Below are 901369 nucleotides of genomic sequence, written 5' to 3'. Positions count from 1 at the left end.
CCACCAGCTCCGCCCACGCCGCGTCGATGTCCGGGACGACCAGGTGCAGGCCGCTCACCGAGCCCGCGGCGTCCGGCTTGCGCATCAGCGCGATCGAGCAGGCGGAGCCGGGCGGGGTGAGCTGCACGACGCGGAAGTCCTCGCCGGCGGAGTGGTCCACGTCCAGCCGGAACCCGGTCTGGTCCAGGTAGAACGCCTTGGCCCGGTCCACGTCCGAGACGGGCACCACGACGAGTTCGAGCTTCCAGTCCATGATCGGCCTCCCTGGCCTTCGGTGACGGCTGTCGTGACGTACAACGTCGGGGCGGACGGGGACTCATCGGTGTTCCGATGAGAATGTCACCAGTTCCCGACCGGGGTGGTGCTCGACGGCGAGCGGCGGCGCACGCTGATCCGCCGGGCGGAACGGGGCGGCCTGGTCATCGAGGACGACTACGACGCCGAACACCGCTACGACCGCCCGCCGGTGCGTGGCCCTGCGGGGCCGCCCCGGCACCACGCGGCGCTGGTGCGCCGCCAACGCCCCCGGCGACCTCGAGCGGGGGGTCGCGACCCTCGGCGCCGCCCTGCGCGGGCTGCGCTGAGGTCGCGGCGGGCACGCCCGCGCCGCCCGCCGCCGGCCGGTCAGTCCACGACGGGTACGGGCTGCGCCGGCGCGTAGAGCGCGGCGAGCGCGGCGGCCGTGTCGGCGAGGTGGGCGCGCAGTTCGGCGGGGGAGAGCACCTCCACGTCCGCGCCGAGCCGGAGGAGGTCGCCGTGGGCGTGGGTGAGCGACTCGATCGGCACCACCGCCCGCACCCAGCCGGCGTCGTCCGGTGGGCCGGCGCTGCGGTCGACGGCGGCGACCACCGCGTCGCTGCCGATCTCCCGAAGTCGGTCCCGCCCGCGGGGGGAGAGCCGGATGGCCGCCTCGTCGCGGTGCAGCCGGGCCCGGAACTCCACCACGTGCGCCCGCCACCAGTCCGGCAGGTCGAAGTCGGCGGGCCGGTCGAAGGGCTCGTCCAGGGTGGTCAGTTCGAGGATCTGGTTCACCCGGTAGGTGGCCGGCTCGGCGCGTTCCGGCCGGGCGGCCACCACGTACCAGCGGCCGCCCTTGAGCACCAGGCCGTACGGCTCCAGGATGCGGGTCACCTCGCCCCGCCAGCTCCGGTAGCGGACCCGGATCCGGTGCTGCCGCCAGACCGCGTCGGCGGTGGGGGCCAGGTGCGGCGACGGGTCGCCGTCGGAGTACCAGCCGGGGGTGTCCAGGTGGAACCGCTGCTGGAGCTGGGCGGCCCGGTCCGCCAGCGGCGGCGGCAGCGCGGCCTGCAGCTTGAGCTGGAGGGTGGCGACGACCGGCTCGTAGCCCAGCTCGGCGGCCGGCCCGGGCAGCCCGGCGAAGAGCAGCCGGTCCGCCTCCTCGGCGGTGAGCCCGGTCAGCCGGGTCCGCCAGCCGTCGACCAGCCGGTAGCCACCGGCGTGCCCGGCCTCGCCGTAGAGCGGGATCCCGCCGGCGTGCAGCGACTCGACGTCCCGGTAGATGGTCCGGACGGAGACCTCCAGCCGCTGCGCCAGCTCGGCGGCGGTGAGCCGCCCGTGGGTCTGGAGCAGCAGCAGGATCGACAGGAGACGACTGGCCCGCATCCACTGACAGTAGCTGTCAGGGGAGCCGTTGTACCGTCCCGGCATGGCATTTCGCGACAAGGAGTTGACCGTGCCGGGGACCGTCGAGGTCGCCGGCCGGCACGTCAAGCGTTACCACATCGACCAGCCCGACCGCCGGCTCGAACCCGAGGTGGTGGAGGCCGCGTACGCCTTCCTGCCCAAGTTGCTGCCCCAGCCCGACGGAGGCACCCCGCCGGCGAGCTGGGTGGTGCTGCACCGGGGCGCGGACACCGGCGCCTACCTGCTGGCGTACAGCTGGTTCTGGGACAACGTGGTGGAGTGCCGGATCGCGGTCGCCGGGCAGGCTGCCCTGGACTGCCCGGACGACGACCCCGCGCACTTCGTGCCGATGCCCCGCCCCGGCGTGGGCTGCGTCTGGGAACTGGGCGTGCTGGAGCACGAGCGCGCCGCCTGGATCCGCCACGTCCTCGCCCCCGACCGGCCCGACCTGGCCGGCTACCTGGCCGACACCCGCGCCGAGGGGCCGGTGGGCTTCTGATGGGCGACTTCGACTTCCTGGTCGGGACCTGGGACGTGACCAACCATCGCCTGATGAAGCGGCACGTCGGTAGCGACGAGTGGGACGAATTCCCGGCCACCTCGGTGGCGCACCGGTTCTTCGACGGCGCCGGCAGCTTCGACGAGATGCGCTGCCCCACCCGGGGCTTCTCCGGCTCGACCGTGCGGATCCTCGACCCCGAGTCCGGGCTCTGGTCGATCTACTGGATGAACAGCCGTCGGGGTGTCCTCGAACTGCCGCCGGTGGTGGGCCGGTTCGTCGACGGCGTCGGCACCTTCTTCGCCGACGACCTCGACGAGGGGCGGCCCGTCCGGTGCCGGTTCATCTGGTCGGGGATCACGCCGACCTCGTGCCGCTGGGAACAGGCGTTCTCCACCGACGGCGAGCGCACCTGGGAGACAAACTGGATCATGGACTTCACGCGGACCGGCTGAGCCGGGTCAGGCCGGCGGTGGGGTGGTCGTGCGGTAGATCGCGGTCAGCCAGACGTCGAGCAGGACGTCGACCACGTCCCGCTCGGCCACGGCCGGGCCGTCGCCGGCGAAGGTGGCGTACCAGACCCGCTCGTTCATCGAGTTCAGCGCGATCGCGAGGTCCCGGGCGGGCAGCCCGTCCGGGGCCGCGCCGCGCCGGCGTTCCCCCTCGATGGCGGTCTCGACCGCGTGCACCCAGCGTTCCAGCACGGCGGCCCAGAGCTGGCGCACCTCGGCGTTGGTGCCGCGCACCTGGGCGCAGGCCAGTACCACCGCGCGGTGGCCGCCGAAGGTGGCGTGGAACCGGCCGATCAGCTCCCGCCAGCGGGCCCGGGGGTCCTCGGCGAGCCGGTCCAGCACGTCCCCCGCGGCCGCGTCGGCCTCCTCGATGACCCGGTCGAGCAGGGTGAGCAGCACCGCGTCCTTGGACCGGAAGTAGAAGTAGAAGGTGGGCCGGGAGATCCCGGCCCCCTTCGCCAGGTCGTCGATGGAGATGTCGCCGAAGGCGCGCTGCGTCAGCAGCCGTTCGGCGGTGGCGAGGATGGCCAGCTCCCGGTCGTCGCCCGTCGAGCGGCCCGGTCGTCGCCCGCGCGTCGGCGCGGCTCCGGTGGGCGTACGGGCGGCGGTCATGACGGCTGATGCTACACCCCCTCGACACTGTGTCGACTTAACTCGACAGGGTGTTGACTGGCGTCGACAGCGGTGGATAGTGTCCGGTCCACTGCCCCGCGAACGGGAGATGCGATGGCCTCCGACCACGTCGACGTCCTCATCGTCGGTGCCGGGCTCTCCGGCATCGGCGCCGCCGTGCACCTGCGGCGCAACTGCCCGGAGAAGACCTACGCGGTGCTCGAGGCCCGCGGGGCGATCGGCGGGACCTGGGACCTGTTCCGCTACCCCGGCATCCGCTCGGACTCCGACATGTACACCCTCGGCTACTCCTTCAAGCCGTGGACGAACCCGAAGGCGATCGCCGACGGCGACTCGATCCGCGCGTACGTCCGGGACACCGCCCGCGAGTACGGCGTCGAGCAGCACATCCGCTTCCACCACCAGGTGGTCCGCGCCGAGTGGGACAGCGGCCAGGCCCGCTGGACCGTGCACGCCCGCCGCGACGACACCGGCGAGGAGACCGTGCTCACCTGCGCGTTCCTCTTCACCTGCTCCGGCTACTACCGCTACGACGAGGGCTACACCCCCGAGTTCCCCGGCGTCGACCGGTACGCCGGCCAGCTCGTGCACCCGCAGCACTGGCCCGAGGACCTGGACTACACCGGCAAGCGGGTGGTGGTCATCGGCAGCGGCGCGACCGCGGTCACCCTGGTGCCGGCGATGGCCGAGCGGGCCGGGCACGTCACCATGCTCCAGCGCTCACCGACGTACGTCATCTCGCTGCCCTCCCGCGACGTGCTGGCCGACGCGCTGCGGCGCTGGCTCCCCGCGAAGGCCGCGTATCCGGTGGTGCGGTGGAAGAACGTGCTGCTCGGGGTCGCCAACTTCCAGCTCAGCCGGCGCGCCCCCAACGTGGTCAAAAAGCTGCTGCGCCGCGCCGCCAAGGGCCGGCTGCCGGTCGGCTACGACGTCGACCGGCACTTCTCCCCCCGCTACAACCCCTGGGACCAGCGGCTCTGCGTCGTCCCCGACGGCGACCTCTTCCACTCGGTGAGGGCCGGGCGGGCAGCCGTGGTCACCGACACCATCGACACCTTCACCGAGCAGGGCATCCGGCTCACCTCCGGGGAGGAGCTGCCCGCCGACGTCGTGGTCACCGCCACCGGCCTCAACCTGCTCGCCTTCGGCGGGATGACCCTGGCGGTGGACGGGCGGGAGCTCAACCTCGCGGAGACCGTCGCCTACAAGGGCATGATGCTCTCCGGCGTGCCGAACTTCGCCATGACGATCGGCTACACCAACGCCTCCTGGACGCTCAAGGCCGACCTGGTCGCCACGTACGTCTGCCGGCTGCTGCGCCACCTCGACGCCACCGGCCAGCAGATCGTCACCCCGGTCGCCCCCGCCTCCGACGAGCTGGAACCGATCATCGACCTGAAGTCCGGCTACGTGCTGCGCGCGGTCGACCAGCTGCCCAAGCAGGGCGCGACGGCGCCCTGGCGGCTGCACCAGAACTACCCCCGCGACGTGCTGCTGATGCGGCACGGCCGGCTCACCGACGAGGGCGTCCGCTTCTCCCGCGCCGGCGCCCCGACCGACGGCTCCCCGGCCGAGCCCACCGTGCGCGGGGCGGGCACGCCCGCCGACACCCCCGTCGCCTGACCGAGAGGAGCACCCCATGCGTGACTTCGTCTTCCCCGGCGGCACCGCGGTGGTCACCGGCGCCGCCAGCGGCATCGGCGAGGCCCTGGCGCACGCCCTCGCCCGGCGCGGCGCCGACCTCGTCCTGCTCGACCGGGACGCCGAACGGCTCGACGCGGTGGTCGCCGCGATCCGCGCCGCCCACCCCGACCGGCGGATCGACACCCACCTGGTCGACCTCGCCGACGCCGACGCGACCGACCGGGTGGCCGCGGAGATCCGCCGGGCGCACCCCCGAATCCGGCTGCTGGTCAACAACGCCGGCGTCGCGCTGGGCGGCCGGTTCGACCAGGTCACCTTGGACGAGTTCCTCTGGGTCGTCGACATCAACTTCCGGGCCGTGGTCCGGCTGACCCACACGCTGCTGCCCGCGCTCAAGGCCGAGCCCGGCGCCCACCTGGCCAACGTCTCCAGCCTCTTCGGGCTGATCGCGCCCGCCGGGCAGGCCGCCTACTCGGCCAGCAAGTTCGCCGTCCGCGGCTTCACCGAGGCGCTGCGCCACGAGCTGGCCGACGACGGCGTCGGGGTCACCTCCGTGCACCCCGGCGGCATCCGGACCCGGATCGCGCAGAGCGCCCGGGTGGGCAGCGGCGTCTCCCGGGAGGAGTACGAGGCCGGCCGCAGACAGTTCGAGAAGCTGCTCTCCATCGACCCGGCGAAGGCCGCCGAGGTGATCCTGCGCGGGGTGCAACGCCGCCGCGGGCGGGTGCTGATCGGCTGGTCGGCGAAGCTGCCCGACCTGCTGGCCCGGCTCGCCCCCGCCTCCTACCACCGGGTCCTGGTCACCGGCCTCAACCGGGGCGCGGGCGGCCCGGCAGCCCGGTCGACGTCCCGGCTGGAGCCCGCCCCGGCGGCGGATTCGGTGCCCACGCCCCGGCCGGCGGTCGACCCGCTGACCCCCGAGGCCACCCCCGGGCAGTCGGCGTGACCGTCTCCCTCCCGCCCGCCGACGAGCTGACGGTGGCCGGGCGGCGGATCCGCTGCCGGATCTCCGGCAGCGGCCCGGCCGTGGTGCTACTGCACGGCATCGGGCGCACCCTCGACGACTTCACCGGCCAGCACGAGCTGCTCGCCGCCGACCACCGGGTGGTCAGCGTCGACCTGCCCGGCCACGGCGGCTCCGCGCCGCTGGACGTCCCGCACACCCTGCCGGCGCTCGCCGCCGCCGTCGCGGAGTTCCTCGACGCGGCCGGGGCCGACCGGCCGGCGCACCTGGTCGGCAACTCCCTCGGCGGCGCGGTGGCGATGCGGCTCGCCGCCGACGAGCCGTCCCGGGCGGCCAGCCTGGCGCTGGTCAACAGCGCCGGGTTCGGCCGGGAGGTGACCGTCGCGCTGCGGCTGCTCGCCCTGCGCCCGCTCGGCCGGCTGCTGCTGCGCCCCCACCCGGCCGTCGCTCGCCGCACCGAGCTGGCGATCTTCCGCGACCCGGCGTACGCCACCGAGGAGCGGGTGGCGACCGCACTCGCGGTGGCCCGCCAGCCGCACGCCGCCCGGGTGATGCTGGAGCTGGTCCGCAGCCTCGGCACCTGGCGGGGCGTCCGACCACAGTGGCGCGCCGAGCTGCTCGACGCGGTCGCCGCGCTCGACGTCCCCACGCTGGTGGTCTGGGGCGACCGGGACCTGATCCTCCCCGCCACCCACCTGACCGCCGCCCGGTCCCGGCTGCCCCGGGCACGGACGCACCTGTTCGCCGACACCGGGCACATGCCGCAGATCGAGCGGGCCGAGGAGTTCCACGCGCTGCTCCGCGACTTCTGGGCGGACGCCGACCTGGCCTGACCCGGCCAGGGCGGGGTGCTGCCCCGCTTCTCCTCCTGGCCGGGTCAGACGGTGCGGTCGGCCGCCCCCTGGTGCCGCAGCACGAGTGTCACCGCCACCAGGACGAACAGCAGGCCGGCGAGCGCCGGCACCGGCGCCGGCAGCCACGGCGTGACCAGGGCCAGCACGGCCGCCGCCGGGAACAGCACCAGGCCGAGGCCCCGCTTCCAGCGCAGGTGCAGGACCCAGAGGGCGAGCAGGTAGACCGCGACGGGCACCGCCACGGTGTACCCGGCGGTCCGGCCGGAGACGTGGGCGACGTGCAGGTCGTGGTCGACCGCGACGGCGAGGCCGGCGCCCACCGCGGCGATCGCGGCGAATATCAGGTAGTGGCCGTACCCCCAGAACAGGGAGCCCCGCAGGGAGCCGGGTGGCAGCTGGCCCGGCCGGTCGAAGTAGAGCCACCAGAGCGCGAAGACGATCACCGCGCCGGCCGCGGCGAGCGACCACAACCGCGGGTTCCCGGCGTCCACCCCACTCTGGATCGCCACCGAGATGGCGAGGATCGCCTCACCGAGCACGATCAGGGTGAACAGCTGATACCGCTCGGCGATGTGGTGCGGATGCCAGCTGGTCTTCCCGAGCCGCTCGGCCACCACCGGCACCAGCACGTCGGCGAGGGCCAGTACCAGGAACGCCGGCAGGCCCCAGCCGTCCGGCAGGGCGAGCCGCAGCAGCCAGCCGAGCTGCACGACGAGGACCCCGGCCGCGTAGGTCGTCGCGGTGGCCCGTCGGTCCGGGTTGCCGGCGGCCGCGCGCAGCCAGTTGACGATCGTGGCGAGCCGCATCACCACGTAGCCGTAGGTGATGGTGGTGAAGTCCGCGTCGGTGAACGCCCGTGGCACGCCGGCGGCGAGGATCAGTGCCCCGGCGATCTGCACCAGGGTGGTGATCCGGTAGACGTCGTCGTCGGTGTCGTAGGCCGAGGCGAACCAGGTGAAGTTCATCCAGGCCCACCAGATCGCGAAGAAGACCGTCAGGTAGCTGGTGACCGCGTGCCCGAGGTGGTTCTCCGACAGGTCGTGGTGCAGGCTGCCGGAGGCCTGGGCCACCGCCACCACGAAGCAGAGGTCGAAGAAGAGCTCGAGCGGGGTGGCGACCCGGTGCACCTCGTCGGGCCGGCGGCCCCGCATCGGCCGGTACCAGGAGCGGACGGGTGTGTTGCCGGTGGTCACGAGAGTGCTCCTCGCCGCAGGCCCGCCAGTTGCGCCCACGATAGCCGGGCGATCGCCCGGCCGCGCGGAACCGGTCAGCCCGGCAGCGCGCCGGCGGCGGCCAGGTCCATCGCCAGCAGCGCCTCCTCGCCGTACGTCCCCAGCCGTTCGGCGAAGCCGCCGACCTGCCGGTATGCGGCGCGGGCAGCACCACCGCGCAGGCCAGGAAGTCGAGCCCGGTCGGGCCGGGCGCGTCCGGGGCGGTGCCGAGCGGGGCCTGGGCCATCGCCGCGGAGATCGGGTCGGGCCGGCCCTCCCGGCCGACGAGCCCCCGCCCGGTCAGCAGCGCGGTCCGGGGTGGGGTGCGCAGCAGCTCCCCGGCTCGCTCCAGCGACCCGGGCGCCCAGTACGGGTCGTCGTCGGCGTACGCCACGAACGGGGTGTCGGCCAGCGCCACGCCGACGTTGCGGGCCGCCCCGGCGCCGGCGTTGCGGCCCAGCTCGACCACGCGTACGTGCGGAAAGGCCCGCGCGGCCGCGGCCGGGGCGCCGTCGTCCGACCCGTTGTCCACCACGATCGCCGGTGCGGCGCGCCGGGGGCAGGGCCAGGAGCTGGTCCCGGCGGTTGCGGGTGGCGACCAACGATCGGCAAATCCGGCGTCATGGCCGCCCAGGTGCCCGGGGACGCCGGCCCTCACTCGACCGGGGCCGGCGCGATTCCCGGGTCCGATCAGGTGCGGGACCCGCCCGGGCGGGGAAGACGGCCGGCGTGGCCGAGGTGACCCTGCTGCTCGCCGGCGACGTGATGACCGGTCGCGGCGTCGACCAGATCCTGCCCCGGCCGGGCCTGCCCGCGTTGCGGGAGGCGGCGGTCACCGACGCCCGTCGCTACGTCGAGCTGGCCGAGTCCGTCGCCGGACCGGTTCCGCGCCCGGCCCCGCCGGAGTGGCCGTGGGGCGCGGTGTTGGGCCTCCTCGACGAGCTGCGCCCGGACGTGCGGATCGTCAACCTGGAGACGGCGGTGACCGGGCGCGGCGAGTACGCCCCGGGCAAGGGCATCCACTACCGGATGCACCCGGACAACCTCGCCTGCCTCACCGCGGCCCGGCTCGACGTCTGCGCGCTGGCCAACAACCACGTCCTCGACTTCGGCGCGGAGGGGCTCACCGACACCCTGGACGGCCTGCGCCGGGCCGGCATCACGCCGGTCGGCGCGGGCCGGGACGAGGACGAGGCGTGGCGGCCCGCGCGGGTGCCCCTCGACGGCGGCCGGCGGCTGCTGGTCTGGTCGGTGAGCGCCCCGTCCAGCGGGGTCCCGCCGCAGTGGGCGGCGACCGGCGGGCGACCCGGCGTGGCGTACCTGCCCGAGGTCTCCGAGGCGACGGCCGAGGCGCTCGTCGACCGGATCGGCCGGGAGGCGGGGCCGCGGGACCTGGTGGTGGTCTCCGTGCACTGGGGGTCGAACTGGGGCTACCAGGTGCCGGACGAGCACGTCCGGTTCGCGCACCGCCTCCTGGAGTCCGGCGTGCACCTCGTCCACGGGCACTCGTCGCACCACCCCCGTCCGGTCGAGCGGTACCGGGACCGGCTCGTCCTCTACGGCTGCGGCGACCTGATCGACGACTACGAGGGGATCGGCGGGGAGGAGTCGTACCGGCCGGAGCTGCGGCTGCTGCACCTGGCCACGCTGGACGCCGACACCGGGGAGCTGCGCCGGTTGCGGCTCGCCCCGGTGCGGATGCGACGCATGCGCCTGGAGCCGGCCGGGCCGGCGGAGGCCCGCTGGCTGGCGGAGCTGCTGGACGGGCTGGGCGCGCCGTACCGGACCCGGTTCGTCCTCGGCGACGACGGCCTCATCACGCTGCGACCCGACTGACGCGGCGGCGCGTGGCGTGGGCCACCTTCGGGGGCCCGGCGGAACCACCAGGCTGGACTGGGACGCATCATAGATACATGACGCATCCCACGGCCTCGCCGCGTGCGACCGCGCCGTCCGCCGCCGAGCGGGCCTACCGGCACCTCAAGCGCGCGATCCTGGAACAGGTCTACCCGGGTGGCTCGCTGATCAGCGAGGGCGAGATCGCCGAGGCGGCCGGGGTCTCCCGCACCCCGGTCCGGGAGGCGCTGCTCCGCCTGGAGGCGGAGGGGCTGGTCGCCCTCTACCCCAAGCGCGGCGCGCTGATCCGGCCGGTCTCCGCCCGCGAGATCGCCGACGTCATCGAGGCCCGCCGGCTGGTCGAGCTGCACGCCGCCGAGCGGGTGTGGCCGCGCCGCGCCGAGCTGAAGGCCGACCTGGCCCGCTGGCTCACCGAGATGCGTCGGGCGCACGCCGCCGGCGACGTGACCGCGCTGATGGCCGCCGACCGGGCCTTCCACGCCACCGTCGTCGAGGCCGCCGGCAACGAGATCCTCGCCGAGCTGTACCACCGGCTGCGCGACCGGCAGCTGCGCATGGGCGAGGCCAGCTTCCGGCTCTCGCCCGGCTGGGCGGAGGTGGCCCTCACCGAGCACGCCGGCCAGCTCGCCGCCCTCGACGGCGAGGACCCGGAGGCCTGGCTCGACGCCGTGCGCGCGCACATCGACAACGCCGCGACCGTGCTGCGGACCCTGCGGTGAGCGCCGCCGCCGCGCGCCGCCCCGCCGTCCTGGTCTACGCGGTCGCGCTCACCGCGTACGTGGCCGCGGTCTTCCACCGCAGCTCGCTCGGCGTGACCGGGGTGGACGCGGCCGACCGCTTCCACATCAACGCGTCGGCGCTGGCCACCTTCTCCGTCGCCCAGCTCGCCGTGTACGCGGCCATGCAGGTCCCCGTCGGGGTGCTGCTCGACCGGTTCGGCTCCCGCCGGCTGCTGCTCACCGGCGGGGCGCTGATGGTGGCCGGGCAGCTCTGCTTCGCCGTCGCCACCGACGTCCGGCTCGCCGTCGCCGCCCGGGTCCTGGTCGGCCTCGGCGACGCGATGACCTTCATCAGCGTGCTGCGGATCGTCGCGTTCTGGTTCCCCGGGCGGCGCAACCCGCTGCTGGTGCAGCTCACCGGCACCGTCGGGCAGCTCGGCGCGGTCCTCGGCGCCGTACCCCTGGTGGCACTGCTGCACCACGCCGGCTGGACCCCCGCCTTCCTCACCGCCGCCGCGCTCGGCGCCACCGTGCTGCTGCTGGTGCTCGTGGCGGTACGGGACACCCCGCACGCCGAACACGCCGCCGGCGTCGCCCCGGACCTGGCCACCGTGCGCCGGCAGCTCGCCGCGGCCTGGGCCCAGCCGGGCACCCGCCTCGGCCTCTGGACCCACTTCGTCACCCAGTTCTCCGGCTCGGTCTTCGCGCTGCTCTGGGGCTACCCGTTCCTGGTGCAGGGCCAGGGCCTCTCACCCACCGCCGCCGCCTCCCTGCTCACCCTGATGACCGTCGCGACGCTGGTCTGCGGTCCGGTCGTCGCGCACCTGTGCGCCCGGCACCCGTTCCGCCGCTCGGTGGTGGTCTTCGCCATCACCGCGGCCACCGCCGGCGTCTGGGCCGTGGTGCTCGCGTGGCCGGGACGCGCGCCGCAGTGGCTGCTGGTGACCCTGGTGGTCGTCCTGGCGGTGAACGGACCCGGCTCGGTCATCGGCTTCGACTACGCGCGCACGTCGAACCCGGTGCACCGCATCGGCAGCGCCACCGGGATCGTCAACGTGGGCGGCTTCGTCGCCTCGATCGCCCTGGTGCTCGCCGTCGGCGTGGTCCTCGACCTGGCCACCCCGGCCGGGCGGTCCACCCCGCCACTGGACGCGTTCCGCTGGGCCTTCGCCGTGCAGTACCTGCTCTGGGGCCTCGGCGCGGTGCAGGTGCTGCGCTACCGCAACGCCGCCCGCCGCCGGTACGCCGCCGACCGGGCCGCGGTGGCGGTGCCGGCGGCCGCCTGACCCCTGGCCACCGGGCCGGCGGTCCGGTCAGCTGCGGAGGCGTCGGTGGGTGAGCGAGTCCAGCACCAGGGTCAGCCCCGCGCCGACCAACCAGACGTCCTTCGCGATGGGGATGCCCGCCTGCGTGGGCTTCAGGCTGCGTGGCTCCCGCAGCCCCGGCGTCTTCAGGTAGAGCTGCATCAGCCCGGCGCCGAACGCGGCCAGCCCCAGCCCGACCAGGAACGACGGTGCGAACGGAGTGAGCAGCGCGGCACCCAGGGCGATCTCGCTCCTGGACAGCAGCTTCGCGAACCGGGCAGGGTCCAGCTGCCGGAGCTGCGGGACCGCCCCCACGGCCATGCCGTGCATCGCCTCGGCGGCCTGGCCCTCCAGGCTGCGCTTGCTGAGCCCGGAATTCAGGAAAAACGCGCCGATGCTGAGCCGCAGCGGCGCATGCGTCAGCTTCATGACCACTCCCGTCGGTGCCGGAGAACCGTGCCCCGGCCTACCCGGTACGGGCGGTGCTAACCCGCCGAACGGCGCTGGGCCGACGGCGGCGCCCGGCGGTAGGTTCGCGGGGGAGCGTGATCGCAGTCGCAGGCAGGAGGGCACCGTGAGCCAGGAAGTCCGGGGAGTCGTGTCGCGGCGCAAGGGCGCGCCGGTGGAGGTCACCACGATCGTGGTGCCGGACCCGGGGCCGGGTGAGGCGGTCGTCCGCGTCCAGTCCTGCGGGGTCTGCCACACCGACCTGCACTACCGGGAGGGCGGCATCAACGACGAGTACCCGTTCCTGCTCGGTCACGAGGCCGCCGGCATCGTCGAGCAGGTGGGGGAGGGGGTCACCGGAGTGGCGCCCGGCGACTTCGTGGTGCTCAACTGGCGCGCCGTCTGCGGGGTGTGTCGGGCCTGCCGCCGGGGCCGCCTCTGGTACTGCTTCAACACCCACAACGCCGCCCGGAAGATGACCCTGACCGACGGCACCGAGCTGTCGCCCGCGCTGGGCATCGGCGCCTTCGCCGAGAAGACCCTCGTGCACGCCGGGCAGTGCACCAAGGTCGACCCGGCGGCCCGGCCGGCCGCCGTGGGCCTGCTCGGCTGCGGGGTGATGGCCGGTCTCGGCGCGGCGATGAACACCGGCCAGGTCACCCGGGGCGACTCGGTCGCGGTGATCGGCTGCGGCGGCGTCGGGGACGCCGCGGTCGCCGGCGCCGCCCTCGCCGGGGCGACCACGATCGTCGCGGTGGACACCGACTCCCGCAAGCTCGACTGGGCGCGCAGGTTCGGCGCCACGCACACCGTCAACGCCTCCGACGACGACCCGGTCGAGGCGATCCGCGCGGCCACCGGCGGCTTCGGCGCCGACGTGGTGATCGACGCGGTCGGCCGCCCGGAGACCTGGAAGCAGGCCTTCTACGCCCGCGACCTGGCCGGCACGGTGGTGCTGGTCGGCGTGCCCACCCCGGAGATGAAGGTGGAGCTGCCGCTGCTGGACGTCTTCGGCCGGGGCGGCGCCCTCAGGTCCAGCTGGTACGGCGACTGCCTGCCCAGCCGGGACTTCCCGCTGCTCACCGAGCTCTACCTGCAGGGCCGCCTGGACCTGGACGCCTTCGTCACCGAGGAGATCGCCCTGGACCAGGTCGAGGAGGCGTTCACCCGGATGCACCACGGCGACGTGCTCCGGTCGGTGGTGGTCTTCCCGTGACCGCCCGCGTCGACCACACGGTCACCTCCGGCACCTTCTCCCTCGACGGGCAGACCTTCGACGTCGACAACAACGTCTGGGTGGTCGGCGACGACGCCGAGTGCGTCGTCGTCGACGCGCCGCACGACGTGGCGGCCGTCCTGCGCGTCGTCGGCGACCGCCGGGTGGTCGCCGTCCTGGCCACCCACGCCCACGACGACCACGTACGCGTGGCGCCGGAGCTGGCCCGGGCCACCGGCGCGCCGGTGCTGCTGCACCCGGCGGACCGGGTGCTCTGGGACCTGGTCCACCCGGGCACGCCGCCCGACGGCGAACTGGCCGACGGCGCGGCCGTCGAGGTGGCCGGCACCGCACTGCGGGTCCTGCACACCCCCGGCCACAGCCCCGGCGCGTGCAGCTTCCACGCCCCGGCCCTCGGCGCGGTCTTCACCGGCGACACCCTCTTCGCCGGCGGGCCGGGCGCCACCGGCCGCTCCTACAGCGACTTCGGCACCATCATCGAGTCGATCCGGACCCGGCTGCTGACCCTGCCGCGGGAGACCGTCGTGCACACCGGCCACGGCGACAGCACCACGATCGGCGCGGAGGCGCCCCACCTGGCGGAGTGGCTGGCCCGCGGCCACTGACCGCGCACCGCCGCGACCGCGCCGCCGGTCCTTGTCGACATCAGGAGCGGCGCGGGAGGGTCAGCGTTCGCCGTCGAGGACCGGCTTGACGTCCAGCACCGGGGTGCCGTGCAGCGCTTCCAGGTCCGCCACCCGGATCCGGAGCCCGTCGAGTTCGAGGACCCGGACCCGGTGCAGGCCGATCGGGTTCGGCCGGTGCGGCGAGCGGGTGCTGAACACGCCGGTCTCCGGGCGGGAGCGGTCCCCGCGCGGATGCACCGCCAGCACGTCCCGCCGGGCCCGGTCCAGCCAGGTCAGCACCAGCAGGTCGGCGCCGGCACGCAGGTCGCGCAGCGCCGGGCCGACGCGCTCGTCGAAGACCAGCCAGGCCTCCGGCGCACCCTCGTCGCCCTGCTTCGGGGCCAGGGCCGGGTCGGTCAGCGGCGACTCCACCCGGCCGACCGGGTGCAGCGCGTACCCGTCGTCGTTCACGCCGTGGCCTCCTCCCGCAGCATGTGCAGCCGGACGGTGGTGCCGGCGGCGGTGGTGTGCACCCGGACCAGGTCGCAGAGGGCGTGCACGATGACCAGGCCCCGACCGCCGATGCCGTCGAGCGCCGGGGCCAGCCGGCCGGCGAGCGGGTCGGCCAGCCAGCCGTCGTCGTGGATCTCGCAGACCAGGTGCGTACCGGTCAGCCACACCTGGAGGGTGTCGGTGCCGCCGGCGTGCGCGACGCTGTTGGTGGCCAACTCGGTCACCGCGATCGGCAGGTCGGCGATCCGGTCGCCGTCCAGGCCGGCGCCCGTCGCGTGGTCCGCGACGACCCGGCGCACCCGCGGTAACGTCTCCAGGTCGTACCGCAGGGTGGCGACCACCTCGTCCGGGGCGGGCAGCGACTTGTTGTGCCGGGACACCACGTCCCCCGGGGCGTAGCCCCCGCTGGGCCGCCGCCCGGCGCGGTCCACCAGCACGGGGTGGGTGCAGCGGGCCTCCGCGAGCACCCCCGGTTCGAGCCGGCCCGCATCGTACGGGCACAGCACGGTGACCTCGCGACCGGCGAGCGCCCAGTTGATCGACGCCTCGTGCTGCGCGCAGGCCGGGTACTCCTGGTCGGTGCGGCCCGCCCAGATCGGCTCGCCGATGATCCGCACCCGCCGACCGGCGTGCTTGTCGGCGAAGGCCTGGAGCACCCAGGGGATGATCCGTCCCGGGTTGCGGCCGGCCTCGGTCATGTCGGCGTACCGGACGGCGTCCCCGCTCGGCCCGACCGCGGCGCGGATCAGCGCCAGCTGGGCCCCGGGCGTCGCCACCAGCACCGGCTCGCCGGCGGCGAGCCCGTCCTGGATGAACGGCACCGTCGTCTCCAGGAGGCTGGCGGCGTCGGTGTAGAAGAGTCCCTCGTGAACGAGGCCGCCCGCCGGGGGCCCGGTCCGCGCGCTCATTCCGGCCGCTCCGCAGGTTCCCGCTCCCGGACCAGTCCGAGCAGTCGCCTCAACCCCGGGCGGCACCCCACCAGCCGGACGCCCGCCGCCGCGGCCCGATCGGCTTGGACGAGGGCGGTGGCGGCGCGTACGTCGGCGAAGCTCAGCCCGGAGAGGTCGAGCACCGCCGGCCGGCTCTGCGCGGCCGGCCCGGTCACGGCCGCGAGCACGGCGGCGAACGCCTCCTGGTTGCTGCGGTCCACCTGCCCGACCAGGCGCAGCCCCGGCGGGTCGGCCGTCCGGTACGCCCGCAGCAGCGGGGTCCAGCCCCGGTCGGCGTGCGGCCCGACGGTCGCCGGATGCGCGGCGGCCACCGCGTGCAGCCGCTCCGGCGGGAAGAGCCGCCGGTCGTAGAGGCACATCCCCGCCACCTGCCGGTCGAGGAACACCCGGTTGACCTGTGCCTCGTACCGGGACAGGTCGAGCAGCGTGGTGCCGGTCCGGACGGTCCAGCCCATGTCGCCGGCCAACCGGAGCCCGGGGTAGCCCTCCCGATGGGCACGGTCGATCTCGCCGACCAGGGTTTCGATCATCGACTCGGTGGCCAGCCGGCCACCCGACAGCAGGCCCACGTAGCTCTCCACCGCGGGCACGATGCGCAGCTGGCCGACAGCGACCGCCGTCTCGGTCGGCACTCCCGCGTCCTCGAGGTGCGTTCGCAGCGTCCGGGGGGTGAAGGTGTCGGTGAAGCAGATGACCTTGTGGCCGAGGCGGAGTCCGGTGGCGGTGAAGCGCGTGACGGCGTCGAGCGCGTCCCGCTCGTCGTCGTGCGCCCAGCAGACGTGGTCTCCGAGGTGGACCCGGTCGACCACGGCGGTAGCAGTCACTGTCATCGCCTTCCGGTCCGCGCGCCTCACTGTAACGCCGGCTCCGGTATCGGCCTAACGGGCCACCGTCGGGCCGCCCGCTTGCCGGACGGGGGTGCGCCCGGCTACCCTGCGGAGGGACCCGGATGCCGGCGGACGACGCCGCCCGGAGTGCCACTCATCCCGCTCCGCTCGGTCCAGCGCCGTCCCGGGGCTTCGATTCACCTCCCGCCTCACCGTGACGCGCCTTTTCACCGTCACGCGGCTTTCACCCTTACCCGGCTCCGTCGCCGCTGTCGCCGCCCCCGGGCCGAGCACCGGTCGCCGCTGTGGCCGATCGCGGTAAGGCGCGCCTATCCCGGCGCGGCTCACCAGGACGGCGCCGCCCGCCGGTCTAGCCCACGGCCGCGGCGCCCTGTCACCGCACGGTCCGCCGGTGACGGCGCCGCCTCCCGGCCGGGCGCTGCGCACGCCAACCCCTGACCCCGGGACTCGCCCGTTCACCATCCGCTCCCCGCCGCCGGGCATCAGGCACCCGCGGGGGCGGTCACCTCATCCGAAAGGCACCCGATGACCACCGAATCCACCGCCCTGACCCCGGTCAGCGGCATCGTCGACACCGACGACGACCACGCCTACGTCCGGGCCCACGGCTACCTGCCCTCCCCGGACGACATCCACGTCTCCCTGTCCCAGCTCAAGAGGTACGGCCTGCGCCGCGGCGACCTGGTCACCGGGACGGTACGCGCCGGCGAGCCGCGCCGGGGCCGGCACGCCGCGCTGGCGCGGCTGGACACCGTCAACGGGATGGAGCCGGAGGAGGCGCGGCGGCGGCCGGAGTTCTACAGGCTGACCCCGGTGTACCCGCAGGAGCGGCTGCGGCTGGAGACCGAGCCGCACATCCTGACCACCCGGGTGATCGACCTGGTGATGCCGATCGGCAAGGGCCAGCGGGCGCTGATCGTCTCGCCGCCGAAGGCGGGTAAGACGATGGTGCTGCAGGCGATCGCGAACGCGATCACCCGCAACAACCCGGAGTGCCACCTGATGGTGGTGCTGGTCGACGAGCGGCCGGAAGAGGTCACCGACATGTCTCGGTCGGTGAAGGGCGAGGTCATCGCGGCCACGTTCGACCGTCCGCCGCAGGACCACACCACGGTGGCGGAGCTGGCGATCGAGCGGGCGAAGCGCCTGGTCGAGCTGGGGCACGACGTCGTCGTGCTGCTCGACTCGCTGACCCGGCTGGGCCGCGCCTACAACCTCGCCGCCCGCTCGGGCGGCCGTACGCTCTCCGGCGGCGTCGACGTGGCCGCGCTCAACCCGCCGAAGCGGCTGCTCGCCGCGGCCCGCAACGTGGAGGAGGGCGGCTCGCTGACCGTCGTCGCCTCGGCCCTGGTGGAGACCGGATCAGCGGCCGACACGCTGATCTACGAGGAGTTCAAGAGCACCGGCAACGCCGAGCTGCGGCTGGACCGGTCACTGGCCGACCGGCGTACCTTCCCGGCCGTCGACATCCGACCGTCCGGCACCCGCCGGGAGGAGCTGCTCGCCACCGGCGCCGAGTTGCACCGGTTGCGCGGCCTGCGCGCGGCTCTGTCCGGACTGGACCGGCACCACGCCCTCGACCAGCTTCTCCGCCAGCTCGCCGGCACGCCGGACAACCACCGCTTCCTCGCCCGGCTGGACCCGCCGACCCGCGACTAGCATCGGGTCGCATGACCGATGATCCAGCTGACCGTCCGCCCACCGTCCGCCAGCTGCGTCTGGTCGTGGAGGCCGACGACTACGAGGCCGCGGTCGCCTTCTTCCGCGACGCCCTCGGCCTGCCCGAACAGGCTGCGTTCTCCGGTGGGGACGGCGCCCGGGTGGTGATCCTCGAGGCGGGCCGGGCCACCCTGGAGATCGCCAACCCGGCGCAGAAGCGGATGATCGACGAGGTGGAGGTCGGTCGCCAGGTCGCCCCACGGATCCGGGTCGCGTTCGAAGTGGACGACGGTCGGGCCGTCACCGACCGGCTGGTCGCGGCGGGCGCCGCCGAGGTGGCCCCGCCCACGGTCACCCCGTGGCAGTCGCTCAACGCCCGGCTCGACGCCCCGGCGGGCCTGCACATCACCGTCTTCCAGGAGCTTCGCCCGCTGGACGAGCGGGCCACTCTCCAGGGTTTCGGCACCGACCGCGAGGCCTGACCGCGCTCGGCGCCCCCGGGCGGCTGGAATTGAGGTGCGCCCGGCGGGGACCGTGCCGATACTCGGGCCGTGTCCGTCCCGCGCACCGCCACGGCCGAACCCCGCGCGCTCACGCCGGCGCAGACCGCCGCCCTGCGGCACGTCCGGCAGGTCGCCCTGCGGGACCGGCCGGCCGCGCTCGCCGTCATCGCGCGGCACCTGGCCGGGTCGGGCGCCGCGTACTTACCGGAGGACGTCATCGCCGCCGTCGCCGCGCACGGCCGGCTGACACTCAACTTCCACCCGGACCGCCTGCTGCGCGACGGCCGTACGGTGGCGACCGCCTTCGACGAGGAGGGCGTCTACCGCAGCCAGTTCGAGACGGGCATCTCCAACGGCGGCCTGACCGCCTTCCCCGGCGGGGACCGGGACCGCTGGGAGGAGACCCTGTTCGGCGGGGCGTACCAGAGCGCCGACGTCCTCCCCGCCGACCGCCCCAAGTACGGCGGCCTGAACCTGCTCGACCACCCGGACGGCGCATGCCCTCGGTTCGGCTCCTGTCACCTGCGGCTGCGTCCCGAGGTCCTCGGCCGGGCCACCCTCTGCTTCGGCGACAGCCACCTCGGCCCGAAGGACCTGGGCACGGTCGACGTCGTCGAGCCGGTGCTCGCGGCGCTGCTCGAGGCCACCGCCGGGACGGGCGTCAGCCTCGGAGTGGCGGGCATGGACACGGCCACGCTGCTGCGTACGCTGGTCCGTCGCCGGGAGCGCGAGTCCGCGCGGCCCGGAGCTGCCGGGCGGGCGCTCGACGACTACGTCGAGGCGCAGATCCACGGCGAGCTGAGCCTGGCGAGGGACGTGGAGGCGCTGGTGGCCGATCCGTCGTTCCGGGACACCGACACGGGGCGGACGCTGGCGGGCATCGCCCGGCGGCACGGATTCCCGCTGCTCTGGCACGCCGGCTTCGAGCTGCCGGTGGACGGGATCGACGCGGAGTTCCGGGGACCGGCCATCCCACCGCTGGCCGCCCGCGTGCACGCGGAGTTCGCCCGGCCCGGGGAGCCGGTGCACGCCGCCCTGATCGGCCGGGCCGCCGCGTCGGTCGTCGCGGAGCCCGGGCGCTGGGCCGACCGCGGCCCGACGGAGGACACCCTCCAGCACCTCAAGCAGCTCTGGCACGTTCTCGTCCGGTTCGGTACGCCCGCCGGCCGCTGACCGCGTCCCGGAAAAATCCACCCGCTCGTGGGCAGCCGGCCGGTTCGCCGCCGTGCGTCCGGAAAGCGGGCTTCATGCCCACGGCAGCCGGCGGTCAGCTCGTCGGATACCCCTCGTGACCTGGGTCGCAGCTTCTGCTGCGCCTGGCATTTCCGGAATGACCGACACGCGTAGCTGGTTGTGTCCCCCGTGGCGCCGGACCGCAAACCCGTACCGGCCGGTAGTTCCCCCCGAGGTGCGCTCACCCCGGAGCGCGTCGTAACGATCGAAAGGGCAACCATCGTGAAGCAGCACTTCACTCGATGGCTCCCCGCCATCGCCAAGACCAGGCAGGACTTCTCCCGACGGCTGCCCGCCATCGCGGAGGCAACGCGGAGCAAGATCGCGAATGTCCCGCAGAGCAAGGCCGCGCTGAGCGTCGCCGGCGTGGCCGCCATCGGCGCCCTGGCGTTCGGCCCCACCGCCATCGCCGCGCCGGTGACCGGCGGACCCCATGCGGGCGCCGTGGCCGCCATCGACCTGGCAACGGGCAAGAAGACCGAAACCGCCGTGCCCGCGCAGACCACCGGCGCCCACAAGGTGAACCAGCCGGCCTCCGAGAAGCCGAGCCGGGACAAGCTCATTCCGCACGGCGTCGAGGGCGCCCAGTCGCGCGTCCCGCTCGACGACGCGCAGATCGCCAACGCCAAGGCCATCGTCAAGGCGGCCAAGGAGACCGACGTGGGCGAGCGCGGCGCCGTCATCGGCGTGGCCACCTCGCTGCAGGAGTCGAAGCTGTACAACCTCGGCCACCTCGGCGAGAACAACGACCACGACTCGCAGGGCCTGTTCCAGCAGCGCCCGTCGTCCGGTTGGGGTTCGCCCGAGCAGATCACCGACCCGGACTACTCCGCCAAGGCGTTCTTCAACGCGCTGAAGAACGTGGGTGGGTGGCAGCAGTTGCCGCTGACCGCGGCGGCGCAGACCGTCCAGGTGTCCGCCTTCCCGTACGCGTACGCGCAGTGGGAGGAGCAGGCGGCGGACATCGTCCAGCAGCTCTGGTGAGCTGAGCTCTCTTTCACCGGTCGGTCCCTTCTCCTGGGGGCCGGCCGGTTCCTCTTGGCCGCACCCCCGTTGCGAGCGGGCTCCGCCGCGCCGGCCCCGGGTCGGGGTCGGTTCTTTCCCCGGGGTACGCGGTGCCGCCCCCTGGTTGGGTCGACCCTGAGTCGGCTCCGGGGCGGGTCACCGTCGCTCGGTGCCCCGGCGGCTCGCGCCCGCCCGCTTGGCTCGCGCCCGCCGCCCTGGCTCGTGCCAGGTTGCGCAGTCGTGCGCGGGGGCGGCGTGATCGACTCCGTGTCCCCGATGTAACGGTGTCCGACAGGCGCGGATACCGCCACATCGGGAATGTGGTGCCCGGGTGTCCGGTCCGCCCCGCCAGGCGACGTGCGGTCTGGGCCGGGTGTCCGTTTCCGGGTGTGACCGGCGGCATCCCGGGGCCGGAATGATGCCCAGGCGGGGGTCGTTACATCTGGCGTACGACCGAGTACCTGGCCCGCTCGACCGGGCCGATGGTCGGGCCCCGGAATGATGGTGGCCTGCCGGTCGTTACACATGGTCCCGGCGCCGCGAAGAGGCCCCCGCCCCGCGGTCGGACCGGGCGAAGACTTTCCCCCTGTACTTGTCAGCGCCTGACGGTGCTTGCGCACGTCCCGGCCCCCACCGGACGTGCGCCAACCCCCGAATGGAGCTTTCCCATGAACACGATCATTCGTAAGAGCGTGCTGGGTGTTGCTGGTCTGGCGTTTGCCGGTGGTGTGTTCGCCGGTCCGGTCGCCGCTCACGCCGACACCACCCCGGTGGCTGGCAAGCCCGTCGCGGTCGCGGTGCAGGCTGACAAGCCGGGCGTCGACAAGAAGAAGCTGATCCCGCACGGTGTGCAGGGCGCCCAGTCGAAGATCACCCTGAACGACGAGCAGACCGGCAACGCGAAGGCGATCATCGCCGCGACGAAGAAGGCCGGCCTGCCGGAGCGCGCCGCGGTCATCTCGATCGCCACGTCGCTGCAGGAGTCGAAGCTGGAGAACCTGGGTCACCTGGGTGACCGCAACGACCATGACTCGCTGGGCCTGTTCCAGCAGCGCCCGTCGAGTGGTTGGGGTACGCCGGAGCAGATCACCGACCCGGAGTACGCGACCCTGGCGTTCGAGAAGGGTCTGAAGCAGGTCGACGGGTGGCAGGACATGCCGCTGACCGAGGCCGCCCAGACGGTGCAGGTGTCGGCCTACCCGGACGCCTACGCCCAGTGGGAGAAGCAGGCCGCCGACCTGGTCGCCCAGCACTGGAACAGCTGACCCACGTACTGAAAGGGCCCTCTCCCCGCTCGGGGAGGGGGCCTTTAGCGCGATCCGCGGCGACCACCGGCGATGTCGACCACCGCCGCCGCCAGCGCGAGCGTGACGATGCCGCTGGCCAGCAGCAGCGAGTGCCGGAAGGCCGTCGACCAGTCGCCCCGGCTGCTGGCCAGCGAGGAGAAGAACAACGACCCGACGGCCGCGATGCCGGCGGCCGAGCCGATCCGCTGGCCGGTCTGGAGCATGCCGGCCCCGCTGCCCGCCTGCGGTACCGGCACCTCCGACAGGGTGAGCGTCTGGTTCGGGGCGATGACCAGGCCGCTGCCCAGCCCGGCGAGGAGCAGCGGCACCGCGGTCAGCAGCGGCACGGAGCCGGACGGCGAGCCGCGCAGCACCCAGACGGTGGCCCCGAGCCCGATCACCACGACGAGCAGGCCGATGGCGACCAGCGGTCGGCCGTACCGGGTGACGACCCGGCCGCCGAGGGCCGACGCCACCGCGGAGCCCAGCGCGAACGGGGTGATCGCCAGGCCGGCGATGAGGGCGCTGTAGCCGAGTCCATTCTGCAGGTAGAGGGTGAAGATGAAGAAGATGGCGGTGAACCCGCCGAAGTAGAGCAGCGCGATCAGCGCCCCGAGGCTGTACGAGCGCAGCGCGAACAGCCGCAGGTCGAACAATGGCGGCCGGTGTCGGGCGTACCACCGTTCCCAGAGGCCGAAGCCGATCAGGACGGCCAGGCCGGCCGGGATGAGCGCCCACTTCCACTGGGTGTGCCACTGCTCGCGCTGCACCAGCGGCAGCAGCACCAGGGTCACCCCGATCCCGAGGAGCAGCACCCCGATCGGGTCGAGGCGGTGCCGGTCCTGCTGGCCGGTGGGGCGGGCCGGGAGCAGCCGCCAGCCGAGCAGCACCGCGACGATGCCCACCGGGACGTTGACGAAGAACACCCAGCGCCAGCCGTGCTCCTCGCCGCCGAGCTGGATGAGCAGCCCGCCGAGCAGCGGCCCGACGGCGGTGGAGATGCCGATGGTGGCACCCAGCAGGCCGAACGCCCGACCGCGTTCCGCGCCCCGGAACAGCTGCTGGATCAGGCCGCTTACCTGTGGGTTCACGATGCCGGCCGCGGCGCCCTGCAACAGTCGGGCCGCGACCAGCCACTCGGGCGAGCGGGCCAGTCCGGCCAGCGCGCTGGTCAGGGTGAACAGCGCCACCCCGAGGACGAAGGCGTTGCGCCGGCCGCGGGCGTCGCCGAAGCGTCCGGCGGGCACCAGCACCAGCCCGAAGGTGAGCGCGTACCCGGAGAGCACCCACTGCAGGTCGCTGGGGGTCGCGCCGAGCGCGCGGTCCATCGAGGGCACGGCGACGTTGACGATGCTGACGTCGAGCAGCGTCATGAAGGCGGCGACCAGGCCGACGCCGAGCGCCTGCCAGCGCTTCCGCTCGTCGTACCCGCCGGTGTCGGCCGGTGCCGACGACCGGTCCGTGCTCATGGTGCCCCCCGAAGACCGCCGATCATGCATTCCTGATCGCTACCCGGGCCCTCGAGGGGCAAACGGGACGTCACGCCATCTGGCGAGCGCACCACCGCGGCCCGAAGTCCAGCCCTGCCATCGGGGAGTCCTCCCGGTGCAGCAGGCCCTTCTCGGTGAGCAGGTGCAGCGGCGCGTTCAGCTCCTCCTCGCTCATCCCGGTCTCCTGCGCGATCAGGTCGGGGTAGGGGACGTGTCCCCGGGTCTCCAGCGCGGTTACCGCCTGGTAGACCCGTTCCTCGACCTCCGACAGTCGTACCTGCTGCATGGCTTTCCTCCTCGGCGTGACCCGCCCGGCCCGCGGGCGGCCTGCTCCCGGCGGTTACCCGTCGGGTGTCCGTTGATGCCCACCCGATCGGGGAGTCACACCGGGCGTTCCGGCCCGGGGGTGGCCTAGGCTGCAACCGTGATCGTCTGGGATCTCGCCGTCGTCGGAGCCGGCCCCGCCGGGCTCTCCGCGGCGCACGCCGCGGCCCGCGCCGGGGTGCGCACGCTGGTCGTCGAGCGCGCCACCCATCCCCGCTACAAGACCTGTGGGGGAGGGCTGATCGGCACGTCGCTGGCGGAGGTCACCGACCGGATCGAGGTGCCGGTGCACGACCGGGTCGACCGGGTGACGTTCACCCGGGACGGGCGACGCGGCTTCACCCGCCGGCACGCCGCCGGGCCGCTGGTGGCCATGGTCCGTCGGGAGGAGTTCGACGACCGGCTGCGGGCCGCCGCGGTCGCCGCCGGGGCCGAGGTCCGCGAGGGCGTCGCCGTCCGCGCGGTCGAGCAGGACCCCGACGAGGTACGCCTTCGGCTGGCCGACGGCGGGATGGTGCGGGCCCGGGCCGTGGTCGGCGCGGACGGCTCCTCCGGGGTCACCGCCCGGCACGTGGGCGTCCGCCATCGGCAGGTCGACCTCGGGCTGGAGCTGGAACTGCCGGTGTCACCGGAGGAGCAGGACCGCTGGCGGGGCCGGCTGCTGCTGGACTGGGGGCCGGTCCCCGGGTCGTACGCCTGGGTCTTCCCGAAGGGCGACCGGATCACCGTCGGGGTGATCGCCGCCAGGGGCGAGGGGGAGCGGACCCGGGCCTACCTGCGCGACTTCGTCGACCGGCTGGGCCTGTCCGGGGTGACCCCGGAGCATGACTCGGGTCACCTGACCCGCTGCCGGGCGGAGGACTCGCCGGTGCGCCGCGGCCGGGTGCTGGTCGCCGGGGACGCGGCGGGGCTGCTGGAGCCGTGGAGTCGGGAGGGGATCAGCTACGCACTGCGGTCCGGGCGGCTGGCCGGCGCGGCGGTCGCCGGGGGTGACCTGGCCGGCTACGAGCGGGAGGTGGAGCGGCTCCTGGCGCCGTCGATGCGGGCCGGGCACCGGCTGCTGGAGGTCTTCGAGCGGCGGCCGGACGTCTTCCACGGGCTCCTGGCCACCCCGGCGGGCTGGCGGATGTTCGTCCGGTTCTGCCAGGGCCGGGCCAGCTTCGACGAGACCCTCGCCCGCCGGCCGGTCCGGGCGGCCCTGGCCCTGCTGGACCGCCTTCCCCCGGCCCGGTCGGGGCCCCTCGCCGGGGCGGGGGCGACGCGGTGAAGGCCCGGCTCGCCGACGTGCTGGCCATGGTCCTCCAGCACTCCTGACCGGTCAGGGCACGATCACCGCCCGTCCGTGGATCTCGCCCCGCCGCAGCAGCTCGTACGCCTCCGGCGCCCGTTCCAACGGGAAGAGCTGCACGTCGGCCTGGAGCAGCCCGGCGCGGCCCAGCGCGATCACCTCCTGCAGCTCGGCCCGGGTGCCCCAGAACGGGACCTCCACGCTGGTCTCCAACGGCAGGGTGGGCGGCTCGTCGGCGACGGGCCGGACGGGCAGCGTCCCGCCGGCGAGACCGACCAGCATCACCCGACCGCCGGTGGCGACGACCTGGCGGGCGGTGGTCAGGGTGGGGTCCGCCCCGACGAAGTCGAGCACTACGTCCGCCCCGTCCGGCGGGGGGCCGACGGTCGCCCGGATCCTCTCGACCGTGTCGGGGCCGGCATGCACCACCTCGTGGGCGCCCAGCCGGGTGGCCAGGTCCAGCGCGGCCACGCTGGTGTCCACCGCGATGACCCGTACCGCCGTGGTGGCGACCAGGATCTGCACCGCCATGTGGCCGAGCCCGCCGATCCCGATGACCACGCAGGACGTGCCGGGGCGCAGGTTCGGCCGGGCCAGCTCCACCGCGTGGTACGGGGTCAGCGCGGCGTCGGTGAGCGGGGCGACCTGCTCCAACTCCATGTCGCCGACGTGCAGCAGCCGGGACGCCGGCACCACCACGTACTCGGCCAGCCCGCCGTCGCGGCTGAGCCCGATGCCACCCACGGCGACGACCCGGCACTGGTTCTCCAGGCCACGGAGGCACGCGCGGCAGCGGCCGCAGCCGATGATCCCGTACACGGCGGCGCGGTCCCCGGGTGACCAGCCGGTCACGCCGGCGCCGACGGTGTCGACCGTGCCGGCGATCTCGTGGCCGAGGGTGATCGGGGTGGGGAACATCCCGGCCGGCGCGTCGAGGATGTGCAGGTCGGAGTGGCAGGCGCCGACCGCGCCCACGCGCAGCAGCACCTCACCCGGCCCGGCGTCCGGCGCTGGCACCTCCACCTGTTCCAGCACCCCGGGAGCGGTCATCCGTACCGCGCGCATGTCTGTCCTCCGCCTCGTCGCCGACGACCGCCGCCGGCGCGGCTTACCCACGACCGTCAGGTTGATGCGGCGGTCGACGGGCGGACGCACAATGCGGGTATGAGCGAGCCGGTCGAGTCGTTCACCGACGAGGAGTACGCGTTCCTGCGGCACGTGCGCTTCGGTGAGCTGCCGCCGCGGGTTGGCCCCGAAGAGCGGGTCGAGTTCACCGAGACCGAAGCCCGGCGGGACCGCCCGGAGCCGGCCGGCAGCCCCGATGAGTGGAACCTCCGCCTCGGCCCGGGCGGCTGAGACGCGGACGGGCCGTGGGTGCGAACCCACGGCCCGTCGCACGGTACGGATCAGAAGCCCGGCACGCCCTCGCGGACCACCCTCCAGTTCGGCACGAAGAAGTCGGCCGGGTCGATGACGCCCTTGGCCTGCGCCCAGTCGATCAGCAGCTGGCGGATCTCCTGCTGCTGGTTGTAGACCTGGGTCTTCACGATGCCCGGGAAGTTGCCACCACCGCTGCGGCGGTAGTTGTTCACCGCGATGACGAACTGGGCGTCCGCGGCGACCGGGGTGTCGGTGCCCGGCAGGACCAGGCGGGTGATCCGCTGGCCGACCGGCTTCGAGATGTCGATGTCGTAGTCGACACCCGAGATCACGTCGTAGTTGTAGTCCGGCACCAGCGGGTCGCTGATGTTCGCCGGGTCGACGGTGTCGCCGGCCGCGAACGTCTGGAAGTACTTCGCCGAGTACTCCAGGTAGGCCTTCACCTCGGCGCCGGTCAGCACGACCGCCTCCAGGGTGTTGTCGTACACGTACAGGCCCGCGACGTCGCGGATCCGCACGTCGCCCTGCGGGAAGATCGCGGTACGGCTGAACGGCGCCGCGATCGACAGCACCGGCAGGCCCGCGTACGCGGTGCCGGCGAGTGCCCCGGTGACCACCTCGGTCTGGACGTGGTTGATGAAGTCCAGGATCGGGGTGTCCTTGTACCGGGACTCGGCGGCCGACAGCTCCACGCTGGACCGGGCGACGACCGTGTTGACGTACGAGACGGTCTTGGTGTGCTGGCCGCGCACGGCCGCGAGCACCGCCGGGTCCTCGACCACCGTGTTGGTGTTCAGCATGGTGGCGGACTTGCTGAGCACCGTCCACCGGCCGTTCTGCTTGGCGACGGTGAAGTCCATCCGGGTGAGGCGCTGGCCCCACTTGGACGGCTCGGAGGTGAGCACCTGCTCGCCGGAGGCGGTGTTGGTGACGAACTTCTGCACGACCTCGTTGTGCGCGTGGCCGAACAGGATCGCGTCGATGCCCGGGACCTGCTCGGCGATCAGCGCGACCGGGTTCTCGTTCGGCAGCTCCGGGCCGTAGCTGGAGGTGCCGCTGTCGCCGCCGTGGGCGGAGATGATGACGACATCGGCCCCGCGCTCGCGCATGATCGGCACCCACTTGGCGGCGGTGGCGATCATGTCGGCGAAGACCAGCTTGCCCTCGACGTTGGCCTTGTCCCAGATCGCCACGCCCGGGTTGGTCAGGCCCAGGATGCCGACCTTGATGGTCGGGGAGTCGTAGCCGCCGAGGGCCACCTTCTTGATCACGTACGGCAGGAAGGCGGGCTTGCCGGTGGCCTCGTTGATCGCGTTCGCGGCCAGGGCCGGGAAGCCGAGCTGACCGATCCACTGCGCCAGCAGCGGCAGGCCGTAGTTGAACTCGTGGTTGCCCAGCGTGACGGCGTCGTACTTCAGCACGTTCATCGCGTTGGCCATCGGGTGCGTCTCACCGGTGGTGGTGATCGGCTCCTGCTTGGCGTAGTAGGTGGCCAGCGGGGTGCCCTGGATGGTGTCGCCGGCGTCGAGGACCAGCGTCGGCTTGCTGCCGCGCTCGGCGCGGATCTGGTTGACGAGGGTGGCCAGCTTGGCGACGCCGACGTCGTTGTGCTTGCTGTCGTCGAACTCGGCGTCCTTGTAGTAGTCCCAGTTGTAGACGTTGCCGTGGGTGTCCGAGGTGCCCAGGACGGTCAGGTCCCAGGTCTTCGGGCCCTTCGACTCGGCCGCCCGGGCCGGGGCGCCGGCGATCAGGGGGGCGGTCGCGGCGGCGGCCGCAACGGCGAGCACCTGGCGGCGCGAGGCGCCGGAGGAGGAGGTCATGCCGTGCCTTTCCATGGGGGTGGACGCGCCTCGTGGGCGCAGTTGCGCACCATAGCCAGCCGCTGTCACTCCTGTCACAGCGGCCCGAGGTGTTTCACCACACCAGCGCCACCGGCCGCGGGCGCGTAACACGCCGGCCATCCGGGGTCTTCTTCGCGTCCCAGGAGTCCGGCTACGTCACCGGGGCCAGGCGGCCATCCGGCGGCGCACCCGGGCCACCTGGGCCGCGTCGAGCCCGTAGCGCGCGAACCGACGGTCCGGCACCCGGTCCAGGTAGCGCCCCGCGGCGCGGACGTCGGCCAGGTCCAGCGCCGGGTCGACCTGGCGGGCCAGCTCCAGCAGCTCCGCGACGTCGTAGTGCTCCAGCGCCGAGGACACGTCGATGTAGTCGCGCACCTCGCGCCGGTTGACCAGCGCGGCGGTCTTGTTCGCCACCAGGTCGCGCACGTCCATCACCGGGCCGAGGTCCATCACCACCGGACTGCGGTACCGGTCGAGGCGGGCCAGGCTCAACCGGATCTGCCGGCCGTCCCGGCTCACCACGAAGTCCCGCAGGTCCCGGTCGAACCCGTCGAACAGCTCACCGAGCTCGCTGTCCGGGTCGGCGTCCACCACCTCGTAGCCGGCCCGCTCCAGCGCCGCGCGCACCCCGGCCGCCGCCGCGGCGGCCGCCCCCTCCACGTCCGCGAACAGGTCCACGTCCTCCGTCGGGCGGGTGACCAGCCCGTGCGCCGCCCACGCCACCCCGCCGCCCAGCACGAACCGGTGCGGCCCGGCGGCCGCGAGGGCCACCCGGGCCACCTCCCGGTAGAAGTCGTGCAGGTGGGTCACGCGGTACGCAGGCCGCGATGCCGGCTCTCCCACGCCACGCGTACGCCCCGCGGCAGGTTCAGCCGCCGCCACACCCGACGCAGCGTCCGGCCGTTGATCAGCGCCCGCAGGTCGTCGGTGCGGGTCGTCTCGCGCAGCACGTTCTCGTACATCCAGAGCAGGTCGTCCGGGTCACCCAGGTCGAAGACGCGCTCACTGCTCCACATCAGCCGTACCGGTAGCTCGACGATGCCCCGGGTGGGGCCGGTCAGCTCGGCGAGGGTGCGGGCCACCACGGCGGGGCGACCCGGTCGGGCCAGCGGGGCCACCGGGGTCGACGTGGGGGAGAGCGCCTGCATGGTGTCAGGGTAACGCCAACTCTGCTTCGCGCTGTTCTCCAGTTGTGGGGTTTCCCTGGCGATGCCTCTTCTTTTGCGTGGTCGACTCCGTGTCCCCGATGTAACGGTGTCCGACAGGCGCGGATACCGCCACATCGGGGATGTGGTGCCGGGTGTCCGGTCCGGCCCGCCAGGCGACGTGCGGTCTGGGCCGGGTGTCCGTTTCCGGGTGTGACCGGCGGCATCCCGGGGCCGGAATGATGGCCTGGCCGGGGTCGTTACATCTGGCGTACGACCGAGTACCTGGCCCGCTCGACCGGGCCGATGGTCGGGCCCCGGAATGATGGCGGGCCGCCGGTCGTTACATATGGTCCCGGCGCCGCGAAGAGGCCCCCGCCCCGCGGTCGGACCGGGCAGAGACTTCCCCCCTTGTGCTTGTGAGCGCCTGACGGTGCTTGCGTCTGCCGCTGACCCCCATCGGCGCTGACGCCAACCCCCCGAGGAGCTTCATCATGACTTCGATGATTCGTAAGAGCGTGCTGGGTGTTGCTGGTCTGGCTTTCGCCGGTGGTGTGTTCGCCGGTCCGGTCGCCGCTCACGCCGACACCACCCCGGTGGCTGGCAAGCCCGTCGCGGTCCAGGCTGACAAGCCGGGCGTCGACAAGAAGAAGCTGATCCCGCACGGTGTGCAGGGCGCGCAGTCGAAGATCACCCTGAACGACGAGCAGACCGCCAACGCGAAGGCGATCATCGCCGCCACGAAGAAGGCGGGTCTGCCGGAGCGCGCCGCGGTCATCTCGATCGCGACCAGCCTGCAGGAGTCGAAGCTGGAGAACCTGGGTCACCTGGGTGACCGCAACGACCACGATTCGCTGGGCCTGTTCCAGCAGCGCCCGTCGAGTGGTTGGGGTACGCCGGAGCAGATCACCGACCCGGAGTACGCGACCCTGGCGTTCGAGAAGGGTCTGAAGCAGGTCGACGGGTGGCGGGACATGCCGCTGACCGAGGCCGCGCAGACGGTGCAGGTGTCGGCCTACCCGGACGCCTACGCCCAGTGGGAGAAGCAGGCCGCCGACCTGGTCGCCCAGCACTGGAACAGCTGACCTGTAGAGCACGCCGCTGGCCGGCACCCCGAGACAGGGGTGCCGGCCAGCGGCGTATCCACGCACTCACGAAAAGGCCGTGACCGCCGCCAGTGACGGCGCTCACCGGGGGTGCCGGAACACCGGACCGGGTGGCATCGTTGTGCAGAGCGTCGGTGTGTCCAGTGTCCCCGGGCCTCACCTAAATTGCCTTCGCGGAATACCGTTCGGCTGGAGCCGCGTCGTGCCACTCGCCGAGAGGCGACCTGCACACCGACGCCCAGCGGCGCCCCGGCCGGATGGCCGGGGCGCCGCTGTCTGTGCACCCAGATGAGGATGCCGGCCGGGACGGGCCGGTGCCGCGAGATGATCTGCCACTCGGGTCGCGGGCGCCCGATCACTGGCCTATGTTCAGAAGGTCAGCTTCCGCCAGCGGGAGGGGGTGTTCCGGTTGGGTCTCCGGACCTTCATCGAAGGCTGGCCGGTCTACCGGCAGCTCACCGGCACCGACCCGCTCGGCCGGGGCGCCGCGGCGCAGTCCGCCCGGTCGGCCGGCCTGACCGCCCGCACCGACACCGCCGACAGCATGGCCCGCTCGGTCTGCCCGTACTGCGCGGTGGGCTGCGGGCAGCGGGTGTTCGTCAAGGACGGGCAGGTCTCCCAGATCGAGGGCGACCCGGACAGCCCGATCTCCCGCGGTCGGCTCTGCCCGAAGGGGTCGGCCAGCAAGAGCCTGGTCACCAGCCCCCTGCGGCAGACCAAGGTCCGCTACCGCCGGCCGTACGGCACGGAGTGGGAGGACCTGGAGCTCGACGTCGCGCTCGACATGATCGCCGACCGGGTCCTCGCCGCCCGTGACGAGACCTGGGAGGACGTCGACGACTCCGGCCGGCCGCTGAACCGGACGCTGGGCATCTCCAGCCTGGGCGGGGCGACGCTGGACAACGAGGAGAACTACCTCATCAAGAAGCTGTTCACGGCGATGGGGGCGCTCCAGATCGAGAACCAGGCCCGCATTTGACACTCCGCCACCGTCCCCGGTCTGGGGACCAGCTTCGGTCGCGGCGGCGCGACGGACTTCCAGCAGGACCTGATCAACTCGGACTGCGTCATCATCCAGGGCTCCAACATGGCCGAGGCCCACCCGGTGGGCTTCCAGTGGGTGATGGAGGCCAAGGCCCGTGGCGCCAAGGTCTTCCACGTCGACCCGCGGTTCACCCGGACCAGCGCGGTCGCCGACACGTACCTGCCGATCCGGGCGGGCACCGACATCGCGCTGCTCGGCGGCGTGGTGCGGTACATCCTGGACAACGAGCTGGACTTCCGGGAGTACGTGCTGGCGTACACCAACGCGGCCACCATCGTCGACGAGCGGTTCGCCGACACCGAGGACCTGGACGGGCTCTTCTCCGGCTACAACCCGGAGACCGGCTCGTACGACCAGAGCAGCTGGCAGTACGAGGGGCACGGGAATCGCACCCGGGCCAGGGGGACGGGCAAGGAGCGGGAGACCGCGGCCGGGATGGAGCACGAGTCGCACGGCGCGCCGGTGGCGGCGGAGACGCACCGGGACGAGACCCTGCGGCACCCCCGCTGCGTCTACCAGATCCTCAAGCGGCACTTCGCCCGCTACACCCCGGAGATGGTCGAGCGGGTCTGCGGCATCCCCCAGGAGAAGTTCCTGGAACTCGCCCGGGCCTGGACGGAGAACTCCGGCCGGGAGCGGACCGGGGTGCTCGTCTACTCGGTGGGCTGGACCCAGCACAGCGTCGGCGTGCAGTACATCCGCACCGGCGCGATCATCCAGACCCTGCTGGGCAACATCGGGCGGCCGGGCGGTGGCATCCTGGCGCTGCGCGGGCACGCCAGCATCCAGGGCTCCACCGACATCCCGACGCTGTTCAACCTGCTGCCCGGCTACCTGCCGATGCCGCACCACGCCGACCACCCGACCTTCGCCAGGTGGGTGGACAGCATCCGCCACCCCGGCCAGAAGGGCTTCTGGGGCAACTCGCGGGCCTTCGCGGCCAGCCTGCTCAAGGCTTACTGGGGTGACGCGGCCACGCCGGAGAACGACTTCTGCTACGGCTATATGCCCCGGATGACCGGCGACCACGGGACGTATCAGCAGGTGCTGAACATGATCGACGGCCACGTGAAGGGCTACTTTCTGCTCGGCCAGAACCCGGCGGTCGGCTCGGCGCACGGCAAGGCCCAGCGCCTGGGCATGGCCAACCTCGACTGGCTGGTCGTCCGCGACCTGTTCATGATCGAGAGTGCCACGTTCTGGAAGAACAGCCCGGAGATCGCCACCGGCGAGATCGTGCCGGAGGAGTGCCGCACCGAGGTGTTCTTCCTGCCCGCCGCCTCGCACGTGGAGAAGGAGGGCACCTTCACCCAGACCCAGCGGCTGCTGCAGTGGCGGGAGAAAGCCCTCGACCCGCCGGGTGACTGCCGCTCCGAGCTGTGGTTCTTCTACCACCTCGGCCGGGTGCTGCGGGAGAAGCTGGCCGCCTCCACCAAGCCCCGCGACCGGGCGCTGCTCGACCTCGCCTGGGACTACCCGACCCACGGCGAGTACGCCGAGCCGAGCGCCGAGGCGGTGCTCAAGGAGATCAACGGGTACGAGGTGGCCACCGGCCGTCCGCTGTCGGCGTTCGCCGAGGCGAAGGACGACGGTTCCACCGTGGTCGGCTGCTGGATCTACAGCGGCGTCTACGCCGACGGGGTCAACCAGGCCGCCCGCCGCAAGCCCGGCCACGAGCAGAGCTGGGTCGCCCCCGAATGGGGCTGGGCCTGGCCGGCCAACCGGCGCACCCTCTACAACCGCGCCTCCGCCGACCCGCAGGGCCGGCCGTGGAGCGAGCGGAAGAAGTACGTCTGGTGGGACGCGGACAAGGGCGAGTGGACCGGCCACGACGTGCCGGACTTCGAGAAGACCAAGCCGCCGACGTACCGGCCGGCGGACGACGCCTCGGGGCCGGAGGCGCTCGCCGGGGACGACCCGTTCGTGATGCAGGGCGACGGCAAGGCCTGGCTTTACGCGCCGCGCGGGGTGCTCGACGGGCCGTTGCCGACGCACTACGAGCCGGCCGAGTCGCCGATGCGCAACCCGCTGTACGGGCAGCAGGCCAACCCGACCCGCAAGATCTACGAGCACCCGCTGAACCGGATCAACCCGAGCCCGCCGGAGCCGCACAGCCAGGTCTTCCCGTACGTGTTCACGGTCAGCCGGCTCACCGAGCACCACACCGCGGGCGGGATGAGCCGCACGGTACGGCCGCTCGCCGAGCTGCAGCCGGAGATGTTCGTGGAGGTGTCCCCGGAACTGGCCGCCGAGGTGGGGCTGGAGCACCTCGGTTGGGCGCACCTGATCAGCGGCCGCGCGGTGATCGAGGCCAAGGTGTTGGTGACCGACCGGCTCACCCCGCTGCGGGTGGACGGCCGGGTGATCCACCAGCTCTGGCTGCCGTACCACTTCGGCAGCGAGGGCCTGGTCACCGGCGACTCGGCCAACGACCTGATCGGCATCACCCTCGACCCGAACGTGCTGATCCAGGAGAGCAAGGTCGGCACCTGTGACGTCCGGCCCGGCCGGCGACCCACCGGCCCGGCCCTGCTCGACCTGGTCGGTGACTACCAGCGGCGGGCCGGGATGACCGCCGACCGGAAGGTGCCGATCGTCACCACCGACGTGCTCGGTGGGGAGGACGCGGCCGGCAGCACCGACGAGCAGTCCCCCGAGGCGGCGGCGCAGGACGGAGACGGGGATGCCTGACGCGAACAGCCTCTACGGCCCGCTCGACCCGGCGCCCGACGCCGGCTGGGTCGAGGCCGGCCCCCGGATGGGCTTCTTCACCGACACCAGCGTCTGCATCGGCTGCAAGGCGTGCGAGGTGGCCTGCAAGGAGTGGAACGCCGTCCCGGCGTCCGGCTTCGACCTGCTCGGCATGTCGTACGACAACACCGGCGCGCTGACCGCCAACTCCTGGCGGCATGTGGCCTTCATCGAGCAGCCCCGCCCGGCGGGGCACCGCACCCCGCCGTTCGAGGGCGACCCGACCGGGCCGGCGGCGAGCCCGGCCACCGCGGCGATCGCCGCCGAGGTGGGCAACGACAGCGGCACCGATCCGGGTGTGCCCCCGGGGCAGCCGCAGGCCGCCGCCCGGATGGCCGCCGGGCCGGAGCTCCTCGGCATGCCGGGCGCCCAGCCGCCCGGCCGGGGCACCGGCGCCGAGTCGCGCACCGACTTCCGCTGGCTGATGATGTCGGACGTCTGCAAGCACTGCACCCATGCCGCCTGCCTGGACGTCTGCCCGACCGGGTCGCTGTTCCGCACCGAGTTCGGCACCGTCGTGGTGCAGGAGGACATCTGCAACGGCTGCGGCTACTGCATCTCCGCCTGCCCGTACGGCGTCATCGACCAGCGCAAGGACGACGGCCGGGCGTGGAAGTGCACGCTCTGCTACGACCGGCTCGGCGCCGGCATGACCCCGGCCTGCGCGCAGGCCTGCCCGACCGAGTCGATCCAGTACGGGTCGCTCGACGAGCTGCGGGAGCGGGCCGCCCAGCGGGTCGCCACGCTGCACGAGCGGGGCGTGCCGGAGGCCCGGCTCTACGGCCACGACCCGACCGACGGCGTCGGCGGCGACGGCGCGTTCTTCCTGCTCCTCGACGAGCCGGAGGTGTACGGCCTGCCCCCGGACCCGGTGGTCACCACCCGCGACCTGCCGAAGATGTACAAGCGGGCCGGCCTGGCCGCGCTGGCCATGGTGGCGGCGGCCGTCGCCGCGTTCGTCGGAGGTTCATCGTGAGTCCGGACCGCGCCCCCGTGGGCGCCCTGTTCCGCCGCTTCCGCGAGCGTCTCGCCGCCGAGGGCCCCGAGCGCCTCGGCGGGCCGGGCCCGCGCGCCGGACACGCGCCGAAGGTGAGCCCCGTGTCCGGCGGAGGCGCGAACGGCAGCCAGTTGGTCCCGACCCGGGCGGGCGAGGGCGTCAAGGGCAGCCGGGCCACCGGGACCGGGGAGGGCGTGGCGCGCACCGACGTCGGCGCCGCCGAGGCCGGCCTGGCGCCGCATCCGCCCCGCGACGTCGAGCCCATCGAGCGGTCGCGTCGGCGGGGCCGCAAGGGCGGCGGCGGGGAGCAGCTGAACGTGCCACCCGCCGAGTTCACCTCCTACTACGGCCGGCCCATCCTCAAGGCGCCGGTGTGGAAGTGGGACATCGCCGCGTACCTGTTCGCCGGGGGGCTGGCCGCCGGTTCGTCGCTGCTGGCCGCCGGCGGGCAGCTCACCGGGCGGCCGGCGTTGCGCCGGGCCGGCCGGGTCACGTCCCTGGCCGCGGTCAGCGCCAGCGCGTACTTCCTCGTCAACGACCTGGGCAGGCCGAGCCGGTTCCACCACATGCTGCGGGTGGCGAAGCTGACCTCGCCGATGTCGGTGGGCACCTGGATCCTCAGCGTCTTCGGCCCGGCCGCCGGGGTCGCCGCGGTCGCCGAGGCCGCACCCTGGCTGCCCGAACGCGGGCTGCTCGGCCTCGGCCGGCGGCTGCTGCCCCCGGTCGGGCACGCCGCCGGGCTGGTCGCCGCGGTCACCGCGCCGGCCCTCGCGACGTACACCGGGGTGCTGCTCGCCGACACGGCCGTGCCGTCCTGGCATGAGGCGTACCCGGAACTGCCGACCATCTTCGCGGGCAGCGCCCTGGCCAGCGGCGCCGGTGTGGGGCTGATCGCCGCGCCGCCGGCGCAGGCGGGCCCGGCCCGGCGCATGGCGGTGGCCGGCGCGGCCCTGGAGCTGTGGGGCTCGCACCGGGTGGAGACCCGGCTCGGGCTGCTCAGCGAGCCCTACGCGGTCGGCAGCGCCGGCCGGCTGCTGCGGGCCGGGCGGGTGCTGACCGCCGCCGGGGTGGCGGGCGCGCTGGTCGGCCGGCGCAGCCGGGCGCTCTCCGCGCTCTCCGGCGGCGCGCTGCTGGCCGCCGCCGTGTGCACCCGGTTCGGCATCTTCCACGGCGGAGTCGCCTCCGCGAAGGACCCGAAGTACACCGTGGTGCCGCAGCGGGAGCGCGCACGGCAGCGCGACGGGCGGACACCAGACGACAGCGGGCCGGGCGCCGGCCCGAATCCGGGGTAGCCACGGATCAGGCGCGAGGCCCATGAGCCGACACGGGGGTTCAGCTCATGGCCACAACAACCGCGGGTCCGCGGGGAAATCGACAACCGACACGGGGCCGGTGGGGTCTCGTGGTGGCGGCCGTGCTCGCCGGCGCGGCCTGATCACCGGCATCGCCGTGGCGGGCTTCGGCTTCGGGGCGGTGATCACCGCCCCGGTGCGGTCGGGCCGTCGCCGTCGTCCGCTGGCCTGCACCGGCTCGCTCCGGCCGCGCCTGGGTTTGATCCGACCCGGTTCGGGTAGGCCGCCGCACACCTCAGTGGGACACGTGCCCACAGCTGTCGCACTGCGGATTCCCAATGATTCGCAGGAGGGGGAACATACCCATGTTGTCGGTGCTCGACCCCCGCCATACCGTCGCCCCTCCCGGATACAGTCGCTGGCTCATTCCGCCGGCGGCGCTGGCGGTGCATCTGTGCATCGGGCAGGTCTACGCGACCAGCGTCTACAAGAACTCCCTCATCGCGTATTTCGGGGCCAGCCAGACGGCTATCGGGGTCATCTTCAGCATCGCCATCGTCATGTTGGGGCTTTCCGCGGCGGTCGGCGGCACGTGGGCGGAGCGCAGCGGACCCCGCAAGACGATGTTCACCTCCGCGTGTTTCTGGGCAGCGGGTTTCCTGGTCGGGGCGCTCGGCATCGCCACCAAACAGCTCTGGCTGCTTTACCTCGGCTACGGGGTGATCGGCGGCATCGGACTCGGCCTCGGCTACATCTCGCCGGTCTCCACCCTGATCAAGTGGTTCCCGGACCGGCCCGGCCTCGCCACCGGCATGGCCATCATGGGCTTCGGCGGCGGCGCGCTGCTTGCCAGCCCGGTCTCCCGTCAGCTGCTTTCGCTCTACGATCCTGGCTTCCACCCCACCAAAGCCGGTGCGGTGGCCTCGGGCAGCGCGCTGGTAGGACTCTTTCTCACGCTCGGCGTCGGCTACTTCCTGATCATGATGCTCGGCGTGCTGAACGTGCGGGTTCCCCCACCCGGCTGGCGCCCGGCCGGGTTCGATCCCGCCTCGGTCCGGGCCAAGCCACTGGTCACCACGGCGAGCGTGTCCGCGGCGAACGCGATCCGCACGCGCTCGTTCTGGCTGCTCTGGATCGTGCTGTTCACCAACGTGACAGCCGGCATCGGCATCCTGGAGCAGGGCGCCCCGATGATCCAGGACTTCTTCCGCGACAACGGCGTGTCGGCCGTCTCGATCGCGGCGGCGTCGGGTTTCGTGGGCGTGTTGTCGCTATTCAACATGGCCGGGCGGTTCGTGTGGTCGTCGACGTCCGACATCATCGGCCGCAAGCCGATCTACGTGGTCTACCTCGGCCTCGGCATGGTGCTCTACACCCTGCTCGCGCTGGTCGGACACACCGCCACGGTGCTGTTCGTGCTGCTGGCCGGCATCATCATCTCCTTCTACGGCGGCGGCTTCGCCACCATCCCCGCCTACCTGCGCGACCTGTTCGGCACTCTCCAGGTGGGCGCCATTCACGGCCGGCTGCTCACCGCCTGGTCCGCCGCCGGCGTGGCCGGGCCGCTGATCGTCAACGGCGTCCTCGACGCCCAGGGCAAACCGGGCACGCTCACCGCTTCGGCGTACCGGCCGGCGCTGGTCACCATGGTCGCCGTGCTGGCCGTCGGATTCATCGCCAACCTGCTGGTCCGTCCCGTCCCGGAACATTTCCACGAACCGGACACCGGCGGAGCGGTTCCCGTAGCGCCCGCCGAACGGACCGACCCCGTCGCCCTGCGGCCGGAGAGCCGGCCCGCGGCCAACGCCGTGGCCCCGCAGCAGGCCCGGCTCTGGATATCGTGGGCGCTGGTCACCGTGCTGCTCGGCTACGGCGTGGTACAGACCGGCATCACCGCCGCGAAGCTGATCACCGAGTGATCGCCGCTCCCGTCACGCGACCCGTCCGCTCCAGCAGCTACCGCCCACACACCCGCCTCCGCCGCCGGGGAAGAGCAGGAACGCCTTAGGTAGTGCGCGCGTCGTACCGCCGGGCGTAGGCACGATCCGGCTTGTGCGGCGCCCATCGGCTTGCCGTGACCACGCCGCAGCGGCATCGGTGAGCGGCGTGGTCTCGTATTCGAGGACTAACCGCCCGGCGGCGGCATGGTCGGCGACGACTCGCAAGGCCCGCGCCTTCTGCTCGATGCTCAACTCGTTGTTCGTGTAGCCCAGTACACAAAGTGTCCGGCTGCGCAGGGTCGCTGGCGTACCTGCCGACCAGCCCGGGCAAGCCGCGGCCGCCCTTCGAGACGTCGGGGCCCTGAGCCGGGCCGGCGCGGTCACTCCCTTCGCCCGGCGGATGGAGATCATATGTGGTTGACTGCTGGGCGGAGGCGTTCAGGCGGCTGGTGCCCCTCCCGGTCTTCAAAACCGGTGTGGTCCGGGACCCGGGCCAGGCGGGTTCGATTCCCGTCCGTCTCCGCCAAGCAGGCGCAGGGAGATGACGCATGCCCGACGGCACGGCCGATCCGCGTCGGCGGGTGCCGCGCACCGACGCGCTCCTCGCCGACCCGGCGTTCGCCGCCGCCGCCGGCACGCTCGGCCGCGACCGGGTCAAGGCCGCGATCGTCCGCGCGCAGCAGCGCGCCCGCCGCGGCGACATCACCCCCGAAGAGGTACGCGACGCCGCGCTGGCCGACCTGCCGGCGCCGGCGCCCCGGGCGGTGCTGAACGCCACCGGCGTCGTGCTGCACACCAACCTCGGCCGGGCGCCGCTGTCGGCCGCCGCGGTCGAGGCGATGGCCGCCGCCGCCGGGCACACCGACGTGGAGCTGGACCTGCGCACCGGCCGGCGGGCCCGCCGCGGCCGGGACACCCTCGACGCGCTCGCCGCCGCCGTGCCCGACGCGGCGGCCGTGCACGTGGTCAACAACGGCGCCGCCGCGTTGGTGCTCGCCGCCACCGCGCTCGCCGCCGACGCGGAGATCGTGGTCAGCCGCGGCGAGCTGGTCGAGATCGGCGACGGGTTCCGCCTGCCCGACCTGTTGGCGAGCACCGGCGCGCGGCTGCGCGAGGTGGGCACCACCAACCGCACCACCCGGGCCGACTACGCCGCCGCGATCGGCCCGCGCACCGGCTTCGTGCTCAAGGTCCACCCGTCGAACTTCCTGGTCACCGGCTTCACCTCGGCGGTGCCGATGCGCGAGCTCGCCACCCTCGGCGTGCCGGTGGTGGCCGACATCGGCTCCGGGCTGCTCGCCCCCGACCCGCTGCTGCCCGACGAGCCGGACGCCGCGAGCACCCTGCGCGCCGGCGCGGCGCTGGTCACCGCCAGCGGCGACAAGCTCCTCGGCGGTCCGCAGGCCGGGCTGCTGCTCGGCGACGCCGACCTGGTCGAGCGGCTGCGCCGGCACCCGCTGGCCCGGGCCCTGCGGGTGGACAAGCTCACCCTGGCCGCCCTCGCCGCCACCCTGCACGCCCCGACCACTCCGACCCGGGACGCGCTGCACGCCGACCCGGCCGTGCTGCGCGACCGGGCGGAGCGGCTGCGGGACCGGCTCGGGGAGGACGGCCGCAAGGCCGAGGTGGTGCCCTGCGTCTCGGTGGTCGGTGGCGGCGGCGCCCCCGGGGTGGAGCTCGACTCGTGGGCGCTGAGCCTGCCCGAGCGGTACGCCGAGCCGCTGCGCACCGGCGAGCCGCCCGTGCTCGGCCGGGTGGTGCACGGCCGCCTCCTGCTCGACCTGCGCTGCGTACCGGCCGAGGCCGACGGGGCGGTACGGGAGGCGATCCTGCGGGTGGGTGAGTAGGCATGTGGGTCGTGGCCACCGCCGGACACGTCGACCACGGCAAGTCCACCCTGGTCCGGGCGCTCACCGGGATGGAGCCCGACCGCTGGGCCGAGGAGCGCCGCCGGGGGATGACCATCGACCTCGGCTTCGCCTGGACCACGCTGCCCTCCGGCGGCACCGTCGCCCTCGTCGACGTGCCCGGGCACGAGCGGTTCGTGCCGAACATGCTCGCCGGGGTCGGGCCGGCGCCGGCCGCGCTGATCGTGGTCGCCGCGGACGAGGGCTGGATGCCGCAGTCCGCCGAGCACCTGGCCGCCCTGCACGCGCTCGGGGTGTCGTACGGCCTGCTGGCGGTGACCCGCGCGGACCTCGCCGACCCGGGGCCGGCGCTGGCGCAGGCCCGGGCGGAGCTCGCGGCCACCTCCCTGGGTGCGGTGGAGGCGGTCGCGGTCAGCGGCGCGACCGGCGCCGGGCTGCCCGAGCTGCGGGCCGCCCTGGACCGGCTCGCCGCCCGGCTGCCCGCCCCGGCGCTCGACGCCCCGGTCCGGCTCTGGGTGGACCGCTCGTTCACGATCAGGGGCAGCGGCACGGTGGTCACCGGCACCCTGGGCGGCGGCCGGCTGCACGTCGGCGACCAACTCGAGCTCGCCGCCACCGGCGAACCGGTCCGGGTCCGCGGCCTGCACTCGCTGAACGCCGCGCACCAGCGGGTGGACGCGGTGGCCCGGGTGGCGGTGAACCTGCGCGGGGTGTCCCGGGACCGGGTCGCCCGCGGCGACGCGCTGCTCAGCCCCGGCCGCTTCCGGCTGACCGACCTGCTGGACGTGCGACTCGCCGGCGACCCGGCCGCCGACCTGCCGGCCACCCTCACCCTGCACGTCGGCTCGGCCGCGGTGGCCGCCCGGGTCCGGCCGCTAGGCCCCGACACGGTACGGCTGCGACTGGCCCGCCCGCTGCCGCTGCTGATCGGCGACCGGGCGCTGCTGCGCGACCCGGGCCGGCACCACGTCGCCGGCGGGGTGACCGTCCTGGACGTGGCCCCGCCGCCGCTGCGCCGCCGCGGCGCGGCGACCGCCCGCGCGGTGGCGCTGGCCGGGCTGGACGGCCGGCCCGACCTCGCCGGGGAGCTGCGCCGCCGGGCCCTGGTCCGGGGCGGCGAGCTGACCCGGATGGGCGTGCCGGTCACCGTCGTGCCGGTGGCCGGGGACTGGCTGGCCGACCCGGAGCACTGGCGCCGCCTCGGCGTCCGGCTCACCGAGGAGGTCACCCGGTACGCGAGGGAGCATCCCCTCGAACCCGGGGTGCCGGTGGAGGTGCTGCGCCAGCGCCTCGCCCTGCCCGACCGGGCGCTGGTGGAGGCGCTGCTGCGGCCGCCGCTGCGGCTGCGCGCCGGCCGGGTCACCGCGGCGGCGGTCGACGCGCTGCCGGAGCCGGTGGCCCGGGCCGTCGACCGGGTCCGCGCCGAGTACGGCGACCGCCCCTTCCAGGCCCCCGAGGCGCACCGCCTCGGCGACCTGGGGCTCGGTCCCCGGGAGATCGGCGCGGCGGTGCGGGCCGGCGCCCTGCTCAAGCTCGCCGACAACGTGGTGCTGCTCCCGGGCGCGCTCGACGACGCGGTACGGGTCCTCGCGCGCCTGCCGCAGCCGTTCACCCTCAGCGCCGCCCGGCAGGCCCTGGAGACCACCCGCCGGGTCGCCGTGCCGCTGCTGGAGCTGCTCGACCGGCGGGGCGCCACCCGCCGGCTGCCCGACGACGCCCGTGAGGTGGTCGCCCCGCCGGGTTGACCGGCGCGGACGAAGGCGACCCGCCCGGCCGGCGCGGTCGCCTACCGTGACGCCATGGACCCATCGGCGATCTGGCGGGACAAGCAGCACCGGTGGCGCATCGAGGCGTACCGGGCGCCGGACCTGCGCTTCGCCATCTTCGCCACCAACGGCACCACCGAGTCGGCGCCGCTGTGGCTGTTCGGGATGGCCGCGCTGGCCCGGTGGCTGATGACCCACGCCATCTCCCTGGACGACCTGGAGAACGACTGACCGGGTGCCCGGCGGGCGTGCGGTGGAGCGGGAGGGGGTGTGATGGCCGGTCAGCTCGCCCTGGTGGCCGTCCTGGTCCTGGTGAACGCGGCGCTCTCCGGCAGCGAGATGGCGCTGGTGACGCTCCGCGAGGGGCAGCTGCGGCGGCTGGGCCGCGCCGGTCGTAGCGGCGGGCGGCTGGTCCGCCTGGCCCGGGAGCCGAACCGCTACCTGGCCACCATCCAGCTCGGCATCACCCTGGCCGGCTTCCTCGCCTCGGCGGCGGCCGCGGTGTCGCTGGCCGAGCCGCTGGTCGGGCCGCTGGCCTTCCTCGGCCGGGCTGCCCGCCCGGTCGCGGTGGTGCTGGTGACGGTGGTGCTGACCTTCGTCACCCTCGTCGTGGGCGAGCTCGCGCCGAAGCGGTTGGCGATGCAGTGGGCGGAGCGCTGGGCGCTGCTCAGCGCCGCCCCGCTGGACCTGCTGGGCCGGCTGTCCCGGCCGGCGGTGTGGCTGCTCAGCCGCAGCACCGACCTGCTGGTCCGGCTCGCCGGTGGGGACCCGCGGGCCAGCCGCGAGGAGGTGACCGAGGAGGAGTTGCGCGAGATGCTGGTCAGCCAGCGGGGTCTGTCCGCGCAGCAGCGGGAGATCCTGTCCGGGGCGTTCGACATCGCCGGCCGGACGCTGCGGGAGATCCTGGTCCCGCGCCGGGACGTGACGGTCGTGCCGGCGTCGGCGCCGGCCCCGGAGGCGATGCGGCGACTGGCGGCCGCCGGCCGGTCCCGGGCCCCTGTGGTGGGGCCGGGCGGCCTGGACGACGTGTGCGGCGTACTGCACATCCGCGACCTGGTCGATGCCGGTGACGCCACCGCCGGCGAGCGGGCCCGGCCGCCGTTGCTGCTGCCCGGGACTCTTCCCGTCGCCGACGCGATGCGCCAGTTCCGCCAGCGTCACGAGCAGATCGCCCTGGTGGTCGACGAGCACGGCGGGGTCGACGGCCTGGTGACCATGGAGGACCTGCTCGAGGAGGTGGTCGGCGAGCTGTACGACGAGACCGACCGGGACGTGCGCGGGGTGGTCCGGGAGCCGGACGGCGCGCTGCTGCTCTCCGGCGACTTCCCGCTGCACGACCTGCCGGACGTCGGGGTGCGGCTGACCTTCCCGCTGTCCCGGGACTACACCACGGTCGCCGGCCTGGTGCTGGCCCGGTTGGGGCGGGTGCCCGACGGGCCGGGGGAGACGGTGCGCCTGCCCGGGCTCACCGTCACGGTGGTCGAGGTGGCCGACCGGGCGGTCCGCCGGGTGCGGCTGCGCGGTCCGGCCGCCGGCTGCCGGCCGGACTGACCCGGACGGGGGAATCAGCCGGAAAAGCCGCAGAACCCAGGCGGACCGGCCGTACCGTCCGGAATGTGAAGGACCGAGGCATGCGGACGTTCGTCGCCGTGCTCGCCGGGCTCGCGGTGATCTATTTCGGCGCCACCGGGCACCGGAGCAGCGGCGAGGAGGGCGGCGGGATCTCCGGCGGGGTGGTGCTGCTCGCCCTCGGCGCGGCGCTGCTGGCGTGGCACCTCACCAAGCCGCCGGCGGGGCCCGTCAAGTGAGCCTCAGCGGGCCGTCGCGCTCCGGCTGACCTCGCCCGCCGACTCCTCGCCCAGCGCGACCCGCACCAGCGCCGAGGCGAGCCGCCCGAAGTCCGCGTCGCCGACCAGGCCGGCCAGCCCGCCCGGGTTCGCCGGCAGCCCCAGCCGCTTCGCGCCGGCCAGGGCCCGCCGGTCGGCGTACGGGCGCACGTCCGGCCAGACCGTCTGCGCCTCGCGTAGGAAGATGTCCGCCCCGATGGGGCCGATGCCCGGGAACTCGGTGAGCAGCCGGCGCAGCACCGGCCGGTCGCCATCGGCCTCCCGGTGCATCCGGCGCAGGTCCCCGTGCCAGCGGTCCAGACAGAGTCGGGCGCCGGTGCCCAGCATGGTGGCGGTCCGTTCGTCGTAGCGGCGGTAGTGCCCGCGGCCGAGCGCGTCGACCCGGTCCTGCCAGCTCGCCGCCTCCATCGCCTGCGGGGTCCGGTAGCCGGCCGCGAAGAGCTCCCGCGCGGCGGCGAGGGCCACCCCGGCCCGGATCCGGGTGCTCAGCAGCGTGGTGAGCACCAGCAGCTGGTACAGCGGCCCGGGGCGGTCGGCCAGCCGGATCCCCGCCTCCTCGGCGTACGTCCGGCCCTGCCGGTCCAGCAGCACCCGCGCCACGTTCCGATCGTCCCGCATCCCGAGTGTGTACCCGTCCCGCGTCGGCCCAGACCTTCGGCCGTGCCCGGGACCCGGAATGCGCCCGACCGCGACGGGTAACCCGCACAGGTGCGCGGCCTACGCCGTGTGCGTCCACCGGAAGGAGCAACCCGTGACGAACGTGCAGCAACCCGAGATGCGCCGCAACGGGCACAACCCGACCGTCCAGGACAGCAAGGAGCCCGGCCCCGCCGGCGCACCGCGCAACCGCGGGACGTCCCAGGGAGACCGGGGACGACCGACGCCGAAGGGCCAGGTCTCGCCGTACGGTCCGGCCGGTACGCCGGTGGCCGACGACGAGAGCGACGCCCGGGGCTAACGCCCGCGCCGCGATGGCGGCCGCAGCCGCTTCCAGGTGGCTGCGGCCGCCATTCCGTACGCCAGGTGCGGAATGGCGTCGGCCACCCAGTCGGTGCGCCGCCAGGTCCGGGGGTCGCTAAGCCTCAACGCGGTGATCGAGCTGTCCGTGGTGGCCATCACGCCCCCGCCGAGCAGGCCCGCCGCCACCGGCAGCGGGATCCGCCGACGGGCCAGGAGCAGCCCGAAGGCCGCCCCGGCCGCGATTCCCGTGGCGTACCCGAGCAGGGGCCCGAGGCCCGAGCGGCGGTTGGCCGCCCGGTCCTCGGGCCCGAGGTCGACGTGTGCCACGCTGGCCAGCCGGCGCGCCGTCTCCTCCGGGATGCTGCTCGCCGGGCGCGCCCGGGCCACGATGTCGAGGTAGCTGACGACGTTCAACGCGACGCTGCCCACCGCACCGGCGATGGCGCCGTCGACCAGTTCCCTCGGGTTCACTTCGGATCGCCGGGTTCGCGTTCGCCCTTGGGGCCGAACGTCCGTTCCCCCCGTACGACGCCCCGCTGGCCGCGGTCGTCCTGCAGGATCCGGTTGGCGACCTGGTTCGCCTCCTGGTCCGCCGCCCGCCCGGACTGCTCGATCAGATCGCGCAGCCGTGCCCGTTCCTTGTCGTACGCGCTGCTGCCCGGCCGTGGTCCTGGCATCGCTGCCTCCTCCTGTAGGCGTGCCCGGGTCGTCTACCCGGCGCCGTCGGGGTCATTCGTGCCCGCGACGCTCAGGCGGGGGCGCGGACCACGGCGACCGGACACGCGGCGTGATGCAGCGCGCCGTGGCTGACCGATCCGAGGATCAGCCCGGTCAGCTCGCCCCGGCCCTGACTGCCGACCACCAGCAGCTGGGCGTCGCCGCTGGCCTCGGTGAGCGCGGCGACCGGCCGGGCCTCCACCACCGCGCGGGTGACCGGCACCTCCGGGTACCGCTCGGTGAGCCCGGTGACGGACTCGGCGAGCACCCGCTCCTCCTCGCCGCGCAGCTGGTGCTCCTCGTAGACCAGGGGCTGCATGTCGCCCGGGCCGCCGGAGACCGGATGGGTGTAGGCGTGCACCGCGTGCAGCCGGGTGCCGCGCACCGCCGCCTCCTCCGCGGCGAACTCGACCGCGGCCCGGGACAGCGCCGAGCCGTCCACCCCGACCACCACCGGCCCGCCCGCGTGCTCCTCGCCCCGGGCCACCAGCACCGGGCAGTCCGCGTAGGCGGCGACCTGGATCGCCACCGAGCCCACCACCAGCGCGGCGAAGCCGCCCAGGCCCCGATCGCCGAGCACGATCATCGTGGCGGTGGGGGACTCGCCGACCAGCACGGCGGAGGCCTCGCCGTCGATGATCTCCCCGGACACCCGCAGCCCCGGCGCCGCCGCCTCCGCCTCGGCCACCGCCGCGGCGACCAGCTCCTGCGCCTGGTGCCGCAGGCCGCCGCCGGGCGGCCCCTCGGCGGGCGGATTCACCGGTACGCGCAGCAGCGGCCAGATGAAGCCGTGCACCACCCGCAGCGGGCGGTGCCGGCGGGCCGCCTCGGCCGCGGCGAGGCGGACGGCCCGCAGCGACGGCTCCGAGCCGTCCACGCCGACCACCACCGCCGCGCCGTTCGCCGAGTTCACCGCTGCACCTCCTGGCCGCCGGACGCCCGCGGCCAGTATCGCGGCCGGCGACCGGTCCACGGGGCGATACCGCCGGAGCCGGCCCCTGGGTACGCTGTCGACCATCGCCCGAGGAAGGGAGCCTCGTCGATGGTCGAGCCCGACCAGCCGAGCACCGCTCGCATGATCGACTTCTGGCTCGGCGGCGAGCACCACTTCCCGGTGGACGTGGCCGCGGCCCGCGCGTTCGAGGAGGCGTACCGTCCCGGCGCGCTGATCTTCCGGTCCCTGCGCGAGTTCCTCGGCCGGGCCGTCCGGTCGATCGCCGACGCGGGGGTGGACAGCTTCCTGGTCTTCGGGGCCGGCGTGCCGACCCGGGGCAACGTGCACGAGGTCGTCCCCGAGGCGACCGTCCTCTACACCGACGTCGACCCGGTGACCATCCGGCTCGGCCAGCGCATCCTCGCCGGCAGCGACCGCGCCGGCTACGGCTTCGGCGACGCCACCGACATCGGCACGATCGACCCGGCCCAGCTGCACCGGTTCGTCCCGGGCTGGGGGAGGAGGCCGGTCGGGGTGGTCTTCCTCGGGTTGGCCGCGCTCCTGGACGACGAGACGCTCTCCCGGACCCTGGACGAGCTCTACGTGGCGGTCGCGCCGGGCAGCTTCCTCGCCGTCGACTTCGACGGGGAGGAGCTGGCGGCGTATCCGCAGGCCCTGGCGCTGCTGGGGCCGGCGTTCCGGATGCGCCCGCCCGCCGCGTTCGGCCCGCTGCTGGGCCGCTGGGAGCCGACCGCCGACGGCGTCGTGCCGGTCGCCCGGTGGCGGCCGGACGGCGAGCCGGCCGCGGTGCCGGACGCCTTCTACGGCGCGGTGGCGACGAAGCCGGCCGCCTGACGGTCCCTCTCTTCCCCGCCTCGACCGGGGTCCCGCCAAGGGGGCGGGCCGCCGGGCGGGGCGCTGCGGTGCGCCGGTCGGAACCGGGCGTCCGGCACGTCCGCGGACCTCCGTATGATGCTTGCCCCAGAGCAATAATCGTCCCGGAGGATGCACATGCCGGATGTGGCCGGACAGGTGTCGCGTGCCCTGCGCCTGGCCCCGCCCGACCAGTTGGCCGAGGCCGCCGACCGGGCGATCCGCGCGGCGCTGGAGGCGTCGCGCAGCGAGGTGTTCATCGCCGACTACCGGTTCAGCGGGCTCTGGCCGGTGCTCGACCCGGAGCTGCCGGACGCCGGCTTCCTCGCCTGCCACGGCGTGGCCCAGCGCTGCTTCAGCAGCCAGCAGCCGGTGCTGGACGCCGGCGAGAACGGCCGGTGCCGGGTCTACCTGCCGCTGTCGGTCTGGGGCGAGCGGCTCGGGGTGCTGCTGGTCGAGCTGACCGGGCAGCCGGACCCGGCGACGGTGCGGGTGGCCCAGGACATCGCGGGCGAGCTGGCGGTGGCGCTGCGCGCGGCCGACCGGGAGACCGACCGCTACCGCCGGGCCCGGCGCCGGGAACGGCTGAGCATGGCCGCCGAGATGCAGTGGGACCTGCTGCCCGGGCGCAGCGTCGCGCACGGCGCGTTCCTGCTGGCCGGGCAGCTCGAACCGGCGTACACGGTCGGCGGTGACCACTTCGACTGGTCGATCGACGGCGACCGGCTCACCGTCACCGTGCTCAACGGCACCGGCAACGGTCTGGCGGCCTCGCTGCTCACCGCGGTCACCGTGAACGCGATGCGCAACGCCCGCCGGTCCGGCGGGAGCCTGGTCGAGCAGGCCGAGCTGGCCTCGGACACCATCTTCTACCAGCACCGCGGCAGCCGGCACGTGGCGACGCTCCTCTTGGAGCTGGACACCAGGCGCGGCGTGGTCAAGGCGGTGGACGCCGGCTCGCCGCACGTGCTGCGGCTGCGCGGGGGCACGGTCACCCCGATCGCCCTGGAGCAGCAGCTGCCGCTGGGCATGTTCGCCGAGACCCGGTACGACGTGCAGGAGTTCGCGGTGGAGCCGGGGGACCGGCTCTTCGTGGTCAGCGACGGCGTGTACGCCGCCGAGCCGGCTGGCCAGGAGCCTTACGGGGAAAGGGCCATGGCGCGGTCGATGCGGGCGACTCGGCTGCAGCCGGCGACGGAGGCAGTTGGTACGGTGATGCGCGAACTGCACGCGTACCACGTCGACGCGGACCTCCGTGACGATGCGGTCGTCGTCTGCCTGGACTGGCGCGGTTCCGGCCGTGCGGGCGACGGGTGCGAGCGGTAACCGGACCGGCGGAGCGAACACGAGCGGGACGATCGCAGGGGACAGCGGGTGGAGCGACCTCCGAATCTTGCCGCGGCCATCGATGCGGCTGCTGAGGCGCTCGTCGGCGTGCTCGATTCGGCGACCTCCCGGCACAACGTCGGCGTCTCGCCGACCCAGCTGCGGGTGCTCTCGCTGATCATGGCGCACCCGGAGACCAACGTGAACCGGCTGGCCGAGCTGCTGGACGTGGTGCCGTCATCGGCGAGCCGGCTCTGTGACCGGCTGGAGGCGGTCGGTCTGGTCCGTCGGGTGGCGGACCCCCGCGACCGGCGCGAGGTCCGGTTGATCCCGACCGCGGCGGCCGAAACGCTGCTGCGGGAGCTGAAGGACCGCCGGCACCAGGCCGTGCAGGCCGTCCTCGACCGGATGCCCAACCGGGTGCAGCACGAGCTGCTGCTAGCCCTCGCCGCGTTCAGCCAGGCCGCGGCGACGGTGGCCGTGCCGCAGACCGGCACCGATTCCACCTCCACCGCCCGCACCGCCTGACCGCTCCGGCCGGGCCGACCAGGAGTTCCACCTGCCCCCCGGCCGCTCAACTAGTGTCCTAGGATGCCTTACGGGTTGTGCGGGGCCCCACCGGAACCGAAACCTGAGCGGCGACGCGAGCTGGGCCCCGGGGCAACGGCAGCGGGCCCGATATAGTGGCAGCGCAACTCACCGGCCCACGATCAATCCGATCGTGGGCCGCATCGGGGGAGGTCCCAGCCCGGGATCGCAGAGGGCGCGGCGCTGACCGGCCGGCAACGCGCACGTTCCTCCGCAGCGGCCGACCACGGTCGGCCGCCGGATCGTGCTGCGAAGGGAGGGTTCGGTGTCGCGTCGCCCGGCTCGCGCGGAGCGTTCGGCTTCCGGCGGTACGGCGGGCGTGGGGGACCGCGTCCTCACCCTGCCGAACGTGATCAGTTTCGTGCGCCTGGTCGGCGTACCGCTCTTCCTCTACCTCTTCCTGGTCGTCCGCGCGGACGTGGCGGCGATCGTGGTGCTCGCCATCGGCGGCACCAGCGACTGGGTCGACGGCTGGATCGCCCGCCGCCTGCACCAGGTCAGCCGGCTGGGGGAGCTGCTCGACCCGCTCGCCGACCGGCTCTACATCCTGGCCACGCTGCTGGCGTTCACCGCGCGGGAGGTGGTGCCGTGGCAGTTCACCGGGGCACTGCTCGCCCGCGAGCTGCTCCTGCTCGGCTCGCTGGCCGTGCTGCGCCGGTACGGCTACGGGCCACCACCGGTGCACTACGTGGGCAAGACCGCCACCTTCCTGCTGCTGGCCGCGTTCCCGATCCTGCTGCTCGCCGCGGCGGCGCCGGGCGCGGCGACCGCCGCCGGCGCGATCGGTTGGGGGCTGGCCTGGTGGGGGCTGGTGCTCTACTGGGTGGCCGGCGCGATGTACGTGGTGCAGGCCAGCCGCCTGGTCCGGGCGATGCGCGCCCGCTCCGGGGGTGCGCCGGCATGAGTTCGACCCCCCGCGACGGCCGGGACCCCTCGGCCCGGGTGTACGCGCCGGACTTCCTCACCGACCTGTTCCGCAACCCCCTCGATCCCGGGTACGGGGATGCGGCGGCGCGCCGTCGGGAGGTCCCGCCGTCCCGCCTGCGCCGGTTGGCGGCCCGCCCGGTGACCGTGGTGGTCGTGGTGGCGATCGGGTTCCTCTTCTCCGTGGCCTACCGGGAGACGATGGCGGAGGAGCCGGGCCGGGCGAAGGCCCGCGCCGGGCTGATCGCCGAGATCAAGCAGCGGGAGAGCGAAACCGACCGGTTGACCGCGCGCGCGGACCAGTTGCGCGAGGAGGTGAGCCGGCAGCGGGACGCGGCGCTGAGTGGCTCGCAGGCGTCCCGGTTGCGCAACCTGGAGGCCGGCACCGGTCTGGCCCGGGTGCGGGGTGACGGTGTGGTGGTGCGGCTGGCCGACGCGGCCGAGGACAAGGACGCGGTGACGGGCGCGGACGCGGGTCCGTCCCGGGTGTTGTACTCCGACCTGCAGAAGGTGGCCAACGCGTTGTGGGCGGCGGGCGCGGAGGCGGTCGCGGTCAACGGTCAGCGGTTGACGGCGACGTCGACGATCCGGTCGGCGGGGGAGGCGATCCTCGTCGACTACCGGCCGGTGACGGGCCCGTACGAGGTGGCGGCGATCGGTCCGGGTTCGATGCGGGACCGGTTCGACGACAGCCGGGCGGCGAGCCTGATGCGGGAGGTCGCGCGGAGCACGGGCCTGTCGTTCGGGGTGAAGGAGGCCGAGGACCTCACCCTGCCGGCCGCGCCGCAGCCACGGCTACGCTACGCCGAGCCCTCGGTCAGTCCGAGCCCGTCGCCGTCGGGCTCGGACGTTGCGGGTTCGACCAGTCCCGGGCCGACCGGCTCGGGAACCTCTCCCAGCCCCTCCGGAGGTGGCCGATGATCGCGGTGCTGGCGTTGCTCGCCGGTGTGGTCCTCGGGGTGTACCTCGACCCCACCGTGCCCGCTGCGTTGCAGCCGTATCTGCCGATCGCCGTGGTGGCCGCGCTCGACGCGGTGTTCGGCGGGGTCCGGGCGAAGCTCGACCGGATCTTCGACGACAAGCAGTTCGTGGTGTCGTTCATCTCGAACGTGCTGGTGGCGGGTCTGATCGTGTACCTGGGCGACCAGCTGGGGGTGGGCGGTCAGCTCTCCACCGGCGTGGTGGTCGTGCTCGGGGTGCGCATCTTCGGAAACGTGGCGGCGATCCGTCGCCACCTGTTCCGGGCGTAGGTTTATGGCGATGAGCGACGAGCACAGGGAGACCGGGACCGGTTGGCCGGCGGGTGAGCCGAGCCGGCCGGAGGGGCCGGCGGGTGCGCCGGATCCGCGGCCGGACGCGCCGGATCCCGACGAGCTGAGTCCGCTGGCGCCGGACGAGCCGGCGGAGCGCGAGCCGGACGAGCCGGCGGAGCGCGAGCCGGACGAGCCGGCGGAGCGCGAGCCGGAACAGTCGGCGGAGCCGGCAGAGCGCGAGCCGGCGGAGCGGGAGGCCGAGGCCGAGCCGGAGGCGTCCGCGCCCGCCGCGGGATCGGTGGCGGCGGGATCGGTGCGGCGGCGGTTGACGTCGGCGGGGGCGATGATCGCCGTGTTGCTGGCGTTGCTGGGGTTCACCCTGGTGGTGCAGTTGAAGACGACCTCGGCTGATCCGACCCTGGCGGCGACCCGGGAGGAGGACCTGGTCCGGATCTCGTCGGACCTGGATTCCCGGGAGCGGCGGCTGCGGCAGGAGATCGAGGCGTTGGAGGAGAGCCAGCGGCAGCTGCGCTCGGGTGAGCAGGGTCGGCAGGCGGCGCTGGAGGAGGCGACGCGGCGGGCCGACGAGCTGGGCATCCTGGCGGGTACGTTGCCGGCGGTGGGGCCGGGGCTGTCGGTGCGCTTCGTGGGCAGCGACAAGGCGATCTCGTCGACGCGGATCCTGGACGCGGTGGAGGAGTTGCGGGGCGCGGGCGCGGAGGCGATGCAGATCGCCGGTGCGGACGGGACGGCGGTGCGGATCATCGCGTCGACGTATTTCGTGGACGCGGAGGGCGGCGGCCTGGTGGTGGACGGGCGGCGGTTGAGTGCCCCGTACACGATCCTGGTGATCGGTGATCCGGCGACGATGCGTACGGCGTTGAACATTCCCGGCGGGGTGGTCGCATCGGTCTACGATGCCGGCGGTAGCGTGACCCCCGTGGATCGTGAGGTTGTGGAGGTTTCGCAGCTGCACGCGCCGATCAAGCTGGATCACGCCCGTCCGGTCGCCTGACCGGGCGCGGCCTGCACCGGTTCCCCCCGGTGCACCGATGGATGAAGGACGCAGCTGGTGATTCCTGAGGATCTGCGGTACACCGCCGAGCACGAGTGGGTGGTTGGTGCGGACGGCGGCGCCGTCCGGGTCGGCATCACGCACTTCGCGCAGGACGCCCTGGGTGACATCGTGTTCGTCCAGTTGCCGGACGAGGGTGCGGTGGTGGCGGCGGGTGAGCCGCTTGGTGAGATCGAGTCGACGAAGAGCGTGTCGGAGATCTACGCGCCGATCAGCGGTACGGTGGCGGCCCGTAACGAGGCGCTCGGCGACACCCCTGAGGCGATCAACACTGACCCGTACGGTGCGGGGTGGTTGTTGGAGATCACTCCGGATGATCCGGCGGCGGTCGAGGGTCTGCTGACCGCTGACGCGTACCGCGAGCTCACTGAGAGCTGAGTGTGTGCCGGGCGGCGGGGCTTGTCTCCGCGCGTCCGGGTTGCCCTGCATTTCGGCGCTGGCTAGGCTCGCCCAGTCGACCGAGAACCCAATAGTTGAGCGTTTGTGGAGTGCGCCTTCCCGGGCACGGGGAGCCAGCCGCCGGGTGTGACTGCCCGGCGGCCAGACCCACCATTACCCGACGCCGACCGAACAGATCCGTGAGGTGGTCCCCATGACGCGCCCAGACGACGAGTTCCCCCCACTCGACGTCACTTCGACGCTCAATCTCGGCTCGCTCGACGAAGTGCTGGAGGGTCCGGACACCGATGTGGTGCCGAGCCGGATGGCCGGTTCGTTGCCGCCGGGGATGGCGCTGCTGGTGGTTCGCCGGGGTCCGAACGCGGGCGCCCGGTTCCTGTTGGACCACGATGTGACGACGAGCGGCCGGCACCCGGACAGTGACATCTTCTTGGACGACGTGACGGTGTCGCGGCGGCACGCGGAGTTCCACCGGGACGGTGGCACGTTCACGGTGCGGGACGTGGGCAGCCTGAACGGCACGTACGTGAACCGGGAGCGGGTCGAGGCGGCCACGTTGAGCAATGGTGACGAGGTGCAGATCGGCAAGTTCCGGGTGGTGTTCATCGCCGGTCCGCGCCCGGAGGAGGAGGCCGGCCGGGGGTGAACGAGCCTGCGGCTTCGACGCCGCCCGGGGCGGCCCGGTCCCACCCGCTGATGAGTATCGGTGAGGTGCTGGGGCAGTTGCGGGTGGAGTTCCCGGACGTCACCATCTCGAAGTTGCGGTTCCTGGAGACCGAGGGTCTGGTGGAGCCGCAGCGGACGTCGGCGGGGTATCGGAAGTACAGCTGGGACGATGTGGCGCGGTTGCGGTTCGTGCTGACCGCGCAGCGGGACCAGTACCTGCCGTTGCGGGTGATCCGTGACCAGTTGGCGGAGTGGGACGCGTCGGGTGGGGCGTCGGGTCGGCAGCGGCCGACGTTGGTGGCGGTCGGTCCCGGTGGTGAGGTGCCGGGTCAGCGTGAGCAGGAGCCGGTCGAGTCGTCGGAGCTGCGCCTGGGGCGGGCGGAGCTGATCTCCCGTAGTGGGATCGACGAGTCGACGTTGGGTGAGTTGGAGCGGCTCGGTGTGCTGGTGTCCGATCCGGCGGGTTGGTTCGACGCGGACGATCTGATCATCGCGCGGGCGGTGGCGGGGTTGGCGGCGTACGGGCTGGAGCCGCGGCATCTGCGGGGTTACCGGACGGCGGCGGATCGGGAGGTCGGTCTGTTCGCGCAGTTGGTGGCGCCGTTGGCGCGGCAGAGTGATCCGGCGGCGCGGTCCCGGGCGGCGGAGACCGCTCGGGAGTTGGTGGTGTTGTCGCAGCAGTTGCACGCGGCCCTGGTGCGGGTGGGGTTGCGGTCGACGTTGGGTCGGTGACGGTGGGGCCGGGTGTCGATGACGCCCGGCCCTTCGTTGCGTGAGAGCGGAAAGATCTGCCCCGGGAAGCGTGTCGTAGGCTTGCCGGGGTAACCCCTTTCTGGCGAGACGCGTGGTGCACGTAGCGCATGGGACGCCCGTGTCGCGGTCCGTGTACCGTGCAGGGAAGGGCGCGGTGCGGGCGTAGGTGACAACGACACGGAGGCGGCGGTGCGCGAGCTGAGCGTGGTCGGAGTTCGGGTGGAGCTGCCCAGCAACCAGCCGATCGTCCTGCTGCGGGAGGTCGAGGGTGACCGCTATCTGCCGATCTGGATCGGCGCGGTCGAGGCGACGGCGATCGCCTACGAGCAGCAGGGGGTCAAGCCGGCCCGGCCGTTGACGCATGATCTGTTGCGGGATGTGCTGGCGGCGTTGCAGGCGCCGTTGCGGGCGGTGGAGATCACCGAGTTGAAGGAGAACGTCTTCTACGCCGATCTGCTGATCGGGGACGGTGTGCGGGTGTCCGCGCGGCCGAGCGATGCCATCGCGTTGGCGTTGCGGGTCGGGGCTCCGATTCGTTGTGCCGAGCAGGTTCTCAGCGAGGCGGGGATCGTGATCCCGGACGAGCAGGAGGACGAGGTGGAGAAGTTCCGCGAGTTCCTGGATCAGGTGCGGCCGGAGGACTTCGCGGGCTGAGTCCCGTCCCGGTCGGGTGTCGTCGGCCGACGACCTGTCGTCACGGTGGGTGACGGTGTGGTGTCGTTGGTGATCTTCCGGGTGGCTGCGCGGCGTGTCGCGTCGGTTCGTCCGTGGTAACTCCTGAGGGCCGCTATAGGGTTGCGGTGTCGAGGGGCGCACGTCCGGAAAACGGCGTGTCGCCGCACGGGCGGGGAGGTTGTCCGGATGCACGAGCCGCGAGATCCTGATCCAGGTACGCCGCAGCAGTCGGCCGGGCCGTCGCCCGGCCCGGGCACCGAGGGTGATGGTGCGGTGGGCTACCGGGGTGTGACCGCCTGCCAGGCGGTGGGTATCAGCTATCGGCAGTTGGACTACTGGGCCCGGACGGGGCTGGTGGTGCCGAGCGTGCGGGACGCGTCGGGTTCGGGGACGTCCCGGTTGTACTCGTTCCGCGACCTGGTGGTGTTGAAGGTCGTGAAGCGGCTGCTGGACGCCGGGGTTTCTCTGCAGAACATCCGCAAGGCGATCGAGGCGTTGCGGTCGCGTGGGGTGGAGGATCTGGCGGGGATCACGCTGATCTCGGACGGGACGACGGTGTACGAGTGCCGGTCGCCGGAGGAGGTGGTCGACCTGTTGCAGGGCGGCCAGGGCGTGTTCGGCATCGCGATCGGCGGGGCGTTCAAGGAGATCCAGGGGTCGCTGTCGCACCTGCCGGCGGAGCCGGCCGGGCAGGAGCCGACGGCGTCGGCACCGACGCCGCCGGAGGCCTCGGAGCCGGTGGGGGACGAGTTGGCGGCGCGGCGGGCGCGGCGTCGGGCGGGTTGACCCGCCGGGGGTGCTTGTCGGATCGCGTCGTGGCGGGTGCCCGGCGCGATTCGTTTTTTGGTTACGGGCTGTGTTCGGTGGTGGGTTGCGCCGGTGGGGTCGGCCCGGTTGACGGGCGGAACCCCGGGGGCGGGTCGCCGGGTTGGTGAGGTCGCCGCTGGTCAGGCGGCCGGAGAGCGGTTTCGGGGTGGCTCGCCCGGGTCCTGTCCGATATGGATCCTTGTGTGAGGTGACCGGCGCAGGGAGCTTAGCCCAAGGTGACCGTCCCGTCGCCGCAAGTGGACCATAGTGGGTGCAATTCTGACTGTCCGTAGTCGATTGTTGTCGGGAATCCGATAGGGCGGCCGTGACCCGATCCGCCCGACACGCTATGGTCCGACACGGTCGCTGCCGCATGGACGTCACCGCACACCCGGTGACGCACACGTCGGCTGCCGGTACCCCTCCGCGGCGAAGCCCGCGTGACCCACCCGGAAGGAACGACATGACGGTCACGGAAGAGATCACTCCCAGCTCCCACTACGAGCGCATCGGCGGTGCCGGTTCGGTCAAGGCTGCGGTCGAGCTGTTCTACGACAGGGTGCTCGTCGACCCGGACCTGGCCGGCTACTTCACCGAGGTGAACATGGTGGAGCAGCGGCGGCACCTGGCGCTGATGCTGACCGTGGTGCTCGGCGGGCCGAACGAGTACTCCGGTCGGGGGCTGGCCGAGGCGCACCAGCCGCTGAACATCCCGGTGGAGCACTACGTCAAGGTCGGTGAGCACCTGACCGCGACGCTGACCGAGCTGGGGGTGCCGGCGGACATCCTCGCCGACGTGCAGGTCGTGCTGGGGCAGGTGCAGGACCAGGTGGTGGCCTCCGAAAGCCGGCAGGGCGCCTGAGCGTGGACACGGCACGGCTCAAGCAGAGCTGGTCCCTGGTCGCCGCGCACGGCGACCAGGTGCCGCTCTACTTCTATTCCACGCTGTTCCTGACGCATCCGGAAACCCGGCAGATGTTCCCCACGAACATGGCCGGGCAGCGGGATCGGCTGGTCACCGCGTTAGGACACATCGTGTCCAACGTGGACCAGGTGGACCGCCTGGTCGGGTTCCTGCAGGATCTCGGCGCCGACCACCGCAAGTTCGCGGTGCAGGCCGAGCACTACCCGGCGGTCGGTGAGGCGCTGCTGGCGACGTTGCAGCACTTCCTGGGCGAGGCGTGGACCGGGGAGCTGGCCCAGGACTGGGCGGGCGCGTACGGGCTGGTCTCGCAGGTGATGATCGAGGCCGCGGAGGCTGCCGAGGCGGTGAACCCGCCGTGGTGGGTGGCCGAGATCGTCGGGCACGAGCGCCGGACGTTCGACGTGGCGGTGCTGACATTGCGGCCGCAGTACCTGCTGCCGTTCACGCCGGGCCAGTCGATCGGGGTGTCCCACCCGGCGGCGCGGACGTGGCGGTACTACTCGCCGGCCAACGCGCCGCGCGCGGACGGCACCCTGGAGCTGCACGTGCGGGCGGCGCCGGGTGGCGCGGTCTCGTCACGGCTGGTGTACGGGTGCGCGGTGGGCGACCAGATCCACCTGGCGGCGCCGGTGGGGGATCGGATGCTGCTGTGGTCGGCGGGTCCGAGTGACCTGCTGCTGCTGGCCAGCGGCACCGGCTGGGCGCCGGTGAAGTCGTTGGTGGAGCAGATCGCCGCGGAGGGCTCCCGCCGCAAGGTGGACCTGTACGTGGGTGCCCGCTCGCACCACGAGTTCTACGACAACGACACGATCGACAAGTTGGCGTCGTCGTATCCGTGGTTGACCGTCACCTACGTGGTGGGCATGGATCTGCGCCGGCCGGGTGAGTTCACGCAACCGGCGGACCGGGCGTTGGCCGACGGGGACTGGCGGTCCCGGCACGTCTACATCTGCGGTTCCGACGAGATGGTCTCCCACTCGGTGACCACGTTGACCGAGGCCGGCTACCACGCCGGGCAGTTGCACCACGAGGGTTTCGGCAAGCACTGGTACGGCCCGGCGTGGCGGACGGCGGTGGACCAGTCCGCCCCTGACAGTTCCGGAGGTGTCCGGTGAGCGCGACCCCGATCAGCAGGTACGACGGAGTGCACATCTCCGGTGGTGTGCAGGTGCGGATGACCTCCGACCGGGTGCGTCGCTGGGAGTTCGGCACCGCGTCGTTCACCCGGCGCGGCTACGACCACGCCGACGTGGACCGGTTCCGGATGCAGGTGGCCGACGAGCTCGATCTGCTGTCCGCGCAGATCGACAACCTGCGGGCGGAGAACGAGCGGCTCAACGATCACGTGGAGCTGCACCGCCACGGGGTGATCCCGAGCACCGACGCGTCGGTGAAGCTGCCCGCGGCGAAGGAGGTCAACCTGCTGTCGGCGGCGCAGCGGGAGGCCGAGCAGATCATCGCGCAGGCCCACGACTACGCCCGGCGGGTCGCCGAGTACGCCCGGATGCAGTACGAGAGCTACCTGCGGGCGGCGGAGGAGGAGGCGAGGCAGGAGGCCGAGCGGGCGGTGGCGGAGTACCGCAGCAGCGCCGGCGCGAACTTCGACGACTCGGTGGCGGCGCGGGAGGCGTTGCGGATCTTCGGCGAGATGATGATCTCGCACATGCAGGCGGCGGCCCGGCATCTCGACGACGGCAGTGAGCAGCTGGCCCGGACGATGGACCGGATCGTCCGGGAGACCGGGGGCGCGGCGCCGGTGAGCGGCGGGCAGCCGCAGGTGGCCCTGCCCCGCCACCACCGCTGAGCCGGGGTCGGCCCGCCGTCCGCCATCGGCGGGCTGGCCCCGCTCACCAGGGCAGCGGACGGCCGTCGCGGAAGAACCCGCCGGTGGGTCCGTCGTCGGGGATCCGCACCGCCCACAGCACGCTGGCGGCGCCTTCGGCGACGGTGCGGGGCGCGGCGGGTCCGCCCATGTCGGTGGCGACCCAGCCGGGGCAGACCGAGTTGACCAGGACGCCGTCGCCGGCGAGCTGCGCGGCGAGCAGCCGGGTCAGCGCGTTCAGGGCCGCCTTCGACATCGCGTACGCGGGGGCGGCGGCGCCCATGCCGGTCAGCGAGCCGCTCTCGCTGGAGACGTTGACGATCCGCCGGCCGGGTGAGCGGTGGCGCATCAGCGGGGCGAGCGCCTGCGCGACCCGCCAGGCGCCGAGGGCGTTGACGTCGAGGGTGTCGCGGACCAGGTCGAGGTCCGCCGAGAGCGGGTCCTGCCAGGTGTCGTAGGTGACGGCGGCGTTGTTGACCAGCACGTCGAGGCGGCCGTGGTGCTGGCGCAGCCAGCCGGCGAAGCGGGTGACGCTGGCGGGGTCGGCGACGTCGAGTGCGGCGACGGTGACGTCGCCGGTCATGCCGCGGGCGGCGGCGCGCCCCTTGTCGACGTCGCGGACGCCCAGCACGGTGCGGTGGCCGTCGGCGGCGAGCTGGGCGGCGACCTCGCGGCCGATGCCCCGGTTGGCGCCGGTCACCACGGCGACCGGGCCCGTCTGGTCTCCCACGGTTGGGCAGTCTGGCACGCCGGGGCGGCGGTGTCAGCCGGTCGGCGGGAAGCCCCCGGGCTGGTGGCCGGGGACGGGTGGGCGGGATTGCGCCTCCGGGTCCTTGCACAGGGACCGGTCAGCCGGGGCGGGTCAGCGGGCGGTGACCGCCCGGACGGCCTCGCCGATCGGGGTGTCCCCGCCGACGAGTTCCAGGGTCAGCCCGGTCGTGGCCGGGTCGTCGAGGAGGGCGAGCAGCACGTGGGCGACGTCGGCGCGGCTGACCGCGCCGGGTTCGACGTGCCGGTCCAGCCGGATCCGGCCGGCGGGTCCGTCGTCGGTGAGCCGGCCCGGGCGCAGCACGGTCACGTCGAGGTCCCGGCCGGTCACCTCCGCCTCGGCGGCCTTCTTGGCCCGCAGGTACGCCGCCCACACCTCGTCGGTGCCCGGCGCGGGCGGCTGCTCCACGCCCATCGAGGAGACCAGCAGGTAGCGGCGGACCCCGGCGCGGGCGGCGGCGTCGGCGAGCAGCACCGCGGCGGCCCGGTCGACGGTGTCCTTGCGGGCGGCGCCGCTGCCCGGGCCGGCGCCGGCGGCGAAGACCACCGCGTCGGCGCCGGTCAGGTGCCCGGCGACGGTGTCGACGTCGCTGTGTTCCAGGTCGCAGACGACCGGTTCCGCGCCGGCGGCGCGCAGCACCGCGGCGTGGTCGGGGTTGCGGATCAGGCCGACGGCGCTGTCACCGCGCCCGGCCAGGTCCCGTTCCAGCAGCTTGGCGATCTTGCCGTGGCCTCCGGCGATGACGACGCGCATGCCCCCAACCTAATCGCCGGGCCCGCCGCCCGCCGCGCTCCCGGTGAGGGCCGGCACCGCCGGCCGGGGCCGGACCTGGGCGGGCGGTCGAGCGCACGGTGGTGAGGCCGGTCACCGGCCCGTCCGGGCGGCCGGTCGTCGTTGCCCGCCGGGTGAGGCAGCATGGACGGGTGACGGAGACGTGGGACGCGTTGGCCGGGCTGGTGGGCGCCGGTGACGTCGTGGTGCTCAGCGGGGCCGGGTTGTCCACCGAGTCGGGGATCCCGGACTACCGGGGCCCCAGCGGCGTGGCCCGCCGGCACACCCCGATGACCTACCAGGCGTTCACCCGCGACCCCGACGCGCGGCGGCGCTACTGGGCGCGCAGCCACCTGGGCTGGCGCACCATCGCCTGGGCGGCGCCGAACGCCGGGCACCGGGCGGTGGCGCGGCTGCAACGCGCCGGCCTGGTCACCGATGTGATCACCCAGAACGTGGACGGGCTGCACACCGCCGCCGGCAGCGGCGCGGTGGTGGAGCTGCACGGCCGGCTCGACGAGGTGGTCTGCCTCGACTGCGGCAACCTGACCTCCCGGGAGGAGCTGGACCGGCGGCTGCGGGAGGCCAACCCGGGCTTCGACGGGCACGTCGCCGCGGTCAACCCCGACGGCGACGTGGAGCTGCCCGACGAGGCGGTGACCGGGTTCCGCACGGTCGACTGCGGCATCTGCGGCACCGGCATGCTCAAGCCGGACGTGGTGTTCTTCGGCGAGACCGTGCCCGCCGCCCGGGTCGCCGACTGCTTCTCCCGGGTCGAGCGGGCCCGCGCGCTGCTGGTGCTCGGCTCGTCGTTGACGGTGATGTCGGGCCGGCGGTTCGTGATCCGGGCGGCGAAGCTCGGCATCCCGGTGGCCATCGCCAACCAGGGCCCCACCCGCGGTGACGACTACGCGGCGTTGACCGTCGACGCGCCGCTGGGGCGGCTGCTGCCCGCGCTGGCCGACCGGCTGGGCGCCGGCCCCGCCGGGGACGCCACCTCGGGCGCGGTGCCGGCGGGGGTGGCCCCGGCCGCCCGCTGAACCCCAGCGGCCGGGCCGGCGGGTCGCCGGCCCGGGCACGGGGCACCTTCGACGTGCCCTTGATGCTGTGGCGGGGGTACGACATCCGCCGGCAACACCGGCGCTGGTAGCGTTGACCATGCCGGTACCACCCACGCGGGAGAGACCGCCCAGCAGCACCGGGCGGCGCCGAAGGGGCAGATTCCTCCCCGGAACCTCTCAGGCAAAAGGACCTCGTGGGCAGGCGCTGTGGAGCGCTTCGCGCGTGACTCAGGGGGAGGCCGACCTGTCGACCTCGCCCCCACAAGGAGCGCAGCGAACATGACCGCTGAGCAGTTCGCCGACCGTCACATCGGCCCGGACCCGGACGACGAACGCCGCATGCTGGAGACCGTCGGCTACGACTCGGTCGACGAGCTGATGGACGCGGCGATCCCCGAGGTGATCCGCTGGCACGGCACCCTCGACCTGCCCGCCCCGGCCAGCGAGCGGGAGGCTATCGCCGAGCTGCGCGCCCTGGCCGACCGCAACACCGTCGCCGTCTCGATGATCGGGCTGGGCTACCACGGCACCCACACCCCGGCGGTGATCCGCCGCAACGTGCTGGAGAGCCCGGCCTGGTACACCGCGTACACGCCGTACCAGCCGGAGATCAGCCAGGGCCGGCTGGAGGCGCTGCTGAACTTCCAGACCATGGTCACCGACCTGACCGGGCTGGCCACCGCGAACGCCTCCATGCTCGACGAGGGCACCGCGGCGGCCGAGGCGATGACCCTCGCCCGCCGCGCCGGCAAGAGCAAGAGCCCGGTGTACGTCGTGGACGCCGACACCCTGCCGCAGACCCTCGCGGTGATCACCAGCCGGGCGGAGCCGCTCGGCATCGACGTGCGGGTGCTCGACCTGGGCGTCGACGAGCTGCCGGCCGAGTTCTTCGGCCTGCACCTGCAGTACCCGGGCGCGTCCGGGGCGGTGCGCGACCACGCCGGGCTGGTCGAGGCCGCGCACGCGGTCGGGGCGCTGGTCACCGTGGCCGCGGACCTGCTGGCGCTGACGCTGCTGCGCCCGCCGGGGGAGATCGGCGTCGACATCGCCGCCGGCACCACCCAGCGGTTCGGCGTTCCGATGGGCTTCGGTGGGCCGCACGCCGGCTACCTGGCGGTACGGGCGGGCCTGGAGCGGATGCTGCCCGGCCGCCTGGTCGGGGTGTCCCGCGACGCGGACGGCAACCCGGCCTACCGGCTGGCGTTGCAGACCCGCGAGCAGCACATCCGGCGGGAGAAGGCGACCAGCAACATCTGCACCGCCCAGGTGCTCCTCGCGGTGATGGCCGGCATGTACGCCGTCTACCACGGCCCGGACGGGCTGCGGGTCATCGCCCGGCGGACCCACGACATGGCGGTGCGGCTCGCCGCCGGGCTGCGGGGCGTCGACGGCGTCGAGGTCGTGCACGACGCGTTCTTCGACACCGTCCTGGCGCGGGTCCCCGGCCGCGCGGAGGCGGTCGTCGCCGACGCCGCCCGGCGTGGGGTGAACCTGCGGCTGGTCGACGCCGACCACGTCGGCGTCTCCTGCGACGAGACCACCACCGCGGCGCACCTGCGGAAGGTGTGGGACGCGTTCGGGGCGCCCGCCTTCGACGGCGCCGCCGGTGACGCGCTGCCGGACGATCTTCGTCGCACCTCGGACTTCCTCACCCACCCGGTGTTCCGCAGCCACCACTCGGAGACGGCGATGCTGCGCTACCTGCGGCGGCTGTCGGACTTCGACTACGCCCTGGACCGGGGCATGATCCCGCTCGGGTCGTGCACGATGAAGCTCAACGCCACCACCGAGATGGAGGCGATCACCTGGCCGGAGTTCGCGCACCTGCATCCGTTCGCGCCGGAGTCGCAGACCGTCGGGTACCGGGAGCTGATCGGGCAGCTGGAGGCGTGGCTGGCGGAGGTGACCGGCTACGACGCGGTCAGCGTGCAGCCCAACGCCGGGTCGCAGGGTGAGCTGGCCGGGCTGCTGGCCATCCGGTCCTACCACGCTTCCCGGGGTGCGGGGCACCGCGACGTGTGCCTGATCCCGTCGTCGGCGCACGGCACCAACGCGGCGTCCGCGGTGATGGCCGGCATGCGGGTGGTCGTGGTGGCCTGCGACGCCGACGGCAACGTCGACCTGGTCGACCTCGACGCGAAGATCGACAAGCACCGCGACGCCCTCGCGGCGATCATGGTGACGTACCCGTCCACGCACGGGGTGTACGAGACGGGCATCGCGCAGCTCTGCGCGAAGGTCCACGACGCCGGCGGCCAGGTGTACGTCGACGGCGCGAACCTCAACGCGCTGGTCGGGTTCGCCAAGCCCGGCAAGTTCGGCGCGGACGTGTCGCACCTGAACCTGCACAAGACGTTCTGCATCCCGCACGGCGGCGGCGGCCCGGGTGTCGGCCCGGTCGCGGTCCGCGCGCACCTGGCGCCGTTCCTGCCCGGTGACCCGCTGGGCGTCCACGTCGACGGCAAGCCGGCCATCTCGGCGGCGAAGTACGGGTCGGCGGGGATCCTGCCGATCCCGTGGGCGTACCTGCGGATGATGGGCGCCGAGGGGTTGACCCGGGCGACCGGGGTGGCGGTGCTGGCCGCGAACTACGTGGCGGCGCGGCTGCGCAACCACTTCCCGGTGCTGTACGCCGGCAACAAGGGCCTGGTGGCGCACGAGTGCATCCTCGACCTGCGGCCGCTGACCAAGGCGACCGGGGTCAGCGTCGACGACGTGGCCAAGCGGCTCATCGACTACGGCTTCCACGCCCCGACGATGTCGTTCCCGGTGGCGGGGACGCTGATGGTGGAGCCGACCGAGAGCGAGGACCTGGCCGAGCTGGACCGGTTCTGCGACGCGATGATCGCCATCCGGGCGGAGATCGACAAGGTCGGCTCGGGGGAGTGGCCGGCGGGGGACAACCCCCTGGCGAACGCGCCGCACACCGCGGCGATGGTCTCCGGCGACGAGTGGCCGCACCCGTACCCGCGGTCGGTGGGCGCGTACCCGGGGACGGTCGACCGGATGGCGAAGTACTGGCCGCCGGTCCGGCGGATCGACGGGGCGTACGGCGACCGGAACCTGGTCTGCTCGTGCCCGGCGCCGGAGGCGTTCGAGAGCTGAGCCGGGCTGCGCCGGGGCGGTGGTCGTGCCGCCCCGGCCGGCGCGCCGACCTGGGGAGGGCGGTCCCCCCGCGGGGGACTAGCCTGGGTCGGCGGAAACGCTCGGTTACGTTGAGTGATCAGTTAGGCGACGAGGGCGTGCCGGGCGGGACCGCGGTGAGGGGCGATGGTGCTGCCGTCGGGGAGCAGTTCACCGGTGTCCTCGAAGACGATGACACCGTTGCAGAGCAGGCTCCAGCCCTGTTCACGGAAGCAGGCGATGACCCGGGCGGCTTCACGGTCGGTCGCCTCGGCGGAGGGGCAGGTGGGTTGGTGCTGGCACATCGGGTTCTCCGGACTGTGGGGGCACTGTGTCATGGTTCACATGACCAGTGACGCACAGTACCAAGCGAAACTGCGCGGTATCGAGCAGCCATCCGTCTTGTTCACCGGAAATCCACTGAACGGATGAGGAAGAATGAGCCAACCGGTGTGGAAACGCTCCCACAGGCGTTGATAGACGTACCCGGAACGCCGGACGACTGCCGCGGCCGGCTCCTCGAGCGGGCCCGGCTGGAATGGCGCTGCGGGGACGGCGGCGACCCGGCCGCGCTGGCGCAGGAGTTCCTCACCGGCCACGGCGTCGCCGTCGCCGACCTGGGCCGCCCGGCCCGCCACGACCCTGACCGGGTGTGCGGCGCCGCCCTGTACCTCTCCGCCGCCGCCGGTGCGCTGCTGGCCGGCGGCGCGCCCGCGGCGGTCACCCCCGTGCCGGCACTGCCCGACCTGGTGGTCGTCGTCTACGGCCACACCGACCGGCACCGGCCGGCCACGCGCGCCGCGGGCCCCGGCACGCCGGCGACCGCCGCCCGGCGGCCCGACCCGGCAGAGCGGTGGTGGCTGGGGCGGTGGCGGGAGAGCTGGACCCCGGCCCAGCACGCCGACGCCGTCGAGGCGGTCCGCGCCGCCATCGGCCGGGGCGACGTCTACCAGGTCAACCTGGTCGGGCACGCCGCCGCGCCGTACGCCGGCGACCCGCTGCCCGCCCTGGCCCGCCTCGGCGCGCTGCCCGGCGCCCGCTACGGCGGCACGCTGTCGGGCCTGGACTGGGCGATCGGCTGCGCCTCCCCGGAGACCCTGGTCGAGGTCGACGGCGGACGACTGGTGACCCGGCCGATCAAGGGCACCCGGCCGGCCACCGCCGCCGGCCGGCGGGAGCTGCTCGCCTCGGTTAAGGAACGCGCCGAGCACGTGATGATCGTCGACCTGGAGCGCAACGACCTGGCCCGGGTGGCCCGTACCGGGTCGGTGCGGGTCGACGAGCTGTTCGCCGTACGGCGGTGGTGCGACCTGTGGCAGGCCGAGTCGACGGTGTCGGCGGCGGCCGCCGACGGCCTGGGCCTGGCGGAGCTGCTGCGGGCGGTCTGCCCGGGCGGGTCGGTGACCGGGGCGCCGAAGCTCGCCGCGCTGGACCGGATCGCGGCCTTGGAGCCGGTCGGTCGGGGGGCCAGCATGGGCGCGTTCGGCTGGGTGGGCTCCGGCCGGATCGACCTGGGCCTGACCATCCGCACCGCCGCCGCGGACGCCGACCGGCTGCACGTGTGGGCCGGCGGCGGCATCACCTGGGGCAGCGACCCGGCGGCGGAGGTCGCCGAGGCGGCGGCGAAGGCCGCCCCGGTGCGCGCCCTGCTCGCCGCCGGCTGACCGGCCCGCGTCTCCCCGGAACGCGGTCAGCGGTGCCGGAACTCGTCCAGCGCCGCCACGACGGTCTCGGTCATGCCGTGGCCGGTGCCGTGCCCACCGCTCTCCACGATCTCCAGCCGGGCGTCGGGCCAGGCCCGGGTGAGCTGCCAGGCGATGTCCGGCGGGCCGCTGACGTCGAGCCGGCCCTGCACCAGCACGCCCGGGATGCCGGCGAGCTTGCCGGCGTCGCGCAGCAGCGACCCGTCCGGCATGAACCCGCCGTTGGAGAAGTAGTGGGTGACCAGCCGGGCGAACCCCATCCGGAACACCGGGTCGGCGTAGCGGGGGCTGGGCCGGTAGCCGCCGGCCAGGGAGACGTGCACGTCCTCCCAGGCGCACCAGTCGCGCGCCGCCCGGTCGCGCACCTCGGGGTCCGGGTCGGCGAGCAGCCGGGCGTACGCGGCGGACAGGTCGCCGTCGCGGTCGGCCTCCGGCACCCCGTCGCGGAAGCGGGCCCACTCCTCGGGGAAGATCCGGCCCATGTCGCGGGTGACCCACTCGATCTCGCGGCGGGTGTTGGCCACCACGCTGAACAGCGCCAGCGCGGTGACCCGCTCGGGGTGGCGCTGGGCGTACGCCAGGGCGAGCGAGGAGCCCCAGGAGGCGCCGTGCAGCAGCCAGCGGTCGATCCCGAGGTGGACGCGCAGCCGCTCCATGTCGGCCAGCAGGTGGGGCGTGGTGTTGACCGACAGGTCCACGGCCGGGTCGCTGGCGTGCGGGGTGCTGCGCCCGCAGCCGCGCTGGTCGAACAGGACGATCCGGTAGGCGGCCGGGTCGAACATCCGGCGCCAGCCGGGGGTGGCGCCGGAGCCGGGCCCGCCGTGCACGACCAGCGCGGGGCGGCCGTCGGGGTTGCCGCAGGTCTCCCAGTACACGCGCTGGCCGTCGCCGACGTCGAGCATGCCGTGGGCGTACGGCTCGGTCGGTGGATACATCCCGGTTCCCTCCCGCGGACAAATACAACAGCGCTGTTACATTAGCGGACGTGACCGCAGCCCCCGACCGCGAGGCGCTGGGCACCCTGCTGCGCCACGTGCTGGAGCTGCTCGACGGCGACGTCGCCGCCGTCTACGCCGACCTGGGCCTGGCCGACTACCGGCCGCGCTTCTCACCGCTGGTGCGGGTGCTGGTGACCGACGGCCCCCTCGCCATCCGCGACCTCGCCGCCCGGGTCGGGGTCACCCACTCCGCGGCCAGCCAGACCGTGGCCCAGATGAGCCGCGCCGGACTGGTCACCCTCGCCCCCGGCGCGGACGCCCGGCAGCGCATCGTCACGCTCACCGACCGGGCGTACGCGCTGCTGCCGGCGGTCGAGGCCGAGTGGGCGGCGACCACGACCGCGATGCGGCACCTCGACGCCGAGCTGCCGGTGCCCCTGGCCGACGAGCTGTACGCGGTCCTCGCCGCGCTGCGCCGCCGGCCGCTGCGCGACCGGATCGCCGACACCGGCCTGGCACCGGCCGGCCCGGGCGATGACGGGGCAGCGGCCGCCACCGGCACCAACTAACCTGCCTGGCTGCCCTTGCGCCTCCATACGTCCACCACCAGAAGGGCACCGCGGCCGGCGAGCCGGGCAGCGACCAGGTCCGGTTCCAGGTGCACCCGCCGCCCGGCCACGTCGAGGCCGAGTCATGATCAGCCAGGATAGGCGGTGGTCGCCGCGGTGGCGCGGCTCGCGCGCCGAGTCCGGCGTCCGTCGGGCGGCTCGTGTCAGCCGACCGGGATCCCCTCGGTCGCCTCGCGCCGCAGGGCGGCACCGCGCCGGACCAGCACCGCAACCGTCACGGCGGCGACCGGCGCCACCCAGGCCATCGACCAGAGCGCCGTCCGTAACCGCAGGGCCGCTCGGTCGGGGTGGAGATCACATGACCGGCAGCGGACCCGCCAGCCGGTTGCGGGGTGCGTGGCTACCGGCCGGCGGAGCGGTTCCAGGGGGGAGCGGGGCAGGGCGGTGCCGGCGAGCGGCCGGCGGCGGCGCGGACGACGGCGCCCGGGCGCGCAGGGCGGCCGGGAGACGGTGTGTACGGGTGCCGGCGGGGGCACGACCGGTTGCCGGCCGATCAGCCAGCAGAGGAAGCGGGCCATTGCCGCTCAGCCCATCGGGAGGCGCTGACCGCCACCGAGTGGGACGCGACCGGCCGCGCCGACTGCGCGCTGGCCGACAAGGACCTGGTCACCCTCGGGTTCGACGGCTCCCGGGACTTCGATGCGACCGCGCTGGTCGCCTGCCGGGTGTCCGACGGGCACCTGGAGCTGCTCGAGTGCTGGCAGCCGCCGGAGCAGCTGCCCGGCGCCACTGCCAAGGTGTCGAAGCAGGCCCGGGCGGCCAAGCGCCGCCGCGAGGAGGGCGGCGTGGACGTCGCCGTCGACGACATCGTCAACGACGCGCCCGCCTGGCAGGTCGACCGGGTCGCCGTGGACGCCGCGGTGGCCGAGGCGATGAAGCGCTTCGTCGGCGTCTACTGCGACCCCGCGCACTGGCAGGAGTACGTCGACAAGTGGACCGCCGAGTACGGCGACAAGATGCCGGTCAAGGCCAGCGTCGCGGGGCCGCTGGAGTGGTGGACGAACCGGCCGCGGTTCATGGTTCTCGCCCTCGAGCGCTTCCACGAGGCGTACGCCGCGAAGCGGGTCCGCTGAAAGACACCGCGCGCCGCCCTCGGCGGGGTGGGCGGCGCGCGGCTCACGTTGGACGGAAGGGCCGGGGTCGTTGCCCTCGGCGGTTCACGCCTGGGGCGGCCGGGTGCAGACGTCCTTCGGACCCCGACCTTCCGCGCGGTGAACAGTACGGGCGCCCACTGACACTCGGGCGCCGGCTATGGCGGATTTAAGCCGCCACTAAGCCGTCGATTAGCCATGGCCGTTAGCTCACCGAGGAGGTGCGCGGCGTGCCGCCCCGCTCTGTTGAGCCATGCCAGCCCGGATGGGACGGGCGGGACCTCCACCGCTCCCGGCCGCCTTCGATGATCCGGGGTTGCCTCTTTTGTCAAGCCGACGCGACGTCGGTTACCAAAGGGGTATGTTAAAGGCATTCCGGGCAGATCGCTATGCCCTGGCACGTCGGCGAACCAGTGAGCTCGGACGCTGCGGTTGAAGGAGACTCACGGTGGTCGTCGCCATGCGTCCGACGGTCGGCTCGAAACCCGCCCAACCACGCCCCAGGACGAGCGGGAAGTTCTTGTCGGTGGGCGATCAGAGGCTGTACGTCTGCGGCCGAAGATCATCGTGGGTCGACCCTCGAGCAGGGTCGAGGCGAAGATGGACACGACTCCCGCCTCCCCGTGCGGATCCTGGCGCGGTCCGTAGACGTTTCCGAGAGCCAGCGCCGTCGTCTGCAGACGGTGCAGGTGGCGGTACACGCGCAGGTAGGTCTCGCCGCATACCTTGGCGGCGCCGTACGGAGAAACCGGATCGACGAGCGCGGACTCGTGGACGGGGTACCTCGGTTGATCCCCGTAGATGGTGCCGCCCGATGAGGCGAAGACGAGCTTGCGGGCACCGCTTGCCCGGGCACTCTCCAGCACGGCCAGGGAGCCGAGCACGTTGCGGCGGGCGTCCCCGACCGGGTCCGCCACGCTGTGGCGTACGTCCATCTGGGCGGCCAGGTGGAAGAACACCTCCGCCCGGTACGACGTCATCTCCCGACGCGCCATGTCGGCGACCACGTCGGTCTCGAGGAAGGTGAGGCGTGGGTCATCGACCGATCCGGCAAGGTTGTCGAGATGGCCAGTGGAGAGGTCATCCACGGCGAGCACGCTGTGGCCGTCGCGCAACAGGCGGTCCACCAGGGTCGAGCCGATGAACCCGGCCGCTCCCGTCGTCACGACGCGCACGGCACACCCCGCCCCTGACCGGTTCGTCCACGCCCGTTGCCGGTGGCGGCAAGTGGCCAGCCTGGAGTTTCCTGTCCGGGGAACGGCTGGTGCGCGCGGGACGTGGTCAACGGTCCCGGTCGACAGGTTCGGGCACACGGGGAGGGGAAGAACTACTCACCGGCGGATTGGCGCCTTCCGGCCAACCCGGACGTTATCACCCGTTAGGGCGGTATACATCCGGAATCCACCACATCAGCAGTCGCTACAGTGACCGGGGTGACCACCGAGTACAGCGGCACCGGCGATCCCGCCCGCAGCCTCGCCCTGCTCTGGCGCACCCGGGAGAAGTCCAGCCGCCGCGGCGGTGACCTGAGCGTCGACCGGATAGTCCGGGCGGCCATCGAGGTCGCCGACGCGGAGGGGCTGGCCGCGCTGTCCATGCGCCGCGTCGCCGAGCGCCTCGGTGTGGGCACGATGTCGCTCTACACGCACGTGCCCGGCAAGGGTGAGCTGCTCGACGTCATGCTCGACACCGTCTACGGCGAGACAGCCCGACCGCAGGACGTCCCCGGCGGCTGGCGCGGCCGGCTGGAGCAGATCGCCCGGGAGAACTGGGCGCTCTACCTGCGCCACCCGTGGCTGCTCCAGGTCGCCACCACCCGCCCCCCGCTCGGCCCGAACATCACCGCCAGGTACGAGTACGAGTTGCGCGCGGTCGACGGCATCGGCCTGACTGACCTGGAGATGGACTCCGTCATCACCCTCGTGGGCGGCTACGTCCACGGCGCGGTACGCGGCGCGGTGGAGGCCGCCCAGGCCGCCCAGCGCACCGGGATGACCGAGCAGCAGTGGTGGCATGCCCACGCCCCCTACCTGGAGAAGGTGCTGGACCCGCGGCGGTTCCCCCTGGCCGCCCGGGTCGGCACCGCCGCCGGGCAGGAGTACCAGGCCGCGAGCGACCCGGCCCGGGCCTTCGAGTTCGGCCTGGCGCGCATCCTCGACGGCATCGAGGTCCTCGTCCGCGACCGGCCCGCCGACGCCTGACCGGCGGGTGCACGCGCCGGCGGCCGTAACGGACGGCTAGCCTTCCGGGCATGACTATGCGCCCGATCCGGATCATCGGCGACCCTGTGCTGCGCACCCCGTGCGAGCCGGTGACCAGCTTCGACGCCGACCTGCGCGCCCTCGTCGCCGACCTGATGGACACCCTGCTCGGCGCGCCCGGCCGGGCCGGCGTGGCCGCCCCGCAGATCGGGGTGAGCGCGCAGGTGTTCGTCTACGACGCCGACGGCCACCGCGGGCACATGATCAACCCGACGCTGGAGCTCTCCGAGGAGCCGCAGGACGACGACGAGGGCTGCCTGTCCATCCCCGGGCTGTACTTCCCGACCACGCGGGCGATGCACGCCACCGCGCACGGCTTCGACCAGCATGGGCAGCCGCTGACCATCGCCGGCAGCGGCTTCCTGGCCCGCGCCCTGCAGCACGAGACCGACCACCTGCGGGGCCGCCTCTACGTCGACACGCTGCGCGGCGACACCCGCCGCAAGGCGCTGCGGGAGATCCGCGCCGGCCGCTTCGACTCACCCAGCCGGCGCCGCTGACCTGGCGTGGCGGCGGGACGTGACAGACCGTCACACCCGACCGAGGGCGGTCAGCTCGTACTCGCCGTAGTCGGCGACCCGGGTGAAGCCCAGCCGCTCGTACAGCCGCACCGCCGTGGCGTTGTCCACCTTCACGTTCAACGTGACGTGGTCGACGCTCGCGCGCAGCCGCCCGCACAACGCCGCCACCGCCGCGCCGGCCAACCCCCGCCCCCGTACCCGGGGGTGGGTGGTGACGTTGCCCAGCGCCGCCACCCGCCAGGTGGGGGACCAGACGTGCACGCCGGCCACCGCGACAAGGTCACCGCCCTGCCGGATCCCCACGTACTGGCCGGTGTCCAGCATCCGCGGATCGAACCAGTTGCCCGGATACGCCGCGGCGTACAGCTCGTGCAGCTGCGGTAGGTCCGCCGCCGACAGCGGCTCACCGGCCGGCTGGACCGCCGCAAGGCGCGCCGGATCGGTCAGTGCCATCTTGAGGTGCGCCGTGGCCGCGTCGACCCGGAACCAGGGCGCCAGCACCGGGCCCAGGCCGGGGGACAGGTGCGCGTACAGGCGGGCCGGCAGCAGCGGCGCCAGCTCGGTCAGCAGCTCCGCCAGCTCCGCGGTCCGTTCCGGTGGCGCGAACGCCAGCAGCGTCGGCGGGTCGACACCGTGGTAGAGCAGCGCCACCTGCTCCCCGCGGCGGAACCACGAGGTGTACGGCCAGAAGAAGTCGTCCAGGTCGCCCAGCTGGTACGCGTGCAGCACCGGGTCCCGGCCCAGCAGGTCGGCCAGGACGGCCCGGTCGTGTTCGGCGCGTACGGGCATCGGATGATGATCACACAGGCGCCGGTCAGCAGCCCGGGCGGCGTCCCGGTTCGACGGGCAGGTTCTCGTGGGCCCAGCGCGCCAGGGCGTCCAGGGCGGGCAGCAGCGCCGCGCCCCGCTCGGTGAGCTGGTAGCTCACCCCCAGCGGCGGCCCCTCCCGCACGGTGCGGGAGACCAGCCCGACCCGGGCCAGTTCGCCGAGGCGGTCGGAGAGCACGGACTCGCTGATCCCGGGCAGCGCGCGGGTCAGCTCGGCGAAGCCGGCCGGACCGTTGGCCAGGGTGCCCAGCAGCACGCCGTTCCACCGCTTGCCGAGGAACGCGAACGCGGTGGCGAGCCCCCCGTCGCACATGCGCGCCGTACCGCCGGCGTCCGGCCTGACCGTCATCCCCACAGAATACCGGCGACCCCCACACGGGAAGGGGCTACTAAAAAGCTAGCTGCTACCGTTGCGGGAGTTACCCCTCCTGTCAGAGCGAGGACCCTGATGAGCGACCTGATCACCCTGCACCCCGAGGCGCAGGCGCAGCTGTTCACCGACGCCCGCACCGCCAACACCTTCACCGACGAGCCCGTCACCGACGAGCAGCTGCGGGCCATCTTCGAACTCGCCAAGTACCCGCCCACCGCCGCGAACACCCAGCCGCTGCGGGTGCTCTACGTCCGCGACGGCGAGCCCCGCGAACGGCTGCTCACCCACATGAACGAGGGCAACCGGGCCAAGACCGCCAGCGCCCCCGTCGTCGCGGTGCTGGCCGCCGACACCGACTTCCACGAGTTCATCCCGCGGGTCTTCCCGATCCGCGCGCAGATGCGCGACGCCCTCGCCGGCGACGTGCAGGGCCGCGAGCGGATGGCGCGGTTCAACGCCACCCTGCAGATCGGCTACTGGCTGCTCGCCGTCCGGGCCGCCGGGCTGGCCGCGGGACCGATGGGCGGCTTCGACGCCGAGGGCCTCGACAAGGAGTTCTTCGCCGACAACGGCTGGAAGTCCGTGCTCGTGGTCAACATCGGCAAGCCCGGCCCGGACGCCTGGTTCCCCCGCCTGCCCCGCCTCGACTACGACGACGTCGTCAAGCACGCCTGACCCGCCGCCGCGCCGGTCAGCGCGACCGCCGGCCCAGCAGCCGCCTCAGCCGGCCAGCCACTGGTCGTAGCCCAGCTTCCCGACCAGGGCCAGCACCACCACCAGCAACACCACCCGCACGAAGCCGGAGCCGCGCCGCAGCGCCATCCGCGCGCCCAGCGCGGCTCCGGCGACGTTGCACACCGCCATCGCCGCGCCCAGCAGCCACCACACGTGCCCGGTGCACGCGAACACCACCAGCGCACCCAGGTTCGTCCCGGCGTTGACCACCTTCGCCATCGCCGAACCGTGCACGAAGTCCGCCCCGATCAGCGCGGTGAACGCCAACACCAGGAACGTTCCCGTACCCGGGCCGATCAACCCGTCGTACAGGGCGATGCCCAGCCCGGCCACCGCCACCGCCGCGACCACCCGCCGCGGAGTACGTCGCGCCGGCTGCGCCACGACCCCCAACCGGGGCCGCGCCAGCACGAACAGCGCCACCGACACCAGCACGACCAGCACCACCGGCCGGTACGCCCCGGCCGGCACCGCCCCCGCCAGGGCCGCGCCGAGCCCGGCCGTCACCACCGCCAACGCCGCCGCCGGCCCCGCCACCGCCCAGTCCAGCTTCGTCCGCCGCGCGTACGTCACCGCCGCCGTCGACGTGCCGAAGATCGCGGCCAGCTTGTTCGTGCCCAACGCGGTCGCCACCGGCACCCCCGGCGCGGCCACCAGCAGCGCCGGCAGCAGCAACAGGCCACCCCCGCCGACCACCGCGTCCACCCAGCCCGCCATGGCGGCCGCGGTCAGCAGGGTGGTCAGCGACAAGGGGTCCACGGGCGGCCATTCTGCCCACCCCGGCGGACCGGCGAGACCACCTGTGGCCAGGCTCACCGCCCCGCCGCGAGCCTCACCGGCCCCGCCGCCGCCGCAACCACAGACCGGCCGACGCCACCGCCACGAACACCAGCACCGAACACACCAACGCCTTGAGCACCCGGCAACCCTGGCATGGAGACGTAGGGTGTGCACGTGCGCCTGGCCACCTTCAACCTGCTGCACGGGCGATCCCTTACCGACGGACTCGTCGACCCCGACCGGCTCACCGCCGCCGTCACCGCCCTCGACGCCGACATCCTCGCCCTGCAGGAGGTCGACCGCGACCAGTCCCGCAGCGGCAACCTGGACCTCACCGCCATCGCCGCCCGCGCCCTCGGCGCCCCCGAACACCGCTTCGCCGCCGCCGTCGTCGGCACCCCCGGCGAACAGTTCCGGCCCCTGACCCACGACGACGACGGCCACGGCGAACCCTGCTACGGCATCGGCCTGGTCAGCCGCCACCCCGTCCGCTCCTGGCAGGTCACCCGGCTACGCCCCGCCCCCGTACGGTCCCCGATCTACGTCCCCGGCCCCGGCGGCGGGCTCATCCTGCTGCGCGACGAACCCCGCGTCGTCCTCGCCGCCGTCCTGGACACCCCGCACGGCCCGGTCACCGTCGCCGCCACCCACCTGTCCTTCGTCCCCGGCTGGAACATCCTCCAACTGCGCCGCGTCGTGCGCGCCCTGCGCGCCCTGCCCGCCCCGCGGATCCTCCTCGGCGACCTCAACCTCCCCGCCGGACCCGCCGCGCTGCTGTCCCGGTGGCGCCCCCTCGGCCGGCGCCCCACCTACCCGGCCGGGCAACCCCGCGTCCAGCTCGACCACATCCTCGCCGACCGGCAGGGCCTCGACCGGCTCCCAGCCGTCACCGCCGTCGACACCCCGCTGTCGGCGATCTCCGACCACCGGCCCCTCGTCGTCGACCTCGGCTGAGTCGACCTCGTACCCTGCGAGGGTCGGACCACGGCCAGCGCGGCGGAGAGCGTCGCGGATCAGCCCATCCCGGCGGCCCGCTGCGCCGCCCGCACCGCGTTGCGGAACAACATCGCCACCGTCGTCGGACCCACCCCACCGACCCGCGGGGTGATCGCCCCCGCCACCTCGGCGCACGATTCGTCCACGTCCGGCAGCAACCGCCGCCCCTCGTACCGGACCCCGCCGCCGACCACCACCGCGCCGGGGCGCACATGCTCCGGCTGGATGATCCCCGGCACCCCCGCCGCCGCCACCAGGATCTCCGCCCGCCGCGTGTACCGCGGCCAGTCCGCCACCCCGGTGTGCACCACCGTCACCGCCGCGTTCGCCGTCGGCCGCTTCTGCGCCAACAGCATCGCCAACGGTCGACCCAACGTGGCGCCCCGACCCAGGATCACCACCTCCCGGCCCGACACCGGCACCCCGTGGAACGCCAGCAACGCCTCGATCCCCGCCGGCGTACACGGCAACGGCCCCGGCAGCCCCAACGCCAACCGGCCCATGTTCACCGGGTGCATCCCGTCCACGTCCTTGTCCGGATCCAGGACCTGCAACGCCCGGTCGTAGTCCAGGTGCGCTGGGATCGGATGCTGCACCAGCACCCCGTGCACGTCCTTGTCGGCGTTGAAGTCCTCCAACACCCGGTGCAGATCCGCCTGCGACGCCGACGCCGGCAGATGCACGTGCGGGGAGGAGAACCCCAGCTCCGCCGCCTGCCGCTGCTTGATCCGGATGTACCCGGCACTCGCGTCGTCGTCGCCCACCAGCACCGTCGCCAGCGCCGGCGTCACCCCCGCCGCGCGCAGCGCCAGCACACCCTCGGCGACCTCCGCCAACACCTGCTCCGCCACCGGCTTACCGGCCAGAATCCGGGCCGTCGAACCCGTAGAAGACATGGCTCACCCCGCCCGCGGAGGCCCAGGCGGTCGACCCCCGCGACGAGCTCCCCGATGGTTACTGCCATCCCCGGTGCCGCCAGTCGCGTCAGCGGTCAGCCTGCCACATCCCACCCGCCGACCGCACCCGACACCGCCCACCAGCCCGGCAGCGCCGCCAACAACTCGTCCGCCCGCCGCCGCCGGTCCGCCGCCGACAACACCCCCAGATCCGCCACCGCCGCCTCGAACGCCGGCCGCAACGCCACCTCCCGCTCCGGGGCGTCCGCCGCCAGGATCGCGTGGCAGCGGGCGTACGTCACCACGATCCAGAACATCGCCTCCCGGTGCCGCCCCGCCGCGATCAACTCCGCGCCGCCGTCCACCACCACCGCCCGCGCCGCCGGGCTCACGTCCGCGCTGAAGGCGAACCGGGTCCGCGCCACCCGCGCCGCCTCGTCGAACGTCGCCGCCAACCCGGCCAGCTGCCCCCGCACCCGCTCCGGACCCACCCCGCCACCGTCCAACGACGCCAACAGCTCCGGATACCGGTCGGCCAACCCGTGCGCCGCCAGCACCTCCCCGGCCAGCACGTACCGCCGCCGCACCGTCGGGTTCCGCAACCCCGCCACCACCGGCAGCAGCGCCACCACCGACGTCGGAAACAACCACGCCAGCACCTGCTCGTGCAGCGGCGCCGCCGCGTCCAGCACCCGCAGCCCGTCCTCCACCCGGCGGCGCACCCCCGCACACCGCCGCCGCACCCACACCGGATCGGCGAACCCCGCCGCCACCCGGTCCCGCACCGCCGCCAACCGCCCCGTCGGATCCAGCACCACCGTGTCCGTACGGAAACACGGCGCGAACACCCACGACCCCAGCACGTCCTCCGGCGACCCCAGGTCATCCCAGGTCAGCGCCGTGACCTCCAGCAGCACCCCGGCGCGGCGGAACTTGCCCACCTTCGCTGCCGGCTCGTCACGCACCACCACCACGTCCACGTCCGACGACACTGGCAGCACCGCCTCGTCCGGCAACCCCACCGTCGACCCGCTGAAGAACGCACCCCGCACACCCGGATCCCGCCGCGCGTGCTCCCGTACCCAGTCGACCGCCACCGCCCGCGCCTCGCCCACCCGCATCCAGCGATCCTGCCACCGGCCGGAACCAGTCAAAGTCCGGCCGTCTCGAGGTAGTCGGCGAGGCGGCCGGAGGCGACCAGCATCGCGTGTCCCCGGGCGGCCAGCCGCTGCCGCCAGGCGTCCACGGACGCAGCCAGGGGCCCGGTGCCGTCGGCAGCACGCACCTGCTGCATGACGGTCGCTATGTGTTCCAGCAGGTAGCCGCCCCGGCGCAGCAGGTTGGCCAGCTCGGCATCACGGACGTCGTCCGGGCCGTACAGGCGTTGCCGCGTTGTGGAGCTGCAGGCCGAAAGCCGCCATCAGCACCTGGCCAGCCTCGGGCACTACGTACGCCTCGGCGAGGAGACCTCCGCCCGCGTCACCGCCGAGCACTACCCCGCCGCCCGCCGCCGACGCTGAGGAGGACCGCGGGCCGGGGGCCGAGCCTCGACCGATTGCCGGGTTCCGGTTTGAGGGCGGCTCCAACTCAGCCCGCAGAGCCGTACGCCCGCAGGAACGCGCGTACTCCGGCGGCGGTCAGCCGGTCGGCCTCCTCCGGCGGGAGCGGGCTGACCCCCCAGTAGGACCGTTGCGTGATCTCGGTTGAGATCAACGCCATGAAATGGGCGGCGGCCTGGGCCGGGCTGCCGTGGACGTCGATCAGGCCACGATCGCCCAACGCGGCCATGGCAGACGCCACCTCGCGGTCCACCACGCGCGGTCCGGCCTCCTGCCAGGCATCCAAGACCTCGGCCGGGATGTGCCCGGCTTCCGCGTAGATGTGCCGCACCAGCGAGAAGTGGTCGCGGCAGTCCGTTATCAGGCCGACCCAGGCGCGGGCCAGAGCGAGCAGGTCACGTTCAAGGTCGTCAGGATGCGGCGGACGCTCCGGGTCCAGGTACCTCCGCAGCTGCGCGAGCTGCTCGTCCCTGACCCGCTCTGCGCTCATATGCATGATGGAGCGGAACAACTCCTCCTTCCCACCCGGGAAGTGGTTGTAGATGGTGCGAGTCGAGGCGCTGGCCTCGGCGGCGATCGTGTCGATGCTGGCCCGGGAGTAGCCGTCCCGTCCGAAGACCTCGCACGCGGCCTGCATGATCGCTGTCGCCTTGTCCACCCGGCCCCGCCGCGGCTGGGCCGTCCTTGTCTTGTCCTCTGAGCCCGTGCCGGTCATCGCTTCATCTCCCACATGTCGATCAAGGCCGATTACAATGATCGTTTTATCTTTTGCAATACCCGTTGTATGCTACCTGAGGTGCAGCGAATCGTGGCAATGAAACGAGAGGGGAGACCGCGATGTCTGACTTCGCACCTTCGAACGACCCCGCGCTCCGGGTCGCCGTCATCATCGGAAGTGCTCGTGGCGGCGGCGCCGGCCTGTCGGTCGCCGAGTGGTTCACCGGCCATGTGGGCCACCGCCCCGACATCGATCTGGACGTTGTCGATGTCGCCGGCCTGGATCTTCCCGTGTCCATGCCCGGGTGGGACGGCCTTCCCGCCCCCGCGCCGGGGACTCAGGCCGCTCTCGCCGACGTCAGCCCACGGCTGGCCGCCGCCGAGGCGTTCGTCGTCGTCACGCCCGAGTACAACCACAGCTTTCCGGCCTCGTTGAAGAACCTCATCGACTGGCACTACACCCAGTGGCAGGCCAAGCCGATCGGCTTCGTCTCCTACGGCGGGTTGAGCGGCGGGCTTCGCGCCGTCGAGCAGCTTCGTCAGGTCTTCGCCGAGCTGCACGCCATGACTGTGCGCGACTCCGTCAGCCTGCACGGGCCCTGGTCCGGGCTGGGCGAGGACGGCAGACCGCTCGACCCGGTGGTCCTCGAGAGCGCCGCCAAGAACATGGTCGACCAGCTGTTGTGGTGGGGCCGCGCGCTGCGCACCGCTCGCGCCGAGCACCCGTACGGTATGTGACGGGGGGCTGAGCACCGTCCCCGGACCGGCACGAACCGCCGGATCCGCCGCCACTCCCGTCCGTACCCTAGTGGTCGTCGTCATCGGCTCGATCATGGCCGTGCTCGACGTGACCATCGTCAACGTCGCTCTCCATCCGCTGGCGACGGAGTTCGACGCGCCACTCGCCACCGTGCAGTGGGTCGCCACCGGCTACACGCTCGCTCTTTACGCCGTGATCCCGCTGACTGCTGGGCCATGAGCCGCTTCGGCGCCAAGCGCGCCTACCTCACCGCGTTGGCCCTGTTCACCGGCGGCTCCGCCGCTAGCCACCCGGGCCGGAGTCCGGTTTAGACCATCCCGCCACACGACAAACCCACCACCAAAGGAATGATCTTGTGATTGACGTACCTCTCTCTGTCCTCGATGTCGCTCCGGTCGACGCCACCGGATCCTCCGCCGAGGCCCTCCGGCACACCACGGCGCTCGCGGTCCGCGCCGAGGAGCTGGGTTACCGCCGGTTCTGGGTGGCCGAGCACCACAACACGCCGTGGGTCGCCAGTTCGTCCCCGGCTGTGCTGATCGCGCATTTGGCGGCGTCGACCTCGACGATCCGGGTCGGCTCGGGCGGCGTGCAGCTGCCCAACCATGCCCCGCTGGCGGTGGCCGAGCAGTTCGGCACCCTGGAGGCGCTGCACCCGGGCCGGGTCGACCTGGGCATCGGCCGGACGTCCGGCACCGACCAGGTCACCGCGCTGGCCCTGCGCCGGACGACGAAGGGCCTGTCCGCCGAGGCGTTCCCGCAGGAGTTCGACGATCTCATCGGGTACTTCACCAGGCGCGAGCCCCGGATGGGGATCACCGCGATCCCTGCGCTGGGCAACATGCCGAAGATCTGGCTGCTCGGATCGGGCGGGTTCAGCGCACAGCTGGCCGGCACGCTGGGCCTGCCGTTCAGCTTCGCGCACCACTTCAGCTCCGCCAACACGCTGCCGGCGCTGGCCCTGTACCGGCAGCACTTCCGCCCGTCGGAGTACCTCGACAAGCCGTACGCGATGGTCTCGGTCAACGCGATCTGCGCGGATACCGACGAGCGCGCGGAGTACCTGGCCGGCCCGGCCATGCTGTCCTTCCTGCGCATGCATACCGGCCAGGCGCAGCTGCTGGCCAGCCCCGAGGAAGCGGCCCGGTACCCGTACACGCCGCAGGAGCTGGAGCTGGCGCGGTCGCGGTTCGAGGGGCAGGCGCTCGGCTCCCCGGAGACCGTGGCCCGCCAGCTCGCCGAGCTGCGCGAGCGCACGGGTGCGGACGAGCTGATGCTGACCACCCAGGTCTACGACATCGAGGACCGGATCCGCTCGTTCGAGCTGATCGCCAAGCAGGCGGCCACCCCCTGACCCAACGGCCGGCCGCGGGCGAGGCCGTGGGCGTGCGCGCTCAACCCCGGCGTCCGGAGCATGGCCGACGTCGACCGGCTGCTCGCGTACGCCCACCACAGGGCGCTGCAGCGGCACCGCCGTCCCTCGACAGGCAGCACCGGCCGGACTGACCCGTGCGCCAACCGGGGACTTCTGCTAGCCGCGCACGTGCTCGACCTCCCTCAGATCCAGCCACGACGCCAACGCCTCCAGCTCGGCGCGCACCGCCTCGGCCAACTCGGCGCCGAACGGGACGTCCTCGTGCACCGCATGCACCCGCAACACCGACGCCTTCCGGTCCGCCGTCGCGTCCACCTTGCCCACCAGCGCGTGGTGGTGCAGCACCGGCAACGCGAAATACCCCCACCGCCGCTTCGCCCTCGGCACGTACATCTCCAGGCGGTACTCGAACCCGAACAGCTCCAACACCCGCGCCCGGTCGTGCACCAGCCGATCGAACGGCGACAGCAACGCCGTGCGACCGGCGAACGACCCGCCGATCGCCGCCGGGTCCACCCGCCACAACCCGGACGTGCCCTCCACCACCGCCGGCTCACCGGCCTCGCCGACCACCGACGCCCGGGCGATCCCCAGCGACCGCAGCCGCCGCTCGTCACGCCGGCGCAGCGCCTCCGCCGCCGCAACCACCGGCGTACCCGCCGGATACACCCGCTCCGCCAGATCCCACAACCGCTGCCGACCCACCCGGCCGGAGATCGCGATCTCCCCACGCGCCACCAGGAACTCCAGCATCTGCGTCACGTTGCGGTTGTTCGTCCACCCGGTCGACGGCCACGACACCTCGCTGCGATCCGGCACGTCCCGCGACAGCAACGGCCCAGCGTCCCGCAACAGATCCAGCACGTACCGGCGGAACGACTCGTTGGCCCGCAACCACTCCCGCCGCCGCTCATCCTGCGGCCACGCCACCATCTCCGCCAGGTACAACCCCAGGTCCGCCATCGGCCGCACCATCGCCCGATGCTCGAACAACGTTCGCTCCCGCTCCACCGCCCGCAGCAGATGCGCCGGCTCGTACGCCGCACCCAGCCGACTCCACGCCACCAGATCAGCGCTCGGCGCCACCGCGGCCGTCGGATCCAACTGCAGGAACGTCAACCGGTCCACCAGGGCCAGCAGCCCGGTCGGCCGAGACGCATCCAGCAACTGCGCCCGGACCGCGATCCGCCGGGCCTCGTTTCGATCAAGCCGCAGAGGAGACATCCTCCGACGCTAAACCTCCGGTCCGACAGCGCGCCCACCCACGAGACCCGCCAACGCCCGGTTCGTACGGTTCGACCGCACCGCCGCCCGCTGCTGACCCGCCGTCACCTCGATGTACGTCTGCGACGACGCCAACGACGCGTGCCCCAGCAGGCGCATGATCTCCGCCGCGCTCGCCCCGTCCTCCGCCAACCGGGTCGCGAACGTGTGCCGCAGCGCGTGCAGCCGCGCCCCACGCGGCACCCGGTCGCCGATCCCCGCCCGCCGGTAACAGGACTCCACCAGATACTGCAACCCACCCCGGCGCAGCGGCTCACCCCGCCGGTCCACCAGCAGCGCGGAATCCGGCCGCACGCTGCGCGCGCCGAAGCGGCGGGCGCGACTGTCCAGATACTCCGCCAGCACCCCGTCCAGGTCGTCCTCGATCGGCACCACCCGCGGCCGACCGCCCTTGCCGGCCACGTCGACCCGCCGTTCCCCGGGCCGGCCGGTCACCGACGCCACCCGCAGCGCCAGCAGCTCGGACAGGCGCAGCCCGGCGCACAGGGCCAACGCCAGCACGGCCACGTCCCGCTCCGGCCACGGGTCGCGCTGCCGGCCGTCCTCGCGGGCCACCGCGGCGAGCAGCTCCTCCGGGGTGTCCTCGCCCCGCAGCGGCTTGGGCTGGGGGAGCGGGGCGCGGGGCCGTCCCACCGCCGGCATCGGATTTCCCGGTACGACCCCCTCGGCGACCAGGAAGGTGAAGAAGCTGTTCCACGTCGACCAGGCCCGGTGCACCGAGGCGGCGGCGCGGGGAGCGGCGAACCGGGCGAAGGCGGCCCGCATGACCCGGGGGGAGAGGGCGCCGATCATGAGCCGGTCGAGGGGGAGGGGAGGGATGCTCTCCTCGCCCATCAGCGCGGTGACACTGTTCAGGTCGCGTCGGTACGCCGCCAGGGTGTGGGGGGAGGGCTTGCGGGTGGCCCGCGCGGTCAGGAACTCCTCGATCAGCGGTCCCACCGATTCGTCCCGTTTGTCATGCATAAGGGATATTATGCAGGATTTTCGGGTTTCCGGCCATCCCGGGAAGAGGGGACGGTGTCGACCGCGCGGCCCACGATGAGCCAGTCGGACCTGCCGAGGTTGCCATCGAGGATGCGCAGGCTACGGTCGCCAGCTCCGCGACGACCGCCTCGCGGCTCAGAGGCCACGCGCGGAAGGTCTACGGCCAGGTCTCCGCCGCCAGCCGGTAGGTGACCGGCGCCTCGAACCACTCCGGGCCGCACCCCGGACGGTGACTTCGCCGGCGCGTCGTCGGCAACCGGCCCCTGAGTTCGTCGTGGCGGAGGAGGCCCTCGAGCGGCCTACTTGACATAATGTACATTATCGAACCAGCGGAGACAGAGCGTCCATCAGGGACCGCGCGGCGCCTTGTTCGTTCTCTTTCATCCTGCTGGGTATGGCAGCCTCGTCGGCCCACCGGGGAGATTGTTGACGGAAGGCCCAGGGGCCGGCGCCGACGAAACCTAGCCTGCCGTTCCAGCGTCCCGCTGGCTGATCAACACCTTCATCATCCGCCGGATCCGCGACCTCGCCACCGTTTGCACCCATCACGCTGGGCGACGCGCGGCAATCGGATTGCGCGCTCGCTATACCTAGAACTACCATGCATTGCAGTCCTAGGGTTAGGCGGTCACATGCGTATCACCAAAGACCTCGTCGCGGCCTCGGCGACGCCGCTCGTGCTAGGGATCCTCGCCGAAGGCGAGAACTACGGCTACGCCATCCTCAAGCAGGTCAACGAACTGTCGGGCGGGCGGCTGGAGTGGACCGACGGCCTGCTCTACCCGCTGCTGCACCGCTTGGAGCGGCTTGGCCACGTCGAGTCGGCCTGGGAGACCCCGCCCGGGGGACGCCGCCGCAAGTACTACCGCATCACCGACCAGGGCCGGGCCGAGCTCGCCGAGCAGCGCCGCCAGTGGGCCGCGGTCGTCGACGCCCTGCGGGGCGTCTGGAGCACGACACAGTCCATCAAACCGATCACGGCACCGGCATGGGGGGCGGGACTATGACCGTCGACCGCGACAACGATCTGGAGGGCCAGATCGCCGAGTGGCGGGCCTACATGCACCGCCGCCGGGAGCTGCACCACACCGATGCCGAGGAGCTGGAAGACCATCTTCGCAGCCGGATCACCGAGCTGACCGAGGCGGGCCTGCGAGCCGATGAGGCGTTCCTCATCGCTGTCAAACGCATGGGCAGCCTCGATGAGCTGTCGCGGGAGTTCGCTTGCGAGCATTCCGAGCGGCTGTGGAAGCAGCTCGTGCTGCCCGGGGAGCCGGACGCGCCCGCTGCCGCCCGTTCCCGTCGCGAGCTGCCTGTCATGGTGCTCTGTGCGGCGATCGCGGCGCTCGCGATCAAGGTGCCGGGCTGGTTCGGGCTTGACATGTCAGGGGACGATGCCGGCTTCTACGCGCGAAACGTCAGCCTTTTCGCGCTGCCAGCGCTGGCCGCTTACTTCGCTTGGCAACGCCGGGTCGGTCTTCGCGTCATCGGGGTGCTCGCGTTGCTGTTCATTCTCGGCGCGGTCGCCGCGAACGCGTATCCGCTGGCCGGTGACTCGCAGACCAGTGTGCTCACGGCGATCCACCTGCCGCTCGCGCTGTGGCTGGTTGTCGGCGTCGCCTATGTGGGCGGTGACTGGCGTTCAGACCGGCGGCGGATGGACTTCATCCGGTTCACCGGGGAGTGGCTGATCTACTTCAGCCTCATTGGACTGGGTGGCGGCGTGCTCATGGCCTTCACGATGGGCACCTTCGATGCCATCGGCCTTGACGCCGAGGGATTCGTCGAATCGTGGCTGCTGCCGTGCGGTGCCATGGCCGCGGTCATCGTGTCGGCATGGCTGGTGGAGGCCAAGCAGAGCGTCATCGAGAACATGGCGCCGGTGCTGACCCGCGTCTTCACGCCGCTTTTCGCGGCCACCCTGCTGGCCTTCCTGGTCGCCATCATCTGGACCAACAACGGCATCGACGTCGAGCGCGATGCGCTCATCCTCTTCGACCTGCTGCTCGTCATCGTGCTGGGCCTGCTGTTGTATGCCATCTCCGCCCGTGAGCTCGCGGCCCGGCCCGGTCTCTTTGACCGCTTGCAGCTCGCGCTCGTCGTCAGCGCTTTGATCATCGACGTCATGGTGCTGCTGGCGATCACCGGCCGGATCACCGAGTGGGGTTTCAGCCCCAACAAGACCGCGGCACTGGGCGAGAACGTCATCCTGCTCACCAACCTGGCGTGGTCGGCATGGCTGTTCCTCGGCTTCGTGCGTGGCCGCATGCCCTTCGCCCGCCTGGAACACTGGCAGACCCGTTACATGGTCGTGTATGCCGTCTGGGCCTGGACAGTCGTCCTCGCTTTCCCGCTCGTGTTCGACTTCGCCTGAGCCGAATCCGGCCCGCTCATCCTGTCCGGTACAGGACAGGATGAGCGGGCCAGCCAGGAGCGTCCGATCAGGACGTTCCACTACCCTGCCGGGACCGTGCATCAGCCCCGCCCGGAGTGGGTCTGCCCGTTCACGGGGTTGCAGTCCGCTCAGTTCCGCTGGCTGGTCCGCCTGTTCGCCGCCGGGAGCATAGCTGGACAGCCCGGGGCGGCCGCATCCCTTGCCAGCGCGGGTCGGAGGATCAGCGGTAGTAGCCCTCGACCGGCTTGCGTGCCTCGTCGAGCAGAGCCGGACCGTCCTGGCGTACGGGCCGCGGGCCGGCGGTGGAGGTGGGCGACTTGAGGCTGTTGAGCTGTTTGGTTGCCAGCGCGAACACGACGCGGCCGAGGCCGGACCGTTCGAGCGCGCCCGTACACATTCCGCAGGGTTGGCAGCTGGTGTACATCGTGGTGGCCTCCGCCACGTCCGGGGCCAGGTTCGCGGCCGCCCACCGGGCCAGCTTCAGCTCGGGGTGCGCGGTGATGTCGTTGTCGGCGATCGAGGTGTTCTGTTCTTCGGCGATCACCTTGCCGTCCGGGTCCACCAGCAGTGATCCGAACGGCGGGTTGCCCGCCTCCCGTGCCGCGCCGGCCAGCTCGATGGCCCTGCGGAGATGACGTTCGTCGTCGAGGTTCACGCTTGCTCCGTCCATGTGTGGTGTTCGCGCGGGTCCCAGCAGGCAGCTACGGTCGCGAGCGCCTGCCACGCGGTCTGCGGCCGGCAGGTTTCGCGTGGGTCTCCGTGGAACGGGTCGAGCACGACCGTGTCCGAGCCGAGGAGACGCAGCTGTTCGAGGTCGTCGACGATCTGCTCGATGGTGCCCTCGCCGGCGAGCCGTCCGGCGCCGGTGACCGGCGCCGTGGTCAGTCGCAGCGCGATGCGGGGAGCCAGGGTGGGAGCAGGTCTTTGCTGCTCGTCCGCTACGGCCTTCATCCGATCCAGCGCCTCGCGCAACCAGGGGAGGGTGAACCGCAGCGGATGCCAGGCGGCGCCGAGGCGTACGGCTCGGCGCAGGCCGGCGTCGCTGTTGCCGCCGATCCAGATCGGTATCTGCCCGCTGCGGTAGTCGTTGTCGTTCCCCCAGGCCTCGCGTACCGCCGAGAGGTGATCGTCGGTCAGCCTTCCGCGGCGCTGAAACGGAATTCCGAGCGCTTCGAACTCCTGCCTGGCCCAGCCGACGCCGACGCCGAGGACCAGCCGGCCGCCACTGAGCTGCTGAAGGTTGGCGGCCATGCGTGCGGTGAGCAGTGGGTGTCGGTACGGCGCGATGAGCACGGTGGTGCCCAGCCGGACCCGGTCGGTGAGGCCGGCCAGCCAGGCGAGGGTGGTGAAGGGTTCGTAGAACGGCGCCGGGTACTGCTCGGCCACGTCGGCTGTCACGGCGATGTGGTCGGACACCATCAGCAGGTCGAAACCCAGGCCCTCCACGGTCTGCGCCCAGCGGCGCAGCACCTCGGGGCCGGTGCCGGGCCCGAAGTTGGGGACGTTCACGCCGATCTTCACCGGTCCAGGCTATCCGTCCGCCCAACGTGATAGAAGAGAGTCCTGCCGGCGAGGTGTCGCTTCGACCGTGGATCTGCCGGTAGTTTGCACGGATGACCGAGAGTCTCGACGCGACCGACTGGGCGATCCTGAGCGAACTCCAACGAGACGGCCGCGTCCCGCTCACCGAGTTGGGACGACGGGTGAACTTGAGCGCCTCCGCGACGACCGAGCGGGTCAAGCGGTTGGAGGCGACGGGCGTCATCGCCGGTTATCGCGCCGATGTCGACCTGGTGAAGGTCGGTTACCCGGTCCTCGCCGTCGTGCGCCTGAAATACCCCGGCAGCCGGCACCAGCCACTGCACCGGCTGCTTGGGGAGCGCTTCGAGATCCTGGAGTGCCTGCGCACCACCGGCGAGGACTGCTACTCGCTCAAGTTGGCGGCCACCTCGATGGCCCACCTGGAACAGCTCATCAACGAACTGGCCCAGTTCGGCAGTACCACCACCAACATCGTCTACAGCCAGACGTTGCCCTACCGTGGTCCGCGGGGCCCGCAGCCCACGTGATCCTGACCGGCTCGGGGCGTACCGGCGCTGCAACATCTGACAGAACGACGAGACCTTCGGCTGCCCGGAGTCGCAGCGACGGACTTGTGCTGGCTGCGCAGAGGTAAGCCACGTGTCAGGCCGGCGGAAGTGGTGGCCATCGGTGGTGGCGGGGCTGGAAGGCCGGTTGCAAGGGTCCGCACAGCGGGTTTGTGGTGTGCCCACGCGCCGCTACGTTGACCCCGTCGGCGTCCGCCGGGACAGCGGTACCGACTGACGGGAGTTGGGCATGATCGCCAGAGTCGCGGTGTGGGAGCCCATGCCGACGGACGACCGGGACTGGCTTGTCGACGCGATGGCAGACGTTCCCGGCGTACACGCGGTCTACCACCTTCTCGACCCCGAGACCGGCAACGGGCTGTCCGTCGCCGTCTTCGAGGACGAGGCAGCCGCAGAGCATGCCGGCGCAGCGATCCGGCATCGTGCTGAGGAAGTCGGCTGGCACGACGGGCAGCGTCCGGCCCGCGTCTCGGAGACCTTCTACCAGGTGCTCCGGGGTCGCCCCTAGACCCCGAATCGCCCTGATGTAGTCACTCTGGGTCCCGCCGTGGTCCGCCTGGAGATGGCTGCTCCCCCGGTCATGATCCACGGTCGGCCGGGCCGTCGCCGTTGCGCTGCGTCCACTGTGGTGGGCATCATCGATCTACCTGCGTCAGTGGGGAGGACGCGTGGGCAAACGGATCGCGGGGGTTCTCCGTCGGCGCCTGCGGTGGCGCGCCCGTCGAGCGGCCGGTTTCCTCGGCCTGCTGTCGTTGTCGGCGGCGCTGTTGGCCTGGGGTCGGACGGTCACCGGCTACAACCAGGAGCTGCTGCTCAACATCGGTGCGAGCATCGTCATCGTGGCGTTCTCGTACGCGATCGTGGATCCGCTGTTCGAGGAGTTGCGCCGGTCGCGGGTGGAGGAGCATCCGCACTTCGACGACGAGGAGTTCAGCGCGCACGTGGCGGCCGCCTCCTCGATGGTCTCGATCATGGATACCGGAAGTCACCTGCTGGAGCGCTCCGGGCGGGACCGGTTCCTGCGCGCCCTGCGGACGGCGCTGGGCAACGGGGTGCTGGTGCGGGTGCTGCTGCTGGATCCGGATTCGGCGGCGGCGTCGCAGCGGGCGGAGGAGATCCGGCCGGTGAACGTGCGCGAGGTGATCGTGGACAATCTGCGCCGGCTCAACGAGTTCGCCGAGTCGCTGGACGCCGAGATGCGGGCCCGTTTTCAGGTGCGGATCTACGACGCCTCGCCGACGGCGCACATGTTCCGGTGGGACGACAAGGCGCTGATCTCGTTCTTCCCGATCGGGGTGCGGGCGTCGGCGGCGCCGCATCTGGAGGTGTTCATGGGCAGCCCGTTGGGCGAGTTCGTGGAGAGCCGCTTCGATGAGTTGTGGCGGCATCCGAGCACCCGGCGGTTGGCGGAGTACGTCTGCCTGCCGATGGCGTTGCGGTACGACGACGTGGTGCTGCGGTCGTGCGAGGTGCACTTCGTGACGCTGGTCGACGGGTGGTGCATCGACGGTTCGCCGATCGTGGACCAGTTGACCGATCACGGGACGGGGCCGCTGGAGGTGGAGTTGTCGCGGCCGTTGGCGGTGGACGGCTGGGCGGGTACGCGGTTCCGGTTGGCGCGGGTGGACGGGGACGCGCAGCGGGCGCGGGTGTTCGCGTTGTTCGACGCGAAGTACGGGCCGCGTCGGCTGGCGGGTCCGGGGCGGGCGCGGTTGGCGTTGCGGCTGATCCCGTGGCGGGAGGCCGACGGCGGCGGGTCGGCGCTGGCGGGTTCGGGTGAGGTGGGGCCGAGCGCTTCCGTGGCGTGACGGCGGCGAGCCGTGGGGTGAGTCGGGGCGCCGTGCGGGTGACCGCTCGGCTCAGGGGTTCGACCGTCGGGCGCGTGGTGGGTTTCGGCGCAGCGTGCGGTGGGGGCATGAAGTAGGAAGGTTTCTTGCCATCTTCCGGAGAGGAAGCAGCATGCTTTCCGCACTCGATCGTCGGCACTCCGTCGCGCCGCCCGGGTACAGCCGCTGGCTGATTCCGCCGGCGGCGTTGGCGATCCATCTCTGCATCGGGCAGGTCTATGCGACCAGCGTGTACAAGAACTCCCTGATCGCGCACTTCGACGCGAGTCAGACGGCGATCGGGGTGATCTTCAGCATCGCGATCGTGATGCTGGGGTTGTCGGCCGCGGTGGCGGGCACGTGGGTGGAGGCGAACGGGCCGCGTAAGGCGATGTTCGTCTCGGCGTGCTTCTGGGCGGCCGGGTTCCTGGTCGGCGCGTTGGGCATCGCGACGAAGCAGTTGTGGCTGCTGTACCTGGGGTACGGGCTGCTCGGCGGCATCGGTCTGGGGATCGGGTACATCTCCCCCGTCTCGACGTTGATCAAGTGGTTCCCGGACCGGCCGGGGCTGGCGACCGGTCTGGCGATCATGGGCTTCGGGGGTGGGGCGATGGTGGCCTCTCCCCTGTCTCGTCAGCTGCTGTCGTTCTACGACCCGGGGTACGACCCGGCGAACGCCGGTTCGACGGCGTCGGGCGGCGCGCTGGTGTGGTTGTTCGTGACGTTGGGCGTCGGCTACTTCCTGATCATGATGTTCGGGGTGTTCAACGTGCGGGTGCCGGCGGCGGACTGGCGGCCGGCGGGTTTCGATCCGGCGCGGGTGGCGGCGAAGCCGCTGGTGACCACGGCGAACGTGTCGGCGGCGAACGCGGTGAAGACTCGGTCGTTCTGGCTGCTGTGGGTGGTGCTGTTCTGCAACGTGACCGCGGGCATCGGGATCCTGGAGCAGGCGAGCCCGATGATCCAGGACTTCTTCCGGGACACCGGGACGTCAGCGGTGTCGGTGGCGGCGGCGGGTGGCTTCGTGGGGTTGCTGTCGCTGTTCAACATGGCGGGCCGGTTCGCGTGGTCGTCGACGTCGGACCTGATCGGGCGTAAGCCGATCTACATGGTGTACCTGGGTGTGGGCATGGTGCTGTACACGCTGCTGGCCCTGTTCGGGCAGACGGCGACGGCGTTGTTCGTGCTGTTGGCGTGCGTGATCCTGTCGTTCTACGGGGGCGGGTTCGCGACGGTGCCGGCGTACCTGCGGGATCTGTTCGGCACGTTCGAGGTGGGCGCGATCCACGGGCGGCTGTTGACGGCGTGGTCGGCGGCGGGGATCGCCGGGCCGCTGATCGTCAACGGGTTCCTCGACGCCGAGGGCAAGCCGGGGACGTTGACGGCGACGGCGTACCGGCCGGCGTTGTTCACGATGGTCGGGTTGCTGGCGGTGGGCTTCATCGCCAACCTGTTGATCCGGCCGGTGCCGGAGCGGTTCCACGAGCCGGCGTCGGATCGGGACGCGGATGAGGGTGCGGAGACGGTGGCGGCGGAGAGGAGCGGCACGCGATGAACGAGGTCGGTCACGGGCAGCGCGCCCGGTTGTGGATCTCCTGGTTGGTGGTGTCGGCGCTGCTGGGTTACGGGGTGGCGCAGACGGTGATCACGGCGGCGAAGCTGTTCACGAGCTGACGCGGCGCCGATGAGGACGGCCCGGGGGTACGCTCCCCCGGGCCGTCCGCCGTGCCGGGACTACAGGCCGCCGGCGACGCGGAGCACGGCGCCGGTGGTGTAGGAGGCGTCGGGGCCGAGGAGCCAGGTGATGGCGGCGGCGACCTCGTCGGGTTCGCCTGCGCGGCCCAGCGGGATGCGGCCGGCGGCGCTGTCGGGCCGGTCGGGTACGCCGGAGAGGGCGTGGATGTCGGTGCGGATGATGCCGGGTGCGACGGCGTTGACGCGGATGCCGTGCGGGGCGAGCTCCTTGGCCAGGCCGAGGGTGAGGGTGTCGGTGGCGGCCTTGACGGCGGCGTAGTGGATGTATTCGCCGGGGCTGCCGAGGGTGGCGGCGGCGGACGAGACGTTGACGATGGCGCCGCCGTGGGTCATCCGGCGGGCGGCCTGTTGGGCGCAGAGGACGTACCCGATGAGGTTGACGTCGACGACCTGGCGCAGGTCGTCGGTGCGCAGCTCGGTGAAGGGGCCGATCGGGCTGGTGATGCCGGCGTTGTTGACCAGGCCCGTGACGGGTCCGAGGTCGGCGGCGGCGTCGAAGAGGCGCTGGACCTGGTCGGGGTCGGTGGTGTCGGCGGGGACGGCGAGGCCGCGGCGGCCGATGGCCTGGATGTCGTCGAGGACGGCTTTCGCGGCGGTGTGGTCGCGGCGGTAGCCGATGGCGATGTCGTGGCCGGCCGCGGCGAGGCGGCGGGCGGTGGCGGCGCCGATGCCGCGGCTGCCGCCGGTGACGATGGTGACGGAGGTCAATGCCCACTCCCCTGCCCTGTTGGTGTGGGTGAGGTTACCGTGACCGGCACGGTGCGGTGGTGGAGAGGACGATCACACGATGACGCGGGCGTTGGTGCTGGGTGGTGGCGGGGTGACCGGGGTGGCCTGGGAGTTGGGGCTGCTGGCCGGGTTGGCGGAGCGGGGGGTGGAGCTGGCCGGGGCGGACCTGGTGGTGGGCACGTCGGCCGGGTCGGTGGTGGGGGCGCAGCTGTGTTCCGGGGTGCCGGTGGAGGAGTTGTACGCGGCGCAGCTGCGTCCGGCCACGGGTGAGGTGGCGGCCCGGTTCGGGATGGGCGCGGTGGCGCGGCTGTTGTGGGCGGGTGGGCGTACCCGGGATGAGCTGCGGTCGCGGGCGCGGATCGGGGCGATGGCGGTGGCGGCGCGGACGCCGTCGGAGGCGTCGCGGCGGGCGGTGATCGAGGGGCGGTTGCCGGCGCGGGAGTGGCCGGCGCGGCGGCTGCTGGTGACGGCGGTGGACGCGGGCTCGGGTGAGTTCGTGGTGTTCGACGCGGCCAGTGGGGTGTCGTTGGTGGACGCGGTGGGGGCCAGTTGCGCGGTGCCCGGGGTGTGGCCGCCGGTGACGATCGGGGATCGCCGGTACGTCGACGGTGGGATGCGCTCGGCGGTGAACGCGGATCTGGCGGCGGGCGCGGAGGCGGTGGTGGTGCTGGCGCCGGTGTCGTCGGCGTTCGGGCCGATGCCGCGGCTGTCGGCGCAGGTGGCGGCGTTGCGCCGGTCCGCGCGGGTGGCGGTGGTGGCGCCGGACGCGGCGGCCCGGCGGGCGATCGGGCGCAACGTGCTGGATCCGGCGCGGCGGGCGGGTGCGGCGCGGGCGGGTCGGGCGCAGGCGGCGGCGGTGGTCGACGAGGTGGCGGCGGTGTGGTGGTGATCGCCTAGGCTCCGCTCGTCGGGACGATCAGCGGAGGTGCGCGGTGGGTGTGGGTGTCGGGGATCTGGTGGACGACTTTGCGCTGCCGGACGAGACGGGGACGGTTCGGCGGCTGTCGGAGTTGGTGGCGGCGGGGCCGGTGGTGTTGTTCTTCTACCCGGCGGCGATGACGCGGGGGTGCACGGCGGAGAGCTGCCACTTCCGGGATCTGGCGGCGGAGTTCGCGGCGGTGGGCGCCCAGCGGGTGGGGATCAGCCGGGATGCGGTGGAGAAGCAGGCGGAGTTCTCCCGCCGGCACGGGTTCGACTATCCGCTGCTGTCGGATGTCGACGGCGCGGTGGCGGACGCCTTCGGGGTGCGGCGGCGGCTGCCGTTGGGGGCGTTGAGCACGCGGCGGATGACGTTCGTGATCGGTCAGGACCGGCGGGTGCTGGCGGTGGTGCACAGCGAGTTGAGCATGAACGAGCACGCGGACGCGGCGTTGCGGGCGCTGGGGGCCTGATCTTCGTGGTGTCGCAGCCGGCTGATATCAAGGCTGCAATCAAACATGTGTACGGAAGAGGGCTGTGATGGCGGGCCAGGGTTTGTCCACTGATGAGGTGCAAGGCATCCGGGAGGCGTTGGCCGCGGGCCGGAAGCCGAAGGTGGTGTTCACGACGGCGGCGGGTCAGGTGGCGGGTCAGCTCGGCCAGGTGGTGGAGCTGACTGATCCGGCGGCGTCGGACGAGTTCGTGGTGGTGCGGTTCGGCCGGGACGAGTTGCCCTTCTCCCCCGCCGACGTGGCGGTCGCGCCGCGGGGAGCGGGGCGCAAGGCGCCGGCGGAGCCGAAGCCGGAGGTCGAGGAGCCGGCCGCGCCGGCGGAGCCGGAGTTCGTGTTGGACACGCCGCGGGTGCCGGCGCCGCGTCGGGAGGAGCCGAAGGTGGAGCAGCAGGTGGAGGCGAAGGCGCCGGCGCGTCGGCCGGTGAAGGCGGCGAAGCCGAAGGGCCCGGCGGGGCTGACGGTGACGTTGGCGTACGCCGAGGGTGAGTGGACGGTGGCGGCGCAGCAGGGCGCGAAGGCCCTCGCGAAGCCGTACGTGGTGAAGCCGGCGGAGGCGCTGCGGATGGTGGCGCTCGTGGACGTGCCGGGGGTGCAGGAGGCGGTGGAGCAGATCCTCACCGCGGAGCGGGCGGAGGCGGAGCAGCAGGCGGAGAAGCTGCGCGCCGAGCTGGCGGAGATCGAGGCGCGGCTGGCGGAGCTGCGCGACGCCCGCTGACGGGGGCCCGGTGCGGCGGCCCGTCGGGGCCGCCGCACCGGGCCGCCGGTGGGTCAGCCGTCGGTGCTGTCGCGGCGGCGGCCACGGTCCTGGTGCCGGGAGCAGGGGCTGACCGGGCGTTGTCCGAGGCGGGTGACGAGCTGACCTGGTGCGGGCACGAGGTGGCGGGGCATCCCGCCGAGGATCCGCTCTTTCACCGGGCCCGCTGCGCGGCTCAGAAGTAGTCGTGCAGGTGGGCTGCTCCCCCGGCGGCGAGCAGGTTCAGCGGGCGGGGGTCCGCGCCGACGGCGAGGTGGAGCAGGCCCGCCTCGGCGACGGCCGGGGCGTCGGTGGCGCCGCAGTAGAGCAGGGCGAAGCCGCGGACGGTCAGCCGCAGGTCGGCGTCGGTGGCGACCCGGGTGAGCCGGGCGTCGCCGTCGGCGACCTCGAGGCGCCAGGTGCCGGTGTTCCAGTCGGCGAGGTCGTCGTCGAGGGTGAACTCGACGCTGCCGCGCAGGTGCGCGGGCCAGCCGCGGTCGGCGACGGCGCGGGCCACGTCGACGGGGCGGTGCATCCACAGGTCCCGTTCGTGTTCCCGGGCGGCCTCCAGCGGCAGGTGGGCGCCGACGGCGTCGCCGGGCAGCGGGCAGATCCGCAGGGTGGGGGTGACGCTCTGCCAGCTGGCGAGCGTGCCGATCAGCGCGCGGGCGGCGTCGCCGGTGCTGGCGGCGATGTCTTCGATGGTGAGGACGGCGTCGTGGCCGTAGCCTCGGCCGCGGTTCCAGCCGGCGTAGCCGACCAGGTCGCCGTCGTGTTCGACGAGGGTGAGGCCGTCGAACGGCAGGTTGCCGGCGGGTGGGGTGAACAGCTCGCCGTGACGGGTGAGCAGGCCGCGGCGGTGGCGGGCCACCCGCTCGTAGAGGGCGGTCACGGCGGGCAGGTCGGCGGCCTGGCCGGCGCGCAGCGTCAGGTGTGGTGCGGGCCGGTGCCGGGGCAGCGCCGCGGTGGGCAGGGTGACCGTGCGCAGGGCGCCGGCGACGTCCCAGCCGCAGGCCCGGTAGGGGGCGGTGATGGTGGGGAACAGGGCGCTGACCGCGGCGCCGCGGTCGTGGGCGCCGCGGAGCAGCCGGCCGAGCAGGGCGCGGGCGACGCCCCGGCTGCGCGCCTCCGGGGCGACGGCGACGCCGCCGACGTCGGCGGCGCTCAGCGTCCTGCCGTCCCACCACTGTTCGTGGTGCAGGTCGACGGCCTTGCCGACGAGTCGGCCGGCGTCGTCGAAGGCGCCGTAGCGGGTCAGGCCGGGCACGGGTGCGGTGGCGTGCGGCGGCGGCTGCGGGTCGGAGCCGAAGGCGAGCCGGCCGAGCTGCCAGGCGTCGGTCAGGTCGTCGGGGGTGAGTTCGCGGACGGTGACGGGCACCGGCCCACCCTAGCGGCGTAGATCTTGGCGGTGGACGGGATTTACCGGCCGGCGTGGTGGTCGAGCAGGGTGGTGAGCAGCCGGGTGAGCTGGTCGCGTTCCGGGCCGGACAGGGGGGCGAGCAGGGTGTCCTGGACCCGGTCGAGGGTCTCCCCCATCCGGCGCAGCTCGCGGCGGCCGGCGTCGGTGAGGGTGATCACGTTGCGGCGCCGGTCGGCCGGGTCGGGTGCGCGGACCACGAGGTTCTTCGCGGCGAGTTCGTTGAGCACGGCGACGACGTCGCTGCGGTCGATGCCGCAGCGCCGGCCCAGGTCGGCCTGGCTGGCCGGGCCGTGCTCCTCCAGCGCGGCGAGCAGCCGGTAGTGGTAGCCGCGCGCGTCGAGCGCGCCGAGGCCGTCGGCGACGAGGTGGGCGGCGTGCGCGGCGGTCTGGGTGAGCAGCCAGCTCGGCGTGGCCCGCAGCCGGGCCGGGGTGCCGGGTTCCATGACGGCCACCCTACCAGTGAACGTTGGCAGCACCCACGATCTCTGATACGTTGGCGAAGCCAACGTTGGCGAAGCCAACGTGTTGATGGAAGGAGCGTCGCATGTTGACCACCCTCACCGGCCAGGTCATCGGCCAGGCCCACCACGCCACCCGGGCGGTCCTCGAACGCGAGCTGGCCGGCATCGGGATCACCTTCCCCCAGTCCGTCGCGCTCAACGCCGTCGCCGCCGAGGGCGGGGTCGTCGAGCGCACCGCGCTCGTCGGGCGGATGACCGGCGGCCTGAAGGTCGACGAGTCGGCGGTGCGCACCACGCTCGCCGAGCTGACCGACGCCGGGCTGCTCCGGACGCTGCCCGCCGGAGGCTCCGGTCTCGCGCTCACCGACGCCGGTCGGGCGCGGCAGCGGCAGGTCGCCGACGCGGTCGCCGGCATCGTCGCCCGGCTGTACGCGGACATCCCCGCCGCCGAACTGGAGGTCGCCGGCCGCGTCCTCACCCTGCTCAAGCAGCGGGCCGACGCCGAGCTGGCGATGGCCTGAGACGCCCCGCGGGGCCGGTGCGACCCCCTCGCACCGGCCCCGCGTCCCGCGCCCGCAGGCCCATCACTGTTGCGGAATGTGCACTACCCCGATCCGCTTGCGGAACACCCAGTACGTCCAGCCCTGGTAGGCCAGCACGATCGGGGTGAACACCACCGCCACCCAGGTCATGATCTTCAGGGTGTAGGGGGTGGAGGAGGCGTTCGTCGCGGTGAGCGTCCCGGCGGCGTCCAGGGTCGACGGCAGCACGTTCGGGAACAGCGCCGCGAACAGGGTCGCCACGGCCAGGGCGATCGCCACGGCGGTGCCGGTGAACGCCCAGCCCTCCCGGCGTACCCGGGCGGCGGCCAGACCACCGACCAGGGCGAGGGCCGCGCCGACGGCGAGCACGACGGCGGCGGCGCTGGAGCGGATGGTCAGGGTCCAGGTCAGGAAGGCCACCGCGACCACGGCGGCGCCGACGCCGAGCTTCACGGCCAGGGCGCCGGCCCGCTCGCGGATCTCCCCGGTGGTCTTCAGCGCGATGAACACCGCGCCGTGGGTGAGGAAGAGCGCGAGGGTGGTCAGGCCGCCGAGCAGGGCGTACGGGTTGAGCAGGTCGAACATGCCGCCGACATACTCGTGGTCGGCGTCCAGCGGCACGCCGCGCAGGATGTTGGCGAACGCGACGCCCCACAGGATCGCCGGCAGCAGCGAGCCGAAGAAGATCGCCTGGTCCCAGCGGCGCTTCCAGGACGCCTCCGGGCGCTTGTGCCGGTACTCGAAGGCGACGCCCCGGGCGATCAGCGCGAGCAGGATCAGCAGCAGCGGCAGGTAGAAGCCGGAGAAGAGGCTGGCGTACCACTCGGGGAAGGCGGCGAACATGGCGCCGCCGGCGGTGATCAGCCAGACCTCGTTGCCGTCCCAGACCGGGCCGATGGTGTTGATCAGGACGCGGCGTTCCCGGTCGTCTCGGCCCAGCACGGGCAGCAGCATGCCGACGCCGAAGTCGAAGCCTTCGAGGATGAAGTAGCCGGTGAAGAGCACGGCGACGAGGAGAAACCAGACGGTCGTCAGTTCCACGATGGGCTCCGGGGATCAGTAGGCGAACGCCAGCGGGCGCTCGGCGTCGTCGGTGTCGTCGTCAACGGGCGCCGGGGTGAGGTCGGGTACGCCGGCCTTGGCGTAGCGGACCAGCAGCTTGAACTCGACCACGGCGAGGGCGGCGTAGATCAGCGTGAAGGCGGTGAACGAGGTGAGCACCTCGGTCAGCGAGACGCTGCGGGACACGCCGTTGCGGGTGAGCATCTCGCCGAAGACGATCCACGGCTGGCGGCCCATCTCGGTGAAGATCCAGCCGAAGGAGTTGGCCAGCAGCGGCAGCACGGGCATCACCAGGCCGGCGCGCAGCAGCCATCTGCTGGTGGGGGTGCGGCCCTTGCGCTGGCTCCAGAGCACCAGCAGGGCGATCGCCGCGGCCGCCATCCCGAAGGCGATCATGAAGCGGAAGCTCCAGTAGGTGACCGGGATGATCGGGGTGTAGCTGCCGGCGCCGTACTGGCTGGCGTACTGGGCCTGCAGGTCGTTGATGCCCTGCACCGTGCCGTTGGGGTCGCCGGTGCCGAGGAACGACAGCAGGTATGGGATCTTGATGGCGAAGACCTCGCGGCTGCCGTCGAGGCTGCCGACGGTGAGCACGGAGAACGAGGCCGGGCTCTCGGTGGTGTAGAGGCCCTCGGCGGCGGCCATCTTCATCGGCTGCACATCGGTCATGATCTTGCCCTGGATGTCGCCGGTGAACAGCACCAGCGCCGAGGAGACCAGCACCACCCAGGAGCCGAACTTGGTGGCGAACCGGTAGGCGGCGGTGTCGGCGCTGTCCCGGTTGCGGATGACGTGCCAGAGGCCGACGGTGACGATCAGCGACCCGGCGACCAGGAACGCCCCGGACAGGGTGTGCGGGAAGGTGATCAGGGCGACCTTGTTGGTGAGCACGGCGACGAAGTCGGTCAGCTCGGCCCGGCCGGTGGTCGGGTTGACCCGGTAGCCGACCGGGTTCTGCATGAACGAGTTCGCGGCGAGGATGAAGTACGCGCTGAGGTTGGTGCCGATCGCGGCGGCCCAGATGGTGGCCAGGTGCGCCCGCTTGGGCAGCCGGTCCCAGCCGAAGATCCACAGGCCGATGAAGGTGGACTCCAGGAAGAACGCGACCAGGGCCTCGATGGCGAGAGGGGCGCCGAAGATGTCGCCGACGAAGCGCGAGTAGTCGCTCCAGTTCATGCCGAACTGGAACTCCTGCACGATGCCGGTGACCACGCCCATCGCGAAGTTGATCAGGAAGAGCTTGCCGTAGAACTTGGTGAGCTTCAGGTACCGCTCGTTGCCGGTGCGGTGCCACAGGGTCTGCAGGATGGCCACCAGGATGGACAGCCCGATGGTCAACGGCACGAAGAGAAAGTGGTAGACGGTGGTGACACCGAACTGCCAGCGGGCGACGTCCAACGCGTCCACCTGAAACCCCCAGCTGTCATACTACGAGACGTAGTAAATACTACTGCTCGTCGTAGTGAAGTCGACAGGGCCGGGGGTCCCGACCCCACCCGGGACCAATGACCCTGATCACCTCTGCCGCCCGACCCGGGATCGGGTCCCCCGCTCACCCCGGCGCGTGCGACCATCCAGCACTGATGAACACCCCGACCGTGTGGCGACCGCCGCTGCTCTGGCGCGCCGCCCAACTGCTCGCCCGCGGCATCGTCGGCGCGCTCGGCCACCTCGAGGTCACCGGCGAGGTGCCGGCCGAGCTGCGCCGGGGGCCGCTGATCCTGGCCGCCAACCACATCAGCCCGTTCGACCCGGCGGTCCTCGCGGCCGCCTGCCGCGCCCGGGGCGTCGCCCCGCGGATCATGGCCACCGCGGGGCTGTTCCGCGCCCCCGTCGTCGGGTCGCTGATGCGCCGGGCCGGACACATCCGCGTCGACCGGGGCACCGCCTCGGTCCACCAGGCCCTCGACGCCGCCGCCACGGCCGTCGCCCGCGGCTCGGTGATCCTGGTCTACCCCGAGGGGCGGATCGGACTGGACCCCGGCATGTGGCCCGAGCGCGGCAAGACCGGCGCCGCCCGGCTCGCCTTCGCCAGCGGCGCCCCCGTCATCCCGGTCGCCCAGTGGGGCTCCCACGAGGTGCTGCCGTACCGGGCGCCCAAGGGAGCGCTGCGCGGCCTCGCCCGGGCCCTGCTGCGCCGGCCGACGATCCGGGTGCACTTCGGCGCCCCGGTGGCGCTGCGCGACCTGCACCCCGGCACCCCCGGGGCCGCCCGGCGGGCCACCCACCGGATCATCGACGCGATCACCGACGACCTGGCGCCGCTGCGCCCCGACGAGCCCGACCGTCCCCGGCACGTCGACCCCGGCCGCCCCAGCGAGACCACCCGGTCGCACCGGCGGCGCCTGCCGGGCTGATTTGCCTTCCAGCGCGCGCGAACGGTGAGACTCTTCGGGCCGGGGCACCGCGTCCCGCGGAGGAGGTAGCCATGCGCGCACCGACCGCGCTGATCACCGGCACGTCCAGCGGGATCGGCCTGGCGATCGCCGTGGGCGCGGCCCGGGCCGGCTGGCGGGCCGTGGCCACCATGCGCGACGTGTCGCGCGCCGACGCGCTGCGCCGCGCCGCCGACGCCGCCGGGGTCGCCGACCTGGTCGAGGTACGCCGGCTCGACGTCGTCGACCCGGCCTCGGTGACCGCCTGCGTGGCCGAGGTGATCGCCGAGCACGGGCGCCTCGACGCGGTGGTCAACAACGCCGGCGCCGGGCACGTGGGCACCCTGGAGCGGGAGACCGTCGACGACGTACGGGCCGTCATGGAGGTCAACTTCTTCGGCGTCCTGCACGTCAGCCGGGCCGCGCTGCCGCACCTGCGGGCCAGTCGGGGCCGGCTGGTCACGGTCACCAGCGTCGGCGGGGTGGTCGGGCAGCCGTTCAACGAGGCGTACTGCGCGGCGAAGTTCGCGGTCGAGGGCTTCATGGAGGCCCTCTCCCCGGTCGCCGCGACCGTCGGGGTCACCGTCACCGTGGTCGAGCCCGGCGCCGTGGCCAGCGACTTCGTCGCCAACGTCGGCGTCGACCGGGACGCCGCCGTCGCGCAGGCCGGGGTGTACGCGCCCGCGCTGCGGGCGTACCTGGAGCGCAGCGCCGCGGTCTTCGCGACCGCGCAGTCCCCGGCGGACGCCGCCGCGGCGGTGGTCGCGACCCTGACCGACCCGGAGCCGGCGCCGCGGGTGCAGACCTCGACCACGGCCCGGCAGTTCGTCGGGGCGAAGCTCGCCGACCTCGACGGCCGCGCGGTCGCCACGATCACCGCCGGCTGGCTGGTCTGATCAACGGGGGTGCGGCGGCGCCCCGGCCAGCCGGGCGTCGAGCGCGTCGAGGTCGGGGACGAACCACACGTGCTCGGCACGGTTCGACTCGTGGACCAGGGCGCGCAGGGCGGCGCTGGCCGCGAGGTGCCGGGAGATGTCACCGACGACCGCCAGGCGCAGCCGGTAGTTGACGAATTTCTGCATGATCTCGCCGGCGAAGCGGGTGTCCAGGGAGAAGAAGCCCTCGTCCAGCCGGCTCGCCGGCACGGCCACCACCTCGGCGCCGAGGAAGGCCGCGCCGATCAGGTCCAGCGCGTCGCCCACGGTGGCCACCGGCGGGCCGGCCGGGTCGCACACCAGCACCGGCACGCCCATCCGCTGCTGCACCACGTCAGGCATCCTCGGCCTCCCCGGCGAGCAGGCCGTTGTCGCCGTCGAGGACGGCGTCGAGCAGGTGCAGCACGTCGGCGGTGGCCGCGGCGCCACCCAGGATGACGATCTTCATGCGCTGGCGCTCCTCGTCGTGGACGGTCTGCACGCGCAGCGGGTGCGCGGGGTCGCGGACGGTGTTCGCCCCGGCCAGGACGAGGGTGCCCAGCCGGTCGGCCGCGGCCCGGTCGACGCCGTCGACCTGCACGATGCTCGACACCTCCAGCACGGGGACCGCGGCGGGCCGGGTCGACGGCGGCCGACCGGTCAGCGCGTCGAGGTCGGCGCGGGCGATCCGGTACTGCTTGCCGATCCGCACCGCCCTGAGCCGGCCGGCGCGGATGTAGCCGCGCACCGTGCGCGGGTGCAGGCCGAGCCGGTCGGCCACCTGCTCGACCGAGTACACATCTTCACTCATCGGGTCACATGCTAGGCGGGATAGGGAGCGATAGGGAAGCCTGTGGTCCGGGCCATGCCTATTCCGGCGCGCGGCGCTCGCCGGCCGGTCACCCGGGCGCCATCCGGGGCGGTCATACTGCCGGGCGTGCAGCCCCGCTCCGGCTACCTCGACGCCCCCGCGCCCCTCGCGTTCGCCCACCGGGGCGGCGCGGCCGACGGCGACGAGAACACCGCCGCCGCGTTCGCCCGCGCCATCGCCCTGGGCTACCGGTACGTGGAGACCGACGTGCACGCCACCGCCGACGGGGTGGCGGTGGTCTTCCACGACGCCACCCTGCGACGGGTCACCGGCGAGCCGGGGCGCATCGCCGACCTGCGCTGGGCCGACCTCGCCTCGGTCCGCGTCGGCGGCGCCGCCGTGGTCCCCCGCCTCGACGAGGTCCTCGGCGCCTGGCCGGAGGTCCGCTTCAACATCGACGTCAAGGCCGACGGCGGCGTCGAACCCACCGTCGCCACCGTCACCCGCACCGGCGCCGGCGAACGGGTGCTGCTCGCCTCCTTCAGCGACACCCGGCTGACCCGACTGCGCACCCTGGCCGGACCGAAGGTCGCCACCAGCCTCGGCATGCGCGGCGTGGCCCGGCTGCGGATGGCCTCCCTGCACGGGCGGTCGCTGCGACTGCCGCCGTCCGTGGTCGCCGCCCAGGTTCCGGTCCGCTACGGACGCATCCCCGTAGTGGACCGGCGGTTCCTGGCCTACTGCCACCGGATCGGGCTGCAGGTGCACGTCTGGACGATCGACGAACCTGCCGAGATGCACGACTTACTTGATCTCGGCGTGGATGGCATCATGACCGATCACGTCGGCGTGCTGCGCGACGTCTACCGCAGCCGCGGCCACTGGGCCGCCTGAACCCCTGGCGGAGGAACCGATGGCCGAGACGGTCAGCCCGACCCTGCACGAGCCCCCGTCGAGCACCCGCCGCGAGCGGCGCGGCTGGTACCTCTACGACTGGGCCAACTCGGCCTTCCAGACCACCGTCATCACGGTCTTCCTCGGCCCGTTCCTCACCACCGTCACCGAGCTGGCCGCCGGCTGTGAACTCGGCGCGGACAGCTGCGAGGGGTACGTGCACCCGCTCGGCATCCGGGTCGCCGCCGGCTCCTACTACCCGTACCTGATCTCGCTGTCGGTCTTCCTCACCGTCTTCGTGCTGCCGGTGATGGGCGCGATCGCCGACCGGTCGATGCACAAGAAGCGGCTGCTGGCCACCGCCGCGTTCACCGGCGCCGGCGCGACCATCGCGATGGCGTTCGTGACCGGCGACCGGTACCTGCTCGGCGGGGCGCTGTTCCTGATCGCGAACATCTCCTTCGGCGCGGCCGTGGTCGTCTACAACTCGTTCCTGCCGCAGCTCGGCGGCCCCGACGAACGCGACGCCATCTCCAGCCGCGGCTGGGCCATCGGCTACCTCGGTGGCGGCCTGCTGCTCGCGCTGAACCTGGTCGCGATCACCGTGCTCAGCGAGGATGGCAACCCGCAGCGCACCCTCGACCTGGCCCGCTGGTCGATCGTGTCCGCGGGCGTGTGGTGGGCGGCGTTCACCCTGGTGCCGCTGCGCTGGCTGCGCGAACATCCCGCCGCCGCCGCGGCAGCCCGGGTCGGCGGCGGCAACGTGCTCACCGACGGGTTCCGGCAGCTCGGCCACACCCTGCGGAATATCAGGGCGTACCCGCTGACGCTGTTCTTCCTGCTCGCCTTCCTGGTCTACAACGACGGCATCCAGACCGTCATCACTCTGGCCAGCCAGTACGGCACCAAGGAGCTGCGGCTGGGGCAGAGCACCCTGATCACGACGATCCTGCTGGTGCAGTTCCTCGCCTTCGGCGGTGCGCTGGCGCTCGGCGCGCTCGCCGGGCGCATCGGCGCGTGGAAGACCGTGCTGATCAGCCTGGTGCTCTGGACCGGTGTGATCATCGCCGCGTTCCGGCTGCCCGCCGAGGCGCCGCTGCCGTTCATGGTCCTCGGCGGCGCGATCGGCCTGGTCCTCGGCGGCAGCCAGGCGCTGAGCCGGTCGCTGTTCAGCCAGCTCATCCCCGCCGGGAAGGAGGGCGAGTACTACGGCTTCTACGAGATCAGCGACAAGGGCACCAGCTGGCTCGGGCCGCTCGCCTTCGGCCTGGTGTTCCAGCTCACCGCCTCCTACCGGGTGGGCCTGGTCTCACTGCTGATCTTCTTCGTGGTCGGGTTCGCGCTGCTGGCCGCCGTGCCGATCCGCCGGGCCATCGTCGCCGCGGGCAACACCCCGCCCCGGGTGCTGTAGCGCGCGCCGCGCACCGTCCTGATCGCCGTGCGTCGATGGGCTAGGCTGCCCCGACGTGACCGACGACGCCGCCGCCCCGATCTGCCTGGCCCGACCCCTCCCCGGCCCGGACGACACCCGCACCGGCTGCGCCGCCGCCCGCGGCCTCGACGGCCGGCCGCTGCACGCCGCCGCGCTGAAGTTCTTCTGGGGGCCGATGGACTGCGGCAAGTCCACCATGGCCCTGCAGATGAACTACAACCACGCCCGCCAGGGCCGCCGCGGACTGGTCACCACCCGCATCGACCGCTCGCTCGGCCCGCAGGTCACCACCCGCATCGGGCTGGCCCACTCCGCCATCGAGGTCACCGACTCCCTCGACCTGCGCGACCTGGTCCGCGACGCCTGGGCCGAGGGGCTACGGGTGGACTACCTCATCTGCGACGAGGCCTCCTTCTACAACCTGGAGCACGTCGAGCAGATGGCCGAGCTGGTCGACAGCTACGACGTCGACGTGTACGCCTTCGGCCTGGCCACCGACTTCCGCTCCTGCCTGTTCCCGGCCGCGCAGCGGCTGTTCGAACTCGCCGACGAGGTGGCCCGCATCCAGGTCGAGGTGCTCTGCTGGTGCGGCCGGGAAGGACTGCTCAACGCCCGGGTGGTCGACGGGCGGGTGGTCCGCGAGGGCGCGCAGGTCGTCATCGGCGACACCATGGACAGCGCCGACGTGCGCTACCAGGTGCTCTGCCGCCGCCACTACCGCTCCGGCGAACTCGGCCCCCGCAGCTGAGGTCAGAACGGGTCCCCGCAGACCCGCCACTTTCCGTTCTCCTGGATCACGGGGAGTTTGCGCTCCTCGCTGGCCCCGCCGTCGCGGGTCACCCGCACCGTCACCGTGGCGCGCGGGCGGCCGCGCAGGGTGGAGATCGACACGTCGGTGATCTCGTAGCCACTGACCTGCGGCGGGGTGCGGAGCCAGCTGCCGAAGCCGACCTCGCTCCACCGGCTGCGGGTGTCCCTGCACAGCCGCTCGTACGCCTGGTCGGTGTCCCCGGCGGACACCTCGTGGAAGAACCCGTCGGCGGTCTCCCGCACCGGCCCGTTGGCCTGCATCACCACCTGCACATTCCACAGGGCCAGCCCCGCCACCCCGACCAGGCACAGGCCCACCCCGAAGCCGCCCAGCAGCAGACCCGTGCGCACCGGCCGGCGTGGCCGGGCCGGCCTGCTCCATTCCTGCGTTCCGCCCATCACCTCGACGGTAGAGAACCGGCCGACCGGAGCGCAGGAACTCCGGCCCCTGTCGCCCGCGCCACCGCATCGTCTACCGTCGGCGCACACCCTCGAAGGAGCCACGGATGACCCGTTACGTGCAGCCGGTGCCGACCCCCGACGACCCGTACACCGGGGATCCGTTGCTGCGGTCCTGGCTGGAGCGGCAGCTCGGCCCGGCCGGACACGCGGCCGCCAAGGGCCGCCTCGCCGACCTGGCCGCCGACGTCGCCGGGCCGCTGCGCGCCGCGCACGCCGACGCCGAGGCGCACCCGCCGACCCTGGTCCGCTACGACCCGTGGGGCGCCCGCGTCGACCGGATCGACACCTCCGCCGGCTGGCAGGCCCAGCGGGCCGCCGCCGCCCGGCACGCGGTCGTCGCGCTGCCCTACCTGGAGTCCGCCCGCGGCACCTGGGGGGCCGCCGCCCGGGTCGTCCAGCACGCCCTGCTGCACCTGTACGCCCCGGAGTCGGCCACCTTCTCCTGCCCGGTCGCGATGGCCGACGGCGCCGCCGCGCTGCTCAGCCTCCCCGAGGTCGACGCCGAGGTCCGCGACGCCTGGCTGCTCCGGCTGATCTCCACCGACCCGGACACCGCGATCGTCAGCGGCCAGTGGATGACCGAGTCGCAGGGCGGCTCCGACCTGTCCCGCTCCAGCACCCTCGGCCGGCCCGCCGCCGACGGCTCCTGGCGGCTGACCGGGGAGAAGTGGTTCTGCTCCGCCGCCGACGCGCCGATGGCGGTGGCCCTGGCCCGGCCGGACGGCGCGGGCCGGGGCAGCCGGGTGCTCACCCCGTTCCTGGTGCCCCGGTACGCCGCCGACTCGCCCCTGACCGGGGCGACCGTCGCGCCGGACGCCTCCGCCCCCGGGGTCACCGTGCACCGGCTCAAGGACAAGCTCGGCACCCGGGCCCTGCCCACCGCCGAAATCGGGCTGCACGACGCGTACGCGCTGCCGCTGGGTGACCCGACCGTGCCCGGGCTGGTGCGGGCGATGACCCTGGTCGTGGTGACCCGGGTGCACAACGCCTCCGCCGCCGCCTCCGGCATGCGCCGCGGCCTGGCCTACGCCCGGGCGTACGCGCAGGCCCGGCAGGTCGCCGGCGGCGCGCTCGCCGACTCGCCCCTGCACCGGGGCACCCTCGGCACCCTCGCGGTCGACGCGGCCGGCGCGTTCGTCCTGGCCGGGCACGCCTTCGCGCTGCTGGGCCGGTTGGAGGTGGGCGCCGACCCGGAGGCCGCCGCCGAGCTGCGGGTGGTGGCGCCGCTGGCCAAGCTCGCCACCGGCCGGCTCGCCGTCTCCTCCGCCAGCGAGTACGTCGAGGCCTTCGGCGGCGCCGGGTACGTCGAGGACACCGGGGTGCCCCGGCTGCTGCGCGACGCCCAGGTGCTGCCGATCTGGGAGGGCACCACCAATGTGCTCGCCCTGGACGTGCTGCGGGCGGTGACCCGCGAGGACGCCGGCGGGCCGCTGCTGCGCCGGCTGACCGCCGCGCTCGACCTGGCCCGCCCGCTCTCCCCCGCGCTCGCCGACACCCTCGCCGCCGCCACCGACGAGCTGCGCGATCGTCTCGCCGAGGTCACCGCCGACCCGACCCGGGACGACGTGGTGGCCGGCGCGCGCGGGCTGGCGCTGCGGATGGCGTACGCGCTGACCACCGCGCTGCTGGTGGAGCACGCGGCGTGGGGCGACGAGCAGGCCGAGGCGGCCGCCCGGCTGTGGGCGCGGCGCTGGCTGCGCCACGAGGACATCGCTGCCGACGCGCACCGGCAGCTCGAGCTGCTCTGCTGAAACCCGTCCGACGTACCTGCCACAAGGTGTCAGGTACCGCCGGCAGACTGGCCGGCATGACAATGACCGCCGACCTCGCCATGGTCAACCTCGACAGCTCCGACCCGGTCGCCCACGCCGGGTTCTACTCCCGCGTGCTGGGCTGGGAGATCACCCACAGCCAGGCCGAGTACGCCATGATCAGCAGGGACGGGGTCTCCGTCGGGTTCGGGCTGGTGCCCGGCTACACGCCGCCAGCCTGGCCCGACGAGACCGCCGGCAAGCGCTACCACCTCGACCTCTACGTCGACGACCTCACCGTCGCGGAGAAGGAGTTCGTGGCGGCCGGCGCGACGAAGCCGGAGTTCCAGCCGGGCGGCGAACGCTGGGTGGTGCTGATCGACCCGATCGGCCAGCCGTTCTGCATCTGCCCCCGCCCGCAGGCCTGAGCGCCGACCGGCTCGCCGGGTGGCGCTCAGCCCGGCGAGCCGGTGGGCCGTCGCGCTGTGCTCGGGCATGGCGCCGCCGGGTTTCATCGCTTCAGCAACTCGGAAAGTGTTCTGTCCAGGCGGGCCGCGCGCCCTGCCGGGGTCCTGGCTTTGAGCAGCGGCAGGATCACGAGGTAACGGGCGGTCTTGTCGAGCGCTTCGAAGCGGGCGGCGGCCTGCGGGTCGGCCGCGAGCGCGGCGCCCAGGTCAGGCGGGACGGTGGCGTCACGCTGGGCGGTGTAGGCGGTCGCCCAGCGGCCGTCCGCCTGGGCGGCGTCGACTTCCGTCAGGCCGGGCGGGCGCATCCGTCCGGTGGCGGTCAACGCCTCCACGCGTTCGACGTTCACCCGCGACCACGCGCTGGCCTTACGGCGGCGCGAGTACCGCTGCAGGTAGAACTGCTCGTCGTGGGACTTGCGCTGGCTGTCGATCCAGCCGTAGCACAGGGCGACCTCCAGCGCCTGCTCGATCGTGACCGAGTCGGCGGCCGACCTCTTCTTGGCGATCTTCAACCAGACACCGTCCTCGCTCTCGTGATGGTCGGCCAGCCACGACTCCCACTCGGCGGCGTTCGCGAAGTGCATCACCGGCCCACGACCCGCAGGTAGTGCTGGTTGTACATGACGCCGAGGATGTTGCCGAAGGGGTCGACCACGGAGGCGGTGACGAAGCCGGGGCCACGCTCCGTCGGCTCTTCGTACGCCGTGGCGCCCAGGGACAGCAGCCGCTCGAAGACGGTCTCGACATCGTCCACATGCCAGTAGATCACCGCGCCGCCCGCCTCCTCGGGTCGAGGGCGAGGGGCGAAACGGCTGTCGATGATGCCGAGCTCGTGCTGGTGGTCCCCGACCCGGAACTCGACGTAGGCGGGCGTCCCCTCGACCGGGCGCGTGAAGTACGGCTCCACGCCGAGCAGTTCGGTGTACCAGCGGGCGGCAGCGGTGACGTCGTCGGCGAAGAAGCTGACGGTGGTGAGGCCTCGCAGCATCGGGTGGTTCCCTCCTCGGTGGGTGACACCACCCATCCTCCGGACCAAAGTGCTCATCCACTGAGCACTTTGTTGGAGAATTCAGGTCATGCGCGCTGACCGTCTCGTGGCCGTTCTGCTGCTGATGCAGACCCGTGGCCGCGTCACCGCGGCCGAGCTGGCCGCCGAGCTCCAGGTGTCGGTCGCCACCGCCCGCCGTGACCTGGAGGCGCTCGCGGCGGCTGGCGTCCCGGTCTATCCACAGCCCGGTCGCGGTGGCGGATGGTCACTGGTCGGTGGCGCCCGCACCGACCTCAGCGGTCTGACGGCCGCCGAGGCGCGAGCGCTCTTCCTTCTCCTCGGCCCCGCCGCGGCCGTCTCGACCGAGGCCAGAGCGGCGCTGCGCAAGCTTCTGGGGGCTCTGCCCCGGACCTTCCGGGCCGACGCCGAGGCCGCCACCGACGCGACGATGATCGACCCGGTCCGGTGGGGCGAGCGCGACCGCCCCCGGCCGGCGACGGTCGACCTGCTCCAGACCGCCGTGATCCACCGCCGCAAGGTCCGGCTGACCTACGGCGGTCACGGTCGGGAGCCGGCAGAACGGCTGGTCGACCCGTGGGGCCTGATCGACAAGGACGACATCTGGTACCTGCTGGCAGGCACCGACCGAGGACGGCGCACCTTCCGCGTCGACCGGATCATCCAGGCCGAACCGACCGACCAGTCCGCCGGACGCCCCGACGACTTCGTCCTCGCCGCCGCCTGGCAGGAGGTCGTCGACGAGATCGAGCAGCGGCGCTCGCGTACCTGGGCGACCGTGCTCATTCCAGAGCGGTTCGTGCCCATCCTGCGCGACCAGTTCGGGCGGCACTGCCACACCGACGGCGAACCCGACCACGGGCGGGTCCGGGTCCGCCTCGCCGCCCCGACCCCGCTGGACATCGCCCGACACCTCGCCGGGTGGGGTGCACTGATCGAGGTCATCGAACCACGCTCCGTCCGCGACGAGCTTGGCCGCATCGGCGCCGAACTGGTCGGCGGCCGCACCGGCGGGCACACCGCGTGAACCGACCTTCGGCACGATCAGCGCCGTCCTGGGTGTTCTTGTGCTGCTGCTCTGGATCCCCCTCCGGCAGCGGCCGACGTTCGGCACCGTCGCCAACATCGTCGTCCTGGCGTACTCATCCGACCTCGGCCTCGCGCTCCTCCCCCCGCACCTCGCGCTCCCCGCCCGGGTCGGTCTGCTCGCCGGAGGTGTCCTCCTCAACGGAGTGTCCGTCGCCGTCTACGTCGGCGCGCGCTGCGGCCCCGGGCCCCGGGACGGGCTGATGACCGGCGCGTCCGCCGCGACCGGCCGTTCCATCCGGCTGGTCCGCACCCTGATCGAGATCGCCGTGCTCGCCGTGGGCTGGCTGCTCGGTGGGGGCGTGGGCGTGGGCACCGTGCTGTACGCGCTCGCGGTCGGCCCGACCACCCAGTTCTTCATGCCGTGGTTCGCCTACCGGAGCAATGCCGAACGCGTGCGCCACGCGACACCGACCGAGAAGGCGACTCAGGGCTCGTGAGGAGCGCCGGCGATCAACCGGTTCCCGCGCGACGGCCCCACCGCACCCCCTTCCGCGATGCGGAGCCTGCCGGGTGGGGCGTCAGCGCAGCGGGCCACGGGCGACGGCCGCCCGCATCGCCTCCGGGTCACCGGCGTTGATGAACTCCAGCCACCAGGTCGCCCCGGCCGCCGCCACCTCGCCCAGGTACGCCCGCTCGGCGCGCTCGTCCGGGCGACGCCGGCGGCCGCCGATCGCCACGTCGAACGGCTCCCCGTCGGGGCGGGTCGCCGGCAGCGCGGTCACCAGGTCGTGCACCTCGTCCGGGGTGAAGTCGGACCAGCCGTCGGTGTCGGTCAGTTTGTACGGCACGATCCCGTCGGCGCGGGCGGCGCGCCGCAGCACCGCCTTCGCCTGGGTGCTGCCACCGACCCAGACCGGCACCCGCGGCGACTGCACCGGCGCCGGGCGCATCGTCACCCCGTCGGCCCGGTAGTGGGCGCCCCGGTGCGCGACCCGCCCGCCGCCGAGCAGCCCGACCAGCACGTCGAGCCCCTCGTCGAGCATCGTCGCGCGGGTCTTCACGTCAATCTGCTCGCCGAACGCGTCGAGGCCGCGGTCCTTCGGGTCGCCCACGCCGACCGCGACGGTGGCCCGGCCCGCGGAGAGATGGTCCAGGGTGAGCGCCTCCCGGGCCAGCTTCGCCGGACGTCGACGCGGCAACGCGGTCACCGTGGTGCCCAGCCGGACGTGCCCGGTACGCCCGGCGATCGCGGTGAGCAGCAGCCACGGGTCGTACGTGGGTGGATCGGCGCCGTCGTAGTAGATCAGGTAGTCCTCAAAGAACACCCCGTCCCAGCCGGCCCGCTCGGCCAGCTCCCCCAGCTCGACCAGCAGGGACGCCGTCACCGCGGGGCCGCCGCAGCAGATCTCCAGTCCGTGTCTCATCGTCGCACCGTAGGCCGCGGGTGCGACGGTCACGCCGGGGACATGATCTCGTAGAGGCTGCCGGAGTCGGCCCCGCCCGGGTCGTCCGGCGGCGTGCAGTGCGCCGAGCACGGCGCCCAGGCGGTCGAAGTGGGCGAGCAGGGCGGTCGCGGCGTCGGAGAGCCGGTCGGCGAGCGGCTGCGTCAGCGGGATCGCGGCCAGTTCGTCGAGCACCGTGTCGGGGCGCAGCACCTCGGCCACGCAGGCGTCGAGCAGGGCCTCCTTGTCGGCGAAGGCGCGGAAGACGGTCGCCTCGCCGATGCCGGCCGCCCGGGCTCCTCAGCTCCGGCGCCGGGCCCGGGCGGCCCAGATGACGTACGCCGGGTCGCGGTCGAGGTTGTGCCGGTCCCGGTCGTACCGGCGGGTGGTGCGGGGATCCGCGTGACCCATCGCGTCCTGCACGTCCTCCAGCGGCACCCCCTCCGCCCGGGCGGTGGTGGCGAACGCGTGCCGCAGCGAGTGCGGCGACAGCTTCGCCCAGGCCGGGATCCCCGCCGCCTGAGCCAGCCGGCGCACCAGCCGGAACACCGAGTGCCGGTCCAGCCGGCCGCCGGTCGCGGTGGCCAGCAGCGGGCCGGTCAGCTCCGGCACCGTCACCCCCTCCGCAACGGCCCGGGCGGCCAGGTAGGCGTCCACCGCGTATGCGGTGCCGGGGGTCAGCGCGCGACGGCGGACCTTGCCGCCCTTGCCGACGAAGCGCACGCTGCGGTGCCCCCGCTCGGCGCCCAGGTCGGTCAGGTCGAGCGAGATCAGCTCGCCGACCCGCAGCCCCAGGTCGGCCAGGAGCGCGACCGCGGCGCGGTTGCGGGCGGCGGTCGGCCCGGTGTCCGCCTCGGCGGCGGCGAGCATGGCGTCGACCTCCTCCGGGGTGAGGCCGACCGTGGCCGAATGGTCCCGGTCGATGCGCGGCCGGTCCGCCCCGGAGACCGGGTTGGCGTCGATCGCGCGCAGCTTGACCAGGAAGTCGTACCAGCTGGACAGGGCGGACAGGCGGCGGGCGACGGTGGCCGGGGTGAGCGGCCGGCCACTGCGGACACCGAGCGTGGACTCCAGCTCGCGGCCGTAGGCGTTGACGTCGAGGAAGTTCGCCCGCAGCGGGTCGAGGCCGCGTCCCGCGCACCAGGTCAGCCAGCCGGCGACGTCCCGCCGGTACGCGTCGCGGGTGTGCTCCGACAACCGCCGGTTGCGCAGCCACGCCTCGGTGAAGTCGGCCGGTCCGCTGGGCAGAGCGGGCCGGGCCGACGCGCGGGGCAGCACCGGGACGTCGGGACGCAGCATGTGAGAAAGACTCTCAGCGCCGGCGGCGAATGGCGACGAGGCGCGCCCGACGAGAATCCGACAGCGTCCCCGGGCGGATCCGGCCAGCAATCTGCGGAGATGGGCGGATTCCGCCAGTTCACGTGTGGTGCGATCGGACTGTGACCGTTACTCCCGACGCGCGATGCGCCGTCGTCCGGATGCGTAACCACGAACGCCGAGAGCAGCAAGGACACCATGACCGCAGGTGACGACGCTCCCACCATCAACGACCCGGGATACGCCGCCGCGCTGGACGCGGCCGAGAATCTGCTGGGCTTCCGCCTGGAGCGTTTCCTCGGCCCGGCACCAGGCGAACCCACCAACGGGGAGGACTTCAAGCGCATCGCGACCATGCACGCGTTCGGCGACGCCTGGCCGCGCACGGAGCACCTCGACACGCGGACGCGAGCGCTCGTGTCCGTGACGATCGCGGCCACTCTCGGCGTTCTTGAGCCGCTGCGTGGCCAGCTCCGCATCGCCCTCAACAGCGGAGCCACGAAAGAGGAGATCGTCGAGACCTTCATCCAGATCGCGGCCTATGCCGGCGTGGCGCGCGCGTTCGACGGCTACCAGGTCGCCACCGAGGTCTTCGCCGAGCGGGCCTAGGCGCCTGCGTCGAGCAGGTCGGGCGGAGCGGCGGAGGAGCCGCGTGTCGGGCGAAGTTCCTTCCCGGTGTCGGCGCCTGTCGGACCCGGCGTTACGGTCGGCCGGTGCGCGCCAGCCGGCTGGTCTCCCTGTTGCTGCTCCTGCAGACCCGGGGGCGGATGACCGCCCAGGAACTCGCCGACGCCCTGGAGGTGTCGGTCCGCACCGTGTACCGGGACGTCGAATCGCTCGGCACGGCCGGGGTGCCGGTGTACGCCGACCGCGGCCCGGCCGGCGGGTACCGGCTGCTGGAGGGTTACCGGACCCGGTTGACCGGGTTGACCGCGCCGGAGGCCGAGGCGCTCTTCCTGGCCGGCATGCCCGGTCCGGCGGCCGACCTCGGGCTCGGCCCGGTGCTCGCGGCGGCGGAGTTGAAGCTGCTCGCCGCGCTTCCCGACGAGTTGGCCGACCGGGGCGGGCGGATGCGGCAGCGGTTCCACCTGGACGCGCCGGGCTGGTTCCGGAGCCCGGAGCCCACCCCGCACCTAGGCGCTGGCCCGCGCGGTGTGGGAGGACCGGCTGGTCGAGGTCCGCTACCGCCGGTGGAAGACCCCGCGCGAGGTGAACCGGGTGCTGGCCCCGCTGGGCGTGGTGCTCAAGGCCGGCCGCTGGTACCTGGTGGCCCGCTCCGGCGAGCAGGTGCGGACCTACCGGGTCGGCGCGGTCCTCGACGCGGTGGTCCTCGACGAGCGGTTCGACCGGCCGGCCGACTTCGACCTGGCCGGCTTCTGGCGGGAGTGGACCGCCCGGTACGAGCGCGGCGTCTACCGGGCCGAGGCCCGGGTGCGGATGACGGTGGCCGCGCTGGAGTTCATGTCGTACGTCTTCCCGCCGGAGATGAGCCGGGCCGCCCGGGCCGCCGCCGGTGCGCCCGACGAGTCCGGCTGGCTGGAGACCACCGTGCCGATCGAGTCGGTCAGGCACGGGCACGTGGAGCTGCTCAAGCTGGGCGCCGAGGTGGAGGTGCTCGCCCCGGCGGAGCTGCGGGAGCGGTTCACCGCCACCGCGCACGCGCTCGTCGGGCTGTATCCGGGGCCGCCGTCGCGGTAGGCGTCAGGAGGCCGGCTGACGCGCCGTGAGCACCTTCTCGAACCAGTGCTCGGCGTACTTGCCGTCGTTGTAGGCCGGGATCTCGACGTAGCCGTGGCGCGCGTACAGGGCCCGGGCCTCGACCAGGTCGTCGCGGGTGTCCACCCGGATCCGGTCCACGCCCGCGGCCCGGGCCCGCCGTTCGACCGCGGCGAGCAGGGCCGCCCCGCCACCCCGGCCGCGGAAGGACGTCCGGACGTACACGCGGGTCAGCTCGGCCCAGTCGGGCCCCCACCGCAGGCCCGCGCAGCCGGCCAGTTCCCCGTCGTGGTGGGCCAGCAGGAGCAGTCCGGTGGGCGGCGCCAGGTCATCGCTCGGGGACTCGGCCAGGGCCGCCTCCACCTCGCCGGGCCACTCCGGGCGCCGGTGGTAGCGGGTGACCATCTCCGTCATCTACTCCCGCAGCAGGATCGCCGCGTCGGGTCCGTCGGGGTGGGTGGGGCTCGTCGTCCAGGTCGTCACCGTCCGATCCTCACCGGGCGGTCAACGGCTTTTTGTGTCACGGCCGCCAGTAGACGCCATGGTCGCGGGCCAGCAGCAGGTCGTCGACGAGGTAGCGGCGCAGGGTCACATGGTCCGCCGCGCCGCCCTCGCACCAGGCCCGCAGCGCGTCGTCGACCGCGCGCTCCGGATACCGTACGCCCGGTTCGAAGGACCGCTCGGCGATGTGTTCGAGCAGCACCCGCCGGCGTCCCCGCTGGGCGGGCAGGCGGGTCAGTGTCCCGTCGCGCAGGAACGTACGCAGGATCGCCTCCCGCGGGCTCGCCGCCGGTGGCGGCGCCGACGGTCCGCCCGCCCGGGCCAACTCCCGCAGCCGCTCCCCGTCCACGTGCAGGCCCGACTCGTCGTCGGTCACCAGGCCCGCGTCGACCAGCCGGCGTACGGCGGTGGCGACGTCGCGGGCGGACAGCCCGGTGCGCGCCGTGACGGTGGAGACGTCCCCGTCGCCGAGGGTGATCGCGGCGAACACCTGTCGGCGTCGGTCGTCGGCGAGCGCTCCTGCCAGGGCCTGTGTGCTCATGCCGGCCAGCCTGTCAGCGGGACCGCCGGCGTCGCGAGGCGTTTTTCCCGGCGGCCGCTCAGCCGGCGGGTCCGTCGGCGACCAGGACGACGCGGCGCAGCAGGTCCGACAGCAGCCGGCGCTCGTCCGGCTCCAGCGCGCCGAGCAGCCGGTGCTCCTCGCCACCCACGACGTCCATCGCGCGCAGCCAGGCGGCCCGGCCGGCGTCGGTCAGCTCCACGTCGACCCGGCGCCGGTCGACGGCGGAGGGGATCCGGCGGACGAAGTCCCGCCGCAGCAGCCCGTCCACCCGGGCGGTGATCGAGGCGGGGGCCATGCCGAGGTCGGCGGCGAGCTCCGACGGCGCGGCCCGACCGCCGCGCCCGGCCAGGGCGTGCAGGGTGCCGAACTCCTTCTCCTGCAGGTCGAGATCCGCCAGCGCCTGGTCCTTGACGGCGCGCAGGTGCCGGGTGAGGAACTGCATCCGGGTGACGGCACCCTCGACGTCCGGGTCCAGGTCGGGCAGTACGGGCAGCCAGCGCCGCACGTGCAGGTCCACGCGGTCGGTCACCGCGCCAGCATACGTCGACACCGAAATATTCGTTGACGAAATATTCGATGTCGAAGTACTTTGCGGAAGTGACCCATCCCCTCCGGCTCCGCTCCTTCCGGCTGCTCTTTCTCGGCCGCACCGTCTCCGCCGTCGGCGACGCGGTCGTGCCCACCGCGCTGGCCCTCGCCGTGCTCCGGGCCACCGGCTCCACCACCGCGCTGGCCCTCGTCCTGGGCTGCGCGATGCTCCCCCGGCTGCTCCTGCTGCCCCTCGGCGGTGTGGTGGCCGACCGGTTCAACGCCCGCCGCGTCGCCATCGTCACCGACCTGGCGCGCTGCGCCGCCCAACTGGTCGTCGGCGCCGAACTGCTCGGCGGCACCCCGTCGCTCATCCACATCGCGGTGGCGGCCGCGCTCGGCGGCGTCGCCTCCGCCTTCGCCATGCCCACCTCCTCACCGCTGGTCGCCGGCACCGTCGAGCCCGACGCCCGGCAACGCGCCAACGCGCTGATGGGCGTCACCGCCAACGCCAGCCGACTGCTCGGCCCCGCCCTGGCCGGGCTGCTGATCTGGACCGCCGGCCCCGGCTGGGCGTTCGTCCTGGACGCCCTCTCCTTCGCCCTCAGCGCCCTGCTCCTGTCGGTCATCCGGGTCCGCCACGTCCCCGTACCCCGCCGGTCCATCCGGACCGACCTGGCGCTCGGCTGGCGGGAGGTCCGCTCCCGCGACTGGTTCTGGAGCAGCCTGCTCGCCCACGGCGTCTGGAACGGCGCCGCCGCGGTGCTGCTCACCCTGGGGCCGGTGGTCGCGGTGCAGCGCCTCGGCGGGGAGGGCGTCTGGGTGCTGCTCCAGCAGGCCGGCGCCGTCGGCATGCTTGCCGGATCGCTGCTGGCCGCCCGGGCCCGACCCCGCCGGCCGGTGCTGGTGGCCAACCTCGGCCTCGCCACGTACGCGGCGCCGCTGCTCCTGCTGGCCGTCGCCGCGCCCGCCGGCGCGGTCATCGCCGCCTACTGCCTCGCGCTGACCGCGCTGGGCTTCCTCAACCCGGTCTGGGAGACCGTGGTGCAGGGCCACTTCCCGGCGCAGGTGCTCGCCCGGGTCACCTCGTACGACTGGCTGGTGTCGCTGGGCGCCATGCCGCTCGGCTACGCCCTCGCCCCGCTGGCGTCCCGGGCCTGGGGCGCGCCGGTGCCGCTCGCCGTCGCCGGGGCGCTGGTCGCCCTCGCCTGCGCCGGCACCGCCGCCGTCCCCGCGGTACGCCGGCTGGGCTGGCCGGTCAGCGCCCCGCCGGTCCCGGCGGAGCAGGTCCCGGCGGGGCGCTGACCGTCAGAGGGCGTGCCCGGTGGTGGCGTCCACGTGGTCGGGGATCGGCTCGTGCCGGTCCCCGACACTGGACGTGCCGGAGGGCTCGAACATCAGGATCGACGCGCCCCGCGCGCTGGACGGCCTGTGCTCGACCCCGCGCGGCACCACGAACACCGCGCCGCGCGGCAGCACCACCTCCCGCTCGTCCGCCCCGTCGCGCAGCGCGATGCGCAGCTCCCCCGTCGAGCACCAGTCCGCGACGTAAAGCCCTTGAGCTGGTTCGCCACATACGAAGGCGAGGCGGTCGGGTCCGCCCGGACGACGAGGTGCACGTGATCGGGCATGACTTCCAGGGCCGGGACCGACCAGCCGTGCTCGTCACACTTCTGCCCTATCAGGTCCCGCAGGCGATCGGCGACCGAGCCGACGAGCACGGGACGGCGGTACTTCGGGCACCACACGACGTGGTATCCGAGGCTGTACGCCGCCCCGCGGCTTGTCTGATACTCGGCCACGACCCGAGTATATGAGCGCCGCACAACTAACAGTGCGAGCCGAATGCAGCCATTCACCTGCCGCCTGAAGACGGCAGCCCTCTCGCCCCAGTTCGGTAGTCGTTGACCCCGGTGACGATGCACGGGCTACGCCCACCCGCGCCGTTCACAGGGGACGGTGCATGACGTGCAGGCCCACCCGCCCCAGGGTCGGGTGCGCGAAGGCCTCCGGCACCGTACCGATCACCGTGAATCCGAGCCGCCGGTACAGCCGCACCGCCGCCTCGTTCGCGTCCACCACTGCGTTGAACTGCATCGCCGCGTACCCCTGCCGGCGGGCCCAGTCCAGCGCGTACTCACAGAGGGCCCGGCCGACGCCGCCGCCGCGGGCGGCGGCGGCCACCATGAAACTGGCGGTGGCGACGTGCGAACCCGGGCCGGGTCGGTTCGGCCCCATCTTGGCGGTGCCGAGGATCTTGCCATCCTCCTCCGCCACCACGGTATGGCCGGGCGCCGCCTCGACCCAGACGTCGTGGCAGATCTCGGACGTCCAGGTCGGGTCGTACGGGAAAGTCTCCCCGGCAATGATGACGTCCTCGACGATCGGCCAGACCTGCTCCCAGTCGGCCTCGGTGAAATCCCGGATACGCATGCCAGGAACGCTAGCCGGACGGCCCGATCGGCGGCGACCGGGAATCCGGCGGGCGTGCCCGAACCGTGACCGCCGGCCTACCTCGCGGGTACCCGCGAGGTGGCGGCGCCGGACGATGATGGGCGCGTGGCCGAACCCGTCACCGACCTCGACCGCGCCGCCGGCTCGACGCCGCCCCCGGCGGACGGGCCACCGCCGCCCGGCCCCCGCACCGTCGGGCCGTGGCTGGTCGGCGGCGCCGTCACCGCCGTGCTGCTGCTGCTCGCCGGCCGGTACGGCTACCACCGCGACGAGCTGTACTTCCTGCTCTGCGGCCGGCACCTCGACTGGGGATACGTCGACCAGGGGCCGCTGGTGCCGGCCCTGGCCCGGCTGCTGGACACGATCGCGCCGGGCAACCTGGTCGTGCTGCGCACCCCGTCGGCGCTGATCGCCGGCGCGGCGGTCGTCCTGGTCGCCGCGACCGCACGCGAGTTCGGCGCCGGCCGGGGCGGGCAGCTGTTCGCCGCGTTCCTGGGCGGCGTCGCCGGCATCGTGCTCGCCCCCGGTCACCTGCTCAGCACCACCACCGTCGACCTGCTGGTCTGGCTGCTCGCCGCGTGGTGCGCGGTACGGATGCTGCGCACCGGCGACAGCCGGTGGGCGCTCGGCGTCGGCCTGGTGCTCGGCGTCGGGATGCTCAACAAGCTGCTGCCCGCCCTGCTGGCCGTAGGTCTGCTGGCCGGCCTGGCGATCGCCGGGCCGCGCCGCCTGCTGCGTGACCGGTGGGTGCTCGCCGCCGCGGCGGTGGCGGTGCTGCTCGCCGCTCCCAACCTGGTCTGGCAGGCCGCGCACGGGTTCCCGCAGCTGTCGGTGGCGTCCTCGATCGCCGAGGGGGACAGCTCCTACAGCGGCCGGCTCGACGCGGTCGTGCTCCAGCTGCTCATCATCAGCCCGTACGCGGTGCCGATCTGGATCGCCGGGCTGGTCACGCTGCTGCGGCGGCCGGCCTGGCGGCCGTACCGGGCCCTGGGCTGGGCCTGGCTGGTGGTGTTCGGCATCGTCCTGCTCGCCGGTGGAAAGGGCTATTACGACGCCCCGCTGCTGCTGGTGCTCACCGCCGCCGGCGCGGTCGTCACCGCCGAGTGGGCCGGCCGCGGCGCCCGCCGGGGCCGCAGGGCCCTGCTCGCCGCCGGTGGCGTGGTGGCGACGGCGGCCAGCGCGGTGCTGCTGCTGCCCACCCTGCCGGCGGACCGGCTGCCCGGCCTCGTCGTCGACGTCAACTACGACTCCGGCGAGACCATCGGCTGGCCCGCCTTCGCCGACTCCCTCGCCGCCGTCCACCGCGGCCTGCCGCCGGAGCAGCGGCAGCGGGCGGTCATCCTCACCGGCAACTACGGCGAGGCGGGCGCGCTGGCCCGGTACGGCCCGGCCCGTGATCTGCCGCCGACGTACTCGGGGCACAACAGCATGACCGGTTTCGGTCGCCCGCCGCAGGACGCCGACGTGGTGATCGCCGTCGGCTGGGCGCGCCCGGACCAGCTGCGGGGCTGGTTCGTCGAGGTCACCGAGGCCGGCCGGGTGGACCAGCGGGTGGACGTGGACAACGACGAGAACGGTATGCCGATCTTCGTCTGCCGGGGGCTGCGGCGCCCCTGGTCGCAGCTCTGGGACACCGACGTCCGGCACGCCTCGTGAGGCGGAATTTCGGACGCGCCCGGCGATCTTGATCGCTAGAGTTGCCGGTCGTGATCGTCGACCCGGCCCGCCTGCACCGGCGGTTCACCCGTAACGGGGCACCGACCGTGGTGTTCGTCGCCGGCCTCGGCGACGCCGGTGACACCTGGGACGCCGTCCGGGAGCGGGTGCCGCCGTGGGCGTCGACCCTGTCGTACGACCGGGCGGGAGTCGGCCGGAGCCGCGCCGTGCCCGGCGTGCGGACCTGCAGGGACCTGGTCGACGAACTGGCCGGGCTGCTCGCGGAGCTGGCCGCGCCCACCCCCTGGCTGGTGGTCGGGCACTCCTTCGGCGGCCTGGTCGCGCGGCTCCTCGCCGCGCGGCAGCCGCGCGACGTCGCTGGTCTGGTGCTGGTCGACGCCGTGGTCGAGTACCGGGAGACGGCGTACGAGCCGGTGCTCCCCGCCCACCTGCGCGCCGCCAACCGCGCCTACCTGACCGACCCGGCGCGCAACGCCGAACGGATCGACAAGCCCGTCAGCTACCGGCAGGTCGCCGCGCATCCGCTCCCCCGCGGGGTGTCGGTCAGCGTCATCACCCGGGGCAGGCCCGACGCGGCCGGGCCGGACTGGCCGGCGCTGGACATCCTGCAGGTCGACCAGCGGATGCAACGCGACCTCGTCCGCCGCCACGGCGTCCGGCACCGGATCGCCGCCCGCAGCGGCCACGACGTCCACCACGACGAGCCCGACGTCGTGCTGGCAGAGATCATGACGATGCTGGAGGGGACACGGGGTTGAGCGACACCAGGACCAGGCTGCTGGCCGACCTGCGGCGGATCGAGGACGAGGGGTACCAGCTGCGCCCGGGCGAACGACCGGCGGAGTTCGTGGCGCCGATGCTGGCCCACCTCGGGGACGCCGCGCCGGAGCTGCGCGACGAGCTGATCTACCCGACCTTCCACGCGTTCATCGACGGCGACCGGCTCACGGAGGCCGAGCTGCGGGCCCTGCTCGACACGCTGATCGACGACGCGCACCTCTTCCACGGCATCGGCGCCGCCGGCGACCCGAGCGTCTTCACCCGCACGTTCTCGATGCTGGCGATTGCGCTGGTCGTCCGCCGGCACCGGCGGCGGCCGTTCCTCACCGCCGACGGGTACGCCCGGGTACGGGACGCCCTGCTGCGCTACCACCGCGAGGAGCGGGACCTGCGCGGGCTGGTCGCCGAGGGCGGCTGGGCGCACGCCGCGGCGCACGGCGCGGACGCCCTGGTGGAGGTGGTGCGCTGCCCGGAGAGCGACCCGGCGACCCGGTGGGCCGTCCTCGACGCCCTGCGCGGCATGCTGCACAACGGCACGACGACCTTCCCCGACGAGGACGACGAGCGGATGGCCACCGTCGTGGACGCGGTGATCGAGGACGGGCTGCTGCCGGAGCGGGAGGTCGCCGACTGGCTGGGCCGGCTGGCCGACTGCGCCGACCAGCCGCGCAGCCGGGCGCAGGTGGTGGCCCGGGTCAACACGAAGAACTTCCTGCGCAGCCTGCACTTCCGACGCCCCCGCACCGGGCCGCTCGGCCAGGCGATCGGGGCCGCCGAGGCCAGGGTGAACAGGTTCAGATCACACTGACGTGGCGCCGGGCGGACGGCGATCCATACTTGTCGCCATGCTCTGGGGCGTCAGCGGTCCACTCTTCCTCCTCGACTACGTGGCGGCGGTCGCCGGGGCGCTGGCCGTCGCTCTGTCGATCAGATCGCTGACCGGCTGGCGCACCCGGGGGGAGCCGCTGACCACCGTCGAGCTGGCGTACCTCACCGACCGGGCCGGGCTGGCCTGTCAGGTCGGCATGGCGGCGCTGCGCCGGGCCGGCGCGGTACGCCGGGGCGAGCTGTCGACGCTGTCGGTCGAGGGTCCGCCCCCGGCCGGGTCGGCCCCGCTGGTCCGGGCCCTGCACGCCGCCCTGCGCCGACCGCAGACCTGGGCGGCCGTGCTCGCCGACCCCGCCGTGGGCCGGGCCCTGCGGCGGCTGGTCGGCCGGCTGGTCCGCGACGGTTGGCTGCTGACCCCGGCGCAGCGCCGCCGCATCGCGATCGGCACCCTGCCGCTGTTCGCCGTGGCCGCGGTCGGGGTGACCCGGCTGGTCGACAGCGCGGTCGAGGGCCGCAACGCCGGTGGCCCCGCGTCGGTCGCCGGCCTCCTGCTGTGCTGCCTGGCCACGGCGCTGACCGGCTGGTGGCTCTGCGAGGTGCCCGAGACCGGGGCGGCCGCCCGGCGGCTGCTGCGCCGGCAGCGCCGCGTCCACGCCGAGCTGAACCCGGAGCGCCGGCCGGCGTGGAGCGAGCGCGGCACCGACGAGCTGCTGACGGGAATGGCCCTGTTCGGGCCGCGCCCGCTGCTGGCGGTCGACCCCCGGTTCGCCGAGCTGGTCGGCGTCGACGCCGAGCGCACCCGGCCGGCCACCCCGGCCGTCGCCCGGCGCCGCTGACGGGGTGGCAGGTCGCGCGGTCACTCTAGAGTCGGCGCGTGCCCCTGCTCACCGAGCCCGCGTTGCCGCCCGGGTCGATGGCGGCGCTGCCGCAACCCCGGATCCGCGCCGATGGTCTGCTGCTTCGCCCCTGGCAGCCGACGGACCGCCCCGTGGTGGTGGCGGCCTACGCCGACCCCGCCATCCAGCGCTGGCACTGCCGATCGATGAGCGATGGCGAGGCCGCGGACTGGATCGCCGCCTGGGCCGGCCGGTGGCGCGGTGAGACCGGCGCCGGGTGGGCGGTGCTCGACGCGGAACAGGTGGTCGGGCAGATCAGCCTGCGCCGGGTCGTCCTGTCCGAGGGCGAGGCCGAGGTGTCGTACTGGGTGCTGCCGGAGGCGCGGGGTCGCCGCGTCGCCCCCCGGGCGCTGTCCGCGCTGGGCGGCTGGTGCTTCGCGACGCTGGGGCTGCACCGCGTCGAGCTGAGCCACTCGGCGGCGAACCCGGCGTCCTGCCGGGTGGCGCGGCACGCCGGCTTCCCGGCGGAAGGTACGCGGCGCGGCGCGGCGCGCCACGCCGACGGCTGGCACGACATGCACGTCCACGCCCGCCTCGACACGGACCCGTGAGCGCGGGACCCGGGGACCGGCCGACGGAGTGAGCCCGGCGGAGTGCCGGGCCGCTCGGGAATCAGCGGAGCCGTTCGGCCTCGTGGATCACCGTCGCGAGGTCCCGCACCTCCGGGTCGTCGGTCGCGTCGGCCGCCTGCTGCGCGATCGCCGCCAGGTCGTCCAGGCGCACCTCCCGGCCGGACGGGCCGTCTTGCAGCGCCTGCGCGAAATAGCCGGCCGAGTAGCAGGTCCGCAACCGCGGGGACGCCTCCCGGAAGTCGCCGTTCACGTCGGCGACGGTCACCGACTCGTACGTCTCGGCGGCGTCACGGCTCGTCGGATCGGTCCAGCGCACCTGCACGCGGGCGATCCGGGCCGAGGGCGGCACCCCGTCGGCGAGCCGGACGGCGTAGAGCGCCGTGACGCTGTGCCCCGGTCCGACCTCGCCTCCGTCGACGCGGTCGTCGCGGAAGTCCTCGTCGTCGAGTGCCCGGTTGTCGTACCCGACGAGCCGGTAGGACCGCACAGATGTCGGTTCGAAGCTCACCTGCACCTTGGCGTCGAGCGCCCGAACGCTCAGCGTCGCCGGTAACTGTCGGACGAACACCTTCCGGGCCTGGGCGCGGTCGCTGACGTACACCGCGAAGCCGTCGCCCCGATCGGCCAGCTGCTCCATCAACTCGTCGCCGTACTCGCTGCCGACCCCCACGCCGAGCAGCGCGATCTGCTTCTCCGCCTCGTCGCGCACCCGGCGCAGGATCGGCTCCGCGTCGGTCCGGCCGGCGTTGGCGAGCCCGTCGGAGAGCACGATCACGCGGTTGGTCCGGCCGGGGCGGAACCCGTCGCGGGCCACCCGGTAGCCGAGCACCAGGCCGGCTTCGAGGTTGGTGCTGTCCCGGGTGTGCAGGGAGTCGATGGCGTCGTGCAGCTCGTCGGCGTCGGAGACGGCGGTCATCTCCCGGACCACCCGGGCCTCGCCGCTGAACTCGACGATGGCGATGGAGTCGGTGCGGCGCAACTGGTCGACCAGGGTGTGCAGCGCGTCCTGGACGAGGTCGAGCCGTCCGGGCTCGCCCATCGAGCCGGAGACGTCGACGACGAAGGTGAGGGCTGCGTCCGGCCGGCTCTCCTCGTCCTCCGAGCGGGTCTGCAATCCGACCCGCATCAACCGGACCTCGCCGGACACCTCGTGGGAGTCGGGGAAGCGGGCGCCATCGACGTGTACGGCGAAGCCGTCGCCGCCCGGCTCGGCGTAGTCCTGCCGGAAGGAGTTCACGAACTCCTCGGGCCGCACCGCGGTCCCCTCGGGCAACCGCCCGTCCATGATGAGCCGACGGGCGTAGCCGTACGACGCGGTGTCGACGTCGACGCCGAAGGTGGAGCGCGGGTCCTCCTCGGTTGCGGTCTCCTCATCGCCCGACCAGGGCGTGCCGTCGTGGTGGCGGGCGGATCCCGGGGCCGTGTCGGCCTGCCGTGCGCCCCGGCCATCGGCGCCGCAGGCGGTGATGGTCATCGTGATCGCCAGCAGCGCCGGCAGCAGCGGTGACCGTCGCAGGTGGGCCATCGGATCCTCCGGGGCGGGTCGGGGGTGGGCGACCGGCCGCGGGGTACCGGAGCCGTCGTGATCATTGACGCAGACCAGCGGCGCGGCGGATGCCGTCGTGGCCGAGCTGATACGCAAGCGTGAGTGTCGTGACCGCTTCGTGTGCAAGCCGTGACCTGAACAGTCCGCCCGGCGAGGCGCCGCCGCGACGGCGACCGGCCTCGATGGACGGAGTGCCCGGCCGTGCCGCACCGCCGCGGATGGGGCAGAGTGGCAGTCGCGGCCGGGACCAGACGGCCGGGACGGGAGGGCAGTGGCCGTGGAACGTACGACCGGGGTGGTGTTCCCCATGGCCGACGGCACGCGCAGCACGTCGGCACTCGGCCGCGCGGTCGTCGCCGACGCCTTGCGCGCCGTCGACCCGGTCGGCGCGCGCTCGGCCGAACACGAGACCAACTGGCGGCACGGCTACCTCGGCCACTTCCGCCGCCTGGTCGAGGCGGGGCTGCTCTCCCGCGAGGCGGCGGTGACCGTCGCCCGCGACGGCCTCGCCTCCCTGCACGCCCGGATGCGAGTGGTCCCCGACGACGGTCCGGAGATCGGCCTGGACGAGGCCTTCAGCACCGTCGCCGGGCAGCCGCTGCGTACCGCCACCGTCACCGGCGCCGGCGCGGCCGAGCGGGAGTTCTCCCTGCCGTACCGGGGGCAGCGGCTGCGCGGCGACGACCTGCGCCGCCGGCTCGACGCCTGGGTCACCGCCGGCGTCGTCGAACCGTCCTGCGCCGAGGCCGTCCGCGCCGTCCTGGCCAACCCGGACTGGCTCGACCTGCGCGACCAGCGCATCGTGGTGCTCGGCGCGGGGGCCGAGATGGGCCCGCTGCCGTCCGTCCTGCGCTGGGGCGGCGATGTGGTCGCGGTCGACCTGCCACGTCCGGAGATCTGGCGACGGCTGCTGCGCACCACCCACCGGTACGCCGGTCGCCTGCACCTGCCGGTACGGCCCGACACGGCCGGCGACGACGAGGCGCTCGCCGCCGGCGCCGGCGCGGACCTGCTGCACCGCCTCCCGCAGGCGGCCGAGTGGCTGCTCGGCCTCGACGGCCGGCTCGTGCTCGGCAACTACGTCTACGCCGACGGGGCGACCAACGTACGGGTCGCCATGGCCGTCGACGCGCTCACCCGTCACCTCCAGCAGCACCGCGACGACGCGGCGCTGGCGTTCCTCGCCACCCCCACCGACGTCTTCGCCGTCCCCGCCGAGGCGGTCCGCCACGCCGAACGGGGCTACGCCGCCCGCGGCGTCGCCCGCCGGTCCCTGCGGGTGCTCTCCGGCGGCCGCCTGCTGCACCGCAACTACCCGCCGGGCGCCGACCCCGGGATCAACGACAGCCTCGTGCCGCAGCAGGGCCCGAACTACGCCCTGGCCAAGCGGTTGCAGCGGTGGCGGGCGACGGTGGCGCGGGACGCCGGGACGACCGTGTCGTTCAAGGTGGCGCCGCCGACGCGGACCCGGTCGGTGCTGCGCAACCGGGCGCTCGCCGCCGCGTACGCCGGCGCGCACCGGTTCGGCATCGAGGTGTTCGACCCCGCCACCAGCAACACCCTGATGGCCGCGCTGCTGGTGCACGACCTGCGCACCGGGGGCGGCCCGGCCCACGCCCACCCCTGGCAGGACGAGGCGTACGCCGCGGCGCACGGCGGGCTGTGGCGGGTGCCGTACGCCCCGCGCAGCGCCCTCGGGCTGGCCGTCCTGCTGGGCCTCGGCGGGGCTCGGGCCTGACATTCACCGGGGTCGCCGCTCCGCCGGAATCGCCTCGCCGGCGCCGCGACTACGCCATCCATTCACGACAACAGCGCCTTCAGGCTATTGCGCCGACAGGTGCCGAGCGCGATGGTTTCTTGCATCGAGCTGATGCTGCGCGTGGCTCTACGACAGCTGTCGGTTCCTCCCGGCGCGCATCGAAGCTCCCCGAGACGGAATGGAGCCATGATGCCGTTCAGCAGGAGAGCGCTACTCGCGGGGATGCTCGGCGGTGCCGCCGTCGGCCTCGGCCAGTTCCCGTCCCGCCGCGCGTTCGCGCTGCCCGCACCCTCCACCGCCGGTACCACTCTGGAGCAGACCATCGTCCGGGGCGCACCGGGCGCGGGCGGCTACGCGACGCTGCGGCTCGCCGAGGGCGAGCCGTTCCTCGTCCGGGCCGACCTCGGTGGATCCCCGCGCGAGCGTGCCGGCTTCACCGGTCGGGTGCTGACCTGCTTCGCGCAGCTGACCGACGTGCACGTGCTGGACACCCAGTCGCCGGGGCGGTTCGAGTTCTTCGACCGGTACGGCAGCCTGCCCGGACTGGACGACCTGGCCAGCGCGTACCGGCCGCAGGAGTTGCTCAGCGCCCAGGTGGGCGACGCCATGATCCGGCAGGTGCGCCAGGTGCACGCCGGCCCGTTCACCGGCGCGCCGCTCCGGTTCTCGGTGGTGACCGGCGACAACACCGACAACTGCCAGCACAACGAGCTGCGCTGGTACATCGACCTGCTCGACGGTGTCGCGGTCCGGCCCGACTCCGGTGACCCGAGCCGGTACGAGGGCGTGGCGGACGATGTCGCGGCGGATCCGTCCTACTGGCACCCGGAGACCGGCTTCGGCCAGGCGACCTCGGTCCACGGGTTCCCCGTCGTACCGGGCCTGCTCGACGCCGCGCGAGCCTCGTTCCAGGCGGCCGGGATCGGTGTGCCGTGGTACGCCGTCTACGGCAACCACGACGGCCTCGTCCAGGGCAACGTGCCGGCTTCGCCGCTGCTGCGTCAACTGGCCACCGGCCCGCTGAAGCTGACCAGCCTGCCACCGTCGATCCTCGCGGCGCCGATCCCGGCGCAGATCCAGTTCATCGTCGGGCTGCTCGCCCAGGACCCGGCCGCGGTGGCGTTGATGCTCTCCTCCGGCGGGCGCCGTTTCGTCACTCCCGACCCCGACCGGCGCATCGTGGACCGGGCCACCACCGTGGCCGAACACTTCGTCACCAGCGGCACGCCCGTCGGTCACGGCTTCACGGAGACGAACGTCGCCGACACCACCGCGTACTACACCTTCGACGCCGGCCGGGTGCGCGGCATCGTCCTGGACACGGTGAACAGCGCCGGCGGGCCGAACGGCTCGATCGATCCCACCCAGTACGCCTGGCTGGAGCGGCAACTGCAGGCGGCGAGCAGCCGCTGGCTGTCACCGTCGGGCGAGGTGGTCACCCGCCCCGGTCGGGCGGACAAGTACGTCGCCATCTTCAGCCACCACACCGTCGGCAGCATGGACAACGTGCCCGCCGGCAGTGACCGGATCGGTGGTGCGCAGGTAAGAGCCCTGCTGCTGCGCTACCCCAATGTGATCCTCTGGGTCAACGGGCACACCCACCGCAACGAGGTGCTGCCCCACGCCCGCCCGGCCGGCGCCGTCGTCGGTGGCGGCTTCTGGGAGGTCAACACGGCGGCGCACATCGACTGGCCCGAGCAGTCCCGGATCATCGAGCTGGTGGACAATCTCGACGGCACCCTCTCGGCGTTCTGCACCATCGTCGACCACGCGGGACCGGCTGCCAGGGGCGGACTGTCGGACACCACGGCGCTCGCCGCGCTCTCCCGCGAGCTGTCCGCCAACGACTGGCATGGCAGGGGTGACTTCCGGCGCGGCACGCTGGCCGACCGCAACGTCGAGCTGGTCATCCCGTCGCCGCTCGCCGGGGTGAAGGCGGTGTCCGCCGAGGTCGGCGAGGCGTTCTCGATGGCGGCGAGCGGCTAGTGCCGTGTCCACAAACGTTGGCCGGGTTGGTCGGGGTTGGGAAAGTGTCGTAGGGCCGTGAAGCCGCCCGGGTCATCGCCTGCTGGTGTTGGCTTCGGTTCGTGCCGCGCCGTCGGGATCCTTCCGCGCCGCGGGTCGTGCACCGCACCGCGCGCGTCGCATTGCGGGTGACGACGCCCGGGCAGCGGCGGCGGTGCTTCGGGCTGCTGCGCTCGGCCGGTGACGTGTGGGCGTGTGTGTTGGAGGTGAACGCGTGGCGGCGTCGCCGCCGGGATGTACCCCTGTCCGGTTATCAGGAGTTGTGTCGGGAGTTGGCGGCGTCGGGGCCGGGCACGTTCGCGGAACTGGACCCTGTCGGCGACCGTACGACTGTCGATGACCGACATGGGCCGGATGGCGCTCACCCTCGCGCTCAAGCCCCGCGCGACGCGCCCCCGTCCCACCGGCCACACCCTGGTAGTACGCGATTCGACCGGCCCCGCTCCGCAAGGTCCCGCCGGCGGCTGAACGCGCCGGCGAGAGTCGGGCCGCATACAGTGACGCAATGCTGTCGAGGGTGAAGGGCCTGTCCCGGCACTTCACTGAGGAGAGCCTGCGCGCCTACCTGCTCGCCCGCTCCGAGCGCCGCGACGACGGCTGCCTGATCGTGCGCGGGTACGGCCGCCGCCGCGACGTCCACCAGAAGGTCGCCGGGCGGGCGTGGGCGCACATCGCTGCGTACGCGGTCTTCGTCGGCGGCTACGACCCGGCGCTGGACGTCGACCACCGCTGCGCCGCCCGGGACTGCATCGAGTCCACCCACCTGCGTCAGGTCGGCCGCGCGGAGACCTGCCGGGACCGGCGGCAGGAAGCGCGGTGCCGCAACGGCCACGACCGGGAGCTCGACGAGGTGACCGGGCGCTACCGCCGGGTGTGCCGGACGTGCAACCGGGAGGCCCAGCGGCGCTGGCGGGTCCGTCGGGCGGCCGAGGTCGCCACGGCGAGAGCCACGCACGGTCGCGGCCCGTCGGCCTCCGCGGGGCGACCGGGATCAGGCACCCCAGGGTCGGATACGACTCCACTGTCGCGGCGCTGACTGCCGGGCCCGGAGGTGGCGCCGTCGTTTTTTGTCCTGTTTCGCCGCTCGACGCACGACTGTTCCGTCTCGCAGGATGCCTGGGGGCATCTACCTCTGGCACAACGCCGCCATCGCGGTCTGCTTCGCCGTCGGTGACCTGATGGGGGGTCTGGCGGATCGGCAAGCTGGGCTACCTGGTGGTCACCGGCCTGGTGCTGACCTCGGGTGGATCGAGGACCCCAGCGCCCGGCGCCCACCCCGCGTCCTGCCCTGGCCCCGCCCTGGGCGAACGAGCCGGCGGGATCCGCAGACTGCATTCGGCAGGTCAGTCAGCCGTCGACGACCTCCCGGGCGGCAGGAGGTGACCGCCCTTCGCTGACCAGGAAGAACAAATATCCGTCCAGACCGCGAGAAATAGTCATAACCTGTGCGATTTGTCGTATAACTAACTCAGTATCACGAACGCCCCGACACAGGAACTTTCGCGTGCGCTCATCAGGACGCGCTCGATCAATACCGGGCTGTCCGCCGCGGTACGACGCCGACGGCGGCCCGGCCGGACACGACCCGGCCGAGCCGCCGTCGGCGGAAGCCGGTGATTGGGGTGATCACCGTGGCCGGCACGGGTCTCGCCCTCCTACGGGGCCCGTGCCGGCCACCCCGCCGAAGCGGAGCGACGCAACCGCTACCAGTCCCCCGAGTGAGAGGAAACGGTGATGTGGAACCCGCCAACACCGGCGGAGCAGGAGCTGTGGAACGCCGTGGTGGCCGGGGTCCGCGCGGTCGACCAGGCGGATCGCAAGGGTTTCGAGAACGCGATCGACCGCCTGTCACGGCTGCCCCACCCATGGGCGCACCAGGTCCTCAAGGACACCGCGGGACTGCTGGCCGAGGAGCTCGACCCGGACGGGCCCGACCGCTGGCCGCTCCTGGCGGCGCATGTCGACCGCTCCGCGCACTGGTTGCCCCAGGTGAACCGGGGGCTGCTGGCCGCGCTCCTTCCTGGTGGCCACCGACCGCCCGCCGCGGACGTGCCCGGCGAACCGGAGAACGCCCGGTGTCGACTGCTGCTGATCGCCCACCTGGCGAAGGCCGCGCGGGTCGGCGTCGGGGCGTTCCTCGACGTGGCGCTGGCCAGGAACGGCCAGGGGGCTGGCAGGTCGTTGTCCGGATCGGTCCCACGCTGCCGCACCGGACGCTGACGCCCCCGGCGAGCGCGGGAGCGCCCACGCACCAGGATCGAGCCAGCTGACCAATCGACCACTTCGACAACCACGTTGGACAGATGAGAAAGGACCCTCTTCAGGAATCGCGCAGGCACGGCGCAGATGATCACCACCGTCGGCAGCCGTCACAAGATCAGCGACAGACCCGCTCAACGTGCCCAGCGTCGTGTAGATGGCGAAGGCACGTCCGAGCCTTCAACCGCCCGCGAGCCGGCCAGCGGATTCAGCGAAGAGCCACAGGTTACAGGCGAGCGGCTCGTGACGTTCCCTTACCAGTGAGCCGGCACCGACCGTATGGCGTATCCGCTTCTGCCGAGATGAGTATGTAGTAGATCGTTGCTCTAGCGAAGATATCGCCCGCCATAGAAGCGACAAGCAACAGCAGTATGTTGATAGTGCTCTGGGGCGGCAGACCGGCCTGTGGTGCGGTCGCAAGGCTGCTTAAGGACCTGCCGCACCGGCGGTCGATCTCATCGATCCCCACCTAGGGTTTGCAACCAGGGTAAGACTCCCGAACCAATACGAAACGGTACTAGATGTATCGCCCGGTACGGTGGACTGGCGGAGCCATAGCCCTTATGACACGCTACCTTCCTGCAGCAGGTCCCACGCTTTTAGCGGTAGGGTTGGTCGAGGAGGCCGTCACCGTCACTACGCGCGTGTAGGTAGTCGGCGAAGGTGACCGTGCCGCGGTCACCATCGGTGAGCAGGTGGCCGCCCACGCCGAACCCCGCGCCCAGCCTGCCCCAGAGGGGGATCTTGATGACTGGGCGGCGGCGCTGTGCATCGGCGAGATAGGCGCGCATCAGGTCCGCCATCGACTCGACCTTCGGCCCGCCGAGCTCGCGAACGCGGCCTGCCGCAGGCCCCATGACGAGTTCGGCCATTCGCTCCGCGACATCGCCCACGTCGACTGGCTGAAGCAGTGACTTCCGCGGCACCACGGCGGCCGGACCGTTGGAGAGTCGCGTCAAAAACATCAGCATCAGATCATGGAACTCGGTGGCCCGCAGGATCGTCCATGGCAGGCCGGAGTCTTCGACGAGCCGCTCGGTGTCTAGCTTGGCCTGGAAGAACCCGAACCGAACCCGGTCCACTCCGACGATCGAGACATACACCAGGTGCGGCCGCGCTCCACCTGTCGCGTCGAGGAGCTTCCGGAGCTGGGTCACGTCCCGTTGCGGTCGCCGGTAGTCGGCCGCACTCGCGCAGTGGGCGATCGCCTCCACATCCTCGACCGCTGCAGCCAGGCCCTCGCCGGTCTCGAGATCACCCTGGACGAACCCAAGGCCCTGAGATCGGCGACGGCTCAACACCCGCACCTCGGCCTGATCCTGTAGCCGACGTACCAGCTCGCGACCCAGCACGCCGGTACCACCAGTGACGAGCACCCTTTCTGGACGCGTCATAGCCCCCTCCTCACCCTGGAACGGCTCGGCCAGTGGGTGAAGGCGGTGATGCGGTGGCCGCGGCGCACTCCTAGGTTGAGGATGTGGCGGCCGGTGCGGCCCGTCGAGTCGAACACAGTAGTGATGTTCATTGGCGTCTCCACCGGTTGGCGTCAGGCATGGGATTCGGTCGCGGTGGAGCGATGCGCGGGGCCGTGTTCGCCTTGTTCACGGCCCTTAGACAGGCCGCGGTCCAAGACGAACACCAGCGCATACGCCTCGGCGAAGGCGCATACCGCCCACATCGCCCAGGCCAGGACACTGAGGTTCAGTGGCTGGTGCAGCACGTTGAATGGGCCCATGAACTCGGCGAACACGGTGCCCAGCCACACGATGAGGCCGAGCCGCCATGCCCTGCTGTGCAGGCCCGTCGTCCACGCAGGAGCGATGGACCGGTAGACGAAGGCGTAGCCGATCCCGAACGCGAGCATCCCGCCGAGGATAGTCAGCGGATTCTCCAGAATCCGTGGAAGTGGCTCCAGTTCCTTCCACACGGTGATGACCTTGGGATGCTGGGTGTCGGGGTCGAACAACAACCCTTCCGCGCCTAAGCGCGAACCGCCGAGCAGGCGGAATGTGACGAACGTGCCTAGCACGAACGCGATGCCTCCGGCGAGGCCGGCAGCGAGTGTTCGCCAGATCGAGATGGTGTGTCGCATCGTTCTCCTTCCCGAGTTGGGGTGCCGTGAAGGAAGCTGCTACCAAGTGTCATGTAACGTTGCGCGACTGAATGCCTGCTGAATGGGCGCTCGCCGGTAGGTCTGCGGCTGAGGGCAGCTACCCGAGCATGAGGCTGGGACGGACGCGTACGGCGCGCTGGAGCTTGGTGCGGCGGTCTTCAGGTAGACCCGAACGCGCGCTCGTATTCGCTGCGGTCAGCCGATCAGACGGTGCGGCGGGAGCGGGCCAGAGCCAGCCCGCCGAGGGCCGTGGCGATCAGCCCAAACACCAGAGATGCGAAGCCACCAACTATTCCGTAGCCGGTGCCGGCACCACCCTCGGCCGCGGCCACCACGTACCCGCCAAGGACAATGCCGATCACGCCCGCCACGAGGGCAATGATGGCCCCCTTTTTCCCGTTACCGCTGCCGATACGACCAGCGGAGCGGGCCAGAGCCAGCCCACCGATGGCCATGCCGGCCAGCGCCACCAATGCGCCCACGGCGCTCAAGAGTCGCCCGGTGGTCAAGGCGTAAGCATCGTTGGCGACGAGCGGCTGGGCCTCGACCTGCACGTCCGGCGGTCCGACAAGCCCGAAAGTCCCGAGCAGGATGGCTCCGGCGATGACAAGCACAAGCACGGCTCCGGCGATGACAAGCACACGTCGGACTGACGTCAGGGCTCCCGATGAACTCATGTCCCTCCACCTTTCGCGCGTCTCATTTCGGAAGTTTGGATGTCGTCTGATCATGTCGCCGGGCGCACTGCCAGTCGTCCTGCGGACGTAGGTAATTCGCGCTGCCGCAAGCGGCGCATCCGGCTGCCGCGGATGCCGCAGAAGCCGGGAAGGTACCGCGTGTGCGGTAGGCGGCCGATCATCCGCGCGCACGAGTCGCCCGGGCAGACAACCGGTTAGGGTGCGCGCATGAGCAGGGGACGGATCGGTGTCAGAGACTGGGCGATCGCCGCCGGCGTGGCGGCGATCCTGCTGGTCACCGGGCTATCCGGGCAGCACTCCGCCACCAACCTCGACCTGCTCGGCTACGCGTTGTTGGTGGCCGGCGGCCTAGCGCTGGCCGCGCGCCGCTGGGCGCCGGTTCCGGTCCTGGCCGTCACCGGGCTGTGCGCGGTGGGTTACCAGGCGGCCGGTTTCGACGTGCCTGCCGTCGCGTACCTGTTCGCGGTGTACGCCGCCGTGCGGGCGGGACACCGCACTATCACGGTGGCGGCGAGCGTGATCATGCTGGCCGCTCTCCCCCTCGCGGCCCTGGCCTCGGGCCTGCACGACACGGGCGAGGCGTTCGCGCAGGCCCGAGGTGTCCTCGAGCTGGCCTGGCTGATCGCCGCCGGTGCGGCGGGTGAAGCGCTGCGGCAGGCCGAGCGCCGGGCGGATGAGGCCGAGCGCACCCGGGAGGAGACCGCGCGGCGCCGCGCCAACGAGGAGCGGCTGCACATCGCACGGGAGCTGCACGATTCGCTCACCCACCAGATCTCCGTCATCAAGGTGCAGGCCGAAGTCGCCGTGCACCTGGCCCGCAAGCGTGGTGAACAGGTGCCGGAGGCCCTGCTGGCGATCCGGGAGGCCGGTCGTGAGGCGACCCGGGAACTGCGAGCGACCCTGGAGGCGCTGCGCGACGACGACACAACCCCGCCGCACGGGCTCGACCACGTCCCGGAACTGGTGCAACGGGCCCGTGCGACCGGCCTGGACGCGACGCTGACGATCGAAGGACAACGACACGATGTGCCGGCCGCGGTGGACCGCACCGCTTACCGGATCGTTCAGGAGTCGCTCACCAACATCACCCGTCACGCCGCCGCCGCTACCGCGTCGGTCCGGATCGACTACCGTCCCGACGCCCTCGCGATCCGGGTCGATGACGACGGCAAGGCCACGCCGGCCACCGCCCCGATGCCCGGCGTCGGGCTGCTCGGGATGCGCGAACGAGTCACCGCCCTCGGCGGTCGCTTGCGCGCGGAACCGCGCGGCGAGGGCGGTTTCACCGTCCAAGCTGAACTCCCGGTGGGCCGAACGTCATGATCCGTGTCCTGCTGGTCGACGACCAGCCGCTGCTTCGCAGCGGCTTCCGCGCGCTCCTCGACGTCGAAGATGACATCGAGGTGGTGGCCGAGGCCACCGACGGGCAACAGGGCCTGGCGCTCATCAAGGAACACCAGCCGGACATCGCGCTCATCGACATCCAGATGCCCGTCATGGACGGCATCGAGGCGACCCGGCGCATCGCCGCGGACCCGACCCTGGCGATGGTGCACGTCGTCATCCTGACCAACTACGGCCTAGACGAACACGTGTTCGACGCGCTGCGCGCCGGCGCCGCCGGGTTCCTCGTCAAAGACATCGTGCCAGAAGACTTCCTTCACGCCGTGCGCGTCGCCGCGCGGGGCGACGCGCTGCTCGCACCGTCGATCACCCGCAAGCTGATCGACCGGTACGTCACCGAGCCGCTCCACACACGCGCCGACACGGGGCTGAAAGGACTGACCAACCGCGAACGCGAGTCCGTCGCCCTGGTCGCGCAGGGCCTGTCCAACGACCAGATCGCCGAACGCATGGTGATCAGCCCAATGACCGCAAAAACCCACATCAACCGGGCCATGGCCAAGCTCCATGCCCGGGACCGCGCCCAACTCGTGGTCCTCGCCTACGAATCCGGCCTGGTAACCCCACGCAACCGCTGACATCGATACGGCGCGGCCGGATCCAAGATCAGGTGCGCTCTTCTGCCGCGATCCGCGCGCTACGCCGCGTCACGAAGTGCTGACTCGGCCGGCATACGCACATGCCGAATTGAGGATGTTCAGCCGTGGGACGTGAGTCGGTCGGGTGGTCTCATAGCAGGGTGCGGATGCGCGATGATGAAGTCATGAACTCGGCGGACCGTCGCACGCCTGAGGCGTCTGAACCGGTGACGCTGCGTGTGATCACGGAGAGCAATCGTATGTCTATCGAGGGCTTGCGAGTAGCGGCGGGGCAAGAGGCATTCGTTGACGGCGTCGGGCAATCGCTTGTCGAAGCAGCAGCCACTCCGCACGCCAGGCCGTGGTACCGGGCCGTCTACTCGGGAGAGGCCCCGGTGGGCTTCGTGATGCTCGGCGATGACGTTCCCCCTGGTAGTCCGCACATACCTTGGCGCTACTACCTCTGGCGGCTGCTGATCGACGCGCGTTTCCAAGGCCGCGGCTACGGTCGCGCGGCCATGGATTGTGTGGTCGCGTATGTGAAGAACCGTCCGGGCGCGGATGTGTTGGTGACGAGCGTGGTTCCGGGAGAGGGCTCGCCGATGGGCTTCTACCAGCGGTACGGGTTCCAACCCACAGGACAGTTGTTCAACCACGAGCAGGTCCTAAAGCTACGGCTGGAGGAAATCCCGGCGGCGAAATGATTGCCGGGCAGCGGTCAGTCAGGGGTCGCGGTGCAGATCATCGAGGTCACCGGCATGGGTGTGCGCAGTGCGGTCATCCGCTTGGAGTGCCGGGAGACCCTCTTCGGTTCATCCTCTTTCCGATGATCCACCTCGGTTGGCCCGAGTTCTGTGACGCGGCCAGGGAGCGGGTTAGTCGTTGTGCGCTGGCCGTCGCGGAGGCGCGAGCCCACACGAGGCCGAGGGGTGTCGCTGCCCGGGCTGGCGTATCGGCTCCTGCGTTACATCGCGTTCCGTCACGGCGGAGCGGATCACGAGTGGACCACGACGTCCCAGCGCCCACACGGTGAGCGCGAAGCAGCAGAGCGCCGTTCCCGTGATCGTGACCGCTGTCCAGCCGCCCGCGGACCAGAGCGTGGTCGCGGCGGCGGAGCCGATAGCAGCGCCGATGAAGTTGCCGGTGGCTAGCGCCGTGTTGAGCCGGCTGCGGGCCTCGTGGGAGAGGGCGAACAGCCGCGCCCGGTTGAGGAGGGCCTGCGCCTGGAGGGCAACATCGATCACGATGATGACGATGACGACGAGCACGACGGACCGGCCGGCGAACGCCGCGACGACGAAGGCGCCGAGGGCCAGTACCCATGCCACGCCCGTGGCCGGAAGCGACCAACCTCGGTCATGCAGACGACCGGCGTGCTGGACGGCGAGGACACCGGCGAGGCCGGCCAACCCGAACAACCCGATCACCGGTACCGGGTACCGGAACGGCGGGCCGCTGAGCAGGAACGTCAACGCCGTCCAGACCAACGAGAACGCGGCGAACCCGATGGCGGCCAGGACCAGCGTCCATCGGGCCGCCCGCTCGCGCATGACCACCGCGCCGACCGAGGCGATGAGCGCCGGGTACGGCATGCGCGTCCGCGGTGCCAGCGGTGGAATCGCGCGATAGAGCAGGACCGCGAGCAGGACGGCGACGACCGCGGCGAGGGCGAAGATCGTACGCCACCCGGCGGCGCCGGCGACGAACCCGCTGATCGTGCGGGAGGCCAAGATACCGGTGAGGGTCCCGGACCCGACGGCGCCGACGATCCGACCGCGGTGGGCGTCGCCGGTCAGGTCCCCGGCGAGCGGCGTGAGGACCTGCCCGGAAATCGTCGTCACGCCGAGCACGCCCAGTGCGAGGAGGAGTACGCCGATCGACGGCGCCAGCGCGCACAGCAGCAGTGCGGCGGCCGAGGTCAGCAGCATCACCGGGACGAACCGGCGGCGGTCCAGGACGTCGCCGAGCGGCACGAGCAGCAGCACGCCGACGGCGTACCCGACCTGCGTCGCGGTGACGAGCCAGCCGGCCGTCGCGGTCGCGGCGCGTAGATCGCCTGCGATGAAGCCGAGCAGCGGCTGCGCCCAGTACAGGTTGCCGATGGCCGCTCCCGCCGCCAACGCGAACAGGAACGTCAGCCGGCGGCTCATCTCCGACGGCGGTGCCATGCGGGGTGCTGCCACCCTGCCACGCTAAGGCGCGGGATCAAGGCGTCGGGCCCAGCGAGGGCCTGAGCGTGGCAGGGCCGCATCCGCCGGGATGTCCAGATCTCTCCCGGCACCCTTCAGGCGTGCCCGGACAGGTCGACACGGCGGGCAACGACAGCCCCCACCGGTGGGGTCGCAGTAGGGCACAAGACGCTGTCATGGCGATCGCGTGGGTATGGCTCGTCGCGTTCGCGGCCAGCGGGCGACGCCGTTGCCTTGGCATGATCGGGTGCGCACATCTGCCGCTGATCGCGCGGTGATGCCGATGAGAGGACGTCGTTCGACGTGTGGCGCGGATTTTCTTTCTGCTGGTACCGGACTGTCTCAACCGCATCTGCCGAGTGGCTTCTTCGGAGATGGTCGTACTTTCCAACGCGGCGGGCGGGCTCGACAGTCGACGTCCAGTTGCACGCCGACCATTGGCCGGCCTGCCGTGCGCCGTTACCTCGTCGCGGGGAAGATGACTTGCTCCAGCAGCGTCACCGGGGTCCGCCACTGGTCGGGGTTGTCGTAGTTGCCGGCGGTGATGGCCACGCTGAGGTCAAGGTCAGGCAGGACGATAAGGCGTTGGCCGCCGTTGCCCATGCCGGCCACCAGTCGATGGCCCGCGATGGTCTCGAGGTACCAGTGGTAGCCGTATCGAGCGCCCCAGTCGGTATGCAGGCGGGGCTGGAGCATCGCGCGGATCCAGCTGGCGGGGACGATCTGGCGACCGTCCCACGCTCCCTCCGCAAGCACCAGCTCGCCGAGCCTGGCCAGGTCGCGCGGTGCGAGCCGCAGCCCGGACGCGGCGGAGGCCACCCCGTCCGCGCCGGCCATCCATTCGAAGCTGTGGATGCCCAGCGGCTCGAACAGCGCCGCTCGGCCATACTGCGGCAGCGGCCGCCCAGTCCCGTCGGCGATCAGCCGGCCGAGCAGCGCCGTGGCGCCTCCGCAGTAGCTCCACCGGGCACCGGGTGGCTGCAAGATCGGCCGCTCCAGCACGTACCGGTACCGGTCCGGCGCCAGTTCCATCGCGATCTCGGCGTTTGCCGGGCTGTTGTACGGGATGTCTTCGCGCCATTCCAGCCCCAGCGACATCATCAGCGCATGCTCGACGGTGAGCCGGGCCCGTTCGGGATCGGCCGCCAGATCGGAGTACTCCCGGAACTGGCGCAGCAGCGGCTCTGCGGGGTGCGGGACCCGGCCCTCGCCGAGCGCGATGCCATACAGCAAAGCGGTCACGCTCTTGGTAACCGACCGCACGTCATGCAACGTCTCGGGCCCAAACTCCACGGTGCCCAGCGAAGTGCCCCAGGCGAAGTCCTCACCTGCGCCGTAGTACTCCAGCAGAGTCTGGCCACCGCGGACCGCCACGGCGGCGTGCAGGCCGTCCACCCGACCGGCCTGCAGCGTCTCGACCAGGAGGTCACGCAACTGGGTCGTCATGTCGCACTCCGTGGGCAGGGCAATGCTGTGCCTACGGAATAGCACGCACGTCATGGACTGGGAAGCGCAATTTCAGCCAGACCCACCGGCAGAACCATGCCGGACCAGCGAGGCGCATAGGCGCCGATTCGCGCGCTTCCGCCGCGATCAGGGCGCCGGCTCACCAGTCGCTGAACGACCGGATCTGCCGAGATGAGCGCACTGGATCTTGTGAGATTGCCGCCCGCCACGAGGATGGGAACCCAGGGGCCGGCCTGTCGGACACCTTCAAGTGCACTGATACGGTGATCACCGGAATGGCGTGATCAGGATGGAGAAGGAAGACATGCCGGTTACCCGTCTAGCTTCGGTGGCGGACGCCGAGGCGTTGACCGAACAGCTACGGTCGAACCGGGACTTTCTCGCCCCGTGGATGCCGGCCCGCGATGACAGCTTCTTCTCTGTGGACGCCCAGCGCGCCAACTTGGCCGATGCGCTTGACGCGTACGGCCGGGGAACGGCGGTCCCGCTCGTCATCCTCGACGACGATGGGCAGCTGATCGGTCTGCTCAACCTCAACGGCATCACTCGGGGCGCGTTCCAGTCCGCCAGCCTCGGTTACTGGGTGAGCAGCTCGCACAACGGTCGAGGATTCGCCGTAGCCGCTGTGGCCGATGCGGTCGTCATCGCGTTCGAGGAGCTCCGTCTGCATCGGCTCCAAGCAGAGACCTTGCTGCACAACACGGCGTCGCAGCGGGTACTGACACGGAACGGGTTCAAGCCGTTCGCGGTGGGACCGGCGTACCTGCAGATCGCCGGCGAGTGGCAGGACCATCTCCTCTACCACCTGTTGAACGAACGTTGGCAAGCAACAGTTTGAGCGCCAAGTCGACGGCTTCGTGCAGGGCCGTGTGGAGTGTGGCCGGGCTGGTCGAGCGGGACCTGTAGGGCGGTGCTCACGGTGCCGATGAAGGCTCCAGTCAGCGCGGCCGCGCAGGCCTGCGAGGCGGCCGGCCATGCCGTCGCTGGCGTCGCCCGCCGTGGGTAGCGCTCGCAGCAGTACGTCGTCGGCCCTTCGCCCGCGCGGCGGGAGGCGATGGCCTCGACCGTCGCGCGCACCCGCGCGTCGCTCTCCGGGAACAGCGACTCCCCGTTGCTGACGAAGTAGCTGAGAAATCGGGCAAACGCGTTTTCGACGCCACACCCGGTATCCGGATCTGCCGCCGACCGGGCGTCACGGTGCGACGGACGCTGGGCGGTGCTCGGCGCGCGGTCGTGCGAATTGAGTGCACTCCAGTGGCGAGTCCAACAGGTTCGGCCCGCGGGCAGTGGGCCTGAGCCGGGAGTGTGCCTCTCGTGCCAGGTTTCGGCTGCTGATGCTGCGGCGGCCGTCACGCGGCTCCTCGACGCGGGATGCCTGGCGTGGTTGATGCGGCCGAACGGGTTTGGCGATAGAACTGGACGGTGACTCTCACCTTCTGCTCGGACTTGGCGGCCGCCGACTGGATCGTCCACACCACCCTGCCGTGGCAGCAGCTGGTGTGCTTCGGCCCTGCCGGCTTGGACGCCTACGCGCGGCTTCGGCTCTTGCCTGATCCGGTACGCCCGGGCCAAAGCGAGAACGACGTGGAGGCCGAGGACTGGCGCACAGATCAGCTGCCGAGGCTGTTCGAGCTACTGGCGGCCTGCACCACCACCCCGGACGACTGCTACTTCTGTGTCTGGGAAGGCTTCGCCAACGCCGGGCCTGTCACCGACGACGATGCCGCGTACGCGGGCGTCGACAACTTGGAGGACCAGATCGGGCGGGCAGCCGCCCGGCCGGGACTGGCACCGACGTCCGGTGCCTCGCCCTCAGTCCTGCAGGCGCCGAAGGTGGAGGTGCCCCACCGCGCGTATTGGCTGTTCCGTGGGCCACTGGCCGAGATCGGCACGTGGGACACCGCCGAGGCGTGGCCGGGGCAGTGCCGGCTCGATGCGGTGGAACCGGCGTTCGTCTGGCCTGCCGATCACGCCTGGTGCGTTGCCCTGGACGTCGATCCGCACTGGGCCGGGATCGGTGGCGGTGCGCTGCTGGTCAACCAGCTCATCGCTGACCCGCTCCTCGACGTGGTCTCTGCCGATCCCACCATGGAGCAGCCGTTGTATCGGTGAAAAGAAGCGGTTCCAGTCGCCGTTGCACCCTGGATGCCCCGAAGAAAGGCATGCCGCAGCGAGGTCTGCATGCGCGGATCTGCCGCTGATCGCTCGCTACGGGAAGTAACAGCGAACGAGTGGTCGGTGCCCGAACTGCCGAGATGAGTGCACCGATCGCCCCGACCGGCAGTTCGCGCCCGACTGATCCGGCAACGGGTGCCGAAGTTGGTCGCCGCGGGCGCGAGGGTCGTCCGTGACGAGTGGTATGGCGACGTCCTTGGTCATGTCGTCATGCAAGACACCGAGGGCAACAAGTTCTGTGTCGCCTGATGCCGGATCGACGCCACATCGCGGGATGATCTCGTCCGGGAGAACGAGGTCGCCGTTGGCTGGGCGTCCGTCTTGCCTTCGATGTTAGGTTCGCCTGCATGACTGGACAGATCACGGCTGGGCAGTTCCACGCGGCCGACGGTGTCGAGGACTGGCGCTGCCTCTACCATGTGGTCTCGGCCTATTTCCCGACCGGCTCGTTGGACAAAGGCATCGAGCTCGTCGCTGAGATCGGCCGGCTCGCCGACGAGCACGAACAGCAGTACCTCACTATCGACCTGCGTCGCGCCGGCGTTACCGTGAGCCTGGGAGTGCGCCACATCGCGCTGGCCCGGCGGATATCGGCCGCGGCCAAGCAACTGGACATCCCGGCCGACCCGAGCGCCGTGCAGCTCATCAACGTCACCCTTGACGCGCTCGTCGGTGCGGATGTGCTGCCGTTCTGGCGAGCGCTGCTCGGTTATCGCCAGCTCGGCGAGGACTACCTGTTCGACCCAGCGCGTCGCGGCCCCGGCTTCGGTTTGCAGCACATGGATGCGGCGCGCCCACAACGCAACCGCCTGCACCTCGATGTCGCCGTCCCACACGATCAGGCTGAGGCCCGCATCGCCGCCGCCTTGGCTGCGGGCGGCCGCCTAGTCTCCGACGCGCACGCGCCGATGTGGTGGATCCTGGCCGACGCCGAGGGCAATGAGGCCTGCGTCGCCACCTGGGTCGGACGCGAATAAGGGACCCACTCCGGGCAGCAAAGACTAATGGCGCACCGCTACCCCTTCCGCGCCGACGGGCGAACCGAGCATCCGCTTCTGCCGCGATCCGCGCGCTACACAGGGTTACGTGACCGCTCGCGGCTCGCGGGTACGGATCTGCCGATGACAGCAGGTCGCAGCCCCCGTACGTTGGCGCCATGGCGACTTTTTGGACCTTGGGATGCGATGCCGACCATCCGCAGCGGATCGCTGCTTTCTGGGCGCTGGCCCTCGGCTATGTCAAGGAATCCGGTTTCGACGAGCCCGATAACGCGTCCATCGTCGACCCGGATGGCCGGGGCCCCGCCATTAGTTTCCTGAAGGTGCCCGAGGGCAAGTCCAGCAAGAATCGCATGCATATCGATGTTCGGGTGGCCGGTCCAGGCCCCTGGGACATGGTCGAGCGCGCCCGACTGATCCGGCAGAAAGTCCCCGAGTTGGTCGCCGCCGGCGCGACGGTGATCCGCGAGGAGTGGTACGGCGACGTGCTCGGCCACGTCGTCATGGAGGACCCCGAGGGCAACGAGTTCTGCGTCGCTTGATGCCACGGCCACTGCCGCGTTTCGGTATCCGGATCTACCGCGATGCGCGTGGCGGCTCCGGCACCAAGACAGTCACCCTCAGTTATCACGATCTTGGGCTCGGCTCTGACAGCGAGCGTCGTTGAAATTGATGGCCCGATCGAACGGCAGGGCTGGGTGGCATCTGCCGCCGTGCTGGGCACCAGCCGCTGGAACAGGTAGGTGACGGGTCTACCGCTAACCTGAACCGCCGCGTCGCTGTCCGTGGCCGCCACGGCTCGCCGCCCGTGGCCTGCCGGTCTCAGGTTTTGAGTCGGCAGAAAGGGATCACGTTGTCGGGAACGCCTGCGAAGTCTTCAGCAGACGGTCGTCCTCGGCCAGGTCGGGCGTGGGCCGGGTGTCGGCGCGAAGTGCGGCGATCTGCGCGGCGAGGCGATGCTGCGCCAGCTGCGGCGGGAGCAGCTCGGGCAGCGCTTTGTAGATCGTGCTGCGGGACACGCCGACGAGCTTGGCGATCGCGCTGATCGAGCGGTCCGGCTCTGCGAGCAGTTGGCGGGCGTAGGCGAGTTTCTCGGGGGTCATCGCCGGCGGCCGGCCGAGTCGTTGCCCGCGGGCGCGGGCGGCGGCCAGGCCTTCGTTGGTGTTCGCCACGATGATGGTGCGGATGAACTCGGCCAGGGCAGCGAAGATGTGGAAGACGAACATGCCGCCGGCGGTGGTGGTGTCCAGCTTCTCGTGCAGCGACAGGAATCCCACGCCCTGGCGCTTGAGCCGGCCGACGATCGCGATGAGGTCTTCCAGGGAGCGGCCGAGACGATCGAGGGACACCACGGTCAGGGCGTCGCCGGGGCGGACGTAGTCGAACATGCGGGCCAGCTCCGGCCGGTCGGCGTTCTTGCCCGAGGCCTTGTCGAAGAAGCAACGCGCGCAGCCGGCCGCGGTCAACGCCGTCTCCTGGCGAGCGAGGTTCTGCTCCCGGGTCGACACCCGGCCGTAGCCAACGAGCGCCCCGGACAACGGGGCCGGCGCGAGCGGATCGTCCGGAGCGGAGGTGGAAGTGGTCATGCGGGTTCAGGGTGTCCGACAAACCCGTGATCGGCTTGTTGGACACTCCGACTTTCTGGACGGGTTTGTTGGACAGCCCTGACCGGCAGGCGGGGCCCTGCCTTGATCTTGTCTAGGAAACGATCGTTTCGAACCACCGAAGATCGGTGACGCGCGCGCTGAAGGACGGTGTCGTCCCTACTGAACGCCTGCGTCACCGGCCAATGAAGAGCGGCTGGCGTTCAACAGCGAGCACGAGGCGGGCCAGGTGGCGTCGCATTTCCGCGCCAACACCAGCCTGAGTCCTTACGCACAAGAACTGTCATTATGGTGCAGTGGCGTTATGTGCCTTATGTCGGATCGGGTTGCCGGATTACTGGTATTGCTTATTCGTTAATCACTCGAGTCGACGGTGGGAGGGTTTCCTGGCAGGGTCGGCGACATGGTGGGGATGGACGGGGCGGATGTCCGGGCGGCGGCGGACGAGATGACCCGGGTGCTGCACCCGGCGTGCGAGCAGGACTGGTCGGTCGCCGCCGGAGACCTGGACTGGTCCTGCTGGACCACCGCCGCCCACGTCGCGCACGACCTGCTCGCCTACGCCGGCCAGGTGACCGGCCGCCCCGACGCCCGTTACCTGCCGTTCGACCTGCGGGTGAGCGACGACGCCACCCCGGCGGACGTGCTCACCGTGGTCACCGCGAGCGCGGGGCTGCTCGCCGCCGCGGTCGACACCGCTCCCCCGCAGACCCGCGCCTGGCACTGGGGACCCTGCGACCCGGGCGGGTTCGCCGCGATGGGCGTCGCCGAGACTGTCCTGCACACGTACGACATCACCTGCGGCCTCGGTGTGACCTGGCGGCCGCCGCCACAGCTCTGCGCCGGGGTGCTGCGCCGGCTCTTCCCCGAGGCGCCCACCGGCGACGCGCCGGAGGTGCTGCTCTGGATGACCGGCCGGGCCGCGCTCGGCGACCGACCCCGGCGCACGAGCTGGAGCTGGCAGGCGGCGATCCGCTGACCGGTGAGCCCCGGCCCGTCGTGCCCGGGTTCAGGCGATCTCGACGACGATTCCGCCGGCCGTGCGGCCGGCGGCGAGGCGGCGCTGTGTCCTCTGATCAGGGTGTGGCCGGCCGGTGGGCGGGTTGGAACAGTTCGATGAGGTTGCCGGCGGGGTCGGTGAGCAGGATTTGGCGTCCGCCGGGGCCGGCAACCACGTCGCTGCGAAACGACAGTCCTGTGCTGCGCAGTCGGTCGATCTCGGCATCCAGGTCGTCGACGATCAGATGGACGCGGTTGCGTCCGGCGGTGGTGGCGTCGTCGGGGGTGGCGCGGGCGCCCGAGCTGGCTGGCCCGGACAGCAGCAGCCGCAGCGGGCCGCGTACCACGTCGGCGAAGGCGGGCGCGGCGCTGGTGTTCAGGGTGAAGCCGAGATGGGTGGTGTAGAAGTCGACGGCCGTCTGGACGTCATCAACGAGGTAGCGGACGCTGGCGTACTGGTCGGGTGCTGTCACGGCTGAATCTCCTTCAAGCGCGGGTGACGGTGAGGACCGGCAGCAGGTGTCTGATGCGGGTGTCGATGTCGGCCGCGGTGTGCTGGAAGGCGGGGTAGCTGGCCTGGTCGGTGTCGCCGGCCGTGGTGGGGTCGGGGATGCTCCAGTGCACCCGCCGGGGATGGTCCGGAAAGTCAGGGCAGGCCTCGCGGGCCTTGTCGCACAGGCTGATCACGTAGTCGAGCCGGCGGCCGGTCACCGTGTCCAAGTGCCGGGGGCGCTGGCCGGTGATGTTGATGCCGAACTCGTCGTGCAGCACCCGTACGGCGTTGGGATGAAGGCGGGGCCTGGGCCGGCTGCCGGCGCTGGTCACCTCGACCTGGCCGCCGGTGCGGTGGCGTAGCAGGGCGTCGGCGATCGGTGAGCGGGCGCTGTTGCCGGTGCACACGAACAGCACGCCGACGCGGGGCGAGCGCCGCAGGTCCACCGGGGGTATGCGCGGTGCAGGCTCCCGGCGCAGTGCCGGGTGCAGCGCGGCGCCGGTATCGGCCAGCGCAACTGTGCAGCGGTCCAGATCCAGGTGGTAGTAGCTGTCGCGGCCGTCGAAGCTGCTGCGCGTGGCGGTGACCAGCCCGCCGTCACGCAGCAGCCGCAGGTGGTACGAGACCAGGTTCTGCGGCTCACCCACCAGCGTCACCAACTCCCGGACCCGGTAGTCGCTGTCCGCGAGTTCGGTCAGCAGCCGCCATCGCAGCGGATGGGCGGCCAAGCGCACAAACGCCGGGGTGGCTTGATTCGACGACGCCACGAACAGCAGATTACATCAAACCCATTTGATGAAGTAGCCGCGTGTTGAGGAGGTGGACGGTGGCGTCCGAGCCGCAGCCCCGTGACGTACCGGGGATCGGACCAGGCCACGCGAGCCGCCACGGGCCACTTGGCGCGGCGGTTGGGCACCGCCAAATGCGGTGGTCATCGGGCTGGGATCGATGATCGGAGCCGGTGTGTTCGCCGCGTTCGGTCCGGCGGCTCGCCGACCTGCCCGCCATCGGCTGCCGCCGGCAGGCGTCGCCGCCCGAGATCGTCTCCTTCGCGCGCACCGCGCAGCGCGTCGCGACCGACCGGGAGCGGCTCGGCTGACTCGCGGTGCGGCGTCAACGACGCCGCCACGGCAGGCGCCAGCGCCGCCGCCGGGCGTTCGGCGCCGCGCGCGGCGGCTCCGCCGCGGCCGCGGCCACCGGTGGGGCCGCCCTCCGCTCCCGGTCGGCCCGCCACCGGCGTACGGTGTCGTCGGCGTTGACCGGTCGCACCACCACCTTCGGGCCGGTGGGCGTCCGCAGCCAGGCCACGATCTGCGCGTTCAGGTCGGCGACGAAGGCGCGCACCGACTCCTCCGTGGGCAGGTCCCGCACCTCGTCGGGGACCTGCTCGACGCGGCGGCGCAGCTGCAACGGGGTCGGCAGCAGCAGGTCGGTGGGGAGCGCCTCGCGCTCCAGGAAACTCTTGATCCACCACGACTCGTCGTACGGCAGGTCCCGGCCCGGGATCGGCTTGCCCGTCCCGGGCAGGTTGTCGAACTCGCCGCGCTCCTGAGCCGTGCGGATCTGCGCCTCGACCGCCGCCTCCCAGCCAGTCGTCACCGCCGTCACCTCCCGCGTCCACGGTATCCGCTCTCCGTGGAGGGTTTCAGCGCCGGCGGGCGGCCGGGCATTCCCCGCCGTGCCGTGCGCCGGGCGGGTCCGGGCGGCCCGGCGTACATTCCTCGGTGGCCCGTTTCCGGCGAAAGGACCCCCGCGTGCGCGACTGGCTGATCTGGCTCGGCGTGGCGCTGGCCTGTCTGCTGGCGAGCTGGGCCCTGCTGGTGCTGCTCGCCCGGCGCCTCCCGCCGGGCATCCTGCGCGACCTGGCCGCGTTCATCCCCGACTGCCTGACCACGGTGCGCCGGCTGCGCCGGGACCCGCGGGTGCCCCGCCGCGCCAAGATCGCCATCGTCGTCGCGGGCCTCTGGCTGGCCAGCCCGATCGACCTGATCCCCGAGTTCCTGCCGGTCATCGGCCCGCTCGACGACATCGTCGTGGTCGCCCTGGCCCTGCGGTACGCCGGCCGGCAGGTACCCCGGCAGGTGCTGCTCGACGCCTGGCCGGGTGAGCCGCGTCTGCTGCTGCGCCTGCTCGGCCCGGCGCCCGCCGACCCGACCGACGAGCCGACCGACGGACCGGCCGACGGGCCGCACCGGGGGTCGGCCGGCGCCGCGCCGGTCGACCGCTGAGACGCCGGTGGGCACGCTGCTGGCCGCCTCGGCGGCGGCGTTCCTGCTGGCCCTGCTGTCGGCGGTGACCGGCTTCGGCGGCGGCGTGCTGCTGCTGCCGGTCTTCACCGCACTGTTCGGCCTACGGGTGGCGGTGCCGGTGCTCACCCTCACCCAGCTCGCCAGCAACGGCGCCCGGGTCTGGCTGAACCGCCGGGAGCTGTGCTGGCCCCTCGCCGGCCGGTTCGCCGCCGGGGCGGTGCCCTTCGCGGTGACCGGCGCGCTGCTGCTCGCCCACGCCCCGCTGGCCGCGCTGAAGCGGCTGCTCGGGGTCTTCCTGCTCGCCGTGGTGGTGTGGCGGCGCATCGGAGCGCGGCCGGCGCGCCCCACCGAGCGCACCTTCGTGGCGGTCGGCGCGGCGTCCGGGCTCGGGTCCGCGCTGCTGGGCTCGGTCGGCCCGCTGACCGCCCCGTTCTTCCTGGCCTATGGCCTCACCCGAGCCGCGTACGTGGGCACCGAGGCCGCCGCCGCGCTCAGCCTGCACCTGGCCAAGACCGTCGGGTACGCCACCGCCGGCCTGATCGGGCGGGACGTCCTGGTGCTGGGCGCGGCGCTCACCCCGGCCACCCTGGCTGGCGCGTGGGCGGGCCGCCGGGTCGTCGGCCGGATCAGCGACCGGGTCTTCATCGTCCTCGTCGAGGCCGGGCTGGTCGTCGCAGCGGTGCTCCTGCTCGCCGGCCGGTGACCGCCTCGCCGAACCCCTGCCACGGCCGCCCGACGGGCCTAGGGTGGGTGGCAGAAGGCTGACCTGAGCAGGCAGAACCGTTCACGGTCGGTGCGGCATCCGGGAGGAGTGGACGTGACAGATCCGGAAGAAAACCGCGAGAAGAGCCACAAGACCGACGACGTGCTCTTCTCCACCGACGGGGATCCCCACCACCACCTGGAGCAGGCACCGCAACCGGACGAGCACCTACCCGTCCAGTTCATGCACGACGGGGAGACCGAGACCGTCGGCGAGGAGTGAGCGCCGGCGTCGGCGCGAGCCGGCGGACGGGGCGGCGGGGTCAGCCCCGCCAGCGCACGTGCCGGTGCCCGTCGCGGGGGAACGGCGGCCGGGCCGGCAGCACCTCCTGGAAGACGTACCCGCTCTTCTCCGCCACCCGGCAGGAGGCGGCGTTGTCCACCTGGTGCAGCAGCTCCAGCCGGGTCAGCCCGCCGGCGGCGAACCGGGCGAACGCCCACTCGGTGACGGCGGCGACCGCGCGGGGCGCCACCCCCCGCCCGCGGGCCGGAGCCGCGGTCCAGTAGCCCACCTCGGCGTAGGGCCGCCCGGGGGTGATCTCCTTGAGGATCACGTTCGCCACCAGCCGCGGCCCCTCGGGCGACGGCTCGACCACCGCGAAGCTGAACCGGCGGCCGGCCGACCAGCCCTGCCGGCTGCGGCGCAGGAACGCGCGGGCGTCGGCGGGGGTGCTGACCGGGTACCGGGTCCAGCTGCGCAGCACCGGGTCCCGGTAGGCCGCCAGCAGGTCGTCGACGTCGTCGTCCCGCCACGGCCGCAGCAGCAGACCGGGCGCGGTGGGGGTGGGCGCGGCGCGTAGCTCGATCGACACCCCGGTAGTGTCGCCCGCCATCGCGGCCCTGGCGAGACTCTTCCGCGCCGGAATGTCGGTCCTTCGCTGGTAGCCCTTCGGCGACGACGTCGACACCCGACTGACCTTCAGGCTGATCCTCTGCCTGGACGTCGATATTTTCGTCGGCCTCGTCGAGACCCGGCTGGTCGCCGCGGCGGCGCTCCTCCGCGCCGGGTGGTGAGCAGATCAGCGCAGTTTCGGGTCGAGGGCCTCGCGGACCGCTTCGCCGAGCATCACGAAGCTGAGCACGGCGGCGACGAGGAACGCGGCGGGGAAGAAGAGCAGGTGGGGCGAGACCCGGATGTAGTTCTGGGCCTCACTGATCATGATGCCCCACGACACGACGGGGGTCTTCAGCCCGATGCCCAGGAAGGACAGGGTGGCCTCGGCGCCGATGAACGACCCGACCATGATCGTCCCGTACACCAGCAGCGGCGCGAGGCAGTTCGGCAGCAGGTGCTTGAGGATGATCCGGCTCGTGCTGGCGCCCAGCGCGCGGGCGGCGAGGATGTAGTCGGCCTCCTTGGTGGCCAGCACGGACGAGCGCATCAGTCGCATCACCACCGGCCACATGAGGACCACCAGCGAGAGGATGACCAGCCCCATGATCTGCCACTCGTTGTTGTCGCTGCCGGAGCCGTTGAAGGTGGTCAGGATGACGATCGCGCCGAGCACGAAGGGCAGGCCGAAGAAGATGTCCGCGATGCGGGAGAGCAGACCGTCGATCCAGCCGCCCTGGTAGCCGGCGACGATGCCCATCGCGCCGCCGATCAGCAGGGTGCCCATGGTGGACAGCAGCGCCACGAGGATCGAGGCGCGGGCGCCGTAGATCGTCCGGGCGTACACGTCGCGGCCCTGCACGTCGTAGCCGAACCAGGCGGCCGCCGACGGCTCCTCCCGGCTACGCGCCAGGGAGCCGTTCACCGGGTCGCCGGAGGTGAACAGCCACGGGAACGCCGCCATCAGCACGAAGACCAGGATGAACGCGGCGGAGATCCAGAACAGCGGCTTGCGGCGCAGGTCACGCCACGCGTCGCCGAGCAGGCCACGGGGCTTGTGCTGCGCTCGCGCGGACTCCGGCGGGCCGGCGGTCGGCGTCCCGATCTCGCTCGGCTGCTCGGGACGGGGGGTGCTGACAATGGAAGCGGCACTCGGGTCACTCATAGCGGATCCTCCGGTGCAGGCCGGTGGCGGACGGCTCCACCAGCAGGTTCGTCGGGAGACAGCCGAGCATCAGGGGCCGACCACGATGGACACACCGTAACCGTCCGGCCAGCGCTGCGTGTACCCCCCTGTCCAAGGCCGGACGAATCCGACGAAAGCGGCGCGTCAGGTGCGCCGCCGCACGTGCCGGTGCCCCTCCTCAGGGCGGTCGGCGACGCCTATCCGGTCGGGCTCGGGCTGTGGCTCGGGGGCGTAGGGTGCGGAAGGAAGAACCCTGGCTGCGGGCGCAGCGCTGGGTGATGGGCACGGTGCTGGCCGGGCTTGCCGTACGGATCGCCGCCGACCGGTCCCGGGCGGCGCTGGTCACCCCGTGACCGCGGGCCGCCGGGCCGGCCCGCTCGGCGGTTGACGGCGAATACCCGCCCCTGACCGGTGAGTCGACCGTGGAGCGCCGCGCCCGGTCAGAGCGCGTCCGGTTGGCCCAGCGCCGGGTGCCGCTCGCCGGGGCGGGCGTGCCAGGTGGGGGCGTCCTCCCGCAGGGTGGTGTCGATCCGCAGCCGGGACCAGTCGTCCAGCTCGGGCAGATCGTCGGGGTCGAACCAGCCGACCTCGGTGGACTCGTCGCCGTCGGCCGTCGGGGTGCCGCCGACCGGCCGGCAGCGGAACCACACGTTGAGGTACTCGCAGGCGTCGCCGTTGGGGTAGACGACCGGGTGGGTGGCGACCCCGCCGACCCGCTCGATCTCGACGCGTACCCCGGTCTCCTCCAGGACCTCCCGCAGCACGGCGTCCGCCGGCTGCTCGCCCGGGTCGATGACGCCGGCCGGCAACGACCAGCGGCCGTTGTCGCCGCGCCGGGCCAGCAGCACCCGCCCGGCGTCGTCGCGCACTACGGCGCTGACCCCCGGCAGCAGGAGCAGGTCGGTACCGATGTGCTTGCGCATCTGGACGACGTACGGGGAGACGGCCACGCCGCACCCTAACGTCCGGCCTCTCGGTGCCGCCAGACCATCCCCGCCGCGAGGGGGCGGCATCCAGGTCACCGGCGGCGATCCGGCGGGCGACGGTACGCCGCACCAGCCGGTCGGCCAGCGCGGGCGCGTGCCGGGCCACGGCCAGCTCCAGCCGGCCCCGGCCGCGCGGTGCTGCTGCACCGCCGCTACACCCTCGACGGCGCGGCGCGCGCCGAGGGCTGACCCGAGTGGGCGCACCACTAGACTTCGCCCTCGATGAACGCCCAGCCCGCCCCCGACACCCGTCCCTGCGCCCACTGTGGGCGGGAGGTGCCGCAACGCGCCGGCGCGGGCCGGCCGTTCCGGTACTGCCGGGACAACGACGGCGCCTGCCAGCGGGCCTCGCGCAACTCCCGGATGCGCCACCGCACCGCCCCGGGCCTGCCCGGCCAGGTCGCCCGCACCTGGGAGGCGGTGGACCGGCTGGACCAGATCGTGGAGACCCTCACCGAGGCGCTGCACGCGGAGCTCTCCCCCGCCGGCGTCGAGCGGCAGCTCGCGCAGCTGCGCGCCGAGGCGGCCGCCCAGGCGGCGGCCGCGCACACCGAGCGGGACGAGGCCCGCCGCGAGGCCGAGGACGCGGCCGCGGCGGCGGTCCGGGCCCGTCAGGAGGCCCGCGCGGCGGTCGCCGACCGGGACGCGGCCCGCGAGCGGGCGGACCGGGCCGTCGAGGAGGCGACCCGCGCCGCCGGTCGGGTGGCACAGGCCGAGTCGGGCCGGGACGAGGCCCGGCGGGAGGCCAGCGCGGCGCAGGCGCTGCGGGTGCAGGCCGAACGGGACCGCGACGCCGCCCGCGGCGAGCTGCGTACCCTCCGGTCGGAGCTGGAGGGTGAGCGCCGCCGCCTGACCGACCTGACCGCCGAGCGGGACGCCGCGCGGGGCGACGCCGAGCGGGCCACCCGCTCGGCCGGCGAGGCCCTGGAGCGGGCCGAGCGGCTGCGCGCGGACGCGACGAAGGCCCGTACCGAGGCCACGCAGGCCCGCACGGAGGCCGAGGCCGCGCGGGCCGAGGCCGCCCGGGCGCAGGCGGCCGCCGCCGAGGCCGACCGGGCCCGCCAGCAGGCGGACGACGCCCGGGACCGGTCCGAGGCAGCGCGGCAGGAGGCCGGCGCGGCGGCCGCCGCCGCCCGCGCGGAGCTGGCCGGCCGGACGGCCGAGCGGGACGGCCTGTCGGCCGACCTGGTCGCCGCGCGCGACGCCGCCGCGTCGGTCGAGGCCCGGCTCGCGGAGCTGACGGTACGGCTGCGCTCCGCCGAGGCCGACCGGGACCTGGCCCAGCGGCGGGCCGCGCAGCTCGCCGACCAGGTCAGCGACCTGGCCGGCGCCCTCGCCCGGCTCAGCTCACGCCAACCGGACAACGCCTGACATCCGCGCCGGCGACCGCGCCAAATCACCTGGACCTATCTGGTCGACGAGTCGGGCGCCCGGACCGTCGCCCGCCGCGACGCGGTCGGGCACGGCATCGCGGCCCCGGCGCTGGCGACCCTGGCCGACTGGCTGCGCGACCGGGTCGCGCTGCCTGCCTGACCCACCGGGGGTGACCGCCCGCACGCCACCGCAGGCTGGGACGGGACAGCGGAACGCCCCCGTCGGCGGCGATGATGTTGAGGTGGGAAAGACGTACGAACGCATCGACGGCCGGCTGCGCACCTTCATCGAGGAGCAGCCGATGTTCTTCACCGCCACCGCGCCGCTCTCCGGTGACGGCACGGTCAACCTCTCCCCCAAGGGTCTGCGTGGCTCCTTCGCCGTCGTCGACGACCGGACGGTCGCCTACCTGGACTTCGCCGGCTCCAACGCCGAGACGATCGCCCACCTGCGGGAGAACGGCCGGATCACGCTGATGTGGTGCGCGTTCTCCGGCCCGCCGAACATCGTGCGGGTGCACGGCCGGGGCGAGCCGGTGTTCCGCGACGATCCCCGCTGGGCCGACCTGGTCCGGCTCTTCCCCGACATCGATGCCGGCGAGCACGGCCTGCGCGCGATCATCCTGGTGCGGGCCGAGCTGATCCGCGACACCTGCGGCTACGCGGTGCCGCTGATGACCTACGACGCCGACCGGGACCTGCACGGCAAGCGTTTCGCCCGGGAGGACGACGCCTCGCTGAGCGCGTACTTCGCCGGGAAGGAGCACGTCGCCACGAGCATCGACGGGCTGCCCGGCCTGCCGCTGCCGCTGCCGCCGACCCCGGCGGCGTGACCGCCGGGCCGGTCAGTGGATGCCGGCCATCAGCTGCCGGATGTGCCGGGCGAACATCACCGCACCGAGCCCCAGCGCCACCGACGCCAGCCCGAAGGTAAGGAAGTACGTCGGCTCCGGCCACGTCTCGGCCAGCCGGGCCACCTGGCCACCGATCGCGTCGCCGACGGCGGTGGCGAGGAACCACAGGCCCATCATCTGGCTGGCGTACTTCACCGGGGCGAGCTTGGTGGTGGCCGACAGGCCCACCGGGCTCAGTGCGAGCTCACCGGCGACCTGGATGGCGTACACGGCCACCAGCCACCACGGGGAGACCAGGTCACCGCCGACGGCGGCCTGGGCGGCCGCGGCCATCAGCACGAACGACAGGCCGTTGAGCACCAGGCCGACGGCGAACTTCATCGGCGTGGAGACCCGGTGCCCGAGGCGCAGCCACAGCCACGCGGCCAGCGGCGCGCCGATGATGATCAGGATCGGGTTGACCGACTGGAGCCAGGACGCGGGGAAGGTGAACCCGAGCACGTCCCGGTCGGTCTTGTCGGCGGCGAAGATGTTCAGCACCGACCCCGCCTGGTCGTAGATCAGCCAGAACGCCGCGGCGAAGACGAACAGCCACAGGTACGCCTTCATCCGGCTGCGTTCGGTCCCGCTGATCTCCCGGTCGGTGAGGATCCGGGCGAAGTAGGCGATGGTCACCAGCACGGTGACGATGGTGAGCAGGTTCACCACGGTGTTGACGGTGAAGAGCCCGAACAGGGCGAGGACGGCGAGCACCACCAGCACCGCGACGGTGACCACCGCGATGCGGGTCAACGCGCGGCGGCGGTCCGCGCCGAGCAGCGGGTCGGCGGGCCGGGCGCCGGCCTCGCCGAGGTTGCGCCGGCCCAGGACGTACTGGAGCACGCCGAAGGTCATGCCGATCGCGGCGGCGCCGAAGCCCAGGTGCCAGTTGATCTTCTCGCCGAGGAAACCGGTGATCAGCGGCGCGATGAACGCCCCCAGGTTGATGCCCATGTAGAAGATGGAGAACCCGGCGTCGCGGCGCGGGGAGTCCCGGTCGTACAGATCGCCGACCATGGTCGAGATGTTGGGTTTGAGCAGCCCGGTGCCGAGCACGATCAGCGTCATGCCGGCGAAGACGCTCCACCGGGCGGGGATCGCCATCACGTAGTGGCCAGCCGCGATGACCACGCCGCCCCACAGCACGCTGCGCCGGGCCCCGATGAGGCGGTCGGCGACCCAGCCGCCGGGCAGCGCCATCAGGTAGACCATCGCGTTGTAGGTGCCGTACACGGCGTTGGCGGTGGACTCCCGAATGGCCAGCCCGTCGTCGGCGACCGCGGCGGTCAGGTAGAGCACCAGGATCGCCCGCATGCCGTAGAAGCTGAACCGCTCCCACATCTCGGTGAGGAACAGGGTCGACAGCGCCCGCGGGTGACCGAAGAAGGTCTTCCCGCCGGGCGGTCGGGCGTCGACCGGCGCGTCACTGGTCATCGTCACCTCCCGCACACCTGGGGCGGCTAACATCCCCGGTGACAGCGAAAACACTCCACCGTTTCAACCCGGCCCGGGGACGACCCCGCCGGGTTCAGGTCATGGCCAGCTACCCTTGCAGGGGTCGCGGGGCCGGATCACCCACCTGGGCGGGAATGCCCCGGTGGCGACGGACCGTTACACGAGAAGACCAGCACCACGAACGAGGGGAAGTCGATCATGGGCGAGCGTATGCTGCGCGGAAGCCGCCTGGGCGCGGTGAGCTACGAATCCGACCGCAACACCGAGCTCGCGCCGCGTCAGACCCGCGAGTACCTGTGCGCCAAGGGCCACCAGTTCGAGGTGCCGTTCGCCGTCGACGCCGAGGTCCCGACGACCTGGGAGTGCAAGTTCGACGGCAGCGTCGCGCGGCTGGTCGACGGCAACGAGCCGGAGCAGAAGAAGGCCAAGCCGCCGCGTACCCACTGGGACATGCTGCTGGAGCGTCGCTCCATCGCCGAGCTGGAGGACATCCTGGCCGAGCGGCTCCAGGAGGTCCGCACCCGCCGCGGCCGCGCCTGAGCGCACCACGAACCACCGAAGCGCCCCCGGGAAGGTTCTTCCCGGGGGCGCTTCGTCGTGTGTCGCTCAGGGGCGGCCGGGCTCGATGATCTCGCCCTCGATGGCCCGCCCGGGGTCCGTCACCGGCTGCTGCGGGGCGGTCGGGGTCGGCGCCGGCTGCGGGGCGCCGCGACGCACCCGGACCCGGCGGGGGCCGAACAGGTCACCGGCGACCATCGACGACACCCGGCGCTCGGCGGTACGTTGCACGCCGACCCGGGCGAGCCGGCGCACCGGCGGCACCAGCAGCAACAGCCCGACCAGGCCGCTGACCAGCCCGGGGGTCGCCAGCAGCAACGCCCCCACCAGCCCCACCAGCCCGTCGGTCACCTGCGGCCCCGGCGGCTGCCGGGACTCGACGGCGGCACGGAAACCCCGCCACGCGCGCATCCCCTCGCGGCGCAACAGCACCAGCCCGAGCAGGGACGCCGCGAACACCAGCAGCACCGCGGAACCGAACCCGATCCCCCGGCCCACCAGGACGAACACCGTCAGCTCCAGCACCGCGAGCAGCAGCAGGGCCGGCGGTACGAACCTCAGTCCTCGGCGCATCTCACCTCATCTGCCTGGGGCGGCCGACATCCGCCCTCTCCAGCATGACACGGCGTCGCTCAGGGCCAGCGGACCTGACCGTCGGCGGTGCCGTGCAGCCCCCGCCGCACAGCCGTGCGTCGGTCCTGCAACGCCCACCCGGTGATCCGCCACAGCGCCTCGGCCACGATCAGGGGGCTCATCTTGCTGTCGCCGTGCTCCCGCTCGGCGAAGGTGATCGGCACCTCCACGATCCGCACCCCGGCGCGGTGCGCCAGCCGGGACAGCTCCACCTGGAACGCGTACCCCTGCGAGCTGACCGACTCCAGGTCGATCGCCGCGAGCGCCGTCGACCGGTACACCCGGTAGCCGCCGGTGGCGTCGGCCACCGGCATGCCCAGCGCCAGCCGCGCGTACAGGTTGCCGCAGCGCGACAGCAGCAGCCGGCGCAGCGGCCAGTTCAGCACCTGCGCCCCGCACGTCCACCGGGAGCCGATCACCACGTCGGCGTCGCGGGCGGCGTCCAGCAGCGCCGGCAGGTCCTCCGGGGCGTGCGAGCCGTCGGCGTCCATCTCCACCACGGCGTCGTAGCCGCGCCGACGGGCCCAGGCGAAACCGGCCAGGTAGGCCGCGCCGAGCCCCTCCTTGCCCTCCCGATGCAGCACGTGCACCTGCGGGTCGGTCCGGGCCAGCGCGTCGGCGATCGCGCCGGTGCCGTCGGGGCTGTTGTCGTCGGCGACGAGGATCTCCACCGCGGGCGCGGCCTCGCGTACCCGCGCGACGATCCGGGAGACGTTGTCGGCCTCGTTGTAGGTGGGGATGACCACGAGTACCCGCCCCACCCCGGGATGGCCGACCGTCCGCGTGTCGGCTGCCTCGACCACCGCGTTACCGCCTTCCGCCGGCGTACCGGCACCCGTCGTCCTATCCGGGGGCGACCTCCCGGCGCCGGCGCAGCACCGCCGCGCCGGCCAGGGCCGCGACGGCGAGCGCCGCGAGGGCCACCTCGGGCCACACCCCCGCCCGGGTGGCCGGCGTACGACCATCCCCGAGCTGCATCTGCCGGACCACCACCGCCGCGGTGTTGAACCCGGTGGCGCCGGTTACCCGCCCGTCCGGGGTAACGAACCCGGACACTCCGACCGTGGAGGCCATCAACGCGGCACGGCCGTGCTCGACCGCCCGCAGCCGCACCATCGCCAACTGCTGGCGGGCCTCGGCCACGTCGAAGGTGGCGTTGTTGGTCTGCACCACCAGCAGCTGCGCGCCACCGGTGACGGTGTCCCGGACGATGCCGTCGTAGGCGACCTCGAAGCAGATCACGTCCCCGAGCACCGCCGGCCCGGAGTCGAGCACGCCGGGCTCGGTGCCCGCGACGAAGTCGGAGCGGATCCGGTCGACCTCGGAGCTGACCGCCCGGGCGATGGAGCGCAGCGGCACGTACTCGGCGAACGGCACCGGGTGCCGCTTGGTGTAGAGCTGCCCGAGGTCGGCGCCGCTGCCGGGGCGCCACAGCAGGCCGGCGTTGCGGACCTGCCCGGCGCCGGGGCCGAGCAGCACCGCGCCGACCAGGATCGGCGCGCCGATCGCATCGGCGGCCTGGGAGATCCGGTCCCCGGCGCCGGGGTTGCGCAGCGGGTCGATGTCGCTGGAGTTCTCCGGCCAGACCACCAGGTCGGGACGGGGCTGCGCCCCGGCGGCGACCTGCGCGGCGAGGGTCAGCGTGGCGTCGACGTGGTTGTTGAGCACGGCCTGGCGCTGGGCGTTGAAGTCCAGCCCGAGGCGGGGCACGTTGCCCTGCACGATGGCCACGGTGACGGTCTCGCCGCCGCCGCGTACGCCGACGGGCACCGCGGACCCGGCGCCGAGGACTACGGCCAGCGCGGCGAGCAGCCCGGCCACCGGCCGCCACTGCCCGGCCTGGTGCTGCCACGGCCGCCAGGCGAGGGCGACCAGCAGCCCGCCGGCCAGCGCGACCGCGAAGGTGACCAGCGGCGCCCCGCCGAGCGCGGCCAGCGGCAGCAGCGGGGAGGAGTCCTGGCTGAACGCCAGCCGCCCCCACGGGAACCCGCCGAAGGGGGTGCGGTCCCGCAGCGCCTCCTGCCCCACCCACAGCAGCCCGGTCAGCACCGGCCACGCCCACCGCCACCGGTCGACCAGCGGGGTCACCCAGGCGGTGGCCGCGCCGAGCAGCGCCAGGTAGCCGGCCTGCAGCAGGGACAGCAGCACCCACGGCAGGTAGCCGGTGTGCAGGTTCGTCCACTCCAGCAGCGGCGCGAACAGGGCCACCCCGGTGAGGAAGCCCAGCCCGGCGCCGGCGCGCAGCCGCCGCCGGTGGGCCACCGCGGCCAGCAGCGCCACGCCGACCGGCGCCAGCGGCCACACCCCGTACGGGGGGAACGCGGCCAGCAGCGCCAGCCCGGCCACGACCGCCAGCGGCACAGCCACCTTCAGCGGGAGCGGACGCCCGGCCCCGCCGTCGCGTGCCCCGTCGGTGGCACGCGTCTCTTCCCGGTCGAGCGTCGTCACCGGCACCTCACCACGATCACGCGCCGAAGGCTACCCGGCCAGCGCCGTCCGATGCCGCTCCGGTGGCTTGCCTTAGTCGGGCAGTGGGATCACCGGCAGGTCTCCGTCGCCGTACCGCAGTTCCCGGGTCAGGATCGCGCCGAAGGCCTGGCCGGCCCGGGACCGGCCGGCCGCCGGGTTCAGCCGCGGCGGCGCGCCACCAGCACGGCGTCGTGGATCGTGATGTCCCGCCCGTCGGGGTCCACCGCGGCACGCGGCCGGGCCTCGGCCACGCACACCTGCCAGACCCCGGAGTCGAGGGCGGACGCGACCTCTTCCGCGGTGTACATCATCTCGGGGAAGTGCATCCGGTGTGCGGTGGTCCGCAGGTCGGACGGGTGGTGCCCGACGATCAGCAGGGTGCCGCCCGGGGCGACCGCAGCGGCCAGCCGCGCGAACAGCTGCCGTCGCGCGTCGCCCGGCAGGTGCATGAACTGCGCCGACACGAGGTCGTAGCGGCCGGCGGCGGGCGGCTGGTCACGCAGGTCCGCCTGCGCCCAGGTGATCCGCGCGGCAACCGGCTCGCCGGCCGCCGCGGCGTGCGCCGCGGCCCGCCGCAGGGCGGTGTCGGCGATGTCGACCGCGGTGACCTGCCAGCCCCGCTGCGCGAGCCAGACGGCGTCGGCGCCCTCGCCGCAGCCGACGTCCAGCGCCCGGCCCGGGGCCAGGGCGGTGGCCTCGGCCACCAGCTGCGGGTTGGGCCGCCCGCTCCACACCGCCGGCCGGGCGCGGTAGCGCTCCTCCCAGGCGGCCCGCTCGAACATCGTGCTCAGGTCACGCCGGTGGCCGGCGACGGCGTCGTCGGTCTCCTCGGCGATCAGGTCGGCGTTGATCGCCGCGCCGGCCATCAACCCCGCCCCCGCCGCCGTGACCACCTGCGCGCGTACGTCGGCGACGTTGCCCGCCACCCACACGCCGGGCACGGCGGTGGCGCCGGTCGGGTCGGCGGGGATCTGCGCGCCGACGACGTGACCGGCCATCTCCACGTCGACCGGGGCCAGCCCGAGCGACTCCAGCACGCCCGCCCGCGCGGTGGCCCGGGCGGCCACCACCACGGCGTCGAGCGCGACCACCTCGCCGGAGGCCAGCCGCACCCCGGTGAGCGCGTCGCCGGTCACCTCCAGCGCGGCGACCGGGCCGTCGACGACGGAGATGCCGCGCGCGGCGAGCCGCTCGGCCTCCTCCGCCCCGGGCGCCGGGACGCCGTGCAGCAGCAGCGTCACGTGCGGGCTCCACTGCCGCCACAGCTGCGCCTGGTGCGCCGCGAGGGGCCCGGTGGCCAGCACCCCGATGCGCCGGTCGCGGACCTCCCAGCCGTGGCAGTACGGGCAGTGCAGCACGTCGCGTCCCCACCGCCCGGCCAGCCCGGGCACGTCGGGCAGCTCGTCGACCAGCCCGGTGGTGACCAGCAGCCGCCGGGCCCGTACGTCCCGCCCGTCATGCAGGCGCACCAGGAAGTCCGCACCGTCGCGGCGCACGTCCTCGGCCGTCCCGGCGACGAGCTGGCCGCCGTATCGGGTGACCTCGTCGCGGCCGGCGGCGAGCAGCTCGGCCGGCGGCGTGCCGTCGTGCCCGAGGAAGTTGTGCACCTGCCCGGCCGGCGCGTTGCGGGGTTGCCCCGCGTCGACCACGAGCACGGACCGGCGCGCCCGGGCCAGGGCCAGCGCCCCGGCGAGCCCGGCCGCCCCACCGCCGATCACCACCACGTCGTATCTGTCGTTCATCGTCGCCTCCGTCGCTGTCGTCGGTGCCCACCGTGCGCCCGACCCGGCTCAGCGGCAAGTAATGTTGCTGTTATGGCAAACGAGGAGTCGGCGGTGCTGGCCGCGGTGGGTCCCCGGCTGCGGGCCCTGCGCACCCGGCGCGAGGTCACGCTGGCCCAGCTCGCGGAGACCACCGGCATCTCGGTCAGCACCCTGTCCCGGCTGGAGTCCGGGCAGCGCCGGCCCACCCTGGAGCTGCTGCTGCCGCTCGCCCGGGCCCACCAGGTGCCCCTGGACGAGCTGGTCGGCGCACCCGCCACCGGCGACCCGCGGGTGCACCCGCGCCCGATCGTCCGCCACGGCATCACGTTCCTGCCGCTGACCCGCCGACCGGGTGGGCTGCAGGCCTTCAAGCAGATCTTCCCGCCGCACACCCCCGCCGAGCCGGAGCAGCAGACCCACGAGGGCTACGAGTGGCTGTACGTGCTGTCGGGTCGGATCCGGCTGCTGCTGGCCGAGCACGACCTGCTGCTGACCCCCGGGGAGGTCGCCGAGTTCGACACCCGGCTGCCGCACGCGGTCGCCAATCCGGACCCGCAGCCCGCGGAAGTCCTCGCCCTCTTCGGCCCGCAGGGCGAGCGACTGCACGTGCGGGCCCGCCCCACCGGCCGTTGACGGCGCGCGCGGCGCGGATCCGCCGGCGACCAGGCGGGATGTCGTACCCGGCTGGCACGGTGGGCGGCATGCGGGCAGACGGGCCGCCGACAGCGGCGACGACGTACGTGTTGATTCCGGGCGCCGGTGGCAGCGCCGAGTACTGGCGGCTGCTCGTCGACGAGCTGCGCCGGCGGGGGCGGGCGGCGGTGGCGGTGGACCTGCCGGCCGCCGACGAGCACGCCGCCCTGCCCGAGTACGCCGACACGGTCCGCGCGGCGGTCGACGGCCACCGCGACGTGACGCTGGTGGCCCAGTCGCTGGGGGCGTTCACCGCCCCGCTGGTGGCCGACCATCCGGCGGTGCGGCTGCTGGTGCTGGTCAACCCGATGATCCCCGCGCCCGGGGAGACCGCGGGCGACTGGTGGGCGGCCACCGGCCACGCGCCGGCCCGGGCCGCGTACGCGGCCGCGCAGGGCCGCGACCCGGACGCCGACGTGGACCTGGCGGTGGACTTCTTCCACGACGTGCCGGAGGAGGTGACCGCGCCGATGCTGGCGGCCGGCGGCTCGCCGGAGTCGCCGGCGGTGTTCACCCGGCCGAATCCGCTGCGCCGTTGGCCCGACGTGCCGACCCGGGTGGTGTCCGGCCGCGACGACCGGTTCTTCCCGCTGGAGTTCCAGCGGCGGCTGGCGCGGGAGCGGCTGGGCGTGGCGCCCGACGATCTGCCCGGCGGGCACCTGCTGGCGCTGAGCCAGCCTGCGCTGCTCGCCGACCGTCTGGAGGCGTACCGGCGGGAGGTGTGAGGCGGGAACGAAATCGGGGCGCGGCTCGCGCCGCGCCCCGATGCTCCCAGGCCCTTCCCGGCCGGTGGGGCGAGGATGAGCGACGCCGACCTTCGGACCGACCGGACGTGGACTGGCTGCCCCCGCCTGGCCGTTGTCTACTGGCCGTGCCCCTCACCCTGCCCGTACACCGGTAACCGCGGCCGGTTCGCGCCGCCCCGCCGACCCCCGCCCGCTGGACCTGGCCGCCGCGACGAAGTGCATCAGTGTCGCTCGGCCAGCGGACGAAGGGACGAAGCGAACAACAGCCGCTTCCCGTAGTAGGACTCAAAGACGGTACGTGTTGCACCCCGTCCGCTGTCAACCCGCCCGGGCCTGTCGTGTGTTGCGCCACGGCGTGTCGCGTCGGCGCGTCTCGATGCGGCGACCGTCGGTGCGCTCAGCGGTCCAGGTGGTGGCGCAGCAGCGCCCGCGCCGCCGTCGGATGGTCGGCGGCGAGCAGTCCACCGGCGGCCAGGACGTAGTCGACGTCGACGACGGGCCGGGCGGCGCGCGGCAGCGGCCAGCCGCCGGCGTGGTCGCCCAGCACCGCGCCCAGCACACCGGCGGCGTCGGTGGGCGCCGCGTGGCGCAGCACCCCGCCGGAGCCGACCAGCAGCCGCACGTCGCGCAGGTCCCGGCCGGCCCGTTCCCCGGTCGCCGCGCCGCGGGCGTGCCGGCGCAGCGCCACCGTGGCCGCGAGGGCGGCGATCCGGGCGTCGACGGCCCGGTCGGTGTCGTCGGCGGGCAGGAAGCCGGGGTCGGCGGCCCGTACCGCCGCCGCGGCGGCCAAGTCGTCCTCCTCGGCCGGGCCGAGGAGGCGTTCCTCGGCGGCGGCGCGCACCACGCCGGGGGCGCTCCACCGCATGCCCAGGTCCCCCTCGACGGTGCGGGCCCGCCACAGGGTGCCGGCGACCTCCCGCCCGGGCCCGGTGGCCCGCTCATCGGGGGTGAGCACCGAGTACACGTCGGTGGTGGCGCCGCCGACGTCGACGACGGCGAGGTCCCCGCCGAGTGCGTCGGCGAGGACCTCCACCCCGGTGAGCACCGCGTCGGGGGTGGCGGCCCGCACCAGCCGGGCGAAGCGGGTGCCGCGGGAGAGCCGTTTGCCGCCGATGACGTGGCGCAGGAACACCTCGCGGATCGCCGCCCGCGCCGACGCGGGGGCGAGCACGCCGATGCGGGGCAGCACGTTGTCGGCGACGGTCACCGGCACCTTCGCGACGGTGAGCACGGCGTGCAGGTCATCGCGGACGTCGCCGTTGCCGGCGAGCACCACGGGCACCCGCCAGCGGGCCTTCGCCAGCCGGGTGGCGTTGTGGGTGAGCGTGTCGGCGTCACCGCCGTCGGTGCCGCCGACCAGCAGCACCACGTCGGGACGGGCGGCGCGCAGCGCGGTCAGGTCGGCCGCACCGAGCCGACCGGCGGCCACGTGCACCACGTTCGCCCCGGCGGACAGGCCGACCCGCCGGCCGGCCTGCGCGGTCACCAGGGGCTCGTAGCCGATGACCGCGAGCCGCAGCCCACCGCCGGCGGACGAGCAGACGTACCAGGGCACGTCGGTCACGCCGAGCCGGGCGGTGGCCGCGCCGACGGCGGCGTCCAGGCCGTGCAGCACGTCCGTGCCGACGGTGGTGGGCGCCGACGCGGCCGCGACCAGCCGGCCGCCGTCGAGGTCGACCACCGCCGCCTTGGTGTACGTGGACCCGACGTCGGCGCAGACGGCGACGTTCACGCCGCCGGGGGTACGACCACCGTGCCGGTCGCGGTGACCGCCACGATCGGCTCCGCCAGGACCTCGGCGGCCGACTCCGACCTGTCCGGCCGGCCCCGGCAGACGACCCGGGCCGCGAAGTCGATGGTGCGGCTGCGGGTGCCCACCCGGGTCACCGTCGCGGTCACCTCGAGGACGTCGCCGGCCTTCATCGGCGCGGTGAACTGCACGTCGGAGTAGGAGGCGAAGAGCCCCTCGTCGCCGTCGGTGCGGATGCACACCTCGGTGGCGACGTCCCCGAACAGCCCCAGCGCGTACGCCCCGTCGACCAGGCTCCCCGCGTAGTGGGCGTGCGAGTACGGCACGTACCGGCGGTGGGTGACGGTCAGACCGACCCGGGAATCGCTCATGCTCTCGCCTTCTTGTTCGTGATCAGCGCGTGCACCAGGTAGCTGGCGACCTCGCCGGGGGTGGTGCCCCGGCCGAAGATCCGGTCCACGCCCAGCTCGTCGGTCAACGTCTCGTCGAACCGGGGCCCGCCGACGATCAGCAGCGGCCGCTTCCCGGCCGGCATGGCCTCCCGGAACGCCGCGGACATCTCCCGGGTGTTGTGCAGGTGCGCGTCGCGTTGGGTGACGACCTGCGACACCAGCACCGCGTCGGCCTTCTCAACCCGGGCGGCCTCCACCAGCTCCGGCACGCTGACCTGCGCGCCCAGGTTGGTGACCTTCAGCTCCCGGTAGTACTCCAGGCCCTTCTCGCCGGCGATGCCCTTGACGTTGAGGATCGCGTCGATGCCGACGGTGTGCGCGTCGGTGCCGATGCACGCCCCGACCACGGACAGCTTGCGCCGCAGCTGCTGCTTCACCACCGCGTTGACCTCCTTGGCCGACAGCAGCGGGAAGTCCCGCTCCACGACCTGCACGGCGGCCAGGTCCACCAGGTGGTTCACCCGCCCGTACACCACGAAGAAGGTGAACCCTTCGCTCATCGGCTTGGCGTGCACCAGCATCGCCGGGTCGATGCCCATCCTGTTGGCGAGCTGGATCGCCGCGCCCTCGGCCCGCTTGTCGTGCGGCACCGGCAGGGTGAACGACACCTGCACCATGCCGTCGCCGGTGGTGTCCCCGTACGGCCGGACGATCTTCTTCTCGGCGCCCGCGCCGGTCTCGACGGCGCTCACGCCTGCTGCCCTTCCAAGATGTCGGTGGCCGGGTTGTAGTAGTCGTCCTCGTGCATCGCGACCCCGTCGAGGCCCTTGCCCCGGTCCGCGGGCCGCTTCATGATCCCGAAGGTGCCCTCGGCGATGGCCGTGAGCAGCGACTGGTCCCCGATGCGCTCCAGCAGGTCCAGCGCCTCACCGAGCACCCGGTTGGCGCGCTGCTGGATGAACCCGCCGGGCGCGGGCACGAAGTCCTCGTGCAGCCCACCGGCGGCGCCGAGCACGTACCGGACGTTCTGCAGGGCGATGTCCCGGTCGGACAGCCACGGCGTCACCACCGCCTCGGTCATCATGCCGACCAGCAGGATGCCCTGCCCGGTCATGGTGCCGACCAGGTTGAAGAACCCGTCGAGCAGGTTGCCGCGGAACACGTCGCCGGTCATGTGCTTCGTCGGCGGCATCCACTTCAGCGGCGCGTCGGGGAACAGCTCCCGGGCCAGCAGCGCGTGCGCCAGCTCCAGCCGGAACGACTCCGGCACGTCCGGGTTGATCTCGAAGGCGTGCCCCAGCCCCAGCTGCCAGTCGGCCAGCCCGGCCTCGTGCGCGAAGTACTCGTTGAGCAGCTGCGACACCGTCACCGTGTGCGCCTCGTCGACGGCGTCGGCGGTGGTGAGGTAGTTGTCCTCACCGGTGTTGATGATGATCCCCGCCCGGGCGTGCACCTGCCGGGAGAACCGCTGGTCGACGAAGGTGCGGATCGGGTTGATGTCGCGGAACAGGATCCCGTACATCGAGTCGTTGAGCATCATGTCCAGCCGCTCCAGGCCGGCCAGGGTCGCCATCTCCGGCATGCACAGCCCCGACGCGTAGTTCGTCAGCCGCACGTACCGGCCCAGCTCCTTCGACGTCTCGTCCAGCGCCGCCCGCATCAGCCGGAAGTTCTCCTGCGTGGCGTACGTGCCGGCGAACCCCTCCCGGGTCGCCCCCTCCGGCACGTAGTCCAGCAACGACTGCCCCGTCGACCGGATCACCGCGATGACGTCCGCGCCGGCCCGGGCCGCGGCCTGCGCCTGCGGGATGTCCTCGTAGATGTCCCCGGTCGCCACGATCAGGTAGATCCACGGTCGCTGCTTCGGGTCCCCGTACCGCTTCACCAGGCGGTCCCGCTCGGCCCGGCGCCGGTCGACCTGCCGGATGCCCGCACCGACGGCCTTCCGGGCGGCCTTGCGCGCGGCGGTGGCCGCCTTGCCGGTCGGCTGCGCGAAGCGCACCGACCCGGCGGCGGCCTTCTGCGCCAGCAGCGTCACGTCGGTGATCTGCTCCCGGGTCAGGGCGTCGAAGACCGACGCCGCCACCCCGTGCCCCAGGCCCGTGTCGGCGACCACCGCGTCCACGAGGCGGTTCACCCACGGGATGCCGTCCGGGTCGGCGCCGGTCACCCCGGCCAGCCGCAGCACCGCCCGCTCCACCGACACGGTGGTGTGGCTGCGCGCCAGATCCACCACCGGCCGCCCGGCGCGGCGCGCCAACTCCCGCGCCCGCGCGACCAGCGCCGGATCCAGGTCAAGCTTGCCTGTCACGAAGACCCTTCCTCATAGATCACGTCACCGCGCAGCACCGTGGCCCGGCAGGTCGGCAGCGGCGTCGGGTCCGCCGGACCTCGCAGCTCCGGGTCCTCGGCCAGCAGCACCGGCAGTCCCCGGTCCACCCCGGCCAGGGTGGACCACACCGCGAACGTCGCCGGCGCGCCCAGCGCGAGCACACCCTCGTTGTCCAGGTGCACCGCCCGCCACCCGCCGCGGGTGTGCGCGGCGAACGCCGCCCGCACACTCATCCGCTGCGCCGCGTTGTGGTGCGCCGCCGCCGCCCGCACCGAACCCCACGGGTCCAGCGGCGTCACCGGCGAGTCCGACCCGAACGCCAACGCCACCCCGACCGAGTGCATCGCCCCCATCGGGTTCGACTCCAACGACCGGGAAAGACCCAGCCGCGACTCGTACATCCGGCCCGCGCCGCCCCACAGCCGGTCGAACGCCGGCTGCATGCTCGCCACGATCCCGTACTCCACGAACCCGGCGATCAGCCGCTTGTTCATGATCTCCGCGTGCTCGATGCGGTGCCGGGCCGCCCGCAGCCGATCCACGCCCAGCTTCTCGGCCGCCGCGGCGAAACCGTCCAGCACGGTGGAGATCGCCGCGTCGCCGATGGCGTGGAACCCGCCCTGCAGGCCGTGCGCCGCGCAGTCCAGCAGGTGGTCGCGCACCTGCTCCGCCGTGACGTAGCCGTGCCCGCACGATCCGGCGTCGCCGTCCAGGTACGGCTGCGACACGTGCGCCGTGCGCGACCCCAACGCCCCGTCGGCGTACAGGTCCCCACCGGCGCCCACCGCGCCCAACTCCCGGGCCTTCGCCGCGCCCAGCAGCTCACCCCAGTAGCCGTACACCTCCGGCACCCCGTCCCCGGAGATCGCCAGCAGGCCGGTGAAGTCCGCCTCGTCCGACGTGCCCGGCCCGCCGCACTCGTGCACCGCCGCGATCCCCAGCGACGCCGCGTGCCGCAACGCCGTGCGCTGCACCGCCGCCCGCTGCGCCGCCGACACCGACCCGAGCGCCACCTCCCGCACCACGTGGTGCGCGTCGCGGCGCAGCCAGCCCGACGCGTCGTAGCCGGACGCGGACACCACCTGCGGGCAGGCCGCCAGCAGCGCCGCCGACACCAGCGCCGAGTGGATCGACGCCTGCGACAGGTACACCCGCCGGCCGCCGGCCGCCCGGTCCAGCGCCGCCGCGCCCGGCAGGGTCTTGTCCGACCAGTTCGACTCGTCCCAGCCGTGCCCCAGCAGCACCGCGTCGGTCGGCAGGCCCGCCGCGAACGCCGACACCGCCTCCAGCAGCTCACCGGCCGAGTGCACCGCCGACAGGTCCAGGCCCGACAGGGCCAGACCGGTGTCGGTGGCGTGCACGTGGGCGTCCACGAACGCCGGCGTCACCAGCGCGCCGTCGAGGTCCACCACCCGGTCGGCGGCCGGGGCGTCCGCGGCGGCACCCAGCCAGGCGATCCGGCCGTCACGGACCAGCAGCGCCGTTGCGCTCGGGTCGGCCGGACAGTGCAGCACACCGCCGCGGTACAAGGTCGAGGGGTTCGTCATGGGGTTCAGTCTGCCGCCAACCGGGCTTCGAAGAGACGACGCACCCCCGGCTCGGAGCGCAGCAGCTCCAACGCCAACTCCGCGTGACCCGGCACGTACCCGTTGCCCACCAGCATCGTCACGTCCGCCGCCAGGCCCTCCGCGCCCAGGGCCGCCGCCGCGAAACTCGTCGCCATCGAGAAGAAGATCACCGTGCCGCCGTCCTCGGTGGCCAGGACCGCCCCGTGCTCGCAGCCCGGCACGTCCACGCAGACCACGGTCACGTCCGCCGGGGTACCCAGCGCGGTGGTCACCGCCGCCGACAGGCCCACCGGGTCGCGGGCGTCGGCCAACGCGACGTTCGTCGCCAGTCCGGCGCGCTCCAGCGCGTCGCGCTCGGCGGCCACCGGCACCACCCCGACGGTACGACCCGCGCCCGCCCGCCGCGCCGCGGCCAGCGACAGCGACCCGCTCTTGCCGGCGCCGCCGATCACCGCCACGCTCACCGGCCGCGGGTCACCCTCGCGCTGCCGCCGGGCAACGTGCTCGGCCACCACCCGCGCGGTCAGCGCCGGCGCCCCGCACACGTCCAGCACCGCCAGGGACAACTCCGGGTGCAGGTCGGCCGGCAGCACCGCCGCGATCGACCGGGCGAACAGGATCGCGTACCCGTCACAGGGCACCTGCTCGCTGCGCCCGTCCCAGCGGGCCAGGCCGTCGAGGATCATCAGCGGGGTCAGCGTCAGCGACACCAGGGTCGCCACCCGGTCGCCCGCCTTCAGCCCCAGCGGGGACCGCCGCCCGGCCTCCTCCACCGTGCCGATCAGCATGCCGCCCGACCCGGTCACCGGGTTCTGCATCTTCCCCCGGGTCGAGATGATCTCCAGCACCTCGGCGCGGACCTTCTCCCCGTCGCCGCCGTGCTTCTCCGACAGCTGCCGGAAGCTCGCCGCGTCCAGGTTCAGCCGCTCCACCCGGATGCGGACCTCGTTCGCCGCGATCCGCGGGTCGGCGTCCAGCCGCCAGGCCGCCTGCGGCAGCACCCCCGCCGGTTCCACGACGCGGTGCAGACCCACCGGTGACGTCACGCCGACCCCCTACCTCCAGCCGCCCGAAGCCCTGGCTAGGACTCGCGTCGCGGGAAAACTTACGGCAGACTAATTTCTTTACCGGATATTTTCCAGTAGCCTTCGGGATCGCTGATCAACCCGCACAGGAACGAGGAGGGGCCGTGACCCAGACCCAACCGGTTGAGACCATCCCTCAACCCCGTCACGCCCCGGTCGCCGTACCGACCGCCGGGCAGCCGTACGAATACCGCCGCAGCCCCCTGGTCGAACCCGACTGGACCCGCTTCCCCGGCTGGCGCCACGTCACCCGGGAGCAGTGGGAGAACGCCCAGTGGCAGCGGGTCAACTGCGTCAAGAACATCAAGCAGCTGCGCACCGTCCTCGGCGACCTCGTCGACGAGTCCTTCTACGCCGACCTCGAGGCCGACCAGAAGGCCCTGGCCACCATGTCGATGCTGGTGCCGCCGCAGATGATCAACACGATGGTGCCGTTCGCGCCGATGACCACCGAGGCGTTCCTCGCCGACCCCATCCGGCGCTACATGATCCCCGTCGCCTCCGACCGGCGCACCGACTGGCCGTCCCACCCCTACGCCAGCCGCGACTCGCTGCACGAGCACGACATGTGGGTCGCCGAAGGCCTCACCCACCGCTACCCCACCAAGGTCCTCGCCGAGCTGCTCTCCACCTGCCCGCAGTACTGCGGGCACTGCACCCGGATGGACCTCGTCGGCAACTCCACCCCCGCCGTCGACAAGCTCAAGCTCACCCTCAAGCCCGTCGACCGGTACGACGCCCACATCAGCTACCTCAAGGCCCACCCCGGCGTCCGCGACGTCGTCGTCTCCGGCGGTGACGTGGCCAACGTGCCGTGGAAGAACCTCGAGTCGTACCTGATGCGGCTGCTGGAACTGGAGACCGTCCGCGACATCCGGCTCGCCACCAAGGCCCTCATGGGCCTGCCCCAGCACTGGCTCCAGCACGACGTCGTCGAGGGCCTGGAGCGCGTCGCCCGCACCGCCTCCCGCCGCGGCGTCAACCTCGCCATCCACACCCACGTCAACCACGCCCAGTCGCTCACCCCGCTGGTCGCCAAGGCCGCCCAGACCGCCCTCGACGTCGGCGTCCGCGACGTCCGCAACCAGGGCGTGCTCATGCGCGGCGTCAACGCCACCACCCCCGACCTGCTCGACCTCTGCTTCGCCCTCCAAGGCGAAGCGGGCATCCTGCCGTACTACTTCTACATGTGCGACATGATCCCCAACGCCGAACACTGGCGGGTCCCGGTCTGGCACGCCCAGCAGCTCCAGCACGACATCATGGGCTACCTGCCCGGCTACGCCACCCCGCGGATCGTCTGCGACGTCCCCTTCGTCGGCAAGCGCTGGGTGCACATGCTCACCGAGTACGACCGCGAACGCGGCATCTCCTACTGGACCAAGAACTACCGCACCTCGATCGAGTCCGCCGACCTGGAAGCGCTCAACAAGCGCTATGCCTACTACGACCCGATCGACACCCTGCCCGAGTCCGGCCAGCAGTGGTGGGCCGACCACCGCAACGACTGACCCGAACAACCGTCGCCCGGCACCCCGCAGGTGCCGGGCGACGCGTTTCTCCCGCCCCGCCACCACCCACGCCCGGGCGCACTAACGTCCGATCCCATGAGCCCGACCGACCCCGAGACGGCGCAACGGGTCACCACGGTCGCCGACGCCCGCCGCCGCACGACCGCGACCTAGCGGTCAGCCGCCCCGCGGCACGTACATGATGACGGCGACGCCGAGCAGGCAGATCGCCGCGCCGACGACGTCCCAGCGGTCCGGCCGGAAGCCGTCCACCAGCACTCCCCAGGCAAGCGACCCGGCCACGAACACACCCCCGTACGCGGCCAGGATCCGACCGAAGTGCGGGTCCGGCTGGAACGTCGCCACGAACCCGTACGCCCCCAGCGCCAGCACGCCCGCCGCGATCCACCACAGCCCCCGGTGCTCCCGCCATCCCTGCCACACCAGCCACGCGCCACCGATCTCGGCCAGCGCGGCCAGCACGAACAGCAGCAGCGAACGGGCGACGGTCATCCCGGGAGGCTACCCAGCGGCGCCCGTCGACCCGGTCGACTCCCCACCCAGGGTGAACCCCAACCGCTGGGCCGCCTTGATCACCCGCAGCACCGTGACCACCTCGGCCGGATAGCGGCGGTGCCCGCCCAGGCTGCGATCCGGCGCGGCCAGCAGACCGCGCCGCTCGTAGTACCGCAGGGTCTGCGGGTGCACCCCGGCCGCCGCGGCCACCGCACCACTGCGCAGCAGATTCACCGCACCGTCCCCCGATGTCCCGCCCGGTCGGTGAGCCCGTCCAGGACGGTCTCGTGCCCGACCGGAACCCGCACGTCCACCAGCACGGCGTCGTCCGTGGTCGAGATCAGGAAGGTGAAGAAGGAGCAGCAGTCAGATTCCCGCTCGATCAGGTCACGGACCACCGCTGCGCTGCTTACGGCAAACTCCCAGCGCGCTGCGGTCGACGACAGCCGCGTCTGACCGCGTAGCGCCGTCGTGAACAGCTCGTCGAACTCGGCCACCCGCAGCGGCCGCTCCGCCGTCGGCAGGGTGCACACCTCGGGCACCCACTCCTCGTCATCCGGGCTCATACCTAGACGGTAAGCCCGTACCCAGGTACCGGATGCAAGCCCGGCACGCGGCGGCGGGCCCCCGGATCGGGAGCCCGCCGCCGCGCGGGTTACCTGTCGAAGGACTGCCGGCCGGCCTGCTTTGCCTGCTCGCCGCCCTGCCGGGCCCGCGCCGTGCTCTGCTCGGTGGCGCCCTCCGCCCGCAACCGTTCGTTGTCGGTGGCCTCGCCGATCCGCTCCTTCGCGACTCCGCTCAGCTCCTGGGCCTTGTTCTTCGCCTTCTCGGTGAAGCTCATCGAGGACTCCCTCCGCTGCGGCGGTGCTCGGGGCCGTGCGGCCCGCTCCCCCGTGCGTCCCCGGCTCCCCGTGGGCGAAACGCCTGGCGGTTCGGTGGCGGCCGGCACCACCGCTAAGGCGTCCTAGGACACTAGGTGAACGGGGAAAGCCTCCGGCTGGTTAACTGGCCGAATGGGAGAGATCCTGCTGATCCGGCACGGCGAGACCACCTGGAGCGCCACCCACCGGCACACCTCGTACACCGACCTGGAGCTCACCCCCGACGGCGAGCGGCAGGCCCGCGCGCTCGGGGTGATGCTCGCCGGCCGGCGGTTCGTCCGGGTGCTGTCCAGCCCCCGGCAGCGGGCCCTGCGCACCGCGCAGCTCGCCGGCCTCAAGGTCGACGCCACCGACCCCGACCTCGCCGAGTGGAACTACGGCGAGTACGAGGGACGCACCACCGCGGACATCCAGGAGGACCGGCCGCACTGGAACATCTGGACCGACGGCTGCCCCGGCGGCGAGTCACCGCCGCAGGTCGGCGAACGCCTCGACCGGGTGCTCGCCCGGGTCACTCCCCTGCTCGACCGGGGCAACGTCGGCCTGGTCGGCCACGGACACAGCCTGCGGGTGCTCGGCGCCCGCTGGATCGGCCTGCCGCCGTCGGCCGGCGCCCGGCTGCGGCTGGACACCGCCACCGTCAGCGTGCTCGGTCACGAGCACGGGCGGCAGGTCATCCAGCGTTGGAACCAGCCGTCTCCGCCGCCGCCCGGGACCGACCCCGTCCCGGGAACTCGGCACTGATCTTCGGCGGCCGGTTCTCGTACGGCGTGGAGAGCACCACGGTGGTGCGGGTGGTGACGTTCGCGGAGGTCCGGATCTCCTGCAGCACCCGCTCCAGGTCCGTCGGGCTGGCCACCCGCACCAGCAGCAGGTAGAAGTCCTCCCCCGCCACCGAGTAGCACGAGTCAATCTCCGGCAGGTGGGCCAGCCGCTCCGGCGCGTCGTCCGGCTGCGACGGGTCGAACGGCCGGATCGCCACGAACGCCGTCAGCGGCAGGTCCAGCGCCTCGAAGGAGACGCGGGCGGCGTACCCCTTGATGACGCCGCGCTGCTCCAGCCGGCGGACCCGCTGATGCACCGCGGACACCGACAGACCCACCTTCTCGGCCAGGTCCGTGTACGACAGCCGACCGTCCCCGGTCAGCGCGGCGACGATGGCGCGGTCGATCTCCTCCACGCGGTGCAACCTACCTGGAAAAGCGCTGCGGTGCCGTACCGGGCCCGCCGGGCGGGACGCTCAGCGGGCCGTGCGGTCGCGCACCGCGTCCGCCGCGTAGTTCAGCACCTCCGCCATGTCCTCCTCGTCGAGGAAGGGCAGGTCGGTGAGGATGTCCGTGACGGACATCCCCTCGGCCATCATCGCCAGCAACGTGGCGACCGGGATCCGCGACTGCCGGACGCAGGGCGCACCCCCCATGACGTCGGAGTCGACGGTGATCCGCGGGAAGGCCATCGGCACAGGCTAGTGGCCCTTGGCCAGGGCGCGGGAGATGACCAGGCGCTGGATCTGGTTGGTGCCCTCGACGATCTGGAGCACCTTGGCCTCCCGCATGTACCGCTCGACCGGGTGGTCGGCGACGTAGCCGGCGCCGCCGAGCACCTGCACCGCGTCGGTGGTCACCCGCATCGCCATGTCGGTGGCGAAGAGCTTCGCCTTCGCCGCCTCGATGGAGTACGGCCGGCCGGCGTCGCGCAGCCGCGCGGCCGCGAGGGTCAGCGCCCGGGCGGCGGAGATCTGGGTGGCCGCGTCGGCGAGGCTGAACCCGAGCCCCTGGAAGTCGATGATCGCGCGGCCGAACTGCTGCCGCTCCTTGGCGTACCCGACCGCGTAGTCCAGGGCGGCCTGGGCCAGCCCGACCGCGCAGGCGGCGATGCCGAGGCGGCCGGAGTCCAGGGCGGACATGGCGATGGTGAAGCCCATCCCCTCGCCGCCGATCAGCCGGTCGGCGGGCACCCGGGCGTCGTCGAAGGCGATCTGCGCGACCGGTGAGGCGTGCAGCCCCATGGTCCGCTCGGCGGCCTGCGGGTGGATGCCGGGCGTGGCCCGGTCCGCCAGGAGACAGGAGATGCCCTTCGGGCCGGGGCCGCCGGTACGGCAGAAGATGTTGTAGAAGTCGGCGACCCGGGCGTGGGTGATCCACGCCTTGGTGCCGGAGACGACGTACGCGTCGCCGTCACGGACCGCCTTCGTGGTCAGCGCCGCCGCGTCGGAGCCGCCCTGCGGCTCGGAGAGGCAGTACGCCCCCAGCAGCTCCCCGCCGATCATGTCGGGCAGCAGCTTGCGCTGCTCGTCGGTGCCGAACTGGGCCACCGGGTAGCAGGACAGGGTGTGCACGCTGACCGCCTCGGCGACGGCGAGCCAGCGGCTGGCCAGGATCTCCAGCACCTGGAGGTACACCTCGTACGGCTGGGCGGCGCCGCCGTGCTCCTCGGCGTACGGCAGGCCGAGCAGGCCGGCCCGGCCGAGGGTGCGCAGCACCTCGCGGGGGAACTCGGCGCGCTCCTCGAAGCCGGCGGCCTTCGGCGCGAGCTCCCGGTCGGCGAGCTCCGTGGCGAGGTCCAGCAGGTCGTGGGCCTCGTCGGTGGGGAGGATCCGGTCGACAGTCATAGCGCGATGAGCTCCGTGGGGGTGGTGTTGAGCCGTTGCACGCCGTCCGTGGTGCACACGACGATGTCCTCGATCCGGGCGCCGTGCCGCCCGGCCAGGTAGATGCCGGGTTCGATGGAGAACGCCATGCCGGCCTCCAACGGACGGGGGTTGCCGGCGACGACGTACGGCTCCTCATGCCCGTCCAGGCCGATGCCGTGGCCGGTGCGGTGCAGGAAGGCGTCGCCGTAGCCGGCGGCGGCGATGAGGTCGCGGGCCACCGCGTCGACCGCCTCCGCGGTCATCCCGGGGCGGACGGCGTCGACCGCCGCGCGCTGCGCCTCGTGCAGCACCCCGTAGTAGTCGGTGAACTCGGCCGGGGCGGGGCCGCCGGCGACGTAGGTACGGGTGCAGTCGGAGCGGTAGCCCGACGGCATGGTGCCGCCGATGTCGACCACCACCGGCTCGCCGGCGCCGATCGGCCGGTCCGAGGTGCCGTGGTGCGGGCTGGCGCCGTTCGGCCCGGCGGCGACGATGACGAAGTCGACGGTCACATGGCCGGCGGCGCGGATCGCGGCGGCGATGTCCGTGGCCACCTCGGCCTCGGTACGGCCGGGGCGCAGCCACTCCCCCATCCTGGTGTGCACCGCGTCGATCGCCGCGCCGGCCTCGGCCAGGGCGGCCACCTCGGCGGGCGACTTGCGGATCCGCAGCTCGCCCAGCACCTCGCCGGCGAGCCGCTGGGCGGCGTCGGGCAGCGTGGCGCGCAGCGCGAGGACCTGCTCGGCCCACATCCGGTCGGCCAGGCCGACGGCCCTCACCGGGCCGGGCAGCGCCGCGCGGAGCAGCGGGTACGGGTCGGTGCCGTCGGCGTGGTCGACGATGCGCAGGCCGGTGGCCGGCGCGGGGGACGCCTCGGCGGCCGGGCGCTCCAGGACCGGCACGATCAGCGTCGGCTCGCCCTCGGCCGGCAGCACCAGGCAGGTCAGCCGCTCCCCCGCGTGGGCGTCGTACCCGGTCAGGTAGCGCAGGTCGGAGCCGGGGGTGAGCAGCAGCGCGTCCAGCCCCGCGGCGGCGGTGGCGCGTTGCGCGGCGGCCAGCCGCTCGGCCGGGTACAGCTCGTCGGTTCCCACCCGCCCAGCTTAACGGTCGTTTGGGCGGCGGCGTAGCTCAGGCCAGCAGATGCGGGGCGTGCTCCCGGACCGCCGCCCGCAGCCGGCGCAGCGACGGGTTGACCAGCGGGTGTCCGGCGACGGTCACCGTCGGGACCGTCTCGTTGCCGTCGGCGACCGAGCGGACGAACGCGGCGGCGTCGGGATCCCGCCAGATGTTGACCGCCCGGTACGGCAGCCGGGCGAAGCGCAGCTTCACCCAGAGCTTCAGGCAGTACGTGCACATCGGCCGCCAGTACAGGACGACACCGTCCCGGTCCTGCTCCATCGGGCCCCTCCCAGCTATGGCGCGCCGGCGGCGCCGCAGCCCAGCCTGCCAGGCCGGGTCGACCGACGGTCCCTGCGGGAGTGCCGCACCAGGGGGCGCCCCGATCAGCGGCGACGGCACCGGCCGATCATGTGCAGGTAGCCACACGGCTGCATCTCCCGTCACGATTGGCGCACCTTGACGACCTACGGTGCGGACGCCCTGAGGAACGCCTCCCGGTCCAGGTCGCGCCGCAGGCCGCGGTTCGGGCGGGGCGCGATCAGCAGCGCCCGCCCTTGCGCAGTCAACTCTTCGCGGTGCCTGCCCACCGCCGGCAGGGCTTCGTCGTCGGTCCACACCAACCACCTGCCAGCGGCCAGCACGGCGCGGCGCGGCGCGGCGGCCGGCTTCAACGGCCGGCAGGCGGACCCTCGCGGCATCTGGTCGGCGGTGATCGCCCGCGCCAGCGCGGGCAGCCGCGCCGCGCACGCGGATCGGGCGACGCAATGCCGCTCGGGACATCCAGGCTGCTCAGCCGCCCTCTGCCCACCCGCCGCCGGGAGCCCGCGGGATCCGTGCGGCACACATCCTGGCCCGGCACTTCTTTGACGACTTGAAGTAAGCCGTGTTTTGTTACGTCCCCGTTATTGACGTGACCGCAGCCACTTCGATTGACTGCGACGGAACCGCTTCCGCAACCGGTTCCGCAACACGCCTTCAATCCCTGCGACCCGGGAGCGTCACGTGCCGATCACCATCGCCGACGTTGCCACCCGGGCGGGCGTGAGCAAGACGACCGTCTCCCGGGTGCTCAACGGCAAGGGCGAGGTGGACGGCCGGACCGCGGACCGGGTGCGGGCGGTCATCACCGACCTGGGCTACGTGCCGAGCGCCCGCGCGGTCGGCCTGGCCCGGGGGCGTACCCGGGTGGTCGGCATGCTGGTGCCGGCGCTCACCTGGCCCTGGATGGGCGAGGTGCTCCAGGGGGCGGTCGACGCGGTCGAGTCGGAGGGGTACGGCCTCCTGCTGTTCACCTGCAACCGGGGCGACGAGTCGATGCGGCGGTTCGCCTCCCAGGTCTCCGCGAAGTCCTTCGACGGCCTGCTGGTGGTCGAGCCGGAGGGCACCCTGGACTACATCACCGCCCTGCACCAGCGGGGCCTGCCGGTCGTGCTCATCGACGACCGCAGCCACCAGCCCGGCTTCCCCTCGGTCCGCACCACCAACGAGTCCGGCGCCGCCGCCGCGGCGGCACACCTGTTGGCCCTCGGGCGACGACGCCCGTTGGTCGTCACCGGCCTGAGCCGCTTCGGCTGCACCCGCGAGCGGCTCGACGGCTTTGCCCACGGCTACGCCGACGCGGGCCTGCCAATCGACCCGGCCCTCATCGTGGAGGGCGACTTCACCTTCGAGTGTGGCCGGTTTGCGGTCGAACGCCTGCTCGCCGCCGGCGTGCCGTTCGACGCCGTGTTCGCCCACAACGACCTGTCCGCCGCCGGGGCCCTCCAAGCGCTGCGCGACGCCGGACTGCGCGTACCGGACGACGTGGCAGTCGTCGGCTTCGACGACCTGCCCCTGGCCGGGCACACCCACCCGCCGCTGACCTCCGTACGCCAGCCGTTGCGGGAGATGGGAGCGGCCGCCGCCCGCACCCTCATCTCCCACCTCGCCGGCACGCCGCTGCCCGACACGCCAACCATCATCCCCACCAGTTTCACCGTCCGCGCCTCGACCAGCACCACCTGACCCCTCCACCGCTTATCCACCACCCACACCGGCGGGCAGGTGCCCACCGGTGGCAACACCGCACACCCTCCATCCACCACATCCCGCTCGAGGATCGCGGGAACACCGAGGGAGACCTCCATGAGAAGAAGGCAGTTACTCGCCGTCGCGCTGGCCGGCGCAATGGCCACCGCCCTGGCCGCATGCGGCGACAGCCCGAACGCCAACAAGAAGAACGGCCAGGCGGCCACCGTGCTGAACGTCGGCATGCCGAACGGCCCGCAGGCCGAGAACAACAACCCGTTCCTCACCACGTCCGCCGCGGCCTCGCTGGGCTACCGCTGGCAGATCTTCGAGCCCTTGATGATGTGGAATCCGGTCAAGCCGGCCGACCCGTTCAAGCCGTGGCTGGCGACCAAGGCCGAGTGGTCGCCGGACTACACCTCGGTCAAGGTCACCATTCGCGACAACGCCACCTGGTCGGACGGGCAGAAGGTCACGGCCGAGGACGTCGCGTTCACCTACAACCTGGTCAAGAAGTACCCGGCGCTCAACGACCAGGGCGTGCCCTACACGGACGCGACCGCCAGCGGCAACGAGGTCACGATCAAGATGGCCAGCCCGCAGTTCGTCAACCAGCAGAAGGTGCTGTGGCGGGTGCCGATCGTGCCCAAGCACCTCTGGGAGAAGATCAGCGACCCGACGACCGACCCCGTCAAGCAGCCGGTCGGCAGCGGCCCGTACACCCTGAAGTCGTTCACCCCGGCCACCACGACCCTGACCGCGCGTGACAGCGGCTACTGGCAGGACCTGCCGAAGGTCAAGGAGCTGCGCTTCACGTCGTACACGGACAACAGCGCGCAGACCACCGCCCTCGCCAACGGCGAGTCGGAGTGGAGCTTCGTCTTCATCCCGAACGTCCAAGCCGTCTTCGTCGCCAAGGACCAGGCGCACCACAAGGTGTGGGCGCCGCCGGTCCTGGGCATCCACGGGCTCTACCTCAACACCACGAAGAAGCCGTTCGACGACCCGGCACTGCGCCGCGCAATGAACATGGTCATCGACCGCGAAGACATCTTCACCACGGCGGAAGCCGGGTACTTCCACCCGCTGGTGAAGAGCGTGACCGGTCTGCCCAGCCCCGCCGGTGACTCGTTCGTCGCGCCGGAGTTCAAGGGCCAGGAGCACAAGGTCGACGTCGAGGGCGCCAAGGCGCTGCTCACCGGCGCCGGCTACAAGCTCGACGGCAACACCCTCAAGGACAAGACCGGCAAGGCCGTCACGGTGAAGCTGACGGACCCGGCCGGTTGGTCCGACTACCAGACCAGCCTCGAGATCGTGAAGGACAACCTGTCGAAGATCGGCATCGCCGCGACGGTCGACAAGGCCAACCAGGACGCCTGGTTCCGCAACGTCGAGCAGGGCAACTTCGAGGCGACCTTCCGGTGGACCGAGGGCGGCGCCACGCCGTACGACATCTACCGGACCGTGATGGACGGCCGGCAGCTCAAGCCCATCGGCACCGCCTCCCCCGCCGGCAACTTCGGCCGCTTCAACAGCAAGCAGGCGACGGACGCCCTGGTCGCCTATGCGAACGCGACCGACGACGCCGCCCGAACCACCGCGATGAACACCCTGCAGAAGGTCTTCGTCGAGCAGATGCCGATGATCCCGGTCGGCGCCGACAACATCGGTGGCGCGTACAGCACGAAGAACTGGACCGGCTGGCCCGACGACTCGAACCCGTACGGCGCCATGCAGCCCACCCAGCCCAACGCGCTGGACGTGGTGCTGCACCTCAAGCCCGCCGGTAGCTGACACCCGGCACCGCCTCCCCGGTCGGCCACGGCCGACCGGGGAGGCGGAACTCACCCCTCAAATCGGTACCCGTCACCTTCGGGTGACACGGCAACCCCAGACAGGAACTCGGCATGACGTTGAGCGAGAGCGCGGCGGCGCCGGTCGACGAGGTGGTGCTGGAGGCCGTCGGCCTGACCAAGCACTTCCCCGTCCGCAAACGGCTGCGTGACCTCTTCTCCCGGACGCCGGCAGTCGTGCACGCCGTCGACGACGTATCGTTCGCGTTGCATCGCGGCCGGGTGACCGCGCTGGTCGGGGAGTCCGGCTCCGGCAAGTCCACGGTGGCCCGGCTGCTGGCCCAGATCTACCCCCGCACCGCCGGCGACATTCGCCTGCACGGCACATCGACCAGGGTGCGCGGCGGTCGTCCGTTCCGGTCGTACGTGCGACGTGTCCAACTGATCCTGCAGGACCCGTTCGCGTCGTTGAACCCGGTGCACACCGTCCGCTACCACCTCACCCGATCGCTGCGGATCCACGGCAACGCGGGGCGCAGCGCAGAGGATCTGGACAAGGCCCTGGCCGATCTGCTCACCCGGGTCAGCCTCACCCCGCCCGAGCGCTACCTGGACGTGTTCCCGCACGAGCTCTCCGGCGGCCAGCGGCAGCGCGTCGCCATCGCCCGGGCGCTCGGCGCCGACCCGGAGGTGCTCCTCGCCGACGAGCCGGTCTCCATGCTCGACGTCTCGATCCGCCTCGGCGTGCTCAACCTGCTGCAGGACCTCAAGGAACGGCTCAACCTCGCGATCCTCTACATCACGCACGACATCGCCTCGGCCCGCTACTTCGCCGACGAGACGATCGTGATGTACGCCGGCCGCATGGTCGAGGGCGGCGACAGTGAGACCGTCACCCAGAACCCGGCCCACCCGTACACCCGGCTGCTCACCGCGTCGGCACCGGACCCCGAGCGCATCACCGGCGACGGCGCCGGCATCGACGAGGCCGCCGGGAAGGACCGCGGCCACGGCGAGCCGCCGAGCCTGATCAGCCCGCCCGCCGGCTGCCGGTTCCACCCCCGGTGCCCGCACGCCATGCGGCGCTGCACCGCGGACCTGCCGCCGCGGCTGAGCATCGGCGACCGGCCCGGCCACTGGACGGCGTGCTGGCTCTACGATCCGGCCACCGTCGCCGCCGACGCCCCCGGCTCCGCCGCTCCCGACGCCGACCCGGCCGTGCCGCCACCCCCGGCGCTGGTCGAGCGGGAAGACACCGCCACGCGGGGGGAGGCACGATGAGATTCCTGCTGCAGCGCATGGCCTTCTACCTGTTCACGGCGTGGGCGGCCATCACGCTCAACTTCTTCATCCCGCGGATGGTCCCGGGCGACCCGGTCCAGTCCCTCATCTCGCGCAACCAGGGCCGGATCAGCGCCGACGCCATCCAGTCGTTGCGCGTGCTGTTCGGGCTGGACGAGAACGAGAACATCTGGGAGCAGTACCTCGACTACTGGGGGCAACTCCTCCACGGTGACCTGGGGCTGTCCTTCACCTTCTTCCCGGCGCCGGTGTCGACGGTGATCGGCGACAGCCTGCCGTGGACCGTTGGCCTGGTCGGCATCACCACGATCATCAGTTTCCTGCTCGGCACCGCGCTCGGCGTCGGCGCCGGCTGGCGGCGCGGCTCGTGGGTCGACGGACTGCTGCCGGCCACGACGTTCCTGTCCTCGATCCCGTACTTCTGGTTGGGCCTGGTCGCCATCGCCCTGTTCGCCGGGCCGGGGAGCTTCTTCCCGTCCTCCGGCGGCTACGAGCCGGGCCTGGTGCCGGCGTTCGACCAGTACTTCATCCCGAGCGCCATCCAGCACAGCATCCTGCCCGCCGCCACCATCCTGGTCTCCTCGATGAGCGGATGGATCCTCAGCATGCGCAACATGATGGTCACCGTCTCGTCGGAGGACTACATCACGGTCGCCCACGCGAAGGGGCTGTCGGAGCGCCGGGTGGCCCTCAGCTACGCCGCCCGCAACGCGCTGCTGCCCAACGTCTCGGGCTTCGCCCTGTCGCTCGGGTTCATCGTCGGCGGCACGCTGCTGGTGGAGATCGTCTTCTCCTACCCGGGTCTCGGCTACCAGCTCTTCCAGGCGGTGGGCGCCAAGGACTACCCGCTGTTGCAGGGGATCTTCCTGATCATCACGATCTCCGTGCTGGTGGCGAACCTGCTCGCCGATGTCGCGTACCTGCTTCTCGACCCGCGGACCCGAAAGAGCTGAGCGATGACAATCTCACCGTCGAGCATCGAGCAAGTCATCCCCGGTCAGGGGGCGATGGCCCAGCCGGCGGCCGCGCCGGGCCGGGCGAAGCGGCGCCGGTTCCGGTTCGTGGCCAACGCCAAGGCCGCGACCGGCCTGGTCATCCTGGCCGTCTACTGCCTTTTCGCGGTCATCGGGCCGTGGGTGGCGCCGTACGACCCGGACGCGCGCAGCGGCGACGTCCTCCAGCCGCCGTCGACCACGCACTGGTTCGGCACCACCCATCTGGGTCAGGACATCTTCAGCCAGATCCTGGTGGGCGCGCGCAGCGTGATGGTCGTGGGCCTGATCGCCGGCGTGCTGGCGACGATCCTGTCCATCCTCATCGGCGTGACGGCCGGCTACATCGGCGGGGCGGCCGACGAGGGCCTGTCGGCCCTGTCCAACGTGTTCCTGGTCATTCCCGCGCTGCCGCTGATCATCATCGTGACGTCGATCGTCGAGCAGGCCAGTGACACGCTGGTCGCGCTCATCATCGGGTTCACCTCGTGGGCGTGGGGCGCCCGCGTGCTGCGCGCACAGACGTTGTCGCTGCGGCGCCGCGACTATGTCGAGGCGGCCCGGGCGACCGGCGAGCGGACCTGGCGCATCATCCTGTTCGAGATCCTGCCCAACCTAACCGCGATCATCGCGTCCGGCTTCGTCGGCACCGTCATCTTCGCGGTCATGTCGGAGATCACCCTGGCCTTCATCGGCATCTCGTCGATCTCGTCCTGGAACTGGGGCACCATCCTGTTCTGGGCGCAGGGCCAGCAGGCCCTGGCCCAGGGCGCCTGGTGGTGGTTCGTCCCGGCCGGGCTGGCCATCGCGCTGCTCGGCACCGCCCTCGCCCTGATCAACTTCGGCATCGACGAGTTCGTCAGCCCCCGGCTGCGCAGCGCCGGCAAGACCCGGATCCGCACCGCCGACGGCCGCACCGTACGGATGCGGGTCGGCTTCACCCCCGTGCTGGCGCCGGCCCGTCCGGTGCCGGCCCCCCGAGAGGAGGTCGCCCCGTGAGGGATCCGGTGCTGGAGATCCGCGGGCTCCGCGTCGACTACGGGCTCGGCGACGCCGCGGTGCACGCCGTCCGCGACGTCGACCTGACCCTGCACCGCGGCGAGGTGCTGGGGCTTGCCGGGGAGAGCGGCAGCGGCAAGTCCACCCTGGCGTACGGACTGACCCGGCTGCTCCCCCCGCCCGGCGTCGTCAGCGGCGGCGAGGTGATCTACCACCCGGTCGGCGGCCCGCCGGTGGACGTGCTGACCCTCAGCCCGGCCCAGCTGCGGCAGTTCCGCTGGGCGGAGACCTCGATCGTGTTCCAGGGCGCGATGAACTCGCTCAACCCGGTACACAAGGTCTCCACCCAGCTGCTCGACGTGATCAAGGCGCACGACCCGCGGAGCACCGCCGCCGGCCGGCTGGCCCGGGCCCGGGAGCTGCTGCGCCTGGTCGGCATCGCCGGCGACCGGCTGGACAGCTACCCGCACCAGCTCTCCGGCGGCATGCGGCAGCGGGTGATGATCGCCATGGCGCTGGCGCTGGAACCGCAGGTGGTCATCATGGACGAGCCGACCACCGCGCTGGACGTGGTGATGCAGCGGCAGATCCTCGGCCAGCTCGCCGAGCTGCGTGAGCGGCTCGGCTTCGCGGTGCTGTTCATCACCCACGACCTGTCGCTGCTGGTCGAGTTCTCCGACCGGATCGCCATCATGTACGGGGGTCGGATCGTGGAGGAGGCGCCGGCCGCCGAGCTGTACCGGCGGGCCCTGCACCCGTACACCGACGGATTGCTGCACTCCTTCCCGGCGCTGCGCGGCCCGCGCCGCGAGCTGACCGGCATCCCCGGGTCCCCGCCGGACCTGCGCGCCATGCCCACCGGGTGCGCATTCCACCCCCGCTGCCCCCGGGCCTTCACGCCCTGCGACGCCGAGCTCCCACCGCTCGGCCCGCCCGGTGACGACGACCCGGGGCGCGCCGTCGCCTGCTGGCTGCACCCCGCCGCCGCGGCGGTCCCCCGGTGAACCGTCGCGGCCCGACCGGCCCGACGACCACCCCCGATCCCGAACCACCACCCGCGAGGAGAACCATGGACAGCGACCGCACCGCCCGGGCCGCCACCGGGCAGGCCGACCCGATCGACACCCTCCCGCCGACCTTTCGCTGGGGCGTGGCGACCTCGTCGTACCAGATCGAGGGCGCGGTCGCCGAGGACGGCCGTACCCCGTCCATCTGGGACACCTTCTGTCGGGTGCCCGGGGCGGTGGCCAACGGGGAGAACGGCGACGTGGCCTGCGACCACTACCACCGGATGCCGCAGGACGTCGCACTGATCGCGGACCTGGGGCTGGACACGTACCGCTTCTCGGTGGCCTGGCCGCGGGTGCAGCCCGGCGGGCGCGGGCCGGCCAACCCGGCCGGGCTGGCCTTCTACGACCGCCTGGTGGACGAGCTGCTCGGCCGCGGTGTCGACCCATGGGTCACCCTGTACCACTGGGATCTGCCGCAGGAGCTGGAGGACGCCGGCGGCTGGCCGGTCCGGGACACCGCGTACCGGTTCGCGGACTACGCGGAGCTGGTCTTCGACGCGCTCGGCGACCGGGTGAAGACCTGGACCACGCTGAACGAGCCGTGGTGCTCGGCGATGCTCGGCTACGCCTACGGCGCCCACGCGCCGGGCCGCCGGGACCTGGGCGACGGAATCGCCGCGGCGCACCACCTGCTGCTCGGCCACGGCCTGGCGGTGCAGCGGCTGCGGGCGGCCGCGCAGGGGCCGGTGGACCTGGGCATCACCGTCAACCTGGCCACCGCCGACCCGGCCACCGACAGCCCGGCTGACCGGGACGCCGCCCGGGCCGCCGACGGCCTGGGCAACCGGCTCTACCTCGACGCGCTGGTCCACGGCCGCTACCCGGAGGACGTGGTGGCCGACCTGGCCCGCGAGGGGGTGCGCATCCCCGTCGAGGAGGGCGACCTCGCGGTCATCTCCACCCCGTTCGACGTGCTCGGCGTCAACTTCTACTTCGGCCAGCTCTTCTCCGGGGTGGACGAGCAGGGGCGGGAGCGCGACGACGCCGGCCGGCCGGTGCAGCGGGTGGTCCGGCGGGACCTGCCGCGCACCGCGATGGACTGGGAGATCGTCCCGGAGTCCTTCACCGAGCTGCTGGTCCGGCTCAGCCGCGACTACCCGGGGGTGCCGATGGTGATCACCGAGAACGGGGCGGCGTTCGACGACCGGCCCGACGCCGACGGTTTCGTCGCCGACGACGACCGGGTGACGTACCTGACCGAGCACCTGCGGGCGGTGGCCCGGGCCCGACTGGCCGGGGCGGATGTGCGCGGCTACTTCGCCTGGTCGCTGCTGGACAACTTCGAGTGGGCGTACGGCTACGACAAGCGGTTCGGCATCGTGCGGGTCGACTACGACACTCAGCGGCGCACCCCGAAGCGCAGCGCGCTCTGGTACCGCGACACCGTCCGGCGGGTCCGCGGGGAGCGGTGACCGGTGACGAGGCGGGCGCCCGGGGAGACCTCGGGCGCCCGTCCCGGGCCGGCGCGGTGTCGCCGGCCCGGTGGCTCAGCGGGCGCGGGAGCGGGGGCGGCGGGCCGCGCGCGGCGGCGTCGTGGTCACCCGGGCGACCAGGTCGCGGGGCACGCCGCCGTCGCGCAGCAGCCGGGCCATCGGCAGGGTGGCCGCGCCCATCGCGACCGCGTCCGGTCCGAGCTGGCACAGCTCGATCGAGGTCTGCGCGTACGGCTGGCGCAGCGCGTGCCGCGCGGTGGCCTCGCGGATCTGCGGCAGGTACCGCTCCCCCAGCGCCAGGCCGGCCCAGCCGCCGAGCACCACCCGCTCCGGGTTGAAGAGGTTGACCAGCGTCGCCACGCCCGCGCCGAGGTAGCCGACCGTCTCGTCGAGCACCTTCGCGGCCGTCCGGGTCGAGGAGCGCAGCACCTCGCCGAAGGCGCTCTCCTCGTCGGCGCCGACCGCCGGGCGGCCTCGGTTGGCCTGGCGGAACCGATCCAGCACCCCCTCCGCCCCGACGTACGCCTCCAGGCAGCCGAGGTTGCCGCACCGACAGCGGCGACCGCCGTACACGATCGTGGTGTGGCCCCACTCGCCGGCGCTGCTGTGCGCGCCCCGGTAGCCCACCCCGTCGGCCACCACGCTCGCGCCGATCCCGGAGCCGACCAGGGCGATGACGGCGTGCCGGGCGCCCCGGCCGGCGCCGAACCACATCTCGGCCTGGCCGAGGGTCTTCGCGCCGTTGTCGACATGCACCGGGATATCGGTGCCGGCGCGCAGCATCGCGCCCAGCGGCACGCCGTCCCAGCCGAGCGTCTGGGCGTGCACCACGGCGTCGGCGGTCCGCTCCACCGTCCCGGAGACCGCCACGCCGAAGCCGAGCACCGCGGCCGGGTCGACGCCGGCCTGCTCGACCACCGCGGCCAGCCCGTGCAGCAGGTGGGTGGCCACGGCGTGCGGGTCCGGCTCGGCGGCGGCGATCGGGTATTCGGCCTTGGCCAGTGCGGTCATCGCCAGGTCGAAGAGCTCGACCTGGACCCGGGTCTCGCCGACGTCGGCGCCGACCAGGTAGCCGTAGCCGGGGGCGACCCGCAGCAGCACCCGGGGACGGCCCCCGTCGGACTCGACCGAGCCGGCCTCCTCGACGATCCCTTCGCCGATCATCTCGCCGACCAGGTTGCTCACGCTGGCCAGGCTCAGCGCGGTGCTCTGCCCCAGCTCGTGGCGGCTGAGCGGGCCGTCGAGCCAGATCCGGGTGAGCAGCACCGAGCGGTTGGCGCGGCGCATGTCGCGCACGGTGGTGCGTTTGGCGTCCATCTCCGCCCACCTTTCCTGTCGCCACCGGCGGCGGCCCCACCCCGGGAGGCGTCACCGCCAGATTAATGCCATGAACCAAGTTCCGAAGAACGGGCCTGGCCCGGTGGTCAGAAGTCGATCCGCATCACGACGCGCCTGAGCGTGGGCCGGTTGACCTCGGCGAACCCGGCGGCGGCGAAGATGCTCCGGCTGCCGACGTAGAGCTCTCCCCAGGCCATCTCCTGGCCCGGCTCCGTGATCATCGGATAGCCCTCGACGGCGCGGGCGCCGCGCGCGCGGGCGAAGTCGACGGCGGCGCGGGCGAGCGCACGGCTGACCCCGCGGTGCCGGAAGCCGACGCGGGTGACGAAGCAGGTGACGGCCCAGACGCCCTCGTCGGTCTTGTCCTCGTCGCGACCGGTCCACGGGACGCGGGTGCGCAGCAGACGCTCGTACGCGGTGCGCGGCTCGACCGCACACCAGCCGACGGGTTCGCCGTCGAGGTAGGCGACCAGGCCGCTCGTCGTGCCGGCCTCGGAATTGCCGCAGTCGGTCTGCTCGCGCAGCCGGTGGGCGCGTTCCTCCACCGGAACCGACCGCCACTGCGAACCACGGGTCTTGAAATACTGGCACTGGCAGCGGGACGCGTCGCCGCGCGTACCGAAGACGACCCGCAGGTCGTCCCAGCTCGCCTCGTTGGCGGGCACGACGGAGATCACTGTGTCCGTCGTCGTCCGGGTCGTGTCGGCCATTCTCGTTCGCACACCTCCACCAGCGCGGCGAGCCCTGGTCACGCTACCGCTCATCGGGCGCCCGGCTCAGGCCCCATCCAACCGGCCGTGCCGACGCAGGCCTCGTTGCCCTCGGCGTCGGCCAGCACCCAGTACGCCGGCAGGTACTCGTCGGTCAGCAGGCGACCGCCGGCCGCGACCGCCGCCGCCACCCGGGCCTCGGCCTGGTCGTGCGGCACCCAGACGTCGATGTGCATCCGGTTGCGCTGCGGGCGCGGTGCGTCCATCTGCTGGAACCAGAGCAGCGGCCCGCGACCGCGCGGGTCGATCAGGTCCTGGTCGCCGTCGCCGCGGTCGATGTAGCCGAGCAGGGCACGCCAGAACGGCAGCACGTCGGGACCGACCAGCGCGTCGATGGTGACCTGGACGTTCTGCAGGCCGCCCGGGTCGGCGGGCAGGCCCAGCTCGCGCGCCACCGCAGAGATCCGCCGGGCCAGCTCGACGTCGCGCGCGGTCAGCCCGTAGAAGCCGGGGATGATCGTGATCAGCCGTACGGTCACGCCCGCGTGCCGCACGTCGACGTCCGGGTGGTGATCGTCCAGGCCGGCCAGCTCGCCGATCGCCTGGACGAACCGGGCGCCGGCCGCGAACGACCCGGTGCGGAAGTACGCGCACGCTCCCTCGCCCAGCACCCGCCAGTCCCCGACCCCGTCGGCCTCGTGGAACTGGCGCGGGGTGATCCGCTCGGTCGGGTCCGTCGACAACTCAGCCATGTCACTCCTCTCGCCGGGCGGCGCCGGGGGCGGCGCCGCCGACCCAGTGTCACCCGAGTTCCCGACACCTTCTGTCGTATATCTGGTTCAGGATGGGGCCGTGCGTGCCTCGCGAATGATGACCCTGCTGCTCCAGCTCCAGGTGCGCGGCCAGGCCAGTGCCCGGGAGCTCGCCACGCACCTGGAGGTCAGCGAGCGGACCGTGCAGCGGGACATCGAGGCGCTGGTGGCGGCCGGGATACCGGTGCGGTCGACCCGCGGGCCGGCCGGCGGATACCGCCTGGACCGCGGCTACCGCACCCGCCTGACCGGGGTCGGCCTCGACGAGGCCGGGGCGCTGGCGTTCCTCGGCCTCGCCGGCCCGGCCGAGCAGCTCGGGCTGGGCGAGATGCTGGAGGGCGCCCGGATCAAGGTCTGGGCCAGCCTCACCGGCGAGGCCCGGGAGCGCGCCGGCCGGACCGTGGAGCGGTTCCACCTGGACCCGGTCCGCTGGTACGGCACGCCGGAGCCGGTACCGTGCCTGACCCAGCTCGCCGACGCGGTCTGGCGCGACCGTAGGGTGCGCCTGCGGTACGTACGGGACGGGCGGGCGACCACCCGGGAGATCGACCCCCTCGGGCTCGTCCTCGCGGCCGGCGACTGGTACCTGGTCGCCCGGCGCGACGGCCAACGCCGCACCTACCGGGCCTCCCGGGTCCACTCCTTGGAGCTGCTCGACGAGCCGGTGGCCCGCCCGGCCGGGTTCGACCTCGCGCGGTGCTGGGCCGAGGCGCGCCGGGAGCTGGAGGACGAGGAGCCCGGCGTCGAGGTCACGGTACGCGTGGCCGCGAGGGCCCTGCCGCGGCTGCGCCGCCTGGTGCCCGTCCACGGGCAGGCCCTGGTCCCGGTCACCGCGACCGAGGAGGTCGAGCTGACGGTCCCGTTCGAGAACGAGTCGTGGGCGTGCTCGGCCCTGCTCAGCCTGGGCGCCGCCGTCGAGGTCCTCCGCCCGGAGGCCATGCGCGCACGGGTGGCCGACGAGACCCGCGGCGCCGCCGCATACTACGCCCCACCGGTGCCTCCGCCCCGCGCGCGGCCGGTGGAGTAGGCGGCCGGGTCCGGCATTGGGGCGGGAATCTCTCCTCGTGCCGGGCCGGCAATGGTAGGTCCGGCGGGGACGGCCACCTTGGAGGAGACCGAGACCTTCACCCGGGCGGTCACTGACTTCGTCACGTCCGAGGTGGCCCTCATCGCCGCGACATCGCCACGGATCGTTACTGAACGGCGGGGTCCGCAGCGCGGCCAGCAGCGTCTTCGTCGATGAAGCCCAGCGTGGGAGTGACGCTGCGTAGCGCAACGTCATTGCCGCGCCAGCCATCAGTCACCTGATCGACCACGGGACAACCCCGGTCGGACGCGTGAGCGGTACAAGGTTCCCCGATGTGACAGCTCCAACTCTGCTGGCGGGCGGGCCGTTCGCCGACGCGTCCGCCGACCGGCCGCCCGGCCGGACCCGGCGCGGCGCCACCCCGGTGCGAACCCGGGAGGCCGCACTCGGCCTGCTCTTCGTCCTCCCCGGCCTGGCCGGCCTGGGCGCCTTCGTGATCTTTCCGCTCTTCCAGGCGGTGTACCTGGCCACCCGGGGCAACGACATCCTCGGCAACCCGACCCGCTCGGTCGGACTGCAGCACTTTCACGAACTGCTCACACCGGCCTTCGGCACGCTGCTCTGGCAGACCCTGGTCTTCACCGTCCTGGTCGTGGTGCCCGGTGTGCTGCTGCCCCTCGCCCTGGCCGCGCCGATGAGCCAGCGACTGCCCGGCATGCGGATCTTCCGGACCGCCTTCGCCCTCCCGTTCGCCTACTCGGTCTCGGCGGCCAGCGTGGTCTGGCTGATCATGCTGAACCCCGGCGTCTCCCCGGTGAACTGGGCGCTGGGCCTGGTCGGCGCTCCCGCGCCGAACTGGACCACCGAGCCGGGCTGGGCGATGGCCACCGTGGTCGGGGTGACGGTCTGGATGGTCTCCGGCTTCAACCTGCTGGTGCTCGCCGCCGGCCTGGCCGGGGTCGACGAGGAGGTGCTGGAGGCGGCCCGGATGGACGGGGCCACCGGCCCCCGGCAGTTCGTCAGCATCGTGCTGCCGATGATCTCGCCGAGCCTCTTCTTCGCCGTGGTGACCACCACGTTGGCCGCGCTCCAGGCGCTCGGCCAGGTGCAGATCATGACCGACGGCGGGCCGAACGGACACACCCGAACGCTGGTCTATTCGATCTTCGACAACGCGTTCCACAACAACAACAGCAACTTCGGGCTGGCCAGCGCGCAGGGGCTGGTGCTGCTGGTGATCGGCGTGCTGATCGCCGTGCTGCAGTTCGGCGTACTGGAGAGGCGGGTGCACTACCGGTGAGCAGGAGCGTGAACCGGCCCGGTCCGGTACCGACCGTCCTGACCTACCTCTGGCTCGGCGTCGCCGCGGTGGTGCTGCTCTTCCCGGTGCTGCTCACCGTGATCGGCGGCTTCCTGCCGTCGAACGCGCTGCTGCACCAGCCGCCGCAACTCTTCAGCGGGCACTGGACGCTGGAGAACTACCGGGCCGCGTGGCGGCAGCCGGTGGTGCCGCTCGCCCCGGCCTTCGTCAACTCGCTCTTCGTCGGGGTGAGCGTGATGCTCGGGCACCTGGTCACCTCGTGCCTGGCCGCGTACGCCCTGGTCTTCCTGCGCAGCCCGTTGCGCCGGCCGATCTTCTGGCTGTTCCTGGCCACGATCATGGTGCCGTACGAGTCGATCGTGGTGCCGAACGCGCTGTTCATCCGGTCGCTGGGCATCAACGACAACCGGCTCAGCCTGATCCTGCCCTTCCTGGCCACCGGCTTCGGCGTGTTCATGCTGCGCCAGGCGTTCGCCCAGTTCCCCCGGGAGCTGCGCGAGGCCGCCGTCATCGACGGCTGCGGCCACCTGCGGTTCCTCGTCACCATCCTGTTGCCCGCCACCCGGCCGGCGTTGATCGGCATCGCCGTCTGGTCGTTCCTGCAGGGCTGGAACATGTACTTCTGGCCCTTGATCATCTCGTCCAGCAACAACTCCCTGAACACCCTGCAGACCGCGGTCTTCGCCCTCAAGGACAACGAGGGCGGCAGTCCCGCCGTGCTCCTGGCCGGCATCACCATCACGCTGGTGCCGACGCTGCTGCTGGTCGTCTTCGGCCAGCGCTGGCTCGTCCGGGGCTTCACGGCCGGCGCGGTCAAGTAATCACCTCACCCCAGTAGTAGGAGGAACCAGTGCGTACCACTCTGCGCCGGGTGGCGGTCGGGCTCTCGCTCGCCGCCCTCACGGCCACCGCCGCGGCCTGCGGTTCGGCCACGGCGAACACCAGCGACGCGACCGGCGGCGCGGGCGCGCCGGCCGCCAGCGCCCTGGACGGCAAGGGCGAGGTGTCGATCGACTTCTGGCACGCGATGAGCGGCAAGAACGGCGAGGCGCTCCAGCAGCTCACCGACCAGTTCAACGCGAAGAACAAGGGTCGGGTCAAGGTCAACCTCCAGTTCAAGAACACCTACGACGACACCCTGTCGGCGTACAAGGCGGCGCTCAACAGCGGCCAGGCGCCGGACGTGGTGCAGGTCTACGACATCGGCACCCGGTTCATGATCGACTCGAAGTCGACGATGCCGGTGCAGTCGTTCGTGGACGTCGACAAGACCAACACCTCGGACATCCAGCCGAACATCGCGGGCTACTACTCGGTCGACAACAAGCTCTACTCGATGCCGTTCAACACCTCGATGCCCCTGCTGTACCTGAACAAGACGGCGTTCACCAAGGCTGGCCTCGACCCGACGAACCCGCCGAAGACCCTCGACGAGATCACCGAGGCGGCCCGCAAGCTGACCGTCAAGGACGCCAGCGGCCGGGTCACCCAGTACGGCTTCGGCGCCGCGCTCTACGGCTGGTTCCTGGAGCAGTGGACCGCCGCCGGCAACCAGGAGTACTGCGACCAGGGCAACGGCCGTGACGGCCGGGGCACCACCGTCCAGCTGGCCACCGACGACCACGTCAAGCTGCTGGCCTGGTGGAAGAAGATGGTGGACGAGGGCCTGGCCCCCAAGCTGGACAGCAACACCACCACCGCGGACAACGCGTTCACCGCCGGCACGGTGGCGATGACGCTGGAGTCGACCGGCTCGCTGAGCGGCTTCCTCAAGAGCACCGAGGGCAAGTTCGAGCTCGCCACCGGCAACTACCCGAAGATCAACGCCGGCGACGCGGGCGGCCCGATCATCGGTGGCGCCTCGCTGTGGGTGGTCGGCAAGGGCAAGGACGACGCGCACAAGCGCGCCGCGTGGGAGTTCGTGAAGTTCCTGTCCGACAAGGACTCGCAGGCCACCTGGCACACCTCGACCGGGTACTTCCCGATCAGCAAGGGCGCCCTGGAGACCGACGTGGACAAGCAGTGGGTGGCCCAGCGGCCGCAGTTCCAGACCGCCATCACGCAGCTGCAGAACACCCCGCTGAGCAAGGCGACCCAGGGCTGCCTGCTCGGCGCGATGCCGCAGGCCCGCAAGGCCGCGGAGCAGGCCATGCAGGCGGCGGTGCTCAGCGGTACCGACCCGCGGGTGGCGCTCGAGCAGCAGCAGCAGGCGCTGGCCGGCCCGATCAAGGACTACAACCAGTCCGTGGCCGGCTGACCGCCGCAGCCCGGACCTCGTCGGCCCGTTCCCACCGGTCCCACCCCGAAGCGGAGCCGATCGACGCCGGCCGACCGGACGCCCACCCGGCGTCCGGTCGGCCGGCGTCCGCGTCCTGCGGCGCGGGCGGGTGGTAGCTGGTCCTCTCAACCCCTCGGCGCGTACGGCCCGCTGGCTCCGGGCGGCCGGACAGGGTCCGACGCAGGATCTGGCTACCTGACTGTGAGCAGCAACCTGCCGGGAAAGGAGGTCTGCAGGCGCCGGTGCGCCTCCGCCGCCCGCCCGAGGGGGAACGCCTCGGCGACGTGCACCTGGAACGGTCCCGCCTCGATGAACTCATTGAGGCGCTGCAACCGTTCGGGACCCGTCTCGCCGTTGTACGCCTGGACCGTCACGCCGGGTCGTTCGCGCGGCGCCGGTTGCACCCCGTTGGGGTAGGCGAGCAGGCCACCGTCGCGGAGCGCTCCGGCGAGTCGGTCCAGAGTTGCGCCACCCGCCATCGCCAGGACGCCGTCGACCCCGTCCGGGGCCACGTCGCGGATGCGGGCGAGCACCTCCGTGAGGTCGCCGTGGCCGTCAAGGGACAGGTCGGCGCCGAGCCGGGTCACCAGCGCCACGCCCTCCGCCCCGGACGCCACGGCGATCACGTTGAGTCCCTGCCGCTTCGCCAACTGCACGGCCAGATGCCCCTGGCCGCCGCTCGCGCCGAAGATCAGCACCCACGCCCCGGCGGGGAGGCCCAGGACGTCCAGTCCGGACAACGCGGTCAGTGCGTCGGTGGGCATGGCCCCAGCGTGCTCCGCCGGCACACCCGACGGCAGCTTCGCGACGTACTGCGCCTTCGTCGCCGCGTACTCGGCGTAGAAGCCACCCTTCGGCCGGGTGTACCCGTACACGTAGACCAGGTCGCCCTCCGCGACGTTGGTCACCCGCCGTCCCACCGCGGCGACCGTCCCCGCAGCCTCGGTGCCGGGCACCATCGGGAACGCGGCGCCCTCGGGCACCAGCGTGCCCTCCCGCGCGAAGGCGTCCCACACCCCCACACCGGCGCTCCACACCTTGAGCAGGATCTCGTCGTCGGCTATCTGCGGCACCGGCAGGGTACGCAGGGTGATCACCTCCGGACCCCCGAACTCGTCGAAGGCCGCCGCCTGCATCCGCTCGGGCACATCCCCCGCTGCCATGTGCGATTCCTCTCCGCCCCGCTGTGCCCGCATCCGGTGAACGCGCGTCCGGGCGCGCGTCGGCCCGCACCGGCGCTCGTAGCATGTCGTGCCCGCGGCGTCGGGGATCGCTGCCCGGGCGCCGTTCACCCGGTTGGGTCAGGGGCAGGGGGTGACGGAGGCCCGTGGGGTGGGTAGGTGTCCCGCGGCCGGTGACCGCGCCGGTCGACGAGGTTCAGCCCCGTACCGCCTCGTCGCGACCGATCTGGACACCCTCGACGGTGTTGCCCGGGGCCTGGTCACGGACGCCCGCCACCTCGCAGAGGGCCTGGGGAGCGCGCAGCAGCATGGAATCGAACAGACTCTCCTCTCCGTTCGTCGGGGCACCAGTCGGAGCGACCATGACCCGACCGCCTGGCATGGTGGTGCGGTGGACACCGGCGCGAGGGACGATGGCGTCAACGCAGAGCGGTTCCGGGTCCGGCCGGCATCCCGTCCCGCTCGGGTCGGCAGCCTTCACCGCCGCTCTACGGCGGCTTGAGGGTCCCGGCGCACGGTGGCGTGGGATGGTTCCCAGTGGTGCCGTAGAAGCGACCGGTTCCGGCCGGCCGGATGCGTGACGAGGAGGCAGCACCATGACGGATCCCGACACAGAGCTCCGGACCGAGTGGGGCGAACACAGTGCGGGCCAGCAGATCAGTGACACGACGGAGACCACGACGTCCCTGTCGGTCTGGGCTCGCGCCGCCCAGCTCGGCCGGGCCGGCGCTGACGAGGACGATCCGACGGACGAGCACCACATCCTCCGCGGCCTCGAGTAGGACGGACGCGCACCCGCCGGTGCCGACGCCGAAGCGGCCGACGGCCGCGACCGCCCTGCCCCCGGCGTCGACCGCCACCTCACCGCCGCCGGGTGGCAGAGTCCGGAATTCGTCGATGACCGCGGTGGGCGTCGGCTAGCTTGGGCCGCAGAACAGCGCCAAGCCGGCCAGGACCGACGGTCCCGGCACGCATTGCGGGAGTGGGTGGCCGCTCAGCATTCATCGATGGGCGGCCAGGGCCGGACGTGGTCGCCGGGCGTTGTGGCTGACCGAGCGCCGAGACCAAGAAGGCCTGCTGTGACGAATGGCGGACGTGGGCCGATAACGCGCACGATGATGCGTGGACAGCCGACGGATCTGCTGGAACTGTTCTTCGATCTTGCGCTCATCGCCAGTCTGACCCTCGCGTCGAAGAAGATGGCGAACGAGGACACCTGGACGGGCATGGCTCAGGCGCTGCTCGCCCTGTCGACGCTGTGGGCGGTCTGGGTCACCACCACGTCGTTCACGGACCTCTACAGTCCTCAGGAGCGACCCGTCCAGCTCGTGATCTTGGGGATCATGTTCGGCGGCATGCTGATGTCCGCCGCCCTGCCCGACTGCGTTCGGCAGCCATGGCCTGACCTTCGGCGCCACCTGGGCCGGGATCAACTGGGGCCGGAGCCTGGTGCTCATCGCGTCGCTGCGCGGCCGGAGGGAGCGGGAGCGGCCGATCCGTGTCCTGTCGTGGAGCACCGTTTCCGGCATCCTGTGGATCGTCGGCGGCCTGGTCTCCCATCCCGGTACGCGTCTTGTTCCTGAGCGTCGTCGCCACGCTCGTCGTGCTGGGCGTCGCGGCTGTGGAGTTCGTCAGACGGCAGCGCGAGGCCGGCTTACCGGCGCCCCCATGACCAGCGGATGTTCGTGAGAACCGGCGCCACTTGTGGATCACGGCCTACCGGCTTGCCGAGTTCCTTGCTTCGCGGAGGATCCGCAAGTGCGAGATCGATAACAACACCCAGGATCTCGCCGACCTCGCTCGTGCCTGCGAAGGCGAACAACGCCGACAGTCAGCACCGGCCTGACGTTCGCATCTGCCGCTGTCCGCCCGGCAGCAGTCCCTTGCGGCGTCACAGGTTAGGCGACGGTGAACGAACACGGTCCAGACATGACGTTGCCCTTGCTCCGGAAGCGGCCATACTGACCGTGCTGGCCCGTGGCCTGACCACGAAGGAGGTGTTCGCTTTGCCGTTCGGTCGGCTCCACCATCTGATCGTCGACTGCCCGGATCCGATGGCCGAGGCACGATTCTGGAGCGAGGTCCTCGGCGACCCGATCACCTACGCAGACGAGGACTTCGTCGTCGTGTCGGCCAGCACGGCGGCGTCCGGGCTGGCGTTTCAGCGCGCCGCCGATCTGACGCCGCCGACGTGGCCGGAGCCGGCAGTGCCGCAGCAGATGCACCTCGACGTGATGGTCGACGACCAGGCTGCGGCGGGGAAGGCAGTGCTCGCGCTAGGCGCGCGGCGGTTGCCCGGCGATCATGTATACGCCGATCCGGCTGGGCACCCATTCTGCCTGATCAGACGCCCTACCTGGGCACCGCCGGTTAACTGAGCTCAGCCCTGGCTCGTGCTCAGGATCGGCGCGGCTCACTTCGGCAGCCACCCGATCGTCCGGCCGACCGGCAACTGCCAGCGACCGTTCAAGTGTTCCGCCGTACGCCAATGGCGTGTCACCCGCGCGTCGCGCTGTGCCCGTTCCAGCGCGGCGGTAGGACGGTCTTGACCCACGACCACAGCCCAGCGCGCCGGCACCTTCGTGAGCCACCTGGCCATGCTCGAAACCCTGCCCGCGGTGGCCAGGTGGTCGGACGCTCGGTCGCAGGGGCGCATCCGACGACCGCGGCAGCCGTGCCGGCGATCAGCACGCCGCTGGCATTCGCACACTGATCACGAGTGCTGCGTTCCTTGTTCGTCCGCGACCTGAATGATCGTCTTGCCGGGCGTGCGGCGGTGGCGGGCGAACGCGGAGGCCGTTTCGGAAAGCGGTCGCACGGCGCCGACGATGGGGTTGAGCCGTCCGGTCCGGAGGCGCTGGGCGAGGTCGGTCAGCCGGGCGCGATCAGGTTCGACGACGAAGAAGATGGCTCGCCCGTCCTTGGGCTGCACGGTAGGTGGCATGGCGATGGTGACGAGGGTGCCGCCCGGGCGTACCAGTTCGGTCGATCGCTCGAGGATGTCGCCGCCGATGACGTCGAACACCACGTCCACCTCGCCGACGTGCTGCAAATCGTCGGCGTCCAGGTCGAGGAAGGTCTGCGCGCCGAGGCCGAGCGCGACATCACGGTCGTCGGCTCGGCCGGTGCCGATCACGCGGGCGCCCACCTCCCGCGCGAGTTGAACGGCGATCGAACCGACGCCGCCCGCGGCGCCGTGAATGAGGACGGTCTGGCCGGTCGTGAGGTGGGCGTGGTCGAACAGTCCCTGCCATGCGGTCAGTCCGGAAATGGGCAGCGCGGCGGCCACGGTGTGGTCGATGTCGGCCGCGAGGGGGGCGAGGTTGCGAGCCTCCACCGCGGTGTATTCGGCCAGGGATCCGTTGCGGGTCCAGTCGGTCAGTCCGAACACCCGCTGGCCCACGGTGAGGCCGGTGGTTCCGTAGCCGAGCTCGACCACAACTCCGGACAGCTCGTGCCCGGGGATGCTGGGTGTCCGGTCGCGACCGGCGCGATCGGACCACGTTCCCGGCCAGTCGAGCTCTCCGGGGGTGAAGCCTGCGGCGTGCACGCGCACGATGACGTCGTTTTCCGCAGCGTGGGGGTAAGGCATGTCGGTCAGGGTGAGCCCGCTGACACCCGCGTCACGGTCTCGCACGGTGATCGCTCGCATGCTCGAATCCTTTCCAAGAAAGTTCGTCGGTATGGGGTGGTTGTGGGGGCTCAGCCCGGGGTCCGCTCGTGACGCGCGTGGTGCGGCCCCGGCCGCGGAGGTCGCGGATCGCCCGTCGTCGGTGCGCTGGTGAGCCTATGTCCAATCAGCTCGGCCAGGGCGAACCGACGATGCGCTCGACCGTCGTCACGCGCTGGAAGCCGGGGATGAAGTGCTCGAGCACGTCGGAGTTCACGGTGCCGTTCGTGGTTTCGGGGCGGTTCTTCAGCCCGTCGACGTAGGCTCGCAGAAACTCGTTCTTGAAGTCCCCTCGTGGATGGACGGCGAGGATTTCGCCCAGCTGATCGTGGTCCAGTCCGTCTAGGCCGAAGCCGAGCACGTCGGTCAAGACACCGAGGTACGTGGTCGCGATTTCCGGGGCCATCCGGTCGGGGATGCCCGGCGTGGTGTGCAGCGCGATCGCCGTCCAAACGGTCTCGGCGGCGGCCGTCGAGAAACCCCGGTCCAGGAGGAACTTGCGCGCGTGGTCGGCGCCATCGACTTCGAAGCGCTGCTCGACGTCGGAAAAGGGAGTCAGGAGGCCGGTGTCGTGGAACATGGCCGCCAGATAGAGCAGCTCCGGGTCCGGTTTCACGCCAAGCTTGTGAGCGTGAATCAGGCTGAAGAAGAAGACCCGTCGGGAGTGGTGGTAGATGAGGGGGCTGGTCGTCTCCTGGATGCGCCTGGTCGCTTCGGCGACCGCCGCTGTCTCAGGAATCTCCAACCCCGCGATGACCTCTGGCATGATCTCTGACCTTTCGGGAAATGTGTGCGGACCGTGTTTCCGACCTCCATGCTGCCCACCGATCGTCGTACGGCGCCGCCCTCGTCCGGCCAGGAATCACTTATATCCGGACAGGGCGAAATCGCAGTCGTTGCTCCACTGTGCACGTAATCAGCCGAAGATCACGGAGAGTTCGATTACATGCAATAGTCGTAACGTGAGCAACCCCCGGGAGCGCGCCCGTCGCCGCCCGGCCGCTGCCGCCAAGCGCTGACCCCGGGCCTTCGCCCGAGGCACGGCCAGTGAACTGGTCCTGGCCTTTTACGGCCGTATTCCGGTGGACTCCCTGAAGCTCGACGGCGACCGACGTCTCTTCGACCTGCTTATTGCCTGGGACCCGGATGAGTAGGACGTAACGATGCGCCACCTGCTGCGCCCCGGGCCGACGGGGACACGACCGCTCAGCTCCGCCAGGTCTGCCGGAACATCGGCACCGCCCTCAAGCCCACCAGGGCGGACTGACGGCACGTCACCAAGCTGACCGTCTACCTGGTAGATCTCGAACTCCCGGCCTCCGCACGGTCAGGGACGAGTACGTCGACAGCCGGCAGCCGCCGACCGGCTCGCTGGTCCAGGTTCAGCGCGCTGGTGTACCCCGATTCCGGGTCGAGGTCGACGCCCTGGCCGTGCTCGCCGAGCCGTAGACCGGTTCACCTGTGCCAGCCCGCCCGCATGTGCTCTGAAACCGCATGGACCGGCGACAAAAGACGCAGCGCTGAGACGGGACCATCGCCCGCCCAACTAATCGTCTCAGCATGAGACGCGTAGGCGGCGGAGGCAGATGAGGCTGCAGGCCAGATCGGGCAGGCCCTGATGGAGGTCGGCGCGTCGTTCGTAGCGGACGCGGAGCCGTTTGAACTGGTGCAGCCAGGCGAACGCGCGCTCGACCACCCAGCGGACCTTGCCCAGCCCGGAGCCGTGGGCGACGCCGCGTCGGGCGATCATCGGCTTGATACCGCGCTTCCACAGCAGGCGGCGGTACTTGTCGAAGTCGTGGCCCCGGTCGGCGTACAGGCGCCGGGGCTTGCGGCGGGGCCGTCCCCGCAGGCCCCGAATGGACGGGATCGCGTCCAGCAGCGGCAGGAGCTGGGTCACGTCGTGTCGGTTCCCGCCGGTGAGCGTGACGGCGAGCGGGGTCCCGTGGCGGTCGACGATCAGATGGTGTTTGGAGCCGGGGCGGCCGCGATCGACAGGTGAGGGGCCGACGTGGTCCGCTGAAACGATCAGTTACTGCCGTCGGGCGTGCTGTACATCAAGCACCGCAACCTCAACGTGCTCGGCCTCTACAGCTTCACCGCGTCCGTCCCGCGCGAAGGACTACGGCCCCTGCGCGACCCGGACGCGGTCGAGCTGGACGATGATGACGATGGTGGCGAGGACGTGTAGTTGTCGTCAGTCCGCAGGTCGTGTCTTCAGCGCCCCCCGCGGTCGAGGGCGGCGACCTCGCGTACGGCCTCGGCGATGGCTGGGGCGTCTTTCTTCAGGATGGCGTCGTGGTTGCTGGGGACCTTGGCGCTGATCTTGATGTTCGGGTTGCGCTCGACCACCAGATTGAGGCTGGCGCGAATGCGTTCCTGCTCATCACCCTTGCTTCCGATCGACGATCCCGAAGCGACCACATACCGCGCCGGGACGGTGATGTTGTCCAGGACGGGGCCCAGCTCGCGCTCGCGGGCGAGCTTGCCGAGTTCGATGTTGCTGTCGGCCTGCTGTGCGGCGGTCATCCGCGGGGTCAGGCCCGTCGGGCGCAGCAGCGGCAGGAACCAGTTCAACCGCTTGAACAGCTTGCGGATCCGCTGCTCCATGGCCTCGTCGAGCCAGTCGTGCGGTTGCGCGCCTTCGACCATGACCGCGCCCAGGGCACGGTCGAGATTGCGGCTGGTCCAGTGCGCCGCGACGAACGCCCCGTAGGACCAGCCCACCACCAGCGGCCGGTCCACACCCCTGGCTTTGAGGACGACGTCGACGTCGCGGACGGCGGCGGCGAAGGAATAGTCGCGCGACTTCTTCGATTTGCCGCGAGCCCGCTCGTCGTAGGTGATGTGCCGGTAGCCGGGGCCGAGTTCAGCGATGACCCGCCGCCAGTACCCCTGAGTGGCGAACTGGCCATTGAGGTAGACCACAGGGATACCGGGACCGCCGGTGTCGGTGACGGCCAGGGCCGTATCGTCAACCGGCACCATGCCGGTCCACTTCGAACTGGCCGAGGAAGTGCTGTTCTTCGTCATGTATTCCACTCCGGGTCGCGTTAGGCGTCTGTACGACTTCTCGAGGCCCTGCACGTGGATCGCAGGCCCCTCGGGACGGACGGCCGCGTCGTCGGCGACGACCGACAGGATCTCGATCGCGGTGGGCCCGGCCGGACAGTCCTGGTTCTGCTCCTTCAGAGGCTGCGGGCGGTGATGTCGCCGTGGGAGGTGGTGGCGCGGATGTCGAGTTCGGCGGTGCCATCGTTCTTGAGGGCGTTGCTGATGCGGCCGTAGCCGGTGCCGGCGTCCAGGGTCGCCGAGACGCCGGCGGCGGCGGCGACCGAAATGTCGCCGGACTGGGTGCGGAGCACGACCGTGCCGCGCACGGCCTCGGTGATCCGGATGTCGCCCCTTGCGGTGCTGATCTCCGCGGGGCCGTTGAGCCGGCCGACCTCGACGTCGCCGTCGATCGCAGTGAGGCGGACGCTCGCGGCCTCGTCGATCTTGATCTGGCGGTACGCGCCTTCGAAGGCGACGTCGCCGAGGCGGCCGACGCCGCGGAGCTCGGCGCTGGCGGCCTTGGCCTCGATGCGGGAGCCGGCGGGCAGCTGGACGGTGACCTCCAGGGATCCGGAGGGGCCGAAGAGCTGATTGTTGGGGGTCGAGGCCGTGATCCGCAGGACGCCATCGGCGTAGGCGACGGTGGTCTGCTCAGCGGTCTGGACGTCCCGGCTCTTGGAGGGGTTGGCGGGCAGGACCTCGACGGTGGTGTCGGCGCGGTCTGCGGCGATGAACTGGATGCGTCCGGCGGGGATGTCCAGGACGGCGGAGATCGGGGCGGGGGTGTCGAACTTCTGCATCGTGCTCTCCCGTGCTCGCTCGTTGTTTCTGACACCGGAAACGCTACGTTGCTTTCCAGAACCCGGCAACACACCTGTTGCACGGAATCGGCATCTAAGCAGGTAGAGGCCAGGAAACTGTTGCAACGGCCTTGAGAGTAACGCAACGATGGCTGCACTGATCATTGCAATGGATGAAGAGTGAACGCTATAGTGGGGAATCAGGGACCGCCATGAAGGATCACCAAGGAGATCGCGATGCCGGGAGGCAGGCTCACCCAGCAGGAACGCCAGCAGATCGCGCTGGGGCTGGCCGACAGCCTCCCCTACGCCGAGATCGCCCGACGCCTCGACCGTCCGACCTCGACGATCACGCGTGAGGTGATGCGCAACGGCGGCCCCACCGCCTACCGCGCCGACCTGGCCCACCGCGCCACCGAACGCCGCGCCCACCGGCGCAGGCCCGCCTCCTCCCGAAGGGCGGAGTCAGTCCCCCAGCCGCACGGACGCGACGCCGAGGCCGTGGCCGAGTACGAGGAGACGCTCACCACCGTCCTCATGGCTTCGGGCCTGCCCAAGATGACGGCCCGGGTGCTGACCTGCCTGTTCACCACCGACGCCGGCAGCCTCACCGCGTCCCAACTCGCCCAGCGCCTCCAGGTCAGCCCGGCGTCCATCTCCAAAGCGATCGCCTTCCTGGAGAGCCAGAGCCTCGTCCGCCGAGAACGCGACGAACGCCGCCGCGACCGCTACCTCGTCGACGACGAACTCTTCTACCAGGCGACGATCGCCAGCGCCCGATCCAACGACCAGCTCGTCGAAACCGCACGCCAAGGCGTCGCCATCCTTGGCCCCCGCACCCCCGCCGCCACCCGCCTGGAGAACATCGCCCGCTTCCTCGACTTCATCAGCGAAAGCATCACCCGCGCCGCCGAACAGGCCCGCGAAGTCCTCCACACCAAACCCGAAACAACCTCAAACGACACCGCCCAACCAAGTCCAGACCACGGATAGACAGCCGTCTCGATCGTCACAGCCGCGGCCTGGCCGCCGCGCTGCGCCGCGCGGCGGAGTTGCTGGAGTCCCCGCCCGGCCAGTGACCGCAAGCGGCCCGCGCGCGCAGGTGTGTGCCGCGATCGCCGCGGCACTCGCTCGCAACGCCGGCCCGAATCTGACCGGGACGCTACAGGACCTGGCTTCCGACGAGTCCGCCGCAGTACGCGCGGATCTGGCGACCGCGCTGGGCGTGCCCGGTTGGCGCGGCGCGCGCTCGCTCATCGTCGCCCTCACCCAGGATCCAGACCGCGCCGTGCGAGGACGCGCCAACGTGGCCCTCACCCCGCATCCAGTAACGCCACAGCTCTACTTGGCCGCTGGTCCGGTGCTGGACTCAAACCGGCATCCGGATCTGCCGCGGACAACGCGCGGATCCTGACAGTGCGCTTTCACTGGGTGGCAAAAGCTGAGCAACACATGGCGCCGTGACTCGCTTGCAAGACCATCGATGAGACGCATCAACCGGAGTGCGGCTCTCAGCGGGCCGTCGAGCTAGATCCTGGTGACGAGCACCGAGCGGTTGGGTGGCATGTGGAACACGGTGGTGCGTCTGGCATCCACGTTCGCCGCCGTCCTTTCCCCGGGTGGCACCGGCGCAGCCAACGGTGTACACCCGCCTTCCCAGTGATCCGCTCGGACGGCGCGGTGCTCTGGGAGGACGGCATGGACGCCGGCGTCAAGGTGCCCACCCCGGCCGAGATGTGCCAGGCCAAGGCCGCCGGCCTGACCGTTCTGCTGTCGATCGGCGGCGCGACCGCCGGCATCGACATCGAGACCGGGCTCACCGGCAGCGGCGACATCACCCGGCTCTCCACCTCGCAGGCCAACCTGGTCCGCATCATCGACGGGGTGCTCGCCCAGATGCCCGCCGGCTTCGGGCTCACCATGGCGCCGGAGACCGCGTACGTCACCGGCGGCAGCGTCACCTACGGGTCCATCTGGGGGGCCTACCTGCCGATCATCAAGCGGTACGTCGACAACGGCCGGCTCTGGTGGCTGAACATGCAGTACTACAACGGCAGCGTGTGCGGCTGCTCCGGCGACTCGTACGCCGCCGGCACCGTGCAGGGGTTCGTCGCGCAGACCAACTGCCTCAACGCCGGCCTGGTCGTGCAGGGCACCACCATCCGCGTCCCGTACGACCGGCAGGTGCCCGGCCTGCCCGCGCAGTCCGGGGCCGGCGGCGGGTACCTGGCGCCGTCCTCGGTGGCGCAGGCGTGGAACACGTACCAGGGCGGCCTGAAGGGCCTGATGACCTGGTCGATCAACTGGGACGGGTCGAAGGGCTGGACCTTCGGCGACAACGTCAAGGCCCTCCAGGTCCGTTGACCCTGCGGGACCCCGCCACCGCGGGTCCATCCGGTGCGGCGCCGGAGCGGTCCGGCGGTCCGGCGCCACCGAGGCCGGGTCAGCCGTGCTTCTGCTGGCACGGTACGCAGAAGCGAGCGTGCGGCACCGCCTCCAGGCGTTCCGCCGGGATCGGCACTGCGCACCGCTCACAGGTCCCGTAGCCACCGTCGGCGATGCGCCGTAGCGCGTCACCGATCTGCGCCAGGCTCTGCCGGGTGGCGGCGATCAGCGCGGCGCGGGTGTGCGCCTCGCCGGGGTCGCCGGTGTCCGCGGTGAGTTCGGTCAGCCGCGCGGTCTGCGACTCGAACTCGGTGCTCAGGGTGTCGCGCAGCCGCGCGCGCCACTGCGGATCGAGGGTGCCTCGGAGGTCGGTGCTCATCTGGGGTTCCTTCCCTGGAAAAGAAAGAGGGCCGAAGCCGGATGGCTTCGCCCTGGTGGCCGTGCTCGCGGGGGTGTGGCTTCCCGGAGGGCCACGGCCGGTGGGAACCGGGTTCGGCAGGCCGTGGATGGGCGCGACGTCCCGCGCGTCCACCGGACGGATCGCGGCGACCGCGGACCGCTGGCCGCGGGCAGCAGCCGGCACCGCCGTGGGAACGGCGGTGGCGACCAGCTGCCGGGCCGGGAACATGCGCCACACCATAGGCCGATCGGGCGGAAACGCCAATGACATTGCGGCCGCGACGTCGCGCGGAACCTCGTCACGACCGGCGCGCTAGGTAGGGGCGTGTCCTGCCGATCTTGTAGCGGTGGGGCGGCGGTGGGATCACCGTCAGGTCATCAACGGGATTGTGGAAGCTGCGCACCGGTGCGCCGTGACCGCCGCACGTGGCGGGCCGGGACGGGCTGACGGTGATACCCGCGCCGGCAGCGGTGGTCAGCGGTGGTGGCGGATGCGTTCCCAGGTGCTCGGCGGTTCCATACCGGTACCGGTGCGCAGCGCCGTGCCGACCGGCTTACCGCCGGCGGTGACGGTGAGCTTGCCGTGTTCGGCGCCGGCCGCGATCCGCGACGGCACGGCCGGGATCCGGGCGTCGATCCGCACCTGCAGGCCCGGCCAGCCGACCACGTCGACCTTCTCGGCGGCGTTGATGGTGGTGCCGGTGCCCAGCGGGCCCCGTACGGTGGCAACCTGTTCGCCGGCCTCGACCAGCGTGTGGACGGCGAGCGCGGCCGCCGTCGACCGCAGCAGCGACCGGGTCACCGCGAACACCCGATCCAGCTGGACCGGGGTGTCGGCACCTGGCTGGCCCAGTACGGCACCGACGATGGTGAGCTTCCGGCCGCCGACGGTGACCACCGCCGCGAAGACGAGGCAGCCGCCGGCCTCGTCGGTGGAGCCGGTCTTGATCCCCACCACGCCGTTGCGGCCGACCAGCTCGTTGTAGTTCTTCACCGTACCGGCCACCGGCAGGGTCGCCCGCTTCTGCTTCACGATCTCCGCGAACGCCGGCAACGCCATCGCCTTGCTCGCCAGGACCACCTGGTCCCGCGCGGTACTCACGGTGTCGGGGTCGAGGCCGGACGGGTCGGTGTAGTGAGTACCGGACATGCCGAGTCGGTCCGCGGTGGCGTTCATCTTCTCGACGAACGCGGCCACGCTGCCGGAGTCCCAGGCCGCGAGGATGCGTGCCATGTTGTTCGCCGACGGCAGCAGTACCGCCTGCAGCGCCTGCCGTTCGGTGATCACCTCACCGGCCCGCACCTCGACGAGCGACTCGCCGCGCGCCTTCTCCGCCGGGTACGCGGCGGCCTGCTCGGCGCTGACCGTGAGCTCCGGCCCCTGCTCGCCGACGGCGAGGGGGTGCTCGGTCAGGATTACGTAGGCGGTCATCACCTTCGTCACGCTCGCGATCGGCAGCGGCTTCGATCCGCCGGAGGTGCCGAGCGTGCCGAGCCCGTCGATCGAGATCATCGCCTGGCCCGAACGCGGCCAGGGCAGTCGCGGCGCCGTACCGGGGATGGTCATCGACGCGGGCAGGGTCAGCTCGATCGTCGGGTTGTGCAGCGGATGCCGCAGCGGCGTGACGGCGTACAGCGCGCCGCCGAGGAGCAGGAGCGCCAGCAGACCGCTCAGCACCCGCGGCAGGCGACGCCGGCCGCGCCGGACCGGCGGCGCTGGTGGTATCCGGCTGAACTCCACGGTCTGCATTTCCCCGTACATCGCGTTTCCTCCCCCGTGACAAAACCGCAGCATGTTAGCAGGTTTGGCCCGTGCGAACGGGCCTCCTTTGTTCGCATTTTCCCTTGCAGGTCACCGGACGGGGATGCCGTCCGCGGCCAGGTCGAGGACCAGCGGCTAGGTCATTTTGGGGCGATCTCCAGGCCGAAGAACGCCGCCGCCCGGCGCAGGATCTCGTTCTCCTGCTCCAGCAGCTTGTTCCGGTTCCGCAGCTCGCGCAGCCCGGCGGACTCGGAGCAGGCAACACCGGGGCTGGCACCGTCGACGTCGGCCAGCTTCAACCAGCGGTGCAGACACGACTCGCAGATCCCGAAGTCCTTCGCGATCTGCGACAGCGCGCCTCACCCTTCCGAGAGAGCGACGTCGGCCCTCTCCTGGGCGGCCGACGTCGGCTAAGGTGCCGTTCCTTTGCGGAGGGCGCGGGAGAGGCGACGGACGGCCTCGTCCATGAGGTCGGGTGGGGCGGCGGCATAGGTGAGGCGTAGATGTGGGGCCGGGGGTTCGGCGGCGTACCAGGGGCGGCCGGGGAAGACGATGACGCCTTCGGCGGCCGCGGCGGCGGCCAGCGCGACGTCGTCGGTGCCGTCGGGTAGGCGGGTCCACAGGTGCAGGCCGCCGCGCGGGACCGCCTGCTGGGCGAGTTCTGGCAGGTGCCGGCGGAGCGCGGTCAGTAGCGCCTCGCGCCGTGTCCGTAGCGCGGTGCGCAGGGCGCGGCGGTGACGCGCCCAGGCTGGGGCGGTGACGAACTCGAGCGCGGCCTGCTGCAGTGGGCCGGCTACGAAGAAGTCGTCGAGCAGCCGGGCCGTCCGCAGCCGAGCGCCGGCCGGGCCGCGGGCGCCGATCGCGGCGACGCGCAGGCCGGGAGCTGACGATTTGGTCAGTGAGCGCAGGTAGATGACGTGCCCGTCGGGGTCGTCGGCGGCCAGTGGTGGCGGGGTCTCCCCGTCGATGGTGAGGTCGCGGGCGTAGTCGTCTTCGATGAGGAACGCCCCGGCGTCGCGGACGGCCTCGGCGACCTGGGCCCGGCGGTGGTCGGCCAGTGTCGCGCCGTGCGGGTTGGCGTAGAGCGGCTGGCAGTAGAACAGCCGGGCGCCGGTGCGGGCGAACGCGGCGGCGAGTTGGTCGGGCCGTACGCCGTCGGCGTCGGCGGGCACGGGGACCACCCGCAGTCCGGCGGCCTGGGCGGCGGCCAGTGCGCCCAGGTAGGTCGGCGACTCGACGAGCAGGGTGTCGCCGGGCGCGGTGAGCGCGCGCAGCGCCGACGACAGCGCGGCCTGTCCGCCGGGGCAGATCACCATGTCGTCGGCGCGCAGCCCGGTCCCGGCCTCGCGGGCGAACCAGGCGCGCAGATCCTCACGCCCCTCGGCCGGTCCGCGCTGCCAGGACGCGGGCTGCCGGGCGGCGCGGGTGAGCGCGGCGCCGAGCACGGCGGCCGGCTGCAGTTCCGCGTCCAGGTAGCCGCCGGACAGCGGGATCGCTCCTGCGGGCGGTAACGCCAGTAGCGCCTGCATCTCCTCCTCGCCCGGTCGGCGGGGGCCGAGCGCGACGGTCTGCCAGGACAGGTCGGGGGCGCGTCGCTCCTCCGGCGGCGCGGCCACGAAGGTACCCCTGCCGGATCGTGCCTCGATCAGCCCCTGAGCCACCAGCTGCCGGATCGCCTCGGCGACGGTGACCGGCGAGGCCTGATGCCGGGCGGTCAACTCGCGTACCGAGGGCAGCCGCGTGCCGGGATCTGCGGCGGCCACGAGCCCGCGCAGATCTTGGATAACGCGTTCGGCAGCGTTACTGTTGCTCATGAAAGATCAGAGTAGCGCTACTGTCAAGACCACGGTAACAGCGGACCGGGTCGCCGGCCTCGCCCTCGGCGCGTTGGGCGTGCTCGCCTTCAGCATGTCGCTGCCCGCCACCCGTGTCGTCGTGCAGCAGCTCGACCCGTGGTTCGTCGCCTTCGGCCGGGCCGTGGGCGCGGCGCTGCTGGCATGGGCGTACCTGCGTTTCACCGGCGCGCCGCGACCCACCCGCGGTCAGTGGCGGCGGCTGACGATCGTCGCCCTCGGCGTCGTCGTCGGCTTCCCGCTGTTCACCTCGCTGGCGCTGATCACCCAGACCTCCGCCCACGGCGCGGTCGTCATCACCGTGCTGCCCGCCACGACCGCAGTGTTCGCGGTGCTACGGGCCGGCGAGCGCCCGCCGCTGCTGTTCTGGGTCGCGAGCGCCGGCGGGCTGCTGGCGGTGCTCACCTTCCTCGGCGCCAGCGGTGCAGTGCACGGTGCACTGTCCACCGCCGACCTGTTCCTGCTCGCGGCGGTCGTGCTCTGCGGCCTGGGCTACGCCGAGGGCGGCGCGCTCGCCCGCGAGCTGGGCGGCGCCCGCACGATCTGCTGGGCGCTGCTGCTGTCGCTGCCCGTCACCGTGCCCATCACGGTCGTCGCCGCCGTAGCCGATCCCCCGCACGCCGACGCCATAGCCTGGTCGGCGTTCGGTTACCTCACCGTGGTCTCCATGTTCCTGGGCTTCTTCGCCTGGTACGCGGGCCTGGCCCGGGGCGGCATCGCGCAGGTCGGCCAGATCCAGCTCGCGCAGCCGGTGCTCACGCTGGTCTGGTCGGCGCTGCTGCTCGGCGAGACCGTCACCCCGGCCTCGATCGCGGCGGCGCTGGTGGTGCTGGCCTGCGTCGTACTGATCCAGCGCACCCGCAACAGCGCGCCAGCCCCCGCAGTGGGAAAGGCCTGACCATGGTGCCCCCACCTGGAACCACCTCGTCGTGCACGCCTACGGCGAGCTGGTGGTGCACGGCGACCCGCCCTGGGTCGACGCACAGGTACGGCGGCTGACCGACCAGCACGAGGCCGGCCGCACCCGTGGTCGGACGACGACGCACCGGAGGGCTTCATCCGAGTAAAGCCAGGTCAACTGACTGCCCTCGTTTTCGTACTCTCATCGGTGTCCGAGGGACGGCACGGGCCAACTGTTCGATGGGCTCTTCCGGTCCGCCGAAGAGGCCACCGACTGAGACGACCTCCGGTCGGCGTTGCGGACCGCAGATTCGGGCGACCGCCCGCCGGATGATCAGTTCGCGGCGTGGGCGCAGCTGGTCAGGGGTGGTGGATCGGGGCCTCAAGGTCGGTGAGGGGGCGACCGGAGCCACCCCAGGCCTGGGCGATGATCTCGGCGGCGATCGCCACGGCCGTCTCCTCCGGCGTCCGCGCGCCGAGGTCAAGCCCGATCGGGGAGGAGACCCGGGCCAGGGCGGCTTCGTCCACACCCGCCTCGCGTAGCCGGCGCAGTCGGTCCTTGTGGGTGCGACGGCTGCCCATCGCGCCGATGTAGCGGGCGGGGGTGTGCAGGGCGACCTCGAGCAGCGGTACGTCGAACTTCGGGTCGTGGGTCAGTACGCAGAGAACCGTGCGCTCGTCAACGGTCGTCGACTCCAGGTACTTGTGCGGCCACTGGACGACGAGGTCGTCGGCGTCCGGGAAGCGCTTGCGGGTAGCGAACACCGGGCGAGCGTCGCAGACCGTGACGTGATAGCCGAGGAACCGGCCGATCCGGGCCACCGCGGCGGCGAAGTCGATCGCGCCGAAGATGATCATCCTGGGCGGGGCCACGTATGACTGGACGAAGACGGACACCTCATCACGTCGCTGCTCCCCGTGCGCACCCAGGTGGACCGTGCCGGTGGCGCCGAGCGCGAGCATGCCGGCCGCCAGCCGCGCCGCCGCGTCGTCCAGGTCGGGCTCACCGAGGCTGCCCGCGACCCGGTCGGGCCAGACCACCAACTGCGCGTCCTCGACCGACGCCGTGGCGACCGGCCGGCCGTCCCGGATCGCGGCGAGCACCTCGTCGGGCTCGGCCATCGCGACGTCCGGCTGGACCAGGATCTCGATCGTGCCCCCGCAGGTCAGCCCCACATCGAACGCGTCGTCGTCGCTGACGCCGTAGGTCTGGGTCCGGGCCTTACCGGTCTCGAGCGACGCCAGGCAGAGCTCGTAGACCGCGCCCTCGACGCAGCCGCCCGAGATGCTGCCAAGGACCTCGCCACGGGCAGACACGGCCATGGCCGCGCCCGGCTGCCGAGGCGCCGACTGCCAGGTCCGTACGACGGTCGCGACGGCGAACGCGACGCCGGCGGTGCGCCAGGCCGTCAACCCGTCGACGATGTCCCGCATGGCCGCACGATCCGCGAACCGCGGCGGCACCGTCAACGCCGACCTAAGTAGTTGCTTAGGTCGGCGTTGACTTTGGTCCGCGCCGGGACCAGATTTTCCCGGACTGCGGAGGTGCGACATGCAGGTGCCGGCACCGTTCGAGTACGAGCGAGCCACCAATGTGGATCACGCCATCAGCCTGATGGAACGGCTGGGCAGTACGGCGCGGCTGATCGCCGGCGGGCACAGCCTGCTGCCGATGATGAAGCTGCGGCTGGCCAATTTCGACTATCTCATCGACATCAACGACCTGCACGCGGAACTGGGCTACATCGAGTCGGCCCCCGACGCGGTACGGATCGGCGCGCTCACCCGCCATCGGGAACTGCTCGAATCCGCCACACTGGCGGCAGCGTTCCCGATCTTCGCCGACGCCGAGCGGGTGATCGCCGACCCCGTGGTGCGCAACCGCGGCACGCTGGGCGGCTCACTCTGCCAAGCCGATCCGTCCGAGGACCTCTCCGCCGTCTGCACGACGCTGGACGCGAGCTGTGTGATCCGCGGGCCGGGCGGCACCGAGCGTGTCGTGTCCATGGAGGAGTTCCACGTCGGGCCGTACGAGACGGCCGTCGGCGACGGCGAGATCCTGGTGGAGATCCGGCTGCCGGTGCGGCCCGGCTGCGGCAGCGCGTACGAGAAGGTCGAGCGCCGGGCCGGTGACTGGGCGGTGGTCTCGGCCGGTGCGGCGGTCTGGCTCGACGACGGCGTGATCGCGGACGCCCGGGTCGGACTGGCCGCGGTGGGCCCGAACACCACAGGAATCCCGGAGATTTCAGCGGCGCTACGTGGCCGGGAGCCCACCGAGAGCCTCTTCGAGCAGGCCGGGGCGATCGCGGCGCGCAGCTGCGACCCGACCACCGACCAGCGCGGCAGCGCGGACTACAAGCGGCACCTGGCCGCCGAGCTGACCAAACGGACCCTACGCCGGGCCGTCGAACGGGCGAGGAGCTGAGCATGCAGGTCACGATGATCGTCAACGACGTCGAGGTCACCCGGGAGATCGAGGGCCGCCTGCTGCTGGTGCACTTCCTGCGGGACGTGCTGGGCCTGACCGGCACGCACTGGGGCTGCGACACCAGCAACTGCGGCACCTGCGTCGTCTGGCTGGACGGCGAGCCGGTGAAGTCGTGCACGGTACTGGCCGCAATGGCCGGCGGCCACGAGGTGCGCACCATCGAAGGCCTGGCCAAGGGCGCCGAGCTCGACCCGATCCAGCAGGGCTTCATCCAGTGCCACGGCCTGCAGTGCGGCTTCTGCACGCCGGGCATGATGATGACCACCCGGGCGCTGCTCAACAAGAACCCGGACCCGACCGAGGCGGACATCCGCGAGGCGATCTCTGGCCAGATCTGCCGGTGCACAGGCTATGCCACCATCGTGCGCTCGGTCCGCTGGGCCGCCGTGCACGAGGCGGCCGCCGCCGCCCGGGTCAGCGAGACCACCGAATCAAGCGAAGCCGGCGAGATCGCGGAAGCCGGCCAGCCCGCCGGGAGCGTCGCATGACGACCGTGCACGAGCGCGTGGACACCTTCCACGACAACGACCAGAAGCCGATCGGGTACGGCCGGATGCTGCGCAAGGAGGACCCGCGGTTCGTCCGCGGCCGCGGCCGGTTCGTCGACGACATCCAGCTGCCCGGCATGCTGCACCTCGCCATTCTCCGGGCGCCGGTGGCGCACGCCCGGATCGTCGGCATCGACACGAGCGCCGCCGAGGCCTCCCCCGGGGTCAAGGCGGTGGTGACCGGGGCGATGCTGGCGCAGCAGGGCCTGGCCTGGATGCCGACCCTCTCCAACGACGTGCAGGCCGTACTCGCTACCGACAAGGTGCGCTTCCAGGGCCAGGAGGTGGCGTTCGTCGTAGCCGAGGACCGGTACGCGGCGCGGGACGCACTCGAGCTGATCGACGTCGAGTACGACGTCCTCGACCCGGTCATCGACGCCCGCCGCGCGCTTGAACCGGACGCCCCGCTGATCCGGGACGACCTCGAGGGCAAGGCGAACAACCACTGCTTCGACTGGGAGACCGGCGACGAGGCGGCCACCGAGGCGGTGTTCGCGAGCGCCGACGTCGTGGTCAGTCAGGACCTCGTCTATCCCCGGGTGCACCCGGCACCGATGGAGACGTGCGGGGCGGTCGCCGAATTCGACGCGGTCGACGGCAAGCTGCGGCTCTGGTCCACCACCCAGGCGCCGCACGCGCACCGCACCCTCTACGCCCTCGTGGCGGGCATCCCGGAGCACAAGATCCAGGTGATCTCGCCGGACATCGGCGGCGGCTTCGGCAACAAGGTGCCGATCTATCCCGGGTACGTCTGCGCCATCGTCGCCTCGATCGTCACCGGCAAGCCGGTGAAGTGGATGGAGGACCGGTCGGAAAACCTCATCAGCACCGGCTTCGCGCGCGACTACATCATGCGCGGCGAGATCGCGGCGACCCGGGACGGCCGGATCCTCGCCATCCGCACCAACGTCCTCGCCGACCACGGCGCCTTCAACGGCACCGCCGCGCCCGTGAAGTACCCGGCCGGGTTCTTCGGGGTCTTCACCGGCAGCTACGACATCGAGGCCGCCTACTGCAAGATGACCGCGGTCTACACCAACAAGGCGCCCGGCGGCGTCGCCTACGCCTGCTCGTTCCGGATCACCGAGGCCGTGTACCTGGTCGAGCGGATCGTCGACTGCCTCGCCGACGAGCTGGGCATGGACCCGGCCGAGCTGCGGCTGAAGAACTTCATCAGACCGGAGCAGTTCCCGTACACGACGAAGACCGGCTGGGTGTACGACTCCGGCAACTACGAGCCCACCATGCGGCTGGCGATGGAGATGGCCGGCTACGCCGAGTTGCGTCGCGAGCAGGAGGAGAAGCGCGCCCGGGGCGAGCTGATGGGCATCGGCATCTCGTTCTTCACCGAGGCCGTCGGCGCCGGCCCCCGCAAGAACATGGACATCCTCGGACTGGGCATGGCGGACGGCTGCGAGTTGCGCGTGCACCCGACCGGCAAGGCCGTGGTCCGGCTCAGCGTGCAGTCCCAGGGCCAGGGGCACGAGACGACGTTCGCCCAGATCGTCGCCGAGGAGATCGGGATCCCGCCGGCTGACATCGAGGTGCTGCACGGCGACACCGACAACACCCCGTTCGGCCTCGGCACGTACGGCAGCCGCTCGACGCCCGTCTCCGGCGCGGCGGCGGCCCTGGTCGCCCGCAAGGTCCGCGACAAGGCCCGGATCATCGCCTCGGGCATGCTCGAGGTCTCGGTCGCCGACCTGGAGTGGGAGAAGGGCGCCTTCCACGTCAAGGGAGACCCGGGCAAGTCCGTCACGATCCAGGACATCGCCATGCGCGCGCACGGTGCCGGGGACCTGCCCGACGGCGTCGAGGGCGCGCTCGAGGCGCAGATCTGCTACAACCCGTCGAACCTGACCTACCCGCACGGCGCGTACATCTGCGTGGTGGACGTCGATCCCGGCACCGCGCAGGTGAAGGTGCGGCGGTTCATCGCGGTCGACGACTGCGGCACCCGGATCAACCCGATGATCATCGAGGGGCAGGTGCACGGCGGGCTGACCGACGGGGTCGGCATGGCGCTGATGGAGATGATCGCCTTCGACGAGGACGGCAACTGCCTCGGCGCGTCGCTGATGGACTACCTGATCCCGACCGCGCTCGAGGTGCCCGACTGGGAGACCGGCTTCACCGTCACCCCGTCGCCGCACCACCCGATCGGCGCGAAGGGCGTGGGTGAATCGGCCACGGTCGGCTCGCCGCCGGCCATCGTCAACGCGGTCGTGGACGCCCTCAAGCCCTTCGGCGTACGGCATGCCGACATGCCGTTGACACCGTCGCGGGTCTGGGACGCGATGCGCGGCCGGGCCCGGCCGCCGATCTGAGGGGCCGACCATGACGACCATCACCGACCGCGCCCGTGAGCTGACCGTCTCACGCGAGCCGTTCGTGCACGCCACCGTGGTCCGTGCCCAGGAGCCGACCTCGGCGCGACCGGGCGACGCCGCGGTGATCCTGCCGGACGGCTCCATCGAGGGCTTCGTTGGCGGGGTGTGCGCCGAGAGTTCCGTGCGGGCGGCCGCGCTCGACACCCTGCGCGACGGCAACGCGCTGCTGCTGCGGGTGCTGCCGGACGGCGCGGCCACGTTCCCCGAGGCGCCGGGGGCACGGGTGGTGGTCAACCCGTGCCACTCGGGGGGCGCGATCGAGATCTTCCTGCGACCGATGCTGCCGACACCCGTGCTGCGCCTGGTCGGCAGCACGCCGATCAGCGCCGCGGTGGCGACGCTGGCGGCATTCCTCGACTTCGAGGTCGCCACGTCCGGCGACCACGCCGGCTGCACCGCAGTCGTGGTGGCCGGGCTCGGCAAGGGCGAGCAGGAGGCGATCCGGGCCGCGCTGGACGCCGGCGTGGAGTTCATCGCGCTGGTCGCCGGCCGCAAGCGCGGTGCGGTCGTGCTCGACGAGTTGGAGCTGACCGACGCCGAACGGGCCCGCGTCCACACGCCCGCCGGGCTGGACATCGGGGCGCGTACGCCGCAGGAGATCGCCCTGTCGATCATGGCTGAGGTGGTCCGGGCGATCAGGGTGGACGGGCTGGCCCGGTGCGCCGGCACGCCGGTGGCCCGGCAGCAGCAGGCCGTCGACCCGGTGTGCGGGATGACCGTGCTGGTCGGGCCGGAGACGCCGCACGCGCGGGTCGACGGGCAGGACCACTGGTTCTGCTGCGCCGGCTGCCGCACGAGCTTCACGGCGGCGTAGGCCGTGTTCGTGACCGGACTGGTGCTCGCCGCCGGGGCGTCCGTGCGCCTCGGCGAGGCCAAGCAGCTGCTGCCGTACCGCGGGCGGACCCTGCTCGACGCGACCCTGGAGCTGGCCCGCTCGTGCGGCTTCGACCAACTGCTCGTGACGTTGGGCGGCGCGGCGACCCGGATCCGCGCCCGGGTGGACCTTACCGGGGTCCAGGTCGTCGAGAACGCGGGGTTCAGCACCGGCTGCGGGTCGTCGATCAGCACGGCGGTCCAAGCGGTGGACCCACGCGCGGACGGGCTCGTCCTGCTCCTCGGCGACCAGCCCGGCGTGCGCGCCGCCGACGTCCGGCGGGTCGCCTCGACGGCCACCCCACTGGCTGTGTGCCGGTACTCCGACGGGCTGGGGCATCCGTTCCGGTTCGGCCGGGAGATCTTCCCGGAGCTGCGCGACCTGCACGGCGACAAGGCCGTCTGGAAGCTGCTGCACTCCGGCCGCTACCCGGTGACCGAGGTGCCCGCCGAGGGGCCGGTGCCGATCGACGTCGACACCCGCGCGGACTACGAGCGGCTGCTGGCGGGCGAGGCCCGGTGAGAGACCCGCTCGCCGTCCGGCACCGCCTCGACGCCGTCGACTACCTGTCCGACGACGGCATGGCGATGGCCCTGTTCCTGGCGCTGAAGCTCGGCAAGCCGCTGCTGCTCGAGGGCGAGCCCGGCGTCGGCAAGACCGCGGCCGCCAAGGCCCTGGCCCGGGCGCTGGACACGACGCTGATCCGGCTGCAGTGCTACGAGGGCCTGACCGCCGGCGAGGCGCTCTACGAGTGGAACTACCAGCGGCAGCTGCTCGCGATCCGGCTGGCCGAGGCGCAGCACACCAAACTCACCGATGCCAACCTGTTCAGTGCCGAGTTCCTTCAGGAGCGGCCGATCCTGCGGGCCGTACGTCATCAGGGACCGGTCCCGCCGGTCCTGCTGATCGACGAGATCGACCGCGCCGACGACGAGTTCGAGGCGCTGCTGTTCGAGTTCCTCGGCGAGGCCGGCATCACTATCCCCGAGCTCGGCACGTTCACCGCGAGCACGCCGCCGGTCGTCGTGCTCACCTCCAACCGCAGCCGGGAACTGCACGACGCGCTGCGTCGCCGCTGCCTGTACCACTGGATCGACTTCCCCGAGCCGGCCCGGGCCGCGGAGATAGTCCGCCGGACCGTGCCGGGTGCGGCCGAGCCCCTGATCCGCACGGCGATCGAGTTCATCGGCGGCGTACGCGGCCTGGAGCTGGACAAGGCGCCCGGCATGGCGGAGGCCATCGACTGGGTCGCCGCGCTGTCCGTGCTCGGCGCCACCGACCTGGCCGCCGGCGAGGTCCTTCGGACCATCGGCACCATCGCCAAGACTCCCGACGACCGCGCCGCCGTCGCCGCCGCGCTCGGCACCTACCAGGAGAGTCAGCCATGAAGATCACCAACGAGTTCGCGGTCAACGTCCCGATCGAGCGGGCGTGGGCGGTCCTCACCGACCTCGAGGGAATCGCGCCGTGCCTGCCGGGCGCCCGGCTGACCGGCGTCGACGGCGACGTCTACCAGGGCAAGGTGAAGGTCAAGGTCGGGCCGGTCATCTCCGAGTTCGCGGGCACCGCGCGGTTCATCGAGCGGGACCATGTGCAGTACCGCGGGGTCATCGACGCGAAGGGCCGCGACGCCCGGTCGGCGGGTAACGCGGCCGCACTGGTCACCGCCCGGCTGCGGCCGGACGGCGACCGGACGCTGGTCAGCGTGGACACCGACCTGAAGATCTCGGGGAAGTTGGCCCAGTTCGGCAGCGGCATGATCAAGGATGTCTCGGGCAAGCTGATGGCCCAGTTCGTCGCCAACCTCGAGACCAAGCTGGCGGCCGAGGAGACGGGAACGGCGGCGCCAGCCGCCGAGCCTGCGGTCACTCCGGCCGCGTCCACCGTCCCGCCCGAACCGGAGCCCGTGCCGGCCGCGTCCGCCGCGGCGGTCGCCACCATGCCCAGCACCGCCGCCGCGCAGCCGTCGCCCGTCGCGCCCCCAGCCGCCACCACGCTCACCGGGCGCGACCCGGAAGCTGAGACGCTCGACCTGCTCAGCCTCGCCGGTGGCTCGATCTCCAAGCGGCTCGTTCCGGTGGTCGTCGGCCTCCTCGCGGTCGGCGCAGTGATCGCCTGGCTGGTCGCCCGCCGGTGAGGTCCGCCGTGGTGCGCGGGATCGACCGCGCCGCATTCGCGGTGGCTTTCGCCGACCGGCTGCGGCACGCCGGCGTCCAGGCCGGGCTCACCGACGTCGAGGACTTCGTCCGGGCGCTCGCCGCCAACCCACCCGTCTCGATGTCCGCGCTCTACTGGACCGCCCGGATCAGCCTGGTCCGGCGGCACGCCGACCTCGCCCCGTTCGACCGCGTCTTCGCAGCCGTCTTCGCGGACGCGCCGTCGCTGCCGCCGCCCCGGTCCGCGGCCCCACCAGGTGGCCGCGACGCGGTGCACGTGCCGGTGCCCGCCGACACGGACGACAGGGGCCCGGGCGGCGGGCTGCCGTGGGCGACACTGCCACCGGCCGTCGCCGAGGCGCGGGAGTCCGACGCCGGGCTGCGGCTGCCCGAGCGGCACCCCAGCGCCCTCGCCGTACTCGCCGACCGGCCGTTCGAGGAGCTCGACGGCGCGCAGGTCACGCTGCTCGGCGACGCCCTGCGCGCGGCCGTCGCGGACTGGCCGACCCGGCGGACCCGGCGGCACGCCGTCGGCCCGGCCGGACGGCGGGTGGCGCTGCGGCCGACGATCGCCCGGGCTCGCCGCACCGGATGGGAACCCGTCGAGGTCGTCCGCGAGCGGCCGGTGCGGCGACCGCGCCGGGTCGTGCTGCTCTGCGACGTCAGCGAGTCGATGCGGGCACAGGCAACCGCCTACCTGCACCTGATGCGGGCGTTCGCGGTGGTCGCCGACGCGGAGGTGTTCGCGTTCGCGACGACGCTGACCCGGCTCACGGTCGCGCTGCGACACACCTCGGCGGCCGCGGCGGTCGCGCTGGCCAGCGCGGCCGTGACCGACCGGTTCGGCGGCACCCGGATCGCCACGAACCTGCGCGCCCTGCTCGCTTCCCACCACGGCGACGCCGTCCGCGGGGCGGTGGTGGTGATCGGCTCGGACGGCTGGGACAGCGACCCGCCGGGTGAGCTCGCGGCCATGATGGCCCGGCTGCGCCGCCGCGCGTACCGGATCGTCTGGTTGAACCCGCGGGCCGGCGCCCCCGGCTTCGTCCCTCGGGTGGCGGGCATGGCCGCCGCGCTGCCCTACTGCGACCGGCTGCTGCCGGCCGGGACGTTCCGGGACCTGGTGGACGCCGCCCGTCAGCTCCAGAGCGTCACGTGCACCGACGGCTTGAAATGTCCGACGCTGACGCCCGCGCCGCGCATCATCGCGTGAATCGCCCGCGCCGTCGACGCGAACCCGGACAGCTCGGCCGCGGCCGATGGGGTGCCCGGGTTGCTGAGCACCAGCGAATGCCAGCCCGCATCGGAGGTGGCGTGCGGACCAGCCAGCAGCAGGAGATGGCCCTTGCGGACGTCCGGCGCGACGGTGAACGACAGCGCCGGCGCGATGCCCTTGCCGCGCTTCGCTTCCCCCAGCGCGGCCGCGTGGCTCTGGAAGAGCTGTTGCCGGTCGTCGGGCACGGCGAGCCGGCGCAGCATCGCCGGGACCGCGCCCAGGTCGGCGGCCGCCGACGGCCCGAGCAGCCAGGTCTGGTCGCGCAGCTGCCCCGGCGACGCCTGCACGCCGGCCAGCGGATGGTCCGGGCCGACGACGATCACGAGCCGGTAGTTCATCACCGGCCGGCAGACGATCGCCTTGTCGACGACCGGGGGCTGCGGCCCGATCGCGATGTCCGCAGCCCGGGTCAGCAGCAGTGTCTCGAACGAGCCCGGGTTGCACACGCTCAGCTCCACATCGAGGTCGGCGGCGCGCTTCGCGAACAGCTCGAGCAGCCCCGGCGCGGCGAGCTCGGCGAACAGGCTGGACGCGGCGACCCGCAGCAGCCGCCGGCCGCGTCTCGCGGCGCTCACCTCGAGCACCGTACGGTCCTGCAGGCCCAGTAGCTCGGCCGCGCGACTGGCCAGCCGCAGCCCGCCGGGGGTGAACGCGAGCCCCGCCGCCGTCCGGGTGAACAGCTGGTCCCCGAACTCCTTGCGCAGCTGCCCAACATGCAGGGATACGGCCGACTCGGAGACCGCGAGCTGCGCGGCGGCCTGCTTGACGGATCCCAGCCGGACCACGGCGACGTACGCGCGCAGCTGCGTCGGGGTCATCGGCGTCGACCCACTTCCCCGCCCCCGATCGAGTGATCCGGAATTCCTCGCAGTGAACCTCGATCATCCCCGCTCAGCCGCCCCGCCGCCAGCGTCCTGCCTGCGAGCGGGTAAAGCGATCACCGGCCCGCTTGCCGGGGCTCCTGTCAGCCGCGCCGTGGAGCCGCCGGGTTGACGTGCCAGGTGATCTCGGCGAACTGTTCGGACAGGCGCTCGAAGGCACGTCGAAGACGGCCGAGCAGGTCCTCTGGATCAGCACCGTAGAAACTGACGGTGCAGGCAAGGCCTGAGCACTCCGCTGTGTGGTACAGCTGGGCCGGGTCCTGAACCGGTAGCACCGTGCGAAACAGCTCAACGTATTGCCTGAACTTGTAGTCCAGGTGGTAGAACGCGCTGTGACGGTCCTGCGGCGTCGTGTCCGCGGCCACGCGGAACACCGCCGTCAGGGCGGGCGTGTCGGTTGGTGCCGGGGAGGTGAGGCCAAGCCGGCCACCGATGCGTGCCGCCTCGCGGCGTACCCGGTTCGGGCCAGGGGAAGGCTCCGCGACGAGCATGTCGAGCCATTCCTGGGCCAGGGTTGGGTCGCCCGCGTACGCGGCCAGGACGACCCGGTGCAGCCCCAGGATGCGGGCCGGTATCCGATACCGGCGCAACCACGCGAGGATCCCCGCCCTGGTGCTCAGATCGTCGAAGAAGCCGAGGGCATTGTGCTCAACCCGTTGGCGGACCTCGGCACCGAACGCCGACAGTTCCGTCGCCGCGTCAAACGCCCGCCATCCCCGCCCCGCGTCGGCGCCCTTTTCGTCGCGCATCCGCCCGCCCGGCCCGACATCGTCGATCCCGCACCGGATGTGGCACTCGCATTCCTGCGGCGGTACCTGCAGCGGATACAGCGACAGGATGGAGTCCACCTCGGGGATGAAGATTCCCAAGTTGATCCTGAACGACCCGCCGTACCGGTTGCAGTTGTGGGGCTCGATATTGATCAGCTCTCGCCGCCCGTCCCTGGCGCGGTCATACGTGCGGCCCCGGCGGTCGAACCCGTGCCGCTTGAGGATCGGCGTCACGCTGTCGGCGAGCACCTGCGAGATCACCGCCTTGGACGACCGGTCCATGGGTGGTTTGGCCTCGTCTGGCGGCTGTATCAATGGCGCCCCTGGTGGTGTCGGAGTCGCAGTTCAAGGCGAGGGCGGTCGATTGCGGTGACGAGTGCCGTGACGATGGGCCCCGCGACGTCTCGGGTGAGCGGGCCATTGCTACGCCAGCGCGCCCAGCGGCCATGAGAGTAAGGTCGCCGCGTGCCGGATTCATCACCCTACGGCTGGACCGGACGACCGCCGAAGACCTGTATGCCGTGTTGTACGAGACCGGAGAGCATGTCGCGGCCGGCGCACCCATCACCCCGCCGACCACCGAGGAAGCCGAGCGGCTCGGCCGCCTTCTGCGCGATCTCGGACACGCTCTTGGCCGTCGATGCTCTCCCTCCTGCGAGCACCTTCATTGACCACGATTCGCCGCACTGTGCGGCAGTTGAGTGCGCCACATGCATTGACAAGACGATGGTCGTACCCCGCGGAGCGCTGTCCCGGACGGTCAACCCGGAGAACTGATCTTCTCCGCCTCAATCGTCATGATCACGCGAGTCTGATCACGGCCACCGAACCACGGATAGGGGCGGCCGAGGTACTTCTGGGACAGGCGGTCGATGTGCTCGACGGCGCCGTGCTCGGTCAGGTCGAGGACCCGGCCGCGTACCGCGATGTAGCGACTCGGGTCCTCCGGGTCGGCGATCGCTACCGCGACGCGCGGGTCGCGTACGACGTTGCGGACCTTCTGAAAACCCTGAACGGTGTTGATGACGATGTGCTTGCCGTCGGTGTCCACCCAGGTCTCGCTGATCTGAGGTGACCCATCGGGCATGAGTGTCGTGATGAAGCAGATGCTGGGCCTACGGAGCAGGTCGACCAGGTCCTCGGGTAGATCCACGATTCGACACTACGCCGCACCCAGCGCCGCCGGGTGGACAGGCCCGCATACACGAAGCCGACCTGAAGCCCCTCGACAGCGGAAGCGGGGGCCCCAGGAGTGTTCGGGTCGTTGGTGGATGCGCGATCCGTGGCACGAAGTCGGCGACGTACGGCGATGAAGCGGGTGGGGCTGCGGTCAGCGGTGTGGCGGCGTACCTCGCGGACGAGGACGCCGACGTCTACAACATCACGGACGCTGCGGTCCGCGAGTACGGCTTGGCCCTTGCACTGAACCTCACCGCCCTCGCCGCGACGGCAATTACCGCTCTGGCTGGCAACGGGCCGCACGCATGGAGGTGCTGCAGTCGATGGAGCCCGACGGACGGGCGCTGCGCAGTAATCCGTAGACGACACGCTCGCTGCGGCATGTGCGGACGTCGAAGTGGGGCATCCTGGGCAGGGCAGGCAGTGCATTTCCTGATCTTTAGGATGACCTCCTCCGGCTGGTTCGACCGCTCGTTGGACGAGTTCGAGTTCCAGATGCCCTACGGCAGTCGCCCAGAGGAGCAGACCCGGCTGGCCGCGGCCAGGGGCCAAAGTTTCCGGACCTACCTGCCCTACGACAGTGACTGCTACGGCTACCCGATGCGCCGGGCTCGCCGAGCGCGCCTCGAACGTGGTCTTCGCCCGCGCCCTGGTCCTCAGCGGTAGTCGGCTGGCTTGGGAGAGGGGTTGAGCGGGGCGGCGCCAGCCGGAATGATCCACTGATGGATCTCGTCGCCTCGCTACCTGCCTTCGTTGGTGCCGTTGTGCTGATCTCGGCATCTCCAGGTCCTGCGATGGCGCTGATCATGCGTCGGGCCGCGCTGCGCGGATTCGCCGGAGCTGTGCCGAGCGTACTGGGCCTGGAGGCCGGTCTCTACCTCTGGGCGTTGTTCGCCGCCGCAGGTCTGGCAGCCATGGTTGCCGCTTCGGAAGCAGCCTTCATTGTCCTCCGGGTGATCGGCGCGGGATTCCTGATCTATCTAGGAATCAAAGCGTGGCGGACCGCCTGGCAGAGCCGGAAGCTGGGGTCGGTCCAGGAGCCGACCGAGGACCTGCTGTCCAACCCGAAGCGGGGCTGGTGGAAGCCCTTCGGCGAGGGTGCGTTGGTGATGCTCGCCAACCCGAAGGCCGCCGTGTTCATGATCGCGTTCTACCCCCAGTTCGTGCCGGCCGATCGGCCGTTGTTCGCGACCACCGCCCTCCTTGCGCTGCTCCAGGTAGCTGTCGAGATCGTTCTGTACCTCGGTCTGGCGGCCGTGGTCGGGCGAGCGGGCGCGTGGTTCCGCAGACCGGTGATCCGCCGTCGACTGGAAGCGGTCAGCGGCACCGTGCTCATCGCCCTGGGGCTACGGGTAGCCGCCGCGACCCGCTAACCGCCGCGACCCGCCCAAATCCCCCGTTTTGGGGGGGTGGCACCGGGGTCGGGCTCGTCGGCGGAAGAGGCCATCCTCGGTCGGCGGCAATTGCGGACGTCGGAGGATCCCGTCGGTTGGCCAGCTCGCCGGCGCGTGCCACCTGCTTGGTCAGCCGGGTTCGTTGACCTGGTCGATGATTTGCGGGTTGGTGGCCCGCCACTCGCTACTTGTGAGGGCGCGGGCTCGTTCGGCCAACCGGCGAAGGGCTGCTATCGCCTCCTCGTCCAGCTGCGAGCCGCTGTAGCCGACGTAGGCCACGATCCCCTGTGCTGGCTCCCAGGCGAGCGTGGCGTTGCCGCCGGATACGTGCGAGACGACAGCCGGTCTACCGTGGACCAGCCCTCCGTCCTCGGCTCGCGCGGCGTAGAGCTGATCTTCGAACCCGCCGCCGCTGGTCACCCCGGTGAAGGTCAGCCCGCTGCCGAGGGCCTCTTGCTCTCCAACTTCAGCGCTGCCGTAGCGGATCTCGTGGATGGTGGGCGGCCGGTACGGACCCCTAGACAACACCACATACCCGACTGGTTGGCGCATGATGGGCCGGCCGGCCACGACGGTGGTGCGGGCAGCGATGGCAATCAGCTCGACCTCGCTCAGGTCACCTCGGATTCGAGCGTAGGCCTCGGCAACCGGCCAAATGACCGTACCGCCTTCCGCCCTGCCGATCACCCCGCCCACATCGACGCTGCGGCCAACCCTCGGGGCACCAACCGGAAACGTGACAACCGCCCCGTTTCTCCCGAGTGAGCCGTCTGGTCGACGCACAACCAGAGTCCACGGGCCATTCACCGCCGTGCGGTCACAGCTCTCCAGCGTTGAACCGCGCCCAGCCGAGACCCGAGCGATGAGCAGGCCGGCCACCGGGTCCACCGCCGCAGGGCTCTGGGCCCAACCGACCGGCACGCACGCCGGGCCCGCTGAGGTGTCCACCGGCACCGGGCTCGGGCTGGGGTTCGGGCTCACAATGGTCACCCGCCGCACCCCACGATCGTCGGAGTCACCGACGGTCACAGCGAGAACAGCGGCAGGCAACAAGACAACCCCGATCACGACCAGCCACCGCGGTAGCGGCCGCCGGGGCTTGTCTGAGCCGAAGCTGACAATGTCCACAGCGCCATCATCTACCCTACTAGGCACGTCCTCGGTGACCCGGCGCCTGAACGCGACAGGCCCACTCCTACTCCCGGCGAGCCAGCCGTACGGCATTCACAGCGGCAAAAGCGTGCACGGTCCAGTCGTCACAGTTGTCGGGCCTGTGTCATCGGCCGCGCTTCTGGGAGGATCGCGGGTGTGCCAGACACCTCAATTGTCACCGCCGCCAAGACGGTGGCGGTCGGTCTGGTAACCGGAAGCGCCGCGCTCCTCGGTCAGTGGCTGGCACAGCGATCCACATCGCGACAGGCCCATGAAGCGCGGCTGGCGCTGGTCACCAACGCCGACGTCGCCACCCAACCGCTTCGCCTGCCCCGAAGTTCAACGACGCGGCCATGACCGCGCGATCAGCGGCGTAAGCGGATGTTTGACCACCTTCTTCGACAAGGGCGCGTCCTGCCCGACCGGCCACACCAATGCGAGGCCGGCGAGGAGGTGATGCAGCCGGGGGCATCGGCGGGCCGTTCGACTCTCCTGGTCCGCCCGAGGCTGCGGCTAGCGTCCTGTTCGTACCATGGCCAGCTAGGCGTGGGAGGTCGTCATGTCTGTCGAGAACCGGGCGAAAAGACCGCGGCTTCCGCCGCGCTGGTTCATCCGTCTGGCCTGGTCGGTGCACCGGGGCCTGTACCGGGTCTTTGGCGGCCGGGTCGGGCTGTGGCGCCCACGCGCCAACGGCTGGGGCGCTCTACGGCTGACCACCACCGGGCGCCGAACCGGCCAGCAGCGCAGCGTCATCGTCGGATACTTCGAGGATGGGCCGAACCTGGTCTCGCTGGCGATGAACGGGTGGGGTGAGGGTGAGCCCGCCTGGTGGCTCAACCTGCAGACGCATCCGGACGCGACCGTCGATCTGGTCGACGGGCAGCGGCTGGTACGTGGTCACGCCGCAACAGGGGACGAGCGGTTGCGGCTGTGGGCCCGCTGGCGCGAGATCGACACGAACCTCGACGCCTACGCGGCGCTGCGATCATCCGAGACCGCGGTGGTGGTCCTGGAGCCCAGACCCGCCGCATCGGACACGTTGCAGGGAAGCTGAACGGCCGCCGACCCACCACCGGTTGTGGCGCGCCGCGCCCGCCCTGCCTGACCCTTCCGAACCACACGTGTGGCTCCACGGCGACCTCAAGCCCACCAACCTCTTGGTGCAGGAGGGCAAGCTTCGCGCGGTGATCGATTTCGGAGGCCTGTCGGTCGGATTTCCCGACGCCGAGCACTCCACCGTCTGGGACCTGCCGCCCCAAGCACGCCAGGCTTACTGGAACGCCTTGGACCTTGACGATCTGACCTGGGCTCGCGCCAGGGCCTGGGCCATCGCGGTGGGCGTCAGCGGCATCACTTACTACTGGCACACTTATCCCGCCTTCATCGCCGAATGCCGAGCACGACTTCAGGCGATCCCCGCTGACGCCGCTGCACGTTGAGCGGCATCGTCGTCGGCGGGCATTCTTGACGCACTGTAATCGGCACGACCGCGCGAGGCTACGGTCGGATGTGCCTCACCCGCCGAGCCGTCAACGCACGACCAGCGGCTGTGAGTGCGTCTCAACCCGAGCACTGGAACGGGTCTGTTGATCGCTACTGCTCGCCGGCCTGCCGCACGAAATCCTGTCGGGCTCGGCGCCCGACCGGGCGGCGACGTCGACGTACGGCCTAGGGTGGGCGGCATGGCAAGCGCTGTCCCCTCCGCCAACGGCTCCACGGCGCAGAATCCGCTCACCCGGCTGACTCTGCCCGAACTCCGGCAGCGCACCAGCGTGAAGTGGCGCAGGTACGCGCCGGACGTGCTTCCCCTCTGGGTGGCGGAGATGGACGTACCCCTCGCTCCCCCCGTGGCCGACGCGCTCCGCAGCGCGATCGACCTCGGTGACACCGGATACGCGCACGGCACGGCGTACGCCGAGGCGCTCGGCGACTTCGCCGCCCAGCGGTGGGGCTGGAACGACTTCCGCGTCGACCACACCACGGTCGTACCCGACGTGATGATGGGCATCGTCGAGGTACTCCGGCTCGTGACCGACCCCGGAGACGCGGTGGTGGTCTGCTCCCCCGTCTACCCGCCCTTCTACGCCTTCGTCAGCCACGCCGGCCGGCAGGTGATCGAGGCCCCGCTCGGACCCGACCAGCGCATGGACCTCGCCGCTCTCGACGAGGCCTTCCGCCGCGCGCGGGAGTATGGCCGGCGGCCGGCGTTCCTGATGTGCAACCCGCACAACCCGACCGGCATCGTCCACCGCCGCAATGAGCTAGAGGCCATCGCGGAGCTGGCGTGCCGGCACGGCCTGCGGGTGATCTCCGACGAGATCCACGCCCCCCTCGCGCTCCCCGGGGCGCACTTCACCCCGTACCTCACGGTGGCCGGCGCCGAGAACGCGTTCGCCCTGACCTCCGCCTCAAAGGCGTGGAACCTCGCCGGCCTCAAGGCGGCGCTCGCGGTCGCCGGGCCGCAGGCCGCCGCCGACCTCAACCGCATGCCGGAAGAGGTCGGCCACGGGCCCAGCCACCTGGGCATCATCGCGCACACCGCCGCGTTCCGCGCCGGCGGACCGTGGCTCGACCTCCTCCTCGACGGCCTCGACACCAACCGCACGCTGCTGGAAACGCTCCTGGCGAAGCACCTGCCGTCCGTCCGGTACCACCGGCCCGAGGGCACCTACCTCGCCTGGCTGGACTGCACGGCGCTGGGCATCGACACCGGACGGTCGGACGGCGAACCCGGCGTGGTCAGCGATGTCGCCGGGCCCGCGAAGATGTTCCTGGACCGCGCGCGGGTCGCCCTCAGCTCCGGGCACGTCTTCGGCACCGGCGGAGTCGGCTTCGTACGACTCAACTTCGCCACCTCACCCGCGATCCTCACCGACGCCGTCACCCGCATGGGCCACGCCGTCGAGGTGCACCACGCGTCGACGGGCTGAACCCTCACCCGGCCCATGCGGGCCGAAGCCGATCTTCATGCAGTGGAACCGGCAGCAGCACGACGTCGAATGAGCCGGACCGAGATCGCCGCCCTCGTCCGAGCACTCGGCGACATCGTCGCCGTACTCCGCGACGCCGACCCGCCGACAAGGCCGAGGTCTACCGCCAGCTCGGCCTGCGGCTGACCTACCATCCGGAAACGCAACGGTGCGCGCTGAAGCTGACCTCAGCACGCACCGGATTCTGACTGGTGTCCGAGGCGCGACGGCGGCCACAAGCCGCCGGTGCGACCCGAACCCTGATCGGTACGCGAGCCGAAACAGCGTCCGTTGACCCACCCCCGCGCAACGATCGGGACGCCGGGCGGTCAAAATACCGAACGAGCAGGGCGAGGGACCCGAAGTCCCTCGTTCTGGTCCGCTTCTACTGGCCCGCCCGGCGGAAATCCAGCTTGTGGGAGCCACAGTTCCGATCCTGCGCCCCCGCTTGGCGGCGACCACTCGCCGAGGCCGGCGTGGCCTGACTGCCGCCAGCAGCGATTGGCGGGGCCGTCAGCTACGGGAGCGCGGCAGGCAGCACTTCTTGTACTTGAGGCCCGAGCCGCACCAGCAGGCGTCGTTGCGCTCCGGCGGCCAGGAAATCTGCGCGCCGGGCCGGGTCGCCAGATCTCGCGCGTAGCGGGTGCGGATCTCCGGATCCGTCGGATCTCCGTTGTGTCGGCTGGCGTAGCCGTTCAGCCCATCCACCGATGCGCCGACCACGCTCAGCCCGGTCCGACCGGTGTTGGCCTGCTGGACGAGGTGCCGTTCCAGGCGGCCCCGGTGCGCGTCCCAGTCCGGCCCGTACGCCTCGGTCAGCTCGGCGTGCTCGGCGAGCAGGCGGTCGAACTCGGCCCGGGGCCAGAAGAGCAGGTCGGGCTCCGTGCCCTGCCGCTGCTCCGCCCGGCGGACGAGCTGAGCCTCCAGCCGGTCCGCAAGATCGTCCTGCCGATCATGCGGCAGGTTCAAGTCCCGGCGTACCCGGTGCCGCTGTTGCAGCAGGAAGAAGAGGACGCCGGGCGCCTCCGGAGGGCCGACCTCCACCGTCGCCTCGGCGGCGGGTACGGCCTCCGTGGGTGCTCCGGCGGCGGTGGCGCGCCTGCCGAGAACGGTGTCGACCGCCTCGCTCAGCCACTCCTCGGCGATCACCGAGAGACCGCCGGCGTCCAGGGCCGCGCTGACGTACGCCGGGGCCTCGGGCTGCTCGACCAGGAGCTGGCGAAGCGCGGTGAGCTCCGCCATCGCCTCGTCCTCCCGGCCGCCGGACCGGAACAGGATCCGGGCCCGCAGCGCCCGGGCGAAGCCGGCCCGGGCATCCTCTACCGACGGGTACGCCTCCAATGCCCGGTCCGCGTACCGGAGCGCGGCGTCGAGCCGCCCTCGGATCTCGGCGATCTCCGCGGCCAGGGTCAGCGCGTCCCCGGCGTCCTCCGGCTCCGCCACCCGGCCCTGCTCCACCGCGTCGGCCAGGTCGGCGGCGACGCCGAGTGGATTGGCTGTACCGAGCGCCGAGCGGCGAAGTTCGTCGAGATCAGCGCTGGTGATCACATCTCTCGTCGGCACGATCTCACGGTACGTCGGGTTCCGCCCCTAGCGCTGGCTGATCACCTCTTACGCCGATCTCAGGCTGCATCGGCCCGCCGTCCCGGACGGAATCGGGGCGTCGATCTCGGCCGGCGTCGCCGGCCGAGTTGTTCCGCTCCGGTGCTGCGGCTGCCCAGTGGGGCGCCTGGCGACCGGCGCCCGCCCGTCGCGCCGCAATTGCTGGTCGGGGAGGGGCGAGGCGACCCAGGTGCTCGGTCCCGGTCCGGTGTACCCGGTCGCCGACTATTGCCGCGACGGCGCGATGCTGCGGCTGCGCGACGACGACCGGCAACAGGACGGCACGTACCTCGCCTGACGCGAGACACGTTCATGGGGTTCCTGCACTCCACATCGAAAAAAGAGGGACCCCTAAGTAACCGCACAGGTACGACATCCCCGTCCATCGAACCGGCCCCCTTTCCGCCTCGCGGGCCTATTGATCAACCCGGCCTCTAGGCGCTAGAGGTCGCCTGCGTATCGCGTCACTCACCTCAGACATGAGGACCTTCGGCGTCAACAGCGACCGTTTCCGCTTTTGTGCTGCCAATGCCCGCGCCACCCGACGGCCCAGCCAGCCCGAACCGCAAGCAGGGGGTACCTCCGGCATGAGATTCCGCCGTCGACCGCGCACAGAGGCTCCCGTGATGTAGCGCTACCAGCGTCGTGTCGCTTGGCGATCTCCGCCAACACCGCTTCCTCACTGACCTCGGCGTCAGCGCAGCCGCCGGGCGGTGAACCTGGCTGGCGGCTGGGCGATCGCGTCCTGGGCCGCGATCAGTTGGATCTCCCGGGTGCCCGCCGCGAGGGTCGCCTCCAGGACGGCGAAGACGGAGGCGACGGTGCGTTCCAGTGCCGTCGCGGGCGAGCCCGTCGTCCACAGATGCGCGAGGTACAGCGCTGCGGTGACGTCGCCGCCGCCGTTCGGGTTGATCGGCAGCAGCGGCGTGGTCACCGCCCAGGCGCCCTCGTCCGAGACGGCCACCACCTCCAGCGAGCCCACCGGCACGTCGCCGTGGAGCACGCTGGTGACCAGGACGTGCCGCGGTCCCGTCTCGCGCACCACGTCGACCGCCTCCAGCAACTCCGTGAGCGAGTTCGTCGTACGGCCGGCGAGGAAGTCCAGCTCGAATTGATTTGGCGTGATGATGTCCGCGCGCGGGACGACGATGTCCCGCATGTACTCCGGGATGCCTGGCCGGACGAACATCCCGCGGCCGGCGTCGCCCATCACCGGGTCGCAGCAGTACACCGCGTCCGAGTTGGCCGCCTTGACCTTGTCCACCGCGTCGAGGATCACCGCGCCCATCGCCGGGTCACCCTGGTAGCCGGACAACACCGCGTCGGCGCTGCCGAGGACCCCCCGGTCCGCGATGCCCGCGATCACCTCGGCCACGTCGGCCGGCGCCAGCAGCGGCCCGCGCCACGCGCCGTACCCGGTGTGGTTGGAGAAGTGGACCGTCAGTACCGGCCAGACCTCGTGCCCGAGCCGCTGAAGGGGGAAGGCGGCCGCCGAGTTGCCGACGTAGCCGTAGGCGACCGAAGACTGGATGGACAGGATCTTCACCGGCTCATCATGGCGGTTCCCGGCGGTGCGACCCGTACTGCCCGCCGTTTCTGTCGGGTGACCCACACCGGGCCCTCCTTGGATGACGGGACCACGGGGACGGGTCTGCCACCCGATAGTGGCGGCCCCGGCCAGGCAAGCCACCGGAAGCGGCGAGACTCGGGGCCGGTTACGCCTGCGGCGGCAGCCCGGGCGAACGCGCTACCTCGCTGGCGTAACGGGTCACAGCTGTTCGACGACCTGCCGCAGTTCCGGGTTGAGTGTCCAGCCGTGCGCGCCGAGCAGTCCGCGCAGCTCGGCCAGCGCGGAGCGCGCCTGCATGCCGGTGGTCAAGGTCGTGTAGCGGGCGGCGACCGCCGGCGTGCGACTCTGACCGGCGGCGCAGTGCAGCAGCACGACATGGCCCTCCTTACGCAACTCGAGCACCATCCGAGCGGCCTGATCGACGACGAAGTGCGGCTGCGCATTGGCTCCGGGCTGGTCGACCAGCCACGTTGACACCCGGTTGGCGACGGCCACGTCGTCGAAGTCGTGACAGCCAACGCGACACAGGGAGACCACCGCTCCGGCGCCCGCCGCGGCCGCGTCGGTGTGGAGGTTGCCGAGGATCACCCCGGGATCGTGCGGATGCGCCAGCATCAACGGTGCAACCGCAGGTCGTGGCGCGCGGGCGCAGCCCGGCCAGCCTGCGTGGTCGGTCCTGCCGCCTTGGGCCGTCAGCACGGCCAGGCGGTTCAGGTCCGCCGCGCGCCGGTTCGGCCAGCCGTGAACGATGCGCTGCCAGGCCAGGGGCACGGCGGAGGAGCCCCACCGGGCGCCGAGCAGGGCCCCGGCGATCGCCGCGACGGTGTCGGTGTCGTCGCCGACGCGGACCGCCGCCGCCAAAGCGTGTTCGAGATGCTGACAGGCGAAACTGCCACGGCCCGGGTCGTGTTCCGGAATCTCGGTGTGTGTGATCGCCGACCAGGCGGCCTGCAACGCGGGGATCACGAACCCGTTGGGACGGAACTGCTCCGGCGGCTTCGACTCCGCCTCGGCCAACCAGCCCGACCACTGGTCACGCCGCCCCGCAGGCAGCAGGTCCAGACCCTCGCGTACCCCGTCAAAGGTCCCGTCGAGAACCGCCCGACGGATCCCGGCGCACCACAACACACACGCGTCTGCGGCCAGGGGGTCGTGATGGGTCAGCTCACTGACTGCGCGGGCGGCTTCCGCGAGCGCCTCCGGCTGGCCGAGATAGGCCAGCGCAACCGGCGCGGTGCGCATCAGGGACCCGTTACCCGCGGTGAGGCCGGTTCTCCTGTGCAGCTCCGCGGCTGCGTCTCGCATCGCCGCGGCGATGCCCGCTCCGCCCACGTGCGAGACCGCGCCGAGGACCTGCCGGGTCTGTGCCCCCATATCGCTGGCGCCCTCCCGTTTCCACCGCAGGAAGTTGCCGGCGATGCGGTCGAGGGAGTCGCTGCTGCGCAGATCCGCCCCGGTGGCGGACACCTCCGCGATGCACATTGCCATTTGGGTGTCGTCGCTGTACTCACCGGGCGCGTACGGGCCGAGCCCACCGCCGCGCATCTCGGGCTGTTCGCCGGCCGCAAGCGGCGGTTGGAACTCGTACGGCACGCCGAGCGCGTCACCGCACGCCGCAGCGAGGAGAACACCGGCAGCCCGGTCGCTCTGGATCGCGTCCAGCGGCACAGTCGCTGTCATCAACTCCCCCACCGTCGCAACTCCCCACGTCCTCATCGCCTGCGTCAGCCCGAGGACCATACTGCGACAGCGCGCCTGCAGCATCCTGGCCCCGGCCGGGTTGCCGCCCGCCGGATCGGCAGGTCAGCGTGCGAGCCTGTCCAGAGCGGCGGCTATCGCGTCGTCGGTCGCGTCCGTTCGGACATGGCCGATGACAGTGCCGTCGGCGTCGACGAACGCGATCACGCCTGACTGCGCCGGGTCGACCTCGGTCATGTCGAAGAACCAGACTGCCGGGCGGGGGATCGCGGCATAACCGACTGGAACGGGAACGCGGCCTGCCTCCTGCTCGATCTCCGCGATTGGTGCCGGGGCGTCTTTGGACCCGAACGGCTTCCATGCCAGGCCAATGACGGCCGGCCGGTGACTGGCGGTCAGCGCGAGGACGCGCTGGATCCCTGTGAGCACGTGCGGGACGTCACCGACCACGACCACCACGGGCTTGCCGAGGTACGCCGCCCAACGGAGGTCTCCACCGCCGAGCTGGCCTACGGTGAAGTCAGGCACCTGCATGTCCCGGACCGGTTCCGCTCCCTCGTCGGGTTCCATTCGACCGGTGTCGCCCGGGTTCTTCCCGCACGCAACATCGAGCACCTGCAGGGCCGCGGTGTCCGGCGGCGGCAGTGCCTCACGGGAAAGCTCCGCACCGACCCCCCGCAGCTGCTCCGCCGCGGCCATGGCGGTCGCCGGGTCATCACCGGCGACGGCGACGGTGACCAGCGAAGCACCGGTGAGCAGGACGAGCGCATCGCCGAGGTGCACGGCCGGGACGCCGCGGACCGGCGCCAGGCGACTACAACCGACAGCCATACTCAACATCGACGAATCCAGCGGCTGATTGATGACCTCGAGCGGAGGCGCACATGAGTCGACGACCGCGAGACACGTCCCGTAGATCGCGTCGACCCGGCCGGTGCCGTCCGCGCCAACGTCGGTCAGCGGCCAATCGCGGAATTGCTGGCCGAGGTAGTAGACCGGCCGTTCGGCGTTGGCGGCGATCTCGTTGAGGCGCTCGTCAACCTGCCCGGGTTTGGGCGACGTGCCGATCCCGCAACCGGCAAGTACAAACATCCACACGGCGGTCAGCCACATCGGCAGCGTCCGCCGACGCTCCGTCACCTACTCAATGTAGGACCACCGCCGGATACGGGAAAGGACCGAAGGGCGGCGGTTTCAGGCGGAGCCGACGCATGGCGGGGCGGTGGGGCCGTTGCTGGTCAGGGCGTCGTCGGCCGTCGGGCCGGTTGAGCACTTCGGACGCGGTGACCACTTCGCCGATGTGCACCTGACCTGTACCCACTAGCTCCGTCAGGCGGGGACCTCGCTTGGTTGCCGGGCCGCCTCGGGGGGCTCCACGTCGGCGATCTTGCCGAGCCGGCTGGGCCACCACATGTGCCGTCCGATGTCGAGGTTCAGCGCGGTGACCAGGACCGCCCGGACGATGATCGTGTCGAGCAGGACGCCGAACGCCACCGCGAAGCCGATCTCGGCGAAGGCGGTCAGCGGGAGGGTGGCCAGCACCGCGAAGGTGCCGGCGAGGACGAGACCCGCGGACGTGATCACGCCGCCGGTCGCGGCGAGGCCGATGAGTGCGGCGCGCCGGGTGCCGTACCTCGCGGCTTCCTCGCGTACCCGGGTCATCAGGAAGATGTTGTAGTCGATGCCCAGCGCGACGAGGAACACGAACACGAACAGTGGCAACGACGTGTCGGCGCCGCCGAAGCCGAAAATGTGCCGAAAGACCAGCGCGCTCGCGCCCAGGGCGGCGCCGAACGACAGCACCACCGTCGCTACCAGCACCAGCGGCGCGACGATGGCCCGCAGCAGCAGCGCCAGGATGACGAGGACCACGACGAGCACGATCGGGATGATGAGGTTGCGGTCGTACCGGGCCGCCCGCTGCAGGTCGAGGTTGATCGCCGTGTTGCCGCCGACCTGAGCGTCCGCGCCGGGCACGGCGTGGACGCGGTCGCGTACGCGGTCGATGGTGTCGTAGGCCGCCGGGCTGTCGGCCGCGGCGTTGAGGGTGCCCACGACATAGGCGAGGCCACCCTTGGCGACGGGTTCGCTGACCGAGGCCGGGTCGATGCCCTCAGTCGACGCGAGCGCCGCCTTCACCGCGGTGCCCTGCTCCGCCTTGCTGATTACGACGACCGGGTTGCCCGCACCGGCCGGGAAGTGCCGGGCGAGCACTTCCTCGCCCACGATCGAGTCCGGGTTGCCCCGGAACGATTCCTTCTGGGTCAGCCCGGTCGCGTCGAGCTGGACGAGGCCTATCGCCATGACGGCCAGTGCCAGGCCGGTGGCGACCCAGGTGACGCGGGGGCGGTTGGCGATTCGCTTGCCGATCTTGGCCCACAACCCGGTAATGGTGGGCTCGGCGGAGCCGAACCGGGGCCGCGCCGGCCAGAAGATCCAGCGGCCGACCGTCACAAGCATGGCCGGGAGCAGGGTCAGCATGACCGCGAGCCCCACCAGGACGCCGATCGCGGCGACCGGGCCGAGGCCCTTGGTGGAGTTGGTCTCGGCGAAGAGCAGGCAGAGCATGCCGATCACGACGGTGCCGGCGCTCGCGATGATCGCCGGGCCGGCGCGGTGCAGCGCCACTGCCATGGCCTCGTGCCGGTCGGAGTGGCGCCGCAGCTCCTCGCGGTACCGCGCCACGAGCAGCAGCGCGTAGTCCGTGCCCGCGCCGAACACGAGCACGGTCAGGATGCCCGCACTCTGCGCGTTGACGGTGAGGCCGGCGTTCTTGGCCAGCAGGTAGATGACCGCCTGGGCGGCGGTAAGCGCTACGCCGGCGGAGATGACGGGCAGCAGCCACAGCCCGGGACTGCGGTAGGTGAACAACAGGATCACCACGACCACACCGATCGTGGCGAACAGCAGCCTGCCGTCGATGCCAGCGAAGGCCTCGCTGGAGTCCGCCGCGCTGCCGGCGGGCCCCGTGACGTGCACCGACAGCTCGCTGGCGCCGGCCTTCGCGACGTCCTTCATCGAGGTGACAATGTCGCCCGCCTTGTCCCACCCCTCAGGGCCGAGGTTGAGCGGGACGATGATCTGCGCCGCCTGGCCGTCGCCGGAGAAGATCGGGCGGGCGACCTGGCCGTCGAGTTCGGCGAGCTGGCCGAACCTGTGCGCGTCGGACGCGACCTTCACCCGGTCGGCTTCGGTCAGTCCGGAGGACCGCTGGTAGACGACAACGGCCGGGATCGTGTCGGGCGACGCGAACGCCGCCTGCCGGTCGAGCACCTGGGTCGACTCCGCGCTGCCCGGCAGCCAGGACTTGGCTTCGTTGTCCTGGACGCTGGTGAGCTTGCCGGCAAGCGGCCCAGCCAGAGCGACGAGAGCCAGCCAGAACACGATGATGAGGTACTTTGTCTTGCGTCCTGTGATCAAGCTCGCAACCGACCTGGTCATGATCCCCCCATTTTGGACGTCCAAGCCCCAATGGACCAGGTTATGTTCCCGTCTACCCGTGCGTCCCAGCATCGGCGGTACGCACCGGCACTACTGTCCGAAACCCCTAGGGGTCGACCTCCTCCGGCCGCTCTTGAGGAGGACGCGCAGCGGGATCCACTCCCCATCCCTGTACCCCGCCGAAACCGCGACCACAGCGAAGGCCGAACCAGCCATAAAGAAGGCAAAGCCCGTCGATCCCCGCCCAGCCGCACAGGTTAAAGATCAAGTTAGGCGGGGCGGATGGACAGGCAGGTCCAAGCGCCGACGAAGACGCGGTCACCGGCGGCGATCGGCATCGGGGTCTCGGACGGGACCGGCGCCGATTGCGGGTCGTTGAGGTACGTGCCGTTGGATGAGCCGAGGTCGACGACCGCCCAACCGTCCGGCTGCGCGACCAGGAGCGCGTGGGTATGCGAGACGCCCGGGTCCTCCGGTGGGCCGCTGAGGTCGATGTCGGGATGGATGCCCCGGGACCGGCTGGACCGGCCGACCAGCAGTTGCTGGCCGACCAACGGGAACCGGCGCTCGACGACGAACCGAGGAAAGGTCAGCCCGCCGGCGTCCTCGCCGCCCATGCCGAGCACGGCGTCGAAGTAGCCGCGGTCGGTGCCCACCACGACGACCAGCGCCGTCGGCGCGGCCGAAGCCACCGGTCCGGCGGCCGTCTCACTGCCCGCCTCGGGGACGGCGACGCCGGCGGGCAAGGTGGGGGGATCCGCTGCGGTCACCGGCGGGGCGAGCAGGAAGTCGTAGCCGTCCTCCTCGCAGAACCGGCCAGTCCGGGGCGTATCGCAGACCGGGCACGGCGTACCGGTGGCGACGGGATCCGCGGGCGGGGTCGCAGGCGAGACCGGCGCCACGGACGGCGGGGCCACGGCGGCTGGCGGGGCCGGCGTCGACGTGCCGGACATCGGGGCACCGCACTGGTCGCAATAGTCGGCGGTCGTCGATTCGTGTCCCTTGGGGCAGGTGGCCATCGTTCCGCTCCCGTCAGGCCTGCGTCTTCTTCACCCGGATGGTCTTCACCGACCGCACGTTGGTCAGCTCGGCGTCCACTCCGGCCACTTGCTTCTTGAGGCGGACCGTGCCGGTCGGCGCGTCGACCACGTCCACCACCCGGGCCAGCAGCTTGGCGGTGTCGGCGTGGCCGGACTCGGTGGCCAGCTGGACCGCCCGGCCGAGCTTCGCGGTGGCGGTCTCGACGTCGCCGGCGTCCCGGGCCTTCAGCCCGTCCTGGATCGCGGCGGCCAGCTCGGCCTGCCCAGTGTAGTGCGCCACCTGCCGGTTGATCCGGGTGGAAAGCTCCTCGTCGTCGGTCCACCGGGCCAGCACGAGTCGCTCTGTGAGCACCTGACCGGCGCTGACCAGGCTGACCCGGGCGGCGAGCAGCTCCTCCCCCACCGGTTGTGGCTCCAGCTCCACCGAGATGTGATAGTCCCGGCTCTCCGCGCCCCAGGCGCCGGTCGGATAGTCGCCGATGCGGGCGCTGACCTCGGTGCGCCGGCCGGTGAGGTCCTCGACCTGCGGGAAGACCTGCTTGACGAAGCGGATCGTGGCGCCCGCCGGGCTCCACACCCGCAGTGACACGTCAGCCACCGACTTGCCCATCGCGGACGCGGTCATCGCCTGGAACGCGGCTGGCAGGTCGGCCGGGTTCTCCAACCCGTCCGCGGTGCCGAGCAGCGTGGACGCCACCTTCCGCAGCTCGTCGGCGACCCAGTCGGCGCCGACGCCTCGGCTGTCGCAGATGAACCGGCCCTCGCAGGCGTCCAGCACCCGCTGCAGGTCCTCCGGCCGCTCGCTCTGGTTCTGCCCGTCGGTGAGCAGGATGGCGTGCTTCACCTCGGCCGGCTGGCTGGCGAACAGGTGATTGGCCATGTTGAGCCAGGCGCCGATGGCGGTTCCGCCCTCGGCTCGCAGCCCGGCCACCGCCGCCTTGGCCTGTGCCCGGGTCTGCTGGGAGGCGGGCACCATCCCCGGCTGCGGCGGGTAGACCATCCGGGCGTGCGCCGAGCCGGCGACGACCGCGAAGGCCACGCCGTCGCGCAGGGTGTCGATGGCGACCGCGGTGGCCCGCTTCGCCTGCTGGATCTTCGAGTGGGGAGCGGTCATCGAACCGGAGGTGTCGATCATGATCACTTGCGCCGCGCTCAGCGGGCCGGAGTTACCCCGCAGGTTTGCGCCGGAGGCGGTGACGGTGACGATCGCGTCCACGATCCGTCGTCCCGCCGGAAGGTATTCGTTCTGGTCGACCTCGGCGACGAACTCGGGTTGCCCGCTCATGCCGGTGTCCCTCCTGTCTCGGTTACTGGAAACGGCAGTACGGCGACCGCTACGTTGTCGTGGCCGCCGCCCTCCAGCGCCAGCCTGGTCAGGCCCTGCGCCACGGCCAGCGGCGTCGGCGGCAGACCGGACACCGCCGCGGCCATGTCGTTCGCGCCCGGCAGATAGTGGTGCAGCCCGTCGGAGCAGACCACGATCCGGCCGGGGCCGGTCGGACGGACAGTCACGACGTGGGCGTCCTCGTCGTCGCCGTCCACCCCGAGCCAGCGGATCAGGGCTGGGGACCGGGGGTCCTCCTCGGCCAGCCCTGCCGGCACCGGCAGGCCGGCGGCCACCTGGGCCCGCAACGAGTCGTCGAGGGTCAACAGTGCGTCGTCCGGCCCGAGCCAGTAGGCCCGGCTGTCCCCGATCCAGCTCACCGTCACCGCGTCCCCGGTGACGATCGCAGAGACGTACGTGCAGCTGGGTGGGGTGTCGCGGTCCGTGGGTCCGGCGGCGGCCCGGGCCGCGGCGGCCGCTGCCCGGGAGCCCCGCCGGCTGGCTTCCGCCGGATCCGCACCGCCCCGCAGGGCGTCCAGCAGCTCGTTGATGGCCGACTCCACTGCGGCGGTGGCGGCGGTGTCGGCGCGGGTCGAGGTGGAGACGCCGTCGCAGACCACCGCGACCGTGGCGTCGGCGACTCGGCCGATCGCCACGGCGTCCTCGTTGCGCGGCCGGCGGGCCCGGTCCGTCACTGCGGCAAGGCCGCCGAGGGCGAGTTCGGCGTGGTCGCGGCCGACCGAGCGCCGGCGGCCGCATGAGTCGCAGTATCCGCCGCCTGGCACCTGGGCGCCGCAGCCGCCGCAGTCGCCCTCGGTCGCCCGGGAGGACAACCATGGTACGACCGGCGGTGTGCCCGATCTCGGCCCTGGCAGCGGGGCCGCGGTGGCCGTCGCCTCCTCGCCGGTCCGCAGGTTGCGCCCGCACACCTCACAGAAGCGGTCCCCCGGATCGCCGGCCGGGCCGTGCTCGGGGCAGGACGGGGGCGTCATGTCAGCGTCCTCGGCCGGACGGCGTTGGCCCGGTCGACCAGCGCGATGCGGGTGGGCGGGTCAGCGGCCAACTGTGCCAGGGTGCGGTAGGCGCGTTCGAGGCCCAGCCGCAGCCCCTTCTCGTGGGGTTCATGCCCGAGCACCCGGGCGTCCGGCGGCAGGGCGTGCCCGGAGGTGACCCAGGCCAGGGCCGCCTCGAGCATCTCCACCGTCAACCGGGCCTGCCGCTCGACGTCCAACCCGAGCCGCTGCAGCCGGCCGGAGGCGGCCAGCAGTTCGCCGGCCCCGGCGGGAAAACCGTCCGCCGGCAGGTTGGCCCGCACCGCGGCCACCTGGGCAGGGATGTGGTGGCTGGAGCTCTCCGGCACCTGGTCGAGGACGCGCAGCGCGGCGACCCGGCCGCCCTTGGCGAGCTGGAGCCGGGCCAGCCCGAAAGCGGCGCTGATGAAGCCGTGGTCGGTCCGCCAGACCCGGTCGTACAGCCGCTCGGCGAGCTCCGGGTCTCCGGTGCACTCCACCGCGGCGGCCAGCGCCAGCCGGGCGGCCGGCTCGCCCGGCAGTTGGCCGTAGACGGCGTCGAACGCCACGCGCGCGTCCCCGGGCCGGTTCGCGGCCAGTGCGGCGAGGCCGCGGTGCCAGTCGATCCGCCAGTCAAACGGGTCGTCGGCGTAGAGCCGGTCCAGGTCTGCGGCGGCGCCGGCCAGGTCGCCGCCGTCGATCCGGGCCCGCACCAGGCGCAGCGCCACCTCGACGCTGCGCACCGGGGCGTTGCGCAACTGCGCGATCAGCTCGCCCGGGGCGGTCGCCGTCAGCGTGGTCAGGAAGCCGGTACCCGGGTCGAGGACGTCCACCTGCGGCAGCGGCAGCGCGGCGGCGACCGCCGCCGGGTCGAGCCGCTGGGCGATGGCGGTCAGGCCGACCTCTCCGGCGCCGGTGCCGAACGCCCGGCGTTCCGGGGTGAACTGCCGGGACACCGCCGGCCGGGGCACGCCGTCGGCGGCCGACAGCACCTCCCGCAGCACCCCGAGGAGCTGTTCGGTCATCTCGGCCGCCGACTGGAAGCGCCGGTCCGGATCGAGGTGGGTGGCCCGGCGCAGGAGCCGGTCGTACGACTCCTCGCGGCCCAGCAGGGGCACTTCGGAGCGGTCCGGCAGCCGGTCGGCGTAGATGCTGGCGAAGCCGCGGAAGTCGAAGCTCAGCACCGCGAGGGTCCGGCCGACGGTGTAGAGGTCCGCCGTCACCGACGGCCCCACCTCGGCGACCTCTGGAGCCTGGTAGCCGGGGGTGCCGTAGACCGCGCTCACGTCGTCGTCGACCTGCCGGACCGCACCGAGGTCGATCAGTTTGAGCTGCTCCTCGGCGTGGATGACGTTGTCCGGCTTGAAGTCGCAGAACAGCAGGTTGCGGTCATGCAGATAGCCCAGCGCGGGCAGGATCTCGACGCCGTAGGCGATCACCTCGGCCAGCGGCAGCGCCCGCTCGCCGGTGGCCGCCCGCCGGCTGACCAGCATGTCCCGCAGCGACTGGCCGCCGACGTACTCCATCACGATGTAGCCGACCGGCACCCCGCTCTTCGGGTCCGGATGCTGCACGAAATCGTGGATCTTGACGATGCTTGGATGGTCGATCTCCACCAGGTAGCGCCGCTCGGTCACGGCGGCGGCCATCGCGTCCGGGTCACTGGTGTTGATCAGCCCCTTGAGGACCACCCATCGGTCGCTGACGGTGTCGCTGACGTTCCTGTCCCGGGCCAGGTAGATCCAGCCCAGTCCGCCGTAGGCGAGCGCGCCGAGCACCTCGTACCGGTCGTTGACCACGTCGCCACGGCCGAGGCGGGGCAGGAAAGAGAACGGGGTGCCGCAGTGGGGGCAGAAGCCTTCGGCACGGCCCGGGGTGCCGTCCCGTCCCCGGCCGACCGGCTTGTCGCACGCGACGCAGTACCGGCGGGATTCGGCCACCGTCGGCTCGGCCATCACCGCGCTGGCCGGGTCGCGCAGCGGGACCCTGGGCAGCTCGATCAGGCCGGCACCGAGGCCACCGCGGGTGGCCCCACGGCTGCGGCCGGAGCCCCGCGAGCCGGTGCGCACCGAACCGCCGCGGGCGCTCACCGGGGTCGAGGCGACGGAGGCGAGTGGTGCCGGTCCCACGCCCGACCCGGGCAGCGCTGGCCCGGCGCCGGGGGGCGGCTGCGCCGGCAGGATCCCGGCTGGGGCCTTGCGCCCGCATTCGTCGCAGTAGCCCTCCGGCCCGTAGCTGCCGGTGCAGTCGGGTCGTACGCACCGCTGGCTCATGTCGTCCCCCGCTCGCTGAGGTCGTTGAGATACCGCTGATACGCGGACAGGGCCCGGGTCGCCGCGGGCAGATCGCACGGGCTGGAGTAGAGAAGGTCCTCGGCGGCGCGGTGCCGACGGGACAGCTCGGTGTGCTCGGCGAAGCCGAGCCGGGCCGCCTTGGCCCGGTAGGCGGCGAGGCGGCCGCGCAGCTCGACGCGGCGCTCCAGCAGCCCGTCCGCGGCATCCCGCAGCCCGGCGGCCCGCTCGACCGCCGCCGCGGCGGCCCGCTCCGCCGCCGCCAGCTCGTCGGCCAGCCGGCTCCACCGCCGCTCCCGGTGAAGTTGGTCGAGCTGCGCCAGCTGGGCCCGTAGCGCGGGGGCGGCATCCGGTACGGCGGGCAGGCCGGTGTTGGCGATCTTCTCCTCGGCGGCGACGCAGGCCCGGGCGGCCGCCTCCTCGCCGGCCTCGACCTCGACAACCGTGATGCGCAGCCGCTCCGCCCGTCGCGGGTACCCGTCGCGCAGACCGACCAGCGCGTCGATCTCGCCGGCCACCGTCGCGGTCTCGGCGGCCAGGTCGCGCAGCCGGGTGTCCAGCGTGCCGGCGCCGGGTCCGCCCGGCGCCACCGCCAGCGGATCGCCGGACGCCTCCCGGTACGCGTCGGCGAGCCGCTCGCCGAGCCGGTCCAGGGCGGCGGTGGGCGCCCCGTCCGGCCCGAGGGCGTCGACGGCGGCCCGCAGCCGGGCCAGCGCTTCATTCGGCTCCGCGAACCGGACAACCAGCGCTGATCCGACGTCGTCCAGGATGGACAGGCGGTCGATGGCGTCGGCGCTGCCGGCTTCCAGCTGGCGGGCGAGCTCCATCAGCGGCAGCCGGACGGCGCCCGGCGGCGCATCGTCGAGAACCATTCCGTTCGCGCCGACCGGGACCACCGGGGCACGCAGCAACCACGTGAGCTTCGCCAGCTCCGCGTCGCCGGGTCGGGAACGTTGCGCCCGCAGGGTCCGGACCTGGTCCAGGACCGCGCCGAGGGCATTGAACCGGGACCAGAGCGCGTCGATGTGGGCGGTCAGGTCGGCGGCGTACCGCTCGGTCCGTCCGGTCAGGCCGGGCACCCGGACCGCCGCAAGGCCGGGATGGTTGTCCAGGGAGTACATGGCGGCGGAGATCCGGTCGTGGGCCGCCCCCAGCGCGACGATGGCCACGTCGACCTCGTCACGGCTCAGCGGAGCCGGTGCGGTCACGCCGGTCAGTCCCGGTATCGGGCGGTCGGCGGCTGTGGAGCCGGGCCGAGCGCGGTCAGCCACCGGGTGTAGAGCCGGGTCCAGGTGCCGTCCGCGCGCAACTGAGCCAGCACCCCGTTGACGAACCGGACCAGGTCGGTGGCATCACGGTTGATGCCGATCCCGTACGGCTCGTCGCTGAACCGTGGCCCGACCACGACCGCGTTGGGGTCCTGCGCGGCCAGCCCGGCCAGAATGCTGTCGTCGGTGGAGACGGCAGCGACCTGGTTCTGCTGGAGCATCACCAGGCAATCCGTCCAGTCCGGCACCCCGACCGGCAGCGGTTTGGCCGGTGCGGCAGCGACGTTGCGGATCGACGTGCTGCCGATCGCCGAGCAGACCTTCTGGCCACCCAGGTCGGCGATGCCGCGCACGGGCGACCCGCGGCGCACCAGGATCCGCTGGCCGGCGGTGAAGTATTCGGTGGAGAAGTTGACCTGCTGCCACCGTTCGCAGTTCATCGTCATGGTCTGTACGACGATGTCGACCGTCCCGTCCTGCAGGGACGGAATCCGGGCGGCCGAGTTCGTGGCCCTGAACTGGATCTTGGATGGATCGCCGAAGATGGCCCGGGCCACCTCGCGGGCCACGTCCACGTCGAAGCCGGTCAGCTCTCCGGTGAGCGGGGCGCGGAACCCGAACCGGTAGCTGTTCTGGTCGACACCGACGATCAGCCGGCCCCGCTGCAAAATCTGAGCCATGGTCGAGCCGGCCGGCATCTGGCCGGGGCGGGGCTGGGTGGCCGCTGGGCGGAGACTGGCCCGCGGATCGCAGGGGGCGGGGCCGGCGTTGGCCCCGTCCGGGACCTCCGCCGGATCCTGCACCCCGACCGGGCGGACCGGCGTGACGGCGGACGTGCCGGCCGGCAGGGTCCCGCCGCCACCGCCGCCGCCGCAGCCGGCCAGGCCGAGGGTCACGGTCAGCGCCACGGCCGCGGACATCAGTCGAGAGGCATTCATCGGTACTCCGCGATTCGTCGCTGGATGCCCGTCGCAGCGCCGATCACCATCAATCCGGCCAGGACCACGACGCCGAGGTCCAGACCGGACAAGCCGCGACGGGCGGATTGGGCGTCGGCCTCGAACCGGTCGCTGTTGCGGGTGATGGAGCTGGCGAGCGTGCCGTCCAACTCGTTGAAGATGCTCGTCGTCGCGGCGGGGTCGCTGCCCACCGCGGCGGTCACCGCCTCGGTGTACTGGCCGCCGTCGTCGAGCTGCCGCAGCTTCTGGTGTGCGGCGAGCCAGTCCCGGGCCCGCCCCGCGGCGCTGTCGGCCGCGGCCCGCGTCGGTTCGTCGGCGGCCCGGGCGGCCGCGTCGCGCAGCAGCCCGCCGTGGCCATCCGGGCCGATCAGCCGGCTCATCACCGCGCTGTAGTCCTTGTCGAAGTCACCGCCGCCGCCGCGGGCCACCAGGGTCAGCGACTCGTCGGCACGGGCCTGCAACGCCGCGACCCGGGCCTGGACGAGGCGGTCGACCTGCGCCGAGCCGTCCCGGTCGCTGGCGTCCAGCCGGGCACCGATGACAACCGCGGACACCCCGAGCCAGCCGACCAGCACCACCGCGGCCGCGGTCGCCCCCACCAGACCGATGTTGAACACCCGGTTGGTCCGCCGGGTGAGCCAGATCTGCGTCCGCACCAGACCGGCTATGGCCACCAGTCCGAGCAGCACGGCGATCCAGGGGAACCCGGCGCCGCCGCCGCGCGCCCGGTCCAGCTCCGCGGTGACCGACCGGTAGAGCTGCTGGGCGGCCGGCAGCATCCGCTGCCGCATCAGCCCCGACGCCTCCCGCAGATACGCCGCGCCGACCGGCAGACCCTGCCGGTTGTAGGCGCGAGCCGTCTCGATCAGCCCGGTATACACCGGGAGTTCGGCGGCGATCACCCCCACGGCGCCGTCCCTGGCCCCGTCTCCGGACCGCCCGGCGGCGATCACCGCCAACGCCGCCGCGGCCTCGGCTACGCCCTGCTTGTAGCGGTCACGTTGCGCCGCCGGCTCGACACCGCCGGACAGGAAGGCGCTCGCCGCTGTGGCATCCGCGTCGGACAGAGCCCGGTAGAGGTCCTGCGCGGCCACCACCAACGCGCCGCTGCGAGACGTCACGCCGTCGATCAGGTCGGCCCGCTGCCGCACCCCGGTGAATCCCACCACCCCAACGACGAACCCCAGGGCGACCAGGCCGGCCAGCACGGCGGCCAGCCGGCGTGGCGTGTCCCGGAGGCCACCGGCGATCCGGCCCCGCAGACCGGCCAGCCGGGTAGGCCGTACATCGGTCACCGGCGGGGGGACGAGCGTCGCCGTCACCGGCACCACCCTCTTCAGCACTCGCCGTGGGCGAGACGTCAACGGAATTGCTGGCCGTCAACGTACTCGCCGGATGCAAGTTGCGGCGCCCGGGCGGCAGGATGGACGGGGGCGGCCGAACCTATCGGCGGCCGGCGCCACCGGCCCCGGGCCCGGTCCGTACCTGCGCGTCCACCCGGTGACCAGAGTGACGCCTACCGGCCGAACATCTGTACGCGCATCGCACGGGAGTGGGATCGGCTGACACCTTCGGGGCGGCCGAAGAGGTCACCGAGCAGGAAGCCCTGGTCAGCGCGATATGGGTCGATGGGTTCGGTAGGTCGGGTTGATCAAGTATCCGGCTGGTGGTGGGATAAGCGCGGCGGCTCGGGCTCGGCGGGAGGCGGTCCGCCGCCAGGCTGCGGCGATGTTCGAGCAGTCCCAGCCGACCGCGGTGATCGCCGTGCATTTGCGGGTCACCGCGAAGTCGGTGCGGGACTGGCGACGCAGATGGGCTGCCGGTGGGGCGGCAGCGTTGGCCTCGTCGGGAACCGGCGGCGCGGACTGCCGACTCTCCGCTGAGCAGCGGGATCAGCTCGCTGCTGTCCTGGACGAGGGACCGGTCGTGCATGGTTGGGACGACGCCCGCTGGACCTTGGCTCGGGTTGCGGAGCTGATCGAGCGGCGCTTCGAGGTCACCTACACCCTGCGCGGGGTGTCCTATCTGCTGCACCGGATGGGCTACAGCCTGCAGGTTCCTGCCCGGCGGGCGGTCGAACGCGACGAGCGGGCGATCACCACCTGGCACCGCAGGCGGTGGCCGGCGGTAAAAAGGCTAGCGGCGGCGCGGGGCGCGTGGATCTGCTTCCAGGACGAGACAGGTCAGACTCTGCGACCGCTGCGAAGCAAGACCTGGGCACGGCGCGGGCGAACGCCGGTGGTCACGGTGTCGGGCAAGGGCTCCGGCCGGATCTCGATCGCCGGGCTGGTCTGCCTCAAACCCGGACACCGTGGGCGGCTGATGTGGCGCACCCGGCTACACCGCGGCCGGCACGGCGAGCGGGGCAGTTTCAGCGAGGACGATTACATCGCCTTCCTCGACCAGGCCCACCAGCGGTTGCAGGCGCCGATCGTGGTGGTCTGGGACAACCTCAACACCCACATCAGCGTGCGAATGCGGACTCTGATCGCCGCCCGGCACTGGTTGACCGTGATACGACTACCGGCCTACGCACCCGACCTGAACCCGACCGAGGGCGTCTGGTCCTGGACCAATCGCGGTATCACCAACATCGCCGTCCACGGCGTCGACCACCTCGCCCACATCGTCAAACAGCGGCTACGCGCCTGCCAGCAGCAGAGTGACCTCATCGCCGGCTTCCTCGCCCAAACCGGCATGACCCTCGAACCGAACTGCCATAACGACGCGGACCTCGGCCTTCAACCTCTTGTACGTGCACCAACTCGTTAATGCCTTGTTGCCTTGCCTGGGCGGTGTCTACTGTCTGGTGATGCGTTCGCGACTGCTGGCAGTGACCTTCGAGGCGCACGACCCGGCTCGTCCGGCGCAGTTCTGGGCCGCTCTGCTCGGTCGGGAGGTCATCGAGGATGCCGTCGGAGCGCTTTTGCCGGGCGATGACACCCAGCTCGGTCTTCGGTTCGTTCCGGGCCGCGCAGGCCAACTCGGAGCGAACCGCATGCACCTGCACCTGACCAGCGCCGATCTCGACGAGCAGCAGCACACGGTGGCGATGGCGCTGAAGCTTGGTGGCCGCCACCTCAACGTTGGGCAGCGACCTGAGGACGAGCACGTCGTCCTGGCCGACCCCGCGGGCTACGCGTTCTGCGTGATCGAGCCCGGCAACGCCTACCTCGCCGGGTGCGGCTTCCTCGGTGAGCTCACCTGTGACGGCACCCGGGAAGTCGGCCTGTTCTGGAGTAAGGTGCTGGGCTGGCCGCTGGTGTGGGACCAGGACGAGGAGACCGCGATCCAGTCACCGCGCGGCGGCACCAAGGTCGCATGGGCAGGCCCGCCCGTGGCCCCGAAAAAGGAGCCGAACCAGCAGCGCTTCGAGCTCATCCCGGCCGCTGGCGACCAGCAAGCGGCGGTCGACGGGCTGATCTCCCTCGGGGCCACTCGGCTCGAGATCGGTAAGGACGGCGCAGTCATGCTGGCAGATCCAGACGGCAACGAGTTCTGCGTCAGGGGGACTGACCACAGCCCTGCCGGATCGCCCATCGTGCCAGGGTGACCTGTGGGTGACCTGCTGCCGGATAACCAGGGTGCGGGTCCGGGGCGCGTTGTGCGCACGCATGCTGACGGTTTACCGGATGCCGGCGGTGGGGTGGTCGACCCGGGACGCGTCGGCGACGAGCCGGATCACGGCCGGCCGGTCGAGTGCGAGGGGAGAGGTGAGCCCGTGGTCGCGGATCGCCCGGTCCGATGTTCTCTGCGTGCCGGCCGAACTCGAACTCGCGCGTGCACGCCGACGACGGTCAGACCCAGGTCCGCATAGTCACGGTGCCACGCCTTGACCTAGGGCGGCGAGCTCACCCGCCGCTCGACGGTGATGGGAGGGAGCTGCACGGTCATGTCCGTCGTTCCGCCGACACGTCGACGGCCGCGGCGCCGACGATGGACTTGTCACCGTCGTTCTGCACGTAGCCGACCACCGAGGCGTGTCGTGGATCGAGGTCCGGCGGCACCGCGATTTCGACCCGCCCACGCACCAGGTCCACCTTCGCGGACGTGAAGGCGCGTACCACGCCGTCCTGCCGCAGCCTCCGCCCGGCGTTCTCACCCCGGGGGACGTCGTTCTCCAGGCCACGCTCGACGACCGCCACGTTCAGCACCGCCAGTTCCGGCGGTCGCTCGGCCTGATAGTCCACCACCACCCGGCGCCCGCCGCCCGTGCCCTCGGCGACGTCCTCGACCGACAGCGCGAGCGACGTGGCAGCTGCTTCCGTGAGGGCGGACTTGATCGCTGATGACGCCTGCCGGTGGTCGGAGCCGACGAACTCGACGGTGCCGTTGACGACCATCTGCGGCGTGTACAACCCCCCGGAGCCGAAAGCGCGCGCGTAAGCCTCCTGCCGAAGGGTATGCGCCGGATCGCCGTACGGGTCGGCCCAGCCCAGGTGGTCCCAGTAGTCGACGTGGAAGCCGAGGGCGTAGACGGGCTGCCCCCGCTCCCGGGCGTCGCGGTCGATCTCGGACAGCACCTCCTCGGCGGGAGGGCAGCTGTTGCAGCCCTGGGAGGTGAACATCTCCACGACGGCGAAGCCACCACCCGCCGAAGGGCGTCCACTACCCGACCCTGTGCGCGAGGTGTCCGTCACGGCGCCGCCTCCTCGGTCAGTCCTGCTGGCGGCACTGGCCTTCCCGTTACAACCGCCACCATGCCCGCGCTTCTGGCGTGGAATAGGCTGGGGTGCCGGGTTTGTTGATCTTGATGTGAGGAAGGGTGAGCAGCCTCCCTGGATCGTCTCCGACGAGCTGTGTGGGCGGGGATTGAGCCGCTGTTGCCGGTCGTGCCGCGTCGAGCCGACCATCCCGGTCGGCGGCGCTGGACGATCGCAAGGTGTTGTGTGGGATCTTGTTTGTGCTCAATACGGGGATTGAGCATGGCGGCGCCCTCGACGACGTTCGAGCCGGCCCTTGCTGAAGAGGGTGAAGAACTTCTCGTTCCGCGACTGCATCCGTAGGCCCATGGGAGATCACTCCTGGGCCGGCGGTACCGCCGTACGCGGCGCGCCGCCGTGTCGCGAGAGGTTGTCCGTCCAGCGGACGATCAAGGGAAAGGGAAGTACCCACTCCCTTCCACTCTCAACATATACCGCACCGGGGGACTTGCGGCAAGACCCGGGTCGTGCCGCAGAATCGTCGGCCGAGGCCAGAACCTACGGAAATGGGAGTCGCGAAATGCGTGTGTTGTTGTCGACGATCGGGTCGCGCGGGAACGGGGTTTCATGCTGACGTGCATGGTCTTCACCCAAGCAGAACTCGACTACCTGGCCACGCAGCACATCGGGCGGCTGGCCACCGTCTCGCCTGACGGGCAGGTGCAGAACAACCCGACCAACTTCTTCGTCGATGCCGGCACTGGCACGATCGTCATCGGCGGGGGCGCGTTGGGCTCGTCGAAGAAGTTCCGGAACGTCCAGCAGGGCAGCACGGTCGCGTTCGTCGTGGACGACCTGGCGACGGTCGATCCGTGGGCGCCCCGAGGCATCGAGATCCGGGGCACGGCGGTGGCGCTGACGGACCACGAGCCGCCCCTGCCGTACCTCTCCCGGGAGATCATCAGGATCACACCTACCAAGATCGTCTCGTGGGGGCTGGACGGGCCGCGAGCGAGCCGTACGGTGTGAAATCTCGCCAGGATGGGGCTACACAAACCTGAGCGGGTTGGGGATGGCGACGTAGCACACGCGGTGGAGCGGGCCTGCGCAGGCCGCTCGCCATGCTGTCGCGCCTGGACCGGTTGGGCGACGTGCCGGTCGTGATCATGCTGCCGTCGCCGCACGCGCTGTTCGGCGCGGCGCTCGACATCCACCGGGCGTCGATCGGCCTGCCACCGGTGGACAACGTCCGCGACCACGTCTTGGGCCGCGCGACGCGTACGCGCAGGTCGTCGCGGCCCTTCACGGGCGCCGCGTTCCGCACCGCGATGATCCGCTGGGCCACGGCGGGCGACGGCGCGGCCCCGCTCGCCGACCAGGTGGACGAGGCGTTCGCGATGCTCGCCGGCGGCCTGGCCACACCCACCCCTACCACCGAGGAGAGCTGATGACCGTTCAACCCGAGCCGAGCGCGGCCGGGACCCCGGCGGCGATCGCGCCGGCCGACCTGGCCGTGGCCGGCGTGCCCGTGGCCGCCGAGGCGGCCGCCCGCGACGAGGTGCCGGCCGAGCAGTCCGGGCGGATGTCGCACGCCGAGGTGATCCAGGCGCTGTCCGGCCTCATGCTCGGCATGTTCGTCACGATCCTGGCCTCGACGATCGTCTCCAACGCGCTGCCGCGCATCATCGCCGACCTCGGGGGCACCCAGTCGGTCTACACCTGGGTGGTCACCACCGAGCTGCTGTCGATGACCGCGACCGTGCCGCTCTGGGGCAAGATGGCCGACCTCTACAGTAAGAAGCTGCTGATCCAGCTCTCGCTGAGCCTGTTCGTGGTCGGCTCGCTGATCGCCGGCTTCGCGCCGAACGTCACGCTGCTGCTGGTCAGCCGCATCGCGCAGGGCGTGGGCGCCGGCGGCATGGGCGCGCTCGCGATGATCGTGATGGCCGCGATGATCCCGCCGCGCGAGCTGGGCCGCTACTCCGGCGTCTTCGGCGCGGTGTTCGGCGCGGCCACGATCGCCGGCCCGCTGATCGGCGGCGCGCTGGTGGACACCTCGTGGCTGGGCTGGCGCTGGTGCTTCTTCATCGGCATCCCGTTCTCGCTGGCCGCGATCGCCCTGCTGCAGAAGACGCTGCACCTGCCGATCGTCCGGCGGCCCGTGAAGGTCGACTGGCTGGGCGCGCTGCTGATCATGGCCGGCGTCTGTACGCTGCTGATCTGGTCCAGCCTGGCCGGTCAGCACTTCGCCTGGGGCTCGTGGCAGACCGCGGCGTTCGTCTGCGGCGGCGTGCTCCTGCTCGCGCTCGCGGTGTGGACCGAGTCGCGGGCCGCGGAGCCGATCATCCCGCTCGGCATCTTCCGCAACCGCACGGTCACGCTGACCGTGGTGGCCAGCACGCTGGTCGGCGTGGCGCTGTTCGGCGGTACGGTGTTCCTGTCGCAGTACTTCCAGGTAGCGCTCGGTAAGTCCCCGACGGTGGCCGGCCTGATGAGCCTGCCGATGATTTTCGGTCTGCTGGTGTCCTCGACGGTCGCCGGACAACTCATCACCCGGTTCGGGCGCTGGAAGGCGTACCTGGTGGTGGGCTCGCTCGTGATGACCGGCGGCTTCCTGTTGCTCAGCACGATCGACGCGAAGACCGGCGTGGTGCTGCTGGCGGCGTACATGGTGGTGCTCGGGGTCGGGGTCGGCATGCTCATGCAGAACCTCGTGCTCGCCGCGCAGAACGACGTGCCCGCTGCCGAGTTGGGCGCGGCCACCTCGACGCTCACCTTCTTCCGCAGCATGGGCGGCGCGATCGGGGTGAGCGCGCTGGGCGCGGTGCTCACCAACAGGGTGACCTCGCTCTTCGTCGACCACTTCGGTGCGGCGGCGACCGGGGGCGGCAGCGCCAAGGTGCCCGACCTCGAGACGCTGCCCGCGCCGGTCCTCGCCGTGATCCGCGACATCTACGGCACGGCGACCTCGGACCTGTTCCTGGTGGCCGCGCCGATCGCGTTCCTCGCCGTGCTCGCGGTGGTCCTCATCAAGGAGAAGCCGCTGTCCACCCTCACCGGCGACGAGCGCCGTGCGCGGGAAGCGGCGGCGGCACCGCGCTGAGTCGCGCGGGGCGCCTGGCCCGTCGGCCACGGGTCAGGCGCCGCGCGGGGCGTACATGATGACGGCCACGCCGCACCGACCACCCGTGGCTGGCGGCGGACCCGATCCTCGGCCCGTGGCAGGAGCCGACGGACCTCGACGTCATGCAGACCGGCGCGTGGATCCTGCCGGACGAGCGCCCGCTCCCGGCCGAGTCGGTGGCGTTCCTGGACGCCGGCACACCACCGGTGTACGTGGGCTTCGGCAGCATGCCCATGCGCGCCTCGAAAGACATCGCCCGGGTGGCCATCGAGGCGATCCGCGCGCAGGGCCGCCGCGCACTCGTCTCCCATTGCAAGCGACCTCAGATCGGAGCTGATGCCGTGAACCCCCTGACTACCAGCGTGTTTGACCTTCCCGACCACCTCTCCCCCAAGGCCGACCCGACGCTGATCGCCGGCGACGAGCAGCACTTCGCGGCCATCGCGGAGAGCCTCGAGCAGGTGGACGCCGACCTGTCCGACCGCCTCGACGCCGCCCGCAAGGCACCCGGCGGCAAGGGCCGGCAGGCGGTGGACCGGGACCAGGAGGTCCGCCGACTGACCGCTCGCCTGCGACAACTGCGTCGCTTCGACCTGGACCTGTGCCTGGGACGCATGGTCAGCGCGGACAACCCCGAGCCGGTGTACGTCGGACGACAGGGCCTCACGGACAGCGCGGGTCGTCGGCTGCTGATCGACTGGCGCTCCCCGGCGGCTGAGCCGTTCTTCGGAGCGACCCACGCCAACCCGATGGGCCTGGCCAGCCGCCGCCGCTATCGCTGGACCCGCGGCCGGATCAGCGACTACTGGGACGAGGTGTTCACCGCGGACGGCTTCGAAGGGCACGCCGCCGCGCTCGACGACCAGTCGGCCTTCATCGCCAGCCTGGGCGGCAACCGGTCGAACCGCATGCGGGACGTGCTCGGCACCATCCAGGCCGACCAGGACGCCATCATCCGAGCGGGATCTCGCGGCGCTCTCGTCGTCGACGGCGGTCCGGGTACGGGCAAGACGGTCGTCGCGCTGCACCGCACCGCCTACCTCCTCTACTCCGACCCCCGCCTCGGTCACCGCCGGGGCGGCGTGCTGTTCGTCGGCCCGCACCAGCCGTACCTGGCCTACGTCGGCGACGTCCTGCCCAGCCTCGGCGAGGAGGACGTCCAGATCTGCACCCTGCGGGACCTCGTCGCCGAGGGAGCCGCCGCCGCGATCGAGACCGACCCGGAGGTGGCCCGCCTGAAGTCGTCCGCGGACCTGGTGAAGGCGATCGAGACAGCCGTCAGGTTCTACGAGGAGCCGCCGACCAAGGGGATGACGGTCACGACCGACTCGTCCGACATCCGGCTGAGCGCCGACGATTGGGCCGAGGCGTTCGAAGCACGAGAACCCGGTACCCCGCACAACGAGGCACGCGACCAGATCTGGGAGGAGCTGCTCACGATCCTGGTGGACAAGCACGACGGCGACGAACCGGCCGACCTGGTCCGCATGTCGCTACAGCGGAACAAGGAGCTGCGCACGGCCTTCAACCGCGCGTGGCCGCTGCTCGAAGCGGCCGACCTCGTCGGAGATCTGTGGTCGGTACCCGCCTATCTGCGCAAGTGCGCTCCCTGGCTCAGCCCCGACGACGTTCGGACGTTGCAGCGCCAAGACGCCCAGGCCTGGACGGTGTCCGACCTGCCGCTCCTGGACGCGGCCCGGCAGCGGCTCGGCGACCCGGAGGCCTCCCGACGTCAGCGCCGGCACGATGCCGCGGTCGCCGCCGAACGCGAACGCATGGCCAGGGTCGTCGACGACCTGATCGAGGCCGATGTCTATGACGACGGCGAAGGCCTGCTGACGATGCTGCGCCAGCAGGATCTGCGGGACGCCCTGGTCGACGAGTCCGGACTATCGGGTGCCGACCCGGACCTGCTCGCCGGCCCGTTCGCGCACATCGTCGTGGACGAGGCTCAGGAGCTGACCGACGCTGAGTGGCAAATGTTGTTGCTCCGTTGCCCGTCCCGGAGCTTCACCATCGTCGGGGACCGCGCCCAGGCCAGGCACGGGTTCACGGAGTCGTGGCAGGAACGGCTCGAGCGGATCGGGCTCGACCGGATCAACCTGGCCTCCCTGAGCATCAACTACCGGACGCCGGAAGAGGTCATGGCGGAAGCCGAGCCGGTCATCCGGGCCGTGCTCCCGGACGCCAACGTGCCGACCTCCATCCGCAGCAGCGACGTCCCCGTCGTACACGGATCTGCTTCTGATCTGAGCTCGATCCTCGACACCTGGCTCGCCGCCCACGCCGACGGGATCGCCTGCGTCATCGGCGATCCCACATTCCGGACGACGTCCCGCGTCCGGTCGCTGACCCCGGAGCTGTCGAAGGGGCTCGAGTTCGACCTGGTCGTCCTCATCGACCCGGAAGCATTCGGCAAAGGCATTGAAGGAGCGGTCGACCGCTATGTCGCGATGACTCGAGCGACCCAGCAACTCGTCATCCTCACGAGATCCTGACAACGTGATCGCCGCCTGACGATCATGAGGACCCCTACCGAAGTTCGACGGAACGCGGCGGACCCACCACCCCGACAGCCGTTGTGCTGCCGCAGGTGGTCACGCACCGCCGAGCCGGCCGGCACCTCCCCGGTGCCGGCCAGTCCCGACGTGACCCCCGCCGCCCACCCCGGGCAGCGCGAGGACCAGTTGGCCCGCGGAGGCCCGCCCCACCACCCGGTGGGGAGTCGCTCGCCCTTCAGGGCGAGGATCCACAACACCCACCGCAAACCCGGTGAACGTTAGTGGACACCGCACTAGTGCAACAGGAGCAGTTGCGGGTTGACGGAGCGCAGCGAGACCTAGGGAGGGGTCTCGCTGCCTCCTCGCTGATCCAACCCTGCGGTGACCGAAATTGCCTCAGCGGGGACAATGGAACCCGACGAGGGAGGTCGGCGATGGGTGAGGATCGAGGGCACACCGACCGGTTAACGGACGAGGAGTTCGAAGTCCTGCGGCACGTCAGGTTCGGCGAGCTGCCCGCCCGAGTCGCGCCGGCGGACCAGGTCGAGACGGCAGAAACGGATCCCCCGCACGAGGAGCCCGAGCAGCCTCCGGTGCGCCGGGAGTGGGGGTAGGAACTGGACGTCCATCCGATGCCAACAGGGAGGGCCGTCCCGGTGAACGACGCTAGCGGCCAGCGACGGTCATGAAGACTCCCCGGTCCACCGTTCGGGCGGATGGGCAACGTCGACCTGGCACCGTCGAATCGGCGAGTCTACGAGAACATCCCTGCCAGGGAATCGTTGCGCGGCCTGCGAACCACACTCCGCCGCCGGGTGACCGCCAGGGAGCTGACTAGAGCTCGACACCACACGATCCGTCGCAGTACGGGGCGAGCCCGGTGGCGCCGCAGGCGCAGGCCGCCATCCGGGTCTCGCGGCGCATCCCGACACCGACGCCGGGCTGATCCGTCCACACCCGCAAGTCGCCCCGCAAGAGGAGGGGACCACCGGGCACCGCTCGTACGGTCGTCACCGGATCAGGTTGCTCGGTGTCGGCACCGGTCGTCAGGCGATACTGCAAGGCCCCGGTCGGGCACCGCCTGATGACGGTCGCGACCTCGTCTCCCAGTGCGGCCCCGGGCAGGATCCATGGGCGTCGTCCGACGTCGAACACCTTCGGTAGACCCCGGACACACTCGCCGGCGTGCCGGCACCGGCGAGCGTCGTAGCTGACCAGGATCTCCGGGCCGGAGTACCGCTTCCCGTCATCGAAAGGGTCGTGCGTGGCCGGCTCGGTCACGGGTGCCGGACCAGGTCGGCGTACTCCGCATGGCGGCGGATGTAGGAGACGATGAACGGGCAGAGCGGGGTGGCGAATCGGCCCTGCCGTCGCACATCGTCCAGCGCCTCCCCGACCAGCCGCGAGCCCAGTCCGCGCCCCTCGTAGGCGACGTCCACCTCGGTGTGAGTGAACACCACACGGTCGCCGACGAGGCGGTAGTCGGCGAAGCCGGCGAGAGTGCCGTCGACCAGCACCTCGTACCTCTTCATCTCCGGGTTGTTCCGGATGACGATCATGTCCACGTCACTCACTGTTCGCCTCCCTGGTTGATCGGCCCCGCCGCGTGCACCCGGAGCGTGCGTACATGTTCCTCCACCCATCGCCGACCTGGCCAACTGTCTGTGGGGGCTGTTCCCGTCATCACACTCCGCCAGGCGTCAGGCTTCTGGGCGCTCGGAGAAAAGTGCCTGCTCGCCGTGCTGGCGGAGCTTCCGGAGGCGGCGCGACTCACCCTCACCTGGGACCAGGACGCAGATCGCACCGCTGCTGCGTGACGGCGTGTCCTTCGCCCATCCAGGCCAGCCATGGCAAGGCGGCACCAACGAGAACACCAACGGGCTGCTGCGTCAGTACTTCCCCAAACGCACCGACCTGTCGCAGCACACGGCCGCCGATCTCCGCGCCGTCGAGCATTCTGACCTGGGCAAACGCGAGACGGCAGGTAGGGGGCGGTGCCGTGCAGTTGGGTGCCGTTGGGTGCAATTGACGGCCGTTCAGTGCAGCCCGCTGCTCCCAATCCGCTCCCCGAACCTCCGATGGCGCCGCCGACCGCCATCAGCCCGAACGCCGCCGCTGGGGCGCGCCCGATAAAGCCTCGTCCGCGAGCGGGCCTCCGGGCGCACGTGGAGGCTCCAGCCCGGCGGCCTGGTGGCAGGCTGCCGCACCCGACACATCGCTCAGGACGGGCTCACCACCGCCTTCGTGCCAGAGCCGTTCGTCTTCAGTCCCGGCGTCTCGGCACGCGCGCGGGCGACGATCCGCCCACGCTCCGATTCCGGGAAGCCGTCGAGTCTGGCTCGGACCTCGTCAGCGTCCACGTCAGCGCCGAAGAGCTCGGTGCCTGGTTCGAAGCGTATGCCTTCGGCGAGGGGGCCGGCGATGACCGGGGCGAAGCCGAGTGCGTCCACGAGGGAGGCGACGGCGGCGAGATCGGCGGGGTCGTCGCCGGCGATCGCCACAGCCGTGCGTGCGGCAACGCCTGCGGGGCGGGCCTTGTCCTCGATGTCGTGGTAACCCACGTGGTTGAACGCCTTGACGACACGGGCGCCGGGAAGGAACGCCTGGACGATCTCGCTCGAGGACGTGCGCGGGTCGGTGAGGTCGTCTCGGATGCCGTCGACTTCCCACCAGTAGTTCATCGCGTCGACGACGAGCTTGCCGCGCAGCGCGTCTGCGGGGATGCTGCGGTACTTGCCGAGTGGCAGGGCGAGGATGACGATGTCGGCGCGGGCCGCGGCGTCGACGGCGGTGGTGGCGACCGCGCCGGGAGTGAGCACCTCGACGGTGAGCGCAATTCTGGCGGGGTCGCCGGAGCCGGCGATGAGCACACGGTAACCGGCGGCCAGGGCGAGCCTGGCGAGAACGGTTCCCAGCTTGCCGGCACCGAGGATGCCGATGGTTCGGCGGCCGTTCTCGGCGGTGTCGTTCATGTCTGTTCCGATCGTGTTCGATGCCGCGTACGTGGGATCAGTTGGCGAGGATGTCGCGGACCATGGGGATCACCTTCGTGCCGTAGAGCTCGACCGCCCGCAGCCGGGCGGATACTGGCTGTGCGCCCGCGGTGTAGATGAGGTCGAACCGGCCGACGCCTAGGGCGTTGATCGTGCGGGCGATCTTGCGGGCGACGGTCTCCGGCGAGCCGATGTAGAGGGATCCGTGCTCGATCTCGGCGTCGAACTCGGCGCGGCGGATCGGCGGCCAGCCGCGCATGGCGCCGATCCGGTCACGGATGACCCGGTAGTGCGGCCAGAACACCTCCTTGGCTTCCTGGTCGGTGTCGGCGATGAAGCCCGGCGAGTGCATTCCGACCGGATGCGCGGTCGTGCCGAACTGGTCGGCGGCTCGCCGGTACAGATCGAGGTAGGGCGCGAAGCGGTCGGGCTGGCCGCCGATGATGGCGAGCATGAGCGGCAGGCCGTGGCGCGCGGTGCGCACGACCGACTGCGGCGAACCGCCGACGCCCACCCAGGTGGCGAGGCGCCCCGACTCGGTCTTCGGGAAGACGTCGGCCTGCTCGAGCGGGGCGCGCATGGTGCCGCTCCAGGTGACCGGCTGCTCGTCGAGCAGCTTCACGAAGAGGTCGAGCTTCTCCTCGAACAGCGCGTCGTAGTCGCTCAGGTCGTAGCCGAACAGCGGGAAGGACTCGGTGAACGAGCCGCGTCCGAGGATGACCTCGGCGCGGCCGTGTGACAGCGCGTCTACGGTGGCGAAGCGTTGGAACACCCGTACCGGGTCGTCCGAGCTCAGCACGGTCACGCCGGAGCCGAGGCGGATGCGTGAGGTGCGCGTGGCGATGCCGGCGAGCACGGTCTCCGGGGTCGACACCGAGTACTCCGGTCGATGGTGCTCCCCAAGGGCGATGGCGTCGACGCCGAGCTCGTCCGCCAGCACCGCCTCATCGACGACCTGCCGGATCGCGGCGGCGTAGGAGATCGATGTACCGGAGTCGTCCTCCGGGACGTCGCCAAAGGTGTCGAGGCCGAACAGGATTTCAGGCATGGGTGGGCTCCTTGGTGAGTAGTTCCCGCACCCGCGGGGCGACCTCGCGGCCGAGCAGTTCGATGCTGCGGGCGCGGGCCCGCCGGGGTAGGTACATGACGTCGTACTTGAGGTCGAAGCGGCTGAGTCGCAGGTCGCGGGCCATCGTGGCGATCTTCTGGGCGACTGTCTCGGGAGACCCTACGAACAGTGCCCCGCGGTCGATCTCGGCCTCGTAGCGTTCGCGGGTCGGCTTGTAGAAGCCGCGTTCGCGGGCCAGTTGCGCCACGACCGGTCGCCAGTAGCGCCACCAGGTCTCCGCGGCCTCCTCGTCGGTGTCGGCGACCAGGCCGAGCGAGTGCTGTCCGATCGGCTTCGGGGCGTGCCCGTACTGTTCGAGCGCGCGGAGGTAGAGATCGACGTGGCCGGCGAACCGTTGCGGGCGCCCGCCGATGATCGCGAGCATGAGCGGAAGTCCGTAGCGGGCGGCGCGGACCACGGAGCTCGGGCTGCCGCCCACGCCGATCCAGGTCGGGATGCCTCCCGGTCGCATCCGTGGGTGCAGGCGCTGCTCGATCAGCGGGCTGCGGACGGTGCCCGACCAGGTCACCGAGTCCTCCCGCTGGAGCCGCATGAACAGTTCGAGCTTGTCCTCGAACAACTGCTCGTAGTCGGCCAGGTCGTAGCCGAACAGCGGAAACGACTCGGTCGCCGAGGCGCGCCCGAGGATGAGCTGTGCGCGGCCGTTCGACACCGCGTCGAGTGTCGAGAATTCGTGGTAGAGCCGGACGGGGTCGTTCGTGCTGAGAACCGTGACCGAGGTGCCGAGCCGGATGCGCTCGGTGGCCGTCGCGATCGCCGCGAGCAGCACGGGCGTCGCCGAGTCCGTGAAGCCCTCGCGGTAGTGCTCCCCCACGCTGAACAGGTCGAGGCCGACCGATTCGGCAAGCTGCGCCTCCTCGACGACCAGCCGGACGGTCTCGGCGTCGCTCAGGACACGGTCGCCGTCGGTGGCTACTTCGCCAAATGTGTTGAGGCCCAGTTCGAAGCCTTCGGCGCTCATGGTCTCCTCCGTGCTCCAGTCCCAGGCAGTGCGGCGCGCCACCCTCGGCAGACTGATTGACGTGTCAATTGTGCCCACGGTATGATTGACACGTCAAATGGAGGACGGATGACGGAGAACACACCGCAGCGGCGGAGAGGGCGCCAGTTGCCGACCGCCGAGCAGTTGCGGATCTGGCGCGACTTCATCGAGACGGCGGAGGCACTCAGGTCCGAGCTCACATCACGCCTGCAGAGCGAGTCCTCGCTGTCGCCCGGCGACTACGCGGTGCTGCTCGCCCTCAGCGAGGCCGAGGGGGCGCGGATGCGCTCCTCCGAGCTCGCGGCGGGCATCGGCTGGGAGCGCAGCCGTCTCTCCCATCACCTCGGCCGCATGGAGCGGCGCGCACTCATCCGCCGCGAGGAGTGCGCCGCCGACAACCGGGGAGCCGAGGTCGTGCTCACCCCGACCGGCGCGGAGGCATTCCGGGGTGCGACGGTCCCGCATCTGCGCGCCGTCCGCGAACTCTTCGTCGACGCGCTCACGCCGGATCAACTCGCCGCGGCAGGCGAGGTCGCCGCAACGCTCAGCGCGCATCTCGGCTCATCCCGCAAACCGTGACGATCCGGGAGCCCGTTACCGGCGCCTCCGGCAACGGGCTCCCTACCTGAAAATATTTGCGATGGGCGATACTGGGATCGAACCAGTGACCTCTTCGGTGTGGATGTTGATCTCGTGCGCAACCACGCGCTGGCGAATTCCACCAGCGTCGACGTACCCGCTGGTGAACGTGTCGGTGAACCCTGCCGGAAGCTGCGGCGCCTGCGAGACGGAGCCGGGGCCTTCCGCGGCGGGGAACCCGCTGGAAGACCGGATCGACCAGCTGGTCACCGATGGCTTGTGAGAAGAACACCGACGATCATGCGGTGGCGCGGGCCACAGCGTAGACCCTGACCAATGGCGCGGCCTGCTCGATGCAGGGCTGGCCCGGGTGGCGGGTCGATTCGGCCCTCCGGTTGGCCGCCGTATTGTCTAGGGAGCCACCAATCTCCCGAGGAGTGCCCATGGCCCCGCCCGTCGTCCGCTCGCTGCCTCGGCAGATCCGCGAGTACATCGTCGAGGGGATTGTCAGCGGGCGCTGGAAGCCGGGCGAGCGGATCGTGGAACGGCGGATTGCCGTGGAGTTGGAGGTCAGCCAGACGCCCATCCGGGAGGCGCTGCGCGAGTTGGAGGTGCTGCGGTTGATCGAGTCCGCACCCAACAAGGGCGTGCGGGTACGCAATTTCTCCGCGGCCGATCTCGAGGAGATCTATCCCGTGCGGGCCGGCCTCGAGCAGATCGCCGCTTCGCTTGCCGCGCCACGGCTGGGCAAGGACGTCTCCGTCCTGGAGCCCGAGGTCGCCGCGCTCTACGAGGCCGATCGCAGGAGTGATGCCGAGGCCCAGGTACGGCATACGGTCGCCTTCCATCGGGAGTTGGTGCGCGCATCCGGCAACAGCGTGCTGCTGCACACCTGGGAGTCGCTCGGTATCGAGGTGTGGACGACGCTCTCCATCCGCTGGCTGGGCACCCGCCAGCAGTCGTACGCGGAGGAGCACGAGGCCATCGTTGAGGCCTTTCGGCGACGGGATCCCCGGGTCGACGCGTTGGTCAAGGAGCATGTGCTCGGTTGTGCTCCCCACGTCTGATTTCGCGACATGGGATGCCACTTTCGTGGCCAGCGGAAAGCTTGCTCGGCGCTATTTGATCGATCATCGATCAGATCTATAGTGGCGTTGGACCCCGGGCTGTCCCGGCCGGCAGGTCCCCTGTCTCACCGTCTCGACCTCCCGCCCCGCGGACGAGAGGTCCGGAACCGTCGGAAGGCGGCCCACCATGACCGACATCGGGCGAAAGCAGCCAAGCGCACTCGATCAAATCCCGGACCGCGACCCCGAGGAGACCGCCGAGTGGGCCGCCTCTCTCGACGCCGTCACCGCGGCAGCCGGGCCGCACCGCGCCTCGTACCTCTTGCGCCGCACTCTTGAACACGCCGAGGGCTCCGGCCTCGCGCTGCCGAAGCTGCTGGAGACCGAATACATCAACACCATCCCGACCGCCGCCGAGCCGGAGTTCCCCGGCGACGAGGAGATGGAACGGCGCATCACCGCCTGGAACCGCTGGAACGCCGCCGCGATGGTGACCCGCGGCAGCCGCTATGGCCTGGGCGGCCACATCGCCACCTTCGCCTCCGCCGCCTGGCTCTACGAGACCGGCTTCCAGCACTTCTTCCGCGGTAAGGAGGCCGACGGCTCCGGCGACCAGCTCTACATCCAGGGCCATGCCTCCCCCGGCATCTACGCCCGCGCCTTCCTGGACGGACGGCTCACCGAGGGCCACCTCGATCGGTTCCGGCAGGAGGCGGGCGGCGATGGCCTCCCCTCCTACCCGCACCCGCGCCGGCTGCCGTGGCTCTGGGAGTTCGCAACCGTGTCGATGGGCCTGGGCCCGCTGTCGGCGATCTACCAGGCGCGGTTCAACCGCTATCTGCAGCACCGTGGCATCAAGGACACCTCCGCCTCGCGGGTGTGGGCGTTCCTCGGCGACGGCGAGATGGACGAGCCCGAGTCGACCGCCGCGCTCGCCCTCGCTGGTCGCGAAGGCCTGGACAATCTCACCTTCGTGATCAACTGCAACCTGCAGCGGCTCGATGGACCGGTGCGCTCCAACTTCAAGATCGTCCAGGAGCTGGAGGCCCAGTTCCGCGCGGCGGGCTGGAACGTCGTCAAGTCGCTCTGGGGCTCGGCCTGGGACGACCTGTTCGCGCTCGACACCACGGGCGCGCTCGTACGCCGGCTGCGCGAAGTCCCCGACGGGCAGTTCCAGACGTACGCGGCCCGGGATGTCGGCTACATCCGCGACCACTTCTTCGGCGCCGACCCGGCGCTCGTCGAGATGGCGAAGGTGCTGACCGACGCGAAGATCGCCGAGTGCTTCCACGCCTCGCGGGCGGGCCATGAACCTCGCAAGGTGTACGCCGCCTATCGGGCCGCGGTCGAGCACCGGGGCGCGCCGACCGTGATCCTCGCCCAGACGGTCAAGGGTCACACGCTCGGCCCCGGCTTCGCGTCGCGCAACGCCAACCACCAGATGAAGAAGCTGACGGGCAACGAGTTCCGCGCGCTGCGCGACCTCCTCGAACTCCCCATCCCCGACAGCAGGCTCAACGATGAGTTGGTGCCGTACGTCCACCCTGGCACCGACTCGCCGGAGGTCCGTTACCTCCACGAGCGCAGGGCCGCGCTGGGCGGGCCCGCCCCGGCTCGCACGGTCCACCCGGTGGTGCTGCCCGAGCCGCCTGCCAAGCCCTTCGAAACCTTGGCCAAGGGGTCCGGTAGTCAGGAGATCGCGACAACCATGGCCTTTGTCCGCCTGGTCAAGGATCTGATGCGGGATCAGGAGACCGGCAAGCGTTGGGTGCCGATCGTTCCGGATGAGGCGCGTACCTTCGGCATGGAGTCGCTCTTCCCCACCGCCGGGATCTACTCGCCGCACGGCCAGACCTACGACCCGGTCGACCGCGACATGCTCCTGTACTACAAGGAAGCCACGAACGGCCAGATCCTCCACGAGGGCATCACCGAGGCCGGTTCGATGGCCGACTTCACTGCCGCCGCCACGTCGTACGCCACCCACGGCGAGCCGATGATCCCCTTCTACATCTTCTATGCGATGTTCGGCTGGCAGCGGACGGCCGACCAGATGTGGGCGCTCGCCGACCAGCTAGGCCGCGGCTTCCTCATCGGTGCCACCGCCGGCCGTACGACAATGACCGGCGAGGGCGTGCAACACGCGGACGGCCATTCCCACCTGATCGCTTCCACCAATCCTGCGGCGATCGCCTACGATCCGGGCTTCGCATACGAGGTCGCCGTGATCGTCCGCGACGGTCTGCGCCGGATGTACGGGCCGGACGCGGAAAACGTCTTCTACTACCTCACGGTCTACAACGAGGCCAAGGTCCAGCCGCCCATGCCGCGGGGCGCGGCCATCGAGGAGGGCATCCTCAAGGGCCTCTACCGGTTCCAGGAAGCCGATGCCCAGGAGTTGGCGGCGGATGCCCCGCGTCTGCAGCTCCTCGCCTCCGGCACCGCCATTCACTGGGCCCTGGAGGCCCAGCGGCTCCTCGCCAGCGACTGGAGCGTGGCGGCCGACGTGTGGTCCGCCACCTCCTGGAGCGAGCTGCGCCGCGACGCTCTGGACTGTGACGCGCTGCAGCTCAAGGGCGAGGACCGGATCCCTTACGTCACCCGGGTGCTGGACGGCGCTCCCGGCCCGGTGCTCGCCGTCAGCGACTGGATGCGGGCGGTCCCGGACCAGATCAGCCAGTGGGTGCCGCAGGACTGGCACTCGATCGGTACGGACGGCTTCGGCCTCTCCGACACCCGCGAGGCCGTCCGTCGCCACTTCGGGGTTGACCCGCAGTCGGTCGTGGTCGCGGCGCTCGCAGCCCTGGCCCGGCGCGGCGAGGTCAAGCCCGAGACCGTTCAGGAGGCCCGCAAGCGCTACGGAATCAACTACGACCACTAACCCGGATCAGGACTTGCTCGTCTGGGGCCTGTTTCAGAAGTACGGGATTGAGGCTCAGGCTGGTCGGTTGGGGTAGCTGCGGCCGGCCAGCCAGATGGTGGGGTCCTTGGCGATGTGGCCGGGGTCCGCCTCGATCGTGAGGTCGTGGATGCGCTGGTGGGCGTCGCGCCGCCGTTGAGTGCAGTTGCGCGGCGTTCAGGGCACCCTGCTGCTCCCAATCCGCTCCCCCGTGCCGACAGATCTGTGCGGTTGGCGTTCGGGATCAACGCTGTCTGGGCGCCCAAGTCAGGGCAGGTCGGGGTCCGGGTGCTCGGTCACGAATCGCGTGGCCGCTTCGTCATCGATGAGCGAGTTGTCGGCGAGCCACTCAACTGCCCGGCGCTGGGCCCGGACGGCGCGGAAGGTGTGCCACGCCGGCAGCAGGTGCGGATACTCCTCGTGCAGTTCGTCCCTGAACCGGCGGAAGGCGCCCTTGCCCTGGATGGCTCGCGCCAGTCTCCGCCCGACTGCCTCGTCGCTGATCCTCTCGGCGAAGTCGGCCATGTCCTGGTACCAGACGTAGGACGGCAGCGGCTCGATACAAACCAGATCCAGATCGTCGAGGTCAACCGGCGCCCGCCCATCAACTCCAAGGTCCGCCGTCCAGAACACGATCTCGCCCGTCTGCGGGTTGATCAGCCATCGGTGCTCGTAGTCGGTCTGGTCCGCCAGCGCGGTGGCGATCTCCTCCAGGTCAAATCTGCTCAAGGCAAGCATCGGGCCACAATAATCCCTCTCCCGGCAGGGCTTCGAACGAAGGACCCCGCACGCGGAGCTCAGGATGAGCACGGCCGCATGACTGCGACCTCAGCACGTCGACCGCGCGGACGGCAGCCGAGAAGTGCACGCTCCGGCTCTGCGGCAGGCCAAGGATCCAGGAGTGCTAGTACGGGAGACTGCACAGGTGGCAGCTACCGGACTCCCCGAACTCGACGTGGCTCGCGTCCGTCGTTGGTGCGACCAGCGCGTCCCGGAACGTGTCCGCGACCAGGTGCGCATTGAATGTGAGGAGGCGGCCCGACACGTCACAGTCGTCGAATGCCGAGCGCCGTGGCGTGCCGACATCGGGCCGGAATGGACGAGGCTTCCCGTAGCACGGTTGAGGTACACCATGAGCAATGGCACCTGGGCGCTGTACTACCGGGACCGCAACCGTGCGATGGGTTTGGCACTAGTGGGCGTCAGCCCGGAACGGTCTCGGCATGGTGGTCCCCGGCACCGCCTGTCAGGTCCTCGTGGTGCACGATGCCCAGCAGGTGGCCTTCCGGGTCGGTGATGATCGCGTAGGGCAGGTGGTGGTTGCGGAGGTGGAACGCGACGTTGGCCAGGGCCAGGTGGGGTCGCAACGTCGATGGTCCGGGTTCCATCACTACGTGAGCTGCGGTGCCGGGGTCGGCGGCGAGGGCGGCGTGACGGAGGCGGCCGAGCAGGGTGCGATCGCTGGCGACAACGAGCGCGAACCGGTAACGAGAGGTGTCGACGCGGGCACGTACGGCGCCGAGCGTTTCGTCAGGGCCGGCGGTAGGAACGTCGTGGCGGAGCCGGCTGCCTACGGTAGGTGCATTGTCCGCCCCGCCCTCCATGGGCAGGTTATTCGCGAGCCAGTCCACCTTGCCGGCGGTGTAGTCGTAGACATCGGTGAACCCGAGCGCTTCGAGCCGGCACGCGGCTCGCGGGCTCATGTCTCAAAGGCCGTCCCAGCAGTAGACGACGACCGGGGAGGCGCGGTTGAGACCAGCGGTCGTGCCGGCGTTGAGGGTCTCGAGAGGGATGTTGAGCGCGCCAGGCAGATGCTGGTCGGCGTACTCGGCGGCGGGCAGCACCTCGACGAGCTGGGCGCCCGCGTCCAGCAGCGCACGCAGCCGCGGCAGATCGACCCGGGCTACCATCAGCCGGCCGTCAGGCGAGATGCCCGGCGCTGCAAAGCGGCCCGGATCCACTCGTCGGGCGGGGTGCCGCGACGGCCGTCCTCGGACGGGTAGAGCCGGCACTGCAGCCCGTAGTTCGTGCGCTGAGCGGCGGTCGGGTCGACGTCCGCGCCGTCGATTCGCAGCGTCGGCGATCCGAGGAAACGGTGCGCCTGGGCGTCAGCATCAGTCTCCACCGCGCGCTCGTGGATCCGATCGTCCACGCCAACGGCGTCGAGCAGCGCCCGCAGATGCGGCACAAAGCCCGCGTGGTGGGGGCAGCCGTCGAAGTACAACACCTCGATCACGCTCATCCATCCTTCCCCAGCTGCAGACCGAAGGGCAGCAATTCAGTGTGCGGGTCGGAGTCGGCAGCACGGGCACCCGTCCTGCGCCAGGTCATCTCGCCGCACCGGCACCCCGTCGCGCAGTTGACAGCCGTCTGAGTCCTGCGGACATGTCGACTTTAGCGGCACCGCGCCGGTTCCGTTCCAGATCGATGGCGGCACAGGTCTTCCACGAGCCGGTGGACGTTGGGGTAGGCGTTGATCTCTGCCGGAGGCTCGTCCACTGGGACCTGGCCCCGCGACGGCCAGGCCGGCAGGAGCCTCTCGGCCGGCCGAGGTGCGCCGATGAGGAGGCACCCGGTGGTGGCCACCCTCGAACCGTGGCACCCCGCGGCACCGCGAGTCCGACCGTGTCGTGCATCCTGGGACGGCATCTGCACGGGCCGAGACTACCGAGCCTGAGGCGCCGGACAATACCGGCAAGTCGACGGCACACACCGACACCTACCACGGCCACTTCGTCAAGATCGTGCCCGACCAGCAGGTGGTCGAGGTCGTCGAGTTCGAGACCGACGATCCCGCGCTCCGCGGCGCGATGACCATGACCACGACGCTCACCGACGTGGACGGCCGCACCGAAGTCGTCGTCGTTCATGAAGGCATTCCCGACGCGCTCCCGGCCGAAGACAACGAGACGGGTACGCGCATCGCCCTGGCGAACCTCGCCAGACTCGTCGAATTGGGCTAGCGCGGTCCTGTCATGCCGCTGGCCGCCCGGTCATACGGATGAGGGATGTTTCGCGAACTGGGCTCGCCGGTTAGGTCGTGGCGCCGAGCAGGGCATCGGCGCGGCGCAGCGCCGCCTGTGTGGTGTCCGGGCGGGCCGGCAGGAGCGGCAGTCGTACTGCGGCGGTGGGAATGCGGCCGTGCGCGTGCAGAACCGCCTTGACGACGGTCGGGTTGGGCTCGGCGAACAGCGCCGTCGACAGGACCGCGAGACGGTGCCCGATCGTCCGCGCCCGGCCCACGTCGCCGGTGCGCCACGCGTCGGCCAGCTCCACGAACTGGGTCGTGGCGACGTGCGCCGAGGCCAGGATGCCGCCGTGCGCACCAAGTGCCAGAAGCGGCGAGATGAACGCATCGTCGCCGCCGAGCACGGCGAAGCCGTTCGGCGGGTCGGCGAGGAGCGCGACGGTATCGGCATCGACCCCGCCGACGGCGTATTTGACGCCGACCACGCCTGGCAGGTCCGCCAGCCGCCGCAGGGCATCCGCAGACAGGTACTGCCCGGTCCGGTACGGGACGTGATAGACGACGAGCGGTACGGGGCTGGCGGCGGCCAGGTCGGCGAAATAGGCAAGCACTCCCGCCTCGCCCGGGCGCATGAACGGTGGCACCAGGCTCAGCGCAGCCACCACCTCCGGCCGGTCCCGCAACGTGTGCAGAGCCTCTGCAGTGCCAGCGCCGACCAGCAGCTGCGCGGAGCGTTCCCGGCAAACCCGAGCGGCGACGTCGACCACGGCCCGCTGCTCCGGGCCGCTGAGCGCGGCCGGCTCTGCGGTGGTGCCGAGCGCGACCACGCCGGCCGCTCCGGCGTCCAGTACCTGGTGCGCGAGGGTCTCCAGCGCGTCGAGGGCTACGGCCCCGGCGGCGTCGAACGGGGTGATCAGCGGAACGTACACACCGGTGAGAGTCGTCATCCATCCAGCCTGTGGCGTCCGGGCACTGAAGGTCCAGTTCACCTTTCTCAACAGACTCGTAAGCTCAGCTAATGCTCGACGTTCGCCGACTGCGCCTGCTGCGCGACCTGGCTCACCTTGGCACGATCGCCGCCGTCGCCGAGGCGCACACGTACACACCGTCGGCCGTCTCTCAGCAGCTGGCCGCATTGGAGCGGGAGGCGGGCGTGCCGCTGCTGGAGCGCACCGGCCGCCGGGTCACGCTCACCCCGGCCGGTGCGGTACTTGCGCAGCACGCTGAGACCGTCTTGGCCGCCCTCGAGCGGGCGACCGCCGCGATGGCCGCCGCCGGCTCCGGGCTGTCCGGTCCGCTGCGCATCGGCGCGTTCCCCACCGCGGTGCGCACGCTGCTGCCGGCCGCGCTGGTCACGCTGGGTCGCGAACATCCGGGGCTCGAGCTGATGGTGAGCGAGCTGGACCCGGCCGCGGTGCCGGACGCGCTGCGCGACCGGCGGCTCGACGTGGGGCTGATGCACGACTACGACGTGGCACCGGTCGAGCCGGACCACGCCCTGGACGGAGCGCCTCTGCTGGACGAGACAGTATTCCTCGCTGTGCCCGCCGCTGCTCGTGCGGCAGCGGACACCGACCCGATCCGCGGCGCCAGAGACGCCGCCTGGATCGTGGGCAGCCCCGGCACCCTCTGCCACACCGTCGCGCTGCGCGTCTGCCGGACGGCCGGCTTCATGCCCCAGGTGCGCCACCACGCCGACGACTTCGCCACGGTACTGGCGCTGGTCGCGGCCGGCCAAGGGGTCTCGCTGGTGCCCCAGCTCGCCGCAGCGCAGCCACCCGCCGGGGTCCAACTCGTCCCGCTGCCCACCCGGAGACGGACCCGCATCGCGTACCGGCGGGGGGCGGCCACCCACCCGGCTGTGGCCGCGTGCGTCACCGCGATCCGCGCGTCCACCAAGGCCTACCTCGGCCAGTGAGCACCCTGGGCCGCCGCACCCGGCCGAGTCGGACAGCTGACCACCACCTCCCGCCCACCGGTTACACAACTCGAACTCGCTGTCCTGCCGCTGATCGCGCCTTGCCACTTCAGCGAGTTGGGCACGTCCGACTCTGGCACCCCTCTGTGTCAAGAGGCGGCGGGGAGTGGTGTTCTAGGCTGGATATCGGCGGGTCCGGGAAGTGACTGTTCCGAAGTGTTGACCATGGGGATCGGGTCAGCCGCGCTGGATTGCAGAGTCGCCCCCACGTGTCCTCCCGGGCCCGTCCTCGCCTGCTTCGCATCGGTGATCATCTGCTTGTAGACGATGTCGGACAGACGGCGTTTCAGGCAGCGCATGGCTTCCATCGGGGTGTTGCCCGCGGCGAGTTTGCGCCGGTAGTAGGCGCGTCCTTCGGTGTCGTGGCGCAGTTGGACGACGGCCATGATGTGCAGGGCCCGGTTGATGCGCCGGTTCCCGGCCCGGGACAGGCGGTGGCGTTGCTGGTCGCCGGAGGACGCATCCAGGGGTGCGGTGCCGTTCCAGGAGGCGAAGTGCCCGCGGCTGGCGAACCGGCTGATGTCACCGATGTCGCCGATCAGGCGGGCGGCGCCGGAGGGGCCGATGCCGTTGAGGTCCTGCAGGCTGCTGCCGGTGGTCTCGACGAGCTCGGTCAGTTCCTTGTTTGCGGCCTTGATCTTCTTGTCGACCTGGACCAGTTCGGTGATCAGTTCCGACGCCAGCCGCCGGCGGGTGGCCCCGACAAGATCGCACGGCCGAACCGTGTTGAGCAGGGTCCGGGCCTGCGGGGCGGACAGGGACTTCTTGGCTCCGCCGGGCAGCAGTTCCAGCAGGAGTTTGTGGATGCGGTTGAGCAGATCAGTGCGGGCGTGGCCAAGACCGTCGCGGCGGTCGACGAGCAGCCGCAGTGCAACGGTGGCGTCGTCGACGGCTACCTGCCGCAAGCCTTTGGCGCGTAGGGCTGCGACGGCGACGCTGTGGGCGTCGACCGGGTCGGTCTTGCGGCCCTGGCCGGTGTCGAACACGCGGGCCCGGGCGGACAGTTTCGCCGGCACGTCCACCACGGTCTCGCCGTCGGCGACGAGGCGTTGAGCGATGTGCCGGCCGATGCCGTTGCAGCCCTCCACCGCCCAGATCCGGTCCTTGTGCTGCCGGCCGAGCTTGAGCATCGTCTGGTAGCCGTCGCGGTCGGTGGTGAACCGGCCCTGGGCAAGGATCTTCTCGCGGTCGTTGATGATCTCGATGGTCGCGGACCGCTTGTGCGGATCCATACCGATGATGACCTGTCCCACGCTCGTCCTCCTCGATCAGACACGGGTGATGTCAGCGAGGAGGGCAGCGCTACTTCGAGCTGGGCAGACCCCTCTTGAGCCTCTCCCCGCCACGGTGACCGGCAGGACGCACGCCAGATGAGAGCCACACCAAACCGCGGTGGGCAGCCGATGAGAGAGCGACCCCGCCGGTCACCTCGACCAAGCCTGGCCGGGCTGCGGTCGTAGCGCCAGTAAACAAGTAGCCGATGAGCGATCGTCGTTGCTTCAGCGTTGCCCATGATCGGGCGGCTGGGTCGCGGGAAAAGACCGAGCATTGACGGCCCACATCGTGTCAGGATGCTCGGCATGTCTGGTCGCGCACTGAGCTTCGGAGTGGTGGCGGAAGCATACGAACGGTTCCGGCCGGGGTATCCCGTGGAGCTTTTCGACATGGTGAAGACGTACGCGGGTCAGCCGTTTCGGACTGCCCTCGAGATTGGCGCCGGGACAGGCAAAGCAACCCGTCTGTTCGCTCAACGGGGGGTCACGGTCACCGCGACCGAGCCTGACGGGGCCATGCTCGCCGAGCTGCGTAAGCACGTGCCAGCAAACGTCAAGACCGTGCAAGCCGCGTTCGAGGACTTGCGACCGGGCGAGAGCTACGGGCTGGTTTATGCGGCAGCGGCGCTGCATTGGACGAACCCGGTGGGTCGGTGGTCGCGCATGGCCGCGCTGCTGGAGCCGGGTGGCGTGTTTGCCTCGTTCGGTGGACCAGTCCAGCTGGCTGACCCGGCTGTGGAGGAAGCTGTGCGCGCGGCCCGGGCACCGTTCTTGGAGAGCGACGAGGTTCCGTCTCCAGATGGGACGCCTCCGGGACATGACATGCAGTGGCCGGGTACGGAGCTCCAACGGTCTGCATGGTTCACCGATGTTCAGCAGTCCGTGATCGAGCGGCGCTTGACGATGAGTGCTCGCGACTACGTTGGCCATCTCTCGACCATCTCGGCTTATCTCGAATTGCCGATCTCGGAGCAAGAGCAGGTATATAGCCGGATCATGCAGGTCCTGCCTGAGACGGTCAAGATTGCCGCCGACATCACCGTCCATCTCGCGCGTCGGCGTTGCGAGCAGTAGTGCCTCGATAATCAGATGTCCGTCAGCTGAACCAACGCGCCCGCGACGAGCGCAACCTCGACGGCGAGACCATGCCGAGTCGCGAGGTGAACTCGGCAAGGTGGCCGTCCGGTGCGGTGACCGCTCCGGCTTCATCGTCAACGCGCCGCTCTTCCCGTACCTCAACGACGCGGTGAAGATGCTCCAGGCCCACTGCGCGACCGCCGACGAGATCGACACGGCCATGAAGGAGGGCTGTGCGCTTCCGATCAGGCCCTTCGAGCTCCTCGACGTGGTCGGCAACGACGTGTCGCTGGCGATCCAGCGCGAGCTCTACCTGGAGTTCCGCGAGCCGGCTTCGCGCCCGCCCCGCTGCTGGAGCACCTCGTGACCGCCGGCTACCTCGGCCGCAAGACCGGCCGCGGCTTCCGCGACTACAGCTGAGCTGCGTCAGTCCAGGCAGAACTCGTTGCCCTCGGGATCGGTCATCACGATGAAGCCGGCGCTCATCGGGGGAGCGGGCTCGTAGCGACGTACCCGCGTCGCTCCCAGCGCGACGAGCCGGTCGCACTCGACCTCCAGCGCCGCCATCCGCTCCTCTCCCTGCAGCCCGGGAGCCGCACGGACGTCGAGGTGGACGCGGTTCTTGGCGACCTTGTCCTCCGGCACCTGCTGGAAGAACAGCCGGGGGCCGTGCCCGTCCGGGTCCTCGATGGCCGATCTCGTGTTGCGCTGCTCCTCCGGTACGCCGACCCGCGCGAGGAAGTCGTCCCACGCGGCCAGTGGGTCGGCGTCCGCGGGCAGGTCGACTCCGGGCGGGCCCGGGTGGACGTAGCCCAGTACGTCGCGCCAGAAGGACGACAGCGCCCGCGGGTCGTGGGCGTCGAAGGTGACCTGGATGTGGCGGCTCATCGGGTTGCTCCGTTCGTAGCGGGTTTCGTGTGCAGGCAGAGGTCGCGCAGCAGGCAGACCTCGGACAGGTGGTGGATCATCTCGCGGTGGATGTGCAGCACCAGATCGGCCATGGGTGCCTCGGGGAAGGGCTCCTTCGCGCCGACCGGGACCCGGAGCCCGGCCTCGCCGAGGCCGCGCACCCCGGCCAGCCAGACGTCGAGCTGGGCCTCGAGCTGGTCGAGCGCGGTGGCCGCGCTGCCGGCGTACTCCCAGGTCTCGTACGACGCCGCCGGCGCGCCGAAGTGCGCCGCGTTGCGCGCGGCGAGCACGCCGACGATGACGTGACCGAGTCGCCAGGCGATCGTGGTGAAGGCCGCGGGGACCGGCTCGGGGAAGGCGTAGTCCATCGTGAAGTCCCCGGCACCGACCTGCACGGGCGCCGTCGAGCTGCCGCGCGGCCGCACGCTCCAGGTGTCCGGCACCGGCGACCAGAAGTACTCGTCGTCGGTGAGGCCGTCGAGCCGGGCTCGCAGCTGATGGTTCCAGTGGAACTCCCACTGCTCGCGCAGCGTCCGGTTCCAGTCGAGTTCGTCCGCATCCATGGAGCCACCCTGACACCCCTAGCGGACAGAATCGGTCCGCTATCTCTGGCAGGGTGGGCGACATGGACGTGGCAAGCGGTGACGTGCGGGGTACCACGGAGCGGGTGCTCACCCTGCTCGGGCTGCTGCAGCAGCGCCAGGTCTGGACCGGCCCCGAGCTCGCCGACCGGCTCGGGGTCACGCCGCGCACGGTACGGCGGGATGTCGAGCGGCTGCGCACGCTCGGCTATCCGGTGCATGCCAGCCAGGGTGTCGGCGGCGGCTACCAGCTCGGCCCGGGGCAGGACCTGCCGCCGCTGCTTCTCGACGACGAGGAGGCGATCGCCACCGCTGTCTCGCTGCTCGCCGACGCGGGTGGCGGGGTCGCCAGCGCCGGCGACGCCGCACTCCGGGCGCTGACCAAGCTCGACCGGGTGCTGCCCACCCGGCTGCGGCACGAGGTGCGCGCGCTCTCCGGCTCGGTGGAGTCCTTCGGCGGAGGCCGTACGCCGGTCGACCCCGAGGTGCTCATGACGCTGGCCAGAGCCCGCCGCGACGAGGTCGAGGCCGGCTTCGACTACCCGTCCGGGAGCGAGGTGCGACGGCGGCGGGTCGAGCCCTACCGCCTGGTCGCCTCCGACCGGCGCTGGTACCTCCTCGCCTACGACCTCGATCGCGACGACTGGCGCAGCTTCCGCGTCGACCGGATGACCGATGTGTCTGCACGGACCTGGCGCTTCCGCCCGCGCGCGGCGCCCGACGCGGCGACGTACGTGCAGGAGGGTGTGGCGAGTCGGGTCTACCCGCACCAGGCGCGCTTCCTCGTGCACGCGTCGGCCGACACGGTGCGCGCGCAGATTCCGGCGTCGGCGGCCGTCGTACGACGGCGAGGGAGCGAGCTCTGCGAGGTGCTCAGTGGCGCCGGCAGCCTCGACTTCGTGCTCATGCACGTGGTCCTGCTGGGGCACGACTTCGAGGTACTCGACCCTCCGGAGCTCGGGAGGCGCTGTCGCGCGCTGGCGGAGAGACTGCTGTCGGCCGGTGCAACGATCTCACCGGTGCCGGACATGGAGGAGTCATGAGCGGGTGGGCCCGGTGAACATCCGCTGGTACGTCCACAGCACGTACAGCGTCGAGCGGACCAGGGCGCTGACCACCACCACCGCGGCCACCGCGTACCGCTGATCGGTGCCGACCACCACCATCAGCTCGGAGACGAACGGGCCGAGGCCGGGCAGCAACAGCATGGCCAGGCCCGGCTGCCCGAGTCCGAAGGAGGCGGGCACCGGCAGCGTCGCCGGAGTGACGGCCGGCGCTCAACCGTCCCGGCCGCCCGGCGCCGGGGATTCCATCATCGCGGCGATGAGGGCGGCCACCGGCACGGTGGCGAAACCGACCCGGGCATCGCTGGCCCCGTACGGCAGCCACAGCTCGCCGGCGTGGACGAGCCCGCCGCAGGAGTAGACGACGTTAGGTACGTACCCGTCCCGGTCGGCCTTGTCGGGTGACAGGAGCGCACCGGGGAGCTGCGCGACAACCCGTTCCGGTCGATGCAGGTCGAGCAGCAGCGCGCCGATGGCGTACCGGCGCATCGGGCCGACCCCGTGGGTGAGCACGAGCCAGCCGGCATCGGTTTCGATGGGGGATCCGCAGTTGCCGACCTGGATCAGTTCCCAGCTGTCGCGGGGGGCGTGCAGCGGCACCGGGGGTTTCCACCGGTTCTCACCGTCCAGGCAGGTCAGACCGATGGTCTCACCGTCGGCGCGGCACAGTGCGAGGTGACGGCCGGCGACGGTACGGGGGAACAGCGCGATGCCCTTGTTGCGGGCGCCCGGCCCACGCATCGGGGTGATCTCGAAGCGGCGCAGGTCGCTGCTGGCCAGCGCACGGGTGGCGATGCGCCGTCCGTCGTAGGCGGTGTAGGTGGCCCGGTACAGCGGTCCCGACTCGTCCACGAACCTGACGAACCGGGCGTCCTCCAAGCCGTTGCTCTCCGCCGGGGTGGCCGGCCAGAGAACCCGTTCATGCAGAGCCGTGTCGGCGGAAAAGGTCGTGGCGTAACTGGCGGCGTTGGTGCGGCGCAGTTGTTCGAGGGTGCCCAGCCCGGCCCTGCGGGAGAGCAGGTCCGGTGGCAGGTTGCCGAGCACCCGCTCGAAGGTGGCCTCGTCGTACCGGTCGGGCAGGGCGTCCAGCACGGTGGCCGTGATCTCGTTGTCGCAGGCCTCCTCGGCCAAGCCGGCAGCGAGCAGGTCCCGGCGGTGCCGTACGCCCACCCGCTGACCGACAGCCAGGCGGCCGGACCGGTCGGCGACGGTGAGCCGGCGCCCGGGTCCGAGGACCGCGGTGGCGAACCCGATGGACGACAGGTGGCCCTCGCCGATCTGGCGCAGGCTGACCGCGACGCGCAGCTGCCCGGCACCCAGATCGGTCTGGTCGGGGTGGGCCACCATCGACGGGTTGCATAGCGCGGCGGCCTCGACCGCGTACTCGTGGCTGAAGTACGCGCCGACCAGCAGCCGGGTGGTGGGGGAAAGGTCCCGAGCCCGGGCGATGCGGTGCCGGACGAGGTCGTAGTGGTGGTGGAACGTGGCGTCCAGGTCCCGGTGCCGCGCACCGAAGCGGTGGAAGGTGTCCCGCAGCAGCCGGCCGGTCTCCTCCTCGTCAAGCTGCGCGACGCGGTCGATGAGCGCCTGCGCCCGGGTGCGCGCGACGGCGGCGTCCTCGCCGGGTACGAAGAGCTTGACGATGACCCGGCGTGGGTCCGGGCTGAGGGTGAGGTCCTGCCGGATGGCCAGGGTCCCGGTCACGACCACCGCCGGGCGTGCTGCAGGGTGGAGATGAGGGCGAGGGTCGACTCGGCGCCCTGGTTGAGGTTGGGTCCGTGCGGGGTCAACCCGTCGTAGCCGCCGCCGGTCGCCGGATCCCACATCGGGGTGCCGACGTCGTTGTCGCCGAGGAACCACCCGACGGCCTGCCGTACCCCTACCTCCCAGCCGGGGTCACCGGTGACCGTGGCGGCCGTGGCGCAGGCGTCGGCGAAGGCGGCAACCTCGATCGGCTGCTGGTCGTGGCGGAGCCGCACCGCACCACGTCCCCAACCGGCGGCCGGTACGACCGACAGCCGCCCGTCGCGCAGTTGGACGTCGCGCAGCCAGGCCAGCATCCGCAGGCTGCTGTCGAGCAGGGGACCGTCGTGGCGCAGCTCACTGGCGGCGATGACGACCTCCGCGAGGGCCGCGCTGGCGTAGGTAAGGCGCTGCTGCGGCCAGGGCCATCGCGGGTCCCCCTGCGGGGTGCCGATCGTGGTGGCCGCGTCGGCCAGCAGCGCGGCCGCGGCGGAATGCGTGGGGTGGCGGCGCAGCACCTCGACGGCGCCGAGCCCGGCGAAGGCCATGGCGTGTGGGGCCGGGCTGCGCCGCACGGCGCCCGCGCTGAAGGCGACCAGTGCCTCCTCCCGGATCCAGGCCGCGGGGCTGCGGGCGACGGCGGTGCCCAGGCCCCACAGCGCCCGGCCCCACCAGTCGCCGAGCCCGGGCTCGTCGGCCCAGCGCCGGTCGTGGTCGAGTCGGTTGTGGAAGGCGCCGCGGGCGTCCTGCGCGTGGGTCAGGAAGGCGAGGTAGCACTCCGCGAGCCGGAGCACGGCGCCGGTCGGCTCCGGCTCCCGGCTCGTGACGACCAGACCGCGGGCGACGTCGTCGGTGCAGTAGCCGTGTTCCCGGCGCACGATGGCGTGCCGGGCGTGTTCGAACAGCCCGGTGTCATCGCTCAACCGGCCCAGGTGAGCGAAGCTCGGCGCGGGCACGTCCAGGCGGTGGCCGGTGACCGGGCTGCCGGCCGTCGTGGTGGGACGGCCGACGGTCGCGGTCACGCCGACGCCGCGCTGACCACGGGCGGGCGGGCGGCGGTGAGCCGCTCCGCGAGGACGTCGTACCGGGCCGCCACCGCCGGCCAACGCAGCTCCGCGGCCGCCGGTCGGACGCGGCCGGCCAGCCGGGCGGCCAGACCCGGCTCGGTCAGGATCCGCCGGACCGCCGCGGCCAGCGCCGCCGGATCCTGATGGGGTACGACCAGACCGGGCCCGCCGGTGAGCAACTCGACGGCGTGCGGGAACGGCGTGGCCACGACGGGAACCCCGGCGGCCACCGCCTCGACGAGAACCCCCGAGGTGACCTGCTCACGGGAGTCGTACGGCAGCAGGACCACGTCGGCGGAGCGGATCAGCGCGCCGAGCGCGGCCGGGTCGTGGTAGACCGGCTGGTAGTCCACGGCGTGCGCGACACCCAACTGCGCGCCGAGCCGGTGCAGGCCCGCCCGGTACGCCTCCCCCTGGTGCTCGATCACCTTCGGGTGGGTCCGGCCCGCGACGGTGAAGGTGGGTGTCGGATCGAGGTCCTGCAACCGCGCGAGGGCCCGCAACGACCACTCGATGCCCTTGCCGGGCCCGAGCAACCCCCAGGTGAGCAGGTGCGGGCGGGTACGGCGTAGGACGGGCACGCCGACGTGGTCGGCGGCGCCGTGTGGGATGACCGTGACCTTCGCCGGGTCCACGGTGTAACCGACCAGTAGCCGGTCGCGGGCCGTGTCGGTCATCGTGACGACCGCCCCGGCGGCGGCGACGATCTGCTCCAGCAGGGACTTCTGCCGGGCGGAGGGCTGACGGAGCACGGTGTGCAGGACCACGATGCTCGGCACGGCGAGCCGGCGCAGCAGCGGCAGAACGTCCTCCCCGTCCCTACCGGGGTAGATGCCGTACTCGTGCTGGACGATGGCCACGCCGAAGGTGTTCAGGGCGGCGGCGGCGTCCCGCCAGCCGGCCGGGGTGCGCGCCGACCAGGTGTGCACGACCCCGGGCAGGGCGCGCTGGTCGTTGCTTCCATCGGTGACCCGCACGACGCCACCGCGCGTGCCGTCGGCGGTCAGGTGGGCGGCCAGGGCGGAGTTGAAGGTAGCCAGTCCGCACCGGGTCGGTGGGTGGGTGCTGAGGAAACCGTAGCTGGGCATGGATGTTGGGCCTTCCGGTTGTCGGCCGCCGCCAAGGGAAGGGCGGCGGACCTCACGCGGTGACGGCGCACGCCGGCCAGCGTGTGTGACCGGCGGAACGGGTTCGAGGCCGGGCCACCACGGGTGCGGGACCTGGCCGGGGTGAACCGGATCGAGCGGGGCCTGATTCGTCAGGAATCGTCGGTCGTTCGGCAGGTTCAGCGTTGCGGTCGGTGGGTGAGGTCGTCGTAGACGGCCAGGTAGTCGGTGACCATCCGGTCCGCGCCGAAGCGCTGCCGGGCCCGGGCCCGGCAGCCGGCACGGTCGAGGCCGGTGACCCGGGTGACGGCGTCGACGGCCTGCTCGACGGTGTGCACGAGAAATCCCGTCACCCCTTCGTCGATGACTTCCGGCATGGACCCCCGCGCGTACGCCACGACCGGCGTGCCACAGGCCATCGACTCCACCACCGACAGGCCGAACGGCTCGTCGAAGGCGATCGGGTGCAGCAGGGCGGTGCTGGCGCCCAGGATCTCAGCGCGTCGTCGGGGGCCCACCGCGCCGAGGAAGACCACCTGATCGCCGTCGATGTGCGGGGCCACCTGTTCGGTGAAGTACCGCTCGTCCTGCACGATGCCGCAGATGGTCAGGGGCCGGCCGGCGAGCCGGGCTATCTCGATGGCGGTGTGGATGCCCTTGTCGGGATGGATCCGGCCGAAGGCGACCAGTCCGGGGCCGGCGTCCCGGGTGAACGGCAGCCCGGTGAGGTCGACGCCGTGGTGCACCGTGGCGACGTAGTCGAGTCCGGCGATCCGGTCGGCGTCGGAGATCGACACGTAGGACGAGCGGGCCCTGGTGTAGGCGGGGAGGATGCCCACACCGGAGAAGCCGTGCACGGTGGTGAGCAGCGGAGCGCGGCAGTGCTCGGCGAAGGCCAGCGGCAGCCAGTCGAGGTGGTTGTGCACCAGGTCGAACTGCGCCGAGCGGGCCATCGCGTGCGAGACGTGCATCGCCTCCCACACCCGGCCGTCCATGCTCGGGTCGTCGGCGTACCCGCGGGGGCACACACCGTCGAGGGAGGCGGAGGTGACCGAGTCCAGCGTCGCGAAGAGTGTCACGTCAACGCCGCGTGTGGTCAGCCCCTCGGCGAGCAGGCCGGTCACCTGCTCCCAGGGGCCATAGTGGTAAGGGGGTGTCCGCCAGGCGACCGGCCCGAGCAGAGCCACTCTCACGGGGATGTCGCCTCGGCGAGGTCGGCCGGATCAAGACGCAGGGTCGCGAGCAGCCCGACGTGCTTGTCGGAGTCCACCCGCTCCGGCAACTCGCGCTCGACCCAGTCGGCCCTGGCCTGCTGGCCGCGCTCGCGTAGGGCTGCAACGATCCTGTGCTTGGCGATCCTCATCGTCTGCTCCCTTGTGAAGCCGTTCGTGGACGGTCATGGTCACCGGGTAGCGGTGTGGAGGCGCTGGTCGAATCCCCATCACCGGGGCGCCGAGGTGTGCGGCGGGCCTTCGAGCTCTCACCGTGACCGGCGAATCGTGCGGTACGGACGTGGCATCCCCAGGGGGCGGAGCCGGCGTGGCGGGCGCCTCAGATGTGGAATGTCGTCGAGTCTGGGACAACCCCAGGCTACGCCGGTCCGGCCCGGCGTGCCGGGCCTCATCTGAGGTGACCCCTGAGACGGGTCAGCGGTCAGCGAACACCGTGATGAGCACCATAGGCAGGAGCAGGACGGTCACCAGGAGGAACACCCGCATACGGAGCGCGCGGACGTCGACGGCCCGCCTGACCCGTACACCGAATGTCGAGGGGACGGATTCCCCTTTGACGGGCGGGGAAGGCCCGGTCGCGGCGATCGGACGAACGGCCATGACACCCTCTCCTGGTGATCTCAACGATCCGGCCCGGGTGCCTGAGCGGTCCGGGAGGATGACCGGTCACTGAGCATCCCGGCCCTGAGCTGGGCCAGGGAGCGCTTCAGCAGCCGGGAGACGTGCATGCTCGTTCAGCGACGGCAACCGGTAGACCTCGGAGGCGACGAGGGCGGCCAGGAGTTCGGCGACGGTCACCTCCAGGTGGTCAGCGAGCTCTCCGTCAGTCGGTTGGCGACCCCGTTGCTGCCCGAGCTCGCCCCGGGCGGCGGCCACCCGGCGACTCAGTTCCTGGGCTGCGCGCGGCACCCGGATCGCCCAGGCCGTGTCAGGGAAGTGCCGCCGGATGGCGCCGAGGATGGTCGGGATGGCGTAGCTGGCGAACGGCGTCCCTCGGTCGGTGTCGTATCCGTCGACGGCCTTGATCAGGGCGAGCGCGCCGACCTGTGCCAGGTCCTCGTAAGGCTCTCCGCGACCGGAGTAGCGGCGGGCCAGTCGACCGGCCATCGGCAGGTTGGCCTCAATGATCCGGGCTCGCAGCCGCGCGCGGTCGGGATCGTTGGCGATAAGGGCCGCGCGTCGACGCAGCAGTTGTTCGCTGTTCCCCGTTACCGCGTTCCGAGGCGGCGGAGGGAAAACTGCCGTCGCTGTCGCGATGGGGGTGATCATTGTTCAACGCCCCTTACGGGCTGGTGGCGGCGAGACTGGCGGCCACCGGGGACCCGGGCGACATGGCCACCGTACGCCTCATCTCGCGGATCGGCACCCTCCGCCGGCAGCACTCCCGGGAGCCGACTGTTCAGCGGGGCCGGCCCGGGGCCGGTCATCAGCCGGGCCGGTTGACGGCCGGTCCCGGCGCGAACTGCTCGGAGCCGTCGACGATCGCCTGGGACAGCTCGGACAGCCGCCGGTTGCGGCTGCGGGCGCCGTCCCGCAGCAGCGCGAAGGCTTCGCCCACGTCCACCCGAAGGCGTTCGGCCAGGACCCCCTTGGCCTGCTCGATCAGGACACGGCTGTTCAGTGCGGTCTGCAGCTGTTCGGCGAGGATGTCACGCCGGTGGATGGCGCGCTGTTGCAGCAGTCCGATGGTTGCCACGTCGGCGAGCGCCTGACCGATGCGGAGCTTGCCCTCGTCGAGGGCCCCCGGCTGGACATCGAAGAGGTTCAGCGCGCCGATGACCTCGGAGCGCAGGCGCATGGGCAGGGCGTGCACCGCAGCGAAGCCGACCTCGGCCGCGGCGGCGGTGAACCTTGGCCAGCGATTGGCGGTTGGCAGGTCGACCACCGACACCGCTTGACCGGTACGGAAGCAGTCCACGCAGGGACCCTGGTCGGTCTGGAGCTGGAACAGCTCCAGCAGTCGGGTGCGTTCGGAGGAGGCGGCGATCACCTGCAGCGTGTCCCGCTGGTCCGTCAGGAGCAGCCCGGCCGCCGACACCCCCAGCAGTTCGACACACCTCTCGGTCAGCACGTGCAGGAACTCGATCACGTCGAAATCGTCGACGAGAGTGTCGGCCATTTCCACGAACACGTCCGCCAGCTGGCTCTCGCCCATGTCACTCACCCTCGTCGTACCATAGTCCCGCCGGCTCTCCGGCGGTACGGGGCCGTGGTCCGCGCCGCCGCCTCGCGACGGCCGCAGTCGGGCTCTCACCCGGCCCCGCCATCCCGTGCGTCGTCGGTGGAGTCGAAACGCAGCCGGCGGGCAACCACGTCACCTGCCACATCCCGCAGGCGCCGCCCGTGGGAGTAGGCGAAGGCGCGTAACCGGATCAGCGCCACCGCCGCGGTCACCCCCAACTGGACCGTGACCATCCCCGTGGCCTGGTGCACCTCGGGATGCTGCAGACCGCCCTGCTCGGGCCAACGCTCGTCCCGGTCCGGCCGCGCGCCATCGAGCAGCACCGCGCACGCCGTGTCAGCCAACACCAGGGCGTCGGCCAGCTGCTCGCCGTCGAGGCCGCCAGACCGCGCACGGTAGAGGCCCAGTACACCGAGACGGATCCCGCCGACCTGGAGCGGCAGCGCGAACACCGCACGGACCCCGGCGAGCACCGCCGCCGGGGCGAACGCCGGCCAGCGGGCCAGGCATTCCGGCGCCGCCAGATCGGCGACCAGATCCGGGCCGCCGGTGATCGCGTCCACGCACGGACCCTCACCGAGGGTCAGGGCCAGCTCCTCCAGTTCCGACGCGGTCCGGTCACTGGCGAACAGCACCTCGCGTGGGGTGGCGCGCAGCGTCACCGCGACAGCGGCAGAGTCGACGCCGGCGACCGCCACCGACGCGGCGCAGACGTGCTCGACCGCGACCGTCCCGCCCCGGGCCACGTCCACGACCAGGGCCCACAGCCGGATCCTGCGATCGGAGTTCATCGGTTCGCCGTACCGGGATCGGCCCCGCGACCACAATCGGACGCGGTCAGTCGGAGCACAGGCACGCGGGTGCGAGAAGCGACTCGCAAGCGGGGACGGGTCCCGCTGATTCGCTCTTCCAAGACTGGCTCCGACCCGGATCGTCCGAAGCGGACATATGCCGTGCGGCTGACCGGGGTCCCGGGCGACGCTCTCACCGTACTCCTGGCTGGCGGCAGGCGGCGCGGGCCGCCAAGGCGGTCGCCGACACGATCGCCGCCGGGACCGCAGAAGCGTACGATGATAGTTGTCGCTCGGGACCCCGGTGGCTGACAGTTCGCCGCCGGCGGACGCACCCCACCGATCGAGGTCACCGTGTTGGCCGCCCGCCGTACGACATCAACTGGCCGCGTCGCCGGCCTCCTCGTGCGCCCCCTGGGCCCGGCCCATCCCGTCGCACCGGCGTTCCGGACTCGGACACCGCGTCACACGCCCGCCATCGCCCATGCCTGCGCTGGCTCCCCACGGCATTCAGGCATGTCAGCTGCTCCTTGGAAGGCGGCGGTTTGTGATGACCGCACCGCAGAACCATCCTGACCCGGTTCCCCCGATCAACGGCCACGACGGCACCGACACCGCTTCCCGCCCCACGCCGGACCGACCGGCGACGGCACGCTCGCGGATGGGCGGCCTGTGGGTCGCCGCCGTGGTGTTCGCGTTCGTGCTCCTGCTGCTCCTGATCTTCGTACTGCAGAACGGCCAGCGCGCCGAGGTGTCGTTCCTCGGCGCGCACGGGCACCTGCCCATGGGCGTTGCCCTGCTGCTGGCCGCGGTCTTCGGGATCCTGCTCGTCGCCCTCCCCGGCACCGCCCGCATCGTGCAACTCCGGATGCTCCAACGCCGTCCCGCCGGAAACCCCGACGCCCGACCCAGGCCCGGTCCGCGCTCCCCGACGGTGACCGGCACCGCCCGCGTTACGCCGCCGCGTACCTACCGCCAGGACAGGTGAGCCATGCCCACCACCGTGATCCCCCCGTCGCCGCCCTCCCGGCCCCGACTGTCCCTCGCTCCCACCAGGGGCCGGACGGTCCTGGACGGCGGATGGTGGCCGCGTTCCTGGGACCCGGTGGCCGAACTCCCCGGCCTCGTCCTCGCCCTGACCGAACGGCATGGCCGGATCCGGCACATCATGCTCAACATCCACACCTGGGACAGCCGGATCCGCCGGTTGGCGGTCGGACCGGACGTGGTCCGGATCGGCTGGTTCGACACCCTCGACCCCGCCCTGCTGGTCGCCACCACCGGCCGCGACGACCAGGTCGACCTGCTCGTCGTGCCACCCGGCACGACACCCGAGGCAGCCGAGCTGGCCATGGCCACCGCCGCCGACCCGACCAACCTCAGGCACGCACCCGACATCCTCACCACCGGACCGACCCCGCAGGACGCGACAACGACGACCAGCTCCGACGCGTACGCGGTGTGGGACAACGAGGGCGGCAGCCCCGCGTCGGGCGGAATCCACCGAGGCCACACCGAATCCACCACCCGTCCCCGCACGGGAGTGCCCGCATGAACGCACTAGAGACAACCGGCTACGACCCGGGTGCTCGCCAACCCCCGAATGGGATGTGCGGCGACGACGGCTGTCAGCGAGCCGCGAGTCGTGAGTCAGTTGGCGGCAAGCGGCAGGCAGTCAATCAGTCGGTCGGTGTGTGGAAGGAAGTTCTGGCGTGTGCCGGCGGTTCGGTTCCCAGCGCGACGGCGAGTTCACGACCGAGGAGATCGTCATAGGCGGTGCCGAGGGTCGGCGTAGGGCCGTTGATCTCGCGGAGCCGGTCTGCGGCCCGGCGAGCGGCGATGGAGGTCACCCAGGCGGTGCCGTCGAGCTGGCGGGAGGCGGGCATCGGCGCGAGCCGCCACACCTCGACGAACACCGCCCGGGTCACCGCCACGGCGATCGCCGGGCTGCCGAGGTTCTCACACACCTGAGCGAAGACCGCGCGGACGAGACGACGGTGGAAACGGCGGAAAGCGGCGTGGTCGCGGTCGGCGATCCGCTTGACGAGATCGTTGACGGACTCAGTGCCCGGCACGACGTAGATGCGTGGGACAGCCATCCGATGCTCCTGGTGGTGTGCCTGCGGTTGGGGCACCGCCAGGGACCAGGGCAGCTACTGCGTCCCTCACCCTACGCCACCGGTCAAACCACGGAGCGCTCCGTTGTCCAGCTTCCGCAGCGCGGCGACGCGCGTATTTCATCCTATTGGGCCGAGAAGCGCCGTTATTGTTAGGTGTGGCCGCGTCTGAGTTCATCCGGCCGGCGAAATTTCGCCACCGAAGGGTGCCACCGATTCCCGCTAGCCTGCGGTCGACCAGAGCCGGCAGCCGGTGACGACCAACCGAGCGGTGGGGCTGGCGCGCAAGGGCGAGGGTCCGCAGCGAGCGACACTGCTGGAGTTGCTTCTTGATCTGGTATTCGTCGCCGCACTCGCTCTGACTTCACAGACGCTGGCAAGGAATCTCGACCGGGGGCGGCATTTTTCAAACCCTGGTGCTGCTGATGGCGATCTGGTGGGTCTGGTCCGTCACCGCACTAGCAACCGACCTCTACGCCATGGTGTTCGTGAGCGCGTACGTGGCGATCCACGTTGGCCGAGGCCTCTTCCTGGCGTCCGCGCTCCACGGCCGCCAGGCGCAACTACACGCCGGGCGGTTCATCTTCTGGTTTGTTGTCTCCGCCGCACCATGGCTCACTGGCGGTCTCGTGGAAGGCACGGCGCGCGGCCTACTGTGGTCGACAGCGCTCGCCATCGATTACGGAACGGCCTGGCGTCGTTACCCCACGCCCCGACTCGGTCGGGTGCCCACGTCACAGTACGAGGTGGCAGCCGACCACCTGGCCGAGCGCTACCAGCAGTTCTTCACCCTCGCCCTCGGCGATCTCATCCTCGTGACCACTCTGATCTACGCCGATAACGAGTTCACGGCCGACCGGACCGGGGCGCTCCTGGTCGCGTTCGCCACGACAGTGCTGCTGTGGCAGATCTACGTCCACCGCGCCGGGGCACTGCTACAAGCAGCCATCGAAGCCTCCCACGACCCGGGCCGATTCGTGAGGTCTGCACCGTACACCCACCTGCTCATGGTGGCCGGCGTGGTCGCCGCCGCCGCCGGTTTCGAAATTGTCATCGCCCATCCCACCGAGGACACCACGCCCGGGCTGGTCGGCGTCGTTCTCGGCGGACCCGCGTTGTTCCTGGCCGGGCGGGCCCGATTCGAGTACGAGGTATTCAGCTGGGTGTCGCCGTCCCGGCTGGTCGGGCTGCTCGTGCTGGCCGTCGCGGCGCCCGCGATGGTGCTCGTACCCCCACTGGTGGTCGCCGTCGTGGGCGCCCTCGTACTGGCCGGGATCGCCGTCGCGGACGCCGTTCGCGCCCATGGAGGCCCGCCCGAGCCACCATCACCCGCCTTCTAGCTGTAGACCCCCGCCAGTCCGAGTCGGCGCGACCAACATCCTGGAACGTCACTGGCGGCCGTTGGCTGCGACGAGGCCGGCGTCGGGTACGTCGGCCGGTTCGGGTTCTCGAACCGATTGTCCGCTGCGACCCACGCTGTGCAGGTGGTGCAGCGCTTGCCGGTAGGAGTCGAGGAGGGTGGTCTCGACGTAGGGCAGGCCGTGCTCGAGGCAGTAGGCGCGGACGATGGGCCGGGCGTGGCGTAGTGAAGCGCGGGGCATGCTGGGGAACAGGTGGTGTTCGATCTGGTGGTTCAGGCCGCCGAGCAGGAAGTCGATCAACCAGTTGCCACGGACGTTGCGGGAGGTGAGGACCTGGCGGCGAAGAAAATCCGTGTCGTCGTCCTCGGTGAGGATCGGCATGCCCTTGTGGTTGGGGGCGAAGGCACATCCCAGGTACGCACCGAACAGGCCCTGGTGAACGACGACGAAGACCAACGCCCGCCACGGGGACAACACCGCGACGACCGCGGTGAGGTACACGGCGGCGTGCAGCCCGAGCAACAGCGCCTCCCGGCCACGCTCCCGATAGGTGGAGCGTGACAACGCCCGGACGCTGGCCACGTGCAGGGAGACGGCCTCGAGCAGCAGCATCGGAAAGAACAGGAAGCCCTGGTAGCGAGCGAGCAGCCGGCCAGCACCGCGCCGCGCACCGGCCTGCGTGCGCGTGAACACGAGGCCTTCTCCCGAGATATCGGGGTCGAGGCCCTCCTGGTTGGGGTGGGCGTGGTGGCGGTGGTGTTTGTCGACCCACCAGCCGAAGGCCAGACCGATCGCCAGGTTGCCGTGCAACAGCCCGACCAGATGGTTGGCGCGTCGGGACCGGAAGATCTGCCGGTGGCCGGCGTCGTGGCCGAGGAACCCGGTCTGGGTGAAGACCACGGCCAGGAACACCGCGGTGACCAGTTGCCACCACGAGTCCCCCAGCAGCACGAAGATCGTCCATCCGGCGACAACCAACGCGGCGTTGATTGCGATCTTGATCGTGTAGTAGGTCGGGCGCCGGTCGAGCAGGCCTGCCTGCCGCACCCGGGTCAACAGTTCGGCATACTCGCTGCCGCGACGGCGCTGCAATCCGGGCCGCACCTGCGCCATGGTCGAATCGATGCTGCTCACGGGTCCTCCCGGCAATCGACGCTCAAGCACGCCGCCGGGGTCTGGAGCCAACGCTTCCCTCAGCCTACTCCGCCACCCGTACGGCTGACCTGAACGGCGCGACCAAACGCCCGGCCAGACTGCGAGTAGGCGGACGAGGGCTCCGGGGGGCTCGGCCTGGCGCGGTCATCTGGCAGAGGTCGGCTGGCGGTCGCGTTCCTGTGAGCGTCTGACCTCCGCCTCGGCTTCGGTCCGGCCGGCCCAGATCCCGCGTTCGATGTCGACGCTTTTGCCCGGCTCCAGGTCCTTGTACACCTCGAAGAAGTGTTGGATCTCCAGCTTGTGGAAGTGTTCCAGATCCGTGATGTCGCCGAGGTACGCGAGGCGGGGGTCAGCCGTGGGCACGCACAGCACCTTCGGGTCGGGCCCCTTCTCGTCCCGCATGCGGAACATGCCGATGGCCCGGCATCGGATGAGGCAGCCGGGAAAGGTCGGTTCCTGTACCAGCACCAGCGCGTCGAGAGGGTCGGTGTCTTCGCCGAGGGTGTGTTCGATGAAGCCGTAGTCGGCCGGGTACTGGGTAGCGGTGAACAGGGTGCGATCCAACCGGATCCGACCGGTCTGGCGATCCATCTGGTACTTGTTGCGTGTTCCCTTGGGGATCTCGATGGTGACGTCGAACTCCATGCCGTTGCTCCGCTCTTCGGACCTTCAGTTCGTGACCGGCTATCAGCCCGGTCGGTGATGAACACGGCGATCTCGCTGCCGTGCGAGTGTCGGACACCGACAACGACACGGCGGGCCAGTAGCTGTAACGACTGGTTCGGCGGGCGAACGCGGGCACCCGAGAGTGTTCCGCCGCGGTTGGGGCCCGCCGGCATCCGACCGACGCGGGAGTGCTGCGGTTAGGTCAGGTCGCCCAGGAGTGAGGTGATCAACAGAGGTAGGAGCAGGGCGAGTACCAAGAGAAGTACCCGGAGCGTTCAGATCTGGACCGGCGCTGTGAGTTGTCGATCGGGCTGAAGGTGGCCGCCTTCGGGTTCCCAGACGGCTACGTCGTCGCCGTATCGTGCCAACCGTCGCGGGCGAAAACTGGGCAATGTGGGCAGAATATCGGCGGCCCGGGTGGTGTTGCCGGGGCGGGAAGCGGCCAGCAGGGCGGCCGTCGCCACAGCGTAAGTAGTCTCCGGCGGTATCACGGCCAGGTCGATCCGCAGATCCCGTGGGCCTGTGACGATCACCAGCGCGGCCCCGGGGGTGGTGAACCAGCCCAGCCGCACCGTGGGGCCGCCGACGCCGATCCGGCATGGATGCCTGTCCCAGGCCGCCGGCCGCAGCATGATCCGTTCGATCCCACACGACTCAAGCGAGTCAGGGGGTGTCGAGCGGATCGCTGGGGACGGCACGGCCCTTCAGACGACTCTGAAGGGCCGTCGCTCGCACCCTTCCCCGAGAGGCGTACCAGCCCTCTTCGACAACCCCGGCGATCTGCGCTGCGGCCGGGTCGCTTGACCGGGCTCGACGAATTGACTCGTTCGAGTCCGCCGAAGAGCTCACCCAGCAGAAGGCCCTGGTCAGGGCTCTGCGGGTGGGATCGCCGGTCCAGAAGGCAGGACGGGCTCGACACGCTGAGACCGACGTGCGCAGAGACGCACGCCGACCGGCTCTGACCAGCGGAACCATGTCACCGCAGGTAGAAGCCGCTGCACTAGCTGCCCTGGGAGCACCTTCGCCCTTCACAGCACATCGCCCGGAACCGGAACACCGTGTGCCCGTTCGAAACCACGCAGGTGGGGTACCCGCCGACGGCTCCCGCTCCCAGGCGTGGGGTCCCGGAAGGAAAGGGCGGCAATGACCAGAATCGGCATCATCATCGGCAGCACCCGGCCCGGCCGCAACGGGGAGACGGTGGCCCGCTGGGTGCACGACATCGCCAGTAAGCGCGTCGACGCCGAGTACGAACTCGTCGACATCAAGGACTTCGACCTGCCCCACCTCGACGAGATGGCGCCACCGTCGCTCGGGCAGTACACCCAGCCACACACCCTGAGGTGGGCCGAAAAGGTCGCCTCGTTCGACGGGTACGTCTTCGTGACGCCGGAGTACAACCACTCCACGTCCGGGGCGCTGAAGAACGCGATCGACTTCCTCTACGCCGAGTGGAACAACAAGGCGGCCGGGTTCGTCAGCTATGGCAGCGTCGGCGGCACCCGCGCCGTGGAGCACCTGCGCCTGGTGGTGGCCGAGTTGCAGATCGCGGACGTGCGGGCGCAGGTCGCACTCTCGCTCTTCACCGACTTCGAGAACTTCAGCGTCTTCAAGCCCGGCCCTCATCAGGTGGATGCGGTGAACACGATGCTCGACCAGTTGGCGGCCTGGAGCGGCGCGTTGGCAACCCTGCGGGCTGGCACGACGATGGCGACCCCCCAGTCCAGCGCGTAGCCGGGGGAGCGCGTGGGTCTGTCAAAACTGGTCGGGAACGCGATGAAGCTCGCCGCGGACGATGCGCAGAGCGTGGTCATACCCGGCTACGGCCACACCCCGCCGAGGAGATGCTGGCGGCGCTGACCGCGCTCCTGGCCCCGTACCGCAACTGACCGGACCCGGCGCACAACCCCAGGCCGCATGTTGCCGCGGCGTTCCGGTCGTTTCGGTAGGTCTCCGTGTTCGAACGTCTGCACCTGCCCTCGCTCGGCGGAGCCGACGAGTGGCTCAATTCCGAGCCAACCGGCCCCGCCGAGCTGCGCGGGCACGTCGTCCTCGTGGACGCTGACGTTCAGGCCAGGGCGACTGGGCGCAGTCGCGGGCTCCGTTGAGCGCATACCACTGCTCCCACTCCCCTCCCCCGACATCCCTGGTGCTCTGGCCGGACGCCGGGGAGGCCATTTTGCGTGTGCTAACGCGCCTCGGGTGATCCGCCGCGGCTTAGCAGGAGGACGGCGTCCAGCTCGGACCGCGCGGGGCGGCCACCGCAGGTCACCCGAGGAGCATCTGACATGAACAACGCCGGACAGCGGCGCCTCTCGCCGGATGTGTCCCTGTTTTTGCTCGCCTCGATCCTCGTGTCGTTCCTGGCCGCGTCGGCAGCCCCGACCCCCCTCTACGGGATCTACCAGGCGCGCTGGCACTTCTCGCCGATCACGACCACGGTGGTGTTCGCCATCTACGCCGCCGCGGTGCTGGCGTCCCTGCTCACGTTCGGCAAGCTGTCCGACCATGTCGGGCGGCGGCCGGTCCTGCTCGTCGCGACCGCGGTCCAGATGATCGCGCTGGTCATCTTCATCTTCGCCAACGGCGTACCCACGCTGCTGGCCGCCCGCGTCGAACAGGGGCTCGCGGCCGGCGCCGCCACCGGCGCCGTCGGTGCCGCCATGCTCGACATCAACCGCTCCCGCGGCACGCTCGCGAACTCCATCGCCCCCGGCATCGGGACCGGTAGCGGTGCCCTGCTCTCGGCGCTGCTCATCCAGTTCCTGCCCGCGCCGACGCGACTGGTGTACGCCGTCCTGCTCGTCATCCTGCTGATCCAAGGCGTCGGGGTCGTCCTGATGCCGGAAACGGTCACGCCGATGAAGGGAGCTCTGCAGAGCCTGCGTCCGGAGATCAAGCTGCCCCGCGCCGTGCGCGGGCCGGTACTGGTCGTCCTACCGGTAGTCTTCGCCGTCTGGGCGCTGGCCGGCTTCTTCGGCGCGCTCGGCCCGGCGCTCGTGCGCGCCCTCATGAACACCTCGATCGTGGTTGCCGGCTTGCTCCTCTTCGTCATCGGCATCGTCGGGTCCATCACCGTCCTCCTGCTACGCAACGCCGCCGCGCGGACCGTGATGCTCACCGGAATCACCGCCCTCATCCTGGGCATGATCATCACGCTGGTGTCGGTCATGATCGAGTCCATCCCCGGCTTCTTCATCGGCCTCGCGCTCGGCGGCGTCGGCTTCGGTGCCGGTTTCCAGGGCAGCCTCAAGACGGTCATGCCGGCCGTGGAGGCGCACGAACGCGCCAGCGTGCTCTCCCTGCTCTACATCGTCTGCTACGTCGGCTTCGGCCTGCCCACCGTCATTGCCGGCTTCCTCGTGGTCTACGCCGGCGGCCTGCCCCGGACCGCCAACGAATACTCCGTCGCCATCATCCTCCTCGCCCTGGTCGCCCTGTTCGGGCTGCGCAGGGCCAGCAAGAAGGCACCCGGCTGACCCAGTGCGGCAGGGAACCCAGCGGCAACCTGGTGGCCGGCCGAACCGGCGCCTACCGCCGTTCGGATACGCCTGGCCTGGCAGTTCGCCGACAACCCCGACCGGGATCGACTCCTGCGGGGCACGGCGGACGAGGATGCGCCGCACGAAAATGCGGCCTAGCGCGGGCCGGGACATCTTGCGACGCTGACAGTTGTGTATGACTACGACCTGTTGGTGCTGGGCTCCGGACCCAGTGGCCAGAAGGCCGCGATCGCCGCCGCCAAGCTGGGCAAGCGGGTCGGCATCGTGGACCGCCGCGACATGATCGGTGGGGTGTGCATCAACACCGGCACCGTCCCCTCCAAGACGCTACGCGAGGCCGTGCTCTACCTGACCGGCCTCACCCAGCGGGACCTGTACGGCAGCAGCTACCGGGTCAAGGAGGAGATCACGGTCAGCGACCTGGCCGCCCGGACCCAGCATGTGATCAGCCGGCAGACCGACGTCATCCGAAATCAGCTGGCGCGCAACCGCGTCGCAATGATCACCGGCATTGGACGGTTCGCGGACCCGCACGCGATCTGGGTGGATGGCGGCTCCGGGCACGAGTCCAAGGTCACCTTTGACAAGATCGTCATTGCCGCGGGTACGCGCCCGGCCCGCCCGGACAGCGTCGACTTCGACGACCGGACGATCGTGGACTCGGACGGCGTCATCAACCTCCAGGCCGTACCCCGCAGCATGGTCGTGGTCGGCGCCGGCGTGATCGGCATGGAGTACGCGTCGATGTTCGCCGCGCTCGGCACCAAGGTGACCGTGGTGGAACGCCGCGATCGGATGCTCGAGTTCTGCGACGAAGAGGTCGTCGAGTCGCTCAAGTACCACCTGCGGGACCTGTCCGTGACGTTCCGCTTCGGCGAGGAGGTCGCCGCGGTGGAGAAGCACCAGACTGCGGCGCTGTGCATCCTGAAGAGCGGCAAGAAGATCGTCGCGGACACGGTCATGTACTCGGCCGGCCGCCAGGGCCAGACCGACGACCTGGCGCTGGAAGCGGCCGGGCTGGAGGCGGACAAGCGCGGCCGGATCAACGTCGATGCGAACTACCGCACCGCGGTGGACAACATCTACGCGGTCGGTGACGTGATCGGCTTCCCGGCGCTGGCGTCCACGTCAATGGAGCAGGGCCGGCTGGCCGCGCAGCACGCCTGCGGCGAGCCGGTTCGCGAGCTGCACGGGTTGCAGCCGATCGGCATCTACACGATTCCGGAGATCAGCTTCGTCGGAAAGACCGAGGAGGAGCTGACGGACGGCTCGACGCCGTTCGAGGTGGGCATCGCGCGCTACCGCGAGCTGGCCCGCGGCCAGATCGTGGGTGACTCGTACGGCATGCTGAAGCTGCTCGTCTCGCCGGAGGACGGCCGACTGCTCGGCGTGCATGTGTTCGGCACCGGCGCTACCGAGATCGTCCATGTCGGGCAAGCGGTCATGGGCTGCGGCGGCACCGTCGACTACCTGGTCGACACGGTGTTCAACTACCCGACGCTGGCTGAGGCGTACAAGGTGGCAGCCCTGGACGCGTCCAACAAGATGCGCAACATCATCCGGATCGACGGTTAGTGGACTGATGCCGCGACTGGCTTTCCATGCGATCCAGGATCTCCGCACGCAGCGGTTGCAGGTTGGCTGGCGGGCCGCCGACCTGATCCTGGCGAGCTGAGCGGCGAGGCGCTCGGCGGCTGATCCCCGCGGCGGATCCGGAGCCCGGCCCGCGCCCTGCTCCTGTCGTTTCGACTCGCCGGTGACCCCGCTTTTGTAGGTTGGCGGGGAGCGCCAGGTTGCCAGCGCCTCCGCTCCCCGGTGCGGCGTGCCAGAGGAGGCAGACGCGGTGACGGCCAGTCCGCTACCCAGGATCCTTCGCCGGCGCGGCGAGCCCGACTATCCGACGTTCCTGGAGCTCTTCTTCGACCTGGTCTACATCTTCATGCTCTCCAGGCTCTCGGCGGGGCTGGCCGCGGACCTCACCGTCCGGGGCGCCGCCCAGACCGCCGTCCTGCTGATGGCCGCCTGGTGGGTCTGGGTGCTGACCGCGTGGCTCACCGACCTGTTCAACCCGCGGCTGCCGATCATCCAGGCCACCGTTCTGGCGGTCATGTTCGGCACCCTGCTGATGGCGATCGCGGTGCCGTACGCCTTCGCCGACTACGGGTGGCTCCTCGTCGCGGCGTACTTCGGCATCCACCTCGTCCGGGACGCCGTCCTCATCCCCGGTACCCGGGTGAACCGCCCGGTCCAGGCCAGGAGCATCAGGGTCTTCTTCTGGTTCGGCGTCACCGCCGTGCCGTGGGTGGCCGGGGCGTTCGTGCACGGAACGGCCCGGCTGCTGCTCTGGTCGGTCGCGGTGGCCGTCGACCTCGGATCGGCCCGGATCGGCTGGCCCACGCCGAAGCTCGGCCGCACCGAACTCGCCAGTCAGATCTTCACCGGCACCCACCTGTCTGAGCGGCACCGGGAAATCTTCATCATCGCGTTGGGCGAGCTGATCCTGAGCGCCGGCACAGGGCTGGCCGGCAGCGGCTTCCAGGCCGGCCGGGTGGCCGCGAGCGCCGTCGCGTTCGCCAGCGCCGTCGTGCTCTTCCAGCTCTACTTCCACCGGGTGCGGCAGCTCCTGGCACCGCCCGCCGTCACGGTGGTGGAGCGGGTCCGCCCCGGCACCTCCACCTCGTACAGCCACCTGGTGATGGTGGCCGGGGTGCTGGGAGTCTCGACCAGCGTCTCGCTGGTCATCGACCGACCGTTCGGTGCGGCGCCGGGCGCCTGGGTCGCCCTCATCCTCGGCGGCCCGGCCCTGTTCCTGCTCGGGAGTTGCCTGTTCGACGCCGTGCTCACCGGGCGGGTCCTCTGGCCCCGGGCGCTCGGGGTGGTGCTGCTGGCCGCCATCGCGCCCGCGACGGCCCTGCTCCCGCCGCTGGCCATCCTGGTCGTGGCGAATCTGGTCCTGCTGCTCACCCTGGTCTGGGAGACGCTGCCCGCACGCTCGCGGCTGGTCCGGGCCACCGTGCCGACCGGGTGAGGGTCACCCGAGCGCCGGTGGCATCGGCATGCGGGCGTGCACGCGGGTGCTCACCAGGTTCGCCGCGGCGATCAGGGCCAGGACGGTCATGGCGAGCAGCGCGACCAGCACCGGCGGCAGCAGGGACGAGGCCGGCGCCACGCCGGCCAGCAGGACCAGCCCAGCCGGCCGGGACCGGGAGATCCGACCGAACACCGTGTAGTCGAGCACGCCGCGGCCGACCAGGAACAACGCCGGTCCGCCGAGGATGACCGCAGCCCAGGAGGGCGGCGTCTCCCCGAACGGACGCACGATGACGAGGTGGCTGGTGACCGCCATGCCGCCGATGCCGGCCACCATGATCAGGTGGGTCACCGCGGCGGACTGGGTGAGCAGCGACGGGTTCGTCGACCGCGCGATGGCAACGGTCAGCAGCTCGCCGGCCCGGTAGATGTAGATTCGCCAGGTCAGCACCACGATCGTGAACACCACCAGCAGGGCCCAGGCCCGGTGCACCGTGTATTCGTTCAGGCTGAAGGTCGTCCCGGTCACGAAGATGGACGCGCCGAGCGCGACGATGACGAACTGCCGGTACCGCTCGGCCACCCGCTCGCCGACCAGCCGCCACTCGTGCGGCTGGGACCGCCCCAGCCGCGGCACCGGCCAGCCGAGCGAGGCGGCGACGTACTCCACGCCGACAGCCGCCGCCCAGAACACCAGGCGGGTGGGGCCGGCGGCCAGCCCGCCGCCGATCCAGCCGACCGCGGCGATGGTGTACCAGAACAGGATCCGGCCGCTGCGGCGGGGCAATGCCGCACTCGTCCGGAGCAGGACGTAATAGATGTTCGACCCGAGGTGGATGACCAGGTAGGTGACCGCGAAGAGCAGGCCGCGCTCGTCGTACGCGTCCGGCGCCGCCGCCGCCAGCAGCAGGCTGGCGGCCGCCACCCCGATGAACTGCACCTGGACCGCGGGCCGGGCCAGGTCGACCGTGCCTGCGCCCCACGTGGTCAGCGCCCAGACGAGGGTGAAAGCGAGCAGCAGGACCAGCGTCTCCCCGACGCCGGTCCAGGTCAGGTCGGCGGCGAGCGTCTTGGCCAGGGAGATCAGTGCAAAGACGTAGACCAGGTCGAAGAAGAGTTCCAGGAACGCCGGCCGCCCCGGATCCCGCTGGGCCGCGGCCGCCGCACCGGCGCCGCCTTCCGCTGCCATCGACCTCCTCCGGGACCGCCGCACCGTCCTCGCCAGACGACACTACGGGCACCGGGTTCGACGACAGCCGCACATCCACTTCATACCCCGCCATAGCGGGACCTTTCCACCGCGAAGCCGCATCGCCGGTTTGGCGAATGCCGGGCCGCACACGGGCAAAGCCCATAGAGTCGAGTGGGGGTCAGGGGGACCACGCAGCGGCCGGCGGGCACCGTCATGAGGAGCGGAACGGCATGACCGGCTTCCGGTACGCACGCATCGCGTCGGACAGTCTCCCGGGATGACCGGAGGTCGCCCGCAACACGGCCGCGCCCCTCGGGTCCCCGCCGAGCCCGCCGGGCGCCGACCCCTGACGCGGCTGACCGTGGTCAGCCTGGCGGGACATGTGGTCTTCGAGCTGGGAGCTGGCGTCGGTATGCCGCTCGCCTCGGTGGTCGGGCCGTACGCCGCCGCGGGTTTCTGGACACTCGTCACGGGCGGCGTCTGGGTTGCCAGCGATCGCGACGCGTCGGCTGACACGCTGTTGGCGGCGGCGAACGGCTTCGGCCTCGCCGCGGTGTCTGCCCATCTGCTGGGCTGGCCAACTCGTCGCACCAGAACAGGTCTGCCCTGGTTGGCAGACTGCGAGGGGCTGGGACCCGAGCTGATGCGCTTCTACAACCCGATTCTCTACTTCTCGGGTGCGGCGGGCCTGCTCGCCGTCGCCGGGGAGAACCGTACCGCCCGCGCGCGCGTGCCGATGGCCATGCTCGGGCTCGTGCCGGTACTCATCGCGTACCAGCATTGGGAGCACCGGCGACTGCTGAGGCAGGCCCATACCCGTCCCGGGTGGTGGAACCGCCGACTGCGGCGCCTGTCCCCCGCACCATGAAACGGTTTGCCCGCCGTTTCGCGCTGGCGCTGTCCTTGCCGAAGCCGGTCAGCCGCCGTCGGGACCGCTGACGGCTTGCAGGAGCTCAGCGCGGGCGGCCTGCAGGGCGACGAACAGTGCTCCCGTGAGGGATGCCGCCTCGCCCAGGGCGCTGGTCTCGATCCGCGGTGGAAACGGCGCGTACGCGTTGACGGTGTCCCGGACCGTCGGCAGCAGTAGCGGGTTGCGGCCGACGCCCCCGCCGAGGACCACGAGCTCGGGGTCGAAGATCGCACACGCGCTGGCGATTGTCAGGCCGAGTTGCCGGGCCTCGGCCTCCACCAGGTCACGGGCGGCGGGAACGCCCGCGGCTGCCTGGGCGAACAACTCTTCCACCGAGGACGGCCGCGTGCCCGGCCATGACCTGCGGGCGTCGAGAGCCGCGAGAACGCCGTACGCCCCGGCCTCGTCCGCCAGCTGCTCCCTGCCGCGCCCGGCCCGCTGGCCCGGGGGCACCGAACCCGGTAGCGGCAGGTAGGCGACCTCGCCGGCGGCACCGTGCGCGCCGCGTACGAGTTCGCCGTTGTGGACCAGACCCATGCCGATGCCGGCACCGACGGCCAGGAACGCGAAGGTGGCGACATCTCGGGCGTGCCCCCGCCAGCGCTCGCCCAGCGCCGCGAGGTTGACGTTGTTCTCCAGCACGATGGGCGCGTCGACGCGCGCCTCGAGCGGGGTGATCAGGTCGAACGGACCGTCCTCACCGAGGTTGCGGGCGGCCGACATGGTGCGACCGTCGGCATGGACAGCACCGGGCGCCGACACGCCGACCCTACGAAGCGGCCCCAGCTGATCCCCCACCGCGTTCGTCGCGGACGCGATCATCCGGGCAACCTGCGCGGCGACACGGCTGGCGCCGGTTCCTCTGGTGGCCTGGCGTTGCTCGAAACAGAGAGTGCCGCTCATGTCCGCCGCCGCGACCCGGAGGTTGTCGCCACCGACATCGACCGCGACCACGTCGTCGGGCCGGTCCAGGCCAGCGCGCCGCCGAGCACGGCGGCGCACAGCAGGCCGATGCCGATCAGCCCGGCCAGGGTTGCGCAGCATCTCCAGGGTGCGCCCCGCCGGCCGGCAGAAGTCGTGGGGTGGACCGGGTCCGGCCGGCAGACGATCTTGCAACAAAGCGGGGCGCACCGCGGACCGGCCGGCGGGTACGGTCCCGGGCATGAGCTACCAGATGTGGGTGCAGTGTTTCGTCGGGGACGACGTGGAGGCGATGCCCGGCGACCTGTTCGGCGCCGTCTTCGGCCCGTACGTCGACCGGCGGGAACCGGAGTTCGGCTCGGCCCACGTCACCGTCCCCGACGGCGGCGACGCGACCTTCTACGGCGTCACCGACGCCGGGATCGACAGTCTCATGATCAGCCACTTCTCTCCCGGCGAGGTGCTCGACCTGCTGGTCGAGTTCGCCCCGCCGGGCCAGCGGCGTGATCATTCCCCCCGACTGCGCGACCATGCTGACCGTCGAGGACCAGCGTGGCGTGGTCCCGGAGGAGCTGCGTTCCGGCGCCGTGGTGGTGACGAACGGCGCCGATGTCGAGGCCGTCCTAGCGGCCGGCTGAGTCGACCGCCGCGCCCGAACGGGCGACCACCGCCAAGCGGGGCCGGGCCGGACCTCCCTGGCGCGTGAGCGGGCGCTCGTGGCGCCTCTTGTCGGAGGGTGGCCGTACGGTCGCTGGCGTGATAACCGTCGCCGATGTCCGTGCGCTGGCCCGGACGTTGCCACGCACCACCGAGCACCTCATCCACGATCGGGTGAAGTTCCGCGTCGGCGCCATCGTGTACGTCGCGTTCTCCCGGGACGAGCAGACGATGGGTTTCGGCTACCCGAAGGAGCAGCGGGACGGCCTCATCGCGGCCGAGCCGGACCTGTTCTACCTTCCCCGGGCCTCCGACCTGCGGTTCAACTGGCTGTGCTGCCACCTGGCCCGGCTCGACCACGCCGAGATGACCGAGCTGGTGACGGAGGCGTGGAGGATGGTGGTGCCGAAGTTCCTCGCCCGGCAGCGGCTGGGCGACTGAGCCCTCGTCCAGTGCTCAGGGCCTCCGCGCGGTGAGTGCCGTCGGGCCGCGTCACTGCTCCGGCGTCCGCTCGCGCCGCCACCGCGTCGCGAACAACCCGAGGATGACCTCGTCGACGAATCCACCGTCGACCCACGCCGCCTGCTGCAGGACGCCCTCCCTGCTGAACCCGGCCCGTTCCGCGACGGAGATCATCGCAGCGTTGTCGGCCAGCGTGTCGACCTGCAAACGATGCAGGCCCCGCACGGCGAAGCCTAGTGGCAGAGCACCCGCACGACGTCGATGCCGAGCCCTCGTCCCCGCCAGGCCGGGCCGCAGCGAGACGCCCAGATGCGCGGAGCGGTGGTGTGAGTCGATCCCCCACAGCAGCGCGTCGCCGGCCAGTTCCCCGCCCACCAGCTCGACCACTGAGAAGGAGGCCGCGTCGCCGGCGGGCTCCGACACCGCGTACGGCGACGCACCGGACCCGCTCGGGATGGGTCGCCAGGGACGGGAGTCGGCCGGGGACCGGGTGGTGACGTCCTCGTACGGCTCGGCGTGCAGGATCGGCACGTTCGTCTCGTGGCGTGCCCGCAGGCCGATCAGTTCTCCGCGCAGCATGCCGTTGTCTAGCCGGCCGGCCGGCACGGATCAGGCGGTCTCCGGCGCCGCACCGTGTCTCGGCGTGTCGGTGCCGGGCCGGGGCGGTGCGATCACGCCCCCGGCACGGTGAGCAGGTAGTCGTCGGCCTCCGGGCTCCACCGCAGCTCGACCACGCCGCTCGTGGCGGCGGCCTTGCAGAACTGCAGGAAGCTGCGGTAGCCGAGCTTCTTCTCGCTGAAGTCGGGGCGCGCCCGGCGAAGCTGGTTCTTCAGCCCGGACAGCGCCACCGTGCCGTCGGCGCCGGCCATTTCCTGGACCACGGTGCGCAGCAGCCCGAACGCCACCTCCCGATCACCGTGTTCGGGCAGCGACACCTCGGGGTCGCCCTTGGCCGGGCCCTCCGCCAGCTCGATCACGTTGTGCGCGGCGAGGTGCCGCAGGAGTTCGCCGAAGGTGCGGAACCCGTAGTCGGACTCGCTGAAGGTCGGGTCCTTGCGCAGCAGGGTGCGCTTCAACGTCGAGGCCGTCACCGCGCCGCTGGAGCTGGCTTGCAGACCCGCCACCGTCTGGGCCACCAGGACCGCGAGCGTGTCGACGTCGCGCGGGGCCTCCTCCTCCACCGCCTGCGGCTCGGGCTCCCGCTCCACCGGCTGCGGCTCCGGGCTGGGCAGCCGGGCCGGACGACCGCGCCGAGCCCGGGTCTCGGGGATCTCGACGCCCTCGAGCCGGTCGTAGAAGAGGAACTCGTCGCACGCCGGCGGGAGCAGCGCCGAGGTGGACTTCTCCACGCCGACGCCGATGACCCGCTTGTTGAGCTCGCGGAGCTTGTGCACCAGCGGGGTGAAGTCGCTGTCGCCGGTGCCGATCACGAACGTCGAAATGTACTCACGCTCGAAGGCCAGCTCCACCGCGTCCACGGCCATCTTGATGTCGGCGGCGTTCTTCCGTGAGGCGCCCATGCGCTGGGGTATCTCGATCAGCTCCACGTGGGACCGGGTGAGCATCCGGCGGTCCTCGTCGAAGTACGACCAGTCGGCGTACGCCCGGCGCACCACCACCCGGCCCCGCTCGGCCAGGGCGTCGGCGACCGGCCGGAAGTCGAAGGCCATCCCGCCGCGATGGTCGCGCGCCCCCAACGCCAGGTTCTCGTAGTCGAGGAACAGCGCGATGCGATCTTCGTGGTCCACCCGAGCAGCCTACGCCCCGAACCCCGGTCGGTCGGCCGACGACTCGTGCGCGACCGGGCTGCCGGCAGTTTCGCCAATCTGCCGCCCGCCGCGCGCTCTCCTCCTCGGAGCCTGGTGCGACGCACCGGGATGAGAGGTCACCGAGGTCGGGCGGGCGTTCCAGCGGGCCCGCTGACATCCTGCCGGCGACGTCTGCGGGCGGGGCGCGTTCACCGCCCCGGCCGCGGTTCCGGCTCGGTACGCGCGAGCCAGCGGTCCGGGGCCGTCACGGCGAGGAGGACGGCAACCGTCGCCGCCGCGACGCCGAGCAGTGGCAGCGCGCGCCCGGCGAGAGCGACGAGCAGCAGGGCGGGCAGGCCGAGCAGCCGGGGCCAGGACAACCGGCGGTCGATGACGGCGGACAGTGCGACCCGGCCGGCGAGGAAGAGCCCGGAGCCGGCGACGGTGAGGGCGACCGCGGCGCCCGATCCCCGTTCGGTGGAATGTGTGATCGCGAGGTCGGCGGCCCCCGAGAGGGCCACCACGCCGGCGATCATGACCAGGTGCAGGTAGCCCGTGACGGTGCCGAACCGGGAGGGATCCCGTTCGTCGATGGCGGCGCCCAGGGGTCCCCCGGCCGGCGTGACGTACAGCAGGCCGATGAGCACCGTGGCGGCGAAGACCAGCAGGAACGCGGCGGACTGTGCCACCGCCAGGCCGGTCGCCGCGTAGGCCACCCCCGCCGTGACGATCAGCTCGCCGAGCGCGATGATGAAGACCTGCTGGAACCGCTCCTTGATGTGTTCGCCCCGCAGCCGCAGCTCACCGGGCTGGGCGCGGCCCAGCCCCGGGGTCGGCCAGCCCATCCGCGGCGCCGCATAATCCAACGCCAGGGCCGCCACCCAGGCCGGCACCCGCGCCGCGGGCCAGGCCGCCCCGACCAGCCAGAGGACGCCGGTCGCTCCGAACCAGACCAGAATCCGCAGCGTCCGGCGGTGCAGCGGATGCCCCCGGAGCGCCACCGCGGTGACGACGCTGCGGCCGACGTGGATCGCGACGTACGCCCCGGCGAAGAGCCCGGCCCGACCCCCGATCGCGTCCGGGACGGCGACGCTCATCAGGAGCACCCCGAGCGTGACGCCGACCAGCAGGGCCCGCACCCAGCGGTTGGTGCGGTCGAACCAGTCGCTGAACCAGGCCGTCACCAGCCAGACCCACCACAGGGGCAACAGGAGCAGGGCGGTACGCGCCGCCCCGGCGATGCTCAACTCGGCGAGCAGGACAAGCGACAGCTGCGACAGCGCGAAACCGAAGGCCAGGTCGAAGAAGAGTTCCAGGAACGACGCCTGCAACGGCTCGTTCCGGCGTCGCAGCAGCGTGGCCGGCCTGCTCGACATCGCGGCTCCCCCCGGCGCCTCCCCCCGCCTTCATACCCTCGCCGCCCGTCCCCCGGGCCAGACTCTTTCGTCCCCGCCGCGACGCGCTGACGGCTCGCCGCGGACCCGTCAGCCCTGGCGGGCCTTCTGGCGCGGGTCGGCCTTGTTGATCACGAAGAGCTTGCCCCGACGGCGTACCACGATTGAGTTCACTTTCCGCTTCAGCCCACGAAGGGAGCTTCTGACCTTCATCGCACGTCATCCTTCCCTGGTGTCCTCGGCGCATCGCGTACCCGGCGGGCCAGGGCTCATACCTGGGGCGTGCGGCGGCGGGCAGGTGACCGCCCGCCGCCACCCGGCCGGTCACGGGTAGCTGACGAGGTTGACGGGGACGTGCGCCGCCGGCCGGCCCAGGGGGTGTGGTCGCCGCTGGAGTACACCTGCCACGTACGGGACGTGCTCCGGGTCCAGGGTGAGCGGCTCGCGCTGGCCCTGGTGGTCGAGGAACCGGAGTTCACGCCGATGGGTCGCGACGAGCGCGCCGTCGCCGACGCGTACAACGAGCAGGACCCGGCGGTCGTGCTCGCCGAGCTGGCCGCAGCCGCCGACGACCTGGCGGCCCGGTTCGCCGCGCTCGGTCAGCCGGAGCTGGCCCGCACCGGCGTGTACTGCTGGCCGCAGCCGCAGGTCCGGACGCTGCTCTGGCTCGGTCGGCAGACCGTCCACGAGGGCGAACACCACCTGCTCGACATCGGCCGGGCCGCCCGGTCGCAGGCCGCGCAGGCCTGACCCCGACCCGGGCGGCGGCGCCTGCCGGCTGGCCGCCCCACGCTACGGCGTCGCGGTGGCACCGGCGCACGGGGCGTCGCCCACCGTGCAGCCCTCGGGCGCCTTGGCGAGCGGATCGCGGACGTCGAACGTGAACGTCTGCGATCCTCCGGCCGGTACGGGCGGTCCGGTGAAGGTGACAGCCTGCCCGTCCTGCCGCCAGTCGGCCCCGCTGGCGCCGGCGATCGTGCCGCCCTTCGCCAGCGTGACGACCACGGTCCAGTCCTCCGCCGGCGCGCCACCCCGGTTGTCGACCACCACCTCGCCGGTGTAGCCGAAGATCCGCGTCGACTGGGTGGTGTAGCGGGCGGTGACGCCGGGGGCCGGTGGCGGAAGCGCGGTGGGGGTACGCGACGGCTTCGCCACGGACCTGGCCGGGCGGGCGACGGCGGTGCTGGTGGTCGGCCGGGGAGGGGCGGAGACGGCCGCCCGGGCTGGGCGGGTCGCGGCGTTGGCGACGGTCGGCACGGGCAGCGGCGCCGGATCCGATCCGGCGACCGGCTGCCGCTCGGTCGGCAGCACGGCCCACACCGCCAGCCCGATGGCCAGGACGGCGCCGGCCAGCACCGCGATCAGCACCGGTCGGCTGCGCCGGCAGGTCGACACCTCGCCGATCGCCGCGGTGACTGGCAACCGGGCGGTATCCCCCAGCTCGCCGCGTCGCAGGTCGACCTGCTGGAAGGCCAACCAGTCGAGGATCGCCGGCAACCGCCCGGTCAGCGCCTGCTGGTAGCACTCCTCACGGCGGGCCCGCTGCTCGGCCGGCCACGTGCCGTGGTCCAGGGCCTCCCGCACCGACAGTCGGCAGCCCTCGGCGGTGGGGATGATGGTGCAGGTCAGCCGGGTGCGGCGGCCCGCCTCGTCGCACCGCAACTCCAGCAGTTCCGGCTCCCGCCGCTCGGTCACCTCGGCGTCGACGGCGGCGTCGAAGCCGGGCAGCCCGGCCGTGTGCAGCAGCAGGCGTCCCCGCGCTCCTTCCACCGGTTCCACCTCGGTGAACCACCGGGCGAGCAGTTCCTGGTCCGTCAACGTGCGCCAGACCCGGTCAGCGGGGTGGAACAGGCCGACTTCATTGTCGATCTCGATCACGCCGAGACTCTACGGTCCCGCACCCGGTCCCGCAGTGACGGTTCGGGTGGTCGGGCCCGGACAAGTCAGAGCCGTCCTCAGCGAACACCTGGACAGCCTTCGCCGGCCCGGCCGCGCCGGCGCAAGCCCGCTCAGCGGTCTCGCCGAACACCGCGACCGCGGTACGGCGAGAGAGCGTCGAGGACGCCGGTGATGCGCAGGGTCCGTGCGACGTTGCCGGTGGGATTGATGACGCCGAAGCGCTTCCCGGCGTCCGTGGCGGTCTGCCGGGCGGTGATCAGCGCGCCAGTGGAGTCGATGAAATGCACGGCGTGCAGGTCGACGAGAACCTGCTGGGCGGAGTCGATCGTCGCGTCGAGGAGGCTCAGCAGCGCGGCGGCGCCGTTGACGTCGATCTCCCCGTCGAGCACGACGAAGGTGCCGTCCGATTCCACGCGGATCCGGTGCGGCCGGCTGAGCTGAGCGTCACTGCTCGCCGTCCGCCACGGGCCCGTCGGGCTCGTCATGCCGACGTGCGGTGGCGGGTATGCCGGCCGAGGTTTCAGCCGGGGACAGGCAGGCGGTGACGGTGGCGGTGAGGCCGTGCAGCCCCCGGGCGAGGATGAGCCCCTCGGCCAGCTGGTGCGCCAGCCAGAGCCCGCGTCCGCCGGCGACGTCGGCGGCGGGCAGCCGTACGGGCAGGCTGCCCGCGGCGGCGGCGCCCCGGTCGGTGACCTCGCAGATCAGCACGTCGTCCTGGCGTCGCAGGTCGAGGTGGCCGTGGCCGCCGCCGTGGCGTACGGCGTTGGTGACCAGCTCGTGCACCGCCAGGACGAAGTCGTAGCCGGCGTCGCCGGTGAGCCCGGCACCGGTCACCGCGGCCGTCAGGCGGTGGCGCAGGGCGGTGACGGTGGCGGCGCTGAAGTCCTGGGACATCAGCGCCACGCCGACGACGGGACCGGGAGTCGGGTGGCTCGGGTCGGATGCCACGGGGTCCTCGGTCACGGGTAGAAGGCTACACATCGTTGTAAACTTCGCGACCGTTGCCAAAAGGCAACCATCCGCAGCTCAGAGCGGGTGCGATCGTCGGTCCCCGGTGACCTCGCCGCCGATCCTGACCTCGACCGGGCCGACCCGCAGAACGCCGTCGGTCAGCGGCGCGCAGCGGACCCCGCCCCGGCCCCGCAACGCCCGCCACGCGCCGGGACCGATGGTGGCGTCCATCCAGGCGCACGGGTTCGCCGGACGGCGGACGCCCAGGCTGACCGGGCCCTGTCCCGAGTCCAGGATCAGCACGGACCCGACCAGATCGTCGACGGCGATGCCCTCGGTGAGGATGTTGCGCCGGACCTGTGACAGATCGACGCCGGGCGGCAGCGACTCCTGCGCGATCACGGTCACGCTCGCGTCGCGGTGCGCCGGCTTGCCGAAGTACCGGTCGCCGACGATGCCGAGGCCGGCGCGGACGTGGATCTCCGACACCAGCTCACCGGGCGGCGCCGGGGCCGGTCCGTCCGCGGGCCGGCCCACGTAGCGGTGCACGGGCGAGGCCAGCAACTGCACGATCCGCGGCATGGCAGCGATTCTAGGAAGCGCCGGCCGCGGCCGGGCCCGCGTCGGTCAGGAGGTGAAGGAGTACGGACCGAACCGGCCCCACACCACGACGGCCGCCAGGATCAGCAGGACGACGTTGATGAGGATCGCCTGGGACTCCTTGCGGTGATCGGGGGCGGGCGGCGCGTCGCGTCCTCCCGGCCCACCCGCGGACATCCACCGTCACCGATACGGTGGGGCCGCCGCGCGGCCGTCGGGTCGGTACGATCGCCGTGCCGTTCCCACAGCCCCTGGAGGTCGCGGTGGCCGAGACCACGTCGCAGTCGCTCGGATCGGGCGGGCGACCCCTGCCGGCGGACGTCCCGCCCTCGGCGCGGATCGACCCGACGGTGCCGCACGCCGCCCGCCGCTACGACTACTGGCTCGGCGGCAAGGACAACTTCGCCGCGGACCGGGAGTCGGGTGACGCGGTGGCCGCCGCGTACCCGGCGATCCGCACCACGGTGATCGAGAACCGGCGGTTCATGCAGCGGGCCACCCGCCACCTCGCCGAGCAGGCCGGGATCCGGCAGTTCCTCGACATCGGCACCGGCATCCCGACCAGCCCGAACATGCACGAGGTCGCTCAGGTCGTCGCGCCGGAGTCGCGGGTCGTCTACGTCGACAACGACCCCATCGTGCTGGCGCACGCCCGCGCCCTGCTGACCAGCGCGTCCGACGGCGCCACCGCCTACGTCGACGCCGACCTGCGCGACCCCGAGCGGATCCTGGGGCACCCCGACCTGCGGGCGACGCTCGACCTCACCCGTCCGGTCGCGCTGATGCTGGTCGCCATCCTGCACTTCCTCCCCGACGGCGACGACCCGTACGGGGTGACCCGCCGGCTCGTGGAGGCCCTCCCCTCCGGCAGCTACCTGGTGATCTCCCACGCCACCACGGATCTGGTGCCCCGGCACATCGCGGCCACCGCCGCGCCGTCCACCGCCACCAGCATGATCGACATGGCGTTCCGCGCCCGGGACGAGTTCGCGTCGTTCTTCGACGGGCTCGACCTGATCCCGCCGGGCATCAGCCCGGTCACCGAGTGGCGGCCGGACGACCCGCCGGAGCAGCGGACACCCGCCGCGCAGGCCTCGATGTACGCCGCGGTCGCCCGCAAACCCTGACACCGGCGGAGTGGCCGCGATGGGCGGCGCCGCCACCCCGGACAACCCAGGCGTGGCGTCAGATGAAACCGCGGACCGCGGTCATCCCGCCATCGACCGGGATCGTGACGCCGTGCACGTGCGAGGCGTCGCCGCTGGCGAGGAACACGGCCACGGCGGCGACCTCGGCCGCGCCGGACACCGCCCGCTGGGCGAGGTGTCCACCAGGCGCTTCAGATGGTCGCGCAGCCCTTCGTTCCACTCCGTCTCGGTCGGACCGGGCGCCACGGTGTTGACCCGGACACCACGCCGGCCCCACTCGGCCGACCACGACTTCGTCAGTGAGTGCAGCGCGGCCTTCGACGCGCCGTACAGCGCCGCCCCATTCATCCCGATCATGCCGTTGATCGAGCCGACGTTGACGATGACACCCTCGCCGCGGTCGAGCATCGGGGGCACGAGCGCGGACGCGAGCAACAGCGGCGCCTTGACATTCGTGGCCAGAATCGTGTCGATCATGCGCTCGTCCGTCTCCGTCGACGCCTTGCCACCGACCAGCGCGGCGGCGTTGTTGACCAGGATGTCGATCCGGCCGCCGGCCGCAGCCAGGGCCGTCCGGGCCAGTGCGGCCGCTCCCTCGCCGTCTCGCAGGTCCGCCGGGACGAACGTCGCCCGGCCGCCTGCCTCGGTGATCTCGGCCACCCGCTTCGCACCCTCGTCGACCCGGCGCCCGGTCACGATCACGTGGGCGCCCTCGGCCGCGTACGCGGTGGCGATCACGCGTCCGATGCCGCTGGTCGACCCGGTCACCAGCGCCGTACGCCCGTCCAGTCTTCCTGCCACGACACACCCCTTCACCATTTATGGACCGTACGGTCCAAAGAATGCCTCCGGCATTTTTGGACCGTCAAGTCCAGAAGGGGTACGCTGGGTCACATGACGCGCCCCCTGACGCCCAAGGGCGCGGCCACCCGGGGCCGGATCGTGGCGGGGGCCGCGGCGCTCATCCGCGCCCAAGGGGTGGAGCACACCGGGCTGGACGACATCCGCTCGGTGACGGCGACCAGCAAGAGCCAGCTCTTCCACTACTTCCCAGGGGGCCGGGGGGACCTGCTCTACGCGGTCGCGGCGCACGAGGCGACCCAGGTCATCGCCGATCAGCAGCCGGCCCTGGACCAGCTCGGGCCACCGCACACCTGGGTCGTCTGGCGGTCGGTCGTCGTACGGAAGTATCGCGAACAGGGGCGGGAGTGTCCGCTACGCTCGCTGACCAGCCAACTGGCCGACTCCGATCCGCGAATCGGACCGCTGGTGGCGTCGCTGCTCGAGGACTGGCACGCCCGTCTCGAGGCCGGTGCCGTTCGAGCCGGCATGTCGTCACCGGGTGCACTGGCGACGTCGATCCTCGCGGCGGTGCAGGGCGGCGTCGGGCTGTTGATGGCGACCGGGAACGTCAGCTACCTGGAAACGGCGCTGGACATCGCCATCGCCCCGATCGACGGAACCGGCCGAAAGCCGTCGTCGGCCGGTCCACGACGACCAACTGCCGGTGGGTGACGTCGGGTCGGCGAAGCAGTCGTCCCGGGTCAGGTCATCAGCCAGCGGTGGATGCAGTGCAGCAGGTCGTCGGCGTCGACCGGCTTGGTGACGTAGTCGCTGGCGCCGGAGGAGATGCTCTTCTCCCGGTCGCCGTGCATGGCCTTCGCGGTGACAGCGATGATCGGCAGGTCGGCGTAGCGGGGCATCGCGCGGATCGCGGCGGTGGCCGCGTACCCGTCCATCTCCGGCATCATCACGTCCATCAGGACGAGGTCGATGTCGTCGTGGCGCATCAGCGTCTCGACGCCCTTGCGGCCGTTCTCGGCGTAGACGACCTCGATGCCGTGCAGCTCCAGGATGTTGGTCAGGGCGAAGACGTTGCGGGCGTCGTCGTCGACGACGAGGACCTTGCGGCCGGTCAGCGCCGTGGCGAGCGGGTCGCTGACGGGCATCGGGTCGGCGGCCGGCGACGGGAACGGCACGACGCGTTCCGGCGTGTCCACCGTCAGGTGCAGGGCGATCCGCTCGCGCAGGTCGTCGAGGCTGCGCAGGATCTCCATCGACCGGTCCTGGGACAGCGCCAGCAGCAGCGTCTCCTGGCCCGGGGTCAGCGGATGCCCGTGGTACGCCAACACGGGGACGCCGCGCAGGTCCGGGTTGTCGTTCAGCGCCTTGAGCAGGGCGGTGCCGCTGTCGTCGGACGGGTCGAGGCGGAGCACCAGCAGGCGGTGGCGGTGAGCGGTGAGCGCCTCCACCGCCGAGGCGGCGTCCACCGCCGTGGACACCTCGACCGGACTGCCGGTCTCCGCGGCGACACCCTGGGCCAGCACGGTGAGCAGCGCCTTGTCGTGGGGTTCCAGCACCAGCAGCCGCCGGGACTCCGCCCGCCGGTGGGTGTCCGGCTCCGGCGCGGCCGCCGGGTGGCCGGCGATCGCGACGGAGGCGGCGTCGGACGTGAGCGGGCCGGTGACGGTCACCGGCAGATAGAGGGTGAAGGTGCTGCCCTGACCGAGGACGCTCTGCGCGGTGATCTGGCCGCCGAGCAGCTGGGCGATCTCCCGGCTGATGGACAGGCCGAGGCCGGTGCCGCCGTACCGTCGGCTGGTGGTGCCGTCGGCCTGCTGGAAGGCATCGAAGATGGCGGTCAGGTGCTGCTCGGCGATGCCGATTCCGGTGTCGATGACCCGGAACGCGACGATCGGCGCCTCCCCCAGCTCGATGCCGCCGGGCAGCTCGTCCGGCCGGGCCCGCTCGATGCGCAGCTGCACCCGGCCCCGCTCGGTGAACTTGACCGCGTTGGAGACCAGGTTGCGCAGCACCTGCCGCAGCCGCTGCTCGTCGGTGTGCAGCCGGGTGGGGACGTCCGGGCCGGTGACGATGTCCAGCTCCAGGCCCCGCGGGGTGGTCAACGGGCGGAAGGTGGCGTCGACGTAGTCGCGCAGCACCGACAGGTCGAACGTCTCCGGGTTGATGTCCATCTTGCCGGCCTCGACCTTGGACAGGTCGAGGATGTCGTTGATGAGCTGCAGCAGGTCGGTGCCGGCGGAGTGGATGACGGTGGCGTACTCCACCTGCTTGCCGGTCAGGTTCCGGTTCGGGTTCTGCGCGAGCAACTGGGCGAGGATGAGCAGCGAGTTCAGCGGTGTACGCAGCTCGTGGCTCATGTTCGCCAGGAACTCCGACTTGTACTTCGAGGCGAGCGCGAGCTGCTGGGCGCGGGCCTCCAGCTCCTGGCGGGCCTGCTCGATCTCGGAGTTCTTCGTCTCGATGTCGTGGTTCTGCCGGGCCAGCAGGGCCGCCTTGTCCTCCAGCTCGGCGTTGGACCGCTGCAGCTCCTCGGAGCGGGCCTGCAGCTCCTCCGAGCGGGCCCGCAGCTCGGCGGCGAGCCGCTGGGACTCGGTGAGCAGGACGTCGGTACGGGCGTTGGCGACGATGGTGTTGACGTTGACGCCGATGGTCTCGGTGAGCTGGTCGAGGAAGTCACGCTGGATCTCGGTGAAGCGGCTCATGCTGGCCAGCTCGATGACCCCGAGGACCTGGTCCTCGAAGAGCACGGGCAGCACCACCAGGTGCAGCGGCGCGGCGGCGCCGAGGCTGGAGGAGACGGTGACGTAGTCGGCGGGTACGGCGTCCACCACGATCGCCCGCTTGCTCAGCGCCGCCTGGCCGACCAGGGAGTCGCCGAGGGCGTACCGGCGGCGGGTGGCGTCGTGCCCGTAGCCGCCGACCACCCGCAGGGCGGTCCCGTCGGCGGTCTCCTCGACCAGCAGGAACGTGCCGAGCTGCGCGGCGACCAGCGGGGCCAGCTCGTTCATCACCAGGCCGGCGACGACGTCGAGGTCGCGGTGGCCCTGCATGAGTCCGGAGATGCGGGCCAGGTTGGTCTTGAGCCAGTCCTGTTCCTGGTTGGTGCGGGTGGTCTCGCGCAGCGACTCCACCATGGAGTTGATGTTGTCCTTCAGCTCACCGACCTCGCCCGGGGCGTCGACGGTGATGGACCGGGTGAGGTCGCCGGTCGCCACGGCGCTGGTCACCTCGGCGATGGCGCGGACCTGCCGGGTGAGGTTGCCGGCCAGCTCGTTGACGTTCTCGGTGAGGCGCTTCCACGTACCGGAGACGCCCTCGACCTCGGCCTGGCCGCCGAGGCGGCCCTCGCTGCCCACCTCCCGGGCCACCCGGGTGACCTCGGCGGCGAAGCTGGAGAGCTGGTCCACCATGGTGTTGATGGTGGTCTTCAGCTCGAGGATCTCCCCGCGCGCGTCCACGTCGATCTTCCTGGTCAGATCGCCCTGGGCCACCGCCGTGGTGACCTGCGCGATGTTGCGGACCTGACCGGTCAGGTTGTTCGCCATCGAGTTGACGTTGTCGGTGAGGTCCTTCCAGGTGCCCGCCACGTTCGGCACCCGGGCCTGGCCGCCGAGCCGCCCCTCGGTGCCCACCTCGCGCGCCACCCGGGTCACCTCGTCGGCGAAGGCGCCGAGCGTGCCGACCATCGTGTTGATCGTCTGGGCGAGGACGGCGACCTCACCCTTGGCCTCGACGGTGATCTGCCGGCTCAGGTCGCCCTGGGCGACGGCGGTGGCCACCAGCGCGATGGAGCGCACCTGGTTGGTGAGGTTGTTGGCCATTTCGTTGACGTTGTCGGTCAGGTCCTTCCAGGTGCCGCCGACGTTGGACACCCGGGCCTGACCGCCGAGCCGCCCCTCGGTGCCGACCTCGCGGGCCACCCGGGTCACCTCGTCGGCGAACGCGGAGAGCTGGTCGACCATCGTGTTGATGGTCTCCTTGAGCGCCAGGATCTCGCCGCGGGCGTCCACCCGGATCTTCTGGGTCAGGTCGCCCTTGGCCACCGCGGTGGTGACCTCAGCGATGCTGCGCACCTGGGCGGTGAGGTTGTCGGCCATGACGTTCACCGACTCGGTGAGGTCCTTCCAGGTGCCGGAGACGCCCTTGACGTCGGCCTGGCCGCCGAGTCGGCCCTCGGTGCCGACCTCCCGGGCCACCCGGGTCACCTCGTCGGCGAACGACGACAGCTGGTCCACCATCGTGTTGATGGTGCTCTTCAGCTCCAGGATCTCCCCGTGCGCGGTGACGGTGATCTTCTGCGACAGGTCGCCCCGGGCCACGGCCGTGGCCACCTGGGCGATGCTGCGCACCTGGTCGGTGAGGTTGCCGGCCATCGAGTTGACCGAGTCGGTGAGGTCCCGCCAGGTGCCCGCCACCCCGCTGACCTGCGCCTGACCGCCGAGCCGCCCGTCGGTGCCCACCTCCCGGGCCACCCGGGTCACCTCGTCGGCGAACGACGACAGCTGGTCCACCATCGTGTTGATGGTGCTCTTCAGCTCCAGGATCTCGCCGCGGGCGTCGACGGTGATCTTCTGCGACAGGTCGCCGCGAGCCACGGCCGTGGTGACCTGGGCGATGTTGCGGACCTGGCTGGTCAGGTTGCCGGCCATGAAGTTCACCGAGTCGGTGAGGTCACGCCAGGTGCCGGCGACCCCGGGCACCTCGGCCTGACCGCCGAGGCGGCCCTCGCTGCCCACCTCCCGGGCCACCCGGGTCACCTCGTCGGCGAACGACGAGAGCTGGTCCACCATCGTGTTGATGGTGATCTTCAGCTCGAGGATCTCGCCCCGCACGTCGACGGTGATCTTCTGCGACAGGTCGCCCCGGGCGACCGCCGTGGCCACCTCGGCGATGTCGCGGACCTGGTCGGTGAGGTTGCCGGCCATGGCGTTCACCGAGTCGGTGAGGTCCTTCCAGGTGCCCGACACGCCGGGCACCTCGGCCTGACCGCCGAGCTGCCCCTCCGTTCCGACCTCCCGGGCGACCCGGGTGACCTCGGAGGTGAACAGGGACAGCTGGTCGACCATGCCGTTGAAGACGGTGGCGATCTCGCCGAGCAGCCCGTCGCCGTCCTCCGGCAACCGGGTGCCGAAGTCACCGTCGCGGACCGCCGTCAGGCCCGCCAGCAACTGCCGCAGGCCCGGGTCCGCCATCGGCGCGCCCGCGCCGCTCCCCGAAGGTCGCCGCTTCGCCGTCGTCGTCTCGACCACCACAAACCATCCATGTCCGGCGGCCGGCGGTAAGCCGCCGGATCAACATCAACCGCGCAAGTATGCACAGGTGGTCGTCCGGCCGCAGCGCGAGCGGGCGAGGACCGGGCCCGGACCGCGGGGCCGCACCGGGCACCCTGCCGCGACGATCGGGCGGGACCGCTGGTCGCGGCCCCGCCCGGTCGCTCACCGCACGGCGGCTACCGCAGTCCGGACGCCCGGTTGATCGTCTGGGGGCCGCGTTGCCCGCGCGGTCCTCGACGCCCCGGCGAGCGCGGCCACCGTCGCGGGCTACCCCGACCGCGTCGACCCGCGGCGGCACGCCCGGGGCACGGCGCCCTCCGGCGGGACGGGAACGGCGACTTCGCCGAACCAGCGCCGGCCGGCCCGGAACACCTCCGGCACGACCATGCCCGCGGCGGCGGCCACGTCGTGCACCGCGACCGCGTCCAGTCGGGCCCAGCTGAACGTCCCGCTCCGGCGCAGCTCCCCGTCCGCGGAGAGGCTGGCCAGCCTGCTGTGCCCGCGCCAGAGACCGAGCCCGGGCGGCTCCAGCTCCACGATGACGGTCCCCTCCGGACGGATCAGCTGACGGCACCGGCCGAGCAGGGCGACCGGGTCACCGCCGATGCCGATGTTGCCGTCCATCAGCAGGACGTGGGCCCAGCGGCCCTCACCCGGCAGCCGGGCGAAGACATCCCGGTGGATGGCGACCGCCCCACGGCGGCGGGTGAGGCGTACGGCCTGGGCAGAGACGTCGACGCCGACGGCGGTGTGCCCCGCGCGGGTGAGCGCGAGGGTGAGCCGGCCCGGGCCGCACCCGACGTCGAGGGTGGGGCCGGCGCACCGGGCGACGACCGCCCCGCTCGCCGGCTCGGGCGGGCCGTGCCAGCGCCCCACCGGCAGCGGGCTGCGCCGCCCGTCGCTGTGCAGCAGCCAGTGCCGACCGGGTGCGCGGTCGAGCGCGGCGGCGAAGCCGTCCGCCCGGGTCGCGACGTCACCCACCACGGGTGCCGGCAGCTCCCCCGCGGCGCGGGCGCCGAGGGTCACGGCCGGCCGCCGCGCAGCAGGGCGTGGTGCAGCGGCGCCACCGCCCGGGCGAACCGGCTCTCCGGCACCTCGGCGGCGACGGCCAGCGCGTCGGACCATTCGTCGACGTCGCGCAGCACGGCCAGCGGGGCGGTGCGCAGTCCCCGGTCCGCGAGCGCCGCCACGGTGCGCCGCCCGGTCTGCGCGGTGGACATCGGCACCTCGCGCAGCGCGGCCGCGTGGCGGCCGTCCCGCAGCCCCAGGGCCCACCAGCCGCCGTCGACGGCGCGGCCGAGCACCGCGTCGGCCATGAGCAGCCGCCGGACCGCGACGCCCAGACGCGCCGGGGTCACCTGCGGGGTGTCCATGCCGATCTGCAGGACCGGGCGGCCCGGCCAGGCCGCCGCCACGTCGGCGTGGGCGTGGGCCAGCCGGTCGCCGAACCCGTCGCCGCGCTGCGGCAGGACGGTCCAGCCGGCGAGGGCCGCGGTCAGCGCTGCGCCCTCCTCCGCGTCGGCGAGCCGTCCCCGCAGGGCGAGCACGGGCGTCACCCCCGGCGTGGCGCGGACGGCGTCGAGGGTGTCCCGCAGCGCCGCGGCGGCGATCCGGGCCGCCCAAGCCGGGGTGGCCGGCGGGCACAGCCGGGTCTTCACGGCCCCCGCCACGGGCGCCTTGGCCATCACGAGCAGGACGGTCATCGGACGCTGCGCAGGACGCCGGCGAAGTCGCGGGTGGCGCGCAGGGTGCCGCGGACCGAGCCGGAGACCTTGGACCGGGTGCCGGCGGCCCGGGGGGCGTAGCGGACGTCCAGCTCGCGGATCCGCCAGCCGGCGGCGGCGGCCCGGATCAGCAGTTCGAGCGGGTAGCCGAAGGCCCGATCGGCGACGCCCAGCGCGAGCAGGGCGTCGCGGCGGGCCACCCGGATCGGGCTGAGGTCGCGCAGCGGTACGCCCCGGTGCCGCAGCAGCGCCGCGACGAGGGCGGTGCCGGCGCGGGCGTGCCACGGCCAGACCCCGGCCCGGACGGGGCGCCGCCGCCCCACGGTCAGGTCGGCGGCGCCCCCGGCCACCGGGGCGACCAGGGCGGGCAGCTCGGTCGGATCGAACGAACCGTCGGCGTCGAGGACCGCGACCAGCTCGGCGTCGGCGGCCTCGAGCCCGGTGTGGACGGCCGCGCCGTAGCCCCGGCGGGGCTCGTGCACCACCAGGGCGCCGTGCCGGGCGGCGACCTCGGGCGAGCCGTCCCGGGAGCCGTTGTCCACCACGATCGCCCGGTATCCGGGCGGGATCGCGGCGAGCACCCCGGGCAGCGCGGCGGCCTCGTCCAGGCAGGGCAGCACCACGTCGATCTGGGTCGGCATACCGCCGACGCTAGGGCCCGATCCCCCCGAACGGGGATGGATCGACCCTTACCCCCTCGCCCCTTCCCACGGAACGGTGACGTTGCGCCGTTCGGCCGCCGCCGGCGCGGCGCGGACCGTACCGTCCGGTCGACATGAGAGCGACCACGCTGCCCGCCGCCGCCGTCCGGGCGCCGGCGGGCCGGTCCCGCGCCGACCTGCTCGTGCTGGGGGTCGAGGCGGCGCTGGTCGCGCTCGCCGCGGTGGTCGGCGCGCTGCTCAACGCCCGCGGGGTCGGCCTGTACGCCGACGCCGCCCCGCTCTACGCGACCTGGCGGCCACACCTGGGCTGGGGCACCCCGGCTGCGGTGCTGGTCGCGGGCGCGGTGCTCGGCGTCGGTACGCGCTGGGCCCGCACCGCCGGCTGGGCCGCCCTGCTCGGCGCGGCCTACCTGGCGTCCGTGGCCTGGACGCTGGCGCTGGCCCTGGTCGACGGCTGGTCGGCCGGGTTCGCCGAGCGGCTCACCCCGCAGGCGGAGTACCTGCACGAGGTGCCCGAGGTCACCGACGTTCCGGCGATGCTGGCCGGCTTCACCGGTCGGATCCTGGACTTCGGGCCGGACTCGTGGTCCACCCACACCGCCGGCCACCCGCCGGGGGCGCTGCTGGTCTTCGTAGGGTTGGACCGGGTGGGGCTGGGCGGCGGGGTGGCCGCCGCGCTGGTGTGCGTCCTGGTCGGAGCGAGCGTCACGATCTCCGTACCGGTGGCGTTGCGGGCGCTCGGCGCGGCCGACGCCGCCCGCGCCGTCCTGCCGTTCCTGGTGCTGCTGCCGGGGGCGGTCTGGGTGGGCGCCTCCGCCGACGGGCTCTTCGCCGGCGTGGTCGCGGCGGGCCTGGCCCTGCTCGCGGTACGCGGGCGGGTGGCGCCCGCCGCCGGTGGGCTGCTGCTGGGCTTCGCGCTGTACCTGTCGTACGGCTTCGTCCTGGTCGGCCTGCTGGCGCTGGCCGTGCTGGCGCTGCGGCCCACCGGCCGGGTCGCCGCGCTGCTCGCCGGAACGGCCGGCGTCGCGGCGGTGGGGGTCGCCTTCACCGCGGCCGGCTTCCGCTGGTGGGACGGCTACCGGCTGGTGGTGGAGCGCTACTACCAGGGCTGGGCGGCGGACCGCCCGTACGGCTACTGGGTGTGGGCGAACCTGGCGGCGCTGCTGCTCTCCGCCGGCCCGGTGCTCGGCCCGGCGCTGCGCCGGGCCGTAGCGGCCCGCGCCGGGGCGATCCGGTCCGGGATCCGGCCGAACGAGGGCTGGCGCGACCGCGCCGGGCGGACGCTCGCCGCCGGGCCGACGGTGCTGCTGCCGGTGGCCGCGGCGGTGGCGGTGCTCGCCGCTGACCTGTCTGGGCTGAGCAAGGCCGAGGTGGAGCGGATCTGGCTGCCGTTCACCGTCTGGCTGCTGGTCGCCACCGCCCACCTGCCGGCGTCGACGCGGCGCTGGTGGCTCCTCGGGCAGGCCGGCACCGCCCTCGTCGTCAACCACCTGCTGTGGACGGTCTCCTGAGGCGGGCGACGGGAACGTCCGCCGCCGGTCAGACCGTCAGGGCCGCCGGTTCGCGCAGCGGGTCGGTGGCGAAGGCGGTGACCCCGTCGGTGAACCCGACCCGGGCGGTGTACCCGAGCAGGTCGGTCGCCCGGCCCGGGTCGGCGACGACGTGCCGCACGTCGGCGGAGCGGGCGCCGCCGACGACCAGCGGCGCCGGACCGGCCATGGCGGTGGCCAGGGTGGCGGCCAGCTCGCCCACGGTGCGCGGCTCGCCGGAGCAGACGTTGACCGGCGTCAGGGGCTGCGGCGGCGGCGTGGCCAGCGCCAGCAGGTTCGCCCGCGCCACGTCGCTGACGTGCACGAAGTCCCGCCGCTGCCGGCCGTCCTCAAGCACCTGCGGCCGCCGGCCGGCGGCCAGCGCGGACCGGAAGATGGAGGCCACCCCGGCGTACGGGGTGTCGCGGGGCATCCGGGGGCCGTAGACGTTGTGGTACCGCAGGGCCCAGACCCCGCCACCGGTCTGCCGCGCCCAGGCGGCGGCCAGGTGCTCCTGGGCCAGCTTGCTGGCGGCGTACGTGCTACGCGGCTCCATCGGGGCGTCCTCGGGTACCAGGGCGGGGGTGAGCGTCGACGCGCAGTGCGGGCAGGTCGGGTCGTAGCGGCCGGCCGCGAGGTCGGCCGCCCGGCGCGGGGCGGGGCGGACCGTGCCGTGCCGGGCGCACTCGTAGCGTCCCTCGCCGTAGACGACCATCGAGCTGGCCAGTACCAGCCGGGTCACGCCGGCCCGGTGCATCGCGGCGAGCAGCACGGCGGTGCCGTAGTCGTTGTGGCTGGCGTACGCCGGCGCGTCCGACGGGTCCAGTCCGTGCCCGACCATCGCGGCCTGGTGGCACACCGCGTCGACCCCGGCCAGCAGCCGGTCGAGCAGCTCGGGGTCGCGGACGTCGCCGACCACCGGGTCGTGCCGCCGCGACCACTCCGGCAGTTCCCCGCCGTGCGCCTGGGGCAGCAGCGCGTCCATCGCCACCACCTCGTGCCCCTCGACGACGAGCAGGTCGGCGACCTGCGATCCGATGAACCCGGCCGCGCCGGTGACCAGTACCCGCATGCCCGCCAGCGTAGGTCGGCACGCCGGCACGGCGGGCCGCGTTGCGACAGCCGTAGTGATTCCACAACATCTGTCGCCCACCGACGCCGGTAAGCCTTCCGTAATCGGGCAAGTCCCGCCGGGCCGCCGACACCGCCCGTAGCCTGCCAAACAAGAACCCGCGCCGGCCGCCGGACGCGCAGCTCCCGCCACCGCCGGTGGACCGGCACGTCGAGCAGTCAGGAGGAGGGCCGGTGAGCGCCGACCGTACGTCCCCCGGGGACCACCCGGGCCCCGGCTCGCGGACCGACCCGGAAGGCCGCGCGGCGTTCGGCTTCCCCCGGCGGGGATGGGCGTTGCTGGCGGAGCATCCGCCGCCCGGCGCACGCGGCGTCGACGGACGGTGGCGCAGCCCGCTGCGCGGACCGTGGCTCACCTCGGTGTACGGCCTCGTGCTGCTCGTCGGCCTGCCATTGGTCTTCCTCACCGGCCTGCTCGACTACCTGGCCTACAGCCCGCAGTTCGGTCAGGCCCTCCCGAGCGACGTCGGCTGGCTGCGGCTGCCACCGTTCGACTGGCCCACCCGCCCGTCCTGGCTGTTCCGGGTCACCCAGGGTCTGCACGTGACGCTCGGGATCACGCTGATCCCGGTCGTACTGGGCAAGCTCTGGTCGGTCATCCCGAAGCTCTTCGACTGGCCGCCGGCCCGATCGGTGGCACAGCTCCTGGAACGGCTCTCCCTGCTGCTGCTGGTCGGCGGGATCCTCTTCGAGATCGCCACCGGGCTGCTGAACATCCAGTACGCGTACCTGTTCGGATTCGACTTCTACACCGCGCACTACTTCGGCGCCTGGGTCTTCGTCGCCGCGCTCGTCACGCACGTGGCGCTCAAGCTGCGGCGGATGCTCACGGCGCTGCGGTCCCGGCCGGCGCGCGCCGAGCTGGCCGTCCCGCGCGACGCCACCCGGCCCGAGCCGCCGGACCCCGACGGGCTGGTCGCCGCCCGACCGGGTCCGGCCACCGTGAGCCGGCGCGGCGCGCTCGCCCTGGTCGGCGGCCTGTCGCTGCTGCTGGCCGGCCTGACCGTCGGGCAGACCCTCGACGGCCGGTGGCGCCGCACCGCGCTGCTGCTGCCCCGGGGCCGGCAGCCCGGCACGGGCCCGACCGGCTTCCCGGTGAACCGCACGGCGGCGGCCGCCGGGGTCGAGGCCGCCGACACCGGGGCCGGCTGGCGGCTGACGCTGCGGGCCGGCGGGCGGCAGGCCAGCCTGGACCGGGCCGCCCTGCTCGGCATGCCCCAGCACACCGCCCGGCTGCCGATCGCCTGCGTGGAGGGGTGGTCGACGCTGCAGACCTGGACCGGGGTACGGCTGCGCGACCTCGCCGCGCTGGTCGGGGCGGGTGCGCCTGGCTCCGCCCACGTCCGTTCGCTGGAGAAGGCGGGGCTGTTCGCCCAGGCGACCCTGCAGGCCAATCAGGTCCTCGACCCCGACTCGCTGCTCGCGCTGCGGGTCAACGGGGTGGACCTGACCCAGGACCACGGCTTTCCGGCGCGGGTGATCGTCCCGGCGCTGCCCGGGGTGCACTGCACCAAGTGGGTGGCGGGGATCGAGTTCCGGGGGCGTGCCGATGCGTGAGGTCGCGGCGCGCTTCCGGGCCGCGTACGGGGCGCCCGGAGGGCACCTGCTGCTGCTCGTCGGCTGCTTCGCCGTCGCCGGCTGGGTGGCCCTGCGGCTGGCCGGTGAGGCGACCGCCGGGCGGATGCTGCTCTGGTTCGTCGGCGCGGCGATCGCCCACGACCTCGTCCTGTTCCCGATCTACGCCTCGGCTGACCGGGCGCTCCGGGCGGCGGTTGGCGAGCGACGGGCCCGGCCGGCGTCCGGGCCGTCGCTGCTGAACCACCTCCGCGTGCCGGCGCTGGCCGCGGCGCTGCTGTTCCTGGTCCACCTGCCCGGGATCCTCCGCCAGGGCCGGGAGACCTACCTGGCCGCGACCGGGCAGGACCAGCAGCCGTTCCTCGCCCGCTGGTTGCTCGTCAGCGCCGCCCTCTTCCTGGCCAGCGGAGTCCTGTACGCGTACCGGCGGTGGCGGGCACGGAACGCGTAGGGCCCGGCGCCCAAACGCCTCGGCCTGGGCGGGTCGGATCACCTCGGCGATCAGCTCGGCCTGTCGCAGCTCGGCGTTACGCTCGGCGACCAACGCGCGTTCGACCAGCACCTCCTGCTGGGCGCGTGCCGCGGCCAGCGGGCCGGCCTGGGCCGCCGTCTGCTGCGCCTGGTCGATCTCTGCCTGGTACTGGGCCCGGGCGATGGCGGTCTGCCGGGCGTACTCGGCCTGGTGCCGGACGCTCTCCTGCTGCGCCATGGCGCTGGCCTGGTCCGCGGCGGCCTGCGCCACCTTGGCGTCCTGGTTGACCTTGGCCTGGTGGGGCGCGGCGAGCGCGCTGATGTAGCCGACGCCCTTGTCGTCGATGCTGCTGATCTGCAGCGAGTCGACGGCGAGGCCGATCCGGGCCATCTCGGTCTTGCTGGCGTCCACGATGGCGTCGGCGAGGGTCTGCTGCTCGCGGATGATCGATTCGACGGTCATGCTGCCGATGATGCTGCGAAGGTGACCGCCGAAGATCCGCCCGACCAGGGTCGGCATCTGGGTCTGGTCGCCCTGGAAGCGGCAGGCCGCCGCGGCGATGGACTCGTGGTCGTCGCCGACCTTGAACGCGATGACGGCCTGCACGGTCAGCGTGATGCCCTGCTTGGTGTAGCAGTCCTCGGTCACCTCGGCCTCCTGCATGGCCAGTGTCAGCCGAGTGGCCTTGGACAGGACCGGCACCACGAAGACGCCGTGTCCGGTGACGATCTTGAAGGGCAGCGCATCCGCTCCCCGCTGCTTTCGTCCGCTGATGAGCAGCGCCTCGTTGGGAGCGGGCAACCGTCGCGCAGCGGGTGCACCACCCGCGCGGTCCTGCCGACCAGTGACTGACCGTCCACCATGCTCCCCGGGACCGGGCGCCGACCGCGTCCGCGCCGCCTGCGGATCATCCGCCGCCGGCCTCGGCTCATTGTGCGCCGGGCTCGGGCCCCAGGGAAAGGAGCCCGGACGCGCCGGACCTTCGGGGTGGCGGGCCAGCCTCGAGGCGCGCGACGCAACAGTCGGGGCGAAGTTCGGCCGGGCGGCGGACGGACATCCTGCTCCGATGCGAAAGCATTCGGATGCGTTCATCAGGTTACGTTCGTGCCGGTCCCCGCCGTCGAATGGTCCGGTCGGCCACGACGTCGGCCAGCGCGATCACGATGAGCAGCCACGTGGTGATCACCCCGGCACCGACCAGCGGCAGTTGTCCGCCCACCAGGCCACCAATGATGAAGACGATCAGCCCGATCACCCGGGGCCAGGACAGCCGATGGTGGATCAACGCCGAGAGCAGGATCCGGCCGGTCAGGAACAGCACCGGCCCAGCGGCGATCACGGCCTGTCGGTCGGGATCGCTGGACGTCGGCTCGGCGATCATCAGCTCCGCGCCGACGGCAATGGTGACGGTCCCGGCGATCATGACCAGGTGCAGGTAGCCGGCCAGAAACGCCAGCCGGTTGCCGGGTGGCCCGGCCTCTTCGATGGCGCTGCCGAGCTGCACGCCGGCGGGGGCGAGGTACAGCCGGCAGATGCTGACCGCGGTCACGAAAGTCAGCGCGAACGCGAGCGTGCGCTCCTGGTCGAAGCCGGCCTCGCTGTAGGTGATGCCGGCCATCAGGATCAGCTCGCCCAACGCGATGATGAAGATCTGCTGGTAGCGCTCCGACAGGTGCTCGCCGACGACCTGCCGCTCCGACCACGTGCTGCGCCCGAGCCTCGGCGTCGGCCAGCCCAGGCTGGCCAGGGAGTAGTCCATCACGAGGGCCACCGCCCACAGCACCTCGCGGGCCGGCGCGACGAATGCGCCGGCCAGCCACAGGATGCCGGAGAGCGCGAACCAGATCGCGACCCGCACCGTCCGCAGTTGCAGCGGATGGCCCCGCAGTGCGGGGATCAACAGCGCGGCCCGGCCCAGGTGGATGGCCACGTAGGCACCGGCGAACACGAGGGCGTGCCCGCTGAAGGCGGTCGGTACGGCGGCGGCCATGAGCAGGCCGCCGAACATCGCCCAGAGCAGCAGCGTGGTGATGAGCGGCGTCCGCGGGTCGAACCAGTCCGAGGAGAAGGCGGTCACGAACCACACCCACCAGATGGCCGCCAACAGCAGCGACACCCGGAACGCGCCGTGCAGGCTGAGGTCGAGCTGGAGTTCCCGCGACAGCCGGGTCAACGCGAAGATGAAGGCCAGGTCGAAGAAGAGCTCCAGGAACGACGCCCGCCTCGGGTCCTCGCGCTGTCGCAACAGGCCCCAGGGAAGCCCCTTCGCCATCCCCGTCCTCCCGGAGGCATCAGATGAGCCGCCCCTGACGACAGTCGTACCATCACGGGAGCGCGTCCGGGGCACAATGCCGCAGCCGGCCCGGTCCGTGAAGGTGGCCGAGCCAACCGCCGGGCCTTGACCCGGCTCCGGCAGCTCGTTGGCCAAGATTCCAAGCCCTGCCTGGCACGGAATCTGGACATGGTGGAGGGGCACCTGCTTCCGGCCCCGCCGCGCTGCGGGTGGGACACGCGGCGTGGGGGTGGATTCCTGCTTTTCGGCGCGGTGCCGGCACGGGTGCCGATCTTACCCGCGCTCCACAGGCGTTTAGGCTCTCCCAGCGTCCCTGGGCGAGGATGTTGATCGCCGCGTTGACCTCCCGGGCCAGGTCCCCCGTGTACGTGCGGCGTGGCGGGTGCTCCCTCGGACCTCCTTGCGTTGGTGGGGCGCGGCGCCGGCGGTCGGGACGGACCGCCGACGCCGCGGCGCGGGTCAGGCCGGGACCGCCGGCCCGCGGGGCTCCTCGGGGGTACGCAGCCAGACGGCGGTGTCCGGCGGCAGCAGGTCGTCGTCGAGCGGACCGCTGGCCAGCAGCAGCCGCTGGTACGGCGGCAGCGGCACCGCCGCGTCGGAGAGGTTGACCAGGCAGCGGAAGTCGCCGCCTCGGCGGTACGCCAGCACGCCGGCGGGCGCCGGGAGCCAGGTCAGCTCGCCGTCACCCAGCGCCGGGTCGGCCCGGCGGACGGCGATGGCGGCCCGGTACAGCTCGAGCATCGAGTGCGGGTCGCCGGTCTGCGCGCGGACCGTGCGGTCCTTCCAGTCAGCTGGCTGCGGCAGCCAGGGCGCCGCCGCGGAACCGTCCGGGCTGAACCCGAACGGTGGTGCGTCGCCGGTCCACGGCAGCGGCACCCGGCAGCCGTCCCGGCCGGGGTCGACCCTGCCGGAGCGGGCGAACATCGGGTCCTGGCGCAGCTCGTAGGGAACGTCCTCGACCTCCCAGAGGCCCAGCTCCTCGCCCTGGTAGACGTAGGCCGCGCCGGGCAGCGAGAGGGAGAGCAGCGCGGCGGCCCGGGCCCGCCGGGTGCCCAGCTCCAGGTCGGTGGGGACCCCCTCGCGCTTGGCCGCGAAGCTGAACGTGGTGTCCGCCCGGCCGTACCGGGTGACGTGCCGGGTGACGTCGTGGTTGGAGAGCACCCAGGTGGCCGGGGCGCCGACCGGGGCGTGCGCGGCCAGCGTCGCGTCGATGCAGGCCCGCAGCGCGGCCGGCTCCCAGGCGCAGCCGAGGAAGTCGAAGTTGAACGCCGCGTGCAGCTCGTCGGGGCGGAGGTAGTTGGCGAACCGCTCATGGTCGGGCAGCCACACCTCGCCGATCAGCGCCCGCTCGCCGGGGTAGCTGTCGGCGATCCGCCGCCAGCTGCGGTAGATCTCGTGCACCGTCTCCACGTCGACGAACGGGTTCGGGCCGTCCGGGGTGGCTTCGGGCAGCGTCGGGTCCTTGGCCAGCATCGCCGCCGAGTCGATCCGGATGCCGTCCACGCCCCGGTCGAGCCAGAACCGCAGGATGTCCTCGAACTCGGCGCGCACCCGGGGGTGGTCCCAGTTGAAGTCGGGCTGCTGCGGGGCGAAGAGGTGCAGGTACCAGTCGCCCGGCGTGCCGTCCGGGTTGGTGGTCCTGGTCCAGGTGTCGCCAGCGAATGGCGAGACCCAGTCGGTGGGCTTCTGCGAGCCGTCCGGGCCGCGACCCGGGCGGAACCAGAACAGCTCGCGCTCGGGCGCCTCCGGGCCGCCGGCGAGTGCCGCCTGGAACCAGGGGTGCACGTCGGAGCAGTGGTTCGGCACCACGTCGACGATGGTCCGGATGCCGAACGCGTGTGCCTCGGCGATCAGCGCCTCCGCCTCGGCCAGGGTGCCGAAAACCGGGTCGATGTCGCGGTAGTCGGCCACGTCGTAGCCGGCGTCGGCCATCGGGGAGGGGTACCAGGGGCTGTACCAGATCGCATCGACGCCGAGCGCGGACAGGTGATTCAGCCGGGACCGGATGCCGGCGATGTCGCCGATGCCGTCGCCGTTGCCGTCGGCGAAGCTCCGTGGGTACACCTGGTAGATCACCGCTCCACGCCACCACGGACCATTGTCTGGTGTGGACACGAGCACCTGCTTTCTGCGTCAGTACGTCGGCGGGTTCGCCGGACCTGAAGGTGTATCGGGCGAACTGTCGTTGTTCGCCGCGCACCTGCGGGGCTAGCCTTTGAGGCTGCCTGTGGTCAGACCGGACATGATGTTCCGTTGGAAGATCAGAAAGACGATGACGGTCGGGATCGCGGCGATGACCGACGCGGCGACCACCACGTTCATGGGCGTACCACCCGAGAAGGCGTAGATGCCGACGCTGACCGTCCGGGTCTCGGGGGACGGCATGACCAGCTTCGGCCAGAGAAAGTCCTTCCAGACCGCCGTCACCGCGAAGATCGAGACGACGCCGAGGATGGGGCGCGACATCGGCAGGATGATCGACCACAGCGTGCGCAGCGGCGTCGCCCCGTCCATGAGGGCCGCCGCCATCAACTCCTCCGGGATCGAGTCGAAGAACCGTTTCAGCAGGAAGATGTTGAACGCGTTCGCGACCGCGGGCAGCCAGATCGCAAACGGCGAGTCGAGCAGGTTGATGTGCAGGATCGGCAGGTCGATCACGGTCACGTACTGCGGAACGATGAGGACCATCGCCGGGATCATCAGCGTTGCCAGCATCAGGCCGAGGATCACGTTGCCGAACACCGGTCGAAGCTTCGACAAGGCGTACGCCGCGGCGGTGTCGAGGACGAGCTGGAACACCAGCGCGCCAGCCGCGTAGTAGAACGTGTTGAACAGCAGCTTCGCGAGGTTCAGGTTGTTCCACGCGTCAGCGTAGTTCTGCGACTGCGGATCCTTCGGGAACAGCGATGGCGGGGTCTGCGCGATCTCCTGGCCGGACTTGAGCGCGCCGGTGACCATCCAGTAGAGCGGCCCGAGGAAGACGAGCGTGAAGCCCACGACGACGACGGCCAGCAGCGTCCAGTAGATGACCTTGCCGCGCCCCCGCCGAAGCTGAGCGTGGGAGATGAGGGTCCGGGTCCCGGAGTCCTGTGCCATGGGTCGTCCCGTCCTAATCCTGTCTCGAGCTGAGCCGCACGTAGACGGCGGAGAAGCCGGCCAGCACCACGAGCATGATCACGCCGAGCGCCGCGGCGCCGTTGAGGTCGTTCTGGAAGAACCCGTGCTGGTAGATGAGGTACGCCACCGATGTCGCGGAGTCCTCCGCGCCCGTACCGTTCGCGAGGATCAGCGGCTCGATGAAGAACTGCATCGTGGCGACGATCTGCAGCATCGCCAGGAGCGCGAGGATCAGCCGGGTCTGCGGGATTGTGACGTTGCGGATCCGCCGCCAGATCCCGGCGCCGTCGAGCTCGGCCGCTTCGTAGAGTTCGCCGGGGATGTTCTGCAGTGCCGCCAGGTAGATCAGTACCGCGCCGCCCATGTTCATCCAGGTCGACGCGATTACCATCGCCGGCATCGTCATCTCGGGGGACTGCATCCACTGCGATGTCGGCAGGTGCAGCGCCTTGAGGATCGAGTTGAAGAGTCCCGCGTCGCCGGGGTCGTACGCGTAGAACTTGAAGAGAAAGAGCGCCGAGGCTGGCGGCAGCATCACCGGCAGGTAGACCAGGATCCGCAGGTACCCCGTGGCGTGGCGAAACTCGTTGAGCAGGATCGCTACGAAGAACGGCACCGCGTACCCGAGAACCAGCGCCAGAATCGTAAAGTAGAACGTGTTCTTCCAGGCCGTCCAGAAGCTGGGGTCGGCGATGATGCGGTCGTAGTTGTCCCAGCCGACCCAGCTCGTGACGCCGCGCCGGGTGCGCTGGAAGCTCATGACGACGCCGCGGATCATCGGATACCAGGAGAAGAACGCGAAGCAGATCACCGCGCCGATCAGGAACGCGTGCCCGGTGAGATTGTCGCGTACCTTGCGGCCGAGGCTCGTACGCTGCGGCCCTGCCGGGTACGGCGACGCGGGGCGACCCGGTTCTCTCCTGGTCCCCGGGGCGGTGGTGATCGCCAAGGCAACTCCTGTGTGAGTCAGTGACGCCGACGGTGCGGCGCGGACGGTGTGAGGGCCGGCGGCGCGCCAGCCCCCACACCTTCAGGTCACTTTTCGGCGGCCAGGAGCTGGTTGACCTTGTCTTCGGCCGTCTTGAGCAGCGCGTCGATGTTCGCGTTCGGGTTCGTCAGCACACCGGACATCGCGGCGTCGAGCACCGCGTAGATCGCCTGCGCGTTGCGTGGCTCACCATTGATCGGGACCGGGTTCGCCTCGAAGATCGCGAAGTTCGCGGTGTCGACGTTCGCGTTCGCCTTGCGCAGCTCGAGTTCCTGCTTCTGCGTGTCGCTGCCGTTGGCGAAGAGCAGCGGCTGGGGCAGGCCCACCGGGTAGTTCTGCGGCTTGGCCCGGACGTAGTCGAACTGGCCCTTGCCCGGCGTCAGCTTCTGGTACGCGATCCACTTCAGACCGGCCTTGACCTGCTCGGGGGTGAGGCCCTTCTTGAAGAAGTAACCCTCACCACCACCGAGCGTCCCCTTCGCCGCGCCGTCCTGGCCGGGCAGCGGGGCCATCGCCCAGTCCTGGAACTTGCCCTGGAACTGGCTGACGATCGCCTGGGTGGCGTCCGGCGCGCCGACGAACATGCCGACCTTGCCCGCGCCGGCATTGGTCAGCAGGTCAGCCCACTGCAGCAGTTGGCGGTCGCCCATGCTGTTGTCGCCGTACCGCATGTCCTTGAGGTTCTGCAGGACCTGCTTGCCCATCGCGTTGTTGAAGTCGGCCTTTTTGCCGTCGGCGGTCAGCACCTGGCCGCCCTGGGAGTAGAGCAAGGAGGTGAAGTGCCAGCCTCCGGTGTTGCCGGCGCTGTACTCCGAGTAGCCGGCGATGCCGTTGCCGAGCGCGGAGATCTTCTTGGCGGCGGCCCGGACCTCGCCCCAGGTCTTGGGCGGGTTGTTCACGTCGAGCCCCGCCCGCTGGAACAGGACCTTGTTGTAGACCAGGCCCATCGAGTAGTTCTTTACCGGGACGGCATAGAGCTTGCCGCCGTCGGTGAAGACCTCCTTGAGCGCCGGGTCGACGCTGTCCCAGGAGGGGACCGTGTCCTTGTTGGCGAACTCGGTGATGTCCATCGCCTGACCGGAGTCGAGCACCTGCTGGAGATCGGTCATGTACCCGTAGAACAGGTCGGTGACGGTGCCGCCGGCGAGGCGAGCCGTGAAGTCCGGCGGGTTGTTGCACTGCTCGCCGACGCTGACGCTCTTGACGACGATGTTGGGGTTCTGCCGCTGGAACTCGACGACGTCGTCGTTCCAGTTCTTCAGCAGCTCTTTCTGGGCGCCGACCGGCTGGCAGTCGACGGTGATGGTGACCTTGCCGCCTGCATCGGTCTTTGCGTCGTCACTCTTCGTGGAGCAAGCCACCAGGCTGAGCCCCAGGCCGGCCACGAGCGCTGACGCCGCAGCCTTCCGGTACTTCGGTACGGACATCTGTCCATCCCTTCGGGAACGGGAGTCTCCATGACCTTCGCTGATCTGCGGTGATCGTCACCGCGGCCGAACCCTGCTACTGATCTGTCTCCGCCAGGTGACCCGCCGCCTGGATCTGCGGCGGACCGGCGCGCGGGATGGTGATCTAGCTCTCGTGCACGGCATGTTTCGTGCCGATGACGATACAAAGCCGAATCAGGTCGCGCAAGAACTGAACCGAAGGATGAAAGACAGGGACTGGCGCCATTCCGGACGCAAAAAGAGACGGACCTCGGAGGGTCCGTCCCTTTTTGTGCTCCGTCCCGCGCTACCCGGTCGCGGCCCGCGCCGGCCCGGTCGAACCGCGCACCACCAGCTCAGGTTCGAAGAGCAGTTCGTCGCCGTGCACGCCGGCGCCCTCGATCTGGGTCACCAGCAGGTCGACGGCCGCCTGACCCATCGTCTCGATGGGCTGCCGAACGGTGGTCAGCGGCGGATCGGTGCAGGTCATGAACGCCGAGTCGTCGAAGCCGACCACCGAGACGTCCGCCGGCACCGCGCGGTCCAGCCGGCGCACCGCGCGGATCGCCCCCAGCGCGAGGACGTCGCTGGCGCAGACGATGCCGGTGATCCCCCGGTTCACCAGCTTAGTGGCGGCCACCCGGGCACCCTCCATCGAGAAGCTCGACCGCTCCACCCACTCCCCCGGCTCGCTCCAGCCGGCGATCCGCTGCATCGCCGCGAGCTTGCGCCGCGACGGGACGTGGCCCTCGGGGCCGAGCACCATGCCGATCCGCTCGTGGCCGAGCGAACGCAGGTGCCCGCACGCCTGCTCCACGGCCACCGCGTCGTCGGTCGAGACCCGGGGGAACCCCAGCTCGTCCACGCCCGCGTTGACCAGCACGACGGGCAGCCCCCGGTCGGTCAGCCGGCGGTAGTGCTCGTGCGGGGCGTCGGCGAGGGCGTACAACCCGCCGGCGAAGATGACGCCGGAGACCTGGTGGTCCAGCAGCATCTCGACGTAGTCCGACTCGGACACCCCGCCGATGGTGCGGGCGCACAGTGCGGGGGTGAAGCCCCGCTGGGCGAGGGAGCCGGTCACCACCTCGGCCAGCGCCGGGAAGATCGGGTTCTGCAGCTCGGGCAGGACCAGCCCGACCAGCCGGGCCCGTTCGCCGCGCAGCTTGGTCGGCCGCTCGTAACCGAGCACGTCGAGCGCGGTGAGCACCGCGGTCCTGGTGGCCTCGGAGACGCCGCCGCGGCCGTTGAGCACCCGGCTCACGGTGGCCTCGCTGACGCCCGCCTTGCGGGCCACCTCACTCAACCGTTTCGTCACGGCCGCAATCCTACGTCGGATTCTTGCAAGAAATGAACCATGTGCTGCCCGGTGACATCAGTACGGCGGCGCCTCCGTCCCCGGGCCGGACCTGCGGGACCCGCCCGCGCACCCGCCGCCGCCATCCGCGCGGGCCGGCGGCGCGGCGGGAGGCAGGCGGTAACGCGGTCGCCGCCGCGGGTGCGCGGGTGTGAGGATCGCCGGGTGAGGATGCATGCCGATCAGGTCGACATCACCGCCGACGTCGTCACGGCGCTCGTCGGCGCCCAGTTCCCGCACTGGCGGGCGGATCCGGTGCGGCCGGTGGTGTCGTACGGGACGGTCAACACCCTGTTCCGGCTCGGCGACGAGATCGCGCTGCGGTTCCCGCTGCGGCCGAGCCTGGACGCCGCGCTGCGCGACGAGCTGGTGGCCGAGCAGGACCACGCCCGCCGGATCGCCACGCACGTGCCGGTGGCCGTTCCCGAGCCGATCGCCGTCGGCGAGCCCGGTCCCGGTTACGCCGGCCCGTGGACGGCGTACCGGTGGATACCCGGCGAGCCGGCGGACCGGCGCACCATCAGCGGGCCGCGGGTGTTCGCCGCCGACCTGGCCGCGTTCGTCGCGGCCGTGCACGACATGGAGACCGGCGGGCGTACCTGGGACGGGCGCGGCCGAGGCGGTCCGCTGCACACCAGGGACGCGTACGTGCGGTGGGCCCTGGGCGAGAGCACTCACCTGACCGACACCGCGCGGCTGGCCCGGACCTGGGCGGAGTGCCGCGACGCGGCCCCCCACGACGGGCCCGACGTGTGGCTGCACGGCGACCTGATGCCGGGGAACCTGCTGGTGCGCGACGGCCGGCTGGCCGCGGTCATCGACCTCGGCGCGGTCGGTGTCGGTGACCCGGCCGTGGACCTGATGCCGGCGTGGAACCTGCTGCCCGTGGACGCCCGCGACACCTACCGGCGCGCCCTCGGGGTCGACGACGCGACGTGGCAGCGCGGCCGCGGGTGGGCCCTCGTGCAGGCCATCGGTGCGCTGGCCTACTACGTGGGCACCAATCCCGTCATGGCCGACACCGCGCGCCGGACCCTCGACGCGCTCCTGGAATGACCGGCGGCGCGCCTGTCGGAGCCGGCGGCCGCCCTGCCGGCTCCGGCTCGACCATGACGTCATCGCAAGATATGAACAAAGGGATGCTTGAATATCTACAACTTATAGCAATAACATGAGCGCGTCACGCCCACGGCTGCCCCAGTGGGCCGTCCTGAGAGCGACGCCATCGGGACGTCGGGGCGGCGGCATCCGTCAGACCAACCCGAGAGAGTGGGTCATCCGATGTACGGAAGCTTCGACGAGGACGCCGCGCCGGGACGCCGCCGCGGTGCCGCCCGGACCGCCGCGGTCACCGCGGCGGTGGCGCTGAGCGTGCTCACCGGGGGCGCCGCCGCGGCCGGTCCCCGGCCCGCCGGTCCGGCGCCCGTGGTCACCCGGGCCGCGCTCGATCCGTCGCTCGTCGCCGGCCGCGGCGCCGCCGTCGGCTTTCTCGAGCAGGAGGCCGAACACGCCCGGACCACCGGCACGGTGATCGGTCCCGACCGGTCCGCGTACACGCTGGCGGGCGAGGCCTCCGGCCGCCGGGCGGTCCGACTGACCCCCGGGCAGTACGTCGAGTTCACCCTGCCGGCGGCGGCCAACGCGATCACCATCCGGTACAGCATCCCGGACTCGCCCGACGGCGGCGGCATCACCGCGCCCCTCGACGTCGCCGTGGGCGGTCGGCCCCGCACGATGACCCTGACCTCGCAGTACGCCTGGCTCTACAACCAGTACCCGTTCAGCAACGACCCCGACGCCGGGCTGCTGCACCCCGACTGGTGGATCACCGAGTGCTCCTGCGTCCCGGCGGCCACCACGCCAGCGCCGACAATCAGCAAGCCGTTCCGGCCGCACCACTTCTACGACGAGCAGCGCCTGCTGCTGGGCCGCACCCACCGCGCCGGCGAGATCGTCCGGCTGACCGCGCCGGCCGGCAGCGCCGCCGCCTGGACGGTCATCGACCTGCTGGACTCCGAGCTCGTCGGACCGCCGCACGTGGCGCCGCACGCGGTGAACGCCGTCGCCCTCGGCGCCGACCCGTCCGGCCGGCGCGACTCGGCCGACGCGCTGGACCGGGCCATCTCGGTGGCCCGCCGCACCCACCGGCCGGTCTACCTCCCGCCGGGCACGTACCAGGTCAACCGGCACATCATCGTCGACCACGTGACGATCGAGGGCGCCGGCAGCTGGTACACCGTGATCCGGGGCCGGGAGGTCGCCCTGGACACCCCCGCCCCCGACGGCTCGATGCACACCGGGGTCGGCTTCTACGGCCGGGACGCGGCGGTCGGCGGCAGCAGCAACGTGCACCTCTCCGGCTTCGCCATCGAGGGCGACGTCCGGGAGCGGATCGACCTCGACCAGGTCAACGCGATCGGCGGGGCACTCAACCACTCCACCATCGACGGCCTGTACCTGCACCACACCAAGGTGGGCATGTGGTTCGACGGACCGATGACCGACCTGCGGGTCACCGACACCGTCATCGCCGACCAGATCGCCGACGGCCTCAACTTCCACACCGGCGTCACCCACTCGTCGGTCTCGAACAGCTTCATCCGCAACACCGGCGACGACGGCCTGGCCATGTGGTCGGAGCGGACCGGCAACGCCCACAACACCTTCGACCACAACACCGTCCAGTCCCCGGTCCTGGCCAACGGCATCGCCCTCTACGGCGGCACGGACAACACGGTGTCGCACAACCTCATCGCCGATCCGGTCCGCGAGGGCAGCGCCATCCAGGTCGGCTCCCGGTTCGGCGCCGAGCCGTTCACCGGGCACCTCTGGATCACCGACAACACCACCGTGCGCGCCGGCACCTACGAGCTGAACTGGAACATCGGCCTCGGCGCGATCTGGTTCTACGCGCTGGACCGCAGCATCGACGCGGACATCCAGGTCGTCGGGGACGCCTTCCTGGACAACACCTACAACGCGATCATGCTGGTCAGCGACTGGCCGGTGAAGGACCAGGTGGCGATCACCGGCGTCGGATTCCGGGACATCCGGGTCGACGGCACCGGCACCTCGGTGGTCAGCGCCCGCACGGCCGGCTCCGCCTCCTTCGCCAACGTCGACGCCCGCAACATCGGGGCGGTCGGGGTCAACAACTGCGGATCGTTCCACTTCACCCCGGCCGGCTCCGAGTTCAGCCTGACCGACCTCGGCGGCAACGACGGTGGCTGGCTGGCGCCGTGGCTGCTGCCGAACACCATCACCTGCAACGACCGCCCGACCGTCGTACCGCCGCCGGCGCCCGCGCCCTGGTGAGTCGGCGTCCGGTGGGTCACCCTGTCCGGGCCCTCAGCCCTGGACGGGGTGACCTGCCGGAAGCCGCCGACCGGCGGCTACCGGCCGTTCACCACAGCGGCGTCTCCGACTCGGCATAGGGCTGATCGATGACGTGCACCGCGGCCTCCTCGGCGCTGGCGCCACCGCCGTCGATGCCGACCTCCCGGGCGACGGAGTCCGCCTCGACATCCTCGCCGGACCCCTCGTTGCTGTCGACGAGCCGCCCGGCGCGCAGGTCGCGGTCGAATCCCCGCCGGGTCAGTTCGTCCTCGTCGGCGTAGGGCGCGGGATCGTCGTCGGACGAGATGTCGGGCTCCTCCTCGGCGAGCCGCTGGGCGAGCGACTCACCCGCGTGCTCCTCCGCGGCGGTCGTACCGAAGCGGTTGGCGCCCGACCAGCGATCGGTCGCCACGATCCCGACGTCGAGCGGGTCCCCGACACCGTCCTCGAGGGTGTCGGAACCGTCGAGAACGCCGTCGTCCTCGATGTCGTCGTACTGCTGCACCTCGTCGCTACCGGCATCGGCGCTCATGGGGGACCTCCCAAGGGGTGGCGCGGTGGTTGCTCCGCTGCCGATGTTAGTCACTTTCCCGGCTGGGCCATCGCACGGCCGACCCAGGTCACGGCTCGTGCCCGATGGGCCAAAGCTGGGACTCCCGTCGCAACCCCGTTCACCCGCCGCAGGCGAGGTGGTTCATGGGCGCCATGGCGAACCCGGCGATCCTGACCGTTGACGACGATCCGGCGGACGTCCCGGGCGGTCGCCCGGGACGTCCGCCGGCGGTACGGTGACCGCTACCGCGTGGTCCGCGCGAACTCCGGGCCGGAGGCGCTGGACGCGCTGCGCGAGATCAAGCTGCGCGGCGAGCAGGTGGCGCTGCTGCTGGCCGACCACCGCATGCCCCAGATGACCGGTATCGAGTTCCTCGAGGCGGCCATGGACATCTTCCCGGCCGCCCGCCGGGTGCTGCTCACCGCGTACGCGGACACCGATGCCGCCATCGATGCGATCAACGTGGTCGACCTCGACCACTACCTGCTCAAGCCGTGGCATCCGCCGGAGGAGAAGCTCTACCCGGTGCTGGACAACCCTGCTCGACGCGTGGGCGGCCAGTCCCGACGCCGTCCTCGCCGAGCTGCGGGTGGTCGGGCACCGCTGGTCCGCGCCGTCGTTCAAGGTCCGCGACTTCCTCGCCCGTAACCTGGTGCCGTACCGCTGGCTGCTGGTGGACGAGCCGGAGGGCGCCCGGCTGCTCGACGCGGCCGGGGCGACCGAGGCGGACCTGCCGCTGGTGGTGACCGCAGAGGGCAAGGCCATGGTGGCGCCGACCCAGACGGAGCTGGCCGCGCTGGCCGGGCTCACCGTGGCGCCGGCGACCGACTTCTACGACCTGGTCGTGGTCGGCGGCGGCCCCGCCGGACTCGGCTCGGCCGTGTACGGGGCGTCGAAGGGCTGCGGACGGTGCTGGTGGAGCGCCGCGCCACCGGCGGGCAGGCCGGGCAGAGCAGCCGGATCGAGAACTACCTCGGCTTCCCCGACGGGGTCTCCGGCGCCCAGCTCACCGACCGGGCCCGGCGGCAGGCGACGAAGTTCGGCGCCGAACTGCTGAGCACCCGCGAGGTGGTCGGGCTGAGCGCCGCCGGGTCGGCCCGGCTGCTGCGCTTCGACGACGGCAGCGAGATCGCCGCCCACACGGTGGTGCTCGCCACCGGGGTGTCGTACCGGGTGCTCGACGCGCCCGGGCTGTCGGACTTCAGCGGGCGGGGCGTCTTCTACGGCAGCACCGCCACCGAGGCGCCGAGCTGCGTCGACCAGGACGTCTCGGCCTCGCCGGCCACCGGCTGGTGCTGATCGGCATCGGCGTCACCGCAATCCTCGCCGGGGTGAACGGCTTCCTACTGACCCGGGCGCCGCTGATGGACGCCGCCCGGGCCACGCTCTGGCTCACCGGCAGCCTCGACGGGCGGGGCTGGGTCAACGCGCTGCCGCTGCTGGCGGCGCTGGCCCTGCTCGCGCCGGCCGTCCTCGCCGGCGGGCGGGCGCTGGGCGTGACCGGGATGGGCGACGACCTCGCCACGACGCTCGGCGTACCGGTGCGGCGGCTGCGGCCGCTGCTGCTCGCCGCGGCGGTCACGCTGGTGTCGCTCGCCGCGGCCGCCGCCGGCCCGGTGTCGTTCGTCGCGCTCACCGCGCCGCACCTGGCCCGCCGGCTGACCCGGGCGCCGGGAGCGAACCTGCTGCCGGCCACCGTCCTCGGCGCCGCACTGCTGGTCGCCGCCGACCAGCTCGCTCAGCACGCCGTCACCGGGCGCCAGCTGCCGGTGGGCGTGGTGACCGGGGTGATCGGCGGCGGACACCTGGTCTGGCTGCTGGCCACCGAACGCCGGGCCGGGCGGCTGTGACCCGCCCCCACGAGAACGGAGCACCACCCATGCGCCCCGACACACCCCGGCTGGTCGGCCGGGCGATGACCCTCGCGTACGAGCGGCGGACCGTCGCCGAGGACCTGACGCTGGCCGTACCCGACGACTCGTTCACCGTGATCATCGGCCCCAACGCGTGCGGGAAGTCCACCCTGCTGCGCGCGCTGGCCCGGTTGCTCCACCCCGCCGCCGGCGCGGTCCTGCTCGACGGCGCGGACATCCACCGGCGCTCCACCCGCGAGGTCGCCCGCGTCCTCGGCATGCTGCCGCAGTCCTCCGTCGCCCCGGACGGCATCACCGTCGCCGACCTCGTCGCCCGCGGCCGCCACCCGCACCAGGGGCTGTTGCGACAGTGGTCCCGCGACGACGAGCGGATCGTCGCCGGAGCGATGGCCGACACCGGCGTCGCCGACCTCGCCGACCGGCCGGTCGACCAGCTCTCCGGCGGGCAGCGGCAGCGGGTGTGGATCGCCATGGCGCTCGCCCAGCAGACCCCGCTGCTGCTGCTGGACGAACCGACGACGTACCTGGACATCGCCCACCAGGTCGAGGTCCTGGACCTGTGCGCCCGGCTCCACGAGGAGCAGGGCCGCACCCTGGTCGCGGTGCTGCACGACCTCAACCAGGCCGCCCGCTACGCCACCCAGCTGGTGGCCATGCGCGACGGCGCGGTGGTCGCCGCCGGGGAGCCGCGCCGGGTGGTGACGGCCGCCCTCGTCGAGGAGGTGTTCGGGCTTTCCTGCCGGGTCATCGACGACCCGGAGACCGGGACGCCGCTGGTCGTGCCCGCCGCCCGCCGCCGGGTCGGCCCGGTGCCGGCGTGACCGCGCACCGGCCGCGTTCAGGTCTCCCCCGGGCGCGTGCTCAGGGGGTGCGCTGCCCCGCGACGAGGTCCAGCATCTCGTCGACCGAGCCGGCCGGGTCGGTGACCGGGAACTGCACCGCGCGCACCACGGCGTCCGGGTCGAGCAGCAGGGACAGCCGCTTGAACCGGTCCACGCCGCCCGCCCGGAAGGTCGGCAGGAGCAGACCGGCGGCGAGCCGACCGTCCTGGTCGGACAGCAGCGGGTACGGCAGCCGGGCGTGCTCGGCGAACGCCCGCAACTGGTCGGGGCGCTGGGTGCTCACCCCGCGTAGCTCGGCGCCGGCGGCGCGGAAGAGGTCGTGCCGGTCGGCGTACGTGCGGGATTCGAGGGTGCACCCGATGGCGCCGGGGATGTCCTCCCAGCCGCGCGGTAGGCCCTGGGCGCCGGGCGCGAACGCCCCGGGGAAGAGGTAGAGGACGGTCCACCGGCCGGGGACGGCCGGTGCCTCCTCGCCGGCGTCGTGCCGGGGCAGCGTCAGCGCCGGGAGCCGGCGGCCGACCAGCTGGTGCACCCGGCGGGCCTCGGCGGAGTCGGCGTCGGCGGTGGCGGTGAGGTCGCCGTCGCCCATGACGTGCCGGGTCCCCCAGTCCTGCAGGGCGATCAGCACCGGCAACAGGCCCTCGCCCTTGCGGGTGAGCAGGTAGTCGTGGCGCGGCGGGTGGGCGGAGTACGGCTGGCGCCGCAGCACCCCGTGCTCGACCAGCGCGCCCAGGCGCTCGGTGAGGGCCCGCCGGCTGACGCCGAGCTCGCGCTGCAACGCGTCGAACCGGGTGGTGCCGCCGGCGATGTCGCGGACGATCAGGAAGGTCCACCAGTCGCCGAGCACGCCGAGGGCCTGCGCGATGCCGCAGTCCGCGTCGCCGAGATCCGTCCGCTTCACATCCCACCTCCCGTCCGTCCGACCACGTCGACTATAGTCCGTTTCAGATTGGAACCCACTGGCTCGGGAACGGGGGTCGACGGCATGACCGTCAGGCAGGGGGCCGGAGTGTTCTGGCGCTGGTGGACCGCCGGCACGACCAGCCTGGTCGGGTCGGCGGTCGGCGCGGTGGCGCTGCCGCTGACCGCACTGACCGTGCTCGACGCGTCCGCGTTCGAGATGGGCCTGATCGCCGCCGCGAGCTACGTCGCCTGGCTGGTGATCGGGCTGCCGGCCGGCGTCATCGTGCAGCGGCTGCCGCTGCGCGGCGCCCAGGTCGGTGCCGACCTCGCCCGCGCCGTCGCGGTGGCGTCCATCCCCGTGGCCTGGTGGTGGGGCTGGCTCACCGTCGCCCAACTGGTCGTCGTGGCGCTGGTCGTCAGCTTCGCCAACGTGCTCTTCGACGTCGCCAACGCCACGTTCCTGCCGGCCATCGTCGGCCGGGAGCAGCTGCACGCCCGTAACAGCCTCACCTCGGCCACGCACGCCGCCACCCAGCTCAGCGGCCCGTCCCTGGGCGGGCTCGCGGTGCAGGCGCTCGGCGCGGTGCCGACGGTGCTGGTCGACGCGGCCAGCTACCTGGTCTCGGCCGCGCTGCTGCGCTCGCTGCCCGCGCGGCGGGTCGACGCCCCGGACCGGTGGCCCCCGCTCCGCGAGATGATCGGCGAGGGCTGGCGCTACGTGACCCGCCACCCCGTGATGGGGCCGACCATGTGGACGGCCACTGCGGTGAACTTCGTCTGCGGCGCCCAACTCGCGGTCTACCCGCTCTACCTGGTCCGGGAGCTGCACGCCCCGGCCGCGCTGGTCGGCGTGCTGCTGGCCGTGGAGGGCGTCGGGTCGCTGGTGGGCGCCACGCTGACCCCGTGGATCACCGGACGGTGGGGCACGGCCCGTTCCCTCGTGGTCGCCTGCCTGATCGCCGTCGGAGGCGCGTTCCTCGTCCCGGTCGGCGTCGGCTGGAGGGCCTACCTGGCGTTCGCAGCGGGCAACGTGGTCTTCGCCGGCGGCGTGGTGGTGCTCAGCGTGACCACCCGGACCTACCGGCAGATCGCGAGCCCGCCCGACCTGCTGTCGCGGGTGATGGCCACGGTCCGCTTCGTCTCCTGGGGCGCCATCCCCGTCGGCGGCCTGATCGCCGGCACCCTCGCCGGGCTGGTCGGCGCCCGGGTCACCCTCTTCGCCTTCGCCGCGGCGGCGGTGCTGGCCCCGCTGGCTCTGCTCTTCTCCCCCGTCCGCGGTCTGCACGACCTGACCGACCTGGCGGTCGATGGACCGACCGCGCGAGAGCCCGTCGCGGCCGCGCGCTGACGCTGCGGCGTCCCGCGGCAACGTCCGCGCGCCGTCCGCGACCTGGCCGAGCCGGTCGATGCTCACTCGTTGCTGCTGCCCTTCTTCGACCTCCAGTAGGTCCAGGGCCGTACTGCTTCTGCCTAGGGAGCGGTCGACACCTCGACGCCGGGTTCTTGAGCCATCCGCGAGGACACGGCGATGACGAACACGAGCGGCGCGATCAACAGTGCCGGCGACCACGCGGACAGGTGTACAGCCACCAGGGCACCGACAGCGGCGCCGCTCATCAGGGCCGCCAGGACTTGAGCCTTGGGCCGCAAGCCACGCCAGGGGGTCCGAGCGGCAACACCGGCGATCAGACTCGTGAGAGTGCCTGTCAGGTATGTGGAGGAGAGGCCCGGTACGCCGAACCGTTGGACGGCGCTGCTCTGCACACCCAATGCCGCTGCCGACAGCATCAGGAGAGCGAGATCGACGTGCTCCGAGTGGTTGGGAAGGTTGAGCTCCCAGACGACGAGAAACACGACGAACACCAGGAGCTCCAGGACGAGCGCCCGGGTGACCCGACCCGGCCAGACGGGGTCGTTCGGCTGCGCCGAGCCGGCGAGGCGGGCACCCGCGAGGACGCCGGCAATGAAGCTCACGATGGCGCAGCCTGAAGTCAGGGCAAGATCTGCTTCGCCTCTGCCCGCTGCCAGCCCGAGCAGGACCATGTTGCCCGTCATCACGCTCGAGAAGGCGCCGCCCAGGGAGAGGAAGCCAACGGCGTCGGCGCATCCGGTCAAGAACGTGAGCACGACAACGAGGGCGTGCCTTCGCCTGAGGAGATCCAGGCTTCCTCTTGCTGTGGCACGGGAGCGCATGACACGCGGCACTGTTTTCAGCACTGTCGGCTATCCTCCACGGATTGTTCTTCGTATACACTTCGTCGGGACGTTCACGGAGAGGCGATCAGGTGGCTGAAGACCTGCGGGACAAGCTCGGCGCTCAACACCTGCCGCTACGCGACCAGGTCCTCGCCGCCCTACGGACCGCCATCATCAACGGCGACTACCCTCCGGGCGAGCGGCTGACCGAGGACCGGTTGGCCGAAGACTTCGGCGTCTCTCGCAACCCGGTCCGGGAGGCACTGCGCGTCGCAGAGGCAGAAGGTTTCGTCGTGATCCTGCCCCGCCGCGGGGCGGTTGTCGCCTCCCCCAGCAGCGGGACCATCGCCGACATGTTCGCCGTCCGCGAGCGCCTGGAGGCGCTGGCCGCCCGGCTGGCGGCCGAGCGGGCGACGGCGGCGGACGTGGCCGCCCTGAGGGCGCTGCTGGACCAGGGCCACGAGGCGACGGAGCAGCAGGACCTGCGACGGGTCGCCGAACTGAACACCGCCCTGCACCTGCGGATCCTCCAGATCAGCGGAAACCCCTGGCTGTCGTCGATCGCCAAGGCGCTGTACCTCCATGTGCAATGGGTCTTCCGACTGGGAGCCGCGGAACGAGCACCACACTCGTGGACCGAGCACATTCAGCTGGTCGACGCCATCGAGTCAGGTGACGGTGAGCGAGCCGAGCAGGCCGCACTCTCCCATCTCGACGCGGCATCCGCGGCCGCCTACGAGAACGCCGAAGGCGGGTATGGAGCCCGCTAGCAGTCAACGGCCGCAGGCATAGCCCTGCATGCCACGCGGGTTCGCCCCTGCCCCGAGCACACCCGTAGCCGGATCGCGGGTCACGGCACAGAGCCGGCCGAGGCTCCACGAGCCGGAGAGCCGTACCTCGTGCCCGTACGCACGCAGTGCCGTCAGGACATCCTCGTCCAGGCGGTCCTCCATCACCAGGACGCCGGGCTCGAAGTCGCGCGGGTAGAACGACGCCGGCAGGCTGGTGGTGTGCCACATGGGCGCGTCGATGGCCTCCTGCAGGGACCGACCTCCCGCCAGATGGCGAAGAAGGAACAGCAGCTGCCACTGATCCTGCTGGTCGCCGCCGGGAGTGCCGCACGCCAGCACGGGCGCGCCGTCGCGGTGCACCAGTGTCGGGCTCAGGGTGGTACGGGGTCGGCGTCCCGGGGCAAGCGACGAGGCGAGACCTTCCTCCAGCCAGAACATCTGGAGTCGGCTGCCGAGGGGGAAGCCGAGGTCCGGAATGGTGGGAGAGCTCTGCAGCCAGCCACCGCTCGGGGTGGCGGAGATCATGTTGCCCCATCGGTCGACCACGTCGACGTGACAGGTGTCGCCGCGGGTGACGCCGTCCGGCTTCACCGTCGGCTCGCCCGTCGTGGGATCCACCACGTCGGCCCGGCGTCCAGCATTCTGTTGGACATAGCCAGGGAGACGCGGTTCCGCTCCATCGGGACGCCCCGGTCGTAGCTCCGCCGACGCCCGCCCTCCGATCAGACCTGCCCTCTCCCGTGCGTACTCCCTGGAAAGGAGCGCCTTCAGGGGCACGTCGATGCCATCGCCGTACCAGGCCTCGCGGTCGGCGAACGCAAGCTTGAGCGCTTCGGCCTGGGCGTGGATGCCGTGAGCGGTTGACGGGTCGTACGCGGCTGGGTCGTCGAGCGCGTCGAGGACCGACAGCGTCTCCAGCAGCACCGGGCCCTGGCCCCAGAAACCGGTCTTCGCCACCGAGTGACCGTTCCAGTCGAGGGTGACCGGCTCCTCCCAGGTCGCAGAGTAGGCAGCCATGTCCGCGCCGGTGACGAGGCCGGCATGGGGACGCCCGCTGGAGTCCTGGAACGGTTCCCGGGAGAACCGGTCGATCGCCTCGGCCACGAAACCTTCACTCCAGGCGCGACGTGCGGCGTCGATCTGCGCCTCGCGGTCGGAGCCGCCTGCCTGTCCGGCATTGACGAGTCTTTGCAGAGTCCGCGCGTAGGCCGGGTTGGCGAACATCTCGCCCGCCGCCGGCGGCTTGCCGTTGCGCAGCCAGAGCTCCGCGGAGGTGTGCCAATGCTCCTCGAACAGCGATTGCACGGCTGCCACGGTGTCGCCGACCCTACCGACCAGCGGATGGCCGGCGCCGGCGTATCCGATCGCCGGCTCCAGCACCTCCTCCAGAAAGAGCGTGCCATGGTCCCGCAGCAGGAGGAGCCAGGCGTCCACGGCGCCGGGCACGGCCGCCGCGAGCGGGCCGGATCCGGGGATGAGGTCCATCCCGAGGGACCGGAAGTGCTCGATCGTGGCACCGGCCGGCGCGGGCCCCTGCCCACACAGCACCTTCGGCGCCGGGTCCTGGGCCGTTGCGACGATGGCGGGCACCTCACCGCCTGGCCCGTTGAGGTGTGGTTCCACGACGTGCAGGACGAACCCGGCGGTGACGGCCGCGTCGAAGGCGTTCCCGCCGCGCTCGAGGATCCCCATGGCCGCCTGGCTGGCGAGCCAGTGCGTCGAGGACACCATCCCGAAGGTTCCCTGCAGCGTGGGCCTGGTGGTGAACGTCATGAAAGCACCTCACTGTTGTCAACGGTCCGAACGTCAGGCCGTGTGCCGTCCGGCTGCACCAGGTGGCACGCGGCCTTCCCGCCACCGAACTCAACCTGCGCCGGTACCTCCGTCGCGCACCTGTCGAACGCGAGAGGGCATCGGGTACGGAAGCGGCAGCCGGACGGAGGGTCCAGCGCGGACGGCAGGTCGTCGCCGAGCAGTACCGGCTGACGCTGCCGTTGGCGGACCGGGTCGGCCACCGGTGCGGCCGCCAGCAGCGCCTGTGTGTAGGGGTGGGCGGGTCGCGTGAAGATCTGCTCACGCGAGCCCGTCTCGACGAGTTGGCCGAGGTACATGACGGCGATCTCGTCCGCCAGGTACTCCACCGCAGACAGGTCGTGTGTGATGAAGAGGCAGGCGAACCCGATGTCCCGCTGCAGGTCGGCCAGGAGGTTGAGCACCGACGCCTGCACCGACACGTCGAGTGCGCTGGTGGGTTCGTCCGCGATGAGCAGCGTTGGCTCGGAGATCAGCGCCCGGGCGATGCTGACCCGCTGGCGTTGCCCTCCGGAGAGCTCATGGGGATACCGGCGCGCCACTTCAGCCCGCAGGCCGACCCTTCCGAGTTCCGTGGCGACTCGCGCCTCCCGGTCGCGTCGCGAGATCCGCTTACCCGACAAACGCAATGGTTCAGCCACCACGTCGCCCACCAGCATGCGCGGGTCCAGCGAGCCTGCGGGGTCCTGGAAGACGATCGACACCTCACTTCTGTGCTGGCGTAGCTGTCGCCGGGACAGGTGCGTGACATCAGTCCCGTCTATCCTGACCACGCCGACGGTGGGCTCCACGAGCCTCACCACGCACCGGCCCACCGTCGACTTCCCGGAGCCGCTCTCCCCCACCAGCGCCGTGACCCGGCCCTTGGGAATAGTGAGGGACACACCGTCCACGGCTCGCACCGGCCCGAAGTGCATCACCAGGTCCTCGAGTTCGAGGGCGTTCGGTTGCGGCGTCATAGGTTCGTCTCCTGAGGCTGCGTCCGAGGCGCCGGGCAAGGGTGCCAACATGCCACGAGGTGGTCCTTCGCCGCGAGCGCGGTTCCTGTCCTGACCACCTCGAGGGGCGGGGCGGAGTCACGGCACTGCGAGTCGGCAGCCGGGCACCGGTCCGCGAACGTGCACGCGTCGGGCTGGCTGGACAGGACGGGCACCAGTCCGGGAATCTCCTGCAGCCGCTCGGTGCCGGCATGCTTGCCCGGAGTTGGTGAGGCCGACAGAAGCCCGGCCGTATACCGGTGGTACGGGTGCGCGAACAGGTCGGTGACCTGCGCCCGTTCCACCACCCGCCCGGCGTACATGACGACGACGCGGTCCGCGACGTCGGCGATCACGCCGAGATCGTGCGTGATGATGAGGATGCTCGTGCCCAGCCTGTCGCGCAGGTCTCGGAGCACCTGGAGGATGCCGGCCTGGACCGTGACGTCCAAGGCGGTGGTCGGTTCGTCGGCCACCAGCACCTTCGGGCCGCAGGCCACCGCCATCGCGATCATCACCCGCTGGCGCATGCCCCCGGAGAGCTGATGTGGGTAGTTGTCGACACGGTTCGAGGCGGACGGGATCCCGACGAGCGACAGCAACTCCACGGCCCGCGCCCGGGCGCCCCGCCTGGACATCCGCTCGTGAACCTGCAGCACCTCACCGATCTGGCGCCCGACGGTGAGCACCGGGTTCAAGGACGTCATCGGTTCCTGGAAGATGTAGGCGATCTCCTTACCGCGCACCCGGCGCAGCACCGACTCACGGGTACCGACAAGCTCGGTTCCCCTCAGCCGCACCGAACCGGAGACCCGGGCGCTGCTGGGGAGCAGGCCCGCGATGCTCATCGCCGTGACGCTCTTGCCGCAGCCCGACTCGCCCACCATGCCGACGATCTCCCCGGGAGCGAGATCCAGACTTACCCGGTCGACGGCCGAGACAGTCCCGCCCTCGGTCGTGAACGAGACCGAAAGATCGCGTATCTCCAGCACGGGTGTGCCGACCACGGAGGAGGCGGTGCCCGGCTGTTCGACTGTGGTCATCACCGGTCTCCCTTCGGGTCGAGGGCGTCACGAAGGGCGTCACCAAAGACGTTGAACGCCAGCGCCAGGATCATGATCACCACACCAGGGAAGATTGCTGCCCACGGGGCGCGGGCGGCGAACTGCTGAGCAGTGGCCAGCATGGTTCCCAAGCTGGGGGCCGGGGGCTGGATGCCGAGGCCGAGGAACGAGAGCACCGCTTCTCCCAGGATCGCGGCCGGGATCGCGACCGTGGCCTGCACCAGGATCACCGACGTCGCATTGGGCAGGATGTGCCGGGCGAGCACCCACAGGTCGCTCGCACCGTCCACGACGGCCGCGGCGACGAAGTCCAGCGACTTGAGCCGTAGCGTGTCCGAGCGCACCACGCGGATGACCCCCGGGATCTGCGCGATCCCGATGGCCACGGCGGCGTTTCCGAGGCTGGCGCCCCGGACGGCCGCCAACCCCACTGCCATGATCAGGAACGGAAACGCGAGCAGCAGGTCGGTGAACCGTGAGATCACGGCGTCCCACGCCCGGAAATAGCCGGCCGCGAGCCCTAGCGGTACGCCGATGACCAGAGAGGTGGCTACCGCCAGGAGTCCCACCTCGAGGGACGCTCGTGCCCCCAGCATGATGCGCGACAGGACGTCACGGCCCAGATCGTCGGTCCCCAGCACGTGTCCCGGGGTGCCCGGAGGCGAGAACGTGTGGGCAAAGTCGGTCTGCTCGACGGAATATGGGGCGATCCAGGGCGAGAGCACGGCAACGACGGCCGCGAGCGCGAGCACGACGAAGCTCACTACGGCGAGAGGATTCCTTCGCAACCGTCTGAGGACCCGGGTGCGTCGAGTGATGCTGGCGGGCCCGGCTTCCGCCATCGGAACGGTGAGGACGGTCATGCCGGATCCCCCGTCACACGAATTCGTGGGTCGATGACCGAATAGAGCAGGTCAACGAAGAAATTGATCACGATGTAGGCCGTTGCGGTGAGCAGGACGACAGCCTGGATCACCGGGTAGTCCCGCTGGAACACCGCATCGATGGTCATCTTGCCGAAGCCCGGGAGCCCGAAGATCTGCTCGGTGACGACCGCGCCAGATATCAGGCCCCCGAGTTGGAGGCCAACGATCGTCACCACCACGATGAGGCTGTTCCGGAGGGCATGCCGGGTGATGACAGCTCGCGGCCGAAGACCCTTCGCCTTCGCCGTCCGTACGTAGTCCGAGGAGAGCGAGTCCAACATCGCGGATCGCGTCTGTCGCATGATGATGGCGGCGAGCCCCGTGCCGAGAATCACGGCCGGCAGGACGATGTGGTGCAGGTTGTCCACCGGATCCTGCAGGAGCGGCACGAAGCCGGAGGCCGGAAACAGCCCCGTCGCCACGGAGAGGTAGAGGATCGCGAGCAGTCCGAGCCAGAAGTGCGGCACCGACAGGCCCACCAGTGCCAGTCCGTTGGCCAACCACTCCGCGGGGTGCCCGCGACGCACTGCCGCGAGCACACCGGCGCCGACGCCCAGCACCGCGGCGATGAGGATCGCCAGGATGGAGAGCTCGGCCGTCACGGGCAGGGCGGTCGTGAGCATCGACGAGACCGGCATCCCGGTTCGGATCGAAACCCCGAAGTCCCCTTGCAGAGCGCGTTCCACGTACTGCGCGAACTGAAGTGGCAGCGACTGGTCCAGCCCGTAGTGGTGACGGATGGCCTCCAGCGCCTCGGGCGACCGGTCCTCCCCTGCCAGTGCGAGCGCGGGGTCCCCGGGAAGGGCCCGCACACCGAGGAACACCACGACGGTTGACAACAACAAGGTCAGCGCTGACTGCCAGGCGCGCCTGAGTAGGTAGCGGATCACGAGGACCTACTTGGTGAACCCGGCAAAGGCCGCTCGGATCACGCCGTCCGGGAAGACCTGCAGACCCTGCACCTTCTTGGAGACAGCCGTCAGGTTCCGCTGCCGGTAGAGGTAGATCAGCGCGTCATCCTGCTGAAGAATCGTCACCGCCTGCCCGTACAGCTTCTTGCGCTCTTCGACGTCGTTCGACTGACGAGCCTCGGTCAGCAGAGCATCGAGCTGGGCGTTGCTGTAGCCGGAGACGTTCTGGCTTCCGCCGGTACCGACGAAGTTCGTGATGTTGGCGTCCGGGTCGATCCGCCCGCTCCACCCCAGCTGCAGCAGCTCGAAGTTGCCGCGGTCCTGCTCGTCGAGCAGAGAGGAGTACTCCACCGGATTGATCTTCAGATCGAATCCGCCGTCCTTGACCATGGCCTGAAGTGCCTGCGCGAGACGCAGCGTGTCGGGCGTGTTCGACGCGAGCATCGTCACCTGGTACGGCGTCTGAACGCCGGCCTCGGCGAGCAGCTGCTTGGCCTTGGCGGGATCGTGCGCCGGGCACGTCTGCGCTTCCGGAGACGAGAACGGGCTCGCGGGAGAGATCGGCGAGCAGGCCGCCGCGAAGAGCCCGTTGAAGACGGCCTGTACCAGCGCCTTCCGGTCGATGGCGTGCTCGAAGGCCTGTCGAACCTTGGCGTCCTGCGCGATGGGGCGGTTGATGGGCTTGGGCGTCGTGCCGACGCCGTCGACGTTGCCGATGTTGAACGTGAGCCCCTGGTATCCGAGAGACTGCGACTGCAGGACGGAGACCGAGGCGTCTTGTCGCAAGGCGGCGAAATCCTGGGTGGAGATGCTGTCGGCGACCTGGGCGTCGCCGGAGCGCAGGTTGGCAGCGCGGATGCTCGCGTCGCTGAGAATGTGCCACGAGATGGCGTCGAGGTGGACCTTGGCAGCGTCGTAGAAGTTGGGGTCCTTCACGACGTCGATGGAGTTCTGCGGCACCCGCTTGGCGAACTTGAAGGGTCCGACGCAGACCGGCGCCGAGGCGAAGTTCTCTCCCAGGCTTTTCAGCGCCTTCGGGCTCATGATCATGCCGGCGCGGTCCGCCAACGCTCCGGCCAGGGGCGCGAACGGCTGCTTCAGGTGAATGACGACGGTGTGGGCATCAGGCGTGTCGACCGTCTCGATGGGGCCGAGTTCGCTCTTGCGCGCCGACCTGGGGAGGGTCAGGTTTCGTTGCAGGGTGGCTTTCACCGCAGCGGAGTCGAGCTGCGTTCCGTCCGCGAAGCGCGCGTCCTGGCGCAGCGGGATGGTCACCGTCTTACCGTCGCTGCTGGTAGTGGGGAGGGCGGTCGCCAACTGCGGCACCACCTGCGCCTGCTCGTTCACGTCGTAGAGTTTCTGGCACATGGCCTGGAAGACGTAGCGCGAGTAGAGGCTCCGCGACATGCTCGGGTCCAGCGCGTCGGGCTCCGCGGAGAGGGCGATGACCAGCTTGCCGCCTTCCTTCACGGCAGCGGGGTCCGCCGGCGTACCGAAGGAGTCCTGGCCTGCCGACTGGTTCCCGTCGGACTGGCTGCTGCCCCCGTTGTCCGACACCGGCGAGCAGGCTACGACAGTGCAGACAACAGCGACCGCCGCCACCGCGGCGCGGAGTGGAGCGAGCCTCCGCCGGCTCGTTTCGCTGAAGAAGAGGTTCGTCATAAGGAGCTCCTCAAGTGGGCGATTCGGGGAGCGTATGTTGTATACGATGAATGGCGCAAGGGATCTTCAGGTAGCCGCCGAGCGTCCGCAGGCACGATGATCATGGATAGATTCGACCCGTAGTTGGGGTCGGCCAGCCGCGGGCGGGACACCCGTGGCGCCGTTGCGAGTCACTCCAGCGCCCGGTGCCCAGGAACTCCGCTGCTCCCAACCCGCTCCCCCGGCACGGGAAGAGCAGCGACCGCCCGGCCGTGAAGATTGCGCCTGGATGTAGGCGCGCTGCGCCAGGTTGACGTGCGCCACCCGTTGTGGCGGCTGGTGTAGCGCGGGGTTGGAGCCGACTGGGACCGAGGTCTGCGGGGCCATTGCGCGAATGCCACGGGTGACGTCGCCCCCCCTGCCGTCGGTGCGCCTTGAGCTGACCGGGTTCAGTTGCGCGCGGTGCGACGAGAGCGCCGCCCTGCTCGGTAAGGTGAACGTCACCTGGCCGGCAATGGCGGCGGTCCCGCTCTGGCGCGAGGGTCCATGACCCGGTCACACCTCACCGCCTGCAACAGGACGTGCGAGCGTAAGCTGTCGAAGCGGGTATGCGATGGCCGATGGCCCGCCCAACCACCCGCCTCCCGACCCGGCTTGCAGCTGCCAGTGAATCCGTTGTGCGCTGCCCTGTACATCTTGGAGTGCGTCTTGACAGACATAACGCCGCCCACCCTGAATCCGTTCGACGCAGAGAAGAGCGGGGATACCGACCGCGACCGCGTGCGGACCGTAGACATAAGCGCAGCCACGATGACCCGCATGCGCACCCCGTTCGCGTCCGGGGACACTGACCGCGGAAGTGCTGACGAGACCGACACTGGATACCGCCGAACCGCGGGGCTCTGAACACGTCAACCGCGGGCTGTGCCAACGTGGGTCGGCACAGCCGGCGGCGCCGGCTGGTTCAGCAGAACCAGCCGTCCTGTACCCAGCCGTTGCGGTTGACGTGACCGTAGGCGAAGCCGTAGATGTAGCCGCTGCTCCTGGGGCCCTTCACCAGGAAGGTCTGGCCGGCATACAGCGTGCCCATCCAGGCACCGCCCGGGGCGGTGCGCACGAACAACGAGTCGGCGCAGACGGTCTCGCGCACGCCGATGGTGCCCTTGGCGGCCTGCGCTGGCGAGGCCATCGCCAGCAGGGCCACGGCGGTCGTGGCGGCCCCGATGCAGGCCGCGCTGACGCGCCGGAATTGCCATGTCACCCCTCCTCCGTGCCGAATGGTGGAGGCCCTCAGCAAGTCCCACCCTCACAGCCCAGCAGTGCGCCTTCACGTTCACGGCCCGCCACCCGCTCGACTTCTCCCGGGGCTTCCCGCCGACACTGTTTGTCAAAAACACCGACTGCCTGGGCGAACAGATCCAGCGCGCCTTCCCCGACTCGAAGGTGGTCAAGTCCCTCAACCCCTCACCGCAGCGCTCATGGTGGGGCGCCGAAATGGTCCTGCCGATCTGGGTACGACTGATGGACCCGCTGAACACCCCGATCTTCAACGTCACGATCGTTCGCTGACCGGGACGCGCTCGATCCGAACGGCCCGGCGGCTGGCAACTAGGACCACTGGCCCATGTCTCTGCGTCCCGTGCGCGGTTACGCTTCGTCCACACGAGGCGTAGCGCCCTGGCGGTGTCTGGAGGCGAGCCATGGTACGCAGAGGTCTGGCTGTTCTGCTGGGTGCGGCGTTGGGGTTCGTGGGGCTGGCCGGGGTTGCGTCGCCGGCCCAGGCGCTGCCCACCCCGGCCGGATACTCGATCACCGGCGTTGACGTGTCCTACTTCCAGGGACCGTCGCTCGACTGGGCTGCGGTAGCCCGGGGCGGCGCGAAGTTCGCCTATATCCGGGTCAGCGAGCAGGATGGGCGAGCGGTGTCCCACAACAATCCCGATCCCTTCTACGCCACCAACTATGCCGGTGCCCGGGCCAACGGGGTGTACACCGGGGCGTACCACCGCGCCCGCCCTGACCTGAGCAGCGGCAAGCAGCAGGCGGACGTCCTGCTCGACTTCGCCCCCTACGTCTCCGATGGACGCAGCCTCCCGCCGATGCTGGACCTCGAGTGGCCCCGGGCCGACTGGGGTCTGAACGACTGCTACAACATGACACCCGCCCAACTGGTGGCCTGGATCCGGGACTTCGTCACCGAGATCGCGGTACGCACCGGTCGGCAGGCCATGATCTACACCAACACGAACTGGTGGAATCCCTGTACGGCCAGCAGCCAGAGCTTCGCGGCGAACCCGTTGTTCATCGCCAACTACTCACAGAATCCGCCGCCGTTACCGGCCGGCTGGTCGTCCTTCGCCGTCTGGCAGCACGCCGCGGGCACCCCCGTCCCCGGCTCCGACTTCTCCACCCCCGATCTGGACGTCTTCAAGGGCGACTACGCGTCTCTGGCCCGACTGCTCGGCGGTCCCGCGACCAGCCTGCTGGCGACCGTCAACAACCGTTACGTGACCGCGGAGAAAGCCGGCGCCTCCGCCTTGATCGCCAACCGGACCGCGATCGGCCCCTGGGAGCAGTTCGACCAGATCGATGTGGGGGGCGGATTCGTGGCGTTCCGCGCCCGGGTCAACGGCCGGTACGTCACGGCGGAGAACGCCGGTGCCTCGCCGCTGATCGCCAACCGCACAGCCGTGGGGTCATGGGAGAAGTTCCGAATCATCACCAACGCCGATGGCACGGTCAGCCTGCTGGCCAACGCGAACAATCGGTACGTGACCGCGGAGAACGCCGGCGCCCTGCCGTTGATCGCCAACCGGACCGCCATCGGCTCCTGGGAGAAGTTCCGCGTCGTCACGCCGCAGGTCCCTGTCAACCTGCTGGCCAACGTGAACCTCCGGTACGTCACGGCGGAGAACGCCGGCACCTCCCCCTTGATCGCCAACCGGACCGTGACCGGCCCATCGGAGCAGTTCGACCAGATCGATGTGGGGGGCGGATTCGTGGCGTTCCGCGCCCGGGTCAACGGCCGGTACGTCACGGCGGAGAACGCCGGTGCCTCGCCGCTGATCGCCAACCGCACAGCCGTGGGGTCATGGGAGAAGTTCCGAATCATCACCAACGCCGATGGCACGGTCAGCCTGCTGGCCAACGCGAACAACCGGTACGTGACCGCGGAGAACGCCGGTGCCCTGCCGTTGATCGCCAACCGGACCGCCATCGGCTCCTGGGAGAAGTTCCTCCGGTTGACCAGTTGACCGCCCGTCCAGCCGTACATCGATCGCCGTTCCGACCCCCGCCGGATCAGTCTCGTCAGGCCGTGCGCTGCCGGCCGCTGACGGCCAACTTTAGGGCATCTGCCGGTCCGGCCACGGCCCCCGAGGTGACTCGAAGCGGAACCAGGACCGGCCCTCCCGTGACCTGCGGCACCCTGCGAATGGGATCCGCTGGAGGATCAGAAGATCGTGACCGAAACGCCTCCGCCTACGTGCGCACCGGCCGTCGACCATCGCGTCGTGCGGCATCGACCTCGATCGGATCACGCAGGCCGTCGCCGTCATGCGCATCGCATCGGCGTGCTGCGGCCCCGGCAAGGACGGTGGTCATCACCCGCCCGAGGCTGTCCGGCTGCCGCTCAGACGGTGGGCCCGCGACGCCGAACGTGGCGCATCGAGCCCACATCACCGCCCGGCTTTCAGACCGGGTGCTCTCCCTTCGACGAGCCGGCCAGCGGTGGAACCGCCTACTAGGAAACGGCTCACCGGGCCGTGCCGTGGCGCCTCTGGTCACCACTTGTCCCACGGTACGGTCCAGTCGCCCACCCCGTCAGTGAGCGCCATCCGTCGAGGAGTGTTGCGCACATCGACCACGTCGCCGAGCCGGAACGTCTCGTAGAACCATCGGGCATCGGCCGGTCCGACGTTGATGCAACCGTGCGAGGTGTTCCGGTTGCCCTGCGCACCGATGTTCCAGTCAGCCAAGTGGACGAACTCGCCCGAGTACGAGATCCGCAGACAGAGCTTGATGACCTCGTCGTAGTAGTTGGGATCCTCGGGATCGACGATCCCGTAGCTGGCGGAGGTCATCCGGTGCGAGGACTCCCGGGTCATCACCACGTGCGGGCCGGAGCGCGTCCAGTAGCTGATGACCTCCCCGTTCGCGCCCACGGTGGTGCCGCCCTTGCCCATGCTGATCGGGACGTCCCGCACCATCTTGCCGTCGATGTACACCTTCATCCGGTGGGTGCTGGCGTCGGCGATGGCGATACGGGACGGGCCGATGGTGAAGTGCGTGCTGGCGTTGGCGCCACCGTAGACGCCCTTGCCGAGATCACGGCCGAAGAGGTTGACCTTCACCGAGATCTTCGTGCCCGGGGTCCAGTACCTCGCCGGCCGCCAGTGCGCGTTCTGGCCGTCGATCCAACGCCACCGTCCCTCGACGGCCGGCGTGGTCTCCACCAGCATCGCCTTCTCGGCCTCGGCGCGGTTCTTGACGGGCCTGCTGAAGTTCACCATGACCGGCTGACCGACCCCGTACGTGCCGCCGTCCTGGAGGGCGGCCAGCGCGTTGACCTGGAACGTGACGGCAGCGACCCCGGACGGCTTGACAGTGCGGAAGCTGCTCGTGTGCCGGGTCAGCGCCCCGGCGGAGTCGGCCGCCGACACGGTGACCGTGTAGGTCTTGCCATAGGCCAGCTTGCCGGTCGAACGCCACGTCTGACCGTCGCTGCCCAGCTTGCCGGCGACGGTCTTGCCCCCCGTGGCCACCGAGACGTCCTTGAGCGTGCCGCCCTCCACCGCCACGACGACCTGCTCGAGCGGCGACACCTTGGTCGCATCGGCAGCCGGGGTGACGGTCACTCGCACCTCGCCCGCGGGCGCACTCGCCACAGCCAGACCGGGCTGCGACCACGTGGCTCCGGACGGCGACCCACCGCTGCAACCCGCCGTCACCAGGCCGGCCGTGACACCCAGACCGGTGGCGATCAACTTTCGTCGACTGATCATCGCGTTCCTCTCCGCCCGGGAGAGTACTTGCCGACGGCGCGTCAGGGGAGTCGGCACCACGTCCTTGTCTTTCTCCACCCAACGGCCCAGACCGGCCGCACCGTAGTCCCGTGACAACGACCGGTTGCTCCTCGTCGTGGCCGTCGTCGAGTTCTCCTACGAGTCGCTGCCGCCGTGCATGCGGCGGCAACCGCCCAACGGCGTCTGCCCGCCGGCCCTCACCGTCTCGGCCGACGCCCTGCCGCGGCTCAACCTTCTCCTATCGCAAACAAAGGGAAGTATCGATCCCGGCGCGTTTCCTGGACGGCGCGCGAGCGGTTGTACCGGGCGTGACGGCGAAATCACCCGCCATCGACACGATCCCGTCGGCGGCGCTGCCCCGATGGCGCATCACCTGGGCGGAACGCGAGACCGACCGGCGACGCCGCGCGCACGACACCAGGACCGAGGCCTGGCACCGACGCAACGACCAGCTGATCCGGCTGCGGCTCGAGGCCGCCGGGTTCCTCGGTTACACGCAGCCGCGGACCGGGCTGCCGATGGACCTCGACGACGACGAGGTCGTCTACCGGGTGCTGCCGGCGGCGGAACTGGTCGAGGCCGACGCACGGCACGTCTCCGGACTACCCACGCCGGGGCTCACCATCGCCGCGAGCAGCATCGATGCACCCGGCGGCGCCCTGCCGCGGGGCCTGCGCGTCGTCGACGCCGGCATGGCCGTCGTAACCGACCGTCGGGTGGCCTTCTCCGGGCGGGAAGGCCAGCGGGAGTGGACATACGCGGGCATGGTGGGGCCCGCGCACCACCCCGACGTCCCCATCACCCTGCTGCACACCACGGACGGGAATCGGCTGACCGGGCTGCTGGTGCCGGCCCCGGCGACCGTGAACTTCCGCTTCTACCTCACCCTCGCCTTCGCCGCCGCCACCGGGCAGCGCGCCGCCATCGCCGCGCAGGTCGACGCACTGCGCGACGCCCACGGGCGCGCTCGGCCGGCGCCACCGCCACCGGCCGAGCCGGACCACGCCCCACTGACCGCGCTGCGTCCCGATCGCCGGGCGGCCATCGTCGCCGCGGTCGTCGCGTTGACATTCGCGACGCTGCCTGCCGGCACGTTCGGGACGGGGCACGCCGACCTGCCGTACCGGGCGGACGCAGGCGCAAGCGGCACCGCCACCGGCGTGCGGCACGCCATCGGCGCCACCGCTCTGAGGAGCCCTGACGAGCCGGTGGCTCCGGACAGCGGCACGGCCGCGTCGCCGACCGGCGCGCCGGCAGCTCCGGCTAGCGACGGCGTGCCGGGCGTAGCCGGACCGATCCCCCGCCAGCGTCCGACGAATTGGGCCACCTCCGCCGCATCGGTGGTCGCGGCCACGGGCCCGGCTGCCCCTCCGGCCCCGACCACCGGGCTGGCCCCGACCCCCCTTACTGCGCCGACCACCGGTCCGGCCCCGACCACGACACCGACCCCGACCACGACCCCGGATCCGACCACAGATCCAGCCCGGACCACCGGACGACCGTCGCCGCATCCCCCTCTGATCAACCGTTGTGTGGGCCCGCTACGGCCACCAGTGGCGGAGCGGCTGCTCTGTCCATCAGCCACCCCCTGAGTCTCGCCTGCGCCGCGGCTTCGGAGAGGCCTGGAGTCAGCGCGGCAGAGGGGGAAGCCCCAGCTCAGGGTGTTGTTCCCGAGCTGGGACTGGGTGCCTGGTCGCGGCCGGGCCGTCCCGGTCGGCGTGTCAGGTGCGGGGCGCGGCCACGGCGGCCTGAGCGTCGACGATGCCCCAGCCGTACGCCGGCGAGTAGACGCCGCGCAGGCCGGCGACCGGGGTGCGGGCGGTCGACATCAGCACCGGGTACACGTTGTCGAGGCTGCGCCCCTGGGCGAAGAGCAGGGCCGCGACTCCGGAGAACTAGGGCGTCGCCATCGAAGTGCCGGCGTAGGCGTCGTAGTCGCGCTGCCCGCAGGCGGCCGAGCCGGTGCCCACCGGGACGCTGGACCACACGTCGTCGTCGCAGTTGACGAGGCCCGCGCCACCAGGGGCGGCGACGGCCTTCAGGTCGGCTTTCGTGCCCAGGTTGGAGTACCACGCCTTCACCTCGTTCCGGTCGGTGGCGGCGACGCAGAGAGCGCCGGATTCCCAGGCCGGCACGTCGCACAGGGGGGCTGTCTCATTGCCGGCCGCGGCGATGACGGCGACGCCCTTCGTCTGCGCGTACGCGATCGCCTCGGTCACGTCGGACTCGAGCCCGGTGAGGGTGAGGGCCTGGGAGCCCGGCAGCGCCAACGGACGCGGCCGCCACCATGCTCAGCTCGCCTCCGGGCATCCGCCCGGTCGATATCCTCGCGGTCACGCTTCCCTGATCCCGCGATCGGCGGCAGCACAGGCAAGGAGCAACGAGCCAGTGACACCACCTGCTCAACCCGATGGGAGCCAGGCCGCCGGGCCAACCACGGTCGTCAACCTGGCGGGCCACCGCGATGACCCGGCGTACGCCGACGTGGTCTACGTCGGGCGCGCCATCTATCGCGGCGGCTGGCGCCTCCCGGACTCCCCGTTGGCCAGCCCGTACCGCCCCGGCCCCGACGGCACCCGGGACGAGGTGATCGAGAAGTACCGCGGGTACCTGCTCGGCCGCCCCGAGCTCCTTGCCCTCCTCCCGGACCTGCGCGGGCGCAGACTCGGCTGCTGGTGCGTACCGGAACGCTGCCACGCCGAGGTGATCGCGGAACTCGCCGACTCCCTGCCGCCGCCCTCCGGCTGACCGATGCTCGACCGGCACCTCAGGAGCCCGGCCGGGCATGAGCGACTTCGACCACGGCTCAACCGGCTGATCGACGCTCCACCACCCCGATCCGCCGCAGCCACCGAGGCTACTGATTCGGTCGCCTCAGCCATGGTTTACCGACGTAATCGTTGGTAGCGTGAGGCCTCGCCGACGGATTCAGGAGTCACAGGATGCTCGACCGCACCCGCGTCACCGCGCTGCTGGCCCGCGAGCGGGCGACATTCGAAGACCGGCACCCCCGCTCGGCCGCCGCGTACGCTCGGGCCGATCACCTCTTCGGCCGGGTCCCGATGACCTGGATGAACAAGAGCGCCGCCGGTTTTCCCATCCACCTCGACCGGGCCCGCGGCGCACGGGTGAGCGACATTGACGGGCACGAGTACATCGACTTCTGCCTCGGTGACACGGCCGCGATGGCGGGGCACTCCCCGGCGCCGGTGGTCGAGGCCGTCACGCGGCGCCTGGCCGACTTGGGCGGCGCGAGCACGATGCTGCCCACCGAGGAGGCCGCCGCCGTCGGCGCCGAGCTGGCCCGTCGCTTCGGGCTGCCGCTCTGGAGCTTCACCCTCACCGCCACCGACGCCAACCGGTGGGCGATCCGGCTGCTGCGGGCCGTCACCGGACGACCGCGGATCCTGGTCAACAGCTACTGCTATCACGGGTCGGTCGACGAGTCGCTCATCGTGGTCGGACCCGACGGGCAGGCGCGCAGCCGCGACGGGAACGTCGGCGCGCCCTACGACGTGACCCAGACGAGCCGGGTGGCGGAGTTCAACGACCTCGAGGGCCTGGCCCGGGAACTTGCCCACGGCGATGTCGCCGTCGTGCTGATGGAGCCGGCGCTGACCAACATCGGCATCGTCCTGCCCGAGTCGGGGTACCTGGCCGGTGTCCGGGAGCTGACCCGTGAGCACGGCACCTACCTCATCAACGACGAGACCCACACCTTTTCGGCCGGCCCGGGTGGCGCGACCGCGGCGTGGGGCCTGGATCCCGACGTCGTCACCATCGGCAAGGCGATCGGCGGCGGGATCCCCGTCGGGGCGTACGGGCTGTCCGCGGCGGTGTCGGCGGCGCTGAGCGGCCGCACCGACCTCGACCTGGTCGACATGGGTGGCGTCGGCGGGACCCTGGCGGGTAACCCGCTGTCGCTGACCGCCACCCGGGCCACCCTCGAGCAGGTGCTCACCGACGCGGCGTTCGCCGGCATGATCGACGTCGCCACCGCCTTCGCCACCGGCACCCAGAAGATCATTCACGAGTACGGCCTGCCCTGGTCGGTCAACCAGCTCGGCGCGCGGGTGGAGTACCGGTTCGTCTCCCCCGCCCCGCGCACCGGCGGAGCGTCGGCGGCGCACGCCGATGCCGAGCTCGAGGATTACCTGCACGCTTACCTGGCCAACCGGGGCATCCTGCTGACCCCGTTCCACAACATGGCCCTGATGTGCCCGCAGACCACCACCGACGACGTGGCGCGCCACCACGAGGCGTTCGCCGATGCGCTCGGCGAGCTGATCGGCTGACCGCCGCGCCGGCTCGGCAGGTCACCCGGCCGGGCGCCGCGCGTTGCGGGATCGGCGGCCGGGCCGAGAACTGCGGCTCTCCGCTGGTCATGCCCGCACGGGTCGGGGCTGACGCAGCCGTCGTGCTGCCGGAGGTGGTCACGCACCGTCGAGCCGCCCGGCACCTGCCCGGTGCTGGCCCACCAGGTCCGGTCAGGCACGACAGGTCCGCTCGACCAGTTCTGCCCAAGTAGGCCGAGCGTCAGCCGCTTCCGCCGTAAGCTGCCGCGAGTGAACTGGGCACGATCCCTCGTCGCGGTGGCGGCGACCCTGACCCTGGCTGCATGCGATTCCGCACCGGCCCCGAAGGCCGGTGCACCCGCCCGATCCGCCTCGGTGGCGGCGTCCCCGTCGCAGGCTGGACCCGCCGAGATCACGTTGGCCTTCGCGGGCGACGTGCACTTCGCCGGCCGAACGGCTGGCCTGCTGGGCAACCCGGCAACCGCTTTCGGGTCGATCTCGTCCACGCTGTCCGCCGCAGACCTCGCGATGGTCAACCTGGAGACCGCGGTCACCACACGGGGCACCCCGGAGCCGAAGGAGTTCCACTTCCGTGCGCCGGCGAACGCGTACGACGCGGTGAAGGCGGCCGGCGTCGACGTCGTGGCGATCGCGAACAATCACACCCTGGACTACGGGCGGGTGGGGCTGAGCGACACCTTGGATGCGGCCAAGGCCAGCGGGGTCCCGGCTGTCGGGGCAGGCGTCGACGCGGCGACGGCGTACGCGCCGTGGATCACCGAGGTACGCGGCACGACAGTGGCGTTTCTCGCCTTCAGCCAGGTCTCCGAGCTGTGGTCGTCGTGGAAGGCCACGGACGCCCGGGCCGGCATCGCGATGACGCGGGACCTCAGCCGCGCGGTCGCGGCGGTGCAGGCCGCCCGGCAGCACGCCGACGTGATCGTCGTGTACGTCCACTGGGGCGTGGAGGGCGAATCGTGCCCACCTGCCGAGGCGCGTGAGTTCGCCGGTGCGATGGCCGAGGCCGGCGCCAACATCGTTGTCGGCACCCACGCCCATCTGCTGCTCGGCGAGGGCTGGATGGGCAGGACCTTCGTCCAGTACGGACTGGGCAACTTCCTGTGGTGGCGGGACGACGCCTACAGCAACGACACGGGCGTGCTGCGGGTGACCCTGCACGGATCGGCGACCGTGAAGACCGAGTTCGTGCCGGCGTTGATCTCTCGGCGTACCGGCCAGCCCCAACTCGCCGATGGGGAGGACGCGGCCCGAATCTCCCACGAGTACGCGAAGCTACACGCCTGCACCGGACTCGCCGCGACACCGACCGCGCGGTCGCGCTAGCCAACGGCACTGCCGACTCCGCCTCCGGGTTCACCATCAACACGGCCTGCCGGCAACTGGCGTTGACCGGAGTCGACCCGCTCGTTTGATGCGGGCAGCAAGGCGTACGGCGACGGCCGGGACCGGCCCGTCATTCGCTGCTCGCCTGGTCGACACGGGGCAGTGGCTCGGGCCGCGGTCTGCCGCAGTTGAGGATGTTCGAGCACCGGCCTGCGCCACGAGTGAACTGGCACAGTTGGCGAACCGGCCGATAGAGTTTTTCAGATGCGGTTGAGGGTTCTCGGCGGGTGCGGTGCATGGCCGGAGGCGGGCCAGGCATGCAGCGGCTACCTCGTGGAACACGACGGGTTTCGGCTGCTCGTCGACCTCGGCTATGCGACCGTGCCGCGGCTGTTGGGACAGATCACCGCGGACCAGGTCGACGCGGTGTTCATCAGCCACGGACATCCCGATCACTGCGCCGACCTGAACCCGCTGCTGCGGGCGCGAGCGTTACGCGATGATCCGCCGGCGCCGCTACCGGTGTACGCACTGCCTGGCGCGCTGGATGCGGTGTTGGCGTTGGACCGCCCCGGGATGCTGGCTACCGCCTACGTTCTGCACGAGCTCACCGTCGGCGGCCGCCTCGACATCGGCCCGTTCCGCGCCGAGACCCGCCTGCTGCCGCACTGGGTGCCAAATGCCGGCGTACGGCTGACTGCGGGCGACCGGGTTCTCGCGTACACCGGTGACACCGGCCCGAGCCCCGACGTGGTGGAACTGGCACGCGATGCTGACCTGCTGCTGGCCGAGGCCACCTACGTGGATCAGGTGCCGGAGGACTCGCGGCGCTACCTGTCGAGCGCTCGCCAGGTAGGTCGGCTGGCCGCGGATGCCGGCGCCAGACACCTACTAATGACCCACCTCTGGCCAGGCACGGATCCGGCGGCTGCGCGAGCCGCGGCCGGTGACAGGTACGACGGTGAGGTCGGCGTCGCCACTGCTGACCTGGTCCTGGACCTTCGCTAGACCCCGGCTTTTCCTCGGCTTCGGACGCGCGTCCACGCCGGACAGACCTTCGCTCCGTCAGAGTTCACGAACGCGCACCCGTCGGCTATGATCGCGCGACCCGTGGCAGTTCCGGATTTTCGAATCACACCGGGCTCGTCGTTGACGACGGTGATCCACTGCCGCCGGGTGTTACGCATCGTCGGATACCGACGGCCGACCAAGCTGCCAATCTGAAGCGCGAGTGTTCGCGCGCCGAGGGTGACAGGGTCTCAGCTGGCGCAGTTGACGCAGGTACGCGCGGACGGCCGTACCGCAAGCCGTTCCGCCGGGATCGGCAAGCCGCATCGCTCACACGTGCCGTACGTGCCCACGTCCAGTCGTTCCAACGCGGCATCCAGGTCCGCGAGGCGTCGCCGCGCGCCGGCCAGCAGCGAGGCGACCTGTGCCCGCTCGAACGCGATGGTCGCGCCTTCAGGATCGTGTTCGTCATCGGCGTTCGAGGAGAGGGAAGCGTCGATGACGCCGTTCAGATCGCGGGTCAACGATGCGATCAGCAACTCGGCCTCGTCGCGCGCGCGCCGCAGAGCCTCCCGCGACGATCCGGCATTCATACCCAACTCCACCTTCCTACCCCTCAGGCGGCTGCCCACCGCCGGTCAGCGCGGCGGGGCGGCGGCGATCAGGGCGAGGCCGGTCTCCGGGTCCACCCGCTTGGCCAGTTCGGGCGCGACCTCGGTGATGACGACCTCCAGGGTGGGCCACACCTCACCGTGCAGCAGATGCCCGCCGAGGGTGCTGCCGTCGGGTCGGCCGAGCACCGTGTGCACGTGCAGCACCGGCTCGCCGTCCCGCTCGGCCACGTCACCGAGCAGCGACAGCACCTCGACCTGCCCGCCGATCGGGATCCGGAGATAGTCGCCCCGGTCCCGGTCGAAGTAGCCGACCTCGCCGCCGGAGAACCCGCCGACGGCGGTCACCTGGCCGGACCGTACGCCCTGGGCGGTCAGGGCCCGGCCGATGGTGGCCACCGCCTCCTCGCCCTTGTCGCAGACCACCACCAGGACCCGCCGGGTCTGGTGGTGCACCTCTTGAACTTTCATCCGTCTCCTCCTGTCCCTCTCGGCCGACCGCCGACCGGTCGGCCGTCCCGGTCCCGCGTCAGGCCACCCGGTACGGCTCGGCCTGCACGGTCCGCAGGTCGAGCCCGATGCCCGGGGCGTCGAGGTTCACCGGAGCGAGGCCGCCGGTCGCCCCGACCGCGCCGTCGAACAGCGTCGCCTCGATGCGCACGTGGTCGTGGAACCACTCCACGTGCCGCAGGTTCGGCACCGCGGCGGCGACCGGCAGGTGCTGATGCGGCGCACAGTGCGCGGACACCTCCAGCCCCGCGGCGGCGGCCACCGCGGCGGCGCGGAGGAACTCGCTGATCCCGCCGCACCGGGTGACGTCGATCTGGAGGCAGTCGACGTAGGGCGCCATCCGGTGGAAGTAGGCCAGGTCGTAGCCGTACTCCCCCGCCGCCACGTCGGGCAGCACCCGGTCGCGGACCAGTCCCAGCCCTGGCAGGTCGTCGGAGCTGACCGGCTCCTCGTACCAGCGCACGTCGAGGTCGGCGGCGGACCGCATCACCCGGACAGCCTGCTTCCGCCGGTAGGCGCCGTTGGCGTCGACGTACAGCTCGGCGTCGCCGATGGTGCGCCGGGCGGCGGCCATCCGGGCGAGGTCGCGGGACACCTCACTCCCCGACGACTCACCGATCTTGATCTTCACTCGGGGGATGCCCTCGTCGTGCACCCACTCGGACAACCGCCGGTGCTGCGCCTGCGCGTCGTAGGTGGTGAACCCGCCGCTGCCATACACCGGCACCTGGCGGCGGGCGGTGCCGAGCAGCCGGGCCAGCGGCAGCCCGTGCCGGCGGGCCTTCAGGTCCCAGACCGCGCAATCGGCGGCGGAGAGCGCCAGCCCGGCGACCCCGGGGCGGCCGGCGTTGCGCAGCTGTCGTTGCATGGCCGACCAGACGGCCGGCACGTCGTCCGGTTCGAGCTCGGCGACCACCGGGGCGAGCAGGTCGGTCACGACCGGGACCACGGCCGTCGGCCCGTACGTCCAACCAACTCCGACCTGTCCGTCGGCCTCGGCCCGGACCAGAACCATGGTGGTGCTGTCCCAGGCGAGGGTGCCATCGCCCTCCGGCGCGTCGGTCGGCACCTGGTACGCCGCCGCGGTCAGGCGCACCGTCGGTCACCGCGCCTTCCGGGCGGCCCGCGCGGCGAGTGCGGCGAGCGCGGCCACCGGGGCGAGCGCGGCCAGGCCGACCGCCCCGGCGGCGAGCCACCTCGCGGCCAGGGACGGCCGGGCCGGGCGCTTCGCCCACCGGCGTTCCGGCCGGGTCGGCACCTCGTCGGAGTGCAGGCCGGCGCGGAGCAGCTCGGCGAGGTGGATCGCCGTGCGGCCGCCGGAGGCGCCCTGCTCGACCTGGGTACGGCAGCTGAAGCCGTCGGCGAGGATGACGTCGGTGTCGGCGGCGTCCCGCAGGGCCGGCAGCAGCACCCGCTCGGCGCAGGCCTCGGAGACCTCGTAGTGCCCCTGCTCGAAGCCGAAGTTGCCGGCCAGGCCGCAGCAGCCGGAGTCGAGGAAGTCCGCCCGCACCCCGGCGTCCCGCAGCACCGCCTGGTCGGCGGCGGTGCCGAGGATCGCATGGTGGTGGCAGTGGGTCTGGATCAGCGCGTGCGCCGGCAGCGACGGCGGGCGCCACCCCGGGCTGTGGTCGTGCAGCAGCTCGGCCAGGGTTACCGTCTGCTCGCGCAGCCGGGTGACGTCCTCGTCGGCGGGGAAGAGCTCGTGGGCGTCACTGCGGAACACCGCCGTGCAGGAGGGTTCGAGACCCACCACCCGGGTGCCGGCGCGCAGGTGGGGTCGCAGCACCTCGACGGTCCGCTGCAGCACCTTCCTGGCGACGCCGAGCTGCCCGGTGGAGATCCAGGTCAGCCCGCAGCAGACCGGCTGTTCCGGCACCCGCACCCGCCAGCCGGCCGCCTCCAGCACCTCCACCGCCGCCTGCGCGACGCCGGGGTGCAGGTGGTTGGTGAAGGTGTCGGGCCACAGCAGCACCTCGCCGCGCGAGCCGTCCCCGCCCGGGGTGCGGTCGGCGAACCACCGCTGGAAGGATTCCGGGGCGAAGAGCGGAATCTCTCGGTGCCGGTCGATTCCGCCCACGAACTTTGCCAGCTGGCTCAGCCCGGGGGCCTGGGTCAGCGCGTTGACCACCCGGGGCGCCAGCCCGGCCGCCACCGCCACCGCCGGCAGCCAGCCCATCGAGTAGTGCGCGCGGGGCCGCAACCGACCCTGGTAGTGGTGGGACAGGAACTCCGCCTTGTACGTCGCCATGTCCACGTTGACCGGGCAGTCCGCCTTGCAGCCCTTGCAGGCCAGGCAGAGGTCGAGGGCGTCCCGAACGGCCTCGGACCGCCAGCCGTCGCCGATGGTGCCGCCCCGAGCCGTGCCGTCGAGCATCTCGAAGAGCAACCGGGCCCGGCCCCGGGTGGAGTGCTCCTCCTCCCGGGTGACCATGTAGGACGGGCACATCACCCCGCCGTGTTGCCGCCGGCACATGCCGACCCCGACGCAGCGCAGCACCGCCCGGCCGAAGCTGCCGGAGTCGTCGGGGTAGCGGAACTGGGTTTCCACCTCGCCGTGGTGGAAGTCGACGCCGAGTCGGAGGTGGCTGTCCAGCGGGTAGGGGGCGACCTTCTTGCCCGGATTCATCCGGTCGTCCGGGTCGAAGATCGCCTTGAGCTGCCCGAACGCGCGGATCAGCCGGTCGCCGAACATCTTCACCAACAGTTCGCCGCGGGCCTGCCCGTCGCCGTGCTCGCCCGAGAACGAGCCACCGTAGGACAGCACCAGGTCGGCGGCCCGCTCCACGAACGAGCGGAACTGGCGTACCCCGTCCGCGGTCGTCAGCCGGAACGGGATCCTGGTGTGTACGCAGCCCTGCCCGAAGTGGCCGTAGAGCGCGGCCTGATCGAAGTCGTACTCCCGGAACAGGCGGTCCAGGTCCCGCAGGTAGTCGCCCAGCCGGTCCGGGGCGACCGCCGAGTCCTCCCAGCCCTCCCAGGTGTCGGGCTCATCCGGTACGCGCGCGGTGGCACCGAGTCCGGACTCGCGCACCAGCCACATCTGCTCCTCGTCGGCCTCGTCGTCGAACCGGTGCACGCCGGAGGCGCCGTCGCCGCGCAGCGCGGTCACCATCCGGTCGGCGGCGGCGGCCGCCTCCTCGATGGTGTCGCCGCCCATCTGCACCATCAGCCAGGCGCCGTGCTCGGGCAGCTTGTGCAGGGCCTCCGGATGCAGGTGCTTGCGCTTCTCGAAGTTGATCAGCTTGTCGTCGATGCCCTCGATCGCGACCGGGTCGTGCGACAGGATCCGGGGTACGTCGTCGGCCGCGGCGCCGATGTCCGGGTAGGACAGAAACACGAGTGACTTGGCCCGGATCACCGGCAGCAGCCTCAGCCGCGCCCGCAGCACGGTGACGAGGGTGCCCTCGGAACCGATCAGCGCCTGCGCCACGTGAAAGTTCTTCTCCGGCAGCAGGCTGTCCAGATTGTAGCCGGAGACCCGGCGCGGGATGTCCGGATAGCGGGCGCGGATCTCCGCCAGGTACTCGTCCCGCAGCGTCCGCAACTGGCGGTAGATCTCGGCCTGGCGGCCACCGCGCTGCTGGATCTCGGCGTACCGCTCCTCGGTGGTCTCGCCGACCCACATCCGGGTGCCGTCATAGAGCAGCACCTCCAGGTCGACGATGTTGTCGACCACCTTGCCGCCGCGCTGCGCCGACGCTCCACACGAGTTGTTGCCGATCATCCCGCCGACGGTGCAGTGGCTGTGGGTGGACGGTCGTGGGACGAACTCCAGTCCCTCCGGTGCCAGCAGTTCGTTGAGCGTGTCGAGCACGATGCCCGGCTCGACCAGGCAGGTACGCGCCTCCCGGTCGACCTCCAGCAACCTGTTGCAGTACTTCGACCAGTCGATGATCACCGCCACGTTGGTGACCTGCCCACCGAGGCTGGTACCGCCGCCCCGGGAGAGCACCGGCGCCCCGTGCCGCCGGCAGGTGGCGACGGCGGCCACCGCCGCCTCGACGGTACGTGGCACCACCAGGCCGAGCGGCACGTCGCGGTAGTTGGAGCCGCCGGTGGCGTACGCCGCCCGGGCGCCGGCGTCGAAGCGCACCTCGCCATCCACCTCGGCCCGCAGGTCCGCGGCGAGCGCGGCCAGGTCGGTGCCCTCGGCCGGCTCGGGCGGGCGCAGGAGGGGCTCGGGCAGGGACACCACGCCGGTTCGCTCGCTCATGACCGCAGCTCGTTGATCTTGTCGCGGGCCACCGTCGCCAGGGTGGCTGCCTTGTGCGGCTGCCCACGCAGGAACGCCTCGGTGAAGTACTTCGCCTGGTCGTACTTCACCTTGCCGGGCATCGGCGGCTCGTTCGGGTTGACGTCGCAGTCGACCAGCGCCGGGCCGGGATGCGCGAGGGCCTCCCGGATCGCCCCGGGCAGCGCCTTGGGGTCGGTGACCTTGGCGCCGTACCCGCCGCAGGCCCGCGCCCAGGCGGCGAAGTCCGCCTCTGGCTGCCGGTGCCGTACCGCGTACTCGGGGTAGCCGAGGACGATCTGCTCCCAGAGGATCTGGCCGTACGAGTTGTTGTTGTTGATGACCACCTTGATCGGCAGGTTGTGCCGCACGGCGGTGAGGAACTCGGCCATCAGCATGGCGAACCCGCCGTCCCCGACGAACGCGATCACCTGCCGGCCCGGGTGCGCGTGCTGCATCGCGATCGCGTACGGCAGCCCGGGCGCCATCGTCGCGAGATTGCCGGAGAGGTAGAGCTCCCGGTCGCCGCGGATGGTCCAATGCCGGGCCGCCCAGGTGGCGATGGTGCCGGAGTCGCAGGTCAGGATGGCGTCCGAGGCGGCCGCCTCGTCCACGCAGCTGATCAGGTACTGCGGGGCGATCGGGTTTCGGGCCGGGTCCTGCAACGCGACCATCTCCGAGCGCCACCTGTCCCGCTCCTGCTGGTACCTGGTCAGGAAGGCCCGGTCGGTGCGGGCCTGGAGCATCGGCAGCAGCTGCTGCAACGCCAGTCGGGCGTCGCCGGTCACCGCGGCGTCCACCGGCAGCCGCATGCCGATCAGGCTGGCGTCGATGTCGATCTGGACCACCCGGGCCTGGCCGGGCGACGGCAGGTACTTCCCGTACGGGAAGGAGGTGCCCACCATCAGCAGCGTGTCGCACTCCTCCATCAGCTCCTCGCTCGGCCGCGTGCCGAGCAGCCCGAGGCCGCCGGTGGTGAGCGGGTGCTCGTCGGGCACCACCATCTTGCCGGGCAGCGTCTTGACGATCGGGCTGGCCAGCGCCTCCGCCACCGCCAGCACCTCGTCCCGCGCCTCCCGCGCCCCCACGCCGACCAGCATGGCGATCTTGTTCCCGGCGTTGAGCACCTCCGCCGCGCGGGCCAGGTCGGCCGGCGCCGCCGCCATCGGGGACTGCGACACCACCGTGCTGCTCGTCGGCGGCTCCCCCGGGCTGACGTGCCGGTAGGGGTCCTCGCCGGCCGTGGCGACCTGCACGTCGTTCGGGAAGGTCAGGTGCGCGACGGTCCGCATCGCCAGGGCGTGCCGAATGGCGATGTCGACCACCCCGGGCACCTGCTGCGGGTTGGTCACCATCTGGTTGTAGGCCGCCACGTCCTGGTAGAGCAGCATGGTGTGCACCTCCTGCTGGTAGTGCGCGCCCAACACCGAGGTCTCCTGCATGCCGGTGATGGCCAGCACCGGCACGTGGTCGAGCTTGGCGTCGTACAGCCCGTTGAGCAGGTGGATGGCCCCCGGACCGGAGGTGGCGCAGCAGACACCGAGCCGGCCGGTGGCCTTGGCGTAGCCGGTGGCCATGAAGGCGGCGGCCTCCTCGTGGTGCACCAGTACGAACTTCAGCTTCTCCCGCTGCCGGCGGAAACCCTCCATCAGCCCGTTGATGCCGTCACCCGGCAGCCCGAAGACGGTGTCGACGCCCCACTCCACCAGTCGTCGGGCCAGGCGTTCGCCCACGATCTCCTGCACGTCACGCCTCCTGATCTGGAGTTCCCGCGTTCTCGGCCCCCGCTGGTGCCGGCCTGCATGCCGCCGGTGACTACCGACGCCGGCCCGTGTGGCGCGTCGATCGCGTACGGACGCGCGCGCTGCGGCAGGACGGCGTCGAGCTGTCCCGGGCGGCCGCCCGGACGTGCCGATGTTCCGGCAGCTACCCCTGCCCATTCGTCCCAAACGTCCGACCCGATGCATTTTCCGGCAGGCTGCCGACGCGCCGGGGCGCACCACACGTCTCAGGTCCGCCCGCCACCGGTCGACGCCTTGTCCGCGGCCTCCGGCGGTGCCGCCTGCTCCGCCCGCTCGCGCTCCTGTCGCCGCCGGTCCCGACGGCGGTGCAGGAGGGCCGCGACCAGCAGCGACCCGGCGGCTGCCGCGCGTCCCCACCGACGTAGGGCGGCGCGGACCGGACCGGGCGGCGGGGCCGGGGGCGGCCCGGGCACCACGACCCGGTCCACCCCGGGGTACGCGAGCCGGGCCGCCGAGGCGGCCTCCTCCTCCGACAGCACCGCCCGGTTACCGGTGAGCACGACGTGCCGGTCCTCGTCCCGGTAGCGCCAACGCCACAGGTCGCCCTCCGGCCACATCTCGATCCGCTCCCCCGGCCGGTCCCGGGCGGGCGTCTCCGACTCACCGGAGTCGGCTTCGGGCGGCCGGGCCGACCGGTGTGCGGCCCGGCGCAGGTCCGCGCGGGTGAGCCCGCCGACACCGGCGGCGTCGCCGCGCCGCAGCGCCCGCGCGACCAGGAACGCGAGCAGCCCGGCGAGCAGCGGCAGCACGAGCACCAACACCCGGAACAGCGACAGCAGGTCGTAGACGGGCACCCGGACCAGCCGGGCGATGATGTCGTCCCCCGCGGCGACCGTCAGCACCGCGTAGAAGGTCAGCGCGCCGACCCCGACGCCGAGGCGGACCGGGTGGTCCCGGGGCCGGTCGAGCAGGTGGTGCGCCCTGCGGTCCTTCGTACGGACCCGTTCGGCGAACGGCCAGGCGTAGAGGGCGAGGAAGGTCACCCCGCCGAGCACCACGCCGGGGAAGAGCGGGCCCGGAACGAGGTGCCCGGCGATCCGGAACTCCCAGGGCGGGAAGAGGCGCAGGGCGCCGTCGCCCCACGCGACGTACCAGTCGGGCTGCGCGGGCGAGGTGGCCTGGGCCGGTTCGAAGGGGCCGTAGAGCCAGACCGGGTTGATCTGGACCAGGCCGCCGAGCGCGAACAGCACCGCCAGCAGCCAGGCGAACAGGGCGAGCGAACGCAGCGTGTAGCTCGGCCACAGCCGGGAGCCGACCACGTTGTGCTCGGTGCGCCCCGGTCCGGGGAACTGGCTGTGCTTCTGCCGCACCAGGATGCCCAGGTGCAGGGAGATCAGGGCGACGAGGACGGCCGGCACGAGCAGCACGTGGGCGACGAACATCCGGGGGATCATCGCGTCGGAGGGGAACTCCCCGCCCAGGGCCAGGGCGGCCAGCCACGCCCCGACCAGGGGGATCGACTCCACCACCGAGGTGAGGATCCGCAGGCCCACGCCGGAGAGCAGGTCGTCCGGCAGGGAGTAGCCGGTGAACCCGTTGGCCAGGGCGAGGGTCAGCATCGTCACGCCGATCAGCCAGTTGAGCTCGCGGGGTTTGCGGAACGCCCCGGTGAAGAAGATCCGGGACAGGTGCAGGACGATCGCCGCGACGAAGACCAGCGCCGCCCAGTGGTGGGTCTGCCGGATCAGCAGGCCGGCCCGGATGTCCCAGCTGAGCCGGACCGTCGAGGCGTACGCGGCGGAGGTGGTGGCGCCGTCCAGCGGGGCGTAGTCGCCGTGGTAGACCCGGTCCGCGTTGCTGGCGTCGAAGAAGAAGGTCAGGTAGACGCCGGTGAGGAGCAGCGCTACGAACGAGTAGAGCGCGATCTCGCCCAGCATGAACGACCAGTGGTCGGGGAAGACCTTCGCCAGCGCCCGGCGGGTGATCGGGGAGAGCCGCAGCCGGTCGTCCAGCGCCCGGGCCAGCCGGTCGGTGATCACGGCGAGCTCCAGAACCCGGCGCCGGGCGGGGCGGTGAAGTCACCGGTCGCGCGGAGGAAGCCGTCGGGGCCGACCTCGATCGGCAGCCCGGGCAGCGCCCGGGCCGCCGGCCCGGCCACCGGCCGGGCACCCGCCAGCAGGTCGAACGACGACTGGTGGCAGGGGCAGAGCAGCTGCCCGGTGCCCTTCAGGTAGACCCGGACGGGACAGCCGGCGTGCGTGCAGAGCAGTGACCAGACGACGAGGCCGTCCAGGTGTCCCCCGGAGGGCGGCCGGGAGAAGCGTTGCGGTTCGAGGCGTACCGCGAAGGCGGGGCCGTCCCCGGCGTCGACGTTGCCCTCGGGGAACACCGCGACCACCGTGTCCGCGGGTACGTCGTCCGGCCGCAACGGCCGCCCGTCGGCGTCGACCAGCCGCACACCCGCTCCCCAGGGCGTGTCCTTGAGTGCCCGCAGCGGGCGGGCCCGGTCGAACGGCAGCAGGGAGCGCAGCGGGAACAGCGCCGCGGCGCCGAGCGCGGTCAGCGCCAGCCCGAGCGCGGCGAGCAGGCCCCGCCGGCGTACCGGACTGTCCGCCGCAGTCAGCACCGCGGCGGTCATCGCCTGCTCCGTCGGAGGTGGGGTGAAGCCCTCGTGTTCCTCGACGTACCCGCCGGCCGGCACGAGCCGTCGCGCCCAGACGGCCAGGCCCACGGCCAGCCCGGCGAAGGCCACCGCGAGGCAGATCCCCTCCCTCGCGGTGTTTCCGCCCAGCCCGTACGTCACGGCGAAGCCCACCGCCCCGGCGGCGCTGACACCGAACGCGGCGACGATCCGGCGGCTCGCGGCCCGCTCGGTCGCCGACGGGCGCCGGCCGCTCACTCCCCTGCCCTCCGGCCCAGCCACCGGGCGGCGGCCACCAGCAGACCCAGGGCGGCCAGCCAGGCGACCAGTCCCTCGGCGAGCGGGCCCAGCCGGCCGAGGGGGTTGCCGCCCCGGTCCAGCCGCTCGCCCCGCAGCCGCTGCACGTAGGCGGCCAGGTCGTCGACCTGCCGGTCGTCGAGCACCTGGCTGGGGAAGACCGGCATCAGGCCGGGACCGACCCGAACCGCCTCCGCCACCTGCACGGCGGTGCTGTCGTACAGCGGCGGGGCGATCCATCCGTTGGTCAGCGCGGTGCCCGCGCCCGTCGCCCCGTGGCAGGGTGCGCAGTTGGCGGCGAAGATCTCCCGGCCGGAGACCAGATCGCCCGGCGCGACCCGGGGAATCTGCGGCCCCCCGCCACCGAAGCTGGCGACGTGATCGACCAGCGCCGAGATGTCTTCGGCCGAGAACACCGGTTCCCGGCGGCGCGCCTGCTGCACCTCGTGCGACAACGGCATCCGTCCGGTCGAGACCTGGAAGTCCACCGAGGCGGGGCCGACGCCGATCAGGGACGGCCCCCGCTGTGCGCCCTGTCCCTGCGCGCCGTGGCAGCTCGCACAGTGCTCCAGGTAGAGCTGGGTGCCGCGGTCGCCGGAGGCCGGGGCAGCGGCGGCCGGGGCCGCCGAGCCCGCCGGTGTCCGTACGGGGGTGAGGGCCACCGGTCCGGCGGCGAGCACCAGCGCCGCGCCCACCGCGAGGGCCCGGCGCGGGTGCGGGTCGGGCAGGACCGTCGCCACTCGTGGTCGCCGCACCGGTCAGTCCAGGGTGTACAGGTAGGCGGCGATGTCCTGCGCGTCGATGGCGCTGACACCCAGCTTCGGCATGGCGGTGCCCGGCTCGACCGCCTGCGGGTCGGTGATCCAGCGGCGCAGGTTGTCGGCGTTGTTGGGCAGCTGACCGGCGATGTACGAGCGGGCGCCGAACCGGGTCAGCGGCGGCCCGACCAGGCCGTCGGCGCGGCTGACGCCGGGGATGGTGTGGCACGACCCGCAGCCGTACCGGGCGATCAAGTCGGCGCCCCGGTCCGGCCGTCCGCTGCGCACCTCGGGTGGCGGTGGTGGCGCTGTCGAGGAGCATCCGGTGACCGCGGCGACCGGCAGCACCGTCAGCGCCACCCCGAGCGCCCAGCTCCGACCGGGCAGCTTCATCGCACCATCCCTTCCGTTCCACGCCTGGACGCCACCGGGCCGCCTCCGTGACGAAACGGCCCGCCGGCCAGGGCGTCGGGCCGGTCGCGGTCCATCCGCAGCAGCCAGCGCAGGAACACCGTCAGCGCCACGACCAGTACGACCAGGTCCATCGGCGCCCACATCAGCAGGCCGGCCAGCTGCTGGTCGGCCAACGGGTCGGCACCGAGCATCCGGTCGGGATAGACCGGGGCCGGGGCGAAGGTGAGCGCCGCCCCGAGCGCCGAGGCCGGCAACATGGCACCGACCAGCAGCAGCACCGTCACCGGGGCGGGGGCGCGGTGGCGCGGTGGACCCAGCACCGGCGCCCAGAACAGCCAGGCCGTCGCCAGCAGGCTGAGGTGCTCGGCGGCGTGCACGGCGGGCCGGTCCACCGCGGCGGCGTACGGCCCCGGCAGATGCCAGAACCACAGCACGACGGTCTGTCCACCCCCGGCCAGCAGGGCGTACGTGGTGGAGCGGCGCAGCCGGCGCACCGCCGGCGCCACTCGCCACCGGGCCAGCAGCCGGCGCAGCGGCACCGGGGCGGCCAGGCTCAGCGGCAACCCCGCCGCGCCGGCCGCCAGCAGCGGCCCCGCCACCAGCAGGAGCAGCATGTGCTGCGCCATGTGCCCGGCGAACGAGGACTCGGCCAGCTCGTGCACCGGGCCCTGCTCGGCGGCGAGCACCGTCAGCACCCCGACGCCGAACGCGGCCACCCGCCAGGCCGGTATGACCCGGCCCGCGCCGCGCCGGGCCCACAGCTCCTGGACGCCCCGCCCGTAGCCGGCCACCAGCAGGCAGAGCGTGACGACCGCGAGCATGGTCAGCAGGCCCTCGGCCACCGGATCCGGACCGGGCTGATGGGCCCGGTGCGCGGTCAACGCTGACATGGCGGCAGCACCAGCACGGCGACCCCGCCGAGCACGATGATGGTCAGGAACAACAGGTTGGCCCAGACGCCGACCACGGCGAGCATCCGGGACCGGCCGAACGCCCGGTCCTCCTCGCCGGCCCGCGCGGTGCGCCGCCACACCAGCGCGGCGACCAGCAGCGACCCCACGGTGAACAGGCCCGGGATCACCACCGCGAGCCCGACCGCCTGCCAGAGCGGTACGGCGGCGACGCGCTCGGAGCCGGCGGCGCAGGCGAGCTCGTCCAGGCTCCACGCGGCGAGCACGTGCACCGCCCAGGCCACCGCGCCGCCGAGCACGCCGTACCAGAGCAGCAGCCCGCCGGTCAGGCGCGCGTGCGGACCGGGTCGCGTGGTCATCACAGCCGCGGGGAAAGGTAGATGGTGAACAGGATGGCGACCCAGACCAGGTCCACGAAGTGCCAGTAGATCGCGACGTTGCGGACCCGTTCGTGCCGGTGGGAGCCGAAGCTGCCGCCGCGCAGGGAGGCGGCCAGCAGCCAGCCGATCATGGTCAGCCCGACCAGGACGTGCAGCCCGTGGAAGCCGGTGATCAGGTAGAACAGCGAGCCGTACACGTCGGTCGTCATGGTGAAGTGCTTCAGCTTCTCGGCGTACTCGGTGGCCTGCAGGGCCAGGAAGGTCATCCCGAGCAGCATGGTGGCGGCCAGCCCGGACCGCAGCCGCCACCGCTGGCCGTGCCGGATGCCGTGTTCGGCCCATATCACCGGCAGGCTGCTGGGCACCAGTACCGCGGTCATCACCAGCGGCTTGAGCAGCTCCGGGGCGCCGATGCCGTCCGGCGGCCACTGTGGGCCGTACTGGAAGCGGAGGTAGAAGTAGCTGCCGAGCAGGCAGGCGAAGAGGGTGGCCTCGGTGGCCACGAACATCACCATGCCCCACCAGCCGGTGGACCGGCCGACCGGCAGCTCGGTGCTCAGCGCCTCGGCGCCGGTGGCCGCCGCGACGACCCCGCCACGATCGCTCACCCGGACACCCCCAGTTCCTCGTCGGGGCGGCGAGGCGGCCAGAGCCAGACCGCGATCGTCGCCGCCACCGCCAGCGCGGCGACCGCCGCCACCGGGTACCAGGCGAAAAGCATCGAGGTGAAGAAGATCAGCAGCGCGCCGGCCAGCACGAGTGGCATGAGGGTCGACTCCGGCATCCGCACCGCGCGTTCGGGGTGCGCGTCGAGCTCACTGGTGACCAGGGTGCGCCGCCCGTCGCTGAGGATGCGGTCCGCGGTGGCGCCGGCGCGCACGGACTCGGCGGTGCGCTCGTCCCACGCCGGGTGCAGGCTGTGCACGCGGGGCAGGACCGGGAAGTTGTACGGCTCGGGCGGCGACGCCGTAAACCACTCCAGGCTGTCGCCCTCCCACGGGTCCGGCGGCGCCGGCCGGCCCCGCCGCAGCGCGTGCACCACTCCGACGAGCACGAGCAGCAGTCCGACGGCGAGCAGGTACGACCCGACGGTGCTGACCAGGTTCCAGCCGTCCCAGCCGGGTTCGCTCCGGTAGGTGTAGACCCGCCGCGGCATGCCGAACAGGCCGTAGAGGTGCATCGGGAAGAACGTGACGTGCATGCCGGCGAAGACCAGCCAGAACGCCCAGCGGCCCAACCGCTCGTGGTACATCCGCCCGGTGATCTTCGGCAGCCAGTAGTAGATGCCGGCGAGCATCGGGAAGACGGCCCCGCCGATCAGCACGTAGTGGAAGTGCGCCACCACGAAGTAGGAGTCGGTGACCTGCTGGTCGAACGCGGTCAGCGCGAACATCGCGCCGGTGAACCCGCCGAGCACGAAGGTCACCACGAAGCCGATCACGTACAGCAGCGGCACCCGCAGGACGAGCCGGCCGAGCAGCATGGTGGCCAGCCAGGCGAAGATCTGGATGCCCGACGGGATGGTGATGATCGTGCTGGCCGCGCTGAAGAAGCTGTACGACAACTGCGGCAGCCCGGTGGCGAACATGTGGTGCACCCAGACCCCGAACGAGATGATCGCGATCGACACGATGGACAGCACGATCAGCGGGTAGCCGACCACCCCCCGGCGGGTGAAGGCGGGCAGCACGGCGGAGACGATGCCCAGCGCCGGCATGACGATGATGTAGACGTCGGGGTGTCCGAAGATCCAGAACAGGTGCTGCCAGAGCAGCACGTTTCCCCCGGCGGACGGGTCGAAGAAGTGGGTGCCGAAGCGCCGGTCGAGGAAGAGCATCGCGTTGTCCACGTTCAGCGCCGGCAACGCGAAGATCACCATGAACGCGGTGGCGACGATCGCCCAGACGAACAGCGGCACCCGGTTCAGCGACATCCCCGGGGCCCGCAGCTTGAGCGCGGTGACGATGAAGTTGATCGACGCGGCGGTGGTGGAGATGCCGAGGAAGAGCAGCCCGAGCGCGTAGACGTCCATGTGGAGGCCCGGGTTGTGCTGCTCCCCGCTGAGCGGGGCGTAGGCGAACCAACCGTTGTTGGGAGCGGCGCCGAAGGGCAGGCTCGCCCACATGAACAGACCGGCGAACAGGAAGACCCAGTAGCCGAAGGCGTTCAACCTCGGGAACGCCATGTCCCGGGAGCCGATCATCAGGGGGACCAGGAAGTTTCCGAAGCCGAAGAGCATCGGCGTGGCGAACAGGAAGATCATCGCGGTGCCGTGCATGCTGAAGAGCTGGTTGTACTCCTGCGGCGACACCACGCCCGCCTCCGGCCGGGCGAGCTGGGTGCGCATCACCAGGGCGCTGAGCCCGGCGAGGACGAAGAAGAACCCGGCGGTGACCAGGTAGCGCCGGCCGATCTTCTTATGGTCGACGGTGCTGAACCAGCCCCGCAGGGAAGGGCGCTCGCCCCAGTGTTCCGCCAGCCGCGCCAGGTCCTGCTCGCTGACGCCCGGCGGCGGTGTGGTGGTCGTGGACATCGCTTCTCCTCCCCGACCTACTCCAGTGACCGCAGGTACGCGATGAGGTCGGGCAGCTGCGCGGCATCGACCGGCTGTGGGGGCATGGCGTTGCCCGGCTTGACCGTCTGGGCGTTGGCGATCCATCCGCCCAGGTGACCGGCGTCGTTGGGCACCGCGCCGGCGCCGAGGCTCCACCGGGAGCCCACGTTCGACAGGTCCGGCCCGACCCGGCCCGCGGCGCCGGTGCCGCGTACCGCATGGCAGGCGGCGCAGGTGCCCTGCACGAAGGCCTGCTGGCCCCGCCGCTCGGCCTCGGTCCGCGGCTCCCGGGCCGGGGCGTCGAGCCGGGCCAGCCAGGCGTCGAAGTCGGTGCGGGGTTGCGCCACCACCAGGAAGGCCATGTGCGCGTGCTGCGTGCCGCAGTACTCGGCGCACTGGCCCCGGTAGCTGCCGGCCCGTTCCGCCCGCAGCCAGGTCTCCCGGGTCTCACCGGCGATCAGGTCCGTCTTGGGCATGAGCTGCGGCACCCAGAAGCTGTGCAGCACGTCGTCGGTACGCAGCCGCACCTTGACCCGCTCCCCGACCGGGATGTGGATCTCGTTGGCGGTGGCCCCCGAAGCGCCCTGGTAGCGCACCTCCCACCACCACTTGTGGCCGGTCACCTCGACGGTGGGGGCGTCCGGACCGGGGCCGTCGCCCAACGCGGCGAGGTCGCGCAGGCCCACGCCGTAGACGGCGACGAGGATCACGAAGGGCAGGCCGGCGCCGGCGATCGTGACGAAGCGCAGCGGCTGCCCGTGGCGGACGCGGGCGTTTCCCCGCCGGAACACCAGCGCCCAGACCAGCAGTGCCATGACCTCGGCGAAGACGGCCACGGAGATCCAGAAGAGCAGCCACCAGAGGCCGGCGACGCGGGTTGCCCCGGCCCCGCCGGGATTCAGGGCGGAGGGTGAGTCGCCGGCGCAGCCGGCGAGCAGGAGCAGGCCGCAGAGCGTGGTCAGCACCGGAAGACGGCGCGGGACGCCACGCCCCCGGGCGTGCCGGGCGGCGCTCACGGTCAGGTCCGCTGTCTTCTCCACCGGGAGCGACATTAGACGCTTCCGGTTAGTTCCAACGCTTTTGCGCGATATGGGGGGATCCGAACGTTTGAGGAGCTTATGGTGAACGCGCAGCGAACCCATCCGGCAAGCGCCCGGGCGCGGACAGGGAGATCATGCGAGCCTCCACGGTGGACCTCGTCGCGGACACCGCCAGAGCGGCCGCCGCCCGTCGGACGATGGCCTGGACCGCCGGGGGGTTCGCCACGGCGGCGACCGTGGCCGGCGGCTGGCTCGCCCCGCCCGACGCGGTCCAGGGCCCGGCGCAGCGACTGATGTACCTGCACGTCCCCGCCGCCTGGGTCGCCTACGCCGCGTTCGCCGTCGTGCTCGCCGCCAGCGGCGGCTACCTCATCGGCGGCGATCTGCGCTGGGACCGGTTCGCCCGGACCGGCGCCGAGATCGGGGTGGTGCTGACCGCCGTCGCCATCGCCACCGGATCCGTCTGGGGGCAGCTGGTCTGGGGCACCTGGTGGGCGTGGGACCCCCGGCTGGTCAGCACCGCGCTGCTGCTGCTCGCGTACGCCGGCTATCTTGCCCTGCGCCGCGCGGTGAGCGACCGGACCGACGCGCGCGACGGGGACGACCACCGGGTGGCGCGCCCGGCGGCACTGGTCGGCATGGTCGGCTTCCTGCTCGTTCCGGTGGTGCACTTCTCCGTCGTCTGGTGGCGGTCGCTGCACCAGCAGGCGACCGTGTTCGCCCCGCAACGCCCGCCGATCGATGCCCGGATGGCCCTCGCCCTGTTGCTCGCCGTGGCCGCCGCGACGATCGCCGCGCTCTGCGTCCTGCTGCACCGGGTCGTCCGGCTGGAGCGCCGGCTCGCCGCCGACGCCCCCCGCACGGCCGACCGCGTCCCGGCCCGGGCCGGATGACCCGCCGCCGCACCGGCCGGACCGCCGTCGTCGTCGTGCTCCTCGCCGCCGGCGCGCTGCTGGTGACCAGCGGGCTGCGCGGCACCCTCACCTACTACCGCACCCCCGGTGAGGTGCTGCGCGACCCGGACGCGGCCCGCGAGCGGGTACGCCTCGGCGGGGACGTGGTGCCCGGGTCGCTGCGCCGCGACGGCGACCTGGTGGTGTTCCGCCTCGCCGAGGGGGGCCAGGCGATCACCGTCGAGCAGCGCGGCGCGCCGCCGGGGACGTTCCGGGAGGGCGAGGGGGCGATCGTCGAGGGCACCCTGTCGACGGACGGGACGTTCCGCTCCGACCACGTCGTGGTCCGGCACGGCAACGAGTACCGGCCGTCCACCTCCCCGGTGGAGCCGGTCGATGCTCGGTGAGCTCGGCACGTCGAGCCTCACGGTCGGGCTGCTCTGCGCCACGCTGACCGCCCTGCTCTGGCTGCGGGTGGCCCTGTTCGGCACGCCCACCCGACCGGCCCGGCTCGCGACCGCCGCGACCCTGACCACCGCCGCCGTCGCCTGCGGCGTGCTGGAGGCGGCCCTGCTCCGGCACGACTTCAGCGTCCGGTACGTGGCGGAGAACGGCGGACGCCAGGTACCGCTGTACTACACCGTGACCAGCCTCTGGTCCGCGCTGGACGGGTCGTTGCTGCTCTGGCTGCTGGTCCTCGGCGGGTACGCGGTCCTGCTCGCCGGCCGGCGGTACCCGGCCCGGCTGCAGGCGTACGCGATGGTCGTCGTCAGCGCGGTGACCGTGTTCTTCTTCGCGCTGTCCTGCTTCGCCGCGAACCCGTTCCGCGCGGTGGATCCGGTGCCGGCCGACGGTCCCGGGCCCAACCCGCTGCTGCAGCAGCACCCGGCGATGGGGGTGCACCCGCCCCTGCTCTACGCCGGCTACATCGGGCTCGTCGTGCCGTTCGCCTTCGCGCTCGCCGCGCCGCTGGCCGGGCCGGAGGGACGCGGCTGGCTGCGGGTGGCCCGGCCCTGGACCCTGGTCGCCTGGGCGGCGCTGACCGCCGGCATCGGGCTCGGCGCCTGGTGGTCGTACGCGGTGCTGGGCTGGGGCGGCTACTGGGCGTGGGACCCGGTGGAGAACGCCTCCCTGCTGCCCTGGCTGACCGCCACCGCGTTCCTGCACACCGCCCTCGGTCCGGGCGCCCGCCGGGCCGGGTGGAACCTGGTGCTGGCCTGCGCGAGCTTCGTGCTGGTGCTGCTCGGCACCTTCCTCACCCGGTCCGGTGCGGTGGCCAGCGTGCACGCCTTCACCGACTCGCCGCTGGGCCCCATGCTGCTCGGCTTCGTGCTGCTGGCGGTCGTCGCGTCGACGATCCTGACCGGGTGGCGGCCCCCCGAGCCGGCCGGCCGCACCGCGTCGCCGGTGCTGTCCCGGAACACCGCCGTCCTCGTCAACGGCGTGCTCCTGGTGACGATCGCGGCGGTGGTGCTGATCGGCACGATCTTCCCGCTGCTGTCCGGCCCGCTCGGCGGCGTCCGCACCTCGGTCGGCCCGGACTACTACCACCGCACGGCGGTGCCACTGGCCATCGTGGTGCTGCTGGCGATGGGGGTGACGCCGGCACTGCGGGTCCGCGACCGGACCCGGGCGCTGCGACGTCTCGCCGTACCGGGTGCCGTGGCGCTGGCCACGGTCGCCCTGGTGGGTCTGCTCAGCCGGCCCGGCCTGCCCGCGCTCACCGCCTTCGGCACCGCCGCGTTCGTGCTCACCGGCCTGGCCGGGGAGCTGCCGGACCGGCTCCGCCGGTCGGGCCGGGGCCGGCTCGCCGGACTGGTCGCACACGCCGGGATCGCCCTGGTCGCGGTGGGCGTCGCCGGATCCTCGGCGTACGGCCGGGACGCCGAGCGGACCGTCCGGACCGGAGAGACGCTGCGGGTGGCTGACGTGAGCGTCCGCCTGGTCGGGGTGGACCGGAGGGGCGACAGCGGCGGCATGGCGGTGCGGGCACGGCTCCGGCTCTCCGAATCCGGCGACGCGGAGCGGACGGTCACCCCGGCCCTGCGCTACCACCCGGCCCGGGACACCGCCGTCACGGTGCCGACGATCGACACCGGGCTGTTCCGGGACACCTACGTCACCCTGATCGCGGTCTCCCCCGACGACGGCAGCGCCACGCTGCGGCTCGCGGTCAACCCGCTCGTCGGCCTGCTCTGGGCCGGCGGCGCCCTGACGGCCGCGGGGGGACTCGGGTCGGCGATCGCCACGGCCCGCCCGCGACGCCGGGTCGGGATGCCGCGCGAGGGGGCCCGGCCGGCATCCGTCGCCGTCCACGCCGGAGCCGCCGGATGATCCGCCCCGCCGGCCGGCGGCCACGACGGGTACCTCTCTGGCCGCCGCTGGTCCTGGCGGTCACCGTCGCCGTCGGCGTGGTCGTGGCCCTCGGCCTGCGATCGGGGTCGACGTCGCCGGGCAGCGACGCCGGGACCGCAGGGCCGCCCGTCCCGGCCCCGGCACTCTCCGGCCCCACGCTGGATGGTGGCCGGTTCGACCTGGCCGACGCCCACGGGCACGTGCTGCTGGTCAACGTCTTCGCCTCCTGGTGCGGGCCGTGCCGCGACGAACTGCCGCTGCTGGTCGACGCCGGGCGGCGCTGGTCCCCGCAGGGGCTGCGGCTGGTCGGGCTGAACGTCCGGGACGGCAGCGAAGCCGTCCGCGCGCTGCTGGACGAGACGGGCGCGGCCGGACTGACCGTACTGCCGGACCCGGACGGCACCCGGGCCGTCGACTGGGGCGTCCGTGGCGTGCCGGAGACCTTCGTGGTGGACCGGGACGGCCGGATCGTCGACCGGCAGCGGGGTGTGGTCACCCGGCAGTGGCTGGAGCAGCGGGTGGCGCCGCTGCTGGCCTCATGAGGCGGCGTGCGGCCGCGGGGACGCTCGTCCTCGTGGCCCTGCTCGCCGCGGCCGCCGCGGGTCTGGCCCGGTCGGTCGCGGGCGCCGGCCAGGACGACCCGGTCCGCTCGGTCACCGCCGATCTGCGCTGCCCGGCGTGCCAGGGCGAGTCGGTGGCGGACTCCCGCTCACCGATCGCGGCGGCGATGCGGCAGGCGGTGGCGGACCAGGTGGCCCAGGGGCGCAGCCGCGACGAGGTCCGGCGCTGGTTCGTCCAACGCTACGGCCCGGACGTGCTGGCCGACCCGCCGGCCCGCGGCGTGGAGCTGCTGCTCTGGGCCGTACCCGCGCTGACCCTGCTGGCCGCCGGCCACGCGGCCCGGCGCACGCTGCGGCCCCGGCCCCGGCGCACCGATGACCTGCCGGCGGCAACGCCGGCCGTCGGACCGGCACCGGGCGGCGCGGCCCGGTGGGCCTGGCGGTGGTCCGCGCTCGGGCTGATCGCCGTCGTGGTGTCGGTGGCCGTCGCCGCCCGCGGCCTCGACCGGCCCGGGCCCGATCCGACGCCGGCCGATCCGGTCGCGGTGGCGGTCGGGCTGGCGCGCGACCTGGAGTCGCAGGACCGGTACGACGCCGCCGCGCAGATGTACCGGGAGGCGCTGCGCGACCGGCCCGACGACACGATCCGGCTGCGGCTCGCTTTCGCCCTGCTCCGGGCGGGAGACGCGGCCGGCGCGGGACAAACCGCGCAGGAGGTGCTGAGCCGCACCCCGGACTCCCCGGACGGCCTGCTCGTGCTGGGCCTCGCCCAGCGGCGTACCCTCCCCGCCGAGGCGCCACGCACCCTGCGACGCTTCCTGACCATCGCGCCGGAACACCCGGCCGCCCCGGAGATCACCCGGCTGCTGACCGCCCACCCTTGATCTCACCGTGGGCGGCGCGCGGGAGCGCGGACGCCCCGACCTGCCGGTCACTCCGGGCGCGCCCGGACCGGGCAGGCCAACCGCGCCCGGAGGCGGGCGTCAGGCCCGGCGTCGTGACCGGGCCACCAGGAAGCCGACGACCAGACCCGCCGCCACGGTCACCAGGGCCCGCCCGGAGACCGCCGAGCGGAGCTGACCCAGTCCCTTGCGCGGATCGACGACCGTACCGGCCACGTTGCCGGCCGCGCCGACGAGCATGTCACCCAGTCGACCACTGTCCATCGCCGGACCGCCCTCCGTGTCCCGGTGCCTGGTCGGCCGTACCCGTCGGCACCCGGTCCAAACGAGCGGGACGGGAGGTCCCGCACGGCCCCGGGCCACTCCTCGGTGTCAGCGTGGCACGGGTGGGCGTCGACGGACCGGCATCCGGTCCACGCGGGTCCCCGGATGCGGGCACTCCCCCGGCGGGGGTTCCACTACGTTGGGCCTGTGCCCGCCAACGACCTCCGGGACCGGGTCCGGTCGGCCCGGCTGGCCCGGCTGGCCACCGTCGACGCGGACGGTCGTCCACACCTGGTACCGGTGTGCTTCGTCCTGCTCGGCGACGTCGCCTACCACGCCGTCGACGAGAAGCCCAAGCGCCACCGGCGGCTACGCCGGTTGGAGAACATCAAGGCAACGGGCCGCGCCTGCCTGCTCATCGACGAATACCACGAAGACTGGTCGAAGCTGTGGTGGATACGGCTGGACGGGCACGGGCGGCTGGTCGACGATCCGGCGGAGGACGCCGCGGTCCGCGCGGCACTGGCCGCGAAGTATCCACAGTACGTCGAGCAGCCTCCGGGCCGGCCGGTCGTCGCCGTCACGGTGACCCGCTGGTCGGCGTGGTCGGCGGCGGAAGGAGCAGTCCACCCGGCCGGGTGACCCCCCGAGGCGCACCGCCCGATCCCCCGGGCCCCGCGGTCAGCGGGTCGGAGCGAGGGCGTCGAGCACCTCGTCGGCGCGGCGCAATGACGCCTGCCGGTCAGCACGGGGTGAGCCGATCTCCGGATCGAAGTTGAGGTCCACGAACAGTTCGGTGACGCCGGCCGCGGCGAGTCTGCCAAGGTCCGACCGGATCTGCTCGAGGGTGCCCGTGAGCGGCTCGCGGTTGGCCGGGCCGGGGCCGCGTACCCGGACGGCGCCGCGGCACACGAACCGCAACGAGCCGGGATCGCGGCCGGCGCCGGCCGCGGCGGCCTTGACGATGGCGATCGCCTCGCCGATGCCCTTCAGGTCGGCCTGACTGCCACTGACCCAGCCATCGGCGAGCCGACCCGCCCGGCGCAGCGCCGCAGGCGCGTGGCCGCCGAGCAGGATCGGCGGGTGCGGTCGCTGCACCGGCTTCGGCTCCATCCGCGTGGGCGGGATCTGGTAGAACTCGCCGCGATGCGCTACGACGTCGTCCTGCCAGCAGGCGCGGAGAACGGCGAGGAACTCGGCGGCCCGCGGGCCCCGCCGGTGCCTGCTCGCACCTGTCGCCTGATACTCCTCATCCGACCAACCCAGACCGAGTCCGACGTCCAGCCGTCCGCCGGAGAGAATGTCGAGGGTCCCGGTCTGCTTCGCCAACACCACCGGTGAGAGAAACGGCAGGTTGAGCACCGCCACCCCGAGCCGGATCCGCGCGGTGTGGGCGGCGAGGAAGGCCAGCGTGGTCAGCGGGTCCTGGACGCTGTGATACGTCTCGCTCCAACCGAGATCGGCGGGCACCAGCAGGCGCTGAAAGGTCCACAGCGAGTGGTATCCGAACTGCTCGGCGCGGCGGGCGACGTGGACCATGTTCTCCGGCGTGGCCCACGAGCCGGACACCGGCGGGGCGAATCCAACCTCCACGCCGGCACCGTATCCAGTTCCGCGCCGGCCCGACGCGACAACCGGCATTCTCCTGCCATCGCCGCTTCGGGTCGATGTCCGAGCGATGCTTCCCGGGCGGGTCGGTCAGTGGCCGCGGTAGAGAGCGTCGACATCGTCGGCGTAGCGTTCCCGCACCGCCTCCCGTTTGATCTTCAGGGTGGGGGTGAGCTCGCCGTCGGCTTCGGTGAGGTCCCGCGGCAGGATGCGGAAGGTCTTGATCTGTTCCGCCTTGGACACCGTCTGGTTGGCTCGGTCGACGGCGGTCTGGATCTCGCTGCGCAGCTCGGGACTGTCGCGCATCTCAGCGACGGACTTCTCGGGCAGCTTCCGCGCGGACCGCCAGCGCGGCCAGGCGTGTGGGTCGATGGTGATCAGCGCGGCGACATAGGGGCGGGCGTTGCCGACGAGCATGCACTGGCTTACGAGGGGATGCGCCCGTACCTTCTCCTCGATCGGCGCCGGGACGAGGTTCTGGCCCGCCGCCGTCACTATGATCTCTTTCTTCCGGCCGGTGATGCGCAGATATCCGTCGTCATCGAGACTGCCCAGGTCCCCGGTGCGCAGCCACCCGTCACTGGTGTACGCCGCCTGCGTGGCCTCGGGGTTGTTCCAGTAACCAGGGGACACCACCGGGCCGTACGCGAGGACCTCCCCGTCGTCGGCGATGCGGATCTGCACGCCGGGCAGCGGACGTCCAACGGTGCCGATCCGCATCGCCGAGGGCAGGTTCGCCGTCAAGGCCGGCGAGGTCTCGGTCAGCCCGTACCCTTCCAGCGCCGTCAGGCCGGCGCCGCGGAAGAAATGCCCCAGCCGCTCCCCCAGCGGCGCCCCACCGACGATCGCCATCCGGCACCGTCCGCCGAGGGCGTCGCGCAGTTTCCGGTACGCGACAACGTCGCACACCGCGTGCGCCAGTCGTAGCGGAACTCCCGGACCTCGGCGGGTGTCCATGGCGCGGCTGTAGCGCACCGCCACCTGGTCCGCGAGGCTGAACAGCCATCCTCGGTGCGCATCGTCAGCTCGCTGCCGCGCTCTGGTGTGCATCTTCTCGAACACCCGCGGCACGGCCAGGATGAACGTCGGGCGATACTTGCGTAGCTGCTCCAGCACACCGGCCATTTCGGCGCTGTGCACCATCGTCGCGCGGGTGTGCACCACGCCGATCTGGATCAGCCGCGCGAACGCGTGCGCCAGCGGCAGGAACAACACGGTCGACGCACCTGGGTGCAACAGTTCAGGCAACACGCCCGTCGCGGCGCTGACGTCGCAATGGATGTTGCGGTGCGTCAGCACGCAGCCCTTCGGCCGCCCGGTGGTGCCGCTGGTGTACACGATGGTCGCCACATCCCCGCCCGACACCGCCCGCCGGCGGACGTCGACCTGCGCGTCGTCGATCACCCGGCCTTCCCCCGCCAGGGCGATCAGGTCACCGCCGTCGATCTGCCACACCCGGCCCAGCGCCGGCAGGTCATCGCGCAGACCGGCGAGCGTCGCGGCGTGCTCGGCGGTCTCCACCACACACCCCACCGCACCCGAATCAGCCAGGATCCATTTGAGCTGCTCCGCGCTCGAGGTGTCGTAGATCGGGACGGTGACCGCGCCGATCGACAACAGGGCGTAGTCGACGAGGGTCCACTCGTAGCGGGTGCGGCTCATCAGTCCCACCCGGTCGCCATGGCTCACGCCGGCGGCGACGAAGCCGCGCGCGAGGGTGAGCACGTCGTCGCGGAACTGCAGACAGGTCACCGGCAGCGCACCGCCGCGCACGGACCGCGGCGCGGGCCACGACCGGGGAACCGGATCCGGACGCAGGAACTGCACCGCATCGGGATCTTCCCGGGCGTTGTCCCAAACCTTGTCGCCCAGCCCGGCCACGTCGGTGTCGATGGCCTCAGGTTCGACCGCCATCTCGCGCACGTCCACTCCCCGTCCTGGCCACAGCCGATCCGGAGGCCTACCGGGCGGCCTCGCGGCCATCATGGCCCGACCGACGGCTCAGGCGGCGGTGAACGGCAAAAGCTGTCGCGGCGCGGGGCCTCCACTCCGGCCAGCATGCCAACGATCCGGCAACAACTATTGACTACGGTATCCGTTGCGGTTCTATTCTTCGGCTCAAGAATCCGTAGCTCGTGCGGTGTCGTGTCCCCATGATTCGTTGAAGAGTTGGAGCCTGTCGCCGTGTCGGAACCCGCGATCCGCCTGACCGGTCTGCGCAAGTCGTTCGATGCCGTGGAGGCCGTCGCCGGCATCGACCTGGACATCGCCGACGGCGAGTTCTTCTCCATGCTCGGGCCGTCCGGGTCGGGCAAGACGACCGTGCTGCGGATGATCGCCGGATTCGAGCTGCCGACCGCCGGCACCGTCACGCTCGCCGGTCGCGACGTCACCCGGCTCGCCCCGTTCGACCGGGACGTCAACACCGTCTTCCAGGACTACGCCCTCTTCCCGCACATGACCGTCCAGCAGAACGTGGAGTACGGCCTGCGGGTGCGCAAGGTGGCGCGCGCCGAGCGCCGGGAGCGGGCGGCGGCGGCGCTGCGGACGGTCCGCCTCGACGGGTACGGCGAGCGCCGGCCCAACGCGCTCTCCGGCGGCCAGCGCCAGCGCGTCGCGCTGGCCCGCGCCCTGGTCAACCGCCCGGCCGTGCTGCTGCTCGACGAACCGTTCGGCGCGCTGGACCTGAAGCTGCGCGAGGAGATGCAGGTCGAGTTGAAGGCCATTCAGCGCGAGGTCGGCATCACCTTCGTCTTCGTCACGCACGACCAGCAGGAGGCGCTGACGATGAGCGACCGGGTGGCGGTGTTCAACCACGGCCGGATCGAGCAGGTCGACACGCCGGCCGAGGTGTACGAGCGCCCGGGCACCCCGTTCGTCGCCGGCTTCGTGGGCACCTCCAACCTGTTCGAGGGTGAGAGCGCCCGCGCCGTGCTCGGCCGCGACGGCGTGTTCTCCGTACGTCCGGAGAAGATCCGCCTCGGCGGCGCGCCCGCGTCCGCCGAGGAGATCAGCGCGGCGGGCCAGGTCGTCGAGGTGATCTACGCGGGAGCGGCGACCCGCTTCGTGGTCGACCTCGACGCCGGGGCGCGCGTGGTCGCGATGCAGCAGAACCAGCAGACCTCCCCCGCCGACGTGGCGGCGCTGCGCGGCAAACCGATCCGGCTGACCTGGCGGGCCGAGCACGTCGTCGCCGTTCCCGCGAACTCCCGTTGACACCACCCGACCCCCGTCGGCAACCAGAAGGAGACCGCAGATGCGCACCACCCGAGTCTTCACCGCGTTCGCCGCGGCCGGCCTGCTCGCGCTGGCCGGTTGCGGCGACGGCGGCGGCGCCACCGGCGGCTCCGGCCCCGGCGGCATCAAGCCGCCCAAAATCGACAAGCTGGCGTCGCTCGGCGCCGGGGAGGGCCAGGTCAACATCGTCGCCTGGGCCGGGTACGTCGAGAACGGCTCCACGGACCCGAAGGTCGACTGGGTCACCGGCTTCGAGAAGGAGACCGGCTGCAAGGTCAACGTGAAGGTCGCCGGCACCTCCGACGAGATGGTGACGCTGATGAAGACCGGCGACTACGACGTCGTCTCGGCCTCCGGCGACGCCTCGCTGCGCCTGATCTACGGCGGTGAGGTCGCCCCGGTCAACACCGACCTGGTCGCCAACTACAAGGACGTCTTCGACGGCCTGAAGCTCAAGCAGTGGAACTCGGTCGACGGGGTGGCGTACGGCATCCCGCACGGCCGCGGCGCGAACGTGCTCATGTACCGCACCGACAAGGTCACCCCGGCGCCGACGTCCTGGAGCGCGGTGTTCGACGCGAACTCGCCGTACAAGGGCAAGGTGACGGCGTACGACTCGCCGATCTACATCGCCGACGCGGCGCTCTACCTGATGAAGCACCAGCCGGAGCTGGGCATCAAGAACCCGTACGCGCTGGACGACAAGCAGTTCGCCGCCGCCGTGGACCTGCTCAAGAAGCAGAACGAGCTGATCGGTGAGTACTGGTCGGACTACACCAAGGAGGTGCAGGCGTTCAAGTCCGGCAACTCGGTCGTCGGCACCGCGTGGCAGGTCATCGTCAACCTGGCCAAGGCCGACGGCGCCCCCGTCGAGGCGGTCCTGCCCTCCGAGGGCGCGACCGGCTGGTCCGACACCTGGATGGTCTCCGCCAAGGCCAAGCACCCGAACTGCGGCTACCTCTGGATGAACCACATCATCGACCCGGAGGCGAACGCCGCGGTGGCGGAGTGGTTCGGCGAGGCCCCGGCGAACAAGCTCGCCTGCGACAAGACGGCCGACAAGAACCACTGCACCACGTTCCACGCCGCCGACGAGGCGTACTTCGACAAGGTCTGGTTCTGGAGCACCCCGGTGGAGCAGTGCCTCGACGGCCGTACTGACGTCAAGTGCAAGGACTACGCGGCCTGGACCCAGGCCTGGACCACGATCAAGGGCTGAGTCAGGTGACCGCTCTCTCCACCGTGGACCGGCCCGCGGGCGAGGACAACACCCCCGCCCGCGGGCCGGTCCGCCGGCTCTCCTCCTGGCTGCACCGACACCGCGGCGCACGCCTCGCCGGGCTGCTCTCGGCGCCACTGCTCTGGCTGCTCGTGGCGTACCTCGGCTCGTTGGCCGTGCTCTTCGTCTCCGCGTTGTGGACGGTCAACAGCTTCACCGGCGACCTGGTGCGCGAGCCGACGTTCGCGAACTTCCGCACCATCCTGACCGAAGCGGTCTACCGCACCGTCACCCTGCGCAGCCTCGGCGTCGCCGCCGCGGTCACCGTCATCGACGTGCTCATCGCGCTGCCGATGGCGTTCTTCATGGCGAAGGGCGCCTCCCCGCGCAGCCGCCGATTGCTGGTCATCGCGATCCTCACCCCACTGTGGGCGAGCTACCTGGTCAAGGCGTACGCCTGGCGGGTGATGCTCGCCAACGGCGGCCCGGTGGACTGGCTCTTCGGGGGTGCCGGCAACGGTCCCGGGTACGGGCTGGTCGCGACCGTTCTCGTGCTGAGCTACCTGTGGCTGCCGTACATGATCCTGCCCATCTACGCCGGGCTGGAGCGGCTGCCGGATTCGCTGCTGGAGGCGTCGGCGGACCTCGGCGCCCGGGGCGGACGCACCGTCCGCTCGGTGGTGCTGCCGATGATCGTGCCGTCGGTGATCGCCGGCTCGATCTTCACGTTCTCCCTGTCCCTCGGCGACTACATCACCGTGCAGATCGTGGGCGGCAAGACGCAGCTCATCGGCAACCTGGTGTACGCCAACATCGGCGCGGCCAACAACCTGCCGTTCTCGGCGGCGCTCGCCACGATCCCCGTACTCATCATGGTCGGCTATCTGGTCGCGGTGCGCCGATCCGGCGCGTTGGAGGAGCTGTGACGCTGTCACGCGGAGCGCGCTGGCTGCTGCGCGGGGCCATGGCGGTGGGCCTGGCCTTCGTCTACGTGCCGCTGGCCATCGTGCTGATCAATTCGTTCAACGCCGACCGCACCTTCGCCTGGCCGCCGCCGCGCTGGACCACCGACTGGTGGGTGCGGGCGTGGGAGAACGCGGGCGCCCGCGAGGCGCTGTGGACCTCGACGAAGGCGGGCCTCGGCGCGACCGCCGTCGCGCTCCTGCTCGGCACGCTGGTCGCGTTCGCGGTGCAGCGCTACCGGTTCTTCGGACGCGAAGCCGTGTCGCTGCTCGTGGTGCTGCCGATCGCGCTGCCCGGCATCGTCACGGGGATCGCGCTGGACACCGCGTTCCGCTCGCTGATCGAGCCGCTCGGGGTGGGCAAGGGGCTGTTCTCTGTGATCGTCGGGCACGCGACGTTCTGCGTCGTGGTGGTCTACAACAACGTGCTGGCCCGGCTGCGCCGGCTGGGGGGCAACCTGGAGGAGGCGAGCGCGGACCTCGGCGCGGACACCTTCCAGACGTTCCGCTACGTGACGTTCCCGCTGCTGCGCTCGGCGCTGTTCGCCGGCGGGCTGCTGGCCTTCGCGCTCTCCTTCGACGAGATCATCGTGACGACCTTCACCGCCGGGCCGGGCGTCCAGACCCTGCCCATCTGGATCTTCAACAACCTCTTCCGGCCCAACCAGGCGCCGGTCATCAACGTCGTCGCGGCGGTGCTGATCGTGCTCTCGATCGTGCCGATCTACCTCGCCCAGCGCGTCTCCGACACCGCTGCCGGTGGTCGCCTCTGACCCGCACGAACCCGCTCCACAGAGACGTCCGTGCCAAGATCTGTTCATGAGTCAGCCGTTTCGTGTGCGCATCGCCGTCCGGGGCTACGAGCTGGATATCCAGGGGCACGTCAACCAGGCCGTGTACCTGCAGTACGCCGAGCACGCCCGGTGGGAGTGCCTGCGCGCCGCGGGCCTGCACCCGGATGCGCTGCGCGCGGCCGGCGTCGGGCCGGTCCAGCTCGAGTGCACCATCCGCTACCTTCGCGAACTGCGGGCGGGCGACGAGGTCGACGTCAGTTGCGGCTTCGTCTGGGGTGGGGGCAGGACATTCCGTATGGAGCAGGAGTACGTACGCGTGGACGGCACCCCGGTCGCCCAACTGACCGGGGTCGGCGGAGTGCTGGACCTGCAGACGCGACGACTGGTGGCGGATCCGGCGGAGCGGTTCCGTTCGCTCGCCTCGTCGCCGACCCACCTCGGTCTCGGGTAGCGGGACACCGCGAGCTCCCGCCGGCCGACGCCCCGGTGAGTAGCTCGCCGGTTGCGTACGGCTACGGCGAGGAGCGCCGGGTCGCCGTGAGCCATCGTGGGCGTACGCAGCGCAGACGTGCCCGCGCCGAAATATTGACGTCCCCTCATGCACATCGTTGAATGTCGGGATGGTGGGATACGTCGGAGCGGCCTCGACCCGGACCACGGTCACGGCCACTTCGATCGACTCCGCTTCCACGTCATCGAGCGCCGTCGTCAGATTGTCGTGGATGCGATGGACAATCGGGTGACCGAGCGCCGGCGAAGGATGCTGCTCACCTCGGCGTTGCACGTCGTATCGCACGGGATCGCCGTCACCTACTGCCTCATGACGTTGCACCAGCCACATCGGTCCCTCATGCTGGCTGGCTACGGCTGCGGATTGGCGTCCGGAATCGTGGGCCTGTGGGCAGCGAGGACGGTGACCACGAAGGTCTCGGTATACCGCGTCTCGTTCACGATTCTGATGATCACGCTCGTCGTGGCGGCGCTCGGCGCGTACTGGGACGGCGGCGCCGCCTCACCGGCCGCCGTGGGTTTCGTGACCACGGCCGTGTTCGTGGCCAGCCACACCCCCCACCTGCGGCTGATGATGGGGCTTGCGGTGCTCACCGTCGGGTCCTACCTCGCCGTGGCCGCCACCGGACGACCGGTGCCTCCCGGTCACGTCTTCATCTACGTCGCGGCCATGGTGGTGCTGATCTCGGTGTGCTCAGCGCAGGCACGGATACTGGCGCGGCAGCGATCCCAGCTCCGTTCGCTCGCGGAGCTCGACCCGCTCACCGGCGCCCTCAACCGGCGCGGCCTGGCCGAGTTCACCAGGCACCTGTTCCGGAACGGGTGTCGCCCCGGCCCGTCCCTGCTCTGTCTGGATCTCGACGACTTCAAGCTGGTCAACGACCGCCTCGGACATGCCGGCGGCGACCGGCTGCTACAGCGGACGGTGGCGGCGACCCGAGAGGTGCTGCGCGCCGGGGACGCCATCGCCCGGATCGGGGGTGACGAGTTCGTCGTCGTACTGGTCGACGCGGACGACGTCACCGCGCGGACGGTGCTGACCCGGATCGACGCGGCGGTGCGCCCGCACGCCCGCGTCAGCATCGGATCGGCCACCGCTCCGCAGGACGGCGACACGCTCGATGCCCTGATGCAGGTGGCCGACCAGCGCCTCTACCGCATGAAAGAGGAACACCGCCCGGCCGGCAACCCGCCGCGGGAAGACCGCCACGGCCTGCTGTCCAGCCGTTCGGACCCGCTCGGCGTGCGGGCGGCCGGGCAACGGCCGGGGTGGTCGCCCGGGTAGGTCCGCGAACCGTACGGGGATCGGCGCCGCGGCCGGGCGGGCCTTCGCGGTACGCGGGCGAGCGATACAGCTTGAACGTGTCCTTCGGCGTCGAACCGCCGCGCTGACCCGAAGCGGTCACGGCATCGGCGACCCGTAGACCGCGCTGCCCGGCCGCCCAGGGCGATTCCGACCCGCTACGGGCCAGCCGCTGCCAGACTCGACCGGTGGGCGGCGACCGGTGGACCGGGCGGCTGGGGCCTGCCATCCCGATCGCCCCGGCCGCGCGGGTGGACAAGTTCGAGGTGTTCTTCGACCTCGTCTTCGTCGTGTCGTTCTTCATCATCACCCGGGCCACCGCCGCCAACGTCAGCGGGCGGCAGCTGCTGCACGCGATGCTGGTGCTGGCCGTGCTCTGGTGGTGCTGGGTGGTGCACAGCGTGGTCGCCAGCCAGCTCCGCCTCGGCGAGGGCTTCGTCCCGGTGCTGATGGTGGTCGGCATGATGGCGCTGTTCACCTTCGCCCTGGCGCTGCCTCAGACCTTCGGCAGCCTGCACCAGGGCTCGGCCGGACCCATCCTGGTCACGATCAGCTACGTGGTGGTCCGCGCCGTGCACCTGGCACTGTACGTGCACGCGACGCGGGGCAGGCCGGACGCCCGCCGCAAGCTGCTCCATTTCGTGCCGGAGATCGTGATCACCACCCTCCTGCTGCTGATCGCGGCGCTCCTGCCACCGAACATCGACGATCCCCACCTCGGGGTGTGGCTCCGCGACGGGCTGTGGATCGCCGTCGTCGTCCTGCAGTACGGCAGCGGGCTGACGGGCGGCACCAAGGGTTGGACGGTCACCTCCGCCGAACACTGGACGGAACGGTACGACCTGATCCTCATCATCGCGCTGGGTGAGTCCGTGATCTCGGTCGGGGTCGGTGGCAACCTGATCGGCCAACCGGTGACCTGGCCGGCGATCCCGGCGGCCATGCTGGGGATCCTGTTCACCGCGGCGCTGTGGTGGGCGCACTTCGACATGATCGGGCCAGCCGCCCGGATCGCGCTGCACGCCGCACAGGGCGACCCACGGGTGGCGATGGCCCGCGACGCCTACGCCTACCTCTACCTGCCGATGATCGCCGGAGTCGTCCTGTTCGCCATCGGCGCCGAGGATCTCCTACGCACGATCACCGACCCGGCGGGTGGGGTGGCCGAGCGAGCGCACGGCCCGGCCGTCCCGATGCTGTTCGGCGGGGTGATGGTCTACCTGGCCGCCGACATGGCATTCCAGCTGCGCACCCTGCACACCGTCACGTGGACCCGGGTCGCCGCGCTCCTCGCGCTGGCGGCCGGACTCCCCGTCGGTCGACACCTGCCCGCGCTCGGCGCGCTCGGGCTGCTGACCGCCATCTGCGTCGCGCTCGTCGTCATCGAGGTGGTGGTACTGGCGGACTCCCGACGCGCCCTGCGCACAGCGGTGTTCGAGGAGCGGACCGAACACGAGGCCAGCGAGGCCGCCTGGCGCGCCCGCTGGCACGACGACGGCCCGCCGCAGCCGGCGGTGTAATCCCCGGCACGCTCCGTCGTCGCGCGGGTCGCCCGACCGGCTGGCCCGCCCGGTCAGTCCGACGGGATCGCCGCCACGATCCGGCGCACCCGCTGCGGGTCGGTGAGGACGTCGACGTTGTCCACGTACTGGTCGACGGCGCCCACCGGGAGACGCGCGCGCAGCGCCGGATCGCCGATCGCGGCACGCAGCGCGGCGGCGAACCGGCCGGCATCGAGCACCAGGAACGGCCGCCCGTGGAACTGCCGGGCCGCCGGGTCCACCGGCGCGGCCAGCCCCAGGTCGTTGGTCCAGCCGGCCACCGTCTCCAGCGCCCCGACGAGCCCGGCCTGCCGCTCGGACCAGCCGTCGGGGCCGAGGGCTCGGGACAGCGCGTCGACCACCGGGTCCGCCGCCGGCAGCCGGGCGAAGACGGTGCCGAGCCATTTCGCGTACGGGGGCCAGCGGCAGTGCAGCAGCAGACCGAGCCGCATCAGGTCCCGGGCCAGGCCGGCGGTCACCACCCGGCTGCCCAGCTCGTCGCCGACCTCGGCGCACCGGCCGGCCAGGTGCTCGGTCTGGCCGATCCGGGTCCAGGCGGCGGCCAGCACGTGCCGCCACACGTCGTCCGGGTACCAGGCCAGCCGGCCCCGGGCGGCGGTGAGCGCCCCGTCGAGGCCGTCGTGGAAGACCGCGCCACCGGTCAGCTCGGCCAGCCGCTGGGTGGGCGTTGCGAGCCAGTCGGCCACGCCGACGCCGGTCCGCGGGTCGAAGCCGAGCCGGCCGCGCAGCCAGCCGCCCAGCTCGTCCACGCTCACCCCGTGCCGGTCCCCGTCGGCGTCGACGACGCCGAGGCGGACATCGGGGCCGCCGGCGAAGCGGGCCGGCCAGCCGAGGAACTCCGCCGGCAGCTCGGCGTCGAGGACCGCCCGGACGGGTCCCACCTCGTCCGGGCCGGCGACGAAGAGCTGGGTCCGCGGACCCCAGTCGTGGTCGGTGGAGCGCGCGGTGTCCAGGCCGAGCAGCTCCGACCCGCCGTCGAGCAGGCCGGCGGCGTAGCGCAGCCCGGGCCGCCGCCGGGCCAGCAGCGGCGCCACCACCTCGTCGTGGAACCGCCGGGCGAGCGCCAGCCCGGGTACGAAGGTCACCCCGACAGTCTGCGCACCGGACGATCCGACCGCAGCCGGAAAACGCCGGCCGGTAAGCCCGGTTCGCCCCTCCCCCATCTCGTCGTACGGCTGTGCCAGGCTGTCCGGGTGGCACAGCGACCCCCGATCCTGCTGATCGACTCCCCCAGCCTCTACTTCCGGGCCTACTTCGGCATCCCGGAGTCGGCCGCGAAGACCGAGGACGGCCAGCCGGTCAACGCCGTGCGCGGCTTCCTCGACATGCTCGCCCAGCTGGTCCGCACCCGCCGGCCGGACCGGATGGTCTGCGCGCTGGATTACGACTGGCGGCCGGCCTGGCGGGTGGAGCTGCTGCCGTCGTACAAGGCGCACCGGGTGGCGCCGGAGGGCGGCGAGGTGGTGCCGGACACCCTCTCCCCGCAGGTTCCGATGATCCTGGAGGTGCTGGACGCGGTCGGCATTCCCTACGTCGGCGCCACCGGCTACGAGGCCGACGATGTGCTCGGCACGCTCTCGGTGACCCAGCCCGGCCCGGCGGAGGTGGTCTCCGGCGACCGTGACCTGTTCCAGCTCGTGGACGACGCCCGCCAGGTCCGGCTGCTCTACGTCGGGCGCGGGGTGGCCAAGCTGGAGGACTGCGACGACGCGGCGGTCCGCGCCCGGTACGGGGTCCCCGCCGACCGGTACGCGGACTTCGCGGCGCTGCGTGGCGACCCGAGCGACGGGCTGCCCGGGGTGCCCGGCGTGGGCGAGAAGACGGCCGCCCGGCTGATCGAGCGGTACGGCGGGCTGCCGGGCATCCTCGCCGCGCTGGACGACGGGGACGCCAGTTTCGCGCCGGGGCTGCGGAGCAAGCTGGCGGCGGCCCGGGACTACCTGGCGGTCGCGCCGAAGGTGGTGGAGGTGGCGCGGGACGTACCGCTGCCGGAGCTGCCCACCGCGCTGCCGACGGCGCCCGCGGACCCGGACGGGCTGCTGGAGCTGGCGCAGCGGTGGAACCTCGCCGGCTCGTGCCGGCGGCTGGTCGACGCGCTCGCCGCCCGTTCCTGACCAGATGCGACGGAGCGCGGCGGTCACGATGACCGCCCTCCCCGCACATTCGGGTCAGCGGGGCGGATTGCCCCGGCGGGACGGGAACGGCGTGCCGGGCTGGCCCAGCGTGGACCGGCCACGCAGGCCGACCGGGTCCGGGGCGGGCTCGGGCGAGGCGACCGGCGGTCGCTCCGCGCCCCGCCGCGCATCCAGGTACGCCGCCCCGGCCAGGTCGTCCTCGCTGGGCGCGGCGAGCAGCGCGTAGACCAGCCCGACGACGCCGAAGATCACCGCGAGCAGGATCGGCACCAGCAGGCCGGTGACCTCGGTGCCGGTCAGCTCGCCCCGCCGCTCGTGGACGTGCACCGACAGCGCGCTCATCCCGGTGAAGTGCATCCCGTTGACCGCGATTCCCATGACCAGCGCGGAGGCGGCGATGGCCAGCCCACGCCGGACGGTCATCGCCAGCCAGAGCGCGACCGTGGCAGCCACCACCGCGATGAGCACCGACAGTGCGACCCGGATGCGGTCGTAGCTGAGGGCGCCGTCCAGCCGCATCGCCGCCATGCCGGTGTAGTGCATTGCGGCCACGCCGAGGCCCGTGAAGAGGCCGCCGGCGAGGAGCCGCAGCGCGTTGAGGCGGCCGGTGCCGACGATGGCCAGCCCGATGCCGACCGCCACGACGGCGATCACGGTGCTGGCTGCGGTGATCGGTACGTCGTAGCGAATCCTCGTCCCTTCGACGCCGAAGCCGAGCATCGCCATGAAGTGCATGGCCCAGATTGCCGTGCCGCCGATGGCCCAGGCGGCGAGCAGCCCCCACCAGGCCCGCTGGCCGCCGCTGCGCGCGGTGCGGATCCGCCCGGCGCAGACCAGCCCGAGGGCCGAGCCCAGCACGGACAGGGCGTAACTGAGCGCGGGCGTGATCCACCCGTACTCGATGTGATGGATCTGCGCCATCGCAGTCGTCCCCCCGTTGATCACCGTTGCGCAGCAAGGCGCCCGAGCCATGATCGGGGAGGTGGATGAGCAGGCGCAATCGTACCCCCGGTCGAATTCGGGATACCCGTCGCGGTGACGCTGCGATGCGTCGATATCCGGCCAGCGGTGGCCGAAAGATCAGGCGGAGGTGTGATAGGCCAGCACGCCCCGGTTGACGGCCGCGATGGCCTGCCGGGCGGTGGAGCGCAGCTCCGCCGACGCGCCGCCGGAGTCGGCGAGCTGGCCGAGCAGGTCGACCACCTGCCGGGCCCAGCGCACGAAGTCGCCCGCGGGCATCTCGCCGTCGATCTGGTGGCCACTGGCGAGCACCTTGGCGAGCGCCTCGCCCCGCGCCCAGCGGTAGATCGGCCAGGCGAAGCCGAGGTCCGGCTCGCGGGTGACCGCGAGGCCCCGGGCGGCCTCGTCCGCCTCGATCTCGCTCCACAGCTTGAGCGTCTCGTCGACCGCGTCGACGACCGCGCCGCGCGGCACCGAGGCCCGCTCGTCGACGTCCCGGCGGGCCTCGAAGACCACCACGGAGACGGCGGCCGCGAGCTCGGCCGGGGAGAGCCCGTCCCAGACCCCCCGGCGCAGGCACTCGGCGACCAGCAGGTCCGCCTCCGTCCAGATCCGGCCGAGCATCCGGCCCGCGTCGGTGACCCCGCCGTCGGCGGCGAGGTAACCGCGGGCGGTGAGCAGCGCGACGATCCGGTCGAAGGTCCGCGCCAGCGAGCCGGTCCGGCCGGAGACCCGCTGCCGCAGCTCCTCGGTGTCGCGTTCGAGGCGGCGGCGCCGCTCGGCCCAGCGGGCGTGCTCCTCCCGCTCCGGGCAGGCGTGACACGGGTGCCGGCGCAGCTCGGTGCGGAGCTGGCTGAGCCGGTGGTCCTCGCCCTCGGCCTGCCGGGACCGCCCGCCCCGGCGACCGCCGTGCCGGTCCAGCCCGGTGCCGCTGACCTCGGCGGCGAGGTCCCGCCGGGCGGCCGGGGACCGGTGGTTGAAGTGCTTCGGCACCCGGATCCGGGCGAGCACCTCGGCCGGGGTGGTGAAGTCGCCGGGACTGACCCGGCCGGCCCAGCGGTCCTGGGTGAGCACCAGCGGGCGCGGCTCGCCGAAACCGCCGGTGGCGGGGTCGAGGACGACGGCCAGTCCGGCCCGCCGCCCGGACGGCACCCGGATCACGTCGCCGATCCGCAGCCGCTCCAGCGACGCGACGGCCGCCGCCTTGCGCTGGGTCTGGCCCTGCCGGGCGATGGCCCGCTCCCGGTCGGCGATCGCCACCCGCAGCGCGAAGTACTCGTCGAAGTCGCCGTGGTGGCAGGCCGCCTCGACGCCGTACGCCTCGATGGTCTCGGTGTTGCGCTGCACCTGCCGGGCCAGGCCGACCACCGAGCGGTCCGCCTGGAACTGCGCGAAGGACGACTCCAGCAGCGCCCGGGCCGGCTCCGCGCCGACCGTGCCGACCAGGTTGACCGCCATGTTGTACGACGGCCGGAAGCTGGACCGCAGCGGGTACGTCCGGGTGGAGGCGAGCCCGGCGACGTGCCGGGGGTCGGTCTCCGGCGACCAGACCACCACGGCGTGCCCCTCGACGTCGATGCCGCGCCGGCCGGCCCGCCCGGTGAGCTGCGTGTACTCCCCCGGGGTGAGGTCGACGTGCGCCTCGCCGTTGAACTTGACCAGGCGTTCGAGGACGACGCAGCGGGCCGGCATGTTGATGCCCAGCGCCAGCGTCTCGGTGGCGAAGACCGCCTTGACCAGGCCGCGGACGAAGAGCTCCTCGACGACCTCCTTGAAGACCGGGAGCATGCCGGCGTGGTGGGCGGCCAGGCCGCGCTCCAGCCCGTCGAGCCACTCCCAGTAGCCGAGCACCGACAGGTCCTCGCCGGGGATGGCGGTGACCCGGGACTCGACCACCCGGCGGATCTCGGCGCGCTCCTCCGGCGAGGTCAGCCGGAGCCCGGCGGCGAGGCACTGCTGCACCGCCGCGGCGCAGCCGGCCCGGCTGAAGATGAACAGGATCGCCGGGAGCAGGCCCTCCCGGTCGAGCCGGTCGACGATGTCGGGGCGCATCGGGCCGCGCCAGCGGGGGCCGCGGCGCCCGGCGCCGGGGCCGGCGCTGCGCCCCTCGCCCAGCTCCAGGCGGCGCACGGTGTCGCGGGTGTAGCGCAGCAGCTCCGGGTGGACGTCGTGCTTGCGGGCGGCGTCGGCGTCGTGGAACAGGTCGAACATCCGCTTGCCGACCAGCATGTGCTGCCAGAGCGGCACCGGCCGGTGCTCGCTGACCACCACGGCGGTCTCGCCGCGCACGGTGACCAGCCAGTCGGCGAACTCCTCGGCGTTGGAGACCGTCGCGGAGAGGGAGACCAGGGTGACCGAGGCGGGCAGGTGGATGATCACCTCTTCCCAGACCCCGCCCCGGAACCGGTCGGCGAGGTAGTGCACCTCGTCCATCACCACGTACGCCAGGCCCTCAAGAGTGCTGGAGCCGGCGTAGAGCATGTTGCGCAGCACCTCGGTGGTCATCACCACCACCGGCGCGTCGCCGTTGATCGCGTTGTCGCCGGTGAGCAGGCCGACCTGCTCGGCGCCGTAGCGGTCCACCAGGTCGTGGTACTTCTGGTTGGAGAGCGCCTTGATCGGCGTGGTGTAGAAGCACTTGCGCCGGGTGGTCGGCCCCTCCGCCGCGTCGGCCGCCGCCGGCTGCCCGGGCGTGCCGCGCAGGGCCAGGTGTACGGCGAACTCGCCCACCACGGTCTTGCCCGCGCCGGTGGGAGCGCAGACCAGCACGCCGCTGCCCCGCTCCAGGGACTGGCACGCCTCCCGCTGAAAGTCGTCGAGGTCGAACCCGAGGTCTCGGGCGAACTCGTCCAGGGCCGGGAAGGCGGAGGCCTGCGCGGCCCGGCGGCGCGCCGCGGCGTACCGCTCGGCGGGGCTCGACATGCCTCCAAGATTAATCGGTACGACCGACCACCACCTGACAAGGCCATCCGGCAGGACGGTCGGCGGAGGTCGGTAGGGTGCACGACGTGCCGGACCATGCCGAACCGCCCCACGCCTCGAGCGGCGCCGACGACGTCGTCCGCCCGAGCACGTCCCGCCGGCCCGTGGAGGCGGTGCTCTTCGACTTCCACGGCACCCTCGCCCAGGTGGAGGAGGCGCGCGAGTGGGTGCTGGCGGCCGCCGCGGCGTGCGGGGTGGAGCTGGACCGGGTGCGGGCCACCTCGCTGGCCGACCGGCTGCTCACCGCCGGGCGGGCCGGCGGGCCGCTCCCGGCGCGGGTGCCGCCCCGGCTGGCCGAGCTCTGGGCCGACCGGGATCTCTACGAGCACGCCCACCGGGGCGCGTACACCGGGCTGGCCGAGACGGTGGACGCCGGCATCGACGGGTTCGCCGAGGCGCTCTACGAGCGGGTCCTGGTCCCGGAGGGCTGGGTGCCGTACCCGGACACCGAGGCGGTCCTCAAGGAGCTGCGGCGCGCCGGGGTGAAGGTGGCCGTCGTGAGCAACATCGGCTTCGACATCCGGCCGCTCTTCGCCACCTGGGGCCTCGACGGCCTGGTCGACGCGTACGCGCTCTCCTACGAGGTGGGGCGCTGCAAGCCCGACCCGGGGATCTTCCTGCGGGCCTGCGGGATGCTCGGCGTCGACTCGGAGCGCGCGCTGATGGTCGGCGACACGCCGGCCGACGCGGGCGCGGTGGCGGCGGGGTGCGCGGTGCTGGTGCTGCCGGCCGGCGACGCCGGCCGGGCCAACGGGCTCGGCGCGGTGCTCGACCTGGCGTTGGGGTCCTGAGCTGCTGTTTTCGGCGCTAACCGGAGGTGGTTAGCGCCTCCGGTAGCGGCGCTGACATCGGGACCGTAGCGTCGCTGTCATGATCGAGACCTCGCCCCGGGACCGGATCGTCCGCGCCGCCGCCGCGCTCCTCGCCGAGGGCGGCCGCGAGGCGGTCACCACCCGGGCGGTGGGCCGGGCGGCCGGGGTGCAGGCGCCGACGATCTACCGGCAGTTCGGCAACCTGCGCGGGCTGCTCGACGCGGCGGCCAGCTACGGCTTCGCCGCGCACCTGCACGCCCGGGCCGCCGGGGAGCCCGCCGCGGACCCGGTGGACGACCTGCGGCGCGGCTGGGACACGCTCGTCGAGTGCGGGGTGGCCAACCCGGCCCTGCACGCCCTGATGTACGGCGATCCCCACCCCGGCGGACGGCCGACCGCCGCCCGGGTCGCCGCCGACATCCTCCGCCAGCTCGTCCAGCGGGTCGCCGAGGCGGGCCGGCTCCGGGTCGACGTGGACCGGGCGGCGGAGATGATCCACGCGGCGAGCTGCGGCGTCACGCTCACCCAGATCCAGGGCGGCGACCCGGGCCTCTCCCCCGCCACCCGGGAGGCCGTCCTCGCCGCGATCTGCGCCGACAGCCCCGCCACCCGCGCGGCACGCCCACCCGACCGGCCGGTCCGCCACGCCGTCGCGCTGCGGGCCGCGCTGCCCGAGGTGGCCGGCGACCTGAGCCCGGCCGAGCGGACGCTGCTGGCCGAGTGGCTGGACCGGCTGGCCGGCGGGCGGCCGTCCCGGGAGGCCGCCCGCTGATCCCCCCGCCCACCCAGGCGAGCCGCGCTGCGCGGTGAGCGCCCGCGAGCTGCCGTACGATGCTGCCGCGATCGTCAACGGCCCTCGAGGAGGAAGCGATCCTGCCACGTCAGGTGCTCGACACCCAGCTGGTTCCGGAATCCGACCGCTTCGACCTCTGGGCGGACTTCGTCGTCGGCAGCACGCCGGCCAGCATCTGGACCGACCGGGCGGCGCCGTTCAACGCCTTCGCGCAGCTGATCGACCTGGGCGGCGTGCACCTGACCTCGTTCCGGTACCCGACGCTACGCACCAGGCGGACCGCGCGGCAGATCCGGCAGGCCGACGCGGAGATGTTCCAGCTGGCCCTGCCGATCGCCGGGTTCAGCGCGATCAGCCAGGCCCGCAACGAGTCGACCATCGACCAGACCGCGTTCACCTTCTTCGACACCTCCCGCCCGTACGAGGCGGAGCACCGGGTGGACGAGGAGGCCTACACCTCGACGATCTGCCTGCACATCCCGCACGCGCGACTGCCGCTCTCCCCCGACCGGGTGAACCAGCTGCTCGCGACGACCATGCCCGCCGAGCGGGGGACCGGCGGCCTGCTGGCGCAGTTCCTCCGGCAGGTGGCGGCGCACCCCGAGCAGTACGAGCCGACCGAGGCGCTGCGGCTCGGCGGCATCGCCCTCGACCTGGTGTGCGCGACCCTGGCCCGGCACACCGACGCCGCGGAAGCCCTCTCCCCGGAGACGCGTCAGCAGGTCACCCGACTGCAGGTCGTCGAGTTCATCGAGCGGCACCTCACCCGCCCGGACCTCGACCCCGCCGCCGTGGCCCGGGCCCACCACATCTCACTGCGCACCCTGCACCGGCTCTTCGCCGGCGAGGACGAGACAATCGCCGGGCTCATCCGCCGGCGTCGCCTGGAACACTGCCGGCGCGACCTGCGCAACCCGCTGCTGCGGGACCAGCCCATCCACGTCATCGCGGCGAGGTGGGGGTTCCCGGACCCCGCCCACTTCAGCCGCGCCTTCCGGGCCGCGTACGGAGTGCCGGCGCGGGACTACCGGGCGGGTGCGTGGCCGACGACCGGCCGGCGGCTCTGAGCGACGGGCGCGACGTGATCCGCCCCCGGATCGGCCGGCCCGGCGGGCCCGGTTCCGCGACGCCCGGCTAGCGTCACCGCCATGACGACCAGGCCGCACCCGCCGACGACGCACGCACCGCGCGGCGGTCAGCTCGGGGCGGTCGGGCTGGTGCTCGGCGGGGCGCTCTCGGTGCAGTTCGGGTCGGCGGTCGCCGCCCTGCTCTTTCCGAGTACCGGGGTGGCCGGGGCGGTGACCCTGCGGCTGACCATCGGCGCGCTGCTGATGCTGGCGGTGTGCCGGCCACGGCTGCGCGGCCACGACCGCGCCGACTGGGCGGCCGTGGTGGCCTTCGGGCTGGCCCTGGCCGGCATGAACTCGATCTTCTACCAGGCCATCGACCGGATCCCGCTCGGCCCGGCGGTCACCCTGGAGGTGCTCGGACCGCTCGCGCTGTCGGTGTTCACCGCCCGCCGGCTGGCCGCCTGGTGCTGGGCCGGGCTGGCCCTGGCCGGGGTGGCCCTGCTCGGCCAGGGCGGCTTCGACCGGCTCGACCCGGTCGGCGCCGCGCTCGCGTTGGGCGCGGGGGTGATGTGGGCGGCGTACATCGTCTGCTCGGCCCGGGTGGGCGGCCGGTTCCCGCGCGCCGACGGGCTGGCCCTGGCGCTCGCGGTGGCCGCTCTGATCACCCTGCCGATCGGGCTGGTCGGGGCGGGCGCCCGGCTGTGGCATCCGGCCGTGCTCGGGCTGGGCGCCGGGCTCGCCGTGCTCGCCTCCGTGCTGCCGTACACCCTGGAGCTGCTGGCGCTGCGCCGGCTGCCCACCGCGACCTTCGCCGTGCTGATGAGCCTCGGCCCGGCCATCGCCGCCCTCGCCGGCTGGCTGGTCCTGGACCAGGAGCTGCGCGCGGCGGAGGTCCTCGCGATCGGCCTGGTGATCGCCGCCAGCATCGGCGCGGTCCGGGCCGGTGCACCGGCCGCCGAGCCCGACGCCACGCAGGCCGGCGCACGGTTCGACGCGCCGGCCGGCGGGGTGGACGACACCCCGGTCGGCGGGGCCGCGGTCGGCCAGGGCGGCGACGGGCCGGACGGCTCCGCCGCGGGGTCCGACGGGCGGCTCAGCGCAGCAGCCGCACCGCCTGCGGCACGGCGCTGATCCGCACCGGCAGGTCGAGGGCCCGCTCCCCGTCGGCGTAGGTGGTGATGCCCTCGGCCGCCAGCTCCACGGTCCGCGCCCGGTAGCTGCGCACCAGCGGGTGGTCGACGTGCGTGCCCTGGTAGATGCGCGGCTTCACCCGCATCAGGGTGCGCCGGTCGAACCGCCCGCCGACCACCACGTCCAGCAGCCCGTCGGTCGGGTCGGCGTCGGGACAGATCCGCATGCCCCCGCCGTAGCTGGCGCAGTTGCCCACCGCGACCAGCACGGCGTCGAGGTTCAGCTCCTCGCCGTCGAGGCGCAGCGTGTACCGACGCGGGCGCAGCCGCGCCAGCTCCACCAGGATCGCCAGGTCGTAGCGGCGGGGGCCGCGCGGCCAGCGCATCCGGTTGGCCCGCTCGTTGACGATCGCGTCGAAGCCGGCGGCCAGCACCGCCCCGTACCAGCGCTGCCCGCCGTCCGGGGCGCTCATCCGGGCCAGGTCGACCGGGCGGGTCCGGCCGTCGCGCAGCGCGGCGGCGATCACGTCGACCGCGGCCAGCGGGTCGGCCGGGAAGCCGGTGTCGACCGCGAAGTCGTTGCCGGTGCCGGCGGGGACGGGACCGAACGGCACGTCCGTACCGGCGACCGCCTGCAACGCCCGGTGCACCGTGCCGTCGCCGCCGACCGCGACCAGCGCGCCGACGCCGTCCGCGACGGCGGCGTGGCACGCCGCCTCCGCCTCCGCCGGGGTGCCCGCCGTCAGCACCCGCACCGGGCGGCCGCCGGCACCCAGCCGCTCCAGCAGCCGGGGCAGCAGGCCACGGTGCCGGCCCCGGCCGGCGGTGGGGTTGGCGAGCACGGCGACGGGGCCGGGCGGAAGATGATCGTGCGCGGTCACGGCGAGCACCGTACGGTACGACCCAGGCCGTCCACCAGGGGAGACGCCGCTACGGCCGCCCGGCGGGTCCCGGCGTCCCCAGGCCGACCGGCGGCGCGGCCCGCGCGATGATCATCTCGACCGTCGGCGTGGCGAGCGCCCGGGCGACCCGGGCCAGCCAGGTCACCTGGTCGGCCGCGCCGAGGTCACCGTCACCGGCCTCCGGGTCGTGGAACGGCACCTCCACGGCCGGATCTCCGGGCGCGACGGCCGATCCGCCCTGCCGGCGGGCGCGCAGCGCCGCCCCGATCACCGCGGCCTCGACGACCACGGCCTGCTCCTCGACCGGGAGGCCCTGCTCGCGCGCCACCTGCCGGGCCGCCGCGGCCACCTCCGCCGACATCCACGGCCGCAGGCCCGCGTACCCGTCGAGGATCTCCACGGTGATCCTGACCCGCCGCAGCGAGGCGTCCCGGGCGACGGAGAGAAAGCCCCGCAGCCCGGACGGCGGCGGGAGGAGCGCGATCTGCGGCAGCACCGCGTGGATGCGCCGCCACAGCGGGTGGAGCCGGTAGTAGTCGCGCAGCGCGCCCGCCCACGCCCACAGCCGGTCGAGACCCACCCGCGGCCCCCACGACGGGATCGTGGAGCCGATCAGCGCCAGGAGGATCGAGGTGGTGAAGCAGAGGATCACCAGCGAGTCGACGGCCGGGACGAGGCCCGGCCGGAACACCCCCGCGACGACGGCGACCAGTTTGCCCGCGGCGTACAGCAGCCCCGACACCGCGGCGACGGTGATCAGCCGGAGTCCGAAGCGGAGCAGCGGCCGGTGGGCGATGCGGGCGTACCGGTTGGCCAGGATCGCCATCTGCGCGAGCGACCAGCCCAGGTAGGCCAGGTACACGTAGAGGAACGGAGCGTCGAACGGTTCGGCGTAGTAGTCGCGGGAGAGCACCCGCGGATCGGCCAGGTCGGCCGCGGGCGGCGTGCGGACGAACAGGACGATCATCGTGGCCACGGCGACCGCGAGGAGCACCCAGCGCCGTCGGACGCGCCGCTCGGTGGCGGCGTCCGTGCCTGTCATGTAGAGGTGGAACGCCTGACCCGCGGTGACACAGACCAGGGTGAGGCAGTTACCGGTCAGCCGGGCCACGTCCAGCACGCCCAGGCGCTGGTCGAGCCACGGCCCGACCGGCTGGACGGTCAGCGCCAGGGTGATCGACCACAGGGCCACGCAGAGCGCGCGCAGCGGTCGGTTGCCGGGGTCGCGGGCCAGGTCGCGCAGCTTGTAGAGGCTCATCCCCCAGCAGGCCAACGGCACGACGACCATGGCGACGGCGACGATCCCCGACATCAGGGCCACCGGCCTTCCAGCGTCGCGATCAGTCGGGCGGAGACCTCGGGGTCCGCCGGCGTCGTGGCCGGGATCTCCGACCAGGACCCGGCGCGCTGCACCGCGACGGTCCCGAAGATCTCGGCCCGGCGTTCGACCGGTTCGTCGTACCCGCTGCGGGCCAGCATGATCTGCGGCACGGACGGATCCACCGTCGGCATCAGCATGGCCGCGAGCTGGTCGAGGTCGCCCGGCACGGAGACGTCGTCGAACATCATGTGCCCGTACTCGTGGCCGATGATCAGGCTCTGCCGTACCTTGCTGGCGCTGGCGTCGTAGAACACGTAGTCGGCGATCTCGCCGGCCACCCACAGCCCGTGCGGGGCGAGCGCCGGCAGGTGTCGGGCGATCAGGTGCACCGGGCGCCCCCGGCGGCGCTCGATCCGGTCGTGCAGCTGGGCGAAGGTGAACGTCGCGGGCAGGTCGAGGGCGGCCAGGAGTCGCTCGGACTGGTCCCGGAGGTCGCCGAGTGCGCTCCTACGTCGCATCGACTCCTCCCGTCGACCGCGGCCGGCGTGGCCGGTGTTCGAGCACCGTGGCGAGGTTCGCCAGCACCCGCTCCGCGCCGGAGGCTGGGCGGGGGTGCGCGACGACGGCCAGCTGCCGTACCCGGGTGGCGAAGACCTCGGCCTGCCACTCCTCGTCGGGCGTGTAGACGACCCGCGTCGACCGCTCGCGCAGGGCCGCCAGGTCGGCCCCGTCCAGCACGTCGCGCAGGCGCTGCGCGACCGCCGGCTGACCGACGTGACCGAAGACCATGTGCCCGACACCGTGCAGGGCGAGATGGTCCCGGTGCAGGCCCGGACCCGGCGACCCGACCAGGATGTGGTCCGTGGTGGAGCCGCGACACCACAGGGCGCGCGCCTCGGCGAACCGGGTCCGCAGCGCGCGGACCACCAGCCGTCGGCCCCGGACCCGTTCCAGCTCGGCGAGGAGGTCGCCCACCGTGAAGGGGACCGGCATGACCAGCCCGCGCAGCAGCTCGTCACAGCGGCGGACCTGCTCGTGCCATGCGGCGGTTCCGCCGAGCCGCCACCACCGGTCCAGGCGTACGCAGCCCGGGGTGACCGCGCGGTGCCCGGGCGCCTGGACGTCAGTCACCGGCGCCGGACCGTTCGAGGTCGTGCCGCTGGTCGTCCCGGCGGCGGCGCGCGGCGGCCTCCAGCCGTTGCACCTGCTCGATCATCGCCACCACCGCCGCGTGCCCCTCGGGTGACAGCCGGGCGTCGGCCAGCCGCATGGCGACGTGCTTGATGTGCGGGTCGGCCAAGGCGTGGACGAGGTCACCCTGGTCCCGGTTGCCGGCCTGCTCGGCGAAGAAGGCGGGCGGTCGCCCGAAGAAGGCGGCGATGGCGTCCACGATGGACCGCCGCGGGTCGGGGGCCCGCCCCTGCCGCAGGTTGCTGAGATGGGTGTGGGAGATCCGGCAGCCACGGCGGGTCAGCTCGGTGGCCACGTACCGGACGCTGTACGGCCTGCCGACGGGATCCCGGGAGGTGCGGAACAGCCAGTCGAGACGCTCGGCGAACGTTTCGCCAGGTGGCTCGGGGGCTTCAGGCATGGGGACTCCTCGCGCGGCGGAGCCCCACGTTTACACGAGAGGGCGATCCGGAATCAAGCATTGACAGGTCCACTTTACGCATGCGTACGATTACGACCGCCTCTGGCAACCGCCGTGGCCACACCCGCTCGGGGGTGGCACGACGTGATGCCAGGGCGCTCCCCCGGTGGTCGCCGGAGGACGTGGCGAGGAACGGGGGCGCGACGTCGGCCGCAGGTGGCCGGAGGGAGCATGGCGCGGCAGGTCGTCGTCGGTTGGGCCCCGGTGGCTCCGTCCCGCCGACGAGCTGCCCGCCCGGCCACGCAGCGTAACCGCGGGCAGTCCGGCGGCGCGCTGCGTGGCCCGTATTTCTGCCTCGGTGGTTGGCCCCGGCCCGTCGTCGACGCCCCGGACCGGTGACGATCCTCGTCAGAAGGTGATGCGGACCTTGAGCGCGGTGCGCTCGTCCATCGCCCGGTAGCCGTCCGGCACCTGGTCGAGGCTCACCGACCGGTCGAAGACCGGCGACGGGTCGATGGTGCCGTCCAGCACGTCGGCGAGCAGCTCCGGGATGTACGCCCGGGCCGGCGCGACGCCGCCGCCGAGCGCAACGTTGCGGCCGAACATCTGGCCGATGTCGACGCCGGCGCTGCCGCCGTGCGGCACGCCCACGTAACCCACCGCGCCGCCGTCGCGGGCGATGGAGATCGCGGTACGCATCGACTCCTCGGTGCCGACGGCCTCCAGCACGGCGTGCGCGCCCTGCCCCTTGGTCAGCTCCTTGACCGCGGCGATCGCGGCGTCGCCCCGCTCGGCGACCACGTCGGTGGCGCCGAAGGAGCGGGCGATGTCGGTGCGGGCGGTGTGCCGGCCCAGCGCGATGATCTGCGCGGCGCCGAGCCGCCGGGCGGCGAGCACCCCGCACAGCCCGACCGCGCCGTCGCCGACCACGGCGACGGTGGCGCCGGGGCGGACCCGGGCGGCCAGGGCGGCGTGGTGGCCGGTGGACATCACGTCGGACAGCGCCAGCATCGCGGTGAGCAGCCGCTCGTCGCCGGCCGCCTCGGCGGGGAGCTTGACCAGGGTGCCGTCGGCGTACGGGACGCGCACGGCCTCACCCTGGCCGCCGTCGGAGCCGGGCTCGCCCCAGAAGCCGCCGTGCGGGCAGGAGGTCTGCAGGCCCTCGCGGCAGAAGTCGCAGACCCCGTCGGACCAGACGAACGGCGCCACCACCAGGTCGCCGGCCCGGACCGAGGTCACCTCGGCGCCGACGGCCTCGACCACGCCGAGGAACTCGTGACCGATCCGCTGCCCGGGCTGGCGCTTGGCCACTCCGCGATACGCCCACAGGTCGCTGCCGCAGATGCAGGCGAGCACGGTGCGGACGACGGCGTCGGTGGGGGTGCGGACGGCGGCGTCCGGCACCTCCTCGATGCGGATGTCGTTCGGGCCGTGGATCACGGTGGCGCGCATGACGGGATGTCCTCCGGGTGGGCGGTGGTGGGCTGTCGGGCGCCGGCGGCGCGCCCCGCCGAACGCTAGACCCGCTCGGAACGACCACCAACCCGCCGCGCCGCGAGGGTGGCCGGGCTCACCATCGCCCGCCGGCGCCCGACCGGGCGGTCACCCGCGCCCTGCCGGAGGCAGAGGTGCGCTTCGTGCAGCGGCCCCTCGACGCGGTGCGGCGGGTCAGCCGACGGTGAGCGGCTTCTCCACCTCGGCCACGCCCTGCCCCTCGACCTTCAGCGTCCAGGCGCCCGCGCCGGTGAGCGGCACGATCGTCTCGGCGGCGCCGTTGGGATCCGCCTCGATCTCGGCGACCACCTTCCCGGACGGGTCGACGATCTCCAGCGCGCGGGCCCCGGCGGCCTCGTTCTCCAGCTTGAACTCGATCTTCTCACCGACCTTGGCGGTCAGCCCGTCGCCGCCGGTGACGCCGGCCGCGGTGACCTCCAGCTCGATCTCCCGGTCGTACGCGGCCTCCGCCTCGGCGGTGGCGGCGGCCGAGCCGCCGGAGACGGTGATCGCGGTACGGATGCCGGCGCCGGTCTGCCCCGGCTTGCAGGCGATCTCGTACGCGCCGCCGCCAAGGGTCGCCGTCAGGTCGCGGGTGAGGCCCGGTGCCACGTTCTCCACCTCGGCGACGACCTTGGTGAACCCGTCGCCCTGCCGGCCGTAGACGTACACCTCGGTGGTCTGGCTGCCCTTGTTGGTCACGGTGAAGGTGACCTCGCCCGGCGCGAAGCTGGTGGTGGCGACCTCGCAGGCGCTGTCGGTGGCGGCGATCGCCACCCCGCCGGCCTTGCCGGGGGAATCCTCACCGCAGGCGGTGAGGCTGACGGCGGCGCAGAGCGCGGCGACGGCGACGGCGGTACGGATGTTCATCGACTCTCCGGAGTGCATGCCAGCGGAGCTGGTCACGATCGACGCGGACCACCCGTGGCCGCCCCGCTAGTTAGGTAAGTCTAACCTTGCTTACGGCAAGATAGGGCAGGCCCCCGCAGACCGTCAAACCGTCCCCCCGGGGGCGGCCCCCGTGTGGGCCAGCCCGCTGCCGATCACATCGATCCGACCCCACCGCCCGGGGATGTCCAGCAGCTCCACCCGGCCGAACCGGGCCGGCACCCGGGGTGCCATCACCAGGTGCTCCCCGGCCGGCTCCAGCCCGAGCAGGGACCGCAGCAGCAGGAACGTCGCGCCGGTGGCCAGCGCCTGGGGGCTGTTCGCCGCCGGGTAGCGCACCGGGTAGCGGGTCAGCTCCCGGGAATAGCCGGCGAACGCCTCCGGCAGCCGGCCGTGGAAGTGGTGTGCAACGTCGATGATCCCCTCGGCGATCCGGCCGGCCTCCTCGGCGAGGCCGTAGCGGCGCAGCCCCCAGGCGATCAGTGCGTTGTCGAACGGCCAGACCGCGCCCACGTGGTAGCCCAGCGGGTTGTACCGCGCCTGCCCGTCGGCCAGCGTCCGCACCCCCCAGCCGGAGAAGAGCCGGGGGCCGAGCAGGTGCGTGGCGACCTGCGCGGCCCGGGACGGGTCGACGATGCCGCTCCACAACAGATGCCCCATGTTGGAGGCGAGCGCGTCGACCTGCCGGCCGTCGGCGTCCAGCGCGAGCGCGTAGTAACCCCGGTCGGCGATCCAGAAGTCCCGCTCGAAGCGCTCCCGCAGCGCCGCCGCCTCCCGCTCCAGCCGGTCCGCGTACGCCGGATCGCCCCAGAACTCGCGGGCCAGCCGGGCCCCGCGCAGCTTCGCGTCGTACGCGTACCCCTGCAGCTCGCAGGTGGCCCGGGGCGGTGCCGGCAGCCGGCCGTCGGCGTAGCAGATCGCCTCCGGCGAGTCCTTCCAGCCCTGGTTCTCCAGCCCGGTCCGCGCGTTGCGCCGCTGGTAGCGGACGTAGCCGTCGCCGAGGAGGTCGCCGTACTCGTCAATCCAGTTCAGCGCCGCCCTCGCCTCGTCCTCGAGGTCCCGCACCAGGGCGGCGTCGCCGGTCCACCGCTCGTACTCGTCGAGCAGCACCACGTAGAGCGGGGTGGCGTCGGCGCTGCCGAAGTACGGCGACTCGGGTCGCTCCTCGAAGGCCGCCTGCTCGCCGTAGCGGAACTCGCGCAGGATCTTGCCCGGCTCCTCGTCGCGGAAGTCGTCGAGCACCGAGCCCTGGTCGATGCCGAGCATCCGCAGAGTGGCCACCGCCAGCTCCGGGGCGACCGGCAGCGCCTGGAAGCTGGTCAGGATACTGTCCCGCCCGGTGATGGTGGCGACCCAGGGCAGGCCGGCGGCGGGCATCGCCTGGTCCGGGAGGGTCAGCGGGGAGTACCGCAGCGCGGCCAGGTCGACCAGGCTCCGGCGGTAGGTGGTGGTCACGGCGTCCCAGTCGCAGCTCAGCTGCGGCGCCCGGGCCAGCCAGCCCGCCAGGTCGTCCTGCTGCTCCGCGGTGGTCCGCCGGGGGGGCCGGTCCAGCTGCTCCCGAACGTCCCGGCCGTCCGGCCGCAGCACCAGCGCCCGGACCCGAAGGGTCGTCGTCCACTCCCCGTTCGCGTCCACCCGCACGGTGTACGTCAGCCCGTTCTCGTCGACGGCCGCCGGCTCGTCGGCCGAGATCACCGTCTCCCGGTGGAACTTCTCCCGGCGGTAGCCGAGCCGCAGACAGCCCTCCTCGACGCGCCGATAGAGCCGTCCCACCGGCTCACGCTCCTCGCTGACCGCTTGGATCGGGGCGAAGTCGCTCGCCGCCTCCAGCCGTACGCTGAACTCCACCGGCTCCCGGTCGTGATTGAGCACGGTCAGCCGCTCCTCGAAGATGCCGCCGGTGATGGACCGCTCCCGGATCACCGAGGCCTTCGCGTCCACGTAATGGGTGGGCTCGCCCGGCACCAGGAAGAATCGCAGTGCGAAGTAGTCCCGTTCGGCGATGGAGAGCGGGTTCAGCCGTTCGCCGTTCAGCCGGAGGCGCCACAGCGACAGGAAGCGGGTGTCGAAGTCGAAGAAGCCGCACACGTTGGCGACGGTCGCCTCGATGTCGCCGTTGTCCCCGCTGAGCACGAAGATGTTGCCGTCCAGCACCCGGGCCACATTCGGGTTCACGCCGACTCCTGCCGGTCGCCAGCCATGGCGCGCGGGTGCCGGGCCCCCGGCGGCGCGGCGACGAGCCGCTCCAGCAGGACGACGAAGCCGAACTGCCCATCGATGGTGAGGTCATTGCGCAGCCAAGCCGCCAGCGGCTTTGCCTCGCCCCGGGTTATCCGCGCGAAGGAGGCCCGGTCGGTGCAGATCAGCGCGTCCGCGTCAAGCGGCTCCCGGGACACCGCGACCCGCCCGTCGGCGATGGTCAGGTGCCAGATGTCGACCCCGTCGTCTCCGGTCAGCTCGAACCGGACGGTACCGCGGGTCTTGCGCAGCAGACGCTCGTACCCGCCGCCGGCGAGTCGGTCGAAGAACGCTCCGATGGGATCCGACACCGCACCGCCTCCCGCGAGATCGCCGTCGGGGCGGACGGCCCCGAGGTGGACCGTGGCGACCCGTTCGGCGGCGACGACCGACGCGTGCCTGCTCCCGGCCCGGCTCAGCGTATCGCCGGCACCGGGCGCGGAAGCCCGGATCTGGCAACCCGCGGGGGCGCTGCGGGACACCTGCCCGGGGCGGGCAGGATGGCGGGATGCGTCTGGTCTCCCTGCTGCCGTCCGCCACCGAGATCGTCTACGCCCTGGGCCTCGCGGAGGACCTGGTAGGGGTGACCTTCGAGTGCGAGCTGCCGGCGGCCGACCGGGCCGGCACGACCGTCGTCGTGGGCGGCCGGGACACCCGGGGCATGAGCCCAGGCGAGATTGACGCGTACGTCAAGGGGCAGCTCGCCGCGGGCGCCGACCTCTACACCCTGCACGCGGGCGCGCTGGCCGGGCTCGACCCCGACCTGATCCTCACCCAGGACCTGTGCCGGGTCTGCGCCCTGCCCGCCGGGCGGGTGGCCGACGCCGTCGACCACCTCGGCTGCCGGGCCGACGTGCTGTCGCTGGACCCGTACACCCTGGAGGAGGTGTTCGGCACCATCCTGGCGGTGGGGGCGGCGGCCCGCGTACCAGATCGGGCCGAGGCCCTGGTGGACGGCCTGCGGGCACGACTGGCGGGGGTCACCGCGGCGGTGGCCGGCCGGCTGCGGCGCCGGGTCGCGGTCGTGGAATGGGTGGACCCGCCGTTCGGCGCCGGTCACTGGATCCCCGACCAGGTCCGCGCCGCCGGCGGCGAACCGGTGGCCGGCCACCCCGGCGCCCGCTCGACGCCCACCACGTGGGCGGCGCTGCGGGCCGCGGCGCCGGAGGTCGTGCTGGTCACCCCGTGCGGCTTCCACCTCGCCGGGGCGGCCGAGCAGGCCGCGGCGGTGACCCCGCACTTCCCGGACGCGGAGGTCTGGGCCGTCGACGCGGACGGGCTGATCGTGCGCGCCGGACCCCGGCTGGTCGACGGAGTCGAGGCGATCGCGGCGATCCTGCACCCGGACGCCGTGCCGGCCCCGCCGGCGGGCAGCATCCGCCGGGTGGCCTGACCCGCCCGGCCCACCGACGCGACACCCGGTCGGGTCGCCGCCCGGTCGCCGGCCGCGGACGGGTCAGGCAGGTCGGTGCGAGGGCCGGCCGTCGCGGCCGAGCGGGGCGAGCCGACGCCAGCGCGGCAGCTCGGTGACCACGGTGGACAGCGCCACGGCGGTCACGACCAGGGCGGCCGGCCACGGCCACGCCAACCAGGCCGACACCGCCGCGGCGACCAGTTGCAACCCCACCAGTGCGATGGTGACCGCCCCGGGCACGGGGACCAGGACGTGGTTCTTGTCGCCGGGGGTCGCGAAGACGGTCGGCAGTCCCACGAGGACGACCACCGAGGCGACCGCCAGCGGCACCGAGTGCGGGGCGAGCGCCCACGGCGTGGCCACCCAGGCGATCAGCTCGCTGAGGAACCGCAGCGCGGAGGAGAGGTCCGGTCGGCCCGGCGATCCGTTGTCGATCACCGGGCCAGTATGCCGGGACTGATCACCGTCGTTCCGGTGCACCCGAGCCGGATACCGGTTGCCGGCCGGCACGGGCGCGGGCAGGGTATCGACGTCGGCGGGAGGTGGGCGGTGGATCTGCGGACCAGCCTGCACCGGGCGGCCGGTCTGCGGGCGCGCACGGTGGTGCTGGTGGAGGGTGCCAGCGATCGCCGTGCGCTGGAGGCGGTGGCGCGCCGGGGCGGGCGACCCCTGGCCGGGGTGGCGATCGTGCCGATGGGCGGGATCACCAACATCGGGCACTTCCTCGACCTGTTCGGCCCGCGGGGCCTCGACCGCGACCTCGCCGGCCTCTACGACGTCGCCGAGGAGGGATTCGTCCGGCGTGGGCTGGAGCGGGCCGGACTCGGCGCGGTGCTGTCCCGCGAGCAGTTGGCCGCCCGGGGCTTCCAGGTGTGCGTGGCGGACCTGGAGGACGAGTTGATCCGCGCGCTCGGGGTGGCGGCGGTCGAGCAGGTCGTCGAGGCGGCGGGCGACCTGCGCTCGCTCCGCCTCTTCCAACGCCAGCCGGCCCAGCAGGACCGCCCGCTCGCCGCTCAGCTCCACCGGTTCATCGGCACCCGGTCCGGACGGAAGGCACGGTACGCCGACCTGCTCGCCGGCGCGCTCCCGCCCGCCCGGGTGCCGCCGGCGCTCGACCGTCTCCTGGCGCGGCTGTGACCGGTCCGGCGGACACCCCGGAAACGCGGAACGCCGCCCCGGTCGGGGCGGCGTCCGCGTCGGTGCTCCAGTGAGCCCGGTCAGGTCATGTCGTCGTAGCGGCGCTCGATCGGCGCGGGCGCGGCGACCGGCTCCGGCGCCCCGACCGGGGCGACCGTGTCGACCCGCTGCCCCGCCTCGACCGGCTCGGGCGTCAGGTCCAGCGGCGACACCTCGTCGTCGCTGAGATCGGAGTAGACCTCCCGGCCCCGCCCGCGCCGCCTGTCGTTGAGGAAGGCCACCGCCACCGCGCCGAAGTAGAGCGCGGAGAGGCAGATGGCCAGCGCGGTCATGCCGAACGGATCGGGCGTCGGGGTGACCACCGCGGAGAAGGCGAAGAAGACGAAGATCGCCACCCGCCACCAGCCGAACAGCCGCTTCGCGCTGGCCAACCCCACGAAGTTGAGCATGAGCACGATAAGCGGGAACTCGAAGGCCACCCCGAACAGCAGGATGAGATTCGTGACGAACGAGATGTACCGGGTGATGTCCAGCGTCGTGGTGATGTCACCGCCACCGGAGACGTTGAGCAGGAACTCAAGGCCCTTGGAGGTGACGAAGTAGGCCAGCACCGCGCCGCCGCCGAACAGCGGCGCCGCCAGGCCGGTGAAGAAGTACGCGTACCGCCGCTCGTGCCGGTGCAGGCCCGGCGCGATGAACGCCCAGAGCTGGTACAGCCAGATCGGCGCCGCGATGATCAGCCCGACCCAGAGTGCCACCTTCATCTGCAGCAGGAACAGGTCGGCCGGCCCGAGCTGCACGAAGTTGCACGTGCCGTTGACGAGCCGCGCCTTCGGCAGGTCGCAGTACGGCTTCTGCAGCAGGTGCAGCACCGGACCGGACAGCCAGACGCCGAAGCCGAAGCCGACCACGATCGCCAGGGAGGCGCGGAACAGGCGGTTGCGCAGCTCATGGATGTGTTCCATGAGCGTCATCGAGCCGTCGGCGGCCCGCTCGAAGGTGCTCGGGCCGCGCTTAAGGAGCGCGAAGGCCACGGTGCTGGGCCCTTCGGTCAGTTGTCGCGGACGCGCTGCACCGGGTCGACCGGCGGGGCGACCGGCTGCTGCGGCTGCGGGGCGTACTGCTGCTGCTGCGGGGGCTGCTGCGGCGCGTAACCCTGCTGCGGCTGCTGACCGGCGTACGGCTGGAGCGGCTGGTAGCCGGCCTGCGCGTCGGCCTTCTCGGCCAGGTCACGGTCGTCGTCGTGCAGGCTCTTGGTCTCGGCCTTGATGATCCGCAGCGAGCGGCCCAGCGAGCGGGCCGCGTCGGGGAGCCGCTTCGCGCCGAAGAGCAGGATCAGCACGACCACGAGTACGGCGATGTGCCACGGCTTGAGGGCACCCATGGGAAGCTCCAGTCGCTCTGTGTCGTTGAGGGGCGGTCGCAGCCCATCGTACGTGCGCCGAGAGCGGTTGCCACCCCACCGGGCCTGTCGGTGCGGGCCCGGCCGGTGAAGTCTCGACCAACCCGGAGTGTCCCGTCAACCGTCCACGCGGGCGCGTTCCTGCGCGCAACCGCCGTCGAACGCGCAGCTACCGCGCCCGGGACCGACAGCGATCGATCACTTTCCCCGCTTGGCCTTGATCAACGCCACCCGCTGCTGGGCGGTGGCGGCCCGGTTCTGCAACGCCTCGGCCCGCTCCTGGAGCGCCTCGGCGGCGGACCGCAGCGCCTCCGCCTCGGCCTGCCGCCCCTGTAGCGCCAGCGCCGCCCGGCGCAGCCGGGGCAGCCGCGCCAGCACCGGCCGCACCGCCAGGGCCAGCACGACGAGCGCGAACAGCACCACCGCGAGCACGATCCACGTCACCACGGCGGTCAGCCTACTGGGTGACGGCCGCCCCCGCCGGGTCGGCGGGCCGGGCCGGCGTCGCGTACGCGTCGAGCGCGGCAACCGCCTGGGCGCGGACCTGCTCGGCCAGCTCCGCCGGGGCGACCACCGTGACGTCCGGGCCCAGCCCGAGCACGAAGCGGCGGGCCCAGCCCAGGTCGGTGACCCGCAGCGACACCAGCCACTGCTCGCCGTCGGCCTCGACCCGCTCGCACGGGTAGTACTCGGTGATCCACCGCTCGCCCCGGCCGATCCGCAGGGTGATCAGCGGCAAATCCGGTGAGGGACGGAACACCCCGTCGGAGAGGTCGTGCGGGCGGGCCTGCGGCGGCACCACCGCCGCCTCCGCCAGCTCGGCGACCGCGTCGATCCGGTCGGCCCGGAACAGCCGGACCGCCTCGGCCCGCCGGCACCACGCCTCGACGTACGCCCGGCCGCCCACCATCAGCATCCGCAGCGGGTCGATCGTCCGCTCGGTCGTCTCGTCCCGGGCCGCGGTGTAGTAGGTGATCCGCAGGGCACGGCCGCGCTCGACCGCGGCGCGCAGCTCCCGCGCCCGGGCGGTGTCCCCGGGCAGCCGGACCTCCACCGGGGCGGCCACCAGGTCACCCGCCGCGTTCTCGATCTTGGCGAGGGCCCGCTCGACGGCCTCCCGGTTGGCCACGCCCGGGGTCTCCGCGAGCATCCGCAGCGCCACCACCAGGGCGAGGGCCTCGTCCGGGGTGAGCCGCAGCGGCCGGTCGATCCCCGCGTCGTAGGTGATCGTCACCCGGTCACCGTCGAACGCCATGTCGATCAGGTCACCCGGGCCGTAACCGGGCAACCCGCACACCCACAGCAGCTCCAGGTCCTCCCGCAGCTGCCGCTCGGTCACCCCCAGATCACCGGCCGCCTCCGCGATCTCGATGCCGGGCCGGGCCAGCAGGTACGGCACCAGGTTCAGCAGCCGGGCCAGCCGGTCCGCCGAGGCGCGGCCGCCGCGGGCCGCCGGGCGGGTCACCGGGCACCCCCGGCCACCGCCAGCTCGTCGTGCCGGGCGGCGATCTCCTTCAGCCGCTGGATGACCGCCTCGCGCACCTCCGGCGGGTCCAGCACCCGCACGTCCGGGCCGTACCCGACGAGCTGGCCGGCGAGGGAGTCCGGGTCGGCGTACGGCAGGACCAGCTGGTCGCCGTCCGGCCCGGTGGTGCTCGCCACCGCCCAGCGGCGCAGCCCGGCGGCTCGGCCCGGGACGACCAGCACGGTGGCCCGTCCGGTCCGTTCCACCGGCCCCGACCAGCGGGCGACGTGGCTGATCAGGTCCACCTCGGCGGGCGGCTCATATGCCCCCGGCTGGCCGGTGACCCGGACCGCGCCGACCACGCGGGAGAGGCGGAAGCAGCGGGTGGCGTCCCGATCCAGGTCGTGGCCGACCACGTACCACCGGCCGCGCCAGCAGACGACGCCCCACGGCTGCAGCCGGCGGCGGCTCGACGCGTCCCGGTCCGGCACCCGGTAGTCGAAGTTGACCTCCCGCCGGTCGCGGGCGGCGGCGGTCAGCGGGGCGAACGCCGGGTCGACCGTGACCATCGGCTCCATGCCCAGGGTGGTCTGCGGGTCCACGTCCACGCCGGCGGCGCGCAGCTTGGCCAGCCCGGAGGAGGCGGCCGCGGCCAGGCCGGCGTGCTGCCACAGCCGGGCGGCGATGCCGACGGCGGCGGCCTCGTCCGGCTCCAGCGGGATGTCGGGCAGCGCGTACTCGCGGTGGGCGATCCGGTAGCCCGGCTCGGCGTCGAAGACGCTCGCCGTGCCGGTCTCCAGCGGGACACCCAGCTCGCGCAGCTCGGCTTTGTCCCGTTCGAACTTGCGCTGGAACGCCTCATGGTCCTTGGCGTCGTTCGGATCGTGCTCATAACCGGGCACGGTCGCGGCGATCTGCGCGGCGGTCAGGAACCGTCGCGTGGACAGCAGGCAGATCACCAGGTTGACCAGGCGTTCGGTGCGGGTCCGCGACACGTGCTGAACGCTAGCAGCCCGCGCGGCGTGGGCGCGCACCCGCGCGGGCGCGGCGCGCGGAGCGTCGGGGCCCGGGCGAGCCACGCCACACCCTCCTGGACGGCTCCGGACGACGGGCGGGAGGCCGAAACCGGTCATAGGGTGAGCGCATGTCGGAAGCGGAAGTCAAGACCGAGAGCGTCGGCACGGTCGTCGTCGCCGGCACGGCGAACCTCGCCATCGCCGTCGCCAAGCTGGTCGCCGGGCTGATCTCCGGCTCGGCCGCGATGCTCTCCGAGGCCGCCCACTCCGTCGCCGACACCACCACCGAGGTGCTGCTCTACCTGGCGCTGCGCCGGGGCGCGCGGCCCGCCGACACCCGCCACCCCTTCGGGTACGGCAAGGAGAGCTACGTCTGGGCTTTCCTCGCCGCGCTGTTCACCTTCGTCGCCGGCGCCGGCTTCGCCATCACCCACGGCGTGACCACGATCCTCGTGCACGAGCACACCGGCGCCTACCTGGCGTCGTACCTCGTGCTGGCGATCTCCTTCGTGATCGAGTCGGTCTCCCTGACCCGGGCCGTCAGGCAGGTCCGCCGGGAATCCCGCCGCTGGCGGTCCAGCCCGCGCCGCTACCTCCGGCTGACCGCCGACACCACCGTCAAGGCGGTCTTCCTGGAGGACAGCGCCGCGCTGATCGGCCTGCTGATCGCCGGCGTTGGCCTCGGGCTCTCCCACCTCACCGGCGACGAGCTCTACGACGGCGTCGCCTCGATCCTCATCGGCGTGCTGCTGCTGGCGGTCGCCACCATCCTGGCCCGGAGCAACATCTCGCTGCTGGTCGGCCGCGCCGTCTCCGAACGCGTGCACCGGGAGATCGAGCGGGAACTGGCCGGACTGCCGACGGTGGACCGGGTCGACACGCTGATGACCATGCTGCTCGGCCCGGAGGACATCCTGGTCGCCGCCAAGGTCGACTTCCACGACGACGCCACCGGCGCCGACATCGAGACCGCCGCGGACGAGGCCGAGCGCCGGCTCACCGACCGCTACCCGGAGATCGGGTACGTCTTCCTCGACCCGACCCGGTCGATGCCCGGCGCCGGGGGCCAGCGCGCCCGCCAGACCCAGGCCGAGGACGAGCGTCCGGCGGACCAGGAGGCCGGCCCCGGCCGCCAGCCCTGACCCGGGGCACGACCGGCCCGGCGGACGCGGATAGCGTGCCCGGCATGGTGCGATGGCGGTCCGGAACGGTCACGGCGGTGCGGCGGCGGTGGGCCGGCGCGGCGGAACTCGACGTCGACCTGCCCGACGGCACCCGGATGCGCGCCCTGGCCTACCCGGCGCTGGTCGGCGACCCCGAGCCCGGCGATCGGGTGCTGCTCAACGCCGGCGCCCTGCTGATGGGCCTCGGCACCGGCGGGTACGCCCTGGTCGTGGCCCTGCCCGACCGGCTGCCGCCGGACCCGCCGCAGGCCCTCGACACCCGGGACGCCGGCCACCTGGTGAAGGCCCGCTACACCCCGCTGCAACCGATCCTGCTCGGCGTGGACGAGGAGGCCTCCCCGCACCACGACCTGCTCGCCGCCGCGGAGAGCCTGGACGGGATGCCGGTGGTCACCGCCGACCTGCACTCCGCCCTGCCGGCGATCCTCGCCGGGATCCACGCCGACGCCCCGGACGCCCGGGTGGCGTACCTGCTCACCGACGGCGGGGCGCTGCCCGCCTGGTTCTCCCGCACCCTCGCCGGGCTCGCCGACCACCTCGTCGGCACGGTCAGCGTCGGCCAAACCTTCGGCGGCGACCTGGAGGCCAGCACCCTGCACAGCGGGCTGCTCGCCGCCCGGCACGTGCTCCGCGCCGACGTCGCCATCGTCGCCCAGGGACCGGGCAACCTGGGCACCGGCACCCAGTGGGGATTCTCCGGGGTCGCCGTCGGCGAGGCCGTCAACGCCGTCGCCACCCTCGGCGGCCGCCCGGTCGGCTCGCTGCGGATCTCCGACGCCGACCCCCGTCCGCGGCACCGCGGCGTCTCCCACCACAGCCTCACCGCGTACGGCCGGGTCGCCCTCGCCGCGGCGGACCTGGTCGTGCCCGACGGCCTGGACTCGGCGCTCGCCGCCGCGGTCGACGCGGCGCTCGCCCCCCTCGCGGGGCGGCACCCGATCGTCCGGGTGCCCACCGACGGCCTCGACGCCGCGCTGCGCGCCACCCCGGTGACGCTGTCCACCATGGGCCGCGGCCTGGACGCCGACCACGCCTACTTCCTGGCCGCGGCGGCGGCCGGCCGGCACGCGGCCCGCCTCATCGGCTGACCGGCGCCGGGTTCAGCCCGCGTCGTAGCCGTGCGCCACGAGGTGCCGGGCCGCCCTCTCGTACGTCCGCGGATCCTCCGGCGTGAACGCGGCCAGCCCGTCGACGTAGCGGTTGTACATGCAGAACGCGGCGGCGATCAGCACCGTGTCGTGCAGCTCCAGGTCGGTGGCGCCCGCGGCCCGGGCGGCGTCGACCAGCTCGCCGGTGACCTCCCCGCCGCCGCGCCGGACGGCGGCGGCGATCCGCAGCAGGGCCCGCAGCTTCTCCCCGACCGGCGCGGCGTCCACGTCGGCGCGCACCTGCTCGACCAGGGCCATGCCCGCCGGCAGCTGGGCCGCCGCCGTCGCCGAGTGGGAGGCGCAACAGAAGCCGCAGTCGTTCAGGGCCGACACGTACGCGGCGATCAGCTCCCGCTCCCCCGGCGTCAGGGTCGGGTGCGGCGCCCGCAGCAGCGTCTCCGCCAGGGCGTTGAGCGGCCCGGCGGTCTCCGGACGGAACCGGGTCAGCCCCCGGATGCCGGGTTGCTGCCGCTCGTCGAAGCCGAGATCGATGTGTGCGATGACGTCACGCTCCCTTTCCATGTCCCGGCTCCGCAGGGTCAGCGCGCCACCGCGGGCAGCGGCACCGGGTAGGGCGTGCCGAACGCGACGGAGCTGCGGCACCGGGTCAGTCGGCGGCGGATCATCCGGCAACCCCGCAGGACGCCGTACCTGTCGACGGCGGTCAACCCGTACGCGCTGCAGGTCGGCACGAACCGGCACCTGGCCGCGGTACGCGACGAGATGCGCTCCCGGTACCCCTCGATCAGTCGGAGGGCCAACCGGGTCGACGCCCGTCGCTCCGGCGACCGGTCCGCCGCAGCGGTCACGGCCAGCCCCAGCACCGCCCGCACGACCACCTCGGGCAGCGTCAGCCAGGCGGCCAGATCCGCCCGGCCGTCGGTGCAGGAGGTGTAGCACGAGCCGCACGGGGTGTCGGTGAAGGCGTAGCAGCAGCCGGCACAGGGCGGCTCCGCGACCGGCATGTCCCACCCTCGATCGAGCCCGACGAAAGACATAGACGATCATGCGCCGGGCGCACCGTCAAGGCCGTCCCGCCCGCGCCACCCTCAGCCGACCCGCCTCGCCGGGCTGGGCGACCGGCCGGGAACGGGTCAGCCGGCGAAGAGGATCAGCGCCAGCCAGGCGCCCACGATCAGGACCAGCGCCGCCGCCAGCACCCAGGTCGGCACCGTGTACTCGCCCCGGCGGTTCCGGTCGATCTCGGCGCGGATCTTCTGCCGGCGGCGGTCGATCCAGTTCAGCTTCTCTGTGCCGCTGTCGCGGCCGGAGGGTTCGGAAGTGTTCATCGCGTCGCCAGCGTACCGGGACGGACGGCCGGCGCCGTCGGCACCGGCCGCCTGCGCCGTCACATGCTGGCGATCAGCCGCTCCACCCGCTCGTCGTACGCCCGGAACGGGTCCTTGCAGAGCACGGTCCGCTGCGCCTGGTCGTTCAGCTTCAGGTGCACCCAGTCGACGGTGAAGTCCCGCCGCTTCTCCTGCGCGTGCCGGATGAACTCGCCCCGCAGCCGGGCCCGGGTGGTCTGCGGCGGGGTCTCCTTCGCCTCGAAGATCTCCGGGTCGGTCGCCACCCGGTCCACCTCGCCGCGCCGCTCCAGCAGCCCGTACAGGCCGCGACCGCGCCGCACGTCGTGGTACGCCAGGTCCATCTGCGCCACCCGCGGATGCGACAGCGGCAGGTCGTGCTTGCGCTGGTACCGCTCGATCAGCTTCAGCTTGGTCACCCAGTCGATCTCCCGGGCCACCGGGTCCAGGTCGCCGGTCTCCACCGCCCGCAGCACCCGGCCCCAGAGCTCCACCACCCGCTTCGCGGTCTGGTCGCCGCCGCGCCGCTCCACGAACTCGGTCGCCTTGGCCAGGTACTCCTGCTGGATATCCAGCGCGCTGACCTCCTTGCCGGAGGCCAGCCGCACCTTGCGCCGGCCGGTGATGTCGTGCGACACCTCGCGGATCGCCCGGATCGGGTTCTCCAGCGACAGGTCCCGCATCACCACCCCGGCCTCGATCATCCGCAGCACGATGTCGGCGGTGCCCACCTTCAGCAGCGTGGTCACCTCGTTCATGTTCGAGTCGCCCACGATCACGTGCAGCCGCCGGTACCGCTCGGCGTCGGCGTGCGGCTCGTCCCGGGTGTTGATGATCGGCCGGCTCCGGGTGGTCGCCGAGGAGACGCCCTCCCAGATGTGCTCGGCCCGCTGCGACAGGCAGTAGACCGCCCCGCGCGGGGTCTGCAGCACCTTCCCCGCCCCGCAGATCAACTGCCGGGTGACCAGGAACGGGATCAGCACGTCCGCGAGCCGGCCGAACTCGCCGTGCCGGGAGACGAGGTAGTTCTCGTGGCAGCCGTACGAGTTGCCGGCCGAGTCGGTGTTGTTCTTGAACAGGTAGATCTCACCCGCGATGCCCTCGTCGTGCAGCCGCTTCTCCGCGTCGACGAGCAGCCCTTCGAGGATCCGCTCACCGGCCCGGTCGTGGGCGACCAGATCGGTGACCGAGTCGCACTCCGGCGTCGCGTACTCCGGGTGTGAGCCCACGTCCAGGTAGAGGCGGGCCCCGTTGCGCAGGAACACGTTGCTCGACCGGCCCCACGACACCACCCGCCGGAACAGGTACCGCGCGACCTCGTCGGGGGAAAGCCGGCGCTGCCCGCGGTAGGTGCAGGTGACGCCGTACTCGGTCTCGAGGCCGAAGATTCGCCGCTCCATGATGTGACATTAGCCGCCCGAGGCCCCACATGGGCAGCGCTCAACCCAGCCGTCTCATCGGCGGCCGCCACGCGCGCCCGGCCGGCACCGTGGTCCCGCCGCGCCCCGACCGGCGAGCCGGTACGTTCCCAGCCGTGAGGATCCTCGTCACCGGCGGCGCCGGCTTCATCGGATCGGCGTACGTGCGGCGCCTGCTCGGCGGCGCCGAGCCGGCCCTCGACGTCGACGTCGACGCGGTCACCGTGCTCGACGCGTTCACCTACGCCGGCACCGAGGGCAGCCTCGACGCCGTCCGCGCCGACCCCCGACTGCGGGTGGTCCACGGCGACATCCGCGACGCGCCGCTGGTCGACGCCGTCGTCGGCGGCCACGACGTCGTCGTCCACTTCGCCGCCGAATCCCACGTGGACCGGTCCATCACCGGCGCCGCGGCCTTCGTCACCACCAACGTGGTAGGCACCCAGACCCTGCTCGACGCCGCGCTGCGGCACGGCGTAGGCCGCTTCGTGCAGGTCTCCACCGACGAGGTGTACGGCTCCGTCGCCACCGGCTCGTGGACCGAGCGGGCGCCGCTGGACCCCAGCTCGCCGTACTCGGCCGCCAAGGCCGGCGCGGACCTGCTCGCCCTCGCCTACCACCGCACCCACGGCCTGGACGTCGTCGTCACCCGGGGCGCCAACACCTACGGCCCCTACCAGTACCCCGAGAAGATCGTGCCGCTCTTCGTCACCAACCTGCTCGACGGGCACGACGTGCCGCTCTACGGCGACGGCGGCAACGTCCGGGAGTGGCTGCACGTCGACGACCACTGCCACGGCGTCGCGCTGGCCCAGACCCGGGGGCGCGCCGGCGGCGTCTACCACCTCGGCGGCGGCGCCGAACTGACCAACCGGGAGCTCACCGGGCGGCTGCTGGCCGCCTGCGGCGCCGGCTGGGACCGGGTCCGACCGGTCGCCGACCGCAAGGGCCACGACCGCCGCTACTCGCTGGACAGCACCACCACCCACCGCGAGCTGGGCTGGTCCCCCACCGTCGACCTGAAGCAGGGCCTGGCCGCCACCGTCGACTGGTACCGCCGGAACCGGGCCTGGTGGGAGCCGCTCAAGCCGCACCGCTGACGGCTCGCCGGACCCCGACGCCGGTCGGGGTCCGCGACGCCGGCCGGAGGTGACCTGCCCGTTACTCCTCCGGCTGCTCGGTCTGCTGGCCCTCCAGGTCGGCCGAGCCCGCCGACGTGATCGGCTTGTTCGCCTCCTCCGTCGGCACCGTCGGCGTCTTCGCCCGCCCGGCAGCGGGCGCCCCGTCCGCGCCGGCCTCGCCGTCCAGCAGCGCCGTCAGCGCCGCCCCGGTGATCCGGCGGAACGTCCGCCCCACCCGGCCCCGGTCCAGGACCGCCACCTCGAGCTGGTTGGCGGCGATCGTCCGCGACGCCCCGCCCTCCCCGCCGACGCTGCTCAGCGCCTGCATGGCCACCCGGACCGCCTCGCTGAGCGACATGTCCGGCCGGTGCTGCGACTTGAGCACCCCGGAGATCGACTCGGCCTGGCCACCCATCGCCATCCGGCCCGGCTCGTCGTTGACCGAGCCGTCGTAGGTCAGCCGGTAGAGCGCGTCGTCCTCCGGCGTCGCGCCCACCTCGGCCACGCAGATCTCCACCTCGAAGGGCTTCGACTGCTCGGTGAAGATCGCACCCAGGGTCTGCGCGTACGCGTTCGCCAGGGCCAGGCCGTTGACGTCCCGCCGGTCGTAGCTCAGGCCGTTCAGGTCGGCCATCCGCACCCCGGCGCGGCGCAGGTTCTCGAACTCGTTGTACCGGCCCACGGCGGCGAAACCGATCCGGTCGTAGATCTCGCTGACCTTGTGCAGGGTGCTGGAGAGGTTCTCCGCGACGAAGAGCACCCCACCGTCGTAACTCAGGACCACCGCGCTGCGACCCCGGGCGATGCCCTTGCGGGCCAGCTCGGAGCGGTCGCGCATGATCTGCTCGGGCGAGGCGTAGAACTGCATGGCCACGGCGGCGGTTCTCCTTCGGGCGCTGTGCTGCGGACTGCTGGCTGGTCAGGTGGGAGCGGGGTCAGCCGCCCGGGTTCTCCATCCGGCCGGAGACGACGCTCTCCGCGATCGTCGCCGTCTCGGCGTCGGTGAGCCGGTGCGTGCCCTCCGCCGTCGCCGTCATCACCACCGGGTAGATCCGGCGGGTCAGATCCGGACCGCCGGTCGCCGTGTCGTCGTCGGCCGCGTCGTAGAGCGCCTCGACCGCGAGCCGCCTCGCGTCGTCGATCGACAGGCCGGCCCGGAAACGCTTCTTCAGCGCCGACTTGGCGAAGAGCGAGCCGGAGCCGATCGCGTCGTAGCCGGTCTCCTCGTACGGGCCGCCGGTGACGTCGAAGCTGAAGATCCGACCGGCCCTCGTCGGGTCGCTGGCGGCCAGGTCGAAGCCGGCGAAGAGCGGGATCACCGCAAGGCCCTGCATCGCCGCGCCCAGGTTGCCGCGGATCATCGAGGCCAGCCGGTTCGCCTTGCCGTCGAGCGAGAGCATCGCGCCCTCGATCTTCTCGTAGTGCTCCAGCTCCACCTGGAACAGTCGCATCAGCTCGATGCCGATGCCCGCGGTGCCCGCGATGCCGACCAGCGAGTACGCGTCCGCCGGGTGCACCTTCTCGATGTCCCGCTGGGCGATCAGGTTGCCCATCGTGGCGCGCCGGTCCCCGGCCATCACCACGCCGCCGGCCGCGGCGATGGCCACGATGGTGGTCGCGTGCGGCGCCATGTCGGCGGCCATACCGGGCGGCAGCGGCCGTCGGCCGGGCAGCATCTCGGGGGCCACCTTGCTCAGGAACGCTGTAAAGGAGGACGTCCCCGCGTTGGTGAACACATCTGGAAGACGCCCGGATGGATCAAAACCCGCTGCCACGTGGTTCCTCTCAGGTACGTGATCGCCCTGGCCAGCCTCGCGGGACTGTCACGGAACTGGCCAAGACCACCGTTGCAGTTGAAGCAGAGTATCCCGCGCACCCACCCGGTGCGATGATCGTGGTCCACATGTTCCGGATCGGGTTCGCCGCACACCGCGCGGACGCCGCCCTGCTCGGCGAAAAGCTCCCGGAACTCCTTCTCCCCGATCCCGTACCGCCGCCGCAGGTGGTACTCGCGGTCGCCGCCGTACAGCCGCTGCTTGGTCTCCCTGGTCCGGCTGTTGTGGCACGGCTTGCAGTACGAGTGTCGCCCTGGCGACTTTCTGGTGCGCGGAAAATCCTCGAGCGGCTTCACCTGGTCGCAGTCCGGGCACCATTTCAGACCGGCCGGTACCGGAGCCGCCGGCTTCCGCTGGGCGCCAATCCCGCGCTTACGGCGGCTCGCCTCAGAGCGGGCCGCCGCGCAGGTCTTGCAGTAGTAGGCCAGCCCGTCCGCTCGCCGCCGGTTGCGGTGGAACTCCGTGACGGACAGGCGGCGCTCACACTGCGGACAGATCTTGCCCGATTCGCTGGACGAACCGGACATATGATATCATTCACCCCCTTTCTGAACGTAGCCCCTGACAAATTCCTCTGCGTTCTCTTCGAGGACAGAGTCGATCTCGTCGAGCAGGTCGTCGACGTCCTCCGTGATCTCGGCGTGGCGCTCGGCAACCTCCGGGTTGGCCTGCGCGGTGACGTCCTCGATCTCCTCGCCCTGGGTCGACTTGCCGGACTGGGTCTGGCCGCCTTCTTGCGTAGCCATCAGGTGCCTCCTCCACGATCGCCTGCGATGAACTTACCTCGCGGGAGCGACGAAAAGCCCGCCGCGCGCCGGCTTCCGGCGTACGACGGGCCTGCGTCCGGCGGCGGTCAGCCCCCGGTCAGGGTCTCCAGCAGATCCTTGGCGGTGTCGCACCGGTCGAAGAGCGCGCCGACGTGCTTGCGGGTGCCCCGCTCCGGCTCCATCATCGGCACCCGGACCAGCGACTCCCGGCCCACGTCGAAGATCACCGAGTCCCAGCTCGCCGCGACCACCTCAGAGGCGTACTGGGCCAGGCAGCGGCCACGGAAGTAGGCCCGGGTGTCCTCCGGGGGCTGGGTCATCGCGGTCCGGGTCTGCTCGTCGGTCAGCAGCGTCTTCATCGACCCGCGCGACACCAGCCGGTGGTAGAGCCCCTTCTCCGGCCGAACGTCGGAGTACTGCAGGTCGACCAGCTGGAGCTTGTGCGAGCCCCAGGCGAGCTTCTCGCGCTCCCGGTACCCCTCCAGCAGCCGCAGCTTGGCCACCCAGTCCAGCTCGTCGGCGCAGAGGAACGCGTCGCGGCCGAGCCGGTCCAGCACGCTCTCCCAGCGGTCCAGCACGTCGGCGGTCTGCTCGTCGACGTCGCTGCCGTACCGGTCGTCCACGAAGGACCGGACCCGCTCCAGGTACGCCCACTGCACGTCCAGGGCGGTCAGCTTGCGCCCGTCGCGCAGCCGCATCAGGTGCTTCAGCCCGGGGTCGTGGCTGACCGCGCGCAGCTCGCTGACCGGGTCGGCGATGCCCAGGTCCGGGCCGAGCGCCTTCTCCTCGATCATGGTGAGGATGAGCGCCGTGGTGCCGACCTTGAGGTAGGTGGAGACCTCCGACAGGTTGGCGTCGCCGATGATGACGTGCAGCCGGCGGTACTTGTCGGCGTCGGCGTGCGGCTCGTCGCGGGTGTTGATGATCGGTCGCTTGAGAGTGGTCTCCAGCCCGACCTCGACCTCGAAGAAGTCGGCGCGCTGGGAGATCTGGAAGCCGTTCTGGCCGCCGTCCTGGCCGATGCCGACCCGGCCGGCGCCGCAGACGATCTGCCGGGTGACGAAGAACGGCGTCAGGTACGCCACGATGTCGGCGAACGGGGTCTGCCGCCGCATCAGGTAGTTCTCGTGGGAGCCATAGCTGGCGCCCTTGTTGTCGGTGTTGTTCTTGTACAGGTGGATCGGCTGGGTGCCCGGAATGGTGGCGGCCCGGCGGGCCGCCTCGGCCATCACCCGCTCCCCCGCCTTGTCCCAGCGCACCACGTCGAGAGGGTTGGTCACCTCGGGGGTGGAGTACTCGGGGTGCGCGTGGTCGACGTAGAGCCGGGCGCCGTTGGTGAGTATGACGTTGGCCAGCCCGAGGTCCTCGTCGGCGAGCGCCTCGGCCGGGTCGTAGGCCGCGCCGGAGTAGGTGAAGCCGCGGGCGTCGCGCAGCGGCGACTCCTCCTCGTAGTCCCAGCGGGCCCGGCCACCGCGGTTGAGTTCCGGGCGCGCCCCGTAGGCGTTCACCACCTGTGAGGAGGTGACCATCGGGTTGGCCCCGGCCTGGCCGGGCACGGAGATACCGTACTCGACCTCGGTGCCCATGATCCGTCTTACGCTCATCGACTGCCCGCTCCCGCTCGCCCGTCCCGGTCCCCCCGTCACGTCGAGCGTAGTCGCCGGCACGCGGTACGGGGGCTCGGCGCGGTGCGGGCGTACGGTGTGGCGGCGCGCGGGCGGCCGGTGCCGGACGCGCGGAGGCCCGCGGCGCGACACGCCGCGGGCCTCCGTCTGCTGGTCGGGCCTACAGGTACTGGCCGGTGTTGCTGGCGGTCTCTATCGACCGGCCGGCCTCCGCGCCCTTGCCGCCGGAGACGAGCGTGCGGATGTAGACGATCCGCTCGCCCTTCTTGCCGGAGATGCGGGCCCAGTCGTCGGGGTTGGTGGTGTTGGGCAGGTCCTCGTTCTCCCGGAACTCGTCGACGCAGGCGTCGAGGAGGTGCTGCAGCCGCAGCCCCTTGCGCCCCGAGGTGAGGAACTCCTTGATGGCCATCTTCTTGCCCCGGTCGACGATGTTCTGGATCATCGCGCCGGAGTTGAAGTCCTTGAAGTAGAGGACCTCCTTGTCACCGTTGGCGTAGGTGACCTCGAGGAAGCGGTTCTCCTCGGTCTCCGAGTACATCCGCAGCACGACCGCGTCGATCATCGCCGCCACGGTGGCCTGCGGGTCGGCCCCGTGCTCGGCCAGGTCGTCCGGGTGCAGGGGCAGCCCGGAGAGGATGTACTTGGAGAAGATGTCCTTGGCCGCCTCGGCGTCCGGCCGCTCGATCTTGATCTTCACGTCGAGCCGGCCCGGGCGCAGGATCGCCGGGTCGATCATGTCTTCCCGGTTGGAGGCGCCGATGACGATGACGTTCTCCAGGCCCTCCACGCCGTCGATCTCGCTGAGCAGCTGCGGGACGATGGTGTTCTCCACGTCCGAGGAGACGCCGGACCCGCGGGTGCGGAAGACCGAGTCCATCTCGTCGAAGAACACGATCACCGGGGTGCCCTCGCCGGCCTTCTCCCGGGCCCGCTGGAAGATCAGCCGGATGTGCCGCTCGGTCTCGCCGACGTACTTGTTGAGCAGCTCGGGACCCTTGATGTTGAGGAAGAAGCTGGTGTGCTTCTCCTCACCACGCCGCTCGGCGATCTTCTTGGCCAGCGAGTTGGCCACCGCCTTGGCGATCAGCGTCTTGCCGCAGCCGGGCGGGCCGTAGAGCAGGATGCCCTTCGGCGGCCGGAGCTGGTGCTCACGGAACAGGTCGGCGTGCAGGAAGGGCAGCTCCACCGCGTCGCGGATCTGCTCGATCTGCGACTGGAGGCCACCGATGTCGGTGTAGTCGACGTCGGGCACCTCCTCCAGGACCAGCTCCTCGACCTCGCTCTTCGGGATCCGCTCGTACGCGTACGCCGAGCGGGGCTCGATCATGAGCGAGTCGCCGGCCCGGATCGGCGAGCCGATCAGGGTCTCGGCGAGGTGCACGATCCGCTCCTCGTCGGAGTGCGAGACCACCAGCGCCCGGTCGCCCGGGGCGCCGCCGGGACCCGCGAGGATCTCCTTGAGCATCACGACCTCGCCGACCCGCTCGTAGCCGAACGCGTCGACGATGTTGAGCGCGTCGTTGAGCAGAACCTCCTGGCCGCGCCGGAGCTCGTCGACCTCCAGCGAGGGCGAGACGGCGACCCGGAGCTTGCGCCCGCCGGTGAACACGTCCACCGTGCCGTCGTCGTGCTTCGCCAGGAAGACGCCGTAACCACTGGGTGGCTGCGCGAGGCGGTCGATCTCCTCCTTGAGCGTCACGATCTGCGCGCGAGCCTCCTTGAGGGTGCTCACGAGCCGGTCGTTGTTCTCGGTCAGCCGCGCCAACTGTGCCTGGGTGGCCGCCAGCCGCTCTTCGAGCTGCCGGACGTGTCGGGGGCTTTCGGTCAACTTGCGCCGCACCAGAGCGAGTTCCTCTTGAAGGAACGCGACCTGCGTGGAGAGATCGTGGGCCTCCTTCTCCCACCGTGCGGCGCGCGAGTCCGCGTCGTCGCTGCGTGCCACGTCCCACCTCCCCGGGGGGCTTGAACGTTCTGACCTAACACTAGCCGCTATGAGCTCGATTCGGTCCCGCGCAACGCGCTCGTCACCGAAGCTTGATCGCCAAGGGCTGGTCGCCGGGCGGGTACCGGCGTTCGGGTACCGTCGGGGCGTGGGACGGGAGAACATGGGGGGTGCACGATGACGCAGGTCGCGACGGACCAGCTTCAGGTCTGGGTGGACCAGGACCTCTGCACGGGCGACGGGCTCTGCGTGCAGTACGCGCCGGAGGTCTTCGAGTTCGACGTCGACGGCCTGGCGTACGTCAAGGGCACCGACGGTGAGCTGCGGCTGGCCCCGGGCAGCCGGGTGGACGTGCCGGAGCACCTGCGCCTCGAGGTGATCGACTCGGCGAAGGAGTGCCCGGGCGAGTGCATCCACGTGGTGCGCGGCAGCGACGGCGTCGAGGTGGCCGGCCCGGACGCCGAGGAGGACTGAGCCGCCCGCCTGCCGCCCGGTGGCCGGCAGGCGCCGGAGTGGCCGGCCGGACAGGGGTGCGTCAGCCGGCGGGGCTCAGAGCATCGGGCGGCCCACCACCGAGGCGACCAGCCGGGCGAACTCCTCCAGCCGGGCGATCTGTCCCGCGCCGCCGTCGTCGAGGGTCTTGCCGAAGCGCAGCGCGTCGTGCCGCGGCCCGGCGACCATCTCGTCCCCGGGCGGCGCCTCGTCCAGCGAGGTCAGCAGCAGGTAGACGTCGATGCTGTCGACCCGGATCTCGCCGGTGTCGGCCCGGGTCAGCCGCCGCCGGCAGCCGACCTCGGTCACCGTGGAGACCGGCACCACCCGGAGCGACGAGGTCATCGAACCCGGCGGCCCCTCCCCCGGCGGGACGTCCTCGCCGTGCCAGAGCACGAGGCGGCTGCCGTCGCAGACGACGACCTCCTGCCACACCCCGTTGACCTCGTTCACGAAACGTTCCAGGGTGAAGCCGAGCACGGAGGCGCCGCGCAGCACCCCGCCGAGCGCCTCCAGGGCCACGTCCGGATCGCGCAGGTAGGCCCGCGCCGCCGACTCCAGGTCCGTGTACGGCGACCAGTCGGGGAAGACCGCGGGCAGGTCGCCGTTGCCGAAGCCGGGGCTGCTCATGCCGCCGCCCCCGCCCACCGGGCGTCCGGCCGAACCCGCCGACCGTCACCGTCGCCGAGGCCCGCGCGGGGCCGGATCCCGCCGCGCGCCCCGATCCGCTCGCTCATGCCACCGTCTCCGCCCGTTCGGTGTCGTCCCGGCGCCGGTCCGCGCCGGGACACATGATCGCCTGCCTCATGCCGGGTCGACCAGCCACCCCGTCACGGCTGGTCCAGCTCCTCCGCCGGGACGGCCGCCGCACCCTCGCCGACCTGCGCGGTCGCCGCCTGCCGGGCCGCCTCAGCCTCGCGCAGCGCCTGCCGGCGCTGGACGTACGCCTCAGTGCCCTTGCTCGGCTTGCGGCGGCGCGGCGGCGCGGTGACCCCCGGAGCGAGCTTGCGCGCGGAGACCAGGAACGCGGTGTGCGCGATCATCCGGTGGTCCGGGCGGACGGCCAGGCCCTCGGCGTGCCAGTCGCGGACCAGCGACTCCCAGGCGCGCGGCTCGGTCCAGCCGCCGCGCTCGCGCAGCGCCTCGACCAGCTCGGAGAGCTGCGGGGTGGTGGCCACGTAGCCGATGAAGACGCCGCCGGGCACCAGCGCCCGCTCGACCATGTCGAGGGTCTCCCACGGGGTGAGCATGTCCAGGATGATCCGGTCGAAGCCGGTCTCCTGGCACTGCGCGACGTCACCGACGTGCAGCCGCCAGGCGGGGTGCGGCCCGTTGAAGAACGCCTCGACGTTGCGCCGGGCGATCTGGGCGAAGTCGTCGCGCACCTCGAAGGAGTGCAGCTCGCCCTCGGTGCCGACGGCCCGCAGCAGCGAGCAGGAGAGCGCGCCGGAGCCGGCGCCGGCCTCGAGGACCTTCGCGCCGGGGAAGATGTCGCCCATCGCGACGATCTGCGCGGAGTCCTTCGGGTAGATCACCTGGGCGCCCCGCGGCATGGAGAGCACGTAGTCCGACAGCAGTGGGCGCAGGGCCAGGAAGGCGGTGCCGCCGCCGGTGGTGGTCACCACGCTGCCGTCGGGCAGGCCGATCAGCGTGTCGTGGCGGAGGATGCCGCGGTGAGTGTGGAACTCCTTGCCGGGCTCCAGCGTCACGGTGTGCATCCGCCCCTTCGGGTCGGTCAGCTGCACCCGGTCGCCGGGGCGGAACGGCCCCCGGTGCACGGGTGGCAGCGCCGGGACGGCGGGGTCGGCCGGGACGGTGGAGGGCTGTGCGGTCACGTGTTCATCTTCCGTTTGGGTTCCAGGAGCTGCGCCAGATCCGCGATGTGCAGAACGCCGACGACATCTTCGCCTGCGGTCACGACGTACTGTGCGCCCGGGTGGGTCTGCACGGTCTGCATCACCCGTTCGCCGTCCGTGCCGACCGGCAGCGTCGGGACCGTGTCCAGGCCGCGGGAGACCGCGTCCACCGCGAGCCACGGCCGGCGTTCCGGGGGTACGGCGTCGGCGCGGGCCGGGTCGACCAGGGCGACCGGCCGGCCGGCGGAGTCGACGACGGTGAGCGCGGCACGGGGGTCGGGGCCCTCCGCGCGGCGGCGCTGCGCCTCGGCCAGCGGGGTGCCGCTGGGCACCGGCAGCACCGGTCGGGCCAGCCGGGCCAGGTCGATCAGCGGGAGGCGGCGGCTGATCCGGGCCAGCCGGATCGACTGGCCGGCACCCCGCCACAGGGTGAACGCCACCAGCAGCAGCAACGGCAGCAGCAGCGGCGGCAGCTCACGGCGCAGGGTGAGCGCGACGACCAGGGCCAGGGTGCCGAGGGCGACGGCGCGGCCCACCCAGCCGGCCACCTCGGTGCCCCGGTGCCGGTCCCCGGTGAGCGCCCAGACGGCCGCGCGCAGCGCGCGGCCGCCGTCGAGCGGCAGCCCGGGCAGGCTGTTGAAGACCGCCACCACGACGTTGCTCGCCGCGAGCTGGAAGGCGAGCTGGTCGGCCAGGGTGCCGTCGGGCAGGGCGAGGGTGGCCGCGACGCCGGCGGCGCCGAGCAGCGCGGAGACCGCCGGGCCGGCGAGCGAGACCAGCAGGTCGACCCGGGGGCTGGGCGCGTCCCGGTCCATCTCGGTGTACCCGCCGAGCAGCTCGAGGGTGATCCCGCGCACACCGATGCCGTACCGGCGGGCGGTCAGCGCGTGCCCCAGCTCGTGCAGCAGCACGGAGCCGAGCAGGGAGACGACGAAGCCGACGCCGACCAGGTAGCCGGCCACCGGGCCGAGGTCGAGCTGGCGGCGGGCGAGCGCCGCGTACGCGACGGTCACCACCAGGGTGAGCAGGAGCATCGAGGCGTCCAGGTGCAGCGGCACCCCGAACACCCGGCCCACGGTCAGGCCGGGACGGCGCCCGCGCCGGCGTGGTGGTCGGGACGGCTGCTGCACCGCACCGATGCTACCGAGATGCGGGCCAGTGCTTGCCCTTCAGGGGGGTGAAGGTCCGCGTGGGAGGGCGCGCTAGGCCCGAGCGTGCACTATCCCGGCCTGTTCTGCTGCTCGATGTACAGATGCAGGACGGTCAGGGGTACGCCGCCGACGGGGCCGGGGAAGTACGAGGCTGACCAGAGGCGGTTGGCCCGGTAGTGGTGGCGCGCGAGGTCGGGGCAACTTCGTGGCTCATCCGCCGTGAGGACACGCCCTTGAGGCTGTTGACCACCTTCGACAGGGCGACTTCGGCGGGAAGGTGACCAGCAGGTGCACGTGCTGGCTGTCGGCGTTGAACTCGACCACTTCGCACAGGAAGTCGGCCCCCATCGCTTGCATGATCTCTTCCAGGCGGGTCAGGTGCCGGTTGTCGAACACATGTGACCGGAACTTGGTCACGTAGACCAGATGGGCGTGCAGGGCGAAAACACTGCGAACACTCGCGATTTCGGTCATAGGCTCCGACGCTAGGGTGTCCGATGTGCAGCTCCGGTACAACTACCGCGTCTACCCGACGCCCGCCCAGCAGGTAGCGCTGGCGCGGGCGTTCGGGTGCGCGCGGGTGGTGTTCAACGACGGGCTGCGCGCGCGCCAGCAGGCCCGCGAGGCGGGCGAGGCGTACCTGTCGGACGGTGAACTGTCGAAGCGGGTCATCACGCAGGCCAAGCGCACACCCGAGCGGGAGTGGCTGGGCGGGGTGTCCGCGGTCGTGCTTCAACAGGCCCTCGCGGATCTGAACACCGCGTACCGCAACTTCTTCGCCTGGCTGTCCGGCAAGCGCAAGGGCCGCAAGGTGGCCCGGCCCCGGTTCCGGTCCCGCAAGGACAACCGGCAGGCGATCCGGTTCACCGCCAACGCCCGGTTCAAGGTCCTGGACAACGGCCGACTTCGGCTGCCGAAGGTTGGTGACGTGCCAGTGCGCTGGTCCCGGCAACTTCCGGCAGCGCCCACCTCCGTCACGGTCATCCGGGATGCGGCCGGGCGGTACTTCGCCTCGTTCGTGGTGGCCACCACCAACCAGCCGCTGCCGCCGGTCGACCGCGAGGTGGGTATCGACCTCGGGCTGACGCACTTCGCGGTCCTGTCCAACGGCAAGAAGGTGACGGCGCCGAGGTTCCTGCGCCGGGCGGCGCGCAAGCTGCGCCGGTTGCAGCAGGACCTGTCCCGCAAGCAGCGGGGCAGCAACAACCGCCAGAAGGCCGTCGTCAAGGTCGCTCGCGCACACGCACGGGTGGCCGACTCGCGGCGGGACTGGCAGCACAAGCTCTCGACACGGATCATCCGCGACAACCAAGCGGTGTACGTCGAGGACCTGTGCGTGACCGGTCTCGGCCGCACCCGGCTGGCCAAGTCCGTGCACGACGCCGGCTGGGCGCAGTTCGTGAACATGCTGGAGTACAAGGCCGCCCGGCACGGGCGGACCTTCCGAAAGACCAACCGATTCGCGCCGACGTCGCAGACATGCTCTACGTGCGGGCGGCTCGACGGACCCAAACCGCTGTCCGTCCGATCGTGGACCTGCCCCTGTGGGGCGGTCCACGACCGGGACGTCAACGCGGCGATCAACATCCTCGCGGCGGGACGCGCCGAGAGCCTAAACGCCTGTGGAGCGCAGGTAAGTCCGGCACCCGTGCCGGCACCGCGCCGAGAAGCAGGAATCCACCCGGACGCTGCGTGTTCCACCCGCAGCGTGGAGGGAATCTCCGCCGTTTAGGGCGGGGAGAACGTCAAGCGGCACCGATCATGTGCCGGTGCGGCGACGGCGGCCCTGTCACACCGGTGCCCTAACCTTCCGGACATGACGGCGGAACCGGTGATCGACGCACAGGGCACCCTCGCCACGGCGGTGGTGCCACCCACGGTACGGGCGTCGCTGTCGCCGTCGCGCGCGGCGGACTTCAAGACCTGCCCCCTGCTCTACCGGTTCCGCAGCATCGACCGGCTGCCCGAGCGTCCCACCGTGGAGCAGGCCCGGGGCACGCTGGTGCACGCCGTGCTGGAGCGGCTGTTCGACCTGCCGGCGGCGGCCCGCACGCCGGAGTCCGCGGGCGACCTGGTGGCCCCGCAGTGGGACCGGCTGGTCATCGAGGAGCCGGAGCTGGCGGGCCTGTTCGCCGAGGGCGACGCCGCCGGGGTCGCCGAGTTCCTCCGCTCGGCCGCCGCCCTGCTGGAGGGCTACTTCGCGGTCGAGGATCCGCGCCGGTTGGAGCCGGCCGAGCGGGAGGCGTTGATCTCCGCGGTGGTCGACGACGAGCTGCTGATCCGGGGCTACCTGGACCGGCTCGACGTCGCGCCGGACGGCGCGCTGCGGGTGGTCGACTACAAGACCGGCGGCGCGCCGCGGGAGGCGTTCGAGGCGCGGGCGCTGTTCCAGCTCAAGTTCTACGCCCTGGTGCTGTGGCGGACCCGGGGTGTGGTGCCGCGGGTGCTGCGGCTGCTCTACCTCAAGGACGCCGAGATCTGCGACTACACCCCGGACGCCGAGGAGCTGCTGCGCTTCGAGCGCACGGTGGTGGCGCTCTGGCAGGCCATCGAGCAGGCCACCGCGCGGCAGGATTTCCGGCCCCGGCCCAGCCGGCTCTGTGACTGGTGCAGCCACCAGGCGCACTGCCCGAGCTTCGGCGGCACCCCGCCGCCCTTCCCGACCACCGCCACCACGGATCCGCTGCGCGACGCCCGGTCCGGGCCGGTCGCCCCGGGCGCGGACGAGTGAGGCTCCTCCCCAGGGAGGAGGGCGGGTTCGGCATCGGCGACGACGGGTCGCGCCGGGCGGCGGATAGCGTTCCGGTGTGACGGATCGGCTGAGAGCGTGGGCACGGCACCGACCGCTGGCCATCGACGCCTGCTTCGCGGTCGCCCTGGTGCTGCTGGAGGCGGTGTTCCTCCTGCTCACCCCGCGGGAGCTGCGCCCCGGGCAGCTGTCGGCCGCGCTCGGCTGGAGCGTGCTCTGCGCCGCGCCGGTGGCGGTGCGCCGGGTCGCCCCGTGGCCGGCGGTCGGCGCGGCGGTGGCCACCCTGGCGGTGCCGGTGCTGCTCGGGCACGCCCCGACCACGCAGGGCGTGACCTTCGTCGTGCTCACGTACACGATGGCGGCGCACCGGCGGCTGCGGCCGGCCACGCTGGCCGCGGTGCTGCTGTGGGTGCCGGTGGTGCTGGCCAACACGATCGCGCCGCTGGACGGCGTGCTCGACATGGGTCCCGCCTACCTGGTGCTCAACAACCTGCTCACCGCCTCGGTGGCGTACGCGGTGGGTCGGGCGGTGCACGCCCGGCGGCAGTCGACGCAGGCGCTGCGGGAGCGGGCCCGGGTCGCCGAGGCGAACCAGCGTTCCCTGGCCGAGCAGGCGGTCGCCGACGAGCGCCGCCGGATCGCCCGTGAGCTGCACGACGTGGTCGCCCACCACGTCAGCGTGATGGGGGTGCTGGCCACCGGCGCCCGCCGGGTGCTGCGCCGGGACCCGGACACGGCGGACGAGGCGATCGCCACCATCGAGGAGACCAGCCGGGCCACCCTGCGGGAGATGCGCCGGCTGCTGGACGTGCTGCGCACCGACGCCGAGCCGGCCGCCGACCTCGCCCCGCAGCCCGGGCTGACCGGCATCGAGGCGCTGGTCGAGCAGGTCCGGGAGGCGGGCCTGCCGGTGACCGTGCGGGTGGACGGCAGGCCCGGCCCGATGGAGGAGGGGGTGGCGCTGACCGTCTACCGGATCGTGCAGGAGGCGCTGACCAACGCGCTCAAGCACGCCGGCGCGGCGACCGCGCTGGTCCGGCTCACCTTCGCCGACGGCTCGCTGGCGGTGGAGGTCACCGACACCGGCCGCGGCCCGGGTCCGGCACCCGAGCGGATCGGGCACGGGCTGGTCGGCATGCGCGAGCGGGTCGCCCTCTACGGTGGGGTCCTGCGGACCGGTCCGCGGCCGGGCGGCGGCTTCCGGGTGTACGCGAGGATCCCGCTGGAGCCGGTCGGGGTGGTCCCCGCGTGACCGGCCGACGAGCTCGGGGTTCACGCCGGCCCGGGACGCGGAACCGGCCCGACGGGCCGGGGCGGCACGAGGAGCACGACGGGGAGATCCGATGACCGACAGCACGGCGCCGGCACGGCCGGTGCGGATCCTGCTCGCCGACGACCAGCCGCTGCTGCGGGCCGGGTTCCGGATGGTGCTCGGCACCGAGGACGACCTGGACATCGTGGCCGAGGCCGGGGACGGCCTGGAGGCGGTGGAGCTGTCCCGGCGGCTACTGCCGGACGTGGTGCTGATGGACATCCGGATGCCCCGGATGGACGGCGTCGCGGCGACCCGGGCCATCGTCGACGCCCGGCTGCCGGTGCGGGTGCTGATCCTGACCACCTTCGACCTCGACGAGTACGTGGTCGGCGCGTTGCGGGCCGGGGCGAGCGGCTTCCTGGCCAAGGACGTGCCGGCGGAGGACCTGGTCACCGCGATCCGTACGGTGGCCGCCGGGGAGGCGGTGGTGGCGCCGCGGATCCTCAAGCGGCTGCTGGACCGCTTCGCCGACGTGCTGCCCGACCCGGCGGCGAGCCCGCCGAAGGCGCTCAGCGCGCTGACCGAGCGGGAACGGGAGGTGCTGGTGCAGGTCGCCCGGGGCCTGTCCAACGCGGAGATCGCCCGGGCGCTGTCGGTCAGCGAGACCACCATCAAGACCCACGTCGGGCACGTGCTGACGAAGCTGGGGCTGCGCGACCGGGTGCAGGCGGTCGTGCTGGCGTACGAGACGGGGCTGGTGCGCCCCGGGGCGTGAGCGGCGGGCGGGCCGCGCGTCCACCGCGGAGTTGCCCTTGTCACCTACCGTGACCATCGGCGGCGCGGCGGGGTTGACCATGACGCGACGTCAGGTCCTAGCGTCGACGACGACGTCCCGGCGGTGCGGGAAACCGGTCGACCACGGCCGGGTCAGGGGCAACCCTGAGTCGGGATCGGGGCCGACCCGCAGCAGGATCTCCGGCATCGGATACGTCCGGGGGTGGACGGATCCTCCAGCCACCGGGCCGAGGATGGAAACTGTCGCACCGACCAGCGGGGGCGGTGCGGAAAATGCAGGCAGACGGAAGAGGTAGATGACGTGACCGCGATGGTGGGTCCGCAGGTGCAGGCCGCGGCCCGGGCCAACGACGTGTGGAAGCTGTACGGCAGCGGCGAGGCGCAGGTCGCCGCGCTGCGGGGGGTGACCGCGGAGTTCGAGCGCGGCCGGTTCACCGCGATCATGGGCCCGTCCGGCTCCGGCAAGTCGACGCTGATGCACTGCCTGGCGGGCCTGGACTCGGTGACCCGGGGCACGGTGTCGATCGGCGAGACGACGGTGACGGGGCTCGGCGACTCCGGGCTGACCAAGCTGCGCCGGGACAAGGTCGGCTTCATCTTCCAGCAGTTCAACCTGCTGCCCACGCTCACCGCGCAGGAGAACATCCTGCTGCCGCTGTCGATCGCCGGCCGCAAGCCGGACCCGGCCTGGTACGACACGGTGATCGACACGGTCGGCCTGCGGGACCGGCTGAGGCACCGGCCGGCGCAGCTGTCCGGTGGCCAGCAGCAGCGGGTGGCCTGCGCGCGGGCCCTGGTCGCCCGCCCCGAGGTGATCTTCGCCGACGAGCCGACCGGCAACCTGGACTCCCGCTCCGGCGCCGAGGTGCTGAACTTCCTGCGCAACTCGGTCCGCGAGCACGGCCAGACCATCGTGATGGTCACCCACGACCCGACCGCCGCCGCGTACGCCGACCGGGTGATCTTCCTCGCCGACGGGCAGATCGTCTCCGAGCTGGTCGAGCCGACCGCCGACACGGTGCTGGACACCATGAAGAAGCTGGACACCCCCGCCGAGGTGGCGCGCTGATGTTCCGCGCCACGTGGAAGAGCCTGCTGGCGCGCAAGGTGCGCCTCCTGCTGTCCGGCCTGGCCGTCGTGCTGGGCGTCATGTTCGTCTCCGGCGCGTTCGTGCTGACCGACACCCTGGGCCGGTCGTTCGACGCGGTCTTCGCCGACGGGTACTCGCACATCGACGTCATCGTCTCCGGCAAGCCGAAGGTCGAGCTCAGCGAGGCCGAGGGCGAGCAGGTGCCCACCCCGGTGCCGGCGTCGGTGGTCGACCAGGTGAAGGCGAAGGTGCCGGGCGCGGCGGAGGTCACCGGCCTGGTCAACGCCGACGGCGCCCGGCTGATCGGCAGCAACGGCAAGGTGGTGACCTCGTTCGGGCCGCCGCAGCTGGGCGAGAACTGGGTCGGCGAGGACGACCTGCTCGAGCTCCGCGACGGCAGCCGGGAGCCGCGGGCCGACGACGAGATCGTCGTCAACCAGGCCCTCGCGGACGCGGCAAAGGTCAAGGTCGGTGACCGGGTCGGCGTGCTGACCCTGGAGCCGAAGAAGGAGTTCACCATCGTCGGCGTCTTCGGCTACAGCGGTGGCCGGGACTCGATCGGCGGGGTGAACGAGGTCGTCTTCACCACCCCGGTGGCGCAGCGGCTGATGCTCGGCAAGCCGGACACCTTCACCAACGTCAGCGTGAAGGCCGCCGACGGCGTGTCGGCCGAGCGGCTGCGCGACGACGTGTCGGCCGCCCTGGGCGCCGGCTACGAGGTGAAGACCGGCGAGCAGGCCGCCGCCGACCAGGCGGCCAGCCTGAAGGAGGCGCTCTCCTTCTTCAACAAGATCCTGCTCGGCTTCGCGGCGGTGGCGCTGCTGGTCGGCACCTTCCTGATCCTCAACACCTTCTCGATCATCGTCGCCCAGCGCACCCGGGAGCTGGCCCTGATGCGGGCGATCGGGGCGAGCGGGCGGCAGATCATCGGCTCGGTGGTGCTGGAGGCCATCGTGGTCGGCCTGATCGCCTCCGTGCTGGGGCTGGCCGCCGGCATCGGCGTCGGCGCGCTGCTGGCGTACCTGTTCGGGAAGCTGGCCGGCGGGCTGAGCCTGGCCGGGCTCGGCGTGCCGCCGGCGGCGGTGATCGGCGCCTTCGGCGTCGGCCTGGTGATCACCGTGGTGGCGGCGCTGCTGCCGGCGCTGCGGGCGTCCCGGATCCCGCCGATCGCCGCGATGCAGGACGTGGCCACCCCGGACCGCCCGCTGACCAAGGTCACCGTGGCCGGCGGGATCGTCACCGCGATCGGCGCCACGCTGCTCTTTCTCGGCCTGAACGGCCACGCCGGCGACAGCACCCTGGCCACCATCCTCGGCGGCGTGCTCTTCGCCTTCATCGGGGTGGCGCTGCTGACCCCGCTGATCAGCCGGCCGGTGGTCGGCCTGCTCGGGGCGCTCTTCGCCTGGTCGGTGCCGGGCAAGCTGGGCCGGCTGAACTCCGGCCGCAACCCGCGCCGCACGGCGATCACCGCCGCCGCGCTGATGGTCGGCATCGCCCTGGTGACCGGCGTGACGGTGATCCTCGACTCGGCCAAGGGCAGCATCAGCAAGGTGGCCGCGGACACCATCAAGGCCGAGCTGGTGATCTCCGGGGCGCAGAGCGGGCCGCGCCCGCCGAGCTTCGACCCGACGGTGCTGGAGAAGGCGGCGGCGATCCCGGGCGTGCAGCTGGTCGACGGCGAGTACGGCGACATGGCCACGGTCAACGGCACCCGCACCTGGGTGGGGGCGTCGAGCAACGTCGCCGCGCTGCAGCGGATCTTCGGCGCGAAGACCACCGCCGGTGACATCAGCCGGCTCGGCCCGGACCAGATGCTGTTCAGCTCGGACACCGCCAAGTCGCGCAACGTGTCGGTCGGCTCGCAGGTGACGGTGCAGCTGTCCCGGGGCGAGGCGCGGACGTACACGGTCAGCGGCATCTACGAGAGCTCGCAGCTGACCAACCCGGTGGTGCTGCCGCCGCAGGCGGCCACCGACTTCGCCATCCCGCAGCCGATCCAGGGCTTCGTGCAGCTCGCGCCCGGCGCCCGGGTCGCCGACGTGCAGCCGCGGGTGGAGACCCTGCTCGCCGACAGCCCGGAGGTGTCGGTGGCGGACCGGGACGCGTTCATCAAGCAGCAGACCAGCCAGCTGGACACCCCGCTGCGGATGATCCAGATCCTGCTGGCGCTGGCGATCGTGATCGCGGTGCTCGGCATCATCAACACCCTGGCCCTGTCGGTGCTGGAGCGGACCCGGGAGCTGGGGCTGCTGCGGGCGATCGGGCTGCGTCGGGCGCAGACCATGCGCATGATCACCGTCGAGGCGGTGGTGATCTCGATCTTCGGGGCGCTGCTCGGCGTGGCGGTCGGCACCGGGCTGGGCGCCGCGGTGGTCCGGGCGCTCAAGGACGAGGGGATCACCGACCTGGTCCTGCCGTGGGGCCAGATGGGGGTCTTCCTCGCCCTGGCCGCGATCATCGGCGTGATCGCCGCGGTGCTGCCCGCGGTGCGGGCCGCGCGGATCAACGTGCTGGGCGCCATCGCCCACGAGTGACCCGCACGCGACGAAGGGGCCCCGCCGGTCGGCGGGGCCCCTTCGCGTGTCGCGGTCAGGCGGGCGGTTCGCCGAGCAGCGCCGCCAGCAGCTCCAGGTCCGCCCCGGTCAGGCTCTCCAGCTGGTGTACGCCGTCGGTCGGCGGCAGCGGCACCTCCGCCGGTACGGCCAGCACGGCCGCCCCGGCCGCGAGGGCGCTGGCCACCCCGGTCGGCGAGTCCTCGATCGCCACGCAGCGCCCGATCGGCACGTCGAGCAGCCGGGCGGCGGTCAGGTACGGCTCCGGGTGCGGCTTGGCCGCGTCCACCTCGTCGCCGCAGACCACCGCGTCGAAGCTGTCCCGCCCCAGCGTGTCGAGGGCGACCTCGACCAGCGGTCGGCCGCTGGAGGTCACCAGGGCGGTGGGGATGCCCGCCGCGCGGACCGCCCGCAGCAGCGCCAACGCGCCCGGCCGCCAGCGCAGGCCGGTGCGGAACAGGTCCAGGATGCGGGCGTTGATCCAGGCGGCGCTGGCCTCCGGGTCGCGCTCCGGCTGGCCGAGGTCGTCGTGCAGGATCCGCATGGAGTCGGCCATGCTGGTGCCGATGATCGCCTTGCGGGCCGCGTCGGACATGCTGCCCCCGTACACCGCCGCGAGCTCCTGCAACGCGACGTCCCACAGCTTCTCGCTGTCGACGAGGGTGCCGTCCATGTCGAAGAGCACGGCGGCGGGGTGGTTGCTGCTCAGCGGAGCCTCCTGACGGGTGCGGACGTACCCGCCGATCCTCTCAGCCGGTCCGGGTCCGCCGCGCGCCGCGTCGGCCGGGCGTGACCTGCGGCATCGCCGCGGTCAGCCCAGCCCGCAGGCGCCGAGGGACTTCTCGTAGCCGCGGAAGAACGAGTCGGTGCGCTGCTCGGCGGTGCCGTGCGAGCCCTCGGCGAACCACGGCTGGTCCGGGTCGTCGCCGACCGCGAGCAGCCCCTCCCGGAACTCGTCCAGGTCGCCCTCCGCGAGGGTCAACCGGTCGTCGCGGACCGAGTCGCCGAGGTACGCCCCGGCCATGCAGTCGGCCTGCAGCTCCTGCTGGATGGTGAAGTTGTAGCGGATGCCGAGGCGGACCTGGATGCCGTGGGCGTACTCGTGGCCGAGCAGGTAGAACAGGAACGCGTCGCCGATCTGCCGGAACGCGCCGACGGACCAGTTGACGTCGTAGGCGATGAAGTCCCCCGCCGAGCAGTAGACGGCGTTGTTGCGCGGCAGCGGCTGCCCGCCGCAGGAGACCTCCCCCTCCCGGGTGTACGGCACCACCCGCCGGACCGGCTGGAACCGCTCGCCGGAGGCCTGGAACTGGGCGGTCCAGTAGTCCTCGGCGCTGTCGACCGCGTCGCTGAAGTCCTGCTTGAACTCGGCGACGCTGGTGGTGCCGTCGGCCCGGGTGGTCTTCGCGCCCGGCGAGACGGGCTGCCGGGTCTGCTCCGGGCCGGGCTGCTGCGGCTCGCCCTGGTCGAGCCCGCCGCCCATGCAGCCGGCGGCCACCACCACCGCCACCAGCAGACCGGCGAGCAGGCCCGGCTGCCGACGTCGCGCGCTCTCCCCCACGGTTGCCTCCCCGGCCTCGTCCCTGTGGTGCGCAGTACCCCGACCGCGCGCCGATGATGCCCACGTGTCGATCACGCGCCACCGGGTCGTCGCCTTCACCGGCGCTCCCCGCAGGGTGCGCTCAGCTGGACGAGTCCCGCTGACCGCGCTGCCACGTGTCGCCCTGCGAGCCGTGCCGTTCGGCCTCGTACCGGTGCTGGCGAACCCGGGCCTCCCGGGCGGCGGCGGGGTCGCCGGGGGCCGAGCGCCGTTCCCGCCACGCGACCGCGCCGTACGCGCCCGCGACGACCACGGCCAGGACCGCCAGCACCACCAGGATGGTCGTCATGCCCCGACGGTAGGACCACCGCGCACCCCTCGGAACGACTACGCTGCCGGCCATGATCATCGACGTCTTCGACACGCATGAGCGGTCCCGTTGGGCGGGGCGGGCCGCGTCGTACGAGCGCAGCTTCGCAACGCTGTGCGCGTACCCGGCGGAAGCGCTGCTGGACGCGGCGGCGGTGCGGGCCGGACGGCGGGTGATCGACGTCGGCACCGGGCCCGGCACCGTCGCGGCGCGGGCGCTGCGCCGCGGCGCCGAGGTGGTGGCGGTGGACGCCGAACCGACCATGCTGGACGCGGCCCGCCGCCACGCGCCCGGCGCGGAGATCCGCGGGGCCACGCTGCCGCGGCTGCCGTTCCCGGACGGCGGCTTCGACGCGGCGGTCGCCAACTTCGTGCTCAACCACGTCGGCGACCCCGCCGCGGGACTGGCCGAGCTACGCCGGGTGGTCCGGCCCGGCGGCCGGGTCGCGGTCACCATCTGGCCGTACCCGCAGCCGCCGCTGCAGCGGCTCTGGGGCGAGATCTTCACGGCTGCGGGCGGCGAGGCCCCGGCGGACCTGCCGCGGGTGGCGACCGAGCGCGACTTCCCGCGCACCGAGGAGGGCCTGTCCGCGCTGCTGGCCGCGGCCGGGCTGGCCGAGGTGCGGTGCGCGACGCTGGCCTGGGACCACCGCGCCGACCCGGAGGACTGGTGGGCCGGCCCGGCGAACGGGATCGGGACGCTCGGCCTGCTGATGGAACGGCAGCCGGTGGCGGTCCGCGACCGGATCCGACAGCAGTACGACCTGCTCAGCGCCCGCTACCGGGACGCCGACGGGATGCTCGTCCTGCCCACCGCCGCGCTGCTCGCCTCCGGCCGGGTCGTCTGAGCGCCGCCTACTCTCGGGATGTCCGGTGCGGCTCCTCGGCACCGACGTCTCCGGTGAACGGCGCGACCGGCGCCACCCGAGAGGAGCGACCATGAAGTACCTGATCATGCTCTACGGCACCCAGCGGGACTACGACGCCATGTCCGGCGTGCCCGGTGACCAGCCCCCGATGTCGCCGGAGCAGCTGGCGGCCATGCACGCCCACATGGCGGCGGTCCATCAGGAGCTGGCCGAGTCCGGGGAGCTGGTCGACGCGCAGGGCCTCACCGCGCCGGTGCACGCCCGCCGGATCCGGCTGCGCGACGGTGCGCCGGTCGTGACCGACGGCCCGTACGCCGAGACCCAGGAGGTGCTGGCCGGCTACACCCTGGTCGACTGTGTCAGCTTCGACCGGGCCACCGAGATCGCCGCCCGGTTCGTCAACCCCGCCGCCGAGGGCGAGTACGTCGACGTGCGGCCCGTCCTCGACGGCGTCGGGGAGCTCCAGGGCTGACCGTGGCCGACGAGACCGTCGAGGACCTGCTGCGCCGCCTGGTGCCGCAGGTCCTCGGCGCGCTCGTCCGCCGGTACGGGCACTTCGACACCGCGGAGGACGCCACCCAGGAGGCGCAGCTGGCCGCCGCCACCGGGTGGCCCCGCGACGGCCTGCCCGACGACCCGAAGGCCTGGCTGATCACCGTGGCCTCCCGGCGGCTGACGGACCTGCTGCGCAGCGAGCGGGCCCGCCGCCAGCGCGAGGAGACGGTGACCCGTCGGCTGCCACCGGACCGGTGGCTCGCGCCGGCCGCGGACCGGCCACCGGCCGAGGCCGACGACACCCTGATCCTGCTCTTCCTCTGCTGCCACCCGGCGCTGCCCCCGGCCGGGCAGATCGCGCTCACCCTGCGGGCCGTCGGCGGGCTGAACACGGCCGAGGTGGCCCGCGCGTTCCTCGTGCCCGAGTCGACGATGACCCGCCGGATCACCCGCGCCAAACAGCGCATCCGGGACAGTGGCGTCCCGTTCGCCCTGCCCGCGCCGGCGGAGCGCGCGGCCCGCCTCGACGCGGTGCTGCACGTGCTCTACCTGATCTTCACCGAGGGGTACGCCAGCACCGCCGGCCCGCACCTGCACCGCGCCGACCTGCGCGCCGAGGCGATCCGGCTGGCCCGGATGCTGCACCGGCTGGTCGACGACCCCGAGGTGGCCGGGCTGCTGGCGTTGATGCTGCTCACCGACGCGCGCACGCCCGCGCGTACCGGGCCCGGCGGGGAGCTGGTGCCGATGGCCGAGCAGGACCGCCGACGATGGCGCGCCGGGCAGATCACCGAGGGGGTGGCCCTGGTCAGCGCCGCGCTGCCCCGCGGCGCGGTCGGCGCGTACCAGCTCCAGGCGGCGATCGCCGCCCTGCACGACGAGGCGCCCGACGTCGAGGCGACCGACTGGCCGCAGATCGTCGCCCTGTACGAGCTGCTGCTGGAGATCTCCGACAACCCGGTGGTCCGGCTGAACCACGCCGTGGCGGTCGCCATGGCCCGGGGCCCCCGCGCCGGGCTGGAACTGCTCGACGGCCTCGCCGCCGACCGGCGGATCGCCGACGACCCGCGGCGGCACGCGGCCCGGGCGCACCTGCTGGAGCTGGCCGGGGAGCCGGACGCGGCGCGGCAGGCGTACCTGACGGCGGCGCGGCGCTCGCAGAACCTGTCCCAGCAGCGCTACCTGCACGGCCGGGCGGCCCGCCTCGGCTGACTGTCCGGCTTTCCCGGTCCGCCGCCGCCGGACGTCCGTAGCCTCGGTGCGGAGCCACCGATCGCAAGGAGAGCGATGGACGAGCAGGCCGTCCGGGCGGCGCTGACGCACTACCTCGCGCACAGTGGCACCGACGAGGACACCGCGCACGAGATCTACCACCCCGACGCCGTCCTGGAGTTCCCGCAGTCCGGCGAGCGGTTCGAGGGGGTGGCGAACTTCCGGGAGTGGCGCCGCCGCTACCCGGCCGCCGTCAGCTACGAGCTCGGCCGGTACGGCTACCAGCCGCCGGCCGAGGTCCGCGCGGCGGCGCTGGCGGCCCTGTACCCCTAACCGGCGGCGTCGTCCGCGGCCGAGCCGGCCGGTCTCGTGCCGAGGTTTCCACCGTCAGCGCAGCCGCTCCCGCCACGGGTGCCCCGGGTGGACCAGCGCCAGAGCCCCGTCGAGCCACCGGCGACCGGCGGCCGACAGTAGCGGCACCGTGACGTCGAAGTCCGCCCGGTCCTTGTCCCGCACGGCCTTCGCCTTGAACAGCAGGACCACCTCCGGGCAGAGGTACGGGATCCCGCCCGGGTCGTGCCGGATGAGCTCCGCGTACGGACGGCGGATCCGCGCGTCGCGGCGGCAGATCCAGGTGCCGCCGTCGTGCGGCTCGCGGAACACGTCGAACCGCCACACCGCCGGCCCGCGCTGCCACGCCCACGTCTGGTGGTGGGCCCGCAGCGCCTCCGGCGACGGCGGTACGGCCCGGCCATCCCCGACGACGTGGAAGTCGCAGTCCGGGAAGCGCTCCGCCACCTCGGCGAACCGGTCGGCGGGCACGGCGATCTCGGTGTCCTCGTGGTCGCGGGTCGGTCGACCGTGTTTGCCGGGGCCCTGCCGCGTCACCACCGCCGCCGCGCGGCCGGTTGCCCTGGCCCGAAACTTGCAGCGATCCGAGTAGACCAGCTTTGACAGGCCGCCGTTTTGCGCTGAAGGAGACGAGAATGAGCAGGCCACTCGGATATCCCACTGATCCCTGGGGACGAAGGTTCGGTCAGCTGGAGGCGCCGATCCCGGCCAGGGCGACCGGGCGGCTGCGCCCGAAGTCGCTTCGGGAGGCGCTCCCCGACGACCCCGATTACCGGAAGTACATCCCGATCGAATACCGGCTCGATGCCAAGCGTGTCGTCGGTGATTTCGCGCAGGATCTGCAAAGGGGACGTTCAGCGCACGTCTGGGTGGAACTCGCTCATGCTGGTCTCCTCACCGCCGAGATATTCGCAGAGACCTCCGCATTGATCGGCGGCCTCGCCATTGCCGGCCCGGCCCTCGCCTTGGTCGGTAACTTCCTCGCGCTCGGCGCGCCCTACCAGGCGGCGGCCGAGACAATCGCGAAAGAGTCGTCGGCTTCGGGATACTCCCGGGGCGCCGTGATGGGCGCGGACGGGCGGTCGGCGCGCCTGGTTCGGGAGTACTACGGCAATCTCGTCTTCCGGAACAGCTTTTTCCCGGACGGAGCCAAGGTCGCGAAGGCCAATCACCACGCCGGCTTGGTCGCCGGCTACCTGCACGGCCGCGTGTTGACTAAGAACCAGCGCGCGATCTTCTGGCGCGACCTCGGTAGCCGAATGGGAGACCAGTCCTATCGCGGCCCGGCCTCGCAGTGGCGCTCCAGGGACTGGAATGACTGGTACACCTACGCCGCCGCTCGTTTCCGGCGCGACCACTTGATCGCGTAGGTGAGGGCCAGGACGGCGAAGGTGGCGTGCGGCCGGTCTGGCCGCGTTAGCCTGCGTGCTCGCGCTGACCGCTTGTGGTACGGACGCACCAACGCGGCAAGAGGCCAGCTCGCAGACCGTGTCTGACGAGGCGGTACCAAGCTGACCGCCGTCGCGACGTCGACTTTCGATATCTGCCATGCTGGTGCAACCAACGGCCTGTGGGGGCACGATCCTTTTCGTCTTCGTTGCAGGCGCGGCGAGACACGATACCTCCGCGCTGACGGCGATTTGGTCGGGGCACTGCGCGACTTGGACGTCGCCGCCAGACAGGCCGATTGCCTGCCTGATGACGCCGCGAACATCGAAGGCGTGGCCTACTACTACGCGCACAGCGGGAGGACCAGCGACGGCCTTCAGTTGTCCTAGCCTGATTTGAGGTACAGCCGTGCGTCTTCGTGGGCTGGTTCTCGGAAGACAACAAGCCGCCCGAGCCGCCAAGCCTAGATCTTGACTGGCAAGTGGTCTTCCTTGAAGACCACCCAGTCGATGTGACAACACTGTGGACGTCCTTGGCCGGACTGATCAGCCCGTCTCCCGGGCCGGCTACGGACAGCGGGAGACATTACCGCACGGGGCGCCGCCCCAGGGCGGATGTCGGACCGCAACAACGGGTACAGGACGGAAGTACAGCAAGCCGACGCAGGATGGCGATCTCCACGTCCTTGGCGTTTGGTGACGGGCCCAGCCCAACCATGGCGAGGACCTGCCGGACGACCGTGAAGGCCAGGGTAGGCACCACCATGGCCCACGCTGGCGGGCCGGTGTCGAGCCTGGTCACAGCCGCGACGCTTCGTGCGGTGTCGGATCACGGACTCGAGCCCTCTGCCCGGATGACCTGGCCCGGATCCTGCTGAAGAGACAGATCGCGAGGTACGCCGTACGGCGTCGCGGTTCTGCCCGGGGAGGTCCAGGTTGTCCCCCACGTTCGAGTTCACCATGGCACCCCGGCTCGGTCTCGAGGTGTCACCAGCGCTGATCGCCTTCGGCGAGATGCTCATGCTGCCGTACGCCGCGCTGCAGAGCCTGGTGGACGACGAACTGAACGCCAACACCGCCCTGGAACGCCTGGAGCCGGGCGAGTGCCCGGTCTGCCGGGGTTCGTGGCGGACGCGCTGCCCGGTGTGTGCGGTGCCGTCCCGCGGCGTCGGCCCGGACCAGCACCGGCCCGCGGCCGAGGTGCCGGACTCCGAGTCGGACTGCCAGGCGTTGCGGAAGGCGGCGCACGCCGAGACGCGTACGGCCGACGCCGCCGCGGTCGACTACCTGATCGACAGCCTCGACCAGCACGGTCTGTTCGACCGCACATGCGCCGAGCTCGCCGCCGAGCTGGGCACGACCGAACAGCACGTGGCCGCGCTGGTCGGGGTGATCCGCCGGTGCGGACCGCCCGGCGTCGGGGCCACGAGCATCGCGGAATGCCTGCTGCTGCAACTCGACGCTCTCGGCCTGCCGGACGACCGGCTGGTCCGCGCGGTCATCGCCGGGCACCTGCCGGCGCTGGCCCGCGGGCACTTCGCCGCGATCGCCGACGGGCTCGGCGCCACCCGCGACGAGGTGCAACGGGCGCTTGACGTGATTCGGCGGCGGCTGCGGCCGTATCCCGCCTTCGACGGCAGGGGCACCGCAGCACCGGCGTACGTCGTGCCCGACGCGGTGATCGGAGCGGACCCCGCGGCCCCGGCCGGGTTCCGGGTGGAGCTGGTGGAGGCGGCGACCATCCGGTTGCGCGTGCGACTCGGTGGGCCCGGCGTCGGGGCGGCCCGGATGTTCCTCGCCCAGCTGCGCGACCGCTGGGAGACGCTGCGCCGGGTCACCGAGTACGTGGCCGGGCACCAGCGTGCCTTCCTGACCGGCGGCCCGGCGCGGCTGCGGCCGCTCACCCGGTCGGAGGTCGCCGCGGCGCTCGACCTGCACGAGTCCACGGTGAGCCGGGCGGTTGCGGAGAAGTACGTGCTGCTGCCTGACCGCACGGTCACCTCCCTGGCGACGTTCTTCGGGGCGAGTGGCGGCGCCGACGAGGCGCTGCGCCGGCTGCTGGTGTCCGATCGCGGCCGGCAGTCCGATCAGCAACTTGCCGATCTGCTGCGCGAGGCGGGCTACCCGATGGCCCGGCGCACCGTGGCCAAGCACCGTGCCCGGCTCGGCTTCACGTCGGCCGCACTGCGGTGATTTCCAGGGCCTGGCCCCTTTCTTGCAGTCATCCGGGGGCGTAGCGACCCCGCATCTTCGACGACGGGAGACACCCATGTTCGACACCACGGTGGCCGGTCAGAACGGCCAGGGCGAGTGGAACCAGGGCGAGGACGAGATGGGCCGCCGCCGTTGGTGGCGCCGCCGGCGGCGCTGGGCCCCCGACGACGACGAGTTCGCCCAGGGCGGCGCCGAGTTCGAGGACGAGTACGAGAACGAGTACGAGGACGCCGGCGAGGAGCAGTTCCTGCCGATCGTCGCGGCCGGCCTCAAGCTGCTGCCCGCCATCCTCGGCAGCCTGGGCGGCGGCAAGGAGGCCGAGTACGAGGAGGGCGAGGAGGGCGAGGACGAGGAACGGTTCATCGGCAACCTCCTGAAGCGGTTCCTCGGCGAGGCGGAGTACGAGGAGGAGGTGCCGCTGAGCCCGGCCCAGGAGGCCGAACTGGCCGGCCGGCTGCTCGAGGTGTCCGATGAGGACGAGCTCAAGCAGGTGCTCGGCAAGATCGTCAACGTGGTCGGCTCGGCGCTGCAGGGCGTGCGGAACGCGGCGAGCTCGCCGCAGGGCCGCGCCCTGGTCGAGGCGATGACGCCGGTCGCACGGACCGTCGTGCCCGGCACGGGCCTGTCGCCGGGCGAGGTCTTCGAGACGGAGACCTCGGGGCTGAGCCAGGAGCAGGAGGTGTTCGAGGCGGCCCGGCAGGCCGTACGGCTGACCGCGGCCGCCGCCCAGAACGTGGCCTCGGCTCCGCCGGGGGCCCCTCCGGAGGTGGTCGGCGAGTTGGGCATCATCCGCGCCGCGAGCCGGCTGGCCCGGCCGTTGTTCGGCCGCGCGTTGCGGGCGGTCTCGCCGCTGGTGCGGAGGGCGCTCGGGGTTCGACGCTACGGCGTATCGCGCGGCGGTTCCCGGTACGGCCGGCCGTACCGCCGGTCCTACGGCGGGTACCGCGGCCCGCGCCACTGGGGCGGCTACCGCGGCCCGCGCTACGGGGGTTACCGATACCCGTACGGCTACCCGCCACCCTCCGGATACGTCGAGGGTCCGCCGGAGCCGATGGGGCCGCCGCCGGCCGCCTTCCCCGGACCGTCGCCGGAGCCACCCGGCCCGCCGCAGCCCGGATACCGCTGGGTCGCGGTGCCGATCGGCGCGCCGGCGCCCCCGGTGGTCCCGCCCGAGCCGGCGCCGTCGGGCCCGGCCGCGCCGCCGGATGGTCCGCCGCCCGGCCAACCCGGCCAGGGCGAATGGAACCAGGGCGAATGGAACCAGGGCGAGTGGGACCAAGGCGAGTGGGACCAAGGCGAATGGAACCAGGGCGAGTACCAGCCCGGCGGCTACGCCCAGGAGGCTGGGGAGGCACCCGGCATGAACGGATCCGACGGCGACGGCCAGGCCGGCCGCTGGGTGCGTCGTCGCGGCAAGATCGTCGTACTGGGCGCCTGAGCGATGACCGCGCACCCGTCCGCGACCAGTCTCCTGGAGCAGGAGACGCGCGCGCTGCTGGCCCGGCTCGCCCTGGTCAAGCCGTTCGTGCTCCAGGAGACCGCCGTCGCGGCGGCGGCGCTGTCCCCGGCGGCGCTGTCCGGCATCGAGGAGTACCTGCTGGCCGGGCGCCGCGAGGTCGGGCTGCGGGCGTGGGCGTACCTCCGATGGCTGCACGGCCCGGGAGCGACCGCACCGGCCGCCGAGCAGCAGCGCCGGTTCTGGACTCTGCGGATCGCCTTTCAGAACTCGCTGTCGCAGTTCGACCTCTTCTCCGAAGTGATCACCCAGCGCAGCGAGAGCGACAACGGGGTTCTGCTGTCCGGTCTGGATGTGGCGGCCGCCGAGGCCCTGCGCGTGCCCGGGGGGCTGGTTGACGGGCCGCCGGTGGTCTGTGCTCTGCATCGCGGTCTCGGTGGGGCGATCCGCCGGGTCCGGACCCGGCTGCCCGGTGGCGGCGAGAACCCGGTCGCCATCATCCGGATCCCGCGCGAGCGGATCGTCGGGTACGGCATCGCGTCGTCGCTGGTGCACGAGGTCGGTCACCAGGGTGCGGCACTGCTCGGGCTCGTCGGCTCGTTGCGGGCGGACCTGCGCCGGACCCGGCGGGGTCGCGGCCGGCCGTCCGCGTGGGACCGGTGGGACCGCTGGATCTCCGAGATCGTGGCGGACTACTGGTCCATCGGACGGATCGGAATCGGTTCCACGCTCGGGCTGATCGCCCTCGTGAGCCTGCCGCCGCCCTTCGTGTTCCGCCCGTCCGACGACGACCCGCACCCCACCCCCTGGGTCCGCGTCCTGCTCAGCTGCGCGATCGGCGACCGGCTCTATCCGGACCCGCAATGGCGCCGGCTGGCCGCGGTCTGGCGGGCGATGTACCCGATCGAGGGCGTCCCGCCGCCGCTGACGGCGGCGATCGCCGATCTGGAGGCCACCATGCCCGCGCTGGTCACGATGCTGGTGAACCACCAGCCACCGACACTGGACGGCCGCCGGCTGGGTGCGGTGCTGCGCAACCCGGAGGTACGCCCGGACGCCCTGCTCCGGCATTTCCGGGCCTGGCAGTCCGACCCGGGCCGGATGGCCAGCGCCCCACCCACGCTGGCGTTCGCGGTGATCGGCCAGGCCCGCGCCAACGGGCTGCTCACCCCGGAACGCGAGGCGTGGATCCTGCGCCGGCTGATCACCGGGTGGGCGGTCACCAGCACACTCGCCACCGCCCGAAACGCTGCCCGCCGCGCCGATGTCCCGATGGTCGTCGGGCAGCCCGCCATCTGGGCGGATCCGCCGCCCGTCACCGACCACCTGTCCCTTGCCATCTGATCGGAGGAAACACCATGACTGAAGTGGTCCGAATGGGCAGCCGAGAGGCCGACACCAGGGAGCTCGAGCTCACCGCGCAGCCGACACAGATCACGACCGGTGGCATCGTGCTGCTCGTCGCCACCACAACCCTCCAGGGCGCCTTCGACGTCACGTGGAGGATCGAGGGACCGGTCGTCCTGTCCCCGCGGGAGACCGCGATCGCGCTGCTCGGCGCGACGACGGTGACCGGCAACCGGGTGACCTTCGAGACGGACGATCCGGACGTCACCGACTTCCAGATCCGAGCGACCCTCGACACCAGTCAGCTCGCCGTCGGCTCCTGGACGGTGTCCATCACGCTGACCCGGGTCGGGATCTCCGAGCGAACGACCACCTATACCGATACGGCGGATCCGATCCGGGTCGTGCAGGCGCCCTTCGCGTCCGGCGACGACGTGTCGGTCAGCCTCCGGCGTGCCGCCGTCGCCCCGACCGCGGACCAGGCGCTCTGGGTGGCGATCCGCACCAGCACCAACGCGCTGGGCTTCGACAACTACATCCGGTTCATGGACCGGGTGTGGTGCGACGGCCGGAACGGGCTCGGCCGCGGGCGGAAGGGCTCCCGCGACACCCGCGAGGAGCTGCGGCGAACCGACCGCCGCACCGCGTTGCCGTTCCCGAACGTGGACCGGTACCGCCTGCTGAAGGCCGCGACCGAGGTCTTCATCATGATCAACTGCCGGACCGACCACGGCGACTTCCGCCGTGTCGACCTCGACGAGGAGAGCGCCCGGCTGAACCGGGACGTGCGTCGGGGTGACCTGGAGGCGCAGTATCGGCGGTACCTGGTGGAGACCCCGGACGGGCGCGGCGGGGAGTTGGACGTGCTGCCGTACCTCGGGCTGGTCCGCCGCAAGCTCGGTGACGTCCCGGTGGTCGGCAGCGGCACGGACGACGACGATGCCGCGGTCTGTTACGGGATCCTGGCCGAGAAGCTCACGAACCCCTGCTTCCTGGAGCTGATCCACTCGTACTGGCTGGAGCGCAGCGGCCTGGTGCAGACCATCAACGCGATCAACTGGCGGTTCCAGAACCGGGCGCCCGTTTATCCGGGACGGGATCCGCTGGCCGGACTGGACGTCGACCCGCTGCGCCCGCTGAACAACATCCTGTGGGGCTGGGCGCAGGACGAACAGCACCGGCTGACCGAAGTCCGTCGCGACAACGAGTACCAGCACCTCTACGGCCTGTCGCTCGGCGGCCCGGACCGGCGGGTGGCGGACGCCCGGTCGCGTTTCATGGGCGCGTTCCACAGCCTGCTCGCCGAGTGCATGGAGTTCTACGACCGGGACGACAACACGGTGGTCATCGCCAACGGCTTCGACGTGCTGAACGGGCTGAAGGAGACCCATCTTCTGCTCACCCAGGGCGCCCACAACCAGTACGGCGACCTGCCCTGGACAGCCCGGCACGAGATGCTGATGAGCCAGTGGATCCTGAGCCGGCCGGAGATGCGCGACTTCCTGCCGTCGCGGGTCATGGTCGACTCCCCGGAGGCCTGGATCGATGCGGTGGAGGGGATGAACCGGCTGCAGGGCTGGTCGGACATCTCGGTGCTGCACTTCCGGGACCTCGCGGCGTACGGCGAGCAGCTGCTGCTGAGCATCCGGTTCGGCGCGTGGACCTCGGTCAGCGACCCCGACCAGGCGGCGAACTGGGCCCGGTACTTCCGGCGCGAGGTTCAGCAGTACTGCCACGCGTACCGCGCCGTAACCGGTCGCGGCATGAACCGGCGTCCGGAGACGTCGTCGAACGGGTATGCCCGGCGGCGGCCGTACCCCACGTACCGCGGCTGACCGATGCGCCCGCCGCCGATCATCGACGCACACTGCCACGCGGGGCCCGGTGACGGGTTCACCGGGCCCTGGGACACCGAGGCCCCCTTGGGCAGGTACCTGAGGCGCTGCGACGAGGCCGGCATCTGGCGGTCGAACCTGTTCGCCGCCTTCCACACCGACTACGCCGTCGCGAACGAGGAGGTGGGCTGGATCGTCGCCGCCCGGCCCGACCGCTTCACCGGCTTCGCGTTCGTCCACGCCGAGCGGGACCGCGGTCGGGTGCTGCCGCTGGTCCGGCGGGCGGTGGACGGGTTCGGCTTCTGCGGCGTCAAGGTGCATCGGCACGACGCGCGGCTCAGCCGCGAGATCTGTGAGGCGGCGCGCCGACTGCGGCTGCCCGTCCTGTACGACGTGGCCGGCGAGACCACCCAGGTCGCGTTGTTCGCCGCCGCGTACCCGGACGTCGACTTCGTCATCCCGCACCTGGGCAGCTTCGCCGACGACTGGGGCGCGCAGGCCGCGTTCTGCACCGTGCTCGCCGAACGTCCCAACGTCTACACCGACACGTCCGGCGTACGCCGATTCGACCTGCTGCTGCGCGCGGTGCGTCGGGCCGGGCCGCACAAGGTGCTGTTCGGCTCGGACGGTCCCTGGCTGCACCCGGGCGCCGAGCTGGCGAAGGTACGCCTGCTGGGCCTGCCGCCGGCCGCCGAGGCGCTGGTCCTCGGCGGCAACTTCCTTCGGCTCACCCGGCCGGCGCGACTGCGGTTTCGCCGGACGGCAACGGGGTCGAGCCGGGCACGCCCAGCGAGCGAGCCGCTAGCCGCGGGTTCCCGCCCTGGTTGAGCATGGCCAGCCGCACCACCTTCTCCTGGACGCCGGCGGTGATCTCCTCGAGGGTGTCACCCCGCGCGAGGCGGCCCCGGACCCATTCCTCGAGTCCCCGATCGGTGGTGGCGGCGGGGCCGGCCGGCGGGCGCTCCCGGTCCGGGACATCGCCGATGCTGATCTCACCGTCGCCGAGGTGTCGGTGAACGATCCGCAGGGCCAGGCCGCGAAGGTCCCGGACGTTGCCCGGGTACGACCGGCGGACGAGGAGCTCCCGCACCGCGCCGGAGAGCGGGGGCGGTTCGCGACCGGGCGTCGCCTGCCGGAAGAAGTGCTCCACCAACGGGATGATGTCGCCGACGCGTTCGCGCAGGGCGGGCAGGTGCAGCGTGCAGCCGGAGATGCGGTGGAAGAAGTCGCCGCGGAAGGCGCCGGTCGCCTGCCCGACGGCCAGGTCACGGTTGGTGGCGCAGATCAGCCGGAACGTGCTCTTGCGCCAGATGTTGCTGCCCACCCTCTTGTACGTGCCCTCCTGGATGACCCGCAGCAACTCCGCCTGCAGGGTGACCGGCAGCTCGCCGACCTCGTCGAGGAACAGGGTGCCGCCGTCGGCCAGCTCGAAGGCGCCGGCCCGGGCCACGGAGGCGCCGGTGAACGCGCCCTTGTCGTGCCCGAAGAACTCGCTCCCGGACAGCGACGGCACGACGGTGCTGCAGTCGAGGATGACCAGCTTCTTCTTGGCGGGACGGGGATCGAGGTCGTGAATCAGCTGAGCCATGCGTTCCTTGCCGGTGCCACTCTCGCCGGTGATGAGCACGGCCGCCGTGGTGAACCGCGCGGCCTCGACAGCTTCGCGGAGCACGGAGCGCCATACCGCACTGTCGCCGACCAGGAATTCCCGCACGTACGGACAGTCCAGCAGTTCGTCGACGACCTGCCAACGGCGCAGTCGCCGCGCCACCGCGGGGGCCACCTCGTCGCCGGTCCAGGCGAGCACATCGGAGGCGCCGGCCCGCAGGAGTGCCCAACCGGCGTCACCGACAGGCGCTTCCGACGGGGACAGGACGAGCAGCCGGCCGGGACCGGCGAGGGCCCTGACCCGGTCCGCGGCACCGGGACGGCGCGGGTCGAGGACCACGATGCCGTTGCGGGCGTGCGGGCATGGCCGGACGCCGGCCGCGGCGAGGGCCTCCCGCAGCGCAGCGGTCCGGGCGGCCGGCAGACCGGCGGCGTCCAGCCGCGCCTCGACGGGCGCGGCCGGCCGCGAGAGGGACGTCTCCGGGGCCATGCCCGAGGCTCAACTCTGCGCGGTGGCCCTGGCGGCGCCCCGGCCGCGCGGGGCGGGCGATGTCTGCTGCTTGCGGGGACGCGCCGGCTTGTCCTCCGCCGGCTCCTTCGCGAGCGCGGCTCCCGCCGCGGGAGCGGCGTCGTCGGCGCGAGCGGGGGCATGCTCACCCTCGCCCGCGTCAGGGCGTGCCGGCGCACTGACGGGAGCGGGGGCATGCTCACCTTCGCCCACGCCAGGGCGTGTGGGCGCACCGTCGTCCATGCGGGCGGCCCGCGAGGTGGTCGGGCGCCGCAGGATGGCTGGGCTCTGAGTGACTGAGCTCTGTGGCGGCTGCGAACGCTGGTCCTCGGTGGACTCGGCGGAGCCGACCGGCAGCGGAAGCACGTCCCGGAGGATCTGGAAGGTGTAGTCGGGTGTCGGCGGGAAGGCGTACACGATCTCCGCGCTACCGACGGCCTTCTGCAGCGCCTCGGCGGCCCTTGCCGCCTTCCGGAGCGAACGGTAGTCGCGGTACGCCCGCGCGATGACCCGCCGCTGACCATCGCGATACAGCACCAAAACCCAGGAATAGCGATCGGAAGCGCGTTCGATGATTTCGAGGAAGTAGCTGTTCACGGCGGGACCCTCCGTCGAAGCCGGATACATCGTAAGAGCAGGTGAGGCGGTGCGAATCGCATGCGTCGGCAATCCGATTCGACGCGGCTGCGAGCTGCCTTCTGCCCGGCCGCGACGAACCGCCGACTACGGATGCGCGCGCCGATAGGCGGCCAGTGCGCGTGCGCCGTGTGCCCGGCGGCGAGCCAGCGCCTGCTGCACCGCCGGATCGCCCGGCTGCCCGTTGACCACGACCGCCGGCCTCTCGAACCGCAGCAGGACCACGTCGGACGCTCGGTCCACGGTGATCCCGGGCGACCGCAGTGTGGCGTCCACCTGGCCGTAGTCGCGGCGCAGCTCGGTGACCAGGTAGTCGACCTGGGCGTCGAGATCGGACAGGATCGCCGAGCCCGGTCGCCGGCCCTGGAGGCTGTGGCTGAACAGACCGGCCCGCCGGTTGCGGCTGGTCCACTGGGCGATCCCGACGCCGGGCAGCTTCGGTCCCAGCCGCCGGGTGTAGTCTCGGTCGCGGATCTCGTCGGGCGTGAAGGTCCGCACCCGTCCGCTGAAGTCGGCCGCACGCATCGGTGTGCCCTCGGCACTGCCCTCGATCCGCTCCGGAATCACGCCCGACTCTGCGATGAGGTTGCCGACCAGGCCCGCCGCGCCGTTCACCGGATAGCCGTACCGGCGGACGAGCAACTCCATGACCCGCACCGCGCGGCCCTCGACCCCGGCGGGAGCCGGTGCGGCGGGTGGAGAAGACGGCGCACCACGGGTTGGCGTGAGCACCGGTCGCTGGCCGCCGCAACTGATCACGGCGAAGAACCGGCTCTGCTTGCCGGCCAGGCTCAGCCGCCCGTCCGGCAGGGTGGTCAACCACTTCCGGCCGACCGTCTGGTCGACGTTGCCGCCGATCACCCAGATCCCGCCGGAACCGATCTCGCTGACCACATCGCAGTGCGTCGGCCGGTACTGCCCGTCGCCGATGTTGTCGTACGTCGCGCCGCTGCCCGACCGCGAGGCGCACACCAGGTCGCCGATCCGCGGCACGATCTCGTCCGCGCGGTACGCCCAGAACGGATTGCCGGTGACGCCGCCGAGCCGGTTCCGCCGCGCCGCCCGGATGTAGGTCTGATGGGCCCGCGAGTACGCGAAGGCGGGTCCGGCGCCCGCGATGCGCATCACGTACGAGATGAAGACCGCGCTCCAGCCGGTCCAGCAGCTGACCCAACGTGGCTCGATGCATCATCACCGCTGACGGAAATCGGCAAGCCCGACGCCGCTGGGCCGCGGCTGCGCGTACGCCGGAACGGCAGCTACCGTTCCCCGATCGGGTCGGTGGTGGGCCGATACCCGGCGCAGATCGCGTGCATTCGGGTGATGTGACCGGCGCCGTCAGTGTCGAAGTAGGCCCGCTGCTCGACGATGAATGGGCCGTCGGCGTTCCGGACCCGGAAGCGGTAGTCGATGCGTTCGCGATCAACTACGTGCCCCGCCTCGACATGCTCAATCTTTTCGATAACGTCATCGGGCTCGAACCACTGGTACAGCACCTCGTGCACGATCCGCTGTGGGGAATCCGCCTCCCAGAAACGCCCGGGCGTCATGCCACGGAAGATCACGTCTGGGACAAAGAGTGCGAGAAGGCGGTTTGTGTCTTTGGCCGCCAGAGCAGCCACGTACCTTGATCCAAGATCGGTCATCCGTCACCCCTTCGGGAAGCAAGACCACCGACCGGGTGACCCGGCACCGCTGGCTGGCGGCCCTAGCCTTCGCTGCTTACGGTGCCGCTGAGAATAACGCCGATGGTTGGTGCTTTGCATCGGCCAGGACTGGACCGTCCGGGCTGGCCCGCGGTGCTTGAGACCGCGCCGAACGAGGAGATGACTGAGCATCTGAGTTATGCGAAGCACGACCCGGCCGGTACTGGTTTGGGCAACATCCGCAACGGCATTCGGCCGAAGACGGTGCTGACCGAGCACAGCGGCCAGGCCGAGATCGACATGCCGCGCGATTCGACCTCGCCGACGTCTCGGCGGTGGCGCGGACGGGGTGGTTCCCGATATCGGGCACGTGGCGTGGACCGGGAAGCCTGAGAAACATGAACTCGGTCTCCATCGCCCGTAGCCTCGCGCTGGTGTCGGTGTCCGGCCTGTCGGTCGCCGTCGTGGCCACCGTGCTGGGCCACATCAAATCTCGACGTAGCGGATACGGCCACGGGTCTACCTGTACGCCAGCCGCAGCTGACGGCTCGCGGACATCCTCTTCTGCCGCCTTGCGGGCGTGCAAACCGTCGGGCAGCATGCGTTAGCGCTTTTGCAGTACAACCACGGGAATCTGGCGGGTGGTCTTCCGCGCGTACCCGTCGTAGCCCTTGTACATGTCGGCCATCTGCCGCCACAGACGCTCGCGGTCCTCGCCAGCGGTTTCGACGGCGGTGACCAGATGCGTCTGCCGGCCGATCTGTACGGAGGCGTTCGGCTGCGAGCGCAGATTGAGCCACCAGGCGGGGTGCCTGGCGCTGCCGCCGTTGGACGCGATGATCACCCAGCGGTCGCCGTCGATCTGGTACATCAACGGTACCGTCCACGACCGCCCCGACTTGCGCCCGGTCGTGGTCAGCAACAGCACCGGTGCGCCGAACATCTTGCCGCCGAGCTTCCCGCCGCTGCGCCGGTACAGCCACACGGCCGTACGCAGAAACCCTCGCGTGAGCGCTTTACCGAATCCGCCAGACCGTTTCGCCATGGTCACTATCTACCAGACCAGGGGGTCGGTGGATAGCCGCCTTAGGTCGCCAGATGCGCGCTCATGCGGCGATGGGTGCTCGGTTCCGGTCAGGTGGCTTCGGGGTCGAGGCCGTTGGCTGCTCGTCCGCCGTCAACGGCAAGGACGACGCCGTTGACGAATCCGGCGGCGGGAGACAACAAGAAGGCGACGGCGTCTGCCACCTCGCTCGGGTCGCCCACTCTGCCCAGCGGATGCAGTGCGGCCATCTGGACGTCCACTTCGGGGTGCTGGGCACGGTACTGCTCGAACCGGTCGGTGGCGATGGAGCCCAGCGCGACGGCGTTGGTGCGGATGCCGGCCGGCCCGTGATCCACGGCCACGGCGCGGGTCAAGCCCTCGACCGCCGCCTTCGCGGTCGCGTAGGGCAGTGCTCCGCGGACAGGGCGCTGCGCCTGGTGGGAGGAGACGTTGACGATGGCGCCGTCGCGCTCGTGCGCTAAGAAGTGGTTGACCGCGGTGTGGCAGCCGGTGAGGGCCAGGGCCAGGTTCGCGGTGACGAGGTCCAGGATCTGGGCGGCCGAGGCGTCGCCGAGACCGGCGTCGCGGAAGATCGCGGCGTTGTTGACCCAGCCGAGCAGCGGGCCCGTGGCCTCGGCGGTCGCGGCCGCTCGCTGGGCCGTCTCAGGATCGCGGGCGTCGCCGGTGACCAGCACGATGCGTTCGTGCTGCCAGGCAAGTTGACCGGTGACATCCAGCACGACGACCTGACCGTCGCGAGCCAGGCGTTCGGTGATGGCCCGACCGACGCCTCGAGCGCCCCCGGTGACCACGAACGACGGTCGAGTCGGCATGGCGGCGTGACCTCCTGCTCGCGCTCCAGTTCCGGAGGATGTCTCCGCCCTGCAGCGATACCAGATCTTCGTCGTGGTCGACAACGAGAGAGCCGTAGGCGTGCTTGGCACTTTCGTGCGAGACAGCGACCTCGACCGGACCTGCCCCGCACCGGCCACTACCGCGCCGGAACCGATCTTCGGCTCTCCTACACCTCCAGGGCCGCCCGCGCCGAAATCGCGGAGTTCCTAAAGACCCCGCGTCACGTCTCGGCCAACCAAGGTCACGTACGCGGATCTGCCGCTGGTCGGTGCCGGCGGATCGCGCAAGGTTGGGCGAGGAAGGCGAGATCAAGACGCGGCGACTACCGCCGGCATTCGATGTTCGGCGATACGGCTCCTGCGGAGACCATGGCGGATGACCGAGACTGTAGCGATGTCTCAAGATGTCGGGGGTGCGCCACGCACGCAGGTAGCAATCACCGCTCTGCTCATCGTCGCCGGCGTGCTCATCCTCTTCGTCCCCGCCGGTGACGAGGGCCGAGTCCTCGTGCCCGTCAGCGAAGGTCACGGACTATCCGCCGTAGACGGGGTCGGCGCAGCACTGCTGGCGTTGGGCGGCACCTGGCTGGAAGTGCTCGTGGTACGGCGCCTGCCGCACCTCGCCCTGCCCCCACGGGCCTTGTTCGCACTCGGCCTGCTGGCCGGCCTCGGCATGGGGCTCCTGATCGCCTCGGTCTTTTCGGGATTCTTCTGGTGGTGGGCTATCGGCGCCACCGCACTTGGCGTTGCCGTCCTCGTCCTCGTGCCCCTCACGGCGCGCCGTTGAGGTCGTTGACCGAACGTCCGCTTCTGCCGCTGTCCGCCCGGGTGGCAGTCCCTCCTGGCCGCACACCCTAGGCGACGATGAACAAACATGGTCCGGACACGACCTTTCCCGTGTGCCGGAAGTGGCCATACAACCGTGCTGGCACGGGGCCTGACCACAAAGAAGGTGTTCGCTTTGCCTGTCGGCCGGCTCCACCATCTGATCGTCGACTGCCCGGATCCAATGGCCGAGGCGCGGTTCTGGAGCGCGGTCCTCGGCGACCCGATCACCTACGCGGACGACACGGTCAGCGGGCCAGGTCGGCGATGAGGTTGACGGAACCCGCCACGATCACCACGCCGAATAGGTACGACAGGACGGCATGGGACAGCACGCTGCCCCGGATCCGCGGATCGCTGATGGCCGTGTCCGATACTTGGTAAGTCATGCCGATCGTGAAGGCGACGTAGGCCAAGTCGCGGTAGGTGGGCCGCCCCTGCACAGACTGGCCGCCGAAGCCGAGCCCCCCGGTCGTTGATCGGAAATGCAGGTCGGCGTAGCGCAGGGTGAAGACCGTGTTGACAACGGTCCACGACAGCAGGACGGTCAGCATTGCGACGCCGACGAGCAGCACCCGCATTGAGCCGCTCTGCCGGCCGGCAAGGCTAAGAGCAAAGCCGACACCCAGCAGGCTGGCGACGCCCGCCCCTACCAGCAGCACCGCGGCGGTTCCCCGCGTCTCGTCCTCACGTGTGGCGAGCAGTTCGGTGCGCGGGCTGTCCGCTCGGACAATGATCGGCCAGATGGTGAGGAGGAAGGCGAGCGCAGCGGCGTCCCAGCCCCCGACCGCGGCCAACTCCCACGTCATGAACGGCAGGAGCGCCAGAGCGACGATGAGCCCGATGGAGGCGACGATGACGGCTCGCCGCAGGGCAGGGGCGTGCCACCCCAGCGCTCGGTGATACATCGTCTCCGGGGGCATGCCGGTCATCGTCCGAGTGTCTCCCACCGCATCGCACAGCGTGCTCATAGCCGCGCACAGCGAGCCCGTTGGTCACCTGAATGGCTCACTGAGGGATCCAGCAATCGCCTGCCTCTGCGCCCGTCGAGCAGTGCGACCCGACTGCACGCGAGCGGAACGTCCGCAACTGCCGCGGTGAGCGCGGTCATGTCGAGTTCAGTGCGGCGGCGAACGTCTGCTGGTTGGCCTCAGTCGTTCTCCAGGATGTCTCGCCAGAACGCCTCGTTGCGGCGTAAGCGGTCGCGGATGGCGGCTGGTAGCCGGTGCCGGTCGCTGACGCTTAAGCCGTAAGCGTCCGCCAGGGTCCGCACCTGGCGGGCCTGTTCTGCTCTGGACCTGGCCACCGGACGGCTGCACTACCGCATCCGCGACCGCAGACGCTGGCAGGAGTTTCTGAGCTCCCTCAAGACCCTGCGCCGGCGCTGGCCCGATCAGAGGCTGCACGTCATCCGCCCTCAACGGCACCGACCACCGCACCCACGCCGAGCAGGACACCGCCATCGGCGCCTACATCCGATGGCGCAACCACCGCGCCCAACCGAAATCCGGATTCGCCATCCCGGTGCGCCGGCCCGGGCGGAACCCGCCCGGCGCCACGTCGCCGATCGCCCGCGCGGTCCGTCGCGGTCGCTACAAACCTGATGACGCAGATGACTCACCCCGCCACGCAACCGACGCCGGCCTGGGCCCGGACTGAAGCATCACCCTGACTCATTCTCGTCATCAGCTTCGTAGCGCATCACGAGGTCACCCCGGCCCATCGCACGGCCGCGCCGGGAGGGCGGTCGCACGGCGCCGGATCCAAGATCCGCCACCCGGATTACCCGATCAAGGCTGCATGACGAGGCACTAGCTGCCATTGGTAGGCCTGCTCTGGGGCTGGTCTTTCCCGGCCGGTATGCGCTGGACGTCGCCGAGCCGTTCGGTGAGGAAGGCGCGTTCGGCGTCGTTGTCGGTGAGGGTCAGGGCCTCCTGGTACGCGTCGGCCGCCTGTGTCCACTGGTGCAGTTGGCGCAGGAAGTCGGCGCGGGCGGCGCTGAGGTAGCCGTAGGTGGCCAACGCCGGCTCGGCGAGCAGCGGCGTCAGCGCGTCGAGGCCTGCCTGCGGGCCGTCGCGCAGTCCCACGGCGACGGCACGGTTGAGCTCGACCACCGGCGAGGGCAGAGCTGGAGTAGGACGTCGTACAGCCCGACGATCTCCGCCCAGTCCGTGTCCTGCCAGGTCGGCGCCTGGGCGTGCACGGCGGCGATCGCGGCCTCGACGGCGTACCGCGTCGGCGGCTGGCGGCGTAGCGCATCGGTCAGCAGGGCGATACCCTCACCGATCAGCCGGGTATCCCAGCGCGTGCGGTCCTGCTCCGAGAGCAGCTGCAGCCGCCCAGTGGCGGACCGGCGGCTGTCGGCGCGCGCGTCGATGAGCAGCAGCGCGAGCAGGGCGCTGATCTCGGCGTCGTTCGGCATGAGCAGGTGCAGCATGCGGGCGAGGCTGATTGCGCTGTCCACCAGGTCCCGGCGGACAAGATGCGCGCCGATCGGCGCCGTGTGGCCGGTGGTGAAGATCAGATGTAGGACCTCGAGGGCGGCGCTGACGCGTTCGGCGAGGTGGTCGGGTGACGGCACGCGGTACGGGATACGGGCGGTGGTGATCTTTTTCTTGGCCCGTGTGATCCGCGTGGCCATGGTGGGCTCCGGCACCAGAATTGCGCGGGCCACTTCGGCCGTGGACAGACCGCACACCAGTCGCAGTGTCAGCGCCACGCCGTCTTCGGGCCCGGGCACCGACTGTTCGGATACAAGTAGCGGTAGGGCCCGGCGCAGCACCGACTCCCGACGCAGCACATCCAGCGCCCGGTCGACCGGCGAGCCTGTCACGGTGCCGCTCTACCTCACGACCCCAGCCGGTACGGCGCTCAGCCGGCCTGCGTTCAACGCCGGGATCTGGAAGCGCGCGATCCGCGCCACCGGCATCCCCGACAACCGCCACAACGGCATGCACGTCCTGCGGCACGCCTACGCCTCAGTCCTCTCGGACGCCGGAGAGAGCATCAAAGCCCTGTCCGCCTACCTGGGCCACGCCGATCCCGGTTTCACCCTGCGGACCTACACCCACCTACTCCCCACCAGCGAGGACCGCACCCGGCGAGCCATCGACAAGGCGTTCGGTGCAGCTCCTACCACCGCAGACGACCCGTGACGGACTGGCGACGGCATGATCATGGTCAAGGGCTTTCCGGCGGGCTTCCGACGCAGGTCAGGGACCATGTCGCCACTACTTGGCGTTGAAGTAGTTCGCCTCCGGGTGGTGCACCACGATCGCGTCGGTGGCCTGCTCGGGCACCAGCTGGAACTCCTCGGACAGCTGCACCCCGATCCGCTCGGCGCCCAGCAGCTCCACGATCTTCGCCCGGTCCTCCAGGTCCGGGCAGGCCGGGTAGCCGAACGCGTACCGGCAGCCGCGGTAGTCGGTGCGCAGCAGGCCGGCCAGGTCCCCCGGGTCGTCGTCGGCGACCGTACGCCCGCCCGGCAGGGTCAGCTCGGCGCGGATCCGCCGGTGCCAGTACTCGGCCAGGGCCTCGGTGAGCTGCACCGACAGGCCGTGCACCTCCAGGTAGTCGCGATACTCGTTGCCGGCGAACATCTTCGCGGTGTACTCGCTGATCGGCTGCCCGACGGTGACCAGCTGCAACGCCACCACGTCCAGCTCGTCGCCCTTGGGCCGGAAGAAGTCGGCCAGGCAGAGCCGCCGCTCCTGCCGCTGCCGGGGAAAGGAGAACCGGGCCCGCTCGGCGTGCCCGTTCTCGTCCAGCACCACCAGGTCGTTGCCCTCCGCGTACGCGGGGAAGTAGCCGTAGACCACGGCCGCCTCGAGGACCTGGTCGGCGATCAGCCGGTCCAGCCAGTACCGCAGCCGCGGCCGGCCCTCGGTCTCCACCAGCTCCTCGTACGACGGTCCCTTGCCGCCGCGGGCGCCGCGCAGCCCCCACTGGCCGAGGAAGGTGGCCCGCTCGTCGAGCAGCGCCGCGTAGTCGGCCAGCGGCACCCCCTTCACCACCCGGGTGCCGAGGAACGGCGGGGTGGGCACCGCCACGTCGGTGGCCACGTCGGAGCGGACCGAGGCGTCGTCCAGCTTCGGCAGCGCCTCACTGACCATCGCCCGCTGCCGCTCCCGCCGGGCCCGCCGGGCGGCCAGGGCCGCCTCCCGCTCCGGGTCCACCACCGGCGCGCCGCCGCGCTTGGCCGTCATCACCCGGTCCATCAGGGAGAGCCCCTCGAAGGCGTCCCGGGCGTAGTGCACCTGGCCGGGGAAGACCGACCGCAGGTCGTCCTCGACGTACGCCCGGGTGAGCGCCGCCCCACCCAGCAGGACCGGCCAGCGCTCCGCAACCCCGCGCGACGCCATCTCGGACAGGTTCTCCTTCATGATGACCGTGCTCTTGACCAGCAGCCCGGACATGCCGATGGCGTCGGCCCGGTGCTGCTCGGCGGCGTCGAGGATCGCGTTGATCGGCTGCTTGATGCCGATGTTGACGACCTCGTAGCCGTTGTTGGACAGGATGATGTCGACCAGGTTCTTGCCGATGTCGTGCACGTCGCCCTTGACGGTGGCGAGCACGATCCGGCCCTTGCCGCCGTCGTCGGCCTTCTCCATGTGCGGCTCCAGGTAGGCCACCGCGGTCTTCATCACCTCGGCGGACTGGAGCACGAACGGCAGCTGCATCTGGCCGGAGCCGAACAGCTCGCCGACCACCTTCATCCCGTCGAGCAGCAGGTCGTTGATGATGGACAGCGGCGACCGGCCGCCGGCCATCGCCGCGTCCAGGTCGGCCTCCAGGCCGTTGCGCTCACCGTCGATGATCCGCCGCTTCAGCCGCTCCTCCAGCGGCAGCGCGGCCAACTCCTCGGCCCGGGTGGCCCGCGCCGAGGCGGCGTCGACGCCCTCGAAGACCTCGATGAACCGCTGCACCGGGTCGTACCCCTCGCGGCGGCGGTCGTAGATCAGGTCGAGGGCGATCTCGCGCTGCTCCTCGGGGATCTTCGACATCGGCAGGATCTTGCTGGCGTGCACGATCGCCGAGGTCAGCCCGGCCTGCACGCACTCGTGCAGGAAGACCGAGTTGAGCACCTGCCGGGCCGCCGGGTTCAGTCCGAAGGAGACGTTGGAGATGCCCAGGGTGAAGTTGACCCCCGGGTAGCGGGCGGCGATCTCCCGGATCGCCTCGATGGTCTCGATCCCGTCCCGGCGGGTCTCCTCCTGCCCGGTGGCGATCGGGAAGGTCAGCGCGTCGATCAGGATGTCCGAGCGGCGCAGCCCCCACCGGGTGGTCAGGTCCTCGATCAGCCGGCCCGCGACCCGGACCTTCCAGTCCTTCGTACGGGCCTGGCCCTCCTCGTCGATCAGGAGGGCGACCACTGCGGCGCCGTGCTCGGCGACCACCGGCATCACCCGGGCGTAGCGCGACTCCGGGCCGTCGCCGTCCTCGAAGTTCACCGAGTTGACCACGCAGCGCCCGCCGAGCATCTCCAGCCCGGCCTCGACCACCGCCGGCTCGGTCGAGTCCAGCATGATCGGCAGCGTGGAGGCGGTGGCGAACCGGCCGGCCAGCTCACGCATGTCCTGCGTGCCGTCCCGGCCCACGTAGTCGACGCAGAGGTCCAGCAGGTGCGAGCCGTCCCGGGCCTGGCTGCGGGCGATCTCCACGCAGGCCTGCCAGTCGGCGGCGAGCATCGCCTCGCGGAACGCCTTGGAGCCGTTGGCGTTGGTCCGCTCCCCCACCATCAGCACGCTGGCGTCCTGGGCGAACGGCACGTGGTGGTAGATCGAGGAGACGCCCGCGTCCTGCCGCGGCTCGCGGGGGCCGGGGCGGGCGCCGTGCAGCCGCTCCGACACCACCCGGATGTGCTCCGGGGTGCTGCCGCAGCAGCCGCCGACCAGGGAGACGCCGTACTCGGCGACGAAGCGCTCCAGGGCGTCGGCCAGCTCCACCGGGGTCAGCGGGTAGACCGCGCCGTCGGCGGTCAGCTGCGGCAGGCCGGCGTTGGGCATCACCGACAGCGGCACCCGGGCGTGCTGGGAGAGGTAGCGCAGGTGCTCGCTCATCTCCGCCGGGCCGGTGGCGCAGTTCAGGCCGATCAGGTCCACGCCGAGCGGCTCGATCGCGGTCAGCGCCGCGCCGATCTCGCTGCCCAGCAGCATGGTGCCGGTGGTCTCCACGGTGACGTGGCAGATCAGCGGGACCTTCCGGCCGGCCTCGGCCATCGCCCGGTGCGAGCCGACCACCGCGGCCTTCACCTGGAGCAGGTCCTGGCAGGTCTCCACGATCAGCGCGTCCGCGCCGCCCTCGATCAGGCCGGCGGCGTTCTCCTGGTACGCGTCGCGCAGCGTCGCGTACGCGGCGTGCCCCAGGGTGGGCAGCTTGGTGCCGGGGCCGATCGAGCCGAGCACGAAGCGGGGCCGCTCGGGCGTGCCATACGCGTCGGCGGCCTCCCGGGCGATCCGCGCGCCCGCCTCCGACAGCTCCCGGATCCGGTGCTGGATGTCGTACTCGCCGAGGTTGGCGAGGTTGGCGCCGAAGGTGTTGGTCTCGACGCAGTCCGCCCCGGCCGCCAGGTAGGCGTCGTGCACCCCGCGTACGACGTCCGGCCGGGTGACGTTGAGGATCTCGTTGCAGCCCTCCAGCCCCTCGAAGTCGTCGAGGGTCAGGTCGGCCGCCTGGAGCATCGTCCCCATCGCCCCGTCGGCGATGAGGATCCGGTCCGCGAGCACATCCAGCAACGAAGTCCGCACAGAGCCAGGTTAGTGCGACGCCTCGCGCCCCGGTCGAGCCATGCCGGCCTTCCCACATACTGTCAGCGGGATCACCGGGTCCGGTTTGCCTGTTTGGCGCGGCTGGTCCGATCCACGACCGGCGCGGCCGACGGGCCGCATCCCGCGCCGGCACGTAGGCTGGCGGACGTGAAGGACATCAGGGACGCCAGCGTGCCCGGCGGGCGGATGTCGGGGCAGCGGCCCGGCGCCGCTCCCGACGAGCAGGGCGAGGTGACGGCGTGACCGAGTTCGACGGGCTGCCGGTGCTGCGGTCCCCGGTCGCCATCGCGGCCTTCGAGGGCTGGAACGACGCCGCGGACGCCTCCACCGCCGCGGTGGAGCACCTGGAGCAGGTCTGGCAGGCCCGGCAGGTGACCGAGCTGGACCCGGAGGACTTCTACGACTTCCAGGTGAGCCGGCCGACCATCACCATGGCCGAGGGCGAGACCCGCCGGGTGGAGTGGCCCACCACGCGCTTCATGGTCGCCAGCCCCGAGGGCACCGAGCGGGACGTGGTGCTGATCCGCGGCATCGAGCCGAGCATGCGCTGGCGCACCTTCTGCGAGCAGGTGCTGGAGATCTGCCACAGCCTGGAGGTCGAACGGGTGGTGCTGCTCGGCGCGCTGCTGGCCGACGTGCCGTACACCCGGCCGCTGCCGATCAGCGGCAGCGCCTCCGACGCCGAGGCCGCCCAGCGCTACCAGCTCACCCCCACCCGCTACGACGGGCCCACCGGCATCGTCGGCGTGCTGCACGACGCCTGCAGCCGGGCCGAGGTCGACGCAGTGTCGTTCTGGGTGCACGTGCCGCACTACGCCAACAACCCGCCCTGCCCCAAGGCCACCCTCGCGCTGCTGCACCGGGTCGAGGAGGTGCTCGACCTGCCGGTGCCGATGGCCGACCTGGCCGAGGAGGCCGCCGAGTGGGAGCAGCGGGTGCGCAGCGCCGCCGAGCAGGACGCCGAGCTGGGCGAGTACGTCCGGGAGCTGGAGGAGCGGGTCGGCGACGCCGGCATCACGCCGCTGACCGGGGACGAGATCGCCCAGGAGTTCGAGAAGTACCTGCGCCGCCGCGGCGGGTCGGCCGGCCCGACCGCCGGCTCCTGGTAGTCAGCCCTCCCCCCCTGGCGCTCAGCGGGCCCCGGACGTCGCCGTCCGGGGCCCGCTTTTTCGCGTGTCACGGGTGACGGCGACACACCCGCTAGGGCATCCTAGGAACCTAGCTGTCATGAGGAGGCGGGCGTGCAGATCAACCCGGGGGCCGCCGAGTTCCCGCACCGGCAGATCGCCACGCAGCTCAAGGCCCAGGTCCGCCGCGGCGACTGGGCGCCCGGCGAACGGCTGCCGTCCATCCCGGCCATCGCCGAGATGTTCGGCGTCGCCAAGCAGACCGTGCAGCGCGCCGTCGACCAGCTGCGGGTCGAGGGCATCCTGATCACCAAACCCGGCTCCGGTACGTACGTCCGCGGCACCCGGCGCCGGCTCAACCGGCTCGCCCGGGGCCGGTACGGCGGCTTCCGTGGCTACCACACCGACCTGGCCGCCCGGTACAAGCAGCAGCTCGTCTCCGTCGGCCGTGCCCCCGCCCCGCCCGAGGTCGCCGACGCGTTCGGGGTCTCCGACGGCACCGAGATGCTCTGCCGGCGGCACCTGGTCCGCACCGACGAGTCACCGGTCGAGGTCGGGGCGTCCTGGTTCCTGCCGGCGGACACCGCCGGCACCTCCCTCGAACGGGCCGAGGCGTTCGGCCGCCCGCTCTATCAGGAGGCCGAGGAGGCCACCGGCCGCCAGTACGCGACCGCGACCGACACCATCAGCGCCCGTCAGCCCAGCCGCGAGGAGGCGGAGACCCTGCAGATCCGTCCGGACACCCCGGTGCTGCACCTGCTGCACGTCGCCTACGACGAGGGGCGCAAACCGATCGAGGTCGCCCAGGCCACCTGGCCCGGCCCGATGACCACCCTCACCGAGGAGTACCAGATCCCCGCCCCCGCACCGGCCCAGGACCCCGACCCCGGCCTGGTCCTCGGCTGATTCCAGGAAACCACCACCGGATCGGCGACCCGAAGGTGCCGGTCCTCCATGATCGCCGGTGTCCCACGGTCGCTCCTCGCCGGTGCTGCTTGCTTGATCAGGATCCTGCGCTCGAAAGGGCCGGATCCCATTCCGGGGACCCGGCCAGCTGGTGTCCTGAATTGGCTCAGCTGGAGTAGCCGCGCTCGGCGATCCAGTCGGCGACCTTGTCGTCGCTCATCCAGTAGTTCTTCGTCGGGTCGTACGGGTCGGCGATCTTCATCGTGTCACCGCCGTCGCGGAAACCAATGATGGTGAGATAGTGCCCGCCCGGGTACGAGTACTGGTTGCCCTGGGTGTCGACCGCGGTGCCCGTGATGTTGGCTACCACGCCGCGCTGGGCGTCAACCGCCTCAACTACATCGGTACGCAGCTTGTCCACCTGAGCCGGTTCGGCCTCGGCGGTCTTGATCTCGGTGGTCTCATAGCCACCGCCGGTCATCTCATTGAGCACGCGGGTGGTGTCGTCGACCGAGTTGGTGCCGGCCTTGGTGGTGCCCAGCTTGTCGGCGACCTCGCGTTGGCTCACGACCTTGCCCTGGGTGGACAGGGCGATCCGAGTTGCGGCTGGCGCGCAGTAGTAAGAGTTCGGCTGTCGCTGGTAGTCGTAGTGGAGCACCCGCTTGCCCTCGTCCGCCGGAGGCGGCGGCGACGGGGGCGGCGCAGGGGGCGGCTGTGCCTGCTCAGCGAAGCCCGGCTTGCTCTGGACCTGGGCAGGCCGCGCGGCCGTCACCGGACCGGCAGACGCCTGGGCAGCGATCGCCGGACCAGCGACGGTCCCGCTGGCCACCAGGGCAACGGAGAGCACGCTCTTGCGGAAAATCGAGTTCATCGTGAAGCTCCCATCGGGTTGGCTTCCCGGCTGTCGCTTGCCGCTTACCCACGCCCCCGTCGGAGAAAACGCCACAACCTACCCGAGTAGAAGGGGGGCCGGGGTGGATTTACGCAAACACGCGCGGGGGCGACCCCATTTAGGGTAGGAGGGCACCCGCGATCAGGAAGATCGCCTATGACGCAAATGCGGCAATGCGTTGTAGCGCGAAGATTGCCTTGATAACGGCCATGAGTGGTCGACTGGCCGGCACGCCGGTTTGATCGGGGAAAGACCTCCGGGCGCTATTGTTCGCCCCGGGATTCATGGTCTCCCCTTAATGCCCGACTTCCGCGCCATTCCGGTGACCGCGGAATTTGTTGCGCGAGAGCGTGGCGGGAAAACGATGAAGACGTCGAAGTCAGTCGGTCTGGCCACGGTTGGACTGCGCCAGGAGGAGTCCGCTTCATCCACCCGTCAGTCCAAGGTCATCTTCAGCGCTGGCCGGGCGGTCAGCGAGTGGCTGTTCATGAAGGCCAGGTCGATCGCCGGGTCGCTGATCGTGACCGGCGAGGTGGTGGGAATCCCGTAGGGGAACGGCAGGTCCGGGGTCAGCGTGATCGTGACGCCGAGCAGCCGTCCGACGAAACGGGTGGCGTAGACGGCCACCTCACCGGTCAGCGTCAGCCGGTCGGTGGCGAACCGCATGGTACGGCCAGCCGGGCCGGGCGCGCGGAGCAGAAAGTCGTCGGTGATCGCGCGGTCCATGCTGAACTTCAACGTCCTCAGGGTGCCGCCGGTGGTAGGCAGGTCGACGATCCCGTGGATGCGGAGTCCGGTCATGGTCACCGTCGAGGCGGTCACGGTGGACAGGGTCTCTGCCACCACCGGCTGCCCTGGATCGGCGGGAATCAGCGGCAACGGCTTGCCTGCCTCCACGGCCTCGGTCGGGGTCGCGTTGGGGTTGGCGGAGTCGAGAGCAGGGACCTGCGGCCGGGGGCTGGCCAGCTCGGTCGCGGGCGGCCCAGGGCTGGGCGTCGCCGGAGACTCCGGCGGCGCCGTGGCCCCCTCGTCGTCATCCTGGCCCCCGTCGAACAGGTCACCGATCCCGCCGAGAATGAGTACATTGCCCGAGTTCACCTTGGCGTACCCGCTTGCGCTGATCGAGGATGAGCGGGGTGTGCCGGCCGGCTCGGGCCGGTTCGCGTTCGGTAAGCCACTCAGTGCCGGCCAGGTGGGCCCGTCCAACGTCGGGGTGGGCGCCACGGACGCCCGCGCCGGGCTGGTCCCGGCGAGCCCCACGGCGGCGGAGATCCCGAGCAGCACCGCGAAGAACCGCGGATCGCGGTGTCGGTGCCTGCGGCGCGCGGCCTCCGGCCCCTCCGCTTGCCGGAACGTCCCGGCCCCCGGGGTTTCCTCGTACCCGGCAGGCGCCCGCTGAGAGACGCGTAGCCCCATCCTGTCCCGCCCGGACATCAGCTCGTGGACGAGGGCCGGCTGCCCGCGCTCGGGGCCGCGTCTGGGGCCGGTAGGTCAGCTCCCGCACGGGCCGACGACCCGTCCCGCCCCGTCCCGTCGTCCGGTGTCCCGTCCCCCGCCGTCCCGTCGCCGCCCCCCTCGTCCCGCGCCGTTTCGTCGCCGGCCGCCTCGTCCCGCGCCGTCCCGTCGCCGGCTGGCTCGCTACCGCGGGTGGCGGTCGGGTGCGTGTCCGGCGCCCAGGCGAACCCGAGGGCGCTGCCCAGCAGGCCGAGCAGCAGACCGACGAAGAAGCCGCCGAGGTTCACCCCGATCAGCGAAAAGAGCGTGGTCACGGCGGCGACCACGGCGTAGAGGATCCGATGTTGCAGCCTGAACCACATCAGCAGCCCGCACGTCACCAGGATGGTGGGGACCAGCCAGGACAGGAAACCGGTCGGCCCCATCTGGAAGGCGAGACCAGCGAGCGACATCTGGGTGGTGCCGAAGATCTCCAGACCGGCCAGTGCGGTGAACAGGCCGCCCCAGAACGGCCGGGTCCGGCGCCAGTGGCGGAAGCCGCGCCACGGGGCGTCGCTCCGCTTCGGCGGGACGGGTTGTGGTTCGGCGCTTGTCACCTGTGCCTCCTGCGAGTGAGGGGTCGAGCGCAGCCACCACCTCACGGAGGGCGGGGGCGGTGATCAGCTCAGAAGCACTCCTTGGCGGCCGCGCCGACGTTGACCTTCAGCTTCAGCCCGGTGAGATTGAACGTCCCGGCCTGGGTGGAGCGGGCCACCTGGCGAAGGTTCGTGATCCGCACCGCGTCGGCCTGCTGGCCGAAGGCCTTCCTGGGACCCTTCACGGGCCCGCGGTCAAGGGTCGATGCGTCCTGGTTGATGTTGATGTTCGTGAACTCGACGTCACCCTCGAGTGACTCGGCGTCGATCAACAGATCGGTCGCGGTGGCGGGCCTGCCGCCACCGCCGGCGTCGGTGCGGAGCACCACGGGAGCACCGGGCACCTTCACCGACTGGCAGAGGTCAAACAGCTGCGCCCGGCGGATGCCGGTGACCGCCACCGGATGCTTCGTGCCGTCGACCTCCTCGGCGACGCCGCCGTACTGGACGAATCCCTCACCGCGCAACTCCGAGGCAGAGACCTTGAAGATTTGGCCGGAGACGGCGAACGAGGCGGCCAAGGCACCGTTCGCCATACCGAACACCATCGCGCCGGCGATGGCGGTCGCCGGTAGCGCCAGCGCGGCGAACCGCCGCCACCGAGTACGGCCCGTGGCATCGAACTGCTCCTGCACGATTCCTCCTCAAGGTGGATGTCGCGCCGGGAGGCCGGGCGGGCTCGGACAAAGGTCCGCCACCACCCGAAGAGCAGGGGGACGGAGACTCGAGAATCGGTCCGGCCGGCGGCGCACGTCACAAGACGCCGCTTACCCGACGCTAACACGATGTAGACATGCGGAAGCGGGTTCCTCACTCAGCGTTAGGTGCATCGGCGACCCTCGACGCACAATGGCTTCCAAGCGGACATCCCGGACAGCGGCGGTCGACGCGACGACAATTGATCCTCGGCCGGACTGGACCATCCCCGCTGCCACCTGGGACACCTTCGTCTCGGAAGCCACGACTTCTCGCGATGCCCTGCGCCGTCACCCCACCGCGAACCATGATGCCCGTGTCGGCCTCGGTTCCGCGTCGGTGAGCCGACGTCAGGGCACTTCTGCAGCCGATGTGCCAGCCGCGACCGAGCAGTCGCTTTGACGCCGGCTGAAAAGGGAAAGGTCCTGATGCGACTCAGGATTCGTTCGTCCCGAGCCCCATGCCCTCAAGCGAAGCTGACAGGCCGGACACCGAACAGGCGGAGATTCCTGCCGCGGAACTTCATGGCGTTTCACGCGACGGCCCGTTCCCGCATGAATCGGAGAGGTTGTTGTATGTACGCACGAAAGCGGCGCTACCTCCTTCCCACGCTGGTGCTGACGCTCATCCTGCCGGCCCTGTCGACAGAGGCCACCGGAGCGAGCACTGTGGCTCCACCGGCCGGATCCTGCGCGAATCCTACGAGTGGTCGGGGGGCAGATGCGGTCGGTACGAAGTTCATGGTGGCGGCCGCCAATCCGCTCGCCGTCGAGGCAGGTTGCAAGATCCTCGCCCGAGGTGGCAGGGCTGCGGACGCGGCGGTAGCCGTTCAGGCGGTTCTCGCTGTCGTGGAGCCTCACGCCTCCGGGCTGGCTGGCGGCACACTCATCACCTACTGGAATCCCGACAAGGACCAGGCCCGGTTCTTCGACGGCTTGGCCAGAGCCCCGGGGAACGTGACCGAGAACGTCAGGACACCCACCGAGCAGGAGCGCAGAGCACTCCGGACCGACCGCTTTCCGAATGCGGCCGGTGCAAGCGGGCGGTCGTTCGGTGTTCCGGGCACACTGCGAGTGCTCGCGACGGTGCACAGCCTGTACGGCACCCTCCCGTGGGATCAACTCTTCGACGACGCCATCCGGCTGGCCGCGAACGGTTTCCCGATGTCCGCCAGCCTGCATGGCGGTTTCAAACAGCGCTTCAACGGACGGAAGCGCTGCAACTATCCGGACCTGCGTCCCCGCTACTGCAACGGCGACGAACCGAAGCAGGAGGGAACGACGCTGTACAACCCCGAGCTCGCGGACGTGCTGCGGGAGGTTCGGGACAACGGCGCGGACGCCTTCTACGACCCGAACGGCAAGATCGCACCAGCAATCGCGCAACATGCGGCCAAGGGCCCCATCAAGCTGAAAGGGAACACAGCGGGCCCGGTGGTCATCCCCAGTCTCATGACGGCCCAGGACTTCGCCGACTACGAAGTGGTGGAGCGCCCCGAGGTGTGCAGGAAGGCGTTCGACGTGTCGGTCTGCACCTCGGCGCCGCCAGCATTCGGCGGAGTGGCGACCCTGCAGATGCTCGGCTTGCTCGAACGCGGCCAGGTGCGGAAGACCAAGCCCGGCTCGGCGGACCGCATCCACCTCTCGGTCGAGGCCAGCCGCCTGGCGAACTTCGACCGCCGCGCGTACGTGGGGGACCCGGACTTCCAGGCCGTGCCCGTTGCCGGGCTGCTCGACGCCAAGTATCTCGACAGTCGCTTCGCCCTCTACTCCCCGGACAAGGCAATCCACCCGGTTGAACCGGGCAACCCCCCGGGAGTGCTGCCACCCGGACCGTCTGTCAGCGATCAACCCGCCACGACGGACGTCGGTGATCCGACGAGCAACGCGAGCATCGTCGACGCCGCCGGCAACGCGGTGTCCATGACCACCACCAACAACACCCACTTCGGGTCCCACCTGGAGGCACGGGGAATGATGCTCAACAACGCGTTGAACAACTTCACGGACACGGAGTCCGTCTCACCCGGCAAGCCCGTGAACGTCCAAGAACCGAAGAAGCGACCCACCGCCTCGCAGGCACCGACGATCGTGCTTGACCGCGAGGGGAAGAAGTTGCGGCTCGTGGTCGGCGCTGCCGGCGGCTCGCACATTCCCGACTACGTCACGCAGACATTGGTAGGGGTAATCGTCGATGGCATGAGCCCGGCCGAGGCACTCAATCAGGGGCATTACAGCGGGCAGGACATCACGCGCAAGTGTGACGGGAAGAGGGACGCGCCCTCCGAGCTCGAAGCAGACAGGCGGATCGCAGTGAACCTGCCCGACCTCGTATTGCGCGAGCACCCGTGTCCCAGAGTCGTGGCACTGGACAGTGGTCTCACCGCGATCGAGGTCCGAGGAAACCAGCTTCTCGGCGCGGCGGACCAGCGCAGGGATGGCGCCGCGGCCGGGCGTTAGGTCGTCCGCCGCCAGGAAGGGAATATCTTCGATGCGTGCATTCGTCCGCGTCCTGCTCGTCACCGCGCTGGTCGTAGCCCCGGCACGGGCGCAGGGCGACGACATCGTTCGCGAGCGCCGGTCACCGCAACCGGCGGCGACGACCGCGCAACGGGGGGCGGGCACGCCGCGCCAGGTCAGCATCCTGGGCTCCGGTGACATCCTGGTGCACCCGCCGACGTGGCGGCAGGCGCGGGCCGACGCCAAGGCGGCCGGCCACGCCGGGTACGAGTTCGACCCGATCTTCGCCTCGATCCGCCCCGCCGTCGAATCGGCGGACCTGGCCATCTGTCACATGGAGGCCCCGATGGGGCCCGGCGAACCCAGGGACTTCCGACGCTTCAAGGCACCCACCGACCTGGCCGTTGCGGTCAAGACTGCCGGCTACGACACCTGCTCCACCGCCAGCAACCACTCCCTGGATCAGGGCGAGCAGGGCGTGTACGACAACCTCGACGCGCTGGATGCGGCCGGTCTGCGCCACACCGGCACCTTCCGCAGCGCTGCCGAGCAGGCCACGCCAACGATTTACGAGGTCAACGGCGTCAAGATCGGTCACCTTTCCTGGGCGATGCACTTCAACGGCCTGGAACCGCCAGCCGGCAAGGCGTGGCTGGCCAACCGCATCGACGTCGCCGCGATCCGCACCGCCGCCGCCGCTACCCGCAAGGCCGGCGCGCAGATCATCGTGCTCTCCGCCCACTGGGGCACAGAGATGAGTCACCCACCCGACGGCCAGCAACTGTCCTGGGCCAGACAGCTCATCGCCGACCCGAACATCGACCTGATCATCGGTCACCATGCCCACGTCGTGCAGCCCTTCGAGCGGGTCGGCGACGAATGGATCGCCTACGGCGTTGGAAACACCCTCGCCCGCCACGATTTCCCCAAGGACGCCAACCGGGAGGGGGTCCTGGCCAAGTTCACGTTCACCGAACAGCCCAACCGGCGGTGGGTCGTCACCAACGCCGAGGCCATCCCCATCTGGGTCTCCCTCGATCCGACCATCCGCGTCCTCGACCTGGCCCGCACCCTCCACCACCTGCCCGCCAGCGACCGCCGCCGCGCCAGCTACACCGCCGCTCAGGATCGGATCACCGGCTACCTCGACAGCCGTGGCGCGATCGCCGCTGGGCTCCGTGTGCAGCGTTGACATCGCTCCTGCCTGGCCGGGCACGCGATTCATCTGCGCGGGGTGAGGTTCCCTCACCCCGCCATGTTCGACCATCGGGTCCTACCGCTCGGCGCCGTCGGCAAGTCGCGCCTGGCGGAAGCTTGGTCGCCCTCGAGTTCATCCCGGCGGGGTGAGGTCTCCTCACCCTGCCGCGTTCGAGTATCGAGATGGACCGCCCAACTTCGATGTCACCGCGCAACTTTGATGTCGCCGAGAGCGAAGGGTTGGCATGAAGAGAAAGAGCCGAGGCGAACAGTCCGCGCCTGACCTGAGTCGCAATCAGTCGCGATTCCGCGGACGCGCACCGGTAGCGTCCGTGCCCTCCGACCCGCCGCAAGAGCAGATGGTCCCCTGGCGGCGACGGGCGCTTGACCAGCAGCTACCGACCGCCGGATTTCCCGCGGGCTCCGGTAAGCCGTCGCTGGTGTATCTCTGGGCGGTCATGACCCTGGCGGCGGCTATCGTGCTCGGATTCGCAGTGAACAATCAACGGGGCGTCGTTCCGGCCGTGGTCGACTCGCAGCGGGACAACGTGTCGAAGGTCGCTGCCAGCATGCGACTGAGCATCAATCACTACGTGGAGGACCTCGATCAGCGGATCGCGGCGCGGTCCCCATCGACGCCCGACGCCGATTTTCTCAAGCAGGTGGTGGGAGACGGGACGGAGTGGAACGGGGCCGCGATCGTGGAGACCGCCTCCCGCCGCCCGTTGGCGACCGCCGGCACCGGCGTGCCCATGGAGCTGCTGCCGCCGACGCTGCCCCCCAAGGACACCATTCCGATCACCACCCCCAACGGGCCGGCGCTGGTCCGAAGCATCGCGCTGGACGGCTCGCGAACCCTGCTGGCGACGCAACCGCTCGACATCGACGAACTCCGACTCAATCCCAGCGCCCGACAGGGCATCTTCTTGATCACACCGGATGGCAAGAGCACCCTGATGCAGGGGGTCAGCGCCGTACCCGACGTTCACCTACCGGTGGTCTTCCGGGGGCTGGCGCAGTCCCAGTCCGCCGAGGGCCACCCGATCAGGGTGACCGAATGGGTGAACAAGCAGTTGGTCGTCTCCTCTGCTCCCGTCGGGGACACCGGGGCGACGGTCGCCACCCTCATCGTCGCCGACGAGGCGGGCGGCACCTCCGCCGTTCACGGCTTCCTGCTCGGCCTGACCCTGCTGGCGCTGACGGTGCCGAGTTTCCTGCTGATGCGGCTAGCGCTGGTCAGCCCCGTGCGGTCGCTGCTGAAGCGCGCCAAGGCCAACGCGTGTGGCGAAGTCCTCACGAAGCGGCACCCGCTGCGCGTTTCCGAGGCCCACCGCATCGCCCGGGCCCTGGCCCTCACGTCCGCCGACCCCTCCGCCGCCACCGCCCGTCGCAAGCGGTGGCGGTGGCGGTGGCGGCCGACCGTCACCCAGGGCTTGGCCCTGGCCACCGTCGTCGCTCTGCTCTGGCCGGCAGCGGCCGTGGCTTACACACTCGGTGCAGCCGAGCCGCCGATACCCAACCAGCTCGTCCGGGACGAGGAGAGCAGGGCCGAGGCGGCGAGCAACGTCATGGGTAAGGCGCTGAACAACGGCTTGCAGACCGTGACCCGGATCTCCCAGGCGGCCGAGACAGCGCCCGACCCCGCCCAGTTGGCCCCGCTCCTGAAGCAGGAGATGGCCAGCAAGCAACGATTCCGCAGCCTCTACCTGATGGATCCGAGCGGATCGGTGGTCAGCTCTGCGGGACGTGAGCCGCTTCGGAAGGAGCCGCTGCGCGGTGAAACCGGCATCGAGCTGGACGGCGAAACCGCGCGGCTCCCGCTGGTGTACGCCTTTCGGGTCGCCCCCAACGGCGTCGCGACTGTCGGTGAGTTCGACATCGACTACCTGCTGGGGATGCTGCGCGCGGTAGACGGGCAGGTCCGGGTCGTCGACGAGGATCTGCGCACGGTCTTCGACTCCAACGGCTTCCGCGCTTTCCAGCAGTTGGAGGGCACCGCACGTGTTGCCGCCGCCGAGGCACTGAAGGGCGGCACCGTGGGGATGGCGAAGACGCCCGACGGAAGGCCGGCTCTGATCGCCGCCGCTGGCCTGAACAAGCCCAATACGGTTGCTCCGTTGAAGTGGTCGCTGGTGGTGGAGCAGGACCTGGCCGGGCTGCGGTTGCCGCAGAGCGACGGGCGGCGATGGACCCTGCTCGTCGCCGGCGCCGCAGCAGGCGTCGTGGTGCTCACCCAGGTGTGGCAGTACTTCGTCTTCGCGCGCCCACTGCGTCGGCTTGCCACGGAGGCCGACAGGATCAGCGACGGAAAGGTCGAGGAGCCGATCTCGCCACAACGGCACGACGACATCGGCGCACTGGCGATGTGTCTGGAGGTCTGCCGTCAGGTCCGGCACACCGGCTCCAGCCGGCTGGGCGGTGCGAGCCGGCTGCGCGGAACCGAGGACGACCGCACCGTCGTGCTCCCCCAGGTCCCGCCGCTAGCCGAAGCTCAACGGACCACGCTCTGGTACGGCGATCATGCCGACTCTCGCGGCGACAACCGAGACGAAAGGAGTTGACGTGGCATACCTCTACGTCGTTTTCGTCCTCTGCTGTGGGGCTCTGTTCGTCGCCGGGATCGTCGAGCAGCGCAACCACTATCGCAACCTGGACAGGATTCCGGACCGCGTGTTGGTCAACGGTATCCGGGGCAAGAGTTCGATCACGCGGCTTTGCGCCGGCGCGCTGCGGGGCGGTGGCCGCGTGGTGGTGGCCAAGACCACCGGCACGGCGGCCCGCTTCATCTTCCCCGACGCCAGCGAGGAGCCGGTGCACCGCAAGTTCGGCATCGCGAATGTGGTCGAGCAGATCGGCATCGTACGTCGGGCTGCCGTGTACCACCCGGACACTCTGGTCATGGAGTGCATGGCCGTGATGCCGGCGCTGCAGGAGGTCAACCAGAGCAAGCTGATCCGATCCAACATCGGGGTGCTGTGCAACGTGCGCGAGGACCATCTCGCCGAAATGGGGCCCACTTTGGACGACGTCGCCCGCTCCCTGAGCCGATCCATGCCGGTGGGAGGGGTCTGCGTCACCGCTGAGCGGGAACGGCTCCCGATCCTGCAGGAAGAAGCCGAACGGCGCGACTGCCGCCTCATCGCGGTTGATCCCGAGTCGGTGAGTGACCACGAGATGGACGGATTCGGCTGGATCACCTTCAAGGAGAACGTCGCCATCGCACTGGCCGTTGCCGGGGAGCTGGGAATCGACCGGCAGAGCGCGCTCAAGGGCATGTGGGAGGCGCCGCCCGACCCGGGCGTGCTGTCCGTGGCGCGGGTGATGCACGGCGACAAGCGGTTCCGGTTCGCCAACATCTTCGCCGCCAACGACCCTGAATCCACCTTCATGAACATCCAGCAACTGGAGGACCAACAGCTCATCACCCGTCCGCTGACGATGGTGATCAACTGCCGGCCGGACCGGATCGAACGCAACGGTCAGATGGGCGAGCTGAGCGGCCGGGTGCGACCGGAGAACATCATCTTGATCGGAGAGGTGACCAAGAGCGCCCGTACGACCGTCCCGGCGGACCTTCAGGACCGGGTTGTCGACCTCGGTGGCAAGCCCGACCCGGGCAGCCTGCTGGAGAGCGTGACGGCAGCAACCCCGGACGACTCCTCGATCGTCGCCGTCGGGAACATCCACGGGCAGGGTGAGGTGCTGGTCCATCAGCTGGCGGGACTGCCGGGCTGGACCTGCGAGGACGGCTCACCATCCGCTTCCACCATGCCCCGTAAGCCGACCGAAGAAAGGATTCAGCGATGACCTTCGGCGGAGAACTCAGCGCCCAGCTTGCCACCGCGAGCCTCGGCATCGGACTGGTGTTCGCGCTGCTGTGCTATCTGACCACCAACCTCTCGCCCGGCGGCATGATCACCCCGGGCTGGATCGCGTTGACGCTCATCGAGGACCAACTGCAGGCGGTGATCGTTGTGGCGGTGACCATTGTCACCTACCTCATCGCCCGGCTGATGCACCGCGTGATCATCCTCTACGGGAAGCGGCTGTTCGCGGCGATCGTACTGGTCAGTGTCCTTCTCCAACTGACCATGTTCGTCATCGTCCAGCGTGACCTCCCGCTGCTCTTCGCCCACCAGACGCTGGGCTTCGTCATCCCGGGACTCATCGCGTACCAGCTCGTGCGTCAGCCGCCCAGGGCCACCATCCTGGCGACACTCGTCGTGACTGCGATCACGTTCGGTATCGCGTACAGCGGCGTCGTCGCCGGATTCGTGCCGGTGACCTGACCGCCCGGAACCCCGAAAGGAGAAGCAGGAATGAGCTACCGCACGCATCTCCGCAGGCCCGCTTTGCTGAGCATCGCCGGGCTCGTCCTGCTGATCGCCGCAAGTACGCTCACCTACGTGGTGGCGCGACCGTCGCCAGCCGACGAACCCGTGCTGACCCTGGGCGCGGCGAAGGCCGGCGGTCAGGCGCGCGGCGCCTCGGGCTTCACCTACCAGCGGTCGACGCAGCCGGACCGTACGGAGATCATCGACTCCTCCGGGAAGCCTGTCGCGATCATGACCGATGCTGCGCGGACCGCGCACATCTACGGTCCGTCCCGGACGTTCGAGGAGCCGCGCTTCACGGATGCGAAGATCGAGACCGACGTGTGGGTTCGGCTCGCACCCCAGCCATGGCATGCCGGTGCCGAACAGGAGCAATGGTTCATCGACTGGTTCGCCGCAGCCCGCAGGGACCGCTCGCCGGACGTGTTGGCGATCGCCTTCGAGTACGTCGACGGAGCTCCGGTGAAGAGAGACAACCAGGGACAGCAGTATTCCGGTGACGCGTCGTTCGGGCCGCCGGACCTGACGGACCCCGACGGTCGTCAGGAGCGCTCCGACTTCTACGACTACCTGGGTCAGGCGTGGTCGTTTCTCGACGGCAAGAGCGAAATGCCAGAACCGCAGCGCGAGCTGGCGCTTGACTGCTCCGGCTTCCTGCGGATGGTGTACGGTCACCGGCTCGGATATCCGCTCCGCGGCACGAACACCCCGGGCGATGGTCTTCCGCGCCGAGCCTACGCGATGGCCGGGTTCGGCCCAGGTGTCGAGCTGATGCCCAACTCCGGCCAGCGGGCCCGAGGAATCGACCGGCTGCTTCCTGGCGATCTGGTGTTCTTCAACGCCCAGCCGGTACCGACCGGCCAGATCGACCACTCGGGCATCTATCTGGGCATCGACGACGGCGGGCACCATCGGTTCATCTCCAGCCGGTCGCAGACAGACGGCCCCACCATGGGTGACCTCTCCGGTGCACCGCTCCTGGACGGTGTCGGCTACTGGCCGGACAGGTGGCGCACCGCCCGCCGGCTCTGATCCGCCAGCGGCCGATCGAACCTCCTGGAAGATCGCCGGAACACCGTCGGCGATCCATGAGCCATCCACCAGGCCTCCGGAGACCAGAGGCCCGGTGGCCACGCCGGGGGCGTCAGAGGCGGATGCCGAGCAGGGCGTCCACCGTGGCGGCGAAGAGCGCCGGGCCCTCGGGGTCATCGACGGTGTCGGCCAGGGTCCGGTCGGCCCAGTCGTCGGCGAGGGCCAGCGCGCCCGGGGTGTCCAGGTCGTCGGCGAGACGGGCGCGCACCCGAGCCAGGAACGCCGTCCCGGACGGCCCGGCCGGCGCGGCGGCGGCCCGGCGCCAGCGGGCCAGCCGCTCCTGCGCGGCGGCGAGCAGCTCGTCGGTCCACGAGCGGTCGGCGCGGTAGTGACCGCTCATCAGGGCCAGCCGCACCGCCATCGGGTCCACCCGGTCCGCGCGCAGCCGGGAGACGAAGACCAGGTTGCCCTTGGACTTCGACATCTTCTCGCCGTCCAGGCCGATCATGCCGGCGTGCACGTAGTGGTCGGCGAACGGCGCCTGGCCGGTGAGCCGCTCGGCGTGCGCCGCCGAGCACTCGTGGTGCGGGAAGAGCAGGTCGTTGCCGCCGCCCTGCACGTCGATCCGGTCGCCGAGCAGGTTCAGCGCGATCACCGCGCACTCGATGTGCCAGCCCGGCCGGCCGGCCCCCAGCTCGCCGCCCGGCCACGACGGCTCGCCCTCCCGGGCACCCCGCCACAGCAGCGGGTCGAGCGGGTCGCGCTTGCCGGCCCGGTCCGGGTCGCCGCCGCGCTCCGGGAAGATCTTCAGCATCTCCTCGCGGGAGAGGTTGGACTCGTAGCCGAACTCGGGGGCGGCGGTGATGTCGAAGTAGACGTCGCCGGTGCCGTCGTCGAGGCGGTACGCGGCGCCGTCCTTGAGCAGGACCAGGACCTTCTCGGCGATGTCCGGGATCGACTCGACCGCGCCGACGTAGTGCGCCGGCGGGATGATCCGCAGCGCCTCCATGTCCTCGCGGAACAGTGCGGTCTCCCGCATCGCCAGGACCTTCCAGTCCTCGCCGTCGCGCTCGGCCCGCTCCAGCAGCGGGTCGTCGATGTCGGTGACGTTCTGCACGTAGCGCACGGTCACGCCGGCGTCCCGCCACATCCGCTGCACCAGGTCGAAGGTGATCATGGTGGCGGCGTGCCCGAGGTGGGTGGCGTCGTACGGGGTGATGCCGCAGACGTACATCGAGGCGGTGCCGTCGGGCTCGCTGGGCCGGGCGCCCTGCCGCGCCGAGTCGTACAACCTCAGCGGCACGCCTTCACCCGGCAGCCGTGGCACCTCGTGTCCCACCCAAGACTCCATGACCGTCAGCCTAACGAGCCGCCCACCCGCCCGATGCCGCCCCGGGCGTGATCAACGCGACAACCGCTCACATGGGCGGCCAGGGCATCGCCGGCCAGTCCTCCGGCGGCTGGGGGAACCGCCCGGTCTCCCGCAGCCGGTCAACGCGGCCGGCCAGCGCGGCGACCTCGCCGATCGTCAGGTGCTCGGCCAGCTCCTCGCCGAGCGGTCCGGCGACCTGACCGGCCAGCGCGTCGAGCATCTCCACCGCGTCGGGCGGCAACTGCCGGCCGGCCCAGCCCCAGAGCACCGTGCGCAGCTTCTCCTCGACATGGAAGCAGACCCCGTGGTCCACACCGTAGATCCGGTCGTCCGGCCCGATCAGCACGTGTCCGCCCTTGCGGTCGGCGTTGTTGAGCACCGCGTCGAGGACGGCGAGGCGGGCCAGCCGGGGGTCGTCGGCGTGCGCCAACGCGTACGCGACGCCGTCGTCGTCGCGGGCCGCGGCGACCGGGAACCAGCGCGGCGGCACGGCGTCCGCCGGCACGAACCCGACCAGCGACTCGGCATCCTCCGGCTCGTCGATCCAGAGCTGGCACGAGCCCGGACCGAACGGGCCGTCCCGCAGCACCGTGGGCGGCACGAGGTCCCAGCCGGTGGCTCGGGAGACCAGGTAGGCGGCGACCTCGCGGCCGGCGAGCGTGCCGTCCGGGAAGTCCCAGAGCGGGCGCTCGCCGCGCACCGGCTTGTAGACGCAGCGGGCCGTCACCCCGTCGAGGGTGAGGATCCCGCGCAGGGTGGTGTTGGAGGCGTCGACCAGCCGCCCCTCGAGGTCGAGCTCACCGTCGCTCAGCAGGCGGAGAGCGACGGCGCTGTGCTGTCGGGGCTGGAGTTCCGACGACGTCACCGGTGATAACCGTTGTGCCGGGGGCAGAGGTGGCCCGCCGGGTCCAGCGGCTGACCGCAGAGCGGGCAGGGCGGACGGCCGGCGTTGACCACCCGGCGGGCCCGCTCGATGAACGCGCGGGTCGCCGCGGGGGTCAGCCGGACCCGCAGCCGGTCGAGGTCCTCGTCCGGCTCCTCCGGCTCCTCGTCCTCGTCCTCGTCGTCCTCCACGTCGCCCAGCTCGACCTCGGCCTCCGCCTCACCGACGGCGATCGCCTCGATCACCACGGTGGCGGTGTCCACGTCGAAGGCCAGGCCCAGGGTGCCGACCCGGAACTCCTCGTCGACCGGGGTGTCCAGCGGGTCGTTGTCGCCGACGGCCATCGGCGCCGCCTCCGGCAGCTCCACGCCGAACCGGCGTTGCGCCTCGGAGAGCAGCTCCTCCAGCTTTTCGGCGAGCAGGGACACCTGGACCTTCTCCAGCGCGACGCTGACCAGCCGGCCACCGCCGCGCGCCTGGAGGAAGAACGTACGCTCCCCCGGCGGGCCGACGGTCCCGGCGACGAACCGCTCCGGCGGCTCGAAGGCGTGCACCTGGTGGGTCATACCCACGACCCTATCCGGCGCGTGGAGGCGTCGCGCACCGCACCGACGGTGGTTCCGCCCAGGGCGAAACGCCGCCAGCCACCCGGCCCCGCCCCGGGCGTGGCGACGCGGCTCACCGGGCCGCCCCCGCGCCACCGCCCACCGCGGCGTCCGAGTCGACCGCCCGGGTGGCCCGCCGACGCCGCTTGCGCGGCGGCGGCACCAGCCCGGCCAGGTCCCCGCCGGTGTCGTTGAGCCGGACCAGGAAGGGCCGCAACGGGGTGTAACGGATCGCCGTCACCGACGCCGGGTCGGCCACGATCCGCTGGAACAGATCCAGGTGTACGCCCAGCGCGTCCGCCACGATGGCCTTGATCACATCGCCGTGGCTGCACGCCAGCCAGACCGCCTCCGGCCCGTGCTCGGCGTTGATCCGGGCGTCCCAGGACCGTACCGCCGCCACCGCCCGCGCCGACATCGCGGCCATCGACTCCCCCTCGGGGAAGACGGCGGCGCTGGGATGCTGCTGCACCACCGGCCAGAGCGGCTCCTTGGCCAGCTTCTTCAGCGGCTGCCCCTCCCAGCTGCCGTACCCGCACTCGATCAGCCCCTCCTCCACCACCGGCTCCGCCTCCGGCAGGGCCAGGTCGAGGGTTTGCCGGCAGCGGATCAGCGGGCTGGTCACCACCGCCGCGAGGGGAACGCCGCGCAGCCGCTCCCCGACCGCGGTGGCCTGGGCGCGACCGGTCTCGTCCAGCTCGACCGGCTGCCGGCCGGCCAGGCCGCCGTCGGCGTTCGCGGTGGTCCGGCCGTGTCGCAGAAGGAGAAGGGTCGCCACGGTGACCACCCTAGGGCGTCGGGGGGTCGGGTGTGCTCGCGGTTGCCGGCGTGCTGCTGTCGCTTCGCTCGCGGTTTGGCGGAGGTTGCGGTGGGGGTGTGCGTGATCGACTCCGTGTCGCCGATGTGGGGGTGTCCGACAGGCGCGGATACCGCCACATCGGGGATCTGGTGCCGGATGTCCGGTCCGGCCCGCCAGGTGGCGAACGGTCTGGGTCGGATGTCCGTTTCCGGGTGTGACCGGCGGCATCCTGGCGGCGGAATCGTGGCCGGCCGGGGGTCGTTACATCTGGCGTACGACCGAGTACCTGGCCCGCTCGACCGGGCCGATGGTCGGGCCCCGGAATGATGGTGGCCTGCCGGTCGTTACATATGGTCCCGGCGCCGCGAAGAGGCCCCGCCCCGCGGTCGGACCGGGCAGAGACTTTCCCCTTGTGCTTGTGAGCGCCTGACGGTGCTTGCGTCTGCCGCTGACCCCCATCGGCGCTGACGCCAACCCCCCAAGGAGCTTCATCATGACTTCGATCATTCGTAAGAGCGTGCTGGGTGTTGCTGGTCTGGCCTTTGCCGGTGGTGTGTTCGCCGGTCCGATCGCCGCTCACGCCGACACCACCCCGGTGGCTGGCAAGCCCGTCGCGGTCGCGGTGCAGGCTGACAAGCCGGGCGTCGACAAGAAGAAGCTGATCCCGCACGGTGTGCAGGGCGCCCAGTCGAAGATCACCCTGAACGACGAGCAGACCGGCAACGCCAAGGCGATCATCGCCGCGACGAAGAAGGCCGGCCTGCCGGAGCGCGCCGCGGTCATCTCGATCGCCACCAGCCTGCAGGAGTCGAAGCTGGAGAACCTGGGTCACCTGGGTGACGCCAACGACCACGACTCGCTGGGCCTGTTCCAGCAGCGCCCGTCCAGTGGTTGGGGTACGCCGGAGCAGATCACCGACCCGGAGTACGCGACCCTGGCGTTCGAGAAGGGTCTGAAGCAGGTCGACGGGTGGCAGGACATGCCGCTGACCGAGGCCGCCCAGACGGTGCAGGTGTCGGCCTACCCGGACGCCTACGCCCAGTGGGAGAAGCAGGCCGCCGACCTGGTCGCCCAGCACTGGAACAGCTGACCCAACCGAATACGCATCACGCCGCTGGCCGGCACCCCAAGACCCGGGGTGCCGGCCAGCGGCATATCCACATCCAAACGGACGGGCCGCGACCAAGGTCAGGGCTGGGGGCGACCGTCAGCAACCAGAAACTCAGGTAGCGGTGATCGTGCCGGTGAGGAGCAGGGAGAGGACCAGGGCGCCCAGCGCGACCCGGTAGAGCACGAAGACGTACAGGGTGTGGTGGGCGACGTAGCGCAGCAGCCAGGCGATGGCCGCGTAGCCGATGGCGAAGGCGATCAGCGTCGCGACGATCATCTGCGCCCCGCTCGGCGCGGCGGTGCCCGGCGCGGACGGCTCGAAGACGTCCGGGATGCTGAACACCCCCGACATCACCACCGCCGGGATGGCCAGCAGGAACGAGTACCGCGCCGCCGCCTCCCGGGTCAGATTGAGGAGCAGGCCGGCGGTGAGCGTACCGCCGGAGCGGGACACGCCGGGGATCAGCGCCATCGCCTGGGCGAAGCCCATCACAACGCCGTCGCGCAGCCGGAAGTTCTCCAGGGTGCGGGTCTGCCGGCCCCAGTACTCGGCGAAGGCCAGCACGAACGCGAAGACGATCAGCGTGAACGAGACCACCCACAGGTTTCGGCCGGCGGTGCGGATCTGGTCCTTGAACAGGAACCCGAAGAGCCCGATCGGGATCGAGCCGATGATGACGTACCAGCCCATCCGGTAGTCGAGGCTGGCGCGGACCGAGCGGTCTCGGATGCCCAGCAGCCAGGTCCGGACGATCCGCCAGATGTCCTTGGCGAAGTAGATGAGCACGGCCGCCTCGGTGCCCAGCTGGGTCACCGCGGTGAACGACGCGCCCGCGTCCCGGCCGAAGAAGATCGCCGAGGTGATGCGCAGGTGACCGGACGAGCTGACCGGCAGGAATTCCGTGAGCCCCTGGACGATGCCCAGGACGATGGCCTCGACCCAGGTCACTCGCCGACTCCGGAGAGTTCCAGGGCCTCGGCGACGGTCCGCAGGGTCTGCACGCCGCTGTCCCGGTCGGCGACGAAGAGGGTCACCGACAGGGTGGTGACGCCGGCGGCGGCGTACTCGCGCATCCGCTCGGCGATGCGCTCCTTCGGGCCGAGCAGCGAGGTGCGGTCGATGAACTCCATCGGGATCGCGGCGGCCGCGTCCCGCTGCCGCTTGGCCAGGTAGAGGTCCTGCACCTCGCGGGCGGCGTCGCCGTAGCCCATCCGGGTGGCCAGCTGGTTGTAGAAGTTCTGCTGCCGGCTGCCCATGCCGCCGACGTAGAGGGCGGCGTACCAGCGGACCAGCTCGGCGCAGGAGGCGATGTCGTCGCCGACCACCACCGGCACGGAGGGCACCACGTCGAAGCCGGCGAGCTCCTTGCCGACCTTGGCCCGGCCGGCCCGGACGGAGGCGAGCTGCTCCTCGGCGAACTCGGGGGCGTAGAAGACGGCGAGCCAGCCGTCGGCGATCTCACCGGCCAGCTCGAGGTTCTTCGGGCCGACCGCGGCCAGGTAGATCGGGATGTGCTCGCGCGGCGGGTGGAAGCCCAGGCGCAGCGCCTTGCCGGGCCCGTCGGGCAGCGGCAGGGTGTAGTGCTCGCCGTCGTACGCGACCTCCTTGCGGGCGATCGCCAGCTTGACGATGTCCACGTACTCGCGGGTGCGCGCGAGGGGCTTGGCGAAGCGGACGCCGTGCCAGCCCTCGGAGACCTGCGGGCCGGAGACGCCGAGGCCGAGCCGGAACCGGCCGCCGGAGAGCGCGTCGATGGTGGCCGCCGTCATCGCGGTCATCGCCGGGGTCCGGGCGGGGATCTGCATCACCGCGGCGCCCACGTCGATCCGCTGGGTCTGACCGGCCATCCAGGCCAGCATGCTGGGCGAGTCGGAGCCGTAGGCCTCCGCCGCCCACACCACCGAGTAGCCGAGCCGGTCCGCCTCCTGGGCAAGTGCCAGGTGGTCGGCCGGCGTGCTCCACGCCGTCTGATATCCGAGGCTGAGCCCGAGTCGCACTGGTCCTCCCACCATCCGCACCACAGGTCGCATCAGGTTACGCAATGCGGGCGGTGCTCCCGATCACCGGCTCACCTCGAACGCGTAGCACCCGTTCGGCCGGTGGAGCAGGAACTTGACTTCGGGCGAGGATATCCGTGACGCCGGGTTCGAAATAAGGTTCACGCATGCAACAGCGACCGCTCGGCCGAAGCGGGCTGGCGGTTTCGCGGCTCGCGCTCGGCACCATGACCTGGGGACGGGACACCGACGCGGACGACGCGGCCGCCCAGCTGAAGAGCTTCCTCGACGCGGGCGGCAACCTCGTCGACACCGCCGACGTGTACGCCGACGGCGACGCCGAATCGGTCATCGGCTCCCTGCTGGGCAGCCTGGTCCCCCGCGAGGACCTGCTCATCGCCACCAAGGCGGGGCTGCGCCCGGGCAGCGGCCGCCGCCGGGACGGCTCGCGCGGGCACCTGCTGCGCACCCTGGACGCGTCGCTGCGCCGGCTCGGCACCGACCACGTCGACCTCTGGCAGGTCCACGGGTACGACCCGGACACCCCGCTGGAGGAGACCCTCTCCGCCCTGGACCACGCCGTGTCCAGCGGTAAGGCCCGGTACGTCGGGGTGTCGAACTTCTCCGGCTGGCAGACCGCCCGGGCCGCCGCCTGGCAGGCCGCCTGGCCCGGGCGGGCCCCCGTGGTGGCCGCCCAGGTGGAGTACTCGCTGCTGGAGCGGGGGGTGGAGCGGGAGGTGCTGCCGGCCTGCGAGGCGATGGGGCTGGGCGTGCTGCCCTGGTCGCCGCTGGGCCGTGGGGTGCTCACCGGCAAGTACCGGCATGGCCGGCCGGCGGACTCCCGGGCCGCCTCGCCGCACTTCGAGCGGTTCGTCGCCACCTACCTGGAGCCGCGCTGCTCCAGCATCGTCGAGGCGGTGGCCACCGCCGCCGGCGGGCTGGGCGTCTCCCCGCTGGAGGTGGCGCTGGCCTGGATCCGGGACCGGCCGGGGGTGACCGCCCCGATCCTCGGCGCGCGTACCGTCGGCCAGCTCCTCGGCGCGCTCCAGGTGGAGCGGATGACCCTGCCCGAGGAGATCGTCACCGCGCTGGACGACGTCTCCGCGGTCCCGGTCGGCTACCCGGAGCGCGACGGCTGACCCGTCCGTCGGGGGGCGGCGCCGGTCCGCGGCGGCACGCCGGCCGCCCGGCGGGCGACCCCGGCGGGACGCGACGCGGATCACCGGCAGGGGGTGGCGAACCACGGCCGGCCTGGGCAGCATGGAACGCATGGACTACGAATACGCGCCGCTGCGGTTGCCGCCGAACGTCGACCGGTTGACCGCCGCGGCGCAGCTGGCGATCCAGGCGGAGTTCTCCGGATGGGAGTTGGCCCGGGTGCGGCTGTTCCGGGACGGTACGCGGCAGGTGATGCTGCGCCGTCGGCGGATCAACCAGCCGCAGCCGGGCCTGTCGTACTGAGCGACGGCGAACGCCGGCGCGAGGCGGACGGCCCCGGGCCCGACCGGGTGGTCGGGCCCGGGCGCGTCACGGCCTAGTGGGCGTGGTCGTGCTCCTCGTCCAGCTCCAGGAACGGGTGCTCGTCGAGCCGGCCCACGAGGCGGTCGTCGGCGGCCGGCTGGAACGGACCCACCGGGTCGTCGTCGTCGAAGGACTCCAGGTCGACCGGGGTGCCGACCTCGCTGACCATCACCACCCCGTCGAGCGGTTCGAGCTCCGGGACGTCCAGCGCGCCGAGCGAGCCGTCGCCGCTCTGCAGCAGCTCCAGCACCGCCTCGCCGACGCCCTCGACGGGGGCCGGCTCGTCCTCCTCCGGGGTGCCCTCCCGGCGGGCCGCCTCGGCCACCCGGATCAGGGCGGACACGCTCGGCACCCGGTAGTCGCGGCGCTGCCGCACCGAGATCACCCGCGGGTGCGGGTCGGTCGCCTCGACGCCCTCGGCGCCGCCGAAGCGCTCGTCGGCCTCGTTCGGGTCGATCGACTCCACGTCCCAGGGGGTGACCTCGCCGTACGCGTCGAGCAGCTGCTCGTCGTAGGCGAACGAGGCGTTGTTCAACGCGACGTACGCCTGCCAGACGTTGTCGTCGTCGATCCGGCCCTCGGCGGCACGGACGGCGGCCAGGTGGGCGCGGGCGGCGGCGATCACGCGCTCGAGAGCGGCGTCCAGCTCACCGTGCTGGTCGGTCATGTGAGGCAGTCCCTTCGCGATGGGGGAGGATCCGCGTCGCCGGTGACGCCGCGGACACGGTTAGCAACTGCGGAGAAACCGGTCGAGAACCCGCACGCCGAACTGTAGCCCGTCCACCGGAACCCGCTCGTCGATGCCATGGAACAGGCCGGAGAAATTGAGGTCGGCGGGCAGCCGCAGCGGGGCGAACCCGAAGCAGCGGATGCCGAGCTGGGAGAAGGCCTTGGCGTCCGTGCCACCGGAGAGCATGTACGGAACGGGGCGGGCGCCCGGGTCCTCGGCGCGCAGCGCGGCGGACATCGCCTCCACCAGGTCGCCGTCGAAGGTGGTCTCCAGGGCGGGCTGCCGCTGGATGTACTCGATGGCGATGTCCGGCCCGATCAGCTCGCGCAGCTGCTGCTCCAGCAGCTCCGACTGGCCGGGCAGGCTGCGGCAGTCGATGGTGGCGGTGGCCCGGCCGGGGATGACGTTGTCCTTGTAGCCGGCGGCCAGCCGGGTCGGGTTGGCGGTGTTGCGGATGGTCGCGCCGATGATGTTGGCGATCGGGCCGAGCTTGGCGATGGCGGTCTCCGGGTCCTCCGGGTCCAGCTCCACGCCGAGCAGGTCCGAGACCTCCTCCAGGAACGCCCGCACGGTGTCGGTGACCACCACCGGGAAGCGGTGCCCGCCGATCCGGGCGACCGCCTCGGCCAACGCCGTGACCGCGTTGTCGTCGTGCACCATCGAGCCGTGGCCGGGGCGGCCCTTGGCGTGCAGCCGCAGCCAGTCGATGCCCTTCTCGGCGGTCTCGATGAGGTAGAGCCGCTGGGACTCGTTGACCGAGTAGGAGAAGCCGCCGACCTCGCCGATCGCCTCCGTGCAGCCGTCGAAGAGGCCGCGGTGCCGCTGGGCGAGGAAGTGCGCGCCGTAGTCGCTGCCGGCCTCCTCGTCGGCGGTGAAGGCGAGCACGATGTCGCGCGACGGGCGGACCCCGGCGCGCTGCCAGCCGCGGACCACGGCGAGCACCATCGCGTCGAAGTCCTTCATGTCGATCGCGCCCCGGCCCCACAGGTAGCCGTCGCGGATCTCACCGGAGAACGGGTGCACCGACCACTCGTCCGGGTCGGCGGGGACCACGTCGAGGTGGCCGTGCACCAGCAGCGCGTCGCGGCCCGGGTCGGTGCCGGGGATCCGGGCGACGAGGTTGGCCCGGCCGGGCGCCGACTCGTGGAGCTCCGCGTCGACGCCGACCTCGGCCAGTTTCTCCGCCACGTACTCGGCGGCAAGCCGTTCGCCGACGCTGGTGTCGTTGTCCCCGGTGTTGGTGGTGTCGATCCGCAGCAGGTCGCGGCAGAGGTCGACGACCTCGTCGGTGGGGTCGGGTCGGGCGGAAGCGGCGTCGCTCGTCATGGGCCCTTCATACCAGCCGGGGCGACCCGGTGGCGCGCCCCGCCCGGCTCCCCCGGCGCGCGCCGCCGACCGGGACGGCGTACGGCCCGGTTTCGCGCGCGGGGCGTGCGGGTACCGCCGCAGTCGTCCCCGCACCGCCCACCGGGCCGCCGGCCCCCGCCGGCCACGAGTCGAGGAGGGCACCATGACCGTCCCCCTGCCGCCGCTGCCACCCGCCGCCGACGACGCGTACCGGCCCGGCGGCCGGAGCCTGGCCGAGCTCGTGGACCGGGAGCACCGGCAGCTGCTCGGCCTGGCCGACGAGGTCACCGACCCGGACCTGGCCGCGGAGCGCCGTCGCGAGGTGGTCGACGTGCTCACCGCCGTGGTGTCCCGGCACCTCTCCGCCGAGGAGCAGTACCTCTTCCCCGCCGCCCGGGCCGCCGTGCCGGAGAGCGCCGAGCTGGTCGACCGGGAGATCGAGGCGGACGCGGGGCTGCTCACCGCCCTGAAGGGACTGTCCGGGCCGGACGACCCGGCGCTGGCCGAGGTGGCCGACCGGGTCCGCCGGCACGTCGGCCGGGTCGCCGCGCTGATGACGCCGCTGCGCGAGGTGGCCAGCGACGCCGACCTGATCCGGTTGGGCAACCGGTGGCAGATCGCCGAGGAGGCGGCGCCGACCCGGCCGCACCCCGGCACCCCGGCCACCCCACCGTGGAACAAGATCGTGGAACCGGCGGTGGGCGTGGTGGACAAGCTCCGGGACGCGGTGACCGGCCGGCGTACCCAACTGGCGGACCTGGAGCGGCAGCCGAAGGCCTGACCCGCCGCCCGTGCGCCTCGGATCGGGCCGATGCCGTTCGGCTCTTCCGTCCATCGATGCGTGGCCCTACGGTCACCGTATGAATCTGGAGCTGCGACACCTGCGGGTGGTGTGCGCGATCGCGGAGACGGGGAGCGTGACCAAGGCGGCCTCGACGCTCGGTCTGGCCCAGCCGGCCCTGACCGCCCAGCTCCAGCGCATCGAGCGGATCCTGGGCGGGCCGCTGTTCGAGCGGGACCGCCGGGGCGCCCGACCCACCGCGCTGGGCGAGCTGGTGCTGGCCCGGGCCCGGGTGCTGCTGCCGGCGATGAAGGGCCTGCAGGACGAGGCGGCGCGGCTGGCCGGGGCGGGCGACCCGCTGGGCCGGTACCGGTTCGGCGGGGTGAACAGCCCGATCCTCGGCCGGCTGGTGCACCGGCTCGCCGCCGAGCAGCCGCAGCTGCAGATCACCACGTACGCCTCCTGGTCGGTGGACCAGCTGGCCCAGCTCGTCGCCGGCGGGCGGCTGGACTTCGCCCTCATCGGGGTCTGCGGCGACGCGACCCCGTCGGCGGAGTTCGGGCTGAGCTGGCGGGAGGTCGCCGTCGACCCGATCTTCGTGCTGCTGCCGCAGACCCACCCGATGGCCGACCGGGACGAGGTGCGGCTGGGCGACCTGCGGCGGGAGCAGTGGGTCGCGGCGCCCGGCGACGGCTGCTTCGGCGACTGCTTCGCCGCCGCCTGCGCCCGCGCCGGCTTCACCCCACGGAAGATGTACGAGACGGACGTCCGCGGCTGCGTGGACCTGGTCGACGCCGGCGAGGCGGTGGCGCTCTGCCAGGCCACCTTCCGTCCGGTCACCGGGCTGGTCACCCGCCGGCTGGCCGGGACGCCGCTGCGCTGGCGACTGCTGCTGGGCTGGCACCCGGACGCGGCGGCCGCCCGGGCCGCCGAGACGGTGCTGGAGACGGCGGTGGCCGCGTACACGGATTCGCTGGCGCCGCACCCGGACTACCTGGCCTGGCTGCTGCGCCACCCCGACTTCGGCGCCCAGCCGACGACGGCGCGGGCGGCCGGCGGGGTGCGAACGGCCTGACGACGGGTATCTGGCCACCATGACCGATCTCTACCCCGCCGCCGACCAGGCCGAGCTGCTGCGCCGGGCGGCCGCCGCGCACACCGCCGCGTCCCAGGACGTCGAAACGTTCCTGCGCCGGCTGCCGGAGGTGCCCGACCCGGCCGACATCACCCAGTACGCCAACCTGCTCGCCCGGGAGGAACAGACCCGCGCCGAGCGGCAGGCCGCCGCGGACGCCGCCGGCCTGGAACTGCCCAGCGTCGGCACCGAGCAGTAGACCGACCAGGGCGGCACCCGGGACTCCGGTCCCGGGTGCCGCCGGCTGCGCGCTGCCGCTCAGCGTTCGACGAGGACGTCGTGGCCCAGGTCGAGCAGAGAGCGCCGCCACTCGTCGTCGGCGTTGCCACGGGGTGGCTTCTCGTCCATCAGGTTCTGGATCAGCTCGATCGCGTCGCGCATCGTCTGGATGTCCTCCGGGGTGAGGTCGACCTTGCGCTTGGTCAGGACCCGCAGGATGCGCCGGCCCGGCTCGGGCAGAGCGAGGTCCGGGTCCGGCCCGAAGGTCTCCTCCCCGGAACCACGGGTCAGCAGCCACTGCCGCAGCTGCTCGGAGGGGACGTTCACCTGGGCGTGGAAGTCATCCCAGATCACCTCGACCTCGGGATCCAGCCGCTTCTCGCGTACCATCACGCCTCCTCTCCCGCCGGCGGCCCGGACGGCGCCGGCTCGCCCTCGTCGGTGCGCTGCTTCAGCCCTTCCGGCGGCACCTTCACCCGGGACGGGTTCGCCGTCGGGGGCGCCACGATCGGTTCGCTGCGCTCGGTGTCCTCCCGGGACTCCTTTGGTTCGGTCATCTCCGCCCTCCGGTTCATCGCGGGTGGGACGTCGTCGCCGCCGTGTAGTCGCGGTCGCCGGCGGTCACGTCGAAGGCGAGCTGCCCGTCGCGCGCGTCCACGATGACCTTCTGGCCGGGCGAGATCTCGTTCTCCAGCAGCTTCCGGGAGAGCCGGTTGTCGACCTCCCGCTGGATCACCCGGCGCAGCGGCCGGGCGCCGAACTCGGGCTGGTAGCCGTGCTCGGCGAGCCAGTCCATGCCGGCGGTGGTGAACTCCACCTGGATGTCCTGCGCGTGCAGGCGGCGGCGGGTCTCCTCCAGCATCAGCTCGGTGATCTGCCGCAGCTGCTCGGCTTCGAGCCGCTGGAAGATGATGATCTCGTCGATGCGGTTGATGAACTCGGGCCGGAAGTTCTCCTGCAGCCGCCGCATCAGCCGCTCGCGCAGCTCGGTGGCCTCCTGGGCGGCGCCCGCCTCCCCGGCGGTGGCAAAACCGATCGCCCGCTGGGTGCCGGTGATCAGCTCCGAACCCAGGTTGCTCGTCATGATCAGTACGGTGTTCTTGAAGTTCACCGTCCGGCCCTGGCTGTCGGTGAGCCGGCCGTCGTCGAACACCTGGAGGAGGATGTTGAACACGTCCGGGTGCGCCTTCTCGATCTCGTCGAGCAGCACCACCGCGTACGGGCGGCGGCGGACCGCCTCGGTGAGCTGGCCGGCCTCCTCGTAGCCGACGTACCCAGGCGGGGCGCCGACCAGCCGGCTGACCGTGTGCCGTTCCTGGAACTCGCTCATGTCCAGCCGGACCATCCGGTCCGACTCGCCGAAGAGCGCCTCGGCCAGCGCCCGGGCCAGCTCGGTCTTGCCGACGCCGGTGGGGCCGAGGAAGAGGAAGCTGCCCATCGGCCGGTCCGGGTCGGCCAGTCCGGTACGCGAGCGGCGCACCGCCTCCGCCACCGCGCTGACCGCGTCGCTCTGCCCGACCACGCGCTCGTGCAGGTACCCCTCCAGCCGCAGTAGCCGGTCGCGCTCCTCCTCGGTGAGCTGGCTGATCGGGATGCCGGTCGCCCGGGAGACCACCTCGGCGATCTCCTTCGGCCCGACCGCCGGCACCTGGCTCGGGCCCTCGTCGCCCCGCGCCCGGCGGATCTGGTCCTCCAGCTCGGCGAGCCGGTCGCGCAGCTGGGACGCGCGCTCGTACTGCTCGTCGGCGACGGCCTGCTCCTTGTCCCGGCGCACCTCGTCGAGCTGCTGTTCCAGGTCCCGCACGTCCGCGGCGGGGGTGCGGGTGCGCAGCCGGACCCGCGCCCCCGCCTGGTCGATCAGGTCGATCGCCTTGTCCGGCAGGTACCGGTCGGTGATGTACCGGTCGGAGAGTTCGGCGGCGGCGACGAGGGCCTCGTCGGTGAAGCGGACCTGATGGTGCGCCTCGTACCGGTCGCGCAGGCCGCGCAGGATGGCGACCGTGTCCTCGACGGTCGGCTCGGGCACGAAGACCGGCTGGAAGCGGCGGGCCAGTGCGGCGTCCTTCTCGATGCTGCGTCGGTACTCGTCCAGCGTGGTCGCGCCGATCACCCGCAGCTCGCCCCGGGCGAGGGCCGGCTTGAGCATGTTGGACGCGTCCATGCCGCCCTCGCTGCCGGCGCCGCCCGCGCCGACCAGGGTGTGGATCTCGTCCAGGAAGATGATCAGCTCGTCCCGGTGCGCCCGGATCTCGTCGATCACCTTCTTCAGCCGTTCCTCGAAGTCGCCCCGGTAGCGGGTGCCGGCGACGAGCCCGGCCAGGTCGAGCTGCACCACCCGCTTGCCGATCAGGGTCTCCGGCACGTCGCCGTCGCAGATCCGCTCGGCCAGCCCCTCCACGATGGCGGTCTTGCCGACGCCGGCCTCGCCGATCAGCACCGGGTTGTTCTTGGTCCGGCGGGAGAGGATCTCCACCGCCTGCTCGATCTCGTCGGCCCGCCCGATCACCGGGTCGATCTGGTCGGCGCGGGCCAGTTCGGTGAGGTCCTGGCCGTACTTGTCGAGGGTGGGGGTGCCGCGGTCCGGCCTGGGGCCGCCCTGGCCGCGTTCCGCGCTGGCCGCCTGCAGCGACTCGGGTTGGATCCGGCCGGCGGCGAGCATCCGGCCGGCCGGCGACTCCGGGTTGAGCGGCAGCGCCATCAGGATGTGCTCGGGGCCGATGTAGTTGGCGCCCATCGCACGGGAGAGCTGGTGGGCGTCGAGCAGCGCCCGCTTGGCCGCCGGGGTGAGCGACAGGTTCGGCGGCACCTCCCCGCGGGGGGCGCCTTCGCCGCGCCCGCCGAGGGCGTTGACCAGGGCGTCCGGGTCGGCGCCGGCGCGGCGTACCAGGTCGCGGAGGGGTTCGCGTTGCAGCGCCGCCCAGAGCAGGTGGTCGGTGTCGAGGTCGTTGCTGTGCTTCTGGGCCGCCCGGCGGGCCGCGTCGGCCAGCATCTCCCGCGCGTCGGCGGTCATCAGCCGAGTGATGTCGACCCGGTGCGCCGGCCGGCGTCCTCCCTCGCTCCGGCCGAAGTAGCGGGCCAGGAATTCGTCCCACGGGTCGGAGCCGAAGTCGCCGGGTCCCATCATCTCTGTCCTCCGGAGTCGGGCGCGGCCGGTCGCCGAAGGCAACCGGTGGGCGCGGCACGGTCGGCGGTGGCTACCCGGCGGTCGGCGCGACAAACACCCCCGGGTGGCACGCTGGGGGCATGGAGACCAGTCCGCTGCTCATCGTCGACGGCGCCAACGTGGTGGGTTCCCGGCCGAACGGCTGGTGGCGGGACCGGGCCGGCGCGGCGGCCCGGCTGCGCGACGCCCTCGTGCCGCTCGCCGAGCGGGGTGTGCCGCCGGAGCTGCCCCCGCCGGTGGAGGTGGTGCTGGTGGTGGAGGGGGCGGCGCGGGACGTCCCGGGCGTCCCGGGCGTCCGGGTGGTCTCCGCGCCCGGTTCGGGCGACGACACCATGGTCGAGCTGGTCGCGGCCGCGCCGGACCGCCGTCGGGTGGTGGTCACGGCCGACCGTGAGCTGCGCGCGCGGGTGGGCGCGCTCGGGGCCGACGTGTACGGCCCCCGCTGGCTCCGCCCGGACCCGGCCGGCGGCTGACCGGCGCGCCGGTCCGCGACCGGCACCGGGACGGCGGGTGACCCGTGGACCGGACCGGCCGGTCCGTCGACGGGACCGCGACGGGCCGGGCCGGTGGGGCCTTTCCCGCACGTCAGGCACCGAACCGGACAGCCGGGCAGGAACACCGCGAGGGCGGATGTTCGCTCCCCCGGCGGGATGGGTTGTAATGGAGATCTTCCCCGCCCCCAGGAGGTCCCCGTGGCGAGCGTCGCCGAGCTGAAGGCAGCCATCGATGTCGCCCTCCAGCAGATAGGTGACGGGCAGACAGCCGTGCACGCGGCCGGCGAGAAGCTGGCCGAGGCGCAGCAGACCCTGGCCGGCGCGCTGGAGGGCAGCGGGCACGCCACGGTCGAGGCCGCCCAGGCCTCGCTGACCCAGGCCGGCCAGGAGCTGGAGGAGTGTCTCGCCGCGACACTGGTGGCGGTCGAGCAGGCGCAGCTCTACGTGTCGACCCTGTAGAGCCGGCCGTGTCCATCATCGAGGACGTCGGCGCGCAGGTCCGGGCCGCTGTCGAGGAGCTGCCGCTCGCCCCGCTGGCGCTGGCGCTGGCGAAGTTCGGCCAGGCCACCGAGCGGCTGCGCTGGGTCCGGCAGGAGTCGGCGAACCCGATGGGCGTGCCGGAGCTCTCCGCCGCCACCGAGCACGCCGAGACCGCCGGGTACGCGCTGCGGGTCGCCCAGGAGCAGCTGGCCGGCTATCTGGCCGCGATCGGACTGGCCGCGGACGGCTCGCCCGCACCACGCCCGGAGGACCGCCGGCCGAAGCACGACACGCCTCGGGACGTGCCGGCGCCGCGGGCCGCGCCGGAGCAGGGCGCCGACCCGACGATGCGGCGCTGGTGGTCGGTGCGCGTGGCGGAGCTGACCGGCGGCCGGGACGGACCGCCGGACGAGCCGGACGAGCGGGTCGGCGACGCCCGCGAGCTGCTGCGCCGGGTGGTCACCGGGGTCCGCGCCGGTGACCGGGACCGGCTGCACAGCGAGCTGCGCCGGGCGCACACGGACGTCGGCCTCGGCCTGGCCGCGGTCGCCCCGCCGCTGCTGCGCGACCTGGCCGGCGAGCTGCTCGGCCACCCGCCCCGGGCCGACGACCTGGGCCGGCTGCGCCGGGAGTTGGCCGGCCGGGTCCGGGACCTGCTGCCCGGGCTGCCGCCGCCGGTGCTGGACACCCTGCTCACCCGGGTGTGCCGGATGCCCCCGCCCCGCCGCTCCGGCGACCAGGAGCAGCCGCACGCCGCCGACCCGGCGGTCACCGCCGGGGTCGTCACCGGGGTGCTGCTCGCCCGGCTCGGCCGGGACCTGCCGACCGAGGCCGACGAGCGGCAGCCGGTCCGGGGCTCCGATGGCTGACGTCCGCGGTCAACTGGTCACCCGGGTCCGGGGGATGCTCTCCGAGGCGCTCGGCGCGACCCGCAACCGGCTGGCCGACGCCGACGCCGAGCTCGCCGCCGGCGCGGAGCGGCTGGCCCGGGTGCGACGCGCCGCAGCGGCCGTACCGGACCGGGTCGGTGCGGCCCGCGACCGCCGGCTGGCCGAGATCGACGCCCGGCACACCGCGCGGATCGCGGAGCTGGCCCGCCGGGCCGCGGCGGCCGCGCAGCGCGAGGCCCCCGGCGCGGCGTCGGCGCCGTGGTCGCGGTGGCGGGCCACGCCCGCCGGCCGGGCCGAGACGCCCGGCGCGGTACGGATCGGCACGGTCCGGATTCCCGACGCCGAGCCGGTGCCGGCGCTGGTGCCGCTGCTCGACGCGGGCCACGTGCACCTGGCCGGCAGCGACCGGGCGGGCATCGCCGCGGTGGTGCCCGCCCTGCTGCTGCGCTCCGTCGGCCGCGCCGACCCGGGCGGGGTCCGCCTCCTCGGGTACGACCCGGAGCACCTCGGCGGCGGCCTGGCCGGGTTCGCCCCGCTGGGCACCGCCGGGCTGCTCACCTTCGTCGGCCCCGGCGGGCTCGACCGGCTCCTGGACGACCTGGTGGAGCAGATCCGCCGGATCAACGAGACCGTGCTGGCCGGCGAGTACAGCTCGCTGCGCGAGCTGGCCGCGGCGACCGGACGGCGCCCGGAGCCGTGGCGGGTGGCGGTGCTGCTCGGCGGCGACGAGCTGTCCCGGCACGAGCGCGGCCAGCTGGACCGGGTGGTCCGCACCGGCGCCGCGTGCGGGGTGCACCTGGTGGTCCGCGGGATCGACCTGCCGGACGACCCGACCGTCTCCCGGATCGTGGTGGAGCCGGACGGCGCCCGGATCGGCGGGCTGCCGGTAGCCCTCGACGACCCGCCGCCGGCCACCCTGGTCACCGAGACCTGCCGGGAGGTGGCGTCCCGGGTCAACGCCGGCCCGCCGCCGGCGCCCTTCGCCGACCTGCTCCCGCCGCCCGAGCGGATGTGGCAGGAGGATTCGGCGCACGGGCTGACCGCGCCGATCGGCGAGGGCCCGCACGGCCGGCCGGTGCTGCTCACCCTCGGCGACTACCCGCCGCACGCCCTGATCGGCGGTCCGTCCGGCACCGGCAAGACGAACCTGATCTTCGCCTGGATCGGCGCGCTGGCCTCCCGCTACTCCCCCGCCGAGCTGGAGTTCTATCTGCTGGACTTCAAGGAGGGGGTGTCCTTCGCCCGGTTCGCCCAGGGTCGACGGGACCCGAGCTGGCTGCCGCACATGCGGCTGGTCGGAATCAACGTCAACACCGACCGGGAGTTCGGGCTGGCGCTGCTGCGCTTCCTCGCCGAGGAGCTGCGCCGCCGGGCCGACGCCGCCAAGAAGCACGAGGTCACCAAGCTGGCCGAGCTGCGGGCGGTGGACCCGACCGGGCACTGGCCGCGGATCGTCGCGGTGGTCGACGAGTTCCAGGCGCTGCTGGCCGGGCGGGACGTGGTGGCCCGGGACGCCGCCGACCTGCTGGAGGACCTGGCCCGGCGCGGCCGGTCGCAGGGCATCCACCTGGTGCTCGCCTCGCAGGACGTCCGCGGCATCGAGGCGCTGTGGGGGCGCCCCGCCCTCGTCGCCCAGTTCACCCTGCGCATCGCGCTGCCCAAGGCGCTGCGCATCCTGGCCGAACGCAACGACGCCGCCCAGTCGCTGCCCCGGCACCACGCCGTGGTCAACGCCGAGTCCGGGCTGGCCGCTGGGAACGAGGTGGCCCGGATCCCCTCGGCCAGCGACTGGGACAGCTGGAGCGAACTGCAGCACCGGCTGTGGCGGATGCGCCCGGCCGACGCCGCCCCGGCCCGGCTCTTCGACGGCGACGCGATCCCGCGGCTCGCGGACGCGCCGGATTTCCGGGCGCTGACGGTGCCGGACGAGGGGGTGCCGCGCAGCCCGGTGGCCCTGCTCGGGGAGATCATCGACGTGCAGGCCCGATCGGCGGCGCTGCGGCTGCCCCGGGCGCCGGGGCGCAACCTGGCGGTGCTCGGCACCCGGGTCGACGAGGCGTGCGCCGTGCTGGACGCCGCCGCCCGGTCGCTGGCCCGCCAGCACCGCCACGGCACCGCCCGGTTCTCCATCGCCTGCCTCGACCAGGACGCCGACCCGGCCGCCCGGGCCCTCTACGAGGACCTGGCCGACGACGCCGCCTGGTACGACGAGGAGACGCTCCCCGAGCTGATGGCCGAGGTGGGCGACTCGCTCGGCGCGCCGGGCACCCGGAACACCCCGCACTACCTGCTGCTCTACGCGGTCGACGCGGCGTCCGGTCAGCTCGCCGGGCGGGCCGGGCGGCGTACCGGGCTGGAGCAGCTGCGCCGGATCCTGCACGACGGGCCGGAACGGCGTACCCACGTGCTGGCCTGGTGGCGCGGGGTGGCCCGGATGCGGGTGGACCTGGGCGGGCCGGCCGCCCGCACCGACCAGATCGGCGCGTGGGTGGCGCTCGACGTGCAGGGCGCGGAGCTGGGCTCCTCGCTCTATCCGGGCACCGGCGGGCCGGACTGGTACCCCCGGCCGTGGCGGGGCCTCTACTTCGACCGGGCGGTGCACCGCACCGGACAGGTGATCATCCCTTATGGTCCGTCCCGTTGACATCCTCCCGGCCCTATAGGACCGGGATTCCCACGGTCGCCCGTCGAGTTTCCTGCTTCGTCACTGACCGCCTCGTCCGGGAGGGCTCCCGTTGAGGGCTTACACCAGCTCCACAGGCAGACACCGCCAGCCCGGCGGCCAGAATGTTCCGCGCCGCGTTCACGTCACGGTCGTGATTGATGCCGCAGTCGCACGTCCATGTGCGGACGTGCAGCGGCATGGTGTCCCGTACGGCTCTGCATGTCGAGCACAGTTTGGAGGAGGGGAACCAACGGTCGACCGCAATCAACTTACGGCCGTACCACTGGGCCTTGTACTCCAGCATGCTGCGGAACTCGCGCCACGCCGCGTCGCTGATGGCGCGGGCGAGTCTGTGGTTTTTCAGCAGGTTCCGAACGGTCAGGTCCTCGATGACGATCGTTTGGTTTTCACGAACGAGCCGAGTGGTGATCTTGTGCAGGTGGTCGCGTCGCCGGTCTGCGATGCGAGCGTGAACCTTGGCGACCTTGCGGCGCGCCTTGTCGCGGTTCGCCGAGCCCTTGGCCTTCCGCGACAACTCCCGATGGGCGCGGGCGAGCCGGGCACGGTCGCGCCGCTCATGCCGAGGGTTGGTGATCTTCTCCCCGGTCGACAAGGTCAGCAGGTTGTCAAGCCCGGCGTCTATCCCGATCGCCGCGGTGGTCGGGGGCAGCGGCTGAACGGTCGGGTCCTCGCACAGCAAGGACACGAACCAACGCCCAGCCGGGTCTTGAGACACCGTCACCGTCGATGGCTTCGCACCCTCGGGGAGAGGACGGGACCACACGATGTGCAGCGGCTCCGCCATCTTCGCCAACGTCAGCCTTCCGTCCCGGAAGCGGAAAGCGCTGGTCGTGTACTCCGCCGACTTCCGGCACCTCTTCCGCGACTTGAAACGCGGGTACTTCGCGCGTTTGGCGAAGAAGCTGGCGAAGGCCGTCTGAAGATGACGCAGGGCCTGCTGGAGTGGGACCGAGGAAACGTCGTTGAGGTAGGCCAGTTCCTCTGTCTTCTTCCACGCGGTCAGCATCGCCGACGTGGCGTTGTAGGAGACGCGTTCCTGCCGGAGTGTCCACGCCTCGGTACGCGCCGCCAACGCAAGGTTGTAGACCTTCCGCACGCATCCGAACGTGCGCGACAGCTCAGCCGCCTGCGCGTCCGTGGGATAGAAGCGGTACTTGAATGCTCGCTTCACGCGCGTGGTCTTCATGGCTTTCGAACTATCGCATCAACCTGTGACAACCTGCGGGTTGTCGGGAGGGGGCTCGGGTCCACAGTGCCGGCGGCCGGCCATCCCTGCCCTGCTCCTCAGGCCTGCGACTCCTTCCGGCGCTGATGCGGGGTTTCTCAAAGGAGTTCCGATGAACGAACCGGTCGCCAGTGAGACGTACGCCGCCCAGCTCCGTCGGCTCGCCGAGCTGACCGCCCGGGTGGCCACCCAGCGCGCCGAGGCGCACACCTGGTACGCCCAGCAGTGCGCCGCCGCCGACCGGGCCGTGGCCGAGGCGGCCGAGCAGGTCCGCCGCGCCGAGGCGGAGGTGGCCGAGGCGCGGGAGCTGGTGGAGCGGGTCGACGCGGAGGCGGCGCACCTGTGGCAGCAGCTGCGCGTCCGGCTCGGCGGGGGCGCCCGCCGGCTGGGTGACCCGCCGGGGCCGGCCCGGGACGCCACCGGCGATCCGGTGCCGCTGCTGCGTGGGGTGCGGGAGCTGTTGGACCGCACCCGGCAGCCGGGCGAGCTGCCCGGCTCGGTGAACCCGCTGCTGGCCCTCTGCGGGGTCGGCGGGTCCGTGGCCGCGTACGCCCTGGGGGCGGGCGCCCGCGCGGTCGGCGCCGGCAGCGGCGGCGACCTGGCGGTCGGCATGCCGGTGCTGGCCCTGGTGGTGACGCTGGTCGGCCCCCTGCTGGGGCTGGCGCCGGCCCGCCTGCTCGCCGACCGCCGGCACGCGGTGCTGGGCCCCCGCCCGATCATCGTGACCCTGCTCGCGGGTCTGCTGACGACGATCGCCCTCCTCACCCTCGCCCCCCGCTGACCCCCCGGCCCCAGGCTCACGGCCGGGGACTCAACCTTGGGGCGGGCGGGGCGGGGTGGGGTCAGGCGGGGGTGAGGACGGCTTCCCTGAGGAGGCGGCGGGTGAGGACGAGGCGGTCGGCGTCGTCGTCGAGGCCGGGGAGGTCGCCGACGCGGGTGACGTCGCCGGTGAGGACGGCGCGCAGGGCCGGCTCGCAGGTGCCGGGCAGGGTGATGGTGCGGTCGAACAGGCGCAGCGCCACCTTCCCGTCCCCGGTCGGGGTGAGCTGCCAGCGCAGGCCGGCGCGGAGGGCGACCCGGGTGTCCGCGTCCAGCGCGGCCAGGGCCGCCGCCTGCGCGAGGGGGCGGATCGGCGCCGGTCGGGCCGCCGGCCAGGCCCGGTCGCGCAGCCGGGCGGCGACCGCGGCGGGGTCGGCCCGCAGCAGCCAGTCGCGCAGCGCCTCGACCGTCTCGGTCAGCTCCGGCTCGATCGCGTCCGGGTCGGCGACGTCGGTACCGAAGGGCAGCCCGGCGCGCAGTCGGGCGTCCTCGGCGGCGAGCGCGAGCAGCTCCTCGACCACGGCGTACCGGGTCAGCGCCCGGATGCCGACGGTCAGGTGCAGCGAGCTGGACTCCTGCGCCTGGGCGCTGTGCAGCCAGCCGCGGGGCAGGTAGAGCGTGTCGCCCGGTTCGAGCACCACGTCCAGCGCGGCGGCGCCCTCGGCGGTGGCGGCGACCTCGTCGGCCCGTCCGCCCCAGGGCTGCTTCTCCAGCGGGTCGGGCAGCACCGGCGGGTGGATCCGCCAGTGCTTGCGGCCGTCCACCTGGAGCACGAAGACGTCGTGGGTGTCGTAGTGGGTGGCGAAGCCCTGACTGCCCGCCGGGGTCAGATAGGCGTTGACCTGCAACGCCTGCCGTAGCGCGGCGCCCAGGTCCCGGGCGAAGTCGACCAGCGCGGGCCAGATCCGATGCAGGCCCTGGAGCACCAGGGTCGCGCCGGCGGCGTACAGCTCCAGGACCTTCTCGTCGAGGACCTGGTCTGCGATCTCGGCGCCCGCGCCGCCGCCGCCGGTCCAGCGCGCCGCGGGCACGAGCTGGCCGTCCTTGGCCACCCGCAGGAACGGGGTACGCAGACCCCGCCGGCTGAGCAGCTCGTCGGCGTCGGCGGGGCTGAGCAGGTCGGTGAAGCCGCGCGGGTTGGGCAGCTCGGCGGCGCGGGAGAGCAGCGGCGCGGTGCCCCAGTGGGCGGCGGCGAACTTCGCCGGTTCCACCGAGATGCACCGGGCGAGGGCGTCGGTGGCGGAAGACGGGACCGCCGGGCGGCCACGGCCGCCCGGCGGGTCGAGGTGCGTCACGACGATCCGTCAGCTGGCGCTGCCGTCGGCGCCGCCGTCGCGCTGGCCCGGGGTCGCGCCGCCGTCGGCCGGACCCTCGGCGCCACCGTCGGCGCCACCGTCCTGCTGGCCCGGGGTCGCGCCGCCGTCGGCCGGCCCCTCGGCACCACGGTCGGCCCCTCGGTCGGCGCCACGCTCAGCGCCACGGTCTGCGCCGCCGTCGGCGCCACCGTCCTGCTGGCCGGGGGTCGCGCCACCGTCGGCCGGGCCTTCGGGGCCGCCGCCGCCGGTCGTCTGCATGTCGTCGTCGTTGAGTGCCATGGGTGCTCCCTCGGGTGTGCCGCCCCGCCGTACGTCGGGGTTTCGTCGTGGAGCGGGTGGTACCCCACGTGCGATCTTCTCTAACCACACGGTAGACGTCGGAACCCGGCGACACGGACGGTTCGCCGGCCCCGAACCTGGGCCATCCGTTGCGGCAGCCCAGGCCTGCGGGCGCAGACCGCTGTGCGGTGTCAGGATGTACCGGGAATTGGCCGGCAGGAGGGTCGCATGGCGCAACCGGAGGTCGAGCCGCTGGAGCCGCTGCCCGAGGACTGGCAGCGCGGCCTGGCGGTGGTGGCGCACCCCGACGACCTGGAGTTCGGCGCGGCGGCGGCCGTCGGGCGCTGGACCGGGCAGGGCAAGGAGATCATCTACTGCCTGGTCAGCAGCGGCGAGGCGGGCATCGACGGGATCCCGCCGGAACGGACCCGGGCGATCCGCGAGCGGGAACAGCGCGAGTCGGCCGCCCTGGTCGGGGTGCCCACCGTGGAGTTCCTCGGCCTCCCCGACGGCCTGCTGGAGTACGGCGTCGCGCTGCGCCGCGAGATCGCCGCGATGGTCCGCCGGCACCGCCCCGACGTCGTCATCACCAACAACTTCCGGGACACCTGGGACGGGGCGTACGCGCTCAACCAGGCCGACCACATCGCCACCGGCCGCGCGGTGCCGGACGCGGTCCGCGACGCCGGCAACCGGTGGATCTTCCGGGAGCAACTGGTCGACGGCGTCGAGCCGTGGAACCGGGTACGGCAGGTCTGGGCGGCTACCTCCCCGCAGTCTCGGCACGGGGTGGACGTCACGGCGACCTTCGAACGGGGCGTGGCGTCGCTGCGGGCGCACGAGGAGTACCTGCGCGGGCTCGGGAACGGCGGCCTCGACCCGGAGGAGTTCCTGGAGGGGATCAGCCGGCCCGCCGGCACCCGTCTCGGGGTCCGCTACGGCGCCGCCTTCGAGGTCTTCCACTTCGACCTCTTCTGAGCGGTCGAGTCGCGCCTCCGGGTCACGGCGCCTTGCAGGCATGGCGGTGGAGCCGAGCTGCCAACTTCGGCGAGAGTCCGCGCGGGACCTGTGCGCTTCGGAAGGATCGGCCCCAGGGAACGTTCCGCACGCGAGCCGTCCGAGGTGCTGCCATGTCCCAGCCGGCGAGTCATCCACGGGCCCCGTCGCGCACCTGGTACCGGCCGATGGTCGCCCGCCCCAGCGACGAGCCGTATCGGAGGGTGACTCCACTCGAGCTGCTCTTCGACCTGTGCTTCGTGGCCGCGGTGCGGCAGGCCGCCGACCGGCTGCACCACAACCTGGGCGAGGCCGACATCGGCCACGGGATCGGCCTCTACCCGGCGGTGTTCTTCGCGATCTGGTGGGCGTGGATGAACTTCACCACGTTCGCCTCCGCGTACGACCCGGAGGACGACGTCTACCGGCTCACCACCCTCGTCCAGATCGCCGGGGCGCTGGTGATCGCCGGTGGGGTGCCCCGCGCCTTCGACCACGGCGACTTCTCCGTCATCACGTATGGGTACGTGATCATGCGCCTGGCGATGGTCGGGCAGTGGTTGCGCGTCGCCCACAGCGACCCCGAGCGGCGAGCCACCGCCTTGCGCTATGCCGTGGGCATCATCGTGCTGCAGGCGGCCTGGATCGCCCGGCTGGCACTGCCCGACGGATGGCCCTGGCTGTTGCCCGGCTTCCTGGCGGTCGCCGTCGCCGAACTGCTGCTGCCGTTCTGGGCCCGGCGCCCCGCTCCGATCATCTGGCACCCGCGCCACATAACCGAGCGGTACGGCCTGTTCACCATCATCGTGCTCGGCGAGTCGGTACTCGCCGCCAGCCTCGCCGTGCAGACCGCCTTCGACAGGGGGACCAAGGCGAGCGCCCTGCTGTCGATCGCCGGTGCCGGTGTGGTGATCGTCTTCGCCATGTGGTGGCTGTATTTCGACCGTCCGGTCGAACACCTGGCAACCTCGCCGCGCGTGGCGCTGCTGTGGGGATACGGCCAGTACCTGATCTTCGCGTCGGCGGCCGCGCTCGGCGCGGGTCTGGCCGTCGACGTCGACTACCAGACCGGCGCGGCACACCTCGGGCGCGTCGCCGCCGGGTACGCGGTGGCCGCGCCGGTCGCCATCTACCTGATCGCCGTCTGGACGCTGCACATCCGCCCATACGAGCAGCTGAAGATGACCGCGCCGTACTGGGCCACCGCGGCGCTCGTGCTGCTCACCCCGCTCACACCCGCGCCGTCCCGCCTGACCGCTCTGCTCCTCGCCGCCCTCGTCGCAACCACCGTCATCGCCACCCCACGCGGGATGGGCGCGGCGACCGGTCACTAGGTCCACCCCCCGCTGTCGGGGCGGGGGCCCAGCCTGCCGACGCGTGCCCGATCCCCGGGGACTTCGCGTGGCCTGGTCGTTTCCAGATGCACACCGCACGGTCGCAACTCCCGTGACACGCTCGGACAGGACAACCTGCCCGAGGAGTTGGAGGAGCATGAGCACTAAGGCTGCTTCGGTCGGCGCCTGATGGTCTCGGTGGCGATCGTGCTGGCCTCGCTGGGAGCGGCGCTCCTGCTGGATCGGTTCACCGGCGTACTCGTCCGGCGAGTCGCCCGCGGCCGCTACCAGTGGTGCCTGACGCCGTTGTATAGGGCCTGCCGACGTCCCGCGATCATGGTGCTGCTGCTCGGAGCGCTGTACTTCGCGATGCCGACAGGGCCGGACTGGTGGATTCGAGCAGTCCGCCACGGGGTCCAGCTGCTGCTGATCGGCGGTACCGCGTGGCTGATCGTCAAGGCCCTGTACGTCACCGAAAGCATCATCTTCAGCCGGCTGCCGGAGGCGGCGGTCTCGGACCGCCGCATCCGGCGCGCCCGCACCCAGATCCGGCCGGTGCGGCGCCTCACCGCGACCGTCGTCACCATCCTGGCGATCGGCCTGATCATGGTCACCTTCCGGCCGGTACGCCTGTTCGGTCTGTCGGTGTTGGGATCGGCCGGAGTGGTCGGCGCGGTGATCGGGCTCTCCGCGCGGACCGCCCTGGGCAACGCCTTCGCCGGAATCCAGGTGGCCTTCGCCGACTCACTGCACGTCGGCGACGTCCTGGTGATCGAGGGTGAGTGGGGCCGCGTCGAGGAGTTGAAGCTGACCAACGTCGTCATCCGACTCTGGGACGACCGGGTGCTCATCCTGCCCACGACCTACTTCACCGAACGCCCGTTCCAGAACTGGACCCGGAACGAAAGCCGGGTGGTCGGCCAGATCAAACTTCACGTGGACCACACCGCCGACCTGGATGACCTACGCACGGAGGCCCGGCGGCTGGTCGAGGCGTCGCCACTCTGGGACCGCGACCAATGGGTGCTGCAGATGGTCGACGCAACCGCACAGAGCGTGGTCATCCAGATCCAGGCCTCCGCCGCCGACGGCCCGAGCGCCTGGGACCTCCGCTGCGACCTCCGCGAGGGCCTGATCCGCTACCTTCGGGATGAACACCCGCAATGGCTTCCCCGCACCCGCAGCGAATACAAGCCCTGAACCTCCGGCAGCGGTACGCCGCAACGAACCTCCAAGGGCGCGATCACAATGATCCTGGTCGGCACCTCCGGCTGGCAGTACCGGGACTGGCGGGAGTGCTTCTACCCGGCGAAGCTGCCGCAGCGGCTCGGGCTGGAGCACTTCGCCGAACGGTTCGCCACGGTCGAGGTGAACAACGCCTTCTACCGGCTGCCCGAGCGGGACACCTTCGTCGCCTGGCGGGCACGCACCCCCGACGACTTCTGCGTGGCGGTGAAGATGAGCCGGTACCTCACCCACGTCAAGCGGTTGCGGGAGCCGGCCGAGCCGGTGGACCGGTTCCTCGGCCGGGCGAGCGGGCTCGGCGACCGGCTCGGGCCCGTGCTCGTGCAACTCCCGCCGAACCTGCGCGCCGACCCCGACGCGCTCGACGCGCCGCTGCGGCTCTTCCCCGCCGACGTGCGGGTGGCGGTGGAGCCCCGGCACCCCTCCTGGTGGAGCGACGACACCCGGCGGGTCCTCGAACGGCGCCGGGCCGCGCTGGTCTGGGCCGACCGGCTGAGCCGGCCGGTGGCGCCGCTGTGGCGGACCACCGACTTCGGCTACCTGCGGCTGCACGAGGGGCGCGCCCGCCCGTGGCCACGCTACGGCCGGGCCGCGCTGGCGTCCTGGGTACGTCGGCTGGGCGAGACGTTCGGCGACGCCGAGCCGGCGTACGTCTACTTCAACAACGACCCCGGCGGCGCGGCGATCGTCGACGCGGTGGCCTTCGCCGCGCTGGCCCGGCGGGCCGGCCTCCCGGTCAGCCGGACGCCGAGGGCCCGCCCCACCGGAGTGGAGCGGGCCGGGACGGCGCCGGTCAGGGAATCATCCGGCCCAGGTCCTTCGGCATCTGCGACTTGACGTCCTGCCACTCGCCCTGGGTGACGTGCTGGCGCAGGGTGTCCAGCACCACCTGCACCACTCGCTCCGTGCCGCCCTCCACGTCGTACGGGAAGCCCTGCCGGACCTCGTAGAGGAAGTCTTCCCGGTTCAGCTTGATCGGCACGTTCTCCGGCTGCCAGCCTTCGAAGTAGATGCCGCGTACCAGCACCGGCAACTGCTGAGAAAACTCCACGCTCTGCTGCAGCGGCATCCGGTCGCGCAGCAGGTGCAGCACCGTGCGCAACGCCGCGTACGACTGGTTGCGCTGCTCCTTCGGCCAGCCGTATGCCTGCTCGATGTCCTTGAGGATCAGGTTCGTCTTGTCCAATGAGGACTCGACCGCGGAAATCAGCTGCTCAGCCATCTGCCCACCCCCGTGCGTCGGTTTCCCAGCGTCGGTCGTCGGTGCGGCGCGGCGGCCCGCTGGGCCCCCGCCAGGGCCGGGTCGGGCTGAACCGACCGGGCCGCTCGCCACGCCGGGGCACGTCGGACTTCCCGACCACGTGCAGCACCCCGCCGCGACGTGCATCCGCTACCACCCGCACCGTCATGGCCCACCTCCTGTCGGCCTGCGGTCGCGTCGGTCGACGGACCGCACACACCGCCCATGCTGCGCGGAGAGCGGGTGAGCCGGCCTCACCCGACCCGGGTGAATCAGTCCGCGCCGAGCAGTGCCTTCAACTGCTGGCCGTTGCGCTGGGCGTAGTCGCGGTAGCAGTTGTTCATCAGCACGTGCGTCTGCTCGGCCTCACCGGCCAGCTCGCGCAGCTTCGGCGCCCAGTCCCGCAGCTCCCGCTCGGAGTAGCGGTAGCCGAACTTCTCGTGGATGTCCTTGCTGGTCCACTTGTCGCTGTGCCCGTGGAACCGGACCACCGCCAGGTCCGCGGTCGCGGCCAGCACCGGCGGCACCGACGAGCGGTGCCCCTGCGGCATGTCGACGCAGACGTACGCCAGGCGGTGCTGGCGCAGGAAGCCCAGCGTCTCGTCCCGGTTCGCCCCGTCGAACCAGGACGCGTGCCGGAACTCGAAGACCGGGCGCAGCGGGGCGCACCGCTTCGCCACCTCGAGCAGGTACTGCTTGTTGTCCCGCTTGATGGTGAACCAGGGCGGGAACTGGAACAGCAGCGCGCCGAGCCGGTCCGCCTCGACCAGCGGGTCCAGGGCGGACAGGAAGCGCGTCCAGACCTCCTCGTACGCCTGCGGCGGCAGGTCGTCCGGGTAGACGTTCTTCTTGTCCGTCTCCGGGCGCAGGTCCTTGTAGAGCGCGCCGACCCGGGTCGGATGCCCGGTCAGCAGACTGAACGCCTTGATGTTGAAGGTGAACCCGGGCGGGGTGCGGGCCACCCAGAGCTCCGCCGTCCGCTCGGCGGGCGGCGAGTAGTAGGTGGCGTCCACCTCGACCAGCGGGAACTGCCGGGCGTAGTAGGCCAGCCGCTTCTCCGGGGTGTCCGCGGCCTGCGGGTACCAGCCGGAGTCGAGCAGGGTCCGGTCGGTCCACGAGGCGGTGCCCACCTTGATCTCACCCATGGCTGGAGTCCACCGCGCGTCGGACCGACCGGCAACCCGGGCGGCGCTCAGGCGGCCCGCCGCTCCCGGGTCTGCTTGCAGGCCACGCAGGAGGTGGCGGAGGGGAAGATCTCCAGCCGCTCCACCGGGATCGGGGCGGAGCAACCCTCGCAGAACCCGTAGGTGCCCTCCTCGAGCCGGGTCAGCGCGTGCTCGAACTGGGCGCGACGGTCCAGGATGGTGCGTAACAGGGACTGCGCGGTGTCCCGTTCGGCCGTCTTGGTGCCGCTGTCGGCCTGGTCGTCGCCGGCGGTGTCGCCGACCTCCACCAGGCGCAGCACCTGGCTCTGCAGCACGGCCTGGTCGTACTCCGCGGTCAGCTCGTCGTAGCGCGACCGCAGGGACTGCCTAATCTGGTCGATCTCCGCCTGAGACCGGCCCGTGGCTACCGTGTCGTGGACGAGCATCGCTGCCTGCCTTTCGTGGGGCCTCACATCGGTCCGGGGCGGTGAACGCCCCGGACCTGTCCGTCGGTGGCCCGGGTGAGATCACCCGTGCTCTGTGAGCGGGGCGATTACCCGCAGCCGGAAAGGATCAAACCGACGATTTTTTCGCCACTGACGTCCCGAGCGTCCGGTTCGCCGGGCGGCCGCTCAGCCGGCGTCCCCGGGCTCGACCACGGCCGGGTGGCGGGGGTCGTCGACCCGGACCACCACGTCGGCGAAGGAGGCCGGGGCGACCTCGTCGGCGTACCGGGCGAAGGCGGGCAGCGTCCAGCGCAGCTCCGGATCGGTACGCCGCGCCAGCGCGGCCGGGGAGAGCACCAGGTGAACGGTGACGTCGAAGGGCAGCCCGCCGCCGAGCAGCAGCGCCCCGCTGACCAGCACCACGCCACCGGCGGGCAGCTCGACGTACCCGGCCCGGCTGGCCCGGTCGGTGGCGGCGTCCCAGAGCGACGGGAGCAGCCGGCCCGACCCGTCCGCGCCCGCCGGGTCGAGCACCTCCCGGCGCAGCCCGGTCTCGTCGACCCAGCCCTCGTAGTAGGCGTCGGGGTTGGTCCGGCCCTGTTCCAGCCGGAGCGAGGCGGGGCGGAGGAAGTCGGCGGCGAGCACGTGCAGCACCGGGCGCCCGGCGGCACGCAGCGGGTCGACCAGGGCCGCGGCCAGCGCGTCGGGGCCGGCCGCCGGCGGACCGTCGACGGCCACCCGGAGCCGGCCCGGCACGGCGGTGCCGGCGAGCCGGTCGGTCAGCTCGGCGACGAGCCGTTCGGGCGTGATCGGACGGACGCGCATCCGACCATGGTGCCCGGCCGGCCCGGTGGCCGACCAAGGACCCGGCTGGCTCAGCCGGTGCGGTCGATGGTCACGCGGGCGTCGTCGGAGAGTCGGTAGCCGACGCCGTAGACGGTGGTGACCAGGGGGACGTCCACGCCGACCTTGCCGCGCAGCCGTCGGACGTGCACGTCCACCGTGCGGACGCCGGCGTGCTCGTACCCCCAGACCGCGTTGAGCAGCTGCAACCGGGTGAAGACCCGGCGCGGGTGGGCGACCAGGTGCAGCAGCAGGTCGAACTCCAGTCGGGTCAGCGGCAGCGGCTCGCCGTCGCGCAGCACCGAGCGGGAGGCGGCCAGGATGTGCAGGGTCGGGATGGTCGGTGCGAGGGGGCGGGACGGGGACCGGCCGGCCGGCACCGGGTCGGCGCGACGCTCCACCGGGCCGGCGCCGCTGGTGATGACCGCGTCACCGCGTTCCAGCATCTCCCGGGCGGCCTCCAGCAGCCGGCGCGCGGGTGGGGTCAGGGACTCCTCGCAGGCGAGCGGGATGGACAGGGTGACCGTGAGCACGGGTGCGGCGGTGTTCGCGGGGCGACGCTGGCCGCCGGGGGGACGACCGGGAACCGCGGGTTGGGACGTATGCCATCCGGCGCGCGACGAGGCGGGGCTGACCGACATGGTCCTCCTTGGCTGGTCCGGGTATCTCCCCACGGCCCGGGACGCCGCTTCATCGATGCTTCCCGGCGCCTGTGCGAGGGTCAAGGGGCGGCTACGTTGCATGAATGTGACAATTGACGAACACATCGGAGCCACCCGCTCGCTCTCCGTGCGAGGCCAGATGATTACAGCAGAGTCGCCGAGTCGGCCCGTCAAGGGGGGTCCCCGGCCGGTTCACATTGGCCGGTGGGGTCGCGGGGCCGCTGCTCAGGCGGGGGAACGTGAGGAGAGTGCGCGGACGCCGGCCGCCCGGGGTGGCGGATCCGACCCCGGGCACCCGGCGCGGCGAGGGCCCGCCCGTCGGCTCAGCACTCCCGGTCCACCTCGACGCGGGCCTCGTCGGCGAGCCGGTAGCCCACGCCGTACACCGTGGTCACCAGCGGGGTGTCGGCGCCGAGCTTGGCGCGCAGCCGGCGGACGTGCACGTCCACGGTGCGCGCCACCGCGTGCTCGTAGCCCCAGACGCCGGCGAGCAGCTGCCGGCGGGTGAAGACCCGACGCGGGTGCTCGGCGAGGAAGAGCAGCAGGTCGTACTCGATCCGGGTCAGCGGGATCTCCCGCGGACCCTGGCGGACGATCCTGGGGCCGGCCAGGATCCGTACCGGGTCCGGACCGGCCTGCGGGGCCGGCGGCCCGGCGACCAGATCGGGGTGCGTGGGCGGGTCAATCGGGACGGCGGCGCGCGGCCGGCCGGCGAGGGCGGGGCCCGAGGTTTCGTGGTGGAGCACCCCCTCGCCCGTCCCGGCCAGCTCGCCGAGCAGGTCGACCAGCCGGGCCAGGCCGGGCGTCAGCGCACCGGCGGCGATCTCGAGGGTGATGGTCAGGGCCGGCGCGGTGCGGGACGGCGCGGCCCGGTCGGTACGGCCGGGCCGGTGTGGACGCGGGGAGATGGCGACGACGGACATGGAGCCTCCTGAGCTGGCGGTCGCGCCCGCCACGCCGGGGTACGGCGCGACGGTCAGCGGGGCGCCCGGCCGGCGGTGACCGGTGGCGCGGCGGACGAGGGGCGGTGCGGCGGGGTGGGGCCGAGGGTGGGCAGCCCGGCGATGCGCCAGGCGGCGAACCCGCCGGCCACGTCGGTGGCCCGGTGCAGGCCGAGCTCCTGGAGGGCGGCGGCGGCCAGCGAGGAGGTGTAGCCCTCCTGGCAGAGGATCACCACCGGCACGTCGTAGTCGACGGCCTGGGGCAGCCGGGCCGGGCAGCGCGGGTCGAACCGCCACTCGAGCACGTTGCGCTCCACGGCGAGGGCGCCGGGGACGGTGCCGTGCGCGGCGCGCTGGCCGGCCGGCCGGATGTCGATCAGCAGGGCCCCCGACCGGTGCGCGAGGTGGGCCTGCTCGGGGTCGAGCCGGCGCAGCCGGGCGCGGGCGGCGGCGAGGATCTCGTCGATCCCCCGGGCGCCGGGCGGCGGGACCGGACAGCTCTCGGGGCGGGTCCGGGTGTGCGGCATGGTCGGGTCCTTCCAGGCGGATGTCGGGTCTGCGGGCGGGAGGGGTCGCGCGCCGGGCGGCGTCACCACGCCACTCCGGCCTCGGCCACGTCGGCGATCAGGAGCTGCCCGTCGCGGAGCCGGTAGCGGGTCATCCGGCGCAGCGCGGGCCGGTAGACGTGCACGCTGACCGCCGGTCGGTCGCCCCGGTTGGTCACGACGTGCACGTGCCGGGCGCCGAAGCGCCGGCCGGCGCCGGCGGCCAGCCGATGTGGACGCAGCCGGTCGCCGCTGACCGTCTCCTCGGTGAGGGTGCCGGCGATGACCAGGAAGGCTCCGGGCGAGCCGCCGTGGTCGTGCAGGTCGGTGCCCTGCCCGGGCAGCCAGCTCAGTGCCCAGACCTCGTGGTCGGGCCCGGCCGCGAGCCGCGCGTACCACCGCTGCGCCCGGTCGAAGCGCAGCGGGACGGGCCATCGCACCGGGTCCGCGTGCCGGGCGGCGAGGGCGAGCAGGTCGACGGGGTGTGCGCTGGTCATGGGCGGGTCGTCCTCCCGGGTGCGGAGCGGCGCGTACCCCTCCACCATAGAAGGCAAACCCTATGGGTTTAGTAGGTAATACCGGATGCTGGGACGACTGTGGCCGCCGCGTCGGCCGGTCAGCGGACCAGCGGCGGGCCCACCCGGTAGCCGGCCACCGACGGCCAGCGCACCGTCAGCACCACCGACTCCCGCTCCGCGTACCAGGAATGGTCGACGCCCCGGCCCCACACCACGTAGTCGCCGGGCGTGCCGAGCACCACCGTGCGATCCGGCAGCTCCACCCGGAACCGGCCGCTGATCAGCACCAGCAGCGCGGTGCGCCGCTCACCGGTGGCCCACTGTGACCGGGCCTCCCCCGCCGGGTGCACACCCCACTTCACCTCGACCTCGGTGCTGTGCCGGACGTCCCCCGGCGGCTTGAAGTGGCCGAGCAGCCAGCCGGCGTCGGTGGCACCGTCCACGCCCGCGTTGCCGACGTACACCGAATCGTCCATCCACCCCTCCCGCCCGCCGGGCTGGCAAGCTACCAGGCGCGGCCAGCCCGGGTCCCACTAACCTGGACGGATGACCGACGATCTCGACGCGGAGACGCTCGCCTTCGCGCACCGGATTTTCGACCTGGCGCGCGACGGGGCGACCGAGGAGCTGGCCGGATACGTCGACGCCGGCCTGCCGGTCAACATGACCAACGGCAAGGGCGACACGCTGCTGATCCTCGCCGCGTACCACGCCCAGCCGGCGACCGTGGCCGCGCTGCTGGCCCGGGGCGCCGACCACGGGCGGATCAACGACCGGGGCCAGACGGCGCTCGCCGCGGCGATCTTCCGGAAGAACACCGAGGCGGTACGGGCGCTGCTCGACGCCGGCGCCGACCCGGACCACGGCAGCCCCTCGGCGGTGGAGACGGCCCGCTTCTTCGACCTGCCGGAGATGCTGGCGGCGCTCGGCCGGAGCTGACCCACCTGCCGGCGCGCCGACCGCCGGGACGGTATACAGGGTCGGTGGAGGATCCCGTACCCGAGCAGATGCGCACGGCGGCCAGCGCCCTGCTGGCGGCGCTCGACGAGTCGGGCCGGCGGCGCGCCGGCCACGCCTTCGACGACGAGCCGGCCCGGCGGTGGCTGGAGTACCGGCCCCGGCCCCGACCCGGCGTGCCCCTCGCCGACCTGGACGTGGCGGCCCGCAAGGCGGCGCACCGCCTGCTCGCCACCGCGCTGAGCCCGCCGGCGTACGCGCAGGCGATGACGATCATCGCCTTGGAGGAGGTGCTCGACCGGGCGGAGGGCTGGCGGCGCGGCCGGCACAGCGGCGACTACTGGGTGGCCCTCTTCGGCGACCCGGGCGCCGACGACCGGTGGGGCTGGCGAATCGAGGGGCACCACCTCTCGGTGAGCATGACCGTGGTCGACGACCAGGTCTCCCCCGCCCCGCTCTTCTTCGGCGCCAACCCGGCCACGGTCCGGCACGCCGGCCGGTCGGTCTCCCGGCCGCTCGGCGCCGAGGAGGACCTGGCCCGGGAGCTGCTCGACGCGCTCGGACCGGCGGGACGGGCCGCCGCGATCGTCGCGGACGAGGCGCCCACCGACATCATCAGCGCCACTCGGCCGACCGCGCCCGGCCGGCTCGACCCGCTCGGGGTGCCCCGGAACCGCCTCACGGCGACCGGTCGGGCGCTGCTCGACCAGCTCGTCGCCCTCTACCTCGACCGCCTCCCGCCGGAGCTGGCCGCCCGGGAGGCCGACCGGCTCGACGGCGGGGAGCTGCACTTCGCCTGGGCCGGCCCGACCCGGCCGGGGCAGCGGCACTACTACCGCGTCCAGGGCGACGACCTGCTGATCGAGTACGACAACACCACCGACGACGGCAACCACGCGCACACCGTCCTGCGCCGCCCGGCCAGCGACTTCGGCGCCGACGTCCTCGCCGCCCACCACGCCACCGCCCACTGACCCCCTCCCGTGCGGGGGGCCGTCAGGGGTGGCGGGCTTCGATGAGGAAGCGTTGGGCGTGGGCGACGAAGGGGCCCTCGGCGCGGATGCGGTCGTGCAGGCGGCGCAGCTCGTCGCGGTAGCGGTCGACGGTGAAGCCGGGCACGGTCCAGATCACCTTGCGCAGGAAGTACACCACGGCGGCGATGTCGTGGAAGACCGTCCGCAGGGTGGCCCTACGCAGGTCGACGACCGCCAGGCCGGCGGCCCGGGCGGCGGCGACCGCCTGCTCCGGGTGCCGGCTGGCCGGCGGCGGGAGCGGGCCGAGGACGGCCTCGCTCAGCTCGCGGACCGTGCCCGCCCCGATCTGCTGGGACAGATAGCTCCCACCGGGGCGGAGCACCCGGGCGATCTCGTCCCACCAGGTCTCCACCGGGTGTCGGCTCGTGACCAGGTCGAACGCGCCGTCCCGGAACGGCAGTGGGGGCGTCTCGGCCACCCGCACCACGGTGGCGCCGACCCGGCGCAGCGTACGGCGGGCGACCTCGACGTTCGGCGGCCAGGCCTCGGTGGCGACCAGCAGCGGCGGCGGCGTGGGCGTCTCGGCGAGCACCTCTCCCCCACCCGTGTCGATGTCCAGCGCGGCGGCGACGGTGGCCATCCGGGCGCCGACCAGCCGGGCGTAGCCCCACGGCGGGCGCTCCTCGGTGGCCCGCCCGGCGAGCCAGGAGAAGTCCCAGCCGTCGACCGGCACGCCGGCCCCCTCGGCGATCAGGTCATCGAAGTCACGATCCGCTTCCATCCCGCGAGCCTGCCGCCGGCGGGCGGCACCCGGCAATGGCATTTCCCGCCCGGCCGGGGCGACGGGGTTCGGCGTCGCGTCAGGCCGGCCGGCGGACGATCTCGACGGTGGAGCCGGTGACCGTGCCCAGCGCCTCGAAGCCGCTCGGCTCGACGCGGCCCCGGTCGAACTGGCGCATCAGCCGGGCGCCGAGCCAGACCCCGACCGCGCCGACGGCCAGGGCGAGCAGCTCGGTGGCGAGCAGCGCGCCGGTGGCGCCCCGCTGCGGCGCGTGGGCCCGGATCAGGCAGGCGAGCAGGAACAGCCCCGCCATCGCGGCGTTGACCAGGTTGAAGGTGACCGCGGTCCGGCGGGTCCGGCCGGCCCGGACGTCCCACAGGTCGACCATCCCGGCGACGGTGGCCAGGGCGGCCGCGACCAGCGCGGCGACGGCGCTCCAGTAGCCCACCTCGCCAAGGAAGGCGGGGCCGCCGGCGACGTCGGCCAGGTCGAACACCGCGGCGCTGACGAAGAGCCCGAACGGGAACGTCACCAGCATCGGTTGGATGGGGTTCCCCTGCACCCGCAGTCGGCTCTCCATCGGTTCCTCCCAGGATCGGTGCGGTGCGCCAGTCCAGAGTGCTACCCGACCGCCAATGGGGCGAAACGAACGCCGTTCAGCTCTCCCGGGGACGGGAGACGGTGATCACCAACCGCTCGGCCACCTCGCGCAGCGGTATGTCCAACGAGGCGGCGGCGCTGCGGAGCACGTCCAGCGCCTCCGGGGCCGGGCAGCCGCGCTGGGTCATGATCACCCCGATGGCCTGCCCGACGACCCCCTCCTCCAGCAGGGTGGCGTCCAGCTGACCGGCCGTCGCCGCCTGCCGGGCCCGGTCCCGGACCGCGGCCAGCAGCAGCCCGGCGTGCTCGGCGAGGAGCATCGCGGTGAGCTGGTGCCGGGTGGTCAGCCCGGGCGTCGCCTCGGCGTACAGGTTGATCGCGCCGATCACCTGCTCGTCGACGTCGACCGGCGCGGAGATCACCCCGCGTACGCCCAGGCCGCGGGCCCGGGTGGTCCAGGCCGGCCACCGCGACTCCTGGGTCAGGTCCTCCGCGATGATCATCTCGCGGCGGCGGATGGCGCTCATCGCCGGCGAGTCGGGGCCGTGCCGCAGGTCGTCCAGCTCGGCCAGCCGGGGGTCGGAGGCGGCCACGCCGGCCGGCTCGCCGGCCCGCAGCGCGGTGAAGCCGCAGCAGGCCACCCCCGGTACGGCGTCCCGGGCGATCCGGACCAGCTGCTCCAGCGCCTCGTCGAAGTCGGTGACCGTGATCAGGCCGGCGGTGAGCTCCCGCAGCAGTGCCGCGGTCTCCAGCACGCCCAGCGTGTCGATGGTCGACTCCCGCGTGTCCAGGTTCACCGGCTCGCGGTCCCCGCCCCCGGCGCGTACGACCACGCGGTGTCCCCGTCCAGTCCCATTGCCTGTGTCATCCCCGCTGCCTCTCCCTGACTCGAAAGCCCCGGGCTACTACCCTCCCAAATCAGGATCGAAACCGTGCAAAGGGGTCCCTTCCACGCGGCCGGCGCGTCGGAAGGGACCCCTGTGACGGTCAGCGGGAACCGGAGATGAGCCGTCGCCCGATGGAGGCGATCAACCGGTCCAGCTCCGAGCCGAACGGGTTGTCGTGCACCAGGTACGTCCAGGTGGCGGTCGGCCGGACCAGCTTCGAGGCGTCCGGCTCCCAGCCCTCGTCGAACTCGGTCTCCTCGAAGGTGGCGATGGTCCGCGTCTCGATCTCGGGGATCAGCGCGTTGAACGCGGGCACGGCGCTGCGGTGGAACTCGTCGAGGGGGTCGAGCCGGCCCAGCGCCCGCAGGTGCACGCCCTCCCGGACCTCGGAGAGCTCGGCCAGGTGGTCGGCCCAGAGCCGGTCCAGGTGATACAGGGCGATCGACCGGGCCGCGTCGGCAAGCAGGTCCTCGTCCATCTCGCCGGCCTTCTCCGGCACCCGCTCCAGCAGCATCAGCGCGGCGATGTCGCTGGTGAGCAGCCGCTCGCGCCGCTCCGCGAGGGCCTTGCGCTGCTGCTCGATCACCACGCTGTAGCGCCAGGTGTTGCGGTGGATCTCGTGGTTGACGCCCTCGGCGACCCGCTGGGCGTGCTCCACCGCGTAGTCCACCTCGGGGTCGGTGACCAGGCCGTCGGCGTTCATCCGCGGCGAGGCCGGGACGGCGTCGCCGGCGTGCCGGACCACCAGGTCGTCCTCCAGGCTGACGAGAAAGACCGAACCGCCCGGGTCGCCCTGCCGGCCGGCCCGACCCCGCAGCTGGTCGTCGACCCGGCGGCTGTCGTGCCGGCCGCTGCCGATCACGTACAGGCCGCCCAGCTCGGCCACCCGCTCCTGGTCGGCCTGGTCGCTGCCGCCGAGCCGGATGTCGACGCCCCGGCCGGCCATCTGGGTGGAGACGGTCACCGCGCCGTACGCGCCGGCCTCGGCGATGATCGCCGCCTCCTCGTCGTCGTTCTTGGCGTTGAGCACCACGCAGGGCACCCCCGCGGCGTGCAGCCCGGCGGCCAGCCCCTCGGACTCCTTCACGTCCAGGGTGCCGACCAGCACCGGCCGGCCCTGCTCGTGGCAGCGCTTGATCTCGTCGATCAGCGCCTCCACCTTCTCGGCCCGGGTGGCGTAGATCCGGTCCGGCTCGTCCTCGCGGACGCACGGCGTGTTCGGCGGGATCACCGCCACCTCGAGGCCGAAGAACTCCCGCAGCTGGTCGCCGACGAGCACCGCGGTCGCGGTCATCCCGCAGACCTTCGGGTAGAGCGCGATGAACGCCTGCACGGCGATCGTGCCGAGCACCTCGCCCTCGGCGGTCGCGTCCAGGCCCTCCTTCGCCTCGACCGCGGCCTGGAGCCCGTCCGGCCAGCGGCGGCGCTGGGCCACCCGGCCGCGCATCTCGTCGATCAGCTCGACCGAGCCGTCCCGGACGATGTAGTCGACGTCACGGTGCAGCAGGGCGTGCGCGTGCAGCGCCACGTTCACCGCGGAGAGCTGCCCGACGTGCTCCTCGTCGTACAGGTCGATGCCGCCGAGCTTGGCCTCGACGGTGGCCAGGCCGGCGGCGGTGAAGGCGACGCTGCGGCCGTCCTCGGCGACGGTGTAGTGCCCGCCCTTGCGCAGCCCGCGCACCAGCGCGGCGGCCGCGTGCACCGGGTCCTGCTCGCCGGGGACGGCGCCGGCGAGGACCATCGGCACCCGGGCCTCGTCGATCAGGATCGAGTCGGCCTCGTCGACGATGGCGGTCCGCAGCGGCTGCTGGACCCGGTCGTCGATGTCCGTGACGAGCTGGTCGCGCAGGTAGTCGAAGCCGGCCTCGCTGACCGAGACGTAGGTGACGTCGCAGGCGTACGCGGCGCGCCGCTCCGCGGGGGTGGACGCCTCGTTGACCCAGCCGACGGTGAGCCCGAGCAGGGTGTAGACCGGGCCCATCCACTCGGCGTCGCGGCGGGCCAGGTAGTCGTTGACGGTGAGCACGTGGACCGGGCCGTTGCCCATCCGCACGTGCCCGTACGCGGCGACGGTGGCGGTGAGCGTCTTGCCCTCACCGGTGGCCATCTCGGCGACCTTGCCGGAGAGCAGCGCCATCGCGCCGAGCAGCTGCACGTCGTACGGCCGCTGGTCCAGGCCGCGGCGGGCGGCCTCCCGGCCGACCGCGCAGATCTCCTCGTACCCGGTGGCGGCGCCGGCGGCCTCGGTCAGCTCGGCGTCGTCGAGCGCCTGCAGCTCCTCCTCGCGCGCCTCGATGGCCGGCAGCAGCTTCTCCAGCGGGGCCAGCTCGACCGTGGTTCCCGGCCGCTGGAGGAACTGCCGGAACCTGCTCTTCAACCGTTGCGACACACCCATGAGCGGCAACGGTACGCGAACCGAACGCGATTGTGCGGCCCGGCGGTCGGCAGGTCGCGCCGGTGTCCGGAATCGGCGGCATCCGCCCAGCTCAGGGCCTTTGCCGCAGGGTCAGCTGACGAGGAGCTGATGGGTGGCCAGCTCCCGGTAGAGGGGGCTGGTCACGGTCAGCTCGTCGTGGCTGCCGACGGCGACCACCCGGCCCCCGTCGAGGACCACGATCTGGTCCGCGTCCACGACGGTGGAGAGGCGGTGCGCCACGATCAACAGGGTGCGCCGGACCGCCACCGCGTCGATGGCCCGGCGCAGCGCCGCCTCGTTGCGGGCGTCGAGGTTGCTGGTCGGCTCGTCCAGCAGGAGCACCGGCGGGCCCGCCAGCAGCGTCCGGGCGATGGCCAGCCGCTGCCGCTCACCCCCGGAGAGCAGCACGCCGCCCTCACCGACCTGCACGCCCAGCCCCTCGGGCGCCCGCTCGGCCAGGTGCCCCAGGTTGACCTCGTCGAGGACGGCCCGGAGCCGGTCGTCCGGGGCGCCCGGCGCGGTGATCAGCAGGTTCTCCCGCAGCGTGCCAGCGAGCACCGGGGCCTCCTGCTCGACGTACCCGAGCCGGGCCCGCAGCGCCTCGCGGGGCAGGTCGCGCACGTCCACCCCGTCCAGGCGGAGCGCGCCCCCGGTAACCTCGTAGAAGCGTTCGACCAGGGCCAGCAGGGTCGACTTGCCGGCGCCGGAGGGGCCGACCAGGGCGGTCCGGGTACCGGCCGGCACGGTGAAGCTCACCCCGTGCAGCACGGGCGGCCCGCCCGGGTAGCCGAACCCGACCCGGTCGAACTGGATCGCCGCCGGCCCGCCGGCCGCCGGAGCCGCCACCGGCCGGGCCCGTCGGTCGCCGGCCCCCTCCTCGGGTACGGCGAGGATCTCCTCGATCCGGGCGAGGGCGCCCAGCCCGCTCTGCAGCTGGGTGTACGCGTGCACCGCCTGCCCAAGCGGCAGCACCAGGAAGAACAGGAACATCACGAAGGCGACCAGGTCGCCGACGCTGATCGCCCCGGCGGCCACCCGCGCCCCGCCGACGGCCAGCACGAGCAGGAAGGCGCCCTGGATGGTGACCGTGCTGGCCGGACCGACCAGCGCCTGCACCCGGGCCACCCGCAGCCCCGCCGCGTACGCCTCGGCGGCGCTGCCGGCGACGGTCTCCGCCTCCCGCGTCTCGGCCCGGCTGGCCCGGATGGTGCGGGCGGCCGAGATGGCCCGCTCGACGGCGGAGGTCATCTCACCGACGCGCTCCTGGGCCCGGCGGGCCAGCCCGCGTACCCGGCGGGCCCCGGTGAGGGCGAACCCGATGCCGACCGCGACGGCACCCAGCGTCACCCCGAACAGCGGCGGATCGAGCAGCAGCATCGCGGTCCCGGCGCCGAGCACCATCACGGCCCCGGTGACGGTCTCGAAGAGCCCGGAGGTGACCACCGCCCGCAGCAGGGTGGTGTCCGAGCCGACCCGGGAGAGCAGGTCGCCGGTGCGCCGGCGATCGTACTCGGCGATCGGCAGCCGCAGCAGGTGCCCGGCGAGCCGACGGCGGGTGCCCAGCACCAGCCCCTCCGCGGTCCGTTGCAGCAGGTAGTCGCGGAGCCCGCCGACCGCCGCGCCGGCCACCACCAGGGCCACCAGCGCCACGACGAGCCCGGCGATCGGCCGGGCGGCGGTCATCCGGTCCAGCACCACCCGGGTGAGCAGGGGCTGCCCGAGGGAGGCCCCGGCGCCGGCCAGCGACAGCACGCCCACCACGGCGAGGGTGCCGCGGTGGGCGCGCAGGTACGGCAGCAGGGCGGCGAGCCCGGGCGGGCGGGCGGCGTCCGTGGTCATGGCAGCACGGTAGCCGGCCCGGTCATCCCCGCCGGTCGGTGGCCGGCAGCCGGCGGCGAACCCCGTGAACCGCCGGCTCAGGGCGTGAGCACGACCTGGAGCTCCGACCGGCGCCGCTCGGCCAGGTCGGTCAGCAACGCCGGCGCCTCCTCGAACGGCACCACCGCCGAGACCAGATGCTTGCGGATCACGTCGCCGTACTGCCGGAGCAGCTCGATGGTCTCCGCGGAGAGCCGCTCCCGGTCCCAGAGGGGGGCGAGCCCGCGCGGCACCCGCCCGATCTGGGCGCAGCGCAGCGACAGGCCGTTGTGGTGGAACTCCTCGCCGAGCCGGACCTCGTCCGCGCCCGCCTGATAGAAGGCCAGGTCGATGACCGTGCCCTGGGGGCGCAGCAGGCGCAGGGCGAGGTGCAGCGCCCAGGCCTGGCCCCGGCACTGGAACACCACGTCGGCGCCGCGGTCGCCGGCGGCGTGGTTCCACCGGGTCTTGAGCACCACCGCCGGGTCGTCGGCCTCCGGGTCGAGGGTCTCCAGGCCCAGCGCCTCAGCCACCTCTCGCCGCTGCGGGGTCGGGTCCAGCACCACCACCGAGGCGGCCCCGTGCCGCCGGGCGAGCAGCGCGGTGAGCAGCGCGACGACGCCGCTGCCGACGACCGCGACCCGGCGGCCGCGCACGCCGTCGCCGAGCGAGCGGACGTCGGTGCCGCACAGGTCGGCCGCGGCGTGCAGCAGGCCGTTGGCGCAGATCGGACCCATGTGCGCGACGTAGACGCCGAGCAGTGGGTCGAGGTCCTCCGGCAGCGGCACGAAGCGTTCGGCGACCGGGTCGGCGACGTACCCGGTGCGGTGCCCGTAGGTCATCGCGCCGACGGTCCCGACCCCGATCGCCGGGGTACGGCTCTCCACCACCCGGCCGACCTGCATGTAGCCGAGCCGGTCCACCGGGTACGGGGCGGTCGCCTCCCCCGGCTGGAACAGGCCGAGGCCGGCGTTCCAGGTGACGTTGAGGTAGGGATTGGTGCCCTTGACGTAGCTCAGTTCGGTGCCGGCGGAGACGCCGCTGTAGAGCGTCTCCACCCGGAACGTGCCGTCCCGCAGCTCAACGGCGTCCTGCTCGACCAGCTCCACCCGCCCGGGGCCGCTGACCACCACGACCTTGTCACGCATCGACGGTCACCCCCGCGGGCGCGGCGTCCACCACGGCCGTCCGCGGCCGCGCGGCCGGCCCGGTGGGCAGCGAGACGCTGCGCCCGGTCCGCGCGGACTCGGCCACCGCGAGAGCCAGCCGCTGGGTGCGCAGGGCCTCCGCGTACGGGACCCGGACGTCGTCGCCGATCCCCCGTACTGCGTCGACGAAGGCCCGGTCGACGGCCGTCCGGGCGCCGTCCGGGTCGGCGGGCAGGTGCCGCTCGCCGTCCGCGTCGCAGATGGTCAGCCCGTCCTCGGCCAGCGACAGCGCCAGCCCGTCGGCGAGAATCTCCAGGCCGGCCCGGTGCTTCCAGGTCATCACGCACGCCGCGGCGAGCGTGCCGACCGCGCCGTTCTGGAAGCGCAGCGCCGCCGCGGTGACCGAGTCGATGTCGGCGCCGTCGACCGGCGGCGGGGCGCCGTCGCCGTACGCGGTCACCTCGGTGGCCTCGCCGACCAGCGCGCGGATCAGGTCGAGCACGTGCGCGGCCTGCTCGACCACCGGGCCGCCGGAGCGGTCCCGCCGGGCCCACCAGGCCACCGGCGGCACCTTGTCCAGCCAGGCGCCGTTGACCATCCGCACCGGGCGGTCGGCGAGCAGCTCCCGGGCCTGCTCGACCACGTGCAGGTAACGCCAGTGATGGCCGACCGCGGTCAGCAGCTGCCGCCGCTCCACCAGGGCGGCGACCCGCTCCGCGGTCTCCAGGTCCACCGCGACCGGCTTCTCCACGAACATCGGCACGCCGGCGGCGATCACCGCCTCCTCGATCGGCCCGTGCGCGAACGGCGGCACGCAGACGTACACGGCGTCCGGGCCGGCGGCGAGCAGTTCGTCCACATCGGCGAAGGCGCGGGCGCCGTGCGTCCCGGCCAGCGCCTCCGCCGCGTCCCGGGCCACGTCGGTCACCCCGAGCAGTTCCACGTCCTCGAAGCCGGTCAACACCCGGGCGTGGCGTTGCGCCACCCCGCCGGCCCCTACCAGTCCCACCCGGCACGCGCGCATTCCACAGACCCTCTCGCCACGGTTTCACGACTACCCGGACAGCTCTCCCCCTGCCGGCACCCCACCAAACCCGGCGGCCGGCGCAATCAGACCTTCATCCGCCGGGAACCGGCCGGTGCCCGGGCGTGATCAAGCTGATAGGCATGATCCGGTTAGCGCGGGGTCGGTAATGGGAAATCCCCTCCCCGCGTTTCCGCCACGACCTGGGGGTGTGCCTGTGCGGGATACAGAATCGATCGTCTCACCGGTGGTGGAGGCCTGGGCCACCTATCGGACCACGTCGGCCAACGACTGGCCGGCACGGCGCCTGCTGCGCGCCAAGGGTGACCAGCGGGTCAGCGTGGTGCTGCCCGCCCGTAACGAAGAGGCCACCGTCGGCGCGATCGTGTCGACGATCCGCGAGCACCTGATGGACCGACTCCCTCTCGTCGACGAGCTGATCGTGGTCGACTCCCGGTCGACCGACCGGACCGCCCAGGTGGCCCGCGCCGCCGGGGCCGAGGTGGTCAGCCAGGACGCGATGACCCGGGGGCTGCCCCAGCTGAGCGGCAAGGGCGACGCGCTCTGGGCCGGCCTGGCCGCCGCCGAGGGTGACGTGGTCGCCTTCGTAGACGCCGACCTGCGCGAGTTCCGGCCGCACTTCGTCACCGGACTGATCGGCCCGCTGCTGACCGACCCGTCGGTCGACTTCGTCAAAGGCTTCTACCACCGGCCGCTGGTGGGCGCGACCAGCGTCGAGGCCGACGGCGGTGGCCGGGTGACCGAGCTGATGGCCCGGCCGCTGCTCAACCTCTTCTGGCCGGAGCTGGCCGGCTTCGTGCAACCCCTCGCCGGCGAGTACGCGGGCCGCCGGGAGGTGCTCGAGCAGGTGCCGTTCGTCTCCGGCTACGGCGTGGAGACGGCGATGCTGATCGACCTGCTGGAGCTGGTCGGCCTCGACGCGCTGGCCCAGGTGGACCTGGGTGAGCGCAAGCACCGTCACCAGGACACCGCGGCGCTGGGCCGGATGTCCGCCCAGATCATGCTGACCGCCTGGTCCCGGCTGCAGCGTCGCGGCTGGGCCAGCCCGAACACCACGCCGGCGGCCCTGCTCACCCAGTTCAGGCGGGGTGGCTCCGACGCGCTGCCCAACCTGGACCGCGAGATCGTGGTCAGCGACGTCTCGATCGAGGAGCGCCCGCCGCTGGCGCAGCTTCGGCACCGGGTGCCGCGGCGGCGGGTGGCGGCGTGAGGCCACCGGGCGACGGTGGCGACGGCCGGTCCGGGCGACCGGCGCGCAGCGGTGACGGCCGGCCCGCGGGGCCGGTCGCTGGCACGCGGAGGGCCGACGGGGGCGCCGCCGAGGGAAGGAACCCGACACGATGAGTCTCACCGTCCTGATGAACGCCGGTCCCTGGTTGTCCGTGCCGCCCCCCGGCTACGGCGGGATCGAGAACGTGGTGGCGACCCTGGTGCCCGAGCTGCGCCGGCTCGGCGTCCGAGTCGTGCTGGCCTCCGTGGAGACCAGCACCCTGCCGGTCGACGAGAAGATCTCGGTCTTCCCGGACGGCCAGTTCCACGCCCTGCAGCGGCCGTACAACCAGGTCTGCGGGGTCTCCCAGGCGCACCTGAGCGGGGTGGTGCGCGCGCTGCACACCCGCGACGACATCGACCTGGTGCACGACCACGTGGAGGCGGTCGGGCTGGCCACCATGGCCGCGATGGGCCCGGACGCCCCGCCGGCGCTGCACACCCTGCACTGGGACCTGGCCAAGCACCCGGAGCTCTACGGCAACCTGGACGGCGGCGACCGGGTCCGGGTCAACGGCGTCTCCGCCTCGCAGCTGGCCCGCGCCCCGCAGGCGCTGCGCGACCACTCGGTGGGGCACGTGCACCTGTCCACCCCGCTCGCCGTCGACGCGGACCGCCGACCCCTGGTGGACAAGGGCGACTACCTGATCATTCTCGGCCGGATCAACCCGGGCAAGGGCCAGGACCTCGGCGCCCGGCTGGCCCAGCAGGTGGGCTTCCCGCTGGTGCTGGCCGGCCCGGTCGGGCCGTACCACCGGCCGGAGGACCTGGCCGCGGCCGGCGACGAGGCCCGGCAGAACCCGGACGTGCGGTTCTTCTACGACCACGTCGCCCCGCACGTCGACGGCGACCTGGTCCGCTGGGTGGGCACGGTCGCCGGCCAGGAGCGCGACGACCTGCTCGCCGGCGCCCGCGCCTCGCTCTTCCCGCTGCGCTGGGAGGAGCCCGGCGGCACCGCGGTGGTCGAGTCCCTCGCCCTGGGTACGCCGGTGGTCTCCACGGCCCGCGGCTGCCTGCCCGAGCTGATCGAGCACGGGCGCACCGGGCTGCTCACCACCGACGAGGAGGAGCTGGGCGAGCTGGTGCTGGCCGCCGGCCTGCTGGACCCGGACGAATGCCGGCGCGAGGCGGCCGCCCGGTTCACCCCGGCGATGATGGCCGAGCGGTACGTCGAGCTGTACGAGCGGGTCCGCCAGCTGGCCGCCCGCCCCCTGTTGCCCGCCTGAGCGCCCTAACCCGGCCCGGCCGAACCGCGAGGGGTGGCCGGGCCGGCGTTTGCCGCCCGCCGGAACGGGAAGCCACGCCGTCCGTTCCAGGTGAGGAGACGTCGTGACGAACTCGATGGCCCACTCCCGGGGCAGGCGCAACCCGGCCGACGGCCGCGCCCCCGTACGCCGGGCCGCGGCCGCCGTCGGCGTGATCTTCCTGATCATCGGCGTGCTCGGCTTCATACCGGGGATCACCAGCAACTTCGACGACCTGTACTTCGCCGGCCACGAGTCGGACGCGAAGCTGTTCGGCCTGTTCCAGGTCTCGGTGCTGCACAACATCGTGCACCTGCTCTTCGGCATCGCCGGCCTGGCGCTGTCCCGGACGGTCTCCGGCGCCCGGACGTACCTGATCGGCGGAGGCGCCATCTATCTGGTGCTCTGGCTCTACGGCCTGGTGGTCGACCACTCCAGCGGAGCGAACTTCATCCCGCTCAACGGGGCCGACAACTGGCTCCACTTGTTCCTCGGCATCGGCATGATCGCCCTCGGCCTGCTCACCACGCGCGGCGTGAATCGTCGCTGAGCAGAACCGGGTGGGCGGCTGGTCCGGTTTGACCGGGCTGGGCGGCGGGTAGTTCGCAGGTCCGCGACGAGACGGAATCGAGGGCGCCATGCCGAGCCGGATCAGCTGCGAGGTCCGCGACGAGTCGCCGGTCACCCTCGTACGGCTTACGGGCGCGCTCGACCTGGCGACCATGCGCACGGTGCACACCGTGCTGGACCGCTGCCTCACCGCCCAGCCGGACGCCCTGGTGGTCGACCTGGCCGAGGTCGACGTGGTCGACCGGCTGGCGCTCTCCGTCTTCGCCGCCGCCGCCCGGCGGGCCGCCGACTGGCCCGCGGTGCCGGTGGTGCTCTGCGCCCCGCCGCCGGACGCGGCGGCCTGGCTCGCCGAGACGACCGCGTGCCGGGTGGTGCCGGTGCGGCCCGACTGCGCGGAGGCCACCGCGCTGGCCGGCGCGTCGGCGGCGCCGCGGCTGCGGGCCCGGCTGGAGCCGGTCGCCGGCGCCTGCCGACGGGCCCGGGAGCTGGTCACCGACGCCTGCGGGCGGTGGAACATCCCCGAGCTGATCGGGCCGGCCTCGCTGGTGCTGACCGAGCTGGTGGGGAACGTGGTCCGGCACGCCGGCACGCCGATGCAGGTCACGGTGACCCTGCGGTGGCCGTACCTCCAGCTGGCCGTGACGGACGGCAGCCGGGTCGCGGCCCGGGCCGCGGCCGGGCAGGACCTGCGGGCCGAGGGGGGCCGGGGGCTGCTGCTGGTCCGCGAGCTGACCCAGCGCTGGGGCAGCGCGCCGACGGGTGACGGCAAGGTCGTCTGGGCGATGCTACCGGCGAACTGACCGAATTTTCCGCTCTCGCCTGGTTTTATGGGCAGAGGGCCGGGTAGGCGTGCCCGTCCTTTCTGTCGTCACGACGGGGTGAGAGATATGCCGAAGCGGGTAGTCACGGAGCCGGCACGAGACCGGGGGCCCGCGATCCTCGCGCCCGCCCGGTTCGGCGGCTATCCCGGCCCGGTACGGACCGCCATCAGAGGCAATTCGCTGCTCAAGCTGCTTGGTACGACCGACGCCAAGCTGATCGGCCTGCTCTACCTGGTGACGTCATTCGGCTTCTTCCTGATCGGCGGGGTGCTGGCGCTGCTCCTGCGGGCCGAGCTGGCCCGTCCGGGCATGCAGTTCCTCTCCCCCGAGCAGTACAACCAGTCGTTCACCATGCACGGCACGATCATGCTGCTGCTCTTCGCCACCCCGCTCGTGTTCGCCTTCGGCAACTACATCGTCCCCTTGCAGATCGGCGCGCCGGACGTCTCGTTCCCCCGGCTTAACGCCCTCGCCTACTGGCTCTACCTGTTCGGCGGCTCGATCGTGGTGGGCGGGTTCTTCGTCCCGGGCGGGGCGGCCGACTTCGGCTGGTTCGCGTACACCCCGTTGAGCCTGTCCCAGCACAGCCCGGGTGTCGGCGGAAACATGTGGATCGTCGGGCTGGCCCTCTCCGGCCTCGGCACGATCCTCGGCGCGGTCAACATGATCACCACGATCATCACCCTGCGCGCCCCCGGGATGACCATGTTCCGGATGCCGGTCTTCACCTGGAACCTGCTGCTGACCAGCGTCCTGGTGATCCTGGTCTTCCCGCTGCTGGCCGCCGCGCTCTTCGTGCTCGCCTCGGACCGGATCCTGCACTCACACGTCTTCGACCCGACCACCGGCGGGCCGATGCTCTGGCAGCATCTGTTCTGGTTCTTCGGCCATCCCGAGGTGTACATCGTGGCGCTGCCGTTCTTCGGCATCATCACCGAGATAATCCCGGTCTTCGCCCGCAAGCCGATCTTCGGCTACACCGGTATTGTGCTCGCCACCATCGCGATCACCGTGCTGTCGATGAGCGTCTGGGCGCACCACATGTTCGGCACCGGCCAGGTGCTGCTGCCGTTCTTCAGCATCATGAGCTACCTCATCGCCGTGCCGACCGGGGTGAAGTTCTTCAACTGGATCGGCACCATGTGGAAGGGGCAGCTCACCTTCGAGACGCCGATGCTCTTCGCCATCGGCTTCCTGACCACCTTCCTGCTCGGCGGCCTGACCGGGGTGCTGCTGGCCAGCCCGCCGGCGGACTTCCACACCACCGACACCTACTTCGTGGTGGCGCACTTCCACTACGTGCTCTTCGGCACGATCGTCTTCGCCGCGTTCGGCGGGGTCTACTTCTGGTTCCCGAAGATGACCGGGCGGCTGCTCGACGAACCCCTGGGCAAGGCGCATTTCTGGACCATGTTCGTCGGCTTCCACATGACCTTCCTGGTCCAGCACTGGCTCGGCAACGAGGGCATGCCCCGGCGGTACGCCGACTACCTGCCCACCGACGGCTTCACCACCCTGAACACGATCTCCAGCATCGGGTCGTTCATCCTGGGCGTGTCCACCCTGTTCTTCATCTACAACGTCTGGAAGTCCTGGCGGTACGGCACGATGGTCTCCGTCGACGACCCGTGGGGCTTCGGCAATTCCCTGGAGTGGGCCACCACCTGCCCGCCCCCGCTGCGCAACTTCGACCGGATGCCCCGGATCCGCTCCGAGCGTCCCGCCTTCGACGCCAAGTACGGCCAGCTCGTCGCCAACCTGGGCCGGGACCTGCCGCAGCGCACCACGAAGCCGCCGCAGCACTTCGCCGAGGAGCTGCATCTCGAGCCGCACGTCCCCGAGGCGCCGGCCGCCGAGGGGGCGCACGGCGCCCGCGCGGCCGTCGAGTACCAGCCCGCGCCGCAGTCCGGGGCACGGCCGGTGGTGGTGCCGGAGCCGGAGGAGATCCGCCGGCCGAGCTTCGAGGAGTACGAGGTGCCCGAGGAGGTCGAGCCGGGCGCGGAGCCCCGGCCGCGGGAGAGCGAGCGGTGGCGGCACCCCCGCGGGCATGACGAGGAGAACCCCGAGCGCTGAGCGGTCACGAAACGGAGGGGGCCGGCGCCACGAGCGCCGGCCCCCTCCCTCGTCTCTACGGTGGGTGGGTCGGTTCAGTCGCCGGCGGCCGGCAGGCCGGCGGCGGCGAGCGAACGGCGTACCGCGGGCTGCACCCGGGTCAGCCGCAGCGGCACCCCGGTCCGGGCCGCCGCGTCGCGGCCGGCCATCAGCGCGGCGATCCCGCCCGCGTCGACGCCGCCCGCACCGACCAGGTCCACCACCACCTCGCGGGGCTGCCCGGTCACCGCCTCCAGCATCGCCCGGCGCAGCTGGTCCGCGCCGTCCCGGTCGACGTCGCCGCCGACCTCGACGACCACCCGGTCGCCGCTCTGCCGCACCGAGATCCGCGTCTTCGCCGGCTCCGCCGACTCGGCGGCGCCGTTCTGCCACGGCGGTGGGGCGTCGGCGAGCATCGCCTGGCGCAGCCAGGTCAACGCCCGGGACAGCAGCCGGGAGACGTGCATCTGGGAGATGCCGAACCGGGCGGCGATCTCCGCCTGCGTCTGGTTGCCGTAGAAGCGCATGGCGAGGATCCGCCGCTCCCGCCAGGGCAGCCGGTGCAGCAGCCCGCTGACGGTCACCCGGTCGTCCACCGATTCCAACGCGTTGTCCGACTCGCCGACCAGGTCGCCGAACTCGGCGGAGCTCTCCCCGCCGACCGGCGCGTTGAGCGAGGCCGGGCTGTAGCCGGCGGCCGACTCCAGCGCCGCGAGGATCTCCTCCTCCGGCGTCTCCAGCCGATGGGACAGCTCGGCGACCGTGGGCGCCCGGGACAGCTCGCTGGTCAGCGCCGCCGTCGCCTGCCCCACCTCCAGGATCAGGTCGCGCAGCCGGCGGGGCACGTGCACGCCCCAGGTGCGGTCCCGGAAGTGCCGTTTGATCTCACCGACGATGGTGATCGCCGCGTACGCAGTGAACGACCCGCGTTCCGGGTCGTACCGGTCCACGGCGTTGACCAGGCCGAGGCGGGCCACCTGCTCCAGGTCCTCCAGCGGTTCCCCCCGACCCCGGTAGCGGCGGGCCAGCCGTCCGGCGAAGGGCAGCGCGAAGCGGACCAGGTCGTCCCGTGCCTCCTGCCGCCGCTCCGGCGGCAGTCCTTCGATCCGTGCCGCGTACGCCAGCGCCGCCGCGTCGAGGTCTTCGAGGCCCCGATCGGTGGGTGGTGGTGTGGTCGTGGTGGTCTGTCCGAACATCCGCGCCTCCCTCAGGAAGGTCCCCCGCCCGGATTGGGAAACCGGTCATGCGCGTGGTCGGGCCACGCACCGGGCCGGAAGTGGGTTACGTGACTGGCACGCCAGGAGCGACGACAGCCCGCCACACGGCGTCATCGTGCCGTCGCAGCGAGCGGTGTTCCCGCTCCGTAGGTACTCAATCACGGACCGCGAGTTCGCGAGGATGTTTCGCCGGGGTTGGTGTCGGCCGGCGTGGACCGGTCCGCCGGCCCCCGCTCAAATCCGGTCAGGAGACCAGCAACCCCTGGTGGGCGCCGGTGTCCCGGAGCACGTCCACCGCCTCGGCGACGCGCAGCGGCGGCGGGACGGGCAGGTCGTACGGCTGGTTGCGCAACACCTCCGTGGCACGCCGGGTCGGCACCGAAGAGACCGGGTAGCCCCGCGCGGACCCCCGGTCCAACGACCGCCGCCGCCGCCCGAACGCGGCCACCGCCAGCCACTGCGGCAGGCCGGCCAGCGCCGGCGACCGGACGCCCGGCGGCTCGGGCAGCACGTCCACCGAGCTGAACGGCTCGCTGCCGGCGAGCCACCACTCCACCCCCTCCACCCGGCGTCGGGTCGCGTTCTCGCACCAGTACGGCACCATCCCGGCCCGGACCACCTGCCACGGGTCGAGCAGCCGCCCGCACTCCACCACCAGCCGGTCGCCGGTCTTCCCGGACCGCCGCAGCCAGCGCCGGTACAGGTCGGCCGTGGCGGCGCTGAGCGCGTCCGGCTGCGGGAAGAGCACCTGGTGCAGCGGATGACCGTGCCGGCCGGTCCAGTCCCGGGCGCTGAGTTCGAAACCGGACTCCACGCCGTGCTCGGCGTGCCCCTGCGGGGCGGAGACCTCCGGCGGCTCCCAGTGCGCCCCGTCGCCGCCGGCGGAGCGCAGCACCTGGCGCAGCGCGTGCGCGTCCGGGTGGAAGTCCACCGGTTCGAGGCCGCTGGCCGGGGAGCCGACCTGGAAGCTGTGACCCCGGCCCTCGTCGAGCACCGGCCAGGTGCGGGCGTCGCGCAGCAGCAGCACCGCCGCGCCGGGTTCGAGCCGATCGGCCAGGAACCGCGCGTACGCCGCCGGCAGGCGCCGCCAGCGCACCGCGAGGGCCACGGTGGCGCCGGCGAGGGCGCCCCGGCTGGCGGGGCAGTGGACCTGCCGGACGTGCACGTCGGAGTTGCCGGCGAGCAGGCGGGCGGCGAGCGCGGCGCCGTGGTCGAGGGCGGCGCGCGGCCGGTCGACCGCGCCACGGGTCCAGTGCGCGGTCAGCTCGAAGGCGGCCGGCAGCCAGGGCACGCCCAGCGCCACCGCCAGGTGCGCGGCGGAGCCGTGCGCCGAGCCGAGCACCAGCCCGGGGTAGCGGCGCCGCGGGTACTGGTCGACGATCCAGCGCGCCACCCGCTCGGCGTCCACCTCGGCGGCCTGGGCGGGGCTGAGGGCGACGCGGCCGGCGGCCCGGTTCGCCGCGGCCCGGCGGACCGGCTCCGGGGCGCCGGTGAAGCGGGACAGCGGGGTGGGGTGCCCGAGGTCGCCGCAGTCGGTGCCGCGCAGCGCCCGGGCGGTCGCCGCGACCAGGATCCGGGCGGTGCTGCCCGCCGCCACGACCCGGTCGCCGGCCAGTCCGGCGCCCTCAGCCGTGAGCCCCACCGGCACCTTCGGCACCGGCCCCACCTTGCCTCGTTCGCTCACCACGCGGCCCGGCTTCCCGTCCCTATGCGGTCTAAACGGGGCATCCCTCCACGGGAAGGATCAATCCTCGGGTGCGCGGCGGAGGGGTGGTCCGGACGCACCGGACCCAGCGACGTCCCTTCGCCGGGTTTTGCCGTCCGGGGACGGAACCCCTTGCCGGGGTTCTCGGCGACCTTGCCGGGAAGTCGCCTCGTCGGGGCCGGGGACGTTCGCGGAACTGGATTCGACTGGTGCCCGGTCGGTGTTGCGCCGGTTCGCAGATGCCTGGTTCAGCGCGGCGAAACGCCGCAAGCACGGCGACCGCCGAGGTCCCGGTGATGGTCCACCCGCCCGGTGAGGAACCGGACTCCGATCGAGTGGCCGGAGTGGACCTCCCGAGCCGGGTCGGCGGGGGTCGCGGCGCTGGCGGCGGCACCACCTGCGGCTACGGCAGTGGCAGATCGGCCGGCTCCTGCAGGTCGTCGCCGACAAGGCCGCCCTGGCCGGCAACAAGGTGCGGCTGGTTGACGAGCGGGGTACTTCCTCCACGTGCCCCGCCTGCCGCAGGCGGGTGCCGAAACCTCGTGGGCGGACGTTGTCCTGCCCGCACTGTCGATTCTCCGGGCACCGCGACCTGGTCGCGGCCGCCAGCATCGCCACCCGCATCCCTGGCGGCGGACCCACCACCCGGTGGGAGTCGCTCGCCCCCATGGCACGCACCGCATATCCGGTGAACGTCGCTGGACACCGCACTAAACGAGGTCCTCGGCCTCCACGCTCACCTGCGCCTCGAGCATCCGCTCGCGGACCCGTCGGGCGGCGTCGCCGTCGGCGAAGACCCCGCGCAGGTCGGCCAGCGCCGGCTCGGGCGGGTTCAACGGCACGGCCGGGTCGACCACCGCCTCCAGCACGCTGGGCCGGTCCGCCGCGAGCACCTCGTCCCAGGCCGGACCGACCAGCTCCGGCCGGTCGACCCGGACGCCGTGCAGGCCGAGCAGCCGGGCCCAACCGGCGTACGGCACGTCCGGTCGCCGGTCACCCAGTTCGCCGGTCGGCCGCGGGCCGCCGCCCATCCCCGAGTGGTCCCGGTTGTTCAGCACCAGGATCACCAGCCGCGGGTCGCGCCACTCCCGCCAGTGGTGCGCCACGGTGATCAGCTCGGCCAGCCCGTTGAGCTGCATCGCGCCGTCGCCGAGCAGGGCGAGCACCGGCTCGTCCGGGCGGGCCAGCTTGGCGGCCACCGCGTACGGCAGGGCGCAGCCCATCGAGCCGAGCGTCCCGCAGAGCTGCGCGCGGACGCCCGGGGGCAGCTCCAGGTGCCGGGCGTACCAGTAGAGGACCGACCCGACGTCGACCGCGACCGAGCCGTCCCGGGGCACCCGGGCGGAGAGCTCGTGGAGCACGAGTTGCGGGTTGACCGGCTCGGCCGGGGCGGCGGCCCGGTCGGCGGCGGCCTGCCGCCAGCGGTCCACGGAGCTCTCGACGACGCCCCGCCACTGCTGGTTGGGCCGGTCGGCGACCCGGCCCAGCAGCGCGCCCAGGGTGTCCGCGGCGTCGCCGACCAGCGGAACGTCCACCGGGTACCGGCTGCCGATCCGCCGTCCGTCGATGTCGATCTGGATGGTCCGCACCTGTCCCGGCATCGGGAAGTAGTCCGTCCACGGGTCGTTCGTGCCGACCAGCAGCAGGGTGTCGCAGCCCCCCATCAGCTGAGCGGCGGCGGTGGTGCCGACCTCGCCGAGCACCCCGGTGTGGAACGGCAGCCGCTCGTCCAGCACCGGCTTGCCGAGCAGCGAGGTGGCCACCCCGGCGCCGAGCCGGTTGGCCAGCGCCACGATCTGGTCGGCGGCGCCGTGCCCGCCCTGGCCGACCAGGATCGCCACCCGCTGGCCGCCGGCGAGCAGCGACGCGGCGGCGTCCAGGTCGACGTCGTGCGGCAGCACCCGGGCCAGCGGCTCGCCCGGGGTCGCGGTCAGCACCCCCGCGGTCTGCGGCAGCAGGTCCGGCACCACGGCCACCTGCAACGCGCGCGGCAGCACCACGCAGGTCGGGCTGCGGGTGGCGGCGGCGGTACGGAACGCCTGGTCGAGCAGGGCGGGCACCTGCTCGGGCCCCCGCCCGTACCGGACGAACTGGTTGCAGACGTCGCCGAAGAGCCGACTCAGCCCGATCTCCTCGTGCGCGCCGCCGAGCGGGCCGGTGATGTCCTCGCCCACGATCGCCACCACCGGCTTGCTGTCCAGCTTGGCGTCGTAGAGGCCGTTGAGCAGGTGCACGGCGCTCGGCCCCTGGGTGGCGAGGCAGACCCCGATCTCGCCGGTGAACTTGGCGTGGCCGGTCGCCATGAAGGCGGCGGTCTCCTCGTGGCGGGCCGGAATGAACGCCGGGTCCCCGCCGGCGCGGTCCAGCGCGCCCACCAGGGGGGCGATCGCCTCCCCGGGGTAGCCGAAGGCCCGGGGGACCCGCCAGGCGCGCAGCCGCTCCACCACCAGGTCGGCGACCGTCCGGTCAGCCATTGCCCCGCCCGGGGGTACTGACGTCGACGTAGCGCAGCACCGCGCCGACGCCCTCGGTGAGCTCGGGCGCCTCCTCCGGCGCGAGCACGGTCAGCTCGGCGTCGGTGCCGACCAGCGCCCGGAGCAGGGCGGCGTCGGCCCGGACCCGCTGCGGGTCGGCCACCGACATGTTCCTCAGCTGCCCGGGGTCAGTGGCGATCTCCGTCGGTTCCGGGCCGATCCAGAGCTTGCCGTTGGCGGAGGCGTCGTCGACGATCAGCATCGTGTCGACCTGGTTGCGTTGCAGCGCGGAGACGACCGCCTCCAACCCGGCCCCCACGTCCTCCTGCACGCCGAACCGGTCCAGCGCGGTGGCGATCCGCTGGTCGGCGACCTCGGCGATGGTCTGCACGGTGAGGTCGTCCATCGCCATCGGGTCGGCGCCGCCGGTCCGCGAGCCGGCGTCGGTGCGGACCAGCACGTCCTGCCAGCGTTCCGGGAGCTGCGCGGCGATCATGCCGGTGGCCCGGATGTCGCCGGCGACCACCACCACGTCGGCGCCCACCTTGTCGGCCAGCTCCGCGGTGGCCGCGGCGGCGTCGCCGGCGTTGTGGTGCCAGGCCTCCATCGCCGCCCGCTGGTAGCGGGACTGGGACCAGCCGCCGGGATTGACCCGGCGCAGTTGGTAGCTCTCCCGACCCTTGACGTGCGCCTTGCGGGGCACCCCGCCGGCGCTGACCGCGATGGCGTCCGCGCCGGTGCGGTCGGCGAGCACCCGCACCCAGGCGACCTGTTCGCCGCGCTGGGCGACCAGCGGCATGGTGTGCGGGAGGGTGGACCAGCTGGCCAGGTCCCGCAGCGGCGGCGCGGAGAGGTACTCGGAGAGCACCACCCGTCCGCCGGTGGCGAAGACGGCCAGACCGTAGTCCCCCGCCATCGGGTCGTGCCCACGGACCACCCGCTCGACCGCGTCGATGTTCGCCGGGTCGGCGCCCTGCTCCAGCAGTTTGCCCTTGAGGGCCCGCCAGCGCAGGTCCAGCGCGGGACGGGAGTCGTGGGTGTCCCGGGAGGCGTCCAGATAGACCGAGCACCACGGCCCGGGACGGTCGTAGAGCGGACGCAGGAAGGACAGCTGCATGCTCGACCCCTTTCCAGCTCGGCCGCACGCATACCCGCGCCGTCCCGGATGTCACCTGGCGGCCACCGCGTGACCGGCGTTCATTCACGTCGTTCAACGCGAGGAGTCGATACCATCAGTAAACGAAACGGGACTCTCGGTGGTGATCATGGATACTGACCTCCACATCCGACGCGCGGTCCATCCGACGGAGCGGATCGTCACGGGGCGGGTGGTCCGGTTGCTGGAGGGCTACCCCCGCGAGGTGCGGGTGGGCCAGCCCGTGCTGATCGCGGTGCTCACCGCGGCGGGGGTGATGGGGCTGCTGATGCTGCTGGTGCGGTCGCTGCTGAGCAGCGGCGGCGGGGGCGCGCGGCGCAGCTTCAAGGAGTTGAAGAAGGGGCCGGAGTTCCTGGTGACCCCGCTGCGGCTGCGCGACGGCGCGAACCGGCTGCTGGAGGTGGAGCTGCACGGGCACCTGCCACAGAGCGCGCTGCACCCCGCCGACCACGTGCAGCTCACCCTGCGCCCCCAGCGCGACCCGGAACTGCCGCCGCGGATCGAGCGGATCGTCAACCTGACCACCGGCCAGCTGCTCAGCCCGCGTACCGCGACGGTCTGGTCCCACCTCGGTCCGCCGCTGCTGCTCCAGGCGATGCTCGGCGCGCTGCTGCTGGTCGGGGTCGCCGCCTGGACGGCGCTCGGCTGAGGTTTCCGCCCGGCCGGTCGCGGGCACCGGTACGGCCATGTTCGCCGGATTCACCCTCGAGGAGATCGACGTCGGCCCGGTGCGGCTGCGGGTCCGGCACGGCGGGTCGGGGCCGCCGGTGGTGCTGCTGCACGGGCATCCGCGGACCCATGCCACCTGGCACCGGGTCGCCCCGCTGCTGGCCGAGCGGCACACCGTGATCTGCCCGGACCTGCGGGGCTACGGCGGCTCGTCGAAGCCACCGAGCGACCCGGCGCACACCACGTACGCCAAGCGGGCGATGGCCGCGGACGTGGTGGGGCTGCTCGACGCGCTCGGCCACGACCGGGCGGCGGTCGTCGGCCACGACCGGGGCGCGTACGTGGCGATGCGGACCGCGCTGGACCACCCGGCTCGGGTGAGCCGGCTCGGGGTGCTCGACGGGGTGCCGATCGGCGAGGCGCTGGCCCGCTGCGACGCCCGCTTCGCGGCCCGCTGGTGGCACTGGTTCTTCCTCGGCCAGCTCGACAAGCCGGCCGAGCGGGTGATCAACGCCGATCCGGACGCCTGGTACGGCGGCTCGCCGGAGGCGATGGGCGAGGAGGCGTACGCCGACTACCGCCGCGCCATCCACGACCCGGCCACGGTGCACGCGATGTGCGAGGACTACCGGGCCGGCCTGGGCCCGGACCGGGCGGCGGACGACGCCGACCGGGCCGCCGGCCGGCGGATCGGTTGCCCGGTGCTGTTCGTCTGGTCCGAGCGGGACGACATGGTCGAGCTCTACGGCGACCCGGCGGCGATCTGGCGGGACTGGGCCGACGACGTCCGCGCCGCCTCGGTGGACTCCGGGCACCACATGGCCGAGGAGACGCCGGAGCGGCTCGCCGCGGTGCTGGCGGACTTCCTGGCCGGCTGAGCGGCCCGGCCTGTCACCGGGCAACGCGCGGGCCCGCGTCGGGGTCGTCCGGCGGGTCAGCCGACCGGGGTGAGGCTGCGCTCGGGGGTCGAGGCGTCGTGCAGCAGGCCGCGCCGGCGGGCCCAACGTTCGAAGACGAGGGTGGCGAACGGCGGCACCGCGCAGGCCAGCGCCACCACGGTGGTCACCAGGCGCCACCGGCGCAGCCGGGCCACCACGAGGACGAGGATGCCGTACACCACGAAGAGCGCGCCGTGGATCGGCCCGAAGACGTGCACGCCGATCTCGTTGGCGGGCGGGCCGTACTTGACCGCCATGCCGGCCAGCAGGGCCAGCCAGGAGCAGGCCTCGGCGATCGCCGCCGCCACGAACAGCCTGGTCATCTTCTCGCGCATCGCCTCTCCCCACCGGTCGCCGGCCATGCTAACCAGCGCGGCGGGGCGAACCGCGCGCCCAGACGCCGGACGCGACGGGGATCACGGAGGCGCTGGCTGGGTAGGTAAAGAGACCTTCGGGTCTTCCCCGCCCCGCCGTGTCATGCAAGGTTAGGGGAACCAGCGGTGACAGGGTGGTGACCATGGGCGAGGACGTCGGCGCGCGGACCTTCAGCCGGGAGGACCGAGCTCGCTACCGGGAGAAGGTACGCCGCTGTCTCGACGTCTTCGCCGAGATGCTGCGCGAGTCGCGCTTCGACGTGGAGCGGCCGATGACCGGCCTGGAGATCGAGCTGAACCTGGTCGACGACGACTCGCAGCCGGCCATGCGCAACGCCGACGTGCTGGCCGCCATCGCCGACCCGGCCTTCCAGACCGAGCTGGGCCAGTTCAACGTCGAGATCAATGTGGCGCCACGCCGGCTCGTCGGCACCGGCACGGCGCAGTTCGAGGAGCACGTCCGGGACAGCCTGAACGCCGCCGAGGAGAAGGCCCGTACGGTCGGCGCGCACATGGTGATGATCGGGATCCTGCCCACCCTGCGCCCGGAACACCTGACGGCCGAGACGCTCTCGGCGAATCCCCGCTACGCGCTGCTCAACGAGCAGATCTTCGCCGCCCGCGGTGAGGATCTGCGGATCTCGATCAGCGGCGTGGAGCGGCTGGCCACCACCGCGGACACCATCACCCCCGAGGCGGCCTGCACCAGCACCCAGGTCCACCTCCAGGTCAGCCCCGCCCAGTTCGCCGACTACTGGAATGCCGCCCAGGCCATCGCCGGCATCCAGGTCGCCCTCGGCGCGAACTCGCCGCTGCTCTTCGGCCGGGAGCTGTGGCGGGAGACCCGGGTGCCGCTCTTCCAGCAGGCCACCGACACCCGCCCCGAGGAGATCAAGGCCCAGGGGGTACGCCCCCGGGTCTGGTTCGGCGAGCGCTGGATCACCACCGTCTTCGACCTGTTCGAGGAGAACGTGCGCTACTTCCCGGCGCTGCTGCCGGTCTGCGACCCGGAGGACCCGGGCGAGACCCTGGCGGCCGGGGACGTGCCGAAACTCGCCGAGATGCGGCTGCACAACGGCACCATCTACCGCTGGAACCGGCCGGTCTACGACGTGCTGAAGGGGCGCCCGCACCTGCGGGTGGAGAACCGGGTGCTGCCCGCCGGCCCGACCGTGCTGGACACCATCGCCAACAGCGCCTTCTACTTCGGGCTGGTCCGGGCCCTGGCCGAGTCGGACCGGCCACTGTGGTCGCAGATGTCGTTCAGCGCCGCCGAGGAAAACTTCACCAGCTGCGCGCGGCACGGCATCGACGCCCAGGTGTACTGGCCGGGGCTGGGCTACCTGCCGGTGACCGAACTGGTGCTGCGCCGGCTGCTGCCGCTGGCGTACCACGGGCTGGACCGGTGGGGGCTCGACCCGACCGAGCGGGACCGGCTGCTCGGCATCGTCGAGCAGCGCTGCCTGACCGGGCGCAACGGCGCGACCTGGCAGGTGGAGACGCTGCACCGGCTGGAGTCCGCGGACCACCTGGACCGGCCGGAGGCGCTGCGCGAGGTGGTCCGGCACTACGTGGAGCTGATGCACAGCAACCGCCCGGTGCACGAGTGGCCGATCCCCTGATCCGGCTCAGCCCCGGTCACGGTCCCAGGGCGACGGGTCGTCGCGCAGCCGGCTGTAGAGCCACCCGTCGCGCCAGGCGCCGGCCCGGAACTCGCAGGCGCGCACCACGCCCTCCAGCTGGAAGCCGGCCTTCTCCAGCGACCGCTGCTCGGCGACGTTCTCCGGGTGGGTGCCGGCCTGGATCCGCTGGGCCGGGGTGTGCGCGAACAGGTAGTCGCAGAGCAACGCCTGGGCCCGCCAGCCGACGCCCCGGCCGCGCCAGTCGGGCAGCAGGGCGATGCCGATCTCCCAGTGCTTCGCCACCCCGCCGTACAGCCCGGACCGGTAGCTGACGAAGCCGGCCGCGACGTCGTCCGGCCCCACCTGGACGATCAGCCGGCCGTCCTCCGCACCGAGGTAACCGTCGTCGGCGAAGCGGCGGCCGGGCGCGGCCGGGTCCCGGAAACCACCCCAGTCCAGCCCGATCAGGCCAGGCTCGACGGCGAACCGACCGAACAGCGCCAGATCCGGCTCGGCGACGGGGCGCAGCCGGACGACGATCCCATCGGCCTCGTGGACGGTCCCGGCGACGGACACCGGAGGGTAGCCGTGCTCCATCCTCCGGACGGTAGCCGTTCGACGACCCGGCCGCCGTACGACGAGGCGGCCCGGGGCGTGACCGCGCTGCCCGCCGCCTTCTGGCGCGCCCCGGACCGGTAGCGGCGGCGCGGCCGGCCGGCGGCCCAGGCGGTGTCGCGGGCGGGCCGGCCCGGTCAGAGCGCGACGATCGCCGCCGTCTCGGCGGGCAGCTCGATCCCGTCGCGCATCACGGTGACACCGGTGCCGGTGGCCAGCAACACGCTGCGCACCACCCCGGGCAGGTTGATCCGCTGCGGCTTGGCGGCGAGGTTCGCCACCACCAGGCACTCGCCCCGGCGCATCAGCAGGAACTGGTCACCGTGCCGGACGTCGACCGCGTGCAGCCGGGGGTCGGACAGGTCGGGGCGGCTCCTGCGCAGCGCGATCAGCCGCCGGTGGAAGTCGTACATCTCCCGGTGCTCGGGCTTGTCCAGCTCGGCCCAGTCCAGCCGGGAGCGGACGAAGGTCTGCGGGTCCTGCGGGTCGGGCACGTCCCCGGGCGGCCAGCCGTGCGCGGCGAACTCCCGCCGCCGCCCGGTCGCCACCGCGGTGGCCAGCTCCGGCTCGGGGTGGCTGGTGAAGAACTGCCACGGGGTGGTGGCCGCCCACTCCTCCCCCATGAACAGCATCGGGGTGAACGGTCCGGTCATCAGCAGGGTGGCGCCGACCCGCAGCAGCGCCGGGGAGAGCGTCGCGGAGATCCGGTCTCCGGTGGCCCGGTTGCCGATCTGGTCGTGGTTCTGCAGGTACGCCACGAACCGGTGCCCCGGGGTGCGCTGCCGGTCGACCGGTCGGCCGTGGCTGCGGTTGCGGAAGCTGGACCAGGTGCCGGCGTGGAAGAATGCGCCGGTCAGCACGTCGGCGAGGCACTCCAGCGAGCCGAAGTCGCCGTAGTAGCCCTGCCGTTCGCCGGTGAGCAGGCTGTGCAGGGCATGGTGGGCGTCGTCGTTCCACTGGGCGTGCAGGCCGTAGCCGCCGGCCTCGCGCGGGGTGATCAGCGTCGGGTCGTTGAGGTCGGACTCGGCGATCAGCGACAGCGGCCGGCCCAGGTGGGTGGAGAGCGACTCCACCTCGACCGCCACCTCCTCGAGGAAGTGGGTGGCGCGGGAGTCCGGCATGGCGTGCACGGCGTCCAGCCGCAGCCCGTCGACGTGGTAGTCGCGCAGCCACATCAGCACGCTGTCGATGATGTAGCGGCGCACGCCGTCGGAGTGCGGGCCGTCCAGGTTGACGGTGCGCCCCCAGGTGTTGCTCTGCTCGGTGAGGTACGGCGCGAACATCGGCGCGTAGGCCCCGGAGGGCCCGAAATGGTTGTAGACGACGTCGAGGATCACCCCCAGCCCCTTCGCGTGCGCGGCGTCGACCAGGCGTTTCAGCCCGTCCGGCCCGCCGTACGGCTGGTGCGGGGCGTACCAGCAGACCCCGTCGTAGCCCCAGTTGTGCTCGCCGTTGAAGGCGTTCACCGGCAGCAGCTCGATCATGTCCACACCGAGGTCGACCAGGTGGTCGAGGCGACCGATGGCCGCGTCGAAGGTGCCCTCCGGGGTGAAGGTGCCGATGTGCAGCTCGTAGAGGACGCTGCCGGGCAGTTGCCGGCCGGTCCAGCCCTGGTCGGTCCACCGGTGGGCGGCGTGGTCGTAGAGCCGGCTCGGGCCGTGCACCCCGGCCGGCTGCCAGGCCGAGCGCGGGTCGGGCAGGGCCCGGTCGTCGTCGTCGAGCAGGAACGCGTAGTCGGTGCCCGGCCCGGTGCCCGGCACCTCGATCCGCCACCAGCCGTCCGGGCCGGCGCGCATCTCGTGGTCGGCGGCGCCGGGCAGGCGCAGCCGGACCCGGGCGGCCTCGGGCGCCCACACCGTGAACTCGGTCATGCGGCAGCCTCCACGGAATCGGTGGGAGCCAGCAGGGCGACGGGATACGTGCTCAGCAGATCATGCATCAGCAGCTCAGAGCCACTGTAGACCCGACCGGTGAACATGTCAGTGACCGAATGAACGGGAAGTGACAGGGTGGTGTCCCGCCAGCCGCCGGCCCGGTCCAGGCGCATCGGCAGCCGGGTCGCCACCGCGATCGCGCCGCCCCGGTCGAAGGCGAGCGCGTGCGCCCCCGCCGGGCCGCGCGCCGGCACCGGGCGGTAGCCGGCGAAGAGCTCGGGGCGGTCCCGGCGCAGCCGCAGCGTCCGGGAGACCACCAGCAGCTTCGCTGCGCCGTCGGCGGCCACCTCGGGTCGCCAGCCGCCGTCGAGCCGGGCCAGCAGGTCCCGTCGTACGGCGAAGTCGACCGGCCGGCGGTTGTCCGGGTCGACCAGCGAGTTCTCCCAGAGCTCGGTGCCCTGGTAGGTGTCCGGCACGCCCGGCATGGCGAGCTGGACCAGCTTCTGCCCGAGCGAGTTGGACCAGCCGGCCGGGGTGATCCCGGCGGCGAACTCGGTGATCTCGGCGTGCAGCTCCGGGTCGTCGTACATCCGGTCGACCAGGGCGTGCAGCTCCCGTTCGAAGGCCGGGTCGGGGTCGGCCCAGCCGGTGGAGACCGACGCCTCCCGGGCGGCCTTCTCCACGTACGCGTGCAGGCGGTCCCGCTCGATCGGCCAGGCCCCGACGGCGGTCTGCCAGAGCAGGTGGGCGAAGGCGGGGTCGGCCAGCGGCGCGCGGGACATCCAGTCCGACACCCGCCCCGCCCAGCGCCCGGGCAGTTCGGCCAGGACGGCGAGCCGGGCCCGCACGTCCTCGCCGCGCTTGGTGTCGTGGGTGGAGAGGGTGGTCATGCTGTCCGGCCAGCGCACCTGCCGGGCGGCGGCGAACCGGTGGAACTCGGCCGGCGGCACGCCGAAGTGGGCGGGGCTGCCGCCGACCTCGTTGAGCGCGACGAACCGGCTCCACCGGTAGTAGGCGGTGTCCTCCACGCCCTTGGCCATCACCGCGCCGGTGAGCTGCGGGAAGCGGGCGGCCAGCTCGTGCCCGGGGTCGCGCAGCCGGGCGGTGACCGCGTCCAGGGTGGCGGTCAGGTCGGGGCGCCGCCGGCCCGCCTCCGACCGGGCGGCGGCCAGGTGCCGGGCGCCCTCCGGCGGGTAGCCGCGGTAGACCGGGAAGCAGGCGGCCAGCTCGGCCAGCGCCGCCCAGGCCTCCTCCCGGTCGAGCTGCGGGACGAGCGCGGCGAGCCGGGTCAGCTCGGCGGCGAGCAGCCGGGTGGCGGCGGCCAGCTTGGTGTCGTGGGTCAGGTTCTCCCACGAGGTGGCGTGCCCGGTGAGCCGGGTGTCGAGGGCGGTGAAGTCGCCCTCGGCGTCCGGGTCGACGAAGAGCCCGCTGACTGCCGCCAGGGCGTCGTAGCCGGTGGTGCCGTCCACCGGCCAGGCCGGCAGCTCCTCGCCGTACTCGAGGATCTTCTCGACCAGCAGCCACGCGGTCGGCGCGGCCGCGCGCAGCCGGGCGAGGTAGCCGGCGGGGTCGCGCAGCCCGTCCGGGTGGTCGACCCGGATGCCGTCCAGCTCGCCGGCGTCGGCCCAGCGCAGGACCTCCGCGTGGGTCGCGGCGAAGACGGCCGGGTCCTCCACCCGCAGGCCGGCCAGGTCCGAGACGGCGAAGAAGCGGCGGTACGTCAGCTCGGCGTCGCCGCGCCGCCAGGAGATCAGCTCGTAGTGCTGCCGGTCGTGCACCTCGCGCGGGGTGCCCGCGCCGGTGCCGTCGGCGATCGGGAAGCGGTGCTCGTGGTAGCGCAACTCACCCTCCACGACCTTGAGGTCGTCGAGGGCGTCGGGGCTGTCGGCGAGCACCGGCAGCAGCAGCCGGCCGCGGTCCCAGTCGATGTCGAACCAGTCGACGTACGCCGAGTCGCGGCCCCGGCGCAGCACGTCCCACCAGGCCGGGTTGGCCGCCGGTTGGGCGACCCCGGCGTGGTTCGGCACGATGTCCACGACCAGGCCCAGCCCGGCGGCGCGCAGCGCGCGGACCAGCCGCTGCCGGCCGGCCTCGCCGCCCAGCTCCGGGTTGACCGCCCGATGGTCGACCACGTCGTAGCCGTGCGCGGAGCCCGGGGTGGCGGTGAGCAGCGGCGCGCTGTAGAGGTGGGTGACGCCGAGGTCGGCGAGGTAGTCGGCGAGCCCGGCGGTGGCGTCGAGGTCGAAGCCGGGGCGGATCTGGACGCGGTAGGTCGACCCCACCCGCGTCGTCGCTGCCGTCGTCACGTCGGGTCGGGGGGTGTCGGACATGGACATGTCAGGCAGTCCTCTCCAGGACCAGCAGGGAGCGGTCGGGCACGCAGATGGTGCCGCCCGCCTCCACCAGCGTGGTCTTCTCCGGATCCGGTTCCGCGGTGCTGATCACCAACTCCCACCGCTGCCCGAACTCCTCCCCGGGCAGGGTGAAATCCAGCGGCGCGTCGTGCGCGTTGAACAGCAGCAGGAACGAGTCGTCCCGGTGGCGCTGGCCGTACTGGCCGCGCTCCGGGATGCCGTCGCCGTTGACGAAGAGGGCCACTGAGCGGCCGAAGTCGTTGCCCCAGTCCTCGCCGGTCATCTCCCGGCCGTCGGGGGTGTACCAGGCCAGGTCGGGCAGGCGCGATCCGGCGGCCCGGCCGCCCACCGGCAGCCCGGTGAAGAACCGGCGCCGACGGAACACCTGGTGGCGGTTGCGGAAGTCGGTGAGCCGCCGGACGAACCCGAGCAGGTCGTCGTCGGCCCGCTCCCAGTCGACCCAGGCGAGCTCGCTGTCCTGGCAGTACGCGTTGTTGTTGCCGTGCTGGGTGCGGCCCAGCTCGTCGCCGTGGCCGATCATCGGCACGCCCTGGGAGAGCACCAGGGTGGCGAGGAAGTTGCGCCGCTGCCGGGCCCGCAGGGCCAGCACCGCCGGGTCGTCGGTCTCCCCCTCGACGCCGCAGTTCCAGGACCGGTTGTGGCTCTCGCCGTCCCGGTTCTCCTCGCCGTTGGCCTCGTTGTGCTTGTCGTTGTACGACACCAGGTCGTTGAGGGTGAAGCCGTCGTGGCAGGTGACGAAGTTGATGCTGTGGAACGGGCGGCGGCCGTCGTCCTGGTAGAGGTCGGCGGAGCCGGAGATGCGGGAGGCGAACTCGGCGAGGGTGGCCGGCTCGCCGCGCCAGAAGTCCCGGACGGTGTCCCGGTACTTGCCGTTCCACTCGGTCCACTGCGGCGGGAAGTTGCCGACCTGGTAGCCGCCGGGGCCGACGTCCCACGGCTCGGCGATCAGCTTGACCTGGCTGACCACCGGGTCCTGCTGCACCACCTCGAAGAAGGTGGAGAGGCGGTCGACCTCGTAGAACTCGCGGGCCAGGGTGGCGGCGAGGTCGAAGCGGAAGCCGTCGACGTGCATCTCGGTCACCCAGTAGCGCAGCGAGTCCATGATCAGCTGGAGCGAGTGCGGGCTGCGCACGTTGAGGCTGTTGCCGGTGCCGGTGTAGTCGACGAAGTACCGCCGATCCTCCTCCGAGAGCCGGTAGTAGCTGGCCGTGTCGACGCCCTTGAAGCTCAGCGTCGGGCCGAGGTGGTTGCCCTCCGCGGTGTGGTTGTAGACCACGTCGAGGATCACCTCGATGCCGGCGGCGTGCAGCGCCTTGACCATGCCGCGGAACTCCTGGACCTGCTGGCCGAGCCGGCCCAGCGCGGAGTAGCCGTGGTGCGGGGCGAAGAAGCCGATGGTGTTGTAGCCCCAGTAGTTGCGCAGCCCCAGGTCGGTCAGGCGGTGGTCGTGCACGAACTCGTGCACCGGCATCAGCTCGACCGCGGTCACCCCGAGCCGCTTGAAATAGTCGATCATGACGGGCGAGGCGATCGCCGCGTACGTGCCGCGCAGCTCCGCCGGGATGTCCGGGTGGCGCATGGTCAGCCCCCGAACGTGCGCCTCGTAGATCACCGAGTGGTGGTACGGGGTGCGCGGCGGCTTGTCGTTGCCCCAGTCGAAGTACGGGTTGACCACCACCGACTTCGGCATGAACGGCGCCGAGTCGTCCTCCGACATCCGCTCCGGTTCGCCGAGCACGTAGTCGTAGATGGGCGGGCCCCAGGTGACCGCCCCGTCGACCGCCTTGGCGTACGGGTCGAGCAGCAGCTTGTGCGGGTTGCAGCGCACCCCGTTGGCCGGGTCGTACGGGCCGTGGACGCGGTAGCCGTAGCGCTGGCCGGGCTCGATCCCCGGGATGTACGCGTGCCAGACGTAGGCGTCGACCTCGCGCAGCTCGACCCGGCGCTCGGCACCGGTGTCCCACTCGTCGAAGAGGCAGAGCTCGATCCTCTCGGCCACCTCCGAGAAGATCGCGAAGTTCGTCCCCATCCCGTCGTAGGTGGCGCCCAGGGGATAGCTCTCGCCCGGCCAGACCTGCATGTCGCTCCTTCGGCACATGATCATGAGCGCACCGGACGGGCGGACCGCCGGTGCGCACGCCGCTAGTGCCCCGTCGCCGGAGCGGCCAATCCACCTGTCCGGACCACACCCGATATTCACCCACCTGAGCTGCGGCGGAGCTTTGGGTGTCCTCAGTCACGATATGCCTTTTCGAGATGCGCGGAACCGCGTGATGCCCTTTCCTTGATGCGGACCCGCCCGCGCGGGCGGGTCCGCTCGGCCTCTCGGCCCCCTCCACCCCCTTTCCGCCGCCACCGTTGCCGGCGCGATCCTTCGTGCATGGACGGAGATTGATGTGACCACCCTGCGGGTCGGCGAGCAGTCCGCCACCGCCGCCACGGACCGGTCCCACCGGCCCACCCTGACCTCCCGGCCCCAGCTCCCGCAGGAGAGCCCCGGCTCCGGCGTGCCCCCGCGGACCCGCCGCATCCTGATGCTCTCCTGGGAGTACCCGCCGGTGCTGGTGGGCGGGCTCGGCCGGCACGTGCACGCGCTGTCGGTGGCCCTGGCCGCCGCCGGCCACGAGGTCACCGTGGTCACCCGGCACGCCGAGGGCGCCCCGCTGGAGGAGTACGCCGACGGCGTCCGCATCGTCCGCGCCGCCGAGGACCCGGTCACCTTCCCGCTCGCCACCGGCTCGCTGCTGGCCTGGACGATGGCGTTCAACCACACGCTCACCCGGGCGGCGCTGCGGGCCGCCGAGTCCGGCTCGTACGACGTCATCCACGCCCACGACTGGCTGGTCGCGCACACCGCCATGACCCTGCGCGAGCACCTGGACGTGCCGCTGGTCAGCACCATCCACGCCACCGAGGCCGGCCGGCACCAGGGCTGGCTGCCGGCGGAGATGAACCGCACCATCCACGGCGTCGAGCAGTGGCTGGCCGCCGAGTCCGGCCGGGTGATCGTCTGCTCCGGCTACATGCGCGACGAGGTGACCGCGCTCTTCGGCGTGCCCGCCGCGCGGGTCGACGTGGTGCCCAACGGGGTCGAGCCGCAGCGCTGGCGGGCGCCCGTCGCCGCGGTCGCCGCCGCCCGGGCCCGCTTCGCCGGGGACGGCCCGCTGGTCACCTTCGCCGGCCGGCTGGTCTACGAGAAGGGTGTGCAGCACCTGCTCGCCGGGCTGCCCCGGCTGCGCGAGCGGCACCCCGGACTGCGCGCGGTGATCGTCGGCGACGGGCCGTACCGGCCGGCCCTCGAAGCCGAGGTGCACCGGCTCGGCCTGGGCGGCGCGGTGAGCATGCCCGGCTTCCTCGGCGGGGTCGAGCTGCCCGCGGTGATGGCCGCCTCGGACTGCTTCGCGGTGCCGAGCATCTACGAGCCGTTCGGCATGGTGGCCCTGGAGGGCGCCGCGGCCGGCGCGCCGCTGGCGGTGGCGCGCACCGGCGGGCTCGCCGAGATCGTCGAGCCCGGCGTGACCGGAATGACCTTCGCCCCGCAGGACCCGGAGTCGCTGAGCGAGGCGGTGCACGCGCTGCTGTCGGACCGGGAGGGCGCCCGCGCGCTGGCCCGCCGGGCCCGCACCATGGTCCACGAGCAGTACGGCTGGTCGGCGATCGCGGCCCGCACCGCCGCTGCCTACGCCGCCGCGATCGCCCGGGACGCCCAGTTCACCGCCGAACGCGCCGAGCAGCGGATGACCCTGGGCCGCGCCCTCCCCGCCACCCCCGAGGGCAACCTCCTCGCCGCCGCCGGCCTCCGCTAACCCCCACCCCGCCCGCCGATCTTGCACTTCGGGCCCACGATTTGCCGGACATGTCGCACCTGACCGGGCACCAACTGCAAGATCGGCGGGGGCCGGGTACGGCGAAGGCCGCCGAGCCCGGTGGGGTCGGCGGCCTTCGTGGTACGGGTGGGGCGGGGTCAGCGCTCCGCGACCGCCGGGTAGTCGCGCTCGGGGTAGCCGGTGTAGATCTGCCGCGGGCGGCCGATCTTGGTCTCCGGGTCGTTGATCATCTCGCGCCACTGGGCGATCCAGCCGGGCAGCCGGCCCAGGGCGAAGAGCACGGTGAACATCTTCGTCGGGAAGCCCATGGCCTTGTAGATCAGGCCGGTGTAGAAGTCCACGTTCGGGTAGAGCCGCCGGGAGACGAAGAAGTCGTCAGCGAGGGCGATCTCCTCCAGCTCCATCGCGAGATCCAGCAGCGGGTCCGGCTTGGCCATCCGGCCCAGCACGTCCTGCGCGGCCTTCTTGACGATGGCGGCGCGCGGGTCGTAGTTCTTGTAGACCCGGTGCCCGAAGCCCATCAGCTTCACGCCGGTCTGCTTGTCCTTCACCTTCTGCACGAAGGAGCGGACGTCGTCGCCGTCGGCGTGGATCTTCTGGAGCATCTCCAGCACGGCCTGGTTGGCGCCGCCGTGCAGCGGGCCGAAGAGCGCGTTCACGCCGGCCGAGACCGAGGCGAAGAGGTTGGCGTTGCTGGAGCCGACCAGCCGCACGGTCGAGGTGGAGCAGTTCTGCTCGTGGTCGGCGTGCAGGATGAACAGCATGTCCAGCACCCGGGCCATCACCGGGTCGACCTCGTACGGCTCCGCCGGCACGCCGAAGGTCATCCGGAGGAAGTTCTCCACGTAGCCCAGCGAGTTGTCCGGGTACAGCAGCGGCTGCCCGATCGACTTCTTGTAGGCGTACGAGGCGATGGTGGGGACCTTCGCCATCAGCCGGACCGTCGACATCTCCACGTGATCGGAGTCGAACGGGTCCAGGCTGTCCTGGTAGAAGGTGGAGATGGCGCTGACCGCCGACGACAGCACGGCCATCGGGTGGGCGTCGCGCGGGAAGCCGTCGAAGAAGCGGCGCATCTCCTCGTGCAGCAGCGAGTGCCGCCGGATCCGCTCGCTGAACTCGGTCAGCTGCTGCTGGGTCGGCAGCTCGCCGTAGATCAGCAGGTAGGAGACCTCCAGGAAGGAGGACTTCGCGGCCAGCTGCTCGATCGGGTACCCGCGGTACCGGAGGATGCCCGCGTCACCGTCGATGTAGGTGATCGCGGACGAGCAGGACGCGGTGTTGACGAAACCGGGGTCGTAGGTGGTCATCCCGGTTTCCTTGAGCAGATGGCTCACCCCGATGCCGGCGGGGCCCTCGACCGCGGACTGCACCGGCATCGACAGCTGCCCACCGGGGTGGTCGAGCTTGACTTCCGTCATGTGTTCCTCGCTTCGCCGGCAAGATCTTCGTTGAATTGCCTTCGCTTTTACCGTAATCGCGGTATCGGGGACACCGCTCGTCGTGGTTCCGCGGTGAGGTATGCGTCACCCGATTCCCGACTTGCCGGCTCGGAAACCCTGTGCATGCTCGCGCCCGCCCACCGCCGGGCGGCGGGCGGAGACGGGGCACGCGGGGCCGGGCGGCGGCCGCACGGAGCGGCCGGGGGCGGGGATCCGCCGTCAGGAGAGGGCGAGCCGGCGCAGCGCGCCGTCGGCGCCCACCCGGTAGACGTCGAGGCGGTTGGCGCCGGCGGTGAAGAGCCGGTCGTCGGGCAGCAGCACGGCGAACCGCCGGCCACCCCGGTCCGGCGGCACCACCGGGACGACCGCGCCGACCGTGCCGTTGACCGCCACCGCCAGCATCGTCCCGTCCGGCACGGCGCCGGGCACGGTCCCCCAGACCAGGGCCGGCAGCTCGCCGTGGGCCGGGTCGACGGCGCGGAACGCGGCGAGGTTCGCCACCTTCGCCGTACCGCCGGCCGGCCGCTCCCCCACCCGGGTGCCGACCAGCGGGCTCGGGGCCGGCGTGGCCGGCGGCGAGGGCACCCCGCCGCTGATCGGCACCGGTTGGCCGGGGCGGTCGTAGAAGCGCTTCTCCGCGCCCGCGCGGGGGGCCTGCCGGGCGGACCGGCCGTCCATCCGCCACGGGACCCGCACGTGGGTGTAATCGGCGATGGTGGGCAGCAGGTCGACGTGCTCCCAGTTGCGGTCGTCCACCCGGTCGGCGCGCTGGCCGGGCTCCTTGACGAACATCGGCACCCAGGCCACCTGGTCGGCGGCGTGGTTGATCGCGTCCATCCCCCGGCCCTGCCAGTCCTTGCGGAAGCTCACCCCGTGGTCGGCGGTGACCAGGACGAGGGCCTTGTCGTAGAGGCCGGTGGCGCGCAGCGTGCGCAGCGTCTCGCCGATCAGCCGGTCGGTGTAGCCGAGCTGGGCCAGGTGCCGCTGCCGGGCCAGGTCCACCCAGCCGGCGCCGTCGTTGGGCAGGTCCTCCGGCGCGGTGTAGTGCGCCCCGGAGGGCAGGTACGCCCACGGCGAGTGCGGCATCAGCAGGTGCAGGAAGTGCAGGGTGGGGCGGGACGACGGGCGCAGCCCGGCCAGGAAGCTGGTGAACCGGACCGGCTGATTGTCGTCGAGGGTGTCCCAACGGAACTTCGGGTCGGCCGGCACCGGCTCGGCGGCGTCCAGGCCGGCCTCGGCGCGGGTCAGCTCCCGGTAGGAGTCCTCCGGGTCGACCCGGCTGTCCGCCGGGGCGGTCACCTGGCGCAGCAGCCGGCCGCTCTCCCGGACCAGCACGCCGAGCCCCTGCTCCGGGCTGGCCGGCTGCTCGCAGCGGCTGGGTGGGCAGAGCCGGGTGATGCTCTCCTCGGCCTTGATCTCGTACAGGCCCCCCAAGGCGGTGAAGAGGTTGTCCCGGTACTGCGAGTAGTGCGGGGCGAACGGCTCGGCCGGATAGCGGCCGGTGAGCATGGCCGGCAGCGCGTACGGGGTCCAGCCGCTGACCCCGGTGGCGTTGCGGTACCAGGTGGAACCCTGGGCCAGCTCGGCGAAGTGCGGGTAGCGGGTGGCGTCGATCTTCCCGTCGGGGCCGAGCAGCGAGACCAGCGGCAGCTCGTCCAGGACGATCATGACCACCGGCGGGTGGGCGCCCGGGCCGGCCACCCCGGCGGCGCCGGCGTGCGTCCGCGGCAGCACCACCGCCGAGGCCGGCGAGGCGAAGAGGAAGAGGCCGACGAAGACCGGCGGCCCGAAGGCCGCCACCCGCAGCACCCGGCCGGGCGCCCGCCAGCGCCGGTGCGCCGCCGCCCCGACCGCGCCGGCCAGGACGGCGACCAGCAGCAGCGGTACGCCCCGCAGCGGCGTGCCGTGCCGCCCGACCTGGACGGCGAGGGCGGCCAGCAGCAGCCCGACGAGCAGCGTGTGCACCGCCGCCCGGGTAGCCCGCCCGGCGACCAGGCTGACCGCGCCGAGCAGCGCGAACGGCACGGTCGGCGCGATCGCGATCAGCGCCACCAGGAGCAGGATGTCGGCCCGCGAGGCGCGGTGGAAGAGGAAGAAGTCGGGGCTGCGGCCGAGCACGTCCAGCAGCGGCTGGGTGACCACCAGGCCGACCAGCGCGACCACCTCGAACAGCCGGCCCAGCTCCGCCCGCCAGGGTCGACCCGGCCGGGGTGGGGCGGGCGGGGCCGGCCGGACGTCGGGCGGCGAGAGGGTGCGCTCAGCCACCCACCACCGCCTCATAGAGCGTCCGGGTGCCGGAGGGCAGCTCCGCCCGCCGGGTGATCCGGCAGCGCGCCGCGAGCAGCCGCTCGAACGCGTCCCGCCGGTAGTCGGGGAAGAGCCCGTCGGGCTTGTTGGCCAGCAGCCGGCGGGCCATCGGGTCCTCGGGGTGGACGAACTCCACCACCAGCGCCGCGCCGGGCGCGCCCAGCCCGGCGAGCTGGTCCACCACCTCCGCCAGCGGCACGTTCCGCCCGATCGCCAGGTGGTGCACCACGGCCAGGGCGAGCACCACGTCGGCCCGGGTCCGGTCGGCGAAGCCGGCCCGCTCGACGCCGCGCCACCCGCCGCCCGGCGACGGGTCGGCCAGGTCCATCACCAGCGGCAGGATCCGCCGCTCCCCCTCGGCGCGCAGCGCCCGGTAGAGCTCGTCGGCCACCGCCGGGTCCTGCTCGACGGCGACCACGTACCCGGCGTGCCGGGCGGCGATCCGGGCGTACCGGCCGTCGTTGGCGCCGAGGTCGAGGGCCAGCGCAGGGGTGCCCGTGGCGGCCACCGCCTCCGCGACGAACCGCTCCTTCGCCTGCCGGTCCTGTGCCGAGTAGCCGCAGGTGCGCTGGTAGTCCGACCAGTGGCTGCGCCCCGGCCGGTGGTCCAGCCGGCGGACCAGCTTCTCGATGCCCCGGACCGTCGCCGAGGCCAGCTCCCGCGAGTAGCCGGCGGCCCGCAGCTGCGCCCGGACGTCGGTGGTGGTGGCGCGGGCATTGCGCTGCTGCATGGCGCCGTGCAGGTGCACGTGGGTGAGCACGCCGGGGAGCAGCCGCCGGGCGCCGCCGAAGAGCCGGCGCATCTGGTCCGGCTCGATGCCGTCCACCCGGGCGCGCAGCCACGGCTGGAAGTCGACGCCGAGGTGGGCCTGAAGCAGCAGCGGATAGAGCAGCGTCTGACAGAACTGGCGGTAGCCGGCCCAGGGTTCCCCCGGGGGCAGCGGGGCGAAGGAGCCCACGTCGATGAAGACCGGGGACGCGCCGCGCCACTGGAGGTTGTACGCCGAGCCGTCCTTGGTGGTGAACCCGTCGCCGAGCGCCGCGCGCAGGATCTCCAGGTGCCGCAGGGCGGCGTCGCGCAGCATGCCGAACGACCACTCGTACGGGTGCGAGACGAACGGGATCCGCTCGTGCCGGAGCACCGCGGCCCAGGGCGGCGTCGCGGTGACCTCCTCGGTGCCGCAGACCTTCCCGTCGGCCAGCAGGGCGCGGAAGAAGCCGCTGGCCGCCAGGGCCCGCCAGTCCTCGGCGGCCCGGTCGTCGAGCCCGCGCAGCACCTCGCCGTCGCGGTGGAAGACCCGGTTGCCCGGATCGCGGAAGGAGCCGGGTTCGACCCGGATGCCGGTGTGGGAGACCGTCATGGCCGGTGCCGGCCGGTCAGCGCTGGTCGGTGGGCTGGCGACGGAACCGGGCGACCAGCCGGCGCCAGTAGAGCTTGGCGGCCACCGCCGCTCCGGCCACGCCACCGACCACCGCCTGCACGATCAGGCTGCCGGACCCCGCGTCCAGGTAGGCCAGATGCATCACCGGCCGCTCCCTTCCCTCGCCGTCATGGAGGCCGGCCACAATGAGGCATTTAGCCCTTTAAGCCGGACTTGTCACCTTGACACCGTACGCCGCGCGGGCCGGCCGTGAAGGCCACACCGGCCACTGCGCCCACGTCCGTTCCGTTCAAGACGACCGGCCCCGCCCGCCCCTACCGTGGCCGGCATGACACCTCGCTTCGACCTGATCGGCATGACGGTCACCGACATGGCCCGCACCCTGGACTTCTACCGCCGGCTGGGGCTGGCGATCCCGCCCGGCGCGGAGCGCGAGTCGCACGTGGAGGTCACGCTGGACAGCGGCGTCCGGCTGGCGTGGGACGCGGCCGACATGATCCGCGGCTTCGACCCGCACTGGACGGCGCCCACCGGCAGCCCCCGGGTGAACCTGGCGTTCCGCTGCGCCGACCCGGCCGAGGTCGACCGCTGGTACGCCGAGCTGACCGGGGCGGGACACCACGGCCACCTGGCGCCCTGGGACGCCTTCTGGGGCCAGCGGTACGCGGTCCTCCACGACCCGGACGGCAACGGCGTGGACCTGTTCGCGCCGCTGAACCCGTGACCGTGGGCGGGCTCCGCCGCCGGGCCGACGGATCAGCCCGCCAACAACCGGGTGGGTGAGGCGCCGGCCAGTTCGCGGACGTCGCGGGTGAGGTGGGCCTGGTCGGCGTAGCCGGAGCGGGCGGCCACCTCCGCGAGGGGCGTGCCGGTGCGGGCCAGGGCCAACGCCCGCTGCATGCGCAGGATGCGGGCGAGGGTCTTCGGGCCGTACCCGAAGAGGCTCAGGCTGCGTCGGTGCAGGGCGCGCGGGCCGAGGCCGACCTCGGCGGCGGTCGCGGTGACGCCGGTCCCGGCGGCGAGCAGGGCGGCGACCCGTACGCCGAGCGGGTCCGGCCCCCCGGCGGCAGCCAGCCGGGCGGCGACGACGGCCTCCAGCCCGACGGCGGTCGGCCGCTCGCCCAGCCGCTCGGCGACGTCGGTCGCCGCTCGGCCCCAGAGCGCGTCCAGCGGGACCCGGCGGTCACGCAGCTCGTCGGCGGGGACGCCGAAGACGGCGGGGCCGATGCCCGGTGGCAGCCGCAGCCCGACCCACCGCTCCCCCGGCGTCGGGTCGGTGAGGTACGCGGTGCGGTCCGGGCCGGCGACGAGGAGCCCGGACCGGCTGGACCAGAGCAGGTCCAGGCAGCCGTCCGGCAGCACCCGGGCGGGCGCGCCGTCGCTGACGCTGGTCCAGCGCACCGCGCCGGGCAGGGCGGCGGGCAACTCCCGATACACGCCGCCCAGCCTGCCACGCCCGGGCTAACCTGCGGCGGTGCGATGGACGGTGCTGGACGCGGCGTTGGACTCCTCGGGCCGGAGCCGGGGCGAGGAACGCGCGCCGGGCGCGCTGCGGGCGGCCGGCCTGCTGGCGCGGCTCGACGCGCGGGACGGCGGAACGGTCGACGCCCGGATCGACGATCCGCGGCGAGACCCGGCCACCGGCCTGATCGGCGCCGCGCAGGTCCGCCGGGCGAGCAGAGCGATCGCCGCGGGGGTGGCGGAGGTGCGGGCCACCGGAGACCGTCCGCTGGTGGTCGGCGGGGACTGCACGATCCTGCTGGGCGTCTTCCTCGGCCTGCCCGCCGGTACGGGCCTGTGGTTCCTGGACGGTCACGTCGACTTCCTCGACGGCCGGACGTCGGAGACCGGCGAGGGGGCGGACATGGAGCTGTCCATCCTCACCGGTCACGGCCCCGACCTGTTCGGCGGGGCGCTGGTCGACCCCGCGCAGGTCCGGCTGGTCGGCCACCGCCCGCCCGACGACGACGCGAGCCGCCGGGAGGCCGACCGGGTCGACCCCCGGGTGCTCCAGCTCCCGGCGCCCGCGCTGCGGCGACGCGGCGCCGCGGAGGTCGGCCGGGAGCTGGCCGGGGACGGCGTCGCGCCGGCCTGGCTCCACCTCGACCTCGACGTGCTCGACCCGCGTGCGCTGCCCGCGGTGACCTACCCCGAGCCCGGCGGCCTCGACTGGGACGACCTGCTCGCGCTGGTCGGACCGCTCGTTCGGTCCGAGCGACTGCTCGGGATGAGCGTGGCCGATCTCAACGCCGACGAGGACCCCGACGGGCGCCACGCGCGGCGCCTCGTCGAGGCCCTCTCGACCGCTGTCGCTTCCTGACCGTCGGTGCCGGTGCCGGCCGGCGGGATCGCGCTGGGCAGGCTGGCCCGGGCGGTTAGGGGCGACGGTGGTGCATGCCGAGCCGGAGCAGGAGGAACCGCAGCGCGGTGGCGGCCAGGTTCGCCGCGACCAGGACCGCCAGCTCCGCCGGGCGGGGCGGCTCGGCGGTCACGCCGTGCAGGGCCGCGAGGGAGCCGCTGGTCAGCGCCAGCCCGAGGACGAAGGCGACCAGCCCCTGCAGGTGGTGCCGGGCGGCGTGCCGGCGGCCGGTGATGCCGAAGGTGAGCCGGCGGTTGGCGGCGGTGTTGGCCACCGCGGTCACCAGCAGGGCCAGCAGGTTCGCCGCCTGCGCCCCCAGCGCGCCCCGGGTCGCCACGAAGAGCACCAGGTACGCCAGCGTGCTGGCCACCCCGACCGCGGCGAACCGGGCTAGCTGCCGGGGCAGCCCGACCGGCACCTGCGCCGGCGGCGCGGCCAGCGGCGCCCGACCGAGCTGCTCGCGCAGCTCCGCCAGCGGCAGCGTCGCGCCGACCAGGGCGCGGGCCAACCGGCCGATGCCCCGCAGGTCGGCCAGGGCGGTGGCGACGATGTCCACCCGGCTGTCCGGGTCGTCGACCCAGTCCACCGGCACCTCGTGGATGCGCAGGCCGGCCCGCTGGGCGAGGACCAGCAGCTCGGTGTCGAAGAACCACCCGGTGTCCTGCACCAGCGGCAGCAGCCCGGCCGCCACGTCGGCGCGGATCGCCTTGAACCCGCACTGGGCGTCGGAGAAGCGCACCGCCAGGGTGCCGCGCAGCAGCAGGTTGTAGCCGCGGGAGATCACCTCCCGTTTGGCGCCCCGGACCACCCTGCTGGTCGGCGCCAGCCGGGTGCCGATGGCCAGGTCGGAGTGGCCGGAGATGAGCGGCGCCACCAGCGGCAGCAGCGCCGCCAGGTCGGTGGAGAGGTCCACGTCCATGTACGCCAGCACCGGCGCCGGGGAGGCGGACCAGGCGGCCCGCAGCGCCCGGCCCCGCCCCTTGGCGTCCAGATGCAGCACCCCGACCTCGGGCAGCTCCGCGGCGAGCGCCTCGGCCACCGCGAGGGTGCCGTCGACGCTGGCGTTGTCCGCCACCGTGATCCGGAACGGGTACGGGAAGTGCGCGGTCAGGTGGGCGTGCAGCCGCCGGACGCAGGGGCCCAGGTCGGCCTCCTCGTTGTAGACCGGCACCACCACGTCCAGCACCGCCGTGGGCGTTGTCGGCCGGGCCCGCACCGCCGCCCGGGGAGCGCTCGGAAAGGTCATCGCTCAGCCCTGCTCTCCGCTGGTCAGGTCGTAGACGGTGACCCCGTCGACGGTCTTCGCGGTGAAGTTGTCGGCGACCCAGGAGGCGATCTCCTGGGAGGCGGAGCTGCCACCGTTGGCCCGGAACCCACCGCCGCCGATGAAGTAGTGGATCTTCCCGTCGGCGACGTACCGCTGGAACTGGGCGAGGGTCGGCGACGGGTCACTGCCGTTGAAGCCGCCGATCGCCATCACCGGCCGTCGGGTGGCGAGCTGGTAGCCGGAGGCGTTGTTCGAACCGATCGTCGCCGCCACCCAGGTGTAGGCGTCCGCGTCGGCCCCCAGCAGGGACTTCAGCTCGGCGCTCGGCTCGCGGGCGTCGAGCAGCCCGCCCATGCCGCCGCCGCGCTGCACGCGACCGGTGCCACCGTTCTGGGCGGTGCCATCGTTCTGGCCGGTGCCATCGTTCTGACCGGTGCCACCGATCTGGCCGGTGCCGGGGAGGCTCGGGAGCTGCCCGTTCTGCCCGCCGCCGGGGAACGCCGGAAGCTGGCCGTTCTGGGCCGTGCCGCCGATCCGGCCGCCGCCCGGGAAGCCCGGGAACTGGCCGCCGGGGAGCTCCATGCCGCCCGGGAACTGGCCGCCGCCGGGGAAGCCGCCGCGGCCGGGCCCGAAGGCGCCCTGCACGAACGGCCCCGCGGTCGGGATCGAGCCGGTGTGCGGCGTCGACGCGGTCTCCAGGGAGTACGCCACCGGCCCGGCCAGCGCGGCGGCCGCGCCGAGCGCGAGCACCACCGGGACGGCCCGGCGGGGCAGCCGGTCGGCGAGGACGATCAGCACGGCCGCGGCCAGCCCGACGACCAGCACGGCGGTGCGCAGCCACGGGTACCAGTCGGCGCTGCGGCCCAGCAGCCGCCACGACCACCACGCGGTGACCGCGAGGGTGCCGGCGAGGGTGACGGTGGCGGCCAGGGCGCGCCGCCGGACGCCGGTCCGGCCGGCGGTGCTCTCGTCGACCGGGCCCGCCGGGGCCGCTCCGGCGTCGGTCGACGCCTCGGCCGGGACGGCGCCGGACGCGGCCGGCCCGCCGGGCGACGGGGCGACCGGGGTGCCGGCGAGCGGCGGGACCGGTCCGGTCGATACGGCCGGGGCGTACCCGCCGGCCGGAGCGGGGACGGCGACGGCCGGGGCGGTGCGCTCCCGCCACAGCAGGACGGTCCCGATGCCGACCAGGGCGCCGACGGCCGGGGCGAGCGCCACGGTGTAGTAGGCGTGGAAGATCCCGGACATGAAGCTGAAGATCAGCCCGGTCACCAGCAGCCAGCCGCCCCAGAGCACCAGCCCGGCCCGGCGCCGGTCGGTCCGCGCCGCCCGGCCCGCCAGCACCAGGCCGGCCACCAGCAGGATCAGCGCCGCCGGCAGCAGCCAGGAGATCTGACCGCCGACTTCGGTGTCGAACATCCGCAGCCAGCCGGTCTGCCCGGAGAACGGACCACCGCCACCGCCGCCCGTCGCGCCGCCGCCGACGCTGCCCTCCTCGTCGCCGGTGATCCGGCCGAGGCCGTTGTAGCCGAGGGTCAGCTCCAGGATGCTGTTCCGCTGCGACCCGCCGATGTAGGGGCGGGCGCTCGCCGGGACCAGCTCGACGACCACCACCCACCAGCCCGCGGCGACCACCACGGCCAGCCCGGACAGCAGCAGCTGCCACACCCGGCGCCACAGCCCGGTCGGGGCGGCCAGCAGGTACACCCCGGCGAAGACCGGGATCACCAGGAACGCCTGGAGCATCTTGGTGAGGAAGCCGAGGCCGACCAGCGCGCCGACCAGCGTGAGCCACCGGGTGCTCGCCGTCTCCACCGCGCGCACCGTGGCGTACGCGGCGGCGACCAGCAGGAACACCAGCAGGGCGTCGGGGTTGTTGAACCGGAACATCAGGGTGGCCACCGGGGTGACCGCGAGCACCGCGCCGGCGATCAGTCCGGCCGCGGGGCCGTACCAGCGCCGGACCGCGGCGTACAGCACGCCGACCGAGGCGACGCCGAGCAGCGCCTGCGGCACCAGGATCGACCAGCTGCTCAGCCCGAAGATCCGTACCGAGAGGGCCATCAGCCAGAGCGCGGCCGGGGTCTTGTCGACGGTGATCGAGTTGGCCGCATCGGACGAGCCGTAGAAGAAGGCCTTCCAGCTCTCCGAGCCGGCCTGCACGGCGGCCGAGTAGAACGAGTTGGCCCAGTCCGAGGCGCCGAGGCTCCACAGGTAGAGCAGTCCGGTGGCGACCAGGAGGGCCGGCAGGGCCGGCCGCGCCCAGCGGGGGTCGGCCCGGGTGGGCTCGGGCGGCGGTCGGTCGCCGGCGCGCACGGGTTCGGGCTCGGCCGCGGTGGGCTTCGGCGACGAGGCGGCGTCCGGCGCGGGCGCCACGTGGTGTGCCGGCGTGGGCGGCGCGGTGGGGGCCGGGGTGGGCTGCCCGGTCGTGGGCGCGGTCAGCAGGCTCTCTGTTCTGTCCATGCCGGCAAGCCTCGGGCGGCCCGCTGATCCGGCCCCGTGTACGACCTATGCGGCGGCTGTGGAATCCGGCAGCCACACCGTGAAGACCGTGTGGCCAGGGCGGCTGACCACGTCGACCCGGCCATGGTGGGCCTCCACCACGGCGGCCACGATGGCCAGGCCGAGGCCGGTGCTGCCGTGCGCCCGGGACCGGGAGCTGTCCCCACGGGCGAACCGCTCGAAGACCTCTTCCTGCAGGTCGGCCGGGATGCCCGGCCCGTCGTCGGCGACGCTGAGCTCGACCCCGCCGGCGACCGGCGCCAGCCGGGTGGTCACGGTCGTGCCGGGCGGGGTGTGCACCCGCGCGTTCGCGAGCAGGTTGGCCACCACCTGGTGCAGCCGGGCCGCGTCCCCGGTCACGGCCATCGGCTCGTCGGGCAGGTCGAGCTGCCAGCGGTGCTCCGGGCCGGCCACGTGCGCGTCGCTGACCGCGTCGACGACCAGCGCGGTCAGGTCGACCGGTTCGGCCGCCAGCGGCCGGCCGGAGTCGAGCCGGGCCAGCAGCAGCAGGTCGTCGACGAGGCTGGTCATCCGGGTGCTCTCCGACTCCACCCGGCGTAGCGCGTGGGCCACGTCCGGCGGCACCCGGTCCCGGCCGCGCCGGGCCACCTCGGCGTAGCCGCGGATGGCCGCGAGGGGGGTACGTAGCTCGTGGCTGGCGTCGGCGACGAACTGGCGTACCCGCATCTCGCTGGCCTGCCGCGCGGCGAGCGCGGCGGCGACGTGGCCGAGCATCCGATTCAGCGCACCGCCCACCTGCCCCACCTCGGTACGCGGGTCGGTGTCGGCCTCCGGCACCCGCACCGACAGCGCCACCTCGCCCCGGTCCAGAGGCAGCTCGGTGACCCGGGTTGCGGTGGCGGCGACCCGGTTCAGCGGGCGCAGGGTGGCCCGGACGATGAGCGCGCCCAGGGTGCCGGCGATGATCAGCCCGGCGGTGACCACGCCGGCCTGGGCGAGGATCATCCACATCACCGTCTCCTGCACCTGGGCGAGCGGGATCGCGAAGATCAGGATGTCCCCGCCGGGCACCTGCCGGGCCACCGCCCGGTAGTCGCCCCGGTCACCGAGGTCGACGGTGCGAGGCTGCCCGTCCGTGGGCTGCCGCGTCAGCGGGGCCACCTCGCCGGCCGGGACGTCTTCGGCCGGTCCGGCGGTGGTCCGGATCCGGCTCGACACGACCTGGCCGGCCACCACCTTGACCGCTACCGATTCTGGCGGGAAGCCGGGCGGGGGATCGGGGGCCCGCTGCCGATCCGCCGTCCGGGTCCACTCGGGCTGCTCCCGGAACCATGGCGGGAGGTCCTGCTGCCGGCGGTCGCCGGCGGTGAGCTGGTTGTCGACCTGGCCGATCAGGAAGTGTCGCAGGGCGACGGTGGTCAGCGCGCCGATGCCGATGCTGACCAGGGCGAGCAGCGCCACCACGGAGAGCACCAGCCGGCGGCGCAGCGACCAGCCGGCCAGCCGGCGGCGCAGCCGCCCGGGCCGGTCACTCCGCGGGCTTGAGGACATACCCCGCGCCGCGCAACGTGTGGATCATCGGCCCGCGGCCCGCGTCGATCTTCTTCCGCAGGTAGGAGATGTAGAGCTCGACGACGTTGGCCTGGCCGCCGAAGTCGTAGTTCCAGACCCGGTCGAGGATCTGCGCCTTGCTCAGCACCCGGCGCGGGTTGCGCATCAGGTAGCGGAGCAGCTCGAACTCGGTCGCGGTGAGGGTGATCAGGTCGTCGCCCCGGCGTACCTCGTGGCTGTCCTCGTCCAGGCTGAGGTCGCCGACGGTGAGCACGGCGTCCTCCCGGGTGGCGACCGCGAAGCCGGAGCGGCGCAGCAGCGCGCGCAGCCGGGCGATCACCTCCTCCAGGCTGAACGGCTTGGTGACGTAGTCGTCGCCGCCGACGGTCAGCCCGGCGATCCGCTCCTCCACCGCGTCCCGCGCGGTGAGGAAGAGCACCGGCACGGTCGGGGTCTGCTCGCGCAGCCGGCGCAGCACCTGGAAGCCGTCCAGGTCGGGCAGCATCACGTCGAGCACCACCGCGTCGGGCTGGAACTGCCGGGCGGCGCTCAGCGCCGCCATCCCGTTGCCCGCGCTGCGGACCTGCCAGCCCTCGTAGCGCAGGGCCATCGAGAGCAGGTCGGTCAGCGTCGGCTCGTCGTCGACCACCAGCACCCGCACCGGTTCCCCGTCGGGGCGGCGCAGCTCGATCCGGCCCTGTGTGGCTTGCCCGTCCATGACCATGTCCCCCATCGTGGGTCGCTCCGCTGTGCCGGGCCTGTCCCGATCCTGTGTACCAGCTGTGCGGCCCCGCCGGGCCGCTGTCGCGCGAGGCCCGCCGTCGGCCGGTCGTCGAGCTTGGATCGGGGCGCCAAGGGTCTCCGCCGCGCTGCCGGTGCGATCGTGCCCGCTCGTCGGTGACCCCGGCGCCGCCCGGCGCGGCCGACGCACAGCCCGGCCACAGGTCCGGCCCACGTCCCCTCCAGCTACGGCCCGCAGGCTGCCGACATGAACCTGAACGGGACCTTCGAGGTCCGCTGGTGGTGGCGGGACCGGCCGGTGCGGGTGGCGGTGACCGAGCGGACGGCGCTGCCGGCGGCCCGGCGCGCGGTGGCGGGCCGGCTGGCCGCGCTGCGCACCGCCGAGTCGGAGCTGGCCCGGGCGCACCGCGCCGCCGGCCGCCCCGTGCCGGTCGGCCCGCTGCTGCGGGACCTGGTGGCGGTGGCGCTGGGCGCGGCCGACGCCAGCGGCGGTGCGGTGGACCCGACCGTCGGCGCGGCCCGGCTGCGCCGGGCGGCGGTCCGGGGGCTGCTGCCGGTCTGCGGCGCCGGGCCGGGGCCGGTGGGGCGGACGGCGGACTGGCGGGCGGTGACGCTGCGCGGGGAGCTGCTGTCGGTGCCGCCGCCGAGGTGGCTGGACCTCGGCGGTACCGCCACCGCGTACCTGGCGCAGCGCTGCGCCGAGCAGGTCGCGGTCCGGCACCGGACCGGCGTGCTGGTCGCCGTCGGCTCCCGGGTGGCCGCCGCCGGGCCGGCGCCGGACGGCGGCTGGCCGGTCGCGGTCGAGGGCGGGCCGCGCAGCCTGGCGCGCGGCGCCCTGGTCACCGCGGACGGGCACCGGGCGGACGGCGGCGGGGTACGCGACCCGCGTACCGGAGGGGCACCGACCTCGCCGTGGGCGGCGGTGACGGTCGCTGCGCCGGACGCGGCGCGGGCCGCGATGCTCGCGGTGGCCGCGCTGGTCCGCGGTCCGGACGGCCCGGAGTGGCTGGCCGGGCAGGGCGTGCGGGCCTGGCCGGTGGCGCGCCCGGCGGCCCTTCCGCAGCCGGCTACCCGGTGGTAACTTGCCGGGCATGTCCATCGATGATCCTCGTCCCGGCCCGCTGACCGGCAAGGTCGTCCTGGTGACCGGGGCCGCCCGGGGCATCGGCGCGCACACCGCCCGGCTGGCCGCGGCCCGGGGTGCCCGGCTCGCCCTGGTCGGCCTCGAACCGGACCGGCTCGCCGCGCTCGCCGCCGAGCTGGGCCCCGGCCACGTCTGGTTTCCCGCCGACGTCACCGACCAGGCGGCCCTGCGGGCGGCGGCCGAGGGGACCGTGGCGGCCCTCGGCGGCATCGACGCCGTGGTGGCGAACGCCGGGGTGGCCAACCGGGGCACCATCGCCGTCGGCGACATCGAGGCGCTGGTCCGCACCGTAGAGGTCAACCTGGTCGGGGTGATGCGGACGGCCGCGGCGACCGTCGAGGCGCTCGCCGCCCGCCGGGGCTATTTGCTGATCGTCTCCTCCGCCGCGGCGTTCGCCGCGTTGCCCGGGATGGCCGCCTACTGCGCCTCCAAGGCGGGGGTCGAGCACTTCGGCACCGCGATCCGGTTGGAGCTGGCGCACCGCGGGGTGGCGGTGGGCACCGCGCACCCGTCGTGGGTGGACACCGACCTGGTCCGCGAGGCCCGCGCGGACCTGCCGGCGTTCGAGGCGGCGCTGGCGAAGCTGCCCTGGCCGATGCGGCGCACCACGTCCGTCGAGGCGTGCGCCGCCGCGTTCGTCCGGGCCGTCGAGCGTCGCCAACGCCGGGTGTACGTCCCGCGCGCCGTCGCCGCCGTGCAGGCGGTCCGGTCGCTGCTGGTCAGCCCGCTCGCGGACCGGCTGATCGGGCGTACGGCGGCCACCACCGTCCCGCTGATCGAGGAGCAGGCCAGCGCGCTGGGCCGTGGTTTCGGGGTGAGCGCCCCGGCGGGAACCGACCGGTGAACGTGCCGGTGGAGGTGGTCTTCGAGCGGCGTGGCGCGGGGCCGCCGCTGGTGCTGTTGCACGGCGCCGTCACTCGGTCGCGCCGAGCGGGTCGGTCCGGACGAAGCGCATCGTCCAGGTGCCGTACCCGTCCCGGTGGTCCCGCTCGTAGAGGTGGTCCGGTCCGCCGCCGGCCGGCGGCGCGCCGTGGCCGGGATGGCGCATGATCCACCACTGCGGCGGCGCGCCGTCGGGGTCGGCCGGCAGCTCCCGGACCAGGTCATGGGCGGGTCCGCCGACGAACCGTACGCGCACCTCAGCCACCCGCACACCCTCCGTCCCCGGGCCGGCACCGGTGGTGACCACGCCCCTGGAGGGGAAGCTACCCCGCCGCGGCCGGCCCCGGCCGGCAAACCCGCGGCGGTTTGCCCAGCTCGGGCCCCGGGTACCGCGTCCCGAAGCACCGGGATCGGGTCCCGGACGAGGACGAGGAGTGGTCGATGAGGACGCTGGGCGGGCGGTACGAGCTCGAACAGCGCGTCGGCATCGGCGGGATGTCGGAGGTCTGGCGGGCCCACGACCTCGTGCTGGACCGGACGGTCGCGGTGAAGCTGATCTCGCCCAGCCTCGACGACGAGGCGACGTCGGTGGAGCGGATCCGCGAGGAGGCCCGGTCGGCGGCCCGGCTGGTGCACCCGAACGTGGCCAGCGTGCACGACTTCGGCACCTCGACGACGATGCCCGGCCGCGAGGCGCCGTACATCGTGATGGAGCTGGCCGAGGGTGAGACGCTCGCCGCCCACCTGCGGGAGGGCCCGCTGGACTGGCGGATCGCCGTCCGGGTGTGCGCCGAGGTGAGCGCCGCGCTGGCCGCCGCGCACGCGCACGGCATCGTGCACCGCGACGTGAAGCCGGCCAACGTGATCCTCACCCCGTCGGGCGTGAAGGTCCTCGACTTCGGCATCGCCACCTCGGCCGGCGCGACGGACCACACCCCGGACGGCATCGTGGTGGGCACCCCCGCCTACCTGGCCCCGGAGCAGCTGGACCAGCAGCCCGCCACCCCCGCCGCGGACATGTACGCCCTCGGCGTGCTGCTCTACTACTGCCTGACCGGCCGGCTGCCGTACGCCGCCAGCAGCACCACCCAGCTGCTGGGCGAGCGGAAGCGGCAGGCGCCGGAGCCGCTGCCGGAGATCGAGGGGCTGCCCGCGGAGGTCGCCGACCTGTGCCGGCGCTGCCTGGCCGACGACCCGGACCGGCGCCCCAGCAGCCTGATGGCCGCGCTGCTGCTCGCCGAGGTGGTGGACGCCCGGGTCTACGTGCCGATGCTGACCGCGACGCCCCGGCAGCGGATCGCCCCGGTCTCCCCGTGGACGGACCGGGCTGCGGCCGAGTCCACCGAGGCGATGCTCGTCGACCGGCAGCCCACGGAGTGGGCCAGCTGAGTCCTCCCCCGGACCCCGGCCCGGTTTCAGTGGGCGGGAGCCGGGTAGCCGGGCGGGTGAGTGACGGGAGGAACGCGATGCCGGATCCGAGTTCCTGGCTGCACGAGGCCACCGCGACCGCCGCGGGCGGACACGTACGCACCGACGACGGTGGGCTCTCCACCGCCCTGGCGTCGCCGCTGGCGCCGCACTGCACCGGGCTGAAGCCCGAGCAGTTGCTCGCCGCCGCGTTCGCGTCCTGCCTGCACCACGCGGCGGTGGAGGCCGCCGCCGACATCACCAATGAGGCGCACACGGTCCAGGTGACCGCGGAGGCGAAACTGGGCCGCGACGACGACGGCCGGTACCGGGCCGACGTGCACGCCGAGATCTCCTCGGCCGGGCTGACCCGGGAGCAGCTGGCCGACCTGGTCGCGTACGCGGACCGGCTCTGGCCGTTCTCCAGCGGCGACAACAGCCGACACCGGCTCACCGTCACCCCGGCGGAGAACGGCCGGCACTGAGCCGCCCGGCTCATCAGCGGAAGCCGGCGGTCACCGCCCGGTGGTCGCTGTCCGGGGTGTGCAGGACGCCGGCCGCCGTCGGGGTGAGCCCCCGGTAGAGCACGTGGTCGGGCCGGGTCACCGGCAGCTCGGCCGGCCAGGTGAAGCCGAAGCCCTGCCCGGCGTCCGCCTGGGCGTCGCGCAGCAGCCGGGTGAGCGGCACGAAGACCCGGTCGGTGGCGGCGGTGTTCAGGTCGCCGAGGACGACCAGTCGTGGGGCGTGGTCGTCGCGGACGGTCGTCGCCAGCGTGGCCAGCGTCTCGTCCCGGGTGGCGGTGTGCCCCGCCCGGGCCGAGCCCAGGTGGACCACGTAGACCACCAGGTCGCCGCCCGGGGCGGCGACCACGGCGCGCAGCGCCCGGGTCCAGCCCAGTCCCGTGTCCACGCCGGTGGAGTCCCGGATCGGCCACCGGCTCCACAGGGCGACGGTCGACACGGTGGCCCGGTGCGGGTAGCGCTGGCGCAGCGCGGCGTCGACCCGGTCGTCGTCGTCGACCTCCTGGAGGGCGATCAGGTCGGCGCCGGAGCCGGCCAGCGGGTCGACGGTGGCGGCGGGGTCGGGATTGCCGGAGCGCAGGTTCTGGCTGGCGACGCGGATCGCGGCCGGGCCGGCCCCGGCCGCCGGGGGGAGCCACGCGCCGCCGTAGAGCGCCGCCCAGACGACCGCCGGGAGCAGCACCGCCGCGAGCGCCCGCCGGGACCGGCGCAGCAGCGCGGCGAGCACGAGCAGCGGTACGCCGAGGCCGAGCAGCGGGGCGGCGCTGTCCAGCAGGCTGCCGAAGCCGTGCACGTTGGGGACCGCGCGGTGGCCGGCGAGCAGCGCGGCGAGCAGGCCGGCGAGCAGGCAGACGAGCAAGCCCCGCCGGTCCCGGCGGCCGTGGGGTTCACCGGTCCCCCGCCCGTCGATCGCGCGCTCCGTCACCGTCCGCATCGTATCGAGCGGCGGCGGGGCGGGCGGGCTGATGGCGGCAGCCGGCTCGACCGGGGTCCGGCGGGACGGACCGGCACCTACGGCGGAGCGCTCGCCGGCAGGTCGGTGGGGTGGCGCATGGGCCGAACGGGGGAGGCCGAGGCATCTCGCACCGAAGACGATCTTAAGTCTGATTCGCCCAGGCGGATCGGTAATAAGCGACAAAACCGAAACGAGTAATGAGCCGGTTTCATGGTTCACCGAGGGTAATGCCCCGGCGGATCGTGGCAAATTGTGGCGCATGCCACCAACCGGCCCGATGGCAACCGGCCGGATGCTTTCTAGCCTCGGCGGGTGCACCCCGACGACACCCCCGAGCAGAAGCAGACCGCGACGAGGCCCGCCGACCGTCCCACCGATGCCGCATCAGCCGAAAGGACGATCGGCCGGCACCGGGCCCCGGAACCGCCCCGCCGCGGACCCCTCGCCTCGACCTCGGCCCGGGTCGCCGTCGCCACCGGCGTGACCTGCTGTCTCGGCCTGGTCGCCGTCATCGGCGCCCGGGACACCGGCCAGCGCCACGAGCCCGTACGCGAGGTGATGGCGGACCGGGCGGCGGCCGCCGCCGAGGCGGAGCAACGCGCCTCCCGTGACTTCCAGCGGACCGCCCCGCCGGTCGCCGTGCCGGTCACCCCGATCCCGGCCGCCACCCCGAGCCCGACGCCGACGAGGAAGGCTCCCCGGAAGCCGGTCCGGCCGAAGCACCCGCGGCCGGTGGCCGGCCTGGACCAGCGCCAGATGGACAACGCCAAGGTGATCGTCGACGTCGGGCGGGGCATGAAGCTGCCGCGCCGCGCCCTGATCGTGGCCATCGCGACCGCCATGCAGGAGAGCAACCTCTACAACCTGGCCAGCGACGTGCTGCCGGAGTCCTACGACTACCCGCACCAGGGCAGCGGCTCCGACCACGACTCGGTCGGGCTGTTCCAGCAACGGCCCAGCAGCGGCTGGGGCACGGTCGCCGAGCTGATGCGCCCGGCGTACGCGGCCCGGGCGTTCTACGCGGCGCTGGCCGAGGTGCCCGGCTGGGCGGACCTCAGCATCACCGAGGCCGCCCAGGCCGTCCAGGTCTCCGCCTTCCCCGACGCGTACGCCCAGCACGAGGAGCGGGCCACCACCGTGGTCGACGCGCTGATCTGAGCCGCGGTCAGGCCGCGCTCCGCTCGGACGGCGGCTCGACCGGGGCCTCACCGGCGGCGGTCGCCAGCCGGGTCGCCGGCACCCCGCCGCCGGGCACCGCCGCGGCGGCGGTCGGCGTGTCGGCCGGCACCGGATCCACGGTCAGGCCGGCGAGGAGATCGTCGACCCGGGCCTCCCGCCGCCGGCGGGCCAGCAGCGCCGCCTCGAAGTCACGGCGGGCCTGCACCGCCTCGGCGTACGCCCGCTCCCGGACCAGGCGGGCCTCGGCGCGGGCGGCGTCGAGCTCGCCACGGGCCCGGGCCAGCAGCGCCGCCGCCTCCCGCTCCAAGGCCGTCGCGCCGGCCCGCACGGCCGCCACGTCGCCCGCCCCGGCCCCGCCCCGCCGGTCGAGCAGTCCGCAGAGGTGGGTCGCCTCGTGCCGGATCTGGTCCCACTCGCGACCGGCGCCGGCGGCGCTCTCCGCCCGCGCCGCGAGCCGGGTCAACCGGATCCCCAGCTCGTCCAGGCAGGAGTCCACCTGCCGCTGGTCGTAACCGGTCTCAACGACGGAGAACCTCATACTGTCGCCCCCCAGGCAGCTGATGTTTCTTCCCCACCTGCCGATCCTGGGTGCTGCCGGTGACCGCCGGGGCGGTTCAGGAAAAATGTTCAGCATCCGAGGGCGGTCGACGACCGGCGACCGCGCGTGGACAATCCCCGCCGCCGGCACCCCGGCCGGCGGCGATCCGGACGAACGACGCTCAGGAGCGCTTGGGCAGCACGACCACGCGGCCGAAGAACTCGTCGATGCGCCGCACCACGTCGTTGAAGTCGTCCAGGTCGATCGGCTTCGTCACGTACGCGTTGGCCTGCAGCGTGTAGCTGCCGACGATGTCGGTGTCCGCGTTCGACGTGGTGAGCACGACGATCGGGATGGTGCGCAGGTCCTCGTCCTGCTTCACCTCGCCGAGCACCTGCCGGCCGTCCATCCGGGGCATGTTCAGGTCGAGCAGGATCACGTCGGGGCGGCGGGCGTCGGTGTGTCGACCCTCGCGCCGGAGGAACTCCATCGCCTCCTGGCCGTCGTTGACCACGTCGATGACCTTCTCGACGTCAGAGTCCTCGAGGGCCTCCTCGATCATCAGGACGTCGCCCGGATCGTCGTCCACCACCAGGATACGAACGGGGCTCGGGCTGCCTGGACCCATCGGTTTACCTGCTTCGTCTCGGTGGCGGAACGGGACCTCTCGGTCACCTGCTGGCGGGGAAATCTAGCCCATCAGGGGTGCGACGGCGATGCCGGGTCGGGCGTGTCCGCGTCGTAGCGCAGGACCTCGGCGAGCCCGGTCACCTGCAGCACCCGCTCCACCCGCCCGCTGGCCCCGGTCACCCGCAGCCAGCCCCCGTCGGCCGAGGCCTGGTTGTCGCCGCGGACGAACGCCGCGATGCCGGTCGAGTCGCAGAAGGTCAACTCGGTGAGATCGATCAGCAGGTACCGCTCACCGTCGGCGCGGAGCCGGTCGATCTCGGCGTTGAGCTGGGGGGCGGTGCTCATGTCGAGCTCACCGGCGAGCCGCAGGCACGCCCGTCCGTCGGCCCGCTGGGCGTAGGTGACGGTGAACGGCAACGCGGTCCCTCTCGCTCCCACCGCAGGCGGATGCTTGCAGTGCAGCAAGTATAAGCAGGAGGCGTCCCGACGACCGTACCTGACCGGTCAGCGCCGCGGCCGGCCCGCCGCCCCGCTCACCAGCGCCCGGCCGTCGTCGAGGAACCGCGCCGCCCGGGGAAAGTCCCGCAGCGTCTGTCCATAATGCTCCAGGGTGAGCCGCACGGCACCCGCCGGCACCCCGCGGCTCGTCAGGATCGTCACCAGCCACCCGACGAAGTCGGTGAAGAGGGTGGCGTCGTCGACGTAGAGCGCGGCGGCCAGGAAGTCGACGATGTAGCCCAGGTCGCTGATGGTCGAGTCGAGCTGCGCCGGGGTGTAGTCGTGCACCGCGGGCACCCGCTCCCGCAGGTCCGCCAGCGCGCTGTCGATCAGCTCACCGCGCCGCTTGACCAGGCTGGCGTACTCATCGTCGGCGAGGTGGTCGAGCTGCGTCGGCGGCACCCGGCGCAGCGCCCGCTCGTCGGCGACCAGATCGGCGGCGGTCGGCGCGTCCGCCGCCCACGCCACCCCCAGCCGTCGCGCCCAGCGCCCGTCGTCGCCGAACCCACGCCCCCCGACCACCACCGGCACGTCGGAGCGGCGGCACGCCTCGATCATGCGGTGCGCGTGCGGCAGCCGCATCGGCAGCGCGCAGGCCAGCAGGACCGCGTGCGCGTCGTACCGGTACAGGTAGGACACCAGGTGCGCGGCGGGGACGCTGGCGCCGAGGAAGGTGACCTGCCAGCCCCGCAGCCGCAGCACCTCGGCCACCAGCCGGGGCGGCAGCGCGTGCCACTCGCCGTCCAGGCAGGCCACCACGAGCCGGCCGCGGGTCGGCCGCGGGTCGGCGTACCCGGCGACGGCCGCCACCACCCGCTCGCTGATGTGGGTGGCCGCATGCTCCTGGGCGACGCTCCACTCGTTGCGCGCCCAGCGCTCCCCCACCTCGGCCTGCGCCGGGGCGACCAGGTCGAGCAGCACCCGCTCCGCCGGCACCCCGGCCTCGAGCAGCCCCAGCGCCACCTCGACGGCGGCGTACTCGTCGGCCTCCTCCAGCGACTGGAGGTAGCCGGGGTAGGCGTGGGCCGGGTCGGCCTCGGTGGTCGTGACGGTCACGCGTAGGTCTCCCTCAGGTGGTCGGGGCGGGCCGGGGTCGGCACCGAATGCAGGTGTCGGGGCGTCCGCGCCCCCGGACCGGTCGCCCGCAGGGCGAGCACCGCGATGTCGTCGTGGTCGCCGTGGGCCAGCCAGTCGCAGGTCACCTGCTCGATCCGCTCGGCCAGGGCCGGCGCCGGCATCCGGTGGCAGCCGGAGATCGCGGTGAACAGCCGCTCGGCGCCGAACTGCTCGTCGCCGCGCCGGCCGCCACGGGCCTCGGTCACCCCGTCGCTGTACAGCAGGCAGGTCTCCCCCGGCTCCAACCGGACGGTGACCTCACCGATCCGGGGATCCGGCACCACGCCGATCAGCATCCCGCTCAGCGGCACCACCTCGACCTCGCCGGAGGCGCGCAGCACCAGCGGCGGCAGGTGCCCGCCGCCGGCCATCGTCAGGCTGAGGCTGCCGTCCCGGTGCGGGCGGACCACCCCGAGCACCATGGTGGCGAACCGCCCCTGCCGGTGCGCCTGGGTCGTCTCCAGCAGCGCGTCGTTGAGCAGCCGCAGCAGGCGGCCGGGGTGCGACTCCACCCGGTGCAGCGCCTGCAGGCACTGCCGGAGCTGGCCGGTGAAGACGGCCGCCTCCACCCCCTTGCCCGACACGTCCCCGAGGAAGAAGACCGAGCCACCGTCGGCCAACCGGTGTGAGCCGTAGAAGTCGCCGCCGATGCGCAGACCCGCCTGCGCCGGCCGGTACGCGGTGCCCCACTGCACCCCGGTCGCCGCGGCCGGCTCCACCGGCACCAGGCTGGCCTGGAGGGTGTCGGCGACCTCGGCCTGGTCGCGGTAGAGCACCGCGGTGGTCAGCGCGGCGCCGGCCCGCGCCGCGAAGGCCCGGACCAGGTGGACGTCGGCCTCGTCGTACCACCGGGTGGCGCGCCGGGCGACGAGCAGCACGCCGGCCGGCATGTCCCGGCCGGGCAGCGGCACGACGCGGGCGGTCGCCTCGGCCGCGGTCATCCCGGGCAGCCAGCCGGCCTCCACCGCCTGCTCGACCAGCCAGTCGAGCGTGTGCGGCTCGATGCCCGCCAGCCCCTCCTCGATCGCCGCGGGCAGGTCGGCGGCGGTCAGCACGCCGCTGTCCACCGCCGGCGCCTCGTCGTCGGACCGGGAGGCCCGCCACCAGCGGGCCCGCCCGGAGCGGGGGGCCAGCACCAGCACGGCAACGTCGGAGAGGGTGGGCACCGCGAGCCGCACCACGGCGGCGGCGGCGCGGTCCGGGTGCAGCGGGTTGCCCAGCTTCTCCCCGACCGCGGCGAGAAACGCCGAGCGGGCGCGCTCGGCCAGCAGCGCGTCGGCGCGGCTGACGCTCTCGGTGACGTCCTCGACGTACCAGCAGCAGCGGGCGGCCGAGAGGGACACCTGCCGCACCCGCAGCCGGTGACCGCGGTGGGTGAACTCGGCGGGTCCGCCGCCCGTGAGCGAGGCCAGACCGGCGGCGGCGAGCACCTCGCCCGGCACCACCTCCGGCAGGAGCCGCTCCGCGACCGGGCTGAGGTGTCGCACCACGCCGTCGGCGTCGCAGACGATCAGGCCCTCGCGGAAGTGCTCCACCACCTCGGACCAGTCGGGGGTGGCCGCCCCACGATCCGGGGCCAGGGGTGGCAGGGGGGATGCCACGCCGGCGGACCGCGCCGAAGCCCGTGCGGTACTCGGCGTGGAGATCCGTCCGTCGCCCGGGTCAGAATCCCTGACGTCGGCAGCAGTCACCAGCTAAGCCCCACTCCTTGTCGACACCCGCGGCGTCGCTACCCGCAGTCCACCCGAAACGGCGTATGTGGTCCGAACCCTTCGCCCCAGCCTACGCCCGTATGCCCGGACCGCCACCCCACAGCAGGTCCGCCGGCGCCGTTGACGACGCCGAGCGGGGTGGTTCCGGGGTTGTTACGATCCGAACGACCTGCCGGACCGGCAGCCTGCGGAGAGGCGTGATGTGGTACAGCAACGGAGGAAGCCCGACGCGACGACGCTGAGCATCTCCGTGGACCGCTCCGACCCCGGCGCTCCCGCGATCAGGGTCGACGGCGATCTCGCCTTCACCACCGCCGCCCCGCTGCGGGCCGAGCTGGACCGGCTCCTGGCCGAGGCCCCACCCACGCTCGTGCTCGACTTCGGCGACCTGCTCTTCATCGACAGCACCGGCCTGTCGCTGATCGTGCACGCCTGGCGCGAGGGGCAGCAGAACGGGACGGTGATCCGGCTGCGCGAGACCCCACGGTTCCTGGCGACGATCCTGGACATGACCGGGGTCACCGGCCTGCTGGCCCGGCCACCGCTCAGCGTCCGTCCCGGATGGCCCACCGCCGGGGACGCCACGGAGAGATCCGCCTCCGCCTGAGGCACACCCCGGGGTTTCCCGATCACGTCGGCCTGGGAACATGGACCCATGCCCTCCCAGCTGTTGACCATCGAGGTGAGCCGGCTCGACGCCGGGCGCGCCCGGCTGCGGCTGACCGGCGAGCTGGACTTCGACACCGCGCCGTACCTCATCGCGGCCGCCGCGGAGCTCCGCCTCGACGGCTACCAGGAGCTGCTGATCGACCTCGACGGCGTGGGGCTCTGCGACTCCTCCGGGCTGAGCGCCTTCGTGGTGATCCACCGCGCCGGCACCGGGCCGATCCAGCTCACCGGGATGAACCCGCAGGTCGAGCAGCTGCTCGACCGCACCGGGCTGGGCGAGCTGCTGGCGGCGCCGCGGCCCGCCGCGACCGACGACGCCCGCGAGGCGGGTTGACCAGGGGCCATTCCGCCCATAGGCGGGGGGTGGCCCCCGACCCTGGGACCAGGGGCCGGGGGCCGGGGAGGGTGGCTCAGGCGGCGGGGACCGGCTGCAACCGCGGGCCCGTCGACCGCAGCTCCTTCGCCGCGGGTGGCTCCGCGTCCTCGGGCGGGCCGGAATCTGGCGTCTGGAAGAGATAGCGGACGAACTCCCCACCCGCCTCGTTGTCGTCCGCTCCGGGCCACTGTCCGACAGAGTCGACGCCGACCACCTCACGGCCGGTCCCGTCGGACTCCTCCAGCAGCGCCCACAGGGTCACCGGGTAGCAGCGGGTGGCCTCGGTGGCAAGCTGCCACCGGGCGTACCAGCCGGGTCGGGCGGGGACGATCTCGACGATCCTCTTCATGACGACCTTTCCTTCCGCGTGCATCGGAAGTCTCCCGGTCCACCCCGATCGTGGGCCGCCGCCGGGTGAACGCCCCTCACCCCCAGCGAATGAAGCTGACACGCGCTCCCCGCGGGGCGCCGGCCGTGGCCGTTTCCTTCCCCGCGACGGCGGGAAGGCGACGCGCGGAAGGCCGAACCCGACGAGGAACGAGGTGCGACGATGCGCAAGCAGATGGAGGGCGACAACCAGCGCCGCCGGGCCCTAGCCCGGGCGGCCCGGGAGCGGGGTCTGCAGCCCAGCCAGGCCCGCGCGAGCCTGAGCGCGTCCAAGCAGATCACCTCCCTGGACCAGGGCCGGCGGCACGGTCCGCCGCCCGCCGGTCGGCGCAAGCCGAACATCCCCCGGGGCGGTCCCGCCCCGCCGGAGCGCTCTGTGCAGCAGCCCGGTCGGCCGCTCCCTGAGCCCGGCAAGGGCACTCCCGCGGTGACCGCTGTCGGGTACCGCGCTTTGGTCGACGACGTCGGCCGTCGGGCCGGGGTCGACTTCTCCACCGCCAAGGTGGGTGCCGAGGCGACCGTGCTGGCACTGGCCTGGGCGTTGGACGAGGCGGCGCGGGAACGGCTGCTCGAGGCGGTGCCGATGAAGCTGCACGACGTGGTGCCGGTGGACGGCATCGAACGGCACCACGACCTGGCGGGCTTCCTCGCCGAGGTGGCCCGGATCAGCGGTCGCACCCCGGAGCAGGCGCGGTACCAGGCCGAGGCGACCCTCGCGGCGCTGGCCGACGCCGACGGCGACCTCGTCGAGTCGCTGCGCGTACCGGACGGGTTGCGGGGCTTGCTCACGCCGCCGGAGCCCGGCGGTGGCCTGGTGGGTCCGAGGTCGGCCACGGCCCCACTGGACGAGCAGGAGCTGCGGGACGCACTCAGCGGCCTGCGGTACTGGTCGAGCGACCGGCGGTCGCTGGTGCGCACGATCGAGCTTCCGCCGGACAACCTGGACCGGGTGCTCGACCGGCTCGACCAACTCCGGACCGAGGTCGGCCGCGCCCCGCAGATCGGCCGGCCGGACCCGGACAGCGCCGTGCTGACCGTGCGGACCCAACGGGTCGACGGGGTGACCGCCCTCGACGTCGAACTGGCCCACCGGATCGACGACGCCATCGAGGAGGTCGGCGCCGGGATGAACGCCGGCTGAGCCGGCCGGGCCGGCGGGCCGCGAGCCCGCCGGCCCGACCCGGCCGGCCGCCCAACCGGATCGGCTACCGTTGCCGGCCATGGAGAGCGCCGCCGATGACCTCGCGCTGGTCGTCGACCCGGCCCGACGGACCGGGCGTACGCTGCTCGCGGCCGGCGTCGGCCAGTCCTACGTGGATGTCGTCGACCCGCGCCATCTGCACTTCGAGTACGTCCGGCGGATGGCCGCGGTGATCGACCTGGCCGCCCCGCCGGGGCGGCCGCTGACCGCCCTGCACCTCGGCGGCGGCGCGCTCACCCTGCCGCGCTGGCTGGCCGCCACCCGCCCGGGATCGGCGCAGCTGGCGGTCGAGCGGGACCCGGCCGTGGTCGACCTGGTGCGTCGGGAGCTGCCGCCGCTGCCGCCCGAGGTGACCGTGGCGGTCGCCGACGCCCGGGACGCGGTGACCGCCGCCCCGACCGGCCGGTACGACCTGGTCCTCGCCGACGTCTACCGGGCGGCCCGAATGCCCGGGCACGTGGCCAGCGTCGAGTTCGCTACCGAGGCGGCCCGGACGCTGCACTCCGACGGCGTCTACCTGGTCAACGTGACCGACCTCCCCCCGCTGGTCTTCTGCCGCGCCCAGGTCGCCACCCTGCGCGCGGTCTTCGCCGACGTCTACCTGGTCGCCGACCGGCGGATGCTGCGCGGGCGCCGGTACGGCAACCTGGTGCTCGCCGCCGCGCACCGGCCCGACCGCCTGCCGGTACGCCGGCTCGCCGCCCGGGTGGCCGCCGACCCCGTCCCCGGCGGGGTGCTGCACGGCCCGACGTTGGACGCCTTCGTCTCCGGCGCCCGCCCGGCCACCGACGCCACCCTCGCCGCGGACTGACCCACGGCCCGCCCGAGCCGGGGCTCCCGAGGCCGGAGGGTGGCCGCGGACCGCACCGGGCGGTGGCGGCCCTTCCGCGGCGTTTTCCCGGGGGCCCGCCGGGTAGCCGCGCCGGATAAGCGACGCCCAGGACCGGTCCACCGCCCGCCGGGCGCTGATCGCCATCGGCCTGGTGCTGGCCACCCTCCTCGGGCTGGCCCTGGTCTGGGCCACCCGGCGGGTGCTGGTCTGGGCCCTGATCGCGGCGTTCTTCGCGGTGGCCCTGAAACCGCTGGTCGACCGGCTGGAACGCCGCTGGGTGCGGCACCGCGCGCTGGCCACCCTGCTGGTCTTCGTCGCCGCGTTCGTCCTGCTCGGCGCGCTCGCCGCGATGATCGTCCTGCCACTGGTCGACGAGGTGGGGCGGTTCGCCGACCGGGCGCCGGAGCTGCTGCGGGAGGCCCGGGCGGGCCGCGGGCCGGTGGGCGAGGCGCTCAACCGGCTCCGGCTGCGGGAGTACGCCAACACCCACGCCGACCAGCTCCAGCGGTACGGCTCACGGCTCGGCCAGCCCGCAGTGGGGCTGGTCCGAGGCGTGCTGCAGACCGTCGCCGGGCTGGTCACGGTGATCGTCCTGGCGTACCTGATGGTGCTGGAGGCCCCGAAGATCATCGCCGGGACGCTGGCCCTGGTGGGCGACGGCGGGGCGGAACGGCTGCGCCGCGTCGGCCGCGACTCGTCCCGCACCATCACTGGCTACCTCAGCGGCAACCTGCTGATCAGCGTCATCTGTGGCGGGCTGACCTTCGCGGTGCTCTTCCTCACCGGCGCGCCGTTCGCCGCGGTGATCGCCCTGCTGGTCGCCATCGCCGACCTGATCCCGCTGGTCGGCGCGACGCTGGGCGCGGTCATCGCGGCCCGCGCCGGGTTCCTGCACTCCCCTACCACCGGCATCATCGTGCTGGTCTTCTTCGTCGTCTACCAGCAGGCCGAGAACCACCTGCTGCAGCCGGTCATCATGTCCTGGGCGGTCCGGCTGAACCCGCTGACCGTGCTGGTCAGCGTGCTGCTCGCGGCGGAGCTGGCCGGTCTGGTCGGTGCCCTGCTGGCCATCCCGGCCGCCGGGATCGCGCAGATCCTGCTCCGCGAGTCCGCCCCGAAGGGGCTGCGCGCCGTGCCGTCCCCCGCCACCGGCACCGCCGACCCGGCCGCTGGCGACAACGCCCCGGAGTTGCCACGCGGGGGGCCGGGAGCCCGAGCGGCCGGCGGGCGGGCCCCGGGAACCGGTGGGGCGCCGCCGCCGGCCGGCGGCTGACCGTCGCTCACGCGCGGCGGACCATCTCGGGCGACTCGCTCTCCAGCGGCACCGCGTTGGCCGGGACGAGGCCGAGCTGCACGGCGGGTCGGGACATCGTCGCGTCGAGCACCCAATCGGCGCCCACCCGGGCCCGGTTCCCGGGCATGGCCAGCAGGTGGTAACCGCGGGTCACCGCCTTGGCCGGCAGGCCCGACAGCGGCACCTTCAGGGGGTTCGCCGCGGCGTCCTTGCCGCCCAGGTCCACCACCCAGCCGAGGTCGTAGTGCTTGTACGGCTTACGACTGCCCTGCCCGTACGAGGCGGCGATGTTCTGCGCGGCCAGCTTGCCCTGCCGCTGCGCGTGCTGGGCGGTCATCGTGCAGATCTGGCCGGGGCGGGTCACGTCGGGCACGGCGGCCGCGTCGCCGCAGGCGTACACCTCGGGGTAGCCGGGGACGTTGAGGAACTCGTCGACCACCAGGCGGCCCTTCTCGGTACGCAGCCCGAGCTCCGCGACGAACGGGTCGGGGCGCACGCCGACGCACCAGACCAGGCTGCAGGTGGGCACGTACTCGCCGTCGGTCAGCATCACCCCGTCCGGGGTGGCCTCCGACACCGAGGTGCCCATCCGTACGTCGACCCCGCGCCGCCGCAGCACCCGGTCGGCGGTCCGCGACATCCGCTCGCCCAGCTCGGGCAGCACCCGGGGCGCGACGTCGAGCAGCATCCAGCGCGGGCGCACCTTCAGGTGCGGACGCTGGGCGATCAGCCGGTCGGTGAAGAGCTGCCCGTGCGCGGCGACCTCGGTGCCGGTGTAGCCGGCGCCCACCACCACGAAGGTGGTCCGCGCCCGCTGCTCGGCCGGGTCCTCGGTCAGCTCGGCCAGCTCGATCTGCCGGACCACGTGGTCGTGCAGGTAGAGCGCCTCCGGCAGGCCGCGGAAGCCGTGCGCGTACTCGGTCACCCCGGGGATCGGCAGCAGCTTGTTGACGCTGCCGACGGCGAGGACGAGCCGGTCGTAGGCCAGTTGGCCACGGTCGCCCTCCTGCTGCCGGTACCCCACCCAACGGTTCTGCAGGTCGACCCGGTCCGCCTCGCCGATCACCATCCGGACGCCGTTCAGGGTGCCCGACAGCGGCACCGAGATCCGGGTCGGCTCGACCACCCCGGCGGCGACCTCGGGCAGCAGCGGCAGGTAGAGGAAGTAGTCGGTCGAATTCAGCAGGACGATCTCGGCCCGCTTGCCGGCCAGTCGGCTCAACGTCTTCGCCGCGTGGTATCCGGCGAACCCGGCCCCCACGATCACCACACGAGGTTTCGTCATGCCGCTGCCGTTCCCGCCGAAACGCGCGACAAACGTGCCTGTCCGGCAGTCAGTCCGGGGCCAGGCGGACGTACCGGCGAGCCACCGGGCGGCCGGATCTTCGGCCGAGCCTGGGGCGGCCCGACCGACCTTCTTCGGCGTCCGGGCGGTGGACCGGAACGGGCACCGCAGCCCGGTGGCCTTCCCGAAGCCGGGGAGCTGACCGCCCGGCTCACCCGCACCGGGTGGGGTCGCCTCACCCGCCGGCGGCGGAGGGTGGTGGGACCGCGAGAGAGGGAGGAAACGACATGGCGGTCCGAACCACGGTACGTCCCTCACCGGAGGATGTCGTCCCACTGCATCCGGCGCACGGCTACCGGCTGCGGCGACAGCGGCATCCGGTCGGCGTGCGCGGCGGGCCACGGCGCGCCCCGCGGGGATACCGGTTGGACGACGCCGAGCGGCAGCGCGTCCGCGCCGGCTACGAGCTGCGGGAGCGTCAGCTGGCCCGCGCCATGACGGCGGCCGGCCGGCAGCCCGGCGACGCGGCGGAGAACCTGGTCGGGCAGCTCGAGCAGCGGATGGACGCGCTGGTGCACCGGGCGGGCTTCGCGCGCTCCATCGACGAGGCCCGGGGCCTGGTCGCGCACAACACGTTCACCGTCGACGGCGGCAAGGTGAACCGGTCCTCGTACCTGGTCCGCCCTGGGCAGACCATCCGGGTGCGGCCGGAGCGGCAGGGCCGGGCACCGGTGGCGGTCGCGGTCGCCGGGTACGCCGAGGGCGACGCCCCGCCGTACCTGGAGGTGCGGCCGGAGCGGTTCACCGCGACGCTGACCCGGGAGCCGCAGCGGCAGGAGGTACCGGTGCTGCGGGACCTCCCCCTCGCCGTCCATGAGGAACGGAGGACCGGGTCATGAAGTTGCCGATCCCGAACGACCGGCGGGTGCCGACGTACCTGCGGCAGAGTGGCCGCGCGGAGCTGACGCCCCGGCAGCGGCGACGAGTCGAGCACAAACAGGCGCGGCTGGAGCACCTGACCGGGCAGCGTCCGCAGGCACGCGGCCCCGGACGCTGAGCCGACACCCGGTGGCGGTCGCCGTACGGCGACCGCCACCCCGCTGTCAGCCGGGTTTCGGCGCAGTGATCGCCCAGCGCTCGTGGTCCCGCCACCCCCCGTCGATGAAGAGGTAGTCCGGGGAGAAGCCCTCCAGCCGGAAGCCCAGCCGGCGGGCCAGGCGCTTGGACGGCTCGTTGCCGGGCTGGATGTTCGCCTCCAGCCGGTGCAGCCCGAGCGCGGTGAAGGCGTGGTCGAGGACCAGACCGATGCCGGCGGAGGTGTGCCCGGTCCCGGCGTACGGCAGGAAGGCGGCGTATCCGAGGTAGCCGCCGCGCAAGGCGCCCAGCACGATGCCGCTGATGGTCGCGTACCCGGCGATCTCCCCGGTTGCCTGGTCGCAGAACAGGTAGCCCGAGCTGTCCCGTCCCCGCACCTTGCGCAGGTACGCGGCGTACTTCTCCGGGTCGTCCGCGGCGGCGAGCCACGGGTGGTGCAGGTCCCGGCTGCGCCGGGCGGCGGCGATGAACTCGCCCTCGTCGGCGGGGCGCGGGCGGCGGATCCCGACCCGCCCGTCGGTGCGCAGGTATCTCACGTGGCCACACTCTCGCGCACGGGCCCGGCCGACGTCCAACCGGGGTCGCGGACCGGGCCGCCGCCCCACTAGCGTGACCCCTCGACGACAGGAGGTCGATCATGGGTATGGCTCTTCTCGGCACGGTGCTGGCTCCCGCTTCGCCGCTGCGGACCGCGGTGTCCTGACCCGAGCCGTCCGGCGCCCCGCGCCGCCCGGCCCACCAATCCCGCCCACCGCCGGCCCCACCGCCGGGAGCGGGATCGTCCCCTCGACACCACTCCTCGCCGCGAAGCGATCAGGTGACCCGCCCCCGCGCGGGTCCTCCGTCATGGCGTGACCACGCCAACCCACATCGCTTCCGAGGGAGTTCCTCGTGTTTCCGGACAACCCGTCCGGGCGCCTCGTCGCGCCCGGACGTCACACCCCTGCCCGGTGGTCGGCATGACCGCCACCGTTCCCACCGGCCGGCTCGGCCCGGACTTCCGCCGCCTCTGGACCGCCAGCGCCGTCACCAACCTCGGCGACGGCGTGACCATGGTCGCCGGACCACTGCTGGTCGCCTCGCTCACCCGGGACCCGGCCGCCGTCGCCGCGGCGGTGCTCGCCCAGCAGTTGCCGTGGCTGCTCTTCGCCCTGGTCAGCGGGGCTCTCGTCGACCGGCTCGACCGACGCCGGCTGCTCGTCGGCGTCAACGTCGGCCGGGGCCTGGTGCTGGCCGCGCTCGCCGTCGCGGTGCTCGCCGGGTGGGCCACCGTGCCGCTGATCTGCCTGGCGTTCTTCCTCACCGGGGTCGGGGAGACCCTGGCCGACACAGCCGCCGGGGCGCTGCTGCCCTCGGTGGTCCCGCCGGAGCGGCTGGAGCAGGCCAACAGCCGGCTCTTCGCCACCTTCGTGGTCGGCAACCAGTTCGCGGCCAAGCCGCTCGGGGCGTACCTCTTCGTGCTCGCCGCGGCGGCGCCGTTCGCCTTCGACGCGGCCACCTTCGGGCTGGCCGCGCTGCTGCTGGCGCTGCTGCGCTGGCGTCCGGTGCCCCCGGCGGCGCCGGAGCCGGCGGCCGGCGACCGGCGCCGGTCGCTGCGGGCCGACATCGCCGCCGGGGTACGCGCGCTCTGGGGCGTGCCGGTCCTCCGGACGCTCGCGGGCTGCATCGCGGTGATGAACGTGGCGTTCTGCGCGGCGTTCGCGGCGTTCGTGCTCTACGCCCGGCAGCGGCTCGGCCTCACCGAGATCCGGTACGGGGTGCTGCTGACCGCCGCCGCGCTCGGCGGGCTGGCCGGCACCGCCCTGGCACCCCGGCTGCGGGCCCGGTTCGGCACCCCGACGCTGCTGCGGGTCGGGCTGCTCGTCGAGGTCGGGCTCCAGGTCGTGCTCGCCACCACCCGGTGCCCCTGGGTGGCCGGGGCGGCGCTGGCCGGCTGGGGCGTGCACACCATGGTCTGGGGCGTGCTGGTGGTGTCGCTGCGACAGCGACTCGTGCCGGACCGGCTGCGCGGCCGGGTGAACGGCGCGTACGCCCTGGCCGACCTGGGCGGTGCGGCCGTCGGCACGGCCACCGGCGGCCTGATCGCCCAGGCGACGGGGAGCGTCGTCGCGCCGTTCTGGCTGGCGGGCGCGGCGATGGCGCTGCTCACCGCGCTGGTCTGGCGACGGCTCGCCGGCGCCGCCGGCTGACCGGCGCCGCCGGTGGGGAGGCCGGTCCGGCCTCCCCACCGGCGGCCGCTGTGTCCTGGGTCACAACGCAACCGCCGCCTGACGGTCGCCTGGACGTCACGTCCGCGTCGCCGCTGCGACGACTGGCTCCACCAGCGTGGGACGCGCCGGAGACGCCGGCCGACCAGCGGAGGACCAGCAGTGGGACAGGACGACACGACGGCCGGGCAGCACCGCGGCCGGATCGTCATGCTCGTCGACAACAAGGTCGAGGGCGACTCCCGGGTGCAGAAGATCGCCCGCTCGGCCGCCGAGGCGGGCTGGGACGTCACGCTGCTGGGGCGGTCGCCGGACGCGGTGGAGCACGGCTGGCAGCTCGGCGCCGCCGAGGTCCGGCTGCTGCCGATGCCGAACCCACTGGACCGGCGCCGGCACGAGTTCCGCCGCTCCTGGCTGCGCTGGCCGCTGGCGTACCGGCTTGGCGGCATCGCCGAGCACCGGGCGCAGTGGGTGCGGGCCTGGCAGGCCGACCTGACCGTCCGCGCCGCGCTGCTCGAGCAGCGGGCCCGCGCCGGCGAGCTGGCCCCCGGCCGGCTGCGCCGGGCCCGCCGCGGACTGCGGCGACGCGCCACGGCGGCCCGGCTGGTCGGCCGCTGGGTGTGGCTGCGCACGAAGATGATGAACCGGGTCCGCAGCGGGCGGAAGTTCCGCAACCCCTGGGACCGGGCGTACACCCTGTTCTGGCAGGTCGTGCAGGGCGACCGCGCCTGGCGGCGACTGGAGCCCGGGCTCTGGGACTACGAGCTGGCCTACGGCCCGGAGGTCGACCGGCTCCGCCCGGACCTGATCCACGCTCACGACTTCCGGATGCTCGGGGTCGGCGCCCGCGCCAAGATCCGCGCCGCCGGGCAGGGTCGGCGGGTCGCGCTGGTCTGGGACGCGCACGAGTTCCTGCCCGGCATCAAGCCGTGGCGCGACCACGCCCGCTGGCTGCCGGCGCACCGGGCGCACGAGCGGGAGTACGCCCCGCACGCCGACGCGGTGCTCACCGTCTCGGCGGACCTCGCCGAGCTGCTGCGCCGGGAGCACCGGCTGCCCGCGCCGCCGGCCGTGCTGCTCAACGCGCCGGCGGCGGAGCACGGCCCGACCGACGAAGCGCCGCCGCCGGACATCCGCGCCGAGTGCGGCCTTGCCGCCGACGTGCCGCTGCTGGTGTACAGCGGCGCGGCCGCACCGCAACGCGGCCTGGACACCCTCGTCGACGCCCTGCCCCGGCTGCCCGGCGTGCACGTCGCGCTGGTGGTCAACCCCGCGCTGCGGTACGTCGAGCAGCTCGCCGCCCGGGCCGCCCGGGCCGGGGTGGCCGACCGGCTGCACGTCCTGCCGTACGTGCCGCACTGGCAGGTGGTGCCCTTCCTCTCCGGCGCCGATGTCGGGGTGATCCCGATCCACCGCTGGCCCAACCACGAGATCGCGCTGATCACCAAGTTCTTCGAGTACTCACACGCCCGGCTGCCGCTGGTGGTCAGCGACGTGCGGACCATGGCCGCCACCGTCCGGGAGACCGGTCAGGGCGAGGTGTTCCGGGCCGCCGACGTCGACGACTTCGTCCGCGCGGTGGGCGCCGTGCTCGCCGACCCGGCCCGTCACCGCGCCGCGTACGACCGGCCGGGGCTGCTGGAGAGCTGGACCTGGCGGGCGCAGGCCGAGGTGCTGGACGGGGTCTACCAGCGGCTGCTGGCCGACGCCGAACCGCCCGCGACACCCGACCCCGCGACGCCCGGCGCGCCGCTGACCGACCCGCCGACCGCCCGAGGAGCGATCCGATGACCGCGCCCGACGTGAGTGTCGTCGTCCCCGTCTACAACACCATGCCGTACCTGCGGACCTGCCTCTCCTCGCTGCTCGACCAGACCATCGGCCACGAGCGGATGGAGATCGTGGTGGTGGACGACGGCTCCACCGACGGGGGCGCGCGGCTGCTGGACCGGCTCGCCGCCCGGCACCCCGGCACGGTCAAGGTGGTGCACCAGGCCAACTCCGGCGGCCCGGCCGCCCCCTGCAACCGGGGCCTGGAGCTGGCCACCGGCCGGTACGTGTTCTTCCTCGGCTCCGACGACCACCTCGGCCCGGAGGCGTTGGAACGCCTGGTCGCCGCGGCCGACCGACACGGCTCGGACGTCGTGCTGGGCAAGGTGGTCGGGGTCAACGGCCGGCACGTCTTCTCCGACGTCTTCGCGGCCGGGAACGCGGTCGACGTGGACCTGTTCGACTCGGCGCTGCCCTGGTCCCTGGCGAACACCAAGCTGTTCCGCCGGGAGCTGGTCGAGCGGCACGGGCTGCGCTTCCCCGAGGACATGCCGGTCCTCAGCGACCAGCCGTTCACCCTCGAGGCCTGCTACCGGGCCCGGCGGATCTCGGTGCTCGCCGACTACGACTACTACCACGCGGTACGCCGGCTGAACGCCCGCAACATCACCTACCACAGCCGGGTCGCGGCCCGCCTGGTCAGCGTCGAGCGGCTCTTCGCGTTCGTCGCCGCGCTGATCCCGGCCGGGCTCCGGCGGGACGCGGTGCTGCGCCGGCACGCCGGGCTGGAGCTGGCCAACCTCGTCGGCGACGACTTCCGCCGGCTGGGCCGGGCCGACCAGGAGCAGGTGCACGCGGTGGTCCGCCGGCTGGTTGACCGGTACGTCACCGACGACCTGCGGGAACGGCTCGACATCGAGGCCCGGCTGCGGCTCGGCGCGGTGACCGCCGGCGGCGTGGACGACCTGCTCGCCGTCATCGACCAGGACGCCGAGCGCGGCGTCCCGCCGACGGTGGTGGAGGACGGCCGGTGGCACGCCGGCTACCCGGGCGCCCGGACCGGCGGCTGGGCCGACGTCACCGACGTCCGGGCCGACTGGCTGGCCAAGCTCGACACCGTCGAGGTGACCTGGGAGGGCGGGCACACCCTCGCGGTGACCACCCGCAGCCCGTACCCCCGGTTCGCGGCCGAGGCCGGGCCGGTCCGGCTGGTCGCCGGGCAGCTCGCCGGCACCACCCTGCTGGACGCCACCGACCCCACCGGCCGGACCGTCCGCACCGACTTCCCGGTGGACCGGCTGCTGGCCGCCAGCGCGGCGACCGGCCAGCGGCACCCGGTCCGCGCCGAGCTGACCGGTACGCACGGCCGGGGCAGCGCCCCGGTCCGCGCGCCGCGGCTGGCCACCGGCCGTCCCCGGCTGCTCCGGCACGGCCTGCGCCTGTACGGCGTCGTCGCCACCGTCGACCCGCGCAGCGGGCAGCTCGTCCTCTCGGTGGTCCCGGTGACCGTCGGGCAGCTGGTCAGCCGGCTGGCCCGGCGGCTCCGCCGGGCGGTTCCGGCCGGCCCCGCGCGGGTGGCGCCCGCGCCGGCGCCGGCGGTGCCCGCCCCGACCCGGGCCGCCCACGCCGCCGGCACCGCCCGGACGCCGGCTCCGGTGGGCGACCCGTCGGCGACCGTCGTCGGGAACCACGCAGAGCACGACCGGGGCGGCGACCTGCCGATCGGTCAGCTCAGCCCCGCCTCCTGACCGACGGCCTCACCCCTCGAGCCGGCCGTCGGGGGTCTGGTGCTCGGCCCGGAAGTAGCGACCCGGGGGTAGGTCTGGCAGCTACAGCGGCCGGGGATGCGGCTGGTCCAGCGGCATCGGCACCTGGAGGAAGGTCGTGCCGCGCAGGTCCAGCCAGGCCCGGTCGGGCGCCCGGACCAGCCGCAGCATCACCCCGCTGCAGGCCGGGCAGCGGCCCACCAGGCCGGGCGCATGCGAGAAGACGTGCAGCCCGGCCACCGGGCCGAGCGTCCCGCACGAGTCACAACGGCCGGTGGCGCTGCTCAGGTCCACGGCGAACAGCTCGCGCAGCGGCCCGTCGAGCATGTTGCCGTCCAGGTAGGACATGTCGGTCATCAGGTCTCCTCGCCGTTCAACCGGTCGGGCCGAACCGTTCGGTCTTCACCCGCCGGGTCTGGTGCCCCAGCCCGACCAGCAGGTCCGCCACCGTCTCCACGAAGCCGGTCGGGCCGCAGACGTAACAGAGCGGCTCCAGGTCCGCCGGCCAGCCGTGGGTGTTCACGTCGGCCAGGCCGACCCGGTGCGGTTCGCCCCGCCACCCCTCGGGCGCCTCCCGGGTGTACACGTACGCCACGTCCAGGCCCTGGTCGTCGCGGGTCCGCCGGCGCAGCTCGTCGGCGTAGATCACGTCCACCGGGGTGCGCACCGAGTAGATCAGCCGAAACGGCGCCCGGCTGCCCGCCTCCCGGCGGGCCCGGATCATCGCCATCAGCGGCACCACGCCCGAGCCGCCGGCCACCAGCAGCACCGGCGCGGTCTCCTCGGTACGCCAGACGAACCAGCCGCCGACCGGGCCGCGCACCTCCACCGGGTCGCCCGCGGCGTACACGTCGATCAGGTACGGCGAGACCTCCCCGTCGGGCACCTTCTGGACGGTCAGCGCGATCCGGTCCCCCTCCGGCGGGCCGGCGAGGGAGTACGAACGGGCGGCCTGGTAGCCGTCCGGGGCGGTGAGTCGGACGTCGACGTGCTGCCCGGCCGCGTGCCCCGGCCAGCCGGGCACCTCCAGCACCAGGGTCTGCGCGGTCGGCGTCTCCGTCCGGCGCTCCACCAGCCGGGCCACCCGCCAGGTCAGCGGCGCCGCCACCCGGCCGGTCGTGGGCGCGGCCACCTCAGTCGCCCTGGTAGCGCTGCTCGCGCCACGGGTCGCCGTAGTCGTGGTAGCCGGCGGTCTCCCAGAAACCCGGCTTGTCGTCGACCAGCAACCGGATGCCGCGCACCCACTTGGCCGACTTCCAGAAGTAGAGGTGCGGGACGAGCAGCCGGGCCGGGCCGCCGTGCTCGGCCGGCAGCGGGCCGCCGTCGTAGGTGTGCGCCACCCAGGCCCGACCGCCGCGCAGGTCGTCCAGCGGCAGGTTGGTGGTGTACCCGCCGTACGAGTGGACCAGCGCGTACCGGGCGGCGGTGTCGATCCCCTCCAGCAGGGTGTCCAGCGACACCCCCTGCCAGCTGGTGCCGAGCTTGGACCACCGGGTGACGCAGTGGATGTCCACCGTGGGCGTCTCCTGCGGCAGGCTCATCAGCTCGTCCCAGGTCCACCGGAACTCGACGCCCCCCTCGGCGGTGACGACGAACTCCCAGGTGTCCAGCGGCACCCGCGGCGTCGGACCGGCGGAGAGCACCGGAAAGTCCTCGGTCAGGTACTGGCCCGGCGGCAGGGCGGGTTCGGCCGAGCGGGGCCGACCCTGGAAGCCCGGCGACACAATTCCCACCCGACAGTCGTACCACCTCGGGGTGGGGTCGGACAGCCCGATCGGCCGGACCCGCCGCGGTGGGCGACCCACTTCGGCGGCCGGCTACCGAGGGTCAGTGCCGGTCGGCGACGACGACGTGGGTGTCGCCGGACTCGCGGTCGCGAGTGGCGCGCAGGCTGGTCAGGGTCACGACCACCAGGACCCCGATGATCACGCCGAGCGAGGCGAGGGTCGGGATCTGCGGCACGCCGGCCCAGATGCCGTGCGCCCAGTGCAGGCCCAGCTTGACCCCGATGAAGGCGAGAATGATGGCCAGGCCGTAGCTGAGGTGGACCAGCCGGCTGAGCGCGGCGTGCAGCACGAAGTAGAGCGCCCGCAGGCCGAGCAGGGCGAACGCGTTGGTGGCGAAGACCAGGTACGGGTCCTCGGTGATGCCGTAGACGGCGGGTACCGAGTCGACGGCGAAGACGATGTCGGTGGCGAGCACCGCGACCACGACCAGGGCGAACGGGGTGAGCGCGCGCCGGCCGGTCTGCCGGACCGTCATCTTCGTGCCCTGGTACTCGTCGACCACCGGCATGACCTTGCGCAGCAGCCGGACCGACCGCATCTTGTTGATGTCGACCTCCTGCTGGTGCCCGGAGAGGGCGTCGCGCAGCAGCTTGACCGCGGTGGCGATCAGGATGAGGCCGAACAGCAGGAAGGCGAAGTCGAGGGTCTGCAGGGCGGCGGCGCCGAGGGCGATGAAGATCGCGCGCAGCACCAGCGCGCCGGCGATGCCGTAGAGCAGCACCCGCTGGGCGAGCACGGCGGGCACCGCGAAGGCGGCCAGCAGCAGCATGAAGACGAAGAGGTTGTCGACCGAGAGCGACTTCTCCACCAGGTAACCGGTCAGGTACTGCACGCCCAGTTCCGAGCCGAAGCGGGACCAGATCCAGCCGCCGAAGGCCAGCGGCAGGGCGATGTAGAACGCCGACCAGCCGAGCGCTTCCCTGATCGACACCTCGTGCGGGCGGCGGGTGACCAGGAAGTCCAGCACCAGCAGGGCGAGCACCCCGGCGAGGGTCACCCCCCACAGCGTGGGGGTGCCGACCGACGACAGCTCGCTGGCCGCGGACAGGTATGACAAGTCGGTCATGGGGGCCTCCTCGAACACCGTGACATGTTCGAGGTCTCCTTCACCCACGCTTTGTCGTGGGCAACCACCCGGGGCGCGCCCGGGGCGCGCCGTACTGACCGGAATGGTTCGTGGGAAGTACTCCCCTCGTGGCGTCAAGGTTAGGGCCGACTCACCTCGTCCGCCAAGTCCGACGCACCACCCCAGGTCAGCTGGTTGCCCTGGCCAACTGCTGTATGGCGGGGTACGCCGACACCCAGGGGCGACCGGGGGCGACGGGGCGGACGCCCGACGCCTATCGTGGCCCGATGACCGACGACGCGCCGCCCGCCCCGGTCGGCCCCCTCTCCGGCGTCCGGGTGATCGAACTGGCCGGCATCGGGCCCGGCCCGTTCGCCGCGATGATGCTGGCCGACCTCGGCGCCGACGTGGTGCGGGTGGACCGGACGGTCCCCGCCGCGTTCGGCAGCCCGCCCGGGGACCTGCTCAACCGCAACCGCCGCTCCCTGGCCGTGGACCTCAAGTCGGCCGCCGGCCGGGAGGTGGTGCTGGCCCTGGCCGCCGGGGCGGACGCGCTGATCGAGGGCTTCCGCCCCGGGGTGACCGAACGCCTCGGGCTCGGCCCCGACGACTGCCTCGCGGTCAACCCCCGGCTGGTCTACGGCCGGATGACCGGCTGGGGGCAGCAGGGCCCCCTCGCCGCGTCCGCCGGGCACGACATCGACTACCTGGCGCTGACCGGCGCCCTGCACGGCATCGGCCGGGCCGGCGAGCGCCCGGTGCCGCCGATGAACCTGCTCGGTGACTTCGGCGGTGGGGGGATGATGCTGGCCCTCGGCGTGGTGGCCGCCCTCTACGCCGTTCGCGCCGGCGCGCCCGGCCAGGTGGTCGACGCGGCCATCGTGGACGGTGTGTCGGTGCTCGCCACCCAGATCCACGCCCTGCGCCGGTTCGGCATGTGGCAGGACGAGCGGGGGGTGAACCTCCTCGACGGCGGGGCGCCCTTCTACGACACGTACGAGTGCGCCGACGGGCGACACCTCGCGGTCGGCGCGCTGGAGCCGCAGTTCTACGACGAGCTGGTCCGGCTCACCGGCTTCCCGCTCCCCGGCGACGAGGCCCTCGACCGCACCGACCCGGCGAACTGGCCCGCGCTGCGCGCGGCGTGGGGCCGGCTCTTCCGCACCCGGCCCCGGGACGAGTGGGCGGAGCTGCTGGCCGGGTCGGACGCCTGCGTCGCGCCGGTGCTCGACTGGCGGGAGGCGCCGGAGCATCCCCACCTGGCCGCCCGGGGCGTCTTCGTCGAGCACGACGGGGTGACCCAGCCGGCCCCGGCGCCGCGCTTCTCGGGCACCCCGACCGCCGTACGCCGACCGCCGCCGCAGCCCGGCGAGCACACCGACGAACTGCTGGCCGAGGCCGGCTTCGACGCCGATCGGATCGCCGCCCTGCGCGCCGACGGCGCGATCGGCTGACCGCGCCCGGGGGCCGCCATGGCGCCCGGTCAGCGGCGCAGGGTCGCCCCGGGGGCCAGGACCGGCTCCACCATGTCCCGGTAGTCGCGGGGCAGCTGCACCACGATGTCGTCGAACTCCCCTCCGGTGACCGCCTCGCGCAGCGTGGTGAAGACCGCCCGGACGGTGTCCCGGGCCGCGTTCTCGTCGATGCCGGCCCGCTGCCCGACCCGGGCGACGAACTCGGCCGCGCCGAACCGCTCCGCCGCCTCGGTGCCCGGGCTCGGCTTCAGCACCAACTGCAGCGGCTTCGGCAGCTGGGCCGCCAGGTCGAGCAGCTCGCCGCCGGTCAACCGCTCGGCCAGCGTCTCCAACGTGGCCCGGGTCAACTCGACCGCCCGCTCCGAGGACGCCCGGGTCCGCTGCGCGACCTGGTCGACGAAGGTGTCGTAGTTCATCGGTGGTACCCCCTTCGGCTCTTCCGCCGTCGCCGCCTACCCGCCCGGCCGGGGCGGAAACGCCGCGAATTTCCGCGTACGACCACGCGTGACCCGCCGGCGGGCGGGTAACCGCCGCCGGTCGTGACCGCAACCGACGCGCGAGGAGCCCCACCCATGGCAAGTTACACCGACGTCCTTGACTACCTGTCCGCGCTGGACTACCCGGCCGGCAAGGACGACGTCGTCCGCGAGGCCGAGCGGGAGGGCGCGCCGCCGGAGGTGTTGCGAGCCCTGCGGGCCCTGCCGGCGGTCGACTACGCCAACGGCAACGAGGTCGCCCGGTCGGCCGGCATCGACGCCGCCCCGGAGGTCGGCCCCGCGCAGCGGGCGGCGCAGGCCCGCGACAAACGGCACCAGCGGGTCTCGCAGCACCTGCGCGGCATCTGACCACCGCCGCCGGTGCGGCGCACGGTCCGTGACCCGGATGGGCACACCCCGGCGGCGCTCCAGCTCACCGTGATGGGGCTGGTCGGGGTGGTCTGCGGTGGACTGTTCGCGGCCCTGGTCTCGCCGACGGTCGGCCCGCTGGTGGGCTGGGACGCCGCCGCGCTGAGCTGGCTGGCCCTGCTCTGGGGTCGGCTGTGGCGCCTGGACGCCGACCACACCGCCCGGCTCGCGGTGCACGAGGACCCGAACCGCCCGATGCGGGACGGGCTGCTGCTGGGGGCCTGCCTGGCCAGCCTGCTCGCGGTCGGGGTGGTGCTCACCACCGCGCACCAGGTGCCGCCCGGGCTGCCGCTGGACGCCTACGGTGGACTGGGCGTGCTGAGCGTGGTGCTCTCCTGGTTCGTCGTGCACACCCTCTTCACCGCCCGGTACGCCCGGCTGTACTACGCCGGCGAACCGGGCGGCGTGAACTTCCACCAGAAGGAGGCGCCCTGCTACGCCGACTTCGCGTACCTGGCGTTCACGGTGGGGGCCACGTTCCAGGTGTCCGACACCGACCTGTGCAGCGCCGAGATGCGCCGCACCGTGCTGCGGCACATGCTGTTGTCGTACCTGTTCGGAGCGGTCATCATCGCGGCCACGGTGAACCTGGTCGTCGGCCTGGCGAGGTAGTCCCGTTGACAGGCGGGCGCCCCGGGTCACGAACCGCGACCTGGGGCGCCACGCAGCACCTGCTCCCGGCGGTCCGCGCCCGAACCGGATCGCGACCGCCAGGCGGTGGATGTTCGCCCGAACCGGGCGGGCATCGCTGCCACGATCATCATACGATGCGGGATCAGCCTTTCGGGTGAGTATCGCGAAACTGTGTCCCGCGGCACGTCCTGATCAGCCGGTCAGCTCCGCGTACCGCTTCTCCAGGTCCACCCGGGCCAGCGCCCCGACCAGCCAGGCCAACCGCTCCGACTCGCCGCTGCCGGCCAGGCTGGCGAGGTCGTCGGCGGAGCGGCCGAGGCCCAGGCGGCGCGCGGCCACCAGGGCCCGTCGGTCGGCCACCGGCGCCACCTCCCGCCACACGGCCTGCGCCTCCCGCAGGAACAGCTCGGTCACCTCGTCGTCCACTCCGGGCAGGTCGGTGAGCAGCTTCCGCTCCCGGGCCGGATCCTGGTGCGCCTCCGTCCGCAACCGCCGCAGATCGCCCCGGTAGCGGTCCACGACGGTGCGGGCGAGGTCGCCCAGCACGTCGGCGAGCCCGTCCACGTCGCCACGCTGGCCGTGCGCGCGCAGCACCCGCACCCGGTCGGCGTGCATCGAACGGGCCAACCGGGCGGCGCTGTCCCAACCCTCGTCGCGCAGCGCGGCCGCGGCCTCCACCGCCCGGCGGAAATCCCCCTTCCGGGACAGCAGGACGGACAGACAGAGCACCTGGAACAGGTTGGACGGGTTGTTCAGGACCCGGAAGCCGTACTGTTCGGCGAAACCGCGACCGTCACCGGCGAGCCGGCGTACCAGTCGCTTCTTGTCCTCGATGTTGGAGATCGCACTGGTCGGCATGCCCGGCGTCTACCCGGGACGGGGCCGCCCAATCAGCCGATGAGGCCGCCGCGACGGTCGCGGGCCTTGAGCCGGGTGGTGGGCAGCGCCGGGGCCGGCAGCGGCGGCGCCGGATCGTCGGCCACCGTCCCGAACCGCCGGCCGGCCATCCAGTCCTCCCGGGCGGCGGCGACCTCCTCGTGCGACCGGCCCACGAAGTTCCACCACATCACCAGGGGCTCGTCGAAGGGTGCGCCACCGAGCAGCAGCAGCCGGCTGCCGGGCGCCGCGCGCAGGGTCACCGTGTCCCGGCCGGCGCCCAGGTACAGCAGCGCACCCGGGGCAAGCGACACCGCGTCCACCACCGCGGAGCCCGACATCGCCAGCAGCCCGTACTCGAAATCGCGGCGCAGCGGCAGCGTGGCCGACGCCGGACCGCGCACCTCGAGCTGCGCGCCGACCAGCGGGGTGTGCACCACGGCCGGGGAGCGCTCGCCGCCGGTCTCACCCACCAGCAGGGTGACGTCCAGGTCGCCGTCCCGCCAGCGGGGCAGCTCCGCGTGGTGGGCGAAGTCGGCGGCGCCGGCCCGCGCCGGGTCGGGCAGCGCCACCCACAGCTGCACGCCGTGCATGACCGGCGGATGCTCGGCCGGTGACCGCTCGGAGTGGACGATGCCGTGCCCGGAGGTCATCACGTTCAACTGGCCGGGCCGGATCGGCTGCAGGTTGCCCAGGCTGTCCCGGTGCAGGATCTCCCCGTCGAGCAGCCAGGTCACCGTCTGCAGGCCGGTGTGCGGGTGCGGCGGCACCTCCATGCCGGGCCGCTCGGCGACGTCGTCCGGTCCGAAATGGTCGACGAAGCACCAGGCCCCGACCATCCGGCGCTGCCGCTGCGGCAGCAGCCGCCGGACCGTGGTGTAGCGCCCGAGTGGCACGTCGTGGCCGGGCAGCAGCACGCTGCCCGGGTCGCTGGAGGGCACGCCGGGCGGCAGGGTCTGCGCCGGCAACGATTCGGTACGGTCCACCGCCCGACTCTACGCTCAGCCCTCCTCGACGGTCACCGTGTTCGCCCCGGCCACCAGTTCGACGTAGAGCCGGTCGACCGCGCGGTCCCAGCTGGGCGAGCTGACCAGCTCGCCGGCCGCCACCCCGTCCCGACGCTCCTGGTAGACGGCGACGGAGGCGGCACCGGAGGCGGCCCGGACCCGGGCCGGCGACGCGTCGGGGACCCGGACGGTCAGCAGGCTCGTCCCACCGGTCATCCGCACGGTCAGCGTCCCACTCAGCCGGGGCAGCCGCAGCTCGGTGCGGGACGAGCCGCCGATCAGCTCGATCCCGGTCAGCCGGCCCGCACTCAGGTCCAGCAGCTGGTCGCTGACCCCGCCCGCCAGCCGCAGCCGCCACTCGACCCGGGAGTTGAGCAGCACCTCGACGGCGGCGGGACCGCGTCGTCCGTTCTCCTCGACGCGCAGCCGTACCCGGTCGCCCCGCACCTCCGGGCGCGGTGTCACGCCCCCGTCGGTCGGCACCTCGATCCGGTACAGCTCGTCGCCGAGGTCCGCCATGCGCAGGCCGAACGTGGTCAGGCCGTCCGCCAGCTCGAAGCTGGCCCGGCGCCGGCCGGCGAGCGGCGCGGTCACGGCCTGCTCGGCGGCCGCCTCCGCCGCGCCGACCCCACCCGGCTCGGCGGCGGTCGTCACGGCCCGCGGTTCACCGCCGGAGAAGGCGAAGCCCAGTCGGGCCGGGTGGGAGAGCGTCGCCACCACGGCGACGACGCCGAGGGCCACCACCAGCACAGCGGCGACGCTGAGCAGCCGGACTGGACCGGGCCAGGGCCAGCGCCGGGACGACAAATCCGGACCACCGGGCACCTCGACCGCCGGCTCCCCCGCCGCCCCGACCCGGCGATACTCGTCGTCCCCCGATGCGGCCACGCTGATCCCCTCTCCCCGGTCCCCGCAGGGAGTACGTACCCAGGGGTCGTCCGGATCACCTGCTGCGTCGCTGGTTGCGGTGGGTACGTGGATATGCCGCTGGCCGGCACCCCGTGTCTTGGGGTGCCGGCCAGCGGCGTGTTGCGTGTGTTCGGTTGGGTCAGCTGTTCCAGTGCTGGGCGACCAGGTCGGCGGCCTGCTTCTCCCACTGGGCGTAGGCGTCCGGGTAGGCCGACACCTGCACCGTCTGGGCGGCCTCGGTCAGCGGCATGTCCTGCCACCCGTCGACCTGCTTCAGACCCTTCTCGAACGCCAGGGTCGCGTACTCCGGGTCGGTGATCTGCTCCGGCGTACCCCAACCACTGGACGGGCGCTGCTGGAACAGGCCCAGCGAGTCGTGGTCGTTGGCGTCACCCAGGTGACCCAGGTTCTCCAGCTTCGACTCCTGCAGGCTGGTGGCGATCGAGATGACCGCGGCGCGCTCCGGCAGGCCGGCCTTCTTCGTCGCGGCGATGATCGCCTTGGCGTTGCCGGTCTGCTCGTCGTTCAGGGTGATCTTCGACTGGGCGCCCTGCACACCGTGCGGGATCAGCTTCTTCTTGTCGACGCCCGGCTTGTCAGCCTGCACCGCGACCGCGACGGGCTTGCCAGCCACCGGGGTGGTGTCGGCGTGAGCGGCGATCGGACCGGCGAACACACCACCGGCAAAGGCCAGACCAGCAACACCCAGCACGCTCTTACGAATGATCGAAGTCATGATGAAGCTCCTTGGGGGGTTGGCGTCAGCGCCGATGGGGGTCAGCGGCAGACGCAAGCACCGTCAGGCGCTCACAAGCACAAGGGGAAAGTCTCTGCCCGGTCCGACCGCGGGGCGGGGCCTCTTCGCGGCGCCGGGACCATATGTAACGACCGGCAGGCCACCATCATTCCGGGGCCCGACCATCGGCCCGGTCGAGCGGGCCAGGTACTCGGTCGTACGCCAGATGTAACGACCCCCGGCCGGCCACGATTCCGCCGCCAGGATGCCGCCGGTCACACCCGGAAACGGACATCCGACCCAGACCGTTCGCCACCTGGCGGGCCGGACCGGACATCCGGCACCACATCCCCGATGTGGCGGTATCCGCGCCTGTCGGACACCCCCACATCGGCGACATGCAGGCGAACTACGAAGGAACGCTCAGGTCGAAGCGCGATCCCGCACCTTCGCCGCACACGCCGCCACCACGGACCGCGCGTCCAACCCCAGGCTCTCGATGGCGACGAGCGCCGTGAAGACGACGTCCGCCAGCTCGGCGGCGACGTCCTCGCGGCGATGCGTCACGCCCTTGCGGGGATTCTGACCGAGCACCCCGATCCAGGCGCCCGCCGCCTCTCCCGCCTCCTCGGTGAGCTTCAGGATCCGACAGGTCAGCTCGGCGTCGTCCGTGCCGTTGGCGGCGTCCAGCCAGCCGCGGGAGGCCCGGACCGCGTCCCAGATCGACTCATCCACCCGACCAGTGAACCGGACAGCGGTGACGATCCGTATCCGGTGACGTCGGCGGGATGCCGATCCGGGGGTGGCGACGCGGCCGCCGCCGGGACTGAAGGGAAGTGTCGGTGATGCCGGAGGCCGTCGAGACGGTGTTCGCCAGTGTGGTCAACCGGAACCCGGGTGAGCCCGAGTTCCACCAGGCGGTACGGGAGGTGCTGGAAAGCATCGGGCCGGCCCTGGCCCGTCACCCCGAGTACGCGCACGCGCGGATCATCGAGCGAATCTGCGAGCCGGAGCGGCAGGTCATCTTCCGGGTGCCGTGGGAGGACGACCACGGCCGGGTCCGGGTGAACCGGGGTTTCCGGGTGGAGTTCAACAGCGCGCTCGGCCCGTTCAAGGGCGGGCTGCGCTTCCACCCGTCGGTCTACCTGGGCATCGTCAAGTTCCTCGGCTTCGAGCAGATCTTCAAGAACGCGCTGACCGGGCTGCCGATCGGCGGCGGCAAGGGCGGCGCGGACTTCGACCCGAAGGGCCGCTCCGAACGGGAGGTGATGCGCTTCTGCCAGAGCTTCATGACCGAGCTGTACCGGCACATCGGTGCGCAGACCGACGTGCCGGCCGGTGACATCGGGGTCGGCGGCCGGGAAATCGGCTACCTGTTCGGGCAGTACAAGCGGATCACCAACCGGTACGAGTCGGGGGTGCTGACCGGCAAGGGCCTGTCGTACGGAGGCGCGCAGGCGCGCCGGGAGGCCACCGGGTACGGGGCGGTCTTCTTCGCCGACGAGATGCTGCGGCAGACCGGGGACAGCCTGGAGGGCAAGCGGGCGGTGGTCTCCGGCTCGGGCAACGTGGCGATCTACGCGATCGAGAAGGTGCACCAGCTCGGCGGGACGGTGGTGGCCTGCTCGGACTCCGACGGCTACGTGCTGGATGAGAAGGGCATCGACCTGAAGCTGCTGCGGGAGTTGAAGGAGGAGCGGCGGGCCCGGCTCGACGACTACGTACGGCACGTGCCGCACGCGGTGACGGTCTCCGGTCGTAGCGTCTGGGAGGTGCCCTGCGACCTGGCGCTGCCGTGCGCCACGCAGAACGAGATCGGCGGCGCGGAGGCCGCGGCGCTGGTGGCCGGCGGCTGCGTCGCGGTGGTGGAGGGCGCCAACATGCCGACCACGCCGGAGGCGGTGCGCATCCTCGGGCGGGCGGGGGTGCGGTTCGCCCCCGGCAAGGCGGCCAACGCCGGTGGGGTCGCGGTGAGCGCCCTGGAGATGCAGCAGAACGCCAGCCGCGACTCGTGGACGTTCGCCCAGTCGGAGCAGCGGCTGCGGGAGACGATGCGGGACATCCACGCCCGGTGCTGGGCCACCGCCGAGGAGTACGGCCTGCCCGGCGACTACGTGGCCGGGGCGAACATCAACGGGTTCCGCCGGGTGGCGGAGGCGATGCTGGCCCACGGGCTGGTCTGACCGAACACTGTGGGCGGACCGGACGGAGCTGGCTGACCGTTCGGTCAGGAGGTGATTGACAGCGATCGACGGGCGGGCCTAGTTTCAGGGCGCTACCGGCCGGTAGGCACCGTCCCGCCTGGTCGCCCCCGGTGGGCGGCACCGTCCCCGGGGGAGCAACGATGCTGACCTCAACCACCCGCCTGGTCCGCCGGCTGCTCGCCGCCGGCGCGGCCCTGACCCTCACGGTCGGGCTCGCCGGCGCGACACCGGCCGCCGCCGCCGACAGCGACGACGACGGCAGCCAGCCGCTGCCCGGCTACACCATCAGCAACCCGCCGCTGGACCCGCTGGTCGTGCGCGGCGCGGCCACCACCGTCCGTCAGGGCGTGCACGAACACGCCGGCTACATCATCGAGGTACCCGCCGACTGGAACGGCGACCTGGTGATGTGGACGCACGGCTACCGCGGCCAGACCACCGTGCTCTCCCCGGAGGCCCCGGCGTTCGGCCTGCGCCAGCGGATGCTGGAGCAGGGGTACGCCTGGGCGTCGTCGTCGTACTACAGCAACGGCTTCGACATCCGCTCCGGCGTGCTGAGCACCCGCGACCTCGCCGACCTGTTCGGCCGTACCGTCGAACGGCCGAAGCGGGTGCTGATGGCCGGGGTGTCGATGGGCGGCTACATCATCGGCCGGTCGCTGGAGCAGTACCCCGGCTTCTACGACGGCGCGCTGCCGATGTGCGGGGTGCTCGGCGACCACCAGCTGCTCGACTTCTTCCTGGACTACAACCTCGTCGCGCAGGCGCTCGCCGGGGTGCGGGCGTACCCGACGCCGACGGACTACCTCACCAACGCGGTGCCGCGCATCCAGGTGACTCTCGGCCTCGCCGGGCTCAAGCCGGGCGGGCCGGACACCACCAACGAGCTGGGCAAGCAGCTCCGGACCATCACCATCGACCGCTCCGGCGGGGACCGGCCCGGCGCCGAGGCCTCCTTCGCGGTCTGGAAGGACTTCCTCTTCGCGATCAGCACCACCAACGGCGGGGAGTCCCCCGCGCAGCGGCCCGGCCAGCTCGCCACCAACCTGCTCACCCGGTACACCCCGAACAGTCCCGTGGACGTCAACGCCACCGTGCAGCGGGTCGCCCCGGACAACCTGTGGCAGCGCCTCTCCCCCACGCTTACCGAGGTGCCCCGGATCAGCGGCCGGCCGACCGCGCCGGTGGTCAGCCTGCACGACCTCGGCGACCTCTTCGTGCCCTTCGCCATGGAGCAGGCGTACGCCCGGGACGTGGCGTGGCACGGACGCAGCCGGCTGGTGGTGCAGCGGGCGATCCGGGCCTCCCAGCACTGCGAGTTCAGCCCGGCCGAGGCCGGCGCCGCCTGGGACGACCTCACCTCATGGGTACGCACCGGCGACCGTCCCGACGGCGACGCGGTGACCGATCCTCAGGCGGTGGCGGCCCCGGACTTCGGCTGCCGGTTCAGCGACCGGGCCGCGTACGCCGCGGGGGCCGGCACCCGGCGTCTGTACGCGCCCTGCCCCTGAGTAATTGGTTGCTGTTGGGGGCTGGGGGCGATCGTCCCCGGCTCCGGGCGGTCAGGCTTGGGATGTGCATATGCCGCTGGCCGGCACCCCGGGTCTTGGGGTGCCGGCCAGCGGCTTGTTGCGTGTATTCGGTTGGGTCAGCTGTTCCAGTGCTGGGCCACGATGTGGGCGGCCTGCTTCTCCCACTGGGCGTAGGCGTCCGGGTAGGCCGACACCTGCACCGTCTGGGCGGCCTCGGTCAGCGGCATGTCCTGCCACCCGTCGACCTGCTTCAGACCCTTCTCGAACGCCAGGGTCGCGTACTCCGGGTCGGTGATCTGCTCCGGCGTACCCCAACCACTCGACGGGCGCTGCTGGAACAGGCCCAGCGAGTCATGGTCGTTGGCGTCACCCAGGTGGCCCAGGTTCTCCAGCTTCGACTCCTGCAGCGACGTGGCGATCGAGATGACCGCGGCCCGCTCCGGCAGGCCCGCCTTCTTCGTCGCGGCGATGATCGCCTTCGCGTTGGCGGTCTGCTCGTCGTTCAGGGTGATCTTCGACTGGGCGCCCTGCACACCGTGCGGGATCAGCTTGCCCATGTCGGGCTTGTCGGCCTGCACGGCGGCCGGGGTCATCGCGCTGGTCGGGGTGGCGTCGTGGTGGTTCAGCGGGCCGGCGGCCAGACCACCGGCGAACGCCAGACCAGCAATACCGAGCACGCTCTTACGCAGCATCGTGTTCATGACGAAAGCTCCTTGGGGGGTTGGCGCACACCCGGTGGGGGCCGGGAGATGCGCAAGCACCGTCAGGCGCTCACAAGCAAAAGGGGAAAAGTCTCTACCCGGCCCGACCGCGGGGCGGGGGCCTCTTCGCGGCGCCGGGACCATGTGTAACGACCGGCGGCCCGCCATCATTCCGGGGCCCGGCCATCGGCCCGGTCGAGCGGGCCAGGTACTCGGCCGTACGCCAGATGTAACGATCCCCGCCTGGCCATCATTCCGGCCCGAGGATGCCAGCGGTCACCCCAACATCCGATCCCAGATCACCCGCCGCCCGGTCGGGGCGAAACGGACAACCGGCACCACATCCCCGATGTGGCGGTATCCGCGCCTTCCGGACAGCGCCGCATCGGAGACATGGAGTCGATGACGCCCCAGCCAGCACGCAGCGGGCGCGAGCCGGCAGGGCACCAAACGCCGGCGACCCGCCCCAGGTGCTGCGGCCCAGGCCCGGTCCGGCGCGACGACCCGGTACGGCTCGGCTGAGCCGGCTCAGCCCTCGTCGCCGCTGCCACCTCGCAGCTGCGCGTACGCGGTCAGCAGCTCCTGCAGCCGGGCGGCGGTGTCGGTGCCGATCCGCTCGTCGTCGGCCGCCTCGGCGACGCGTTCGCGCAGCTCGGCGACCCGCTTGGCGCGGTCCTTGGGCCTGCCCCGGTCCAGCTCGGCGGCCTTCTCCCGCAGGTCGTCGGCGGTCTTCGGGTCGATGTCGCCCCGGGCCTCCGCGTCGGCGAGCACGGCGGCGAACGCGGCCGCGAGCTGGCGCAGGGTGACCGGCGCCGGCGCGGTGGTGGTGGCCGGCTCGGAGGTGGCCGGCTCAGCCGGGCTGGACGACTCCGCCAGCTCCTCGACCGGCGCCCCGGTGGTCCGGTCGGCGACCGGCGGGGTCCCCGACCCGTCGGTGAACGCGAGCATGCCGACCAGCCCGAGCAGCAGCGCGACACCGGCGGCGACCAGCACGCCGAGCAGCCGGTTCGACCGGGCCGGCGGCCGTTGCGGCACCGCCGGTGGCACCGGGCGGACGGCGGCCGGCGGCCGCTCGATCAGGGTCGGCGGGTGCTCCGGCCGGGTCACCGTGGGCAGGATCGCGGTCGGCGGGTCGGTCGGCTGGCCGGCGCCGAGCCGGGTGGCGAGCTGGGCGGCGGTGGGCCGGCGGCCCGGGTCCGGGGAGAGGCAGGCCAGGGTGAGTTCGGCGATGTCGGTGGGCAGCCCGGGGACGCGCAGCGGCGGCACCGGGGGGCGCCGGGCCTGCACGTCGAGCACGTCCTCCCAGGTCTGCACGGGCAGCGGGGCCCGCCCGGTGAGGGTGCGGTAGAGCAGCGCGCCGAGGGCGTAGACGTCGCTGGCCGGGTTGGCCGGGCCCGGCGTCATCCGCTCGGGGGCGAAGTAGGCCGGGGTGCCCATCATCAGCTCGCCGGTCTGGCCGGCAAGCGGGTGGCGCGGGCCGGCCAGCGTGGCGATGCCGAAGTCGAGCACCTTGGCGCCGGTCTCGGTGAGCATCACGTTGCCGGGCTTGACGTCCCGGTGCACCACGCCGATCCGGTGCGCGGCCGCGAGGGCGGCGGCGACCTGACCGGCCACCCGGACGGCCTCCGGCCAGGCCAGCGGGCCACCGGTCAGCCGGTCGGCCAGGTTGTGCCCCTCCACCAGCTCCATCACCAGGTACGGCACGACCGACCCGTCGGGCAGGGTCGCCTCGCCGTAGTCGTACACCTGGGTGACGTTCGGGTGGGTGAGCCGGGCCGCGGCCCGGGCCTCGCGCTGGATGGTGGCGCGCAGCTGCGGGTCGGCGGCGAGCTCCGTCGCGAGGGCCTTGACCGCGACGGAGCGGTGCAGCACCTCGTCATCGGCGCGCCACACCTCGGACATCCCGCCGAGGCCGATGCGCTCGCGCAGGACGTACCGATCGTGCAGCCGGAGCGTGGGCGTGAACGGCGACATGGTGCCCCAGTCTGCCTGCCGATCGCCGCCGCCCCCAACCCGGTGCCCGGTTCGGCACCGGGTGGCCCCCGATGGGCTGATCCGCGGGGTGCCCGGGTGGCCCCGGCCACCCGGGCGGGCCGGCTGCGGCGGGACTCAGGAGCAGGTGTGCGGCACGGGCGCCGGCCGGGGTTCCATCAGGTCGGCGAGCCGGCGCAGCGCACCGGCGGCGGCCAGCCGGGTGGGTGTCAGCCGGGCCGGGCGGGGGCGGTCGGGGCGGACCGGCGCGTCGGGCCGAGCCGAGTTGACGTGTCGGGTCACCGCGTCGACGGCGAGGACGTAACCGGTGGGCTGTTCCATGGTGGGCTCCTTCAGACAGGACCGGTGGAGGTGCGGACGACGAGATCGGTGCGGAGCAGGACGTGGCCGGCGGCCGGGTCGGCCGGCGGCTCCAGAAGGAGTTCGGCGGCGATCCGCCCCTTCTCCTCGGCCGGCTGCCGGACGGTGGTGAGGCCGGCCGCGGCGGCCTCGGCGATGTCGTCGAAGCCGGTGACGGAGACGGGGTGCGGAAGTCGTCGACCGGCCTCGGCGAGCGCGTCGAGGACGCCGAGGGCGAGCACGTCGGAGCAGGCCAGCACGGCGGTGGGCGGGGCGTCGCCGGCGAGCGTGGCGGCCACCGCGGCGACGCCGGCGGCGCGGCTGTTGCCGGTGGCGTTGAGCACGGTGAGCGCGGACCAGCCGACGCCGAGCGCGGCGAACGCGTCGGCGAAGCCGGCGAGCCGGCCCCGGGTGGTGGGGTGCGGGACGTCCGCCGGGCCGGCCAGCCGCAGCGGTCCGGGTGGGGCGTCGGGCAGCACGGTGTCGCCGAGGAGGGCCACCCGCCGGTGGCCGAGGGCGGCGACGTGCTCGGCGACGGTACGGGCGGCGGCGCGCTCGTCGATGCCGACGTAGCGGTGCGCCGGGTCGGCCGCCTCAGCGACGGCGGTGGTGACGTAGGGCAGGGCCCGGCCACGGATGGCCTCGAGCGCCCACTCCTCGTCGCCGACGCAGTAGACGCAGAAGCCGTCGACGGCGGCGTTCTCCAGGGCGGCACGGGCGAGCGCCGGGTCGGTGGGGAGCGGGACCAGCAGCAGGGCGGCGCCGTGCCGCTCGGCCGCCCCGCTGAGCCCGGCCAGGAAGCGCACGGCGAAGGGGTCGGTGAAGGCGTACGACAGCTGGGAGGTGAAGAGCACGCCGATCGCGCCGACGAAGCCGCGGCGCAGCGACCGGGCGGTCGGGTCGGGCCCGGGGTAGCCGAGCTGCCGCGCGGCGTCGAGGATCCGGCGCCGGAGGGCGGCGGAGAGCTGGTCAGGGCGGCTGTAGGCGTTGGAGACGGTGCTGCGGGACACGCCCACGGCCTTCGCCACGTCCTGCAGGGTCGGTTTCACCGCGACGCCCTTCTGGATCGATTCAGTCTGGATCGATCCAGAGACTACTCGCACGCGTCGGGGGCGGTCAATGCCCGGCCGGAAGAAGATCGACCCGACCCCGGACGGGAGCGCGTCGAGCAGCCGGGCGACCGCCGTACGGGTCGTCGCCGTCCGGTACGAAGTGCAGCACCGCCACCAGCATCAGCGCGACCTGGCGCGCCCGGTGGCCCGGAAACGGTCAGCGCGGGTACAGCTCGTCGGCGATCCGGCCGAGCAGCTCGGGGGTCCGCTCCGGCGGCGCGGCCTCCACGCAGAGCCGCTCCATGGCCAGCGCGTAGTAGTCGAGGTCCTCGCGCTTGTCCAGGTAGATCGCGCTGGTCAACTGCTCGATGTAGACGATGTCCGGGAGGTCCTGGTCGCCGAAGCGCAGGATGGTGAAGGCGCCCCCGGCGGCGGCGTGCCCGCCCGCGTCGAAGGGCACGATCTGAAGCCGGACGTGCGGCGAGGCCGTCGCCTCGATCAGCGCGTCCAACTGCCCGCGCATCACCTCGGGCCCGCCGATCGGCCGGCGCAGCGCGGCCTCGTCGACCACCGCCCAGAGCTGGGGCGGACGGGTCCGGCGCAGCAGCTCCTGGCGCTCCACCCGCAGCTTCACCCGCCGGTCGATCTCCTCCGGCGCGGCGCCGCGGTGGCCGAGCAGGATGACCGCGCGGGCATATTCGGGGGTCTGCAGGAGGCCGGGGACGAACTGGACCTCATACGTCCGGATCAGCGCGGCGGCAGCCTCCAGCCCCAGGTAGGACTGGAACCAGGTGGGCAGCACGTCGCCGTACCGGTGCCACCAGCCGGGGCTGTTCGCGTCCCGGGCCAGCTTGAGCAGCGCCGTGCGCTCGTCGGTCGCCGAGACGCCGTAGAGGGTGAGCAGGTCGGCGACGTCCCGCTCCTTGAAGCCGACCCGGCCGAGCTCCATCCGGCTGATCTTCGACTCGGAGGACCGGATCTCCCAGCCGGCGCCCTCGCGGGTGACCCCGGCGCCCTCGCGGAGCCGCCGCAGCTGCGCCCCGAGCAGCATGCGCAGCACGGTCGGCCCGGTGGCCGGGCCGTCCTCGCCGGGAACCATCGTCACGTGGTCGTCCTTCGCATGCCGACTGTCGCCGACCGGACGCCCCAGTCCGGCCGACGTGTAAGCATGCCATGGACCGTCAGTGAGATGAACTCGTCCGGACGGCCGATCAACCCCGTGGGCGGGCCGCGGCTCAGGCGATCAGATTGTCGAAGTCCCCGTCCCGGGCGCCGAGCACGAAGGCCGTGATCTCGTCCACTGTGTAGATCAGCGCCGGGCCCTCCGGGTGCCGGGAGTTGCGCATCGCGATGCCGGTGCCGTCCGGGAGCTCGGCCAGCTCGACGCAGTTTCCGCTGGGGTTGCTGCGACGGCTCTTCTGCCAGCGCAGCGGCGGCAGCTGACTAGTGGGTACGCCGTTCTGGGGCTGCTGCATAGGGCGTCTTTCTGTGCCAGAGCCAGCCGATGCCGCGGGAGGAGCGGTGGTGGCGACGGGTGGTGTGTCGGCAGAGGACCGTGATGCACGTGCATCTGCTATTGCATCTGCATTGGGCAGTGGGCATGATAACGCACGTGCGGTGTACCCATCCGTTCACTTTGGGTTACCCCACTCCCCGGGCGACCAGTGGAAACACGGGCCCGGGCCGGGCGGTCGAGGCACCGCCCACGGGAGATCGACGGCTGTGGCGAGGGAGGGTTCGTGCCGGATCCGATGACCGTCGCGTCCGGGATCTCCGCCGCCGGTGCCCTGGTCTCCGTCTGGCAACTGCGCCGTCGGGCGCTGCGCGCGGAGGCGGAGATCGAGCTCCTGCAGGCCGAGCTGGCCGCCGAACGGCACGCCGCCAGCCACGACCCGCTGACCGGGCTGCCCAACCGACGGGCCTTCTACCGGCTCGCCGGGACCCTGCTCACCGGCGCCGCCGGCAGCCCGCTGATCGCCGTGGTGCTCGACCTCGACGACTTCAAGCAGGTCAACGACCGGTACGGCCACGCCGCCGGTGACCAGGTGCTGATCAGCGTGGCCCAGCGGCTCGCCGCCTTCGCCGGGGACAACCTGGTCGCCCGACTCGGTGGCGACGAATTCGCCGGGCTGCTGGCCAGCCCGACGGTGGACCGGCGGTGGATCGAGCACGCCACCCGGCGGCTCTGCGAGGCCCTCGCCGCGCCGATCCCGCTCGGCAGCCGCAGCGTGCAGGTGACCGCGTCCGTCGGACTCGCCCCGGTGCACGGGCCGGCCCAGCTCGCCGAGGCGCTCTGCCGCGCGGACGCGGCGATGTACCAGGCGAAGAGCGTGGCCGCGGCCCGACCGGCCCGCCAGCTGGTGGAGACCCCGCACCTCGCCGAGTGCTGACCGACTGATCAGTCCCAGCGGCCGAGATCGCGCAGCGCGTCGCGGGCCAGGCTGACCAGCCCCACCGGGGACAACAGCCCGTCCACGATCTCCAGCGCGCGGACCCGCTCGGCCTCCGGCCGGTCCGCGTCGGCCACGTCCCGGGCCCAGCTCCAGATGTCGTCCAGCGCCCGCACGCCCAGGTGATAGGCGAGCCGGACCGGATCGGGATCCACCGGGCCGTAGCCGGCGAAGAAGGCCGCCTGCTCGGCCGGGGTCACCGGCGCGAACGCCAGCACGCCGCCGAGCACGAACATCAGGTCGCGTTCCCGGGGCGCGAGCACCGCGTCGTCCCAGTCGATCAGCCAGACCCGCCCGTCCGGTTCGAGCAGCAGGTTGCCCAGGTGCGGATCGCCGTGGCAGACCACCAGGTCCGCCGGCCGGTCCCGCAACTCCGCGCCGAGCCCGTCCATGCGATCGAGCAGTCTCGCCACGTCGTCCGCGGCCGCCCGCCAGCGGGCCGCCACCTCCCGGGTCCACCGGTCGGCCGCGTCGTCCACAGCCCGCAGCCGGCGATCCGTCTCCCGCGTCGCCGCGCCGACCGCCGCATGGGTGTGATCCTCGCGGGGCAGCAGCGCCGCCAGCTCGTCGGTGGGCGCGACGCCGTGGGTCGCGGCCAGCACCTCGCCGTACGCGCGCCAGTGCGCGGCGCTCATTCCGCCGGCCAGCGCCCGGTCGGCGGAGAGCCACGGCACCACGGAGAGCCGCCGTCCCTCGTGGACTCCGCAGAGCCGACCGTCCCCGGTGGTCAGCGGCGCGGCGCTGCCCGGCACGCCCTGCCCGGCGAGGTGGGCCGTGACGAGCAACCCCGCCGGGGTGCCGCCGCCGCCCAGCTTGACCGCCCACTGGGCACCGTCGGCGGTGGTGGCCCGCCACAGCCGCGCCGTGGCGTCCGCGCCGTACGGCACCGGCTCGGCGGCCACAAGGACGAGACCGAAGTCCGCCCGCAGCCACCCGGCCAGCCGATCGTCCACAGCGGTCATCGGGTCACCCTGCCACTCCCCCCGCTCAGCCGCGAGCGATTACCCGCCGGATCAGCGCCAGCCGTAGCCGGCGCGCAGGGCCTGGCCCACCCGGTCGAAGCGGGTCCGGTCCAGCACCGCGCCCTCGCGCCGGATGCTGTCCTCCCGCATGGTGAGGACCCGGTCGAGGCGTACCCAGCTCGGGCGGTTGTCCCGGTCCCAGGCGCCCGGCCCGAGCGCCAGCCAGTGCCGCTGTCCGTCCCGCTCGTCCTGGCTGGAGAGCATCAGCCCGAACAGCGTGCGGCTGTGCCGGCCCACCACCAGCACCGGGCGGTCCTTGCCCTGGCGGGGGTCGTCCTCGTACGGGACCCAGGTCCAGACGATCTCCCCCGGGTCGGCCTGCCCGTCCAGCTCCGGGGCGTACGCGAGCTGGCGACGCTGCAGCGCGGCCACCTGGCGGCGCCGCGCGACCTGGGCCGGGATCGGGCCCGGCTTTTGCGCCGGCGTCGCCGTGCCCCCGGTCATCCGGCCGAACCGCGACGCCACGTTCCTCAACAGACCTGCCACGGCGGGCAGCCTATCCCCCGGCCCGGGGGACCGCGCGGGGCCGCCGCCGAAACGCGGTGGAGGTACGGCGGAGGCGTCGGCGACGATCGCCCGGTGACCGTTCCCGCCCGGCAGATCCGGGCCACCTTCACCGCCGACAGCATCACCGTCTACCAGGCGTTCCCGCCGGAGGTCGCCGAGGCGGCGCTGGCCGCCGGCCGGTTCGTGCCGCCGTTCAAGCGGGAGCGGATGACCTGGATCAAGCCGTCGTTCCGCTGGATGATGTACCGCTGCGGCTGGGCGCGGAAGCCCGGGCAGGAGCGGGTGCTGGCCGTGGAGATCACCCGGGCCGGCTTCGAGTGGGCGCTGGCGCACGCCTGCGCCAGCGGCTTCGACCCGCGGCTGCACGCCGACCGGGCGGTCTGGCGCCGGCAGCTGCGGGCCAGCCCGGTGCGGGTGCAGTGGGACCCGGAACGCTCGCTGCGCCTGGCGCCGCTGCCGCACCGCTCGCTGCAGGTCGGCCTCTCCGGCGAGGCCGTGCACCGGTACGTCGACGAGTGGCTGGTCGGCCTCACCGACGTCACCCCGGTGGCGTGGGCGATCCGGGACCGGCTGACCGCCGGCGACGACGCCGGAGCGGCGGCACTGCTGCCGGTGGAGCGTCCCTACCCGCTCCCGCCCGAGGTGGTCGACGCCGGTTCGGACTGAGCGGTCAGGCCGGGCGGCGGGCCAGGACCAGCGTGGTGCGCAGGTCCAGCACGACCGTCCCGCCGAACCCGTCGACCGCCGCGCCGACCGCCGCCAGCACCCGCTCCCGCAGCTCGGGCGGCCGCCTCAGCTGCGGCGAGAACGTGCTGACCAGCGCCTGGTACGCCGCCGTGGTCAGCGGCACCGCGCGGCGGAACGGCACCGACCGGACGTCGGCGAAGCGGCCGCTGCCGGCGATGTCGGCGTGGAACCAGTCCTCGGCCGGGTCACCATGGCGCGCCGGGTCCACCGACTCGAACGCCGCCCGCAGCGTGGCGGCCTGCGCCGGGTCGACGTACGCGTAGCGGTGCGCGAAGACGGCCAGGGTCCCGCCCGGGGTCAGCGCGTCGTACGCCCGGCGGTTGCGGGTCTCCGGGTCCAGCCAGTGCCAGGCCATCGCGCAGGCCAGCGCCGGCGCCCCGCCCGGCGGCGGCGTCCATTCCTCGAACGGCGCCACCACCACCTCGACCGCGAGGAACCGGGCCGCCAGCAGCGCGGCCATCCGCGCGTCCGGCTCCACGCAGGTCATCGGCGCGCCCAGCCCGAGCAGCATCCCGGTGGCCCGGCCCGTCCCGGCGCCCACCTCGACCAGCCGGGCGGGCACCCCGCCGTGGTACCCGCGGATCGCCTCGACGATCTCCGGTGGGTAGCCCGGACGCGCCTCGTCGTAGCTGCCGGCCACCTCACCGAAAAGCTGGGACATGACCGCCATCGTGGCAGGGTGGACGCGGACACGTGACCCTGGGGAGGGAACCCATGACCGACGAACTGCCCCGGGACCTGCCGGTCCTGGAACGCCGCGCGGTCCGCGTGGTGGTGCTCGACGCCGAGGAGCGGGTGCTGCTCTTCCACACCCGCGACCCGGACCACCCCCGGCTCGGCACCTGGTGGGAGCTGCCGGGCGGCGGCCTCGACCCCGGCGAGACGTACCTCGACGCGGCGGTGCGGGAGCTGCGCGAGGAGACCGGGATCCGGGTGGGGCCGGACCAGGTCGGCGTGCCTCGTTGGCGGCGGGCCAGCTTCATTCACCGGCAGCTGCGGCACGTGCAGGACGAGGTGGTCGTGCCGGTACGGGTGCCGGACCGCGGCCCGGCGGTCGACGAGACGGACCGGCTCGACTACGAGGTGGAGGACTACTTCGGCTTCCGCTGGTGGCCGGTCGCCGAGATCGTGGCCAGCCGGGAACGCTTCTACCCGGGGCGGCTGCCGGCGCTGCTCACCCCGTTCCTGGCCGGCGAGGAGATCGACGAGCCGTTCGAACTCTGGTCCTGACGGGCCCGGTGGGCGTGCCGAACCGCCCGGCGGTGGGCAGAGTGGAGCCATGACGAGCCTCCAGGAGCCCCTCGCCCGGTACGCCGAACGCCTGCACGCCACCGTCGACCCCGGCCACCACGTCGCCTCCCCGCTCGGCGCGTGGCTGCTGCTGGCGCTCTGCGGACCGGCGGCGACCGGCGCCGAGCGGGACGCCCTGGCGGACGTGCTCGGCATGGACCCCTCGGACGCCGCCGCGACGGCGGCCGCCATGCTGGCCGAGCCGCACCCGCTGGTGCCCGCCGCGACGGCCGTCTGGCACCGCGCCGGGTACGACCCGCCCGGGCTCGCCGACTGGTACGCCGGCCTGCCGCCGCGGACCGCGACCGGGCCGCTGCCACCACAGGACGCGCTGGACGGCTGGGCCCGCGAGCACACCCTCGGGCTGATCGACCGGTTCCCGCTGCGGATCACTCCGCAGGTGGTGCTGGCCCTGGCCAGCGCGCTGGCCACCCGGATCTCCTGGGCGGAGCCGTTCGACCTGGCCCCCGCCGCGGCCCTCGGGCCGGCCGGCGGCTGGGCCGCTTCGCTCACCCGGGTGCTGCGCTCACCCGAGCGCGGCCACCGGTGCTGGATCGCCGCCACCGACCGGGCCGGCGAGGTGATCGTGCACGTGGCGACGGCCCAGCCGGCGGCCACGGAGGGTGGCCGGGCGGGACTGACCGTGCTGTCGGTGGCCGCCGCGCCCGAGGTGCCGCCGGGTGACGTGCTTTCCGCCGCGTACCGGCTCGGCGCGGCGGCGGTGGCCGGGGGCGAGCCGGGCCGGCGGTCGCTGTTCGACCTGCCGCTGGGCGAGACGGCACTGTGGAGCGTGCGCGAGGAGCGGGTGCGCACCCGTGCCCGGGGCGGCCGGGAGGAGCGCCACTCGGCGGTGCTGCCCTGCTGGTCGGCGCGGAGCGAGCACGACCTCACCGGGGCCCGACTGGGCTTCCCGACGGCGATCAGGGCGGTGGCGGGCGTCGGCACGCAGGCCGAGGCCCGGCAGGCGGCGATGGCCCGGTTCGGCCGGTACGGCTTCGAGGCGGCCGCGGTGACCGGCGCGTTCGCCCTGGTCAGTCTTGCGCCGGAGGGGGTGGCCCGGACCGCCGAGCTGCGCTTCGGCCACCCGTACGCGGTGGTGGCGGTGGCCACCGACGAGCGGCCGGACGGGGTGGGCCCGTGGCACGGGGTGCCGGTCTTCTCCGCCTGGGTGGCCGAGCCGGAGGAGCCGTCCGCCGCCGACCTCGCCGGCCCGTCCTGACGGGTCGGCGAGCCTCGTCAGCCGCCGTACGGCGGTCGCGGGATCGGGTCGACCATCGCGTCGAAGCCCTTCGGCAGCTGGGCCATGAGGTCCCGGAACTCGCCGACGGTGACCGCCTCGCGCAGGGTGGTCAGGACCGCCCGCACCCCCACCTCGGCGACCGCCGGGTCGACCCCGGCCCGGTCAGCCACCCGGTACAGGAACGCGACCGTGCCCGCGGTCGGGCCACCGTCGCCGGCCGGGGCGGTGAGGTACGCGCTCAGCTCGTCCGGCAGCTGGGCGGCGAGTTCGTCCGCCTCGCCCCCGGTCACCCGCTCGGCGAGGGTCTGCAGGGTGGCGCGGGAGATCATGGCGGCCTGCCCGGTGGGCAGCTCGGACCGGCGGGACACCGCCTCGACGAATCGGGGAAACTGCACGCCACCCTCCTGTCGTCGCCGGCCGCGCAAGGCCGGAGCCGGTCACGCGGTTACCCCCGGCCGGCTATGCCAAACGGTCGCCTCACCGCCCGGCGGGCACGGCCCCGGCCGGGACCGGCGCCCGGTCCGGGGCGGGGATCTCGACGGTCCGCCAGACGGGCGACCATCGGACGAGCAGCGCCGCCGCGGCCATGCCCACCGCGGCCGACGCGAGGTACGCCGGCGCGCCCAGCAGCGCGGTCAGCGCCCCGCCGAGGGCGGCACCGAGGGGCATCGTCCCCCAGATGAAGAACCGGCTGGTGGCCGTCATCCGGGACAGCATCCCGGCGGGCGTGGCCGCCTGCCGCAGGCTGACCGCGTTGACGTTGTAGAGCCCGCTGGCGAAGGCGCTCACCGCCAGCCCCGCGCCGATCCAGAGCGGGTGCGGCAGCAGCACCAGCGCCGCGCCGGCCTGGAGCACCGCCGCCGCGGCGATGGCCCGCCCGACGCCGAGGCGGGACCGGGCCCGGCCGGCGACCGCCGCGCCGAGCAGGTACCCGACGTTGGCGGCGGCGATCAGCAGCCCCACCGTGGCGGCGGGCAGGCGCAGCTCGCGGACCGCGTACACCAGCAGCATGGCGAGGAAACCGGCGTGCCAGAGGTTGGTCAGGCCGGAGCAGAGGGTCAGCGCCCGGACGACCGGGTCACCGAGCACGAAGCGCACCCCGCCGGCGGCGTCCCGCCACACGCCGCCCGCGCCGGTGGCCCGGCTCGGGGCCAGCCGGGGCGTACCGGCGAGGAAGAGCGCCGAGCCGACGAAGCTGGCCACGTCGACGAGGAGGGCGACCGGCGCGCCGAGCGCGCCGACGAGGAGGCCGGCGAGGCCGGGGCCGGCGGTCTGCCCGACCGCGCGGGTCGCCTCGAGGCGGGCGTTGGCGTCGGCCAGCCGGCCGGGCGGCGCCACCGCGGGCACCGCCGCGAAGTAGGCCACGTCGAAGAGCACCGTGGCGCAGCCGGCCAGCAGCGCCACCGCCACCAGGTGGGCGAGGGTGAGCAGCCCGGCCGCCCAGGCCAGCGGCACGCTGGCCAGCAGCAGGGCCCGGGCCAGGTCGGCGCCGACCAGCACGGCGCGGCGCGGCAGCCGGTCGACGAGCGCGCCGGCCGGGATGCCGAGCAGCAGGTACGGCAGGGTGGTGGCGGCGGTCAGCACGGCGACCCCGGTCGGCCCGGCGCCGAGCGCGGTCAGCGCGGCCAGGGGCAGCGCCACGGTGGTGACGTGGGTGCCGAGAGTGCTCACCGCGTCGGAGAGCCAGAGCCGGCGGAAGGTGGCGTGCCGCCAGAGCGCGGCGGAGGTGACGGTCATGGGGGCAGCGTCAACGACGTACCCGGGAAGGTCGGCGGCCCTGATTGTCACGGTGACAATCCGGCGGCGGCCGGGCCGCGCGGCGGGTAGATTGTCACGGTGACAATCTGGGAGCCCGCAGCGCCGTCCGGGAGCGGTCCCCGCTATCTGGCGCTCGCCGACGCGATCGGCGCCGACATCGCCGCCGGCCGCCTCACCGCCGGTGACCGGCTGCCGGCGCAGCGGGAGCTGGCCCGGCGGCTCGGCATCACGATCGCCACCGTCGGCCGCGCCTACCAGGTCGCCGCCCGGCGCGGACTGCTCACCGGCGAGGTCGGCCGCGGCACCTTCGTCGCCCCGGCCCCCGCCGCCACCGCGCCCACCACCGCGCCGGTGCTCGACGTCGCCGCCGTGCACCCGCCCGGGCACGGGCCGGTGCACCGGGCGGTCGCGCCGATCCTGCACCGGATCGCCGCCGACCCCCTGGCCCTCGGCGCGGAGGACGCCGACGCGGTCCGGCACCGCGTCGCCGGCGCCCGGTGGATGGCCCACGGCGGCTGGCGACCCGCCCCCGACGAGGTCGAGGTGACCGCCGGCGGCCAGCACGGGCTCGCCGCCGCGCTGGCCGCGCTCGCCCAGCCCCGGCAGGTGGTGGTCACCACCGAGCTGACCAACCCGGGCCTGCTCGCCGCGGCGCGGCTGCTCCGGATCGAGCTGGCGACCGTGCCGAGCGACGCGGCCGGGCCCCGCCCGGACGCCATCGACCGGCTCTGCGCCCGACGCCGGGTGGCCGCGCTGCACCTGCACCCCACCCTGCACAACCCGACCGGCCTCACCATGCCGGCCGAGCGCCGTCGGGAGATCGCCGCCGTCGCCGCCGGCCACGACCTGACCGTCATCGAGGAGGATCCGTTCGGCGCGCTGCTGCCCGACCGGCCGCCGCCGGTCGCCGCGTGGCACCCCCGCACGGTCCACCTCACCGGCATCACCAAGACCCTCGCCCCGGGCCTGCGGATCGGCTACCGGTACGCCCCGCCGGCGCTCGCCGAGCCGCTGCGCGCCGCCGCCCGGGCGCTCGCCTGGGCGCCCGCGCCGCTGGCCGCCGAGGTGGCCACCCAGCTCGTGCTGGGCGGGGCGGCGCACCAGCTCGCCGCCGCCCGCTCGGCCGAGCTTGCCGGGCGCGCCGCGCTGGCCCGCGAGCTGCTCGGCGACCAGGTGGCCGCCACCGGGCCGGCGCCCTTCGCCTGGGTGCGCCTGGGCCACGACGCCGACGCGGTGACCGCGCTCGCCCGCCGCCGGGGCGTCGCGGTCGCCGGCACCGACGAGTTCGCCGCCCGGCGCGGGGCCGCGGCCGGCCTGCGGGTCAGCCTCAGCGCCGACGACGCGACGGTACGCGCGGCGCTGCGCGCCCTGGCCCGGCTGTTGCCGGGCTGACCGTCAGCGGAGCGTGCCCTCGGCCCGGAGCCGGTCGAAGATGAGCTGGTCCACCGGGGAGACGCGGTGCCGGTCGGCGTAACCGAGCCAGGCCAGCTCCTCGATCTCGCTCTCCGGGTGCAGCTCGCCCCGGTAGTCGGCGGCGTAGCAGGTCATCCGGACCAACGTGCCGGCCGCGTGCCCGTGCGCCAGCGCGGAGAAGGTGCCGACGTGGACGGCCGACTCCCGCAGCACCGCGACGCCCAGCTCCTCGGCGATCTCCCGGCCCAGGGTGTCCAGGTCGGTCTCGCCGGCCTCCCGCTTGCCGCCCGGCAGGTACCAGACGTCCTTGCCGCGTGAGCGGGTGCTGAGGATGCGCCCGTCCTCGATCCGGATCCAGGCCACCTTGTCGATCTCGGGCACGGCAACTCACTCCTCGACTGGGACGGCGGTCAACTGTAGAGCGCGGGCGCCGGGCGGCCGGGCCGGTCGGTAGCATCGGCCCATGTCCCGCGCCACCCATCCCGGCGCCTGCCCGCTGGACTGCCCGGACACCTGCACCTGGCAGCTCACCGTCGAGGACGGTCGGGCGGTCGCGCTGCGCGGCGACCGCGACCACCCGTTCACCCGGGGCGCGCTCTGCGGCAAGGTCAACCGCTACCTGGACGCGGTCAACGGACCCGACCGGCTGACCCACCCGCTGGTGCGGACCGGGCCGAAGGGCGTGGGGCCGGTCTCCTACCGGCCCGCCAGCTGGGACGAGGCGATCGGCCGGGTGGCGGCCGGGCTGCGGGCCAGCATCGACCGGGACGGCCCGGAGGCGGTCCTGCCGTACTACTTCGCCGGCACGATGGGCCTGGTCCAGGGCTGGACGATGGGTCCGCGCCTCTTCGCGTACCTCGGCGCGTCCCGGCTGCAGACCACGATCTGCACCGGCGCGGCGCGGGCCGCGCTGAACTCGCTGCTCGGCGGTTCGGTCGGCTTCGAGCCGGAGTCCATCGTGGACGCCAAACTGATCGTGCTCTGGGGCGCCAACCTGCTTTCCACCAACCTGCACCAGTGGCCCTTCGTCCAGGAGGCCCGGCAGCGGGGCGCGTACGTCGTCACCATCGACCCGCTGCGCACGGACACCGCGGCCCGCAGCAACGAGCACGTCGCGCCGCTGCCGGGCACGGACGCCGCCCTGGCGCTGGGGCTGATGCGGCTCGTCCGCGACGCGGGCGCCGCCGACGTGGAATGGCTGTCCGCGCACACGGTCGGCTGGCCGGAGCTGGCGGCGCGGCTCGACGAGTGGCCGGTGGAGCGGGCCGCCGCCGAGTGCGGGCTCGACGTCGACGTCGTCCGGCGGCTGGGCGAGCGGATCGCCACCACCCGGCCCACCGCGGTCCGGGTCGGGCTCGGACCGCAGCGCCACCACGGGGCCGGCCAGGCGATCCGGGCGATCTGCGCGTTGTCGCTGGTGACCGGGGACTTCCGGTACCCGGGCGGCGGTGCGCTCTGCACGGCCGGCGGCCACCACCCGGTGCCCCTCGACCCGGTGGTGCGTCCGCGCGGCATGCCCGCGCCGCCCGCCCGGTCGGTCAACATGAGCCGGCTGGCGGCCGTGCTCACCGGAGACGCCGACCCGCCGGTGACGTCGCTGGTGGTCTTCAACGCCAACCCGGCGGCCACCGCGCCTGACCAGCGGCGGCTGCGCGCCGGCCTGGGGCGCGCCGACCTGTTCACCGTCGTGCTGGAGCAGCGCTGGACGGACACCTGCGACTTCGCCGACGTGGTGCTGCCGGCCACCATGCAGCCCGAGCACCTCGACCTGCACACCTCCTACGGCCACCACTACACGACGCTCAACCTGGCGGCGACCCGGGCGCCCGGCGAGGCGCTGCCGAACACCGAGATCTTCCGCCGGATCGCGGCCGCACTGGGTCTCGACCATCCCCGCCTGCGGGACAGCGACGAGGACCTGGCCCGGCAACTGCTCCGCGACGCGCCGGTCAGCTTCGAGGAGCTCCGCGAGCGGACGTACGCCCGGACCACCGGGGTGGCCGTCGGGTCGGCGCCGTACGCCGAGGGCGGCTTCCCCACCCCGGACGGCCGGGCCCGGCTGCTCGACCCGCGGCTCGCCGGGCACGGGGTGGACCCGCTGGTCGGCTACACCCCGCCGGCGGAGGCCGCCGACCCGGAGCTGGCCCGGCGCTTCCCGCTGGTGCTGATCTCCCCGGCCGGCCGGTTCCTCATGAACTCCACCTTCGCCTCGCTCCCCTGGCACGCCGGCCGGACCGGGCCGCCCAGGGTGCACCTGCACCCCGACGACGCGGCAGCCCGGGGCCTGACCGACGGGGACGCGGTGCGGGTGCACAACGGCCGCGGGGCGTTCCTGGCGGCGGTCGCGGTGGACGACGCGACCCGGCCGGGGCTGGCGTTCACCTACAAGGCGTACTGGGCGCGGCTGAGCCCCGGCGGGACCACGGTCAACGCGGTCACCGCGGTGCGCGACACCGACCTGGGGGGCGGTCCGACGTTCCACGACACCCGCGTCGAGGTCGAGCCGGTGCCGGCGGAGCTGCTGGTGGTGGAGACGGCGCCGGGGCCGGTCCGGGAAACCGCCGGTCCGCGCGGATGAGCATGCCGACGGCGGCGACCGCACGACAGCCGGCGACCGTGCCGAGCAGGAGCCGGTAGCCGCCGGCCGAGTGCGGTAGGGCGGCCGCACCGGGGGGCGGCCGCCCGGCTGGGGTGCGGCGTGTCCGACGAGAACGACCGGAGTCGTCGGCGTCCCGTTTGACAGTCGCGCGATCGCTCAGCGATAGTTGAGTCAATGACTGCTGAGCTTGCCTCCCTGCGGGCGCGCGCCCGGATCCACGCCGCGCTCGGCGACCCGGCGCGCCTGGCGATCGTGGACGCGCTCACCCTGGGCGACGCCTCCCCCGGCGAGATCGCCGCCGACCTCGGGATGCCGACCAACCTCGTCGCCCACCACGTCAAGGTCCTCTCCGGGGCCGGCCTGGTCGTCCGCGGCCGGTCCGAGGGCGACCGCCGCCGCACCTACCTGCGGCTGCGGCCCGAGGCCCTGGCCACGCTCACCCCGCCGCCGCTGGCCGGGGTGGGCCGGGTGGTCTTCGTCTGCACCCGCAACTCCGCCCGGTCGCAGCTCGCCGCCGCCCTCTGGGCCCACCGCACCCGCACCTCGGCGGCGTCGGCGGGCACGAATCCCGCGCCGCGGGTCCACCCCCGGGCCGTCGTGGTGGCCCACCGGCACGGCCTGGACCTCGACCCGACCGGCACCTCGCACGTCGCGGACATCGTGCGCGACGACGACCTGCTGATCGCGGTCTGCGACAACGCCCACGAGGAACTCACCGGGCCGGTCCGCCCCCGACTGCACTGGTCGGTGCCCGACCCGGTCCGGGTCGACACCGACGCCGCCTTCGAGGCCGCGTTCGCCGACCTCGCCGCCCGGGTCGATCGCGTCGCCCCCGTCATCACCCCCGCCATGAGCCCGGGAGACCGCCGTGACTGACGCCGTGGGCCAGCGGCTCGGCCCACCGTGACCCGCGGCGACGCCTGGCCGGTCTTCCCCGCCACCCGATGACATCCACGCCCGAGCCGAAACGCGGCCCGGGACGCCACCGCAATGGAAGAGAACAGACTGATGACCATCGCACCCTGGCGGCGCCTGCTGGCCGAGTTCACCGGCACCGCCCTGCTGGTCACCGCCGTGGTCGGCTCCGGCATCATGGCCGCCACCCTCTCCCCCGACGACGTCGGCCTCCAACTGCTGGAGAACTCGATCGCCACCGCGCTCGCCCTGGGCGCGCTGATCCTGATCTTCGGCCCGGTCTCCGGCGCGCACTTCAACCCGGTGGTCTCCGCCGCGGACTGGTTCCTCGGCCGCCGCGCCGGCACCGGCCTGACCGGCCGGGATCTCGGCGGGTACGTCACCGCCCAGGTCGCCGGCGCGATCGGCGGGTCGGTCCTGGCCAACCTGATGTTCGACCTGGCCGCCGTCGACTTCTCCGGCAAGGGCCGCGCGGCCGGGCACCTCTGGCTCGGCGAGGTCGTCGCCACCGCCGGCCTGATCCTGCTGATCTTCGCCCTCGCCCGCTCCGGCCGCGCCCCGGTCGCCCCCGCCGCGGTCGGCGCCTACATCGGCGCCGCGTACTGGTTCACCTCGTCGACATCGTTCGCCAACCCGGCGGTGACGATCGGCCGGGCGTTCACCGACACCTTCGCCGGCATCGCGCCCGCCTCGGTGCCCGGCTTCGTCGTCGCGCAGCTCGTCGGCCTCGCCGTGGGCATCGGTCTCCTGGCCGCGCTCTACCCGGACGCCGGGCGGGCCGCCGACCAGGTGGTCGTGCCGACCGACGAGCGCGACCGGGCGCTCGGCGCATGAGCGCCGACCCGGAGCACGGTGCAGCGGACCGGTCGTACCGCGCCCTGCTCAATCCGCCGCGTCCCGCCGGCCGCTACCGCCTGCTGGACCGCAACAGCGACTCCCGCTGGCCCCTGCCCACCGCGGAGGCCGAGGCGCCGGTGAACCGGCCCTGCGACCCGCACTGCGAGAAAGGCTCCTGATGCCCGACAAGCCCAGCGTCCTGTTCGTCTGCGTGCACAACGCCGGCCGCTCCCAGATGGCCGCCGGCTGGCTGCGCCACCTCGCCGGCGACGCCGTCGAGGTCCGCTCCGCCGGCTCGGCGCCCGCCGAGGCGGTCAACCCGGCCGCCGTCGAGGCCATGGCCGAGGTCGGCATCGACCTCACCGGTCAGACCCCCAAGCTGCTGGAGTACGCCACGGCGGAGTCCTCCGACGTCATCGTCACCATGGGCTGCGGGGACGCCTGCCCGGTGTTCCCCGGCAAGCGGTACGAGGACTGGAAGCTGGAAGACCCGGCCGGCAAGGGCGTCGAGGCGGTCCGGCCGATCCGGGACGAGATCCGGGACCGGGTGACGCGCCTGCTGGCCGAGCTGCGGGGCTGACCCTCGGGACCTCCGACCCGGGCGGCCGGTCCGTGCGCCCCTGCTCCGCCCCACCGCCCGCGCCTAGCGTCGACGGTGGGAACGAGGAGGTCGCCATGCGTACGTGGCAGGTGCAGGACGTGATGACAACCGACGTCGCGACGGTGCGGGAGGGCACGCCGTACCGCGAGATCGTCGACCTGCTGACCGGCCGGCACGTCACCGCGGCGCCGGTGGTGGACGGCGCCCGTCGGGTGCTCGGCGTGGTCTCCGAGGCGGACCTGCTGCACAAGGTGGAGTTGCAGGGGCAGCCGCACGAGCGGCGGGTCTTCGTCAGCCGGCACCACCGGCAGGCCCGGGTGAAGGCCGGGGCCACCCTGGCCGCCGACCTGATGACCGCACCGCCGGTCACCGTGGCGCCCGACGCCTCGCTGGTGGAGGCGGCCCGGATCATGGGCGAGCGGAACGTGAAGCGGCTGCCGGTCGTCGACGACCTGGACCGGCTGGTCGGCATCGTCACCCGCGGCGACCTGCTCAAGGTGCACCTGCGCCCGGACGCCGACATCCGCCGCGACGTGGTCGACGAGGTGCTGCACCGGGTGCTGGGTGTCCCCGACGGCGTGGTGGACGTGACCGTGTACGACGGCGTGGTCACCCTGACCGGCCAGCTCGGCCGCTGGTCGACCGTGCACCTGGCGCTGCGGCTCACCGGCCAGGTCAGCGGCGTGGTCGAGGTGGTCGGCGCGCTCGGGTACGCGGTCGACGACGCGCCGATGGCCGCCCTGCGCGCCGGCGCCGGCACCCCGGCCGGGATCGCCTGACCCGCCGCCCGCAGGCGTCGCCCCGGGCGACGCCGGCGGCTCACCCTTCGGCGAGGGCGTCGAGCGCCAGGGACGCGGTCCAGCTGAACGCCGGGGAGCCGAGCCCGGCACCGGTGTCCGGGTGGAAGTACTCGTGGCAGCCGCTGCGGGCGACCAACCCGAGCATCGACTCCCGCAGCCCGGCGGCCAGCGCGGGACGGCGGTGGGTGAGCAGCCCCCGCCACAGCAGCCAGCTCGTGTTCAGCCAGCTCGGGCCGCGCCAGTAGCGCAGCGGCTCGAAGTCCGGCGCGGTGCGGTCGTGGGTGGGCAGCGGACGGTCCATCCGGGACGCCAGGCCGAACCGGGGCGAGCACGCCTCGGTCAGCACCGCCCGTACCTGCCGGGCGGGCAGGTCCGGCAGGATCAGCGGCATCAGCCCGAGCACCGTCCGGGCCGGGATCAGCCGGTCGGTGCGCAGGTTGCGCGGCTGGAAGGTGCCGGTGGTCGGGTCGTACAACCGGTCGACCAGGGTGGCGGTGATCCGGGCCGCCCGGTCCCGGTGCGGCCCCGGGTCGGCGCCGACCACCGCCGCGATCCGGGCCAGCGCGTGCTCGGCCACCCCGAGGGCCGCGTTGAGCAGCGGACACTCCACCAGGAAGGGATGCCGGCCGGCGAGCCCGTCGTCGCCGTAGCGGCCCTCCCGGTAGGACGCGACGATCGCGACGTAGCGCGCGTAGTCCAGGTCCGTGGGGCGGTGTGCGGCCTCGACGTGCGCGGTGTCGTGCCGCCGGTACGCCCGCATGACCGCGGCGTCGGCCGGGACCGCCGCCATCGGGGCGTCCCAGGCGGGGCTGTTGTCCAGCCCCGACTCCCACGGGTGCACCAGGCAGGCCAGCCCGGCACCGCCGACGTCCCGCCGGCCGGTCAGGTACCGCTGCTGGGCCACCAGCCGCGGGTAGAGCCAGCGCAGGGCCCGCACCGAGGCCTCCGACGGGGCCCGGCGGTGGGTCAGCCACGCCGCCGGGGCGTGCACCGGCGGTTGGACGATCCCGGAGGTGGCGACGGCCGGGGCGCCGTCGGCACGGGCCGAGTCCCAGAACTCCGGCCCCGGGAAGTACGAGCCGACCCGCAGCGCCGGGTTGAACACGATGTGCGGCACCCGCCCGTCGGCCCACTGAGCGGCGAAGAGCGTCCGCAGCTCCCGCCACGCCCGCTCGGGTCGGACGTGGGCCAGCCCGACGGCGATGAACGCCGAATCCCAACTCCACTGGTGCGGGTAGAGGGTGCGCGACGGCACCGTGTGGTCGTGCTCCCAGTTGCCGTCGAGGGTGGCGACGGCCAGCCGGCGCAGCCCCGCGGCCCGCTCGGCACCGACCCGCCGGGACGGGCCGCCGTCGGGACCCGTCGTGCCGTCCAGCCCGGCGGCGGCGCCGGGTCCGCCGGCCGGCCCGGCGCTCATGCCGCCGCCTGCCACTGCTGGGCGTGCGTGAGCACCGTCGCGGCCTGCCGGAGGGCGGCGAGGGGTTCGCCGCGCAGCCGGCACTCCAGCGCCAGCCACCCCCGGTAGTCGACGTCGTGCAGGGTACGCAGCAGCGCCGGCCAGTCCAGGTGCCCGGCACCGGGCTGGTACCGGTTGGAGTCGCTGACCTGCACGTGCCCCAGGTACGGCGCGGCGGCGCGCAGCGCCGCGTGCACGTCGTCCTCCTCGATGTTCATGTGGAAGGTGTCGGCGACCACCCGGACCGAGGGCAGGCCGGCGGCCGCGCAGAGGGCGACCGCCTCGTCGAGCCGGTTGACCATGTGGTCCTCGTACCGGTTGAGGGGTTCCAGGAAGAGGGTTACGCCCTCGGCGCGGGCGTGCTCGCCCAGCTCGCCCAGGGCGTCGACGAGGACCTGCCGGTCGCCGTCGGGCGAGCGGGGCGGCTCGAAGGGCGGCAGCCGCCGGGAGAACATCCCCCAGGCGGCGGGGGTCATCGCGCCGATCCCGCCGAGTTCGGCGATCACCGAGAGCTGGGAGCGGAGGTTGCGCACCGCGTCCCGGGAGCGGTCCGGGTCGAAGTCGCCGATGAAGTGGTCCATGTCGACGCAGACGGTGGGCATGGGCACGCCGTCGGCGCGGGCCCGGCGCAGCTCCGGCAGCCGCCGGGCGAACGCGAGGTCACCGCGGCCGCGCAGCTCGATGGCCTGGTAGCCGAGGGTGGTGGCGAGAGCGAACTTGTCGGACAGGCTGGCGCCCGGGAGCAGTTGCTCCTGGCAGGCGAGTGGGATGGCCATTCAGAACCTCAGCACGACTTGGAGGACGTCACCGTCACCGCGGTCGAGCAACGCGAGCGCGTCGGCCACCGCGCCCGCGTCGACGACGTGGCTCACCAGCGGCAGCGGGTCGACGCTGCCCTCGGCCACCAGGTCCATGAAGGTGTGGGCGATCCGGGGCCCGGTCCACCGGCCGGCCGTGCCGGGTGCCGGGGTGGGCCCCGAGATCTGGGCCGCCACCAGCTGGATCCGGTTGTGGTGGAACTCCTCGCCGAGTCCCAGCCCGAGGGCGTACCCCTGGTAGAAGCCGGCGGCCACGACGCGGCCGGCGTGGGTGGTGGCGCGGATCGCCTCGTGCAGCGCCGGGTACGACCCGGACAGCTCCAGGCAGACGTCCGCGCCGCGACCGTCGGTGGCTCCGTGGAGCACGGCGGCGGCGGAGTCGACGGCGGCGTCGACGACCCGCCGGGCGCCGAAGCGGGTGGCGAAGTCCAGCCGGGCGGGCACCCGGTCGACCGCGACCACCCGGGCGCCGGAGAGGGCGGCCAGCCGGGTGGCGAGCAGGCCGATCACCCCCTGACCGAAGACCCCCACCCAGTCGCCGAGGTGCAGGTCGCCGGCGAGCACCGCGGTGAGGGCGACCGCGCCGGGACGGGCGAAGACGGCGGTGAGCGGGTCGAGCCCGCGGGCCAGCGGCTGGACCGCGCCGGCCGGCACGACGGCCTCGGCCCGGTGCCCCCAGATCCCCCAGACGACCTGCCCGGGATGCCGGTCGGCGACGTCGGCGGCAACCTCGACGATCTCGCCGACCTCCTCATAGCCGAAGCCGACGACGGGGTAGGCGGCGGGTGCCTGGCGGGGCACGAACATCCGGGTGGCGTCGTCCCAGTCCTTGCTGAGCCGCGGATTGCTGCCCCGGTAGAGGGTCAGCTCGGTCCCGGCCGAGATGCCGGAGTAGCAGGTGCGGACGCGAACCTGGCCCGGGCCGAGCGGATCAGCGGGGCAGGGCTCCAGGCTGACGCGTCGGGGCCCAGCCAGAGAGACCACCCAGTTGACCATGGCGTCGCTCCGAGGAAAGTGCCGGAACCAATCTTACCAAATAAATCGGCATATGTAGTTGGATTGATCAATCGAAGGGTATTGAATCCACGTTGTACCCTTCGAGAGGAGTGCCGCCGATGTCATTACCTCCGACGCGGCTGCTGGCCACCACCCTGATCATGGCATTCGCCGGGGTGGGAATGGTTGCCTGCAGCGGCGATGAGCAGAAAAGCGACAGTTCACAGATCACGGTGTGGAGCCTGGAGGACGTGGCCGACCGGGTCACCGCGACCAAGGCGATCATCAGCGACTTCACCGCCAAGACCGGCGTCAAGGTCAACCTGGTCACCGTCAACGAGGACCAGTTCCCCTCCCTCATCGCCTCCAGCGCCGCCGCCGGCAAGCTCCCCGACGTGGTCGGCTCCGTCTCCCTCGCCGGCATCCAGACCCTCGCCGGCAACGAGCTGCTGCACGAGTCGGCCAACGCCGAAATCGTCGACAAGCTCGGCCGGGACACCTTCTCCCCCCGGGCGCTGGAGCTGACCTCCGACGGCGGGAAGCAGCTCTCCGTCCCCAGTGACGGGTGGGGCCAACTCCTCGTCTACCGCAAGGACCTCTTCGACGCCGCCGGCCTGCCCGCCCCCGACACGTACGAGAAGATCGCCGCCGCCGCGGCGAAGCTCAACACCGGCGGCGTCGCCGGCATCACCGCGGCCACCTCCCCCGGCGACGTCTTCACCCAACAGACCTTCGAGCACATCGCCCTGGCCAACAACTGTCAGCTCACCGACGACTCCGGCGCGGTCAAGCTCGACTCCCCCGAGTGCGTCGAGGCGTTCCGCTTCTACGGCGACCTGATGCGCAACCACTCGGTCAGGGGTGCGCAGGACGTGGACACCACCCGGGCCACCTACTTCGCCGGCAAGGCGGCGATGCTGATCTGGTCGCCGTTCATCCTCGACGAGCTGGCCGGGCTGCGCAACGACGCCAAGCCGACCTGCCGGCAGTGCCAGCAGGACCCGACGTTCCTGGCCAAGAACAGCGGCTTCGTCACCGCGATCAAGGGACCCAACGGCGCCGAGCCGGCGCAGTACGGCGAGATCAGCTCGTGGGCGGTCCTCGACGGCGCCGCGGCCGGCCCGGCCAAGTCGTTCGTGGAATACATGCTGAGCGACGGCTACCCGCGCTGGTTCGGGATGTCCCCCGAAGGTCGTTTCCCCGCCCGCAAGGGCACCGCGGACGACAAGGAGAAGTTCCTCACCGCCTGGAACACCAGCCAGGCCGGCGTGGACACCAAGAAGCCGCTGTCCGCGGTGTACGGCGACGACGTGCTCGCCACCCTCCGCAAGAGCCCGGACACCTTCCAGCGCTGGGGCCTGCCGCAGGGCCAGGGCAAGCTGGTCGGCGCCATCCTCGGCGAGCTGCCCGTACCGAAGGCGCTCGCCGACGTGGTCGGCGGCAAGTCCGACGCCGCCGCGGCCGCCGGCCGGGCGAAGAAGGACGTCGAGGCGGTCAAGAAGGGCGTCAATTGACCACCACCGCGCCGGAGGCCGGCCGCTCCCCCGCCCGGGAGCGGCCCGGCCCCCGGCGCCGGCCACTGACCCTGCGCCGGCGCGAGTCCCGCGCCGGGCTCGCGCTGGTCGCCCCGACCCTGCTCGTGGTGTTCGCGGTGATCGGCATCCCGATCGTCTGGACCGTGGTGCTGGCCTTCCAACGGGTACGCCTGGCGACCCTGCGCAGGACCGGGCTCTTCGGCGAGTTCACCCTGAGCAACTTCGACCGGGTGCTGCACACCCCCGGGTTCGCCGACACGCTCTGGACCACCCTGCTCTACAGCCTCGGCGGGACCTTCGGGTCGATCGTGATCGGCCTGGTCGCCGCGCTGGTCGTCCGCCGGCCGTTCCGGGGGCGCACGCTGGTCCGGGCGTCGATGCTGCTGCCGTACGTGGCGCCGGTGGTCGCGGTGGCCTTCGTCTGGCAGGTGATGCTCGACCCGCAGCTCGGCGTCGTCAACGCCTGGGGGCAGCGGTTCCTCGGCTGGGACGCGCCGATCCCGTTCCTCTCCCAGGACTCGACCGCGCTGTGGACGGTGATCGCGTTCGAGGCGTGGCGGTACTTCCCGTTCGCGTTCCTGTTCCTGCTCGCCCGGTTGCAGGCGGTCCCCGGGGACCTGGAGGAGGCGGCGCGGGTCGACGGGGCCACCCCGACCCAGCGCTTCCGGCACATCCTGCTGCCCCAGCTGATGCCGGTGATCGCGCTGCTGGCCGTGCTCCGGTTCATCATGACCTTCAACAAGTTCGACGACGTCTACCTGCTCACCGGCGGCTCGGCCGGCACCGAGGTGGTCAGCGTCCGGGTCTACCAGTTCCTCACGGCGCGTACCGACGTCGGCGCGGCGGCCGCCCAGGCGGTCGTGCTGGCCGTGGTGCTGATCGCGTTCGTCGCGATCTACCTGCGCTTCTTCACCGCACGTAGGGAGGCGTGATGGACCGGGACCGGATCGAGACGGTCAGCCTGCGCTGGCTGCGCCGGCTGGTGATCGCCGCCTTCCTGATCGTCACCGTGCTGCCCTTTTGGTACATGCTGGTGCTCTCGGTGCGCCCCATCGAACGCCTGCTGCTCGACCCCGGCTCGCTGTGGGTGCCGGTCAGTGAGTTCACCGTCGCCACGTACGCCGAGGTGCTCAAGGCCGCCGAGGACGGCGGCCAGGGGTTCCTCACCTTCATCCGCAACAGCGGCCTGGTGGCGCTGGCCGCCACGCTGCTGACCCTGGTGGTCGCCATCCCCGGCGCGTACGCGGTGTCCCGGCTGCGGTTCTTCGGCCGGCGGCAGGTCAACGCCCTCTTCCTCGCCGTCTACCTCTTCCCGTCCATCGTCATCGCCATCCCGCTCTTCGTGGTCTTCACCCGCGTCGGGCTGCGCGGCTCGCTGTTCGGGCTGGTGCTGGTCTACATCTCGCAGACCCTGCCGGTCTCGGTCTACATGCTGAAGAACTACTTCGAGACGATCCCGGTCAGCCTGGAGGAGTCGGCGGCCATCGACGGCGCCGGTCGGCTCGGCATCATCCGGCGGATCAGCCTCCCCCTCGCGGCGCCGTCGATCATGGCGGTCGCCCTCTACGACTTCATGATCGCCTGGAACGAGTTCCTCTTCGCGCTGCTCTTCCTGGTGGACAAGCCGAACCGGTGGACGGTGTCGCTGGGGCTGTCGCTGCTCTCCGACGGTGTCGAGGTGCCGAAGACCGTGCTGATGGCGGGATCGGTGATCCTCACCCTGCCCATCGTGATCCTCTTCTTCGCCAGCGAGCGGCTGCTCACCGAGGGGCTGACCAGCGGCGCGGAGAAGGGCTGACGTCTGCACTGCCAGGTGCCGGGGTTTCTCGCCGGCGCCTGGCAGTGCCGCCTTTCGAGCCGAATTCGCCCGGTTGCCGGCTGGTGCTCTGACCACAAACGTTGACCGGGTTGGTCGGGGTTGGGGAAAGTGTCGTAGGGGTGGTGTTGGCTTCGGTTCGTGCCTCGTCGTCGGGATCCCGCCGCCCCGCGGGTCGTGCACCGCACCGCGCGCGTCGCGTTGCGGGTGACGCCCGGCCAGCGGCGCCGTTGTTTCGGGCTGCTGCGCTCCGCCGGTGACCTGTGGGCGTGCGTGTTGGAGGCCAACACGTGGCGCCACCGCCGTGGCGACGCGCCACTGGTCGGCTATCAGCAGCTTTGTCGGGAGTTGGCCGCGTCGGGGCCGGGCACGTTCGCGGAACTGGATTCCACGGGTGCCCGGTCGGTGTTACGTCGGTTTTCGGATGCGTGGTTCGCGGCGGCGAAACGCCGCAGCGCCGGCGACCTGTCGGCCCGGTTCCCGCGTCGCCGGCGGAGGTTGGTGCCGCTGCGCTGGTATCACGGCACGTTCACCCTCGACAGGCGCCGGGTCCGAATCCCCACAGCCAAGGGCACGTCGCCGTTGTGGGTGCACCTGGCGCGGGAGGTGCCGTACCCGGCCGAGCAGGTCCGCTCGATCACCCTGCTGTGCGAGGGCGGCCGGCTTTTCCTCGACGTGACCGCCGAGGTGCCGGTGACGGTCTACCCGCCCGGCGAGGAGCCGGATCCGGCCAGGGTGGCCGGGGTGGATCTCGGGATCATCCACCCCTACGCCGTAGCCGGCCCGGACGGGGAGGGGTTGTTGGTGTCCGGGCGGGCGATCCGCGCCGAACACCGCATGCACCTGGCCGACACCAAGGCCCGCCGCCGTGCCGTGGCCCGCCGGGCGCCGAAACCTGGCCAGAAGGGGTCGCGGCGGTGGCGGCAGTACCGGCGTCGGGCACGCCTGGTGGAGGGCCGGCACCGGCGCAGGGTCCGCCAGGCCCAGCACGAAGCCGCCCGCAGCGTCGTCTCGTGGGCGGTGCGGCAGCGGGTCGGTGTCCTGCACGTCGGTGACCCCCGCGGGGTGCTGGACCTTCCTACCGGGCGGCGGCACAACCTGCGGCTACGGCAGTGGCAGATCGGACGGCTCCTGCAGGTCCTCACCGACAAGGCCACCCTCGCCGGTATCAGTGTTCGACTGGTCGACGAACGCGGCACCTCCTCCACCTGTCCCGCTTGCGGAAGGCGGGTGCCGAAACCCCGTGGCAGGACCCTGTCCTGCCCGCACTGCGCATTCTCCGGGCACCGCGACCTGGTCGCGGCCGCCAGCATCGCCACCCGTGTTCCGGGCGACGGATCCACCACCCCGACAGCGGTTGTGCTGCCGGAGGTGGTCACGCACCGTCGAGCCGGCCGGCACCTGCCCGGTGCCGGCCGGTCCCGACGTGACCCCCGCCGCCCACTGAGGGTGGCGCGAGGATCAGTTGGCCCGCGGAGGCCCGCCCCACCACCCGGTGGGGAGTCGCTCGCCCAACAGGCGAGGATCCACAACACCCACCGCAAACCCGGTGAACGTTAGTGGACACCGCACTAGTGTCGGCGTTAGTTCACGGCGATCGGGGTCGTATGGCGGCGGTACGCGAGGCACTCAAGGTCCCCCGGGCCGGGCACCTGCTGCATGTCGAGGTGACCGGTCGCGAGGGGGTGCCGCTGGTGCTGCTGCACGGCTTCCCCGACAACCTGCACCTCTACGACGAACTGATGCCGCACCTCGGCGATCGGCGGGTCGTCCGCTTCGACTTCCTCGGCTGGGGCCGCTCCGACAAGCCCGCCGGCTACCCGTACACGGCCGACAACCAGACCGGCGACCTCGCGGCGGTGATCGACCACCTCGGGCTTGAGCGGGTCGTGCTCGTGGCCCATGACGCGTCCGGGCCACCAGCGATCGACTGGGCGCTGCTGTATCCGCACCGGGTCGCCGCGCTGGTGCTGCTCAACACCTACTACCACCAGACAGCGGCGCTGCGCCGACCACCCGCCATCGCGCTGTACTCGACTCCGCTGCTGCGCAACGCAGCCCGGGCGCTGGCCGGCCGTGGGTCGGACCTCGCTCGGCGCCTCTACATCTGGCAGGTGGGCAGGTTCGTCTGGGACGACCAACGCAGGGATCCTCTGGTGAACCGCCTGTACGATGACTTCCCCGCGGCCCAGCCGGCCTTCTGGCGGCTCAACGACGACCTGCTCGGCACCGTCTTGACGCGCCGGCGCCGGCTACCCGACCTGCGCCGATTCGACCGGCCGGTGCGGGTGATCTTCGGCGCGGAGGACCGCTCCCTCAACCCGAGGGTCGCGCGCCGCTTCGCGGAGCTCTTTCCGCGCGCCGACCTGCACCTGCTGCGGAATGCGAGCCACTTCGTGCAGGTCGACCAACCGGAGCGGACCGCGGAGCTCGTCCTCTCCGCCGGTTGACGGGACGGTTCCCACAGCACCTTGCTGGCCGGGCGGGGCCAGCGAGCGGCTGCTCACCGAAAGGTTGACCAGCGGCACGGAGACGGGCTGAACTTGACCTTGAGCGTGGGGTGACACCACGATGACCCGGTGCGCGCGACCACGGTGGACGGGGACCGGTCGGTGAGCCGGCGGCTGGCCCGCCTGCTCACCGAGCTGCTCGCACCCGGCGTCCTGGTCACCGCCCTGCCGCTGGTCGCGGTCGCCCGGGTCAGCGTCGGCCCGGGCGATTTCCTGGCCTGGGGCGGCACCGCGCTGCTCTTCTGCGCGGTGATCCCGGTCGGCGTGATCGTCCACGGGGTGCGCCGGGGCCGACTGACCGACCGGCACATCGGCGACCGCACCCAGCGGGCCCGCCCGCTGTTGACCGGCCTGGCCTCCGTGGCGGTCGGGATGGCGCTGCTGGCCGCGCTGCGCGCCCCGGCGGAGCTGTTCGCCGTCATCGTCGTGATCTTCGTGGTCGGCGCGGCGGTCACCGTGGTGAACCACTGGTGGAAGCTCAGCGTGCACGCCGCGGTGATCGCCGCCTCGACCACCGTGCTGGTGCTGCTCTTCGGCCCGGCCCTGCACGCCGCCTGGCTGCTGGTGGCCGCGGTCGCCTGGTCCCGGGTGCGGCTGCGCGACCACACCTGGCCGCAGGTCGTCGCGGGCGCCACGGCGGGGGTCCCCCTCGCCGCCGGCACGTTCCTCGCGCTGACCTGACCCCACGGCATGGCGCATCGTGCCTGGTCACGCACGGCGGCCGCGCCCGGCCACCCATCCGGCTGCCGGCGACGAAGATCCGGTTACGGTGGACCCATGAGCAAGCCGACCCGTTGGGTGACCGAGACCGAGGCCGGGCACTCGCAGTGGTACATCGACCGGTTCCGCCGGCTCGCCGCCGAGGGGGCGGACCTGGCGGGTGAGGCGCGGATGCTGGACGCGATGGTGCCGCCGGGGGCCCGCATCCTGGACGCGGGCAGCGGCACCGGGCGGGTGGGCGCGGCGCTGGCCGCCCGGGGCCACACCGTGGTCGGGGTCGACGCCGACCCGGCCCTGGTGGAGGCCGCCCGCGCCGATCACCCCGGGCCACGCTGGCTGGTCGGCGACCTGGCCGAGCTGGACCTCGCCGCTCAGGACGAGGCGGAGCCCTTCGACGCGGCGGTGATCGCCGGCAACGTGATGGCGTTCGTCGCACCCGGCACCGAACGGGCGGTGCTGACCCGGGTCGCCGCCCACGTCCGCCCGGACGGCATCGTGGTGGTCGGCTTCGGCACCGACCGGGGCTACCCGCTGACCGACTTCGACGCCGACGCGGTCGCCGCCGGGCTGCGGCTGGAGCATCGCTTCGCCACCTGGGACCTGCGCCCATGGCGGGACGACGCCGACTTCGCGGTCAGCGTCCTGCGCCGGCCGGCCGACTGAGCCGCCCGGGCGGCACCCCCGGCCGCCGGCCCCAGGACGGGCCCGGCACCCGGTGTCCGGCCAGTGGGCCCCAGGTCAGGCCGGGGCGGCGACCGCGCGGGCGGCGGCGGGGTTGAGCGGGCTGCCTGCCGGCACCAGGCTGACCAGGCTCGCCGGCAGCCGCACCGGGCGGACACCGGCGTAGCCGAGCATGCCGAGCACCGCACCGTCGGCGAGCACGTACCGCCGGCCCAGGTCGGTGACCACGGAGACCGCGCCGCCGGACGCGCCCGGCGCCGCCGCCGCCTCCACCACCGCGCCGCGCCCGGGCTCGACCACCACCTGGTCGGCGAGGACACCGCCCCGGCCAACCGGGGTCCGCGCGGCGGCGGCGAGGTCCGGCGGGGTGGCGCCCACCCGCACGTCGCGTACGCCGGTGTCGTCGCCGACCCGGGCGCAGACCGCGCCGCCGTCAACGGTTGCCAGCCGGGGCGGGGCGGGGGGCGGCGCGGTCGGCCCGGTGGGGACCCGGTCGGGCAGCTTGGGCAGGGCGGCGAACCGGCCCAGGGTGATCGGCTTCGGCTCGCCCTGGCCGGTGCGGGCGAGCAGCAGGCCGGCCTGGAGTTCGGTGATGCCGGCCAGGCCGTCCCGCTCGGCCACCGCGTACTGCCGGCCGCCCCCGGAGTTGCGCACCAGGTAGACGTCGCCGACGGTGGCGCCGGTGACCCCGGCGGAGCGGTCGCCGAGGCCGCGTACCGCCGGCGGGGCCAGGTCGGCACCGGCCGGCACGGTGTTCAGGAGCGCGGGCGCCACCGGCACCGCCCGCTCCCGCGTCGCGGCCAGCGCCGCCAGCACCCGGTCGGTGTCGCGGAGCAGATAGCGCCGGTCGTGCCAGAGCAGGTGCAGGCTGCCGTCCGGGTGCCGCAGCAGCAGACCCTGCTCGCCGAGGGCCCGACCGTCGGTGGCGTCCCGGCCGATCAGCAGCGCGGAGCGCGGCTCGGTCCGCCCGGCCTCGGTCGAGGTGACCGAGCAGACCGTCCACGGCGCGGTGGAGAGCCGACCCGGCGCGGGGAGCGAGTCCGGCGCGTCGGCGATGCCCAGTGGCAGCCCGCGCGGCACGCCCTCGATCGAGCGGCGGGAGACCAGCACGGTCTTCGGCCGGTCGGCGCCGATGATGAGCAGGGCGGAGGCGTAGTTCAGCACCGGGTGCAGCCGCTGCTCACGGTAGACGAACCGGGCGCCGGACTCCTTCTCCACGATCACCGCGCCGGAGTCCCGCCAGGAGTTGCCGCCACCGGCGAAGAGGCCGTAGAGGGCGAAGCCGCCGAGGCCGATCACCGCGACCAGCACGCTGGCGAGGCCCGCGCCGGCCAGCCGTCGGAACGGCGACTGGGCGGGGTCGGTCTCCCGCATCACCAGCGCGGCCACCGCCCGCTGCACGGTGAACTGGTACGAGTGGAGCTGGTCCTGCCGCGACGGCATGCGGTCCCTTCCCTGGATCGTCCGGGCACAGGATAAGCGTTCCGTCAATGCGCCGAGGACCCTGCGTCGCCATCCCGCGCCCAATGGGCGCTTCCGGCGGCCCGGCCGGCGATACCCTCGGGGGTATGTGGCGGGGCAGCTACCCCCGGGGGTATGTTGGAGCGCAGGAGGTGGCGCAGTGAAGCTACGACCGGAGATGACCGGCGAGGCGTTGACCCGGCTCAAGCGGGCCCGGGGACAGCTCAACGCGGTGATCGAGATGATGGAGAGCGGGCACGACTGCCGGGAGGCACTGACCCAGCTCGCCGCCGTGTCCAAGGCGATCGACCGGGCCGGCTTCAAGATCATCGCGTCGGGGATGCGGCACTGCAACGCCGCGCGGGAGCGTGGCGAGACCCCGGAGATGACCGAGGAGGAGCTCGAGAAGCTCTTCCTGGCCCTGGCCTGATTGATCATTTCAACGACGTGACGCCCACGTCGCCTACCGGCGGCGTGGGCGGGTAAACGCACCTCGAAGGGCCGAAGTCTGCGATCCGGATACCCCCCCGGGTATATGAACTTTGAAGGGAGATCGGAATGTCAGTTGAGGTGTCGGTCATCGCCACGTCCTCCCTCGGCGACCGGAGCTACCTGGCTTCGGACGGCACAGTGGGCATCGTGGTCGATCCGCAACGCGACATCGACCGGGTCATGTACCTGGCGGGCGAGAAGGGCGTGCGGATCACCCATGTGGTGGAGACGCACATCCACAACGACTACGTCTCCGGCGGACTGGAACTGGCCCGGCTGACCGGCGCGCACTACCTGGTGGCCGCGGCCGACGAGGTCGGTTTCGACCGGATGCCGGTCTCGGACGGCGACCAGGTCCCGGTCTCGGACACCCTGCGGATCCGGGCGATCGCCACGCCCGGCCACACCTTCCACCACCTGTCGTACGTGCTCGACGAGGCGACCGACGGCGACTGGCGGCCGGCCGGCGTCTTCACCGGCGGCTCGCTGCTCTTCGGCACCACCGGGCGCACCGACCTGCTCGGCAAGGAGCACGCCCACGAGCTCGCCCACCATCAGCACGCCTCAGCGAGGCGGCTGGCCGACCTGCTGCCCGACGGAGCCCAGGTCTGGCCGACCCACGGCTTCGGCAGCTTCTGCTCGGCCAGTCAGGCCGACGCCCCGGAGTCGACCATCGGCCGGGAGAGGCAGGCGAACCCGGTGCTGCGGCTGGCCGCCGACCAGTTCGCCACCGAGACCCTGGCCGGGCTCGACGCCTACCCCGCGTACTACGCGCACATGGGGGTGGCCAACGTCGCCGGCCCGGCACCGGTGGACCTGACCCCGGTGACGCGCGCCGACGCCGCCCAGCTGCGCGAGCGGATGGCCGCCGGGCAGTGGGTGGTCGACCTGCGCCACCGCAAGGCGTACGCGGCCTCGCACCTGGCCGGCACGGTCAGCCTCGGGCTGGACGGCCCGATGTCGACCTGGCTCGGCTGGCTGATCGACTGGGGCGTACCGATCACCCTGCTGGCGGAGACGCCGGAGCAGGTCGCCGACGCCCAGCGCGAGCTGGTCCGGATCGGCATCGACCGGCCCGCCGCGCAGGCCACCGGCCAGCCCGAGCAGTGGGCCAGCGACCGTGCCCAGCTCCGCGAGCTGCGGATGGCCGACTTCCCGGCGCTGGCCGCGGCAGGCGCGGGCGACCCGCCCGCCGGCCTGCCCGCCCCCGACGTGGTCCTGGACGTGCGGATGACCTACGAGTGGCGGGCAGGCCACGTCGACGGGGCCGTGCACGTCCCGCTGCCCGACCTCCCGCGCCGGCTGGCAGACGTCCCACCGGGCGTGGTCTGGGTGCACTGCGGCTCCGGCTACCGGGCCACCGCAGCGGCGTCCCTGCTCGCCAACGCCCGCCGCGAGGTCGTCGTCATCGACGACAAGTTCGGCAACGCGGAGCCGGCGGGCGTCGCCATAGCCGACAAGCCCTGACCCAACTGCGACACCGGCCGGCGCGGCTCCGCGCCGGCCGGCCCGACCCTGCCCGCCGACAACGGCGTTGAGCCACGAACGAGGAGACATGAGCACTTCCGAGACCGCCCGCCCCGCCACGCTCGACGCCGGCGCCCTGCGCGAGCTGATCGACTCGGGCCAGGGGCCCCGACTGCTCGACGTGCGCACCCCCGCCGAGTTCGAGACGTCCCACATCCCCGGCGCCTACAACGTCCCGCTGGACCTGCTCAGGGAGCACCGCGAGGAGCTGCGCAACCACCTGGCCGACGACGTGGTGCTGATCTGCCGCTCCGGCGGCCGCGCCACCCAGGCCGGACAGGCCCTCGCCGGGGCCGGGCTGCCGAACCTCAAGATCCTCGACGGCGGCATGCTGGCCTGGCAGGTCGCCAACGCGCCGGTCAAGCATGGTGCACCCCGCTGGGACCTGGAACGGCAGGTCCGTCTCGTCGCCGGCTCGATCGTCCTGGTCAGCATCCTGGCCTCGGTCTTCGTGCCCGGCCTCAAGTGGGTCGCCGGGTTCATCGGCGCCGGCCTCACCTTCGCCGCGGTGACCAACACCTGCGCGATGGGCATGCTGCTCGGCAAGCTGCCGTACAACCGGGGCGCCAGCTGCGACCTGGACACCATCGTCGGCCAGCTCCATGAGAGCGCCGGGGGGCGAGCATGACGGCAAGCCTGGCGCTGACCATCGGGCTGGCCGTGCTGATCGGGATCAGCCTGGGCCTGCTCGGCGGCGGCGGGTCCATCCTCGCCGTGCCGCTGCTGGTCTACGTCGCCGACCTGCCGGCCAAGGAGGCGATCGCCACCTCGCTGCTGGTCGTCGGCGCCACCAGCGCGGTGGGTGTCCTGCCGCACGCCCGGGCGGGGCGGGTCCGCTGGCGTACCGGCCTGATCTTCGGCTTCGCCGGCATGACCGGCGCCTACGCTGGCGGCCGGCTGGCCGAGTTCATCCCGGCCGGGTTCCTGCTCACCGGGTTCGCGGTGATGATGCTGGCCACCGCGGTCGCGATGATCCGGGGCCGGCGCGCCGCCGAGGGCCGGCCGGTGCCGCACGAGCTTCCCGTGCTGCGGGTGATCCTCGACGGGGTCGTGGTCGGGCTGGTCACCGGCCTGGTCGGCGCCGGCGGCGGCTTCCTGGTGGTGCCCGCACTCGCCCTGCTCGGCGGCCTGCCGATGCCGGTCGCGGTCGGCACCTCCCTGGTGGTCATCGCGATGAAGTCCTTCGCCGGCCTGGCCGGCTACCTCTCCAGCGTGAGCATCGACTGGGGCCTGGCCGCTGCGGTGACCGTCGCCGCCATCGCCGGCAGCCTCGCCGGTGGGCGGCTCGTCCGGCGCATCCCCGCCGAGCTCTTGCGCAGGTCGTTCGGCTGGTTCGTCGTGGCGATGGGCGTCTTCGTCCTCGCCCAGCAACTCCCCGCCGAGCTGGGCCTGGGGCTGGCGGTGACGGCGGCGCTCTCGCTGACCGGTACGGTCGCGGTGGTGGTGTGGCGCCGCCGGAGGGAGAGACACCGTGGACAGCAGCGCCTGGGACACCCGGTACGCCAACACACCGGGTCTGGTGTGGAGCGCTGAGCCCAACCGTTTCGTCGTCGAGTCGGTCGCCGGGCTGACCCCCGGCAGCGCGCTCGACCTGGCGGCCGGGGAGGGACGCAACGCGGTCTGGCTGGCCGGCGCGGGCTGGCGGGTCACCGCCGTGGACTTCTCCCCGGTGGCCGTCGAGCGGGGCCGTCAGCTGGCCAGCCAGCGGGGCGTTCCGGTCGAGTGGCGGGTCGCGGACGTGACCGTTTACCGGCCGGTCCCGGGCAGCTACGACCTGGTCCTGATCAGCTACCTGCACCTGCCCGCCGAGGAGTTGGCCCAGGTGCTCGCCGCCGCCCGCAACGCGCTGCGCCCCGGCGGCACGGTCGTCGTCGTGGGCCACGACCGGGCGAACCTCGACGGCGGGACGGGCGGACCGCAGGACCCGGCGATCCTGCTCACCCCCGAGGCGGTCGTCGACGGGCTCGCCGGGCTGCGGATCCAGCGGGCCGAGACCGCCCGCCGGCCGGTGCCGACCGACGACGGCGGCAGCGTGGACGCCCTCGACACGGTGGTCGTCGCGGCCCGACCCGTCGGCTGATCCCGCACCGGCGCACGCGGCCCGTCCGGCCGAGCGGTCAGGGGCGCAGGATGAGCCGGATCGGGTCGCCCTCCTTGTCGTGGACCCGCCGCACCGCCTCCGCGGCGTCGGTCAGGGGCAGCACGTCGCTGACCGAGGCGGTCAGGTCGAGCCGTCCCTGAGCGGCGAGCGACACGAGCTGCTCGACGTGTTCCGGCTCCGAGCCGTAGTGGCCGAGCACGGCCTGCCGGCTGTAGTTGAACCGGCTGTCCGAGGGGATGGTGACCGGCTGGTTGGCGATCCCGGCGAGCACCAGCCGGCCCTGCCGGCCGAGCACGGTCATGGCCTGCTCGCGTGCCGGGGTGGCGCCGGCGAAGTCGAACCCGACGTCCAGACCGCGGGCGTTGGTCACGTCCAGCACGGCGTCCCGGAAGGCGTCGTCCTTCGGGTCCAGGGCCATGTCGGCGCCGAGGGTCAGCGCCCGGTCCCGGGCCGCCGGCAGCGGATCCACGGCGATGACCGGCGCCGCGCCGACCAGCAGAAGCAGTTGCACCGCGTGCGCGCCGAGGCCGCCGACCCCCCACACCGCGACCGCCTCCCCCGGCCGGGTGCGGGCGGTGTCGGTCACCGCCGCCCACGGGGTGGAGACCGCGTCGGGGATGATGCAGGCCTGCTCGAACGGCAGGGCGTCGGGGATCGGCATGACGGTGTCCTCGCGGGCCAGCGCGTACTCGGCCCAGCCACCGTCGTAGTCGACGCCCCGGGTGAGCACCGTGCCGCGCCGGTCCCGCTCCCCCGCCTGGAGCAGCACCCGCTGGCCCGGCTGCCAGCCCTCGACCCCCTCCCCCAACGCGTCGACCGTCCCGGCCACCTCGTGACCGAGGGTCACCACGTCGCCGGGCAGGTACAGCGGGGTGAGCGTGCCGTCGATCAGGTGCACGTCCGACAGGCACACCCCGGCGGCGGCGACCTTGATCCGGACCTGCCCGCGGCCCGGCTCGGGCACCGGCACCGACTCCATCCGCAACGCCCGCCCGGTCACGTGCAACCGTCCCGCCAGCATCTCCGCCACCGCGCTCCCCTTTCGCTCCGACGTCCTCGACCGGGTGGCTTACCCGGGCGGGGGCGCGGGATGCCGACGACGGCGGGAAAAGCCCGGCGCGGCCGGGATCGTCCGGCGACGGCCGACGGACCGGTAACATCCGGTGACGGAACCGGCGGAGAGGACCACCCGTGGGCGCGCGATTCGAAGAACTGGCCTGGCGGGAGACCCCGATCGGCGAGATCAGCCTGCGCCGGCGTCGCGACCCGTCGCTCGACGTCGACGTGTACGAGGTGAAGCTCGACGACGAGTTCCTGATGTCCAGCCTCTTCCCGGTCGCGGAGATCGAACTCGCCCGGCTCGGGCTGGCCACGCTGGAAGGCGATGCCCTGGACGTGGTGGTGGGCGGGCTGGGCCTCGGCTACACGGCGCGGACTGCGCTGGAGGACCCGCGGGTCCGCTCGCTGGTGGTGGTGGAGGCCATCGAGGACGTGATCGACTGGCACCGCCGGGACCTGCTCCCCTTCACGGCCGGGCTGGCCACCGATCCGCGGACCCGGTTCGTCCGGGCCGACTTCTTCGCCGCCGTCGCCGGCGGGAGCGGGTTCGATCCGGACGCGCCGGGACGCCGGTTCCACGCCGTGCTGCTCGACGTCGACCACTCGCCGCGCCAGGTGCTGCACCCCAGCCACGCCGACTTCTACACCGTCGCGGGGCTGCGCCGGCTCGCCGACCTCCTGCACCACGACGGGGTCTTCGCGCTCTGGTCGAACGACCCGCCCGACCCGGCGTTCCAGCGGGTGCTGACCGAGGTGTTCCCGACCTCGGTGGCGCACGTCGTCCGGTTCCCCAATCCGTTGCAGGGGCGGGAGTCCGCGAACACCGTCTACGTCGCCCGGCACTGACCCCTGGGCCGGGGTCTTCCGTTAACCTACGGGACCGTAAGTTACCGGCCCGTAAGTTAGGCTGGGGCGTGGCGCCACCCCCACCCCAGCGAGGAGAGGCGGCGATGGACGCGACCGCGGAACGGCCCTGGAGGCGCAGCTACGCCCCGCGCGCCCGCCGGCCGGTCAGAGCCAGCTTTCCCGGGTGTCCAGGGTCGTCCGGTCGAGGCTCTCCAACAGGTCGAACTGCGGCCCGGTGCGGGGCAGCTCGTGGCGGAAGAAGTACCGGGCCGCCTGGCGCTTGCCGGCGAGGAAGTCGACGTCCGGCCCGTCCGGGACGCCGGCCGCCTCGACGACGAGCAGCTGCTCCAGCCACATCCAGGCGATCACGACGTGGCCGACCGCCTCCAGGTAGACGCTGGCGTTCGCCAGCGCCAGCTCCGGGTCGCCGGTGGCCCAGAGCCGGCGGGTCACCACGCCGATCCGGTCCACCGCCACGCCGAGCTGGGCGGCCAGCTCGGCCGCCTCCCCCTCGGCCTTCCATGCCCGGCTGACCGTCGCGCCGATCGTCTCCAGCAGCACCGCCAGCCCGGCGCCACCCTGCATGATGGCCTTGCGGCCGAGCAGGTCCAGCGCCTGGATGCCGTGGGTGCCCTCGTGGATCGGGTTCAGCCGGTTGTCCCGCCAGTGCTGCTCGACGTCGTAGTCGCGGGTGTAGCCGGACCCGCCGTGCACCTGGATGGCGAGATCGTTGGCGGCCAGGCACCACTGCGACGGCCAGCTCTTGGCGATCGGGGTGAGCATGTCCAGCAGGAGGTGGGCGCGGTTGCGGTCGGCCTCGGCGGGGGCGGTCTTCTCCTCGTCGAGCAGCCGGCCACAGTAGAGGATCAGGGCGAGCGCGCCTTCCACGTAGCTCTTCTGGGCCAGCAGCATCCGGCGGACGTCCGGGTGGGCGACGATCGGCACCTGCGGGGCGGTGGGGTCCTTGTCGGCGAGCGGCCGACCCTGAGGGCGCTGGCGGGCGTAGGCGACGGACTTGAGGTAGCCGGTGTAGCCGAGGGCGGTCGCGCCGGCGCCGACGCCGATCCGCGCCTCGTTCATCATGTGGAACATCTGCGCCAGACCCTGGTGCGGCTGCCCGACCAGGTAGCCGACCGCACCGGCCTGGCCGTACGGCCGGTGCACCCCCTCCCCGAAGTTGAGCAGGGTGTTGGTGGTGCCCCGGTAGCCCATCTTGTGGTTGAGGCCGACCAGCACCACGTCGTTGCGCGGCCCGAGGGCGCCGTCGGCGTCCAGGAGCACCTTGGGCACGATGAACAGCGAGATGCCCTTGACCCCGGGCGGGCCGTCGGGGATCCGGGCCAGCACCAGGTGGACGATGTTCTCGGCCAGCTCGTGGTCGCCCCCGGAGATCCACATCTTGGTGCCGACCAGCCGGTACGTCCCGTCGGGCTGCGGCTCGGCCCGGGTGGTGATGTCGGCGAGCGAGCTGCCGGCCTGCGGCTCGGACAGGCACATGGTGCCGAAGAAGCGCCCCTGCACCATCGGGCGTACCCAGGTGTCGATCTGCTCGGCGCTGCCGTGGGTGAGCAGCAGGTTGGCGTTGCCCAGGGTGAGGAACGGGTAGGCGGCGGTGCCGACGTTGGCCGCCTGGAACCACGCGAAGCAGGCGGCGGAGACGACGTGCGGCAGCTGCATCCCGCCGATCGACTCGTCCAGGCTGGCGGCCAGCAGCCCGGTCTGGGCGAAGACGTCGAGGGCGGCCTTGACCTGCGGGATGGTGTGCACCCGGCGCCCGTCAAAGGTGGGCTCGGCGGTGTCGGCGGCCCGGTTGTGGGGGGCGAAGTGCTCGGCGGCCACCCGGGCGGCGAGGTCCAGCACGTCGTCGAAGGTCTCCCGGGAGTGCTCGGCGTAGCGGGGCCGCTCGGTCAGCCGGGTCACGTCGAGCCAGTCGTGCAGCAGGAACGCCAGGTCGCGACGGGACAGCAGGGTGGACGACACGGGGGTCTCCTTCCGTCGGGCCGGCTCAGCCGCGGCGCAGCCCCGCGACGGCCTCTCGCAGGTCATCCTGGCTGATCGGGCCGGCCGGCGCACCCTCGGTGGCCTCCCGCATCGCCTTGGCCAGCTGCACCCGGCGCAGCACCTCGCGGATATCGGCGCCGGTCAGGCCGGGGGTGAGCGCGGCCAGCTCGGCCGGGTCGACGTCGGCGGCGAACATCCGGAAGCCGGGCCCCTCGTGCCGCGCGATCAGTTCCCGGATCATCTTGGTGATGATCTCGGCGCGGCCGGACTCGTCCGGGGCGGGGATGGCGACCTTGATGTCGAAGCGCCCGGAGCGGACCAGCGAGGCGTCCACCCGCTGCGGGAAGTTGGTGGTGGCCACCACGATGACGTCGGGGTTCTCCTCGAACAGGGTGTTCATCTCCTGCTTGAAGATGCCGGCGACCGCGTTGACCGCCTGGCTGGCGGCGTCCCCGCCCGCCCCGGCGTAGCTGATGATGCTGTCGAACTCGTCGAAGAGCATCACCGTGGGCCGGCGGTAGCGGCGGGCCTCCCGGAAGATCTGCTTGATGTTGCGCTCCGAGCCGCCCAGGTACTTGTCGAGGATCTCCGGGGTGCGGATCTCGGTGAAGTCGGCGCCGATCTCGTTGGCCAGGGCCCGGGCCAGCATGGTCTTGCCGGTGCCGGGCGGGCCGTACATGAGGATGCCCTGCGGGCGGCGGGCGCCCCAGCGGGCCATCACCTGCGGGTGGCGGAAGGACACCGCGATCTCCCGGAACCGGGCGACCACCTCGGCCAGGCCGCCGACCTGGTCCAGGGTGACCGCCTCGGAGCGCGGCACGGCCCGGACCGCCGCCGGCGCGGGTCGCCGGCCCACCGTGTAGGACCGGTCGCGCAGCGCGTCCTCCCCGGCCAGCTCGCGCACCACGTGCAGCACCAGGCCGACCATCGCCCGCAGCTGAGCCGGGCCGGCCTCGGCGCTGGGCACGGCCGCGCGCAGGGTCACCGTCCGTCCGCCGTCGGCGGTCTCGTCGTACGTCAGCTCGGGGTGCAGGCCGTGCGCGGCGGCCTCGCGCAGCGCCGCGGCCCCGGCCAGGTCCTCCCCGGTGCCGGCGGCGGCGGGCCGGAGCCCGAGCCCGAGCCGGCGCGACGCCTCGGCGAGGACCCCGCCGGACGTCGGGTCGGTGCTGGCCAGCCGGCGGGCGAGCAGCACCCCGGCCGGGCCGGCGACGCCCAGGGCCAGCAGCCCGACCGCGCGGCCGGCGGAGGTGCGGACCTCGGCGTCGAAGCGGTGCGTGCCGTCGGCGGCCCGCACGGTGAGCCGGACGGCGCGCACCGGGGCGGGGAAGTCGGCGTCGGCGAGCAGCTCGACCGGGCCGGCGCCGGCTGCGGCGAGCAGCCCGGCGGCGTCGACGAGGGTGACCCGGGCCCCGAACAGGGGGTAGCTGTCGGCGCCCGGCCGGAGGTCGTGCCCGTTCTCCGTCATGGACCCACGTCCCTCCGCCGGCGGTGACCTCCCGAAAGTCTGCCAGCCACCCCCGACGCTCGCCACCGCTCGCCGCCGCCCGGGCAGCAGACAGCAACCGCTCATCGATGTATTGACATCCGAAGGCAACCCGTCGGTAACATTCGCCCACCTCGGACGACGTGGGTGCCCCCGAACCCGTGTCGTACCCCCTCCGAGGTGCCGAACAGGCACGTGGACGGCTCGTGGGCGGCCCGCCGGCCGGCGGCGCCTCGCCCGTCTCCCCCGGAAGGATCCACCCCCGTGACATCGCTCCTGACGAGATGGCTGCTCACCCTCACGGTCGCCACCGCGACCCTGGTCGGCCTCCCCTCCCCCGCGCAGGCCGCCTCGTACGCGCCGTCGAGCAACCCGATCCTGTTCGTGCACGGCTGGAACAGCACCGCCTCCACCTGGAACACGATGATCAGCCGTTTCCAGGCCGACGGGTGGCCGGCGAGCCACCTGCGGGCGTTCTCCTACAACACCAGCCAGTCCAACGCCACCACGGCGCAGACGGTCAGCCAGGAGGTCGACAAGCTGCTGGCCGCCACCGGTGCGACCAGGGTGGACATCGTCACCCACTCGATGGGCGGGCTGTCGTCCCGCTACTACCTGAAGAACCTCGCCAGCAGAAGCAAGGTCGACCGCTGGGTCTCCCTCGGCGGTCCGAACCACGGCACCAGCTCGGCGAACACCTGCGTCAGCACCGCCTGCGTGGAGATGCGGGTCGGCTCGACCTTCCTCGCCACCCTCAACTCCGGGGACGAGACGCCCGGCGCCTTCGTCTACGGCACCTGGCGCTCCCCCTGTGACGGGGTCATCAACCCGGTGGACAGCACGGTCATCTCCGGCGCGGCCAACACCCAGACGGCCTGCGTCTTCCACACCAGCCTGCAGAACGACGCCACCATCTACGGCCAGGTGCGGGAGTTCGTCAACCCGTGACACCGGCCGCCCGGCGGTAGCGGTCCCCGGGCAACGGCAGGAACGACACCGGCCCGGCCGGCCCGGACACCGAGAGATCGGCGTCGGGTCGGCCGGGCCGGCGTGCGAGCGGTCCCGGGTCGGGCGACGGGTCAGGCCGCCCCGGAGGAGGCCAGCGCCGGGGCCACCGGCTGCCGCCGGTCGGTCCGCCGGTTCGGCAGCGCGAGCCGGATGACCTTCCACCAGGCGGAGGCGACCTGCTTGGGCAGCGGGCCGGTGGTGTACTTCAGCCCGTACCGGTCGAAGAGCGCCCGCACCTGCGGGGCGATCTCCTGGTAGCGGTTGCTGGGCAGGTCGGGGAAGAGGTGGTGCTCGATCTGGAACGACAGGTTGCCGGTCATGATGTGCATCAGCTTGCTGCCGCTGATGTTGGCCGAACCGAGCATCTGCCGCAGATACCACTCGCCCCGGGTCTCGCCCTCGATGGAGGTCTTCTCGAAGGTCTCCACCCCGTTCGGGAAGTGCCCGCACATGATCACCGAGTGGCTCCACACGTTGCGGATCAGGTTCGCGGTGAAGGTGGCCGCCAGGGTGCTGAGGAACGACGGACCGGACAGCAGCGGGTGGACGATGTAGTCCTTGACCACCTGGCGACGGATCTTGCGACCGACCGCGCGGGCCCGGGCCCGGAACTCCGGGGCCTTGTGCCGGCCCTCGCGCAGGTTGTGGCCCAGCTCCAGGTCGTACGCGGCGATGCCGTACTGGAAGAAACAGGCGTTGATCAGGTTCCACAGCGGCTGGCCGAGGTGGACCGGGTGCCAGGGCTGGTCCTCGTCGACGCGCATGATGCCGTACCCAAGGTCGTTGTCCTTGCCGACCACGTTGGTGTACCGGTGGTGCAGCTGGTTGTGCGAGTGCTGCCACTGGTCGGGCGGGGAGACGTGGTCCCAGTCCCAGGTAGTGGAGTGGATCTTCGGGTCGCGCATCCAGTCCCACTGCCCGTGCAGGACGTTGTGACCGATCTCCATGTTGTCCAGGATCTTCGCCACCGCGAGGCCGGCGGTGCCGACGATCCAGGCCGGCGGGAAGAAGGAGAAGAGCAGCACCGCGCGGCTGCTCAGCTCCAGCGTCCGATGGGTCTTGATCACCTTGCGGATGTAGCGGGCGTCCCGCTCCCCCCGGTCGGCGATCACCCGGTCCCGGATCGCGTCCAGCTCCTTGCCGATGATCTCGATGTCCTCGGCGCTCAGGTGGGCGATCGGGTTGACGGCCTTCTTCTGGATCACGGTCACGTGCGGGCCTCCCGTCAGAGTTCGATGTCGCAGGTACCGGCGGCCGCCGACACGCAGGTCTGGATGAGCACGCCGTCACCGGGGACGGCGGTGGTGAGGTCGCCGTTGCGCAGGTCGCGCACGGCGCCCTGGCGCAACGGGAGCACGCAGCCGAAGCAGATCCCCATCCGGCAGCCCGAGGGCATCAGGACGCCCGCGTTCTCGCCGGCGTCCAGGATCGGGGTGGCGCCGTCGGCCTCGACGGTCACGCCGGCCGCGGTGAACGTCAAAGTGCCGCCCTCCCCCGGTGAGATCACGGTCGGCCGGAACCGCTCGGTGTGCAGCCGGTCGGCGACGCCTCTGGACTCCCAGTACCCCTCGACCGCGTCGAGCATGCCGACCGGCCCGCACGCCCAGGTCTGCCGCTCGGCGTGGTCGGGCACCAGGCCATCGAGCTCGTGCACACCGAGCAGCCCGTCGGTGTCGGTGTGCCGCTCGACCAGCCGCAGCGCGCCCCGCTCGGCGAGCGTCCGCAGCTCCGCGCCGAAGATCACGTCGTCCGGGGTGGGCGCGGAGTGCACCAGCACCACGTCGGCCCGGGTGTGCAGGCCGGCGCGGAGCATCGCCATGACCGGGGTGATGCCGCTGCCCGCGGTGAGCAGGAGAACCCGCTCGGGGGCCGCTTCGGGCAGCACGAAGTCGCCCTGGGCCTGGTCGAGCTGGACGATCGTGCCGGGCCGGGTGCGGCGGACCAGGTGGTTGCTGACCTTGCCGTCCGGGATCGCCTTGACGGTGATCGCCAGGCGGCCGTCCCGAGCGCCGGGGACCGAGGTGACCGAGTAGGCGCGCCACTGGCGGACCCCGTCGACATCCACGCCGAGGCGGACGTACTGTCCGGGGACGTGGCCGCGCCAGCCGCGGCCGGGCTGGATGACCACGGTCGCCGCGTCCCGGGTCTCCGGTCGCACCGCGACGATCCGGCCACGCAGGGCGGCGCCGGCGCGCAGCGGCGCGACCAGGTCGAGGTAGTCCTCCGGCAGCAGCGGGGTGGTGACCATCTCGGCCAGCCGCAGCAGCCGGTCCCGGAGGGAGACCTTCGCGGTGGGCCGCGGGACAGTTGTGGTCATATGACCAGGGTGACCGCATAATCGCATAACATCTTGACCGGCAAAGGTGAATCAGCCGCAGGTTTTTGTTCGGGGAGAACAACATGTCGGACCAGTCCGGGACGACCCGACGCGCCGCCCGCCTCGAGCTGGACGAGCGGGTGGCCGCCCGGCTCCGCGACCGCCTCCCCGTGGTGGCGGAGCGGACGGTCAGCGCGATCACCGGCGAGGTGCCGGGCTACTCCGGCGCCCTCACCGGCACCATGCGGGAGAAGATCGAGAACGCGGTGCGCATCGCGCTCGGCACCTTCTTCCAGCTCGTCGAGAAGGCTCAGTCCTCTGACCCGAGCACGCCGTTGACCCCGGCCCTGGAGGCCGCGTACGCGCTCGGCAGCGGGGAGGCGCGCTCCGGCCGCAGCATGGACGCGCTGCTGGCGGCGTACCGGGTGGGGGCGCGGGTGGCGTGGCGGGAGGTCTCCACCACCACCGTACGCAGCGGACTGGCCGCCGAGACGGTCGCCCAGTTCGCCGAGCTGATGTTCGCCTACATCGACGAGCTCTCCGCCGCCAGCGTCGCCGGGCACGCCGACGAGCTGGCCAGCGCCGGCCGGGTCCAGCGCCGCTACCTGGAGCGGCTGACCCAGCAACTGCTGGCCGGCGAGCCGGAGGAGACCCTGCGCCGCAGCGCCGAGCGGGCGGAGTGGCCGCTGCCGCAGACGCTCACCGTCGTGCTGCTGCCGCGCCGCAACCTGCGTCCGGTGCTCGCGCTGCTCAGCCCGCACACCCTGGAGAGCGGGGAGGACCTGCCCGGGGTCGACCTCGCCGAGGAGCTGGCCGTACTGCTGGTGCCCGACGCGCACGGTGCCGGCCGCCGGCAGCTCGCCCGGGTGCTGCGGGGGCACCGGGCGGTGCTCGGGCCGGCGCGCCCGTGGAGCCGGGTGGGCGCCTCCTATGAGCGGGCTACCCGCGCGCTGGCGCTCGGCCTCGATCGGCCCGACACCGGGCCGCTGGACACCGAGGAGCACCTCGCCGAGCTGGTGCTCAGCATGGACCCGGAGGGGCTGGCCGACCTGCGGGCCCAGGCGCTGAAGCCGTTGGAGTCGCTGCCGCCGGCCACCGCGCACCGGCTCGCCGAGACGCTGCGGTCGTGGCTGCTGCACCAGGGTCGGCGCGACGACGTGGCGGCCGACCTCTTCGTGCACCCGCAGACGGTGCGCTACCGGATGGGCCAGCTGCGCGAGCTGTACGGCGACCGCCTCCACGACCCGGCCACCGTGCTCGACCTGACCCTCGCGCTGGCGATGCCCCCGGCGGCCCCCGAGCCGGCGTGAGCCGGGGCCGCCAGGCTGCGGGCTAGTCCGCGTCGGGTACGCCCGTCTCGCGCAGCCCGCCCTCGTCGAGCCGCAGCCAGCGCTCCACCTTGATCTCCGTCAGGAACCGCACGTCGTGGCTGACCACCACAAACGCCCCCTGGTACGCGCCGAGCGCGCTCTCCAACTGGCCGACGCTGACCAGGTCCAGGTTGTTGGTCGGCTCGTCGAGCAGCAGCAGCTGCGGTGCCGGTTCGGCGCAGAGCACGCAGGCCAGGGTGGCGCGCAGCCGCTCACCGCCGGAGAGCGCCCCGACCGGGAGCTGGGCGCGGGAGCCCCGGAACAGGAACCGGGCGAGCAGGTTCATCCGCTGCGCGTCGGGCATGGTGGGTGCGAACGCGGCCAGGTTCTCCGCCACCGTACGGTCCAGGTCCAGCAGGTCCAGCCGTTGGGACAGGTACGCGACCCGGCCGTCGGCCCGCTGGACCCGGCCGCCCTCCGGCGCCAGGTCGCCGTGGATCAACCGCAGCAGGGTCGACTTGCCGGCGCCGTTCGGCCCGGTCAGGGCGATCCGCTCCGGCCCCCGGATCACCAGGTCGACGCCGTCGCCGGGGAAGAGCGCCCGGTCGCCGTGGTGCACCTGCATCCGTTCGCCGAGGAAGACCGTCCGTCCCGCCGGTACGTTGGTCTCCGGCAGCTCCAGCGTGATCTTCTGCTCTTCGCGCAGGGCACGGCCCGCCTCGTCGAGCCGGGCCCGCGCCTCGCTGACCCGCGCCGCGTGCGTCTCGCTCGACCTCCCCGCCGACTCCTGGGCGCCTCGCTTCATCGTCCCGGCGAAGATCTTCGGCAGGCCGGCGTTCTTGAGGTTGCGCGAGGCGTTGCTGGCCCGGCGCTCGGCCCGCTCCCGCGCCTGCTGCATCTCCCGCTTCTCCCGTTTGACCTCCTGCGCGGCGTTGCGGACGTTGCGCTCCGCGACGTCCTGCGCCGCGCGGACGGCTTCCTCGTAGGCGGTGAAGTTCCCGCCGTAGGAGCGAACCCCGCCCCGGTCGAGTTCGAGGATCCGGTCCATCCGGTCGAGCAGCGCCCGGTCGTGGCTGACCAGCAGCAGGCAGCCGACCCACTCCTCGAGCACCGCGTACAGCTTGCGGCGGGCGTCCAGGTCGAGGTTGTTGGTCGGCTCGTCGAGCAGCAGGACGTCGGGGCGCTTCAGCAACTGCGCGGCCAGCCCGAGGGAGACGACCTGGCCGCCGCTGAGGGTGTGCAGCCGCCGGTCGAGCGGCACGTCGCCGAGGCCGAGCCGGTCCAGTTCGGCGCGGCTGCGCTCCTCGATGTCCCAGTCGTCGCCGAGGGTGGCGAAGTGCTCCTCGCTGGCGTCCCCGGACTCGATGGCGTGCAGGGCCGTGAGCCGGTCGGCGATCCCCAGCACCTCGGCGACGCTCCGGCCCCCGTCCAGCGGCAGGTCCTGCGGCAGGTAGCCGAGGACGCCCTCGACGGAGACGCTGCCCCCGGTGGGCCGGTACTCGCCCGCGATCAGCTTGAGCAGGGTGCTCTTGCCGGCGCCGTTGGGCGCGACGAGGCCGTTGCGGCCCGCGCCGACGGTGAAGGAGAGGTCCGTGAAGACCGGGGTGTCGTCCGGCCAGGAGAAGGAGACGTTCGAACAGATGATGAACGCGTCGGACATGTGGCGTCCTCGTGGTGAGGCGGGCGCGCGTCAGGGCGGCCCGGCGGGGGACAGGGCTCGTGGAACGGCGGCATGGCACCACGGCGGCTGCGCCGAGGCGCGCCTGCCGTGGGCCGGTCCGATGTCACCCGGAGATGTCGTCGTCGCCCGCCATGTCTGGTCTCCCTGTTCCGATCACTCGCGATCAACCCTAGTGCGGCGTCCACTAACGCTCACCGGGTTTTCCGGTGGTGTTGTGGATCCTCGCCGTAGCAGGCGAGCGACTCCCCACCCGGTTGCTGGGGCGGGCCTCCGCGGGCCAATCGATCCTCGCGCCGCCCTGGTGGGCGGCGGGGGTCACGGGCCTGGCGGACCCTGCGCCGGTACCGGCCCTCCACCAGGCGTGCCCGGCGCCGGTACTGCCGCCACCGCCGAGATCCCTTCTGGCCCGGCTTCGGCGCCCGCCGTGCCACGTCCCGGACCCCGCGCCGGCCGGCCCGGCGACCGCCGGTTCCGGTACGCGGTTGGCGGGCCGCCGGGCGGGTAGTCAGCCCGGCCAGCCGGGTGGCGGCAGAGCTCGTCGTCGGTCCGCGACCCGTCACGAGCTGCTGGCCGCGCAGCGGGGGTCGCGGGCCGATGTCGGAGGAGTCACCGCCGCCCGGACGCCAGGACGTCCCGGGCGAGGTCGTGGAGCTGCGGGTGCACGGCGTCTCGGGCGCCGGGGCCGGGCAGGTGCTCGACCGGCCGCACGTCCACCAGGTGGCCGGGGACCGCAGCGGCGGCTTCTACCGGCCCCGGCCGGACTACCCCGACTCCACCGGGCCGGGCGGGGTGGTGCTCGAGGCGTACCGGTGGAGCGACCTGCCGTCGGGCACGGCCGCACGGACGCTGTCCCTGGTCTTCCTGCTGCCGTTCATGCTCAGCAACGTGGCGATCTGGATGCGCCCGGCGGGCCGGGGCTCCGGCTCGGGGGTCAAGGTGCTCTGCCGGCTCATCGCGCTCAACCTCTCCCTGGTGTACGTGCTCTCCGCGGCCGGCGTCGCCCTCGACCTCATCGCCTGGAAGTGCATGGGCTCGTCCCGCTGCATGGACGAACGCACCTGGCTGTCCTGGCTGGGCGGCCGCCCGGTCGGACTGCGCCTGGTGGTGCTCGCCGTGCTACCGGTCGCCGCCCTCGGGCTGCTCTGGCTGCTCAGCGTCCGGCCCGGCCGCCCGTACGAGGCCTTCCGGGTGCCCGGCGGCGGCCCCGAGGGCGACCGGCTCAGCGCCGTCGGCCACTGGGACGCGATGCCGATGGTGGGCCGGTTGCGGGCGATCCACGTCGCCGCCGCGTTCGCGGTGCTGAACCTCACCCTCCTCGCCGCGCGGGGCGCCAGCGGGCCGTCGCCCGTGGTGATCGCGCTGGCCGCGGTCGCCGGCGCGGTGCTCGCGGCCTGCCTGGCGCTGCTCTGCGCCGGCGCGCCGCTGGAACGGACGTCCACCGGTCCGATGGACCGGCTGGCCGCCACCGTGCGCGTCGTCGCGTGCGTACTGACCGTGCCCACCCTCGGGGTCGTCGCGCTGGACGGAGCCCCCTGGCCGCACTCCACCGGACTGCCCGGGTACAGCCGGATCGTCGCCTGGGCGTTCGTCGCGCAGATGACGTTGCTCTTCGCGCTGGCCGTGCTGGCGCTGTGGCGACGTCGCGGCCGGGATCCTCGGCAGGCGCTGCTGCGCGGCCTCGGCGCGCCGGTCATCGCGACCGTCGCGGTGGGCCTGGCCAGTGCGCTCTCCGGCGAGCTGGTCTACCGGACGGCGTACTTCCTCAACCGACGGGCGATCACCGGGAGCGCCGACGACCTGGTGCCCCCGCCACTGGCGTACAAGTGGGCGATCTTCACGTTCTTCCTGGCGTCGACCGCCGCGGTGGCGGCGGGCGGCACGGGCACCCTGCTAACCCGCCCGGGCCGGCGACGAGCCGCCGCGGCGATCGTCGCCCGGGACTTCCCGAACGCCCCGCCGGAGGCGGCCGACCGCCTGGACCGGGTGGCGAGGACCATCGCCCGGGCCCGGTTCACCGAGCGGCTCGGGCCGCTGGCCATCGTGACCGCCGGCCTGGCCGTGGTCGGCCTGGCCGCGAGCGTGCTGGGCCTGTTCGAACGCCAGCCCGGCCCGTTGGCGGAGCGGTTCCTCGGGGTGCCGGTCGGATTCGTGAACTTCGGGCTCACCTTCGGCAGCTACCTCATCGCCGGGATCATCGCCGGGCTGGTGGTGGGCGGCCTGTTCGCCTACCGGACCGCCGAGTTCCGCCGGTACGTGGGCGTGATGTGGGACCTCGGCACCTTCTGGCCCCGGGCGGCCCACCCGTTCGCGCCGCCCTGCTACGCCGAGCGGGCCGTGCCCGAGCTGGCGAAGCGGATCTGCTACCTGGCCGGCCAGCACGACGGCGTCCTGCTCACCGGCCACAGCCACGGCTCGGTCCTGCTCGCCGCGGCCGTGCTGCAACTGCCGGCCCCGGTGCGCCGCCGGGTCGCGCTGCTCACCTACGGGTCCCCGCTGGACCGCCTGTACACCCGGCTCTTCCCGGCGTACCTGGGTCGGGACGTGCTGCGCGAGGTGGGCGCCCGGATCGACTGGCGATGGGTGAACCTGTGGCGGGACACCGACCAGATCGGCGGCTGGATCTTCGCCGGCCACCGGCCCGGCGACCCCCCGCCGGGGACCGACCCGAGCGAGCGGGTGGACCGCCGGCTCCGGGACCCGGAGGACGTGGTGGTGCCCCCGAGCGACAGCGTCCCGCCGCCCATCCGCGGCCACTGGCCGTGCGAATCCGACGAACGGTTCGCCGCGGCGGTCCGCGATCTCGTCGGCCGGCTCCGCGAGGCCGACCGAGGCTGAGGCCGCGACTGCGGTCGGGAAGCCGCATTTCCGTCCCGTACGCCGGGTCCCCACCTAGGGTGAGCCTCAGACGATCCCGCCGCTCCCGCGGTGCGCGCCGGTCCCGCCCCCCGGCGGACGCCGGACGGCAACGGGTGGCTGCTGCAGGAGGTCCGGACCCGGGCTCCGGGACGATGAACCGCAGCGAGGAGGGAGCAGCGATGGATCCGACCACCGAGGTCATCCTGGACGCGCTCAAGCGCGCCTCGGAGGCGCACGGGGTGCACGAGAAGGAGTTGGGCCGGACCGACCCGGACTGGCCGCAGTGGTACGCGCAACATATGACCCGGACCCTCAGCGAGGACGGCTACCGGCTCAGCGGGCCCAGGATCCCGTAGCCCTCGCCCGCGCGGTACGGGACCGGTGAACGGCAGCCCTCAGCAGGTCGCGGCGTCACCCGGCGGACTCTCCAACGCATCGACGCAGTTGACGGCGGTGCCGGTGGCGGCCCGCTGGAGCAGCTGGTAGAGCGTCTCGCGCTGGCCCGGGTCGAGGGCGCCGAGCACCTCCCCTTCCACCGTGGCGAGGGCGCATTCCGCCTCGCTGAGCCGTCGGGCGCCGGCGTCGGTGAGCTCGACGACGTGGCGCCGGCGGTCCTCCGGTGAGCGTCGCCGCTCGATCAGCCCCTCCCCCTCCAGCTCGTTGAGCAGCCCGACGATGTTCGTGCCGTCCATGGCGAGGGTGCCGGCGAGCGCCTGCTGGCTGCTGCCCCCCTGTGCGCGCAGCACGGTCAGGGCGACGAGGTGGCGCGGCCGCAGGCCCAGCGGCGCCAGCACCGATTCGGCCCGCAGCCGCATCCGGCGCGCGAGGTGGTCGAGCAGCGGACCCAGGCGGTGCTCTGGCTGGTCGACCGGCGCGGCGGGCATGTGACCAAGTCTACCGACCTCCCGAGGAGTCGGCGTGCTACAAATGGTTCGCGCACCACAAACTATTGACGGAAAGGCAAGCCAATGCCGCACCTTCTGCACCTCGACTCGAGCATTCAGGGCGAGCGCTCGGTGAGCCGCCGGCTCACCGCCCGGGCGGCCGACGCCTGGCGCGCCGCCCACCCCGGCGGCACGGTGACCTACCGGGATCTGGGCCGCGAGCCGTTGCCGCACCTCGACGAGGCCGGCGGCCTGGCCCGGATGACGCCGGCGCAGCACCACACCCCGGCACAGCGGGCATCCTGGGCGTTGACCGAGCAGCTGGTCGAGGAGGTGAAGCAGGCCGACACCGTCCTGCTCGGCCTCCCCCTCTACAACTTCGCCGCGCCCAGCAGCGTCAAGGCGTGGGTCGACCACCTCATCGCGCCCGGACTGTCGTACCACCCGGAGACCCAGGCCGGCCTGCTCGACGGACGCGAGCTCATCGTGCTGGCCACCCGGGGCGGCGGTTACAGCGCGGGCACCCCGCGCGCGGGCTGGGACCACGCCGAGCCCTGGCTCCCGCACGGCCTGGCGATGACCGGCATGCAGCCCCGCTTCATCACGGCCGAGCTGACCCTCGCCCAGGTGAACCCCGCCATGGCCGGGCTGATCCCGCTGGCCGAGGAGAGCCTCGCGGCGGCCGAGCGCGCCATCGACGACCTCTGGGTGCCGGCCGCCGCCGCCGCGTAGCGGTAGCCGTTCGTCTGGTTCGTGACCGGCGTTCACGGCCGCGCCGGCACGGCCAGACGATACGATTTATCCGCTAATTCGGCTTCATCCGGAGCGGCGCGACGAGGCGAGGCGCCGGGCCGGGCACGCCCGTAGCCGGCTGCCGGCCGTCCTCGGCCTGGACCTCGCCGGGGCCGTCGAAGAGGTCGGCCCGCAGGTCACCGGCTTCACGCCCCTGAGAGGGCCTGGCGGACCGGGCGCGGGTGCACGTCGGGCAGCGGGTGCTCGTCCTCGGTGGCGCCGGCGGCGTCGGGCAGGTGGCCGTCCAGCCCGCCGACCAGGTCCTAAGCTCGCGGGTGATGAGCACGCCACCCCGTCGCGCCCCGGGCGACCTGCTGGTCCACCTGCGCCGGGCCCGCGACCACATCGACCGTCACTACGCCGAACCGTTGGACCTCGCGGCGGTCGCCGCGGTGGCCGGCGTCAGCAAGTACCACTTCCAGCGGCTCTTCGCCGCCACCTACGGCCTCTCCCCCGCCGCGCACCTGTCGCGCCGCCGGGTCGAACGCGCGCAGGACCTGCTGCGCGCCACCAACCTCACCGTCACCGAGGTCTGCCACGCCGTCGGCTTCGCCAGCCTCGGCTCGTTCAGCAGCCGGTTCCGGGAACTGGTCGGCGAGACGCCGAGCGAGTTCCAGCGGCGCTGGGCCGCGACCGGCGCGCCCCGCGTACCGGGATGCTTCGTGCTCATGTGGGGCCTGGCCGAACGGCGCGGGTCCGCAAGCCAGGAGAAGCCGGACGCGGGCGCCGGTACCTAGCCTGGTCACATGATTACCAACATCTCGATCACCAGCGTGCTGGTGCAGGACATCGACGCGGCCAAGGCGTTCTACCTCGACGTGCTCGGGTTCGCCGAGCACACCGACATCACCGTCGGGGACGGCTCCTACCGCTGGTGCACCGTCATGCACCCGAGCCAGCCGGAGCTGGAGGTCCACCTGACCCTGCCCGGGCCGCCGTACTCCCCGGAGGTGGCGGAGACGCTGCGCCGCGCCCAGGCCGAAGGCGGCATGTTCGGCCTCGGCCTGGCCGTGGACGACTGCCGCAAGACCCACGAGGAGCTGAGCGCCAAGGGCGTGGAGTTCATTCAGGAACCGTCCGAGCGGCCGTACGGGGTGGAGGCGGTCGCCCGCGACAACTCCGGGAACTGGCTGGTCCTGGTCGAGCGGCGCGAGTTCGACCCGGCCGCCCTGGGCTGAGCCGACCGGCGGGCCGGGCGGGGCCTCAGCCGGGCCGGGTGAGCTGCTCGCGGCAGGCGCGCGGCGAGCGGCCGGTGGTGCGTTTGAAGGCGACGCTGAGGGCGCTCTCCGAGCCGTACCCGACGGCCCGGGCGATGGTGGCGACGGTCTCGCCGCCCCGCCGGATCCGGTCGGCGGCGAGCTCGATCCGCCATTCGGTGAGGTACTCCAGCGGACCCTTGCCGACGACGTCCTTGAACCGGGCCGCCAGCGTGGACCGGGAGACGGCGGCGGTCCGGGCCAGCTCGGCGACGGTCCACGGGTGGGCCGGACGGGCGTGCATCTCCCGCAGCGCGTCCGCGACGGTCGGGTCGGCCAGCCCGGCCAGCCAGCCCGACGACCGGCCGGGCTCGTCGGCGAGGTGCAGCCGCAGGATCCGGATCAGCATGACCACGGGGGTCGCAGACCGTCCAATAGCCGAAGCCGTGCCGGGCCCAGTGGTCGATCCAGCGCGCCAGCTCCATCCGGCTGATGGCCAGATCGGTGGTGGGCCCGGCCGGATTGAACCGGTTCGTTTCCGGGTCGGCGTGCACGGCAAGACCCGTAAGCTCCGTACTGGCACCCGTCTGGAGCGCTTGACCAACCGTGTCACGGATCCCCGCCATGTTCGGTCGAAGAAGATGACAGTCGCAGATTCACAGAGAGTGGTTCGATCATGAAGATCGTCGTCATCGGCGGCAGCGGACTCATCGGCTCCAAGGTCGTGGCCCTCCTCGACAAGCAGGGCCACGAGGCGGTGGCGGCCTCCCCCGCGACCGGCGTCAACACACTGACCGGCGAGGGGGTGGCCGCGGCGCTCGACGGCGCGGACGTCGTCGTCGACGTGTCGAACTCCCCCTCGTTCGAGGCCTCCGCCGTGCTGGAGTTCTTCCAGACCTCCACCCGCAATCTCCTCGCCGCCGAGGCGGCGGCCGGCGTGGGTCACCACGTGGCACTGTCCGTCGTCGGCTCCGAGCGGATGCCGGACAGCGGGTACATGCGGGCCAAGGTCGCCCAGGAGAAGCTCATCGCCGCGTCCGGGATCGCCTACTCGATCGTGCACGCGACGCAGTTCTTCGAGTTCATCCCGGGCATCATCGACGCCGGCACGGACGGCGACACGGCACGCCTCGCTCCGGTACTCATCCAGCCGATGGCGGCCGACGACGTCGCCGCGGCGGTGGCCGAGGTCGCGGTGAGCGCCCCGACCAACGGGGTCGTCGAGGTCGCCGGTCCCGAGCAGTTCCGCCTCGACGAGCTGGCGCGGTCGATCCTCACCGCGCGGCAGGACTCCCGCACGGTGGTGACCGACCCCACGGCGGCGTACTTCGGCGCCGTCCTGACGGAGCGCTCGCTGGTCCCCGGCGACGGCGCCCGGCTCGGCGCCACGACCCTCGACCAGTGGCGCACCGCGGCCCGGAAGTAGCGCCGCGCCGAGCTCTTACGCCGGAACAGTTTCCGTTCGAGGAGGTACTCCTCGCCCTGGCGTCGACCCGCGATCGACTCCGCCGATCCACCGGTTGCGCGTTCGTGTGCCAACAGCCCTTCCAGCACGTTGATCGTGGTCGCGAACGAAGAGCGACCCGAACCGTACTCCGCCCAGCAGTTCCACCCGCCGTCCTCGAGCTGCTCACCGAGCAGCCGGGCGACCACGCCATCGACGTCCTGGTCAAAGTAGGCGCCGAGCGCGACGGTCATGCCGTTGATGCATGGCTCGACCTCACCGGTGACGAGGGGCTGCCCGCCCTCCTCCCAACGGCAGTGGTCCCTGACCAGCGCCACGGCCCGGGCGCACCTGGTCACTACGCGGGTCGACCCCGAAGTCACGCAGCAGCAAAGACTGCACGCCGTGGCGGTCCGGGGCTGGCTCTCGTCGTCGTCGGACCGGGCGTCAGCATCGGACTGGTCGCCGTCATCGGAGTCACCGCTCCGCGCGGGGAAGTAGGCGCCTCCCTCCCACTGGCCGTCTTCGCCCTGCAAGGCCAGTAGGCGGGCGCCCCACCCCTCGGTAGCCACCCGCGCCCGCTCCGCCGCCACGACCTCAGCCGGCGCATCGACGAGATCACGCAATGCCTGCCACCGGATGGAAGGGTCGGAATCGAGCGTCCAGTCCGGCACGTTCATCGGCCGAGACTAGTGCGGTGTGCACCAACGTTCGCCGGGTTGGGGTGGCAGTTGTGGATCCTCGCCTTTGCGGCCGGGTTGGGGCGGACCGACCAGGCCGCCCCAACCAGAGGCCCGTCAAGTGACGGTGATCGTGTAGCTGATGGTCAGTGCGTTGCCGGCGATGTCGTGCGCTGTCGTGACGAGGCTGTGCACGCCCCTGGGTAAGGGCTTCACGACGATTAGGTAGCCGTCGGCGACGGCCAGCTGTGCGGTTCCGGCGACACATGGATCGATCGCGTGCATGGTTGGGTCGCCGGTGAAGGTGAACAGATGGGTCGCTGTGCGGTATTCGAAGAGCCCCGATACCTCGACGCCGTCAATGGTCAGCGTCAGTTCGTCGATACCGTCAGCGGCGCGCCTGGCTCCGGCGGCCAGGAAGTCCTCGAGGGTCTGCCCCGGTGCCGGTTCAAACCCGGGGAACGGACACGGATAGTCGTTCAGCGTGCCGGACAGGTTGACCAGAATGGCCCTGCCCTCCGGCACCGAGCACGAGCGCGTTGCGCTCGCCGCGTTGAAAGTGCTGCCCAGGTACCAGACGTGACCTCCGGGCTGGGCGACCGCACAGTCTGCGCCGGTCGGATCAAGGCCTGGATTGTGGGCGAACTGTACTCCCATGGTCCACTGCCACCATCGCTCAGTCCACGTCGCCATGCTCTGTCCGTAGGGGTGAGCCTGGTGGTTGAAGACCAGCGAATGGCCCTGATCGTGGGAGCCGGTTTCGATGGCCTGGGCTGGCGCCGCGCCGATCATCGCGAGGGCGAGTACGGATACTGTGGGGAGTGCGAGCCTGACGAGTCTGCGCACATCTGCCTCCTAGATGGCTGTGCGCACACCTTCTTACACAACTGGCCCGCCCACCAGATCCAGTTCGGGCAACGAAGACCAGGCCAGTAGTTGTTCACCGGGCCGGCAGCGCGGCAGCCATCCGGCGTACGGCAGTGGCAAGTTCATCCTCGTCGTGCAGAGTGAATCCCAGCCGCAGGTGGTTGACCTCGGCACCATCGAACGCGTATGCACGTGCGCTGCGGAATATGACCCGGTGCTGTTCCCCGCGACGCGCCCAGCCGTCTATGTCGATCGGTTCGCCGTCGCTGCCGACTCGGGCCCAGACAGCCGTTCCACCGGGCGGCGCCTCAACCTGCACGGTGTTGCCCAGCTCCCGGCGCACGGCCGCGACCAGGGCATCTCGCCGGCTCCGATAGATCCGCCTCATCCGGCCGACATGGCGGACCAGTTCGCCGCTGGCGAACAGCTCGGCGACCGCGGCCTCCATGACGAGATCGCCTTGTATGTCGGTCACCGCGCGAATGCTGGCAATCCGGTCGACAAACGGTCGCGGCGCTGCCACGTAGCCCAGCCGCAGACCCGGTGCAAGAACCTTCGACAGGGTACCCACGTAGATGACCACACCCGCGCTGTCGGCGCTGGCAAGCGGCAGGACGGGCCGTCCTTCGTAGTGGAACTCATGGTCATAGTCGTCCTCGATAACCGCTATCCGGTGCTGGGCCGCGACGTGCAGCAGTTGCATCCGACGCGCGGCAGGCATCACCGCCGTCGTCGGGAACTGATGGTGCGGCGTGACCACGAATGCCCGGATGCGGTGATTACCCGCCAGGCGTTCGAGGTCACCCACGCACGCGCCATGTGGATCGACCGGGACGGACCTCAGCCGCGCGCCGGCTAGCCGAAAGGCAGCGCGGACCACCGGGTGGCCAAGAGCCTCTACCGCCACAACATCGCCGGGCGTGACCAGGGCTCGGGCAATCAGGTCCAACGCGTTCTGGCTGCCGCGCGTGACCAGGAGGTCGTCTGCCGTCACCGTCAGCCCTCGGGCGCTGGAGAGCATCTCCGCCAGTCCTAGCCGCAACCCGGGGTGCCCGCGGTGGTCGCCGTAGACCAGTAGCCGGCGGCCGTCCTTCTGCAACACGCGGCGATACGCACGGGCGAGCTCGATCGTCGGGAGCAGCCGGGGATCCGGCGTGCCTCTGGTCAGCACGAACACGCCGGGCGGGTGGCGGGGAAACGTATCGTGTTCGATCGGCGACGCCAACGCAAAACCGACCGTTGCCGCGGTCGCTGCCTGTGCTCGGCGCGAACGAAGCGGGCTGGGCAGGTCCTCAGCGACGAAAGTGCCGCTGGCCCTGCGTCCGACCACCCAGCCCTCGGCGGCCAACTCCTCATAGGCCGAGAGCACGGTGTTGCGGTTGACCCCAAGCGAGCGGGCCATCGTCCTGCTACCTGGCAATGCATCGCCCGCACGCAACCGCCCCGCCCGGATCGCATCCGCGATACCACGCGCCAACTGGAGGTAGAGCGGCAGCTCCTCCGCGGGATCGACGGCGAGCGAGAACGGCCGACGCAGCGCCATGTTGGGCATGCTAGTGCCTTGTCATGCACCGTTGAACGGGTAATCCGGGTGGCGGATTCTGGGGTCGGCCGTGACAAACGAGGAGCAGCTGCGGTTTCTCGTAACTCTCGCCGCCCCGCGTGGCCGAGAGAACCAGCAGCGACAGGGACTGGTCGGGCTCGAGGCGACGAACCGACCCCGCAGGAGTTGGCGTGGCGGCCCGTGACCCGGCGGTAGCGCTGTCGTCCCGATCTTCCACCGGGCGGCCCGTGGATGGCGCAACCTACAGCTCCGCGAGTCCCGGTCGGATCAAAAGAGCTGAGGGTCCACCCCTTGACCTCAAACTCGGCAACCAAAGCCGGTAAGGGTGGGCACGAGGTGAACCAGGACGATGAGGTCTGGTCGGGCGGCTCCGAGGCGACACGGTTGCTGTACCTGCCCTGCTGGACCTGCACTTCCTCGAATTGACGACCTGGCTGTCCGTCACGTCGCGCCCGTCTACCTCGATATGATGCGGCTCAACGCGGTCGGGCAGGGGCCGGAGTTGCTCTCGGACATCGCAGCTGCGAGCCAAGCCCTCACCGCATCCGACGTGGCCAAACTCTTGCGCGATGGCTGGCGCGAGCGGGTCATGGATGCTTGGTATGCGGTCCGGGTGGGCGGCCCCGACGTGACGGCCGCTGTTCTCCACGCCCTGGCCACGTCCCGGTGGCCAGCGTTCCCTGCCATCCGGGGCTGACCCTGATCGAGGTTCGCGATGCCTTCTTGCTGCCTCGCTGCTGCCCGATGCGACGGCCTCGATCCTGCTGTACCAGATTTCGGCGTCCGACACTCCTCCCGGATCATCCCTTCGACTGCTGTCGTCGCAGAGCCGTGCGACAGACGTTTGGGGGAGGATCCGGCTTGGGCAGATAGTCGTGACTGACCACGCCGACCAGGGAGGCCACGACTCATGGCGAAGAGCGACATCGAGACGTACTACGAGGATGGGCAGTGGAAGAATCGTCCGGAGGGCAACCAGCGCGCGAGCACGGTGCACGACACCAAGGCAGAAGCGGAAGCCGCGGGCCGGCAGACGGCGACTGAGCGCGACGTCGAGCACGTGATCAAGAAGAAAGACGGCACCATTGGCGAGAAGAACACCTATCCCCGTAGCCGCGACCCTCGCGAGACCAAGGGCTGAGCTGTTTGTCCCTGTCAGCACGACTGGCGTCCAACTGAGCGGCCACCGAACAGTCCACGAAGGCCGGCGAGAGGCCCTCTGCTGACAATTTGATCGTGCCGACCTGCAACAAGAGGCGCCAACCGATGGCGCGGTGACGTCCGGATGCTGGACGCCACCGCGCCAGCCGGAACAGTGGGCGTCGGCTCGGCCCGCGGCTGAAAGAGCGGGGAATTGAGCAGCTCTCGACGAACGTCGACCTGCGGCACCACTACGCCTCTCGATCGGCGCCCGCACCGTCGTGGTGATGCGGTCCACCTGACGTGACCCGCCGCATTGTTCTGGCGGCTCGGCGCACGGGGCCGGCCCGGTTGGAGTCCGGGCCGGCCCCGTGCGGTGGGGTGCGTGTGTGTTACGGCGCGGGGACGCCGTCGAGGATGCCCACCGCGTCGGTGCCCGGGGTGACGACGAGCTTGCGGGTGAGGGTGTATGAGCCACCCGCCGGCACGTCGACGTTGAACCGACTCATCACCCAGTTGCCCGCGGCGTAGACGTCGAAGGCGCTGGCCGGCGTGCCGTAGACGAGACCGAAGACCTGCGGGTCGGTCCCGGTCATGCCGATGTACGGCTTGGTCGGGGCGTACGCCGCCGTCGCACCCGGCGTCACGAGGCCGGCGCCCGGGATGACACTGGCCTGGCCGGCCGCGTCGTGGTCCATCGCGTCACCGGTCCACACGCTGAGTGGAGCCGAGCCGGAGTTGCTCAGCTCCGTCGAGACCGTGGCGAAGTTGTCGCCCGGCTTCAGCGTGTACGTCGTCGTCGCCGTCAGACCCGTGAAGCCCTTGACCGGCCCGGACACCCGGACGACGGCCTTGTCGCCGGTCGCCTGCACGATCTGGACGTCGGTCGCCGCCACCGACCGGTTGTCCCACGCGCTGTCGCCGGTCGGCTGGATTGCCGAGACGTAGGGCAGGTTGATCCAGTCGAACTGGTCGGCCATGCCACGGACGGCGATGTCGACCGGCTTGCCGCGGGTGCCACCGGAGAGCTGCGAGTCGTTGTAGGCGTCGGCGATCGCCATCGAGAGCTTGTCGTTCTCGAGCATGACGTCGCCGTAGCCCGCCTCGACCAGACCCGAGCCGATCTGCTTGCCGTAGCTCGCCTCGACCGTGACCGGGCTCAGCGCGACGTCGGCGACGCCGCTGCCCACCGCCGGCACGGTGACCGTGCCGGTGGCCGTCTGGTAGCCCAGCTTGGACACCCGGACGTCGTACTGACCGGTCGGGGCCTTGACGAGGTACTTGCCCTGGGCGTCGGTGCTCGTGGTCGCGACCACCGTGCCGGCCTGCTCGAGGGCGACCCGGGCACCGGAGACGGCGGCGCCGCCCCCGGTGATCGTGCCGGCCGCGCGAGCGGCGTCCGGGACGGCCGCGTCGTGCAGGTCGATCTCGTCGGCCCAGTTCGCGATGTTGCGGGTGGGGTCGCCACCGGCGGTCGCGTAGTCGGTCAGGTGGTAGAAGCTGAACTGCTTGGTCGCACCGGGCGCCATCGTGGCGTCGTAGTAGAGGCCCTCGACGTAGCCGTACGCACCGACCGCGGTCGGCATGTCCAGTGCCCACGCGAGACCGTGGGCGGCCTGGCCGTTCGTGGTGGCCGCGTCAGCACCGACGTAGACGTAGTTCCCGGTCCAGCCCGAAGTCTTCAGACCCGGGTTGATGCCGCTGAACCCGGGGATCCGGCCGTTGTCGACCGAGCTGTCGGGGTCGATCATGTAGTTGAAGTAGCCCTGGTAGCCCGTCGTGCCGGTGTTGGTCAGCTTGACCGTCATCTTCACGATCGGAGCGTCGGGCAGGGTCTCGTAGCGGACCTGCGCCTTGATGGCCGGGTTCGCCCGGTACTGACCGTTGCCGACCACGGCAGCGCCGTCGACCGCGAGGTCGGGCAGGTCGAGCTGGTCGTTCGGCCGGTCCCACGAGTCGGGCGGCGTGAGGCTCGGACGCAGCAGCATCTCGCCCCAGTCGAGGGTCTCGGCGCCGTTGGCGTCGTTGAGCATGAGGTCCGACAGCGCGCCCTGGCCCAGACCGCCGACGCCGTTGTTGCCGGCGGCGTACGGCGTCACGGACGCCCGGATCTTGTCGTTGGCCAGGTAGTAGTACTCCTTGCCGGTGACGACGTCCGTACGCGTGCTGCCGTTGCCGTAGTCCGGCGCGTACGTCGACTTGCCGGCGACCGGGTGGGTCACCTTGATCAGCTTGAGGTCGGCCGTCGCGTTGCCGGTGGTGCCGACCGTGACGCTGGCCGCCGAGCGGTCGTCGGCGATCAGGCCGCGCTTGGCCGCCGTGACGGTCCAGGTCGACTCCGGCAGGCCGATCCGGTAGTGGCCCTGGGCGTCGGTGCTGGTCACCGCGGTGTCCTGGCCGGCGGCGACGGCGGTGACCTTCGCGCCGGCGATCGGAGCGCCCGTCTCCGGGTCGCTGACCGTGCCGGTCACGGTCGCCCAGCGCTGCGCGGACTCGCCGCCCGGCACGTAGGCGTAGAGGTTGCCGTCCCAGGCGCCCGTCACGACGGTGTTGCCGCTGGCGGCCGGGCCGGCGCCCACCCAGGTGCCGATCTCGTGGCTCCACAGGATCTGGCCGGTGTCGGTGGCCAGGGCGTAGAACTTGCCGTTGTTGGCACCGACGAAGAGCGTGTCGCCGGCCACGACCGGGCTGGACATGACGCCACCGTGGTAGATGTCGCCGGGCAGCACCCGCTCCCAGAAGACGTTGCCGGTCCGGGCGTCGAGGGCGACGACGGCGCCGCTCGGGAAGCCCATGTAGACGACGCCGTCCTTGACGGCCGCGGCGCTCGGGGTCGAGCCGCTCGAGACGAGCGAGGAGCGCGAGCTCCGGTAGGTCCACAGCGTCGCGCCGGTCTTGGCGTCACGAGCGGCGATGCCGTTGTTGGCGCCGATGAAGACCTTGCCCTCGGCCGCGGTCGGTACGCCGTCCTGCCAGCTGCCGAGCGACTCGGCTCCAGTCCACTTCCGGGCGCCGGTGGCCAGGTCGTAGGCGAGCACGCGGTCGGCGGTCTCGTTGCCGACGTACACGGTGCCGTCCATGACGGCGGGCGTGCCGTCGCTCATGGTCGCGCCGGACATCGGGGAGGCCCAGATCTGCGCGCCGGTGCGGGTGTCGAGCGCCTTGAGAACGCCCTGGCTGCCAATGCCAAAGCGGGCCTGGTAGGGCCAGAGCACGGTGTGGCCGGAGACGGCCGGCGAGTAGTAGCCGTAGGTGCGCTGGTTGTTCGGGGCCGGCGCCTGCTCGGGCACGGCCTTCCAGCGCAGCTCGCCGGTCACCGCGTCCACGGCGTAGAGCTCCGAGCCGAGGGTCGGCGCGAAGATCAGGCCGTCGCCGTAGGCGAGGCTGCCGTGGATCGACTGCGGCACCTCGACGTTCCACAGCTCCTTGCCGTTCTTGAGCTGGACGGCGTGGATCCGGCTGTTGCCGTCGCCGTTTTCGTCGCGGGTGCCCGCGTAGACGACACCGTCGTGGATGACCGGCGACCCGGTGAGGAAGGTGCCGTTGGTGCGGAAGCTCCAGGCCAGGCGGCGGCCGGCCTCCTGCGCCGGCGCGACACCGGAGTGGGCCTCGTTGCCGTGGTGCTGGTCCCAGTCACCGCCGGCGACCGGCTCGAGCGCCGGCTCGTCGGTGAGGGTGAAGTCCGCCGACTTGGTCCAGGTCTTGCCCGCCGCGTCTACCACCTTCACGTCGATGCTGTGCTCACCGACCGTCTGCAGGCTGTCGGGCAGGTTGCTCTGCCAGGTGAACTCGCCGCTGTGGTGCAGCGGCATCCAGTTCTTGTCGCCGGCGATCCGGTAGCGCGCCGAGACGACCTCGTCGCCGGTGTCGTAGGCGTTGATCTGGATGCCCGGGAACTTCGCCGCCGGCACCTTCGAGCCCGGCGCGGGGCTGACGATGGTGAGGTGCTCGTTCTCGCCGTACATCCGGAACGGGTTGTCGAAGCCCGGACCCGCCATGTGGATGTAGCGGAAGCCGCGGGGCGCGTTGTCGATCGTGTAGGAGCTCGACACGGTCTGGATGTGCTTGGCGGTCGAGGCGAACGCCGAGTGGTTCTCGACGTGGTTGGAGTGCTCGTGGCCGACCAGGATCAGCTGCGCCTTGTAGTGCTCGAGCACGTCACCGAAGGCGTCGTACGTCGACGGCGAGCCGAACGGGACGTTCATCGGCTGGTGGGTGAGGACGACGACCTCGATGTCGTTGGTCGGGTCGTCGTCGAGCGGAACGCTCGCGGCGAGGTCGTCCTTGAGCCAGTTCAGCTCCTCGTCGAACGGCGCCGAGCCGTTGTTCTCGAGCACCACGAAGTGCCGGTTGCCGTAGTTGAACGAGTACCACTCCGGGCCGACGTTCTTGCGATAGTTGTCGATCTTGTCCGCGTACGCCGACCCGCTCGCGTACTCGTGGTTGCCGACGGCCGGCCACACGCCGACGGCCGACTGCTGGGTGCCGCGACGATACGTGTCGAACTGCCCCTGGCTGGCGTCGTTGGTGAGGTCGCCGCTGACCGCGATGAAGCGCAGGTCGGTGCCCGTGGAGTTGATCTCGCGGATCTGGTCGGGCAGCTGTGCGTTGACGTGCGGGTCGGCGATGTTGGCCCAGGAGAAGGTGTCGCCGTCGGAGAGGTCGTCACGGACGAGCGCGAAGTCCGCGGTCGGCGTGGCGTCGTCGGCGAGCTGGCCGAGCTTGGCCCAGAACCTCGGCTCCTTGTACTGGTCCAGGCCGAACCGGTAGCCCCGCGGCTGGCCGGCCCACACGATGTCCGTCTTGCGACGGTCGATGGAGATCGTCAGCGAGTAGGAACCGTCGGCGGCGGTCGTGGTGGCGACGTTGCCGTCGGAGACGCGCACGCCGGCCAGGCCGACCTCGTCGGGGTTGCGCTGGCCGTCGCCGTTGGCGTCGACGTACACGACGCCGCTGACGGTGGCCTCCGGCGGGTCGATGGCGGCCGCCGCGTACGACGTGAGCGGGCCCGCCACGACGCTGGCGGCGAGCCCCAGCGTGGTGGCGTACAGGACGACGCGCAGGCGCGCGCGTGTCCAGGTGAACGCGGACATCGGGATCCTTCGGGGTGGGGGCGGGAGGTGGGTGTCAGGTCAGGAGCGGGGAGCGTTCGACGAACCAGACCAGACCGGCACCGGCGACGGCGACGGTCGCCGCGACGGTGCCGAGCGTGAGGGCGCGAGCGGCGACCGGCGTGGTCGCGGCCCTGCGCAGGAACAGCAGCGCCGGGAAGGTGAGCGCGATGATCGTCAACTGGGCGAGTTCGATGCCGACGTTGAAGGAGACCAGGTCGGCCAGCGTCGAGGCCGACAGCGGCCCGTCGACGCTGAGCGCGCCCGCGAAGCCGAGCCCGTGCAGCAGCCCGAAGCCGAAGGCCACGGGCAGCCGGTGGCTCGTCCTCGGCGAGAGCAGGTTGTCGAGCGCGACGAACGCGATCGACAGCGCGATGAGCGGCTCGACGATCCACCCGGGCACGCTGACCCAGCCGATCGCGGCCAGCACCAGGGTCACCGAGTGTGCGACCGTGAAGGCCGTGGCGACCTCGACGACGTCGCGCAGCCGCTTCGCGCCCAGCAGCAGCGCCAGCAGGAACAGCACGTGGTCGAGCCCGAAGAGCAGGTGCTCCGCCCCGAGCCGGACGAACCGCGGGATCTCGCTGAGCAGGTCGGTGCGCCCCACCGTGACGCTGGTGCGGGCGGTGTCGAGCAACGTCGAACCGCGGCGGCCGTCGATGTCGTAGGCCACCATCGTGGTGGTGTCGTCGATGACGCCGTCGGAGACGCGGAAGATGTCGCTGCGGACGGTGAGCGCGCCGGACGCCGGGCAGTCGTAGGCGAGCGCGACCCGCACCGCGCCGGAGTCGGCGAGTTCGACGCGGGCGTCGTCCTCAGCGGTGCACCCGATCGAGCCGCGGCTCAGCCGCAGCCGCCCGCCGACGTACGCCGCCACGTCGCTCGCGTGCGCGTCCAGCGAGCTGCGCCGCACCTCGGTCGGCACCTCGGCGGCCGCGCCGTCCACGCCGACCGCGTCCGGGCTCAGGGCACCGTCGAGACTCAGCAGCCGGGCGAGGACGTCGTACTCCACGTCGACGACAGCCGCGACGCCGTCGCCCTGGCTGCGCAGGTCGACCGCGACCGAGGTCGCGCGGACGTGGGCCTGCGCCGGAGCGGCGACGAGGAACACGGCAACAAGGGCGGCGAGGAACGCCAGTAGACGCACAGGCAAGCACTTCCGTCGTGGGGGGGCGGTCGTTCCCCAGACCCTGCAGTGCTCGCTCCACACCCGGCAACTCAAGACGGCCCAATTCACCGAACCTTCCGCTGCCGATCACCCACCGGCCGAAAGCCGGGTTTCTGGGCGCCGAAAGCCGGGTTTTTGGGCCCGGCTACGAGGCCCGTGTACGAAGCCGGGTGAACCCGGCGGCGATCCCGACGCCCAGGGCGCACCCGCACGAGTTGAACATGACGTCGTCGACGTCGGCGGCGCGGCTCAACAGCAACTGGCCGAGCTCGATGAGCAGCGACAGGCCCGCACCCGCCGCGACCGCCGCCCCCGCCTGCGGCAGCACCACGCGCAGCAGCCATCCCACGGGGACGAACATCGCGACGTTCCCGACGATGTTGACGATCCCGAGCCCCCGGTTGCCGTTGTCCCATTCGTCGCGGATCTCGGCACCGGGGCGCAGGTTCAACGTGCCAGCCGCGGAGTCTGGTCGCAGGGTCGCGACCACGACGGCTGCGACGACCAGCCCGAGCAGGAGGTACGCCGTCTGCGCGGTCCGCCGCAGCGGGGTCAGTCAGGGCGCCGAGCTGCATCAAGATGAAGGCGAGCCTTTGCGGCGATTCGAAGGTTGTCGTAGGCCTCGTCAAGAGCCTTGCCTGGCTTGCCTCCGAGCGGCAAACCGGAGGCGACGACCCCGTCCGCGAGCGTCCGCAACTCCGACGTCAGATGACGCAGCTCCATCGCCTAACCCGTTCGACCGTCCCTTGTGCAAAATCCACCGGGTTAGAGTTGCCCGACCTTTGCGCTACCTGGAGGACACCGCCGGCATGTCCCGACCCGCCCTCGCCTTTCTTCCCGACCCGGCCCTGGCGGCGCTGGGCGTGGTGGGCGCCACCCATCTGGCGCTCGCGTGCTCGAGCGCCGTCCCTACGACCGGCGACCGCGCTACGAGTACGTCCTGACGGAGAAGGGCGGCGAGCTTGTCGACCTGCTCATGGTCATGACCGGCTGGGGAGACAAGTGGCTCGCGGGCGAGGCTGGCCCGCCAGTGCTGTACCGCCACCACGCGTGCGGCGAGGTCAGCGGTGTCGACCTACGCAGCGCCCACTGCGGCGAGCCGATGCACGCAAACGACGTCGACCCGCTGCCAGGCTCCGGCGCAGCCGTGTGACCGAGACGAGCCCAGAGCCACTGCCGGTCTTGACGGCCCAACAGCATCCGCGACCGCCGTCGGGCGCGCCCCCGGTTCGTCGACCCCTGCGTGCCCTGCGGGTGGGCCTCCCCGCCACGACGGGATCAACGCACGACGGCGTACCGCACATGAACGGCGTACGGCGAGTGGTGGACCGCAAGGATCTTGAGGTCGATATCGCGGTCGAAGCCCTCGAAGAGCCGCTTTCCCCGGCCGAGGACGACCGGAGCGGTAGTGATGCCTAGCTCGTCGATCACCCCCGCCGTGAGCGCCTGCCGGATGATGTCAGCGCCCCCGCCAATGGCGACGCCGCTGTCGCCCGCCGCCCGCCGGGCCGCCGCCAACGCCTCCTCGAACCCGTTGACCATGAGGAAACCGGTGCTCGGGTCGGGCTGGTCGGCGGTGCGATGGGTGAGCACGACCATGGTGCCTCCGAACGGATTCCGGCCGCCCCAGGCCCCGGCGCTGTCGTACATGCCCCGGCCGCACAGGCCGGCGCTCGTCCCCTCGAGCAGCGCGTCGAAGTACGCACGGTCCGCGTCGGTCATGCCGGCGCCGGGCTCGCGCTCCGTCTCGTAGGTCCACGGGCCGCCCATCACCCAGTAGTGGAGCCGCTCGCCGCCGATGCCGAGCCCCTGGCCCTCGCGATCGCCGGGAGCGGTGACGTAGCCGTCCAGTGACACGGTGATGGCGGCCTTCACCGGGCCTCGCCGTTCGGTGGTGCTCATGCTTCCTCCTGTGACGGATATCGGAGACATCGGACCTAGCAGAGACTGCCCGCCGGCGCTGGACTCATCGGTCCGCTTCGTCGAGCTTGGGTGAGGTCGAGCTTGGGCTGTGCGTTCTCGGCGCCATACCGCTCGGCTGATCGCGGCTGGGCCGGGAATGTCCTGGTTGCCGCTTCAGCCTGCCGGATATGGTTTTCGGCCCGTACTGACCCTTTCACCAACGGTGCAGCACAGCGGCCAGCTGGGCCAGGGCGACATGGGCGGCGTCGAATAGGGCCAGTTTCCGCGGGAAGTTGTGGATGAGCCCCTGGTACCGGGCTGCGGTGACGGGAACGCCGGCCGCCAGCAGCCCGGCGGCGTACCGTTCGCCCTCGATGGACAACAGGTCGAGCTCGGCGGTGATGACCACGGCGGGGGGCAGGCCGGTCAGGTCGGCCCGCAGTGGGTCCAGATCCGGCTGCCTACGGTCCACGCCGGATGGCGCGAACGCGTCCCAGAAGAACCGCATCTCCTCCCGGTCCAGGCCGTACTCGTCGAGGGCCGGATAGTCGGCCGCCGGGTCGATGACCGGGCAGATGAGGATCTGTCCCGCAAGACGTGTCCCCGCATCCCGGGCGCGCCGAGCGGTCACCGCCGCAAGGTGCCCTCCCGCGGAGTCACCGGCCACCGCCGTCCGGCCCGGGTCGAGGCCGTGCCTTGCCGCCCCGGGTCCGCGCAGCCAGGTGAGCGCGCGCACCATGTCGTCCACCGCGGCCGGATACGGATACTCGGGGGCGAGCCGGTAGTCCACGGAGAGCACCGCCCAGCCGGACTCGGCCGCCAAATGCCGGCACAGCCCGTCGTGGGTGTCCACGCTGCCCATCACCCAGCCCCCGCCGTGCGCAAAGAGGACCACCGGCATGGCGTCGCGGTCGCGGTCGCGGTAGAGGCGGCCGGGTACGCCGCCGGCGTCGACGGTCATCACGGACCGGATCGCCGGTCCGGTGCCGACCTCCGCCGGAGTCGCCTGGACCATGCTCTGCCGTGCCGCCGGCAGGGTCGCCCGGGTGAGCGGGACACGCTGCTGGACCTGCATCGCCGCCCGCGCCTGCGGGTGCAGTCGGCCGGGGTCCACCCACCCAGTATCGCTCGCCCGACGGATCTCCGGGTTGCCGACACGGCGGTGTCGAATCGGCGAAGAGGTCGGTACGGTGTGGACCGTGGACGAGCTTCTACCGGCGCTGCCGGAGGACTGGGACCGCTGCCTAGCGGTGGCCGCACACCCTGATGACATCGAGTACGGCGCCGCTTCGGCGATCGCCCGCTGGACCGCACAGGGCAAGCAGGTCACCTACCTGCTGGCCACGCGCGGCGAGGCAGGAATCGACACCATGCGCCCCGACCAGGCGGCACCGTTGCGCGAGCAGGAGCAGCGCGCCGGGGCCCGGGAGGTCGGCGTGGAGGTCGTGGAGTTCCTCGACCACCGCGACGGCGTCGTCGAGTACGGCCCAGACCTGCGCCGCGACATCGTACGGGCGATCCGCCGCCATCGGCCCGAGGTCATCGTCTCGGGCGCCTTCACCGTCCGCATGGTGGGCGGTATGACCAACCAGGCCGACCACCGGGCGGTGGGGCTGGCTGCGCTGGACGCCGCGCGGGACGCGGGCAACCGGTGGATCTTCCCGGAGCTGGTGGACGAGGGGCTGTCTCCCTGGGGTGGCGTGCGCTACGTCTGCTTCGGCGGCGCCGAGCGCCCCACGCACGGGGTGGACGTCACCGGTGAGCCGTTGCAGCGCGGTATCGCCTCACTGGCCGCGCACGCCGAGTACACCAGAGGCCTGGGCGTGGCCGGCCCCGAGCCCGGGCCGCTCCTCACCTGGGCGGCCCGCCAGGGCGGGCCGGCGCTGGGCGTGGAGGCGGCGGTCCTGTTCGACGTTCACACCCTCACCTTCGAGGGCCCACCACCCTGGCTCTGAGCCCTGGCAGAACTCTCTCCGGCGAACGTGTCGCGCGCTCGTAAGCCAGTCCGGCGGCGCGCCAATGACCACCACCGAGGTGGAGAATTCTCCCGGCTTCCCGGGCCACAGCTGATGGACAACCTCCCGCAAGCAGGCCAGCCGCTTCGGCGTCCACGCAGGAGCGGTCAGTGCAGCGCCCGCCCGCGCCATGAGGACGTAGGGTCGGCGCATGCGATGTTGGCCAAGCAGCGCAGACGGTCCGTGGATGTCGTGCGGGTACGCGATCGTCTGTCGCCGTTGCTACAGCGATTGCTACACGTCGTCGCCCCAATTGGGCGGTCGACCCGCGACTGCCGGGTGAAGGAGGATGAGCCACTGCTCGTCGAGATCGATGGTCGCGAGATACGGACCGAAGGCGACGTTCATCGGCTCCTCGGCCGCGCTCTCGACTTCGGTCCGGTGAGCGCTTCGGTGTGAAGCAGGACGCTTCACCCACTCTGACCTGGGAAAATGCAACGCGGCAGGTCGGGGCGATGTCGTTGAGCGCCGTTCGGTGCCGTTGAGTGCAGTTCAACGCCGTTCAGTGCACCCGGATGCTCCCACTGTGCTCCCCGATCCCGGACCCGCATGGACCCACACGTTCAGCCGGGACAGTCTGTCTAACGCAGGGCCGTCCGCCCCCGCGGCACGGAGCGCGGCCCGACGGTGGGTAGGGACGGCGAGCGTGCTCGCGGACGCGGCGCATCGTGGGACGCCGACTTGACTCCGCCTGCCGCGACGCTCCGTATCGCGCGGTTCGCGGCAAGAGAGGGCGTTGGCGGAGCAATGACGCGACGGGGCTCGAGTCTCCATCTACATCCCGGTCTGACCTTCCGGCCGCCTCCGTGGCCGGCGGCGGATGACGCGACGTCCGGACGCCGAGGCGCGAGGTGCGCGGCCCGGCGTACGCACGGTGACGCTGAACGTCTACCGGGCGCCGGCGGTAGGGGCGTGGTATGCCGCGGCGGTGAAGGCGCGCAGGGCTATCTCGGCCGACTGTTCCAGTTGGCTGCGCTGCGCGCCGGCTGCCGCGTGGACGGCGTGGCCTTCGGTGACGACGCTGAGGAAGCGGGCCAGCGCGGCGGGGTCGACGTCCGGGGGCAGGTCGCCCTCGTCGACGGCGCGGGCGAAGCGGGTGGCGATGGCCTGCTCGCCGGCCAGCCGGCTGGCCGCGAGGAACTCGGAGATCGCCGCGTTCTCGGCGCCGCAGGCGGTGCCGCCCTGGACGGAGAGGCATCCGGCCGGGCGGTCCGGTCGGGTCAGGGCCACGACGTTGTCCCGTAGCAGGGCCGCCGCCACCTCGTGGGCCGTGGGCTGGTCCAGCGCGTCGCGCGCGTACGCCACCTCGACGTCCGCGTACCGGGCCACGACCTTGCGGAACAGTCCCTCCTTATTGCCGTAGGCGGCGTACAGGCTGGGCTTGTTGATGCCCATGGCTGCGGTGAGGTCGGTCAGCGAGGTGCCCTCGTAGCCGTGCCGCCAGAACACCTCCATCGCCCGGTCCAGGGCCTGTTCGGTGTCGAATCCGCGCGGTCGTCCGGTCTGGGTCATCTCGTCCACCCCCTCGTGGCACCAACACTACCGCCGCCGAAACCGATCGGTACAAAAGTTTGGGGAATGGCGCCGGGCCCTGCTAGCTTCTTATGTACCGGTCGGTACAGAACTACGGAAGGGGGTCGAGATGGACAACGTGAAACGCACGCTCGGCACGGTCGGGATCTGGAGCATGGAACTGCGCGGGGCCGCCCGGCCCGAGGTCCGCGAGGCCGCCGCCGAGCTGGACCAGCTCGGCTTTCCCGCGCTCTGGATCCCGGGCCTGGACGGCCAGGGGGCGCTGGACGACGTCGAGCACCTGCTGGCCGCCGCGCCGCGCGCCACCGTCGCGCTGGGTGTGCTGTCGATGTGGGGCCAGGACCCGGCCGCGCTCGGCGACCATTGGTCCGCGCTGGATGCGGCGTACGGACCCCGCGCCGTCATGGGCCTCGGGGTCAGCAACGCCAATTCCGCCGCCAACGCCGGCCAGGACTACGGCAAGCCCACCGTGTCGATGGGCCGGTTCCTCGACGGCCTCGACGCCGCACCCCATCCGATCCCGGCCGACCGGCGTCTGCTGGGTGCGTTGGGTCCGAAGATGGTCGATCTGGCCACCGCGCGGACCTCGGGTTGGCACCCGTTCCTGGTCACTCCCGAGTACTCGGCCGTCCAGCGGGCGCGCGTGGGCGACGCCCCGCTCATCGCTCCCCACCTGGCGGTCGTCCTGGACCGCGATCCCGCCCGGGCGCGGGCAGCCGCCCGGGACGGCGTCGGGGTGTTCATCGGCTTCCCCGCCTACCGGTCCAACCTGGCCCGCCTCGGCTTCGGCGAGGAGGACCTGGTCCCGGGCGGCAGCGACCGGCTCATCGACGCCCTGGTCGCCTGGGGCGACCTCGACGCGGTCGCCGGCCGCGTCCAGGCCCACCTGGACGCCGGGGCGGACCACGTCACCCTGCACGTCCTGCGGCCCGACCCCGCCGACGGTGGGGACCTGCCCCGGCGGCAGTGGCGGGAACTCGCCGGGCTGCTGCCCCACTTCACCCCGCGCACCGCGCACTGACCAACCCCGGCTGACCCGCGTGCCCAGCGCCCGGGTCAGCGACGCACGAAACCCATCCCGCACCACCCGAGTTCCAAGGAGTACGACAGATGGCACAGCTCAACGACAAGACCGCCCTGGTCACCGGTGGCACCACCGGCATCGGCCTGGCCGCGGCCCGCCGCTTCGCAGCCGAAGGCGCGCACGTCTTCATCACCGGGCGCCGCCAGCAGCAGCTGGACGAGGCCGTCGCGGCCATCGGTCCGGCTGCCACGGGCATCCGCAGCGACGTGAGCGCGAGGACGAAGTAGACCACGACCCGCGCAGGCAGCAGCTGCAACCGCTTCTCACGCGCTCCGGTCTCCTCCAGCACCGCATCCACCAGCTCAAAGTCCACGATCTGGGTCAGCTCACCCAGATGCCCGGGCGCGTACACACCCGCGGCTGTCGTGATCATCCGCGCGATGACACGCTGCTCCTGCAACGGACCCCTGGTTCTTGATCACATGGCTCGACACCACGTTGATCTACCAGAGGTCCCGTTCCTCATCACTACTGACTTGACGAAGCGCCGATCGGCCAAACGCAACAGTGTTGAGCGTGTAGGGCAGGTAGCGTCAGACTGCCAGCCGGGGCCACAACTCACCCTGCAAGCCAATCCGAAGGACCCCATGAACAGCACCGTCGCCGACCTGATGCGCCGCAACCTCCTCGACGTCTTCAACGAACGGGACCCCGAGCGCCGCAACGCGGCCATAGCGCTGACCTACGCCCAGGACGTCGTGTGGCACGAACCCGACCGCGTCATTCGAGGCCGCGAGGCGCTCGTCCAGCGCGCCACAGAGTTGCTTGCGGAGACCCCGGGCTGGGTCTTCCGGCCCGACGGCCCCGTCTCCGCCCTCGACGACCTAGGCCACCTCGGCTTCCAGTACGGCCCCGCCGGTCAACCGCCCGTCTTCACCGGAATGGACATCGCCCGCTGCAAGGACGGCGTCATCGTAGAGCTCTACACCTTCGTCAGCGGGAGCAGCCAACCGTCCTAGGCGGTGTCTTCAAAGGATCTTGGTGTCGGATGATGTAGCGCGTGGGTCGTCGCTACGAGTTGTCGGATGTCGAGTGGGAGTCGTTGTCGCGGTATCTGCCGTCGGCGGTGACCGGCGGTCGGCCTCGGTCGGATGACCGGCGGGTGCTCAACGGAATCGTGTGGAAGATCCGGGCGGGCGCGGCATGGCGGGACGTGGCCGCCCGCTACGGGTCCTGGCAGTCGATCTACACGCGTTTCCGCAGGTGGGCTTTGGATGGCACGTTCGCGCGGATGTTGGCCGGGGTGCAGGCCGACGCGGACGCGGCCGGGGACATCGACTGGCTGGTGTCGGTGGACTCGACGATCGTGCGGGCACATCAGCACGCCGCTGGCGCTAAAGGGGGCACCGAGAATCGGACGAACCACAAGATCACGCCCTCGGTCGATCTCGAGGTGGACTGACCACCAAGATCTGCCTCGCCTGCGACGGCCTGGGCCGGACTCTCGCCTTCGTTCTCTCCGGCGGCAACGTCAACGACTGCACCCGCTTCAACCACGTCATGGCCGCCCTTCGTGTCGAGCGGTCAGGACCTGGCCGTCCCCGGGTCCGCCCGGACCACGTCATCGCCGACAAGGGCTACAGCTCGAAGGCGATCCGGGCCGACCTGCGTCGACGCGGCATCGGGCATACCATCCCTGAGCGCGCCGACCAGCAGGCCAACCGCCGCCGACGCGGCAGCCGCGGCGGCCGGCCACCGGTGTTCGACAAGCAGCTCTACAAGCACCGCAACGTCGTCGAGCGCTGCTTCAACCGACTCAAGCAATGCCGCAGCGTGGCGACCCCGGAGATGACCCGCCGCGGCGTGCGGATTCCGCACGACGTGGCGATCGTCGGCTACGACGACATCGACTTCGCCGCCGCCGCCGCAGTGCCACTCACCTCGGTTCGCCAGCCCCGGCATCTGCTCGGACGGACCGCCGCGGAGCTGCTCATCGAGGAGGCGACCGAGGACAGCAGCCACCAGCACCGCCAAGTTGTCTTCGATCCGGAGCTGGTCGTACGGGATTCGAGCGACCGGACGATCGGCCGGCGGCCGCGGCGGCGTCTGCCGAGCCGCGAGGGCGTCACCGTCACCCGGGACCCCGCCTGATGGCCAAGGTGCTGTGGCATGTCACGTTGCCCGCCAATTCTCGGTGCTGCCGGTCACTGCCCTGCCTGGCGATCATCGTTTCTGGCCTTCGCCCGTCTTGCACGTCTCCTGGAAGATTCAGGAACTCGCTGGTCCGCTGCGCGTAGAAGACGCGCGAGGGTGGCTCTCTGGCGTGTACCCCTCGGAAAGTCGGTTACAGCTACGCCACCTGGGCGTATTCGTTGATCAGCCCGTTGAGGATCTTCCGGCGGCGAACTCGTGCTGCGGTCAGGTCGGCGACCGGTGAGGGCGGTACGTCGGTGGCGTTGGGTGGGTGTTGGCGTCGTCCTTGGTGAGGTCGGTGGTCGTTGTAGTGCGTCACGTACTCGCCGAGGTTGCCCTGTAGGTGGCGTTGGTTGTAGATCAGCATCCGGTCGAGGCACTCACGGCGGACCGTGCGTACCCACCGTTCCGCGTACGCGTTCGCCCGCGGCGCCCGAGTTGGGGTACGCAGGATCTCGATGCCCTCGGTGGTGAAGACCTCGTCGAACGCGGCGGTGTACTTGCTGTCACGATCCCGGATCAAGACCCTGAACTGGGCGACTCGGTCACCGAGGTCCATCAACAGGTTCCGCGCCTGCTGGGTAACCCACTCCCCCGCCGGGTTCGTGGTGGCCCCGAGGACATGTACCCGCCGGGTCGCGATCTCCATCAGGAACAACACATAGACCCGAGTCAGACCGATCGTGTCCACATGCAGGAAATCGCGGGCCAGGACGCCCCTGGCCTGAGCGGTCAGGAACTCTGTCCAGGCCGGCCCGCCGCGCCGCGGAGCCGGGTCGACACCAGCGGCGGTCAGGACCGTCCACACGGTGCTGGGAGCGACCCGATAACCGAGCCTGAGGAGTTCGCCCTGCACTCGGCGGTGGCCCCAGGTCGGGTTCTCCCTGGCCAGGCGCAGCACCAGGGCGCGGATCTCCGCCCGTATCGGTGGGCGCCCGGGTCGTCGTTGCGGGTAGGTCCACTTCCGGGCGACCAGTTCACGGTGCCAGCGCAGCAACGTGGCCGGGGTGACAATGAACGTCGACCACCGGGAACGAGGAAGCAGCCGGGAAAGGGCTGACAGCACCACTCGGTCGGCGGCTCCAGGTCCAGGCGTGCCACCTGCCGGCGCAGGACCGCGACCTGATGACGCAGCACGAGAATCTCGATGCCCTTGGACCGGTCGCCGCGCAGGCCTTGGCCCACCAGCCGCAGGATCTGACACAAGATCAGGTACCCGAAAGACAGGAACATGCCCGCCACCATGCCCCACGGCCGGCTAGCCGGGCCGCACAGAACCGCACCTCAGAGGCCAGAACCGGGTTTCCGAGCGGTACAGGCATCCTCCACGAGTACCAGCATGCTGCGTGACCTGCGTGGACGAGGTTTTCGGCAAGCGCAACGTCGAAGCCGGCTCAGGTCGCCGGCAACTGCTCCTCCTTGAACTCGGCCATGAACCGGTCGCCGCGCTCCGGCCCCTGCCAGATCCGGGCGCGGGGGTGCCAGACGTACCGGACACTGATCGGGCCGCTCCCGCCGGCCCAGGTGCGCACCAGGTCAGGGCACAGTGCCGCGACCCGGGCGGTCAGGACACCCCGCCACACACCGGGTCCTGGTCATGCTGGCGCCGTAAGCATCAACACCAAGCCCGCCTCGGGCACGACAAAGGCCTCGGCTGTCCACTCACCTACCTGCCGTTGCAGCACTAGCCGCCGCTCGGGCCGGCCTCGAGAACTCGCCGGTCCCAGCCTCCGAGGTCGGCGGCGGCCTCATAGGTGGACCGGAGAAAGTCGGCAAGGACCGCGTCCGGGTCCGGCGAGCCGGCCACCGCCTCGTACGGGAGCAGGAACTCACCACTGCCGTCGTCGTAGGAGGCGGCGTCCGGGCGGACGCGCCGTTCGGCGTATCCGGGTGGCTCCGGGTAGGCGTACGCGTAGAAGGCGCCCTCCGCACCGCCGCCCGGCCAGAAGCCGCAGCTGGCCAGCTCGTGGGAGTAGCCCTCACGCATCACCCACGGCGGGCAGTTCGGCGCGCCACCCGGGTGCGGCGGGGCGGCCCGGCCGGAGAACCGGGTGTACGCCAGGTCCATCGCGCCCCAGAAGAAGTGCACCAGGCTGGCCTTGCCGACGAACTCGGACCGGAACCGCCCGATGACCCGCTCGGCCTGCAGCAGCTGCCGCCAGAACAACTGCGCCGCCGCCCCGTCGTACGCCGTGTGCACCCCGTCCTCGGCGAACGGGATGGCTGGCTCGACCTCGTTGGGGACGGCATGGATCCGCGTCTGCACGCCCAGCCCGGCCAGCGCGTCCATGGTCTCCCGGTAGAACGCCGCGACCGGCTTGGGCTCCAGCGCCACGGCCCGGGAACGGCCGTCGCTGGTGCGCAGGTGCAGCCGATGGTCGAGGAAGTCGAACTCGATGTCGAACGCCCCGTCCCGGTACGGCACCGCCGACGTGGTCAACCCGCGGGCGCTAGGGTAGAGCGTGACGTGCCACCAGTGGTTGACCGCCGGCGCGTGCGCCATCCGGATCTTCCCGACGATCTGGGTCCACATGTGCAGTGTGTCCCTGGTGTCGGCCCACTCCGCCACACGCAGCCGCGGCCACGGCGGCGACGGTTCGCGGCTCCGGTCGATCCTGTCGTCGCCCACCGCTCCAGGGTGCCACATCATGAGCGTCACCGCGCCCCGGCCGCGAACCCATCGCGCATGATCTACTCGGTGAGCAGGCGGGCGTATCCACGGCCACGGAACTCGCGCGAGGGCACCGCTTCGTCAGCCCGGCGTGATCTGCGCCGTCGGCTCCATCGCCGCCAGCAGGGCCCTCCTGACCGGCGAGCGCGGCCATGAGGGACCTGCCCTGAGATGCCGGCCGGTGGTGGCTGGCCCGCCGTGGCCTGACCAGCCAGCAGCCGGCCTCGGGCAACTGGCGGATGCTCGACGGCTCGACGATCGCCTACTGCCGTTCCTTGATCAGTTCGCCGGACCGAACGGGCCGCTCCCCCGGGTCCCGGATGGCGGCGAGCTCGTCCACGCCGTCATCCTGCACCGGGCGGCGCAGGGGGCGCCACCCCCGGCATTCGTTTGTCGCGGATCCTCGCCCCTACCCGGTGTCCCCTCCCCCACCATGGCGAAGACACGTCACGGACTTCGGACGTGCCGACTGCGCCGAGAGGCGACGTGCCGGTCCGCCTGACCCGCGGCGCCGGAGGTGTCGACCGGGCCGGCCGGTCGCGTCAGTGCAGCCGGGTATTCCAGTCCTCCGGTACCTGGCCCCGGGGACCGGGGGCGGGCTGGTCGAGAGGGTGCGAGTGCGGCTCGGCCAGCTCCGGCCCGTCTTCGTAGAACTGGTCGTTGGAGTAGTCCCAGAACCACGACTCGCCGGGCTCGAAGCTCTGGATGACCGGGTGACCCGTCGCGGCTGCGTGAGCGGTCGCGTGCCGGCTCGGCGAGGAGTCGCAGCAGCCGACGTGGCCGCAGGCCGCGCAGCGGCGCAGGTGGAACCACCACCCGCCGGAGGATTCACACTCCACGCAGCCCGGGCCGCTCGGTGGCACGGCAGGGTCGATCGCCGCGGTCACGGCCTGCGGCTCCGGCTTGGGCTTGGTCTGGTCACCCACGATACGTTCCCTCCCGGCTCACGGCCTCCGACGGTCGGGACCGATCCGCACGTGTCCCGCCGGGTCGCCCCGGCCTCGCAGTCTGGCACCCGAAAGCGTCGGCCCGCACCCCGCCCCGCCGGGTGTGCCGGCCGGCACTCAGCCGATGGGTCTGAGGATCGGTGCGGTGTCGGGGAGGTCCGGCCGGGTGCGGGGCCGGGTGCGCGACGGGCGGGAATGGGACGGGGCGGGAATGGGACGGGGGCGGTGCGGGTAACCGCCCGGCGCCGAGCCCGTGACTCGACGGGACAGCGGCGCGAACGAGGCGAACCGGGGTGGTCCGATGGCCTGGCGATGGTGCTGCGCGAAGCCGACCCCACAGACAAGGGCCGGATCTACCACGAACTGGGGCTCAGACTCACCTATAAGCCGACGGCTCGGATGGTGTCCGCTCAGGTCACCCCAAGTGGATCATGTACTAAAATTGTGCCCGAGGAGCGAGTTGAACCATACGCACACATGCCTGCCTGGATGACCTGGATCGAACGGCCGGCGTCCTGAATCGGCGTTCAGGAATACCTGGTGACAGGCCAGCCGGCAGCGTCGCATCCCAGCGTCACCGGCGCGGCCATCCGCCGGCGGTCTTGGGCAGGCCACAGAGCCGCAGTTCGAGCACGCTTCGGTGGGTACGGCGGCGCGGCGGCCGTGGGCGCGCCACACCCCCACGGCGTCATGGGCGAAGACGATGTGAACCGCGCCTGCTCCGGATGCCGCCCAGGTCAGGAACTCCTGCCGCCGCCAGGCGTAGTCCCAGCAGGAGCGGACGACCGCGACGCCATGGGCGTCCCACTCCACGGCCGGGTCGTCCCAGCGGACGACGTCGACGGCCAGCCCGGCCTTGCGGGTGCCGAAAACTCAGTCACCATCATTCACCTGCCACTTCGCCGACGATCACTAGCCGGGTCCGTTGTTGATCTGAACGGGTTCAAGGATCCTGCCCTGACTCATTGAACCTGTTCAAGTCGCGAACCGGGTTGTCGTGGACCGCGGTACAAATCTGCTGCTCACAGATGCTGACCGAGTTTTGGACCCTACAGGTGCTCCGCCATCAGGTGGCGGTGCTGCGCCGCCAGGTGACCCGCCCCGATCTCGAACCGGCCGACCGGATGGTGCTGGCGGTGCTGTCGCGGCTACTGCCCCGCCCGCGCTGGTCGGCGTTCTTCGTAACCCCGGCCACGCTGTTGCGGTGGCATCGTGGACTGGCCGCCCGACGATGGACGTACCCGCATGCCCGGCCGGGCCGGCCACCGGTCGACAAGCAGGTCCGTGACCTAGTGCTGCGACTCCCGGCGGAGAACCCGTCGTGGGGGCACCGCCGCATCCAGGGTGAACTGGTCGGCTTGGGTTACCCGGTGGCGGCCAGCACGGTGTGGAAGATCCTCAACCAAGCCGGGGTCGACCCGGCACCCCGGCGGTCCGGACCGACCTGGAAACAGTTCCTGACCGCCCAGGCCCACACGATCCTGGCCTGTGACTTCTTCACCGTCGACACGGTGTTGCTCAAGCGGATCTACGTGCTGTCCTTCGTCGAGATCGCCACCTGGAAGGTTCACCTCGGCGCAGTGACCGCGCATCCAACCGGCGCCTGGGTGACGCAGCAAGCACGGAACCTACTGATGGACCTCGACCAACGCGCGGCTGGGCTGCGGTTCCTGCTCCGCGACCGCGACAAGAAGTTCACGAACACCCTCGACGCCGTGTTCACTGCCGGAGGCATCGACGTGATCAAGACCCCGCCGCAGGCACCCCAGGCAAACGCGTTCGCCGAACGGTGGGTGGGCACCGTACGCCGGGAGTGCACCGACCGGATGCTCATCGTCGGCGAACGCCACCTCGCGGCCGTCCTCGCCGAGTACACGGCCCACTACAACAGCCATCGCCCACATCGATCGCTCGGCCAGCAGCCGCCCAACCCGCCGTCGGGATTCACTGACTTGACCGCCGCCAGGATCCGACGGCGCCCGATCCTCGGCGGGTTGATCAACGAGTATTCGCAGGCAGCATAGCCGAACCGGCTTTACGAGCCCCACATGCTGGTGACCAGGTACCGACGCACCAACTGACCATTCGCGAGCGCGGGCGCTTTCGGCCCTCGCACCCCGCCGCCACCGGGTCGTCGATACCCTCAGCCACTACTGACTCTTCCATCGGTCCGAGGGCCGCCGGTAGACCGGCCATCTTCGCGCAGGCCCGGGGGCGTGGGCTGCACAAGCCAGCCCGATTCCGCAGCGGTCTCTCCCGCAGGCACCCGCTCGCCAGAATCGCTCCGGAGTGGCCGGAGAAGTGTCTTGGGCGCGCGCCCGAGGGCGCGCAAGGCCGGGCGGAACGTCTCGGCGCGGCAATGCGTCTACCCACCACATCCCGAGCCGGCCTACACAGCACCACAACCGGTGCTCCCAAACTGCTCCCAAAGTAAGGGACCCAAACGAGGACGCTCGTTACCGATAGCTTCGGTAACGAGCGTCCTGCCTGCTTATATTTACGGTGGGCGATACCGGGATCGAACCAGTGACCTCTTCGGTGTGAACGCGGTTACGGGACATCGTTCGATGACATCCCATGTCGTCTTGCACTGCGGAGCATGGCCCCTGCCGCCTTGTGTGGTCTGGTCTCGGCCGTCGCTGGTCGTCTCGCTGCCTCCTCGCCGCCTCTCCCTTCGGTTCTCGACTGGCCGGACCGAGCAGGTTTACGCCTAGGCCGATTTGGTACTCGCAACTTGACTGCACCTGGTCAGGGCGGCGGGCACAGTCAACGTGCGGATATCGGCCGTCGCCCGCAGGCTTGCATGGGCAGAAACGACCACTCGACCCAGTAGGGAAGGAACCCACCATGAATGGCCGACCGAACATCGTCCTCGTCCACGGTGCATGGGCCGACGGCTCCTGCTGAAGCGGCGTATCGAGCGCCTACAGGCCGATGGCTACCACGTGACGGCCCCGCAGTACCCCTTGACCTCGACGGCCGATGATGTCGCCCGGCTACGCCAAGTCCTGAACTTGCAGGACGGCCCGACGATCGTGGTCGGCACTCCTACGGCGGCCAGATCATGACCGCCCTCGGCACCGACGCGCCGAACGTGGCCGGGCTGGTGTACATCGCGGCCTTCGGGCTCGACAACGGGGAGTCGCTCGCCGCCTTATTGTCGCAGGGACCCACACCGCCGGCGCTGGCGCACCTGTTCACCGACAAGCAGGGCTTCATGTGGCAGCCGCAGGACGACTTCGTCCAGCACTTCGCGGCCGACGTCGACCCGGTCCGGGCTAAGGTGATGCACTCCGTACAGCAGCCAATTGCCGGCTCAGCCTTCAACGATGCGATGGGCGTCCCGGCCTGGAAATCGCTGCCGTCCTGGTACCTGGTCGCCACCCAGGACCAGGCGATCCCGCCGGACGCGCAGCTCATGTTTGCCAGCCGCATGGGCGCGACCACCATCGAAGTCCCTGCCAGCCACGTCCCGATGGTTTCTCACCCCGACGAAGCGGCACAGCTCATCAAGGCGGCAGCCGAAACCCGGACCGCAATGCCGGCGGGTCATGCAGGCAGATGACAAAAGCCACAAGCAGCGGTGGAGGCCCGCCGTGTGGCCGCATACCGATCGTTGGCACTGCTGCTGCCAGTTCATAGTAGTTCGCGGCGGGCCACCAGCACCGGAGGTGCGGCATGGACGAGGATGCGCGCGAGCAGGGGCTGCTCACCGCCCTAACCACGGAGCATTTCGTGCTCCAGACCTCCCGCAGCGCCACGATCACCGAATCCGTTGGGCGGGCGACCGTGTTCCTGTCACTGCTCTCCGCCTCGCTGATCGGGCTCGGCTTCGTCTCCAGCAGCGGCCACCTGATCGAGCCGTACCTCGGCGGGGTGCTGCCGACCCTGGTGATCACTGGTCTGCTCACCTTCGCCCGGCTAGTTCAAAACACGGTGGAGAACTCGCTGAACCTCAAGCGCATCCAGCGCATCCGCGCCTACTACCACCGCCAATTCGCCGGTGAGCACGACTTCTTCGCCGACGCGGTCACCGGCCGGGGCGACGTGCAGGCAATCTCGGCGGCGGTGGGCAGCAGGCCGGCTCGCTGGCAACTGCTGCTGACCACGGCAGCGATGGTGGGCGCGATCAACGCACTGCTGATCGGCCTGGGCGCCGCCCTGCTGACCGGGGTGCTGGGCGGATCCCCCGCGCTGGCGATCGCGCTCGGGGTGGCGGTGGCACTGGTCGCCTTCGCCGCACAGCTCGCGTACATCAAACGGGCCTCGATCTGGCTGACCGGCTGACCGCCGGTGGGCCGAGCACGCCGCTAAGCTGCGCAGCCTTGGCGCCATCTACAGCCGTTGGTCCTTGGTGGTCTACCCCTAACGGCCTGGACCTGGTTCTCGTCGACGACGAGCGGAGCTTGCTTCGACCCCTCGATTGTGAGAACTGCGCGCCTCGTCATCTCGTCGGAGGTCACGCCGGCTGATGGTACGCGCGTAGCAAAGCTTCGCGGACCGGGCGCGAACGGCCGCACTGGGGCTGCCGTCGCGCGGAGCGGGGTCGTCGACACCGTCGCCGGTGCGGCATAGTTGAACCGGCAGATCGCCACACGCCGCTACCTCCGTTACACGACGGGCTCGGTTGTGCATCATGCTGGCTGGGAGCCGGCGTGGGCGTTATGTGTACCTTCGCTCAACACACCTCGGGACTGCAATGCCTACAAGTAGCCGCTTCGTCGTCGCCGTTCACGCGCTGGTTGCCCTGGCGGTCAGCGGCGACAAACCCCTGCGGTCCGAAGACCTCGCTTACTCGGTCAGCACAAGTCCGGCGGTGATCCGCGGGCTGTTCTCGCGGCTGAGTAGCGCGGGACTCACCAAGTCGCAGCTCGGAGCGGGCGGCGGTGCCCTCTTGGCCAGGCCGGCCGAGGAGGTGCGTTTGCTGGAGGTCTACCAGGCGGTCGAGGACACCCAGCTGTTCACCCTGCATCGCACACCACCGCCCCGAACGTGCGCCGTCGGCGGCAACATCGTGGACGCCCTCCAACCGACCCTGGCCCGCGCGCGCGAGGCATTCGAGGCAGAGCTGGCCCGCGTCACGATCGCGGATCTCGCCGCGGACGTGGCTCGCCTCGGAAAGTTCACGATGCCGCTCGAGTGGTGAGTGACCGCAGATGTGGCCTAGGTCTCAGCAAAAGTGTCACTGTGTCGCTTACACAGTGATACTCTCGTTCCCGGGTCGGGCGATGACGAGATCAACGGATGTCGGACGTCCGGGCCGAGTCCGTGAACGGTGTTACCACCCTTCGACTCGGGGAACCCCGCGGTCGGTCTCCGGGCAGCCGCCTTCTCGGCTGGATGCCCCCAACGATTGGAGTGAACGATGAGCACCACCCCCTCGGCTGTGGACCTGCTGCAGCGCAGTCTCGACACCTTCCTCGCCAAGGACATGAAAGGCTGGACGGATCTGTGCGCCGACGATGTCGTCGCCGAGTTTCCGTTCGCCCCGGAGGGATCGCCGGCGCGGATCGAGGGCCGTGAAGCGCTCTATGAGTACCTGCGCGGCTACCCCGATCTCATCGACGTGCGGGAGATCCCGACGGTGCGGATCTACGCGACCGATGACGAGAACGTGGCTATCGCGGACTGGAGCGTGTCCGGGACTGTCCTGACCAACGGCAACCCCTATGAGATGCGCTACGCCACCTTCGCCACCTTCCGTGACGGTCTTATCGTGAACTACCGCGAGTACTGGAACCCGCAGGCGTTTCTGAAGGCCCTCAGCGGCGCGAGCTTCTAGCCTTGATCAATCCCGGGTGTGACGAGGTGTCCTGACGCACCATCATCTATCGCCTTCTGCCGATATTCCTGGTGGCTGGTCGTGGTGGTGGGCCGTCTGTCGCGGCGGCGGGCGGGGTCTCCTGTGGTCCTCCGGTCGTTGGGCAGGGGCTGATCTGTCTGGTCAGCTCGGGGCGGGGATGGCCGCGATGCGGATGAACGCGGCGGTGATCTGGTCGGCTCAGGGCCAGGATGCCGGGATGCGGAGCCAGCGGTGGCGCTGTCCTCGGGTCAGTCGGGCGGCGGTGTGCAGCAGGCGGTAGCGCAGCCGTTTTGGTTCGGTGATGGCCAGCTCTCCTTGTAGGGCAAGGAGTTGGAGCCAGGCGATGAGGTCGGCGGCGATCGCGGCAGCGGTGCACCAGGCGGCGTTGACGGCGAACTCGCGGGAGGGCAGCCGGCCAAGGCCGGTGTCTTTCGCGCAGCGGATCCGGTCTTCGACCCGGGCGTGGGCGCGGTGGCGGGCCTCCAACCACTGCAGCTGGCCAACGGCGGTGTTGGTGACGAACGCGGTGTAGCGCCACCCGTCTTGCTCTTCGAACAGCGACAGCTGGGCGCCGGGGTGCGGGCGTTCGCGGCGCACGATCACCCGCATCCCGGCCGGCCAGGCACCCAGGTTCAGCAGCCCGGTCAGCTCGGCCACCTGGGCGCAGTCGCGGATGTCGCCGTCCGCGCCCAACGCTGGTGACCAGGCGTCGGCGGGCAGGGCGGTGATCGCGGCCCGCTCCGGCTCGCCGATGGCCCAACCGATGGAGTACTCCACCCGCCGGCCCCGCCTGGTGTTGCGGGTGCTGAGCCAGTCGAGTACGGCGTGGGTGGCCACGGCCGAATCGCCGTGGACCAGCAGATTCCGCCGATGCTGGGCAGGGATCTGGCCGACCGCCTCGCGGAGCACCTGCAGATGATCGGCAGCGGTGTTGGCACCCGCGTTGCCCGGTCGCAGCCGCAACGCCAGCAACTCGTTCGTGTTGTCGCAGGTGACCAGGATCGGATGGAACCCGTACGTGTGCTTGTGCGTCGGCGCGGCGCCCTCCAAATCGCTGTGCGCGATCACGATGGTGGAGTCCACGTCCAACACCACCACACCCGCACCGATCTCGCGGCCGGCGGCCCGGGCCCCCGGTGCTCCGCCGAGCAGGGCCCATACCCGGGCCCGGGTCGCCGCCCGCGCCTGCGCGATGCGCCGCAGCCGAGCCTCGTCGATCTCGTCCAACGCCCGCCGGCAGGTTGCCGGCGAGGCCACCGGTCCGAACAGCTCCTCTGGTGGCGCAGCGTGTCGATGTCACCGATCGCCTCACCCCCGTCGTCCAGCATCACGGCCAGGTCCACCAGCACCCGGCCCCGGTCGGCGTGCCCTCCCCTACACCGCACGGGTCTGGGCCGCGCGGCCCGGCCGGCTGCCGGCCCAACACACCACCGCTCAACGCTCCTCGCGTTCTGCGGCGGCCCTCCGGGCTCCCCGCGTTTCCGCGCCAGCCGCCGGGCGTCCGGCGTGACGGCCGCAGAGCGCCAGCGGCCGCGGCCGGCACGCGCCCAGGCGGCGGCGCGTGCGGCCCGTTGCGGGCCGCCTTGAAGACGTACAGAAAGTTCTCACCACTTCGCCGGCAGCCGGCCTGTCGTACTCCGCTTGATGGGTGACAGGGCGGGTTCAACCGGTCAGTGCAACGGGCTCGACGAGTCGATGAGAATGCGTCGATTCGATCGAGGGAGATGTTGATGACCGCCCATCTGACGATGGAGCAACGACAGCTGGCCCGACGGCTGAGCGCTAAGGGCCTGTCGTTGAGGGAGATCGGCCGCCAGGTCGGCTGCTCCCATGAGATCGTCCGAACCGTCGTACGCCGCGAATCGAAACGCCCTGTGCGATCCGACTCTTGGCAGCCGGGGCCCGGGCGGCTCACCCTCGCCGACCGGGAGGAGATCAGTCTCGGCCTTCGTGGCGGCGAATCGTTCACGTCGATCGCCGCCCGGCTCGGCAAGGCCACCTCGACGGTCTCACGCGAAGTGGCTGGTAACGGCGGCCGGGATGACTACCGCGCATGGCGGGCTCACCAGCGAGCTCGAGCGCGGGCCCGACGCCCGAAGACGCCGAAGCTGGCCTGTGCGAGGCTGGCCGGGAAGGTGACCGAGTGGCTGCGGGCCTGGTGGTCACCGCAGGAGATCTCGCGGCGCTTGCCAATCGAGTTCCCCGGCGATCCCCTGATGCGGGTGAGCCACGAAACCATCTATCAGGCGCTGTTCGTGCAGGGCCGCGGTGAGCTACGCCGAGAGCTGGCCCGCTGCCTGCGCACCGGCCGAGTCAAGCGCCGCGCCCGCCAGCGGCCCGAGAACACCGGCCGGATCCCGAACATGGTCATGATCAGCGAACGCCCCGCCGAGGCCGACGATCGTGCGGTGCCCGGCCACTGGGAGGGCGATCTGATCCTCGGCAAAGACAGCAAGTCCGCGGTGGGCACCCTCGTGGAGCGAAGCACCAGATTCCTGCTGTTGCTGCACCTACCCCAAGGCCGCACCGCCCACAGCGTCGAGCAGGCGATGCGGCAGGCCGTCGCCACCCTGCCCGACGAGCTGGTTCGCACCATCACCTGGGATCAAGGCAAGGAGATGTCCCAGCACGCCCAATTCACCGCAGCCACCGGCATCCAGGTCTACTTCTGCGACCCCCACAAGCCCTGGCAGCGCGGATCGAACGAGAACACCAACGGCCTGCTCCGCCAGTACATGCCCAAGGGAACCGACCTATCGCTCCACACCGCCGACGACCTCGCTCGTTTCGCCCGTAGCCTCAACACCCGCCCCCGCAAGACCCTCGGCTTCATGACACCATCCGAGAAGCTCGCCGAGCTACTTGCGCACACCCCTTGAACCCGCCCAGATTGGTTCCACATGGTGAGCGACGCCCCCGCCGATCGTGATGTTGACGGGGAGAGTGGCGCTCGCCAGGCCTGTCACGTCTTGCTGGGGCGGTGGGGGCCTGGTGGGGAGATCGTTTGGGGGCGTCGTCGTGCACGAATGTTGTCGGCGATGACGATGCCGGCGAGGACTGTGGCGGTAACGATGGCGTTGACGAGCGGTGGCAGGAGCAGCATCGGCGGCAGAAGGCAGGCGAGCGCGACCAGCCCGAGGACGCGGCTTCTCCAGATGCTGCCGAATACCAGGTATTGCAGGAGGGTCCGACCGGCGAGGAACAGCGCGGTACCGCCGAGGATGGTGACGGTCGTGGCCGCGCGTGGATGGCCGAACGGGTCGTCGATGACCAGTTCGGCGGTGACCGAGGCGACGACGAGGCCGGCGATCATGACCAGGTGTGCGTAGCCCACCAGGATGCCGAGCCGGTCAGGGTTGGCTGAGGCCTGGATGGCCGGCCCCATGTCTTGTCCGGCGCGGAAGATGTAAATCCGCCAGATCAATGCCGTGCCGGCGAATGCCACCACGAACGCCACGGTCTGGTCGGTAGCAAAGCCGCGACCGGTGAGGCTCGATCCGATCGCCAGCACCACCTCGCCGAGGGCGATGACGAACAGTGCCCGGTAGCGGTCGGCCATGTAATCGCCGGCGGGCGGCAACTGCGCACCGGCCAGGCGCCTGAGTCCTGGCAGGGGGTAGCTGAACCACCATGCGACGTGGATGAAGACAACCGCGAGCGTCCACAGCGCCGTACGTACCGTGCCCGAGGCGACCGCCCCGGCCAGCCAGAGCACCGCGGTGGCGGCGTGCCAGATCGCCGCCCGTCCAGCAACATGTTGCAGCTCCTGGCCCCGCAACAGGACCACGAGGAACAGATCGCGGCCGATCTGGATGGCAAGGTAGGTGACCGCGAAGATCAGGCCGGTCTTGCCGAACGCTTCGGGGACCGCCGCGGAGAGCACCAGGGCACCCACCATGGTGGCGAGGACCAACGCTTGTACCGGCGGCCGCCGCGGGTTCAACTGTCCGGTCACCCGCGCGGTTTGGGTCCACACCCATGCGATGGCCACCAGCAGGACCAGTGCCTGGAACGCGCCGGACCAGGTCAGGTTGTTGAACAGCTGCTGGGCGAGCGCGCGGAGCGCGAAGACGAACACCACATCGAAGAACAGCTCCAGGAACGACGCTCGCGCGATGTCCTCGAGCTTGCGAAGCAGTCCGTTTGTGCCACTCGTCGTCACCGGACCGCCCGCTCCTACCGATCTTGGGTCCGTATTAGCGTATCCGTCCGCTTTTGCTTATGTGGCCAAGTCCCGAGCTCTCCCTCAAGATCGTCTAGCCGGCACGGTCACGGATCATGTGACATCGATCCGTAATGCATCAGCTGATGCCCGGCAACGCCGGCAGCCGGCTGTCGAGTCTCAGGACGTCCGTGACAGAACAGTCTCGGACGTGGGTGACAATTTCGGGCTAGCCAGGTGGTGAGGGCGGCTCGGGTGGGCGTCCTCGGGCACGGGCTGCGTCGGATACGGCGATCCCGGCTAGGACGAGAGCAGCGGCGGCGGCGACCAGCACGGGCGGCAGGAAGATCGTTGCCGGTGAGATGGCGGCGAGCACGAGGACCCCGGCCACGCGGTTTCGGGACACCCGGCCGAACACCGCATACTCGAGGATGGCCCGTCCGGCGAGGAACAGTGCGGGTCCGCCGAGGATGGCGGCGACCCACGCCGGTTGTGTGTGCCCGAACGGGTGCGCGATGACGAGCTCGTCGCCGACGGAGATCGCGACGACGCCGGCGACCATGACCACGTGGGCGTACATCGCCGGCGCGGCAAGGCGGAGCGGATCAGGGGCCGCGGCGACGGCCCCGCCGAACACCTCCCCGGCACGGCTGATGTAGATCCGCCACAGCAGCACCGTGGTCGCGAACGCCACCACGACCGCCGCGCTGTGGTCAGCCTCGAAGGCGTTGCTGCTGAGCCCCAGCCCCGTCACCAGGATCAGCTCGCCGAGCGCGATGATGAAGGCCTGCCGATGCCGCTCGGCCAGGAACTCGCCCGAGATCGAAAACTCCGCCGCACCCGCGCGGCCCAGCCTCGGCATGGGCCAGCCGAGTCTGGCCACCGTGTAGTCCACGGCCACCGCTAGCGCCCACAGCACCCCACGCGGCCAACCCTGCATGAGGGCGCCCGCGATCCACGGCACCGCCGACACGCCGTACCAGAACAGCATCCGCATCTCGGAACGTTGCAGCTTGTCGCCACGCGTAACGATCACGAGAAACAGGCTGCGACCGACCTGGACGGCGACGTACGCGCCGGCGAAGACCAGGCCATGTTCGCCGAACGCCTCAGGCACCGCGGCCGCCAGCACCAAGCTGCCGAACATGCACCCGATGAACAGCACCTGCATCGCCGGCCGTCGATTGTCGAACCTGTCGGCTACCCCCGACGTCTGGTCCCACACCCAAAACACGGCGAGCAGCAGCACCAGCGTCTGGAAGGCGTCGCTCCAGGTCAGATGGTCCAGCAGCCCTTGCGAGAGCCGGAAGAGCGCGAAGACAAACACCAGGTCGAAGAACAGGTCCAGGAACGTCGCCCGCTGCTCCTCCGGTCCCCGCAGCAGCCGGGCTGCGCCACTCGTCATCGGTTCGCCCCGTTTCTGCCGCTTCTGTCAGCCTCTGAGACAGTCGTACCACCCGGCAGCGCTGGTGGATGCGGATGTGCTGCTGCGGCCTGGGGCCGAACGGCCTCGCCCGTGGCGGGCGACGGTAGAGGCCGATCAGTTCCTTCCAGCCGTCGCCGCCGGTTCTGATCCGCTCGTCGACCTTGGCCAGGCGTCGGTGCTTGCGCCATCGGCAAGTGCTGCGAGGATCTTCCATCCGTACGCACGTTGAAGGGCATCCGGGCGGTCCTACGGTCGGCGCTGTCCCAAGCTCAAGCCGATGAGCTCGTGGGGAAGAACGTCGCTGGTTTGGTCAAGCTGCCGCCGGTGCGACGCCGCAAGTGCAACACCTGGTCCAGCGAGGAGGCCCGGGCGTTCCTTGAGGCAGCTCGGGAGGCGACAGATTACCTCTACCCCGCAGTACGTCCTGGTCCTCGTCCTCGGCCTATGCAAAGGCGAGGTGTTGGGGCTCACCTGGGACCACATCGACTGGGGCGGCTGGCAGTTGCGCTGTGACGGACACGGCGAACGGTTTTGCGAACCCTGCCGTGACAGGTACGACGTGTGCCTCCTGGTCGACAAGCAACTCCAGCGGGTACGCGGGCAGCTCCTGCACCGCGAGACAACGACCGAAGAGTCGGACGCTCCCCTACCTCTACCCGGCATCTGCGTCAGCGTGCTTCGGCACCGACGGCTTCGGCAGGAAGCCGCCGCGACGGCGGGCGGCGAGCGATGGCACAACACCGACATGGTCTTCACCACCCGCTACGGTCTGCCGGTCGAGCCGCGCAACTTCTCGCGTTCCTGGGATGCCGGCTGTCTCCGGCGGGGTCAAGAAGATCACTGCGCAGGACGCTCGCCGTACCTGCGCGTCCCTGCTCGTCGACCTGGACGTGCATCCCCGGATCGCGATGGCGATTCTCCGGCACGCCGATTTCTCGATCACGATGGAGGTCTACAGCCAGGCGTCGCCCAAGGCGACACGCGACGCCCTTCGGCGCTTGGGCGAGAGCCTCGACGGATGAGCGCTGCTGTACTTCGCTGCTGTACGGGCATGAAAAAGGCCATCTCCGCATTCCGTGAGATGGCCTTTGACCTGCTGTCGGGACGGCCGGATTCGAACCGACGACCCCTTGACCCCCAGGCAACGATCACGCGGCTCTTACCTGCTGCCCTACCGGGTCTGAGCTGCCGGAACGATCCGGGTGCGTCCATGCGCGTCCGCTGGTGTCCGACCCGATCGTCACTCAGCTAGTCACCCATATCCCGCAGCATGGCCCCCGCCTCGCGCACCATGTCCTGTTCAAGTTGAGCGCGCTCAGCCGCGTTGTCCTCCCACAGGTCGGCCAGGAAGGCGAACGTGGCAAGGGGCTCCGGGAACCCTAAAGACCCGGCATAGGCAGCGAGAGCATGCGCGCCATCCACCGGCGAGATCGCCCCGGACACCATACGGCGCGCACATGAACTGGCCGCCTCCCAGACGGCCTGGTCCTCGTCTGGCAGCTGATGCAAACCCAGCTCGTCGACCACCTGGTCCAGCAGCTCACGCGCCTCGCGGTACTCGCCTCGTGAGAGTCCAGCGAGTTCCCGCAACGACGGACTGTCCAGCCCTTCGGCAAGCGCTTGCGCCGCGATCATCGGCAACTCCTCGCTAGCCAGGTCACCGGCCAGCACGCACACCCCGATGTCCCGCATGTCGATCACACGCCGAGTGTCGGTGCTCCGCTGATCCCCGTCCAGCGGGTTGCGCTGGACCCCTCGCTTGTAAGCTCTGCGCGCTCCGTCCGGCACCGTCCGCCCGAGTCCGTGGCCTCCGGCGAGTGTCCACGTCTGGCACTCGCCGGCCGTTCTCATACGCGGCGGTTGCTGTCAGCGCTGCTGTCGACAGCACTGCTTCTCGCCCGCCTCCGTCATCCGCACGATCACCGACCTGCGCCGGTGCAGATCAATACCCACGATCTGCCGACCGTCGTACTCTGCCTGCATGAGGGGCCCCCTTCGTCGTGAGACGTGAGCACCCCGAGCATCCCGCCCGGGACCCACGAGGAGCGAGGCCCCGCTCCTTCATGCCATCAAGCAGACCTTGACGGGCGGTCGAGCGCTGGCGGGTCGGGCGGTGGTCTGCTCGGCTCGCCCGGGTCGAGGGCAGGCGGGATGGCCTACCGCAACCACCCACGGACCCGGCATCCGCCGACGGAGCCCCGTCCATCCTGGAGCCCGAGCGCCCCCGCCAGAGGCGCACTAACCGCAACCCAGCAGGGTGCGCCAGCTCGCCGGCGGACCCGGCCTGCCCTCCCTATGCCGCGCGGGTCCTGGCCGCGCGGCCCGGCCGGCTGCCGGCCCACCACACCACGGGTCAACGGTCTGTCGTGCTGCGGCGGCCCGGGCTCCCCGCTGTCCGCGCCAGCCGCCGGCGTTCTGAGTGGCCGGAGCGGAGCGGCAGCGGAGTGCAGGCCGCGCGCCCTGGCGGCGGCGCGTGCGGCCCGTTCTGGGCCGCCTTGAAGACGTACAGAAAGTTCTCACCACTTCGCCGGCAGGGTTGTGTCCGGTCTCAGGACCTGCGCGACAGATCGGTATCAGGACCTGGATGACACTTGGCGTTCGCTGACGCGATTGACTCGGCACAGTTTGGCGGAGGTGGTGGTTAAACTAGCCGTCGCCCGATTGGCGTGATCTGGCCGTCGCCAGCCTCCCCAGCAAGCGGGCGGCCGGCGGCGCTCGCCGGGTCAGGTCGACTCGGGGGAAGGCCGGCGGCGAGCCGGTCAAAGGCTTCGCCGACGAGCGCTTGCAGGCCTGTGGCCCCGGTTTCCGGTGCCCAGACGCTAAAGGCCGCGCGGAACGCTGACGCCGCGGCGCCCGCGAGGAGCTGCGGGTAGAGACTGCCGCCTGTCTGCCCGGCGCGGTTGGCGAGGGCATCGGCGAGCCTGGTCTCGTTGCGGATCATCCCGTGGACGATCGTTGTGCGCAGTTCGGGGTATGCCGTGAGCACCCTGTCACAGGCCTGCCAGCCGGTGCTGGCGGTGAGGCTGGGGAGGGTCTGCTCGATCGCCTGGCGCACCGCGGTTAGCGGCGGCTCGGCGGCCGGGCGCGCAGCCAGTCCCGTGATGACTTCTTCGATGAGGTGCTTGTCCCAGGGCAGGAGCGCTTCCTCCTTTGCATCGAAGTAGTTGAAGAAGGTCCGTGCGGAGACCCCGGCCGCCTCGCAGATGTCGCTCACCGTGACGGCGGCAGGGCTACGCTCGAGGAACAGGCGCACGGCCGCTGCGCGGAGGGCCGCGCGGGTCTCGGCCTTCTTGCGTTCCCGGAGCCCCGGAGCTGCTGCATGCATGGAGACCAGGTCCTTTCCGCAATGTGCGAGTGTCAGCGTATCCGGCTTACATCTTACTGCACTGATGAAATTTTGCATTACTGCAAACTTTCTTGTAGCGTGGCGGCGTGACACAGGGGCAGATAGACAGAAAGCGCGTCGGCGAAGCCGTGCGCACGCTCGCGACGGGCCTGTGGCTCCCGGCGCTCTTCCTGGCCGGGCTGCTCTTCTCTTACCTGCCGGCCTTCCATCACCCGGCGCCGCATCACGTCAGCATCGCAGTGGCCGCTTCGCCGGCCGCCACGGCGCAGCTGCAGCACGAGCTCGACTTGGCGGCGCCGGGTGGCTTCACCCTCCGGCCGACGGCCGACGCCGCCGAGGCCCGTGCTGCCGTCCTACACCAGAGCGCAGTCGCGGCATACGTGCCAGGCGGGCCCCATCCGCTGCTGTACGGGGCCAAGGCGAACGGCGCTGCCCTGGAGCCGGTTATCCGCCAGACCTTCGCCGCCGTTGCGGAACGGGCCGGCGGCACGCTCGCCTTCCGCGAACTGGTCCCCACCGTGCCGGGCGATGCCCCCGGCACCAGCCTGCTGTACGTCGTCCTGTCCTGCGTTGTCGCCGCCTACTTCATGGTGATCACCATGCAGCGCGCGGTGGGCTTCGGCCTGTGGGCACACGTAGCCACTAGCATCGGCTGGGGGGCGGTGACCGCCGCTGTCGCTTACCTCGCGGGTGCCCATGTGGTGCAGGCGATCCCGCCGCATCCGCTGGCCCTGCTGTACCTGTTCCTGCTGACCCAGGCCGTGTCGCTAACCGCCTATGGCCTGGTGCCCTTCTTCCGCGGGTTCTTCCCCGGGATCGCGATCACATTGTTCGTCCTGCTCGGCGTGCCCAGCAGCGGCGCCGCTGTCCCCGTCCAACTCCTGCCAGGACTCTTCAGGTTCCTGCACCCGATCCTGCCCATGGGGAACGCCGCCGATGCCCTGCGCAGCGTCGGCTACTTCGGCAATAGCCAGCTGTTGCGGCCCACAGCGGTGCTCTGCGCCTGGACCGCTGCCGGCGCCACGCTCATCCTGCTCGGCTACCTCAAGCAGCAACGGCGCCTGGCGCAGGAGGCAGCAGACCTGACCATGACCGAGCATGTCCCCGGGCCCCCTGCGGAAGATCCCACGGTGATGCTGCCCGAGCCCGTCGCCCTTGCCCCACACCAGCACCATTTCGGCGACGAAGAGCCGATGCTGACCGGGCGGGTCACCGATCCGTCCGGTCAGCCGCTGCCAGGCACCACGGTCACCGTGATCGACCCGCACGGCCGCCAGCTTGTCCGCACCCGCACCGACCGGAACGGAGAATACGCGGCCACTGGCTTCAGCGAGGTTGTCGCCCTGGTTATTGCCATCATGCCGGGCCGCCCAGCCGCGGTCGCGCAGCTTCTCCTCGATCCAGCGGCACCCGTAAACCAGGACATCGTCCTTGGCGCCCAGCTTCCTGAGACCCGCGAACCAGACGGTTCGGGACCTCGACCGGCACAACGTGCTTCGGGCCTTCCGCCTGGTCGTCGCCAAAGCGGGCCTTGACCCGCGCGACTGGACCCCCGCGAGCTGCGGCACAGCTTCGTGTCCCTGCTGTCCGACAGCGGCGTCAGCATTGAACAGATCCGACCTCTGCGGCCACTCCGGCACGACCGTCACCGAGAGCGTCTACCGGCACCAACTCCGGCCGGTGCTCCTGAGCGGCGCGGTCGCCATGGATCGGATCTTCGACGCTGAGGCGTAGTCACTCAGTTGTCACCCAGATACGACGAGAGGGCATATCCATCGGTGAGATATGCCCTCTGAACAGTGTCGGGACGGCCGGATTCGAACCGACGACCCCTTGACCCCCAGGACGTTGCGTTAGGCGTTCGTGCATGTCAAACACGCTATAACCATGATCAAGACGTGCCGTCAAGTGTGTGTCGTCCGCTAACGCGCACTACGTGTGGTCCCACTGTGTTCCCCAAGGTTCCCCGGCGTAGGGGCCACACCCTCAATCTTGGTTGCCGCCGGCGCTGCCACGTGGGTGCTGCTGCAGGAACGGGAACAGGCGCGGCAAGCGGGCGGCCGGACAGTGCCCCGTACGAGGTCAACCCGCGTGCGGGCGTTCCTCGCGGTCCTCTCTTGCCGAGTGCTATCGGTCGTCCCGCTGCCTCCACGCTGCCCTCCCGGGCGTTGCAAGCGGTTGGGACCATGACGCCATGACGCCAGGCCCGCCTGCTACCCAGGCCGAGGATCAGGTATCCGAACAGGTCCTCATGGCGGCCTACGCCGTGGTCGGCGCCCGCCGCACATCCTTCGACACGATGATGTGGCAAGTTCCCGCGCTGACTACCGCGGCTCAGGCCTTCCTTCTCACGATCGCACTACAGCCGGGCGGCTCGCCCGCTGCTCAAGCCGTCGCAGCCATCCTCGGCGCTATCCTCGCAGTGCTGTCGGCACAATTGATGGCCAAGCACCGCCACCTTGAAATGAGCGACAGCCGGCTAGCGGAGCGGATCGAACGACAGCTAGGCCTTGAGCAAGGCCTTGGAGTCCCTCCCCATGCCGCCGGCCGTTTCCGTCTCGGCAACCACCAACCCTGGTGGATTCGGCTGTCGTCCTACCGCCTCTGGCTACTTGGTGTGGCGTCGTTCGGCGTCGCAGACCTGGTCGTAGCCCTCGACGCGATGGCAGGCCTGGGCCTCTTTCACTGAGCCGACGCCCTTGACCTATGGATTGCCGGCGAGGCGGTCGCCTGCGGCTCCGTGCGCAGCTCCCGAGCCCCTACCGGCTGCTCGAAGATTCCAGCGGTCGGGTCGGTTGCTGTACTTCTGCGCTGTACACCGTCCGCCTCGACGATGGCGGACCGGGGTTGTTGGCGGCCTTACTGAGCAGCGGGCTATTCCCAGCAATCAGGGCAGTCGTAGCGCGCATGGTGGAGCGTCAATGACCCAGGACCGCAGCCGATGTCGAGGTCGCGAGTGACCTACCTGCGGCGGTACGGCGGCGCCCCGGCCGGTCCGGAAGGCGCCGCTGGGGCCAGAGGCACCCGCTGCACCGGCGCTGGGCACTTACGGGTTTGCCGCAGCCCGGACGGCGGGAATGACATCCGTCGTCCATCAAACGAAGGGTGTCTCGTGGTAGTCATCGCTACGCTCTTGATCCTTGTCGTCGGCACGCTCTTCGGCCTGCTCGCGTATCTCGTCGTACCCGGGCGCAAAAACGTACCGATCTGGGTGGCCATCCTCATGGGAATGGCCGCTATGGTGCTGGGTTCGTTGCTGGCCAACCTGTTCGGCGTAGGCGATGCCCAAGGCATCGACTGGATAGAGCTGCTTATCCAGCTGGCCCTGGCGGTTGTCGGCGTCGCCATCGTGGCGAACCTGCGATCGCGCCGTCGCGTATCCTAGTGGTCGTCGTTGGTCGTTCACGATCGGCCTCCGACGGCAGCCGCCGTTTGAGATGCCGCTAGTGAGGCGGGGTGGACGCGAGGCGGCCACCGCCTAGCGGGCCATCATCGGTTGGAGCTGCAGCCGGCCGAGGAACTCCCGGATGTGCCCGGCGATCTCATCGACGTGGGTCTCCAGGGCGAAATGCCCGGTGTCGAGCAGGTGGATCTCGGCGTCGGGCAGGTCGCGCGCGAAGGCGCGGGCACCGTCGGGGCCGAAGATCTCGTCGTTGGCTCCCCACACCGCGAGCAGCGGCAGCTGGGTCTGCCGGAAGCACTCCTGCGCCTGCGGATAGATGTCGAGATTCGTCTTGTAGTCCCGGAAGAGCTGAAGCTGGTTCTCGTCGTTGCCGGGCCGGGCGAGTACCTCCATAGCGTGCCGCCAGGCGTCCGGGCTGACCAGGCTGACGTCAGGTACACCGGTCTCGTACTGCCAGCGGACCATCTTCTCGGTGAACGCCTGCCGCGCGGCAGCCTCCGTCTTCGGTCCGGGCTCCTTGGCATATGTGAACAGCGGCTTCCAGAACGCCTCCACGAAACCTTCCTGGTACGCGTTCCCGCTCTGGGTGATGATCGCGGAGATGCTCTCGGGGCGGCGCAGCAGCAACCGCAGCGCGATCGGTGCCCCGTAGTCCTGCATGTAGACGGCGTACCGGCGGATGTCGAGCTGGTCCAGCAGGCTGACGGTGACGTCGGTGAGCGCGTCGAAGGTGTACGGGAAGTCGGCCAGCGACGGCGCCGAAGAGTAGCCGAACCCGATGTGGTCGGGAGCCACCACGTGGTACTGGTCGGCCAGCGCCGGGATCAGCTCCCGGAACATGTGCGAGCTGGTCGGGAAGCCGTGCAGCAGGACGAGCGGCGGCGCGTCCGGCGGGCCGGCCTCACGGTAGAAGACGTCGAGGCCGTCGACAGTCGCGGTCCGGTGGTGTGTGCCGCCAACCATGGATCCCCCTCCGGTTGCCCCGCCGACCCGACATGCTCATGGGCCGGACCAGCCGGCTGCGCGGTCGGACAGCCCATACGCCGTACCTTCCTCATACTGCCCCGTCGGGGGCCGCTCGGGGCGGGTATGACCTCGACGTACCACCATCCGCGTGGCGACGAGGGCCGCGCCGACGGCGCAGAGGCCGGGCGGGTTTCGCCTGGTAATTGATGGTGGGCGCGGCAGGTTTCGAACCTGCGCCCCCTCGCTTGTAAGGCGCTTCCAGCATGGGGCCTAGCGTCCGGAGAGGTCCGTACCGCCCGCGCTTGGTCCCCCGTACGTCCGCGAGGGTCTGCCCCCGGCCACGGCGGTTGATGTCACGGTGCTCCAGCGTCCGGTGGACTGCTGGTATCGGCGCCGGCGGATGCGCAGGGCTTGCACGGCGTGTGGGAAGTCGATGGCCAGCGCTCCGAGGCAGGTGACGGCTTGCAGTTGGCGGATGTCGCGGCGGCCGTGACCCTGGCTGCTGCTGGCGTCCAGGATCGGGATCTTCGTCCAGGGCAGGGTCTTGAGCTGCCGATACAGCCGTGGCTGGTTCTTCTTTGCGGTGAACAGGTAGGCCGCCTTCCGGCCGGCCAGCCAACGGGCATGGTCGCGCTGGGTGTGCAGGGCGTCCGCGGTGACCACGACACCGGCCAGGTCGAGGGCGTCCAGCAGCGGCTGGAACCGGGTGATCTCATTGGTCTTGCCGTCGGCGGCGACTTGGGCGAGCACGATGCCGGTGTGCTGCTCCAGGGCGGCCAGCAGATGCACCTGGGCGCCGGGCCGGCCACTGCCCCGCAGCGTCTTACCATCCACCGCGATGGCCCGCCGTGCCGGTGCCGGCGTGCCGGCCGTGACGGTGATCAGCCAGCGGCCGATCGCCGCGTCGAAGGCGCCGGCGTCAATGCGGGCCAGGAGCCGCCCGATCGTGGTGGCATCGGGTACCAGGTAGGTCTGCCCGGCCGCCACCGCAGCGACCGCCACGGCCAGCAGGCTCGGCAATGGATGGATCAGTCCACGCCGGTCACGCGGGTCGGGCACCTGGGCCAGGGCCTGCACCAGGGCGGTGTGATATTGCGGATCATCCGACACGCCGTGCAGACGTGCGGACCACTCAGCCCGCCGCCACACAGGTTGCCCGCGAGCCACGCCATCGAGTCCTTCTCGGCGAAGTCGCCGGCGAACATACCGAGCAGGAAGTCGGTGACGTACGTCCACTTGCTGATCTGCTCGTCGAAGCGCCCGGGGTCGTAGCCCGAGTCGGCGTTGGCGACCTCGTAGTCGTCGCGTAGACCGTCTCCGTCGGTGTCCTGGACACGTGGGCTGATCGAATAGTCGTACTCGGTGTAGTCCGAGAGCCCGTCGCCGTCGGTGTCGACGTTGGCGGGGTCGGAACCGCCGTCCTCCTCCACAAGGTCCTCGAGGCCGTCACCGTCGGTGTCGGTGTCGGTGGGGGCGGGTTCGATCGGCGGGACGTCGCCGGGGGCCGGCGGGGCGCGTGGCTGGTCGGCGACGAGCGGGTTGCTGCCCTGGGCCACCTCGGCACCGTCAGTGGCACCGTCGCCGTCGGTGTCGGGGTTGGTGGGTGAGGTGCCGAGGTCCTGTTCCTGGAGGTTGGTGAGGCCGTCACCGTCGATGTCCTCGGCGCCGTCGGCGACCGAGTCCTGGTCAGTGTCGACCGCGTTAGGTCGGGTCCAGCCCGCCAGTTCGGTGATCTCGAACTTGTCGGTCAGTCCGTCACCGTCGGAGTCGACCAGCAGCGGGCTGGAGCCGAACCGCAGCTCCACCACGTCGACCACGCCGTCGTTGTCGTGGTCACCGGTGTAGGTGATGCCCAGCCGCGTGAGCACGTTGAAGCCGCTCGACCAGGCGTTCCCGGCCTGAAGGGTCGCCGGCTCCGGGTTGGCCTTGGCCAGCATCTCGTCGGCCTTGGCCAGGTTCACCTTGGCCGCGTCGAGGTCCGCGAACGCCTCGGCCAGCCCAGCTGGGGCGGGCGCGGGTGGCGGGTTGGCCCGGAACGGCCCGATCGTCGCCTCGGCGTCCTGGATCGCCGCGTCCGCCAGCAGCCGCACGCCGGTGAGGGTCTCCACCAGGGCGGCCACGTGGGCCTGCTCGGCCTCGCCGCTGGGCGGGCTGGCACCGGTCATGCGGCTCTTGAGGAACGACTCCATGTGCTGCAGGTTGTCGAACGCGCCCTCACCATCAGCGGCGCTCTTCAAGCGGGCGCCGTCGAAGTACCGGCTTTCGACATCCGCCAACACCGGGTCGATCCGGCTCTCGCCCAGCCCGTCACCGACGTACGGGCGCAACGCCTGGGTAGCCTCGGTGGCACAGACCTTCGCGTCCCGGGTGTACTTGGCGGTGGGGATCTTCGCTACCTCCACCTGCCAGAGAGGTGTCTCCCCTGCCGACGCCGGGGCGGCGACGAGCGCCACCTGTGCGGCGACCAGTGCCGCAACCACAGCGGCAAGTCTTGACCGCAATCGTCTTCTGTGTCTCACAAGCACCTCCGTCTATGCGAAACGAACCAAGATCCCGGCCAGCACATCCATGAAAGTGATTGTCCACAGTGCTCACCGGAACTATCCGTCCGTAACGGACACCTACAGGTTGGGCCAAATACTGGGATTGATCAAGGTAATGCGATCGACCCGGCACGACCACACGACCCGACGTTCGATGCGACCCTCGGAGCCGGGTGCCGCGCATCCGACCGCCCGTTGCGTCGCGGTGCGGCAACGACGGCGATGATGCCGGGCAGCCAGCGGCTCCGCCCCGGTTTCCGGGGCGCGAAGGGAAACGCCTCACATTTTGGGACAGCACGGCGCACGTGACCCTGGAATACTGGCAGCCATGCAGGAAATCGCCCGACTGGCCGGGTTCTTTGCCGCCCACGGCATCTGGGGCGTCTCGGATGGAGCGACACTGATGCCGCTACTGGGCTATGAGCAGGCCAGCGGCGATCGCGGCATGGACCGGTTCGCCTTCGACGATGTCGGCGCCGGCGCACAAGCCGGCCAGGAGGCGCTACAGACGAACCAGCACGGTGCGATTCGCGCAGTGCTGGTGGTCGACGGGTACCTGCACCTGCCTGGTGGACGGACCGACGCGTTGATCGTCGACGCCGTTCAATACGGGCCGGCCCGTCGGTCCTTCAAGATGGGCGTGCCCTACCGCCCGCAGCCGAGTCCCGACGGCTTCGCCGTGCACCGGCCCAAGTTCATCGAGGTCGTCGGCGTCGACAGGCAGGATTATCCCGCTTTGGCCGACGCCTTTTTCGCCGGGGTTGATTCCCACGAGCGCGCAGCGCCCGTGTGGAACGCACACCTCGACCCGTCCATCTGAGTAGGGCGACGACTCCTGCGACCGGACGCGGTCCCAGCCGACCCGCACGTGGAGCTGCGGCCCGGCAGGTTGCGACAAAGCGGAAGTGCGGATTGACCCAACCATGACTTGGGGATCCGATACTGCGGTGGAGCGGGCGTGGCACCGGATCGAGGATTGGCTGTCGCGGTTTGCCCCGATTCCGTGCGGAGCTGAACCCGCCGGCAACGGCAGCGGAGATCGACACGTCCTCACAGCGGGACGTCTGGCGAACCAGCTTGACGGCGCCAGCCGAGAAAGAGCGATTAGTCGGCTAATAGTCGCAGTTGTTACCGGCATGCCTCGCTACTCTGACTCTGGCCTAAAATTCAGCGAAGAAGCTGCAGCCGCTCCCAGCGAAGTCCCCGCATCCATAGAATGACCCGCCTGCCTCGTATCCGACGATCGGCTGCCACATGTAGCTCCATCTGTCGCCACGCCGGAAACGGAGCACCGCCGGCCCACCTGGATCGACCGCTTCGGAACAGAGCGGGCACCTCAGCACGTACCGATCGTCGCGATGCTGTCCCACCGCCCGCCACTGCAAGTGTCACCTTCACGGGACTCTTCGGTGTGAACGCGGGTATGGGCATCGTTCGATGTCGTCTAATGCCGTCTTGCGCTGCAGAGCCAGCCCGGAGTGCTGGCTTGTGTCGTCTCCTGTCGGCTACTGCTGGTCGTTTCGCTGCCTCGTCGCTGCCCATCGCCGTCGCTCCTGGCAGTCGCGACGGCTGCTCGCAAGAATGGCTCTGTCGCCCCTCCGTATGCCGTGGCTGGTGACTGCCCTCAGATCCGTGGCCCGTCGCTCTCGCTCTTGTCGGGCAACGGTCGGATGGGCACAGCCGGCCCCTCCGTCGGCTGCGGTCCCTCACCCGCCCGAGGCCGGATCCACACACCCGGCCCCTCCGTCGGCTGCGGTGGTGGTTCTCGGTCTCTGTCCGGCGGTCGTCGGTCCGGAGACTAGGCACCCGCGTTCGGCATCCCGGACCTCCTCGGTACGTCTTCGACCTCACGGCTCACTGTTCAATGGTCGCAGGACTGCCTCGGGCTGAAAACCTGCGCGAGCAGCCGCAGCAGGCTCGGCCCTTCGCTTTGAAGGCGCATCCGGCAATGGTCGCAGCGTTCATCACCGTCCAGTACGTCCATGATGAGGCCCGAACGATGCCACCGGCCGGCGGCAGGGCCGGCCAGGTCCGGCGGAGGGCAGTGACCGCGGCGGCGTCGAGGTCCTCTGCAAGCTCCGCTGACGCCGACCGCGACAGCGCGACCTCTTCGGTGTGAACTGATGGCGACGCCGTCTGGTGCGGCTCGGTACGAGGTCAGACGGGGTGATGGCGTCTCGTGACGGCTGGCTCGGTTGTTGGCGTTGCTGTACTTCTCTGCTGTGCTGCTGGCATCGGCCGAGGCTCGCTCCCGTCAGCAGCTCCGGATCGCTGGCCTGACGGGCCGTGCCTGCCCCCCACGATTGCGGCAAGGGCCAGTCGGTAGCGGGTTGTGGGCGGGAGGGCCGATGCCATGACCTAGTGCCGTGTCCACAAACGTTGGCCGGGTTGGTCGGGGTTGGGAGAATGTCGTAGGGGTGGTGTTTGCTTCGGTTCGTGCCTCGTCGTCGGGATCCCGCCGCTCCGCGGGTCGTGCACCGCACCGCGCGCGTCGCGTTGCGGGTCACGCCAGGCCAGCGGCGGCGGTGTTTCGGGCTGCTGCGCTCGGCCGGTGATGTGTGGGCGTGTGTGTTGGAGGTCAATGCGTGGCGGCGCCGCCGCCGGGATGTACCCCTGTCCGGCTATCAGGAGTTGTGCCGGGAGTTGGCGACGTCCGGGCCGGGCACGTTCGCCGAACTGGATTCCGTCGGTGCCCGGCCGGTGTTGCGCCGGTTTTCCGATGCGTGGTTCGCGGCGGCGAAACGCCGCAGCGCCGGTGACCTGTCGGCGCGGTTCCCGCGTCGGCGGCGGGGGTTGGTGCCGGTGCGCTGGTATCACGGCACGTTCACCCTCGACGGGAGCCGGGTGCGGATCCGGACCGCAAGAGGCACGTCGCCGTTGTGGGTGCGTCTGGCGCGGGAGGTGCCGTATCCGGTCGAGCAGGTCCGGTCGATCAACCTGCTGTGCGAGGGAGGCCGCCTGTTCCTCGATGTGACCGCCGAGGTGCCGGTGGTGGTCTACCCGCCGGGTGAGGGACCGGACCCGGCAGGGTGGCCGGGGTGGATCTCGGGATCATCCACCCCTACGCCGTGGCCGGCCCCGGCGGGGAGGGGTTGCTGGTGTCCGGGCGGGCGATCCGCGCCGAACACCGCACGCACCTCGCCGACACCAAATCCCGCCGCCGCGCCGTCTCACGCCGGGCACCGAAGCCGGGCCAGAAGGGATCCCGGCGGTGGCGGCAGTACCGGCGTCGGGTCCGCCTGGTGGAGGGCCGGCACTGGCGGCGGGTGCGGCAGGCCCAGCATGAGGCCGCCCACACGGTCGTCTCGTGGGCGGTGCGGCAGCGGGTCGGTGTGTTGCACGTCGGTGACCCCCGTGGGGTGTTGGACCTTCCTGCTGGGCGGCGGCACAACCTGCGGTTGCGGCAGTGGCAGATCGGCCGGCTCCTGCAGGTCCTCACCGACAAGGCCACCCTCGCCGGTATCAGTGTTCGACTGGTCGACGAACGCGGCACCTCCTCCACCTGTCCCGCTTGCGGAAGGCGGGTGCCGAAACCCCGTGGGCGGACCTTGTCCTGCCCGCACTGCGCATTTTCCGGGCACCGCGACCTCGTTGCGGCGGCCAGCATCGCCACCCGTGTTCCGGGCGGCGGATCCACCACCCCGGCAGCGGTTGTGCTGCCGGAGGTGGTCACGCACCGTCGAGCCGGCCGGCACCTGCCTGGTGCTGGCCGGTCCCGGCGTGACCCCCGCCGCCCACCGAGGGTGGCGCGAGGGTCAGTTGGCCTGCGGAGGCCCGCCCCACCAACCGGTGGGGAGTCGCTCGCCCAACAGGCGAGGATCCACAACACCCACCGCAAACCCGGTGAACGTTAGTGGACACCGCACTAGATGACCGCGCGAAGAATGCGGTCGGGTTGGCGGCGCAGCCGCTCCATGGCCCGCGCCGTCGCGTCATCGGCGGGCAGGAGAACGACCAGCTCCTGCGCGTCGGTTCTCGGCAACTCGAGCTTCTCTCGCTGCCACCGAAGCTCGTGCGCGATGGGGTGGTTGAGCCGAAGCGTGATGTGCGGTGGGGGCAGGTGGCGGTTGAGTCGTCGGGTGAACTCCTCTCCGGCCAGGGGGGCGAGTTCGACCCTGAACCATTCGGAGGTCTCCGCAGACGGCCCGAGCCACAGGTCGAAGGCTCGTTCGTCGGCCAGCTGATCCCAGTCGGGGAAGAACGTCCGGGCGCGCGCATCGGTGAACACGTAGCGCGTCAGGTTCGGCTCCCCGCTCTCGAGCAGCCCGATCCCACGCATCAGCAGCTCGAACCCGCTCGTGTACGCGAGCACGTCTCCCAGGCGGTTGGTGACGAAAGCGACGCCGGGCTCAAGAAGTTGGAGGGTCTTCAACACGGTGGGCCGGACATGGCGGTTGGGCGGCACTGGCCGTCCGCGCCCTGGGCACCCTCCGCCGGTGATCTTGGCGAGGTGGCGCAGGTGATTGCGCTCGGCGGCATCGAGGCTCAAGGCGTCCGCAAGTGCGTTGATCACGGCAGGGGACGGGTTGCGGTCTCGTCCTTGCTCGATGCGGGTGAGGTACTCGACGCTGATCCCAGCGCGCGTGGCGAGGTCTGAGCGTCGTAGTCCAGGGGACCGGCGGCGGCCACGATCAGGCAGCCCGAACGACTCTGGCTGGATGCTGTCGCGCTTGGCACGGATGAAATCGCCCAGCGGCGTGCTCATGTCCGGAGCCTAGCGCGGTCTTCCCAGCGCCTCGAACCCGCAGAGTGGCCCCACGGGGGCCAGCCTACGCCCGGTCTGGTTGTCATCGTCGGGACGATGGACCGTGGAGGGCATGAGTGAGAAGCACAAGTTGGTCATCATCGTCGGAAGCGTCCGAGAGGGCCGGTTCGGGCCTGTCGTCGCCTCCTGGGTTGCCGACCAGGCGCGCGAGCACGGCGGGTTCGACATCGACGTCGTCGATCTCGCCGACGCCGAGATCCCGCTGTCGTTGCCGGCAGTCTCACCGAAGTTCGCCGGCGACTCATACCCGCGCCCCGACGGAATGGCGTCCTTGACGTCCCGCCTGGAGGACGCGGACGCGTTCATCATGGTCACGCCGGAGTACAACCACAGCTACCCCGCGTCGCTGAAGGCCGCCATCGACTGGCATTTCACCCAGTGGACGGCCAAGCCCGTCGCTTTCGTCAGCTACGGCGGCGCGGCTGGCGGCCGCCACGCTGTCCTCCACCTGGAGAACGTGCTCACCGAACTGCACGCCGTGACAATCCGCGATGGCCTGGCGTTCCCGAACTACCGCACAGCGTGGGAAGACGGTCGGCCGCTGGACCCCGAGGCGCCCGGATATGCCAAAACCCTGCTGGACCAGCTCGCTTGGTGGGCCGCCGCCCTGCGTGCGGCACGCAGCTCGGTCCCGTACCCGGCCTGAAGGGATCACTCAAGGAGTAAGCCCGACTCGGAACCTCAGAGCTGAGAGTGAGCGGCATCGCGCTCGGCGGGCTTCGGTGAACATCACATCGTCGTGCAAACCGGACGGGTGGCCCGGCTCAGGAGGGGCGGTACCGAATGGCGGTGTGGCCGCGGATCCCGAACAGTTAGGTGAGCCGGATACAGCGAGGTGGCCTCGGAGGCGAGGGAGAAGGCGCTCAGGCGCCTCGGCCTGCAGTTCGTTGATCTGCTACTCAGCTGCTGTACAAGGTCGAAAAGGCCGTCTCCCGCCACGGGAGAGCCTTTTCCGTGGATGGAGCTGAGGGGATTTGAACCCTGAACCCTCTTGCGGGTGCGTTGATCAGCGGTAATCGGGCGGATCGGCGAGCTGGACCTGGGCGGGGCGGTGCGTTGCCTTACACCGGTTGACGGCCCTTGTCGGTGTCAGTTGTGCCCGGGTTGTGCCCGATGATCTCGCCCGTCCATCGCTCGCCGGCAGTTTCTGGCGTCGGCCACGACCCCTGCGGCGGGGAACTTGACGGCGAGCAGATGGCGTCGTTGTCTGACGGCCAGGACCGACGCCCATCGAGGCTCGCGCTGCCCCTTCTTGCTGCCCCGCTACTGGCCGACATGTCCGCGAGCTCCAGGGCGCCGGGGCAATGGCCAGCCCATCAGTACCTCAAGGCGCCGATCGTGCTGATCTGGGACAACCTCAACACCCACGTCAGCACCGACATGCGCGAACTCGTCGCGAACCGCGACTGGCTCCACGTGATCCAGTTGGCCGACCTGGCGGCGGGCGACACTAGGGTCTGTCGCTGACGAGATCCGCGGCATCGCCTGGCGCGTCTACCCCTGCTCGACAATCGCGGGATCGCTGTCGTTCGGCCCGCTCAGCCAGGCGCGGATTCCGGCGAGCGCAGTCGGGCCGTAGTCCTCATCGACATTGCGGGCGAGGTCCGCGATGGATATCGCTTGCAGGGCGGCGCGCCAGGCGGCGTCGGCGCCGGCCATGGCGCGGGCGATGGGGCACGGCCGGGTGCAGGCCTCCTGCGGTGTCGCCAGGGGGCCGCGCTGGCGGATCTCGGTGCACACGAAGGCGGGCTGAGCGCCGTCGACGGCTGCGACGACGTCGAGGATGGTGATCAGCTCGGGCGCCCTGGTCAGGACATATCCGCCCGCCTTGCCCTGGACGGAGGTCACCAGGCCGGCGCGGGAGAGCGCCTGCAGCTGCTTGGCCAGGTAGCTGCCGGAGACGTCATGGAGCTCCGCGAGCCGGGCGGCCGGCACCGGCTCCGTCGCCGTGGTCAGCACCACGCAGCAGTGCAGCGCCCACTCGACCCCGCCTGACAGCTTCATCCGACCCCCCCGCTTGACTCGGACAAAGTCTATCCGACTATTGTCTCGGACAGGAAGTATCCGAGTCGGGGATGTGTCCTCGACGAAGCTGGCGTGCCGTGTGGCACGCCGCGGAAAGGTGAGAGCCATGAAGCTCACAGTCATCGGCGGTACCGGACTGATCGGCTCGCAGGTGGTCCAGAAGCTGACCGCAGCCGGACACGAGACCGTCCCCGCGGCGCTGTCGACCGGCGTCGACCTGATCACGGGACAGGGCCTGGACCAGGCGCTGAAGGGCGCCGACGTCGTTGTCAACGTCGCGAACTCGCCGACCTTCGACGAGGCCTCCCTGGGCTTCTTCCGTACCTCCATGACCAACCTGCTGGCCGCCGGGGAGCGTGCCGGCGTCCGTCACCAGGTGATCCTCTCGATCGTCGGCGTGGATCAGGTGTCCCAGCTCGACTACTACCGCGCCAAGACCCTGCAGGAAGACCTGCTCCGGCAGGGGCCCACGCCGTACTCCATCGTGCGTGCCACCCAGTTCTTTGAATTCATGAACGCCGTCTTGTCCTGGACCTCCGACGACACCACCGTTCGCCTGCCCGCTACCCCCATTCAGCCGATGGCCGCCGCGGACGTCGTCGACGCGGTCGTCGACGTCGCCACCGGCACCCCGCTGAACGGCATCCGCAACGTCGCCGGCCCGGACGTCTTCGCCCTCGACGACCTCGGCCGGGTCACCCTGGCCGCACAGCACGACGACCGGACCGTCATCACCGACGACAAGGCCGGCATGTTCGCGGTCGTCGCCGGCGACGTGCTCATCGCAGGCCCGGACGCACACCTGGCACCCACCCATTACCAGGACTGGATCCAAGCGGCCCGCTAACCCGCGGATAGGCTGAGAGTGACGAGAGAGGATATGTTGACCATCAACAGTGGCGCCCCCGTCGTGGTTGGTGTGGACGGCTCTGCGGCCGCACTGGACGCGGTCCGGGTGGCGGCGCGGGAGGCGGCGTACCGGGGGCGTCCGCTGCGGGTCGTGCACGCCTTCATCTGGCCGCTGACCGGCGCTCCGCTCACCCCGGTGCCGGGCGCTCCGGCCGACGCCGGCCTGCGCCACCAGGCGGAGCGGTACGTCGCCGAGGCGGTCGCCGAGGCCGGCAAGGTCTCCCCCGAGGTGCCGGTCACCGGCGAGGTGGTGGACGGCGCGCCGACTCCCGTGCTGCTGGACGAGTCCCGGGAGGCGGCGCTGGTGGTACTCGGTCACCGTGGTCTGGGCGGCCTCGCCGGCCTGCTCATCGGCTCGGTCACCGTGCAGGTCTCCGCCCGCGCGCAGAGCCCGGTGTTGGTGGTACGCGGTGAGCCGCGGGCCGACGGCCCGGTGGTGGTGGGCGTGGATGGCTCGGAACTGTCCACCGAGGCGGTCGGGTTCGCGTTCGAGGAGGCCGCCTACCGGGACGCCCCGCTGGTCGCGGTGCACGCCTGGCTCTACCCCACCCCGGTCGACCCGGGCGACATACTGCCCTTGGTCTACGACCTGGACGCCCTCGCCAGTGAGGAGGACCGCACGCTCGCCGAGTCGGTGGCCGGCTGGTCTGAGCGCTACCCGGACGTGCCGGTGCGACATTGGCTGGTCCGCGGCTCCCCGGCACGGGTACTGGTGGAGGAGTCGAAGGCGGCGCAGCTGGTGGTCGTCGGCGCGCACGGCCGCGGCGCGCTCGGCGGGCTACTGCTCGGCTCGGTCAGCCACGCGGTGCTGCACCACTCGCACGCCCCGCTGGCGATCGTGCGGCACACCCGCCAGGCCGATCACCCCTGATCCTCGACGACGTTCATAGCCCAAGGAGCGGGCAGTGCTCACGACCCGCCCGCCCTTGGGCATCCTCGGCTCTAACCGAGGACCCCGCCCTTACCGCCGGCGGACCGGCGGCGGCGCGCGGTGACCGGTGCCGGAACGTGGGCTGTCCGGCCTGGCATGGCCGGTGTCACGCCCGGTGGCTGTCACACCGCACCCGGCCCTCCTGTCGTCAATGGTGTGTACCTGTCCCGCAGACCGTCCCATGAGTGAGTTCTGGTGCCGAGCCACCGGCAGCGACCGTTCGACGACCTGCTCGCCTTCCTCCTAAGGAGTTCACAATGACCATGCCCGACACCATCGTCCTCGTCCACGGATTCTGGGTCACCCCGCGCAGCTGGGAGCACTGGATCACCCACTACGAGCAGCGGGGATTCCGGGTGCTCGCGCCCGCGTACCCCGGCTTCGAGGTCGAGGTCGAGGCCCTCAACGCCGACCCGACCCCGATCATGGAAGTCACCGTACCGAAGGTCGTCGACCACCTCACGGCCGTCATCAACGAGCTGCCCGCACCGCCGATCATCATGGGGCACTCGGCCGGCGGGACGTTCACCCAGCTCCTGCTCGACCGCGGCCTGGGCGCCGCGGGCGTCGCGATGAACTCGGCGCCGACCGAAGGGGTACGGGTCGTGCCCCTGTCACAGGTCAAGTCCACGTTCCCGGTGCTGAAGAGCCCGGCCAACCGGCACAAGGCGGTGGGGCTCTCGTTCGAGGAGTGGAAGTACACCTTCACAAACACGTTCACCGAGGAGGAGTCCCGGGCCCTCTACGAGCGCTACCACATCCCCGCGAACGGCGGAATCGTGTGGGGCGGCGTGCTGGCCAACTTCCAGCCCGGCCACCAGGACACCTGGGTCGACTACCACAACGACGACCGGGCGCCGCTGCTGTTCATCTCCGGCAGCGAGGACCACATCATGCCGCCGGCCGTCCAGCAGTCCAACGCCAAGCACTACAAGTCCAACACCATCACGGAGGTCAAGGAGTACGAGGGCTACGCGCACCTGCTTCCCGCGCAGAAGGGATGGGAGGAGATCGCCGACTACGCCCTCGACTGGGCCCTGCGGCACGCGCGAGCATGACCGATGTGCGGATCACCCACATCGGCGGGCCGACGCCCCTCATCGAGGTCGGCGGCTGACGGCCGCTGACCGACCCGGCCCTTCGACCGGCCAGCCGTACGTACGCCTTCGGCTGGGGCACCTCGTCCCGGAAACCGGCCGGGCCGACAATCGCCGCCGACGGGGCGGCCCGATCGACAGTCGGGTCACCAGACCGACTCGTGCTACACATTGCGGTGCGCGGCGGCCGCGCCTCGGCCGGCTGCCAGCCCGCCAGTTCACCAACTACAGGTAGGCCCTCGCCGTCGTGGCCGGCCAAGCGGTTCGCCACGCCTTGTGACCTGGGCAAATGTCGTCGCCACTGGTCGTCGTTCGTCACTACTGTCTGACGTCCGACGGCCTGGCGACGGCCTGGCCTGGTGCCGGCCGTGTCCCGTCACGGCATGTTTGACAGTGGCGTTCCACAAGGCCCGTAACGTGCGTTTCCGCAGGTAAACAGGGGTGCGTGTGACGGCGAGCACAGCGGGAAGGTCGGTTGGATGACTGACCCAGCGGAGCTGGCGCGAAGCGCGCTCCAGCGAATCCACAAGGCTGCCGTGAGACATCGGGACCTTGAGCTACACCACGCGGCCGACGAGATCGTCCGAGCGGCCCAGGCGAGGGGCCTCGATCCGGGGCCCGTCGAGTCGTACCGCCCCTGCCCCGTGTGCGGTGCTGAGCCGGGACAGTTGTGCATCAACGTCCCTGATCGCCCAGTGAACCCGGGCGACATGCACCCTGAGCGCACGAAAAAGGGGCCCCGTAGGGACCCCGATTCCGTTCCCGTCAGCCCTGATCGCTACATGTTGCCGGACACTGACTCCTTTCCTGTCCGGGGTCGGCCGATGAGCGCAGTCGCATTCCTCAACATCGCCATGCACGGGCACATCAACCCGACGCTGCCGGTCGTGGCCGAGCTTGTTCGTCGTGGCCACTCCGTCACCTACCACACGACGTCCGCCTACGCCGAGGAGATCGCGGCCACCGGCGCGCGAGTGCTCCTCTACTCCGGGGATGACCAACCGCTCTCCGGCACACCGGTCACGCTGATGGATCAGCTTGCGCGCACCGCCGTACGCGTGCTGCCCGCCGTCCTCACCGATCTGCGCGGCGCCCGGCCCGATCTGATCGTGCACGACTCCCTCTGCCCGTGGGGGCCGGTGGCCGCCCGGGAACTCGACGTGCCGGCAGCGTCGTCGTTCACCACGTTCGCGTTCAACCGGCACATGCCCAGCCCCACCCGCGGCTCCTGGGAGCTGTTCGCCGCGGCGGCGGCCCTGCCCCGGCACGCCGGGGGGTACTTGAGGTCGCGTTGGGAGCTGCGCCGCCGGTACGACACGCGTGCGCTGCCCCTGATCGACCTGGCGAACATCCGTCAGCCGCTCAACCTGGTCTACACCTCGCGGGCGCTCCACCCCGAGGCCGACAGTTTCGACCAGTCCTACCGGTTCGTCGGACCGAGTATCGGTGCCCGCCCAGCCGACTCGTCGTTCCCGGTCGATCGGCTGCGGGACCCGGTGCTGTACGCCTCAATGGGCACGTTGTTCGACGTCGGCCCGCGGCTGCTGCGCAGCTTCGCCGACGCGCTCGCCCCGCTGGGTGGCACCGTGATCGTCTCCACCGGACGCACCGATCCCGCCGCGCTCGGTCCGCTGCCGGCCAACGTGGTCGCCCACCGCTCCGTACCGCAGCCGGAGGTGCTGGCCCGCGCAGCGCTGTTCGTCACCCACGGCGGGGTGAACAGCGTCAACGAGGCCCTGTACGCCGGCGTCCCGATGCTGGTGGTCCCGCAGGGGGCTGACCAGCCGTTGGTGGCTTCCCGCGTCGTCGAGCTCGGTGCCGGTCTCTCGATCCGCACCGAGGACGTCACCGTGGAGGTCGTGCGCGCCCTCGCCCAGCGCCTGCTCGACGAGCCCCGATTCCGGGCCGCCGCGAGCACCCTGCAGGTCGCCCAGCGTCAGGCAGGCGGCTATCCGCGCGCCGCCGACGAACTCGAGCGCTATGTGCAGCAGACCGGCCCGGTCACTCAGCCGGGCTCTGCCGATCTGCCACCGCAGGGCTGACCGATGTCCCCCGTCGTCGCCATCCTGCTGCTGTTCGCCGGGCTGTCCGAGGCCGCCGGGCGTCTCCTGCCCGTGGTGGCACGCCTGTCCGGCGTGTCGCACGCCAGGGTGGTCGGGTTGATGCTGGCCGGCGCCCTGGTCAACGGCGCGGTATTCGCGCTCTGGCCGCTGTCCGCGTGGACCCTTGCCGAGCTGGTGCTGCCCACCTCACCGTCCGACGAGGCCGCGCTGGTCTGGACACCAGGCCTGGCCGCCCCGCTGCTGCTTGCCGCAGTCCTCGCGTTCCCGCTGCTCGGGCCGCTGCTGCACTTTGTGCTCATGGTGGGAGTGGGGGCCGGCCTCGCCGCAGCGCTCGCCACGGTGGCCGGGCTCGGCTGGTGGGATGCCGCCGGCTGCGTAGCCGTCGCGGGAATCGGGCTTGGCGTCGCTGTCGAGGGCGTCCGCCGCCTGGTCGTGAGGTTCAATTCGCCAAGAGCACCGGAGCCACTCACATGATCGAGTTTGCGCTCCTGCTGCTGCTCGGCGGGATCGGGCTGGTCCTGCTCGCCGAAGCTCTGCTCGCCCGCTACGAGGTGCTGGTCTATGCCGCAGGCTGGCGAACTCCCACCATCGCCCTCCCCACGGGCATGCCCTCCGCCCGGGGCGCTGACCCGGACCGCCCTCCTTACGCCTACCTGGTCTATCTGGACGGCATCGGGAAACGCCGCTTCCACGACACCCGCGACGGCGGCCGACTGGTCAGGTCCCTGATCGACGGAGCGCCGGAGCTCAGGGTGCTGGGCCAGGCGCAGCCCTACTCTCCGCTGGCCGTTCCGCTCGCCGACCGGCCGGTGTGGACATGGCTGCGCCGCCACATCGGGCTGGTGCTGTTCCTGCACAACGTGATGCAGATCTTCGTCGCCGCCGACCGGCGGTACCGTCCCCTGTACAACCGCGCCGTCGGCTCGCAGATCGCCGCTCAGCTCCGGTTCGCCGGTTACCGGCGTGACAGCGGTATCCCCGTGGTACTGCTCAGTTACAGCGGCGGCGCCCAGGTCGCCACCGGCGCGGTGGACGAACTGTGGTCCCAGCTGCGCTCCCCGCTCTGGCTGATCACTCTCGGCGGGTTCCACAACGGCGCCAACGACATCAGCCACGCCCAGCACCTCTACCGGCTGACCAGTTCCGGCGACCAGATTGAGCGAGTCGGCACCTGGATCTTCCCGCAGCGGTGGCGGCTGTTCCGCCGGAGCGGATGGAACCGGGCCGACCGCGAAGGGAAGATCACCGTGCATCGGCTCGACCCGGCCACCCACGTCGGTCCGCGCAGCTACATCAGCCCGGAGGCCGGGCTACCCGATGGCCGCAGTCACCTCGACCGGACCGCCGACACCGTGATCGCGCTGATCCGGGATTGCCTCAGCGCGACTGCGGAAACCGACGGCCCGCTGCCATGAACGGCTTGACCATGGCGCACAGCACGGACCTGTAGTTGCCGCCGTGGCCGTTGATGTGGACCAAGTGCTCAACGCCGGAGCGGGTCAAGGACACCGCCACATCCGCCACGATCTGGTAGAGCGTCCGGGAGCTGACGGTGCCGCGCCAGCTGGCGTGCTCGTGCGAACACGAGATGGTGATCGGTGGAAGCAGCAGGGTCGGGTAGGCGCGCGAGATGTTGCGGGCGATCGCCGAGGCAACGACGGTATCGGTGATGAGTGGCAGGAAGTCTACGTGCTGTTCGAAGCTTCCGATGGGCAGGAGGGCAACTGCGGCTTCGCGCTGCTTCTCGTCCGCCGCCGTAGCTGCCGTCACCAGGTCCATCATCAACGATGCGTCCCCCCAGGCGGTCGTCAGTCGCTTGATGACGCGACTCAACTCAGATACTTCCGGGCCTGACCCGCTTTGACGGACATCCGAGATCAGGGGCGTGGGGCGCTGTTTCGCGCTGCCCGGTCGATCAGCTTCGCCGCCACGTGGGGAAGAGTCTTGGACGTGTCGATGGTGATGTCGGCACCAGGGACTGCCTCCGTCTCTTCCCATGCCCTAAGCCGTTCCGCCGCGTCGCCGGTCTTCCTTTGAACAACTCGCCGCTCTGCAACGTCTCTGGGGCAGGTAGGAGCGACGAGGGTCCACTGCACGTCAGGGAATGCCTGACGTACGGCGTCGATGGCATCGACTTGGCCGAGGTGTATTACGGGGATGGCCTCGCAGAGCTGTTGACGCAGGCCCGGTTCATCAACCACATACACCGACCCATACCGCTGGTTCTCCCACACCACGCTGCCGCTGACGCGGAGTGCGGCCAGTTCGGCGTCCGTGACCATCCGGTAGCCCGCGGTACGGCCCGATCCAACTTTCAGGCGTCGGAACTGCTGGTACCGGTTGTCCAGCTGGTGCAAGGCTGCGGTCACCGTGTCCTGAGGAATAGTCAAGGCCTGTGGATCGGCGTGTCACGCGACTTGCTGATCACCACCCTCTGATTCGTCGGGTCGTTCGATGAGCTTGCCGTTCTTGAATACCGCGCCGGCACGGACCAGCGCGACGAGGTGGGGTGCGTTGACGGCCCGCCACCGGGTCTGTGCTGATTCGATGAGCTTGAACGCCATCGCGACGCCGGCGGCGCGGGAGCCGGGGCCCTTGGTGACTCGCTGGCGAAGCCTGAGCTGGCGAGAAAGTTCGATGACAACGCCGTGAGGTCCCTCCAGGAGGAGCGCGCGGCCGAGATCGCGGCCCGAACGCTCGCCCTTCCTGACGCTCAGAGCGTCGAGGATCTCACCGCGCTGCTGACCTCGGCGGGGGAGCGCTGAGGTCGAGACAGTTACCGCTCCCGGACGGCGTAGGTCAGGTGCGTCACCCTCGGGGAGGGCTCCGCGCGGACCGGCTCCAGGGCCACGCGGCCCGCGTCCACGCCCTCGAACAGGCGGATTCCGGAGCCGAACAGCACGGGCGACAGCGCGATCGAGAACTCGTCGATCAGGCCGGCGTTCACGTACTCCAGGATCGTTGCGCCGCCGCCCGCGATGCGGACGTCTCGGTCGCCGGCGGCCTCGCGGGCCTGGTCGAGCGCGGGCTCGATGCCGTCGTTGACGAAGTGGAAGGTGGTCCCAGCCGGCCGCTCCCAGGGGTCACGCTTCTCGTGCGTCACGACGAACACCGGCGTGTGGAACGGCGCCTCCTCCGGCCACGCCTGCTCGCCGGCGTCGAACATGCGCTTGCCCATCACGCTCGCGCCGGTGCGCTCGAACGTCTCCCGCACGATGTCGTTGTCGCGCCCTTCCTCGCCGCCCTCGCCGAGCTTCAGGTTCTCCCGGAGGAAGCGCTGCGGGAATATCCACTGCTGCAGTTCCATCCACTGCTGCCCCATCAAGTCCTCGAGGGACTCGGGCGCGATGAAACCGTCCAGCGACATCGACACGCTGAAGAACACCTTCCCGGCCATCAGCCCTCAGCTCCCTTCCGAACGATCTCGGTGACGTAGGCAGCCAGGTTGCTCAGGGTCTGCTGGCCGCCCTCGATCGCGTGGTACTTCTCGACCGCCTCGTCGCGCAGCTCCTTGGTGGGGAACACCGTGCGCATCTCGATCCGGGTCGCCGCGCCGTCGGGCGCGAACGTGAGGATCGACTCGAAGGCGTTCGGGTCGCCGCGGGACTCACCGTGCAGCAGCGCGATCCCCTCGGGCGGGACGATCTCGGTCCAGGAGATCCACTCCTGGTAGTCCGTCCCGTCCGGCCCGTGCATCACAAAGTCCCACTCCCCGCCGACGCGGAACTCGAAGGACCGCGTGGTCGTGGTGAACCCCTCCGGCCCCCACCACCGCGACAGGTGCCGCACCTCGGTGAACGCCTCGAACACCAGCTCCCGTGGGGCGTCGATGACCCGGGAGATCACGATCTCGCGGTCAGCCGTCGCGGACTGCGCCGGCGCTCCTCGTCCCATCTCGCTCATCAGCTACTCCTCCTGCCTTGCCTGCTTCAGGTCCTGCACGTACGCGTCCAGCCGGTCGAAGCTCTCGTTCCAGAACCGCTCGAACCCGCCGGTCCACTCGTGGACCGGTCGCAGCCCGCTGGCGTCAAGGCCGTACAGGCGCTGCTTGCCTGCCTTGCGGTCCCGCACCAGCCCGACCTCCCGGAGCACCCGCAGGTGTTTGGACGCCCCCGGCTGGGTCATCCCCAGTTCCTGGGCCAACTCGGTCACCGGCCGCTCACCCGCCCGCAGCAGTACCAGGATCTCCCGGCGCTGCGGCTCGGCGATCGCGTTGAAGACGTCCGACGTCGTCGCTGCTCGTGCCATGGACGCCATCATATACCGTTATCGGCATGCGTCAAGCCGGGAGGAATCAGGCGGGTCTTGTCAGATGACGATCGTGACCCTTGTCAGCGGCTGCGGAAACGCGTATCCCGGAGACGGCACGCGCGACGGCGGCGGGCAGGGAGGGCGATGGGTGAGTGGATCGGCGTGTCACGCGACTTGCTGATCACCACCCTCTGATTCGTCGGGTCGTTCGATGAGCTTGCCGTTCTTGAATACCGCGCCGGCACGGACCAGCGCGACGAGGTGGGGTGCGTTGACGGCCCGCCACCGGGTCTGTGCTGCGAACGCCGACCTCGGAGGCAACCACGAGTCAGGTCGGTTCGACGACTTCACTGCTCAAGTCTGCCTCGATCTTGGCGACGCTCAACGCAACGGAGCCTCCGCTTCTACTCCGACCGCGGCAGGTCGAGGCGTGGGTGGAGTTGGCCGAACTGTCCCAGGATCCGGATTTCCGCGCCAGCATGCGGCGCATGGCCGAGCAGTATGCGGCGGAGCGCGCCGAGAGCGACAGCCGGGGCGTGCGCCGCGACGCGGCCGCGGTGGTCCGTGACCAGGTCGGCCCTGCCCTGGCAGCCGGCATCGACCCGGCCTCGCCCCAGGCTGATCCGGTCGTCGCGGCAGTCACGGCTCAGTACGCGCACGTCCGTAGTCGCCCGGACGACGTCGACCTTCGGCACCGGCCGTTGATCCAGCTGCAGACCGCGAACGACCCACGCAGGGAGCGGTACCTCCAGCTGCTCTCGGTGATCAACGGCTGGCCTGCCCCGGAGAGCCCGGCCATGTTCTGCGCTCGACGAGGGGCGCTTTCGCCGAAGCAGCGCTCATCGTCGCCGGGTGATAGACCCACCTCGTGGGCGAGGGCAGGCAGGTCCCGTTCGAGTGGGCCCTGCGAGAGTGCTTCGCGGGGTGTCATGCGCCCGGACCCAGCCGGACCAGGTCAGCGTGCTAACCGGTCCACGACAGCGTCACGTGGTGTGCCTCCTGGCCAGCTGGTCGAAGAACGTGTCCAGCAGCGCCTCGCACTCGGGGCCCTCGGTCAACTCGTACCCGCCGAAGCGGTAGACCTCGTAACCCCGCAGCCGCAGCGCCCGATCCTCGGCGACCATCTCGGCGTACCGGCGAGGGTCGGCGCGACGGAGGTCATCGGCGTAGTGCTGGATCCCGTCGCATTCGATGACGATCCGGCCCCGGTTGGGCAGCAGCAGTAGGAAGTCCATGCGCTGACGGGCCAAGACCGCGGCGGCCGCTCCCCGCTCGGATCTGGCGTAGGGGTCGTAGTGCAGATACACCTGGGGAATGAGGGCTGGGATGTTCGGGCCGTACCGGATGTAGCGGCGCGCGTAGGCGTGCATGATGCGCCTCTCCGCGTCGTTGGCCAGCGACTGCATCAACCGCTGGTGCAGCGATCTCGCGATCTCCCGCTCCTCAGCGAAAAGTCCCTCCCGCTGCGCCCACCAGGTGGTCAGGTCCTGCCACGTCAACCCGTCGGCACCAAGCGGTCGGTCGTAGATCAGGCAGTACCGCTCGTTCTTCACCACGGCGATGTCGTTGTTGATCGCGTCGCGGAACACGATCTCCGGTTTGGGCCCGTTGGCGGCGAAGATCAGGTTCTTCAGTTCGCAGGCGACGCCACCGGCACCGACTTGCCTGGCCAGCTCGAGGAGGTCGGCCGCAGAGGTCAGCACTCGGCGATGGGGATTGGCCTGTCCGATCTGACGCAGCCCGGCGGGCAGGAGGCTGACCGGGGCGAAGGCGGAGCTGATGAAGGCCATCGGCATCATCGGGATGAACAGCACCGGCTGTGCCTCTTCGGCGTCGCGCCGCCGCTCGGGTGGCCCGGCGCTCAGCCGGCTTGGCTGGCCGCCCGCAACGGGCATCCGGTGCCGACGCGCGTGTCGAGGTCGGCCCGCAGGGCGGAGAGTTCGGCCATGCGCGCGTCGATGATCTGAATCTTCTCCTCGAACAGCGCAGACAACGCCTCAGCGGCGTCCGGCGCGTCACGCAGTTCCTCGCCGAGCCGTGCGATCTCCGCCAGCGAGAACCCGAGCGTCTGCGCGGTGCGGACATAGAGCAGCCAGGCCACTGTCTCGGGCGGGAAGTCGCGATAGCCGTTGGCCAGCCGTCGACCTGTGACGAGGCCGACCTTCTCGTAGAACCGAATGGTATCCCTGGTCATACCCGCTTGCGCGGCCAGCTCTCCGATACGCATGACCCTCCGCCGGATTATGGGCTTGACCTTGGAGCGTACTCCACTGTTTACCGTGAGGCGTCGCTGCCGTGAGACCAACAGGAGCCTCATCGTGATCCGCCTTTTCGCCCCTTCCCGCCCCGCCTATCTTCGCGTCGTACGCGCGAGTGCCTGGTACGACCTCGTCGTCACGGCGGGATTCGCGACGCCGTGGACGTACGCGCTGTTGCACCGCGCGTTGTCGTCGCTGGGTGGCGCGCTTGGGCTAGGCGTCCTGCCCGCCCTCGACCCGGTGATGACCCTGTACGCGAATCTGATGGGTTCGGTCGTAGTTGTCTGGGCCCTCCTGCGCATCGTCAAGCCGCTGCCGGTGCACGGACTAGCCGACGGCGTCGCGCGCACGCTGTTCGCGATGGGGCAGGCGTACGCGCTGGCCCACGGCGCCTTCCGGGTGCTGTGGCTGTTCTTCGTTGTCGAGGTGGCGTTCGGCGTCGTCCAGCTTGTGCCGTGGTGGCTGAGTCTGCGTACCCGCCTGGTGGACGACTCCACGGGCTCGGCCAACGGGCACCCCCGCAGGGCGCCGAGCCGGTGACGCCCGGGTCAGGTGCGCCGGCGGCGGGACGTACGCCGGTGACGAAGCGGTCGACGGCCGCCCGGGTGAACGCACCGGCGGCGCCGGCTCACCGGAGGTGGGCATCGCGCTGGATGACTACTCGGGTGATGCTGCGATGCGTCGATCCGGTGACAACTATCGCTGACAGAAGCGAGCCAAGCGGCAGCTCACGGCGACTCGGTGGTGACAAGTACGACTGAAAGTCACACAAGCCGCCACGCCGTCGACCGCGGCTCGGCGCGCTTCGGAGTCGGGACGTCGTTCACTCTGTGCCACGAATCGAGTATCTGCCTACGACCCGCACACTCGTGCGGACGTCCTCCTCTGCCGCGCGGAGGGTGTTGGCGCTGATTGTGACTGGTGACGCACCGTGAGGTATGACTACCTCTCCCGCTTCCGGTCCCGGTGTCGTCTCTCCTGATCGTGTGATTCTCCGTGCGGCGGTTGCCGCCTACCTCGGTCGGTACCGCGGTGACACGCGGTTGCACAGCGAGTCCGACCTGCGTGTCTTCCTGACCTGGTGCACTGGCCACGAGCTGCAGCCACTGTCGACCACACGCGCGGACATCGAGCGGTACGTGCGCTGGCTCCAGGACGTGCGCCGCTTCCAGCCCTCGACCGTCTCCCGCCAGCCGTCCTCGTTTCCCTCGCCGTCGCGGCGTCGGCACACCGCGCGCGCCGCCGCCAGTCGGTCCACGTCCGCCTGCCAGGTCTTTACGAGCGCCGCGGTCACCGCGGCGACCCGCTCCGGGGTGGCGTCGTCGAGGCTGATGGCGAACCAGCGGGCCTGGTCGGCGTCATCTTCGGCAGACCGCGGCGGGTCGGGGGCGTGCGCGGAACCCATGGCGGTCACCGTATCCGGCTTGTACGACGCCGTTTGGCGCACCGGTCCGGGCGGCCGCTATGTGGCGCTGGCCGGCTTCCTGCCGCCGGCACCACCCTGCTGGCGTGGCGGCTTGGCCGGACGGGCGGTGTAGTCGCGGGTGAAGGCGGCCGCGACGGAGAGCACCTTCTTGCCGGTGGTGGGGTCGGCGCGGGGAGACCGCTCCTGGCGCGCCCGCTCGGCGCGGGCGACTAACTGCTGGTGCTCGCCGCGCGGCAGCGGGAGTTCCTTATCGTGGCGGCGGCCGCGCAGGTGCTTGACCTCGGCGCGCTGTGCCAGTGTCCGGCGGGCGGCGTGACCGGCCGAGACGGCGCCCCCGGTCTGGTTGCGGCACGGCTTGCCGGGACCGGCCAGGCAGCGGGGGCACGTTTCGGCCCGGACCTGCGCGGCGGTGACCTTCACGTCCGGGGTGTAGCGGCCTCGCCACTCAGTGGGCTTGGCCTTGCGGTCCCTGCCCCGGTATACCCCGGTGCCGCCGGCGGGGCTGCCCGTGCCGACCTGCTGCGGGAGCTTCTCGCCGGCGGGCACACCCAACGCCTCGCGGTACGCCGCGTCGGTCGCCTGGCGGCTGGTCGCCGCCTGTTGCCTCTTGCCCTTGCCCACCCGCGCAGCGTACGACCCGGCCGACCCTCGCGAGTGTTGCGACACGATACCCAGTACTTCCTGGCGCCGGGGATCTGCCGGGCGTCGGGGTCGGCCCGGTCCGGTCCGCCCGGTGCGCGGGCCGGAGCGCCCGGGTTCTAGCCTCCCGTGATGGTGGACGGGGAGGCGCGGCCGGTGTTCAGGCGTGGTACGACCGGGTGCTCGACGTCGGTCCAGCCGGCAACCAGGCCTTCTTCGGCCGTGACGTGCTGGCGTCGGCTGATGATGGCCCGGCGCGTCGGTGATCGATAGACAGCGAGGTCTCCGGTAGAGGGTGCATCGACCACGAAGACCCAAACAAGCCGCGCCTGAATGACTGATCCCACTCGCGCCGATCTTGACAGCTCCGATATGGCATGGTGACGAAATGGAGCCGGACGGGGACGCCGAGGCACGCCGCACGCTGCGCGAGCCCGTCCGCGTCGGCCTGCGCGTGCTGCGCGACTACCGGCCGACGGTAGCGCGGGTCCGCGGGCTGCTGCGCAGCATGGCGACCTCGTTCGTGGTGCTCAGCGCGACGCTGTGGCTGCTGCCCGGGGTCACTGCCAGCGGGTTGGTTGCGATTCTGTGGTTGGTTGGCCTGGTCGCCGGGATCGGCGCGGTGCTGCGCCCGCTGCTTTTCGCCCTGGCCACCGGGCTCGGCGGACTTGGCGCTCTTGCCATCGGCGTGTGCGTGCAGGCTGTCGTCATGTACGTCGCGTTGCGCCTAGACCCGGGAGCGCATGTGGCCGGGTTCGCCGACGCATTCGCCGCCGCGTGGCTCGCGGTGGCGCTCGCCGCGATCATCAACTGGCTCGCCGACGCCGGCACCGATGACGCGTTCGTCAGCGAGCTGTTGTGGTTGATGAGCCGGGTGCGGCGTAGGCCGGAGCGTCGCTGGCGCCCGGTGTGGCGGCGACAACGGCGGAAACGCGACGTGCAGGCAGCCGACGGCTTGCTCATCGTCCAACTCGACGGCGTGTCGGCACCGCTGGTGCAGTGGGCCATACGTGCCGGCAACCTTCCCACGATCGGCCGGTGGCTGCGCTCGCGCAGCCACCGGATGACCCGCTGGCATACCGGGCTTCCCGCCACCACGCCTGCGGCGCAGGCGGGCCTGCTACACGGAGAGGTGCGTCGCGTGCCGGCCTATCGCTGGTATGAGAAGGCAACAACAAGCGGCAACGGCGTGCGCTCCACCGGCCGTCTCATGGTGACCAGCCGACCCCGCGACGCCGCCGAGATCGAGCGGCGGCTGTCCACCGGGCAGGGTCTGCTGCGGGACGGTGGTGTCAGCATCAGCACGGCCTTCTCCGGCGACGCCCCCACCAGCCTGCTCACGGTGAGCCGAGCCGCGCTGCCCGGACGATTCACCCGGGGCTACGCGGCGTTCATGGCCAGCCCGTACGGTTTCGCCCGTGCGGTCGTGCGCGGCGCCGGGCAGGTGCTCCGCGAGCTGTACGAGGCGCGGCGGCAGCGGCTGCGCGGGGTACAGCCCAGCGGCCGCCGCAGCGGCTCTTACCTGGCGCTGCGTCCGATGTCGAGCCTGCTCAGCGACCTCAACGTGTCGCTCGTCGCCGAGCAGATGGCCAGCGGCGCCCCAGTGATCTTTTGCGACTTCCTCGACTATGACGAGGTGGCCCACCACGCCGGACCGGCCCGCCCGCAGGCGCTGGCGATTCTCGAGGCGCTCGATCACACGCTCGGCATCCTGCAGCGTCTGGCGGCCGAGGCGGCGCGGCGGTACCACATCGTCGTGTTGAGCGACCACGGGCAGAGCCAGGGCGACACCTTCCGCCAGCGGTACGGCGAGTCGCTGGCCCAGGTGGTTGCCCGGTTTGCCGCGCCGAAGGTGCGGCCGGTTACTCCCGACGGCCGGCTGCAGCCCCCCACTCCGATCAGGGCCGCGACGACCGCTGAGGCCGCCGGGCCGGTCGAGGAGTGGGGACGGGTCAACACGCTGCTCACCGAGGTGGCTACCCGCGGCGGGGCGACCGGCACGGCGACCCGGGCGGCGGTACGGGCGCACACGGACGGGGGCGAGGTCAGCCTCGGGCCGGCCGACCGGGAGGAGGCGGTCACCCGTACCGATCCGGAGACCCTGGTGGTGGCGTCCGGGAACCTCGCGATGATCTATCTGCCCCACCATCCGGGGCGGCTGACCCGCGAGCGCATCGACGACGTCGTCCCGGGGCTGATCGACGGCCTGGCCGCGCACCCCGGCATCGGGCTGGTGGTCGTCGACTCCGCCGCCGGGCCGCTGGCGTTCGGGGCGCGCGGCTGCCACCGCTTGCGGAACGGGCAGGTCGACGGCGACGATCCGCTGGCGCCGTACGGCCGGTGGGCGCGTCAGGACCTGCTGCGCCACCAGGCGATGGACCACGTGGGCGACCTGGTGGTGATCAGCGCGGTGGACCCGGGCCTGGAGGAGGTGACGGCCTTCGAGGAGCTGATCGGCTCCCACGGAGGACTTGGCGGCTGGCAGACGGAGGCACTGCTAATCCACCCTGCCGACTGGTCACAGGAGGGCGAGCTGGTCGGCCCGGAGGCCGTACACAGTCAGTTGCTCGCCTGGATGCGCCAGCTCGGCCTTCGCCAGCCGGACGACCACGCCGCCACCCGGAACGACCGCGAGGGCCGGGAGCTGGACAACGACGCGGGCCACGATCCGGACGCGTAGCGCGAACAACGGGCACGCTGGTGCCGGCTACGGCCCCGCCGGGGGATTCTCCGGCAGCGTCCGGCGCCGGCTCACCCACCTCAGCCCCTGGCTGATCAGCACGACGATCAGGATCGCGGCGACCACGCTCTGCCACGGCTCGGGAAAGATCGCTCGCCCGAGGATGCCGATCGCAGCGTAGAGCACCGACCACAGCAGGCTGGCTGGCGCGTTGGCGACGGCGAAGCGCCGCCAGGCCAGCCCGGCCACAGCCGCCGCCAGCAGCACCGGCAGCCGGCCGCCCGGGATGAGCCGGGATACCAGAAGCATCGGGACGAGCCCCTCGCGCACCTGCGCCGACACCCGGCCGACCCGCTGCGGTCCACGCAGCCAGTGCAGCCGCCGGGCGACGCGCTCGCCACCCCAGCCGAGCATGCGGTAGGTCGCCAGGTCGCCCGCGTACGCCCCGATCGCGCCGGCGATCACCACGAAAACCACCGTCACCGGATGCTGGTGGGCGGCGAGGGCGGCGGCACCGCTGACCGCCGCGCCGGTCGGCACCACCGGCACGAGGGAGCCGACCAGCACCACCACGACGAGCCCGCCCAGCGCGCCGAGCGTCGCCGTCACAGCCGGCGCACCGTCAACGACTCGCCCGGCCGCAGCACAGACACCCGGGTGCCCGGCGAGACCGCTTCGGCGTGCCGGGCGAAGTCATCGCCCGGTCGGAAGAACCGGTCAGGGCGGATCCGGTCGCAGCCGACCGGCCAGAAGGTGCCGAAGTGAATCGGCACGGCCCGTGCCGCCGCCGCACGCCGTACCGCCTCGGCGGCGTCCGCCGGGTCGAGGTGACCGGGGCCGAGCGTGGGCCCCCATCCGCCGACCGGGACCAGCGCCAGGTCCACCGGCCCCAGCGTGGCCATCCCGTCGAAGAGGCCGGTGTCGCCGGCGAACCAGGTGCGCGCAGCGCCGTGGACCAGGTAGCCCACGGCGGGTGCCTGGTGCCGGGACCACGGACCGCGGCCTGCGTGGTGGGCCGCGGGCACGGCGGTGACCGTCACGTTGCCGATGGTGGTGCCGTCGCCGGGCGCCAGCTCCGTGCAACGGCCGCCGGCCGCCGCGCCCAGGCCCTGGCGGACCAGGCGCGCGGCACCGGCCGGCACGACCAGCGCGGTGTGCTCGGGCAGCCGGCGCAGCGAGGCGAAGTCCAGGTGGTCGGCGTGCAGGTGCGACACGAGTACGGCGTCCGGGGCGCCCCGCAGCTGCGGGGTAGGCCCGCGGCGGCGGCGCAGGTGGGCGAGCCGGTCACGCAGGAGCGGGTCGGTCAACAGCCGGGTCCCGGAATCCTCGATCCACACCATGCTGTGCCCGTGCCAGGTCAGCTGGACCACACCGACACCCACACCGCCGCCGTCACGCCTGTCAGCGTATCAACGGACCAGGTCGGGGCCGGGTTGGCGTACTTCAAATCTCCCTTCAATACCTCATGCGCTAGCGATCAAAGGGACTGCCCCCAGTTCGGTTGACTCCTGACCTGTGAGGATGCGTTCCTCGCTGGAAGGATGTCTGCCATGCCGTAAGCGTTCCCGCCGGAGTTTCGCCGTGACGTGGTCGCGGTTGCCCGCAAGGGCGAGGCGCCCATCGCCCAGATCGCGAAGGACTTCGGGATTTCCGAGTCGTGCCTGCACCGCTGGTTGAAGATCGCCGACGCCGACGACGGGATCCGCCCCGGCACCACCAGCTCCGAGTCGGCGGAGCTGCGGGAGCTGCGACGACGCAACAAGCTGCTGGAGCAGGAGAACGAGATCCTGCGCAGGGCGGCGGCGTTCTTCGCCAAGGAGATCGCCCCAAAATGACGTACCCGCTGGTCGGTGACCTGGCCGCGGACGGGATCCCCGTCGCGGTGACCTGCCGGGTGCTGGGCTTCAGCAAGCAGGCCTACTACGCGTGGAAGAACAGCCCGGTCGCCCGCCGGGACCTGGAAGACGCCTATCTGATCAACGCCGCTCTCGACATCCACGCCGACGACCCGGCGTTCGGGTACCGGTTCATCGCGGATGAACTACCTGCCCACGGCTCACCGCCGGCGTCAACCGGGTGGCCAGGCTCTGCTCACAGCAGCGGATCTGGTCGGTGTTCGCCAAACGCAGAGGCCTCACGAGAAGGGCCGGGCCGCCGGTGCACGACGACCTGGTGCAACGCCGTTTCACCGCCGACGCGCCGAACCGGGTGTGGCTGACCGATATCACCGAACACCCCACCGGCGAGGGCAAGCTCTACCTGTGTGCGATCAAGGACGTGTACTCTGGCCGGATCGTCGGCTACTCCATCGACTCACGGATGAAGGCGTCCCTGGCCGTCGCGGCGCTGTCGAACGCGGCTCGCCTGCGCAGCCCGGCCGGCACGATCGTGCACTCCGACAGGGGCAGTCAGGGTCCAGAAAGTTCGTGAAAGCGTTGCACCGCAACGGATTGGTCGGCTCGATGGGGCGCGTCGGCGCCTGCGGTGACAACGCGGCGATGGAATCGTTCTTCGCCCTACTGCAACGCAACGTCCTCGACCGGCAACGCTGGCACACCCGCCACGAGCTACGCCTGGCGATCGTGACCTGGATCGAACGCACCTACCACCGGCGCCGACGGCAAAGACGCCTGGGCCGGCTTACCCCGATCGAGTTTGAGACAATCAACAGGCCCGCACACGCGGCCTGAACCACTCAACCCCGCGAGTCAACCGAACCCGGGGCAGTCCCGTCCGTTCCTACTGTCCGGTCGAGGGCTTCATAGAGCCGGGCAACGGTGTGGAAGGCGGCCTTCGGCTCCCAGCGGTATGACCCCGGTCCCTGATCGGGGAGCACCTTCATGATGCCGTAGCCGGCCATGTCCAAGTCGTGGTAGGGATTGTCGGAATGGGGGTGGCTCGGTTCGATGAATTCGAACACGAACGCGCCGTCGACGCCCTCTGCCTCGTAGATGCCGATCAGCTCCGCGAGCTGCTCGGCTTGGACCTGTTCGTTGCGGGCGTAGGGGCCGGTGATCTGCGGTACGGAGCCGCTCCAATCGATGATCTCGTGCGCGGCGGGACCTCTGTCGACCGCCCCGTCAAAGCTTGCGCAGCCGAACTCGACGACGACAACTGGCTTGCCGTGCCGTAGATACCTGCGCAGGTTTGCCGCGTACCGTCGGTTGTTGTATCGAACGCGGTAGTAGTCCAGCCCCACGATGTCAAACGGACGCCAGTCGACCCGCTCCCACAGCCCGGCGCCGTAGGTGATCTGGCCGTGAAAGTGGGATCTGGCGACCGTGGCGGCTTGCCCCAGCACCGAATTCAGCTTGCGGTTGTACCAGGGCAGCAGCGGCCAGCTTCGAGGTGAAGACAGTCGGGCTCCGCGCTGTTGGTAGGTGGCGCCGGGGATGACGCCCGCGGAAAATATGGTCAGCTCGCAGCCGACGTTGAGGTTGACCGTGGAGTACTGCCGTCTGAGGTGTTCGGCGGCACGGGCCGCGTCGGCGAGGTGGTTCAGCATCTGCTGTGGATGCGCGTCGACCAGGCGGGGTTGCAGCCACACGTACAGCCCGTGTTCCAGGGCAACCGTCGCCGCGTGCACGAGCCGGTCGATGTCGGTACCGAAGATGCCTATGGCGTTACAGTGCAACCCTTCCCGGATGGCTTGGATCTCCGACCGGACCAGTTCCGGTCGCCACGCTTCGCGCGACAGTGCGCCGCCGGCCCCATAGTTGGTGCCGGTGTCGTAGTTGACGCCCCTGTGAGTCAGGCCCATTTCGCACTCCTAACGTCGGGTGGCTTGGTCGAACAGGGTGACCAGCTCGGCCGCGTACGCGGTCAGGTCAATCCTGGGATCCGCCACCCAGGCGCCGAGCACACCGATGATCGCCTGGCTGACGGTGACGGCGACCAGGCGCGGATCGAAATCGCGGAACTCGCCGTCGCGCTGCCCGTGGCGCAGGATCCCGATCAGCAGCGATAGCACCGACTCGTCGGCGCCGAGCTCGAATCGCAGCCGGCCGTCGGCCGTACGGTGACTGCTGACGATATCTCCGACGGCGAGCAGGTGCGAACGGCGCGCGTGCATGTACTCGATGTTCGACTCGATGTAGGCGCCCAGCTTGCCTGCCGCGCTGGCGTGGCCGGCCAGCCGAGGTTCGATGAACGCCCAGGAATCGTTGTAAACCTGGGTGACCACCTGTTCCAGCAGGTCGTCCTTGCCGGCGAAGTGGTAGGACACCACGCTCTTGCTGGTCTTGGCGCACTGCGCGATGCGCGCCAGCGATGCCTGCGCGTAGCCGACCGTGGCCACCGTCTCGATCGCGGCGTCGATGATCTGCCGCCGCCGGGCCTCCTCGATGATCGGGTTCCGTTTCCGTTCGGTCGGATTCCGTTCGCTCGGACTATCGTCAGGCCGCATGGCCCGATAGTAGGCCGCCCGGCCTAAGTTGTCCAGTCGCCACCAAAACGCCGCACGGGCCTTCTTGATCGTCACAAATCAGCAGACCGTGCGGCCCGCCATCATCTCGATCAGGCCGACACGCCGGGTCACATCAACACACCACTATTGATCCCCAGGTCGTTACTGCCGCCGGCCACACGGCCCAGGGACGGCCCGGACCGAGCGGCCGGCAGTCACCGTCGGCGGCCTCCAGGCGTGCCTGCCGCTGTTCGGCCTGGCCGAAGCGGAGTGAGCCCGGCGGGCCCAACCGTGGTCGGGACCGCCGGGCTCATCCGGCAGGGAGGCGACGTGCGTCAGATGGTGTTGCGCGGGTCGGTCGGGTAGGTGCCGGTGCGCGGCTCCGGGACGCGATCCCGCCGGGGGCTTTCGTCGTCAGTCAGGCAGTGCGGTCGACGCTGAGCTCGACAACCGTCTGATCGCAGGGCGTGCAGCGCAGGGCGTACTGGTCGTCCACCTCCGCGCGGCCAACCAGCATCGTCGGGTGCTCGGCGTGTCCCCGCTCGGCGCTGAGCTCCTTCAACCGGCGCCAGAACGCCGTCGAGCCGAAGGTGCTGCTTCGTCGCCCTTGCGCATCCGCAGGGAGTAGTTCATGCGGACCGGTCGCGGGGTGGTTTCGACCTCGCCCTCGGCCAGCCAGTCGACGGGCTCCCGTGCCGCCTTCTCGGCGGTCTTCGCGGTTCATCGCTTACCCCCAGACAGCAACTTCTCGACGGCCCGGCCGTGACTTCGCCGGCGTCATCGTCGACGGTCCGCCGGAGTGGCTCGGCGTGGAGGTGTGGGGCACCGGCGGCGATGTGGGCTTCACCCTGGACGGCTCCCACGCCCAGTACATCCACATCCCGGTCACCGCCCTCGCGCAAGCCGGCGCAGCTCAGCTTCGAAGAGGCCTCGGCGTTCGGGGTCAAGTTCGTGATCGGCTGGCTGGGCGCCGTCGAGACCGCGCAGCTGAGCCAGGGCGAGACCGTCGTGGTCTTCGGTGTCTCCGGCGGGTGGGCGGCGCAGTCGCCCACGTAGCCCGGGCTCTCGGGGCCCGGGTGCTCGGCGTCGACCGGGTCGCCCCGGCCAACGGCACCCCGGGAGATCATCGAGGAGTTCGACCTGTGCTGTGGGGCCGGAGCTGCCAGCTACCGGTATCGGCGAACCCGGGCACGTTCCAGGCAGTGCCGATGCGCTCGTCCTCGATCATCGTGTAGCGCCAGGTGCCGCAGAGGCCGGGGCGGACGACGATGGCGAACTCTCGGTCCGCTGCGGTCCCGCCCGGATCCTCGATTGACAGGAACGCCGAGTTCCAGGCGGGAAGCCGGGCCGCGTCGAGGAGGATGTCGCGTACTCGAGCGGACGTCTCATCGATGATGCGGGTTGCTTGCTGGGTGCTCATGGCTGCAATCCTCTTCGTCTAAAGCAGGACTTCGCCGGCCGGTTGGTCGGTGACGAGTTCCCAGAGGATCCCGGTGATCTCGGGAAGGTTCGCCCCGCGAGGTGTGGATGTGGGGGTATTGGCCTTGCTGGATCGGGATGGGTTCGTCGAGGTGGGACAGTGCATGGTCGGCTATTTCCACGACTTCGAAGGTCGCGTCATCACGTCGAACGGCGATGTCGAGGACCCGGGCGACTGTAGTCGCCCTTGCGGCCCGGGCGGGTGCTGCCAACGATGATTGCCACCCATGGCGGCGTGTGGCCGCCCGGTTATGGTGGCCCAAACCCATGGCGGACTGCCGCGTCGGTGGTGGCCGGAGCGCCGGCGCCCGGTCGCACAGGGCTCATTGCGTACGGACGTCGTGTGCGGTGCCATCGGCGATGGCCCGGAGTTTTTCGGGGTTGGCCACGTTGTGGATGGCGGTGATACGGCCGTCGGTGTCGAAATCGAAGGTGACCGTGGCGATCACGCGGCCTACTGCGCTGAACACCATCCCGAGCCCGCCGTTGATCTCGACGAGTTCGGCGTTCATGTCGGCGGGCTCGACGCCCTGGTAGGTGACGGTGCCGATGGCTGCGAACCAGGCGGCCACGGTGGGCGCACCCACGACCGGACGCATGGCCTGGCGGACCTTGCCGCCGCCGTCCGTCCAGAGCGTGACGTCCGGAGAGAGCAACCCCATCAGGGCGTTGATGTCGCCACCGGTCGCAGCGGCGAAGAACCGCTCGGTGACCTCGCGGTGCCGCGACCGGTCCGCGGTGAAGCGCGGCCGCCGGGCCCGCACATGCTCACGGGCACGATGTGCGGCCTGCCGCACCGCGGCTTCTGAACGCTCTACCGCCTCCGCGATTTCGGCATGGCTGAAGCCGAACACCTCCTTCAGCACGAACACCGCACGCTCCAGCGGGCTCAGCGTCTCCAGCACCATCAGCATCGCCATCGACACCGACTCAGCGTCTATGACCGCCTCGGCGGCGTCGCCGCTGGTAAGAATGGGCTCCGGAAGCCACGGCCCCACATACGTCTCACGCTTGTGCCGGGTCGAGCGCAGGCGTTCCAGCGCCAGATTTGACACGATCCGCGCCAGGTACGCCTTGGGGTCGGCCACCTGCGCCCGGTCGGAGGCCGACCACTTGATCCAGGCGTCCTGGACTGCATCCTCGGCATCGGCCGCGGTGCCGAGGATGCGGTACGCCACCGAGAACAGCAGATTGCGATGCTGGTTGAACACCTGCTGGTCGAGGTCGGGAGGCGGGTGGGTCACCGCGCCTCCCGGACCCTGGTGAAGCGACCGCCGCGGGGCCAGAACGCGCCCGAGGCGGGCATCTTCTTCATGCGGCCGTACGTCGGCCAGGGCGAAGCAGTCACCGTCTCCTTGTACCGGACCGCCAGGCGGCCGGTCAGACACATCCGCCGAGGACTGTCGTCCGGGTGGGTGAATTGCACCACCGCGTCGTGCCGGCCGAGGCTCACGGCCGTGTGGTAGTAGCCGAAGCGGAACGGCTTGGGCTGCTTGCCCTTCAACGCACGTACGATCGACACCGCGGCGTGCACACCGGTCGGCATACCACTCTGGCAGGTGCCGTGCATGACACCGTAGCCCTGGCGGATCGCGGCCGCGTCGCCCACGGCGTACACCTGCGGGTGCGACACCGACCGCAGCGCGGCGTCGGTGACGATGCGGCCGCGCTCGTCGACAGCGAATCCGGCGGCGGCCGCCAGCGGCGACACCCGCGTACCGCTCGTCCACAAGAACACGTCGGCGGCGATGCTCTCCCCGCCCGCCAGCTCGACCGCATCGGGCAGTACCTTCACCACCTCGACCCCGCTGCGCGCCTGGACGCCCAAGCGCTCCAGCGCGGACTGAAGGTACGCCTTGGCTTTCGGGTTCATGGCCGCACCGGGTTCACCCCGGCCGAGCAACACGACGTTCAGCTCGGGGTGCCGCTCGGCGATCTCCGCGGCCGACTCGATACCGGTCAACCCGCTGCCACCGACCACCACCGTGCCGCCATCCCGCCGCGCCAGCCGATCGGCCAGGAACTTGGCGTCCTGGGCGCTGTTCAGGGTGTACGCGTAGTCCTCGACACCCGGCACCGCCGCCGTGTCGGCCAGGCTGCCCAACCCATACACCAGCGTGTCGTAGTGCAGGACCCGGTCGTCGTCGATCCGCACGATCTTCGCGTCCGCGTCCACCGCCGTCACCCAGCCGCGCACGAACCGCGCACCCGTACCCTCCAGCAGCTGCGGGACGCTCAGCTCGGCGACCTGCTGCCCGGTGGCCGTCATGTGCAGCCGCAGCCGCTCGGTGAACCGCTCCTGCGCATTCACCAGGGTCACCTGCACATCTTTGCGCCCCTTGACCCGAGCCGCGAGCTGGATCGCCGCGGACATGCCCGCGTAACCCGCCCCCAGGATCACCACGCGGTGTGGGGCCGCCACACCGGCTTCATGCTGTGCGCTCATCGTTTCGCCTTCCTCCAACGTTGCTGACGACCACGAGATGCAAGCTGCCCGACTGCCCGTGACATGACGTCCATGTGATGCGCGACACAGTCGACGGTAGTGGTTGCGACCGCGCAGGCAGGTCGAGCACCTCGCGCCCGCTGGACAGGCCGAGCGGGCCGGTGGGTTCGTCCGCGAAGATCACTTCCGAGCGGCCGCGAGGACCCGCGCCAGCGCGACCCGCTGGCGTCGACCGCGAGAGCTGGCCCGGCCGGTCGTTCTTTCGCCCGGCGAGGCCGACCCGCGCGATGACCTCACGGGCCCGGGCCCGGGCCCGGGCCCGTCCGGCCGTACGCCCGCCAGCCGATGCGGCAGCAGGACGTTGGCCACACCGTGAGCGAGCCCATGGAGTTGTAGGACTGGAACACGAAGCCACAGGCCATTGGGGTGGCGAACTGGTGGGCCGGCAGCCGGCCGTGTAGCGAGTCACCGCCGGCCGTGGTCGCCCGTGAGCAACTTCTATGGCTCAGTCCCTGCGCTGACTGAACCGATCTACTGCCGGCGCCTAGCTGACCAGGGGGACGTCCGGCAGGTTTTCGGGCGTGAGGCGAGCCGACTTCCTCAGGTGACGGCCGACGAGACGCAGGAATGACCACAGGACATCGAACTGGTCCTGCCCCTATAGCTCCTTGGGGTCGAAGTCGAACTCGATGGCTTCCGGCCGGGCCGGTCAGCCAGGCCGGCGGGTCGGTGGCCAGGTCCACGTCGCCGACCCGCCGGCGCTTCTCCATGCCGGTCAGCACTTCCGGCTCGGCGAGCCGGGCAACAGGGCATTGATCTCCGCCGCATCGGCGCGCTCGTCCGACATGTCGGTCTGGTGGCTGCTTCGGCCGCCGCATGCCTGATTGGTGGTGATCCCGGTCACCTCCGCCTTCCGGCCATTGGCGGTCGCGCATGGCGGGCGGCAGGGTCGGGGGTCGGCGTCGTCGCGCCAGCTCAGTCGTCCCAGCAGGTCAGGAGCGTTCGTTGCCCGCCCACCGGCGTCCCCGCCCACCCCGTTCGGCCGCGCTGCCCGTCGCGACCGGAGCCCTCGCCGCCCTGCTGGTCGGCGGAGCGGGTCTCGGCTTCGCGCTGATCGGAGACGCCGACGCTGACTCCGGCGGCACCGTGCAGGCGCGGGCCGCCGGCGCGCCGGACCTCCGGCCGGCACCGGCCACCCCCACGCCGGATCTCCCGGCGACGCCCAGTGCGGACGTCGTCTCCGGTCCGTCTCCCACCGACGTCGCCCCACCGAACGTTCCGGTGGCCCAGACCGAGTCGCTGCGCCAGCCGACCGCCGACCCGGCGACTCCGCCCTCGGCGACCGGCGCCCCGAAGCCGACGGCCACGAGCCCGGCCACCAGGCCACCGACCACGAAGCCGACGGTGCGTCCGACGCCCGGATCGACCGGCGCCCCCTCGTTGCCGCCGACCACCGCCACTCCCAGCCCGTCCGGAAGCCCCACCCCGGCCCCGTCCACACCTGGTCCGACCCCGTCGGGCGGCACTCCGGGGCCGAGCAGCCCGGCGCCCAGCGGCTCCGCGTCCACCGATCCGGCGTCGCCATCGGCAAGCCCCACAGGTACGACGACGCCGGTCACCTCCTGACGGTCGCCGCCGTCGGAGCAGGCCGCCGCCCATGCGCTTGCGACGGAGTCCGGCCGTGAAGTCGCGGCGTCCGGATGGCATGACCAAACGTCCGGCGACCGCCGCGGCCTGGTCGCGTGCGGCCAAGGCCAGTGCCAGCGGTGATCGCAGGCATCGCTGATGTGAGAGTTGATCACCAAGTGGTCGCGGTCTACCGTGAACCACACCGCCGCAAGGTCGCTTGCCCGGGAACCTTCCGGAAGCCAGGCGCCCGGTCGCGGCGCGGGTCAGGTCGAGGCCGACAGGAGGGCGACCCGCCGGCGGGTGGCGAACGATTCTGTGCCTGCGGAGGAGAAGCGCCACATCCTGGACCTGTTGCGGTACCTCTTCCGCCGCGTATGGCGAGCGGACTGACCGCCGCAGGCGGTGCCGCCGGCCGGGGCGGATCGGGCAGCCGGCACGATGGTTGCCGTGACCGCCGCCGCCCGTGTGCCGCTTGCCACGCTGGACGCGGTGCTGGAGCGGCTGACGTATGTCAACGAGGAGACGGGCTGCACCGTCGCCCGGGTGGCTACCGACCGCAGCGCGGACCTGTTGACCGTGGTGGGGTCGTTGTTGGGGGCGCAGCCTGGGGAGAGCCTGCGGTTGTCGGGGCGGTGGTCGTCGCATCCGCAGTACGGCAGGCAGTTCGAGGTCGACTCCTACACCACGGTCCTGCCGGCCACGATCCAGGGCATCCAGCGCTACCTCGGCTCGGGCCTGGTCAAGGGCATCGGTCCGGTGTTCGCCGAGCGGATCGTGGCCCATTTCGGCCTGGACACCTTATGGGTGATCGAGGAGGAGCCCGCCCGGCTGGTCGAGGTGCCGGGGCTGGGGCCGAAGCGCACCGCGAAGATCACCGCGGCGTGGGAGGAGCAGAAGGCCATCAAGGAGGTGATGGTCTTCCTGCAAGGCGTCGGGGTGTCGACGTCCCTGGCGGTGCGGATCTTCAAGCAGTACGGCGACGCCTCCGTCGACGTGGTCACGAAGGAGCCGTACCGGCTGGCGGCGGACGTGTGGGGCATCGGGTTCAAGACCGCCGACACGATCGCCCAGGCCGTCGGGATTCCCCACGACAGCCCGCAGCGGGTCATGGCCGGCCTGCAGTACACCCTGTCCGAGGCCACCGACAGCGGCCACTGCTACCTGCCTGCCGCGCAGCTCGTCGCTGACGCCACGAAGATCCTCGACGTGCCCGGGGACCTCGTCACTCGCTGCCTCGACGACCTCGCCGCCGACGAGGGCGTCGTCCGCGAGACGCTGCCCGGCCCGGACGGGGAGCCGGTGCAGGCGGTGTACCTGGTGCCGTTCCACCGCGCCGAGCAGTCCCTCGCCGGCTCCCTGCTGCGGCTGCTCAACGACCGGGCCGACCGGCTACCCCACTTCGCCGGCGTCGACTGGGGCAAGGCCCTGGCCTGGTTGACGGCGCGAACCGGCGCCGACCTGGGCCCCGGAGCAGGAACAGGCCGTCCGCCTGGCTCTGACATCGAAGGTGGCGGTGCTGACGGGCGGGCCGGGCTGCGGCAAGAGCTTCACCGTCCGCTCGATCGTCGAACTCGCCGCCGCCAAGAAGGCCAAGGTCACCCTCGTCGCCCCGACCGGCCGCGCCGCCAAACGCCTGTCCGAGCTCACCGGCCACCCCGCGGCCACCGTGCACCGGCTGCTGCAACTACGCGCCGGCGGGGACGCCTCCTACGACCGGGACAACCCCCTCGACGTGGACCTGCTCGTAAAGAGCTCGTGACGATCGTCGGCGCGGAGAAGGGACTTGAACCCCCTGCACCTGATCCATAGTCAGACGCTCTATCCGCTGAGCTACGAAGATCCCCACGCGGCCGAACGCTGGGGCGAAGGCACGATTGCGTCGGACCAGATGCGAAGATTGGCGTCTCCTACTCGGCCCGGCAGCCGGAGCACCGGTGAGTTTCGGCGAAGGAAAGACGATGGTGGCCTACGTGGACGAGACGGACGGCGCAGACCGCACCGAAGCGCTCTTGTGGGCTGCTCCTACCGGGCCGTTTCCCGCACCACCGATCGACACCAAGGCTCAGGTGCTGCCCATCGGTGACCTGCACTGGCCGGATGCCGAGCGCCTGTTCCTCAGGCTGCTGCATACGGTCCGACCGGTCCAGCGGCATCTCCTCATGATCGAGAATCCGGCGTCGTCGCCACCGGTGACTGACGAGGACCACATTCCCGCTACAGCACGCAGCGCTCTCCGCGTAAGCGGTCCCCGACAACCCGCTGGGAGTCCAGATCGGACTGATGGCGGTCGTGCTCCTGGCCGTGGTGTTCCCCGACGCCTCACCCGATCGCGTCGACGGATGCAATGGTGTCTGTGCCGCGGTGGGCCCTGCTCGGCGTGCTGGCCCGTCGCCTACGGCGGGCGAGCCGCTCGATGCGACCAGCGGGCCTCAGCGAGGGTCTGCCGGCTTACGCGCGAGGATGAGCTGGCACCGTGGGCTGCCGTCCCGGTGCCGGCCCAGGACGGTCAAGGCGACGGCCGTCGCGGTGAAGCCAGCCGCCGCCAGGTCGTCGCGGACTGCGGGCAGCGGGCTGGTGCGGTAGTACATGACGAACGGGGGGCGCCACACGGCATTACGGACCCGCATGGCCAGGTCGAATCCGAGCGTGGCCCAGTGCGAGACCGAGGTGAGGGGCGGCGGCGCGCCGATCGCGAAGGTGAAGAGCCCGCCGGGCCGCAGCGCGCGGTACACCCCCTCGAAGAGTGCAGGCCGTTCGGTGGGCAGGAAGTGCCCGAGCGCTTTGAAGGTGACCGCGAGGTCGAAGTTCTCAGCGAAAGGCAGGGCCCGGGCGTCGGCCCGCACCCACGTGGCGTCCGGGTGCGCGCTGCGCGCCTGCGCGAGCATGCCGGCGCTGAAGTCGACGCCCGTGATCCGTCCTTCGCACAGGGGCCCGAGAAGCTGCATGCCCGCACCGGTACCGCAGCACACGTCCAGTCCCTGGCTGAACGGCCCGAGTTCGGACAGCACGTGGGCGGTTGCGCCGAGAATGCTCTCCGGGGTGCGAAAGGGCGTGTGGTCGAACTTCGGAGCCAGGAGGTCGTAGCCCCGCTCGACCGAGGACAGCGCCTGGATGCACAGTTCACGCAGAGACGGGCCTTGAGGCGAGAACACCGGCCGAGGGTACCTGCCGGACGGCAGCCTTGTCGGCCGGGCGAAGCCGACGGTGGTCAGTGGCCCAGCCCTAGTCCTGACGAGACGAATAGAGGCAGACGTAGTTGAGGTAGCTGGGCGGCTCCCGTCGAGGCTTACGACCGGCGGGCGTAGTACTGCTATGGGGCTGGTAGAGCATCCAAAGTTGGCCGTCTATCCACACGTTCCCGTTGCCGGGGTGGTGCACCTCGTGACCAGCGTCGCGCAACACTTCGACAACATCGTCCGCCGGCGAACCGAACAGATCGACGTCGTCGAAGGCCACGGCGACCGCGCCGGTCGGGTCGTCGGCCGAGCGGCCGACGCCCACCGTGTTAAGGGCGTCAGGCATCCCAGAAAATCCGACAGTCACCGTGACGTCGCCGAGAGCAAGCAGCCTGGCCGAAACCGGTGTCTCTGCCCGGAAACCACACACGAACGCCTCCTGCACGTCGCCGACGCTCGTCAGCGCCGCGACCACGTCGTGTTCCGCCGTGCCAAACGCAAGCTGGCACACCGGCAGCGGCAGCCGCACGCCGATCTCCGGTAGCAGGTGAATCTCCACCGAGGAAGAATCCCATCCTTGCCGTCGCTGCTGTGGCCGCAACGTTGCTGGTGCCACTAGCCGCGCCAGCCGAGGTCAGGCCCCACCCCGCGCACGGAACCCCTAAGCTCCTGATCCCGAACTGTCGGCGGCTTCGTCCGGTCGGGTTCCGTGCGACGTCATCCGGCCCCTTCGGATGGTCGGGGTCTGGTCTGGTGTGATCGGGTTGCTGGACTTGGCTGCTGTACTACGCCTGGCGACGGCCCGGAGCCGGCCGGCACGCCACGGCCTGCGATCGCCTCACCGCCGGCTGCGCCGGCGACGCGCACCCCCCCATCGCCGCACGCTTCTCGTCCGCCCGCGACGGCCTACCGGCGGTGAGGGCGACGCGGGCGCCGCGGAGTCGTCCGGGCTGACCCACCACAGAAAGACCATCCCGGTCAGGACCAGGCAGAAGATGCCGACGATCAGCGCCGGCTGCCACTCATTGCCCGGCGGCCACGCCTCCGACGATCCCGACCCGACCACCCGAGCGTCGAGGTCGAGCCGCTCCCCCGCCGTGCGGGGGTCCTCGTCGAAGCTACTCTCGTACCGGACGCCGCTGATCCGCAGCGTGCCGTCGCTAGAAACGAAGGTGCCGTGACACCACCACGGGTCACCCCTGCCCCACTCGTCGACGGCGCACCGGTCGACCGTCAGGGTCCCACCGACGCCCCACTTCTCGGCCCGCAGATTGTCGATGCCATCGCTCAGCGGCATCCAGGTGAGGAAGAGGAAGAAGCCGACAATGGCCACCCCGACGAGGTTGAACCACCCCATGTCCCACACGTGGTCCACGCGTCGTAACAAGGCCCTGCGCACCCGTGACATGCCGCCTACGGTAAGCAGTCCCCGCGAGCCCGCCACCCGTGCGGGTCCGCTGCGGCACGGCCGCCTTGATCCACCGATAGGTCGCCTCGGCAACGGATGACCCTTCGCTTGTAAGGCGGTTCCAGCCGAACTCGCATCGTCCGCTGACGTCCACTGGGTTCGGACCGGAGGCGAGATCCGTACGAGCATGTCCGGCCACGGCCGTCACCGTTGATGTCAGCCACGGATGTCAAGCCGCTGCTCAAGCCCTCAGCCTGATGGCCGGCCCCTTCTGTCCGTTTGTTGACAGCGGGCAGTAACCTCGAACAGCCGAACGGGTAATGGGCGTCCATTCCTGCGGCCAGTCACACTCGTGCCCGTGAAGCACCGAGCTCCCCCGCCGCCCGGCCTCCTCTCGAAAGCCAAACGCCACCCGGCGAAGGTCATCGCGGCCACCTTCGCGGTGCTGCTGGGCCTCTACTTCTGCGGGAACCTCCTCGGCGACGACGAGCGGAAAGCCACCCCGTCGGTGAGCACGAGCGCCGGCCACATCGCCGCCATTCCCTTCAGCTCCGCCCCGACCTCGGCCAGTCCGTCGTCGACGCCGAACACTACGGCGAAGCCCACCCCGAGGCCGACGCGCAGCAGCCCTCAGTCGACGGTGAAGCACACCACGCGCCCGTCCAGCCGCAACGGTGTGCACCCGGGGGCATTCTGCAAGGCGGCCGGCGCGATGGGACGCACCAGCACAGGGAAGCTGATGATATGCAAGCGCTCGGCCGGGGACAATCGGCTGCGGTGGCGGCCGGCCTGACCGCCGGGTCAGGCTCCGGCTGCGGCATCCCAGAAACGTGTCGGTCTCCTCGCCGAGCAGCAGAGGCCCGTTGTACACCGGCAGGCCCAGCCGCGGCCGCACCAACCCTACCGAGGGTCCCACCCATCAAGGGCATCCCCGGTCGACCACGACAGCGACCGCAGCGGCTCTACGCCGACCGCGGCTACGACTTCGACACCTACCGCCCTCAGCTGCGGGCCAAGGGCATGACCCCGGTCATCGCCCGACGCGGCACCAGCCACGGCTCCGGACTCGGCGCCCGAAGATGGGTCGTCGAACAGACCATCGCCCAGCTGCACTGGTTCCGCCGCCTGCGCATCCGCTGGGAGATCCGCGACGACATCCACGAAGCCTTCCTCACCCTCGCCTGCGCCATCATCTGCTGGCGCCGACTCCAGACCTCAAAGAGTTAGGAGCTCTTAGCTTGTTCTTTAACCTCCTGTGTCCGGCGGGTTGGACGATCCTGTGTGGACGCGGCGTGTCGTGGAGACGGAAGACGGCCACCGTTTGATGATCTTCGGGTTCCCTGGCAGGACACGAAGATCAAGGCGGTGGCCGTGGCCACGATTCTGGACTACCTGAGCGGTCTGGGGTTACCCGACACGCCCACGACCGACCCCGCATCGGTGCTAGCGGGATTGCGTCGGGACTTCTACCAGTGCTTGACCCGGCGGGCGGACGTGTTGTTCGAGCTCACCGACGCGGTGCTGTGCGCGGACGGGCCGGTGCACAGTCTGGTCGATCTCACGCTGACGGCCGAGCACCGACGTGGTCACGGCGCCCTGTACGACGGGTTGAACAGCGGCCGTATCGACATCGGCCGGCTACGCACGACGCTGGCCGGTCTGCCGCTGCCGAGGACCGCGGACGGGCGGATCGTCCTGGCGGTCGATGTCAGTAACTGGCTGCGCCCGGACGCGTCGACCGCGGCGGACCGGCTGTTCTGCCACGTCTACGGCCGGGCGAAGGGTCAGGCCCAGCTGATTCCCGGCTGGCCGTACTCGTTCGTCGCCGCGCTGGAATCGGGTCGCACCAGCTGGACCGGGGTGCTGGACGCGGTCCGACTCGGACCCGCCGACGACGCCACTGCCGTGACCGCCGACCAGCTCCGCGACGTCGTCAACCGTCTCATCGCCGCAGGGCACTGGCGCGACGGCGATCCTGAGATCCTTGTCGTCGCCGACACCGGCTACGACATCACCCGACTGGCGTTCGTCCTCGCAGATCTGCCGGTGCAGCTACTCGGTCGCCTGCGCACCGACCGGGTACTACGACTACCCAAACCGCCCCGAGCGGCCGGCGCCACCGGCCGCCCACCCAAGCACGGACCCGAGTTCCGCCTGGACACCCCGGACACGTGGCCGACGCCGCAGCACCACACCACCACCGCCACGACCCGCTACGGCACCGCCAACGCCTGCAGCTGGGACCGGCTGCACCCCCGGTTGACCCGCCGCAGCTGCTGGATCGACCACGACGGTGACCTGCCCGTCATCGCCGGCACCCTGATCCGGCTGCAGGTCGAGCACCTACCCGGCGACCGCAACCCCAAGCCGGTGTGGCTGTGGTGCTCCGCCACCGGCGCCACCGCCGCCGATGTGGACCGGTGGTGGCAGGCGTTCCTGCGCCGCTTCGACCTGGAGCACATGTTCCGGCTGTTCAAACAGACCCTCGGCTGGACCCGACCGAAACTACGTACTCCCGAGGCCGCCGACCGCTGGACCTGGCTGATCATCACCGCCCACACCCAACTCCGCCTCGCCCGACCCCTCGCCGCGGACCTACGCCGCCCCTGGGAACGGCCCACCACACCAAGCCGGCTCACCCCCGCCCGGGTCCGCCGAGGATTTCGGAACCTACGCGCGAACAGCGCCCTACCCGCCGGTGCGCCGAAACCCGCAAGACCAGGCCCCGGACGCCCACCCGGATCCACCAACCGCCGACCAGCGCCCCGCCACGACGTCGGGAAAACCGCCAAACGTGACCTCAGCATCACCGCTCGTAAACAGCGCACAGGTTAAAGATCAAGCTTAGAGCCTGGTAAATAAGGGGGTTCGGGCGGTCGCCGGTCCTGGCGAAGATCGACAATCGTGACGGCGCCGGCGTGGCGGCGTGACATGGGGAAGGGCCTTCGGTACGAGCAAAGGCGACTAAACCAGCACGACCGAAGGCCCAACCCTGTCTGTATACCTTGTCGCCGGCGTCGCCGCATCCGCCACCCCGGCTATCGTTGACGATCACCTGCCCACCGCCCGGCCACGGCACTATCCGTCCGACACCTCGGATGCCGAATGGCAGGTCCTGGCTCCGCACGTGCCGGCCGGGACCGGGCGCGGCCGGCCAATCACGTACCCCCGCCGCGACGTCGTGGACGCGATCCGCTACCTCAACCGGACCGGCTGCCAATGGGACGCGCTGCCTGCCGACTTCCCGCACCACAAGCTCGTCTACCACTACTTCAAGACCTGGACCCGCGACGGCACCTTGAACCGCATGCACAACAGCCTGCGTGAACAGGTCCGCGAGCACGTCGAGGGGCGTCACCGACAGCCGTCGGCCGCGCTGGTCGACTCCCAGTCGGTACGGGGCGCGGAGACCGTCGGCCGGCCCAGCCGCGGCTACGACGCCGGCAAGAAGATGAACGGCCGGAAACGCCACATCGCCGTCGACACCTGCGGACTGCTCCTCGTCGTCCTGGTCACCGGCGCGAACGTGCAGGACCGCGACGCCGCCAAACCGCTGCTGTGGGCACTACGCGCATGCTTCCCCACCATCCGCCTGACCTGGGCCGACAGCGGCTACGCCGGCAAACTCGTCGACTGGGCCGCCACTCACCTCGCCCTGACCGTGCGCATCGTGGCCAAGCTCGCCGGGCAGACCACCTTCGTCGTGCTGCACCGCAGATGGGCGGTCGAGCGCACATTCTCCTGGATCAACCGGTGCCGACGCACCGTCCGCGACTACGAACGGCTACCCGACCACCACGCCGCGATGGTCCAATGGGCCATGATCATCGTCATGACCCGCCGCCTCGCCCGCCACCAAAACACCTGAAACCCTTATTTACCAGGCTCTTACAGCCGCAAACAGAGCGATCCCACCGGATACCTCGACGCGGCCTGGCCGGGCACGGGTCGTAGATCCAATTAAGGGCGCGTCTCATTTGGATGGTCGTTGGCCTGGGGGCATGATCTGCTCCCGTGGACGGGGCCATGATCCGCACCTGGGCGCCGGATGATCTCTGGGAGATTGCGGCGCCGTTGATCCCGCCCGCGCCGGTTCGTCGGCAGGGTGGTGGTCGCCGGCGGGTGGATGACCGGGCGGTGCTGGCCGCGATCGTGTACGTGACCCAGGCGGGTTGTTCCTGGTGGAAGCTGCCTGAGGCGTCGTTCGGTGTCACCAGGGCCACCGCGCACCGCAGGTTCACCGAGTGGACCGCGGCCGGTTTGTGGCTCCGGCTGCACGGGGCGACCCTGGACCGGCTCGGCGCCGACCGGCGGATCGACTGGTCGAGGGCGGTGGTCGACTCGATCAGTGTGCGGGCGGAAAAGGGGGCGATCTGACGGGCCCAAACCCGGTCGACCGCGGCAAACCAGGCAGCAAACTCCATGTCATCTGCGACCGGAAGGGGCTGCCCCTGGCTGTGCTGGTCACCGCCGCGAACGTCCACGACAGCCAACTGCTGCTGCCGATGCTCGACAGCGTCCCGGCGATCCGCACACCCAGCGGGCGCCGCCGGTGGCGGCCAGACAAGTTGCACGCCGACAAGGCGTACGACGCCCGCGAGCTGCGCCGCGAGGTCCGGCGACGGGGCATCAAGGTACGCATCGCCCGTAAGGGCATCGAGTCCTCCACGCGTCTGGGCCGGCACCGCTGGGTCGTTGAAGCCTGCATGTCCTGGCTGATGCGCTACCGGCGCCTCGTTCGCCGCTATGACCGCAAGGGCGATCACTTCGAAGCCTTCGCCACCATCGCCAGCACCCTGATCTGCTACCGCCGCCTCACCAAATGAGACGCGCCCTAAAGAGGTAGCCGCGAAGCATGCGGTCGTGGCCGGCGCGCGGATGGCCCGATCGGTGCCACCCTGTCGAGGCGGCCCCTGTCGTCGGCTTCGACCCTCCGAGGGGAAGGGTATCCACACCGGATGTCAACGCAGCGATCACAAGGGGAGTTCCGATGAGGAGAGTCTCTTCGTTCCTGGTGACGACCGTCGACGGCTACTACGAGGGTCCGAATCAAGAGTTCGACTGGCCGGTCGTCGATGACGAGTTCAACGAGTTCTCCGAGCGGCAGCTGGACGAAGCCGACATGCTGCTGTTTGGGCGGGTGACCTACGAGGGGATAGCGGCGTATTGGCCGACCGGTGCCGCGCAGGAGGACGGTCCGAGGGTTGCGGCGAGGATGAACGGCCTCAGCAAGATCGTTGTGTCGCGGTCGCTCGACAAGGCTGAGTGGGCCAGTAAACAGCTCGTCAAGGGCGGCGTCGCCGAGCAGATCAACGAGCTCAAGCGGCAACCCGGCAAGGACATCGCCATCCTCGGTAGCCCGAGTCTGACGGTCAGCCTGCTGCAGCTGGGGCTCGTCGACGAGCTGCGGATCATGGTGACGCCAGTCGCCCTTGGCGATGGCAGGTCCCTCGTCAGGACTGCCGACGAGCGCTTCAGCCTGAAGCTGCTGAAGACGAGGGAATTCAGATCCGGCAACGTCCTGCTGACCTACCAGCCCGCTGCTCGATAACCATCGCTCGGCCGCTCAACGACCATCCGCCACCGCAGCACATCCGCATCTGACGGCGATGCAGTGTGGTACGAACTACCGAAAAGATAGCAGAAACGGCAGAAACGGGCGCGCGGATGACGAGTGGGGCAGCGGCGCTGCTGCGGCGACCCGAGGAACCACGAGCGACGTTCCTGGAACTGTTCTTCGACCTGGTGTTCGTCTTCGCGCTCGCGCGGCTCTCGCAGGGGCTGCTGGAGCACCTGAGCTGGAGCGACGCCTTCCAGACGCTGGTGTTGCTGCTCGCCCTGTGGTCGGTTTGGGCCCATACGGCGGGGCTCACGGACAGGTTGGACCCGCAGCAACCGCTGATACAGCTGCTGGTGATCGCGACCATGTTCGGCACCCTGCTGATGGCCGCCGCGACGCCGGACGCATTCCGCGAGCAGGGCCTGGTATTCGCAGGCTTGTACGTCGCCACCCAGATCGGTCAAGGCGCCGGCGCCGTGCTCCTGCTGCGGGGCCACGAGGCGCGGGGCGCCTTCGTGCGGCCACTCTTCTGGTCCTGCGTGTCCGCGGTTCCGTGGATCGCGGGTGCTGTCGCGCACGACACGGCGCGCGGGGTGCTGTGGACGCTGGCGGTGGCCATGGAGTACGGGGGACTCGCATTCGGCTTTCCCACACCGCGGCTGGGTCGCGCGCGTGCAGCCGAGTTCGCAATCTCCGCCCCACATCTGGCCGAGCGCTACCGGCAGCTCTTCATCATCGCGCTCGGCGAGCTCATCCTGGTCACCGGGCTGGCCTTCAGCCGCGGCAGGTTCGAGCCTGACCGGATAGCCGCGGTCGTGGTCGCGTTCGCCACCACGGCGCTGCTGTGGCGGATCTACATCCACCGCGCCGGGGGCCTGCTGGCAGAGGCCATCGCAGCCGCCCCCGACCCATTCCGCGCGGTCATCCCGGCGACATACGCCCACCTGCTCATGGTCGCCGGCATCGTCGCCATCGCCGTCAGCGACGAACTTGTCATCGAGCACCCGCTCGGACACACACCACCGGCCTGGATCACCGTCATCCTCGGCGGACCCGCGCTGTTCCTCGCCGGACGGGGCATGTTCGAGTACACGGTGTTCGGCCGGATCTCCCGCTCCCGGCCGATCGGGGTCCTCGTACTCGCCGCCATATCGCCGGCGGCGTTCTACCTGCCGCCGCTGCTGGTCGCCATCGCACCTGGCCTCGTCCTGGCCGGAATCGCCATATCCGACGCAGCCCGCGCCCGAGCACGCCCATCCGAGCCGCCCTCACCACCTGGCTAGTGTGCCGAGTCGTAGATCGACGGCCGCGCTTGGCTGTCCTTCATGGCCGGCCCTCAGGCCCCGTACGGGCGGACGGTCCTGGCATCGCACAGGGCGTGCGCCCACCAGGCGAGCTGGTCGAGCAGGGTCTTGGCGGCGGCGTCGGCTGCCGGCCTTGGCCCTGCCGGCTTCGTCGAACTGTGCCCACGCGCCCCGGAGGCTGACGGTGTCGCGGATGGCGATGGCGTGCAGTTCAGCCAGGACGGCACGCGATCTCGCGTGGTGACGCTGCGTCTGGCGAGCAGCCAGTGCCCGCGCCCCGGCCGCCGTCAGATCCGCACCGGCTCCCGGGCCCACAGATATTTCGCGGGGACCGTGCGCGCCGGGGCGGCCGGCGGACAATCGGCACCAGGTTCCGCCGCGGGTCGTCCCCGCGGCCGTCGACACATGACCCCCGCTATTCCCGGCACACGGATATTCCTGCCGCGAGCCGTGCCCAGGCTGTACCTGGTTGGTCGTCCACCGGCGCGCGACGCTCGACCCGCGGCGGGCTGACACAGCACACAGCTCCCCGTCGCCCGTGCGCTATCCGGCGCACTGGTTTCGCGCAAGGACCCCGACAGGGGAGGAATTGGTATGTCCGAAAAGAGAATCATCGCGGTGGTGGGCGCCACCGGCGCGCAGGGCGGTGGCCTGGCCAACGCCATCCTGGCGGATCCGCGTGGCGAGTTCACGCTCCGGGCGCTGACCCGCCGACCGGACTCCGTTGCCGCCCGCGAGTTGGCCTCCCGTGGCGCCCAGGTGGTCGAGGCTGACCTCGACGACGAGTCGAGCCTGCGGCGCGCCTTCGCCGGCGCGTACGGCGCCTATGTGGTGACGAACTACTGGGAAGGCATGTCGGCACAGACCGAGTTGGGCCATGCTCGCAACGCGGCCCGGGCGGCGAAGCAGGCCAACCTGCGGCACGTGATCTGGTCAACGCTGGAGGACACCCGCGAGCGGCTCCCGGTCACCGACCCCCGGCTACCGGTGTTCGACGGCTCCTACACCGTGCCGCATTTTGACGCAAAGGCAGAGGCGGACCGGTTCTTCGTCGACGACGGTGTGCCGACGACGTTTCTGCGCACCACCTTCTATTGGGAGGCGTTTCTGCAAGGATTCGGGCCGCACCGCGACGAAGCCGGACAACTGGTGCTCACGCTGCCGATGGGTGACAGCGCGTTGGCCGGGATCGCCGCCGAGGACATCGGCCGCACCGCGCTCGGCATCTTCGCCGCCGGCGAGGATTACCTCGGCGCGACGGTCAGCATCGCCGGCGAGCACCTGACCGGCGCGCAGTTCGCGGCCGTGTTCGCCGACGTGCTCGACGAGCCGGTGGCCTACCGGCCGCTGACCCACGACCAGTTCCGAGCTCTCGGCATCCCCGCCGCGGCGGAGATCGGAAACATGTTCCAGTATTACGCCGAGGCCGCCGACACCTTCACCGGCGCACGCGACCTGACCGTGGTGCGCACGCTGCACCCGGGACTGCGCACATTCCACCAGTGGCTGCTCGAACACAAGGACGCCGTCAGCGTCGACTAGCCATAGGGCTCCCGCCCACCGCGGCTGTCCGCTATGGGCGGTTCGCGGTGGTCGCGAAGCTCAAATCATCACGTTTCAAGGAGTCACTGTGACACCAACCAATACCGACCCGTCCGGTACGAGCCGGCGGTCGTTGCTCGCTCGCGGCGCCGCGCTCGCGGCGGTGCCTTCGATCGGCGCCATCATGGCCGCGGTGGCGGGACCGTCGCCGGCCGAGGCCGACTCGGCCCTGCCGGACTACGCGCCCGTGCCCCCGTCGGCGCTCGGACCCGCCCTCAACAGCCAGGGCTACTACGTCGGACGGGTGGAGCGGAACCTGTACTGGGTTACCGACGGCACGTACCAGTCCGCGTTCCTGACCACCCACGACGGCGTCGTGCTATTCGACGCGCCGCCGACCATCGGCCACAACCTCCGTCGCGCCGTGGACGAGATCGCCGCCGCCAACGGCGTCAGCAACAGGGTGACGCACCTGGTGTACTCACACCACCATGCCGACCACATCGGCGCGTCGGCGTTGTTCGGCAAGGATGTCGTGCGCGTCGGCCACGCGGAGACCCGCCGGCTGCTGCTGCAGTACAACGACCCGGCCCGACCCGCCCCCGATGTCACCTTGCAGGACCGTCGCACCCTGCGCGTCGGCGGGGAACGCGTCGAGTTGGCCTGGCGCGGCTCCAACCACGCGCCAGACAACATCTACATCCACCTGCCGGACCACGACACCCTTATGCTCGTCGACATCGCGTTGCCCGGCTGGGTACCCATCTACAACCTCAACCTCAGCACCGACATACCCGGATTCATCGCCGCCCCCACCACCGCTCTTTCCTACCCCTGGAAGCACTACATCGGTGGCCACCTGGGCCGGCTCGGCACCCGCGCCGACATCGGCCTGCATCAGCAGTACGTGACCGACATCGTCGCCAACGTGAAGACCGCGCTCGCCACGGTCGATCCGACGCCATACTTCGTGAAGTACGGCCCGAACACGTGGGCGGCGGTGAAGACCTACCTGGACGCCGTCACCAACCAGGCCGCCGCCCCCGTCATCGCGAAATACACCGGGGTGCTGGCCGCGGCCGACGTTTTCACCACGAGCAGCACCCTGACCATCCTCGAATCCGTCCGCCTCGACCTCGGCTTCGGATCCCAGATCCATCCCTGACCCATGCCCGCCGCAACGCCGCTCTCCCCGGGCGCCGGCCAGCCGCCGGCTCCCGGGGGTCACGGGACACCGGGGCTTTCAGCGGTACGTCCCAGCCGCCCGGCCGTTCAGGCGAACGCCGAGTCGAGCTGGTTCATGGCGTCCCGGTCCAGCTCGATGCGATCCACCGCGAGGTTCTCCCGCAGGTGCCGCAGCGAGGCGGTGCCCGGTATCAGCAGGACGTTCGGGGACAGCGCGAGCAGCCATGCCAGCGCGATCTGCGCCGGCGTGGCCTGGTGCAGGCGGGCGAGGCGGTCCACCGCCGGGTTGTTGAAGATGGCCTCGCGCCGATCTCGTGGCCAGCCCAGCGGAACATAGGGCACGAACGCGATGCCGTGCCGCGCGCACTCCTGCAGCACCGGCATCGAAGCGCGGTCGAGCAGGCTGAACGAGTTCTGTACGCACACGATCTCGGTGACCGCGAGCGCCCGCCGCAGGTGGGCGAGCGAGACATTGCTGAGACCGATTCCGTCGATCAGACCTTCGTCTCGAGCCGTGGCCATCGCGGCCAGCTGGGCATCGAACCGGCCGTCTGGAGGTGAGTCGTCCATTAGCCTGAGGTTGACCGCGGCAAGGCGGTCGACCCGCAGCGTCCGGAGGTTGTCCTCGATGCCCCTGCGCAGTTCGTCGGGCTCGTCGTAGGGCAGTACCGCACCCGCGTCGTCCCGCCGGGCCCCCACCTTGCTGACAATCGCCAGCCCGCCCGGGTACGGGTGCAACGCCTCCCGGATCAGCTCATTGACGACCCGGGGTCCGTAGTACTCGGCGGTGTCGATGTGGTTCACGCCGATCTCTACCGCGGTCCTGAGTACGGCGATGGCGTCGTCACGGCTGGCCGGTGGGCCGAACACACCGGGCCCGGTCAGCTGCATAGCGCCGTACCCGACGCGCGCGACCGAAAATCGTCCCAGCCGGAACGTCGTCACTCGTTGTCCACGGCAACGCTCATGTCCTGGGTGCCGACCACCGACAGCAGGCGCAGTGCTTCATGGGAGGGGCTGCCCCGCTGGGCGGTGAAGCAGACGAGGTACTGGTCGCGCATGGGCACGGCGAGCGTGTCGCAGTTCAGCTCAAGGGTGCCCACCATCGGGTGGTGCATCAACTTGCGGTGGTGGTGTCCGGTCTCCACATGGTGGACGTCCCACAGCTGCGCGAACTCGGCGCTGCGCCGGTACAGCGTGTCGACCATTGCGTGGATCTGCGGGTCGGTCGGGTACCGGCCAGCGGCCGCGCGCAACTGACCCACCGCCAGCCTGCCGAACTCGTCCGCGCCGCTCATCCCGTAGTGCCGCGCGGTGGGGTCGGGGTGGAGGAAGTGGCGGTAGATGAGGTTGCGGCGGGCTGGTGGAACCGCGGAGAAGTCCTCGAACAGGGCCGCGGCCAGGCTGTTCCACGCGATCACGTCGTAGCGGGCGTTGACCACGAACGCCGCGACGTCCGTCATGTGCTCCAGCAGGTTCAATACAGTCGCCGGGACGTCGGAGCGTAGCCCGGCCGCCGATTCCGGTGCGACGCCGGCAAGGTCGAACAGATGGTCGCGTTCGTCCGCGTTCAGGCGCAGCGCCCGGGCCAGCTCGCCGAGCACCCGCCGGGACGGGCTGGAGCCGCGGGCCTGTTCCAGCCGCGTGTAGTACTCGACCGAGATGTGCGCGAGCCGGGCGACTTCCTCCCGGCGCAGCCCCGGGGTCCGGCGCACGGTGCCGGCCGGCAGGCCGACGTCCTGCGGTCGCGTTCGCTCCCGCTTGCTGCGCAGGAACTCGCCAAGCTCGGTACGGTCCATGGCCGTAAGTATCGCCCGCGCGAGCCCAGCTGCCAGGTACAAACGGTACCTGGACGAACCAGACAGCAGCTCGCACACCACCCAAAGGTGCCCGCCGAGACTGGTACTGGCTGGGCCTGCCGCCCGGCCCACCCCGCCGGGCAGCCTTGAGTCATGGCTTACCAGAGCAAGATCGCGCTCGTCACCGGGGCGAACAAGGGCGTCGGCCGGCACATCGCCCGGCAGCTGGCACAGGCGGGCGTCAGCGTGCTGGCCGGCTCCCGCGATACCTCGCGCGGCCAGCGCACGGTCGACGAACTGCGCGCCGAGGGGCTCGACGTGCGGCTGCTCCAGCTGGACGTCACCGACGCCGGCTCCGTCGCGGCTGCCGCCGCGCACGTCACGGCGTTGGACATCCTCGTCAACAACGCCGGCATCAGCAGCGGCTACGACACCCCGTCCCGGACGTCGCCGGAGGACCTGCGCCGCACCTACGAGACGAACGTGTTCGGCGTCGTCGCCGTCACCAACGCCTTCCTGCCCGTGCTGCTGCGCTCCGCGTCACCGCGGATCGTCAACGTGTCCAGCGAGGTCGGCTCCCTCACCCTGATGAGGAACCGGATACCGATCAACGTCGGCGGGTACCAGTCGTCAAAGGCCGCGCTGAACGCGCTGACCATCCTCTACGCCAAGGAACTCCGCGACACGCCCGTGAAGATCAACGCAGTCACACCCGGGTACGTCGCGACCGACCTCTACGGCGGCTCGCCGACGCCCGGTGCCGGCGACCCGGCCCACGGCGCGGCCGTTGCCGTACGCTTCGCGCTGCTCGACGACAACGGTCCCAGCGGCGAGTTCCACGACGCGAGCGGCATCGTGCCCTGGTGACCGTCTGGTGACCGGCACCCCATTGCGACGACGGTGACTCGGGTCCGGGGTTTGCGCTTTTCCGCGGATTGGTTCGCGGTCTTGCAACCGCACCGACCGGCGGGAGGAGTTCGGGCCAGAACCGGCAATGAGAATCGTGTCCCCTCGCGACGCGGTCCTGGCGGCGCTCGTCGTGGCAGCGCTCGCCGTCGCTGGCTGGCCTGGCCGCGCGGAGATGGCGCAGCTGCGGAGCACCGCCTGCCTCGGCCCGTTCCCCGCGCGACGGTGGCGGCCGCGACCAGCCCGCAGCTGGAATTCCTTGCCGTACTTCTCGTCGGCCCAGCGCGGTCTTCACGCGGGAGCGCTCGACCGGTTCCTCAATCGGATGAGCGAGGGCGACAGCGCGCTGGCCGGCGGCGGGCCAGCGAGCGCGAAGACGGGCGCTGCTCCGAGCTGACGACCGCTCCCAGGCGGGAGCGGACCTGGTGCACAAAGGTTGTACGCGAGATGTCGGCGATTCGATCCGCGGGCTCCAATTGCGGGAGTGGCTGTGATCGAGTTCGACACACGACGCTGTTCGACACGAACGGGAATCCCGGGGTGCCCCGCCAGCGCCCTGGAGGCGCTGGCGGGGCGCTGGGATCCGCATCACTTGCTGCGCCCGTACGAGGCGTTCGCGCAGTAGGCGACCGTCCGTACGGCTGCTACCACTGCCTGCGCAAACGCACCCCACCTGGACTTGTGGGCTCGAATACTCGGTTCGGCCGTCTGAAGTGGAGTTCTGCGCGAGCTCGAGCCCGGTGCAGCCGTCATGCTTGGTGGCCATGAGCGCGTCGTTGGTGTACCTGCTCCTGCGCCAGGTCCTACAAATGTTGTCCCAGATCGCCCGCGATGACGGGGCCAAGGATGTAGAGATTCTGGTGCTCCGCCACCAGGTGGCGGTGCTGCGCCGCCAGGTGACCCGCCCCGACCTCGAACCGGCCGACCGGGTGGTGCTGGCTGTGTTGTCGCGGCTGCTGCCCCGCGCTCGCTGGTCAACGTTCTTCGTCACCCCGGCGACCCTGTTGCGGTGGCACCGTGAACTGATTGCCCGGCGGTGGACGTACCCGCATGTCCGGCCGGGCCGGCCACCAGTCGACGCGCAGGTCCGCGATCTGGTGCTGCGACTCGCGGCGGAGAACCCGTCGTGGGGGCACCGCCGCATCCAGGGTGAGCTGCTCGGCCTGGGCTACCGGGTCGCGGCCAGCACGGTGTGGAAGATCCTGCACAACGCCGGCTTCGACCCGGCACCCCGACGGTCCGGACCGACCTGGCGGCAGTTCCTGACCGCCCAGGCGCACACGATCCTGGCGTGCGACTTCTTCACGGTCGACACCGTGTTCCTCAAGCGGATCTACGTGCTCTTCTTCGTCGAGATCGCCACCCGCCAGGTCCACGTGGTTGGGGTGACCGCGCATCCCACCGGCGCCTGGGTGGCCCAGCAGGCACGGAATCTACTGATGCACCTCGACCACCGCGCAGCGGGGCTGCGGTTCCTGCTCCGCGACCGAGATACGAAGTTTACGGCGATCTTCGACGCCGTGTTCACCGCCGACGGCATCGACGTGATCAGAACCCCGCCGCAGGCGCCCCGGGCGAACGCGTTCGTCGAGCGGTGGGTGGGCACCGTACGCCGGGAGTGCACCGACCGGATGCTCATCGTCGGCGAACGCCACCTCGCAGCCGTCCTCGCCGAGTACACGACCCACTACAACAGCCATCGCCCACATCGATCACTCGGCCAGCAGCCGCCCAACCCGCCGCCGGGAGTCATTGACCTGACCGCCGCCAGGATCCGACGGCGCCCGATCCTCGGCGGGTTGATCAACGAGTATTCGCAGGCAGCGTAGCCGAACCGACTTTGCGAGCCCCACACGTTGCTGTACTTCGCTGCTGCACAAGATCAGAAAAGGCCACCCGGAAGATCCCGAATGGCCTCTGACCTGCGTCGGGACGGCCGGATTCGAACCGACGACCCCTTGATCCCCAGGCAACCAGCACCGTCGCCCGACCTGCTCCCCGCGATACCTGAGCTATAGGAACGGTTCTCCGGTGTCCACGCTCGTCGGCTGGCGTCCGCTCCGATCGTCACTCAGTCAGTCACTCATGGCGATCAGAGCTCGCCCAGCGCGGCGCCGAACTCGAGTTCCGTGCGGGAGCGCTGCTGCAGTCCTCGCTCCATGAGCGCCGCCACGCGCGACGTGCTCGAGCCGTCGCGGGCGAGGATCTGGAAGAACCCCGTCGACCTGCACGTCCTCCTTCGCCGGCAGTGCTGCGGCGTTGATGCGGCGCTTGGCGAGGCGGACCGCAGCCTCTGGGAAACTGCCGATGCGCTCGGCGAGAGCCTTCACATACGCGATGAGCTCGTCGTCCGGGAGCGCCCGGTTGACCAGACCGATCCGCTCCGCCTCTCGCGCGTCGACGTCCTCGCCACCCAGGATGACCTGCATCGCCTGCCCCCGCCCTGCGAGCCGCACGATCTGCTGGACCGCTCCGGCACCGGGGAAAACCCCTGTTCCCACCTCGGGCTGTCCGATAACGGCGCGCTCGAGCGATGCAAACCGCATGTCGCAGGCGTAGAGGAACTCGCCGCCAGCTCCCCGGGCACGACCTTCGAGAAGTGCGATGGTCACGGGGCGCGCCTCGCTCAGACGCCGGTAGAGCGCCCCGAGACTGATGCCGTCGGGTCCCCCCGGACGTGGCGGCCACCGCGGTGTATTCGGCGATCCGCGTCATGTCGACGTGTGGAAGGAAGAAGTCAGGATCCGCGCTGCGGAACACGACCACTCGCACGTCGCCTGTCGCCTGCGTGTCATCTAGCAGCGCGATGAGATCGGCGACGAACCGTTCGTCGATCAGGTTGATCGGCGGGTTGTCGATCGTGGCCCACAGCACGCCGTTGCTGAGTTCCGTCCTCAGGGTCGAGTAGGTAAAGGCCATTGGCCGGACTCCTCCGTCTGAAGCGGTTGCGAGTTGCAACCAGGACCGCTAGGGGCCTGTGTCGAAGTTGGTGTCTGTGCCTGAGCTGGCTGCGGCCTCCGCCCGGATATCGCTACGTCGGGCTCAGGGGCGGGCGTCGAGTAGGCGGTCGAGGTCCACGGCGGTGCCAATCAGGGAGAGGTGGCTGAACGCCTGCGGGAAGTTGCCGGTCTGCTCGCCGGTGGGCGCGATTTCCTCTGAGTAGAGGCCGAGGGGGCTGCTGTAGGTGCACATCTTCTCGAAGGTCAGCCTGGCGTCGTCGAGCCGTCCGGACTGCGCGAGAGCCCGGACGTACCAGAACGTGCACATGGTGAAGGTGCTCTCCTGGCCGGGCAGGCCGTCGGGCGAGGCGTTCGGGTCGTACCGGTAGACGAGGCTGTCGGAGACCAGTTCGGCGTCCATGGCTCGCAACGTTGACTGCCACATGGGGTCGGTCGGCGCGATGAATCCGACCGAGGGCATGGTGAGCAGCGACGCGTCCAGGACGTCGGTCGCGTAGTGCTGCACGAAGGCACCGCGCCCGGGGTGGAAGCCACGCGTCATGATCTGTTCGTAGATCTGGTTTCGGTCACGCACCCACCGGTCGGTGTCGCCCGGCCGTCCGCGTCGCTGCGCGAGGCGGACAGCCCGGTCCAGGGCTACCCAGGACATCAGGCGCCCGTAGGTGAAGTCCTGGCGGCCACCGCGGGTTTCCCAGATCCCGTCCTCGGGCTGGTCCCAGTGCTCGCAGAGCCAGTCCACCAGTCGCACGGTGTTCAGCCACAATTGGCGAGAGAACTGCAGACCGTGGCTGTCGGCCTCGTGGAGGCCGTTGAGTACGTCGCCGTAGATGTCGAGTTGCAGCTGGTTCGCCGCGCCGTTGCCCACCCGCACCGGTGCTGATCCGCGGTATCCCTCGAGGTGGTCGAGCACCTCCTCGCTGAGATCGGGTGAGCCGTCGACGCGGTACATGATCTGCAGCGGCACCTCCCGTTCCCTGGCCTCCCGGACCCGGTCGTCGACCCAGTGCATGTACTGCCACGCTTCGTCGGTGAAGCCCAAGGCGAGCAGGGCGTGTACGGAGATTGTCGCGTCGCGGATCCAGGTGTAGCGGTAGTCCCAGTTGCGTTCCCCGCCGATCTGCTCCGGCAGTCCGGCGGTGGGGGCGGCGACCAGCCCGCCGGTCGGCGCGTACGTCATGAGTTTGAGCGTGATCGCGGAGCGCTCGACCATTTCCCGCCAGCGGCCGGTGTAGCGGGAGCGGGCCAGCCAACGCCGCCAGAAGTCGCGGGTCTGCTCCAGCAGCTCCTGCACCTCGCCCGGCGGGTAGAAGCGCGGCCCGTCAGGCGACACTCCTGTCTCCAGAACGACACCCCCGGACTCGCCCTCGCGCAGCGTGGCGATCGCCCACCAGCCCCCCTCCTTACGCCGGACTCCCTGCTCGCCGGGCCGGGTTTCGGGGTATCGAACTATGTTCGTGGTGAGGGAGAGCGCAGGGCTGCGGAAAAGGTGCCCCTCGGGGTAGGTGTCGATCTCGTGCGGATCCCGCCCGTAGTTGAAGCGGGGTTGGCAGTCGACCCGGAATCGCATCGTGCCTCGGACCATCCGCAGCATCCGCACCAGGCGGTGGCGGTCGGTGGGCTGATCCCCCGCGACGGGCATGAAATCCACCAGCTCACCCACGCCGTCCGCGCTGAGAAAGCGGGTGATCAGGATCGGCGTGCCGGGCAGGTACAACTGCTTGCTCACGTACTCGACGCCCTCCGGCGACACCTGGAAGTACCCACCCTTGTGCCGATCGAGCAGGCCGCCGAACACGCTCGGCGAGTCGAACCGAGGGGCGCAGAACCAGTCCAGCGTCCCGTCCATCGCCACCAGCGCCGCGGTCTGCAGATCACCGATCAAGCCGTGGGCCTCCACCCCAGGGTACGAATCCACCCAGCCCCCCACCTCACCTCACCGACCGCGCCACCACCCTAACCGGTTGAAACGCGTATCACGGCTCGTAACGCACGAAAGCACCCCCACCTGGTGGCACACATGTACGCACTTTCTTCGGCAGGTCCCTGAGATACGCCACCCGACTGTCCGCCATCCCGGCTGCCGTCGACCCACCCTCCTGGGGAGCGGGCCGCCGCCCGGTACGCCACGTCAGGCGGGCCTTGACGCCTGGTTCGGACGCTGGCGGGCCGGGCGGTGGTCTGCTCGGCTTGCCCGGGTCGATGGCAGGCGGGATGGCCTACCGCAACCATCCACGGACCGCGACCCGCCGGCGGAGCCCTGGCCATCCTGGAGCCGGAGCGCCCCCGCCGGAGGCGCCCTAACCGCAGCCCCGCACGGTGCGCCAGCTCGCCGACGCGGCCGGCGTCCGCTCCCCTATGCCGCGCGGATCCTGGCCGCGCGGCCCGGCCGGCTGCCGGCCCACCACACCACCCTCAAAGGTCTGTCGTTCTGCGGCGGCCCTCCGGGCTCCCCCGCGCTTCGCGCCATCCGGCGGGCGTCGGGCGTGACGGCCGCAGAGCGTCAGCGGCAGCGGCCGGCGCGCGCCCAGGCGGCGGCGCGTGCGGCCCGTTGCGGGCCGCCTTGAAGACGTACAGAAACTTTGAACCAACGGCCGGCAGCCGCCGGCAGCCGCCGTGTCGTACTTCGGATGAGTTACACGCTGGCTCCACTTGATGGATTACAGGGTGTCCCAGTTCGCCGGCTACCCATCGTGAATGCCGATTGGTCGCACCGGTGAATACTGACTCAGTCGTCGAAGCGTCCCTCCCAGATCGGCGCCCGGATGTCGTAGCGGTGCAGCGGTCCCCAACTCGCCGTGAGCGCCTGCTCCGCAGCGTCAAGCCAGTCGAGGTAGAAGTCTGTGAAGGTGGCGTGCGTGCCGCCCCGGTTGCGCAAGGGCACGATCACGTCGCTCGTGGCGCGCCGGTCGAACCAGACGTTGCCGCGTTCGGTGCCGGAGACGACGAGCAGCGTGTAGAAGCCACATCCGTTGTCGCTGAGGTGCACCGCCCCAGCGGTCTGTGCTCGCTCGAGGTCATCGCTGCGCCGGTTCCAGGCTGCCCATGCGGTCTCGTCTGAGACTTGCGGCTTCACAGCTTCGAGTTTTTCCCACTGGTCTTCGTACGAGTCCTGGTCTGGAAACGGCGTCGCCAAAGCCGCGTGGTCCGTCTCCTGGTCGTTCTCCCATCCCCAGCCGCCGGGACCACGCGATAACCGGCGCAGATTCACCGGCCCGATCCCGCCGGAGTCGACATGCAGCAGGAACTGCCAGTATCCGTCGGGCACGGTGACACCAAACTGCTGCTCTGCTTCGGTGAGTTCATGTTCGGTCAAGGGAGCCAGAGGGCTATGACCGCGCCGGAAGCGGAAACCGGAGCGGCCTGTCAGGGCGGCACGCACCCGAAGCGTGCGGCTGCGTACTGCATCCCAGTCTGTCTCCACGCCCGGCAGCCTAGGCCGCACGGCTCGGCCGACGACCGCGGCCTTCGGCGAGCGCCGTTTGATCATTCACATTATCTCGGGCCAATTACGGGATGTAAGCACGGGCTGGAGTTGCCTGATCAACTGTCACCCATCAAGCGGAACTGAGATGTGACGCATCAAGTGGAGCCCGACACGCCGGCAGCCGGCCGTGTCGTGTCTCGGGAGCTGCGTGACACATCGGTATCAGGACCTGAATAACACTCCGTCGCCTCTAGCACCGGCCCGACGGCTGGGCCAGGTCGACGAGCTGATCCGAACCGGCGGCGACGGATCGAAGGAACTGACCGGCCTTTACCGTCGCCCGCCCGTGTAGCGCGGCCACGGCCGCAGATCCGTGTTCACCAACGCTGGCGCGTGGTACGAATGCCTCAACGAGGGCACAAAGCCACAGGACGGGCGGGTCGATGAGGAGTAGGGCGGGCGAGCTGCTGCGGAAGCCCGAGGAGCCACAGCAGGCAACGTTCCTGGAACTGTTCTTCGACCTGGTGCTCGTCCTAGCGATCACCCAGCTCTCACACGGGCTGATCCAGCACCTGACGTGGAGCGGCGCCTTCCAGGCGCTGGTGCTGCTGCTCGCCGTTTGGTGGGTCTGGACCTACACGGCGTGGATAACCGACTTGTACAACCCGCAACGGCCGGCGATACAGCTGCTGGTCATCGCAACCATGCTCGGTGTCTTCGTGATTGCGGTCGCGCTGCCCGACGCGTTCGGCAAGCGAGGCCTGGTCTTCGCGGGGGTGTACGTCGCCATCCACATCGGCCGTCAACTCTTCCTCGTGCTCGCCCTGCGTGGCCACGGGGCGCAGCGTAGAGCCGCGCGGGCCCTGTTCTGGTTCGGCGTGTCCGCCGTGCCGTGGATCGCGGGGGCGCTCGCGGACGCGACGGCGCGAGGGGCGCTGTGGACACTCGCGTTAGCCGTGGAATACATGGCAGTCGTACTCCGCTTCCCCATTCCGGGACTTGGCCGCCTACCCACATCGGCGTGGCCGATCGTGGCCGAGCACCTGGCCGAGCGATACCGGCAGCTTTTCATCATCGCGCTCGGCGAGTTGATCCTGGTCTCCGGTCTGACCCTTTATGGCAGCGGCTTTGCGCCCGACCGGACCGCGGCGGCCGTGGTGTCGTTCTCCACCACGGTGCTGCTGTGGCGGATCTACATCTACCGCGCCGGGGAGGTGCTGCCCGCTGTCATCGCAGCAGCGCCCGCCCCACACCGCCGTGCCCGATCGGCGGCGGTCGCTCATCTGATCATGGTGGCCGGTATCGTCGCCACCTCCGTCAGCGTCGAACTCGTCATCGCCCACCCGTTCGGGCACACCAAACCGGCCTGGATCGCCGTCATCCTCGGCGGGCCTGCGCTGTTCGTGGCCGGGCGCGCCTTCTTCGAATACCAGGTCTTCAAGCGCGTCTCCCGGGATCGGCTGATCGGACTGCTCGTGCTGGCCGCCCTGACACCGGCGGCGCTCCTAATGCCGCCACTGCTGGCAGCCCTCGCCGCCACCGCAGTCCTAGCCGGGATCGCCATCGCCGACGCCGCCCGCGCGAGAGAACACCCACCCGAGCCGCCGTCACCACCCGGCTAGGTAGACGGCCGGCGGCCGGAGAAGTCATCGGCACGGCGAGGAGCATCCCGACCACGCCAACCGCATAGAGTGCAAAACGGTCCGAGCAGGCGCACCGACGGTACGGGCTACGCGCCGAATGATTCTGGAGCAAATATGTGAGAAATTGATGCCCATGGTGTCCGGATCAATCGGCGAACGTATTGCGGCCTATCGACGCCGGAGAGGGCTGAGCCAAGCGGCGCTCGCTGGCTTGATCGGCCGGTCGGAGTCGTGGCTCTCGCAGGTGGAGCGCGGCGTACGGTCGGTCGACCGGCTGTCGGTTCTGCTGGACATGGCGAAGGTGCTCCACGTCGAGGTGGACGCCCTGACGGGCCGCCCTTGGCAATACGCCCCCAACGGTGGAAGCACACCCGCTGATCTGGAAGCGGTGCGGCAGTACTTCTCGCGCTATGACCACTTGTTAGGGATGGAACCCGGCGCTCACTTCGACCTCAAGGCGCTGCGAAGTCGGGTAGCCGACGCACACCGCACGTACCAGGCAGCTCGATATGAGAAGGTCATATCAGACCTGCCCGGCCTGCTGACGGCCGCAGACGCACTCGATCGAGGCGCGCAGGGTTCTGTTCGTCGAGACCTACTGCTTGCGTATGTCTCTGCCTACGTCGTCGCCGCGAAGCTCTTGACCAAGATGGGGGCAGGGGACCTCGCGTTGCTGACGTCCGGCCGCAGCGCAACGGCAGCCATCGAGGCAGATTCTGTCGAGGCTCGTGGAATGGCGGCCTATCAAGTCGTCTGCGCCCTCCTGCGGGCTGACCGTCCCGAGGACGCCGAGGGCTTAGCAATCAGCATGGCGGAGCAGGTCCAGCGACACGCGCGAGCGGACGTGCCCAACCTCGTCTCCGTGGCTGGCGCGCTGTGGCTGATTGCGGCCGTGATTGCTGCTCGCCGTACCGACCGTGCGGAAGCCTGGCGGAGGCTCGCTGTGGCTGAGGACCTGGCGGCGGTGCTTGGGCACGACGCCAACTTCGCGTGGACTGCGTTTGGCCCCACCAACGTCGCAATCCATCGCGTCAGCGTAGCTGCCGAACTGGGCGACGCTGCGGAAGCACTACACGCTGCCGCGGCGGTCAATCCTGATCGCCTTCCAACGGGTCTAAGGGCGCGTCTCATTTGGATGGTCGTTGGCCTGGGGGCATGATCTGCTTCCGTGGACGAGGCCATGATCCGTACCTGGGCGCCGGATGATCTCTGGGAGATAGCGGCGCCGTTGATCCCTGTACCGCTCGAAAAGTCGGCCAGAGCTACGCCACCTGGGAGTATTCGTTGATCAGCCCGTTGAGGATCTTCCTACGGCGCACTCGTGCGGCGGTCAGGTCGACGACCGGTCGTGGCGGTATGTCGGTGGCGTTGGGCGGTTGTTGGTGCCGGGCTTGGTGCGGCCGGTGGTCGTTGTAGTGGGCCACGTACTCGTCGAGGGTGGCCAGTAGGTGCCGCCTGTTGTAGATCAGCATCCGGTCGAGACACTCACGGCGGACCGTGCGAACCCACCGCTCCGCGTACGCGTTCGCCCGCGGCGCCCGAGGCGGGGTTCGCAGGATCTCGATGCCCTCGGTGGCGAAGACCTCGTCGAACGGCGCGATGTACTTGCTGTCACCATCCCGGATCAAGAACCTGAACCGGGCGACCCGTTCGCCGAGGTCCATCAACAGGTTCCGGGCCTGCTGGGTGACCCACTGCCCCGTCGGATGCTCGGTGGCGCCGAGAATGTGCACCCGCCGGGTGCCGACCTCCATCAGGAACAGGACGTAGATGCGGGTCAGACCGATCGTTTCCACGTGCAGGAAATCGCAGGCCAGGATGCCCTTGGCCTGGGCGGCCAGAAACTGGGTCCAGGTCGGCCCGCCGCGACGCGGAGCCGGGTCAACGCCGGCCGCGGTCAGGATGGCCCACACGGTGCTCGGCGCTACCCGATATCCCAATCTGAATAGTTCACCCTGCACTCGGCGGTGACCCCAGGTCGGGTTCTCCCGGGCCAGGCGCAGCACCAGGGCACGGATCTCCGCCCGTATCGGAGGACGCCCGGGTCGTCGCGGGTAGGTCCACTTCCGGGCGACCAGCTCACGGTGCCACCGCAGAAGGGTGGCCGGGGTGACGAAGAACGTCGACCAGCGGGAACGAGGCAGCAGCCGCGACAGGGCTGACAGCACCACCCGGTCGACGGGCTCCAGGTCCGGGCGTGCGCCTGCCGGCGTAGCACCGCGACCTGATGACGTAGGACGACAATCTCGACATCCTTGAACCGCTCGCCGCGCATGCCCTGCACCGCCAGCCACAGGATCTGACACAAGACCAGGTGCCCGAAAGACAGGAACATGCCCGCCACCATGCCCCACGGCCGGCTAGCCGGGCCGCACAGAACCGCACCTCAGAGGCCAGAACCGGGCTTCCGAGCGGTACAGGCCCGGGCCGGGCTGGTTGACCCGGATCGCGTCCAGCGCAGCCCTTCAGGAGCTGGTGCTCATCCGTCAATGGTAAGCACCAGCTCCTGAAGGAGCTGCGAGCTGGTTTAGCGCGCCACGCTCTTGAGCAGCTTCAGCGCCTGCCCCTCGTTGCCGGTGAGCAGCGCGTGGTCGGCGTCCGCGATGAGTTGTGCCCAGTTGGCGGCCGCCCGGCCGGCGATGACCGCCTCCTGTGCCTCGTCCCGTGCCAGCGAAACGGGGTCGCCCGGGAAGCGCGGCCCGGTCCGCAGACCCCAGCCAAACGGGTACAGCGGCTGGTAGTCAGCATCGCCAACATTGATCGGCACCTGAGCGGCGTCCCGAGGCCAGCTCACCGGCAGCTGACCGGTGAAAGGCTGCTGGCCGAAGAGTACGTCGGCAACCCCGGCGCCCTCGCTGCCCGGCAGCCACGATGCGACGAGAGCATCGATCTGGCCGAGCTGGTCGGTGACGAGCTGCGGCCGGCCGGAGACGACGAGGACGACGCAGGTGCTGATCTCGGCGCATACCTTGTCGATGACCGCGCGGTCACTGGCTTGCAGGGCGAGCGACTTCTCTTCCTGCTGCGGCTGGGAGCACCAGCCGCATTCGGGCCCGTCGATGTCCCCGTACCCCTCTGAGTAGGATGACTCACCGACCACCACGACCCCGACGTCGGAACCGGTGGTCGGCGCCGACGCGTCGGCGCTGTAGGTGACCGTCGCACCGGGAGCGACCTCGCGGATTCCCTCGAGGATCGTGGTGCCGGGGATGGTATCGCCTGAGGTGCCCTGCCAGGTGATCGTCCAGCCACCGGCCTGGTGGCCGATGTTGTCCGCATTGCGGCCGGCCACGTAGACCTTGGCGTCGGGGCGCAGCGGCAGCGCGTCGCCCGCGTTCTTCAGCAGCACCTGCGACTTCGCCACGGCCTCCCGGCCGATCGCCCGATGCGCCGCGCTGCCGACCCTGTCGATGTTGTCGGCCGACGCGTACGGGTGCTCAAATAGCCCGAGCTCGAACTTCTTGTGCAGGATTCGCCCCACCGCGTCGTCGATCCGCTCCTGGCTGACCCGTCCCGCGGCGACCTCGGCGAGCAGCAGCTCCTGGAACCGCGGCGCGTTGTTGGGCTGCATGAACATGTCCGTGCCCGCGTTGGCGCCCACCCGGACCTTGTACGTCGTCAGCCCCCCATTCGTCGGCTCGGCCGGATCGGGGATCTGGTGGATGCCCTCCCAGTCGGAGATGATGAACCCGTCGAACCCCATCTGGCCCTTGAGTACATCGGTCAGCAGTTCCTGGTTGGCGTGCATTTTGACCGGGTTGCCGAGCCCGTCCTCCGTCCAGTCCACGCTGGAGTATGACGGCATGACGCTGCCCACGTGGTGATCGCGCAGCGCCGGGCCATAGGGGGCGAGGTCGAGGCGGGCGAAGTCGTCCCGGTTCGTCGCCGTGATGCCCTGGTCGATCGTGTAGCCCTGCGACCACCACGGCTTGCCTACGTTGGCCGCCGCGATGGCGGTGTTGTACTTGGTGTCGCCGTCACCGGCAAAGTGCTTGGCCGTGGCGAGCACCCGATCGTCGTTGTCGAGCTGACCCTTGCGGCCCTGGAGGCCATCGATGATCGTGGCCATCTGAGCCGCCAGCGCGGGGTCCTCGCCGAAGCTCTCGTAGCTGCGACCCCACCGCTCGTCACGGGAGACGCAGACGCAGGGCGAGAAGCTCCAGGGGATGCCGGTCGCGCGTACCTCGGCGGCGGTGGCGTGGCCGATCCGCTCCGCCAGCTCCGGATCGCGGGTGGCGCCCAGCCCCACGTTGTGCGGGAAGATGGTGGCGCCGTAGACGTTGCCGTGCCCATGCACGGCATCGATCCCATAGATCAGCGGGATCCCGAGGCGGGTGCTGAGCGCCTGCGTCTGCAGCTCGTTGACCATCGCCACCCAGGCCGCCGGGGTGTTCTGCGCGGGGGTGGATCCGCCGCCGGAGAGCACCGAGCCAAGGCCCCACTGGGCGACGCGGGTGGGATCGCTGGCGACAGCGCTCCGCTCGGCCTGCGTCATCTGGCCGATCTTTTCCACCAGCGTCATCCGGCCGAGCAGGTCGGCGACCCGGCGATCGGTCGGCTGCGACGGGTCGAGATAGGCAGGACGCTCGGCCCCTGTCTCGGCAGCCGAGGCCGCCGAGACCGGGGCCAGCGACGCGGTGACGGCGACGGCGATGCTCATCGCGGCGAGCGTGCGCCGTCGTCGCATGGGTGATGGTCGGGTCTCCATCTAGGAACCTCCTCGTCCTCGGGAATCGGCTGAAGGCTATGGGCACTTCATTCATGCGTCAATATAAGTCGTGTAGAAAGCTGCTCGAGACCATCGATTGTCCTAGGCGCCGCAGCTGACGCGGCGCAGGAGGCGCTCATCGTTATCTTCAAGGCGCTGCGCGGGCTGAGGGAACCCGCCGCGCTGCACGGCTGGGTGAAGACCATCGCCGTCCGCGAGGCGATCCGGTGGCCCGCGCCGACGCCCGGTCAGTCCCTGACGATCTGAGCTACCTGCCCGCGCCGGGCGACCAGCTGCTCGGCGCAGACATTGCGCAGAGTCTGGCGAACCTAACCCCCGAACACCGGGCCGTGCTGGTGCTGCGTGACCTCGAGGGCTACTCCGAGCAGGAAACGGCCGAGCTGCTGCGTGTCAGTCCCCTCGAATCGTGGAGGGTTGCGTTATGCGGCCTGGTCCTCAAAGGCGCGGGTGGTTGATCGTTCGTAGTCGATAGGCGATCGCCAGTCGCAGACGGAGTGCCGGCGGCGCCGGTTGTAGAAGTCGGTGATCCAGGTGGCGATCTTCAGGCGCGCTTCCGACCTGGTGCGGAACTGGCGGCGGTGGACGTATTCGACCTTCGGTCAGAGCTACGCCACCTGGGAGTATTCGTTGATCAGCCCGTTGAGGATCTTCCTACGCCGCACTCGTGCGGCGGTCAGGTCGACGACCGGTCGTGACGGTATGTCGGTAGCGTTGGGCGGTTGTTGGTGCCGGGCCTGGTGCGGCCGGTGCTCGTTGTAGTGGGCCACGTACTCGTCGAGGGTGGCCAGTAGGTGCCGCCTGTTGTAGATCAGCATCCGGTCGAGACACTCCCGGCGGACCGTGCGAACCCACCGCTCCGCGTACGCGTTCGCCCGAGGCGCCCGCGGCGGAGTGCGCAGGATCTCGATGCCTTCGGCGCTGAAGACCTCGTCGAACGCGGCGATGTACTTGCTGTCACGGTCTCGGATCAAGAACCTGAACCGGGCGACTCGGTCGCCAAGATCCAGCAGTAGATTCCGGGCCTGCTGGGTGACCCACTCCCCTGTCGGATGCGTGGTGACACCGAGGACGTGTACGCGCCGGGTCTCGACCTCCATCGGGAACAGGACGTAGATGCGGGTCAGCCCGATCGTGTCCACGTGCAGGAAATCGCAGGCCAGGAGGCCCTCGGCCTGGGCGGTCAGGAACTGAGTCCAGGTCAGCCCGCCGCGCCGCGGAGCCGGGTCAACGCCGGCAGCGGTCAGGATGCTCCACACCGTGCTGGCCGCGACCCGATAGCCAAGCCTGAGCAGTTCGCCCTGCACCCGGCGGTGGCCCCAGGTCGGACTCTCCTCGGCCAGGCGCAGCACCAGGGTGCGGATCTCCGCCCGTATCGAAGGACGCCCGGGTCGTCGTTTCGGGTAGGTCCACTTCCTGGCGACCAGCTCACGGTGCCACCGCAGCAAGGTGGCGGGGGTAACGAAGAACGTCGACCAGCGGGACCGAGGCAGCAGCCGCGACAGGGCTGACAGCACCAACCGGTCGACGGGCTCGAGGTCCGGGCGTGCGACCTGCCGGCGCAGCACCGCGACCTGATGACGTAGCGCAGGAGACAGGTGCACCGGGGCGCCGGGACCGGCGTCGCCACCGCCCGGGGGACGGTGAGCGGAAGCACCCCGCTCTCCGTCCGCGCAGCGTGCCGGGGCGGCGCCGCGCCGATCGGTGGCGCTCAGGCCACGTGGGCGAGGTAGCCGGCGACCGCCTCGTCCAGCACCTCGCGGCCCGGACGCGACCACACCTCCTCGGCGAAGACCTCCACCTCGATCGGGCCGGCGTACCCGGCGGCGTCCACGGCCTCCCGGAAGCGGCGCAGCTCGACGCAGCCGGTGCCGGGCAACCCCCGGCCGAGCAACACCCCGGCCGGCAGCGGCGTCACCCAGTCGGCCACCTGGAAGCAGGCGATCCGGTTCTCCCGCCCTGCCCGAGCGATCTGCGACCACACCTGGTCGTCCCACCAGAGGTGGTAGGTGTCGACGACGACGCCGACCGCCTCCGGCGGGTACGGGTCGGCCAGGTCGAGGGCCTGGCCGAGGCTCGCGACCACGCACCGGTCGGAGCAGAACATCGGATGCAGCGGCTCGACGGCGAGTCGTACGCCCGCGGCGAGGGCGTGCGGCACGAGCGCCCCGAGCGCCTCGCCGACGTGCGCCCGGGCGACGTCGAGATCCCGGCTGTCGGCCGGCAGCCCCCCGGAGACCAGCACCAGCACCGGCGCGCCGACCGCCGCCGCCTCGTCGATCGCCCGCCGGTTCTCGTCGAACCACCCGGGGGCGTCGAAGAACCCGCCCCGGCACAGCGAGGTGACGGTGAGGCCGGCGTCGCGCACGCGCGCCGCGGCCTGCTCGATGCCGTACACGGCCAGGTCCTCGCGCCACAGCCCCACCCCGGAGACCCCGGCGTCGACGCAGCCCGCGACGAGTTCCGGCAGCGGCCACCGCTTCGTGGTGGCCGAGTTCAGCGCGAACCGCTTCACTGCGTCACCCCCACGGTGGTCATGAACGACCGCGCCCGGTGCGCGGCCAGCTCGGCGTCGGGCAGCAGCCCGGCCGCGTCGGCGAGCCGGATCAGCCGGGCCAGGTGCACCGGCGACCGTCCGGACTGGAGGCCGCCGACCATGGTGAAGTGGTCCTGGTGGCCGGCGAGCCAGGCCAGGAAGACGATGCCGGTCTTGTAGTAGAACGTCGGTGCGCCGAACAGGTGCCGGGCCAGCGGCAGCGTGGGCGCGAGGATCTCCTCGTACGTCGCCAGGTCGCCGGCGTCGAGCGCGCGCAGCGCCGCCGCGGCCGGCGGCGCGATGGCGGCCAGCACGCCGAGCAGCGCGTCGGAGTGGCCCTCGCCGTCGCCGCGGATCAGGGCCGGGTAGTTGAAGTCGTCGCCGGTGTAGAGCCGCACCCCGGGCGGCAGCCGCCGGCGCAGCGCGACCTCGAAGTCCTCGTCGAGCAGGGACAGCTTGATGCCGTCGACCTTGCCGGTGTGCGCGCCGATCAGCGCGACCACCGTGTCGGCGGCCCGCGCGGGATCGGGGTCGCCCCAGTAGCCGGCGAGGGCCGGGTCGAACGCAGGGCCCAACCAGTGCAGCACGACCGGGCCGCCCGCCTCGTCGAGCAGCCGGCCGTAGACGTCGAGGTACTCCTCGGCCGAGCGGGCCGCCGCGGCCAGGTGCCGGCTGCACATGAGCACCGGCCGGGCCCCGGCGTCCTGCACGTCGGCGAGTTGTTCGGCGTACGCCTTGCGGATCTCGTCGAGGGTGGCCGGACCCGCCGGCAGCTGGTCGGTGGCGACGCCCGCGCAGATCGCGCCGCCCTCGGCCCGAGCCGCACGCGCCGACCGTCGCACCAGCTCGCGCGCGGTCGGGTAATCCAGACCCATGCCCCGCTGGGCGGTGTCCATGGCCTCGGCCACACCGAACCCGTACGACCAGAGGTGCCGGCGGAACGCGAGCGTCGCATCCCAGTCCACGGCGGCGGGCGCACCCGGCACGTTCTCCGCCCCCGGGTCGGCGACGACGTGCGCGGCGGCGTACGCGATCCGGCTGGTGAAGCGGGCGCCGGGCGCAGCGTGCTCGCGCCCGGCGCCGGAGAGGGTGAGGGGCCTGTCGGGCAGGGTGACGGTGGTGCTCACGAGGACAGCTCCGCCACCTCGAGGCGCCGGCCCTCGCGCGCCGACCGCAAGCCCAGCTCGGCCAGCTGCACGCCGCGCGCGCCGGACCACAGGTCCCAGGTGTACGGGGCGTCCTCGGCGACGTGCCGCAGGAACATCTCCCACTGCGCTTTGAACCCGTTGTCGTACACCTCGTTGTCCGGCACCTCCTGCCACTGGGCCCGGAAGCCATCGCTGGACGGCAGGTCGGGGTTCCAGACCGGCTTCGGGGTCGTGGCCCGGTGCTGTACGCGGCAGCCGCGCAGCCCGGCGACCGCGCTGCCCTCGGTGCCGTCGACCTGGAACTCGACCAGCTCGTCCCGGTTGACCCGGACGGCCCAGGACGAGTTGATCTGCGCCACGATGCCGCCGTCGAGTTCGAAGATGGCGTACGCGGCGTCGTCGGCGGTCGCCTCGTAGGGCTGGCCGTCCTCGTCCCAGCGTCGCGGGATGTGGGTCGTGACGTGCGCGGTGACCGCCCGCACCGGGGCGAAGATCTGCTCCAGCACGTAGTGCCAGTGCGGGAACATGTCGACCACGATGCCGCCGCCGTCGGCGGCCCGGTAGTTCCAGCTCGGGCGCTGGGCCTCCTGCCAGTCACCCTCGTAGACCCAGTAGCCGAACTCGCCGCGCACCGACAGGATGCGGCCGAAGAACCCGCCCCGCACCAGCCGGTCGAGCTTGCGCAGGCCGGGCAGGAAGAGCTTGTCCTGCACGACGCCGTGCCGCACGCCGGCCGCGTCGGCGGCCCGGGCCAGGTCGACCGCGCCGGAGAGGGTGGTGGCGATCGGCTTCTCGGTGTAGATGTGCTTGCCCGCCTCGATGGCCAGGCCGATCGCCTTCTCCCGCTCGCTGGTGACCTGGGCGTCGAAGTAGATCGAGACGTCCGGGCGGGCCAGCGCGGCGGTGAGGTCGGTGGTCCAGTCGGTCAGCCCGTGCCGGGCCGCGACGTCGCGCAGCTTGGCCTCGTTGCGCCCCACCAGGACGAGCTCCGGCCAGAGCCGGCCGCCGCCGCGCAGTGGTACGCCGCCCTGCGCACGGATCGCCAGCAGGGACCGGACCAGGTGCTGCCGGTAGCCCATCCGCCCGGTCACGCCGTTCATGACGATCCCGATCGGGACACGTGCCGTCATCGTCTCACCCTCCAGGTAAGCGCTTCCTCCGGCACCCGACTCCTCCGGGTGCCGCAAACCTCGTCCCGGTCTCCCCGGGACCGCCGGCGGGGACGGCGACGTTGCCGCCGCCCCCGCCGGGTTGGACTCAGGCCGGCGCGCCGGTCACCGTCAGGTGACGCAGCCGGCCGATGTTGTCGAACGAGCCGAAGCCGACCCGCCCGGAGCCGAACGTGGTGTCCTTCGCGGTCATCAGCGGGTCCTTGCTTCCGTCGACGTACACCGCGATCTCGCCGGTGGCCGGCAGGTGCACGACCCGCACCTTGTGCCAGTCGGCGTCGACAATCGCCGGGTTGGCGCCGCGGGACCGCCAGTTCCACTGGTAGTCGATCCGCTGCCGGTCGGCGTTGTTGACCTTGAAGATGCCGTTGTGCGGCAGGATCGTGTTGTCGGTGGAGACGTGGGCATAGTAGAACTCCGTGTCCGAGCGCCAGCCGAACACGATGATCACGTCCCGGTTGCTGACCTCCACCGGCGTGTCCAACCGCACGTCCGCCTCGATCTCCACCGAGGACCACTCCGGCCCGTCGGTCACCACCGCGTACTCGAACGGACGGCGCGGACCCGGCCGGCTGACGCCCGCCTCGGCGAGGATGACCTCGTCGCCGTCGAACTGCCACTTGGACGGGGTCACCGGCGCCCAGCTGTCCGGGCCCGAGGGCTTGTGCACCTTCGTGCCGCCGACGTCGCCGCTGGCGAAGACCCGGGTGTCGGTGACCTTCCAGATCTTCCCGTTGGCCTTGGCGAGGATGTAGAGCTCGCCCGCGGCGTCGGTGCCGAAGCGCAGGTCCACCCGCTCCGGGTTGCCCGGCGCGCCCGGGCCGGAGAGGTCCTGCATCCGCACCGGGCTGCCGGCCGCGTTGAACAGGGCCAGCCGGTGGATCGGCGCCAGGCCGGCACCCCGGCGCATCTCGTGCGCCTCGGTGTATAGGACCTGGCCGTCAACGAGGTCGCCGAAGACGTACTTGCCCTTCAGCGCGGGCAGCTCATTGCCGCGGTAGACGAACCCGCCGGCCACCGCGACACCCACGTCCGAGGTGCAGTTCCACCCCGGTGCCGGGTTGTGGTCGTACGCGGCCACCGGGTACGTGTAGCCGTACTGCTCGTCGTCGGCCGGCAGGGGGAAGAGCTTGTTGCAGGGGTTCGTGGCCGTCTTGTCGAACAGGAACGCCCCTTCCCGCTCGCTCCAGCCGAAGTTGTCGCCGGCGCGCACCTCGTAGATCGCCTCGATGGCGTGCTCGCCGATGTGGCCGAGGAACATCCGGCCGGTGGCCGGGTCCCAGCTGAACCGGTGCGGGTCGCGGAAGCCCACCGCGTAAATCTCGCCGAGCGCGTCGGCCTGGCCGACGAACGGGTTGTCGGCCGGGATGCCGTACTTCCCATTGGCGGAGTTGGTGCCGCGCGGGTCGATCCGGAGCAGCTTGCCGTGCGGCATGGCCGGGTTCTGCGGGTCGGTGTTGCGGACGCCGAGACCGCCGTCGCCGACGGCGAGGTAGAGCAGCCCGTAGTCGCTCTGGCCGGGCTTCGCAGTGGAGTTGAAGTTGATCTCCTGAATGCCGTGGACCTGGCCGCCGAAGCCGATCCGCAGCACCTCGCGCCGGCTGCCGGCGAACGTGTCGGCGGCCGGGTCGGTGGCCGTCCACTCGGTGATGACGCCGTGGTAGAGGACGTTCGTCTGGGCGTAGTCCGGCACCTTGGTCGTCAGCGACGCCTGTTCGGTGTGGATGGTGTAGAAGCGGCCGTTGGTGCCGAACTCCGGGTGAAACGCCACGTAGCCGAAGCCCTGCCCGAGCCCGCGGCCGGAGAAGAACTGCGGCGCGAAGGTCGCGGCCACGTCGAGGTAGACGTGCGGCACTCCGTCCTTGACGAGGTACAAGTTGCCGTTGAGGTCCGGTACGGCGCGACGGCCGGAGCCGTCGGGCAACTCCATGATGGTGTTGATCCGGGCGGTCCGCATGAGCCGCTGGTCGACCGGGGCCGGGTTGGGGAACGACTGGGGGAAGCTGGCGTACTCGGAGAGGACCAGCCCGAGCCGGGACTGGGTGGGCATCTCGCGGACCGGGTCGTAGACCGGGTCGGCGGCCCGGGCGGGGCCGGACACCAGGGTGGACAGGACGAGGGTGGCGACCGTGAGTCCGGCCGTCAGCGCGGATCTGCGGATTTTGCCGATACTGCGCACGCGGGTCTCCTTCTCGGTGGGGACGGTGCCGAGGGTGGTCAGCGGGCCATGTAGCGGTACTGCTTCTCGACGTCGCTCGCCGAGACCACGCCGTCGAGGAACATCAGGGCGTCCATGCGGCAGTCGCACGGGTTCCGCTCCAGCGTGTCCTGCGGGAAGCTCCCGCCGATCTTGATGCCCCGGGGGTCGGAGGCGGTGGTCACGTGCGGGCCGGGCCCCGACACGAGCCACGGGTCGTCGGTGCGGGTGTAGAAGCCGTCCAGCGGCTGGCCGTTGCGGTAGAGCGCCATGGCGCCGGTGTTGAAGTCGAAGGTGGCGGCGAGGTGCACCCACTCCCCCTTCGGCAGCAGGGTGCGCCAGTCCTCGCTCGCGGCGAAGGTCTGCGAGTTGCCGCCGTCGAGGCGCCGGCCCAGCGCGACCAGGCGCAGCTCACCGTTGACGTCGATCAGTTCGAGCAGCGCTCGGACGCCGTGGCCGTCGGAGTCGCCGGTTAGCACGCCGGCCAGGCCGATCGCGTTGAACCGGTCGGTCGGGTTGGCGGTGGTGGAGTTCAGTGCCGGGCCGTCCATCTCCCGCTTGAACCAGCCCATCACCGTGGTGCCCTGGGTCCCGGCGAACGCGCGCAGGGTCCGTACGCCACTCGCCGACCAGATGCCGGCCTTCCAGTCGTCGTTGCCAGCCGCGGCCGGGTTGACCTGCCGGGTCTGCAGCGCGTTGCCGCTGCCCGGGTAGGCGTGCTCGGCCACCCGCATGTCGGGGCCGCCGTTGACGAGCTCGATCTCGGTGCCGGAGCGGCCCTGGTCGCGCTCGAGCGCGGCGTCGCCCTCCACGGGGTGGTCGAAGTCGTAGAAGGCGACCAGATTCGATCGCAGGTGCGGGTGGACGTCGGGCGGGTTGTTCCGGTCCGCCTGCGCCGGGGGTGCCCCGGCGCCCGCCAGCACACCGGCCGCCAGCAGGGCAGCGGTGGCGACGACGGCCCGTCTGGCTCTGGTCATCGCGTACACCTCATTTCGCGTTGGGGCACGCAACCGCTTTCGGAAGCGCTTACGTACGTGCATTCGATCTGCCTGGTTGTGCCGCTGCGCCTGAGGGTGCTACCGCATGGGCGAGACCGGTGGCTCGGCGGGCCGCCCGCCGAGGTAGAGCTCGCCGAGTTGGGGATCGGCCAGCAGCTGCGCCGCCGGCCCGGAGATGTGCACGCGCCCGAGGTCGAGCACGCAGCCGAGGTCTGCCGTCTCGAGCGCCCGCCGGGCGTTCTGCTCCACCAGCAGCACCGCCGTGCCGGCGTCGCGCATGCGCACGACCTGTTCGAAGACCGTGGTGGTGGCCTTCGGGTCCAGCCCCATGGACGGTTCGTCGAGGAGCACGACCTTGGGGTTGACCATGAGCGACCGGGCGAACTCCACCTGCTTCTGTTGGCCGCCGGAGAGCAGCCCGGCCAGGGAGTTCCAGCGCTGCGCGACGACGGGGAAGACCTCCTTGACGAAGGCCGTCCGTTCGGCGATGAGCGCCTTGTCCTTCAGGGTGTAACCGCCCAGGAGCACGTTCTCGGCCACGGTCATCTCGCGGAAGACGCTGTGCCCCTGCAGGACGTGCGCGACCCCCGAGGCGAGCATCCGCTGCGGGCCCTGATCGGTCACGTCCACGCCCCCGACGAGAATCCGCCCAGAACGCGGCTTGAGCAGCCCGCTGGCGACCTTGAGGACGGTCGACTTGCCGGCGCCGTTAGGCCCGACGAGGCAGACGATCTGGCCGGCCGGCACCGAGACGGTCAGGCCGCGCAGCACCGGCGCCGCGCGCCCGTAGCCGGCCTGGATGTCGACGAGTTCGATTTCAGACGCCAAGGTAGGCCCCCAGCACGCGTTCGTCGGAGCGGATGAGCGACGGCGGGCCCTCGGCGATCGGGCGGCCGCGGTCGAACACCACGATGTGGTCACTGACACTCATCACCAGGTCCATGTTGTGCTCGACGATCACGAAGGTCCTTCCCTCGGCGTTGAGCTCGCGGACCAGGGAGCCGATCCGGTCCAGCAGCGCCGGGTTGACGCCGCCGGCCGGCTCGTCGAGCAGTACGGTCTCCGGGTCGCTCATCAGCACGCCGGCGAGTTCCAGCAGCTTCTGCTGGCCCCACGACATGTTGCGGGCCTCCACGTCGGCCAGGTGGTCGATGCCGAGGCGGGTGAGCCAGCCCCGGGCCCGGTCGACCTCCGCCCGGGCGCGAGCGCCGCGCAGCTGGCCGGTTAGGCCGGCCGGGCGGACCGCGGCGAGCACGTTGTCCAGCGCCGACATCCGGGGGAACACCCGGCACAGCTGGAAGGTACGCCCCACGCCGGCGCGGACGATGGCGTGCGGCGCCTTACGGGTGATGTCCCGCCCCCGGTAGGTCGTCTGCCCGCTGTCCGGACGGATCATCCCGGTGACGCAGTTGAAAAACGTCGTCTTGCCCGACCCGTTGGGCCCGATCAGCGCGTTGACCTGGCCGTGCCGGAACTCGACGGTGGCACCGTCGAGCGCCACCACACCGCCGAACGCCTTGGTCAGGCCCGCGGTCGCCAGGCTGCGTACCTCGCTCATGCCGTCACCTCCCTGCGGTCGGCGACGGCATGAGGCTCCACCGCACTGTGCCTGATGATTCGCTCGCAGCGCTCGCTCATGCCCGCTCCTTGGTGGGCTCCGGGCGAACCCCCGTGGTGGCCGCCGCCGCGTCGACCGGCTCCCGCGCTCCCGCCTGCGTACCGGCACCCGCCGCCCGCTGGTCACGGAGCTGTGCGGCCGTGACCTCGCGGATGGAGCTCTGCGCCGGCCGGAGCATCCGGTTGAGCAGCCCGCCGATCGCCGGCAGGACGCCGTCGGGCATGAAGATCACGACCAGGGCGAGCAGCAGGCCGGTCGCGACCAGGTGCAGTGGCGTGTTGCCGAACTCCACCTTGAAGTACTCCAGCGCGGTCCCGACCACGAGTGCGCCGACCAGCGGGCCGAACAGGTGCCGGACGCCGCCGAGCAGCGCCATCAGCACCATGTAGGAGCCGGTGAGGATGGAGAACTGGAAGACCGGGTCGAGGTCGCCGAACCAGAGCGCGTAGAGCCCACCGGCCAGGGCGGTGAACCCCGCCGAGACCACGAAGACCACGAGCTTGTACGCGAACGTCGGCGTGCCCAGCGCCTCCGCCTTGTCCTCGTCCTCCCGGATCGCCTTGAGCCCGAGGCCGAACCGCGAGCGGTCGATGAGCCACCAGGCAAGCAGCGCGAGTCCGAGTAGACCGGCAAAGAGGAAGTAGAAGACCCGGTGGTGCTCCGGGCGCAGCAGCCCGGGGAACGGCCGCGGGACCACCAGCCCGCGCGATCCACCGGTGACCGAAGCCCAGCTCTGGAAGACCAGCAGCAGGATCAGCACCAGCGCGATCGACACGATCACGAACGAGGCGCCACGCACCCGCAGCGCCGCGAAGCCGATCGGCACGGCGAGCGCGGCCACCAGCAGTGCCGCGACCACCAGGGCCACGAAGCTCGGCAGCCCGGCCTTCGTGACCAGCAGGGCGGTGCAATAGCCGCCCAGCCCGGCCAGCGCCCCGTGACCGAGGGAGATGTAGCCGGTGAACCCGCCGACGAAGTTCCACGACGTGGAGAGCACCGCGTAGTTGAGCACCACGATGCCCGCCGACAGGATGTACGGGTTGGGCGCCAGGGACGGGAAGGACAGCACCGCGGCGGCGAGCACGAGGACCGCGACCGCCTGGACGATCCGGCCGACGGGCCGGCGCGCCGCCGCCGTCGCTGTTGCCGCTGTTCTCGCCGCCGGCGCCGTGGTCGGCTCAGAAGCGCTGGGCAAGGCGACCTCCGAAGAATCCTTGTGGCCGGAACGCCAGGGTCGCGAACAGGGCGAGGTAGAAGATCGTCTGCGCCCAGGTCGTACCCAGCGGGATCTGCAGCAGGCTCTGCATCAGGCCGAGCACCATGGCGGCCATGGCGGCCCCGGGTACGCTGCCGAGCCCGCCCACCACGATGATCGCCATCAGCGGGCCGATCCAGTGCCAGTGCAGCGAGGGGTAGATGGTGGTGTCGAGGGCCAGGGCGGTGCCGCCCACCGCGGCGGTGGCGAGGCCGATCCCGAAGCCGTACCCGGCGACCCGCTCGGTCTCGATGCCGATGAGCCGGGCGGCGTCGCGGTGCTGGATGGTCGCCCGCAGTGCCCAGCCGAACGTCGTCTTCTTCATCAGCAGGTAGAGGGTGAGCAGGGCGACGGCGGCGAGGCCGAACGCGATCAGCTTGACGACCGCGATGCGGGCCCCGAGGAGCCCGAAGCTCGCCGAACCGTAGCCGAGCTGGATGCGCCGCTGGGTGCCGGTGAACACGTACCCGAGCAGCCCCTCGACGACGACCGCGATCGCGAACGTCAACAGCACCGACATCATGGTCAGGGTGACCGGGCGCAGTCGGGCCAGGAGCAGCCGTTGCAGCGTCACCCCGAAGCCGAAGAAGAGCGGCACGGTGACGATCATCGACAGCAGCGGGTCGACGCCCAGCCGGGAGTGGGACCACCAGGCGAGGTAGGCGGCGAGGATGAGGAACGCCGAGTGGGCGATCATCACGACCCGCATGATTCCGAAGTAGAGGGTCAGGCCCGCCGCCAGGAGGGCGTAGAGCCCTCCCAGCAGCAGACCCAGTATGACGCTCTGGAAGAGCAGCGCACCGGATGGCATCTGGCTACCAGGCCGGCTTCGGGTAGACGAACTCGGTCTCCTTGGCGTCGGCCGGCAGCACGATCTGGATCTCGCCGCCCACCCACTGCTGGATCATGTGTGCGCCCTTGGGCTTGCCCGTCTCGTCCCAGGAGAGCGGGCCGACCACCGTCTCCACGGTGTTCTTGCGTACCCAGTCGACCAGCTTCTGCTGGCACTCCCCCTGCTCGGCGCAGCCGGCCGCGGTGACCGCCGCCGCGACGACCTGGCCGGTCGTGTACGCGTTGGCCTCATCCTCCTCCGGCGGCGAGCCGAACTGCGCCGTGTACTTCTCGACGAACTCCTTGTTGCTGGGGTACGGCGCCTTCTGCGTGTAGCCGGTCGGCGAGATGATCCCCTCGGTCTTGTTGCCGATGGCCTTGGCGAACTCCGGGTTCGTCGGCGCGGTGGAGAACGCGGCGAGCTTCGGCTGGTACTTGAGCTGCTGGAGGGCGACGATCAGGTTCACGCCGTCCTGGTACTGCGAGCCGCCCACCAGGATGTCGGCCTTCGAGGCCGCGATCTTCGCGGCGATGCTGCCGAAGTCGGTGGTGTTCGGCGGGTAGACCTCGTTGACGACCGTGCGGATGCCAGCCGCCTCGAGCTTCTCCTTTAGCCCGTACGCCGTGCCCTGCGCGAACGGGTCGTCCATGGCCGCGTACGCCGCCGTCTTCGGCCGCTGGTCCGCCGGCAGCGCCAGCAGGTACTCGGCCAGGTAGTTGTAGTGGTCGTTCGCCACCGCCGGAGCGGCGTAGAACAGGTTCTTGAAGCCCTGCTCGAAGACCTGCTTCGCCGCGCCGGCGGGCTCGACGAAGAGCATGCCGTACTCCTCGGCCACGCGGCCCGCGGGCACGACGAGGCGGGTCGAGAACGGACCCACCACCAAGTCGACCTGATCCTTGCCGATGAGCTGCTCGTAGTCGGCGACCACGCGGTCCGCGTTGGACTGGTCGTCGAGAATCTTCAGCTCGACCTTGCGGCCCAGCAGGCCGCCCTTGTCGTTGGTGATCTTGGCCCAGGCCTCGTAACCACGCTGGACACCCTTGCCCGGCTCGGAGAAGTCTCCGGTCAGCGGGAGGGAGATCCCGATCACAATCGGTTCATCGGGGGCGGCCGATCCGCCGCCACCGTCGCCACTGCAGGCCCCTAGCGCAAGCGTCATCGTCGCGCCGAGGGCTGTCATCCACTGCATTCGCCTGAAACGGGTTGTCATCCCGTGACGCTCCTTTGCCGGGACGGAAGCGCTTGCGAAAGCGCTTTCGTAGATTAGGCTGTGTTACGCGTCACTGGCAATAGTCAGATGACATGGATGTTTCTGGGGAGTTGCCGATGCCCAAGCCTGGCCCGAGACTGCGCCTCGTCGACGTGGCCGAGCGCGCCGGGGTCTCGCTGGCGACCGCGTCCCGCGCCCTCTCCGGCCGGGACGGCGTCAGCGAAGAGGTAGCCAGTCGCGTCCGGCAGGTCTCGCGGGAGCTCGGGTACGTCGCCAACCCGTACGCCCGCACCCTGGCCGGCGGCGCCAGCTTCACTGTGGGGTTGGTGGTCCACCAGGTCGACGACCCGTACTTCTCGGAGATCGCCGGTGGGGTCATCCAGGTCGCCGCCGAGGAGGGGCTGCTGGTGCAGATCTGCCACTCCGGCCGCGACCCCGAAGCCGAGCTGCGGCAGCTGCGCCACCTCATCGCGCAGCGGGTGGGGATCATCCTGATCGCCGGGTCCGGCTACGACGACCCCCGGGTGGAGGCAGAGGCGCGGGCCGAGCTGTCGGAGTTCCAGAGCCTCGGCGGCCGGGTCGCCGTCATCGGCCGGCACGCGCTCGGCGTCGACGCCGTGCGGCCCGACAACGAGGCCGGCGGCCGGGCGCTCGCCGAGCACCTGCTGGAGCTCGGGCACCGGCGCATCGCAGTCGCCGCCGGCACGGCGGGACTCACCACGGTCGCCGACCGGCTCGCCGGGGTCTCGTCCGCCCTGCGACAGCGCGGGCTCTCCCTCGACAGCCTCCCCGTTGTCCACTCAGATTTCACCCGGGACGGCGGTCGGGTGGCCGCTGAGCAGATCCTGCGCGACCACCCGGAGACGACCGCGATCATCGCGCTCAACGACGCGATGGCGATCGGGGTGCTGTCGACGCTCCGCGCGCACCGCATCCCCGTGCCCGAGCGGATGTCGGTCGTCGGCTTCGACGACATCTCCGTCGCCGCCGACCTCGCGCCCAGCCTCACCACCGTCCGGCTGCCGATGACCGACATGGGGCGGATGGCGCTCACCCTCGCGCTCAAGCCCCCCTCGACCCGCCCCCGGCGCCGGTCGACCGGGCACGCCCTGGTGGTACGCGACTCGACCGGCCCCGTACCGCCGCGCTGAATGTCGAGACCGGCCGGTGCCGACACCGGGCGTTACGTCCGCAAGGGCAACGCCGCCGCCGGCATTGCCGACCTCGCCGGCGAGCTGGGCATCGGGCACGGCACCGTATACCGGTACTTCGGGAACAAGCGCGACGTCGCGGCCGCAGTGCTGGACCGGGCGCTCGAGCGGAACGCCACCGTGGTCACAGCGGAGGACGCGACCTGTCGGGCTCGTAAACCGGGTTCGGCTACGCTGCCTGCGAGTATTCGTTGATCAGTCCGCCGAGAATCGGGCGCCGTTGGACCCTGTGGGGCTCGAATACTCGGTTCGGCCGTCTGAAGTGCGGCTCTGTGCGAGCTCGAGCCCGGTGCAACCGTCATGCTCGTCGGCATGAGCGCGTCGTTGGTGTACCTGCTGCTTCGCCAGGTCCTGCGGATGTTGTCCCAGCTCGTCCGTGACGATGGGGCCAAGGATGTGGAGATCCTGGTGCTCCGCCATCAGGTGGCGGTGCTGCGTCGACAGGTGCACCGCCCCGATCTCGAACCGGCCGACCGGGTGGTGCTGGCGGTGCTGTCGCGGCTGCTGCCCCGCTCGCGCTGGTCAACGTTCTTCGTCACCCCGGCGACCCTGTTGCGGTGGCACCGTGAACTGGTCGCTCGACGATGGACGTACCCGCATGCCCGGCCAGGCCGGCCACCGGTCAACGCACAGGTCCGCGAGCTGGTGCTGCGACTCGCGGCGGAGAACCCGTCGTGGGGGCACCGGCGCATCCAGGGTGAACTGGTCGGCCTGGGCTACCGGGTCGCGGCCAGCACGGTGTGGAAGATCCTGCACAACGCCGGAGTCGACCCGGCACCCCGACGGTCCGGACCGACCTGGAAGCAGTTCCTGACCGCCCACGCCCACACGATCCTGGCCTGTGATTTCGTCACCGTCGACACGGTGTTGCTCAAGCGCCTCTACGTGCTGTTCTTCGTCGAGATCGCCACCCGCCAAGTCCACGTGGTTGGGGTGACCGCCCATCCAACCGGCGCCTGGGTGGCCCAGCAAGCACGGAATCTACTGATAGACCTCGACCAGCGCGCAGCTGGGCTGCGGTTCCTGCTCCGCGACCGAGATACGAAATTTACGGCGGTCTTCGACGCGGTGTTCACCGCGGAAGGCATCGACGTGATCAAGACCCCGCCGCAGGCGCCCCGGGAGAACGCCTTCGCCGAACGATGGGTGGGCACCGTACGCCGGGAGTGCACCGACCGGATACTCATCGTCGGCGAGCGCCACCTCGCGGCCGTCCTCGCCGAGTACACGACCCACTACAACAGCCACCGCCCACATCGATCGCTGGATCAGCAGCCACCCAACCCGCCGCCGGGAGTCACTGACCTGACCGCCGCCAGGATCCGACGGCGCCCGATCCTCGGCGGGCTGATCAACGAGTACTCGCAGGCAGCGTAGCCGAACCGGCTTTACGAGCCCCACAGGTGGGTGCGGCCGGTGTATCGCAGCCGTCCCCGCCGGTCGAATCGGCCGAGCAGCACGGTCTCCGGGCGGCTGATGCTGCCGGTCACCCCACCGACGATGGCGTCCGTGACGATCCGGGTCCGAACTTCGACCAGCCTCGGCAGCCGGGCTCGTACCGGCCGCTCAAGCGCTTGCTCACCACGCCCTCGATGCCCGCCGCGACGGTCCAGTTCAGCAACCAGTCCGACACCTGCCGCATGTCGGCCGTCTGCGGGGTCAGGGGGAGCTGCGCCGGCGCGTCGGCGAGCAGCTGCTCCAGCCGGGCCCGGCGCTGCGACAGCGGCAGTTCCAGGACCACCCCTCCGCCGGCGTCCGCGAGACAGTCACAGTCACACGGACGGGCGGCGCGCCTTATTTGCGGCAGATCCGGTCGTTTGTGCGCAGGAGAGCCATAAGAGCCGACCCGCCCGCCCGGCGAGGTAACTTGTGCATCGGCCGGCGACCTCCGCCGAGCAAGCGACGCGCTTCCCGGACCGCACCCGACAGGCTCAGCGCGGATTGCGGGCCGCGATCCACCCGTCCCGGTACGGGGCCAGGAACCCGATCAGGGCGGCGAGCATCGCGTCCGGAGCCTGCTCGGCGACCCAGTGTGCGCAGTCGGGCAGGACCACGGTTTGCACGTCGTCCGCGACGAGGTCCATCCACTTGCCGACCTGTTCGCCGAAGCTTTCCGCTCCGCCGATCGCCAGGACGGGCATCGTCAGCCGCCGGGTCTTGCGCTGCTCGTTCTGCGCCTGGCTCACCGGGAAAGCGCGGTAGAGCTCGAAGCTGCCGCGCAGCGCCTCCGGGTCGGCCGCGAGGAGGTCGACGTAGTACTTGACGGCGTCGGTGGACAGCTCCTTCTTTCCGGCCGCGGCCGAAAACTTCGCGCCTAAGAAGATGTCCTCCCGCCCGCTGACGAGCTTCTCGTTGACCTCTGGAAGTGCGTTGAACGGGATGTGCCACAGGCGTTCGTTGAGCGGCGCGGGAAGGAACAGTGGCGGCGTGGGAGACACGCCCGGAAGAGGGGCTTCCCCGAGGGCCAGGCGGTCGACCCGGTCGGGGTGATCAGCGGCCAGGGCGTAGCCGATGAGCAGTCCGGTGTCGCAGCCGACCATGGCGAACCGCTCGTGGCTGAGCGCGTCCATCAACGCCACAAGGTCGTTTGCGACGGTTGCGGTGTCGTAGCCGTCCCGGGGCTTGTCGGACAGCCCCATACCACGCTGATCGACCGCGATCACCTCGAAGTTCTCGGCCAGCGCCGGCATCATCAGCCGCCATGCGTACCAGGTCTGGGGCCAGCCGTGTACCAGCAGCAGCGGCGGCCCGTCGCCTCCGATGACCGCGTGCAGACGCAGTGCCCCGGCGTCGACGTACCGGCTGGTGAACGTGTCCGTGAACCCGTCCGGCAGGTTTGGAGCCTGCAAGACGGAGCCGGGGCCCTCCGCGGCGCGCAGGCCGGTGGACGATGCGCTCATGTGGGGATCCCCTCTCACCGCAGATCACGGCACTGGAGTGCCACTTCCGTCACGCCCCCTCTTGGGTGACGCTGCCACAACGCCGACGGCCATGGACGTGGTTGTCGTTGACCTTCCTCTGTTCGGCTGACAGCCGGCGGGTCTGCGACGCAAAGAACCACTGCTCCGTCACGTCAACCCCACCGAATACTCGGCGGAGTGCGACTCATCATGTGGAACCGACGTGTTGGCCACCGATGTAGCCAGCACGATCGTTGCCACGCGCGCATCTCGTGACCATGGCGCGGGATCGGTCGCATCGTGCGCCGCCAGCACGCCCACGTCGAAATCGCCGCGAGCGCCAAGCCCAAGGAAGCAAACCTCTCCAATCGTCCGGTCACCCACTCATAGTCGCTGACGGGCGCACAGTACTGCGGCCATGATCACCAACCATGTGCCGCGCACTCAATTCGGCAGATCCGTGCACCGCCGGGGCAAGCGACCTTCATCAACGTTCACGCGGAGTGACTTGGCGCTGTGTTGATATCGCGGCCTCAGCTTCGAGGGTGACTGACCAAGCCCGTGAATGAGAGGCCAATGGCCCGCCGAATCGGGCACGCCGCGGACTGGAGAGCGAGGCACAAGGTCTACCAGTACCGGCCGCCCGCGACGGAGACGACAGACTGACAGCTTGTCGCAGCACGTCGATAGCCCCCGCCGTCAGGTCTTATCCCGCGCCTTGAAGCGACACCCCTGTTGGCCCGTTCCGACCCGGTACCCGTTTCCCTACTCAGAAATTGGCCCGGCTTGCCGGCGGCGCAGCGTGCGGATCCACCCCTGGGCGGTGTGCCGGGGCACGATCGAACGACCACCGGACCGGCGTTCCAGCGGGTGCTGACCGAGGTGTTCCCGACCTCGGTGGCGCACGTGGTCCGCTTCGCCAACCCGCTGCAGGGCCGGGTGGCGGCGAACAAGGTCTACGTGGCCCGGCACTGACCGACGAGGCCGCGAGCCGGCCCGGCAGATTGGTCGCCCCCGCTGGCTCGCGCATCAGCCAGTCGGCCGCCCGCTGATCCGGACGGCCGGCCGGGCCGTGCGCCAGGTGCGGCGAGCCGTCAGCCCAGCACCATGCCGGGGTTCGCCCGCAGCGCGGCGACGGCCGGCGCGGGTGCGGTGCGGGGCGACCCGGCGGCGTACGGCGGCCGCGGGTCGTACTCGATGCCGAGTTGGAGGGTCTGGGCGACGCCGTCCCCGGCGATCCGGCCGGCCAGCGTGAGCGCCATGTCGATGCCCGAGGAAACCCCGGCCGCGGTGACGTACTTGCCGTCGAAGACCACCCGCTCACCGGTCGGCTGGGCGCCGAAGGCGGGCAGCTGGTCCAGGGCCAGCCAGTGCGAGGTGGCCCGCCGGCCGTCGAGCAGCCCGGCCGCGGCCAGCAGCAGCGAGCCGGTGCAGACCGAGGTGGTCCAGGTGGGGGTGGCGTCCACCGCGCGGAGCCAGTCGTGCAGTCGGGTGTCGGTCATCCGGGCGATCTGCCCGGGACCGCCGGGCACCACCAGCACGTCCGGGCGGGTCACCTCGTCCAGGGTGGCGGTGGCTGACAGGGCGAGGGTGCCCACGTCGGTGGTGACCGGGCCGGTCCGGTCAGTGACGAAGACGGCACGGGCGCCGGGGAGCCGGCCGAGCACCTCGTACGGGCCGACGGCGTCGAGCGCGGTGAACCGTTCGAACAGGAGGATGGCGATCTGCATCGGAGTTTCCTTTCCTACAGTGGCGGACGGTCAGCGGGCGTCGACGGTGAACGGCACGGTGATCACGTGCCCGTCGGCGAGGCGGAACTGGCCCCAGAGCCGGTAGCGGCCCGGACGGGGGAAGTCGGCGTGCAGGTCGAGATTCGGCCCGTAGGTCTGCCCGGGCAGGGCGAAGACGGGCCGGCCGTCGGCGTCCTCGGTCTCGGCGTGCTCGTGGGCGAAGCTGTCGCCGTCCGCCGACATGATCACCACGTGTCCGGCGGCGGCGAGGTACGGCCGCAGCCCGGTCAGCGGCCGGCCGGTGGCCGCGTCGGCGAAGCGGTAGGTGAACCGGCTGCCGCCGACCTGGGCGGTCCCGTCCAGGGTCACGCGTACGCCGTCGACGACCTGCTGCCGCCCGGACACCGTCGGCGGCTGGTGGATGACCTCGGCGGGGTCGCCGACCACCACGTCGTGCCGTTCCAGCACATCCGTCAGCTCGCCCTTGCGGCGGAACTCGGTGTTGACGATGTACCGGCCGGGGGTGGGGAAGGTGAGCGTCACGTCGAACTCGCCGGGCCGGCCGGCCGGCTGCGGGTGGACGTGGGCGAAGCTGGCCAGGTCGTCGCGGACGGCGATCAGGTGCATCCACGCCTCGTGGCTGCGCCCCACGTCGCGGACCGGTCGGCCGGTCTGCGCGTCGGTGATGCGGATCCGGACCGTGGTGGGCCGCCCTGGCACCACGTCGCCCGGCAGCCGGAGGTCGACCCGGACCCCGGCGTCCTCGGCGTGCACCGGTTCCGTCTCGGCGGTCATCATGGTGCTCATCGCCGGCCGCATCGGCATGCCGGTGCCCTGGGTCCAGGCCAGCACCCCGTTCATGCCCCGGGCGCCGGCGTCGGTGCGGCTCAGCGCGGTGAAGCCGGCGCCCACGGCGAGCGCCAGCGCGGCGACTCCGGCCAGGAACGCCCAGTCGCCGACCCGGGTCCGCAGCCGGGGCCGTAGCGCGTCGGCGGTCTCCGGCCGGCGGAACCGGCGCAGTCGCAGCGCGTTGGTCACCACGCTGACCGAGCTCATCGCCATCGCGGCGGCGGCCAACGACGGGTCGAGCAGGGTGTCCCACGCCGGGTAGAGGACACCGGCGGCCACCGGGATGAGCAGCACGTTGTAGCCGAACGCCCAGCCCAGCCCCTGCTTGATCGTGGTGACCGTACGCCGGGACAGCGCGATCGCCGAGACGATGCCGCGCAGGTCGCCGCCGACCAGGGTGATGTCGGAGGCGGCGATCGCCACGTCGGTGCCGGTGCCGATGGCGATGCCCAGGTCCGCCCGGGCCAGCGCCGGTGCGTCGTTGATGCCGTCGCCGACCATCGCCACCACCGCGCCCCGCTCCTGCAGGGCGGCGACCCGGGCGGCCTTCTCCTCGGGCCGCACGTCGGCGATCACGTTCGCGATGCCGACCTCGCGGGCGACCACCTCGGCGGTGACCCGGTTGTCGCCGGTCAGCATCCACACCTCCAGTCCCAGCGCCCGCAGTTGCGCCACCGCCTCGAGGGACTCGGGCCGCAGGGTGTCGGCCACGCCGACGACGCCGGCGAGCCGGCCGTCGAGGACGACGTACACGGGAGTGCCACCGGCCGCGGCGACGGCGGTGACCTCCCTTGGCAGGGCGGTGCCGTCGATGCCGTGGCGGCGCAGCAGGGCGTCGTTGCCGATGAGAACGCTGCGGCCGTCGACCCGCGCCTCGACGCCGTGTCCGGGGACCGCCTGGAAGGAGTCCGCCGCCGGGCCGGCGATGCCGCGGGCGCGGGCGTGCCGGACGATCGCCTCACCGAGCGGGTGCTCGGAGCCGGTCTCGGCCGCGGCCGCGTACGCCAGCAGCTGGTCGGCGTCGACGCCGTCGACGGCGTGGATCACGGTGACGTCGGGACGGCCGCGGGTGAGCGTGCCGGTCTTGTCCAGCACCACCGTGGTGATCCGCCGGGCCTGCTCCAGCGCGTCGCCCCCGGAGATGAGGATGCCCAGCTCCGCGGCCTTGCCCGTACCGACCATGATCGCGGTCGGGGTAGCCAGGCCGAGCGCACAGGGGCAGGCGATGATCAGCACGGCGATCGCGGTGCCGATGCCCAGGGTGAGTCGGCCGTCGTCGGGGCCGGCCACCGCCCAGACCGCGAACGTCAGGAGGGCCAGTCCGATCACCGCCGGGACGAACCAGGCGGAGACCCTGTCCACGAGCCGCTGCATCGGCGCCTTCGCGCCCTGGGCCTCGCGGACCAGCCGGACGATCTGGGCGAGGGTGGTGTCCTGGCCCACCGCGGTGGCCCGGAGCACCACGGAGCCGGTCCGGTTGACGGTCGAGCCGATCAGCACGTCCCCGACCGTCTTCCCCACCGGCATGCTCTCGCCGGTCAGCATGCTCTCGTCCACCGTGGAGGCTCCCTCGGTGACCGTGCCGTCCACCGGCACCTTTTCGCCGGGACGGACCCGGACCAGGTCACCGACCACGACCGAGTCCACCGGCACCTCGGTCTCGACGCCGTCGCGCAGCACCCGGGCGGTACGCGGGCGCAGCCCGAGCAGCGCCCCGATCGCCGCGCCGGTCTGCCGCCGGGCCCGGGCCTCCATCCAGCGCCCGGTCAGCACCAGCGCGATGACCACCACGGAGATCTCGAAGTAGACGTGCAGCGGCAGGCCGAGCTGTTCGGCCGCCGCCGGCCAGAGCGTGACGAAGGCGCTGTAGGCGTAGGCGACGGTGGTGCCGAGGGCCACCAGGGTGTGCATGTTGACCCCGCCGTGCCGGGCCGCCGCCCAGGCCGCTTGGTAGAAGGGCCGGCCCGCCCCGAGCTGCACCACCGTGGCGACGACCAGCAGCGCCGGCATCAGCCAGTCCATCGCGTCGATGGACAGCGGCAGGTACATCAGCACCATCATGGAGAGCCCGGTGGCCAGGGTGAGCTGCCAGATCCGCTTGAGCCGGTCGACCTCCCGCTGCTCGGCCCGGGCCCGCTCGGCGTCCTGGCCGTCCCCGGCGGGGACCGGGGACCCCGGCGCGCCGCCCGGCTGGCGAGGCTCGTCGACGTGAACGGTAGCGGTGTACCCGGCCCGCTGCACCGCCGCGGTCAGCGCCGGCTGGCTCACCCGGGCCGGGTCGTAGACGACGCTCGCCGTCTCGGTCGCCAGATTGACCTCGGCCAGCTCGACGCCGTCGACCCGGCTGAGCGCCCGCTCCACCCGCCGGACACAGGACGCGCAGGTCATCCCGCCGATCTCCAGCGTGCCGGAGACGGCTGTGGGGGTCGTCATGGCACTGCTCCTCTCGTACCGGGCGTCGCAGGCGCCCTCGCTGGTCCGGCCGCCGTCGCTGGCCGGTGCCGTCACGCTCCCGGCCGCCGCTGTCCGGCCGCTGTCCGCGACCCGTCGGCCGCTCCCGGCGTACGCCGACAGGGCCCGGACAGCGGCCACCGGCACGGTTCGTCCTGCCGGGCCGCGACCAGGCGGCCCACCGTGCGAAGGAGTGAACCGTGAACCAGCTCGTGCTCTCCGTGCCGAAGATCAGCTGCGGCCGCTGCGTCGAGGCGATCCGGGAGGAGGTCGGCCTCGTCGCCGGCGTCCGCGCCGTCGAGGTGGACCTCGCCACCCGCACCGTCCGGGTCGACGGCGACGCCGACCCGGCCGCCGTCCGGGCCGCCATCGGCGAGGCCGGCCACCAGGTCGCCTGACCGGTACGAGGGAGACGGACCGATGGACCTGGACACCGTGATCGTCGGGGGCGGTCAGGCCGGGCTGGCGCTCGGCCACCACCTGCGCCGCGCTGGCGTACCCTTCGCGATCCTCGACGCGCATGCCCGGGTGGGCGACGCCTGGCGGCAGCGGTGGGACTCGCTGACCCTGTTCACCCCGCGCCGGTTCTCCGCGCTGCCGGGCCTGTCGTTCCCCGGCGACCCGGACGGCCACCCCGGCAAGGACGAGGTCGCCGACTACCTGGCCCGGTACGCCGCGCACTTCGACCTGCCGGTCCGGCTCGGCTGCCGGGTCACCTCGGTCCGCCCCGGTACGGCGGGCGGCTTCACCGTGGACATGTCGACCGGACCGCTGCACGCGCGGCGGGTGGTGGTCGCCGCCGGAGCGTTCCACAACCCCCGAATCCCGGAGGTGGCCCGGAAGCTCGCGCCGCGGGTCGCGCAGCTGCACAGCAGCCGGTACCGCAACCCCGCGCAGCTGCCGGGGCGCGACGTCCTGGTCGCTGGCGGCGGGAACACCGGGGTGCAGATCGCCGCCGAGCTGGCCGACAGCGGACGGCGCGTGGTGCTCGCCGCTCCGGCGATCGGCCCCGTGGTGCCGCAGCGCTGGCTGGGCCGGGACATCTTCTGGTGGTTCTCCCGGCTGGGCAGCATGCGGCTGGGTGCGGGCAGCCGGCTGGGCCGCCGGATCGCGGCCCAGAACCCGGTCATTGGCACCGACGTCGCCGGGCTGCTGCGCCGGGTGGACCGGGTCGGCCGGGTCGTTGACGCCGACGGCGACGAGGTGCTGCTGGCTGACGGTGGGCGGCGGCGGGTGGACGCGGTGGTCTGGGCCACCGGCTTCCGCCCGCACTACCCGTGGCTGGAGGTGCCGGTGCTGGACCCGTCCGGCGCGCCGGTGCACCACCAGGGCGTGACGGACTGGCCGGGGCTGTACTTCCTCGGCCTGCCCTGGCAACGCGCCCGTGGCTCCGCGGTGCTGGGCTGGGTCGGGCGGGACGCGGAGGTGCTGGCCGCCCGGCTGGCCGAGGATCGGCGATCGGTGGCGCCGACAGGGCTGGCGCCGGCCGTTCCGGCCTGACCGGCGCCGACGGTTCCCGGCCGGGCCGGTGCCAGCGGTTCCGGCCGACCCGTCCCCGAGCAGTCAGGCGGCACCGGATGGCACGTCGGGTGGCGGGCAGCTCAGCGCCTTTCGGCGGATCGGTTCAGGCCCTGTCGGGACGTACCATGGGGCCCGCCCGGGCAGCCACCCGGCGATCGGAGTGGGCCCCACGGTCGAGGCCGCAGCGGACGGGAGTGCGATGAGCCGGGACAGCGGAGTCACCACCACGCCGGTGGCCTTCGGCGTGCTCGGCACGGTCGAGCTCCAGGTGGCCGACCGCCCCGCCACGCCGCTCGCCCCGGCGGTCCGCGCGCTGCTGGCCCGGCTGGTCCTCGCCGGGGGCCGGGTGGTCTCCGCCGACGCGCTGACCGACGCGCTCTGGGGCGACCAACCCCCGGCCGACGCCACGAACGCGCTGCAGCTGCGGGTGTCCAAGCTGCGCCGGGCCCTGGTGGCTGCCGGGGCGGGCGCCGACCTGCTGGTCACCCGCGCACCCGGCTACCAGCTCGCCGTGGCCCCCGAGGCGGTGGACGCGTACCGCTTCGAACGGCTGCTGGTACGGGCCCGCACCGCGACCACCGGCGACGGACCGGCGGCGGCCCTGGCCAGCTTCGACAAGGCGCTGCGGCTGTGGCGCGGACCGGCCCTGGCCGACGTCGGAGACGCCGACTGGGCGCTGGCCGAGGGGGCCCGCCTCGAGGAACTGCGCTTGGGCGCGGTGGAGGACCGCCTGGAGCTGCTGCTGGAGGCCGGCCGCCAGGCCGAGGCGGTCGCCGACCTGGAACTCCTGGTCGCCGCCCACCCGCTGCGCGAGCGGCTGCACCGGCTGCTGATGCTGGCGCTCTACCGGAGCGGGCGGCAGGCCGACGCGATAACCGCTTACCACGCGCTGCGGCACCGCCTCGCCGACGAGCTGGGCATCGACCCGGCACCCGAACTCCAGGCGCTCGCCGAGGCGATCCTGCGGCACCAGGTGCCCTCTGCCCCGACCACGGCCGCCGTGCCGGCGCCGGGGCCGACACGGCCACCGCCGCGTCCCTGCGACCGACCCGCCGCGGCACCGGCCCGCCCCGTGTCCCTGGCGCCCTCGGGCACGCCGCAGCGCGGCAACCTGCCGCGCCGGCTCTCCTCGGTCATCGGCCGGCAGGACGACGTGCACCGCGTGCTGGACCGGCTGCGCGAGGCGCGGGTGGTGACGCTCACCGGACCGGGCGGCGTCGGAAAGACGACGCTCGCCCTGGAGGCGGTCCGTCACGTCGACGACGCTCTGGCGGACCGGGTGCACCTGGTCCGCCTGGCCGCCCTGCCGAGCGGCACCGACCTCCCGGAGGCGGTCGCCGGCCAGCTCGGTGTGCCCACCGGTGGACCGGCGCCGGCCGCGACCAGCGCCTTGGTCGCCTGGCTCGGCGCCGACCGGGCGCTGCTGGTGGTCGACAACTGCGAGCACGTCATCGACGAGGCGGCGGAACTGGTCGAGCAGCTCGTCGAGGCCTGCCCGGCGTTGACCGTGCTGACCACCAGCCGGGAGGCGCTGGCCGTACCCGGGGAGACCCAGCTCGCGGTGGCGCCGCTGGGCGTACCGGACGGGCCGGCCGATTTCGCGCGACTCGGCGGCAGCCCGGCGGTGGCCCTGTTCGTGGATCGGGCGCGGGCGGTGCGTCCCGGGTTCGTCCTCGACGAGGCGACAGCGCTGGTGGTGGCGGACATCTGCCGGCAGCTCGACGGCATGCCGTTGGCCATCGAGCTGGCCGCGGCGCGGGTGAAGGCGTTGCCGCCGGTGGAGATCGCCGCCCGGCTGCAGGACCGGTTCGCGCTGCTCACGGCGGGGGCGCGCACCAGCGAGGCCCGGCACCGGACGCTGCGGGCCACCCTGGACTGGAGCTACGACCTGCTGTCCGAGGCCGAGCGGCGACTGCTGCGCCGGCTGGCGGTGTTCCGCGGTGGCTGGGACCTGGCCGCCGCCGAGCAGGTCTGCGCGTTCGACGGCCTGGCCGCGGACGAGGTCCTCGACCTGCTCTTCCGTCTGGTCGACCGTTCCCTCGTGGTGCCGGACCCACACACCGGGCGGTTCCGGCTGCTGGTCACGATCCGGGAGTACGCCGCCGCCCGGCTCGCCGAGGCCGGCGAGACGGAGGCGGCCCGCGACCGGCACCTCGTCCACTTCACGGAGCTGGCCGAGCGGTACGGCCCACACGCGCGGACCGACGCCGACGCCTGGGCGCGCCTGACGGAGGAGCACGACAACTTCCGGGCCGCCGTCGACCGTTGTCTCGAGCGGGCCGACGGGGTCGGCGCCGGCCTGCGGCTGGCGGACGCCCTCTTCCTGTTCTGGAACTACGGACCCCGGTACGAGGGGATCCGGGCCCTTACCGCGCTGCTCGCCGCCGGCGAAGCCGCACCGGCCGCACGGGCCGCCGCCCTGCAGCGGATCGGCCAGCTCGGCGTCTACTACCCCACGGCACAGACCCGGGCCGCCGCACGGGAGAGCCTGGTGGAGTTCGAGCGCCTGGGCGACATCGTCAACACCGCGATCTCGCGGCTCACCGTCGCCTGGGAGGGCCAGTACGACGGTGACGCGGACCGGTACCGGGCGATGGTCGCGCAGGCCGGTCGCGAGATGGGCGACACCGACGACCCCTGGTGGCACGGGACGACCTGCTATGTCGAAGGGCTGCTGGACCTGCGGACGGGTGCCTTCGAGCGGTCCGCCACCCAGTGGACGCGCAGCCTCGAGTTCATTCGAAAGAGCGGCGACCGCCTCCTGCCCGCCGGGATCCTGGCGCACCTCGGCATCGCGCTGCGCGAAGCCGGCCGGCACGACGAGGCGATCTCCACACTCGAGGAGGCGGTGGGCGAGACCCGGATCAACCACTCCCCGCACTCGATTGCCTTCACCCTCGTGCAGCTCGCGCACACCCGCTTGGACCGGGGCGAGGTCGAGGGCGTGCCGGCGATGCTGGCCGAAGCGGACCACACCGCCCGCCGCAGCGGCAACCCGCGCTGCCAGGCCTGGGCCGCCTGGGGCCGAGCCCGGATCGCGTACGCCGACGGCGACGCGGCCACCGCCGCCGACGAGTGCCGTCGGGCGTTGGAGCTGCTCGAGGAACGTGAGTTTCCGTGGGCCCGGCTCCGACTCTGGTCGTTTTCCGCCGAGGCGGCGGCCGCCGCCGGGCGGGGGCCGGAGGCCGACGCGGCCCGGCGGGCGGCAGCGGCCCTGGCGGCGGGTCGCTAGCAGTCGGCGCCGGCCGGGCAGTCCGCTGAGCCGGCCCGGCGCAGGGCGGCCGGATCCACCTCCCCGCCCACACGCAGCACACCGGCGTCGGCGTCGAACTCCAGCGACACCACCCCCGGCAGGTCACTCACCCGCCGGCTGACCGCGCGTACGCAGCGCCGGCAGATCCCCGGCGGCAGTGCCACCATCGCCACCTGCGTCGATTCCGCGGCGGGTGCCGCCGGCTCGTTCTGTTCCACCATGCCGCCAGCCTGATCGCGGCCGCTGGCGGCGGTCTGTCCATCCGCTGTCCGGACCGGCCGGATCGACGGCCAGTGTCCGGACAGCGCGGCGGGCGACTCTCCTCGTGTCACAGACCCGAGCTGACCGAGGAGTCGTCATGAACCACCTGCTCACCGCCGAACTGTTCGAGATGGAGCGCGCCGAGCTGGTGCGCCGGCTGCGCCGGGACCGGCACGCCGCCACCGTTCGTGCGACCCGCAGGCCGGTGCGCCGCCGGACCGCCCGCTGATCGCCCCTCCCCCAGCCAGACGCAGGAGATTCCCGATGACCACGAGCACCACCCTGAAGCCGACCCGCACCACCTCGACCCCCGTCGCCGTGCAGGCCCGGGACGTCGTGCGCACCTACGGTCGGGGTCACGCCGCCGTCCGCGCCCTGGACGGCGTCACCGTGTCAATTCCGGCCGGCCGGTTCACCGCGATCATGGGTCCGTCCGGCTCCGGCAAGTCGACGCTCATGCACGCGCTGGCCGGACTCGACACCGTCGACGCCGGGCAGATCCTGCTCGGCGGGACGGACCTCGGCCAGCTGACCGAGCGGCAGCGCACCCTGCTGCGCCGCGACCGGATCGGCTTCGTCTTCCAGGCCTTCAACCTGGTGCCGACCCTGACCGTCCGGGAGAACATCGTCCTGCCGCTCACGCTGGCCGGTCGCCGTCCCGACCCCGAGCGCCTGGCCCACCTGGTCGCCAGCCTCGGCCTGACGGACCGGTTACGGCACCGACCAGGGGAACTCTCCGGCGGCCAGCAACAGCGGGTCGCGGTGGCCCGCGCGCTGGTCACCCGGCCGGACATCGTCTTCGCCGACGAGCCGACCGGCAACCTCGACTCGCGGGCCGCCGAGGCGCTGCTCGGCGTGCTCCGGCGGGCCGTTGACGAGCTCGGCCAGACCATCGTGATGGTCACCCACGACCCGCACGCCGCCGCGTACGCCGACCGGGTGGTGTTCCTCGCCGACGGCCGGATCGCCAGCGAACTCGACGCGCCGACGGTGCCGGCCGTGCTGTCCCGGATGGCGCGGCTGACCGCCGCCGCGACCGGGGAGGGGAACTGACATGTGGCGGATCACCCTGCGTACCACCCTGGCCCGCCGGGCCCGGCTGGCGCTGACCCTGCTCGCCGTGGTGCTCGGCGTCGCCTTCGTCACCGGCAGCCTAGTCCTCACCGACACCTCCCGGCGACTGCTCGACGAGCAGTTCCGCACCGCCACGGCCGGCGTCGACCTGACCGTCCGGGACGCCGTAGCCTTCGACTCGGCGATGGGCGTCGAGGTGACCCGGGACCCGCTCCCCGCCGAACTGGCCCCGCGGATCGCCGCGCTGCCCGGGGTCGCCACCGCCCGGCTGCTGGTGCGCGGCCAGGGCCTGCTGGAGGTGGACGGCCGCGCGGTCGTACCCCCCGGGGCGTCGGTGCTCGCCTCCTGGGAGCCGCCGCCGGTCGGCGCGTTCCCGCTCCGCGCCGGGCGAGCCCCGGGAGCGGACGACGAGGTGCTGGTCGACGCGGAGACGGCCCGGACCCGGGCGATCGACCTCGGCGACACCGTCACCGTCCGCGGCAAGGTCGCGGCCCCGCTGCGGGTGGTCGGGCTGGTCGGCTTCGGCGACCGGCCCGGCCTGCCGAACAGCACCCTGGCGCTGGTGACCCGGGCGACCGCCCAGCGCCTGCTCGGCCTCGGCACGGGCACCACCGAGGTGGCCGTGGTGGCAACGCCCGGCACCGCCCCCGACGAGCTGCGCGACCGGATCGTCGCGGCGGTCGGCCCCGCCTACGAGGTCGCGGCCAGCCGGGACATCGCCGCAGCAGGCGCCCGCGCGGCCCGGGACCAGGTCGCCTGGCTCAGCCTGGTGCTGCTCGCGCTGGCGGCGGCCGCGCTGCTGGTCGGCGCGTTCCTCATCGCCAACACGTTCTCGATCGTGGTCACCCAGCGCACCCGGGAACTGGCCCTGCTGCGGGTCGCCGGCGCGACCAACAGCCAGGTGCTGCGCTCGGTCCTCGGGGAGGCGTTCCTGGTCGGAATCGTCGCCTCGGCGCTCGGCCTCCTGGCCGGGGTCGCCGCGGCCGCCGGCATGCGAGGGCTGGCCGGGGCGTTCGGCGTGGCACTGCCCGCCGGCGGGCTGGTGCTGACCGGCCGCAGCGTCATGGTGGCGCTGGCGGTCGGCGTGCTGGTGACGGTCGGCGCGGCGCTCGGCCCGGCCCGCCGGGCCGCCGCGGTGGCGCCGATCGCGGCGCTGCGGAACACCGCCGCTGGCCGCGGCGGCCGGGTCCGCGCGGCGGCCGGCGGGCTGGCACTGGCGGCGGGCGCCGCGGGCGTCGCCGCGGTGGTCGCCGGGGTCGCCCCGGTCGCGCTGCTGGCCGCCGCCGCGCCGGCCGCCGTCGGCGGGCTCGCGCTGCTCGGTCCCACACTCACCCCGCCGGTGGTACGCCTGCTCGGCCGTCCCCTCGCGGCGCTCGGGATCACCGGCCGGCTGGCCACCGACTCGGCGGCCCGCACCCCCCGCCGCACCGCGGCGACCGCGCTCGCGCTGGCCCTCGGCCTCGCCCTGGTCTCCTTCATGGCGGTGCTCGGCGCGTCCGTCCGCGACGCGGTCCGGCAGTCCTACGCCGAGGTGGTCACCGCCGACCACGTGGTGGAGAGCGGCCGCAACGAGATGCTCGGCGGGCTCTCCCCCGCCGTCGCGGAACACGTCGGCCGGCTGCCGGAGGTGACGGTCACCTCCCGGCTGAGGTACGGCCACTGGCGCGACGGGGATGCCACCCGGGCGCTGACCGCGGTCGACCCGGCGACGCTGCCCCGGGTGACCCGGCTGCACTTCACGGCGGGTGGCCTGGACGCGCTCGGCACCGGCGGCGTCGTGCTGGCCGCGCACGTCGCCCGGGAGCGCCGCCTGGCCGTCGGCGACCCGCTGCCGATGACGTTCTCCCGGGTCGGCACCCGGCAGCTGCGGGTGGTCGGCCTGCTGCGGGACCGGGACGCCCGGGCCCTCTCCACCGACTACCTGATCTCGCTCGCCGGGTACGCCGAGCTGTACAGCGAGAACGTGGACGCCAGCCTGCTGATCCGGACGGCCGACGGGGTCGACCGGGACGCCGCCGAGCGCGCCGTCCGGGCCGCGCTCGCCGACCACCCGACAGCGGAACTACGCGACCAGGCCGCGGCGGTCGCCGCCCGGACCACCACGGTCGACCAGATGCTCGGCCTGGTTACCGCGCTGCTGATGCTCGCCGTGCTGATCGCCCTGCTCGGCATCACCAACACCCTCGCCCTGTCCATCACCGAGCGGACCGCCGAACTCGGCCTGCTCCGGGCGGTCGGCATGACCCGGCGGCAGCTCGGCTGGCTGGTCCGGGGCGAGGCGGTGCTGGTCGCCGCCCTGGCGGCGGTGCTCGGCCTGCCGCTGGGCGTCGGCTTCGCGGCCGCCACGGTGGCCGCGCTGGGCCGGGAGGCGCCCATGGCGCTGGCCATGCCGGCCGGCCGGCTCGGCCTTGTCCTGGCCGTCACCCTCGCCGCCGGCCTGCTGGCCGGGCTGCTGCCGGCCCGGCGCGCCGCCCGGCTGGACGTCCTCGCCGCCATCGCCACGCCCTGACAACCGGTGGTGCCGGCGACCCGCCGGCACCACCCCGGGTCCTGCAAGGAGAAGACCATGACGTCCCCGTCACCATCCGCCCGGCCGGCCCGGCCGACGCCACCATCGTGCACACCCTTGTTCGCGAGATCGCCATGCACGAGGGCGACGACGCGCACGTCACCGTCACCGCCGCACGCTGGGCGGACCTGCTCGGCCGGGACGACGTCACGGTGCTGCTCGCCGAGCGCGCCGGCGAGCCGCTCGGCTACGTGTCGGCGCACCGCCGCCTGCACCTGTGGTCCGGGCGGGACATCCTCGCCCTGGACGACCTCTTGGTCCGGGCACCTGCCCGCGACGCCGGGGTGGGGCGGGGGCTGATGCTCGCGCTGGCCCGTACCGCGGCCGACGACGGGCTCGTCATCCGCTGGGAAGTCAAGCCGGAGAACACCGGCGCGCAGCGGTTCTACCGGCGGCTCGGCGCCGGCCTGCCCGAAGGTGGTGGTCGGCTGGCCGCCGGAACGCTATCTGCCGCTGCTGCCGCCGGACGGCTGCAGCCAACCTGCGCTGCGTCGGTGAGGCGTATCCGTGTCCGCCTGCGCGCGACGCCCACCGTGCGTGCCAGGCCGCGACCCGGCCCGGGCTGCTCGCCCGAGCTCGGGCACGGGTCGCCGCGCCGGCTGCCGGTGCGGTGGCGTGGTTCGCTGGCCGGTTCCGCCCGACCCGGCCGCTGACATCCGCGCAGCCGATGTCGTCGCCACGCGCTGCCTGACAGCTCGGCCTGCAGCCGATTCCGCCGGCGCGGGTCCTGGGCCTCGGCAGTGCGCCGACCAGCGCCGCCACATCCCTGACCGAAGGAGTTGCAGCAGGTCAGCCGCCTGCCAATGATCGATGACCATAGGTTTAGGAAACCGCTGCTCTGACACCTGACTTCGAGGAAGCCACCGAGTGTCGGCTTACATAATGACAATTCGCGGTGCCAGCGCAGCAGCCTGGCAGGGGTCACGAAGAAACCCGCCCACCTCGGGCGGGGCAGCAGCCGCGACAACGCCGATAACACCGCCCGGTCCCCTGGTTCAAGATCCGGACGGCTCACGTGCCGGCGCAAGACCGCGACCTGATGACGCAGCACAAGGATCTCGACCTCTTTGGACCGCTCGCCGCGCAGGTCGAGCACGATCAACTGCATGATCTGGCACAGGAACAAGTACCCACACGACAGGATCACGTTGGCCAGCATGGCCATCAACCCATGGCCGGCGTCGCACAAACCCGTACGTCAACGCCCCGTGACCGAGTTCTCGAACGGCACAACCTGGACCGCGTTCCTGCGACCGCAGACGGAGGCGCTGCTGGCGTATGACTTCTTCGAGACGGTCACGCTGACCGGGACACGGGTGTACGCGCAGACGGTGATCGAGCACGCCAGCCCTCGGCCTGGGTGCTACCGCCTACCCGACTCCCGCACGAGTGACGCAGGCCAGCCGGAACCTTCGTGATGGACCTCGAGGATGCCGATTGCCGCGCCCAGCACCTCATCCGTGACCGGGACGGACTCGCATCCCTTTTGCCCAAAAATCGTCCGCCGTCAAGAGGTCCAGCGCCGACCACAACGACGCCGATGCAGTACGCCTACCAGGCGATTCACAGCGGAGGCAACCAAGATCGGCTCGCAAAACCACCCGAGTTAAGGGTTCCAGCAGCGCCTGGCACGCCACCGCATCGAGCCAGAACAACAAGCTGAGGGTTTCCGCAAGTCGCTGACCTGCGGAAACCCTCTCGCTGTCGGGACGGCCGGATTTGAACCGACGACCCCTTGTTACCAACAGCAGCCGCCCCGAGCTTGTCATCGCTTGCCGCAAGCGGTCCTTGACCTGCACAGACACGGCCGGACGTTGGTCTCTTCTTGTCACTGGTTGTGGACGTCCGGACAGGGTTTCCGGGGGGTAAACGGGGGCCACCGTCGGAACCCGCCCACGTCTAAACAGCACCCCCCACCACTACGGAGTTTCCCGCACCGACGGACGGACCGGCTCTTCGCATCACTGGCAGTCGAGCCGTGGGGGTTCGTGTCGGAGGCCCAGTTGCCACATAACCCCACGAGCATTCGTCCTGATCACGGAGTTCCCACTCGGCGGCGTACGGTAAGCACGGGCGTACCTTCCCGACCCGCGTTGGCGCGCGGGCACTACTCGATTCCTTGGACTCGGAACTCGCCGGGAGGGTACGCCCCCACAGCGCTCATCCACAGGTTTCGAGCACTGCTCCGGCGGCGAAGGATGAGCCAAGAGTCGCTTCGCTCAGCCCGCCACCTGATCGACACCTACCTCGCTGGGCTGGCCCAACGGTTGCCCGCGGACAGCGGTCTGCCGGGTTGGCTTGTCGCGGTCGTCGCGATGGGCATCCCGCTGGTCGGCGAGCCGATCATGTCGCGCTATCGGAGGCGCGTGGCTGTGGCAGCGCGTTGACCGGCGTACTGGGTTCCGTCGCGGGGAGCGGAGTCAGGACCGTAGCCTGGCAGACAGGGCGCCGATGGGTGCTGTCCTGCACGGCTGGCCGCAGTCGTGGTACGCCGTGCGGCGGTTGATGCGGCGGGCATACTCGTGACCGGGCGATACCGCGAGAGGAAGAAGCGATGTCCTTGACCTTGGGGCACGCCCCATTCGCCAGGCAGCGCGGCGGGTTCGACTTCCCCGCTCCGGAGCACGTGCGCTACTGGGAACCCTGGCCCCGACGGATGCGGGCGGTGTTCGCCGGGCGGACCGTGCTGGACAGCCAACGCGGAATCGTGCTGCACGAGACCGGGCGCCTGCCCCAACACTTCTATCCCCTCGACGACCTGGACCAGGGCCTGCTGTCAGCCGCCGAATCCGACGCGCACGGCCGGGCACAGTTCAGTGTGCGGGCCGGCCAGCGCACCGCACCTGGCGCGGTCACCGCCTACACGGACAGCGACGACGCGATCCCGCCGCTGCACGGGTACGTCTCGGTGGCCTTCGCCGCCATGGATCGTTGGTTCGAGGAGGACGAACCGATCTACGGCCACGTCCGCGATCCCTACCACCGCGTCGACGTACGCACCGCATCACGCCACGTCGTGGTCCGCCACGCCGGACGGGTAGTCGCTGAGTCCACCCGGCCGAAGCTGCTGTTCGAGACGAGCACCCCGATCCGCTACTACCTGCCCTTCGCCGACGTAGACCTTGGTGTCCTGGAACGCAGCGACACCGTCTCGGAATGCCCCTACAAGGGCGACGGGCAGCACTGGCACCTGCACGCCGAGGGACAACGGGTATCCGATGCGGCGTGGAGCCTGCCACACCCGCTCCCCGAGGGCTTGGCCGCGGCCGAACACCTCTGCTTCTACCCTCAAAAGATCCACCTCGAGGTCGACGGCCGTCAGGTCACCGCGTAAACGGTGCCAGGACCGGCGCCGGCCACAGGAGCGGTCGACCCATGCCGCCGCGGCGCACTCCCGGGGCGACCAAGCCCGGACGCATCTGGTGGTGGGACTGGGTCCGGTGCAGTCCTTCACGTCACGTAGATCTGACGTCGCGGGTGGCCGGCAGCAGGAGAGTCGCCTGTACCGCGGTGATCAGCCACACGGCGGGCAGGCTGGTCACCGCGAGCAGGAGGCCGGCGACGGGGCGTCGAGCGCGGCGGCCAATCCCACCGCGCCGACCACCTCGGCCCCGGCGCCGGCGCCGGCGCCGGCGCCGGCAAAGCCGAAGACCTTCGGCATCGGCGACAAGGTGCGCGGTGGCGACTTCGAGTTCACCGTCAACAGCGTGAGGTGCGGGATCTCCCAGGTCGGCAGCAGCTACTTCAACCACAAGGCGCAGGGCACCTTCTGCCGGGTCAGCGTGACCGCCAAGAACGTCACCAAGAGCGCCACCTGTTCCACGCCGACGGCACCATCACCGCCCAGGACGCCTCCGGCCGGGAGTACGACGTCGACGGGGAGGCCGCCATCTACGGCAACGAGGACACCAAGGGCTTCCTCGACGAGATCAACCCCGGCAACTCGGTGAAGGCGAACGTCTACTTCGACGTACCCAAGGGCACCAAGCTGAAGACGATCACCTTCGACGCCGGCCTGTTCACCCTCGCCGAGGACGCCGTCGTCACCCTGTGACCGGCCTAGCAACAGACGACAGCCCCGGAGTACCTCCGGGGCTGTCGCCGACATCGGCGGCCTGCACCCGCCTGCGGAAGGGCCGCGGCGCTGGCTCGCCCCCCCAACCGCGGAACAGGTCTTCGTGAGCGTGGACAGCGCCATGCTGAGCATCCGCACCTCCTTCGTGCCGACACCGGAGCGGCCCGAGGCGACGCTCCGGATCGAGCTGCGCGACCACGGTCCTGCCGGCGGGTTCGGCGTCCGCTTCACGTCGACTGGCGCCGAGGTCGCCCACGAGCCGCCCGAGGAGCCGGACGCCGTCCTGGTCACCACGACGGAGGCCCTCGTCGCCCTGTCCGGGCTCGTGGCGGCCGGCGCCGTCATCATCGGCGAACCCGAGGTCGTACGCCGTCTCGTGGCGAGCGGGCGCGTCCCGGGCTCCACAGATCAGTAGGTTTCCGACCTGGTCGAACACTTTTACGATCAGCCTGCCCCTATGGAGTAGCGCATCCGCTGGCACATCACGATCCGCTGGGACCGGGGCCAACAACTCGCCCGCCAGCGTGACCGTGGTCGAGCACGTCGTGGACTCCCCCGCCGGGCTGCGGCACCTGGTCGCACGGGTCCGCGCCGACCGGCACGTAGTGGCCTTCCCTTATCGCCAGGTCCGCGAGCTGGTCGGCGACGAGCCGCAGCGCTGCGGAACCGGACACAGTTACGTCGGCGTGTCGGCGACCCGGCCGGTGCCCGACTGGTGACCGTGCCGCTGCGGCGGGCACCTCGTGCTCCGCTGCCGCATGTGCCCCGACGTCCAGGCGGACCCGCCGGTCGGCGCGGACTGCGACACGAGCAAGGGGCTAACCGCGGTATGACCCCCCGGTTGGTCCGCTCAGCGGACTAGGCCCGTGTCGAAAACTACAGTTGCGCACCATTAATTATTGCCTGATGTGATGCGACATGACGATGTCGTAAGGCAAGTCAGGCTATACGAGTATCCGTCGCTTCGCCCTCCAATCGCAACAGACCCGCTAATCCGCATTGGTGCTCGAAAGTGACCTGACCGAGCTGCGGGAACAGCCGTGCTGGCGACGGAAAATCAGATGGACCCCTTACAGGACAAGGGGTTTGCCGCCGCTCCCTGCCGCCTGACCGAAAACGGCGTTGTGACAGATGCTGATTCCGGCTGTCGTTCCTCTTGTTTTGTGTCGGATAGGCCTTGACCTGCGCCGATAGCAGGACCACCCTGACCTGCGTCCGGGCACGAGGCCCGGAAAGAATAGCGATTGGACGGCAACCACGCCACCGACAATCGCTACTACGCGTGCGCCGGACACTCGACCATCTGTGAACGCCAGGCCAAAATCCTGCACCAGATGTCGAAGCAGACGCTCCAGCACAAGACCACGGACAACCAGACCAACGGCAGCTTCGTGGTGGACGAAGAGGGCGAGAGCATGCCCCCTTGAACATCGGAATTTGGTCCTTGGAGCCGACATGAGGAATCTACGCATCGGGCTCACCATCCTGACGACCACCACAGTGACGTTCGTGGGAATCCACGCCGTCCCCGCGGCCGCCACGGCGCCCACCACCACCCGGATCAGCGTCTCCAGCAGCGGGGCGCAGGGCAACGACCACAGCGGAGGCCGCGGGATCAGCCCCGACGGGCGCTGGGTGGCCTTCGCCTCGGAGGCCACCAACCTGGTCCCCGGCGACACCAACGGCCGCTCGGACATCTTCGTCCGTGACCGGGCCACCGGCACCACAGAACGGGTCAGCGTCGCGACCGGCGGCGCCCAGACGGCCGGCGCCCAATACACCGTCAACAGCAGCGACCCGGTCATCAGCGCCGACGGCCGCTACGTCGCCTTCGTCTCGGACGCCGCCAACCTCGTGCCGGGCGACACCAACTTCTCCGACGACGTCTTCCTCCGCGACCGCGTCGCCGGAACCACCACCCGGATCAGCGTCTCCACCGCCGGCGCCGAGGGCGACTACCCCAGCTACGAACCGACGATCAGCGGCGACGGGCGCTACGTCGCGTACACCTCGTGGGCGACGAACCTGGTACCGGGCGACGAGAACTGGTACTCGGACATCCTGCTGTGGGACCGTGTCGCCGCGACCACGACCCGGATCAGCGTCTCCACCACGGGCGGCGACACCTATGGGGAGAGCCGCCAGCCGGCCATCACCCCCGATGGACGCTACGTCGCGTTCACCTCGAGGGCGCCCAACATGACGACGCCACCCACCAACAACTATGACGAGATCTTCGTCCGTGACCTCGCCACCGCCACCACCAGCGCAATGAGCTACGCCACCAACGGCGCCGAAGCGAACAGCGACAGCTACGCCCCCGCGATCAGCGCCAACGGCCGGTACGTCTCCTACTACTCCTACGCCACCAACCTGGTGGCCGGCGACACCAACGGCCGCTACGACATCTTCCTCCGAGACCGGGTCGCCGCCACCACGACGAGAATCAGTGTCGCGACCGGCGGCGCCCAAGCGAACATGGACAGCTATAACTCAGCGATCAGCGCGGACGGCCGCTACGTCGTCTTCGACTCGGGAGCAACGAACCTGGTAGCCGGCGACACCAACGGGTACCTGTGGGACGTCTACCTCCGGGATCGCGTGACCGGCACCACCACCCGGATCAGCGTCTCCACCGCCGGAACCCAGGGCAACAGCCAGACCGGCGGCCCGACGATCAGCGCCAACGGCCGACTCATCTTCTTCAACGGGGTCGCGACCAACCTGGTGCCCAACGACACCAACAGCGCGAACGACGTCTTCCTCCGGGACCTCGGAACCTGACGACACGACCACGGCGCCCCCCTGCGGTACCAGCGACGGTGCGCCGCCCACACGGCGGCGCACCCGTCGCCCGGACCAGTGGGTCTGTTCGCCAGCCCGTGGCTCGGCCCCCTTGCGGTCGGCCGCGTTGCTGACATCCCTGCTGTACCTACTCCCACGCTGCCAGGCACCGGCAGGGCAAGCTGGCAGCCTGCTCCCGCAGGTCATGGTGGTCGCTGAGGTTGTCCGCGGTCCGCTGGGTTTGGCCCGATGGCATCCGCCACCCTAGGTGCCGTCCCGTAGACCTTGCGACGCGCAAGCTCGTCGTTTTCCAAATCTTGTCCACCACGCGTCAACTACGACATGACTCGCGAGGGCTCTGCGTTGAGCGTTGGCAAGGCCAAGGCAAGCTTGACTGGTGAAGCTGTCGACCCGTCCGCGACCGTGGCTGCCACCGAAGTCGGCGTTCGCCGGTTTCCGTTTCCCGTCCGAGGTGATCGTCGTCGCGGTCCGCTGGCATCTACGGTTCAACCTCTCCTACCGCGATGTTGAAGAGTTGCTGGTTGAACGCGGAGTCGAGGTCGACCACGTCACGGTCTACCGGTGGGTGCAACGGTTCACTCCACTGCTGGCCGACGCCGCCCGATTCTGCCGGCACTCCCCAGGTGACCGGTGGTTCGTCGACGAAACCTACGTCAAGATCAACGGTGTGTGGCGTTACGTGCACCGAGCGGTCGACCAGGACGGGCAGGTCATCGACGCGCTGGTCTCGGCTCGCCGCGACGCCGACGCGGCACGCCGGTTCTTCCGCCGGGCGCTGTCGACGTTGAAGGTGACACCGAGCGAGGTCGTCACCGACGCCGCGCCGGTCTACCCCAGAGTGCTCGACGAGCTGATCCCGCAGGCGTGGCACCACGTCGAACGGTACGCGAACAATCCAATCGAGGCCGACCACAGCCAGCTCAAGCACCGGTTAAGACCGATGCGCGGACTACGAACCGACAGGACAACGCAGGTGATCATCGCTGGACACGCCTTCATGCAGAACCTACGACGCGGCCACTACGAACTCGCCGTCGATGCCCCGCCGGCAACGCGAGTGTCGACGGCGTTTGCGGAGCTCGCCCAGGCGATCTGACCTCGGCCCCCCCACCCGGGTACAACGCGTTCATCGATCCGGCAACGCAACAGGACCCTCAGGCCTATGTCGCTCAGGCCTCGGAGTTCCGACTCCGTCCCTATGAAGTCTTGGGATGTCAATTGGTCGATCGCAGATAGGTGAGCACGGCCAGCACGCGGCGGTGATCCTCACCGGACTCGGCAAGGCCAAGCTTGTTGAAGATCTGTCGCACGTGCGTCTCCATCGTGCGCATGCTCATGCTCAGACGATCCGCGATGGCCCGGTTGGACCTGCCCTCGGCGAGGAGGACAAGTACCTGGCGCTCTCGCGGGCTGAGGAAGTCCAGCGGGCTCGGGGGGCGTCGCTTGGACATAAGGCCCGACACGATGGCGGGGTCGATGACGCACTCGCCGAGGCTCAGCCTGTTGAGGGCATCGCGGAGCGTGTCGATGTCGCTGACCCGGTCTTTGAGCAAGTAGCCGACCCGACCTGGCGCCTCGGCGACCAGCCGGCGGGCGTAGTCCGACTCCAGGTGCTGGGAGAGCACCAGGACGCTCACCTTGGGGTGCTCGGACCGGATGCGCTGGGCCGCGCGCAGCCCTTCGTCGGTGTGGGTGGGGGGCATCTTGATGTCCACCACTGCGGCGTCGGGGGCGGTAAGAGCGACCTCCCGGAGCAGCCCTGCGGCGTCCTCGGCCGTCCCCGCGACCTCGACGCCGGCCTCGGCGAGCAGGCGCGCGAGGCCCTCCCGAATGAGCATGGAGTCATCGGCGATGACGACCCGCATCATTCCTCCTTCCGGGCCAGCGGGAGGCTCACGACAAGCTGCGTGCCGCCGCCTGGCGGGGAGACCACCGTCAGGGTGCCGTCGAGCGCCTCAACCCGATCTGCGAGGCCGCGCAGCCCGGCGCTGCGGCGGTCCGCCCCGCCGACCCCATCGTCACCGATGTGGGCGACCACCTTGCGCGCGTCGGCGGTGATCTCGATCGACGCGGCCGTCGCCCCGGCGTGCTTGGCGATATTGGCGAGCCCCTCCGAGCAACAGAAGTAGACCGCGGCCTCGACCGCCGGCGGCAGCCGCCGGACGTCGGCGGTGACGGTTACGGGAACGGCCGACCGCTGGGCAAGTTCCCGCAGCGCGGCGGACAGCCCGCCGGCAGCCAAGGAGGGCGGCCGGACCCCTCGTGCGAAGGCGTCCATTTCGGCGCGGGCAGCATGCAGCTCGATCAGGAGCCGATCGCGCTCGCCGTTGAGCGGGCCACACTCGCGCAGGATGCCGGCGGCGAGGTCGAGCTGCTCGTACGGCCCTGCCACCAGGGCCGCCTCCAGGCGCCGGCACTGGGCGTCCCCGATCTCCACCAGGCGGCGACGGGATGCGCGCAGCTCGGTCACGGCTGCATCGATCTCCGCGTTCAGGCGGTTGTTGGAGAGGGCGAGCCGAACGACGGACGCCACCCCGGCGATCAGCTCGGGGTCGCCCAGAAGCACGGGGTCGTGCGCGACGACGGCCAGCGGCTCGTCCCCCTCGTCGACGCGGGTGGCCGCCCGGTTGTCGCCGGTGAGGTCGAGCACGGTCCCATCCTCGGCGACGTAGCTGCCTCGGTTGGCACGCCAGAAGCCGATCTCGACGGCTGGGTCTCCCATGGCGCGGCGCAGCTGGGCACGCAGCCCGGTCGGCAGGCCTCGTCCGACGTTGGTGACCAACTCGGCGAGCGCAGCGTCGGTCCACCCGCCTCCGAGCAGGTCCACCAGCAACACCACGACCACGAGGGCGACCACCGTGTCGTAGGCCAGCAGGACAGGCAGGTCGAGCCGCCAAGCGAACAACTGGTTGACGCCGCCCAGCAGGAGCACGAGAGCGAACGCGCATGCCGCCAGGAGTGCAGGGCGAGCTGCCACGCGGGCGGGCCCGCTGGTCCGTCCGAAGACCTGGAACGCGGTGACCACCACCAGGGCGGCCAGGATCACCTGCAGGCACGGCGAGCGGGCGAACGCCTCGGTGACCGCGGCGAGGTACGCCGCCGCGACCGCGACCCACGACAACGGACCCCGCAGGCGGCCGGTCGGGTAGACCAGGTGTAAGTGGGTTAGCGGCCCACGATGGAGGAACACGAGGCTTGGAGTCAGGTAGCCGGCGAACCACGCCAGCCCTGCGAGCACCATGAGCAGACCCACGCGGCTCCCGGGACGCGTCCGCCAGGCGACCGCACCGGCACCCAGGACCACGGCTCCGACGAGCAGATCCAACGCGGACACGACGGACACGGGTCGCTCACCCCGCCCTCACTGCCTGATCCATGGGTCGGATCCTCCGTAGGCAGACTCGTCCGGCTGGCAGTCGGTGCAGTCGGGCCAGATGAAGTCGGTGAACGTCAGCTTGTCGCCGTCTAGGTGATAGGAGGCGATGAAGTCCACGGGGCCGTTGTTCTCGGCGTGGATACGGCCCTGGAACAACGTATACGTGTGACTCTGACTCACCCCCTCCGCGTCGATCTTGGTCAGCACGCCACGCCTGAAGGTCAGGGTCGACGTGCCGGGCGGATACCACGAGCGGTAGTAGGGCGCTCGCTTGAGGTCTTCCTTGGTCCGGGTGCGGACGTAGGTCCCGTCCGGGATGCCTGACTCGGTGGAGGCGGGGGTTGGAGTATCGGGGCACGTCGCCACGTCCGGGGCAGCGGCGGTTTTGATCTTGAGGGTGGTGATCTGGTCGAGCCACTCCGCGCTTTGGGGATCCTGCCTGAGCTGGTCGAACACGGGCGCAACGGCCTCCCGGAGATCTTGTAGATCTTCAGCGCTGGCGAAACTGACCTCCACCGATGAGTTGCACAGGATCGACATCCCGACCCGGTCGTCCTGCTGGCTCGCCTTGATCGCCGCAGCGTGCACGTCACTGGCGGCCTCGCGCAGGATCTTGCGTTGCTCCTCGTCGAGCGAGCCCTCGGCTACTTTGCCCATGAGGATCAGGCTGGGTTGGATGCCTAGGCTGACGTTGCCGGCGAGGTGGCGCAGGAAGCTCTGGTAGCTGTTCCCGGCGACGGCTCCGGGAGGTGCCGTGTAGCCGTCGTACGCCCGGATGTCGGAGCTGCTCGCCATGAAATGCGGAGTTGCTCCGAGGCTCTTCATCGTGGCCTCGTTCATTGCGGAGTCCTGCGTGGCGAGGATCTGGCCGCGGAAGTCGTCCGGACCGGCGAAGGCATGCTCCTTGCCGGTCACCCGGTAGAGCGATGATGGCAGGACAGCGATGCCGACCACGTCGATTGCGGTGACGCCGGCCAGCATGTCGTCCACGATCCCGCTGTCGAACACCGCGGACTCCAGCGCGTAGCTGTCGACCAGGAACGGCGCCACCAATGCCTGGAAGCCGAGGTAGCCCTCCCGGTCCAGGACCCGCGCCCGCACGCCGCCCAGGGCGACCTTCCCTTCGCGGAGGTCGGCGAGGACTCCCTGCTCCTGCTGGGGTTCCCCTTGCCGCCAGGCGTTCTTGAACTCGATCTCGAGCGCGCCGTCCGAGAGTCGCTTCACGTCGTCGGCCCACTCGGTCTCCGCCGCGCTAGGCCCTCCGATGTTCACCACGGCATAGGTCAGCACCCGCACCCGCTCCCCAGCGTCACCTCCGGCGCGATCCGGCGCGGCACTGCAGCCAGAAGCCAGCAAGGCGGACGAGAGCGCCGTGGCGATGGCGGCGTACGAGTGCTTCATGGCGTCTCCTTTCGGCTCCCTGGAGGCTACGAAGGGTCGGCGGATCCGCCATCGGTGCAGGCACTGAGTCAAGGGTGACGCCTAACCGGCTCGGCTGGAATAATCCGACCATGCCGGTCCGGCTGACGGTTGGCGGAGCCGGGCTCCTGCTCGGCGGTCTCTCTCTGTGGCTGGCGGCGAACAGCGAGGGGTACTCGTTCGCCGCGGACGCACCGTGGGCGTTGATCCTGTACCTGACCGCCGGTTGGCTGACGATCGCGGCAGGTGTCCTGCACTGGGGTCGACCGCCGGCTCTGCTCCTGGTCCTGATCGCGATCGCCTGGTTCGTGGCCGAGTGGCACTCGCCGCTGGCCGGATCCGCGCTCACGTTCACCACGGCGCTCTGCCTCGGCAACGCCGGCCCCGCTGTAGTCGGGCACCTGACCCTGGTCGACATGGGTCGATCGCGGTGGAACGTGCCGCTCGCCGCCGTCGGGTACGTCGCGACGATCGCGCTCCTCGGTGTGCTGCCCACGGTGTTCTTCGACCCGGCCAGCCAGGGGTGTCCGACGTGCCCCGACAACCTTGTCGTGCTGGCGGACGACGCCGGGGCGCTTCAGCGGACGGCGCAGTGGGGGATGCGGATCGGCCTGGCGTGGGCGGTCGTCGTCATCGGGGTGGTCACCGCACGCCTCGTGCGCGCGACACCGGTCCGGCGACGGCGGGCGGCACCCCTCGTTGCCGGAGGGGGCGCCTACCTGGTGGCCTCCGCGTGGACCTTCCTGATCAACTTCGATCGCGGCCACCTCGGACACACCGCACTCGAGCGCCGGCTCTGGTCCGCCCAGGGAATCGCCCTGATCGTGCTGGCGGCCACCTTCGTGGCCGAGCTCGTACGCGCCCGGCGCACCCACGCCGACCTCTCCCGGCTTGTCGTCGACGTTGCCGCGGGCTCCCAGCCCGGTCGGCTTCGCGACGCCGTCGCCGAACGCGTCGGCGATCCCGGCCTGGAGATCGCCTACCCCCTGGACGTCGGCGGGTACGTCGATGCGGCCGGGCATCCGCTGATCGTTCCCGCCGACGGCCGCTGGACCACCCGACTCGCGATCGGCGACCACGAACTTGCCGTCCTGGTGCACAGGCCCGGTCTTCTGGACGACCCGGTCCTCGTCGCCGAGCTGATCGGCGCCGGGCACCTCGGCTTGGAGAGCGCGGGCCTGCGCGCCCGGACCCTGGCGGTCCTGGAGGACGTGCGTGCCTCCCGGTTGCGCCTCATCGAGGCCGGCGACACGCAGCGTGTGCGTCTGGAGCGGGACCTCCACGACGGCGCCCAACAGCGACTGGTCGGGCTGTCGTTCGCGTTGAGCGTCCTGCGCAGCCGAACTGGGGAGGACGGCGGGCTGTATGCCGCGGCGCAGGCAGTGCAGGCGGCCCTGGACCAGCTCCGTGCCCTCGCCCGTGGAATATCGCCCGTCGTCCTCCGCGAGGAGGGGCTCGCTGCGGCACTGACCTCGCTCGCTGAGACCGCACCGCTGCGCCTGCTCGCCCTGCCCGAGGGCCGGTTCCCGGACCTGGCCGAGACGACGGCGTACCTCCTCGTCGCCCGGGCCGCCGCTGCAGGTCCCACCGACGCGGCCGTGACCATGTACGACGACGACCTGCTCCTCGACCTGGTCTCGCCCGGCGCGACGGAGGCGCTTGACGACGTGCCCGACCGGATCAGCTCACTCGGCGGTCGGCTGACCGTGGAGCCGCGAGCCGACGGGACCAACCGGCTCGCCGCCCGAATCCCCGTCACTCAGTGACTGCACGGATGTCGGCATCCGCCCCCCGTCCGAGCCTGTGAGGCAGGTGGTCGACCGGCCGCCGGACGGACCAGGCAACGGAGAGACAGCCATGGGACGACAGACGATGCGGAGCCTCGCGGCGGCGGCGACCCTGCTCGCTGGGCTGCTACTCGGCGGCACCACGCCAGCCGTAGCGAGCGCACCCGTCAACGGGCAACTCGCGTTCGACCGGGGCGAGAACGCCGTCTTCATCAGCAACCCGGATGGCACGGCCGAGCGCAGGCTGAGCCCGGACGGGGTGGAGGGATGCTGCGCCACCTGGTCTCCGGACGGCACGATGCTGGCGCAGCTCGCCCTCACCGAGGACGGCCAGTGCTGCACCGGCCTCTACAACGCCGACGGCACCGGCTTCCACGTGCTGGCCCGGCCCAGCCCGGCGATCCTCCCCGGCTGCACTACCTGGTCACCCGACCAGACGCACCTGGCCTGCGAAGTGGGGGACGAGACAGATCCGGACTTCGCCTCGGGCGTATTCACGATCCGACTGGACGGCAGCCACCTGACCAGGCTCACCACCAACCCGTACCCGGGCGGCACCGACCTCAAGTGCGACTACTCCCCCGACGGGTCACAGATCGCCTTCTACCGCGACGACCCGACCCGCAAGAACGGCAACTCGGCCCTGTTCGTGGCCGACAGCGACGGGACCAACGTCAAGCGCATCACCCCATGGGGCAAGCTACGCAACTGCGCGAGCTGGTCACCCGACGGCAAATGGCTGCTGTTCAACAACTTCCACGGCCAGATCTGGAAGGTGCATCCCGACGGCTCCAACCTACAGCAGATCAAGCTAGACACGGGCGAGAGCTGGTACTTCGCCTTCGAGCCCGACTGGTCCCCCGACGGCAACCGATTCGCCTTCAGCATGTGGAACCCCGCCCTCGGCCAGGACGACATCTATACATCAGCAGCGGACGGCACCGACATCGTCCAAGTCACCAACACGCCAGAGCACGAAGGCAACGTGAGCTGGGGGTCGAACCCCGTCCAGCAGCCGTAACGGCCTGGCGCTGGTCCACGATGGGCTGACCTATGGGCTCAGCGGGCAGTCCTGCTCTATGCGTTCGAAGCGGAACCCCGACACGGCGACAGCCCCAAACAAGACACGAGCCGGCACCGCAATCAGGAGAACAATGCCCGGCGGGCATTGCGCGCCCTTCAGTCGGGTGATTCGATGCACCTTCCACTGCGCCGCCTATCAGCGACTCTGCTTCGGCTCAGTCACAGAGATAGAAGCACAATTAGGGAATTCCAACTATGGTGTCTGGAGGTAGCCGTGATCAACGTCGCCGACTTCGTCGGCCTGCTGCTCAAGCAGCGCGGCGACGAATATCGATTCGGACACGAAGTGTCCCTCAAGGATCCCGATCCGGACCTGTTCGACTGCGCCGAGCTGGTGCAATGGGGCTGCGCCGGACTGCAGATCCAGCCAACCATGCCGGACGGGTCGTGGCTGCAGGCCAGACACTGCCGCTCCCACAACACCATGACCCCCGTTGCGCGCGCCGTGGACACGCAGGGCGCGTTGCTGTTCAAATTCCTAGGCAACCCTTTCCAAGGACCCCGCCCAGCGACCGTCCACGTCGCGGTGAGCCTGGGCAACGGCAGCACCATCGAAGCCAGAGGCCGCAGGTGGGGGGTGGGACAGTTCTCAGCCCAGGGCCGTGGATGGACGCACGCCGCATTGATCCCGGGCCTCCGCTACGAGAGACGCACGGTGGCCCCGGCCGAGCCGCGTCCCGCCTGGCCAGGCCGGTACCTCACCCAACCACCCACGATGGCCGGTGACGACGTCACAGCATGGCAGCAGCAGATGAAACGGCGGGGCTGGAGGATCGGGGTCGACGGCAGGTACGGCGACGACTCGGAAAAGGTCTGCCGCCAGTTCCAAACCGACAAACGACTCACCGTCGACGGAATCGTCGGACCCGAAACCTGGCGGGCGACCTGGACCGCACCGATCACCCCCTAGAAGCGGCTCAACCCGACTGATCTACGTACATCACAGACCAAGCGGGCAGAAGCGACACTTCCACTTGGGACCACGCTGTGCGTGCAGCCTGTGCGAACGCGAGCGCAACCACCTCAGCCCACCCTGCGGCCCGTCGAAGGACCTTGTCCACCCGGCGGTGCGCCTCAAGGCGCCTGTGCCATCGCTTCATTAACGAGATGAATGAGCCTTCGCCGCCTCGGCGGTGCTCATGAACAGGGTGTCCACTATGGAAGAAGCTGACAACAAAGTGCAGAATACACGCACGTGGACGGGCCTGCTAGCCGTACTGTTCGGCGACGCCGCCATTTGCCTGGTAGTGATCTTGGGTGTCAGTGCCGCCAATATAAGTGGCGAGACCAGCGCTGCCATTTTGACAAGCGCGTTCACGGCGGTCGCGACCATGACGACTGCCTACTTCGGTATCAGAGGCATGGCCAACACGGCCCAAAGAAGTATTTCCGAAGCCTGTGGGGCTCGAATATCCGGTTCGGCCGTCTGAAGTGTGGTTCTGTGCGATCTCGAGCCCGGCGCAACCGTCATGCTCGTGGCCATGAGCGCGCCGTTGCTGTACCTGCTGCTTCGCCAGGTCCTGCAGATGCTGACCCTGATCGCCTGCGACGATGGGGCCAAAGATGTGGAGATCCTGGTGCTCCGCCATCAGGTGGCGGTGCTGCGCCGACAGGTGACCCGCCCCGACCTGCAACCGGCCGACCGGGTGGTGCTGGCGGTGCTGTCGCGGCTGCTTCCCAGCCCGCGCTGGTCGGTGTTCTTCGTCACCCCGGCCACGCTACTGCGGTGGCATCGCGAACTGGTCGCCCGACGATGGACGTACCCGCATGCCCGGCCGGGCCGGCCCCCGGTCGACAAGCAGGTCCGCGACCTGGTGCTACGACTCGCAACGGAGAACCCGTCGTGGGGGCACCGTCGCATCCAGGGCGAAATGATCGGCCTGGGCTACCCGGTCGCGGCCAGCACGGTGTGGAAGATCCTCAACCAGGCCGGGGTCGACCCAGCACCCCGGCGGTCCGGACCCACCTGGCAACAGTTCCTGACCGCCCAGGCCCACACGATCCTGGCCTGTGACTTCTTCACGGTCGACACCCTGTTACTCAAGCGGGTCTACGTGCTGTTCTTCGTCGAGATCGCCACCCGCCAAGTCCACGTGGTTGGGGTGACCGCCCATCCGACCGGCGCCTGGGTGGCCCAGCAAGCACGGAATCTACTGATGGACCTCGACCAACGCGCGGCGCGGCTGCGGTACCTGCTGCGCGACCGCGACAAGAAGTTCACGAACACCTTCGACGCCGTGTTCACCGCCGAAGGCATCGACGTGATCAAGACCCCACCGCAGGCACCCCAGGCGAACGCCTTCGCCGAACGATGGGTTCGCACCGTACGCCGGGAGTGCACCGACCGGATACTCATCGTCGGCGAGCGCCACCTCACGGCCGTCCGCGCCGAGTACACGGCCCACTACAACAGCCACCGCCCACATCGATCGCTCGGCCAGCAGCCGCCCAACCCGCCGACAGGAGTCACTGACTTGACCGCCGCCAGGGTCCGACGACGCCCGATCCTCGGCGGGTTGATCAACGAGTATTCGCAGGCAGCATAGCCGAACCGGCTTTACGAGCCCCACAGCCTCTACGCGCTGGCGTTCCTCGAACACCGCACCCGACGCCTTCACATCGCCGGCGTCACCGCCCACCCCACCCGGGAGTGGGCGGCACAACAGGCCCGGAACCTGGCCGCCGACCTCGGCACGCGCATGGAGTCCCTGCGCTTCCTGCTGGCGCGACCGCGACGGCAAGTACGGCCAGCCCTTCGACGCCGTCTTCGAGGCCGAGGAGACGGAGATCCTCAAGTGTGCACCACAGGCCCCTCGCATGAACGCCCACTGCGAGCGGGTCATCGGCAGCATCCGGCGCGAGGCCCCGGACCATGTGCACATCATGAACGACGCCCACGCCCGGCACGCCCTGACCACCTACAAGCGGCACTACAACCAGCACCGCCCCCACCGGGCCCGCAACCAACTCCCGCCAGCCGCTGACCAACAGCCCATCGCCGTACACGAACTCGAAAGCCGCCGACTCCTGCGTACCCGCATCCTCGGCGGCGTCATCAACGAGTACCGCTATGCCGCTTGACCTGCAGCGACGACTTTCCGAGCCTCACAGGTTCGACACCGGGAACGGCGGGCGGTGGAGGTTCCGGGCATGGCGGGCGCCTACGCTGCCTGGTCAAGCCCGGCCTGTCGGAATTCCGACCGTGGCCTATCGAGTCTAGGTCCACAATGCAGAGATAGATCTCCTGGCCGAGTCAGCAGGCGACCGGCCGGTAGGTCCACGACAAGCTAACGGCGGTGCGTGGAGAAGGGCAGAACTGCGCCGGTCCCGCGGAATGTTGGCTGGGGCGGCACGACGACATGAGGGTTGGCCGATCTGCGGCCCCTCTGGCCATCCGACGGACGCGCCTTAGCTTGGCCAGGTGTCCATATCGGAATCACGGAGGGGAACCATGCGACCAACCAAGATCGCCAGGGTAATGACAGCCCTGTTTGCAATGACAATGACATTCACGCTGGGCTTGGCGGCTCCTGCGTCCGCAGCCTACCCACAAACCTCGTTTTACAATTGTGGTCCAATGGGCTGCGATTACTCAGGCACCGAAGGCCGATTCACCTGGTACAACCGGACGGCCTCAATCTATGGATGGATGTGGAACTGCGACATTCCCGGCGGCGCCGCGGTAGCGTTCGAAGCCTTCGCGGGCTCGACCAAGGTGGATTCCAAGCAGGTGTATGGCGACGAAATCGGCTGCCAGGGGCTGATCGAATACAATCTCGGGATCGGAGACACCAATCGTCCCGGCGGTATCAACAGGATCAAGGTAACTGTCTGCACAGACGAGGGCTGGACTTGGTGTGCTCCTCCAAGGAACTACTCTAGGCCATTCTAGCAAGCGAACGCCCCCCGCCCGCCCTGCGCGCGAACCAGGGCGGGCGGGGGGCGTTCCTGTCCGCGGGTCAGATCCTCAGGCTCGGCTCGCACGCCTTCGCCTCGCGCCACAGGCCGAGCACGCGCGGCCGCTCGGCGCCGGTGTCCAGTGCCTTGTGGTGCATCTCGTAGCCGCGCCGCTCCATCGGGCGCATCAGCAGCTCGCTGGCCGCCGCCGTGTAGACCGGCACGCCGAGCGCATCGAGGTGGTCGTGCAGGTGGTGCAGCAGCGCGGTGGCCACGCCGTGGCGGCGGTAGTCGGGCCGGACCACCAGGTGCGTCAGGTAGTAGTGCGGGCGGCGGGGCAGACGGCCGGCGCGCCAGTTCGGCGTACCGGGCGGCGTACGGCTCGGCCGCGGCGACCAGGTCCCGCTCGTACTCGGCGAGCAGCCCGAGCGGCGGCAGGGCGAGCGGGTGCCGGCCGGCCAGGAACCCGGCGACCACGTTGCCGTCGAGCGCCACGTGCACGTCCTCGACGTGCAGCAGGTGCTTCGCGTGCGCGTCGGCCAGGCGCTCGGCCAGGTCGTAGATGTCGTCGAGCTTCGCGCCGGCGGCCATCCACCGCACCGCGGCGTCACCGGTCATCGCCTCTTCGAGCAGGCCCCCGATCTGCGCGGCGACGCCGAGGTGCAGCAGATCCAAGGCCGGGTGCACGGGCAGGTCCAGGTGGCCCTTGGCGGGCGGGCCGGAGCGCAGCCACCCGAGGAACCGACGGTGCAACTCCTCGGGGGTGATGTCGGGCAGTTCCCGGGCGGCGTCGGCGAGGTGGCCGGCCAGGTAGATGCCGAGGTCGGCCGGCGGGGTGGTGGTGAGCAGCGGCTCCCTGGCCGGCTCGCACGGCCAGCTCAGGCCGCAGTCGCCGCACTCCCAGCCGGGCCGCGTGGGTAGGTTGCCCGTCGCTCACGCCGTCGCCCCACGGGTGTGCGTCCGGCGCCCGCCAGGACCCGCTCCGCGGACTGCCGGCGGTGGCAGGGGAAGCTGCGGTGCGCGCAGCTCGCGCACGCGCGGTGGTCGCGGTCGTCGGGGCGGTGCTGGTGGTAGGCGAGCTGGCGGCGAGGATCCGCGCCTCGAGACTGGGGTTGCTCGGCGCGTCCATGGCGCCCTCCCTGGGAAGTCGTGCTGCTGATGGAAGGGGGCGCGGCGCCGGCCGGCACGGGGGGACCGTCCGGTGCCGCGCCCGGGTCAGGTGGCCCCGGCCACCACCGGGAGGGCACCGTTGCCGCGGGCCCTCCCGGTGGCGTCGGGCGCGGCGGGCGCGCACTGCGCAGCCGCGGGTGGCGGCTGGTCGGGTCGCGCGGTGGGGCGCCGCCTCCGCCTGCGGGGCGCGTCACCGGGGGTTGTCCTGTGTGAGCAGGGCCTGATGGGCCCAGTTGGCGCGGTTGCACGGCCAGTCGTCGTGGCACTGGGCGCAGGTGGAGGGCCTCTCGGCCGCGCGACCGTTCACGCGCCGACCGCAGCGTCCCAGAACGGGTCAGCCTCCTCGCCGAGCAGCAGCGGCACGTCGTACACCGACAGGTCAGCCGCGGGCGGACGTACCAGACCCGATGGCGCCAGCTCCGGTGCTCGAAGGCGGTGTCCACTTCGATCTCCGCCACCACGCTCGGCTCCACCTGCACGTAGCGCAGCGGATCGGGTCGGTCGAGCTGTCCGGTCCAGCTCGCGGGCAGTGGCTGCGGCCAGGGGTGCGGGGCCACGATGCCCCGGCGCTGCTGCGGCCGGAGCGGGGACAGCAGCGGCGCGAGCTCCCGGCGCTGGACCATCGCCAGCGGGTGGGTGCGGCCGGTGTAGCGCAGGTGTCCCCGTCGATCGAACCGGCCAAGGAGCAGCGCGCTCGGGTTGCCGAGGCTGCCGGTCACCCCGCCGATGATCGCCTCGGTCGCCGCGCACCCGGAACTTCTGCCAGCCGCGCCGGCCCAGCTCGTAGCGGCTGTCCAGGCGCTTGACGACCACACCCTCGATCCCGGCCACCGTACTCGATCCCGGCCACCGTATAGGTGGTCAGCCACTCCCCGACCTCGTCCATGTCGGTGGTCTGCGGCGTGAGGGTCAGCTGCGCCGGCGCCCGGGCGAGCAGCTCCGCCAACCGGCCCCGCCGTTCGAACAGCGGCGCGTTGATCACGACATGGCCGCCGGCGTCGGCGAGCAGATCCCACATGACGTAATGCGCCGGATGTTCCCGCGCCATCATCAGCAGGCCCCGGCCGGCGGTGATCCGGCGCTGCAGCCAGGCAAAGCTGGTGCGACCCCGCTCCCACACGATCAGCTCCCCGTCGAGGATCACGCCCGGCGGGAAGGTGTAGTGGATGGCCCTGGTGATGGCCGGGAAGTAGGGAGTCAGGTTCCTGCCCGCGCGCGACTGCAGGTAGACGCCGGCCGCCTCGACGAAGGCGAGGGCGCGGAACCCGTCCCACTTGGGTTCGTACGCCAGGCGCGGCGCCCTGCGGCACGGCGTCCACCGGGGCGGAGAGCATCGGGGCGACCGGCCGACGCAGCACCGGCTCGGCCCGGCCGAGGCTCACCCCGGTCGGGCCGAGCCGCCCAGGCTGCGCACCCCGCTCATCCGGCCCCCTGCGGCGATCGTGCCGGACCGGCAGGGCGCCGCGCGCGCAGATGGACGAGGTCGCACGTCGCAACGGGAGCAGACTGGAGGGCATGTCCGAGCCGCCCGGCGTCGAGCCGCCGGCGACGGTGGTGTTCGAGATGGCCACGGCGCGCCGGGTCGGCGCGCAGCTGCGCTACGCCGGCGGCCCGCAGCTGGCCCAGGTCCGGGCGGCGGTGCGGATCCTCACCGCAGCGCGACTGGTGCCGCCACGGCGGACATGAGAAGGCCCCCCGGGGGTGCCGGCTCGCTACTCGGCGCAGAAGTGATCCCGGAGGCGGTAAACCCGGTGCGGGACGCGCCGTCCCCGCACCAGAATGCGTCGTGCTGATCGATCACTGGCCTCTGCTGGGGCTGCGCGTTCGGACCGACCGAATCGAGCTGCGCCTGCCCGGCGACGAGGAACTGTCCGAGCTGGCCGACCTCGCCGCGCGGGGGGTCCACGAGCCGGGTCAGCGGCCGTTCCTCATGGCCTGGACCGATCTGCCGCCCGCTGAGCGGGCCCGCCACGTGGTCACGCGTCACTGGCGCAATCTGGGCGCCTGGACTCCGCAGGACTGGGCGCTGGGACTGGCGGTCTTCGAGGACGGTCGCCCGGTGGGCGTGCAGGCCATGTGGTCCCGGGATTTCGCGATCACGCGGGAGGTGACGAGCGCATCCTGGCTGGGACTCGCCCACCAGGGGCGGGGCATCGGCCGCGAGATGCGGGCGGCCATGCTGCACCTGGCCTTCGCCGGCCTCGGCGCGGCGCACGCCACCACCGCCTCGTTCACCCACAACGCCGCGCCGCTGGCCATCTCCCGCAAGCTGGGCTATCGCCCGGACGGGATCACCCGCGACGTGCTGCACGGGCAGGTGATGGTCTCTCAGCGGATGCGGCTGACCCGGGAGGACTGGGAACGGACCGAGCGGCCGGCGGTCACCGTCGGCGGCCTCCAGGCGTGCCTGCCGCTGTTCGGCCTGGCCGAAGCGGAGTGAGCCCGGCGGGCCCAACCGTGGTCGAGACCGCCGGGCTCATCAGGCACAGAGGCGACGTGCGTCAGATGGTGTTGCGCGGGTCGGTCGGGTAGGAGCCCGCGCGCGGCTCCGGGACGCGATCCTGCCGGGGGCTTTCGTCGTCTGTCAGGCAGTGCGGTCGACGCTCAGCTCGACAACCGTCTTATCGCAAAGCGTGCAGCGCAGGGGCACTGGTCGTCCACCTCTACGCGGCCGACCAGGATCGTCGGGTGCTCGGCGTGCCTGTACCGTTCGTAAGCCTTGGTTCGAGCTACGCTGCCTGCGAGTACTCGTTGATCATCCCGTGAAGGATTTTCCGGCGGCGTAACCTGATCTCGGTCAGGTCGGCCACCGGTGGCAGGGACGAGTCAACGCCGGAGGGCGTTGAGCCCGGCCCTGGTGCGGCCGATGCTCGTTGTAGGTTGTAGATCAGCATCCGGTCCAGGCACTCCCGGCGTACGGTGCGTACCCAGCGTTCAGCGTGCGCGTTGGCTCTCGGCGCTCCAGGCGGGGTACGCAGGACTTCGATCCCTTCGGCGGTGAACACCTCGTCGAACACGCCGGTGTACTTGGTGTCCCGGTCGCGGATCAGGAACCTGAACCGGCTCACTCGCTCCCCCATGTCCATCAACAGATTGCGGGCCTGCTGGGCCACCCACGCCCCGGTCGGGTTCGCGGTCGCGCCGAGGAGGTGGACCCGCCGGGTGCCGATCTCCGTCAGGAACAGCACGTAGACCCGGGCCAGGCCGATGGTGTCGACGTGCAGGAAGTCGCAGGCCAGGATCCCTTCGGCCTGGCCCGACAGGAACTGGGCCCAGGTCGGCCCGCTGCGGCGCGGTGCCGGATCCAGCCCGGCCTGTGTGAGGATCTTCCACACCGTGCTGGCCGCGATCCGGTAGCCGAAGCCGATCAGGTCGCCCTGAATCCTCCGGCAGCCCCAGGTCGGATTCTCCTCAGCCAGCCGCAGCACCTGTGGGGTTCCATAATCCCGTCACCCTCGTTGACCTGGCCGGACGTGGTGCACGGCGGCGCGCCTCGGGCATGATCGAGCTTCGTGCGAACGCGAGGCCCGGCTGACCGCGTTCCGCTGGCTGCACCGCTACAACACCGTCCGACGCCACTCCCGCCTCGGACACCAATCCCCGATCACCTACGAGAAGAACACCCAACCGGCGCCGGCTACGCTGGCCCCGGCCGCATAAACCCCGTGTCCAAGATCAGGGGGCAAGCCCCCAGCCCGTTGGCCAACTAACCTGCAAAATGGCCAACTAAGTCTGGGAGTCACACCTCGGCCGGCACGTGGCCAGTCTCCCATCAAACCCGGGGCTTGACACTACCGCCGCGCAAGATGCGCTCGCCGGGGTGAGGCAGCGGGCTGGTCAAGTGCCTCAGAGCTGGGGGTCAACGGTCTTCAGCATCGACAGCACGGTGCTGATCTCGGCGAAGGCGCCGTCGCGGTCGTCGTCAGTGTCGTGGAAGTGCATGGTCGTGTTACGAATCTGGCGAACCCTGTCGAGGCGGTCGGTGAAGCTGTCGCGGGAGAACATCCAGCCGGTCGCCGTCCACACCTCTGGGCGCTTCAACAGGTCGATGTAATCGGAAAAGTTCATTCCCTTGGTTGTCAGCTTCTGGATCCTCGCCTCGTCGCCTGGCAGTGCGTAGGCGCCGGTTTCGTCCTTGATCCGCCGTAGCGCAACGGCTATCGCACGGCGAAGCCGACGTTCGACCTCTTCCAGCATTGCGTACGGACGCACTTCGGCCGCAAACCGATGTGCGAGGTCGTGGCGGGTGATGATCCCGGATAGCTTCCCGTTCGGCGCAAGGACCACGACGCAGCCGTGATCGGCGACCACGTCAAGGCAGTCGACCAGAGAGTCGTTGGTGCGAACCGACCTAACCAACTGGATCGTCGCCTCTGCTACCAGCGCCTTGGTCGGTCGCGCGGTCGCGGCGATCTCACGCCATGAGATAGTGCCGCATACGTGATCGTCTGCGCCCATGACGGGCAGTTGGTCGAAGTCATTGGCCGCCATGAGGTCGATCGCGCGTGAGATCTGGTCGGACAGCTTGATGGTCGTCACCGGCCGTCGAGCCGACGGAATTCGGCCCACGGTCAGCATCAGCGGCATCGACGCGGTCGCCGCCGCCTCCTGATCGGACTCCTGCGGTGTCTCGACCGACTCAGGGCCCAGGTCGTCGGGCTCGACGGGCTCCAAGTCAAGATCCGCCGTGGCATCGCCCTTGGCGTAGCGGTGAGGCTCGGGTGCCTCGCCGATAGGCAGCACGGTGATCTCACTGTCGATGCTCACCTCGGTGAACGGGGGCATGGTCGAAAGACCGAACTCGGCCAGTCCGGCCCGAATGGTCTCGATCGCCTTCCGCGAGCGGCTTACCATGCCCCACAGCCCGATGAAGTCCCGCACGGTCAGGGTGACCGGGCTGTCGGGGTCGGCGGCTACCCGCTCAGCGAGCTCCTCGGGGCCCTCCAGCGCCCGCACGTCCGCCGGCACGGCCGGCCGCGCTCGGCGATCACGGCGCAGGCCATGACGGTCTTGCCGGAACCGGGTGGGGCGACGAGCACCCCGTCGTCGTGGGCGAGGAGTGCGCCGACTGCGGTGCTCTGCTTGGTGGTGAGTTCGGCGGTGAACGGGGCGTCGATTTCGCGGCCCGGGTTTCGCCCGTCGGTGACGGCCAGCCTCGATCCGGCGTGTTCGACGATCGCGGCGATCGTGTGGCGCAGGCCGCGCGGCAGTACCAGACGATCGTCGAGGGTGAGGTCGTAGCCGCGGATGAATCGTGGGGTGTCCCAGGTGGACTTGCGTAGTCGTTGCAGTTCGTAGAATTTCGGGTTGGCCATGGCGGCGGCGTGCTTGAACGCCGCCAACGCGGCCGGGGTGAGCTGCGCCACGTCAAGGCTCAGCCCGGCACCGGCTTCCGCGTGCACCACCGATGGCAGCGCGGGATGCACCCGGGTCGCGGCGGACCGGCTCATCGAGGCGACGTCGGCACCGGTGGTGGCACGCTTCGCCTGCCGGGCGATGCGTTCCGCGTCGCTGGGGCTGAGCCGGTCCAGCGTCGACAGGAACGCCCACTGGTCCTCGTACGGCTCGAGCGTGCCGAGATCGAGGAACGTCGTCAGCCCGTCCCTGCGGCGTCGGCCCTGCAACGGCGCGGCGATGAGGTTGCCGAAGCCGCCCTCGGGAAGGACGTCCTGGTTGGGAAACAGCCGATCGTACGACCGCAGGTCCATCGACCCGCGCAGCACCATCGCCTCGTGCAGTAGGGCGGTTCCGACGGCCCGCGCCGTCGTCGCCGGGACCACACCGGCGAAGAAGATCCACACGTGGGCGCCGCGACCGGACTGGGAGATCTCCAATGCCGCCGGCACAGCGCTGGCTCGCGCCGCCTTGACGTAGGCCAGGGCATCGAGCATCGCCGTCGGGCCGTCGAAGTCGGCCACGACGAAGTGGCATGTGTTGCCGGGCAGCAGCGGGTACAGCCCCATGAACACGTCGCCGACAAGATGAGCGGCGACGACTTCAAGCGTACGGGGCAGGTATGCGGCGCCGCGCCGGTCCATGCCTCGACGCCAGCCGCCGGCAACGGCGGGCATCCACCCGGCAGCGCCGGTGCGGGTGTTCTCCCAGCGCACCGCGTACACGTCGACGCGGGCCCGGAACCGGTCGGCGAACAGCGCCAGCTTGTCCGCCACCGGTGAAGCCATCGTGACCAAACCCGGCGCAGCGACCGGCGCGGACAGCTGCTCCGGCGCCGGAGCCGTGTCCTGACCGCGCAGTTCCAGCAGCCGTGACAGCCGGGCGTTCTCCGCCCGTAACCGCTTCACCTCCCGGCGAAGACCCTCGAACTCGTCTACCGAACCCACCCAACCATCCTCGGGTATCGGGCTTCGAACACCCCGGGACGGGTCCGCTATCCTGCGCCGATGGCATCGAAGCGGAATGCGGCGCTCGAGGCGATGATCGAAGAGGCCACCGTCGACGCGTTCGGCGACGACGAACAGCTCACCGGCCTGTTCACCATGCTCGAAGAGCATCTGGCGGTGCCGTTTACCACCACCGTCCTCGGCATGGAGGTAATCGTGCAGGAGGTCGACCTCACCGTCGACAGCATCGTCGCGGTCTGTGGCCGGGGCCGGCACCGGCAGAAGATCGACCTGCTCGACCTGCCGCTGCCCACACCTGGACCGGACGGCGCCGACTGGATCGACGCCTACCGGCACTGGGCGGGGCGGTAGCCACGGTGAGCGAGTATCAGTACTACGAGTTCACCGCCGTCGACCGGCCCCTCACGACTCGAGAGCAGGCCGAACTGCGGTCGCTGTCCACCCGGGCCGACATCACCGCCACCAGCTTCGTCAACACCTACCAGTGGGGCGACTTCAAGGGTGACCCGCGCAAGCTGATGGAGCGGTACTTCGACGCGCACCTGTACCTGGCGAACTGGGGCACCCGCCAGCTCATGCTGCGGCTGCCGACGCGCGCGCTCGATCCGGCCACCGTCGTCCGCTACTGCGTCGGTGACAGTGCCTCCGCGTGGACCGCCGGTAAGCACCTCATCGTCCAACTCCACCGGGAGGACGAGGACGGCACCGATGAGTGGGACCTTGACGGGCACGGTCTGCTCGCCTCGATCATCCCGGTGCGGGCCGGCCTCGCCGCCGGCGACAGGCGCCTGCTGTACCTGGGCTGGCTGCGCTGTGCGCAGTCGCTGGAACTCGCCGACGAGGAGCCCGAGCCGCCGGTCCCGGCCGGGCTGGGCACGCTCGACGCCTCGCTCACCGCGGTCGCCGAGTTCCTGTGCATCGACCCTGATCTGCTCGCGGCCGCGGCGGCCGCTTCGGCGCAGGCCGCCGTCGAGCCGACCGCCACGCAACTGCGCTCGTGGGTCACCAGACTCCCGGTCCGGGAGAAGGACGCCATCCTCGCCGACCTGATCACCGGCGGCGACAGTCACCTGCGCGGCCAGCTGTTGCGCCGGTACCGCGACGCGCAGCCCACGACGGCGTCCACCACGACGGCCCCACGCACCGCTGGGGAGCTGCTCGCCGCCGCCGCGGATCTCTGCGCCGAACGGGAACGCCAGGTCGCCGAGCAGCGTGAGCGGGACCGGATCCGCCAGGAACGGTCCGCGGCGGCCGCCCGGCAACGGCACCTCGACGCCCTCGCCGTCGATCAGCCCGCCGCGTGGCAGCGGGTCAACGAACTCATCGCCACGAAGAAACCCCGCGAGTACGACACGGGCGTTCAACTCCTCGTCGACCTGCGCGACCTCAGCGAACGCGACGGCAACACCACACTCTTCCAGCAACGGCTGGCCGAGCTTCGGGCGGTGCACGCACGTAAGCCCAGCCTGCTGGAACGCCTCGATCTGGCAGGACTCGATGCCTGACACCCTCCGGTCGACCACCGCACAGGCCGAGGCCAACCTTCACGCCGTCCTGCACCTCGTGGCAGCCGGTCGCTTACGGTGCAGCGAAACGACCCGTCGACCCGCCGCCGCGACCGTCGCCGCCGTCGCCGAGGTGCTCGACGGCGGGGACTTCTACCCCGCCGAGCCGATCGCGGCGTTCGCGTGGCCGCTGCTGCTGCAGGCCGGCGGACTGGCCGAACTCGCCGGCGGCCGACTCCAGCTCACCGATCGCGGACGCGCCGCACTCGGTAAACCAGCCGCCGCGATGATCCGGCAGCTCTGGCGGTCCTGGGTCACCACCACCGTGCTCGACGAGTTCAACCGGATCGACCGGATCAAGGGCCAGCGGGCCGCGAACGTCCTCACGTCGGTCAAGACCCGCCGCAAGGCCGTCGCCACCGCCCTCGCGGGCTGCCCACGCGGCGAATGGATCGCCATCGACGACTTGTTCGCCACCATGCGCCGCAACCGGGAGACCTCCCCGACCGTCGCCCGCAGCGAACGCGCACTGTGGAAGCTGTACCTCGTCGACCCCCAGTACGGCAGCCTCGGCTACAGCGGATTCGCGGACTGGCCGATCCTCGAAGGCCGGTACACCCTCGCCGTACTGTTCGAGTACGCCGCGACCCTCGGCCTCATCGACATCGAGTACACCGACCCGGTCGGCGCCCGCACCGACTACCACGACAACTGGGGCGCCGACGACCTCGACTACCTCAGCCGCTACGACGGCCTGCGCGCCATCCGACTCAACCCGCTCGGCGCCTACGCACTCGGGCTGACCGGCAGCTACCAGCCACCCGCCAGCGCCACGGAGCCGGAACGGACCCTGAAGGTCCTGCCAACCCTGGACATCGTCGCCGTCGGCGACCCCACCGCCGCCGACCGGCTCGTCCTCGACGCCCACGCCGAACACACCAGCGACCGAGTCTGGACCGTACGCGCCGACACGCTGCTCGCCGCAGCCGAAACCGGACGGCCGCTCGGCCAGTTCGTCACCTTCCTGGCGGATCGTACAACGCACGACCTGCCAGCAGCGCTCGCCGTCCTCGTCGACGACGTGACCACCCGGGCGACGAGGATCAGCGACCGCGGCCTCGTCCGCCTCGTCGAATGCGCCGATACGCCCCTCGCGACCCTCGTCGCCCGCGACCCGAAACTGCGCACCCTGTGCACCCTCGTCGGCGACCGCCACCTCACCGTCCCCGTCGAACACGAAACACAGTTCCGCCGCGCACTACGCGCCCTCGGATACACCACCACCCCGCCAGGAGGATGAACCAGACCGCGACAGCTCAACAACCACTTCCTCGCAGGGCAGACCGCGTCGGCTCGGGACCCGAGCATGTCGAGCCCGTCCTCGCCGCGACCATCCCCGCGCTGCTGCGGGTTGCCCGCACTGGCGGTCCTCGGCCTGCTCGCCGCTCTGGGCACCCCTGCTGCTGGTTCAGCTGCCCCGGGAACGCCGCCGGGAGGTTCGCGAGACCGCCCACGCCGAAAGCCGCGCGCCCGAAGCCGAACCCACCGCGTGACGCCGCCTGTAGTGCGGGATCGGCAGGCGAGTGTTCGCCCTTCCAGCGATGACCATCGGGCCGCAGGGCCCATCGCAGGAGATTTTATGGCAGGCAGGTCGATGTCATGCCACCCGGCGACGCCGCTCAGACGTACGATCTGGATCAGGAGGTAGACATGTCCAGCGGCAATGGCGCACCGCCTGGTTCACGGTACGTGGACCAGCGGCACTTCGTGGTCGCCGCCGCCCTGTCCGACCTGCACGGTCCGGTTCGCGGTGTGGTGACACTCGACCGGTCGCTGGACTGGTCCGGCGACAGTACCTACGACCTGGACGACGCCGGCGATCTGCAGCTGATGTACCAGACCGTGCTGAACCAGGCCAATTCGATCGCGGACCTGTGCCGGTGGTTGCACGGCCCGACGCTGCGCCGCTTGTGGCCCAACTTGTGGCTCCCGGCCCGCCTGCGGGCGTTGTGGCAGGCACGCTTTCCCGAACTGACCACGCCACCCCAAACGCTGGCCGGATAGAAGTGGATGAGGTTCACTTCCGCCTGGCGGAGATCGGACTGCGGGTCGCTGCCCGCTACGGGTTCGCGCTGGCCGGCGGCTACGCCGTACAGGCCCACGGCATCCTGGACCGCCCGAGCGAGGACGTCGACCTGTTCACGGCGTGGGAGCGACGCGGCGAGTTCGCCGCAGCAGTGGACGCCGTGGTCGACGGCTACCGGGTCGGCGGGTATTCCGTCGAGGTGACGCAGCAGTTCGACACCTTCGCCCGACTCGCGGTCATCGATCCCGCTCACCCTGAGCATCCGTACAAGGTCGAGCTGGCGGCCAACTGGCGCGCGTTGCCGCCGGTGATGATGGACGTCGGGCCGGTGCTGCACGCCGACGACGTCGTCGCGGGCAAGATGTCCGCCCTGTACACGCGCGCCGAGCCCCGAGACTTCCTGGACATCGACGCGGCGCTCATGACCGGCCGCTACACCCGGGCGCAGCTGTGCGAGCTGGCCGAACAATCCGACGCGGGGTTCGACCGGCGCATCCTGGCAGACCTGTTCGGAATGCTGGAGCGCTACCCGGACCGCCGTTTCGCCGCCTACGGTGCCGGCCCCGCCCATATCAGCGAGATGCGCAAGCGCTTCGCGCAATGGCGGGAAGAACTCATCGCCAATTCGTCCTAGCGCTCGCCGAGAGCACACCCCCAACCGGTCAGCCGGACATCCACGTCGACGAACGAGCACACCTGCGATAGGGCGAATCGCGGCACGACTGGCCCCGCCCATGACGACGACAAGCTGCCGTAGGCGGTCGCATCACCTCCTGAGCGAGGGCGGCCCCGACACCGACGGCAGCCGAAGGAACCTGCCACTCTCCCTGCGGTGATCGGCGTTCAGGGCGTTCTTCGTTTCATCGGAGGTCAGCCAGGAGGTTGGGCAGGACGAATTCTTCGTGGACTGCCACGCCCTGCTCCGCCATGACAGGCCCCAGCCGAGGATCCCAGGGGGTCAACGACGGATTGCCCGTGAGAGCGACGACATGATCGTCATCGAGCCTTTCAACGGCCGCCAGGTAGTCATCGGCGAACATCTGCCACGGTTCAGCCCCGAGGCCCATAACGCGGGCGGCGATGGCAACCCCAGGCCAGTCGAAGTCGCCGTGGTACCGGAGGGTACTGCCCTGGTGAACCATTGTTCGTATCAGTCGGGTTCCGACGATCGCAGGATTGCCAGACAAGCACAGTAGCGGCATCTCGGAACGCGTACGGGCCGCAGCCTGCAATACCTGCGGATTCTCACAGACGGAGATGACCTGTCCCCGCGGCGCCAGCGATGCGGGACCCGCTACATCGAGTTCATGCAGTGTCAGGTGAGTCACGAGTCCCAGGTCCGCCCGGTCTCGCATCATACGCGACCAACCGTCCGTACCCGGTGGACGGATCTGCCACGCAAGAACTGTTCCGGACAGCGAGTCGGTAGCAACCCGCAGCGCTTTCCAGAGCTCCCTGCGGTCGGCCGCGGTCTCCGGGGCCGGCCGCTCAAGAGCATGAGCCGCGGCTCGCAACAGCACGCCAGCAGCCAGCGTGGTCTCGTCGAAGCCGTGCGCGGTGCCGGTAACCTCACTGGCCAAAGCGCCGAGCTCGCGGATGGACTGCGGTCCCTCGGCTCCGTTCAGCAGGATCCCGAGTCCCGCCACGGCGTGGGAGAGGGCGCGGTCGGCGGCATCGGTCCCGGCTCGGGTGAGAATGCCCGAGCGACGCAGGCTGTCGATCCAGTCCGCGACCCACGGCGCATCAGCCAGCCCGGCCTCGGCCAGGGACGAATCCAGCCGCCGCCACACTTCAGCCCATTCCGCCTGGATGCTGTCGCGGGCGCCAGCGCGGTCGAGGACCGGGCGACCGTCGAGGATCTCGATCACGGAGACCAAACCTCGGCCACCGACGGAGCCACGCAGCGCCGCATCCAGGTCGGCCAGACTGATCCGACGCCGGGCTCCCGCGGCGACGGTGCGTCCGAGCAGCCCGGAAAGTCGATCCGCACCGACCTGGTCGAGGTTGACGGAGACGGTACCGGTCGGCTGCAGACGGTTGCGTTCCAAGCGGGCGCGGACGGCCTGCCACATCGGCGCCAAGTGGGGCGTTGCCAGGTACTCGCGCAGCTCAGGCGGGAGCGCATCAGGGCCGTTCATGCGGCGCGTAGGAAGTGTCGGGTACGCCCGTCCCAGTGCACGTGCGCGGTGGCGGCTGGTGTCCCCTCTTCGCGGCAAATCTCGTAAATGTCGAGCGAGGGCACTTGGGGAACGCAGCCCCAGAGCGCGTGCCCTGTCATGGCGAAGTCGACGTCGAGGCGGACGAGCAGGCCTAGCAGCTCCGCGATGGTTTGCTCGTCCACCTTGGCGAACGCGTCGTCGAGCAGGATGAGCCGCAGCGCCGTGTCGGTGTTCTCGAGGCCGGACAAGTAGGCGTCGACCGCCGCGAACAGGGTCACGTACGACACGAAACGGGTTTCGCCTTGGGAGAGTTTCGCCCGCCGACTGATCCGTCGTTCCCTGCCCTCTTCTGGACCGGTGATGATGACCTCGACGGTGTGCCAGGCGCGGTAGTCCAAGGCGGCGCGCAGGTGGACCGCGTACCCGGCGGTCGGGTCTTTGGTCGCCTCGGCCGCGACCCTGCTGGACAGCAGATCCGTGAGTTCGGTGTCCTGCGCGGCGGTACGCACAGCGGCGGCGGTGCTGACGAGGGTTTTGATCCGCACGATGTCGCTGCCCGCCTCCTCAGCCAATTTCCAGGTGAGGCGGACGCCGATACCGTGGCTAGTTCGGATGGACTTGAGGCTGGCGTTCATCGCGGTGATGAGAGTGGTCGCCTGGCCGAGTCGGCGACGCAGTTCCTCCCCTACTTCGCCGAGGACGAACCGGTGGAAGACCTGGTGCTCGCGTTCGGTGAGGGCGGCGCGACCGACCTCGCACTGCCGCTCGATCTCCATCGCGGCGAGGGCCAGCGGTCGGCGGCCGTCGGCGTCGATCAGCTCGAACAGCCGGATGCCAGCCACCACGGTCGCGGCAACGTCGTAGCTGCCGGAGATCTCGCGTTCGAAGGCCTGCTGGGCGCGGAACAGGGCGTTCTCGTCGGATCGGCCCGCGCGCAGCGCCGCAGCGACGGCGGCGGACTCAGCCGCGACCGCTTCCGGCGCGAGGTTGGTGAAGACGCCACCGGGGGCGGCAGTGAACGCCGTGTCGACGATGCCGGGCTGGTTGAGTTGATCCAGCACCGCGGTCACGCGCCGTCCCAATCCGGTACGGCGTTCGCCGGCTCGCGTCGCCGCTGTCTCGGCTTCCGATCCGGCGGTTCCCGCGTCGCGGCTGAGGTTCTGCAGGGCGACCGTGCCTTCCCGAATGGCGTTCCTGATCTTCCTGAGCTGGGTTTCCGCGTCCATGACCTGGCGCTGCACCTCGGCAGCGGCGATACCGACCGCCTCGGTCAGAGCGCGCAACCGCGTCTCGTCGTTCTGCCAGCTCTGCCAAGCTGCGGCCGCGTGTTTCTCGGCTTCGACCCGCCTGCTGGCCAACTTGGTGACGGCCGTGACCGAGTCCGCGTACCGCTGTATGAATTGCGCGACGTCTTTCGCTTCCTCGGTGACCGTGGCGCAATTGTCCGCGGCGGACCGTGCGGCCTCCTGCAGCGCACGCAACGAGTCTTCGTCGGCCGGAAGGCCGAACTCTGCACAGGCGAGGCGGTGCTCGCGGTCCTTCTCGGCCCAGGCTCGGGAGAGCCGGTCGGCCGTGGCTCGAAACCGTACGGCGTCACCTGCCGTCCGAGTGGCCTGTCGAGCCCTTTCCTGGGCCAGGGTCCGCGCCTGCGTCAGCGCCGCGGACCGGGGGGCGGTGCGGTGGTGATCACGGAGAGCGGTCCGGCGGGATTGCAGGTCGACGCGTTCGGCCTGCCGAAGCGCGGCTTCGTCGGCGAGCCGTTTCAGGTCGCACTCGATGTCGAACAGCCGTGCGGCGCGCGCTGCTGCCCGTGCCGCCGCCCCGATGTGCCGCGCCGCAGGTACGGTGTGCCGGCCGCGAAGGGCACCGTTCCCCCAGCTACCGTCGCCGCCGATCCAGGTGGTGACGGTGGGGTCGTCCAGCCCGATCCGGTCCAGGACAGCCTGAACCGCCACAGCCGGCAGCGGACTGGCCCGGTCGACGACGAGCACGGTAGACAGCGGTACGGGGACCCGCTCCCGTGCCGTTGTCAGAAGCAGGTGGCCGGTGGTGGCGACGAGCCGGCCGGTGCTGTCCACGGTCGCGGTGAGCAGCCCCGAGGCCAGAAGGCCTGCCTCGAGACCGGCGCGCAGGTCCGCGTCGGCTGCCTCGGCGAAGTCCAGGCATCGCCACAACGGCACGCCGTCGGTGCCGGTAACCCAGGTGGGCGCCTCGGGTTCCGGGTCGTGCTCGGCCAAGAGCCTGGCCTGCTCGGCCGTGAGCGCATCAGCCTGCTGCTGTGCCAGATGGTCGGCGTCGCGGAGGCGCTCCAGTGCTCGGTCCACGTGCGCGGTGGCGTCGGTGACGGCGTCGTCAGCCGCCCCGTCCAGCTCTTGCAGGTCGGCCACGTCCGTTCCCTCACCGCAGAGCGCCGTCCGATCGGTGATGATTCGGCGAAGGGCCGGAACCGATGCCCAGTTGACGGGCCCGAGGAGTTCAGCTGTGGTGTGGCTCTCGATCCAACTCCGCCACCGGTCGACGAGGGCGAGAGCCGCATCGTCACGATCCTCGGCGGCCTGCTCGGCGTCGGAGGTGGCCTCCGTGGCCCGCTCCTCAACTTCGGATGCATTGTCGGCAGCCTGGTCCGCCTCTCGCCGCTGCTCCTTCAGGGAGCGTGCTTCGATCGCACGGTTGCTCGCCTGCGCGGCACGGGTGCGCGCGAGCTGTCCGGTCCGCTGTGCGGCGTCCGTCAAAAAATTCAAGTTCGCCGGTTCCAGTGCGAGAACGTCGGGAACCGGCGTGTCGAGGATGTCCGGCTCGGCAAGGCGCGAGGTCCGTACCGTACGAGGGGTGCCTGGTCCCGGCCGCCGGTCGGCACGCACCTCGGTGGGCAGCTCGTGATCGGTGATGCCGGCCGTAGCCAACCGTTTTCGGGTGTCCCGGAGCGTGGCGGAGATCCGGCCGGCGGCCCGCTCGACATCGCCGGCCAAGATGGCCGTGTCGGCAACGCGCCGCTCCTCCTCGCGGCGCGCTCCGTCTGCGGCCTTCAGCGCTGTGTCGGCTTCGCCGGCGCGGGCGTTCACCACCGCGCCGAGTTGCCCCAGTTCTTGTCCGCTGCGGTAGTCGTCGGAGTCGCGCAACCCGTCCAGGCGTGCTTCGAGGCCTTCGGCCTGCTGGTTTCGTTCCTCCAGGCGCAGCGTGTCAGCGGCGAGCTGTTCCTCGAGCTGAGCGGCGCGGTTCGCGCGCTCGCGCGCGTCGTCCGCGGCCCGCCGCGCTTCCTCGGCGTCGAAGCGCAGGTCCCGCAGGGAGGTGGCGAGCACTCCGGTGACGAATTTTCGGTACGCGTCGAGGAACGTCCGCACCTGATCGCGGGCGGCCTCTAGCCGTTGCTGGTCCTCCCGGGTGCTGGTGAGCCCGTCGAGCTGCTGACCCGCGTCGGTCAAGGCCTCCTCGGACAGCGGCGGCAACGCGTCGGCCAAGATCGCCGGCAGGCGCCCCTCCTCGATGCGGTTGCCGACATCCGGGGAACGCAAGGTGTGCAGCAACTTGGTCAGGCCATCGAACCGCTCACGGCCGAGCTGCCCAGTAAGCCCGAACACTTCGGCGCGTACCCGTTCGCGGTGTTTCTCGGCGACGTCGGTGATGCGTTCCTCGGTGACGAGGTCGGCAAGGTCCCGTCGCGACAGCGGCTGACGATCGGCGCCCAGCAAGCGCAGCTCCGCCCCGACGCGCAGCGGCGTGGTGAAGTACCAGACCTTCGCTTCCTTGGTGCTGACTGCGAAACGGACCAGCGCCCCCAGGGTGAGGAACCGCGTGACCGGATCGCCGAACTCCGCGGATTCTTCATCGCAGCGCAGCTCCAACCACATGTAGCCGAGGCGGTTGGTCTGCTCGCCGGCGCCCGCACTCATCAGGTCCTCCATCTTGACCGACGAGCCCGTACCCATGTTGCGCCGATCCGCGTCCAGCAGGAACGGCAGCAGCATCTCCAAGGCACGGGACTTGCCGGATCCGTTCGAGCCGCGCAGGATCAACCGGCCGCCGGAGATGTCAAAGGTGTTCTCGTAGTAATGCCACACGTTGACGAAGCCGGCACGCGACAACCGCCATCGGTACGGATACTGCCGCAGAGGGGTCCGGTCGAACAGGTCGGTCATGGCATCTCCAGTTCGAGCTGGTCGGCGAGGCGGCGCGCAGCGCGGGTCGACGGTGCGGATTGAGGGCGCGGCCGGTAACGGGCAGCAGCGGGATGGACGACGATTCCCTCGGAAGTCGGCCGGGCAAGCCCCATGTCGGTGAGGACCGCGATGGCTTCATCGCGCAGTCCGATCGTCTCGCCCCAGGCTTTGGCGTGTCGGTTTGTCAGCGACGCAAGGGTCGCCTCGATCTCAGACCACTTCACCGCCAACCCCGGGACCGCCCGTCCGTCGTCGAGGGTCGCGCTCGCGCCGGCGGTCGGCGTACGGGCATCGATGAGCTCCCCGAGAAGCAGCAACGCGGCCTGCTTGACCCGGCCGCTGCCGGGGAACGTGACGTCGGTCAGGCTGCCGGCCGTGTCGTAGGCAAGGGCGCCCTCGGCCCGGACCTCGAGCGTGAGGCCGAAGTTGTCCGCCAGCACCCGGGTCAGTTCGGTGCGTTCGCGCGACAACACATCTCGCTCGGCGTCGGTGAGGTCCTCACGGCGTACGAGAGGGTTCTCGACCAGCTTGCGTCGCAGGGACCGGCGCGGCTGGTCGGCGGCCTGCGGGTCCTCGGCCAGCAGGTCGTCGACATGCTCCATGCCCGACAGCGGCCGCGCGAGAAGGTGTGGCAGTGCCGCCCGGTGCAGCGTCAGCAGGGCCTCGTCGCGGCGTTCGCCCCAGCCACCGGCCGTCCCGTCGGTTTCCGACAGCACGCCCCAGCCGATCAAATGACCGATCGCGGTCACCAACGCCCGGCGTTCCGGCAGCGTGTCCCCGATCCGGACGCCGATGGTGGCCGCGTCGGACCGCACCTGCTCGATAAGGGCCGAGATGAGGATCTGCTCCCCTGTGCCCGGTGCCAGCAAGGCGGCGCACAACAACGCCAAATGGGTGTACGTAACGGGGGTGAAGGCGCTGCCGTCGGCGCGGCGCGCGGGGCGTGCGGGTCCGTCCGCGCTGATGGGCCCCTTGGTGAGACGCGCAAACGTCGACTCGACAACGAGGTGGTAGCCCAGGGTGGTCTTGAACACGCTGCGCAGAGCCGGGGCATGCAGGCGTACGAGGGAAAGCTCCTCGGCGTGAGCGGCGGTCAGCAAAGGGCGAGCCAGCAGAGCCCTGGCCGCATCCTGCCGTTCCCGGGCCGACTGCGAAGCCGTGCCGGTGGCGCCGCTCATGCCGGGACCGCCAGGCCGCCGCCGGCCGCGTGCAGGCGTTGAGCGACCAGGGCGACGTCATGGATGGTGACGGTGCCATCGTCGCCCGTCACCACGGTGACCTGCCCACGGGCAGGCGTCATCCGAAGCAGTAGGTCGAGATCGGCATCGCTGTCCTCGGCTGCCATGCCGCCCGCGACGACGGCGACGATCAAGCGCGACAGCTTGTCGAGCAGCAGGTCCCGGGCGGCACGGCTCAGCCGGCTGCGATGCAGGGCGCCCACGGCGATGAGCTCGGCCGCGGCAGCCCGCCGGGCTTCGTTGCGTCGCCGCGCCTGTTCCAGCAGGTGCTGGGCGTCGGCTCCCGGATCCGGGACTCGGGAGCTGCGGCCCCGGGCCGACCGGTCACCTCGCTCGCGCAGCGACACCGGTACGTCCACCGGCACGGCGTCCCACCACGATACGGTCGGCCCGGCGGCCACATCCGATTCCTCCGGCCCAATCAGTAGATGGCGCGCCGGATAGGCGCCGAACGCGGCGTCGTACAGGCGGTGCGCGGTCTCACTGTCCGCGGTGTGGAACCAGCCAGCGAGCTTGAGCAAATCGGCGCGCCGGGACAGGCCGGTGCCGGAGGCGGTCAACATCCGGCGGGCGTTGGTGATGAGTTGTCCCAGGGCTTGCCGCGCGGCGGCGCGCAGCTGGTCAGGCCCGGAGCGCGCGTCGCCAGCGCCGTACCAGGACGCAAGCTGCTCCCACTCGTCGCGCGTACGACCGGGCAGGCGCTCAACGTCCGTGCCCATGCCTTCGATGACCAGCACCGGCAGGTTGTCCAGCACGCTGTCGATCAGCTCGACCACCCACAGGAGCCGCTGCCGGATGAGCGGGGCGTTACGGTTGACGTCGGCGCCGATGAGATCGACGTAGTCGAGCAGCAGGCTTTTGAACTGGGCATATTCTTGATCGGCAAGGTCGTAGCGGGTGAGCACGCCCGCCAGGTAGGCGTAGAAGTCGGTGACCGACTCGGTAAAGACTCGATGGTCGGTGAAGACGCTGGTCACCGCGCCGGCGAGTGCCTCGCTGTCGACGGCTCGCCGGGTGTTCGCCACCTGGTCCAAGATCTGTTGCAGGCTGTCGACAATGCGCGCGAGCAGTTCACGCGCCACCTCACGCGCGCCGTCGACAGTTCGCAAGATCTCCTCGGCCTCGCGGTGAAGGCGCCCGCCCAGCTTCGAGACCTGGTATCGCGACCGAGACCGGTGATAGGCAGCGACGGTGGGCACGCGGGTCTCGCGAACCGAGCGGACCAGGTTGCCCCACTCCACCAGCTGCCGGCACCGGCCCTCCACCGTGTCGGGCTCGAGGACGGTGCCCTGCTCCGCCAACTGCGAAGCGATCTCGACGGCAGAGAGGTCGGCGAGCAAGGTTCCGGTGATGACCCGCATGATGGCGATGTAGTCGTCTGCCACCTCGGCAGTCAGGTACGTAAATAGGGCGCGTTGAGTCGATGTGTCGCGCGCGACCCGATGGTCCGAGGCCACCGGCTCGCCGGTCTCCTGATCGGTCATCGTCCTCCCCAGTACGGAGTGACTGCACTTGGCCCCGACGGTAGCGGAGGGTTCTGACATCCTCGTTTGCCGAACCAGTCGATCGAGCAGCCCTGAATATTTGGTGGCGGTACTGGCTTGGTGGTCCAGCAGGCATCACGGACCAGCGCGGTCTTCGGTGGTGGCGAGCGGGTGTGGTTGGCCGGTCATGGCGGCCAGCGCGGCAGCCACCGCGTGCAGGTCGGCCTTGATGTACGTGGTGGTGGCCGGCCCGGTGGAGTCGGTGTGCCCGGCGTAGGCGCGGGCGATGCCGTAGCCGAAGTGCCGCTCGACCCAGGTCAGGGTGGTGTGGCGCAGCCAATGGGTGGATATGCCCTGGGCAGCCACCCATGGCAACTGCTCGCCGATGCGTTTCCACAGGTGGTCGTAGCGGCGGCTGGTGATCGCCCGCCCGTTGCGGTAGCGCAGCAGAAGGTCGGTGGGCAAGACCGCGCCCCGGGTGTGTGCGTGTTCATCGAGGTGGGCGGCGAGGTCGAGGGTGATCGGCTGCCAGCGCAGGGTGGCACCCTTCTCGGTCAGCCGTACGAGCCCGCGGTCGGTGTCCAGGTCGGCCAGCCGTAGTCCGAGCGCGCCGCCGCGGCGGCAGGCGGTCTCGGTGTGCAGGCGCAGCAGCAGCGCGTCGAGGATGACGTCGTTGCCGCTGGTGCGAGCGGCGACGTTGATCTGTTCGAGCTCGTCGGGGGTCAGCGCGCGGCGGGTGCTCGGTAGTCGGCGGGGCTTGACCACCCGGTGGGCGGGACTGGCGGCGGCGTCGATCAGCCCGTCGGCGATGGCCCGGTTGTAGATGGCGCGGGCGGCGGCGATGACGTGCTCGCCGGCGTGGCGGCCGCTGCGGCTGTTACGCCGTGACCGGGCGGTCGCGGCGATCTGTCGTTGCATGGCCTCGATGTCGCTGGCGGCGACCGCGTCCAAGGGGCGCTCACCCCACGCGGCGGCCATGCGGTTCCAGTAGGTGCCATACGTGCGGCGGGCACCCGGCCCGGCTGCCGCGACGACGTGGGGCAGGTACTCGGCGAAAGTCGGCAGGCTCGGACCGGGCTCGGCCTGCAGATCGGCGAGGGTGACGCCCAGATGGGCCAGCAGTTGCCGGGCGGCGGCGACACGGGCGGGATCAGCCGACACGACGGCCTCCAATCACCTGGGCGTGCAGGTCGGCCAGCAGCCGCGCGACGGTACTGGCCGGATGGATCACCAGCAGGTCATGGGCGACCAGAGCGGCGAGCAGCAGCGGCTGCCCACGCGCGATCGCGCACATCTGGCGCGCGCTGGCCGGTAGTGGAAGCTCCCCTCGGCTGCCCACCACGTGCTGCCCCGCCCGCGCCGACGCGATCACCAGCATCTGGTCCTGCGCGTTGATGGCGATGCGGTGGCCCGGGCCCCAGTGCAGCGCGCGCAGCAGACCGCGTTCGGTCACCCGGCCGGAGCGGTCCGGGCGAGCCATACCGATCAGGATCTCGTCCGGCGACAGATCTGTCGGCGGGCGTGGTGCGGGCAGCGCCGGCATCGGCGCCGGGCGGGGTCGCGGTCGGTCGGAAAGCGGGACCGGAATGAGCGCGCCGATGAGCTGCTCACGGTCGCGGCGGCGAGTTGGTGTCATGGCCGGTCCAACCGGCAACACCCAGCTGCGCGCCAGGGCCCACGTGCGCCTCACCGCGCAGCCGGTCGTTGACGCGCCTCGTACGCTTCGCTGGGTGCTCGCCCACATGACGAGCGAGACCATCCGGCATGCCGGTCACGCCGACATCCTGCGAGAGCTAATCGACGGTGCCACCGGCCGGTAGGAGATCGCGACTCGGAGCCGTACCCCATCCGGTGCAACGCAGCCTCGTCGAGCACTCGGAGACCACCAACGGCCCGAAGGGTCGGCAAGGTGACGGTGAGGAACGCACGGATCTAGCCGCGATCCGCGCGCTACGCGGCGTCACGAAGTGCTGACTCGGCCGGCATGCACACCCGCCGAGAACAGTGCACTTGCGATGATCAACGGTTGGAGCTGGCGCGGGGCCAACACATGGTGACTGGGGGGCGGAGCTTTCGTCGTTGCCCGATCGGGGATTATCACCGAGTGGCTGGGTTGATTGAACACCTGGAGTCGTTCCTCGGGCTCATCGCGGGTGGAAGCCGAGGCGACGATACGACGCCGGCGGGCGTTCAGGTGGCGTGGTTTGGCCCTGACGTCCCGTTCGGCGGGGTCACGACCCTGGTGACCGTCGGGCTATCGCGGCGTCATCTCAACCTGCCGATTGACGGGGCCGTGCACCAAGAGTTGGTGATGCACGTTCCAACCGATGACTACCCGGCTCGGGCGGCCGGGCTGTTGTTCCAGGTGGCCGGCGAGATGGTGCGCCGTAGGGCCGGCTTGCCGCATGGGCAGGTGATTGGTCCGCGCGGGCCCCTCTACCCGGGCAGTCAGACCACAGCCATGGTCGCGATCAGCCCGAGATATTTGCCGGAGTCCTTTGCCGTCTGTCACACCGAAACCGCGCCGGTGGTCTTGACGTGGTTGGTTCCAATCACCACCGGTGAAGCTGAGGTGATCCAGAAGTCCGGGTGGGGGACGCTGGAGCAGGCGTTCGACGCTCAGGATCCGGACCTGGCTGACCCCGGTCGGGCAGAAGTGGCGCTGGATCGGTTGAACTCGTAGGCCTCAGTTGGCGGGCGATCGAGTATCCGGATCTGCCGCAGACAACGAGCGGACCGTCGCCTGGCCCATCACTGCCAGTAACGACGTCGGTTGGCGGGAGTCTCTACTGCGGCTGATTTGTAACGGCCAGCCAATCTCCCCAACGGCGGCCAGATGGTTCCCCTCAAGGCACGGTGGCCTCCCTCGGCCCTGTCGATGGAGGCCACCAGGTGATCCATCGTCTAGGCTTCCACGGCGAGTGGATGGTCCTCGCTGGTCAGACCGGCCAAAGCCACCGCGACCTCGTGCAACGTCGCCCGCACATAGGTGGCTGTCGAGCCGCTCCCACTGCCGCCGTCGGTGTGGCCGGCGTAGGCGCGGGCGACGGCATGGCCGTAGGTGCGCTCCACCCAGGTCAGGGTGGTGTGCCGCAGCCAGTGTGTACTGATCTGCTGGGTGTGCACCCATCGCAGATGCTGCCCGATCCGCGCCCACAGATGGTCGTAACGCCGGTAGGTCAGCGGCCGACCATTGCGGTAGCGCAGCAGACTGCCGTTGCGGTCGCCGTCGCCCCGCTCGGCGTGATGCGCCAGCAGGTGCCGCATCAAAGTCGGGGAGACCGGCTGCCAACGGGACGTGCCGCCCTTCTCCCGCAAGAAGACCAGACATTGGTCGGTATCCAGATCCCGCGGGCGCAGCGCCAGCGCCCCGGCACGACGGCAGGCCGTCTCGGTGTGCAGCCGGATCAGCAAACTGTCCAGACCCGGGTCATCCCCCGTGCTGGCCGCCACCTCGTTGATCTCCGCCAGGCGGACGTCGCCGATCGCTCGCCGGGTGCTGGGCAGCCGGCGTGGCTTGTCCACCTTCAACGCCGGGTTGTCGGCCGCATCCAGGTACCCGGCGGCCACCGCCCGCCGGTACAGGCAGCGCAGCGCGGCCACCAGATGTTCGGCAGCCGATCGGCCGCCCCGGTTGTTGCGTCGCGCCACCACATTGGCCTGCACCTGGGCGCGCAACTGCTCGATCTCAGACGGTCGGGGTTCGTCGATACGCCGATCCCCCCATGCCTGGACCACCCGATTCCAGTACGAACCGTACGCCCGACGAGTACCCGGCGACACCGCAGCGGCCACCACCGGCACGTACTCGGCGAACGTCGGGGCCAGCGGACGGGCCGGCCGCACCTCCAGCAGATCGGCCGGAGAGATGCCCATCCGCTCCAGCAGCAACCGGGCCGCCTCCAACTCCGCCCGGCCAGCGACGGTCTGACTCACGCCGCCTCACCCCCCGCCACGGCGGCGTGCACATCAGCCAGCAGCCGGTCGAGCACCGCAAGGGGATAGGCCACCAGCACGCCAGCGGCAGGGGCGGCAGCAAGCAGAACGCGGTCCCCGGCCGTCAGCCGGCACCACCGGCGCACCGCCAACGGCAGATGCAGGTGACCACGATCGCCTACGCAGTGGACACCATCGACTGCCGGCCGGGCCACGATGATTCCCGCCTGCTCGCGTATGTCCAGCCGGGTCCCCGGCCCCCAGCCAAGCACCCGGACGATACTGCGATCGGCGACGCGGCCGCTCTTGTCCACAGCGCTCAACGCGTAGACGGCGTCGGTCGCTCGCGGGGATCCGGATTCCAACGCCGGTACGGGAAGCGGCCGTCGACTCCGACCCACCGGACCAGCACCGCCAGGGACCACCTTGGGGATCACCGGCGGCACGAACGAGGCGGTCACCACGACCACCCCCGCCCCGGCACGGCGGTCGCCCGCAGAGACGCCAGAGGGTAGATGAGGTGTTCAAGCGCGCTTGAACACGAACACGTGAAACAGCGCATAGATGCGGAAAATCTGTGTCCGAGGGGGGACTTGAACACCGGTTGCCCAGGCGATGGCCCCGTGTCATTGCCGGTGGCCGATCGTTCTAGCACTCCGGCAAGTCCGCCTGCCTCGCCCGGCCGGGACATCAATCGCGATCTTCCAGATTGAGCCGGCGCCGCTCAGCGAATGCTCGGGCGCGCACCTCGTTGCGGAACGCGGTGTCGATCTCGTCCTGCAGTTTGTCATCGGACACGTCGTCCTCCGGACCAGCGGGCCGCTCGGCGTACTCCTGGTAGACAAGCCAACAGCCGCGAATTCCGGCCAGAAGATCTTCCAGCATGTCGCGGGCGGGACGACCAGGGTCCAGAGTGGTCAACCGAATCGTCATGAGCTCGGTGTCCGCCTCGGGGTCGTTCCCCTCGTACCGTTCGGCCTTCTCGTCAGCCTCTTCGAGCTTGTCCCGTATGTCATCAACGTCGGGCGCCTCACCCTCGGCGACGGCCATGGCGTAACGGATCATGCCGGTCACCGCGTCTGTTGGCGACAGACCGATCTCCATCAGCTCCAGCACTGCGGCGGGCGTTGCGTGCGGAAGTGCCTCGATGTCGTCCGCTTCCACCACAATCTCGGTCACGGCGGTTCCCGATATCTCCGACGCCACTTCGGCGGCCGCCAGCAGCCAGTGCGCGGCTGCAACGCACGCCGAGGTCGGGTCGAGGTTAAGAAACAGCTCGTCCGCGCCGAGCGGGTCGTCCGTCAGAATCTGGTTCGCGGCGGCGACCTGGACTGGCGAGGCGTCTTGTCGCGTGAGTTGCACGGCCTGCGCCGAGCGTCCCGACAGGTTTCCCAGTTCGGCACGCTCAACCGCCGCAATCTCGGCCTCCACATCGGCGACCACGGCAGCAGTAAGAACCGCGTCCGCAGCCGCGTGCAGGCAACGGCCCACTCGATGGGCGTACTCCTCCACAGGGTCGTACGAGACCATCAGCAAGCCATCACCGTCGGGCACGTTCGGCTTGCTGATGTTTGCGGTCACCGAGGCGAACTCGTTCCGAGTCTGCTCTCGCCGCCACCCTTCCGTGTTGATCTCCAGGCTGTCGGCGGCGCTCGCCGGGTGCGTGTAGCAGCGCCAGAGCGCCTCGGACAGGCCCGACAACTCGGCCGCCAGCGCCAGTCGCTGTCGCCGCGGGATGCTCGCCGCCAGCGGCGCGACCCGAATCGCAACAGACCCGTAGCCGGTGTCCCAGGTCGCCACCAGCTCACTGCGAGTCTCGTCGATCGCGTACCGCGTCATCGCCACCCCTCCCCGACAGCCCGCCGCAGCCTACCGGTGACGACGCGATCACGCACGGCCCTGCCGGCGTGATCGCGTCAACCAGCCGACCTACACGCGCTCCCCGATACCCAGTCGCGCCTGCGTCTCCTGCGCCCGCTCGGCCGCCGCGCTCGCGCCGTAGTGACGGGGCATGTCCTCCGATGTCCAGCCCAGCAGGAGCATCAGGTCACCGGTGTCGCCGCCGGCGCGCTTCCATTCGTGGGCGAAGCTGTGCCGCCACCGGTGCGCGTGCACGTCCGCCACCCCGGCTGCTTTGCCAAGCCGCTTGAGGAGGATCTTGATGCCGTTCGGAGTCAAGGGTGCGGTACCTCGTTCCGCCAGCCACAGGTTCGGCAGGGCAGCGCCCTTGTGCTTGTCCCGGGCCCGCAGATACCGGCTCAGCGCCCGAGCGGTCTTGGGCCCGAACCGTACCCGTCGGTCCTTGGCGCCCTTGCCGTGGAAGCGCACCGACTCCGTGTTGAGGTCCACGTCGGCGACCAGGAGGTTGCCAACCTCGGACAGCCGGGCACCGGTGTTGCAGTACAGCCGAATCAGCGCCTCGTCCCGCAGGTTGGCGAAGCCCTTGCCCTTGCACGCGTCGAGGAGCTTGCCAGTGTCCTCGTCGCGCAGAACCGGGATCAGTTTCCGGGGTGTCTTCGGCTGCCGCACCCGTTCCATCGGCGACCGGTCGATGGCCTGCTCGTCGACGAGCAACCACTTGAAGAACTGCTGCAGCCCCTTGTGCTTGTTCAGCGCGGTCGACGCGGACCTGGTGTCGATCATCCAGGCCTGGAACGCCTCCACGTGCGCCCGGGTCACCGCGCACGGATCGTCGGCGGCGTCATCGGCGTCCGGATCCGGCGAATACTCCCCCAGATACCGACCCAACTGCGCGGCAGCGAGGAGGTAGTTGTAGCGGGTGGTCTGCGGGTAGTTCCCGGCCCGCAGCGACCGGTCCCAGTCCCGCAGGAACCCGGCCCAGGTCCGGGACAGTCCGACGGTGAGCTTTTGAAGATCGAGGAGTGGCATGACAACCTGCCCGAGTCAAGGAGTCCAACAGCGGCGTGCTAGACCAGGCATCCATGCCAAGCAATGGAAAGAGGGCTCCCGCAAGTCGCTGACCTGCGGAAGCCCTCTCGCTGTCGGGACGGCCGGATTCGAACCGACGACCCCTTGTTACCAACCGTAGCCACCCCGACCTTGTCATTGACTGTCAGAAATAGGCGCTGAGCTGCACAGACACGATCAAGCAATGATCGCTTCTTGTCACTGGTTGTCAACCACAGGCGGGGGTTTTCGGGGGGTAAATGGGGGCAGGCCGACAGGACGTCGCCAGGGTCCCACCGCGCCCCGCTCCCCCACCATCGGGACCTCCCGTCACCAAGAGAACGACGTGCTCTTACCCATCGCGACCCGCCTACCGCAGGCATGGGGGTTCGTGTCGGTGGGGGGACACGAACCGAAACCCCACGCCCGCTCGTCCTGACCAGCGAGTTCCTACTCGGCCGCGAGGGATGAGTGGTGTAGGCCCGGCCGGGTCCGCCGCCTCGCCGAGCGGGACCGCCTCCAGCCAGACCCGCACCGGCCCGACCGAGGCCAGATCGGCCGAGCGCGGGACCACCGCGGCCGCGCCGAGACCGCCAACCCACGCTTTGCTAAACGCCGCTCGCGAGCAGACACCCTTGCCCTCGTCCATCACCTCGGGAGGCGTAGCCCGTGCATGCCGCCGTCGACGGCCAACGCGGAGCCGGTCGTGGCAGCGGCCGCCGGCGACGCCAGGTAGTGCACCGCGTCGGCCACCTCCTCGGCCGTGACAAGCCGGCCCGTCGGCTGCCGCGCCTCCAGCCGGCGCCGCTCCCCGTCTGGGTCTGCGGACGTGGCGAGCAGCCGGGCGACCCACGGGGTGTCGACAGTGCCGGGGCACACGCAGTTGACGCGGATGCCGTCGCCGATCAGGTCGGCGGCCATGGCCAGCGTCATCGCGTGTACGGCGCCCTTGGTCGCCGAGTACAGGACCCGGTTGGGCAGGCCTGCCCACGCGACGACCGAGGAAATGTTCACGATGGCCGCATGGGCGCTGCGGCGCAGGTACGGCAGGGCCGCCCGGCTGACCCGGGCGACCCCGACGACGTTGATGTCGAGCACCCGATGCCATTCGGCGTCGTCGTTGGCTTCGACACCGCCAACGGCGCTGACGCCCGCGTTGTTGACCACGATGTCCACGCCGCCGAACGCCGCGTTGACTAGGGCGAGCGCCGCCTCGACAGACGCGGCGTCGGCCACGTCGGCGTGCACGGGCAGCACTCGGTCGTCGGTCCGGTCGCCCGCGGTCAGGTCCAGCGCGGCCACCCGCGCGCCGGCATCCACGCACCGGCGCACGCACGCGGCGCCGATGCCCGATGCGCCGCCGGTGACAACCGCCACCAGACCGTCCATTGTGCTCACCTACTGGCCTCCTATCGTTGGTTGGGCGAGGTGTCGGTCATCGCCACGCGGCGTCATATGGATCTCGAAGCGGTCGAACGCCTCGGAGATGATCGCGGCGAAGCATTCGGGCGCGGTCGGCGCGACGTAGTGACCGTCGCCATCACCACCGCGTCGACGAAAGGTCGCGCAGGCCCTCGATGCGCCTGCGCAGCCCGACGCCCGCCGGCTGGTGTGCGGACCGGTACGTTGCGGGCAGCGGCGAGCAGCAGGCTGCCGCGATTTCGTTTACTCCGCCGACCCGGCAGGCGTCGATCTGCACGACGTCGCTGACTTCGGCGTGCAGCAGCGGTTTGACAATCACCTGGCTGGCCATGTGTTCGCCAGTGGCCAACCCCGGTCGGGCGGGCGCCCGGCGGGTGAGCATCCGGGTCGGGGTTCCTCGCGTCCGACCCGTCGACCTCTGCGGAGGCGAGGAAACGCAGGCGACGAGGTGGTTCGCGGCGAGCGCATCGTGCTCACGCCCGCCGGCAGGTGTTGGTTTGCCGACCCAGGCCGGCCACCTCGACCTCGACGACATCACCCGGGCGTAAGTAGCCGAAGCGGCCCGACAGCGCCACCCCCTGCGGCGTCCCGGTGTTGATCACATCGCCTGGCTCCAGCACGGTGAACTGGGACAGGTGCCACACCAGGTGCGCCACCCCGAACACCATGTCCTTTGTGGAGGAATCCTGGCGCGGCTCGCCGTTGACCCAGCTGCGCAGCGGAAGGTCCTGCGGGTCGCCGACCTCGTCGGGGGTGACTAGCCACGGTCCGAGCGGGTTGAACGTCTCGCAGCTCTTGCCCTTGGACCATTGCCCGCCGGAGCGGTCAAGCTGGAATTCCCGCTCGGACACGTCGTTCGATGTGGCATACCCGGCCACGCAGGTCAGCGCATCATCGAGTGTGTCGAGATAGCGGGCGCGAGCACCGATCACAACGGCCAGCTCCACCTCCCAGTCGGTTCGCGTCGAACCGCGCGGGATCACCACATCGTCGTACGGCCCCACAACGGTGTTGGGTGCCTTGTAGAAGATGACCGGCTCGGCTGGAGGGGCGGCGCCGGACTCAGCCGCGTGCGCGGCGTAGTTCATACCGATGCACAGCACGACGCCCGGCCGCGCCACGGGAGCTCCGACACGCAGGCCGGAGACGTCCACCTCCCGCAGCCGGCCCGACTGGTAGGCGGCGCGAACCCGCGCCACACCGCCCGTGGCGAAGAACCTGCTGTCCAGGTCCGCCGTAATCGGCGTCAAGTCATGGTGCCGGCCGTCCTCACCGACGAGCACCGGGCGTTCGTGGCCGGCCGGGCCCACCCGCATCAGCTTCATCAGCTCTCCCGTCCGCCGCGCACCCGTCCGCAGGCGGTGAGGATGCCCTGAAGGTAGCCGATCGCGTGAGCCCGCCCGCGGCTGCAATAGCCGGCGGAGGAGGTATCGCCCCACGTGTCGAGATCGTCGGACATCGCCGGGGTATGGTCATCGATAATAAAGCCGTCAAAGCCGACCGACGCGAGCCGGGCCATCACCGCGGCCGGGTCCAGGTTCCCCTCGCCGAGGAAACACTCCGTGAATGCGGGCACGGTGCCCTTCACGTCGCGAAAGTGCACGTAGCTGATCGCGTTCGCACGACCAAAGAAGTCAATCACCTCGTCGACGCTGCGGTGTCCGTCTATCTCGGACACCGTGCCAAGGCAGAGGTTGAGGCCCCACGCCGGGCTGCCGTTGGCCCGCCGGTGGCCCTCCTTGAGGGCGGCCGGGGTGGTGAAGATGCGCGCGGCGCCACCGAGCGGGGCGTCGACCGGCGGGTCGTCGGGGTGCAGGGCGAGCCGCATGCCGGCCTCTTCGGCGACTGGTAGCACGGCATCGAGAAAGTACTGGTAGTTGGCCCACATCTGCTCGGCGGTGATCGGCGGTTCGATCGGTTCGCTGGGTGTCAGCTTGTAGCTTGCCAGGGCGTTGCCGGCGCCAACGTCGGCGAGGTCGAACGCGGTGACGCGGGCGCCGCCCCGGCCGACGGCCCGCATGTCGGTACGCCACACGTAGGTCGTGATGAAGTGGTAGCCGAGCAGGAAGATCCCGGCCCGGGCCATGTTACGGATCGTGCGCTGGTAGTTTTCGATCTGCTCGTCCCGACCTGCTGCCCCGCGCTGGATCTTGTCGAATTGGGCTGCCGGGACGTTCTCCAGCCCCTCGATGGTCAGGCCGTCGCGTGCGCAGCGGTCCTGTAGCGCCCGCAGGTCTGGATAGGTCCAGTAGCCGGCGTCACTCGGGAGGTTGCTGGGGGCGTGCAGTTGCACGCTGGTCAAGCCGAGCTGTCGGGCGAACGCGGCGGTGCGGTCGTCGTAGGTGTCGATGTGGCCGAGGGCGATGCGCATGCTCATAGCCGTGTCCCTTTGTCGCGGAACGGGCCCAACGGGAGCCCGGTTGCCCCGGTTTCGATGGCGGACAGGTGCCAGCGGCCGAGGTTGGCCGCGATCAGGGTGCTGCCGAGGAATGCCACGTTGGTGGGGTGGCACAACTTGTGGGCGCCCGGGTCCCGCGCCAGGACCGACACGGCGCCGCCGGGGGCGACGACCAGGATCTGGCTGGGCTCGTAGCAGGCGACGTAGAGGTTGCCGTCGGTGTCCAGCGCAAGCCCGTCGGGCAGCGCCTCGCCCAGCCGCGCGAGGATGCGTCGCGCACCGGGCGCACCGTCGGCGGTGATGTCGATCGCCGTGACGCGGTGACCCCAGGTCTCGGCCACGTACAGGGTGCGGCCGTCCGCGGACAGGGCCAGCCCGTTGGCGAAGTCGAACGGCCCGGGATGCCACAGCACGTCACCGCCGTCCGGCTCGAGCCGGGCGATGCCCGGGCCGGGTACGTGCGGCGTGCCGCTGTCGGACACGTAAAGTCGCCCGGCCGTGTCGAACACCGGAAAGTTGGGGTTGACGAAGCGGTGGCCCGGCACGCCGTCAGCGAACGTGTCGACCTGGCCAGTGACCGTGTCCAACCGCATCACCGCCGCGTGGGCCGCGTCGCACACGAAGACGTGTCCCGCGGCGTCCAACGCCAGGCCGAGACAGAACCCGCCCGTCGACGCGACCTGCTCAAACCGGCCGTCTGCCAGGCGGTAGATCTGGCCTTGCTCGCCGCCGCACCACACCGTCCCGTCCGGGGCTACTGCCACACCCTCCGCGTGGTCCAACCGCGGTTCGGTGAACAGACCGTCGAAATAGATGCGTATGTCAGTGGTCATGACTCCCGCCCCGAAGGTGTTGGAGGTCCGGCTCGACCCAGCCACCGGCTCGTCTACTGTCAGTTCCAGTCCCCGCCGTCATTCGGGCAGCGCCACGGCCAAGTTGGCGAGCAGTCCTCCGTCGACCCGGATTTCCGCGCCGGTGACGAAGCTGGCACGCGGACCGGCCAGGAACGCGATGACCTCGGCCACCTCGTCGGCGTGGGCGACCCGGCCCAGCGGGTGGCTGGTCCCCCAATCCCGCAGGACGTCATCTTCGGCGCGGCCGTTGCCGAACTGCCGGGCCGAACGACGAAGCATCGGCGTGTCGACGGAGCCTGGTGAAACCACATTCACCCGGATGCCGTCGGCCGCGTGGTCGATCGCCATCGCCCGGGTTAGTGCGACGATGCCGCCCTTGCTGGCGGAGTACGCCGCTACCCCCTTCTGGGTCGCGTGGGCCTGCACCGAGGCGACGGCGACGATGGCGCCGCCGCCCCGCTCCCGCATCCTGGGTACGGCGTGGTGCGCGGCGAGGTACAGGCCGCGTAGGTTAACGGCGATGACCTCGTCGAACCCGGAGGCGGTGGTGTCTACGACGGTGCCGTACCGCTGGATGCCCGCGCAGTACACCAACACGTCCAGCCCGCCGAACCGGTCCGCTGCGGTAGCGCACAACCGGGCCATGTCGTCATCGTTGCGCACGTCGCCCACGTCGCCGTCCACCACGGCCCCCTGGGCGCCCAGCCGGTCCACGACAGCCTTCACATCATCGGCCTCGTGCCCGCCGATGACGACCGCCGCGCCGGCGCTCGCTAGCCGCAGCGCAGTCGCGGCGCCGATGCCGGTAGACCCGCCCACCACGACCGCTACCTTGCCGGCAAGGTCGCTGGCGTACACCATGTCGCCATCCTCCATCCGTTCACCCATGCCGTCCTCCTCGTCGTTCGGCGGTTATCCCCCGTCCACGACCGCCCTGGAAAGTGGTCACCGGACCAGTCGGTGGGCGGACATGGCACCTTTCAATCAGTCGTGACGTCCGTTTCCGTCGGCGGTCACCGTGAGGGTGAGTGCGCTGCTTCGAGACTCACCCGGCTCGACCCGTATCTGCGTGCCGGTCTTCGCGCGCGCGGCCACCAGGCCGGCGCATCCGGGTCGACATCGCCGCGACTGCAGCAGGGGCGCCTGCCCGGGCGTCAGCTGGATGGCGTCCGGTGCGGCAGCCACGAGGGTCTCGATCGCCGCGGGCATGTCCTCGATGCCGGTGAGGAACGACGGCTCGCCGAAGAAGCCGTGGTCCACGGCCACGTCCAGGCAGCGGCCAGAGGCGGGGTTGAACAGGCGGTTGAGGCGGTAGTTCACGCCGGCTCCTTCAGCGCGACGGTGACGACTTCGTACGGGCGCACGGTGACGGCTATGGTGCCGTCCGCACGGACGGTTAGCGACTCGACCGGTTCTTCGGTCGCGGTGCAGCGCAGCGCGACGGCTCCTGGGCCGGTGTGCGGGTGCCGGACCGACGCGGTGGCGGCGGTACCGGCGAGCTCGCGGAGCCGGACCACGATGCCGCTCGCCCGGCGACCGGCGAAGACCGAGGCATCCACGTTAGATGGCAGGGCGGCGTCGAAAAGGGTGCCGGCGGCGGACCGTCGCGGTGTGCCGCCGCCCTTGTCCAGCCAGGTGACCAGGTTGGACAGCACCGGCGCGCGCAGGTCGCGGCCGAGTCGCCAGGCGGCAACCGGGTCGTACGTGGACAGCGGGGTGAACGCGTATCGCAGCATGACTATGCCGTCCTGGCTGGCCGGCGTGTTTGTCCACCAGTAGTTGTTCATGACCCAGGAGAGGACCATGCCGCTCGGGGTGGCGGTGCGTGGCCAGCGACCACGCACGATGTCGCCGAGGGTGAACAGCGGCGCGTCGGCGCTTGCCCAGGCCACGCAGAGGTCCGGGCCGGCAACGGTGACGGCGTCCTGCGCCGTGAACCACTCGTTGCACGCGCCGGGCTGGTGATCGCGGGCGGGGTCGACCCAGCCCTGCTGCCGGTCGTACCGCACGATCGGGTCGGGCACGGCGAACGGGAACGCCACATACACCGACTCCTTCGCCAGCTCGGCCTCCTTGACCAGGGTGACGGTGAGGTCAATGCGGTCAGTGTCGTCGTGCAGTCGCAGCGTCGTACGCACCACGGGCAGGCTTGGCGCAGCGCCGACCGCGCTGATCTCCCAGCCCCAGGGCAGACGGCGGGCGCCCTCGGCCCGCATCGCCGCCGCGTTGACCGTCAGCTGTGGTGGGGGCAGTGTCGGGTCGATGTCGTTGAGGGAGGTCGCTTCGTCGCCCAGTCCACGCCCGCTGGCGGTGCCGCCACCGGTCACGTGTAGCACGTCGCCGAGCGCCCAGCCATGGCTCGGGTCGAGCAGCTCCCGGTCGAGTCGGTGGTGGCGCAGGCTGGTCGGCCGGCCGGTGTCCGGGTCGAATTCGACCCGGTAGCGCGGTGTATCCAGAGTTGACGGCACGGGGCGGGTCGTGGCCTCACGCGGCGGCGCAGTGTCACGGCGCACGGCGTACGTCGCATAACCGAAGCCGGGCAGCGGGCCGGTGCGCACCCGGACGACCCCGGGCGCAGAGCCGAGCCGGATCGCGGGTAGCGGGGTGCCATCGAGCGTCTCGACGCGCTCGTCGGCGGCCAGCTCCACCTCGATCTCAACGTTCCGCGCGAAGCTGGCCGGGTTCGCGACCACCAGCGCCGGGCCCTCGGTGGGCACGAGCTCGGCCAGTTGGGATAGTGCTCGCCGGGCCTCGTCGGTCGCGATGCGCAGCCCTTCGTCGATCTGGCCGATCTTCCAGTCGCGCTGGTCGATCACATCTGCCGAGTGCGGGCGGATGGTCGCGTGGGCCGCGGTCCAGGTGTGCTCGCAGCCGAGCAGCAACCGGCGCCAGCCCTCGTCGAGGGTGGACAGGTCTGGGCGTATGGTCGGATCTGCCGCCGCGACCAGCGCGGACATGGCCTCGGCCGCGGGCATGAGGGCTTGCGCGCGACGATAGCGGGCGATCGCAGCGGCCTGCGTGCCGACGCCGTCCTCCCAGTAGCTGCCGCCGTCGCCCTCCAGTACCGGCAGACGGTCGGCGAGCGGGCGAATGGCGTCGAGATAGTCGGCGATGGTGCTGAAGCGCAGTCGGGGATAGGCGTACCGGGCATTCCACCGCTCGACCAGGTCGGCGTATCCGTCGGCCACGTCCTCGTTGTCAGCGTGCGTGCCGACGATCGGCAGGTCGTGCGGGACATAGTCGGGTCGGTCGTAGCGGGCCGCGTAGCGCGGGAGTGACGCGGACATGCCCGCGAGCGACGGCGGGTCCGCGCACATGAAGCGCAGTTGAGAGTACGAGTCGGAGAAGTATGCGACCACCTCGGCGCCGTCCGGGCCGCGCCAGCGAACCGGCGAGAGCAGGTGCAGGGTGTCGCTGTCCGGGTTCCCGCCGCGGGTGTGGTTGGCGATGCCGAAGAAGCCGGTCAGCCCCAGCGCGGCGACGATCGACGGGATCGCCTGTGGGTACGACGGTACGTCGGTGAGGTTGGCCGTGCGTATCGGCAGGCCCAGGTCACGGCCGAGCTGGGCGGAGAGGTAGGCCGCCCGGTAACACTCCTCGATGCTCGCCACGCCGGCGAGGAACAGGGCGTAGAACGCGTTGACGCCGACCTGGCCCGCGCGGATCGCCTCGAGTGCCGCGGCCGTGGGCGCCTCGGTGCGGGACCGCAGGAAGGTCTCCAGGATCATGCTGCCGTCGATCGTGAACGCATAGTCGGGTGTGTGACGCAGGATCCCGGTCACCCGATCGATGTTGCGGTTATGCAGCTCGATGACCTTCGCCTGGTTGTCGGTGTAGCCGACGTCCAGGTGCACGTGAGGGATCAGATGCAGCGTCCAGCGCCGTGCGGGGCGGAACGGCGCCCGGGGCAGCTCGACCCGGCGGCCGTCAAGGTCGAGCGTAGCGTGGGCATCGATCTCGGTCTCGGTGTGGGTGTCGGTGTCCGAGCGGGCGGGCACCGCGAACCTGATCCGGGTGTCGCCGAAGTCGACGCCCTCCACAGGGGATGACCGCTCGTGGGAGCCGACCCGCAGGGCGGCGGTGCCCGCGGCGAACCCATGCGGGGATGTCAGGTCCAGGTCGACCAGCTCGAAGAGGTCGCCGTCGCGTTCGACGTACAGCGAGGTGGGGCAAAGCCGCAACGTCGGTTCAGCAGGTGTGGTGCCGGCGGCGAGCGAGAGTCCCCGCCAGGACAGTGCGCTGCCGAACCACACGCCCAGATGCGGCAGGTGCGGCCGCGTCTTCGTGAGGTCGGGCTCGACCTCCTCCAGGCAGTGCGTGGTCAGGATGATCTCGTTCCGGCCGGGCCGGATGAGCCCAGGCCGCAGCGGGACGACCCGGTCGATCGGCCCCGAAATCGGCGACGGCGGCATCGGCGCGTGGGCCCGGTCGTCGCGTACCGGGTCGAGCAGCACCAGACCGCGCCGGCCGTTGACGGTGACGATGAGATCCGGACAGGGGCCGTGGCTGGCCAGCGCATGCAGGTGCAGGTCATGCCAGAGCTCCTCCGAGCCGGCCGGAGCGTCGAACCGGATCGTCGCGTCCGCGGGCCGCCAGCCGTGCCCGGCGTCAAGTGGGCCCGGCTGGACCGCCGGCCAGTGCGTCGAGGCGTCGCTGCGGCCGATCTCGAAAATGGGACCTCGCTCGACCGGGTCCGGTCTGTCCACCGGCGAGTACGGCGACGGCCGCGCGTCGGTGCCGGCGTACCAGTGGTCGGCGAACTGACGCGGGCCGGCAGCCGGGTCGCCGATCTGCCACAGTCGAATACTCACGCCAGCTCCCGCACGGTGACGGTGACGGACGCGGTCCGCGTCTCACCGGGAGCGAAGACGACCTGGGTGCCCGTGTTGGCCCGTACGGCTGCGATGCCCTGGCCGGGGAAGCTCGTTGCCGGCTCGATCGCCAACACGTAGGCGCTGCGATACCACGGGAATCCCGCGCCGCCACCCGCCTCCAGCCAGTACCACGCGTGCGGCAGGGTCGCCGCGTCCCAGTCCAGCTCGACGGCCAGGCCCAGGCCGGGGTTGCGGATCGCCGCGTGACCGCAGGTGAAGTCGGTGAGGTAGCCCATCCGGTCGACGCCTGCGTCGGGTGCCGGGATGCGGGTCAGGTCAACGTTCCCGCCGCCCCGGCCGGGGACGTGCGGCCATGTGGCGCGCACGCCGAGCGCGAGGTCGCCGCTCGGCGTGTCGCGCCGGTCATCGACAACGAACGTGCCGGCGGTCGTCTCGATGAGCGTGTCCGGCCCGATCAGCGGCGCCCCGAAGGCAGGGTGCTGGCTCCACATCGCCTCAATGGGTTCGCCGCCGACGTTTGTGATGGTTTCGGTGACGCTGAGCCGGGCGCCGTCCAGGACGACCCGCTTGACGATGTCGAATGGACTGCGTACGAGCCGGGCGCGCAGCTCGACGCCGCAGCCGCCATCGGCGCCGTCCACGGGCGTCCAGTCGAACGGTGTCAGCCAAACCTCGCCGTGCATGCCCCAGGCGACGCCGTGTTCGGTGACCGCGTCGCCGCCGTTGGGGAAGACGGTTTGCCAGCCGCCCGGGTACGCCTCGATCAGTCGGGCCACGTCGTGCTCGCTCGTGGTGACGGCGCCGCGAGCGCGCAGCCCCCATGGCGACTGCCACAGCAACTCGGTTGCCGTGCCAAGCCACTGCAGTGACAGGACATCGCCACCCTTGCCGGGCAGGACCTCGGCGGACAGCAGATCAGAGCCGAGCCGGACGATCTCCCACCCGCGCCGTTCCACGACGTCGAGCTGTCTCACCGCCGCGCCTCCTGCCGTCCGCTGCTGGCTCTTGGGCGGTCACCGTAACCCGCTCCGACAACGTTGTCTAGACCCGATCCGCCTCGTGATCAGAGCGTCCCCCATGTCGTTAGGACGGCATGACGGACGCTCTGATCACGGAGGAACTAGTCGGTGCCTTGGCGGTCCTGCCGCAGGTACGCGGTGCCGTGCGTGAACGTCCGGATCTCGAACGTATGGCCCGCGCGGCCCTCCCACGCGAACGGCACGATCATGAACTCATAGTGGCTGGCCTGTTGAAAGTCGTGCCGGAAGATCTGCCGCGTGGCGATGATCTGGCCCGCCGTCGCGTCGTATACGTCGATCGTCGCCACGAGGTCGTTGCCGGCCGTGACGTTGTCGATCGCGAGCTTGACCACGCCGGTGTTCCAGTCGGGCACCACGTTGTTGTTGTACGGCCCGTACGCGAGAAACCCCGGCCCGTCGGACGTGTTCGCCGACCAGCCGTCCCCGTCGGGGCGACCCACCTGGTGGTACGGCATCGACTCGGTTTCGAACACCAGCCCCCACCCGCCGTTGGTCTCGTTGGAGACCTTGGCGCGACGGGTTACGCTGCCGAACTGGCCGATACTGCGGTAGTACACCCACCGCTCCCCGCCGAGGCTGAGGAATGCGGGCCCGTCGTTACCGAACCCGCTCTCTGGAGCGAGCACCGGGTTCTGCCGGTACTTCGTCCAAGGGCCGGACGGGCTCGGTGCCCGGGCGAGCCCGCTCGACCACTGCGCGGTCTCAAAGGGGGCGTCAGTGCTGCCCTCGTAGACCATGTAGTAGTACGAGCCCTCCTTGACTATGTCCCGTTTGCCGATCGTGCCGGCGTCCCACGAACCGCCCGGGCCAGTGCTCAGCACCGGGTTGCTGCCACTCTTCGAGAGCGAGGTGAGGCTCGTTCCGCTGGCGAAGCCGACGCGCACGTCCGTGCCGTCGTACCCGTGGTAGTAGAGGTGCCAGGTACCGTTCTCGTACCACAGGTTCGGCGTACCGATGTTCGCCGACTCCCACCCAGACGGGTTGTGCGTGAGGATCCGTCCGACCTTCGTGAAGGTGACTCCGTCGGTCGATGTCGCCAGGCCGATGTCACCCGGGTTGGCGGGGTTGAAGCCAGCTCCCTCGTACACGAGGTAGAACGTGCCATTCACGTACGCCACGCCAGGGAAGCTCGCGATCCGGTCGTCCCAGGAGCCGGACGGCCCGGTGTCGAGCACGATGCCGTGGTCGGTCCAGTTGACACCGTCGGTGGACGTCGCGAGGGCGGTTGCGAACGTGCCGTCGGGCTTGTTCCTGATGTAGTACGCCGAGATCTCTCCTCCGATGGTGACCGTCGAAATGAAGTGCATGTTGAACGGTTCGCCCATTACCCACTGCTTGTCGACCTTCAGGAACGCCTCATTCCGGTCGTACAGTGCGGAGATGGTCGCGGGGTACGGGCTGTCGCTGGCGCTTGCCTGGCCGGCGTATCCGACCGTGGCGAGGACCACGGCGGCGATCACCGCACACAGCATGCGCAGCGATCGATGAAGCGCGACGTCAATGTCGTTCCTCCTTCGCGATTGGGGACGGGCCACGCACACGTGGCGCCCCAGTCGTGCGCAGCGAATGGAGCGTTCGTCCTGGCGCGGCATCTTCGGGTTCGTGATATAGATCGCGATCTGTCAGCTAGAGTAAGCACAGGGTGACAACGTTGTCTAGTCGAGATCCCCGCCCAAGGTCGCGGTGCGTGGCGCGGAGAACACCGCCTGCGCGGGCCGCTTGCGGTGTCGACAACGGAACGTTCGACAGCAGCGACGGTCCGCAGCTGCGTGCGATCATGGGCGGGCGCTAGCGTGACAACGTACGAATGCGATGGAGGCGGCGCATGAGGAATCGACGGCCGACGATGGTGGACGTCGCACGGGAGGCGGGCGTCGGTCTCAAGACGGTCTCGCGGGTGGTCAACGGCGAATCGGGTGTAAGTCCCGAGATGGCCGACCGAGTCTTCCTGGCCGTCGCCAAGCTGGGCTTCCGCCGTAACGCGATGGCTCGTGACCTGCGCGCGGGTCGATCCACTGCGAGCGTGGGGCTTGTCATCGAGGATCTTGGCAACCCGTTCTACAGCTCGGTCGCCCGCGGCGTCGAGCAGCTGACACACGACCGGGATTTCGTGCTCATGACGGCCAGTAGCGAGGAGGATCCTGAGCGGGAGCGCGCACTCGTGCTCGAGCTGTGTCAACGACGAGTCGAAGGCATGATCATCGTGCCGACAGCGCTTGACCACAGCTTCCTCCAGGCCGAGATCGAGATGGGCTTGCAAGTCGTCTTCCTCGACCGGCCGGCGACCGGCCTCATCGCGGACACCGTGTTGGTGGACAACCGCGGCGGCGCCATCGCCGCCACGGACTACCTGCTCGATCGCGGCCACCAAAGGATCGCCGTGCTAGGCCACGAGGCGAAAGTCTGGACGATGCGCGAGCGCCTCGCCGGCTTCCGTTCGGCGCTGGCACGCGCGGGCGTCCCGTACCCTGAGGACCTGGTCTGCCTCGGCCCGCTCACTCCGGCGGACGCCGCCACCGCGACAGCTCAGCTGTTGGACGGTGGCGACCCGCCGACCGCGTTCTTCGCCTGCAACAACCGAATGACCGTGGGTGTGCTCGCCGAGCTGCAGCGTCGCGGCGGCGCGGCGGATGTCTCGGGGTTCGATGACATCGAGACGGCGGGCCTGTTCGCGCAACCGCTCGCGCTGGTCTCGTACGACGCCGCCGAGGCGGGCCGGCGGGCGGCCCAACTGCTGCTCGAACGCCTCGATGGCCGGCGCACTCCGCAGCAGGTCGTCATCCCCACGACGCTCGTGCGCTACGGGTCGGAGACGGCCGGCCGGCGCGCACCCGCCGCAGGTGCCGGCTCGCGCACACGCGCCACAAGGGCCAGCACGAGAGCCGGCTCGGGCTCCGGTGCCGGTGGCTAGCGGCGGGGCCGCTCGCAACCACCACCGGCGCTAGGTCTCCGGCTCCGGGTCTCGGCGCCGTAACGACAAGGTTTCGGCGCATCCGTTGACAACGTTATCTTCGCCACCCTAGCCTTTGCCGCACCCACACCGGCGAGGCCTCACCAAGCAAGGCCCCAGCGCCCGCCGAGCGACAGGACTGTCGGGCAAGCCGCTCGGCGGACCTTCATTCGAGGAGGAACGGTTGCGCGGATACACCCGACGACTGGCGGCCGCAGGCATGGCTGCCAGCCTCTTCATGCTGACGACTGCCTGCGGCAGCGACGACGGTGACAAGGCCGGCAATCTCTCCGGCGACCTGCGGGTGCTCGCCTTCGATGGCACGTCCAACTGGAAGGCGCAGCTCGAAGCTGCGGCCAAGGACTACGAGGCCAAGCACGCTGGCGCCGACATCAAGATCGAGATGGCGCCGTACGACGGCTACAAGGACGCCCTCGAGACCCGGCTCGTCTCGCGCACCGCAGCCGACCTCGTGATGGTCGAGCCACCGATGGTGCAGGGGCTCGGCGGGCGCGGATTAGCGACCGACCTGACCGGTGCGCTCGGCAAGGCGAATTCGTACGGCGGCACCGGCACCTGGCGTGACGGCTTCCGCCCGGGTTCGGTGGAGTCGACGATGGACAGTGGCAAGGTCGTCATGGTGCCGTGGTCCGCGGTTTGGGTCGGCCTCGCCTACAACAAGAAGGCATACGAGAAGGCCGGCATCACCACGCCGCCGGCCACCTGGCAGGACTGGATCGCGGCGAACGACAAACTCAAAGCGAGCGGCCAGGCGCCCCTCTACACCGCCATCAAGAACGACGACGCCCAGACGTGGTGGCTGCTGACCACCATGCTGCAGGCGCTCTACCGGCCCAAGAGCGAGCAGATCAACCTACGGCACGCCGACGGGTGGAAGTACGACCATGCGAAGGCCGCCTCGGTGGCGGGCGAGTCGTACACCCCGGACGAGCTGTACGTCGCCTTCCGCAAGGGTGTCATCGACCCGGCCAAGTCGGCGGAGTACCGCCGCGCGGTGGAGCTGATGCTGCAGCTCAAGCCGCACCTCAACCCTAATGCGCTCGCCGCCAAGGGCGCGGAGGTCGAGGACAAGTTCGTCTCCGGCGCCAGCGTGCAGGACCTCACCGGCACCTTCGCGATTCCGGGCATCCTGACGAAGATCGGTGGGCTGGCGACGGACAAGCAGTTCGAGATCGGGGCGACCAACTTCCCCTCGATCACTCCGACCGACTTCCCCGGCCTCACCGCAGGTGGCACCAACCCGCTGGCCGGCACGCGCAACGGCTGGATGATCCCGGCGGCCACCAAGCAGAGCGCACTCGCCGTGGACTTCCTGCAGTTCATCACGAGCCCGGACCAGGCGACCAGGATGTGGGCTGCCAAGGGCGACAGCGGGACGACCGCCGGTGACCCGGCCGAGATCGTCGGCGTGCAGTACCCCGCCTCGTTCACGAAGGTCGACACGATGGCGAAGTTCGCGGAGATCCCGCTGTACGGATTCGGGATGCCACCCACGTTCGACACAAAGGACTTCGACGAGTTCATCGCCCAGTGGCAGGGCCTGTGGAGCGGCAAGGCGAGCATCGACCAATTCTTGTCGCAGCGGTCCAAGTCCAACTTGGATGCACTCGAGCGGAACCTCAAGGTGTCCGCTGCCCAGGTAGACCAGGGCTTCATCAAGCGCGAACTCGGATAGGCAAAAATCGGGTCCCGGCGGAGGCAATCGTCTCCGCCGGGACCCGGCTTCCGTCAGGCGGGGAAGGGCGAGGGGATGACTCAGGTTCTTGAAGGGCGGGCGCCCGCAGCGACGGCGTCGCCGCCGCGTGCCGCGCGCCAGGAGTCGGCAACGACACGCCTGACGCACGCGCTCCTGCCGTACGTTCTGGTCCTGCCTCTCGTGGCCGTGCTTGGCGTCTTCGTCCTCTACCCGTTTGGCCAGGCCATCTACCGCTCGTTCACGGAGTGGAACGGCGCGAATATCGACGAGTTCGTCGGCCTGGCCAACTACCGGGCGCTGTTCACCGAAGATCCGCTGTTCTGGCGATCCATCCGCAACGGGGGCCTGCTCACCGTAGCGTTCGTCGCGCAGTCGGTGCTGGTGCCGCTGGGCACGGCCTGGCTGATCCACCACCTGCGCAGCGACCGGGTCCAGTACTGGCTGCGCATCCTGCTGCTCGTCCCGGCGGTCGTACCCACGGTCGTCGGTTTCCTGGTGTGGAGCCAGTTCCTGCAGCCGGACGGGTTGGTCAACCGGCTTCTCGGCGCGGTCGGGCTCGACTCGCTCGGCCACAATTGGCTAGGCGACACAGAGGTCGTCCTATTCGCGCTGATCCTGGTGGGCCTCCCCTGGCTCAACGGCGCGAACACCCTGATCTACCTGGCGGGCCTGCTGACCATCCCGCGCGACCTCTACGAGGCGGCTCGCATGGACGGCGCCGGCCGCTGGCGGACCTTCTGGTCGGTTGAGCTGCCGCTGCTACGCGGGCAGACTCGGCTGCTGGTCATCCTGTCGGTCATCCTCGGCCTGCAGAACTACGACAACGTTTTCCTGCTCACTCAGGGCGGCCCGGCCGATGCCAGCGTGGTACCGGGCCTGCTGCTCTACAACAACGCCTTCCGTTACGGGCAGTACGGCTACGCCGCCGCGATCGGAGTCGTGCTCTTCGTGGTCATCTTCGTCCTCACGGTGCTCGGGCCGGCTCGGCCCTGGCGAAAGGAGCACTGAGCCATGGGCCCGAAGAGGTGGCGGTCTAGCGCGGGCAGCGCCGTGCGGGCACTCATCCTCGTCGTGTTGTTCGGGGCATCGCTCTACCCGATCGCCTTCGTCGTAATTTCTTCTCTGAAGACGAAGTCGGCGTTCGCCACCAACTACTTCTTGCCCGATCGTCACGTGCACCTCGACAACTACCGCACTGCCGCAGGTGAGGTGCTGCCCTCGGTCTGGAACTCGGTGCTGGTCAGCACGGCCACCGTCGCGCTCGTTCTGGCCTGTGGCGTGCCGGCGGCGTACGCGTTTGCCTGGCGTCGCTTCCGCGGCCAACAGCTCATCTACACCGTCGCAATCTGCACGATGATGGTGCCGGCCGTGCTCACCTTCGTGCCGATGTTCGTGCTCGTTCGCGATGTCGGGCTCATCGACACGCAGTGGGCCATGATCCTGCCGTACACCGCGGGAACCGTTGGTCTGTCGGTCTTTCTGCTGCGAGCCTTCTTCCGCGCTGTTCCCCAGGAGCTGGTCGAGGCAGCGAAGCTCGACGGCTCCGGCGACCTGCGCGTGCTCTGGCACGTTGTGCTACCGCTGAGCCTTCCGACACTGGCCACCCTCGTCACGCTCAACGTGCTGTGGACGTGGAACCAGTTCCTGTGGCCGCTGGTGACGATCAGCTCCGAGGAGCAGCGTCCCGTGCCGGTGGCGCTCGCGTTCCTCACCGGCGATCGGTACAACGTGGACTACCCCCAGCTGATGGCCGGCTACGTGATCTCCGCCCTGCCGCTGGTCGTCGTACTGGCAATCACGATGCGAGCGTTCATCCGGGGCATGCTCTCCGGTGCGCTCAAGGCGTAGTAGCACCCCAGCCCGCTGATCGACTCGACGTGGGCCTATCACCTCGCGGACCGATGACCAGGATCCCGTCGTGCGGGTGGATGTCGATGGGGTGGCCCGGGGCGAGCGTAGCGCACGTAGTAAGCCGCGTTCGGTCACCCAGCCAGAGCGGTCCGCACAAGCCATACCGAGCAAGGGCTCCCCGGCAAGGCGTGTTCTGGCGGACGAGGTGCGGGCAGCGCCGGCATGGGCGCCGGGCGGGGTTGTGGTCGGCCGGGAAACGGCGCGGTCGGGCACGGTCGCGGTGAAATCCCGGGCGACCAGGCGCCGGCGCGTTCGTGGCCGGGACCGGCGACCGTGGTGCGGATCTTCTTGCCGCGCACGACCCCGCGCAGTCCTGCGTTGCGCATGAGCCGCTCCACGGTTGCCCTGCCGAAAACTCCATCCGCCCTGGTTGGAGCCGGTGCGCGGGGTGGACGGGGTGCTGATCCCGATTGCGGGCTGGGGCTCTCGCACACCGGTGATCGGCACGGCATGATGGTCGGCCGTGCTGCTGCGAACGGCTTACCTGGGCGTGACGCCAGCGGTGGCGGCGTGCTGCCTATGGTGAGACCAGGTGTCCCGGTTCCTGATCCGGACCGTGACGGGAAGTTCCGGGCCCTGTTCGACGCCTTCCTGGCAGACGCGGGCATCGACGTCGTGCTCAGCGGCGTCCGGATGCCGCGCATGAACCCGATCATGGAGCGCTGGGTACAGACCTGCCGACGCGAACTGTTGACCGCAGCCTGATCTGGAACCAACAGCATCTCCTCCACGCCCTGCGCGAGTACGAGCAGTTCTACAACGGGCACCGCCCGCACCAGGGCATCGGGAACGCACGACCGTTATACCCGTTGCCCGCGCCGGTCGCCGACCCAGACAAGATCACCCGCCTCGACATACGAAGACGCGATCGCCTCGGCGGTGTTCTCCACGAGTCCGAGCATGCTGCGTGACCTGCGCGGACGAGGTTTCGGCAAGTGCAAGGCCTAGCCGGGCCTCGTGAGGCCCGGCTAGGCGGGCACGAACGCGTTTCGCGCCGCGACGCGGAACTGGCGTGGCGAAGCGCCGTGCGCATCACGGAATCGCCGGGTGAAGTAGCTGGCGCTGGTGAAGCCGCAGGTGTAGGCGATGTCGGCAATCGTGCGTGTCGTCGTGGCCAATAACGTGGCCGCGCGCCGTAAGCGCGCGTCGGCAACGAACTCGGTCGGTGTGGTCCCGTAGTAGCGGCGCATGCTGCGGGCCAGGTGCCCGTCGCTTACGTGTGCCAGTTCCCGCAATCGCGGGACTCCCTCGCGCAGGTGCTCTTCGTGGCTCATGGCGGCAGTTGCGGTCAGGAGCCACGCTGGGATCTCGAGTGGCTGTCCGGGCGTATCGGCGCCGTGTGTGAGCAGGTCGAGGACCTCGCACCAGAAGCGGATGAGGTCGGTTTGCCGGGGCGCGTCATGGAACCGTTCGAGAGCGGCGGCGCATGTTTGGGCACCGCGGTCGTCTCCGGTGTGTACCAGGGGCGGGAGGAACCCGCCCGCGGGGTCGGCTCCGGCGAGCCCGGTGAAGGCCCTCCAGCCGGCCGCAGGGAATGCGATGTTGTAGAAGTGCAGCCCACCGATGATGGTGTGGTGGTCGCGCGGACGGACGAGCAGCAGGTCGCCCCCACGAAGCGGCTGCCGGCGCGGAGGGCCGCCACCATGTGACACGAGTTGCTCGCCGTCGCCGGCGACGATGGCCATTATTTCGTAATAATCACGATGGCTGTGCGGGTGCGAGCGGCTCCTCAGCTCGACGAGCGCGGCGTGATATGGCCGCCCGAGTGCGTGGTCTTCGAACCGCTCCGCGCGTTCCGGCTGCGTTGAGGACACATCAACACAGTACAACTTCTGGAGAGCACAGAGCGTATTCCGGCTGGGGCCGCGAGTGGCACGGTGTGCGCACAGGACAACTCCTTGCCCGAAGGGAACGCCATGTCCACCGTCAGCGTAGGCAGAGCGTCAGTGCTCGATCAGTACGAGCGCGACGGCTACTCCATCTTCCGGAATGTCATCGACGCCGATCTCATCGCCGAGGCGAGCGCACACGTCGACTGGCTCGCAAAGCGTCATCCCGACGTGCGCACCGAGCAGCTGGGCCACATCTATCTTCGAGATGATCCGTTCTGGATCCGCTTGATCAGCGATGACCGGCTCCTCGACATCGCCGAGATGTTCATCGGCCCGAACATCGCCTTGTTCGCCTCGCACTACATCAGCAAGCCTCCCTTCACCGGGCAGACCGTGCTCTGGCATCAGGACAGCGCCTTCTGGCCGCTGGAGCCGATGGAGGTCGTGACGCTGTGGCTGGCGGTCGACCATTCGACGCCCGAGAACGGCTGTGTCCGGGTCGTCCCCGGCAGCCACACCCGAGAGATCGCGGCGATGCGGCCGAACACCGAGAAGGACAACGTTCTCGGACACGAGATCGCCTGCGACGTGGACGAGGCCGACGCCGTGGACATCGTGCTGCGCCCCGGCGACGTCGAGGTGCACCATCCCAACATCATCCACGGAAGCAACGCCAACGTCAGCCCGCACCGCCGATGCGGGCTGACTCTCCGCTACATCCCCACCTCTACCCGAATCCTCGGCGAGGAGCAGCCGTATCCGAGTGCACTGTGGCTTCGCGGAGATCTCGGTGTCAACTCCTACCAGCCCGTGCCGGTCTTCGACCCGGCACGCCATTTCCCGTTTCGGGACTCAGCCGCCTGGTCCTGAGCGGGGTCACCGGCGGGCGGCGGGCTCGTCGCCCGCCGGTGTTCACGTGGCGTCGTTCCGGTGAGCTGCCGGAACACGCGGGCGCAATGCTGGCCCGAGCCGTAGCCGCAGGCCAGCCCGATGGCGGTGACCGACAGGTCGGTCGTGGTGAGCAGGTGCCGGGCTTGGTGCAGCCGTCGCTCGTTGAGATATCGGTGTGGGGTCATGCCGATCTCCCGTGCGAAGAGCGTGGCGAGATACCCCGGGCGAGGCCCACGTCGCGAGCCAGTTCGTCGAGAGTCCACTTGCGCGTGTTGTCCCGGTCGAGCAGCTCCCGCGCTCTCGTGACAGCCGGGTGCGCTGCGAGCATTGGGACGGGAGGTCCCGCACCTCACGGGTGATCTCCAGAATCAGCCGGTCGACGGCGAGGACGAGGCCAGTTGTGCTGTGCCGTCGCGCTGCGGTCAGTTCGCGGCAGATCTGGCGAAATGCGTCGACCAGCGAGTCCGCGCCGGCCACAGTCAGCGTTGGTGGCAGGCCGTGCCAGTCCGGGGCGAAGTCGGGGTGCCGGCCCAGAACAGTCGAGATGTCCACGGCGGCGAAGCAGAAGGAAGCCTGCGCGATGACTCATGCTGCATCTCGTGCGGCACATGCGGAGCTGCCCCCAGCAGATCGTCCGGGTTGAGGGTGAACTCTTCGCCCCTGGCACGCCAGATGCTCACGCCGTGCATCTGAAGGTTGAACACTTCGGATGCGCCGAAGAGGTCACCGAGCAAGAAGCCCTGTGGGTTCCAAAACCCTGTCACGTGCGCTGAGCTGGTTCTTTTATGCGGCTCGTTTGTACTCGTTGATGAGCCCGCCGAGAACGGGCCGGCGTTTGATCCGCTCGTGGGTCAGGTCGATGACAGGACGATCGGAGCGTGGGGGCTGCAACTGCAGCGCTCGATGGGGACGCCACCGGTTGTAGCGACGGGCGTATTCGGCGAGTGTTCGCCGTAGGTGCCGTTCATCGAAGATGAGCATCCGATCTGTGACCTCTCTGCGGACGGTGCCGACGAACCTTTCCGCGTAGGCGTTCGCGCGCGGACTCTGCGGCGGGATCTTGCAGACGGTGATGCCTGCGTCGGCCAGGACGGCGTCGAAGGCGGCGGTGAACTGTCCGGCCCGGTCCCGGATCAGCACCTTGAACTGGTCGGCCCGGTCGCCCAGGTCCATGAGCAGGTTCCGGGCTTGCTGAACGGTCCACGGCCCGTCGGGGTTGGCGGTGACGCCGAGGATGTGCACGTACCGGCTGCCGACCTCCATCACGAAGAACACATACAGACGCTTGAGGGTAAGCGCGCAGTCCACATGGAAGAAATCGCACGCCAGCAGGGTCGACGCCTGCGTACGGAGGAACCGGCGCCAGGTGGTGTGATCGCGGCGGACCGGCGCTGGCGGTATGCCCAGCCGTTTGAGGATCCGGCGGATCGTGGACGCGCCGATCCGGTGCCCGAGGCCGAGCAGTTCGCCTTGAATGCGCTGGTATCCCCAGCCGGGGTTGGCCCGGGCCATCTGCTCAACCAGAGCGGCAACTACCGGGTCGATCGGTGGGCGCCCGGCTCGGTTCGGGTAGGTCCAGTGACGGGCGACCAGGCGACGATGCCAGCGCAGGACCGTGGCCGGAGTGACGAGCCGGTGCACCTTCAACGCCCGGGGCAGAAGTCTGATCCGGGCGGTGAGCACGGCTCGGTCCGTCCAGTCCAGACGCGGCTTCGGGTTCTGCCGGCGCAGGACCGCGCTCTCATGGCGCAGGACGAGGATCTCTACCTCCTTCGCCGAAGGTGTCTGGGTGAGCAGGGTCAGCCAGCCAGCGATGCGGCAGAACACGAGATACAGCAGACGCAGCGACACAAGTCCCGATCATTCCCGACACCGCGGGCCACGACATTCGCCCAGCTCAGTGACTGTGGCCCAATTCTGGCACCCCACAGGCCCGATCAGCCAGCATCCGCAGCAGCGCCGCCCCGACGTGCGACACCACACCCGAACCACCCGCGGTGACCCGCAGATCCCTCGACCACGCCGTAAGCTGCACCTCGGAAGTGCCTCCCTCGAAGAGAAACCTGTAGATGTCGCAATCACAAGTTTCCCTTGCAGGGCAGGCACTTCCGCTCATCTACACACCAACGAACAGCACACCTCGGCGATCACCATGAATCACCCAGGTTAACTGGGTTACAGCCGGACGCCGTAACGGCGGAGCGCGGCCCGAGTTGCCGGACCGACCCTGCCGTTCACCTTGAGGCCGGCACGGCGCTGGAACTCCCGAACCGCCTTGTCGGTGGCGCGACCGAACTTGCCGTCGAGTACCAGACGGCCGGCGTAGAGCGGGAAGACACGACGCAGACCCTTCTGGAGGGCGAGCACGTCGTTGCCGCTCAACATCGTCGTCTTGTTCCAGTACAGCGTCCGCTGCTTGACCGTCGGCTTGGTCACCGGCGGCTTCGGAGTCGAGATCGGCGGCTTCGGAGTCGGGGACGGCGGCGGGCGGTACGAACCCCGGAAGAACCACACGTGGTTGTGGTCGTAGTGGTTGTCCGTCGGGTCGCCACGGTCAGCCATCTTGCGACGGACACCAGGCTGGACGACGGTCGACGTGATGTGCTGCTCCCAGATGACGTGCCGAAGACGAAGACGCTCGCGGTTGGCCCAGATGTAGTTGCGGACGAAGTCACCCGCCGCCTCGTTGCGGACCATTAGGTCGAGCGCGAGGCCGGTCTTGTGCTCCGCGCTGGTGCCGATGCCCCACATGAACCAGATCTCGCGGCCGGCGGCCTTGGCGACGTTGTACAGCTCCTCCGCAATGGAGCGCGTCTCGGGCTTGACATTGCCCAGCTCGCTGCTGACGTAGGCGAAGCTGCTCATGTCGTCTCCTCATCATCGGTTGCGGCATCCGCGATCTCGTCCTCGGGGATCGGGGCGACCTCCTCGTCGACCTCGTCGACCTCTTCGGCCTCGAAGTCAGGCTCGAGCGTGTCGACGTCGGGAACGTCGGCGTCGAAGGCGTCGTGGTAGGGAGGCGTTTCCATTTGACTCCTTTCGGTTACCACAACTTTGTGTCGCCAGCTCTACGTTCGGCGAGTGGCCGGGGAAGAAGTCGCTCGTCGCCGTGGTGAATGGCGTTGTGGGTCTGATGTGTGGCTGTGATCAGGAACTCGGGATCGAGGATGCTCGAGTTCCCGTGCGAGATGTAATCAGCCGCCGGTTGACGCGTAGAGAGGGGCACGTCCGCTAGTGTCTCCTCGGTTGGTAACTACGAACGTCGCCTCCCCTCGGCTCCCGGCGGCTACTGACACACCGCCGGCTGGGGCATCTATCGCCCAAACCACTGGCACGAGTACCGACATGCCGCCTGACCCGCGCGGACGAGTTTTTCGGCAAGGGCAGGGCTCGGCCGTCTCGACGTTGACGCACGGCACCCGTCCGGTATCGAAATTCACCTTGGCGGACAACTCGCTTGGCCTCATGGAACGGTGAAGCCGAGCAGCCAGTCGTAGATGTTGTGGCCGGCGCTGAGGTTGTAGGTGCGGGTCCATGAGTCGTGGTCGACACCGGGATAGATGGTGAGCTGGGCGTCGCGCCGCGGCGGCGACGGACAGGCCGTCAGGTCGGCCATCGGCTCGATGCTTCCGGCTGGATCCACGGCGTCGTCGGCCTCGCCATGGAAGGCCCAGACGGCGACCGCACCCAGTCCGCACATCGCCGTGTCCCACGCCGGGCGGCCGTCACCGGCGATGGGGACCATGGCTGCGATCTGGGTGGCCGCATGCTCCGCGACGTACTCCCAGGCGGCGAAGGCGCCGCAGCTCAGCCCGGTCAGATAGACCTGCTCAGGATCGACGTCGTAGCTGGCGATCGCGTACGACAGGAATTTGTGGACCTCCGCGGGGGTGGTGCAGGCGGAGCCGTTCGGAGGATGGCCCAAGTCGTGCTGGATGCTCATCGCGCAGGAACCGAAGTGCACGACACCCTCACCCTCGCAGGGGGCGTAGTGCGCGTCGTTCTGCGGGCTCGCATGTTGCGGCGCCAACACCACGAAGGGACGCTCCGACGGCCACCCGTTGGTGCTGATGAGCCCGGGGATGCCGGTGGCGAGCAGGTTCCCCAACTGGGCGGCTGAGCCGTCACCGTTCTCACCGAACCCGTGCAAAAACACCAAGAGGGGACTCGGCTCACCCCCTCCGTAGCCGGGCGGAAGGTACTCGTAATAGCCGAGGGGTGCGTCCGTTGTCCCCGTCGGGCGAGGCGTGAGCCGCTGCGACGACCCCGTTCCGATCAGGTCGCCGGCGATCCGGCAGAAGCCGGCGAAGAACCCGGGGTGCGGGCCGCTGACCTGGGCGCCCAGGAACTCGAGGAAGGTCCCGCCGGGCTCGTCGTCACCGCCAGTGTCGAACAGGGTCCGGTAGCGGATCGCACCCCGATCTCGCAGCACGACATTGCCGGCAGAGTCCTCCACCACGAACGGCTGGCCCGCCTCGACCGACTCGAACTCGAAGACCGAACCCTCCACCCGCGTGGCCCTGATGTCGTGAAATACACCGTTGCCGCGCAGCACGAACCACTCGCCGGTGTCGAGGTTGGTGTGGACCTCCCGGTAGGAATAGTTGTCGGTGACGAAGAAGGCAGACTGGTTGTCGTGCTCGCCGGCACGAATGACGTAGTTCCCGCTGAACTCCGCCTGCACCTGGACGGGGTAGCCACAGTCGTTGTAGGTAGAGGACTCGGTCCCCGAGTAGTGGCCCTGGTCGACGACGGTAGCGCCGGCCGGCACGGCCGTAACGCCGATGACCACCATGACCAATCCGCCGGCCAACGCAACACGAAGCTTGCGCCTAGACCCTCGGTTATGGACTCTCATTCGGCTCTCCCATGGGTTGGGGTGGGTAGACGCTCCCTGGATCGGGGCGCGAGCTATGCACAGGATGGAGCCGTCGATATGGACGGTCCAGGTGTGCGAATCACTCACTGACACGACTGCCAGTTCGCCTCGGCGTTCGGCGTCCGGGCGTTCGAGGAGGTCCGACACCGCGCCGATCCCGGCCGCGTCGTAGATCCGACACGCTGGAGGGTTTCGGTACGCGATCATTGACGCCATGGACGACCACACCGTCACAGGCCGGGTGATGGCGGTGCTCGAGGCGGTCGGCGCCCTCGAGGAGGCGGCGACGCTGGCCGCGCTGACCCGTCACACCGGCATTCCGAAGCCGACCGTTCGGCGTATCGCGGCCGACCTGGTCGCCCGTAAAATCCTCAACCGCGACGCCACCGGCTACCTGTGGGGTTCCAAAACCGCGTCACGGTAGCTGACCTGGCCGGATCCGATGTCCGACAGTGTCGCCGGGCATGATCGTTGCTCGTGTCGCTACGACTTCTCTACCTCGTGCTCTGCCGCATCGCCGGCTGGCTTACCCTGATGACCCGCACCAGCGCGGCCAAAGACGTGGAGATCTTGGTTCTCCGTCACGAGAACGCGGTCCTGCTCCGCCAGAACCCCAGGCCACGTCTGGACTGGGCCGACCGCGCCGTGCTCGCCGCCCTGATCAGACTCCTGCCCCGGGCGTTGAAGCGGCACCGGCTCGTCACCCCGGCCACGGTGCTTCGTTGGCATCGGCGGCTGGTGGCCCGCCACTTGACCTACCCTCATCGGCCCGGCCGCCCGCCGGTCGACCCAGCCATCGCCGCCCTGGTTGAGCAGATGGCCCGAGATAATCCCGGCCGGGGCTACCAGAGAATCCGAGGCGAACTGCTCGGCCTCGGCCACCGTGTTGGCACCTCCACCATCCGCCGGATCCTCAAACGCTGCGAGATACCGCCGACGCCGGTACGCCGTGACCACACCACCTGGCGGCGCTTCCTGCGCACCCAAGCATCGACCATGCTCGCCTGTGACTTCTTCCATGTGGACTGCGCAATCACCCTCAAGCGCCTGTACGTGTTCTTCGTAATAGAGGTGGACAGCCGCTACGTGCACATCCTCGGCATCACCGCCAACCCGGACGGGCCGCGGACCACCCAGGCGGCCCGCAACCTGCTCATGGACCTGGGCGAACGCGCCGACCAATTCAAATTCCTCATCCGTGACCGGGCTGGGCAGTTCACCGCCGCCTTCGACGCGGTGCTGTCCGACGCCGGCATCACCGTGTGCAGGATCCCACCGCGCGGCCCGCGGGCCAACGCCTTCGCCGAAAGGTTCGTCGGCACCGTCCGCAGGGAGATCACCGATCGCCTGCTCGTCCTCGGAGAGCGACATCTACGCCGAACACTCGGCGAATACGCCCGTCACTACAACGGGCGGCGTCCTCACCGAGCGCTGCAGTTGCAGCCCCCGCGCTCCGATCGCCCTGTAGTTGACCTAACCCACGAGCGGATCAAACGCCGTCCCGTCCTGGGCGGACTGATCATCGAGTACGAACGAGCCGCATAGAAGCCCAGCCCAGACCAGACGACAGGGTTTTGGAACCCGACACGCCGCCGGAGCCAACACGGGCGAGCGCGAAGAGGAAGCGGCCGCAAGGCTCGCTCCCTTTCTTCGTTCCTCGGGCCTCAGTGCCGCGCTGCCGGCCCCCAGTCGATGAACCGGGGGACGATCGTTGACGACTGGAAGATCTTGTGGAGGTCCGACCCGTCGGGGCGGATCCGGTACATCGTAGGCACCAGGCCCGGGCCCTCGAGCCTAAAGACGATCCACTGACCATCCGGCGAGTAGCCGCCCACGTTGGCGCGGAACCCAGCCGGGTAATGCGTCAAGTAGGTCCAGTCGCTGCCGTCCGGCCGGACCGTCACAATGTTGACGGCTTCATCCGGGGCAGGCTCAGAGTTGTCACTAACGACCAAGTGCTGGCCGTCCGGCGACCAGTCGTGCTTGTAGGTGACCGAGATCGACGGCGAGATCTGGACAATGCCGCTGCCGTCGATGTTCGCTACGAACAAGGCGCCGTCGGGCGGGCCCTTGAAACTGGTCTTCCGACCATCGGGCGAGACGTTCGGATCGGGCCCACCAGGGTCGGTGATGAACCGCTTGTCGGAGCCGTCGACGTCCATGCTCCAGATCTGCTCGACCTCCAAGGCGACGTCGAAGCGGGTGTACACGAGCCTCGAACCGTCCGGAGTGAAGGACGCATCACCCTGGCAGAGACCCGGATCCTCGGCGAGGACGCTGAGGTCGCCTCCGTCGGCGTCCATGATGGCCACCGAACACTCGTTGAGTGTGAACGCGATCCAGCGCCCATCCGGGGACCAGTCCGGGAGGGCCGCGGCGCCGTCGACGTGGGTGATCTGGTGCAACTGGTGCCCGTTCGCCCGAACGGTGAAGATCTGCAGCCCCTGCTCTGTTTCGGCCTGGAAGGCGATGAGGCCATTGCGGCCTGGGAAGGTTGCGGCCGCAGCGGGCGCAAACGCGATGGTCGCGACGGTCGCGAGAGCCACAATTGCCAAGACCGCCGCTCCACGCCTTGGTCGTTTCATCGGGAAACTCCTATCTCGTCTGATTTGGCGATCAAGCCCGTCGTGGAATAGCTCGTTGCGACCACCGTGGACGCGCAGTGCTCCCTGGATCGGGGCGTGAGTTATGCACAGGATGGAGCCGTCGATATGGACGGTCCAGGTTTGCGAATCACTCACTGACACGACTGCCAGTTCGCCTCGGCGTTCGGCGTCCGGGCGTTCGAGGAGACCCCACACCGCGCCGATCCCGGCCGCGTCGTAGATCCGACACGCTGGAGGGTTTCGGTACGCGATCATTGACGCCATGGACGACCACACCGTCACAGGCCGGGTGATGGCGGTGCTCGAGGCGGTCGGCGCCCTCGAGGAGGCGGCGACGCTGGCCGCGCTGACCCGTCACACCGGCATTCCGAAGCCGACCGTTCGGCGTATCGCGGCCGACCTGGTCGCCCGTAAAATCCTCAACCGCGACGCCACCGGCTACCGGTTGGGCCCGCGTCTGCTGGAGTTCGGCGCCCAGGCCGCCTGGCAACAGGGCCTGCGCCAGGCTGCTACCCCGTACGTACAAGATCTCTTCGCGCGTACCCGTGAGATCGTCTGGTTGTCCGTCTTCACTGAGACGACCAACGTGGTGCTGGAAACCGCTTTCGGAACCGACCGGTTGGCCGACGTGCGCCGGCCCTGGCCGACCGCAATCCGCGGCGCGCAGTTCCTGACCACCGCGTGCGGGCGGATCCTTCTCGGCGACCGGCCGGACCTGACGGAATACCTACGCTCGCGACCCCTGCCAAGGATGACGCCGTACACTCCCACCCAGCTGGAAAAGGTTCTCGCCGCCATCGACACAGCCCGCAACGCCGGTGTCGCCATCGAACATCAAGAGTCCATGCGCGGATACAACTGCATCGCCGCTGGCGTGCACGGCCCGGACCGGCGGATCATCGGCGTCGTCGGTGTGGTCGGCCGGACCGGCAGCCTTGCCGTCGAACGCCTCGGCCGCCCATTGCTCGCCGCAGCCTCGTACATTGAGCAGGCAATCCACCGTACCCAGACCACGCAATAGCGGCCCCTCGGCGGCGGCCTGATCAGCGACTACCAACGCGCCGCATAACAGCAGGCCAGGGCCGTGACCGAGTTTTGGAACCCACAGGCCGCGGGCCGCTCAGTAGGAGCCGCCGTCGCTCCCGCCGCCGTCGGATCCGCCGTGGCCGGCGGCGTCGCCGTACCAGCTGTTCTGCGCGAACGTCCCCGGGTAGCCGTCACCGGGCGGGCCGCCCGTGTCGAAGGGGTACCGGCGCGGGCGGGGGCCGGAGCGGCCCATCTGTCGGACCGCCTGCCGGCCGGCGGCGAGCTTCTGCTCGCGGGTCAGCACGCGACGGGCCTTGGCCCGCGCCCGCGCATGCCACCGCCAGCCGGCGGCGGCCAGGACCAGAAGTACGCCGGTGAGGGCGGCAACGACCGCCCAGGCAGGTGCGGACATACCTCGACGGTAGGGGCGGCCGGCAAGACGATTCCTGTTCCCCTCACCCAGCAGCACAGCGCTGTCCTTGACCAGCTCGCGACGCTGCTCGACCCGGCGTTGACCACCAAGCCGGCGCGGGTCGTACCGGTCACTGTCGACGCCGACGGCATCGTGCTCCGCGCCGAGGCACCGGACAGGCACACCGATGTTAGGCTGCCGTTCGCCCATCGAGTCACCAGGAGCGCCGGCCTCGCCGAAGGACTACGGATGCTGCTTGCCGAGGCGGCACGGCGCGGATCCGCCCGTCCGCCCCGCACCACCGCTAGGGCGGAGCGACCTCCGGCGGCTGCTTGCGATCTACCCAAGGATGCGTGCGACATACCCTCCGTCTGACGGTGCGGGGTGACGCCCGTCCCACCCGGCGGTCTCGATCCGTGCCGCCAGGTTTGCGATCAGCCGCGGATTCGCGTACGCGCCCGCGCTGGAGACGTCCAGCCCGAACCGCATCACCAGTCGACCTCTCCTCGAGGGTCATTTGGTGGCGATGACAATACCGTGGATCCAATCCAGGGCACTCGATCCGTTACATGCTGGTGAATCCGGCTGCCTTGAGGCACTCCTCGTGCTGCCGCACGAGCCTCGGGTTTTCGTCGAAAACACGCGCGCGCCTGCTCCGGATCGCCGGAGTCGTCGAGGTATGCCGCATAGCGGATCAAGGAGGAAGGTGTCGCGGGCGGTCTCCGGTTACTTGCCGGCCCGCAGAGGCCGGGCCCAGCCGCGAAGGAATCCGGCCAAGGTCCGGGACAGCCCGGCGGTGAGCTTCTGAAGATCAAGGAGTGGAATGACAACCTGTCCGACTCAAGGAGTCCAACAGCGGCGTGCTAGACCAGGCAACCATGCCAAGCAATGAAAAGAGAGTTTCCGCAAGTCGCTGACCTGCGGAAACCCTCTCGCTGTCGGGACGGCCGGATTCGAACCGACGACCCCTTGACCCCCAGTAGTCCGGTGGCCCAGCGGCATGCTCACGCACGCTTGCCCAGGTCGCCCGAAGCATAAACCGGCCGAGTAAAGGAGTCGTCGCACCACTCCCCCGCCACCATCGACTTCCCTGCCGTCAGCCAGACGAGCAGCGCGTGACCTCCCGCCAGCTGTCGTGGGAGTCCATATCGTCTGATCGACACATACCAATTCCCCATACGTGCCGGTCGTCGACTTCGTCCGCACCAGGGCATCGCCAACGCCCGTCCACTCGCGCCGCTGTCCGAACCGATCACCGGCTCGGACCCGCTCGCCCACCTGCGCATCCACCGACGTGACCGCCTCGGCGGCATCCTTCACGAGTACGAACGTGCCGCCTAATGGGAGCTACCGGGTCGCGGTCAGACTCGGTGCCGTAGCCGCCAGCAGGTGAGCACTCATGCCGCCGGAAGCGTTCGACTTCTGAGGTCAGACCGTGCCCTTGCTGGTCGGCCGGGAGGCCAGACCGCTGATGGGGTGGCGTGCCCGCCCCTGGAGGGCGTGAGCACTGGATCCATTAGGCCGCGTGCCGCGCCTTCCGCAGGCTGCTGAACGTAGTGAACGACGTTGCAGGGGAGGGCATGTTGCTGCTGATCGGCGACGATTGGGCGGAAGATCATCAAGACGTCGAGATCCAGGACGAGGCTGGTCGCAAGCTCGCCGCCGCGCGACTGCCGGAGGGCGTGGACGGCATCGCGAAGCTACACGAGCTCCTCGCGCGTCACGGCGGTGAGGACCTGGACGCGGCCCGGGTGATCGTCGGGATCGAGACCGACCGCGGCTCGTGGGTGCAGGCCCTGATCGCCTCCGGCTACCAGGTGTACGCGATCAACCCCCGCCAGGTCGCGCGGTTCAAACGTTACGCCACCTCCGGCGCCAAGAGCGACAAGGGCGACGCGCACGCACTGGCCGACATGGTCCGCATCGACCGGGCCCAGCTGCGGCAGGTGGCCGGCGACAGTGACCAGGCCCAGGCCGTCAAGGTCGTCGCCCGCGCCCACCAGACTCTGATCTGGGAACGCACCCGCACCTTCCAGCGGCTGCGCAGCACCCTGCGCGAGTACTTCCCTGGCGCGCTGGGCGCCTACGCCGAGCTGGCGCTGACCAGCACGGACGCGCTGGAGTTGCTGATCAAGGCACCCACGCCCGCAGCGGCGGCGAAGCTGACCCGCACGCAGATCACCGCGGTCCTGGCCCGGGCCCGGCGCCGCAACCGGGACGAGAAGGCGGCCGCGATCCAGGCCGCGCTGCGCGAGCGGCAGCTGGGCCTGCCCGAGCCGGTCACGACCGCCTACGCGGCGGCCGCCGCCCACGCCCGCGTGCTGATCGCGCTGAACGAGCAGATCGCGGAGATGGAAGGGCAAATGAAGGCACATTTTCTCGCGCACCCGGACGCTGAGATCTACCTCTCGATGCCAGGCATCGCGGAGATCACCGGCGCTCGGGTGATCGCTGAATTCGGAGACGATCCCGCCCGCTACGCCTCCGCCAAAGCCCGCAAGAACTACGCGGGCACCAGCCCCGTCACCCGGGCCTCCGGCAAGAGCCACACCGTCCAAGCCCGTTACGTCCGCAACAACCGGCTCGCCGACGCCTTGCAGACCCAGGCGTTCTCCGCCCTGCGGGCCTCACCCGGCGCCCGCGCCTACTACGACAAGCAGCGCGCACGCGAGGTCGGCTACAACCCGGCCCTGAGGCAGGTCGGCAACCGCCTGGTCGGCATACTCCACGGCTGCCTCAAGACCCGCACCCGCTACGACGAGGCGACCGCCTGGTCGCACCATGTCCAACCCCATGCCGCTTGATGGCATGAAGGAGCGGGGCCTCGCTCCTCGCGGGTCCCGGGCGGGATGCTCGGGGTGCTCACTTCTCACGACGAAGGAGGCCCCTCATGCAGGCAGAGTACGACGGCCGGCAGATCGTGGGTATCGATCTGCATCGCCGCAGGTCGGTGATCGTGCGGATGACCGAGGCCGGCGAGAAGCTCGAAACGGTGCGGATCGACAACGACCCGGTCGCGCTGGGGTTGGAGATCGCCAAGGCCGGCCCCGACCCGGAGGTGGTCCTGGAGGCCACCTACGGCTGGTACTGGGCGGTGGATGTGCTGACCGCGGCCGGTGCCCGGGTGCATTTGGCGCATCCGTTGGGGGTGAAGGGGTTCGCCTACCGGCGGGTGAAGAACGACGCCCGTGACGCGGCTGATCTGGCGGATCTGCTGCGGATGGGCAGGTTGCCGGAGGCGTATGTGGCCCCGCCGGTGGTGCGCGAGCTGCGGGAGCTGGTGCGGTATCGGGCCAAGCTAGTCGCGTGGCGTTCGGGGTTGAAGGCATCGGTGCATGCGGTGTTGGCCAAGCAGGGCGTGCACATCGCGGTATCGGATCTGTTCGGCGTGGGTGGGCGGGAACTGCTCGCCCGGGCCCCCTTGGATGGGGCGTATCGGGGTCGGCTGGCCTCGCTGTGCCGGCTGATCGACGCGGTCGACTTCGAGATCGGGGCGGTCGCCGGGCCGATCCGGGCCAGGCTCGCCGGGCACGCCGGCTACACCGCGATCCAGGCCATCCCCGGCATCGGCCCGGTCCTGGGGGCGGTGTTCGTCGCCGAGATCGGCGAGGTCGACCGGTTCCCCGGACCGGCGCAGCTGACCTCGTGGGCCGGGCTGACCCCGCGGCACCGCGAGTCCGACCTTGTCGTGCACCGGGGACGGATCACCAAGCAGGGCTCGACCCTGGTGCGGTGGGCCGCGGTCGAGGCCGCCCACGGCGTCCCGCACACCGCCGCCTGGCTGACCTCCACCCGCGCCCGCATCGCCGAACGCCGCGGACGCAACATCGCCACCGTCGCGGTGGCCCGCAAGCTGCTCACCCTCGTCTACTACGGCCTACGCGACGGGCACATCCGCGCCCTCGCACCGGCCAAGGCGGCGGCGTGAGCAGGTTCGGACGTGACCGGACGCGAGCTCGTTCTGTGTCTGACCCCCGTCGGCCGACGGCGAGGCCGCCCGCTTGATTGACCCCGTCCGGTCACGGTCGCACACCACCATGCCCCGAACCCGCAGGGCGAATGGATGACCGGCAGCCGAACCCCTCGGCCTGCCCCTCCGACATCGGTCGGAACTGGTGACGCGACCACCCACAACGCCTTCCGGCATCACGAGCATGGCGCGCACGGCGCCGGCGTCAAGGCCAAGCCCCTGCGGGGTGGGCCTACGGCCCAGCCGTTGACCCCGGCACCGCACACACGCCTGCCCGAAACCCATTGCCGGAACCGGAAAAATCAACGTCAGCAGGTCAAAATCCCAGCCTTGACCGGCCCCGCTCCTTCATGGATGACACTCAACGACATGGGGTGTCTGACCTGCCTGAATGGAATTCTCGGCAGGCACAAGGTCGCCGGCGGCGAACTCCCGCTTGAGTTCCAGGCCGGCGGCGAAAGCGGCCGACCGGCGATGTCCACCTTTGCCCACCGCCCCACCGGCGGCGGCTCTGCTGGTCATCCGCCCGAACCTACAGCCCGCCCGCCCGGTCCCCGCCGTTACGCCGTGCCACGCGTGCGGCGAGGGCATATACCGGTACGACGACGGTGCCGCCGTCTTCCGGTACGCCGGTGGTCACTCCGAACACCTGCCCGCTGCCTTGCAGAAGCGGGCCGTGGATTCGCAGGAGTTCCTGCAGCGCTAGGAAAGGGCTGACCACCCGCCGAACGGAACGCGCGGAACGCCAGTGCCCCCCGTGTCGGGGGCCGCCGACGTTCCCGTCGACACCGATGCGTCATCTCCCGGCCAGCTTCTCGAACACGACGGCACAGACCAGATAGACCCGTGCGCCGAGTGTCCACCGCCAGGGCAGCGTGACACCGACCGGCCTGACCGACAGGTGGGGATCGTTCCGGAGCCGTTGCTCGACGGCGAAGGGATTCGCTCCGGTGAAGAAGTTCTTCGCCTCAATGAGGTCGGCCGCCAGCATGGGCAGGTCGGCATCGGCGACGGTATGCAGGGCGGGGCAGGTGTCGGACGAGACGAAGTCGGTGACCAGCAGAGCGACTCCCTTCTCGGACAACAGGCGGGCCAGTAGCCGCAGGTGTGCGTTACGGACCTCGACAAGTTCCTCCGCTGCTCCGCCCCGCTCGATCTCGGCGTCCAGCAGTTGGGTCAGGAGTCCGGCGGAAACCACGACATCGGCATGCCCCAGCTTCGCCACGGTCTGAGGTTCGACATCGGCCAGGTTTATGGCCCCGAACAGGCGAACGTGAGGGGCACGTGACAGCCCCTGCCGCTCGACGGCCGCCTTCAACGCGTCCTCATCTATATCGACCAGGCACACCTCACCGTACGCCGCGCCCACCTGCCGCAGGTCGACGTCATTGCAGTTTCCCGCCCCGAGGATGACCAGGCGGGCACCGACAGCTGGGTGATGGTGGCCCATGATGAGCTTTGTCAGCCGCGCGCGATGCTCGCGGTACGAGTCCCATGCAAGAGCGGTTCCAAGGTTCAGATCGCGCTGACGTTTCACCAGATCGTCGTACAACTCGTCGCACCATCGCTTCGGCTTGCCAGCCTGTCGCCGACATGAATGACGTGACATGCGGAATGAAGCGATCATTGCTGGGGCCCCGGCCCGTGTCAACCCTGTGGATCTTGCCGAGACATTTCAGGAGACACGGGTGACAACAGCGAGGGCGAGACGACCGCTGGACCTGGCTGATCCTCGCCGCCTGCACCCAACTCCCCCTGGCCCGCACCCTGGCCGCCGACCTGCGCCGCCCCTGGGAGAAACCATCACCACCCGAGCTTGTTCTTTAACCTCGCCGTCCGTGGGTCGACACGGTCCTTTATGAATGCCAGCGTGTCCTGCGGGACGGAAGACGGCCACCGTCTGATGATCCTGCGGTCCCGGCAAAGACGCGAAGATCAGGCGGTGGCCGTGGCCACGATTGTGGACTACCTGGGCGTGGTCGACCTGTCGCTTGCGGCGGAGCACCGGCGTGGTCACGGCGCCTTGTACGACGGGTTGAACAGCGGCCGGCTCGACATAGGCCGGCTGCGGGTGAGGCTGGCCGGCCTGCCGCTTCCGAGGACCGCGAACGGGCGGAGGGTCCTGGCGGTCGATGTCAGTAGCTGGCTGCGCCCCGACGTCCACTTCGGCGGACCGGCTGTTCTGCCACGTCTATGGGCGGGCGAAGGGTCAGGCCCAGATGATTTCCGGGTGGCCGTACTCGTTCGTCGCCGCGCTGGAGTCCGGCCGCACCTCGTGGACCGCGATCCTGGACGTGGTGCGCCTCGGACGACCGACGACGCCACCGCCGTGACCGCCGACCAGCTACGCGATGTCGTCAATCGTCTCATCGCCGCAGGGCACTGGCGCGACGGCGATCCTGAGATCCTGATCGTCGCCGACACCGGCTACGACATCACCCGACTGGCGTTCGTCCTCGCGGATCTGCCTGTGCAGCTGCTGGGCCGCATCCGCACCGACCGGGTACTACGACTACCCAAGCCACCCCGAGCGGCAGGCGCCACCGGCCGCCAGGACCTGCCAGCACAGATGCTGCGGCGGCAGCCACCCACGCAGGTCATGTCGGGGCAGCGACAAGTTGTCCGGGCTGCAGGAGATGAAGTTGTATGCCACGGCGCAAGATGATCGTCCACAATAGACGAATCGCAGCAACAACTATTGACAGGCGAAGATCGAAAGCTGTACGACAGGCTCGTCACCTGCCCGCCGGTGCGCCTAAGCCGTGCCGACCAGGACCAGGACGACCACCCGGCCGCCGCAACAGTCACCCCACCCCGCGCTACGACGTTCAGACCGCGACCACCACGAACGCCGCAAAACCAACCGCCAAAAAGACCAAGACCGCCAATCCCCGCCCACGCCGAACAGGTTAAAGATCAAGCTAGGGCGAGGCCTGCGAGGAGTAGTTCCGCCTGTGCCGGTCTCCCCGCCGGACGGGAGGCCCACCTCCACCCCCTTGTCGCGGTCGGATTCATTGACACTCGGCATCCACTTTGGAATGATCACGCCGCGGTCGTCGTCGGCCGCCCTAACGCGGGGAGGTTTCGTGATCAAACGCGCACTCACGGCCCTGACGGCCAGCGGCATGCTCCTGACCATCGAGCTGGCAACCGGGGCGGTGCCCGCCTCGGCTTACGCGACTTTCAACGGCCACAAGTTGATCTACGGAGTGGGCAACTACGGGTCGAGCACCCAGCACTACTGGGTCGACTCCTCAGCTTCCGCCTACTCCGGCACGATCGACACCGCGATGGACAATTGGATCTACACAACGTCGTACTGGGGCATCACGACGCCGATCTCCTACACTCGGACCTCGGTGAAGTCGAGCAGCCGGATGGACCACTACAAGGTCTCCACCATCAACAGCTGGTGGGGACTCACCCAGATGTTCAGCGGGTCCACGCAGATCAACCCGTCGACGGCAAACTGGGTGTGGGCGAAGGTCCTCCTCGACGGGGACTACGCCAACTGCCCCAACAAGAAGGGGGTCATCGCCCACGAGCAGGGACACAGCATGGGGCTGGCCCACGTGTACAGCGGAACGGCCGTAATGCGCTCGGACATCGCCGATCTGTCCACCAACCGCGCCACACCCGATGACCTCAACGGCATCAACTACCTGTACTGAGGAGCGCGACGACGATGACGAGGACCTCCATGACGAAGACCGTGCCACTGCTGCTCGGCGTCGCGCTCACCATCGGCCTGGCGGCCTGCGCCAGCTCACCTGATTCGGGGACGTCGGCGGCCGGGACGTCCGGCTCTGGCGCCGCCGCCCGAGCGGAAACCGGTGGCGGTGACGCCGCCTCGGTCGACGCGCCGGTGGTCGCGCTCAAGGTGGCATCCGACGCCGTACTCAAGGAGGACTACGCGACCCTCGCCCAGCTCGCGGCCAGCCCTAACGTCCGGCTGATCGTCAGCGGCACGGTCGTGGAGGCCACACCGGTGTACCAGGAACAGGTCGCCTACACGAAGCTCACGGTGAAGGTCACGAAGTCCAGCAGCAGCAGCGTGGCGGTCGGCTCCACCGTCGTCGTCTACCGAGACGGCGGCCAGATCCCGCTGAGTCAGGTGCTGCCGGACCTCAAGCCTGACCAGGCGGCGATGCTCCCCGCGTCCGCACCGGCCAACGCCGTCGTGGATTTCCAGTTCATGGAGGCCGAGCAGAGCGCTGTGGGAGACGAGATCGTGGCGTTCCTCCGGCCCGACCCGAACCCAGGCCGCGCCGGAGCGTACCAGCTCGTCAGCTCGGTGCACGGTCTGCTCAAGCTCGACCGCAAGGCGGGCAAGTACCACCGGTTGGGCCACGCGGAACGCCCCGGTTACGAGGCGTCGGTCAGCACGGCGGCCGCCGAGGAATATACGCGCCGTCGTTCGTGACAGGACCGCTCGACGCATCCGTCGGGCGGTCGTGACAGAGGCGGTCGGGCCGGGTTCTCATCCGTCCCGATCGCCTCGTGCGGTCAGAGGGAGCCTGCTATCCTGCGCCCGATGGCCAGCGATACCTCACCACTACTGGGCTTGACCCGTTTCGACGGATAGGGCGGGTGTGGTGATCTCTGGATGCCGTTCGGGGTCAAGGGGGCCACGCCGCGCTCGGCCAGCCACAGGTGAGGGCAATGCGGTGCCCTTGTGCTTGTCCCGGGCCCTCAGATAGCGGCTCAGCGCCCGAGCGGTCTTGGGCCCGAACCGTACCCGTCGGTCCTTCGCGCCCTTGCCGTGGAAGTGCACCGACTCGGCGTTCAGGTCGACATCGGCCACGAGCAGGTTGCCAACCTCGGACAGCCGGGCACCGGTGTTGCAGTACAACCGAATCAGCGCCTCGTCGCGCAGGTTGGCGAAGCCCTTGCCCTTGCACGCGTCAAGGAGCTTGCTGGTGTCCTCGTCGCGCAGAACCGGGATCAGCTTGCGGGGTGTCTTCGGCTGCCGAACCCGTTCCATCGGCGAGCGGTCGATGGCCTGCTCGTCGATGAGCAGCCACTTGAAGAACTGCTGCAGCCCCTTGTGCTTGTTCAGCGCGGTCGACGCCGACCTGGTGTCGATCATCCATGCCTGGAACGCCTCCACGTGCGCCCGGGTCACCGCACACGGGTCGTCAGTCGCATCATCGGCGTCCGGATCCGGGGACGACTCCCCCAGATACCGACCCAACTGTGCGGCAGCGAGGAGGTAGTTGTAGCGGGTGGTCTGCGGGTAGTTCCCGGCCCGCAGCGACCGGTCCCAGTCCCGCAGGAACCCGGCCCAGGTCCGGGACAGTCCGACGGTGAGCTTCCGAAGATCGAGGAGTGGCATGACAACCTGCCCGAGTCAAGGAGTCCAACAGCGGCGTGCTAGACCAGGCATCCATGCCAAGCAATGAAAAGAGGCCTCCCGCAAGTCGCTGACCTGCGGAAACCCTCTCGCTGTCGGGACGGCCGGATTCGAACCGACGACCCCTTGACCCCCAGTCAAGTGCGCTACCAAGCTGCGCCACGTCCCGATGCCCCCGCGCGGTTTCCCCGCGACAGCCGGTACAGCTTAGCGCAGGATCTTCCGGAGGCGTGCATGCCCCCTCCCGCGCTGCCGGCCCACCCTTCACATCCCCTAGAGCGTCCTAGGAGGGTTGGTGCGGGCAAGGAAACGCCGGGCGGCGCGGGGCCGCCCGGCGTTCGGACGTACGGTCAGCCGTGGGCCTTGCCGCGGCCGCCCGGGCCCAGCTTCTTGCGCGGGCGTACGGAGATCTCCACCGGACTGCCCTCGAAGCCGAACTCCTCGCGGAGCTTGCGCTCGACGAAGCGCTGGTAGCCGGCATCCAGCGGCGCGGTGGTGAAGAGCACGAACCGCGGCGGCGCGACCCCCGCCTGGGTGGCGAAGAGGATCTTCGGGGCCCGGCCACCGCGCACCGGGTGCGGGGTGGCCTGGACCAACGCGGTCAGCCACTGGTTGAGCTGCGCGGTCGGCACCCGGGTCTCCCAGCTGGCCAGGGCCTTGCGCAGCGCCGGGGCGAGCTTGTCCACGGCCCGGCCGGTCATGGCGGACAGGTTCAGCCGGATCGCCCAGGGGATCCGGCGCAGCTCCCGCTCGATCTCCTTGTCCAGGTAGTACCGGCGGTCGGCGTCGACCAGGTCCCACTTGTTGAAGGCGATAACCAGGGCCCGGCCGGCCTCGGTGACCATGGCGAGGATCCGCTGGTCCTGCTCGCTGATCGGCTCGCTGGCGTCGAGCAGCACCACCGCTACCTCGGCCGCCTCGATCGCCCCGGCGGTCCGCAGGCTGGCGTAGTACTCGGTGCCGCTGGCCTTGCCGACCCGCTTGCGCAGCCCGGCGGTGTCCACCAGCTGCCAGGTCTCGCCGCCGATCTCCGCCAGGCTGTCGACCGGGTCGACGGTGGTGCCGGCGACCGAGTCGACGACCGCGCGCAGCTCGCCGGAGAAGCGGTTCAGCAGGCTGGACTTGCCGACGTTGGGCCGGCCGACGAGGGCCACCCGGCGGGGACCGCGCGGCCGGTTCTCGACGATCTTCGGCGCCTCGGGCAGGGCCTCCAGGATGGCGTCGAGCAGGTCGCCCGAGCCCCGGCCGTGCAGCGCGGAGACCGGGAACGGCTCACCGAGGCCGAGCGACCAGAGCGAGGTCGCCTCCATCTCGATGGCCGTGTTGTCGGTCTTGTTCGCCACCAGGATCACCGGCTTGGCGCTGCGGCGCAGCATCTTCACCGCGGCCTCGTCCACATCGGTCGAACCGACCATCGCGTCGACCACGAAGAGCACCACGTCGGCGGTGGCGACGGCCGTCTCGGCCTGGGCGGCGATCGCCGCGGCCCGGTCCTTGGCGTCGGGCTCCCAACCACCGGTGTCCACCACCGTGAAGGCCCGACCGTTCCACTGGGCGTCGTACGGGACCCGGTCCCGGGTCACCCCGGGGATGTCCTCGACGACCGCCTGGCGGCGGCCGATGAGGCGGTTGACCAGCGTCGACTTGCCCACGTTGGGGCGGCCGACCACGGCCACCACGGGCTGCGGGCCGGACGGCTCCTCGGTGACGAGGTCCGGTTCGCGCAGCTCCACCCAACCAGTGCTGTCCTGGGTCATGCCACACCCCGCTCGGTAAGCAGCTGGCGCAGCCGGGCGACGACCTCGTCGATGCCCAGCTCGGTGGTGTCCAGGACGACCGCGTCCGGGGCCTGCTGCAACGGGTTGACCTCGCGGGTCGAGTCCAGCTTGTCGCGGCGGGCCAGGTCGGCCGCGGTGGCCGCCACGTCGGCGGCGTCCTCGGCGCTGCGCCGCTGGGCGCGGGCCGCCTCGGAGGCGGTCAGGTAGACCTTCAGGTCGGCGTCGGGCGCCACCACCGAGCCGATGTCGCGGCCCTCGACCACGACCCGGCGGGCGTTGGCGATGATCTCCCGCTGCCGGGCGACGAGCATCTCCCGGACCGCCGGCACCGCGGCCACCGCGGAGACCGCGCCGGTCACCTCGGGGCCGCGGATCTCCTTGTCGACGTTCACGCCGTCGGCGGTCACCCCGTACCCCTGGGGGTCGGTGCCGATGCGCAGGTCCACCTCGCCGGCGACCTTGGTCACCGACTCGGCGTCGGTCAGGTCGACCCCGGAGCGCAGCACCGCCCAGGTCAGCGCCCGGTACATGGCGCCGGTGTCGAGGTAGCGGGCGTCCAGGCCGACGGCGAGCCGCCGCGAGACGGTGGACTTACCCGAACCGGATGGCCCGTCCACTGCGACCACGCACCGCCCGGTCCGTTCGTTCTGCCCCACCGTGTTCCTCCTCAGCCCGTACCTCGCGGGTCGCCGGTTCCTCCGGCGCCGTTGAGCGGTTGTCCTTCGTCAATGATGCCCGCGATGCCGTCCGGGCACGCGCGCGACGTCGCCGGGCGCGACCCGCGACACTCGCGGTCCGCCTCGGCCGCGAGGAAGCCTACCCGCAGCGGTACCCGGAACGGCTCCGGTCAGTCGCCGACGGCCTTGAACAGGGCGGCGACCTCGGCGTTGGTCAACCGCCGGAGCCGCCCGGTGCGCAGGTCACCCAGCCGGATCGGCCCGATCGAGGTACGCACCAGCCGGGCCACCGGGTGCCCGACCTCGGCCATCAGGCGCCGGACGATGTGCTTGCGTCCCTCGTGCAGGCTCAGCTCCACCTGGGCGGTCTTGCCCAGGGTGTCCACCACCTTGAACGAGTCGACCTTGACCGGCCCGTCCTCCAGCTCCACGCCGGCCACCAGCCGCCTGCCCAGGTTGCGCGGGATCGGCCCGGCCACCTCGGCGAGGTAGGTCTTCAGCACCTCGTACGACGGGTGCATCAGCCGGTGGGCGAGGGTGCCGTCGTTGGTGAGCAGCAGCAGGCCTTCGCTGTCCGCGTCGAGCCGCCCGACGTGGTAGACCCGCTGCTCCACCCGGATGCCGATGAAGTCGGCGAGCTCGGTGCGTCCCTTCTCGTCCGCCATGGTGGTAACCACCCCGCGCGGCTTGTTCATCGCCAGGTAGACCAGGCGGTTGTCAGCCTGAAGCCGCTCGCCGTCGACGTGGATCACGGCGGTGGCGGGGTCGACCTTGTCGCCGAGCTTGGCAACCCGGCCGTTCACGGTCACCCGCCGCCGGAAGATCAGGTCCTCGCAGGCGCGTCGGGAGCCCACGCCGGCGGCGGCGAGCACCTTCTGCAGGCGCTCGGTCCCCTCGTACACGGGGGCGTCGGGTTTCGGGGCACGGTCATCGCGTCGCATCGGCAAGCTCTTCTACGTCGTCGGGGAGGAACGGGGCGAGCGGGGGCAGGTCGTGCACCGAGTTCAGCCCGAGCTTCTCCAGGAACATCGTGGTCGTCCGGTACAGGAACGCCCCGCTGTCGGGTTCGGTGCCGCACTCCTCGACCAGGCCGCGGGAGACCAGCGTACGGATCACCCCGTCGCAGTTCACACCGCGGATGGCGGAGATCCGCGACCGGGTGACCGGCTGCTTGTAGGCGATCACGGCCAGTGTCTCCAGCGCGGCCTGGGTCAGTCGTACCGACTGCCCGTCCAGCACAAACCGTTCGACGTAGGTCGCGTATTCCGGGCGGGTGTAGAGACGCCAGCCACCCGCCGCCCGGCGCAGCTCGAAACCGTGCCCGGCCGCGGTGTAGCCGGCGGCGATCTCGTCCAGCATCGGGCCGATCCGCTCGGCCGGCTGCTCCAGCACCTCGGCGAGGGTGAGCTCGCTGACCGGCTCGTCCACCACCAGCAGGATCGCCTCCAGCGCGCCGCGCAGCTCGGCGTCGTCCAGCTCGGGCGCCGGCTCCGGCGCGGGCGTCGCCCGCCGCCGCCCCGCCGGCTGCTTCTTCGGTACGCCCGCGGCCGCGCCCTGCTCCGCCGAGTCGACCTGCTCCGCCGGTTTTCCGGCCGAGTCGACCTGCTCCGCCGGCTTTCCGGCCGAGTCGACCTGCTCCGCCGGCGCTCCCAACGAAGCGGCGGCGCCGCCGGCCGGACCGGTCGGGCCACCGCCGACCGCCGACGGAACCTGGTCAGCGCTCGCGGCCGGCGCGGGAGCGGCCGGCTCTTGCGGCGTGCCGGCGGATTCGGGCCGCTGCGGGGACGGCTCGTCCTCGCGCGAGTCCGGCGCCGGGGCGGGGCGGGACGGGGTGGGGCGTTCCCACGGGGGGACCCAGGCGGCGGCCTGGTCGGCCAGGGTGTCCCGGTGCTCCTCGTCGCTCATCGCGGTCCCTCCTCCGTCGTTCCCGTCTCGTCGCCCGGCTCCCCCGGCCGCGGCGCGGGCACCCCTCCGTCGCCGGACACGGCCCGCACGGACCCGCCCGCATCGCCGTCGCCGGGCGGCGGGGCGGCCCCCGGCGGCTCCGGGGAGCCCGCGTACTCGTCGATGTGCAGCTCGGTGTCGCCCTCGCTGGGGCCGGTCCAGCGGACGGTCAGCTCCTCCAGGGCCTGCTCCTGGACGAAGGCGACCAGGCCCTCCCGGTAGAGCTCCAGCAGGGCGAGGAAGCGGGCCACCACCTCCAGCGTGATCTCGCAGTCGGCGCAGAGCAGCGAGAAGGTGGCCGTACCGGCGCGGCGCAGCCGCTCGGTGAGGACGGCGGCGTGCTCGCGGACGCTGACCCGGACCATGTGCACGTGGGCGATGGAGACCTCGGGCACCGGCTTCGGGGTCATCGCCCGGATGGCGAGCTTGAGCAGCCGCTCGGGGCCGATGCCGAGCACCAGGTCGGGCAGCGCCTCGGCGTACCGGGGCTCCAGGGTGACCGCCCGCGGGTAGCGCCGGCCGCCGACCGCCTCCAGCTCGGCGATGTGCGCCGCGGCCTCCTTGTACGCCTTGTACTGCAGCAGCCGGGCGAAGAGCAGGTCCCGCGCCTCCAGCAGGGCGAGGTCCTCCTCGTCCTCCACCTCGGCGGCGGGCAGCAGCCGGGCGGCCTTGAGGTCGAGCAGGGTGGCCGCGATGAGCAGGAACTCGCTGGCCTCGTCCAGGTCCCACTGGTCGCCCATCGCCCGGATGTAGGCGATGAACTCGTCGGTGACCTTGTGCAGGGCCACCTCGGTGACGTCGAGCTTGTGCTTGCCGATGAGCTGGAGCAGCAGGTCGAACGGGCCGGTGAAGTTGTCCAGCCGGACGGTGAAGCCGCCGGACTCCTCGGCGGTGCCGGCGGGTACGACGCCGTCGACCTCCGCGGCCAGCTCGGCGGCGACCGCCGGGTCGGCGGCGCCGGGCGGCGCGGCGGGTGGGTCGAGGGGCGGAGCGGTCACCCGACGACCGTAGTCGACGGGCAGGACGGCCCGGTGACCTGGTGCACCCCGGACTACCGGTCCGCTTGGGCGGCGATCACCTCACGGGCCAGCTGCCGGTAGTTGCGCGCACCGGAGGAGGCCGGGTCGAGCGTGGTGATCGGGGCGCCGGCGACGGTCGACTCGGGGAACTTGACGGTCTTCGTGATCACCGTCTGGTAGACCTTGTCGCCGAAGGCCTCCACCACCCGCTGGAGCACCTGACGGCAGTGCGTCGTGCGGCTGTCGTACATGGTGGCGAGGATGCCCTCGAGCTCCAGGTCGAAGTTGAGCCGCTCACGGACCTTGTCGATGGTGTCCAGCAGCAGCGCCACGCCCCGCAGGCTGAAGAACTCGCATTCCAGCGGGATGAGCACGCCGTGCGCGACGGTCAGCGCGTTGATCGCCAGCAGGCCCAGCGAGGGCTGGCAGTCGATCAGGATGAAGTCGTACTCCTTGCGGACGGTGCGCAGCACGCGCGCCAGCGCCATCTCGCGGGCGACCTCGTTGACCAGCTGGATCTCGGCGGCGGAGAGGTCGATGTTGGCGGGCAGCAGGTGCAGGCCCGCCACATCGGTCTTGATCAGGACGTCCTCGGCGGTGACGTCGTCCTGCATGAGCAGGTTGTAGACCGACAGGTCGAGGTTGTGCGGGTTGACCCCCAGCCCGACCGAGAGGGCACCCTGCGGGTCGAAGTCGACCAGCAGCACCTTGCGGCCGTACTCGGCGAGCGCGGCGCCCAGGTTGATGGTCGTGGTGGTCTTCCCGACGCCGCCCTTCTGGTTGGCCATCGCGATGATCCGCGCCGGGCCGTGCCGGTCGGTCGGCATGGGCTCCGGGATCGGCTTGCGCATCGTGTACGCAGCCGGGTCGGCCGGACCCAGGTCCGCGCCGAGCGACGCCTGCTGCTCGCGGAGCTCCGACGTCCAGGCGTCGGCACGGTCACCGTTGCCAGCCATGTCCTCGTTGCCCCCTCCCGACGACCACCCGGCGTCGGAGCCGTCCGACGTCCTTCGCGGCGCCGCTGCGCACCCCGGTTCGTCGCCCCAGGAGGTCCGCGCCGATGCCGACTGTACGCCACGCACCAGCAGCGCGTTCGATACCCGGTCGGCGTGTCGGACGCACCGGACGGTCAGGACGGTCGGGGCCGGCTCACCCGCGGGCGCGCGGGTGCGCGGTGGCGTACACCTCGCGCAGCCGCTCCACGGTGACCAACGTGTACACCTGGGTGGTGGTCACCGAGGCGTGGCCGAGCAGCTCCTGCACCACCCGCACGTCGGCGCCCCCGTCGAGCAGGTGGGTGGCGTACGAGTGGCGCAGGGTGTGCGGGGAGACCGCGCCGGGCCCGTGCACCGGCAGGCCGGCCCGCTCGGCGGCGCGGCGCAGGATGGTCCAGGCGCCCTGCCGGGAGAGGGCGCCGCCGCGGGCGTTGACGAAGACCGCCGGGGTGCCCCGGCCGGCGGCGACCAGCGGCGGGCGACCCCGGACCAGCCAGGCGCGCAGCGCCTCGACCGCGTACCCGCCGATCGGGACGAGGCGGGTCCGGCCGCCCTTGCCGCGCAGCAGCACCGCGCCGTCGTCGGTGTCCAGGTCGTCCACGGCCAGGCCGACGGCCTCGGAGATGCGCGCCCCGGTGCCGTACAGGAACTCCAGCAGCGCCCGGTCGCGCAGCGCGAGGGGCGCCTGGTCGCCGGTGGCGGTCACCGCGCCGGCGGTCTCCAGCAGCCGGACCACGTCCTCGACCGGCAGCGCCCGGGGCAGCCGGCGCGGCGGTGTCGGCGGGCGGACGTCGCGGCTGGGGTCGGCGCCGGCCATCCCCTCCCGCAGCGCGAAGCGGTGCAGGCCGCGCACCGCGCTGGCCGCCCGCGCCGCCGACGACACCGCCAGCGGCGGGTGGTCGTCGTCGCCGGCGCGCAGCCGGGCCAGGTGGGCCTCGACCTGGGCCGCGTCGACGGCGGCCAGGTCTGTCACCCCGGCCGCAGCGAGGGTGGCGAGGTAGCGGTCCAGGTCCCGGCGGTACGACGAGAGCGTGTTCGCGGAGAGTCCGCGCTCGACGGTGAGGTGGTCGAGGTAGCCGCGGACGGCACGGCGCAGGGCCGGCGCGGGCTCCACGCCCGCGCCGGCCCCGGCCGGTGTTCCGGTCAGCCCGTCGCCCCTCAGGCCAGCACGTCCGCCAGCGGCAGGGTGGCCATGCCGTGCGACTCGGCGACCGGACCGTAGACGACCTGGCCGTCGTGGGTGTTCAGGCCCAGGGCGAGGGCCCCGTCGCGGCGCAGCGCCTCGCGCCAGCCGTGGTTGGCCAGCTCCAGGGCGTACGGCAGGGTGACGTTGGTCAGCGCGTGGGTGCTGGTGTTCGGCACCGCGCCGGGCATGTTCGCCACGCAGTAGAAGATCGACTCGTGCACCTTGTAGACCGGGTCGGCGTGCGTGGTGGGCCGCGAGTCCTCGAAGCAGCCGCCCTGGTCGATGGCGATGTCGACGAGCACGCTGCCCGGCTTCATCCGGGAGACCAGTTCGTTGGAGATGAGCTTCGGCGCCTTCGCGCCCGGCACCAGCACCGCGCCGATGACCAGGTCCGCGTCGAGCACGGCCCGCTCGATCTCGTACGCGTTGGAGGCGACCGTCTGCAGGTGGCCCCGGTAGATCGCGTCGGCCTGGCGCAGCCGGGCGACGTTCTTGTCCAGCAGCAGCACCTCGGACTGCAGGCCCAGCGCGATGGCGGCGGCGTTCATGCCGGAGACGCCGGCGCCGATGACCACGGTCTTGGCCGCGTACACGCCGGAGACGCCGCCCGGCAGCACGCCGCGCCCGCCGCCGGTGCGCATCATGTAGAAGGCGCCCACCTGCGGGGCGAGCCGGCCGGCCACCTCGGACATCGGGGCGAGCAGCGGCAGCGAGCGGTCGGGCAGCTCGACCGTCTCGTACGCGATGCCGGTGACCTTGCGGTCGATCAGCGCGTCGGTGCACTCCTTGGAGGCGGCCAGGTGCAGGTAGGTGAAGAGCACCTGCCCCTCGCGCATCCGGTGGTACTCCTCGGCGACCGGCTCCTTGACCTTGAGCACCAGCTCGGCGGCGTCCCACACCTCGTCGGCGGTGGCGAGGATCTTGGCGCCAGCGGCGGCGAACTCGTCGTCGCTGATGCTGGAGCCGACCCCGGCGCCGGACTCGACGAAGACCTCGTGACCGTGGCGGGTGAACTCGTTGACGCCCGCGGGCGTGATCGCCACGCGGTACTCGTGGTTCTTGACCTCGCGTGGGATTCCGACCTTCACGATGCAGACACCTCTCTTCGGGGCTGCCCACCCCCGACTGCTCGGCGCCGCGACGGCCCCTTTGCCGGCGCGGTCCACCGGTCCCGCCGGCGGCAGTCTAGGCCGGCCGGCCCGCCCCGGAAGCCAGCACAGTGACATCCGGTGCGCGATCGTCCTGACGAAGTGTCAGGCGTCGACCGGGCCGGCGGTGGAGACCACCTCAGCCGTCAGGACAGTGTTCGCGCTCATCGTCCCACCAGGGGCGCGGCGGTGCGGACAGGATCGCCGGCGATCACTGAGGTGTCCGCTCATGACCACTCCTCCTTACCAGCCCGGGTACCCCCAGGGCGTTTCCGTCAACGGCGGTGTCGACGGCCAGGGCCGTCCGCTGCGCGACTGAGCGGCGACACCGAAGGGGCCGCGCGATCCGATCGCGCGGCCCCTTCGGTGTCGTACCCCCGGGTCAGCGGGGCAGTGGCGCGTTCGGCCGGCGCAGCTCGGAAAAACCCGTCTCGCGGGCGCGGGCGGCGGCGAGCAGCCCGGCCACGCAGGAGGCGTTGGTGATCTCCCCGGCCAGCACCATCCGGACCGCCTCGTCGAGGTCGACCCGGACGACCTGGAGGTCGGCCTCCTCGTCGCGGCGGTCGTGCCGCTGCTCCGCCGGCACGTCGGCCAGGTCACGAGCCAGGAAGACCCGGACCACCTCGTCCGAGAAACCCGGCGAGCTGTGCAGGTCGATCAGGACGTCGATGGCGCCGGCGGTCAGATCGGCCTCCTCGGCCAACTCCCGGGCCGCCGCCGCGGCCAGATCCTCGCCGCTGACGTCCATCAGCCCGGCCGGCAACTCCCACAGGTGCCGGCCGGCCGGGTGCCGGTACTGGCGGATCAGCACCACCTGGCCGGAGTCGTCGAGCGCCACCACGGCCACCGCGCCGACGTGCTTGACGTAGTCGCGGGCCGCGGTGCCGCCGCCGGGCATGGTGACGTCGTCGCTGACCAGCGAGAAGATCCGGCCGGACCAGATCTCCCGGTGGCCGGTCACCTCGTAGCGGTGCTCGACGGCGCTCACGACGCCGACGCCGCCCTCGCCGCGGCGGCGGTGCCGTTGCGGCTGGTCTTCTTCGCCGCCGGGGTCTCCGCCGGCGCCGCGTCGAGGTCGACCGGGAGCTGGTCGGCCTCGGAGTAGGCGATGGCCGCCTTGACGAAGCCGGCGAAGAGCGGGTGCGGCCGGGTCGGCCGGCTCTTCAGCTCCGGGTGCGCCTGGGTGGCCACGAAGAAGGGGTGCAGGTCGCGGTCCAGCTCGATGAACTCGACCAGCCGGCCGTCCGGCGAGGTGCCGGAGAAGTGCAGGCCGACCTTGGTGAGCTGGTCCCGGTAGGCGTTGTTCACCTCGTAGCGGTGGCGGTGCCGCTCGCTGATCTCGGTGCTGCCGTACGCCTCGGCGACCAGCGACCCCTCGGCCAGCGTCGCCGGGTACGCCCCGAGCCGCATGGTGCCGCCCAGGTCGCCCTTGCCCGCGACGATGTCCTCCTGATCGGCCATGGTGGCGATGACCGGGTGCTTCGCCTCCTCGTCGAACTCCAGCGAGTTCGCCCCGTCGAGGCCGGCGAGGTGGCGGGCCACCTCGATGGTCATGCACTGCAGGCCGAGGCAGAGGCCGAGCAGCGGGACGCCGTTCTCCCGGGCGTACCGGGCGGTGCCGATCTTGCCCTCGATGCCCCGGACGCCGAAGCCGCCGGGGATGACGATGCCGTCGACGCCGGCCAGGGCGGCCGCGGCGCCGGCCGGGGTGACGCAGTCGTCGCTGGGCACCCAGCGCAGCTGCACCCGGGCCCGGTGGCCGAAGCCGGCGGCCCGGATCGCCTCGCTGACCGACAGGTACGCGTCGGGCAGGTCGACGTACTTGCCCACCACCGCGACGGTGACCGTGTGGTGCGGCTGGTGCACCCGGTCCAGCAGGTCGTCCCAGCTGGTCCAGTCCACGTCCCGGAAGGAGAGGCCGAGCCGGCGCACCACGTACGCGTCGAGGCCCTCCCGGTGCAGCACCTTCGGGATGTCGTAGATGCTCGGCGCGTCCGGGGCGGCGACGACCGCCTCCCGGTCCACGTCGCAGTAGAGCGACAACTTCTCCTTGAGCTTCTCCGGGATCTCCCGGTCGCAGCGCAGCACGATGGCGTCCGGCTGGATGCCGATGCTGCGCAACTGGGCCACCGAGTGCTGGGTCGGCTTGGTCTTCAGCTCGCCCGACGGCGCCAGGTACGGCACCAGCGAGACGTGCAGGTAGAAGCAGTTGTCCCGGCCCAGGTCGTGGCGGACCTGGCGGATCGCCTCGAGGAACGGCAGCGACTCGATGTCGCCGACGGTGCCACCGACCTCGGTGATCACCACGTCCGGGATCTGGCCCTCGGCGTCCGGGTCGGCCATGCCGAGGATCCGCGACTTGATCTCGTTGGTGATGTGCGGGATGACCTGGACCGTGTCGCCCAGGTACTCGCCGCGCCGCTCCTTGGCGATCACGTCCGAGTAGATCTGCCCGGTGGTGACGTTCGCCTTGCCGGAGAGCGCCCGGTCGAGGAACCGCTCGTAGTGCCCGACGTCGAGGTCGGTTTCGGCGCCGTCCTCGGTGACGAAGACCTCACCGTGCTGGAACGGGTTCATCGTCCCCGGGTCGACGTTGAGGTACGGGTCGAGCTTCTGCATCACCACACGCAGCCCGCGCGCGGTCAGCAGATTGCCGAGGCTGGAGGCGGTGAGGCCCTTACCCAGCGAGGAGGCGACGCCCCCGGTGACGAAAATGTGCCTGGTCGTCCGTGCTGAAGGGGCCAACGCCTGCTCCCGTGTCGTCCGTAGCGGTCGTGCGAACCGCCGTGCCGATCAGCCAAGTGATCACGCGATCCACGGGATTCCACGGTAACACCTCTCCCGGCCCGGGCAGGCGTCGCACCCGCCGTCGGCGCACGTCGCGCCCCGTCCGGGTCAGCCGGTGCCGACCCCGGTCGATGCCGGACCGGGCTGGGCGGGCACCCGCACCGGTCCGGCCGGTCCGGCCGGTCCGGCCGGGATGGTGCCGCCGTGTCCCACGGTGTCCCCCGCGTCCGGCGTCGGCCCGGCGCCCTCCGTGGGGTCGGCGCCCCGGCCCGGCCCGGCGGGGCGACCGGTCCCGGCCGCGTCGTCGGGTTGATCCGTCGGCTCGGCCGGACGGCTGGAGACTCCGGGCTCGACGGCCCGCCCCTCCCCCGACGCGCGGCCTCCGCCGGGACGGTCCCCGCCGTCGGTGGGGCCACCCGCCGCGCCACCGGGCCCCTCGTCGCCGGGTCGCCCGGCGCCGGGCTGCGTACGGTCGGTGGAGTGGTCCAGCACCCGCAGCGCGGCCAGCGCGGCCATCGGCACCACCAGCGCGCCCGCCGCCCCGGCCACGTCCAGCGCCGAGCCGGCGAGCACCCCGCCAATGCCGGCGGCCACGGCGGTGCCCGCCATCGCCGCCCGGATCGCCGGGTAGATGCCGAACAGCCGCATCAGGCCGCCCCAGGGTTGCAGCAGCGCCAACCAGACCAGGGCCGCGCCGGCCAGTGCCAGGACGGTGAGCGGGCTGTTGACCAGGGTCTCCACGTTCGCGGTGCTGGAGCGGTGCACGGTGAGACCGCCGGTGCCGTCGCCGAGCGCGGCCAGGAAGCGGCCGAGGCTGCCCCGCTCCGTCGCCGGGCGGCGCAGGTCCACCACGGCGAAGCCGATGGTCAACGCCAGCCCCGCCATGGTGGCCCAGGCGAGCCGGCTCACGGTCAGCCAGCCGCCGCTGCTGATCGCCGCGGCGACGCTCACCCCGGCGGTCAGCGCGATCGCACCGATCGAGTCCGCCCCCAGGTAGGGGCTGCCGACGACGACCACGGCGCCGCCGCCGACGGCCACCATCACCATCGGCCGCCAGGCGCGGCGGACCCGCTGGGCCAGCCAGCCCGCGCTGAGCAGCGAACCGGCGATGAAGACGCCCAGGCCGACGGTGCCGAGCCCGGCGTACCGGCCGCCTTCGAGCGCCGAGTAGCCGACCACGCCGTTGAGCTGCAGCCGCGACCCGGTGAGCACGTCCACCCCGACCACCAGGGTGGCCAGGCCGGCGACCGCGCCGAGCGGGCCGAGGGTGCGGTCGTGGCCGGGGGTGAACCGCACCGCGGCCGTACCGCCCACGATCAGCAGGGCGGTCACCACGGCGAACCACCAGCCGGCGTGCTGGCCCCGCCACCACGGTGCCGCGTCGGCGAGCAGGGCGGCCGGCACCGCCAGGGCGGCGGCGACCAGCAGCAGCTCCACCGCGGCGACCACCCGCCGGGAGACGGGCTCGGGTCCGTGCGGGCCGGCGTGCCGGCGGGCCCGGCGCAGCAGCGGCAGCACCGCGACCGCGAGCGCCACCTGGGCGACGGCGAGCATGGCGAAGAACCACCCGGCCACCCGGCGCTGGGCGGCGGCCTCGCGGTCGGCGTCGGCCGGTTGGTCGATGGCGGCCCGCAGGTCCGCCGGTCGGCCGCCGACCGACACGGCGGGACTGCCGAGGAAGAGCCGTTCCGGCATGGGCCGGCCGAGCGCCGCCAGGGCGGTCGGCGCCAGGTCCACGAGCTGGAGGTAGCCCTCCCGGGCGGTGCTCGGAGAGGTGAGCCAGCCCTTCTCCCAGCCCGGGCCGTCGGCGACGGCGACGTGCAGCCGGGACGGCTGTTCGGTGTCGGAGACGCCGGCGACGACCACCAGCGAGCGGGGCGGGCGGGCGGCGAGCACCCGGGCCAGCTGGGCGTCCGCCTGGCGGGCCTGCGCCGCCCGGGACGCCCGGTCCTCGCCGTCGACGCTGCCCAGGTCGACGATGCTCAGCACGCAGGAGCCCAGCAACTTGGCCGGGTCGGGGGGGAGGACCGGCGTGTAGCGGTCGACCCGGCCGAACGGGCGGGCGGCAGCCACCGCCGCCCCGGGCCCGACCGCCACCGAGCAGCGGACGGACTCCGACAACGCACCCGGCGTCGTACCCCAGGAGAGCCGGTCCTGGTTGTACCGGACGACGCCCTCCTGGTCCGGGAGGTTCGCGCCGATGCCGTCCGGCTGCTCCACGGTCACCCCGGTCGGCGGGCAGCCACCCTGCTGGCGGCTGCCGTTCCAGGCGGCGAAGTTGCCCGCGCCGAGGGTGAGCCAGCCGTCGACCGGGCAGGTGGGCCGGTGCGCGGAGCGTACCGACAGGGAGCCGATCGACCCCTGCTCGGCCATCCGCCACAGCGTCGGGGTGGTCTGCGGATCCACGTCGTCCCAGCGCAGCCCGGCCACCCCGGCCAGCACCACGAAGTCGGCGCGGCGCCCGGGCGGGCCGGTGTCCGGCCGGGCGGCCAGCGCGGTGATGCCGAGCGCCACCACGACCAGGGTCAGCAGGACCGGGGTCAGTCTGCGCAGCATCAGCGGCGTCCCGTCGACGGATCGGCCCCGGCCGGCGCCAGCTCGGCGTAGAGGTCGGTCAGGCTGGCGACGGTGTCCGCCTCGGTCGGCCAGGTCGCCGCCCGGGCGGCGCCGCGGCGCGCCAGTTCCGTCCGGCGGGCGTCGTCGTCCAGCAGCTCCCGCACCGCCGCGTCGACCGCGTCGACGTCGCCGGCCGGGACCAGCACCGCGGCGTCGCCGACCAGCTCCGGCAGGCCGCCCACGGCGGTCGCCACCAGGGGTACGCCGGCCCGCAGCGCCTCCTGGGCGAAGAGCTGGCGGGCCTCCCAGTCGCTGGTCACCACCGCCAGGTCGGCGCCGGCGAGCAGGTCGGCCACGTCGGTGCGGTGCCCGAGCAGCGTCACCGGCGCTCGGGCGGTCGAGATCCGGGCGGCGAGCTGGAGGTACGCGGGGCCGCTGCCGGCGATGACCACGGCCGGCGCCGGGGTCCGGGTACGCCACCGGGCGGCTGCGTCGACCAGCACGTCGTACCGCTTCTGGGGGTGCAGCCGGCCCACCGAGAGGATCAGCGGACGGTCGGGGGCGACGCCGAACTCGGCGCGGACGGCGGCACGACGGCGGCGCGGCGCGGGCATTGCGGGCGCGGCGACCGGGGCCAGCCGGGCGTCGGCCGCGCCCTGTGCTGCGGCCCGCTCCACCAGGTCGGCGGAGGCGCCCAGCGCCACCCGGGCGGAGCGCGCGACGATCCCCTCGGCCAGCCGGGAGAGCCGGCCGCGCAGCCCGCCGGCGAGCACCGCGTTGTGCCAGGTGACCACCAGCGGGGCGGCCGGGCGGGCGAGGACGGCGACCAGGCCGGCCCGCAGCCCGTGCGCGTGCACGACCTGGACGGGGGTGTCGGCCAGCGCCCGGCGCAGGGCGGCGACGGCCCGCGCGTCGGCGGGCGTGGGGCTGGCGGGGATCTCCACCGGCGTGAAGCGGGCGCCGACGCCGGTGAAGTCGAACTGGTCCTGGGTGGCGGCCGGGCCGCAGACCAGCACGGTGGCACCGGCGGCGGTCAGGCCGCGGGCGATCGAGCGGACGTGCTGTCCCACCCCGCCCGTGCTGGAGGCGAGCACCAGGGCCACCGAGCCGGGCCACCGCTGCGCCGACGTGGCGTCGGTCATTGCCTGCCTTCCGTTCGCGACTGCGGGGCTCGCAGACCCGGCTCACTCCTCGCGCTCACCGGTGCCTGCCTTCCGTTCGCGACTGCGGGGCTCGCAGACCCGGCTCACTCCTCGCGCTCACCGGGACACCGTCTCCTTCCCGTCACCCCGTTCCGGGGGCGTCTGGTCCTCCTGGCCGCTGGCCGCGGTGGGCGGGCGTCTCCGGTCCAGGCGGCGCAGCACGGCGGTGAGCAGCGGCCGCACGTCCCGTTCGTCCGTCAGCCAGGCGACGGCGAGGAACAGGGCGCCGACCACGACCCCGGACAGCATGCCCTGAACGAGCGCCTCCGATGTCGTCGGGGTCCCGTCGCCCAGCCCGGCGAGCCAGCGGGAGGTGGCGACCCCGCCGAGCCCGGCGACCCCGCCGGCGAGCAGACCGGCGGCCCCGGCCCGGCCCACCCCGGCCAGCGCGTCGCGGCCGGCCGAGCGGAGCACCGCGGCGATCAGCAGGCCACCGAGGACCAGCATGCCGCCCGAGGTGGCCAGGGTGACGGCCAGGACCCGGTCGGCGAGGGGCAGCACCCGCGCGAGGAGCACCGCCAGGGCCGGCACGGTCAGCCAGCCCACCGCGGTGGCGACCGTCGCCGCCCGGGTCTCGCCGCGGGCGTAGAGGGCCCGGGTGAGCACGGCGAAGAGGCCGTAGCCGAGCAGGCCGGGCGCGAACCCGGCGATGGCGGCCGCCGCCGCACCGGCGACCGGCGGGTCGAAGAAGAAGTGCCCCACCGGCACCGCCGTGCCGACCAGCGCGGCGGCGCCCAGCAGGCTGAACAGGACCACCCCGCGGACCGCCGGGGCGAGGGTCTCCCGGTAGGTCCGCTCGTCACCGGCCGCGCGGGCGGCCGCGAGGGTGGGGTACGCGGCGACGGCCAGCGGCACGGCCAGCACCGCCCAGGGCAGGAAGTAGATCGTCTGCGCGATGTTGTAGACGCCGGGGTTCGACTTCGCACCGTAGGTGACCTGGTTGAGGCTGACCATCAGGGCGAGCTGCTGGGCGGCGACGGTGACCACCCCGGCGATCGCCAGCGCACCGACCCGGGCGCGGGCGTCGGCGGGGAAGCCGTAGCCCGGCTTCAGCCGCAGCCCCAGCCGGCGCAGCGGGATCAGCAGCGACAGCGAGAGCACCACCACGCCGAGGGTGGTGCCGCCGGAGAGCAGCAGCTCGCCGCCGCGGCCGACCTCGCCGACGGTCGCCAGCCGCCCCTCGGCGGCGGTGAAGCCCAGGTAGACCGCGATGACGGTGATGCTGGACAGCAGGGGCGCGAGCACCGGCCAGGCGAACCGCCGGTGCGCCTGGAGCACTCCGGTGAGCACGATGCCGACGCCGTAGAGGGGCAGCTGCGGCGCGAAGACCAGCAGCATCCGCGCGCCGGCCTGCCGCTGCTCCAGGCTGAGGCCGGGGCCGAGCAGCCCGATCAGCGGGTCGGCGAGCAGCGCCACCAGCACCGCGAGCGGCACCAGCAGGCTGAGCGTCCAGGTCAGCAGGGCGCCGGTGGTGGCGGCCACGCCCCGCCGGTCGCCGGCCTCCACCGCGCCGGCGAGCAGCGGTACGACCAGGCTGGCCAGCGCCCCGCCGGCGACGATCTCGAAGATGAAGTTCGGCAGGTTGTTCGCCACGACGTACGCGCCGCCGAGGTCGGTGGGGGCGAGGGACCAGGTGAAGACGGCGGTACGACCGAAGCCGGCGAGCCGGCTGACCACGGTGAGCACGGCGATGAGGGCGGCCGCTCCGGCCACCCGGCCGGCGGCGGCGAGGGGTGCCGGGTTCTTCACGTCAGTCGTCGAGCCGGCCCAGCGCGTCGAGCTCTCGCAGCCCCGGGGTCCGCTGGATCACCTGGGTGAAGCTGACCTTCTCGCTCGCGGCGGTGAGCGCGGCGAGCACGGCGAGGATGCCGGCCCGGCCGAGCGGCCCGCTGCGGGCGGCCATGCTGACGCCGAGCAGCGCGCCGAGGGCGTTGGCGCCGCTGTCGCCGAGCATCACCCGCTCGTCCAGGTCGTCGCGGATCAGCCCGGCGGCGGCGCCGACCGCGCCGACGGCGATGCCGCCGTGCGCGCCGCCGGACAACGGCGCGCCGAGCAGCATGCCGGACTTCAGCGCCCGGCCGGGACGCAGGTCGAGCAGGTTGAGCAGGTTGGCGGTGCCGGCGACCACGCCGGCGCCGAGCAGCACGTCGACGCCGCGGCCGAGGGTGCCGTGGCGCTGCCGGCGGGGATGGGCGGCGACCCGGGGGTCGCAGGCGAGCAGCGCGGCCGCGCCGAGGCCGGCGGCGCCCACCCCGACGATCTTGAGCAGACCGGCGGTGACCCGCCCCTCCCGCAGGGCGGCGAGGTGCCCGCCGAAGCCCTTGGCGGCCTTCTGCTCGGGGCGTGCGCCGACCACGTCGTCGTAGAGCCCGATCGCGCCCGCGCCGAGCCCGGCGACCAGCGCGGCCGCTCCGGACGGGGCGTTGCCGGCGCCGAGCGCCCCGGCCGTGGCGGCGCCGACCGCGAGCGCCGGCCCGGCCGCGAGGGTGACCGTCCGGCCGCGGAAGTTGGTCCGTTCCAGCGCCGGCCCTACCGGGGCGGTACGCACCTCCCGCAGCACGTACCGGGCGGCGACCGCCCCCGCTCCGGCGGCCAGCAGCCGACCCCACCTGGTCACGCGACCCCTCCGATCCGGATGCCGTACGCGATGCGGTGCAGACCGGACAGCGGTCGGCCGCTCACTGGGGCAGTTTAGGCAGCAGCGCGGCGGCGTTGTCGCCGACACCGTACTGGCCGGCCTTCTTCTCGGTGAGCTGCTGCACCAGCGCGAGCGAGGTGACCAGCTGACCCTGGACGGTGTTGGCGTTGTCGACGGTGGAGATGGTCTGGGAGAGCACCGGGTCGCCGCGTACGACGGCGACCACGTTGCCGCCGGCCGAGCCGTTGCCGCCAACCACGATCGCGCCGGTCCGGTCGAACTGCTCGGCGACCTTCACCACCGACTCGTCCTTCTTCGCCGAGTCCTTGTCCACGTACGGCTGGCCGCCGACCAGGACCACCGCCTCGGCCGCCCCGGTGACCTTGTTCTCCGTGCTCAGGTAGCCGGCGTTCGAGTACGCCGCCAGCACGGCCCGGCGGTCCGCGTCGGAGACCGGTGGGGCGCCCTGGGGGCGGTCGAGCAGGACGCTGGCCAGCAGGGCGCTGGAGGTCTCCACGCCGTGCCCGTTGCCCGGCAGCCCTGCGGTGGGGGCGCTGTTCGGGCGGGCGGCGGTGACGGCCAGCTCCAGCAGGTTGTTGTTGCTGTCCGGGTTGATGAACTTGTCCTGCAGGTCGACCCGGCCGGTGACGTTCGCGCCGGCGAGTTCGAGCATCTTCACCACGCCGTCGGTGTGCTCGCGGCCGCTGGGCAGGTCGAGCACCAGCACGCGTCGCCCGCTGAGCTTGCCGGGGAGGACGACCTGCGCCATCTCGGCGGCGAAGTCCTCCTCCATGTCCAGCTCCTTCTGGAGGCTGTTGACCGACTGGCGCATCTGCTGGTTGTCCTTGCGCAGGGCGTTGACGTTCTCCTTGAGCGAGTCGGCGACCGGCCCGTTGAGGGCGGCGGTGCCGACCACCAGGCCGATCGCCAACGCCAGGAAGACCGCGGTGAGGGACACCACGTGGTAGCGGAAGTTGATCACGCTTGCAGCCTCTTGATCGTCGGGGAGCTAGAAGAGCTGGCCGAGCTGGAACACGAAATTGTCCCACCATTCGGAGACCACGCCCAAATACGCCTTCCCGACGGTGGAGACCGCCACCGCGGAGGCCATCGCGGCGACCGCCGAGAGGACCAGCAGCAGCAGCGAGGAACCGGAGATGCTCTGCCGGTAGAGCCGGCTCACGCCCTTGGCGTCGACCAGCTTGCCGCCGACCTTCAGCCGGGTCAGGAAGGTCGAGGCCATGCCGCCCCGGCCCTTGTCGAGGAACTCCACCAGCGTGGCGTGCGTGCCGACCGCGACCAGCAGCGAGGCGCCCTTCTCGTCGGCCAGCAGCATGGCCAGGTCCTCGCTGGTGGCGGCGGCCGGGAAGGTGATCGCCGGCACCCCGAGGCCGGTGACCCGGGGCAGGCCGGGGGCGCGGCCGTCCGGGTAGGCGTGCACGATCACCTCGGCGCCGCAGCGCAGCACGTCGTCGGTGACCGAGTCCATGTCACCGACGATCATGTCGGGGGTGTAGCCCGCCTCGACCAGGGCGTCCGCGCCGCCGTCCACGCCGATGAGCACCGGCTTGAACTCCCGGATGTACGGGCGCAGCACGTCCAGGTCGGCCTTGTAGTCGTAGCCGCGGACCACGATCAGGCAGTGCCGGCCCTGGATCTGGGTCTGGATGTCCGGTACGCCGACCCCGTCGAGCAGCAGGTCCCGCTCCTGCTTGAGGTAGTCCATGGTGTTGGCGGCGAACGCCTCCAACTGGACCGACAGCCCCTCCCGGGCGTCGGCCATCGCCTTGGCCACCGTCTCGGCGTCCTGCAGGGCGCCGTGCGCGACCGGCTCCTCGCCGACGAAGACCGTGTTGCCCTCGATCCGGACGGTGTCGCCCTCGCGGATCTGCTCGAAGACGCTCTCGCCCAGGTCGTCCAGGAGCGGGATGCCGGCGGCGACCAGCACCTCCGGCCCCAGGTTGGGGTAGCGCCCGGAGACCGAGGGCTTGGCGTTGAGCACCGCGGCGACGCCGACGGCGACCAGCGAGTCGGCCGCCACCCGGTCCAGGTCGACGTGGTCGATGACCGCGATGTCGCCGGGTCGGAGCCGGCCCACCAGCCGTTTCGTACGGCGGTCGAGGCGCGCGGTGCCGAGGACTGAGCCCGGTTCCGCGTTCCGGGTCCGGCGCAACGTGGGTAGACGCATCGTGACCATCCTGGCATGTGAGGCAGGTTTTGCTGTCGCGACATGCCTGAGCAGGGCCGCCTACCCAGGGAAGCACACCGGAGCGCACGCCGGTGTGCTTGCGCTCACAAACCCGGCGTCACGGTCGTCTTTCCTTGGCCGCCACGGCGAGGAGTTCCTCGGCATGCGCGATACCCAGATCGGAATCCGGCAAACCCGCGAGCATCCGGGCCAGCTCGCGGGCCCGCTCTGTGTCCTCCACCACTCGGACCCCGCTGGTGGTCACCGCTCCCCCGGTGTCCTTCGCCACCACCAGGTGCCGGTCGGCGAACGCGGCCACCTGCGGCAGGTGGGTGACCACCAGCACCTGGTGGCTGCGGGCCAGCCGGGCCAGCCGGCGGCCGATCTCCACCGCCGCCTGCCCGCCGACGCCCGCGTCCACCTCGTCGAAGACCAGGGTGGGCGGGCCGCCGGAGCCGGCGAAGACCACCTCGATGGCGAGCATCACCCGGGACAGCTCACCGCCGGAGGCCCCCCGCTGCAGGGGCAGCGACGGCGCGCCCGGGTGGGCCAGCAGGCGCAACTCCACCTCGTCCGCGCCGTCCGGGCCGACGCCGGCCTCGACGCCGTTGACCGGCAGGCTCGGCTCGGCCCGACCGGTCGGGCGGGGCAGCACCGCCACCTCGATCCGGGCGTGCGGCATGGCCAGCCCGGCCAGCTCGACGGTGACCTGCTCGGCGAAGCGGACCGCCGCCTCCTGCCGGGAGGCGGAGACCCGCCCGGCCAGCTCGGCCACCTCGCCGGCCAGCCGGGACGCCTCCCGGTCCAACTCCTCCAGGAGATCGTCGGAGGTGTCCAGGTCGGACAGTCGGGTGCGGGCCCGCTCGCCCCAGGCGATCACGCCGTCGACGTCGTCGGCGTACTTGCGGGTCAGCGCGCGCAGCGCCGCCCGCCGCTCGTAGATGACCTGCAGCCGGGCCGGGTCCGCGTCCAGCGCCGCCAGGTACGCCGACAGCTCGGCGGAGACGTCGGTCACCAGGGTGGCCGCCTCCTCCAGGCGGGCCGCCAGCTCGCCGAGCGCCGGGTCCGTGCCGGACTGCGCCTCCAGCGTGCGCCGGGCGGTGCCGAGCAGCGCGGTCGCGTCCGGGGTCTCGTCGGTCGCCTCCACGCCGCCGGCGACGCACTGGTGGGCCAGCTGCGCCGCGGTGCGCAGCCCCTCGGCGTGCTCCAGCCGCTGCGCCTCCGCCTTCAGCTCGTCGTCCTCGCCGGGCTGCGGGTCGACCCGGGTGATCTCGTCCAGGCCGAGCCGGAGCAGGTCCGCCTCCTGGTTGCGCTCGCGGGCGTTGCGCCGCCGGTCGGCCAGGTCGTCGACCACCGCCCGCCACCCGGTGTACGCCTCGCGCAGCGCGTCGAGCAGCTTCTCGTGCGCCGGGCCGGCGAACCGGTCCAGCGCCGCCCGCTGCTCGGCCGGGCGGAGCAGCCGCAGCTGGTCGGACTGACCGTGCACGGCCACCACCTGCTCGCCGACCTCACCGAGCATCGACACGGGCATGCTCCGGCCGCCCAGGTGCGCCCGGGACCGGCCCTCCACGGTGACCGTGCGGCTCAGCAGGAGGGAGCCGTCCTCGTCGGGCTCGCCGCCGGCGTCGGTGATCCGGGCGTGCACGGTGTCGGCCACCCGGCCGTCGAGGCGCAGCCGCCCCTCCACCACCGCCCGGCCCGGTTGCGCCCGCACCCGCCCGGCGTCGGCCCGGCCGCCGAAGAGCAGGCCGAGGCCGGTCACCACCATGGTCTTGCCCGCACCGGTCTCGCCGGTGATGACGTTCATCCCGCCGGTCAACGGCAGCGTGGTGTCCTCGATGACGCCCAGTCCGGTGATGCGCAGCTCTTCCAGCACAGCACCCGACAGTAGACGCGCCCTGCGACAGTTGACCAGCCGGCGTGGTGCGGGTGCTGTGGACTACGGCCGGTGACGTCGTACAGTTCTGCCCCGTGTTGGACGTGATCGGTCTGAACCCGGGCGAGGAGGAGCTCTACCGCTCCCTCGTCCAGCTCACCACGGCCCGGGTCGAGGAGCTGGTCGAGCGGCTGCGCCGGCCGCGCGCGGAGGTCGTCGCGCAGCTCGACGCCCTGCGCGGCAAGGGGCTGGTGCTGCCGACCGGGCCGGAGCCCGACGCGCCGCTGCGGCCGCTGGCACCCGACGTGCCGCTCGGCGAGGCGCTGCTGCGCCGGCAGGCGGCGCTGGAGGCGGCCCGCGCGGCGGTCACCCACCTGACCGAGGAGTACCGCGCCGGGATGCGGCGGCACGACGCCGGCCACCTGGTGGAGGTGATCACCGGGGCGCGGGTGCTCCGCGAACGCCTGCGGGACGTGCAGGACGGCGCCCGCGTCGAGGTGCTCTGGTTCTGCCGGGCCAACCCACTGGCCATGTCCGGCGAGGAGAACGTCGAGGAGTTCGACGCGCTGGCGCGCGGGGTGCGCTACCGGGCCATCTACGAACGCGAGATGCTCCTCGAACCGGGCGCGCTGGAGGACCTCGAGCGGGGCGTCCGCGCCGGAGAGCAGGCCCGGGTGCTGGACCGGCTGCCGGTGCGGCTGGCCATCGTCGACGGCCGGACGGCGATCTGCCCGTTGGTGCCGGACCGGGACGGCGGCGAGCCGACCGCCGCGGTGATCGGCCGCAGCCAGCTGCTCGACGCGCTGCTCGCCCTCTTCGAGAGCCACTGGCTGATGGCGACGCCGGTGCGCTCGTCCGCCCCGCCCGCCGACCGGGCGGGTGACGGCTACCGGCCGGACGCCGACGAGGCCCGGCTGCTCTCGCTCTTCGTGGCCGGCGTGCCGGACAAGTCCATCGCCTCCCAGCTCGGGGTGAGCCGCCGTACCGTGCAGCGTCGGCTGGCCGACCTGATGGCGGTCGCCGGCGTGGACACCCGGCCCGGGCTGGCCTTCCAGGCCGCCCGGCGCGGCTGGATCTGAGCCGGGCGGGGCGGCACAGGGCCGCCCCGCCCGGTCCGCTCAGCGCAGCCCGTACGCGTCGATCACGGTCTGGTCGACGGTGTTGCCGGCCCGGTCGCCGGCGTGCACCCGCAGCGACACCGTGCCGTGCCCGGCCGGCACCATGGCGGTGAAGCTGGTGCCCGAGCCGTTCACCGGCACCGCCTGCCAGTTCTGCCCGCCGTCGAACGACACCTCGACCCCGACGCTGGTGCCGGTCGGCGCCGGTACGCCCGCCGGCTGGCGCAGCGTCAGCCCCAGCTGGTGCGGGTGGCCGCCGGGGACCTGGCCGCGCAGGTCGGCCGGGACCTGGTAGTCCACCTGGAGCAGCGGAAGCGGCTGGGCGGCGTCCCCGGCCGGCCGGGCCGAGGTGAACTGCCACGCCGTCTCGGTGCGGGTGGCGCAGCGCCACTCCTCGGAAGACCGCTCAGTGGTGAGGTCCAGCCGGTAGCGGGCCGCCCCCCGGGTGGTCGGCACGAGTGCCCAGCCGGCGGAAAGGTCGGCGATCTGCTGCCCGTCCCGGCTCAGCCGGGCCTGCACCGTGTCCTGCTCCTCGCTGCTGCGAGCCGGGGCGTAGTGGCCGTCGGCGTCGACGAACTCGGTTACCCGCAGGTCCAGCGTGTCGCCGGTGCGCGTGGGCACCCGCGCCCCGCCGCCGGCCGGCACGGCCGGGCGGACCACCGGAGCGTGCCAGGTCTCGGTGACCCGGTCGTCGGCGGCGTACCGCCGGGGCTGCTGGGTGAGCCCGCCGAGCAGCGGCCCCCAGGACCAGGTGAGTTGGTGCAGCACCCGCTGCTGCCACCAGGAGTCCCCGGCGCTCACGAACTCCTGCCGGGTGGTGCCGGTACGCACCATCCGCTGGTCGTCGTTCCAGGAGTACTCCTGCCAGGGACGCCACCCGAACCGCTGCTCGCTGGCCCACTCGGACCCGCCGGTGTCGGCGTAGCGGGCGGTCACCTCGGCGGTGTTGTCCGCGGTGACCCGGTGCAGGATCCGATCCGGGACCCGCCCCTTCGACACCTGCCACACGTCGTACAGGTAGGGGCTGTCCACGGTCAGCGTCACGTCCAGGGTGGCGCGGCCGCTCTTCGCCGCCGCGATCATCGGCTGTCCGTCGTCGTACGCGACCACCAGCGACGGGATCGGCAACCGATCCCCGTCCGGGCGCCAGACCGTCCACGCGCTCCGGTCCGACGGGCGGACGATGAGCACCATCGCGGCGCCGGCCGCCGTGGCGTCCGCGATCTGGTCCTCCTCGGCGCGGTCGTAGCTGCCGGCGACCAGCGCGGCCGCACCTCGGACCCCGGCCCGGGCCAGCTCGGCGGCGGTGCCGTCGCCCGCCCAGACCAGCGGCAGCTTCCGCCGGCCGGCCGGAGCCGGCGACTGGCCCAGCAGGTTGATGTCCAGCGGACCGGACACGTTGCTGACCTGGGCGTCCACTATGGGCGCGACCAGCTGCCAGCGGGAGGCGAACTCGAACTCGCCCTGGCGCACCGGCCGGGTCGGCGTGACGTTCACCTGCTGGGTGGTGCTGAAGTTCATCACGCCGTGGTCGACCTGCCGGCCGTTGCCGAAGACCCGGTGCTCGTAGAAGCTGATCACCGCCCGCTGCTCGGTCGGCTTCGGCGTCTCGATCCGCACCGGAGTGCCCTTGCGCGGGTCGAGCACCACGGTGAGGTCGCGGTCCACCATGAGCTCGGGGTCGGTGACCAGGGTGATCTGCTCGTCCAACGGGGCGCCGTGCTCGATCAGCCCCTCGAGCAGGTACGGGCCCTCCTCGACCTGCACCTGCGCCTCGCCGGGGATCCAACCGATGTGGTCCGACTCGGGGTGCTCGCCGAAGAGGGTGACCACCGACGCCAGGCCGGGCTGCCCGGCCATGTCCAGGGCGCGCAGGGTGACCGTGTGCAGCGGGCCGCTGAGGGTGAGCCCGACGGCCGTGCGTACCGCGACACCGTCCGCGCCGGTGGCCACCAGCCACCCTCCGTGCACTCCCCGGTCCAGCTTCGCCGGGTCGGCGTGCAGCGGGACGCTCACGCCGCCGCCGGCCGGCACGGTCACCTCCGTGCCGTCGAGCGACACCCCGTCCGGCTCGGCGGCACCGCTGTCCAGGTTGCGGAGCTCCACGGCCAGCCGCAGGGTCTGCGGGGACGACGTGCTGTTGGTGTACGTCACGGTCCGCTCCGCCACCGCACCGCCGGTGTTCACCCGGCCGAAATCGGCGGTGGCCGAGCCGTACACCCGCTGGCTCAGCGCGCGGGCCACGTCGACCCGGCCGGCGCCCTGCTCGAAGACGGTCAGCGCAGGGTTCGCCTTCGTCGTGCTGACCAGCGCGTCCTTGAGCTTCCCGGCGGTCCAGTCCGGGTGTTCCTGGGCGAGGATCGCCACCGCGCCAGCGACGTGCGGGGTCGCCATCGACGTCCCGGACGCCCGCGTGTACGCGTCGTCCACCGGCGTACCCATGGTCGTGCCGGCGGCGCGGGCGGCGACGATGCCGACGCCCGGCGCGGTGATCTCCGGCTTCAGGCCGTTGTCGCCGATCCGGGGGCCGCGGCTGGAGAAGTCGGCCAGGTTGTCGTCGCGGTCCACCGCGCCCACGGTGAGCGCCGCGGTGGCCGCGCCCGGCGTGCCGACGGTACCCGCCGCGCCTGAGTTACCGGCGGCGATCACGAAGAGCGTGCCGGTCTCGGCGGTGAGGTCGTTGACCGCCTGGCTCATCGGGTCGGTGCCGTCGGTGGCCGGGCCGCCGAGGCTCATGCTGACCACCTTCGCGCCGGAGTGGGCGGCCCACTCCATGCCCGCGATGATGTCCGAGCCGTAACCGCTGCCGTGGTCGTCGAGCACCTTGCCGATCAGCAGCTGTGCGCCGGGGGCGACGCCCTTGCGCAGCCCGTTGGAGGCGGCGCCGCTGCCAGCGATGGTGGAGGCCACGTGGGTGCCGTGGCCGTGGCCGTCCCGGGCGCTGCCGCTGCCGGTGAAGT

General features: G+C 71.9%; 865 protein-coding genes, 2 tRNA genes, 31 pseudogenes and 2 riboswitches (2 of these 900 only partly in view). Of the genes and pseudogenes, 425 read left to right on the top strand and 473 right to left on the bottom strand.

Annotated features, from left to right (window positions below; genetic code table 11):
* Nucleotides 1-253, bottom strand: partial view of a VOC family protein gene (locus tag ACTWO6_RS17860; protein ID WP_446214962.1) — the 5' portion only. The gene continues 170 nt to the left of window position 1, outside the view; 253 of the gene's 423 nt are visible here — the first part of the coding sequence; its start codon is at nt 251-253; its stop codon lies beyond the left edge, outside the window.
* Between the two features lie 371 nt (nt 254-624).
* Entirely contained in the window at nt 625-1623 is a 999-nt protein-coding gene (locus ACTWO6_RS17855) for a helix-turn-helix transcriptional regulator (protein WP_446214961.1), read from the bottom strand.
* Between the two features lie 43 nt (nt 1624-1666).
* Between ACTWO6_RS17855 and ACTWO6_RS17850 the strand changes: the two genes are divergently transcribed.
* Together ACTWO6_RS17850 and ACTWO6_RS17845 are read left to right on the top strand one after the other, a co-directional pair.
* Nucleotides 1667-2143 carry a hypothetical protein gene (locus ACTWO6_RS17850; RefSeq protein ID WP_446214960.1) on the top strand — a complete coding sequence of 159 codons (477 nt, stop codon included), beginning with the start codon at nt 1667-1669 and terminating at the stop codon, nt 2141-2143.
* A complete protein-coding gene (locus ACTWO6_RS17845) occupies nt 2143-2598 on the top strand; it encodes a hypothetical protein (RefSeq protein WP_446214959.1) in 456 nt (151 codons plus the stop codon). The genes ACTWO6_RS17850 and ACTWO6_RS17845 overlap by 1 nt, the downstream gene beginning before the upstream one ends.
* Nucleotides 2599-2604: 6 nt before the next feature.
* On the opposite strand, the gene ACTWO6_RS17840 is transcribed toward ACTWO6_RS17845, so the two are convergent.
* Nucleotides 2605-3267 (bottom strand): TetR/AcrR family transcriptional regulator, encoded by a 663-nt coding sequence (locus tag ACTWO6_RS17840; RefSeq protein ID WP_446214958.1) that lies wholly within the window; start codon nt 3265-3267, stop codon nt 2605-2607.
* A gap of 114 nt (nt 3268-3381) precedes the next feature.
* On the opposite strand from ACTWO6_RS17840, the gene ACTWO6_RS17835 reads away from it, so the two are divergent.
* Genes ACTWO6_RS17835 through ACTWO6_RS17825 form a run of 3 tightly spaced genes read left to right on the top strand, consistent with a single transcriptional unit; the run spans nt 3382 to nt 6729 of the window.
* Complete coding sequence (locus tag ACTWO6_RS17835; protein ID WP_446214957.1) at nt 3382-4911, top strand: flavin-containing monooxygenase; 1530 nt, start codon at nt 3382-3384, stop codon at nt 4909-4911.
* A gap of 16 nt (nt 4912-4927) precedes the next feature.
* Nucleotides 4928-5878 carry an SDR family NAD(P)-dependent oxidoreductase gene (locus ACTWO6_RS17830; RefSeq protein ID WP_446214956.1) on the top strand — a complete coding sequence of 317 codons (951 nt, stop codon included), beginning with the start codon at nt 4928-4930 and terminating at the stop codon, nt 5876-5878.
* On the top strand, nt 5875-6729 hold the full coding sequence (locus tag ACTWO6_RS17825) for an alpha/beta fold hydrolase (RefSeq protein ID WP_446214955.1): 855 nt from the start codon (nt 5875-5877) through the stop codon (nt 6727-6729). The genes ACTWO6_RS17830 and ACTWO6_RS17825 overlap by 4 nt, the downstream gene beginning before the upstream one ends.
* A gap of 44 nt (nt 6730-6773) precedes the next feature.
* Here ACTWO6_RS17825 and ACTWO6_RS17820 read toward each other — a convergent pair whose 3' ends face one another.
* Both ACTWO6_RS17820 and ACTWO6_RS17815 read right to left on the bottom strand, forming a co-directional pair.
* Nucleotides 6774-7943 (bottom strand): low temperature requirement protein A, encoded by a 1170-nt coding sequence (locus ACTWO6_RS17820; protein WP_446214954.1) that lies wholly within the window; start codon nt 7941-7943, stop codon nt 6774-6776.
* A 343-nt stretch (nt 7944-8286) separates the two neighbouring features.
* A pseudogene (locus tag ACTWO6_RS17815) lies at nt 8287-8493 on the bottom strand (glycosyltransferase family 2 protein); the annotation flags it as partial.
* Nucleotides 8494-8690: 197 nt separating this feature from the next.
* Here ACTWO6_RS17815 and ACTWO6_RS17810 point away from each other — a divergent pair.
* The 3 genes from ACTWO6_RS17810 to ACTWO6_RS17800 all read left to right on the top strand — a co-directional run bounded on the left by ACTWO6_RS17810 (nt 8691) and on the right by ACTWO6_RS17800 (nt 11823).
* Nucleotides 8691-9797, top strand: coding sequence for a CapA family protein (locus ACTWO6_RS17810; protein WP_446214953.1), 1107 nt, complete (start codon nt 8691-8693; stop codon nt 9795-9797).
* A 77-nt stretch (nt 9798-9874) separates the two neighbouring features.
* Nucleotides 9875-10537, top strand: coding sequence for a GntR family transcriptional regulator (locus tag ACTWO6_RS17805; protein WP_446214952.1), 663 nt, complete (start codon nt 9875-9877; stop codon nt 10535-10537).
* A complete protein-coding gene (locus ACTWO6_RS17800; protein ID WP_446214951.1) occupies nt 10534-11823 on the top strand; it encodes an MFS transporter in 1290 nt (429 codons plus the stop codon). Before ACTWO6_RS17805 ends, ACTWO6_RS17800 begins: the two co-directional genes overlap by 4 nt.
* A 27-nt stretch (nt 11824-11850) precedes the next feature.
* Here ACTWO6_RS17800 and ACTWO6_RS17795 read toward each other — a convergent pair whose 3' ends face one another.
* Nucleotides 11851-12270: a hypothetical protein gene (locus ACTWO6_RS17795; RefSeq protein WP_446214950.1), complete on the bottom strand. Its 420-nt coding sequence runs from the start codon at nt 12268-12270 to the stop codon at nt 11851-11853.
* A gap of 145 nt (nt 12271-12415) precedes the next feature.
* Between ACTWO6_RS17795 and ACTWO6_RS17790 the strand changes: the two genes are divergently transcribed.
* The gene (locus ACTWO6_RS17790) at nt 12416-13504 is read left to right on the top strand and encodes an S-(hydroxymethyl)mycothiol dehydrogenase (protein WP_446214949.1); all 1089 of its coding nucleotides are present in this window, start codon (nt 12416-12418) and stop codon (nt 13502-13504) included.
* On the top strand, nt 13501-14130 hold the full coding sequence (locus ACTWO6_RS17785) for an MBL fold metallo-hydrolase (protein ID WP_446214948.1): 630 nt from the start codon (nt 13501-13503) through the stop codon (nt 14128-14130). Before ACTWO6_RS17790 ends, ACTWO6_RS17785 begins: the two co-directional genes overlap by 4 nt.
* Before the next feature lie 60 nt (nt 14131-14190).
* Here ACTWO6_RS17785 and tsaA read toward each other — a convergent pair whose 3' ends face one another.
* Genes tsaA through ACTWO6_RS17770 form a run of 3 tightly spaced genes read right to left on the bottom strand, consistent with a single transcriptional unit; the run spans nt 14191 to nt 16417 of the window.
* Complete coding sequence (tsaA, locus tag ACTWO6_RS17780) at nt 14191-14601, bottom strand: tRNA (N6-threonylcarbamoyladenosine(37)-N6)-methyltransferase TrmO (protein ID WP_446214947.1); 411 nt, start codon at nt 14599-14601, stop codon at nt 14191-14193.
* Complete coding sequence (locus tag ACTWO6_RS17775; protein ID WP_446214946.1) at nt 14598-15551, bottom strand: anti-sigma factor RsbA family regulatory protein; 954 nt, start codon at nt 15549-15551, stop codon at nt 14598-14600. The genes tsaA and ACTWO6_RS17775 overlap by 4 nt, the downstream gene beginning before the upstream one ends.
* The gene (locus ACTWO6_RS17770) at nt 15548-16417 is read right to left on the bottom strand and encodes an MEDS domain-containing protein (RefSeq protein ID WP_446214945.1); all 870 of its coding nucleotides are present in this window, start codon (nt 16415-16417) and stop codon (nt 15548-15550) included. The genes ACTWO6_RS17775 and ACTWO6_RS17770 overlap by 4 nt, the downstream gene beginning before the upstream one ends.
* A gap of 540 nt (nt 16418-16957) precedes the next feature.
* Between ACTWO6_RS17770 and rho the strand changes: the two are divergent.
* The 5 genes and pseudogenes from rho to ACTWO6_RS17745 all read left to right on the top strand — a co-directional run.
* A pseudogene (gene rho / locus ACTWO6_RS17765) lies at nt 16958-18100 on the top strand (transcription termination factor Rho); the annotation flags it as partial.
* Between the two features lie 11 nt (nt 18101-18111).
* The gene (locus ACTWO6_RS17760) at nt 18112-18582 is read left to right on the top strand and encodes a VOC family protein (protein ID WP_446214944.1); all 471 of its coding nucleotides are present in this window, start codon (nt 18112-18114) and stop codon (nt 18580-18582) included.
* Nucleotides 18583-18651: 69 nt separating this feature from the next.
* Nucleotides 18652-19776 (top strand): DUF3626 domain-containing protein, encoded by a 1125-nt coding sequence (locus tag ACTWO6_RS17755; protein ID WP_446214943.1) that lies wholly within the window; start codon nt 18652-18654, stop codon nt 19774-19776.
* A gap of 282 nt (nt 19777-20058) precedes the next feature.
* Nucleotides 20059-20820, top strand: a complete 762-nt coding sequence (locus tag ACTWO6_RS17750; protein ID WP_446214942.1) for a hypothetical protein — start codon at nt 20059-20061, stop codon at nt 20818-20820.
* Between the two features lie 689 nt (nt 20821-21509).
* Nucleotides 21510-22106, top strand: coding sequence for a hypothetical protein (locus tag ACTWO6_RS17745; protein ID WP_446214941.1), 597 nt, complete (start codon nt 21510-21512; stop codon nt 22104-22106).
* A gap of 44 nt (nt 22107-22150) precedes the next feature.
* Here the strand turns inward: ACTWO6_RS17745 and ACTWO6_RS17740 are convergent, their stop codons facing one another.
* A complete protein-coding gene (locus ACTWO6_RS17740; RefSeq protein ID WP_446214940.1) occupies nt 22151-23596 on the bottom strand; it encodes an MFS transporter in 1446 nt (481 codons plus the stop codon).
* A gap of 70 nt (nt 23597-23666) precedes the next feature.
* Nucleotides 23667-23903 (bottom strand): hypothetical protein, encoded by a 237-nt coding sequence (locus ACTWO6_RS17735; protein ID WP_130335954.1) that lies wholly within the window; start codon nt 23901-23903, stop codon nt 23667-23669.
* Nucleotides 23904-24041: 138 nt separating this feature from the next.
* Between ACTWO6_RS17735 and ACTWO6_RS17730 the strand changes: the two genes are divergently transcribed.
* On the top strand, nt 24042-25208 hold the full coding sequence (locus tag ACTWO6_RS17730) for a geranylgeranyl reductase family protein (RefSeq protein WP_446214939.1): 1167 nt from the start codon (nt 24042-24044) through the stop codon (nt 25206-25208).
* 51 nt (nt 25209-25259) lie between these two features.
* On the opposite strand, the gene ACTWO6_RS17725 is transcribed toward ACTWO6_RS17730, so the two are convergent.
* Nucleotides 25260-26294: an NAD(P)-dependent alcohol dehydrogenase gene (locus tag ACTWO6_RS17725; RefSeq protein ID WP_446214938.1), complete on the bottom strand. Its 1035-nt coding sequence runs from the start codon at nt 26292-26294 to the stop codon at nt 25260-25262.
* A gap of 99 nt (nt 26295-26393) precedes the next feature.
* On the opposite strand from ACTWO6_RS17725, the gene ACTWO6_RS17720 reads away from it, so the two are divergent.
* Complete coding sequence (locus tag ACTWO6_RS17720; RefSeq protein ID WP_446214937.1) at nt 26394-26585, top strand: hypothetical protein; 192 nt, start codon at nt 26394-26396, stop codon at nt 26583-26585.
* 50 nt (nt 26586-26635) lie between these two features.
* On the opposite strand, the gene ACTWO6_RS17715 is transcribed toward ACTWO6_RS17720, so the two are convergent.
* From ACTWO6_RS17715 to ACTWO6_RS17705, 3 genes are all read right to left on the bottom strand, one after another.
* Entirely contained in the window at nt 26636-28429 is a 1794-nt protein-coding gene (locus ACTWO6_RS17715) for a bifunctional metallophosphatase/5'-nucleotidase (protein ID WP_446214936.1), read from the bottom strand.
* A 177-nt stretch (nt 28430-28606) separates the two neighbouring features.
* Entirely contained in the window at nt 28607-29260 is a 654-nt protein-coding gene (locus ACTWO6_RS17710) for a nucleotidyl transferase AbiEii/AbiGii toxin family protein (protein ID WP_446214935.1), read from the bottom strand.
* The gene (locus tag ACTWO6_RS17705; protein ID WP_446214934.1) at nt 29257-29598 is read right to left on the bottom strand and encodes a hypothetical protein; all 342 of its coding nucleotides are present in this window, start codon (nt 29596-29598) and stop codon (nt 29257-29259) included. The genes ACTWO6_RS17710 and ACTWO6_RS17705 overlap by 4 nt, the downstream gene beginning before the upstream one ends.
* A gap of 491 nt (nt 29599-30089) precedes the next feature.
* On the opposite strand from ACTWO6_RS17705, the gene ACTWO6_RS17700 reads away from it, so the two are divergent.
* The 11 genes from ACTWO6_RS17700 (at nt 30090) to ACTWO6_RS17650 (ending at nt 44168) form a co-directional block, all read left to right on the top strand.
* Nucleotides 30090-30680, top strand: a complete 591-nt coding sequence (locus ACTWO6_RS17700; protein WP_446214933.1) for a hypothetical protein — start codon at nt 30090-30092, stop codon at nt 30678-30680.
* 430 nt (nt 30681-31110) lie between these two features.
* Nucleotides 31111-34437, top strand: a complete 3327-nt coding sequence (gene fdh, locus ACTWO6_RS17695) for a formate dehydrogenase (RefSeq protein ID WP_446214932.1) — start codon at nt 31111-31113, stop codon at nt 34435-34437.
* Nucleotides 34430-35473, top strand: a complete 1044-nt coding sequence (locus ACTWO6_RS17690; protein ID WP_446214931.1) for a 4Fe-4S dicluster domain-containing protein — start codon at nt 34430-34432, stop codon at nt 35471-35473. Before fdh ends, ACTWO6_RS17690 begins: the two co-directional genes overlap by 8 nt.
* A complete protein-coding gene (gene nrfD / locus ACTWO6_RS17685; RefSeq protein WP_446214930.1) occupies nt 35470-36786 on the top strand; it encodes an NrfD/PsrC family molybdoenzyme membrane anchor subunit in 1317 nt (438 codons plus the stop codon). The genes ACTWO6_RS17690 and nrfD overlap by 4 nt, the downstream gene beginning before the upstream one ends.
* A gap of 365 nt (nt 36787-37151) precedes the next feature.
* On the top strand, nt 37152-38705 hold the full coding sequence (locus tag ACTWO6_RS17680) for an OFA family MFS transporter (protein ID WP_446214929.1): 1554 nt from the start codon (nt 37152-37154) through the stop codon (nt 38703-38705).
* Nucleotides 38706-39156: 451 nt separating this feature from the next.
* Nucleotides 39157-39252, top strand: a tRNA-Sec gene (locus ACTWO6_RS17675).
* 22 nt (nt 39253-39274) lie between these two features.
* On the top strand, nt 39275-40573 hold the full coding sequence (selA, locus tag ACTWO6_RS17670) for an L-seryl-tRNA(Sec) selenium transferase (protein ID WP_446214928.1): 1299 nt from the start codon (nt 39275-39277) through the stop codon (nt 40571-40573).
* Nucleotides 40574-40575: 2 nt separating this feature from the next.
* On the top strand, nt 40576-42339 hold the full coding sequence (gene selB / locus ACTWO6_RS17665; protein ID WP_446214927.1) for a selenocysteine-specific translation elongation factor: 1764 nt from the start codon (nt 40576-40578) through the stop codon (nt 42337-42339).
* 54 nt (nt 42340-42393) lie between these two features.
* On the top strand, nt 42394-42591 hold the full coding sequence (locus tag ACTWO6_RS17660) for a hypothetical protein (RefSeq protein WP_446214926.1): 198 nt from the start codon (nt 42394-42396) through the stop codon (nt 42589-42591).
* Between the two features lie 42 nt (nt 42592-42633).
* The gene (locus tag ACTWO6_RS17655; protein WP_446214925.1) at nt 42634-43911 is read left to right on the top strand and encodes a hemolysin family protein; all 1278 of its coding nucleotides are present in this window, start codon (nt 42634-42636) and stop codon (nt 43909-43911) included.
* An 80-nt stretch (nt 43912-43991) separates the two neighbouring features.
* Nucleotides 43992-44168, top strand: coding sequence for a hypothetical protein (locus tag ACTWO6_RS17650; RefSeq protein ID WP_446214924.1), 177 nt, complete (start codon nt 43992-43994; stop codon nt 44166-44168).
* A gap of 3 nt (nt 44169-44171) precedes the next feature.
* Here the strand turns inward: ACTWO6_RS17650 and ACTWO6_RS17645 are convergent, their stop codons facing one another.
* On the bottom strand, nt 44172-44825 hold the full coding sequence (locus tag ACTWO6_RS17645; RefSeq protein ID WP_446214923.1) for a hypothetical protein: 654 nt from the start codon (nt 44823-44825) through the stop codon (nt 44172-44174).
* 133 nt (nt 44826-44958) lie between these two features.
* Here ACTWO6_RS17645 and ACTWO6_RS17640 point away from each other — a divergent pair, with 133 nt between their 5' ends.
* A complete protein-coding gene (locus ACTWO6_RS17640; protein WP_446214922.1) occupies nt 44959-45165 on the top strand; it encodes a hypothetical protein in 207 nt (68 codons plus the stop codon).
* On the opposite strand, the gene ACTWO6_RS17635 is transcribed toward ACTWO6_RS17640, so the two are convergent.
* The 3 genes from ACTWO6_RS17635 to ACTWO6_RS17625 form a co-directional block, all read right to left on the bottom strand.
* Complete coding sequence (locus tag ACTWO6_RS17635; RefSeq protein WP_446214921.1) at nt 45162-45638, bottom strand: hypothetical protein; 477 nt, start codon at nt 45636-45638, stop codon at nt 45162-45164. The two genes, ACTWO6_RS17640 and ACTWO6_RS17635, sit on opposite strands and share 4 nt — an antisense overlap.
* A complete protein-coding gene (locus ACTWO6_RS17630; protein WP_446214920.1) occupies nt 45635-45844 on the bottom strand; it encodes a phosphatidylethanolamine-binding protein in 210 nt (69 codons plus the stop codon). The genes ACTWO6_RS17635 and ACTWO6_RS17630 overlap by 4 nt, the downstream gene beginning before the upstream one ends.
* 71 nt (nt 45845-45915) lie before the next feature.
* The gene (locus tag ACTWO6_RS17625) at nt 45916-46797 is read right to left on the bottom strand and encodes a universal stress protein (RefSeq protein ID WP_446214919.1); all 882 of its coding nucleotides are present in this window, start codon (nt 46795-46797) and stop codon (nt 45916-45918) included.
* A 129-nt stretch (nt 46798-46926) separates the two neighbouring features.
* Here ACTWO6_RS17625 and ACTWO6_RS17620 point away from each other — a divergent pair, with 129 nt between their 5' ends.
* The 15 genes from ACTWO6_RS17620 (at nt 46927) to ACTWO6_RS17550 (ending at nt 58886) form a co-directional block, all read left to right on the top strand.
* Complete coding sequence (locus tag ACTWO6_RS17620; RefSeq protein ID WP_446214918.1) at nt 46927-47673, top strand: SAM-dependent methyltransferase; 747 nt, start codon at nt 46927-46929, stop codon at nt 47671-47673.
* A 156-nt stretch (nt 47674-47829) separates the two neighbouring features.
* A complete protein-coding gene (locus tag ACTWO6_RS17615; RefSeq protein ID WP_446214917.1) occupies nt 47830-49017 on the top strand; it encodes a PP2C family protein-serine/threonine phosphatase in 1188 nt (395 codons plus the stop codon).
* Between the two features lie 48 nt (nt 49018-49065).
* Entirely contained in the window at nt 49066-49545 is a 480-nt protein-coding gene (locus ACTWO6_RS17610; protein WP_446214916.1) for a MarR family winged helix-turn-helix transcriptional regulator, read from the top strand.
* A 325-nt stretch (nt 49546-49870) separates the two neighbouring features.
* Nucleotides 49871-50509, top strand: a complete 639-nt coding sequence (locus ACTWO6_RS17605) for a CDP-alcohol phosphatidyltransferase family protein (RefSeq protein WP_446214915.1) — start codon at nt 49871-49873, stop codon at nt 50507-50509.
* Entirely contained in the window at nt 50506-51450 is a 945-nt protein-coding gene (locus ACTWO6_RS17600) for a DUF881 domain-containing protein (RefSeq protein ID WP_446214914.1), read from the top strand. The genes ACTWO6_RS17605 and ACTWO6_RS17600 overlap by 4 nt, the downstream gene beginning before the upstream one ends.
* Nucleotides 51447-51779, top strand: a complete 333-nt coding sequence (locus ACTWO6_RS17595) for a small basic family protein (RefSeq protein ID WP_007071104.1) — start codon at nt 51447-51449, stop codon at nt 51777-51779. Before ACTWO6_RS17600 ends, ACTWO6_RS17595 begins: the two co-directional genes overlap by 4 nt.
* Before the next feature lie 10 nt (nt 51780-51789).
* Nucleotides 51790-52797 (top strand): DUF881 domain-containing protein, encoded by a 1008-nt coding sequence (locus tag ACTWO6_RS17590; RefSeq protein WP_446214913.1) that lies wholly within the window; start codon nt 51790-51792, stop codon nt 52795-52797.
* A 57-nt stretch (nt 52798-52854) separates the two neighbouring features.
* Nucleotides 52855-53235, top strand: coding sequence for a glycine cleavage system protein GcvH (gene gcvH / locus ACTWO6_RS17585; RefSeq protein WP_446214912.1), 381 nt, complete (start codon nt 52855-52857; stop codon nt 53233-53235).
* 214 nt (nt 53236-53449) lie between these two features.
* Nucleotides 53450-53902, top strand: a complete 453-nt coding sequence (gene odhI, locus ACTWO6_RS17580; protein ID WP_446214911.1) for an oxoglutarate dehydrogenase inhibitor Odhl — start codon at nt 53450-53452, stop codon at nt 53900-53902.
* Between the two features lie 50 nt (nt 53903-53952).
* A complete protein-coding gene (gene ftsR / locus ACTWO6_RS17575; protein ID WP_446214910.1) occupies nt 53953-54654 on the top strand; it encodes a transcriptional regulator FtsR in 702 nt (233 codons plus the stop codon).
* Between the two features lie 210 nt (nt 54655-54864).
* A complete protein-coding gene (locus ACTWO6_RS17570) occupies nt 54865-55329 on the top strand; it encodes a bifunctional nuclease family protein (protein ID WP_446214909.1) in 465 nt (154 codons plus the stop codon).
* A gap of 207 nt (nt 55330-55536) precedes the next feature.
* Nucleotides 55537-56136, top strand: a complete 600-nt coding sequence (locus tag ACTWO6_RS17565; RefSeq protein ID WP_446214908.1) for a MerR family transcriptional regulator — start codon at nt 55537-55539, stop codon at nt 56134-56136.
* 484 nt (nt 56137-56620) lie between these two features.
* Nucleotides 56621-57019: a group I truncated hemoglobin gene (locus ACTWO6_RS17560; RefSeq protein ID WP_446214907.1), complete on the top strand. Its 399-nt coding sequence runs from the start codon at nt 56621-56623 to the stop codon at nt 57017-57019.
* A 2-nt stretch (nt 57020-57021) separates the two neighbouring features.
* On the top strand, nt 57022-58197 hold the full coding sequence (locus ACTWO6_RS17555; RefSeq protein ID WP_446214906.1) for a globin domain-containing protein: 1176 nt from the start codon (nt 57022-57024) through the stop codon (nt 58195-58197).
* On the top strand, nt 58194-58886 hold the full coding sequence (locus tag ACTWO6_RS17550; RefSeq protein ID WP_446214905.1) for a DivIVA domain-containing protein: 693 nt from the start codon (nt 58194-58196) through the stop codon (nt 58884-58886). The genes ACTWO6_RS17555 and ACTWO6_RS17550 overlap by 4 nt, the downstream gene beginning before the upstream one ends.
* A 43-nt stretch (nt 58887-58929) precedes the next feature.
* On the opposite strand, the gene ACTWO6_RS17545 is transcribed toward ACTWO6_RS17550, so the two are convergent.
* Both ACTWO6_RS17545 and ACTWO6_RS17540 read right to left on the bottom strand, forming a co-directional pair.
* Complete coding sequence (locus ACTWO6_RS17545; RefSeq protein WP_446214904.1) at nt 58930-59634, bottom strand: SDR family NAD(P)-dependent oxidoreductase; 705 nt, start codon at nt 59632-59634, stop codon at nt 58930-58932.
* Nucleotides 59635-59766: 132 nt separating this feature from the next.
* Entirely contained in the window at nt 59767-60426 is a 660-nt protein-coding gene (locus ACTWO6_RS17540) for an NAD(P)H-binding protein (protein WP_446214903.1), read from the bottom strand.
* 170 nt (nt 60427-60596) lie between these two features.
* Between ACTWO6_RS17540 and ACTWO6_RS17535 the strand changes: the two genes are divergently transcribed.
* Entirely contained in the window at nt 60597-61484 is an 888-nt protein-coding gene (locus ACTWO6_RS17535; RefSeq protein ID WP_446214902.1) for an NAD-dependent protein deacetylase, read from the top strand.
* A gap of 126 nt (nt 61485-61610) precedes the next feature.
* Nucleotides 61611-61708, top strand: a riboswitch (glycine riboswitch).
* 76 nt (nt 61709-61784) lie between these two features.
* Nucleotides 61785-64610 (top strand): aminomethyl-transferring glycine dehydrogenase, encoded by a 2826-nt coding sequence (gcvP, locus tag ACTWO6_RS17530; protein ID WP_446214901.1) that lies wholly within the window; start codon nt 61785-61787, stop codon nt 64608-64610.
* A 122-nt stretch (nt 64611-64732) separates the two neighbouring features.
* Here the strand turns inward: gcvP and ACTWO6_RS17525 are convergent, their stop codons facing one another.
* Nucleotides 64733-64933: a DUF5999 family protein gene (locus tag ACTWO6_RS17525; protein ID WP_088962150.1), complete on the bottom strand. Its 201-nt coding sequence runs from the start codon at nt 64931-64933 to the stop codon at nt 64733-64735.
* 123 nt (nt 64934-65056) lie between these two features.
* Here ACTWO6_RS17525 and ACTWO6_RS17520 point away from each other — a divergent pair, with 123 nt between their 5' ends.
* A complete protein-coding gene (locus tag ACTWO6_RS17520; RefSeq protein ID WP_446214900.1) occupies nt 65057-66292 on the top strand; it encodes a chorismate-binding protein in 1236 nt (411 codons plus the stop codon).
* A gap of 26 nt (nt 66293-66318) precedes the next feature.
* On the opposite strand, the gene pip is transcribed toward ACTWO6_RS17520, so the two are convergent.
* Complete coding sequence (pip, locus tag ACTWO6_RS17515; RefSeq protein ID WP_446214899.1) at nt 66319-67266, bottom strand: prolyl aminopeptidase; 948 nt, start codon at nt 67264-67266, stop codon at nt 66319-66321.
* 50 nt (nt 67267-67316) lie between these two features.
* Between pip and ACTWO6_RS17510 the strand changes: the two genes are divergently transcribed.
* Both ACTWO6_RS17510 and ACTWO6_RS17505 read left to right on the top strand, forming a co-directional pair.
* Complete coding sequence (locus tag ACTWO6_RS17510) at nt 67317-67838, top strand: MarR family winged helix-turn-helix transcriptional regulator (protein WP_446214898.1); 522 nt, start codon at nt 67317-67319, stop codon at nt 67836-67838.
* Nucleotides 67839-68350: 512 nt separating this feature from the next.
* The gene (locus tag ACTWO6_RS17505) at nt 68351-68971 is read left to right on the top strand and encodes a hypothetical protein (protein ID WP_446214897.1); all 621 of its coding nucleotides are present in this window, start codon (nt 68351-68353) and stop codon (nt 68969-68971) included.
* A gap of 461 nt (nt 68972-69432) precedes the next feature.
* On the opposite strand, the gene ACTWO6_RS17500 is transcribed toward ACTWO6_RS17505, so the two are convergent.
* Nucleotides 69433-70164, bottom strand: coding sequence for an NAD-dependent epimerase/dehydratase family protein (locus ACTWO6_RS17500; RefSeq protein WP_446214896.1), 732 nt, complete (start codon nt 70162-70164; stop codon nt 69433-69435).
* Between the two features lie 258 nt (nt 70165-70422).
* On the opposite strand from ACTWO6_RS17500, the gene ACTWO6_RS17495 reads away from it, so the two are divergent.
* Together ACTWO6_RS17495 and def are read left to right on the top strand one after the other, a co-directional pair.
* Nucleotides 70423-71190, top strand: coding sequence for a TetR/AcrR family transcriptional regulator (locus ACTWO6_RS17495; protein WP_446214895.1), 768 nt, complete (start codon nt 70423-70425; stop codon nt 71188-71190).
* A gap of 50 nt (nt 71191-71240) precedes the next feature.
* Nucleotides 71241-71750 (top strand): peptide deformylase, encoded by a 510-nt coding sequence (gene def, locus ACTWO6_RS17490; RefSeq protein ID WP_446214894.1) that lies wholly within the window; start codon nt 71241-71243, stop codon nt 71748-71750.
* 30 nt (nt 71751-71780) lie between these two features.
* Here def and ACTWO6_RS17485 read toward each other — a convergent pair whose 3' ends face one another.
* Complete coding sequence (locus ACTWO6_RS17485) at nt 71781-72560, bottom strand: GNAT family N-acetyltransferase (protein WP_446214893.1); 780 nt, start codon at nt 72558-72560, stop codon at nt 71781-71783.
* A gap of 25 nt (nt 72561-72585) precedes the next feature.
* The gene (locus ACTWO6_RS17480; RefSeq protein ID WP_446214892.1) at nt 72586-72948 is read right to left on the bottom strand and encodes a winged helix-turn-helix transcriptional regulator; all 363 of its coding nucleotides are present in this window, start codon (nt 72946-72948) and stop codon (nt 72586-72588) included.
* 99 nt (nt 72949-73047) lie between these two features.
* Between ACTWO6_RS17480 and ACTWO6_RS17475 the strand changes: the two genes are divergently transcribed.
* The gene (locus tag ACTWO6_RS17475) at nt 73048-73647 is read left to right on the top strand and encodes a malonic semialdehyde reductase (RefSeq protein ID WP_446214891.1); all 600 of its coding nucleotides are present in this window, start codon (nt 73048-73050) and stop codon (nt 73645-73647) included.
* A gap of 45 nt (nt 73648-73692) precedes the next feature.
* Here ACTWO6_RS17475 and ACTWO6_RS17470 read toward each other — a convergent pair whose 3' ends face one another.
* Nucleotides 73693-74412, bottom strand: coding sequence for a sulfite exporter TauE/SafE family protein (locus tag ACTWO6_RS17470; protein ID WP_446220690.1), 720 nt, complete (start codon nt 74410-74412; stop codon nt 73693-73695).
* A 249-nt stretch (nt 74413-74661) separates the two neighbouring features.
* On the opposite strand from ACTWO6_RS17470, the gene ACTWO6_RS17465 reads away from it, so the two are divergent.
* Nucleotides 74662-75441 (top strand): endonuclease/exonuclease/phosphatase family protein, encoded by a 780-nt coding sequence (locus ACTWO6_RS17465; protein ID WP_446214890.1) that lies wholly within the window; start codon nt 74662-74664, stop codon nt 75439-75441.
* 59 nt (nt 75442-75500) lie between these two features.
* Here the strand turns inward: ACTWO6_RS17465 and ACTWO6_RS17460 are convergent, their stop codons facing one another.
* The 3 genes and pseudogenes from ACTWO6_RS17460 to ACTWO6_RS17450 all read right to left on the bottom strand — a co-directional run.
* Nucleotides 75501-76379, bottom strand: a complete 879-nt coding sequence (locus ACTWO6_RS17460) for a bifunctional 5,10-methylenetetrahydrofolate dehydrogenase/5,10-methenyltetrahydrofolate cyclohydrolase (protein WP_446214889.1) — start codon at nt 76377-76379, stop codon at nt 75501-75503.
* A gap of 13 nt (nt 76380-76392) precedes the next feature.
* Nucleotides 76393-76476, bottom strand: a riboswitch (ZMP/ZTP riboswitch).
* The gene (locus ACTWO6_RS17455) at nt 76475-77500 is read right to left on the bottom strand and encodes a hypothetical protein (protein ID WP_446214888.1); all 1026 of its coding nucleotides are present in this window, start codon (nt 77498-77500) and stop codon (nt 76475-76477) included. It overlaps the preceding riboswitch by 2 nt.
* Before the next feature lie 29 nt (nt 77501-77529).
* Nucleotides 77530-77763, bottom strand: a pseudogene (locus tag ACTWO6_RS17450) (MerR family transcriptional regulator); the annotation flags it as partial.
* A 10-nt stretch (nt 77764-77773) separates the two neighbouring features.
* Between ACTWO6_RS17450 and ACTWO6_RS17445 the strand changes: the two are divergent.
* Nucleotides 77774-77899 carry a hypothetical protein gene (locus ACTWO6_RS17445; RefSeq protein ID WP_446214887.1) on the top strand — a complete coding sequence of 42 codons (126 nt, stop codon included), beginning with the start codon at nt 77774-77776 and terminating at the stop codon, nt 77897-77899.
* A gap of 67 nt (nt 77900-77966) precedes the next feature.
* On the opposite strand, the gene ACTWO6_RS17440 is transcribed toward ACTWO6_RS17445, so the two are convergent.
* Nucleotides 77967-78653: a TetR/AcrR family transcriptional regulator gene (locus ACTWO6_RS17440; RefSeq protein ID WP_446214886.1), complete on the bottom strand. Its 687-nt coding sequence runs from the start codon at nt 78651-78653 to the stop codon at nt 77967-77969.
* Nucleotides 78654-78775: 122 nt separating this feature from the next.
* Here ACTWO6_RS17440 and ACTWO6_RS17435 point away from each other — a divergent pair, with 122 nt between their 5' ends.
* The 3 genes and pseudogenes from ACTWO6_RS17435 to ACTWO6_RS17425 all read left to right on the top strand — a co-directional run bounded on the left by ACTWO6_RS17435 (nt 78776) and on the right by ACTWO6_RS17425 (nt 80769).
* The gene (locus ACTWO6_RS17435) at nt 78776-79393 is read left to right on the top strand and encodes an NADPH-dependent FMN reductase (RefSeq protein ID WP_446214885.1); all 618 of its coding nucleotides are present in this window, start codon (nt 78776-78778) and stop codon (nt 79391-79393) included.
* A gap of 70 nt (nt 79394-79463) precedes the next feature.
* A pseudogene (locus ACTWO6_RS17430) lies at nt 79464-79693 on the top strand (MFS transporter); the annotation flags it as partial.
* A 77-nt stretch (nt 79694-79770) separates the two neighbouring features.
* The gene (locus ACTWO6_RS17425; RefSeq protein ID WP_446214884.1) at nt 79771-80769 is read left to right on the top strand and encodes an LLM class flavin-dependent oxidoreductase; all 999 of its coding nucleotides are present in this window, start codon (nt 79771-79773) and stop codon (nt 80767-80769) included.
* A gap of 177 nt (nt 80770-80946) precedes the next feature.
* Here ACTWO6_RS17425 and ACTWO6_RS17420 read toward each other — a convergent pair whose 3' ends face one another.
* Nucleotides 80947-82014, bottom strand: coding sequence for a DNA glycosylase AlkZ-like family protein (locus ACTWO6_RS17420; RefSeq protein ID WP_446214883.1), 1068 nt, complete (start codon nt 82012-82014; stop codon nt 80947-80949).
* A gap of 9 nt (nt 82015-82023) precedes the next feature.
* Nucleotides 82024-83037 (bottom strand): tyrosine-type recombinase/integrase, encoded by a 1014-nt coding sequence (locus ACTWO6_RS17415; RefSeq protein ID WP_446214882.1) that lies wholly within the window; start codon nt 83035-83037, stop codon nt 82024-82026.
* 653 nt (nt 83038-83690) lie between these two features.
* Here ACTWO6_RS17415 and ACTWO6_RS17410 point away from each other — a divergent pair.
* Nucleotides 83691-84065: a PadR family transcriptional regulator gene (locus ACTWO6_RS17410; protein WP_446214881.1), complete on the top strand. Its 375-nt coding sequence runs from the start codon at nt 83691-83693 to the stop codon at nt 84063-84065.
* Entirely contained in the window at nt 84062-85432 is a 1371-nt protein-coding gene (locus ACTWO6_RS17405) for a permease prefix domain 1-containing protein (RefSeq protein ID WP_446214880.1), read from the top strand. Before ACTWO6_RS17410 ends, ACTWO6_RS17405 begins: the two co-directional genes overlap by 4 nt.
* 241 nt (nt 85433-85673) lie before the next feature.
* On the opposite strand, the gene ACTWO6_RS17400 is transcribed toward ACTWO6_RS17405, so the two are convergent.
* Nucleotides 85674-86108, bottom strand: coding sequence for a nucleoside deaminase (locus ACTWO6_RS17400; RefSeq protein WP_446214879.1), 435 nt, complete (start codon nt 86106-86108; stop codon nt 85674-85676).
* Nucleotides 86105-86974 (bottom strand): LLM class flavin-dependent oxidoreductase, encoded by an 870-nt coding sequence (locus ACTWO6_RS17395; RefSeq protein ID WP_446214878.1) that lies wholly within the window; start codon nt 86972-86974, stop codon nt 86105-86107. Before ACTWO6_RS17395 ends, ACTWO6_RS17400 begins: the two co-directional genes overlap by 4 nt.
* Before the next feature lie 92 nt (nt 86975-87066).
* Here ACTWO6_RS17395 and ACTWO6_RS17390 point away from each other — a divergent pair, with 92 nt between their 5' ends.
* The 5 genes from ACTWO6_RS17390 (at nt 87067) to ACTWO6_RS17370 (ending at nt 91061) form a co-directional block, all read left to right on the top strand.
* A complete protein-coding gene (locus ACTWO6_RS17390) occupies nt 87067-87522 on the top strand; it encodes an Lrp/AsnC family transcriptional regulator (RefSeq protein ID WP_446214877.1) in 456 nt (151 codons plus the stop codon).
* A 268-nt stretch (nt 87523-87790) separates the two neighbouring features.
* The gene (locus ACTWO6_RS17385; RefSeq protein WP_446214876.1) at nt 87791-88069 is read left to right on the top strand and encodes a hypothetical protein; all 279 of its coding nucleotides are present in this window, start codon (nt 87791-87793) and stop codon (nt 88067-88069) included.
* A 160-nt stretch (nt 88070-88229) separates the two neighbouring features.
* Nucleotides 88230-89369, top strand: coding sequence for a hypothetical protein (locus ACTWO6_RS17380; protein ID WP_446214875.1), 1140 nt, complete (start codon nt 88230-88232; stop codon nt 89367-89369).
* 151 nt (nt 89370-89520) lie between these two features.
* Nucleotides 89521-90942, top strand: coding sequence for an OFA family MFS transporter (locus ACTWO6_RS17375; protein ID WP_446214874.1), 1422 nt, complete (start codon nt 89521-89523; stop codon nt 90940-90942).
* Nucleotides 90939-91061, top strand: a complete 123-nt coding sequence (locus ACTWO6_RS17370; protein WP_446214873.1) for an MFS transporter small subunit — start codon at nt 90939-90941, stop codon at nt 91059-91061. The genes ACTWO6_RS17375 and ACTWO6_RS17370 overlap by 4 nt, the downstream gene beginning before the upstream one ends.
* Nucleotides 91062-91121: 60 nt before the next feature.
* Here the strand turns inward: ACTWO6_RS17370 and ACTWO6_RS17365 are convergent, their stop codons facing one another.
* Entirely contained in the window at nt 91122-91850 is a 729-nt protein-coding gene (locus ACTWO6_RS17365; RefSeq protein WP_446214872.1) for an SDR family oxidoreductase, read from the bottom strand.
* A gap of 79 nt (nt 91851-91929) precedes the next feature.
* On the opposite strand from ACTWO6_RS17365, the gene ACTWO6_RS17360 reads away from it, so the two are divergent.
* The 3 genes from ACTWO6_RS17360 to ACTWO6_RS17350 all read left to right on the top strand — a co-directional run bounded on the left by ACTWO6_RS17360 (nt 91930) and on the right by ACTWO6_RS17350 (nt 94016).
* A complete protein-coding gene (locus ACTWO6_RS17360; protein ID WP_446214871.1) occupies nt 91930-92760 on the top strand; it encodes a patatin-like phospholipase family protein in 831 nt (276 codons plus the stop codon).
* 43 nt (nt 92761-92803) lie between these two features.
* Nucleotides 92804-93262, top strand: coding sequence for a peroxiredoxin (locus tag ACTWO6_RS17355; RefSeq protein WP_446214870.1), 459 nt, complete (start codon nt 92804-92806; stop codon nt 93260-93262).
* Nucleotides 93263-93329: 67 nt separating this feature from the next.
* Entirely contained in the window at nt 93330-94016 is a 687-nt protein-coding gene (locus tag ACTWO6_RS17350; RefSeq protein WP_446214869.1) for a hypothetical protein, read from the top strand.
* A 214-nt stretch (nt 94017-94230) separates the two neighbouring features.
* Here the strand turns inward: ACTWO6_RS17350 and ACTWO6_RS17345 are convergent, their stop codons facing one another.
* Both ACTWO6_RS17345 and ACTWO6_RS17340 read right to left on the bottom strand, forming a co-directional pair.
* Nucleotides 94231-95412, bottom strand: coding sequence for a GNAT family N-acetyltransferase (locus tag ACTWO6_RS17345; protein WP_446214868.1), 1182 nt, complete (start codon nt 95410-95412; stop codon nt 94231-94233).
* Nucleotides 95413-95453: 41 nt separating this feature from the next.
* On the bottom strand, nt 95454-95897 hold the full coding sequence (locus ACTWO6_RS17340; RefSeq protein ID WP_446214867.1) for a MarR family winged helix-turn-helix transcriptional regulator: 444 nt from the start codon (nt 95895-95897) through the stop codon (nt 95454-95456).
* A gap of 101 nt (nt 95898-95998) precedes the next feature.
* Here ACTWO6_RS17340 and ACTWO6_RS17335 point away from each other — a divergent pair, with 101 nt between their 5' ends.
* A complete protein-coding gene (locus ACTWO6_RS17335) occupies nt 95999-96436 on the top strand; it encodes a MarR family winged helix-turn-helix transcriptional regulator (protein ID WP_446214866.1) in 438 nt (145 codons plus the stop codon).
* Between the two features lie 63 nt (nt 96437-96499).
* Here ACTWO6_RS17335 and cydB read toward each other — a convergent pair whose 3' ends face one another.
* Together cydB and ACTWO6_RS17325 are read right to left on the bottom strand one after the other, a co-directional pair.
* Nucleotides 96500-97498, bottom strand: coding sequence for a cytochrome d ubiquinol oxidase subunit II (cydB, locus tag ACTWO6_RS17330; RefSeq protein WP_446214865.1), 999 nt, complete (start codon nt 97496-97498; stop codon nt 96500-96502).
* Between the two features lie 15 nt (nt 97499-97513).
* On the bottom strand, nt 97514-98926 hold the full coding sequence (locus ACTWO6_RS17325) for a cytochrome ubiquinol oxidase subunit I (RefSeq protein ID WP_446214864.1): 1413 nt from the start codon (nt 98924-98926) through the stop codon (nt 97514-97516).
* A 176-nt stretch (nt 98927-99102) separates the two neighbouring features.
* Here ACTWO6_RS17325 and ACTWO6_RS17320 point away from each other — a divergent pair, with 176 nt between their 5' ends.
* Both ACTWO6_RS17320 and ACTWO6_RS17315 read left to right on the top strand, forming a co-directional pair.
* Nucleotides 99103-99876 carry a lysophospholipid acyltransferase family protein gene (locus tag ACTWO6_RS17320; protein ID WP_446214863.1) on the top strand — a complete coding sequence of 258 codons (774 nt, stop codon included), beginning with the start codon at nt 99103-99105 and terminating at the stop codon, nt 99874-99876.
* A gap of 71 nt (nt 99877-99947) precedes the next feature.
* The gene (locus ACTWO6_RS17315) at nt 99948-100790 is read left to right on the top strand and encodes an SDR family NAD(P)-dependent oxidoreductase (RefSeq protein ID WP_446214862.1); all 843 of its coding nucleotides are present in this window, start codon (nt 99948-99950) and stop codon (nt 100788-100790) included.
* Here the strand turns inward: ACTWO6_RS17315 and ACTWO6_RS17310 are convergent, their stop codons facing one another.
* Nucleotides 100791-101171 carry a DUF4180 domain-containing protein gene (locus tag ACTWO6_RS17310; protein WP_446214861.1) on the bottom strand — a complete coding sequence of 127 codons (381 nt, stop codon included), beginning with the start codon at nt 101169-101171 and terminating at the stop codon, nt 100791-100793. It abuts the gene before it with no gap.
* Nucleotides 101164-101619, bottom strand: coding sequence for a helix-turn-helix domain-containing protein (locus ACTWO6_RS17305; protein ID WP_446214860.1), 456 nt, complete (start codon nt 101617-101619; stop codon nt 101164-101166). Before ACTWO6_RS17305 ends, ACTWO6_RS17310 begins: the two co-directional genes overlap by 8 nt.
* 126 nt (nt 101620-101745) lie before the next feature.
* On the opposite strand from ACTWO6_RS17305, the gene ACTWO6_RS17300 reads away from it, so the two are divergent.
* The 3 genes from ACTWO6_RS17300 to ACTWO6_RS17290 are packed head-to-tail and all read left to right on the top strand — an operon-like array spanning nt 101746 to nt 104693.
* Nucleotides 101746-102513, top strand: coding sequence for a glycerophosphodiester phosphodiesterase (locus ACTWO6_RS17300; RefSeq protein WP_446214859.1), 768 nt, complete (start codon nt 101746-101748; stop codon nt 102511-102513).
* A gap of 19 nt (nt 102514-102532) precedes the next feature.
* Nucleotides 102533-103924 carry an MFS transporter gene (locus ACTWO6_RS17295; RefSeq protein ID WP_446214858.1) on the top strand — a complete coding sequence of 464 codons (1392 nt, stop codon included), beginning with the start codon at nt 102533-102535 and terminating at the stop codon, nt 103922-103924.
* A 55-nt stretch (nt 103925-103979) separates the two neighbouring features.
* Entirely contained in the window at nt 103980-104693 is a 714-nt protein-coding gene (locus ACTWO6_RS17290; protein ID WP_446214857.1) for a thymidine kinase, read from the top strand.
* Nucleotides 104694-104695: 2 nt separating this feature from the next.
* Here the strand turns inward: ACTWO6_RS17290 and ACTWO6_RS17285 are convergent, their stop codons facing one another.
* Nucleotides 104696-105154 carry an Rv0361 family membrane protein gene (locus ACTWO6_RS17285; RefSeq protein ID WP_446214856.1) on the bottom strand — a complete coding sequence of 153 codons (459 nt, stop codon included), beginning with the start codon at nt 105152-105154 and terminating at the stop codon, nt 104696-104698.
* Between the two features lie 107 nt (nt 105155-105261).
* On the opposite strand from ACTWO6_RS17285, the gene ACTWO6_RS17280 reads away from it, so the two are divergent.
* A complete protein-coding gene (locus ACTWO6_RS17280) occupies nt 105262-106968 on the top strand; it encodes an acyl-CoA dehydrogenase family protein (RefSeq protein ID WP_446214855.1) in 1707 nt (568 codons plus the stop codon).
* 56 nt (nt 106969-107024) lie between these two features.
* Nucleotides 107025-107396, top strand: a complete 372-nt coding sequence (locus ACTWO6_RS17275) for a VOC family protein (RefSeq protein ID WP_446214854.1) — start codon at nt 107025-107027, stop codon at nt 107394-107396.
* Between the two features lie 83 nt (nt 107397-107479).
* On the opposite strand, the gene ACTWO6_RS17270 is transcribed toward ACTWO6_RS17275, so the two are convergent.
* The gene (locus ACTWO6_RS17270) at nt 107480-108019 is read right to left on the bottom strand and encodes a YdeI/OmpD-associated family protein (RefSeq protein ID WP_446214853.1); all 540 of its coding nucleotides are present in this window, start codon (nt 108017-108019) and stop codon (nt 107480-107482) included.
* Nucleotides 108019-108423, bottom strand: coding sequence for a VOC family protein (locus ACTWO6_RS17265; RefSeq protein ID WP_446214852.1), 405 nt, complete (start codon nt 108421-108423; stop codon nt 108019-108021). Before ACTWO6_RS17265 ends, ACTWO6_RS17270 begins: the two co-directional genes overlap by 1 nt.
* Before the next feature lie 88 nt (nt 108424-108511).
* Here ACTWO6_RS17265 and ACTWO6_RS17260 point away from each other — a divergent pair, with 88 nt between their 5' ends.
* Together ACTWO6_RS17260 and ACTWO6_RS17255 are read left to right on the top strand one after the other, a co-directional pair.
* Nucleotides 108512-109468 (top strand): helix-turn-helix transcriptional regulator, encoded by a 957-nt coding sequence (locus ACTWO6_RS17260; protein WP_446214851.1) that lies wholly within the window; start codon nt 108512-108514, stop codon nt 109466-109468.
* Between the two features lie 4 nt (nt 109469-109472).
* Nucleotides 109473-109967: pseudogene (locus tag ACTWO6_RS17255) on the top strand (YczE/YyaS/YitT family protein); the annotation flags it as partial.
* 81 nt (nt 109968-110048) lie between these two features.
* Here ACTWO6_RS17255 and ACTWO6_RS17250 read toward each other — a convergent pair.
* Together ACTWO6_RS17250 and ACTWO6_RS17245 are read right to left on the bottom strand one after the other, a co-directional pair.
* Nucleotides 110049-111134, bottom strand: coding sequence for an LLM class flavin-dependent oxidoreductase (locus tag ACTWO6_RS17250; RefSeq protein ID WP_446214850.1), 1086 nt, complete (start codon nt 111132-111134; stop codon nt 110049-110051).
* A gap of 78 nt (nt 111135-111212) precedes the next feature.
* Nucleotides 111213-112211, bottom strand: coding sequence for a tyrosine-type recombinase/integrase (locus tag ACTWO6_RS17245; protein ID WP_446214849.1), 999 nt, complete (start codon nt 112209-112211; stop codon nt 111213-111215).
* Nucleotides 112212-112427: 216 nt separating this feature from the next.
* Between ACTWO6_RS17245 and ACTWO6_RS17240 the strand changes: the two genes are divergently transcribed.
* A complete protein-coding gene (locus ACTWO6_RS17240; RefSeq protein WP_446214848.1) occupies nt 112428-112838 on the top strand; it encodes a carboxymuconolactone decarboxylase family protein in 411 nt (136 codons plus the stop codon).
* 104 nt (nt 112839-112942) lie between these two features.
* Nucleotides 112943-113927 (top strand): annotated as a pseudogene (locus ACTWO6_RS17235) (helix-turn-helix transcriptional regulator).
* 3 nt (nt 113928-113930) lie between these two features.
* Here ACTWO6_RS17235 and ACTWO6_RS17230 read toward each other — a convergent pair.
* From ACTWO6_RS17230 to ACTWO6_RS17220, 3 genes are all read right to left on the bottom strand, one after another.
* Nucleotides 113931-114359 (bottom strand): GNAT family N-acetyltransferase, encoded by a 429-nt coding sequence (locus tag ACTWO6_RS17230; RefSeq protein ID WP_446214847.1) that lies wholly within the window; start codon nt 114357-114359, stop codon nt 113931-113933.
* Between the two features lie 106 nt (nt 114360-114465).
* Nucleotides 114466-114987 (bottom strand): DUF2087 domain-containing protein, encoded by a 522-nt coding sequence (locus tag ACTWO6_RS17225; protein WP_446214846.1) that lies wholly within the window; start codon nt 114985-114987, stop codon nt 114466-114468.
* 58 nt (nt 114988-115045) lie between these two features.
* The gene (locus ACTWO6_RS17220; protein WP_446214844.1) at nt 115046-115537 is read right to left on the bottom strand and encodes a MarR family winged helix-turn-helix transcriptional regulator; all 492 of its coding nucleotides are present in this window, start codon (nt 115535-115537) and stop codon (nt 115046-115048) included.
* Nucleotides 115538-115605: 68 nt separating this feature from the next.
* On the opposite strand from ACTWO6_RS17220, the gene ACTWO6_RS17215 reads away from it, so the two are divergent.
* On the top strand, nt 115606-116841 hold the full coding sequence (locus ACTWO6_RS17215; protein WP_446214843.1) for an MFS transporter: 1236 nt from the start codon (nt 115606-115608) through the stop codon (nt 116839-116841).
* Between the two features lie 3 nt (nt 116842-116844).
* Here ACTWO6_RS17215 and ACTWO6_RS17210 read toward each other — a convergent pair whose 3' ends face one another.
* The 3 genes from ACTWO6_RS17210 to ACTWO6_RS17200 form a co-directional block, all read right to left on the bottom strand.
* The gene (locus tag ACTWO6_RS17210) at nt 116845-117018 is read right to left on the bottom strand and encodes a hypothetical protein (RefSeq protein WP_446220865.1); all 174 of its coding nucleotides are present in this window, start codon (nt 117016-117018) and stop codon (nt 116845-116847) included.
* On the bottom strand, nt 116934-117284 hold the full coding sequence (gene tnpA, locus ACTWO6_RS17205; RefSeq protein ID WP_446220689.1) for an IS200/IS605 family transposase: 351 nt from the start codon (nt 117282-117284) through the stop codon (nt 116934-116936). The genes ACTWO6_RS17210 and tnpA (ACTWO6_RS17205) overlap by 85 nt, the downstream gene beginning before the upstream one ends.
* Before the next feature lie 199 nt (nt 117285-117483).
* Entirely contained in the window at nt 117484-117969 is a 486-nt protein-coding gene (locus ACTWO6_RS17200) for an N-acetyltransferase family protein (RefSeq protein WP_446214842.1), read from the bottom strand.
* A 126-nt stretch (nt 117970-118095) separates the two neighbouring features.
* Here ACTWO6_RS17200 and ACTWO6_RS17195 point away from each other — a divergent pair, with 126 nt between their 5' ends.
* From ACTWO6_RS17195 to ACTWO6_RS17175, 5 genes are read left to right on the top strand one after another with little or no spacing between them, the layout of a single operon-like run.
* Nucleotides 118096-119646, top strand: coding sequence for a glycosyltransferase family 39 protein (locus tag ACTWO6_RS17195; protein ID WP_446214841.1), 1551 nt, complete (start codon nt 118096-118098; stop codon nt 119644-119646).
* Nucleotides 119647-119696: 50 nt separating this feature from the next.
* Nucleotides 119697-120425: an alpha/beta fold hydrolase gene (locus ACTWO6_RS17190; RefSeq protein WP_446214840.1), complete on the top strand. Its 729-nt coding sequence runs from the start codon at nt 119697-119699 to the stop codon at nt 120423-120425.
* Nucleotides 120422-121255, top strand: coding sequence for a DUF2785 domain-containing protein (locus ACTWO6_RS17185; RefSeq protein WP_446214839.1), 834 nt, complete (start codon nt 120422-120424; stop codon nt 121253-121255). Before ACTWO6_RS17190 ends, ACTWO6_RS17185 begins: the two co-directional genes overlap by 4 nt.
* Before the next feature lie 37 nt (nt 121256-121292).
* On the top strand, nt 121293-122111 hold the full coding sequence (locus ACTWO6_RS17180; RefSeq protein ID WP_446214838.1) for a TIGR04222 domain-containing membrane protein: 819 nt from the start codon (nt 121293-121295) through the stop codon (nt 122109-122111).
* A gap of 38 nt (nt 122112-122149) precedes the next feature.
* Nucleotides 122150-122722: a GNAT family N-acetyltransferase gene (locus ACTWO6_RS17175; protein WP_446214837.1), complete on the top strand. Its 573-nt coding sequence runs from the start codon at nt 122150-122152 to the stop codon at nt 122720-122722.
* 61 nt (nt 122723-122783) lie between these two features.
* Here ACTWO6_RS17175 and ACTWO6_RS17170 read toward each other — a convergent pair whose 3' ends face one another.
* Complete coding sequence (locus ACTWO6_RS17170; protein ID WP_446214836.1) at nt 122784-124268, bottom strand: YfbK domain-containing protein; 1485 nt, start codon at nt 124266-124268, stop codon at nt 122784-122786.
* Nucleotides 124269-124566: 298 nt separating this feature from the next.
* Here ACTWO6_RS17170 and ACTWO6_RS17165 point away from each other — a divergent pair, with 298 nt between their 5' ends.
* From ACTWO6_RS17165 to ACTWO6_RS17145, 5 genes are all read left to right on the top strand, one after another.
* Nucleotides 124567-126027 carry a hypothetical protein gene (locus tag ACTWO6_RS17165; RefSeq protein ID WP_446214835.1) on the top strand — a complete coding sequence of 487 codons (1461 nt, stop codon included), beginning with the start codon at nt 124567-124569 and terminating at the stop codon, nt 126025-126027.
* Nucleotides 126028-126237: 210 nt separating this feature from the next.
* Nucleotides 126238-128034 carry a TIGR03767 family metallophosphoesterase gene (locus ACTWO6_RS17160; RefSeq protein WP_446214834.1) on the top strand — a complete coding sequence of 599 codons (1797 nt, stop codon included), beginning with the start codon at nt 126238-126240 and terminating at the stop codon, nt 128032-128034.
* A 544-nt stretch (nt 128035-128578) separates the two neighbouring features.
* Complete coding sequence (locus tag ACTWO6_RS17155) at nt 128579-129109, top strand: HNH endonuclease (RefSeq protein ID WP_446214833.1); 531 nt, start codon at nt 128579-128581, stop codon at nt 129107-129109.
* Between the two features lie 698 nt (nt 129110-129807).
* Entirely contained in the window at nt 129808-130293 is a 486-nt protein-coding gene (locus ACTWO6_RS17150) for a hypothetical protein (protein WP_446214832.1), read from the top strand.
* A 126-nt stretch (nt 130294-130419) separates the two neighbouring features.
* Nucleotides 130420-130596: a hypothetical protein gene (locus ACTWO6_RS17145; protein WP_446214831.1), complete on the top strand. Its 177-nt coding sequence runs from the start codon at nt 130420-130422 to the stop codon at nt 130594-130596.
* 335 nt (nt 130597-130931) lie between these two features.
* Here ACTWO6_RS17145 and ACTWO6_RS17140 read toward each other — a convergent pair whose 3' ends face one another.
* The 3 genes from ACTWO6_RS17140 to ACTWO6_RS17130 form a co-directional block, all read right to left on the bottom strand.
* Nucleotides 130932-131726, bottom strand: a complete 795-nt coding sequence (locus ACTWO6_RS17140; RefSeq protein ID WP_446214830.1) for an SDR family oxidoreductase — start codon at nt 131724-131726, stop codon at nt 130932-130934.
* Nucleotides 131727-131878: 152 nt separating this feature from the next.
* Nucleotides 131879-132424 carry a hypothetical protein gene (locus tag ACTWO6_RS17135; protein WP_446214829.1) on the bottom strand — a complete coding sequence of 182 codons (546 nt, stop codon included), beginning with the start codon at nt 132422-132424 and terminating at the stop codon, nt 131879-131881.
* Between the two features lie 224 nt (nt 132425-132648).
* Nucleotides 132649-133122 (bottom strand): DUF6223 family protein, encoded by a 474-nt coding sequence (locus ACTWO6_RS17130; protein ID WP_446214828.1) that lies wholly within the window; start codon nt 133120-133122, stop codon nt 132649-132651.
* Nucleotides 133123-133350: 228 nt separating this feature from the next.
* Between ACTWO6_RS17130 and ACTWO6_RS17125 the strand changes: the two genes are divergently transcribed.
* The 3 genes from ACTWO6_RS17125 (at nt 133351) to ACTWO6_RS17115 (ending at nt 135829) form a co-directional block, all read left to right on the top strand.
* Nucleotides 133351-134466 (top strand): sensor histidine kinase, encoded by a 1116-nt coding sequence (locus ACTWO6_RS17125; RefSeq protein ID WP_446214827.1) that lies wholly within the window; start codon nt 133351-133353, stop codon nt 134464-134466.
* Nucleotides 134463-135125 carry a response regulator gene (locus ACTWO6_RS17120; RefSeq protein WP_446214826.1) on the top strand — a complete coding sequence of 221 codons (663 nt, stop codon included), beginning with the start codon at nt 134463-134465 and terminating at the stop codon, nt 135123-135125. The genes ACTWO6_RS17125 and ACTWO6_RS17120 overlap by 4 nt, the downstream gene beginning before the upstream one ends.
* A gap of 167 nt (nt 135126-135292) precedes the next feature.
* Nucleotides 135293-135829: a GNAT family N-acetyltransferase gene (locus ACTWO6_RS17115; protein WP_446214825.1), complete on the top strand. Its 537-nt coding sequence runs from the start codon at nt 135293-135295 to the stop codon at nt 135827-135829.
* A gap of 171 nt (nt 135830-136000) precedes the next feature.
* Here ACTWO6_RS17115 and ACTWO6_RS17110 read toward each other — a convergent pair whose 3' ends face one another.
* Together ACTWO6_RS17110 and ACTWO6_RS17105 are read right to left on the bottom strand one after the other, a co-directional pair.
* The gene (locus ACTWO6_RS17110; RefSeq protein ID WP_446214824.1) at nt 136001-137308 is read right to left on the bottom strand and encodes an MFS transporter; all 1308 of its coding nucleotides are present in this window, start codon (nt 137306-137308) and stop codon (nt 136001-136003) included.
* 465 nt (nt 137309-137773) lie between these two features.
* The gene (locus ACTWO6_RS17105) at nt 137774-138760 is read right to left on the bottom strand and encodes a serine hydrolase domain-containing protein (protein WP_446214823.1); all 987 of its coding nucleotides are present in this window, start codon (nt 138758-138760) and stop codon (nt 137774-137776) included.
* 325 nt (nt 138761-139085) lie between these two features.
* Here ACTWO6_RS17105 and ACTWO6_RS17100 point away from each other — a divergent pair, with 325 nt between their 5' ends.
* The 5 genes from ACTWO6_RS17100 to ACTWO6_RS17080 all read left to right on the top strand — a co-directional run bounded on the left by ACTWO6_RS17100 (nt 139086) and on the right by ACTWO6_RS17080 (nt 142496).
* Nucleotides 139086-139619 (top strand): GNAT family N-acetyltransferase, encoded by a 534-nt coding sequence (locus tag ACTWO6_RS17100; protein ID WP_446220688.1) that lies wholly within the window; start codon nt 139086-139088, stop codon nt 139617-139619.
* A 584-nt stretch (nt 139620-140203) separates the two neighbouring features.
* Nucleotides 140204-140893, top strand: a complete 690-nt coding sequence (locus ACTWO6_RS17095) for a hypothetical protein (RefSeq protein ID WP_446214822.1) — start codon at nt 140204-140206, stop codon at nt 140891-140893.
* 147 nt (nt 140894-141040) lie between these two features.
* On the top strand, nt 141041-141205 hold the full coding sequence (locus ACTWO6_RS17090) for a VOC family protein (protein WP_446214821.1): 165 nt from the start codon (nt 141041-141043) through the stop codon (nt 141203-141205).
* 98 nt (nt 141206-141303) lie between these two features.
* A complete protein-coding gene (locus tag ACTWO6_RS17085; RefSeq protein WP_446214820.1) occupies nt 141304-141933 on the top strand; it encodes a VOC family protein in 630 nt (209 codons plus the stop codon).
* Between the two features lie 179 nt (nt 141934-142112).
* Nucleotides 142113-142496, top strand: a complete 384-nt coding sequence (locus tag ACTWO6_RS17080; protein ID WP_446214819.1) for a VOC family protein — start codon at nt 142113-142115, stop codon at nt 142494-142496.
* A gap of 306 nt (nt 142497-142802) precedes the next feature.
* Here the strand turns inward: ACTWO6_RS17080 and ACTWO6_RS17075 are convergent, their stop codons facing one another.
* Nucleotides 142803-143420: a recombinase family protein gene (locus ACTWO6_RS17075; protein ID WP_446214818.1), complete on the bottom strand. Its 618-nt coding sequence runs from the start codon at nt 143418-143420 to the stop codon at nt 142803-142805.
* A gap of 550 nt (nt 143421-143970) precedes the next feature.
* On the opposite strand from ACTWO6_RS17075, the gene ACTWO6_RS17070 reads away from it, so the two are divergent.
* Nucleotides 143971-144537 (top strand): maleylpyruvate isomerase N-terminal domain-containing protein, encoded by a 567-nt coding sequence (locus ACTWO6_RS17070; protein WP_446220687.1) that lies wholly within the window; start codon nt 143971-143973, stop codon nt 144535-144537.
* A gap of 97 nt (nt 144538-144634) precedes the next feature.
* Here the strand turns inward: ACTWO6_RS17070 and ACTWO6_RS17065 are convergent, their stop codons facing one another.
* Entirely contained in the window at nt 144635-145030 is a 396-nt protein-coding gene (locus ACTWO6_RS17065) for a VOC family protein (protein ID WP_446214817.1), read from the bottom strand.
* A gap of 13 nt (nt 145031-145043) precedes the next feature.
* Nucleotides 145044-145817, bottom strand: coding sequence for an arsenate reductase/protein-tyrosine-phosphatase family protein (locus ACTWO6_RS17060; protein WP_446214816.1), 774 nt, complete (start codon nt 145815-145817; stop codon nt 145044-145046).
* 194 nt (nt 145818-146011) lie between these two features.
* Between ACTWO6_RS17060 and ACTWO6_RS17055 the strand changes: the two genes are divergently transcribed.
* Nucleotides 146012-146149 (top strand): hypothetical protein, encoded by a 138-nt coding sequence (locus ACTWO6_RS17055; protein ID WP_446214815.1) that lies wholly within the window; start codon nt 146012-146014, stop codon nt 146147-146149.
* 14 nt (nt 146150-146163) lie between these two features.
* Here ACTWO6_RS17055 and ACTWO6_RS17050 read toward each other — a convergent pair whose 3' ends face one another.
* Nucleotides 146164-146649, bottom strand: a complete 486-nt coding sequence (locus ACTWO6_RS17050; protein WP_446214814.1) for a DnaJ family domain-containing protein — start codon at nt 146647-146649, stop codon at nt 146164-146166.
* A 155-nt stretch (nt 146650-146804) separates the two neighbouring features.
* Here ACTWO6_RS17050 and ACTWO6_RS17045 point away from each other — a divergent pair, with 155 nt between their 5' ends.
* The 3 genes from ACTWO6_RS17045 to ACTWO6_RS17035 all read left to right on the top strand — a co-directional run bounded on the left by ACTWO6_RS17045 (nt 146805) and on the right by ACTWO6_RS17035 (nt 148284).
* Complete coding sequence (locus ACTWO6_RS17045; protein ID WP_446214813.1) at nt 146805-147278, top strand: YkvA family protein; 474 nt, start codon at nt 146805-146807, stop codon at nt 147276-147278.
* 7 nt (nt 147279-147285) lie between these two features.
* Nucleotides 147286-148002, top strand: a complete 717-nt coding sequence (locus ACTWO6_RS17040) for a sulfite exporter TauE/SafE family protein (RefSeq protein WP_446214812.1) — start codon at nt 147286-147288, stop codon at nt 148000-148002.
* A 114-nt stretch (nt 148003-148116) separates the two neighbouring features.
* Complete coding sequence (locus tag ACTWO6_RS17035; protein WP_446214811.1) at nt 148117-148284, top strand: hypothetical protein; 168 nt, start codon at nt 148117-148119, stop codon at nt 148282-148284.
* 40 nt (nt 148285-148324) lie between these two features.
* On the opposite strand, the gene ACTWO6_RS17030 is transcribed toward ACTWO6_RS17035, so the two are convergent.
* Both ACTWO6_RS17030 and ACTWO6_RS17025 read right to left on the bottom strand, forming a co-directional pair.
* The gene (locus ACTWO6_RS17030) at nt 148325-148873 is read right to left on the bottom strand and encodes a GNAT family N-acetyltransferase (RefSeq protein ID WP_446214810.1); all 549 of its coding nucleotides are present in this window, start codon (nt 148871-148873) and stop codon (nt 148325-148327) included.
* Nucleotides 148874-149080: 207 nt separating this feature from the next.
* A complete protein-coding gene (locus tag ACTWO6_RS17025) occupies nt 149081-150058 on the bottom strand; it encodes an ABC transporter permease (protein WP_446214809.1) in 978 nt (325 codons plus the stop codon).
* Between the two features lie 275 nt (nt 150059-150333).
* Here ACTWO6_RS17025 and ACTWO6_RS17020 point away from each other — a divergent pair.
* Nucleotides 150334-150432, top strand: a pseudogene (locus ACTWO6_RS17020) (LysE family translocator); the annotation flags it as partial.
* Between the two features lie 87 nt (nt 150433-150519).
* On the opposite strand, the gene ACTWO6_RS17015 reads toward ACTWO6_RS17020, so the two are convergent.
* On the bottom strand, nt 150520-151029 hold the full coding sequence (locus ACTWO6_RS17015) for an NUDIX hydrolase (RefSeq protein ID WP_446214808.1): 510 nt from the start codon (nt 151027-151029) through the stop codon (nt 150520-150522).
* A gap of 258 nt (nt 151030-151287) precedes the next feature.
* On the opposite strand from ACTWO6_RS17015, the gene ACTWO6_RS17010 reads away from it, so the two are divergent.
* Nucleotides 151288-152436, top strand: a complete 1149-nt coding sequence (locus ACTWO6_RS17010) for a hypothetical protein (RefSeq protein WP_446214807.1) — start codon at nt 151288-151290, stop codon at nt 152434-152436.
* Nucleotides 152437-152680: 244 nt separating this feature from the next.
* Nucleotides 152681-153271 (top strand): pyridoxamine 5'-phosphate oxidase family protein, encoded by a 591-nt coding sequence (locus ACTWO6_RS17005; RefSeq protein WP_446214806.1) that lies wholly within the window; start codon nt 152681-152683, stop codon nt 153269-153271.
* Between the two features lie 12 nt (nt 153272-153283).
* Here ACTWO6_RS17005 and ACTWO6_RS17000 read toward each other — a convergent pair whose 3' ends face one another.
* Nucleotides 153284-154765, bottom strand: coding sequence for a peptide MFS transporter (locus ACTWO6_RS17000; protein ID WP_446214805.1), 1482 nt, complete (start codon nt 154763-154765; stop codon nt 153284-153286).
* Nucleotides 154766-154984: 219 nt separating this feature from the next.
* On the opposite strand from ACTWO6_RS17000, the gene ACTWO6_RS16995 reads away from it, so the two are divergent.
* On the top strand, nt 154985-155326 hold the full coding sequence (locus ACTWO6_RS16995) for an RNA polymerase-binding protein RbpA (RefSeq protein WP_007460094.1): 342 nt from the start codon (nt 154985-154987) through the stop codon (nt 155324-155326).
* 66 nt (nt 155327-155392) lie between these two features.
* Here the strand turns inward: ACTWO6_RS16995 and ACTWO6_RS16990 are convergent, their stop codons facing one another.
* The 5 genes and pseudogenes from ACTWO6_RS16990 to ACTWO6_RS16970 all read right to left on the bottom strand — a co-directional run.
* Nucleotides 155393-155917, bottom strand: a complete 525-nt coding sequence (locus ACTWO6_RS16990; protein WP_446214804.1) for an FxsA family protein — start codon at nt 155915-155917, stop codon at nt 155393-155395.
* Nucleotides 155918-155976: 59 nt separating this feature from the next.
* Nucleotides 155977-156780, bottom strand: a complete 804-nt coding sequence (locus ACTWO6_RS16985; protein ID WP_446214803.1) for a polyprenol monophosphomannose synthase — start codon at nt 156778-156780, stop codon at nt 155977-155979.
* A gap of 40 nt (nt 156781-156820) precedes the next feature.
* On the bottom strand, nt 156821-158425 hold the full coding sequence (gene lnt / locus ACTWO6_RS16980; protein ID WP_446220686.1) for an apolipoprotein N-acyltransferase: 1605 nt from the start codon (nt 158423-158425) through the stop codon (nt 156821-156823).
* A 179-nt stretch (nt 158426-158604) separates the two neighbouring features.
* Nucleotides 158605-159159, bottom strand: a pseudogene (locus ACTWO6_RS16975) (class I SAM-dependent methyltransferase); the annotation flags it as partial.
* Nucleotides 159160-159231: 72 nt separating this feature from the next.
* Nucleotides 159232-160188: pseudogene (locus tag ACTWO6_RS16970) on the bottom strand (NAD(P)/FAD-dependent oxidoreductase); the annotation flags it as partial.
* 72 nt (nt 160189-160260) lie between these two features.
* Between ACTWO6_RS16970 and ACTWO6_RS16965 the strand changes: the two are divergent.
* Both ACTWO6_RS16965 and ACTWO6_RS16960 read left to right on the top strand, forming a co-directional pair.
* Entirely contained in the window at nt 160261-160842 is a 582-nt protein-coding gene (locus tag ACTWO6_RS16965) for a helix-turn-helix domain-containing protein (RefSeq protein WP_446214802.1), read from the top strand.
* A gap of 68 nt (nt 160843-160910) precedes the next feature.
* Entirely contained in the window at nt 160911-161627 is a 717-nt protein-coding gene (locus tag ACTWO6_RS16960) for an alpha/beta fold hydrolase (RefSeq protein WP_446214801.1), read from the top strand.
* 418 nt (nt 161628-162045) lie between these two features.
* On the opposite strand, the gene ACTWO6_RS16955 is transcribed toward ACTWO6_RS16960, so the two are convergent.
* From ACTWO6_RS16955 to kdd, 6 genes are all read right to left on the bottom strand, one after another.
* Nucleotides 162046-163380, bottom strand: coding sequence for a glutamate mutase L (locus ACTWO6_RS16955; RefSeq protein WP_446214800.1), 1335 nt, complete (start codon nt 163378-163380; stop codon nt 162046-162048).
* Nucleotides 163377-163769: a 3-aminobutyryl-CoA ammonia lyase gene (gene kal / locus ACTWO6_RS16950; protein ID WP_446214799.1), complete on the bottom strand. Its 393-nt coding sequence runs from the start codon at nt 163767-163769 to the stop codon at nt 163377-163379. Before kal ends, ACTWO6_RS16955 begins: the two co-directional genes overlap by 4 nt.
* Complete coding sequence (kamE, locus tag ACTWO6_RS16945) at nt 163766-164467, bottom strand: lysine 5,6-aminomutase subunit beta (protein ID WP_446220685.1); 702 nt, start codon at nt 164465-164467, stop codon at nt 163766-163768. The genes kal and kamE overlap by 4 nt, the downstream gene beginning before the upstream one ends.
* Nucleotides 164468-164538: 71 nt before the next feature.
* Nucleotides 164539-166101, bottom strand: coding sequence for a lysine 5,6-aminomutase subunit alpha (kamD, locus tag ACTWO6_RS16940; RefSeq protein WP_446214798.1), 1563 nt, complete (start codon nt 166099-166101; stop codon nt 164539-164541).
* The gene (locus ACTWO6_RS16935) at nt 166098-167669 is read right to left on the bottom strand and encodes an amidohydrolase (RefSeq protein WP_446214797.1); all 1572 of its coding nucleotides are present in this window, start codon (nt 167667-167669) and stop codon (nt 166098-166100) included. Before ACTWO6_RS16935 ends, kamD begins: the two co-directional genes overlap by 4 nt.
* A gap of 5 nt (nt 167670-167674) precedes the next feature.
* Entirely contained in the window at nt 167675-168736 is a 1062-nt protein-coding gene (kdd, locus tag ACTWO6_RS16930; protein WP_446214796.1) for an L-erythro-3,5-diaminohexanoate dehydrogenase, read from the bottom strand.
* A 143-nt stretch (nt 168737-168879) separates the two neighbouring features.
* Here kdd and ACTWO6_RS16925 point away from each other — a divergent pair, with 143 nt between their 5' ends.
* Entirely contained in the window at nt 168880-170286 is a 1407-nt protein-coding gene (locus ACTWO6_RS16925) for a KamA family radical SAM protein (RefSeq protein ID WP_446214795.1), read from the top strand.
* Between the two features lie 177 nt (nt 170287-170463).
* On the opposite strand, the gene ACTWO6_RS16920 is transcribed toward ACTWO6_RS16925, so the two are convergent.
* The 4 genes from ACTWO6_RS16920 to ACTWO6_RS16905 all read right to left on the bottom strand — a co-directional run bounded on the left by ACTWO6_RS16920 (nt 170464) and on the right by ACTWO6_RS16905 (nt 171643).
* Nucleotides 170464-170799 (bottom strand): YnfA family protein, encoded by a 336-nt coding sequence (locus ACTWO6_RS16920; RefSeq protein ID WP_446214794.1) that lies wholly within the window; start codon nt 170797-170799, stop codon nt 170464-170466.
* Nucleotides 170800-170808: 9 nt separating this feature from the next.
* The gene (locus ACTWO6_RS16915; RefSeq protein ID WP_446214793.1) at nt 170809-171036 is read right to left on the bottom strand and encodes a MerR family transcriptional regulator; all 228 of its coding nucleotides are present in this window, start codon (nt 171034-171036) and stop codon (nt 170809-170811) included.
* Nucleotides 171033-171368: a hypothetical protein gene (locus ACTWO6_RS16910; RefSeq protein ID WP_446214792.1), complete on the bottom strand. Its 336-nt coding sequence runs from the start codon at nt 171366-171368 to the stop codon at nt 171033-171035. The genes ACTWO6_RS16915 and ACTWO6_RS16910 overlap by 4 nt, the downstream gene beginning before the upstream one ends.
* Before the next feature lie 89 nt (nt 171369-171457).
* The gene (locus ACTWO6_RS16905) at nt 171458-171643 is read right to left on the bottom strand and encodes a CsbD family protein (protein WP_130336231.1); all 186 of its coding nucleotides are present in this window, start codon (nt 171641-171643) and stop codon (nt 171458-171460) included.
* 172 nt (nt 171644-171815) lie between these two features.
* Between ACTWO6_RS16905 and ACTWO6_RS16900 the strand changes: the two genes are divergently transcribed.
* Nucleotides 171816-172427, top strand: a complete 612-nt coding sequence (locus ACTWO6_RS16900) for a histidine phosphatase family protein (protein ID WP_446214791.1) — start codon at nt 171816-171818, stop codon at nt 172425-172427.
* Here the strand turns inward: ACTWO6_RS16900 and ACTWO6_RS16895 are convergent.
* From ACTWO6_RS16895 to ACTWO6_RS16870, 6 genes are all read right to left on the bottom strand, one after another.
* The gene (locus ACTWO6_RS16895) at nt 172357-172863 is read right to left on the bottom strand and encodes an Lrp/AsnC family transcriptional regulator (protein WP_446214790.1); all 507 of its coding nucleotides are present in this window, start codon (nt 172861-172863) and stop codon (nt 172357-172359) included. The genes ACTWO6_RS16900 and ACTWO6_RS16895 overlap by 71 nt on opposite strands.
* Before the next feature lie 60 nt (nt 172864-172923).
* A complete protein-coding gene (locus ACTWO6_RS16890; RefSeq protein WP_446214789.1) occupies nt 172924-173139 on the bottom strand; it encodes a DUF433 domain-containing protein in 216 nt (71 codons plus the stop codon).
* Between the two features lie 9 nt (nt 173140-173148).
* A complete protein-coding gene (locus ACTWO6_RS16885; RefSeq protein WP_446214788.1) occupies nt 173149-174294 on the bottom strand; it encodes an acyl-CoA dehydrogenase family protein in 1146 nt (381 codons plus the stop codon).
* Nucleotides 174291-175406, bottom strand: a complete 1116-nt coding sequence (locus ACTWO6_RS16880; protein ID WP_446214787.1) for a M24 family metallopeptidase — start codon at nt 175404-175406, stop codon at nt 174291-174293. Before ACTWO6_RS16880 ends, ACTWO6_RS16885 begins: the two co-directional genes overlap by 4 nt.
* A 37-nt stretch (nt 175407-175443) precedes the next feature.
* Nucleotides 175444-175713: a glutaredoxin domain-containing protein gene (locus tag ACTWO6_RS16875; protein WP_446214786.1), complete on the bottom strand. Its 270-nt coding sequence runs from the start codon at nt 175711-175713 to the stop codon at nt 175444-175446.
* Between the two features lie 185 nt (nt 175714-175898).
* A complete protein-coding gene (locus tag ACTWO6_RS16870; protein WP_446214785.1) occupies nt 175899-176051 on the bottom strand; it encodes a hypothetical protein in 153 nt (50 codons plus the stop codon).
* A 385-nt stretch (nt 176052-176436) separates the two neighbouring features.
* Here ACTWO6_RS16870 and ACTWO6_RS16865 point away from each other — a divergent pair, with 385 nt between their 5' ends.
* The 7 genes from ACTWO6_RS16865 to ACTWO6_RS16835 all read left to right on the top strand — a co-directional run bounded on the left by ACTWO6_RS16865 (nt 176437) and on the right by ACTWO6_RS16835 (nt 185009).
* A complete protein-coding gene (locus ACTWO6_RS16865; protein WP_446214784.1) occupies nt 176437-177438 on the top strand; it encodes a LacI family DNA-binding transcriptional regulator in 1002 nt (333 codons plus the stop codon).
* 120 nt (nt 177439-177558) lie between these two features.
* Nucleotides 177559-179235 (top strand): ABC transporter substrate-binding protein, encoded by a 1677-nt coding sequence (locus ACTWO6_RS16860; protein ID WP_446214783.1) that lies wholly within the window; start codon nt 177559-177561, stop codon nt 179233-179235.
* Between the two features lie 113 nt (nt 179236-179348).
* Nucleotides 179349-180515: an ABC transporter ATP-binding protein gene (locus ACTWO6_RS16855; RefSeq protein ID WP_446214782.1), complete on the top strand. Its 1167-nt coding sequence runs from the start codon at nt 179349-179351 to the stop codon at nt 180513-180515.
* Entirely contained in the window at nt 180512-181489 is a 978-nt protein-coding gene (locus tag ACTWO6_RS16850; protein WP_446214781.1) for an ABC transporter permease, read from the top strand. Before ACTWO6_RS16855 ends, ACTWO6_RS16850 begins: the two co-directional genes overlap by 4 nt.
* Before the next feature lie 3 nt (nt 181490-181492).
* Complete coding sequence (locus tag ACTWO6_RS16845) at nt 181493-182527, top strand: ABC transporter permease (RefSeq protein ID WP_446214780.1); 1035 nt, start codon at nt 181493-181495, stop codon at nt 182525-182527.
* On the top strand, nt 182524-183531 hold the full coding sequence (locus tag ACTWO6_RS16840) for an ABC transporter ATP-binding protein (RefSeq protein ID WP_446214779.1): 1008 nt from the start codon (nt 182524-182526) through the stop codon (nt 183529-183531). Before ACTWO6_RS16845 ends, ACTWO6_RS16840 begins: the two co-directional genes overlap by 4 nt.
* Before the next feature lie 65 nt (nt 183532-183596).
* Nucleotides 183597-185009 carry a GH1 family beta-glucosidase gene (locus tag ACTWO6_RS16835; RefSeq protein ID WP_446214778.1) on the top strand — a complete coding sequence of 471 codons (1413 nt, stop codon included), beginning with the start codon at nt 183597-183599 and terminating at the stop codon, nt 185007-185009.
* A 75-nt stretch (nt 185010-185084) separates the two neighbouring features.
* Here the strand turns inward: ACTWO6_RS16835 and ACTWO6_RS16830 are convergent, their stop codons facing one another.
* The 3 genes from ACTWO6_RS16830 to ACTWO6_RS16820 form a co-directional block, all read right to left on the bottom strand.
* The gene (locus ACTWO6_RS16830) at nt 185085-186347 is read right to left on the bottom strand and encodes an ROK family protein (RefSeq protein ID WP_446214777.1); all 1263 of its coding nucleotides are present in this window, start codon (nt 186345-186347) and stop codon (nt 185085-185087) included.
* Nucleotides 186348-186454: 107 nt separating this feature from the next.
* Entirely contained in the window at nt 186455-187078 is a 624-nt protein-coding gene (locus ACTWO6_RS16825) for a GNAT family N-acetyltransferase (RefSeq protein ID WP_446214776.1), read from the bottom strand.
* Nucleotides 187079-187128: 50 nt separating this feature from the next.
* Nucleotides 187129-187830 (bottom strand): VOC family protein, encoded by a 702-nt coding sequence (locus tag ACTWO6_RS16820; protein WP_446214775.1) that lies wholly within the window; start codon nt 187828-187830, stop codon nt 187129-187131.
* A gap of 100 nt (nt 187831-187930) precedes the next feature.
* Here ACTWO6_RS16820 and ACTWO6_RS16815 point away from each other — a divergent pair, with 100 nt between their 5' ends.
* From ACTWO6_RS16815 to ACTWO6_RS16800, 4 genes are all read left to right on the top strand, one after another.
* Nucleotides 187931-188917 carry a helix-turn-helix transcriptional regulator gene (locus ACTWO6_RS16815; RefSeq protein WP_446214774.1) on the top strand — a complete coding sequence of 329 codons (987 nt, stop codon included), beginning with the start codon at nt 187931-187933 and terminating at the stop codon, nt 188915-188917.
* A 334-nt stretch (nt 188918-189251) separates the two neighbouring features.
* Nucleotides 189252-190217: a carbohydrate ABC transporter permease gene (locus ACTWO6_RS16810; protein ID WP_446214773.1), complete on the top strand. Its 966-nt coding sequence runs from the start codon at nt 189252-189254 to the stop codon at nt 190215-190217.
* A complete protein-coding gene (locus tag ACTWO6_RS16805; RefSeq protein ID WP_446214772.1) occupies nt 190214-191059 on the top strand; it encodes a carbohydrate ABC transporter permease in 846 nt (281 codons plus the stop codon). The genes ACTWO6_RS16810 and ACTWO6_RS16805 overlap by 4 nt, the downstream gene beginning before the upstream one ends.
* 29 nt (nt 191060-191088) lie before the next feature.
* On the top strand, nt 191089-192495 hold the full coding sequence (locus ACTWO6_RS16800; protein WP_446214771.1) for an ABC transporter substrate-binding protein: 1407 nt from the start codon (nt 191089-191091) through the stop codon (nt 192493-192495).
* A gap of 212 nt (nt 192496-192707) precedes the next feature.
* On the opposite strand, the gene ACTWO6_RS16795 is transcribed toward ACTWO6_RS16800, so the two are convergent.
* Nucleotides 192708-193679, bottom strand: a complete 972-nt coding sequence (locus ACTWO6_RS16795) for a quinone oxidoreductase family protein (RefSeq protein WP_446214770.1) — start codon at nt 193677-193679, stop codon at nt 192708-192710.
* Between the two features lie 614 nt (nt 193680-194293).
* On the opposite strand from ACTWO6_RS16795, the gene ACTWO6_RS16790 reads away from it, so the two are divergent.
* The 3 genes from ACTWO6_RS16790 to ACTWO6_RS16780 all read left to right on the top strand — a co-directional run bounded on the left by ACTWO6_RS16790 (nt 194294) and on the right by ACTWO6_RS16780 (nt 196075).
* A complete protein-coding gene (locus tag ACTWO6_RS16790) occupies nt 194294-194479 on the top strand; it encodes a hypothetical protein (RefSeq protein ID WP_446214769.1) in 186 nt (61 codons plus the stop codon).
* 333 nt (nt 194480-194812) lie between these two features.
* Nucleotides 194813-195280: a low temperature requirement protein A gene (locus tag ACTWO6_RS16785; RefSeq protein WP_446214768.1), complete on the top strand. Its 468-nt coding sequence runs from the start codon at nt 194813-194815 to the stop codon at nt 195278-195280.
* Between the two features lie 471 nt (nt 195281-195751).
* Complete coding sequence (locus ACTWO6_RS16780; protein ID WP_446220684.1) at nt 195752-196075, top strand: VOC family protein; 324 nt, start codon at nt 195752-195754, stop codon at nt 196073-196075.
* A 335-nt stretch (nt 196076-196410) separates the two neighbouring features.
* On the opposite strand, the gene ACTWO6_RS16775 is transcribed toward ACTWO6_RS16780, so the two are convergent.
* The 3 genes and pseudogenes from ACTWO6_RS16775 to ACTWO6_RS16765 all read right to left on the bottom strand — a co-directional run.
* Complete coding sequence (locus tag ACTWO6_RS16775) at nt 196411-197349, bottom strand: NADP-dependent oxidoreductase (RefSeq protein ID WP_446214767.1); 939 nt, start codon at nt 197347-197349, stop codon at nt 196411-196413.
* A gap of 145 nt (nt 197350-197494) precedes the next feature.
* On the bottom strand, nt 197495-198133 hold the full coding sequence (locus ACTWO6_RS16770; RefSeq protein ID WP_446214766.1) for an HD domain-containing protein: 639 nt from the start codon (nt 198131-198133) through the stop codon (nt 197495-197497).
* Nucleotides 198134-198922: 789 nt separating this feature from the next.
* Nucleotides 198923-199375 (bottom strand): annotated as a pseudogene (locus ACTWO6_RS16765) (IS5 family transposase); the annotation flags it as partial.
* A gap of 39 nt (nt 199376-199414) precedes the next feature.
* Here ACTWO6_RS16765 and ACTWO6_RS16760 point away from each other — a divergent pair.
* Nucleotides 199415-199558 carry a hypothetical protein gene (locus ACTWO6_RS16760; protein WP_446214765.1) on the top strand — a complete coding sequence of 48 codons (144 nt, stop codon included), beginning with the start codon at nt 199415-199417 and terminating at the stop codon, nt 199556-199558.
* A 26-nt stretch (nt 199559-199584) separates the two neighbouring features.
* Here the strand turns inward: ACTWO6_RS16760 and ACTWO6_RS16755 are convergent, their stop codons facing one another.
* Complete coding sequence (locus ACTWO6_RS16755) at nt 199585-200400, bottom strand: alpha/beta fold hydrolase (protein WP_446214764.1); 816 nt, start codon at nt 200398-200400, stop codon at nt 199585-199587.
* A gap of 155 nt (nt 200401-200555) precedes the next feature.
* Nucleotides 200556-201221, bottom strand: a complete 666-nt coding sequence (locus tag ACTWO6_RS16750; protein ID WP_446214763.1) for a DUF4097 family beta strand repeat-containing protein — start codon at nt 201219-201221, stop codon at nt 200556-200558.
* Nucleotides 201222-201458: 237 nt separating this feature from the next.
* Here ACTWO6_RS16750 and ACTWO6_RS16745 point away from each other — a divergent pair, with 237 nt between their 5' ends.
* Entirely contained in the window at nt 201459-202214 is a 756-nt protein-coding gene (locus ACTWO6_RS16745; RefSeq protein WP_446214762.1) for a helix-turn-helix domain-containing protein, read from the top strand.
* Nucleotides 202215-202880: 666 nt separating this feature from the next.
* Nucleotides 202881-203585, top strand: a complete 705-nt coding sequence (locus tag ACTWO6_RS16740) for a chitinase (protein ID WP_446214761.1) — start codon at nt 202881-202883, stop codon at nt 203583-203585.
* Between the two features lie 79 nt (nt 203586-203664).
* Here the strand turns inward: ACTWO6_RS16740 and ACTWO6_RS16735 are convergent, their stop codons facing one another.
* From ACTWO6_RS16735 to ACTWO6_RS16720, 4 genes and pseudogenes are all read right to left on the bottom strand, one after another.
* Nucleotides 203665-203985, bottom strand: coding sequence for a TraR/DksA family transcriptional regulator (locus ACTWO6_RS16735; protein WP_446214760.1), 321 nt, complete (start codon nt 203983-203985; stop codon nt 203665-203667).
* A 495-nt stretch (nt 203986-204480) separates the two neighbouring features.
* On the bottom strand, nt 204481-205767 hold the full coding sequence (locus ACTWO6_RS16730; RefSeq protein WP_446214759.1) for a D-alanyl-D-alanine carboxypeptidase family protein: 1287 nt from the start codon (nt 205765-205767) through the stop codon (nt 204481-204483).
* 138 nt (nt 205768-205905) lie between these two features.
* Nucleotides 205906-206146 (bottom strand): annotated as a pseudogene (locus tag ACTWO6_RS16725) (transposase); the annotation flags it as partial.
* A gap of 31 nt (nt 206147-206177) precedes the next feature.
* Nucleotides 206178-207581, bottom strand: coding sequence for an aminotransferase-like domain-containing protein (locus ACTWO6_RS16720; protein ID WP_446214758.1), 1404 nt, complete (start codon nt 207579-207581; stop codon nt 206178-206180).
* On the opposite strand from ACTWO6_RS16720, the gene ACTWO6_RS16715 reads away from it, so the two are divergent.
* Entirely contained in the window at nt 207580-208518 is a 939-nt protein-coding gene (locus ACTWO6_RS16715; RefSeq protein WP_446214757.1) for a DMT family transporter, read from the top strand. The two genes, ACTWO6_RS16720 and ACTWO6_RS16715, sit on opposite strands and share 2 nt — an antisense overlap.
* A gap of 31 nt (nt 208519-208549) precedes the next feature.
* Nucleotides 208550-208687, top strand: coding sequence for an FMN-binding negative transcriptional regulator (locus ACTWO6_RS16710; protein WP_446214756.1), 138 nt, complete (start codon nt 208550-208552; stop codon nt 208685-208687).
* Between the two features lie 193 nt (nt 208688-208880).
* On the opposite strand, the gene ACTWO6_RS16705 is transcribed toward ACTWO6_RS16710, so the two are convergent.
* Nucleotides 208881-209954 carry an XdhC family protein gene (locus ACTWO6_RS16705; RefSeq protein WP_446214755.1) on the bottom strand — a complete coding sequence of 358 codons (1074 nt, stop codon included), beginning with the start codon at nt 209952-209954 and terminating at the stop codon, nt 208881-208883.
* 118 nt (nt 209955-210072) lie between these two features.
* Here ACTWO6_RS16705 and ACTWO6_RS16700 point away from each other — a divergent pair, with 118 nt between their 5' ends.
* Genes ACTWO6_RS16700 through ACTWO6_RS16665 form a run of 8 tightly spaced genes read left to right on the top strand, consistent with a single transcriptional unit; the run spans nt 210073 to nt 218189 of the window.
* Nucleotides 210073-210945, top strand: coding sequence for an FAD binding domain-containing protein (locus tag ACTWO6_RS16700; protein WP_446214754.1), 873 nt, complete (start codon nt 210073-210075; stop codon nt 210943-210945).
* A 2-nt stretch (nt 210946-210947) separates the two neighbouring features.
* Nucleotides 210948-211496, top strand: coding sequence for a (2Fe-2S)-binding protein (locus tag ACTWO6_RS16695; RefSeq protein WP_446214753.1), 549 nt, complete (start codon nt 210948-210950; stop codon nt 211494-211496).
* Nucleotides 211493-213883, top strand: coding sequence for an aerobic carbon-monoxide dehydrogenase large subunit (locus ACTWO6_RS16690; RefSeq protein WP_446214752.1), 2391 nt, complete (start codon nt 211493-211495; stop codon nt 213881-213883). Before ACTWO6_RS16695 ends, ACTWO6_RS16690 begins: the two co-directional genes overlap by 4 nt.
* Nucleotides 213884-213893: 10 nt before the next feature.
* On the top strand, nt 213894-214760 hold the full coding sequence (locus ACTWO6_RS16685; RefSeq protein ID WP_446214751.1) for an XdhC family protein: 867 nt from the start codon (nt 213894-213896) through the stop codon (nt 214758-214760).
* A 9-nt stretch (nt 214761-214769) separates the two neighbouring features.
* Entirely contained in the window at nt 214770-215342 is a 573-nt protein-coding gene (locus ACTWO6_RS16680; protein WP_446214750.1) for a nucleotidyltransferase family protein, read from the top strand.
* Nucleotides 215339-216208, top strand: coding sequence for an AAA family ATPase (locus ACTWO6_RS16675; RefSeq protein WP_446214749.1), 870 nt, complete (start codon nt 215339-215341; stop codon nt 216206-216208). Before ACTWO6_RS16680 ends, ACTWO6_RS16675 begins: the two co-directional genes overlap by 4 nt.
* Nucleotides 216205-216957, top strand: coding sequence for an SRPBCC domain-containing protein (locus tag ACTWO6_RS16670; RefSeq protein WP_446214748.1), 753 nt, complete (start codon nt 216205-216207; stop codon nt 216955-216957). The genes ACTWO6_RS16675 and ACTWO6_RS16670 overlap by 4 nt, the downstream gene beginning before the upstream one ends.
* Before the next feature lie 11 nt (nt 216958-216968).
* A complete protein-coding gene (locus ACTWO6_RS16665; RefSeq protein ID WP_446214747.1) occupies nt 216969-218189 on the top strand; it encodes a vWA domain-containing protein in 1221 nt (406 codons plus the stop codon).
* Here the strand turns inward: ACTWO6_RS16665 and ACTWO6_RS16660 are convergent.
* The 3 genes from ACTWO6_RS16660 to ACTWO6_RS16650 form a co-directional block, all read right to left on the bottom strand.
* Nucleotides 218114-219070 (bottom strand): LysR family transcriptional regulator, encoded by a 957-nt coding sequence (locus tag ACTWO6_RS16660; RefSeq protein WP_446214746.1) that lies wholly within the window; start codon nt 219068-219070, stop codon nt 218114-218116. The two genes, ACTWO6_RS16665 and ACTWO6_RS16660, sit on opposite strands and share 76 nt — an antisense overlap.
* Before the next feature lie 146 nt (nt 219071-219216).
* Nucleotides 219217-220185 (bottom strand): DUF4304 domain-containing protein, encoded by a 969-nt coding sequence (locus tag ACTWO6_RS16655; RefSeq protein ID WP_446214745.1) that lies wholly within the window; start codon nt 220183-220185, stop codon nt 219217-219219.
* A 478-nt stretch (nt 220186-220663) separates the two neighbouring features.
* Nucleotides 220664-221056, bottom strand: coding sequence for a PPOX class F420-dependent oxidoreductase (locus ACTWO6_RS16650; RefSeq protein ID WP_446214744.1), 393 nt, complete (start codon nt 221054-221056; stop codon nt 220664-220666).
* A 748-nt stretch (nt 221057-221804) separates the two neighbouring features.
* Here ACTWO6_RS16650 and ACTWO6_RS16645 point away from each other — a divergent pair.
* On the top strand, nt 221805-222455 hold the full coding sequence (locus tag ACTWO6_RS16645) for a LysE family translocator (RefSeq protein ID WP_446214743.1): 651 nt from the start codon (nt 221805-221807) through the stop codon (nt 222453-222455).
* A gap of 150 nt (nt 222456-222605) precedes the next feature.
* Here ACTWO6_RS16645 and ACTWO6_RS16640 read toward each other — a convergent pair whose 3' ends face one another.
* Entirely contained in the window at nt 222606-223163 is a 558-nt protein-coding gene (locus ACTWO6_RS16640) for a hypothetical protein (protein WP_446214742.1), read from the bottom strand.
* Nucleotides 223164-223784: 621 nt separating this feature from the next.
* Here ACTWO6_RS16640 and ACTWO6_RS16635 point away from each other — a divergent pair.
* The 4 genes and pseudogenes from ACTWO6_RS16635 to ACTWO6_RS16620 all read left to right on the top strand — a co-directional run bounded on the left by ACTWO6_RS16635 (nt 223785) and on the right by ACTWO6_RS16620 (nt 226558).
* Nucleotides 223785-223985, top strand: a complete 201-nt coding sequence (locus ACTWO6_RS16635) for a hypothetical protein (RefSeq protein ID WP_446214741.1) — start codon at nt 223785-223787, stop codon at nt 223983-223985.
* A gap of 202 nt (nt 223986-224187) precedes the next feature.
* A complete protein-coding gene (locus tag ACTWO6_RS16630) occupies nt 224188-224682 on the top strand; it encodes a nitroreductase/quinone reductase family protein (RefSeq protein WP_446214740.1) in 495 nt (164 codons plus the stop codon).
* Nucleotides 224645-225067, top strand: a pseudogene (locus ACTWO6_RS16625) (phosphotransferase); the annotation flags it as partial. The gene ACTWO6_RS16630 and the pseudogene ACTWO6_RS16625, both read left to right, overlap by 38 nt.
* 243 nt (nt 225068-225310) lie before the next feature.
* Nucleotides 225311-226558: a MalY/PatB family protein gene (locus ACTWO6_RS16620; RefSeq protein WP_446214739.1), complete on the top strand. Its 1248-nt coding sequence runs from the start codon at nt 225311-225313 to the stop codon at nt 226556-226558.
* Nucleotides 226559-227110: 552 nt separating this feature from the next.
* On the opposite strand, the gene ACTWO6_RS16615 is transcribed toward ACTWO6_RS16620, so the two are convergent.
* From ACTWO6_RS16615 to ACTWO6_RS16560, 12 genes are all read right to left on the bottom strand, one after another.
* Nucleotides 227111-228160: an SEC-C metal-binding domain-containing protein gene (locus ACTWO6_RS16615; RefSeq protein WP_446214738.1), complete on the bottom strand. Its 1050-nt coding sequence runs from the start codon at nt 228158-228160 to the stop codon at nt 227111-227113.
* 733 nt (nt 228161-228893) lie between these two features.
* Nucleotides 228894-229745: a pyridoxal kinase PdxY gene (gene pdxY / locus ACTWO6_RS16610; RefSeq protein ID WP_446214737.1), complete on the bottom strand. Its 852-nt coding sequence runs from the start codon at nt 229743-229745 to the stop codon at nt 228894-228896.
* Nucleotides 229746-229967: 222 nt separating this feature from the next.
* A complete protein-coding gene (locus tag ACTWO6_RS16605; RefSeq protein WP_446220511.1) occupies nt 229968-231461 on the bottom strand; it encodes an ADP-ribosylglycohydrolase family protein in 1494 nt (497 codons plus the stop codon).
* Between the two features lie 111 nt (nt 231462-231572).
* Nucleotides 231573-232607 (bottom strand): hypothetical protein, encoded by a 1035-nt coding sequence (locus tag ACTWO6_RS16600; RefSeq protein ID WP_446220510.1) that lies wholly within the window; start codon nt 232605-232607, stop codon nt 231573-231575.
* 189 nt (nt 232608-232796) lie between these two features.
* Nucleotides 232797-234908 carry an MMPL family transporter gene (locus ACTWO6_RS16595; protein WP_446220509.1) on the bottom strand — a complete coding sequence of 704 codons (2112 nt, stop codon included), beginning with the start codon at nt 234906-234908 and terminating at the stop codon, nt 232797-232799.
* Nucleotides 234909-235177: 269 nt separating this feature from the next.
* The gene (locus ACTWO6_RS16590; protein ID WP_446220508.1) at nt 235178-235861 is read right to left on the bottom strand and encodes an FHA domain-containing protein; all 684 of its coding nucleotides are present in this window, start codon (nt 235859-235861) and stop codon (nt 235178-235180) included.
* 79 nt (nt 235862-235940) lie between these two features.
* Nucleotides 235941-237233, bottom strand: a complete 1293-nt coding sequence (locus ACTWO6_RS16585; RefSeq protein ID WP_446220507.1) for a VWA domain-containing protein — start codon at nt 237231-237233, stop codon at nt 235941-235943.
* The gene (locus ACTWO6_RS16580; RefSeq protein WP_446220506.1) at nt 237230-238264 is read right to left on the bottom strand and encodes a PP2C family protein-serine/threonine phosphatase; all 1035 of its coding nucleotides are present in this window, start codon (nt 238262-238264) and stop codon (nt 237230-237232) included. Before ACTWO6_RS16580 ends, ACTWO6_RS16585 begins: the two co-directional genes overlap by 4 nt.
* Complete coding sequence (locus ACTWO6_RS16575; RefSeq protein ID WP_446220505.1) at nt 238261-240555, bottom strand: tetratricopeptide repeat protein; 2295 nt, start codon at nt 240553-240555, stop codon at nt 238261-238263. The genes ACTWO6_RS16580 and ACTWO6_RS16575 overlap by 4 nt, the downstream gene beginning before the upstream one ends.
* Nucleotides 240552-241781, bottom strand: coding sequence for a hypothetical protein (locus ACTWO6_RS16570; protein ID WP_446220504.1), 1230 nt, complete (start codon nt 241779-241781; stop codon nt 240552-240554). The genes ACTWO6_RS16575 and ACTWO6_RS16570 overlap by 4 nt, the downstream gene beginning before the upstream one ends.
* A gap of 5 nt (nt 241782-241786) precedes the next feature.
* Nucleotides 241787-242779 (bottom strand): glutamate ABC transporter substrate-binding protein, encoded by a 993-nt coding sequence (locus ACTWO6_RS16565; protein WP_446220503.1) that lies wholly within the window; start codon nt 242777-242779, stop codon nt 241787-241789.
* The gene (locus tag ACTWO6_RS16560; protein WP_446220502.1) at nt 242776-244122 is read right to left on the bottom strand and encodes a hypothetical protein; all 1347 of its coding nucleotides are present in this window, start codon (nt 244120-244122) and stop codon (nt 242776-242778) included. The genes ACTWO6_RS16565 and ACTWO6_RS16560 overlap by 4 nt, the downstream gene beginning before the upstream one ends.
* 406 nt (nt 244123-244528) lie before the next feature.
* On the opposite strand from ACTWO6_RS16560, the gene ACTWO6_RS16555 reads away from it, so the two are divergent.
* Nucleotides 244529-245572 (top strand): IS630 family transposase, encoded by a 1044-nt coding sequence (locus tag ACTWO6_RS16555; protein WP_446220501.1) that lies wholly within the window; start codon nt 244529-244531, stop codon nt 245570-245572.
* A 40-nt stretch (nt 245573-245612) separates the two neighbouring features.
* On the top strand, nt 245613-246353 hold the full coding sequence (locus ACTWO6_RS16550) for a VOC family protein (protein ID WP_446220500.1): 741 nt from the start codon (nt 245613-245615) through the stop codon (nt 246351-246353).
* 337 nt (nt 246354-246690) lie between these two features.
* Here ACTWO6_RS16550 and ACTWO6_RS16545 read toward each other — a convergent pair whose 3' ends face one another.
* Entirely contained in the window at nt 246691-247440 is a 750-nt protein-coding gene (locus ACTWO6_RS16545) for a DUF1223 domain-containing protein (protein WP_446220499.1), read from the bottom strand.
* A 642-nt stretch (nt 247441-248082) separates the two neighbouring features.
* Here ACTWO6_RS16545 and ACTWO6_RS16540 point away from each other — a divergent pair.
* From ACTWO6_RS16540 to helR, 4 genes are all read left to right on the top strand, one after another.
* Nucleotides 248083-248472: a PPOX class F420-dependent oxidoreductase gene (locus ACTWO6_RS16540; RefSeq protein ID WP_446220498.1), complete on the top strand. Its 390-nt coding sequence runs from the start codon at nt 248083-248085 to the stop codon at nt 248470-248472.
* A gap of 92 nt (nt 248473-248564) precedes the next feature.
* Nucleotides 248565-248891 carry a hypothetical protein gene (locus ACTWO6_RS16535; RefSeq protein ID WP_446220497.1) on the top strand — a complete coding sequence of 109 codons (327 nt, stop codon included), beginning with the start codon at nt 248565-248567 and terminating at the stop codon, nt 248889-248891.
* A gap of 134 nt (nt 248892-249025) precedes the next feature.
* The gene (locus ACTWO6_RS16530) at nt 249026-250546 is read left to right on the top strand and encodes an MDR family MFS transporter (protein WP_446220683.1); all 1521 of its coding nucleotides are present in this window, start codon (nt 249026-249028) and stop codon (nt 250544-250546) included.
* A 143-nt stretch (nt 250547-250689) separates the two neighbouring features.
* Nucleotides 250690-253065 (top strand): RNA polymerase recycling motor ATPase HelR, encoded by a 2376-nt coding sequence (gene helR / locus ACTWO6_RS16525; protein ID WP_446220496.1) that lies wholly within the window; start codon nt 250690-250692, stop codon nt 253063-253065.
* A gap of 837 nt (nt 253066-253902) precedes the next feature.
* Here the strand turns inward: helR and ACTWO6_RS16520 are convergent.
* Together ACTWO6_RS16520 and ACTWO6_RS16515 are read right to left on the bottom strand one after the other, a co-directional pair.
* Entirely contained in the window at nt 253903-254349 is a 447-nt protein-coding gene (locus ACTWO6_RS16520) for a (4Fe-4S)-binding protein (RefSeq protein WP_446220495.1), read from the bottom strand.
* On the bottom strand, nt 254346-254642 hold the full coding sequence (locus tag ACTWO6_RS16515) for a GNAT family N-acetyltransferase (RefSeq protein WP_446220494.1): 297 nt from the start codon (nt 254640-254642) through the stop codon (nt 254346-254348). The genes ACTWO6_RS16520 and ACTWO6_RS16515 overlap by 4 nt, the downstream gene beginning before the upstream one ends.
* A 150-nt stretch (nt 254643-254792) precedes the next feature.
* On the opposite strand from ACTWO6_RS16515, the pseudogene ACTWO6_RS16510 reads away from it, so the two are divergent.
* Nucleotides 254793-255018: pseudogene (locus tag ACTWO6_RS16510) on the top strand (transposase); the annotation flags it as partial.
* A gap of 269 nt (nt 255019-255287) precedes the next feature.
* On the opposite strand, the gene ACTWO6_RS16505 reads toward ACTWO6_RS16510, so the two are convergent.
* The 3 genes from ACTWO6_RS16505 to ACTWO6_RS16495 are packed head-to-tail and all read right to left on the bottom strand — an operon-like array spanning nt 255288 to nt 258151.
* Nucleotides 255288-256040: an NADPH-dependent F420 reductase gene (locus ACTWO6_RS16505; RefSeq protein WP_446220493.1), complete on the bottom strand. Its 753-nt coding sequence runs from the start codon at nt 256038-256040 to the stop codon at nt 255288-255290.
* Between the two features lie 37 nt (nt 256041-256077).
* On the bottom strand, nt 256078-257109 hold the full coding sequence (locus ACTWO6_RS16500) for an LLM class flavin-dependent oxidoreductase (protein WP_446220492.1): 1032 nt from the start codon (nt 257107-257109) through the stop codon (nt 256078-256080).
* Entirely contained in the window at nt 257102-258151 is a 1050-nt protein-coding gene (locus ACTWO6_RS16495) for an LLM class flavin-dependent oxidoreductase (RefSeq protein ID WP_446220491.1), read from the bottom strand. Before ACTWO6_RS16495 ends, ACTWO6_RS16500 begins: the two co-directional genes overlap by 8 nt.
* 108 nt (nt 258152-258259) lie before the next feature.
* Between ACTWO6_RS16495 and ACTWO6_RS16490 the strand changes: the two genes are divergently transcribed.
* The gene (locus ACTWO6_RS16490; protein WP_446220490.1) at nt 258260-258751 is read left to right on the top strand and encodes a MarR family winged helix-turn-helix transcriptional regulator; all 492 of its coding nucleotides are present in this window, start codon (nt 258260-258262) and stop codon (nt 258749-258751) included.
* Between the two features lie 42 nt (nt 258752-258793).
* Here the strand turns inward: ACTWO6_RS16490 and ACTWO6_RS16485 are convergent, their stop codons facing one another.
* Nucleotides 258794-259021 carry a hypothetical protein gene (locus tag ACTWO6_RS16485; protein ID WP_446220489.1) on the bottom strand — a complete coding sequence of 76 codons (228 nt, stop codon included), beginning with the start codon at nt 259019-259021 and terminating at the stop codon, nt 258794-258796.
* A gap of 173 nt (nt 259022-259194) precedes the next feature.
* Here ACTWO6_RS16485 and ACTWO6_RS16480 point away from each other — a divergent pair, with 173 nt between their 5' ends.
* Together ACTWO6_RS16480 and aceE are read left to right on the top strand one after the other, a co-directional pair.
* Nucleotides 259195-259818: a GntR family transcriptional regulator gene (locus ACTWO6_RS16480; protein ID WP_446220488.1), complete on the top strand. Its 624-nt coding sequence runs from the start codon at nt 259195-259197 to the stop codon at nt 259816-259818.
* A gap of 187 nt (nt 259819-260005) precedes the next feature.
* Entirely contained in the window at nt 260006-262699 is a 2694-nt protein-coding gene (aceE, locus tag ACTWO6_RS16475) for a pyruvate dehydrogenase (acetyl-transferring), homodimeric type (protein ID WP_446220487.1), read from the top strand.
* A 285-nt stretch (nt 262700-262984) separates the two neighbouring features.
* Here the strand turns inward: aceE and ACTWO6_RS16470 are convergent, their stop codons facing one another.
* Nucleotides 262985-263455, bottom strand: a complete 471-nt coding sequence (locus tag ACTWO6_RS16470) for a UPF0158 family protein (RefSeq protein ID WP_446220486.1) — start codon at nt 263453-263455, stop codon at nt 262985-262987.
* Between the two features lie 124 nt (nt 263456-263579).
* On the opposite strand from ACTWO6_RS16470, the gene ACTWO6_RS16465 reads away from it, so the two are divergent.
* On the top strand, nt 263580-264014 hold the full coding sequence (locus ACTWO6_RS16465) for a DUF3024 domain-containing protein (protein ID WP_446220485.1): 435 nt from the start codon (nt 263580-263582) through the stop codon (nt 264012-264014).
* Here the strand turns inward: ACTWO6_RS16465 and ACTWO6_RS16460 are convergent.
* Genes ACTWO6_RS16460 through ACTWO6_RS16450 form a run of 3 tightly spaced genes read right to left on the bottom strand, consistent with a single transcriptional unit; the run spans nt 263920 to nt 264959 of the window.
* On the bottom strand, nt 263920-264420 hold the full coding sequence (locus tag ACTWO6_RS16460) for a CBS domain-containing protein (protein WP_446220484.1): 501 nt from the start codon (nt 264418-264420) through the stop codon (nt 263920-263922). The genes ACTWO6_RS16465 and ACTWO6_RS16460 overlap by 95 nt on opposite strands.
* Before the next feature lie 3 nt (nt 264421-264423).
* Entirely contained in the window at nt 264424-264627 is a 204-nt protein-coding gene (locus tag ACTWO6_RS16455) for a rhodanese-like domain-containing protein (protein ID WP_446220483.1), read from the bottom strand.
* The gene (locus ACTWO6_RS16450; RefSeq protein ID WP_446220482.1) at nt 264627-264959 is read right to left on the bottom strand and encodes a DF family (seleno)protein; all 333 of its coding nucleotides are present in this window, start codon (nt 264957-264959) and stop codon (nt 264627-264629) included. The genes ACTWO6_RS16455 and ACTWO6_RS16450 overlap by 1 nt, the downstream gene beginning before the upstream one ends.
* A 388-nt stretch (nt 264960-265347) precedes the next feature.
* Here ACTWO6_RS16450 and ACTWO6_RS16445 point away from each other — a divergent pair, with 388 nt between their 5' ends.
* Nucleotides 265348-265680: an SRPBCC domain-containing protein gene (locus ACTWO6_RS16445; RefSeq protein ID WP_446220481.1), complete on the top strand. Its 333-nt coding sequence runs from the start codon at nt 265348-265350 to the stop codon at nt 265678-265680.
* Between the two features lie 70 nt (nt 265681-265750).
* Here the strand turns inward: ACTWO6_RS16445 and ACTWO6_RS16440 are convergent, their stop codons facing one another.
* The gene (locus ACTWO6_RS16440; protein ID WP_446220682.1) at nt 265751-266632 is read right to left on the bottom strand and encodes a dihydrodipicolinate synthase family protein; all 882 of its coding nucleotides are present in this window, start codon (nt 266630-266632) and stop codon (nt 265751-265753) included.
* A gap of 71 nt (nt 266633-266703) precedes the next feature.
* Between ACTWO6_RS16440 and ACTWO6_RS16435 the strand changes: the two genes are divergently transcribed.
* Nucleotides 266704-267603 carry a LysR family transcriptional regulator gene (locus ACTWO6_RS16435; protein ID WP_446220480.1) on the top strand — a complete coding sequence of 300 codons (900 nt, stop codon included), beginning with the start codon at nt 266704-266706 and terminating at the stop codon, nt 267601-267603.
* A gap of 149 nt (nt 267604-267752) precedes the next feature.
* Here ACTWO6_RS16435 and ACTWO6_RS16430 read toward each other — a convergent pair whose 3' ends face one another.
* Nucleotides 267753-268916 (bottom strand): IS110 family transposase, encoded by a 1164-nt coding sequence (locus tag ACTWO6_RS16430; RefSeq protein ID WP_446220479.1) that lies wholly within the window; start codon nt 268914-268916, stop codon nt 267753-267755.
* Between the two features lie 318 nt (nt 268917-269234).
* On the opposite strand from ACTWO6_RS16430, the gene ACTWO6_RS16425 reads away from it, so the two are divergent.
* Nucleotides 269235-270011 carry a class I SAM-dependent methyltransferase gene (locus ACTWO6_RS16425; protein ID WP_446220478.1) on the top strand — a complete coding sequence of 259 codons (777 nt, stop codon included), beginning with the start codon at nt 269235-269237 and terminating at the stop codon, nt 270009-270011.
* Between the two features lie 85 nt (nt 270012-270096).
* A pseudogene (locus tag ACTWO6_RS16420) lies at nt 270097-270434 on the top strand (3-hydroxyacyl-CoA dehydrogenase family protein); the annotation flags it as partial.
* Between the two features lie 6 nt (nt 270435-270440).
* On the opposite strand, the gene ACTWO6_RS16415 reads toward ACTWO6_RS16420, so the two are convergent.
* Together ACTWO6_RS16415 and ACTWO6_RS16410 are read right to left on the bottom strand one after the other, a co-directional pair.
* On the bottom strand, nt 270441-270902 hold the full coding sequence (locus ACTWO6_RS16415) for a VOC family protein (RefSeq protein ID WP_446220477.1): 462 nt from the start codon (nt 270900-270902) through the stop codon (nt 270441-270443).
* Nucleotides 270899-271486, bottom strand: coding sequence for a DinB family protein (locus tag ACTWO6_RS16410; RefSeq protein WP_446220476.1), 588 nt, complete (start codon nt 271484-271486; stop codon nt 270899-270901). Before ACTWO6_RS16410 ends, ACTWO6_RS16415 begins: the two co-directional genes overlap by 4 nt.
* 62 nt (nt 271487-271548) lie before the next feature.
* Here ACTWO6_RS16410 and ACTWO6_RS16405 point away from each other — a divergent pair, with 62 nt between their 5' ends.
* Complete coding sequence (locus ACTWO6_RS16405) at nt 271549-272547, top strand: helix-turn-helix transcriptional regulator (protein ID WP_446220475.1); 999 nt, start codon at nt 271549-271551, stop codon at nt 272545-272547.
* On the opposite strand, the gene ACTWO6_RS16400 is transcribed toward ACTWO6_RS16405, so the two are convergent.
* From ACTWO6_RS16400 to ACTWO6_RS16360, 9 genes are all read right to left on the bottom strand, one after another.
* Nucleotides 272542-272751 (bottom strand): hypothetical protein, encoded by a 210-nt coding sequence (locus tag ACTWO6_RS16400; protein WP_446220474.1) that lies wholly within the window; start codon nt 272749-272751, stop codon nt 272542-272544. The two genes, ACTWO6_RS16405 and ACTWO6_RS16400, sit on opposite strands and share 6 nt — an antisense overlap.
* A 30-nt stretch (nt 272752-272781) precedes the next feature.
* Nucleotides 272782-274272 carry a glycoside hydrolase family 130 protein gene (locus tag ACTWO6_RS16395; protein WP_446220473.1) on the bottom strand — a complete coding sequence of 497 codons (1491 nt, stop codon included), beginning with the start codon at nt 274270-274272 and terminating at the stop codon, nt 272782-272784.
* The gene (locus tag ACTWO6_RS16390) at nt 274269-275333 is read right to left on the bottom strand and encodes a glycosyltransferase (protein ID WP_446220472.1); all 1065 of its coding nucleotides are present in this window, start codon (nt 275331-275333) and stop codon (nt 274269-274271) included. Before ACTWO6_RS16390 ends, ACTWO6_RS16395 begins: the two co-directional genes overlap by 4 nt.
* Nucleotides 275330-276466, bottom strand: a complete 1137-nt coding sequence (locus tag ACTWO6_RS16385) for a glycosyltransferase (RefSeq protein WP_446220471.1) — start codon at nt 276464-276466, stop codon at nt 275330-275332. The genes ACTWO6_RS16390 and ACTWO6_RS16385 overlap by 4 nt, the downstream gene beginning before the upstream one ends.
* A 197-nt stretch (nt 276467-276663) precedes the next feature.
* Entirely contained in the window at nt 276664-277677 is a 1014-nt protein-coding gene (locus ACTWO6_RS16380; protein WP_446220470.1) for a glycosyltransferase family 4 protein, read from the bottom strand.
* Complete coding sequence (locus ACTWO6_RS16375) at nt 277674-277847, bottom strand: hypothetical protein (RefSeq protein ID WP_406045751.1); 174 nt, start codon at nt 277845-277847, stop codon at nt 277674-277676. The genes ACTWO6_RS16380 and ACTWO6_RS16375 overlap by 4 nt, the downstream gene beginning before the upstream one ends.
* Before the next feature lie 535 nt (nt 277848-278382).
* A complete protein-coding gene (locus ACTWO6_RS16370) occupies nt 278383-278985 on the bottom strand; it encodes a sigma-70 family RNA polymerase sigma factor (protein WP_446220469.1) in 603 nt (200 codons plus the stop codon).
* Nucleotides 278986-279142: 157 nt separating this feature from the next.
* The gene (locus tag ACTWO6_RS16365; RefSeq protein WP_446220468.1) at nt 279143-279871 is read right to left on the bottom strand and encodes a GAF and ANTAR domain-containing protein; all 729 of its coding nucleotides are present in this window, start codon (nt 279869-279871) and stop codon (nt 279143-279145) included.
* Nucleotides 279872-279966: 95 nt separating this feature from the next.
* Nucleotides 279967-280689 (bottom strand): GAF and ANTAR domain-containing protein, encoded by a 723-nt coding sequence (locus ACTWO6_RS16360; protein WP_446220467.1) that lies wholly within the window; start codon nt 280687-280689, stop codon nt 279967-279969.
* 550 nt (nt 280690-281239) lie between these two features.
* Between ACTWO6_RS16360 and ACTWO6_RS16355 the strand changes: the two genes are divergently transcribed.
* The gene (locus ACTWO6_RS16355; RefSeq protein WP_446220466.1) at nt 281240-281677 is read left to right on the top strand and encodes a LapA family protein; all 438 of its coding nucleotides are present in this window, start codon (nt 281240-281242) and stop codon (nt 281675-281677) included.
* A gap of 3 nt (nt 281678-281680) precedes the next feature.
* On the top strand, nt 281681-282244 hold the full coding sequence (locus ACTWO6_RS16350; protein ID WP_446220465.1) for a DUF5994 family protein: 564 nt from the start codon (nt 281681-281683) through the stop codon (nt 282242-282244).
* 124 nt (nt 282245-282368) lie between these two features.
* On the opposite strand, the gene ACTWO6_RS16345 is transcribed toward ACTWO6_RS16350, so the two are convergent.
* Nucleotides 282369-282788 (bottom strand): hypothetical protein, encoded by a 420-nt coding sequence (locus tag ACTWO6_RS16345; RefSeq protein ID WP_446220464.1) that lies wholly within the window; start codon nt 282786-282788, stop codon nt 282369-282371.
* Nucleotides 282789-283231: 443 nt separating this feature from the next.
* On the opposite strand from ACTWO6_RS16345, the gene ACTWO6_RS16340 reads away from it, so the two are divergent.
* A complete protein-coding gene (locus ACTWO6_RS16340) occupies nt 283232-284146 on the top strand; it encodes a low temperature requirement protein A (RefSeq protein WP_446220463.1) in 915 nt (304 codons plus the stop codon).
* 48 nt (nt 284147-284194) lie between these two features.
* Here ACTWO6_RS16340 and ACTWO6_RS16335 read toward each other — a convergent pair whose 3' ends face one another.
* From ACTWO6_RS16335 to ACTWO6_RS16325, 3 genes are all read right to left on the bottom strand, one after another.
* Nucleotides 284195-285280, bottom strand: coding sequence for a fatty acid desaturase family protein (locus ACTWO6_RS16335; protein WP_446220681.1), 1086 nt, complete (start codon nt 285278-285280; stop codon nt 284195-284197).
* Nucleotides 285281-285466: 186 nt separating this feature from the next.
* On the bottom strand, nt 285467-285967 hold the full coding sequence (locus ACTWO6_RS16330) for an inorganic diphosphatase (protein WP_446220462.1): 501 nt from the start codon (nt 285965-285967) through the stop codon (nt 285467-285469).
* Nucleotides 285968-286263: 296 nt separating this feature from the next.
* The gene (locus tag ACTWO6_RS16325) at nt 286264-286620 is read right to left on the bottom strand and encodes a DUF5994 family protein (RefSeq protein ID WP_446220461.1); all 357 of its coding nucleotides are present in this window, start codon (nt 286618-286620) and stop codon (nt 286264-286266) included.
* A 511-nt stretch (nt 286621-287131) separates the two neighbouring features.
* Between ACTWO6_RS16325 and ACTWO6_RS16320 the strand changes: the two genes are divergently transcribed.
* The 4 genes from ACTWO6_RS16320 to ACTWO6_RS16305 all read left to right on the top strand — a co-directional run bounded on the left by ACTWO6_RS16320 (nt 287132) and on the right by ACTWO6_RS16305 (nt 292519).
* Nucleotides 287132-287722 carry an NADPH-dependent FMN reductase gene (locus tag ACTWO6_RS16320; RefSeq protein ID WP_446220460.1) on the top strand — a complete coding sequence of 197 codons (591 nt, stop codon included), beginning with the start codon at nt 287132-287134 and terminating at the stop codon, nt 287720-287722.
* A 554-nt stretch (nt 287723-288276) separates the two neighbouring features.
* A complete protein-coding gene (locus ACTWO6_RS16315) occupies nt 288277-289467 on the top strand; it encodes an MFS transporter (RefSeq protein WP_446220459.1) in 1191 nt (396 codons plus the stop codon).
* A 195-nt stretch (nt 289468-289662) separates the two neighbouring features.
* Nucleotides 289663-291066, top strand: coding sequence for a Si-specific NAD(P)(+) transhydrogenase (sthA, locus tag ACTWO6_RS16310; RefSeq protein WP_446220458.1), 1404 nt, complete (start codon nt 289663-289665; stop codon nt 291064-291066).
* 268 nt (nt 291067-291334) lie between these two features.
* A complete protein-coding gene (locus ACTWO6_RS16305) occupies nt 291335-292519 on the top strand; it encodes a low temperature requirement protein A (protein ID WP_446220457.1) in 1185 nt (394 codons plus the stop codon).
* Between the two features lie 3 nt (nt 292520-292522).
* On the opposite strand, the gene ACTWO6_RS16300 is transcribed toward ACTWO6_RS16305, so the two are convergent.
* Nucleotides 292523-293710 (bottom strand): low temperature requirement protein A, encoded by a 1188-nt coding sequence (locus tag ACTWO6_RS16300; RefSeq protein ID WP_446220456.1) that lies wholly within the window; start codon nt 293708-293710, stop codon nt 292523-292525.
* A 385-nt stretch (nt 293711-294095) separates the two neighbouring features.
* Between ACTWO6_RS16300 and ACTWO6_RS16295 the strand changes: the two genes are divergently transcribed.
* The gene (locus ACTWO6_RS16295; RefSeq protein ID WP_446220455.1) at nt 294096-294581 is read left to right on the top strand and encodes a hypothetical protein; all 486 of its coding nucleotides are present in this window, start codon (nt 294096-294098) and stop codon (nt 294579-294581) included.
* A gap of 48 nt (nt 294582-294629) precedes the next feature.
* On the opposite strand, the gene ACTWO6_RS16290 is transcribed toward ACTWO6_RS16295, so the two are convergent.
* Nucleotides 294630-295667, bottom strand: a complete 1038-nt coding sequence (locus tag ACTWO6_RS16290; RefSeq protein WP_446220454.1) for an ROK family protein — start codon at nt 295665-295667, stop codon at nt 294630-294632.
* Between the two features lie 118 nt (nt 295668-295785).
* Here ACTWO6_RS16290 and ACTWO6_RS16285 point away from each other — a divergent pair, with 118 nt between their 5' ends.
* Both ACTWO6_RS16285 and ACTWO6_RS16280 read left to right on the top strand, forming a co-directional pair.
* The gene (locus ACTWO6_RS16285) at nt 295786-296250 is read left to right on the top strand and encodes a hypothetical protein (protein ID WP_446220453.1); all 465 of its coding nucleotides are present in this window, start codon (nt 295786-295788) and stop codon (nt 296248-296250) included.
* 50 nt (nt 296251-296300) lie between these two features.
* Nucleotides 296301-296642 carry an MmcQ/YjbR family DNA-binding protein gene (locus tag ACTWO6_RS16280; RefSeq protein ID WP_446220452.1) on the top strand — a complete coding sequence of 114 codons (342 nt, stop codon included), beginning with the start codon at nt 296301-296303 and terminating at the stop codon, nt 296640-296642.
* A gap of 51 nt (nt 296643-296693) precedes the next feature.
* Here the strand turns inward: ACTWO6_RS16280 and ACTWO6_RS16275 are convergent, their stop codons facing one another.
* From ACTWO6_RS16275 to ACTWO6_RS16260, 4 genes are all read right to left on the bottom strand, one after another.
* On the bottom strand, nt 296694-297242 hold the full coding sequence (locus ACTWO6_RS16275) for a GNAT family N-acetyltransferase (protein WP_446220451.1): 549 nt from the start codon (nt 297240-297242) through the stop codon (nt 296694-296696).
* A 92-nt stretch (nt 297243-297334) separates the two neighbouring features.
* Nucleotides 297335-298411: an NYN domain-containing protein gene (locus ACTWO6_RS16270; protein WP_446220450.1), complete on the bottom strand. Its 1077-nt coding sequence runs from the start codon at nt 298409-298411 to the stop codon at nt 297335-297337.
* 209 nt (nt 298412-298620) lie between these two features.
* Entirely contained in the window at nt 298621-299787 is a 1167-nt protein-coding gene (locus tag ACTWO6_RS16265) for a low temperature requirement protein A (RefSeq protein ID WP_446220449.1), read from the bottom strand.
* A 108-nt stretch (nt 299788-299895) separates the two neighbouring features.
* Nucleotides 299896-300018, bottom strand: coding sequence for a 50S ribosomal protein L36 (locus ACTWO6_RS16260; RefSeq protein ID WP_357102463.1), 123 nt, complete (start codon nt 300016-300018; stop codon nt 299896-299898).
* A 141-nt stretch (nt 300019-300159) separates the two neighbouring features.
* On the opposite strand from ACTWO6_RS16260, the gene ACTWO6_RS16255 reads away from it, so the two are divergent.
* The gene (locus ACTWO6_RS16255; RefSeq protein ID WP_446220448.1) at nt 300160-300555 is read left to right on the top strand and encodes a DinB family protein; all 396 of its coding nucleotides are present in this window, start codon (nt 300160-300162) and stop codon (nt 300553-300555) included.
* A gap of 42 nt (nt 300556-300597) precedes the next feature.
* Here ACTWO6_RS16255 and ACTWO6_RS16250 read toward each other — a convergent pair whose 3' ends face one another.
* The 5 genes from ACTWO6_RS16250 to ACTWO6_RS16230 all read right to left on the bottom strand — a co-directional run bounded on the left by ACTWO6_RS16250 (nt 300598) and on the right by ACTWO6_RS16230 (nt 303432).
* Nucleotides 300598-301683 (bottom strand): SRPBCC domain-containing protein, encoded by a 1086-nt coding sequence (locus ACTWO6_RS16250; protein ID WP_446220447.1) that lies wholly within the window; start codon nt 301681-301683, stop codon nt 300598-300600.
* 131 nt (nt 301684-301814) lie between these two features.
* The gene (locus ACTWO6_RS16245) at nt 301815-302117 is read right to left on the bottom strand and encodes an STAS domain-containing protein (RefSeq protein WP_446220446.1); all 303 of its coding nucleotides are present in this window, start codon (nt 302115-302117) and stop codon (nt 301815-301817) included.
* 31 nt (nt 302118-302148) lie between these two features.
* The gene (locus ACTWO6_RS16240; RefSeq protein WP_446220445.1) at nt 302149-302667 is read right to left on the bottom strand and encodes an ATP-binding protein; all 519 of its coding nucleotides are present in this window, start codon (nt 302665-302667) and stop codon (nt 302149-302151) included.
* Nucleotides 302668-302730: 63 nt separating this feature from the next.
* Nucleotides 302731-303237, bottom strand: coding sequence for a molybdenum cofactor biosysynthesis protein (locus ACTWO6_RS16235; protein ID WP_446220444.1), 507 nt, complete (start codon nt 303235-303237; stop codon nt 302731-302733).
* A gap of 45 nt (nt 303238-303282) precedes the next feature.
* Nucleotides 303283-303432: a hypothetical protein gene (locus ACTWO6_RS16230; protein ID WP_446220443.1), complete on the bottom strand. Its 150-nt coding sequence runs from the start codon at nt 303430-303432 to the stop codon at nt 303283-303285.
* A 131-nt stretch (nt 303433-303563) separates the two neighbouring features.
* Here ACTWO6_RS16230 and ACTWO6_RS16225 point away from each other — a divergent pair, with 131 nt between their 5' ends.
* On the top strand, nt 303564-304382 hold the full coding sequence (locus tag ACTWO6_RS16225; protein ID WP_446220680.1) for an SAM-dependent methyltransferase: 819 nt from the start codon (nt 303564-303566) through the stop codon (nt 304380-304382).
* A gap of 81 nt (nt 304383-304463) precedes the next feature.
* Here ACTWO6_RS16225 and ACTWO6_RS16220 read toward each other — a convergent pair whose 3' ends face one another.
* Complete coding sequence (locus tag ACTWO6_RS16220) at nt 304464-305222, bottom strand: SDR family NAD(P)-dependent oxidoreductase (protein ID WP_446220442.1); 759 nt, start codon at nt 305220-305222, stop codon at nt 304464-304466.
* Between the two features lie 75 nt (nt 305223-305297).
* Between ACTWO6_RS16220 and ACTWO6_RS16215 the strand changes: the two genes are divergently transcribed.
* Nucleotides 305298-305918 carry a TetR/AcrR family transcriptional regulator gene (locus tag ACTWO6_RS16215; protein ID WP_446220441.1) on the top strand — a complete coding sequence of 207 codons (621 nt, stop codon included), beginning with the start codon at nt 305298-305300 and terminating at the stop codon, nt 305916-305918.
* Between the two features lie 29 nt (nt 305919-305947).
* On the opposite strand, the gene ACTWO6_RS16210 is transcribed toward ACTWO6_RS16215, so the two are convergent.
* From ACTWO6_RS16210 to ACTWO6_RS16195, 4 genes are all read right to left on the bottom strand, one after another.
* The gene (locus ACTWO6_RS16210) at nt 305948-310399 is read right to left on the bottom strand and encodes a HAMP domain-containing protein (protein ID WP_446220679.1); all 4452 of its coding nucleotides are present in this window, start codon (nt 310397-310399) and stop codon (nt 305948-305950) included.
* Between the two features lie 348 nt (nt 310400-310747).
* Nucleotides 310748-311506, bottom strand: coding sequence for a class I SAM-dependent methyltransferase (locus ACTWO6_RS16205; RefSeq protein ID WP_446220440.1), 759 nt, complete (start codon nt 311504-311506; stop codon nt 310748-310750).
* Nucleotides 311503-312183 (bottom strand): TIGR04282 family arsenosugar biosynthesis glycosyltransferase, encoded by a 681-nt coding sequence (locus ACTWO6_RS16200; protein WP_446220439.1) that lies wholly within the window; start codon nt 312181-312183, stop codon nt 311503-311505. The genes ACTWO6_RS16205 and ACTWO6_RS16200 overlap by 4 nt, the downstream gene beginning before the upstream one ends.
* Nucleotides 312180-312845 carry a glycosyltransferase family 2 protein gene (locus ACTWO6_RS16195; protein WP_446220438.1) on the bottom strand — a complete coding sequence of 222 codons (666 nt, stop codon included), beginning with the start codon at nt 312843-312845 and terminating at the stop codon, nt 312180-312182. The genes ACTWO6_RS16200 and ACTWO6_RS16195 overlap by 4 nt, the downstream gene beginning before the upstream one ends.
* 134 nt (nt 312846-312979) lie before the next feature.
* Here ACTWO6_RS16195 and ACTWO6_RS16190 point away from each other — a divergent pair, with 134 nt between their 5' ends.
* On the top strand, nt 312980-314377 hold the full coding sequence (locus tag ACTWO6_RS16190; RefSeq protein WP_446220437.1) for a hypothetical protein: 1398 nt from the start codon (nt 312980-312982) through the stop codon (nt 314375-314377).
* A gap of 28 nt (nt 314378-314405) precedes the next feature.
* Here the strand turns inward: ACTWO6_RS16190 and ACTWO6_RS16185 are convergent, their stop codons facing one another.
* Nucleotides 314406-315467, bottom strand: coding sequence for an NAD-dependent epimerase/dehydratase family protein (locus ACTWO6_RS16185; protein WP_446220436.1), 1062 nt, complete (start codon nt 315465-315467; stop codon nt 314406-314408).
* A 233-nt stretch (nt 315468-315700) separates the two neighbouring features.
* On the opposite strand from ACTWO6_RS16185, the gene ACTWO6_RS16180 reads away from it, so the two are divergent.
* Together ACTWO6_RS16180 and ACTWO6_RS16175 are read left to right on the top strand one after the other, a co-directional pair.
* On the top strand, nt 315701-317083 hold the full coding sequence (locus tag ACTWO6_RS16180) for a molybdopterin-dependent oxidoreductase (protein ID WP_446220435.1): 1383 nt from the start codon (nt 315701-315703) through the stop codon (nt 317081-317083).
* A complete protein-coding gene (locus ACTWO6_RS16175; RefSeq protein WP_446220434.1) occupies nt 317076-317552 on the top strand; it encodes a hypothetical protein in 477 nt (158 codons plus the stop codon). The genes ACTWO6_RS16180 and ACTWO6_RS16175 overlap by 8 nt, the downstream gene beginning before the upstream one ends.
* Before the next feature lie 330 nt (nt 317553-317882).
* Here the strand turns inward: ACTWO6_RS16175 and ACTWO6_RS16170 are convergent.
* From ACTWO6_RS16170 to ACTWO6_RS16140, 7 genes and pseudogenes are all read right to left on the bottom strand, one after another.
* Nucleotides 317883-318665 (bottom strand): annotated as a pseudogene (locus ACTWO6_RS16170) (SPFH domain-containing protein); the annotation flags it as partial.
* 4 nt (nt 318666-318669) lie between these two features.
* Nucleotides 318670-319845, bottom strand: a complete 1176-nt coding sequence (locus ACTWO6_RS16165; protein ID WP_446220433.1) for a low temperature requirement protein A — start codon at nt 319843-319845, stop codon at nt 318670-318672.
* Nucleotides 319846-320325: 480 nt separating this feature from the next.
* A complete protein-coding gene (locus ACTWO6_RS16160) occupies nt 320326-321981 on the bottom strand; it encodes a glycoside hydrolase family 13 protein (RefSeq protein WP_446220432.1) in 1656 nt (551 codons plus the stop codon).
* A gap of 93 nt (nt 321982-322074) precedes the next feature.
* A complete protein-coding gene (locus tag ACTWO6_RS16155; RefSeq protein WP_446220431.1) occupies nt 322075-322962 on the bottom strand; it encodes a carbohydrate ABC transporter permease in 888 nt (295 codons plus the stop codon).
* Nucleotides 322963-322975: 13 nt separating this feature from the next.
* Nucleotides 322976-323932: a carbohydrate ABC transporter permease gene (locus ACTWO6_RS16150; protein WP_446220430.1), complete on the bottom strand. Its 957-nt coding sequence runs from the start codon at nt 323930-323932 to the stop codon at nt 322976-322978.
* Between the two features lie 86 nt (nt 323933-324018).
* Nucleotides 324019-325398: an ABC transporter substrate-binding protein gene (locus tag ACTWO6_RS16145; protein WP_446220429.1), complete on the bottom strand. Its 1380-nt coding sequence runs from the start codon at nt 325396-325398 to the stop codon at nt 324019-324021.
* Between the two features lie 307 nt (nt 325399-325705).
* Complete coding sequence (locus ACTWO6_RS16140) at nt 325706-326713, bottom strand: LacI family DNA-binding transcriptional regulator (protein WP_446220428.1); 1008 nt, start codon at nt 326711-326713, stop codon at nt 325706-325708.
* A 210-nt stretch (nt 326714-326923) separates the two neighbouring features.
* Between ACTWO6_RS16140 and ACTWO6_RS16135 the strand changes: the two genes are divergently transcribed.
* Together ACTWO6_RS16135 and ACTWO6_RS16130 are read left to right on the top strand one after the other, a co-directional pair.
* Nucleotides 326924-327808: an aminoglycoside phosphotransferase family protein gene (locus ACTWO6_RS16135; RefSeq protein ID WP_446220678.1), complete on the top strand. Its 885-nt coding sequence runs from the start codon at nt 326924-326926 to the stop codon at nt 327806-327808.
* Nucleotides 327809-328033: 225 nt separating this feature from the next.
* Complete coding sequence (locus tag ACTWO6_RS16130; protein WP_446220427.1) at nt 328034-330067, top strand: glycosyl hydrolase family 28-related protein; 2034 nt, start codon at nt 328034-328036, stop codon at nt 330065-330067.
* An 88-nt stretch (nt 330068-330155) separates the two neighbouring features.
* Here the strand turns inward: ACTWO6_RS16130 and ACTWO6_RS16125 are convergent, their stop codons facing one another.
* Entirely contained in the window at nt 330156-330620 is a 465-nt protein-coding gene (locus ACTWO6_RS16125; protein WP_446220426.1) for a DUF5709 domain-containing protein, read from the bottom strand.
* Nucleotides 330621-330818: 198 nt separating this feature from the next.
* Between ACTWO6_RS16125 and ACTWO6_RS16120 the strand changes: the two genes are divergently transcribed.
* From ACTWO6_RS16120 to ACTWO6_RS16105, 4 genes and pseudogenes are all read left to right on the top strand, one after another.
* Complete coding sequence (locus tag ACTWO6_RS16120; RefSeq protein WP_446220425.1) at nt 330819-331289, top strand: response regulator; 471 nt, start codon at nt 330819-330821, stop codon at nt 331287-331289.
* 261 nt (nt 331290-331550) lie between these two features.
* Nucleotides 331551-331940: an NAD(P)/FAD-dependent oxidoreductase gene (locus tag ACTWO6_RS16115; RefSeq protein WP_446220424.1), complete on the top strand. Its 390-nt coding sequence runs from the start codon at nt 331551-331553 to the stop codon at nt 331938-331940.
* A pseudogene (locus tag ACTWO6_RS16110) lies at nt 331913-332491 on the top strand (iron chelate uptake ABC transporter family permease subunit); the annotation flags it as partial. The gene ACTWO6_RS16115 and the pseudogene ACTWO6_RS16110, both read left to right, overlap by 28 nt.
* Nucleotides 332492-332556: 65 nt before the next feature.
* Nucleotides 332557-333336, top strand: coding sequence for an ABC transporter ATP-binding protein (locus tag ACTWO6_RS16105; RefSeq protein WP_446220677.1), 780 nt, complete (start codon nt 332557-332559; stop codon nt 333334-333336).
* A 40-nt stretch (nt 333337-333376) separates the two neighbouring features.
* Here the strand turns inward: ACTWO6_RS16105 and ACTWO6_RS16100 are convergent, their stop codons facing one another.
* Nucleotides 333377-334258, bottom strand: a complete 882-nt coding sequence (locus ACTWO6_RS16100; RefSeq protein WP_446220423.1) for a winged helix-turn-helix transcriptional regulator — start codon at nt 334256-334258, stop codon at nt 333377-333379.
* Between the two features lie 84 nt (nt 334259-334342).
* Between ACTWO6_RS16100 and ACTWO6_RS16095 the strand changes: the two genes are divergently transcribed.
* The gene (locus ACTWO6_RS16095; RefSeq protein ID WP_446220422.1) at nt 334343-335608 is read left to right on the top strand and encodes an MFS transporter; all 1266 of its coding nucleotides are present in this window, start codon (nt 334343-334345) and stop codon (nt 335606-335608) included.
* A gap of 122 nt (nt 335609-335730) precedes the next feature.
* On the opposite strand, the gene ACTWO6_RS16090 is transcribed toward ACTWO6_RS16095, so the two are convergent.
* Nucleotides 335731-336387, bottom strand: a complete 657-nt coding sequence (locus tag ACTWO6_RS16090) for a YoaK family protein (RefSeq protein ID WP_446220421.1) — start codon at nt 336385-336387, stop codon at nt 335731-335733.
* A 158-nt stretch (nt 336388-336545) separates the two neighbouring features.
* Between ACTWO6_RS16090 and ACTWO6_RS16085 the strand changes: the two genes are divergently transcribed.
* Nucleotides 336546-337226 carry a GntR family transcriptional regulator gene (locus ACTWO6_RS16085; RefSeq protein ID WP_446220420.1) on the top strand — a complete coding sequence of 227 codons (681 nt, stop codon included), beginning with the start codon at nt 336546-336548 and terminating at the stop codon, nt 337224-337226.
* 3 nt (nt 337227-337229) lie between these two features.
* On the opposite strand, the gene ACTWO6_RS16080 is transcribed toward ACTWO6_RS16085, so the two are convergent.
* From ACTWO6_RS16080 to ACTWO6_RS16050, 7 genes are all read right to left on the bottom strand, one after another.
* Entirely contained in the window at nt 337230-339020 is a 1791-nt protein-coding gene (locus ACTWO6_RS16080) for a gamma-glutamyltransferase family protein (RefSeq protein WP_446220419.1), read from the bottom strand.
* A complete protein-coding gene (locus tag ACTWO6_RS16075; RefSeq protein ID WP_446220418.1) occupies nt 339017-340018 on the bottom strand; it encodes an ABC transporter ATP-binding protein in 1002 nt (333 codons plus the stop codon). The genes ACTWO6_RS16080 and ACTWO6_RS16075 overlap by 4 nt, the downstream gene beginning before the upstream one ends.
* Nucleotides 340015-341079 (bottom strand): ABC transporter ATP-binding protein, encoded by a 1065-nt coding sequence (locus ACTWO6_RS16070; RefSeq protein WP_446220417.1) that lies wholly within the window; start codon nt 341077-341079, stop codon nt 340015-340017. The genes ACTWO6_RS16075 and ACTWO6_RS16070 overlap by 4 nt, the downstream gene beginning before the upstream one ends.
* Nucleotides 341079-341963, bottom strand: a complete 885-nt coding sequence (locus ACTWO6_RS16065; protein WP_446220416.1) for an ABC transporter permease — start codon at nt 341961-341963, stop codon at nt 341079-341081. The genes ACTWO6_RS16070 and ACTWO6_RS16065 overlap by 1 nt, the downstream gene beginning before the upstream one ends.
* Nucleotides 341960-342916 carry an ABC transporter permease gene (locus ACTWO6_RS16060; protein WP_446220415.1) on the bottom strand — a complete coding sequence of 319 codons (957 nt, stop codon included), beginning with the start codon at nt 342914-342916 and terminating at the stop codon, nt 341960-341962. Before ACTWO6_RS16060 ends, ACTWO6_RS16065 begins: the two co-directional genes overlap by 4 nt.
* Before the next feature lie 6 nt (nt 342917-342922).
* A complete protein-coding gene (locus ACTWO6_RS16055) occupies nt 342923-344599 on the bottom strand; it encodes an ABC transporter substrate-binding protein (RefSeq protein ID WP_446220414.1) in 1677 nt (558 codons plus the stop codon).
* A gap of 943 nt (nt 344600-345542) precedes the next feature.
* Nucleotides 345543-345839 carry a hypothetical protein gene (locus tag ACTWO6_RS16050; protein WP_446220413.1) on the bottom strand — a complete coding sequence of 99 codons (297 nt, stop codon included), beginning with the start codon at nt 345837-345839 and terminating at the stop codon, nt 345543-345545.
* On the opposite strand from ACTWO6_RS16050, the gene ACTWO6_RS16045 reads away from it, so the two are divergent.
* Entirely contained in the window at nt 345833-346147 is a 315-nt protein-coding gene (locus tag ACTWO6_RS16045) for a hypothetical protein (RefSeq protein WP_446220412.1), read from the top strand. The two genes, ACTWO6_RS16050 and ACTWO6_RS16045, sit on opposite strands and share 7 nt — an antisense overlap.
* 131 nt (nt 346148-346278) lie before the next feature.
* The gene (locus ACTWO6_RS16040; RefSeq protein ID WP_446220411.1) at nt 346279-347832 is read left to right on the top strand and encodes a GH25 family lysozyme; all 1554 of its coding nucleotides are present in this window, start codon (nt 346279-346281) and stop codon (nt 347830-347832) included.
* A gap of 226 nt (nt 347833-348058) precedes the next feature.
* Here ACTWO6_RS16040 and ACTWO6_RS16035 read toward each other — a convergent pair whose 3' ends face one another.
* Complete coding sequence (locus ACTWO6_RS16035) at nt 348059-348184, bottom strand: hypothetical protein (RefSeq protein WP_446220410.1); 126 nt, start codon at nt 348182-348184, stop codon at nt 348059-348061.
* A gap of 176 nt (nt 348185-348360) precedes the next feature.
* Nucleotides 348361-349434: a L,D-transpeptidase gene (locus ACTWO6_RS16030; RefSeq protein ID WP_446220409.1), complete on the bottom strand. Its 1074-nt coding sequence runs from the start codon at nt 349432-349434 to the stop codon at nt 348361-348363.
* Nucleotides 349435-349910: 476 nt separating this feature from the next.
* Here ACTWO6_RS16030 and ACTWO6_RS16025 point away from each other — a divergent pair, with 476 nt between their 5' ends.
* Nucleotides 349911-351194, top strand: a complete 1284-nt coding sequence (locus ACTWO6_RS16025; protein ID WP_446220408.1) for a hypothetical protein — start codon at nt 349911-349913, stop codon at nt 351192-351194.
* Between the two features lie 129 nt (nt 351195-351323).
* Here ACTWO6_RS16025 and ACTWO6_RS16020 read toward each other — a convergent pair whose 3' ends face one another.
* On the bottom strand, nt 351324-351446 hold the full coding sequence (locus tag ACTWO6_RS16020) for a hypothetical protein (RefSeq protein WP_446220407.1): 123 nt from the start codon (nt 351444-351446) through the stop codon (nt 351324-351326).
* A gap of 51 nt (nt 351447-351497) precedes the next feature.
* Nucleotides 351498-351821: a S8 family serine peptidase gene (locus ACTWO6_RS16015; RefSeq protein WP_446220406.1), complete on the bottom strand. Its 324-nt coding sequence runs from the start codon at nt 351819-351821 to the stop codon at nt 351498-351500.
* A gap of 169 nt (nt 351822-351990) precedes the next feature.
* Between ACTWO6_RS16015 and ACTWO6_RS16010 the strand changes: the two genes are divergently transcribed.
* From ACTWO6_RS16010 to ACTWO6_RS15995, 4 genes are all read left to right on the top strand, one after another.
* On the top strand, nt 351991-352350 hold the full coding sequence (locus tag ACTWO6_RS16010; RefSeq protein WP_446220405.1) for a DUF4326 domain-containing protein: 360 nt from the start codon (nt 351991-351993) through the stop codon (nt 352348-352350).
* A 194-nt stretch (nt 352351-352544) separates the two neighbouring features.
* On the top strand, nt 352545-353897 hold the full coding sequence (locus tag ACTWO6_RS16005; protein WP_446220404.1) for a transaminase: 1353 nt from the start codon (nt 352545-352547) through the stop codon (nt 353895-353897).
* Between the two features lie 270 nt (nt 353898-354167).
* Nucleotides 354168-355241, top strand: coding sequence for a CapA family protein (locus ACTWO6_RS16000; protein WP_446220403.1), 1074 nt, complete (start codon nt 354168-354170; stop codon nt 355239-355241).
* Nucleotides 355242-355505: 264 nt separating this feature from the next.
* Nucleotides 355506-356249 carry an MBL fold metallo-hydrolase gene (locus ACTWO6_RS15995; RefSeq protein ID WP_446220402.1) on the top strand — a complete coding sequence of 248 codons (744 nt, stop codon included), beginning with the start codon at nt 355506-355508 and terminating at the stop codon, nt 356247-356249.
* Nucleotides 356250-356500: 251 nt separating this feature from the next.
* Here the strand turns inward: ACTWO6_RS15995 and ACTWO6_RS15990 are convergent, their stop codons facing one another.
* The 14 genes from ACTWO6_RS15990 to coxB form a co-directional block, all read right to left on the bottom strand.
* Nucleotides 356501-356854 (bottom strand): TraR/DksA family transcriptional regulator, encoded by a 354-nt coding sequence (locus tag ACTWO6_RS15990; RefSeq protein ID WP_446220401.1) that lies wholly within the window; start codon nt 356852-356854, stop codon nt 356501-356503.
* Nucleotides 356855-356887: 33 nt separating this feature from the next.
* Entirely contained in the window at nt 356888-357331 is a 444-nt protein-coding gene (locus ACTWO6_RS15985) for a PPC domain-containing DNA-binding protein (RefSeq protein WP_446220400.1), read from the bottom strand.
* A 58-nt stretch (nt 357332-357389) separates the two neighbouring features.
* On the bottom strand, nt 357390-358466 hold the full coding sequence (locus ACTWO6_RS15980; protein ID WP_446220399.1) for an enolase C-terminal domain-like protein: 1077 nt from the start codon (nt 358464-358466) through the stop codon (nt 357390-357392).
* Between the two features lie 6 nt (nt 358467-358472).
* A complete protein-coding gene (locus ACTWO6_RS15975) occupies nt 358473-361583 on the bottom strand; it encodes an FAD-binding and (Fe-S)-binding domain-containing protein (protein ID WP_446220398.1) in 3111 nt (1036 codons plus the stop codon).
* Entirely contained in the window at nt 361580-363346 is a 1767-nt protein-coding gene (locus ACTWO6_RS15970) for a thiamine pyrophosphate-dependent enzyme (protein ID WP_446220397.1), read from the bottom strand. The genes ACTWO6_RS15975 and ACTWO6_RS15970 overlap by 4 nt, the downstream gene beginning before the upstream one ends.
* Nucleotides 363347-363609: 263 nt before the next feature.
* Complete coding sequence (gene qcrB / locus ACTWO6_RS15965; protein WP_446220396.1) at nt 363610-365382, bottom strand: cytochrome bc1 complex cytochrome b subunit; 1773 nt, start codon at nt 365380-365382, stop codon at nt 363610-363612.
* The gene (locus tag ACTWO6_RS15960; RefSeq protein ID WP_446220395.1) at nt 365379-366242 is read right to left on the bottom strand and encodes a QcrA and Rieske domain-containing protein; all 864 of its coding nucleotides are present in this window, start codon (nt 366240-366242) and stop codon (nt 365379-365381) included. The genes qcrB and ACTWO6_RS15960 overlap by 4 nt, the downstream gene beginning before the upstream one ends.
* On the bottom strand, nt 366239-367036 hold the full coding sequence (gene qcrC / locus ACTWO6_RS15955) for a cytochrome bc1 complex diheme cytochrome c subunit (protein ID WP_446220394.1): 798 nt from the start codon (nt 367034-367036) through the stop codon (nt 366239-366241). Before qcrC ends, ACTWO6_RS15960 begins: the two co-directional genes overlap by 4 nt.
* Before the next feature lie 3 nt (nt 367037-367039).
* On the bottom strand, nt 367040-367432 hold the full coding sequence (locus tag ACTWO6_RS15950) for a c-type cytochrome (RefSeq protein WP_446220393.1): 393 nt from the start codon (nt 367430-367432) through the stop codon (nt 367040-367042).
* The gene (locus tag ACTWO6_RS15945; RefSeq protein WP_446220392.1) at nt 367429-368343 is read right to left on the bottom strand and encodes a cytochrome c oxidase assembly protein; all 915 of its coding nucleotides are present in this window, start codon (nt 368341-368343) and stop codon (nt 367429-367431) included. The genes ACTWO6_RS15950 and ACTWO6_RS15945 overlap by 4 nt, the downstream gene beginning before the upstream one ends.
* Complete coding sequence (locus ACTWO6_RS15940; protein ID WP_130335218.1) at nt 368331-368723, bottom strand: hypothetical protein; 393 nt, start codon at nt 368721-368723, stop codon at nt 368331-368333. Before ACTWO6_RS15940 ends, ACTWO6_RS15945 begins: the two co-directional genes overlap by 13 nt.
* Nucleotides 368723-369352 carry a cytochrome c oxidase subunit 3 gene (locus tag ACTWO6_RS15935; RefSeq protein ID WP_446220391.1) on the bottom strand — a complete coding sequence of 210 codons (630 nt, stop codon included), beginning with the start codon at nt 369350-369352 and terminating at the stop codon, nt 368723-368725. Before ACTWO6_RS15935 ends, ACTWO6_RS15940 begins: the two co-directional genes overlap by 1 nt.
* Nucleotides 369349-371277 (bottom strand): cytochrome c oxidase subunit I, encoded by a 1929-nt coding sequence (gene ctaD / locus ACTWO6_RS15930; protein WP_446220390.1) that lies wholly within the window; start codon nt 371275-371277, stop codon nt 369349-369351. Before ctaD (ACTWO6_RS15930) ends, ACTWO6_RS15935 begins: the two co-directional genes overlap by 4 nt.
* 17 nt (nt 371278-371294) lie before the next feature.
* Entirely contained in the window at nt 371295-372338 is a 1044-nt protein-coding gene (coxB, locus tag ACTWO6_RS15925; protein WP_446220389.1) for a cytochrome c oxidase subunit II, read from the bottom strand.
* A 134-nt stretch (nt 372339-372472) separates the two neighbouring features.
* On the opposite strand from coxB, the gene ccsA reads away from it, so the two are divergent.
* From ccsA to ACTWO6_RS15900, 5 genes are read left to right on the top strand one after another with little or no spacing between them, the layout of a single operon-like run.
* Complete coding sequence (gene ccsA / locus ACTWO6_RS15920) at nt 372473-373231, top strand: cytochrome c biogenesis protein CcsA (RefSeq protein ID WP_446220388.1); 759 nt, start codon at nt 372473-372475, stop codon at nt 373229-373231.
* Complete coding sequence (locus tag ACTWO6_RS15915) at nt 373228-373638, top strand: cytochrome c maturation protein CcmE (RefSeq protein ID WP_446220387.1); 411 nt, start codon at nt 373228-373230, stop codon at nt 373636-373638. Before ccsA ends, ACTWO6_RS15915 begins: the two co-directional genes overlap by 4 nt.
* Nucleotides 373628-375565 (top strand): heme lyase CcmF/NrfE family subunit, encoded by a 1938-nt coding sequence (locus ACTWO6_RS15910; protein WP_446220386.1) that lies wholly within the window; start codon nt 373628-373630, stop codon nt 375563-375565. Before ACTWO6_RS15915 ends, ACTWO6_RS15910 begins: the two co-directional genes overlap by 11 nt.
* Nucleotides 375562-376128 carry a TlpA family protein disulfide reductase gene (locus ACTWO6_RS15905; protein WP_446220385.1) on the top strand — a complete coding sequence of 189 codons (567 nt, stop codon included), beginning with the start codon at nt 375562-375564 and terminating at the stop codon, nt 376126-376128. The genes ACTWO6_RS15910 and ACTWO6_RS15905 overlap by 4 nt, the downstream gene beginning before the upstream one ends.
* Nucleotides 376125-377030, top strand: coding sequence for a cytochrome c-type biogenesis protein CcmH (locus tag ACTWO6_RS15900; RefSeq protein WP_446220384.1), 906 nt, complete (start codon nt 376125-376127; stop codon nt 377028-377030). Before ACTWO6_RS15905 ends, ACTWO6_RS15900 begins: the two co-directional genes overlap by 4 nt.
* A gap of 99 nt (nt 377031-377129) precedes the next feature.
* Here ACTWO6_RS15900 and ACTWO6_RS15895 read toward each other — a convergent pair whose 3' ends face one another.
* Complete coding sequence (locus ACTWO6_RS15895) at nt 377130-377312, bottom strand: hypothetical protein (RefSeq protein WP_446220383.1); 183 nt, start codon at nt 377310-377312, stop codon at nt 377130-377132.
* A gap of 207 nt (nt 377313-377519) precedes the next feature.
* On the opposite strand from ACTWO6_RS15895, the gene ACTWO6_RS15890 reads away from it, so the two are divergent.
* Nucleotides 377520-377954 carry a TIGR03668 family PPOX class F420-dependent oxidoreductase gene (locus ACTWO6_RS15890; protein WP_446220382.1) on the top strand — a complete coding sequence of 145 codons (435 nt, stop codon included), beginning with the start codon at nt 377520-377522 and terminating at the stop codon, nt 377952-377954.
* Between the two features lie 39 nt (nt 377955-377993).
* Here ACTWO6_RS15890 and ACTWO6_RS15885 read toward each other — a convergent pair whose 3' ends face one another.
* Nucleotides 377994-378905 (bottom strand): TIGR03619 family F420-dependent LLM class oxidoreductase, encoded by a 912-nt coding sequence (locus tag ACTWO6_RS15885; RefSeq protein ID WP_446220381.1) that lies wholly within the window; start codon nt 378903-378905, stop codon nt 377994-377996.
* Nucleotides 378906-379010: 105 nt separating this feature from the next.
* Nucleotides 379011-380834: an AMP-dependent synthetase/ligase gene (locus ACTWO6_RS15880; RefSeq protein WP_446220676.1), complete on the bottom strand. Its 1824-nt coding sequence runs from the start codon at nt 380832-380834 to the stop codon at nt 379011-379013.
* Between the two features lie 270 nt (nt 380835-381104).
* Here ACTWO6_RS15880 and ACTWO6_RS15875 point away from each other — a divergent pair, with 270 nt between their 5' ends.
* The 7 genes from ACTWO6_RS15875 to ACTWO6_RS15845 all read left to right on the top strand — a co-directional run bounded on the left by ACTWO6_RS15875 (nt 381105) and on the right by ACTWO6_RS15845 (nt 388465).
* A complete protein-coding gene (locus ACTWO6_RS15875; RefSeq protein ID WP_446220380.1) occupies nt 381105-382136 on the top strand; it encodes an ABC transporter ATP-binding protein in 1032 nt (343 codons plus the stop codon).
* A 40-nt stretch (nt 382137-382176) separates the two neighbouring features.
* Complete coding sequence (locus ACTWO6_RS15870; RefSeq protein WP_446220379.1) at nt 382177-383376, top strand: ABC transporter substrate-binding protein; 1200 nt, start codon at nt 382177-382179, stop codon at nt 383374-383376.
* Nucleotides 383377-383381: 5 nt separating this feature from the next.
* Entirely contained in the window at nt 383382-384302 is a 921-nt protein-coding gene (locus tag ACTWO6_RS15865; protein ID WP_446220378.1) for an ABC transporter permease, read from the top strand.
* Nucleotides 384299-385111 carry an ABC transporter permease gene (locus ACTWO6_RS15860; RefSeq protein ID WP_446220377.1) on the top strand — a complete coding sequence of 271 codons (813 nt, stop codon included), beginning with the start codon at nt 384299-384301 and terminating at the stop codon, nt 385109-385111. Before ACTWO6_RS15865 ends, ACTWO6_RS15860 begins: the two co-directional genes overlap by 4 nt.
* 46 nt (nt 385112-385157) lie before the next feature.
* On the top strand, nt 385158-385583 hold the full coding sequence (locus ACTWO6_RS15855) for an acyl-CoA thioesterase (protein WP_446220376.1): 426 nt from the start codon (nt 385158-385160) through the stop codon (nt 385581-385583).
* Nucleotides 385584-386090: 507 nt separating this feature from the next.
* A complete protein-coding gene (locus ACTWO6_RS15850) occupies nt 386091-386927 on the top strand; it encodes a GGDEF domain-containing protein (RefSeq protein ID WP_446220375.1) in 837 nt (278 codons plus the stop codon).
* Between the two features lie 206 nt (nt 386928-387133).
* Nucleotides 387134-388465 (top strand): low temperature requirement protein A, encoded by a 1332-nt coding sequence (locus ACTWO6_RS15845; protein WP_446220374.1) that lies wholly within the window; start codon nt 387134-387136, stop codon nt 388463-388465.
* A gap of 53 nt (nt 388466-388518) precedes the next feature.
* Here ACTWO6_RS15845 and ACTWO6_RS15840 read toward each other — a convergent pair whose 3' ends face one another.
* The gene (locus ACTWO6_RS15840; RefSeq protein WP_446220373.1) at nt 388519-389592 is read right to left on the bottom strand and encodes a DUF4037 domain-containing protein; all 1074 of its coding nucleotides are present in this window, start codon (nt 389590-389592) and stop codon (nt 388519-388521) included.
* Nucleotides 389593-389700: 108 nt separating this feature from the next.
* Here ACTWO6_RS15840 and ACTWO6_RS15835 point away from each other — a divergent pair, with 108 nt between their 5' ends.
* On the top strand, nt 389701-390621 hold the full coding sequence (locus tag ACTWO6_RS15835; RefSeq protein ID WP_446220372.1) for a 5'-3' exonuclease: 921 nt from the start codon (nt 389701-389703) through the stop codon (nt 390619-390621).
* Between the two features lie 54 nt (nt 390622-390675).
* Here ACTWO6_RS15835 and ACTWO6_RS15830 read toward each other — a convergent pair whose 3' ends face one another.
* A complete protein-coding gene (locus ACTWO6_RS15830) occupies nt 390676-391563 on the bottom strand; it encodes an MHYT domain-containing protein (protein WP_446220371.1) in 888 nt (295 codons plus the stop codon).
* A 159-nt stretch (nt 391564-391722) separates the two neighbouring features.
* Nucleotides 391723-394524, bottom strand: a complete 2802-nt coding sequence (locus ACTWO6_RS15825) for a DEAD/DEAH box helicase (protein ID WP_446220370.1) — start codon at nt 394522-394524, stop codon at nt 391723-391725.
* A gap of 86 nt (nt 394525-394610) precedes the next feature.
* Between ACTWO6_RS15825 and ACTWO6_RS15820 the strand changes: the two genes are divergently transcribed.
* From ACTWO6_RS15820 to ACTWO6_RS15805, 4 genes are all read left to right on the top strand, one after another.
* Nucleotides 394611-395375 carry an HAD family hydrolase gene (locus tag ACTWO6_RS15820; RefSeq protein WP_446220369.1) on the top strand — a complete coding sequence of 255 codons (765 nt, stop codon included), beginning with the start codon at nt 394611-394613 and terminating at the stop codon, nt 395373-395375.
* Between the two features lie 79 nt (nt 395376-395454).
* Nucleotides 395455-396168 (top strand): TetR/AcrR family transcriptional regulator, encoded by a 714-nt coding sequence (locus ACTWO6_RS15815; RefSeq protein ID WP_446220368.1) that lies wholly within the window; start codon nt 395455-395457, stop codon nt 396166-396168.
* A 113-nt stretch (nt 396169-396281) separates the two neighbouring features.
* On the top strand, nt 396282-397256 hold the full coding sequence (locus tag ACTWO6_RS15810; RefSeq protein WP_446220367.1) for an AraC-like ligand-binding domain-containing protein: 975 nt from the start codon (nt 396282-396284) through the stop codon (nt 397254-397256).
* 81 nt (nt 397257-397337) lie between these two features.
* A complete protein-coding gene (locus tag ACTWO6_RS15805) occupies nt 397338-398390 on the top strand; it encodes an EamA family transporter (RefSeq protein ID WP_446220366.1) in 1053 nt (350 codons plus the stop codon).
* On the opposite strand, the gene ACTWO6_RS15800 is transcribed toward ACTWO6_RS15805, so the two are convergent.
* The 9 genes from ACTWO6_RS15800 to ACTWO6_RS15760 all read right to left on the bottom strand — a co-directional run bounded on the left by ACTWO6_RS15800 (nt 398353) and on the right by ACTWO6_RS15760 (nt 407134).
* A complete protein-coding gene (locus tag ACTWO6_RS15800; RefSeq protein ID WP_446220365.1) occupies nt 398353-399279 on the bottom strand; it encodes a diacylglycerol kinase in 927 nt (308 codons plus the stop codon). The two genes, ACTWO6_RS15805 and ACTWO6_RS15800, sit on opposite strands and share 38 nt — an antisense overlap.
* Before the next feature lie 40 nt (nt 399280-399319).
* Complete coding sequence (locus tag ACTWO6_RS15795) at nt 399320-400603, bottom strand: MAB_1171c family putative transporter (protein ID WP_446220364.1); 1284 nt, start codon at nt 400601-400603, stop codon at nt 399320-399322.
* Complete coding sequence (locus ACTWO6_RS15790; RefSeq protein WP_446220363.1) at nt 400603-401130, bottom strand: hypothetical protein; 528 nt, start codon at nt 401128-401130, stop codon at nt 400603-400605. Before ACTWO6_RS15790 ends, ACTWO6_RS15795 begins: the two co-directional genes overlap by 1 nt.
* Nucleotides 401120-401743 carry a hypothetical protein gene (locus ACTWO6_RS15785; RefSeq protein ID WP_446220362.1) on the bottom strand — a complete coding sequence of 208 codons (624 nt, stop codon included), beginning with the start codon at nt 401741-401743 and terminating at the stop codon, nt 401120-401122. Before ACTWO6_RS15785 ends, ACTWO6_RS15790 begins: the two co-directional genes overlap by 11 nt.
* On the bottom strand, nt 401736-402203 hold the full coding sequence (locus ACTWO6_RS15780; RefSeq protein ID WP_446220361.1) for a hypothetical protein: 468 nt from the start codon (nt 402201-402203) through the stop codon (nt 401736-401738). The genes ACTWO6_RS15785 and ACTWO6_RS15780 overlap by 8 nt, the downstream gene beginning before the upstream one ends.
* A gap of 408 nt (nt 402204-402611) precedes the next feature.
* Nucleotides 402612-403655 (bottom strand): zinc-dependent alcohol dehydrogenase family protein, encoded by a 1044-nt coding sequence (locus tag ACTWO6_RS15775; protein WP_446220360.1) that lies wholly within the window; start codon nt 403653-403655, stop codon nt 402612-402614.
* Nucleotides 403656-403871: 216 nt separating this feature from the next.
* On the bottom strand, nt 403872-404567 hold the full coding sequence (locus tag ACTWO6_RS15770) for a hypothetical protein (RefSeq protein ID WP_446220359.1): 696 nt from the start codon (nt 404565-404567) through the stop codon (nt 403872-403874).
* 123 nt (nt 404568-404690) lie between these two features.
* On the bottom strand, nt 404691-406760 hold the full coding sequence (locus ACTWO6_RS15765) for an amylo-alpha-1,6-glucosidase (RefSeq protein ID WP_446220358.1): 2070 nt from the start codon (nt 406758-406760) through the stop codon (nt 404691-404693).
* Complete coding sequence (locus tag ACTWO6_RS15760; protein WP_446220357.1) at nt 406757-407134, bottom strand: SCP2 sterol-binding domain-containing protein; 378 nt, start codon at nt 407132-407134, stop codon at nt 406757-406759. The genes ACTWO6_RS15765 and ACTWO6_RS15760 overlap by 4 nt, the downstream gene beginning before the upstream one ends.
* Nucleotides 407135-407331: 197 nt before the next feature.
* On the opposite strand from ACTWO6_RS15760, the gene ACTWO6_RS15755 reads away from it, so the two are divergent.
* Nucleotides 407332-408216, top strand: a complete 885-nt coding sequence (locus tag ACTWO6_RS15755) for an ABC transporter substrate-binding protein (RefSeq protein ID WP_446220356.1) — start codon at nt 407332-407334, stop codon at nt 408214-408216.
* 63 nt (nt 408217-408279) lie between these two features.
* Here the strand turns inward: ACTWO6_RS15755 and ACTWO6_RS15750 are convergent, their stop codons facing one another.
* Nucleotides 408280-408675, bottom strand: coding sequence for a hypothetical protein (locus ACTWO6_RS15750; protein ID WP_446220355.1), 396 nt, complete (start codon nt 408673-408675; stop codon nt 408280-408282).
* 111 nt (nt 408676-408786) lie between these two features.
* Between ACTWO6_RS15750 and ACTWO6_RS15745 the strand changes: the two genes are divergently transcribed.
* Nucleotides 408787-409374 carry a TOPRIM nucleotidyl transferase/hydrolase domain-containing protein gene (locus ACTWO6_RS15745; protein ID WP_446220354.1) on the top strand — a complete coding sequence of 196 codons (588 nt, stop codon included), beginning with the start codon at nt 408787-408789 and terminating at the stop codon, nt 409372-409374.
* 80 nt (nt 409375-409454) lie between these two features.
* Here the strand turns inward: ACTWO6_RS15745 and tatC are convergent, their stop codons facing one another.
* The 5 genes from tatC to ACTWO6_RS15720 all read right to left on the bottom strand — a co-directional run bounded on the left by tatC (nt 409455) and on the right by ACTWO6_RS15720 (nt 413236).
* Nucleotides 409455-410408 (bottom strand): twin-arginine translocase subunit TatC, encoded by a 954-nt coding sequence (gene tatC, locus ACTWO6_RS15740; protein WP_446220353.1) that lies wholly within the window; start codon nt 410406-410408, stop codon nt 409455-409457.
* Between the two features lie 17 nt (nt 410409-410425).
* Nucleotides 410426-410758 (bottom strand): Sec-independent protein translocase subunit TatA, encoded by a 333-nt coding sequence (gene tatA / locus ACTWO6_RS15735; protein ID WP_130335152.1) that lies wholly within the window; start codon nt 410756-410758, stop codon nt 410426-410428.
* A 216-nt stretch (nt 410759-410974) separates the two neighbouring features.
* The gene (locus ACTWO6_RS15730) at nt 410975-411223 is read right to left on the bottom strand and encodes a hypothetical protein (protein ID WP_446220352.1); all 249 of its coding nucleotides are present in this window, start codon (nt 411221-411223) and stop codon (nt 410975-410977) included.
* 10 nt (nt 411224-411233) lie between these two features.
* Nucleotides 411234-412241: a helix-turn-helix transcriptional regulator gene (locus tag ACTWO6_RS15725; RefSeq protein WP_446220351.1), complete on the bottom strand. Its 1008-nt coding sequence runs from the start codon at nt 412239-412241 to the stop codon at nt 411234-411236.
* Nucleotides 412238-413236, bottom strand: a complete 999-nt coding sequence (locus ACTWO6_RS15720; RefSeq protein WP_446220350.1) for a helix-turn-helix transcriptional regulator — start codon at nt 413234-413236, stop codon at nt 412238-412240. Before ACTWO6_RS15720 ends, ACTWO6_RS15725 begins: the two co-directional genes overlap by 4 nt.
* 149 nt (nt 413237-413385) lie before the next feature.
* Here ACTWO6_RS15720 and ACTWO6_RS15715 point away from each other — a divergent pair, with 149 nt between their 5' ends.
* Both ACTWO6_RS15715 and ACTWO6_RS15710 read left to right on the top strand, forming a co-directional pair.
* Nucleotides 413386-414399, top strand: coding sequence for a cation diffusion facilitator family transporter (locus ACTWO6_RS15715; protein WP_446220349.1), 1014 nt, complete (start codon nt 413386-413388; stop codon nt 414397-414399).
* Nucleotides 414400-414443: 44 nt separating this feature from the next.
* Nucleotides 414444-415529: a DUF3866 family protein gene (locus ACTWO6_RS15710; protein ID WP_446220348.1), complete on the top strand. Its 1086-nt coding sequence runs from the start codon at nt 414444-414446 to the stop codon at nt 415527-415529.
* A gap of 12 nt (nt 415530-415541) precedes the next feature.
* Here the strand turns inward: ACTWO6_RS15710 and ACTWO6_RS15705 are convergent, their stop codons facing one another.
* From ACTWO6_RS15705 to pafA, 4 genes are all read right to left on the bottom strand, one after another.
* Nucleotides 415542-416090, bottom strand: a complete 549-nt coding sequence (locus ACTWO6_RS15705) for a carboxymuconolactone decarboxylase family protein (RefSeq protein WP_446220675.1) — start codon at nt 416088-416090, stop codon at nt 415542-415544.
* 38 nt (nt 416091-416128) lie between these two features.
* The gene (gene yidD / locus ACTWO6_RS15700; protein ID WP_446220347.1) at nt 416129-416554 is read right to left on the bottom strand and encodes a membrane protein insertion efficiency factor YidD; all 426 of its coding nucleotides are present in this window, start codon (nt 416552-416554) and stop codon (nt 416129-416131) included.
* 129 nt (nt 416555-416683) lie between these two features.
* Nucleotides 416684-416878: a hypothetical protein gene (locus tag ACTWO6_RS15695; protein WP_446220346.1), complete on the bottom strand. Its 195-nt coding sequence runs from the start codon at nt 416876-416878 to the stop codon at nt 416684-416686.
* A gap of 59 nt (nt 416879-416937) precedes the next feature.
* On the bottom strand, nt 416938-418296 hold the full coding sequence (gene pafA, locus ACTWO6_RS15690) for a Pup--protein ligase (RefSeq protein WP_446220345.1): 1359 nt from the start codon (nt 418294-418296) through the stop codon (nt 416938-416940).
* A 134-nt stretch (nt 418297-418430) separates the two neighbouring features.
* Between pafA and rfbB the strand changes: the two genes are divergently transcribed.
* Nucleotides 418431-419414, top strand: coding sequence for a dTDP-glucose 4,6-dehydratase (rfbB, locus tag ACTWO6_RS15685; RefSeq protein ID WP_446220344.1), 984 nt, complete (start codon nt 418431-418433; stop codon nt 419412-419414).
* 61 nt (nt 419415-419475) lie between these two features.
* Here the strand turns inward: rfbB and prcA are convergent, their stop codons facing one another.
* From prcA to arc, 6 genes are all read right to left on the bottom strand, one after another.
* A complete protein-coding gene (gene prcA / locus ACTWO6_RS15680) occupies nt 419476-420309 on the bottom strand; it encodes a proteasome subunit alpha (RefSeq protein ID WP_446220343.1) in 834 nt (277 codons plus the stop codon).
* A gap of 61 nt (nt 420310-420370) precedes the next feature.
* On the bottom strand, nt 420371-421210 hold the full coding sequence (gene prcB / locus ACTWO6_RS15675; protein WP_207232365.1) for a proteasome subunit beta: 840 nt from the start codon (nt 421208-421210) through the stop codon (nt 420371-420373).
* On the bottom strand, nt 421129-421797 hold the full coding sequence (locus tag ACTWO6_RS15670) for an endonuclease VII domain-containing protein (RefSeq protein WP_446220342.1): 669 nt from the start codon (nt 421795-421797) through the stop codon (nt 421129-421131). Before ACTWO6_RS15670 ends, prcB begins: the two co-directional genes overlap by 82 nt.
* Before the next feature lie 6 nt (nt 421798-421803).
* Nucleotides 421804-422016, bottom strand: coding sequence for a ubiquitin-like protein Pup (locus tag ACTWO6_RS15665; protein ID WP_089014758.1), 213 nt, complete (start codon nt 422014-422016; stop codon nt 421804-421806).
* A gap of 107 nt (nt 422017-422123) precedes the next feature.
* The gene (dop, locus tag ACTWO6_RS15660; RefSeq protein ID WP_446220341.1) at nt 422124-423641 is read right to left on the bottom strand and encodes a depupylase/deamidase Dop; all 1518 of its coding nucleotides are present in this window, start codon (nt 423639-423641) and stop codon (nt 422124-422126) included.
* Between the two features lie 181 nt (nt 423642-423822).
* Nucleotides 423823-425604, bottom strand: coding sequence for a proteasome ATPase (gene arc / locus ACTWO6_RS15655; protein WP_446220340.1), 1782 nt, complete (start codon nt 425602-425604; stop codon nt 423823-423825).
* 177 nt (nt 425605-425781) lie between these two features.
* Here arc and ACTWO6_RS15650 point away from each other — a divergent pair, with 177 nt between their 5' ends.
* Complete coding sequence (locus ACTWO6_RS15650) at nt 425782-426078, top strand: ferredoxin (protein WP_446220339.1); 297 nt, start codon at nt 425782-425784, stop codon at nt 426076-426078.
* A gap of 75 nt (nt 426079-426153) precedes the next feature.
* Here ACTWO6_RS15650 and ACTWO6_RS15645 read toward each other — a convergent pair whose 3' ends face one another.
* The 4 genes from ACTWO6_RS15645 to tnpA (ACTWO6_RS15630) form a co-directional block, all read right to left on the bottom strand.
* Nucleotides 426154-426726, bottom strand: a complete 573-nt coding sequence (locus ACTWO6_RS15645; protein ID WP_446220338.1) for a hypothetical protein — start codon at nt 426724-426726, stop codon at nt 426154-426156.
* A 200-nt stretch (nt 426727-426926) separates the two neighbouring features.
* On the bottom strand, nt 426927-427931 hold the full coding sequence (locus tag ACTWO6_RS15640; RefSeq protein ID WP_446220337.1) for a tRNA (adenine-N1)-methyltransferase: 1005 nt from the start codon (nt 427929-427931) through the stop codon (nt 426927-426929).
* Nucleotides 427928-429082 carry a site-2 protease family protein gene (locus tag ACTWO6_RS15635; RefSeq protein WP_446220336.1) on the bottom strand — a complete coding sequence of 385 codons (1155 nt, stop codon included), beginning with the start codon at nt 429080-429082 and terminating at the stop codon, nt 427928-427930. The genes ACTWO6_RS15640 and ACTWO6_RS15635 overlap by 4 nt, the downstream gene beginning before the upstream one ends.
* Nucleotides 429083-429313: 231 nt before the next feature.
* Nucleotides 429314-429577 (bottom strand): IS200/IS605 family transposase, encoded by a 264-nt coding sequence (gene tnpA, locus ACTWO6_RS15630; RefSeq protein WP_446220335.1) that lies wholly within the window; start codon nt 429575-429577, stop codon nt 429314-429316.
* A gap of 25 nt (nt 429578-429602) precedes the next feature.
* Between tnpA (ACTWO6_RS15630) and ACTWO6_RS15625 the strand changes: the two genes are divergently transcribed.
* The 6 genes from ACTWO6_RS15625 (at nt 429603) to ACTWO6_RS15600 (ending at nt 437526) form a co-directional block, all read left to right on the top strand.
* Complete coding sequence (locus ACTWO6_RS15625) at nt 429603-430835, top strand: RNA-guided endonuclease InsQ/TnpB family protein (RefSeq protein ID WP_446220334.1); 1233 nt, start codon at nt 429603-429605, stop codon at nt 430833-430835.
* A gap of 84 nt (nt 430836-430919) precedes the next feature.
* Entirely contained in the window at nt 430920-431834 is a 915-nt protein-coding gene (locus tag ACTWO6_RS15620) for a RecB family exonuclease (protein ID WP_446220333.1), read from the top strand.
* A 76-nt stretch (nt 431835-431910) separates the two neighbouring features.
* A complete protein-coding gene (locus ACTWO6_RS15615) occupies nt 431911-433104 on the top strand; it encodes a histidine kinase (protein ID WP_446220332.1) in 1194 nt (397 codons plus the stop codon).
* A 91-nt stretch (nt 433105-433195) separates the two neighbouring features.
* The gene (locus ACTWO6_RS15610; protein ID WP_446220331.1) at nt 433196-433882 is read left to right on the top strand and encodes a response regulator; all 687 of its coding nucleotides are present in this window, start codon (nt 433196-433198) and stop codon (nt 433880-433882) included.
* A 321-nt stretch (nt 433883-434203) separates the two neighbouring features.
* Complete coding sequence (locus ACTWO6_RS15605) at nt 434204-434971, top strand: ABC transporter ATP-binding protein (protein WP_446220330.1); 768 nt, start codon at nt 434204-434206, stop codon at nt 434969-434971.
* A complete protein-coding gene (locus tag ACTWO6_RS15600) occupies nt 434971-437526 on the top strand; it encodes an ABC transporter permease (protein ID WP_446220329.1) in 2556 nt (851 codons plus the stop codon). The genes ACTWO6_RS15605 and ACTWO6_RS15600 overlap by 1 nt, the downstream gene beginning before the upstream one ends.
* A gap of 55 nt (nt 437527-437581) precedes the next feature.
* Here ACTWO6_RS15600 and ACTWO6_RS15595 read toward each other — a convergent pair whose 3' ends face one another.
* The 3 genes from ACTWO6_RS15595 to ACTWO6_RS15585 form a co-directional block, all read right to left on the bottom strand.
* Nucleotides 437582-438229: an HAD family hydrolase gene (locus tag ACTWO6_RS15595; RefSeq protein ID WP_130335109.1), complete on the bottom strand. Its 648-nt coding sequence runs from the start codon at nt 438227-438229 to the stop codon at nt 437582-437584.
* A 126-nt stretch (nt 438230-438355) separates the two neighbouring features.
* Nucleotides 438356-439180, bottom strand: a complete 825-nt coding sequence (locus tag ACTWO6_RS15590) for a neutral zinc metallopeptidase (protein WP_446220674.1) — start codon at nt 439178-439180, stop codon at nt 438356-438358.
* A 46-nt stretch (nt 439181-439226) separates the two neighbouring features.
* Nucleotides 439227-439433: a hypothetical protein gene (locus ACTWO6_RS15585; protein WP_446220328.1), complete on the bottom strand. Its 207-nt coding sequence runs from the start codon at nt 439431-439433 to the stop codon at nt 439227-439229.
* Between the two features lie 52 nt (nt 439434-439485).
* On the opposite strand from ACTWO6_RS15585, the gene ACTWO6_RS15580 reads away from it, so the two are divergent.
* From ACTWO6_RS15580 to ACTWO6_RS15565, 4 genes are all read left to right on the top strand, one after another.
* Nucleotides 439486-440301, top strand: coding sequence for a class I SAM-dependent methyltransferase (locus ACTWO6_RS15580; protein ID WP_446220327.1), 816 nt, complete (start codon nt 439486-439488; stop codon nt 440299-440301).
* A 91-nt stretch (nt 440302-440392) separates the two neighbouring features.
* Entirely contained in the window at nt 440393-440794 is a 402-nt protein-coding gene (locus ACTWO6_RS15575; protein ID WP_446220326.1) for a YciI family protein, read from the top strand.
* Nucleotides 440795-440796: 2 nt separating this feature from the next.
* Nucleotides 440797-442029, top strand: coding sequence for an RNA polymerase sigma factor (locus tag ACTWO6_RS15570; protein ID WP_446220325.1), 1233 nt, complete (start codon nt 440797-440799; stop codon nt 442027-442029).
* A gap of 75 nt (nt 442030-442104) precedes the next feature.
* A complete protein-coding gene (locus ACTWO6_RS15565) occupies nt 442105-442362 on the top strand; it encodes a hypothetical protein (RefSeq protein ID WP_446220324.1) in 258 nt (85 codons plus the stop codon).
* A 54-nt stretch (nt 442363-442416) separates the two neighbouring features.
* On the opposite strand, the gene ACTWO6_RS15560 is transcribed toward ACTWO6_RS15565, so the two are convergent.
* Nucleotides 442417-442917 (bottom strand): hypothetical protein, encoded by a 501-nt coding sequence (locus tag ACTWO6_RS15560; protein WP_446220323.1) that lies wholly within the window; start codon nt 442915-442917, stop codon nt 442417-442419.
* A 98-nt stretch (nt 442918-443015) separates the two neighbouring features.
* On the opposite strand from ACTWO6_RS15560, the gene ACTWO6_RS15555 reads away from it, so the two are divergent.
* The 6 genes from ACTWO6_RS15555 to ACTWO6_RS15530 all read left to right on the top strand — a co-directional run bounded on the left by ACTWO6_RS15555 (nt 443016) and on the right by ACTWO6_RS15530 (nt 451448).
* Complete coding sequence (locus ACTWO6_RS15555; RefSeq protein WP_446220322.1) at nt 443016-443750, top strand: hypothetical protein; 735 nt, start codon at nt 443016-443018, stop codon at nt 443748-443750.
* 954 nt (nt 443751-444704) lie between these two features.
* Entirely contained in the window at nt 444705-445961 is a 1257-nt protein-coding gene (locus ACTWO6_RS15550; protein WP_446220321.1) for an RNA polymerase factor sigma-54, read from the top strand.
* Nucleotides 445962-446037: 76 nt separating this feature from the next.
* Nucleotides 446038-447420: a hypothetical protein gene (locus ACTWO6_RS15545; protein WP_446220320.1), complete on the top strand. Its 1383-nt coding sequence runs from the start codon at nt 446038-446040 to the stop codon at nt 447418-447420.
* A gap of 3 nt (nt 447421-447423) precedes the next feature.
* Nucleotides 447424-448782, top strand: coding sequence for a hypothetical protein (locus tag ACTWO6_RS15540; RefSeq protein WP_446220319.1), 1359 nt, complete (start codon nt 447424-447426; stop codon nt 448780-448782).
* Between the two features lie 14 nt (nt 448783-448796).
* Nucleotides 448797-450620: a hypothetical protein gene (locus ACTWO6_RS15535; protein WP_446220318.1), complete on the top strand. Its 1824-nt coding sequence runs from the start codon at nt 448797-448799 to the stop codon at nt 450618-450620.
* Between the two features lie 3 nt (nt 450621-450623).
* Complete coding sequence (locus ACTWO6_RS15530; protein ID WP_446220317.1) at nt 450624-451448, top strand: amidohydrolase family protein; 825 nt, start codon at nt 450624-450626, stop codon at nt 451446-451448.
* Here the strand turns inward: ACTWO6_RS15530 and ACTWO6_RS15525 are convergent.
* The 4 genes from ACTWO6_RS15525 to ACTWO6_RS15510 all read right to left on the bottom strand — a co-directional run bounded on the left by ACTWO6_RS15525 (nt 451348) and on the right by ACTWO6_RS15510 (nt 455018).
* Entirely contained in the window at nt 451348-452718 is a 1371-nt protein-coding gene (locus tag ACTWO6_RS15525; protein WP_446220316.1) for a sigma 54-interacting transcriptional regulator, read from the bottom strand. The genes ACTWO6_RS15530 and ACTWO6_RS15525 overlap by 101 nt on opposite strands.
* 9 nt (nt 452719-452727) lie before the next feature.
* Nucleotides 452728-453333 (bottom strand): hypothetical protein, encoded by a 606-nt coding sequence (locus ACTWO6_RS15520; protein ID WP_446220315.1) that lies wholly within the window; start codon nt 453331-453333, stop codon nt 452728-452730.
* Between the two features lie 126 nt (nt 453334-453459).
* Entirely contained in the window at nt 453460-454497 is a 1038-nt protein-coding gene (locus ACTWO6_RS15515; RefSeq protein WP_446220673.1) for a phage tail tip lysozyme, read from the bottom strand.
* Nucleotides 454498-454631: 134 nt separating this feature from the next.
* On the bottom strand, nt 454632-455018 hold the full coding sequence (locus ACTWO6_RS15510; RefSeq protein WP_446220314.1) for a hypothetical protein: 387 nt from the start codon (nt 455016-455018) through the stop codon (nt 454632-454634).
* A gap of 153 nt (nt 455019-455171) precedes the next feature.
* Between ACTWO6_RS15510 and ACTWO6_RS15505 the strand changes: the two are divergent.
* Nucleotides 455172-455330 (top strand): annotated as a pseudogene (locus tag ACTWO6_RS15505) (transposase); the annotation flags it as partial.
* A 292-nt stretch (nt 455331-455622) separates the two neighbouring features.
* Here ACTWO6_RS15505 and ACTWO6_RS15500 read toward each other — a convergent pair.
* Nucleotides 455623-456003, bottom strand: a complete 381-nt coding sequence (locus tag ACTWO6_RS15500) for a nitroreductase family deazaflavin-dependent oxidoreductase (protein ID WP_446220313.1) — start codon at nt 456001-456003, stop codon at nt 455623-455625.
* Nucleotides 456004-456152: 149 nt separating this feature from the next.
* A complete protein-coding gene (locus ACTWO6_RS15495; RefSeq protein WP_446220312.1) occupies nt 456153-456896 on the bottom strand; it encodes an SDR family NAD(P)-dependent oxidoreductase in 744 nt (247 codons plus the stop codon).
* A 397-nt stretch (nt 456897-457293) separates the two neighbouring features.
* Here ACTWO6_RS15495 and ACTWO6_RS15490 point away from each other — a divergent pair, with 397 nt between their 5' ends.
* Nucleotides 457294-457704 (top strand): hypothetical protein, encoded by a 411-nt coding sequence (locus ACTWO6_RS15490; protein ID WP_446220311.1) that lies wholly within the window; start codon nt 457294-457296, stop codon nt 457702-457704.
* An 87-nt stretch (nt 457705-457791) separates the two neighbouring features.
* Complete coding sequence (locus tag ACTWO6_RS15485) at nt 457792-458013, top strand: VOC family protein (RefSeq protein WP_446220310.1); 222 nt, start codon at nt 457792-457794, stop codon at nt 458011-458013.
* Here the strand turns inward: ACTWO6_RS15485 and ACTWO6_RS15480 are convergent.
* Complete coding sequence (locus tag ACTWO6_RS15480; protein WP_446220309.1) at nt 457991-458674, bottom strand: DUF1345 domain-containing protein; 684 nt, start codon at nt 458672-458674, stop codon at nt 457991-457993. The genes ACTWO6_RS15485 and ACTWO6_RS15480 overlap by 23 nt on opposite strands.
* Before the next feature lie 460 nt (nt 458675-459134).
* Here ACTWO6_RS15480 and ACTWO6_RS15475 point away from each other — a divergent pair, with 460 nt between their 5' ends.
* The gene (locus tag ACTWO6_RS15475) at nt 459135-459401 is read left to right on the top strand and encodes a hypothetical protein (protein ID WP_446220672.1); all 267 of its coding nucleotides are present in this window, start codon (nt 459135-459137) and stop codon (nt 459399-459401) included.
* Between the two features lie 152 nt (nt 459402-459553).
* Here the strand turns inward: ACTWO6_RS15475 and ACTWO6_RS15470 are convergent, their stop codons facing one another.
* Both ACTWO6_RS15470 and ACTWO6_RS15465 read right to left on the bottom strand, forming a co-directional pair.
* Nucleotides 459554-459829, bottom strand: a complete 276-nt coding sequence (locus ACTWO6_RS15470) for a hypothetical protein (protein ID WP_446220308.1) — start codon at nt 459827-459829, stop codon at nt 459554-459556.
* Nucleotides 459787-460575 carry an RNA polymerase sigma factor gene (locus ACTWO6_RS15465; RefSeq protein WP_446220307.1) on the bottom strand — a complete coding sequence of 263 codons (789 nt, stop codon included), beginning with the start codon at nt 460573-460575 and terminating at the stop codon, nt 459787-459789. Before ACTWO6_RS15465 ends, ACTWO6_RS15470 begins: the two co-directional genes overlap by 43 nt.
* A gap of 1 nt (nt 460576) precedes the next feature.
* Between ACTWO6_RS15465 and ACTWO6_RS15460 the strand changes: the two genes are divergently transcribed.
* Nucleotides 460577-460897, top strand: coding sequence for a tyrosine-type recombinase/integrase (locus ACTWO6_RS15460; protein WP_446220306.1), 321 nt, complete (start codon nt 460577-460579; stop codon nt 460895-460897).
* Nucleotides 460898-460972: 75 nt separating this feature from the next.
* On the opposite strand, the gene metH is transcribed toward ACTWO6_RS15460, so the two are convergent.
* Complete coding sequence (gene metH / locus ACTWO6_RS15455; RefSeq protein ID WP_446220305.1) at nt 460973-464488, bottom strand: methionine synthase; 3516 nt, start codon at nt 464486-464488, stop codon at nt 460973-460975.
* Nucleotides 464489-464748: 260 nt separating this feature from the next.
* Between metH and ACTWO6_RS15450 the strand changes: the two genes are divergently transcribed.
* Both ACTWO6_RS15450 and ACTWO6_RS15445 read left to right on the top strand, forming a co-directional pair.
* Entirely contained in the window at nt 464749-465618 is an 870-nt protein-coding gene (locus tag ACTWO6_RS15450) for a PAC2 family protein (protein WP_446220304.1), read from the top strand.
* A 132-nt stretch (nt 465619-465750) separates the two neighbouring features.
* Nucleotides 465751-466542 carry a GntR family transcriptional regulator gene (locus ACTWO6_RS15445; RefSeq protein ID WP_446220303.1) on the top strand — a complete coding sequence of 264 codons (792 nt, stop codon included), beginning with the start codon at nt 465751-465753 and terminating at the stop codon, nt 466540-466542.
* Nucleotides 466543-466708: 166 nt separating this feature from the next.
* On the opposite strand, the gene ACTWO6_RS15440 is transcribed toward ACTWO6_RS15445, so the two are convergent.
* The 4 genes from ACTWO6_RS15440 to ACTWO6_RS15425 form a co-directional block, all read right to left on the bottom strand.
* A complete protein-coding gene (locus ACTWO6_RS15440; RefSeq protein WP_446220302.1) occupies nt 466709-467413 on the bottom strand; it encodes a C39 family peptidase in 705 nt (234 codons plus the stop codon).
* Between the two features lie 456 nt (nt 467414-467869).
* Nucleotides 467870-468532, bottom strand: a complete 663-nt coding sequence (locus ACTWO6_RS15435; protein ID WP_446220301.1) for a hypothetical protein — start codon at nt 468530-468532, stop codon at nt 467870-467872.
* Between the two features lie 335 nt (nt 468533-468867).
* Nucleotides 468868-469485, bottom strand: a complete 618-nt coding sequence (locus ACTWO6_RS15430; protein WP_446220300.1) for a DUF6114 domain-containing protein — start codon at nt 469483-469485, stop codon at nt 468868-468870.
* 68 nt (nt 469486-469553) lie between these two features.
* Complete coding sequence (locus ACTWO6_RS15425; RefSeq protein ID WP_446220299.1) at nt 469554-470159, bottom strand: DUF6230 family protein; 606 nt, start codon at nt 470157-470159, stop codon at nt 469554-469556.
* Nucleotides 470160-470795: 636 nt separating this feature from the next.
* Between ACTWO6_RS15425 and ACTWO6_RS15420 the strand changes: the two genes are divergently transcribed.
* The 6 genes from ACTWO6_RS15420 to ACTWO6_RS15395 all read left to right on the top strand — a co-directional run bounded on the left by ACTWO6_RS15420 (nt 470796) and on the right by ACTWO6_RS15395 (nt 479242).
* Entirely contained in the window at nt 470796-472679 is a 1884-nt protein-coding gene (locus ACTWO6_RS15420) for a gamma-glutamyltransferase family protein (RefSeq protein ID WP_446220298.1), read from the top strand.
* Entirely contained in the window at nt 472657-473871 is a 1215-nt protein-coding gene (locus tag ACTWO6_RS15415; protein WP_446220297.1) for a CapA family protein, read from the top strand. Before ACTWO6_RS15420 ends, ACTWO6_RS15415 begins: the two co-directional genes overlap by 23 nt.
* A 445-nt stretch (nt 473872-474316) precedes the next feature.
* Nucleotides 474317-476437, top strand: coding sequence for a HAMP domain-containing protein (locus ACTWO6_RS15410; RefSeq protein ID WP_446220296.1), 2121 nt, complete (start codon nt 474317-474319; stop codon nt 476435-476437).
* Nucleotide 476438: 1 nt separating this feature from the next.
* Nucleotides 476439-477683 (top strand): poly-gamma-glutamate synthase PgsB, encoded by a 1245-nt coding sequence (gene pgsB / locus ACTWO6_RS15405; RefSeq protein ID WP_446220295.1) that lies wholly within the window; start codon nt 476439-476441, stop codon nt 477681-477683.
* Complete coding sequence (locus ACTWO6_RS15400) at nt 477680-478165, top strand: poly-gamma-glutamate biosynthesis protein PgsC/CapC (protein WP_446220294.1); 486 nt, start codon at nt 477680-477682, stop codon at nt 478163-478165. The genes pgsB and ACTWO6_RS15400 overlap by 4 nt, the downstream gene beginning before the upstream one ends.
* 30 nt (nt 478166-478195) lie before the next feature.
* On the top strand, nt 478196-479242 hold the full coding sequence (locus tag ACTWO6_RS15395) for a C40 family peptidase (protein WP_446220293.1): 1047 nt from the start codon (nt 478196-478198) through the stop codon (nt 479240-479242).
* A gap of 112 nt (nt 479243-479354) precedes the next feature.
* Here ACTWO6_RS15395 and mshC read toward each other — a convergent pair whose 3' ends face one another.
* The 4 genes from mshC to ACTWO6_RS15375 all read right to left on the bottom strand — a co-directional run bounded on the left by mshC (nt 479355) and on the right by ACTWO6_RS15375 (nt 482889).
* Nucleotides 479355-480593 carry a cysteine--1-D-myo-inosityl 2-amino-2-deoxy-alpha-D-glucopyranoside ligase gene (gene mshC, locus ACTWO6_RS15390; protein ID WP_446220292.1) on the bottom strand — a complete coding sequence of 413 codons (1239 nt, stop codon included), beginning with the start codon at nt 480591-480593 and terminating at the stop codon, nt 479355-479357.
* Between the two features lie 67 nt (nt 480594-480660).
* Complete coding sequence (locus tag ACTWO6_RS15385; RefSeq protein ID WP_446220291.1) at nt 480661-481479, bottom strand: SCO1664 family protein; 819 nt, start codon at nt 481477-481479, stop codon at nt 480661-480663.
* Complete coding sequence (locus tag ACTWO6_RS15380) at nt 481476-482063, bottom strand: DUF3090 domain-containing protein (RefSeq protein ID WP_446220290.1); 588 nt, start codon at nt 482061-482063, stop codon at nt 481476-481478. The genes ACTWO6_RS15385 and ACTWO6_RS15380 overlap by 4 nt, the downstream gene beginning before the upstream one ends.
* 112 nt (nt 482064-482175) lie before the next feature.
* Nucleotides 482176-482889 (bottom strand): histidine phosphatase family protein, encoded by a 714-nt coding sequence (locus ACTWO6_RS15375; RefSeq protein WP_446220289.1) that lies wholly within the window; start codon nt 482887-482889, stop codon nt 482176-482178.
* Nucleotides 482890-483394: 505 nt separating this feature from the next.
* On the opposite strand from ACTWO6_RS15375, the gene ACTWO6_RS15370 reads away from it, so the two are divergent.
* A complete protein-coding gene (locus tag ACTWO6_RS15370) occupies nt 483395-483991 on the top strand; it encodes a hypothetical protein (protein ID WP_446220195.1) in 597 nt (198 codons plus the stop codon).
* A gap of 132 nt (nt 483992-484123) precedes the next feature.
* On the opposite strand, the gene ACTWO6_RS15365 is transcribed toward ACTWO6_RS15370, so the two are convergent.
* Both ACTWO6_RS15365 and ACTWO6_RS15360 read right to left on the bottom strand, forming a co-directional pair.
* The gene (locus ACTWO6_RS15365; protein ID WP_446220288.1) at nt 484124-484960 is read right to left on the bottom strand and encodes an undecaprenyl-diphosphate phosphatase; all 837 of its coding nucleotides are present in this window, start codon (nt 484958-484960) and stop codon (nt 484124-484126) included.
* Complete coding sequence (locus tag ACTWO6_RS15360; RefSeq protein ID WP_446220287.1) at nt 484957-486009, bottom strand: LLM class F420-dependent oxidoreductase; 1053 nt, start codon at nt 486007-486009, stop codon at nt 484957-484959. Before ACTWO6_RS15360 ends, ACTWO6_RS15365 begins: the two co-directional genes overlap by 4 nt.
* Nucleotides 486010-486176: 167 nt before the next feature.
* On the opposite strand from ACTWO6_RS15360, the gene ACTWO6_RS15355 reads away from it, so the two are divergent.
* The gene (locus ACTWO6_RS15355; RefSeq protein WP_446220286.1) at nt 486177-487148 is read left to right on the top strand and encodes an aldo/keto reductase; all 972 of its coding nucleotides are present in this window, start codon (nt 486177-486179) and stop codon (nt 487146-487148) included.
* A gap of 130 nt (nt 487149-487278) precedes the next feature.
* A complete protein-coding gene (locus tag ACTWO6_RS15350; protein ID WP_088993715.1) occupies nt 487279-487470 on the top strand; it encodes a DUF5703 family protein in 192 nt (63 codons plus the stop codon).
* A 73-nt stretch (nt 487471-487543) separates the two neighbouring features.
* On the opposite strand, the gene ACTWO6_RS15345 is transcribed toward ACTWO6_RS15350, so the two are convergent.
* Together ACTWO6_RS15345 and ACTWO6_RS15340 are read right to left on the bottom strand one after the other, a co-directional pair.
* On the bottom strand, nt 487544-488197 hold the full coding sequence (locus tag ACTWO6_RS15345; RefSeq protein ID WP_446220285.1) for a hypothetical protein: 654 nt from the start codon (nt 488195-488197) through the stop codon (nt 487544-487546).
* A gap of 60 nt (nt 488198-488257) precedes the next feature.
* On the bottom strand, nt 488258-489586 hold the full coding sequence (locus ACTWO6_RS15340; RefSeq protein WP_446220284.1) for a M20/M25/M40 family metallo-hydrolase: 1329 nt from the start codon (nt 489584-489586) through the stop codon (nt 488258-488260).
* Nucleotides 489587-489770: 184 nt separating this feature from the next.
* Between ACTWO6_RS15340 and ACTWO6_RS15335 the strand changes: the two genes are divergently transcribed.
* The 3 genes from ACTWO6_RS15335 to ACTWO6_RS15325 all read left to right on the top strand — a co-directional run bounded on the left by ACTWO6_RS15335 (nt 489771) and on the right by ACTWO6_RS15325 (nt 491722).
* On the top strand, nt 489771-490388 hold the full coding sequence (locus ACTWO6_RS15335) for a hemerythrin domain-containing protein (protein WP_446220283.1): 618 nt from the start codon (nt 489771-489773) through the stop codon (nt 490386-490388).
* Nucleotides 490389-490467: 79 nt separating this feature from the next.
* Entirely contained in the window at nt 490468-491463 is a 996-nt protein-coding gene (locus ACTWO6_RS15330) for a LysR family transcriptional regulator (protein ID WP_446220282.1), read from the top strand.
* Nucleotides 491464-491482: 19 nt separating this feature from the next.
* Nucleotides 491483-491722, top strand: a complete 240-nt coding sequence (locus tag ACTWO6_RS15325) for a hypothetical protein (RefSeq protein WP_446220281.1) — start codon at nt 491483-491485, stop codon at nt 491720-491722.
* A gap of 59 nt (nt 491723-491781) precedes the next feature.
* On the opposite strand, the gene ACTWO6_RS15320 is transcribed toward ACTWO6_RS15325, so the two are convergent.
* The 3 genes from ACTWO6_RS15320 to ACTWO6_RS15310 are packed head-to-tail and all read right to left on the bottom strand — an operon-like array spanning nt 491782 to nt 494866.
* A complete protein-coding gene (locus tag ACTWO6_RS15320; protein WP_446220280.1) occupies nt 491782-492132 on the bottom strand; it encodes a DUF3140 domain-containing protein in 351 nt (116 codons plus the stop codon).
* Entirely contained in the window at nt 492132-492299 is a 168-nt protein-coding gene (locus ACTWO6_RS15315; RefSeq protein ID WP_446220279.1) for a hypothetical protein, read from the bottom strand. Before ACTWO6_RS15315 ends, ACTWO6_RS15320 begins: the two co-directional genes overlap by 1 nt.
* A 14-nt stretch (nt 492300-492313) precedes the next feature.
* The gene (locus tag ACTWO6_RS15310; RefSeq protein WP_446220278.1) at nt 492314-494866 is read right to left on the bottom strand and encodes an ATP-dependent Clp protease ATP-binding subunit; all 2553 of its coding nucleotides are present in this window, start codon (nt 494864-494866) and stop codon (nt 492314-492316) included.
* Nucleotides 494867-494985: 119 nt separating this feature from the next.
* Between ACTWO6_RS15310 and ACTWO6_RS15305 the strand changes: the two genes are divergently transcribed.
* From ACTWO6_RS15305 to ACTWO6_RS15290, 4 genes are all read left to right on the top strand, one after another.
* The gene (locus ACTWO6_RS15305; RefSeq protein WP_446220277.1) at nt 494986-495378 is read left to right on the top strand and encodes a hypothetical protein; all 393 of its coding nucleotides are present in this window, start codon (nt 494986-494988) and stop codon (nt 495376-495378) included.
* 219 nt (nt 495379-495597) lie between these two features.
* Complete coding sequence (locus ACTWO6_RS15300) at nt 495598-495858, top strand: hypothetical protein (RefSeq protein WP_446220276.1); 261 nt, start codon at nt 495598-495600, stop codon at nt 495856-495858.
* Between the two features lie 8 nt (nt 495859-495866).
* Entirely contained in the window at nt 495867-496748 is an 882-nt protein-coding gene (locus ACTWO6_RS15295) for a hypothetical protein (RefSeq protein WP_446220275.1), read from the top strand.
* Nucleotides 496741-499413, top strand: coding sequence for an FtsK/SpoIIIE domain-containing protein (locus ACTWO6_RS15290; RefSeq protein WP_446220274.1), 2673 nt, complete (start codon nt 496741-496743; stop codon nt 499411-499413). The genes ACTWO6_RS15295 and ACTWO6_RS15290 overlap by 8 nt, the downstream gene beginning before the upstream one ends.
* A 13-nt stretch (nt 499414-499426) precedes the next feature.
* On the opposite strand, the gene ACTWO6_RS15285 is transcribed toward ACTWO6_RS15290, so the two are convergent.
* Complete coding sequence (locus tag ACTWO6_RS15285) at nt 499427-500641, bottom strand: RNA-guided endonuclease InsQ/TnpB family protein (protein ID WP_130335037.1); 1215 nt, start codon at nt 500639-500641, stop codon at nt 499427-499429.
* A gap of 151 nt (nt 500642-500792) precedes the next feature.
* On the opposite strand from ACTWO6_RS15285, the gene ACTWO6_RS15280 reads away from it, so the two are divergent.
* Nucleotides 500793-501461, top strand: a complete 669-nt coding sequence (locus ACTWO6_RS15280) for a hypothetical protein (RefSeq protein WP_446220273.1) — start codon at nt 500793-500795, stop codon at nt 501459-501461.
* Nucleotides 501462-501522: 61 nt separating this feature from the next.
* Here the strand turns inward: ACTWO6_RS15280 and ACTWO6_RS15275 are convergent, their stop codons facing one another.
* On the bottom strand, nt 501523-502794 hold the full coding sequence (locus ACTWO6_RS15275) for a cupin domain-containing protein (protein ID WP_446220272.1): 1272 nt from the start codon (nt 502792-502794) through the stop codon (nt 501523-501525).
* Nucleotides 502795-502803: 9 nt separating this feature from the next.
* Nucleotides 502804-503094 carry a hypothetical protein gene (locus ACTWO6_RS15270; protein WP_089014807.1) on the bottom strand — a complete coding sequence of 97 codons (291 nt, stop codon included), beginning with the start codon at nt 503092-503094 and terminating at the stop codon, nt 502804-502806.
* Nucleotides 503095-503322: 228 nt separating this feature from the next.
* On the opposite strand from ACTWO6_RS15270, the gene ACTWO6_RS15265 reads away from it, so the two are divergent.
* The 4 genes from ACTWO6_RS15265 (at nt 503323) to ACTWO6_RS15250 (ending at nt 507506) form a co-directional block, all read left to right on the top strand.
* Nucleotides 503323-504072 carry a PIG-L deacetylase family protein gene (locus tag ACTWO6_RS15265; protein WP_446220271.1) on the top strand — a complete coding sequence of 250 codons (750 nt, stop codon included), beginning with the start codon at nt 503323-503325 and terminating at the stop codon, nt 504070-504072.
* Between the two features lie 242 nt (nt 504073-504314).
* Entirely contained in the window at nt 504315-505424 is a 1110-nt protein-coding gene (locus tag ACTWO6_RS15260; protein ID WP_446220270.1) for a low temperature requirement protein A, read from the top strand.
* A 189-nt stretch (nt 505425-505613) separates the two neighbouring features.
* Nucleotides 505614-506624, top strand: a complete 1011-nt coding sequence (locus ACTWO6_RS15255; protein ID WP_446220269.1) for a mechanosensitive ion channel family protein — start codon at nt 505614-505616, stop codon at nt 506622-506624.
* 48 nt (nt 506625-506672) lie between these two features.
* Nucleotides 506673-507506 (top strand): DUF72 domain-containing protein, encoded by an 834-nt coding sequence (locus ACTWO6_RS15250; RefSeq protein WP_446220268.1) that lies wholly within the window; start codon nt 506673-506675, stop codon nt 507504-507506.
* Here the strand turns inward: ACTWO6_RS15250 and ACTWO6_RS15245 are convergent.
* The 9 genes from ACTWO6_RS15245 to ACTWO6_RS15205 form a co-directional block, all read right to left on the bottom strand.
* Nucleotides 507463-507891 carry a DUF2267 domain-containing protein gene (locus tag ACTWO6_RS15245; RefSeq protein WP_446220267.1) on the bottom strand — a complete coding sequence of 143 codons (429 nt, stop codon included), beginning with the start codon at nt 507889-507891 and terminating at the stop codon, nt 507463-507465. The genes ACTWO6_RS15250 and ACTWO6_RS15245 overlap by 44 nt on opposite strands.
* 290 nt (nt 507892-508181) lie before the next feature.
* Nucleotides 508182-509054, bottom strand: coding sequence for a DUF72 domain-containing protein (locus ACTWO6_RS15240; protein ID WP_446220266.1), 873 nt, complete (start codon nt 509052-509054; stop codon nt 508182-508184).
* 47 nt (nt 509055-509101) lie between these two features.
* Nucleotides 509102-509500: a TraR/DksA family transcriptional regulator gene (locus tag ACTWO6_RS15235; protein ID WP_130335017.1), complete on the bottom strand. Its 399-nt coding sequence runs from the start codon at nt 509498-509500 to the stop codon at nt 509102-509104.
* Between the two features lie 186 nt (nt 509501-509686).
* Nucleotides 509687-510325: a uridine kinase gene (locus ACTWO6_RS15230; RefSeq protein WP_446220265.1), complete on the bottom strand. Its 639-nt coding sequence runs from the start codon at nt 510323-510325 to the stop codon at nt 509687-509689.
* 50 nt (nt 510326-510375) lie between these two features.
* A complete protein-coding gene (locus ACTWO6_RS15225; protein ID WP_130335014.1) occupies nt 510376-510984 on the bottom strand; it encodes a winged helix-turn-helix domain-containing protein in 609 nt (202 codons plus the stop codon).
* Between the two features lie 344 nt (nt 510985-511328).
* The gene (locus ACTWO6_RS15220; RefSeq protein WP_446220264.1) at nt 511329-511928 is read right to left on the bottom strand and encodes a winged helix-turn-helix domain-containing protein; all 600 of its coding nucleotides are present in this window, start codon (nt 511926-511928) and stop codon (nt 511329-511331) included.
* A 53-nt stretch (nt 511929-511981) separates the two neighbouring features.
* Nucleotides 511982-512473, bottom strand: a complete 492-nt coding sequence (locus ACTWO6_RS15215) for a rhodanese-like domain-containing protein (protein WP_446220263.1) — start codon at nt 512471-512473, stop codon at nt 511982-511984.
* Nucleotides 512474-512535: 62 nt separating this feature from the next.
* The gene (locus ACTWO6_RS15210) at nt 512536-512988 is read right to left on the bottom strand and encodes a cysteine dioxygenase (protein WP_446220671.1); all 453 of its coding nucleotides are present in this window, start codon (nt 512986-512988) and stop codon (nt 512536-512538) included.
* A gap of 119 nt (nt 512989-513107) precedes the next feature.
* Nucleotides 513108-513485, bottom strand: a complete 378-nt coding sequence (locus ACTWO6_RS15205; protein ID WP_446220262.1) for a signal peptidase I — start codon at nt 513483-513485, stop codon at nt 513108-513110.
* Nucleotides 513486-513555: 70 nt separating this feature from the next.
* Here ACTWO6_RS15205 and ACTWO6_RS15200 point away from each other — a divergent pair, with 70 nt between their 5' ends.
* The gene (locus ACTWO6_RS15200; protein WP_446220261.1) at nt 513556-513948 is read left to right on the top strand and encodes an ankyrin repeat domain-containing protein; all 393 of its coding nucleotides are present in this window, start codon (nt 513556-513558) and stop codon (nt 513946-513948) included.
* A 68-nt stretch (nt 513949-514016) separates the two neighbouring features.
* Entirely contained in the window at nt 514017-514940 is a 924-nt protein-coding gene (locus tag ACTWO6_RS15195; protein ID WP_446220670.1) for a DUF3500 domain-containing protein, read from the top strand.
* 22 nt (nt 514941-514962) lie between these two features.
* Here ACTWO6_RS15195 and ACTWO6_RS15190 read toward each other — a convergent pair whose 3' ends face one another.
* From ACTWO6_RS15190 to ACTWO6_RS15160, 7 genes are all read right to left on the bottom strand, one after another.
* Nucleotides 514963-515721, bottom strand: a complete 759-nt coding sequence (locus ACTWO6_RS15190; RefSeq protein ID WP_446220260.1) for a class I SAM-dependent methyltransferase — start codon at nt 515719-515721, stop codon at nt 514963-514965.
* Nucleotides 515722-515800: 79 nt separating this feature from the next.
* The gene (locus ACTWO6_RS15185; protein ID WP_446220259.1) at nt 515801-516301 is read right to left on the bottom strand and encodes a DUF2231 domain-containing protein; all 501 of its coding nucleotides are present in this window, start codon (nt 516299-516301) and stop codon (nt 515801-515803) included.
* A 76-nt stretch (nt 516302-516377) separates the two neighbouring features.
* Complete coding sequence (locus ACTWO6_RS15180; protein WP_446220669.1) at nt 516378-517118, bottom strand: GAF and ANTAR domain-containing protein; 741 nt, start codon at nt 517116-517118, stop codon at nt 516378-516380.
* Nucleotides 517119-517308: 190 nt separating this feature from the next.
* Nucleotides 517309-519603, bottom strand: a complete 2295-nt coding sequence (gene secA2, locus ACTWO6_RS15175) for an accessory Sec system translocase SecA2 (RefSeq protein WP_446220258.1) — start codon at nt 519601-519603, stop codon at nt 517309-517311.
* Between the two features lie 111 nt (nt 519604-519714).
* Nucleotides 519715-521463, bottom strand: coding sequence for an ABC transporter ATP-binding protein (locus ACTWO6_RS15170; protein ID WP_446220257.1), 1749 nt, complete (start codon nt 521461-521463; stop codon nt 519715-519717).
* Between the two features lie 77 nt (nt 521464-521540).
* On the bottom strand, nt 521541-522629 hold the full coding sequence (locus tag ACTWO6_RS15165) for a zinc-binding dehydrogenase (RefSeq protein WP_446220256.1): 1089 nt from the start codon (nt 522627-522629) through the stop codon (nt 521541-521543).
* A complete protein-coding gene (locus tag ACTWO6_RS15160; RefSeq protein WP_446220255.1) occupies nt 522622-523653 on the bottom strand; it encodes a Gfo/Idh/MocA family protein in 1032 nt (343 codons plus the stop codon). The genes ACTWO6_RS15165 and ACTWO6_RS15160 overlap by 8 nt, the downstream gene beginning before the upstream one ends.
* A gap of 217 nt (nt 523654-523870) precedes the next feature.
* On the opposite strand from ACTWO6_RS15160, the gene ACTWO6_RS15155 reads away from it, so the two are divergent.
* The 5 genes from ACTWO6_RS15155 (at nt 523871) to ctaD (ACTWO6_RS15135) (ending at nt 529651) form a co-directional block, all read left to right on the top strand.
* Nucleotides 523871-524884 (top strand): glucosyl-3-phosphoglycerate synthase, encoded by a 1014-nt coding sequence (locus ACTWO6_RS15155; protein ID WP_446220254.1) that lies wholly within the window; start codon nt 523871-523873, stop codon nt 524882-524884.
* 130 nt (nt 524885-525014) lie between these two features.
* Nucleotides 525015-526169, top strand: coding sequence for a glycosyltransferase (locus tag ACTWO6_RS15150; RefSeq protein ID WP_446220253.1), 1155 nt, complete (start codon nt 525015-525017; stop codon nt 526167-526169).
* A 115-nt stretch (nt 526170-526284) separates the two neighbouring features.
* Complete coding sequence (locus ACTWO6_RS15145) at nt 526285-526737, top strand: DUF4383 domain-containing protein (RefSeq protein WP_446220668.1); 453 nt, start codon at nt 526285-526287, stop codon at nt 526735-526737.
* An 88-nt stretch (nt 526738-526825) separates the two neighbouring features.
* Entirely contained in the window at nt 526826-527557 is a 732-nt protein-coding gene (locus tag ACTWO6_RS15140) for an STAS domain-containing protein (RefSeq protein WP_446220252.1), read from the top strand.
* An 87-nt stretch (nt 527558-527644) separates the two neighbouring features.
* Nucleotides 527645-529651: an aa3-type cytochrome oxidase subunit I gene (gene ctaD, locus ACTWO6_RS15135; protein ID WP_446220251.1), complete on the top strand. Its 2007-nt coding sequence runs from the start codon at nt 527645-527647 to the stop codon at nt 529649-529651.
* A 74-nt stretch (nt 529652-529725) separates the two neighbouring features.
* Here the strand turns inward: ctaD (ACTWO6_RS15135) and ACTWO6_RS15130 are convergent, their stop codons facing one another.
* Both ACTWO6_RS15130 and ACTWO6_RS15125 read right to left on the bottom strand, forming a co-directional pair.
* The gene (locus ACTWO6_RS15130) at nt 529726-530865 is read right to left on the bottom strand and encodes a SigB/SigF/SigG family RNA polymerase sigma factor (RefSeq protein ID WP_446220250.1); all 1140 of its coding nucleotides are present in this window, start codon (nt 530863-530865) and stop codon (nt 529726-529728) included.
* 265 nt (nt 530866-531130) lie between these two features.
* Complete coding sequence (locus ACTWO6_RS15125; RefSeq protein ID WP_446220249.1) at nt 531131-532543, bottom strand: hypothetical protein; 1413 nt, start codon at nt 532541-532543, stop codon at nt 531131-531133.
* Nucleotides 532544-533063: 520 nt separating this feature from the next.
* Between ACTWO6_RS15125 and ACTWO6_RS15120 the strand changes: the two are divergent.
* Nucleotides 533064-533144, top strand: a pseudogene (locus ACTWO6_RS15120) (hypothetical protein); the annotation flags it as partial.
* A gap of 157 nt (nt 533145-533301) precedes the next feature.
* On the opposite strand, the gene ACTWO6_RS15115 reads toward ACTWO6_RS15120, so the two are convergent.
* Both ACTWO6_RS15115 and ACTWO6_RS15110 read right to left on the bottom strand, forming a co-directional pair.
* A complete protein-coding gene (locus tag ACTWO6_RS15115; RefSeq protein ID WP_446220248.1) occupies nt 533302-535065 on the bottom strand; it encodes a thiamine pyrophosphate-binding protein in 1764 nt (587 codons plus the stop codon).
* A complete protein-coding gene (locus ACTWO6_RS15110) occupies nt 535058-536182 on the bottom strand; it encodes a baeRF2 domain-containing protein (RefSeq protein ID WP_446220247.1) in 1125 nt (374 codons plus the stop codon). The genes ACTWO6_RS15115 and ACTWO6_RS15110 overlap by 8 nt, the downstream gene beginning before the upstream one ends.
* Before the next feature lie 139 nt (nt 536183-536321).
* On the opposite strand from ACTWO6_RS15110, the gene ACTWO6_RS15105 reads away from it, so the two are divergent.
* Entirely contained in the window at nt 536322-536870 is a 549-nt protein-coding gene (locus ACTWO6_RS15105) for a hypothetical protein (protein ID WP_446220246.1), read from the top strand.
* A 37-nt stretch (nt 536871-536907) separates the two neighbouring features.
* Nucleotides 536908-537768, top strand: a complete 861-nt coding sequence (locus tag ACTWO6_RS15100) for an alpha/beta fold hydrolase (RefSeq protein ID WP_446220245.1) — start codon at nt 536908-536910, stop codon at nt 537766-537768.
* Between the two features lie 56 nt (nt 537769-537824).
* Here ACTWO6_RS15100 and ACTWO6_RS15095 read toward each other — a convergent pair whose 3' ends face one another.
* Nucleotides 537825-538163, bottom strand: coding sequence for a DUF3817 domain-containing protein (locus ACTWO6_RS15095; RefSeq protein WP_446220244.1), 339 nt, complete (start codon nt 538161-538163; stop codon nt 537825-537827).
* A 182-nt stretch (nt 538164-538345) separates the two neighbouring features.
* Between ACTWO6_RS15095 and ACTWO6_RS15090 the strand changes: the two genes are divergently transcribed.
* Nucleotides 538346-539824, top strand: a complete 1479-nt coding sequence (locus ACTWO6_RS15090) for a glutamate-cysteine ligase family protein (protein WP_446220243.1) — start codon at nt 538346-538348, stop codon at nt 539822-539824.
* A 6-nt stretch (nt 539825-539830) separates the two neighbouring features.
* Here the strand turns inward: ACTWO6_RS15090 and ACTWO6_RS15085 are convergent, their stop codons facing one another.
* The 4 genes from ACTWO6_RS15085 to glgX all read right to left on the bottom strand — a co-directional run bounded on the left by ACTWO6_RS15085 (nt 539831) and on the right by glgX (nt 546768).
* A complete protein-coding gene (locus ACTWO6_RS15085) occupies nt 539831-540421 on the bottom strand; it encodes a GNAT family N-acetyltransferase (protein WP_446220242.1) in 591 nt (196 codons plus the stop codon).
* A 155-nt stretch (nt 540422-540576) separates the two neighbouring features.
* Nucleotides 540577-542310, bottom strand: a complete 1734-nt coding sequence (treZ, locus tag ACTWO6_RS15080) for a malto-oligosyltrehalose trehalohydrolase (protein ID WP_446220241.1) — start codon at nt 542308-542310, stop codon at nt 540577-540579.
* Nucleotides 542307-544643, bottom strand: a complete 2337-nt coding sequence (gene treY, locus ACTWO6_RS15075) for a malto-oligosyltrehalose synthase (RefSeq protein WP_446220667.1) — start codon at nt 544641-544643, stop codon at nt 542307-542309. Before treY ends, treZ begins: the two co-directional genes overlap by 4 nt.
* Nucleotides 544644-544650: 7 nt before the next feature.
* On the bottom strand, nt 544651-546768 hold the full coding sequence (gene glgX / locus ACTWO6_RS15070) for a glycogen debranching protein GlgX (RefSeq protein WP_446220240.1): 2118 nt from the start codon (nt 546766-546768) through the stop codon (nt 544651-544653).
* A 316-nt stretch (nt 546769-547084) separates the two neighbouring features.
* Here glgX and ACTWO6_RS15065 point away from each other — a divergent pair, with 316 nt between their 5' ends.
* The gene (locus ACTWO6_RS15065) at nt 547085-548494 is read left to right on the top strand and encodes a glycosyltransferase family 4 protein (RefSeq protein ID WP_446220239.1); all 1410 of its coding nucleotides are present in this window, start codon (nt 547085-547087) and stop codon (nt 548492-548494) included.
* 158 nt (nt 548495-548652) lie between these two features.
* Here the strand turns inward: ACTWO6_RS15065 and ACTWO6_RS15060 are convergent, their stop codons facing one another.
* The 4 genes from ACTWO6_RS15060 to ACTWO6_RS15045 all read right to left on the bottom strand — a co-directional run bounded on the left by ACTWO6_RS15060 (nt 548653) and on the right by ACTWO6_RS15045 (nt 553790).
* Entirely contained in the window at nt 548653-549936 is a 1284-nt protein-coding gene (locus ACTWO6_RS15060; protein WP_446220238.1) for a citrate synthase, read from the bottom strand.
* A gap of 240 nt (nt 549937-550176) precedes the next feature.
* The gene (locus ACTWO6_RS15055; RefSeq protein ID WP_446220237.1) at nt 550177-552222 is read right to left on the bottom strand and encodes a sulfatase-like hydrolase/transferase; all 2046 of its coding nucleotides are present in this window, start codon (nt 552220-552222) and stop codon (nt 550177-550179) included.
* On the bottom strand, nt 552215-553624 hold the full coding sequence (locus ACTWO6_RS15050; RefSeq protein ID WP_446220236.1) for a class I SAM-dependent methyltransferase: 1410 nt from the start codon (nt 553622-553624) through the stop codon (nt 552215-552217). The genes ACTWO6_RS15055 and ACTWO6_RS15050 overlap by 8 nt, the downstream gene beginning before the upstream one ends.
* A gap of 16 nt (nt 553625-553640) precedes the next feature.
* Nucleotides 553641-553790: a hypothetical protein gene (locus ACTWO6_RS15045; RefSeq protein ID WP_165439974.1), complete on the bottom strand. Its 150-nt coding sequence runs from the start codon at nt 553788-553790 to the stop codon at nt 553641-553643.
* 183 nt (nt 553791-553973) lie between these two features.
* Here ACTWO6_RS15045 and ACTWO6_RS15040 point away from each other — a divergent pair, with 183 nt between their 5' ends.
* Complete coding sequence (locus ACTWO6_RS15040) at nt 553974-554369, top strand: VOC family protein (RefSeq protein WP_446220235.1); 396 nt, start codon at nt 553974-553976, stop codon at nt 554367-554369.
* Nucleotides 554370-554401: 32 nt separating this feature from the next.
* Here ACTWO6_RS15040 and ACTWO6_RS15035 read toward each other — a convergent pair whose 3' ends face one another.
* A complete protein-coding gene (locus ACTWO6_RS15035; protein WP_446220234.1) occupies nt 554402-555082 on the bottom strand; it encodes a helix-turn-helix domain-containing protein in 681 nt (226 codons plus the stop codon).
* A 37-nt stretch (nt 555083-555119) separates the two neighbouring features.
* Here ACTWO6_RS15035 and ACTWO6_RS15030 point away from each other — a divergent pair, with 37 nt between their 5' ends.
* Nucleotides 555120-555965: an arginase family protein gene (locus ACTWO6_RS15030; protein ID WP_446220233.1), complete on the top strand. Its 846-nt coding sequence runs from the start codon at nt 555120-555122 to the stop codon at nt 555963-555965.
* A 55-nt stretch (nt 555966-556020) separates the two neighbouring features.
* Here ACTWO6_RS15030 and ACTWO6_RS15025 read toward each other — a convergent pair whose 3' ends face one another.
* From ACTWO6_RS15025 to ACTWO6_RS15010, 4 genes are read right to left on the bottom strand one after another with little or no spacing between them, the layout of a single operon-like run.
* Nucleotides 556021-557250, bottom strand: coding sequence for a glycosyltransferase (locus ACTWO6_RS15025; protein ID WP_446220232.1), 1230 nt, complete (start codon nt 557248-557250; stop codon nt 556021-556023).
* 3 nt (nt 557251-557253) lie between these two features.
* The gene (locus tag ACTWO6_RS15020) at nt 557254-559734 is read right to left on the bottom strand and encodes a glycosyltransferase family 39 protein (RefSeq protein ID WP_446220231.1); all 2481 of its coding nucleotides are present in this window, start codon (nt 559732-559734) and stop codon (nt 557254-557256) included.
* Nucleotides 559735-559779: 45 nt separating this feature from the next.
* Nucleotides 559780-561285 (bottom strand): HAMP domain-containing sensor histidine kinase, encoded by a 1506-nt coding sequence (locus tag ACTWO6_RS15015; RefSeq protein ID WP_446220230.1) that lies wholly within the window; start codon nt 561283-561285, stop codon nt 559780-559782.
* Complete coding sequence (locus ACTWO6_RS15010) at nt 561263-562003, bottom strand: response regulator transcription factor (RefSeq protein WP_446220229.1); 741 nt, start codon at nt 562001-562003, stop codon at nt 561263-561265. Before ACTWO6_RS15010 ends, ACTWO6_RS15015 begins: the two co-directional genes overlap by 23 nt.
* A gap of 270 nt (nt 562004-562273) precedes the next feature.
* Here ACTWO6_RS15010 and ACTWO6_RS15005 point away from each other — a divergent pair, with 270 nt between their 5' ends.
* Both ACTWO6_RS15005 and ACTWO6_RS15000 read left to right on the top strand, forming a co-directional pair.
* Nucleotides 562274-563107, top strand: a complete 834-nt coding sequence (locus tag ACTWO6_RS15005; protein WP_446220228.1) for an FAD:protein FMN transferase — start codon at nt 562274-562276, stop codon at nt 563105-563107.
* Nucleotides 563108-563117: 10 nt separating this feature from the next.
* On the top strand, nt 563118-564014 hold the full coding sequence (locus ACTWO6_RS15000; protein ID WP_446220227.1) for an SDR family oxidoreductase: 897 nt from the start codon (nt 563118-563120) through the stop codon (nt 564012-564014).
* 69 nt (nt 564015-564083) lie between these two features.
* Here ACTWO6_RS15000 and ACTWO6_RS14995 read toward each other — a convergent pair whose 3' ends face one another.
* Nucleotides 564084-564317, bottom strand: coding sequence for a hypothetical protein (locus ACTWO6_RS14995; RefSeq protein ID WP_446220226.1), 234 nt, complete (start codon nt 564315-564317; stop codon nt 564084-564086).
* Between the two features lie 176 nt (nt 564318-564493).
* Between ACTWO6_RS14995 and ACTWO6_RS14990 the strand changes: the two genes are divergently transcribed.
* Both ACTWO6_RS14990 and ACTWO6_RS14985 read left to right on the top strand, forming a co-directional pair.
* Nucleotides 564494-565441 (top strand): serine/threonine-protein kinase, encoded by a 948-nt coding sequence (locus tag ACTWO6_RS14990; protein WP_446220225.1) that lies wholly within the window; start codon nt 564494-564496, stop codon nt 565439-565441.
* 77 nt (nt 565442-565518) lie between these two features.
* Nucleotides 565519-565944: an OsmC family protein gene (locus ACTWO6_RS14985; protein ID WP_130334938.1), complete on the top strand. Its 426-nt coding sequence runs from the start codon at nt 565519-565521 to the stop codon at nt 565942-565944.
* 13 nt (nt 565945-565957) lie between these two features.
* Here the strand turns inward: ACTWO6_RS14985 and ACTWO6_RS14980 are convergent, their stop codons facing one another.
* Nucleotides 565958-566905 (bottom strand): endonuclease/exonuclease/phosphatase family protein, encoded by a 948-nt coding sequence (locus ACTWO6_RS14980; RefSeq protein WP_446220224.1) that lies wholly within the window; start codon nt 566903-566905, stop codon nt 565958-565960.
* A 342-nt stretch (nt 566906-567247) separates the two neighbouring features.
* Between ACTWO6_RS14980 and ACTWO6_RS14975 the strand changes: the two genes are divergently transcribed.
* On the top strand, nt 567248-568093 hold the full coding sequence (locus tag ACTWO6_RS14975; RefSeq protein WP_446220223.1) for a hypothetical protein: 846 nt from the start codon (nt 567248-567250) through the stop codon (nt 568091-568093).
* A gap of 7 nt (nt 568094-568100) precedes the next feature.
* On the opposite strand, the gene ACTWO6_RS14970 is transcribed toward ACTWO6_RS14975, so the two are convergent.
* The 5 genes from ACTWO6_RS14970 to ACTWO6_RS14950 form a co-directional block, all read right to left on the bottom strand.
* Complete coding sequence (locus ACTWO6_RS14970; protein ID WP_446220222.1) at nt 568101-568652, bottom strand: ATPase; 552 nt, start codon at nt 568650-568652, stop codon at nt 568101-568103.
* Nucleotides 568653-568833: 181 nt separating this feature from the next.
* Nucleotides 568834-569280: a response regulator gene (locus tag ACTWO6_RS14965; protein WP_446220221.1), complete on the bottom strand. Its 447-nt coding sequence runs from the start codon at nt 569278-569280 to the stop codon at nt 568834-568836.
* 71 nt (nt 569281-569351) lie between these two features.
* Nucleotides 569352-569720 carry an STAS domain-containing protein gene (locus tag ACTWO6_RS14960; protein WP_446220220.1) on the bottom strand — a complete coding sequence of 123 codons (369 nt, stop codon included), beginning with the start codon at nt 569718-569720 and terminating at the stop codon, nt 569352-569354.
* A gap of 66 nt (nt 569721-569786) precedes the next feature.
* Nucleotides 569787-570836 (bottom strand): cobalamin B12-binding domain-containing protein, encoded by a 1050-nt coding sequence (locus ACTWO6_RS14955; RefSeq protein WP_446220219.1) that lies wholly within the window; start codon nt 570834-570836, stop codon nt 569787-569789.
* Entirely contained in the window at nt 570833-572587 is a 1755-nt protein-coding gene (locus ACTWO6_RS14950; protein WP_446220218.1) for a SpoIIE family protein phosphatase, read from the bottom strand. The genes ACTWO6_RS14955 and ACTWO6_RS14950 overlap by 4 nt, the downstream gene beginning before the upstream one ends.
* Nucleotides 572588-572858: 271 nt before the next feature.
* Here ACTWO6_RS14950 and ACTWO6_RS14945 point away from each other — a divergent pair, with 271 nt between their 5' ends.
* Both ACTWO6_RS14945 and ACTWO6_RS14940 read left to right on the top strand, forming a co-directional pair.
* Nucleotides 572859-573215 (top strand): STAS domain-containing protein, encoded by a 357-nt coding sequence (locus ACTWO6_RS14945; RefSeq protein ID WP_446220217.1) that lies wholly within the window; start codon nt 572859-572861, stop codon nt 573213-573215.
* 48 nt (nt 573216-573263) lie between these two features.
* Nucleotides 573264-573611: an STAS domain-containing protein gene (locus ACTWO6_RS14940; protein WP_446220216.1), complete on the top strand. Its 348-nt coding sequence runs from the start codon at nt 573264-573266 to the stop codon at nt 573609-573611.
* Between the two features lie 76 nt (nt 573612-573687).
* On the opposite strand, the gene ACTWO6_RS14935 is transcribed toward ACTWO6_RS14940, so the two are convergent.
* Nucleotides 573688-574002 (bottom strand): hypothetical protein, encoded by a 315-nt coding sequence (locus tag ACTWO6_RS14935; RefSeq protein WP_446220215.1) that lies wholly within the window; start codon nt 574000-574002, stop codon nt 573688-573690.
* Nucleotides 574003-574203: 201 nt separating this feature from the next.
* Here ACTWO6_RS14935 and ACTWO6_RS14930 point away from each other — a divergent pair, with 201 nt between their 5' ends.
* From ACTWO6_RS14930 to ACTWO6_RS14920, 3 genes are all read left to right on the top strand, one after another.
* Nucleotides 574204-575181, top strand: a complete 978-nt coding sequence (locus tag ACTWO6_RS14930) for a DUF2267 domain-containing protein (RefSeq protein WP_446220214.1) — start codon at nt 574204-574206, stop codon at nt 575179-575181.
* A gap of 79 nt (nt 575182-575260) precedes the next feature.
* A complete protein-coding gene (locus ACTWO6_RS14925; RefSeq protein WP_446220213.1) occupies nt 575261-576052 on the top strand; it encodes a spermidine synthase in 792 nt (263 codons plus the stop codon).
* A gap of 172 nt (nt 576053-576224) precedes the next feature.
* A complete protein-coding gene (locus tag ACTWO6_RS14920) occupies nt 576225-577346 on the top strand; it encodes an AI-2E family transporter (protein WP_446220212.1) in 1122 nt (373 codons plus the stop codon).
* Nucleotides 577347-577353: 7 nt separating this feature from the next.
* Here the strand turns inward: ACTWO6_RS14920 and ACTWO6_RS14915 are convergent, their stop codons facing one another.
* Nucleotides 577354-578652: an NAD(P)/FAD-dependent oxidoreductase gene (locus ACTWO6_RS14915; RefSeq protein ID WP_446220211.1), complete on the bottom strand. Its 1299-nt coding sequence runs from the start codon at nt 578650-578652 to the stop codon at nt 577354-577356.
* Nucleotides 578653-578939: 287 nt separating this feature from the next.
* Here ACTWO6_RS14915 and rpsD point away from each other — a divergent pair, with 287 nt between their 5' ends.
* Both rpsD and ACTWO6_RS14905 read left to right on the top strand, forming a co-directional pair.
* Complete coding sequence (rpsD, locus tag ACTWO6_RS14910; protein WP_446220209.1) at nt 578940-579551, top strand: 30S ribosomal protein S4; 612 nt, start codon at nt 578940-578942, stop codon at nt 579549-579551.
* Complete coding sequence (locus ACTWO6_RS14905) at nt 579548-579709, top strand: hypothetical protein (protein ID WP_446220208.1); 162 nt, start codon at nt 579548-579550, stop codon at nt 579707-579709. The genes rpsD and ACTWO6_RS14905 overlap by 4 nt, the downstream gene beginning before the upstream one ends.
* A 46-nt stretch (nt 579710-579755) precedes the next feature.
* Here ACTWO6_RS14905 and ACTWO6_RS14900 read toward each other — a convergent pair whose 3' ends face one another.
* The gene (locus tag ACTWO6_RS14900) at nt 579756-580283 is read right to left on the bottom strand and encodes a GNAT family N-acetyltransferase (protein WP_446220207.1); all 528 of its coding nucleotides are present in this window, start codon (nt 580281-580283) and stop codon (nt 579756-579758) included.
* 423 nt (nt 580284-580706) lie between these two features.
* Between ACTWO6_RS14900 and ACTWO6_RS14895 the strand changes: the two genes are divergently transcribed.
* The 3 genes from ACTWO6_RS14895 to ACTWO6_RS14885 all read left to right on the top strand — a co-directional run bounded on the left by ACTWO6_RS14895 (nt 580707) and on the right by ACTWO6_RS14885 (nt 585472).
* Complete coding sequence (locus ACTWO6_RS14895) at nt 580707-581936, top strand: MFS transporter (RefSeq protein WP_446220206.1); 1230 nt, start codon at nt 580707-580709, stop codon at nt 581934-581936.
* Nucleotides 581937-582164: 228 nt separating this feature from the next.
* Nucleotides 582165-583745 carry a glycosyltransferase family 4 protein gene (locus ACTWO6_RS14890; protein ID WP_446220666.1) on the top strand — a complete coding sequence of 527 codons (1581 nt, stop codon included), beginning with the start codon at nt 582165-582167 and terminating at the stop codon, nt 583743-583745.
* A complete protein-coding gene (locus ACTWO6_RS14885; RefSeq protein ID WP_446220205.1) occupies nt 583742-585472 on the top strand; it encodes a glycosyltransferase family 2 protein in 1731 nt (576 codons plus the stop codon). Before ACTWO6_RS14890 ends, ACTWO6_RS14885 begins: the two co-directional genes overlap by 4 nt.
* Before the next feature lie 81 nt (nt 585473-585553).
* Here the strand turns inward: ACTWO6_RS14885 and ACTWO6_RS14880 are convergent, their stop codons facing one another.
* The 4 genes from ACTWO6_RS14880 to ACTWO6_RS14865 form a co-directional block, all read right to left on the bottom strand.
* Complete coding sequence (locus ACTWO6_RS14880; protein WP_446220204.1) at nt 585554-585847, bottom strand: DUF6510 family protein; 294 nt, start codon at nt 585845-585847, stop codon at nt 585554-585556.
* Between the two features lie 16 nt (nt 585848-585863).
* Nucleotides 585864-586622: a ferredoxin reductase gene (locus tag ACTWO6_RS14875; protein WP_446220203.1), complete on the bottom strand. Its 759-nt coding sequence runs from the start codon at nt 586620-586622 to the stop codon at nt 585864-585866.
* 1 nt (nt 586623) lies between these two features.
* A complete protein-coding gene (locus ACTWO6_RS14870; RefSeq protein WP_446220665.1) occupies nt 586624-587214 on the bottom strand; it encodes a sulfite oxidase-like oxidoreductase in 591 nt (196 codons plus the stop codon).
* A gap of 103 nt (nt 587215-587317) precedes the next feature.
* On the bottom strand, nt 587318-588343 hold the full coding sequence (locus ACTWO6_RS14865; RefSeq protein ID WP_446220202.1) for a TerC/Alx family metal homeostasis membrane protein: 1026 nt from the start codon (nt 588341-588343) through the stop codon (nt 587318-587320).
* A gap of 287 nt (nt 588344-588630) precedes the next feature.
* On the opposite strand from ACTWO6_RS14865, the gene ACTWO6_RS14860 reads away from it, so the two are divergent.
* The gene (locus ACTWO6_RS14860; protein ID WP_446220201.1) at nt 588631-589797 is read left to right on the top strand and encodes a CaiB/BaiF CoA transferase family protein; all 1167 of its coding nucleotides are present in this window, start codon (nt 588631-588633) and stop codon (nt 589795-589797) included.
* A gap of 29 nt (nt 589798-589826) precedes the next feature.
* Here the strand turns inward: ACTWO6_RS14860 and ACTWO6_RS14855 are convergent, their stop codons facing one another.
* A complete protein-coding gene (locus tag ACTWO6_RS14855; RefSeq protein WP_130334897.1) occupies nt 589827-590234 on the bottom strand; it encodes a DUF2267 domain-containing protein in 408 nt (135 codons plus the stop codon).
* Nucleotides 590235-590390: 156 nt separating this feature from the next.
* Between ACTWO6_RS14855 and ACTWO6_RS14850 the strand changes: the two genes are divergently transcribed.
* Both ACTWO6_RS14850 and ACTWO6_RS14845 read left to right on the top strand, forming a co-directional pair.
* Nucleotides 590391-590663, top strand: coding sequence for a DUF2795 domain-containing protein (locus tag ACTWO6_RS14850; RefSeq protein WP_446220200.1), 273 nt, complete (start codon nt 590391-590393; stop codon nt 590661-590663).
* A gap of 12 nt (nt 590664-590675) precedes the next feature.
* The gene (locus ACTWO6_RS14845; RefSeq protein ID WP_446220199.1) at nt 590676-591335 is read left to right on the top strand and encodes a DUF1345 domain-containing protein; all 660 of its coding nucleotides are present in this window, start codon (nt 590676-590678) and stop codon (nt 591333-591335) included.
* Between the two features lie 213 nt (nt 591336-591548).
* Here ACTWO6_RS14845 and ACTWO6_RS14840 read toward each other — a convergent pair whose 3' ends face one another.
* The 5 genes from ACTWO6_RS14840 to ACTWO6_RS14820 all read right to left on the bottom strand — a co-directional run bounded on the left by ACTWO6_RS14840 (nt 591549) and on the right by ACTWO6_RS14820 (nt 595619).
* Nucleotides 591549-592214: a hypothetical protein gene (locus tag ACTWO6_RS14840; RefSeq protein ID WP_446220198.1), complete on the bottom strand. Its 666-nt coding sequence runs from the start codon at nt 592212-592214 to the stop codon at nt 591549-591551.
* A gap of 32 nt (nt 592215-592246) precedes the next feature.
* Nucleotides 592247-593218 carry a pirin family protein gene (locus ACTWO6_RS14835; RefSeq protein WP_446220197.1) on the bottom strand — a complete coding sequence of 324 codons (972 nt, stop codon included), beginning with the start codon at nt 593216-593218 and terminating at the stop codon, nt 592247-592249.
* 15 nt (nt 593219-593233) lie between these two features.
* Nucleotides 593234-594127: a hypothetical protein gene (locus tag ACTWO6_RS14830; RefSeq protein ID WP_446220196.1), complete on the bottom strand. Its 894-nt coding sequence runs from the start codon at nt 594125-594127 to the stop codon at nt 593234-593236.
* A 160-nt stretch (nt 594128-594287) separates the two neighbouring features.
* Nucleotides 594288-594884 carry a hypothetical protein gene (locus ACTWO6_RS14825; protein WP_446220195.1) on the bottom strand — a complete coding sequence of 199 codons (597 nt, stop codon included), beginning with the start codon at nt 594882-594884 and terminating at the stop codon, nt 594288-594290.
* A gap of 423 nt (nt 594885-595307) precedes the next feature.
* Nucleotides 595308-595619: a MazG-like family protein gene (locus tag ACTWO6_RS14820; protein WP_130334887.1), complete on the bottom strand. Its 312-nt coding sequence runs from the start codon at nt 595617-595619 to the stop codon at nt 595308-595310.
* A gap of 110 nt (nt 595620-595729) precedes the next feature.
* Between ACTWO6_RS14820 and gdhA the strand changes: the two genes are divergently transcribed.
* Together gdhA and ACTWO6_RS14810 are read left to right on the top strand one after the other, a co-directional pair.
* On the top strand, nt 595730-597067 hold the full coding sequence (gdhA, locus tag ACTWO6_RS14815; RefSeq protein ID WP_446220194.1) for an NADP-specific glutamate dehydrogenase: 1338 nt from the start codon (nt 595730-595732) through the stop codon (nt 597065-597067).
* Between the two features lie 161 nt (nt 597068-597228).
* Nucleotides 597229-598599 carry a hypothetical protein gene (locus ACTWO6_RS14810; protein WP_446220193.1) on the top strand — a complete coding sequence of 457 codons (1371 nt, stop codon included), beginning with the start codon at nt 597229-597231 and terminating at the stop codon, nt 598597-598599.
* 137 nt (nt 598600-598736) lie between these two features.
* On the opposite strand, the gene ACTWO6_RS14805 is transcribed toward ACTWO6_RS14810, so the two are convergent.
* The 6 genes from ACTWO6_RS14805 to ACTWO6_RS14780 all read right to left on the bottom strand — a co-directional run bounded on the left by ACTWO6_RS14805 (nt 598737) and on the right by ACTWO6_RS14780 (nt 604179).
* On the bottom strand, nt 598737-599321 hold the full coding sequence (locus ACTWO6_RS14805; RefSeq protein ID WP_446219286.1) for a hypothetical protein: 585 nt from the start codon (nt 599319-599321) through the stop codon (nt 598737-598739).
* A 528-nt stretch (nt 599322-599849) separates the two neighbouring features.
* Entirely contained in the window at nt 599850-601295 is a 1446-nt protein-coding gene (locus ACTWO6_RS14800) for a serine/threonine-protein kinase (RefSeq protein ID WP_446220192.1), read from the bottom strand.
* A gap of 135 nt (nt 601296-601430) precedes the next feature.
* On the bottom strand, nt 601431-601634 hold the full coding sequence (locus ACTWO6_RS14795) for a hypothetical protein (RefSeq protein WP_446220191.1): 204 nt from the start codon (nt 601632-601634) through the stop codon (nt 601431-601433).
* An 11-nt stretch (nt 601635-601645) separates the two neighbouring features.
* Nucleotides 601646-602701 carry a LacI family DNA-binding transcriptional regulator gene (locus ACTWO6_RS14790; protein WP_446220189.1) on the bottom strand — a complete coding sequence of 352 codons (1056 nt, stop codon included), beginning with the start codon at nt 602699-602701 and terminating at the stop codon, nt 601646-601648.
* Nucleotides 602702-602921: 220 nt separating this feature from the next.
* Nucleotides 602922-603755 (bottom strand): helix-turn-helix domain-containing protein, encoded by an 834-nt coding sequence (locus ACTWO6_RS14785; RefSeq protein ID WP_446220664.1) that lies wholly within the window; start codon nt 603753-603755, stop codon nt 602922-602924.
* A 184-nt stretch (nt 603756-603939) separates the two neighbouring features.
* Complete coding sequence (locus ACTWO6_RS14780) at nt 603940-604179, bottom strand: DUF397 domain-containing protein (protein ID WP_446220188.1); 240 nt, start codon at nt 604177-604179, stop codon at nt 603940-603942.
* A gap of 264 nt (nt 604180-604443) precedes the next feature.
* Between ACTWO6_RS14780 and ACTWO6_RS14775 the strand changes: the two genes are divergently transcribed.
* Nucleotides 604444-605094 (top strand): GGDEF domain-containing protein, encoded by a 651-nt coding sequence (locus ACTWO6_RS14775; protein WP_446220187.1) that lies wholly within the window; start codon nt 604444-604446, stop codon nt 605092-605094.
* An 8-nt stretch (nt 605095-605102) separates the two neighbouring features.
* Here ACTWO6_RS14775 and ACTWO6_RS14770 read toward each other — a convergent pair whose 3' ends face one another.
* Nucleotides 605103-606116, bottom strand: a complete 1014-nt coding sequence (locus tag ACTWO6_RS14770; protein WP_446220186.1) for a phosphotransferase — start codon at nt 606114-606116, stop codon at nt 605103-605105.
* A 51-nt stretch (nt 606117-606167) separates the two neighbouring features.
* Complete coding sequence (locus ACTWO6_RS14765) at nt 606168-606662, bottom strand: type II toxin-antitoxin system PemK/MazF family toxin (protein WP_130334839.1); 495 nt, start codon at nt 606660-606662, stop codon at nt 606168-606170.
* Between the two features lie 93 nt (nt 606663-606755).
* Here ACTWO6_RS14765 and ACTWO6_RS14760 point away from each other — a divergent pair, with 93 nt between their 5' ends.
* Nucleotides 606756-607349 (top strand): DUF4291 domain-containing protein, encoded by a 594-nt coding sequence (locus tag ACTWO6_RS14760; protein ID WP_446220185.1) that lies wholly within the window; start codon nt 606756-606758, stop codon nt 607347-607349.
* Between the two features lie 4 nt (nt 607350-607353).
* Here ACTWO6_RS14760 and ACTWO6_RS14755 read toward each other — a convergent pair whose 3' ends face one another.
* The gene (locus ACTWO6_RS14755; protein ID WP_446220184.1) at nt 607354-608091 is read right to left on the bottom strand and encodes a class I SAM-dependent methyltransferase; all 738 of its coding nucleotides are present in this window, start codon (nt 608089-608091) and stop codon (nt 607354-607356) included.
* A 53-nt stretch (nt 608092-608144) separates the two neighbouring features.
* On the opposite strand from ACTWO6_RS14755, the gene ACTWO6_RS14750 reads away from it, so the two are divergent.
* Nucleotides 608145-608660: an NUDIX hydrolase gene (locus ACTWO6_RS14750; protein ID WP_446220183.1), complete on the top strand. Its 516-nt coding sequence runs from the start codon at nt 608145-608147 to the stop codon at nt 608658-608660.
* Between the two features lie 49 nt (nt 608661-608709).
* Complete coding sequence (locus ACTWO6_RS14745) at nt 608710-609939, top strand: hypothetical protein (RefSeq protein ID WP_446220182.1); 1230 nt, start codon at nt 608710-608712, stop codon at nt 609937-609939.
* A gap of 17 nt (nt 609940-609956) precedes the next feature.
* On the opposite strand, the gene ACTWO6_RS14740 is transcribed toward ACTWO6_RS14745, so the two are convergent.
* Nucleotides 609957-610355 (bottom strand): DUF2267 domain-containing protein, encoded by a 399-nt coding sequence (locus ACTWO6_RS14740; protein ID WP_446220181.1) that lies wholly within the window; start codon nt 610353-610355, stop codon nt 609957-609959.
* An 82-nt stretch (nt 610356-610437) separates the two neighbouring features.
* On the bottom strand, nt 610438-611697 hold the full coding sequence (locus tag ACTWO6_RS14735) for an MFS transporter (protein WP_446220180.1): 1260 nt from the start codon (nt 611695-611697) through the stop codon (nt 610438-610440).
* A 99-nt stretch (nt 611698-611796) separates the two neighbouring features.
* Here ACTWO6_RS14735 and ACTWO6_RS14730 point away from each other — a divergent pair, with 99 nt between their 5' ends.
* Nucleotides 611797-613110 (top strand): aminotransferase-like domain-containing protein, encoded by a 1314-nt coding sequence (locus tag ACTWO6_RS14730; protein ID WP_446220179.1) that lies wholly within the window; start codon nt 611797-611799, stop codon nt 613108-613110.
* 3 nt (nt 613111-613113) lie between these two features.
* On the opposite strand, the gene ACTWO6_RS14725 is transcribed toward ACTWO6_RS14730, so the two are convergent.
* Nucleotides 613114-613512 (bottom strand): NUDIX hydrolase, encoded by a 399-nt coding sequence (locus tag ACTWO6_RS14725; RefSeq protein ID WP_446220178.1) that lies wholly within the window; start codon nt 613510-613512, stop codon nt 613114-613116.
* Between the two features lie 82 nt (nt 613513-613594).
* On the opposite strand from ACTWO6_RS14725, the gene ACTWO6_RS14720 reads away from it, so the two are divergent.
* From ACTWO6_RS14720 to ACTWO6_RS14695, 6 genes are all read left to right on the top strand, one after another.
* Nucleotides 613595-615709 (top strand): molybdopterin-containing oxidoreductase family protein, encoded by a 2115-nt coding sequence (locus tag ACTWO6_RS14720; protein WP_446220177.1) that lies wholly within the window; start codon nt 613595-613597, stop codon nt 615707-615709.
* Between the two features lie 195 nt (nt 615710-615904).
* Nucleotides 615905-616606, top strand: a complete 702-nt coding sequence (locus ACTWO6_RS14715) for an arsenate reductase/protein-tyrosine-phosphatase family protein (protein ID WP_446220176.1) — start codon at nt 615905-615907, stop codon at nt 616604-616606.
* Nucleotides 616607-616738: 132 nt separating this feature from the next.
* On the top strand, nt 616739-617479 hold the full coding sequence (locus ACTWO6_RS14710; protein ID WP_446220175.1) for an aquaporin: 741 nt from the start codon (nt 616739-616741) through the stop codon (nt 617477-617479).
* Nucleotides 617476-617661 carry a hypothetical protein gene (locus ACTWO6_RS14705; protein WP_446220174.1) on the top strand — a complete coding sequence of 62 codons (186 nt, stop codon included), beginning with the start codon at nt 617476-617478 and terminating at the stop codon, nt 617659-617661. The genes ACTWO6_RS14710 and ACTWO6_RS14705 overlap by 4 nt, the downstream gene beginning before the upstream one ends.
* Nucleotides 617661-618062 (top strand): arsenate reductase ArsC, encoded by a 402-nt coding sequence (locus tag ACTWO6_RS14700; RefSeq protein WP_446220173.1) that lies wholly within the window; start codon nt 617661-617663, stop codon nt 618060-618062. Before ACTWO6_RS14705 ends, ACTWO6_RS14700 begins: the two co-directional genes overlap by 1 nt.
* Nucleotides 618063-618157: 95 nt before the next feature.
* On the top strand, nt 618158-618862 hold the full coding sequence (locus ACTWO6_RS14695; protein ID WP_446220172.1) for a CBS domain-containing protein: 705 nt from the start codon (nt 618158-618160) through the stop codon (nt 618860-618862).
* Nucleotides 618863-618902: 40 nt separating this feature from the next.
* Here the strand turns inward: ACTWO6_RS14695 and ACTWO6_RS14690 are convergent, their stop codons facing one another.
* The 3 genes from ACTWO6_RS14690 to ACTWO6_RS14680 are packed head-to-tail and all read right to left on the bottom strand — an operon-like array spanning nt 618903 to nt 622141.
* Nucleotides 618903-620300 (bottom strand): MGH1-like glycoside hydrolase domain-containing protein, encoded by a 1398-nt coding sequence (locus tag ACTWO6_RS14690; RefSeq protein ID WP_446220171.1) that lies wholly within the window; start codon nt 620298-620300, stop codon nt 618903-618905.
* The gene (locus ACTWO6_RS14685; protein WP_446220170.1) at nt 620297-621115 is read right to left on the bottom strand and encodes a sugar phosphate isomerase/epimerase family protein; all 819 of its coding nucleotides are present in this window, start codon (nt 621113-621115) and stop codon (nt 620297-620299) included. Before ACTWO6_RS14685 ends, ACTWO6_RS14690 begins: the two co-directional genes overlap by 4 nt.
* Complete coding sequence (locus ACTWO6_RS14680) at nt 621116-622141, bottom strand: zinc-binding dehydrogenase (protein ID WP_446220169.1); 1026 nt, start codon at nt 622139-622141, stop codon at nt 621116-621118. It abuts the gene before it with no gap.
* 131 nt (nt 622142-622272) lie between these two features.
* On the opposite strand from ACTWO6_RS14680, the gene ACTWO6_RS14675 reads away from it, so the two are divergent.
* The 7 genes from ACTWO6_RS14675 to ACTWO6_RS14645 all read left to right on the top strand — a co-directional run bounded on the left by ACTWO6_RS14675 (nt 622273) and on the right by ACTWO6_RS14645 (nt 629397).
* Nucleotides 622273-623667: an ABC transporter substrate-binding protein gene (locus tag ACTWO6_RS14675; RefSeq protein ID WP_446220168.1), complete on the top strand. Its 1395-nt coding sequence runs from the start codon at nt 622273-622275 to the stop codon at nt 623665-623667.
* A complete protein-coding gene (locus tag ACTWO6_RS14670; protein WP_446220167.1) occupies nt 623664-624620 on the top strand; it encodes a carbohydrate ABC transporter permease in 957 nt (318 codons plus the stop codon). Before ACTWO6_RS14675 ends, ACTWO6_RS14670 begins: the two co-directional genes overlap by 4 nt.
* On the top strand, nt 624620-625486 hold the full coding sequence (locus tag ACTWO6_RS14665; RefSeq protein ID WP_446220166.1) for a carbohydrate ABC transporter permease: 867 nt from the start codon (nt 624620-624622) through the stop codon (nt 625484-625486). The genes ACTWO6_RS14670 and ACTWO6_RS14665 overlap by 1 nt, the downstream gene beginning before the upstream one ends.
* A gap of 159 nt (nt 625487-625645) precedes the next feature.
* Nucleotides 625646-627064: an RNA-guided endonuclease InsQ/TnpB family protein gene (locus ACTWO6_RS14660; RefSeq protein WP_446220165.1), complete on the top strand. Its 1419-nt coding sequence runs from the start codon at nt 625646-625648 to the stop codon at nt 627062-627064.
* A gap of 47 nt (nt 627065-627111) precedes the next feature.
* Nucleotides 627112-627954, top strand: coding sequence for an alpha/beta fold hydrolase (locus ACTWO6_RS14655; protein ID WP_446220164.1), 843 nt, complete (start codon nt 627112-627114; stop codon nt 627952-627954).
* A 129-nt stretch (nt 627955-628083) separates the two neighbouring features.
* Nucleotides 628084-628695: a phosphoesterase PA-phosphatase gene (locus ACTWO6_RS14650; RefSeq protein WP_446220163.1), complete on the top strand. Its 612-nt coding sequence runs from the start codon at nt 628084-628086 to the stop codon at nt 628693-628695.
* 96 nt (nt 628696-628791) lie between these two features.
* Nucleotides 628792-629397: a class I SAM-dependent methyltransferase gene (locus ACTWO6_RS14645; RefSeq protein ID WP_446220162.1), complete on the top strand. Its 606-nt coding sequence runs from the start codon at nt 628792-628794 to the stop codon at nt 629395-629397.
* A 75-nt stretch (nt 629398-629472) separates the two neighbouring features.
* On the opposite strand, the gene eccB is transcribed toward ACTWO6_RS14645, so the two are convergent.
* Nucleotides 629473-630858, bottom strand: a complete 1386-nt coding sequence (eccB, locus tag ACTWO6_RS14640; RefSeq protein ID WP_446220161.1) for a type VII secretion protein EccB — start codon at nt 630856-630858, stop codon at nt 629473-629475.
* Between the two features lie 178 nt (nt 630859-631036).
* Here eccB and ACTWO6_RS14635 point away from each other — a divergent pair, with 178 nt between their 5' ends.
* The 5 genes from ACTWO6_RS14635 to ACTWO6_RS14615 all read left to right on the top strand — a co-directional run bounded on the left by ACTWO6_RS14635 (nt 631037) and on the right by ACTWO6_RS14615 (nt 634975).
* Nucleotides 631037-631306: a metal-sensitive transcriptional regulator gene (locus ACTWO6_RS14635; protein ID WP_446220160.1), complete on the top strand. Its 270-nt coding sequence runs from the start codon at nt 631037-631039 to the stop codon at nt 631304-631306.
* 128 nt (nt 631307-631434) lie between these two features.
* A complete protein-coding gene (locus ACTWO6_RS14630) occupies nt 631435-632835 on the top strand; it encodes a rhodanese-like domain-containing protein (RefSeq protein ID WP_446220159.1) in 1401 nt (466 codons plus the stop codon).
* Between the two features lie 88 nt (nt 632836-632923).
* Complete coding sequence (locus ACTWO6_RS14625) at nt 632924-633523, top strand: rhodanese-like domain-containing protein (RefSeq protein WP_446220158.1); 600 nt, start codon at nt 632924-632926, stop codon at nt 633521-633523.
* Entirely contained in the window at nt 633520-634428 is a 909-nt protein-coding gene (locus ACTWO6_RS14620) for a sulfite exporter TauE/SafE family protein (RefSeq protein ID WP_446220157.1), read from the top strand. The genes ACTWO6_RS14625 and ACTWO6_RS14620 overlap by 4 nt, the downstream gene beginning before the upstream one ends.
* On the top strand, nt 634367-634975 hold the full coding sequence (locus ACTWO6_RS14615) for a class I SAM-dependent methyltransferase (RefSeq protein ID WP_446220156.1): 609 nt from the start codon (nt 634367-634369) through the stop codon (nt 634973-634975). The genes ACTWO6_RS14620 and ACTWO6_RS14615 overlap by 62 nt, the downstream gene beginning before the upstream one ends.
* Before the next feature lie 37 nt (nt 634976-635012).
* Here the strand turns inward: ACTWO6_RS14615 and ACTWO6_RS14610 are convergent, their stop codons facing one another.
* Entirely contained in the window at nt 635013-636017 is a 1005-nt protein-coding gene (locus ACTWO6_RS14610) for a zinc-binding dehydrogenase (protein WP_446220663.1), read from the bottom strand.
* Nucleotides 636018-636187: 170 nt separating this feature from the next.
* On the opposite strand from ACTWO6_RS14610, the gene ACTWO6_RS14605 reads away from it, so the two are divergent.
* Nucleotides 636188-636901, top strand: coding sequence for a spermidine synthase (locus ACTWO6_RS14605; protein WP_446220155.1), 714 nt, complete (start codon nt 636188-636190; stop codon nt 636899-636901).
* A gap of 165 nt (nt 636902-637066) precedes the next feature.
* Here the strand turns inward: ACTWO6_RS14605 and ACTWO6_RS14600 are convergent, their stop codons facing one another.
* Together ACTWO6_RS14600 and ACTWO6_RS14595 are read right to left on the bottom strand one after the other, a co-directional pair.
* Complete coding sequence (locus tag ACTWO6_RS14600; protein ID WP_446220154.1) at nt 637067-638881, bottom strand: acyl-CoA dehydrogenase; 1815 nt, start codon at nt 638879-638881, stop codon at nt 637067-637069.
* 25 nt (nt 638882-638906) lie between these two features.
* Nucleotides 638907-640367: an ATP-binding protein gene (locus ACTWO6_RS14595; protein ID WP_446220153.1), complete on the bottom strand. Its 1461-nt coding sequence runs from the start codon at nt 640365-640367 to the stop codon at nt 638907-638909.
* Nucleotides 640368-640649: 282 nt separating this feature from the next.
* Between ACTWO6_RS14595 and ACTWO6_RS14590 the strand changes: the two genes are divergently transcribed.
* Entirely contained in the window at nt 640650-641333 is a 684-nt protein-coding gene (locus ACTWO6_RS14590) for an esterase/lipase family protein (protein WP_446220151.1), read from the top strand.
* 131 nt (nt 641334-641464) lie between these two features.
* Here the strand turns inward: ACTWO6_RS14590 and ACTWO6_RS14585 are convergent, their stop codons facing one another.
* Both ACTWO6_RS14585 and ACTWO6_RS14580 read right to left on the bottom strand, forming a co-directional pair.
* A complete protein-coding gene (locus ACTWO6_RS14585) occupies nt 641465-642604 on the bottom strand; it encodes a fatty acid desaturase family protein (RefSeq protein ID WP_446220150.1) in 1140 nt (379 codons plus the stop codon).
* A 14-nt stretch (nt 642605-642618) separates the two neighbouring features.
* Entirely contained in the window at nt 642619-643710 is a 1092-nt protein-coding gene (locus ACTWO6_RS14580) for a ferredoxin reductase (protein ID WP_446220149.1), read from the bottom strand.
* Between the two features lie 83 nt (nt 643711-643793).
* Between ACTWO6_RS14580 and ACTWO6_RS14575 the strand changes: the two genes are divergently transcribed.
* Nucleotides 643794-645020: a PucR family transcriptional regulator gene (locus ACTWO6_RS14575; protein ID WP_446220147.1), complete on the top strand. Its 1227-nt coding sequence runs from the start codon at nt 643794-643796 to the stop codon at nt 645018-645020.
* A 22-nt stretch (nt 645021-645042) separates the two neighbouring features.
* On the opposite strand, the gene abc-f is transcribed toward ACTWO6_RS14575, so the two are convergent.
* The gene (gene abc-f, locus ACTWO6_RS14570; RefSeq protein WP_446220146.1) at nt 645043-646680 is read right to left on the bottom strand and encodes a ribosomal protection-like ABC-F family protein; all 1638 of its coding nucleotides are present in this window, start codon (nt 646678-646680) and stop codon (nt 645043-645045) included.
* A 615-nt stretch (nt 646681-647295) separates the two neighbouring features.
* Here abc-f and ACTWO6_RS14565 point away from each other — a divergent pair.
* Together ACTWO6_RS14565 and ACTWO6_RS14560 are read left to right on the top strand one after the other, a co-directional pair.
* Nucleotides 647296-649536, top strand: a complete 2241-nt coding sequence (locus ACTWO6_RS14565; protein ID WP_446220145.1) for a hypothetical protein — start codon at nt 647296-647298, stop codon at nt 649534-649536.
* A gap of 200 nt (nt 649537-649736) precedes the next feature.
* A complete protein-coding gene (locus tag ACTWO6_RS14560) occupies nt 649737-649913 on the top strand; it encodes a hypothetical protein (protein ID WP_165439973.1) in 177 nt (58 codons plus the stop codon).
* Between the two features lie 39 nt (nt 649914-649952).
* On the opposite strand, the gene ACTWO6_RS14555 is transcribed toward ACTWO6_RS14560, so the two are convergent.
* Nucleotides 649953-650441, bottom strand: a complete 489-nt coding sequence (locus ACTWO6_RS14555; RefSeq protein ID WP_446220144.1) for a MarR family winged helix-turn-helix transcriptional regulator — start codon at nt 650439-650441, stop codon at nt 649953-649955.
* An 84-nt stretch (nt 650442-650525) separates the two neighbouring features.
* Here ACTWO6_RS14555 and ACTWO6_RS14550 point away from each other — a divergent pair, with 84 nt between their 5' ends.
* The 3 genes from ACTWO6_RS14550 (at nt 650526) to ACTWO6_RS14540 (ending at nt 652411) form a co-directional block, all read left to right on the top strand.
* Nucleotides 650526-651173 carry an FMN-dependent NADH-azoreductase gene (locus ACTWO6_RS14550; protein ID WP_446220143.1) on the top strand — a complete coding sequence of 216 codons (648 nt, stop codon included), beginning with the start codon at nt 650526-650528 and terminating at the stop codon, nt 651171-651173.
* A gap of 242 nt (nt 651174-651415) precedes the next feature.
* Nucleotides 651416-651970, top strand: a complete 555-nt coding sequence (locus ACTWO6_RS14545; protein ID WP_446220142.1) for a helix-turn-helix transcriptional regulator — start codon at nt 651416-651418, stop codon at nt 651968-651970.
* A gap of 9 nt (nt 651971-651979) precedes the next feature.
* Nucleotides 651980-652411: a VOC family protein gene (locus ACTWO6_RS14540; protein ID WP_446220141.1), complete on the top strand. Its 432-nt coding sequence runs from the start codon at nt 651980-651982 to the stop codon at nt 652409-652411.
* A gap of 25 nt (nt 652412-652436) precedes the next feature.
* On the opposite strand, the pseudogene ACTWO6_RS14535 reads toward ACTWO6_RS14540, so the two are convergent.
* Nucleotides 652437-652844: pseudogene (locus ACTWO6_RS14535) on the bottom strand (helix-turn-helix transcriptional regulator); the annotation flags it as partial.
* A 261-nt stretch (nt 652845-653105) separates the two neighbouring features.
* Here ACTWO6_RS14535 and ACTWO6_RS14530 point away from each other — a divergent pair.
* A complete protein-coding gene (locus ACTWO6_RS14530; RefSeq protein ID WP_446220140.1) occupies nt 653106-653855 on the top strand; it encodes an SDR family oxidoreductase in 750 nt (249 codons plus the stop codon).
* 815 nt (nt 653856-654670) lie between these two features.
* Here ACTWO6_RS14530 and ACTWO6_RS14525 read toward each other — a convergent pair.
* Entirely contained in the window at nt 654671-655399 is a 729-nt protein-coding gene (locus tag ACTWO6_RS14525) for a hypothetical protein (RefSeq protein ID WP_446220139.1), read from the bottom strand.
* A gap of 94 nt (nt 655400-655493) precedes the next feature.
* A complete protein-coding gene (gene pdxR / locus ACTWO6_RS14520) occupies nt 655494-656963 on the bottom strand; it encodes a MocR-like pyridoxine biosynthesis transcription factor PdxR (RefSeq protein ID WP_446220138.1) in 1470 nt (489 codons plus the stop codon).
* A gap of 931 nt (nt 656964-657894) precedes the next feature.
* Here pdxR and ACTWO6_RS14515 point away from each other — a divergent pair.
* Nucleotides 657895-658125: a DUF2188 domain-containing protein gene (locus ACTWO6_RS14515; RefSeq protein WP_446220137.1), complete on the top strand. Its 231-nt coding sequence runs from the start codon at nt 657895-657897 to the stop codon at nt 658123-658125.
* Nucleotides 658126-658516: 391 nt separating this feature from the next.
* Here the strand turns inward: ACTWO6_RS14515 and ACTWO6_RS14510 are convergent, their stop codons facing one another.
* The 3 genes from ACTWO6_RS14510 to ACTWO6_RS14500 form a co-directional block, all read right to left on the bottom strand.
* Entirely contained in the window at nt 658517-663217 is a 4701-nt protein-coding gene (locus tag ACTWO6_RS14510) for an outer membrane protein assembly factor BamB family protein (protein ID WP_446220136.1), read from the bottom strand.
* A 34-nt stretch (nt 663218-663251) separates the two neighbouring features.
* Nucleotides 663252-664382 (bottom strand): HupE/UreJ family protein, encoded by a 1131-nt coding sequence (locus ACTWO6_RS14505; protein WP_446220134.1) that lies wholly within the window; start codon nt 664380-664382, stop codon nt 663252-663254.
* Nucleotides 664383-664548: 166 nt separating this feature from the next.
* The gene (locus ACTWO6_RS14500) at nt 664549-664893 is read right to left on the bottom strand and encodes a VanZ family protein (protein ID WP_446220133.1); all 345 of its coding nucleotides are present in this window, start codon (nt 664891-664893) and stop codon (nt 664549-664551) included.
* Between the two features lie 402 nt (nt 664894-665295).
* Here ACTWO6_RS14500 and ACTWO6_RS14495 point away from each other — a divergent pair, with 402 nt between their 5' ends.
* Nucleotides 665296-665556: a winged helix-turn-helix transcriptional regulator gene (locus ACTWO6_RS14495; RefSeq protein WP_446220132.1), complete on the top strand. Its 261-nt coding sequence runs from the start codon at nt 665296-665298 to the stop codon at nt 665554-665556.
* Between the two features lie 125 nt (nt 665557-665681).
* Here the strand turns inward: ACTWO6_RS14495 and ACTWO6_RS14490 are convergent, their stop codons facing one another.
* Nucleotides 665682-666305 (bottom strand): dihydrofolate reductase family protein, encoded by a 624-nt coding sequence (locus ACTWO6_RS14490; RefSeq protein WP_446220131.1) that lies wholly within the window; start codon nt 666303-666305, stop codon nt 665682-665684.
* A gap of 214 nt (nt 666306-666519) precedes the next feature.
* A complete protein-coding gene (locus ACTWO6_RS14485; RefSeq protein WP_446220130.1) occupies nt 666520-667419 on the bottom strand; it encodes an alpha/beta hydrolase in 900 nt (299 codons plus the stop codon).
* Between the two features lie 85 nt (nt 667420-667504).
* On the opposite strand from ACTWO6_RS14485, the gene ACTWO6_RS14480 reads away from it, so the two are divergent.
* A complete protein-coding gene (locus ACTWO6_RS14480) occupies nt 667505-668260 on the top strand; it encodes a PIG-L deacetylase family protein (protein WP_446220129.1) in 756 nt (251 codons plus the stop codon).
* Between the two features lie 948 nt (nt 668261-669208).
* On the opposite strand, the gene ACTWO6_RS14475 is transcribed toward ACTWO6_RS14480, so the two are convergent.
* Nucleotides 669209-669832 carry a TetR/AcrR family transcriptional regulator gene (locus ACTWO6_RS14475; protein WP_446220128.1) on the bottom strand — a complete coding sequence of 208 codons (624 nt, stop codon included), beginning with the start codon at nt 669830-669832 and terminating at the stop codon, nt 669209-669211.
* 130 nt (nt 669833-669962) lie between these two features.
* Here ACTWO6_RS14475 and ACTWO6_RS14470 point away from each other — a divergent pair, with 130 nt between their 5' ends.
* On the top strand, nt 669963-670874 hold the full coding sequence (locus ACTWO6_RS14470) for a TIGR03620 family F420-dependent LLM class oxidoreductase (protein WP_446220127.1): 912 nt from the start codon (nt 669963-669965) through the stop codon (nt 670872-670874).
* 89 nt (nt 670875-670963) lie between these two features.
* Nucleotides 670964-671164, top strand: a complete 201-nt coding sequence (locus ACTWO6_RS14465; protein ID WP_446220126.1) for an SDR family NAD(P)-dependent oxidoreductase — start codon at nt 670964-670966, stop codon at nt 671162-671164.
* 38 nt (nt 671165-671202) lie between these two features.
* Here the strand turns inward: ACTWO6_RS14465 and ACTWO6_RS14460 are convergent.
* Nucleotides 671203-671310: pseudogene (locus ACTWO6_RS14460) on the bottom strand (hypothetical protein); the annotation flags it as partial.
* A 214-nt stretch (nt 671311-671524) separates the two neighbouring features.
* On the opposite strand from ACTWO6_RS14460, the gene ACTWO6_RS14455 reads away from it, so the two are divergent.
* The 3 genes from ACTWO6_RS14455 to ACTWO6_RS14445 are packed head-to-tail and all read left to right on the top strand — an operon-like array spanning nt 671525 to nt 673028.
* Nucleotides 671525-671896, top strand: coding sequence for a nuclear transport factor 2 family protein (locus ACTWO6_RS14455; RefSeq protein WP_446220125.1), 372 nt, complete (start codon nt 671525-671527; stop codon nt 671894-671896).
* A gap of 41 nt (nt 671897-671937) precedes the next feature.
* Nucleotides 671938-672339 carry an IS5 family transposase gene (locus ACTWO6_RS14450; protein ID WP_446220124.1) on the top strand — a complete coding sequence of 134 codons (402 nt, stop codon included), beginning with the start codon at nt 671938-671940 and terminating at the stop codon, nt 672337-672339.
* Entirely contained in the window at nt 672336-673028 is a 693-nt protein-coding gene (locus tag ACTWO6_RS14445; RefSeq protein ID WP_446220662.1) for a substrate-binding domain-containing protein, read from the top strand. The genes ACTWO6_RS14450 and ACTWO6_RS14445 overlap by 4 nt, the downstream gene beginning before the upstream one ends.
* A gap of 199 nt (nt 673029-673227) precedes the next feature.
* Here ACTWO6_RS14445 and ACTWO6_RS14440 read toward each other — a convergent pair whose 3' ends face one another.
* From ACTWO6_RS14440 to ACTWO6_RS14425, 4 genes are all read right to left on the bottom strand, one after another.
* Nucleotides 673228-674136, bottom strand: a complete 909-nt coding sequence (locus ACTWO6_RS14440) for an integrase core domain-containing protein (protein ID WP_446220123.1) — start codon at nt 674134-674136, stop codon at nt 673228-673230.
* A gap of 328 nt (nt 674137-674464) precedes the next feature.
* Nucleotides 674465-674653: a hypothetical protein gene (locus tag ACTWO6_RS14435; protein ID WP_446220122.1), complete on the bottom strand. Its 189-nt coding sequence runs from the start codon at nt 674651-674653 to the stop codon at nt 674465-674467.
* Between the two features lie 101 nt (nt 674654-674754).
* The gene (locus ACTWO6_RS14430; protein ID WP_446220121.1) at nt 674755-675699 is read right to left on the bottom strand and encodes a DUF5996 family protein; all 945 of its coding nucleotides are present in this window, start codon (nt 675697-675699) and stop codon (nt 674755-674757) included.
* Between the two features lie 584 nt (nt 675700-676283).
* Nucleotides 676284-676667, bottom strand: coding sequence for a UBP-type zinc finger domain-containing protein (locus ACTWO6_RS14425; protein WP_446220120.1), 384 nt, complete (start codon nt 676665-676667; stop codon nt 676284-676286).
* A gap of 1049 nt (nt 676668-677716) precedes the next feature.
* Here ACTWO6_RS14425 and ACTWO6_RS14420 point away from each other — a divergent pair.
* The 5 genes from ACTWO6_RS14420 (at nt 677717) to ACTWO6_RS14400 (ending at nt 682470) form a co-directional block, all read left to right on the top strand.
* The gene (locus tag ACTWO6_RS14420; protein WP_446220119.1) at nt 677717-678712 is read left to right on the top strand and encodes an integrase core domain-containing protein; all 996 of its coding nucleotides are present in this window, start codon (nt 677717-677719) and stop codon (nt 678710-678712) included.
* A gap of 1040 nt (nt 678713-679752) precedes the next feature.
* Complete coding sequence (locus tag ACTWO6_RS14415) at nt 679753-680253, top strand: alpha/beta hydrolase (protein ID WP_446220118.1); 501 nt, start codon at nt 679753-679755, stop codon at nt 680251-680253.
* Nucleotides 680254-680366: 113 nt separating this feature from the next.
* Nucleotides 680367-680975 (top strand): hypothetical protein, encoded by a 609-nt coding sequence (locus ACTWO6_RS14410; RefSeq protein WP_446220116.1) that lies wholly within the window; start codon nt 680367-680369, stop codon nt 680973-680975.
* A 412-nt stretch (nt 680976-681387) separates the two neighbouring features.
* Entirely contained in the window at nt 681388-681834 is a 447-nt protein-coding gene (locus ACTWO6_RS14405) for an Rrf2 family transcriptional regulator (protein ID WP_446220115.1), read from the top strand.
* Nucleotides 681835-682053: 219 nt separating this feature from the next.
* On the top strand, nt 682054-682470 hold the full coding sequence (locus ACTWO6_RS14400; RefSeq protein WP_446220114.1) for a nuclear transport factor 2 family protein: 417 nt from the start codon (nt 682054-682056) through the stop codon (nt 682468-682470).
* Nucleotides 682471-682689: 219 nt separating this feature from the next.
* On the opposite strand, the pseudogene ACTWO6_RS14395 reads toward ACTWO6_RS14400, so the two are convergent.
* Nucleotides 682690-683852: pseudogene (locus tag ACTWO6_RS14395) on the bottom strand (IS1380 family transposase); the annotation flags it as partial.
* Nucleotides 683853-684215: 363 nt separating this feature from the next.
* Between ACTWO6_RS14395 and ACTWO6_RS14390 the strand changes: the two are divergent.
* Nucleotides 684216-685370 carry an IS30 family transposase gene (locus tag ACTWO6_RS14390; RefSeq protein ID WP_446217043.1) on the top strand — a complete coding sequence of 385 codons (1155 nt, stop codon included), beginning with the start codon at nt 684216-684218 and terminating at the stop codon, nt 685368-685370.
* An 83-nt stretch (nt 685371-685453) separates the two neighbouring features.
* Here the strand turns inward: ACTWO6_RS14390 and ACTWO6_RS14385 are convergent, their stop codons facing one another.
* Both ACTWO6_RS14385 and ACTWO6_RS14380 read right to left on the bottom strand, forming a co-directional pair.
* Nucleotides 685454-686653, bottom strand: coding sequence for a low temperature requirement protein A (locus tag ACTWO6_RS14385; RefSeq protein WP_446220113.1), 1200 nt, complete (start codon nt 686651-686653; stop codon nt 685454-685456).
* A 229-nt stretch (nt 686654-686882) separates the two neighbouring features.
* Nucleotides 686883-688058: a low temperature requirement protein A gene (locus ACTWO6_RS14380; protein ID WP_446220112.1), complete on the bottom strand. Its 1176-nt coding sequence runs from the start codon at nt 688056-688058 to the stop codon at nt 686883-686885.
* 595 nt (nt 688059-688653) lie between these two features.
* Between ACTWO6_RS14380 and ACTWO6_RS14375 the strand changes: the two are divergent.
* Nucleotides 688654-689101, top strand: a pseudogene (locus ACTWO6_RS14375) (tyrosine-type recombinase/integrase); the annotation flags it as partial.
* Between the two features lie 226 nt (nt 689102-689327).
* Here the strand turns inward: ACTWO6_RS14375 and ACTWO6_RS14370 are convergent.
* Together ACTWO6_RS14370 and ACTWO6_RS14365 are read right to left on the bottom strand one after the other, a co-directional pair.
* Entirely contained in the window at nt 689328-689780 is a 453-nt protein-coding gene (locus ACTWO6_RS14370; RefSeq protein WP_446220111.1) for a hypothetical protein, read from the bottom strand.
* Between the two features lie 940 nt (nt 689781-690720).
* Entirely contained in the window at nt 690721-691482 is a 762-nt protein-coding gene (locus ACTWO6_RS14365) for a TetR/AcrR family transcriptional regulator (RefSeq protein WP_446220110.1), read from the bottom strand.
* Nucleotides 691483-692012: 530 nt separating this feature from the next.
* Between ACTWO6_RS14365 and ACTWO6_RS14360 the strand changes: the two genes are divergently transcribed.
* The 4 genes and pseudogenes from ACTWO6_RS14360 (at nt 692013) to ACTWO6_RS14345 (ending at nt 694810) form a co-directional block, all read left to right on the top strand.
* Nucleotides 692013-692960, top strand: coding sequence for a carboxypeptidase regulatory-like domain-containing protein (locus ACTWO6_RS14360; protein WP_446220661.1), 948 nt, complete (start codon nt 692013-692015; stop codon nt 692958-692960).
* Nucleotides 692902-693159, top strand: a pseudogene (locus tag ACTWO6_RS14355) (tyrosine-type recombinase/integrase); the annotation flags it as partial. The gene ACTWO6_RS14360 and the pseudogene ACTWO6_RS14355, both read left to right, overlap by 59 nt.
* Nucleotides 693160-693619: 460 nt before the next feature.
* Nucleotides 693620-694114, top strand: coding sequence for a hypothetical protein (locus ACTWO6_RS14350; RefSeq protein ID WP_446220109.1), 495 nt, complete (start codon nt 693620-693622; stop codon nt 694112-694114).
* Between the two features lie 423 nt (nt 694115-694537).
* Nucleotides 694538-694810, top strand: a complete 273-nt coding sequence (locus ACTWO6_RS14345) for a GlsB/YeaQ/YmgE family stress response membrane protein (RefSeq protein WP_446220108.1) — start codon at nt 694538-694540, stop codon at nt 694808-694810.
* 93 nt (nt 694811-694903) lie between these two features.
* Here the strand turns inward: ACTWO6_RS14345 and ACTWO6_RS14340 are convergent, their stop codons facing one another.
* The 3 genes from ACTWO6_RS14340 to ACTWO6_RS14330 form a co-directional block, all read right to left on the bottom strand.
* A complete protein-coding gene (locus ACTWO6_RS14340) occupies nt 694904-695791 on the bottom strand; it encodes an alpha/beta fold hydrolase (RefSeq protein ID WP_446220107.1) in 888 nt (295 codons plus the stop codon).
* Between the two features lie 273 nt (nt 695792-696064).
* Nucleotides 696065-696796, bottom strand: coding sequence for an ISAs1 family transposase (locus tag ACTWO6_RS14335; protein ID WP_446220106.1), 732 nt, complete (start codon nt 696794-696796; stop codon nt 696065-696067).
* A gap of 26 nt (nt 696797-696822) precedes the next feature.
* On the bottom strand, nt 696823-698274 hold the full coding sequence (locus ACTWO6_RS14330; RefSeq protein WP_446220105.1) for a hypothetical protein: 1452 nt from the start codon (nt 698272-698274) through the stop codon (nt 696823-696825).
* Nucleotides 698275-698665: 391 nt separating this feature from the next.
* On the opposite strand from ACTWO6_RS14330, the gene ACTWO6_RS14325 reads away from it, so the two are divergent.
* Entirely contained in the window at nt 698666-699157 is a 492-nt protein-coding gene (locus ACTWO6_RS14325) for a hypothetical protein (RefSeq protein WP_446220104.1), read from the top strand.
* A gap of 2218 nt (nt 699158-701375) precedes the next feature.
* Nucleotides 701376-702191, top strand: coding sequence for a zinc ribbon domain-containing protein (locus ACTWO6_RS14320; RefSeq protein ID WP_446220103.1), 816 nt, complete (start codon nt 701376-701378; stop codon nt 702189-702191).
* Nucleotides 702192-702202: 11 nt separating this feature from the next.
* Here ACTWO6_RS14320 and ACTWO6_RS14315 read toward each other — a convergent pair whose 3' ends face one another.
* Nucleotides 702203-703042, bottom strand: a complete 840-nt coding sequence (locus ACTWO6_RS14315) for a helix-turn-helix domain-containing protein (RefSeq protein ID WP_446220102.1) — start codon at nt 703040-703042, stop codon at nt 702203-702205.
* A 112-nt stretch (nt 703043-703154) separates the two neighbouring features.
* Here ACTWO6_RS14315 and ACTWO6_RS14310 point away from each other — a divergent pair, with 112 nt between their 5' ends.
* Both ACTWO6_RS14310 and ACTWO6_RS14305 read left to right on the top strand, forming a co-directional pair.
* Entirely contained in the window at nt 703155-703748 is a 594-nt protein-coding gene (locus tag ACTWO6_RS14310) for an NADPH-dependent FMN reductase (protein ID WP_446220101.1), read from the top strand.
* Nucleotides 703749-704215: 467 nt separating this feature from the next.
* Nucleotides 704216-704569 carry a hypothetical protein gene (locus tag ACTWO6_RS14305; protein WP_446220100.1) on the top strand — a complete coding sequence of 118 codons (354 nt, stop codon included), beginning with the start codon at nt 704216-704218 and terminating at the stop codon, nt 704567-704569.
* 27 nt (nt 704570-704596) lie between these two features.
* On the opposite strand, the gene ACTWO6_RS14300 is transcribed toward ACTWO6_RS14305, so the two are convergent.
* A complete protein-coding gene (locus ACTWO6_RS14300) occupies nt 704597-705106 on the bottom strand; it encodes an RrF2 family transcriptional regulator (RefSeq protein WP_446220099.1) in 510 nt (169 codons plus the stop codon).
* Nucleotides 705107-705233: 127 nt separating this feature from the next.
* Between ACTWO6_RS14300 and ACTWO6_RS14295 the strand changes: the two genes are divergently transcribed.
* The 7 genes and pseudogenes from ACTWO6_RS14295 (at nt 705234) to ACTWO6_RS14265 (ending at nt 711542) form a co-directional block, all read left to right on the top strand.
* Nucleotides 705234-705974 (top strand): SDR family oxidoreductase, encoded by a 741-nt coding sequence (locus ACTWO6_RS14295; RefSeq protein ID WP_446220098.1) that lies wholly within the window; start codon nt 705234-705236, stop codon nt 705972-705974.
* Nucleotides 705975-706010: 36 nt separating this feature from the next.
* The gene (locus tag ACTWO6_RS14290) at nt 706011-706907 is read left to right on the top strand and encodes a universal stress protein (RefSeq protein WP_446220660.1); all 897 of its coding nucleotides are present in this window, start codon (nt 706011-706013) and stop codon (nt 706905-706907) included.
* 317 nt (nt 706908-707224) lie between these two features.
* Nucleotides 707225-708025 carry an alpha/beta hydrolase gene (locus ACTWO6_RS14285; RefSeq protein WP_446220097.1) on the top strand — a complete coding sequence of 267 codons (801 nt, stop codon included), beginning with the start codon at nt 707225-707227 and terminating at the stop codon, nt 708023-708025.
* 518 nt (nt 708026-708543) lie between these two features.
* A pseudogene (locus ACTWO6_RS14280) lies at nt 708544-708747 on the top strand (hypothetical protein); the annotation flags it as partial.
* Between the two features lie 141 nt (nt 708748-708888).
* A complete protein-coding gene (locus tag ACTWO6_RS14275; RefSeq protein WP_446220659.1) occupies nt 708889-710106 on the top strand; it encodes a macrolide family glycosyltransferase in 1218 nt (405 codons plus the stop codon).
* 3 nt (nt 710107-710109) lie between these two features.
* Nucleotides 710110-710601, top strand: a complete 492-nt coding sequence (locus ACTWO6_RS14270) for a hypothetical protein (protein ID WP_446220096.1) — start codon at nt 710110-710112, stop codon at nt 710599-710601.
* Nucleotides 710598-711542, top strand: a complete 945-nt coding sequence (locus ACTWO6_RS14265; protein WP_446220095.1) for a hypothetical protein — start codon at nt 710598-710600, stop codon at nt 711540-711542. Before ACTWO6_RS14270 ends, ACTWO6_RS14265 begins: the two co-directional genes overlap by 4 nt.
* On the opposite strand, the gene ACTWO6_RS14260 is transcribed toward ACTWO6_RS14265, so the two are convergent.
* From ACTWO6_RS14260 to ACTWO6_RS14215, 10 genes and pseudogenes are all read right to left on the bottom strand, one after another.
* Complete coding sequence (locus ACTWO6_RS14260; RefSeq protein WP_446220094.1) at nt 711505-711960, bottom strand: creatininase family protein; 456 nt, start codon at nt 711958-711960, stop codon at nt 711505-711507. The genes ACTWO6_RS14265 and ACTWO6_RS14260 overlap by 38 nt on opposite strands.
* A gap of 44 nt (nt 711961-712004) precedes the next feature.
* A complete protein-coding gene (locus tag ACTWO6_RS14255) occupies nt 712005-712496 on the bottom strand; it encodes a kinase (protein WP_446220093.1) in 492 nt (163 codons plus the stop codon).
* Between the two features lie 39 nt (nt 712497-712535).
* Nucleotides 712536-712748, bottom strand: a pseudogene (locus tag ACTWO6_RS14250) (IS256 family transposase); the annotation flags it as partial.
* Between the two features lie 155 nt (nt 712749-712903).
* Nucleotides 712904-713524, bottom strand: a complete 621-nt coding sequence (locus ACTWO6_RS14245) for a dihydrofolate reductase family protein (protein ID WP_446220092.1) — start codon at nt 713522-713524, stop codon at nt 712904-712906.
* A complete protein-coding gene (locus ACTWO6_RS14240; protein ID WP_446220091.1) occupies nt 713524-714030 on the bottom strand; it encodes an SRPBCC family protein in 507 nt (168 codons plus the stop codon). The genes ACTWO6_RS14245 and ACTWO6_RS14240 overlap by 1 nt, the downstream gene beginning before the upstream one ends.
* A gap of 3 nt (nt 714031-714033) precedes the next feature.
* Complete coding sequence (locus ACTWO6_RS14235; protein ID WP_446220090.1) at nt 714034-714375, bottom strand: ArsR/SmtB family transcription factor; 342 nt, start codon at nt 714373-714375, stop codon at nt 714034-714036.
* A 168-nt stretch (nt 714376-714543) separates the two neighbouring features.
* Nucleotides 714544-714678: pseudogene (locus ACTWO6_RS14230) on the bottom strand (IS256 family transposase); the annotation flags it as partial.
* Nucleotides 714679-714782: 104 nt separating this feature from the next.
* A complete protein-coding gene (locus ACTWO6_RS14225; RefSeq protein WP_446220089.1) occupies nt 714783-715073 on the bottom strand; it encodes a hypothetical protein in 291 nt (96 codons plus the stop codon).
* A gap of 288 nt (nt 715074-715361) precedes the next feature.
* Nucleotides 715362-716192, bottom strand: a complete 831-nt coding sequence (locus ACTWO6_RS14220) for a hypothetical protein (RefSeq protein WP_446220088.1) — start codon at nt 716190-716192, stop codon at nt 715362-715364.
* A gap of 47 nt (nt 716193-716239) precedes the next feature.
* Nucleotides 716240-716605, bottom strand: coding sequence for a MerR family transcriptional regulator (locus ACTWO6_RS14215; protein ID WP_446220087.1), 366 nt, complete (start codon nt 716603-716605; stop codon nt 716240-716242).
* Between the two features lie 91 nt (nt 716606-716696).
* Between ACTWO6_RS14215 and ACTWO6_RS14210 the strand changes: the two genes are divergently transcribed.
* Complete coding sequence (locus ACTWO6_RS14210) at nt 716697-717176, top strand: hypothetical protein (RefSeq protein ID WP_446220086.1); 480 nt, start codon at nt 716697-716699, stop codon at nt 717174-717176.
* Between the two features lie 472 nt (nt 717177-717648).
* Here ACTWO6_RS14210 and ACTWO6_RS14205 read toward each other — a convergent pair whose 3' ends face one another.
* On the bottom strand, nt 717649-718041 hold the full coding sequence (locus ACTWO6_RS14205; protein ID WP_446220085.1) for a hypothetical protein: 393 nt from the start codon (nt 718039-718041) through the stop codon (nt 717649-717651).
* A 57-nt stretch (nt 718042-718098) separates the two neighbouring features.
* A complete protein-coding gene (locus ACTWO6_RS14200) occupies nt 718099-718683 on the bottom strand; it encodes a hypothetical protein (RefSeq protein WP_446220084.1) in 585 nt (194 codons plus the stop codon).
* A 406-nt stretch (nt 718684-719089) separates the two neighbouring features.
* On the opposite strand from ACTWO6_RS14200, the gene ACTWO6_RS14195 reads away from it, so the two are divergent.
* A complete protein-coding gene (locus ACTWO6_RS14195; RefSeq protein ID WP_446220083.1) occupies nt 719090-721381 on the top strand; it encodes an alkaline phosphatase family protein in 2292 nt (763 codons plus the stop codon).
* A 27-nt stretch (nt 721382-721408) separates the two neighbouring features.
* On the opposite strand, the gene ACTWO6_RS14190 is transcribed toward ACTWO6_RS14195, so the two are convergent.
* Nucleotides 721409-721990 carry a DedA family protein gene (locus ACTWO6_RS14190; RefSeq protein WP_446220082.1) on the bottom strand — a complete coding sequence of 194 codons (582 nt, stop codon included), beginning with the start codon at nt 721988-721990 and terminating at the stop codon, nt 721409-721411.
* Complete coding sequence (locus tag ACTWO6_RS14185) at nt 721987-722751, bottom strand: MBL fold metallo-hydrolase (RefSeq protein ID WP_446220081.1); 765 nt, start codon at nt 722749-722751, stop codon at nt 721987-721989. The genes ACTWO6_RS14190 and ACTWO6_RS14185 overlap by 4 nt, the downstream gene beginning before the upstream one ends.
* Nucleotides 722752-722967: 216 nt before the next feature.
* On the opposite strand from ACTWO6_RS14185, the pseudogene ACTWO6_RS14180 reads away from it, so the two are divergent.
* A pseudogene (locus ACTWO6_RS14180) lies at nt 722968-724071 on the top strand (IS3 family transposase).
* A 5-nt stretch (nt 724072-724076) separates the two neighbouring features.
* Here the strand turns inward: ACTWO6_RS14180 and ACTWO6_RS14175 are convergent.
* The 7 genes from ACTWO6_RS14175 to ACTWO6_RS14145 form a co-directional block, all read right to left on the bottom strand.
* A complete protein-coding gene (locus tag ACTWO6_RS14175) occupies nt 724077-725141 on the bottom strand; it encodes an abortive infection protein (protein WP_446220080.1) in 1065 nt (354 codons plus the stop codon).
* 9 nt (nt 725142-725150) lie between these two features.
* Nucleotides 725151-725861 (bottom strand): TetR/AcrR family transcriptional regulator, encoded by a 711-nt coding sequence (locus ACTWO6_RS14170; protein ID WP_446220079.1) that lies wholly within the window; start codon nt 725859-725861, stop codon nt 725151-725153.
* Between the two features lie 1048 nt (nt 725862-726909).
* Nucleotides 726910-727206 (bottom strand): hypothetical protein, encoded by a 297-nt coding sequence (locus tag ACTWO6_RS14165; RefSeq protein WP_446220078.1) that lies wholly within the window; start codon nt 727204-727206, stop codon nt 726910-726912.
* 382 nt (nt 727207-727588) lie between these two features.
* Nucleotides 727589-728509, bottom strand: a complete 921-nt coding sequence (locus ACTWO6_RS14160) for an RNA polymerase sigma-70 factor (RefSeq protein WP_446220077.1) — start codon at nt 728507-728509, stop codon at nt 727589-727591.
* Nucleotides 728506-729711, bottom strand: coding sequence for an NAD(P)/FAD-dependent oxidoreductase (locus ACTWO6_RS14155; RefSeq protein ID WP_446220076.1), 1206 nt, complete (start codon nt 729709-729711; stop codon nt 728506-728508). Before ACTWO6_RS14155 ends, ACTWO6_RS14160 begins: the two co-directional genes overlap by 4 nt.
* A 775-nt stretch (nt 729712-730486) precedes the next feature.
* A complete protein-coding gene (locus ACTWO6_RS14150) occupies nt 730487-730615 on the bottom strand; it encodes a hypothetical protein (RefSeq protein WP_322443946.1) in 129 nt (42 codons plus the stop codon).
* 88 nt (nt 730616-730703) lie between these two features.
* Entirely contained in the window at nt 730704-731330 is a 627-nt protein-coding gene (locus tag ACTWO6_RS14145; protein ID WP_446220075.1) for a hypothetical protein, read from the bottom strand.
* 448 nt (nt 731331-731778) lie between these two features.
* Here ACTWO6_RS14145 and ACTWO6_RS14140 point away from each other — a divergent pair.
* Nucleotides 731779-733087, top strand: a pseudogene (locus ACTWO6_RS14140) (helix-hairpin-helix domain-containing protein); the annotation flags it as partial.
* Between the two features lie 682 nt (nt 733088-733769).
* Here ACTWO6_RS14140 and ACTWO6_RS14135 read toward each other — a convergent pair.
* The 3 genes from ACTWO6_RS14135 to ACTWO6_RS14125 form a co-directional block, all read right to left on the bottom strand.
* Nucleotides 733770-734492: a class I SAM-dependent methyltransferase gene (locus tag ACTWO6_RS14135; RefSeq protein ID WP_446220074.1), complete on the bottom strand. Its 723-nt coding sequence runs from the start codon at nt 734490-734492 to the stop codon at nt 733770-733772.
* Nucleotides 734493-734562: 70 nt separating this feature from the next.
* Entirely contained in the window at nt 734563-735075 is a 513-nt protein-coding gene (locus tag ACTWO6_RS14130; protein ID WP_446220073.1) for a hypothetical protein, read from the bottom strand.
* Between the two features lie 279 nt (nt 735076-735354).
* Nucleotides 735355-735924, bottom strand: coding sequence for a hypothetical protein (locus ACTWO6_RS14125; protein ID WP_446220072.1), 570 nt, complete (start codon nt 735922-735924; stop codon nt 735355-735357).
* A gap of 358 nt (nt 735925-736282) precedes the next feature.
* On the opposite strand from ACTWO6_RS14125, the gene ACTWO6_RS14120 reads away from it, so the two are divergent.
* From ACTWO6_RS14120 to ACTWO6_RS14080, 9 genes and pseudogenes are all read left to right on the top strand, one after another.
* Nucleotides 736283-736717 carry a hypothetical protein gene (locus ACTWO6_RS14120; protein ID WP_446220071.1) on the top strand — a complete coding sequence of 145 codons (435 nt, stop codon included), beginning with the start codon at nt 736283-736285 and terminating at the stop codon, nt 736715-736717.
* A 116-nt stretch (nt 736718-736833) separates the two neighbouring features.
* A pseudogene (locus tag ACTWO6_RS14115) lies at nt 736834-737151 on the top strand (transposase); the annotation flags it as partial.
* A 153-nt stretch (nt 737152-737304) separates the two neighbouring features.
* The gene (locus tag ACTWO6_RS14110) at nt 737305-738759 is read left to right on the top strand and encodes an NF041680 family putative transposase (RefSeq protein WP_446220658.1); all 1455 of its coding nucleotides are present in this window, start codon (nt 737305-737307) and stop codon (nt 738757-738759) included.
* A gap of 292 nt (nt 738760-739051) precedes the next feature.
* On the top strand, nt 739052-739792 hold the full coding sequence (locus ACTWO6_RS14105; protein WP_446217774.1) for an IS5 family transposase: 741 nt from the start codon (nt 739052-739054) through the stop codon (nt 739790-739792).
* A 158-nt stretch (nt 739793-739950) separates the two neighbouring features.
* Nucleotides 739951-740750 (top strand): IS5 family transposase gene (locus tag ACTWO6_RS14100; protein WP_446220070.1). Its coding sequence is split into 2 segments (ribosomal slippage): nt 739951-740284 and nt 740284-740750, totalling 801 coding nucleotides; the frame shifts between segments, so codons are not numbered across the junction.
* A 188-nt stretch (nt 740751-740938) separates the two neighbouring features.
* Nucleotides 740939-741475 (top strand): dihydrofolate reductase family protein, encoded by a 537-nt coding sequence (locus ACTWO6_RS14095; RefSeq protein ID WP_446220069.1) that lies wholly within the window; start codon nt 740939-740941, stop codon nt 741473-741475.
* Nucleotides 741476-741540: 65 nt separating this feature from the next.
* On the top strand, nt 741541-742767 hold the full coding sequence (locus tag ACTWO6_RS14090; protein ID WP_446220068.1) for a low temperature requirement protein A: 1227 nt from the start codon (nt 741541-741543) through the stop codon (nt 742765-742767).
* 639 nt (nt 742768-743406) lie between these two features.
* Nucleotides 743407-744330, top strand: coding sequence for an NmrA/HSCARG family protein (locus ACTWO6_RS14085; protein WP_446220066.1), 924 nt, complete (start codon nt 743407-743409; stop codon nt 744328-744330).
* Nucleotides 744331-744418: 88 nt separating this feature from the next.
* A complete protein-coding gene (locus ACTWO6_RS14080; RefSeq protein WP_446220065.1) occupies nt 744419-745495 on the top strand; it encodes an MBL fold metallo-hydrolase in 1077 nt (358 codons plus the stop codon).
* A 107-nt stretch (nt 745496-745602) separates the two neighbouring features.
* On the opposite strand, the gene ACTWO6_RS14075 is transcribed toward ACTWO6_RS14080, so the two are convergent.
* Complete coding sequence (locus ACTWO6_RS14075) at nt 745603-746460, bottom strand: oxidoreductase (RefSeq protein WP_446220064.1); 858 nt, start codon at nt 746458-746460, stop codon at nt 745603-745605.
* Nucleotides 746457-747314, bottom strand: a complete 858-nt coding sequence (locus ACTWO6_RS14070) for a helix-turn-helix transcriptional regulator (protein WP_446220063.1) — start codon at nt 747312-747314, stop codon at nt 746457-746459. Before ACTWO6_RS14070 ends, ACTWO6_RS14075 begins: the two co-directional genes overlap by 4 nt.
* Before the next feature lie 153 nt (nt 747315-747467).
* Between ACTWO6_RS14070 and ACTWO6_RS14065 the strand changes: the two genes are divergently transcribed.
* Both ACTWO6_RS14065 and ACTWO6_RS14060 read left to right on the top strand, forming a co-directional pair.
* The gene (locus ACTWO6_RS14065; RefSeq protein ID WP_446220062.1) at nt 747468-748181 is read left to right on the top strand and encodes an SDR family oxidoreductase; all 714 of its coding nucleotides are present in this window, start codon (nt 747468-747470) and stop codon (nt 748179-748181) included.
* Nucleotides 748182-748984: 803 nt separating this feature from the next.
* Entirely contained in the window at nt 748985-750049 is a 1065-nt protein-coding gene (locus ACTWO6_RS14060; protein ID WP_446220061.1) for an integrase core domain-containing protein, read from the top strand.
* A 246-nt stretch (nt 750050-750295) separates the two neighbouring features.
* Here the strand turns inward: ACTWO6_RS14060 and ACTWO6_RS14055 are convergent, their stop codons facing one another.
* The 3 genes from ACTWO6_RS14055 to ACTWO6_RS14045 all read right to left on the bottom strand — a co-directional run bounded on the left by ACTWO6_RS14055 (nt 750296) and on the right by ACTWO6_RS14045 (nt 754601).
* A complete protein-coding gene (locus tag ACTWO6_RS14055; RefSeq protein WP_446220060.1) occupies nt 750296-750832 on the bottom strand; it encodes an enoyl-CoA hydratase/isomerase family protein in 537 nt (178 codons plus the stop codon).
* A gap of 430 nt (nt 750833-751262) precedes the next feature.
* A complete protein-coding gene (locus tag ACTWO6_RS14050; protein ID WP_446220059.1) occupies nt 751263-753095 on the bottom strand; it encodes a glycoside hydrolase family 15 protein in 1833 nt (610 codons plus the stop codon).
* 810 nt (nt 753096-753905) lie between these two features.
* Complete coding sequence (locus tag ACTWO6_RS14045) at nt 753906-754601, bottom strand: SMI1/KNR4 family protein (protein ID WP_446220058.1); 696 nt, start codon at nt 754599-754601, stop codon at nt 753906-753908.
* Nucleotides 754602-755047: 446 nt separating this feature from the next.
* Between ACTWO6_RS14045 and ACTWO6_RS14040 the strand changes: the two genes are divergently transcribed.
* Together ACTWO6_RS14040 and ACTWO6_RS14035 are read left to right on the top strand one after the other, a co-directional pair.
* Nucleotides 755048-756226 carry a low temperature requirement protein A gene (locus ACTWO6_RS14040; RefSeq protein ID WP_446220057.1) on the top strand — a complete coding sequence of 393 codons (1179 nt, stop codon included), beginning with the start codon at nt 755048-755050 and terminating at the stop codon, nt 756224-756226.
* A 118-nt stretch (nt 756227-756344) separates the two neighbouring features.
* Entirely contained in the window at nt 756345-757406 is a 1062-nt protein-coding gene (locus tag ACTWO6_RS14035) for a helix-turn-helix domain-containing protein (RefSeq protein ID WP_446220056.1), read from the top strand.
* 103 nt (nt 757407-757509) lie between these two features.
* Here ACTWO6_RS14035 and ACTWO6_RS14030 read toward each other — a convergent pair whose 3' ends face one another.
* Both ACTWO6_RS14030 and ACTWO6_RS14025 read right to left on the bottom strand, forming a co-directional pair.
* On the bottom strand, nt 757510-758418 hold the full coding sequence (locus ACTWO6_RS14030; RefSeq protein WP_446220055.1) for an integrase core domain-containing protein: 909 nt from the start codon (nt 758416-758418) through the stop codon (nt 757510-757512).
* 356 nt (nt 758419-758774) lie between these two features.
* On the bottom strand, nt 758775-760907 hold the full coding sequence (locus tag ACTWO6_RS14025) for a glycoside hydrolase family 3 protein (RefSeq protein ID WP_446220054.1): 2133 nt from the start codon (nt 760905-760907) through the stop codon (nt 758775-758777).
* A gap of 275 nt (nt 760908-761182) precedes the next feature.
* On the opposite strand from ACTWO6_RS14025, the gene ACTWO6_RS14020 reads away from it, so the two are divergent.
* Nucleotides 761183-761431: an RNA polymerase sigma factor gene (locus tag ACTWO6_RS14020; RefSeq protein ID WP_446220053.1), complete on the top strand. Its 249-nt coding sequence runs from the start codon at nt 761183-761185 to the stop codon at nt 761429-761431.
* Here ACTWO6_RS14020 and ACTWO6_RS14015 read toward each other — a convergent pair.
* From ACTWO6_RS14015 to ACTWO6_RS13960, 12 genes are all read right to left on the bottom strand, one after another.
* A complete protein-coding gene (locus ACTWO6_RS14015) occupies nt 761396-761515 on the bottom strand; it encodes a hypothetical protein (protein ID WP_446220657.1) in 120 nt (39 codons plus the stop codon). The genes ACTWO6_RS14020 and ACTWO6_RS14015 overlap by 36 nt on opposite strands.
* Nucleotides 761516-761581: 66 nt before the next feature.
* Entirely contained in the window at nt 761582-762577 is a 996-nt protein-coding gene (locus ACTWO6_RS14010; RefSeq protein ID WP_446220052.1) for an integrase core domain-containing protein, read from the bottom strand.
* A 107-nt stretch (nt 762578-762684) separates the two neighbouring features.
* The gene (locus ACTWO6_RS14005; RefSeq protein ID WP_446220051.1) at nt 762685-763488 is read right to left on the bottom strand and encodes a sugar phosphate isomerase/epimerase family protein; all 804 of its coding nucleotides are present in this window, start codon (nt 763486-763488) and stop codon (nt 762685-762687) included.
* The gene (locus tag ACTWO6_RS14000) at nt 763485-764636 is read right to left on the bottom strand and encodes a dihydrodipicolinate synthase family protein (RefSeq protein ID WP_446220050.1); all 1152 of its coding nucleotides are present in this window, start codon (nt 764634-764636) and stop codon (nt 763485-763487) included. The genes ACTWO6_RS14005 and ACTWO6_RS14000 overlap by 4 nt, the downstream gene beginning before the upstream one ends.
* Entirely contained in the window at nt 764633-765787 is a 1155-nt protein-coding gene (locus ACTWO6_RS13995; RefSeq protein WP_446220049.1) for a Gfo/Idh/MocA family protein, read from the bottom strand. The genes ACTWO6_RS14000 and ACTWO6_RS13995 overlap by 4 nt, the downstream gene beginning before the upstream one ends.
* A gap of 127 nt (nt 765788-765914) precedes the next feature.
* Nucleotides 765915-768005 carry a PQQ-dependent sugar dehydrogenase gene (locus ACTWO6_RS13990; RefSeq protein WP_446220048.1) on the bottom strand — a complete coding sequence of 697 codons (2091 nt, stop codon included), beginning with the start codon at nt 768003-768005 and terminating at the stop codon, nt 765915-765917.
* Between the two features lie 38 nt (nt 768006-768043).
* Nucleotides 768044-769000: a LamG-like jellyroll fold domain-containing protein gene (locus ACTWO6_RS13985; RefSeq protein ID WP_446220047.1), complete on the bottom strand. Its 957-nt coding sequence runs from the start codon at nt 768998-769000 to the stop codon at nt 768044-768046.
* A 99-nt stretch (nt 769001-769099) separates the two neighbouring features.
* A complete protein-coding gene (locus ACTWO6_RS13980) occupies nt 769100-769849 on the bottom strand; it encodes an ABC transporter ATP-binding protein (RefSeq protein ID WP_446220046.1) in 750 nt (249 codons plus the stop codon).
* The gene (locus ACTWO6_RS13975; RefSeq protein ID WP_446220045.1) at nt 769839-770579 is read right to left on the bottom strand and encodes an ABC transporter ATP-binding protein; all 741 of its coding nucleotides are present in this window, start codon (nt 770577-770579) and stop codon (nt 769839-769841) included. The genes ACTWO6_RS13980 and ACTWO6_RS13975 overlap by 11 nt, the downstream gene beginning before the upstream one ends.
* Before the next feature lie 76 nt (nt 770580-770655).
* A complete protein-coding gene (locus ACTWO6_RS13970) occupies nt 770656-771834 on the bottom strand; it encodes a branched-chain amino acid ABC transporter permease (protein WP_446220044.1) in 1179 nt (392 codons plus the stop codon).
* On the bottom strand, nt 771818-772705 hold the full coding sequence (locus tag ACTWO6_RS13965) for a branched-chain amino acid ABC transporter permease (protein WP_446220043.1): 888 nt from the start codon (nt 772703-772705) through the stop codon (nt 771818-771820). The genes ACTWO6_RS13970 and ACTWO6_RS13965 overlap by 17 nt, the downstream gene beginning before the upstream one ends.
* A gap of 4 nt (nt 772706-772709) precedes the next feature.
* Nucleotides 772710-773816, bottom strand: coding sequence for an amino acid ABC transporter substrate-binding protein (locus ACTWO6_RS13960; RefSeq protein ID WP_446220042.1), 1107 nt, complete (start codon nt 773814-773816; stop codon nt 772710-772712).
* A gap of 236 nt (nt 773817-774052) precedes the next feature.
* Here ACTWO6_RS13960 and ACTWO6_RS13955 point away from each other — a divergent pair, with 236 nt between their 5' ends.
* The 3 genes from ACTWO6_RS13955 (at nt 774053) to ACTWO6_RS13945 (ending at nt 776524) form a co-directional block, all read left to right on the top strand.
* On the top strand, nt 774053-775087 hold the full coding sequence (locus tag ACTWO6_RS13955) for a LacI family DNA-binding transcriptional regulator (protein ID WP_446220041.1): 1035 nt from the start codon (nt 774053-774055) through the stop codon (nt 775085-775087).
* Complete coding sequence (locus tag ACTWO6_RS13950; protein WP_446220040.1) at nt 775088-775342, top strand: TetR/AcrR family transcriptional regulator; 255 nt, start codon at nt 775088-775090, stop codon at nt 775340-775342. It begins immediately after the preceding gene.
* 117 nt (nt 775343-775459) lie between these two features.
* Nucleotides 775460-776524: an integrase core domain-containing protein gene (locus ACTWO6_RS13945; RefSeq protein ID WP_446220039.1), complete on the top strand. Its 1065-nt coding sequence runs from the start codon at nt 775460-775462 to the stop codon at nt 776522-776524.
* A gap of 109 nt (nt 776525-776633) precedes the next feature.
* Here the strand turns inward: ACTWO6_RS13945 and ACTWO6_RS13940 are convergent, their stop codons facing one another.
* Together ACTWO6_RS13940 and ACTWO6_RS13935 are read right to left on the bottom strand one after the other, a co-directional pair.
* Complete coding sequence (locus ACTWO6_RS13940; RefSeq protein ID WP_446220038.1) at nt 776634-776888, bottom strand: ATP-dependent DNA ligase; 255 nt, start codon at nt 776886-776888, stop codon at nt 776634-776636.
* 190 nt (nt 776889-777078) lie between these two features.
* Nucleotides 777079-778047, bottom strand: coding sequence for an alpha/beta fold hydrolase (locus ACTWO6_RS13935; RefSeq protein ID WP_446220037.1), 969 nt, complete (start codon nt 778045-778047; stop codon nt 777079-777081).
* Nucleotides 778048-778872: 825 nt separating this feature from the next.
* Between ACTWO6_RS13935 and ACTWO6_RS13930 the strand changes: the two genes are divergently transcribed.
* Nucleotides 778873-779022 carry a hypothetical protein gene (locus ACTWO6_RS13930; RefSeq protein WP_446220036.1) on the top strand — a complete coding sequence of 50 codons (150 nt, stop codon included), beginning with the start codon at nt 778873-778875 and terminating at the stop codon, nt 779020-779022.
* Between the two features lie 119 nt (nt 779023-779141).
* Here the strand turns inward: ACTWO6_RS13930 and ACTWO6_RS13925 are convergent, their stop codons facing one another.
* Together ACTWO6_RS13925 and ACTWO6_RS13920 are read right to left on the bottom strand one after the other, a co-directional pair.
* Nucleotides 779142-779777: a DJ-1/PfpI family protein gene (locus tag ACTWO6_RS13925; RefSeq protein WP_446220035.1), complete on the bottom strand. Its 636-nt coding sequence runs from the start codon at nt 779775-779777 to the stop codon at nt 779142-779144.
* Nucleotides 779778-779807: 30 nt separating this feature from the next.
* Nucleotides 779808-783059, bottom strand: a complete 3252-nt coding sequence (locus ACTWO6_RS13920; RefSeq protein ID WP_446220034.1) for a heavy metal translocating P-type ATPase — start codon at nt 783057-783059, stop codon at nt 779808-779810.
* A 218-nt stretch (nt 783060-783277) separates the two neighbouring features.
* Here ACTWO6_RS13920 and ACTWO6_RS13915 point away from each other — a divergent pair, with 218 nt between their 5' ends.
* From ACTWO6_RS13915 to ACTWO6_RS13905, 3 genes are all read left to right on the top strand, one after another.
* Nucleotides 783278-783475, top strand: coding sequence for a heavy-metal-associated domain-containing protein (locus ACTWO6_RS13915; protein WP_446220033.1), 198 nt, complete (start codon nt 783278-783280; stop codon nt 783473-783475).
* 22 nt (nt 783476-783497) lie between these two features.
* Complete coding sequence (locus ACTWO6_RS13910) at nt 783498-784577, top strand: flavin-containing monooxygenase (RefSeq protein WP_446220032.1); 1080 nt, start codon at nt 783498-783500, stop codon at nt 784575-784577.
* 220 nt (nt 784578-784797) lie between these two features.
* Nucleotides 784798-787830 (top strand): AfsR/SARP family transcriptional regulator, encoded by a 3033-nt coding sequence (locus tag ACTWO6_RS13905; protein WP_446220031.1) that lies wholly within the window; start codon nt 784798-784800, stop codon nt 787828-787830.
* On the opposite strand, the gene ACTWO6_RS13900 is transcribed toward ACTWO6_RS13905, so the two are convergent.
* Nucleotides 787827-788072: a heavy-metal-associated domain-containing protein gene (locus ACTWO6_RS13900; RefSeq protein ID WP_446220030.1), complete on the bottom strand. Its 246-nt coding sequence runs from the start codon at nt 788070-788072 to the stop codon at nt 787827-787829. The two genes, ACTWO6_RS13905 and ACTWO6_RS13900, sit on opposite strands and share 4 nt — an antisense overlap.
* A gap of 137 nt (nt 788073-788209) precedes the next feature.
* Here ACTWO6_RS13900 and ACTWO6_RS13895 point away from each other — a divergent pair, with 137 nt between their 5' ends.
* The 6 genes from ACTWO6_RS13895 (at nt 788210) to ACTWO6_RS13870 (ending at nt 795089) form a co-directional block, all read left to right on the top strand.
* Nucleotides 788210-788341, top strand: coding sequence for a hypothetical protein (locus tag ACTWO6_RS13895; RefSeq protein WP_446220029.1), 132 nt, complete (start codon nt 788210-788212; stop codon nt 788339-788341).
* Between the two features lie 35 nt (nt 788342-788376).
* Complete coding sequence (locus ACTWO6_RS13890; protein WP_446220028.1) at nt 788377-789165, top strand: ABC transporter ATP-binding protein; 789 nt, start codon at nt 788377-788379, stop codon at nt 789163-789165.
* A 1-nt stretch (nt 789166) separates the two neighbouring features.
* Nucleotides 789167-791695 carry an FtsX-like permease family protein gene (locus ACTWO6_RS13885; protein ID WP_446220027.1) on the top strand — a complete coding sequence of 843 codons (2529 nt, stop codon included), beginning with the start codon at nt 789167-789169 and terminating at the stop codon, nt 791693-791695.
* Nucleotides 791696-791802: 107 nt separating this feature from the next.
* Nucleotides 791803-792408: an N-acetyltransferase family protein gene (locus ACTWO6_RS13880; protein WP_446220026.1), complete on the top strand. Its 606-nt coding sequence runs from the start codon at nt 791803-791805 to the stop codon at nt 792406-792408.
* Nucleotides 792409-792861: 453 nt separating this feature from the next.
* The gene (locus tag ACTWO6_RS13875; RefSeq protein ID WP_446220025.1) at nt 792862-793173 is read left to right on the top strand and encodes a hypothetical protein; all 312 of its coding nucleotides are present in this window, start codon (nt 792862-792864) and stop codon (nt 793171-793173) included.
* Between the two features lie 1136 nt (nt 793174-794309).
* Entirely contained in the window at nt 794310-795089 is a 780-nt protein-coding gene (locus ACTWO6_RS13870) for a DUF427 domain-containing protein (protein ID WP_446220024.1), read from the top strand.
* Between the two features lie 204 nt (nt 795090-795293).
* Here the strand turns inward: ACTWO6_RS13870 and ACTWO6_RS13865 are convergent, their stop codons facing one another.
* Nucleotides 795294-795416, bottom strand: a complete 123-nt coding sequence (locus tag ACTWO6_RS13865) for a hypothetical protein (RefSeq protein WP_446220023.1) — start codon at nt 795414-795416, stop codon at nt 795294-795296.
* Nucleotides 795417-795426: 10 nt separating this feature from the next.
* On the opposite strand from ACTWO6_RS13865, the gene ACTWO6_RS13860 reads away from it, so the two are divergent.
* The 7 genes from ACTWO6_RS13860 to ACTWO6_RS13830 all read left to right on the top strand — a co-directional run bounded on the left by ACTWO6_RS13860 (nt 795427) and on the right by ACTWO6_RS13830 (nt 799731).
* Nucleotides 795427-795705: a DUF4352 domain-containing protein gene (locus ACTWO6_RS13860; protein WP_446220022.1), complete on the top strand. Its 279-nt coding sequence runs from the start codon at nt 795427-795429 to the stop codon at nt 795703-795705.
* On the top strand, nt 795645-795809 hold the full coding sequence (locus ACTWO6_RS13855; RefSeq protein ID WP_446220656.1) for a DUF4352 domain-containing protein: 165 nt from the start codon (nt 795645-795647) through the stop codon (nt 795807-795809). Before ACTWO6_RS13860 ends, ACTWO6_RS13855 begins: the two co-directional genes overlap by 61 nt.
* A 124-nt stretch (nt 795810-795933) precedes the next feature.
* The gene (locus tag ACTWO6_RS13850; RefSeq protein ID WP_446220021.1) at nt 795934-796245 is read left to right on the top strand and encodes a hypothetical protein; all 312 of its coding nucleotides are present in this window, start codon (nt 795934-795936) and stop codon (nt 796243-796245) included.
* A 109-nt stretch (nt 796246-796354) separates the two neighbouring features.
* Complete coding sequence (locus ACTWO6_RS13845) at nt 796355-796549, top strand: hypothetical protein (protein ID WP_446220020.1); 195 nt, start codon at nt 796355-796357, stop codon at nt 796547-796549.
* Between the two features lie 525 nt (nt 796550-797074).
* Complete coding sequence (locus ACTWO6_RS13840) at nt 797075-797257, top strand: hypothetical protein (RefSeq protein WP_446220018.1); 183 nt, start codon at nt 797075-797077, stop codon at nt 797255-797257.
* Nucleotides 797258-797285: 28 nt separating this feature from the next.
* The gene (locus ACTWO6_RS13835; protein ID WP_446220017.1) at nt 797286-798614 is read left to right on the top strand and encodes a TolB family protein; all 1329 of its coding nucleotides are present in this window, start codon (nt 797286-797288) and stop codon (nt 798612-798614) included.
* 427 nt (nt 798615-799041) lie between these two features.
* Nucleotides 799042-799731 carry an IS6 family transposase gene (locus ACTWO6_RS13830; RefSeq protein WP_446220655.1) on the top strand — a complete coding sequence of 230 codons (690 nt, stop codon included), beginning with the start codon at nt 799042-799044 and terminating at the stop codon, nt 799729-799731.
* 118 nt (nt 799732-799849) lie between these two features.
* Here ACTWO6_RS13830 and ACTWO6_RS13825 read toward each other — a convergent pair whose 3' ends face one another.
* Genes ACTWO6_RS13825 through ACTWO6_RS13815 form a run of 3 tightly spaced genes read right to left on the bottom strand, consistent with a single transcriptional unit; the run spans nt 799850 to nt 803412 of the window.
* Nucleotides 799850-800500 (bottom strand): response regulator transcription factor, encoded by a 651-nt coding sequence (locus ACTWO6_RS13825; protein WP_446220016.1) that lies wholly within the window; start codon nt 800498-800500, stop codon nt 799850-799852.
* Complete coding sequence (locus ACTWO6_RS13820) at nt 800500-801978, bottom strand: sensor histidine kinase (RefSeq protein ID WP_446220015.1); 1479 nt, start codon at nt 801976-801978, stop codon at nt 800500-800502. Before ACTWO6_RS13820 ends, ACTWO6_RS13825 begins: the two co-directional genes overlap by 1 nt.
* A gap of 18 nt (nt 801979-801996) precedes the next feature.
* On the bottom strand, nt 801997-803412 hold the full coding sequence (locus tag ACTWO6_RS13815) for a TRAP transporter substrate-binding protein (RefSeq protein ID WP_446220014.1): 1416 nt from the start codon (nt 803410-803412) through the stop codon (nt 801997-801999).
* Nucleotides 803413-803522: 110 nt separating this feature from the next.
* On the opposite strand from ACTWO6_RS13815, the gene ACTWO6_RS13810 reads away from it, so the two are divergent.
* The 7 genes from ACTWO6_RS13810 (at nt 803523) to ACTWO6_RS13780 (ending at nt 810192) form a co-directional block, all read left to right on the top strand.
* Nucleotides 803523-805196, top strand: a complete 1674-nt coding sequence (locus tag ACTWO6_RS13810; protein ID WP_446220013.1) for a histidine kinase — start codon at nt 803523-803525, stop codon at nt 805194-805196.
* Between the two features lie 91 nt (nt 805197-805287).
* Nucleotides 805288-806238 (top strand): TolB family protein, encoded by a 951-nt coding sequence (locus ACTWO6_RS13805; RefSeq protein ID WP_446220012.1) that lies wholly within the window; start codon nt 805288-805290, stop codon nt 806236-806238.
* A gap of 276 nt (nt 806239-806514) precedes the next feature.
* Nucleotides 806515-807210: a peptidoglycan-binding protein gene (locus tag ACTWO6_RS13800; RefSeq protein WP_446220011.1), complete on the top strand. Its 696-nt coding sequence runs from the start codon at nt 806515-806517 to the stop codon at nt 807208-807210.
* Between the two features lie 247 nt (nt 807211-807457).
* A complete protein-coding gene (locus ACTWO6_RS13795) occupies nt 807458-807730 on the top strand; it encodes a hypothetical protein (RefSeq protein WP_446220010.1) in 273 nt (90 codons plus the stop codon).
* Between the two features lie 51 nt (nt 807731-807781).
* Nucleotides 807782-808846 carry an integrase core domain-containing protein gene (locus ACTWO6_RS13790; RefSeq protein ID WP_446220009.1) on the top strand — a complete coding sequence of 355 codons (1065 nt, stop codon included), beginning with the start codon at nt 807782-807784 and terminating at the stop codon, nt 808844-808846.
* Nucleotides 808847-809117: 271 nt separating this feature from the next.
* Nucleotides 809118-809381 carry an integrase core domain-containing protein gene (locus tag ACTWO6_RS13785; protein ID WP_446220008.1) on the top strand — a complete coding sequence of 88 codons (264 nt, stop codon included), beginning with the start codon at nt 809118-809120 and terminating at the stop codon, nt 809379-809381.
* Between the two features lie 370 nt (nt 809382-809751).
* The gene (locus tag ACTWO6_RS13780) at nt 809752-810192 is read left to right on the top strand and encodes a hypothetical protein (protein WP_446220006.1); all 441 of its coding nucleotides are present in this window, start codon (nt 809752-809754) and stop codon (nt 810190-810192) included.
* 67 nt (nt 810193-810259) lie between these two features.
* Here ACTWO6_RS13780 and ACTWO6_RS13775 read toward each other — a convergent pair whose 3' ends face one another.
* Nucleotides 810260-810502, bottom strand: a complete 243-nt coding sequence (locus ACTWO6_RS13775) for a GNAT family N-acetyltransferase (RefSeq protein WP_446220005.1) — start codon at nt 810500-810502, stop codon at nt 810260-810262.
* 142 nt (nt 810503-810644) lie between these two features.
* On the opposite strand from ACTWO6_RS13775, the gene ACTWO6_RS13770 reads away from it, so the two are divergent.
* On the top strand, nt 810645-811118 hold the full coding sequence (locus ACTWO6_RS13770) for a hypothetical protein (protein WP_446220004.1): 474 nt from the start codon (nt 810645-810647) through the stop codon (nt 811116-811118).
* Nucleotides 811119-812082: 964 nt separating this feature from the next.
* On the opposite strand, the gene ACTWO6_RS13765 is transcribed toward ACTWO6_RS13770, so the two are convergent.
* The gene (locus tag ACTWO6_RS13765) at nt 812083-812658 is read right to left on the bottom strand and encodes an ATP-dependent DNA ligase (RefSeq protein WP_446220654.1); all 576 of its coding nucleotides are present in this window, start codon (nt 812656-812658) and stop codon (nt 812083-812085) included.
* Between the two features lie 224 nt (nt 812659-812882).
* Between ACTWO6_RS13765 and ACTWO6_RS13760 the strand changes: the two genes are divergently transcribed.
* Complete coding sequence (locus tag ACTWO6_RS13760) at nt 812883-813053, top strand: hypothetical protein (RefSeq protein ID WP_446220003.1); 171 nt, start codon at nt 812883-812885, stop codon at nt 813051-813053.
* A 100-nt stretch (nt 813054-813153) separates the two neighbouring features.
* The gene (locus ACTWO6_RS13755; protein ID WP_446220002.1) at nt 813154-813807 is read left to right on the top strand and encodes a GNAT family N-acetyltransferase; all 654 of its coding nucleotides are present in this window, start codon (nt 813154-813156) and stop codon (nt 813805-813807) included.
* 289 nt (nt 813808-814096) lie between these two features.
* Here the strand turns inward: ACTWO6_RS13755 and ACTWO6_RS13750 are convergent, their stop codons facing one another.
* The 3 genes from ACTWO6_RS13750 to ACTWO6_RS13740 all read right to left on the bottom strand — a co-directional run bounded on the left by ACTWO6_RS13750 (nt 814097) and on the right by ACTWO6_RS13740 (nt 817879).
* On the bottom strand, nt 814097-814795 hold the full coding sequence (locus ACTWO6_RS13750) for an integrase core domain-containing protein (RefSeq protein WP_446220001.1): 699 nt from the start codon (nt 814793-814795) through the stop codon (nt 814097-814099).
* Nucleotides 814796-815213: 418 nt separating this feature from the next.
* Entirely contained in the window at nt 815214-816335 is a 1122-nt protein-coding gene (locus ACTWO6_RS13745; RefSeq protein ID WP_446220000.1) for a CBS domain-containing protein, read from the bottom strand.
* Nucleotides 816281-817879 carry a TOTE conflict system archaeo-eukaryotic primase domain-containing protein gene (locus ACTWO6_RS13740; RefSeq protein ID WP_446219999.1) on the bottom strand — a complete coding sequence of 533 codons (1599 nt, stop codon included), beginning with the start codon at nt 817877-817879 and terminating at the stop codon, nt 816281-816283. The genes ACTWO6_RS13745 and ACTWO6_RS13740 overlap by 55 nt, the downstream gene beginning before the upstream one ends.
* Here ACTWO6_RS13740 and ACTWO6_RS13735 point away from each other — a divergent pair.
* The 5 genes from ACTWO6_RS13735 to ACTWO6_RS13715 all read left to right on the top strand — a co-directional run bounded on the left by ACTWO6_RS13735 (nt 817769) and on the right by ACTWO6_RS13715 (nt 821954).
* Nucleotides 817769-818080 carry a hypothetical protein gene (locus ACTWO6_RS13735; RefSeq protein WP_446219998.1) on the top strand — a complete coding sequence of 104 codons (312 nt, stop codon included), beginning with the start codon at nt 817769-817771 and terminating at the stop codon, nt 818078-818080. The genes ACTWO6_RS13740 and ACTWO6_RS13735 overlap by 111 nt on opposite strands.
* Nucleotides 818081-818085: 5 nt before the next feature.
* Nucleotides 818086-819234: a hypothetical protein gene (locus tag ACTWO6_RS13730; protein ID WP_446219997.1), complete on the top strand. Its 1149-nt coding sequence runs from the start codon at nt 818086-818088 to the stop codon at nt 819232-819234.
* Nucleotides 819227-820534, top strand: a complete 1308-nt coding sequence (locus ACTWO6_RS13725; RefSeq protein WP_446219996.1) for a hypothetical protein — start codon at nt 819227-819229, stop codon at nt 820532-820534. Before ACTWO6_RS13730 ends, ACTWO6_RS13725 begins: the two co-directional genes overlap by 8 nt.
* A gap of 410 nt (nt 820535-820944) precedes the next feature.
* The gene (locus ACTWO6_RS13720) at nt 820945-821298 is read left to right on the top strand and encodes a hypothetical protein (protein ID WP_446219995.1); all 354 of its coding nucleotides are present in this window, start codon (nt 820945-820947) and stop codon (nt 821296-821298) included.
* Nucleotides 821299-821300: 2 nt separating this feature from the next.
* Complete coding sequence (locus ACTWO6_RS13715; protein ID WP_446219994.1) at nt 821301-821954, top strand: nucleotidyl transferase AbiEii/AbiGii toxin family protein; 654 nt, start codon at nt 821301-821303, stop codon at nt 821952-821954.
* Between the two features lie 226 nt (nt 821955-822180).
* On the opposite strand, the gene ACTWO6_RS13710 is transcribed toward ACTWO6_RS13715, so the two are convergent.
* The 6 genes from ACTWO6_RS13710 to ACTWO6_RS13685 form a co-directional block, all read right to left on the bottom strand.
* Complete coding sequence (locus ACTWO6_RS13710) at nt 822181-823458, bottom strand: TIGR02679 family protein (protein ID WP_446219993.1); 1278 nt, start codon at nt 823456-823458, stop codon at nt 822181-822183.
* The gene (locus ACTWO6_RS13705; protein ID WP_446219992.1) at nt 823455-827615 is read right to left on the bottom strand and encodes a TIGR02680 family protein; all 4161 of its coding nucleotides are present in this window, start codon (nt 827613-827615) and stop codon (nt 823455-823457) included. Before ACTWO6_RS13705 ends, ACTWO6_RS13710 begins: the two co-directional genes overlap by 4 nt.
* Nucleotides 827612-828814: a TIGR02678 family protein gene (locus ACTWO6_RS13700; protein WP_446219991.1), complete on the bottom strand. Its 1203-nt coding sequence runs from the start codon at nt 828812-828814 to the stop codon at nt 827612-827614. Before ACTWO6_RS13700 ends, ACTWO6_RS13705 begins: the two co-directional genes overlap by 4 nt.
* Nucleotides 828811-830358 (bottom strand): DUF2397 domain-containing protein, encoded by a 1548-nt coding sequence (locus ACTWO6_RS13695; protein ID WP_446219990.1) that lies wholly within the window; start codon nt 830356-830358, stop codon nt 828811-828813. Before ACTWO6_RS13695 ends, ACTWO6_RS13700 begins: the two co-directional genes overlap by 4 nt.
* A 135-nt stretch (nt 830359-830493) precedes the next feature.
* The gene (locus tag ACTWO6_RS13690) at nt 830494-831519 is read right to left on the bottom strand and encodes a tyrosine-type recombinase/integrase (protein WP_446219989.1); all 1026 of its coding nucleotides are present in this window, start codon (nt 831517-831519) and stop codon (nt 830494-830496) included.
* Nucleotides 831509-832117, bottom strand: a complete 609-nt coding sequence (locus tag ACTWO6_RS13685; RefSeq protein ID WP_446220881.1) for a hypothetical protein — start codon at nt 832115-832117, stop codon at nt 831509-831511. The genes ACTWO6_RS13690 and ACTWO6_RS13685 overlap by 11 nt, the downstream gene beginning before the upstream one ends.
* Here ACTWO6_RS13685 and ACTWO6_RS13680 point away from each other — a divergent pair.
* Nucleotides 832065-832178, top strand: a pseudogene (locus tag ACTWO6_RS13680) (mycothiol transferase); the annotation flags it as partial. The gene ACTWO6_RS13685 and the pseudogene ACTWO6_RS13680 overlap by 53 nt on opposite strands.
* 284 nt (nt 832179-832462) lie before the next feature.
* The gene (locus ACTWO6_RS13675; protein ID WP_446219988.1) at nt 832463-833041 is read left to right on the top strand and encodes a suppressor of fused domain protein; all 579 of its coding nucleotides are present in this window, start codon (nt 832463-832465) and stop codon (nt 833039-833041) included.
* 221 nt (nt 833042-833262) lie between these two features.
* Here the strand turns inward: ACTWO6_RS13675 and ACTWO6_RS13670 are convergent, their stop codons facing one another.
* The 14 genes from ACTWO6_RS13670 to ACTWO6_RS13605 form a co-directional block, all read right to left on the bottom strand.
* Nucleotides 833263-834249, bottom strand: a complete 987-nt coding sequence (locus tag ACTWO6_RS13670; RefSeq protein ID WP_446219987.1) for a tyrosine-type recombinase/integrase — start codon at nt 834247-834249, stop codon at nt 833263-833265.
* A 41-nt stretch (nt 834250-834290) separates the two neighbouring features.
* Nucleotides 834291-834755, bottom strand: a complete 465-nt coding sequence (locus ACTWO6_RS13665) for a hypothetical protein (protein ID WP_446219985.1) — start codon at nt 834753-834755, stop codon at nt 834291-834293.
* 229 nt (nt 834756-834984) lie between these two features.
* Complete coding sequence (locus ACTWO6_RS13660; RefSeq protein ID WP_446219984.1) at nt 834985-836133, bottom strand: hypothetical protein; 1149 nt, start codon at nt 836131-836133, stop codon at nt 834985-834987.
* A 90-nt stretch (nt 836134-836223) separates the two neighbouring features.
* Nucleotides 836224-837183 carry a tyrosine-type recombinase/integrase gene (locus ACTWO6_RS13655; RefSeq protein ID WP_446219983.1) on the bottom strand — a complete coding sequence of 320 codons (960 nt, stop codon included), beginning with the start codon at nt 837181-837183 and terminating at the stop codon, nt 836224-836226.
* A 666-nt stretch (nt 837184-837849) separates the two neighbouring features.
* Entirely contained in the window at nt 837850-838590 is a 741-nt protein-coding gene (locus tag ACTWO6_RS13650) for an SDR family NAD(P)-dependent oxidoreductase (protein ID WP_446220653.1), read from the bottom strand.
* A 151-nt stretch (nt 838591-838741) separates the two neighbouring features.
* Nucleotides 838742-838954, bottom strand: coding sequence for a hypothetical protein (locus ACTWO6_RS13645; protein ID WP_446219982.1), 213 nt, complete (start codon nt 838952-838954; stop codon nt 838742-838744).
* 142 nt (nt 838955-839096) lie between these two features.
* A complete protein-coding gene (locus ACTWO6_RS13640) occupies nt 839097-839948 on the bottom strand; it encodes a fumarylacetoacetate hydrolase family protein (protein ID WP_446219981.1) in 852 nt (283 codons plus the stop codon).
* Nucleotides 839948-841000, bottom strand: a complete 1053-nt coding sequence (locus ACTWO6_RS13635) for a mannonate dehydratase (RefSeq protein WP_446219980.1) — start codon at nt 840998-841000, stop codon at nt 839948-839950. The genes ACTWO6_RS13640 and ACTWO6_RS13635 overlap by 1 nt, the downstream gene beginning before the upstream one ends.
* Entirely contained in the window at nt 840997-841899 is a 903-nt protein-coding gene (locus ACTWO6_RS13630) for an SMP-30/gluconolactonase/LRE family protein (RefSeq protein WP_446219979.1), read from the bottom strand. Before ACTWO6_RS13630 ends, ACTWO6_RS13635 begins: the two co-directional genes overlap by 4 nt.
* Before the next feature lie 33 nt (nt 841900-841932).
* Complete coding sequence (locus tag ACTWO6_RS13625) at nt 841933-842763, bottom strand: SDR family NAD(P)-dependent oxidoreductase (RefSeq protein ID WP_446219978.1); 831 nt, start codon at nt 842761-842763, stop codon at nt 841933-841935.
* A 96-nt stretch (nt 842764-842859) separates the two neighbouring features.
* Nucleotides 842860-843195 carry a hypothetical protein gene (locus tag ACTWO6_RS13620; RefSeq protein WP_446219977.1) on the bottom strand — a complete coding sequence of 112 codons (336 nt, stop codon included), beginning with the start codon at nt 843193-843195 and terminating at the stop codon, nt 842860-842862.
* The gene (locus tag ACTWO6_RS13615; RefSeq protein WP_446219976.1) at nt 843192-846686 is read right to left on the bottom strand and encodes a glycoside hydrolase family 38 N-terminal domain-containing protein; all 3495 of its coding nucleotides are present in this window, start codon (nt 846684-846686) and stop codon (nt 843192-843194) included. The genes ACTWO6_RS13620 and ACTWO6_RS13615 overlap by 4 nt, the downstream gene beginning before the upstream one ends.
* Nucleotides 846683-847684 (bottom strand): aldose 1-epimerase, encoded by a 1002-nt coding sequence (locus ACTWO6_RS13610; protein ID WP_446219975.1) that lies wholly within the window; start codon nt 847682-847684, stop codon nt 846683-846685. The genes ACTWO6_RS13615 and ACTWO6_RS13610 overlap by 4 nt, the downstream gene beginning before the upstream one ends.
* Nucleotides 847685-847830: 146 nt before the next feature.
* Nucleotides 847831-849342, bottom strand: coding sequence for a family 43 glycosylhydrolase (locus ACTWO6_RS13605; RefSeq protein WP_446219974.1), 1512 nt, complete (start codon nt 849340-849342; stop codon nt 847831-847833).
* Nucleotides 849343-849575: 233 nt separating this feature from the next.
* Between ACTWO6_RS13605 and ACTWO6_RS13600 the strand changes: the two genes are divergently transcribed.
* The 5 genes from ACTWO6_RS13600 to ACTWO6_RS13580 all read left to right on the top strand — a co-directional run bounded on the left by ACTWO6_RS13600 (nt 849576) and on the right by ACTWO6_RS13580 (nt 855033).
* The gene (locus tag ACTWO6_RS13600) at nt 849576-850661 is read left to right on the top strand and encodes a LacI family DNA-binding transcriptional regulator (RefSeq protein ID WP_446219973.1); all 1086 of its coding nucleotides are present in this window, start codon (nt 849576-849578) and stop codon (nt 850659-850661) included.
* Between the two features lie 223 nt (nt 850662-850884).
* Nucleotides 850885-852396, top strand: coding sequence for an ABC transporter substrate-binding protein (locus ACTWO6_RS13595; RefSeq protein WP_446219972.1), 1512 nt, complete (start codon nt 850885-850887; stop codon nt 852394-852396).
* A gap of 201 nt (nt 852397-852597) precedes the next feature.
* Entirely contained in the window at nt 852598-853425 is an 828-nt protein-coding gene (locus tag ACTWO6_RS13590) for a carbohydrate ABC transporter permease (protein WP_446219971.1), read from the top strand.
* A gap of 3 nt (nt 853426-853428) precedes the next feature.
* The gene (locus ACTWO6_RS13585; RefSeq protein ID WP_446219970.1) at nt 853429-854265 is read left to right on the top strand and encodes a carbohydrate ABC transporter permease; all 837 of its coding nucleotides are present in this window, start codon (nt 853429-853431) and stop codon (nt 854263-854265) included.
* 336 nt (nt 854266-854601) lie between these two features.
* Nucleotides 854602-855033: a hypothetical protein gene (locus ACTWO6_RS13580; RefSeq protein ID WP_446220880.1), complete on the top strand. Its 432-nt coding sequence runs from the start codon at nt 854602-854604 to the stop codon at nt 855031-855033.
* 263 nt (nt 855034-855296) lie between these two features.
* Here the strand turns inward: ACTWO6_RS13580 and ACTWO6_RS13575 are convergent, their stop codons facing one another.
* Nucleotides 855297-856142, bottom strand: coding sequence for an AraC family transcriptional regulator (locus tag ACTWO6_RS13575; protein WP_089014984.1), 846 nt, complete (start codon nt 856140-856142; stop codon nt 855297-855299).
* 132 nt (nt 856143-856274) lie between these two features.
* Here ACTWO6_RS13575 and ACTWO6_RS13570 point away from each other — a divergent pair, with 132 nt between their 5' ends.
* Entirely contained in the window at nt 856275-857030 is a 756-nt protein-coding gene (locus tag ACTWO6_RS13570; RefSeq protein ID WP_446219969.1) for a phytanoyl-CoA dioxygenase family protein, read from the top strand.
* On the opposite strand, the gene ACTWO6_RS13565 is transcribed toward ACTWO6_RS13570, so the two are convergent.
* The 5 genes from ACTWO6_RS13565 to ACTWO6_RS13545 form a co-directional block, all read right to left on the bottom strand.
* On the bottom strand, nt 856961-857236 hold the full coding sequence (locus tag ACTWO6_RS13565) for a helix-turn-helix domain-containing protein (RefSeq protein ID WP_446219968.1): 276 nt from the start codon (nt 857234-857236) through the stop codon (nt 856961-856963). The two genes, ACTWO6_RS13570 and ACTWO6_RS13565, sit on opposite strands and share 70 nt — an antisense overlap.
* 598 nt (nt 857237-857834) lie before the next feature.
* Nucleotides 857835-858902 carry an integrase core domain-containing protein gene (locus ACTWO6_RS13560; RefSeq protein ID WP_446219967.1) on the bottom strand — a complete coding sequence of 356 codons (1068 nt, stop codon included), beginning with the start codon at nt 858900-858902 and terminating at the stop codon, nt 857835-857837.
* Between the two features lie 324 nt (nt 858903-859226).
* Entirely contained in the window at nt 859227-859916 is a 690-nt protein-coding gene (locus ACTWO6_RS13555; RefSeq protein ID WP_446219966.1) for a peptidoglycan-binding domain-containing protein, read from the bottom strand.
* The gene (locus ACTWO6_RS13550; protein ID WP_446219965.1) at nt 859913-860080 is read right to left on the bottom strand and encodes a hypothetical protein; all 168 of its coding nucleotides are present in this window, start codon (nt 860078-860080) and stop codon (nt 859913-859915) included. Before ACTWO6_RS13550 ends, ACTWO6_RS13555 begins: the two co-directional genes overlap by 4 nt.
* 434 nt (nt 860081-860514) lie before the next feature.
* On the bottom strand, nt 860515-861846 hold the full coding sequence (locus ACTWO6_RS13545; protein ID WP_446219964.1) for a carboxylesterase family protein: 1332 nt from the start codon (nt 861844-861846) through the stop codon (nt 860515-860517).
* A gap of 298 nt (nt 861847-862144) precedes the next feature.
* Between ACTWO6_RS13545 and ACTWO6_RS13540 the strand changes: the two genes are divergently transcribed.
* Nucleotides 862145-862354 carry a helix-turn-helix domain-containing protein gene (locus tag ACTWO6_RS13540; protein ID WP_446219963.1) on the top strand — a complete coding sequence of 70 codons (210 nt, stop codon included), beginning with the start codon at nt 862145-862147 and terminating at the stop codon, nt 862352-862354.
* A 110-nt stretch (nt 862355-862464) separates the two neighbouring features.
* Complete coding sequence (locus tag ACTWO6_RS13535) at nt 862465-863475, top strand: transposase (RefSeq protein WP_446219961.1); 1011 nt, start codon at nt 862465-862467, stop codon at nt 863473-863475.
* A gap of 119 nt (nt 863476-863594) precedes the next feature.
* Here ACTWO6_RS13535 and ACTWO6_RS13530 read toward each other — a convergent pair whose 3' ends face one another.
* The gene (locus tag ACTWO6_RS13530; protein WP_446219960.1) at nt 863595-864791 is read right to left on the bottom strand and encodes a TolB family protein; all 1197 of its coding nucleotides are present in this window, start codon (nt 864789-864791) and stop codon (nt 863595-863597) included.
* A 7-nt stretch (nt 864792-864798) separates the two neighbouring features.
* On the opposite strand from ACTWO6_RS13530, the gene ACTWO6_RS13525 reads away from it, so the two are divergent.
* Entirely contained in the window at nt 864799-865557 is a 759-nt protein-coding gene (locus ACTWO6_RS13525) for an IclR family transcriptional regulator (protein ID WP_446219959.1), read from the top strand.
* Nucleotides 865558-865656: 99 nt separating this feature from the next.
* On the opposite strand, the gene ACTWO6_RS13520 is transcribed toward ACTWO6_RS13525, so the two are convergent.
* Nucleotides 865657-865974, bottom strand: coding sequence for a hypothetical protein (locus tag ACTWO6_RS13520; protein ID WP_446220879.1), 318 nt, complete (start codon nt 865972-865974; stop codon nt 865657-865659).
* A 42-nt stretch (nt 865975-866016) separates the two neighbouring features.
* On the opposite strand from ACTWO6_RS13520, the pseudogene ACTWO6_RS13515 reads away from it, so the two are divergent.
* The 3 genes and pseudogenes from ACTWO6_RS13515 to ACTWO6_RS13505 all read left to right on the top strand — a co-directional run.
* Nucleotides 866017-866349, top strand: a pseudogene (locus tag ACTWO6_RS13515) (DUF2470 domain-containing protein); the annotation flags it as partial.
* Nucleotides 866350-867557: 1208 nt separating this feature from the next.
* Complete coding sequence (locus tag ACTWO6_RS13510) at nt 867558-868778, top strand: IS110 family transposase (protein ID WP_446220652.1); 1221 nt, start codon at nt 867558-867560, stop codon at nt 868776-868778.
* A gap of 86 nt (nt 868779-868864) precedes the next feature.
* Complete coding sequence (locus ACTWO6_RS13505; RefSeq protein ID WP_446219958.1) at nt 868865-869902, top strand: IS110 family transposase; 1038 nt, start codon at nt 868865-868867, stop codon at nt 869900-869902.
* A gap of 390 nt (nt 869903-870292) precedes the next feature.
* Here the strand turns inward: ACTWO6_RS13505 and ACTWO6_RS13500 are convergent, their stop codons facing one another.
* Nucleotides 870293-870466, bottom strand: coding sequence for a hypothetical protein (locus ACTWO6_RS13500; protein ID WP_446219957.1), 174 nt, complete (start codon nt 870464-870466; stop codon nt 870293-870295).
* A 274-nt stretch (nt 870467-870740) separates the two neighbouring features.
* A complete protein-coding gene (locus ACTWO6_RS13495) occupies nt 870741-871496 on the bottom strand; it encodes a hypothetical protein (RefSeq protein ID WP_446219956.1) in 756 nt (251 codons plus the stop codon).
* Between the two features lie 306 nt (nt 871497-871802).
* Here ACTWO6_RS13495 and ACTWO6_RS13490 point away from each other — a divergent pair, with 306 nt between their 5' ends.
* From ACTWO6_RS13490 to ACTWO6_RS13480, 3 genes are all read left to right on the top strand, one after another.
* Nucleotides 871803-872609: a transposase gene (locus ACTWO6_RS13490; RefSeq protein ID WP_446219955.1), complete on the top strand. Its 807-nt coding sequence runs from the start codon at nt 871803-871805 to the stop codon at nt 872607-872609.
* Between the two features lie 421 nt (nt 872610-873030).
* Nucleotides 873031-873615, top strand: coding sequence for a matrixin family metalloprotease (locus ACTWO6_RS13485; protein ID WP_446219954.1), 585 nt, complete (start codon nt 873031-873033; stop codon nt 873613-873615).
* 14 nt (nt 873616-873629) lie between these two features.
* Nucleotides 873630-874367 carry a hypothetical protein gene (locus ACTWO6_RS13480; protein ID WP_446219953.1) on the top strand — a complete coding sequence of 246 codons (738 nt, stop codon included), beginning with the start codon at nt 873630-873632 and terminating at the stop codon, nt 874365-874367.
* Nucleotides 874368-874499: 132 nt separating this feature from the next.
* Here the strand turns inward: ACTWO6_RS13480 and ACTWO6_RS13475 are convergent, their stop codons facing one another.
* The 19 genes from ACTWO6_RS13475 to recN all read right to left on the bottom strand — a co-directional run bounded on the left by ACTWO6_RS13475 (nt 874500) and on the right by recN (nt 897291).
* Nucleotides 874500-875279, bottom strand: coding sequence for a tyrosine-type recombinase/integrase (locus ACTWO6_RS13475; RefSeq protein WP_446219952.1), 780 nt, complete (start codon nt 875277-875279; stop codon nt 874500-874502).
* Nucleotides 875280-875392: 113 nt separating this feature from the next.
* Nucleotides 875393-875466: transfer RNA gene (locus ACTWO6_RS13470), tRNA-Pro, on the bottom strand.
* 181 nt (nt 875467-875647) lie between these two features.
* Nucleotides 875648-877054 carry a ribosome biogenesis GTPase Der gene (gene der / locus ACTWO6_RS13465; protein ID WP_446219951.1) on the bottom strand — a complete coding sequence of 469 codons (1407 nt, stop codon included), beginning with the start codon at nt 877052-877054 and terminating at the stop codon, nt 875648-875650.
* Nucleotides 877051-877731, bottom strand: coding sequence for a (d)CMP kinase (cmk, locus tag ACTWO6_RS13460; protein WP_446219950.1), 681 nt, complete (start codon nt 877729-877731; stop codon nt 877051-877053). Before cmk ends, der begins: the two co-directional genes overlap by 4 nt.
* Before the next feature lie 191 nt (nt 877732-877922).
* Nucleotides 877923-878693 carry a pseudouridine synthase gene (locus ACTWO6_RS13455; protein WP_446219948.1) on the bottom strand — a complete coding sequence of 257 codons (771 nt, stop codon included), beginning with the start codon at nt 878691-878693 and terminating at the stop codon, nt 877923-877925.
* Nucleotides 878680-879657 carry an SMC-Scp complex subunit ScpB gene (gene scpB / locus ACTWO6_RS13450; protein ID WP_446219947.1) on the bottom strand — a complete coding sequence of 326 codons (978 nt, stop codon included), beginning with the start codon at nt 879655-879657 and terminating at the stop codon, nt 878680-878682. Before scpB ends, ACTWO6_RS13455 begins: the two co-directional genes overlap by 14 nt.
* Nucleotides 879654-880694: a segregation and condensation protein A gene (locus tag ACTWO6_RS13445; protein WP_446219946.1), complete on the bottom strand. Its 1041-nt coding sequence runs from the start codon at nt 880692-880694 to the stop codon at nt 879654-879656. The genes scpB and ACTWO6_RS13445 overlap by 4 nt, the downstream gene beginning before the upstream one ends.
* A 53-nt stretch (nt 880695-880747) precedes the next feature.
* Nucleotides 880748-881671 carry a ParA family protein gene (locus ACTWO6_RS13440; RefSeq protein WP_089015019.1) on the bottom strand — a complete coding sequence of 308 codons (924 nt, stop codon included), beginning with the start codon at nt 881669-881671 and terminating at the stop codon, nt 880748-880750.
* Between the two features lie 193 nt (nt 881672-881864).
* Nucleotides 881865-882857 carry a site-specific tyrosine recombinase XerD gene (locus tag ACTWO6_RS13435; RefSeq protein WP_446220651.1) on the bottom strand — a complete coding sequence of 331 codons (993 nt, stop codon included), beginning with the start codon at nt 882855-882857 and terminating at the stop codon, nt 881865-881867.
* 11 nt (nt 882858-882868) lie between these two features.
* The gene (gene ald, locus ACTWO6_RS13430; protein ID WP_446219945.1) at nt 882869-883984 is read right to left on the bottom strand and encodes an alanine dehydrogenase; all 1116 of its coding nucleotides are present in this window, start codon (nt 883982-883984) and stop codon (nt 882869-882871) included.
* 442 nt (nt 883985-884426) lie between these two features.
* Complete coding sequence (locus ACTWO6_RS13425; RefSeq protein WP_446219944.1) at nt 884427-885032, bottom strand: NUDIX domain-containing protein; 606 nt, start codon at nt 885030-885032, stop codon at nt 884427-884429.
* Entirely contained in the window at nt 885029-886789 is a 1761-nt protein-coding gene (locus ACTWO6_RS13420; RefSeq protein ID WP_446219943.1) for a CTP synthase, read from the bottom strand. Before ACTWO6_RS13420 ends, ACTWO6_RS13425 begins: the two co-directional genes overlap by 4 nt.
* A gap of 150 nt (nt 886790-886939) precedes the next feature.
* The gene (locus ACTWO6_RS13415; protein ID WP_446219942.1) at nt 886940-889387 is read right to left on the bottom strand and encodes a hypothetical protein; all 2448 of its coding nucleotides are present in this window, start codon (nt 889385-889387) and stop codon (nt 886940-886942) included.
* The gene (locus ACTWO6_RS13410) at nt 889387-890529 is read right to left on the bottom strand and encodes a glycosyltransferase family 4 protein (RefSeq protein WP_446219941.1); all 1143 of its coding nucleotides are present in this window, start codon (nt 890527-890529) and stop codon (nt 889387-889389) included. The genes ACTWO6_RS13415 and ACTWO6_RS13410 overlap by 1 nt, the downstream gene beginning before the upstream one ends.
* Nucleotides 890530-890646: 117 nt before the next feature.
* Nucleotides 890647-892338, bottom strand: coding sequence for a murein biosynthesis integral membrane protein MurJ (murJ, locus tag ACTWO6_RS13405; protein WP_446219940.1), 1692 nt, complete (start codon nt 892336-892338; stop codon nt 890647-890649).
* Between the two features lies 1 nt (nt 892339).
* Complete coding sequence (locus ACTWO6_RS13400; protein ID WP_446219939.1) at nt 892340-893206, bottom strand: hypothetical protein; 867 nt, start codon at nt 893204-893206, stop codon at nt 892340-892342.
* Nucleotides 893207-893267: 61 nt separating this feature from the next.
* Nucleotides 893268-894209 carry a copper transporter gene (locus ACTWO6_RS13395; RefSeq protein WP_446219938.1) on the bottom strand — a complete coding sequence of 314 codons (942 nt, stop codon included), beginning with the start codon at nt 894207-894209 and terminating at the stop codon, nt 893268-893270.
* A gap of 27 nt (nt 894210-894236) precedes the next feature.
* On the bottom strand, nt 894237-895415 hold the full coding sequence (gene steA / locus ACTWO6_RS13390; RefSeq protein WP_446219937.1) for a putative cytokinetic ring protein SteA: 1179 nt from the start codon (nt 895413-895415) through the stop codon (nt 894237-894239).
* A gap of 118 nt (nt 895416-895533) precedes the next feature.
* Entirely contained in the window at nt 895534-897291 is a 1758-nt protein-coding gene (gene recN / locus ACTWO6_RS13385; protein WP_446219936.1) for a DNA repair protein RecN, read from the bottom strand.
* Between the two features lie 95 nt (nt 897292-897386).
* Here recN and ACTWO6_RS13380 point away from each other — a divergent pair, with 95 nt between their 5' ends.
* Complete coding sequence (locus ACTWO6_RS13380) at nt 897387-898370, top strand: helix-turn-helix domain-containing protein (RefSeq protein WP_446219935.1); 984 nt, start codon at nt 897387-897389, stop codon at nt 898368-898370.
* A gap of 39 nt (nt 898371-898409) precedes the next feature.
* On the opposite strand, the gene ACTWO6_RS13375 is transcribed toward ACTWO6_RS13380, so the two are convergent.
* Nucleotides 898410-901369 carry the 3' portion of a S8 family serine peptidase gene (locus tag ACTWO6_RS13375; RefSeq protein WP_446219934.1) on the bottom strand. It continues 769 nt past the right edge of the window, so 2960 of the gene's 3729 nt are visible here — the last part of the coding sequence; the start codon falls outside the window, past its right edge; the stop codon is at nt 898410-898412.

The sequence above is a fragment of the Micromonospora sp. IBHARD004 genome (assembly GCF_052814115.1).
This window is presented reverse-complemented; position numbering and strand designations above follow the sequence as displayed.

Excerpts from the sequence above, each read along its gene's own strand:
- ACTWO6_RS17855 (WP_446214961.1), bottom strand. The coding sequence starts at position 1,623 with ATGCGGGCCAGTCGTCTCCTGTCGATCCTGCTGCTGCTCCAGACCCAC.
- ACTWO6_RS17850 (WP_446214960.1), top strand. The coding sequence starts at position 1,667 with ATGGCATTTCGCGACAAGGAGTTGACCGTGCCGGGGACCGTCGAGGTC.
- ACTWO6_RS17845 (WP_446214959.1), top strand. The coding sequence starts at position 2,143 with ATGGGCGACTTCGACTTCCTGGTCGGGACCTGGGACGTGACCAACCAT.
- ACTWO6_RS17840 (WP_446214958.1), bottom strand. The coding sequence starts at position 3,267 with ATGACCGCCGCCCGTACGCCCACCGGAGCCGCGCCGACGCGCGGGCGA.
- ACTWO6_RS17835 (WP_446214957.1), top strand. The coding sequence starts at position 3,382 with ATGGCCTCCGACCACGTCGACGTCCTCATCGTCGGTGCCGGGCTCTCC.
- ACTWO6_RS17830 (WP_446214956.1), top strand. The coding sequence starts at position 4,928 with ATGCGTGACTTCGTCTTCCCCGGCGGCACCGCGGTGGTCACCGGCGCC.
- ACTWO6_RS17805 (WP_446214952.1), top strand. The coding sequence starts at position 9,875 with ATGACGCATCCCACGGCCTCGCCGCGTGCGACCGCGCCGTCCGCCGCC.
- ACTWO6_RS17795 (WP_446214950.1), bottom strand. The coding sequence starts at position 12,270 with ATGAAGCTGACGCATGCGCCGCTGCGGCTCAGCATCGGCGCGTTTTTC.
- ACTWO6_RS17775 (WP_446214946.1), bottom strand. The coding sequence starts at position 15,551 with ATGAGCGCGCGGACCGGGCCCCCGGCGGGCGGCCTCGTTCACGAGGGA.
- ACTWO6_RS17760 (WP_446214944.1), top strand. The coding sequence starts at position 18,112 with ATGACCGATGATCCAGCTGACCGTCCGCCCACCGTCCGCCAGCTGCGT.
- ACTWO6_RS17745 (WP_446214941.1), top strand. The coding sequence starts at position 21,510 with ATGAACACGATCATTCGTAAGAGCGTGCTGGGTGTTGCTGGTCTGGCG.
- ACTWO6_RS17740 (WP_446214940.1), bottom strand. The coding sequence starts at position 23,596 with ATGAGCACGGACCGGTCGTCGGCACCGGCCGACACCGGCGGGTACGAC.
- ACTWO6_RS17735 (WP_130335954.1), bottom strand. The coding sequence starts at position 23,903 with ATGCAGCAGGTACGACTGTCGGAGGTCGAGGAACGGGTCTACCAGGCG.
- ACTWO6_RS17725 (WP_446214938.1), bottom strand. The coding sequence starts at position 26,294 with ATGCGCGCGGTACGGATGACCGCTCCCGGGGTGCTGGAACAGGTGGAG.
- ACTWO6_RS17720 (WP_446214937.1), top strand. The coding sequence starts at position 26,394 with ATGAGCGAGCCGGTCGAGTCGTTCACCGACGAGGAGTACGCGTTCCTG.
- ACTWO6_RS17715 (WP_446214936.1), bottom strand. The coding sequence starts at position 28,429 with ATGACCTCCTCCTCCGGCGCCTCGCGCCGCCAGGTGCTCGCCGTTGCG.
- ACTWO6_RS17705 (WP_446214934.1), bottom strand. The coding sequence starts at position 29,598 with ATGCAGGCGCTCTCCCCCACGTCGACCCCGGTGGCCCCGCTGGCCCGA.
- ACTWO6_RS17700 (WP_446214933.1), top strand. The coding sequence starts at position 30,090 with ATGACTTCGATGATTCGTAAGAGCGTGCTGGGTGTTGCTGGTCTGGCT.
- ACTWO6_RS17690 (WP_446214931.1), top strand. The coding sequence starts at position 34,430 with ATGCCTGACGCGAACAGCCTCTACGGCCCGCTCGACCCGGCGCCCGAC.
- ACTWO6_RS17680 (WP_446214929.1), top strand. The coding sequence starts at position 37,152 with ATGTTGTCGGTGCTCGACCCCCGCCATACCGTCGCCCCTCCCGGATAC.
- selA (WP_446214928.1), top strand. The coding sequence starts at position 39,275 with ATGCCCGACGGCACGGCCGATCCGCGTCGGCGGGTGCCGCGCACCGAC.
- selB (WP_446214927.1), top strand. The coding sequence starts at position 40,576 with ATGTGGGTCGTGGCCACCGCCGGACACGTCGACCACGGCAAGTCCACC.
- ACTWO6_RS17660 (WP_446214926.1), top strand. The coding sequence starts at position 42,394 with ATGGACCCATCGGCGATCTGGCGGGACAAGCAGCACCGGTGGCGCATC.
- ACTWO6_RS17655 (WP_446214925.1), top strand. The coding sequence starts at position 42,634 with ATGGCCGGTCAGCTCGCCCTGGTGGCCGTCCTGGTCCTGGTGAACGCG.
- ACTWO6_RS17650 (WP_446214924.1), top strand. The coding sequence starts at position 43,992 with ATGCGGACGTTCGTCGCCGTGCTCGCCGGGCTCGCGGTGATCTATTTC.
- ACTWO6_RS17645 (WP_446214923.1), bottom strand. The coding sequence starts at position 44,825 with ATGCGGGACGATCGGAACGTGGCGCGGGTGCTGCTGGACCGGCAGGGC.
- ACTWO6_RS17630 (WP_446214920.1), bottom strand. The coding sequence starts at position 45,844 with ATGCCAGGACCACGGCCGGGCAGCAGCGCGTACGACAAGGAACGGGCA.
- ACTWO6_RS17620 (WP_446214918.1), top strand. The coding sequence starts at position 46,927 with ATGGTCGAGCCCGACCAGCCGAGCACCGCTCGCATGATCGACTTCTGG.
- ACTWO6_RS17615 (WP_446214917.1), top strand. The coding sequence starts at position 47,830 with ATGCCGGATGTGGCCGGACAGGTGTCGCGTGCCCTGCGCCTGGCCCCG.
- ACTWO6_RS17600 (WP_446214914.1), top strand. The coding sequence starts at position 50,506 with ATGAGTTCGACCCCCCGCGACGGCCGGGACCCCTCGGCCCGGGTGTAC.
- ACTWO6_RS17595 (WP_007071104.1), top strand. The coding sequence starts at position 51,447 with ATGATCGCGGTGCTGGCGTTGCTCGCCGGTGTGGTCCTCGGGGTGTAC.
- ACTWO6_RS17590 (WP_446214913.1), top strand. The coding sequence starts at position 51,790 with ATGAGCGACGAGCACAGGGAGACCGGGACCGGTTGGCCGGCGGGTGAG.
- odhI (WP_446214911.1), top strand. The coding sequence starts at position 53,450 with ATGACGCGCCCAGACGACGAGTTCCCCCCACTCGACGTCACTTCGACG.
- ftsR (WP_446214910.1), top strand. The coding sequence starts at position 53,953 with ATGAGTATCGGTGAGGTGCTGGGGCAGTTGCGGGTGGAGTTCCCGGAC.
- ACTWO6_RS17565 (WP_446214908.1), top strand. The coding sequence starts at position 55,537 with ATGCACGAGCCGCGAGATCCTGATCCAGGTACGCCGCAGCAGTCGGCC.
- ACTWO6_RS17560 (WP_446214907.1), top strand. The coding sequence starts at position 56,621 with ATGACGGTCACGGAAGAGATCACTCCCAGCTCCCACTACGAGCGCATC.
- ACTWO6_RS17540 (WP_446214903.1), bottom strand. The coding sequence starts at position 60,426 with ATGCGCGTCGTCATCGCCGGAGGCCACGGCAAGATCGCCAAGCTGCTG.
- gcvP (WP_446214901.1), top strand. The coding sequence starts at position 61,785 with ATGACCGCTGAGCAGTTCGCCGACCGTCACATCGGCCCGGACCCGGAC.
- ACTWO6_RS17525 (WP_088962150.1), bottom strand. The coding sequence starts at position 64,933 with ATGTGCCAGCACCAACCCACCTGCCCCTCCGCCGAGGCGACCGACCGT.
- ACTWO6_RS17520 (WP_446214900.1), top strand. The coding sequence starts at position 65,057 with ATGAGGAAGAATGAGCCAACCGGTGTGGAAACGCTCCCACAGGCGTTG.
- pip (WP_446214899.1), bottom strand. The coding sequence starts at position 67,266 with ATGTATCCACCGACCGAGCCGTACGCCCACGGCATGCTCGACGTCGGC.
- def (WP_446214894.1), top strand. The coding sequence starts at position 71,241 with ATGACTATGCGCCCGATCCGGATCATCGGCGACCCTGTGCTGCGCACC.
- ACTWO6_RS17485 (WP_446214893.1), bottom strand. The coding sequence starts at position 72,560 with ATGCCCGTACGCGCCGAACACGACCGGGCCGTCCTGGCCGACCTGCTG.
- ACTWO6_RS17480 (WP_446214892.1), bottom strand. The coding sequence starts at position 72,948 with ATGACGGTCAGGCCGGACGCCGGCGGTACGGCGCGCATGTGCGACGGG.
- ACTWO6_RS17475 (WP_446214891.1), top strand. The coding sequence starts at position 73,048 with ATGAGCGACCTGATCACCCTGCACCCCGAGGCGCAGGCGCAGCTGTTC.
- ACTWO6_RS17460 (WP_446214889.1), bottom strand. The coding sequence starts at position 76,379 with ATGTCTTCTACGGGTTCGACGGCCCGGATTCTGGCCGGTAAGCCGGTG.
- ACTWO6_RS17455 (WP_446214888.1), bottom strand. The coding sequence starts at position 77,500 with ATGCGGGTGGGCGAGGCGCGGGCGGTGGCGGTCGACTGGGTACGGGAG.
- ACTWO6_RS17440 (WP_446214886.1), bottom strand. The coding sequence starts at position 78,653 with ATGACCGGCACGGGCTCAGAGGACAAGACAAGGACGGCCCAGCCGCGG.
- ACTWO6_RS17435 (WP_446214885.1), top strand. The coding sequence starts at position 78,776 with ATGTCTGACTTCGCACCTTCGAACGACCCCGCGCTCCGGGTCGCCGTC.
- ACTWO6_RS17420 (WP_446214883.1), bottom strand. The coding sequence starts at position 82,014 with ATGTCTCCTCTGCGGCTTGATCGAAACGAGGCCCGGCGGATCGCGGTC.
- ACTWO6_RS17415 (WP_446214882.1), bottom strand. The coding sequence starts at position 83,037 with ATGCATGACAAACGGGACGAATCGGTGGGACCGCTGATCGAGGAGTTC.
- ACTWO6_RS17410 (WP_446214881.1), top strand. The coding sequence starts at position 83,691 with ATGCGTATCACCAAAGACCTCGTCGCGGCCTCGGCGACGCCGCTCGTG.
- ACTWO6_RS17405 (WP_446214880.1), top strand. The coding sequence starts at position 84,062 with ATGACCGTCGACCGCGACAACGATCTGGAGGGCCAGATCGCCGAGTGG.
- ACTWO6_RS17390 (WP_446214877.1), top strand. The coding sequence starts at position 87,067 with ATGACCGAGAGTCTCGACGCGACCGACTGGGCGATCCTGAGCGAACTC.
- ACTWO6_RS17385 (WP_446214876.1), top strand. The coding sequence starts at position 87,791 with ATGATCGCCAGAGTCGCGGTGTGGGAGCCCATGCCGACGGACGACCGG.
- ACTWO6_RS17375 (WP_446214874.1), top strand. The coding sequence starts at position 89,521 with ATGCTTTCCGCACTCGATCGTCGGCACTCCGTCGCGCCGCCCGGGTAC.
- ACTWO6_RS17370 (WP_446214873.1), top strand. The coding sequence starts at position 90,939 with ATGAACGAGGTCGGTCACGGGCAGCGCGCCCGGTTGTGGATCTCCTGG.
- ACTWO6_RS17360 (WP_446214871.1), top strand. The coding sequence starts at position 91,930 with ATGACGCGGGCGTTGGTGCTGGGTGGTGGCGGGGTGACCGGGGTGGCC.
- ACTWO6_RS17350 (WP_446214869.1), top strand. The coding sequence starts at position 93,330 with ATGGCGGGCCAGGGTTTGTCCACTGATGAGGTGCAAGGCATCCGGGAG.
- ACTWO6_RS17340 (WP_446214867.1), bottom strand. The coding sequence starts at position 95,897 with ATGGAACCCGGCACCCCGGCCCGGCTGCGGGCCACGCCGAGCTGGCTG.
- ACTWO6_RS17335 (WP_446214866.1), top strand. The coding sequence starts at position 95,999 with ATGTTGACCACCCTCACCGGCCAGGTCATCGGCCAGGCCCACCACGCC.
- ACTWO6_RS17320 (WP_446214863.1), top strand. The coding sequence starts at position 99,103 with ATGAACACCCCGACCGTGTGGCGACCGCCGCTGCTCTGGCGCGCCGCC.
- ACTWO6_RS17315 (WP_446214862.1), top strand. The coding sequence starts at position 99,948 with ATGCGCGCACCGACCGCGCTGATCACCGGCACGTCCAGCGGGATCGGC.
- ACTWO6_RS17310 (WP_446214861.1), bottom strand. The coding sequence starts at position 101,171 with ATGCCTGACGTGGTGCAGCAGCGGATGGGCGTGCCGGTGCTGGTGTGC.
- ACTWO6_RS17305 (WP_446214860.1), bottom strand. The coding sequence starts at position 101,619 with ATGAGTGAAGATGTGTACTCGGTCGAGCAGGTGGCCGACCGGCTCGGC.
- ACTWO6_RS17295 (WP_446214858.1), top strand. The coding sequence starts at position 102,533 with ATGGCCGAGACGGTCAGCCCGACCCTGCACGAGCCCCCGTCGAGCACC.
- ACTWO6_RS17285 (WP_446214856.1), bottom strand. The coding sequence starts at position 105,154 with ATGGGCGGAACGCAGGAATGGAGCAGGCCGGCCCGGCCACGCCGGCCG.
- ACTWO6_RS17280 (WP_446214855.1), top strand. The coding sequence starts at position 105,262 with ATGACCCGTTACGTGCAGCCGGTGCCGACCCCCGACGACCCGTACACC.
- ACTWO6_RS17275 (WP_446214854.1), top strand. The coding sequence starts at position 107,025 with ATGACAATGACCGCCGACCTCGCCATGGTCAACCTCGACAGCTCCGAC.
- ACTWO6_RS17270 (WP_446214853.1), bottom strand. The coding sequence starts at position 108,019 with ATGCACTTCGCGAACGCCGCCGAGTGGGAGTCGTGGCTGGCCGACCAT.
- ACTWO6_RS17265 (WP_446214852.1), bottom strand. The coding sequence starts at position 108,423 with ATGCTGCGAGGCCTCACCACCGTCAGCTTCTTCGCCGACGACGTCACC.
- ACTWO6_RS17260 (WP_446214851.1), top strand. The coding sequence starts at position 108,512 with ATGCGCGCTGACCGTCTCGTGGCCGTTCTGCTGCTGATGCAGACCCGT.
- ACTWO6_RS17245 (WP_446214849.1), bottom strand. The coding sequence starts at position 112,211 with ATGCTGCGTCCCGACGTCCCGGTGCTGCCCCGCGCGTCGGCCCGGCCC.
- ACTWO6_RS17240 (WP_446214848.1), top strand. The coding sequence starts at position 112,428 with ATGACCGCAGGTGACGACGCTCCCACCATCAACGACCCGGGATACGCC.
- ACTWO6_RS17230 (WP_446214847.1), bottom strand. The coding sequence starts at position 114,359 with ATGACGGAGATGGTCACCCGCTACCACCGGCGCCCGGAGTGGCCCGGC.
- ACTWO6_RS17225 (WP_446214846.1), bottom strand. The coding sequence starts at position 114,987 with ATGAGCACACAGGCCCTGGCAGGAGCGCTCGCCGACGACCGACGCCGA.
- ACTWO6_RS17200 (WP_446214842.1), bottom strand. The coding sequence starts at position 117,969 with ATGCGTATCCGGGATTTCACCGAGGCCGACTGGGAGCAGGTCTGGCCG.
- ACTWO6_RS17180 (WP_446214838.1), top strand. The coding sequence starts at position 121,293 with ATGCTCTGGGGCGTCAGCGGTCCACTCTTCCTCCTCGACTACGTGGCG.
- ACTWO6_RS17170 (WP_446214836.1), bottom strand. The coding sequence starts at position 124,268 with ATGGCCCACCTGCGACGGTCACCGCTGCTGCCGGCGCTGCTGGCGATC.
- ACTWO6_RS17160 (WP_446214834.1), top strand. The coding sequence starts at position 126,238 with ATGCCGTTCAGCAGGAGAGCGCTACTCGCGGGGATGCTCGGCGGTGCC.
- ACTWO6_RS17155 (WP_446214833.1), top strand. The coding sequence starts at position 128,579 with ATGCTGTCGAGGGTGAAGGGCCTGTCCCGGCACTTCACTGAGGAGAGC.
- ACTWO6_RS17150 (WP_446214832.1), top strand. The coding sequence starts at position 129,808 with ATGTGGAACCCGCCAACACCGGCGGAGCAGGAGCTGTGGAACGCCGTG.
- ACTWO6_RS17145 (WP_446214831.1), top strand. The coding sequence starts at position 130,420 with ATGATCACCACCGTCGGCAGCCGTCACAAGATCAGCGACAGACCCGCT.
- ACTWO6_RS17140 (WP_446214830.1), bottom strand. The coding sequence starts at position 131,726 with ATGACGCGTCCAGAAAGGGTGCTCGTCACTGGTGGTACCGGCGTGCTG.
- ACTWO6_RS17135 (WP_446214829.1), bottom strand. The coding sequence starts at position 132,424 with ATGCGACACACCATCTCGATCTGGCGAACACTCGCTGCCGGCCTCGCC.
- ACTWO6_RS17130 (WP_446214828.1), bottom strand. The coding sequence starts at position 133,122 with ATGAGTTCATCGGGAGCCCTGACGTCAGTCCGACGTGTGCTTGTCATC.
- ACTWO6_RS17125 (WP_446214827.1), top strand. The coding sequence starts at position 133,351 with ATGAGCAGGGGACGGATCGGTGTCAGAGACTGGGCGATCGCCGCCGGC.
- ACTWO6_RS17120 (WP_446214826.1), top strand. The coding sequence starts at position 134,463 with ATGATCCGTGTCCTGCTGGTCGACGACCAGCCGCTGCTTCGCAGCGGC.
- ACTWO6_RS17115 (WP_446214825.1), top strand. The coding sequence starts at position 135,293 with ATGCGCGATGATGAAGTCATGAACTCGGCGGACCGTCGCACGCCTGAG.
- ACTWO6_RS17105 (WP_446214823.1), bottom strand. The coding sequence starts at position 138,760 with ATGACGACCCAGTTGCGTGACCTCCTGGTCGAGACGCTGCAGGCCGGT.
- ACTWO6_RS17100 (WP_446220688.1), top strand. The coding sequence starts at position 139,086 with ATGCCGGTTACCCGTCTAGCTTCGGTGGCGGACGCCGAGGCGTTGACC.
- ACTWO6_RS17085 (WP_446214820.1), top strand. The coding sequence starts at position 141,304 with ATGACTGGACAGATCACGGCTGGGCAGTTCCACGCGGCCGACGGTGTC.
- ACTWO6_RS17080 (WP_446214819.1), top strand. The coding sequence starts at position 142,113 with ATGGCGACTTTTTGGACCTTGGGATGCGATGCCGACCATCCGCAGCGG.
- ACTWO6_RS17070 (WP_446220687.1), top strand. The coding sequence starts at position 143,971 with ATGGACGGGGCGGATGTCCGGGCGGCGGCGGACGAGATGACCCGGGTG.
- ACTWO6_RS17025 (WP_446214809.1), bottom strand. The coding sequence starts at position 150,058 with ATGAGTGACCCGAGTGCCGCTTCCATTGTCAGCACCCCCCGTCCCGAG.
- ACTWO6_RS17010 (WP_446214807.1), top strand. The coding sequence starts at position 151,288 with ATGAACGCCCAGCCCGCCCCCGACACCCGTCCCTGCGCCCACTGTGGG.
- ACTWO6_RS17000 (WP_446214805.1), bottom strand. The coding sequence starts at position 154,765 with ATGACCAGTGACGCGCCGGTCGACGCCCGACCGCCCGGCGGGAAGACC.
- ACTWO6_RS16995 (WP_007460094.1), top strand. The coding sequence starts at position 154,985 with ATGGGCGAGCGTATGCTGCGCGGAAGCCGCCTGGGCGCGGTGAGCTAC.
- ACTWO6_RS16990 (WP_446214804.1), bottom strand. The coding sequence starts at position 155,917 with ATGCGCCGAGGACTGAGGTTCGTACCGCCGGCCCTGCTGCTGCTCGCG.
- ACTWO6_RS16965 (WP_446214802.1), top strand. The coding sequence starts at position 160,261 with ATGGCAAACGAGGAGTCGGCGGTGCTGGCCGCGGTGGGTCCCCGGCTG.
- ACTWO6_RS16960 (WP_446214801.1), top strand. The coding sequence starts at position 160,911 with ATGCGGGCAGACGGGCCGCCGACAGCGGCGACGACGTACGTGTTGATT.
- kal (WP_446214799.1), bottom strand. The coding sequence starts at position 163,769 with ATGAGCGATTCCCGGGTCGGTCTGACCGTCACCCACCGCCGGTACGTG.
- kamE (WP_446220685.1), bottom strand. The coding sequence starts at position 164,467 with ATGGTGCAGGTGTCGTTCACCCTGCCGGTGCCGCACGACAAGCGGGCC.
- ACTWO6_RS16935 (WP_446214797.1), bottom strand. The coding sequence starts at position 167,669 with ATGACGAACCCCTCGACCTTGTACCGCGGCGGTGTGCTGCACTGTCCG.
- ACTWO6_RS16920 (WP_446214794.1), bottom strand. The coding sequence starts at position 170,799 with ATGACCGTCGCCCGTTCGCTGCTGCTGTTCGTGCTGGCCGCGCTGGCC.
- ACTWO6_RS16910 (WP_446214792.1), bottom strand. The coding sequence starts at position 171,368 with ATGAGCCCGGATGACGAGGAGTGGGTGCCCGAGGTGTGCACCCTGCCG.
- ACTWO6_RS16905 (WP_130336231.1), bottom strand. The coding sequence starts at position 171,643 with ATGAGCTTCACCGAGAAGGCGAAGAACAAGGCCCAGGAGCTGAGCGGA.
- ACTWO6_RS16900 (WP_446214791.1), top strand. The coding sequence starts at position 171,816 with ATGGGAGAGATCCTGCTGATCCGGCACGGCGAGACCACCTGGAGCGCC.
- ACTWO6_RS16890 (WP_446214789.1), bottom strand. The coding sequence starts at position 173,139 with ATGGCCTTCCCGCGGATCACCGTCGACTCCGACGTCATGGGGGGTGCG.
- ACTWO6_RS16885 (WP_446214788.1), bottom strand. The coding sequence starts at position 174,294 with ATGACTGTCGACCGGATCCTCCCCACCGACGAGGCCCACGACCTGCTG.
- ACTWO6_RS16875 (WP_446214786.1), bottom strand. The coding sequence starts at position 175,713 with ATGGAGCAGGACCGGGACGGTGTCGTCCTGTACTGGCGGCCGATGTGC.
- ACTWO6_RS16860 (WP_446214783.1), top strand. The coding sequence starts at position 177,559 with ATGAGAAGAAGGCAGTTACTCGCCGTCGCGCTGGCCGGCGCAATGGCC.
- ACTWO6_RS16855 (WP_446214782.1), top strand. The coding sequence starts at position 179,349 with ATGACGTTGAGCGAGAGCGCGGCGGCGCCGGTCGACGAGGTGGTGCTG.
- ACTWO6_RS16850 (WP_446214781.1), top strand. The coding sequence starts at position 180,512 with ATGAGATTCCTGCTGCAGCGCATGGCCTTCTACCTGTTCACGGCGTGG.
- ACTWO6_RS16845 (WP_446214780.1), top strand. The coding sequence starts at position 181,493 with ATGACAATCTCACCGTCGAGCATCGAGCAAGTCATCCCCGGTCAGGGG.
- ACTWO6_RS16835 (WP_446214778.1), top strand. The coding sequence starts at position 183,597 with ATGGACAGCGACCGCACCGCCCGGGCCGCCACCGGGCAGGCCGACCCG.
- ACTWO6_RS16830 (WP_446214777.1), bottom strand. The coding sequence starts at position 186,347 with ATGGACGCCAAACGCACCACCGTGCGCGACATGCGCCGCGCCAACCGC.
- ACTWO6_RS16825 (WP_446214776.1), bottom strand. The coding sequence starts at position 187,078 with ATGGCCGACACGACCCGGACGACGACGGACACAGTGATCTCCGTCGTG.
- ACTWO6_RS16820 (WP_446214775.1), bottom strand. The coding sequence starts at position 187,830 with ATGGCTGAGTTGTCGACGGACCCGACCGAGCGGATCACCCCGCGCCAG.
- ACTWO6_RS16795 (WP_446214770.1), bottom strand. The coding sequence starts at position 193,679 with ATGGCAGCGGGGGATGTGCCCGAGCGGATGCAGGCGGCGGCCTTCGAC.
- ACTWO6_RS16790 (WP_446214769.1), top strand. The coding sequence starts at position 194,294 with ATGACGGATCCCGACACAGAGCTCCGGACCGAGTGGGGCGAACACAGT.
- ACTWO6_RS16785 (WP_446214768.1), top strand. The coding sequence starts at position 194,813 with ATGATGCGTGGACAGCCGACGGATCTGCTGGAACTGTTCTTCGATCTT.
- ACTWO6_RS16780 (WP_446220684.1), top strand. The coding sequence starts at position 195,752 with ATGGCCGAGGCACGATTCTGGAGCGAGGTCCTCGGCGACCCGATCACC.
- ACTWO6_RS16775 (WP_446214767.1), bottom strand. The coding sequence starts at position 197,349 with ATGCGAGCGATCACCGTGCGAGACCGTGACGCGGGTGTCAGCGGGCTC.
- ACTWO6_RS16770 (WP_446214766.1), bottom strand. The coding sequence starts at position 198,133 with ATGCCAGAGGTCATCGCGGGGTTGGAGATTCCTGAGACAGCGGCGGTC.
- ACTWO6_RS16755 (WP_446214764.1), bottom strand. The coding sequence starts at position 200,400 with ATGACGAAGAACAGCACTTCCTCGGCCAGTTCGAAGTGGACCGGCATG.
- ACTWO6_RS16750 (WP_446214763.1), bottom strand. The coding sequence starts at position 201,221 with ATGCAGAAGTTCGACACCCCCGCCCCGATCTCCGCCGTCCTGGACATC.
- ACTWO6_RS16745 (WP_446214762.1), top strand. The coding sequence starts at position 201,459 with ATGCCGGGAGGCAGGCTCACCCAGCAGGAACGCCAGCAGATCGCGCTG.
- ACTWO6_RS16735 (WP_446214760.1), bottom strand. The coding sequence starts at position 203,985 with ATGAGCACCGACCTCCGAGGCACCCTCGATCCGCAGTGGCGCGCGCGG.
- ACTWO6_RS16730 (WP_446214759.1), bottom strand. The coding sequence starts at position 205,767 with ATGTACGGGGAAATGCAGACCGTGGAGTTCAGCCGGATACCACCAGCG.
- ACTWO6_RS16715 (WP_446214757.1), top strand. The coding sequence starts at position 207,580 with ATGAAAGATCAGAGTAGCGCTACTGTCAAGACCACGGTAACAGCGGAC.
- ACTWO6_RS16720 (WP_446214758.1), bottom strand. The coding sequence starts at position 207,581 with ATGAGCAACAGTAACGCTGCCGAACGCGTTATCCAAGATCTGCGCGGG.
- ACTWO6_RS16705 (WP_446214755.1), bottom strand. The coding sequence starts at position 209,954 with ATGCGGGACATCGTCGACGGGTTGACGGCCTGGCGCACCGCCGGCGTC.
- ACTWO6_RS16700 (WP_446214754.1), top strand. The coding sequence starts at position 210,073 with ATGCAGGTGCCGGCACCGTTCGAGTACGAGCGAGCCACCAATGTGGAT.
- ACTWO6_RS16695 (WP_446214753.1), top strand. The coding sequence starts at position 210,948 with ATGCAGGTCACGATGATCGTCAACGACGTCGAGGTCACCCGGGAGATC.
- ACTWO6_RS16690 (WP_446214752.1), top strand. The coding sequence starts at position 211,493 with ATGACGACCGTGCACGAGCGCGTGGACACCTTCCACGACAACGACCAG.
- ACTWO6_RS16685 (WP_446214751.1), top strand. The coding sequence starts at position 213,894 with ATGACGACCATCACCGACCGCGCCCGTGAGCTGACCGTCTCACGCGAG.
- ACTWO6_RS16670 (WP_446214748.1), top strand. The coding sequence starts at position 216,205 with ATGAAGATCACCAACGAGTTCGCGGTCAACGTCCCGATCGAGCGGGCG.
- ACTWO6_RS16660 (WP_446214746.1), bottom strand. The coding sequence starts at position 219,070 with ATGACCCCGACGCAGCTGCGCGCGTACGTCGCCGTGGTCCGGCTGGGA.
- ACTWO6_RS16655 (WP_446214745.1), bottom strand. The coding sequence starts at position 220,185 with ATGGACCGGTCGTCCAAGGCGGTGATCTCGCAGGTGCTCGCCGACAGC.
- ACTWO6_RS16645 (WP_446214743.1), top strand. The coding sequence starts at position 221,805 with ATGGATCTCGTCGCCTCGCTACCTGCCTTCGTTGGTGCCGTTGTGCTG.
- ACTWO6_RS16630 (WP_446214740.1), top strand. The coding sequence starts at position 224,188 with ATGTCTGTCGAGAACCGGGCGAAAAGACCGCGGCTTCCGCCGCGCTGG.
- ACTWO6_RS16620 (WP_446214739.1), top strand. The coding sequence starts at position 225,311 with ATGGCAAGCGCTGTCCCCTCCGCCAACGGCTCCACGGCGCAGAATCCG.
- ACTWO6_RS16595 (WP_446220509.1), bottom strand. The coding sequence starts at position 234,908 with ATGACCAGGTCGGTTGCGAGCTTGATCACAGGACGCAAGACAAAGTAC.
- ACTWO6_RS16590 (WP_446220508.1), bottom strand. The coding sequence starts at position 235,861 with ATGTCCGGCACGTCGACGCCGGCCCCGCCAGCCGCCGTGGCCCCGCCG.
- ACTWO6_RS16585 (WP_446220507.1), bottom strand. The coding sequence starts at position 237,233 with ATGAGCGGGCAACCCGAGTTCGTCGCCGAGGTCGACCAGAACGAATAC.
- ACTWO6_RS16580 (WP_446220506.1), bottom strand. The coding sequence starts at position 238,264 with ATGACGCCCCCGTCCTGCCCCGAGCACGGCCCGGCCGGCGATCCGGGG.
- ACTWO6_RS16575 (WP_446220505.1), bottom strand. The coding sequence starts at position 240,555 with ATGAGCCAGCGGTGCGTACGACCCGACTGCACCGGCAGCTACGGGCCG.
- ACTWO6_RS16565 (WP_446220503.1), bottom strand. The coding sequence starts at position 242,779 with ATGAATGCCTCTCGACTGATGTCCGCGGCCGTGGCGCTGACCGTGACC.
- ACTWO6_RS16555 (WP_446220501.1), top strand. The coding sequence starts at position 244,529 with ATGTTCGAGCAGTCCCAGCCGACCGCGGTGATCGCCGTGCATTTGCGG.
- ACTWO6_RS16550 (WP_446220500.1), top strand. The coding sequence starts at position 245,613 with ATGCGTTCGCGACTGCTGGCAGTGACCTTCGAGGCGCACGACCCGGCT.
- ACTWO6_RS16540 (WP_446220498.1), top strand. The coding sequence starts at position 248,083 with ATGGTCTTCACCCAAGCAGAACTCGACTACCTGGCCACGCAGCACATC.
- ACTWO6_RS16535 (WP_446220497.1), top strand. The coding sequence starts at position 248,565 with ATGCTGTCGCGCCTGGACCGGTTGGGCGACGTGCCGGTCGTGATCATG.
- ACTWO6_RS16530 (WP_446220683.1), top strand. The coding sequence starts at position 249,026 with ATGTCGCACGCCGAGGTGATCCAGGCGCTGTCCGGCCTCATGCTCGGC.
- helR (WP_446220496.1), top strand. The coding sequence starts at position 250,690 with ATGCAGACCGGCGCGTGGATCCTGCCGGACGAGCGCCCGCTCCCGGCC.
- ACTWO6_RS16505 (WP_446220493.1), bottom strand. The coding sequence starts at position 256,040 with ATGAACGACACCGCCGAGAACGGCCGCCGAACCATCGGCATCCTCGGT.
- ACTWO6_RS16500 (WP_446220492.1), bottom strand. The coding sequence starts at position 257,109 with ATGCCTGAAATCCTGTTCGGCCTCGACACCTTTGGCGACGTCCCGGAG.
- ACTWO6_RS16495 (WP_446220491.1), bottom strand. The coding sequence starts at position 258,151 with ATGAGCGCCGAAGGCTTCGAACTGGGCCTCAACACATTTGGCGAAGTA.
- ACTWO6_RS16490 (WP_446220490.1), top strand. The coding sequence starts at position 258,260 with ATGACGGAGAACACACCGCAGCGGCGGAGAGGGCGCCAGTTGCCGACC.
- ACTWO6_RS16480 (WP_446220488.1), top strand. The coding sequence starts at position 259,195 with ATGGCCCCGCCCGTCGTCCGCTCGCTGCCTCGGCAGATCCGCGAGTAC.
- aceE (WP_446220487.1), top strand. The coding sequence starts at position 260,006 with ATGACCGACATCGGGCGAAAGCAGCCAAGCGCACTCGATCAAATCCCG.
- ACTWO6_RS16470 (WP_446220486.1), bottom strand. The coding sequence starts at position 263,455 with ATGCTTGCCTTGAGCAGATTTGACCTGGAGGAGATCGCCACCGCGCTG.
- ACTWO6_RS16460 (WP_446220484.1), bottom strand. The coding sequence starts at position 264,420 with ATGAGCCCGCGAGCCGCGTGCCGGCTCGAAGCGCTCGGGTTCACCGAT.
- ACTWO6_RS16455 (WP_446220483.1), bottom strand. The coding sequence starts at position 264,627 with ATGGTAGCCCGGGTCGATCTGCCGCGGCTGCGTGCGCTGCTGGACGCG.
- ACTWO6_RS16450 (WP_446220482.1), bottom strand. The coding sequence starts at position 264,959 with ATGAGCGTGATCGAGGTGTTGTACTTCGACGGCTGCCCCCACCACGCG.
- ACTWO6_RS16440 (WP_446220682.1), bottom strand. The coding sequence starts at position 266,632 with ATGACGACTCTCACCGGTGTGTACGTTCCGCTGATCACCCCGTTCGAC.
- ACTWO6_RS16435 (WP_446220480.1), top strand. The coding sequence starts at position 266,704 with ATGCTCGACGTTCGCCGACTGCGCCTGCTGCGCGACCTGGCTCACCTT.
- ACTWO6_RS16425 (WP_446220478.1), top strand. The coding sequence starts at position 269,235 with ATGCTCGGCATGTCTGGTCGCGCACTGAGCTTCGGAGTGGTGGCGGAA.
- ACTWO6_RS16415 (WP_446220477.1), bottom strand. The coding sequence starts at position 270,902 with ATGAGCCGCCACATCCAGGTCACCTTCGACGCCCACGACCCGCGGGCG.
- ACTWO6_RS16410 (WP_446220476.1), bottom strand. The coding sequence starts at position 271,486 with ATGGATGCGGACGAACTCGACTGGAACCGGACGCTGCGCGAGCAGTGG.
- ACTWO6_RS16405 (WP_446220475.1), top strand. The coding sequence starts at position 271,549 with ATGGACGTGGCAAGCGGTGACGTGCGGGGTACCACGGAGCGGGTGCTC.
- ACTWO6_RS16385 (WP_446220471.1), bottom strand. The coding sequence starts at position 276,466 with ATGCCCAGCTACGGTTTCCTCAGCACCCACCCACCGACCCGGTGCGGA.
- ACTWO6_RS16375 (WP_406045751.1), bottom strand. The coding sequence starts at position 277,847 with ATGAGGATCGCCAAGCACAGGATCGTTGCAGCCCTACGCGAGCGCGGC.
- ACTWO6_RS16370 (WP_446220469.1), bottom strand. The coding sequence starts at position 278,985 with ATGATCACCCCCATCGCGACAGCGACGGCAGTTTTCCCTCCGCCGCCT.
- ACTWO6_RS16365 (WP_446220468.1), bottom strand. The coding sequence starts at position 279,871 with ATGGGCGAGAGCCAGCTGGCGGACGTGTTCGTGGAAATGGCCGACACT.
- ACTWO6_RS16360 (WP_446220467.1), bottom strand. The coding sequence starts at position 280,689 with ATGAACTCCGATCGCAGGATCCGGCTGTGGGCCCTGGTCGTGGACGTG.
- ACTWO6_RS16355 (WP_446220466.1), top strand. The coding sequence starts at position 281,240 with ATGACCGCACCGCAGAACCATCCTGACCCGGTTCCCCCGATCAACGGC.
- ACTWO6_RS16350 (WP_446220465.1), top strand. The coding sequence starts at position 281,681 with ATGCCCACCACCGTGATCCCCCCGTCGCCGCCCTCCCGGCCCCGACTG.
- ACTWO6_RS16345 (WP_446220464.1), bottom strand. The coding sequence starts at position 282,788 with ATGGCTGTCCCACGCATCTACGTCGTGCCGGGCACTGAGTCCGTCAAC.
- ACTWO6_RS16340 (WP_446220463.1), top strand. The coding sequence starts at position 283,232 with ATGGCGATCTGGTGGGTCTGGTCCGTCACCGCACTAGCAACCGACCTC.
- ACTWO6_RS16335 (WP_446220681.1), bottom strand. The coding sequence starts at position 285,280 with ATGGCGCAGGTGCGGCCCGGATTGCAGCGCCGTCGCGGCAGCGAGTAT.
- ACTWO6_RS16330 (WP_446220462.1), bottom strand. The coding sequence starts at position 285,967 with ATGGAGTTCGACGTCACCATCGAGATCCCCAAGGGAACACGCAACAAG.
- ACTWO6_RS16325 (WP_446220461.1), bottom strand. The coding sequence starts at position 286,620 with ATGCTGCGGCCGGCGGCCTGGGACAGGCATCCATGCCGGATCGGCGTC.
- ACTWO6_RS16320 (WP_446220460.1), top strand. The coding sequence starts at position 287,132 with ATGACCAGAATCGGCATCATCATCGGCAGCACCCGGCCCGGCCGCAAC.
- ACTWO6_RS16315 (WP_446220459.1), top strand. The coding sequence starts at position 288,277 with ATGAACAACGCCGGACAGCGGCGCCTCTCGCCGGATGTGTCCCTGTTT.
- ACTWO6_RS16300 (WP_446220456.1), bottom strand. The coding sequence starts at position 293,710 with ATGGCAGCGGAAGGCGGCGCCGGTGCGGCGGCCGCGGCCCAGCGGGAT.
- ACTWO6_RS16290 (WP_446220454.1), bottom strand. The coding sequence starts at position 295,667 with ATGCTGCGCAACCCTGGCCGGGCTGATCGGCATCGGCCTGCTGTGCGC.
- ACTWO6_RS16285 (WP_446220453.1), top strand. The coding sequence starts at position 295,786 with ATGAGCTACCAGATGTGGGTGCAGTGTTTCGTCGGGGACGACGTGGAG.
- ACTWO6_RS16275 (WP_446220451.1), bottom strand. The coding sequence starts at position 297,242 with ATGCTGCGCGGAGAACTGATCGGCCTGCGGGCACGCCACGAGACGAAC.
- ACTWO6_RS16265 (WP_446220449.1), bottom strand. The coding sequence starts at position 299,787 with ATGTCGAGCAGGCCGGCCACGCTGCTGCGACGCCGGAACGAGCCGTTG.
- ACTWO6_RS16260 (WP_357102463.1), bottom strand. The coding sequence starts at position 300,018 with ATGAAGGTCAGAAGCTCCCTTCGTGGGCTGAAGCGGAAAGTGAACTCA.
- ACTWO6_RS16235 (WP_446220444.1), bottom strand. The coding sequence starts at position 303,237 with ATGCCGCGGATCGTGCAGTTGCTGGCCTCGCCCGTGCACCGCTACGTG.
- ACTWO6_RS16230 (WP_446220443.1), bottom strand. The coding sequence starts at position 303,432 with ATGTCCGCGGGTGGGCCGGGAGGACGCGACGCGCCGCCCGCCCCCGAT.
- ACTWO6_RS16220 (WP_446220442.1), bottom strand. The coding sequence starts at position 305,222 with ATGGTGAAGGGGTGTGTCGTGGCAGGAAGACTGGACGGGCGTACGGCG.
- ACTWO6_RS16215 (WP_446220441.1), top strand. The coding sequence starts at position 305,298 with ATGACGCGCCCCCTGACGCCCAAGGGCGCGGCCACCCGGGGCCGGATC.
- ACTWO6_RS16210 (WP_446220679.1), bottom strand. The coding sequence starts at position 310,399 with ATGGCGGACCCGGGCCTGCGGCAGTTGCTGGCGGGCCTGACGGCGGTC.
- ACTWO6_RS16200 (WP_446220439.1), bottom strand. The coding sequence starts at position 312,183 with ATGACCGTCCTGCTCGTGATGGCCAAGGCGCCCGTGGCGGGGGCCGTG.
- ACTWO6_RS16195 (WP_446220438.1), bottom strand. The coding sequence starts at position 312,845 with ATGCCGACCCAGATCGACGTGGTGCTGCCCTGCCTGGACGAGGCCGCC.
- ACTWO6_RS16190 (WP_446220437.1), top strand. The coding sequence starts at position 312,980 with ATGAGAGCGACCACGCTGCCCGCCGCCGCCGTCCGGGCGCCGGCGGGC.
- ACTWO6_RS16185 (WP_446220436.1), bottom strand. The coding sequence starts at position 315,467 with ATGCGGGTACTGGTCACCGGCGCGGCCGGGTTCATCGGATCGCAGGTC.
- ACTWO6_RS16175 (WP_446220434.1), top strand. The coding sequence starts at position 317,076 with ATGCGTGAGGTCGCGGCGCGCTTCCGGGCCGCGTACGGGGCGCCCGGA.
- ACTWO6_RS16165 (WP_446220433.1), bottom strand. The coding sequence starts at position 319,845 with ATGGCGAAGGGGCTTCCCTGGGGCCTGTTGCGACAGCGCGAGGACCCG.
- ACTWO6_RS16155 (WP_446220431.1), bottom strand. The coding sequence starts at position 322,962 with ATGGCACAGGACTCCGGGACCCGGACCCTCATCTCCCACGCTCAGCTT.
- ACTWO6_RS16145 (WP_446220429.1), bottom strand. The coding sequence starts at position 325,398 with ATGTCCGTACCGAAGTACCGGAAGGCTGCGGCGTCAGCGCTCGTGGCC.
- ACTWO6_RS16135 (WP_446220678.1), top strand. The coding sequence starts at position 326,924 with ATGCATGCCGATCAGGTCGACATCACCGCCGACGTCGTCACGGCGCTC.
- ACTWO6_RS16130 (WP_446220427.1), top strand. The coding sequence starts at position 328,034 with ATGTACGGAAGCTTCGACGAGGACGCCGCGCCGGGACGCCGCCGCGGT.
- ACTWO6_RS16125 (WP_446220426.1), bottom strand. The coding sequence starts at position 330,620 with ATGAGCGCCGATGCCGGTAGCGACGAGGTGCAGCAGTACGACGACATC.
- ACTWO6_RS16105 (WP_446220677.1), top strand. The coding sequence starts at position 332,557 with ATGACCCTCGCGTACGAGCGGCGGACCGTCGCCGAGGACCTGACGCTG.
- ACTWO6_RS16095 (WP_446220422.1), top strand. The coding sequence starts at position 334,343 with ATGACCGTCAGGCAGGGGGCCGGAGTGTTCTGGCGCTGGTGGACCGCC.
- ACTWO6_RS16080 (WP_446220419.1), bottom strand. The coding sequence starts at position 339,020 with ATGACGTTCACCACCAGGCCCACGCTGCAGGGAACCTTCGGGATGGTG.
- ACTWO6_RS16075 (WP_446220418.1), bottom strand. The coding sequence starts at position 340,018 with ATGACGCCGCAACCGAACGCCCTCGAACTCGAGGACCTGGTGATGCAC.
- ACTWO6_RS16070 (WP_446220417.1), bottom strand. The coding sequence starts at position 341,079 with ATGACCACAGTCGAACAGCCGGGCACCGCCTCCTCCGTGGTCGGCACA.
- ACTWO6_RS16065 (WP_446220416.1), bottom strand. The coding sequence starts at position 341,963 with ATGACCGTCCTCACCGTTCCGATGGCGGAAGCCGGGCCCGCCAGCATC.
- ACTWO6_RS16055 (WP_446220414.1), bottom strand. The coding sequence starts at position 344,599 with ATGACGAACCTCTTCTTCAGCGAAACGAGCCGGCGGAGGCTCGCTCCA.
- ACTWO6_RS16045 (WP_446220412.1), top strand. The coding sequence starts at position 345,833 with ATGTCACCCCTCCTCCGTGCCGAATGGTGGAGGCCCTCAGCAAGTCCC.
- ACTWO6_RS16040 (WP_446220411.1), top strand. The coding sequence starts at position 346,279 with ATGGTACGCAGAGGTCTGGCTGTTCTGCTGGGTGCGGCGTTGGGGTTC.
- ACTWO6_RS16005 (WP_446220404.1), top strand. The coding sequence starts at position 352,545 with ATGCTCGACCGCACCCGCGTCACCGCGCTGCTGGCCCGCGAGCGGGCG.
- ACTWO6_RS15995 (WP_446220402.1), top strand. The coding sequence starts at position 355,506 with ATGCGGTTGAGGGTTCTCGGCGGGTGCGGTGCATGGCCGGAGGCGGGC.
- ACTWO6_RS15985 (WP_446220400.1), bottom strand. The coding sequence starts at position 357,331 with ATGAAAGTTCAAGAGGTGCACCACCAGACCCGGCGGGTCCTGGTGGTG.
- ACTWO6_RS15975 (WP_446220398.1), bottom strand. The coding sequence starts at position 361,583 with ATGAGCGAGCGAACCGGCGTGGTGTCCCTGCCCGAGCCCCTCCTGCGC.
- ACTWO6_RS15950 (WP_446220393.1), bottom strand. The coding sequence starts at position 367,432 with ATGAAGCTGCCCGGTCGGAGCTGGGCGCTCGGGGTGGCGCTGACGGTG.
- ACTWO6_RS15945 (WP_446220392.1), bottom strand. The coding sequence starts at position 368,343 with ATGTCAGCGTTGACCGCGCACCGGGCCCATCAGCCCGGTCCGGATCCG.
- ACTWO6_RS15940 (WP_130335218.1), bottom strand. The coding sequence starts at position 368,723 with ATGACCACGCGACCCGGTCCGCACGCGCGCCTGACCGGCGGGCTGCTG.
- ctaD (WP_446220390.1), bottom strand. The coding sequence starts at position 371,277 with ATGTCCACGACCACCACACCGCCGCCGGGCGTCAGCGAGCAGGACCTG.
- ccsA (WP_446220388.1), top strand. The coding sequence starts at position 372,473 with ATGCGAGCCTCCACGGTGGACCTCGTCGCGGACACCGCCAGAGCGGCC.
- ACTWO6_RS15915 (WP_446220387.1), top strand. The coding sequence starts at position 373,228 with ATGACCCGCCGCCGCACCGGCCGGACCGCCGTCGTCGTCGTGCTCCTC.
- ACTWO6_RS15910 (WP_446220386.1), top strand. The coding sequence starts at position 373,628 with ATGCTCGGTGAGCTCGGCACGTCGAGCCTCACGGTCGGGCTGCTCTGC.
- ACTWO6_RS15905 (WP_446220385.1), top strand. The coding sequence starts at position 375,562 with ATGATCCGCCCCGCCGGCCGGCGGCCACGACGGGTACCTCTCTGGCCG.
- ACTWO6_RS15900 (WP_446220384.1), top strand. The coding sequence starts at position 376,125 with ATGAGGCGGCGTGCGGCCGCGGGGACGCTCGTCCTCGTGGCCCTGCTC.
- ACTWO6_RS15895 (WP_446220383.1), bottom strand. The coding sequence starts at position 377,312 with ATGGACAGTGGTCGACTGGGTGACATGCTCGTCGGCGCGGCCGGCAAC.
- ACTWO6_RS15880 (WP_446220676.1), bottom strand. The coding sequence starts at position 380,834 with ATGGCGGTCGAACCTGAGGCCATCGACACCGACGTGGCCGGGCTGGGC.
- ACTWO6_RS15870 (WP_446220379.1), top strand. The coding sequence starts at position 382,177 with ATGCGCACCACCCGAGTCTTCACCGCGTTCGCCGCGGCCGGCCTGCTC.
- ACTWO6_RS15855 (WP_446220376.1), top strand. The coding sequence starts at position 385,158 with ATGAGTCAGCCGTTTCGTGTGCGCATCGCCGTCCGGGGCTACGAGCTG.
- ACTWO6_RS15850 (WP_446220375.1), top strand. The coding sequence starts at position 386,091 with ATGATCACGCTCGTCGTGGCGGCGCTCGGCGCGTACTGGGACGGCGGC.
- ACTWO6_RS15830 (WP_446220371.1), bottom strand. The coding sequence starts at position 391,563 with ATGGCGCAGATCCATCACATCGAGTACGGGTGGATCACGCCCGCGCTC.
- ACTWO6_RS15825 (WP_446220370.1), bottom strand. The coding sequence starts at position 394,524 with ATGTCGAGCCCCGCCGAGCGGTACGCCGCGGCGCGCCGCCGGGCCGCG.
- ACTWO6_RS15815 (WP_446220368.1), top strand. The coding sequence starts at position 395,455 with ATGATCGAGACCTCGCCCCGGGACCGGATCGTCCGCGCCGCCGCCGCG.
- ACTWO6_RS15805 (WP_446220366.1), top strand. The coding sequence starts at position 397,338 with ATGACGACCAGGCCGCACCCGCCGACGACGCACGCACCGCGCGGCGGT.
- ACTWO6_RS15795 (WP_446220364.1), bottom strand. The coding sequence starts at position 400,603 with ATGTCGGGGATCGTCGCCGTCGCCATGGTCGTCGTGCCGTTGGCCTGC.
- ACTWO6_RS15790 (WP_446220363.1), bottom strand. The coding sequence starts at position 401,130 with ATGCGACGTAGGAGCGCACTCGGCGACCTCCGGGACCAGTCCGAGCGA.
- ACTWO6_RS15780 (WP_446220361.1), bottom strand. The coding sequence starts at position 402,203 with ATGCCTGAAGCCCCCGAGCCACCTGGCGAAACGTTCGCCGAGCGTCTC.
- ACTWO6_RS15775 (WP_446220360.1), bottom strand. The coding sequence starts at position 403,655 with ATGCGCGCCACCGTGATCCACGGCCCGAACGACATCCGCATCGAGGAG.
- ACTWO6_RS15770 (WP_446220359.1), bottom strand. The coding sequence starts at position 404,567 with ATGAACATCCGTACCGCCGTCGCCGTCGCCGCGCTCTGCGCCGCCGTC.
- ACTWO6_RS15755 (WP_446220356.1), top strand. The coding sequence starts at position 407,332 with ATGCGTCTGGTCTCCCTGCTGCCGTCCGCCACCGAGATCGTCTACGCC.
- tatA (WP_130335152.1), bottom strand. The coding sequence starts at position 410,758 with ATGGGTGCCCTCAAGCCGTGGCACATCGCCGTACTCGTGGTCGTGCTG.
- ACTWO6_RS15715 (WP_446220349.1), top strand. The coding sequence starts at position 413,386 with ATGTCGGAAGCGGAAGTCAAGACCGAGAGCGTCGGCACGGTCGTCGTC.
- ACTWO6_RS15710 (WP_446220348.1), top strand. The coding sequence starts at position 414,444 with ATGGTGCGATGGCGGTCCGGAACGGTCACGGCGGTGCGGCGGCGGTGG.
- yidD (WP_446220347.1), bottom strand. The coding sequence starts at position 416,554 with ATGCCGGTCGCGGAGCCGCCCTGTGCCGGCTGCTGCTACGCCTTCACC.
- ACTWO6_RS15695 (WP_446220346.1), bottom strand. The coding sequence starts at position 416,878 with ATGAACACTTCCGAACCCTCCGGCCGCGACAGCGGCACAGAGAAGCTG.
- pafA (WP_446220345.1), bottom strand. The coding sequence starts at position 418,296 with ATGGAGCGGCGAATCTTCGGCCTCGAGACCGAGTACGGCGTCACCTGC.
- ACTWO6_RS15670 (WP_446220342.1), bottom strand. The coding sequence starts at position 421,797 with ATGTCCGGTTCGTCCAGCGAATCGGGCAAGATCTGTCCGCAGTGTGAG.
- ACTWO6_RS15665 (WP_089014758.1), bottom strand. The coding sequence starts at position 422,016 with ATGGCTACGCAAGAAGGCGGCCAGACCCAGTCCGGCAAGTCGACCCAG.
- dop (WP_446220341.1), bottom strand. The coding sequence starts at position 423,641 with ATGAGCGTAAGACGGATCATGGGCACCGAGGTCGAGTACGGTATCTCC.
- ACTWO6_RS15650 (WP_446220339.1), top strand. The coding sequence starts at position 425,782 with ATGACGCAGGTCGCGACGGACCAGCTTCAGGTCTGGGTGGACCAGGAC.
- ACTWO6_RS15645 (WP_446220338.1), bottom strand. The coding sequence starts at position 426,726 with ATGAGCAGCCCCGGCTTCGGCAACGGCGACCTGCCCGCGGTCTTCCCC.
- tnpA (WP_446220335.1), bottom strand. The coding sequence starts at position 429,577 with ATGACCGAAATCGCGAGTGTTCGCAGTGTTTTCGCCCTGCACGCCCAT.
- ACTWO6_RS15620 (WP_446220333.1), top strand. The coding sequence starts at position 430,920 with ATGACGGCGGAACCGGTGATCGACGCACAGGGCACCCTCGCCACGGCG.
- ACTWO6_RS15610 (WP_446220331.1), top strand. The coding sequence starts at position 433,196 with ATGACCGACAGCACGGCGCCGGCACGGCCGGTGCGGATCCTGCTCGCC.
- ACTWO6_RS15600 (WP_446220329.1), top strand. The coding sequence starts at position 434,971 with ATGTTCCGCGCCACGTGGAAGAGCCTGCTGGCGCGCAAGGTGCGCCTC.
- ACTWO6_RS15585 (WP_446220328.1), bottom strand. The coding sequence starts at position 439,433 with ATGACGACCATCCTGGTGGTGCTGGCGGTCCTGGCCGTGGTCGTCGCG.
- ACTWO6_RS15580 (WP_446220327.1), top strand. The coding sequence starts at position 439,486 with ATGATCATCGACGTCTTCGACACGCATGAGCGGTCCCGTTGGGCGGGG.
- ACTWO6_RS15575 (WP_446220326.1), top strand. The coding sequence starts at position 440,393 with ATGAAGTACCTGATCATGCTCTACGGCACCCAGCGGGACTACGACGCC.
- ACTWO6_RS15565 (WP_446220324.1), top strand. The coding sequence starts at position 442,105 with ATGGACGAGCAGGCCGTCCGGGCGGCGCTGACGCACTACCTCGCGCAC.
- ACTWO6_RS15555 (WP_446220322.1), top strand. The coding sequence starts at position 443,016 with ATGAGCAGGCCACTCGGATATCCCACTGATCCCTGGGGACGAAGGTTC.
- ACTWO6_RS15545 (WP_446220320.1), top strand. The coding sequence starts at position 446,038 with ATGTTCGACACCACGGTGGCCGGTCAGAACGGCCAGGGCGAGTGGAAC.
- ACTWO6_RS15540 (WP_446220319.1), top strand. The coding sequence starts at position 447,424 with ATGACCGCGCACCCGTCCGCGACCAGTCTCCTGGAGCAGGAGACGCGC.
- ACTWO6_RS15535 (WP_446220318.1), top strand. The coding sequence starts at position 448,797 with ATGACTGAAGTGGTCCGAATGGGCAGCCGAGAGGCCGACACCAGGGAG.
- ACTWO6_RS15530 (WP_446220317.1), top strand. The coding sequence starts at position 450,624 with ATGCGCCCGCCGCCGATCATCGACGCACACTGCCACGCGGGGCCCGGT.
- ACTWO6_RS15525 (WP_446220316.1), bottom strand. The coding sequence starts at position 452,718 with ATGGCCCCGGAGACGTCCCTCTCGCGGCCGGCCGCGCCCGTCGAGGCG.
- ACTWO6_RS15515 (WP_446220673.1), bottom strand. The coding sequence starts at position 454,497 with ATGCGCATCGCGGGCGCCGGACCCGCCTTCGCGTACTCGCGGGCCCAT.
- ACTWO6_RS15510 (WP_446220314.1), bottom strand. The coding sequence starts at position 455,018 with ATGACCGATCTTGGATCAAGGTACGTGGCTGCTCTGGCGGCCAAAGAC.
- ACTWO6_RS15495 (WP_446220312.1), bottom strand. The coding sequence starts at position 456,896 with ATGCCGACTCGACCGTCGTTCGTGGTCACCGGGGGCGCTCGAGGCGTC.
- ACTWO6_RS15490 (WP_446220311.1), top strand. The coding sequence starts at position 457,294 with ATGACCGAGACTGTAGCGATGTCTCAAGATGTCGGGGGTGCGCCACGC.
- ACTWO6_RS15485 (WP_446220310.1), top strand. The coding sequence starts at position 457,792 with ATGGTCCGGACACGACCTTTCCCGTGTGCCGGAAGTGGCCATACAACC.
- ACTWO6_RS15480 (WP_446220309.1), bottom strand. The coding sequence starts at position 458,674 with ATGACCGGCATGCCCCCGGAGACGATGTATCACCGAGCGCTGGGGTGG.
- ACTWO6_RS15440 (WP_446220302.1), bottom strand. The coding sequence starts at position 467,413 with ATGAACTCGATTTTCCGCAAGAGCGTGCTCTCCGTTGCCCTGGTGGCC.
- ACTWO6_RS15420 (WP_446220298.1), top strand. The coding sequence starts at position 470,796 with ATGTACGCACGAAAGCGGCGCTACCTCCTTCCCACGCTGGTGCTGACG.
- ACTWO6_RS15415 (WP_446220297.1), top strand. The coding sequence starts at position 472,657 with ATGGCGCCGCGGCCGGGCGTTAGGTCGTCCGCCGCCAGGAAGGGAATA.
- ACTWO6_RS15400 (WP_446220294.1), top strand. The coding sequence starts at position 477,680 with ATGACCTTCGGCGGAGAACTCAGCGCCCAGCTTGCCACCGCGAGCCTC.
- ACTWO6_RS15395 (WP_446220293.1), top strand. The coding sequence starts at position 478,196 with ATGAGCTACCGCACGCATCTCCGCAGGCCCGCTTTGCTGAGCATCGCC.
- mshC (WP_446220292.1), bottom strand. The coding sequence starts at position 480,593 with ATGGAGTCTTGGGTGGGACACGAGGTGCCACGGCTGCCGGGTGAAGGC.
- ACTWO6_RS15380 (WP_446220290.1), bottom strand. The coding sequence starts at position 482,063 with ATGACCCACCAGGTGCACGCCTTCGAGCCGCCGGAGCGGTTCGTCGCC.
- ACTWO6_RS15370 (WP_446220195.1), top strand. The coding sequence starts at position 483,395 with ATGACTTCGATCATTCGTAAGAGCGTGCTGGGTGTTGCTGGTCTGGCC.
- ACTWO6_RS15355 (WP_446220286.1), top strand. The coding sequence starts at position 486,177 with ATGCAACAGCGACCGCTCGGCCGAAGCGGGCTGGCGGTTTCGCGGCTC.
- ACTWO6_RS15350 (WP_088993715.1), top strand. The coding sequence starts at position 487,279 with ATGGACTACGAATACGCGCCGCTGCGGTTGCCGCCGAACGTCGACCGG.
- ACTWO6_RS15345 (WP_446220285.1), bottom strand. The coding sequence starts at position 488,197 with ATGACCGACCAGCACGGTGAGCTGGACGCCGCTCTCGAGCGCGTGATC.
- ACTWO6_RS15340 (WP_446220284.1), bottom strand. The coding sequence starts at position 489,586 with ATGACGAGCGACGCCGCTTCCGCCCGACCCGACCCCACCGACGAGGTC.
- ACTWO6_RS15335 (WP_446220283.1), top strand. The coding sequence starts at position 489,771 with ATGACCGTCCCCCTGCCGCCGCTGCCACCCGCCGCCGACGACGCGTAC.
- ACTWO6_RS15330 (WP_446220282.1), top strand. The coding sequence starts at position 490,468 with ATGAATCTGGAGCTGCGACACCTGCGGGTGGTGTGCGCGATCGCGGAG.
- ACTWO6_RS15325 (WP_446220281.1), top strand. The coding sequence starts at position 491,483 with ATGACCGATCTCTACCCCGCCGCCGACCAGGCCGAGCTGCTGCGCCGG.
- ACTWO6_RS15320 (WP_446220280.1), bottom strand. The coding sequence starts at position 492,132 with ATGGTACGCGAGAAGCGGCTGGATCCCGAGGTCGAGGTGATCTGGGAT.
- ACTWO6_RS15315 (WP_446220279.1), bottom strand. The coding sequence starts at position 492,299 with ATGACCGAACCAAAGGAGTCCCGGGAGGACACCGAGCGCAGCGAACCG.
- ACTWO6_RS15310 (WP_446220278.1), bottom strand. The coding sequence starts at position 494,866 with ATGATGGGACCCGGCGACTTCGGCTCCGACCCGTGGGACGAATTCCTG.
- ACTWO6_RS15305 (WP_446220277.1), top strand. The coding sequence starts at position 494,986 with ATGGAGACCAGTCCGCTGCTCATCGTCGACGGCGCCAACGTGGTGGGT.
- ACTWO6_RS15290 (WP_446220274.1), top strand. The coding sequence starts at position 496,741 with ATGGCTGACGTCCGCGGTCAACTGGTCACCCGGGTCCGGGGGATGCTC.
- ACTWO6_RS15285 (WP_130335037.1), bottom strand. The coding sequence starts at position 500,641 with ATGAAGACCACGCGCGTGAAGCGAGCATTCAAGTACCGCTTCTATCCC.
- ACTWO6_RS15280 (WP_446220273.1), top strand. The coding sequence starts at position 500,793 with ATGAACGAACCGGTCGCCAGTGAGACGTACGCCGCCCAGCTCCGTCGG.
- ACTWO6_RS15270 (WP_089014807.1), bottom strand. The coding sequence starts at position 503,094 with ATGGCACTCAACGACGACGACATGCAGACGACCGGCGGCGGCGGCCCC.
- ACTWO6_RS15265 (WP_446220271.1), top strand. The coding sequence starts at position 503,323 with ATGGCGCAACCGGAGGTCGAGCCGCTGGAGCCGCTGCCCGAGGACTGG.
- ACTWO6_RS15255 (WP_446220269.1), top strand. The coding sequence starts at position 505,614 with ATGGTCTCGGTGGCGATCGTGCTGGCCTCGCTGGGAGCGGCGCTCCTG.
- ACTWO6_RS15250 (WP_446220268.1), top strand. The coding sequence starts at position 506,673 with ATGATCCTGGTCGGCACCTCCGGCTGGCAGTACCGGGACTGGCGGGAG.
- ACTWO6_RS15245 (WP_446220267.1), bottom strand. The coding sequence starts at position 507,891 with ATGGCTGAGCAGCTGATTTCCGCGGTCGAGTCCTCATTGGACAAGACG.
- ACTWO6_RS15240 (WP_446220266.1), bottom strand. The coding sequence starts at position 509,054 with ATGGGTGAGATCAAGGTGGGCACCGCCTCGTGGACCGACCGGACCCTG.
- ACTWO6_RS15235 (WP_130335017.1), bottom strand. The coding sequence starts at position 509,500 with ATGCTCGTCCACGACACGGTAGCCACGGGCCGGTCTCAGGCGGAGATC.
- ACTWO6_RS15230 (WP_446220265.1), bottom strand. The coding sequence starts at position 510,325 with ATGCGCGTCCGTCCGATCACGCCCGAACGGCTCGTCGCCGAGCTGACC.
- ACTWO6_RS15225 (WP_130335014.1), bottom strand. The coding sequence starts at position 510,984 with ATGTCGGTCAGCCCCGCCTCGTCGCGCGCCGGATGGCATACGTCCCAA.
- ACTWO6_RS15220 (WP_446220264.1), bottom strand. The coding sequence starts at position 511,928 with ATGTCCGTCGTCGCCATCTCCCCGCGTCCACACCGGCCCGGCCGTACC.
- ACTWO6_RS15215 (WP_446220263.1), bottom strand. The coding sequence starts at position 512,473 with ATGCCGCACACCCGGACCCGCCCCGAGAGCTGTCCGGTCCCGCCGCCC.
- ACTWO6_RS15210 (WP_446220671.1), bottom strand. The coding sequence starts at position 512,988 with ATGACCAGCGCACACCCCGTCGACCTGCTCGCCCTCGCCGCCCGGCAC.
- ACTWO6_RS15205 (WP_446220262.1), bottom strand. The coding sequence starts at position 513,485 with ATGGACGATTCGGTGTACGTCGGCAACGCGGGCGTGGACGGTGCCACC.
- ACTWO6_RS15200 (WP_446220261.1), top strand. The coding sequence starts at position 513,556 with ATGACCGACGATCTCGACGCGGAGACGCTCGCCTTCGCGCACCGGATT.
- ACTWO6_RS15195 (WP_446220670.1), top strand. The coding sequence starts at position 514,017 with ATGCGCACGGCGGCCAGCGCCCTGCTGGCGGCGCTCGACGAGTCGGGC.
- ACTWO6_RS15190 (WP_446220260.1), bottom strand. The coding sequence starts at position 515,721 with ATGGAAGCGGATCGTGACTTCGATGACCTGATCGCCGAGGGGGCCGGC.
- ACTWO6_RS15185 (WP_446220259.1), bottom strand. The coding sequence starts at position 516,301 with ATGGAGAGCCGACTGCGGGTGCAGGGGAACCCCATCCAACCGATGCTG.
- secA2 (WP_446220258.1), bottom strand. The coding sequence starts at position 519,603 with ATGGGTGTGTCGCAACGGTTGAAGAGCAGGTTCCGGCAGTTCCTCCAG.
- ACTWO6_RS15170 (WP_446220257.1), bottom strand. The coding sequence starts at position 521,463 with ATGACCACGGACGCCGCCCGCCCGCCCGGGCTCGCCGCCCTGCTGCCG.
- ACTWO6_RS15165 (WP_446220256.1), bottom strand. The coding sequence starts at position 522,629 with ATGCGTGACAAGGTCGTGGTGGTCAGCGGCCCCGGGCGGGTGGAGCTG.
- ACTWO6_RS15160 (WP_446220255.1), bottom strand. The coding sequence starts at position 523,653 with ATGCGCGCGTGCCGGGTGGGACTGGTAGGGGCCGGCGGGGTGGCGCAA.
- ACTWO6_RS15150 (WP_446220253.1), top strand. The coding sequence starts at position 525,015 with ATGAGTCTCACCGTCCTGATGAACGCCGGTCCCTGGTTGTCCGTGCCG.
- ACTWO6_RS15145 (WP_446220668.1), top strand. The coding sequence starts at position 526,285 with ATGGCCCACTCCCGGGGCAGGCGCAACCCGGCCGACGGCCGCGCCCCC.
- ACTWO6_RS15140 (WP_446220252.1), top strand. The coding sequence starts at position 526,826 with ATGCCGAGCCGGATCAGCTGCGAGGTCCGCGACGAGTCGCCGGTCACC.
- ctaD (WP_446220251.1), top strand. The coding sequence starts at position 527,645 with ATGCCGAAGCGGGTAGTCACGGAGCCGGCACGAGACCGGGGGCCCGCG.
- ACTWO6_RS15130 (WP_446220250.1), bottom strand. The coding sequence starts at position 530,865 with ATGTTCGGACAGACCACCACGACCACACCACCACCCACCGATCGGGGC.
- ACTWO6_RS15115 (WP_446220248.1), bottom strand. The coding sequence starts at position 535,065 with ATGGCTGACCGGACGGTCGCCGACCTGGTGGTGGAGCGGCTGCGCGCC.
- ACTWO6_RS15110 (WP_446220247.1), bottom strand. The coding sequence starts at position 536,182 with ATGCAGCTGTCCTTCCTGCGTCCGCTCTACGACCGTCCCGGGCCGTGG.
- ACTWO6_RS15100 (WP_446220245.1), top strand. The coding sequence starts at position 536,908 with ATGTTCGCCGGATTCACCCTCGAGGAGATCGACGTCGGCCCGGTGCGG.
- ACTWO6_RS15095 (WP_446220244.1), bottom strand. The coding sequence starts at position 538,163 with ATGCGCGAGAAGATGACCAGGCTGTTCGTGGCGGCGGCGATCGCCGAG.
- ACTWO6_RS15090 (WP_446220243.1), top strand. The coding sequence starts at position 538,346 with ATGGGCGAGGACGTCGGCGCGCGGACCTTCAGCCGGGAGGACCGAGCT.
- ACTWO6_RS15085 (WP_446220242.1), bottom strand. The coding sequence starts at position 540,421 with ATGGAGCACGGCTACCCTCCGGTGTCCGTCGCCGGGACCGTCCACGAG.
- treZ (WP_446220241.1), bottom strand. The coding sequence starts at position 542,310 with ATGACCGAGTTCACGGTGTGGGCGCCCGAGGCCGCCCGGGTCCGGCTG.
- treY (WP_446220667.1), bottom strand. The coding sequence starts at position 544,643 with ATGTCCGACACCCCCCGACCCGACGTGACGACGGCAGCGACGACGCGG.
- glgX (WP_446220240.1), bottom strand. The coding sequence starts at position 546,768 with ATGCAGGTCTGGCCGGGCGAGAGCTATCCCCTGGGCGCCACCTACGAC.
- ACTWO6_RS15060 (WP_446220238.1), bottom strand. The coding sequence starts at position 549,936 with ATGACGGAAGTCAAGCTCGACCACCCCGGTGGGCAGCTGTCGATGCCG.
- ACTWO6_RS15050 (WP_446220236.1), bottom strand. The coding sequence starts at position 553,624 with ATGACGGTCTCCCACACCGGCATCCGGGTCGAACCCGGCTCCTTCCGC.
- ACTWO6_RS15040 (WP_446220235.1), top strand. The coding sequence starts at position 553,974 with ATGACACCTCGCTTCGACCTGATCGGCATGACGGTCACCGACATGGCC.
- ACTWO6_RS15025 (WP_446220232.1), bottom strand. The coding sequence starts at position 557,250 with ATGACCTTTCCGAGCGCTCCCCGGGCGGCGGTGCGGGCCCGGCCGACA.
- ACTWO6_RS15020 (WP_446220231.1), bottom strand. The coding sequence starts at position 559,734 with ATGGACAGAACAGAGAGCCTGCTGACCGCGCCCACGACCGGGCAGCCC.
- ACTWO6_RS15015 (WP_446220230.1), bottom strand. The coding sequence starts at position 561,285 with ATGTCCTCAAGCCCGCGGAGTGACCGGCCCGGGCGGCTGCGCCGCCGG.
- ACTWO6_RS15010 (WP_446220229.1), bottom strand. The coding sequence starts at position 562,003 with ATGGACGGGCAAGCCACACAGGGCCGGATCGAGCTGCGCCGCCCCGAC.
- ACTWO6_RS15005 (WP_446220228.1), top strand. The coding sequence starts at position 562,274 with ATGAACCTGAACGGGACCTTCGAGGTCCGCTGGTGGTGGCGGGACCGG.
- ACTWO6_RS15000 (WP_446220227.1), top strand. The coding sequence starts at position 563,118 with ATGTCCATCGATGATCCTCGTCCCGGCCCGCTGACCGGCAAGGTCGTC.
- ACTWO6_RS14990 (WP_446220225.1), top strand. The coding sequence starts at position 564,494 with ATGAGGACGCTGGGCGGGCGGTACGAGCTCGAACAGCGCGTCGGCATC.
- ACTWO6_RS14985 (WP_130334938.1), top strand. The coding sequence starts at position 565,519 with ATGCCGGATCCGAGTTCCTGGCTGCACGAGGCCACCGCGACCGCCGCG.
- ACTWO6_RS14970 (WP_446220222.1), bottom strand. The coding sequence starts at position 568,652 with ATGAGGTTCTCCGTCGTTGAGACCGGTTACGACCAGCGGCAGGTGGAC.
- ACTWO6_RS14965 (WP_446220221.1), bottom strand. The coding sequence starts at position 569,280 with ATGGGTCCAGGCAGCCCGAGCCCCGTTCGTATCCTGGTGGTGGACGAC.
- ACTWO6_RS14940 (WP_446220216.1), top strand. The coding sequence starts at position 573,264 with ATGCCCTCCCAGCTGTTGACCATCGAGGTGAGCCGGCTCGACGCCGGG.
- ACTWO6_RS14935 (WP_446220215.1), bottom strand. The coding sequence starts at position 574,002 with ATGAAGAGGATCGTCGAGATCGTCCCCGCCCGACCCGGCTGGTACGCC.
- ACTWO6_RS14930 (WP_446220214.1), top strand. The coding sequence starts at position 574,204 with ATGCGCAAGCAGATGGAGGGCGACAACCAGCGCCGCCGGGCCCTAGCC.
- ACTWO6_RS14925 (WP_446220213.1), top strand. The coding sequence starts at position 575,261 with ATGGAGAGCGCCGCCGATGACCTCGCGCTGGTCGTCGACCCGGCCCGA.
- ACTWO6_RS14915 (WP_446220211.1), bottom strand. The coding sequence starts at position 578,652 with ATGACGAAACCTCGTGTGGTGATCGTGGGGGCCGGGTTCGCCGGATAC.
- rpsD (WP_446220209.1), top strand. The coding sequence starts at position 578,940 with ATGGCGGTCCGAACCACGGTACGTCCCTCACCGGAGGATGTCGTCCCA.
- ACTWO6_RS14905 (WP_446220208.1), top strand. The coding sequence starts at position 579,548 with ATGAAGTTGCCGATCCCGAACGACCGGCGGGTGCCGACGTACCTGCGG.
- ACTWO6_RS14895 (WP_446220206.1), top strand. The coding sequence starts at position 580,707 with ATGACCGCCACCGTTCCCACCGGCCGGCTCGGCCCGGACTTCCGCCGC.
- ACTWO6_RS14890 (WP_446220666.1), top strand. The coding sequence starts at position 582,165 with ATGCTCGTCGACAACAAGGTCGAGGGCGACTCCCGGGTGCAGAAGATC.
- ACTWO6_RS14885 (WP_446220205.1), top strand. The coding sequence starts at position 583,742 with ATGACCGCGCCCGACGTGAGTGTCGTCGTCCCCGTCTACAACACCATG.
- ACTWO6_RS14880 (WP_446220204.1), bottom strand. The coding sequence starts at position 585,847 with ATGACCGACATGTCCTACCTGGACGGCAACATGCTCGACGGGCCGCTG.
- ACTWO6_RS14865 (WP_446220202.1), bottom strand. The coding sequence starts at position 588,343 with ATGACCGACTTGTCATACCTGTCCGCGGCCAGCGAGCTGTCGTCGGTC.
- ACTWO6_RS14860 (WP_446220201.1), top strand. The coding sequence starts at position 588,631 with ATGACCGACGACGCGCCGCCCGCCCCGGTCGGCCCCCTCTCCGGCGTC.
- ACTWO6_RS14855 (WP_130334897.1), bottom strand. The coding sequence starts at position 590,234 with ATGAACTACGACACCTTCGTCGACCAGGTCGCGCAGCGGACCCGGGCG.
- ACTWO6_RS14850 (WP_446220200.1), top strand. The coding sequence starts at position 590,391 with ATGGCAAGTTACACCGACGTCCTTGACTACCTGTCCGCGCTGGACTAC.
- ACTWO6_RS14840 (WP_446220198.1), bottom strand. The coding sequence starts at position 592,214 with ATGCCGACCAGTGCGATCTCCAACATCGAGGACAAGAAGCGACTGGTA.
- ACTWO6_RS14825 (WP_446220195.1), bottom strand. The coding sequence starts at position 594,884 with ATGACTTCGATCATTCGTAAGAGCGTGCTGGGTGTTGCTGGTCTGGCC.
- gdhA (WP_446220194.1), top strand. The coding sequence starts at position 595,730 with ATGCCGGAGGCCGTCGAGACGGTGTTCGCCAGTGTGGTCAACCGGAAC.
- ACTWO6_RS14810 (WP_446220193.1), top strand. The coding sequence starts at position 597,229 with ATGCTGACCTCAACCACCCGCCTGGTCCGCCGGCTGCTCGCCGCCGGC.
- ACTWO6_RS14805 (WP_446219286.1), bottom strand. The coding sequence starts at position 599,321 with ATGAACACGATGCTGCGTAAGAGCGTGCTCGGTATTGCTGGTCTGGCG.
- ACTWO6_RS14800 (WP_446220192.1), bottom strand. The coding sequence starts at position 601,295 with ATGTCGCCGTTCACGCCCACGCTCCGGCTGCACGATCGGTACGTCCTG.
- ACTWO6_RS14795 (WP_446220191.1), bottom strand. The coding sequence starts at position 601,634 with ATGGAACAGCCCACCGGTTACGTCCTCGCCGTCGACGCGGTGACCCGA.
- ACTWO6_RS14785 (WP_446220664.1), bottom strand. The coding sequence starts at position 603,755 with ATGCTGCTCGGGGCGCAGCTGCGGCGGCTCCGCGAGGGCGCCGGGGTC.
- ACTWO6_RS14780 (WP_446220188.1), bottom strand. The coding sequence starts at position 604,179 with ATGCAGCAGCCCCAGAACGGCGTACCCACTAGTCAGCTGCCGCCGCTG.
- ACTWO6_RS14770 (WP_446220186.1), bottom strand. The coding sequence starts at position 606,116 with ATGACCGCTGTGGACGATCGGCTGGCCGGGTGGCTGCGGGCGGACTTC.
- ACTWO6_RS14755 (WP_446220184.1), bottom strand. The coding sequence starts at position 608,091 with ATGTCCCAGCTTTTCGGTGAGGTGGCCGGCAGCTACGACGAGGCGCGT.
- ACTWO6_RS14750 (WP_446220183.1), top strand. The coding sequence starts at position 608,145 with ATGACCGACGAACTGCCCCGGGACCTGCCGGTCCTGGAACGCCGCGCG.
- ACTWO6_RS14745 (WP_446220182.1), top strand. The coding sequence starts at position 608,710 with ATGACGAGCCTCCAGGAGCCCCTCGCCCGGTACGCCGAACGCCTGCAC.
- ACTWO6_RS14735 (WP_446220180.1), bottom strand. The coding sequence starts at position 611,697 with ATGACCGTCACCTCCGCCGCGCTCTGGCGGCACGCCACCTTCCGCCGG.
- ACTWO6_RS14720 (WP_446220177.1), top strand. The coding sequence starts at position 613,595 with ATGTCCCGCGCCACCCATCCCGGCGCCTGCCCGCTGGACTGCCCGGAC.
- ACTWO6_RS14715 (WP_446220176.1), top strand. The coding sequence starts at position 615,905 with ATGACTGCTGAGCTTGCCTCCCTGCGGGCGCGCGCCCGGATCCACGCC.
- ACTWO6_RS14710 (WP_446220175.1), top strand. The coding sequence starts at position 616,739 with ATGACCATCGCACCCTGGCGGCGCCTGCTGGCCGAGTTCACCGGCACC.
- ACTWO6_RS14705 (WP_446220174.1), top strand. The coding sequence starts at position 617,476 with ATGAGCGCCGACCCGGAGCACGGTGCAGCGGACCGGTCGTACCGCGCC.
- ACTWO6_RS14700 (WP_446220173.1), top strand. The coding sequence starts at position 617,661 with ATGCCCGACAAGCCCAGCGTCCTGTTCGTCTGCGTGCACAACGCCGGC.
- ACTWO6_RS14695 (WP_446220172.1), top strand. The coding sequence starts at position 618,158 with ATGCGTACGTGGCAGGTGCAGGACGTGATGACAACCGACGTCGCGACG.
- ACTWO6_RS14690 (WP_446220171.1), bottom strand. The coding sequence starts at position 620,300 with ATGAGCGCCGGGCCGGCCGGCGGACCCGGCGCCGCCGCCGGGCTGGAC.
- ACTWO6_RS14685 (WP_446220170.1), bottom strand. The coding sequence starts at position 621,115 with ATGGCCATCCCACTCGCCTGCCAGGAGCAACTGCTCCCGGGCGCCAGC.
- ACTWO6_RS14675 (WP_446220168.1), top strand. The coding sequence starts at position 622,273 with ATGTCATTACCTCCGACGCGGCTGCTGGCCACCACCCTGATCATGGCA.
- ACTWO6_RS14665 (WP_446220166.1), top strand. The coding sequence starts at position 624,620 with ATGGACCGGGACCGGATCGAGACGGTCAGCCTGCGCTGGCTGCGCCGG.
- ACTWO6_RS14655 (WP_446220164.1), top strand. The coding sequence starts at position 627,112 with ATGGCGGCGGTACGCGAGGCACTCAAGGTCCCCCGGGCCGGGCACCTG.
- ACTWO6_RS14645 (WP_446220162.1), top strand. The coding sequence starts at position 628,792 with ATGAGCAAGCCGACCCGTTGGGTGACCGAGACCGAGGCCGGGCACTCG.
- eccB (WP_446220161.1), bottom strand. The coding sequence starts at position 630,858 with ATGCCGTCGCGGCAGGACCAGCTCCACTCGTACCAGTTCACCGTGCAG.
- ACTWO6_RS14630 (WP_446220159.1), top strand. The coding sequence starts at position 631,435 with ATGTCAGTTGAGGTGTCGGTCATCGCCACGTCCTCCCTCGGCGACCGG.
- ACTWO6_RS14625 (WP_446220158.1), top strand. The coding sequence starts at position 632,924 with ATGAGCACTTCCGAGACCGCCCGCCCCGCCACGCTCGACGCCGGCGCC.
- ACTWO6_RS14620 (WP_446220157.1), top strand. The coding sequence starts at position 633,520 with ATGACGGCAAGCCTGGCGCTGACCATCGGGCTGGCCGTGCTGATCGGG.
- ACTWO6_RS14610 (WP_446220663.1), bottom strand. The coding sequence starts at position 636,017 with ATGCTGGCGGGACGGTTGCACGTGACCGGGCGGGCGTTGCGGATGGAG.
- ACTWO6_RS14595 (WP_446220153.1), bottom strand. The coding sequence starts at position 640,367 with ATGACGGAGAACGGGCACGACCTCCGGCCGGGCGCCGACAGCTACCCC.
- ACTWO6_RS14580 (WP_446220149.1), bottom strand. The coding sequence starts at position 643,710 with ATGACCACAACTGTCCCGCGGCCCACCGCGAAGGTCTCCCTCCGGGAC.
- ACTWO6_RS14575 (WP_446220147.1), top strand. The coding sequence starts at position 643,794 with ATGTCGGACCAGTCCGGGACGACCCGACGCGCCGCCCGCCTCGAGCTG.
- abc-f (WP_446220146.1), bottom strand. The coding sequence starts at position 646,680 with ATGTCCGACGCGTTCATCATCTGTTCGAACGTCTCCTTCTCCTGGCCG.
- ACTWO6_RS14565 (WP_446220145.1), top strand. The coding sequence starts at position 647,296 with ATGTCGGAGGAGTCACCGCCGCCCGGACGCCAGGACGTCCCGGGCGAG.
- ACTWO6_RS14560 (WP_165439973.1), top strand. The coding sequence starts at position 649,737 with ATGGATCCGACCACCGAGGTCATCCTGGACGCGCTCAAGCGCGCCTCG.
- ACTWO6_RS14555 (WP_446220144.1), bottom strand. The coding sequence starts at position 650,441 with ATGCCCGCCGCGCCGGTCGACCAGCCAGAGCACCGCCTGGGTCCGCTG.
- ACTWO6_RS14550 (WP_446220143.1), top strand. The coding sequence starts at position 650,526 with ATGCCGCACCTTCTGCACCTCGACTCGAGCATTCAGGGCGAGCGCTCG.
- ACTWO6_RS14540 (WP_446220141.1), top strand. The coding sequence starts at position 651,980 with ATGATTACCAACATCTCGATCACCAGCGTGCTGGTGCAGGACATCGAC.
- ACTWO6_RS14530 (WP_446220140.1), top strand. The coding sequence starts at position 653,106 with ATGAAGATCGTCGTCATCGGCGGCAGCGGACTCATCGGCTCCAAGGTC.
- pdxR (WP_446220138.1), bottom strand. The coding sequence starts at position 656,963 with ATGGCGCTGCGTCGGCCGTTCTCGCTCGCCGTCGATCCCGCGGAGGAG.
- ACTWO6_RS14515 (WP_446220137.1), top strand. The coding sequence starts at position 657,895 with ATGGCGAAGAGCGACATCGAGACGTACTACGAGGATGGGCAGTGGAAG.
- ACTWO6_RS14510 (WP_446220136.1), bottom strand. The coding sequence starts at position 663,217 with ATGTCCGCGTTCACCTGGACACGCGCGCGCCTGCGCGTCGTCCTGTAC.
- ACTWO6_RS14490 (WP_446220131.1), bottom strand. The coding sequence starts at position 666,305 with ATGAGCACCACCGAACGGCGAGGCCCGGTGAAGGCCGCCATCACCGTG.
- ACTWO6_RS14475 (WP_446220128.1), bottom strand. The coding sequence starts at position 669,832 with ATGACCCAGACCGGACGACCGCGCGGATTCGACACCGAACAGGCCCTG.
- ACTWO6_RS14470 (WP_446220127.1), top strand. The coding sequence starts at position 669,963 with ATGGACAACGTGAAACGCACGCTCGGCACGGTCGGGATCTGGAGCATG.
- ACTWO6_RS14465 (WP_446220126.1), top strand. The coding sequence starts at position 670,964 with ATGGCACAGCTCAACGACAAGACCGCCCTGGTCACCGGTGGCACCACC.
- ACTWO6_RS14455 (WP_446220125.1), top strand. The coding sequence starts at position 671,525 with ATGAACAGCACCGTCGCCGACCTGATGCGCCGCAACCTCCTCGACGTC.
- ACTWO6_RS14420 (WP_446220119.1), top strand. The coding sequence starts at position 677,717 with ATGCTGACCGAGTTTTGGACCCTACAGGTGCTCCGCCATCAGGTGGCG.
- ACTWO6_RS14415 (WP_446220118.1), top strand. The coding sequence starts at position 679,753 with ATGACCGCCCTCGGCACCGACGCGCCGAACGTGGCCGGGCTGGTGTAC.
- ACTWO6_RS14410 (WP_446220116.1), top strand. The coding sequence starts at position 680,367 with ATGGACGAGGATGCGCGCGAGCAGGGGCTGCTCACCGCCCTAACCACG.
- ACTWO6_RS14405 (WP_446220115.1), top strand. The coding sequence starts at position 681,388 with ATGCCTACAAGTAGCCGCTTCGTCGTCGCCGTTCACGCGCTGGTTGCC.
- ACTWO6_RS14400 (WP_446220114.1), top strand. The coding sequence starts at position 682,054 with ATGAGCACCACCCCCTCGGCTGTGGACCTGCTGCAGCGCAGTCTCGAC.
- ACTWO6_RS14390 (WP_446217043.1), top strand. The coding sequence starts at position 684,216 with ATGTTGATGACCGCCCATCTGACGATGGAGCAACGACAGCTGGCCCGA.
- ACTWO6_RS14380 (WP_446220112.1), bottom strand. The coding sequence starts at position 688,058 with ATGACGAGTGGCGCAGCCCGGCTGCTGCGGGGACCGGAGGAGCAGCGG.
- ACTWO6_RS14365 (WP_446220110.1), bottom strand. The coding sequence starts at position 691,482 with ATGCAAAATTTCATCAGTGCAGTAAGATGTAAGCCGGATACGCTGACA.
- ACTWO6_RS14360 (WP_446220661.1), top strand. The coding sequence starts at position 692,013 with ATGGTGATCACCATGCAGCGCGCGGTGGGCTTCGGCCTGTGGGCACAC.
- ACTWO6_RS14350 (WP_446220109.1), top strand. The coding sequence starts at position 693,620 with ATGACGCCAGGCCCGCCTGCTACCCAGGCCGAGGATCAGGTATCCGAA.
- ACTWO6_RS14340 (WP_446220107.1), bottom strand. The coding sequence starts at position 695,791 with ATGGTTGGCGGCACACACCACCGGACCGCGACTGTCGACGGCCTCGAC.
- ACTWO6_RS14325 (WP_446220104.1), top strand. The coding sequence starts at position 698,666 with ATGCAGGAAATCGCCCGACTGGCCGGGTTCTTTGCCGCCCACGGCATC.
- ACTWO6_RS14315 (WP_446220102.1), bottom strand. The coding sequence starts at position 703,042 with ATGAGCACGCCGCTGGGCGATTTCATCCGTGCCAAGCGCGACAGCATC.
- ACTWO6_RS14310 (WP_446220101.1), top strand. The coding sequence starts at position 703,155 with ATGAGTGAGAAGCACAAGTTGGTCATCATCGTCGGAAGCGTCCGAGAG.
- ACTWO6_RS14305 (WP_446220100.1), top strand. The coding sequence starts at position 704,216 with ATGATCTCGCCCGTCCATCGCTCGCCGGCAGTTTCTGGCGTCGGCCAC.
- ACTWO6_RS14300 (WP_446220099.1), bottom strand. The coding sequence starts at position 705,106 with ATGAAGCTGTCAGGCGGGGTCGAGTGGGCGCTGCACTGCTGCGTGGTG.
- ACTWO6_RS14295 (WP_446220098.1), top strand. The coding sequence starts at position 705,234 with ATGAAGCTCACAGTCATCGGCGGTACCGGACTGATCGGCTCGCAGGTG.
- ACTWO6_RS14285 (WP_446220097.1), top strand. The coding sequence starts at position 707,225 with ATGACCATGCCCGACACCATCGTCCTCGTCCACGGATTCTGGGTCACC.
- ACTWO6_RS14275 (WP_446220659.1), top strand. The coding sequence starts at position 708,889 with ATGAGCGCAGTCGCATTCCTCAACATCGCCATGCACGGGCACATCAAC.
- ACTWO6_RS14270 (WP_446220096.1), top strand. The coding sequence starts at position 710,110 with ATGTCCCCCGTCGTCGCCATCCTGCTGCTGTTCGCCGGGCTGTCCGAG.
- ACTWO6_RS14265 (WP_446220095.1), top strand. The coding sequence starts at position 710,598 with ATGATCGAGTTTGCGCTCCTGCTGCTGCTCGGCGGGATCGGGCTGGTC.
- ACTWO6_RS14245 (WP_446220092.1), bottom strand. The coding sequence starts at position 713,524 with ATGGCCGGGAAGGTGTTCTTCAGCGTGTCGATGTCGCTGGACGGTTTC.
- ACTWO6_RS14240 (WP_446220091.1), bottom strand. The coding sequence starts at position 714,030 with ATGAGCGAGATGGGACGAGGAGCGCCGGCGCAGTCCGCGACGGCTGAC.
- ACTWO6_RS14235 (WP_446220090.1), bottom strand. The coding sequence starts at position 714,375 with ATGGCACGAGCAGCGACGACGTCGGACGTCTTCAACGCGATCGCCGAG.
- ACTWO6_RS14215 (WP_446220087.1), bottom strand. The coding sequence starts at position 716,605 with ATGCGTATCGGAGAGCTGGCCGCGCAAGCGGGTATGACCAGGGATACC.
- ACTWO6_RS14205 (WP_446220085.1), bottom strand. The coding sequence starts at position 718,041 with ATGGGTTCCGCGCACGCCCCCGACCCGCCGCGGTCTGCCGAAGATGAC.
- ACTWO6_RS14195 (WP_446220083.1), top strand. The coding sequence starts at position 719,090 with ATGGAGCCGGACGGGGACGCCGAGGCACGCCGCACGCTGCGCGAGCCC.
- ACTWO6_RS14175 (WP_446220080.1), bottom strand. The coding sequence starts at position 725,141 with ATGGGCCTGACTCACAGGGGCGTCAACTACGACACCGGCACCAACTAT.
- ACTWO6_RS14165 (WP_446220078.1), bottom strand. The coding sequence starts at position 727,206 with ATGAGCACCCAGCAAGCAACCCGCATCATCGATGAGACGTCCGCTCGA.
- ACTWO6_RS14155 (WP_446220076.1), bottom strand. The coding sequence starts at position 729,711 with ATGAGCGCACAGCATGAAGCCGGTGTGGCGGCCCCACACCGCGTGGTG.
- ACTWO6_RS14125 (WP_446220072.1), bottom strand. The coding sequence starts at position 735,924 with ATGTCACGGGTGCGCAGGGCCTTGTTACGACGCGTGGACCACGTGTGG.
- ACTWO6_RS14070 (WP_446220063.1), bottom strand. The coding sequence starts at position 747,314 with ATGGACCGTACCGAGCTTGGCGAGTTCCTGCGCAGCAAGCGGGAGCGA.
- ACTWO6_RS14065 (WP_446220062.1), top strand. The coding sequence starts at position 747,468 with ATGGCTTACCAGAGCAAGATCGCGCTCGTCACCGGGGCGAACAAGGGC.
- ACTWO6_RS14060 (WP_446220061.1), top strand. The coding sequence starts at position 748,985 with ATGAGCGCGTCGTTGGTGTACCTGCTCCTGCGCCAGGTCCTACAAATG.
- ACTWO6_RS14040 (WP_446220057.1), top strand. The coding sequence starts at position 755,048 with ATGAGGAGTAGGGCGGGCGAGCTGCTGCGGAAGCCCGAGGAGCCACAG.
- ACTWO6_RS14035 (WP_446220056.1), top strand. The coding sequence starts at position 756,345 with ATGATTCTGGAGCAAATATGTGAGAAATTGATGCCCATGGTGTCCGGA.
- ACTWO6_RS14025 (WP_446220054.1), bottom strand. The coding sequence starts at position 760,907 with ATGAGCATCGCCGTCGCCGTCACCGCGTCGCTGGCCCCGGTCTCGGCG.
- ACTWO6_RS13995 (WP_446220049.1), bottom strand. The coding sequence starts at position 765,787 with ATGACGGCACGTGTCCCGATCGGGATCGTCATGAACGGCGTGACCGGG.
- ACTWO6_RS13985 (WP_446220047.1), bottom strand. The coding sequence starts at position 769,000 with ATGACCAGAGCCAGACGGGCCGTCGTCGCCACCGCTGCCCTGCTGGCG.
- ACTWO6_RS13975 (WP_446220045.1), bottom strand. The coding sequence starts at position 770,579 with ATGAGCGAGGTACGCAGCCTGGCGACCGCGGGCCTGACCAAGGCGTTC.
- ACTWO6_RS13965 (WP_446220043.1), bottom strand. The coding sequence starts at position 772,705 with ATGCCATCCGGTGCGCTGCTCTTCCAGAGCGTCATACTGGGTCTGCTG.
- ACTWO6_RS13955 (WP_446220041.1), top strand. The coding sequence starts at position 774,053 with ATGCCCAAGCCTGGCCCGAGACTGCGCCTCGTCGACGTGGCCGAGCGC.
- ACTWO6_RS13950 (WP_446220040.1), top strand. The coding sequence starts at position 775,088 with ATGTCGAGACCGGCCGGTGCCGACACCGGGCGTTACGTCCGCAAGGGC.
- ACTWO6_RS13945 (WP_446220039.1), top strand. The coding sequence starts at position 775,460 with ATGAGCGCGTCGTTGGTGTACCTGCTGCTTCGCCAGGTCCTGCGGATG.
- ACTWO6_RS13935 (WP_446220037.1), bottom strand. The coding sequence starts at position 778,047 with ATGAGCGCATCGTCCACCGGCCTGCGCGCCGCGGAGGGCCCCGGCTCC.
- ACTWO6_RS13925 (WP_446220035.1), bottom strand. The coding sequence starts at position 779,777 with ATGCAGATCGCCATCCTCCTGTTCGAACGGTTCACCGCGCTCGACGCC.
- ACTWO6_RS13920 (WP_446220034.1), bottom strand. The coding sequence starts at position 783,059 with ATGACGACCCCCACAGCCGTCTCCGGCACGCTGGAGATCGGCGGGATG.
- ACTWO6_RS13910 (WP_446220032.1), top strand. The coding sequence starts at position 783,498 with ATGGACCTGGACACCGTGATCGTCGGGGGCGGTCAGGCCGGGCTGGCG.
- ACTWO6_RS13905 (WP_446220031.1), top strand. The coding sequence starts at position 784,798 with ATGAGCCGGGACAGCGGAGTCACCACCACGCCGGTGGCCTTCGGCGTG.
- ACTWO6_RS13900 (WP_446220030.1), bottom strand. The coding sequence starts at position 788,072 with ATGGTGGAACAGAACGAGCCGGCGGCACCCGCCGCGGAATCGACGCAG.
- ACTWO6_RS13895 (WP_446220029.1), top strand. The coding sequence starts at position 788,210 with ATGAACCACCTGCTCACCGCCGAACTGTTCGAGATGGAGCGCGCCGAG.
- ACTWO6_RS13890 (WP_446220028.1), top strand. The coding sequence starts at position 788,377 with ATGACCACGAGCACCACCCTGAAGCCGACCCGCACCACCTCGACCCCC.
- ACTWO6_RS13885 (WP_446220027.1), top strand. The coding sequence starts at position 789,167 with ATGTGGCGGATCACCCTGCGTACCACCCTGGCCCGCCGGGCCCGGCTG.
- ACTWO6_RS13875 (WP_446220025.1), top strand. The coding sequence starts at position 792,862 with ATGATCTGGCACAGGAACAAGTACCCACACGACAGGATCACGTTGGCC.
- ACTWO6_RS13870 (WP_446220024.1), top strand. The coding sequence starts at position 794,310 with ATGTCCTTGACCTTGGGGCACGCCCCATTCGCCAGGCAGCGCGGCGGG.
- ACTWO6_RS13865 (WP_446220023.1), bottom strand. The coding sequence starts at position 795,416 with ATGCCGAAGGTCTTCGGCTTTGCCGGCGCCGGCGCCGGCGCCGGCGCC.
- ACTWO6_RS13835 (WP_446220017.1), top strand. The coding sequence starts at position 797,286 with ATGAGGAATCTACGCATCGGGCTCACCATCCTGACGACCACCACAGTG.
- ACTWO6_RS13825 (WP_446220016.1), bottom strand. The coding sequence starts at position 800,500 with ATGCGGGTCGTCATCGCCGATGACTCCATGCTCATTCGGGAGGGCCTC.
- ACTWO6_RS13815 (WP_446220014.1), bottom strand. The coding sequence starts at position 803,412 with ATGAAGCACTCGTACGCCGCCATCGCCACGGCGCTCTCGTCCGCCTTG.
- ACTWO6_RS13810 (WP_446220013.1), top strand. The coding sequence starts at position 803,523 with ATGCCGGTCCGGCTGACGGTTGGCGGAGCCGGGCTCCTGCTCGGCGGT.
- ACTWO6_RS13805 (WP_446220012.1), top strand. The coding sequence starts at position 805,288 with ATGGGACGACAGACGATGCGGAGCCTCGCGGCGGCGGCGACCCTGCTC.
- ACTWO6_RS13795 (WP_446220010.1), top strand. The coding sequence starts at position 807,458 with ATGGAAGAAGCTGACAACAAAGTGCAGAATACACGCACGTGGACGGGC.
- ACTWO6_RS13790 (WP_446220009.1), top strand. The coding sequence starts at position 807,782 with ATGAGCGCGCCGTTGCTGTACCTGCTGCTTCGCCAGGTCCTGCAGATG.
- ACTWO6_RS13785 (WP_446220008.1), top strand. The coding sequence starts at position 809,118 with ATGAACGCCCACTGCGAGCGGGTCATCGGCAGCATCCGGCGCGAGGCC.
- ACTWO6_RS13780 (WP_446220006.1), top strand. The coding sequence starts at position 809,752 with ATGCGACCAACCAAGATCGCCAGGGTAATGACAGCCCTGTTTGCAATG.
- ACTWO6_RS13760 (WP_446220003.1), top strand. The coding sequence starts at position 812,883 with ATGTCCGAGCCGCCCGGCGTCGAGCCGCCGGCGACGGTGGTGTTCGAG.
- ACTWO6_RS13735 (WP_446219998.1), top strand. The coding sequence starts at position 817,769 with ATGGCATCGAAGCGGAATGCGGCGCTCGAGGCGATGATCGAAGAGGCC.
- ACTWO6_RS13740 (WP_446219999.1), bottom strand. The coding sequence starts at position 817,879 with ATGCTCTTCGAGCATGGTGAACAGGCCGGTGAGCTGTTCGTCGTCGCC.
- ACTWO6_RS13725 (WP_446219996.1), top strand. The coding sequence starts at position 819,227 with ATGCCTGACACCCTCCGGTCGACCACCGCACAGGCCGAGGCCAACCTT.
- ACTWO6_RS13720 (WP_446219995.1), top strand. The coding sequence starts at position 820,945 with ATGTCCAGCGGCAATGGCGCACCGCCTGGTTCACGGTACGTGGACCAG.
- ACTWO6_RS13710 (WP_446219993.1), bottom strand. The coding sequence starts at position 823,458 with ATGAACGGCCCTGATGCGCTCCCGCCTGAGCTGCGCGAGTACCTGGCA.
- ACTWO6_RS13705 (WP_446219992.1), bottom strand. The coding sequence starts at position 827,615 with ATGACCGACCTGTTCGACCGGACCCCTCTGCGGCAGTATCCGTACCGA.
- ACTWO6_RS13700 (WP_446219991.1), bottom strand. The coding sequence starts at position 828,814 with ATGAGCGGCGCCACCGGCACGGCTTCGCAGTCGGCCCGGGAACGGCAG.
- ACTWO6_RS13695 (WP_446219990.1), bottom strand. The coding sequence starts at position 830,358 with ATGACCGATCAGGAGACCGGCGAGCCGGTGGCCTCGGACCATCGGGTC.
- ACTWO6_RS13685 (WP_446220881.1), bottom strand. The coding sequence starts at position 832,117 with ATGGTCTCGCTCGTCATGTGGGCGAGCACCCAGCGAAGCGTACGAGGC.
- ACTWO6_RS13660 (WP_446219984.1), bottom strand. The coding sequence starts at position 836,133 with ATGACGCGGTACGCGATCGACGAGACTCGCAGTGAGCTGGTGGCGACC.
- ACTWO6_RS13655 (WP_446219983.1), bottom strand. The coding sequence starts at position 837,183 with ATGCCACTCCTCGATCTTCAAAAGCTCACCGTCGGACTGTCCCGGACC.
- ACTWO6_RS13650 (WP_446220653.1), bottom strand. The coding sequence starts at position 838,590 with ATGGACGGTCTGGTGGCGGTTGTCACCGGCGGCGCATCGGGCATCGGC.
- ACTWO6_RS13645 (WP_446219982.1), bottom strand. The coding sequence starts at position 838,954 with ATGGCCAGCCAGGTGATTGTCAAACCGCTGCTGCACGCCGAAGTCAGC.
- ACTWO6_RS13640 (WP_446219981.1), bottom strand. The coding sequence starts at position 839,948 with ATGAAGCTGATGCGGGTGGGCCCGGCCGGCCACGAACGCCCGGTGCTC.
- ACTWO6_RS13635 (WP_446219980.1), bottom strand. The coding sequence starts at position 841,000 with ATGAGCATGCGCATCGCCCTCGGCCACATCGACACCTACGACGACCGC.
- ACTWO6_RS13625 (WP_446219978.1), bottom strand. The coding sequence starts at position 842,763 with ATGGGTGAACGGATGGAGGATGGCGACATGGTGTACGCCAGCGACCTT.
- ACTWO6_RS13605 (WP_446219974.1), bottom strand. The coding sequence starts at position 849,342 with ATGCCGCGCCAGGACGAACGCTCCATTCGCTGCGCACGACTGGGGCGC.
- ACTWO6_RS13600 (WP_446219973.1), top strand. The coding sequence starts at position 849,576 with ATGAGGAATCGACGGCCGACGATGGTGGACGTCGCACGGGAGGCGGGC.
- ACTWO6_RS13585 (WP_446219970.1), top strand. The coding sequence starts at position 853,429 with ATGGGCCCGAAGAGGTGGCGGTCTAGCGCGGGCAGCGCCGTGCGGGCA.
- ACTWO6_RS13565 (WP_446219968.1), bottom strand. The coding sequence starts at position 857,236 with ATGACCCCACACCGATATCTCAACGAGCGACGGCTGCACCAAGCCCGG.
- ACTWO6_RS13555 (WP_446219966.1), bottom strand. The coding sequence starts at position 859,916 with ATGAGCAGCTTCGCCTACGTCAGCAGCGAGCTGGGCAATGTCAAGCCC.
- ACTWO6_RS13550 (WP_446219965.1), bottom strand. The coding sequence starts at position 860,080 with ATGGAAACGCCTCCCTACCACGACGCCTTCGACGCCGACGTTCCCGAC.
- ACTWO6_RS13545 (WP_446219964.1), bottom strand. The coding sequence starts at position 861,846 with ATGGTGGTCATCGGCGTTACGGCCGTGCCGGCCGGCGCTACCGTCGTC.
- ACTWO6_RS13540 (WP_446219963.1), top strand. The coding sequence starts at position 862,145 with ATGGACGACCACACCGTCACAGGCCGGGTGATGGCGGTGCTCGAGGCG.
- ACTWO6_RS13535 (WP_446219961.1), top strand. The coding sequence starts at position 862,465 with ATGACCCGCACCAGCGCGGCCAAAGACGTGGAGATCTTGGTTCTCCGT.
- ACTWO6_RS13530 (WP_446219960.1), bottom strand. The coding sequence starts at position 864,791 with ATGATCGCGTACCGAAACCCTCCAGCGTGTCGGATCTACGACGCGGCC.
- ACTWO6_RS13525 (WP_446219959.1), top strand. The coding sequence starts at position 864,799 with ATGGACGACCACACCGTCACAGGCCGGGTGATGGCGGTGCTCGAGGCG.
- ACTWO6_RS13520 (WP_446220879.1), bottom strand. The coding sequence starts at position 865,974 with ATGTCCGCACCTGCCTGGGCGGTCGTTGCCGCCCTCACCGGCGTACTT.
- ACTWO6_RS13505 (WP_446219958.1), top strand. The coding sequence starts at position 868,865 with ATGCAGGCAGAGTACGACGGCCGGCAGATCGTGGGTATCGATCTGCAT.
- ACTWO6_RS13500 (WP_446219957.1), bottom strand. The coding sequence starts at position 870,466 with ATGACCAGCAGAGCCGCCGCCGGTGGGGCGGTGGGCAAAGGTGGACAT.
- ACTWO6_RS13490 (WP_446219955.1), top strand. The coding sequence starts at position 871,803 with ATGAATGCCAGCGTGTCCTGCGGGACGGAAGACGGCCACCGTCTGATG.
- ACTWO6_RS13480 (WP_446219953.1), top strand. The coding sequence starts at position 873,630 with ATGACGAGGACCTCCATGACGAAGACCGTGCCACTGCTGCTCGGCGTC.
- ACTWO6_RS13475 (WP_446219952.1), bottom strand. The coding sequence starts at position 875,279 with ATGCCACTCCTCGATCTTCGGAAGCTCACCGTCGGACTGTCCCGGACC.
- der (WP_446219951.1), bottom strand. The coding sequence starts at position 877,054 with ATGACCCAGGACAGCACTGGTTGGGTGGAGCTGCGCGAACCGGACCTC.
- ACTWO6_RS13455 (WP_446219948.1), bottom strand. The coding sequence starts at position 878,693 with ATGCGACGCGATGACCGTGCCCCGAAACCCGACGCCCCCGTGTACGAG.
- scpB (WP_446219947.1), bottom strand. The coding sequence starts at position 879,657 with ATGAGCGACGAGGAGCACCGGGACACCCTGGCCGACCAGGCCGCCGCC.
- ACTWO6_RS13440 (WP_089015019.1), bottom strand. The coding sequence starts at position 881,671 with ATGGCTGGCAACGGTGACCGTGCCGACGCCTGGACGTCGGAGCTCCGC.
- ACTWO6_RS13415 (WP_446219942.1), bottom strand. The coding sequence starts at position 889,387 with ATGCTGCGCAGACTGACCCCGGTCCTGCTGACCCTGGTCGTGGTGGCG.
- ACTWO6_RS13410 (WP_446219941.1), bottom strand. The coding sequence starts at position 890,529 with ATGACCGACGCCACGTCGGCGCAGCGGTGGCCCGGCTCGGTGGCCCTG.
- steA (WP_446219937.1), bottom strand. The coding sequence starts at position 895,415 with ATGCGTCTACCCACGTTGCGCCGGACCCGGAACGCGGAACCGGGCTCA.